Source organism: Mycobacterium paragordonae (genome assembly GCF_003614435.1).
GTDB lineage: Bacteria > Actinomycetota > Actinomycetes > Mycobacteriales > Mycobacteriaceae > Mycobacterium > Mycobacterium paragordonae.
Genome location: NZ_CP025546.1, coordinates 4,990,681 through 5,913,426, shown reverse-complemented (window position 1 = coordinate 5,913,426; position 922,746 = coordinate 4,990,681). Strand labels below are relative to the sequence as shown.

At 66.9% G+C, this 922,746-nt stretch carries 774 protein-coding genes, 5 tRNA genes, 3 rRNA genes, 12 pseudogenes and 2 riboswitches (2 of these 796 cut by a window edge); of the genes and pseudogenes, 437 read left to right on the top strand and 357 right to left on the bottom strand.

Features of this window, described 5'->3' with window-relative positions:
* The 4 genes in view from C0J29_RS26365 to C0J29_RS26350 are tightly spaced (at most 1 nt apart) and all read left to right on the top strand, a layout consistent with a single transcriptional unit that may run on beyond the window.
* Positions 1-345, top strand: the 3' portion of a protein-coding gene (locus C0J29_RS26365) for a class I adenylate-forming enzyme family protein (protein WP_120794031.1). It extends 1,059 nt beyond the left edge of the window; the window shows 345 of its 1,404 coding nt (coding positions 1,060-1,404); the start codon falls outside the window, past its left edge; its stop codon occupies positions 343-345.
* Positions 323-1,240: an acyl-CoA dehydrogenase family protein gene (locus tag C0J29_RS26360; RefSeq protein ID WP_120794030.1), complete on the top strand. Its 918-nt coding sequence runs from the start codon at positions 323-325 to the stop codon at positions 1,238-1,240. The genes C0J29_RS26365 and C0J29_RS26360 overlap by 23 nt, the downstream gene beginning before the upstream one ends.
* Positions 1,227-2,327, top strand: coding sequence for an acyl-CoA dehydrogenase family protein (locus C0J29_RS26355; protein WP_120794029.1), 1,101 nt, complete (start codon positions 1,227-1,229; stop codon positions 2,325-2,327). The genes C0J29_RS26360 and C0J29_RS26355 overlap by 14 nt, the downstream gene beginning before the upstream one ends.
* Before the next feature lies 1 nt (position 2,328).
* Positions 2,329-3,096 (top strand): enoyl-CoA hydratase/isomerase family protein, encoded by a 768-nt coding sequence (locus tag C0J29_RS26350; protein ID WP_120794028.1) that lies wholly within the window; start codon positions 2,329-2,331, stop codon positions 3,094-3,096.
* Between the two features lie 57 nt (positions 3,097-3,153).
* Here the strand turns inward: C0J29_RS26350 and mbp1 are convergent, their stop codons facing one another.
* The 3 genes from mbp1 to C0J29_RS26335 form a co-directional block, all read right to left on the bottom strand.
* Positions 3,154-3,390, bottom strand: a complete 237-nt coding sequence (gene mbp1 / locus C0J29_RS26345; protein WP_055581371.1) for a microaggregate-binding protein 1 — start codon at positions 3,388-3,390, stop codon at positions 3,154-3,156.
* Between the two features lie 181 nt (positions 3,391-3,571).
* Complete coding sequence (locus tag C0J29_RS26340) at positions 3,572-4,375, bottom strand: transglutaminase-like domain-containing protein (RefSeq protein WP_174814917.1); 804 nt, start codon at positions 4,373-4,375, stop codon at positions 3,572-3,574.
* Between the two features lie 100 nt (positions 4,376-4,475).
* The gene (locus tag C0J29_RS26335) at positions 4,476-5,360 is read right to left on the bottom strand and encodes a proline iminopeptidase-family hydrolase (RefSeq protein ID WP_120794026.1); all 885 of its coding nucleotides are present in this window, start codon (positions 5,358-5,360) and stop codon (positions 4,476-4,478) included.
* 320 nt (positions 5,361-5,680) lie between these two features.
* Here C0J29_RS26335 and C0J29_RS32985 point away from each other — a divergent pair, with 320 nt between their 5' ends.
* The 5 genes from C0J29_RS32985 (at position 5,681) to C0J29_RS26310 (ending at position 10,398) form a co-directional block, all read left to right on the top strand.
* Positions 5,681-6,073, top strand: a complete 393-nt coding sequence (locus C0J29_RS32985) for a DUF732 domain-containing protein (protein ID WP_065045274.1) — start codon at positions 5,681-5,683, stop codon at positions 6,071-6,073.
* A gap of 68 nt (positions 6,074-6,141) precedes the next feature.
* A complete protein-coding gene (locus tag C0J29_RS26325; RefSeq protein ID WP_065045273.1) occupies positions 6,142-6,378 on the top strand; it encodes a hypothetical protein in 237 nt (78 codons plus the stop codon).
* Positions 6,379-6,667: 289 nt separating this feature from the next.
* Positions 6,668-7,540: an ArgK/MeaB family GTPase gene (locus C0J29_RS26320; protein WP_120794024.1), complete on the top strand. Its 873-nt coding sequence runs from the start codon at positions 6,668-6,670 to the stop codon at positions 7,538-7,540.
* Positions 7,541-7,840: 300 nt separating this feature from the next.
* A complete protein-coding gene (locus C0J29_RS26315; RefSeq protein WP_242460677.1) occupies positions 7,841-9,094 on the top strand; it encodes an MFS transporter in 1,254 nt (417 codons plus the stop codon).
* An 89-nt stretch (positions 9,095-9,183) separates the two neighbouring features.
* A complete protein-coding gene (locus tag C0J29_RS26310) occupies positions 9,184-10,398 on the top strand; it encodes a sensor histidine kinase (protein ID WP_120794023.1) in 1,215 nt (404 codons plus the stop codon).
* Between the two features lie 21 nt (positions 10,399-10,419).
* Here the strand turns inward: C0J29_RS26310 and narL are convergent, their stop codons facing one another.
* A complete protein-coding gene (narL, locus tag C0J29_RS26305; RefSeq protein ID WP_065045270.1) occupies positions 10,420-11,073 on the bottom strand; it encodes a two-component system response regulator NarL in 654 nt (217 codons plus the stop codon).
* Positions 11,074-11,167: 94 nt separating this feature from the next.
* Between narL and C0J29_RS26300 the strand changes: the two genes are divergently transcribed.
* The gene (locus C0J29_RS26300) at positions 11,168-12,385 is read left to right on the top strand and encodes a sensor histidine kinase (RefSeq protein ID WP_065045269.1); all 1,218 of its coding nucleotides are present in this window, start codon (positions 11,168-11,170) and stop codon (positions 12,383-12,385) included.
* On the opposite strand, the gene C0J29_RS26295 is transcribed toward C0J29_RS26300, so the two are convergent.
* Entirely contained in the window at positions 12,375-14,003 is a 1,629-nt protein-coding gene (locus tag C0J29_RS26295; RefSeq protein WP_065164222.1) for an FAD-dependent oxidoreductase, read from the bottom strand. The genes C0J29_RS26300 and C0J29_RS26295 overlap by 11 nt on opposite strands.
* Before the next feature lie 14 nt (positions 14,004-14,017).
* Positions 14,018-14,683 (bottom strand): IclR family transcriptional regulator, encoded by a 666-nt coding sequence (locus C0J29_RS26290; RefSeq protein WP_065045267.1) that lies wholly within the window; start codon positions 14,681-14,683, stop codon positions 14,018-14,020.
* A 115-nt stretch (positions 14,684-14,798) separates the two neighbouring features.
* On the opposite strand from C0J29_RS26290, the gene C0J29_RS26285 reads away from it, so the two are divergent.
* Genes C0J29_RS26285 through C0J29_RS26245 form a run of 9 tightly spaced genes read left to right on the top strand, consistent with a single transcriptional unit; the run spans position 14,799 to position 24,740 of the window.
* Positions 14,799-15,662: an alpha/beta fold hydrolase gene (locus C0J29_RS26285; protein WP_120794021.1), complete on the top strand. Its 864-nt coding sequence runs from the start codon at positions 14,799-14,801 to the stop codon at positions 15,660-15,662.
* Positions 15,662-17,368: a bifunctional 3-(3-hydroxy-phenyl)propionate/3-hydroxycinnamic acid hydroxylase gene (locus C0J29_RS26280; RefSeq protein WP_120794020.1), complete on the top strand. Its 1,707-nt coding sequence runs from the start codon at positions 15,662-15,664 to the stop codon at positions 17,366-17,368. Before C0J29_RS26285 ends, C0J29_RS26280 begins: the two co-directional genes overlap by 1 nt.
* The gene (locus C0J29_RS26275; protein WP_242460552.1) at positions 17,316-18,236 is read left to right on the top strand and encodes a 3-carboxyethylcatechol 2,3-dioxygenase; all 921 of its coding nucleotides are present in this window, start codon (positions 17,316-17,318) and stop codon (positions 18,234-18,236) included. The genes C0J29_RS26280 and C0J29_RS26275 overlap by 53 nt, the downstream gene beginning before the upstream one ends.
* Positions 18,233-19,957 carry an FAD-binding protein gene (locus tag C0J29_RS26270; protein WP_120794018.1) on the top strand — a complete coding sequence of 575 codons (1,725 nt, stop codon included), beginning with the start codon at positions 18,233-18,235 and terminating at the stop codon, positions 19,955-19,957. Before C0J29_RS26275 ends, C0J29_RS26270 begins: the two co-directional genes overlap by 4 nt.
* A 2-nt stretch (positions 19,958-19,959) precedes the next feature.
* Positions 19,960-21,264 (top strand): LLM class flavin-dependent oxidoreductase, encoded by a 1,305-nt coding sequence (locus C0J29_RS26265; protein ID WP_120794017.1) that lies wholly within the window; start codon positions 19,960-19,962, stop codon positions 21,262-21,264.
* A gap of 20 nt (positions 21,265-21,284) precedes the next feature.
* A complete protein-coding gene (locus C0J29_RS26260) occupies positions 21,285-22,097 on the top strand; it encodes a coniferyl-alcohol dehydrogenase (protein ID WP_120794016.1) in 813 nt (270 codons plus the stop codon).
* Positions 22,097-23,086, top strand: a complete 990-nt coding sequence (locus C0J29_RS26255; RefSeq protein WP_120794015.1) for a cyclase family protein — start codon at positions 22,097-22,099, stop codon at positions 23,084-23,086. Before C0J29_RS26260 ends, C0J29_RS26255 begins: the two co-directional genes overlap by 1 nt.
* A complete protein-coding gene (locus C0J29_RS26250; RefSeq protein WP_120794014.1) occupies positions 23,086-23,949 on the top strand; it encodes an alpha/beta fold hydrolase in 864 nt (287 codons plus the stop codon). Before C0J29_RS26255 ends, C0J29_RS26250 begins: the two co-directional genes overlap by 1 nt.
* Positions 23,946-24,740: an SDR family oxidoreductase gene (locus C0J29_RS26245; protein ID WP_371872465.1), complete on the top strand. Its 795-nt coding sequence runs from the start codon at positions 23,946-23,948 to the stop codon at positions 24,738-24,740. The genes C0J29_RS26250 and C0J29_RS26245 overlap by 4 nt, the downstream gene beginning before the upstream one ends.
* Before the next feature lies 1 nt (position 24,741).
* On the opposite strand, the gene C0J29_RS26240 is transcribed toward C0J29_RS26245, so the two are convergent.
* Both C0J29_RS26240 and C0J29_RS26235 read right to left on the bottom strand, forming a co-directional pair.
* Entirely contained in the window at positions 24,742-26,418 is a 1,677-nt protein-coding gene (locus tag C0J29_RS26240; protein WP_120794013.1) for a multicopper oxidase family protein, read from the bottom strand.
* 133 nt (positions 26,419-26,551) lie between these two features.
* On the bottom strand, positions 26,552-27,733 hold the full coding sequence (locus C0J29_RS26235) for a serine hydrolase domain-containing protein (protein ID WP_120794012.1): 1,182 nt from the start codon (positions 27,731-27,733) through the stop codon (positions 26,552-26,554).
* Between the two features lie 144 nt (positions 27,734-27,877).
* On the opposite strand from C0J29_RS26235, the gene C0J29_RS26230 reads away from it, so the two are divergent.
* Together C0J29_RS26230 and C0J29_RS26225 are read left to right on the top strand one after the other, a co-directional pair.
* A complete protein-coding gene (locus C0J29_RS26230; RefSeq protein WP_120794979.1) occupies positions 27,878-31,189 on the top strand; it encodes a LuxR family transcriptional regulator in 3,312 nt (1,103 codons plus the stop codon).
* A gap of 167 nt (positions 31,190-31,356) precedes the next feature.
* Positions 31,357-32,232, top strand: coding sequence for a PPE family protein (locus tag C0J29_RS26225; protein WP_120794011.1), 876 nt, complete (start codon positions 31,357-31,359; stop codon positions 32,230-32,232).
* Positions 32,233-32,254: 22 nt separating this feature from the next.
* Here the strand turns inward: C0J29_RS26225 and C0J29_RS26220 are convergent, their stop codons facing one another.
* The 3 genes from C0J29_RS26220 to C0J29_RS26210 form a co-directional block, all read right to left on the bottom strand.
* Entirely contained in the window at positions 32,255-32,977 is a 723-nt protein-coding gene (locus C0J29_RS26220; RefSeq protein ID WP_120794978.1) for an SDR family NAD(P)-dependent oxidoreductase, read from the bottom strand.
* Between the two features lie 11 nt (positions 32,978-32,988).
* On the bottom strand, positions 32,989-33,759 hold the full coding sequence (locus tag C0J29_RS26215) for an SDR family oxidoreductase (RefSeq protein ID WP_120794010.1): 771 nt from the start codon (positions 33,757-33,759) through the stop codon (positions 32,989-32,991).
* A gap of 93 nt (positions 33,760-33,852) precedes the next feature.
* Entirely contained in the window at positions 33,853-36,645 is a 2,793-nt protein-coding gene (locus C0J29_RS26210) for a helix-turn-helix transcriptional regulator (protein WP_242460551.1), read from the bottom strand.
* An 85-nt stretch (positions 36,646-36,730) separates the two neighbouring features.
* Between C0J29_RS26210 and C0J29_RS26205 the strand changes: the two genes are divergently transcribed.
* From C0J29_RS26205 to C0J29_RS26145, 13 genes are all read left to right on the top strand, one after another.
* Positions 36,731-37,537: an SDR family NAD(P)-dependent oxidoreductase gene (locus C0J29_RS26205; protein ID WP_065165821.1), complete on the top strand. Its 807-nt coding sequence runs from the start codon at positions 36,731-36,733 to the stop codon at positions 37,535-37,537.
* A 209-nt stretch (positions 37,538-37,746) separates the two neighbouring features.
* Positions 37,747-38,565, top strand: coding sequence for an alpha/beta hydrolase (locus tag C0J29_RS26200; protein WP_065165839.1), 819 nt, complete (start codon positions 37,747-37,749; stop codon positions 38,563-38,565).
* A gap of 97 nt (positions 38,566-38,662) precedes the next feature.
* A complete protein-coding gene (locus C0J29_RS26195) occupies positions 38,663-39,487 on the top strand; it encodes an SDR family NAD(P)-dependent oxidoreductase (RefSeq protein WP_065165823.1) in 825 nt (274 codons plus the stop codon).
* Entirely contained in the window at positions 39,487-39,897 is a 411-nt protein-coding gene (locus C0J29_RS26190) for a DoxX family protein (RefSeq protein WP_197748228.1), read from the top strand. The genes C0J29_RS26195 and C0J29_RS26190 overlap by 1 nt, the downstream gene beginning before the upstream one ends.
* 46 nt (positions 39,898-39,943) lie before the next feature.
* A complete protein-coding gene (locus C0J29_RS26185; RefSeq protein ID WP_065165827.1) occupies positions 39,944-40,615 on the top strand; it encodes a TetR/AcrR family transcriptional regulator in 672 nt (223 codons plus the stop codon).
* Positions 40,612-40,806, top strand: coding sequence for a ferredoxin (locus tag C0J29_RS26180; protein ID WP_065045249.1), 195 nt, complete (start codon positions 40,612-40,614; stop codon positions 40,804-40,806). Before C0J29_RS26185 ends, C0J29_RS26180 begins: the two co-directional genes overlap by 4 nt.
* 27 nt (positions 40,807-40,833) lie before the next feature.
* Positions 40,834-42,066, top strand: coding sequence for a cytochrome P450 (locus C0J29_RS26175; RefSeq protein WP_065045248.1), 1,233 nt, complete (start codon positions 40,834-40,836; stop codon positions 42,064-42,066).
* Positions 42,067-42,079: 13 nt separating this feature from the next.
* A complete protein-coding gene (locus C0J29_RS26170) occupies positions 42,080-43,237 on the top strand; it encodes an amidohydrolase family protein (RefSeq protein WP_120794008.1) in 1,158 nt (385 codons plus the stop codon).
* A 71-nt stretch (positions 43,238-43,308) separates the two neighbouring features.
* Positions 43,309-44,478, top strand: coding sequence for a M24 family metallopeptidase (locus C0J29_RS26165; protein WP_120794007.1), 1,170 nt, complete (start codon positions 43,309-43,311; stop codon positions 44,476-44,478).
* Entirely contained in the window at positions 44,468-45,586 is a 1,119-nt protein-coding gene (locus tag C0J29_RS26160; RefSeq protein WP_120794006.1) for a M24 family metallopeptidase, read from the top strand. The genes C0J29_RS26165 and C0J29_RS26160 overlap by 11 nt, the downstream gene beginning before the upstream one ends.
* 3 nt (positions 45,587-45,589) lie before the next feature.
* Positions 45,590-46,555: an enoyl-CoA hydratase/isomerase family protein gene (locus C0J29_RS26155; RefSeq protein WP_120794005.1), complete on the top strand. Its 966-nt coding sequence runs from the start codon at positions 45,590-45,592 to the stop codon at positions 46,553-46,555.
* On the top strand, positions 46,555-48,933 hold the full coding sequence (locus C0J29_RS26150; RefSeq protein ID WP_120794004.1) for a CaiB/BaiF CoA-transferase family protein: 2,379 nt from the start codon (positions 46,555-46,557) through the stop codon (positions 48,931-48,933). The genes C0J29_RS26155 and C0J29_RS26150 overlap by 1 nt, the downstream gene beginning before the upstream one ends.
* Before the next feature lie 18 nt (positions 48,934-48,951).
* Positions 48,952-49,761 (top strand): SDR family NAD(P)-dependent oxidoreductase, encoded by an 810-nt coding sequence (locus C0J29_RS26145; protein WP_120794003.1) that lies wholly within the window; start codon positions 48,952-48,954, stop codon positions 49,759-49,761.
* 12 nt (positions 49,762-49,773) lie between these two features.
* Here the strand turns inward: C0J29_RS26145 and C0J29_RS26140 are convergent, their stop codons facing one another.
* From C0J29_RS26140 to C0J29_RS26125, 4 genes are all read right to left on the bottom strand, one after another.
* A complete protein-coding gene (locus C0J29_RS26140) occupies positions 49,774-50,610 on the bottom strand; it encodes an SDR family NAD(P)-dependent oxidoreductase (RefSeq protein ID WP_120794002.1) in 837 nt (278 codons plus the stop codon).
* 9 nt (positions 50,611-50,619) lie between these two features.
* Complete coding sequence (locus C0J29_RS26135; RefSeq protein ID WP_065045240.1) at positions 50,620-51,459, bottom strand: mycofactocin-coupled SDR family oxidoreductase; 840 nt, start codon at positions 51,457-51,459, stop codon at positions 50,620-50,622.
* Positions 51,460-51,489: 30 nt separating this feature from the next.
* Positions 51,490-52,692, bottom strand: coding sequence for a cytochrome P450 (locus C0J29_RS26130; RefSeq protein ID WP_065045239.1), 1,203 nt, complete (start codon positions 52,690-52,692; stop codon positions 51,490-51,492).
* Positions 52,693-52,911: 219 nt separating this feature from the next.
* Positions 52,912-53,565: a TetR/AcrR family transcriptional regulator gene (locus C0J29_RS26125; protein ID WP_120794001.1), complete on the bottom strand. Its 654-nt coding sequence runs from the start codon at positions 53,563-53,565 to the stop codon at positions 52,912-52,914.
* Between the two features lie 210 nt (positions 53,566-53,775).
* On the opposite strand from C0J29_RS26125, the gene C0J29_RS26120 reads away from it, so the two are divergent.
* Positions 53,776-54,951 (top strand): acyl-CoA dehydrogenase family protein, encoded by a 1,176-nt coding sequence (locus C0J29_RS26120; protein ID WP_120794000.1) that lies wholly within the window; start codon positions 53,776-53,778, stop codon positions 54,949-54,951.
* A gap of 110 nt (positions 54,952-55,061) precedes the next feature.
* Here C0J29_RS26120 and C0J29_RS26115 read toward each other — a convergent pair whose 3' ends face one another.
* Genes C0J29_RS26115 through C0J29_RS26085 form a run of 7 tightly spaced genes read right to left on the bottom strand, consistent with a single transcriptional unit; the run spans position 55,062 to position 60,717 of the window.
* A complete protein-coding gene (locus C0J29_RS26115; RefSeq protein WP_120793999.1) occupies positions 55,062-55,853 on the bottom strand; it encodes an acyl-CoA dehydrogenase family protein in 792 nt (263 codons plus the stop codon).
* 1 nt (position 55,854) lies between these two features.
* Entirely contained in the window at positions 55,855-56,943 is a 1,089-nt protein-coding gene (locus C0J29_RS26110; RefSeq protein ID WP_120793998.1) for an acyl-CoA dehydrogenase family protein, read from the bottom strand.
* On the bottom strand, positions 56,940-57,374 hold the full coding sequence (locus C0J29_RS26105; protein ID WP_065045234.1) for a nuclear transport factor 2 family protein: 435 nt from the start codon (positions 57,372-57,374) through the stop codon (positions 56,940-56,942). Before C0J29_RS26105 ends, C0J29_RS26110 begins: the two co-directional genes overlap by 4 nt.
* On the bottom strand, positions 57,364-58,572 hold the full coding sequence (locus C0J29_RS26100; protein ID WP_120793997.1) for a metal-dependent hydrolase family protein: 1,209 nt from the start codon (positions 58,570-58,572) through the stop codon (positions 57,364-57,366). Before C0J29_RS26100 ends, C0J29_RS26105 begins: the two co-directional genes overlap by 11 nt.
* 3 nt (positions 58,573-58,575) lie before the next feature.
* Positions 58,576-58,902 carry a hypothetical protein gene (locus C0J29_RS26095; RefSeq protein WP_065045232.1) on the bottom strand — a complete coding sequence of 109 codons (327 nt, stop codon included), beginning with the start codon at positions 58,900-58,902 and terminating at the stop codon, positions 58,576-58,578.
* Positions 58,883-60,178: an aromatic ring-hydroxylating oxygenase subunit alpha gene (locus tag C0J29_RS26090; protein ID WP_065162288.1), complete on the bottom strand. Its 1,296-nt coding sequence runs from the start codon at positions 60,176-60,178 to the stop codon at positions 58,883-58,885. The genes C0J29_RS26095 and C0J29_RS26090 overlap by 20 nt, the downstream gene beginning before the upstream one ends.
* Positions 60,179-60,180: 2 nt before the next feature.
* Complete coding sequence (locus C0J29_RS26085; RefSeq protein ID WP_120793996.1) at positions 60,181-60,717, bottom strand: carboxymuconolactone decarboxylase family protein; 537 nt, start codon at positions 60,715-60,717, stop codon at positions 60,181-60,183.
* A gap of 304 nt (positions 60,718-61,021) precedes the next feature.
* Between C0J29_RS26085 and C0J29_RS26080 the strand changes: the two genes are divergently transcribed.
* The 7 genes from C0J29_RS26080 (at position 61,022) to C0J29_RS26050 (ending at position 67,695) form a co-directional block, all read left to right on the top strand.
* Positions 61,022-62,320: an amidohydrolase family protein gene (locus C0J29_RS26080; RefSeq protein ID WP_065045229.1), complete on the top strand. Its 1,299-nt coding sequence runs from the start codon at positions 61,022-61,024 to the stop codon at positions 62,318-62,320.
* A 73-nt stretch (positions 62,321-62,393) separates the two neighbouring features.
* The gene (locus C0J29_RS26075; RefSeq protein ID WP_065162287.1) at positions 62,394-63,560 is read left to right on the top strand and encodes an acyl-CoA dehydrogenase family protein; all 1,167 of its coding nucleotides are present in this window, start codon (positions 62,394-62,396) and stop codon (positions 63,558-63,560) included.
* A gap of 200 nt (positions 63,561-63,760) precedes the next feature.
* Positions 63,761-64,912 carry a thiolase family protein gene (locus C0J29_RS26070; protein ID WP_120793995.1) on the top strand — a complete coding sequence of 384 codons (1,152 nt, stop codon included), beginning with the start codon at positions 63,761-63,763 and terminating at the stop codon, positions 64,910-64,912.
* A 96-nt stretch (positions 64,913-65,008) separates the two neighbouring features.
* Positions 65,009-65,623 carry a TetR/AcrR family transcriptional regulator gene (locus tag C0J29_RS26065; RefSeq protein ID WP_065045226.1) on the top strand — a complete coding sequence of 205 codons (615 nt, stop codon included), beginning with the start codon at positions 65,009-65,011 and terminating at the stop codon, positions 65,621-65,623.
* Positions 65,620-66,123 carry a hypothetical protein gene (locus C0J29_RS26060; RefSeq protein ID WP_065045225.1) on the top strand — a complete coding sequence of 168 codons (504 nt, stop codon included), beginning with the start codon at positions 65,620-65,622 and terminating at the stop codon, positions 66,121-66,123. The genes C0J29_RS26065 and C0J29_RS26060 overlap by 4 nt, the downstream gene beginning before the upstream one ends.
* A gap of 95 nt (positions 66,124-66,218) precedes the next feature.
* Positions 66,219-67,496 (top strand): cytochrome P450, encoded by a 1,278-nt coding sequence (locus C0J29_RS26055; protein WP_120793994.1) that lies wholly within the window; start codon positions 66,219-66,221, stop codon positions 67,494-67,496.
* Positions 67,497-67,506: 10 nt separating this feature from the next.
* Positions 67,507-67,695 (top strand): ferredoxin, encoded by a 189-nt coding sequence (locus tag C0J29_RS26050; RefSeq protein ID WP_065045223.1) that lies wholly within the window; start codon positions 67,507-67,509, stop codon positions 67,693-67,695.
* A gap of 92 nt (positions 67,696-67,787) precedes the next feature.
* Here the strand turns inward: C0J29_RS26050 and C0J29_RS26045 are convergent, their stop codons facing one another.
* From C0J29_RS26045 to C0J29_RS26030, 4 genes are all read right to left on the bottom strand, one after another.
* Positions 67,788-67,976 carry a ferredoxin gene (locus C0J29_RS26045; protein WP_055580544.1) on the bottom strand — a complete coding sequence of 63 codons (189 nt, stop codon included), beginning with the start codon at positions 67,974-67,976 and terminating at the stop codon, positions 67,788-67,790.
* Entirely contained in the window at positions 67,973-69,178 is a 1,206-nt protein-coding gene (locus C0J29_RS26040; protein ID WP_065045222.1) for a cytochrome P450, read from the bottom strand. The genes C0J29_RS26045 and C0J29_RS26040 overlap by 4 nt, the downstream gene beginning before the upstream one ends.
* A 124-nt stretch (positions 69,179-69,302) precedes the next feature.
* A complete protein-coding gene (locus tag C0J29_RS26035) occupies positions 69,303-70,202 on the bottom strand; it encodes an alpha/beta hydrolase (protein WP_120794976.1) in 900 nt (299 codons plus the stop codon).
* Positions 70,203-70,240: 38 nt separating this feature from the next.
* A complete protein-coding gene (locus tag C0J29_RS26030) occupies positions 70,241-71,896 on the bottom strand; it encodes a thiolase C-terminal domain-containing protein (RefSeq protein WP_120793993.1) in 1,656 nt (551 codons plus the stop codon).
* Positions 71,897-71,992: 96 nt separating this feature from the next.
* Between C0J29_RS26030 and C0J29_RS26025 the strand changes: the two genes are divergently transcribed.
* Positions 71,993-72,760, top strand: a complete 768-nt coding sequence (locus tag C0J29_RS26025; protein ID WP_120793992.1) for an enoyl-CoA hydratase/isomerase family protein — start codon at positions 71,993-71,995, stop codon at positions 72,758-72,760.
* Positions 72,761-72,777: 17 nt separating this feature from the next.
* Positions 72,778-74,067 (top strand): acyl-CoA dehydrogenase family protein, encoded by a 1,290-nt coding sequence (locus tag C0J29_RS26020; protein ID WP_065162280.1) that lies wholly within the window; start codon positions 72,778-72,780, stop codon positions 74,065-74,067.
* Positions 74,068-74,127: 60 nt separating this feature from the next.
* Here C0J29_RS26020 and C0J29_RS26015 read toward each other — a convergent pair whose 3' ends face one another.
* Genes C0J29_RS26015 through C0J29_RS26000 form a run of 4 tightly spaced genes read right to left on the bottom strand, consistent with a single transcriptional unit; the run spans position 74,128 to position 77,415 of the window.
* Positions 74,128-75,078, bottom strand: a complete 951-nt coding sequence (locus C0J29_RS26015; RefSeq protein WP_120793991.1) for a phosphotransferase family protein — start codon at positions 75,076-75,078, stop codon at positions 74,128-74,130.
* Positions 75,066-75,866 (bottom strand): SDR family NAD(P)-dependent oxidoreductase, encoded by an 801-nt coding sequence (locus C0J29_RS26010; protein ID WP_120793990.1) that lies wholly within the window; start codon positions 75,864-75,866, stop codon positions 75,066-75,068. The genes C0J29_RS26015 and C0J29_RS26010 overlap by 13 nt, the downstream gene beginning before the upstream one ends.
* Positions 75,848-76,144 carry a ferredoxin gene (locus C0J29_RS26005; protein ID WP_065045216.1) on the bottom strand — a complete coding sequence of 99 codons (297 nt, stop codon included), beginning with the start codon at positions 76,142-76,144 and terminating at the stop codon, positions 75,848-75,850. The genes C0J29_RS26010 and C0J29_RS26005 overlap by 19 nt, the downstream gene beginning before the upstream one ends.
* On the bottom strand, positions 76,141-77,415 hold the full coding sequence (locus C0J29_RS26000; RefSeq protein ID WP_120793989.1) for an NADH-ubiquinone oxidoreductase-F iron-sulfur binding region domain-containing protein: 1,275 nt from the start codon (positions 77,413-77,415) through the stop codon (positions 76,141-76,143). The genes C0J29_RS26005 and C0J29_RS26000 overlap by 4 nt, the downstream gene beginning before the upstream one ends.
* A 27-nt stretch (positions 77,416-77,442) precedes the next feature.
* Here C0J29_RS26000 and C0J29_RS25995 point away from each other — a divergent pair, with 27 nt between their 5' ends.
* Positions 77,443-77,916 (top strand): hypothetical protein, encoded by a 474-nt coding sequence (locus C0J29_RS25995; RefSeq protein WP_120793988.1) that lies wholly within the window; start codon positions 77,443-77,445, stop codon positions 77,914-77,916.
* Between the two features lie 5 nt (positions 77,917-77,921).
* Here the strand turns inward: C0J29_RS25995 and C0J29_RS25990 are convergent, their stop codons facing one another.
* The 8 genes from C0J29_RS25990 to C0J29_RS25955 form a co-directional block, all read right to left on the bottom strand.
* Positions 77,922-78,788: an alpha/beta fold hydrolase gene (locus C0J29_RS25990; RefSeq protein WP_065045328.1), complete on the bottom strand. Its 867-nt coding sequence runs from the start codon at positions 78,786-78,788 to the stop codon at positions 77,922-77,924.
* Between the two features lie 11 nt (positions 78,789-78,799).
* Positions 78,800-79,201 (bottom strand): Rieske (2Fe-2S) protein, encoded by a 402-nt coding sequence (locus C0J29_RS25985; protein WP_065045213.1) that lies wholly within the window; start codon positions 79,199-79,201, stop codon positions 78,800-78,802.
* Position 79,202: 1 nt separating this feature from the next.
* Positions 79,203-80,348, bottom strand: coding sequence for an amidohydrolase family protein (locus C0J29_RS25980; protein WP_065045212.1), 1,146 nt, complete (start codon positions 80,346-80,348; stop codon positions 79,203-79,205).
* 27 nt (positions 80,349-80,375) lie between these two features.
* Positions 80,376-81,473: an amidohydrolase family protein gene (locus C0J29_RS25975; RefSeq protein ID WP_120794975.1), complete on the bottom strand. Its 1,098-nt coding sequence runs from the start codon at positions 81,471-81,473 to the stop codon at positions 80,376-80,378.
* 114 nt (positions 81,474-81,587) lie between these two features.
* Positions 81,588-82,472: an NAD(P)-dependent oxidoreductase gene (locus C0J29_RS25970; RefSeq protein WP_120793987.1), complete on the bottom strand. Its 885-nt coding sequence runs from the start codon at positions 82,470-82,472 to the stop codon at positions 81,588-81,590.
* Positions 82,473-82,475: 3 nt separating this feature from the next.
* Entirely contained in the window at positions 82,476-82,856 is a 381-nt protein-coding gene (locus tag C0J29_RS25965) for a carboxymuconolactone decarboxylase family protein (RefSeq protein ID WP_065045210.1), read from the bottom strand.
* Between the two features lie 83 nt (positions 82,857-82,939).
* On the bottom strand, positions 82,940-83,332 hold the full coding sequence (locus tag C0J29_RS25960; protein WP_065045209.1) for a DUF4189 domain-containing protein: 393 nt from the start codon (positions 83,330-83,332) through the stop codon (positions 82,940-82,942).
* Between the two features lie 84 nt (positions 83,333-83,416).
* Complete coding sequence (locus tag C0J29_RS25955) at positions 83,417-84,553, bottom strand: phosphotransferase (RefSeq protein ID WP_120793986.1); 1,137 nt, start codon at positions 84,551-84,553, stop codon at positions 83,417-83,419.
* 102 nt (positions 84,554-84,655) lie between these two features.
* Between C0J29_RS25955 and C0J29_RS25950 the strand changes: the two genes are divergently transcribed.
* Complete coding sequence (locus C0J29_RS25950) at positions 84,656-85,291, top strand: nitroreductase family protein (protein ID WP_120793985.1); 636 nt, start codon at positions 84,656-84,658, stop codon at positions 85,289-85,291.
* Between the two features lie 26 nt (positions 85,292-85,317).
* Here C0J29_RS25950 and C0J29_RS25945 read toward each other — a convergent pair whose 3' ends face one another.
* Genes C0J29_RS25945 through C0J29_RS25935 form a run of 3 tightly spaced genes read right to left on the bottom strand, consistent with a single transcriptional unit; the run spans position 85,318 to position 87,895 of the window.
* Positions 85,318-86,301, bottom strand: a complete 984-nt coding sequence (locus C0J29_RS25945; RefSeq protein ID WP_120793984.1) for an NAD-dependent epimerase/dehydratase family protein — start codon at positions 86,299-86,301, stop codon at positions 85,318-85,320.
* Positions 86,298-87,398: an NAD-dependent epimerase/dehydratase family protein gene (locus C0J29_RS25940; RefSeq protein ID WP_120793983.1), complete on the bottom strand. Its 1,101-nt coding sequence runs from the start codon at positions 87,396-87,398 to the stop codon at positions 86,298-86,300. The genes C0J29_RS25945 and C0J29_RS25940 overlap by 4 nt, the downstream gene beginning before the upstream one ends.
* Positions 87,395-87,895, bottom strand: coding sequence for a nuclear transport factor 2 family protein (locus C0J29_RS25935; RefSeq protein ID WP_120793982.1), 501 nt, complete (start codon positions 87,893-87,895; stop codon positions 87,395-87,397). The genes C0J29_RS25940 and C0J29_RS25935 overlap by 4 nt, the downstream gene beginning before the upstream one ends.
* A 111-nt stretch (positions 87,896-88,006) precedes the next feature.
* On the opposite strand from C0J29_RS25935, the gene C0J29_RS25930 reads away from it, so the two are divergent.
* Complete coding sequence (locus tag C0J29_RS25930) at positions 88,007-89,005, top strand: acyl-CoA dehydrogenase family protein (protein ID WP_120793981.1); 999 nt, start codon at positions 88,007-88,009, stop codon at positions 89,003-89,005.
* Positions 88,989-90,164, top strand: a complete 1,176-nt coding sequence (locus tag C0J29_RS25925; RefSeq protein ID WP_120793980.1) for an acyl-CoA dehydrogenase family protein — start codon at positions 88,989-88,991, stop codon at positions 90,162-90,164. Before C0J29_RS25930 ends, C0J29_RS25925 begins: the two co-directional genes overlap by 17 nt.
* An 82-nt stretch (positions 90,165-90,246) precedes the next feature.
* Here C0J29_RS25925 and C0J29_RS25920 read toward each other — a convergent pair whose 3' ends face one another.
* From C0J29_RS25920 to C0J29_RS25910, 3 genes are read right to left on the bottom strand one after another with little or no spacing between them, the layout of a single operon-like run.
* Entirely contained in the window at positions 90,247-91,608 is a 1,362-nt protein-coding gene (locus tag C0J29_RS25920; protein ID WP_120794974.1) for a cytochrome P450, read from the bottom strand.
* 20 nt (positions 91,609-91,628) lie between these two features.
* Positions 91,629-91,823: a ferredoxin gene (locus tag C0J29_RS25915; RefSeq protein WP_065045201.1), complete on the bottom strand. Its 195-nt coding sequence runs from the start codon at positions 91,821-91,823 to the stop codon at positions 91,629-91,631.
* A gap of 14 nt (positions 91,824-91,837) precedes the next feature.
* The gene (locus tag C0J29_RS25910; protein ID WP_065165431.1) at positions 91,838-92,539 is read right to left on the bottom strand and encodes an SDR family NAD(P)-dependent oxidoreductase; all 702 of its coding nucleotides are present in this window, start codon (positions 92,537-92,539) and stop codon (positions 91,838-91,840) included.
* 254 nt (positions 92,540-92,793) lie between these two features.
* Here C0J29_RS25910 and C0J29_RS25905 point away from each other — a divergent pair, with 254 nt between their 5' ends.
* The 10 genes from C0J29_RS25905 (at position 92,794) to C0J29_RS25860 (ending at position 105,247) form a co-directional block, all read left to right on the top strand.
* On the top strand, positions 92,794-94,365 hold the full coding sequence (locus C0J29_RS25905; RefSeq protein WP_370530955.1) for an aldehyde dehydrogenase family protein: 1,572 nt from the start codon (positions 92,794-92,796) through the stop codon (positions 94,363-94,365).
* Positions 94,362-95,567, top strand: a complete 1,206-nt coding sequence (locus C0J29_RS25900) for a CaiB/BaiF CoA transferase family protein (RefSeq protein WP_065045198.1) — start codon at positions 94,362-94,364, stop codon at positions 95,565-95,567. Before C0J29_RS25905 ends, C0J29_RS25900 begins: the two co-directional genes overlap by 4 nt.
* 278 nt (positions 95,568-95,845) lie before the next feature.
* Entirely contained in the window at positions 95,846-96,652 is an 807-nt protein-coding gene (locus tag C0J29_RS25895; RefSeq protein WP_055580562.1) for an MlaE family ABC transporter permease, read from the top strand.
* A 43-nt stretch (positions 96,653-96,695) separates the two neighbouring features.
* The gene (locus C0J29_RS25890; RefSeq protein ID WP_065045197.1) at positions 96,696-97,541 is read left to right on the top strand and encodes an ABC transporter permease; all 846 of its coding nucleotides are present in this window, start codon (positions 96,696-96,698) and stop codon (positions 97,539-97,541) included.
* Positions 97,542-97,560: 19 nt separating this feature from the next.
* Entirely contained in the window at positions 97,561-98,820 is a 1,260-nt protein-coding gene (locus C0J29_RS25885; RefSeq protein WP_065165437.1) for an MCE family protein, read from the top strand.
* Entirely contained in the window at positions 98,817-99,848 is a 1,032-nt protein-coding gene (locus C0J29_RS25880; protein ID WP_065045195.1) for an MCE family protein, read from the top strand. The genes C0J29_RS25885 and C0J29_RS25880 overlap by 4 nt, the downstream gene beginning before the upstream one ends.
* Entirely contained in the window at positions 99,841-100,923 is a 1,083-nt protein-coding gene (locus C0J29_RS25875; protein WP_065045324.1) for an MCE family protein, read from the top strand. Before C0J29_RS25880 ends, C0J29_RS25875 begins: the two co-directional genes overlap by 8 nt.
* Positions 100,920-102,329, top strand: coding sequence for an MCE family protein (locus C0J29_RS25870; RefSeq protein WP_082994431.1), 1,410 nt, complete (start codon positions 100,920-100,922; stop codon positions 102,327-102,329). Before C0J29_RS25875 ends, C0J29_RS25870 begins: the two co-directional genes overlap by 4 nt.
* Positions 102,326-103,609 carry an MCE family protein gene (locus C0J29_RS25865; RefSeq protein WP_120793978.1) on the top strand — a complete coding sequence of 428 codons (1,284 nt, stop codon included), beginning with the start codon at positions 102,326-102,328 and terminating at the stop codon, positions 103,607-103,609. The genes C0J29_RS25870 and C0J29_RS25865 overlap by 4 nt, the downstream gene beginning before the upstream one ends.
* On the top strand, positions 103,610-105,247 hold the full coding sequence (locus C0J29_RS25860; protein ID WP_120793977.1) for an MCE family protein: 1,638 nt from the start codon (positions 103,610-103,612) through the stop codon (positions 105,245-105,247).
* A gap of 11 nt (positions 105,248-105,258) precedes the next feature.
* Here the strand turns inward: C0J29_RS25860 and C0J29_RS25855 are convergent, their stop codons facing one another.
* From C0J29_RS25855 to C0J29_RS25845, 3 genes are all read right to left on the bottom strand, one after another.
* A complete protein-coding gene (locus C0J29_RS25855) occupies positions 105,259-105,774 on the bottom strand; it encodes an Rv2253/PknI dimerization domain-containing protein (protein ID WP_120793976.1) in 516 nt (171 codons plus the stop codon).
* Positions 105,775-105,847: 73 nt separating this feature from the next.
* A complete protein-coding gene (locus C0J29_RS25850; protein WP_120793975.1) occupies positions 105,848-106,372 on the bottom strand; it encodes a twin-arginine translocation pathway signal in 525 nt (174 codons plus the stop codon).
* A complete protein-coding gene (locus C0J29_RS25845) occupies positions 106,369-107,088 on the bottom strand; it encodes a hypothetical protein (protein ID WP_120793974.1) in 720 nt (239 codons plus the stop codon). The genes C0J29_RS25850 and C0J29_RS25845 overlap by 4 nt, the downstream gene beginning before the upstream one ends.
* A 221-nt stretch (positions 107,089-107,309) precedes the next feature.
* Here C0J29_RS25845 and C0J29_RS25840 point away from each other — a divergent pair, with 221 nt between their 5' ends.
* Entirely contained in the window at positions 107,310-107,714 is a 405-nt protein-coding gene (locus C0J29_RS25840) for a hypothetical protein (RefSeq protein WP_172834848.1), read from the top strand.
* Positions 107,715-107,729: 15 nt separating this feature from the next.
* On the opposite strand, the gene C0J29_RS25835 is transcribed toward C0J29_RS25840, so the two are convergent.
* Together C0J29_RS25835 and C0J29_RS25830 are read right to left on the bottom strand one after the other, a co-directional pair.
* Complete coding sequence (locus tag C0J29_RS25835) at positions 107,730-108,047, bottom strand: Mtp family mycobacterial-type pilin (RefSeq protein ID WP_371872464.1); 318 nt, start codon at positions 108,045-108,047, stop codon at positions 107,730-107,732.
* Between the two features lie 58 nt (positions 108,048-108,105).
* Positions 108,106-108,684, bottom strand: a complete 579-nt coding sequence (locus C0J29_RS25830) for a TetR/AcrR family transcriptional regulator (protein WP_065045189.1) — start codon at positions 108,682-108,684, stop codon at positions 108,106-108,108.
* Positions 108,685-108,792: 108 nt separating this feature from the next.
* Between C0J29_RS25830 and C0J29_RS25825 the strand changes: the two genes are divergently transcribed.
* Genes C0J29_RS25825 through C0J29_RS25810 form a run of 4 tightly spaced genes read left to right on the top strand, consistent with a single transcriptional unit; the run spans position 108,793 to position 111,193 of the window.
* Complete coding sequence (locus C0J29_RS25825; protein ID WP_120794973.1) at positions 108,793-109,572, top strand: hypothetical protein; 780 nt, start codon at positions 108,793-108,795, stop codon at positions 109,570-109,572.
* The gene (locus C0J29_RS25820) at positions 109,569-110,324 is read left to right on the top strand and encodes a hypothetical protein (RefSeq protein ID WP_065045187.1); all 756 of its coding nucleotides are present in this window, start codon (positions 109,569-109,571) and stop codon (positions 110,322-110,324) included. Before C0J29_RS25825 ends, C0J29_RS25820 begins: the two co-directional genes overlap by 4 nt.
* On the top strand, positions 110,321-110,908 hold the full coding sequence (locus C0J29_RS25815; RefSeq protein ID WP_120793973.1) for a cytochrome c oxidase subunit 3: 588 nt from the start codon (positions 110,321-110,323) through the stop codon (positions 110,906-110,908). The genes C0J29_RS25820 and C0J29_RS25815 overlap by 4 nt, the downstream gene beginning before the upstream one ends.
* 3 nt (positions 110,909-110,911) lie before the next feature.
* Complete coding sequence (locus tag C0J29_RS25810) at positions 110,912-111,193, top strand: cytochrome C oxidase subunit IV family protein (protein WP_065165455.1); 282 nt, start codon at positions 110,912-110,914, stop codon at positions 111,191-111,193.
* 4 nt (positions 111,194-111,197) lie between these two features.
* On the opposite strand, the gene C0J29_RS25805 is transcribed toward C0J29_RS25810, so the two are convergent.
* Positions 111,198-112,469 (bottom strand): cytochrome P450, encoded by a 1,272-nt coding sequence (locus C0J29_RS25805; protein WP_120793972.1) that lies wholly within the window; start codon positions 112,467-112,469, stop codon positions 111,198-111,200.
* Between the two features lie 207 nt (positions 112,470-112,676).
* Between C0J29_RS25805 and C0J29_RS25800 the strand changes: the two genes are divergently transcribed.
* The gene (locus tag C0J29_RS25800) at positions 112,677-113,372 is read left to right on the top strand and encodes a TetR/AcrR family transcriptional regulator (protein WP_120793971.1); all 696 of its coding nucleotides are present in this window, start codon (positions 112,677-112,679) and stop codon (positions 113,370-113,372) included.
* Here the strand turns inward: C0J29_RS25800 and C0J29_RS25795 are convergent.
* Entirely contained in the window at positions 113,288-113,710 is a 423-nt protein-coding gene (locus C0J29_RS25795) for a hypothetical protein (protein WP_120793970.1), read from the bottom strand. The two genes, C0J29_RS25800 and C0J29_RS25795, sit on opposite strands and share 85 nt — an antisense overlap.
* On the bottom strand, positions 113,707-114,471 hold the full coding sequence (locus C0J29_RS25790) for an enoyl-CoA hydratase/isomerase family protein (RefSeq protein ID WP_120793969.1): 765 nt from the start codon (positions 114,469-114,471) through the stop codon (positions 113,707-113,709). The genes C0J29_RS25795 and C0J29_RS25790 overlap by 4 nt, the downstream gene beginning before the upstream one ends.
* Positions 114,472-114,583: 112 nt before the next feature.
* On the opposite strand from C0J29_RS25790, the gene C0J29_RS25785 reads away from it, so the two are divergent.
* The 8 genes from C0J29_RS25785 to C0J29_RS25750 all read left to right on the top strand — a co-directional run bounded on the left by C0J29_RS25785 (position 114,584) and on the right by C0J29_RS25750 (position 123,382).
* On the top strand, positions 114,584-115,012 hold the full coding sequence (locus C0J29_RS25785; RefSeq protein WP_120793968.1) for a lipoprotein LpqH: 429 nt from the start codon (positions 114,584-114,586) through the stop codon (positions 115,010-115,012).
* 204 nt (positions 115,013-115,216) lie between these two features.
* The gene (locus C0J29_RS25780) at positions 115,217-116,407 is read left to right on the top strand and encodes an amidohydrolase family protein (RefSeq protein WP_065045179.1); all 1,191 of its coding nucleotides are present in this window, start codon (positions 115,217-115,219) and stop codon (positions 116,405-116,407) included.
* Positions 116,408-116,415: 8 nt separating this feature from the next.
* Positions 116,416-117,852 (top strand): FadD3 family acyl-CoA ligase, encoded by a 1,437-nt coding sequence (locus tag C0J29_RS25775; RefSeq protein WP_120794972.1) that lies wholly within the window; start codon positions 116,416-116,418, stop codon positions 117,850-117,852.
* Between the two features lie 304 nt (positions 117,853-118,156).
* Positions 118,157-119,083 (top strand): hypothetical protein, encoded by a 927-nt coding sequence (locus C0J29_RS25770; RefSeq protein ID WP_120793967.1) that lies wholly within the window; start codon positions 118,157-118,159, stop codon positions 119,081-119,083.
* 89 nt (positions 119,084-119,172) lie between these two features.
* Entirely contained in the window at positions 119,173-119,700 is a 528-nt protein-coding gene (locus C0J29_RS25765) for a twin-arginine translocation pathway signal (RefSeq protein ID WP_231513335.1), read from the top strand.
* An 8-nt stretch (positions 119,701-119,708) separates the two neighbouring features.
* Positions 119,709-120,338, top strand: coding sequence for a fatty-acid--CoA ligase (locus C0J29_RS25760; protein WP_065045176.1), 630 nt, complete (start codon positions 119,709-119,711; stop codon positions 120,336-120,338).
* 12 nt (positions 120,339-120,350) lie between these two features.
* Positions 120,351-120,569 (top strand): (2Fe-2S)-binding protein, encoded by a 219-nt coding sequence (locus C0J29_RS25755; RefSeq protein WP_120793965.1) that lies wholly within the window; start codon positions 120,351-120,353, stop codon positions 120,567-120,569.
* A gap of 131 nt (positions 120,570-120,700) precedes the next feature.
* The gene (locus C0J29_RS25750) at positions 120,701-123,382 is read left to right on the top strand and encodes a cellulose binding domain-containing protein (RefSeq protein WP_308494757.1); all 2,682 of its coding nucleotides are present in this window, start codon (positions 120,701-120,703) and stop codon (positions 123,380-123,382) included.
* Here the strand turns inward: C0J29_RS25750 and C0J29_RS25745 are convergent.
* Positions 123,377-125,044 (bottom strand): alpha-keto acid decarboxylase family protein, encoded by a 1,668-nt coding sequence (locus C0J29_RS25745; protein ID WP_120793964.1) that lies wholly within the window; start codon positions 125,042-125,044, stop codon positions 123,377-123,379. The genes C0J29_RS25750 and C0J29_RS25745 overlap by 6 nt on opposite strands.
* Positions 125,045-125,110: 66 nt before the next feature.
* Here C0J29_RS25745 and C0J29_RS25740 point away from each other — a divergent pair, with 66 nt between their 5' ends.
* Genes C0J29_RS25740 through C0J29_RS25725 form a run of 4 tightly spaced genes read left to right on the top strand, consistent with a single transcriptional unit; the run spans position 125,111 to position 127,632 of the window.
* Positions 125,111-125,554, top strand: coding sequence for an SRPBCC family protein (locus C0J29_RS25740; RefSeq protein ID WP_055580586.1), 444 nt, complete (start codon positions 125,111-125,113; stop codon positions 125,552-125,554).
* A 6-nt stretch (positions 125,555-125,560) separates the two neighbouring features.
* On the top strand, positions 125,561-126,640 hold the full coding sequence (locus C0J29_RS25735; protein WP_065045173.1) for a CaiB/BaiF CoA transferase family protein: 1,080 nt from the start codon (positions 125,561-125,563) through the stop codon (positions 126,638-126,640).
* A 57-nt stretch (positions 126,641-126,697) separates the two neighbouring features.
* Positions 126,698-127,153, top strand: a complete 456-nt coding sequence (locus C0J29_RS25730) for an SRPBCC family protein (RefSeq protein WP_082978044.1) — start codon at positions 126,698-126,700, stop codon at positions 127,151-127,153.
* A gap of 38 nt (positions 127,154-127,191) precedes the next feature.
* Positions 127,192-127,632, top strand: a complete 441-nt coding sequence (locus tag C0J29_RS25725; protein ID WP_065045172.1) for an SRPBCC family protein — start codon at positions 127,192-127,194, stop codon at positions 127,630-127,632.
* Here C0J29_RS25725 and C0J29_RS25720 read toward each other — a convergent pair.
* Positions 127,629-128,801 (bottom strand): annotated as a pseudogene (locus C0J29_RS25720) (pyridoxal phosphate-dependent aminotransferase). The gene C0J29_RS25725 and the pseudogene C0J29_RS25720 sit on opposite strands and share 4 nt — an antisense overlap.
* 242 nt (positions 128,802-129,043) lie before the next feature.
* Here C0J29_RS25720 and C0J29_RS25715 point away from each other — a divergent pair.
* Together C0J29_RS25715 and C0J29_RS25710 are read left to right on the top strand one after the other, a co-directional pair.
* The gene (locus C0J29_RS25715) at positions 129,044-130,255 is read left to right on the top strand and encodes an acetyl-CoA C-acetyltransferase (RefSeq protein ID WP_065044309.1); all 1,212 of its coding nucleotides are present in this window, start codon (positions 129,044-129,046) and stop codon (positions 130,253-130,255) included.
* A 4-nt stretch (positions 130,256-130,259) separates the two neighbouring features.
* Entirely contained in the window at positions 130,260-132,404 is a 2,145-nt protein-coding gene (locus tag C0J29_RS25710; protein ID WP_065044310.1) for a 3-hydroxyacyl-CoA dehydrogenase NAD-binding domain-containing protein, read from the top strand.
* A gap of 31 nt (positions 132,405-132,435) precedes the next feature.
* Here C0J29_RS25710 and C0J29_RS25705 read toward each other — a convergent pair whose 3' ends face one another.
* Complete coding sequence (locus C0J29_RS25705; RefSeq protein ID WP_120793963.1) at positions 132,436-133,662, bottom strand: FAD-dependent monooxygenase; 1,227 nt, start codon at positions 133,660-133,662, stop codon at positions 132,436-132,438.
* A 76-nt stretch (positions 133,663-133,738) separates the two neighbouring features.
* Between C0J29_RS25705 and C0J29_RS25700 the strand changes: the two genes are divergently transcribed.
* A complete protein-coding gene (locus C0J29_RS25700) occupies positions 133,739-134,296 on the top strand; it encodes a TetR/AcrR family transcriptional regulator (protein WP_120793962.1) in 558 nt (185 codons plus the stop codon).
* Between the two features lie 178 nt (positions 134,297-134,474).
* Entirely contained in the window at positions 134,475-135,458 is a 984-nt protein-coding gene (locus tag C0J29_RS25695; protein WP_065044311.1) for an LLM class F420-dependent oxidoreductase, read from the top strand.
* Here the strand turns inward: C0J29_RS25695 and C0J29_RS25690 are convergent.
* Both C0J29_RS25690 and C0J29_RS34535 read right to left on the bottom strand, forming a co-directional pair.
* Entirely contained in the window at positions 135,455-137,338 is a 1,884-nt protein-coding gene (locus tag C0J29_RS25690) for a serine/threonine-protein kinase (protein WP_242460550.1), read from the bottom strand. The genes C0J29_RS25695 and C0J29_RS25690 overlap by 4 nt on opposite strands.
* A gap of 4 nt (positions 137,339-137,342) precedes the next feature.
* Positions 137,343-139,226 (bottom strand): serine/threonine-protein kinase, encoded by a 1,884-nt coding sequence (locus tag C0J29_RS34535; RefSeq protein WP_120794969.1) that lies wholly within the window; start codon positions 139,224-139,226, stop codon positions 137,343-137,345.
* 147 nt (positions 139,227-139,373) lie between these two features.
* Here C0J29_RS34535 and C0J29_RS25680 point away from each other — a divergent pair, with 147 nt between their 5' ends.
* Together C0J29_RS25680 and C0J29_RS25675 are read left to right on the top strand one after the other, a co-directional pair.
* The gene (locus C0J29_RS25680; protein ID WP_065044313.1) at positions 139,374-139,802 is read left to right on the top strand and encodes a Zn-ribbon domain-containing OB-fold protein; all 429 of its coding nucleotides are present in this window, start codon (positions 139,374-139,376) and stop codon (positions 139,800-139,802) included.
* A gap of 1 nt (position 139,803) precedes the next feature.
* The gene (locus C0J29_RS25675) at positions 139,804-140,949 is read left to right on the top strand and encodes a thiolase family protein (RefSeq protein ID WP_065044314.1); all 1,146 of its coding nucleotides are present in this window, start codon (positions 139,804-139,806) and stop codon (positions 140,947-140,949) included.
* A 14-nt stretch (positions 140,950-140,963) separates the two neighbouring features.
* Here C0J29_RS25675 and C0J29_RS25670 read toward each other — a convergent pair whose 3' ends face one another.
* Both C0J29_RS25670 and C0J29_RS25665 read right to left on the bottom strand, forming a co-directional pair.
* Positions 140,964-142,613, bottom strand: a complete 1,650-nt coding sequence (locus C0J29_RS25670) for a DNA repair helicase XPB (protein ID WP_065044316.1) — start codon at positions 142,611-142,613, stop codon at positions 140,964-140,966.
* Between the two features lie 82 nt (positions 142,614-142,695).
* Complete coding sequence (locus tag C0J29_RS25665) at positions 142,696-144,951, bottom strand: helicase-associated domain-containing protein (RefSeq protein ID WP_120793961.1); 2,256 nt, start codon at positions 144,949-144,951, stop codon at positions 142,696-142,698.
* A 72-nt stretch (positions 144,952-145,023) separates the two neighbouring features.
* Between C0J29_RS25665 and C0J29_RS25660 the strand changes: the two genes are divergently transcribed.
* The 4 genes from C0J29_RS25660 to C0J29_RS25645 are packed head-to-tail and all read left to right on the top strand — an operon-like array spanning position 145,024 to position 146,647.
* Positions 145,024-145,215 (top strand): hypothetical protein, encoded by a 192-nt coding sequence (locus C0J29_RS25660; protein WP_370530952.1) that lies wholly within the window; start codon positions 145,024-145,026, stop codon positions 145,213-145,215.
* Between the two features lie 9 nt (positions 145,216-145,224).
* The gene (gene moaC, locus C0J29_RS25655) at positions 145,225-145,737 is read left to right on the top strand and encodes a cyclic pyranopterin monophosphate synthase MoaC (protein ID WP_082977921.1); all 513 of its coding nucleotides are present in this window, start codon (positions 145,225-145,227) and stop codon (positions 145,735-145,737) included.
* Positions 145,734-146,213 (top strand): MogA/MoaB family molybdenum cofactor biosynthesis protein, encoded by a 480-nt coding sequence (locus tag C0J29_RS25650; protein WP_065044319.1) that lies wholly within the window; start codon positions 145,734-145,736, stop codon positions 146,211-146,213. The genes moaC and C0J29_RS25650 overlap by 4 nt, the downstream gene beginning before the upstream one ends.
* A complete protein-coding gene (locus C0J29_RS25645) occupies positions 146,210-146,647 on the top strand; it encodes a molybdenum cofactor biosynthesis protein MoaE (RefSeq protein WP_065044320.1) in 438 nt (145 codons plus the stop codon). The genes C0J29_RS25650 and C0J29_RS25645 overlap by 4 nt, the downstream gene beginning before the upstream one ends.
* Before the next feature lie 42 nt (positions 146,648-146,689).
* Here C0J29_RS25645 and C0J29_RS25640 read toward each other — a convergent pair whose 3' ends face one another.
* The 4 genes from C0J29_RS25640 to C0J29_RS25625 form a co-directional block, all read right to left on the bottom strand.
* Positions 146,690-147,613 (bottom strand): transglycosylase family protein, encoded by a 924-nt coding sequence (locus C0J29_RS25640; RefSeq protein WP_065044321.1) that lies wholly within the window; start codon positions 147,611-147,613, stop codon positions 146,690-146,692.
* A gap of 9 nt (positions 147,614-147,622) precedes the next feature.
* Positions 147,623-147,805, bottom strand: a riboswitch (cyclic di-AMP (ydaO/yuaA leader).
* 242 nt (positions 147,806-148,047) lie between these two features.
* A complete protein-coding gene (locus tag C0J29_RS25635; RefSeq protein ID WP_065044322.1) occupies positions 148,048-148,326 on the bottom strand; it encodes a MoaD/ThiS family protein in 279 nt (92 codons plus the stop codon).
* Positions 148,319-149,377 (bottom strand): GTP 3',8-cyclase MoaA, encoded by a 1,059-nt coding sequence (gene moaA, locus C0J29_RS25630; RefSeq protein ID WP_120793960.1) that lies wholly within the window; start codon positions 149,375-149,377, stop codon positions 148,319-148,321. Before moaA ends, C0J29_RS25635 begins: the two co-directional genes overlap by 8 nt.
* Positions 149,374-149,763, bottom strand: coding sequence for a YccF domain-containing protein (locus C0J29_RS25625; protein WP_120793959.1), 390 nt, complete (start codon positions 149,761-149,763; stop codon positions 149,374-149,376). Before C0J29_RS25625 ends, moaA begins: the two co-directional genes overlap by 4 nt.
* 163 nt (positions 149,764-149,926) lie before the next feature.
* Between C0J29_RS25625 and C0J29_RS25620 the strand changes: the two genes are divergently transcribed.
* The 3 genes from C0J29_RS25620 to C0J29_RS25610 all read left to right on the top strand — a co-directional run bounded on the left by C0J29_RS25620 (position 149,927) and on the right by C0J29_RS25610 (position 153,406).
* A complete protein-coding gene (locus C0J29_RS25620) occupies positions 149,927-150,346 on the top strand; it encodes a cold-shock protein (RefSeq protein ID WP_065044325.1) in 420 nt (139 codons plus the stop codon).
* 108 nt (positions 150,347-150,454) lie between these two features.
* Positions 150,455-152,401 carry an acyl-CoA dehydrogenase family protein gene (locus tag C0J29_RS25615; protein WP_120793958.1) on the top strand — a complete coding sequence of 649 codons (1,947 nt, stop codon included), beginning with the start codon at positions 150,455-150,457 and terminating at the stop codon, positions 152,399-152,401.
* Complete coding sequence (locus C0J29_RS25610) at positions 152,402-153,406, top strand: glutathione S-transferase family protein (RefSeq protein WP_120793957.1); 1,005 nt, start codon at positions 152,402-152,404, stop codon at positions 153,404-153,406.
* Between the two features lie 12 nt (positions 153,407-153,418).
* Here the strand turns inward: C0J29_RS25610 and C0J29_RS25605 are convergent, their stop codons facing one another.
* The gene (locus C0J29_RS25605) at positions 153,419-153,904 is read right to left on the bottom strand and encodes a DUF2771 domain-containing protein (RefSeq protein ID WP_065044328.1); all 486 of its coding nucleotides are present in this window, start codon (positions 153,902-153,904) and stop codon (positions 153,419-153,421) included.
* Positions 153,901-155,562 carry an MFS transporter gene (locus tag C0J29_RS25600; protein WP_120793956.1) on the bottom strand — a complete coding sequence of 554 codons (1,662 nt, stop codon included), beginning with the start codon at positions 155,560-155,562 and terminating at the stop codon, positions 153,901-153,903. The genes C0J29_RS25605 and C0J29_RS25600 overlap by 4 nt, the downstream gene beginning before the upstream one ends.
* Before the next feature lie 157 nt (positions 155,563-155,719).
* Here C0J29_RS25600 and C0J29_RS25595 point away from each other — a divergent pair.
* Positions 155,720-156,493 (top strand): annotated as a pseudogene (locus C0J29_RS25595) (DUF3027 domain-containing protein); the annotation flags it as partial.
* A 443-nt stretch (positions 156,494-156,936) separates the two neighbouring features.
* Here C0J29_RS25595 and C0J29_RS25590 read toward each other — a convergent pair.
* Together C0J29_RS25590 and C0J29_RS25585 are read right to left on the bottom strand one after the other, a co-directional pair.
* Positions 156,937-157,392, bottom strand: coding sequence for an SRPBCC family protein (locus C0J29_RS25590; protein ID WP_065049883.1), 456 nt, complete (start codon positions 157,390-157,392; stop codon positions 156,937-156,939).
* A 22-nt stretch (positions 157,393-157,414) separates the two neighbouring features.
* Positions 157,415-157,681 carry a DUF2530 domain-containing protein gene (locus C0J29_RS25585; RefSeq protein ID WP_065049881.1) on the bottom strand — a complete coding sequence of 89 codons (267 nt, stop codon included), beginning with the start codon at positions 157,679-157,681 and terminating at the stop codon, positions 157,415-157,417.
* 114 nt (positions 157,682-157,795) lie between these two features.
* Between C0J29_RS25585 and C0J29_RS25580 the strand changes: the two genes are divergently transcribed.
* From C0J29_RS25580 to C0J29_RS25570, 3 genes are read left to right on the top strand one after another with little or no spacing between them, the layout of a single operon-like run.
* Positions 157,796-158,227: an Rv0880 family HTH-type transcriptional regulator gene (locus tag C0J29_RS25580; RefSeq protein ID WP_065049879.1), complete on the top strand. Its 432-nt coding sequence runs from the start codon at positions 157,796-157,798 to the stop codon at positions 158,225-158,227.
* Positions 158,224-159,048, top strand: a complete 825-nt coding sequence (locus C0J29_RS25575; RefSeq protein WP_065049877.1) for a TrmH family RNA methyltransferase — start codon at positions 158,224-158,226, stop codon at positions 159,046-159,048. The genes C0J29_RS25580 and C0J29_RS25575 overlap by 4 nt, the downstream gene beginning before the upstream one ends.
* 9 nt (positions 159,049-159,057) lie before the next feature.
* Positions 159,058-159,342, top strand: coding sequence for a DUF2537 domain-containing protein (locus tag C0J29_RS25570; RefSeq protein ID WP_065049875.1), 285 nt, complete (start codon positions 159,058-159,060; stop codon positions 159,340-159,342).
* Between the two features lie 11 nt (positions 159,343-159,353).
* Here C0J29_RS25570 and sepH read toward each other — a convergent pair whose 3' ends face one another.
* Entirely contained in the window at positions 159,354-160,151 is a 798-nt protein-coding gene (gene sepH / locus C0J29_RS25565; protein ID WP_120793955.1) for a septation protein SepH, read from the bottom strand.
* A 246-nt stretch (positions 160,152-160,397) separates the two neighbouring features.
* A complete protein-coding gene (serC, locus tag C0J29_RS25560; RefSeq protein WP_120794968.1) occupies positions 160,398-161,528 on the bottom strand; it encodes a phosphoserine transaminase in 1,131 nt (376 codons plus the stop codon).
* 205 nt (positions 161,529-161,733) lie between these two features.
* Here serC and C0J29_RS25555 point away from each other — a divergent pair, with 205 nt between their 5' ends.
* Positions 161,734-162,771, top strand: a complete 1,038-nt coding sequence (locus tag C0J29_RS25555; protein ID WP_120793954.1) for an AurF N-oxygenase family protein — start codon at positions 161,734-161,736, stop codon at positions 162,769-162,771.
* 19 nt (positions 162,772-162,790) lie between these two features.
* Entirely contained in the window at positions 162,791-164,482 is a 1,692-nt protein-coding gene (locus tag C0J29_RS25550) for an FAD-dependent oxidoreductase (protein ID WP_120793953.1), read from the top strand.
* Here the strand turns inward: C0J29_RS25550 and C0J29_RS25545 are convergent.
* On the bottom strand, positions 164,479-164,937 hold the full coding sequence (locus C0J29_RS25545) for a VOC family protein (RefSeq protein WP_120793952.1): 459 nt from the start codon (positions 164,935-164,937) through the stop codon (positions 164,479-164,481). The genes C0J29_RS25550 and C0J29_RS25545 overlap by 4 nt on opposite strands.
* 238 nt (positions 164,938-165,175) lie before the next feature.
* On the opposite strand from C0J29_RS25545, the gene C0J29_RS25540 reads away from it, so the two are divergent.
* Together C0J29_RS25540 and C0J29_RS25535 are read left to right on the top strand one after the other, a co-directional pair.
* Entirely contained in the window at positions 165,176-165,781 is a 606-nt protein-coding gene (locus tag C0J29_RS25540; protein WP_162951552.1) for a TetR/AcrR family transcriptional regulator, read from the top strand.
* Between the two features lie 10 nt (positions 165,782-165,791).
* Positions 165,792-166,535 carry a sterol desaturase family protein gene (locus tag C0J29_RS25535; RefSeq protein ID WP_065163615.1) on the top strand — a complete coding sequence of 248 codons (744 nt, stop codon included), beginning with the start codon at positions 165,792-165,794 and terminating at the stop codon, positions 166,533-166,535.
* On the opposite strand, the gene C0J29_RS25530 is transcribed toward C0J29_RS25535, so the two are convergent.
* Complete coding sequence (locus C0J29_RS25530; RefSeq protein WP_120793950.1) at positions 166,522-167,643, bottom strand: citrate synthase 2; 1,122 nt, start codon at positions 167,641-167,643, stop codon at positions 166,522-166,524. The genes C0J29_RS25535 and C0J29_RS25530 overlap by 14 nt on opposite strands.
* A gap of 106 nt (positions 167,644-167,749) precedes the next feature.
* Here C0J29_RS25530 and pdxH point away from each other — a divergent pair, with 106 nt between their 5' ends.
* Together pdxH and C0J29_RS25520 are read left to right on the top strand one after the other, a co-directional pair.
* The gene (pdxH, locus tag C0J29_RS25525; RefSeq protein WP_065049860.1) at positions 167,750-168,376 is read left to right on the top strand and encodes a pyridoxamine 5'-phosphate oxidase; all 627 of its coding nucleotides are present in this window, start codon (positions 167,750-167,752) and stop codon (positions 168,374-168,376) included.
* Positions 168,377-168,491: 115 nt separating this feature from the next.
* The gene (locus tag C0J29_RS25520) at positions 168,492-169,766 is read left to right on the top strand and encodes an MFS transporter (protein ID WP_120793949.1); all 1,275 of its coding nucleotides are present in this window, start codon (positions 168,492-168,494) and stop codon (positions 169,764-169,766) included.
* Here the strand turns inward: C0J29_RS25520 and C0J29_RS25515 are convergent.
* Both C0J29_RS25515 and C0J29_RS25510 read right to left on the bottom strand, forming a co-directional pair.
* Positions 169,726-179,658: a BTAD domain-containing putative transcriptional regulator gene (locus tag C0J29_RS25515; protein ID WP_277950753.1), complete on the bottom strand. Its 9,933-nt coding sequence runs from the start codon at positions 179,656-179,658 to the stop codon at positions 169,726-169,728. The two genes, C0J29_RS25520 and C0J29_RS25515, sit on opposite strands and share 41 nt — an antisense overlap.
* Positions 179,659-179,777: 119 nt before the next feature.
* On the bottom strand, positions 179,778-181,343 hold the full coding sequence (locus C0J29_RS25510) for a PE domain-containing protein (RefSeq protein WP_242460549.1): 1,566 nt from the start codon (positions 181,341-181,343) through the stop codon (positions 179,778-179,780).
* Between the two features lie 197 nt (positions 181,344-181,540).
* Here C0J29_RS25510 and C0J29_RS25505 point away from each other — a divergent pair, with 197 nt between their 5' ends.
* Both C0J29_RS25505 and C0J29_RS25500 read left to right on the top strand, forming a co-directional pair.
* Positions 181,541-184,150, top strand: a complete 2,610-nt coding sequence (locus tag C0J29_RS25505) for a helix-turn-helix transcriptional regulator (RefSeq protein WP_120793947.1) — start codon at positions 181,541-181,543, stop codon at positions 184,148-184,150.
* A 45-nt stretch (positions 184,151-184,195) separates the two neighbouring features.
* Positions 184,196-184,948: an acyltransferase domain-containing protein gene (locus C0J29_RS25500; RefSeq protein ID WP_120793946.1), complete on the top strand. Its 753-nt coding sequence runs from the start codon at positions 184,196-184,198 to the stop codon at positions 184,946-184,948.
* Between the two features lie 12 nt (positions 184,949-184,960).
* Here C0J29_RS25500 and C0J29_RS25495 read toward each other — a convergent pair whose 3' ends face one another.
* Entirely contained in the window at positions 184,961-188,197 is a 3,237-nt protein-coding gene (locus tag C0J29_RS25495; protein WP_120793945.1) for an AAA family ATPase, read from the bottom strand.
* Between the two features lie 191 nt (positions 188,198-188,388).
* Here C0J29_RS25495 and C0J29_RS25490 point away from each other — a divergent pair, with 191 nt between their 5' ends.
* A complete protein-coding gene (locus C0J29_RS25490; protein ID WP_065049844.1) occupies positions 188,389-189,681 on the top strand; it encodes a citrate synthase in 1,293 nt (430 codons plus the stop codon).
* 27 nt (positions 189,682-189,708) lie between these two features.
* Here C0J29_RS25490 and C0J29_RS25485 read toward each other — a convergent pair whose 3' ends face one another.
* Together C0J29_RS25485 and C0J29_RS25480 are read right to left on the bottom strand one after the other, a co-directional pair.
* The gene (locus tag C0J29_RS25485; RefSeq protein WP_371872463.1) at positions 189,709-191,259 is read right to left on the bottom strand and encodes a phytoene desaturase family protein; all 1,551 of its coding nucleotides are present in this window, start codon (positions 191,257-191,259) and stop codon (positions 189,709-189,711) included.
* A 9-nt stretch (positions 191,260-191,268) separates the two neighbouring features.
* On the bottom strand, positions 191,269-191,532 hold the full coding sequence (locus C0J29_RS25480; RefSeq protein ID WP_120793943.1) for a DUF2630 family protein: 264 nt from the start codon (positions 191,530-191,532) through the stop codon (positions 191,269-191,271).
* 99 nt (positions 191,533-191,631) lie between these two features.
* Between C0J29_RS25480 and arfA the strand changes: the two genes are divergently transcribed.
* The 3 genes from arfA to arfC are packed head-to-tail and all read left to right on the top strand — an operon-like array spanning position 191,632 to position 194,838.
* Positions 191,632-192,663, top strand: a complete 1,032-nt coding sequence (gene arfA, locus C0J29_RS25475) for a channel-forming protein ArfA/OmpATb (RefSeq protein ID WP_242460548.1) — start codon at positions 191,632-191,634, stop codon at positions 192,661-192,663.
* Positions 192,664-192,676: 13 nt separating this feature from the next.
* A complete protein-coding gene (gene arfB, locus C0J29_RS33245; RefSeq protein WP_167482732.1) occupies positions 192,677-194,113 on the top strand; it encodes a channel accessory protein ArfB in 1,437 nt (478 codons plus the stop codon).
* On the top strand, positions 194,110-194,838 hold the full coding sequence (arfC, locus tag C0J29_RS32980; protein WP_162951551.1) for a channel accessory protein ArfC, sunset domain variant: 729 nt from the start codon (positions 194,110-194,112) through the stop codon (positions 194,836-194,838). The genes arfB and arfC overlap by 4 nt, the downstream gene beginning before the upstream one ends.
* A gap of 3 nt (positions 194,839-194,841) precedes the next feature.
* Here the strand turns inward: arfC and prrB are convergent, their stop codons facing one another.
* The 6 genes from prrB to C0J29_RS25430 all read right to left on the bottom strand — a co-directional run bounded on the left by prrB (position 194,842) and on the right by C0J29_RS25430 (position 201,342).
* Positions 194,842-196,182: a two-component system sensor histidine kinase PrrB gene (prrB, locus tag C0J29_RS25455; RefSeq protein ID WP_065049887.1), complete on the bottom strand. Its 1,341-nt coding sequence runs from the start codon at positions 196,180-196,182 to the stop codon at positions 194,842-194,844.
* Positions 196,183-196,207: 25 nt separating this feature from the next.
* A complete protein-coding gene (gene prrA / locus C0J29_RS25450) occupies positions 196,208-196,909 on the bottom strand; it encodes a two-component system response regulator PrrA (RefSeq protein ID WP_065049832.1) in 702 nt (233 codons plus the stop codon).
* Positions 196,910-196,961: 52 nt separating this feature from the next.
* Positions 196,962-198,632 carry an FAD-binding dehydrogenase gene (locus tag C0J29_RS25445; protein ID WP_120793939.1) on the bottom strand — a complete coding sequence of 557 codons (1,671 nt, stop codon included), beginning with the start codon at positions 198,630-198,632 and terminating at the stop codon, positions 196,962-196,964.
* A gap of 95 nt (positions 198,633-198,727) precedes the next feature.
* Positions 198,728-199,342: a TetR/AcrR family transcriptional regulator gene (locus tag C0J29_RS25440; protein WP_065049828.1), complete on the bottom strand. Its 615-nt coding sequence runs from the start codon at positions 199,340-199,342 to the stop codon at positions 198,728-198,730.
* A gap of 101 nt (positions 199,343-199,443) precedes the next feature.
* Positions 199,444-200,067 (bottom strand): TetR/AcrR family transcriptional regulator, encoded by a 624-nt coding sequence (locus C0J29_RS25435; RefSeq protein ID WP_065049826.1) that lies wholly within the window; start codon positions 200,065-200,067, stop codon positions 199,444-199,446.
* Between the two features lie 147 nt (positions 200,068-200,214).
* On the bottom strand, positions 200,215-201,342 hold the full coding sequence (locus tag C0J29_RS25430; protein ID WP_120793938.1) for an FAD-dependent oxidoreductase: 1,128 nt from the start codon (positions 201,340-201,342) through the stop codon (positions 200,215-200,217).
* 97 nt (positions 201,343-201,439) lie between these two features.
* On the opposite strand from C0J29_RS25430, the gene C0J29_RS25425 reads away from it, so the two are divergent.
* Positions 201,440-201,985 (top strand): TetR/AcrR family transcriptional regulator, encoded by a 546-nt coding sequence (locus C0J29_RS25425; protein WP_120793937.1) that lies wholly within the window; start codon positions 201,440-201,442, stop codon positions 201,983-201,985.
* Here the strand turns inward: C0J29_RS25425 and C0J29_RS25420 are convergent.
* Positions 201,970-203,469 carry a carboxyl transferase domain-containing protein gene (locus C0J29_RS25420; protein ID WP_120793936.1) on the bottom strand — a complete coding sequence of 500 codons (1,500 nt, stop codon included), beginning with the start codon at positions 203,467-203,469 and terminating at the stop codon, positions 201,970-201,972. The genes C0J29_RS25425 and C0J29_RS25420 overlap by 16 nt on opposite strands.
* Positions 203,470-203,497: 28 nt before the next feature.
* Here C0J29_RS25420 and C0J29_RS25415 point away from each other — a divergent pair, with 28 nt between their 5' ends.
* The 7 genes from C0J29_RS25415 (at position 203,498) to C0J29_RS25380 (ending at position 219,073) form a co-directional block, all read left to right on the top strand.
* Positions 203,498-204,229 (top strand): enoyl-CoA hydratase, encoded by a 732-nt coding sequence (locus C0J29_RS25415; RefSeq protein ID WP_065165561.1) that lies wholly within the window; start codon positions 203,498-203,500, stop codon positions 204,227-204,229.
* Between the two features lie 5 nt (positions 204,230-204,234).
* Entirely contained in the window at positions 204,235-205,353 is a 1,119-nt protein-coding gene (locus C0J29_RS25410; protein WP_120793935.1) for an MBL fold metallo-hydrolase, read from the top strand.
* A 59-nt stretch (positions 205,354-205,412) separates the two neighbouring features.
* Entirely contained in the window at positions 205,413-206,996 is a 1,584-nt protein-coding gene (locus C0J29_RS25405) for a serine hydrolase (RefSeq protein WP_162951550.1), read from the top strand.
* On the top strand, positions 206,993-209,365 hold the full coding sequence (locus C0J29_RS25400) for a cation-translocating P-type ATPase (protein WP_120793934.1): 2,373 nt from the start codon (positions 206,993-206,995) through the stop codon (positions 209,363-209,365). The genes C0J29_RS25405 and C0J29_RS25400 overlap by 4 nt, the downstream gene beginning before the upstream one ends.
* Before the next feature lie 263 nt (positions 209,366-209,628).
* Positions 209,629-218,337, top strand: a complete 8,709-nt coding sequence (locus C0J29_RS25390; RefSeq protein ID WP_120793932.1) for a PPE family protein — start codon at positions 209,629-209,631, stop codon at positions 218,335-218,337.
* Positions 218,338-218,415: 78 nt separating this feature from the next.
* Positions 218,416-218,595 (top strand): antitoxin, encoded by a 180-nt coding sequence (locus C0J29_RS25385; protein ID WP_055581736.1) that lies wholly within the window; start codon positions 218,416-218,418, stop codon positions 218,593-218,595.
* Between the two features lie 4 nt (positions 218,596-218,599).
* Positions 218,600-219,073, top strand: a complete 474-nt coding sequence (locus C0J29_RS25380; RefSeq protein ID WP_065049810.1) for a type II toxin-antitoxin system Rv0910 family toxin — start codon at positions 218,600-218,602, stop codon at positions 219,071-219,073.
* Positions 219,074-219,155: 82 nt separating this feature from the next.
* On the opposite strand, the gene C0J29_RS25375 is transcribed toward C0J29_RS25380, so the two are convergent.
* Complete coding sequence (locus C0J29_RS25375; protein WP_172834827.1) at positions 219,156-220,364, bottom strand: IS110 family RNA-guided transposase; 1,209 nt, start codon at positions 220,362-220,364, stop codon at positions 219,156-219,158.
* A gap of 235 nt (positions 220,365-220,599) precedes the next feature.
* Between C0J29_RS25375 and C0J29_RS25370 the strand changes: the two genes are divergently transcribed.
* From C0J29_RS25370 to C0J29_RS25360, 3 genes are read left to right on the top strand one after another with little or no spacing between them, the layout of a single operon-like run.
* Positions 220,600-221,373, top strand: a complete 774-nt coding sequence (locus C0J29_RS25370) for a VOC family protein (protein ID WP_065165638.1) — start codon at positions 220,600-220,602, stop codon at positions 221,371-221,373.
* A 28-nt stretch (positions 221,374-221,401) separates the two neighbouring features.
* Positions 221,402-221,836: a hypothetical protein gene (locus C0J29_RS25365; RefSeq protein ID WP_065049807.1), complete on the top strand. Its 435-nt coding sequence runs from the start codon at positions 221,402-221,404 to the stop codon at positions 221,834-221,836.
* 9 nt (positions 221,837-221,845) lie between these two features.
* A complete protein-coding gene (locus C0J29_RS25360) occupies positions 221,846-223,156 on the top strand; it encodes an adenylate/guanylate cyclase domain-containing protein (protein ID WP_120793931.1) in 1,311 nt (436 codons plus the stop codon).
* A 70-nt stretch (positions 223,157-223,226) separates the two neighbouring features.
* Here C0J29_RS25360 and C0J29_RS25355 read toward each other — a convergent pair whose 3' ends face one another.
* From C0J29_RS25355 to C0J29_RS25325, 7 genes are all read right to left on the bottom strand, one after another.
* Positions 223,227-223,700 (bottom strand): VOC family protein, encoded by a 474-nt coding sequence (locus tag C0J29_RS25355; RefSeq protein ID WP_065049803.1) that lies wholly within the window; start codon positions 223,698-223,700, stop codon positions 223,227-223,229.
* A gap of 10 nt (positions 223,701-223,710) precedes the next feature.
* Positions 223,711-225,237, bottom strand: a complete 1,527-nt coding sequence (locus C0J29_RS25350) for a carotenoid oxygenase family protein (RefSeq protein ID WP_065165644.1) — start codon at positions 225,235-225,237, stop codon at positions 223,711-223,713.
* Position 225,238: 1 nt separating this feature from the next.
* Positions 225,239-226,468, bottom strand: a complete 1,230-nt coding sequence (locus C0J29_RS25345) for an acetyl-CoA acetyltransferase (protein ID WP_120793930.1) — start codon at positions 226,466-226,468, stop codon at positions 225,239-225,241.
* A gap of 310 nt (positions 226,469-226,778) precedes the next feature.
* Complete coding sequence (locus C0J29_RS25340; RefSeq protein ID WP_120793929.1) at positions 226,779-228,011, bottom strand: PPE family protein; 1,233 nt, start codon at positions 228,009-228,011, stop codon at positions 226,779-226,781.
* A gap of 8 nt (positions 228,012-228,019) precedes the next feature.
* Positions 228,020-228,319, bottom strand: coding sequence for a PE family protein (locus tag C0J29_RS25335; protein WP_120793928.1), 300 nt, complete (start codon positions 228,317-228,319; stop codon positions 228,020-228,022).
* 185 nt (positions 228,320-228,504) lie between these two features.
* Complete coding sequence (locus tag C0J29_RS25330) at positions 228,505-228,735, bottom strand: hypothetical protein (protein ID WP_120793927.1); 231 nt, start codon at positions 228,733-228,735, stop codon at positions 228,505-228,507.
* Between the two features lie 102 nt (positions 228,736-228,837).
* The gene (locus C0J29_RS25325; protein ID WP_477498002.1) at positions 228,838-229,992 is read right to left on the bottom strand and encodes a PucR family transcriptional regulator; all 1,155 of its coding nucleotides are present in this window, start codon (positions 229,990-229,992) and stop codon (positions 228,838-228,840) included.
* 132 nt (positions 229,993-230,124) lie between these two features.
* Here C0J29_RS25325 and C0J29_RS25320 point away from each other — a divergent pair, with 132 nt between their 5' ends.
* From C0J29_RS25320 to C0J29_RS25310, 3 genes are all read left to right on the top strand, one after another.
* Positions 230,125-231,222, top strand: coding sequence for a ferredoxin reductase (locus tag C0J29_RS25320; RefSeq protein WP_120793926.1), 1,098 nt, complete (start codon positions 230,125-230,127; stop codon positions 231,220-231,222).
* 9 nt (positions 231,223-231,231) lie between these two features.
* Positions 231,232-232,392, top strand: coding sequence for a fatty acid desaturase family protein (locus C0J29_RS25315; protein WP_120793925.1), 1,161 nt, complete (start codon positions 231,232-231,234; stop codon positions 232,390-232,392).
* Positions 232,393-232,512: 120 nt separating this feature from the next.
* Complete coding sequence (locus C0J29_RS25310) at positions 232,513-233,271, top strand: YoaK family protein (RefSeq protein WP_162951549.1); 759 nt, start codon at positions 232,513-232,515, stop codon at positions 233,269-233,271.
* A 3-nt stretch (positions 233,272-233,274) separates the two neighbouring features.
* Here C0J29_RS25310 and C0J29_RS25305 read toward each other — a convergent pair whose 3' ends face one another.
* Entirely contained in the window at positions 233,275-234,231 is a 957-nt protein-coding gene (locus C0J29_RS25305; RefSeq protein ID WP_120793924.1) for a Rieske 2Fe-2S domain-containing protein, read from the bottom strand.
* A gap of 46 nt (positions 234,232-234,277) precedes the next feature.
* Positions 234,278-235,261, bottom strand: a complete 984-nt coding sequence (locus tag C0J29_RS25300) for an FkbM family methyltransferase (protein ID WP_120793923.1) — start codon at positions 235,259-235,261, stop codon at positions 234,278-234,280.
* Between the two features lie 185 nt (positions 235,262-235,446).
* Here C0J29_RS25300 and C0J29_RS25295 point away from each other — a divergent pair, with 185 nt between their 5' ends.
* Entirely contained in the window at positions 235,447-236,637 is a 1,191-nt protein-coding gene (locus C0J29_RS25295) for an IS481 family transposase (RefSeq protein ID WP_065049281.1), read from the top strand.
* A gap of 48 nt (positions 236,638-236,685) precedes the next feature.
* Here the strand turns inward: C0J29_RS25295 and C0J29_RS25290 are convergent.
* From C0J29_RS25290 to C0J29_RS25255, 8 genes are all read right to left on the bottom strand, one after another.
* Positions 236,686-236,758 (bottom strand) — tRNA-Arg (locus C0J29_RS25290).
* Between the two features lie 49 nt (positions 236,759-236,807).
* The gene (locus tag C0J29_RS25285; protein ID WP_120793922.1) at positions 236,808-237,632 is read right to left on the bottom strand and encodes an LLM class F420-dependent oxidoreductase; all 825 of its coding nucleotides are present in this window, start codon (positions 237,630-237,632) and stop codon (positions 236,808-236,810) included.
* A 6-nt stretch (positions 237,633-237,638) separates the two neighbouring features.
* Positions 237,639-238,709, bottom strand: coding sequence for a poly-gamma-glutamate hydrolase family protein (locus C0J29_RS25280; RefSeq protein ID WP_120793921.1), 1,071 nt, complete (start codon positions 238,707-238,709; stop codon positions 237,639-237,641).
* On the bottom strand, positions 238,710-239,951 hold the full coding sequence (locus C0J29_RS25275) for an Nramp family divalent metal transporter (RefSeq protein WP_065165664.1): 1,242 nt from the start codon (positions 239,949-239,951) through the stop codon (positions 238,710-238,712).
* A 77-nt stretch (positions 239,952-240,028) separates the two neighbouring features.
* Positions 240,029-240,736 carry a flavodoxin family protein gene (locus tag C0J29_RS25270; RefSeq protein WP_065045469.1) on the bottom strand — a complete coding sequence of 236 codons (708 nt, stop codon included), beginning with the start codon at positions 240,734-240,736 and terminating at the stop codon, positions 240,029-240,031.
* Between the two features lie 84 nt (positions 240,737-240,820).
* A complete protein-coding gene (locus tag C0J29_RS25265) occupies positions 240,821-241,900 on the bottom strand; it encodes an NAD(P)H-dependent amine dehydrogenase family protein (RefSeq protein WP_120793920.1) in 1,080 nt (359 codons plus the stop codon).
* A 10-nt stretch (positions 241,901-241,910) separates the two neighbouring features.
* The gene (locus C0J29_RS25260; protein WP_065045471.1) at positions 241,911-242,702 is read right to left on the bottom strand and encodes an SDR family oxidoreductase; all 792 of its coding nucleotides are present in this window, start codon (positions 242,700-242,702) and stop codon (positions 241,911-241,913) included.
* 107 nt (positions 242,703-242,809) lie between these two features.
* Positions 242,810-243,232, bottom strand: a complete 423-nt coding sequence (locus C0J29_RS25255; protein ID WP_065165666.1) for a PIN domain-containing protein — start codon at positions 243,230-243,232, stop codon at positions 242,810-242,812.
* Positions 243,233-244,273: 1,041 nt separating this feature from the next.
* On the opposite strand from C0J29_RS25255, the gene pstS (C0J29_RS25245) reads away from it, so the two are divergent.
* The 3 genes from pstS (C0J29_RS25245) to pstA are packed head-to-tail and all read left to right on the top strand — an operon-like array spanning position 244,274 to position 247,284.
* Complete coding sequence (pstS, locus tag C0J29_RS25245; RefSeq protein ID WP_065045474.1) at positions 244,274-245,392, top strand: phosphate ABC transporter substrate-binding protein PstS; 1,119 nt, start codon at positions 244,274-244,276, stop codon at positions 245,390-245,392.
* Between the two features lie 12 nt (positions 245,393-245,404).
* Positions 245,405-246,376 (top strand): phosphate ABC transporter permease subunit PstC, encoded by a 972-nt coding sequence (pstC, locus tag C0J29_RS25240; protein WP_065045475.1) that lies wholly within the window; start codon positions 245,405-245,407, stop codon positions 246,374-246,376.
* Between the two features lie 41 nt (positions 246,377-246,417).
* On the top strand, positions 246,418-247,284 hold the full coding sequence (gene pstA / locus C0J29_RS25235; RefSeq protein ID WP_120794964.1) for a phosphate ABC transporter permease PstA: 867 nt from the start codon (positions 246,418-246,420) through the stop codon (positions 247,282-247,284).
* Between the two features lie 47 nt (positions 247,285-247,331).
* Here the strand turns inward: pstA and C0J29_RS25230 are convergent, their stop codons facing one another.
* The 4 genes from C0J29_RS25230 to C0J29_RS25215 form a co-directional block, all read right to left on the bottom strand.
* Positions 247,332-249,455: a serine/threonine-protein kinase PknD gene (locus C0J29_RS25230; RefSeq protein WP_065045476.1), complete on the bottom strand. Its 2,124-nt coding sequence runs from the start codon at positions 249,453-249,455 to the stop codon at positions 247,332-247,334.
* Between the two features lie 259 nt (positions 249,456-249,714).
* On the bottom strand, positions 249,715-250,839 hold the full coding sequence (gene pstS, locus C0J29_RS25225; RefSeq protein WP_065045477.1) for a phosphate ABC transporter substrate-binding protein PstS: 1,125 nt from the start codon (positions 250,837-250,839) through the stop codon (positions 249,715-249,717).
* Positions 250,840-250,886: 47 nt separating this feature from the next.
* On the bottom strand, positions 250,887-251,843 hold the full coding sequence (ku, locus tag C0J29_RS25220; protein ID WP_065045478.1) for a non-homologous end joining protein Ku: 957 nt from the start codon (positions 251,841-251,843) through the stop codon (positions 250,887-250,889).
* Positions 251,844-251,871: 28 nt separating this feature from the next.
* On the bottom strand, positions 251,872-252,801 hold the full coding sequence (locus tag C0J29_RS25215) for a carbohydrate kinase family protein (RefSeq protein WP_065045479.1): 930 nt from the start codon (positions 252,799-252,801) through the stop codon (positions 251,872-251,874).
* A 24-nt stretch (positions 252,802-252,825) separates the two neighbouring features.
* Between C0J29_RS25215 and C0J29_RS25210 the strand changes: the two genes are divergently transcribed.
* Genes C0J29_RS25210 through C0J29_RS25200 form a run of 3 tightly spaced genes read left to right on the top strand, consistent with a single transcriptional unit; the run spans position 252,826 to position 258,676 of the window.
* A complete protein-coding gene (locus tag C0J29_RS25210; protein ID WP_120793919.1) occupies positions 252,826-255,126 on the top strand; it encodes an ATP-dependent DNA ligase in 2,301 nt (766 codons plus the stop codon).
* Entirely contained in the window at positions 255,123-257,060 is a 1,938-nt protein-coding gene (locus C0J29_RS25205; protein WP_120793918.1) for a fumarylacetoacetate hydrolase family protein, read from the top strand. Before C0J29_RS25210 ends, C0J29_RS25205 begins: the two co-directional genes overlap by 4 nt.
* Positions 257,057-258,676, top strand: a complete 1,620-nt coding sequence (locus tag C0J29_RS25200; RefSeq protein WP_120793917.1) for a PE family protein — start codon at positions 257,057-257,059, stop codon at positions 258,674-258,676. The genes C0J29_RS25205 and C0J29_RS25200 overlap by 4 nt, the downstream gene beginning before the upstream one ends.
* A 155-nt stretch (positions 258,677-258,831) precedes the next feature.
* Here the strand turns inward: C0J29_RS25200 and C0J29_RS34870 are convergent, their stop codons facing one another.
* The 4 genes and pseudogenes from C0J29_RS34870 to C0J29_RS25190 all read right to left on the bottom strand — a co-directional run bounded on the left by C0J29_RS34870 (position 258,832) and on the right by C0J29_RS25190 (position 262,766).
* On the bottom strand, positions 258,832-259,902 hold the full coding sequence (locus tag C0J29_RS34870) for a hypothetical protein (RefSeq protein ID WP_425272135.1): 1,071 nt from the start codon (positions 259,900-259,902) through the stop codon (positions 258,832-258,834).
* A 3-nt stretch (positions 259,903-259,905) separates the two neighbouring features.
* Positions 259,906-259,998, bottom strand: a pseudogene (locus tag C0J29_RS34865) (PE family protein); the annotation flags it as partial.
* A 1,359-nt stretch (positions 259,999-261,357) separates the two neighbouring features.
* Positions 261,358-261,576: pseudogene (locus C0J29_RS34860) on the bottom strand (PE family protein); the annotation flags it as partial.
* A gap of 272 nt (positions 261,577-261,848) precedes the next feature.
* Positions 261,849-262,766, bottom strand: coding sequence for a class I SAM-dependent methyltransferase (locus C0J29_RS25190; RefSeq protein WP_120793915.1), 918 nt, complete (start codon positions 262,764-262,766; stop codon positions 261,849-261,851).
* 56 nt (positions 262,767-262,822) lie between these two features.
* On the opposite strand from C0J29_RS25190, the gene C0J29_RS25185 reads away from it, so the two are divergent.
* Positions 262,823-263,638, top strand: coding sequence for an enoyl-CoA hydratase/isomerase family protein (locus C0J29_RS25185; RefSeq protein WP_120793914.1), 816 nt, complete (start codon positions 262,823-262,825; stop codon positions 263,636-263,638).
* Between the two features lie 3 nt (positions 263,639-263,641).
* Here the strand turns inward: C0J29_RS25185 and C0J29_RS25180 are convergent, their stop codons facing one another.
* From C0J29_RS25180 to C0J29_RS25165, 4 genes are all read right to left on the bottom strand, one after another.
* Complete coding sequence (locus tag C0J29_RS25180) at positions 263,642-264,511, bottom strand: LLM class flavin-dependent oxidoreductase (RefSeq protein WP_120793913.1); 870 nt, start codon at positions 264,509-264,511, stop codon at positions 263,642-263,644.
* Between the two features lie 53 nt (positions 264,512-264,564).
* Entirely contained in the window at positions 264,565-265,329 is a 765-nt protein-coding gene (locus tag C0J29_RS25175; RefSeq protein ID WP_120793912.1) for an STAS domain-containing protein, read from the bottom strand.
* A 332-nt stretch (positions 265,330-265,661) separates the two neighbouring features.
* The gene (locus C0J29_RS25170) at positions 265,662-266,807 is read right to left on the bottom strand and encodes a DUF4873 domain-containing protein (protein ID WP_120794963.1); all 1,146 of its coding nucleotides are present in this window, start codon (positions 266,805-266,807) and stop codon (positions 265,662-265,664) included.
* Between the two features lie 11 nt (positions 266,808-266,818).
* Complete coding sequence (locus tag C0J29_RS25165; RefSeq protein ID WP_065045487.1) at positions 266,819-267,724, bottom strand: AurF N-oxygenase family protein; 906 nt, start codon at positions 267,722-267,724, stop codon at positions 266,819-266,821.
* A gap of 126 nt (positions 267,725-267,850) precedes the next feature.
* On the opposite strand from C0J29_RS25165, the gene cobF reads away from it, so the two are divergent.
* The 8 genes and pseudogenes from cobF (at position 267,851) to C0J29_RS25130 (ending at position 276,669) form a co-directional block, all read left to right on the top strand.
* On the top strand, positions 267,851-268,594 hold the full coding sequence (cobF, locus tag C0J29_RS25160) for a precorrin-6A synthase (deacetylating) (protein ID WP_120793911.1): 744 nt from the start codon (positions 267,851-267,853) through the stop codon (positions 268,592-268,594).
* Positions 268,595-268,719: 125 nt separating this feature from the next.
* Positions 268,720-270,417: a PE family protein gene (locus C0J29_RS25155; protein WP_120794962.1), complete on the top strand. Its 1,698-nt coding sequence runs from the start codon at positions 268,720-268,722 to the stop codon at positions 270,415-270,417.
* A gap of 126 nt (positions 270,418-270,543) precedes the next feature.
* A pseudogene (locus tag C0J29_RS34855) lies at positions 270,544-270,844 on the top strand (PE family protein); the annotation flags it as partial.
* 814 nt (positions 270,845-271,658) lie between these two features.
* Positions 271,659-273,404 carry a PE family protein gene (locus tag C0J29_RS25145; protein ID WP_120793909.1) on the top strand — a complete coding sequence of 582 codons (1,746 nt, stop codon included), beginning with the start codon at positions 271,659-271,661 and terminating at the stop codon, positions 273,402-273,404.
* A gap of 120 nt (positions 273,405-273,524) precedes the next feature.
* Positions 273,525-275,015 (top strand): PE family protein, encoded by a 1,491-nt coding sequence (locus tag C0J29_RS25140; RefSeq protein ID WP_120793908.1) that lies wholly within the window; start codon positions 273,525-273,527, stop codon positions 275,013-275,015.
* 24 nt (positions 275,016-275,039) lie between these two features.
* Positions 275,040-275,282, top strand: a pseudogene (locus C0J29_RS33995) (DNA-formamidopyrimidine glycosylase family protein); the annotation flags it as partial.
* Between the two features lie 153 nt (positions 275,283-275,435).
* Positions 275,436-275,903: a zinc finger domain-containing protein gene (locus C0J29_RS33990; protein WP_231513292.1), complete on the top strand. Its 468-nt coding sequence runs from the start codon at positions 275,436-275,438 to the stop codon at positions 275,901-275,903.
* A gap of 16 nt (positions 275,904-275,919) precedes the next feature.
* On the top strand, positions 275,920-276,669 hold the full coding sequence (locus C0J29_RS25130) for an SDR family oxidoreductase (RefSeq protein ID WP_120793906.1): 750 nt from the start codon (positions 275,920-275,922) through the stop codon (positions 276,667-276,669).
* Positions 276,670-276,773: 104 nt separating this feature from the next.
* On the opposite strand, the gene pgi is transcribed toward C0J29_RS25130, so the two are convergent.
* Both pgi and C0J29_RS25120 read right to left on the bottom strand, forming a co-directional pair.
* On the bottom strand, positions 276,774-278,435 hold the full coding sequence (gene pgi, locus C0J29_RS25125; protein ID WP_120793905.1) for a glucose-6-phosphate isomerase: 1,662 nt from the start codon (positions 278,433-278,435) through the stop codon (positions 276,774-276,776).
* A gap of 132 nt (positions 278,436-278,567) precedes the next feature.
* Complete coding sequence (locus tag C0J29_RS25120) at positions 278,568-278,882, bottom strand: chorismate mutase (RefSeq protein WP_120793904.1); 315 nt, start codon at positions 278,880-278,882, stop codon at positions 278,568-278,570.
* Positions 278,883-279,225: 343 nt separating this feature from the next.
* On the opposite strand from C0J29_RS25120, the gene C0J29_RS25115 reads away from it, so the two are divergent.
* Together C0J29_RS25115 and pcrA are read left to right on the top strand one after the other, a co-directional pair.
* Positions 279,226-281,220, top strand: coding sequence for a PPE family protein (locus C0J29_RS25115; RefSeq protein ID WP_065165702.1), 1,995 nt, complete (start codon positions 279,226-279,228; stop codon positions 281,218-281,220).
* 54 nt (positions 281,221-281,274) lie between these two features.
* Positions 281,275-283,677 carry a DNA helicase PcrA gene (gene pcrA, locus C0J29_RS25110; protein WP_120793903.1) on the top strand — a complete coding sequence of 801 codons (2,403 nt, stop codon included), beginning with the start codon at positions 281,275-281,277 and terminating at the stop codon, positions 283,675-283,677.
* Between the two features lie 153 nt (positions 283,678-283,830).
* Here pcrA and C0J29_RS33985 read toward each other — a convergent pair whose 3' ends face one another.
* Both C0J29_RS33985 and C0J29_RS25100 read right to left on the bottom strand, forming a co-directional pair.
* Positions 283,831-284,412: a hypothetical protein gene (locus C0J29_RS33985; RefSeq protein ID WP_174814867.1), complete on the bottom strand. Its 582-nt coding sequence runs from the start codon at positions 284,410-284,412 to the stop codon at positions 283,831-283,833.
* A gap of 3 nt (positions 284,413-284,415) precedes the next feature.
* On the bottom strand, positions 284,416-285,489 hold the full coding sequence (locus C0J29_RS25100) for a M23 family metallopeptidase (protein WP_240744059.1): 1,074 nt from the start codon (positions 285,487-285,489) through the stop codon (positions 284,416-284,418).
* Positions 285,490-285,780: 291 nt separating this feature from the next.
* Here C0J29_RS25100 and sucC point away from each other — a divergent pair, with 291 nt between their 5' ends.
* Both sucC and sucD read left to right on the top strand, forming a co-directional pair.
* Positions 285,781-286,944 carry an ADP-forming succinate--CoA ligase subunit beta gene (gene sucC / locus C0J29_RS25095; protein WP_065042969.1) on the top strand — a complete coding sequence of 388 codons (1,164 nt, stop codon included), beginning with the start codon at positions 285,781-285,783 and terminating at the stop codon, positions 286,942-286,944.
* 14 nt (positions 286,945-286,958) lie between these two features.
* On the top strand, positions 286,959-287,861 hold the full coding sequence (gene sucD / locus C0J29_RS25090; protein WP_065042968.1) for a succinate--CoA ligase subunit alpha: 903 nt from the start codon (positions 286,959-286,961) through the stop codon (positions 287,859-287,861).
* A 66-nt stretch (positions 287,862-287,927) separates the two neighbouring features.
* Here sucD and C0J29_RS25085 read toward each other — a convergent pair whose 3' ends face one another.
* Together C0J29_RS25085 and C0J29_RS25080 are read right to left on the bottom strand one after the other, a co-directional pair.
* On the bottom strand, positions 287,928-289,253 hold the full coding sequence (locus C0J29_RS25085) for a PE family protein (protein ID WP_120793901.1): 1,326 nt from the start codon (positions 289,251-289,253) through the stop codon (positions 287,928-287,930).
* A gap of 54 nt (positions 289,254-289,307) precedes the next feature.
* A complete protein-coding gene (locus C0J29_RS25080) occupies positions 289,308-290,732 on the bottom strand; it encodes a PE family protein (protein ID WP_120793900.1) in 1,425 nt (474 codons plus the stop codon).
* A 147-nt stretch (positions 290,733-290,879) separates the two neighbouring features.
* On the opposite strand from C0J29_RS25080, the gene C0J29_RS25075 reads away from it, so the two are divergent.
* Positions 290,880-292,406 (top strand): acetyl-CoA acetyltransferase, encoded by a 1,527-nt coding sequence (locus C0J29_RS25075; protein ID WP_120793899.1) that lies wholly within the window; start codon positions 290,880-290,882, stop codon positions 292,404-292,406.
* Positions 292,407-292,517: 111 nt separating this feature from the next.
* Here C0J29_RS25075 and C0J29_RS25070 read toward each other — a convergent pair whose 3' ends face one another.
* On the bottom strand, positions 292,518-293,366 hold the full coding sequence (locus C0J29_RS25070; protein WP_065165723.1) for an LLM class F420-dependent oxidoreductase: 849 nt from the start codon (positions 293,364-293,366) through the stop codon (positions 292,518-292,520).
* A gap of 167 nt (positions 293,367-293,533) precedes the next feature.
* Here C0J29_RS25070 and C0J29_RS25065 point away from each other — a divergent pair, with 167 nt between their 5' ends.
* The 6 genes from C0J29_RS25065 (at position 293,534) to C0J29_RS25035 (ending at position 301,696) form a co-directional block, all read left to right on the top strand.
* Positions 293,534-294,439: a DUF5336 domain-containing protein gene (locus C0J29_RS25065; RefSeq protein WP_065165725.1), complete on the top strand. Its 906-nt coding sequence runs from the start codon at positions 293,534-293,536 to the stop codon at positions 294,437-294,439.
* Positions 294,440-294,543: 104 nt separating this feature from the next.
* Entirely contained in the window at positions 294,544-295,899 is a 1,356-nt protein-coding gene (locus tag C0J29_RS25060) for a cell division protein PerM (RefSeq protein ID WP_371872461.1), read from the top strand.
* A gap of 161 nt (positions 295,900-296,060) precedes the next feature.
* Positions 296,061-296,690: a phosphoribosylglycinamide formyltransferase gene (gene purN, locus C0J29_RS25050; RefSeq protein ID WP_065165729.1), complete on the top strand. Its 630-nt coding sequence runs from the start codon at positions 296,061-296,063 to the stop codon at positions 296,688-296,690.
* On the top strand, positions 296,687-298,252 hold the full coding sequence (gene purH, locus C0J29_RS25045; RefSeq protein WP_120793898.1) for a bifunctional phosphoribosylaminoimidazolecarboxamide formyltransferase/IMP cyclohydrolase: 1,566 nt from the start codon (positions 296,687-296,689) through the stop codon (positions 298,250-298,252). Before purN ends, purH begins: the two co-directional genes overlap by 4 nt.
* Before the next feature lie 44 nt (positions 298,253-298,296).
* Entirely contained in the window at positions 298,297-299,682 is a 1,386-nt protein-coding gene (locus C0J29_RS25040) for a sigma 54-interacting transcriptional regulator (RefSeq protein WP_065045421.1), read from the top strand.
* Complete coding sequence (locus C0J29_RS25035) at positions 299,675-301,696, top strand: vWA domain-containing protein (protein ID WP_120793897.1); 2,022 nt, start codon at positions 299,675-299,677, stop codon at positions 301,694-301,696. The genes C0J29_RS25040 and C0J29_RS25035 overlap by 8 nt, the downstream gene beginning before the upstream one ends.
* Here C0J29_RS25035 and C0J29_RS25030 read toward each other — a convergent pair.
* The 10 genes from C0J29_RS25030 to C0J29_RS24985 all read right to left on the bottom strand — a co-directional run bounded on the left by C0J29_RS25030 (position 301,693) and on the right by C0J29_RS24985 (position 313,470).
* Positions 301,693-302,361: an LppA family lipoprotein gene (locus tag C0J29_RS25030; protein WP_120793896.1), complete on the bottom strand. Its 669-nt coding sequence runs from the start codon at positions 302,359-302,361 to the stop codon at positions 301,693-301,695. The two genes, C0J29_RS25035 and C0J29_RS25030, sit on opposite strands and share 4 nt — an antisense overlap.
* Entirely contained in the window at positions 302,349-303,992 is a 1,644-nt protein-coding gene (locus C0J29_RS25025) for an alpha/beta hydrolase (RefSeq protein WP_120793895.1), read from the bottom strand. Before C0J29_RS25025 ends, C0J29_RS25030 begins: the two co-directional genes overlap by 13 nt.
* On the bottom strand, positions 303,989-304,279 hold the full coding sequence (locus C0J29_RS25020; protein ID WP_162951548.1) for a WXG100 family type VII secretion target: 291 nt from the start codon (positions 304,277-304,279) through the stop codon (positions 303,989-303,991). The genes C0J29_RS25025 and C0J29_RS25020 overlap by 4 nt, the downstream gene beginning before the upstream one ends.
* Positions 304,280-304,371: 92 nt before the next feature.
* Positions 304,372-304,971 carry a DUF1707 SHOCT-like domain-containing protein gene (locus tag C0J29_RS25015; protein ID WP_065045417.1) on the bottom strand — a complete coding sequence of 200 codons (600 nt, stop codon included), beginning with the start codon at positions 304,969-304,971 and terminating at the stop codon, positions 304,372-304,374.
* 84 nt (positions 304,972-305,055) lie between these two features.
* Positions 305,056-305,841, bottom strand: coding sequence for an enoyl-CoA hydratase family protein (locus tag C0J29_RS25010; protein ID WP_120793893.1), 786 nt, complete (start codon positions 305,839-305,841; stop codon positions 305,056-305,058).
* The gene (locus C0J29_RS25005) at positions 305,841-307,007 is read right to left on the bottom strand and encodes an acyl-CoA dehydrogenase family protein (RefSeq protein ID WP_065045415.1); all 1,167 of its coding nucleotides are present in this window, start codon (positions 307,005-307,007) and stop codon (positions 305,841-305,843) included. The genes C0J29_RS25010 and C0J29_RS25005 overlap by 1 nt, the downstream gene beginning before the upstream one ends.
* Positions 307,004-308,986 (bottom strand): ATP-binding protein, encoded by a 1,983-nt coding sequence (locus tag C0J29_RS25000; protein WP_120794959.1) that lies wholly within the window; start codon positions 308,984-308,986, stop codon positions 307,004-307,006. The genes C0J29_RS25005 and C0J29_RS25000 overlap by 4 nt, the downstream gene beginning before the upstream one ends.
* A 5-nt stretch (positions 308,987-308,991) precedes the next feature.
* Complete coding sequence (locus tag C0J29_RS24995) at positions 308,992-310,587, bottom strand: acyl-CoA carboxylase subunit beta (protein WP_120793892.1); 1,596 nt, start codon at positions 310,585-310,587, stop codon at positions 308,992-308,994.
* Positions 310,588-310,642: 55 nt separating this feature from the next.
* Positions 310,643-311,791 (bottom strand): acyl-CoA dehydrogenase family protein, encoded by a 1,149-nt coding sequence (locus tag C0J29_RS24990; RefSeq protein ID WP_065045413.1) that lies wholly within the window; start codon positions 311,789-311,791, stop codon positions 310,643-310,645.
* Positions 311,788-313,470 (bottom strand): acyclic terpene utilization AtuA family protein, encoded by a 1,683-nt coding sequence (locus C0J29_RS24985; RefSeq protein ID WP_120793891.1) that lies wholly within the window; start codon positions 313,468-313,470, stop codon positions 311,788-311,790. Before C0J29_RS24985 ends, C0J29_RS24990 begins: the two co-directional genes overlap by 4 nt.
* A 276-nt stretch (positions 313,471-313,746) precedes the next feature.
* Between C0J29_RS24985 and rpmF the strand changes: the two genes are divergently transcribed.
* From rpmF to C0J29_RS24960, 5 genes are all read left to right on the top strand, one after another.
* A complete protein-coding gene (rpmF, locus tag C0J29_RS24980) occupies positions 313,747-313,920 on the top strand; it encodes a 50S ribosomal protein L32 (RefSeq protein ID WP_055576903.1) in 174 nt (57 codons plus the stop codon).
* Between the two features lie 310 nt (positions 313,921-314,230).
* Positions 314,231-314,917: a two-component system response regulator MprA gene (gene mprA / locus C0J29_RS24975; protein ID WP_055576902.1), complete on the top strand. Its 687-nt coding sequence runs from the start codon at positions 314,231-314,233 to the stop codon at positions 314,915-314,917.
* Positions 314,917-316,464 carry a HAMP domain-containing sensor histidine kinase gene (locus tag C0J29_RS24970; protein WP_120793890.1) on the top strand — a complete coding sequence of 516 codons (1,548 nt, stop codon included), beginning with the start codon at positions 314,917-314,919 and terminating at the stop codon, positions 316,462-316,464. Before mprA ends, C0J29_RS24970 begins: the two co-directional genes overlap by 1 nt.
* A 114-nt stretch (positions 316,465-316,578) precedes the next feature.
* On the top strand, positions 316,579-318,045 hold the full coding sequence (locus tag C0J29_RS24965; protein ID WP_065163966.1) for a S1C family serine protease: 1,467 nt from the start codon (positions 316,579-316,581) through the stop codon (positions 318,043-318,045).
* Entirely contained in the window at positions 318,045-318,590 is a 546-nt protein-coding gene (locus tag C0J29_RS24960) for a MogA/MoaB family molybdenum cofactor biosynthesis protein (RefSeq protein ID WP_065045409.1), read from the top strand. The genes C0J29_RS24965 and C0J29_RS24960 overlap by 1 nt, the downstream gene beginning before the upstream one ends.
* A gap of 6 nt (positions 318,591-318,596) precedes the next feature.
* Here the strand turns inward: C0J29_RS24960 and mscL are convergent, their stop codons facing one another.
* The 4 genes from mscL to C0J29_RS24940 form a co-directional block, all read right to left on the bottom strand.
* Entirely contained in the window at positions 318,597-319,058 is a 462-nt protein-coding gene (mscL, locus tag C0J29_RS24955; protein ID WP_065045408.1) for a large-conductance mechanosensitive channel protein MscL, read from the bottom strand.
* A 67-nt stretch (positions 319,059-319,125) separates the two neighbouring features.
* Entirely contained in the window at positions 319,126-319,794 is a 669-nt protein-coding gene (locus tag C0J29_RS24950; protein ID WP_120793889.1) for an SAF domain-containing protein, read from the bottom strand.
* A gap of 62 nt (positions 319,795-319,856) precedes the next feature.
* Positions 319,857-320,198 (bottom strand): FmdB family zinc ribbon protein, encoded by a 342-nt coding sequence (locus tag C0J29_RS24945; protein ID WP_120793888.1) that lies wholly within the window; start codon positions 320,196-320,198, stop codon positions 319,857-319,859.
* Between the two features lie 75 nt (positions 320,199-320,273).
* On the bottom strand, positions 320,274-320,867 hold the full coding sequence (locus C0J29_RS24940) for a 5-formyltetrahydrofolate cyclo-ligase (protein ID WP_120793887.1): 594 nt from the start codon (positions 320,865-320,867) through the stop codon (positions 320,274-320,276).
* An 88-nt stretch (positions 320,868-320,955) separates the two neighbouring features.
* On the opposite strand from C0J29_RS24940, the gene C0J29_RS24935 reads away from it, so the two are divergent.
* The 6 genes from C0J29_RS24935 (at position 320,956) to C0J29_RS24910 (ending at position 326,512) form a co-directional block, all read left to right on the top strand.
* Positions 320,956-321,867, top strand: a complete 912-nt coding sequence (locus C0J29_RS24935; RefSeq protein ID WP_065045404.1) for a UTP--glucose-1-phosphate uridylyltransferase — start codon at positions 320,956-320,958, stop codon at positions 321,865-321,867.
* 43 nt (positions 321,868-321,910) lie between these two features.
* Complete coding sequence (glp, locus tag C0J29_RS24930; RefSeq protein ID WP_120793886.1) at positions 321,911-323,191, top strand: molybdotransferase-like divisome protein Glp; 1,281 nt, start codon at positions 321,911-321,913, stop codon at positions 323,189-323,191.
* Positions 323,192-323,205: 14 nt separating this feature from the next.
* Positions 323,206-323,859 carry a GNAT family N-acetyltransferase gene (locus C0J29_RS24925; RefSeq protein ID WP_082994274.1) on the top strand — a complete coding sequence of 218 codons (654 nt, stop codon included), beginning with the start codon at positions 323,206-323,208 and terminating at the stop codon, positions 323,857-323,859.
* 253 nt (positions 323,860-324,112) lie between these two features.
* Positions 324,113-325,180: a divisome protein SepX/GlpR gene (gene sepX / locus C0J29_RS24920; RefSeq protein ID WP_120793885.1), complete on the top strand. Its 1,068-nt coding sequence runs from the start codon at positions 324,113-324,115 to the stop codon at positions 325,178-325,180.
* 49 nt (positions 325,181-325,229) lie between these two features.
* A tRNA-Ala gene (locus tag C0J29_RS24915) sits at positions 325,230-325,305 on the top strand.
* Positions 325,306-325,648: 343 nt separating this feature from the next.
* The gene (locus tag C0J29_RS24910) at positions 325,649-326,512 is read left to right on the top strand and encodes a bestrophin family protein (RefSeq protein WP_120793884.1); all 864 of its coding nucleotides are present in this window, start codon (positions 325,649-325,651) and stop codon (positions 326,510-326,512) included.
* A 50-nt stretch (positions 326,513-326,562) separates the two neighbouring features.
* On the opposite strand, the gene C0J29_RS24905 is transcribed toward C0J29_RS24910, so the two are convergent.
* Together C0J29_RS24905 and C0J29_RS24900 are read right to left on the bottom strand one after the other, a co-directional pair.
* Positions 326,563-327,387: a hypothetical protein gene (locus C0J29_RS24905; protein ID WP_120793883.1), complete on the bottom strand. Its 825-nt coding sequence runs from the start codon at positions 327,385-327,387 to the stop codon at positions 326,563-326,565.
* Positions 327,384-327,962 (bottom strand): TetR/AcrR family transcriptional regulator, encoded by a 579-nt coding sequence (locus C0J29_RS24900; RefSeq protein WP_120793882.1) that lies wholly within the window; start codon positions 327,960-327,962, stop codon positions 327,384-327,386. Before C0J29_RS24900 ends, C0J29_RS24905 begins: the two co-directional genes overlap by 4 nt.
* A 174-nt stretch (positions 327,963-328,136) precedes the next feature.
* On the opposite strand from C0J29_RS24900, the gene C0J29_RS24895 reads away from it, so the two are divergent.
* Both C0J29_RS24895 and C0J29_RS24890 read left to right on the top strand, forming a co-directional pair.
* On the top strand, positions 328,137-329,093 hold the full coding sequence (locus C0J29_RS24895; protein ID WP_120793881.1) for a helix-turn-helix transcriptional regulator: 957 nt from the start codon (positions 328,137-328,139) through the stop codon (positions 329,091-329,093).
* Between the two features lie 47 nt (positions 329,094-329,140).
* A complete protein-coding gene (locus C0J29_RS24890) occupies positions 329,141-331,084 on the top strand; it encodes a SpoIIE family protein phosphatase (RefSeq protein ID WP_120793880.1) in 1,944 nt (647 codons plus the stop codon).
* Here the strand turns inward: C0J29_RS24890 and C0J29_RS24885 are convergent.
* Positions 331,076-331,618 carry a hypothetical protein gene (locus tag C0J29_RS24885; RefSeq protein WP_065045395.1) on the bottom strand — a complete coding sequence of 181 codons (543 nt, stop codon included), beginning with the start codon at positions 331,616-331,618 and terminating at the stop codon, positions 331,076-331,078. The two genes, C0J29_RS24890 and C0J29_RS24885, sit on opposite strands and share 9 nt — an antisense overlap.
* Positions 331,619-331,693: 75 nt before the next feature.
* Between C0J29_RS24885 and C0J29_RS24880 the strand changes: the two genes are divergently transcribed.
* On the top strand, positions 331,694-332,488 hold the full coding sequence (locus tag C0J29_RS24880; protein ID WP_065045394.1) for a bestrophin-like domain: 795 nt from the start codon (positions 331,694-331,696) through the stop codon (positions 332,486-332,488).
* Between the two features lie 56 nt (positions 332,489-332,544).
* Here the strand turns inward: C0J29_RS24880 and C0J29_RS24875 are convergent, their stop codons facing one another.
* A complete protein-coding gene (locus C0J29_RS24875) occupies positions 332,545-333,291 on the bottom strand; it encodes a methyltransferase domain-containing protein (protein WP_065164099.1) in 747 nt (248 codons plus the stop codon).
* Between the two features lie 145 nt (positions 333,292-333,436).
* Between C0J29_RS24875 and C0J29_RS24870 the strand changes: the two genes are divergently transcribed.
* From C0J29_RS24870 to C0J29_RS24860, 3 genes are read left to right on the top strand one after another with little or no spacing between them, the layout of a single operon-like run.
* Entirely contained in the window at positions 333,437-334,432 is a 996-nt protein-coding gene (locus C0J29_RS24870; protein WP_120793879.1) for a GNAT family N-acetyltransferase, read from the top strand.
* Between the two features lie 37 nt (positions 334,433-334,469).
* Positions 334,470-335,147, top strand: coding sequence for a DUF5642 family protein (locus C0J29_RS24865; protein ID WP_120793878.1), 678 nt, complete (start codon positions 334,470-334,472; stop codon positions 335,145-335,147).
* Between the two features lie 27 nt (positions 335,148-335,174).
* Positions 335,175-335,834, top strand: a complete 660-nt coding sequence (locus tag C0J29_RS24860; RefSeq protein WP_120793877.1) for a DUF5642 family protein — start codon at positions 335,175-335,177, stop codon at positions 335,832-335,834.
* Here C0J29_RS24860 and C0J29_RS24855 read toward each other — a convergent pair.
* Positions 335,831-336,439, bottom strand: coding sequence for an alpha-ketoglutarate-dependent dioxygenase AlkB (locus C0J29_RS24855; RefSeq protein WP_197519116.1), 609 nt, complete (start codon positions 336,437-336,439; stop codon positions 335,831-335,833). The genes C0J29_RS24860 and C0J29_RS24855 overlap by 4 nt on opposite strands.
* 81 nt (positions 336,440-336,520) lie before the next feature.
* Here C0J29_RS24855 and arcA point away from each other — a divergent pair, with 81 nt between their 5' ends.
* Both arcA and C0J29_RS24845 read left to right on the top strand, forming a co-directional pair.
* Positions 336,521-337,729, top strand: a complete 1,209-nt coding sequence (gene arcA / locus C0J29_RS24850; RefSeq protein ID WP_065161699.1) for an arginine deiminase — start codon at positions 336,521-336,523, stop codon at positions 337,727-337,729.
* A gap of 416 nt (positions 337,730-338,145) precedes the next feature.
* Complete coding sequence (locus C0J29_RS24845; RefSeq protein ID WP_308494754.1) at positions 338,146-338,793, top strand: hypothetical protein; 648 nt, start codon at positions 338,146-338,148, stop codon at positions 338,791-338,793.
* Between the two features lie 248 nt (positions 338,794-339,041).
* On the opposite strand, the gene C0J29_RS24840 is transcribed toward C0J29_RS24845, so the two are convergent.
* Positions 339,042-340,634: a dolichyl-phosphate-mannose--protein mannosyltransferase gene (locus C0J29_RS24840; protein WP_120793876.1), complete on the bottom strand. Its 1,593-nt coding sequence runs from the start codon at positions 340,632-340,634 to the stop codon at positions 339,042-339,044.
* A 24-nt stretch (positions 340,635-340,658) separates the two neighbouring features.
* On the opposite strand from C0J29_RS24840, the gene rsmI reads away from it, so the two are divergent.
* Positions 340,659-341,522 (top strand): 16S rRNA (cytidine(1402)-2'-O)-methyltransferase, encoded by an 864-nt coding sequence (gene rsmI, locus C0J29_RS24835; protein ID WP_120793875.1) that lies wholly within the window; start codon positions 340,659-340,661, stop codon positions 341,520-341,522.
* Between the two features lie 24 nt (positions 341,523-341,546).
* Here the strand turns inward: rsmI and C0J29_RS24830 are convergent, their stop codons facing one another.
* The 5 genes from C0J29_RS24830 to C0J29_RS24810 form a co-directional block, all read right to left on the bottom strand.
* The gene (locus tag C0J29_RS24830) at positions 341,547-342,920 is read right to left on the bottom strand and encodes a hypothetical protein (protein ID WP_065161696.1); all 1,374 of its coding nucleotides are present in this window, start codon (positions 342,918-342,920) and stop codon (positions 341,547-341,549) included.
* Positions 342,921-343,068: 148 nt separating this feature from the next.
* Positions 343,069-344,331 (bottom strand): aminodeoxychorismate synthase component I, encoded by a 1,263-nt coding sequence (locus tag C0J29_RS24825; protein WP_120793874.1) that lies wholly within the window; start codon positions 344,329-344,331, stop codon positions 343,069-343,071.
* Between the two features lie 44 nt (positions 344,332-344,375).
* Positions 344,376-345,281, bottom strand: coding sequence for an RNA polymerase sigma-70 factor (locus tag C0J29_RS24820; RefSeq protein WP_120793873.1), 906 nt, complete (start codon positions 345,279-345,281; stop codon positions 344,376-344,378).
* Positions 345,278-346,474 (bottom strand): NAD(P)/FAD-dependent oxidoreductase, encoded by a 1,197-nt coding sequence (locus C0J29_RS24815; RefSeq protein WP_120793872.1) that lies wholly within the window; start codon positions 346,472-346,474, stop codon positions 345,278-345,280. The genes C0J29_RS24820 and C0J29_RS24815 overlap by 4 nt, the downstream gene beginning before the upstream one ends.
* A gap of 108 nt (positions 346,475-346,582) precedes the next feature.
* The gene (locus C0J29_RS24810; protein WP_065161693.1) at positions 346,583-347,377 is read right to left on the bottom strand and encodes an FkbM family methyltransferase; all 795 of its coding nucleotides are present in this window, start codon (positions 347,375-347,377) and stop codon (positions 346,583-346,585) included.
* Between the two features lie 283 nt (positions 347,378-347,660).
* On the opposite strand from C0J29_RS24810, the gene C0J29_RS24805 reads away from it, so the two are divergent.
* The 7 genes from C0J29_RS24805 (at position 347,661) to C0J29_RS24775 (ending at position 357,776) form a co-directional block, all read left to right on the top strand.
* On the top strand, positions 347,661-349,523 hold the full coding sequence (locus C0J29_RS24805) for a putative bifunctional diguanylate cyclase/phosphodiesterase (protein ID WP_120794957.1): 1,863 nt from the start codon (positions 347,661-347,663) through the stop codon (positions 349,521-349,523).
* A gap of 138 nt (positions 349,524-349,661) precedes the next feature.
* Entirely contained in the window at positions 349,662-351,230 is a 1,569-nt protein-coding gene (locus C0J29_RS24800; protein WP_371872460.1) for a copper resistance CopC family protein, read from the top strand.
* A 166-nt stretch (positions 351,231-351,396) separates the two neighbouring features.
* Positions 351,397-352,926, top strand: a complete 1,530-nt coding sequence (locus tag C0J29_RS24795) for a tyrosine-protein kinase domain-containing protein (RefSeq protein ID WP_120793870.1) — start codon at positions 351,397-351,399, stop codon at positions 352,924-352,926.
* A 32-nt stretch (positions 352,927-352,958) separates the two neighbouring features.
* On the top strand, positions 352,959-354,404 hold the full coding sequence (locus C0J29_RS24790) for an O-antigen ligase family protein (protein WP_240743973.1): 1,446 nt from the start codon (positions 352,959-352,961) through the stop codon (positions 354,402-354,404).
* Positions 354,401-355,477: a glycosyltransferase family 4 protein gene (locus C0J29_RS24785; protein WP_242460542.1), complete on the top strand. Its 1,077-nt coding sequence runs from the start codon at positions 354,401-354,403 to the stop codon at positions 355,475-355,477. Before C0J29_RS24790 ends, C0J29_RS24785 begins: the two co-directional genes overlap by 4 nt.
* On the top strand, positions 355,474-356,337 hold the full coding sequence (locus C0J29_RS24780) for an FkbM family methyltransferase (protein WP_120793868.1): 864 nt from the start codon (positions 355,474-355,476) through the stop codon (positions 356,335-356,337). Before C0J29_RS24785 ends, C0J29_RS24780 begins: the two co-directional genes overlap by 4 nt.
* A gap of 44 nt (positions 356,338-356,381) precedes the next feature.
* Positions 356,382-357,776: an HNH endonuclease signature motif containing protein gene (locus C0J29_RS24775; RefSeq protein ID WP_120793867.1), complete on the top strand. Its 1,395-nt coding sequence runs from the start codon at positions 356,382-356,384 to the stop codon at positions 357,774-357,776.
* Here C0J29_RS24775 and C0J29_RS24770 read toward each other — a convergent pair.
* From C0J29_RS24770 to C0J29_RS24720, 11 genes are all read right to left on the bottom strand, one after another.
* The gene (locus tag C0J29_RS24770; protein ID WP_120794955.1) at positions 357,704-358,795 is read right to left on the bottom strand and encodes a glycosyltransferase family 4 protein; all 1,092 of its coding nucleotides are present in this window, start codon (positions 358,793-358,795) and stop codon (positions 357,704-357,706) included. The genes C0J29_RS24775 and C0J29_RS24770 overlap by 73 nt on opposite strands.
* A gap of 11 nt (positions 358,796-358,806) precedes the next feature.
* Entirely contained in the window at positions 358,807-359,907 is a 1,101-nt protein-coding gene (locus tag C0J29_RS24765) for a class I SAM-dependent methyltransferase (RefSeq protein WP_120793866.1), read from the bottom strand.
* Between the two features lie 11 nt (positions 359,908-359,918).
* Entirely contained in the window at positions 359,919-361,172 is a 1,254-nt protein-coding gene (locus C0J29_RS24760) for a class I SAM-dependent methyltransferase (protein WP_120793865.1), read from the bottom strand.
* Positions 361,173-361,234: 62 nt separating this feature from the next.
* On the bottom strand, positions 361,235-363,205 hold the full coding sequence (locus C0J29_RS24755; RefSeq protein ID WP_120793864.1) for a glycosyltransferase: 1,971 nt from the start codon (positions 363,203-363,205) through the stop codon (positions 361,235-361,237).
* Complete coding sequence (locus C0J29_RS24750) at positions 363,202-364,704, bottom strand: flippase (protein WP_120793863.1); 1,503 nt, start codon at positions 364,702-364,704, stop codon at positions 363,202-363,204. The genes C0J29_RS24755 and C0J29_RS24750 overlap by 4 nt, the downstream gene beginning before the upstream one ends.
* A gap of 2 nt (positions 364,705-364,706) precedes the next feature.
* The gene (locus C0J29_RS24745) at positions 364,707-366,224 is read right to left on the bottom strand and encodes a sugar transferase (RefSeq protein ID WP_371872459.1); all 1,518 of its coding nucleotides are present in this window, start codon (positions 366,222-366,224) and stop codon (positions 364,707-364,709) included.
* Positions 366,221-367,066, bottom strand: coding sequence for a WecB/TagA/CpsF family glycosyltransferase (locus C0J29_RS24740; RefSeq protein ID WP_242460538.1), 846 nt, complete (start codon positions 367,064-367,066; stop codon positions 366,221-366,223). The genes C0J29_RS24745 and C0J29_RS24740 overlap by 4 nt, the downstream gene beginning before the upstream one ends.
* A 9-nt stretch (positions 367,067-367,075) precedes the next feature.
* On the bottom strand, positions 367,076-367,732 hold the full coding sequence (locus C0J29_RS24735) for a PIG-L deacetylase family protein (protein ID WP_120793861.1): 657 nt from the start codon (positions 367,730-367,732) through the stop codon (positions 367,076-367,078).
* A complete protein-coding gene (locus C0J29_RS24730) occupies positions 367,729-368,529 on the bottom strand; it encodes a glycosyltransferase family protein (protein ID WP_065044385.1) in 801 nt (266 codons plus the stop codon). Before C0J29_RS24730 ends, C0J29_RS24735 begins: the two co-directional genes overlap by 4 nt.
* A gap of 224 nt (positions 368,530-368,753) precedes the next feature.
* Positions 368,754-369,911 (bottom strand): PPE family protein, encoded by a 1,158-nt coding sequence (locus C0J29_RS24725; protein WP_120793860.1) that lies wholly within the window; start codon positions 369,909-369,911, stop codon positions 368,754-368,756.
* A gap of 18 nt (positions 369,912-369,929) precedes the next feature.
* Positions 369,930-370,229: a PE family protein gene (locus tag C0J29_RS24720; RefSeq protein WP_065044383.1), complete on the bottom strand. Its 300-nt coding sequence runs from the start codon at positions 370,227-370,229 to the stop codon at positions 369,930-369,932.
* Positions 370,230-370,639: 410 nt separating this feature from the next.
* Here C0J29_RS24720 and C0J29_RS24715 point away from each other — a divergent pair, with 410 nt between their 5' ends.
* Positions 370,640-371,317 carry a TetR/AcrR family transcriptional regulator gene (locus C0J29_RS24715; protein ID WP_120793859.1) on the top strand — a complete coding sequence of 226 codons (678 nt, stop codon included), beginning with the start codon at positions 370,640-370,642 and terminating at the stop codon, positions 371,315-371,317.
* 140 nt (positions 371,318-371,457) lie between these two features.
* Positions 371,458-372,168 (top strand): TetR/AcrR family transcriptional regulator, encoded by a 711-nt coding sequence (locus C0J29_RS24710; protein WP_120793858.1) that lies wholly within the window; start codon positions 371,458-371,460, stop codon positions 372,166-372,168.
* Positions 372,169-372,193: 25 nt separating this feature from the next.
* On the opposite strand, the gene C0J29_RS24705 is transcribed toward C0J29_RS24710, so the two are convergent.
* The 3 genes from C0J29_RS24705 to metG all read right to left on the bottom strand — a co-directional run bounded on the left by C0J29_RS24705 (position 372,194) and on the right by metG (position 374,944).
* Complete coding sequence (locus tag C0J29_RS24705; protein ID WP_120793857.1) at positions 372,194-372,745, bottom strand: serine acetyltransferase; 552 nt, start codon at positions 372,743-372,745, stop codon at positions 372,194-372,196.
* A gap of 105 nt (positions 372,746-372,850) precedes the next feature.
* The gene (locus C0J29_RS24700) at positions 372,851-373,216 is read right to left on the bottom strand and encodes a PAS domain S-box protein (RefSeq protein ID WP_120793856.1); all 366 of its coding nucleotides are present in this window, start codon (positions 373,214-373,216) and stop codon (positions 372,851-372,853) included.
* Between the two features lie 159 nt (positions 373,217-373,375).
* Positions 373,376-374,944 carry a methionine--tRNA ligase gene (metG, locus tag C0J29_RS24695; RefSeq protein ID WP_120793855.1) on the bottom strand — a complete coding sequence of 523 codons (1,569 nt, stop codon included), beginning with the start codon at positions 374,942-374,944 and terminating at the stop codon, positions 373,376-373,378.
* Positions 374,945-374,994: 50 nt separating this feature from the next.
* On the opposite strand from metG, the gene C0J29_RS24690 reads away from it, so the two are divergent.
* The 5 genes from C0J29_RS24690 to C0J29_RS24665 all read left to right on the top strand — a co-directional run bounded on the left by C0J29_RS24690 (position 374,995) and on the right by C0J29_RS24665 (position 381,009).
* Positions 374,995-375,849, top strand: coding sequence for a TatD family hydrolase (locus tag C0J29_RS24690; protein WP_174814866.1), 855 nt, complete (start codon positions 374,995-374,997; stop codon positions 375,847-375,849).
* A 216-nt stretch (positions 375,850-376,065) separates the two neighbouring features.
* On the top strand, positions 376,066-377,193 hold the full coding sequence (locus C0J29_RS24685; protein WP_120793854.1) for a resuscitation-promoting factor: 1,128 nt from the start codon (positions 376,066-376,068) through the stop codon (positions 377,191-377,193).
* Positions 377,166-378,101: a 16S rRNA (adenine(1518)-N(6)/adenine(1519)-N(6))-dimethyltransferase RsmA gene (gene rsmA, locus C0J29_RS24680; RefSeq protein ID WP_120793853.1), complete on the top strand. Its 936-nt coding sequence runs from the start codon at positions 377,166-377,168 to the stop codon at positions 378,099-378,101. The genes C0J29_RS24685 and rsmA overlap by 28 nt, the downstream gene beginning before the upstream one ends.
* 60 nt (positions 378,102-378,161) lie before the next feature.
* Positions 378,162-379,124: a 4-(cytidine 5'-diphospho)-2-C-methyl-D-erythritol kinase gene (locus C0J29_RS24675; RefSeq protein WP_197748226.1), complete on the top strand. Its 963-nt coding sequence runs from the start codon at positions 378,162-378,164 to the stop codon at positions 379,122-379,124.
* A 250-nt stretch (positions 379,125-379,374) separates the two neighbouring features.
* Positions 379,375-381,009: a fatty acyl-AMP ligase gene (locus C0J29_RS24665; protein WP_065044374.1), complete on the top strand. Its 1,635-nt coding sequence runs from the start codon at positions 379,375-379,377 to the stop codon at positions 381,007-381,009.
* An 18-nt stretch (positions 381,010-381,027) separates the two neighbouring features.
* Here the strand turns inward: C0J29_RS24665 and C0J29_RS24660 are convergent, their stop codons facing one another.
* The 5 genes from C0J29_RS24660 to C0J29_RS24640 all read right to left on the bottom strand — a co-directional run bounded on the left by C0J29_RS24660 (position 381,028) and on the right by C0J29_RS24640 (position 385,541).
* On the bottom strand, positions 381,028-382,002 hold the full coding sequence (locus tag C0J29_RS24660; protein ID WP_162951547.1) for a hypothetical protein: 975 nt from the start codon (positions 382,000-382,002) through the stop codon (positions 381,028-381,030).
* Positions 382,003-382,036: 34 nt separating this feature from the next.
* On the bottom strand, positions 382,037-382,612 hold the full coding sequence (gene pth, locus C0J29_RS24655) for an aminoacyl-tRNA hydrolase (RefSeq protein WP_065044371.1): 576 nt from the start codon (positions 382,610-382,612) through the stop codon (positions 382,037-382,039).
* Between the two features lie 6 nt (positions 382,613-382,618).
* Positions 382,619-383,281 (bottom strand): 50S ribosomal protein L25/general stress protein Ctc, encoded by a 663-nt coding sequence (locus C0J29_RS24650; RefSeq protein WP_065163375.1) that lies wholly within the window; start codon positions 383,279-383,281, stop codon positions 382,619-382,621.
* 173 nt (positions 383,282-383,454) lie between these two features.
* Positions 383,455-384,324 carry an oxidoreductase gene (locus C0J29_RS24645; protein WP_120793851.1) on the bottom strand — a complete coding sequence of 290 codons (870 nt, stop codon included), beginning with the start codon at positions 384,322-384,324 and terminating at the stop codon, positions 383,455-383,457.
* A gap of 5 nt (positions 384,325-384,329) precedes the next feature.
* The gene (locus C0J29_RS24640) at positions 384,330-385,541 is read right to left on the bottom strand and encodes a cytochrome P450 (RefSeq protein ID WP_120794952.1); all 1,212 of its coding nucleotides are present in this window, start codon (positions 385,539-385,541) and stop codon (positions 384,330-384,332) included.
* A gap of 150 nt (positions 385,542-385,691) precedes the next feature.
* Here C0J29_RS24640 and C0J29_RS24635 point away from each other — a divergent pair, with 150 nt between their 5' ends.
* The 3 genes from C0J29_RS24635 (at position 385,692) to C0J29_RS24625 (ending at position 392,871) form a co-directional block, all read left to right on the top strand.
* On the top strand, positions 385,692-388,976 hold the full coding sequence (locus tag C0J29_RS24635; protein WP_120793850.1) for a LuxR family transcriptional regulator: 3,285 nt from the start codon (positions 385,692-385,694) through the stop codon (positions 388,974-388,976).
* Positions 388,977-389,029: 53 nt separating this feature from the next.
* Positions 389,030-389,485 (top strand): nitroreductase family deazaflavin-dependent oxidoreductase, encoded by a 456-nt coding sequence (locus C0J29_RS24630; RefSeq protein WP_120793849.1) that lies wholly within the window; start codon positions 389,030-389,032, stop codon positions 389,483-389,485.
* A 71-nt stretch (positions 389,486-389,556) separates the two neighbouring features.
* Positions 389,557-392,871, top strand: coding sequence for a LuxR family transcriptional regulator (locus tag C0J29_RS24625; protein WP_120794951.1), 3,315 nt, complete (start codon positions 389,557-389,559; stop codon positions 392,869-392,871).
* A 205-nt stretch (positions 392,872-393,076) separates the two neighbouring features.
* Here C0J29_RS24625 and C0J29_RS24620 read toward each other — a convergent pair whose 3' ends face one another.
* The 5 genes from C0J29_RS24620 to C0J29_RS24600 form a co-directional block, all read right to left on the bottom strand.
* Positions 393,077-393,739, bottom strand: a complete 663-nt coding sequence (locus tag C0J29_RS24620; protein WP_065163363.1) for an LpqN/LpqT family lipoprotein — start codon at positions 393,737-393,739, stop codon at positions 393,077-393,079.
* Positions 393,736-394,080 carry an arsenate reductase (glutaredoxin) gene (gene arsC / locus C0J29_RS24615; RefSeq protein ID WP_120793848.1) on the bottom strand — a complete coding sequence of 115 codons (345 nt, stop codon included), beginning with the start codon at positions 394,078-394,080 and terminating at the stop codon, positions 393,736-393,738. The genes C0J29_RS24620 and arsC overlap by 4 nt, the downstream gene beginning before the upstream one ends.
* Positions 394,081-395,061 carry a ribose-phosphate diphosphokinase gene (locus C0J29_RS24610; protein ID WP_055581256.1) on the bottom strand — a complete coding sequence of 327 codons (981 nt, stop codon included), beginning with the start codon at positions 395,059-395,061 and terminating at the stop codon, positions 394,081-394,083. It lies immediately after the preceding gene.
* A 73-nt stretch (positions 395,062-395,134) separates the two neighbouring features.
* A complete protein-coding gene (gene glmU, locus C0J29_RS24605; RefSeq protein ID WP_120793847.1) occupies positions 395,135-396,598 on the bottom strand; it encodes a bifunctional UDP-N-acetylglucosamine diphosphorylase/glucosamine-1-phosphate N-acetyltransferase GlmU in 1,464 nt (487 codons plus the stop codon).
* A 107-nt stretch (positions 396,599-396,705) separates the two neighbouring features.
* Positions 396,706-396,777, bottom strand: a tRNA-Gln gene (locus tag C0J29_RS24600).
* Between the two features lie 234 nt (positions 396,778-397,011).
* Here C0J29_RS24600 and C0J29_RS24595 point away from each other — a divergent pair.
* Both C0J29_RS24595 and C0J29_RS24590 read left to right on the top strand, forming a co-directional pair.
* Entirely contained in the window at positions 397,012-397,605 is a 594-nt protein-coding gene (locus C0J29_RS24595) for a TetR/AcrR family transcriptional regulator (protein WP_065044362.1), read from the top strand.
* A 128-nt stretch (positions 397,606-397,733) separates the two neighbouring features.
* On the top strand, positions 397,734-398,012 hold the full coding sequence (locus C0J29_RS24590) for a hypothetical protein (protein WP_133437711.1): 279 nt from the start codon (positions 397,734-397,736) through the stop codon (positions 398,010-398,012).
* A 14-nt stretch (positions 398,013-398,026) separates the two neighbouring features.
* On the opposite strand, the pseudogene C0J29_RS24585 reads toward C0J29_RS24590, so the two are convergent.
* Positions 398,027-398,806: pseudogene (locus C0J29_RS24585) on the bottom strand (diaminopimelate decarboxylase); the annotation flags it as partial.
* A gap of 107 nt (positions 398,807-398,913) precedes the next feature.
* On the opposite strand from C0J29_RS24585, the gene mfd reads away from it, so the two are divergent.
* From mfd to C0J29_RS24550, 7 genes are all read left to right on the top strand, one after another.
* On the top strand, positions 398,914-402,561 hold the full coding sequence (gene mfd, locus C0J29_RS24580; RefSeq protein ID WP_120794950.1) for a transcription-repair coupling factor: 3,648 nt from the start codon (positions 398,914-398,916) through the stop codon (positions 402,559-402,561).
* Positions 402,561-403,661 carry a nucleoside triphosphate pyrophosphohydrolase gene (locus tag C0J29_RS24575; protein WP_120793846.1) on the top strand — a complete coding sequence of 367 codons (1,101 nt, stop codon included), beginning with the start codon at positions 402,561-402,563 and terminating at the stop codon, positions 403,659-403,661. Before mfd ends, C0J29_RS24575 begins: the two co-directional genes overlap by 1 nt.
* 178 nt (positions 403,662-403,839) lie before the next feature.
* Positions 403,840-404,571, top strand: a complete 732-nt coding sequence (locus tag C0J29_RS24570; RefSeq protein WP_120793845.1) for a lytic transglycosylase domain-containing protein — start codon at positions 403,840-403,842, stop codon at positions 404,569-404,571.
* Positions 404,572-404,624: 53 nt separating this feature from the next.
* The gene (gene eno, locus C0J29_RS24565; protein ID WP_120793844.1) at positions 404,625-405,914 is read left to right on the top strand and encodes a phosphopyruvate hydratase; all 1,290 of its coding nucleotides are present in this window, start codon (positions 404,625-404,627) and stop codon (positions 405,912-405,914) included.
* 1 nt (position 405,915) lies between these two features.
* The gene (locus C0J29_RS24560) at positions 405,916-406,611 is read left to right on the top strand and encodes an FtsB family cell division protein (protein WP_174814864.1); all 696 of its coding nucleotides are present in this window, start codon (positions 405,916-405,918) and stop codon (positions 406,609-406,611) included.
* A complete protein-coding gene (locus tag C0J29_RS24555) occupies positions 406,604-407,095 on the top strand; it encodes a DUF501 domain-containing protein (protein ID WP_120793842.1) in 492 nt (163 codons plus the stop codon). The genes C0J29_RS24560 and C0J29_RS24555 overlap by 8 nt, the downstream gene beginning before the upstream one ends.
* Positions 407,086-408,036, top strand: a complete 951-nt coding sequence (locus C0J29_RS24550) for a Ppx/GppA phosphatase family protein (protein ID WP_120793841.1) — start codon at positions 407,086-407,088, stop codon at positions 408,034-408,036. Before C0J29_RS24555 ends, C0J29_RS24550 begins: the two co-directional genes overlap by 10 nt.
* A 320-nt stretch (positions 408,037-408,356) precedes the next feature.
* Here C0J29_RS24550 and C0J29_RS24545 read toward each other — a convergent pair whose 3' ends face one another.
* Genes C0J29_RS24545 through C0J29_RS33975 form a run of 6 tightly spaced genes read right to left on the bottom strand, consistent with a single transcriptional unit; the run spans position 408,357 to position 416,316 of the window.
* Positions 408,357-409,037, bottom strand: coding sequence for a response regulator (locus C0J29_RS24545; RefSeq protein ID WP_065043818.1), 681 nt, complete (start codon positions 409,035-409,037; stop codon positions 408,357-408,359).
* Entirely contained in the window at positions 409,034-411,583 is a 2,550-nt protein-coding gene (locus C0J29_RS24540) for a sensor histidine kinase (RefSeq protein ID WP_120793840.1), read from the bottom strand. Before C0J29_RS24540 ends, C0J29_RS24545 begins: the two co-directional genes overlap by 4 nt.
* 12 nt (positions 411,584-411,595) lie before the next feature.
* The gene (locus C0J29_RS24535; RefSeq protein ID WP_120793839.1) at positions 411,596-412,450 is read right to left on the bottom strand and encodes a potassium-transporting ATPase subunit C; all 855 of its coding nucleotides are present in this window, start codon (positions 412,448-412,450) and stop codon (positions 411,596-411,598) included.
* A gap of 1 nt (position 412,451) precedes the next feature.
* Positions 412,452-414,557: a potassium-transporting ATPase subunit KdpB gene (kdpB, locus tag C0J29_RS24530; RefSeq protein WP_120793838.1), complete on the bottom strand. Its 2,106-nt coding sequence runs from the start codon at positions 414,555-414,557 to the stop codon at positions 412,452-412,454.
* A complete protein-coding gene (gene kdpA, locus C0J29_RS24525; protein ID WP_120793837.1) occupies positions 414,557-416,227 on the bottom strand; it encodes a potassium-transporting ATPase subunit KdpA in 1,671 nt (556 codons plus the stop codon). Before kdpA ends, kdpB begins: the two co-directional genes overlap by 1 nt.
* Positions 416,227-416,316, bottom strand: coding sequence for a potassium-transporting ATPase subunit F (locus C0J29_RS33975; protein WP_120793836.1), 90 nt, complete (start codon positions 416,314-416,316; stop codon positions 416,227-416,229). The genes kdpA and C0J29_RS33975 overlap by 1 nt, the downstream gene beginning before the upstream one ends.
* A gap of 350 nt (positions 416,317-416,666) precedes the next feature.
* On the opposite strand from C0J29_RS33975, the gene C0J29_RS24510 reads away from it, so the two are divergent.
* Positions 416,667-417,299 (top strand): DUF6611 family protein, encoded by a 633-nt coding sequence (locus C0J29_RS24510; RefSeq protein ID WP_120793834.1) that lies wholly within the window; start codon positions 416,667-416,669, stop codon positions 417,297-417,299.
* A 12-nt stretch (positions 417,300-417,311) separates the two neighbouring features.
* Here the strand turns inward: C0J29_RS24510 and C0J29_RS24505 are convergent, their stop codons facing one another.
* The 6 genes from C0J29_RS24505 to C0J29_RS24480 form a co-directional block, all read right to left on the bottom strand.
* A complete protein-coding gene (locus C0J29_RS24505; protein WP_120793833.1) occupies positions 417,312-418,838 on the bottom strand; it encodes a sensor histidine kinase in 1,527 nt (508 codons plus the stop codon).
* 7 nt (positions 418,839-418,845) lie between these two features.
* Positions 418,846-419,619 (bottom strand): response regulator transcription factor, encoded by a 774-nt coding sequence (locus tag C0J29_RS24500; RefSeq protein ID WP_055581208.1) that lies wholly within the window; start codon positions 419,617-419,619, stop codon positions 418,846-418,848.
* Between the two features lie 489 nt (positions 419,620-420,108).
* Positions 420,109-420,393: a WXG100 family type VII secretion target gene (locus tag C0J29_RS24495; RefSeq protein ID WP_065049602.1), complete on the bottom strand. Its 285-nt coding sequence runs from the start codon at positions 420,391-420,393 to the stop codon at positions 420,109-420,111.
* Positions 420,394-420,422: 29 nt separating this feature from the next.
* Positions 420,423-420,719 carry a WXG100 family type VII secretion target gene (locus C0J29_RS24490; RefSeq protein ID WP_120793832.1) on the bottom strand — a complete coding sequence of 99 codons (297 nt, stop codon included), beginning with the start codon at positions 420,717-420,719 and terminating at the stop codon, positions 420,423-420,425.
* A 118-nt stretch (positions 420,720-420,837) separates the two neighbouring features.
* Positions 420,838-422,016, bottom strand: a complete 1,179-nt coding sequence (locus C0J29_RS24485; RefSeq protein WP_120793831.1) for a PPE family protein — start codon at positions 422,014-422,016, stop codon at positions 420,838-420,840.
* A gap of 52 nt (positions 422,017-422,068) precedes the next feature.
* Positions 422,069-422,947 carry a PPE family protein, SVP subgroup gene (locus tag C0J29_RS24480; protein WP_120793830.1) on the bottom strand — a complete coding sequence of 293 codons (879 nt, stop codon included), beginning with the start codon at positions 422,945-422,947 and terminating at the stop codon, positions 422,069-422,071.
* A gap of 360 nt (positions 422,948-423,307) precedes the next feature.
* Between C0J29_RS24480 and C0J29_RS24475 the strand changes: the two genes are divergently transcribed.
* Positions 423,308-423,381, top strand: a tRNA-Leu gene (locus tag C0J29_RS24475).
* A 79-nt stretch (positions 423,382-423,460) separates the two neighbouring features.
* On the opposite strand, the gene C0J29_RS24470 is transcribed toward C0J29_RS24475, so the two are convergent.
* The 3 genes from C0J29_RS24470 to C0J29_RS24460 form a co-directional block, all read right to left on the bottom strand.
* The gene (locus tag C0J29_RS24470; RefSeq protein WP_162951546.1) at positions 423,461-423,667 is read right to left on the bottom strand and encodes a hypothetical protein; all 207 of its coding nucleotides are present in this window, start codon (positions 423,665-423,667) and stop codon (positions 423,461-423,463) included.
* Between the two features lie 40 nt (positions 423,668-423,707).
* Positions 423,708-424,460: a hypothetical protein gene (locus tag C0J29_RS24465; RefSeq protein ID WP_120793828.1), complete on the bottom strand. Its 753-nt coding sequence runs from the start codon at positions 424,458-424,460 to the stop codon at positions 423,708-423,710.
* Between the two features lie 150 nt (positions 424,461-424,610).
* Entirely contained in the window at positions 424,611-425,915 is a 1,305-nt protein-coding gene (locus C0J29_RS24460; protein WP_120793827.1) for a PQQ-dependent sugar dehydrogenase, read from the bottom strand.
* A 55-nt stretch (positions 425,916-425,970) separates the two neighbouring features.
* Here C0J29_RS24460 and C0J29_RS24455 point away from each other — a divergent pair, with 55 nt between their 5' ends.
* The 21 genes from C0J29_RS24455 (at position 425,971) to C0J29_RS24355 (ending at position 444,988) form a co-directional block, all read left to right on the top strand.
* Positions 425,971-426,330, top strand: a complete 360-nt coding sequence (locus tag C0J29_RS24455; RefSeq protein WP_120793826.1) for a hypothetical protein — start codon at positions 425,971-425,973, stop codon at positions 426,328-426,330.
* A gap of 125 nt (positions 426,331-426,455) precedes the next feature.
* A complete protein-coding gene (locus C0J29_RS24450; protein WP_120793825.1) occupies positions 426,456-427,457 on the top strand; it encodes an AAA family ATPase in 1,002 nt (333 codons plus the stop codon).
* A gap of 7 nt (positions 427,458-427,464) precedes the next feature.
* Positions 427,465-428,331 (top strand): DUF58 domain-containing protein, encoded by an 867-nt coding sequence (locus tag C0J29_RS24445; RefSeq protein ID WP_120793824.1) that lies wholly within the window; start codon positions 427,465-427,467, stop codon positions 428,329-428,331.
* Complete coding sequence (locus C0J29_RS24440; RefSeq protein ID WP_120793823.1) at positions 428,321-428,794, top strand: hypothetical protein; 474 nt, start codon at positions 428,321-428,323, stop codon at positions 428,792-428,794. The genes C0J29_RS24445 and C0J29_RS24440 overlap by 11 nt, the downstream gene beginning before the upstream one ends.
* Positions 428,785-429,750 (top strand): hypothetical protein, encoded by a 966-nt coding sequence (locus C0J29_RS24435; RefSeq protein ID WP_242460537.1) that lies wholly within the window; start codon positions 428,785-428,787, stop codon positions 429,748-429,750. Before C0J29_RS24440 ends, C0J29_RS24435 begins: the two co-directional genes overlap by 10 nt.
* Entirely contained in the window at positions 429,747-430,655 is a 909-nt protein-coding gene (locus C0J29_RS24430) for a vWA domain-containing protein (protein WP_120793822.1), read from the top strand. Before C0J29_RS24435 ends, C0J29_RS24430 begins: the two co-directional genes overlap by 4 nt.
* Positions 430,652-431,386 (top strand): hypothetical protein, encoded by a 735-nt coding sequence (locus C0J29_RS24425; RefSeq protein WP_120793821.1) that lies wholly within the window; start codon positions 430,652-430,654, stop codon positions 431,384-431,386. The genes C0J29_RS24430 and C0J29_RS24425 overlap by 4 nt, the downstream gene beginning before the upstream one ends.
* Before the next feature lie 109 nt (positions 431,387-431,495).
* Positions 431,496-431,918 carry a hypothetical protein gene (locus C0J29_RS32970; RefSeq protein WP_242460536.1) on the top strand — a complete coding sequence of 141 codons (423 nt, stop codon included), beginning with the start codon at positions 431,496-431,498 and terminating at the stop codon, positions 431,916-431,918.
* A 176-nt stretch (positions 431,919-432,094) separates the two neighbouring features.
* Positions 432,095-432,412: a hypothetical protein gene (locus C0J29_RS24415; RefSeq protein WP_231513449.1), complete on the top strand. Its 318-nt coding sequence runs from the start codon at positions 432,095-432,097 to the stop codon at positions 432,410-432,412.
* A gap of 169 nt (positions 432,413-432,581) precedes the next feature.
* Positions 432,582-433,253 (top strand): TetR/AcrR family transcriptional regulator, encoded by a 672-nt coding sequence (locus C0J29_RS24410; protein ID WP_120793820.1) that lies wholly within the window; start codon positions 432,582-432,584, stop codon positions 433,251-433,253.
* 456 nt (positions 433,254-433,709) lie between these two features.
* Entirely contained in the window at positions 433,710-434,504 is a 795-nt protein-coding gene (locus C0J29_RS24405; protein WP_065045047.1) for an MlaE family ABC transporter permease, read from the top strand.
* A 1-nt stretch (position 434,505) separates the two neighbouring features.
* A complete protein-coding gene (locus C0J29_RS24400; protein ID WP_120793819.1) occupies positions 434,506-435,366 on the top strand; it encodes an MlaE family ABC transporter permease in 861 nt (286 codons plus the stop codon).
* Between the two features lie 2 nt (positions 435,367-435,368).
* A complete protein-coding gene (locus C0J29_RS24395; RefSeq protein ID WP_120793818.1) occupies positions 435,369-436,676 on the top strand; it encodes an MCE family protein in 1,308 nt (435 codons plus the stop codon).
* Complete coding sequence (locus tag C0J29_RS24390; protein WP_065045029.1) at positions 436,673-437,713, top strand: virulence factor Mce family protein; 1,041 nt, start codon at positions 436,673-436,675, stop codon at positions 437,711-437,713. Before C0J29_RS24395 ends, C0J29_RS24390 begins: the two co-directional genes overlap by 4 nt.
* Positions 437,710-439,131, top strand: a complete 1,422-nt coding sequence (locus C0J29_RS24385; RefSeq protein ID WP_120793817.1) for a virulence factor Mce family protein — start codon at positions 437,710-437,712, stop codon at positions 439,129-439,131. Before C0J29_RS24390 ends, C0J29_RS24385 begins: the two co-directional genes overlap by 4 nt.
* Before the next feature lie 23 nt (positions 439,132-439,154).
* Entirely contained in the window at positions 439,155-440,711 is a 1,557-nt protein-coding gene (locus C0J29_RS24380; RefSeq protein WP_120793816.1) for a virulence factor Mce family protein, read from the top strand.
* Positions 440,708-441,853 carry a virulence factor Mce family protein gene (locus C0J29_RS24375; RefSeq protein WP_120793815.1) on the top strand — a complete coding sequence of 382 codons (1,146 nt, stop codon included), beginning with the start codon at positions 440,708-440,710 and terminating at the stop codon, positions 441,851-441,853. The genes C0J29_RS24380 and C0J29_RS24375 overlap by 4 nt, the downstream gene beginning before the upstream one ends.
* Positions 441,847-443,397 (top strand): MCE family protein, encoded by a 1,551-nt coding sequence (locus C0J29_RS24370; RefSeq protein WP_120793814.1) that lies wholly within the window; start codon positions 441,847-441,849, stop codon positions 443,395-443,397. The genes C0J29_RS24375 and C0J29_RS24370 overlap by 7 nt, the downstream gene beginning before the upstream one ends.
* Positions 443,398-443,477: 80 nt before the next feature.
* Positions 443,478-443,948: a type II toxin-antitoxin system prevent-host-death family antitoxin gene (locus tag C0J29_RS24365; protein ID WP_162951545.1), complete on the top strand. Its 471-nt coding sequence runs from the start codon at positions 443,478-443,480 to the stop codon at positions 443,946-443,948.
* Positions 443,949-444,104: 156 nt separating this feature from the next.
* The gene (locus tag C0J29_RS24360; protein WP_065164366.1) at positions 444,105-444,443 is read left to right on the top strand and encodes an MmpS family transport accessory protein; all 339 of its coding nucleotides are present in this window, start codon (positions 444,105-444,107) and stop codon (positions 444,441-444,443) included.
* 86 nt (positions 444,444-444,529) lie between these two features.
* Positions 444,530-444,988: a MarR family winged helix-turn-helix transcriptional regulator gene (locus C0J29_RS24355; protein WP_242460535.1), complete on the top strand. Its 459-nt coding sequence runs from the start codon at positions 444,530-444,532 to the stop codon at positions 444,986-444,988.
* On the opposite strand, the gene C0J29_RS24350 is transcribed toward C0J29_RS24355, so the two are convergent.
* Positions 444,977-446,008: a TIGR03617 family F420-dependent LLM class oxidoreductase gene (locus C0J29_RS24350; RefSeq protein WP_120793811.1), complete on the bottom strand. Its 1,032-nt coding sequence runs from the start codon at positions 446,006-446,008 to the stop codon at positions 444,977-444,979. The two genes, C0J29_RS24355 and C0J29_RS24350, sit on opposite strands and share 12 nt — an antisense overlap.
* Positions 446,009-446,110: 102 nt before the next feature.
* Between C0J29_RS24350 and C0J29_RS24345 the strand changes: the two genes are divergently transcribed.
* The 9 genes from C0J29_RS24345 (at position 446,111) to C0J29_RS24305 (ending at position 454,431) form a co-directional block, all read left to right on the top strand.
* On the top strand, positions 446,111-447,271 hold the full coding sequence (locus tag C0J29_RS24345) for a sulfotransferase family protein (RefSeq protein WP_120793810.1): 1,161 nt from the start codon (positions 446,111-446,113) through the stop codon (positions 447,269-447,271).
* A complete protein-coding gene (locus C0J29_RS24340; protein ID WP_120793809.1) occupies positions 447,261-448,601 on the top strand; it encodes a hypothetical protein in 1,341 nt (446 codons plus the stop codon). Before C0J29_RS24345 ends, C0J29_RS24340 begins: the two co-directional genes overlap by 11 nt.
* 257 nt (positions 448,602-448,858) lie before the next feature.
* On the top strand, positions 448,859-449,260 hold the full coding sequence (locus tag C0J29_RS24335; protein ID WP_162951544.1) for an MmpS family transport accessory protein: 402 nt from the start codon (positions 448,859-448,861) through the stop codon (positions 449,258-449,260).
* A gap of 55 nt (positions 449,261-449,315) precedes the next feature.
* Positions 449,316-450,098: a hypothetical protein gene (locus tag C0J29_RS24330; protein WP_065161369.1), complete on the top strand. Its 783-nt coding sequence runs from the start codon at positions 449,316-449,318 to the stop codon at positions 450,096-450,098.
* Between the two features lie 54 nt (positions 450,099-450,152).
* The gene (locus C0J29_RS24325) at positions 450,153-451,763 is read left to right on the top strand and encodes an esterase-like activity of phytase family protein (RefSeq protein WP_242460534.1); all 1,611 of its coding nucleotides are present in this window, start codon (positions 450,153-450,155) and stop codon (positions 451,761-451,763) included.
* 49 nt (positions 451,764-451,812) lie between these two features.
* A complete protein-coding gene (locus tag C0J29_RS24320) occupies positions 451,813-452,568 on the top strand; it encodes a dienelactone hydrolase family protein (protein ID WP_120793806.1) in 756 nt (251 codons plus the stop codon).
* Between the two features lie 7 nt (positions 452,569-452,575).
* Complete coding sequence (locus C0J29_RS24315) at positions 452,576-452,851, top strand: DUF6295 family protein (RefSeq protein WP_120793805.1); 276 nt, start codon at positions 452,576-452,578, stop codon at positions 452,849-452,851.
* Positions 452,848-453,618 carry a DUF427 domain-containing protein gene (locus C0J29_RS24310; RefSeq protein WP_120793804.1) on the top strand — a complete coding sequence of 257 codons (771 nt, stop codon included), beginning with the start codon at positions 452,848-452,850 and terminating at the stop codon, positions 453,616-453,618. The genes C0J29_RS24315 and C0J29_RS24310 overlap by 4 nt, the downstream gene beginning before the upstream one ends.
* Before the next feature lie 21 nt (positions 453,619-453,639).
* The gene (locus tag C0J29_RS24305) at positions 453,640-454,431 is read left to right on the top strand and encodes an SHOCT domain-containing protein (protein WP_120793803.1); all 792 of its coding nucleotides are present in this window, start codon (positions 453,640-453,642) and stop codon (positions 454,429-454,431) included.
* Between the two features lie 7 nt (positions 454,432-454,438).
* Here C0J29_RS24305 and C0J29_RS24300 read toward each other — a convergent pair whose 3' ends face one another.
* On the bottom strand, positions 454,439-456,328 hold the full coding sequence (locus C0J29_RS24300) for a heavy metal translocating P-type ATPase (protein WP_277950752.1): 1,890 nt from the start codon (positions 456,326-456,328) through the stop codon (positions 454,439-454,441).
* A 123-nt stretch (positions 456,329-456,451) separates the two neighbouring features.
* On the opposite strand from C0J29_RS24300, the gene C0J29_RS24295 reads away from it, so the two are divergent.
* The 8 genes from C0J29_RS24295 to C0J29_RS24260 all read left to right on the top strand — a co-directional run bounded on the left by C0J29_RS24295 (position 456,452) and on the right by C0J29_RS24260 (position 464,103).
* Entirely contained in the window at positions 456,452-456,796 is a 345-nt protein-coding gene (locus tag C0J29_RS24295) for an ArsR/SmtB family transcription factor (protein ID WP_065047879.1), read from the top strand.
* A 410-nt stretch (positions 456,797-457,206) separates the two neighbouring features.
* Positions 457,207-458,364 carry a YncE family protein gene (locus C0J29_RS24290; RefSeq protein WP_120793801.1) on the top strand — a complete coding sequence of 386 codons (1,158 nt, stop codon included), beginning with the start codon at positions 457,207-457,209 and terminating at the stop codon, positions 458,362-458,364.
* Between the two features lie 107 nt (positions 458,365-458,471).
* A complete protein-coding gene (locus tag C0J29_RS24285; protein WP_120793800.1) occupies positions 458,472-460,103 on the top strand; it encodes a fatty acid--CoA ligase in 1,632 nt (543 codons plus the stop codon).
* A 93-nt stretch (positions 460,104-460,196) separates the two neighbouring features.
* Entirely contained in the window at positions 460,197-461,270 is a 1,074-nt protein-coding gene (locus C0J29_RS24280) for an NAD(P)H-dependent amine dehydrogenase family protein (RefSeq protein ID WP_120793799.1), read from the top strand.
* The gene (locus tag C0J29_RS24275) at positions 461,270-461,746 is read left to right on the top strand and encodes an SRPBCC family protein (protein WP_120793798.1); all 477 of its coding nucleotides are present in this window, start codon (positions 461,270-461,272) and stop codon (positions 461,744-461,746) included. Before C0J29_RS24280 ends, C0J29_RS24275 begins: the two co-directional genes overlap by 1 nt.
* A gap of 2 nt (positions 461,747-461,748) precedes the next feature.
* Positions 461,749-462,630: a class II glutamine amidotransferase gene (locus C0J29_RS24270; protein WP_120793797.1), complete on the top strand. Its 882-nt coding sequence runs from the start codon at positions 461,749-461,751 to the stop codon at positions 462,628-462,630.
* A complete protein-coding gene (locus C0J29_RS24265; protein WP_120793796.1) occupies positions 462,627-463,496 on the top strand; it encodes a patatin-like phospholipase family protein in 870 nt (289 codons plus the stop codon). Before C0J29_RS24270 ends, C0J29_RS24265 begins: the two co-directional genes overlap by 4 nt.
* A 205-nt stretch (positions 463,497-463,701) precedes the next feature.
* A complete protein-coding gene (locus C0J29_RS24260) occupies positions 463,702-464,103 on the top strand; it encodes a hypothetical protein (protein WP_120793795.1) in 402 nt (133 codons plus the stop codon).
* A 78-nt stretch (positions 464,104-464,181) separates the two neighbouring features.
* Here the strand turns inward: C0J29_RS24260 and C0J29_RS24255 are convergent, their stop codons facing one another.
* Both C0J29_RS24255 and C0J29_RS24250 read right to left on the bottom strand, forming a co-directional pair.
* Positions 464,182-465,231: a patatin family protein gene (locus C0J29_RS24255; protein ID WP_120793794.1), complete on the bottom strand. Its 1,050-nt coding sequence runs from the start codon at positions 465,229-465,231 to the stop codon at positions 464,182-464,184.
* A 92-nt stretch (positions 465,232-465,323) separates the two neighbouring features.
* Complete coding sequence (locus tag C0J29_RS24250; RefSeq protein WP_120793793.1) at positions 465,324-465,761, bottom strand: lipoprotein LpqV; 438 nt, start codon at positions 465,759-465,761, stop codon at positions 465,324-465,326.
* 115 nt (positions 465,762-465,876) lie between these two features.
* Here C0J29_RS24250 and C0J29_RS24245 point away from each other — a divergent pair, with 115 nt between their 5' ends.
* Positions 465,877-466,440: a cysteine dioxygenase gene (locus C0J29_RS24245; RefSeq protein WP_082978251.1), complete on the top strand. Its 564-nt coding sequence runs from the start codon at positions 465,877-465,879 to the stop codon at positions 466,438-466,440.
* A complete protein-coding gene (locus tag C0J29_RS24240; protein WP_120793792.1) occupies positions 466,440-466,871 on the top strand; it encodes a rhodanese-like domain-containing protein in 432 nt (143 codons plus the stop codon). The genes C0J29_RS24245 and C0J29_RS24240 overlap by 1 nt, the downstream gene beginning before the upstream one ends.
* 34 nt (positions 466,872-466,905) lie before the next feature.
* On the opposite strand, the gene C0J29_RS24235 is transcribed toward C0J29_RS24240, so the two are convergent.
* The 3 genes from C0J29_RS24235 to C0J29_RS24225 are packed head-to-tail and all read right to left on the bottom strand — an operon-like array spanning position 466,906 to position 470,489.
* Positions 466,906-468,645, bottom strand: a complete 1,740-nt coding sequence (locus C0J29_RS24235) for an alpha/beta hydrolase (protein WP_065163327.1) — start codon at positions 468,643-468,645, stop codon at positions 466,906-466,908.
* Entirely contained in the window at positions 468,642-469,415 is a 774-nt protein-coding gene (locus tag C0J29_RS24230; RefSeq protein ID WP_120793791.1) for an enoyl-CoA hydratase, read from the bottom strand. Before C0J29_RS24230 ends, C0J29_RS24235 begins: the two co-directional genes overlap by 4 nt.
* A gap of 12 nt (positions 469,416-469,427) precedes the next feature.
* Positions 469,428-470,489, bottom strand: coding sequence for an enoyl-CoA hydratase/isomerase family protein (locus C0J29_RS24225; RefSeq protein ID WP_120793790.1), 1,062 nt, complete (start codon positions 470,487-470,489; stop codon positions 469,428-469,430).
* 266 nt (positions 470,490-470,755) lie between these two features.
* Between C0J29_RS24225 and C0J29_RS24220 the strand changes: the two genes are divergently transcribed.
* Positions 470,756-471,595, top strand: a complete 840-nt coding sequence (locus C0J29_RS24220) for a Bax inhibitor-1/YccA family protein (protein ID WP_065163324.1) — start codon at positions 470,756-470,758, stop codon at positions 471,593-471,595.
* A 163-nt stretch (positions 471,596-471,758) separates the two neighbouring features.
* Here C0J29_RS24220 and C0J29_RS24215 read toward each other — a convergent pair whose 3' ends face one another.
* The 3 genes from C0J29_RS24215 to C0J29_RS24205 form a co-directional block, all read right to left on the bottom strand.
* The gene (locus C0J29_RS24215) at positions 471,759-472,613 is read right to left on the bottom strand and encodes an endonuclease domain-containing protein (protein WP_065163323.1); all 855 of its coding nucleotides are present in this window, start codon (positions 472,611-472,613) and stop codon (positions 471,759-471,761) included.
* 144 nt (positions 472,614-472,757) lie between these two features.
* A complete protein-coding gene (locus C0J29_RS24210; RefSeq protein ID WP_120793789.1) occupies positions 472,758-473,975 on the bottom strand; it encodes an acetyl-CoA C-acetyltransferase in 1,218 nt (405 codons plus the stop codon).
* A gap of 43 nt (positions 473,976-474,018) precedes the next feature.
* On the bottom strand, positions 474,019-474,951 hold the full coding sequence (locus C0J29_RS24205; protein WP_120794945.1) for an SGNH/GDSL hydrolase family protein: 933 nt from the start codon (positions 474,949-474,951) through the stop codon (positions 474,019-474,021).
* Between the two features lie 223 nt (positions 474,952-475,174).
* On the opposite strand from C0J29_RS24205, the gene C0J29_RS24200 reads away from it, so the two are divergent.
* The 4 genes from C0J29_RS24200 to C0J29_RS24185 all read left to right on the top strand — a co-directional run bounded on the left by C0J29_RS24200 (position 475,175) and on the right by C0J29_RS24185 (position 479,760).
* Positions 475,175-476,242 (top strand): alpha/beta hydrolase, encoded by a 1,068-nt coding sequence (locus C0J29_RS24200; RefSeq protein ID WP_065047824.1) that lies wholly within the window; start codon positions 475,175-475,177, stop codon positions 476,240-476,242.
* Positions 476,243-476,293: 51 nt separating this feature from the next.
* Entirely contained in the window at positions 476,294-477,688 is a 1,395-nt protein-coding gene (locus tag C0J29_RS24195; RefSeq protein ID WP_120793788.1) for a cystathionine beta-synthase, read from the top strand.
* A gap of 87 nt (positions 477,689-477,775) precedes the next feature.
* Positions 477,776-478,507 carry an RDD family protein gene (locus tag C0J29_RS24190; RefSeq protein ID WP_120793787.1) on the top strand — a complete coding sequence of 244 codons (732 nt, stop codon included), beginning with the start codon at positions 477,776-477,778 and terminating at the stop codon, positions 478,505-478,507.
* A gap of 98 nt (positions 478,508-478,605) precedes the next feature.
* Positions 478,606-479,760, top strand: a complete 1,155-nt coding sequence (locus C0J29_RS24185) for a cystathionine gamma-synthase (RefSeq protein WP_120793786.1) — start codon at positions 478,606-478,608, stop codon at positions 479,758-479,760.
* Positions 479,761-479,868: 108 nt separating this feature from the next.
* Here the strand turns inward: C0J29_RS24185 and greA are convergent, their stop codons facing one another.
* Positions 479,869-480,363 (bottom strand): transcription elongation factor GreA, encoded by a 495-nt coding sequence (greA, locus tag C0J29_RS24180; RefSeq protein ID WP_120793785.1) that lies wholly within the window; start codon positions 480,361-480,363, stop codon positions 479,869-479,871.
* Positions 480,364-480,576: 213 nt separating this feature from the next.
* The gene (locus C0J29_RS24175; protein WP_120793784.1) at positions 480,577-481,011 is read right to left on the bottom strand and encodes a DUF4307 domain-containing protein; all 435 of its coding nucleotides are present in this window, start codon (positions 481,009-481,011) and stop codon (positions 480,577-480,579) included.
* 119 nt (positions 481,012-481,130) lie between these two features.
* Between C0J29_RS24175 and mca the strand changes: the two genes are divergently transcribed.
* Genes mca through C0J29_RS24155 form a run of 4 tightly spaced genes read left to right on the top strand, consistent with a single transcriptional unit; the run spans position 481,131 to position 484,698 of the window.
* On the top strand, positions 481,131-482,012 hold the full coding sequence (gene mca / locus C0J29_RS24170) for a mycothiol conjugate amidase Mca (protein ID WP_065047814.1): 882 nt from the start codon (positions 481,131-481,133) through the stop codon (positions 482,010-482,012).
* Positions 482,009-482,293, top strand: a complete 285-nt coding sequence (locus C0J29_RS24165) for a hypothetical protein (protein WP_065047812.1) — start codon at positions 482,009-482,011, stop codon at positions 482,291-482,293. Before mca ends, C0J29_RS24165 begins: the two co-directional genes overlap by 4 nt.
* On the top strand, positions 482,280-484,301 hold the full coding sequence (locus tag C0J29_RS24160; protein WP_120793783.1) for a thioredoxin domain-containing protein: 2,022 nt from the start codon (positions 482,280-482,282) through the stop codon (positions 484,299-484,301). Before C0J29_RS24165 ends, C0J29_RS24160 begins: the two co-directional genes overlap by 14 nt.
* Before the next feature lie 13 nt (positions 484,302-484,314).
* Positions 484,315-484,698 (top strand): nuclear transport factor 2 family protein, encoded by a 384-nt coding sequence (locus C0J29_RS24155; RefSeq protein WP_065047808.1) that lies wholly within the window; start codon positions 484,315-484,317, stop codon positions 484,696-484,698.
* Positions 484,699-484,716: 18 nt separating this feature from the next.
* Here C0J29_RS24155 and trhA read toward each other — a convergent pair whose 3' ends face one another.
* A complete protein-coding gene (gene trhA / locus C0J29_RS24150; RefSeq protein WP_065047875.1) occupies positions 484,717-485,457 on the bottom strand; it encodes a PAQR family membrane homeostasis protein TrhA in 741 nt (246 codons plus the stop codon).
* Positions 485,458-485,600: 143 nt separating this feature from the next.
* On the opposite strand from trhA, the gene C0J29_RS24145 reads away from it, so the two are divergent.
* The 9 genes from C0J29_RS24145 (at position 485,601) to C0J29_RS24105 (ending at position 510,688) form a co-directional block, all read left to right on the top strand.
* The gene (locus tag C0J29_RS24145; protein WP_120793782.1) at positions 485,601-486,389 is read left to right on the top strand and encodes a (2Z,6E)-farnesyl diphosphate synthase; all 789 of its coding nucleotides are present in this window, start codon (positions 485,601-485,603) and stop codon (positions 486,387-486,389) included.
* A gap of 510 nt (positions 486,390-486,899) precedes the next feature.
* Positions 486,900-492,572 (top strand): PE family protein, encoded by a 5,673-nt coding sequence (locus C0J29_RS24140; RefSeq protein ID WP_120793781.1) that lies wholly within the window; start codon positions 486,900-486,902, stop codon positions 492,570-492,572.
* An 82-nt stretch (positions 492,573-492,654) separates the two neighbouring features.
* Complete coding sequence (locus C0J29_RS24135; protein WP_120793780.1) at positions 492,655-497,265, top strand: PPE domain-containing protein; 4,611 nt, start codon at positions 492,655-492,657, stop codon at positions 497,263-497,265.
* A gap of 93 nt (positions 497,266-497,358) precedes the next feature.
* The gene (locus C0J29_RS24130) at positions 497,359-501,003 is read left to right on the top strand and encodes a PPE family protein (RefSeq protein WP_197748225.1); all 3,645 of its coding nucleotides are present in this window, start codon (positions 497,359-497,361) and stop codon (positions 501,001-501,003) included.
* A 93-nt stretch (positions 501,004-501,096) separates the two neighbouring features.
* Positions 501,097-505,524, top strand: coding sequence for a PPE family protein (locus C0J29_RS24125; RefSeq protein WP_120793779.1), 4,428 nt, complete (start codon positions 501,097-501,099; stop codon positions 505,522-505,524).
* A 105-nt stretch (positions 505,525-505,629) separates the two neighbouring features.
* Positions 505,630-507,000, top strand: coding sequence for a hypothetical protein (locus C0J29_RS24120; RefSeq protein ID WP_065162882.1), 1,371 nt, complete (start codon positions 505,630-505,632; stop codon positions 506,998-507,000).
* A 37-nt stretch (positions 507,001-507,037) separates the two neighbouring features.
* Positions 507,038-508,132 carry a methyltransferase gene (locus C0J29_RS24115; RefSeq protein WP_065162883.1) on the top strand — a complete coding sequence of 365 codons (1,095 nt, stop codon included), beginning with the start codon at positions 507,038-507,040 and terminating at the stop codon, positions 508,130-508,132.
* A 147-nt stretch (positions 508,133-508,279) separates the two neighbouring features.
* Positions 508,280-508,693 (top strand): hypothetical protein, encoded by a 414-nt coding sequence (locus tag C0J29_RS24110; protein WP_065048863.1) that lies wholly within the window; start codon positions 508,280-508,282, stop codon positions 508,691-508,693.
* Positions 508,694-509,002: 309 nt separating this feature from the next.
* Positions 509,003-510,688: a PE family protein gene (locus tag C0J29_RS24105; protein WP_120793778.1), complete on the top strand. Its 1,686-nt coding sequence runs from the start codon at positions 509,003-509,005 to the stop codon at positions 510,686-510,688.
* Positions 510,689-510,695: 7 nt separating this feature from the next.
* On the opposite strand, the gene coaA is transcribed toward C0J29_RS24105, so the two are convergent.
* Positions 510,696-511,634: a type I pantothenate kinase gene (gene coaA / locus C0J29_RS24100; protein WP_065048859.1), complete on the bottom strand. Its 939-nt coding sequence runs from the start codon at positions 511,632-511,634 to the stop codon at positions 510,696-510,698.
* Between the two features lie 134 nt (positions 511,635-511,768).
* Here coaA and glyA point away from each other — a divergent pair, with 134 nt between their 5' ends.
* From glyA to C0J29_RS24075, 5 genes are all read left to right on the top strand, one after another.
* Positions 511,769-513,049, top strand: a complete 1,281-nt coding sequence (gene glyA / locus C0J29_RS24095; RefSeq protein ID WP_065048857.1) for a serine hydroxymethyltransferase — start codon at positions 511,769-511,771, stop codon at positions 513,047-513,049.
* Between the two features lie 132 nt (positions 513,050-513,181).
* Positions 513,182-514,009, top strand: a complete 828-nt coding sequence (locus C0J29_RS24090) for an acyl-ACP desaturase (protein WP_065048855.1) — start codon at positions 513,182-513,184, stop codon at positions 514,007-514,009.
* A 252-nt stretch (positions 514,010-514,261) separates the two neighbouring features.
* Positions 514,262-515,563 (top strand): RNA 5'-3' helicase PhoH2, encoded by a 1,302-nt coding sequence (gene phoH2 / locus C0J29_RS24085; protein WP_065048853.1) that lies wholly within the window; start codon positions 514,262-514,264, stop codon positions 515,561-515,563.
* 127 nt (positions 515,564-515,690) lie between these two features.
* Positions 515,691-516,566: a polysaccharide deacetylase family protein gene (locus C0J29_RS24080; RefSeq protein WP_065048851.1), complete on the top strand. Its 876-nt coding sequence runs from the start codon at positions 515,691-515,693 to the stop codon at positions 516,564-516,566.
* 52 nt (positions 516,567-516,618) lie between these two features.
* Positions 516,619-518,079, top strand: a complete 1,461-nt coding sequence (locus C0J29_RS24075) for an adenylate/guanylate cyclase domain-containing protein (RefSeq protein ID WP_120794943.1) — start codon at positions 516,619-516,621, stop codon at positions 518,077-518,079.
* Here C0J29_RS24075 and C0J29_RS24070 read toward each other — a convergent pair.
* The 3 genes from C0J29_RS24070 to glpX form a co-directional block, all read right to left on the bottom strand.
* Positions 518,048-519,061, bottom strand: coding sequence for a hypothetical protein (locus C0J29_RS24070; RefSeq protein WP_120793777.1), 1,014 nt, complete (start codon positions 519,059-519,061; stop codon positions 518,048-518,050). The genes C0J29_RS24075 and C0J29_RS24070 overlap by 32 nt on opposite strands.
* A 96-nt stretch (positions 519,062-519,157) precedes the next feature.
* Complete coding sequence (locus C0J29_RS24065) at positions 519,158-520,573, bottom strand: class II fumarate hydratase (protein ID WP_120793776.1); 1,416 nt, start codon at positions 520,571-520,573, stop codon at positions 519,158-519,160.
* A gap of 26 nt (positions 520,574-520,599) precedes the next feature.
* Complete coding sequence (gene glpX, locus C0J29_RS24060) at positions 520,600-521,676, bottom strand: class II fructose-bisphosphatase (protein ID WP_065048844.1); 1,077 nt, start codon at positions 521,674-521,676, stop codon at positions 520,600-520,602.
* Between the two features lie 75 nt (positions 521,677-521,751).
* On the opposite strand from glpX, the gene C0J29_RS24055 reads away from it, so the two are divergent.
* The gene (locus tag C0J29_RS24055) at positions 521,752-522,396 is read left to right on the top strand and encodes a DUF4245 domain-containing protein (protein WP_240744006.1); all 645 of its coding nucleotides are present in this window, start codon (positions 521,752-521,754) and stop codon (positions 522,394-522,396) included.
* On the opposite strand, the gene C0J29_RS24050 is transcribed toward C0J29_RS24055, so the two are convergent.
* Positions 522,382-525,273 (bottom strand): MMPL/RND family transporter, encoded by a 2,892-nt coding sequence (locus C0J29_RS24050; protein WP_242460532.1) that lies wholly within the window; start codon positions 525,271-525,273, stop codon positions 522,382-522,384. The genes C0J29_RS24055 and C0J29_RS24050 overlap by 15 nt on opposite strands.
* Before the next feature lie 7 nt (positions 525,274-525,280).
* Positions 525,281-525,379 carry a hypothetical protein gene (locus C0J29_RS34850; protein ID WP_162951543.1) on the bottom strand — a complete coding sequence of 33 codons (99 nt, stop codon included), beginning with the start codon at positions 525,377-525,379 and terminating at the stop codon, positions 525,281-525,283.
* Positions 525,380-526,003: 624 nt separating this feature from the next.
* Here C0J29_RS34850 and C0J29_RS24040 point away from each other — a divergent pair.
* The 8 genes from C0J29_RS24040 to C0J29_RS24005 are packed head-to-tail and all read left to right on the top strand — an operon-like array spanning position 526,004 to position 537,478.
* Positions 526,004-528,739: a phosphoenolpyruvate synthase gene (locus C0J29_RS24040; protein WP_120793773.1), complete on the top strand. Its 2,736-nt coding sequence runs from the start codon at positions 526,004-526,006 to the stop codon at positions 528,737-528,739.
* Positions 528,732-532,115, top strand: coding sequence for an AMP-binding protein (locus C0J29_RS24035; protein WP_120793772.1), 3,384 nt, complete (start codon positions 528,732-528,734; stop codon positions 532,113-532,115). The genes C0J29_RS24040 and C0J29_RS24035 overlap by 8 nt, the downstream gene beginning before the upstream one ends.
* The gene (locus C0J29_RS24030; RefSeq protein ID WP_065048834.1) at positions 532,112-532,354 is read left to right on the top strand and encodes an acyl carrier protein; all 243 of its coding nucleotides are present in this window, start codon (positions 532,112-532,114) and stop codon (positions 532,352-532,354) included. The genes C0J29_RS24035 and C0J29_RS24030 overlap by 4 nt, the downstream gene beginning before the upstream one ends.
* A complete protein-coding gene (locus tag C0J29_RS24025) occupies positions 532,354-533,436 on the top strand; it encodes an SDR family oxidoreductase (RefSeq protein WP_120793771.1) in 1,083 nt (360 codons plus the stop codon). The genes C0J29_RS24030 and C0J29_RS24025 overlap by 1 nt, the downstream gene beginning before the upstream one ends.
* Positions 533,433-534,293 (top strand): nucleoside-diphosphate kinase, encoded by an 861-nt coding sequence (locus C0J29_RS24020; RefSeq protein ID WP_162951542.1) that lies wholly within the window; start codon positions 533,433-533,435, stop codon positions 534,291-534,293. Before C0J29_RS24025 ends, C0J29_RS24020 begins: the two co-directional genes overlap by 4 nt.
* Positions 534,294-534,307: 14 nt before the next feature.
* Complete coding sequence (locus tag C0J29_RS24015) at positions 534,308-535,261, top strand: AfsA-related hotdog domain-containing protein (protein WP_120793769.1); 954 nt, start codon at positions 534,308-534,310, stop codon at positions 535,259-535,261.
* Positions 535,258-536,166 (top strand): UbiA family prenyltransferase, encoded by a 909-nt coding sequence (locus C0J29_RS24010; protein WP_120793768.1) that lies wholly within the window; start codon positions 535,258-535,260, stop codon positions 536,164-536,166. Before C0J29_RS24015 ends, C0J29_RS24010 begins: the two co-directional genes overlap by 4 nt.
* A 28-nt stretch (positions 536,167-536,194) precedes the next feature.
* Positions 536,195-537,478: a glycosyltransferase gene (locus tag C0J29_RS24005; protein ID WP_120793767.1), complete on the top strand. Its 1,284-nt coding sequence runs from the start codon at positions 536,195-536,197 to the stop codon at positions 537,476-537,478.
* On the opposite strand, the gene C0J29_RS24000 is transcribed toward C0J29_RS24005, so the two are convergent.
* From C0J29_RS24000 to C0J29_RS23980, 5 genes are all read right to left on the bottom strand, one after another.
* Positions 537,475-538,830 (bottom strand): cytochrome P450, encoded by a 1,356-nt coding sequence (locus C0J29_RS24000; protein ID WP_120793766.1) that lies wholly within the window; start codon positions 538,828-538,830, stop codon positions 537,475-537,477. The genes C0J29_RS24005 and C0J29_RS24000 overlap by 4 nt on opposite strands.
* A 238-nt stretch (positions 538,831-539,068) precedes the next feature.
* Complete coding sequence (locus tag C0J29_RS23995; RefSeq protein ID WP_120793765.1) at positions 539,069-540,232, bottom strand: AI-2E family transporter; 1,164 nt, start codon at positions 540,230-540,232, stop codon at positions 539,069-539,071.
* A gap of 62 nt (positions 540,233-540,294) precedes the next feature.
* Positions 540,295-540,768 (bottom strand): hypothetical protein, encoded by a 474-nt coding sequence (locus tag C0J29_RS23990; RefSeq protein ID WP_120793764.1) that lies wholly within the window; start codon positions 540,766-540,768, stop codon positions 540,295-540,297.
* Positions 540,765-541,289 (bottom strand): hypothetical protein, encoded by a 525-nt coding sequence (locus C0J29_RS23985; RefSeq protein ID WP_065048817.1) that lies wholly within the window; start codon positions 541,287-541,289, stop codon positions 540,765-540,767. The genes C0J29_RS23990 and C0J29_RS23985 overlap by 4 nt, the downstream gene beginning before the upstream one ends.
* Complete coding sequence (locus tag C0J29_RS23980) at positions 541,286-542,662, bottom strand: aromatic ring-hydroxylating oxygenase subunit alpha (protein ID WP_120794942.1); 1,377 nt, start codon at positions 542,660-542,662, stop codon at positions 541,286-541,288. The genes C0J29_RS23985 and C0J29_RS23980 overlap by 4 nt, the downstream gene beginning before the upstream one ends.
* 127 nt (positions 542,663-542,789) lie before the next feature.
* Here C0J29_RS23980 and C0J29_RS23975 point away from each other — a divergent pair, with 127 nt between their 5' ends.
* Positions 542,790-543,401, top strand: a complete 612-nt coding sequence (locus tag C0J29_RS23975; RefSeq protein ID WP_120793763.1) for a TetR/AcrR family transcriptional regulator — start codon at positions 542,790-542,792, stop codon at positions 543,399-543,401.
* 64 nt (positions 543,402-543,465) lie between these two features.
* On the top strand, positions 543,466-545,007 hold the full coding sequence (locus C0J29_RS23970; protein ID WP_120793762.1) for a carboxylesterase/lipase family protein: 1,542 nt from the start codon (positions 543,466-543,468) through the stop codon (positions 545,005-545,007).
* Between the two features lie 7 nt (positions 545,008-545,014).
* On the opposite strand, the gene C0J29_RS23965 is transcribed toward C0J29_RS23970, so the two are convergent.
* The 4 genes from C0J29_RS23965 to C0J29_RS23950 are packed head-to-tail and all read right to left on the bottom strand — an operon-like array spanning position 545,015 to position 548,253.
* The gene (locus tag C0J29_RS23965) at positions 545,015-546,109 is read right to left on the bottom strand and encodes a 3-beta-hydroxysteroid dehydrogenase (RefSeq protein ID WP_065048877.1); all 1,095 of its coding nucleotides are present in this window, start codon (positions 546,107-546,109) and stop codon (positions 545,015-545,017) included.
* A 53-nt stretch (positions 546,110-546,162) separates the two neighbouring features.
* Positions 546,163-546,408 (bottom strand): exodeoxyribonuclease VII small subunit, encoded by a 246-nt coding sequence (locus C0J29_RS23960; RefSeq protein ID WP_065048811.1) that lies wholly within the window; start codon positions 546,406-546,408, stop codon positions 546,163-546,165.
* Complete coding sequence (gene xseA, locus C0J29_RS23955; protein ID WP_120793761.1) at positions 546,398-547,639, bottom strand: exodeoxyribonuclease VII large subunit; 1,242 nt, start codon at positions 547,637-547,639, stop codon at positions 546,398-546,400. The genes C0J29_RS23960 and xseA overlap by 11 nt, the downstream gene beginning before the upstream one ends.
* Positions 547,636-548,253, bottom strand: coding sequence for a lipid droplet-associated protein (locus C0J29_RS23950; protein ID WP_065162904.1), 618 nt, complete (start codon positions 548,251-548,253; stop codon positions 547,636-547,638). The genes xseA and C0J29_RS23950 overlap by 4 nt, the downstream gene beginning before the upstream one ends.
* An 89-nt stretch (positions 548,254-548,342) precedes the next feature.
* Here C0J29_RS23950 and C0J29_RS23945 point away from each other — a divergent pair, with 89 nt between their 5' ends.
* Positions 548,343-549,356, top strand: a complete 1,014-nt coding sequence (locus tag C0J29_RS23945) for a 4-hydroxy-3-methylbut-2-enyl diphosphate reductase (protein ID WP_120794941.1) — start codon at positions 548,343-548,345, stop codon at positions 549,354-549,356.
* Between the two features lie 5 nt (positions 549,357-549,361).
* On the opposite strand, the gene C0J29_RS23940 is transcribed toward C0J29_RS23945, so the two are convergent.
* Positions 549,362-550,627 carry a DUF6542 domain-containing protein gene (locus C0J29_RS23940; protein WP_120793760.1) on the bottom strand — a complete coding sequence of 422 codons (1,266 nt, stop codon included), beginning with the start codon at positions 550,625-550,627 and terminating at the stop codon, positions 549,362-549,364.
* Positions 550,628-550,711: 84 nt separating this feature from the next.
* On the opposite strand from C0J29_RS23940, the gene ychF reads away from it, so the two are divergent.
* From ychF to C0J29_RS23925, 3 genes are all read left to right on the top strand, one after another.
* Positions 550,712-551,785 (top strand): redox-regulated ATPase YchF, encoded by a 1,074-nt coding sequence (ychF, locus tag C0J29_RS23935; RefSeq protein ID WP_065048803.1) that lies wholly within the window; start codon positions 550,712-550,714, stop codon positions 551,783-551,785.
* 171 nt (positions 551,786-551,956) lie between these two features.
* Positions 551,957-552,355, top strand: a complete 399-nt coding sequence (locus tag C0J29_RS23930) for a VOC family protein (RefSeq protein ID WP_120793759.1) — start codon at positions 551,957-551,959, stop codon at positions 552,353-552,355.
* A gap of 111 nt (positions 552,356-552,466) precedes the next feature.
* The gene (locus tag C0J29_RS23925; RefSeq protein ID WP_120793758.1) at positions 552,467-553,036 is read left to right on the top strand and encodes a hypothetical protein; all 570 of its coding nucleotides are present in this window, start codon (positions 552,467-552,469) and stop codon (positions 553,034-553,036) included.
* Between the two features lie 178 nt (positions 553,037-553,214).
* On the opposite strand, the gene C0J29_RS23920 is transcribed toward C0J29_RS23925, so the two are convergent.
* On the bottom strand, positions 553,215-553,607 hold the full coding sequence (locus C0J29_RS23920) for a DUF732 domain-containing protein (protein WP_231513629.1): 393 nt from the start codon (positions 553,605-553,607) through the stop codon (positions 553,215-553,217).
* A gap of 131 nt (positions 553,608-553,738) precedes the next feature.
* Between C0J29_RS23920 and C0J29_RS23915 the strand changes: the two genes are divergently transcribed.
* The 6 genes from C0J29_RS23915 to C0J29_RS23890 all read left to right on the top strand — a co-directional run bounded on the left by C0J29_RS23915 (position 553,739) and on the right by C0J29_RS23890 (position 558,189).
* On the top strand, positions 553,739-554,101 hold the full coding sequence (locus tag C0J29_RS23915; protein ID WP_120793757.1) for a hypothetical protein: 363 nt from the start codon (positions 553,739-553,741) through the stop codon (positions 554,099-554,101).
* Positions 554,102-554,217: 116 nt separating this feature from the next.
* Complete coding sequence (locus C0J29_RS23910; RefSeq protein ID WP_120793756.1) at positions 554,218-555,177, top strand: AraC family transcriptional regulator; 960 nt, start codon at positions 554,218-554,220, stop codon at positions 555,175-555,177.
* Positions 555,178-555,338: 161 nt separating this feature from the next.
* The gene (locus C0J29_RS23905; RefSeq protein WP_120793755.1) at positions 555,339-555,692 is read left to right on the top strand and encodes a VOC family protein; all 354 of its coding nucleotides are present in this window, start codon (positions 555,339-555,341) and stop codon (positions 555,690-555,692) included.
* Positions 555,692-556,525: an alpha/beta fold hydrolase gene (locus C0J29_RS23900; protein WP_120793754.1), complete on the top strand. Its 834-nt coding sequence runs from the start codon at positions 555,692-555,694 to the stop codon at positions 556,523-556,525. The genes C0J29_RS23905 and C0J29_RS23900 overlap by 1 nt, the downstream gene beginning before the upstream one ends.
* 333 nt (positions 556,526-556,858) lie before the next feature.
* Entirely contained in the window at positions 556,859-557,404 is a 546-nt protein-coding gene (locus tag C0J29_RS23895; RefSeq protein WP_065048790.1) for a glycoside hydrolase, read from the top strand.
* A 263-nt stretch (positions 557,405-557,667) separates the two neighbouring features.
* Positions 557,668-558,189, top strand: coding sequence for an OsmC family protein (locus tag C0J29_RS23890; RefSeq protein ID WP_162951541.1), 522 nt, complete (start codon positions 557,668-557,670; stop codon positions 558,187-558,189).
* A gap of 113 nt (positions 558,190-558,302) precedes the next feature.
* Here C0J29_RS23890 and C0J29_RS23885 read toward each other — a convergent pair whose 3' ends face one another.
* The gene (locus tag C0J29_RS23885; protein WP_065048786.1) at positions 558,303-558,995 is read right to left on the bottom strand and encodes a guanylate cyclase; all 693 of its coding nucleotides are present in this window, start codon (positions 558,993-558,995) and stop codon (positions 558,303-558,305) included.
* Positions 558,996-559,028: 33 nt separating this feature from the next.
* Between C0J29_RS23885 and C0J29_RS32965 the strand changes: the two genes are divergently transcribed.
* Entirely contained in the window at positions 559,029-559,238 is a 210-nt protein-coding gene (locus C0J29_RS32965; protein WP_162951353.1) for a hypothetical protein, read from the top strand.
* On the opposite strand, the gene C0J29_RS23880 is transcribed toward C0J29_RS32965, so the two are convergent.
* Complete coding sequence (locus C0J29_RS23880; RefSeq protein WP_120793751.1) at positions 559,187-560,023, bottom strand: adenylate/guanylate cyclase domain-containing protein; 837 nt, start codon at positions 560,021-560,023, stop codon at positions 559,187-559,189. The two genes, C0J29_RS32965 and C0J29_RS23880, sit on opposite strands and share 52 nt — an antisense overlap.
* Positions 560,024-560,127: 104 nt before the next feature.
* On the opposite strand from C0J29_RS23880, the gene gnd reads away from it, so the two are divergent.
* Entirely contained in the window at positions 560,128-561,150 is a 1,023-nt protein-coding gene (gene gnd / locus C0J29_RS23875) for a phosphogluconate dehydrogenase (NAD(+)-dependent, decarboxylating) (protein ID WP_065048782.1), read from the top strand.
* Positions 561,151-561,252: 102 nt separating this feature from the next.
* Here gnd and C0J29_RS23870 read toward each other — a convergent pair whose 3' ends face one another.
* From C0J29_RS23870 to C0J29_RS23850, 5 genes are read right to left on the bottom strand one after another with little or no spacing between them, the layout of a single operon-like run.
* On the bottom strand, positions 561,253-562,110 hold the full coding sequence (locus C0J29_RS23870; RefSeq protein ID WP_120793750.1) for an alpha/beta fold hydrolase: 858 nt from the start codon (positions 562,108-562,110) through the stop codon (positions 561,253-561,255).
* Entirely contained in the window at positions 562,107-562,727 is a 621-nt protein-coding gene (locus C0J29_RS23865) for a TetR/AcrR family transcriptional regulator (protein WP_065048778.1), read from the bottom strand. The genes C0J29_RS23870 and C0J29_RS23865 overlap by 4 nt, the downstream gene beginning before the upstream one ends.
* A complete protein-coding gene (locus C0J29_RS23860; protein WP_120794939.1) occupies positions 562,724-563,791 on the bottom strand; it encodes an NAD(P)H-dependent amine dehydrogenase family protein in 1,068 nt (355 codons plus the stop codon). Before C0J29_RS23860 ends, C0J29_RS23865 begins: the two co-directional genes overlap by 4 nt.
* Positions 563,788-564,357: a nuclear transport factor 2 family protein gene (locus C0J29_RS23855; RefSeq protein WP_120793749.1), complete on the bottom strand. Its 570-nt coding sequence runs from the start codon at positions 564,355-564,357 to the stop codon at positions 563,788-563,790. The genes C0J29_RS23860 and C0J29_RS23855 overlap by 4 nt, the downstream gene beginning before the upstream one ends.
* 9 nt (positions 564,358-564,366) lie before the next feature.
* Positions 564,367-565,230 carry an SDR family NAD(P)-dependent oxidoreductase gene (locus tag C0J29_RS23850; RefSeq protein ID WP_120794938.1) on the bottom strand — a complete coding sequence of 288 codons (864 nt, stop codon included), beginning with the start codon at positions 565,228-565,230 and terminating at the stop codon, positions 564,367-564,369.
* 110 nt (positions 565,231-565,340) lie between these two features.
* Here C0J29_RS23850 and C0J29_RS23845 point away from each other — a divergent pair, with 110 nt between their 5' ends.
* Positions 565,341-565,817, top strand: a complete 477-nt coding sequence (locus tag C0J29_RS23845) for a VOC family protein (protein ID WP_120793748.1) — start codon at positions 565,341-565,343, stop codon at positions 565,815-565,817.
* 1 nt (position 565,818) lies between these two features.
* On the opposite strand, the gene C0J29_RS23840 is transcribed toward C0J29_RS23845, so the two are convergent.
* Both C0J29_RS23840 and C0J29_RS23835 read right to left on the bottom strand, forming a co-directional pair.
* Positions 565,819-566,418, bottom strand: a complete 600-nt coding sequence (locus tag C0J29_RS23840; RefSeq protein WP_242460531.1) for a TetR/AcrR family transcriptional regulator — start codon at positions 566,416-566,418, stop codon at positions 565,819-565,821.
* Positions 566,418-566,750, bottom strand: coding sequence for a PPE family protein (locus C0J29_RS23835; protein ID WP_065048769.1), 333 nt, complete (start codon positions 566,748-566,750; stop codon positions 566,418-566,420). The genes C0J29_RS23840 and C0J29_RS23835 overlap by 1 nt, the downstream gene beginning before the upstream one ends.
* A 180-nt stretch (positions 566,751-566,930) precedes the next feature.
* Here C0J29_RS23835 and C0J29_RS23830 point away from each other — a divergent pair, with 180 nt between their 5' ends.
* The gene (locus C0J29_RS23830) at positions 566,931-567,845 is read left to right on the top strand and encodes an alpha/beta fold hydrolase (protein WP_065048767.1); all 915 of its coding nucleotides are present in this window, start codon (positions 566,931-566,933) and stop codon (positions 567,843-567,845) included.
* Between the two features lie 17 nt (positions 567,846-567,862).
* On the top strand, positions 567,863-569,086 hold the full coding sequence (locus C0J29_RS23825; RefSeq protein WP_120794936.1) for a WS/DGAT domain-containing protein: 1,224 nt from the start codon (positions 567,863-567,865) through the stop codon (positions 569,084-569,086).
* A gap of 1 nt (position 569,087) precedes the next feature.
* Here the strand turns inward: C0J29_RS23825 and C0J29_RS23820 are convergent, their stop codons facing one another.
* Positions 569,088-569,693, bottom strand: a complete 606-nt coding sequence (locus C0J29_RS23820) for a type 2 periplasmic-binding domain-containing protein (protein WP_065048765.1) — start codon at positions 569,691-569,693, stop codon at positions 569,088-569,090.
* Positions 569,690-571,312, bottom strand: coding sequence for a pyruvate, phosphate dikinase (locus tag C0J29_RS23815; protein ID WP_120793747.1), 1,623 nt, complete (start codon positions 571,310-571,312; stop codon positions 569,690-569,692). The genes C0J29_RS23820 and C0J29_RS23815 overlap by 4 nt, the downstream gene beginning before the upstream one ends.
* A gap of 124 nt (positions 571,313-571,436) precedes the next feature.
* Here C0J29_RS23815 and C0J29_RS23810 point away from each other — a divergent pair, with 124 nt between their 5' ends.
* Entirely contained in the window at positions 571,437-571,946 is a 510-nt protein-coding gene (locus C0J29_RS23810) for a DoxX family protein (RefSeq protein ID WP_065161477.1), read from the top strand.
* Positions 571,947-571,956: 10 nt separating this feature from the next.
* On the opposite strand, the gene C0J29_RS23805 is transcribed toward C0J29_RS23810, so the two are convergent.
* From C0J29_RS23805 to C0J29_RS23795, 3 genes are all read right to left on the bottom strand, one after another.
* Positions 571,957-574,713 (bottom strand): PE family protein, encoded by a 2,757-nt coding sequence (locus C0J29_RS23805; RefSeq protein ID WP_120794935.1) that lies wholly within the window; start codon positions 574,711-574,713, stop codon positions 571,957-571,959.
* Positions 574,714-574,836: 123 nt separating this feature from the next.
* Complete coding sequence (locus C0J29_RS35010; RefSeq protein WP_120793746.1) at positions 574,837-577,593, bottom strand: PE family protein; 2,757 nt, start codon at positions 577,591-577,593, stop codon at positions 574,837-574,839.
* A 107-nt stretch (positions 577,594-577,700) separates the two neighbouring features.
* Positions 577,701-580,958, bottom strand: a complete 3,258-nt coding sequence (locus C0J29_RS23795) for a LuxR family transcriptional regulator (protein ID WP_120794934.1) — start codon at positions 580,956-580,958, stop codon at positions 577,701-577,703.
* 547 nt (positions 580,959-581,505) lie between these two features.
* On the opposite strand from C0J29_RS23795, the gene C0J29_RS23790 reads away from it, so the two are divergent.
* The 3 genes from C0J29_RS23790 (at position 581,506) to C0J29_RS23780 (ending at position 585,850) form a co-directional block, all read left to right on the top strand.
* Positions 581,506-583,233 carry a PPE family protein gene (locus C0J29_RS23790; protein WP_120793745.1) on the top strand — a complete coding sequence of 576 codons (1,728 nt, stop codon included), beginning with the start codon at positions 581,506-581,508 and terminating at the stop codon, positions 583,231-583,233.
* 24 nt (positions 583,234-583,257) lie between these two features.
* Complete coding sequence (locus C0J29_RS23785; RefSeq protein ID WP_120793744.1) at positions 583,258-584,562, top strand: PE family protein; 1,305 nt, start codon at positions 583,258-583,260, stop codon at positions 584,560-584,562.
* A 100-nt stretch (positions 584,563-584,662) separates the two neighbouring features.
* Complete coding sequence (locus C0J29_RS23780; RefSeq protein ID WP_120793743.1) at positions 584,663-585,850, top strand: PPE family protein; 1,188 nt, start codon at positions 584,663-584,665, stop codon at positions 585,848-585,850.
* Here C0J29_RS23780 and C0J29_RS23775 read toward each other — a convergent pair.
* Together C0J29_RS23775 and C0J29_RS23770 are read right to left on the bottom strand one after the other, a co-directional pair.
* Positions 585,847-587,199, bottom strand: coding sequence for a flavin monoamine oxidase family protein (locus tag C0J29_RS23775; RefSeq protein WP_120793742.1), 1,353 nt, complete (start codon positions 587,197-587,199; stop codon positions 585,847-585,849). The two genes, C0J29_RS23780 and C0J29_RS23775, sit on opposite strands and share 4 nt — an antisense overlap.
* Positions 587,200-587,322: 123 nt before the next feature.
* Complete coding sequence (locus tag C0J29_RS23770; protein ID WP_120793741.1) at positions 587,323-588,762, bottom strand: short-chain fatty acyl-CoA regulator family protein; 1,440 nt, start codon at positions 588,760-588,762, stop codon at positions 587,323-587,325.
* 110 nt (positions 588,763-588,872) lie between these two features.
* Between C0J29_RS23770 and prpD the strand changes: the two genes are divergently transcribed.
* Genes prpD through C0J29_RS23740 form a run of 6 tightly spaced genes read left to right on the top strand, consistent with a single transcriptional unit; the run spans position 588,873 to position 598,227 of the window.
* Positions 588,873-590,381, top strand: a complete 1,509-nt coding sequence (gene prpD, locus C0J29_RS23765) for a 2-methylcitrate dehydratase PrpD (RefSeq protein WP_174814863.1) — start codon at positions 588,873-588,875, stop codon at positions 590,379-590,381.
* A complete protein-coding gene (gene prpB, locus C0J29_RS23760) occupies positions 590,378-591,295 on the top strand; it encodes a methylisocitrate lyase (protein WP_120793739.1) in 918 nt (305 codons plus the stop codon). The genes prpD and prpB overlap by 4 nt, the downstream gene beginning before the upstream one ends.
* Positions 591,292-592,416, top strand: a complete 1,125-nt coding sequence (locus C0J29_RS23755) for a bifunctional 2-methylcitrate synthase/citrate synthase (protein WP_120793738.1) — start codon at positions 591,292-591,294, stop codon at positions 592,414-592,416. Before prpB ends, C0J29_RS23755 begins: the two co-directional genes overlap by 4 nt.
* Positions 592,413-595,799 (top strand): pyruvate carboxylase, encoded by a 3,387-nt coding sequence (locus C0J29_RS23750; protein ID WP_120793737.1) that lies wholly within the window; start codon positions 592,413-592,415, stop codon positions 595,797-595,799. Before C0J29_RS23755 ends, C0J29_RS23750 begins: the two co-directional genes overlap by 4 nt.
* Entirely contained in the window at positions 595,796-596,710 is a 915-nt protein-coding gene (locus C0J29_RS23745) for a mycobacterial-type methylenetetrahydrofolate reductase (protein WP_120793736.1), read from the top strand. The genes C0J29_RS23750 and C0J29_RS23745 overlap by 4 nt, the downstream gene beginning before the upstream one ends.
* Positions 596,711-596,751: 41 nt before the next feature.
* Positions 596,752-598,227, top strand: coding sequence for a cobyric acid synthase (locus tag C0J29_RS23740; RefSeq protein WP_065049962.1), 1,476 nt, complete (start codon positions 596,752-596,754; stop codon positions 598,225-598,227).
* A gap of 7 nt (positions 598,228-598,234) precedes the next feature.
* Here C0J29_RS23740 and C0J29_RS32960 read toward each other — a convergent pair whose 3' ends face one another.
* Positions 598,235-598,456, bottom strand: a complete 222-nt coding sequence (locus C0J29_RS32960; RefSeq protein ID WP_133435708.1) for a hypothetical protein — start codon at positions 598,454-598,456, stop codon at positions 598,235-598,237.
* A gap of 116 nt (positions 598,457-598,572) precedes the next feature.
* Here C0J29_RS32960 and C0J29_RS23735 point away from each other — a divergent pair, with 116 nt between their 5' ends.
* Positions 598,573-600,294: a DUF3556 domain-containing protein gene (locus tag C0J29_RS23735; protein ID WP_065049964.1), complete on the top strand. Its 1,722-nt coding sequence runs from the start codon at positions 598,573-598,575 to the stop codon at positions 600,292-600,294.
* A gap of 86 nt (positions 600,295-600,380) precedes the next feature.
* Here the strand turns inward: C0J29_RS23735 and metE are convergent, their stop codons facing one another.
* The 6 genes from metE to C0J29_RS23705 form a co-directional block, all read right to left on the bottom strand.
* Positions 600,381-602,663 (bottom strand): 5-methyltetrahydropteroyltriglutamate--homocysteine S-methyltransferase, encoded by a 2,283-nt coding sequence (gene metE / locus C0J29_RS23730; RefSeq protein WP_242460530.1) that lies wholly within the window; start codon positions 602,661-602,663, stop codon positions 600,381-600,383.
* Positions 602,664-602,820: 157 nt separating this feature from the next.
* Positions 602,821-603,090: riboswitch (cobalamin riboswitch) on the bottom strand.
* A 30-nt stretch (positions 603,091-603,120) separates the two neighbouring features.
* Positions 603,121-603,768 carry an SDR family oxidoreductase gene (locus C0J29_RS23725; RefSeq protein WP_120793734.1) on the bottom strand — a complete coding sequence of 216 codons (648 nt, stop codon included), beginning with the start codon at positions 603,766-603,768 and terminating at the stop codon, positions 603,121-603,123.
* Between the two features lie 20 nt (positions 603,769-603,788).
* Entirely contained in the window at positions 603,789-605,051 is a 1,263-nt protein-coding gene (locus C0J29_RS23720; RefSeq protein ID WP_065049972.1) for a TetR/AcrR family transcriptional regulator, read from the bottom strand.
* Between the two features lie 161 nt (positions 605,052-605,212).
* Complete coding sequence (locus C0J29_RS23715; RefSeq protein WP_120793733.1) at positions 605,213-606,175, bottom strand: SDR family NAD(P)-dependent oxidoreductase; 963 nt, start codon at positions 606,173-606,175, stop codon at positions 605,213-605,215.
* Complete coding sequence (locus C0J29_RS23710) at positions 606,172-607,257, bottom strand: acyl-CoA dehydrogenase family protein (protein ID WP_120793732.1); 1,086 nt, start codon at positions 607,255-607,257, stop codon at positions 606,172-606,174. Before C0J29_RS23710 ends, C0J29_RS23715 begins: the two co-directional genes overlap by 4 nt.
* Positions 607,254-608,408, bottom strand: coding sequence for an acyl-CoA dehydrogenase family protein (locus C0J29_RS23705; RefSeq protein ID WP_120793731.1), 1,155 nt, complete (start codon positions 608,406-608,408; stop codon positions 607,254-607,256). The genes C0J29_RS23710 and C0J29_RS23705 overlap by 4 nt, the downstream gene beginning before the upstream one ends.
* 169 nt (positions 608,409-608,577) lie before the next feature.
* On the opposite strand from C0J29_RS23705, the gene C0J29_RS23700 reads away from it, so the two are divergent.
* The 7 genes from C0J29_RS23700 (at position 608,578) to C0J29_RS23670 (ending at position 617,332) form a co-directional block, all read left to right on the top strand.
* A complete protein-coding gene (locus tag C0J29_RS23700; RefSeq protein ID WP_120794933.1) occupies positions 608,578-610,275 on the top strand; it encodes a nitric oxide reductase activation protein NorD in 1,698 nt (565 codons plus the stop codon).
* A gap of 27 nt (positions 610,276-610,302) precedes the next feature.
* Positions 610,303-611,151 carry a CbbQ/NirQ/NorQ/GpvN family protein gene (locus C0J29_RS23695; RefSeq protein ID WP_242460529.1) on the top strand — a complete coding sequence of 283 codons (849 nt, stop codon included), beginning with the start codon at positions 610,303-610,305 and terminating at the stop codon, positions 611,149-611,151.
* A gap of 84 nt (positions 611,152-611,235) precedes the next feature.
* The gene (locus tag C0J29_RS23690) at positions 611,236-612,348 is read left to right on the top strand and encodes an ABC transporter substrate-binding protein (protein WP_120793730.1); all 1,113 of its coding nucleotides are present in this window, start codon (positions 611,236-611,238) and stop codon (positions 612,346-612,348) included.
* Between the two features lie 23 nt (positions 612,349-612,371).
* Positions 612,372-613,526 (top strand): spirocyclase AveC family protein, encoded by a 1,155-nt coding sequence (locus C0J29_RS23685; RefSeq protein WP_120793729.1) that lies wholly within the window; start codon positions 612,372-612,374, stop codon positions 613,524-613,526.
* A complete protein-coding gene (locus C0J29_RS23680; RefSeq protein ID WP_120793728.1) occupies positions 613,519-614,520 on the top strand; it encodes an SDR family oxidoreductase in 1,002 nt (333 codons plus the stop codon). Before C0J29_RS23685 ends, C0J29_RS23680 begins: the two co-directional genes overlap by 8 nt.
* Positions 614,520-615,737, top strand: coding sequence for a cytochrome P450 (locus C0J29_RS23675; protein WP_120793727.1), 1,218 nt, complete (start codon positions 614,520-614,522; stop codon positions 615,735-615,737). The genes C0J29_RS23680 and C0J29_RS23675 overlap by 1 nt, the downstream gene beginning before the upstream one ends.
* A 110-nt stretch (positions 615,738-615,847) precedes the next feature.
* Positions 615,848-617,332 carry an aldehyde dehydrogenase family protein gene (locus C0J29_RS23670; RefSeq protein ID WP_120793726.1) on the top strand — a complete coding sequence of 495 codons (1,485 nt, stop codon included), beginning with the start codon at positions 615,848-615,850 and terminating at the stop codon, positions 617,330-617,332.
* A 105-nt stretch (positions 617,333-617,437) separates the two neighbouring features.
* Here the strand turns inward: C0J29_RS23670 and C0J29_RS23665 are convergent, their stop codons facing one another.
* Positions 617,438-618,640, bottom strand: a complete 1,203-nt coding sequence (locus tag C0J29_RS23665; RefSeq protein WP_208659329.1) for an IS110 family RNA-guided transposase — start codon at positions 618,638-618,640, stop codon at positions 617,438-617,440.
* Positions 618,641-618,881: 241 nt separating this feature from the next.
* Here C0J29_RS23665 and C0J29_RS23660 point away from each other — a divergent pair, with 241 nt between their 5' ends.
* Both C0J29_RS23660 and C0J29_RS23655 read left to right on the top strand, forming a co-directional pair.
* Entirely contained in the window at positions 618,882-619,232 is a 351-nt protein-coding gene (locus tag C0J29_RS23660; RefSeq protein WP_055579814.1) for a YciI family protein, read from the top strand.
* A 14-nt stretch (positions 619,233-619,246) separates the two neighbouring features.
* Positions 619,247-620,464: an RNA polymerase sigma factor gene (locus C0J29_RS23655; RefSeq protein WP_120793724.1), complete on the top strand. Its 1,218-nt coding sequence runs from the start codon at positions 619,247-619,249 to the stop codon at positions 620,462-620,464.
* A 16-nt stretch (positions 620,465-620,480) separates the two neighbouring features.
* Here C0J29_RS23655 and C0J29_RS23650 read toward each other — a convergent pair whose 3' ends face one another.
* Both C0J29_RS23650 and C0J29_RS23645 read right to left on the bottom strand, forming a co-directional pair.
* On the bottom strand, positions 620,481-621,284 hold the full coding sequence (locus tag C0J29_RS23650; RefSeq protein WP_242460528.1) for an SDR family oxidoreductase: 804 nt from the start codon (positions 621,282-621,284) through the stop codon (positions 620,481-620,483).
* Positions 621,239-622,057 (bottom strand): MerR family transcriptional regulator, encoded by an 819-nt coding sequence (locus tag C0J29_RS23645; protein WP_120793723.1) that lies wholly within the window; start codon positions 622,055-622,057, stop codon positions 621,239-621,241. The genes C0J29_RS23650 and C0J29_RS23645 overlap by 46 nt, the downstream gene beginning before the upstream one ends.
* 89 nt (positions 622,058-622,146) lie before the next feature.
* Here C0J29_RS23645 and C0J29_RS23640 point away from each other — a divergent pair, with 89 nt between their 5' ends.
* The 3 genes from C0J29_RS23640 to C0J29_RS23630 all read left to right on the top strand — a co-directional run bounded on the left by C0J29_RS23640 (position 622,147) and on the right by C0J29_RS23630 (position 624,564).
* Entirely contained in the window at positions 622,147-622,497 is a 351-nt protein-coding gene (locus C0J29_RS23640) for a nuclear transport factor 2 family protein (protein ID WP_120793722.1), read from the top strand.
* 130 nt (positions 622,498-622,627) lie between these two features.
* Entirely contained in the window at positions 622,628-623,776 is a 1,149-nt protein-coding gene (locus C0J29_RS23635) for a thiolase family protein (RefSeq protein WP_065049992.1), read from the top strand.
* Positions 623,773-624,564: a crotonase/enoyl-CoA hydratase family protein gene (locus C0J29_RS23630; protein WP_120793721.1), complete on the top strand. Its 792-nt coding sequence runs from the start codon at positions 623,773-623,775 to the stop codon at positions 624,562-624,564. The genes C0J29_RS23635 and C0J29_RS23630 overlap by 4 nt, the downstream gene beginning before the upstream one ends.
* A 90-nt stretch (positions 624,565-624,654) precedes the next feature.
* Here the strand turns inward: C0J29_RS23630 and C0J29_RS23625 are convergent, their stop codons facing one another.
* Genes C0J29_RS23625 through C0J29_RS23615 form a run of 3 tightly spaced genes read right to left on the bottom strand, consistent with a single transcriptional unit; the run spans position 624,655 to position 627,313 of the window.
* Positions 624,655-625,671: an NAD(P)/FAD-dependent oxidoreductase gene (locus tag C0J29_RS23625; RefSeq protein ID WP_120793720.1), complete on the bottom strand. Its 1,017-nt coding sequence runs from the start codon at positions 625,669-625,671 to the stop codon at positions 624,655-624,657.
* Positions 625,668-626,177, bottom strand: coding sequence for an isoprenylcysteine carboxyl methyltransferase family protein (locus C0J29_RS23620; protein ID WP_120793719.1), 510 nt, complete (start codon positions 626,175-626,177; stop codon positions 625,668-625,670). Before C0J29_RS23620 ends, C0J29_RS23625 begins: the two co-directional genes overlap by 4 nt.
* Positions 626,171-627,313: a type III polyketide synthase gene (locus tag C0J29_RS23615; RefSeq protein WP_120793718.1), complete on the bottom strand. Its 1,143-nt coding sequence runs from the start codon at positions 627,311-627,313 to the stop codon at positions 626,171-626,173. The genes C0J29_RS23620 and C0J29_RS23615 overlap by 7 nt, the downstream gene beginning before the upstream one ends.
* A 157-nt stretch (positions 627,314-627,470) precedes the next feature.
* On the opposite strand from C0J29_RS23615, the gene C0J29_RS23610 reads away from it, so the two are divergent.
* A complete protein-coding gene (locus tag C0J29_RS23610; RefSeq protein ID WP_065050000.1) occupies positions 627,471-628,619 on the top strand; it encodes an NAD(P)H-binding protein in 1,149 nt (382 codons plus the stop codon).
* The gene (locus C0J29_RS23605; RefSeq protein WP_120793717.1) at positions 628,616-629,341 is read left to right on the top strand and encodes a CPBP family intramembrane glutamic endopeptidase; all 726 of its coding nucleotides are present in this window, start codon (positions 628,616-628,618) and stop codon (positions 629,339-629,341) included. The genes C0J29_RS23610 and C0J29_RS23605 overlap by 4 nt, the downstream gene beginning before the upstream one ends.
* Here C0J29_RS23605 and C0J29_RS23600 read toward each other — a convergent pair whose 3' ends face one another.
* Both C0J29_RS23600 and C0J29_RS23595 read right to left on the bottom strand, forming a co-directional pair.
* A complete protein-coding gene (locus tag C0J29_RS23600; RefSeq protein ID WP_162951634.1) occupies positions 629,342-630,697 on the bottom strand; it encodes a DUF2867 domain-containing protein in 1,356 nt (451 codons plus the stop codon). It abuts the gene before it with no gap.
* An 84-nt stretch (positions 630,698-630,781) separates the two neighbouring features.
* On the bottom strand, positions 630,782-631,594 hold the full coding sequence (locus tag C0J29_RS23595; protein WP_120793716.1) for an enoyl-CoA hydratase: 813 nt from the start codon (positions 631,592-631,594) through the stop codon (positions 630,782-630,784).
* Between the two features lie 106 nt (positions 631,595-631,700).
* On the opposite strand from C0J29_RS23595, the gene C0J29_RS23590 reads away from it, so the two are divergent.
* Both C0J29_RS23590 and C0J29_RS23585 read left to right on the top strand, forming a co-directional pair.
* Positions 631,701-632,777 (top strand): CaiB/BaiF CoA transferase family protein, encoded by a 1,077-nt coding sequence (locus C0J29_RS23590; protein WP_065050005.1) that lies wholly within the window; start codon positions 631,701-631,703, stop codon positions 632,775-632,777.
* Positions 632,778-632,821: 44 nt separating this feature from the next.
* Positions 632,822-633,574 carry a 3-hydroxyacyl-CoA dehydrogenase gene (locus tag C0J29_RS23585; protein ID WP_065050124.1) on the top strand — a complete coding sequence of 251 codons (753 nt, stop codon included), beginning with the start codon at positions 632,822-632,824 and terminating at the stop codon, positions 633,572-633,574.
* A gap of 217 nt (positions 633,575-633,791) precedes the next feature.
* On the opposite strand, the gene C0J29_RS34525 is transcribed toward C0J29_RS23585, so the two are convergent.
* Positions 633,792-633,923, bottom strand: coding sequence for a hypothetical protein (locus C0J29_RS34525; protein WP_120793715.1), 132 nt, complete (start codon positions 633,921-633,923; stop codon positions 633,792-633,794).
* Positions 633,924-634,180: 257 nt separating this feature from the next.
* On the opposite strand from C0J29_RS34525, the gene C0J29_RS23575 reads away from it, so the two are divergent.
* From C0J29_RS23575 to C0J29_RS23565, 3 genes are read left to right on the top strand one after another with little or no spacing between them, the layout of a single operon-like run.
* A complete protein-coding gene (locus tag C0J29_RS23575; RefSeq protein ID WP_120794929.1) occupies positions 634,181-636,544 on the top strand; it encodes an MMPL family transporter in 2,364 nt (787 codons plus the stop codon).
* Positions 636,545-636,551: 7 nt separating this feature from the next.
* Positions 636,552-637,244, top strand: coding sequence for a TetR/AcrR family transcriptional regulator (locus tag C0J29_RS23570; RefSeq protein WP_120794928.1), 693 nt, complete (start codon positions 636,552-636,554; stop codon positions 637,242-637,244).
* A complete protein-coding gene (locus C0J29_RS23565) occupies positions 637,241-637,870 on the top strand; it encodes a class I SAM-dependent methyltransferase (RefSeq protein ID WP_120793714.1) in 630 nt (209 codons plus the stop codon). The genes C0J29_RS23570 and C0J29_RS23565 overlap by 4 nt, the downstream gene beginning before the upstream one ends.
* Positions 637,871-637,990: 120 nt before the next feature.
* Here the strand turns inward: C0J29_RS23565 and C0J29_RS23560 are convergent, their stop codons facing one another.
* Positions 637,991-638,713: an NAD-dependent deacylase gene (locus C0J29_RS23560; protein WP_120793713.1), complete on the bottom strand. Its 723-nt coding sequence runs from the start codon at positions 638,711-638,713 to the stop codon at positions 637,991-637,993.
* Positions 638,714-638,750: 37 nt separating this feature from the next.
* Here C0J29_RS23560 and C0J29_RS23555 point away from each other — a divergent pair, with 37 nt between their 5' ends.
* Positions 638,751-639,116 carry an Rv1152 family transcriptional regulator gene (locus C0J29_RS23555; RefSeq protein WP_065050128.1) on the top strand — a complete coding sequence of 122 codons (366 nt, stop codon included), beginning with the start codon at positions 638,751-638,753 and terminating at the stop codon, positions 639,114-639,116.
* Here C0J29_RS23555 and C0J29_RS23550 read toward each other — a convergent pair.
* Both C0J29_RS23550 and C0J29_RS23545 read right to left on the bottom strand, forming a co-directional pair.
* On the bottom strand, positions 639,113-639,940 hold the full coding sequence (locus C0J29_RS23550; RefSeq protein WP_120793712.1) for a class I SAM-dependent methyltransferase: 828 nt from the start codon (positions 639,938-639,940) through the stop codon (positions 639,113-639,115). The two genes, C0J29_RS23555 and C0J29_RS23550, sit on opposite strands and share 4 nt — an antisense overlap.
* Positions 639,937-640,452, bottom strand: a complete 516-nt coding sequence (locus C0J29_RS23545; protein ID WP_065050014.1) for a DUF1697 domain-containing protein — start codon at positions 640,450-640,452, stop codon at positions 639,937-639,939. The genes C0J29_RS23550 and C0J29_RS23545 overlap by 4 nt, the downstream gene beginning before the upstream one ends.
* A gap of 55 nt (positions 640,453-640,507) precedes the next feature.
* On the opposite strand from C0J29_RS23545, the gene C0J29_RS23540 reads away from it, so the two are divergent.
* From C0J29_RS23540 to C0J29_RS23525, 4 genes are all read left to right on the top strand, one after another.
* Positions 640,508-640,951, top strand: coding sequence for a PPOX class F420-dependent oxidoreductase (locus C0J29_RS23540; protein WP_120793711.1), 444 nt, complete (start codon positions 640,508-640,510; stop codon positions 640,949-640,951).
* Positions 640,952-640,994: 43 nt separating this feature from the next.
* Positions 640,995-641,186 carry a DUF5302 domain-containing protein gene (locus tag C0J29_RS23535; RefSeq protein WP_065050018.1) on the top strand — a complete coding sequence of 64 codons (192 nt, stop codon included), beginning with the start codon at positions 640,995-640,997 and terminating at the stop codon, positions 641,184-641,186.
* Between the two features lie 89 nt (positions 641,187-641,275).
* Entirely contained in the window at positions 641,276-641,905 is a 630-nt protein-coding gene (locus tag C0J29_RS23530) for an HhH-GPD-type base excision DNA repair protein (protein WP_065050020.1), read from the top strand.
* Positions 641,902-642,048, top strand: a complete 147-nt coding sequence (locus C0J29_RS23525; RefSeq protein WP_063892814.1) for a hypothetical protein — start codon at positions 641,902-641,904, stop codon at positions 642,046-642,048. Before C0J29_RS23530 ends, C0J29_RS23525 begins: the two co-directional genes overlap by 4 nt.
* Before the next feature lie 96 nt (positions 642,049-642,144).
* On the opposite strand, the gene C0J29_RS23520 is transcribed toward C0J29_RS23525, so the two are convergent.
* Complete coding sequence (locus C0J29_RS23520; protein WP_120793710.1) at positions 642,145-643,263, bottom strand: Rv1157c family protein; 1,119 nt, start codon at positions 643,261-643,263, stop codon at positions 642,145-642,147.
* A 52-nt stretch (positions 643,264-643,315) separates the two neighbouring features.
* Entirely contained in the window at positions 643,316-644,128 is an 813-nt protein-coding gene (locus C0J29_RS23515) for a hypothetical protein (RefSeq protein WP_065050025.1), read from the bottom strand.
* A gap of 159 nt (positions 644,129-644,287) precedes the next feature.
* On the opposite strand from C0J29_RS23515, the gene C0J29_RS23510 reads away from it, so the two are divergent.
* Complete coding sequence (locus tag C0J29_RS23510; protein ID WP_120793709.1) at positions 644,288-645,583, top strand: mannosyltransferase; 1,296 nt, start codon at positions 644,288-644,290, stop codon at positions 645,581-645,583.
* Here the strand turns inward: C0J29_RS23510 and C0J29_RS23505 are convergent.
* The 3 genes from C0J29_RS23505 to C0J29_RS23495 are packed head-to-tail and all read right to left on the bottom strand — an operon-like array spanning position 645,540 to position 648,898.
* Complete coding sequence (locus tag C0J29_RS23505; protein ID WP_277950751.1) at positions 645,540-646,964, bottom strand: serine hydrolase domain-containing protein; 1,425 nt, start codon at positions 646,962-646,964, stop codon at positions 645,540-645,542. The genes C0J29_RS23510 and C0J29_RS23505 overlap by 44 nt on opposite strands.
* A 56-nt stretch (positions 646,965-647,020) precedes the next feature.
* Positions 647,021-648,559 carry an alpha/beta hydrolase gene (locus C0J29_RS23500; RefSeq protein ID WP_120793707.1) on the bottom strand — a complete coding sequence of 513 codons (1,539 nt, stop codon included), beginning with the start codon at positions 648,557-648,559 and terminating at the stop codon, positions 647,021-647,023.
* 42 nt (positions 648,560-648,601) lie between these two features.
* The gene (locus C0J29_RS23495; RefSeq protein WP_120793706.1) at positions 648,602-648,898 is read right to left on the bottom strand and encodes a 4a-hydroxytetrahydrobiopterin dehydratase; all 297 of its coding nucleotides are present in this window, start codon (positions 648,896-648,898) and stop codon (positions 648,602-648,604) included.
* A 26-nt stretch (positions 648,899-648,924) separates the two neighbouring features.
* On the opposite strand from C0J29_RS23495, the gene C0J29_RS23490 reads away from it, so the two are divergent.
* The 10 genes from C0J29_RS23490 to C0J29_RS23445 all read left to right on the top strand — a co-directional run bounded on the left by C0J29_RS23490 (position 648,925) and on the right by C0J29_RS23445 (position 664,959).
* On the top strand, positions 648,925-649,308 hold the full coding sequence (locus C0J29_RS23490; protein WP_120793705.1) for a (deoxy)nucleoside triphosphate pyrophosphohydrolase: 384 nt from the start codon (positions 648,925-648,927) through the stop codon (positions 649,306-649,308).
* A 301-nt stretch (positions 649,309-649,609) separates the two neighbouring features.
* Positions 649,610-650,392 (top strand): GGDEF domain-containing protein, encoded by a 783-nt coding sequence (locus C0J29_RS23485; RefSeq protein WP_162951539.1) that lies wholly within the window; start codon positions 649,610-649,612, stop codon positions 650,390-650,392.
* A gap of 193 nt (positions 650,393-650,585) precedes the next feature.
* Entirely contained in the window at positions 650,586-654,233 is a 3,648-nt protein-coding gene (locus tag C0J29_RS23480) for a nitrate reductase subunit alpha (protein WP_120793703.1), read from the top strand.
* Positions 654,234-655,856: a nitrate reductase subunit beta gene (gene narH / locus C0J29_RS23475; RefSeq protein WP_065050035.1), complete on the top strand. Its 1,623-nt coding sequence runs from the start codon at positions 654,234-654,236 to the stop codon at positions 655,854-655,856.
* A complete protein-coding gene (narJ, locus tag C0J29_RS23470; RefSeq protein ID WP_174814862.1) occupies positions 655,853-656,512 on the top strand; it encodes a nitrate reductase molybdenum cofactor assembly chaperone in 660 nt (219 codons plus the stop codon). The genes narH and narJ overlap by 4 nt, the downstream gene beginning before the upstream one ends.
* An 11-nt stretch (positions 656,513-656,523) precedes the next feature.
* Positions 656,524-657,255, top strand: a complete 732-nt coding sequence (narI, locus tag C0J29_RS23465; protein WP_065050039.1) for a respiratory nitrate reductase subunit gamma — start codon at positions 656,524-656,526, stop codon at positions 657,253-657,255.
* 70 nt (positions 657,256-657,325) lie between these two features.
* Positions 657,326-659,215, top strand: coding sequence for a translational GTPase TypA (typA, locus tag C0J29_RS23460; RefSeq protein ID WP_065050041.1), 1,890 nt, complete (start codon positions 657,326-657,328; stop codon positions 659,213-659,215).
* Positions 659,216-659,238: 23 nt separating this feature from the next.
* Positions 659,239-661,137, top strand: coding sequence for an ABC transporter family substrate-binding protein (locus tag C0J29_RS23455; RefSeq protein ID WP_065050136.1), 1,899 nt, complete (start codon positions 659,239-659,241; stop codon positions 661,135-661,137).
* Positions 661,138-661,363: 226 nt separating this feature from the next.
* A complete protein-coding gene (locus C0J29_RS34520) occupies positions 661,364-663,610 on the top strand; it encodes a PE family protein (RefSeq protein WP_120793700.1) in 2,247 nt (748 codons plus the stop codon).
* Between the two features lie 233 nt (positions 663,611-663,843).
* Entirely contained in the window at positions 663,844-664,959 is a 1,116-nt protein-coding gene (locus tag C0J29_RS23445) for a PE family protein (protein WP_120793699.1), read from the top strand.
* Between the two features lie 25 nt (positions 664,960-664,984).
* On the opposite strand, the gene C0J29_RS23440 is transcribed toward C0J29_RS23445, so the two are convergent.
* Complete coding sequence (locus C0J29_RS23440) at positions 664,985-665,599, bottom strand: TetR/AcrR family transcriptional regulator (RefSeq protein ID WP_065050051.1); 615 nt, start codon at positions 665,597-665,599, stop codon at positions 664,985-664,987.
* 83 nt (positions 665,600-665,682) lie between these two features.
* On the opposite strand from C0J29_RS23440, the gene mshB reads away from it, so the two are divergent.
* Together mshB and C0J29_RS23430 are read left to right on the top strand one after the other, a co-directional pair.
* Positions 665,683-666,582 (top strand): N-acetyl-1-D-myo-inositol-2-amino-2-deoxy-alpha-D-glucopyranoside deacetylase, encoded by a 900-nt coding sequence (gene mshB / locus C0J29_RS23435; RefSeq protein ID WP_065050053.1) that lies wholly within the window; start codon positions 665,683-665,685, stop codon positions 666,580-666,582.
* Positions 666,583-666,702: 120 nt separating this feature from the next.
* Positions 666,703-667,164 carry a hypothetical protein gene (locus C0J29_RS23430; protein ID WP_120793698.1) on the top strand — a complete coding sequence of 154 codons (462 nt, stop codon included), beginning with the start codon at positions 666,703-666,705 and terminating at the stop codon, positions 667,162-667,164.
* A gap of 4 nt (positions 667,165-667,168) precedes the next feature.
* Here C0J29_RS23430 and C0J29_RS34515 read toward each other — a convergent pair whose 3' ends face one another.
* Positions 667,169-668,047, bottom strand: coding sequence for a PE family protein (locus tag C0J29_RS34515; RefSeq protein WP_120793697.1), 879 nt, complete (start codon positions 668,045-668,047; stop codon positions 667,169-667,171).
* Between the two features lie 271 nt (positions 668,048-668,318).
* Here C0J29_RS34515 and C0J29_RS23420 point away from each other — a divergent pair, with 271 nt between their 5' ends.
* Both C0J29_RS23420 and C0J29_RS23415 read left to right on the top strand, forming a co-directional pair.
* Positions 668,319-670,892: a bifunctional FO biosynthesis protein CofGH gene (locus C0J29_RS23420; RefSeq protein ID WP_120794926.1), complete on the top strand. Its 2,574-nt coding sequence runs from the start codon at positions 668,319-668,321 to the stop codon at positions 670,890-670,892.
* Positions 670,893-670,944: 52 nt separating this feature from the next.
* The gene (locus C0J29_RS23415; protein WP_277950750.1) at positions 670,945-671,706 is read left to right on the top strand and encodes a maleylpyruvate isomerase N-terminal domain-containing protein; all 762 of its coding nucleotides are present in this window, start codon (positions 670,945-670,947) and stop codon (positions 671,704-671,706) included.
* 83 nt (positions 671,707-671,789) lie between these two features.
* Here the strand turns inward: C0J29_RS23415 and C0J29_RS23410 are convergent, their stop codons facing one another.
* The 3 genes from C0J29_RS23410 to C0J29_RS23400 form a co-directional block, all read right to left on the bottom strand.
* On the bottom strand, positions 671,790-672,122 hold the full coding sequence (locus C0J29_RS23410; protein ID WP_065050061.1) for a hemophore-related protein: 333 nt from the start codon (positions 672,120-672,122) through the stop codon (positions 671,790-671,792).
* Positions 672,123-672,336: 214 nt separating this feature from the next.
* Entirely contained in the window at positions 672,337-674,373 is a 2,037-nt protein-coding gene (locus C0J29_RS23405; RefSeq protein WP_120793695.1) for an NADPH-dependent 2,4-dienoyl-CoA reductase, read from the bottom strand.
* On the bottom strand, positions 674,370-674,939 hold the full coding sequence (locus C0J29_RS23400) for a PadR family transcriptional regulator (RefSeq protein WP_120793694.1): 570 nt from the start codon (positions 674,937-674,939) through the stop codon (positions 674,370-674,372). The genes C0J29_RS23405 and C0J29_RS23400 overlap by 4 nt, the downstream gene beginning before the upstream one ends.
* Before the next feature lie 191 nt (positions 674,940-675,130).
* Between C0J29_RS23400 and fdxA the strand changes: the two genes are divergently transcribed.
* From fdxA to C0J29_RS23380, 4 genes are all read left to right on the top strand, one after another.
* Positions 675,131-675,457, top strand: coding sequence for a ferredoxin (fdxA, locus tag C0J29_RS23395; protein WP_065050067.1), 327 nt, complete (start codon positions 675,131-675,133; stop codon positions 675,455-675,457).
* A gap of 20 nt (positions 675,458-675,477) precedes the next feature.
* A complete protein-coding gene (gene dapC / locus C0J29_RS23390) occupies positions 675,478-676,563 on the top strand; it encodes a succinyldiaminopimelate transaminase (RefSeq protein ID WP_120793693.1) in 1,086 nt (361 codons plus the stop codon).
* Between the two features lie 105 nt (positions 676,564-676,668).
* The gene (locus C0J29_RS23385; protein WP_242460527.1) at positions 676,669-679,047 is read left to right on the top strand and encodes an APC family permease; all 2,379 of its coding nucleotides are present in this window, start codon (positions 676,669-676,671) and stop codon (positions 679,045-679,047) included.
* Between the two features lie 80 nt (positions 679,048-679,127).
* Positions 679,128-680,393: an alpha/beta hydrolase gene (locus C0J29_RS23380; protein WP_120793691.1), complete on the top strand. Its 1,266-nt coding sequence runs from the start codon at positions 679,128-679,130 to the stop codon at positions 680,391-680,393.
* A 49-nt stretch (positions 680,394-680,442) separates the two neighbouring features.
* Here the strand turns inward: C0J29_RS23380 and C0J29_RS23375 are convergent, their stop codons facing one another.
* From C0J29_RS23375 to C0J29_RS23350, 6 genes are all read right to left on the bottom strand, one after another.
* Positions 680,443-680,733, bottom strand: a complete 291-nt coding sequence (locus C0J29_RS23375; RefSeq protein ID WP_065162820.1) for a CDGP domain-containing protein — start codon at positions 680,731-680,733, stop codon at positions 680,443-680,445.
* A gap of 71 nt (positions 680,734-680,804) precedes the next feature.
* Entirely contained in the window at positions 680,805-682,712 is a 1,908-nt protein-coding gene (cysC, locus tag C0J29_RS23370; protein ID WP_120793690.1) for an adenylyl-sulfate kinase, read from the bottom strand.
* Positions 682,712-683,629 (bottom strand): sulfate adenylyltransferase subunit CysD, encoded by a 918-nt coding sequence (gene cysD / locus C0J29_RS23365; protein ID WP_065162818.1) that lies wholly within the window; start codon positions 683,627-683,629, stop codon positions 682,712-682,714. Before cysD (C0J29_RS23365) ends, cysC (C0J29_RS23370) begins: the two co-directional genes overlap by 1 nt.
* A gap of 49 nt (positions 683,630-683,678) precedes the next feature.
* The gene (gene stf0, locus C0J29_RS23360; RefSeq protein ID WP_120794925.1) at positions 683,679-684,482 is read right to left on the bottom strand and encodes a trehalose 2-sulfotransferase; all 804 of its coding nucleotides are present in this window, start codon (positions 684,480-684,482) and stop codon (positions 683,679-683,681) included.
* Positions 684,483-684,564: 82 nt separating this feature from the next.
* On the bottom strand, positions 684,565-684,948 hold the full coding sequence (locus C0J29_RS23355) for a DUF4190 domain-containing protein (RefSeq protein ID WP_065162817.1): 384 nt from the start codon (positions 684,946-684,948) through the stop codon (positions 684,565-684,567).
* Between the two features lie 52 nt (positions 684,949-685,000).
* Positions 685,001-686,614 carry a PucR family transcriptional regulator gene (locus C0J29_RS23350; RefSeq protein ID WP_120793689.1) on the bottom strand — a complete coding sequence of 538 codons (1,614 nt, stop codon included), beginning with the start codon at positions 686,612-686,614 and terminating at the stop codon, positions 685,001-685,003.
* 82 nt (positions 686,615-686,696) lie between these two features.
* Between C0J29_RS23350 and pruA the strand changes: the two genes are divergently transcribed.
* Positions 686,697-688,328 (top strand): L-glutamate gamma-semialdehyde dehydrogenase, encoded by a 1,632-nt coding sequence (pruA, locus tag C0J29_RS23345; protein ID WP_120793688.1) that lies wholly within the window; start codon positions 686,697-686,699, stop codon positions 688,326-688,328.
* Positions 688,328-689,290: a proline dehydrogenase family protein gene (locus C0J29_RS23340; protein WP_120793687.1), complete on the top strand. Its 963-nt coding sequence runs from the start codon at positions 688,328-688,330 to the stop codon at positions 689,288-689,290. Before pruA ends, C0J29_RS23340 begins: the two co-directional genes overlap by 1 nt.
* A 94-nt stretch (positions 689,291-689,384) precedes the next feature.
* Here the strand turns inward: C0J29_RS23340 and C0J29_RS23335 are convergent, their stop codons facing one another.
* Genes C0J29_RS23335 through C0J29_RS23300 form a run of 8 tightly spaced genes read right to left on the bottom strand, consistent with a single transcriptional unit; the run spans position 689,385 to position 696,081 of the window.
* Positions 689,385-690,008, bottom strand: coding sequence for a TetR/AcrR family transcriptional regulator (locus tag C0J29_RS23335; RefSeq protein WP_065050090.1), 624 nt, complete (start codon positions 690,006-690,008; stop codon positions 689,385-689,387).
* A gap of 8 nt (positions 690,009-690,016) precedes the next feature.
* Positions 690,017-691,186 carry a lipid-transfer protein gene (locus C0J29_RS23330; RefSeq protein ID WP_120793686.1) on the bottom strand — a complete coding sequence of 390 codons (1,170 nt, stop codon included), beginning with the start codon at positions 691,184-691,186 and terminating at the stop codon, positions 690,017-690,019.
* Positions 691,186-691,638, bottom strand: a complete 453-nt coding sequence (locus C0J29_RS23325; protein WP_120793685.1) for a MaoC family dehydratase — start codon at positions 691,636-691,638, stop codon at positions 691,186-691,188. Before C0J29_RS23325 ends, C0J29_RS23330 begins: the two co-directional genes overlap by 1 nt.
* A complete protein-coding gene (locus C0J29_RS23320; protein ID WP_120793684.1) occupies positions 691,635-692,750 on the bottom strand; it encodes an acyl-CoA dehydrogenase family protein in 1,116 nt (371 codons plus the stop codon). Before C0J29_RS23320 ends, C0J29_RS23325 begins: the two co-directional genes overlap by 4 nt.
* Positions 692,751-692,752: 2 nt before the next feature.
* Positions 692,753-693,160 (bottom strand): Zn-ribbon domain-containing OB-fold protein, encoded by a 408-nt coding sequence (locus C0J29_RS23315; protein WP_120793683.1) that lies wholly within the window; start codon positions 693,158-693,160, stop codon positions 692,753-692,755.
* A complete protein-coding gene (locus C0J29_RS23310; protein WP_065050100.1) occupies positions 693,160-693,702 on the bottom strand; it encodes an FAS1-like dehydratase domain-containing protein in 543 nt (180 codons plus the stop codon). Before C0J29_RS23310 ends, C0J29_RS23315 begins: the two co-directional genes overlap by 1 nt.
* Entirely contained in the window at positions 693,699-694,901 is a 1,203-nt protein-coding gene (locus tag C0J29_RS23305; RefSeq protein ID WP_120793682.1) for an acyl-CoA dehydrogenase family protein, read from the bottom strand. Before C0J29_RS23305 ends, C0J29_RS23310 begins: the two co-directional genes overlap by 4 nt.
* Positions 694,902-694,905: 4 nt before the next feature.
* Positions 694,906-696,081, bottom strand: a complete 1,176-nt coding sequence (locus tag C0J29_RS23300) for a cytochrome P450 (protein ID WP_120793681.1) — start codon at positions 696,079-696,081, stop codon at positions 694,906-694,908.
* Positions 696,082-696,275: 194 nt separating this feature from the next.
* On the opposite strand from C0J29_RS23300, the gene C0J29_RS23295 reads away from it, so the two are divergent.
* From C0J29_RS23295 to C0J29_RS23270, 6 genes are all read left to right on the top strand, one after another.
* Positions 696,276-697,742 (top strand): aldehyde dehydrogenase family protein, encoded by a 1,467-nt coding sequence (locus tag C0J29_RS23295; RefSeq protein ID WP_120793680.1) that lies wholly within the window; start codon positions 696,276-696,278, stop codon positions 697,740-697,742.
* Complete coding sequence (locus tag C0J29_RS23290) at positions 697,739-699,988, top strand: CaiB/BaiF CoA transferase family protein (protein WP_120793679.1); 2,250 nt, start codon at positions 697,739-697,741, stop codon at positions 699,986-699,988. Before C0J29_RS23295 ends, C0J29_RS23290 begins: the two co-directional genes overlap by 4 nt.
* 105 nt (positions 699,989-700,093) lie before the next feature.
* Entirely contained in the window at positions 700,094-700,303 is a 210-nt protein-coding gene (locus tag C0J29_RS23285; protein WP_065050108.1) for a hypothetical protein, read from the top strand.
* Positions 700,304-700,417: 114 nt separating this feature from the next.
* Entirely contained in the window at positions 700,418-701,326 is a 909-nt protein-coding gene (locus C0J29_RS23280) for an alpha/beta fold hydrolase (RefSeq protein ID WP_065162826.1), read from the top strand.
* Positions 701,327-701,328: 2 nt separating this feature from the next.
* Positions 701,329-702,141 (top strand): esterase/lipase family protein, encoded by an 813-nt coding sequence (locus C0J29_RS23275; RefSeq protein WP_242460526.1) that lies wholly within the window; start codon positions 701,329-701,331, stop codon positions 702,139-702,141.
* 10 nt (positions 702,142-702,151) lie between these two features.
* Positions 702,152-703,555, top strand: a complete 1,404-nt coding sequence (locus C0J29_RS23270; protein ID WP_120793678.1) for an acyl-CoA synthetase — start codon at positions 702,152-702,154, stop codon at positions 703,553-703,555.
* Positions 703,556-703,622: 67 nt separating this feature from the next.
* Here the strand turns inward: C0J29_RS23270 and C0J29_RS23265 are convergent, their stop codons facing one another.
* A complete protein-coding gene (locus C0J29_RS23265; protein WP_065044210.1) occupies positions 703,623-703,868 on the bottom strand; it encodes a hypothetical protein in 246 nt (81 codons plus the stop codon).
* A gap of 81 nt (positions 703,869-703,949) precedes the next feature.
* On the opposite strand from C0J29_RS23265, the gene C0J29_RS23260 reads away from it, so the two are divergent.
* Complete coding sequence (locus C0J29_RS23260) at positions 703,950-704,465, top strand: MarR family winged helix-turn-helix transcriptional regulator (RefSeq protein ID WP_120794923.1); 516 nt, start codon at positions 703,950-703,952, stop codon at positions 704,463-704,465.
* Positions 704,466-704,582: 117 nt separating this feature from the next.
* Complete coding sequence (locus tag C0J29_RS23255) at positions 704,583-705,887, top strand: MFS transporter (protein ID WP_120793677.1); 1,305 nt, start codon at positions 704,583-704,585, stop codon at positions 705,885-705,887.
* Here C0J29_RS23255 and dapD read toward each other — a convergent pair.
* Complete coding sequence (gene dapD, locus C0J29_RS23250) at positions 705,848-706,801, bottom strand: 2,3,4,5-tetrahydropyridine-2,6-dicarboxylate N-succinyltransferase (RefSeq protein WP_120793676.1); 954 nt, start codon at positions 706,799-706,801, stop codon at positions 705,848-705,850. The two genes, C0J29_RS23255 and dapD, sit on opposite strands and share 40 nt — an antisense overlap.
* A gap of 115 nt (positions 706,802-706,916) precedes the next feature.
* Between dapD and dapE the strand changes: the two genes are divergently transcribed.
* Entirely contained in the window at positions 706,917-707,981 is a 1,065-nt protein-coding gene (gene dapE / locus C0J29_RS23245) for a succinyl-diaminopimelate desuccinylase (RefSeq protein WP_120793675.1), read from the top strand.
* Here the strand turns inward: dapE and C0J29_RS23240 are convergent.
* Positions 707,978-710,104 (bottom strand): GTPase domain-containing protein, encoded by a 2,127-nt coding sequence (locus tag C0J29_RS23240; protein ID WP_120794922.1) that lies wholly within the window; start codon positions 710,102-710,104, stop codon positions 707,978-707,980. The genes dapE and C0J29_RS23240 overlap by 4 nt on opposite strands.
* Positions 710,105-710,167: 63 nt before the next feature.
* Here C0J29_RS23240 and C0J29_RS23235 point away from each other — a divergent pair, with 63 nt between their 5' ends.
* The 7 genes from C0J29_RS23235 (at position 710,168) to C0J29_RS23205 (ending at position 715,887) form a co-directional block, all read left to right on the top strand.
* The gene (locus C0J29_RS23235; protein ID WP_120793674.1) at positions 710,168-710,725 is read left to right on the top strand and encodes a TIGR00730 family Rossman fold protein; all 558 of its coding nucleotides are present in this window, start codon (positions 710,168-710,170) and stop codon (positions 710,723-710,725) included.
* Between the two features lie 34 nt (positions 710,726-710,759).
* On the top strand, positions 710,760-712,532 hold the full coding sequence (gene fadD6, locus C0J29_RS23230) for a long-chain-acyl-CoA synthetase FadD6 (RefSeq protein ID WP_277950728.1): 1,773 nt from the start codon (positions 710,760-710,762) through the stop codon (positions 712,530-712,532).
* A 206-nt stretch (positions 712,533-712,738) separates the two neighbouring features.
* Entirely contained in the window at positions 712,739-713,563 is an 825-nt protein-coding gene (gene folP, locus C0J29_RS23225; protein WP_120794921.1) for a dihydropteroate synthase, read from the top strand.
* Complete coding sequence (locus tag C0J29_RS23220; RefSeq protein ID WP_065044205.1) at positions 713,560-714,516, top strand: glucosyl-3-phosphoglycerate synthase; 957 nt, start codon at positions 713,560-713,562, stop codon at positions 714,514-714,516. The genes folP and C0J29_RS23220 overlap by 4 nt, the downstream gene beginning before the upstream one ends.
* 60 nt (positions 714,517-714,576) lie before the next feature.
* A complete protein-coding gene (locus C0J29_RS23215; protein WP_120793672.1) occupies positions 714,577-714,942 on the top strand; it encodes a DivIVA domain-containing protein in 366 nt (121 codons plus the stop codon).
* A gap of 7 nt (positions 714,943-714,949) precedes the next feature.
* A complete protein-coding gene (locus C0J29_RS23210; RefSeq protein WP_065044203.1) occupies positions 714,950-715,543 on the top strand; it encodes a DNA-3-methyladenine glycosylase I in 594 nt (197 codons plus the stop codon).
* Positions 715,544-715,719: 176 nt separating this feature from the next.
* Entirely contained in the window at positions 715,720-715,887 is a 168-nt protein-coding gene (locus tag C0J29_RS23205) for a DUF3117 domain-containing protein (protein WP_003406247.1), read from the top strand.
* Positions 715,888-715,913: 26 nt separating this feature from the next.
* Here the strand turns inward: C0J29_RS23205 and glgA are convergent, their stop codons facing one another.
* The gene (gene glgA / locus C0J29_RS23200) at positions 715,914-717,077 is read right to left on the bottom strand and encodes a glycogen synthase (RefSeq protein ID WP_065164786.1); all 1,164 of its coding nucleotides are present in this window, start codon (positions 717,075-717,077) and stop codon (positions 715,914-715,916) included.
* Between the two features lie 168 nt (positions 717,078-717,245).
* On the opposite strand from glgA, the gene glgC reads away from it, so the two are divergent.
* Complete coding sequence (glgC, locus tag C0J29_RS23195) at positions 717,246-718,460, top strand: glucose-1-phosphate adenylyltransferase (protein WP_065044201.1); 1,215 nt, start codon at positions 717,246-717,248, stop codon at positions 718,458-718,460.
* Between the two features lie 40 nt (positions 718,461-718,500).
* Here the strand turns inward: glgC and C0J29_RS23190 are convergent, their stop codons facing one another.
* Genes C0J29_RS23190 through C0J29_RS23170 form a run of 5 tightly spaced genes read right to left on the bottom strand, consistent with a single transcriptional unit; the run spans position 718,501 to position 724,081 of the window.
* The gene (locus C0J29_RS23190) at positions 718,501-720,180 is read right to left on the bottom strand and encodes a CocE/NonD family hydrolase (RefSeq protein WP_120793670.1); all 1,680 of its coding nucleotides are present in this window, start codon (positions 720,178-720,180) and stop codon (positions 718,501-718,503) included.
* 44 nt (positions 720,181-720,224) lie between these two features.
* Positions 720,225-720,899, bottom strand: a complete 675-nt coding sequence (locus C0J29_RS23185; protein WP_120793669.1) for a methyltransferase family protein — start codon at positions 720,897-720,899, stop codon at positions 720,225-720,227.
* Positions 720,896-722,524 carry an ABC transporter permease gene (locus tag C0J29_RS23180; protein ID WP_120793668.1) on the bottom strand — a complete coding sequence of 543 codons (1,629 nt, stop codon included), beginning with the start codon at positions 722,522-722,524 and terminating at the stop codon, positions 720,896-720,898. The genes C0J29_RS23185 and C0J29_RS23180 overlap by 4 nt, the downstream gene beginning before the upstream one ends.
* Positions 722,521-723,450 carry an ABC transporter ATP-binding protein gene (locus C0J29_RS23175; protein WP_120793667.1) on the bottom strand — a complete coding sequence of 310 codons (930 nt, stop codon included), beginning with the start codon at positions 723,448-723,450 and terminating at the stop codon, positions 722,521-722,523. The genes C0J29_RS23180 and C0J29_RS23175 overlap by 4 nt, the downstream gene beginning before the upstream one ends.
* Entirely contained in the window at positions 723,440-724,081 is a 642-nt protein-coding gene (locus C0J29_RS23170) for a TetR/AcrR family transcriptional regulator (RefSeq protein ID WP_065164790.1), read from the bottom strand. The genes C0J29_RS23175 and C0J29_RS23170 overlap by 11 nt, the downstream gene beginning before the upstream one ends.
* Positions 724,082-724,253: 172 nt before the next feature.
* Here C0J29_RS23170 and C0J29_RS35005 point away from each other — a divergent pair.
* Positions 724,254-724,749: pseudogene (locus C0J29_RS35005) on the top strand (PPE family protein); the annotation flags it as partial.
* The gene (locus tag C0J29_RS23165; protein WP_482808822.1) at positions 724,725-726,404 is read left to right on the top strand and encodes a beta strand repeat-containing protein; all 1,680 of its coding nucleotides are present in this window, start codon (positions 724,725-724,727) and stop codon (positions 726,402-726,404) included. The pseudogene C0J29_RS35005 and the gene C0J29_RS23165, both read left to right, overlap by 25 nt.
* Positions 726,405-726,420: 16 nt before the next feature.
* Here C0J29_RS23165 and C0J29_RS23160 read toward each other — a convergent pair.
* Positions 726,421-726,594 (bottom strand): annotated as a pseudogene (locus C0J29_RS23160) (SDR family oxidoreductase); the annotation flags it as partial.
* On the opposite strand from C0J29_RS23160, the pseudogene C0J29_RS33960 reads away from it, so the two are divergent.
* Both C0J29_RS33960 and C0J29_RS23150 read left to right on the top strand, forming a co-directional pair.
* Positions 726,592-726,696: pseudogene (locus C0J29_RS33960) on the top strand (TetR/AcrR family transcriptional regulator); the annotation flags it as partial. The pseudogenes C0J29_RS23160 and C0J29_RS33960 overlap by 3 nt on opposite strands.
* A 91-nt stretch (positions 726,697-726,787) precedes the next feature.
* Positions 726,788-728,551, top strand: coding sequence for a PE domain-containing protein (locus C0J29_RS23150; protein WP_065161683.1), 1,764 nt, complete (start codon positions 726,788-726,790; stop codon positions 728,549-728,551).
* Positions 728,552-728,553: 2 nt separating this feature from the next.
* Here the strand turns inward: C0J29_RS23150 and C0J29_RS23145 are convergent, their stop codons facing one another.
* On the bottom strand, positions 728,554-729,228 hold the full coding sequence (locus C0J29_RS23145; protein WP_065044194.1) for an O-methyltransferase: 675 nt from the start codon (positions 729,226-729,228) through the stop codon (positions 728,554-728,556).
* Positions 729,229-729,431: 203 nt separating this feature from the next.
* Between C0J29_RS23145 and sigE the strand changes: the two genes are divergently transcribed.
* From sigE to tatB, 4 genes are all read left to right on the top strand, one after another.
* Positions 729,432-730,208: an RNA polymerase sigma factor SigE gene (sigE, locus tag C0J29_RS23140; protein WP_065044193.1), complete on the top strand. Its 777-nt coding sequence runs from the start codon at positions 729,432-729,434 to the stop codon at positions 730,206-730,208.
* 155 nt (positions 730,209-730,363) lie between these two features.
* Positions 730,364-730,750, top strand: a complete 387-nt coding sequence (gene rseA / locus C0J29_RS23135) for an anti-sigma E factor RseA (protein WP_065161684.1) — start codon at positions 730,364-730,366, stop codon at positions 730,748-730,750.
* A 165-nt stretch (positions 730,751-730,915) separates the two neighbouring features.
* Positions 730,916-732,424, top strand: coding sequence for a serine protease HtrA (gene htrA / locus C0J29_RS23130; protein WP_065161685.1), 1,509 nt, complete (start codon positions 730,916-730,918; stop codon positions 732,422-732,424).
* On the top strand, positions 732,425-732,817 hold the full coding sequence (tatB, locus tag C0J29_RS23125; protein WP_120793665.1) for a Sec-independent protein translocase protein TatB: 393 nt from the start codon (positions 732,425-732,427) through the stop codon (positions 732,815-732,817).
* A gap of 71 nt (positions 732,818-732,888) precedes the next feature.
* Here the strand turns inward: tatB and C0J29_RS23120 are convergent, their stop codons facing one another.
* The 5 genes from C0J29_RS23120 to C0J29_RS23100 all read right to left on the bottom strand — a co-directional run bounded on the left by C0J29_RS23120 (position 732,889) and on the right by C0J29_RS23100 (position 738,228).
* A complete protein-coding gene (locus C0J29_RS23120) occupies positions 732,889-734,040 on the bottom strand; it encodes an Mrp/NBP35 family ATP-binding protein (RefSeq protein ID WP_065044190.1) in 1,152 nt (383 codons plus the stop codon).
* 43 nt (positions 734,041-734,083) lie between these two features.
* Positions 734,084-735,517: a lytic transglycosylase domain-containing protein gene (locus tag C0J29_RS23115; protein ID WP_120793664.1), complete on the bottom strand. Its 1,434-nt coding sequence runs from the start codon at positions 735,515-735,517 to the stop codon at positions 734,084-734,086.
* A gap of 118 nt (positions 735,518-735,635) precedes the next feature.
* Positions 735,636-736,151 carry a DUF1003 domain-containing protein gene (locus C0J29_RS23110; protein ID WP_065161816.1) on the bottom strand — a complete coding sequence of 172 codons (516 nt, stop codon included), beginning with the start codon at positions 736,149-736,151 and terminating at the stop codon, positions 735,636-735,638.
* Complete coding sequence (locus tag C0J29_RS23105; RefSeq protein WP_120793663.1) at positions 736,148-737,455, bottom strand: magnesium transporter MgtE N-terminal domain-containing protein; 1,308 nt, start codon at positions 737,453-737,455, stop codon at positions 736,148-736,150. The genes C0J29_RS23110 and C0J29_RS23105 overlap by 4 nt, the downstream gene beginning before the upstream one ends.
* Before the next feature lie 62 nt (positions 737,456-737,517).
* Entirely contained in the window at positions 737,518-738,228 is a 711-nt protein-coding gene (locus C0J29_RS23100; RefSeq protein ID WP_120793662.1) for a DUF4190 domain-containing protein, read from the bottom strand.
* A 174-nt stretch (positions 738,229-738,402) separates the two neighbouring features.
* Here C0J29_RS23100 and C0J29_RS23095 point away from each other — a divergent pair, with 174 nt between their 5' ends.
* Genes C0J29_RS23095 through C0J29_RS23070 form a run of 6 tightly spaced genes read left to right on the top strand, consistent with a single transcriptional unit; the run spans position 738,403 to position 743,754 of the window.
* Positions 738,403-738,918, top strand: coding sequence for a YflT domain-containing protein (locus C0J29_RS23095; RefSeq protein ID WP_065044185.1), 516 nt, complete (start codon positions 738,403-738,405; stop codon positions 738,916-738,918).
* Between the two features lie 39 nt (positions 738,919-738,957).
* On the top strand, positions 738,958-740,325 hold the full coding sequence (locus C0J29_RS23090) for an extracellular solute-binding protein (protein ID WP_120793661.1): 1,368 nt from the start codon (positions 738,958-738,960) through the stop codon (positions 740,323-740,325).
* Entirely contained in the window at positions 740,313-741,191 is an 879-nt protein-coding gene (locus C0J29_RS23085) for a carbohydrate ABC transporter permease (protein WP_371872502.1), read from the top strand. Before C0J29_RS23090 ends, C0J29_RS23085 begins: the two co-directional genes overlap by 13 nt.
* Positions 741,181-742,014 carry a carbohydrate ABC transporter permease gene (locus tag C0J29_RS23080; RefSeq protein WP_120793660.1) on the top strand — a complete coding sequence of 278 codons (834 nt, stop codon included), beginning with the start codon at positions 741,181-741,183 and terminating at the stop codon, positions 742,012-742,014. Before C0J29_RS23085 ends, C0J29_RS23080 begins: the two co-directional genes overlap by 11 nt.
* A gap of 4 nt (positions 742,015-742,018) precedes the next feature.
* Entirely contained in the window at positions 742,019-743,191 is a 1,173-nt protein-coding gene (locus C0J29_RS23075; protein ID WP_120793659.1) for an ABC transporter ATP-binding protein, read from the top strand.
* Positions 743,188-743,754 (top strand): suppressor of fused domain protein, encoded by a 567-nt coding sequence (locus C0J29_RS23070; RefSeq protein WP_120793658.1) that lies wholly within the window; start codon positions 743,188-743,190, stop codon positions 743,752-743,754. Before C0J29_RS23075 ends, C0J29_RS23070 begins: the two co-directional genes overlap by 4 nt.
* A gap of 104 nt (positions 743,755-743,858) precedes the next feature.
* On the opposite strand, the gene corA is transcribed toward C0J29_RS23070, so the two are convergent.
* Positions 743,859-744,959 (bottom strand): magnesium/cobalt transporter CorA, encoded by a 1,101-nt coding sequence (corA, locus tag C0J29_RS23065; RefSeq protein WP_120794919.1) that lies wholly within the window; start codon positions 744,957-744,959, stop codon positions 743,859-743,861.
* A 197-nt stretch (positions 744,960-745,156) separates the two neighbouring features.
* Between corA and C0J29_RS23060 the strand changes: the two genes are divergently transcribed.
* Positions 745,157-746,146, top strand: coding sequence for a malate dehydrogenase (locus C0J29_RS23060; RefSeq protein ID WP_065044179.1), 990 nt, complete (start codon positions 745,157-745,159; stop codon positions 746,144-746,146).
* Here the strand turns inward: C0J29_RS23060 and C0J29_RS23055 are convergent.
* Entirely contained in the window at positions 746,124-749,012 is a 2,889-nt protein-coding gene (locus C0J29_RS23055; protein WP_242460524.1) for an MMPL/RND family transporter, read from the bottom strand. The two genes, C0J29_RS23060 and C0J29_RS23055, sit on opposite strands and share 23 nt — an antisense overlap.
* A 271-nt stretch (positions 749,013-749,283) precedes the next feature.
* Between C0J29_RS23055 and C0J29_RS23050 the strand changes: the two genes are divergently transcribed.
* Positions 749,284-756,933: an amino acid adenylation domain-containing protein gene (locus tag C0J29_RS23050; protein WP_120793657.1), complete on the top strand. Its 7,650-nt coding sequence runs from the start codon at positions 749,284-749,286 to the stop codon at positions 756,931-756,933.
* Between the two features lie 11 nt (positions 756,934-756,944).
* Here the strand turns inward: C0J29_RS23050 and C0J29_RS23045 are convergent, their stop codons facing one another.
* Positions 756,945-757,784, bottom strand: a complete 840-nt coding sequence (locus tag C0J29_RS23045; protein ID WP_120793656.1) for a class I SAM-dependent methyltransferase — start codon at positions 757,782-757,784, stop codon at positions 756,945-756,947.
* A complete protein-coding gene (locus C0J29_RS23040; RefSeq protein WP_120793655.1) occupies positions 757,785-768,710 on the bottom strand; it encodes a type I polyketide synthase in 10,926 nt (3,641 codons plus the stop codon).
* A gap of 473 nt (positions 768,711-769,183) precedes the next feature.
* On the opposite strand from C0J29_RS23040, the gene C0J29_RS23035 reads away from it, so the two are divergent.
* Together C0J29_RS23035 and C0J29_RS23030 are read left to right on the top strand one after the other, a co-directional pair.
* Positions 769,184-770,365, top strand: coding sequence for an NAD(P)-dependent malic enzyme (locus tag C0J29_RS23035; RefSeq protein WP_371872450.1), 1,182 nt, complete (start codon positions 769,184-769,186; stop codon positions 770,363-770,365).
* Positions 770,362-771,216, top strand: a complete 855-nt coding sequence (locus C0J29_RS23030; RefSeq protein WP_174814861.1) for a glycine betaine ABC transporter substrate-binding protein — start codon at positions 770,362-770,364, stop codon at positions 771,214-771,216. The genes C0J29_RS23035 and C0J29_RS23030 overlap by 4 nt, the downstream gene beginning before the upstream one ends.
* Here the strand turns inward: C0J29_RS23030 and C0J29_RS23025 are convergent.
* The 3 genes from C0J29_RS23025 to C0J29_RS23015 all read right to left on the bottom strand — a co-directional run bounded on the left by C0J29_RS23025 (position 771,213) and on the right by C0J29_RS23015 (position 777,223).
* Positions 771,213-772,037 carry an SDR family NAD(P)-dependent oxidoreductase gene (locus C0J29_RS23025; RefSeq protein ID WP_120793653.1) on the bottom strand — a complete coding sequence of 275 codons (825 nt, stop codon included), beginning with the start codon at positions 772,035-772,037 and terminating at the stop codon, positions 771,213-771,215. The genes C0J29_RS23030 and C0J29_RS23025 overlap by 4 nt on opposite strands.
* A gap of 439 nt (positions 772,038-772,476) precedes the next feature.
* Entirely contained in the window at positions 772,477-776,265 is a 3,789-nt protein-coding gene (locus tag C0J29_RS23020) for a multifunctional oxoglutarate decarboxylase/oxoglutarate dehydrogenase thiamine pyrophosphate-binding subunit/dihydrolipoyllysine-residue succinyltransferase subunit (protein ID WP_120793652.1), read from the bottom strand.
* A 193-nt stretch (positions 776,266-776,458) separates the two neighbouring features.
* Positions 776,459-777,223, bottom strand: a complete 765-nt coding sequence (locus tag C0J29_RS23015; protein WP_120793651.1) for a hypothetical protein — start codon at positions 777,221-777,223, stop codon at positions 776,459-776,461.
* Between the two features lie 210 nt (positions 777,224-777,433).
* Here C0J29_RS23015 and C0J29_RS23010 point away from each other — a divergent pair, with 210 nt between their 5' ends.
* A complete protein-coding gene (locus C0J29_RS23010; RefSeq protein ID WP_174814860.1) occupies positions 777,434-779,155 on the top strand; it encodes an MFS transporter in 1,722 nt (573 codons plus the stop codon).
* Positions 779,156-779,158: 3 nt separating this feature from the next.
* On the opposite strand, the gene C0J29_RS23005 is transcribed toward C0J29_RS23010, so the two are convergent.
* Positions 779,159-782,563, bottom strand: coding sequence for a TM0106 family RecB-like putative nuclease (locus tag C0J29_RS23005; RefSeq protein WP_120793650.1), 3,405 nt, complete (start codon positions 782,561-782,563; stop codon positions 779,159-779,161).
* A gap of 688 nt (positions 782,564-783,251) precedes the next feature.
* Between C0J29_RS23005 and C0J29_RS23000 the strand changes: the two genes are divergently transcribed.
* The 3 genes from C0J29_RS23000 to C0J29_RS34510 all read left to right on the top strand — a co-directional run bounded on the left by C0J29_RS23000 (position 783,252) and on the right by C0J29_RS34510 (position 789,000).
* Positions 783,252-783,860 (top strand): ParA family protein, encoded by a 609-nt coding sequence (locus C0J29_RS23000; protein WP_120794915.1) that lies wholly within the window; start codon positions 783,252-783,254, stop codon positions 783,858-783,860.
* Complete coding sequence (locus C0J29_RS22995; RefSeq protein ID WP_162951538.1) at positions 783,857-784,318, top strand: hypothetical protein; 462 nt, start codon at positions 783,857-783,859, stop codon at positions 784,316-784,318. The genes C0J29_RS23000 and C0J29_RS22995 overlap by 4 nt, the downstream gene beginning before the upstream one ends.
* A gap of 725 nt (positions 784,319-785,043) precedes the next feature.
* Positions 785,044-789,000 (top strand): PE family protein, encoded by a 3,957-nt coding sequence (locus C0J29_RS34510; protein ID WP_279637324.1) that lies wholly within the window; start codon positions 785,044-785,046, stop codon positions 788,998-789,000.
* 182 nt (positions 789,001-789,182) lie between these two features.
* Here the strand turns inward: C0J29_RS34510 and C0J29_RS22975 are convergent, their stop codons facing one another.
* Positions 789,183-789,767, bottom strand: coding sequence for an LppP/LprE family lipoprotein (locus C0J29_RS22975; protein WP_371872501.1), 585 nt, complete (start codon positions 789,765-789,767; stop codon positions 789,183-789,185).
* Positions 789,768-789,943: 176 nt separating this feature from the next.
* Here C0J29_RS22975 and C0J29_RS22965 point away from each other — a divergent pair, with 176 nt between their 5' ends.
* From C0J29_RS22965 to C0J29_RS22945, 5 genes are all read left to right on the top strand, one after another.
* Complete coding sequence (locus C0J29_RS22965) at positions 789,944-792,097, top strand: PE family protein (RefSeq protein ID WP_120793647.1); 2,154 nt, start codon at positions 789,944-789,946, stop codon at positions 792,095-792,097.
* A 63-nt stretch (positions 792,098-792,160) separates the two neighbouring features.
* A complete protein-coding gene (locus C0J29_RS22960) occupies positions 792,161-793,906 on the top strand; it encodes a DEAD/DEAH box helicase (RefSeq protein WP_120793646.1) in 1,746 nt (581 codons plus the stop codon).
* A complete protein-coding gene (locus tag C0J29_RS22955; RefSeq protein ID WP_065163550.1) occupies positions 793,903-795,039 on the top strand; it encodes an acyltransferase family protein in 1,137 nt (378 codons plus the stop codon). The genes C0J29_RS22960 and C0J29_RS22955 overlap by 4 nt, the downstream gene beginning before the upstream one ends.
* A 128-nt stretch (positions 795,040-795,167) precedes the next feature.
* Positions 795,168-801,089, top strand: a complete 5,922-nt coding sequence (locus tag C0J29_RS22950) for a PE family protein (RefSeq protein ID WP_120793645.1) — start codon at positions 795,168-795,170, stop codon at positions 801,087-801,089.
* A gap of 129 nt (positions 801,090-801,218) precedes the next feature.
* A complete protein-coding gene (locus C0J29_RS22945; RefSeq protein ID WP_120793644.1) occupies positions 801,219-801,929 on the top strand; it encodes a siderophore-interacting protein in 711 nt (236 codons plus the stop codon).
* Here C0J29_RS22945 and C0J29_RS22940 read toward each other — a convergent pair.
* The 3 genes from C0J29_RS22940 to C0J29_RS22930 form a co-directional block, all read right to left on the bottom strand.
* Positions 801,914-802,510, bottom strand: a complete 597-nt coding sequence (locus C0J29_RS22940; RefSeq protein WP_120793643.1) for a TetR/AcrR family transcriptional regulator — start codon at positions 802,508-802,510, stop codon at positions 801,914-801,916. The two genes, C0J29_RS22945 and C0J29_RS22940, sit on opposite strands and share 16 nt — an antisense overlap.
* Positions 802,510-803,751 carry a cytochrome P450 gene (locus C0J29_RS22935; RefSeq protein ID WP_162951537.1) on the bottom strand — a complete coding sequence of 414 codons (1,242 nt, stop codon included), beginning with the start codon at positions 803,749-803,751 and terminating at the stop codon, positions 802,510-802,512. Before C0J29_RS22935 ends, C0J29_RS22940 begins: the two co-directional genes overlap by 1 nt.
* 115 nt (positions 803,752-803,866) lie before the next feature.
* Positions 803,867-805,186 (bottom strand): FAD-binding oxidoreductase, encoded by a 1,320-nt coding sequence (locus tag C0J29_RS22930; protein WP_371872500.1) that lies wholly within the window; start codon positions 805,184-805,186, stop codon positions 803,867-803,869.
* 168 nt (positions 805,187-805,354) lie between these two features.
* Between C0J29_RS22930 and C0J29_RS33405 the strand changes: the two genes are divergently transcribed.
* Positions 805,355-805,945 carry an SHOCT domain-containing protein gene (locus C0J29_RS33405; RefSeq protein ID WP_197748224.1) on the top strand — a complete coding sequence of 197 codons (591 nt, stop codon included), beginning with the start codon at positions 805,355-805,357 and terminating at the stop codon, positions 805,943-805,945.
* Between the two features lie 30 nt (positions 805,946-805,975).
* Here the strand turns inward: C0J29_RS33405 and tap are convergent, their stop codons facing one another.
* Positions 805,976-807,208 (bottom strand): multidrug efflux MFS transporter Tap, encoded by a 1,233-nt coding sequence (tap, locus tag C0J29_RS22920; protein WP_120793640.1) that lies wholly within the window; start codon positions 807,206-807,208, stop codon positions 805,976-805,978.
* Positions 807,209-807,268: 60 nt separating this feature from the next.
* Here tap and C0J29_RS22915 point away from each other — a divergent pair, with 60 nt between their 5' ends.
* The 3 genes from C0J29_RS22915 to C0J29_RS22905 are packed head-to-tail and all read left to right on the top strand — an operon-like array spanning position 807,269 to position 810,298.
* Positions 807,269-808,090 carry a uracil-DNA glycosylase gene (locus C0J29_RS22915; protein WP_174814859.1) on the top strand — a complete coding sequence of 274 codons (822 nt, stop codon included), beginning with the start codon at positions 807,269-807,271 and terminating at the stop codon, positions 808,088-808,090.
* Between the two features lie 2 nt (positions 808,091-808,092).
* A complete protein-coding gene (locus C0J29_RS22910) occupies positions 808,093-809,211 on the top strand; it encodes an FAD-binding protein (protein WP_120794913.1) in 1,119 nt (372 codons plus the stop codon).
* Between the two features lie 55 nt (positions 809,212-809,266).
* Complete coding sequence (locus C0J29_RS22905) at positions 809,267-810,298, top strand: LLM class flavin-dependent oxidoreductase (protein ID WP_120794912.1); 1,032 nt, start codon at positions 809,267-809,269, stop codon at positions 810,296-810,298.
* Between the two features lie 68 nt (positions 810,299-810,366).
* Here C0J29_RS22905 and C0J29_RS22900 read toward each other — a convergent pair whose 3' ends face one another.
* Together C0J29_RS22900 and C0J29_RS22895 are read right to left on the bottom strand one after the other, a co-directional pair.
* On the bottom strand, positions 810,367-814,335 hold the full coding sequence (locus C0J29_RS22900; protein ID WP_065043289.1) for a diguanylate cyclase domain-containing protein: 3,969 nt from the start codon (positions 814,333-814,335) through the stop codon (positions 810,367-810,369).
* Between the two features lie 147 nt (positions 814,336-814,482).
* A complete protein-coding gene (locus tag C0J29_RS22895) occupies positions 814,483-814,911 on the bottom strand; it encodes an HIT family protein (protein WP_065043281.1) in 429 nt (142 codons plus the stop codon).
* 58 nt (positions 814,912-814,969) lie between these two features.
* Between C0J29_RS22895 and C0J29_RS22890 the strand changes: the two genes are divergently transcribed.
* Entirely contained in the window at positions 814,970-816,358 is a 1,389-nt protein-coding gene (locus C0J29_RS22890; RefSeq protein ID WP_120793638.1) for an amidase, read from the top strand.
* On the opposite strand, the gene C0J29_RS22885 is transcribed toward C0J29_RS22890, so the two are convergent.
* Positions 816,353-816,853, bottom strand: a complete 501-nt coding sequence (locus tag C0J29_RS22885; RefSeq protein ID WP_065043287.1) for a DNA-deoxyinosine glycosylase — start codon at positions 816,851-816,853, stop codon at positions 816,353-816,355. The two genes, C0J29_RS22890 and C0J29_RS22885, sit on opposite strands and share 6 nt — an antisense overlap.
* 33 nt (positions 816,854-816,886) lie before the next feature.
* Between C0J29_RS22885 and C0J29_RS22880 the strand changes: the two genes are divergently transcribed.
* Both C0J29_RS22880 and C0J29_RS22875 read left to right on the top strand, forming a co-directional pair.
* Positions 816,887-818,011, top strand: a complete 1,125-nt coding sequence (locus tag C0J29_RS22880; RefSeq protein WP_065043280.1) for an adenylate/guanylate cyclase domain-containing protein — start codon at positions 816,887-816,889, stop codon at positions 818,009-818,011.
* Between the two features lie 280 nt (positions 818,012-818,291).
* Positions 818,292-818,855 carry a hypothetical protein gene (locus tag C0J29_RS22875; protein ID WP_065043279.1) on the top strand — a complete coding sequence of 188 codons (564 nt, stop codon included), beginning with the start codon at positions 818,292-818,294 and terminating at the stop codon, positions 818,853-818,855.
* Positions 818,856-818,863: 8 nt separating this feature from the next.
* Here the strand turns inward: C0J29_RS22875 and C0J29_RS22870 are convergent, their stop codons facing one another.
* The 10 genes from C0J29_RS22870 to C0J29_RS22825 all read right to left on the bottom strand — a co-directional run bounded on the left by C0J29_RS22870 (position 818,864) and on the right by C0J29_RS22825 (position 834,259).
* Positions 818,864-820,792, bottom strand: a complete 1,929-nt coding sequence (locus tag C0J29_RS22870) for a serine/threonine-protein kinase PknH/PknJ (protein ID WP_065043278.1) — start codon at positions 820,790-820,792, stop codon at positions 818,864-818,866.
* A gap of 118 nt (positions 820,793-820,910) precedes the next feature.
* Positions 820,911-823,460, bottom strand: coding sequence for an FHA domain-containing protein (locus tag C0J29_RS22865; protein WP_120793637.1), 2,550 nt, complete (start codon positions 823,458-823,460; stop codon positions 820,911-820,913).
* A 65-nt stretch (positions 823,461-823,525) separates the two neighbouring features.
* The gene (locus C0J29_RS22860) at positions 823,526-823,915 is read right to left on the bottom strand and encodes a DUF4189 domain-containing protein (protein ID WP_065045460.1); all 390 of its coding nucleotides are present in this window, start codon (positions 823,913-823,915) and stop codon (positions 823,526-823,528) included.
* A gap of 56 nt (positions 823,916-823,971) precedes the next feature.
* Complete coding sequence (locus C0J29_RS22855; RefSeq protein ID WP_065045459.1) at positions 823,972-824,706, bottom strand: LppX_LprAFG lipoprotein; 735 nt, start codon at positions 824,704-824,706, stop codon at positions 823,972-823,974.
* Between the two features lie 125 nt (positions 824,707-824,831).
* Positions 824,832-827,390 (bottom strand): FHA domain-containing protein, encoded by a 2,559-nt coding sequence (locus tag C0J29_RS22850; protein WP_120793636.1) that lies wholly within the window; start codon positions 827,388-827,390, stop codon positions 824,832-824,834.
* Positions 827,391-827,437: 47 nt separating this feature from the next.
* A complete protein-coding gene (locus C0J29_RS22845; protein WP_120794911.1) occupies positions 827,438-829,234 on the bottom strand; it encodes a serine/threonine-protein kinase in 1,797 nt (598 codons plus the stop codon).
* 64 nt (positions 829,235-829,298) lie between these two features.
* The gene (locus C0J29_RS22840) at positions 829,299-831,152 is read right to left on the bottom strand and encodes a serine/threonine-protein kinase (RefSeq protein ID WP_065050147.1); all 1,854 of its coding nucleotides are present in this window, start codon (positions 831,150-831,152) and stop codon (positions 829,299-829,301) included.
* A 371-nt stretch (positions 831,153-831,523) separates the two neighbouring features.
* Positions 831,524-832,684, bottom strand: a complete 1,161-nt coding sequence (gene embR / locus C0J29_RS22835) for an ATPase/transcriptional regulator EmbR (RefSeq protein WP_065050153.1) — start codon at positions 832,682-832,684, stop codon at positions 831,524-831,526.
* 338 nt (positions 832,685-833,022) lie between these two features.
* Positions 833,023-833,745, bottom strand: a complete 723-nt coding sequence (locus C0J29_RS22830; RefSeq protein ID WP_065050149.1) for a C39 family peptidase — start codon at positions 833,743-833,745, stop codon at positions 833,023-833,025.
* A 145-nt stretch (positions 833,746-833,890) separates the two neighbouring features.
* On the bottom strand, positions 833,891-834,259 hold the full coding sequence (locus tag C0J29_RS22825) for a DUF4189 domain-containing protein (RefSeq protein WP_065050151.1): 369 nt from the start codon (positions 834,257-834,259) through the stop codon (positions 833,891-833,893).
* A 228-nt stretch (positions 834,260-834,487) separates the two neighbouring features.
* On the opposite strand from C0J29_RS22825, the gene C0J29_RS22820 reads away from it, so the two are divergent.
* The gene (locus tag C0J29_RS22820) at positions 834,488-835,708 is read left to right on the top strand and encodes an IS110 family RNA-guided transposase (RefSeq protein ID WP_120793635.1); all 1,221 of its coding nucleotides are present in this window, start codon (positions 834,488-834,490) and stop codon (positions 835,706-835,708) included.
* A gap of 35 nt (positions 835,709-835,743) precedes the next feature.
* On the opposite strand, the gene C0J29_RS22815 is transcribed toward C0J29_RS22820, so the two are convergent.
* The 3 genes from C0J29_RS22815 to C0J29_RS22805 all read right to left on the bottom strand — a co-directional run bounded on the left by C0J29_RS22815 (position 835,744) and on the right by C0J29_RS22805 (position 840,253).
* Positions 835,744-836,490 carry an LppX_LprAFG lipoprotein gene (locus C0J29_RS22815; RefSeq protein WP_065046432.1) on the bottom strand — a complete coding sequence of 249 codons (747 nt, stop codon included), beginning with the start codon at positions 836,488-836,490 and terminating at the stop codon, positions 835,744-835,746.
* 116 nt (positions 836,491-836,606) lie between these two features.
* Positions 836,607-838,508, bottom strand: a complete 1,902-nt coding sequence (locus tag C0J29_RS22810; RefSeq protein ID WP_065046269.1) for an ABC transporter ATP-binding protein — start codon at positions 838,506-838,508, stop codon at positions 836,607-836,609.
* Entirely contained in the window at positions 838,505-840,253 is a 1,749-nt protein-coding gene (locus tag C0J29_RS22805) for an ABC transporter ATP-binding protein (RefSeq protein WP_065046267.1), read from the bottom strand. The genes C0J29_RS22810 and C0J29_RS22805 overlap by 4 nt, the downstream gene beginning before the upstream one ends.
* Before the next feature lie 212 nt (positions 840,254-840,465).
* Between C0J29_RS22805 and C0J29_RS22800 the strand changes: the two genes are divergently transcribed.
* Together C0J29_RS22800 and C0J29_RS22795 are read left to right on the top strand one after the other, a co-directional pair.
* The gene (locus tag C0J29_RS22800; RefSeq protein WP_232004304.1) at positions 840,466-840,996 is read left to right on the top strand and encodes a DUF3558 domain-containing protein; all 531 of its coding nucleotides are present in this window, start codon (positions 840,466-840,468) and stop codon (positions 840,994-840,996) included.
* Positions 840,993-841,535 carry a DUF3558 domain-containing protein gene (locus C0J29_RS22795; protein ID WP_232004313.1) on the top strand — a complete coding sequence of 181 codons (543 nt, stop codon included), beginning with the start codon at positions 840,993-840,995 and terminating at the stop codon, positions 841,533-841,535. Before C0J29_RS22800 ends, C0J29_RS22795 begins: the two co-directional genes overlap by 4 nt.
* Positions 841,536-841,539: 4 nt before the next feature.
* Here C0J29_RS22795 and C0J29_RS22790 read toward each other — a convergent pair whose 3' ends face one another.
* On the bottom strand, positions 841,540-842,052 hold the full coding sequence (locus C0J29_RS22790) for a SixA phosphatase family protein (RefSeq protein ID WP_232004303.1): 513 nt from the start codon (positions 842,050-842,052) through the stop codon (positions 841,540-841,542).
* Positions 842,053-842,551: 499 nt separating this feature from the next.
* Between C0J29_RS22790 and C0J29_RS22785 the strand changes: the two genes are divergently transcribed.
* The 4 genes from C0J29_RS22785 to C0J29_RS22770 all read left to right on the top strand — a co-directional run bounded on the left by C0J29_RS22785 (position 842,552) and on the right by C0J29_RS22770 (position 849,354).
* Entirely contained in the window at positions 842,552-843,700 is a 1,149-nt protein-coding gene (locus C0J29_RS22785) for a metallophosphoesterase family protein (RefSeq protein ID WP_065046263.1), read from the top strand.
* Positions 843,697-846,327 (top strand): AAA family ATPase, encoded by a 2,631-nt coding sequence (locus C0J29_RS22780; protein ID WP_065046261.1) that lies wholly within the window; start codon positions 843,697-843,699, stop codon positions 846,325-846,327. Before C0J29_RS22785 ends, C0J29_RS22780 begins: the two co-directional genes overlap by 4 nt.
* A 135-nt stretch (positions 846,328-846,462) precedes the next feature.
* On the top strand, positions 846,463-848,043 hold the full coding sequence (locus tag C0J29_RS22775; RefSeq protein WP_065046259.1) for a GMC family oxidoreductase: 1,581 nt from the start codon (positions 846,463-846,465) through the stop codon (positions 848,041-848,043).
* Positions 848,044-848,112: 69 nt separating this feature from the next.
* Positions 848,113-849,354 carry an alpha/beta fold hydrolase gene (locus C0J29_RS22770; protein WP_065046426.1) on the top strand — a complete coding sequence of 414 codons (1,242 nt, stop codon included), beginning with the start codon at positions 848,113-848,115 and terminating at the stop codon, positions 849,352-849,354.
* Here C0J29_RS22770 and C0J29_RS22765 read toward each other — a convergent pair.
* From C0J29_RS22765 to C0J29_RS22750, 4 genes are read right to left on the bottom strand one after another with little or no spacing between them, the layout of a single operon-like run.
* Positions 849,344-851,011, bottom strand: coding sequence for an ABC transporter family substrate-binding protein (locus C0J29_RS22765; RefSeq protein WP_065046424.1), 1,668 nt, complete (start codon positions 851,009-851,011; stop codon positions 849,344-849,346). The genes C0J29_RS22770 and C0J29_RS22765 overlap by 11 nt on opposite strands.
* Positions 851,004-852,839, bottom strand: a complete 1,836-nt coding sequence (locus C0J29_RS22760; RefSeq protein WP_065046257.1) for a dipeptide ABC transporter ATP-binding protein — start codon at positions 852,837-852,839, stop codon at positions 851,004-851,006. Before C0J29_RS22760 ends, C0J29_RS22765 begins: the two co-directional genes overlap by 8 nt.
* Positions 852,836-853,726, bottom strand: a complete 891-nt coding sequence (locus tag C0J29_RS22755; RefSeq protein WP_065046255.1) for an ABC transporter permease — start codon at positions 853,724-853,726, stop codon at positions 852,836-852,838. Before C0J29_RS22755 ends, C0J29_RS22760 begins: the two co-directional genes overlap by 4 nt.
* A complete protein-coding gene (locus C0J29_RS22750; RefSeq protein ID WP_065046253.1) occupies positions 853,723-854,700 on the bottom strand; it encodes an ABC transporter permease in 978 nt (325 codons plus the stop codon). Before C0J29_RS22750 ends, C0J29_RS22755 begins: the two co-directional genes overlap by 4 nt.
* Before the next feature lie 155 nt (positions 854,701-854,855).
* Between C0J29_RS22750 and C0J29_RS22745 the strand changes: the two genes are divergently transcribed.
* A complete protein-coding gene (locus tag C0J29_RS22745; protein ID WP_065046251.1) occupies positions 854,856-855,347 on the top strand; it encodes a beta-class carbonic anhydrase in 492 nt (163 codons plus the stop codon).
* An 11-nt stretch (positions 855,348-855,358) separates the two neighbouring features.
* On the opposite strand, the gene C0J29_RS22740 is transcribed toward C0J29_RS22745, so the two are convergent.
* On the bottom strand, positions 855,359-855,748 hold the full coding sequence (locus C0J29_RS22740) for a PaaI family thioesterase (protein ID WP_120794910.1): 390 nt from the start codon (positions 855,746-855,748) through the stop codon (positions 855,359-855,361).
* A 266-nt stretch (positions 855,749-856,014) separates the two neighbouring features.
* Between C0J29_RS22740 and C0J29_RS22735 the strand changes: the two genes are divergently transcribed.
* The 4 genes and pseudogenes from C0J29_RS22735 (at position 856,015) to C0J29_RS22720 (ending at position 860,714) form a co-directional block, all read left to right on the top strand.
* Positions 856,015-857,280 (top strand): PE family protein, encoded by a 1,266-nt coding sequence (locus C0J29_RS22735; RefSeq protein ID WP_120793634.1) that lies wholly within the window; start codon positions 856,015-856,017, stop codon positions 857,278-857,280.
* A 96-nt stretch (positions 857,281-857,376) separates the two neighbouring features.
* A pseudogene (gene cysD / locus C0J29_RS22730) lies at positions 857,377-858,356 on the top strand (sulfate adenylyltransferase subunit CysD).
* Positions 858,356-860,200 carry an adenylyl-sulfate kinase gene (cysC, locus tag C0J29_RS22725; protein ID WP_065046247.1) on the top strand — a complete coding sequence of 615 codons (1,845 nt, stop codon included), beginning with the start codon at positions 858,356-858,358 and terminating at the stop codon, positions 860,198-860,200. The pseudogene cysD (C0J29_RS22730) and the gene cysC (C0J29_RS22725) overlap by 1 nt, the downstream one beginning before the upstream one ends.
* Before the next feature lie 34 nt (positions 860,201-860,234).
* The gene (locus tag C0J29_RS22720; RefSeq protein WP_065046245.1) at positions 860,235-860,714 is read left to right on the top strand and encodes an Rrf2 family transcriptional regulator; all 480 of its coding nucleotides are present in this window, start codon (positions 860,235-860,237) and stop codon (positions 860,712-860,714) included.
* Here C0J29_RS22720 and C0J29_RS22715 read toward each other — a convergent pair.
* Both C0J29_RS22715 and C0J29_RS22710 read right to left on the bottom strand, forming a co-directional pair.
* A complete protein-coding gene (locus tag C0J29_RS22715) occupies positions 860,711-861,097 on the bottom strand; it encodes a VOC family protein (protein ID WP_120793633.1) in 387 nt (128 codons plus the stop codon). The genes C0J29_RS22720 and C0J29_RS22715 overlap by 4 nt on opposite strands.
* 230 nt (positions 861,098-861,327) lie before the next feature.
* Positions 861,328-861,741 carry a VOC family protein gene (locus C0J29_RS22710; RefSeq protein ID WP_120793632.1) on the bottom strand — a complete coding sequence of 138 codons (414 nt, stop codon included), beginning with the start codon at positions 861,739-861,741 and terminating at the stop codon, positions 861,328-861,330.
* A gap of 39 nt (positions 861,742-861,780) precedes the next feature.
* On the opposite strand from C0J29_RS22710, the gene C0J29_RS22705 reads away from it, so the two are divergent.
* The gene (locus tag C0J29_RS22705) at positions 861,781-862,659 is read left to right on the top strand and encodes an LLM class flavin-dependent oxidoreductase (protein WP_065161427.1); all 879 of its coding nucleotides are present in this window, start codon (positions 861,781-861,783) and stop codon (positions 862,657-862,659) included.
* Here the strand turns inward: C0J29_RS22705 and C0J29_RS22700 are convergent, their stop codons facing one another.
* From C0J29_RS22700 to C0J29_RS22685, 4 genes are all read right to left on the bottom strand, one after another.
* Positions 862,660-864,402 carry an NAD-binding protein gene (locus C0J29_RS22700; protein ID WP_120794909.1) on the bottom strand — a complete coding sequence of 581 codons (1,743 nt, stop codon included), beginning with the start codon at positions 864,400-864,402 and terminating at the stop codon, positions 862,660-862,662.
* 143 nt (positions 864,403-864,545) lie between these two features.
* Positions 864,546-865,943 carry a DUF6777 domain-containing protein gene (locus C0J29_RS34505; protein ID WP_162951536.1) on the bottom strand — a complete coding sequence of 466 codons (1,398 nt, stop codon included), beginning with the start codon at positions 865,941-865,943 and terminating at the stop codon, positions 864,546-864,548.
* Between the two features lie 153 nt (positions 865,944-866,096).
* On the bottom strand, positions 866,097-867,554 hold the full coding sequence (locus tag C0J29_RS22690; RefSeq protein WP_120793631.1) for a glycosyltransferase family protein: 1,458 nt from the start codon (positions 867,552-867,554) through the stop codon (positions 866,097-866,099).
* Between the two features lie 13 nt (positions 867,555-867,567).
* On the bottom strand, positions 867,568-867,924 hold the full coding sequence (locus C0J29_RS22685; protein ID WP_120794908.1) for a VOC family protein: 357 nt from the start codon (positions 867,922-867,924) through the stop codon (positions 867,568-867,570).
* Positions 867,925-868,037: 113 nt separating this feature from the next.
* Between C0J29_RS22685 and C0J29_RS22680 the strand changes: the two genes are divergently transcribed.
* From C0J29_RS22680 to C0J29_RS22670, 3 genes are read left to right on the top strand one after another with little or no spacing between them, the layout of a single operon-like run.
* The gene (locus C0J29_RS22680) at positions 868,038-868,523 is read left to right on the top strand and encodes an NUDIX domain-containing protein (RefSeq protein ID WP_172834674.1); all 486 of its coding nucleotides are present in this window, start codon (positions 868,038-868,040) and stop codon (positions 868,521-868,523) included.
* Between the two features lie 30 nt (positions 868,524-868,553).
* Positions 868,554-869,084, top strand: a complete 531-nt coding sequence (locus C0J29_RS22675) for a pyridoxamine 5'-phosphate oxidase family protein (protein ID WP_120793630.1) — start codon at positions 868,554-868,556, stop codon at positions 869,082-869,084.
* A gap of 58 nt (positions 869,085-869,142) precedes the next feature.
* A complete protein-coding gene (locus C0J29_RS22670; RefSeq protein WP_370530816.1) occupies positions 869,143-869,631 on the top strand; it encodes an Rv2253 family sensor-like surface protein in 489 nt (162 codons plus the stop codon).
* 58 nt (positions 869,632-869,689) lie between these two features.
* On the opposite strand, the gene C0J29_RS22665 is transcribed toward C0J29_RS22670, so the two are convergent.
* The 6 genes from C0J29_RS22665 to C0J29_RS22640 form a co-directional block, all read right to left on the bottom strand.
* Positions 869,690-870,025: a DUF732 domain-containing protein gene (locus tag C0J29_RS22665; protein WP_120793629.1), complete on the bottom strand. Its 336-nt coding sequence runs from the start codon at positions 870,023-870,025 to the stop codon at positions 869,690-869,692.
* 105 nt (positions 870,026-870,130) lie between these two features.
* Positions 870,131-870,913: an alpha/beta hydrolase gene (locus C0J29_RS22660; RefSeq protein WP_120793628.1), complete on the bottom strand. Its 783-nt coding sequence runs from the start codon at positions 870,911-870,913 to the stop codon at positions 870,131-870,133.
* A 7-nt stretch (positions 870,914-870,920) separates the two neighbouring features.
* On the bottom strand, positions 870,921-871,451 hold the full coding sequence (locus C0J29_RS22655) for a M15 family metallopeptidase (protein ID WP_120793627.1): 531 nt from the start codon (positions 871,449-871,451) through the stop codon (positions 870,921-870,923).
* Positions 871,452-871,502: 51 nt separating this feature from the next.
* Positions 871,503-872,219, bottom strand: a complete 717-nt coding sequence (locus C0J29_RS22650) for a thioesterase II family protein (protein WP_133435818.1) — start codon at positions 872,217-872,219, stop codon at positions 871,503-871,505.
* Between the two features lie 55 nt (positions 872,220-872,274).
* Entirely contained in the window at positions 872,275-872,889 is a 615-nt protein-coding gene (locus C0J29_RS22645; protein ID WP_120793625.1) for a dihydrofolate reductase family protein, read from the bottom strand.
* A gap of 30 nt (positions 872,890-872,919) precedes the next feature.
* Positions 872,920-873,309, bottom strand: coding sequence for a VOC family protein (locus C0J29_RS22640; protein WP_371872498.1), 390 nt, complete (start codon positions 873,307-873,309; stop codon positions 872,920-872,922).
* A 77-nt stretch (positions 873,310-873,386) separates the two neighbouring features.
* Between C0J29_RS22640 and C0J29_RS22635 the strand changes: the two genes are divergently transcribed.
* Complete coding sequence (locus C0J29_RS22635) at positions 873,387-874,355, top strand: 2-hydroxyacid dehydrogenase (protein ID WP_120794905.1); 969 nt, start codon at positions 873,387-873,389, stop codon at positions 874,353-874,355.
* Here the strand turns inward: C0J29_RS22635 and C0J29_RS22630 are convergent.
* The 10 genes from C0J29_RS22630 to C0J29_RS22590 all read right to left on the bottom strand — a co-directional run bounded on the left by C0J29_RS22630 (position 874,345) and on the right by C0J29_RS22590 (position 882,918).
* Positions 874,345-874,851: a hypothetical protein gene (locus C0J29_RS22630; protein ID WP_065046219.1), complete on the bottom strand. Its 507-nt coding sequence runs from the start codon at positions 874,849-874,851 to the stop codon at positions 874,345-874,347. The genes C0J29_RS22635 and C0J29_RS22630 overlap by 11 nt on opposite strands.
* 3 nt (positions 874,852-874,854) lie before the next feature.
* Positions 874,855-876,267: a TFIIB-type zinc ribbon-containing protein gene (locus C0J29_RS22625; RefSeq protein WP_208659326.1), complete on the bottom strand. Its 1,413-nt coding sequence runs from the start codon at positions 876,265-876,267 to the stop codon at positions 874,855-874,857.
* Between the two features lie 47 nt (positions 876,268-876,314).
* Complete coding sequence (locus C0J29_RS22620; RefSeq protein ID WP_242460522.1) at positions 876,315-877,511, bottom strand: SPFH domain-containing protein; 1,197 nt, start codon at positions 877,509-877,511, stop codon at positions 876,315-876,317.
* 126 nt (positions 877,512-877,637) lie between these two features.
* Positions 877,638-878,483 carry an alpha/beta fold hydrolase gene (locus C0J29_RS32950; protein ID WP_162951535.1) on the bottom strand — a complete coding sequence of 282 codons (846 nt, stop codon included), beginning with the start codon at positions 878,481-878,483 and terminating at the stop codon, positions 877,638-877,640.
* The gene (locus C0J29_RS32945; protein WP_162951534.1) at positions 878,480-879,211 is read right to left on the bottom strand and encodes a DUF998 domain-containing protein; all 732 of its coding nucleotides are present in this window, start codon (positions 879,209-879,211) and stop codon (positions 878,480-878,482) included. The genes C0J29_RS32950 and C0J29_RS32945 overlap by 4 nt, the downstream gene beginning before the upstream one ends.
* Positions 879,212-879,275: 64 nt before the next feature.
* Complete coding sequence (locus C0J29_RS22610) at positions 879,276-880,262, bottom strand: alpha/beta fold hydrolase (RefSeq protein ID WP_065046212.1); 987 nt, start codon at positions 880,260-880,262, stop codon at positions 879,276-879,278.
* A 106-nt stretch (positions 880,263-880,368) separates the two neighbouring features.
* A complete protein-coding gene (locus tag C0J29_RS22605; protein WP_120793622.1) occupies positions 880,369-880,635 on the bottom strand; it encodes a hypothetical protein in 267 nt (88 codons plus the stop codon).
* A gap of 350 nt (positions 880,636-880,985) precedes the next feature.
* Positions 880,986-881,651, bottom strand: coding sequence for a cation diffusion facilitator family transporter (locus C0J29_RS22600; RefSeq protein ID WP_371872449.1), 666 nt, complete (start codon positions 881,649-881,651; stop codon positions 880,986-880,988).
* A 240-nt stretch (positions 881,652-881,891) separates the two neighbouring features.
* On the bottom strand, positions 881,892-882,188 hold the full coding sequence (locus C0J29_RS22595; RefSeq protein WP_232004311.1) for a DUF732 domain-containing protein: 297 nt from the start codon (positions 882,186-882,188) through the stop codon (positions 881,892-881,894).
* A gap of 205 nt (positions 882,189-882,393) precedes the next feature.
* Entirely contained in the window at positions 882,394-882,918 is a 525-nt protein-coding gene (locus C0J29_RS22590) for an Rv2253/PknI dimerization domain-containing protein (RefSeq protein ID WP_065161439.1), read from the bottom strand.
* Positions 882,919-883,013: 95 nt separating this feature from the next.
* On the opposite strand from C0J29_RS22590, the gene C0J29_RS22585 reads away from it, so the two are divergent.
* The 4 genes and pseudogenes from C0J29_RS22585 (at position 883,014) to C0J29_RS33400 (ending at position 886,235) form a co-directional block, all read left to right on the top strand.
* Positions 883,014-883,862, top strand: coding sequence for a DMT family transporter (locus C0J29_RS22585; protein ID WP_197748223.1), 849 nt, complete (start codon positions 883,014-883,016; stop codon positions 883,860-883,862).
* Between the two features lie 40 nt (positions 883,863-883,902).
* The gene (locus C0J29_RS22580; RefSeq protein ID WP_120793620.1) at positions 883,903-884,679 is read left to right on the top strand and encodes a hypothetical protein; all 777 of its coding nucleotides are present in this window, start codon (positions 883,903-883,905) and stop codon (positions 884,677-884,679) included.
* Positions 884,621-885,648: pseudogene (locus C0J29_RS22575) on the top strand (Vgb family protein). Before C0J29_RS22580 ends, C0J29_RS22575 begins: the two are co-directional and overlap by 59 nt.
* A 290-nt stretch (positions 885,649-885,938) precedes the next feature.
* Positions 885,939-886,235 carry a hypothetical protein gene (locus C0J29_RS33400; RefSeq protein ID WP_208659324.1) on the top strand — a complete coding sequence of 99 codons (297 nt, stop codon included), beginning with the start codon at positions 885,939-885,941 and terminating at the stop codon, positions 886,233-886,235.
* Positions 886,236-886,239: 4 nt separating this feature from the next.
* Here the strand turns inward: C0J29_RS33400 and rimI are convergent, their stop codons facing one another.
* The gene (gene rimI / locus C0J29_RS22565; RefSeq protein WP_120793618.1) at positions 886,240-886,731 is read right to left on the bottom strand and encodes a ribosomal protein S18-alanine N-acetyltransferase; all 492 of its coding nucleotides are present in this window, start codon (positions 886,729-886,731) and stop codon (positions 886,240-886,242) included.
* A 309-nt stretch (positions 886,732-887,040) separates the two neighbouring features.
* Between rimI and C0J29_RS22560 the strand changes: the two genes are divergently transcribed.
* Positions 887,041-887,442 (top strand): Ig-like domain-containing domain, encoded by a 402-nt coding sequence (locus C0J29_RS22560; protein WP_162951533.1) that lies wholly within the window; start codon positions 887,041-887,043, stop codon positions 887,440-887,442.
* An 85-nt stretch (positions 887,443-887,527) separates the two neighbouring features.
* Here the strand turns inward: C0J29_RS22560 and C0J29_RS22555 are convergent, their stop codons facing one another.
* The 3 genes from C0J29_RS22555 to C0J29_RS22550 all read right to left on the bottom strand — a co-directional run bounded on the left by C0J29_RS22555 (position 887,528) and on the right by C0J29_RS22550 (position 888,805).
* Positions 887,528-888,439, bottom strand: coding sequence for an alpha/beta hydrolase (locus C0J29_RS22555; RefSeq protein WP_120793616.1), 912 nt, complete (start codon positions 888,437-888,439; stop codon positions 887,528-887,530).
* Positions 888,436-888,594 (bottom strand): hypothetical protein, encoded by a 159-nt coding sequence (locus C0J29_RS32940; RefSeq protein WP_162951532.1) that lies wholly within the window; start codon positions 888,592-888,594, stop codon positions 888,436-888,438. Before C0J29_RS32940 ends, C0J29_RS22555 begins: the two co-directional genes overlap by 4 nt.
* A gap of 138 nt (positions 888,595-888,732) precedes the next feature.
* Positions 888,733-888,805, bottom strand: a tRNA-Arg gene (locus tag C0J29_RS22550).
* A 115-nt stretch (positions 888,806-888,920) separates the two neighbouring features.
* Here C0J29_RS22550 and argS point away from each other — a divergent pair.
* From argS to rho, 6 genes are all read left to right on the top strand, one after another.
* Positions 888,921-890,573 (top strand): arginine--tRNA ligase, encoded by a 1,653-nt coding sequence (argS, locus tag C0J29_RS22545; RefSeq protein ID WP_120793615.1) that lies wholly within the window; start codon positions 888,921-888,923, stop codon positions 890,571-890,573.
* Positions 890,574-890,653: 80 nt separating this feature from the next.
* Positions 890,654-891,988 (top strand): diaminopimelate decarboxylase, encoded by a 1,335-nt coding sequence (lysA, locus tag C0J29_RS22540; RefSeq protein ID WP_231513559.1) that lies wholly within the window; start codon positions 890,654-890,656, stop codon positions 891,986-891,988.
* A gap of 3 nt (positions 891,989-891,991) precedes the next feature.
* Positions 891,992-893,326, top strand: coding sequence for a homoserine dehydrogenase (locus tag C0J29_RS22535; RefSeq protein WP_065161449.1), 1,335 nt, complete (start codon positions 891,992-891,994; stop codon positions 893,324-893,326).
* On the top strand, positions 893,323-894,405 hold the full coding sequence (thrC, locus tag C0J29_RS22530) for a threonine synthase (RefSeq protein WP_120793614.1): 1,083 nt from the start codon (positions 893,323-893,325) through the stop codon (positions 894,403-894,405). The genes C0J29_RS22535 and thrC overlap by 4 nt, the downstream gene beginning before the upstream one ends.
* Positions 894,406-894,428: 23 nt before the next feature.
* Entirely contained in the window at positions 894,429-895,364 is a 936-nt protein-coding gene (thrB, locus tag C0J29_RS22525) for a homoserine kinase (RefSeq protein ID WP_120793613.1), read from the top strand.
* A gap of 258 nt (positions 895,365-895,622) precedes the next feature.
* A complete protein-coding gene (gene rho / locus C0J29_RS22515; protein WP_242460521.1) occupies positions 895,623-897,617 on the top strand; it encodes a transcription termination factor Rho in 1,995 nt (664 codons plus the stop codon).
* On the opposite strand, the gene C0J29_RS22510 is transcribed toward rho, so the two are convergent.
* A complete protein-coding gene (locus tag C0J29_RS22510) occupies positions 897,614-898,180 on the bottom strand; it encodes a diacylglycerol-binding protein (protein WP_120793612.1) in 567 nt (188 codons plus the stop codon). The genes rho and C0J29_RS22510 overlap by 4 nt on opposite strands.
* Before the next feature lie 221 nt (positions 898,181-898,401).
* Here C0J29_RS22510 and rpmE point away from each other — a divergent pair, with 221 nt between their 5' ends.
* From rpmE to C0J29_RS22435, 15 genes are all read left to right on the top strand, one after another.
* A complete protein-coding gene (gene rpmE / locus C0J29_RS22505) occupies positions 898,402-898,626 on the top strand; it encodes a 50S ribosomal protein L31 (RefSeq protein ID WP_065046402.1) in 225 nt (74 codons plus the stop codon).
* A gap of 86 nt (positions 898,627-898,712) precedes the next feature.
* Complete coding sequence (gene prfA, locus C0J29_RS22500; protein WP_065046182.1) at positions 898,713-899,789, top strand: peptide chain release factor 1; 1,077 nt, start codon at positions 898,713-898,715, stop codon at positions 899,787-899,789.
* 50 nt (positions 899,790-899,839) lie between these two features.
* A complete protein-coding gene (gene prmC / locus C0J29_RS22495; protein WP_120793611.1) occupies positions 899,840-900,685 on the top strand; it encodes a peptide chain release factor N(5)-glutamine methyltransferase in 846 nt (281 codons plus the stop codon).
* Positions 900,678-901,331 (top strand): L-threonylcarbamoyladenylate synthase, encoded by a 654-nt coding sequence (locus tag C0J29_RS22490; RefSeq protein ID WP_065046178.1) that lies wholly within the window; start codon positions 900,678-900,680, stop codon positions 901,329-901,331. The genes prmC and C0J29_RS22490 overlap by 8 nt, the downstream gene beginning before the upstream one ends.
* A gap of 101 nt (positions 901,332-901,432) precedes the next feature.
* On the top strand, positions 901,433-902,641 hold the full coding sequence (gene rfe, locus C0J29_RS22485) for a UDP-N-acetylglucosamine--decaprenyl-phosphate N-acetylglucosaminephosphotransferase (RefSeq protein WP_120793610.1): 1,209 nt from the start codon (positions 901,433-901,435) through the stop codon (positions 902,639-902,641).
* 227 nt (positions 902,642-902,868) lie between these two features.
* Positions 902,869-903,372 (top strand): ATP synthase subunit I, encoded by a 504-nt coding sequence (locus C0J29_RS22480; RefSeq protein ID WP_065046177.1) that lies wholly within the window; start codon positions 902,869-902,871, stop codon positions 903,370-903,372.
* Positions 903,365-904,117, top strand: a complete 753-nt coding sequence (gene atpB, locus C0J29_RS22475) for a F0F1 ATP synthase subunit A (protein WP_065046175.1) — start codon at positions 903,365-903,367, stop codon at positions 904,115-904,117. Before C0J29_RS22480 ends, atpB begins: the two co-directional genes overlap by 8 nt.
* Positions 904,118-904,162: 45 nt before the next feature.
* On the top strand, positions 904,163-904,408 hold the full coding sequence (locus tag C0J29_RS22470; protein WP_003406686.1) for a F0F1 ATP synthase subunit C: 246 nt from the start codon (positions 904,163-904,165) through the stop codon (positions 904,406-904,408).
* Between the two features lie 9 nt (positions 904,409-904,417).
* Positions 904,418-904,954 (top strand): F0F1 ATP synthase subunit B, encoded by a 537-nt coding sequence (locus tag C0J29_RS22465; protein WP_065046173.1) that lies wholly within the window; start codon positions 904,418-904,420, stop codon positions 904,952-904,954.
* Between the two features lie 7 nt (positions 904,955-904,961).
* Positions 904,962-906,302: a F0F1 ATP synthase subunit B/delta gene (locus C0J29_RS22460; RefSeq protein WP_065046171.1), complete on the top strand. Its 1,341-nt coding sequence runs from the start codon at positions 904,962-904,964 to the stop codon at positions 906,300-906,302.
* A gap of 60 nt (positions 906,303-906,362) precedes the next feature.
* Positions 906,363-908,036, top strand: a complete 1,674-nt coding sequence (gene atpA / locus C0J29_RS22455) for a F0F1 ATP synthase subunit alpha (protein ID WP_065046169.1) — start codon at positions 906,363-906,365, stop codon at positions 908,034-908,036.
* A 6-nt stretch (positions 908,037-908,042) separates the two neighbouring features.
* Positions 908,043-908,954 carry a F0F1 ATP synthase subunit gamma gene (locus C0J29_RS22450; RefSeq protein WP_065046167.1) on the top strand — a complete coding sequence of 304 codons (912 nt, stop codon included), beginning with the start codon at positions 908,043-908,045 and terminating at the stop codon, positions 908,952-908,954.
* Positions 908,955-908,976: 22 nt separating this feature from the next.
* Positions 908,977-910,434, top strand: a complete 1,458-nt coding sequence (gene atpD, locus C0J29_RS22445; protein WP_065046165.1) for a F0F1 ATP synthase subunit beta — start codon at positions 908,977-908,979, stop codon at positions 910,432-910,434.
* A 45-nt stretch (positions 910,435-910,479) separates the two neighbouring features.
* The gene (locus C0J29_RS22440) at positions 910,480-910,845 is read left to right on the top strand and encodes a F0F1 ATP synthase subunit epsilon (RefSeq protein ID WP_065046163.1); all 366 of its coding nucleotides are present in this window, start codon (positions 910,480-910,482) and stop codon (positions 910,843-910,845) included.
* A gap of 8 nt (positions 910,846-910,853) precedes the next feature.
* On the top strand, positions 910,854-911,297 hold the full coding sequence (locus C0J29_RS22435) for a DUF2550 domain-containing protein (RefSeq protein WP_065046161.1): 444 nt from the start codon (positions 910,854-910,856) through the stop codon (positions 911,295-911,297).
* A 29-nt stretch (positions 911,298-911,326) separates the two neighbouring features.
* On the opposite strand, the gene C0J29_RS22430 is transcribed toward C0J29_RS22435, so the two are convergent.
* Positions 911,327-911,734: a VOC family protein gene (locus C0J29_RS22430; protein WP_197748222.1), complete on the bottom strand. Its 408-nt coding sequence runs from the start codon at positions 911,732-911,734 to the stop codon at positions 911,327-911,329.
* A 23-nt stretch (positions 911,735-911,757) separates the two neighbouring features.
* Entirely contained in the window at positions 911,758-912,360 is a 603-nt protein-coding gene (locus C0J29_RS22425; RefSeq protein ID WP_120793608.1) for a cob(I)yrinic acid a,c-diamide adenosyltransferase, read from the bottom strand.
* An 83-nt stretch (positions 912,361-912,443) separates the two neighbouring features.
* On the opposite strand from C0J29_RS22425, the gene murA reads away from it, so the two are divergent.
* The 4 genes from murA to rrf all read left to right on the top strand — a co-directional run bounded on the left by murA (position 912,444) and on the right by rrf (position 919,111).
* Positions 912,444-913,697, top strand: a complete 1,254-nt coding sequence (gene murA / locus C0J29_RS22420) for a UDP-N-acetylglucosamine 1-carboxyvinyltransferase (RefSeq protein ID WP_065161458.1) — start codon at positions 912,444-912,446, stop codon at positions 913,695-913,697.
* Between the two features lie 302 nt (positions 913,698-913,999).
* Positions 914,000-915,529: ribosomal RNA gene (locus C0J29_RS22415) — 16S ribosomal RNA — on the top strand.
* Between the two features lie 273 nt (positions 915,530-915,802).
* Positions 915,803-918,911, top strand: a 23S ribosomal RNA gene (locus C0J29_RS22410).
* 86 nt (positions 918,912-918,997) lie between these two features.
* Positions 918,998-919,111: ribosomal RNA gene (gene rrf, locus C0J29_RS22405) — 5S ribosomal RNA — on the top strand.
* Together the 16S, 23S and 5S rRNA genes form the textbook arrangement of a ribosomal RNA operon.
* A gap of 130 nt (positions 919,112-919,241) precedes the next feature.
* Here rrf and C0J29_RS22400 read toward each other — a convergent pair.
* The 3 genes from C0J29_RS22400 to C0J29_RS22390 all read right to left on the bottom strand — a co-directional run.
* Positions 919,242-919,739, bottom strand: coding sequence for a methylated-DNA--[protein]-cysteine S-methyltransferase (locus C0J29_RS22400; RefSeq protein WP_120793607.1), 498 nt, complete (start codon positions 919,737-919,739; stop codon positions 919,242-919,244).
* Positions 919,736-921,220: a DNA-3-methyladenine glycosylase 2 family protein gene (locus C0J29_RS22395; RefSeq protein WP_120793606.1), complete on the bottom strand. Its 1,485-nt coding sequence runs from the start codon at positions 921,218-921,220 to the stop codon at positions 919,736-919,738. Before C0J29_RS22395 ends, C0J29_RS22400 begins: the two co-directional genes overlap by 4 nt.
* A 120-nt stretch (positions 921,221-921,340) precedes the next feature.
* Positions 921,341-922,746, bottom strand: the 3' portion of a protein-coding gene (locus C0J29_RS22390; protein WP_120793605.1) for an adenylate/guanylate cyclase domain-containing protein. It continues 232 nt past the right edge of the window; 1,406 of the gene's 1,638 nt are visible here — the last part of the coding sequence; its start codon lies off the right edge, out of view; its stop codon occupies positions 921,341-921,343.

Sequence of the window (922,746 nt, the reverse complement as noted above, 5' to 3'; positions counted from 1 at the left end):
GACGGCTGGCTGCGGATCACCGATCGCCTCAAGGAGATGATCAAGGTGCGGGGTTTCCAGGTCGCGCCCGCGGAAATCGAAACCGTGCTACACGGTCACCCGGCGGTGAAGGACTGTGCGGTCTTCGGCGTTCCGGACGGCGCGAATGGTGAGGCCATCGTCGCTGCCGTCGCGACCCACATTCCGCTCGACGCCGATGAACTCACCGCCCGGGTGGATGCGAAACTCGCGTCCTACAAGCGCCTGAGCCGGGTGGTGTTCGTAACCGAGATTCCCCGCCTGCCCTCCGGCAAGGTGCTGCGCAGAGTGCTCAAGGAGAGCTATGGATGTTCGTCTGACCGCTGAACAACAGCAATTGCGCGACGCCGCTGCCAAGATGGCCGACGACCTCGGTCCGGCCGCGGTACAGGAGCTGGCCGATCAGAACCGGATCACGCGTCTGGACAAGCAGATTGACCAGACGGGCTGGCGCTCGCTGCGCTCGGACGGGGCCTCAGGGGTTGAAGTCGCGCTGGTGGCAGAGGAATTCGGGCGCCGGCTGGTCGACGCGCCCTTTCTCGGTCCGGTCCTGGCGGACGACCTGGCCCGCCATCTCCCGGTCCGGGAGGGCGCCGATGCCGGTGCCGCGACGATCGCGGTCGACGGCCTGGCGTTCGACACCCGCGGTTATCGCCGGGCGTTGCAACTCTCGGGCTCCACGGTGCTCGTCGTCGAGTTCGAGAGTGCCGGAGCCGACGCGGACCTGACCCGCGCATGTGCGGAACTCAACGGCGCTGCAACGGAATTGGGTGAGGTGCCGGACGGCGTAGCCGATCGGTGGCTTGCCCTTGCGTTGGTCGGCACCGCCGCAGACCTGGTGGGTGCGGCGCGTGGCGCGCACGCGCTGGCCTGCGACTACGCGAAAATCCGTGAGCAGTACGGCAAATCGATCGGGTCCTACCAGGCCATCGCCCATCTGCTGGCCGAAAGCCTGGCACTGATCGAGGGCTCGGTGAGCGTGCTGCGCCATGCCGCCTGGGCGGTGGACGAACTCGAGCCCGCCGCCGCGATCCAGGCCGCGCGGGTGGCCAAGGTCTACTGTGCCCGCGCCGCCCGGACGGTGTGCGAAACGTCGATTCAGGTGCACGGCGGGATCGGCAATACCTGGGAGTGCCTGGCGCACGTGTACCTGCGCCGTGCGCTGACATCGACCGAGCTGTGGCCGGTCACCCTGAAGGAGGTCGGTCGTGGACTTTCGTGACTCGCCGCAGGAAGCCGAGTTCCGGCAGCGGCTCCGCACCTGGCTTTCGCTGCACGCCAAGGAGTTCGGCGGCTCGGGTGACGAGTACTGGGCCCGTCAGGCGGATTGGCATCGCGCCCTCTACGAAGAAGGCTTCTTCGGGCTGTCCTGGCCGAGCGACTACGGCGGCTTCGAACTGCCCCCGGTGTACGACGTCATCGTCGACGAAGAGATCGCCCGCGCGGGCGCCCCACCGCGCCCCAGCGTCGGGTACCTGGTGATGGGGATCGGCCACCATGGCAGTGACGCGCTGCGGCAGCGTTTCCTGCCCGGCATCATCAATGGCTCCGAGCGTTGGTGTCAGGGATTCAGCGAACCGGGCGCGGGATCGGACCTGGCGTCGCTGACCACCACTGCGACCCGCGACGGCGACGACTACGTCATCCACGGACACAAGATCTGGACGAGTTACTCCGACGTCGCCGACTGGTGCCTGCTGCTGGCCCGCACCGACCCCGATGCCAAGCGGCACCGCGGCCTGTCGGCCTTCGTGCTTTCGATGAAACAGCCTGGCGTGCAGCAGCGCCCGCTGCAGATGATCAACGGCGTCACCAATGAATTCGGTCAGGTGTTCTTCGACGGCGCCACCGTCCCGGCAGACCGCATGGTCGGTGCCCCCGGTGACGGGTGGGCAGTTGCCATGACGGTCGTCGGGCATGAACGGGAACCCTCCACCCTGGGTTACGCGGCCCGCTACAACAAGCTGGTCGCCGAAATGGTGGCGCGCAGCGACGGTCACGAGGACGACTCCGTGCCGGAGGAGGTGGCGTGGGCTGCGGTGCAGGCCGAGATGTTGACGCATCACGTGCGGCGCCGGTTGTCCGAGCAACTCGACGGCGTGTCCCACGGGCCCGAAGGCTCGCTGGACAAGCTGCTGATGACCTGGGTGGAACAGTCCGTCGGGCACGCCGCGCTGGCCGTCGGCGGCACCCGTGACCCGAGCCTGTTCAGCGCCTACCTGTACAGCCGTGCGCAGAGCGTGATGGGCGGCACCTCACAGATTCAGAAGAACATCATCGCCTCACGAATCCTGGGATTGGGAGTCTGACATGTACGACATGCCAAGCGAAATCGACGTCCGGGCCGAGGGGGCGTTGCGGATCATCACGCTGAACCGCCCGGACGATCTCAACGCCGTCAACGACAGTCTGCACGTCGGGCTGGCGCGGTTGTGGCAGCGGTTGACCGACGACGCGTCGGCGCGCGCCGCCGTGATCACCGGCAGCGGCAAAGCCTTCTCGGCGGGTGGGGATTTCGCGTACCTGGCCGAACTGGCCGAAGATGCCGCATTGCGCGCCAAGACGATTCGCGACGGACGCGAGATCGTACTGGGGATGGCGCGGTGCCGGATCCCGGTGATAGCGGCCGTCAACGGCCCGGCCGTCGGATTGGGCTGCAGTTTGGTGGCGCTGAGCGACATCGTCTTCATCGCCCCGGACGCCTTCCTGGCCGACCCGCACGTGCAGGTGGGGTTGGTGGCCGCCGACGGCGGACCGCTGACCTGGCCGCTGCACATCAGCTTGTTGCTGGCGAAGGAATATGCGTTGACCGGCACCAGGATTCGCGCTCAGCGGGCGGTCGAGCTCGGCCTGGCCAACCACGTGGCCGACGACCCGTTCGCCGCGGCGGTGGAGTGTGCCAAAAAGATCATGGAGCTGCCGCAGCAGGCGGTGGAGAGCACCAAACGGGTGCTCAACATCCACCTGGAACGCGCCGTGCTGGCCAGCCTCGATTACGCGTTGTCGGCCGAACATCAATCGTTCGTGACAGAGGATTTCCGGGCGATCGTCAGCAAGCTCAACGCCGGCAAGAATTGATCAACACCCAACGTGGGTACGCCTGCTCGGCAGGCGCCCCACGCTGGGTGCCGGGTCTTACTTGGAGGTCTTTGCCTTCTGGCGAGCCTCAGCAGCGCTGGCGGCTCCGCGAGCGGCCTCAGCCTGCGCTTCCTTCTTCGCGACGTTGCGCTGTGCCTCCGCCTTGTCCTGCTGGGCGCGGCCTTCGTTGCGCAGACCATCGTTGCTGATGATGATCCCGATGATTTCCTTGGCCTTGCCGATGACGTCTTCGATGACGCCCTTGATGCCTGCCACAGGTCCACTGTCGGCCATGGTGGTGCTCCTTCCGTTCGCAAACTGTCCTTTTTCCGTACCCCGCCGAACCCTCCGCGCAATCAAACTATGGCGACCGTCACTCGGTGGGCCGTAACCGCGATGGATGGCCGATCGAACCCGCGGTACCCGGCATCCAGCGCGACACGTGGCACGGACAAGTGCCCGGTTGACCCGGCTGTCAGCCCAGCGAGACCAGGTCTTCTACCGAGTCGCGGGGCAGCGGGTCGGTGGTGACCGCCGTGATCACCGATTCGGTCAATTCGATTGAGCCACCGTGGTTATCCAGGAAAGCGGTGTCGGCGGCGTCGCGTCCGGTGGCGATGCGCAGCATCGTTTGGCGCGGCGCCAGGCACGTCGCGTCCACCACCTGCCACTGGCCGTCGATCAGGGCTTCTGCCACGGCGTGAAAGTCCATCGGGTCACAGCCGGGCGCATACACCGCGACAAGCCGTGCGGGCACATTCACCGCGCGCAGCAACGCCACCACCAGATGCGCGTAATCGCGACACACACCCGCGCCGGCGAGCAGGGTGTCCGTCGCGCCGTCGATCGGATCACTCGATCCCGGAACGTATTTCAGCCTGGTTCCCACCCATGACGACACCTTCTCCAGCAGCGTCACGGAGTTGGGGTACTGGCCGAATTCGGTCGCCGCGAAGCCGAAGAACTTGTCGGCCTCGGCGTAGCGACTGGGCCGCAGATAGGTGGAGACGTCGAGGTCCCTGACTGCGATCGGATCGGCCCGCCCGACGACAGTCGCCTCGTAATTGACCCGCAGATCACCCGTCCCGACATCGGCGGTGTGGATGCGAGTCCCATGTTCGCCCGGAATCTCACGCACCGAGATCGGTTTGCCGTCCAGGTTCACCGTCAGCGACTCGTTGATCTGCAAACCGGGCAGCGACGCGACCGCGATCTGGAATTCCAGGTTCGTCGGCTCGTTGACCGTGACCCGCAGGCTGGCCCCGACCTCGCGCTTCAGCAACGCGTCCCCCCTAGGATTTCGATCGCGATGTCGATCGCGCCGCAACTTCATTGACGAAAGCCAACCACAGCCCGTCTATACCCGCATTCGCTGGCGATCAAGCCCGGTCGTGCTGTCCCAAGAAGTTCCGCATCACCGCGTCGAAGCGGCCCGGTTCCTCGATGAAGGGCAGGTGGGCGGTGTGCTCGAAGAACTCGAAACGCGAGCTCCCGATGCGCTCGTGCATTTCCCGCATGTGTTCCGGTGAGCATTCGTCGAAGCGGCCGGCGAGCAGCAGGGTGGGCAAGGTGATCTCACCGAGCCGGTCGACCACATCCCAGTCCCGGATGGTGCCGACGATGTGAAAGTCGCTGGGACCGAACATCGTTTCGAAGATTTCGGCGCCCATGTTCTGGAAGGCCAGATAGAGATCTCGGGGCCAGGGCAGCGAGCGGCAGAGATAGGTTTCGTTCCAGGTGGTGATCGCGGCCTGGTACTCCGCGGAACTGGTGGTGCCGGCGGCTTCATGGCGGTCGATCGCATCCTGGGTGGCCGCGTCCAATTCCGACTTCAGCCGGACCACGTTCTCGGCGAACACGGGGATGGACGCCGCGCTGTTGGAGATGGTGAGACTGATGGCGCCCGAGTGCACGTCGAGCACGTACTGCTGCGCCAGCATGCCGCCCCACGAGTTGCCGAAGATATGGAAAGCATTGAGCCCCAATGCCGTAACCACGGCGTCCATCTCGGCCACGGAGCGTTGCATGGTCCACAGATCGGGGTCGGACGGGTGTTCGGAATTACCGCAGCCGAGCTGATCCCAGAAGATCACTTCTCGTTCGTCGGCCAAACGTTCCAGTGAGCTGAGGTAGTAGTGCGGCAAGCCGGGGCCGCCGTGCACCACCAGGAGGGGCAGACCGTCACCGGAGCCCACCCGTTTGAACCACACGCGGCCGCCGGGAACATCGATCGTCCCCTCCCGCTGAGTCGCGCTGTCGGTCATCGCCGGTTGTGCCTCACTATCGCCTGATGGAACCCGGGGCGCCTGGTCGAACCCGGGGCGCCTGGTCGAACCCGGGGCGCCTAGCCAAGCTCGGGGCCTGTTGCGGCAGTGTAAGCGAGCGTTCGGCGCATCCCTGTCTCGCGACCCTGGCGCCCACGCGGATAGCGGCCCGATTTGACGTGATCTCGCCGCCGAAGCGTGGGCCAAAAGACCCTCGTCGGCCCGCCTGCCGAAACCTAGGCTCGATTCGGATAGCAGTCGCCAGACAGTGGCCGGGCAATGGGAGTGCAGCGTATGAGCAGCGATGTAGGCGCGGACGTATGAGGACCGGCACCAAGACGCTGTTTGCTGTATTCGTGGCATTGGCCACACTCGTCGGGTTGCCATCGTCGGTGGTGCCGTTGGCAAAAGCGGTGACCGCCTGCGAAGACGCCGGCTACGACCCCGCATTCTGCGATCAGAAATTCCTCGAGGCTCTGGACCGCTATGGGATCCCCTACTCGGACCCTGCGGCCGCGATCAGAGTCGGTCACGGCGTAGCTGACTACCTGGCGCGGCATCCGACATCGAAGGGGATCACAACCAAGGCCAACGGGCTGATCAGAGACAACGCGAGTGTGAACTTCACCGTGCAGCAGGCGGTCAACTTCATTCACATCGCGGTCCACTACTACGGACCACCTGGCTTGGAGCAGACGCTCGATTCGCTCTAGCTGCAGCGACCGTCGCCGGCCAATTCCCAAAACAGCGTATTATCCTGTCAACCTCTCAAGGAGCATCAATGATCACAAAATTACTGTTCAGCGCGGCTGTCGTGCTCGCGGCCGGTGTCGGGGCGGCGGCGCCCGCGATGGCCGACCCGTCCGCCGACCCTTCCGACGCTGTTGGTTCAATGGCCATGAACTGTGTCGATATGACTAATTGCGTGCCGGGTGGACTGGGCGTCGCACCGACGGTGAGCCTCAATGACGTTGTGGTGGCATTCAAGGGCAGTGGGTCTGGCCTGAACGGTTTCTGAGCCGCAGGCAGCAGTGTTCTGGAATTTGCTGCGGTGCCATTACGCCTAAAGCAGATTTAGCGTTGTTCCCTACTCAGGGAGAAATGCCTTACGAATCGCATAAGCCCACTTTGCGACTGATGAGGTTGGAAACAGCAACGGCACAAAATCGTTCGGGAACGCTCCGTCGCGTCCAGCGTTGCAACTCCTACTCTCTTGATGAGAGAATGATGTTCTCATCGACTTGTGCTCCGGAGGAGACCTGTGCCTGAAGCCGTGATTGCGACGGCCCTCGCGCCGTAACGCCATCATGGACGTCCCTGATCTGATCACCAAGGCGCGCAACGGTTCTCCGCGTGCTGCCGGCCGGCTGCTCAGCCTGGTGGAGGGTGAACGCCGGGACGAGGTGCTGACCGCAATCGGCCCGGCCGAACCGGTCCGCGTGATCGGCATCACCGGCCCCCCGGGCGCCGGCAAGTCGACGACGATCGGTGCCCTCGTCGGCGCCTACCGCGAACACGATCAGCGGGTCGCCGTCCTGGCCGTGGATCCGTCGTCGCCGTTCAGCGGCGGCGCGCTGCTGGGCGACCGCATCCGAATGACCGCCCACATCAACGACTCCGACGTGCTCATCCGCTCGGTGGCAAGCCGGGGCCATCTCGGCGGCCTCGCCGCCGCCGTCCCCGGCGCGATAAGGCTACTGGGGGCCATCGGTTACGACATCGTCCTGCTGGAGACCGTCGGAGTGGGCCAGTCCGAGATCGAGATCGCCGCCGTCGCCGACCCCACCGTCGTCATCCTGAATCCCGGAGCGGGTGACGCGGTGCAGGCCGCCAAGGCGGGTCTGCTGGAAGTCGCCGACATCGTGGCCGTCAACAAAGCCGACCGCGACGGCGCCGAGCAGACCGTCCGCGATCTGCGGGCCGAGACCAGCGCACCGATCGTCAGCCTGATCGCGGCCCGCGGCGACGGACTCGACGATCTGGTGGCCGCCATCGACGCCCACCACCGCTCCGACAACCGGGCCCGGCGGCTGGCTCGCGCCCGGGCGCAGATCCTTTCGCTGGCGCAGACGCTGCTGCGGACCCGGACGGATCTGGATCTGCTCGCCGAGGCGGTGGTCGACGGACGCGACGATCCCTACACGGCTGCCGAGCGACTGCTGTCGCCCCGCCCGGACTGACCAGGGACAGCCAATCCGACGATCAGAGGACGGCGCGATTCAACCCCGGCAGTGACCGCTCAGCCGACAGGCGCGTGTCCCCCGATCGGCCGACCAACGTCCGCCACCGTTGCGCCCGATCGGTGGAGTTATCCAACCGTGATCGTCCCTAACGTTCGGAGGGTGACCACAGCGGCGCCACACGCAGCCAACGTTCAGACTCTCGACGAGCCCGTCGCGTACCGCCGAGCAGTGTGTGCCACCGGCGGCCTGCCCCCAACCGGAAAGTCCCGCGCCACAAGGGCACTGCGCAGCACCCGGTTGTTGCGGCACCGGACCACGGTGGGCGGCGACGACGCGCGGGCCGGTTATCCAGCGGCCATCTGGTTGCTGCTGGGCGGCAACTTCGTGGTGCGCGGCGCGGGCTTCGCCTATCCGTTCCTGGCCTACCACGTGGCCGGGCGCCATCATGCCGCGGACGCGGTGGGCGCGGTCCTGGCCGCGTTCGGGGTGGGCTGGGCGGTCGGCCAATTGCTGTGCGGATGGCTGGCGGACCGGATCGGGGCCCGACTGACGTTGGTGTCCACCATGCTGGTGGCCACCGCGGTGCTGGTGCTGATGGCGCAGGCGTGCAGCGTGCCTGCCCTCTTCTTCGGCGCGGTCATCACCGGCATCGTGTACGACGCGCCGCGGCCGGTGCTGGGTGCCGCGATCACCGACCTGGTTCCGGACCCGGAACGCCGGGCCAGACTCGACGCCTTTCGCTTCGGCTGGGTCGTGAGCATCGGGCGGGCCATCACCGGCGGGATCGGCGGGATGCTGGTCGGCGCGGTCGGTGTGCCGGTGCTGTTCTGGATCAATGCCGCGGGCTGCCTGACGTTCGCCGTTGTCGCGGGCTGCTGCATCCCCGGACACCGGCGCCGACCGGCGGCGGCCGGACCGAAGGCCCGAAACATCAGCTACCGCAGCGCATTCGCTGACCGCCGCCTCACGCTGCTGTTCGCCTCGAGCCTGGCCACGCTGATCGCGGTCCGCGGTCTGTACGCCGCCATCCCCATGCTGATGGCCGACCGCGGACTGGGCGCCGGCCAGTTCGGCTGGGCTCAACTGGCGAACGCGCTGGCGGGGCTCGCCCTGACCCCGGTGATCACCCCGTGGGTCGGCCGGAAGGTGGCGGCCCGGTTCCACCCCCGGCTCGACATCCTGGCCTTCGCCGGCCACTGGACGACGGTGAGCATGGGATGGGCCGCGCTGGCGCACACCACCCTCGACTTCAGCCTGGCCACCGCCTTGTCGACGCCGGGCGAGGTGGCCTGGTTCGTCATCGCGGCCGGCGTCGTGCACCGCATCGCACCGGTGGCCACCGGCGGCCGCTACCACGGGATCTGGTCGATGTCGGTGGCGGTGGCCTCGGTGATCGCCCCGATCCTGGCCTCCTACAGCCTGATTCACGGTGGTCACCAACTGGTCGCGATTGTCACGGTGTCGGCCGGAGTGCTCGGCGCCGCGCTGTGCCTGCCGCTGGCCCGGACTTTGCGCAAATCGGCCCCCAGGCCCGCCCGGCACGTCGCCTAAATCGTTGAGCAGCAATTAGAATCGGAGCGCGGATATTCGGCCGGCGCGTTCGGTTTCCAGCGTGAACGCACGCTGAGTAAGGTGTTTCGGTGGCATTGGCCAGCGACGTGGAATTCGAGCGGGTGCGCAGAAATCACCAACTGCGCTCCTACCGGGTCGTCGCCGTCCTGCGGATCGGCGTGCTGGCCTTCGTGATCGGCGCCATGGTGGTGGCCGCGCCCCGGTACGAATGGGGTAGCCAGATCGCCCTGGTGAGCCTGTACGGATTTGCCACGGTGTCTGCCCTGGTGCTGGCGTTCACGCGGTTCGACCGGCTCGGTATCGCCCGGTTCGGCGTCGGTCGAATGGAACCCTTCGCATTCACAGCCATCGACGTCATCGTGTTGACGGCCCTGCAGCTGATATCCAGTGACGGGATCTACCCGCTGCTGATCATGATCCTGCTGCCGGTGCTGGTAGGTGTGGACATGTCGACCCGGCGGGCGGCGGTGATCCTGTCCTTCACCGTGGTCGGGTTCGCGCTCGCCGGGATTCAGGACCACCTGCAGAAGCGGGCCATCGGGTGGCCCGACACCGCGTTCCTTTTCGGGCTCTACGCGTTCATGTGTGTGGCCGCTTTGGTGGCGGTGCGCATCGAGGAGCGGCATGCCCGCTCGATCGCCGGCCTGAGCGCGTTGCGCGAAGAGTTGTTGGCGCAGACCATGACCGCCTCGGAAGTGCTGCAGCGCCGGATTTCGGAGTCGATCCACGACGGGCCGCTGCAGGACGTACTGGTGGCCCGTCAGGAGCTCATCGAACTGCAACTCGAGGACCCCGACGACGACCGGGTCACGCGGGCGCTGACCGGATTGCAGAGCGCGTCGGACCGCTTGCGGCAGGCCACATTCGAGCTACACCCGGCCGTCCTCGAGCAGGTGGGGCTGGGCGCGGCGGTCGAGCAACTGGCCGGGTTCACCGCCAAGCGCTCGGGTATCGAGGTGACCACCGACATCGATTACCCGATCCGCAACGCCGTCGACCCGATCGTCTTCGGGGTGGCGCGGGAATTGCTGTCGAACGTGGTGCGGCACGCCCGGGCTACCAACGCCTGGGTGACGCTCGGTATCACCGACGACATGTGCGTGTTGAACGTGGCCGACGACGGGGTGGGGGTCAACAGCGACACCATGGCGCGCCGGCTGGGCGAGGGCCACATCGGTCTGGCGTCGCACCGGGCCCGCGTCGAAGCGGCCGGCGGCGCCTTCGTCTTCCTTGAAGCGGCCAACGGCACCCGCGTGTGCGTACAGGTGCCGCTGAAGAACTGACTGCGCCGCGCGCAGCGGGGTTCAGTCGAGCAGCTTCTGGCGCATTGCCTCGGCGACCGCGGCGGCGCGGTCGCTGACGCCGAGCTTCTCGTACAGGCGCTGCACATGCGTTTTGACCGTCGAGGGCGCCACATACAGTTCGGCCGCGATGGCGGGGATGCTCTGGCCGCGTGCGATGCGAATGAGCACCTCGCGTTCGCGCGCGCTGAGCACCGGAGCACTGGGGGCGGCCCGCTGACGGATCTCGCCGGCGAGTCCGCCAACCAGCGACGGAGCCACCACATCTCGGCCCTGTGCGCAATCGAGCACGGCCTTGACGATTTCGGTGCGTGTCGAGTCCTTGAGGAGAAAACCGGCCGCGCCCTGCTGCAGGGCCTGGTAGACGATCGCCGCCTCATCGTGCGCCGAGATCAACAACACCCGGGTCGGCAAGTCGAAGCTGCGCACGGCGGCCGCCACTTGCGCGCCGTCCATCCCCGGCATGCGGTAGTCGAGCAGGGCGACATCGGGCTTGTGCGTCTTGATCAATTCCAGCGCGGAGGAGCCGTCGTCGGCCTCGCCGACCACGTTCACCGAGCCACTCAGGGAGAGCGCGCGAACCACACCCTCGCGGAATAACGGGTGATCGTCACCGACTACTACCCGGACCTTTTCAGGGGTCGCAGCGCCGACCATGGCGAAAGTGTAGCGGCTGCCCGCAAAGATCCGACTGCTTTTGCCGACCTCGCGGCGTGGCAGCTTTTCGGGTTCCGATGAGTACGGTGTTCCTGTGGCGACCAGTGACGTCGAACTGGACCGGGTGCGCAGAGTGCACCGGTTGCGCTCCTACCGGATCGCCTCCGTGCTGCGGGTCGGGGTCGTCGGGCTGATGATCGCCGCCATGCTCATCGGCACCCGGCGGTCGGAGTGGGCCCAGCAAAGCGTCTTGATTGCCCTCTACGCCGGAATCGCGCTGTGCTCACTGGTATTGGCGTTCGCGCCGTCACGCGCCTGGGTCGGCATGGGACCCCTAGTCGGGATGCGTCGACTGGAGCCCTTCGCGTTCACCGCCATTGACGTGGTGGCGTTGACGGGTTACCAGATGTTGTCCACCGACGGCATTTATCCGCTGCTGATCATGACCCTGCTGCCGGTGTTGGTGGGCCTCGATGTGTCGACCCGGCGGGCTGCGGTGGTGCTGGCCTTCACCCTGGTCGGGTTCGCGCTTGCTGTCGTCGAGGATCCGGTGATGGTCCGGGCGATCGGCTGGCCGGAGGCCGTCTTCCGGTTCGCCTTGTATGCGTTCCTGTGCGGCACCGCACTGGTCGTGGTGCGCATCGAGGAGCGCCACGCGCACTCGGTCGCCGGCCTGAGCGCGTTACGCGAGGAGTTGTTGGCGCAGACGATGACCGCCTCGGAGGAGTTGCAGCGCCGAATCTCGGAATCCATCCACGACGGCCCGTTGCAGGATGTACTGGCCGCGCGCCAGGAGCTCATCGAACTGGAACTCGACCACCCCGACGACGAGCGGGTGAGCCGCGCGCTGGCCGGCCTGCAGAGCGCGTCGGAACGGTTGCGGCAAGCCACTTTCGAGTTGCACCCGGCAGTGCTGGAAGAGGTCGGGTTGGGGGCCGCGGTCGAGCAGCTCGCAGGTTTCACGGCACGGCGCTCGGGCATCAAGGTCACCACCGACATCGACTACCCGATACGTAACGCGATCGACCCGATCGTGTTCGGTGTGGTGCGGGAACTCTTGTCCAACGTGGTGCATCACTCCCAGGCCGAAACCGCCTCGGTGATGCTCGGGATCACCGACGAGATGTGCGTGCTGACCGTCGGCGACGATGGTGTGGGGGTCAACGGCGAGACGATGGCGCGGCGGCTGGGGGAGGGCCACATCGGCCTGGCTTCGCACCGCGCCCGGGTGGACGCCGCGGGCGGCACCTTCGTCTTCCTCGAAGCGCCCACCGGGACGCACGTGTGCGTCGAGGTGCCGCTCAAGGCTTGACGGATTCCCCGGTCGCGCAGGCGTAGCCGGCCCGGTAACCGAAAACCATTGCCGGACCCAGGGTTCCACCGGCACCGCCGTAGGCCCGACCGGTCGCCCCGCCCATCGCGTTGCCGGCGGCGAACAGGCCGGGGATCGGTTGGCCGCTGACGTGCAACACCCGGCCGTCGGGATCGGTCCGGGGACCGCCCTTGGTGCCCATCGAGCCCACGGACACGGGAACCGCGTAGAAGGGTGCGGTATCGATGGGCCCCAACGTCTTTCCGGCCAGGGTGGTGGCCCGGTCGTCGCCCCAGTAGCCGTCGTACGCGCTGGAGCCGCGCCCGAAGTCCGGGTCCGCGCCCGCGGCTACGTTGCGGTTCCACTGCTCGACGGTGCGGGTCAGCCCGGCGGCGTCGATGCCGGTTTTGGCGCCCAGTTCGGTGAGATCGGCCGACTCGCAGAACCAGTCCGGCACCGGTTCTCCCGGCGCGATGCCCAGAAATCCGTAGCTGCGCAGGTGAATCGAGTCGAAAACCATCCACGCGCGATCGTTGACGTAGCCGCCCCGGGGGTCGAGGTAGTGGAAGGCGCCGGCCATCGAGTTGTACTCGCCGGCCTCGTTGACGAACCGCCGGCCGGCCCGGTTGACGATGATGCTGCGCGGGCGGGTGCGTTCCAGTCGCACACTGCGGCTGCGCTGGCTGCCCTCGATGGTGTCGCCGGGGATGCGCACGATCGGCACCCACCAGGCCTCGCCCATATTGGACAGGTCGGCGCCCATCGCCATCGCCATGCGCAACCCGTCGCCGGTGTTGTTCGGCGGTGAAACGGCACCGTGCATCGGGCCGCGCAGAAAGGCCTTGACCAGCAATGGATCCCACTCGAATCCGCCGGTGCCCAGGATCACCCCGCGGCGTGCGCGTACGTCCATACTCTGTTCGGGACCGGTGATCCGGACGCCGGTGACGGTCCCGTCGTCCACGATGAGTTCGGTGGCCCGGGAGTTGGCGCACGGCGCCACTCCGACGTCCAGCAAGCCCTTGAGCAGGCCGGCGATCAGCGCGGTGCCCGCCACACACAAGTCGCCGGAACGCGCTATGTCGGCGTGCAGCCGGGCTCTGGTCTCGGCGTCGAACCCGACGTTGGACCAGTCGGCGGGGAACGCGGTGATGCGGGTGGCCCAGTCGCCGATCCGGCTCAGGTCGAACGGCGCCGCACTCAGTGAACGGCCGCCGCCGGGTTGGCCGCCCGGAAGTTCGGGCTGGTAGTCGGGAAACCCGTCGGCGATCTCGAAGCGCAGGCCGCTGTACTTCTCGACGAAGTCGAGCATCGACGGCCCGGTCCGCACGAATGTCTCGACCAGGGTGTCGTCCATTGAGCCGAAAGACTGTGCGCGCAAGTATTGCAACGCGTCATCGACCGTCAATTCGCCTGCGGGAGAGCGGTTGTGGGCCGGGATCCAGGCGATCCCGCCGGACACCGCGGTGGTTCCGCCGATGGTTTCGGATTTCTCGAACACGCCGACCGTGGCACCCGCGATCGCGGCGGTCAGCGCGGCGGTCAGGCCGGCGCCGCCGCTGCCGAGCACGACGACATCGTATTCGTGGTCCCAGAACCGGTTTTCACCCTGCGGCATGCCTTGAAGTCCCTTCAGCTCAGCAACGCGGACAACTGCTCTGCGGCCTTGATGACCGCGTCCTTGCCGCGCATCACCACGTCTTCGCGGTGGGAGATCAGATTGATACAGGTCGGCGGTGCCGGCGCTGGGCGACGGACCGGCACCGCCAGTCCATACGTGTTGGGCTCGATCTCGCCGTGGGTGGTGACCCACCCGCGCTGGCGCGCCGCGCTGACCAGGTCCCGCTCGCCCGGGCGTGGCGGCATGTTCGCCAGCAGGGCTATCCCCGCCGCGCCACGGTCCAGCGGGTAGCGGCTGCCTTCGTGGAAGGCGAGCTGATAGGCGACCTGGGTCGGCACGATCACCGCGATAGCCACCTGCTCGTCTCCCTCGGCGATCAGCAGCGACACCGTGGTGCCCAGTTCGTCGGCCAGCGAGCGCAGTGTGGGCAGACAGAGTTGACGGACGTTGTGGTCGAACGACGCGCCGAGTGCGGCCAGGCCGGCGGCCGGCCGGAAGCGGCCGTCCTCGCCCTTGGAGACCAGCCGAAATTCCGCCAGGGTGGCCAGCAACCGGTAGGCGATGGTGCGATGCACACCGACCTGATCGGCGACCTCTTGCATGGTCAGGCCCCTCGGGGAGGACGCCACCAGTTGCAGCGCGGTGAGGCCTCTGGCCAGTGTCTGCGAACCCGTCACGGTCTTGACAGACCTTTCGGTGAGAGCGAAGCTCTATATATAACGCACATTAGTGTGCGATATTAGCACACGCAAGATGTCGAAAACGAGAACCATATTTTCTCCGGAAGGAACCGTGACCGAGTTCGAGAGCGTGTGGAGCGACCTGCAGGGTGTCCCGTTTTCGCAGGGCTATCTGTCGGCCGGTGGCGTCCGCACCCGCTACCTGCAGGCGGGCGAGCCCGGTCAGCCGGTGCTGATCCTGCTGCACGGCTCGGGCGGGCACGCCGAGGCATACGTGCGCAACCTGGCCGCGCACGCCGAGCACTTCTGGACCTGGTCGATCGACATGCTGGGGCACGGGTACACCGACAAGCCGGGTCACCCGCTGGAGATCCGCCACTATGTCGAACACCTGATGGCGGTGGTGCGCACCATCGGAGCCGACCGCATTCATCTGAGCGGCGAATCGCTGGGCGGCTGGGTGGCCGCCCGTGCCGCCATCGACCACCCAGACATCATCGACCGGTTGGTCCTCAATACCGCCGGCGGCTCGCAGGCGGACCCGGCGGTGATGAAACGAATCATCACGTTGTCCATGGCCGCCGCGGAGGATCCGACGTGGGAGACCGTGCAGGCCCGCATCAAGTGGTTGATGGCGGACAAGTCCAAGGACTACGACGACCTGGTCGCCAGCCGGCAACGCATCTACCGGCAACCGGGCTTCGTGGCGGCGATGCGCGACATCATGGCGCTGCAAGACCCCGAGATCCGGGCCCGAAACCTGCTGGGGCCAAACGAATACGGGTCCATCACCGCGCCGACGCTGGTCCTGTGGACCAGCGATGATCCCACCGCCGACGTGCCCGAGGGACGTCGCATGGCGTCGATGATCCCCGGCGCCCGGTTCGAGGTGATGCCGGGTTGTGGTCACTGGCCTCAGTACGAGGACGCCAAGACGTTCAACCGCCTGCATCTCGACTTCCTGCTGGACCGCTGATGGCCGGCGACGGACACGGGACGGACGTCGACGTACTGGTGGTCGGTGCCGGGCCGGTCGGTCTGACCTTGGCCAATATCCTTGGCCTGCAGGGTGTCCGGACCCTGGTGGCTGAGGAGCGCGCCACGCTGATCGACTATCCCCGGGGGGTGGGCCTCGACGACGAAGGTCTGCGGACCTTCCAGTCCATCGGACTGGTGGAACACGTGCTGCCGCACACCGTCCCGAATCAGATCCTGCGGTTCTACGACGCCAAGCGGCGCGTGCTCGCCGAAATGGCGCCGCCGGATTCACGATTCGGCTGGCCCAAGCGCAACGGGTTCGTGCAGCCGTTGGTGGACGCCGAATTGTTGCGCGGACTGGACCGATTCGGCCACGTCGAGGTGCGCTGGAACAGCCCGATGGTCCGATGTGCGCAGGCCGACGACGGGGTGCATGCCGAACTCGGCGGTGCGAATCCGTTGGCGGTGCGGGCACGGTACGTCGTGGGCTGCGACGGCGGACGCAGCGTCACCCGCGGCATGATGGGCGTGTCGTTCGACGGCACCACGTCACCGACCAGGTGGCTGGTGGTCGACATCGCCAACGACCCGCTGGGACACCCGAACAGTGAAGTCGGCGCCGACCCGGAACGCCCGTACGCCTCCATCTCGATCGCCCACGGAATTCGGCGGTTCGAGTTCATGATTCATGCTGAGGAGACCGACGAACAGGCCGAGGACCCGGCCTTCCTGCGGCAGATGCTGGCACGCATGGTGCCCTATCCCGATCGGGTCGAGGTCATCCGTCGCCGGGTTTACACCCACCACTCGCGGATCGCCGGCAACTTCCGCAATGGCCGGATGCTGCTCGCCGGGGACGCGGCGCACCTGATGCCGGTGTGGCAGGGGCAGGGCTACAACAGCGGCATCCGCGACGCCGCCAATCTCGGGTGGAAGCTGTCCGCGGTGATCCGGGGCAAGGCCGCTGAGGCGTTGCTGGACACCTATGACGTGGAGCGGCGCAAGCACGCGCGGGCGATGATCGACCTGTCCACCATGGTGGGCCGGGTCATCTCGCCGACCAATCGCCGGGTCGCCAGGGCACGCGACGCGGTGATCCGGTCGGCGTCAATTGTGCCGTCCCTCAAGCGGTATGTGCTGGAGATGAGGTTCAAGCCGATGCCGCGCTACGAGCAGGGGGCAGTGGCTCACCCGGCCGGTGCGGCCCCGCGGCCGGGTTCGCCGACCGGCACCCTATTCGTTCAGCCGAGGGTCGACACCCGGACTCAACGCGACGTGCTGCTCGACGATGTGCTGGGCAACTGGTTCGCCGTGCTGTGCTGGAACAACGATCCCCGGAAGATCCTCGGCGAGCGTGCGTTCGCTGACTGGAAAGCGTTGGGGGCCCGTTTCGTTGCGCTGCGACCGCTGACTCAGCTCGGGTGGACCGGACAGGATGACGCCGACGTGGTGATCGTCGGCGACCGCGGCGGGCACCTCAAAGCCTGGTTCGACCAGCATGAGGAGTCGGTGGTGTTCCTGCGGCCCGATCGGTGCATCGCCGGCGCCTGCATCGCACAGCGCTCCGCCGAGTTGAGCGCCGCCCTGATCGACGCGCTCTCGCTGACGCCGGAAGGGGGTGAATCGGACAGTGCCACTGGCTCTCTGCTGTATGTCCCACAGCCCGCTGCTGAATCTACCGGGGCCGCCGCGGGATCTGCTTGACGACGTCGGCGCCGGGATCGCGCAGGCCCGGGACTTCGTCGCCGATTTCGATCCCGAGCTGGTGGTCATCTTCTCCCCGGATCACTACAACGGGTTCTTCTACAAGGTGATGCCGTCGTTCTGTATCGGCTTGCAGGCCAATGGAGTCGGCGATTACGGCACCTATGCCGGCCGGTTGCCCGTTGCGGAGGACACCGCCGGGGATTGCGCGAAGGCCGTCCTCGGCGTCGGCGTCGACATTGCGATATCGGCGAGCATGGACGTCGATCACGGCACCGTTCAGCCGCTGGAGAAGCTGTTCGGTTGTGCCACGGCGGTTCCCGTGATTCCGATCTTCATCAACGCGGTCGCCGAACCGCTGGGTCCCCTGCACCGGTGCCGGTCCCTGGGGACCGCCGTGGGCGGTTTTCTGGCCACCCTGGATAAGCGGGTGCTGGTGCTCGGATCGGGTGGGTTGTCACACAGCCCTCCGGTGCCCACCCTGGCGACCGCCGCTGCGGCCCAGTTGGAGCGGATCGTGCACGGGCGGCCCCTGAGCACCGAGCAGCGGGAGGCCCGTCAAGCCCAGGTGATCGAGGCGGCCAGGAACTTCGCCGGCGGTGCCGGCGATCTGCAACCCCTCAACCCCGCGTGGGATCAACGATTCCTCGACATCGTCGACAGCGGTCACCTGGCCGATCTCGACCGCTGGTCGAACACCTTCGTGACACAGGAGGGCGGCAGCTCGGCGCACGAAATACGCACCTGGATAGCCGCTTTCGCGGCGCTGGCCACGGTCGGCCGCTACCGCACCGCGGTGCGCTACTACAAACAGGCCGCCGACCTGATCGCCGGATTCGCCATCCGGACGGCGGTGCCGGTCGAATGACGTCCTTTGATGACTTCGACCACGTGGTGGACGTGCTGGTCGTCGGTTCCGGCGGCGGCGGCATGACGGCCGCGCTGACCGCGGCATCCTGCGGACTGGACGCGCTGGTCATCGAGAAGTCGCCGCAGTTCGGTGGTTCCACCGCACTGTCGGGCGGCGGCATCTGGGTACCCGGTGCTCCCGCGCAGCGCCGGGCGGGCTACTCGCCGGCACCCGAGGACGTGGTCCGCTACCTGCAGCAGATCACCGAGGGTCTGGTCAGTGCGGCACGGATCCGCCAGTACGTGGACTCGGCGCCGCAGATGCTGGAGTTCCTGGAAGGGCTGAGCCCCTGGCTCGAATTCGTCTGGAAGCCCGGCTACGCCGACTACTACCCGGAGTTGGCGGGCGGTTCGGAACTCGGCAGCACCATCAACGTGCCGCCGATCGACCTGCGGGAACTCGGCGCCGACGAGACCACCCTGCTGCAGCCGCTGGCACTGGCACCCAAGGGCATCTGGCTGGGCCCCAAGGAACTGCGGTCCTTCTACCTGATTCGGCAGTCCTGGGCCGGCAAAGCCGTTCTGGTGAAATTGATCTCACGGATGGTGCGGGCGCGTGTGTTCGGCGAGCGGATTGCCGCCATCGGGCAGTCCCTGGCCGCGCGGCTGCGACTGGCGATGAAGGAGCGCGGCATCCCGCTGTGGCTGGACACTCCGTTGCACGAGCTTGTGACCGACGCGGACGGATCGGTGATCGGCGCCCTGGTGCACCGGGACGGCAGGCAACAGCGGATCGGATCGCGCCGAGGGGTCATCCTGGCCTCCGGCGGTTTCGATCACGACATGGCCTGGCGCAAGGAGTATCAACCGGTGGTGGACCAGGACTGGAGCTTCGGCAATCCGGCGGCCGTGGGTGACGGCATCCGCGCCGGGCAGCGGGTCGGCGCCGCCGCGGACCTGCTCGACGAGGCGTGGTGGTTTCCCGCCATCCAATGGCCGGACGGGCGAATGCAATTCATGCTCAACGAGCGCATGATGCCCTCGCAGTTCATCGTCAACGGGGACGGCAAGCGGTTCATCAACGAAGCGGCCCCCTACATGGACTTCGGTCACGCCATGATCGCGGGCCACAAAACCGGCGTCACGCACATCCCGTGCTGGCTGATCACCGATCATCGGTCCTTCAACCGTTACGTCGTCGGCGGGCACCTGCCGATACCGAAGGTCCCGGGCGCACCGGTGCCCACCGGACGCAAGATCCCGAAGGCGTGGCTAGAATCCGGCGTCGTCAAATCCGCATCCAGCTGGGCGGAATTGGCGGGCAAGATCGATGTTCCGGCAACGCAACTGAGGGCCACCGCTGCCCGCTTCAACGAACTGGCCCGCGCCGGACACGACGACGACTTCAACCGCGGCGACAGCGTCTACGACAACTACTATGGCGACCCCACGCTGCCCAACCCCAACCTGTATCCCCTGGGCGACCCGCCGTATTACGCGTTCCGGATCGTTCCCGGTGACCTCGGCACGTCCGGTGGCCTGCGCACCGACGAGTTCGCCCGGGTGCTACGGCCCGACGACACCGTGGTGCCGGGGCTCTACGCGGTGGGCAATACCGCGGCACCGGTCATGGGACGCAGCTATGCCGGCGCTGGGGCGACCATCGGACCGGCCATGACCTTCGGTTTCGTGGCCGCCAAACACCTTGCCACCCAGACCCTTAACGCTCATAGGAGGTAGTCATGAAAATTTCCCTGTTCTACGAGTTCGCCCTGCCCCGGCCCTGGGTCCCCGACGACGAGCGGCAGATGCTGCAGGACTGCCTCGACGAGGTCGAAGCCGCCGACAAGGCCGGCTTCTCCACCGTCTGGCTCACCGAGCACCACTTCCTCGAGGAGTACTGTCACTCCACGGCTCCGGAGATGTTCCTGGCCGCGGCCAGCCAGCGCACCAAGAACATCCGGCTGGGCTTCGGCATCATGCACCTGCCACCGGTCGTCAACCACCCCGCCCGGGTCGCCGAGCGCATCGCCACCCTGGACCTGATCTCAAACGGCCGAGTCGAATTCGGCACCGGCGAGTCCTCCTCGGTCGGTGAGCTCGGCGGCTTCAACATCGACCCCGCCGACAAGCGGGCGCAGTGGGAGGAGGCCCTCGAGGTCTCGATCCGCTGCATGGTCGAAGAGCCCTTCACCGGTTTCAAAGGCGAGCACATCGAAATGCCCGCCCGCAACGTCATACCCAAGCCGCTGCAGAAGCCGCACCCGCCGGTCTGGGTGGCCTGCACGCGGCCCGCCAGCGTGCAGATGGCGGCCCAGAAGTGCATCGGCGCACTGAGTTTCGCCTATACCGGACCGGGCCCGCTCACCGAGCGGGTGAACGGTTACTACAAAGAATTCGAAGAGAACGGAGTCCCGGTCACCCCGCAGATCAACCCGAACATCCTGGCCATCGGCGGCGACCTGTCGATGATGGTCGCTGAAACCGACGAGCTGGCGCTGCAGCGCCTCGGAAAGGGCGGCGGGTTCTTCTCGTTCGGCATCATGCACTACTACATGACCGGTGTGCACACACCCGGGCGCACCGGGGTGTGGGACCGCTATCTCGAAGAGGTCGAGAAGGACCCGACCCTGGCCTACGGTCCCGGACGCGGCGCGATCGGGTCACCGGCCACCGTGCGAGAGTTCCTGCGCGGCTACGAGGAGAGCGGCGTCGACGAGATCATCCTGCTGCTCAACCCGCGCAGTCACGAGGGCACGATGGAATCCATCGAGCTGATGGGCAAAGAGGTACTGCCCGAGTTCATCGAGCGTGACGAGAAGGCGGTGGCCGAGAAGGACGCGAGACTGGCGCCGGTGATCGAGAAGGTGGAGGCGCGACGGCCCGAGTCCACGATTCCGCCCTTCGACGAAAACTACTCGTTCGGTGGGTTGCCGACCGGGCGGGGCGGTAAGTTCACCGCCAGCGAGATCCCCGAGGCGATGGCCGAGATCAACGAAGGCCGGGTGCAGGCGGCGCAGCGGTTGAAGGAGCAACAGGCACAGTGACACCGAAGGCTGCCTGACCGGTGGCGCGAGTCGAGGAGTTGTGGCGCTACGACGGTCGCCGCGCCGTGGTGACGGGTTGCGCGTCGGGCATCGGTGCCCGGGTGGCGCAGCAACTCAACGAACTCGGCGCGCAGGTCATCGGGCTGGACCGGTCACCTGCACCGGGAGTCAGCGACTTTCACCGGATTGACCTGTCGGATCGGGCATCGATCGATCAGGCGGTCGCGTCCATCGAAGGTCCGGTGGACGCGCTGTTCAATGTCGCCGGGGTGTCCTCCGGCATCGGCGACCCGCTGCTCGTGGTCACCATCAACTTCCTGGGACTACGTCATCTCACCGAGGCACTGCTACCGCGGATGCCCGCGGGTTCGTCGATCGTGAGCGTGTCGTCGCTGGCGGCGGCCGCTTACCGGGAACATGGGCAGCAGGTCGCACCGCTGCTGCGCACCGCGACGATGCAGGAGGGGGTGCGGTGGTGTGAAAGCCACCCCGACGCCGTGGGCACCGGGTACCAAATCTCGAAGGAAGCCATCATTCTCTACACCATGCGCAGCGTCGTCGAACTCGGTAAGCGGGGCATCCGGATCAACTGCACCGGCCCCGGGGTCACCGAAACCCCGATCCTCGACCAGCTGCGCACCGCCTACGGACCGGCCTACCTCGACGACATCGCCAAGCCGCTGGGGCGGGTCAGCGACCCCGACGAACAGGCCTCGGTGCTGGTGTTCCTCAATAGTCCTGCGGCCAGCTACATTTCGGGTCAGGTTGTGTGGGTGGACGGCGGGAACACCGGCGCCGCCACTGCCGCAGCACTGCAGGAGGGACAGGCTTGATGGCTGACATGGCCGACTTCCGGCGGACCGCAAAGGATCTCAGCAACTGGGGCAGGTGGGGCTCCGACGATGAACTGGGCACCCTGAACTTCATCACCCCCGAGAAGGTGCGGCAGGCGGCCGGCCTGGTCCGGCACGGCAAGGTGTTTCCGCTCGGCGTGGACTTCGGTTCGTCCGGCCCGCAGGGTGCCTTCGGCTTCCGGCACAACCCCATTCACGTGATGACGGTGGACGGCGGTGACGCGAACTCGCTGACGCAGTACGGACCCGGGTGGGACAAGAACCCGACCGCGGCGCAACTGAGCAGCTATGTGACCGACAGCCCGTTCCGGTTCAACGACGACATGGTCATCATGCCGCTGCAGGCCGCCACCCAGTGGGATGCCCTGTCGCACGTGTACTACGAGGACCAGCTCTACAACGGCTTCCCGGCGGACTCGGTGACAAGCCTCGGCGCCTTCCACTGCGGCATCGACAAGGTCGACGTCAAGGGCATCACCTCACGCGGTGTGCTGCTGGACCTGGTGCGCCACCGCGGTGCGGAAGTGTTTCTGGAACACGGAAACCCGATCATGCCGGCGGAATTGGACGACGTGGCCCGCGCGCAGGGCGTGCGGATCGAGAGTGGCGACATCGTGCTGATCCGAACGGGTTGGTGGACACGGTTTCTGATGACCGGCGACAAGGTGGAGCCCTACTCCGGCCTGGACTGGACCTGCGCTGCGTGGCTGCACCACAACGAGGTCGCCGCGGTGGCTTCAGACAACCTGCAGGTCGAGGATCCGGTATCCGGCGTCGAGGGATTGTTCCTGCCGTTCCACCTGCTGTGCCTGCGCGATATGGGGTTGATGCTGGGCGAGTACTGGGATCTCACCGCGCTGGCCGAGGACTGCGCGGCTGACGGCGTCTACGAGTTCCAGCTCATCGCGCCGCCGCTGAGGTTCACCGGCGCGGTCGGCTCGCCGGTGAATCCGATCGCGATCAAGTGATGCAGATGCAGCGCAAAGCTGTCGAAATCGACGGACTGGCAACGAGTTACCTGGAGGCTGGCAGCGGCGAGCCGGTGGTGCTCCTGCACGGTGGTGAGTTCGGTGCCAGCGCCGAGTTGGGCTGGGAACGCAACATCGGTGCGTTGGCCGCCCACCACCGGGTGCTGGCGCCGGATCAGCTCGGCTTCGGCCAATCGGCCAAGGTCATCGACTTCGTCAACAGCCGCGCCATGCGGATCCGGCACGTGGCACGGTTCTGTGAAGTGGTGGGCGTCGAGTCGGCGCACTTCGCCGGAAACTCGATGGGCGCCATCAACTTACTCGTCGACGCCACCTCGGAGGCGCCGCTGCTGCCGGTCCGCAGCATGGCGATCATCTGCGGTGGCGGGGAGATTCAGCAGAACCACCACTTCGAAGCGCTGCAAAGCTACGACGCGACGCTGCCTGCGATGCGCAGCATCGTCGAGGCGCTGTTCTACAACGCCGCGTACCCGACTGACGAGGATTACGTCTGGCGCCGCTTCGAGTCGAGCACCGCGCCCGGCGCGTGGGAGGCGGTGGCCGCGGCGCGCTTCCGCCGGCCCAACGCACCGTCCCCCTCGGCGCCGACCAGTGCCCGGGCGTACGAGCGGATCCGGGTGCCGACGCTGGTGATCGAGGGTGGCGGCGACAAACTCCTGCCGCCCGGGTGGGCTGCGCAGATCGCCGGCCAGATCGCCGACGCCCGTTCGGTGGTCATCGACGATGCGGGGCATTGCCCGCAGATCGAGCAGGCGGCGCTGGTCAACGCGCTGTTGGTGGAATTCTTCCGCGAGGTGTCCGTCAAGGCGCCACTAGAGATCACGAACACCCAGACATCATGAGCACCAAGGAGAGCCGCCAGATGAACTCGACCCAACTAGCCGACAAGGTCGTCCTGATCAGTGGCGGCGCAAGGGGACTCGGCGCGGCATTCGGCAACTGGGTCATCGCCCGCGGCGGACGCGTGGTGCTCGCCGATGTGCTCGATGACCCCGGCAGGTCACTGGCCGACGAACTCGGTTCCGCGGCACGTTACGTCCACCTCGACGTGACCGATCCAGCGCAGTGGACACAGGCGGTGGCACACGCCACGGCCGAATTCGGCCGACTGGACGGGCTGGTCAACAACGCCGGCGTGTCGACGGGGCAGTTCATCGAGCGCGAGCCCATCGACCATTTTCGGGCGGTGCTGGAGGTCAACCTGGTGGGGGTGTTCAACGGTATCCAGGCTGTCATCCCCACGATGCGCTCCGGGGGCGGCGGATCGATCGTCAATATCTCCTCCGCCGCAGGTCTTTTCGGGCTTGCATTCACCGCGGGTTACGGTGCGTCGAAGTGGGGGGTGCGCGGTCTGACCAAGGTCGCCGCGGTCGAGCTGGCCGGTGACCGCATCCGGGTCAACTCGGTTCATCCGGGCATGACATATACGCCGATGACCGAACCGGTGGGAGTCCAGGTGGGTGAGGGCAATTACCCCAACACGCCGATGGGCCGGATCGGCGTCCCCGATGAGATCGCCGGTGCCGTCGGTTATCTGCTTTCCGATGACGCCGCGTACACCACCGGAGCGGAGATCGCGGTCGACGGCGGCTGGACGGCCGGGCCCACCATGAAATATGCGATGGGTCAGTGAGTCAGAAGACGTAATCGATGCGCGTCTGCATGCCGGCTTCCTGGTGATAGGTGTTGTGGCAGTGCATCACCCACGTTCCCGGGTTGTCGGCGACCAGGACGGCACGTAGCTTCTGATTGGGCAGCACGATGACGGTGTCCTTGCGGGCGCCGAGCGTGCCGTCCGGCTTGATGACCTGAAAAGTGTGGCCGTGCAGGTGCATCGGGTGCCACATCATGGTGGTGTTGTCGAAGTTGAGGGTGGTGTGCTGGCCCTCCCGCACCTGCAGCGGTTTCGTCCTGCTGTACGGCTCGCCGTTGATCGTCCAGTCGTATTTCGCCATCGTGCCGCCGAGCACGACGGGCAGCTCCAGGCGCGGATCGGGACGACCCAGATTGGCGGCCGTCACCGCGGTGAACATCTCGACGGTGCCCACCCGGCGGGTGAGCTCGCCGGGCCGGAACTGCGGGTCGGGCGGGCTGCCCTTGCCGGTCACAAGCAGGGCGCGGGCCACCGCGTTCTTGCCTTCGGCGGACGCGACCAATGGAAACACCCCATCGGCGGCGGTCACCACCACGTCGTAGCGCTCAGCCATGCCCACCAGCAACGCATCCACCTGTGTCGGGATGACCGGGAAGCCGTCGGTGTGGGTGACCGTCATCGAATGCCCGGCCAACGCGACGCGGAAAGCGGTGTCCGATGCGGTGTTGATGATGCGAATCCTGATCCGCTGGCGGGGCTGGGCGTTGAAGGTGGTGGCGGCCTCGGGAATCCGCCCGTTGATCAGGTAGTAGGGGTAGGCGATGTCGCCGGCGTCACCTCCGAGCAGGTCGCTCGTCCCGACCTCGCCCATGCCGGGCATCCCCGGCATGCCATTGGTCGGGCTGGGGCTGGATGGCGCAGAACTGGACGTGCTCGTCGGGGTTCTGCCGGTTGTCGAGGGTGACATCGAGGGTGACATCGAGGGTGACGTTGTGGTGGTCGTTGTGGTGCTGGGGGTGGTGCTCGGGGAGGTGGACGCGGGTGTGGTCGGCGCGGGAGTCTCCGACGAAGGCGGCTTGTTGATCAGGGCGTCGTAGAGCTGCTGCGGGGACTTACCGACGCCGTCGGTCCAATCATCAAAGACGACAATCCATTCCGTGTCGTAGCGGCCCAACTCGGTCGGGTCGTCGATGATGAACGGCAGGTACAGCCCTTTGTCGCCATCCAGCCCGGTATGCGGGTGCGCCCAGTAGGTGCCGGAGTTCGGTACCGAGAACCGATACGTGAAATCCTGTCCCGCAGGGATATTCGGGGTCGCGGGCTCGGCGCCGTCCATATCGTTGCGCAGCGCGATGCCGTGCCAGTGGACCGATGTGGGGTGGTCGAGCTTATTGGAGACCGAGACGACGACCTCGTCACCCACCGTCACTCGCAGCAGTGGTCCCGGAATGGTGTCGCCGTAGGCCAGGGTGTCGACGATCCGGCCACCGATATCGATCTTGGCCGGTTGCGGAGTCAAGCTGGCGGTGACCGTGCGGCCGCTGTGCGGGCGGGCGGCTTCGGCCGCGTTGATCGCGGCAGTCATCGGCGAACTGGCCGTCTTCGGCCGCCCGCACCCGGTGAGTACGAGTCCACCCGCGATTCCGGCAGCGAGGAAGCCCCGCCTGTTCAGCCGCGTCGTGTCAAAGGGGTTACCGCTTGTCTGCTGTGCCGGCATTGACCGCTCCTCCTTGCGTCGTGCTGATCGTCGAGAAGGCGCCTTCTACCCTGCTCAGGTCGGCGGTATTACGCAACCCGTTCGCCGGCCGATCTCCTGGAATAGTACCCTGTGGGGGTATATCCAGCTCCGCTCACCGCACCGCCTCGTAGATCAGCCGGGTGTACTTCTGGGTCCGGTCCGATCCGGCCGAGGTCACCTGCCCCATCTTGTTCATCACGTAGGAGAACGTCATCCGGCGGTCGGTGTCCATCACCACCATCGAACCACCCCAACCACCCCAATAGCAGATCCTGCCGTCCGGGATATCTGGCACCGCTTCGTATTTGGGCAGGCCGAAACCGATTCCCCAGCGTGCCGGCATGCCGAGTACCAAGTCGATGCCGTTGGCCTGTTCGGCGAAGATGAGATCGATGGTGTCCGGGTTGAGGAGCCGCACACCATCGGTCATGCCGCCCAACGAGATTGCCGACAGTGCGCGCACCAGTGAGCGGGCGTTGCCGTGGCCGTTGGCCGCGCCGATATCCGCGCGGCGCCAGGCGGTCGTCTGCGCCGTCAACGCGGCTTCCGCATTCGGCGCGAGCATCCCGAACGTCTTACGCATCGGATGATCCTCGGGCATCGCGTCCAGCGGTACGTCCAGCGGCGGCGGGGGGATCAGTTCGGCGATGCGGCTGTCGTCTTCCGCAACCGCCCCGATCTGAATGTCGGCATCCAGTGGACGTGCGATATGCTCGCGCACAAAATCTTTGAGCGGCATGCCGGTGATGCGCCGGATGATTTCGCCGATCAGATGCCCACTGTTCACCGCGTGATACCCCGAAGCGCTGCCGGGCTCCCACCACGGCGCCTGCGCCGCGAGTTGCGCGGTGGACTTGTCCCAGTCGTAGACATCGTCGATGGTGAACGGCAACTCCCAGCCCGACACCCCCGAGGTGTGGCTCAACACATGACGCACCTCGATGCCGTGTTTGCCGTTCGCGGCGAACTCGGGCCAGTACCGGGCGACGGGAGCGTAGGGGTCCAGGTCGCCGCGGTCGATGAGTACCAGTGCCGCCAGAGCGGTGACGTTCTTGGTGCTGGAAAAGACGTTGACGATGGTGTCCCGGTCCCACTGTCGGGTTTTGGCCCGGTCGGCATAACCGCCCCAGATGTCCACGACCATCTCGCCGCCGATGTCGATCGCGATCGCCGCACCGAGTTCACCGCCGGTGGTGATCTCGTCGGCGAATGCGGCTGCGAGTGCACCGAAACGTTCGTCGTAGTGCCCCGCGATGACGGCGTCGACCGCGCTGTTGCAGACCTGTCGGGTCATGTGTGCTCTCCTTGTTCGTCGGTGACTCGACTATGCGGCGGGTACCGGCACGGCAGCATTGGCCGGATCGCGTAACTTGCGCGCGGTCGCGGCGGAGCAGATTTCTACGCATATCCGCTGATGTTCGACGATGCGGCGCGTCGCATGCTGGCTAGCATGGGTGAATCTGAGGCCCGCGCGGACGCGCCGGTGAACTGGAATGAGCTGGGCGTGAGCGAACTGCCTACCGGAACGGTGACGTTGCTCTTGGCCGACGTCGAGGGTTCCACCGCCCTGTGGCAGCACCAGCCCACCGAGATGGGCGAGGCGGTGGCGCGCCTGGACGCGACGTTGTCGCGGCTCGTCGACGGCCACCACGGAGTGCGTCCCGTCGAACAGGGCGAGGGCGACAGTTTCGTCATCGCGTTCGCCCGGGCCAGCGACGCGGCCGCATGTGCGCTGGCGTTGCAGCGGGCGCCGTTGGCGCCGCTGCGGTTGCGGATCGGCCTGCACACCGGTGAGATTCAGCTCCGCGACGCGGCCAACTACATGGGGCCCACGATCAACCGGGCGGCGCGGGTACGGGATCTGGCGCACGGCGGCCAGACGGTGCTGACCGCGGCCACCGAGCAGCTGGTGGTCGACAATCTGCCGCAGGGCTCCTGGCTGACCGATCTCGGCACCCATCAACTGCGTGACATCGCTCGCGCCGAACGCATTCTGCAGCTGTGCCATCCCGATTCGCGCGTGGAATTCCCGCCACTTCGCTCCCCGAACAGTGTTGTGACCCAGACGGTTCCGGTGCCACTCACCAGCTTCGTGGGCCGCAGGTCCCAGATCGCCGAACTCAGCAGAATCCTCGGGGATCACCGCCTGGTCACCCTCACAGGCGCAGGCGGCGTCGGTAAGACCCGGCTGGCCATTCAGCTGGCCAACCACTACGGCGACGGAAACGGGGCATCGGTCTATTACGTCGATCTCGCCCCGATCGCTGACCCTGACCTGGTGGAAGTTGCCGTCGCGCAAGCACTGGGTCTGCACAGTCAATTGGGCCGCTCGATCGTCGATGCCGTCGCCGCGCGCATCGCAGACCGTGAGGTGCTGGTCGTGCTCGACAATTGCGAGCACCTCCTGGAAGCGGCCGCAGCACTTGCCGCCGCGCTGTTGCGGCGCTGTTCCGGCGTGCGACTGGTGGCGACCAGCCGCGAACCGCTGCGCACCGCCGCGGAGGTGAACTGGCAGGTGCCGTCCCTGGCCCTGGCCGACGAAGCGATCGAATTGTTCACCGATCGGGCCCGTTACGTCCGGGCGGACTTCGCCCTGGCCGACGGCAATGTCGAAGCGGTGACCGAGATCTGCCGCCGGCTCGACGGGATGCCGCTGGCCATCGAGCTGGCCGCCGCGCGGATGCGGGCCCTGTCGGCGGCCGACATCCGCGACAGCCTGCACGACCGATTTCAGTTACTCACCGGCGGTGCACATACCGCCGTCCGGCGCCAGCAGACCCTGCTCGCCTCCGTGGACTGGTCACATTCCATGCTCACCGAGACCGAAAGCGTGCTGTTCCGCCGGCTCGGAGTCTTCGCCGGAGGCTTCGACCTCGACGCCGCCGTCGCGGTGTGCGGCGGCGAGGGCGTACAGCGCTATCAGGTGCTCGACCAGTTGACTCTGCTGGTCGACAAATCGCTGGTGCAGGCCGACAACGTCGCCGAGCGGGCGCGCTACCGGATGCTGGAAACCATCCGCGCGTACGCCGGGGTGAAGCTGAGCGAATCCGGCGAGGCCGACGCCGTGCGCCGTCGCCACCGGGATCACTACACAGCGCTGGCCGCCGAGCTGGAGCGCCCGGCGCGCAACGACTTTCGGCGCAACGTCGCCCGTGTCGAGGCCGACATCGACAACATGCGCGCCGCTTTCACCTACTGCTGCGACAGCGACGACCATGCGGCGGCCTTGACCCTGGCGTCGTCGTTGCTGCCGGTCTGGCACGGCCGGGGACGGCTGCGCGAAGGCCTGGCCTGGTTCGGTTCGGTCCTGGCTGACAACGGCTTCGATCCGGATGACGTGGACCCGGCGGTCTACGCCCGGGCGGTGGCCGACAACGCGGTGCTGGACTCCTTCACCGCGGCCGTCGACAGCGGGGGCATGGTGCAGCGCGCCATCGCCACCGCGCGTGAGCTCGGCGACCCCGCGCTGCTCGCCAGAACTCTGGCCGCGGGCGGCTGCATCGCCGGCCTCGACTTCGACACGGCCGCCGGATATTTCGCCGAGGCGATCGAGTTGACGCGGCAGACGGGCGATGACTGGCGACTCAGCCAGATCCTGGGGCGCCAGGCGTATCTCGCTGCCATGGCCGGCGACCCGGTGGCCGCCGGTGCCATCGGCGGTGAGGGGGCCGACCTGGCCGACGCTCTTGACGACTGGTCGAATGCGCACACCTGCCGCTGGGCCATGGGCATGGCCCAGATGTTTCGCGCCGATCTGGACGGTGCCATCGACACCTTCCGCCAAGTCTGCACGGACTGCGAATCCGACAACGATGTCGTGGGCATGATGCTGTGTCTGGTCAGCCAGGGCTGCACCCTGGTCTATCGGGGTGATGTCGACGCGGCCAGAAGTGTTGGCAGAAAAGCGGTCACGACGGCAGCCGAGCTCGACGACATGCTGGAACGCACCGCCGAGACCGTGCTGGCCGTGGCAGCCGTGGGCGAGGGGGACGTGGCGGCGGCGCGCCGGCTCGGCGCCAAGGTGTGGGAGCTGCCCGCGGTTCAGCGGGGCACGGTGGCCGTCACCGCAGTGGCGTTGTGCGCCCATCTCGACGGCGACCTGGCCAGAGCGCAGGAACTGGCCGACGAGGCCGTGGCGACCATGGCGGGCTGGCACCGGCTGTTCGCTCTCAGCATCCGGGCGAACATTGCCGCGGACCGCGGCGACCACGAGCAGGCGCGCCGCGACGCCCGCCAGGCCCTGTCCATCGCGGCCGACAAACAGTGCCGTCTCGCGGTGCCCGCGACCTTGGAGTTGCTCGCCCGACTGGCGGTCGACGCCGGTGGCCACGTTGAGGCGGCGCGGCTCCTGGGAGCGGCGGCCGCCATGCGTGACCGCACCGGCGAGTTCCGGTTCCCGGTCTACCAGGCCGCCTATCCGACCCTGCTCACAACGTGTCGTAATGAACTGGGAGACAACAACTTCGAGGCGGCGTGGGCCGACGGTGCGGCCCTGCCGGCCGACGAGGTCATCGGCTACGTGTTGCGTGGGCGTGGTGAGCGCAAGCGGCCCGCAACCGGTTGGGCGTCATTGACTCCCACGGAACTCGACGTGGCCCGACTCGTCAGCGAGGGACTGACGAACAAGGACATCGCCGAACGACTGTTCGTCTCGCCCCGCACGGTGCAAGCGCACCTGACGCACATGTACACCAAGCTCGGGTTCACCTCACGCGTCCAGCTGGCGCAGCAGGCGGTGCGTCAAGCCTGAGATTTCACGTCGGAGTTTCGTGTGAGTTTCGTCGGCATCCGTCCGGTCGAGCTAACATTGACTTAACCTGAGGTTAACGAGAGATGAACACGAACCGCGGCTGCGGGTAACCGGCTGATCGCATGATGAGGCCTGCGGGTGCCAGTAAGCCGCTCGGAGGTGACGGAATGGATTTCGCGGAGGTCCCGCCGGAAGTCAATTCCGCGCGAATGTACGACGGTCCACGATCCCGGTCCATGCTGGAAGCGGCCGACGCCTGGGAGCGGTTGGCCGACGAGCTTTACGGCACGGTCGCCTCCTACCGCGCCACCATCGCGGCCCTGAACGCCGACGGCTGGCAGGGCTCCGCGTCCGAGGCGATGACCGCCGCCGCCGCGCCGTATCTGCGTTGGCTGAACCGGACCGCGGCTAAGGCTGACCAGATCGCCGGACAGGCCAGAGCGGCGGCGGGCGCCTTCGAAGACGCGTTCGTGGCCACCGTGCCGCCCCAGGCGATCGCGTCCAACCGCGCCCGGCTGTCCGCCCTGGCTGCCACCAACCCGACCGGTCACGACACGCCGGAGATCGCGGCGCTGGAAGCCGAGTACGGCGAGATGTGGGCGCAGGATGCGGCCGCGATGTACCGCTACGCGGCGGCCTCGTCGACCGCCACCGCCCTGCCGTCCCTGGAGCCCCCGATGCTCGGGTACAACATGCCGGCACTGATGGGGGCTGACGATGACGGCGGCGTGCCGGAGATGTTGGCCCCCGCGATGCCCGCAATACCCCAGGCGCTGCGCAGCCTGGCCCGGCCGGTGCGCTCGGCAGCGGCGAACTCGGTGATCGCACGGTTGCTGCGGCACTGCAAGTTCCCCTCGCCGGTGCGCGGATTCGCGTCGGCGATCAGCTCGCCGGCGAGCATGACCTCAACCGGGACGGCGGCCGCAGTCGCGGAGCCGTCGCGGATGAACGCGGCGATCGGCCGCGGCGTGGTGGTCGGCAGATTGGTGGTGCCGCCCAGTTGGGGCGGCGTCGCGATCGGCGCAGTGCGGGCCATCGCTTGAACCGGATCCGCCTGAGCGCCGCTCACACGGCGGCGCCACCGCCGTCCACGTGCAGTGTCGAGCCGGTGATGAAGCTGGCCCGCGGCGAGCTCAGGAACAGCACCGCCTCGGCGATCTCGGCCGCATAGGCGGTGCGGCCCAGCGGCAGCGACTTGCCCAGTTCGTCGTTCACGTCACCCCATTCGGCGGCAACGCCGGCCGTGCGGGTGGGGCCGGGTGCCACGCTGTTCACCCGCACCCCACTCGCCCCGAACTCCGCGGCCCAGGTCCGCGTCAGGGATTCCAGCGCGGCCTTCGAGGCGCTGTAACCGGACGCTCCCGGAATGCCCTTGGAGGCGGCCATGGTGGTGATGTTGACGATGCTGCCCCGGCCGCGCTGCAACATGCCCGGCACCAGGCCCGCGACCAGGAAATAGGCGCCGCGGACGTTGGTGTCGAACATCGTCTCGAAGGTGTCCGGGTCCTGATCGACCGTCAGCGCCGACGGGAAACTGGCTGCGTTGTTGACCACGATGTCGACCTCGCCGCATTGCTGTACCAGCTCACTCACCGACCCCGCGTCGGCCATGTCGACCTGGACGAACCGCGCGTTGCCGCCGATGGCCTCCACCGCCCGCTCACCCCGGGCGCGGTCGCGGCCCGAGATGACGACGGTGGCGCCTTCGCTGGCGAGCAGCCGCGCCGACTCCAGCCCGATGCCGGCGGTGCCGCCGGTGATCACCGCCCGGTGGTCGATCAGCTCCATCGGAGTGACCCTCAGCGCGCCGGGCTGGTCAGGTGAGCCGGCGCCCAATCGCTGAAGCGGGTCTCGTAGATAGTCACCTCTTCGCCCTCGACCGGAACGATGCTGCGGTCGTCAAGCTGGGCACCGAAGTACTCGGCAGACGGATCGGTGACCACCTCGCGCGAGTCGCCGTGGGCGGCCAGCGCGACCCGGGCCAGGTCGTCCATGCCGAATTTGTCCGGCCCGGCGGCATTGGTGATGCCGTTGAGCGGCTCGCCGGTCGCGGCGCGAGTAACGGCCGTGGCGACGTCCCTGGCGGCGATCGGCTGGATGGCCGCCTCGTGCGACAGCCGCACCGTGTTGCCGTCGGTCGCCGAATCGGCTATGCCCAAGGCGAATTCGAAGAACTGGGTGGCCCGCACGATCGAATACGGCGCGCCGGATTCGGTGATCAGCTTCTCCTGGGCCGCCTTGGCCCGCAGGTAACCACTTGCCGGTACCCGGTCGGTGCCGACGATCGAGAGCGCGACGTGGTGCCCGACACCGGCAGCTTTTTCCGCATCCAGCAGATTCCGGGTCGAGGTGGTGAAGAAGTTCATCACGTCGTCGTCGGCCCACGAGGGCGCGTTGGATACGTCCACCACGACGTCGACGCCGGTCATCGCGTCGGCCACGCCCTCGCCGGTCACGCTGTTGACCCCCGAGCTCGGGGAAGCCGGCACCGCTTCGTGTCCCAACTCCGTGAGGTTGGTGACCACCTGTGACCCGATCAGCCCGGTACCGCCGATAACCAAAATCTTCATTGCCCCGCCTTCCACGTCCCCGAAATTGACCCCTTCAGCATGATCCGACCAGGGGTCCGGTCGAGCCCTTGAAAGTCCGTAGTCAGTCCCCGGTCAGTCCACAGCGGTGTTGCGCAGTTGCCGGCGCGACCTGATGCCGAGCTTGGCGAACACCTTCCGTAGGTGCCATTCCACGGTGTGGGTACTGATGAACAACTGCGCGGCGATCTCGGGGTTGGTCAGGCCGTCACCGGCTAGCTTGGCGATCTGCGCCTCCTGAGCGGTCAGCTCACCGGCCGGCGCACTCGAGCGCTTGCTCACCTTCTGCCCGGTGACCAGCAGCTCGCGGCGAGCCCGCTCGGCGAAGGCCTGGGCGCCCATCCGGGTGAACATCTCATGAGCGGTGTGCAGCTGGGCGCGGGCGTCGACGCGGCGGTTGCAGCGGCGCAACCATTCGCCGTAGACGAGATGCGCACGGGCCAGCTGAACGGCGATCCGGGTGTTCTTCAGGCGCTCGATGGCGTCCCGGTAAAGAGCCTCGGCTTTCCTGTCGTCGGCCAGCAGAGCCTGCGACCGAGCCAAAACCCCTGTCGCCCAATCGGTTCCGCTGCTTCGGGCGCGTTCCTCCAACTGGCCGAGCGCGTCCCGGGCTACCCCGAGATCGCCGCTTCGTACCGCGGCTTCGATGAGTTCGATCAGGGACCAACCGAACAGGCCCAGGTCCTCGTCCTCGCACGACTGGCACGCGGCGCGCAACGCCTCCTCGTAGCGGCCCAGGCCGTTGTACAGCACGGCGAGAGAGAAGTTCGTCAGTCCCACCACCCGCCCTTCGCCGCGGGAGACGCCCTCACGACGCGCCTCCTCTATCAAGGCCAGGGCCTCCGACTCGGTGCCCCGCAGGGCCGCCAGCAATACCGAGTGGTACTTCACCGGCGCATAGCCGGTGGCGGTCGTGATGGCGTCGGCTTCTTCGATCAGCGCGGTGGCCGCCGCGAATTCGCCCGCCTGGACGTGGACACCGGCGCGGTAGACCAGGGCCAGTGGCAGGACGGCCAGCGCGCCGGCGTCGCGAGCGAGTCGCACCGCGTGGGTGGCGAGCTGATGCCAGACGTCGTCGTCCCAGAGCTCGTGAGCCGCCGACTCCTGCACGATCGGAAAGGCCTGCCAGAACCACCGCATGACGCCCTCTTCGCTGCCCTCGGCGGCGTCGCGGATCCGGGCGAGCGCGTCGCGCAGCGTGGCCAGACTCGCGGAGTGACCGTCGGTGGCCCGGATGGAGATGCCGTCCAACAGCAGGTCGACCGCCCGTACGGGATCCGGTCCCGGTGGCGCGGCGCGCGCTGCGGCCGCCGTCATCCGGATACCGCCGTGCGGGCAGAGCCGGCCGCCGAACAGGGCCGCACCCACCGCCTCCAGGTAGGTCTCCCGCGCCTGCCCGATGTCGAGACCGGCGAGTTGGCGCGCGGCTTCCAGCAGGCCGACGGCGGAATCGGACACCGTCGGGGCGTCGGCTTCGCCGCTACGGCTACGGGCGAACGCGATCTGCGCCCGCAACCGGGTCAGGCAGGCGCGTTGCAAATCGTCCAGCGATGCGCCCGACTCCGCGATGGTCAGCAGCTGGTCGGCGGCGTCGAACGCCGCAGTGTCGCGCTTGGCCTGGGCCGCGGCCAGCGCCCGGGCGGCGCGGCGACCCGGGTCGGAGGTCAGTTGGGTCGCCCGCTCCAAAAACGCCGCCGCGGCCGCGACGCCGCCTCTGGCCTGCGCGCGCTCGGCGGACCATTCCAACTCGGCGGCGACGGTCTCGTCGGGACCCGTCGCCGCGATCGCCAGGTGCCAGGCGCGACGGTCCGGATCGGCCGTACCGTCCGTGGCCTCGGCCAACGCCCGATGCGCACGCCGGCGTTCCGTCGGGTCCGCCGCACGGTACGCCGCGGAACGCACCAGGGGGTGCCGGAACCGCACCGTCGTTCCGACGTCGAGGAGCCCGGCCGCCTCGGCGCCCGCGGCCGCGTCGTCCGGCAGGCCCAGCAACTCGGCGGCCCGCATCAGCAACGCCGCGTCACCGACCGGTTCGGCCGCGGCGGTCAGCAGCAACTGCTGGGTGTCATCCGACAACCGTTCGATACGCCGCAGGAAGGTGTGCTCGATCTGTCCGGCCAGCGGTCGGGCATCCGGCGGCCCGAATCCGCCGGCCAGCTCCTCGGTGGTCAGGCCCTTGGGCAGTTCGAGCAGGGCCAGCGGATTGCCGCGGGTTTCCGCGACGACGCGATCGCGCACCTGATTGTCCAGCCGGCCCAGGACGGCCGAGTCCAGCAACGCGCGCGCGTCGCCGGGGTTGAGTCCCTGCAGCGTCAGTTCGGGCAGGCCGGTCAACTCGTCGTCGGCGAGCCCGTCGCGGATCGCGAAGACCAGACAGACCGATTCCGCGACCAGACGGCGGGCGACGAACGCCAGGGTCTGGGCCGACACCCGGTCGATCCACTGCGCGTCGTCGACCAGGAACAACAGCGGCTTGCCTCTGGTGGCGCTGCCGATCAGGTTCAGCACCGCGAGGCCGACCAGGAAGCGGTCCGGGGCGGGGCCCGCGCTGCGGCCCAGGGCGATCTCGAGCGCGTCGCGTTGCGGCGCCGGAAGCTCGTCGAGGCAGTCCAGTAGCGGCATGCAGAGCTGATGCAGCGCGGCGAAGGCCAGCTCCATCTCCGATTCCACGCCGGACACCCGGGCCGTCCGGAACCCCTGCGCGCACTCCGCAACGAAGTCGAGTAACGCCGTCTTGCCGATGCCGGCCTCGCCGCGCAGGACCAAAACTTGGCTCTCGCCCGAGCGGGCCCGGGACGTCAACCGTTCCAGGGCCGTGCATTCCGCGCGCCGCCCCCGTAAACGCAGTGCCTGAACAGTGTTGATCACTTGGAGTTTGACCTTACCGACCGCGCGCACCAATGGTTTAAATCAACTGCTTGACTTAATGAGGTGGTCCCGATTAACTCGACGGGTGGTCAACGAATTGCCGGGGCGGGTCGCGATCGTCACCGGCGCGGCCTCCGGCCTCGGTCGTGGGATAGCCCAGCGGTTCGCCGCCGAAGGGGCGCGTGTTGTCATCGCGGACGTCGATGTTGACGGCGGTGAGGCACTGGCCGCGGCCCTGGGAGATGACGCGATCTTCGTGCGTACGGACGTCTCCGATCCCGACCAGGTCGGGGCGCTGGTGGCGGCGACGGTGGCGAAGTTCGGGGGTCTGCACGTCATGGTGAACAACGCCGGCGTGTCCGGGAGGCTGCGCCGCCTGCTCGACGACGACCTGTCCGACTTCCACCGGGTGATGGGAGTCAACGTCCTCGGAGTGATGGCCGGTACCCGAGATGCCGCCCGGCACATGGCCGGCCATGGCGGCGGATCCATCGTCAACCTGACCTCGATCGGTGGCATCCAGGCCGGCGGCGGTGTGATGGTGTACCGGGCATCCAAGGCCGCGGTCATCCAATTCACCAAGTCCGCCGCAATCGAGTTGGCGCAGCACGAGATTCGTGTCAACGCGATCGCGCCGGGCAACATCCCGACGCCGATCCTGGCCTCCTCGGCCGGGGACCTCGATCCCGCGGAGCTCGAGCGGTTCGAGGCGCGGATCCGGCAGGGAATGCGTGACGACCGGCCGCTGAAACGCGAGGGCACACCCGACGATGTCGCCGAGGCGGCTCTGTATTTCGCCACCGACCGATCGCGTTACGTCACCGGCACGGTGCTTCCGGTCGATGGGGGAACCGTCGCCGGCAAGGTGAGCAGGCCACGCCGGCCGTCCTGACGTTCGCGCCGAACGTGAACTCACGGTGGCTTTTTCGCGATTTCATCGCCCTCAGTTCACGCTCGGCGGAGGGTGGGCACCCGGCCATGGCACGGTAGAGTCTGACGCCGGGGAGGAATGGATCGTTGTCGCTGCTGTCGAATCAAGTCGTCGCTGACGCGTTGGCGCGCGTGTTCGCCGCCGCCGTGCGCCCGGCTCCGAAGGCTGCCGTGCGGTTCCCGGAGATCGCCGGCCGCACTTCGCGGGTCAGCATCCCCACCCGGTACGGCGACGCGAGCGCGGACGTTTACCACCCTGCTGAGGGCACGACGCGGCCCCCGGTCTACGTCAACGTGCACGGCGGCGGATTCGTCGTCGGCCACCCCGAACAGGACGACCCGTGGTGCCGGTATCTGGCCGCCAACACCGGCGTGGTGGTGGTCAACGTCGGTTACGTCCTGGCGCCCGGTCACCGCTTTCCCGCTGCGCCGCAACAGATTTACGACGTGGTGTGCTGGGCCGCAGACCCCGCACGGGAGTGGGACGGGACCCGGTTGTGTGTGGGCGGCCAGAGCGCCGGCGGCAACCTCAGCGCAGCGGCCGCCCGGCTCGCGCTGGAGAACGACGGCCCCCGCATCGCCCTGCAGGTGCTGCACTACGCACCGCTTGACCTGGTGACACCGACCGGAGCCAAGCCCTCGACGATCGGCCGCCGGGCGATCATGAAGCCATGGATGGGCGAGGTCTTCGACACCGCCTACATACCCGATCCCGCGCGGCGGCGCGACCGCCTGGCGTCGCCGGCCTGGGACGGCAACGCCGACGGTATTGCGGGCATTGCGCCCGCCCTGGTGGTCACGGCCGAACATGACCGGCTTCGCGGCGAAGCCCGCAGGTATGCCGACAAGCTGCAGGCCGCCGGGGCGCTGGCCGAGTATTACGAGGTGCCCGGCGTCGATCACGGCTACAACATCATGAGCGGCGCGGCCGACGTCACCCGCGCCAGCTATGCCCGGATTGCCGAGCACGTCGCCCGGGCCACCACCTGATCGGTGCAGCGTATTGACTCGGTGCATCGTATTGATCGGTGCATCGTATTGATCGGTGCATCGACGTGCGGTGTACTCGATGATCGGGAGGTCTGCCATGGACGGTTTCGCGGGCAAGGTCGCAGTCGTCACGGGAGCCGGTTCGGGCATCGGCAGGGCGCTGGCGTTGGAACTGGCCCGCTCCGGAGCGCGGCTGGCGATCAGCGATCTCGACGTCGACGGCCTCGGGCAGACCGAGGAGCTCATCCGGCGGATGGGTGCCCCGGTGCGGGCGGACCGGCTCGACGTCACCGAGCGCGAGGCCTTCCTCGCCTACGCCGACACGGTCAACGCCCACTTCGGAATCGTGCATCAGATCTACAACATCGCGGGCATCGCGTTCCTCGGCGACGTCGAGGTCAGCCGGTTCAAGGACATCGAAAAGGTGATGGACGTCGACTACTGGGGCGTGGTCAACGGAACGAAAGCCTTCCTGCCGCACCTGATCGCGTCCGGCGACGGCCACGTCGTCAACATGTCCAGCATGTTCGGTCTGTTCGGCGTCCCGGGTCAGGCCGCCTACAACTCCGCCAAGTTCGCGGTGCGCGGTTTCTCCGAGGCGCTGCGCCAGGAGATGGCGATCGCCGGCCATCCGGTCGCCGTCACGGTCGTGCACCCTGGCTACGTCAAGACGGCGATCGCGGCCAACGCCGGACATGCCGAAGGCCTCGATAAGGAAACCGCCGTGCGGGTCTTCAACAAGGTCGCCATCACCAGCGCCGAAAGAGCCGCGCGGATCATTCTGCGGGCGGTCCGCAAGAAGAAGGGGCGGGTGGTGGTGGGTCCGGACGCCAAAGCCTATGACTTGCTGGTGCGTCTGGCGCCGGCGGGCTATCAGCGCATCCTGGGGCCCATGACGGCGCGCTTCCAATCCGGACGCTAGTGAGATCCATCGGCCGCCTGGTACTCGGCGGCTTCCTGATTTTTGCCGGGGTCGCCCACCTGAGTTTCGCGCGCACCTCGTTCTATGCCCAGGTGCCGCGGTGGTTGCCGCTGAGCGCCGACTTGGTCGTGATCGCTTCCGGGGTGGTGGAGATCGTTCTCGGGACGGCCCTGCTGGTGCTGACGCGGTGGCAGGTCACCGTGGGGTGGGTGGCAGCGGTGTTCTTCGTCCTGGTGTTTCCCGGCAACATCGCCCAATTCGCCTCGCACGCAAACGCGTTCGGTCTCAACTCCGATCTTGCCCGAGGCATCCGGCTGTTGTTCCAGCCGCTGCTGGTGATCTGGGCGCTCTGGTGCACGGGCGCGTGGGCCGCGTACCGGAGGCGTCAGGGGCGACGCGGAACGGTTTAAATCAATCGCTTGACTTAATAGTGTTGGGCGCGGTTGACTGGGTGGTATGACCACAGTCGGGCGGGCTGTTCGCGGCGAGCGGGCCAGCTCCACGCAAGAGGCCATCTTGGTCGCAGCCGAGCGATTGTTCGCCGAACACGGGGTGTTCGCGGTGTCCAACCGGCAGGTCAGCGAGGCCGCCGGACAGGGCAATAACGCCGCGGTCGGCTATCACTTCGGCACCAAAGCCGACCTGGTCCGGGCCATCGAGGAGAAACATCGCGGCCCCGTCGAGGAGTTGCGCGAACAGATGGTGGCCGCCCTGCCCGAGTCCGCCGGGATGCGGGACTGGGTCGCGTGCCTGGTCTGTCCGCTCACCGAGCACCTGGAGAATCTCGGCAACCCCACCTGGTATGCCCGGTTCGCCGCGCAGGCCATGACCGACCCGGCGTATCACAACATCGTGGTCAAGGACGCGCTCAGCTCGTCGTCACTGGTCCAGGTCATCGACGGCATCAACAGCTGCCTTCCGGAACTGCCGGTGGCCGTCCGATACGAGCGAAACATCATGGCGCGCAACCTGTTGATGCATACCTGCGCAGATCTGGAACGTGCTCTGGCCGAAGGCACCTCGATGCCGCGGGCGTCCTGGCGGGCCGCCGCGACCGGTCTCATCGACGCCATCGTTGGACTGTGGCTGGCGCCCGTCACCGTGGCGGATGGCGAGCCGGCTCGATGAAAGTCTCTGTTGATCAAGACGTTTGCGCATCATCGGGCAACTGTGTGATGAACGCGCCGGAAGTCTTCGACCAGCGCGATGAGGACGGCGTCGTCGTGTTACTCAACCCGAATCCACCTGCCGAGCAGGCCGAGGCCACCCGCAAAGCCGCCGCGTTCTGCCCGGCGCTGGCCATCCACATTGAGGAGTGAGTCGTGTCCGAGACCTCCCCGGCGTCCATGGCGAGTAGCACCACGGAAACGGCCGCCGACGTTCCCGAGTATCCGATGCCGCGCGCGGCCGGTTGCCCGTTCGCCCCACCACCCGGGGTGATGACACTGGCCGAAGCCAGGCCACTGTCGCGAGTGCGGATCTGGGACGGCAGCACCCCGTGGCTCATCACGGGTTACGAGCAGTGCCGCGAACTGTTTTCGGACTCGCGGGTCAGCGTCGACGACCGGCTGCCCGGCTTCCCGCACTGGAATGCCGGGATGGTGGCCACGGTGCACAAGCGCCCGCGGTCGGTGTTCACCTCCGACGGCGAGGAGCACACGCGATTTCGGCGAATGCTGTCCAAGCCCTTCACGTTTCGGCGGGTCGAGGGGCTGCGGCCGGCGATCCAGCAGATCACCGACGAGCACATCGACGCCATGCTGGCCGGACCCAAGCCGGCCGACATCGTCACCGCTCTGGCGCTCCCAGTGCCGTCGCTGGTTATCAGTGAGCTGCTCGGCGTCCCCTACGAGGACGCCGAAATGTTCCAGCACCACGCCAATGTCGGGCTGGCCCGCTATGCGACGGGCGACGACACCCTTAAAGGCGCGATGAGCCTGAACAAATACCTGGCCGATCTGGTGCAGACCAAAATGGAGACCCCGGCCGAGGATGCGGTTTCCGATCTGGCCGAGCGGGTCAAAGCCGGTGAGCTCAGCGTGAAGGAGGCAGCCCAGTTGGCGACCGGGCTGCTGATCGCCGGCCACGAGACCACTGCCAACATGCTCGGCCTCGGAGTGCTTGCGCTGCTGGAAAACCCGGATCAGTTGCCGGCCATCCGCGACGCCGACGATCCGAAGATCGTCGCCAATGCCGTCGAGGAACTGCTGCGCTACCTCAGCATCATCCAGAACGGGCAGCGCCGGGTCGCCGTCGAGGATATCGCCGTCGCCGGCGAAGTGATCCGCGCCGGCGAGGGCATCATCATCGACCTGGCCCCGGCGAACTGGGACGCCCACGCCTTCACCGAACCCGAACGCCTGTACCTGCACCGCTCCGGAGCCGACCGCAATGTGGCCTTCGGCTACGGCCGGCACCAGTGCGTCGGCCAGCAGTTGGCCCGGGCCGAAATGCAGATCGTCTTCCGCACCCTGTTCCGGCGCATCCCCACCCTGCAACTGGCGGCAACGCTGGAAGACATTCCGTTCAAACACGACCGCCTCGCCTTCGGCGTCTACGAACTACCGGTTACCTGGTAACGAAAGGTCAACGATGACAAGCACTCTGTACCCGCCAAAAGGCTTCGGCGCACCCAAGGACCGCAAGGGGCACGCGCTCGGCAGCAACGTGGGCCTGCCGGGCGGGACCGAGGTGTTCTCGGCCGACAACCACATTTCACTGGCGGCCGACATCTTCTACGAACGCTTCCCCGAAGACCTGAAGGACAAGGCGCCCCGCATCTGGTACGAGGAGGGCGCGTATCAGGTTGGCCGCAAGGGACAGTCGTTCCTGCCGGGTGACTTCAGCGCCGTCCTGATGCAGTACGACGATCTGCCCGGCGCGGCCAGCACCAACATCGAGGCCAGGATCCAGGAGCTGCGGGAAGACGGCGTCGACAAAGAACTCGCCTTCCCCAATGCGGTACTGGCGTTGTTCCACTACCCGGACAAGAAACTTCGCGAACTCACCTTCCGCATCTACAACGAGTACATCGCCGAGCTGCAGGAGCGCTCCAACGGCCACTTCTACGGCGCGGGCCTGATCAACTGGTGGGACCCCGAGGGCACCCGCAGAACGCTCGCCGAGTTGAAGTCACTGGGACTCAAGACATTCCTGATGCCGCTGAACCCCGGCAAGGACGACGACGGCAACCCCATCGACTACTCCTGCACCTCCATGAGCGCCGTCTGGGACGAGATCGAGGCCGCCGGCCTTCCGGTGACGCACCACATCGGGGAGACCCCGCCGAAGAGCCCGTGCGAGTTCAACAGCGTCGTCGTCGGAATGATGATCAACATCGACGGCTTCCGGGAAACGTTCTCCAAGTACATCTTCGGCGGCATCCTCGACCAGCACCCAGCGCTGCGGATCGGCTGGTTCGAGGGCGGGATCGCGTGGGTGCCGTGGGCCCTGCAGGACGCCGAACACCTGGTGGCGTCCTACCAGCACATGTTCAACCGACCGCTCGAACACGATGTCCGCTACTACTGGGACACCCACATGAGCGCCTCGTTCATGGTCGACCCGCTGGGCCTGGAGCTGATCGACCGGATCGGGGTCGACAAGGTGATGTGGTCGTCGGACTACCCGCACAACGAAAGCACCTACGGATACTCCGAGAAGTCGCTGGCGGCCGTCGTCGAAGCCGTCGGCCCAGACAACGCCGCCCGGATCGTCAGCGGCAACATCACCGAATTTCTGGGGCTGTGACTACTTTGGGGACTACTTTCGCGCAACAGGACAGCGGACTGGCCATACCGGAGACTCCCGATCTATCCCGGATGCGCCGCGAGACCGGGGCGCGGTTGCGTGCGGCGATGACCGAGCGGGGTGTCGACGCCCTGGTGCTGCTCGGCAACAATGCGGTGGTCTACGCCACCGGAACCAGTTGGCCGCTCGGTGACGCCGGCCTGTCCTATGTCGAGCGGCCGGTGGCGGTGGTGCTCGCCGACGACGAGTGGCCGCACTTGTTCCTGCCGTTCCGCGAGGGTGCTGCGCAGGAGTCCGAGCTGCCGGCCGACCACCTGCACCGCCCGGTCTACCTCGAATTCGACGAGGGGGTTGCCGATTTCGCGCGGGTGCTGGCCGAGCTGGTACCGGGTGGTGCCACGGTCGCGGCCGACGAACTGACCGGAGCCATGTCACGTGCCCGGAACACGTTGTTTCCCAGCGGCTTTCCCGTCGACGCGGCCGCGGTGATCAGCGCCGCCAAGGTGATCAAGACGCCGGATGAGCTGGCCTGCATCCGCACCGCCGTCCGCATCACCGACGAGGCGATGGTCGAGGTGCACAAGGCGCTGGCACCCGGAATCCGCCAGATCGATCTGTCGGCCCGATTTGTGCGCCGGGCCTTCGAGTTGGGCGCGATGACCAGCATGCTGGAACCGATCTGGCAGGTGATGCCGCACAGCAGGGCCGAGGGCGTCTGGACGACTCACGGCGACCTGGCGCTGCCGCTATTGAGCACCGAACGCGAACTTGCCAAGGGCGACGTGCTCTGGACCGACGTCAGCATCACCTACGCCGGCTACTGCTCCGATTTCGGCCGCACCTGGATCGTCGGGCAGGACCCGTCGCCGCGCCAGCAGGCGCAGTTCCACAGGTGGCGCGCGATCATGGACGCGGTACTGGGCGTGGCCCGCGCCGGCGCCACCGCCGCCGATCTGGGCCGGGCGGCGATCGCGGCCAACGATGGCACCCGACCCTGGCTGCCGCATTTCTACCTGGGCCACGGCATCGGGGTGAATGCGGCCGAAATGCCGATGATCGGAACGGATCTCGGCGAGGAGTTCGACGAGAACTTCGTGCTGCAGCCGGGCATGGTGCTGGTGCTGGAACCGGTGGTGTGGGAAGACGGAACCGGCGGCTATCGCAGTGAAGAGGTCCTGGTGATCACCGAGGAAGGCTCGATTCGATTGACCGACTACCCCTATGACCCTTATGTCGACTGAAGTCCTGCCCGACGCACGGGCGCTGCGTCTCGGCCGCCGGGAGCGCGCGCTGGCCCAGATGGCCGCCCACGATCTGGACGTGCTCGTGCTGGGCCGGCAGGCCAACGTCCGCTATGTGACTGGCGCACCGCAACTCTGGGTCGCCGGGACACGGCCGTTCGGACCCACCTGCGTGCTGGTGCGCGAGACGGGCGCCGTTCATCTGCTCAGTACCTGGGACGAGGGCATCCCCGAGGACATCCCGCGGGAGAACCTGTACGGCATCTCCTGGAATCCGGCGAACACCATCGCCGCGCTGAGCCGCATCGCCGGCGCGTCCACCGCCCGTCGAGTCGGAACCGATGCGCTGTCACCGGTTTTCGCGCAGCTGTTGCCGACCGCCTTCCCCAGCGCCGAACTGGTCGACGGTGAACTGGCCATGCGCGCGGCGCGGCGAATCAAGACAGACGAGGAGATCGTCGCCTTACGGGAATCCATCGCCGTCGCCGAATCCGGCCTGGCCGCGGCCGTCGCGGGATTGCGGCGCGGTGTACGGGAGCAGGAATTGGCCGGGGTGCTGCTGGAGGCGGTGGCCGCCGGCGGGGTGAGCACCCCGTCGAATCAAGATGTGGCCTGGGTGACGTCGCGTGAGCATCCCTGGCGGCGCGCCGCCGGCGACGGTCGGGTGCAGTCCGGCGACCTGGTGGCGCTGTCCGCCGGCGTTCTGGCCGGCGGCTACATCGGCGAGGTGGGACGCACCTGGCCGGTGGGCGATGTCACCGGCGCCGCGGAACTGTTCAGCCGTTGGGACCGGTTGTGGGACATGCTGATTGCCGTGTGCCGGCCGGGAGCGGGAGCGGATGAGCTGCTGGCCGCGTATGCCACAGCGGGGGAGCCCGCACCGCCGATGCCCGTGGCGCGGGGCCTGGGCATGGGCTTTGACCCGCCGGTCATCTCCGCACGCATGCCCCGCACCGCGGCGCAGGAGCGGCTGGAACCCGGCATAGTGCTTGCGGTCACCGGCTACGTCTGGGAGCAGGGAGTCGGCGCGGTGTTCGGGCGCGAGGCGGTGCTCATCACGGCCGACGGCCCGCAGGTGCTGACCGCCAGCCCGTTCTGGCGGGGCTAGGTCATGGCCGCTGACTCCAAGGCCAAGAAGATCATTCGCTACGACAAGGACGCCAAGACCCGCATCGCGACCATCACCTTCGACCGGCCCGAGTACCTGAACGCGCCGACGATCGCGGCGCGGCACCGCTACGCCGACCTGCTGCACCGGGCCGGCGTCGACGATGACGTCAAGGTCGTCGTGATCCGCGGCGCCGGTGACGATCTGGGATCCGGCGCGGACCTAAAAGAGTTCATGCGGGCCAAAGACTCCGACGATCCCGGACCCCTGCTGACCGAATTCCGGTTGGGCGCCGGTGACGTCACCTATCCGCCCCGCGGTTCGTTCCGGCACGGCGCCTCGGTGGGGCAGTGGTACGCCAACCCGAACTCCGGAATCCGCGGACTGCAGGACTTCAAGAAGATCTCCATTCTCGAAGTCAAGGGCTACTGCTACGGCTGGCACTTCTACCAGGCAGCCGACGCAGACCTGGTAATTGCCTCTGACGACGCACTTTTCGGGCATCCGTCGTTCCGGTACTACGGCTGGGGACCCCGGATGTGGTGGTGGGCCCAGACTATGGGCATCCGCAAATTTCAGGAGATGGTGTTCACCGGGCGGGCGTTCACCGCCGCCGAGATGTATGACTGTAACTTCCTCAACAGCGTGGTGCCACGCGCCGGGCTGGAGGCCGAGGTCGAGAAGTACGCGCTGGCCTGCGCGCGTAACCGGCCTACCGACACGGTTTTCATGCAGAAGACGTTCTTCGAGATCATGAAGCAGTTTCAGGGCGAGTACATGGGCAGTCTGCTGAGCGGCTTCTTCGAGTCCGCCGGGGGCAGCGTGCGCGCGGATGGCGACGACTTCCTCCTCGACGACGCGGTCGGCCGGGGTCTCGGTGGCGCCGTCAAGGCCAACGACGACAACTTCCCGCCGGACTGGCGGTTGAGCAAGGGGGCGCGCGGCAAGGGCCGAAAGGCCAAGCGGTAGTGACCCCGTCACCGCTGTCGGGTTACACCGTGATCGACCTGTCCTATGGGATCGCGGGCGCCTACTGCACCAAACTGCTCGCCGACGGCGGCGCCGACATCATCAAAGTCGAATCACCGGAGGGTGATTGGCTCAGATCATGGTCGGCATCGGGGTCTGACCTAACGGGTGACGGCGCGCTGTTCAGCTTCCTTGCCGGGTCCAAGCACAGTGTGGTCGCCGACCCGGACTCAGATGCCGAGTTCGTGGGGCGGCTGTTGGCCGGTGCGGACGCGGTGGTGTGGTCTGCGGGTTCTGCACTAGCCGAGTGCTTTTCGCCCGCAGCGATACGCGAGCGCCATCCGCACCTGGTCGTCGCGTCGATCACTCCGTTCGGCCTGGACGGGCCCTGGCGGGACCGCCCGGCCACCGAGTTCACACTGCAGGCCTGGTCCGGTGGGATTGTCGGACTGGGGCGCGGTGTGGCAGACCGGGCCCCGGTGTTCGTCGGCGGGCAGGTCGGCGAGTACCTCGCCGGCGCCTACGCCAGCGCGGCGATTCTGGCCGCGCTCCACGGCGGTCGCAGTCAGGGCCAACTCATCGACCTGTCAATGCTGGAGACCCAGATCCTGGGCCTGACGTACTACCCGGTGACGTATTTCGAAATGCTCGGCCGGCCGTGGCGCGATGCGCGCCGACTCACGGTCCCCGGCGTGGCCGCCGCGCAGGACGGGCTGGTGGACCTGGGCTGCGGCACCGCGCAACAGTGGTTCGACCTGTGCGCCATGGTCGGGCACCCGGAATGGATCGACGAGGATTCCCCGCTGTCGATCACCGAACTGGCCAACGTCTACGCCGACGAGATCTACGACTGGGTGCGCAATCACCCGTCCGATGAGATCCGCGAACTGGCGACCGCGTTCCGGATACCCAATGCCCCGGTGGCCAACGGCGCCAACATCGTTGGGCTGGATCACTTCGTCGATCGCGGTTCTTTTCAGCGCAATCCCCGGGATGGCTTTCAGCAGCCGGGCCACCCGTACCGGCTGCGGCCGGCGCAGTTGCGGCAACCGGGAGTGGCGCCCAGGCTTGGTGAACACACCGCGCACTACCGGGCGGCCACCCCGGTGCCGCGAGCCGTGTCGGCTGAGCCGCCAAAACGATTGCCGCTGTTCGGTCTTCGCGTGCTGGACATGACCGCGTTCTGGGCCGGGCCGTCCTGTACCCACCTGCTGGCGATGTTGGGCGCCGAGGTGATTCACATCGAATCCGCCCGCCGCCCGGACGGCACCCGGCTTATCGCCGGTATCCCGGTCACCGAGGAGCAGTGGTGGGAGAAGTCGCCGATCTTCGCGGCACTCAACACCAACAAGAAGGGCCTGACCCTGGACCTGCATCGCCCGCGGGGGCGGGAACTGCTGCTTGAGCTCATCGGCACCTGTGACGTGATCGCGGAGAACTTCACCCCCCGCGTGCTCGATCACATCGGCCTGGATTTCGCGGCCGTGCAGGCGGTCCGGCCCGACGCGATCCTGTTGCGAATGCCCGGATTCGGACTGGACGGGCCTTGGCGCGACAATCCGGCGTTCGCCTACGTCATCGAGTCGGCGTCGGGGCTGAGCTGGCTGACCGGCTATCCCGACCGCACCCCGTTCGAGCCGTACTCGGTGGGCGATCCCAACGCCGGCATCCACGCGCTCAACGCGCTGCTGCTGGCGCTGGAGCACCGCCGCCGCACCGGGCAGGGCGTCATGGTGGAGGCCGCGATGGTCGATGCGGCGCTCAACATCGCCGCCGAACAGGTCATCGAGTACTCCGCCTACGGCGCCTTGCTGGAGCGGGCCGGGAACCGGGGTCCGACGGCCGTGCCGCAGAACCTGTACCTGAGCGCCGACATCGACGAGTTCGGACGCCTCGACAGCTGGGTCGCGATCGCGGTGGCCACCGACGAGCAGTGGGCACAATTGTGCGGTGCGCTCGGATCCCCCACGTGGGCAACCGATCCGGCGCTGGCCACCGCGGCGGGCCGGCGCGCGCACCAGGATCGGATCGATGAATGGCTCGCACAATGGTGTGCGGGACGCACGCGGGACGAGATCGTGGACACCCTGTGGGATGCCGGTGTGCCCGTTGCCAAGGTCATGCAGCCGCACCGGCAGGCGGAGCTGGACCAGCTCGCCGCGCGCGGCTTCTTCGAAGTCGTCGACCATCCGGTTTGCGGCCCGGCTAGGCTCAGCAGCGTGCCCATGCGATTGTCCGGCGGCCCATGCCGATTCCACACCCAACCGGCACCGCTGCTGGGGCAACACAATCGGGAGTTGTTGGCGGAGCTGGGCCTGACCGATGCGGAGATCGCTCAGCTGGAAGCCGACGGTGTGATCGGCCAGGCCCCGGGGTGACTCTCGCGGGAGGTAGCCGTGGCTGTTGACCCGTCGAACATTCTGCTGACCGGCCGGGTCGCGGTCGTCACCGGTGGGGGAGCCGGCATCGGACGCGGCATCGCCGCGGGTTTCGCGGCCTTCGGCGCGCGCGTGGCCATCTGGGAACGCAATCCCGATACCTGTGCGCAGGCTGCGGAATCGATTGGCGCACTGGGCATCACCACTGACGTCCGGGACAGCGGCCAGGTCGACGCCGCGCTGGCCCAAACGGAGGCCGAGCTGGGGATTCCGACGATCCTGGTCAACAATGCCGGGGGTGTGTTCTCCTCGCCGCTGCTGGAGACCAGCGAGAACGGTTGGGACGCTTTGTATCGCGCCAACCTGCGGCACGTGCTGCTGTGCACCCAGCGGGTCGCCCGCCGGATGGTCGGCGACGGCCTGCCCGGCAGCGTCATCTCCGTCACCTCGATCGAAGGGGTGCGGGCCGCCCCCGGCTACGCGGCCTACGCCGCCGCCAAGGCCGGCGTCATCAACTACACCAAGACCGCCGCGCTGGAACTGGCGTCCCACGGTATCCGGGTCAACGCGATAGCACCCGACATCACCCTGACCGAGGGTCTGGCTCAGCTCGGCGGCGCGGAAGCAACGGCGGCCATGGGTGCGGTAGTGCCGTGGGGCCGGCCCGGGCACGTCGACGAAACCGCCGCTGCGGCAATCTTTCTCGCCTCGGACATGTCGACCTACATCACCGGCCAGACGTTGCACGTCGACGGCGGCACCCACGCGGCGGGCGGGTGGTACCACGACCCGCAGACCGGCGCCTACCGCCTGGGCCCGAGTTCCTAGCGCTCGCGAGGGTCAGTGGCGCCAGCCCTCGGCGGCCTGTTCGTCGAAAGTCCGGTCGATGCGGTCGAACCGGCGTCGGATCGACGCCCGGGACGCCTCGTGCGGCAACACATACAAGCGGTTGGCCAGGATCGCATCGGCGGTCAGGCGGGCGAGATCCGCGACGCCCAGCGTCTCGTCCTGCGCGGGCAGCGGTCCGAGCGAACCTGTGACGTCCGGTGTAGATGCCAGGCCGTAGTCCGCGCCCCGGATCCGTTCGGAGTTGGACAGCAGCTTGGTCTCGACGACCATCGGGCACAGCACCGAGACTCCGATGCCATTGCCCTTGACCTCTCGCGCCAGCGTTTCGGCCAGGCTCACCACGCCATACTTGGCGACCCCGTACGCCCCGAGACCGGCGTTGGGCACCAACCCGGCGAAGGAGGCGGTGAACGCGATGTGGCCGCCGGTGCCCTGCTTGAGCAGTCGCGGCAGGAACGCTTCGACGGCGTGTATCGAACCCCACAAGTCGATGTCGATGACCCAGCGCCAGTCCTCGTGCGTCATTTCGGCGATCGGGCCGGCGACCACGATGCCGGCGTTGCTGAACACGACGTCCACCTGGCCGAGCAACCGGAAGGCCTTGTCCGCGAGGCGCGCCACCTCTTCGAAATGCCGGACGTCGCACATCACGCCGTGGGCGTCAAAACCCTGGCCACGCAAATGCGCGACCGCTAGCTCCAGGCCGGGTTGGTCGACGTCAGCGAGCACCACCCGGGCCCCGCGTCCGGCCAACTCGGTGGCGGTGGCCAGGCCGATACCGCTCGCGCCGCCGGTGATGACCGCTCCGCGTCCCTCGAATCCGTCCATGGACGAACCCTATTTGAGGCAGCTCCCCGCATCTACCGGCAGGGTGACGCCGGTGATGTACCGAGACTCGTCGGAGGCGAAGAACAGCACGGCGTTGCTGACGTCCTGCGCCTCGACCCACGGGATCGGCAGCGTGTGGAACATCTGGCAGATCGGGGCCATGTCGTCCGGTCCGGGATTCTCCAGGTCCGGCCGGAACATCTTGAAGGTGCCCTCGTTATGCAGCATCGGGGTGGCGACATGCGTGGGATGCACGGAGTTGACCCGAATCATGTGCTGCCCCAGTTCAACCGCGAAGGAGCGCATGATGCCCACCACGCCGTGCTTGGCGGCCACATAGCTGCCGCAGTGCGGGTAGGCCTTGATCCCGCCGACCGAGCTGGTGAGGATGATCGAGCCACCGTTGCGGCCCGCCAGGATATGCGGCACGCCGGCTTTCACCGACTTCCAGACGCTGGACAGGTTGACGTCGATCATCTCCTGCCAGTCGTATTCGCTGGTCTTGTCCAGGGTGTCGCCACCGTTGCCGATGCCGGCGTTGGCAACGATGATGTCCAGTCGCCCCAGTTGCTCGACGCCGCTGTCCACGGCGGCCTTGAGCGCGTCGAAGTCGCGTACATCGACCTCTGCTGTGACGATCCGTCGGTTGAGGCCCTTGACGAGATCTGCGGTCTCGGCCAGATCCTCGGGTGTCGACGCCGGGATGGTGGTGTTCTTGACGATCGGCTTGCATACGTCGACGGCGATGATGTCGGCGCCTTCCTGGGCTAATCGCACCGCGTGGCTGCGCCCCTGGCCCCGCGCCGCCCCGGTGACGAAGGCGACCTTACCTTCTACACGTCCAGTCATGTTTCCCTCCTTAGTAACTCAGTAGGTAACTCAGCCGAAGACGGCCGGCATGGATTCCCAACCCCGCACGGTCGACGTCGGGGAAAGCGTGGCCTCGGCTAGGTCGACATCCCATTCGGGGAAGCGCTTCAGAATCTCTTCGAGCGCGATCCGGCCCTCCAGGCGGGCCAGCGCCGAGCCGAGACAATAGTGGGTGCCGACGCTGAACGTGAGGTGTTGACGTGGCTCGCGGCGGATGTCGAAAACGTCTCCGTCAGGCGGGAATTGACGATGGTCGCGGTTCGCCGCGCCGATCAGCATCATCATGACGCTGCCTTCGGGGACCCGTTGGCCGTAGTAGTCGACGTCGCGGGTGACGTACCGGGCGACGTGCGGCGCCGGCGGCTCGTACCGCAACAATTCTTCGACGGCCGCGGGAATCAACGCCGGATTCTCCACCAGCGCCCGACGCTGATCCGGGTGTTCCGCCAAAACCTTTCCCGCCCAACCGATCAGCCGGGTGGTGGTCTCGTTGCCGGCGCCGGAGACCACGGTGACGTAGGTGAGCAGTTCGTCGCGTCGCATGCGCCGGACCGTTCCGGTCTCGTCCTCGAACTCCGCGTTGAGCAACTCGGTCATGATGTCGTTGGACGGATGTTGCGCGCGCCAGTCGATGTACTGACCGAAAAACTCGCCGTTCAGCATGGTTTCGGCCGAGAATTCCATCGGCTTACCCGCCTCGGTGCGCATCTGCGCGTTGGCGAAATCGCGTGCGGCTTCTTGATCTTCCTCCGGGACTCCCAGCAGCATGCCGATCACCCGCATCGGCATCTGGGCGCCGAGGTCGTTGACGAAGTCGAACCTGCCGGTGTCGACCAGCGGATCCAGGCTGCGCGCGCAGAACTCCCGGATCTTGGGCTCCAGGTCGCTGATCTTGCGCGGAGTGAACATGCGCGACAACAACTTACGGTGGATGTCGTGGACCGGCGGATCCTCGAAGATGAGCACGCCCGGTGGCATGTCGATATTGGCCCGGATCAGCTCGAGGATCGCCCCGCGGGCGGAGCTGAACGTCTGGTAGTCGACGATGGCGTTGTCGACGTCGGCGAAGCGGCTGAGGGCGTAAAAGTCGTGCTGCTCGTTGTAATACAGCGGCGATTCCTCGCGCAGCCGCCGGAACATGGGGTAGGGGTCAGCGTTGAGCTCGACATCATACGGGTCGAAATAGACGTCGCTGGCTGCGCTTACTGTCACGGGTAATTGCCCTCTCGCCGGTTGCGCGCCACCCGTTTGATCAGGGCAGCGCGCTCATGCCGCCTTTAGAACTCTGTCATCACCCACCAACGAGTGTCAACGCGGAATCCATTTCGGCTATTTTGCGTTCTGATTTTCAGAGAATAGCATTCTCATATTGGCGCCGGGGTGCGATATTCGCTCGTCAGGACATTGGTGGACCGCAAAGCGGCCCGAATGCTAGCCGCCTGCGAATCCGCGTGAGCAGAAGTCCCACACCTCGTCGGCGCTGATCGGGTGCACCGTCGCGTCGTCGGAGCCGCCGCTGGACTGTGCGATGAACATCACCGTCTGCATGGTCATGGCGGCCATCCGCTTCGGGTTGACGCCGGCGCGCAGCTTGCCCGCTTCGTAGGCGGCTTCCATCAGCTCGGTGAGCAAAGCCAGCAGCGGCGCATGGGCCACCTTGACCTCAGCGGGATGCGTAACCAGCAACCGGGGCGCAAAGTCGGTGAACAACGGTCGCCGGGCCGTCGGGTCCGGGCGGGAAGCCTCGTACAGCAGTTCCACCGCCACCTTGAGCCGCTCGAGCGCGTCGGTGTGGCTTTCCGTGGCGGCCCTGATCTGATCGGCCGACCGGCTCAGCGCGTCCTCGAACAGGGCCAGCAGCAATTCGTGCTTGCCATCGAACTGCAGGTAGAAGCTGCGCAGCGACTGGCGGGACCGGTCGACGACCTCCTGCACGGTGAAGTCCGTGCTGCCCTTTTCGATGATGATGGCCTGCGCGGCATCCAGGAAGCGCTGGACGCGTTGCGCCGCACGCAGTTTCGCGGTCTTGATGGATCGCTCGACGGCCCGCTGTTTCCAAGCCGGCTCTTCGCCCGGGCTGGTCACGGGCGGCTCGGGAGATTGCCGCGAGGAGAGAACATGGTTGGACTGTACCGGAGAACGTCGGGCCATCGCTGCGCTCGACCTCCTCACGGACGATGTCTAGGAGATTGTAACTTCCTCACGACGAGAATACTATTCTCTTGCACGGGTGTTTGGGAAGCACATTCATGAGAGTGCAGACCCGGGAGCCGCGAGAGGCCGCGAGGAGATTTTGTGCAGCTGACTTTTGATGCCGATGTCGAGGCTTTCCGAGCGGAATTCGTCGCATTTCTCGACGAGCACCTGCCGGATGAGGCTGAGGGCGTGCTGCGGCCGACTTCGTGCTCCCACGTGCCGGAGTGGGCGGCTCGCTGGCAGCGGACGTTGTTCGACAACGGTTGGCTGCTGCCGGGCAATCCGCCGGAGTTCGGCGGCCGCAACGCGACCCTGTTGCAGCAGTACGTGCACGCCGACGAGATGGCGCGGCGCCGGATCTACCGCAGTTTCAATCCACAGGGCGTCGGGATCATCGCGGCGTCGCTGTTGTCATTCGGATCTCCGGAGCAGAAGCAGCGCTGGGCGGTGCCGATTCTGCGAGCCGAGATGACCGCGTCGTTGGGTATGAGCGAACCGGGCGCCGGTTCGGATCTGGCCTCCTTGAAGACGAAAGCGGTGCGTGACGGCGACGACTTCGTGGTGAACGGCCAGAAGGTGTGGACCTCGGGTGCACACGACGCCGACGTGCTGCTGACATTCGTGCGCACCAACCCCGACGTCCCAAAACACAAGGGGATCAGTGTGTTACTGATTCCGACGGACACCCCGGGGGTGGTGCGACGACCGTTCGCCTCGGTGTGCGACCACGACGACGTCGAATTCAACGAGGTGTTTTTCACCGATGCCCGGGTGCCCGCCGAGAATCTGGTCGGCGAGCTCGACGGAGGGTGGCGGGTGGCGACCGGCGCGCTCGGGCACGAGCGGGCCATGCTGTGGCTCGACTACGCCAACCTATTGGACCAGCAGACAACCGATTTCACGCCCACCGGAGCATTGGAGCGGGATCGCTACGCGACCCTGGTGATGGATGCCTGGGCGATGCGGCTGCTTGGTTCGGTGACGCTGGCCAAAGCCGCGCGCGGTGAGGAGGATGTGCCCGGGCAGTCGGTGCTGAAGCTGCTCGGCTCGGAGGCGGTCCAGCGCGCCTCCGAAGATGCCCTGAACGCCAAGGGCGGCGAGGGTCTGATTCATCCGGCGATCACCGCGCCATTCGCGCCGCTGAACCTGGACGCGCACTACGGCAGCTGGTTCGACCGCTATGCCCGCAGCTTTGCCGGCACCATCGCCGGCGGGACCTCGGAGATTCAGCGCAACATCATCGCCGAGCGGGTACTCGGCATGCCGCGCAACTAGGCTCCGCAATCCTCCTGCCCGAGTGGGAATTTCACGACGCCATGACTTGAGTCTGAGAGGCGTGTCGCGTCGGGTGATTCACGCTCGGCGCCAGAGTTGGTGAGCGGCGCCTAGAGGTGGACGAGCCGGGGCGCCGAGCCCACGGCACGAAGATGCGCTCCCGCTTCCCGGGTGAGTTCCCTCGAGCTGCCGAGCAATCCGTCGAGCACCAGTGCCCGTTTGACGTGGTGATGCAATTGATGTTCGGCGGTGAAGCCGATGCCGCCGAGCACCTGCTGGCAGTGGCGGGCGGCGGTGAGCGCGGCCTGGCCGGCCGCGGCCTTGGCCAACAGACAGGCAAGGTCGTCGGGCTGGTCGGTGGCGGCCTGCAGGGTGGCCTCGGCGCCCTCGATGGCGACCAGCGTCTCGGCCAGCCGGTGCCGCACCGCCTGGAAAGATCCGATGGGGCGGCCGAATTGGACCCGGTCCAGCGCGTGGCTGCGAGCCAGCGACAGCATGGCCCGGCTGGCGCCGACGAGCCACCAGCCCACCGCCTGCCGTCCGGCGCTGAGCGGAACAACGTCCCCGGCCGCGACACGGTGCAAGGGGAGATCCTCGTCCATCGCCGAAGCGTCAGTGTCGGTACGCTCCCAGACCACCCAGGAACCGCCGGCATACGGCAGCGGCGCCGTGCCTCCGCCGTCCCGCCCGGCGGCGCGCAACACCACGTCGTTCAAAACGGATGCATGCGCACCGGTTTCGCCGAGCAGCCGGAACACCAGAGGGATTGCGGTCGAGGGTATTTCGTCGAGCATGTCAAGCCAGCCGAGCTCAGCCAGGGCGGCGTCGAGCTTGGCGCCGGACGGCGAGGCCGTCATCGCCGTCCGCAATGATTCGGCCAACAGCGCCAGCTCGGGGTCCATGTCACTCCCTCCCGAGGTCGAGCAGCCGACGGGCGATGATGTTGCGCTGTATCTCGGCGGTGCCGCCGTAGATGGTCGCCGCGCGCGAGTAGAGGTACTCCGGACGCCAGGCTGAGTCGTCGAGTTCGAGCGTGCCGGGCAGCAGGTCGCGGACGGTGTCGTAGAGCCGTTGTTCGGCACCGGCCAGCAACACCTTGTCGATCGAGGTGTCCGGTCCGAGTCGTGCCCCGTCGGCCAGCCGGTGCTGGGTGGCACGGGACCGGCAGCGCAGCGTGTGCAGCGCCAGATAGGCTGCGCCCAAGGCGGATTCGTCCGGGTCAGGCGCCTCGGCGATCAATGCGTCGAACCTCGAGTACAGGTAGGCGATTCGCTGCCAGAAACAGGTCGACCGTTCATACGGCAACAGATCCATCGCCAGCTGCCAGCCATCCCCGGGCTTGCCGAGCATGCGGCTGGACGGGATCACCACGTCGTCGTAGTACACCTCGCAGAACTCGTCGACGCCGTGCATGGTGCGCAACGGGCGGACCGTGATACCCGGCGTGTCCAGGTCGACGAAGAACGCGGTGATGCCGTCATGACCCGGCGCGGTACGGGTGAGCAGGACGCAGCGGGTGGAGAACTGCGCAAAACTGGTCCAGACCTTCTGCCCGTTGACAATCCAGTTGTCGCCGTCCTGGACCGCCCGGGTCGTCAAGGACGCCAGATCGCTGCCGGATCCCGGTTCGGAGAAGCCCTGGCACCATTGCTCGCGGCCGCTGAGCAGCCGCGGCACCATTTCGGCCGCCAATGCGGCCGGCGCGTAATCGATCATGGTGGGCGCCAGCACCTCCAGCATCGAGTAGGGACCGGGTTCGGCCAGCCGCCGGCCCACCACCTCCTCGCCGACGATTGCGCGCAACAGGGCGGGTCCACCGAGTCCACCCACCGAGGTGGGCCACCCGTAGCGCATCCAGCCGGCGTCGTACAGCGCTTCGCTGACCCGGGCGAACTGCCGCATATGCCCCTGCAGCGAATGGTCGGGTCCCGGCGTCAGGTCATGTTCGTCGAGCCACCCGCACAACCCAGTCCGGAACTCGTCGACATTCACGGGGAGGGGCGCCCGACGGCATGCGGACGCCCGGAATCATGCACGCCGCTGCGCCGGATGAAGGTCATGGCACGGGTTTTCAGTCGCCACCCGTCGGCGGTGCGCAAATAGGTGTCGCGGTAGTAACCGATGCGCATGTCGTGCGCGGAGTGTTCGATGAAGCACAGCGGTTGGGTGCCGGTCGCCGTGTCGCCGTCGAGATTTTCCACCAGCGAGGTGCCAGTCATGAACAGGCCCTTGGGCGCGGCGGCGACCAGTTCCGGGAACCGGTCGAGTGTGTAGGTGTCGCCGAACGCGCTGTAGGTGCCGTCCGGCGTGAACACACCGACCAGTCCCTCGATGTCGCCCTGGGTGATGGTGACGGCGTACCGCGCGAGCAGTTGCTGGATCTCGACCAGGTCGTCAGTTCTGGTTGGCTGGTTAGTTGACAAAGACCTTGCCGCCTTTCATGACAAAGCTCACGTTGCGGGTAACGGTGATGTCTTCCAACGGATTTCCGGGCACCGCGATGATGTCGGCCAGCATCCCCTCGGCCAGCCGTCCCAGCTCGGTGGAGTTGATCAGGTCCGCGGCCGTCACGGTCGCCGCGCGCAACACCGCCAGCGGCGGCAACCCCCACTCCACCAGGGTGACGAGTTCATCGGCGTTGCGGCCGTGCGGTATTGCCGGCGCGTCGGTGCCGACGGCGATCTTCACTCCGGCGTGGTAGGCGGCCAGGATCGAGGTGCGCGACTTCGGAAACATCTCGGCGGCCTTGGCCTGCAGTTCGGGTGGTGCATGCGAGACGTCCATGCCCTCGGCCAACCGCCGGGTGCTCACCAGGAAGGTGTCGTTCTCGACCATCAGCGCGATGGCCTCGTCGTCGATCAGGAAGCCGTGCTCGATGCAGTCGATGCCGGCCGCCACCGCGTGCTTGACCGCGTCGGCGCCGTGCGTATGTGCTGCCACGCGCAGCCCGCGCCGGTGTGCCTCGTCGACGATGGCGCGCAGCTCGTCATCCGAATAGTGCTGGGCGCCAGGCGGTCCGGTCAGTGACATGACGCCGCCGGAGCAGCACACCTTGATCAGCTGGGCGCCGTGCTTGATCTGGTAGCGCACCGCGCGGCGGATCTCGTCGACCCCGTTGGCGATGCCCTCCTCGATCGTGAGGTCCAGTACGTGCGGGGCGAACGCCGCGAACATCGTCGGATCCAGGTGCCCACCGGTGGGCGTAATCGCATGTCCGGCAGGCACAACGCGGGGTCCGTCGATCCAGCCCGCGTCGATGGCCTTACCTAGCGCGACGTCGAGCAGGTAGCCGCCGGTTTTGACGAACAGGCCCAGGTTGCGCACCGTGGTGAACCCGGCGCGCAGGGTGCGCCGCGCATTGCCCACGGCGCGCAGCACCCGGGTCGGCGGGTCGTCCTGCACCTGGGACAGGCCCGGCTTCTCGCCGCGCCCGCCCATCAGCAGGTTGACCTCCATGTCCATCAACCCGGGCATCAGGATGTGGTTGCCCAGATCGATCAGTTCGCCCTCGGGCTCACCACCGATCCCCACGATCCGGTCGCCGTCGATCCGGATGATGCCCGGTGTGACGATCTCGCCGGCGTCGACGTCGAGTAGCCCAGCTGCCTTGAGCGTCAACACCCGTCAGATCACCGGTTCCCTGATGCACTCCACCCACGCCGCGCCGCTGTCGGGAACCCGGGGCTGCTTCCACGCCTCGATCGGAAACGACACCATCACCAGCGACTGCATCAGGTGCATGAGCGTGCGTGCGTCCTCGGGAAGATCGTCCAATGGGTACTTGTCACAGTAGGCGATGACGTCGTTCAGGTGCGGGAAGGCAACGTCGTAGAACTCTTGCATCTGACCCATCGTGGAGGCCAGGCGCTTGGCGTAACGCTCGGGCTCGGTGGCCAGGTCCCAGCCGAGATACGGTTCCAGGTCGGCGAATTCAGACGGTAACTTTGCCATTGTTCTGGCTCTCCTTCGCGAAGTCGGCTACGTAGTCGCCGGTCACCTTGTGCAGATGGCGGAGCAGGATTTCCTGGTCGCACAACGGGAAGTCGTTGACCACCTTGGTGCCGATCATGGTCTGGGTCGCCTCCAGCGTGTTGGCGTCCTGCAGCGCGTACTCCTTGAACGTCACCGCCGCCAGCTCCTGCGCCAGGCGTTCACGGGCATTTCGCGGCGGCACGAAGTACAGCGTGCACTCGAAGATGTGTTTGTCGACGGCGGTCGGCCAGTAGTGGTAGGTCAGGAACCAGCCCGGTTCCCAGATCAGCAGCATGAAGTTCGGGTAGAAGTGCCAGGAGTCGACGCCCCACTGCTTGACCTTCTTCGGGTTGACACCCGGCGGCAGTGCGTCGAGGTTCGCGATGACCTCCGGCTTGTCCCAGGGGCCGAACAGGCCGCTGCGCAGGACCTGGTCCATCGGCTTGACCATGCTCATGTCCACCGGCGGGGCCTGGCCGCCCCAGGTCGAGATCATTCCGTGCGGGCTGGCCAGCTCGTAGTGCAGCGCCTCGAAGCCGTACTTCATGATCTTGGCGGCTTCTTCTTTGGTGTACTGCCCCTGATGCAGCACCGGAGCGTGGTAGAACTCGGCGAACGCGTCGATGAACAGCTTCCAGTTGCTCCCGACTTCGGCTCGGTAGGAATAGGTTTCGGTCATCTCTTGGAAGGGATAACCCTCGATGCCCTTGCCCATCGGGCCCAGATAGTCCACCAGCGGCTGCGCGTCCTGGTCGAAGTTGATGAAGATGAAGCCTTCCCACACCTCGCAGCGCACCGGCACCAGCCCGTAGTCGCCCTTGTCGAGGTCGAAGAACTCGTCCTCCTGCTGGACGAAGGTCAGGTCACCGTCCAGGCTGTACCGCCAGGCGTGGTACTTGCAGGTGAACTGCCGGCAGGTGCCGGACGTTTCCTCGTTCGGAAAATCGTTCCACACCAGCTTGTTTCCGCGGTGCCGGCAGACGTTGTGGAACGCCTTGACGGATCCGTCCTTGGTTTTGACGACGATCACCGACATCCCTTTGCCGGCCGAGGGCAGCTCCTTGGTGAAGTAGCTGCCGGTGCGCGGCAATCTCTCGACCCGGCCGACGTTGAGCCACGTGCGCTTGAAGATCGCGTTGCGCTCGGCCTCGAAGAACGCGGGATCGATCGAATCGCTGTAATCGACTGGTGCGGTCCCCAGTTCGGGATAATTCTTCGTCCAGCTTCCGGCGGCTGGTTTGGGGAAGTGGGCCACTGTTACCTCTCCTCGTGTTCGAGCTGAACGCCAAAAGTGTTGAGCGCCATGGCCAGCATGATGTAAGAGCCGACCGTGAAGACGTAGTCCATCCGCTGCCGGTCGTCCATGTGCGTACCGAGCGCCGCCCAGGTCGCGTCGGACAATTGGGACTTCTCGTCGAGTTCGTCGACGCCGGCCACCACCGCACGCTCGAATTCGTCGAACCCGCCGTCGCCCCGGCGGACCGCGTCGATCTCGGCATCGGTCACGCCCTCTCGCTTGGCGAGATCGACATGGTGAGTCCACTCGTAGGCGCACTCACGACGTTGCGCGACCCGCAGAATGGCCAACTCGCGGATCCGCGGCGGCAGGGTGGACGAGAACAAGAGGTGCACATTGAACTTGAGGAACGCCTTGGTCAGCACCGGGTGGTTGACCAGAGTCGACAACACGTTGGAGGCATCGCGCGGATTGCGGCGTTCCGGGGGCAACATGACGGCCAGCGCGCCGTCGACAGCCTCGTCCCATTGGTCGGCGGGCAGCGGCGGTAAACGCATCGGGTGGTCCTTCTCACGTGCAATCCTCTCACTAAGAGAGAATCATATTCTCATTTCCAACCAATAGACTTGCACGAATCGGTCGGTGGGTCAATCCTGGCGCGGAGGGTGGTCGCCGAGGGCCCGTCAGCGTCGCCGCAAAAGCGCCGTCGGCTGGCCGGACGGCTATGCTGGATGTTGATTCTCGCTTCGCGAGAAGATAGTTTTCAACCTATAGAGAGCTCGGCGCAGGTGGGCTCTGCTCTGCGGCTTGAAGCCTGCTCAATACACCCGATCAGGTGGATCAGATGAGAAGGGAACACCCGTGAACAAAGAAGACATGATCCTGATCAGCGTGGACGACCACACCGTCGAGCCGCCGAACATGTTCAAGAACCACCTGCCGTCCAAGTACCTGGACGACGCGCCTCGTCTGGTGCACAACCCAGACGGCTCGGACATGTGGAAGTTCCGCGACACGGTCATTCCGAACGTGGCGCTCAACGCGGTGGCCGGCCGGCCCAAGGAGGAGTACGGGATCGAGCCCACCGGTCTGGACGAGATCCGGCCCGGCTGTTACAACGTCGACGAGCGCATCAAGGACATGAATGCCGGCGGCATCCTGGCCTCGATCTGCTTTCCTTCCTTCCCCGGTTTCGCTGGACGCCTGTTCGCCACGGACGACACGGAATTCTCGATCGCTCTGGTGCAGGCCTACAACGATTGGCACATCGAGGAGTGGTGCGGCGCCTACCCGGCGCGGTTCATCCCGATGGCGATCCCGGTGATCTGGGATGCCGAGGCATGCGCGGCCGAGGTGCGCCGGGTCGCCAAAAAGGGCGTACACGCGCTGACCTTCACCGAGAACCCGGCCGCGATGGGCTACCCGAGCTTCCACAACGAATACTGGAACCCGCTGTGGAAAGCGTTGTGCGACACCGACACCGTGATGAACGTGCACATCGGCTCCTCGGGCCGGCTGGCGATCACCGCGCCCGACGCGCCGATGGACGTGATGATCACGCTGCAGCCGATGAACATCGTGCAGGCCGCCGCCGACCTGCTGTGGTCGCGGCCCATCAAGGAGTACCCGGACCTCAAGGTCGCGCTGTCCGAGGGCGGCACCGGCTGGATTCCCTACTTCCTGGAGCGGGCCGACCGGACCTTCGAGATGCACTCGACCTGGACGCATCAGAACTTCGGCGGGAAGCTGCCGTCCGAGGTCTTCCGGGAGCACTTCCTCACCTGCTTCATCAGCGACAAGGTGGGCGTCGCGCTGCGCAATATGATCGGCATCGACAACATCTGCTGGGAGGCCGACTACCCGCACAGCGACTCGATGTGGCCGGGCGCGCCCGAAGAGTTGTGGGACGTGTTGTCGCTGAACGACGTACCCGACGACGAGATCCACAAGATCACCCACCAGAACGCGATGCGCTGGTACTCGTTCGACCCGTTCACCCACATCACGCCCGAGCAGGCCACGGTCGGCGCGCTGCGCAAGGCCGCCGAAGGGCATGACGTGTCCATCCGGGCGTCGAGCCAGCACAAGGACACCCGGGGCGGTTCGTCGTTCGCCGAGTTCGCGGCCAACGCGAAGTCGCTCAGCGGTAACACGGACTGACGTTCTACCGGCGAGCTGGGGTACCACCCGCAAGCGGGAGGTACCCCGGTCTCGCGCAAGGAAAGGTGCGGCAATGGAGTTTGAGCTCACCGAGGATCAGGAGCTGATCCGGCGGTCGGTGGCTGAGTTGGCGGCCAAGTTCGACGACCACTACTGGATGGAAAAAGACCAGGCGCACGAGTTTCCGACCGAGTTCTACCGCGCCATCGCCGACGGCGGCTGGCTCGGCATGACGATCCCGACCGAATACGGTGGCCACGGTCTGGGCATTACCGAGGCCACGATCCTGCTCGAAGAGGTCGCCAAGTCGGGCGGCGCCATGAACGCGGCGAGTTCGATCCACCTGTCGATCTTCGGCATGCAACCCGTGGTGGTGCACGGCTCCGAGGAACTCAAGGCACGCACGTTGCCGCCGGTGGCGACCGGAGAAGTGCACGTCTGTTTCGGGGTGACCGAGCCTGGCGCCGGACTCGACACTTCGCGCATCACCACGTTCGCCAAGCGCAACGGCGACCACTACGTGGTCAACGGCCGAAAAGTGTGGATTTCCAAGGCAATGGAGTCCGACAAGATCCTGTTGCTGACCCGCACCAAGGCGTACGACGAGGTCGCCAAGAAGACCGACGGCATGACGTTATTTCTCACCGACCTCGATCGCAGCCGGGTCGACATCCGGCCGATCAACAAGATGGGCCGCAACGCCGTCAGCTCCAACGAGCTGTTCATCGACAACCTCGAAGTTCCCGTCGAAGATCGAGTCGGCGAGGAGGGCAAGGGTTTTCAGTACATCCTGGACGGCTTGAACCCGGAGCGGATGCTGATCGCGGCCGAGGCACTGGGCATCGGGCGGGTGGCACTGGATAAGGCCGTGAAGTACGCGAACGAACGCGAGGTGTTCGGCCGGCCGATCGGGATGAACCAGGGCATCCAGTTCCCGCTGGCCGATTCGCTGGCTCGCCTCGACGCCGCCGAACTGATGCTGCGCAAAGCGACATGGCTGTACGACAACGGCAAACCCTGTGGGCGCGAGGCGAATACAGCGAAGTACCTGTGCGCCGACGCCGGATTCGCCGCGGCGGACCGGGCGCTGCAGACCCACGGCGGCATGGGATATGCGGAGGAGTACCACGTCACGCGCTACTTCCGTGAGGCGCGCCTGATGAAGATCGCACCGATCAGCCAGGAGATGATCCTGAACTTCCTCGGGTCGCATGCGCTGAAGCTGCCCCGAAGCTACTGAGTCGCGGGGGTGGCCACCTTCGCCGGATGCGCGACCCGAGTCACAGGAGTCACCGGCGGGGAGGATGCTTGGTGTGCCTGCCTTCGAGCGACAACGATTTGCGTCGCTACGAGGCGGGCAGCTCGAGTGCCGGCCGTCGGAGAGACTGATGTGGCAGCCGTGGCAGAGTGACCCGAAGCGTCGGAGAGGCGGAGTCAAGTATGCGCGAAACAGTCATCGTCGAGGCGGTACGTACCGCGATAGGTAAACGCAACGGCGGGCTCGCGGGCGTGCACCCTGCCGACCTCTCCGCGGTCGTCCTCAACGAACTGATGGAACGCGCCGGCGTCAGTCCGGAGCTGGTCGATGACGTGATCTGGGGTTGCGTCAGTCAGGTCGGCGATCAATCCGCCAACATCGGCCGCTACTCGGTGCTGGCGGCGGGCTGGCCGGAGACCATCCCGGGGACCACCGTCAACCGTGCCTGCGGATCCAGCCAGCAGGCCCTCGACTTCGCGGTGCAGGCGGTGATGTCGGGTCAACAGGATGTGGTGGTGGCGGGCGGCGTCGAGGTCATGAGCCGGGTGCCGCTCGGCGCGGCCCGGGCGACCGGCATGCCCTACGGGCCGAAAGTCCTTGCGCGGTATGACGATTTCTCATTCAACCAGGGCATCAGCGCGGAGCTGATCGCCAAGAAGTGGGGCCTGTCGCGCACCAGGCTTGACGAATATTCCGCGCTGTCCCACGAACGCGCCGCCGCGGCGCAAGACGGTGGCGCCTTCACCGAGCAGATCGTTCCGGTGTTCACCGACGACGATTCCGGTCTGGTCCACCAGGACGAAGGGGTACGGCGCGGCACCACCGCAGAAAAGCTCGCCGGACTGAAGCCCGCGTTCGTCGAGGACGGCGTGATCCACGCCGGCAATTCCTCGCAGATATCCGACGGCGCCGCCGCTTTGTTGGTGACGACATCAGAACTCGCATTGGAAATGGGCCTGACGCCCATCGTGCGTTACCGGGCCGGTGCGGTCACCGGTGCCGACCCGGTTCTGATGCTGACCGGCCCGATCCCGGCGACGGAAAAGGTGCTGGGGAAGTCCGGCGTCCGAGTCGACGAGGTGGGCGTGTTCGAGGTCAACGAGGCCTTCGCGCCCGTGCCGCTGGCCTGGCTGGCCGAAACCGGTGCGGACCCGGAGCGGCTCAATCCGCTGGGCGGCGCGATTGCGCTGGGGCATCCGCTGGGCGCGTCCGGGGCCGTTTTGATGACGCGCATGGTGCACCACATGCGCGCCCACGGTATCCGTTTCGGCCTGCAGACCATGTGCGAAGGCGGCGGTACGGCCAACGCCACGCTGGTCGAACTCGTCGGCTGACCGGCCCGGCGCGGAGGCTCTTGTCACGTGCCGCAAACCAACCTACTGTGTATTCACTAGGTTGGTTAGCCCCCCGACGGTTCGACGAGGAATTCGGTGTCCGACGTACGGCCCTACGAGACGCTTCTCGCCAAAGGCGAAGACCGCAAGCAGCGGATTCTTGAAGTGGCGCAGCGCTTGTTATCGCGCAACGGCTGGCGCAGCACCACCCTCGCGCAGATCGCCCGCGAGGCGGGGGTGACGCCCGCGGGTCTGCTCCACCATTTCGAGTCCAAGGAGCAGCTGCTGCACGCGGTGCTGGATGAGCGCGACCTCGACGACGACACGCACTCGGACCGCGGCGGCGATCTGCTCGGCGAGATCGCCCAGGTCGCCGACCGCTTCAACCGGCAACCCGAGTTGGTCGGCACCTTCACAGTGCTGCTGGTCGAAAACCTCGCGCCCGACGCTCCGCTGCACGACCGCCTGGTGAACCGGCAGCGCGCCGCGACCGAGATCGTCGCCGCCGGCATCCGCCGGGGCCAGGCCGCCGGCCGGTACCGCGCCGACATAGACCCCGCCGTCAAGGCAGTAGAGATTCTCGCCTTCGTCCACGGAATGGAAATGACATGGCTACTCGATCCTTCGATACCCCTGACCGAGGTGTTCAAGGAGTACGCGGAGACGCTGGCGCGAGACTTCTCGCCACCCAGTCCGACGAGCGCGACATGAGGTACCGGCTCGACGTCGTGGCGTCCAGCGTGGTCGACGTGGTGAAGTTCGCCGGCGGATGGCTTTTCGACCGTTCCATGGCGGGCTGGGATGTCACGGTGCTGCTCACCGACCACCCGGACGACCGGCCGCTGCACATCCTGGGGGCCAGAACCCTCGACCTCGAATCGGTGCTGGCGTCGCTGGGAACTCATCCGCGTCCGCAGGCCCTGGCCGCGGCCGCTGACCTGCTCGGCTCGGACCCGCGGGTGCGGACCGGAGTGCTGCAGGCCCTTGACCACGGCGTCACCGAAGTCACGCTCTGGGGTACCACCTGGCCGGCCGAACTCGACGACAGTGTGGGGCGCGTCCAGCACCGGTTGAGCATGGCCGCCCAGACCTTCAAGGCGAAGGCGCTGGCCGCCGCGGCGGTGCCGGTCGACTCGGTCGGGACCGTCGAGACGTTCCGCAGCGGACTGATGCCGTGCCGATCGGTGGCGGCGGATCTGCTGCCGGCCTGACCATGCGACGTTGCGGTCCGGCACATCGTATGGAAATGTAATACTCATATGTGAGAGGCGCATTCTCGCAAGCGGAGATTCGAACGGAGCGCGACATGGTGGATGACTTCACCGACCTGGATTTCTTCCGTGACCGCCAGCTTGTCGAGGATCCCTACCCCTACTACGAGGCGTTGCGGCAGCAGTGTCCGGTGACCCGGGAACCGCACCACGGCGTGACCATGGTGACCGGCTGGGATGAAGCCTGCGCCGTGCTCAACGACGCGCAGACCTTCTCCTCGTGCATCTCGGTGACCGGCCCGTTCCCCGGCTTTCCGGTGCCGCTGGACGGTCAGACCGATATCACCGAGCTGATCGAGCAGCACCGCGACGAGTTGCCGTTCAGCGACCAGCTGCCCACGCTGGATCCGCCCACCCACACCAATCACCGTTCCCTGCTGATGCGGCTGATCACCCCGAAGCGCCTCAAGGAGAACGAGGACGCCATGTGGGTGCTCGCCGATCAGGTGCTCGACGAGTTCCTGGCACCGGGCGGGGGCGAGTTCATCAAAGGCTTCGCCGGTCCGTTCACGCTGTTGGTCATCGCCGACCTGCTGGGCGTGCCGATGGAAGACCGCGACTCGTTCGTCAAAGGCATCCGCCAGCACTCCGGTGGCGGCATCGGCGGCACCGGCAAGGAGTCTCTGGCGCACAGCCCGCTGGAGTTTCTCTACGGGCTGTTCTCCGACTATGTCCGGGACCGCCGGCGCGAGCCCCGCGACGACGTGCTGACCGGCCTGGCCACCGCGACCTACCCGGACGGCTCGATCCCGGAGATCGAAGACGTGGCCCGCGTCGCCAGCAATGTCTTCTCGGCGGGCCAGGAGACCACCGTGCGGCTGCTGGGCGCGGCGTTGCAGATCCTGGCGGAGCGTCCTGACATCCAGCAGCAACTGCGCCGCGACCGCAGCCTGATCCCCAACTTCATCGAGGAAGCGTTGCGGGTCGAAAGCCCGGTCAAGGGCGACTTCCGGCTGAACCGGGTTCCCGTCAACGTGGGCGGTGTACACCTGCCGGCCGGCACCACCCTGATGATCCTGCAGGCGGCCGCCAACCGCGATCCGCGCCGCTTCGAGGACCCTGCGACATTCGACCCGGCGCGCAAGAACGCCCGCCAGCATCTCTCGTTCGGGCGCGGGATTCACAGCTGCCCGGGCGCTCCGCTGGCTCGGGCCGAAACCCGGGTCGCGCTCGAGCGTCTGCTGGATCGCACGTCGGACATCCGGCTCGATGAGCGGGAGCACGGGCCGGCGAATGACCGCCGCTACCAATATGTTCCGACGTACATCCTGCGCGGCCTGACGGAGCTGCACCTGGAGTTCACGCCGGCATGAAGGGTGTGGCATGAGGGTGTGGGTTGACGACGGGAGTTGCCGCGGCCACGGCATGTGTCTGACGCTGTGCCCGGAAGTCTTCAGCCTGACCGACGATGGTTACGCCGAGGCGATAACCGGTGACGTACCAGCGGAATTCGAGGCGGCCGCCCGCGAGGCCATCGAGTGTTGTCCGGAGCAGGCGATCAAGGAACGCTGAGAAGCTCGAGCGGTACCGCCGAAGGTGAACTCAGGGCGGCAATTTCGTCGTCAGGCCGCCTTGGGGTCACGCTCGGCGCGCGATCCGAAGCACTAGACGATCGAGATCGCCTGCCGCGGGCACTGCCGCACCGCTTCGCGAACCAGTTCCTCGTTCTCCGGGGTGACTTCCGGCTGCAGGACGGTCAGCATGTCGTCGTCACCGAGCAGGAACACATCGGGTGCGATGCCCATGCACACCGCATTGCTCTCGCACAGATCCCAGTCAACTTCAATTCTCATGGCAGCACCCTCACCGGTACGTTCTTCCATCCCGCGACATTCTGCATGTGTACGCGGTTGCAGTTCTCCCAGTCCACCTCGTAGCGGGGCATGAAGTCCAGTAGCTTTTCCAGTGCGATGCAGCTCTCCATGCGCGCCAGTGCCGCACCCAGGCAGCTGTGGATCCCGTAGCCGAAGCTCAAGTTGAGCGCTTCATGCCGGTCCCGGTCGATATCGAACTCGTCGGGATCGGTCCAGGCCGACGGGTCGCGGTTGGCCGCGGCGTTGATCAGGAACACCGGTTTCATCGCCGGGATCGTAACGCCGTGCAGCTCCACATCTTTCACCGAGCAGCGCACCTGATACTGGGACGGCGCCTCGTAGCGCAACAACTCCTCGACCGCCGCGGGGATCTTGCTGCGGTCGTCGAGCAGCTTCTGCCACTGCTCGGGGAACCGCGCGAACACCACCGGCGCGTTGCCCACCAGCTTGGTCACCGTCTCCGCGCCGGCGCCACCCAATAGGGTTGCGAATCCGGCAATCTCGATGTCGTCGAGCTTGGTCATCTGACCGTCTTCGCGCTCGATCTCGGCGTTGATCAGCTTGGTGAACAGGTCGTCCTGCGGTTCGGCGCGACGTTCCTGCAGCAGGCCGTAATACAGCATCCCGGTCTCGATGTTCGCCTGCATGCCGCGCTCGCCGACCTCGACCTGCCCCGGCTCGCGGTGCAGCGACTCGTCGATCAGGTGACGCACCCGCTGCGCGTGTTCTTCGGGGACCCCGAGCATCGTGGTGATCACCTCGACCGGGAACGGCCCCGAGAAGTCCTGCACCACATCGAATCGGTCCGGATCGACCAGGTTGAGATACTTGTCGATCTTCTCGCCGACCATCTCCCGCTGGGACTGAATGGCGCGCGGTGTAAAGACTTTATTGAGCAGGCTGCGCATGTGCCGGTGATCCGGTGGGTCCATGAAGATGATCGACTTCTGCTCCGGCGGCTTGCCGGTCCGCACCATCGACAGGTCGATCCCGAAGGCCGAGGAATACGTCTCGAAGTTCTTCAGGCCCGCGGCCACGTCGGCATGACGGGTCAGGGCATAGAAGTCGTACTCCTCGCTGTAATAGACCGGCGCCTCTTCCTGCATGCGCCGATACGTATCCCAGGCGCCGTTGAAGAAGTCCTCGGAGAACGGATCGAAGGTGACCTTCGACTTGGTCATGTAACGCTCCTTGCTGCTGAGCTGCGGGCTGACACCATTACAGCTGAACGCCTGACTGTAACGCTAACGGTAGCGGCTTCCGGGCGTGGCGAAAAGGAGTACAAGGTCCCGAGTTGGGCGCGCATCACCCCACCCCCGCCTCGCCGTCCTCGCCCGCCGAGTGTGAAGCCGGCTTCACGCTCGAGTCCGACCGTGAAGCTGGCTTCACGGTCGAGGCAGGCCCCGCCGCACACTCGTCGACGAACGCGAACACCCCGCGGTGGTAGTCGGCCGCGTTGAGGCCGAGGCTGAGGTTGTGGCCCGCGTCGGGATGCCGGTTGCTGGTGAAAACGGGTGCCTGGGAGAACATCTGAGCGATTTCGGCCAGATTCTCGTCGTCGCCCCGATACACCCGGTCGTGCTCGCCGATGCTGAACCGCACCGGCGCCCGCACCGCAGGTGCCAGTTCCGGGAAGTAGCGGTGCGGCCAGTTCACCGCCACGTCCCGCTCATAGGGCGGGGACGTCGCCGAGTTCGTGACGCCGCGCAGGATGTCGGGCGGATACAGCCGCATCGGCTCCCACAGCAGCTCGCGGGTGCCGGGTGGACGCTCCTTCACCGCGGCCGCTTTCATGATCTCCTTGGCGGCGTCGTGGTAGCGCCTGCCGGTCCCGCCCAGTTCCAGGCCCAGCAGTGCGGCGCCCCGGTCGTCGGCCGCCATCCGGGTCGCCAGCTCACACCCGCCGGAATGGCCCAGCACGAACAATCCCGCGCCGCGCGACCGCTCACCGAGAATGCGTTCGATGGCACCGTAGGCGAGATCGACACGCTGCTCGGGTGTCTGCACCGCCTCCGGATACGGCGCTGAACTGCCGTGGCCCGGCCGATCCAGTGCGATCACCGTGTAACCCAGCTCCGAACCCAGCCGCAGCAAAGACAATTCGGGATGGCCCGGGCAGTCGAAGTAGACGGCTGTGGTGCCGCCGCCGTGGATCGCCACGATGACGGCCTTGGGCTCGTCGGCCTCGGCGATCACCCCGGACATCGGCACGCCGTCGACGATCACGACTCTCGGGCGGGGTGTCACAACCCGCTCCGCAGCAGGATCACACCGCTGGGCGTCAGGCCGCCGCTGCTCACCACGCCCACCCGGGCGTCGGCGACCTGCCGTTCGCCGGCCTCGCCGCGCAACTGCGTGACGGCCTCGTGCAGCAGACCCATGCCATGGGTGCGGCCGTGCGAGAGCTGTCCACCGTGCGTGTTGAGCGGAATGACACCGTCGCGGGCGATGTTCTTGCCGCCGTCCAGGAACTCCCGGGCTTCGCCGATGCCGCAGAACCCGAGCGCCTCGATCCAGGACAGGCAGTTCATGGTGAACCCGTCGTAGAGCTCTGCCACGTCGACGTCGCTGGGGCGCAGCGACGTTCGGGTCCACAGGTGCGCCGCCTGGCCCAGCACCTGCGGCTCGTGGGTGAGCGTGCTCTGGTCCCAGTCGATGCGTTCGATGATCTGGGTGCCCACCGCCTCGACCAGAACGGGCGGTTTGGCCACATCGCGGGCGGCGTCGACGGCGGAGACGATGACGGCGATCGCGCCGTCGCACGGCACGTCGCAGTCGTAGAGGCCGAACGGCGTGGTGATGGGCCGCGCGTTGAGGTAGTCGTCCATGGTCATCGGGTCGCGGTAGATGGCAGTGGGATTGAGTGCGGCGTTGGCGCGCTGGTTCAGGGCGATCCAGCCCAGCGTCTCTTTGGTGGTGCCGTACCGGTGAAAGTGCCGCTGCGCGTTCATCGCCAAGGTGTGTGCTGCGGACGTGGCCCCAAATGGCATCTGCCAGCCGGCGGTGCGGCCGCCGGACGGGATGATCTTGCCCTGCTTCATCAGCTCGTTGAAGGTGGCTTCCCACAACGTCCGGAAACACAGCACATGACGCGCCAGGCCGGCGGAGACGGCGAGCATGGCGGCGATCACCGACCCGCCGGGGCCGAAGGTCTCCATGCCGCCGTTGTGCCAGGTCGGCCGAATGCCGAGGGCCGCTTCCAACGCGGTGACCCCGCCCTCGCCGAAGCCGCCGAAATTGCCGCCACCGGGATAGGTGGACAGGCCGTCGATGTCGGCGAAGGTCAGTCCGGCATCGGCGATCGCGGCCTCGCAGGCCTGAACCGTCAGTGACAGGGCGGGCACCATCTGCCGGCGACCGATCGGCGACATGCCGATCCCGGTCAGTGCGACCTTGTCCTCGAACTTCTCGGTGGTCAGCATCGGCCGGACGTACTCGCCGAAGCGTTCCGGTGCGATCTCGTCTTCTGGCAGCGGGGCGGGCTCACCGCCCGGGACGGGACGAAACAGCGGCAGCCACACGTCTTCGATGTGTTCGAACACCACCTCGACGGCCTGGCCGAGTTCCAGTTCCTCGGGATCGGAGTCGATGATGTTGGTAGTCAACCGAACTCGGGGGTCCTCGACGATGGCGACCTGGGCGATGACGTAGGGCGCCGGCATCCCCGGCACGCTGAAGCGGTGGTTCACGGTGAACCCGGCCAGCGTCGCCCTGCCGGAGACCTCACGCACGCCGATGTCGCGCCCGCGGCAGTAGCGGCACACCGGCGCAGGCGGATGGATCAACGACTGGCAGCCCTGGCACTCCTGGAACCGCAAGACGCCGTCGGCGCCTGAAGTCCAGAAGAACTCATTCTCGTCCGTGAGCTGGGGCAGCGGGCGTCCCGGTGCTGCTGACACGTCACCTCCGCACGGTAGCGCCGTTATGCGAAACCGAGAATTACGTTATCATCTGTCCGGAAGAGCCAGGACGGACACCTTTCGAGCGGATCTGATGTGAGTGTGGTTCAGCAGGCACCGAGTTCCGGTGTGGCGGTGATCCGGCTGAACCGCCCGGAGCGGTTGAACGCGATCAACCACGCGATGCTGGCGGACCTCACCAAGGCGTTTGCGGATCTCCCCGCCGACACGCGGGCGGTGGTGCTCACCGGCGAGGGCCGCGGCTTCTGCTCCGGGCTCGATGTGCGCGACTTCGGCAGCGGGATCCCGGAGGCCGACGATCCGGCCATCGACCGGCTGCGATTTCAGCAGGCGATGGCCGCGCTGCCGCAGGCGATCCGGGACCTGCCGCAGCCGGTGATCGCGGCGGTCAACGGGCCGTGCGTCGGCGCGGGGCTGGCGTTGTGCCTCGCGGCCGACATCCGGATCTGTTCGACGACAGCGAAATTCGGAAACGCGGCCATCTTGTTGGGGCTCTCGGGTGCCGAGATGGGGATGAGCTACCACCTGCCGCGCATTGTCGGCACCAGTGTCGCCGCGGACTGGATGCTCACCGGCCGGACCGTGTCCGCCGAGGAGGCCGACCGCCGTGGGTTGGTGAGCCAGCTGGTAGCGCCGGAGGAGTTGGAAGACCGCGCGCTCGAGTTGGCGGGACAAATCGCCGGTCTCACCACGCTCGGCGTCCAGCTGACAAAGCGTGCGCTGCAAGTGAATACGGATGCCCCGGGCCTGGGCCCGGCGATCGAACTGGAGAACCGCAACCAGGTGCTCAGTCATGCCACCGACGAGGCCGCCGCGCTTCGCCGCCGGTGGTCTGAGCGCTGAAACGAAAGGAGCGGGCAGTGCCGTGGGACTTTTCAACTGATCCCGAGTGGGCGGCGCAGCTCGCCTGGGTGGACGATTTCGTGCGCTCGGAGTGTGAGCCCGTCGACCTCCTTGTGAAGGAATCTCACGATCTCAACGATCCCGTGCGCCAGGCCCTGATACCGCCGCTGCAGAAGATCGTCAAGGAACGTGGCCTGTGGGCCACCCATCTCGGTTCGCATCTGGGCGGGCCGGGCTACGGGCAGCTGAAACTGGCGCTGCTCAACGAGATTCTCGGCCGCTCGGAGTGCGCGCCGATCGTATTCGGTTCCCAGGCACCGGATTCCGGCAACAGCGAGATCCTGGCCCACTACGGTACGCCGGAGCTCAAGAAGCGATACCTGGAACCGTTGCTGGACAACCGCATCGTGTCCTGCTTCTCGATGACCGAGCCGCAGGGCGGCGCCGACCCCAAGGTGTTCACCACGTCTGCCGTGCAGGACGGTGACGACTGGATCATCAACGGCGAGAAATGGTTCTCGTCTTTCGCGTCGATGGCGTCCTTCCTGATCGTCATGGCCGTCACCGACCCCGAAGCTCCGCCTTATGAACGTCATTCGATGTTCGTGGTTCCCGGCGAGACGGCAGGAATTCGCGTACTGCGCGACGTCGGACTGGGCTATCAGCCCCTCGGCGGTGGCCGCGAAGGCTACGTACGTTACGAGAACGTCCGGGTCCCCGCCGACCACATGCTCGGGCCGCGGGGCGGGGCATTCGTGGTCGCCCAGACCCGGTTGGGCGGCGGCCGTATCCATCACGCGATGCGCACCGTGGGTCTGGTGCGCCGCATCTTCGACATGCTCTGCGAGCGCGCGGTTTCCCGTCACACCCAGGGGCAAATGCTCGGCGACAAGCAGCTCGTCCAGGAGATGATCGCGGACTCGTGGATGGAGATCGAGGCGTTCCGGCTGCTGACGCTGCAGACGGCCTGGAAGATCGATCAGCACAACGACTACAAGGCCGTGCGAGCCGACATTTCGGCAGTCAAGGCGATGATGCAGAAGGTCCTGCACGACGTGTCGGCGCGGGCTTTGCAGGTGCACGGGTCGCTGGGCACCACCCACGAGATGCCTTTCGTGCAACACCTGGTGGAATCGTTTGTGCTCGGTCTGGCCGACGGGCCGACCGAAGTGCACAAGACGGTGTTGGCCCGGCTGCTGCTCAAGGAGTACAAGCCGGCACCGGACCTGTTCCCCTCCGAACACCTGCTGCGGCTGCGGGAAGCCGCCGAACAGAAGTTCGCCGCGCAACTTGCGGGGATCAGGTGACGCGACTGTGAATCTCACGACGACCGGTCGGCGCGTCGCGTCGTAGATTCCACACTGGCATCAGAGGTAGGCCTGGGCGCGGGACAGCAAGTGGGGCAGGGTCTTCGACATCGCCTCCAGCTCGGCATCGGGCCGGGGTCGCCGACGGTTGTGCTTGACGATCAGTGCCCACGTCGCCACCGATTTAAAGCAGGCCAACGCCTGGAACCAGTCGAGATCGGGGACTGAATAACCCAGTGCCGATTGGTAAACGGCCGCCAACTCGGCCGGAGTCACCCCCACGTCGCGGGTGGCGCGCCGATAGGTCTGCGGATCGCTGTTGATCAAGAACCAGCCCACATCGACACGCGGGTCGCCCACCGACCAGATCTCCCAGTCGATCACGGCGGTGATCCGGTCTCCGACGGCGAGCAGGTTGCCGAGCCGAAAGTCGCCGTGTACCAACCTGGGCCGCAGCGGTGCCGGCAGCGCGGCGCGCAACGCGTCGCGGACGTCGGGCCATCCCGGCGCCAGCGCCGGGTCGACGGTCTCCAACGTCCGGCACCAGCGGTCGATTTCGGCTTCCGGCCCGATGACCGGCTCGGCCGCCAGCCCGACTGCCGCGGGCTCCATCCGATGCAGCCGCGCCATCGTCTCGGCGGCATCGCGAAAACGATTCGCCAGCAGCGTTTCCGGCTGATCGGCGGCACCGAGATCGAACAACGGCTCCGGTGAGTCCCCGTCGACCCGCGACATCACGAACAGCGGCGGTACTTCCGGCGGATCGCCGGGGTCCTCCAGCAGCACGCGCGGTACCGGCACCGGTGTGGGGGCAAGTGCTTTGATGATGCGGCACTGGCGCAGCACATCGCGATGGCCGATCGGTTCCACTCCGGCAGGCGCCACCTTCACCACCACCTGCTCGCCCGCCAGCCGCCCGGCGTAGGTCAGGCTGGATGCGCCACCGGTCAGCGGGTGCAGGCCCTCGATGTCGAGCCGGCCACCCAATTCCGCGATGCTCAGCTCAGCCATCCGATTTCGCGCAGGAACGGCTGGGTGTGCGCGATGCGGCCGGTCAGCGTCGCCGGGTCACCGGTGCACAGTTCCAGCGCGGTCTGTGTGATCAGCTCGATGTCCTCGGTGTCGGTCTTCGCCAGATCGAGGGTGCCCGCGCCCGGTGTAGCGACCGGTTTGGACGGTGCGGCGGCGTTGACGGCGATGCCATCGTCATAAAGTTCCGCTGCAAGGCTTTTCGTCAACCGGTTCAGCGCGGCCTTGACCGTGCCGTAGACGCCGAATCCCGCGTTGCGGTCGAACTCGTCGAAGGGCGGACCACCCGGAAGATCGCCGCCCACCGACGTCACGTTCAACACCCAGCCGCGGCGGCGCTCGCGCATCGCGGGAATACTCAGCTGCGTCAGATGCAGCGGCGCCAGCACATGCATCTCCATCATGAGGCGTACCCGTCGTTCCGGGAAATCCGCGAGTGGCCGCAGGAAGGTGACCGCGGCGTTGTTGACCAGAATGTCGGGCGCGCCAATGCGATCGACGACCTCGGCGAACAGGCGCTCGCGGTCCTCGGTGTGCGACAGATCCGCCTGGACCGCGATGGCCGATCCGCCGGCCGCTTCGATCTCGGCGAGCGTCTCCCGCAGCGAGCCTTGGTATTTCGGGTCCGGATCCATGGTCCGGCCGGTCAGCGCCACCGTCGCGCCCTCAGCGGCCAACCGCTGCGCGATCGCTTTGCCCAGACCCCTGCTGCTGCCGGTGACCAGGGCGGTCCGCCCCGCGCAGCGGCTCGTCAACGGATGAATCCCCATTCCGCTTCGTTGTGCTCGGTCTTGACGTGCGAGGCGGGATCGTCCTCATCGTGCAGTGCGGGGTGCGGGATGCTCGGTTTGGGTTCGCCGATCTCGGTGATGGCGTGCACCGGGCAGTCCAGGAGCGCCCGCATCACCTTGTCGTGGTCTTCGTCCGGCACGGTGCCGTCTCCGGTCAGACACGCGTAGCCCCAGTCGTCGAGCGAGAAGTAGCCGGGGGCATGCTTGCCGCACAACCCGAAACCGTCACAAACGGTGCGGTCCAGTCGGATTTTCACGATCCCCCGATCGCCTCGTAGGGGCGTTCGGCGCGGTATGCGCCGCAGCTGCAGTCGCCGCAGGTTCCGTCGAGATGGCGTGCCACCTCGTCGGGAAACTGGTCGAGCAGGGTGGCGGCGACGTTGCAGGCGGCATCCAGGGTGCCGCAGGCGCCGCGGCCCCGGAGCACCACCGACCAGCGCCGCAGCCGGTCGAGGTCGTCAGTCGTCGCCACACCGTCGCGCAGTGCCCCGGCCGCGGCCGCCATGGCCGCGGTGCCGTTGAAGCACGAACCACATTGCCCGGCGTTCTCACGGTCGAAATACGCGGCGACCGCGGCCGCGACCGCGACCGGGCATTCGTCGGTGATCAACGAGATTGCGCCGCAACCCAGTCCGCTGCCGATGCTGCGGATCGTCTCATGATCCAGCGTGGTGTCCAGCGCCCGCCGGTTGACCAGGCCCGCGAAGTACCCTCCCATCAGGACGCCACGCAGTCTGTCCGGCGAAACGCCGTGCTTGGCAAGCAGTTCGGAGAACGGCAGGCCGTGCGGGATCTCGTAGAGGACGGCCGGGACGCCGGCGCCGGTGATGGTGGCCAGGAAAGTCCCCGGTGACTGTGCCGTGCCCTGCGAGCGAAATACCGCTGAGCCGTGGCCGTGGATGTAGGCCAGATTCGCCAGCGTCTCGACGTTGCTCACCAACGTGGGACGTCCGCCGACACCGGATTCGAAAGGGCGTGGCGGCTTGTCGGTCGGCTTGGCCGGACCGCCGTTGATGGCCTGCACGGCCGCGGTTTCCTCGCCGGCAACGTAGCCCGGCTGCACCGCGAACACCTCGATGCTGACGTCGCGCATGTCGAGTTCGCTCAGAGCCGACTCGATGCTGCGTGCCGAGTCCGGGTCAGCGACAAGGACATAGGCGAGGCTGGCGCCGACCAGTGTCGCCGCCAGTCGCAGCCCGTCCAGGATCAGGTGCGGCCGGTTGCGCAGCAGCCAGCGGTCTTTGACCGAGGCGGGTTCGCCCTCTTCGCCGTTCGCAATCACAACCGAGCCGCCGGAGTGACCATTGGCGCGTACCGCACGCAGTTTCACCGCAAGCGGAAAGGCCGCGCCGCCGCGGCCCAGCAGCCCGCTGGCGTCCACCTCGGCCAGCAACTCATCGGCGTCCGCGAGTAGCCGGTAGCCACCGCGCTCGCGGTATGCGGCCAGATCTTCGCGGTCGTCGGTGAGCAGTCGGGGTGGCGAGCCCGGCCAGACGACCGTGCTGATCGCAACGTCCGCGGTGGTCATCGGCCGGCTCCGGTTAGGCTTGGCCGCATGCGGACTGCGGTGGTACGCGTCAACGTCGACCAGTCCGGTGTGCTCACGCCGGCGCAGTTAGGTGAGGGCATGGCCGCGCTCCTCGGTCTTACTCATCAAATCGGTGCTGAGGTAGTCGAAAACGACCTCGCGAACCGCCCGCCCCACCGGCGAGAAGTCGAACTGCTGATTGCCGGCGAGGACGTCGAAGTAACTAAGGTCACGGCAAGGGATCTGTGCCGCAAGGCTTTCGGCGCCGAAGCGGTGGTCGGTGTTGTCACCTTCATCAGCCGTGGAACCGACGATGACGCCCACGGCGTGCTGACGGCGTTCGGTCTGTCCGGCGACATCGTGCGGCAACCCGGCGACGACGGCTACGACGTCGTCTACGTCACGCTGCGCGAAGCCGACCTCGATCGGGTACCGGAAAGCCGCATCCACACCGCACTCGAGGCCTCGCTCAATTGCGAGGTCCACATCCGTACCAGCTGACCGCATCAGCGATCCAGGAACTCGAGGATCGCGGGCGCGGCCTGCACCCAGGTGTCGAACATGTTGAAGTGGGTCACCCGGCCCGCCGCGCGGTCCTCCGACGCGCGTTCCCAGGCGTCCTCCGGCCACGGCGGGTCGATCAACTCGGAACCCTTGATCAGGCAGGAGACTTCCAGCGAGGTGCGCTTCGGATGGTCCATGTCGTTCTCGCCGCCGCGGATGATCAGCGTGGGAACCTGTATGCGGTCGAACATTTCGTCTTCGACGCCCGGAATGGTCTGGCCCGGTTTGGAGACGAACGCATTGAGCCAGCGCAGCATCACTTTGAGGAAGTCGCCTGAGTCGAAGTCGAGGAACCGCTGTTTGTTGGCCGGGTTCTCCTCGATGCGGTCGCGCCACTCCGAAACCTTGATGACGCCGTCCATGCCGGTGCCCCGCACGGCAAGGATGCTGGGGATGATGTAGAAGGAGCCCAGCACGAAGCTGCCGTAGATGCCGCCGACGATGTTCCACACCACGAGCTTGGTGACCATCTCCGGATACAGCATGGTGGTGAGCATGGAATCCCTTGCGCCACCGGAACCTCCGGCCAGGATGCACTGCTGGAAACCCAGGCCCGTCACCAGCTTGTGCAGGGTTTCGGCGCGCATGTGCGATTCACTCTGCCCGTAGAACTGCACGTCGGAGGAGCCGCAGTTGGGACGGTCCCACAGCAGCACCCGGTAGCCGCCGTCCACCAGCGCCTCGGCCAGCGGACGCAACCCCTCGATGTCTTTGCTGAATCGGCCACCCGGTGTCAGCGCGATGAGATCGCCTGACTCGCCCAGCATTTCGTAGATGACATTGCCGCCGTTGATCTCGAGCGACGCCACGCCTGGCCGGGTCACGCCTGCACCAGCACGTCGTTGCCGATCACCCGGACGGGGTAGGTGCGGATGCTCCACTCCGGCTTGACCGCGGTGGTGCCCGTCGCCAGCTCGAAACCCCATTGGTGCCAAGGACAGTAGATGTATTCCAGGTCGCGCACCATCACCGCATCGCCGGCGGCCGTCTCGTCGACGACGGTGCGCCCGCGCGCCCGCCCCGAGCACAGCGGACCCCCTTGATGCGGACAGTAATTCGCGATCGCATAGAAGGTGCCGTGCACGTTGTACACTCCCACCCCGTGGCGCCCGATCGGCACCAGTTTGTGCTTGCCGGGCGGAATCTCGTCCACCGTGGCGACGACGTGTTCGCGGCCCTGAGCGAGCCGGGGCGCGGGTTTTGTTGAGGTGTCGTCGGCCAACTCAGTGCACCCGGGTCTGACCCTCGAGGACGGGGACCGTCTCCGGCAGGTGGTAGGTCGCGATGCCGTTCTTGAACATCACCGCTTCGCGCGCAGCCTTCGGCAGGTGCTTGACCAGCCACCGCGGGTCATCGAAGGTCCAGTGCGGGTAATCCGAGGAGAACAGCAGGATCTTCTCGCATTCCATCCATTCCAGGGCGCGGGTCAGTTCGGTCTTGTCCTCGGGATAGTCCAGCGGCTGGGTGGTGAACTTGATGTGGTCTTTGACGTAATCCGATGGCTTGCGCTTGATCTCGACGCGCGACTTGCGTGCTTCGTAGATTGAGTCCATCCGCCACATCAGGGGCAGGATCCAGCTGAAGGCGTGCTCCACGAACACGATGCGCAGCTTCGGGAACCGGTCGAAAACCCCGTCGAAGACCAGGCTCATCACCTGGTTTGCGGCCAGGAGCGAGTAGGTCACCATGAAATCGTGGTTGTAACTGGGCAATCCCACGGGAGGAATCGGCAGCTCGTCGAAATGGCTGCGGGACAGGTGACAGCTCACGGTGATGTCGTGCTTGCTGGCGGCCGCCCAGATCGGGTCGTACTTGGGATGACCCCATGACGGTCGGGGCTCGGCCTTGATCAGGATCTGTGCCATGTAGGGATGCCCGGCCCAGCGCTCGATCTCGCGAACGGCCTCCTCCGGCTCCTCGATCGCGACGCAGATGGAACCCCGCCACCGTTCGTGCCAGTTGTTGTGGCTGTCCAGCCAGTGATTGGCCTGCCAGTCGTTGAGTGCGCAGGCCATCGCGTGCTGGGCTTCGGGCAACCTGGCGGGGTAGGCGGCAGGTTCCAGAATCGCGATGTCGGAACCCGCTTCCATGATCAGCTGCTTGAAGGCCAGATCCGGGTCGCTGCAGGCGAATTCACCGTCGGAGGGGAACGTGTCGACCCGCATGGCGTAGCTGTGCGCATAGTCGGGCGCGTCGTAGTAGATCTGTTCTCCGACGTTGCGGGTGAGGAAATAGCGGCTGCGCCAAGGCTCGGGGATGTACTGAACGAGCTCACCGCGCCGGGGCGCCGGGTGGACATCCGAGTCGACGCACCGGACCGCTATGCGCTCGGCGGCCGGCGCCCGCTCCTGGGAATGGGTCAACGACATCTCGATCTCCTTTTCCGTCCCTCGCTTCTACTGTGCGCCCGACCCGACAGCGATGTCTATGCCGTACAGATCGGCCGCGGTGCGCCAACACAACTTCTCGCGCTGTGCGTCGGAAAGCGCCGAGGGCAACTTGCCGATATCAGCACACTGCCAGTGCGGATAGCTCGAGCCGAACATCACCATGTCGTCCTTGCCGGTGAAGCTGAACCACTCTCCGGCGAAATCGGTGTCACCCGGCCCGTCCAGGGCGCCCTGGATGAAATACACGTGGCCGGGCAGATAGTCGCTCGGGATCCGGGGCGCCCACGGCGTCTGCTCGAGGTGCGGCCGCCCGAACGTGTCCATCCGCCAGATGAACGGTGTCACGAAATCCGCGGCGCCGTCGGCCCAGACGAATCGCACGCCGGGAAAGCGCTCGAACACGCCCTCGGCGATCATGTTCATCAGGTGATAGATGTAGTTCAGCGCCATGAAGCTGACGTACTGCTCGTAAGTGCGCGTGTTTCCCGACGGTGTCGGCGGGAACGCGACGCCGGAGCCGACTTCGATATGTACGGCCACCGGCAGATTCGCATCCGCCGCCGCTTCCCACAGCGGCCAGAACTGCGGCTTCCCGTAGAGCTCTCGCGACTGCAGCGGGATGCCGATCTGGACCACGCGCGGGTGTCCGCGCCATTTCTCGATTTCCCGCAGCGCACCGGCGATGTCGTCCGGGTTCACCCGGATGGTGCCGCGGAACCGTTCGCCAAGCTGCTCGTGCTCGAGCCAGCGCGACACCATCATCTCGTTGTGGGCGGCGTGCAGTGCGGTGCCCAGGTGGCGGTCCGGCATGATGCCGCGTCCCATCGGGTGCAGGATCGCGATGTCCACGCCGCGCTTTGAAAAGAGCTCGTCAGCAACGAAATCCGGATCGGAACCGGGGTAAGTGCGGCCGCGCTCGGGTCCCTCGGTATTGGGCGCGTACTCGCTGCCCGGGGCGCCGTACCAGTCCATCTCGTAGTCGGGGAAGCCGCGGCTCTTGAAGGGCTCGCGGAGGAAGCTGCGCAGGTCTTTGTTGCTGGGGAAGAAGATGTGCACGCTGGCGTCGATGAGCGGCGTGCGCGTCCCGTCCGCGTTTTCGATCACGTGAACCATCCTCCCGCCGCCGCCATATATGTGCTGGTAACGGCGCATTTGACGCTTTAATTGCGAGTATTGTTCTTAAATCCGGATAATAACATTCTCTACCTGAAATGTAACTCAGTCGGTCACCGGTCCGACGGTGACGCCGGCGGCTCGTTCGAACGGCTTGATCACGCTTGTGAAGTCGGAGTCGGGCCCCTGGGACTGCGCCGCCGCCTCCCAGAGTCGGCTCACCGTCTCGGCAAGCTCGAGTGGGACGCCGAGCGTTCGAGCCTCTTCGAGATACAGGCGCACATCTTTGACCATCAGTCCGGTGGCGAACCCGTAGTCGAAGCTGCGCGGCAGGATCGCCCGCGGGAACTTGTCGCGGCTGGCGCTGGTCGCACCAGATCCGGCGTTGAGTACTTCGATCATCACGGCGGGGTCCAGTCCGGCCTTGACCCCCATCACCACGACTTCAGCCGTGGCGATGAGCACGTTCGCGGCCAGGATGTTGTTTGCCAGCTTCATGGTCTGCGCGGAACCCGGCTTGTCGCCGACGTAGAGGGGGCGGCCCAGGACTTCCAGCACCGGACCGAGGGTGTCGAATTCGGTGCGTGGTCCGGAGACCATGAGGGCCAGGGTTCCGCGCTGCGCGCCGCCGACCCCGCCGCTGACCGGGCTGTCCAGAGCGGCGATGTCGCGTTGCGCCAGCAGGTCGTGGATCTGTGCGGCCGTGGCGCTGCCCACCGTCGACAGGTCGACGTAACGCTTGACGCGGGAGCCTTTGATCACCCCCTCGGCGCCCGTCGCCACCGCGAGTGAGACGGCCGGGGTGGGCAGGCTGGCCAACACCGTCTCGGCCCGGTCGGCGACGTCCCGAGGCGACGCCGCGGCCGGTGCCCCGAGTTGCGCGACAGCATCGCTGCGCGTGTCGAAGGCGATGACGTCGTGACCCGCCTCGACGAGGCGACGTGCCATGGGCAGGCCCATGTTGCCCAGGCCGATGAACCCGAGGGTCACGGCTTAACCCTCGTCCAGTTCGGCGAAGATCTCACCCGCGGTGCGGAAGCTGTCGACGGCGGCGGGCACCCCGGCGTAGACGGCCACCTGGAGAAAGACCTCGCGGATCTCCTCGCGCGTGACACCGTTGGTCAGCGCGGCCCTGACGTGGGTGCGCAGTTCGTGCGGCCGATTCAGCACCGACGTCATGGCCAGATTGAGCATGCTGCGCGTCTTGCGCGTCAGGCCGTCCCGTCCCCACACCGCACCCCAGCAGTACTCCGTGACCAGATCCTGCAGCGGGCCGGTGAAGTCGTCGGCGTTCGCGATCGCGTTGTCGACGTATTCCTTGCCCAGGACTTCGGAGCGGATCTGCCGCCCGCGCTGGTATGTTTCGCTGTTCAATGCCGTGCTCCTTTGCGACGAGTAGTCAGGAGTCTAAGCGGCCGACCAATTGTCCTGGAAGTAAACGGGATTGAGCAGACCGGTCAGTGGCATGCCCAGTTGACCACCCAGCCACCACCCAGATTGGCGATGGCGCGCTGCTCCGCCGCCTGCCGGGAGAGGCCCACACCGCCGTGGTAGGTGGCGCCGTCATGGGCGACCGCGCCGCATCGGGTGAAGCTGGCCACGATGGTGCAGGTGTCAATGCCGCAGCGCTGCAACGCCAGTCGCTCGGCCATCGATTTGTTCTTCTGCCGCCATGCTTTTCCCGAGGAGCCGTCGTGTCCATAGGCGATGGCGCCGTAGAACGTGTGATACGGCGGCAGATGGCCGGGGTGGGTACGGGCGTCGGCGGGATGAATCAGCGTGATCATCGCGGCGGCCGCGACCAGGCTGGCGAGCACCAGTGCGACGCGACGCCGTTGTCGTGTCGTCATTGTGTTGACCCTTTCGTTGCGCGCGGGAATGTAACATCCATGTTACCTGCGCCCGGGGCGGGGCGCCCCGTGTGCTAAAGCGAGTCAAATCGATTTCTTAAGCAAGGCAACGGTTTCCAGATCATCCAGGGCGGCGACAGCGCGCCTGAGACCCTCCAGGGCGATGTCTTCGACCTGCATTCCACCCATTCCCGCGGTGATCAGCGCTGCCACGTACGCATAGAGCGCGCCCTGCCGGTACCGCAGCCACAGTTCGTCGCCGTCCATGACGGGCCCGCCGGCGGCGGCCAGAGCGCGGCGGTACTCGCCGAGCAGGTCACGTTGAGCCGCGCGGCGGTCTTCCGGTGTCAGGCTGGTGATGAGCGTGTAGGCCAGCTCGCGGGAGGGATGTCCGCGGCGCACCGCCTGCCAATCCAGCAGGCCGGGGTTGCCGTCGCGGAAGTAGACGTTGCCCGGATGCGCGTCGCCGTGCATGACGGTGTGCGGGGGAGTGTCGATCAACGCCGCGGCGGCGCGGTAGTTGTCGGCGATGAACCGCCCCTGCTCGACCGGGATGTCGGTGCGTCCGGAGAGGCGTTTGATCGAGGTGTTCATCAGCGCGCCGGTCAGCATCGAGGTGACATCACCGGATGGCGAGTAGAGCCAGCCCAACGGTCCGTGGCCGTCCTCGGGCAGGCGGCCCCAGAAAGTGGCGTGCAACGTGGCCAGCAGTTCGACGATCAGACCGGCCTGGCCGACCGACAACGGGTGCAGCGTGTCAGGGAATTGGCAGGACGCGGCGGGCAGGTCTTCCAGGACCAGCAGGTAGCGGCCGGTCCAGGCGTCGAACGCGGCGCCGTACGCCGTCGGCACGCCGGTGAGCTGCGGGGCGAGCTGACGGTAGAACCGGACCTCGGTGTGCCCGAGCCGGCCGAGTTCGCCCATCAGGCGGGTCGCGGTGGTCTGGGCCGTCAGCTTGACGAAGACCTTCTCCGGGACGCCGCCGCCGGTCAGCGCCAGCCGCGCCCGCGACGACGTCCCCGCGTCGGCGTCGAGGACGCTCGCCGAGGCGACCTCGGCGCCCATGACATCGGACAGCACGCCAGCGCTGAGTTCACCCGCCGTGCGCGGCAGCCCGGCACGGTTTCCGACCAGCGCGTCGATGGTCACCCGGCCGACGCCGCGACCCAGATGGGCGGCCAGGCCGATGGCCGAGCGCGCTTGTGCGACTGAGCTTTTCATCACGAACCCGTCCTTGTCCGCACCTTCTCGGCGATACGGTAGACTGCGCACACTTTACACATGCAGCCAATATTGTCACGCTGTGGTGGGAGGGATGAGTTGATGGCAGGAGCCTGTGGTGACGTCTGGGAGGTGATGTCGACCGCGCGCACGATCAGGCGCTTCACCGATCAGCCGGTGGACGATGCGACCTTGACCCGCTGCCTGGACGCGGCGCGGTGGGCGCCCTCCGGGGCAAACGCTCAGGGCTGGCGTTTCATCGTGCTGCGCTCACCCGAGATGCGGGCGGTAGTGGCCAAGGCAGCGGCGCAGGCACTATCGGTGATCGAGCCGGTGTACGGCATGAGCCGCCCCGCTCCCGGCGACTGCAGCCACCAGGCTCGCAATAACCGGGCCACCTATGAATTGCACGACCGTGCAGCAGAATTCACCTCCGTCCTGTTCACGCAAATTCACTATCCGACGGCGTCCGAGCTGTTGCTGGGTGGGTCGATCTTTCCCGCCATGCAGAATTTTCTGCTGGCCGCACGGGCGCAGGGGCTTGGTGCCTGCATGACCAGTTGGGCCTCCTACGGTGGTGAGCGCCTGCTGCGGGAAGCCGTTGGCGTGCCGGATGATTGGATGCTGGCCGGCCACATCGTCGTCGGGTGGCCGCAGGGCAGGCACGGGCCGGTGCGGCGGCGCCCACTGGCGCACGCGGTGAACCTCGACCACTGGGACGAGCCCTTCCCGGTCTGAAGCGCTCGCGGGCGACTCGGCGTGCTCTAGGAGGTCGGCCGCGCGGCGAACCACCGCGCGGCCTTGGCGATGGATTCTTCGACAGGCTCTGGCTTCCAACCAAGTTCGCGCTCGGCCTTGCTGTGGTCGAGCGGCGACATCAGGTCCGCCATCCGCGCGCCGACGTACGCCATGGGCAGGTCGCGGTTCAGCAACCGCGCGGCTAGGTCGTTGACCCGGGAAGCCGCATACATGACGCTCATCGGGATCGGGATGCGCGGCGGACGCCGGCCGACGGCGCGAGCCGCGATCGCGTGCACCTCGCGGGTACTCAGACACCGGTCGGAGATGATGTAGCGCTGCCCGTCGCGTCCCTTGTCGGCCGCGAGAAGCATTGCCCGGGCGGCGTCTTCGATACCGACAACCTCGGAGGAGAATCCCATGTAGAAAGGGAACCGGCCGGCCGCCACCTGCGCGATGAGGGCGCCGTGCGGCGTCGGCGCCCAGTCGCGTGGCCCGTAGGTCGTCGAGATGCACAGCGCGACGGCCGGTAGTCCTTGCTCACGCGCGTAGCGCAGCACCAGATCCTCGGCCGCCACCCGGGATGCGATGTAGGGCCCGCCGTCGTCCCAATTGTGCGGATCCTCTTCGGTGACCGGCCGCTGGTTGCTGATCGCCAATGTGCCGGTGCTGCTGGTGAAGACGAACTTTCGCAGGTCGGCCCGGACGGCCGCGTCGAGCACATGGCGCAGACCCCCCACATTGGTGCGGAACAGCGGAGCCGGGTCGCGCAGCCACATCCGGGCGTCGACCACGCAGTAGTAGACGACGTCACAACCCGCCATGGCGTCCCGCAGGGCGGTGTCGTCGAAGACGTCGCCGTAACAACGTTCTACCGACAGGTCGTCGAATCCCTTGGTAGAGCTCGTTTTCCGTATCATGACCCGCACGTCTTCGCCCGCCTGCACGAGTTGCCGGGTGACATGCGAGCCCAGGAAGCCGCTGGCGCCGATGACCAGTTTCTTCATCATGCCTCAGAGCGGGCGAGCATGGCGGATCCGTACTTACGGCTCATGAAGGTCCACGGGTCGGCATACCGGCCACGATGTTCCAGCCGCCGCTGCACTGCGAGTGCCGCACGCATGACGGGGCGGGCCACCGGTCCGAGCGCCCGCAACAGCAGCCGCCGATGACCCATCGCCGCCCCCACCCAGGCGACGGTCTCCGGCCAATCGTGTTGCTGATAGTCAAGCAGTGCTTGGGATTCCGTGGTATCGAACCAACCGGTGAACGCCCAGCCGCGGTCATCGTCGGGATCACCGGGCAGGCCGACCGACGGGCCGAGTCGGCCGATGCCGACGGCAGTCATCACGTCGTCCTGCAGTTCACTCATCGTGGAGCGGTTGGTGTCGTTGCCGGCGATCACGAGCACTTTGCCTGCGACGGCGTTCCGGCGGTCCACCGCATTGGCGAAGGCCAGGGCCACATCGCGAGCATCCGTTGCGTGCATGCGGTTGTCGACCGGGGTGGCGCGCACCAGCACCAGGTAATCGCCGTCGAAAGTGGCGGACGCGTCCGGTGAGACGATCGCCGCCAACCGCAGCACGGCGAAAGGCAACCCGCTTTCGATGATCACCTGCTCGGCGAGAACTTTGTCTTCGCCGTAGTGATCGATCGGATTCACCGGTGTGGCGCCGGTGATCAGCTCGGGCTGGCGGTGCGGGTTGCGAGATCCGTAAACGGCTGCGCTGGAAGCGAAGACGAACAGCGGAGGGTCGCTCAAGGCCTGTGCGGCAGTCACCAGGTGCCGGGTTCCGTCGACATTGACCTTGCGTGCCAACCGGGGGTTGCGGTACGAGGGCGGCGAGACGATCGCGGCCAGGTGCACGATCGCGCCGGGCCGGTGGCGGGCCACGACGGCCTTGACGCTGTCGCCATCGGTGAGATCGATGAATTCCGGGATGAGCGCGCCCGGAGCAGCCGTGTCGGCCAGGGCGCCGGCGGCCGCCTGCGAGGTGTCGTTGTCGAGGTCCACCGCTATGACGGTGTGACCCCGGCTCAGCAGGATCTCGGTGCAGCGCTTGCCGACCTGCCCGAGGGCGCCGGTGACCAGCGTGGTGGGGCTCATTTGCCGAACCTGCGCGCCAGCGCGGCCCCGGCATCACGAAGCCGAGGCGAAACACGCACGGACAAAAGCGGATTGAAGACATCCTCCCGCAACCGGGTCAGGGTCGAGGACTTGATCAGCCAGCGTCCGTCCACCTTCTCGTAGGTTTCGTGGTAGTGCCCGCGCCCCAGCAGATTGAGCCCGGGGCCCAGTCGAACCACGTCCTCGAGTGCCCACACTCCGGTCGCGGTCGTCTCCGAGGTCAGCTCGATCTCCGGCGCGTGCACCTGATGGGCGGTGGGCTGGGAAGGCTTGCCGAGCGTGCCGCGGACGAAGGCCACGAACTCGTCGGCGCCATTGATCAACTTTCCGCCGGAGGCCGTCGTGTCGCTGACGAAGTCGTCGGTGAAGAGTCGCCGCCAGTCGTCCCATCGCTTGGTGTCCAGGTAGCGGCAGTAGCGGGCCTTGAGCTGCTTGATCGCCTCGATCTCCCAGAGCTCGGCTGCGGTGTCCGGCATTTGCGGGCCCCTTTGTAACTCGTATGTAAGTCGTAGGCAGATTTCGAGATTACTACTTCCATCAAAGAGAATGTTATTCTCGCTAGGTAATCGTGACGGGAGGCGGCCCGGATGCTGTTGGAGTTTGATGCTGATCAGCGGCTGTGGCAGGACACGGTGCGCGACGTCGTCACCAAGCAATGTCCGCCCAGCCTGGTCCGCAGCGTGGCCGAGGACGACGCCGACGTCGAACCGCTGTGGAAGCTGTATCGCCAGCTCGGCTGGACAGAACTCAACGAAACCGCCAGCGCGGTCGAATTGGCGATCGTCCTCGAAGAACTCGGCCACGCCACCGATCCCACCCCGTTTCTGTCGACCATGAGCCAGTACGCTCCGCTGGCCGGCGAGAGCTTCGACCCCAACCAGTCCGGCACCGCCGTCTACGGCGGGGTGTCCGCGCGCCGCAACGCCGGCGGCTGGGTGCTGGACGGCACCGCCCGCCATGTTCTCGATGGCGACCGGGCCGAGCGCGTCGCGGTGGTCACCGAAGCCGGAGTATTCCTCACCGACGCCGGGCAGTTGTCCGCCCGGCGCGAATCGGTGTTCGACCCGGTGCTGCACGTGGCCGATCTGTCGTTCCACGATGTCCGGGTGCCCGACAGCGACCGCGTGAACGTAGACCCGGAACGCGCGCACCACATCGCCCTGACCGGCATGGCCATCACCATGGTCGGCGCCTGCCAGCGCATCCTTGACCTGGTGCTCGAGCACGTCCGCAGCCGGCACCAATTCGGCGTCCCCATCGGCTCTTTCCAGGCCGTCCAGCACAAAGCGGCCGACATGCATGTCGCGGTGCAACGAGCCAGGGCATTGGCCTACTTCGCCGCACTGACCATCTCCGCCGACGATCCCCGTCGCCGGCTGGCCGCGGCGATGGCAAAGGCATCGGCAGGGGAGTGCCAGTCGCTGGTGTTCCGCCATGGGCTACAGCTGCACGGGGCAATGGGATTCACCTGGGAGAACGACCTGCAGTTCGCGCTCAAGCGCGCGAAGGCGGGCGAGCTGATGCTCGGGGGCGCGGCTGAGCACCGGGCGCGGATCGCCGAGGAGTACCGTGCAACTGACTTTTGACAGCGACGTCGAGGAATTCCGCGCCGAATTCGCGGCGTTCCTGGACGAAAACCTGCCTGCCGCAAGCGAAACCGTCGAGCGGCCCCGCTCGGTTTCGCATATGCCGGGCTGGGCGCGGCGCTGGCAGCGGCTGTTGTTCGACAACGGCTGGCTGCTGCCCACCCAGCCTCCCGAGTTCGGTGGGCGCAATGCGACGGTGTTGCAGCAGTACGTCTACCTCGAGGAGCTGTGCCGCCGCCGGATCTACCACAGCTTCAATCCGCAAGGCGTGAACATCGTTGCGGCATCGCTGATCTCATTCGGCAGCGAGGAGCAGAAGCATCGTTGGGCGGTGCCGATTCTGCGTGCCGAGATCACCGCGTCACTGGGGATGAGTGAACCGAGCGCCGGGTCGGACCTGGCGTCGTTGCGGACCCGGGCGGTGCGGGACGGTGATCATTTCGTCGTCAACGGACAGAAGGTGTGGACGTCCGGCGCCCATGATGCCGACGTGCTGCTGACGTTCGTGCGGACCGACCCCGACGCGCCGAAACACAAAGGCATCAGCGTGTTGCTGATCCCCACCGACACCGAAGGCGTGGCGCGCCGGCCGTTCCCGTCCATCTGCGCTGACGACGACCTGGACTTCAACGAGGTGTTCTTCACCGACGCGCGGGTGCCGGCGGAGAATCTGGTGGGCGAACTCAACCAGGGCTGGCGGGTGGCCAACGGCTCGCTCGGCCACGAGCGCACCATGATGTGGCTCGGGTTCGCCGACCGGATGGACAACATGCTCGCCGACTTCCGGCCCGCCGGTGAACTCGATCGCGATCGGTACGCGACGACCATCATGGACAAGCAGGCCCTGCGCCTGCTGGGTTCGGTGGCACTGGCCCGGGCATCCCGCGGCGAGGACGACACCTCCGCGACCTCGGTGCTGAAACTGCTTGGCTCCGAGGCGGAATTGCGGATCAGCGAATACGCGCTGGAGGCCGCCGGTGATGACGGGCTGGTGCACCCTGGGCTCACCGGGCCGTACGCGCCGATGAACCTCGACCACTATTTCGCAAGCTGGTTCGAGCGCTACGCGCGAAGCTTCTCCGGCACCATCGCCGGGGGCACGTCGGAAATCCAGCGCAACATCATCGCCCAGCGCATCCTCGGCCTGCCGCGGGCCTGAGACTCCCGGCGAGCAGACGCAAAATCGCACAAGCGCAAGTGATTCAGTGCGATTTTGTGTCTGCTCGCGGTAGGGGCGGCGGCTAGGAAATGACCGCGGAGTCCTTGCGCTCGGTGATCGGACGGGCGAGTTCCTGCTCGTCGCAGATGCGTTGCAGCTTCTCGAGAGTCTCGTCCAAACTGGCGCCGACGCGACGGCCCGGCGTGAATGTCGCCGGGAGTTTGCGCATACCCTGGATCACGCCAATCGTCTCGTAATGCACGGTCCCCGCAGGATCACAGCGGTAGTCGGGCATTCGGTCGAGCACCGCGTTCAGCATCGACTTGAACACCGTACGCGCCACATTCGACCCGATGCAGCGGTGCACACCGATACCAAAGCTGAAGTGCCGATTGCCTTTACGGTCCATCACCACCTGGTCGGGGTCATGGAACACCGCTGGGTCACGGTTGGCCATGGCCCACGAGATCCACAGCCGTTCGCCCTCCTTGAACTGGGTGCCGTCGAGTTCGGTGTCGTCGGCGAAGGTGCGGCCGTCCCCGGGCGCCGGCGTGAAGTAACGCAGGAATTCCTCGGTCGCAGGATCCAGTAGGGTGTCACGCTCGCGCAGCAGGCGTTTCCGCTGATCGGGATTGTCCGACAGCCACTCCAGCGAATGTGCCGTCAGCGCCGTGGTGGTGTCGAAGCCGCCGCCGATGATTAGACCGAGATTGCCCAGGATCTCCAGATCAGGAGCCGGCTCACCGTCGATCCGCATCTGCAGCAGCGCATTCACCAGGCCTGGCCGCGGATTCTCCCGGATCTCGATCATGTTGTTGACCATGTCCAGGCCCATCTGGCGGTGCATCTCGGTGACCCGTTCGATGTCCGGAGAGTGCTCGGGTGTGTAGACCGCGGCATGGACCGGTTCGCTGTACAGGTTCCACTTCTTCAGCGGGATGCCGAGCATCGCCAACGTCAGCACGGCCGGAACGACATTGGCCAGGTCGTCGACGAAATCGATGTTCCCGCTTTCGATCTTCTCGTCGAGGCAGGCGCGGGTCACGTCGTCGATGAACGGCTCCCAGCGCTTGACCGCCGCGGGTGAAAGGTATGGGTTGAGCACGGTGCGGTAGATGCGATGCTCGGGGTCGTCCATTTCCAGGATGCCGCCGCGCACCACGCTGACCCGGCGGGCGGTCGGGATCGAGATGCCTTTGTAGCCGCGGCGTTCGTTACGGATGTCGTGGTCGTTGGAGACCGCGGGGCAACGGGCCAACTCGAACACCTCGTGGCTGCCCGCCGCGACCCAGTGCCCGCCGTAGGTGTCGGTCCACGCCATCGGGCACTGGGCGTGCATCTCCTCGGTGATCGTCTTGAACTGCGAGCGGTACTCCGCGGAGTGGCGGTCGAAGTGGTAGGTGTGCTTCTTCCGGTCGTCGGCCACGACGTCATCGACGCTCAAAGCGTTGTCCCCCTTGGTGTTCAATCGCTGAGGATGATGGCCTGCTCGGGGCAGGATTGCGCAGCCTCGCGGACCTGATCGACCTGATCGTCCGGCACCACCTCGTTCACCGCCGACGAACTACCGTCAATATCGCTGAGCTGGAACGAGTCCGGTGCGATCATCGCGCACAAGGTATGCCCCTGGCAGCGTTCCGGATCAACCCAGACCTTCACGGCACCTCCATCGCTTAGGTGTTTCGACCGCCGTTGACACCCAATATCTGACCGGTGATGTAACTGGCTTCATCGGAAGACAGGAAGGCACATGCCGCGGCGATGTCCTCGGGCTTGCCGATGCGGCGCACCGGTGTGCGGGCGATGTTCTGTTCGACGTCGCCCAGGAATCCCTGGTTCTCGGCATTGCGCAACATCGGGGTGTCGATGAAGCCGGGGGGCACGGCGTTGACCGTGATGCCACTTGGTCCGTACTCGAGCGCCAGGGACTTGGTCAGCCCGTTGACCGCCGATTTGGCGGCGACATAGTGCGACATCAACGGGACCCCGGAGTGCGTGCTGGAGGACGAGATGTTGACGATGCGTCCCCAACCCGCCTCCAACATGTCGGGCAACACCGCCTGGATCATGTGGAACACCCCGTGCAGGTTGACGTCGATCACCCGCTGCCAATCCTCGAAAGAGATGTTGGTGAAGCGCTTGAAGCCGTCCAGGCCCGCCGCGTTGACAAGAATCGTGACCGGTCCCAGCCGCTCCCGGATCGCCGACAGCGCCGCGTCGATCTGCGAGCGGTCGGTGACATCCGCGGTGTAGCAGAGGTCGTCGTCGGATGGCTTGAGGTCTATGGTCGCGACGTTGCGGCCGTCCGCCCGCAGGCGTTGCGCCACCGCCAGACCGATGCCGGATCCGCCGCCGGTGACTACCGCAGTTCTCACGGTCGCCGACTCCGAGCGGTCAGGTCGTCAATCTCATCCACAAAGAATCTCCCTTGCAATTATGAGAATCGTACTCTCAGCCAGAAGCGGCCCGCAAGAGAGGCGGGAAACCCCCCCGGGCCTGCGCCAAGCTGTCAGAACGGGAGGTCGCTGAGCGGTCGCTCAGCCCGTGACCTGGGTAATCGGGGATAGGAACTCGCTTGTCTTCTCACATCCCGAATGTAAGATTCGCCGGAGATGAGAATGAAATTATCGTGACGGCCACCACACCAAGCGCGAGAGGGCCTATGTCAGTCCAGGACACGGCGGCGACCCAGGACGCTCAAGTGGGCGATCAACCGACCCGGGACGGCGCTGAGTCCGGCGCCGGGCCGAGCCGCAGATTGCTCATCGACGGTCGACTCGTGGCAACGCCGAAGACGTTCGCGACCGTCAATCCCGCTACCGGGGAAGTGCTCGGGTATGCGCCCGACGCGGGTGTCCAGGAGGCTCGGCAGGCCATTGCCGCGGCGCGGCGTGCCTTCGACACCACCGACTGGTCCACCGACGTCGAGTTCCGGATCCGCTGTCTCGACCAGCTGCACCAGGCGCTGCTCGACCATGCGGAGGAGTTGCGCGAGCTGACCATCGCCGAAGTCGGTGCCACCCGCGCGCTGACCCACGGAGCGCAACTCGACGAGCCGATCGGCATCGTCCGGTTCTACGCCGACCTGTTGCGCACGTACGAGTTCTCCGAAGACCTCGGTGAGAAAGAGTCGCGCGGCATGCGCCACCACCGCTGGGTGGAGAAAGAAGCCGCGGGAGTGGTCGCGGCGATCATCGCCTACAACTACCCGAACCAGCTGGCACTGGCCAAGCTGCCGCCCGCGCTCGCCGCCGGCTGCACGGTGGTGCTCAAGGGGGCGCCCGACACGCCGCTGGTCACCCTGGCCCTGGGTGAGCTGATCGCCAACCACACCGACATCCCGCCCGGTGTCGTCAACGTGCTCAGCTCGTCTGATCCGGCGGTAGGGGAAGCGTTGACCACCAGCCCCGACGTCGACGTGGTGACGTTCACCGGATCCACGGCGGTCGGGCGCAAGATCATGGCTGCGGCCAGCGACACCGTCAAACGCGTCTTCCTGGAGCTCGGTGGGAAGTCCGCGGTGATCATGCTCGACGACGCCGACTTCGCCGGCGCTGCCATGTTCGCCGCGTTCAGCATGGTCACCCACGCCGGGCAGGGCTGCGCGCTCACCTCGCGCCTGCTGGTGCCGCGGAAGCACCACGACGAGGTCGTCGAGTTGATCGCGCAGAACTTCGCCAAGGTTCGCCATGGCGACCCGGGCGATCCGAAAACCTATATGGGACCGCTGATCAACGAGCGCCAGCGGGACAAGGTCGACGGCATGGTCCAGCGGGCCGTCGCCGCGGGCGCCACGCTGGTCACCGGCGGCAAGCGGCTGGATCCCGGCTACTTTTACGCGCCGACCCTGCTCACCAACGTCGACCCGGACAGCGAGATCGCCCAGGACGAGGTGTTCGGGCCGGTGCTGGTGGTGATCCCGTTCGACGACGACGACGACGCGGTGCGCATCGCCAACAACTCGATCTACGGTTTGGCCGGCGCGGTGTTCAGTCGCGACCAGGACCGCGCCCTGTCGGTGGCGCGCCGGATTCGGGCCGGATCGTTTTCGGTCAACGGCGGCAACTATTTCGGCGCGGACAGCCCGTTCGGTGGCTTCAAACAGTCCGGTGTCGGCCGGGAGATGGGCGTGGCCGGCCTGGAAGAGTTCTTGGAGGGCAAGACGTTTGCCGTCCCTGCGGCCCGAGGAGCAAACGCGTGAAACCACTCGAGGGCATCCGTGTCCTGGAAGTCGCGATGTACGGATTCGTCCCCTCAGCGGGTGCGGTGTTGCGCGAATGGGGAGCCGATGTCATCAAGGTCGAGCACGCGGTGACCGGCGACCCGCAGCGCGGCCTCCGCCAGACCGGCATGCTGCGCGTCGAGGGCGACCCCAACCCCAACATCGAGCACGCCAACCGCGGCAAGCGCAGCATCGGCCTGGACATGTCGGTACCGGAGGGCAAGGAGGTGCTCTACGAACTCGCCCGCCGTGCCGACGTTTTCCTCACCAGCTTCCTGCCCGACCATCGGCAGAAGTTCGGTATCGACGTCGACGACATCCGGGCGGTCAATCCGAAGATCGTCTACGCTCGCGGGAGCGCGCTCGGGCCACGCGGCAATGAAGCCACCAAGGGTGGCTACGACATGACCGCCTTCTGGTGTCGAGCCGGAACCGCGGCCACCATCACCCCGATGGGCTACGAGGGCATGATCAATCCGCCCGGGCCGGCGTACGGCGACACCATCTCCGGCACCAACCTGGCCGGCGGCATCGCCGCGGCCCTGCTCAAACGTGAACGCACCGGCGAGCCGTCGGTGGTGGACGTGTCGTTGCTCGGCAGCGGGCTCTGGGCGCTGGGCCATACCGTGGCGCTGACCAGGCACCTCGGTCAGCTGATGCAGGCTCCGCCGCCGGGTATCCACGGTTCGCCGGTCAATCCCCTGGTCGGGGTGTACCCCACAGCCGACGGACGCTACATCTCTCTGGTGATGATGCAGCCCGGCAAGTTCTGGGCCGACGTGTGCCGGCACATCGACCGCCCGGAACTGATCGACGATCCCCGTTTCGCCAACGGCGAGACCATTGCCGCCAATACGGCAGATGCGGTGGAGATCTTGACCAAAGTCTTCGCAACCCGCACTCTTTCCGAGTGGAGCGAACGCTTTGCGACGCTCGCGGGACCTTGGGCGCCGGTGCAGGACACTCTGCAAGCGGCCGACGATGCGCAGATCCGGGCGAACGAATACATGGTGCGCGCAGGCGAACTCGAACTGGTCGCCAACCCGGTTCAGTTCGACGTCACCGCGCCGCAGACCGGTCCCGCGCCCGGCTTTGCCGAACAGACCGACGAGATCCTGCAGGAACTGGGCCTCGATTGGGACCGCATCATCGAACTCAAGACCGCCGGCGCGGTCACCTAGGACTTGGGGTGGCAACGATGTCCGCGCAGATAACGGTTGTGCGATTTCGGTTCCCACGGGACGCGGCATGAGTCATAATCGCCGAACGCTTCCAGGGTTGGCGCGCGGGCAGCTGACAACGTCTGGAAACGGCAGCTCACGCAACCGAATGGAGAAAGCCGGCGTGAGGTTGGTAGCGCGTGTTGAGGGCGTGGGAACGCCGCAGTCACAGCCGATGATGGCGCTCGCCGCCCGAATCCTGCTCGCGCACAACACGATCCGGAGAGGATCTCAGACTTATGGCGAGTAAGGGAGCGGAACGCTGGACTCCGGGGATCGTGCTGGGTCGTGGTTCCAAACCCATGGAAGCCGTCGGCGCGCTGTTCGCGATGTCGGCCGATGCCATCAAGTTCGCGTTCCGGCGGCCCGTTCAGTGGCGTGAGTTTCTGGAGCAGTCCTGGTTCGTTGCCCGGGTCGCGCTGGCACCAACGTTGTTGGTGGCCATCCCGTTCACCGTCCTGGTCAGCTTTACCCTCAACATCCTGCTGCGCGAACTCGGTGCTGCCGACCTCTCGGGCGCGGGTGCCGCTTTCGGTGCTGTGACGCAGGTTGGGCCTCTGGTGACGGTGTTGATCGTGGCCGGTGCCGGGGCCACGGCGATGTGCGCCGATCTGGGTTCGCGAACGATACGCGAAGAGATCGACGCGATGGAGGTGTTGGGGATCAACCCGATTCAGCGGCTGGTGACGCCCCGCATGCTGGCTTCCGGCCTGGTGGCGCTGCTGCTGAACAGCCTGGTGGTCATCATCGGAATTCTTGGCGGCTACATCTTTTCGGTGTTCGTGCAGGACGTGAACCCGGGGGCGTTCGCCGCGGGAATCACGCTGCTGACCGGGGTGCCCGAGGTGATCATTTCCTGTGTCAAGGCAGCGCTTTTCGGTCTGATCGCCGGGCTGGTGGCGTGCTACCGCGGCCTGACGATAACCGGCGGCGGCGCCAAGGCCGTAGGCAATGCCGTCAACGAGACGGTGGTGTACGCGTTCATGTCGCTGTTCGTGGTCAATGTGGTTGTCACCGCTATCGGCATCCGAATGTCGGCGAAGTAGGTACCGGGGCATGAGCATGGGAAGGGAGGTGTAAGCACTTACCGTGGCGCTGAGAGCCGTATATCCGCGTGTCACGCGGCAACTCCAGAGACCGGTCGGCAGTCTGGGCCGAATCGGCGATCACACGCTGTTTTACGGTAAGGCGCTTGCCGGTATTCCTTTCGCGGTGACCCGCTACGGACGCGAGATCATCCGCCTGATCGCTGAAATCAGCATGGGCGCGGGGACTTTGGCGATGATCGGCGGCACGCTGGTGATCGTCGGCTTCCTCACCCTGGCGGCGGGCGGCACGCTAGCGGTCCAGGGGTACAGCTCGCTGGGCAACATCGGGATCGAGGCGCTGACCGGCTTCCTGGCGGCGTTCATCAATGTCCGCATCGCGGCTCCGATCGTGGCCGGCATCGGCTTGGCGGCCACCTTCGGCGCCGGCGTGACGGCCCAACTTGGTGCCATGCGGATCAACGAAGAGATCGACGCGCTGGAATCCATGGCGATCCGGCCGGTTTCGTATCTGGTCAGTACCCGCATCGTCGCCGGGATGCTGGCCATCACCCCGCTGTACAGCATTGCCGTCAGCCTGTCGTTCCTGGCCAGTCAGTTCACCACGGTCATCCTGTTCGGGCAGTCTGGCGGGCTGTATCAGCACTACTTCACGACTTTCCTCAATCCGATCGACCTGTTGTGGTCCTTTCTGCAGGCCGTCCTGATGGCGATCACCATTTTGCTGATCCACACGTACTACGGCTTTTTCGCCTCGGGCGGCCCGGCCGGTGTCGGCGTGGCCACCGGCAACGCCGTGCGCACCTCGCTGATCGTGGTGGTCTCGGTGACCCTGCTGATCTCACTGTCCATCTACGGTTCCAACGGCAACTTCAACCTGTCGGGCTAGGGGAGGTGCGGAGAGTTCAGTGACAGCTAATGTGCCGGCGGGCCGCCACGGCCCGAGTACGAAGGGGCGGTCGCACCACTCCGGTCGGCCCAAGCCGCGCAGCTATGTGCGCCCGCTGATGGGCCTGGCCACGGTCGTCGTCATCCTGGCGATCGTCGCCGTCGCAATCGGCTTGTTCAACAGCGAATTCACCGAGAGCGTGCCGGTGACCGTGGTGTCGCCGCGGGCCGGCCTGGTGATGAACCCCGAAGCCAAAGTGAAGATGCGCGGGGTCATGGTGGGCAAGGTCGAGTCCATCGAGGAACGCCCCAACGGTCAGGCGGTTCTGCACCTGGCGATGCAGCCGTCGGCGATGCATCTCATTCCGCGCAATGTTCTCGTCGACATCGCCTCCACGACGGTGTTCGGCGCCAAGTTCATCGAGTTGATACCGCCCGACCAGCCCTCGCAGCAGAGCCTGCAACCGCATCAGGTACTCGAGGGCAAGGGTGTCACCGTTGAAGTCAACACGGTCTTCCAACAGCTCACCAACCTGTTGTCGAACATCGATCCCGCCAAACTCAACGAAACGCTGGGCGCGATCGCGGCGGCGATGAACGGCCGCGGCCACAAGATCGGGCAGGCGCTGTCGGACCTCGATGCCTTTCTGGCCAAGCAGGATCCGGCACTCCCCGCGCTGAACCATGACCTTTCGGTCCTGCCCGTCGTAAGCAACGCCTACGCCGACGCTGCGCCGGATCTGATCGGTTCGGCCGAGAACGCGATCAGGATCAGCAAGTCGATCGTCGAAGAGCAACAGAACCTGGACGCGTTCCTGATCAGCTCAATCGGTTTGGCCGACATCGGCAACGAGGTGATCGGAGGCAACCGGCAGGCGCTGACCGATGTGTTGCACCTGCTGTTGCCGACGACCAACCTCACCAACGAGTATCACCAGGCGCTGTATTGCGGTCTGGCCGGCTCATTGGTGAATCTCCACGCGCCGAACCTGCCCGAGCCGATGATCAAGGTGTTGGTCTACATCGGATTCGGCGCCGAACGCTACCGGTATCCGAGCAACCTGCCCAAGGTGGCCGCGACCGGCGGGCCCCAGTGTCAGACACTGCCCGTCGTGCCGTATGACGTCGCGCCGCCCTTCGTGGTGGCCGATGTGGGGGCCAACCCGATGGAGTATGGAAACCCGCAGTTGCTGTTGAACTCCGACGCACTCAAGCAACTGCTGTACGGGCCGATCGACGGGCCGCCACGCAACACGATGCAGTTTGGACAACCCGGATGAGCAACTCACGCGGGATGATCATCAAGTTCGGCGCCTTCGCGCTGGTCATGGTCCTGCTGACAATTTCCCTGTTTTTCATCTTCGGCCAGTACCAGACCGGTTCCACCACAGAGTATTCCGCGCTCTTCACCGACGTCTCGCGCCTCAAGGAGGGGCAGACCGTGCGGGTCGCCGGTGTTCGGGTGGGCACCGTGAACAGTGTCGAATTGCGGGCGGACAAAAAGGTTCTGGTGAAATTCGACGCCAACCGCGACGTGGTACTCACCGGCGGCACCCGCGCGGTCATTCGTTACCTGAACCTGGTCGGTGACCGTTACCTCGAATTACTGGACGGCCCGGGCAACACCAAGCCACTGGCGGGCGGTTCGGAGATACCGATCGACCGCACCGCACCGGCTCTGGACCTGGATCTGCTGTTGGGCGGGCTGAAGCCGGTGACCAAGGGCCTCAAGGCCGAAGACGTCAATGCGCTGAGCGCGTCGCTGATCGAGGTGTTCCAGGGTGAGGGCGGCACCCTGCAGTCGCTGCTGTCCAAGACGTCGTCCTTCTCGAACACGTTGGCCGACAACAGCGAAACGGTGCAGGCCCTGATCGACAACCTCAACACCGTGGTAGGCACCGTCAATGCGGAGGGCACCAAGTTCTCCGGTGCGATCGACCGACTGGAGCGCCTCATCAGCGGACTGTCCTCCGATCGCGACACCATCGGCACCGCAATCACCGCTCTGGACAACGGAACCGCCTCGATCGCGGATCTGCTGACCCGCGCCCGCCCGCCGCTGTCCGGCACCATCGATCAACTCAACCGGCTCGCTCCATTGCTGGACAAAGACAAGAACCTCATCGACATCTCGCTGAAGAAGTTGCCGAACAACTACCGCAAGCTGACCAGGTTGGGCGCATACGGCGCGTGGTTCCCGTACTACCTGTGCGGGCTTGCGCTGCGGGTCTCCGATCTGCAGTACCGAACGGTAGAGGTGGGCGTCACCCACCAGGTCACCGGAAGGTGTGCGGAACCCGATGCTTAAGTACCGCGGAGCGCGCCTCATTCGAGCCGGATTCATCGGCGTTGTGTTGATAGTGCTGGTCATTGCGGTCGGGCTGTCGCCAGACCAGTTGTTGCAGCGGGCCACTACGGTCCGCTACCAAGCGGTGTTCGCCGACGCCGGCGGCCTGGTGACCGGCAACGACGTGACGGTGTCGGGTATCAAGGTCGGCAGCGTGTCGGGAATGTCGCTGCAGAACGGCGATGTGCTGGTGACATTCACCGTCAAAGGAGCGGTTCAACTCGGATCGGCCAGCACCGCGCACATTCGTACCGGTTCGCTACTCGGCCAGCGCGTGCTGACCGTCGAGTCCACCGGCAGCGGGGACATGCGCCCGATGGCCGTCATCCCGCTCTCGCGCACCTCCTCTCCCTACTCCCTGTCCGAAGCGGTCGGGGACCTGGCCACAGACATCGCCGGGACCAACACCGACACCCTCAACCAGTCTCTGGACACGTTGTCGAACACGCTGAATCAGATTGCGCCCCAACTTGGTCCAACGTTCGACGGGGTGACCAGGCTGTCATCCACGCTGAACAACCGCAACCAGACCCTGGGTCAGTTGCTCAAGGGCGCGGCCGACGTCACGCACATCCTGTCCGAGCGCAGTAACCAGTTGAACACGCTGATTCTCAATGCCGACGATCTGCTGTCCATGCTGGTGGAGCGGCGTCAGGCGATCGTGCGACTGCTCGCCAGTACCTCTGCGGTGGCCAAACAACTCACCGGTCTGGTGCACGACAACGAGGCAAAGCTGGCGCCGACGCTGACCAAGCTGAACTCGGTGACCGCGATGCTGGAAGACAACCGCGACAACCTCGCCAAAGCGATCCCGGGACTGGCCAAATTCGAACTGACTCAGGGTGAGACGGTGTCGAGTGGCTTCTACTACAACCCGTTCATCCCGAACATCTTCACGCTGCAGTTCTTCCAGTGGTTGTTCGACTACGCCTTCGGTTTCCGTGCTTACGGCGCTCCGGGCCAACCACCGGACAACGCCGGTCCGCGGGCACTGCTGCCCTTCCCGTTCAACCAGAACCCGGGAGGGTCGCGATGATGCGGCGCACGGGTGTCAAGCTCGCACTCGCCGCCTTGCTGGCATTGCTGCTTGTGGTCGGGGCGGGAGTGGCCATCCGCAATACGTTCTTCCGGCCCACCACGATCATCGCCTACTTCCACACCGCCACCGCGATCTATCCCGGTGACGATGTGCGGGTATCGGGCCTGAAAGTCGGCACCATCGAATCGATCAAGCCGGCCGGCACCCAAGCCAAGATGGTGATGCACGTCGATCACGGCATCTCGATCCCGGCGGACGCGAAAGCCGTTATCGTCGCGCAGAATCTGGTGGCGGCGCGGTATGTCCAACTCACGCCCGCCTACCGCTCCGCCGGCGCCACGATGGCCGACGGCGCGGTGATCCCGGTCAACCGGACGGCAACGCCCGTCGAGTGGGACGAAATCAAAGACCAATTGATGCGATTGGCAACCGATTTCGGGCCCAACAGCAGGGTGTCGACACCGTCGGTGGCGCGGTTCATCGACGCTGCCGCCAATGCGCTGGGCGGCAACGGCGACAAGCTGCGCCAGACGCTGGCCCAATTGTCGGCGGTGGGACGGATTTTCGCCAACGGCAGCGGCAACCTCGTCGACATCATCAAGAACTTGCAGACTTTCGTGGGCGCGCTGCGGGACAGCAACGTCCAGCTCGTGCAATTCAACGACCGGCTGGCCACGCTGACCAGCGTGCTCGACGACAACAAGGCGAATCTGGATGCGGCGCTGACGGACCTGTCGAGTGCGGTGGGAGAGGTGCAGCGGTTCATCGCAGGCAGCCGGGACCAGACCGCCGAACAGATCACCCGACTCGCCGACCTGACGCAGATCCTGGTCGACAACAAGATGGCGCTGCAGAACGTGCTGCACGTCGCGCCGAACGCACTTGCCAACGCCTACAACGACTATGACCCCGACGTCGGCAACGTTCGAGGTGGCGTTGGTGTGCAGAACCTCAGCAATCCGACCAACGCCTTCTGTTCGCAGATCAGTGCGTTGGAGAACGTCACCTCGGTCGAGACAGGCAAGTTGTGCGGGTTGTATCTCAGCCCGGCGCTGAAGGTCTTCAACCCGCTGACCTATTTCAACTTCAACTACTTTCCCATTCCGGTGAACCCGATCCTCGCCCCGGCGTTCGACCCGAAGAACGTCGTCTACACCGAGCAACGGCTGGCGCCGGGCGGGGAGGGCCCCAAGCCGACGGCGCCCGAGTTGCCGCCCGCGGTGTCGGCCTACACGGGCTTGCCGGGCGACGTTCCGGAGGCACCGCCACCGCCGGGGCCGCCCGCACGGATACCGGGGGCCGCCATGCCAGAGCCCCCGCCGCCGAGTGTGCCGCCCGAGCCGGGGCCCGCCCCGCAGAGCGTGCCGGAACTGTTGCTGCCCGCCGAGAGGCCGCAATCATGAGGACGCGCAAGGCGATACGACGTATTCGGATGATCGTCGGCATCGGACTATGCGTGATGCTGACCTCGACCGGCTGCGCATTCAGTGGCCTGAACTCGCTGCCGCTGCCGGGTGCCGTCGGACGTGGGCCGGGATCCAGCACTTACCACGTCGAGATCGCGAATGTCGGTACCCTGGAAGCTAATTCGCCGGTGATGATCAACGACGTCATCGTCGGCAGCATCCGGAAGTTGACGGTGCGGGGTTGGCATGCCGATGTCGAGGTGTCGGTGCAGCCCAACGTGGTGATTCCGGCCAACGCAGTGGCCAGCGTGGGGCAGACCAGCTTGCTGGGATCGATGCATCTGCAACTGAATACGCCGCTGGGCCAGGCGCCGAGCGGTCGGCTGCAGCCGGGCGCCACCATCCCGCTCAACCGGTCGTCGACCTACCCGTCGACCGAGCAGACCCTGTCCTCGCTGTCGGTTGTCCTCAATGCCGGGGGGCTTGGGCAGATCGGGGACATCATCAACAACTTCAACGCGGCCCTGTCCGGTCGCGCCGGCGACGTTCGCGATCTGTTGAACCGGCTCGACCGGTTCGTAGGCACCTTCGATGCGCAGCGCGACAACATCGTCGCGTCGGTGCAGGCGCTGAACCGGCTGTCCGGCACGCTGGCGGGGCAGCGTGACGTGATCACGCAGGCGCTGAACCAGATTCCGCCGGCGCTGGACGTGCTGAACAGGGAACGGCCCCGCATCACCACCGCGCTGAACAAGCTCGGGACGTTCAGCAATACGGCGACCCGGCTGGTCAATGACGCAGGTAACGACCTGGTCAACAACTTGAAGAACTTGGAGCCGACCATCAGTGCGCTGGCGGACATAGGTCCGGATCTCGACGCGGCTCTTGCCTATGCGCCGACGTTCCCGTTCACCCAGGGCTTCATCGACCGCTACGTCCGGGGCGACTACGTCAACGGCTACTTCATCATCGACCTGACGAATTCTGGTCTGCGCAAGAGCATCCTGCGCGGTACCCACTGGGAACGCCTGGGCGCCGAAGGCACGCCGGCCGCCGGGGATCCGGAGTACCTGCAGTTCCGGTTCGGCGCGCCAGGAGCGCCCGGCTCGTACCTGCCCGGTCCGCCCCCCGCGAATGCGCCCGGACCGCCGCCGTCGGCGGCGCCCGGACAGGCACCGACGGCGCCCGGACCGGCCCCTGCGCCGGCTGCGGATCAGAGCGCGACACTGCCCAATGGGTTGCCACCCGCTGTCGCGCCGGCGGAGGGGAGTGGATAGATGCTGACCCGCTTCATCCGTATCCAGTTGGCGGTCTTCGCGATCGTGGGAATCATCGGACTGTTCGTGATGGTCATCTACTACGTGCAGGCCCCGACGCTGCTCGGGATCGGCAAGATGACGGTCACGCTGGAACTGCGTGAGACCGGAAACCTGTACCGCTTCAGCAATGTCACATATCGCGGCGTGCAGATCGGCAAGGTCACCGGTGTGGAGCTCACCGCGCGCGGAGCGAAAGCCACAATGCGGCTTGATACTTCGCCGAAGATCCCGGCGGATCTGGATGCGGAGGTGCGCAGCATCTCGGCGGTGGGCGAGCAGTATGTCGACCTGCGGCCACGAACCGACTCGCCGCCCTATCTGCACGACGGTTCGGTGATCGCCGCCAAAGACACCAAGGTTCCGCAACCGATCGGACCCGTGCTGGACCAGACCAGCGCTCTGCTCAACAGCATCCCGCAGGGCAAGCTCACCCAACTGCTCGACGAGTCGTTCAAGGCATTCAACGGCGCCAGTTACGATTTCGGCTCGCTGTTCGACTCCTCGGCGCAGATCACGGGTGATCTCAACGGCGTCTCCGACCAGGCCCGCAGACTGACCGAGGACACCGCGCCGTTGCTGGACAGTCAAGCCCAGACCGCCGGTTCGATTCGGCGGTGGGCGCACAGCCTGTCCGGGTTCACCGGCCAACTGGCCACGAATGATCCGCAGGTGCGCACGCTGCTGGAGAACGGGCCCGAAGCGCTGAACGAGGCGTCGCGCCTGCTCGACCAGATCAAGCCGACATTGCCGGTGCTGCTGGCCAATCTCACCACGATCGGTCAGATCGGCGTGACTTACCATGCGTCGCTGGAACAGGTATTGGTGATTCTGCCGCCCTTCACCGCCGCCATCCAGTCGTTCCTCGGCACCAAGAGCCCGACCGGATTGGCCACCGGCGCTTTCAATCTCATCCTCAGTGACCCGCCCGCGTGCACGGTGGGCTTCCTGCCGCCCAGTCAATGGCGTTCGCCGGCAGACACCACCACCATCGACACGCCCGACGGGTTGTACTGCAAACTGCCGCAGGATTCACCGATCGGAGTGCGCGGCGCCCGCAACTACCCGTGCATGGGACATCCCGGAAAACGCGCGCCGACCGTCGAAATCTGCGACAGCGACAAGCCATTCATGCCGCTGGCGATGAGGCAGCACGCGTTTGGCACCTACCCGTTGGACCCGAACCTGCTCGCCCAGGGCATCCCGCCCGACGACCGGGTCAACTGGAACCGGGAACGGATCTTCGGCCCGGTGGACGGAACACCGCTGCCACCCGGAGTGGTTCCCCCGCCGGCGGGAGCCCCAGTGGCCCCCGGGATCACACCGCAGGCGCCGATGGGTCAGGTCGCGTCCATCGCACCGCTCGACACGGCGGGCGCGACGCCTCCGGCACCGGCGGCAGCGGCGCCGAGCGCGGCACCGTCGGCTGCCTCGAGTGCGTTCGGCCGCAACGGATTACCCAAGGGTCCCTCAGTGGCATTCGCTCAGTACAGCCCGGAGACCGGCAGCTATATGACTCCGGACGGACAGGTGTTCCGTCAGACGGATTTGGTTGCTTCCAAAGCGCCCAAGACGTGGAAGGACATGTTCGCCACCTGAGGCCGGTCGGATCAGCCGATCCGGTCCAGCCGGAATGGCTGTTCGATGTACAGCGGGGCGTTGGTGTTACAGGCGCCGCTGGCGCCGGCGATGTGCTCTCGTCCGGCCAGAACCGCTGAGCCGAGCACGTTTTCACCGGTTTCCGGGTTGGCGGGATAGAAGTAGAAAACCTCGTGGCCGCTGAACGTGCGGCCGTCCTCGCAGGTTTCCCAGTTCGGAACGTCGCGTTTGACGTACCAGGTGAGCCCGTCGTGCATGGTCAGCGGCGCGGTCCAGCCCTGATCGCTGACCACCTGGCCGCTGCAATCCTGTGCGGTCGAACACGAAGAGCTGATAGTCCAGGTGCTCTGCACGACCGCTTCGTCGTGATAAACGGTTCTGGTCCGGGCCCAGTCGCCGATCAGCGTGGCGGTGAATCTTCCATTGACGGCCGGGTTGTAGGCCGAGGCGGTAGGAGCGGCGTGGAGCATGACCGCAACTCCGCCTACCGCCAGCGTTGCGCCCATCGCCGCTTTCACTGAACGCATCACCTGCTGCTCCTCGACGCGTCGCTTTCCGGAAACTCCAAGTCGAAAGTTCCCGGCGAAAGGCAAGCTGTGCTCACGTGCTCTCAAATTTCTCAATAAGCCATGAACTGTCGACCTTTTTCAACGTTACCCGAAGGCTGCTTGATGTCACTACTGGTTCGGGCTTTTCTTTGCTCGCCGTTTTTTGTTTTACGAATACCAGTACGACGGCCGAATTCGGATTCAGTTCGGCGACCGCGGCCTTGATCACCGTAGCTGTGGTGGTGACCTGCGCACGCTGGGTCGAAGGGCCGACGATCTGGTCGGCGAACTGCTGGTAATAACGCAGGTAATTCTCGGTGACCCTGGACTTGGCGTTGTCCATATCGCGCCCCAGCGTGGCGGGGGAGTAGGACAACAGCGCCACGGTGCCATCGCTGGCGGCCCTGATCACCTCGCGGCTGACCGCTCGGTCGGTGTCCAGGTCGGCCCGGTAGACGAAGTAGAAGTAGCCGGTGCCGAATCCGGTAGTGCCGACGACCAGAAGCGTAAGTACGATCGCCCGCCACCGTGACAGGCAACGATGCAGCCAGCGCTGCTCGGTGCGCGGATCCGTCACGGCACGAACTCGATCTTGGAGATCTTGAGCTGGCCGCCCTCTCGTTCGACGTCAACGACCAGTCGCCACGTCCGCACCTCCGGCTTTGCCTGGTCCGCCTTGGTGATCTCTGACTTTGCCGCTACCAGGACCACCGCCGAATCCTCGGTCATCGATTGCACACCGGCGGCTTGCACCGAGGCTTTGGCGATGACTTTGGATTGTTCCAGCGCCTTGACCATATCCTCGGCGCCCATCAATACCCCTGCTTTGAATTGGCCGGTGGTTTCGTCGGCGAAACGCTGCATGTCCTCTCTCGCCTTATTCGGGTCGATCGACATCATCAGCAGGACGGCCTGGCGGGCGGCGGTCGCGAATTCGGTGGAACGCTGGGTTTGCTGCACGACTTGGTGGTGGTGCCACACCAAATAGCCGCTGCCGGTCAACGCGGCACCGGACACCATCAGCGCGGCGGTGACGACAATGGCCTTTCGGCCCGGGCGATGCGGTCGGAACCGGAGGCGGCGCGCCGGCGGCGATTCCGCCTCGTCGGCCGTTTCGGCTTCGTCGGCCGTTTCCGCTTCATCGGCCGTTTCGGCTTCGTCGGCCGAGTCGGCGCCGCCCGTCCCATCGGACGAAGCCGCCTCCGCTTGCCGGCGCAGTTCGCGCGCACGGGCACGGGCGGCCTCGGCCCGGGCTTCCGCCTCGGCGAGGTGGTCCGACTCGAGATCATCCACGCCGGTCTCCGACGCGGACGCTTCAGTTGAGGTTTCGCGTGGCGGCACGAATCACCTCCTCACCCCGCGACTAAGAGAGTCACATTATCACCGACGCGCGTTGGCGCCCGTGTCGATCGGCTCGATGCCCGACTCTCAGCACCCTCTCCGAATGAGAGAATTTTCTTACCATCTGTCGCCAACATAATGAATTTTCTTTCCGACTGTGGCAAATTTAGTTGGTGCGATTCATTGTGCCAGCGATCGCCGCATTGCTCGGCTTGGGTGGGGTGGCGGCACCGCAGGCCGCTGCCGATCCGGCGACCTGCGATTACCCCGACTGCACACCCGGCATCGCCGGGCACCAGGTGCTGGGCGCGCCGTGCGACAACACCACCTATTGGGTGTTCGGCACCGCCGACTACTACGTGTCCTTCGCCACGGAGCCGGGCCGACTGATGTTCTGCGGCTCACCGAGAAGGTACGAGCCGCGGTGGTTCCGGTCGCCACCAATGGTCGGCGTCAAGATCGAAAACGCGTCTTGCGAGGAGTACCCGGAGTATTACGTCGCGCAGGCGCCGGATGGACTGTTCCTCGTCTGCAACTCACATGACGGTAAGAAGGTCTGGGAGCGCGGCGACACCTAAGTTCGCGGGCGGACGCTATGGCCGGTTGTTCGGGATCTCGGGCCAGTCCTGGAAGGGGCTGGGGCCGAAGTAATCACGGTTGTGGATCGTGCCGTCCATGTCCCGATGGTGCGCGTCGTGGCACGTGGTCGGGTCGAACTGCGGTCCCCAGGCTCCCGCGTTGAAGGGCTGACCCGGGCACCAGTGGTATCCCACCCACGGCCAGGGAACGTCGTCGTCAGCCAGGGCCGTGGCCGTGCCGGCCAGCCCGAAGCCGTTGGTGACCATGATCGCCACGGCGGCGAGGCGTCTGACGGCGAGGCGTCTGACGGCGAGGCGTCTGGCATTGTCCATATGAGAACGGTATCCGAGTGGCACGCTCGTGAAAATGGAACGGCGGGAATAAGTTCTGTCAATCTCCATCGAAGAGTCGACGGGTGATCCGCAGTAGCTGGGCGCGCAGCGCCTCGTCGTCGATGCCGGCCACCAGTGGATGCATGACCCCGACAGCGATGGCGCCGGAAAGCATCGCGGCCGAAACCCGGGCGTCCTCGGCCGTGTCATCGACGAGTACCCCGAAGAGTCGCTGAATGAAGTGCTGGAAAGGCTCGTGCTGGGCCAGCAGTCGTACGACGACCGGGTCGAATTGCAGGGTGCTTGCCGCGCCGCGCCGCTGCACGGCGACGTCGATGACCCGGCTGAGGAGAACGTCTCGGGCTTCGATCCGGTGGTCGTGTGCTTCCGCCGCCTCCAACGCTTCCTCGAGTCCGCCCAGTTCACGCTCGGTGAGCGCGATGACGATCTGCTCTTTGGTTCGAAATTGATGGTAGACAGCGGCTTTCGTCACCCCGATCGCATCGGCGATCATCTGTAGCGAGGTCCCGCCGACGCCGTGCTCACCGATCAGCTTCAGCGCGGCATCGAGGACGCGTGTCTGGGCGGCGCTGTGCGTGATGAACCGGAACTGGCTCCGGGGCGTCGCTTCGACCACACCACGCAGCGTAGCCGATCGGCTATTGACCCGGAATAGCCGATCGGCTAGCTTCGGTGTCTGGGCCGGCCTCAGTCGCACGATGATGTGCGTTGGAAGGATTCACTGATGACAGACATCAGCACGACTCAAGATTCCGGACCGCCGCGAGTTGGGTTGCGGCGTACCGATGGTGAGTTGATTCTGCTGTGGACGTTGCCCGTCACGGTGGTGATCTGGATCGCCGCCTTCTTCTTGTTCCCCGGCTTCAACCCGCCGATGTCGCCCACCATGTCGGCGGAGCAGGTTGCCGCGTTCTACCGTGATCCGGCGCACCTGCCCGAAATCCGTTACAGCATGATCATCTTCAATTGGTTCGGGGTGTGTCTGGTCCCGATCCTGACGCTGATCGTGATGCAGATCCGGCGGATGGCGCATCGCACGCCGATCTTCTCCTACGCGATGCTGGGCTGTGTGGCCGGTGCGCCGACGTTGTTTCTCGTCGCCAACGTCTGCTGGTTGCTGGCCGCTTTCCGGCCGGAGCGAAGTCCGGAACTGACGCAGTTGCTCAACGATCTCGCGTGGGTCACCTTCACCGTCCTCGTACCCTTCCTGATCGGCCAGAGCGTGATCCTTGCTCTGGCAATCTATTTCGACGATCAGCCGCGACCGATATTCGGCACCTGGGTGGCCGTCTTCAATCTGGTCGTTGCCGCAGGCCTGGTACCGGCCGCCTTCGCCGGTATCTCGTTGTCGGGCCCGCTGGCGTGGAACGGGGTGTTGTCGTTCTGGGTGAAGAACGTCGCCATCGGCGTCTGGATCGTGGTGATGGGCATCGTTCTGGCTCGGGCAGTGAACCGCGAAAGGGCTGAGACCCGCACGCGCACAGCAGAACTGGATAGCGTATGAGTGCCGTGTCCGGGCTGCGACGCAACCCGAAGGGCGAGCTGTGGCTGGCCTGGTGGACACTCGTCGTGTTCTACAACATCTTCTTCCCGGTGTTCTTCATCGTGGCGCAGGTGCAACCCCCGCCGCAGCCCACCTGGGACCTCGCGACCCAGGTCCACTGGTTCGACGAACGCCGCCTCGGGATACCGATCGGCTTCGGGATCATCTTCGTCATCGCCGGTATGACCGCGATCAACAATGCCCTGATCGCGTATTCGATGCGGCGCATGTCGGTCAGCCGAATCTTCGGATACTCGTATCTGATCATCTACTCGCTCAGTGCGATTCCCGGCCTGCTGTTGCTCTGCATCGCGCTGATCGTCGGGACACTGCGGCCTGACCGGGACCCCAGGGTGCTTGGCTGGCTCTACGACTTCGCCTTCCTCTCGTTCGACGGAACCATGGGGGTGTTCCTGATCGGCTCGCTGATCTGGATGGTCGCAATCCTCATCGACAAGAACCGGGTGTTTCCGAAGTGGTTCGGCTACCTCAACCTGTGCAATGCGCTCACCGAGGTGGTGGTAGCGCCCTGCTGGATCTTCGGACGCGGCGTGTTGGCCTGGAACGGCCAGATCGCCTGGTGGCTGGACATGGTCGTGTTCGGCGTCTACCAAGTCACGTTCATCGTCATGCTCTTTCAGCTGATCCGGCGGGAGGACTACGGCACCGGGCCACTGCCGGATCTGCCTTCGAAACGGGCGGTCACCGCATGACCGACGTCACCGAGAAGGCCGGGCGGACGCGCTTCGTACCGGGGCAGCCGGACATGTGGGCCTTCGTCCTGTTCGAAACGCTGGTCTTCACAGCCTATTTCGGGTTCTACCTCTTCTATCGCGCCCGAAGCCCCGAGCTGTTCCTACACTCTCAGGCGCACCTGGATCTGCGCATCGGTGTGCTCAACACCCTTGTCCTGCTGCTGAGTTCGTGGTCGGTGGCGCGGTGTGTTCAGTCTTCGCGGGTCGGCGCCCATCGTGCGGCGCTGCGCGATGTGGTCGTCACGGCCGCATTCGCCGGGGTCTTCCTGCTCTTCAAGGTCTTGGAATGGGCCCGCCTGGTGCGGATGGGAAACGGCTTGGACAGCAACGACTTCTTCACTTACTACTTCTTCCTCACCGGCATCCACTTCGTACACCTGTTGATCGGCTTCGTCGCCCTCGGCGTCATCGGGTACCGGCTCCGGGGTGCCAGGCGCGGCTCCGGCGAATCCCAGGTGCTCATCGAGACGTCTGCGACGTACTGGCACACCGTCGATTTCCTGTGGGTGCTTATCTTCGCGCTGCTGTACGTGGTGAGGTGAGCGGTGAAATTCAACAGCAGGCTGCTGGTTGTCTGGTTGGTGCTGGCCGCACTGACGGTGAGCTATCTGTGGATCGACCATTCGGCCGACGGATCGCTGCGATCCAACGTGGTGGTCACGTCCAGCGTTATCGTGATCGCACTCATCAAGGTGCGCATCATCTTTCGCGAGTTCATGGAGGTCAGGCAGGCACCGGCGCTGCTCTGCCGACTGACCGACGCCTGGGTGTTGCTGATCGCCGCAGGATTGTTCGGCAGCTACTTCGTCGGACTGGCCTTGCGCTGAGCGCTTATTGCGGTGTGAACGTGAGGTGCAGGTTGTTCAGTCCCCGCAGGATGTACGTCGGCTCATAGGTGTAGCGGCGGGCGTCTGCCGGGCCGTGCTCGGCCTCGTTGATCCCGATGTCGGCCATCCGGTCCAGGATGCGTTCGATGGATACCCGGCCCTCCACCCGGGCCAGCGGACCACCCGGGCAGGAGTGCACACCACGCGCGAAAGCCATGTGCTCCCTGACGTTCTTGCGGTCGAGTTGGAACTCGTGCGGATTGTCGAACCGGCGCGGGTCGCGGTTGGCCGCACCCGGTAACACCATCACCACGGTTCCGGCCGGGATGTCCACTCCGCCGACCTGGGTGGCGCGGCGGGCCAGCCGAGAGTCACTCTTGACCGGGCTCTCCATGCGCAGCGACTCTTCGATGAACCCGGGAATCAGGCTGCGGTCGTCACGTAGCTGCTGCTGGATGTCCGGCCGGTCGCCGATCACCTGTAACGCGGCACTGAGCAGCTTGGCCGTGGTCTCCTGGCCGGCAGCGAAAAGGAAGGTGGCCGAACGCACTACGTCGATGACCTCGGGCGTCGACCCGTCCGGGTACTTCGCGGTGGCCAGCGCGGTCAGCACGTCATCGCGTGGGTGCGCGCGCCGGTCCTCGATGTAGGAGGAGAATTTCTCGTCGAGGAACTCCAACGGGTTGACGCCTACCGACTCATGGTCGAGAGCTCCCACCCGGCCCGGACGGTCAGCGCCGAGGACGATCCGGAACTCCTTGTGGTCCTCCTCAGGAACACCGAGCAGGTCGGCAATCACCAACGTGGCGAACGGCTTTGAATACTCTCCGATGAACTCGCATTCGCCGTTGACCAGGAACTCGTCGAGTTGGCGGTCGGCGAGGCGCCACATGAACTCCTCGTTCTGCTTCAAGCGGCTGGGAGTCAGCAGCCGACTCAGGATCGACCGGGCGCGACTGTGGTCGGGCGGGTCCATGGTGACCATGTGCTCGTACATCGGGAAGCTCTCGCGGTGCGCGTCGATCTGGGCGTTGATGTCGTCGCCCTCGGGTGTGAACGGCAGTGGGGGGAAAGGTCCGCCCAGCGCAACGCAATTCGAGAAGGACTCGGTGTCCTTGTAGACGGCGGTGGCCTCTGCGTGGCCGGTGACGGCCACGACCCCGTGGTGGGGAAGCCGCAGCACCGGGTTGCAGCTACGCAGATAGTCGAAGTACGGGTACGGGTCGGGAACCAGTGACGGATCGGTGAAAAAGTCGATGGTGTCGTAGTCGCTCATGTCTTACGTGCCTCCTGGAGCCGGGCCTGTGTGGCGCCAATGCTGAGTTGGCGACGAGAACTGGCGCCGCCCGAATGAGATGCTCTGCTGAGCACTTGCTTAGCATGGCGGTAATGTCAGGGTCAAGGTCGCGCGGCCGGACCGGCCCGGTCCGGTGGCTACGATCGGCGTGACCGCCAGTGAGTGCGCACAGTACGGAGTAGAGCGATGACATCGGCCCGCAGGATCGGAGCGCCGGACGCGAAGAATCGCGGCCTGCTGCTCGACGCGGCCGAACAGCTGATGCTTGAAGAGGGCTACGCCGCAGTGACTTCGCGGCGGCTGGCCAGTGAGGCGGGACTGAAGCCGCAGCTGGTGCATTACTACTTCCGCACGATGGAGGAGCTGTTCCTGGCTGTTTTTCGGCGCCGGGCCGACGAGGGCCTGCAGGCGCAGAGTCGGCTGCTGCAGTCGCCGCAGCCTCTGTGGGCGCTGTGGAAGTTCGGTTCCGATCCGGGTTTCGCCCGAATCTCCATGGAATTCATGGCACTGGCGAATCACCGCAAGGAAATGCGGGCCGAAATCGCCTACTACGCCGAACGTTTCCGCGAAGAGCAAAGGACGGCCGTGGCGGCGGCGTTGCAGCGATATGCGGTCAACACCGACGACGTGCCGCCGATGGTGTGGACCGTTTTCATGACCAGCCTGTCGCGCTTCATGGTTCTCGAACAGGCGCTGGGAATGTCGGATGGCCACGCCGAAACGACGGCGTTCGTGGAGCGTCACCTGCGCCGTCTGGAAGGCGAACCGAGGACGGACATGTTCACCGGCGCGGCGGCTCACCAGGTCCGCAGCGAACAGAGCACGCCCTTGTCTCCGTCCTTAGACACGACCACATTCCCGTCGACCGACACCGTGCAGTGAAACCCGGGCGTGCCGGGTTGCCGTCCAGTGCTGACGCTGACCATCGCCCACGCGTCGGGGTTGATGAGCATCACCTGCTGGATCCATGGCCTGCCGGGGGCGATGTCGGCCTGGATGTTCGGCGTGAACGTGTATGGGTTGTGGCTGTAGTCGGAGAACTTCGTCGGGTCCTGATCCTGGTAGTAGATGTCGGCGTAGATCGGGTTCTTGGCCGAGATGGTGTAGACCACCTGGTGCATGGGCGGGTCGTCATCGGCTGTCGCCGGAGCGGGGCTCAGCAGCCCGGCAAGCAACGTCGATACGGCCAGGCCCACGAACTTCGTTGCGGTGGTTGTCATATCGCTCCTCCGGCTGCCGGGCGCGGATTGGCTGTGCGGTTCATGACCCGCTCTGCGGCTTGCCAGTGCGCGTCTGCCACCCATAGCCGTGCAAATGATGCTATCGCCTCATCAGCGGAAACTCCGCTGATTACTCGCTTTATCTCGGCGGCGGGACGGCGGGTCAACGAGGCGGCGACCGCGCGCCATCCCTTGTCGGGTGTGTCGAAGGATGCCCGCGGCAGCACCACGTCCACCAGGCCGATGCGTTCGGCTTCAGCGGCGTCGAGCGCAGTTCCGCTGCCCGCCAGCAAGAGTGCTCGACTCCTGCCGACCAACGCGGCCAGGCGCTCGGCGCCGCCCCACGCCGGCATGATCTCCAACTGCACCTGATTGAACGCGATTTTGATGTCGTCGGCGGCAACCCGGATGTCCGCGGCCACAGCGACTTCGGCACCACCGCCGAAGGCGTGACCGTTGAGCGCGGCGATCACCGGAGCCGGGAACGCCGCGATCTGATCGCACACCGCCCGCATCCGCTTCGCCATCGCCGCGGCGTCCTCTTCGGTGCGCAGCGCGCTGAGTTCCTTGAGATCGCCGCCGGATACGAACGCCCGGTCGCCGGCGCCCCTGATCACCAGAGCACGGGCGCCGGCGGCGGCATGCAGTGCCTGCTCGAGTTGCCCCATGGTTTCCAGCGCGATGGCGTTGCGCGCATGGGGCCGATCGATGGTGAGGACGGCGACCCCGGTGCCGAGCTCGTCGAACTCCAGCTCGACCATGGGTGATCACTCCTCAGGGCGCGAGAACGGCGATATTGGCATTCTCGTTCCCGGAGAATAGCATCATCAGCGCAGGTCCCGAAGTTGACGAAGTTGCCCATGGGGGTGCCAGGTGCAGAACCGAATCGCGGCGGTCGCAGCGGCGGTATTCGCGGCGGCCGCCCTCGCCGGCTGCAGCGCGCCGTCTCAGGGTCAGCTCGCCAGTACGGCGACGGTGAACATCAACGGCACCGAGGTGCGGCCCGATCTGGTCCGGTGCTATCAGCAGGAGTGGTACCGGACGATCGCGCTGGGCAACGACGAGTCGGGCGCGACGGCGATCCTGGATCAGCGCCAACATCCGGCGACCACCATCTCCGTGCGGTTTCACAATTTGGGCGGCTTCACGGGCACCACCACGGCGGCACCGGGCGGCGGCGGGGCGGCCACCACCCGTTTCGACGGCAGTAACTTCGTCATCAGCGGCACCGCGAACGGCGCCGTCACCGCGAAGCCCACCGAAGCCGCGACAGTGGATTTCAAGATCAGCGCGAAGTGCTGACGTTCCCCGCGACCTGGCGGCACGCCCCTTCGCGAGCAAACGCAAAGCCCCTGATTGCGGGGCGAAACAGGGGCTTTTGCGTACCCCCGCAAGCGGGTGGGGGTACCGCCCACTTGCCGGGGCGTGCCCCCAGCTCGGCCGCACCGTCGTTGCGCGCATCCGGCTGAGAGAATAGTATTCTCAGAAATCGCGAAGGAGGATTTCATGGGGCAGCTGTCGCATCGGGAAGACGTCCCGTTCCCGCTTTTTGACGCGGATAACCACCTGTACGAGCCGCCGGAAGCGCTGACGAAGTTTCTGCCCAAGCAGTACAAGGACTACGTCCAGTACGTGCAGATCAACGGGCGCACCAAGATCGCGCTGCGCGGCGTGATCAGCAACTACATTCCCAACCCGACGTTCGAGGTCGTCGCGCGGCCGGGTGCCTGGGAGGAGTACTTCAAGTACGGCAACCCGGACGGCAAGACCAAGCGCGAGCTGTTCGGAGAACCCATGCGCGCGATCCCGGCGTTCTTCGAGCCCGGACCGCGCTTGGAGAAGATGGACGAGCTGGGCCTGGACCGTACGCTGATGTTCCCGACGCTGGCCAGCCTGATCGAGGAGCGCCTGCGCGACGACCCGGTCGCCATCCACGTGCTGATCCATGCGCTGAATGAGTGGCTCGACGAGGTCTGGGGCTTCAACTACCAGAACCGCATCTTCACCACCCCGGTCATCACCCTGCCGATCGTGGAGAAGGCGATCGAGGAGCTGGAGTGGGTGGTCAAGCGCGGTGCCCGCTGCATCCTGATCCGGCCGGCCCCGGTCCCCGGCTTCCGCGGCCCGCGGTCGTTCGCGCTGCCCGAGTTCGACCCGTTCTGGGAGCGGGTCGTCGAGCACGACCTGCTGGTCGGCATGCACTCCAGCGACAGCGGCTACTCCCGCTACACCTCCGAGTGGGACGGCGCCGACCAGGAGATGCTGCCATTCCAGACCAATGCGATGGGCATTCTCAACGAGTGGCGGCCGATCCAGGACGCGGTGGGCTCGTGGGTGATTCACGGCGCGCTGTACCGCCATCCCAAGCTGAAGGTCGCGATCGTCGAGGCCGGGTCGAAGTGGATGACCCCACTGCTGGACGGCCTGGCCGAGGTGTTCCGGAAGGCCCCGGAAGCCTTCCCAAGCGACCCCGTCGAGACGGTCAAGAACCGGATCTACGTCAGCCCCTTCTTCGAGGAGGGCATCGACGATCTGATCAAGCTCGTCGGTGTGGACCAGGTGCTGTACGGATCGGACTGGCCGCACCCGGAGGGACTGGCAGAGCCGACCTACTACATCAACGCGCTGTCCCACCTGCCCGTTGAGTCGCAGGCGAAGATCATGGGCGGAAACCTCGGTCGGCTCGTCACGGTGTGACCAGCCACCTGACCGATCAGAGGTGGCAGACCATCCCCGAGATGGTCTTGAGCGCGGCGGACCGATTCGGCGACGCCGAAGCGGTCGTGGACGGTCCGCTGCGCTACTCCTTCGCTGAGCTGGTTGAGCGAATTCGCTGCGCCGCAGGTGCTTTCGCCGATCTCGGGGTCGACAAGGGCGACCGAGTGGCGATCTGGGCGCCCAACTCCGCGGAGTGGATCGTCGCGGCGTTCGGCTTACTCACCGCCGGCGGCGTGCTGGTGCCGGTCAACACCCGGTTCAAAGCCGATGAGGCCGGCGACATCATCATCCGCAGCGGGGCCCGGGCCGTGCTGGTTCAGCAGGGGTTCCTGGGGCAGGAATACGGCGCTCCGGCGGACATCCCCGTAATCGACCTGAAATCTGACTTCCTTTCCAGTGGTGCGCCTTTCGAGCGTTCGATCAGCGGCAGTGACATCTCGGACATCATTTTCACCTCGGGTACGACCGGCCGTCCGAAGGGCGCGATGATGAATCATCGCCAAACGCTGCGGATGTACGAAGAATGGGCAACGCTGGCGGACCTGCGTGAGGGCGACCGCTATCTGCAGATCAATCCCTACTTTCACACCTTCGGACTGAAGGCCGGACTCGTCACGTCTTTCCTGCGGGGCGCGACCATGTTGCCGGTCGCGGTGTTCGACGTCGACTCGGTGGTGGATCTCATTGAGCGCGAGCGGGTCACGATGCTGCCTGGCCCGCCGACGCTGTATCACTCGTTGCTGACGGTGGCCGACAAGACACGGCTGTCGACGTTGCGCGCAGGGGTCACCGGAGCCGCGGACATTCCCGTCGAACTGGTCCGTCGCATCCATGGTGAGCTGCCGTTCCAGACGTTGATGACCGGTTACGGGCTCACCGAGGCCGGGAACGTGACGCTGTCACGGCCTGGTGATTCCTTTGAGGCTGTGGCTACGACGGCAGGGCTGCCCTGCGCGGGCGTCGAGGTGCGGGTCGGTGCTGACGGTGAAGTGCTCGTGCGCGGTTACGGCGTCATGCAGGGCTACCTGGACGACCCCGTTGCCACCGCGGACGCGATCGATGCCGATGGCTGGCTACACACCGGAGACCTGGGGAATTTCGACGACACGGGGCGGTTGCGCATCGTCGGCCGCAAGAAGGACATGTTCATCGTCGGCGGATTCAACGCCTACCCGGCCGAGATCGAAGGGTTTCTGATCGGCCACCCTGCGGTAGCTCAGGCCGCCGTGATCGGTGTTCCCGACGAGCGGCTCGGCCAGGTCGGCAAGGCGTTCGTGGTGCGGAAAAGTCCGGTCGAGGCAACGGAACTGATCGACTGGTGCCGGGAACGCATGGCGGGATTCAAGGTGCCACGGACGGTGGAGTTCCTCGAGGCGCTACCGCTCAACGCGACCGGAAAAGTGGTCAAGGACCTGCTGCGGTAGGACGCGGAGCCAATCCGAATGCTCGCGTATGTTAAGTTTGAGAACGCTATTTCCACTGCTTGTGGGGCTTTCAGCGGCCGATATTGGTGCACAACCGGTAGCCTGTGCGGTGGAGGGTGATAATCTGCCTCTCCGCGGGCTACCGACGGAGGTGGTCGTAGGCCGCCCGATTGCTCGCCGCCTTCGCGGGTGCCGAGTAGGGTTTGGCCAACGGCGGCGCCGGTCGCGTTCCAGCGGCCACGAGCTGATTTGTCACCAAGGGGCAAGCGGTAGAGGAGTTCAGATTGAGCGACGAGCAGGTCTGGTGAAAAAGGGCGACCCACCCCCCACTGCCGCGGAGATCTTGTCACTCGCCGACGAGGCCGAGGCTGAGGCCGCCGAAGCCGAAGCTCTTGCCGCCGCCGCCCGCGCCCGCGCCCGGGCCATAAAGTTGCGTCGCGAGGCTGAACTCGCCGAGACCAAAAAGCCTGTCGAAGAAGACATCAGCGATGCCGATGACGCTCAGGATGACGAGGACGAAGACGAGTCGGCGGATTCCGTCGTCGTAGAGCAGGCTTCGGAGGCGGAGCCGGAGCCGGAGCCTACCGAATCCGCGGACGATTCAGAGGACGCCGACGATGAGTCAGAGGACGCCGACGACGAGTCGGCCGAGGACGATTCGTCGGAGACCCTGGTATCCGACAAAGCTTCCGAGTCGGCTTCCGAGTCGGCTTCTGAGTCGGGCCGACGGTGGCCCGGCCGGCCGAAACTCTCGGCGGTCGCCGCGGTGCTGGCTGTCCTCATATCGCTTGTCGCCGTGGGTGCCGCCGTGGAGATGGCCGTGCTGCACAAGCACGCGGTGCGGGAGCGTCAGCAGGCCGCGGAGTACGCAGCAGCAGCCCGGCAAGGTGTCGTGACCTTGACGTCACTGGACTTCGAGCACGCGAAAGAAGGAGTGCAGCGAATCGTCGAAGTCTCTACCGGAACGTTCAAGGACGACTTCCTGAAGATGGCCGACGATTTCACCAACGTTGTCGAGCAGTCGAAGGTGGTGTCGCAGGGCTCCGTTCAGGCCGCCGCCGTGGACCTGGATTCGATGACCGACAACTCAGCGGTGGTGCTGGTCGCCAGCACGTCGGAAGTCACCAATGCGGCTGGTGCCAAACAGGATCCACGCAAGTACCGGCTGATCGTGACAATGACCCGAGAGGGTGGACAGCTCAAGATGTCGAAAGTCGAGTTCGTCCCGTGAGCCCCAAGAAGTCGACGACGGTTGAGGCGACCGAAGAGCCCGATGTCATTGAGAAGTCCGACGAGCCGCGGGCCGGGCGATTCAGGGGCTTGACCGAACGGGTCAGGAAGCGGTCGTCTGGGAAGCGCAAGTGGTCGGGCAAGCTCGGTGCCGCCGTGTTGACCTTGGTTGTCGTGACCTCGCTTTCGGTTCTGGGCGGGCTGTACTGGTTTTCCTACCGGCCGGACCGCGCGGTGGATGCCGCGGCTGCCAAGTCGGCCATCGCCGCCGCCAGCGACGGAACGATCGCCATCCTCTCGTATTCACCAGACACTCTCGACCGCGACTTCTCCACCGCGCGCTCTCATCTCACGGGTGACTTCCTGTCGTACTACGACCAATTCACCCAGCAGATCGTCGCTCCTGCTGCCAAGCAGAAGGCGGTTAAAACGACCGCCGTGGTGTTGCGCGGCGCGCTCACGGAATTCCATCCTGACTCGGCCACCGTGCTGCTGTTCATCAATCAGAGCACGCAGAGCCGTGACCGACCGGAGCCGTCGACGACGTCGAGCAGCGTGCTGGTGACGCTGACGAAAGCCGATGGGAAGTGGCTCATTTCGCAGTTCAATCCGGCATAAGGAGTGCGATGACCGACGGCGATATTCACTCCATGGTGATCGCGTCGGACTACCGCATCCCGGATCCGACCCGGGTGTGGCCCCTGCTCGAGCGAAACAAAGCCGCCCTCGCGGACATCGGCGCACACCACGTCCTGGTCTATGTCTCGACGCACGACTACGGCCGCGTCCTGGTCATGATCGGCGTGCACAGTCGCGAACCGATCGTGGAGCTGTTGCGGTCCCGGGTGTTCTTCGACTGGTTCGACGAGGCCGGGGTGGAGGACATACCGGCGGTGTTCGCCGGCGAGATCGTCGAACGATTCATCACCACCCCGCCAGCCGCCCCTAAAGCTCCGGGCGTGGTGCTGGCCGCATTCGCATCGGTCGACGATGTGTCCACCCTGACCGCGCGGGTCGGGCATGCGATGGACCGATTCACCGCCGCCGGAGTCCGAAAGACCTGGGTGTTTCAGGCTTTTGACGACTCCCACGAAGTGTTGATCCTGCAGGAGTTTCCCGACGAGGAAAGCGCTCGGCAGTGGATCGACCACCCAGACTCCACCGCCCAATGGATGGGCGGCGGTGCGGGAGTGGGCGCCTACCCGCCGCTGTTCGTCGGTCGCTATTTCGACATGATGCGCATCGAAGCGGAGTGATCGGGTCACTCGATGTTCGTGTGCCTGTGTAACGGCATCACCAGCCAGATGGTGGCCGATGCCGTCGCGGCCGGAGCGGCGACAACGAATCAGGTCGCCGCCGCCTGCGGGGCGGGTACCGATTGCGGGCGTTGCCGGCGCACCGTCCGCGCCATCATCGCCTCGGGGAGCGCGGAACGTCCCGGCGCCGAAGGCGTAGCACCGCCCTGTCCCCGCGGGCTGGGTTCCTGATCCCCTGACCGGCGCTTACAAAAAATTTAGGAATTCTGCTTACGCCGGATAGTTGACACGCTGTGATGTGTCGGCAATTCTCCTTGTGATGTTCTCGTTATAAGCAAGTTATTGACGCGTGATCAAGGAAGATGGGCATGTCATATCTGACAACAACGCCGGACGTTCTGGCCACGGCTGCAAATTCTATTTCAGAAATCGGTTCTAATTTAAGTGCTGTGAATAATGCCGCGGCGATTCCCACGGCGAAGATACTGGCGGCCGCCGCCGACGAGGTGTCCGGGGCCATTGCGGTGCTGTTCAACTCCCACGCACATGAGTATCAGGTGCTCAGCGCCGAAGCATCGGCGTTTCAGGCGCGGGTGGTCAGGGGACTGACGGCCGCCGCCGGGGCCTATGCCGGCGCTGAGGCGAGCGGTGCGTCCCTGCTGCGGAATCTCGGTCAGCAAGCGACCGGCCTGGCGAACGCTGCCACCGGACGGGCCGGCGGCAGAGCCGCCGCGGCGGCGGCCACGCCGAGTGACGCGGCGAAAGCGCAGGTGAGCACCGCTTCTTCTCAGACTACGACCTCGGCGACGGTGACGCCCCAGTCGGGGGCGGGGTCAACGTCGGGCGCGACGGCGGCGACCGCCGGCACTGCTGGCGCGTCGGGATCGACGACTACGACGTCGGTGACGACGGCCCCGGCCGGCGCTGCGACGTCCGTGGCCGGCCCTGCGACCACCCAGGCCGGCGCTGCGACGACCGCGGCCGCAGCGACCACCGCGGCCAGTGGTGCCGGCACCGGCCTGACGGCCACTTATGCGACGTCTTCTCAGTGGAGTAACGGTTTTGTCGCCCATTACACGCTCACCAATACCGGTGCCACGCCCATGACCAACTGGCAGCTGCAATTCAGCATGCCGGGAAATGAATCCATCACTAATCTGTGGAACGGTCAGGTTGCGCAGTCGGGCACCCAGTACACGGTGACGCCCGAAAGTTATAACAGCACCATTGCGCCGGGTAGCTCGGTCACCGTCGGTTTTCAGGCGTCGCACTCCGGGGCCTACGCGGCTCCCACGAATCTTCTGGTGAACGGACATCCCGTCGGCGACACGGGCGCCGGTACCGGAACGGGGAGCACGGGAACGGGGGCCACGGGCACGGACACCACGGGTGGCACGGGCACGACCGGGGGCACGGGTACCAGCGGGGGCACGGGGACGGGCACCGGAGCAGGGACGGGGACCGGGACCGGGACCGCCGGCGGAACGGGGACGGGCACCGGGGCAGGGACGGGTACTACCGGCGGCACGGGGACGGGCACCAGCGGTGGCACGGGGACCGGGACCGGGACCGGCACCACCGGGGGGACCGGAACCGCTACCGGCACTGGCGGCCTGACCGCGACGTACACGGCGACGTCGCACTGGGACAACGGCTTCGTCGCCGACTACAAGATCACCAACACGGGCACCACACCCGTGACCAACTGGAACCTTCAATTCGATTTGCCGGCAAATGAATCCATCACCAGCGCCTGGAGCGGTCAGCTTGCCCACTCAGGTACGCACTACACCGTGACACCCGAGTCCTGGACGCAGACGATCGCTCCCGGTGACTCGGTCACCGTCGGCTTCCAGGCGACGCAAACGGGCTCCTACTCCGCGCCCACCAATCTCCTGCTCAACGGGCAGCCGGCGACCGGCGCCGGCGGCACTGCGACGGGCGGCACGTCGACCGGCGGCACAACGACCGGTGGCACCACGACGGGCGGCACCACGACGGGCGGCACCTCGACCGGCGGCACCTCGACGGGCGGTACTTCCACCGGAGGCACCGGCACGGGAACCGGGGGCACCGGCGGGACCGGGGTGTACTCGCCCTACGTCGACATCACGCTGTGGCCCGGCCCCAACGGATACGACTTCGCGACCGCTGCGCAAAACGGAGTCACCCACGCGACCCTCGCCTTCATCAACGCGGACCCCTCCGGCCACGCGGCCTGGGGCGGCTACCCGGCCTACGACGTCACGGGCGGTTCGGAGAGCGCCTTCATCAACAACCAGATCGCCAGCATGCACAACGCTGCCATCACCGGAACGATCTCGTTCGGTGGTGCATTCGGTACCGATCTGTCCGCGGTCAGCGGTCAGACTCCGGCTGCGCTGGCGCAGCAGTATGCGTCGGTGGTGAACGCCTACCACGTCTACAACCTCGACTTCGATGTCGAAGGCGCCTTGCAGGGCAACACCCAAGCCATGTCCACCCAGTCGAAGGCCATCGCCCTGCTGCAGCAGCAGATGGCGGCCAACGGCACGCCCGTGTCCGTCTCCTACACCCTTCCGGTGCTGCCGAGCGGCTTGGTCCCGGGGCAGGGCGGCGGCTTGAGCGTTCTGCAGACCGCTACGGCCAACGGCGTGAACATCTCACACGTGAACATCATGGCCATGGACTACGGCCCGGGCTTCGACCAGGCCGGAAACCCGGGCATGGGCCAGTACGCGATCGATGCCGCAACAGCCACCCACGGCCAACTGATGTCGCTGTACCCCTCGATGTCGAGCCAGCAGGCCTGGTCGATGCTCGGGGTGACGCCGCTGGTGGGAATCAACGACGACCCGCTCGAGATCTTCACGCTGGCCGACGCGCAGAAGCTGACGAACTTTGCCGTGCAGAACCACATCGGCGAACTGTCCATGTGGGAGTTGCCCCGCGACGTCTCGGGCACCCTGGGCGCTGTCGACGCCGTCGACGGCAGCGGGATCGTGCAGACACCGTTCCAGTTCTCGAAGATCTTCGAGCAGATCGAGGGCGCGCCCCGGTTATAAGCGCGGCGCCGGGTGCATGTTGCCCACGAGTTGCCCAAGCAGTGGCGGGATTTCGAGTCGCGGCAACACCACCTCGACGAAGACCATGCGGTCCTGGTTCTCGGCGGCCGCGGTGAGTGCCTCGTCGAGTTCGCCATAGGTCTGCGCCCGGAACGCGAGGTGGTTGGCCACCCCCAGCGTTGCGGGGACCTGGGTCCAGTTCCAGCCGACGATGTCGTTGTAGGGGGCGGTCTCTCCGTGGATCGCGCGTTCGACGGTGTAACCGTCGTTGTTGACCACCACGATGACGGGCGAGAGTCCTTCGCGGGAAAAGGAGCCGAGTTCCTGCACGGTCAACTGCGCCGCGCCGTCGCCGATCAGCAGCACCGTCCTGCGCTCCGGATGCGCCACCGCCGCGCCGAAGGCTGCAGGCAACGTGTAACCGATTGAGCCCCAAAGGGGTTGGCCGATGAAGGTGACGCCCTGAGGCAGCACGTGGTCGGCCATCCCGTAGAACGACGTGCCCTGATCGGCCAGCACCACGTTCCCGGGCGTCAGTGCCGCGCAGAGCCTGTCCCACAGCATTCGTTGGGTGAGCGGCTCGTCATGTGCGGGCGTGAGCGCCGGTGGCGGGTCCGCCGGTGCCGGGACGGCCGGCGACGTGATTCCGCGTTCGGTGAGGATCGCCGTCAACGCGGTGAGTGCGGCACTCATCTCCAGGGGCGCGAACACCTCGTCGGCCACGCTGCTCTGGTACTGGCCTATATCGATGGTGCGAGCCGGGTCGATCCGCTGGCTGAAGAAGCCGCTGACCATGTCGGTGAACACCACCCCCGCCGTCACCAGCACGGGCGCCTCTTCGACGGCCGTGCGGACCCGCTCGGTACTGGCCGTGCCCGCATAGATACCCATGAAGTTGGGCGAGCTTTCGTCGAGCAGGCTCTTGCCCCACATCAACGTGGCATGCGGCACAACGTCTGCGTCCAAGAGGGATTGGAGTTCGTCGACCGCTTGCAGACGGTGCACCAACAGGTCAGCGAGCACGGTCAATTGGTGGTCACCGATCAACTTGGTGGCGGCCTCGGTGAACATGGCCAAGGCGCGGGGGCTGGTACCCCCGCTGGTGCCGGGCAATGGGTTCGCGGGGGGTTCGGTGGGGAAGCGCGCCACGTCGGTGGACATCAGGATGTAGCCGGGACGCTTCTGCTCCCGGATTTCGCACAACACCCGGTCGATCTCCCGGCATGCTGTCGCCGGCATGAGATTGGTTTGAGCGCAGGTGATTTCGCGGCTTATCCGGAGGAAGTGCTCGAAGTCGCCGTCGCCGAGCGAGTGGTGTAGGGCACGGCGGGTGGCCTGCGCGTCTTTCGACGGCCCGCCGACGATGTGGACAACGGGCACGTGTTCGGCGTAACTGCCCGCGATGGCGTTGGCCAGCGATAGCTCACCGACGCCGAAAGTCGTTACCACAGCTGACAATCCGCGAAGGCGCCCGTAACCGTCGGCGGCATAGCCGGCGTTGAGTTCGTTGGCGTTGCCCACCCAGCGCAGCTTCGGGTGGGTCACGATGTGATCGAGGAACGCCAGGTTGTAGTCGCCCGGAACGCCGAAGATCTCCGAGATCCCGAGTTCGGCAAGGCGGTCGAGAAGATAATCACCGACGGTGTAAGCGGGATCAGTCACGCAGACGACGGTACGCCTGGAAAGAGCCTATTCCCGCCGGGCGCTGCCCGCGATATCGTGCGGGCCATGGCAATCAAAGAATCCCGCGAGATCGTCATCGAAGCCAGTCCCGAGGAGATCCTGGATGTCATCGCTGATTTTGAGGCGATGCCCGAGTGGTCCGAACCGCATCAGAGCGCGGAGATCCTCGAGACGGGAGCCGACGGGCGGCCCAGCAAGGTCAAGATGAAGGTCAAGGTCGCGGGGATCACGGACGAACAAGTGGTCGCCTACACGTGGAAAGACAATGAGGTGAGCTGGGAGTTGGTCAGCTCTGCCCAGCAGAAGGCGCAGGACGGGAAATACGTCCTCGTTCCCAAGGGCGACTCCACTCTGGTCAAGTTCGACCTCCTGGCGGACCCGAACGTGCCGCTCCCCGGCTTCGTCCTCAAGCGGGCCGTCAAGGGGACGATCGATTCGGCCACCAAGGATCTGCGCGAGCGCGTGCTGAAGGTGAAGAAGGGTAAGTAGCCGACAGTGGTTGGCGGGGGGCCACTGGCCGGGGTCAGGGTCATCGAACTCGGCGGCATCGGTCCGGGTCCGCACGCGGGCATGGTGTTGGCCGATCTGGGGGCGGATGTGGTGCGAGTGCGCCGGCCCGGCGGCCTGCAGATGCCCGCCGAAGACCGTGACCTGCTGCACCGCGGGAAGCGGATCGTCGACCTCGATGTCAAGACGCAGCCCGGTGCGCTGCTCGAACTGGCAGCCAAGGCCGACGTGCTGCTCGACTGCTTCCGGCCCGGCACCTGCGAGCGCCTCGGCATCGGGCCCGAGGAGTGCGCGGCCGTCAACCCCCGGCTGATCTACGCCCGCATCACCGGCTGGGGACAGGATGGGCCGCTGGCATCGACAGCGGGTCACGACATCAACTACTTGTCGCAGACCGGCGCGATGTCGGCCTTGGGTTATCGCGACCGGCCGCCGATGCCGCCGCTGAATCTGGTGGCCGATTTCGGCGGGGGCTCGATGCTGGTGCTGCTGGGCATCGTGACGGCGCTGTACGAGCGCGAGCGCTCGGGCCTCGGGCAGGTGATCGACGCCGCCATGGTCGACGGGGTCAGCGTGCTCGCCCAGATGATGTGGACGATGAAGTCGACCGGCGCGCTGCGCGACGAGCGCGAATCGTTCCTGCTCGACGGCGGCGCCCCGTTCTACCGCTGTTACGAGACCGCCGATGGCAAGTACATGGCCGTCGGCGCCATCGAGCCACAGTTCTTCGCGGCGCTGCTCGCCGGCCTGGGGCTGTCGGTGGACGAGGTGCCCGCGCAACTCGACGCCGGCGCCTTCCCGCGGATGCGTGAGTTGTTCACCGAGAAGTTCGCCGGTCGCACCCGCGATGAGTGGACCGAGGTGTTCGCCGGCACCGATGCCTGTGTGACCCCGGTGCTGACGTGGGCCGAAGCCGCCCGCGACGCTCATCTGACCGGTCGGTCGACGGTGATCACCGCCCACGGCGTCGAGCAGGCCGCGCCGGCGCCGCGGTTCTCCCGGACTCCGGCCCCGCCGGTGGGGCGGCCGCCGGCGCAGACTACGGCGCTCGCCGAAATAGGCTGGTAACAAGGTATTTGCCTGAACCGGGTCCGGGCTCGCCGTGGCGTTGCTAGCTTGAACTCGGTGGCTGTAAAAGCGTCGCGAGAATTCGTCATTGATGCGCCCCAGGAAGTGATCATGGAGGCGCTGGCAGACGTCAGCAATCTGACGTCTTGGTCATCGCTGCACAAAAGCGTTGAAGTGATCGACTATTACCCCGACGGACGGCCACACCACGTGCGGGCGACGGTCAAGATTCTGGGCCTGGTGGACAAGGAGATTCTCGAATACCACTGGGGTCCGGACTGGGTGTGCTGGGATGCCGATAAGACCTTCCAGCAACACGGTCAGCACGTCGAATACAAGCTCACCCCCGAAGGTCTCGACAAGACCCGGGTGCGGTTCGACGTCACCGTGGAACCGTCCGGCCCGATTCCCGGCTTCATCGTCCGGCGGGCGAGTGAGCAGATTCTGGATGCCGCGGCCAAGGGCTTGCAGAAACGCGTTATGGGCGACATTTCGGATCAGGACGAAAAGTGACCTTTTCGACCGGTCATCGATTGCTAGTTTGAACGACAGTGGCCATTCAAGCATCGAGTGAAGTCGTTATCGACGCACCACCGGACGTCATCATCGACGCGCTTGCCGACATGCAGGCGGTGCCGTCGTGGTCGTCGGTGCACAAGCGGGCCGAAGTCGTCGAAACCTGGCCCGATGGCCGGCCCCGCTATGTGAAGGTCGCCATCAAGGTGGTGGGCATCATCGACCGGGAGCTGCTCGAGTATCACTGGGGCCCGGACTGGGTGGTGTGGGATGCCAAGAAGACCAAACAGCAACACGGTCAGCACGGCGAGTACAACCTGAGCCGCGAGGGCGACGAGAAGACGAGGGTGCGGTTCACCATCACCGTCGAACCCTCGGCGCCGCTGCCCGAATTCCTGGTCAACCGCGCCCGCAAGAAGATCCTCGACGCGGCGACCGAGGGACTGCGACGCCGCGTGATGGGAAGCCTCGGCTAGTCCTCGCGCAGCGCTTCGAGTCTGCTGACCGCCTCGTCGAGGGTGTCCTCACGTTTGCAGAATGTGAAGCGCACCAGGTGATTCTATACATCGGCGTGCTCGGCCGCCGGATCGCAGAAGGCCGACATCGGGATGGCCGCCACGCCGACCTTCTCCGGTAGCGCCGCGCAGAAGGCCGAGCTGTCGTCGTAGCCCAGCGGACGCGGGTCGGCACACAGAAAGTAGGTGCCGAAGCTGTCGTGCACCTCGAAGCCGACCTTTCTCAGTCCCGAGGCCAGCCGGTCCCGTCGAGCCTGCAGCGAATCGCGCAGGGCCCTCACCCAGTCGTCTTCGGTGTCCAGCGCCAGCGCCACCGCAGGCTGAAACGGCGCCCCGCCGACATAGCTGAGGTACTGCTTGGCTGCGCGCACGCCGGCGATCAGGTCTGCGGGCCCACATGCCCAGCCGATCTTCCAGCCGGTGCAGTTGAACATCTTGGCCGCGCTCGAGATGGTGACGGTGCGCTCGGCCATGCCGTCGAACCCGGCGAGTGGTAGGTGGGTGAGGTCGTCATAGACCAGGTGCTCGTACACCTCGTCAGTGATCACGAGCAGGTCGGCGGCCACCGCGAGCTCGGCGATGGCCTGAAGTTCGCTGTGGCTGAGCACCGCTCCGGTGGGATTGTGCGGGGAATTGACGATCAGGGCGCGCGTTCGCGGGGTGATCGCGCGGCGCAGTGCGTCGACGTCCAGAGCGAAACCGCGGCCGTCGGCCACCAGGGGCACCGCGACCCGGTGTGCGCCGGCCATCGCCACCACGGGGGAGTAGGAGTCGTAGAAGGGCTCGATCAAGAGCACCTCCGAGCCGGGCTCCACCAGGCCCAGCACGGCGCTGGCGATGGCCTCCGTGGCGCCGACCGTGACCAGCACCTCGGTGTCGGGGTCGTAGACGACGCCGAAATGGCGGTGGCGCTGTGCGGCGATGGCCTGTCTCAGCGGTGCGATGCCCAACCCGGGCGGGTACTGGTTGACGCCCGCGGCGATGGCGTCCTGCGCGGCTTTGAGCATCTGCGGGGGCCCGTCCTCATCGGGAAAGCCCTGGCCGAGGTTCACCGCGCCGATCCGCGCGGCCAGCGCCGACATCTCGGCGAACACCGTGGTCGCGTAGGGCTGCAGCCGCGTGACCGTCATGGTGGTCGAGCTTATTGGGCTTCGCGGTGGCCGAGTGTGCGGCCAGCTTCACGCTCGACGCCGAGCGTGCGGCCAGCTTCACGCTCGCGCCGGGTGGGCCGGGTGCATCGGACCGCCCAGCGCCCTGACCTGCGAACTCCCTCCCAACCAACAGGTTGGCCGAAGCCCCTGTTAGTGTTTCTTTCCTGGACCTACTCTTTAAGACGGATCCAAACCCTCCCTTTTTGGAACAGGAAACCGACATGTCCGAAGAAGCCTTCATCTACGAGGCCATCCGCACGCCGCGCGGCAAGCAACGCAACGGCGCGCTGAACGAAGTCAAGCCACTGAACCTGGTCGTGGGCCTCATCGAGGAGCTGCGCAAGCGCAACCCTGACCTCGACGAGAACCTGATCAGCGACGTCATCCTGGGCTGCGTCTCGCCCGTGGGCGACCAGGGCGGTGACATCGCCCGCGCCGCGGTGCTGGCCTCCGGCATGCCCGTCACCTCCGGCGGCGTCCAGCTCAACCGGTTCTGCGCATCGGGCCTCGAGGCCGTCAACACCGCCGCGCAGAAGGTGCGCTCGGGCTGGGACGACATGGTGCTGGCCGGTGGTGTGGAGTCGATGAGCCGCGTGCCGATGGGATCCGACGGCGGCGCCATGGGCCTGGACCCGGCCACCAACTACGACGTCATGTTCGTCCCGCAGGGCATCGGCGCCGACCTGATCGCCACCATCGAGGGCTTCACCCGCGACGACGTGGACAACTACGCCCTGCGCAGCCAGGAGAAGGCCGCCGAGGCGTGGTCTGGCGGCTACTTCGCCAAGTCCGTCGTCCCGGTCCGCGACCAGAACGGTCTGCTGATCCTCGACCACGACGAGCACATGCGGCCCGACACCACCAAGGAAGGTCTGGGCAAACTGAAGCCGGCCTTCGAGGCCCTCGCGGCCATGGGTGGCTTCGACGACGTGGCGCTGCAGAAGTACCACTACGTCGAGAAGATCAACCACGTCCACACCGGTGGCAACAGCTCCGGCATCGTCGACGGCGCCGCGCTCGTGCTGATCGGTAGCGAGGCCGCCGGCAAGTCGCAGGGCCTGACCCCGCGTGCCCGCATCGTCGCCACCGCGACCAGCGGCGCCGACCCGGTGATCATGCTCACCGGCCCGACCCCGGCCACCCTCAAGGTGCTCGACCGCGCCGGCCTGACCGTCGACGACATCGACCTGTTCGAGCTGAACGAGGCCTTCGCCTCGGTGGTGCTGAAGTTCCAGAAGGACCTGAACATCCCGGACGAGAAGCTCAACGTCAACGGCGGTGCGATCGCCATGGGCCACCCGCTGGGTGCCACCGGCGCCATGATCATGGGCACCATGGTCGACGAGCTGGAGCGCCGCAACGCCCAGCGCGCGCTGGTGACGCTTTGTATTGGCGGCGGCATGGGTGTCGCGACGATCATCGAGAGGGTGTAAGTACATGGCCGACAACACAATTCAGTGGGACAAGGATGCCGACGGCATCGTCACGCTGACCCTGGACGACCCGTCGGGGTCGGCCAACGTGATGAACGAGGCTTACATCGAGTCGATGGGCAAGGCGGTCGATCGCCTTGTCGCGGAGAAGGATTCGATCACCGGCGTGGTGATCACCAGCGCCAAGAAGACCTTCTTCGCCGGCGGTGACGTCAAGAGCATGATCCAGATCGGTCCGGAGAACGCCGGTGAAGCATTTGATCTGGTCGAGAACGTCAAGAAGCAGTTGCGCACGCTCGAGACCCTGGGCAAGCCGGTCGTGGCGGCCCTCAACGGCGCCGCGCTCGGCGGCGGCCTAGAGATCGCGCTGGCCTGCCACCACCGGATCGCGGCCGACGTCAAGGGAGCTCAGTTCGGCTTCCCCGAGGCGACGCTGGGTCTGTTGCCGGGTGCCGGCGGTGTGACCCGCAGCGTCCGGATGTTCGGCATCCAGAATGCCTTCGTCAACATCCTGTCGCAGGGCACCCGGTTCAAGCCGGCCAAGGCCAAGGAGCTCGGTCTGATCGACGAGCTGCTGCCGACGGTCGAGGAGTTGGTGCCTGCCGCCAAGGCGTGGATCAAGGCCAACCCCGACAGCCACGAGCAGCCGTGGGACAAGAAGGGCTACAAGATGCCCGGCGGCACACCGTCGTCGCCAGGGCTGGCGTCGATCCTGCCGTCGTTCCCCGCCTTGCTGCGTAAGCAGATCAAGGGTGCGCCGATGCCGGCGCCGAAGGCGATCCTGTCGGCCGCGGTCGAGGGCGCGCAGGTGGACTTCGACACGGCCAGCCGCATCGAGAGCCGTTACTTCACCACGCTGGTCACCGGCCAGGTGTCGAAGAACATGATCCAGGCGTTCTTCTTCGACCTGCAGGCCATCAACGCCGGCAAGTCACGCCCGGACGGCATCGAGCCGGTCAAGATCAACAAGATCGGTGTGCTCGGCGCCGGCATGATGGGCGCGGGCATCGCCTACGTCTCGGCCAAAGCCGGCTACGACGTGGTCCTCAAAGATGTGAGCATCGAGGCCGCGCAGAAGGGTAAGGGTTACTCCGAGAAGCTGGAGGCCAAGGCGCTGGAGCGGGGCCGCACCACGCAGGAGAAGAGCGACGCTCTGCTGGCGCGCATCACTCCGACCGCCGACCCCGCCGACTTCAAGGGCGTCGACTTCGTGATCGAGGCCGTTTTCGAGAGCCAGGACCTCAAGCACAAGGTCTTCCAGGAGATCGAGGACATCGTCGAGCCCAACGCACTGCTCGGCTCCAACACCTCGACGCTGCCCATCACCGGTCTGGCGACTGGCGTCAAGCGGCAGGAGGACTTCATCGGGATCCACTTCTTCTCGCCGGTCGACAAGATGCCCCTGGTGGAGATCATCAAGGGCGAGAAGACTTCTGACGAGGCGCTGGCCCGGGTGTTCGACTACACGCTGGCCATCGGCAAGACCCCGATCGTGGTCAACGACAGCCGCGGTTTCTTCACCTCACGCGTGATCGGCACCTTCGTCAACGAGGCGCTGGCGATGCTGGGCGAGGGTGTCGAGCCGGCCAGCATCGAGCAGGCGGGTTCGCAGGCCGGTTACCCGGCGCCGCCGTTGCAGCTCTCCGACGAGCTCAACCTGGAGCTGATGCACAAGATCGCGGTCGCTACCCGCAAGGGTGTCGAGGACGCCGGCGGCAAGTATGAGCCGCACCCGGCAGAAGCCGTGGTGGAGAAGATGATTGAGGTCGGACGGTCGGGCCGTCTCAAGGGCGCCGGCTTCTACGAGTACCCCGACGGCAAGCGTTCCGGTTTGTGGCCGGGCCTGCGGGAGACGTTCAAGTCAGGTTCGGTTGAGCTGCCGCTGCAGGACATGATCGACCGGATGCTGTTCGCCGAGGCGCTGGAAACTCAGAAGTGCCTCGACGAGAACGTGCTGATGACCACTGCCGACGCGAACATCGGATCGATCATGGGCATCGGGTTTCCGCCGTGGACCGGTGGTAGCGCGCAGTACATCGTCGGTTACGAGGGTCCGCTCGGCCGGGGCAAGGAAGCCTTCGTGGCCCGCGCCCGCGAGCTGGCCGAGAAGTACGGCGACCGGTTCCTGCCGCCGGACTCACTCACGTAAGGTCTGACACGACACGAAATCGCCCTTTCGCCTAGCGAAATGGGCGATTTTGTGTCTGCTCGAACTGGTAAGCCGGGTACTGCATGGTGTCGTAGAGCCGCACGCCCTTGCTATTGAGCTTGGCGACGGCCCGGCTCAGCCCGGCCGGCAGGGCCGAGATCAGTTGTGCGCCAAGCGTCAGCGCCCACACGCCGGCTGCGGAACCCGGGACGATGCTCTTGGCCGCGGTGCGGGCGAAGGCACGGCTGTGGCGGACGGGGTCGGCCATCAGCCGCTGGTAGGACGCAAAGGCCCGCGGGTAGTCGCCGGCGGCTTGCGCCAGTTCGCCGGCAAGTATGTAGGCGCCGAGGACCGCGAGGCTGGTGCTGCCGCCGACGCCGGGGCCGGGACAATAACCGGCATCCCCGACCAGGGTGACCCGGCCGCGCGACCAGGTGTCCAGCTGCAACTGGGTGATCGAGTCGAAGTAGAAGGGGGCTTCGCCGCCGAGCCGGTCGAGCCAGCGATCCACCTGCGGATGCATGCCGCTGAATGCATCACGCAGTAATTCCTTCTGCCGCGTCACATCTCGATGGTGGTAGCGCAGCTCATCCTGGGTGCGAAACACGAACACTGCGCGTGCATCCTGCAGAGGTGCTGCGGTGTAGATCATCGCGATGCGTCCGGTACCCAAGTGGCCTTCTGATTCTCCCTCGCGGGCGAACGATTTGGGCACCGACAACATCGCGAGGTGCCCGCCCAGAAACCGGGTGTGTCCGGCGTCGGGTCCGAACACCAACTGACGTACGTGAGAGTGCAGACCGTCTGCGCCGACGATGACGTCGTAGTGACGGGTTCCAGCCTGATCGAAAGTCACATCGCCGTCCGGTGATATCGCGCTTATCGAGTCACCGAACAGGTACTCGACGCCGTCGCGGCCCGCGTTGTAGTAGACCTCGCTGAGATCGTCGCGCATGATCTCCACGTGCCGGTCCGACACCGCACCAAGGACTTTGGTCAGGTCTACTCCTGCCGGCGCGCGGGCGCCCTCTCGGTGCAGCGTCAATTGCGTTGTGCCGGTGGCCAGTTCCTCGATCTGTGGCAATACGCCCATTTTCTCCGAGATTTCCATCGCGGGCCGAAACAGATCGATGGCGTGGCCACCGGTCTTACGCAGCTGCGGTGCTCGTTCGACGACGGTGACGTCGAAGCCGTATTTCGTTAACCAGTAGGCCAGAACGGGGCCGGCGATGCTGGCGCCAGAGACCAGGACTCGCATCAGCTGCCTCCTTACTTAACGTTCGGTAAGCATAGCATCGTCACTTACCTATCGGTAGGTCAGCTAGGCTGTACTAGTGACCAAGCCCAGGTCAGACACCAGACAGCGCATCCAGGAAGCGGCACGTGGACTGTTCGGCCGGCAGGGCGTGCAGCGCACCAGCCTGCAGGACATCGCCGACGAGCTGGGTATCACCAAACCCGCGCTGTACTACCACTTCGCGTCTCGTGAAGACCTGGTGCGCAGCATCCTGGTGCCGCTGATCGAAGAGGGCGAGCGATTCGTCGCCGAACACGAGGGCCGCGCCGCCGTCGACGTCCGAGAGCTGGTCTATGGCTACTTCGACTTCCACTACCGGCACCGCCGAGACCTGATGCTGGTGTTGGCGGATTCGACGATGCTTGCCGAACTGGGCCTGATCGACACCGTGCTGGCGTGGCGGGAACGGCTTGGCCGGCTGGTGTTCGGTCCCGAGCCGACACTGGCGCAGGCGGCCCGCGGCGTGCTCGCGTTCGGCGGCTTGCAGGACTGTTGCATTCAGTTCGCCGAGGCGCCGCATGACGAGTTGCGGGAGTGCTCGGTGCAAGCCGCGCTCGATGCACTGGGCGTATCGGGTAGAGGCCGGAAAAGCTAGGTCTGACGGCGTTCCTCCTCCTCGGGTCGTTCCGGCCCGCATCGTCGGAGCGCTGGGTTTGATGGCGTTCCTCCTCCTCGGGTCGTTCCGGCCCGCATCGTCGGAGCGCTGGGTTTGATGGCGTTCCTCCTCCTCGGGCCGTTCCGGCCCGCATCGTCGGAGCGCTAAAGTCACGGCTATGCGCTTCGGTCTCTTCATCCCGCAAGGCTGGCGAATGGATCTCGTCGGCATCGAACCCGAACAGCACTGGGCGGTGATGCGCGATCTGGCCACCTACGCCGACGGCGGCGCCTGGGATTCGCTGTGGGTCTACGACCACTTCCACACCGTCCCGCTGCCCAGCGACCAGGCCACCCACGAGGCGTGGTCGTTGATGTCGGCCTACGCCGCGGTCACGTCCCGCATCAAGCTGGGCCAGATGTGCACCGCGATGAGCTACCGCAACCCGGTCTATCTCGCGAAGGTCGCGGCCACCGCCGACATCATCTCCGGCGGACGCGTCCAGATGGGCATCGGCGGCGGCTGGTACGAACACGAGTGGCGTGCCTACGGTTACGGATTCCCGTCAGCCGGCGTGCGATTGGGGCGACTCGACGAGGGCGTGCAGATCATGCGCGACGCCTGGCGCGACGGGAAGGTTAGCTTCGAGGGAAAGCATTATCAGGTCGACGGCGCGATCGTGGCACCGAAGCCGTTGCAATCCAACGGCATTCCGCTGTGGATCGCCGGCGGGGGTGAGAAGGTGACGTTGCGCATCGCGGCCCAGTACGCGCAGTACACCAACTTCACCCCCGAACTCGAAGCGTTCGCCCACAAGTCGCAGGTGCTGGCCGAGCACTGCGGCAGGCTGGGCACCGATTTCGATGCGATCGTGCGGTCGGCCAACTTCACTGCCGTAGTCGGCACATCGGAAGCCGACGTCAACGACCGCAAACAGCGGGTGCGTGACCGCCTGGACGGCTATGTGCCTGACGCGGTGGCGGATTCGATGGTGGGTGGCATGCCGGATTCGACGATGGGCACGACGGAGCAGGTGATCGAGCGGCTATCCAAGGTCCGCGATCTCGGCTGCGAATACGCGATCTGCTACTTCCCCGAGGCGGCATATGACCGCTCCGGTATCGAATTGTTTGAGCGCGAAGTGATCCCCGCGCTGAGTTAATCGCCGGTGCGGGTGAAGGTTTGATCGAAGGGTGTGTCGACCGTGCACGCGCGGGTCTGCGTCTGGTGCCCGTGCCCACTGAGCCGCTGAATGGGATTCTCCGTCGGCTGCGGCAGGGGAAACTCGGCGACGACATTGAAATGCAAAGTGCCCCCGGCCGGACACGGATAATCGGCGTCCGCGGTCAACGCCCAGATGCCGTGCTGGAAAACCAGGGGGTTGTCGCCCCCTTTCCCGTGGAAATAGCTCATACAGCGATCACCGGTGCGCAGGCAGGTCGTGACGACGGTGGTATCTACGGGCTCCGTCGGAATGGCTGATGAGGGGTAAGTCCGCAGCACTTGGTAGTGGCCGTACAAAGCCTCCGCCGGCGACACCACCCGCGGCGGGACGGTAGCCGGGTCAGCGACTGTGTCGACATCGAGATCGCCTGTGCGAGTAAAGGTTACCGGTCTCTTGTCCCGGCAGTTGGTGGCACTGGTCCGGGTCATCTCCCCGGTGAGGGTGCCATCGGCGCCCAGCTGCATGGAGAACGCCAGCCAGAATTCGGATTTCGTCGAAAGGCACTCATCATTGATCACCGCCACCGCCAGCCACCGGCCGTCGACTTCGTCGAACACCATCGTCTTAGCCAGATCATTTGGCCTACCCAGAGATTCGACCGTCGCCACACATGCGGCGCCTCGGCACGCCGAACGGAGCCCGTAGCTGGCGGTGGCCGGCGGCGCGCCATGGTTGTTACCGTCGAGATCGGTGGCGGCGCCGAAATCCGCTTTGTAGCGGCCATTCAATGGGCCAGGGGTCAGCGGCGCATCGGAGGTGGTGGTCGGAACGCTGACCGGCGTCGCCGATGTGGTGGTGCTGGTGGTTGTCGCGGGCGCGGCTACCGGCTTGTGCGTGAGCTTGAACCCGGCGAAGACCCCGCCACCGACTAGGAGCGCGACGCCAACCAGTGCGGCGATCAGAGCACCCGACCGCTTTCGCGGTGGCCGGGCGACGGGCGCGGTGACGAGGTGGTCCGGCGCGGTGATCGGGGCCCGGCCGTCGAGGTGCCTGCGCAGTTGAGAGGCAAACTCACTGCAGGTGGCGAACCGGTCGGAGGGTTCCTTGGCCATGGCCCGCGTGAACACCGGGTCAAGGCTCCGCAGCTCGTCATGCTGGTCTCCCACCGACGGGGGCGGAGCGTACAGATGGTGGGTGATGACGACGGCCGCGTTGTCGTCGGGATACGGCGGCGCGCCGGTCAGCAGATGAAAGGCCGTGCACGCCAACGCATATTGGTCGGCACGTCCGTCGATCGGATCACCCCGGAGTTGTTCGGGCGCGGCGTAGGCAACGGTGCCGACCGCCACGTTGGTCTCGGTCAATCCCGCGGAGTCGTCGATGCGTCGTGCGATGCCGAAGTCGGCCAGATACACGCGGCGGTCCTGACCGTCGGGATCGGCCAGCAGGATGTTGGCCGGTTTGACGTCGCGGTGCAGCAGTCCGCGGTCGTGCGCGTAATCCAGCGCGGCTGCGACCGCGGCGACGAGGGGCAGCACCTCCTCGGCGGGCATGCCCGACGGGTACTGGTCTTTGAGCAACCGGGAGGCGTCGGTCCCGGCCACGTAATCCATCGAGATCCAGAATTGGCCGTCGAATTCCCCGCGGTCCTGAACTCCGACGATGTGCGGATGGGACAAACCCGCGGCGAGTTCTGCCTCGCGGTTGAACCGCGCCCGATACTCGGCATCGTTGGTGAACTCTGCGGGCAGCACTTTGAGCGCATCCTCGCGAGGCAGACGCGGATGCGTCGCCAGATACACGGTGCCCATGCCGCCCGCACCCAGCACGCGCAGGATGGTGTATCCGGCGAATGCTTGCCCAGCATTGAGCGACACGGTGTTAATCGCCTGTCCGAGTGAAGGTGTCGTCAAGATCCACGTTGACCGAGCATGTTCCCGTTTGAGCCCAATGCCCGTGGCCGGTCAGCGATGGCAGCGGATCCGCTGTCGGTTGTGGCAGCGGGTAAGTGGCGCTGATCCGCACCGTCGTCGGGCTCCCGTCCGGACACTTGCCGCTGCTCACTTCATCCCACGTCCAGCTGCTGCCGGCGAATATCAGGGGAGCATCGCCTGAATCAAAGTGAAAGAAGCTCATGCACCGATCACCGGTACGCAAGCAATTGGTGACGCCCGGGCAATCGCCCTCCGGCTGGGTGCCTCGGCCCGCCACCGCGAGGGTCCGCGCGTAGCGGCCGTGAAACGCCTCGGCCACTGACGGCACCCGCGGCGGCAGGGTCGCCGGGTCGGGAAGGCCGGCCGGGGCATCGCCGGTGCGGGTGAAGGTCACGGTCCGCCGTTCTTCGCAATTATTGCGAGCGGTGCGCGTTTGTTCGCCGACCAGAGTTCCGTCTGGACGTGCCTCCAGGGTGAAGACCTCCCAGATCTCACTGGTCGTGTCATTACATGGTTGGGTGGACAGGGCCACCGCCACCCAGCTACTGCCCAGCTGGTCGAACACCATGCTCGTGGCGAATACTCTTTCGCCTTTGAGGCGCGAACCCGTTGCCACGCAGCCGGTGCCGCCGCACATCGAGCGCACACCGTAGGTGCCCGTGCTAGGTTGCGCATTTGGAACTTGCTTGCCGTTGATCAACGTAACCGGGCCGAAGTCGGCGCGGTAAGTGCCGGTGAATGGGCCTTGCGCGGCGGGGGGCGGCCCCGCGGTGGACGACCCGACAGGTGCGGCGGTGTGCTTGCGCGAGTGGGTGAACTTCGTGCCGACAAAGACAGCGCCGAGGATGAGCAGCGCGACGGCCACCAGGGCGCTGAACAGTACGGCGGGCCGCCGTGTCCAGCTTCGCGGGCCGGCCTGTGCGGTGGGCAGGATGATCGCGGGCTGAGTGTGCTGGGCGTGCAACCCGATTGGCGTGTCGTAGTTGTACGGCGACAGGTGCTTGCTCAGTTCCAGGGCGAAGTCGCTGCAGCTGTTGTAACGGCTCGACGGGTTCTTGGCCATGGCCGTGGCGAACACGGGATCGAGACCGGACAATTCGGGGCGACGTGCGCCGATGGACGGCGGGGGTGCACTGACGTGCTGCGTGATCACCACCGTGGGGTTGGTGTCGGCGAACGGCGGAGACCCGGTCAACAGATGAAAGGCTGTGCACGCCAATGCATATTGGTCGGCGCGTCCGTCCACCGGATCGCCCTTGAGTTGCTCAGGTGCGGCATAGGCGACAGTGCCGACCGCCACGTTGGTGGCCGTCAGGCCGGAGGCGTCATCGATGAGCCGCGCGATGCCGAAGTCGGCGAGGTAGATCCGGCGGCCCTGGACGTTGTCGGGTTCGGTGAGCAGGATGTTGGCCGGCTTGACGTCGCGGTGCAGCAGTCCGCGGTGGTGGGCGTAGTCCAGCGCGGATGCGACGTCGGAGATGATGGTGACGACTTCGTCGATCGGCAAACCGCTCTGATAGCGCTCGTAGAGCAGGTGAGAGGCGTCGGTGCCGGGGACATAATCCATCGAGATCCACAACTGGCCGTCATTCTCGCCGCGGTCGTAGATCCGGACGATGTGCGGATGCGACAGGCCCGCAGCCACGTCGGCTTCGCGAGCGAACCGCTTCCGGTATTCGGGATCGTCGGTGTACTCCGCGGGCAGGACCTTGAGCGCGTCCTCGCGCGGCAGCCGCGGATGTGTGGCCAGATACACCCTGCCCATTCCGCCGGCGCCCAGCACCCGCAGGATGGTGTATCCGGCGAATACCTGCCCAACCTCAAGAGACATGGCCAAATCGTAGTGGCTGTCAATTTCCGACGGCACCGAACGCGACGCCCGTGTTGGTTCGGGCGAGAATGCAATTTCCGCTTTTGCGGAACGCTGTTGTACCGTTCAGTGAGTCGGACTTTTCTCTTGCTTCACGGAGGACCCTCGATGCAGAAGGCGTTGGCCCCTGAAATCTCTACTTGGCCCGACGAGAACCCGCAGCTGATCGGCAGTCACTGCGGCAGTTGCGAAGCCACGACCTTCCCGGTGCAGCGGTACTGTCCGCGCTGCAGCGGCAGCGAGATGACCGAGGTGTTGCTGCCGCGCCGCGGCACGCTGTTCGCGTGGACCACCCAGGGATTTCCGCCCGGCGCCCCTTACGCCGGGCCGGCCGGAAAGGACTTCGTGCCGTTCGGGGTTGGCCTGGTCCAACTCGGTGACGTGATCCGGGTGGAAGGCCGCCTCACCGAGAACGATCCGGCCAAGCTGCAGTTCGGCCAGGAGGTCGAGCTCACCATGGTGCCGCTGAACCGGGAGGACGACGGCACCGAGATCATGACCTTCGCGTTCCAGCCGGTCGCAACAACAGGAGCATGAGATGACCAACGATGTCGCCATCATCGGTGTCGGCCTGCACCCGTTCGGAAGATTCGACAAGACCGCGATGGAGATGGGTGCCGAAGCGATCCAATCTGCCCTGGCCGATGCCGGGGTCGCGTGGAAGGACATCCAGTTCGGCTTCGGCGGCAGCCACGAGGTGTCGAATCCCGACGCGGTGACCCGGCTGGTCGGCCTGACCGGCATCACGTTCACCAATGTGTTCAACGCCTGCGCGACGGCGGCCAGCGCCATCCAGCAGACCGCTGACACTATTCGGCTGGGCAAGTACGACCTCGGGATCGCGATCGGTCTGGACAAGCACCCGCGTGGCGCGTTCACCGACGACCCGGCCAAATTGGCGCTGCCGCAGTGGTATGCGCAGAACGGGCAGTTCGTCACCACCAAGTTCTTCGGCATGAAGGCCAATAAGTATCTGCACGACCACAACATCTCTCAGGCGACACTCGCCAAGGTGGCTGCCAAGAACTTCCGCAACGGCGCGATGAACCCGAACGCGTTCCGCCGCAAGGCAATTTCGGAAGAAGAGATCCTCAACTCGGCGGTGCTCAACTACCCGCTGACGCAGTACATGTTCTGTGCACCCGACGAGGGGGCGGCGGCGGTGATCATGTGCCGGGCCGACATGGCGCACAAGTACACCGACAAGCCGGTGTATGTGCGCGCCTGCGAGATTCGCACTCGCCGCTACGGTGCCTACGAGGTGCACGCGACGTTCGCCCCGCTGGACGGCGACGCGTCGCCGACGGTGTACGCGGCCAAGGCCGCCTACGAGGCCGCGGGTATCGGGCCCGAGGACGTCGACGTGGCCCAGTTGCAGGACACCGACGCCGGCAACGAGGTGATCCACATGGCCGAGACGGGTCTGTGCGCCGACGGCGAACAGGAGAAGCTGGTGGCCGACGGTGCCACCGAGATTCACGGTTCGATTCCGGTCAACACCGACGGCGGTCTGATCGCCAACGGCGAGCCGATCGGCGCGTCCGGCTTGCGGCAGATGCACGAATTGGTGCGGCAGTTGCGCGGTGAGGCCGGCGAACGCCAGGTGCCGGGCAACCCGCGGGTGGGTCTGGCGCAGGTCTACGGCGCACCGGGCACCGCCTCGGCGACCATCCTGTCGCTCTAGCTGCTCGCGACCCTTTAAATGGCCGGGCCGAGCAGGTCGTCCGCGTCACGGATGATGTACCCGTAGCCCTGCTCGGCCAGAAAGCGCTGCCGGTGCGCGGCATATTCGGCGTCGAGGCTGTCGCGCGCCACCACCGAGTAGAAGATGGCGCCGCCTCCGTCTGCCTTGGGTCGCAGCAACCGGCCCAGGCGTTGAGCTTCCTCCTGGCGCGACCCGAAGGTGCCCGAAACCTGAACTGCGACAGAGGCTTCCGGCAGGTCAATGGAAAAGTTGGCCACCTTGGACACCACCAGGGTCGCGATCTCGCCACGCCGGAACTGGTCGAACAGGTCCTCGCGTTCCCGGGTCTTGGTCGACCCCTGGATCACCGGGGCCCCCAGCTCGGCACCCAGCTCGTCGAGTTGATCGAGGTAGGCGCCGATCACCAGGGTCTGCTCGCCGGGGTGATTCTTCAAAATCGACTTCACCACAGCGATTTTGGTGTGCACCGTCGAGCACAGCTTGTAGCGCTCCTCGGGTTCGGCCGTGGCGTAGATCATCCGTTCGTTGTCGGTCATGGTGACCCGGACTTCGACACACTCGGCCGGCGCGATCCAGCCCTGGGCCTCGATGTCCTTCCAGGGTGCGTCGTACCGCTTCGGCCCGATGAGCGAGAACACGTCACCTTCGCGGCCGTCCTCGCGGATCAGCGTGGCGGTGAGGCCCAGGCGTCGCTTGGATTGCAGGTCGGCGGTCATCCGGAACACCGGTGCCGGCAGCAGGTGCACCTCGTCGTAGATGATCAGACCCCAGTCGCGGCTGTCGAACAGCTCCAGGTGTCGGTACTCGCCCTTGGTGCGTCTCGTGATCATCTGGTAGGTCGAGATGGTGACGGGCCGAATCTCCTTGCGCTCGCCGGAGTATTCGCCGATCTCGTCCTCGGTGAGCGAAGTCCGGGCCACCAGCTCGCGCTTCCACTGCCGGGCCGCCACGATGTTGGTGACCAGAATAAGTGTCGTGGCTTGGGCTTTGGCCATCGCGGCCGCACCGACCAGCGTCTTGCCGGCGCCGCAGGGCAGCACCACCACGCCCGAGCCGCCGGCCCAGAACGAGTCGGCTGCAAGCTGTTGGTAGTCGCGCAGTTCCCACCCGTCAGGCTCGAGGCTGATCGCGTGGGCTTCGCCGTCCACGTAGCCGGCGAGATCCTCGGCCGGCCAGCCTATCTTGAGCAGCAGCTGCTTGACCCGGCCGCGCTCGCTGGGATGGACGGCGACGGTGTCGTCGTCGATTCGGGTGCCGAGCATCGGCGCAATCTTCTTGTTGCGCAGCACTTCTTCGAGAACGGCGCGATCGAAGCTCACCAGTGTCAGGCCGTGCGCGGGGTGCTTGACCAGTTGCAGGCGGCCGTAGCGGGCCATGGTGTCGACGATGTCGACCAGCAGGGGTTGCGGCACCGCGTAGCGGGAGAAGCTGACCAGCGCGTCGACCACCTGCTCGGCGTCGTGCCCGGCGGCGCGCGCGTTCCACAGGGCCAACGGCGTGATGCGGTAGGTGTGGATGTGTTCGGGCGCGCGCTCCAGCTCGGCGAACGGCGCGATGGCGGCGCGCGCCGCCCCGGCCAACTCGTGATCGACTTCGAGCAGCACGGTCTTGTCGGACTGCACGATCAACGGCCCGTCTGTCATGGGCGCTGCTCCTCTCCCCCGCAAGCGGGCGGTACTCCAATCGCTGCATCCCCGGCAAGCGGTGAGCGGGGAGCAACATCCATTATCCGTCGTCGGCCGACATCACCGACGTGATGCGGTGGATGGCGAAGTCCCGCATCCGCCCGGACCCCGAGTCGAAGGCCACCAACTGGCCGCCCCGGACGACGATCGGGGACACCACCCGCTGGGTTGCCACACCCGCGGCGTCGAGGTAACCGATCAGCACCGTGTCCTGGTCCTTGGCGGCGCGCTGCAGCAGCGACATCGACACCGCCGGATCGACGCGGATGTTGCCGAACGGGGCCGCGGTGACCTTGCGCAGCACCCCGACGACGGCGTTCAGCGTCTCATTGCTGGGACGGGGGACGGGCCGGTACGCCCGGCGTTGCGGCGGCGCAGCCACCCGGGCGCCGCGGGTACGCACGTCGACGATCGCGCCGGTGGAGTCCTCAGCGGCCGGGGCGAACCCCGCGGTCCGCAGTGCGGCGAGCACTTCGGCAATGGTCGCCGGTGACACCGCCACCGTGGGGGCCAGCGCCCGCAACTGAAGTCCTTCGGTGGCCGGTGCCGCGACCGCCTGCGCCAGCAGCGCGGGATCTTCACAGCGCACGAACGAGGAGGCCATCCCGATACGGAGCTGACCGTGCCGGCGGGCCACGTCGTCGATGAGATAGGTGAGGCCCTGCGGCACCGGAGTTTTGGAGTGGTCGGCGAAAAACGCCTGCATCCAGTCGCGGGTCTTGCCGACGTCGAGTGCGTGCCGGATCGACTGTTCGCTTACTCGGTAAACCATTGCCGCACCGGCTGATTCGACGGTGGCGACGGTGGCCAGGTCGTCGGCCAGGTCGCGCTCCAGCGGACCCGGCACCACCACCGTCAGGTCGGCTTGGACCAGGAAGTGATCGATCGGTTTGGGCAGTGCGCGGGTCATCGCGTCGACGACGACGTCTGGGCCCTCGTCATCGAGCAGGGCGCGACCCGGCGTGCTGATCGCCCCGCGTCCGATCAGCCCCAGTGCGTGGCCCTCGGCCAAGAGGTCGGCGACCGGCTCGGGCTGCAGTCGTCGGGCCCAGCGCGGGCGCCGCCAGATCAACGCCGCTGACGCCGACTTCGCGTCGGCGCCGGCGCCGGCGGGTAACCCGGCGAGCAGCGTCAGCAGCAGCCGCCGGTCCAGTGGGGCGGCAGTGGAGAACAGCGAATTCGACAGGGCGCCAAACGGTTTGCCGTCCGGGCCGCGACTGCCGATCAGGGTCGGCCGGCAGGTCAGGTCCAGCCAGGTGGTGGCCAGCAGATACCAACGGTCGGCGGCGGCCAGCGTGTTGAACCGGTCGGCCGTCGCGGTGGGCGCCCAGTAGGGTCCGTCACCGTGCGACGGTTCGGGATCAGGCATGCCGCTGGCTATCAGGCCGGCCGAGGAGGCGATCTCCAGGATCAGGCCCAGCCGGGGCTCCTCGATCCCGGTCACCTTGGCCAGCCGTTTGAGTTCCCGAATCCCCAGGCCGCCGCTGCGCAGTTCGGAAACCGGTGCGGTACTGAGGTTTTCGAGTAGCACATCGACCTGGCGCAGCAGGTCGATGACGGCGCCGGCGGCCGCGGCGTCCGCGTCGGCGGTTCTGACCGTCGACACGACCGGATCGGGTTCGGTGAGTTGCATCGGACCGGGTGACTCGCCGCGCAGCACCTGCGCGACGTGCCGGGGCAGGATCACCGTGTCGGCATCGACACGTCGCAGCAGGCCCGTTGCGAGCAGTTGCGGAACGGGCCGATCCATCGGTGCGCCGGGCACCGCGTCGCGGGTGCGTCCCATCGGGGACCCTTCGAGCAACTTCTCCAGGACGTCGCGTTGTGCCTCGTCGGCCTGGGCGATCAGCGCGGCGATCTGCTCACCGGTGTGCGTGCGGTCCTCGAGGGTGACCTGTCCGGGATGCCACGGCAGGGCGCTTCCGGCATCGGCGGCCACTCGGACCGCCGTAGCGCCCCACACCAGGGCACGGTTCTTGAGATCGTCCAGTGCGGCCGTTACGTCTGCATCCGGAGCGAGTTCGGCGATCAGAGCCGCCAACTTGGCCACCGGGACGGGTTCGGCGTCGGCCTGCAGCACCAGCAGGGCGTCCAGTACAGCCAGCCGCAGGAAGTCGAGGTCGTCGGTGGCAGCCTTGACCGACTGACGCGCCTGCGCGCGCGCGGCGAGCGCCGCGATGCTGCCGGGAGGCGGCTGGGCGAGGTCCGGCCGCAGCTCCAACAGCAGGATCAGCCGCTCGTCGGGCAGGTCGGCCAGCCAGGACCCCAGCGGGATATCCGGGGTGTGTTCGGTCATTGCTGATCAAGCCTAGGCGTGAGCTTGAACCTTCCGCCGCGGACGGTGGCCGGACCTGTCAGAATAGAGCGCGTGGCTGACTCGAAGGCGCGCAAAGAGAAGTATGTGGACCCCGGCTGGCCGACCACGGACCCGGACGACCATGCGGTGAGCGAACTCGTGACCGACCGCACGGGCGCACTCTCGCCGTTCGGCGAAGTGGCGTTTCCGGTGCCCGCCGAGGAATTGCCGTACGTCCATCCGGTGACGGTCGCCACCTGGTAGGTCGGCGGAATGTCGGGGGCTGGGGCCTTTGAAGAACGCTCTGCAACCCCCGGGTCGGCGCTGTCGCACCTGGATGAGCGCGGGGCCGCGCACATGGTCGACGTCACCGAAAAAGGGACCACGCGGCGCACCGCCGTCGCCGCCGGCGTGTTGCGCACCTCCGCGGATGTCGTGGCGCTGATTTCGGCCGGTGGCCTGCCCAAAGGCGACGCGTTGGCGACCGCGCGAGTGGCGGGCATCCTCGCCGCCAAGCGCACCAGCGACCTGATTCCGCTGTGCCATCAGCTCGCGCTCACGAAGGTCGATGTTGACTTCACCGCCGGGGAGTCAGATGTTGAGATCAGAGCGACGGTGCGCAGCACCGACCGAACGGGGGTGGAGATGGAAGCGTTGACCGCAGTCAGTGTGGCGGCCCTGACCCTTTACGACATGATCAAGGCGGTCGACCCGGCCGCCCGCATCGACGATATCCGGGTACTCAGCAAAGAAGGCGGTCGCAGCGGAAGTTGGACCCGAGCATGAGCCGTACCGCGCGCGTCATCATCGCGTCAACTCGCGCCGCCAAGGGTGTGTATGACGACGAATGCGGACCCATCATCGCCGAGTGGCTGGAACAGCGAGGGTTCCTGCCGACCCAGCCCCGCGTGGTGGCCGACGGGAACGACGTAGGCGACGCGCTGCACGACGCGCTCGAGGCCGAAGTCGACGTGATCATCACCTCCGGCGGCACCGGCATCGCGCCGACCGACACCACCCCGGAGCAGACGGTGGCGGTGCTGGACTACATGATCCCCGGGTTGGCTGACGCGATTCGCCAGTCGGGATTGCCGAAGGTGCCGACGTCGGTGCTGTCGCGCGGCGTGTGCGGGGTGGCGGGCAAGACGCTGATCGTCAACCTGCCGGGATCGCCGGGTGGGGTGCGGGACGGCCTCGGGGTGCTCGCCGATGTGCTCATTCACGCTCTCGAGCAGCTTGCCGGCGGGGATCACCAGCGATGACGGTGGTCCTGCGCGCCGCAGTGACCGACCAGCCGATCTCCCTCGCCGAGCATGAGGCACTGGTGAATCATCAGTCCGCCGGGGCGGTGGTGGGCTTCGTGGGCATGATCCGCGACCACGACGGCGGCCGCCAGGTGGTGCGGCTCGAGTACTCCGCGCACCCGTCGGCCCCGGAGGTGTTCGCCGAGGTGGTGGCCGAGGTAGCCGGTCAAGCAGCCGGTCAAGCAGGCGGGGTGCGGGCCGTGGCCGCCAGCCACCGCATCGGCGTCCTACATATCGGCGAAGCGGCTCTGGTGGCCGCGGTGGCGGCCGATCATCGGCAGTCGGCGTTCGCGACCTGCGCGCTGCTGGTGGACGCGATCAAGGAGCGACTGCCGGTGTGGAAGCACCAGTTCTTCGACGACGGGTCCGAAGAGTGGGTGGGTTCGGCCTGAACCCGGCGGGCTCAGGCCTGAACCACTACTTCAGTGCACGGGTCAGCTGACGGGACCTGCGACGAGCGCGTCGAGCGCGTCGTTGCCGGCGATGTCCTGACCGACGATCGCCTGCCACAACTGCTGGTGGTAGCCGACCTCTGCGACCTGGTGGATCTCCACGGGTGGGTTTCCGACGTCGCCGGGAGCCGGTGCCGGGACATCGGCCGGAGCCGGTGCCGGGACATCGGCGGGCGCCGGAGCCGGCTGGAAGCCGGTGTCGACCACCACGGGCGCCGGCACGTCGCCGGGAGCGGGGGGCAGGTCGGCCGGTGCGGGCGGCAGGTCCGCAGGAGCGGGCGGCAGGTCAGCCGCGGGCGCCGGCGGCAGGTCGGCCGGAGCCGGCGGCAGGTCAGCGGGGGCCGGGGGCAGCTCGGCCGGCGGAGCCGGCGGCAGGTCGGCCGGGGCGGGCGCCAGCGCGAGGTCGTTGCCGGCCATCTGCACCTCGGGTGCGGGGGCCTCGACCGGCGGCGGCGCGTCGGGGATCTGCTCACCGTTGAGGGCGGGAGCGTCCATCGGCTGGCGGTCCCAGAGGGCCGCCTCGGGAGCCGGGTTGTGCGGCGACGGGCCGGACAGGCCGGTGCCGCACACCGGCCAGGCGCCGCGGCCCTGAGAGGCCAGCACGCGCTCCGCGATCGCGATCTGCTGGTCCTTGGTGGCCAGCTGGGCCGAAGGAGCGTACTCGCCGCCTCCGTGCGAGGCCCAGGTGCCGGCCGCGAACTGCACGCCGCCGTAGAACCCGTTCCCGGTGTTGATCGCCCAGTTGCCGCCAGATTCGCAACGGGCTACCTGGTCCCATTCGGCGTCGGTGGCAGCCGCGGCCTGACCGGCCATGGCGATGCCGCCGCCACCGAGGACCGCACCGGTGAAGGCGATCTTGGCGACGCTGACGCTGGAGGTAGTGGGCTTGCGGTGACGTCCAGTCATACGCTGAGTAGTTCCTCTCGGTAACACGCCTGCGAGGTCAGCTGTCGGGTTCGGATGGGAGAGGTCACCCGGCCGCGTCGTTCACCGTTGATACGACGCCGGCTTCACCCCAAGGAGCCATGCGGCCCCGGTCCGATCTCGGCGGACCTGGTGGGTCCCCCGCCTCCATCCGCGGGTCGGAATCCCTCACCTACACGGATGGAGCTAAGCGCGCTGTAGGTGAAGGAGGGCTCATCGCTCGGGTTGGGTTTGACGAGCCTCCCGAGACGGTAGCGGTTTCTCGCGATCCCGTCACGTGTGCAATCGATCGGCGTTTTCGTCACACCGGCGCCGCAAAACGCCAGGAATCGGCCGCGTTTGCGCAGCTCATAGCACCCGACATCGGAGCGTGGCCGGGTTGTTATCGTTCCGTTACGTGAGATAACTCACAGTTTTTATCCGCCAGCGAAGGGTGGGAGTACGTCAACCGTGTCGCCGGCGGATAACGCCGAGGCCTCATCTCGCACGGCAATTCCGTCGCGCAGATAAGAACATCGGTTGAGGACCGCTGCCAGGTGAGTACCCCGATTGGCCAGCTCTTCAACCAAATCCGCGACGGTCGTACCGGTTGGCAACACCAGCGTTTCCGACTCGATACCCGCCGCAGCTTTGGCGGCGGCGAAATAGCGGACGGTCACCGCGATGCCCGAGGCCTGGTGGGAAACCTCAGCCACCGATGGCGCTCATCGGACGGTCCGGCTGTATGAACCCCGGTTCATTGATCCCGTGGCCGGCGGGCTTGGCCCACATCGCGGCCCGCCAGGCCGCCTCGATGGCATCGTCGTCGGCGCCGCCGCGAAGGAGGCCGCGAAGGTCGGTCTCCTCGCTGGAGAACAGGCAACTGCGGATCTGGCCATCGGCCGTCAGCCGGGTGCGGTCGCAGGTGGAACAGAACGCGTGCGACACCGACGCGATGATCCCGACCTTGCCGCCCGGGGTGTCCGGTCCCGAGTCGACCAGCCAGAGCTGGGCAGGCGCCGAGCCGCGCGGCGCCGGGTCGGGTTCCAGACGGAAGTGCGGACGCAGGGCCGATAGGACGTCGTCGGCACTCAACGCGGCACCGGGACGCCATTGATGCCCGGCGTCGAGCGGCATCTGCTCGATAACACGCAGCTGGTAGCCGTGCGTCAGGCAATAACGCAGCAGTTCGACGACGTCCTCGCGGCCGGTGCCGGGATCCAGGACCGCATTGACCTTGACCGGCCGCAGTCCCGCCGCCTTTGCGGCGGCCAGGCCGGCCAGCACGTCGTCAAGGCGGTCCCGGCGGGTGATCGCCGCGAAGTGGGCAGGGTCGACACTGTCCAACGACACATTGACCCGATCCAGCCCGGCCGCGGCCAGCGCGGCCGCCCGTCGTGCCAGCCCCACCCCATTGGTGGTCAGCGAGATCTCCGGGCGCGGGGTCAGGCCGGCAGCCGCGGCGATCACCTCTTCGAGATGCCGGGCCAGCAACGGTTCGCCGCCGGTGAACCGGACGCTGGTGACTCCCAGCCGGCTCACGGCGATGCGCAGCAGCCGGGCCAGCTCGTTCGGCTGCAGCAACTGGTGGCCGGGCAGCCAGTTCAGGCCCTCCTCGGGCATGCAGTAGTTGCAGCGCAGATTGCATCGGTCGGTGAGCGAGACCCGCAGATCGGTGGCAACGCGGCCGTAGCTGTCCAGCAAAGGCCCGTCCGCCGGTGCACCCTGCCGGGGCACCGTTGGTAAGCCCAGCGCGGTCAGCGTCATGCGGCCACCCGCGCGTCGACCGGGACGATCTGCTTACCGAGCGGAACCAGCGACACCGGGATCAGCTTCAGGTTTGCCAGCGCCAGGGGAAGGCCGATGATGGTGGCGGCCATGGCGATTGCGCTCGCCACGTGACCGATCGCCAGCCACAGCCCGAACAGCAGAATCCAGACGACGTTCCCGACCAGGGAGCCCGTCCCGGCGCCGGGCTTCTCGACGATGGTTCGGCCGAAGGGCCACAGCGCATATGACGCGATACGCAGCGCGGCGAAGCCGAACGGAATGGTGACGATCAGCAGGAAGCACACCAGCGCAGCCAGGAGATAGCCGAGGGCCAGCCAGAGGCCACCGAAAATCAACCAGATAACGTTCAGGATCAGGCGCATCTTTCCTCCCGCGGTAATGCCAGCCTACCGAGTCCCCGATTAACCGGGATGCTCGGCGGGCGGGCATCCGAGTAGGATCTGTGATCGTCATCGCGTCCTGCGCAGGCGGGACGCGTCTTCTATGTGGCATACCAGTGATCCATCAGACAAGCAGGTGAGAGCAGTGCCGACCGGCAAAGTGAAGTGGTACGACTCCGAGAAGGGGTTCGGCTTCCTGTCGCAAGAGGATGGCGAGGACGTCTACGTCCGCTCCTCGGCGTTGCCCGCGGGTGTCGAGGGGCTCAAAGCGGGACAGAAGGTCGAGTTCGGCATCGCCTCCGGCCGCCGCGGACCGCAGGCACTGAGCCTGAAGCTGATCGACCCGCCGCCGAGCCTGGCCCGGGCTAGTGCCCGCCCGCGTCGGGAGGCCCCGGCCGAGCACAAGCACAGTCCCGACGAGTTGCACGGCATGGTCGAAGACATGATCACCCTGCTGGAAAGCACCGTGCAGCCGGAACTTCGCAAGGGTCGCTACCCGGATCGCAAGACCGCCCGCCAGATCTCCGAGGTGGTCAAGGCCGTCGCCCGGGAGTTCGAGGCTTAACCGCCCGATACCAGCCGATACCGTCCGGTGCCGCTGGTCATCCTCGGCGTATCCGGTCGGTAAGCGGGTACTCAATCCTCGTCGTGATGCGTCGACGAGGAGGCTGCGATGGCACAGCAGGTTCAGGTAACCGAAGAGCAGGCCCGGGCCGTTGCCGAGGAATCTCGGGAAAGTGGTTGGGAGAAACCTTCTTTCGCCAAGGAGTTGTTTCTGGGGCGCTTCGGCTTGGAGCTCATTCATCCGTTCCCGCGGCCATCGGAGACCGACGAGAAGCGCACCGCGGACTTCCTGGACCGGCTGCGGGAATTCCTTGGCACCGTCGACGGCAGCGTCATCGAGCGCGAGGCGCGAATTCCCGACGAGTACATCTCCGGCCTGGCCGAATTGGGTTGCTTCGGTATGAAGATCGGGTCGGAATACGGCGGCCTGGACATGTCCCAGGTCGCTTACAACCGCGTGCTGATGCTGGTGTCGACCGTTCACCCCAGCCTCGGCGCGCTGTTGTCGGCTCACCAGTCTATCGGGGTGCCCGAACCGCTCAAGCTCGCCGGATCGGCGGAGCAGAAGCGAAAGTTCCTGCCGCGCTGCGCTGCCGGTGCGATCTCGGCATTCTTGCTGACCGAACCGGACGTCGGTTCCGACCCGGCGCGGTTGGCTTCCACCGCGACGCCGGTCGACGACGGGCAGGCCTACGAGCTGGAGGGGGTGAAGCTGTGGACGACCAACGGAGTGATCGCCGAATTATTGGTGGTCATGGCCCGAGTGCCCCGCAGTGACGGGCACCGCGGCGGCATCAGTGCCTTTGTCGTCGAGGCCGATTCGCCCGGCATCACCGTCGAGCGGCGCAACCAGTTCATGGGTCTGCGCGGTATCGAGAACGGTGTCACCAGGATGCACCGGGTTCGGGTTCCAGCCGAGAACCTGATCGGCCGTGAGGGCGACGGTCTGCGAATCGCTTTGACTACGTTGAACGTTGGCCGATTGGCGCTGCCCGCAATGGCCACCGGGTCGGCCAAGTGGTCGGTGAAGATCGCCCGGGAGTGGTCGCGCGAGCGGGTGCAGTGGGGCAAGCCGATCGGCAAGCATGAAGCGGTCGCCAACAAGATCGCGTTCATGGCGGCTACCACCTACGCACTGGACGCGGTGGTCGAGTTATCCGGTCAGATGGCCGACGAAGGCCGCAACGACATCCGGATCGAGGCGGCACTGGCCAAGCTGTGGTCCAGCGAAATGGCTTGTGTCATCGCGGATGACCTGATCCAGATCCGCGGCGGCCGGGGCTACGAGACGGCAGAATCGCTGGCCGCCCGGGGCGAGCGGGCCGCGCCGGTGGAGCAGTCCCTGCGCGACCTGCGGATCAATCGGATCTTTGAGGGCGCCAGTGAGATCATGCGGCTACTCATCGCCCGGGAGGCGGTCGACGCGCACCTCAACGCCGCGGGAGATCTGGCCAAGGCCGACGCTGACTTGCGTCAGAAGGCGGCCGCCGCTGTCGGCGCGAGTGGGTTCTACGCGAAATGGTTGCCGAAACTCGTGTTCGGCGAGGGGCAACGGCCCACGGCCTATGGGGATTTCGGCCGGTTGGCGGTGCACTTGCGGTTCGTCGAGCGCTGCAGCCGCAAGCTCGCCCGCAACACGTTCTACGGAATGGCGCGCTGGCAAGCCAAGCTGGAACAGAAGCAGGGATTCCTCGGCCGCGTCGTCGACATCGGCGCCGAGTTGTTCGCCATGGCGGCGGCCTGTGTGCGGGCCGAGGCGCAACGGGCCGCGGACCCGGTGATCGGCGAGCAGGCGTACGAGTTGGCTGAATTGTTCTGTCAGCAAGCGACTTTGCGGGTTGACGCCCTGTTCGCCGCATTGTGGACCAATACCGACAGCGGTGATGTCGCGCTGACGAACGCCGTGCTGGACGGCCGTTACGCCTGGCTGGAGGACGGCATCGTCGACCAGTCCGAAGGCACCGGACCCTGGATCGCAGATTGGGAGCCCGGTCCGTCCACCCAGACCAACCTGGCCCGGCGGTTCAGCAGCGCGTCCGTGCGGCAGGATGGATGAATGGGCTCCTACGTCGCCGGCAAGGGCGAATTCAACCGCGACACCAACTACATCACCACCCGCATCACCGCCGACGGGCGCGACGGCTATCCGGTGGAGCCGGGCCGATACCGGCTCGTGGTCGCCCGCGCGTGCCCGTGGGCCAACCGCGCCATCATCGTGCGCAGGTTGCTGGGACTGGAATCCGTTCTCTCCATTGGTTTTTGTGGACCCACCCATGACGAGCGCAGCTGGACGTTCGACCTGGATCCTGGCGGCGTGGACCCGGTGCTGAAGATACCGCGGTTACAGGACGCCTACTTCAAGCGAGACCCCGACTATCCCAAGGGCATCACCGTCCCGGCGATGGTCGACGTACCGACCGGTGCCGTGGTCACCAACGATTTCGCGCAGATCACGCTGGACTTCTCCACCGAGTGGACGGCCTACCACCGGGAGGGGGCGCCGCAGCTCTATCCCGAGGAGTTGCGGGCCGAGATCGATGAGGTGAGCAAGCGGATCTACACCGAGATCAACAACGGGGTGTACCGGTGCGGATTCGCCGGCTCGCAGGAGTCCTACGAGGCGGCCTACGACCGGTTGTTCACCGCCCTGGACTGGGTCAGTGAGCGGTTGGCGGATCAGCGATATCTGGTGGGCGACACCATCACCGAGGCCGATGTCCGGCTGTTCACCACGTTGGCCCGCTTCGACCCGGTGTATCACGGGCACTTCAAATGCAATCGGTCCAAGTTGTCAGAGCTGCCGGTGCTGTGGGCGTATGCGCGAGACCTGTTTCAGACACCGGGTTTCGGAGACACCACCGATTTCGTCCAGATCAAGCAGCACTACTACATCGTGCACGCCGACATCAACCCGACCGGAATCGTGCCCAAAGGCCCCGACCTGTCCAGCTGGCTCACGCCGCATGGCCGGGAATCGTTGGGCGGCAGGCCGTTCGGTGACGGCACTCCGCCCGGCCCGCCGGTCGAAGGGGAGCGGGTGCCGGCCGGTCACGGCGCCTGAGCCCAGCGCAGCTCAAAAGACCACGCGGACAGACCATTCCGCGTGGGGCGCCTCGCGCAGTTCACCGTCGTCAACCACCAGGGTCAACAGCTGCACCACCACCCCGGTCAGCCGCCCCCGGTGCGGGTCGACGGTGGGGATGGTGACCGCCAGGCGGCTGTCTGGCCGGAAGAAGGTGGTCGCGGTGTTGGTCGGGTCCTCATAGATCTGCAGCAGCCGCCACGGGGCGTGGCCAATGGCCTCGGGCACCGACAGCTGCACCGGAAAGCGTTCGCTCACCTGCAATTCCCCCTGCGACTGCGGCGTCTGACAGTCGTTCAGGTTGAGCACGTTGCAATACAGGTACGGGCCCACCCGCACGGTGTGGCCGCGCGAGTAGGCGCTGATCTCCGGGAAGTGCGGACCGCGGTCGCGGTTCAGCAGCCAGGCCCCGAGACCGGCTCCGGCGGCCAGCGCGACCACGACGACCGCGACCAACGCGGCCACTGTGCGTTTCACCGCGGCATCACTCCGGGCGTCGGGGCGCCGGGGCGCCGGCCCTCCTGCTCGACCATGACCGGCCGGTTTCCGCCGAGGCCGGGGATCAGCGAGTCGCCCCGGAAGCTCACGATCGTCTGCGCCAGACCAAGAATCAGCAATGCGCTGACGACGGTGAAACCCACCCACAGTTCGGTGTACACCAGGACTCCCACCGCGCCCCCCAGCACCCATGCCAACTGCAGGGAGGACTCCGAGCGCCCGAACCCCGATGCGCGCGATTCCTCGGGCAGATCGTCCTGCAGCGAGGCATCCAGCGAAGCCTTGGCGATGGCGCTCGATCCCGACGTGACCAAGGTGGCGACCGCGACCACGATCAGGTTCCCGCCGACGGCGGCAGCGATGGCGAAGGCAGTCACGGCCAGGGTGCACCGCACCACCAGAACGGCCGGCCGGCCCAGTTTCAGGCGCGCGCTGGCGAAGTTGCCGGCGAAGTTACCGATCGCGGCGGCGGCGCCGATCATGCCCAGCATGGCCAGCTGCACCCACCCGTCGGCGTCGTGCGCCTTGGCCACGAACGCCGGGTACAAGAACAGGAAGCCGACCATCACCTTGATGGTGCAGTTGCCCCACAACGAGGTGATGATGTTGCGGCCCAACGGCTGTCGCAGCTTGCCGCCGACCTTCGCGCTTTCTTCGTGCCAGCTCTGGTGCAGGTGATCGCTGTGGCGGTGGTAGCTCAAGGTGGCCGGGACTTCGCCCGCGGTGACCTCCACCCAGCTCGGGATGCGCATGGACAGCAGGGCACCGACGATCGTGATGCCAACGACGACGAAGAGGGCGCCGGGCAGTTTGAACATGTGGGTGCACGCGAACTCGACGCCCGCCGCGATGGCGCCACCGGCGATGGTCCCGCCGAGCAACCCGAACACGGTCAGGCGGGAATTGACCCGGACCAGATCGATGGTCGGCGGCATGACGCGCGGGGTCACCGCGCTGCGCAGCACGCTGAAGGACTTGGAGAAGACCATCATTGCCAGGGCGCACGGATACAGCACCCAGGGCGGGAAGCTGCCGCTGGCACCGTCGTAGTTCATGATCAGCACCAGCGCCAGCGCGGTACGCAGTGCGAATGACAGCGCCAGCGCCACGCGCCGGCCGTGCTGCAGTTTGTCCAGGGCGGGACCGATCAGCGGTGCGATGACGGCGAACGGCGCGATGGTGATCAATAGGTACAGCGCGACCTTCGATTTGCTTTCGCCGCTGGCCGCCGCGAAGAACAGGGTGTTGGCCAGGGCCACCGCCATCGCGGAGTCGACGGCGAAGTTCGCCATCACCGGCCAGGTCAGCGCGGTGAGACCGGACTTGTCGGCGCCGTCGGCGGTGGCGGCGCGCTGCACCATCCAGTACATCCGGGAACCCATCTCACGGCTGCGCATCGCCGCGGCGCGGGTGACGGTGATGCGCTCACCGGAAGGCCGCGGCGGCTCGGGCTCGCTGTTGCGCTCCGGGGGTGTCTCGTGGTCCAGCGGAGGCAGGTAACGGTTGGCGCTGGGTGGGGGCGGGGGACGGCGCGACCGGCGGTATTCGGCTTCCTGGGCAGGATGGTCCGCCGGATAGTTGGCCATGCCCGGGTGCTGATTTCCAGACGGGGTCCGGCGGCCCGGGGGTGGGGCCATCCGGCCCGCATGATCACCTCGCCGTCCGGACACCATTCAATTCTGTCCTATGCCGAGTCGCTGCGGAGTAAACCGGTGTGGCTGGGTCATCGTGTCTTCCGGCAGTATGGGGGCGCACGAAAGTACGGCATGAGCAAGGTGACATTAAGGTGACACTGTGACCGGACCCAGGGGAGAGTCCTCCGCAGCGACCGTGGCTGTATGGCCCGACGAACTCGCGGGGGTGCTCACGGGCGCGGCCGAGCAGGCCAGGGCAGCAGTTGCGGAGTTCAGCGGAGCTGACGCCGTCGGCGACTACCTGGGCGTCAGCTACGAAGACCCGAATGCCGCCACCCACCGGTTCCTGGCCCACGTGCCCGGCTATCAAGGCTGGCAGTGGGCCGTCGTCGTCGCCGGTTATCCGGGCGCCGATCACGCGACGATCAGCGAGGTGGTGCTGATCCCCGGCCCGACCGCTCTGCTCGCGCCCGACTGGGTTCCATGGGACCAGCGGGTGCGACCGGGAGACCTGGGCCCCGGGGATCTGTTGGCGCCGGTGAAGGACGATCCGCGGCTGGTCCCGGGATACAGCGCCAGTGGGGATCCCTACGTGGATGAGGTTGCCGTCGAACTCGGCTTGGGCCGTCGCTGGGTGATGAGCGCGTGGGGTCGCGCCGATGCGGCGGAGCGCTGGCATGAGGGTGACTTCGGGCCCGAATCGGCGATGTCGCGTGCGACCAAGCGGGTATGCCGCGACTGTGGTTTCTTCCTGCCGCTCGCCGGATCGCTCGGGGAGATGTTCGGGGTGTGCGGCAATGAACTGTCGGCCGACGGCCATGTCGTAGACAAGTTCTACGGATGCGGTGCGCACTCCGACACCCCGGCGCCGGCGGGTACCGGCTCGCCGATGTACGAACCGTACGACGACGGGGTGCTCGACGTGGCACAGAAGGCGCCTGTTGCGGTCGTCGAAGCTCTGGATGCTGCGGTTGCCGAACCGGCCGATGTGCCGGTCGAGGCTGCCGCCCCTGTTGAGCCTGACGCGTCTGTCGAGCCTGACGCGCCGGCCGAACCCCACACGCCTGTCGAGCCCGCCGAACCAGTCGAGTCCGAGGCGCCTGCGGCGGTCACCGAGCCCGACGCGCCGGTGGAGGCTGCCGCGCCCGCCGAGACCCACGAGCCGACGCAGCCCGCCGCCGCGGCTGAGGCAACCGGCCCCACCGAGCCCGCGGACCCTCAGGAACCTGAGAAGCCGCAGGTGCCCGACGCGCCCGGCGTGCCCGACGAGGGTTCGGAGTCCGGCTAACGCCGCCTGCTCGAGCCTTGTAATACGCTGCGGCTCAGCGGGTTTGACCGCTAAGCCCCGGTTCGATCCCAGACGCCGTGCCCGGCGCCTCAGCGACCCTCGGCGGCGGCCTTGATCCGTTCCAGCGAGGCGTTCATGCCCTCGACCAACTCCCGCTCAAAGCTGTCGGTTCCGCCGAGCAGCGCGTTGACCGTCAAGTTGGAGACGGCGCTGGTGCCGTTTTCGGCATGGCGGCTCTCCGTCACGCGGGTGCCCTCCCCGTGCGGCTCGAGCTCATAACTCCAGATGGTGCGGTTGGTGTCCACCCGGAATGCCAGCTTCTTCTCCGGAATGACCTCGACGACCGTGGACGTCGTCGGCCAGAACAGCCGGTTGCGCCGGTTGAAGTTCAGCGTGCGGGTTCCGTTGCGCAATGGTCCGAACTGCCGCATCCACCGGCACTGGGGACTCCACTGCGGCATGCGCCGAAAGTCGGAGATCAACTCCCACACTTTGGCCGGCGGCGCTTCGATATCGATTGAAGCCTGCAGCAACGGGGCGGCCATGCGTCCTCCTTGAGTTGAGTTATCAGTGATCGAGCAGGGTTTCCAGGCCGGCTTGCGCTCCGCGTGCGCCGCGGCGGGCGGCGGCAAGTTGCCACCCGAAGATGCTGGTGCCCAGCACCCCTACCCCGAGGCCGGCGACAGCCACCGGCCGCCACGTTTCGAGACCGGGTACGAGGAACGCGACGGCGACGGCCACCAGCCAACCCAGCGCACCGACCAGGATGATCGGCCATACCGCAAGCAGCGCCGGTGGCAGTGGCGGCGGTTCGGGGTCGGGCCGGTCAGTCATTTCGCGTCTCAACATACCGCCGACGATCCCGGCAGTGATCGGCGTGGTGAACAGGCGGTGTGTGGTTCGCCGTTTCTGATTCCCGTCTCTGGTGTTTGGTTGTAACCTCGCGCTGTGCCTGACAGCGATGCGCGGTTGGCCGCAGACTTGTCATTGGCAGTCATGCGGCTGGCTCGCCAACTCCGGTTCCGGAACGCTTCGTCGCCGGTATCGCTGACCCAGCTTTCGGCATTGACGACGCTGGCCAACGAGGGTGCGATGACGCCCGGCGCACTGGCGATCCGGGAGCGGGTACGGCCGCCGTCGATGACGCGGGTGATCGCGTCCCTGGCCGACGAGGGTCTGGTCGACCGTGCCCCGCATCCCGTCGACGGCCGGCAAGTGCTGGTTTCGGTCTCTGAAGCCGGTGCCGAATTGGTCAGAGCGGCGCGCCGGGCCCGACAGGAGTGGCTGGCCGACCGGCTCGCCACCTTGGACGACGCCCAACGTGACATCCTGCGCAGCGCATCCGACCTGATCTCGACCCTGGTCGACGAAAGCCCGTGACCGGACCGGACATCGATGTTCAGGACGTCACCGATCCCGACGACCCGCGCCTGGACGATTTCCGCGACCTGAACAGCGTTGACCGCCGTCCCGACCTGCCCACCGGCAAGGGTCTGGTGATCGCCGAGGGTGTGCTGGTGGTCCAGCGCATGCTGGCTTCGAGGTTCACCCCGCGCGCGCTGCTGGGTACCGACCGCAGGCTGGCCGAGCTGGGAAACGACCTGGCGAGCACCACGGCGCCGTACTACCGCACGTCTGCCGAGGTGATGGCCCAGGCGGTGGGGTTCCATCTCAATCGTGGGGTGTTGGCCAGCGCGAGCCGGGTGCCCGAGCCGAGCGTTGCCCAGGTGGTCGACGGCGCGCGCACGGTGGCGGTGCTCGAAGGCGTCAACGACCACGAGAACCTGGGCTCGATCTTTCGCAACGCGGCGGGCCTGGGGGTGGATGCGGTGGTTTTCGGCAGCGGGTGCGCCGACCCGCTTTACCGTCGCGCGGTCCGCGTCTCGATGGGACACGCGCTGCTGGTGCCGTATGCACGGGCGACCGAGTGGCCGGCCGACCTGGTGCGGCTTCGGGAGAGCGGCTTCCGGCTCTTGGCGATGACTCCGCAGGGCGACGCACGCGTTCTGCGGGAGGCGATGGCGGCGGTGCACGGCGAACGGGTCGCGGTGCTGGTCGGCGCCGAGGGGCCCGGCCTGACGACGGCTGCCTTGCGGATCAGCGACCTGCGGGTGCGGATTCCTATGTCGCGGGGCACCGACTCGCTCAATGTGGCGACGGCGGCGGCGGTGGCATTCTACGAGCGGGTCTGCTCGGGCTAGGCTCGCGACGTGAACGATGAGTCCGTGCCCTGGGCAACGGGTTTGGCGGTGGCCGGTTTCGTCGCCGCCGTCACCGGTGCCGCGATCGTGGTGCTCAGCCTCGGGCTGATCCGGGTGCATCCGCTGTTGGCCGTGGGTCTCAATCTGGTGGCGGTCGGTGGACTGGCGCCCACGGTGTGGGGCTGGCGCCGCACTCCGGTATTGCGCTGGTTCGTGCTCGGGTCAGCAATCGGGGTGGCCGGCGCGTGGGTGTCGCTGTTAGCGGTGATGTTGATGGGGGCCAGCCCCGGATAGGCGCGGTCGCCTCAGCGCTGCCCGCTCGAGCGCACTCCGAGTAGCACGTCCTCCCAGGCGGGGATGGCCGGCTTGCCGCGCCGGCTGGCGGCCGGCTGCTCGGCGGGCGTGTCCGTGGCGGTCGGTGGCGCCGGCGGTGCGGGTTGCGCAGGTTGAGCTGGTTGAGCGGGCTCGGGGGAGGCCTCGAACGCGAGACGCGCCACCGGAGCGAGCTGGCGGGGCTTGAAGTCAGGGTCGATGAGCTCGCTGGCCGGAGCGTCGATCGCGGTGACAGTGCCGCCGTGCGCTCCGGGCGTGAAACGGAAGTGAGCGACGTTGTCCGAGCGTCCGGCCTGCCAACCGAGTTGCACGGTCCAGCGGCTGTCCTCGTTGCGCCAGGCATCCCAGGTGAGCTTCTCCGGGCTGAGCCCCCGTCCCACCAGTGCCGCCGTGACGGTCTCCAGCAGGCTCAGCACCGCGGGCCCGTCGGCAAGCAGCGGATGCGCGGCCGTTGCCAGCTCGGCGGCCCGGAAGCGCTCCAGCAACACCGGGTTGGCGAACCGCTGGATCCGCGCGACGTCGGATCCGGACGCCGCGGCAACCTGCTCGACGGACGCACCAGCGCGGATTCGGGCTTGAATTTCCTTGGGGCTCAACATGTTTGTCACGACGATGTCGAGCGCGGGCTGCTCGGATGGTATCGGGTCGCCGTCGAGCACGGCTCGCAGGCGCTCGTCGGCCGGCAGCCGGAACTTCTCGGCCGAGCTGGCGCCCTCGCAGAGGACGAATTTGCCGTCGGGGTCAAGCCCAACCACTTTGAGTTCCCGCATGGCTTCTCCTCGCAGACTCCGTGCAGGTCAGCAACGGAATCGTTACGTGCGAACTCTAGTGCAGCGAACTCCGGTAACCCGGTACTGACACGCTGGACGGTTGCAGCAGGCTGAGCAGGATGGAGCAGCGCTCAAGCCGTCTGGCCCTGCTCCTCAGCGGGCCGGATCCGGCCCGCATCGTCGCCGCGCTGAAGCAGTCTTGCGCTGCTCCTCAGCGGGCCGGATCCGGCCCGCATCGTCGCCGCGCTAAAGCCGCTCGACCACCCAGTCGATGCAGTTGATCAGTGCGCTGATGTCGTCGGGGTCCACGGCCGGGAACATCGCGATCCGCAGCTGGTTGCGGCCGAGCTTGCGGTACGGCTCGGTGTCGACGATGCCGTTGGCCCGCAGCGTCTTGGCTACCGCGGCCGCGTCGACCTCGTCGACGAAGTCGATGGTGCCCACCACCTGCGAGCGCAGCGCCGGGTCGGCGACGAACGGCGTGGTGTAGGGCCGTTCTTCGGCCCACGAGTACAACCGCTGCGACGAGTCCGCGGTGCGCTTGACCGCCCAGTCCAGGCCGCCGTTGCCCAGCATCCAGTCAAGCTGCTCGGCCAGCAGCACCAGCGTGGCGATCGCGGGGGTGTTGTAGGTCTGGTTCTTGAGGCTGTTCTCGATGGCGATGGGCAGGGACAGGAAGTCCGGGACCCAGCGACCCGAGCCGGCGATGGCCTCGACGCGGGCCAGGGCGGCCGGGCTCATCACGGCGAGCCACAGACCGCCGTCACTGGCGAAGTTCTTCTGCGGTGCGAAGTAGTAGGCGTCGACGTCATTGATGTCGACGGGCAGACCGCCGGCGCCCGAGGTGGCGTCGATCAGGACGAGGGCGTCTCCGGAGTCGGCGGGGCGCCGCACCGGCACCGCGACGCCGGTCGACGTCTCGTTGTGAGCCCAGCCGATCACATCGACCGAGGGGTCGGACTGGGGTTCCGGCGCGGAACCGGCGTCGGCCTTGATGATGATCGGATCGCCGACGAACGGGTTCTTGGCGACGCAGGAAGCGAACTTCGAGCTGAACTCGCCGTAGGTCAGGTGCAACGACCGCTTGTCGATCAACCCGAAGGCAGCGGCGTCCCAGAACGCCGTGGCGCCGCCGTTGCCCAGGATGACCTCGTATCCGTCAGGCAGCGAAAACAGATCAGACAAGCCCGAGCGCACCCGTCCCACCACGTTCTTCACCGGCGCCTGGCGGTGCGAGGTGCCGAACAGCGACGCGGCGGTGGTGCTCAGCGCCTGTAGCTGTTCGGGCCGCACCTTGGACGGCCCGCAGCCGAAGCGGCCGTCGCGGGGTTTGAGGTCGGCGGGAATCTCGAGGGAAGTCGTGAGCTGGTCAGCCATGGTGAACAGGGTAGTGAGCGGCCGGCGACCGGAAACCAAGCGGTCGGGATAATGCCTGGTCGCGACCGGGTGTGTGAGCCAGGACACACTCGATGTTCGATGCGGCGTGGGCCACAGCCCGCGGAACCGCCCTGGATAATTCCCAGTACCGGCGGTACCGTGTTCTTCATTCGTCCGGATCTCAACCTCGCTGGGGAGGCTTCTGATGGTTGCTACGACTGCCAGGACGCGCATTGTTCGACGTTGGCGCCGCAACATGGAGGTGCGGGACGACGCGGAGTACGTGGAAATGCTTGCCACACTGTCCGAGGGGTCTGTGCGGCGCAATTTCAACCCGTACACCGATATCGATTGGGAGTCACCGGAATTCGCTGTCACCGACAACGATCCCCGGTGGATCCTCCCGACGACCGATCCGCTCGGCCGGCACCCGTGGTATCAGGCGCAGCCTGAAGAGAAGAAGATCAAGATCGGGATGTGGCGGCAGGCCAACGTGGCCAAGGTGGGCCTGCACTTCGAGTCCATCCTGATCCGCGGGCTGATGAACTACACCTTCTGGGTGCCCAACGGATCACCCGAATACCGCTACTGCCTGCACGAATCGGTCGAAGAGTGCAACCACACCATGATGTTCCAGGAGATGGTGAACCGGGTGGGCGCCGACGTCCCGGGGATGCCCCGACGGCTGCGCTGGATCTCACCACTGGTCCCACTGGTGGCAGGTCCGTTGCCGGTGGCGTTCTTCATCGGGGTGCTGGCCGGTGAGGAGCCGATCGACCACACCCAGAAGCAGGTGCTGCGGGAGGGCAAGGCGCTGCACCCGGTCATGGAACGGGTAATGGCCATTCACGTGGCCGAGGAAGCCCGCCATATCTCGTTCGCTCATGAGTTCCTGCGCCGCCGGCTGCCGAATCTGAACCGCCGCCAACGCTTCTGGACTTCGTTGTTCTTCCCGCTGACCATGCGGACGTTGTGCAACGCGATCCTGATCCCGCCGAAGGCCTTCTGGCAGGAGTTCGACATTCCGCGCTCAGTCAAGAAGGAACTGTTCTTCCGGTCGCCCGAATCGCGGAAGTGGTTGCGCGACATGTTCGCCGACGTCCGGATGCTGGCTTACGACACCGGGTTGATGGAAAACCGTTCGGCGCGGCTCATGTGGCGGATCTGCAGGATCAACGGCAAGCCTTCGCGCTACCGCAGTGAGCCGCAGCGCCAGCACCTGGCCACCGTGCCGGCTGCCTGATCAGTCTGCGAGTTGCCTTATGCCGCACGTTATTACTCAGTCGTGCTGCAATGACGGGTCCTGTGTCTTCGCATGCCCGGTCAATTGCATTCACCCGTCCCCGGACGAGCCAGGCTATGCGACGTCGGAGATGCTCTACATCGACCCGGTGGCGTGTGTGGACTGCGGTGCCTGCGTCAGCGCCTGCCCGGTCGGCGCCATCGTCCCGCACAGCAAGCTGGATGCGGCCCAACTGCCGTTCGTGGAGATCAACGCGTCGTTCTATCCGGACCGGCCCGCCGACGTGAAGTTGCCGCCGACATCGAAGCTGGCGCCGGTGATTCCGGCCGCACAGGTGCGCACCCGACGACGGCCACTGACGGTCGCCATCGTCGGATCGGGTCCGGCGGCGATGTACGCCGCGGACGAACTTCTCGTGCAACAGGGTGTACGGGTCAACGTCTTCGAAAAGTTGCCCACTCCTTTCGGTCTCGTGCGTGCCGGGGTGGCGCCTGATCACCAGCACACCAAGCACGTGACCCGGTTGTTCGATCGGGTGACCGAGCACCGCCGCTTCAACTTCTATCTGAACATCGAAGTCGGTCGGCACGTCAGCCACGCCGAATTGCTGGCGCACCACCATGCCGTGCTGTACGCGGTCGGCGCACCTGACGACCGTCGGCTCGACATCGAAGGAATGGGACTGCCGGGTACCGGCACCGCCACCGAGTTGGTCGCGTGGATCAACGGCCATCCCCAATATGCGACCCTGCCAATCGATCTCAGCCACGAGCGGGTGGTGGTCATCGGCAACGGCAACGTCGCGCTCGATGTGGCGCGGGTTCTCACTGCCGACCCGGACGAGTTGGCCCGCACCGACATCGCCGACCACGCCTTGAGGGCCTTCCGGAAGTCGGCTGTCCGCGAGGTGGTGGTCGCGGCCCGTCGTGGACCGGCCCACTCCGCGTTCACCCTGCCCGAACTGATCGGGCTCACCAGCGCCCGCGAGGTCGTTCTCGACCCCGAGGACCAGCGCTGGGTGCATGCGGATCTGGCCTCCGTCTCGGATCCGTTGACCAGACACAAGCTGGAAGTGCTGAGCGGATTGGGCGACGGCTCGGCACCGGCGTCGCGGCCGCGCATCCGGTTGGCCTACGGTCTGACGCCGCAACGTGTCGCCGGTGAGCGCCGGGCCGCCGGAGTCGAGTTCTCGGTCACCGCCACCGGCGCGCCCCGGCACCTCGAGGCGGGACTGGTTCTGACGTCAATCGGCTACCGCGGCAAGCTTATTCGCGACCTGCCGTTCGACGAAGCGGCGGCCGTCGTGCCCAACGACGGCGGACGGGTGGTGGACCCCGGCACGGGCCTGCCGGTCGCCGGCGCCTACGCCGCGGGCTGGATCAAGCGAGGTCCGACCGGCTTCATCGGCACCAACAAGTCCTGCTCGTTCCAGACGGTGCAGGCGCTGGTGGCCGACTTCAACGCCGGGAAACTGACCGATCCGGCGGCCGGTCCGACGGCGCTTGCCGAGCTGGTGGCCGCACGCCAGCCTGACCTCGTCGACTCCGCGGGATGGCGAGCGATCGATGCCGCCGAGGTGGCGCGCGGCACGGTCGATGGCCGCCCCCGCCGCAAGTTCACGGACGTCGCCGACATGCTCGCCGCTGCGGCCGCCGCGCCGCAGGAGCCGTCCCGGGGACGGCGCCTGCTGGCCCGGTTGCGCTCGTCTTAGCTGGTTGCCCCGGCGGACATCTGTGCCTTGATCTCCTCCACGCTGACCTCGCGAACCGGTTGGCCCAGCGACCAGTTGTGCCCGAACGGATCGGCGACGACGCCGTAGCGGTCTCCCCAGAACTGGTCTTCCAGCGGCATCACCACGGTGGCACCCGCGTCGAGCGCGCGCTGGAACTTGGCTTCGACATCGGTGACCGTGAGGTGCATGGTGACGGGCGTGCCGCCCAACGACTTCGGGGTCATCGACTGGCCGTCACACATTTCCGGGAAGTCGTCGTTGAGCATCACCGTCGAGCCGTTGATCTGGACGGCGGCGTGAATCAGCCGGCCGTCCGGGCCGGGAATGCGTGCCAGTTCCACGCCGTCGAACGCTTTGACGTAGAAGTCGATTGCGGCAGCGGCGTCGTCGACGACAAGATGCGGGATCACTGCAGGTTCGACTTTGATGGCCATGGGTCACTCCTAGGGTTGTGGGTATCGCCCGCCCGGGCTCACACGTACTGACCAACCCAGTCGGCAATTCTCATCGCGAACCGTAACCCGGGGCTCCGACAGGACGCCGGCAGCGACCGGAGGAGGCGCCGCAAGGTCATTCTTGCTCACTGATACTGCTGCTGATACAGTCGTCTCATCCCAAAGTGAGACAGCTGTAGCAGCAACTGTCTCGTCACCGCTTACAAAGGACGACCGCGTGGGCCCCACAACGTTCACGATTCACCGCACGCTGGATGCGCGTCAGCGAGACGTGCGCGAGCGTCTGCTCGTAGCTGCTCGCCAGCTGATTCGTGAGCACGGCCACGAAACCGTGGGTATGGAGCAGATCGCCAACACCGCGGGCGTTTCCAGGGCGACCACCTACCGCTACTTCGCGTCCAAGGAACATGTGGTGTGCGAGGCCGCGCTGGCCTGGGGTCACGATGTGGCGCAACGCATTCCGCAGGCGATCGCGGCGACCGCGGCGCCGGCCAACGCCATTGACGTCGCGATCGAGCAGGTGGTCCGGGAAGCGGCATCGGACCTGCCGATGGTGCGGGCCACCATGGCCTCGGTGCTGGCGCAGGGTCCGGTCGCTGACGAATTCCGTCTGGGTGTTCGGCAGATGTTTCTGGACCTGCTGGGCGGCGCCGTCGAAGACGTTCCGTCGTCGCTGTCACTCGACCCGGCGATGACCGTGCTCGGGCGGGTGTTCTTCGCCGACCTGGCGCTGCTCGGAGTCGGCGACATCACCGTCGAGCAGTGCATCACCGAACTACGACTCGCCGCCTGGCGCCTGCTGATCGACACCTCACACGAGTAGGAGCGACACCATGAATCACACCGCGCTGCAGCCTATTTGGGACTGGATGTTGCGTAACCTGGGTGTCGGATTCTTCGAATTCCCGTTGTACTTCCTGCCGGTGGTGGTCGCGGTCGTGCTGGTGACCGGGGTCGTATATTCGATCTTCGACGTCGTCGTCTATCAGCGAATCTCGGCCAAAGCGGCAACCAAGCTGGGATTGCGAATCATGTCGACCTACGTGGGTGCGGCGGTGGCGTTCTTCGTCCTACACCGCATATTCCATCCCTGGATCAACGAAGTCCCCACGGCGGCGCCAACTTTGATCGCCTTCGTCACCCAGCTCGGGTGCTTCATGGTGATCGGGGAGTTCCTCACCTATTGGTGGCACCGACTCGAGCATGGCAACCGGTTCGTATTCCAGAAGGTGCATTACTTGCACCACCGGGTGCAATCACCGCTGACCATCTGGACCAACTTCGTTGTGCACCCGGTCGAGGGCCTGATGGTGATGCTGTGCCTGTACGTTCCGCCGTTGGTGTTCGGGGCACACCCGATGATCGTGGTCGCCTACGCCGTGGCAAACACCACCGCCATGGTGATCACACACAGTGGCTACGACATGACGTTCTATCCCCGTTGGCTGCTGCCAGCAGCGTCCGGACACGAACTGCATCACTCCGAAAAGCGTCCCACCAACCTGTCGGTCGTTATGACATACGGCGACAAGCTCTTTGGTACATACAAGAGGCCGGCTGCCGTTATGCAGTCGTGAGCACCCGGTCCCAGCCCTGGACCGATTCCGGACTGCGCGGCCCAGGACCCACGTAGATCGCCGACGGGCGCACCAATTTGCCCAGCCGCTTCTGCTCGAGGATGTGGGCACACCATCCGGCGGTGCGCCCACAGGTGAACATCGCGGGCATCATGTTGGCCGGCACTTCGGCGAAGTCCAGGATGACCGCTGCCCAGAACTCGACGTTGGTCTCGATCGCGCGGTCCGGCCGGCGCTCCCGCAACTCGGCCAGCGCTGCCTGCTCGAGGGCGACCGCAACCTCGTAACGAGGGGCTTTCAGGCGTTCGGCAGTGGCGCGCAGCACCCGCGCCCGCGGGTCCTCGGCCCGATACACCCGGTGCCCGAAACCCATCAGCTTTTCGCGGCGGTCCAGGATGCCCTTGACCAGGCCACGGGCGTCATCGGTGCGCTCGACCTCTTCGATCATCGGCAACACGCGGGCCGGCGCCCCACCGTGCAGGGGGCCGCTCATCGCCCCGATCGCGCCGGACAGCGCCGCGGCCACATCCGCGCCGGTTGACGCGATCACCCGGGCCGTGAACGTCGAGGCGTTCAGGCCGTGTTCAGCGGCTGAAACCCAGTAGGCATCGATCGCCTCGACGTGCCTGGGATCCGGCTCGCCCTGCCAGCGGGTCATGAAACGTGCTGTGACAGTCGAGCATTCGTCTATCACGCTCTGCGGCACTGCCGGCTGGTAGATGCCGCGCGCCGATTGCGCGACGTAGGACAGGGCCATGACCGAGGCCCGGGCCAGCTGGTCGCGCGCGACGGATTCTTCGGTGTCCAGCAGCGGCTGGTATCCCCAGATCGGCGCCAGCATCGCGAGGCCGGCCTGCACGTCGACCCGCACGTCGCCGGTGTGGATCGGCAAGGGGAACGGCTCCGCGGGCGGCAACCCACGGCCGAACTCGCCGTCGACCAGCAGCGCCCAGACGTCGCCGAACGTGACCTGCTGGCTCACCAGATCCTGGATGTCCACGCCGCGGTAGCGCAGCGCGCCGCCGTCTTTGTCGGGTTCGGCGATTTCGGTGGTGAAGGCCACGACGCCTTCCAGGCCTGGGACAAAATCCTCCGGAACCACAGTCATGTGCCAAATTCTCGCACCTCTGTCCGCGCCGCTTACTACCGGCCGGTAACTGCCGCCGAGTAGCGTTGGGGCGGTGACCGAAACTCATGGGCAGCACCTGGCCGGGATGCGGGTGGAGTACGGGTCCGTCGAGAAGGACGGCAGTCCGGACCTCGATGCGGACTGGCTCAGCGACGGGTGGCTTGCGTTGTTCCGCAGGTGGATTGACGACGCGCAGGCCGCCGGCATCGCCGAACCGAACGCCATGGTGGTGGCGACCGTCGCTGAGGGCAGGCCCGTCAGCCGGTCGGTGCTGTGCAAGAGCGCCGATGAGGCGGGGATCACGTTCTACACCAACTACGACTCGGCCAAAGGTCTCGATCTGGCGGCGACGCCGTACGCGTCGGCGACGTTCCCCTGGTACCTGCTCGGCAGGCAGATCCACATCCGGGGCGCGGTGAGCAAGGTCGACCCGCGGGACACCGAGGAGTACTGGTCCAAGCGGCCGCGGGGTTCGCAGCTGGGGGCGTGGGCTTCACGCCAGTCGCAGCCCGTTGCGTCGCGCGCGGCACTGCTCGAGCAGCTCGCCGAGGTGACCGCCCGGTTCGCCGGCACCGAGCAGATCCCGGTGCCGCCGAACTGGGGCGGATACCTGATCGCCCCCGAAGTCGTCGAGTTCTGGCAGGGCCGGGAAAACCGGCTGCACAACCGGATTCGGGTGATCGACGGCCAGGTCGAGCGGCTGCAGCCCTAGTTCGTGCCTGGCTCGCCCAGCGTGACGTGAAGGCGACATTTCGCGACGAATCTCACCCTGGTGTCACGTTCGCCGCACGTTTATGCCTTAACGGTTGCGGCTACGCTCGGCGACGATGCCCCTCTTCGCGGACACGACGCCGCTGCGCACCGCCGACTTTCGCAGACTCTGGGCGGCCGGCATTCCTACCGTCATCGGCGCCAACCTGACAATCTTCGCAGTCCCCGTGCAGATCTATGCACTGACGCGAAACTCCGCATACGTCGGGCTGGCCGGACTGTTCGCGTTGGTGCCGCTGGTGGTGTTCGGTCTGCTCGGCGGCGCCTGGTCAGATGCCATGGATCGGCGGCTGTTGTTGATCCTCTCCTCATGCGGACTGGCGGTGGGGTCGCTGTTGTTGTGGCTGCAGGCGGCGTTGTCCCTGAACAGCGTGTGGGTGGTCCTCTGTCTGCTGGCGCTGCAGCAGGGGTTTTTCGCGATCAACTCGCCCGCCCGGTCCGCGGCGATCCCGCGGATGTTGCCGGGGGAGCAGTTGCCCGCAGCCAACGCGCTGAACATGACCGTCAGTCAGTTCGGGGCGATCGTCGGCCCGCTGTTGGCAGGGCTGCTGCTGAACTGGGTCGACCTGTCCACGCTGTACTTGATCGACGCGCTGGCCTGCACGGCGCCGATCTGGGCGACCTTTCGACTCTCGCCGATGCCGGCGCTGGAACCACCCGGGACGGCGGGTTGGGGGATCGGCGCGGTACTCGACGGTTTCCGCTACCTGGCCGGCAACACGGTGGTGCTGATGTCGTTCGTCGTCGACCTGATCGCCATGATTTTCGGGATGCCGCGCGCGCTGTTTCCGCAGATCGCTCACGAAAGCTTCGGCGGTCCGATCGAGGGCGGCTCGGCGATGGCGCTGTTGGCCGCGGCCATCTCAGCCGGGGCGGTGGCCGGGGGTGTGTTCTCCGGCTGGTTGCCCCGGATTCGGCGCCAGGGCACGACGATAGTCGCATCGATCGTCGTGTGGGGGCTGGCGATGGTCGGCTTCGGGTTGGTCTGCGGGATGGCGCACGGGCGGGCGGGCCCGATGTTGTGGGCGGCAGTGACGTTCTTGGCCGTCGGCGGTGCGGCGGACATGGTGTCGGCGGCATTCCGGCAGACGATCCTGCAGGAGGCGGCCTCCGCCGAGTTGGTGGGGCGTTTGCAGGGGGTGTTCACCGTGGTGGTGGGCGGAGGGCCGCGGCTGGCTGACACGCTGCACGGAGCCGCGGCGGCTGCGGTGGGAACGACGGCGGCCGCGGCGGGCGGCGGCGCGCTGGTGGTAGCGGGTGTGCTGATCGCGGCGCTGGTGGTTCCGGTGTTCATTCGGTACCGGGCGCCGAGTCCTTGCCTTGAACCGTGAGCTCGTCGAACCGCGCGAGCGCGGCGTCGAGGTCGGCTTCGTCGAAGATTTCGCAGCGGCTGATGTGGTCTCCGTCGACCGTGACGAGATAGGTGATCCGCCACTCGGCGTGGAAGCCTTCCGGCGAGGTGCCCTGCGCCACATAGCTGGCGACGGCTCCCAGATGCGTAAGTCGATGCACCGACTCGATCCGGATGCTGACGTCGGGCATCAGATCCCAGGTGACTTCGATGTCGCCGATCAGATTGCCGGTAGCCATCTTTAGCAGCCGCCGGTGGTCGACGGTGACGAACTCTGTTGCGGGAAGTTCATGCCGGTTGAACGCGGCGCATTCCCGGCTGATGACCGACCAGGTGTGCGCGCACGGCCCCGCCTCGCCGGCCAGGTAACGCGCGTCCAGCTCGGCGAACGCAGCGTCGATATCGTCGACGTCGAAAGAGACGACACCCGTCACCAGGTGGTCGGCGTTGACCTCCACAACGCCGATCATTTCTGCGTAAAAGGCCGCCGGCCGTTGGTCATTCGGCGCCAGACGAGATCTTGCAAGAACGAGGCGCTCACCGCGGGTCGCGAGGAAGGTCGACGTCACCTGCTTGGTGCCGACGCTTGCAGCGGCTTGCAACCCTTGAATTTCAGCAGCCCGACCGTGCCGGATCCCGGCGCCGATCACCCGTCGGCGGTCATCGGTGTAGATGTCTTCGGCCAATTCGTCGGCCAACGCGACCCAGTTGCGGGCCGCGAAATGCGCCTGCAGGCATTGCAACGCTTGGGTTGCCGCGTTCTGAAGCGGCGGCGGTTGCGACTGCAGCTCGTCGAAGCGAGCCACGGCCGCATCGGTATCGGCACCGGAGAAGACCTCGCAGCGACTGATGCGGTGACCATCGAAGGTGTAAACACCAATCTCCCGCCACTCGGCTTCCAGGCCCTCGCGTGATGTCGCGTATGCGACGTGTGTGACGACAGCTCCCGCCGCACTCAGTCGATGCACCGCCTCGACGCGGATCACGGCCTCGGGGGCCAGATCCCACGCGGCCCGAATCCACCGGCCCAGGTCACCGTCCTCGATTGCTACCAGCGGGCGATGGTCGATGTTGATCCAGTCAGGTGTTGTGGCGGGAAGTTCATGCCGATTGAGCGCGGAGTAGACGCTCATCACCACGGACCACGTCGCTGAATTTTCGACCGCTTCGCCAGCCAGGTAGCGCGCGTCGAGTTCCGCGAAGGCCGCATCGATGTCGTCAAAGTCGAAAACCACCGCGGACACGATCTGGCTGTTGGCGACCTCGACCACCTGGAGTACATCGACCCGAACTTTCTCAGGGTCGCCACCGGAGCCGAGAAACCGTGTCAGAACCAGGCTTTCACCTCGTACCGCAACTGATTCCCAGCTGACGCTCGTCAGCAATCCCAACTCAGCGGATACCCGCAAGTCTTCGATCGCCGCGGATCGACCTGGTCGTACCCCGGCGTTCACCACCCGACGGCGGTCGTCGTTGTAGTAGTCCTCGGCGAATACCTGTGCTACGGCGTCCCAGTCATGAGCGGTGAAGCTGTCCGCAAAGCGCTGCGCCACCCGGCTTGCCGCATTCTGCAGCCGCGGGGGGCGCAATTCGTCGAATCGCTTGATCGCGCAGTCGAAATCGACCTCGTCGAAGAGCTCGCAGCGATTGATCAGGCCACCTTCGACGCTGATCACGTCGATCCCGCGCCACTCTGCATCGAAGCCTTCCGTCGATGTCCCGCGAACAACACGGGTGACGACTGCTCCAAAGTCGGTCAGCCGATGCACCGCCTCGATATGCACACCAGATCGGGGCGACTGCTCCCAGGTCGCACGCAGGTATGCCGTCAGCTCACCGTTTGGCAGCGGAACCAGTCGGCGGTGGTCGATGCTGATCCAGTCGGGCGTTGTGCGCGGTAGCCTGCGCTGATTCAGTGCTCTGTATGAAGCGGCGACGACCGCCCACGCCTGCCCGTGAGGTGCGGCTTCACCGTTGAGGAAACGAGCGTCGAGTTCTTCGATGGCGGAGTCGAAGTCGTCGCAATCGAACGAGACTGCCGCGACGATCCGCTGTTTGTGGTCGATTTCGCCGACCCCGAGCACCTCAGACCGATATGTCAGATGTTCTGACTGGCGCATCTGGTAGCTGGCCCTCATCAGTGCGAGACGGTTGCCCCGGGTTGCGATGGTGGTGCACGTCAAGTCCATGTCAGAGAGTCCGGCTATTGTTCGCAGATCTGTCATCAAGGCGGGCTTGCCTTTTCGAACTCCTGCTCCGACCACTCGGCGGCGGTCATCGGTGCAGATGTCATCCGACAATATCGTTTCCATGCCGTCACAGTTGCCGTCCGCGATGTGCGCCAAGTAGCGCCGCGCCAGTTGGCTCGCCGTGTTCTCCAACTGGGGCCGGCTGAGTTGTTCGAATATCGCTAGTGCGGCGTCAAGTTCACCCTCGCCAAAGATCTCACATCGGTTTAACAACGCGCCTGCGAACGTTACGAGGGCGATCGCACGCCACTCCGCATCGAAGCCCTCGCGGGAGGTTTCGTTTGCCGCGTAGGTGACGACTGCTCCAAGCTCGTTCAGCTGATGGACAGCCTCGACATAGGTGATGATGTCCTGAGGGAAATCCCCTCCGGCGCGGAGGTATGCGATGAGATCGCTGAACCCAAAGGCTGATTGGCCTCGGTGATCGACATTGAGACAGTCCGATGTGGTCAATGGAAGCTCATGCCGATTGAGGGCGGCGTAACTGCCTGTTACGAGCGACCAGATGGCAGCATGTGGCGCACCTCCACCGTTGCGGAAACGAGCGTCGAGTACTTCAATGGCGGAGTCGAAGTCGTCGCAGTCGAACGAAATGATCGCGACGATCTGCTCGGCGGCGTTGATCTCGACGACTCCGAGCAGTTCTGTGATAAATGCCTCTGGTGTTCGCATGGGATCCGAAAAACGAGCACGCATGAGGGCAAGGTGTTCCCCGCGGGTGGCTACGACAGCGGACGTCTGGCTCGCAACCCAGAGGTCAGCGGTCGCGCGCATGGCTGCGATCTGAGCCTCTCGGCTGAGCTGAATTCCCGAGCCCACTACCTTGCGCCGGTCGTCACCACGAAAATCGTCAGCCAGCGTCTTCGCCGTACCGTCCCAGTCTCGAGCGGCGTGGCATGCCGAGAAGCGCTGCGCTACTCGACTTGCCGAGTTGCCCAGAGTCAGCGGCGGACGCTGCAGCTCGTCGAACCTCGCTAAGGCGTTGCCGAGGTCGGACTCGTCGAACAGCTCACAGCGGCTTGACATGTCGCCTTCGACGGTCACCAATTCGACGGTCCGCCATTCCGCGTCGAAACCGTCCTGTGAAGTGCCGCGCGTCACGAAGGTCAAGACGGCTCCGACGTCGCTCAGTCGATGTACCGCCTCGACGTAGACCTTGACTTCGTCCTCGAGGTCCCATGCGGCGCGGATGTAGGCGGTCATCTCGCCGGAGGCGAACGCTGCTCCTTGGCGGTGGTCCACATTCGCCCAGTTCGGGGTTGTCGGTGGAAGTTCGCGCCGGTTGATTGCGCCGAAGCCTGCTGCGATCACCGACCAGGTGCGCGCGTGCGGCGCTGCTTCGACCGCGAGATAACGCTCGTCCAATTCCTCGATGGCGCTGTGGAAGTCGTCGATGCCGAATCCGGCATGGTATGTAACACGCTCGTCGGCGTCGATTTCAATGACGCTGAGCGCCTCGCTGTAGAAGGCGTCAGGCACCCGATCGTCACCCGAGTAGCGGGCTCGACACAAAGCCAGGTGATCCCCACGGGTGGCGATGGCAGTCGAGGAAATCTGCTTTGTGCCAAGGTCTGCGGCAGTGCACACTCCTTGGATCACCGCGTCGCGACCGCTGCGGACGCCCGCATTCGCCATGCGTCGACGGTCGTCGTCGATTACGTCCTCGGACAACATTTCCGCTATCGCTGCCCAGTCGCGGACCGCGAAGCATGCGTTGACGCGGTCGAAGGCCCGGCTTGCTATGTTGTCCGGCCGCAGCACCGGTCGGCTCAGTTCATCAAGTCTGGCGAGCGCGGCGTCGAGGTCGGCCTCATCGAATACTTCGCAGCGGTCGAGCATGTCGCCATCGAAGGTGAGGAGTGCGATCCCCCGCCATTCGGCGCGAAAGCCGCCTTGGGCGGTCTCTTCAGCCGCATACGTGATGACTGCACCGAGGTCGTTAAGCCTATGGGCCGCCTCGACATAAGCCTTGATTTCTTGGAGAGAGTCGCGTCCGGAGCCGACATGAGCGATGAGGTCACTGAATCCGAACGATGACTCGCCTCTGTGATCGATGTTCAAACAGTCGGGCGAGATTGATGGCAGCTCATGCCGGTTGAGAGCAGAGTAGCTACCCGTGACCAGTGACCATGTGTTCGCGTGGGCCACCGCCTCGCCGACCACGTACCGCTCGTCGAGTTCCTCGACGGCACTGAGGAAGTCCGCGTCGTCGAAGGCAACGTGGGTCATCACCTGCCGGTCGGCATTGATCTCGACGACGCTGAGGAACTCGATGCGGAATGGTTCAGGCTGCTGGTCTTGGCCGGACAAACATGTACGGCACAGCGCGAGATGCTCCCCGCGGCTCGCGACGACGGTGGACGTCAGCTGTCCGGTGCCGGTTTCGGCGACCGCCCGGCTGTTGGTGATCTGCGCATCCCGGCCGAGTCGTATTCCGGCGTTCACGGCGTGTCGACGGTCGTCGTCGATCATGTTCGGCGCCAGAACGTTTGACAGTGCGGTCCAGTCACCCGCCGAGTAGTGCAGGTTCACCTGGTGATAGGCGTGACTCGCCGCATTCTCCAACGGCCGGGCCGGGCCGCTGAGTTGATCAAATCGCGCGAGCGCGGCGTCGAGATCTTCTTCGTCGAACACCTCAGTGCGCTTCACCAGGTCGCGGTCCAGCGTCACGAGGCTCACGCCCCGCCACTCGGCGTCGAAGCCGTCGCGGGAAACGCCCCGCGCCACATGGGTGTAGACGGCGCCGATGTCGCTGAGCCGACGCACAACCTCAACGTAGGTTCGGATGTTCTGGTCGAGGTCCCACCCGGCACGGACGTAGTCGACCACCTCACCGGGCGGGTAGGCGGCGACCCGGCGGTGGTCGATGCTCACGAAGTCCGTTGTGGTTGATGGCAGCTCGTGCCGGTTGAGCGCCGCAACTCCTTGGGTGATGACCGACCAGGTACGTGCGTGAGCGGCGCCTTCACCTGCCAGGTACCGGGCATCGAGTTCTGCCATGGCGGCGTCGAAGTCATCGAGGTCGAAAGTGGTGCGCGTGACGACCTTGCCGTCGACGTCGAGTTCGAGGATATTGAGAACGACCGAATGGAAACCGTTGGCTTTCTCGCTGGGACCCGTGGTTCGTAGCCTGCTGAGGAACAATCGCTCGCCACGGGTCGCGATGACGTCGAAGGCCAAGTCGATTCCGACGTCGGCCAACGCCAAGATTTCAGCCATCACCTCATGCGGGCCATGTCTTAGGCCGGAATTGACCACTCGGCGACGATCCTCCGTCCGGATGTTGTCGGCGAGCAATTCGGCGACTGCGCCCCAGTCGCGTGCCGCATACAACACTTTGTATCGCTCATACAGGCGACTGGCCGCGTTTTCTGGGCGCCGCGGCTGATGCTCACCCAGCCGCGTGTACAAGGTGTCCAATTCCGCGATCGCCGCCTCGATGTCTTCGACGTCGAACCAGATCTGCAGCGTGATCAGGCCTTCCTCGTTGATGACGGCAAGGTGCAGCATCTCGTCCCGCGGAGCACCTGGACTCAAGTCTGCAGTCGCGAGCTCCAATCGCGTGATAGCACAACGCTCGCCACGTACCGCCACGGGCGCGTGCCGGTAGCGCACCATTCCGGCTTGCAGGAAATGTCCCATGTCCTGCGGCCAACGGCTAGACGGCACATCGATTCTCGGGAAGCCGACGATCTTGCGCCGACTCTCGACCGAGACATGCGAGGCGAGCAAGCGCTCGACCTCGCCCCAGGCTTGTCTATTGACCGCCTCGATCAGTAAGCCGCCCGTACGCACGCACTTGTTGACCGGTGCGACAGTAGATGCCTCGGAAGTGGCTGAGGGAGAGGGCGAGATCCGCACCCCGCCAAGCTCTCGCGCGATCTGAACCAAGGCATCAGCGCCTTTGCGTTCGTACAGTGCGGCCGCTTGCCCGGCAGCCGTTCGTGCCCCCACCGCATCGCCGGAAGCGTCCAGAACCGATGCCAGAGTCAGGCACGCATCCCCATGATCGACCAACAGGTCGGTCCGTGCGGCCAGGCTGACGGCCGCCTCGGCGACTTGCCGAGCCTCCTCGTGATCGTCGCCACGCGAAAGCAGTTGCGCCCGCAGCGTGCGCCAAGCGATCGAAGGCTTGAGCGCGTGCCCGGCGAGACGTTCGCTCTCCGAGCACAACTCGTCAGCCTCGGCGTCTCGCCCCAGAGCCAGGCAGGCCCGCCCCAGCAGTGCCGCGGTCTCGGCGGTGTCGGCATCCAGGCCCATCCGGCGAAAACCGTTGTACGACAGACGAAGATGTGTCTCTGAAGCAGCGGGCTCGGCAACGATCAGCTCGACGATGCCGGCAAACTGCTCTACTTCTGATATCGCGTGGCGCAGGCCGAGTTCGGTGACCGTGCGTCGGGCAGACTCGATCATCCGCCGGGCCGCGGGCGCGCGGCCCCGGAAAGCTTCCAGGACCGCCTGACACCGCATCGACGTGGCCTCGACGGCAGGGGAGTCGGTGGTGATCCGAAGTAGCCGAACGACGTCAAGACACCGGCCGCCGGCCCGTGGAACGGGATTGGGGCCCCACAGTGCGGCGAGCGGCGCGCCGGCCAGAACCGCGTTCACGCGGCGGTGATCACGGGCGCGCCGCGCCGCCGTCAGCGCGTCATCCAGGGCGGCTTCGCAGTCGCCGATGCGCCCTAGACGGGCCAGGCAGGAGGCCCGGACGGTGTGGGCCTTGGCTTCCCCACCGGCATCGTCCAATCCGGCCAGCTTGTCAGCAGCCGCACCCAACGCGATCTCGATTTCGTCCAACCGCTCCGGATGAGTAAGCATGGCCAGCTGCCCGTCGAAGCAGGTGGCCCATGCCGCCCATCGCTCGGAATCGACTGTCGAGGAGTGTAATTGGGTTACCGTGCCCGCCGCCGACGTCACGTCGCCAGCGGCCAGTAGCGCCTCGCAGCGAGCGAGCAGCAGTTCGGCCGTCTGATCGGGACGATCCGGCAGGTCCTCGTCTATCTCCTCGAGCGCATGCAGTGCCCGGCCGTAAAGTTCGGCGGCGCCCTCGTATCCGAGGCGGGCCATCGCCTGGTCCGCGGCGCGCCGGCAGTATTCGACGGCCTTGACCGCGTTGCCTGCCCAGGCGCATTCGAAATAGTGGTAGGCCAGTTCGGCAAGCAGCTCGTCGCCCGCACCCGGCCGGCTCTCCAGCGTCGCGGCGATGTGCTGGTGCAGGCGCATGCGACGCACGGACGCCAGTTCGGCCAGCAACGACTGCCGGACGATGGCGTGGTTGAACCGGTAGTGGCCACCGGGCTCCTCGATGACGATGCCGGCCTGGGCGGCTTCTTCGAACGCGTCGACGAGGTCTTGGTCCAGTACCCGCTCGACGAGCTCCACGGCGAACCTGCTGCCCACCACGGCCGCCGCGGCGAGGGCCTTGTTCGTCTCCTCCGGCAGCCGGGATAGGCGCCGGCTCACCGCTTCGCGCACTCCTTGCGGCAACGTGTTCGCATCCCAATGGCCGCCACTTTCGTCGACGTGGCGCAGCGCCTCGATGAGGAAGAACGGATTGCCGCCGGTGACCGACGCCAGTGCGCGGGCCAGGTCCTCATCGTCGTAACCCGACTCCGCGACGTAGCAGGTGACGTCGTCCTCGTCCAGACCGCCGAGGTTGAGACGGCTGGCGGTGCCGTCCCGGTGCAGGTCCGCGAGCATCGCCGCCAGGGGATGGGAGCGGTCGAGGTCGGTGCTGCGGTAGGTGCCGATGATCTGGACGCGCGCCTGATCGCCGAAGCGCAGTAGATGCCGCATCAGCAACAGGGTGGGCTTGGCGGCCCAGTGCAGGTCGTCGAGGATCAGCACGACGGGCGCGCCGGTGGCGGCCACCCTCAACATTGCGACGACGGCGTCGAACAGCGCGTAGCGCTCGGTGTCGGGGTCGGCGCGGGGCGGTGCGGTCAGGTCCGGCAACACATCGCAAAGACCGGGCACCAGCGGCAGCAACGCTTCCACTCCGCGCAACCCGCGAAGGCCGGCGGCGCCGAGAGCCGGCACCAGCGCACGCAAAGCTTCAGCGAACGGCTGGTAGGGCGCGCCGAGGTCCTCGTCGCAGCGCCCGTAGATCACGATGGCACCGTCGTCATACGCCTGCCGGGACCACTCGCCGGCCAATCGCGTTTTACCGACGCCGGGTTCGCCGGCAATCAGGACCGCGTTGGTGCTCCCGGCGAGCGCGGTCTGCCAGGCCGTGAAAAGACGCTGGACCTCGGTGCCGCGGCCCACGAACGGTCCGGGTCCGGTGAGCATCGCGGGCATGCCCGGCCGCTGCAGGGGGGCCGCGGCGGACTCCGGGGCGGGACGCTCGTCGGCGCTGGCCAGGCGGAGCTCGAAGACATGCTCCGGGCGCGCAAGGTTGCGCAGCTGGCGCACACCCAGGTCGCTGAGCACCACATCGTCGGGCAGCGAGTCGATGACCAGTTCGGCCGTCGCGCCCGAACACAGAATCTGACCACCCGCCGCAAGCGACCGGAGCCGGGCGGCGCGATTGACGGCCCGTCCGAAGTAATCGCCGTCGCGAAGCTCGACCTCGCCGGTGTGCAATGCCACCCGGATGCGCATCGGGTCCGCTAGCGACCACGGCTCGCGCGCGATTGCATCCTGCAGTTCGAGTGCTGCCGCGGCAGCGGCCGAAGGCCGGTCGAAAACCGAGAACGTGGCATCGCCCTCACCTCGCGTCTTGATCAACCGTCCGCCGCGGGATGTGACGATCTGTTCGGCGAGCTCGTCGTGGCGTGCCAGCGCTGTCGCCATCGCGACGGCGTCTGTTTCCCAAGCGGCGGTGGATCCCTCGATATCGGTCAGCAGGAACGTCACAGCCCGCATAATCGATGAAATGCTCTGTGCGGCAGGCGCATCCAGTGCCGCATCTTGGGCGATGATCGCCGTCTCCAGCCGGCGCAGTTCGGGTCCGGGTTCCACGCCCAGTTCCTCGGCGAGCAGCGTCCGCGCGCGCCGGAAAGCGCCGATCGCTTCGCCCTGCCGACCGGCGCGGTACAGGGCGAGCATCAGTTGGCCCCATCGCCGCTCACGCAGCGGCGCATCGGCCACCGCGGTTTCGAGTTCGCCGATGATCTCCGCGGCGCGTCCGGTCGCGAGCAGAGCCTCGGCGCGGTCCTCCACCAGCGCGGCATGGCCCTCGACCCAGCGTGTTCTTTCGGCGGACCCCCGCCGGGTCTCGGGCAGTTCGGGGACTCCGCGCCAGAGAGCGAGAGCTTCGTCGAAGCGGGCCACCGCCTGGCTGATGTCGCCGGCGGCCGCGGCATCGCGTCCCCGTCGGGCCGCGGCCCGGTACAACGAGGCATCCACCTCGGTTGCGGCCAGCCGCCATCCCGCCCCCTCGGTCAGGACCAAGCCGTCGCCCAGGGTGCGGCGCAGGGTGGAGACGTGGGTTTGCAAGGCCTTGTCTGCGGTGCGCGGCGGGTCGATGCCCCAGAGCAACTCGAGCAGCGTCTCGGCCGGTACCACCGAACCGTCGTGCAGGCCCAGCATGGTGAGGAGGGCGCGTGGTTTCGCGCCCGGAATGGTGACCGGCGCACCGGCCTGCCGAACGTGAAGTGGTCCCAGAACCCCCAGTTCCACGTCTTGGAGCGTAGTCACGTCTGTCATCGTCGAACAGGTGATTCAACGCGCGGTCAAGATCGAGTAAAGGGACACCGCGTTGCGCAAGGAATCGCGTCGTTAGCCGGAATCGCGCGACTTCACAGGCGACCGAGGCCGAACAGGCCCGCGATGCCCGTGCCGAAGTTGAAAAAGCCCGAGTCGTAGCCGCTCACCCGGCCGATCGGTTGGCCCCCGATCGCCGCGGTGACGGCGGTGTTGAAGAAGCCCGACATCCGGCCGTCGATGTCTGAGCCGCCGGACGCCAAGTTGGAGACCCCCGAAATTCCGTGATTCACGATGCTGCCGCCCTTGGCGGTATTCAGCAGACCCGACATCTGTGAGCCGGTGTTGTTGAAGCCCGACACGTTGGTTCCCGTGTTGTTGAAGCCCGAGGTGGACAGGCCGGTGTTGAAAGCGGATCCGATACCGGTGTTGGCGTTACCCGAATTCCCCAGACCGGTGTTCGTGTCGCCCGAGTTCCCGTTTCCCGTGTTGTAGTCACCCGCGTTCCAGAAGCCGCTGTTGACGATGCCAGTATTGCCGAAGCCGGTGTTGTAGTTGCCGGAGTTCCCGAAGCCTGTATTGGCCAGGCCGGCGTTCCCGACGCCGGTATTCAAAGCGCCGGTGTTGCCGACGCCGAAACCACCGGCGCCGGAGTTTCCGATGCCGAAGTTGTTGTGAGGACCTGGCAGTTCTCCGAGGGTGCTGCCCGCGTTGAAAATCCCGATGTTGCCGGAGCCGGAGTTGAAAAGTCCGATGTTGTTGGTTCCGGAGTTCCCGAAGCCGATGTTGCCGCTACCTGAGTTTAGCAATCCCGCTAGGTTGATGCCCACTTGATTGTTGCCGGTGAGCCCGATCCCGATGTTGTTGTTTCCGGTGTTGCCGAATCCAGTGTTGTTGTTGCCGGTGTTGCCGGCGCCGGTGTTGAAATTGCCGGTGTTTCCGCCGCCCCTGTTCCCGTTGCCGCTGTTTCCGAGGCCGATGTTGTCGTTACCGGTGTTGCCCAGTCCCACGTTGTGAGTGCCCGGCCCGTAAAGGTTGGTTCCGACGTTTCCAAAGCCGAAATTGTCGTCTCCGATGTTTCCGGAGCCGAAGTTTCGGTTGCCGGTGTTGCCGCTGCCGATATTCGCGTTGCCGGCGTTGCCGCCGCCGAAGTTCTGGTCGCCGATATTGCCGCTGCCGAAGTTGCTGTTGCCGGTATTGCCGTTACCGACGTTGGCGGCGCCCTTGTTGCCCAGGCCCAGGTTGGCGAGCAGTTCCTGGACGCTCGCGGCGGGCCCGGGCCGCGCGGCAACGCTGGCGGGGCTGCCGATCAGTGGCCGTCCGGTCAGGGTCACGAAAGGCGCGTTGACGAGGTCTAGCAGGCTCCGGAGCGGCGCGGCGGCGGCCGCCTCAGCGCCGGCATACGACTCCGCGCCGCCTGCCAGGATGCGCACGAACTGGTCGTGGAACCGCGTCGCCTGCGCGCTGAGCGCTTGATATTGCCGGCCGTGGTTGGAGAACAGGGCAGCGAGGGCTGCCGACACCTCATCGGCTCCCGCGGCGATTACCGCCGTGGTCTGGGCCGCAACGGCTGTGTTGGCCGCGTTGAGGGCCGACTCGATAGCGGCCAAATCCGTTGCGGCCGCGGTTATCAGATCTGGTGCTGCCGTCACGTACGACATGTGATTCCTCCAACTGGTCATTTGGCGTGGCGGGCGTGCAGGGGCATTGAACCCAGCCTGACCTGACGCGGCGGCTCGGCATTGAGTAGTCGAATACTTAATCGGGGTGTGGCGCAGCACCGGAGGATGAACTCAACGAATGGGATGTTGGCCCGATTAGCCGCAGAATTTGCGGTGCTTACCCGTACGCTACGGACGTGCGCTTGTCGTGGCCGTTAGTCGGCCGCTTGGAGCAGTTGCGAACCATCAAAGCTGCTCTGGCGGCCTCGGACACCCCCGGCATAGTCGTTTGCGGTCCAGCGGGGGTCGGGAAGAGTCGGATCGCCCGTGAAGCGCTGTCTGCAGCCGTTTCCCGGGGTTGCGAGGGCCGGTGGGCCGTCGGCACCTCGGCGGCGCGGGCAATCCCGCTGGGCGCCTTCACAGAGTGGGCGCAGCCAGGGGTCACCGATGTCGTTCAGCTGCCGCGCGCCGTCATGGAGGCACTGACCGCGGCGCCGTCGGGAGTCCCGGTAGTGCTGGCCGTCGACGACGTCCAAATGCTGGATGATCTTTCTATTTTCGTTCTCCATCAGGTCGTGCAGCGGGGTACGGCGAAAGTGTTGCTCACCGTCCGCGGCGGTGACCCCATTCCACCTGCGGTGCAAGACATATGGAGGATCGGCCAATTCGAACGCATTGACCTGCAGCCCCTGGCGCTTGAGGAAACCGGCGCCCTGCTCGCGGCCACCTTGAGCGGCCCCGTGGATCCGGTTGCCGTTCAGCGGCTTTGGCGGCTCACACGGGGCAACCTGCTGTATCTGCGCAATATCGTCGAGCAGGAGGTCGCAGACCGGCGAATCGTCCGCCGCGACGGCTATTGGCGCTGGCTCGGCGATCCCGTCATGCCGCCCGGACTGGTTGAGTTGATCGAATCCCGTATCGGATCGCTACCCGCTCCGGTCAGCGATGTCGTCGACGTGGTCGCCGTCGGGGAGCCGCTCGAATTGGCGCACCTGAGGCACATTGCTGACCCGGTGGCGATCGAGGAGGCCGACACGCGTGCCCTTATCACTCTCGAGTCGTCCGACGGCGCCGTCCAGGTGCGCTTGGCGCACCCGCTTTACGGTGAGGTGCGCCGACGCCGCGCGCCGTCGACGCGCTTGCGGCGACTGCGCGGCCTCGTTGCCGCCGAACTCGCCACTTGCAGCGACGACATCCAGGTCGTGGTGCGGCGGGCCACCCTGAGTCTGGACTCCGATCTCACCCCCGACCCCAACCTTCTGGTCAACGCGGCTCACGGCGCGGTCTGGCTGGCGGATCTCCAGCTTGCAGATCGGCTCGGTGACGCCGCGGCCCGTGCCGGAGCCGGTGCTGAAGCGAGTTTCGTTCGCGCGCATGCACTTTCGTGGCTGGGTCGAGGTGCGGAAGCTGACGCCGTGCTAGCCGGTGTCGACACCAGCCCGTTGACCGATGTCGAGCGCTCCCGACTGGCCTTCCTGAGGGCCAGCAACATGCTGTGGGCGCTGGGTGACCCCGCGCGCGCGAAAGAGGTCATCGACGCTGCGCCGTTAACCGCAGCACCGCAGGCGCGCAGCTACATCGATGCGTTCCTGACGGTCTACTGGTTTGCGACCGACGAACCAGGTGCCGCGCTGCGCGCGTCGAAGAGCCTTGAGTTGAGCGAGTTACCCGCAGTCGTCGGCGCTGAGATCGCCTGGGTCCTGGCCACGATCAGCGCGGACGCGGGACGAGCCGGCGAGGCCTCGGCCCTAGCGGAGGCCGGATATGCCAGTGTCGCAAGCTCTTTCGACGCGCCACAGATGGCATTCAATATCGCGGATTCGCATGTGAGCGCGCTGCTGTTGGCGGGCCGGGTTGCGGAGGCCCTTGAGGTGGCCGAGCGGGTGAGCTGCCGGGCAGCCGACATGCCGGGGGCTGCTCAACTGCTGGGTGCCGCGATCAGGGGTCGGGCCGCACTCGGTGCCGGCAACGTGCGATCCGCGGCCCCATTGCTCGAAAGCGCCGTGGCGGGCCTGACCGCCACGCACGCGCTGGGCTGGGGATACCGCTACGACGTCTCCCGCGTCACTGCCCTGGCTGTCGGCGGATCCATCGAGCAGGCGAGCGCCGCGCTCGCCGCGCTAGACAGACAGCGTCGCCCATTCCGGTCGCTGGACTACGAGCGCGGTTTGGCGCGAGCATGGGTGGCCGCGGTCCAAGGCGCCGTCTCCGAAGCGATCTCCATCGCGCTGACGACAGCTCAAAAGGCCTCGGCCAAAGGGCAATTCGGGGCAGAAGTGCTGTGTCTGCAAACCGCCGCCCAGTTCGGTGATCAATCGGGTACACCCAGGTTGCGCGAGCTCGAAGCGGTCGTCGAGGGACCACGGGTCGGCATCGCGGCACGGTTTTCGGCCGCCCTCCACGCGGGTGACGCCAGCGGACTGGCCGCGCTGTCCGAGGAATTCGAGCAGATCGGCGACCAGATTGCCGGCGTCGACGCCGCCGCACACGCCGCCGTCGCATACCGCAACCAGGGCTTGCGGGGATCCGCCCTGGGTTGCGCGGCCCGGGCGGATGCGTTGGCCGAGCAGTGTGGCGCTGTGTCGACTCCGGCGCGTCGACGGGCGAGCGAACCGCTGCCTTTCACCGATCGCGAACGGGAGATCGTGATGCTGATCGGTGCGGGGCTGTCCAACCGCGCGGTCGCCGACCGACTGACACTCTCGGTTCGTACCGTGGAGAGCCACATCTACCGGGCGATGTCGAAAACCGGCACCACCACTCGCGAAGAACTCGCCGCGCTGGTGTCGCATCGCCAAATTGAGTAGCGGAATACTGCCTGGGCCCGACGTGGACACGGACATGCTGACTGCGTGAGCCGCCAGCCGAGGCCTGTGATTGCGGCAACTTTCGCCGCACGTACCGGCCTGCGTACCGAGATTCTGACCGCGAAAACCATCGCGACAGGCGGGACGGTGTTCGTGTTCCCGGGCCAGGTTTCGCGACCGACGGGTGGGACGGTCGCGGCGGTGGAGTCCGCGCGTCCGTTCAGGGCGCAATTACGTCTCTGCGATGACGCTTTCGCCGAATTCGTGGATTGGTCGGTGCTTGGGACGGTGCTGGGCGCCGCCGGGTGTCCCAGGCCGGACCGCCTCGATGTCGCGCCGTCCGTGATGTTTGCGGTGATGGTGTCCATTGCCGCGCAATGGCGTGCGATGGGAATCCATCCGGACGCGGTGCTGGGCCAGTCCCTAGGTGAAGTCGCGGCGGCATACGTGGCAGGCGCGCTGTCGCTGCGAGACGCTGCGCGAGTAATGACGTTGTGCGGCAACACTCGTGAGATAGCTACCGAAGTCGGCAGCGTCGATGTTGACATGCTGCGGCAGGGGCTGCGCAAGTCGCTTTCCGGGATACGACCCCGGTGCGGTGACATCCCGTTCATCTCGTCGGTCACCGGTGCGGGGCTGGACGCGTCGATCCTCGACGCCGAATATTGGTTCGCCAACTTGCGTCAAGCCTGCTTGTTCAACGAAGCCGTGCGGTGGTCATCCGAACAGGGTCACCGGACTTTCATCGAATGCAGCCCGCGTCCGGTGCTTATCGCCGGGATTCAGGAGTTCTTGTGATCTCCACTGAGGCTAGTTCAGGCCGGCGCGCCCGCTGAGTCCGGGAAGCCGCGCGGCGGCGTCGTCACCTGACTGGCGAGTACTCCGGTATTCAGAAGCAGCTCGCGCGGCCATGGTCTCGGCCCACGCGATATGCCCGTCGAATCCCAGCGTGTCCGCCATCGTGCGGTAGCGGTCCACCAGGACCCGGTAAGCGTCGTCGTCGCCGCATGTGCGGGCCATCAATGCGCGCAGCCGCAGTAGCGTGATCTCACGCATCGCCCAATTATCCTGTGCGCCAAGCTGTGTCAAGCGGTCGATCGCCGCCTGCGCTTCAGTGATGTCTTCTGCTGCGCCACGCTCCAGCAGTGTTTCCGTCAGGACACCGATGCCCAGCAGTTCGAAGAACGGCCGTCCCGCCCGGTACAACTCGTCGACCGTTCGGCGCATCACCGGGATGGACGAGTCATGATCGCCGCGGCGCGCCGCGTCCCGTGCCACCCACAACTCGGCAACCGGAACGAGGAAGGGGATGGGCTCGTGTAACCACATCGCACGGACCTGCACCATCAATTCCAGCCCACGGTCGCGGTCGGACGCGGCCTCCCGGCTCAGAAGTGCGGCGGCCCAGGCGTACCGTGCGATGCTCAGAGCGGCATTGCTCGATGCCTCGGCTTTCTGCACGGCATGCTCGATCCGGCGCAACGCGGAGTCATCCGGCCTGAAGACCCCGTAGGTGATCGGCAGGCCGTAGGTCCAGCCCGCGATCATGGCGTAGGTTGTCGGATCGCTATTCCGGGCCAATGTGTAGGCGTCGAGGAGATTGTGTCGCCAACCTCGACGGCCCACCCACCACCCGGCAACGCCCCGCCAGGCCAGGGCGGCAGCCAGGGGTGATCCGAAGCCGAATTCCGATCCCTTGGTGGGATCGCCGTCGGCGAGTTCGATGACGGTCTGCGACCATCGCAGGATCTCGCCGAAGTCGCCGGCATCGAACCAGTTGTTGAATCCGATGAATGCCAACCCGATGAGGGTGGGGTCGCCGATCGACTCCAACAACCTCATCTGCTCGGACATGATTTTCGAGCCCTCGCCCGTGCGTCCGCTGTACATGTACTCGGTGGCCAGCCCGGTCATGCCGATGGCGAGCGAAACTGAGTCCCCGGCTGCGGCACACAGTTCGCGCAGTTCTTCGAAACGGCCGCGGCTTTCCGTGATCGCTTGCCACCCGCTGGCACACAGCATCGTGCGAGGCGCGATGCGCAAGGACAGCTGATCGGTTCGGTCCGCGGGAAGGGTGTCGGCGATCTGGCATGCCCGCTCCCAACTGACCCGGGCCGCGCCGACGTCGAGGTTGGCCGAACGCGCGCCGGCCCGCATATGCCAGGCATACGCCTCGGCCAGCTCACCGGCGGCCTCCAAGTGCTCGGCGATCAGGGCTGCATTCGAGTCGGGCGAATCGCGGCTTTTTGATTCGATGGCCGCGGCCAGCCGCCGGTGCCAGTCGGCGCGGTCGGCCTTCAGTTGCGATTCGTAGGCCACCGCGCGGATCAGCGGATGGCGAAAGGCGTACTCGGCACTTGGGGTTAGCCGCACCTGATCAATCAGTTCCCCATGCAGCAATTCATCGACCTGCGGCTGGATGCCCAACGCTGCGAGTAGGTCAGCGTCGAAGCGGGCTCCGATCACCGATGCCGCGTTCAATGTCCGCCGTGCGGCTGAATCGAGTCGGTCGATGCGTGCCGCGATCGCCGCCTGCACGGTGGCCGGCACGCTCAACTCAGCGACTTCCGCCGAACAGACGTATCCGCCGCGCTCGCCGGTCAGCGTCCCGCGTTGCACCAGTTCCCGCACCATTTCCTCGGTGAAGAACGGGTTGCCCGCGGCGCGCCCGGCAATGATCGGTGCCAGCTCACCGACGGAGGGATGGGAACCGAGCAGCTCCCCCAGCAGTGCCGCGGTGTCCGAATCAGCCAGTGGCGCAAGCGCTATGGTCTGCGCACCGGTCACGCACGTCAGCGTTCCCCGGTACTCCGGGCGATAGGTGATCAGGACCACGGATGGGGTCCGTGCGATGACGGTCAGGAAGTCGGCAAGCATCGACTCGCTGACCGCGTCGATCCAGTGCGCATCCTCGATCACGAAGAGCGCCGGCTCGGTGCGCGCCAGCGACGTGCTGTTGATCAGGCTGGTCAACCGGCGCCGTCGGGCCTCGGGGTCGATCTGGGGCAGCGGCACGTCCGGGTCGGCGATGCCGAGCAGATCGTCAAGCAACAGCAGATCGTGCGGGTTGGCGTCGGGCGGCACGGTGTCCCGCACCCGCGTACGGGCGGCTGGTCCACTGAGGTCCGTAACGCCGCTTGCGACGCGCAGCAACCTGGCCACCACGCCGAAGGAAACGTCGCGGGCGTGTGACTCACAGAACGTCCAATACACCTCAACTCCGCGCGGCGCGGCCCGCGCCGCGATCTCGCGAGCCACCCGGCTCTTGCCGATGCCTGGCGGTCCCACCACCGTCACGACACCGCCACGTCCGCCGATCGCCCGTTCCACCATGGCGTCCAACGCGGCCATCTCCCAGCGCCTGCCCACCAGGTTCGCCTCGGCGCGGGCCACCACGCCGTCCGGTCGGCTGATGGCCAACAGCCGGCGCGCCGGCACCGGGTCGGCAACACCCTTGATGTGCACCAGTTCCGGCACGCCCAACACCGCGGCGTGCTCGACCAGTCGCACGGTTGACTCCGACAGCAATATCCCGCCTGGTTGCGCCGCCGATTCCATCCGCTGCGCCAGCCCGACCGTTTCACCCGTCGCGGCATACCCCAGCGTGATCTCGCCCGCGATGACCTGTCCCGAATGGAGGCCGACCCGCAGTTGCAGCGCCACGTCGTCGCGGCGCGCCACCTCGGCTGCCAGCCCGGCGGCTTCGTCCTGGATAGCGAGGGCGGCCAGACACCCGCGCAGGGCGTGATCCTCCAGTGCGACCGGGGCGCCGAACAGCGCCATCACCCCGTCACCGGTGTATTCGACCGTTCCGCCGTAGCGCTGCACTACCGCCGCCGACCGCTGCACCAGCTCGGTCATCACCTCGCGCAACCGCTCGATGTCCAGGTTGGCCGCGAGGTCCATCGAGCGCACGACGTCGGCGAACAACACGGTGACCTGCTTGTAGTTGGCCGTCTCGGCCGGGAGCAGGGTGGCAGTGCCGCACTGGTCGCAAAACCTGGCGTTCGCCCGCATGTCGTTACCGCATGACCCGCATGCAGTCATTGGCCAAATATAAGTCGTTAACCAGCGCGTTGCGGAGACTTCCGGCCTCTCCGTCAGGTGACCGACCTGCAGATCCGACCCCGAGAAGGCACGCCGTGGAGATAACGACTACCTTCACCTATACGCACCTAGTGCACAGATGTGCACCTTGGGCGGGCAGCCATATCAAGCCTGAGCGCAAAGGGGTTCTCGTGGGCGACACCGACGACACCGCAACTCTGAAGTACCCGGGGGGCGAGATCGACCTGAAGGTCGTCCATGCAACCGAAGGTGCCGACGGCATTGCGCTGGGTCCGCTGCTGTCCAAGACGGGGCACACCACCTTCGACAACGGCTTCGTCAACACGGCTTCCTGCAAGAGCGCCATCACCTACATCGACGGTGACGCCGGCATCCTGCGCTACCGCGGGTACCCGATCGACCAGCTCGCCGAGAAGTCCACCTTCATCGAGGTCTCCTACCTACTGATCTACGGCGAGCTGCCCACCACCGATCAGCTGGCCGAATTCACTCAGCGCATCCAGCTGCACACCATGCTGCACGAGGACCTCAAGCGGTTCTTCGACGGATTTCCGCGCAACGCCCACCCGATGCCGGTGCTGTCCAGCACCGTCAACGCCCTGTCGGCGTACTACCCGGATTCGTTGGACCCCACCGACAACACCCAGGTCGAGCTGTCCACCATCCGGCTGCTGGCCAAGCTGCCCACCATCGCCGCCTACGCCTACAAGAAGTCGGTCGGCCAGCCGTTCCTCTACCCGGACAACTCGCTGACGTTGGTGGAGAACTTCCTGCGGATGACCTTCGGGCTGCCCGCCGAGCCCTACCAGGCCGACCCCGAGGTGGTCCGGGCCCTGGACATGCTGCTGATCCTGCACGCCGACCACGAGCAGAACTGTTCGACCTCGACCGTGCGGCTGGTCGGGTCCTCTCAGGCCAACCTGTTCACGTCCATCTCCGGCGGGATCAACGCCCTGTGGGGTCCGCTGCACGGCGGCGCCAACCAGGCCGTGCTCGAGATGCTCGAGCAGATCCGTGAGAGCGGCGACGACGTGGGCGAGTTCGTCCGCAAGGTGAAGAACCGCGAGGCCGGCGTCAAGCTGATGGGCTTCGGTCACCGCGTCTACAAGAACTACGACCCGCGTGCCCGGATCGTCAAAGAGCAGGCCGACAAGATTCTGGCCAAGCTCGGCGGCGACCCGTTGCTGGACATCGCAAAGCAGCTGGAAGAGGCGGCGCTCACCGATGACTACTTCATCGAGCGCAAGCTCTACCCGAACGTCGACTTCTACACCGGCCTGATCTACCGGGCCCTGGGCTTCCCGGTCCGGATGTTCACCGTGCTGTTCGCCCTGGGCCGGCTGCCCGGCTGGATCGCGCACTGGCGCGAGATGCACGACGAGGGTGACAGCAAGATCGGTCGTCCGCGCCAGATCTACACCGGCTACACCGAGCGCGACTACGTCGGCATCGACGGCCGCTAGTTAGTTAGCGCTGTGTGATTCTCGCAGTTACAGCGAGGCCAGCACAGCCATGGCGGCATTGTGCCCGCCGATGCCCGAGACCGCTCCGCCACGTCGGGCGCCCGAACCACACAGCATGATCCGGTCGTGCGCGGTGGCCACGCCCCACTGCCGAGCCGGTGTGTCCAGCGGATCGTCGTCGTCTGCGAACGGCCACGAGAGCGCGCCGTGAAAGATGTTGCCCCCCGTCATGCCCAGCCGGTCCTCCAGATCCAGCGTGGTGGTGGTCTCCAGGCAGGGGCGTCCGTGCGCATCGGGCAGGAGCACATCCTGAATCGGTTCGGCCAGAACGGAATTCAACGACGCCAGCACCGCTTCGGTCAGCTGCTCGCGTAAAAGGCCCGGCTCGGGCGAACCCGACACGGGGGCCTGGAAGCCGAAGACCGTCATCGTCTGCACTCCGGGCAGCTGCGGCGAGACGATGCTCCGATCGGTCAGGGAATGGCAGTAGGCCTCGCACGGCAACGGATCCGGCAACTGACCATCCGCGGCCCGCAGGTAACCGGCGTCGAGTTGCGACCACGTCTCGTTGACGTGGAACGTGCCGCCGAAGGCCTGTTCGGGGCTCACGCCCTGATCGCGCAGGCGTGGCAGCCGGCGTAGCACCATGTTGACCTTGACCTGGGGACCCGGCGCCACCGGTGGCGCCGTTTCACCCAGCAGACCGGCCAGCACCGCGGGTCCGACGCCGGACAGCACGAAACGGCCGCGGACCCGATGCTCGTCCCCGTTGCTGCGGTAGCGCACCTCGCCACCCGGATCCAGGGCCAAAACCTCAGCGTCAGTTGTTATTTGGGCTCCATGACGGCTCGCCGCAGCGGCCAGGGCAGCGGACACCGCGCCCATGCCGCCGATCGGCACATTCCAGTCGCCGGTGCCACCGCCGAGCACGTGATACAGGAAGCAGATGTTCTGCAGCAGCGACGTGTCGTCCAGGCGGGCGAAGGTACCGACCAGCGCGTCGGTGGCGATGACGCCACGAATCAGGTCGCTCGTCACGGCGTCGGTGATGGCGTGCCCGATCGGCTCGTCGACCATGGCTCGCCATGCGGCCATGCCATCAGGATCACCATCGGCCACGACGAGCTGGCGGGCCTGCTCCCGGGTGCGCAGTGGTTCCAGCAGGGTAGGCCAGAGGCGTCCGGTGACCAGTCCGCAACGGCGGTAGAACGCGGCGAATCGGCGCTCGTCGCCCGCCGCTCCGATGGCGGCGAAACTGCCGGTCGGCCCCACCAGCAGGCCGGTGCGTCCCGACGTTCCCGGGTCCGGCGTGTACGACGAGTAGGGGCGTCCGGCCAGCTGCACTCCCGCGCCGATGTCGTCGACGATGCGTGACGGCAGCAGACTCACCAGGTACGAATAGCGCGACAGTCGGACGTCGACACCGTCGAAGAGCTGGGCAGATACGGTGGCACCGCCGATGTGCGGCAATCGTTCGAGCAGTCGCACCCGAAGGCCCGCCCGCGCCAGGTAAGCGGCCGCGACCAGGCCGTTGTGGCCGCCGCCGACGACGACTACATCGAAATCGGCGTCGGCCATCGGCACGCGCTAATTGAGGTAACCCTCGACCTCGTCGGCCGGACGCACAGCGGCTTCACGCGGGTCGCCGCCGGTTTCGCGCAGGGCCCGGCGCTGCCGCAGCAGATCCCAGCACTGATCGAGTTCGACTTCGAGCCGGCGCAACCGGTCGTGTTCCTCGTCGGTCGAGATTTCACCGTGCTGCACCTGCTCACGCAGGGCCTTCTCCTGGGCGACCAGGTCACGGATGTGTGCCAGGGCGTCGCGGTCCGTCGGGTTGTTTCCGTTGGCCATGGCATCAGTCTGCCCCACGTTCCCTCGGTATCGTATGTGGACTCGGTAGGCTCATATCGCCTGGAAGCGCGAACAACGGCGGTTGAGTGAGGAGCGATGGTGGGTCCAGAGGTGGGGGTGGACGAAGCACCCGCGCCCCCGCGTGACATCGACCAGGCTGAGCGGACCCCGAAATTCCGCCGGCAACGCCCCGGCCGACCCTGGTTGATCGGTGTCGCGGTAATCCCGCTTCTGTTGGCCATCATCGGATACGGCGCGTACGAGCGGCCCCTGGGCGTCAACGGGCCGACCGGCGATCTGCCGACACTCACGGCTGCGCCGGCCGGTTCGACCAATATCCCCAGCGGCCCGAGCCTGGCTCTGTCGCTGCTCACGATCAGCCGCAGCGGCAACAACATCACGCTGATCGGTGACTTCCCGGACGACAACGCCAAGGCGGCGCTGATGAAGTCGCTGAAAGCGCTTACGCCGCCCGGCGTCACTGTCATCGACCAGATCCATGTCGACCCGCTCGTGCACACCCTTGACTTCACCAACGCAGACCCGGTCTTCACCGCGGGCGCGGCAATCCCCGACTTCACGCTGAAAATCGAGAAAGACACCGTCACGCTGGGCGGCACCGCATCGCCGGACCAGAAGGACGCCGTCGAGCGTGCAGTGGTCGGCGCCTGGCCCGGCGTCAACGTCGCCAACACGATCGTGGCCAGGGGCCAGATCACGCCGAATGCGCCGCAGGCGGCGACCCCGGTTCCCCCTCCCGGGCCTGGGGCGTGCAAAGACCTGCAGGCGGTCCTCAACAAGATGACGGGAGGTCCACTGGCCTTCGGCGCCGACGGCGTGAGCCTCACCCCGGACGACAACCAGATCCTGATCCGGGTGGCCGATCAACTCAAGGCCTGCCCGGCCGCACGCGTCACGGTCAATGGATACACGGACAACGCCAGCGCTGAAGGCATCAACATTCCGCTGAGCGTTCAGCGGGCCACCGCCGTCGCCGAGTACCTCATTGCGAATGGAGTCGCGCGCGATCGCGTCACCGCCAAGGGTCTTGGCTCGGCGAATCCGATAGCCAGTAATGACACGGCTGAGGGTCGTGCGAAGAACCGTCGCGCCGAGCTCGTGGTCAGCTAGGAGAGAATCAGGCATGGGGTTTCTGATCCAGTGGTTGGTCTACCTGGCTGCTTTTGTGGCCGGGTCGGCCGTCGCCTACGGGATCGCCTCGTTGCTGATCAAGGCCGATAAACCGGTGCGGACTCCGAAAGAAGTTGTGCCCGAGCCTGTTTCGGGACCGGTGCCCGAGGTTGCCGACCCGCGGGCAACAGCTGAGGCCGTGGCTGACGGCGAGTTGTCGCAGCCGTCGTGGACCGGGGCCGCGGTGGCCTCGGCTGAGGCGGCTGCTGACGGTGAGGCGGCCGAGACATTCGAGCAGCTGCTGTGGCCGGAGTCGGTTCAGCCGGCGGCTGAGGTTGCTGAGGCATCGGAGTCCGAGCCCGAGTCCGAGCCGGATCCGGAGCCGGAGCCCGAGACCGAGCCGGAGCCGGAGTCCGTGGAGTCCGTGGCCGAGCCCGAGCCCGTGGAGTCCGTGGCGCCGGAGTCCGAGGTTGCCGAGGTGGCGGAGAGTGCGCCCGCCGACCCGGCGGTCGAGGAGCCGATCGCCGAAGCCGCAGAGCCAGAACTCGAAGCCGAGGAAGAGCCAGAGCCGGAACTCGAAGCCGAGGCGCCTGAATCCGACTCTGAGTCGCCGCTGCCGCCCGAACCGCAGACGGATGAGCCGGAGATAGCGGAGCCGGTCGCAGAGGTTGCCTCTGAACCGGAACCCGAACCCGAACCCGAGCTCGAGGCCGCGGTTGCCGTGGCATCGGAACCCGAGAACATCGAGGAGATTGCGGAGCCGGTCGCCGACCCAGAACCGGAGGCCGAGGCCGCCGGGGCGTCAGAAGAACCTGGGACATCGCAGCCGCAGTGGCCCGGCCCGCAGATCGTCGAGCCGGAGATCGTCGAGCCGGAGATGGTTGCCGAAGTTCCCGAACCAGAACCAGAGCCCGAACCAGAGCCCGAAGTTGCCGAGGCGTCGCAACCCGAGGTATCGCAGCCGCAGTGGCCAGGCCCGCAGATTGTCGAGCCGGAGATTGTCGAGCCGGTTGCCGAAGTCCCCGAGCCAGAACCCGGACCCGAGCCCGAGCCTGAACCCGAACCCGAACCCGAGGTTGCTGAGTCGTCCGACCCCGAGCCGGCGTTGTCGCAGCCGCAGTGGCCGGGACCCGCGTCGCAGTGGCCCGGTACGCAGACGACTGAGCGGGAGACTGTGCAGCCGGTTGCCGAAGAACCCCAGCCCGAACCGGAACCCGAGCCCGAACCGGACCCTGAGCCCGAACCGGAACCTGAGCCCGAGCCCCAGGGTGCCGAGTCGTCGGAACCAGAACCCGAGCTGTCGCAGTCACATTGGCCGGGGCCCGCCTCGCAATGGCCAGGCCCCGGCGCTGTCGAGAGAGACGAGTCCGAGGAGCCCGAGCCCGAACTGCGGCAGCCCCAATGGCCGGGTCCCCCGTCCCAATGGCCGGGAATCGGAGTCAAGCGGTGATCGCCCACGTGCACTGGTGGATGGTCGCCGTGTCGTTCGGACTGGGCATGGTGTTGACGTTCACGCTGATGGCCCGGCCCGCCCGAGCCCAGATGCCGGCCTGGGTTCTCGCTGAACCCAGACCTCTCCCTGAACCCAGACCTCCTGCTGAACCCAGACCGCGCCCCAAGCCCGAGCCGGCGATGAAAACCCCTGCGGCCGAAGCGCCAACGAAAAAACTACCGGTCGCCAAAGCCAAACCAGGGCCGGCGAAGAAGAAGGCCGTCTCCAAGGCGCCGCCGAGAAAGCGCACCTCCGGCGACGCGGTGACGGAACGAATCCCCGTTGCCAAAGACCCTGCGACGGAGCGGATTCCGGTCGCACGCAAGAGGCCGGTGAAGAAGACTGCCGCCGCCAAGAAAGCGAGGCCGAAAGGTGCCGCGCCCAGGCGCCGGCCCGTTCCGAAAGATGCTGTGACGGAGAAGATTCCAGTCGGCAGCGAGGCGGAGACCATCGTGCTGCCACTGATGCCGTACGCGCCCTACGGCCCGGGGTCCATGCGCGCCAACCTCGACGGCAGCGGACCGGAAGGTTGGACAATCAAGGGGCGCATGGATTCCCGGCTGTTCTACACGCCGGACGACGAGTGCTACGAGGACACCGAGGCCCAGGTCTGGTTCCAGGACCAGGAATTCGCCGCCCGGGCGTTCTTCACGCCGTGGCGCAACAGCGCGCTTAAAAGCTAGCTGCTAGCTCGGTCCGGGAAGACGCAGCACCAGGCGTGCCCCACCCAGCGGACTGCTTTCCAGCGACGCCGTTCCGCCGTGCAGGTGTGCCTGCTGCGCGACCAGAGCCAGCCCGAGGCCCGAGCCCGAATGCGACGCCGTCGAGCCCCGGGAGAACCGCTCGAACACCACCTGGCGCTCTTGCTCCGGCACCCCACTGCCGTCGTCATCAATGGCGATCTCGACTCCGGCCCGCGAGCTGACCGCGGACAGTTGGACATGGGTGGCGCCGCCGTGTTTGACGGCGTTGGCGATGGCGTTGTCGACGGCCAGCCGCAACCCGGCCGGCATCCCGACGATGATGCACGTCGGCGAGGGCACCAGGGAGACATCGAGATCGGGGTAGATGCGGGTGGCGTCGTGGGCGGCGCGGTCCAGCAGGTCGGTGATGTCGACCGGCACGTGATCATCCGAGGTGGACAGTTCGCCCTGTGCCAATCGCTCGAGTGCGCTCAGCGTGGCCTCGATCCGCGACTGGGTGCGGATCACGTCGCTGAGCACTTCTTTGCGTTGGTCGTCGGGCAGATCGAGGGTGGCCAGCACCTCGAGGTTGGTCCGCATCGCAGTCAGCGGGGTACGCAGTTCGTGGGAGGACACCGCCGCGAAGTCGCGAGCCGAGGCCAGCGCCTCCTGGGTCCGGTTCTGCTCGTTCCAGATGCGCTGCAGCATCCCCCGCATGGCTTCGGCGATCTCCACGGCTTCGCTCGCACCGTGCACTTCAACCCTCGGGGCCTCGTCACCCGCATCGATCGACCGAGTCTGCTCGGCGAGTTGTTTGAACGGTCGCACCGCGAAAGCGGCCAGCAGCCAAGCGAATACGGCCGCCGCACCGATGGCCAAGGTACAGATCAACAGCACCCGTCGATGCAGATTGTTGGTTTCGGCGTAGGTGGCGTCATACGTCGCGGCGACCGCGACCGAGGTCGGCTCCGGGCCCGGGATCTCGACCGTGCGCACCCGGTAGCGCACCCCGTGGATGAACGTGTCGGCGTAGTCGGCCTGCAACTTCGGCAGATTGATGTCGGAGTTCGACTTGATCACGCTGCCCCGGCGCACGGTGATCAGCGCGTCCTGGTCATTGGGGGATCGCGGTATCTCGTCCAGCCCGCGGGGCACGAACGGGATTGCGAATCCGGCCGCTTCGTCCAGGCGGCGGTCCAGCCTTTCCTTGCGGTCCTTGGTGATGCCCACCCAGACCACCGCGCCGACGATCAGCACCGGAATGGCAGCCCCGATCACCGTCGCGACCACCACCCGAGTCCGCAGCGAAGGTGTGCGGGCGAAGATTCGCGACAGGATGTTCACTGCCACCATCGGGCACCTACCGCGCTCATTGCATCCTGAGCACGAAACCGACTCCACGGACGGTGTGCAGGAGCCGGGGGCCGCCGTTGGCCTCCAGCTTGCGCCGCAGGTACCCGATGAAGACGTCGACGACGTTGGTGTCGGCGGCGAAGTCGTAGCCCCACACCAGTTCGAGCAGTTGCGCGCGGGACAACACCGCCGTCTTGTGCTCAGCGAGCACGGCGAGCAGGTCGAACTCCCGCTTGGTCAGGTCCACGTCGACGCCGTTGACACGGGCGCGCCGGCCGGGGATGTCCACTTCCAGCGGACCCACCGTGATGGTTTCCGAGGACGTCGAGGCGGTGGCGCCGCGCCGGCGCAGCAGGGCGCGCACCCGCGCCACCAGTTCGGCCAGCACGAAAGGCTTGACCAGGTAGTCGTCGGCGCCGGCTTCGAGCCCCGCAACCCGGTCGTCGACCGAGCTGCGGGCACTCAGCACACAGACCGGCACGTCGTTGTCCATGGCTCGCAGCGCCGTCACCACGCTGACACCGTCCAGCACGGGCATATTGATGTCGAGCACGATCGCGTCAGGCCGGGTCTCGGTGGCGCTGCGCAGGGCCTCGGCACCGTCGACCGCGGTGGACACCTCGAATCCGGACAGCCGCAGACCGCGTTCCAGGGAGGCGAGCACATCGGAGTCGTCATCGACCACCAAGACCCGAGGTGAGTTCACACCAGTGTCCATGCGCCTATCTTGCCTGATTGAGCGCTACGGCGGTGGGAGGCGCTCGCGAGGGTCAGAGGTCGTCCGCGGCGCCGCGGCCGGCGGCCCGACCGGAGAAGATGCAACCGCCCAGTAACGTCCCCTCCAGCGCGTTGTATCCGTGCACGCCACCGCCGCCGAATCCGGCGACCTCCCCGGCCGCGTACAGGCCCGGGATGGTTTGGCCGTCGTTGCCCATGGCGCGGGAGGACAAGTCAGTCTGTATGCCGCCCAACGTCTTTCGCGTCAGGATGTGCAGTTTGGCCGCGATCAGCGGTCCGGCTTTGGGGTCCAGAATGCGGTGCGGCGCCGCAACCCGGCCCAGTCGATCGCCCAGCGCGCGCCGGGCATTGCGGATGCCCTGCACCTGAACGTCCTTGCAGAACGGGTTGGCGACCTGCAGATCGCGGGACTCGATCTGGGCACGGATTCCGGCCGGGTCCAGCAGGGGTTCGTCGGTCAGGGCGTTCATCTTTGCGACGAGGTCTTCGAGGTTGTCCGCGATCACGAAGTCGGCGCCGCGCGCCTTGAACGCCTCGACCGGACCCGTCGCGTCTTTGTTGAAGATGCGCTGCTGCAGGACTTTCATCAGGCTCTTGCCGGTGATGTCGGGATTCTGTTCCGACCCCGACAGGGCGAACTCCTTCTTGATGATCTTTTGGGTCAGCACGTACCAGGAGTAGTCGTACTTCGCGATCTCGGGGTTGGTGCGCAGATACTTCAGCGTGCCCAGGGTGTCGTAGCCGGGCAGGAACGGCGCCGGCAGCCGGCGGCCCAGCGCGTCGAACCACATGGACGACGGGCCGGGGATGATGCGGATGGCGTGCTTGGGCCAGATCGGGTCCCAGTTCTTGACGCCCTCGGTGTAGTGCCACATGCGGTCGCGGTTGACCAGACGGACCCCGCTGTCGTGGGCGATGTCGAGCATGCGCCCGTCGACATATTCGGGGACGCCGGTGATCATGGACGACGGCGGGGTGCCCATCCGATCCGGCCAGTACCGCCGCACCATCTCGTGATTGCCGCCGATCCCGCCGGTAGTGATGATCACGGCCTGGGCCGACAACTCGAATTCGCCGACCGCGTCGCGGTTGGACGGGGCGCCCCGCACCGCATCGTCGGGCGCCAGCACCGTCCCTTTGATGCCGGTGACCGCGCCGTCGGTGAACACCAATTCATCCACGCGGTGGCGGTGGTGGAACGTCACCTGATTGTCCTGTGCGGCATCCAGGGCCGAATTCACAAAGGGCTCAACCACTCCGGTGCCCGTTCCCCACGCAACGTGGAAGCGCGGCACCGAGTTGCCGTGCCCGTCGGCACGCAGGTCACCTCGCTCGGCCCACCCCACTGTCGGCATGAACCTGATGCCGAGGTCGGTCAGGTAGGACCGCTTCTCGCCGGCGGCGAACTCCACGTAAGAACGGGCCCATTTGGCCGCCCACACGTCCTCATCGTCGAGGCGATCGAATGCCGCGCTGCCGGACCAGTCATTCCAGGCCAGCTCGAGAGAGTCTTTGATCCCCAGCACCCGCTGCTCGGGGGTATCGACCAGAAAGAGGCCGCCGAAAGACCAAAAGGCCTGCCCGCCGAGATTGGCCTCGTTCTCCTGATCGACCACCGCGACCTTCTTGCCGCGGCGGGTCAGTTCGTGGGTAGCGACCAGCCCGGCCAGACCCGCACCGACAACGATGACATCAGCGTCCATGAGACAGCCCTTCTGTGCGCCAACAGACTCACCAACACATTAGATACATGAATGTATCATATGCAAGTACGCATCGGAAGGGGCGTTACGGACGGTCAGTCGCGAGTCAGCACGACGTTCATCAGTTGAGTGAGCCAGGCGCGTGCCGCGGCCTGGTCGCTGTCGAGCAGCAGCTGGACACTGACCCCGTCGTAGGCCGCGATGATGGCGCGGGCCGTGTCGGTCACGTTGTCGATCGCCTTGTGGAAGCCGATGCCGCTGGCGATCAGTCGTTCCTCGATCACTTTGCGCAGCTGCGCTCGGTGGACTTCCCAGCGGTGGGCGAGCTCGGGGTTGCGGGCGGAATACAGCAGGAAGTCGAATTTGATCAGCAGCCAGTCGCGTTCGAGGAGCAGCGTGTCGACGATCCGCTCCACAACTCCGGGCAGGTCGACAACCGCATCGGCACCCTCCATCGCGGCGCGTACCTGCTCCGCGGTGCGGCCGGCCCACTCGTCGTACAGGAGGAAGAACAACTCTTCCAGGCTCTCGAACTGCGAATAGAACGCGCCCCGGGTGTAGCCGGCGGCTTCGCAGACGTCCTCGATGGTCACGTGGCCGTAGCCCTTTTCGGCGAACACCCGGAACGCCGCCTCCATGAGTCGGGCACGGGTTTCGGCGCGGCGCTTGGTGACGCGTGGTGGCTTCGCTGCGGTGGTTGCAGTCGGCATGTGTGCACCCCCTATTCCCTCTGTAGCCGATACATTGCCACATCGGATACGTGACGTGCCACATTGGGGGTGAATGTCGCGGACCTGAGTCTGTCGCGTGATCAGTGACCGGTTCCGTCGGGCATCAGCAACACATTGAGCAGCTGAATGAGTCGGGAGCGAGCGGCACCGTCATCGTTTTCCAGCAGCAGCTGGGTGGCCAGGCCGTCATAGAGGGCGATGATGGCTTGGGCCGTCTCACCCGCGCTGCCGATCGACTCGTGCGACCCGATGCCCCGGCCGGTGAGCAGGTCTTCAATGGTCATCCGCAGTTTTCCGCGGTGGACGGACCAGCGCTGGGCCAGCTCCGGATTGCGGGCGGCCACCGCCAACAGATCGACCTTGATCAACAGCCACTCGCGTTCAAGCAGCAGGGTCTCCGCGATGCGCGCGATGATTCCGGGCAGATCGTGGACTGGGTCGCCGGCCTCCACGGCGCTGCGCACTTGTTCTGCTATCTGGGCTGTCCACTGGTGGTAGATGACGAACAGCAGTTCTTCCAGGCTTTCGAACTGCGAGTAGAACGCCCCACGCGTATAGCCGGCGGCGGTGCACACGTCTTTGATGGTCACCTGCCCGTACCCCTTCTCGGCAAAGACGTCGATCGCGGCATCAATCAGTCGTCCGCGGGTTTCGGCGCGGCGCTTGGTTACCCGCGTCGCCTTCGCGGTGCTCACTGACGTCATCGTTCCTGCGCCTTCTACGAGATTTATCTAGGTATCGGATACACCGTAGCATAAAATATATATACGTATCGTATACATCTACGTATCACCGTTAGGCGGCGGCGGAGGTGGTCGGTGCAGCTGCGGCCGCGATCGCGGTGGTGACGGTCACCGGTTGACCAGGCCGCTCAACCGCCACGCCAGTCGCCGCCGCACCGCCGGAACGTGCGCGGCAACACGCATGGCCGAATTGCGGACCGGGCGCAGCGGACGCGGCATCGTCGACACCTTCGTGAGCCGTCCGGTCAGCTTCAGCACCTGTTGGGCCCGTCCTCGCTGGGTCGCGCTGTAGGCATCGAGCGCGGCGTCCGAAGGCTTGGTGAGCGCCTCGGCCAACGTGACGGCGTCGTTGATGCCCAGGTTCATGCCCTGGCCGCCGGCCGGGCTGTGCACGTGAGCGGCATCGCCCGCCAAGAGCAACCGACCCGCCCGGTAGGTGTCGGCGACTCGGTGCTGGATTCGGAAGCGCGACCCCCAGACCAACTCAGTGACCATCGTGCGTCCGGGACCGAAGCCGCGGCTGTCCAGCAAATTTTGTACGAACTCGATCGTCGGCACCGGGGGTGCTTGCTGTGCTGGCGCCACGATGCGATAAATGCCACCGGGCAGCGGTGCCAGGACGGTCAATCCCTCGTTGCCGTAGAACAGGATCACCTCGTCGGTGGGTGCGTCTCCGGCGCCCCGCACATCGGCCAGCGCGAACGACTCTGCGAATTCGCCGCCGGTGAAGCCGATCCCGGCTTCGTGGCGAACGGTGCTGTGCATGCCGTCGGCGCCGACGACGTAGCCCGCGCGGATGCTGTCACCGTCGTCGAAGGTCACCGAGACGCCGGTTGCGTCCTGGCTCAGGTGACGCACCGTTCGGGGCCGAATCACTTTGCCGCCCAGTTCATTCAATCGCTCCTCCAGCGCCTGCTCGGTGTCGGCCTGGGAGATCATCAAGCTGTACGGGTAGGCCGTCGGGAGATCGCTGAAGTCGACTGGGATCAGTACCCGGGAGCCCTGGCGCATGGTGAACCGCGGCGCGGCCAACCCGGCCCTGACCAGGCGCGGCGAGACGTCGAGTTCTTCCAGTAATTCCAGGCTGCGGGCATTGACCACCGCGGCGCGGGAAGTGTTGGCGCCGGACGGCAGTTTGTCGACCACCACCGCGTCGACTCCCCGGGTGATCAAGGAGGTGGCCAGCGTGAGACCGGTGGGCCCGGCGCCCACGATCAGGACATCGGTGTCGTTCATGGTGGTTCCTTTCCAGCTAAGTCAACAACTGTTGATATAGCCATCATGCGCGTGCCCTGGTCGTTATGTCAACACTTGTTGGCCTACAGTTGTTGACATGAGGCGGTCGTCTGCGGAAACCAAGGCCCTGATCCTGGCCAGGGCACGTGAGCGGTTCGGGACGGCCGGGTTTCAGGCCGCCACCATTCGGGCGATCGCCGCTGACGCCGGCGTTGATCCGGCCATGGTGATGCGGTACTTCGGCACCAAGGACCAACTGTTCGCCGCCGCAGCCGAATTCGACCTGCGGCTGCCCGAATTCACGCCGGCCGACCGGGATCGCGTCGGTCAGTTGCTGGTCGGCCACTTCCTGCGCCGTTGGGAGGGTGGCGACGACGCCCTGGTGATCTTGTTGCGCTCCAGCGCGACGAACGAGGTTGCGGCGCAACGAATGCGGGAGATTTTCGGCATCCAGTTGCAGCCGCTGGTGGCGTCGTGGGCGCCGTCCGGTCAGGCCGCGGCGCGGGCCGGTCTGATCGCCACTCAGATCCTGGGTTTGGCGTTGTGCCGCTTCGTGTTACGGCTGCCGCCGGTGGTCGACATGAGCCACGACGAGGTGGTCGGGTGGCTCGGTCCGACGATCCAGCGCTATCTGGACGACTGAGCCTCGGGTAGCCCGATGCGGCGGTAGCGCCGCAAGCGAGCGGCCAGACGCTGCGGACCGGGTATCTCGCGCAGCGCGTGGACCTCGGTGGCGATGGCCGCCGACAGCCGTCGGGCAAATTCAACCGGCTCGTCGGCGGCATCGGGATGCTCGGGAACGATAGCGTCGACGATGCCCGACGCCAGCAGATCAGCCGATCGAATGCCCTGTGCCGCAGCAAGTTCGGCTGCGTGGCCGGTGTCGCGGAAGACGATAGCACTGGCCCCTTCCGGCGGCAGGGGCGCCAACCAGCCGTGTAGGGCAGCAAGCACCCGGTCGGCGGGCACCATCGCCAGCGCCGGCCCGCCGCTGCCCTGGCCCAGCAACACCGACACCGTCGGCGTGTCCAGCGTGACGAGCTCGGCCAGGCACTGGGCGATCTGACCGGCCAGCCCACCCTGCTCGGCTTCGGCCGACAGTGCCGGACCGGCAGTGTCGATCACCAGCACCAGCGTCAGGCGAAGTTCGGCGGCCAACGCCATGCCGCGGCGGGCCTCACGCAGCGAACCAGGCCCCACGATGTTTCCCCCGCCACTTTCCATCCTGCGCTGGCCGAGGACGACGACGGGCTGTCCGCCGAAGCGGGCCAGTGCCAGCAGCGTGGTCGCCGCCTCGCCCTGGCCGGTGCCCGACAGCAGCACCCGATCGGTGGCGCCATGGCGCAGCAGGTAGCGGGCGTCGGGGCGATCGGCGCGGCGCGACGCCAACACCGAGTCCCAGGCGGGCACGTCGGGAATCGGCTCCGGACGTGCGCGGGGAGGTGGCGGTTCGGGGGTGTCCGCGATGACGGTCAGCGCCCGGTGCAGCGTCGCGCGCAGGTCGTCCAGCGCGACGACGCCGTCGATCACCCCATGGCGCTGCAGATTCTCCGCAGTTTGCACGCCCGCCGGAAATGGCTGGTCGTACAGCAATTCGTACACCCGGGGACCCAGGAATCCGATCAGGGCGCCGGGCTCGGCAACGGTGACGTGGCCCAGCGAACCCCAGGACGCAAAGACCCCTCCCGTGGTCGGATTGCGCAGGTAGACCAGGTAGGGGAGGTGGGCCTGCCGGTGCAGTTTGACAGCCGCGGCAATCTTGACCATCTGCAGGAACGCGACCGTGCCCTCTTGCATGCGGGTACCGCCGGAGCACGGCGACGCCAGCAGCGGCAGCCGTTCGGCCGTCGCGCGCTCCACCGCAGCGGTGACCCGTTCGGCCGCGGCCACGCCGATCGAGCCGGCCAGGAACGTGAAGTCGCAGACCGCCACCGCCACCCGCCGTCCGAAGACCCGGCCCTCGCCCGTCGACACCGATTCGTCGCGGCCGCTGGCGGTGCGCGCGTCGGCCAGCTCGCGCGCATAACCGCTGGACATCGGTACTGGTAGGGGGTCGACGTCCCAGCTGACGAACGAGCCTTCGTCGAGCACCGCGTCGCGCAGCTGGTCGATCGTGATCCGGCTCACAGGGACGAGGCTATATATCCTGGCCCCCATGATCGGTATCACCCAGACCGAAGCCGTCACGACCATCGAGTTACAGCGGCCCGAGCGACGCAATGCCCTGAACTCCCAGCTCGTCGAGGAGCTGCGGGAAGCTCTCCTGAAGGCCGACGGGGCAGAGACCCGGGTCGTTGTGCTGACCGGCCAGGGCACGGCGTTCTGCGCCGGCGCTGACCTGTCCGGAGACGCCTTCGCCGCCGATTACCCCGACCGCCTGGTCGAGCTGCACCGCGTGATGGACGCGGTGCCGGTCCCCGTCATCGGCGCCATCAACGGACCGGCCATCGGCGCGGGCCTGCAGCTGGCCATGCAGTGCGACCTGCGGGTCGTCGCCCCGGACGCCTTCTTTCAGTTCCCCACTTCGAAATACGGCCTGGCCCTGGACAACTGGAGCATCCGCCGGCTCTCGTCGCTGGTCGGTCACGGACGGGCCCGGGCCATGCTGCTGACCGCCGAGAAGCTGACAGCCGATGTGGCGCTGCAGACCGGCATGGCCAACCGGATCGGCACCCTGGCCGATGCGCAGGAATGGGCCGCGGAGATCTCCGGTCTGGCGCCGCTGGCTATCCAGCACGCGAAGCGGGTACTCAACGACGACGGCTCGATCGAAGAACCCATGCCCGAGCACAAAGACCTGTTCGATAAGGCCTGGGGCAGCCAAGATGTGATCGAGGCGCAGGTCGCTCGGATCGAGAAGCGGCCGCCGAACTTTCAGGGGGCGTAACCGTCATGATGCGCCGGGCGCTGCGACTGGCTGGTGGTACCGCTTCGTTGGCGGCGGGTGGCTGGCTGTTGCGGGCACTGCACGGCGCGCCGTCCGCGCTGGGCGCCGACCCGTCGGCGATCGAGGCGGTCTCCGCGGGTTCGCCGAACTACCGCGACGGTGTCTTCGTCAACCTCGACCCGTCGTCGCTGTACGTGATGAACCGCGAGGAGATGCGGCAGATCGCGTGGGAGTTGATCGGAAACCGCGGCGCCAGCCTGCCCGCGAAACCGATTCCGTTGGCCTCGCCATCCATCTACCAGGGTGAGCCGGCGGAGCTGGCGGTGAGCTGGTTCGGGCACTCGACGGCGCTGGTGGAGGTCGACGGCTATCGCGTGCTCACTGATCCGGTGTGGAGTGACCGCTGCTCGCCGTCGGACATCGTGGGCCCGCAGCGGTTGCATCCGCCGCCCGTCCTGCTGGAGGGGCTGCCGGCGGTGGACGCCGTGGTCATCAGCCACGACCACTACGACCACCTCGACATCGACACCGTGCGGGCGCTGGCCCGCACGCAACGGGCTCCGTTCTTCGTGCCACTAGGGGTGGGAGCGCACCTGCGGTCGTGGGGAATCCTCGAGCAGCGGATCGTCGAACTGGACTGGAACCAGAGCGCGCAGGTCGACGAGCTGACGATCGTTTGCATGCCGGCCCGGCACTTTTCGGGACGGTTCTTCACCCGCAACAACACGTTGTGGGCGTCGTGGGCGTTCATCGGCCCCCGCCACCGCGCCTACTTCGGCGGCGACACCGGCTACACGAAGAGCTTCGCTGAGATCGGTGCGGACCATGGGCCGTTCGACCTGACGTTGATGCCGATCGGCGCGTACAACACGGCGTGGCCCGACATCCACATGAATCCCGAGGAGGCGGTCCGCGGACACCTGGACATCACCGACTCGGGTTCGGGGTTGCTGATCCCCATCCACTGGGGCACCTTCCGCCTGGCGCCGCACCCGTGGGCGGAGCCGGTCGAGAGGGTACTCAAGGCTGCCGAGCCAGACGGTGTTCAGGTGGCGGTGCCGCTGCCCGGTCAGCGCATCGACACGATCAGCCCGTTGCGATTCAACCCGTGGTGGCGGCTCTGAGTTGATGATGCCCGGCTGGTTTCGATTGCCCGGGCCTGTCACCGGGCTAAAGTGCGGCCATGACGAAACGCGCGGCGGCAGCCGCACTATCGATGGTGCTGCTCGCCCTGACCGGTTGCGGGTCATCCCGGCCGGTCGCGGCCCCTTCCTCGTCACCTGCGCAACTCCCGCCTAACGAAGTGTCGGGAGTGCAGATTCCCGCCGGGCGCATCGACGAAGCCGTCGCCAAGGTCGACGGGCTGGTGGCCGAGCTGATGAAGAATTCCGGTATCCCGGGTATGGCCGTGGCGATCGTACACGGTGGAAAGACGTTGTACGCTAAGGGCTTCGGCGTCAAGGACGCCGGTAAGGGAGATGGCCCGGACAACAAGGTCAACGCCGACACCGTGTTTCAGCTGGCGTCGGTGTCCAAGTCGGTCGGAGCGACCGTGGTGGCACATGAGGTGACCGAAGGCGCCATCACCTGGGACACGCCGGTGGCGACGAAGCTGCCGGGCTTCACCCTCATCGATCCCTACGTCACCACGCACGTCAGCGTCGCCGACCTGTACTCGCACCGCTCGGGTCTGCCCGATCACGCCGGCGACGCGCTCGAAGACCTGGGCTACGACCGGCAGCAGGTGCTGGATCGGCTGAAGTACCTGCCGCTCGCGCCGTTTCGAATCAGCTACGCCTACACCAACTTCGGAGTGACGACAGCGGCCGAGGCGGTCGCCGCGGCAGCCGGCAAGCCCTGGGAGGACCTGTCCGACGAGGTGCTGTACCGCCCACTGGGGATGACGTCGACCAGTTCGAAATTCGCCGATTTCCTGGCCAGGCCCAACCATGCGGTCAACCACATCAAGACGGGCGACAAGTGGGAAGCGCGATTTCAGCGCGATCCCGATCCCCAGACGCCGGCCGGCGGGGTGAGTTCGTCGGTCAACGACATGGCGCGCTGGCTGACCATGGTGATGGCCAACGGCACCTATAACGGTCAGCGCATCACCTCACCGGAAGCGCTGCTCCCCGCCATCACCCCGCAGGTCATCTCGACCGCTGCCCGCAACCCGAACGCACGAGCCGGCACCTACGGCCACGGGTTCAACACCTCGGTGACCTCATCAGGCCGCACGATGTACAGCCACTCGGGTGCCTTCGGGCTGGGCGCCGCAACGAATTTCGCCGTCATGCCGTCGGAGGACATCGGCATCATCGCCCTGACCAACGCGGCGCCGTACGGGGTACCGGAGGCGATGAACGCCGAGTTCATGGATCTGGTGCAGTACGGCCAGGTGCGTGAGGACTGGGCGAATCTGTACCGGCAGCAACTTGCGCCGATGAACAACCCCGACGGCACGCTCGTCGGCAAGCAACCGCCGGTCAGCCCCGTACCGGCCCGACCGGCTAGCGACTACGCCGGCGTCTACAACAACGACTACTGGGGACCGGCCACCGTCACCGACCACGACGGCCAACTGCAGCTTTCGCTCGGCCCGAAGAACCAGACGTTCGACCTGGCGCACTGGGACGGCGACACCTTCACCTTTCCGCTAGCCACCGAAAACGCCTTGCCCGGTTCGATTTCCACGGCGGTCTTCACCGGCAATGCCCTGAAAATCGAATACTTCGATTCCAGCGGCCTGGGGACCTTCACGCGATGACGGCCCGCGGCCTGACCGATGCGGAAGTGGCGCAGCGGGTTGCCGACGGTAAGACCAACAGCGTTCCCGAGCGTGCCACCCGCAGCATCGCTCACATCGTCCGGGCCAATGTCTTCACCCGGATCAACGCGATCCTCGGCGTGCTGTTCGGCATCGTGCTACTCACCGGATCCCTGATCAACGGGCTGTTCGGCATGCTGATCGTCGCCAACAGCGTCATCGGCATGGTCCAGGAGATCCGGGCCAAGCAGACATTGGACCGGCTGGCGATCGTCGGCCAGGCAAAACCCATGGTGCGCAGGCAATCCGGTACGGTCACCCTGGCACCAGGAGAGGTGGTGCTCGACGACATCATCGAACTGGGCCCCGGCGATCAGATCGTGGTTGACGGCGAGGTCGTCGAGGAGCGCAACCTCGAGATCGACGAATCACTGCTGACGGGCGAAGCCGATCCGATCGCCAAAGATGTTGGCGACAAAGTGATGTCGGGCAGCTTCGTGGTCGCGGGCGCCGGTGCCTACCGGGCTACGAAGGTGGGCGGCGATGCCTACGCGGCCAAACTGGCCGCCGAAGCCAGCAAGTTCACCTTGGTGAAATCGGAACTGCGCAATGGTATTAACCGAATCCTGCAGTTCATCACCTACCTGCTGATCCCGGTGGGATTGCTGACCATCTACACCCAGCTGTTCACCACCAACGTGGGGTGGCGCGAGTCGGTGCTTGCCATGGTGGGTGCCCTGGTGCCGATGGTGCCCGAAGGCCTGGTGTTGATGACGTCGATCGCGTTCGCCGTCGGCGTGGTACGTCTGGGCCGGCGGCAATGCCTCGTGCAGGAACTGCCGGCCATCGAGGGATTGGCTCGGGTCGACGTGGTCTGTGCGGACAAGACGGGCACGTTGACCGAAACCGGGATGCGGGTGTCGGAAGTCCGGGAACTCGACGCCGGAGGCGAGAGCGTCGGGGAGGTGCTCGCCGCGGTCGCCGCGGCCGACGAGCGCCCGAATGCCAGCATGCTGGCCATCTCCGAGGCCTATCAGACCGCGCCCGGCTGGACCCCCACCGCGACAGCGCCTTTCAAGTCGGCGACCAAGTGGAGCGGCGTGTCGTTCGGCGAGCACGGCAACTGGGTTATCGGTGCGCCTGATGTCCTGCTCGACCCGCAGTCGGCGGCGGCCGAGCAGGCCGATCGGTTCGGCGCCCAGGGCCTGCGGGTCCTGTTGTTGGGATCCGCGGACGTCCCGGTAGACGACCCGGACGCCCCGGGAACCGTGACGCCGACGGCCCTGGTGGTGCTGGAGCAGAGGGTGCGTCCCGATGCCCGCGAGACGCTGGAATACTTTGCCGCTCAGGATGTGTCGGTGAAGGTGATCTCCGGAGACAACGCGGTCTCGGTCGGAGCGGTGGCCGACCAGCTCGGTCTGCGCAGCCACGCGATGGACGCACGCCGGCTGCCCGCCGATGAAGCGGAGCTCGCTGACGCGCTCGACTCGCACAACACATTCGGCCGGGTGCGCCCGGACCAGAAGCGCGCCATCGTCCACGCCCTGCAATCACACGGGCATACCGTGGCGATGACCGGAGACGGCGTCAACGACGTACTGGCCCTCAAAGACGCCGACATCGGCGTGGCAATGGGCGCGGGTAGTCCGGCATCCCGGGCGGTGGCACAAATCGTGTTGCTGGACAACAGGTTTGCCACACTGCCGTATGTGGTGGGCGAAGGCCGGCGAGTGATCGGCAATATCGAGCGGGTCGCCACCCTCTTCCTGACCAAGACGGTCTACTCCGCGTTGCTGGCGTTGCTGGTGGGAATGGAGTGTTTGCTCGCCAAGCCATTAGGGGCTGAGCCGTTGCTCTATCCGTTTCAGCCGATCCACGTCACCATTGCGGCTTGGTTCACGATCGGAATCCCGTCATTTATTTTGTCGTTGGCGCCCAATAACGAGCGCGCGTATCCGGGTTTTGTGCGGCGGGTGCTGACGTCCGCACTGCCCGCCGGACTGATCGTCGGCGTCGCGACGTTCGCGACCTACTTGACCGCTTATCACGGCCGCCACGCCACCTCGGTGCAGCAGGACCAGGCGTCCACCGCGGCGCTGATCACCCTGCTGGTGACCGCGGTGTGGGTGCTCGCCGTTGCGGCGCGCCCGTATGAGTGGTGGCGGTTGGCGCTGGTCGTCGCCTCCGCGTTGGCATATGTGCTGATCTTCAGCCTGCCGTGGACGCAGCAGAAGTTCTTCCTGGATCCGTCGAATCTGTGGGTGACGTCGGTCGCGCTGGCGGTCGGAGTGATGGGCGCCGCCGTAATCGAGACCATGTGGTGGGTTCGGGCGAGGATCCTCGGTGTGCGGCCTCAGGTGTGGCGCTAGCGGTCGGCCGCGGCATCGCGTCAATTAATTGGGTCGCGCGAATCATTTTGTACACGAATTTTACATTCAAGTTCGGTCTGAATTTTTATGACCACTGGTCACTCGAATTTGATAAAGTCCACCATTCCAGCCGGATCGGGCGTAAGCTGACGCGCATTCAGCCGCTCAGGACGGTCGGGCAACCGCGGTAATTGCCGCGGCGTCATTTGCGGGTGAACGGCGGGCGGTCGCGGGCTAGGCCGCCTGCCAGAGAGGCAGCGGCGATGAATTTTGCGGTGTCGCCACCAGAGATCAACTCCGCGCGCATATTTGGCGGCGCGGGGCCTGGCCCGCTGCTTGCCGCTGCGGCCGCCTGGGATGTGCTGGCCGACGAACTGGGCTCGGCGGCGACCGCGTTTTCCGCGGTGACGTCCGGGTTGGCGAACGCGTCATGGCAGGGCGCAGCCTCGGCGGCGATGGTCGACGTGGCCGGACGCTACCTGGACTGGCTCGCCGCGACGGGTGTGCTGGCGGAGCAGGCCGCCGGGCAGGCTCGCATGACCGCAACTGCGTTCGAGGCGACCCTGGCGGCGTCAGTTCACCCGGTTTCGGTGATCGCAAACCGCTCTCAAATGGTGACACTGGTGACTTCCAACCTGCTGGGGTTGAACGCCCCGGCGATTGCGGCCGTGGATGCCGAGTACGAGCAGATGTGGGCGCAAGACGTCGCGGCTATGTTCGGCTACCACGCCGAAGCCTCCGGCGTGGTGTCGGCATTGTCGCCGTTCACCGAACTACTGCGACTCCCGTCCGCGGCCGTTTCGGCTTTCGTCGTGTCCACCCAAGCCGCAATCGCTGACCCGCCGGGCCGCGTCAGCATCCTCGCTGCGGGACTGGCCAACGTGGGCGGTTCCAATGTGGGTGCCGGCAATGTCGGTGATGCGAATGTTGGTTTCGGTAATCGTGGGGTGTGGAATCTGGGGTTGGGGAGTGTGGGGAGTTTCAATCTGGGGTCGGGGAATGTGGGTGGCCATAATGTGGGGTGGTCGAATCTGGGGTCGTTGAATGTGGGGTTGGGTAATCAGGGTGACTCGAATTTCGGGTTCGGTAATAGCGGGTGGGGGAATGTGGGGTTCGGGAACTCGGGTAGCAACAATGTGGGTTTCGGGTTGACCGGTGATCATCAGGTGGGGTTCGGGGCGTGGAATTCGGGGTCGGGGAATGTGGGGTTGTTCAACTCGGGGACCGGGAATGTGGGGTTGTTCAATTCGGGGTCGGGGAACTGGGGGATCGGGAATTCCGGGGAGGGCAACGTCGGGTTGTTCAATGCGGGCCGGCTCAATACCGGGGTGTTCAACGCCGGGGTGCTTAACACCGGGGTGGGGAATCCGGGCAGTTACAACACCGGTGGGTTCAACGTGGGGGTGGGCAATACCGGGTCGTTCAATCCCGGGCAGGTCAATACCGGGGATTTCAACACTGGGGATTACAACACCGGGTGGGCCAATACCGGGGACTTCAACACCGGCGGGTTCAACCAGGGCGATCTGAACAACGGCTTCTTCTGGCGCGGAGACAACCAGGGTCAAGCCGCATTCGACCTGACCTTCACCATCCCGCGCATCGCCCTGCAGGTCGACGTCGACGTGCCGATCAATATTCCGGTGACGGGGACGCTCGGCTCCATATTGAACGGCCAGCCGATCATCACCATCCCGTCCTTCACCATTCCCACCCTCCATCTCAATGGCTCGGAACTGGGCGGGACCGTCGGTCCGATTGTGGTGGATTCGATTGTGGTGACGGGTCCGTCGTTGAACTTGGTGGTGGGTGGTCCGGGTCAATCGTTGCGGTTGAGTTTGTTGGGTCCGGCGGTGGGGCCGGTGGTGGTTCCGGTGTTGGGGTTGGTGGCGGGGCCGGGGTTGGGCAATGTCACTGGTGGGCCGTCGTCGGGGTTTTTCAATAGTGGGTCTGGGAGTGGGTCGGGGTTTGGGAATGTGGGTGGGGGTTCGGGTTGGTGGAATGTGTCGTCGGGGGTGGTGGGGTTCTCGGGTGTGGGGAATGTGGGGGCGTTGGGTTCGGGTGTGTTCAATTTGGGTGAGGGGGTCTCGGGCTGGTCGAATGCGGTGGCGGGGGTGGGTGCGGGTGTGGATCGGGTGTTCAACCTGGGGGTGGCCAATGGTGGTGGGTGGAATCTGGGGTTGGCGAATGTGGGGGATTACAACCTGGGTGGCGGGAATGTGGGTGGGCATAATCTGGGTGGCGGCAATGTGGGTGTGGGGAATGTCGGGGCCGGTAATCATGGTGACGGCAATTACGGCTGGGGCAATCTGGGTGATGTCAATGTGGGTGGCGGTAATGCGGGTGTCGGGAACCAGGGGTGGGGTAATAGCGGCAGTCTGAACATCGGGTGGGGTAATACCGGGGTGGGCAATGTCGGGTTCGGGAACTCGGGTAGCAACAATGTGGGTATCGGGTTGACCGGTGATAATCAGGTGGGGTTCGGGGCGTGGAATTCGGGGTCGGGGAATGTGGGGTTGTTCAACTCGGGGACCGGGAATGTCGGGTTCTTCAATTCCGGGACGGGGAATTACGGGATCGGGAACTCCGGGGTGGCGAACACCGGGGTGTTCAACGCCGGTGGGTTCAACACCGGGTGGGCCAATGCGGGCAGCTACAACACCGGGGGGTTCAATGCCGGTGATTTCAATTCCGGGTCGGCCAACCCCGGTGATGTCAACACTGGCAGCTTCAACACCGGGGACACCAACACCGGGTGGGCCAACACCGGCAACCTCGACACCGGGGCGTTCATCTCCGGTGATCAGAGCAACGGATTGTTGTGGCGCGGTGACCGCCAGGGCCTGATCGCGGCCGACTACACCCTGACCATCCCCGACATCCCCCTGACCCTGACCGGCGGCGGCATCCTCAACATCCCCATCACCGGCAACATCACCGGATTGGCCATCGAGTCTTTCTCGATACACGGCCAAGGCGGTTCGGCAATCCCGGTAAATCTCGGAATCAATGTCCTGGGGGCCGACACCGGTGGACTCGATATCCGCGTCGGCCTCCCCGACCCACTCGGATCGGTCACCATTCCGATACCGCCGCTGCCGTTGAATCTTCACGTCACTATCGACGACACGTTGACTTCCATCGCGCTGCCGAGAATCGCCGTCAATCCCATCGTCCTGAACAACCTGGTGGTGGGTGGTGTGGGGACGCCGTTGACGGTGAATGTGGGTGGGAGTGCGGGTCCGGTGGTGGTGCAGTTGTTGCATGTGGGTGCGGCGCCGGGGTTGGGGAATGCGACGGTGGCGCCGTCGTCGGGGTTCTTTAATTCCGGTGCGGGTGGGGTGTCGGGGTTCGGGAATATCGGGCAGGTGGTTTCCGGGTACGGCAATGTCGGGTCGATGGTCTCGGGGGTGAAGAACCTGGGTGGGTTGTTGTCGGGGGTGTCGAACCTGGGTGGGTCGTTATCGGGGGTCAGCAATACCGCGTCGGTGGGGGCGGGGCCCTCGGGTGTGCTGGGTGCGGGGTTGGCAAGTGTGGGTGTGGGCAATGTCGGGTTCGCTGATGTCGGTGGGTGGAATGTGGGTGCCGGCAATGTCGGTGACGCGAATGTTGGTTTCGGTAATCAGGGCGCGTGGAATCTGGGGTTGGGCAGTGTGGGGAGTTTCAATCTGGGGTCGGGGAATGTGGGTGGCCATAATGTGGGGTGGTCGAATCTGGGGTCGTTGAATGTGGGGTTGGGTAATCAGGGTGACTCGAATTTCGGGTTCGGTAATAGCGGGTGGGGGAATGTGGGGTTCGGGAACTCGGGTAGCAACAACGTGGGTATCGGGTTGACCGGTGATCATCAGGTGGGGTTCGGGGCGTGGAATTCGGGGTCGGGGAATGTGGGGTTGTTCAACTCGGGGACCGGGAATGTGGGGTTGTTCAATTCGGGGTCGGGGAACTGGGGGATCGGTAATTCCGGGGAGGGCAACGTCGGGTTGTTCAATGCGGGCCGGCTCAATACCGGGGTGTTCAACGCCGGGGTGCTTAACACCGGGGTGGGGAATCCGGGCAGTTACAACACCGGTGGGTTCAACGTGGGGGTGGGCAATACCGGGTCGTTCAATCCCGGGCAGGTCAATACCGGGGATTTCAACACTGGGGATTACAACACTGGGTGGGCCAATACCGGGGACTTCAACACCGGCGGGTTCAACCAGGGCGATCTGAACAACGGCTTCTTCTGGCGCGGAGACAGCCAGGGCCAGGCCGCACTGGACTACACCCTGACCATCCCGCGCATCGCCATCGGCCTGGACGTCACCATCCCCCTCAACATCCCCATCACCGGCGCCCTCGGCAACATCGTCACCGACTCATTCCAGATCCCGGCGCTGCATCTGAACGGCGACAACCTCGACGCCACCATCGGTCCGATTGTGGTGGATTCGATTGTGGTGACGGGTCCGTCGTTGAACTTGGTGGTGGGTGGTCCGGGTCAGTCGTTGCGGTTGAGTTTGTTGGGTCCGGCGGTGGGGCCGGTGGTGGTTCCGGTGTTGGGGTTGGTGGCGGGGCCGGGGTTGGGCAATGTCACTGGTGGGCCGTCGTCGGGGTTTTTCAATAGTGGGTCTGGGAGTGGGTCGGGGTTTGGGAATGTGGGTGGGGGTTCGGGTTGGTGGAATGTGTCGTCGGGGGTGGTGGGGTTCTCGGGTGTGGGGAATGTGGGGGCGTTGGGTTCGGGTGTGTTCAATTTGGGTGAGGGGGTCTCGGGCTGGTCGAATGCGGTGGCGGGGGTGGGTGCGGGTGTGGATCGGGTGTTCAACCTGGGGGTGGCCAATGGTGGTGGGTGGAATCTGGGGTTGGCGAATGTGGGGGATTACAACCTGGGTGGCGGGAATGTGGGTGGGCATAATCTGGGTGGCGGCAATGTGGGTGTGGGGAATGTCGGGGCCGGTAATCATGGTGACGGCAATTACGGGTGGGGCAATCTGGGTGATGTCAATGTGGGTGGCGGTAATGCGGGTGTCGGGAACCGGGGGTGGGGTAATAGCGGCAGTCTGAACATCGGGTGGGGTAATACCGGGGTGGGCAATGTCGGGTTCGGGAACTCGGGTAGCAACAATGTGGGTATCGGGTTGACCGGTGATAATCAGGTGGGGTTCGGGGCGTGGAATTCGGGGTCGGGGAATGTGGGGTTGTTCAACTCGGGGACCGGGAATGTCGGGTTCTTCAATTCCGGGACGGGGAATTACGGGATCGGGAACTCGGGGTCGTTCAATTCCGGGATCGGGAACTCCGGGGTGGCGAACACCGGGGTGTTCAACGCCGGTGGGTTCAACACCGGGTGGGCCAATGCGGGCAGCTACAACACCGGGGGGTTCAATGCCGGTGATTTCAATTCCGGGTCGGCCAACCCCGGTGATGTCAACACTGGCAGCTTCAACACCGGGGACACCAACACCGGGTGGGCCAACACCGGCAACCTCGACACCGGGGCGTTCATCTCCGGTGATCAGAGCAACGGATTGTTGTGGCGCGGTGACCGCCAGGGCCTGATCGCGGCCGACTACACCCTGACCATCCCCGACATCCCCCTGACCCTGACCGGCGGCGGCATCCTCAACATCCCCATCACCGGCAACATCACCGGACTCACCGTCAACCCGATCGGGATTCACGGAGTCGGTGGCGGCGGCATCCCGGTCGTTGGCCACCTAACGCTGCTCGGGCAGACCCCGAACATCAATGTCGGTATCAGCCTTCCCGATCCGGTCGGACATGTCGGCGTCGACGTCCCAGGCTTGCCGATCAGACTGGAAATCGGCGTCGCCAACAACTTCCTGCAGCCCATCACAACACCGACGATCCGGATAAACACCATCGCGTTCAACAACCTGGTGGTGGGTGGTGTGGGGACGCCGTTGACGGTGAATGTGGGTGGGAGTGCGGGTCCGGTGGTGGTGCAGTTGTTGCATGTGGGTGCGGCGCCGGGGTTGGGGAATGCGACGGTGGCGCCGTCGTCGGGGTTCTTTAATTCCGGTGCGGGTGGGGTGTCGGGGTTCGGGAATATCGGGCAGGTGGTTTCCGGGTACGGCAATGTCGGGTCGATGGTCTCGGGGGTGAAGAACCTGGGTGGGTTGTTGTCGGGGGTGTCGAACCTGGGTGGGTCGTTGTCGGGGGTCAGCAATACCGCGTCGGTGGGGGCGGGGCCCTCGGGTGTGCTGGGTGTGGGGTTGGCAAGTGTGGGTGTGGGCAATGTCGGGTTCGCTGATGTCGGTGGGTGGAATGTGGGTGCCGGCAATGTCGGTGACGCGAATGTTGGTTTCGGAAATCAGGGCGCGTGGAATCTGGGGTTGGGCAGTGTGGGGAGTTTCAATCTGGGGTCGGGGAATGTGGGTGGCCATAATGTGGGGTGGTCGAATCTGGGGTCGTTGAATGTGGGGTTGGGTAATCAGGGTGACTCGAATTTCGGGTTCGGTAATAGCGGGTGGGGGAATGTGGGGTTCGGGAACTCGGGTAGCAACAACGTGGGTATCGGGTTGACCGGTGATCATCAGGTGGGGTTCGGGGCGTGGAATTCGGGGTCGGGGAATGTGGGGTTGTTCAACTCGGGGACCGGGAATGTGGGGTTGTTCAATTCGGGGTCGGGGAACTGGGGGATCGGTAATTCCGGGGAGGGCAACGTCGGGTTGTTCAATGCGGGCCGGCTCAATACCGGGGTGTTCAACGCCGGGGTGCTTAACACCGGGGTGGGGAATCCGGGCAGTTACAACACCGGTGGGTTCAACGTGGGGGTGGGCAATACCGGGTCGTTCAATCCCGGGCAGGTCAATACCGGGGATTTCAATACCGGGGATTACAACACCGGGTGGGCCAATACCGGGGACTTCAACACCGGCGGGTTCAACCAGGGCGATCTGAACAACGGCTTCTTCTGGCGCGGAGACAACCAGGGCCAGGCCGCGCTGGACTACACCCTGACCATCCCGCGCATCGCCATCGGCCTGGACGTCACCATCCCCCTCAACATCCCCATCACCGGCGCCCTCGGCAACATCGTGATCGACCCGTTCACCATCCCGTCCCTCGACCTGGTCAATCCCAACGGCGGCGGAAACAGCATCACCGGCAGTATCGGACCACTCCGAACAGATCCGATCGTCATCCTCGGTCCGTCCCTGAGCCTGCTGGTGGGCGGCCCCGGCGAGGGGCTGCACCTGAACATTTCCGGTCCGGGCTTGGGTCCGCTGGTGGTTCCGGTGTTGGGGTTGGTGGCGGGGCCGGGGTTGGGCAATGTCACTGGTGGGCCGTCGTCGGGGTTTTTCAATAGTGGGTCTGGGAGTGGGTCGGGGTTTGGGAATGTGGGTGGGGGTTCGGGTTGGTGGAATGTGTCGTCGGGGGTGGTGGGGTTCTCGGGTGTGGGGAATGTGGGGGCGTTGGGTTCGGGTGTGTTCAATTTGGGTGAGGGGGTCTCGGGCTGGTCGAATGCGGTGGCGGGGTTGGGTGCGGGTGTGGATCGGGTGTTCAACCTGGGGGTGGCCAATGGTGGTGGGTGGAATCTGGGGTTGGCGAATGTGGGGGATTACAACCTGGGTGGCGGGAATGTGGGTGGGCATAATCTGGGTGGCGGCAATGTGGGTGTGGGGAATGTCGGGGCCGGTAATCATGGTGACGGCAATTACGGCTGGGGCAATCTGGGTGATGTCAATGTGGGTGGCGGTAATGCGGGTGTCGGGAACCGGGGGTGGGGTAATAGCGGCAGTCTGAACATCGGGTGGGGTAATACCGGGGTGGGCAATGTCGGGTTCGGGAACTCGGGTAGCAACAATGTGGGTATCGGGTTGACCGGTGATAATCAGGTGGGGTTCGGGGCGTGGAATTCGGGGTCGGGGAATGTGGGGTTGTTCAACTCGGGGACCGGGAATGTCGGGTTCTTCAATTCCGGGACGGGGAATTACGGGATCGGGAACTCGGGGTCGTTCAATTCCGGGATCGGGAACTCCGGGGTGGCGAACACCGGGGTGTTCAACGCCGGTGGGTTCAACACCGGGTGGGCCAATGCGGGCAGCTACAACACCGGGGGGTTCAATGCCGGTGATTTCAATTCCGGGTCGGCCAACCCCGGTGATGTCAACACTGGCAGCTTCAACACCGGGGACACCAACACCGGGTGGGTCAACACCGGCAACCTCGACACCGGGGCGTTCATCTCCGGTGATCAGAGCAACGGATTGTTGTGGCGCGGTGACCGCCAGGGCCTGATCGCGGCCGACTACACCCTGACCATCCCCGACATCCCCCTCACCCTGGGCGGCGGCGCCCTGATCAAGCTGCCGGTGACCGGCAACATCGCCGGGCTTACCGTCAACCCGTTCACGATTCACGGCGTCAACGGCGGCGCGATTCCGGTCAACTTCGACATCGTGGTCGACGCCAAGACCGACGGCTTCGACCTGGTGATACCGCTTCCCGACCCCTTCCCGAATATCCACGTCCCGGTCTCAGGCCTTCCCATCAGCTTGGCGATCCCGCTGCGCTCTGCGCTCGACCCAATCCAAGTGCCACAAATCCAATTCGGGGCTATCCCGCTCAACCTCACCGTTGGCAGCGATACGACACTCCTCACCATCGGTCTCACCGGGGGAAGCGGCCCGATCGCCGTACCGGTCACCTCCCTGCTCCCGATGACCGGCATCGGCAACTCGACAACCGCCCCGTCGTCGGGCTTCTTCAACTCAGGCGCCGGCGGCACATCCGGCTTCGGGAACATCGGCGACACCATCTCCGGCCTCTTCAACGTCGGCTCGCATGTCTCCGGCTTCGAGAACTACGGCGGCGAACTACTGTCCGGCCTGACCAACCTCGGCAGTGCTATGTCCGGCTTCGGCAACACCAGCAGCCTGGACATCGCGATAGCCGGCCTGATCTCCGGCGTCGGCAACATCGGCAACCGCCTGTCCGGGATCTTCCTGCAAGGCAGCGTGCCGTAGCCCGTGCGCGACAAGTAGGGTTTCCCCAGCACAGTAGGGCTCCCGGGGGAGGAGTCCGATGGGGAAGGAACAGCGAAAATGGCATTCCTGGACAAGGCCAAAGACCTGCTCGCGCAGAACGCCGACAAGGTCGAGACGGCGATCACCAAGGCCGGCGAGTTCGTCGACGACAAGACACAGGGCAAGTACTCCGACACCATCCACAAGGTGCAGGAGGAAGCCAGGAAGATCGTCGACACCGGCGGCCAGCAGAGCTGACGAAATGGCGAAACTCTCCGGATCCATCGATGTGCCGCTGCCGCCGGAACAGGCCTGGACACACGCCTCCGACCTGAACCGGTACCGGGAATGGCTGACCATCCACAAGGTCTGGCGCAGCAAGTTGCCCGACGTGCTGGAAAAGGGCACCGTCATCGAGTCCTATGTCGAAGTCAAGGGCATGCCCAACCGCATCAGGTGGACGATCGTGCGCTACAAGCCCCCGGAGGGCATGACCCTCAACGGCGACGGTGTGGGCGGGGTCAAGGTGAAACTGATGGCCAAGGTCGCTCCGAAAGAGCAGGGTTCGGTCGTCAGCTTCGACGTGCATCTCGGCGGGCCGGCGCTGTTCGGGCCGATCGGCATGGTCGTCGCCGCCGCGCTGCGCAGCGATATCCGCGACTCGCTGCAGAACTTCGTCAGGGTGTTCGCCCGCCCGGACCCGGGGACGAACGGCGACAGCGTCCTGCGTCGCTGAGACTGATCGGCGATGACTTTCCGGCGCGTGCCGAGTCGATATCGAGGTACCCACCGACCAAGGAGGAATCTCAATGAAGTTGTCAAGCCGCCGCAGTGTTAGGCGCGGTGGGTTGATAGGGCCGATGGTCGCGCAGCATGGCCCAGAGGACGTTGAGGCGTCGGCGGGCCAAGGCGAGGACGGCTTGGGTATGGGTTTTGCCTTCGGATCTTTTGCGGTCGTAGTAGTTGCGCGAGGGTGTATCGGTGCGGATGGCGATCTGGGCGGACAGATAGCAGGCGCGCAGCAGGCGACGGTCGTAGCGGCGGGGGCGTTTGCGGTTGCCGCTGATGCGCCCGGAATCGCGCGGTACTGGTGCCAGCCCGGACACGCCGGCCAGGCGGTCGACGGAGTCGAAGGCGCTCAATTCGCCTCCGGTGGCGGCGAGGAATTCGGCGCCGAGCACGACGCCGAAGCCGGGCATGCTCACGATGATCTCGGCGTGGCGGTGGCGGCGAAATCGGTCCTCGATCATCGTCTCAGTCGCGCCAATCTCGGTGTCGAGGGCCATCACCTCCTTGGCCAGCCGGGCGATCATGGTGGCGGCGAGGTTTTGACCAGGCACGATGCTGTGCTGGGCGTTGGCGGCCTCGATGGCTTTGGCTGCGACGGCAGAGGCGTTGCGCGCCTTGCGTTTAGCAAGCCAGGCCGTCAGCCGGGCAGGGCCTGCGCGGCGCAGCCCGTCGGGGGTCTGGTAGCCGGTCAGCAGGATCAGTGCGGCCTTGCTGGTGCTGTAGTCAAAGGCGCGCTCCAAAGCGGGGAAGTATTCCAGCAGCTGGGCTCGCAGCCGGTTGATCGCCCGGGTTCGATCGGCGACCAGATCGGTGCGCCGGCTGGAAAGGATGCGCAGCTCGACGGCGATGTCATCGCCGGGCCGCAGCGGCTGCAGATCACGGCGCATCCGGGCTTGGTCGGCGATGACGGCGGCGTCTTTGGCGTCGGTTTTGCCGTCGCCGCGATAGCCGGCCGAGGCGTGGTAGACGGTGCGGCCGGGAATGTAGAGCAACCGCTGCTCGGAGGCGATGAGCAAGGTAATCAGCAACGCGGCGCCGCCGGCGTTGAGGTCGATCGCCCACGTAATGTCACCGCCGTCGGCCAGCGCCGTCACGGCTCCAATCAGATCCAGCAGCGCCGTTTCGTCGTTAACGACGCGTTGCGACAGCAGCTGAATCCCTTCGACGTTTATGACCACGCAATGGTGGTCGGATTTACCGGCGTCAACACCGGCCCAGACTTGTTGTCTCACAGCCACCTCCGTGATCGTTGTCATCGCTACCAACCCAGCAGACGACCACGCCGACGTGTCCTTACACAGCGATCAAATCGCATCTCTCAATTAGCGGTCGAGTCGTTGCGGGACGACGGGCGGCCAATCCTCCTCGGCCATCAAATACAGCAACCACATGCAAGCCATACCCGACGTCCCTGGGCAATTCGAAGCCTAGAGCTAAGGGCAACGACCACCCTTCAAGAAAGGTAAGGACCTCGTGCCCATCCGTGACCACGCCCCACTCGGCGCCCCCTGCTGGATCGACCTCACCACATCCGACGTTGACCGTGCCCAAGATTTCTACGGCACCGTCTTCGGGTGGACGTTCGAATCCGCCGGACCCGACTACGGCGGCTACATCAATGCGGCCAAGGACGGCCGCGCCGTCGCCGGTCTGATGGCCAACAATCCCGAGTGGCAGGCTCCGGACAACTGGGCCACTTATTTCCACACCGCCGACATCACCGCGGCGGTCTCGGCCGTCACCGCTGCCGGCGCCTCCGGTTGCCTGCAGCCCATGGAGGTTCCCGACAAAGGCTTCATGGCGGCGGCGGCCGACCCGAGCGGCGCCGCCTTCGGCCTCTGGCAACCGCTGCAACACCGCGGCTTCGAGGTTGTAGGCGAGGCCGGCGCGCCGGTCTGGCACCAGTTGACCACGCGTGACTACCGCGCCGCCGTCGACTTCTACCGTGAGGTGTTCGGGTGGCGCACCGAGCAGGTCAGTGACACTGACGAATTCCGTTACACCACAGCATGGTTCGACGATCAGCAATTACTCGGCGTGATGGACGGAGCGGGATGCCTGCCCGAGGGCGTGCCGTCGCAGTGGAACATCTTCTTCGGCGCCGAAAATGTCGACAAGACGCTGCAGGTGATCACCGACAACGGTGGGGCGGTGCTGCGCGAGGCGGAAGACACCCCGTATGGGCGGCTGGCCGCGGCCGCCGATCCGACCGGAGTCGCCTTCAACCTGTCGTCGCTGGAGGGCTGAGCCGACCCACTCGGCTAACCTCGCAACCATGAGTCGCCGTCCGGACCCAGGCTGGTTGGTGGCGCTGTTCGCAACCGCCGTGTTGGCCAGCGCCTGGATGCCGTGGTTGGCGACGAAGGTCAACGGCGGCGGCTGGGCGAACGCCGTCGGCGGCACCCACGGCAGCCTGGAGCTGCCGCGTGGCTTCGGCGCCGGCCAGCTCATCGTGTTGCTGTCGTCGATGCTGTTGGTGGCCGGCGCGATGGTCGGTCGCCGCCTCTCGGTGCGGGCGGCTTCTATTGCCGCGCTGGTTGTTTCGCTGCTGATCGGTGCGCTCATGGTGCTGTATTACCAGCGCAACGTCAATGCGCCGGTGTCGGCCGAATACGGGTTGTATGTCGGAGCGGTCGCCGCTGGGTGCGCGGTGTTGTGTGCGCTGTGGGCGGTGGTCGGCGCTGCGTTCGGCGGCCGCCGGTCGGCTTAGACTTCCGCAATGTTCTCGGAGACGCGCTACGCGATGAACGGGGACTTGCGCGTCGCCTACCGCGCGTCCGGCGCAGGCCCGCGTGACATCGTGCTGGTGCCGAGCTGGTTCAACTGTTACGAACTGTTGCCCGAGCTGCCGGCGCTTCAGGGGTGGATCGAGGCGATGACCTCCCTGGGACGGTTGATCATGTTCGATCAGCCGGGCACCGGCGCGTCCGATTGGGCCTTCGCCGGTGCGTTGCCGACGTTGGAGCAGTGGGCCGACAGCATCACCGCGGTCCTGGACGACGTCGGGAGTCGCGAAGCGGTTCTCGTCGCACCGAACGCCGCTTTCGCGCCCGCCGTGCTGTTCGCCGCCACGTATCCGTCCCGCACCACGGCGTTGGTCGGACTCGAGGTCTATGCCGATCCGGACGCGAGCACGGTCACGCCCACGGCCTTCTTCGATGCCATGGTCGCTGCGTGGGGCACCGGGGAGTTCGAACACGTGCTCAATCCCGATATGCCGTGGAACGAGGAAATCCGGGCAACCTGGGCGCGATACGAACGCCTGACGGCGAGCCCACGGACCGTTGCCCTGATGATGCCGGTGGTGTCCGAATTGGAGATACGAGCGCTGCTCCCGGCCGTCCGCGTGCCGACGCTGGTCGTCCAGCACACGGACGGCTCATTCGTCCGACCAGCCGACGGCAAGTATGTTGCCGACCATATTCCGGGCGCGAAACACGTTGAGCTGCCAGGGCGCAACCTCTATCACAACGTCGAACCCTGGCGCGAATCATTCCAGCACGTAGCGGAGTTCCTCACCGGCCGGCAGCCCGACGTGCCCGACGACCGTATTCTCGCCACGGTGCTGTTCACCGACATCGTGGACTCGACCCGCCGGGCGGCAGAGATGGGCGATCGTGATTGGCATGCCTTGCTCGACGCCCACGACGCCGTCGTGCGATCGCAGCTCGCCCGGTTTCGGGGTCGCGAGGTGAACACTTCGGGTGACGGCTTCCTGGCCATGTTCGACGGTCCGCAGCGAGCGATCCGCTGCGCCATGGCGATTCGTGACGCGGTTCGGACGCTCGGCATCGAGGTGCGTGCGGGGTTGCACACCGGCGAATGCGAGGTCCGTGGCGATGACATCGGCGGGATCGGCGTGCACATCGGGGCGCGGGTCAGCGCTCTGGCCCGACCGAACGAGGTGCTGGTGTCCAGCACACTGCGCGACCTGGTGATCGGATCAGGACTCGGATTCGAGGACCGCGGTGCGCACACCCTCAAGGGTGTGCCTGGCGAGTGGCGTGTCCTGGCGGTCGCCTCCGCGTAAACCGTTGGGGCGTGGTCAGAATGGCGGCGGTTCGTCGGGGGTGCGTGGGGGGTTCCGGGGCGGGTTGCGTTCAGCTCGAAGGGAATTCGTGCGTTCCTGAGGCCGAACTATCGGCCGGCTCGTTGACGCCGTAGACGAACGGCGCGAACACGATCTCGCGGCCGTCGGGATCCTGATAGGTGACCGCTCCCATCGCCTCCCAGTACGGGTGCTGCTCGACGCGCGGAACAGACGCCGCTTCCAGGCGCGCGATCGCGGCATGCTGGGCTTGCCGATCCGGAAAGTACAGGCACAACTGTTCGTGTTGGTCGACGGCAACAGGCTCAACCGATTCGACGATTTCCATCGTCAGGTTCCAGCTGGGCAGGCCGAAGATCGCGCCGTTGCTGCCGTAGCTGTCGCCGAAGGTCTCGTGCAGCGGCAGCCCCACCAGCTCGCGGTAGAACCGCACCGTCTCCGCGAAGTTCGATGAGCGCCGGGCGAATCGGATCGAGCCGATCGACGCCAGCGACAGCGGCCAGTGCGTTGTGCGGTGCTTGCCCATCTGCCTCTGCCTACAGCCCCACGGCCTCTGCCGCCGTCTCGGCGCGATCCCACCGCCTCAACTCCGTACCGGGCACCCACGTCGAATGCGTACCGCTGCAAATGCGTTCCGGCAGAGCCAGTTTGCACACCGGGCCGTCGCCGACCCGGGCGGCGTCGAACACCAGGCAGTACGACGCGTCGGCGGTCATGTCGGTCGTCAGGGTGACCAGATAGCCGTCGTCTTCGGCGCCGCTGCCGCCCACCCGGGGCGCCATCGCCGTCTCGCTGCCATAGACGCCCTCGCCGAATGAGTACCGCTCCTCGCCGCCGGTGAGCAGGTCGTGTTTGACCAGTCCGTCGAACAGGAACCAGCCGGGCTTGCCGCTGGCGGCGTACACATAGCGGTAGGGCGAAGTCGCGTAGTCCGCGTTGATCATGCCGAATTCAGAGATGGAATCCGACAGTGACTCTTCCTTGACCGCACCGGTGACCAGGTTGAACCGCCAACGGTGCAACCGGGCCTGCATCCGATCCAGGGCCAGGAACCGAAACAGCTTCTCCCACTTGCCCGCCGGCCCCGCACCGCTTTGCAGTGGTTGCGGTGAGCCCTCGTAGAAGCCGTCCAGCACGATCTCGTCGCCGTCCTCGTAGGCGTTGGTGAAGTGCAGCACGAACGTCGGGTCCGCCTCGAACCAGCGGATCTCGGCGCTCGAGCCGCGGCGCGGGATCACCGCGAAGCGCGAGGGCATGTCGGGGTAGAAGCGCGGCAGGTGCACCTTGTGTTCGAGCATGTGGGGATCCCAGAACAGCGGGAAATCGTTGAGGATGGCGTAGTTTTCGGTGAACGCCATGTCGTGCGGCAGTCGCGGACCGGGTAGCGGGATGTCGACGTAGTGGGCCAGGTCGTTGTTCTCGTCGACCACGCCGTAGTGCATGTACGGGTCCTGCTTGCTGTAGTTGAAGAACAACAGCTCACCAGTTTTGTTGTCCACCTTGGGATGTGCGGATACGCCCCAGTCGACCGGAAACCCGCCGTTCCAGCTCTCCCTGCCCAGCGTGGTGCCGGAATACGGGTCCACTCGGTACAGGTCGCCGCACTGGTAGAAACTGGTCAGGGCGATTCCCCGGTGCACGATGACGTCGGTGCTGGACGCGTCTTTCATCAATTCGCGTGCGCCCCAGCCTTTGTCGCGTTTGGCGAACTGCACGGGCTCGGCCAGGCCCGGCCACAGCGGCCCGCCCGCTTCGTTTTCGGCCAGGAAGCCCTCGGTCTGCACGAAACGGTTGCGGTAGAACGCCTTTCCGTCGCGGAACCCCACCACGTGCAGCATGCCGTCGCCGTCGAACGGGTGGTAGGTCTGGAACGCCGGGTGCAACGGGTTCTCGGTGTTCCGCAGATAGATGCCGTCGAGATCCGCCGGAACCTCACCCTCCACCGCTGTCAGGTCGTCGGCGTTCCACTCCGTGGTTTGCGGGCGCCACGGGCCGGTGCGGTAGGGGTGGTCGTCATCCTCGGGCAGGGTCGACAGGTATTTGCCAATCACCTCGACATCCATGTCACATTCCTCGCGTAGTGCTGACAACGAAACTGACCGTGGTGGCGGTGCTGCCGCCGAAGTTCAACGTGCCGAAGCTCTTCGCACCTTCGACCTGGTAGTCGCCGGCAGCGCCACTGACCTGCTTGGCCGCGTCGAGCAACATGCGCACTCCCGATGCCCCCACCGGATGGCCGCCGCCGATCAGGCCGCCGCTGGGGTTGATCGGCATCCGGCCGCCGATTTCGATCTCCCCGTTCTCGATGGCCTTCCACGATTCGCCCGGCCCGGTCAGCCCGATGTGGTCGATGGCCAGGTACTCGCTGGGGGTGAAGCAGTCGTGCACCTCGAACCCGTCCACGTCGTCCAGCGTCACCTCGGCGCGCCGCAACGCGTCGAGCACCGCGGCCCGCACGTGCGGCAACACGTACGGGTCGTCAGCCGAACGATCCAGCTTTTGGCGCAACCCCAACCCGACGGTGCGATGCCCCCAGCCGTCGATGCGGCCCACCGGTCGTGCGTCGGGGTGATCCCGCAGATAGGCGTCGCTGACCAGGATCACTCCGGCGCCCCCGTCGGTCATCTGGCTGCAGTCCAACCGCCGCAGCCTGCCCTCGGTGACGGGATTGGTCTCGTCGTCATCGGTGATCGGGTCCGGAACTGTCCAGCCCCGCGTCTGCGCATTCGGGTTGCGGCGCGCGTTGGCATAGTTCACCGCGGCGATGGCCCGCAGATGAACGTCGTCGAGCCCGTAGCGGCGCCCGTACTCCTCGGCGACCTCCGCGAACATCGACGGCCACATGTATCGGGCATCGGCACCTTCGTGTCCAGTCCAGGCCGCCGCACCCAGATACTGGGCGGCGGTGTCACCGGGCACGGTCTTCTCCAACTCGAGCCCGACGACGAGCGCGCTGTCGTATGCCCCGGACCGCAGGTCGGCCATCGCCGCCAGCGCCGCCACGCTCCCCGACGCGCACGCCGCCTCGTGTCGTGACGCCGGCGTATCCCAGAGGTCGCCGCACACCGTGGCCGGCATCGCGCCCAGATGTCCTTGTGTGGCGAACATCTCACCGAAGGCGTTGCCCACGTGAACCACTCCGATGGCCGCGGCATCCACCCGGGTAGCCGCCAGTGTGCCGTCCACCACCTCGGCGGTCAGGGCGGCGAAGTCGCAACCCTCCCGGGTCAGGTTGCGAGCGAAGTCGCTCTGATAGCCACCCAGAATCCACACGCCAGCAGCGGAGCCATCCATACGCCGCACGGTACTCCCAGGTGAGACCGGGCAGCACGGCATGTCTGACGTGCCGCGGGGTGGGCCCGAAACGGCCCGAAATATAAGCGGTCCCGTCGGCTCTCGGGCTGAACCGACGGGACCTGGGTGGGCATATAGGCCGGCCGATACGCCCACCTCCGTTTTCTCATTGCCATCCTCGACGAAAGGCAAACATCTCTTCTTGACAACATCTGGCGCCGCGCGCCGGAATCGACGCGGAACTCTCGAAACGCGAAGATCTTTGGGGCGGAGCGATTGTTGACAAATTTTTTTACAGAACCGCTGTGATTTATTGCGAACGGTTGCCCGTCGGCCCCGGGCCGGTGGGCGGCTGCTGGATCACCACGACGGTGGGCTTGCGCTTGGGCTGCTCGTCGTCCTCGGTCGCGGAGTCGGCTCCGGTCGGACCCGTGCCCGTGCTGCCGCGGCCTGCCATACTCGCCAGAGCCATGCCGCCCAGCAGAGCCGCCGGCGCCGCGCTCAGGTTCGTCGGGGTGGGGCCGGCGCCGACGCTGGTGCCGGGCAGTGACTCGACGGCCAGCCGGATCTCCGGTGCCGCCACCGTCCAGCTGTGCGGGACCGTCAACGGTCCCACCAAGGCGGCCTGACCCACCCCGGCGCTTGCCGCGCCTCCCTGCGAGTTCGGCGTTGACCCCAACAAATGCGTCCAGGAGCCGCCGTCCTGATCACGTTCCTCGTCGCGATCGGGCCCGGAACTGGCGCCAGGAATGTTCCACGGCCGGGCCGAGTTCACCGACGCATTGACTGCGCCGACGCCCAAGCTGGCCGTCCCGATGGTCGCGATGTAGAGGGCCAGCACGTCCAGGTCGCCGATCGGCGTGGGGATCGCGGCCGCCGACGCCGGGATCCCGGACGAGACCGGCGAGATCAGAGCCGCCAGTCCTTGCAGCGTTTGGGCAGAGATCGACGACATCAGATCCTGGGCGGTCTGCCCGCTCACCGCCGCCGCGGCCGCGGCCGGGCCCGCCGGGTCGGCGGCCTGCGTCGGTGCGGTGAAGGGAAGCAGCGTCGACGCCGTCTCGGACGACGCCGCGTAGGCGAACATAGCGGCGGCGTCCTGAGCCCACATCTCGGCGTATTCGGCCTGCAAAGCCTCGATCGCGGGACTGTTCTGCCCCAGCAGGTTCGTCGCGGCCAGCGACATCAACTGCTCGCGATTGGCCGCGATCAACGGCGGCGGCACCGTCATCGCAAACGCGGTCTCGTAGGCCGCGGCGGCGGTGCGCGCCTGGGCCGCGGTTCGTTCGGCCCGCATTGCGGCCGCACTCAGCCAGCCCGCGTAGGGGGCGGCCGCCGCAGCCATGGACGCCGACGCCGGACCGAACCACGACTCCACCGCGAGGCCGGTGATCACCGTTCCGTACGAAACCGCCGCCGAATTGAGGACCGCGGCCAGACCGTCCCAGGCGTTGGCGGCGGCCAGCATCGAACCCGCCCCGGGACCCATGTACATCCGGGCCGAATTAATCTCCGGCGGCAACAGCCCGAAGTCGGTACCCAACCCGGTTCCTATCGAGCCGAGACCGCATTGGCGGCCTCAGTGACCGCGTAGGAGCCGGCGCTGGCTGCCAGCGTGCTGATGAACAACTCGTGGATCACCGAAGCGTGCGCGCTGATGACCTGGTATGTCTGGGCGTGCCCACTGAACCGCGCGGCGGTGAGCACTGAGACCTCGTCGCCGGCAGCCGGAATGACTTCCGTGGTGGGCGCGAAGGCGGCGTCGCTCTGAGCAACGACCGCCGACCCGATCCCGCGCAGGGTGCCGGCTGCCGACGCCAACGTCTCCGGGTGGGTGACCACAAACGACATCCGCGTCTCCTTTGACCGATGGCCGAACCGAAGCGCCTGTGCCTGAGGGGGATTGGATACCACTGTGGTGATGGCCACTTCCCGGGTCCGGCACGTGCTAGCTGCAGGTTACTGCTTTGGTGACCTAACGGTTCAAGTTTGACCGCGATGTTTTTGAAGAAATCGACTGTCGGTGCGGGGCGCGGTCAGGGGAGCGGCGGGGCCGGCGGAGCGGACAGGGCCGGGGGAGCGTCCAGGGTCGACGGCGGAGCGAGCGTCGTCAGCGGGGTGGGGGTGGTGGTGGGGGCCGACGTGGTGTCGTTCATGGAGGTCGCCTGCTGGCTTCCCGAGTCGACGCCCAGCGTGGCCGTCAGCGCTACGGCGGTCGCCGCGAAGGCGGTGTAGATGCCGACGTATTTGGTCGTGGAACTTGCCATGGCACTTCTCCTTAGTTGATTCGCAATACGAATCTCGAAAATCCGTATTACGGATCACCATAATCGCACTGGCGGGCCGGGGCAAGCCTGGGCCCGATGAGGTCAGTCGTTCGACTCGAGGCCCAGCGCGACGGTCAGTTCCAGTACGGTTCTGGGCTCGCCGAGTCGGTCGCCGAACAGCTCGCGCAGTTGACTCATCCGGTAGCGGACTGTCTGGGCGTGAATGAAGAGATCGGCTGCCACTGCGTCACGCCGGCCCTGGTGCAGCACCCAGGACCGCAAGGTTTCGGTGAGCCGGTCGGCAGTGTTGGGTGGCAGGCCGGACAGCGGCGCCAACACCCGGGCGCGCAGGTCGGCGGCCGCTTCGAGATCGGCGCCGAGCACGAGTTCGACCAGGTGGTCATCGGTGTCGACGGCGCTGGAGCCGCTCGCCTGCGACAGTTCCCGGGCGCGCAGGGCGCGATAGTAGGACGAGCGGACGTCCATCCACGGCCGGGCCGGACCCACCAACGCCTTTCTGGCGCCCAGAGCCGACAACAACTGACGCCGCGCCGTGCCGGCCATGTCCGGGACCAGAAGAACGGCAAGCGCCTCCGACGCATCCACTCCGGGTAGATCTTCGGCCAACTGCAGGGTGGATTGACCGAATTGTGCTGCCAGCCCGCGGGTTTGCGCCAACGGCACCAATACCGCGGTCAGCGTGTCGGGTGGCTGCCAGCCGGCCTGCTCGGCGGCGGCGGTCAGGGTTGCCGCGGTCTCTCCGGCCAGCAGGTCCTGGCTCAACCGGTCGAGGTAGCGCTGCCGGACCCGTCCGGTGGTGGCGAGTTCGTCGGCGTGGCCGGACACGCTGGATGCCGACAGCTCGTCGATGTAGGCGAAGACCAACTCGGCGAACCGTGCGATGGTGGACGCCGGAAGCCCGGCTGCGACGGCGGTCGCCGACAACTCCTGCCACGCGACCTGCGCGCCCACCCGGAAAGCCGCCAGCAAAGCGTCGATCGTCCGGCCCTGACGTGCCTCGCCACGCCCGAGTTCGTAGGCACCGTCGACGGCCTGCAGCAGCGACGTCCCGGCGTCGGTGCCTTCGGGCCGGGTCGCCAGCCGCAGGAAGATGCCCAGCGACGTCTGCACCGCGTTCTCGATGATCTGGCCCATCCGCCCACTGAACGCGTCGGCGTAGCTCGGTACCGCCACGGTGATCGCGGTCACTGTTCGCTCGGCCATCCCCGGAAGGATGGACTCCAGCGCCCTGACCACGGGTTCGTCCAGCTGTAGACCGCTAAGTCGAAGTGACGAATCCGCCAAATTTATCCCTTTCGAACAATTAATGCCCAGAAAACTACGCTGTCGAGTCAAGACTTTACATCCGGTGACAACGACGATGGAGTCATGACAACCTTGGCCACCCGACCCAACGTCGTCGGCGCACTGCGCGAGCGCGTGCTGAAGTTTGCCGAGCGGGTTACGACGCCGTTGGTCCCCAACGACTACCTGGACGTCATCGATCCGCTTCGATCCGGTGCCGACCTCCGCGGGCGCATCGTCGCAATTCACCCCGAGACCCGCGACGCCGCTACCGTCGTGATCCGGCCCGGGCGGGGCTGGCGCTCGCATGTGCCCGGACAGTATGTGCGCATCGGCGTGGACGTGGACGGTGTCCGTCAGTGGCGGGCCTACTCGCTGACCTCCAAGACCCAGCGGCGAGACGGTTGTATCGCGGTCACCGTGAAGGCGATTCCCGACGGCGTGGTCAGCAACCATCTGGTGCGCCGCGCCACCGTCGGGACGGTGCTTCAGCTGGATCAGGCCGCGGGTGAGTTCACCCTCGGCAATCAGGTGCCGGCGAAGATCCTGTTCCTCACGGCCGGCAGCGGCATCACCCCGGTGATGGGGATGTTGCGCAACATGGCGAGCCTCGGAGCGGCCGCGGACATCGTGGTCGTGCACTCCGCGCCCTCCGCGGACGACGTCATCTTCGGCTGGGAACTGCGCATGCTGGCCCGGGAGGGCCGAATTCGGTTGGTGGAAAGGCACACTGACACCGACGGAATGCTCGACGTGGCGCGGTTGGCTGATCTGGTCCCAGACTTCGCCGGGCGCGAAACGTGGGCATGCGGTCCGGCGGGTCTGCTCGACGCGATCGAACAGCGCTGGGACGCAGAAGGTATCACCGACCGGCTGCATATCGAACGCTTCCGCCCCGTCGTCATCACCGCCGGCGAAGGCGGCACCGTGACGTTCGCCAAGAGCGGCAGCGTCGTGGAAGCCGACGGATCCCAGACGCTGCTGGACACCGGAGAGTCCGCCGGGGTGTTGATGCCGTCGGGTTGCCGGATGGGCGTCTGCTTCGGGTGCGTGGTTCCCCTGCGTCAGGGCGCGGTGCGCGACCTGCGCAACGGCGAGGTCACCACCGCCAACCCGGGCGACAACGTACAAATCCAAACCTGTGTGTCCGCGGCCGCAGGTGCCTGCGAGCTAGACCTCTGAGGAGCTGAAATGACTGCCACCCAATCGAATCCGGCCGCCCACCTGTCCGACGAGGACATCGAGAACCTGGGCCGCGAACTCGACGTCATCCGCGAGAATGTGCTGGCCGGCCGCGGCGAGCGCGACGCCGCATACATCCGCAGCGTGATCGACGGCCAGCGTCGCCTGGAGCTGGCCAGTCGCGCGGTGCTGCTGTTCTCGCTGTTCCCGCCCGCTTGGCTGATAGGCACTGTGGGACTGTCGATCTCGAAGATCGTCGAGAACATGGAAATCGGGCACAACGTCATGCACGGGCAGTGGGACTGGATGCGCGACCCGAAGATCCACTCCACCACCTGGGAATGGGACAACGCTTCACCGTCGGAAATGTGGAAGCACTCGCACAACGAGGTCCACCACACGTACACCAATGTCCTTGGTAAGGACCATGATCTGGGTTACGGGATCATGCGGGTCGACGAGGACCAGCGCTGGAAGCCGTTTTATCTGGCGCAGCCGTTGTGGAATTTCATCAACGCCTGCCTATTCCAGTACGGAATCGCGGCATACGATCTCGAAATCGGTAAGTACCTGCAGGGCCGGAGCGACAAAGAAGAATTCCGGCGGCAGGGCAAGAAGGTACTGGCCAAGGTGCGCAGGCACGTGACGCGCGACTACGTGCTGCACCCCCTGCTGTCGGGTCCCTCGGCCGTCACTACGGTGACCGCCAACCTCACCGCAAATCTCGTCCGGAATCTGTGGACCCATTCGGTGATCATGTGTGGTCACTTCCCCGAAGGCGTACAGACCTACGAGAAGACCTCGATCGAGGGCGAAACTCGCGGTCAGTGGTACCTGCGGCAGATGCTCGGCTCCGCGAACATTTCCGGAAATGCGTTCCTGCACTTCATGACTGGCAATCTTTCTTTCCAGATCGAGCACCACTTGTACCCGGATCTGCCCAGCAACCGGTACCAGGAAATCGCACCGAAGGTGCAGGAGTTGTTCGAGCGGTACGGCTTGACATACACCACTGGCTCACTGCCCCGTCAGGTCGCCTCGGCCTGGAAGAAGGTCTTCCGGCTGTCGCTGCCCAACGACTTCGGGCGCAAAGCGTCGGGAGCCATCCAGCCCTCGGCGCTCCGCGAGGTGATCTTCGCCAGGCCGCGTCGGGAAGCGCAAGCCGCCTGACCCGGACATTCCCGCGTCGATTAATTCAGGCCAAATTCTGATATTCCGCAACGAGCCGTTTACCGAAGGTTGGTCGACCGAAAACGATTAGATACCAACCAATGTGGGTATCTTGCGGCAATGCAGTGGTGGATGCAACCTGCCCAGGAAGGCGGCCCGCTTCCGCGCTGGGTCGTCCTCGGTTACAGTGCCGTGCTCGCCCTCACGGCGGGTTTCGTGAACGCCGTCGCCATCTTGTTGCTGGCGTTTCCGGTCGCGAATGTGACCGCGGCCACGACGCAGCTGGGTATGAACACGGCGAACCCTTGGCTGTACGAAGGGCATCTGCTCGCCGCCATCATCTTCGGGTTCCTGTTGGGGGCGGCGATCGCGGGAGCGGTGCTCGCCCCGACCCGGGCGCAGGCCGGCCCGCGTCATGCCGCGTTGCTGATCTTCGAGGCGACGTTGCTCGGTCTGGCCGCCGCCGGTCTAGAGGACACTCCGGTCAGGGCGCTGCTGGACACTCTCGGTCTGGACCAACCGATCGTGCAGGCGGTCTGCGCGGCGACGGCGCTCGGCATGCAGAACGGGCTGACGTCGAGCTTCCGCGGCATGGCGGTGCGTACTACCCACTTCACCGGCACCATCACTGACCTGGGACTGATGATCGGCCGCAGTCGCGAGCACGGGCTGGAGAAGTGGAAGGCCACGGTCCTCTCCGTGACGTTCGTGCTTTTCCTGACCGGCGGGGTGATCGGGTTGCTCGTCGGTGGTCCGCTCGGCGGGTACGCGCTGCTGATTCCCGCCGTGACGTGCCTGGCGGTGGCGGCGGGTTGCCTGGTACACAGCCGTGGTCGCCGCGAATCCGAGGATGCGGCCGCGGAGTCGGTCCACGCCTGATCGCTAAAGGGCCACCGTGTCGTCGTATGAGAGCTGGGCCCAGTTCCGGAATTCCATGATCGCGGCTTCGCCCTGCGCCAGCTTCGGCCGGTCGCGGTAGATCTTGTTCTCCCAGATGGGGATGTCCTGCTCGATCTGTTTGCAGAAGTCGCGCGCGAACCCCACGCCCATCCTGGTCATTTCGCCCGTCTCGGGTTCGACGGCCACAAAGAACGTGTAACGCGCTTCGACGTATTCGCCGTCGATGGGGGTGACGGTGAGGATGGTGCACGAACGACCGAGGCCGCGATGCCGCACGACGTCGACGCCCATCCCGAACAGTTCTGAGTCCACCGCACCGGACACTGGCCCGCGCGGTGTCTCGAAGTTGACCTCGGCGATCGCGCGAAACAGGTGGCCGTCCTGTTCGACTTCGAGTGCGCCGAACGCCGAGACTCCGTGCACCGTGGCGAAATGGGCTATGTCGACGGTGTTTTCGAAGACTTCCTGCGGGTGCGAGCGGAATCGCCACCGTGCGTGGTCGGGGGCGTAGAAAGCGAAGGCGGCATCGTCGCTTTCCGGGATTTTGGGCAACTCCCACTCGGGTTCGCCGCCGCGCGAAGAGTGCCAGACGAAGATGATGCCGGCGCGTTCGGTGGTGGGCCAGCTGCGCAGTTTGGCAGTTGCGTTGGGCCGCTTGGTATACGGGATGTCGACGTTGCTCCCGGCACCGTCGAAGGACCACCCGTGGAAGGGGCATACGACGCAATCGCCGCGGACCGAGCCGCCGACGCCGATGTCTGCGCCCAGATGCGGGCAGTAGGCGTCGAGGACGTAGGCGGTGCCGGAGTCGCCCCGGTAGCAGACGAGCTGCCTGCCGAAGTACCGCAGCCCGACCACGTCGCCCTCGCCGACCTCATGGCTGTAGGCAACCTGATACCACCCTTTGGGATAGTCCGCGAAGGGAAACCGCTGCGGCATGGTGAAGCCTTCCCGGCCGGTGACTCAATTTTCTTATAATAGTAAATTAAGTCGTGGGCCGGTGCGTTCGGCGATCTTCCGCTCGCCACGCGTAGACCATGCACACTTCGCTCCGCACGTCGCCGTAGCGCTCGCGCTCACTGGCGTACCAATGCGTGGTGAACCCGTGCGCTTCGAGTATCTCGATGACCAGATCTTTGGTGGCGAAGTACTCCACCTCCGTCACCACTTGACGGACGATATCCCACTGGTTGGGTGTAATTCCTTGCAGCACCGCCACTTCGGCGCCCTCGACATCGGCCTTCAGGATGTCGATCCGATCGAGGTGGTACTCCTCGATGATCGACGACAGCGGGACCAGCGTGGCCGTCACCTTCTTGGTCCTGCCCATCCATGCGACGAACGGTCGCACAACTGCCCGGCTGAGGACGGCAGGAGCGAGTGGGATCATTCCCGCCACATCTGCCAGGAACCGATCCAATCGCTGGTGCGCAAAGTCAGCATCCTGCGTGCTCCACAAGGAGAAGTGTGGGTGGTGCTGGAAGATCACCTCTTCCTTTGTGGCGGACAAGCCGCAGTTGATCGCATGGATCTTCAACGACGCACCGGGTCGGGCGCCCATCGCGGCAGCGTAGTCGCCACGAGTGGCCGCAGCAGCGTTCGCCGCCAACACGGAGAAGGTCGTCGGAATGGGTTCGAAGGCGAAGATTTCAGCCTCACCGCGGCATCGGTGGGCGGCGAACAGCGTGAACATCCCGACGTTCGCGCCGGCGTCCACGATGACCGCGCCGGGCTGAAAATCGATGTAGTTGCCCTTCGCATACACGGAGTACTTGCCGAAGGTCTCTTCGTACAGGAAGTCGGTTTCGATCTTCTGCCATTGCCGGACGCGCAAGCCGTTGGGCAGAGTCACCGGGGTGCCACCGTTCGGATTCGTCCTGAGCAGCACCCGGGCCCGCCAACCCCCAGCCAGGATCAGCGCTCCCGCGAGACCGCCGACCAGCGCACGTCGGACCGGAACAGACTTCACCCGAGTATTGTCCACGGCGATCTCTGGTTGCGGTGCCGCCCGTGCGGTGATCGGCGGTCACACGAATTTGCAAGGTATCGCGTTTGTGCTGGTCACAGGGTGCCCCCGGCAGTGTGTGATTTCAGGACATAGTTGGCAGCTGTCTCGCGACATAGTTGACACCTCGGCAAGCCAGGAGGTCAGCCATGTCGAAGGCGCAGCTCGTGATCACCGCCGTGGTCCTGGAAGGTCGCAGCAAAAGCGATGTCGCCCGTGATTACGACGTCTCCCGGCAATGGGTGCAACAACTGTGCAAACGCTACGACACCGAAGGTGACGCCGCCTTCCTGCCCCACTCACGCCGGCCACACCACAGCCCGCACGCCGTCGCCCTCGATGTCGAGGATCGCATCGTGCGACTGCGCAAGACCCTGACCAAACGTGGCCTCGACGCCGGCGCCGACACCATCGCCTCTCACCTGGCCACCGACCCCACCATCACCAACGTGCCTGCCATCTCCACGATCTGGCGCATCCTGCAGCGCCGCGGCTTCATCACACCCCAACCCCACAAGCGCCCCCGCTCCTCCTGGAAACGCTTTGCCGCAGAACTACCCAACCAATGCTGGCAAGCTGACACCACCCACTGGCACCTCGCTCACGGCGGCGGTGCGGAAATCCTCAACATCATCGACGACCACTCCCGCCTAGACATCGCCAGCGTGGCCCGCCGCACCATCAGCGGCCCCGACGTCACCGCGACCTTCACCACCGCCTTCACCCGCTGGGGCACACCCGCCTCGGTGCTCACCGACAACGGCGCCATCTTCACCGGCGCGCCCCGCCGCGGCGGACGCACCTCCCTAGAAATCACCCTCGGCGAACTAGGCGTGCGCTACCTCAACTCCCGGCCCTACCATCCCCAGACCTGCGGCAAAGTCGAGCGCTTCCACCAAACCCAAAAGCGATGGCTCACAGCCCATCCCGCCACCACACTGGCCCAACTCCAACAACAACTCGACGAATTCACCAATTACTACAACACCGAGCGCCCCCACCGGGCGATCAACAGAACCACCCCCCAACAGGCGTTCAACGCCCGCCTCAAGGCCACACCGAGCGGCTACCTCATCCCGGCCCACTGCCGCATCCGAACCGACGTCATCGACGCCGCCGGCGTCATCACCCTGCGCCACAACAGCCGCCTACACCACATCGGCCTCGGCAAACGACGCACCGGCACCAAAGTCACCGTCCTCATCGACGACCTCGACATCCGCGTCCTGGACCGCAGCACCGGCCACCTCATCCGCAAACTCACCCTCGACCCCACCCGCGACTACCAACCACGCGGCGTGAAATGCGGAAACAGCCCAGAAAACCGGGACGAGGTGTAAACCATGTCTCGGGACACCTGTCAACGATGTCCCGAGACAGGACAAGGGTGCCCCCGGCAGGATTCGAACCTGCGACACCGGCTTTAGGAGAGCCGTGCTCTATCCCCTGAGCTACGGGGGCGACGGGCTGAGCTTACCGGGCGCACCGTCGACCGCCGACCGCTCGCCGATCAGCGCAGTTCGGCGATCACGTTGGCGAAGTTGTCGATGTGGTTGTCCTGCACGGTGAAGTGGGTGACACCGTATTTGTCCCGGTGCCCCACCAGTTTCTCGGCCATCTCGCGCGGAGAGCCGCTGAGCACCGAGTGCATGGCCAGCAACTCCTCCTCGGAGCGATCCGGCGCGTTGCGGCGGGTCAGGGCCAAGTTGGGAATGGTCTCGTCGGGACCGGGCACCGCGGTGATCACCAGGTTCAGCTCCAGCGCGCTGAACCGGTCACCCGCCGCATTGCGGACGAACTCGATGCGCTCGGCCAGGGGATCCTCGACGTCACGCACCTTGGCGCCGGTGAGCCCGATGATGTCGGCATGCCGAGCGGCGAGCGTCATCACCCGGTCACCGCTGCCGGCGATCATGATCGGGACCCGCGGGTGATTCTCGGTCAGGTATTCGGTCATGTGCTGCAGATAGTCGACCCGCGCACCGGCACTCGGATACGGCAGCTCGGCTGCTTCGAATTCCTCTCGGACATAACCGGTTCCGAGTCCCACCTCCAGGCGCCCGTCGCTCAGAATGTCCAGAGCCCCGATGTCGCGGCTCAACAGCGCCGGCTTGTAGAACGCGGCGTTGAGCACGTACATGCTCAGGTGGATCCGCTCGGTGACCATGGCGGCCGCGGTCAATGTCGGAAACGGCGCGGCCGCACCGAGATGGTCTGGCACGCACAGCACGTCGAATCCGAGATCCTCGGCCCGCTTGGCGATTTCCACCAACGCCTCCCGCGACCTGAAGTAGCGGATGCTCAAGCCGAATCGAAAATCCTTGTCCACCAACAACCTCCATCAATCCGAAGACAACTGCCAGGAACGGGCCGCCGCAGCCAACCCCTGGGCCAAACTGACCGTGACCGGTGACCAACCGTCCGCACCGGGGAGGGGGCTGCGCGGGCTCAAACCCCGGACCCGAACCGGCAGTTCCAGCTGTGTCCCCCCGCCGCGGACGCGGTTCACCGGGTTGTCCGGATGCAGGCCTCTCAGCGCCGACGGGATGGCGTCAAGATCGGTGACCACCTCATACCCCGGCAGTCGGACATGCCCGGCCACATGCGACGCAAGCGCGCGGTTGCGTCCGCCGGCCAGCAGTTGGGTGCTGCGCCCGATCCGGCCGTACCCGTGCAGTGAGACGGCGACGTCGACATGGTCGAGAAACTCCGCCAACTGGGCAGACTCGCCCGGATCGAACCGCGACGACGGCAGGTGGTGCGGGTAGCGGTCGGGGTGTCGCAGCACGTACACCGAGGCGCCCGCGTCGCGTGCGGCCCGTTCGGCGATCACGTCGGTCATCTGCTCGAGACCGCCGCCGTGGATGGCAAGAAATCCGAACCGGGACCGCAACCGGCTCAGCTCGACCATGCCCGGCTCGCTCAACAACGCTGAAAGCGACTGCGGCCCATCCCCGTTCGAAGACAGTGGCAGCGGCCACCGCGTCGGGTCCCAGCGGCGCAGAAAGTCGATCCAGCGTTGCGGCAGCCCATGATGCGTCGCGCCGTCGATGATGCGCGACAGGTAACCGGGCCGGGGAGGCCCGGGCGTCACCCGATGGTCGATGTACACCCACGCCGGCGAGAGGCCCGAGTCGGTGTGCACATCCAGTTGGTCCCGCCGGTAGCGGACCGGCACACCCTCGGCGCTGTCCAGGACGGTCAGGTCGCGATCGGAAAGCCGCCACAGCACGCCATGCACTTCGCCACCCGCGCACGGCTCGACCGTGGCCACCCCGCGCTCATTGATCAGCCAGTCGTGATCGGACAGCACCGCCCGGCGCGGGTCACCGGCATCGGGACAGCGTGCCGCCATCTGTCGCACGCACAGGTTGGATCCGTATGCGAAGTAAAGGTGCCGGCGGACCGGCATTCAGCCCGTCACCGTCAGATAGATCAGTGCCACGTTAAGCAGACTAATCATTACCGCCACCACCCAACCAACAGCCGTCGTGGCGGGATGGTTGGCATCGGCGCCCATCAGCTTCCGGTTGGCGGTGAGGCGGACCAGTGGCAGCACGGCGAACGGGATCCCGAACGACAGCACCACCTGGGACAGCACCAGGGTTCTGGTGGGGTCGACGTTCAATGCCAACAGCGCTATCGCCGGGCCCAGGGTGACGAGGCGGCGCACCACCATCGGCACCGACCAGTGCAGCAACCCCTGCATGATCATCGCGCCGGCGTAGGCGCCCACCGAGGACGACGCCAACCCCGAGGCCAGCAGCCCGATCGCGAACAGCACCGCGATGGTCGGTCCCAGGGTGTCGCGCACCGCGGCGTACGCGTCGTCGATGGATGCCACGTCACCGTGGCCGCGCATGTTGAATGCGGCGACCAGCAGCATCGCGGCATTCACTCCGCCGGCGATCACCATCGCGACCCCGACGTCCCAGCGGGTGATGCGCAGCAACCGGCGCCTGGCGGCGCCCGCCTCGGGCTGCCCGTGCCGGTCGCGGGACAGCCCGGAGTGCAGATACACCGCGTGCGGCATGACCGTGGCGCCCAGAATGGCGGCGGCCAGCAACACACTTTCGGTGCCCTGGAAGCGCGGCACCAAGCCGGACATCACCTCTCCTGCCGGGGGCGTGGCCACGAAGAAGCTGGCGGTGAACCCCAGAGCGATCACCAACAGCAGCCCGGTGATGACCGCCTCGAACAGACGCTGGCCGCGCCGGTCTTTGATCAACAGCAGCACCAGGGAGATGACTCCGGTGATCAGCCCGCCGAGCGGCAGCGGCAACCCGAACAGAATCCGCAACGCGATGGCCCCGCCGATCACCTCGGCGACATCGGTTGACATGGCGACGATCTCGGCCTGTGCCCAGTACGCCAGCCGGGCGGGACGCCCCATTCCGCGGCCGATCGCCTCCGGCAGCGAATGCCCGGTGACCAGCCCAAGCTTGGCCGACAGGTACTGAACCAGTCCGGCCATCACATTCGCGCCGACGATGACCCATAGCAGCAGATACCCGAACTTGGATCCCGAGCTGACGTTGGCCGCGACGTTGCCCGGGTCGACATAGGCGATCGCCGCGACGAAGGCAGGACCCAGCAGATACCAGCCCGCCTTGTCCGAGCCCGCCCTGTCCGTGACAGTGATGTCCTGCGCCAACTCCGCGACCTATCCCTACCGTTCGAAGTAAAAAGTTAGGTTAACCGAAACCTCGGACGTCGCGGTCGGCGCCCGCCCTAGCTGCGGTATTCCGGATTGGCGAAACTCGGGCGGCAGCCGGCGTCCCACTCGGTGCGCTGATTGCCTTCGGCCGGAATGCCGCCGCCGGCCTTCAACATGCGCGCGACGTGTATCAGGTTGTAGGTCATGAAGGTGGTGTTGCGGTTGGTGAAGTCATTCTCCGGGCCGCCCGACCCGGGGTCGAGGTAGGACGGGCCGGGGCCGGCCGGCCCGATCCAGCCCGCGTCGGCCTGCGGCGGGATGGTGTATCCCAGGTGCTGCAGGCTGTAGAGGATGTTCATCGCGCAATGCTTCACGCCGTCTTCGTTGCCGGTGATCAGACAGCCACCGACGCGTCCGTAGTAGGCGTACTGACCCCGGTCGTTGAGCAGGTGTGAGCAAGAGTAGAGACGCTCGATCACCCGCTTCATCACCGAGCTGTTGTCGCCCAGCCAGATCGGTCCGCACAGCACCAGGATGTCGGCGGCCAGCACCCGCTCGTACAGACTCGGCCATTCGTCTGTCTGCCAACCGTGTTCGGTCATGTCCGGCCACACGCCGGTGGCGATGTCGTGGTCGATGGCGCGCAGAGTGTCGACCTCGACGCCTTGCTCACCCATGATGCCGGCGCTGCGTTCGATCAGGCCGTCGGTGTGGCTCAGTTCCGGCGAACGTTTCAGGGTGGCGTTGATGAACAGGGCGCGCAGGGCGGTGTCAGAGGTCAAGGTTGCTTACCTGCCCATCCGGGTTCGTGGTGGCCTTTTCGCGGTGAGGATACCGGTGCCGGCAACCGCCACTCCGGTGGGCGATCAGTCCGCCGGCAAATACAAGCCCCGGCCCGGAATCAGTGGCAGATCCAGGGTGGTACGAATTCCGGGCGGGGCAGCCACCACCGCTGGAATCGCGTTGACCACCCGCATCGCGGTGGCGACCAGGCCAGCGTGGTTGTGGTCGCCGCGCCGGCTGCTCAGGCAGATGTCCATGGCATAGGACGGCTCGCCGGTGATCTCGACCCGATAGGAACCACCGGGCTGCGCGGGCTGTGGCCACTCGGGGCACAGATCCTCACGCAGTCGGGTGATGTGTTCGAGCACCACCGCGGGCCTGCCGTCGACCATGCCCAGCACCTCGAAGCGCAACGCGGCGGCACTGCCTTCAGGCACGTGGCCGGAGGCAATGTCAAACGCCTCCGGCGCCGGCACCCGCTCATACTTCTCGGTGACCTCATCGAGCGAAATGCCAAGGCCCGCCGCAAGTTGCCGAACCACCGAACCCCAGGCCAGGCTCAGCACCCCAGGTTGCAACAGGATCGGAGTCTCTTCGAGCGGCTTGCCGAAACCCATCACGTCGAACATGACGACAGCGCTGTCGTAGGTCGCGTAGTCGACGATCTCCATGCAGCGGACCTGCTCGACGCTCTGACAGGTACCGGCCAATGCCATGGGCAGCAAATCGTTGGCGAAGCCCGGGTCGATGCCGCCGACGAAAAGACTCGAATTGCCTTCGCGTGCAGCATCTTCGAGCGGCTTGATCAGTTCCTCCGGCAACACCTGCCATGGGTACTGCAGAAAGACCGGGCCGCTGCCCACGATGTTGACGCCGGCCGCCAGCACTCGCCGATAGTCCTCCAGCGCTTCGGGAAGGCGGTTGTCGGCCATGGCGTTGTAGACAGCGCACTGCGGTTCGGTTGCCAGAACGGCATCCAAATCCGTGGTGGCCAGGACGCCGGTGGACTCGTCCAGGCCGGCAAGTTCGGCTGCGTCCTTGCCCGCCTTCGCCTCTGAGGACACCCAAACCCCGGTGAGTTCGAATTCCGGGTTGCTGATCAGAGCTTTTAGTGAATGGACGCCGACGTTGCCGGTGCCGAGTTGGGCGACGCGTATTGCCATTAGCGGCTCCTCACAGATCCGGGACGGGGATGTCGAGGTTGGGGTAGGTAAGGCCGCCGTCGACCTCCAGCGTCTTCCCGGTCAGGAAGCCGCCGGCGGGTGAGGCCAAATAGACTGCGGCGGCGGCGATGTCGAGCGGATCGCCGAGACGGCGCAGCGGTGTCGCCTTCTCCATGGGCGCGCGCAGTTCTTCGTTGCCTGCCACCACGTCGAGCGCCGAGGTCAGGATCGACCCCGGCGCGATCGCGTTCACCCGAATACGCGGGCACAGGTCCAGCGCCGTCAGCCGGGTGTAGTGGGACAGGGCGGCCTTGGCGGTGCCGTAGGCGGCGAAGCCTCGCCCGGCCAGCCGGCCGATGGCCGACGTGATGTTGATGATGCTGCCTCCGCCGGAGTGCTCCAGCATCAAGGGCACCGCGGCGACGGTGAGGGCGTGCGCGGTGGCGACGTTGAACGTGAACGCGTCCTTGAGGTCTTTGGTCGACGTGGTCAGCAACGTATTGGGCATCGTGCCGCCGACGTTGTTGACGACGATGTCTAGTTTCCCGAACGCTTCGACGGCCGCGCCGGCCAACGTGGCGGTGTCCTCAGGATGGGCCAGGTCGGCGGCGACGACATGGGCGCGGCGCCCGGTCGCCCGGACCTGCTCGGCCACTTCGTCCAACTGGGATTGCGTCCGGGACGAAATGACGACGTCGGCACCGGCTTCGGCGAAAGCCACTGCCATGGCCGCACCCAGGCCGCGGCCTGCCCCGGTGATGACGGCTACCTTGTCGTCCAGACGGAACCTGTCGAGGATCACGAGGGCCTCGTTTCAGTAGACGGCCGAAACGGCGGCGCCGTCCCGGGAGATTTCTGTAACAGGTTCTAGTTTGTCACACCGCCCGGGAAACGTAACGCAGCAGGCCTCTAGAGAGAGCCGCGCGGCATCACCCACCGGTGTCGGAACGTCAATACGGTTGCGGCCGCCTCGAAACAGACGTCGTAGTGCACCACGACGAGTTTGTGAGCCGACGCAAGCGCGGCGGTCAGCAGATCGGCAATGTCAACCATGTGGTGCAGGCCGGTCTTCGCCAGAGCACGCTGCGCACCCAGGGCGGTGTGCCAGTGCTCGTCGTTGGTCGGCAGGTATTCCCGTGTCGCGCGGCGCTCGGCCAACCGCTCCTCGTATTCGTCATGTCCGGAAACCGCTGCAAGCGCTTCGGCGTCCAGTGACGCGGTGGTAGCGACGACCCCGGAGGCGAGCAGCGCGCGCAACCGGCGTGACACCTCCGGGTGGGACATTCTGGCGGCGGCACTGGTGTCGATCAGGTAGCGTCCTACCAGTGCCACGCTGAAGCTCCCTTCTTGCTGCGTACCACCAAATCCCCTTCGTACAAATGATTTTCGTCCAACTATCGAATAGCCACGCCGATGGCGCGGCGCTGTCGGGCGCGTGTCGGGCGTCCCAGGGCAACTCGCGGGCGAGGCTCTCGCCGGTCGTCGTTGAGCCGAACGTGTAAGCGCTCAAGCTAGTGGCGGTGCTGCGAATAGCGGCGCCTGAGAATGGCTTTGTTATTGAAACGTTATGTGACCAGCGGTCATTGTAAAGCGAATGGACACATCGGTTGAGAAAGAGTGCACTTCTTTAGGGCACGTATATGCGCGGGCGCAGAAACCGGCGCACAGGTGCTGGATAAAAGTAGGCGCCCGGGAGATCCACTCACCGGGCAACGGATCTGTCCGACTGCACGCGCATTGAAATGATCGGCCGGCTCGGGAAGGCAGACTGGGCTGAATTGATCCGCGTCGACGAATTATGCTGGCTCGCAGAGAATCTAGCCGTAGGGTGTGCGCACCCGGGCGGGTCGTTATGGCCGATCGAAGTCGCAACCGCGGCGCTGCGGCTCATCACACGCGATACCTGGATGGTATTGAATCCCCAGAAATGAATAGGGCCGAACAATTCATTATTGAGTAGCGTCGCCCCGGGTAGTCGGTGCCGTCGAATCAGGGATCTCGGTGGGCGGAAAGAATGGGGCACGCGAAGAATTGGAACGCCGCTGGGCGTTCGGGCGACGCACCGCATTCAAGCACGGCATCGCGGCCGGGTGGGTTCGTTCGCTGCACCCGGACCGGCTGCTCGGATGCGCTGAATCACGTTGGGCGACAAAGTATTTCTTCAAAAGAACCGCGCAGGGCGGGTCGCGACCGGCGATCCCGCGGGTGCGGGAGCGCCCCGGCACGGGCCGCAACGTCGCTTTCGTCGACTCTTTCACCGCACGTTACCTGTTGTTAATGTAGGGGCAAGGGAGTGAGGACAGGGTCTGGTCGGACAAGCCGTGGCGGAGGGGCGGCGGTTAGTATGTTTCATGTCTACCGATAGGAAGTGAATTGAAACTCAACCGATTTGGCGCCGCGCTTGGTGTGCTGGCCTCGGGTGCACTGGTGTTGTCAGCGTGCGGTAGTGACAACAACGCTGGTGGGGGAGGCCAGGGAACGTCGGGCGGCTCGTCGGGCAGCGTGAACTGCGGCGGCAAGAAGACGCTGAAGGCCAGCGGCTCGACCGCGCAGGCCAACGCGATGACTCGGTTCGTCAAAGCCTTCGAGTCGGCGTGCCCCGGCCAGACGTTGAACTACACCGGCAACGGTTCGGGTGCCGGGATTAGCGAATTCAACGGCAATCAAACGGATTTCGGTGGCTCTGACTCTCCGCTCGGCAAGGATGAGGCAGCGGCCGCGCAGAAGCGTTGCGGCGACGCACCGGCCTGGAACCTGCCGGTGGTCTTCGGCCCCATCGCGGTTACCTACAACATCGGCGGCGTCAGTTCGCTGAACCTCGACGGGACCACGCTGGCCAAGATCTTCAGCGGCGCCATCACCACCTGGAACGACCCGGCGATCGCGGCCATCAACTCGGGCACCAACCTGCCCGCCACGCCGATCCACGTCGTGTTCCGTAGCGACGAGTCCGGGACCACCGACAACTTCCAGCGCTACCTCGACGCCGCTTCCAACGGCGCGTGGGGCAAGGGCGCCGGCAAGGCCTTCAAGGGCGGCGTCGGCGAGGGCGCCAAGGGCAACGACGGCACCTCGGCCGCGATCAAGAACACCGAAGGATCGATCACCTACAACGAGTGGTCGTTCGCCCAGGGCCAGCACCTGAACATGGCCAAGGTCATCACCTCGGCCGGTCCAGAGCCGGTCGCCATCGGCACCGACTCGGTGGGTAAGACCATCTCCGGAGCCACAATTGCCGGTCAGGGCAATGACCTGGTCCTCGACACGCTCTCGTTCTACCGGCCTACGCAGCCCGGTTCGTACCCGATCGTGCTGGCCACCTACGAGATCGTCTGCTCGAAGTACCCGGACGCGCAGGTCGGCACGGCGGTGAAGGCGTTCCTGCAGTCGACCATCAGCGGTGGCCAGAATGGGCTGGGTGACAACGGTTACGTCCCCATCCCGGACTCGTTCAAGTCGAGGCTGTCGACCGCGGTCAACGCGATCTCCTGATCTGAGGTTCACGTGGTCAAAGCCCCGCTAGCAAAGCATGCGCTAGCGGAGGTAGACGCGCACGCGGCGAGGCGGGCGGACCGCCTGTTCCGGCTGGTCGCCGCGGCGGCGGGGAGCACCATCGTGATCGCGATCCTGCTGATCGCGGTGTTCCTGCTGATCAAGGCGATTCCGTCGCTGCAGGCGAACCAGGCCAACTTCTTCACCAGCGCGCAGTTCGACACCTCCGCCAACAAGCTGGCCTTCGGCATCCGCGATCTGTTCATGGTCACCGTGCTCAGTTCGATCACTGCCTTGGCGCTGGCGGTACCGATCGCGGTTGGTATCGCCGTGTTCATCACCCAATACGCCCCGAAGCGGCTGGCCCGGCCGTTCGGGGCGATGGTCGATCTGCTGGCCGCGGTTCCGTCCATCATCTTCGGCTTGTGGGGGATCTTCGTGCTGGCGCCGAAGCTGCTGCCGCTCGCCACGGTGCTGAACAAAAACCTGGGGTGGCTGTTTCTGTTCAAGAGCGGCAACGTCTCGCTGGCCGGCGGCGGCACGATCTTCACCGCGGGCATCGTGTTGGCGGTGATGATCCTGCCGATCGTCACTTCGGTGTCGCGGGAGGTGTTCCGCCAGACCCCGCCGATGCAGATCGAAGCCGCGCAGGCACTGGGCGCCACGAAGTGGGAAGTGATACGGATGACCGTGCTGCCGTTCGGTCGCAGCGGCGTGATCGCGGCCTCCATGCTGGGTTTGGGGCGCGCGCTGGGCGAAACCGTGGCAGTGCTGATCATCCTGCGGTCGGCCGCCAAGGCGGGGAATTGGTCGCTGTTCGACGGCGGCTACACATTCGCCTCCAAAATTGCTTCTGCCGCATCGGAATTCAGTGCGCCGCTGCCGACTGGGGCATACATTTCGGCAGGCTTCGCGTTGTTCGTGCTCACCTTCATGGTCAATGCCGCGGCACGCGCGATCGCCGGCGGAAAGGTCAACGGGTGACCCAGATCAGTGCCACCGCGCTCGAACAGCCGGTCAAGGCGATGCTGTACCGCCACCTCAGCCTGCGTCGCCGGATCACGAACAACGTCGCGACCGGCTTCTTCGTAGCGTCGTTTCTGATCGCGTTGGTGCCGTTGGTCTGGCTGCTGGCGGTGGTGATCGCGCGCGGCTGGCATGCGGTCGTGCAGATGGACTGGTGGACGCACTCGCTGCGGGGCGTGCTGCCCGAGGAGTTCACCGGCGGGGTGTACCAGGCCCTGTACGGGACTGTGGTGCAGGCCGGCGTGGCGGCGGTCATCGCGGTGCCGCTGGGGCTGATGACCGCGGTTTATCTGGTCGAATACGGGACCAGCCGGCTGGCGCGGGTGACGACGTTCATGGTGGACGTGCTGGCCGGGGTGCCGTCGATCGTGGCCGCCCTGTTCATCTTCAGCCTCTGGATCGCCACGCTCGGGTTGCAGCAGAGCGCCTTCGCGGTGTCGTTGGCGCTGGTGCTGCTGATGTTGCCGGTGGTGGTGCGCTCCACCGAGGAGATGCTGCGGCTGGTACCCGACGAGTTACGCGAAGCGAGTTATGCGCTGGGCGTTCCCAAGTGGAAGACGATCGTGCGGATCGTGGCGCCCATCGCGACGCCGGGCATCATCTCCGGGGTGTTGCTCGCGGTCGCCCGGGTGATCGGTGAGACCGCGCCGGTGCTGGTGCTGGTGGGTTACAGCCGATCGATCAACTACGACATTTTCAACGGCAACATGGCTTCGCTGCCGCTGCTGATCTACACCGAACTCACCAACCCCGAACACGCTGGATTCCTGCGCGTCTGGGGAGCGGCGCTGACCCTGATCATCATGGTCGCCGTCATCAACCTGTCGGCGGCGGGGATGCGGTTCCTGGCTACCCGGCGGCGCTGACCCGGCTCAAGAGTCGGTGACCCGGCTCACGAGCGGGACGTGCCGGGTCACGAGCCGGGCGGAAGGCGCAACACCCGGCCATTGCCGCGGTCGGCGACGTAGACGCTGCCCTTCTTGTCAACGGCCACCGACAACGGGGTGTTCAGGCCGTTGAACGGCAGTTCGACCGAGGCGGTCGCGCCGGCCGGCAACTTTGCCACCACGTTGTTGTCGTGCTCGGTGACGTAGACGTTGCCGGCCCCGTCGACGGTGATGCCCCACGGCGCGCTCATGCCGGTGAAAGGCAGCTCGGACTGGTTGCTGGTCCCGGCATCCAGCTTAAGCACCCGGTTGTTGTCGGTGTCGGTGACGTAGATGTTGCCGTCGCTGTCCACGGCCACCCCGTCGGGGTTCTTTAGGCCGTTGAACGGCAACTCGGTCTGCGTGTTGCTGCCCGCCGCCAGCTTGAGCACCCGGTTGTTGCCACGGTCGGCGACGTAGACGTTGCCCTGCGGGTCCACCGCGACACCCTCGGGGTAGTTGAGCCCGTTGAAGGGCAGCACCACCTGGTTGTTGGACCCGCCCGCCAGCGCTACCACCCGGTTGTTGAAGTCGCTGACGTAGATCTTGCCGGCGCCGTCCACGGCGATGCCCTGCGGTTCGTACAGTCCGTTGAACGGCTTGACCGTCGGCGATGTGGATCCGTCCGGCAGCGTTATCACGCGGCCGTACATGGTCTGGTTGGTGACGTATACGGTGCCGCTGGGGTCGACCGCGACCCCGCCCGGGGCGAAGCGGAAGTTCAGGCCGTTGAACGGCATCACCTGCTGTCCGGACGCGTTCTGCGTCGACGACCCGTTGCCGTCGGGCCGGGTGAGGAAGAACGCGGTGGCAGCGATCACGACCAGCAGCACGGCCGCGGCCGCCGCTCCGATGATCAGCGCCTTGCGTGACTTCTTCGGCTTCGGTGGCGGTGCCGGGGGCGTGGTCGGGTGTGGTTGGGAATGCTGTTGGTAGGGCGGGGGGCCCATGGGGACCGGTCCCGAGGGATTGGCGACGCCGGGGTGACTGGCCCACCCCGCGGCGGGAATCGGGGCGGCCTGGGTGAACTGATCGGAGGTGCTCTGCGGCCTCTCCCGCCAGCCGCCCGTGTTTGAGGGCAGTGGTTGCGCCATCGTCTCGTCGCCCGTGCGGAAGGGCGGAACCGGTGCCCGCATCGTCGCGGGGCTGCTCGGGTAGGAACCAGAACCGCCCTGGCTCGACCAACCGCCCGCACCGGGATCAACTGCAGGAAGCATCAACGTCTCGTTGTCGCCCCGGCGCAGGATGGTGGCCTCCTGGCGCTGATCAGGCGTGCTGAGCGCCTCATGCGCGGCGATGGCCAGATCGCCGGCGGTCATGTAGCGGTCATTGGGGTTCTTCGCCATGCCCTTGGCGATCACGTTGTCGAGCGCTGCGGGTACCTGGCCCGGCCGGATCACGCTCGGTCGCGGGATCGGCTCCATCAGGTGCGAAGCGATCAGGCGCTCGACGCTGTCCGCACGGTAGGGCGGTGCCCCGGTCAGACACTCGCCCAGCACGCAGGCCAGCGCGTAGATGTCGGCCCGATACGTGACTTCGTCGCCGGTGAACCGCTCGGGAGCCATGTAGTTGTAGGTCCCGACGGCCATCCCGCTCTGCGTCAGATTGGGGTCGTGCGCCGCTTTAGCAATTCCGAAATCGACCAGATAGGCGAAGTCGTTCTGGGCGATCAGGATGTTCTCCGGCTTGACGTCACGGTGGGTGATGCCGCTGGCGTGCGCGGCGTCGAGCGCCGCCGCGACCTGCCGGACGATGGCCACCGTCCGAGCCGGGCTCATCGGCCCGAACTGCGTCAACATGGACCGTAGCGACACGCCGTCGATCAGGCGCATCTCCACATAGAAGTGTCCCTCGAGTTCGCCGTAGTCATGAATCGGCACGATGTGCGGCTCGGTCAACCGGCCGGCGATGTCGGCTTCGCGCTGCATCCGGGACCGGAAAACCGGGTTGTTCGAGTACTGGGTCGAGATGAGCTTGAGTGCCACCACGCGTTGCTTGCGGGTGTCTTCAGCCTCGTAGACCTCGCCCATGCCGCCGCGTCCGATCAGACGCACAAGTAGGTAGGGCCCAAAGCGTGACCCAACCCGCGATTCCGACCCGGTGTTGGTCACCGTCGATGCTCCCTTCGCCCGACGCCACCGGCGCGGTCGCGCTGAAACTGTTGGTTAACACACGGTAAATCCTCCTAGAGGAGGCACACAACAAAATCCGGCGACTCAGCATGAATTTTGAATCACGAGTGAGTAACGGTGCGCCCTGGGACCGGCTTGTTGCCGACAGATTGTACGCGTCGAAATCCGTTGCTGGCCAATGACAGTCACGGCCCGCGGTGGAACCGTTGGTGACGCAACGTGTCCCGGCGGCCGCCGGTCACGTGATTGCGTTGACGACCGGCACCAATTTGGATTGGAACGAATTCGGCAGTGGGATGTATCCGTACTCATCCAAGCCGACCTGGCCGTCGCCAATTGTGGCTTGCATGAACGCCTTAACCGCCTGACCCGTCGGGGTGTCTGGATATTTGGAGCAGACGATCTCGTAGGTGACCAACACGATCGGGTAGGCGCCGGACTGAGTCGGCTTGTAGAAGGACGAGGTGTCGACAATCAGGTCGTTGGTATCGCTGCCGGGTTTGAAGGTGGCCCCGGCGATCGTCTTGCCCACCGTCTCGGCACTGATCGACACCGCCTGCGGGCCGGCCGAGGTGATGACCTGGGCCATGTTCAACTGGTGCCCCACCGCGAAAGACCATTCGTTGTAGGTAATTGACCCGTCGGTTCGTTTCATGGCCTGTGACGTGCCGTCGTTGCCGGCAGCGCCTTCACCGACACCCCCGTTGAACGCCTGTCCCGCGCCTTTGCCCCAGGCGCCGTTGGAGGCGGCATCGAGATAGCGCTGGAAGTTGTCGGTGGTGCCGGACTGGTCGCCGCGGAACACGACGTGGATCGGCGTGGGCGGCAGGTTGGTGCTCTGGTTCAGGGCTTTGATGGCCGGGTCGTCCCATTTGGTGATCGCGCCGTTGAAGATCTTGGCGATGGTGGGTCCGTCCAGGCTCAGCGCATTGACCCCGTTGATGTTGTAGGTCACCGCGATCGGGCCGAAGACGACGGGAATGTCCCATGCCGGCGAGCCGCACCGCTCGCGGGCCCGGTCCGGTTCGCCCTTGTCGGGATTCATCGGGGAGTCGGAGCCGGCGAAGTCTGTTTCGTTGCCGAGAAAGGCCTTCATGCCGGCGCCCGAGCCGTTGGCGGCGTAGTCCAGGGTGTGGCCTGGGCAGGCGTGAATGTAGGAGTAGACGAACTGTTCCATCGCGTTCTTCTGTGCGGTGGAGCCGCCGGCGAGGATCTTCTTCTTGCCGCCGCAGTTGACCGGGACGACGGGTGCGGCACTCGATGACGACGACGCCGATTTCCCGGAATTGCCGCCACATCCCGACAACACCAGTGCGCTGGCAACCAGCAGGCTGAGCGCGACGCGAGTTCGAGTGGACTTCACGGCAACTCCTCGAGGGGTCGGCAGCACGATGAGCCTACTCCGGACGCTCATTTGCTGGTGGCTTTGGTGCCGGCCTTCTTGGCCGCAGACTTCTTGGCCGGAGCTTTCTTGGCCGGCGTTTTCTTCGCCGCTTTGGCGGGTGCCTTCTTGGCTGGTTCCTTTTTCGCCGGTTCTTTGTCGGCCGGTTCCTTCTTGGCCGACTCCTTCGTCGCGCCCGAGCGCGCTTTCACGCTGGCCTCGAGTTTGGCGAGCAGATCGGAGACATCTTCGGTCTCGTCGAGTTCGGTCGGTTGCTCCTCGACCGTAAACGCTTCTTCGCCTTCGAGTTTGGCGTCGACCAGTTCCTGCAACTGTTCCTGGTAGGTGTCGTGGTAGCGGTCCGGGTCGAAGTCGTCGGCCATCGACTCGACCACCTGGCCCGCCATCTTCAGCTCGGCCGGTTTGATCTCCACTTCCTTGTCCAGCACCGGGAAGTCCGGGTCACGGATTTCGTCCGGCCACAACAGGGTATGAATCACCATCACGTCGCGCTTGCCGAAATCCTTGACCCGTAAGGCAGCCAGCCGGGTCTTGTTGCGCAGGGAAAAGTGCACGATCGCCATGCGATCCGTCTCGGCGAGCGTCTTGGCCAGCAGCACATACGATTTGGAGGATTTCGAATCCGGCTCCAGGAAGTAGCTGCGGTCGAACAGCATCGGGTCGACCTCGCTGGCCGGAACGAACTCCAGCACTTCGATCTCCCGGCTGCGTTCCTCGGGCAGGGTGGCGATGTCGTCGTCGGTGATGATCACGCTCTTGCCGTCGTCGGATTCGAAAGCCCGGGCGATGTGACTGTATTCGACGACCTCTCCGCACACCTCGCACACGCGTTTGTAGCGGATGCGTCCGTTGTCCTTGTCGTGCACCTGGTGGAACTTGATGTCGTGGTCCTGGGTGGCGCTGTACACCTTGACCGGCACGTTCACGAGCCCGAAAGCGATCGAGCCCTTCCAGATGGAGCGCATTTTGTCAGTATGCCCCGTGTGTATCCGGCTAACCCGGTGACACCGCCGGGCCGGACGTGCTTGCCTGCAGCGCGGCCCGGTCTGGTAGGTCGGCACCGGCGCGCGAGACCGTCAGCGCAGACGCCGTCGTCGCGACGTCGAGTGCCGACGCCAGAGTGTGCAGCCCGATCCGGCGTAGGTGGTTGCGCCGGCCGCCACCCAGCAGGTCCAGTTCCCAGAGTGTGTCGAGCAGTCCGACCATGAACGCGTCGCCGGCGCCGACGGTGTCGACGACGTCGACCGGCCTGGCGGGCACCGCCGTGTCACCGGCCGCGCAGAAGGCCGACGCTCCCTGACTGCCCTGCGTGACGGCCACGATCGCAGGTCCGCAGGCCAGCCAGCTGCGCGCCGTGTCGAGCGGCGCCCGCTCGGGCATCAGCCAGCGCAGGTCCTCGTCGCTAACCTTGACGACGTCGGCGCGGGCCACCAGCTTGTCGATGCGTTCGCGTGCCTGGTCGCGGTCGACGATCAGCGACGGGCGCACGTTGGGGTCGAAGGTGATGGTCGCCGACACCCGGTAGGCGTCCAGCAGTGCCGCGACGGCCAGGCAGCCCGGCTCGCGTACGGCGGCGATGGATCCGGTGTGCACGAACAGCGGCGGCGGGACGGGCGGGGTGCCGGAGAGTCGCCAGTCCAGGTCGAACTCGTAGGTGGCCGAGCCGTCGTCCGCCAGGGTGGCTACCGCGGTGGGGGTGTGCTCGGCATCGGTGCTGCCCGGAACCAGTTGCACGCCAGCACTTTTCAGATAGCTAGCGATCTGTCGGCCGTGGACGTCGTCGGCGATGTGGGTCAGGAAGTCGACACCTCTGCCCAGCTTCGCCAGGCCGACGGCGACGTTCAGCGGGCTGCCGCCGACATGCTCGGAGCGCCCCTCGACGATGTCGATCAGGGCTTCACCGATGACCAGCCCACGCGCCATGCTTGACACGTTACGTTGAGACGTATGGGTACGGCCGGTCCGTCGTCATCGTCGCAGCAGGTCAAGCTGACCAATGCCGACAAAGTGCTCTACCCGGCCACCGGGACCACCAAGGCCGACATCTTCGACTATTACACCGGTATCGCCGCGGTGATGCTGCCGCACATCGCCGGACGGCCCGCCACCCGCAAACGCTGGCCCAACGGTGTGGACCACGACTCGTTCTTCGAGAAGCAACTGGCTTCCTCAGCGCCGGACTGGTTGCCCCGCGCCAGCGTCAGCCACCGCTCCGGAACCACCACGTACCCGATCATCGACAGCGTGGACGGGCTGGCGTGGATTGCGCAGCAGGCGGCACTGGAAGTGCACGTGCCGCAATGGCGATTCGTCGCGGAGTGGACCCGGGCCGGGGAAAGCCTTGCGCCGGGCCCGGCGACCCGGCTGGTGTTCGACCTGGACCCGGGCGAAGGCGTGACGATGGCGCAGCTGGCCGACGTGGCGCGGGAGGTGCGGGACCTGATCGCCGACATCGGGTTGCAGACCTATCCGCTGACCAGTGGCAGTAAGGGTCTGCACCTTTACAGCCCGCTGGACGAGCCGGTGAGTAGCCGCGGCGCCAGCGTGCTGGCGAAACGCGTTGCGCAACAACTGGAAAAGACGATGCCGAAGCTGGTCACCTCGACGATGACCAAAAGCCTGCGGGCCGGCAAGGTGTTCGTGGACTGGAGCCAGAACAACGGCGCGAAAACCACGATCGCGCCGTATTCACTGCGCGGGCGCGAACATCCGACGGTCGCAGCGCCTCGTACCTGGGAGGAACTCGACGACCCCGATCTGCGCCAACTCAGCTACGACGAGGTGCTGGACCGGGTGGCCCGCGACGGTGATCTGCTGGCCGAACTCGACCGTGATGCCCCCGTGTCAGACAGGTTGAGCAAGTACCGCAGCATGCGCGACGCGTCCAAGACTCCCGAGCCGGTGCCAAGAGCGAAACCCGCTACCGGACACGACAATACGTTCGTCATCCAGGAGCACCACGCACGCCGGCTGCACTACGACTTCCGGCTGGAGCGCGACGGCGTGTTGGTGTCCTGGGCGATCCCGAAAAATCTGCCCGAGACCACGGCGGTCAACCACCTGGCCGTGCACACCGAAGACCACCCCCTGGAGTACGCCGGCTTCGAGGGCTCCATCCCCAAAGGTGAGTACGGTGCGGGCAAGGTGATCATCTGGGATGCCGGCACCTATGAGACCGAGAAGTTCCGCGACGGGCCGGAAAAGGGGCGGGAAAAAGGGGAGGTCATCGTCACCCTGCACGGCAACCGGATCTCGGGACGCTACGCGCTGATTCAGACCAACGGTGACCAATGGCTGGCGCACCGGATGAAAGACCAGAAGGTCTTCGATTTCGACGGGCTCGCGCCGATGCTCACCACCCACGGATCGGTCACCGGTCTGAAGAAGGGCCCGTGGGCGTTCGAAGGTAAGTGGGATGGTTACCGGCTGCTCGTCAATGCCGACCACGGCGACCTTGCACTGCGGTCCCGCAGTGGGCGCGACGTCACGGGCGAATTTCCGCAATTACGTTCGGTGGCGGCGGATCTCGCCGATCATCACGTGGTGCTCGACGGCGAGGTCGTGGCGCTCGACCAGCACGGTGTGCCCAGCTTCCACCAGATGCAGAACCGGGTGCGGGCCACCCGCATCGAGTTCTGGGCGTTCGACCTGTTGTACCTGGACGGCCGCTCGCTGCTGCGGGCCAAGTACTCCGATCGGCGGCGGTTGCTGGAAACCCTGGGCGAGGCAGGTGATCTCATCGTTCCCGAGCTGCTGCCCGGTGACGGTGACGAGGCACTGCAGTATTCGGCCAAGCAGGGTTGGGAGGGCGTGGTCGCCAAGAAACGGGACTCGACCTATCAGCCCGGCCGGCGCTCGGCGTCCTGGATCAAGGACAAGCACTGGAACACCCAGGAAGTCGTCATCGGCGGGTGGCGGCAGGGAGAGGGCGGCCGCGGCGGCGGTATCGGCGCGCTGGTCGTCGGCATACCCGGCCCCGACGGATTGCAGTTCGCCGGGCGGGTCGGCACCGGATTCACCGATCGCGACCTGGCGAACCTCAAGAAGACGCTGGCCCCGCTGCACACCGACGAATCGCCGTTCAGTACAAAGCTTCCCGCCCGAGACGCCCGCGGCGTTACCTTTGTGCGGCCTTCGTTGGTGGGCGAGGTGCGCTACAGCGAGTGGACTCCGGACAACCGGCTGCGTCAGCCCAGCTGGCGTGGGCTACGGCCCGACAAGAATCCGAATGAGGTGGTGCGCGAATGAAATGGGTTACCTACCGCAGTCCCGAGGGCGAACGTACCGGGGTGCTTTCCGGCGACGAGATCTTTGCCGTCGCGCCGGGAACGACGCTGCTCGAACTGATCGGTGAAGGGCCTGCCGGGCTGCGTGCGGCCGGGGAAGCGGCGTTGGCGTCGCCGGACGCGGTGGTGGCGCTCGCGGATGTCACTTTAGCCGCACCGATTCCGCGCCCGCCGTCGATCCGGGACAGCCTGTGCTTCCTCGACCACATGCGCAACTGCCAGGAAGCGACCGGCGCCGGCCGGGTGTTGGCTGACACCTGGTACCGCATCCCGGCGTTTTACTTCGCCTGTCCGGCAACGGTATTGGGACCGTATGACGAAGCGCCGTCAGCGCCCGGAAGTGCTTGGCAGGACTTCGAATTGGAGATCGCCGCGGTCATCGGCATTTCCGGTCGCGACTTGACGATCGAGCAGGCCGAGCAGGCGATCATCGGCTACATGATCTTCAACGACTGGTCGGCGCGGGATCTGCAGATGCTGGAGGGGCAGCTGCGGATCGGGCAGGCCAAGGGGAAGGACAGCGGGGTCACGCTGGGGCCTTGGCTGGTCACCCCCGATGAGTTGGAGCCCTACTTTCAGGGCGGCAAACTCGGGTTGCAGGTCCGGGCGCTGGTCAACGACAACGTGATCGGGACCGGATCGACAGGAAGCATGGACTGGAGCTTCGGCGAGGTTATCTCCTACGCCTCGCGGGGCGTGACGTTGCGGCCCGGCGATGTGATCGGCTCCGGCACGGTGCCCACCTGCACCCTCGTCGAGCACCTGACGAAGCCGGAGTCCTTCCCGGGCTGGCTGCGCGACGGCGACGTGGTGACTCTTCAGGTCGAAGGGCTGGGGGAGACCCGGCAAACCGTGCGATCGACGCCGGCGCCGGTTCCGTTGGCGCCGCGGCGCAATCCTTCTGTGGCCCCCGAGGTGCCGCGTGTCAACCCGGCGCGGGCCAAGGTGCCCTACACGCGCGGACTCCACGAGGTCGGCGACCGGGTCTGGGCATGGACGCTGCCGGATGGCGGATTCGGTTGGAGCAATGCCGGTTTGGTCACCGGTGACGGCGCATCGCTGTTGGTGGACACGTTGTTCGACTTGCCGTTGACGCGCGAGATGCTGGACGCCATGCGGCCCATCACCGATGGAGCGCCCATCACCGATGCACTGATCAGCCACTCCAACGGTGACCACACGCACGGTAATCAGTTGCTGGGGTCTGGTGTCCGGATTATCGCCGCTGCCGACACCGCCGAAGAGATCGCTCATGACACCACCGCGGACCAGCTGGTCACGATCCAGGTGGCCGACCTGGGTCCGGCGACGACGCGATTCGTGCGAGACCGGTTCGGCTACTTCGATTTCCGCGGCATCGAGATCCGCAACGCCGACGAGACGTTTGACCGCGAGCTGAGCATCGATGTAGGCGGCCGCAGGGTCGACCTGCTGAACCTGGGGCCGGCACACACCGCGGCCGACTCGGTGGTGCACGTGCCTGATGCGGGTGTGCTGTTCGGCGGCGACCTGCTGTTCATCGGTTGCACGCCGATCGTGTGGAACGGCCCGATCGCCAATTGGATTGCGGCCTGCGACACCATGATCGCTTTAGATGCGCCAACCGTGGTGCCCGGCCACGGCCCGGTCAGCGATCCGGACGGAATCCGCGCCGTCCGTGACTATTTCGTATACATCACCGAGCAGACCGACGCGCTTTATGCGAAGGGATTGTCATTCGTCGAGGCGATCGATGCCATCGACCTCGGCGAATACGCGTCCTGGCTGGACTGCGAGCGAGTGGTGGTCAACATGTACAAGCGCTACTGCGAACTGGATGCCGAAACGCCGGCGCAGGAAGTGCTGGGGTTGGTTGTGATGCAGGCCGAGTGGCTCGCGAAACGGGGCGGGTTATGACCGGCATGCTGGTGCAGCCGGAGCTGATGGCAACGGCGGCCGCCGATATCGCCGGGTTGGGCGCAACTCTGGGCAATGTCAATGCAGCGGCGGCAGAATGGATTACCGGATTATCGGCGACCGCGGCCGACGAAATATCCGAAGCGACGGCAAGGCTTTTCAACGCGTTCGGTAACGAGTATCAGGCGGTCATGCGGCAGGTGACGGTTTTCCACACCGGTTTCACGAGGGCGCTGGAGGCCGCCGCCGACATGTATCTGCAGACGGAGCTGGCCAGCGCCGCGGCAGCGGCAGCGACGCCACCGTTCACCTTTCCGGCCAACTACACCTCGGTGTATATCTCCGGCAGTGGCATTCCAGTGCCCAGCGCGCCTTACATGGCCACCGTCTTCGCCAACTTCATCCTGCCGAACTTCCCGGGCGGCAGTGTGACCAACGCTCTGGCCCTGTTCACTCCCGCGGGTCTTTATCCGCTCACCGGCACCACGGTGCTGACGCTCAACGACTCGGTGAGTCAAGGGTTGTCCGTCCTGCAGACCACGCTCCTCGGGACGGGCCTGGGGCAACATGGGCTGATCCAGCCTGGCGGACAACCCGTCGTGGTGCAGGGCATTTCGCAAGGGGCGATCATCGCGTCCCTGGAAATGCAGCAGCTGTTGACGATGCCGAGCCCGCCCACCGCATCCCAGCTCGGCTTCGTGCTACTGGGTGATCCGATGAATCCCAACGGTGGCCTGCTGGCGCGCTTCCCAGGGTTGACGTTGCCCAGCCTGGGTCAGACTTTCTATGGCGCGACACCGTCGAACACACCCTGGCCCACCCACATCTACACGCTCGAATACGACGGCATTGCCGACTGGCCCCAGTACCCGCTGAACGTGTTGGCCGACCTCAACGCCGTTGCGGGCTTTTACTACGTGCATCCCACTTATCCGGGTCTGAACCCGGCGGCGCTGCCGCCCGGGTACAACATCGTGCAGCTCCCGACATCCCCGGGATATCCGGGCAACACCGCTTACTCGATGATCACCATCCCGCACCTGCCTCTGCTGCAGCCACTGCGCGCAATGCCGTTGCTGGGCAATCCAATTGCGGACCTGATCGAACCCGACCTGCGGGTTTTGGTCAACCTCGGCTACGGCGACGTGGCGCACGGCTACTCGACCGGTCCGGCCGACATTCGCACCCCGTTCGGATTGTTCCCGTCCGTCGAGCCGCAGTCCGTGTTCTCCGCATTGAGCGCCGGAACCCAGCAGGGGATCAGCGCATTCACCGGCGACCTGCAGGCGTTGGCGACCCAACCGCTGCCGCCGCTCTCGCCGGCCGGATTCATCTCCGACGTCGGGTCACTGCTCAAGCCCTACACGGACTTCAACACCGCGTTTGCCAAGGTGCAACCGACCGTGAACATCGCCACTGGTCTGGTGGCGACCCTGCCGTCCTATGACGTCCAGCTGTTCATGGACGGGATCGCGCAGGTGACCGGCGGCCAGCCGTTGCAGGGACTGATCAACGCCATCGGCATGCCGATCGCCGCGAACGTGGGCTTGAGCGTCTTACTGACCGGTTATGAGGCCCTGATGCTCACCGGGGCCTGGTATCCGCCGTCAGGGTGACGACGCCTGCACAAATCCGATCGACCTTGCCGGCCCACTGAATCCGGCCGCCCCCAGCCCTGCGGCGGTGAACAATTCGGCAAGGTTCACCTTCCTCGGTTCCGTACGGCCCTGTCCGCGGCCGGGACCGATCGGCACCTACCGCTGAGGGCGGGCTACGGTTTCCCGTTGTTCCCGTTGTTGCCGAGCAGCAGTCCGCCGGTGCCACCGGTCCCGGCCTTGCCGTTGGCCGCAGCCTTTCCGCCGTTACCGCCGTTTCCGCCATCGCCGACCAGTACGGCGTTGCCGCCGTTTCCGCCGTTGCCGCCGGTCGTTCCGGCATCGCCGCCGGCACCGCCGTCGCCACCGCTGCCGAACACCCCGGATCCGCCGCCTGATCCGCCGGCGCCGCCGGTGCCGGCGTTATTGCCTCCGGCGCTGCCTCCGATACCGCCGGCGCCACCACTGCCGATCAGGAGACCGGCCTTACCGCCGGTACCGCCGGTCCCGCCGGTCCCGGCGTTGCCGCCGGCGCCGCCCCAGCCGCCGTTACCGCCGGCGCCACCGGAGCCGAAAAGCACGCCGCCGCCTCCGCCGGCCCCGCCGGCCCCGCCGAGGTTGTTGGAATCCCCACCGCTGCCGCCGGCACCGCCGGCCGCGCCGAACGAGAGCAAGCCGGCGTTGCCGCCGGCGCCGCCGGCGCCGCCGTTACCGGCGATGAACCCGCCGCCGGAGCCACCGGTTCCGCCGGCGCCGAACACGCCGCCATTCCCGCCGGCCCCGCCGGCACCGCCGGCCGAGCCAGCCCCTCCGGTACCGCCCGCACCGAACAGCAAGGCAGTCCCGCCGGCCCCGCCAGACCCTCCGAACCCGCCAGAACCGCCGGCCCCGCCGTCGCTGAACAGCCCGCCCGTGCCGCCGGCGCCGCCGGCGACACCGCCGCCACCGGGAGTGCCGCCGTGGCCGCCGGTTCCGGCCGCACCGAAGAACGCGCCGGCGTTGCCGCCGCGTCCGCCCACCCCGCCCTTGGTAGTGCCGAATCCGCCCGTCCCGCCGGTACCGCCGGAGCCGACGACCGGGGCGCTACCGCCGGGCCCGCCGACGCCGCCGGCACCGGCCGTCCCGATCCCACCGGCACCGCCGGTGCCGCCGCTGCCGAACAAGCTCCCGCCGGCCCCTCCTGCCCCGCCGGCGCCGCCGTTTGCCGCAGTTGCACCATGCGCGCCGTTTCCGCCGTTGCCGAACAACCAGCCGCCGTCGCCGCCGGGAGTGCCGGTCCCCGGAGTTCCGTTGGCGCCGTTACCGATCAGGGGGCGACCGGTAGCCGACTGGACTGGCTGGTTGATCAGATTGAGTACGTCCTGCTGCAGGATGTGCAGCGGGTCGGTGCTGACCGGAGCGTTGAAGCCGTCGAGTCCTAGGAGCACGCCACCGACGCCGCCGAGTCCGGCTTTGCCGGGGGTTGCGCCCGTTGCACCGCTGCCGCCGTTTCCGCCGTTGCCGATCAGTACGCCGTTGCCGCCGGCCCCGCCGTTACCGCCGGCGCCGGCCTGGCTGGCGCCGCCGTTACCGCCGTTACCCCCGTTGCCGAACACCGCGCCCTTGCCGCCGGCGCCGCCAACGCCGCCGGCGACGGTGTTACCGATGCCGCCAGACCCCCCAGCGCCCCCGGACCCGTTGAGCATGCCGGCATTGCCACCGGCGCCCCCGGTCCCGCCTTTGGTAGTGCTGAACCCGCCGGCGCCTCCGGCGCCGCCGGAACCGAACAACGCGCCGGCATTGCCGCCGGCCCCGCCGGTTCCGCCCGCGGCGGCGACGAAAGATTCCCCACCGGAGCCGCCGGCTCCACCCGCGGCTCCGAATGCGAGTGCGCCAGCGCTGCCGCCGGCCCCGCCGTCGCCGCCGGTGCCGCCCCCTCCGCCACTGCCGCCCGTACCACCGGCACCGAACTGCCCGCCGGCGCCGCCGGCCCCGCCGGCCCCGCCGGTCGCACCGGCGGCCGTGGCAGCGCTGCCGCCGGACCCGCCAGTCCCACCGTTGGCGAACAGCCCGCCGGCCCCGCCGGCCCCCCCGGCTCCGCCGGCACCAGTGAAGCCTGACCCGCCGGCTCCGCCGACTCCACCGTCGCTAAACAGTCCGCCGGCCCCTCCGGCGCCGCCGGCCCCGCCTTTGGCAGTGACTCCGCCGAATGTCAACCCGCCGGCCCCGCCGTTCCCGGCGGCGCCGAAGAGCATGCCGGCATTGCCGCCGGCTCCACCGGCGCCGCCGTTCAAGCCCGCGGCGTCGGTTGAGGAGCCGCCCGCGGCACCGGCGCCACCGGCGCCGACCAGCATGGCGTTGCCACCGGTCCCGCCCGCACCACCGGACTTACCGGCGGCCGATGTACTCCCACCGGTCCCGCCCGCTCCGCCGCTACCGAACAGTCCGCCCGCGGCGCCGGCCCCGCCTTTCCCGCCGTCGTTCGTGGTCGACGACGTTCCGGACCCGCCGGCTCCGCCGTTGCCGATCAGCCATCCGCCGGGCGTTCCGTTCTGCCCGGTCCCCGGGGCGCCGTTGGTGCCGTTGCCGATCAAGGGCCGACCCGTCTGCGCGACGAACTGGGCGTTGATCACATCGATCAGGCTCTGAAGAGGCTGCGCGGCCGCCGACTCGGCGGCTGCGTAGGACGCGGCGCCACCCGTCAGGAGGTGGACAAATTCGCTCTGGAACGCTGCGGCCTGCGCACCGGCGGACTGGTAGGCCTGTCCGTGCGCGCCGAAGAGCGCAGCGACGGCGACCGACACTTCGTCTTGTGCGGCGGCCAGTACCGAAGAAGTCTGGGCGGCGGCCACCCGGTTGGCCGCGTTCACTGCGGAACCTATCCCCGCCAAATCCGTTGCTGCTGTTCCCAATAATGCGGGCAACACGTTCACGAATGACATTCGGCACCTCCCAGCGCGACATGACCTAGGCGTCATACCGACCATTGGGGGCCCGTCCGACCTCCGGAGAAAAGTCGCCAGCATATCAGCGTAGTCCTGTCTCTGCAACTCCACTGATGGTTTGGCGAGACTTGTCAACTATTCGGGTGTGCCCGACCCGTCGGGGATTGCGTCGAGTCTGGATGTGGGTGCGGTTGTGCCCGGCCACGGAGTGGCGGTCGCGACCATTTCCTGCTCGGCCTGCGCCCTAGGCACCGGAGCCGAGTCGCCCACTATCCCGATGACGCCTGCACAAACCCGATCGACTTCGCCGGCCCACTGACTCCCGCGTCTCCCAACGGCGCCAGCCCCGCAGCGCTGAACAATTCGGTCAGGTCCGACGTGATGGTGTTCCACCGGTTCGCCCACAGGTGCGCCGCCACGTCGGTGTGCTCACCGGGGTAGGTCAGGTCCGCGATGTCGAGATCCAGGCCGAGTTCGCGCCACAGGTCGGTCATCCGCCGCGCCTGGTCCTGGTCGGCAGGAGACCGGCCGGCCACCTGGCCGTAGTCGGCGGCCAGCCTGCTGCCCGAGTCGCTGAGCGCAATGACGTTGTCCAACAACCGAATTTCGGCTTCCTGCGGTAGGAAGCCGATCAGCAACCCCTCGGCCAGCCACGCGGTCGGCTGGTCGGTGTCGAACCCGGCGGCCAACAGCGCGGCAGGCCATTCGTCGCGCAGATCGATGCCGACTGTGCGGTGGTCGACGGTGGCGTTCGCACCGAGCGCCCGCAGCGTCGACGTCTTGAACTCGATCACCTCCGGCTGGTCGATCTCGAACACCCTGCAGTGGCCCGGCCAGGGCAGCCGGTAGGGGCGGCAATCGAGTCCGGACGCCAGAATGACGAACTGCTGCACGCCCATGCTGCCGGCTTCGGCGAAGTAGTCGTCGAAGTACTTGGCGCGGGCGGCGAACGTATCGATCATCCGGGGAAAGCCCAGGTTCCCGGCGGCGTCGACATCGTCAAGCTCACCCGCCGCAAGCCGCACGAACAGGTCAAGCCCGACGGCGCGTACCAGCGGCTCGGCGAACGGATCCCACACCACCGCACCGCGACGCCTGCTGGCCGCAGCCCGCGCGGCCGCCACCATCGTCGCCGTGGCCCCCACGCTGTTGGCCAGGTCCCAGCTGTCGTCGTCGGCGCGTGCCATGGACTCACCGTAAGCCCGTTACCTGCAAGTCCGCTGAACTCGCCTACCGTTCGGGTATGGCACCCGAACCCGCAGTCACACTGGAAACCCTCGAGGACGACATCGCCTGTATCACGCTGAACCGGCCCCGGCTGTTGAACGCCATCGACGGATCGCTGATCAACGGCGTGGACGATGCCCTGAATACGTTGAGCCAAGGCGACTTTCGGGTCTCGATCCTGACCGGAGCCGGACGCGGGTTCTGCGCCGGAGCCGACCTGAGCGGCACCGGCGAAGCCTGGACCGACGTCAAACCGGCCACCCCGCCGTTCAAGGTCACCTACGACGCCCAGGTGCGACTGGCCGAACTGTTCGTCCGGATGTACGAGCTGCCCATCCCGGTGATCGCCGCGGTCAACGGCGTCGCCGTCGGAGGCGGGCTGGCGTTCGCGCTGCACGCCGACATCCGGATCGCGTCGGAGACTGCCCGGTTCGGCTCGGTGTTCATCAAGGCGGGATTCTCGTCGATGGACATGGGTACCAGCTACCTACTACCCAAGATCGTCGGCGCCGGCGTCGCGCGTGAACTGATGTTGACCGGTCGCATCATCGATGCCGAGGAGGCCTATCGCATCGGCCTGGTACACGAGGTGGTCAAGCCGGACGAGCTGATGGCCGCGGCTTTGACCAAGGCCCGTGAGATCGCCGCTAACAACGCATTCGGCGTCTGGCAGACCAAGATCGGCCTCAACGCGGCGCTGGACGCACCGAGCTTGCGGCACGCCATCGAGATCGAGAACCGCACCCAGATCCTGACCGGCTTCACCAACAATCCCACCGAGGCCGCCATGGCGCACCGCGAGAAGCGCGCCCCGAAGTGGGATTCACTGTGAGAACTAGACTTTCGACATCACTTTGTCGGCGTACTTCTCCAGGTGGCGGATCTTGACGTCCAGCGGCTCGAGGTCGGGTCCTTCGATGTAGGGCCAGCGGAAGCCCACGATGACGTCGGTGACGCCCTTGTCTTCGAGGCGCTTGATGCCGTCGACGGTGTAGGAGTCCGCGGAGATGACGTGGATCTCGAACGGACCGGTCTTGCCCTCCTCGGCGCGAAAGTGCTTGACGCGCGCGATAAGTCGGTCGAGCTCCGCCGGGTCGCTGCCACCGCCGTGCATCCAGCCATCCAGACGAGCGGCGCGGCGCAACGCCGCGTCGGCGTGTCCGCCCACCAGGATCGGGATCGGCTGCGACGGTGCCGGGCTCATCTTGGTCTTGGGGATGTCGTAGAACTCGCCGTGGAATTCGAAATACTCGCCGGTGGTCAGGCCTTGAACGATCTCGATGCATTCGTCAATTCGCTTGCCCCGCTTGGCAAAGGGCAGACCCATCAGCTCGTAGTCTTCTGGCCACGGGCTGGTGCCGACGCCCAACCCCACCCGGTTGCCGATCAGCGCGGCGAGCGAACCGGCCTGCTTGGCCGTCAGCGCCGGGTGCCGGACCGGTAGCTTGAGGACGAAGAAGTTGAACCGCAACGTCGTCGTCACCGCGCCCAAAGCCGCTGTCAGGACGAACGTTTCGATCATTTCCTTGCCGTCGAGAAACTCGCGGTTGCCGTCTGGTGTGTAGGGGTACGTCGAATCGGACTCGTAGGGGTAGGCGAGACTGTCGGCGATCGTCATGCTGTGGTAGCCGGCCGCCTCGGCCGCCTTGGCCAGCGGGATGTAGAAAGCCGGGTCGGTCATCGACTCGGCGTAGCTGAACCGCACGTCATGTCTGCTTTCGTCGAAGGGGCGATCCCCCGACAGTAGAACGTGGGTGTTTAGAGCTGGTTCTCCGGCCCGATGACCGCCCAGACGGTCTTGCCCGATGAGGTAGGAGTGCTGCCCCAGGCCCGCGACAGCGCCTCGACGATGGCCAGCCCGGAGACATCGATGCCCTTCGAGGGCGAGGACAGCCGCAACGCCGGCGCACCGCTGGCGTCGGACACGGCGATGGTCGCGGTCTGGCCTTCGCACTCGATCCGCATCACCGGGTCGCTGCCGGTGTGCTCCAGCACGTTCTCGATGAAGACGTTGACCACCACCAGCGCGACCGGGATGAGCCCGGGCTTGGACCAGGTGGTGAGCCATTCGCGGACCAGCTGGCGCGACTCGCGCAGGCTGGTCAGGTTGGCGGGCAGCTTCGCCTGCGCGTGCTTCAGTTTGCGGCGACCGAGCTTGGCGACACCCTTCATCGCCCCTTTCTCGGTCGGGTAGACGGGCATGAAGCGGGCGACCCCGCAGCGGGTGATCGCATCCCTGGCCGCGCGGTTGGAAGAAACCAGGAGGATCGGCACGTCGGGCCGGGTGTCCAACTGCCAGCGCGCGCTCACGAAGGCCGACCAGGCTGCTTCGTCGGGGACCTCGAGTGCGCTGACATCAACGACGACGGCGGCGGGCACGTCAAGAGTCGCCTTGGTGATACCGTCGCGCAGCTCGGCGGAGTTCTTGACGTCCAGCACACCTTCGGCCGTCAGCACGACCACCGAATCCTCGGTCCGCGATGCCAGAGCCAGCGAGCTGGAGGACTTGGCGACCGCGCTCATCGGGACGCCAGTCCGCTCGTGTCGTCCGGTTCCATGTCCCGCTCCTCGAACCTCTGCCCCGTCGTCAAACGCCGCCAAGAAGATCTATCTTCGGGCAAGCGCACCGTTTTGCGAAAGTGCGGCGCCGTCGGCGAAGCCCGGGGAGGGGGCCGGGCCGCCGCGATACGCCAACTTTCACCACGCCGCACATGCCGTTTCCGCCGTTCTGCCAAGTGCCGCGCGATGGACCACAAAGGGGTATTACCCACTCAGCGCGCGCGGTCAACCTGCAAATCGGCCGGATTCCAGCCTAACGGCACCCGGAGTGGGACCGGTGCGGCAATTTTCGGCCGTCAGCGGTGTCGGGCGTAGGGCGGCGCACCGACTCCGGCGACCGAATGCGTGCCCCAGGGCGTCCGCTCGACGATGCGGGCCGGCGCGCTGTGCTGTCCCACCGACAAGGTGCCGACCCGCTCGCGAGAGAGTTCCGCGGCGTCGAAGACGGTCCCCTGCCAGTGGTAATTGCCGTCGAGCGGGTCCAGGTGCCCGACCAGTCGCACGCGTACCGGATGGCGGGTGCCGCCGATCTCGAGTGTCGCCTCGCCGTCGTAGGTGTCTTCGTAGTCCGGCGCGTGGGACGAAAGGTCGAACGCCGATGCCGCCGGTGGTGGTGGAACCGGAGCGAGTTGGGAACGTTCGTTGTACACCTGCTGGCTGCTGTGGCGCACCTCGATGCGGCGACTGCCGCCGCGGTGCATCAACGCCACGCACTGCGCGATGTAGCGCGCCTGGGCTCCTTCGTCCGGGCCCGCGACGAAGAAATAGTTGGGAAACCCGCGTACGGCCACTCCGCAGAACGGCTCCATGCCGTCAGTCCAGGCCTGGCGCAGCGTCACACCACCGGCGCCGGTCAGCGGTGGGTCATCCTCGATGGTGAAGCCGGTGCCGTAGATGATGGCGTCGACGGGGTGCTCGGCGCCGTCGACGGTACGGATGCCGGTGCCGGTGATCGCCTCGATGGACGGCGCCACCTGGGGTCCGCTGCGCGTGCGGCGTAGCAACCGGCGCCTGGCGCGGGTCGGCCAGTATTCGATCTCGATGGTTACTCGCCGCGGCGCGTGCGGGAAAACGGTTACCGACCTTGCCGATTCGCGAAGCCGGTCCAGGCGGTGGCCGGCGAACGAGTCGGTTCCGACGACGGCGATGCGTTTACCGGCTGGATGGAAGTTGTCGTCCCACCGTGCTGCGTGAATCGATTCACCGCGAAAGGAATTGCGTCCGGCCAGATTTGGTATCCAAGGGACGATGGGCGCCGGCCGCGCGGCGACCACCACCCGGGCCCGGACGACGTCGTCGTCTTCGGTGTGCAGCACCCAGCTGTCGGTGTCATCGTCGAACACCGCACGATGCACGTCCTCGCGGATCTCGATGCCGGCGACTCCCGACGCGTGCAGGGCGTCCCGCACGCTGTCGGCGCATGTTCCCGCGCCGACGATCATCACCGCATGCGTCACAGAAACCTGCTGCGCTTCCAGCCCCGGCGGGCAATCCGTCCCATCAGCCCTACTTCGGTCAAAAACGCTGCCAGGGGCGCGAATCCGGCGACCTGAACCTCCCGGCGGTGCTCGCTGGTGCGAGCGGCACGGCGGGCCCGCATCGGGTCCAGCCCGGTGCGCGCATAGGGGACGGGGTTGCTGAACAGGTAGTTGAAGAAGTACCCGCCGAGGCCGTTGATGTTGGCCATGAACCAGCGGTTGAGGCGCGGCATTTCGGCCACCCGCTTGCGCGCGCCGTCTCGCGCGAACTGAATGTGGCGGGCTTCCTCGGTGACGTGAATTCGCATGAGCCGCTGGATGATCGGCTGAAGCTCCGGGTCGTCCATCATCTGGCGCTGCAGTGAGTCGAAGATCTCCTCACCGATCAGCGCGGCCACCCACAGCATCGAACCACGCTGGAACGCCAGCGGCAGCGTGTTGATGACGTAGCGGTGAAAGCGCTTCGGCTGCACCGGCTTCGCGCCGATGCGTTCGATCGCCTTGCCGAACATGACCATGTGCCGGGTTTCGTCGCCCAGCTCGGTCAGCTTGTAGTGCGTCGACCGGCTGGTCGGATCCTCGTGCAGGATGGTCCGTAGCAACGACTGGTTGAGCATGTTCTCGAACCAGATGCCGGCCGAGAGCGTGTTGACGAGCTCTTGGCGGGACAGTTCGATCTGTTGCTCGCGGGTCATTTCGTCCCACATCGGGGTGCCGTACAGCGACACCAGCCGCGGTGGCAGGAAGAACTTGTCCGGGTCCAGCGGGGCGTCCCAGTCGATGTCGACGACAGGTTCGTAGGACTTCTTGACCGAGCCCTTGAGCAGACGCTCGGAGAACTCTTCACGACTGGGCCCACCCGGGCGCACCGCAGTGGTCATCGTTGACCGTCCCTTCGATCGCGTAGCTCCAACGTTAGGCAGATCACACCGGCTAGTCAATACCCTTGGTACCGGGTACCGGCGGTCCCAGGTAGAAATCTCGCATTCTCAATTAGCTTGAGCGACATGACCCGTCACATCCACGTCATCGGCGTCGGAGCCGGCGACCCCGACTATGTGACCGTCCAGGCGATCAACGCGCTCAACGACACGCAGGTGTTCTTCGCGATGGACAAGGGCGAGGCGAAAAGCGATCTGGTGGCGTTGCGGCGCCAGATCTGCGAGCGGTTCATCCGGGATCCGGGTTACCGGTTCGTCGAACTGGAAGACCCGCAGCGCGCCGCCGGCGGCGATTACCGGCAGGCGGTCACCGACTGGCACGCGGCGCGCGCCCGGGTCTGGGCGGACGCCATCAGTGCGGAACTGCCGGCCGACGGGGTGGGCGCGTTCCTGGCCTGGGGTGACCCGTCGCTGTACGACAGCACGCTGCGCATCCTGGACGCGGTGTCCGCCGAGGTCGACTTCACCTACGACGTCATCCCCGGGATCACCGCGATACAGGCACTGACCGCCAGGCACCGCATTCCGCTCAACGACATCGGTGCGCCGGTTCTGATCACGACCGGTCGTCAATTGCGCGCCGCAGGACTGGCCGGCGCGGCCGTGGTGATGCTCGACGCCGACTGTTCGTTCCAGTCCTGTCCGCCCGACACCCGGATCTGGTGGGGCGCCTACCTCGGGACAGCCGACGAACTGCTGGTATCGGGCACCGTCGGGTCGGTGGGGGCCGAGATCGCAACGTCTCGCGCGCAGGCCCGGGCACGGCACGGCTGGATCATGGACACCTACCTGCTGTGGCCGTCCGGCTGATCGAAAAATGGTTCCTATCAGGAGTTTTGGCCTTCTAGCGCCTTATTGCACATCCGTTCGAGAGTTTGCAAACATGGGGCTCTCCGTGGCGGTTGCCTTGCCGCGACGTTCGGGAGGTGATGGTGATGTCGTGGGTTTTCGCAACTCCCGCATATGTATTGGCGGCGGCCGACGATCTGTCCGGTATCTGCGCGGCGATCAGTTCGGCGAACTCGGCGGCGGCGTTGCCGACCTCCGCGATCCTGGCCGCCGGCGCCGACGAGGTCTCGGCGGCGATAGCCACGCTGTTCGGTTCCCACGCGCAGGCCTACCAATTCGTCAGCGCCCAGGCCGCCGCGTTTCACCAGCAGTTCGTGGCGCTGATGAGCGCGGGCGCAAACCAGTACGCCGCGGCTGAGGCGCTCAACGCAGCGCCGCTGCAGGCACTCGCGGCCGCGGCCACCACCGATCCGTTCGTCGCGCTCACCGGGCGACCGTTGATCGGCAATGGCGCCGACGCGACCACCCCCGGCGGTAACGGCGGTGACGGCGGCTGGCTGTTCGGCAACGGCGGCAACGGAGCGGCCGGCGCCGCGGGCCAAAGCGGCGGCAACGGGGGATCCGCGGCCCTGTTCGGCAACGGTGGCAGCGGCGGAGCAGGCGGGGCGGGCGTGACCCCCGGCGGCTCGGGCCTGGGCGGCGGCAGCGGCGGCAACGGCGGCAACGGCGGGAACGGCGGCTGGATCTGGGGTACCGGCGGAACCGGCGCAGCGGGCGGGCTCGGCGGCAACGCCACGATCCCGTTCGGCGCACAGGCCGTGGGGCAGATCGGCGGCACCGGCGGCAACGGGGGCTTCGGTGGGCGCGGCGGGTTGCTGTTCGGCGACGGCGGAACCGGCGGCACCGGCGGCGGTGGGGGCCAGGGCACCAGCAGCATCGGCCCCAATCCGGGATTCGGCCAGGAGGGCACCGGCGGTTTCGGCGGCAACGGCGGCGATGGCGGCCAGGCCGGCTGGTTGTACGGCAACGGCGGCGCCGGCGGCAACAGCGGTGATGGTGGCGGCTACATCAACCAGGCTGCCTACGGAGGCGCCAACGGCGGGTCGTCTGGCACCGGTGGCACCGGTGGCAACGCCGGGTTCTTCGGCCACGGCGGAGCCGGTGGCCACGGTGGCACCGGCGCCAACGGCCTGTCCGGCTCCAACAGTGGCGGCGACGGAGGCGGCGGCGGCTGGGGCGGCCAGGGCGGCACCGGCGGCCTGATCTGGGGTGACGGTGGTGTCGGTGGCAACGCCGGTAGCGGTGGAAACGGGGGGAATATGGGTGACGCGTTCATCTTGAACACTTCCGGCAACGGCGGCGCCGGCGGCTGGGGCGGCGCGGGTGGCGAATCCGGGGTGTTCGGCAACGGCGGCGCGGGCGGCAACGGTGGTACCGGTGGTATCGCGGGCCATGGCAACGTGGCGCAACCGAGCCCGCACGTCGCCTACGGCTGGGCCGGCCAGGGAGGTAACGCCGGACTCGGTGCCGACGCCAAAGTGTTCGGCAACGGCGGGAACGGCGGCCAGGCCGGCAATGCCGGCGTCAGCCAGGATCCGGACAAAGGTCAGGCCGGCGGCTTGGGCGGTTTCGGAGGTAACGGCGGGCTGTTGTTCGGCAACGGTGGCAATGGCGGTGACGGCGGTCTGAACGGCGCCTTCGGCGGCGACGGCGGCGGTGGTGGCAGTGCCACTTTCATCGGTAACGGGGGCAACGGCGGCAACACGCACGGTCCCGGCGACCCCGGCCCGGCCGGTGACGGCGGGGTTCTGGGCAAGGCCGGCACCCCCGGACTGACCCTCTGACGTTGCTTCGGGGCGCATCGGCAAAAAGAACGTGCGCTCCGGGTGCCCATTCCCACGCTACGATTCGATTCCACGTGCTAAACACGTGATAAGTACTTCGCAGCACTGGTCGGGAAAGGTTGCCGAATGTCGTATGTGTTCGCCAGTCCTGAGTGGGTTGCCGCAGCGGCCTCGGATTTGGCGAGCATTGGTTCCACGATCAACGCGGCCAGCGCGGCGGCTGCGGCGCCCACATCCGCTGTCATGGCGGCTGGGGCTGACGACGTATCGGCGTTGATCGCGGCGATGTTCGGCGCGCATGCCCAGGCCTACCAACAGCTGAGCGCCCAGGCGGCGATGTTCCACGAGCAGTTCGTTCAACTCATGAGCGCCGGCGCCAATCTGTACGCAGGTGCCGAAGCGGCCAACGCGACGCCGATGCAGCAGGGCGCGGCGCCGTCCGCTGATGTGGCTGTCGCTACGGCCGCCGCCGCACAGTCGATGAACGCCGGCGCAGCCAACCGGGTCGGTGCCGCCGTGGGCGCTGCCCACGGTGCGTCGCTATTCGGCACCCGCGCTGCCACGGCTCTGGCGCCCGCCAGCGCCGCGGGCCTTTTCGGCAGCGGCGGCGGCGGCGGTGTGGGCGCATTGAGCAGTCAGGCCGCAGCCGCGCCTGTCGACGGGTCGGTGGCGGCGGCCGGTGCGGCGCAACCATTCGTCCCCGGCTTCTTCGGCGGCGCCGGTCTCGCCGCCGCGAACGGCCAGGCCGCCGCGCAGCCTGCCAAGGGCGCCAGTGAAGGGCACGCAGCCAGCCCTGCCCACGTGCCGCACGCCGAACCCAGTGGGGTAGTAGCTGAAGGCGACCGCAGCGGCTGGCTCTACGGTGACGGCGCTCCCGTCGCCGGTCACTCACTTCGCGGCGGAGACAGCTTGTTCGCCCCCGACGGGCGCGGCGTCGGACTTTTCGGTCACAGTGCAGCCGGCGGTTCCGGCGTGCTCGGCGAGCCTGGAATCGCCGCCCCGGCCTAGTCCCTTCGCTGCTGCGGCAACGAATCTGGCCCCAGACCGATTTTCTCGATAGATAACCGCGTGCGCGGTCCCTCTGGGCCTGCCCAGCCGGCGGACCGGTGGGATCCCGCTGACCCGGTTCGTATGAGGACGTTGACGTAATCGTTAAAACCCGCTCGGCGCCTGCGGTGTCGCGTTACGCTGCGCATCCGTCGGTGTTCGGTTGAATTCAATTCGGGGGAGGGTCTTGCCGCATGTCCTTTGTGTACGCGTCAACCGACTGGGTGGCTGCTGCGGCCACGGACCTGGCGAGTATCGGTTCATCGATCAACGCCGCGAGTGCAGCGGCGGCGGCTCCCACCTCGGCGGTCTTGGCGGCCGGGGCCGATGAAATTTCGGCGGCAATCGCGGCGATATTCGGCATGCATGCGCAGGGTTACCAGACGCTCAGCGCCCAGGCGGCGCAGTTCCACCAGCAGTTCGTGGAATTGATGAGTCGGGGTGCAGCCCAATACGCCGGCGCCGAGGCGGCCAACGCGTTGCAGGCGGCGTCCACCGATGTACTGGGTGCCATTAACGCGCCCACACTGGCGCTGTTCAATCGCCCACTGATAGGAAACGGCGCCGACGGCCTGACTCCCGGCGCCAACGGTCAAGACGGTGGAATCCTCTGGGGCAACGGCGGCAACGGGGCGGCAGGGGCCGCCGGTGCGTCCGGAGTCGCCGGTTCCTCCGGTGGCAACGGTGGCAACGGCGGGTCGGCGGGGTTGTTCGGCAACGGTGGCAGGGGCGGCGCCGGTGGTGCCGGTGCGCAGGGAACACCCGGTGCCGCCACCTCGACGGGCCAACCGGGCGGTTCCGGCGGTGCCGGCGGAAACGGCGGATGGCTCTACGGCAACGGTGGTGCCGGCGGTATCGGCGGCAACGGTGGCAACGGCAATCCGAACGCGGTGACTGGTGGCACCAGCGCGGGTTCGGCCGGTGCCGGCGGTAACGGCGGTGCGGCTGGACTCTTCGGCAAAGGGGGAGCCGGCGGCACCGGCGGGAATGGCGGGGACGCCACTGGCTCCGCAGACCTGAACGTCCGGCGCGATGGCGTGAGCGGTCTGCCCGGCGCCGGTGGCGACGGCGGCCGCGGGGGATGGATCGCCGGCGACGGCGGAGCCGGAGGCGACAGCGGCCGCGGTGGTTCCTTCCAAAGCGTCCCCAACACAATCGACGCGGGCGTCGACGGCGCGGCAAACACCGTGCTCGCCTTCGATGTCCATGCCGGCAACGGCGGCAACGCCGGCCTGTTCGGTCACGGCGGAGCCGGTGGGAACGGTGGCTACGGTGGCGATGGCCAAAGCGCCAACACCCCGATCACCGGCATCGGCGGCTACGGCGGTCACGGGGGGCTCGGCGGCGACGGCGGAAACGGTGGCTTTTTCTGGGGTAACGGCGGCAACGGGGGAATCGGCGGCAACGGCGGGGTCGGCGGAGCTGCCGCAGCCGTAGCCGGGAACGGAGGCGCCGGTGGCGCCGGGGGTAACGGTGGCCACTCGGGCTTGATGGGTTCCGGCGGCGCTGGCGCGCGGGGTGGCGACGGCGGGAACGCGGGTGTGGCAACCGACGCAGCCGGTCACGGCCTCACCGGAGTCGGCGGCGCCGGTGGTCTCGGCGGAGATGCCCGGTTGATCGGCTCCGGCGGGCACGGCGGCGACGCCGGCAACACCGGAACCACCGCGAGCCCTGCGCTGGTTGTCGCGATCGGCAACGGTGGCGCGGGCGGCGGTGGCGGCTTGCTGTTCGGCAACGGCGGCGGGGGCGGCAACGCCGGACTTTCGCCGTCCGGTGCACCAGTCTTCCAGCCCACCAGCGGTATCGGTGGCGATGGCGGTGACGCCGGGCTGTTCGGCGCCGGTGGTGACGGCGGGGCCGGCAGGTTCGGGCAGCCTGGTGGCAGTGGCGGCTCGGGCGGCAAGATATACGGCCAGGACGGCACACCCGGGCCCGCGTAGCAGGCTTGAACTTCATTCCGTCTCAATAGGACTCGCGCCAAACCCGCAAAATGTGATCTTGATCGCAGTAGCATTGGGGGTACCGCCCGGGGAGGCGTGGTGAGCCTAGGGGGCCGGGCAGTGTCTTTTGTGATCGCATCGCCGGAGTTTGTGAGCGCCGCCGCGTCGGATCTGGCCAGTCTCGGGTCGGCGATCAGCCAGGCCAACGTGGCGGCTGCGTTTCCCACCTCGGCAGTGGTGGCCGCGGGCGGAGACGAGGTGTCGGCCGTGATCGCCGCCCTGTTCGCCGGGCATGCCCAGGCGTATCAGGCGCTGAGCGCCCAAGCGGCGCTCTTCCACGAGCAATTCGTCGCGCTGATGAGCGGAGGCGCCGCGCAATACGCCGGCGCCGAAGCCTCGAACGCGATGCAGACCGTCGCCCAACAAGCGCTTGGCGCGATCAACGCGCCCACGCAGGCGCTGTTGAACCGTCCACTGATTGGTGACGGCGCAAACGGCGCGACAGCCGGCGCCAGCGGGCAGGACGGTGGCCTGCTCTGGGGCAACGGCGGCAACGGCGCGGCGGGAGCAGCCGGCCTGGCCGGCGGGAACGGCGGCTCGGCCGGGTTCTTCGGCAACGGCGGCGCGGGGGGAGCCGGCGGGGCGGGAGCGAACGGCGCCGCCGGGGCGGCGGGCCTGGCCGGTGGCAACGGTGGTGCCGGCGGCGCCGGCGGCTGGATCTGGGGTAACGGCGGGGCCGGCGGCATCGGCGGGGTAGGCGGCAATGCCGGAGTCATTTCCGGCGGCGCCGGCGGACCGGGAGCCAACGGCGGCGCCGGCGGCAATGGCGGGCTCGGCGGCCGCGGTGGCTTGCTGTTGGGCGATGGTGGCAGCGGCGCGGCCGGTGGCGGCGGGGGCCAGGCGACGGGCACTACGAGCCCCGCCCCGGATGCCCTGGTCGGCACCGGCGGTAGCGGCGGCCTGGGTGGCGACGGCGGTCATGCCGGTTGGCTGTCCGGCAACGGCGGCAGCGGTGGCGACAGCGGCGACGGTGGCGGGCTCGTCGGCGGCGGGCCGCAGGTGTTCAAGGGTGCCAACGGCGGCTCGGCCGGTCTCACCGCAGGTGCCGGGGGCGACGCCGGGTTGTTCGGCAGGGGTGGCGCCGGCGGCGACGGCGGCCTGGGCGGCTTCGGCGGCAGCGCCCGCTACTACGACGGCGGCGACGGCGGTGCCGGCGGCTTCGGCGGTGCGGGCGGTCGCGGCGGATTCTTCCTCGGCGACGGCGGTGCCGGCGGACACGGCGGCGACGGCGGGCGCGGGGGGAACATGGGCGTTGCCGCGTTGTCCAACGTCGCCGGTGATGGCGGTGCGGGCGGCTCCGGCGGCAACGGCGGCGCCGCGGGATTGACCGGCAACGGCGGCGCCGGTGGCAACGGCGGCTACGGCGGTCCGCCGGGCCAGGGGACAGGCCTGCCGACTCCGGTCGCCGGCGTCAACGGCAACGGGGGAACTGGCGGTAATGCCACCCTGTACGGCAACGGCGGTGACGGCGGCGACGGCCGCACTCCCGGCGCCGGTGGCACCAAAGGCCAGATCTCGGGAAGTCCCGGCACGCCGGGCGCCGCGCTGTAGCGGCACGTCCGGCAGACTGGACGGGTGCCCGAACTCCCCGAGGTCGAAGCGCTGGCCGACCACCTGCGCCGGCACGCCGTCGGCCTGACCGTCGGCCGCGTCGACGTCGCCGCACTGTCGGTGCTCAAAACCTTCGACCCGCCGATCAACGCCCTGCACGGCCAGACCGTCGTCGGCGCCGACCGGTGGGGCAAGTACCTGGGCCTGCAGGCCGGCGATTTGTGGCTGATCACCCACCTGTCCCGCGCGGGCTGGTTGCGCTGGTCGGACAAGCTGGCCGCGGCGCCGCTGCGACCCGGCAAGGGGCCGATCGCGCTGCGCGTGCATCTGGGCACACCCGGCGAAGCGCCGGGGTTCGACCTCACCGAAGCCGGCACCCAGAAGCGGCTGGCCGTCTGGCTCGTCAATGACCCGCAGCAGGTGCCGCAGATCGCCTCCCTGGGGCCCGACGCGCTGGAGCTCGGACCCGACGACCTGGCCCGGGTACTGGCCGGCAACACCGGGCGGATCAAGACCGTCATCACCGACCAGAAGGTGATCGCCGGCATCGGCAACGCTTACAGCGACGAGATTCTGCACGTCGCGCGTCTGTCGCCGTTCGCCACCGCCGCGAAACTGTCCGCGGAGCAGCTCACCACCCTGCACGACGCGATGATCTCCGTGCTCACCGACGCGGTTAGCCGATCCGTCGGCCAGGGCGCCGCCACGCTCAAAGGCGAAAAGCGCTCCGGGCTGCGGGTACACGCCCGCACCGGGTTGCCCTGCCCGGTGTGTGGGGACACCGTGCGCGAAGTGTCGTTCGCGGACAAGTCTTTTCAGTACTGCCCGACGTGTCAGACCGGCGGCAAGGTGCTGGCCGACCGGCGCTTGTCGCGGCTGCTGAAGTGATCGATATGCTGCCTGGGTGACCCGCCAGAAAATCCTCATCACCGGAGCCAGTTCCGGCCTGGGCGCCGGCATGGCCCGCGCCTTCGCCGCCCAGGGCCGTGACCTGGCGCTGTGCGCCCGCCGCACCGACCGCCTCGATGAGCTGAAAGCCGAACTCTCGCAACAATACCCGTCGATCAAGATCGCGGTGGCCCAGCTCGATGTCAACGACCACGACCAGGTGCCGAAGGTGTTCGCGGAGTTGAGCGACGAGTTGGGCGGGATCGACCGCATCATCGTCAACGCCGGCATCGGCAAGGGAGCGCGGCTGGGCTCGGGCAAGTTGTGGGCCAATAAGGCGACCCTGGAGACCAACCTGATCGCGGCGCTGGTCCAGATCGAAACCGCGCTGGAGATGTTCCACCAGCGCGGATCCGGCCACTTGGTGTTGATTTCCTCGGTACTCGGCAACAAAGGCGTTCCCGGCGTCAAGGCCGCTTATGCCGCAAGCAAAGCCGGCGTGAGTTCGCTCGGTGAATCGCTGCGCGCCGAATACACCAAAGGCCCCATCAAGGTCTCGGTGATGGAGCCGGGTTACATCGAGTCGGAGATGACAGCCAAGTCGGGCACCACAATGTTGATGGTGGACAACGAAACTGGCGTCAAGAAGCTCGTCGCCGCCATCGAGCGCGAACCGGGACGCGCCGCGGTGCCGTGGTGGCCGTGGGCGCCGCTGGTTCAGCTCATGCGCGTCCTGCCGCCGCCGCTGACCAAGCGTTTCGCCTGAGCCCGTCCGCGCGTTCGAGTGCGAACCTCACGACGCCGCCGCGGCGTGTCGCGTCGTGAAATCCACACTCGGCGAGGGGGTTTGCACGGCGCGGTGCCGTGGAGTTACTGGGCGCGGCCTCGCTCGGCGCGGTAATGGCGCACCAGCGCATCGGTGGAGCTGTCCGACTGCTCCTCCGGCGCCGCGTCACTGGTGATCACCGGCAGCAGCGCTTTGGCCTGGGTCTTGCCGAGTTCCACACCCCACTGGTCGAACGAGTCGATACCCCACACCACGCCCTCGGTGAACACCTGATGCTCGTAGAGGGCGATCAGTTGTCCCAGCACCGACGGCGTCAGCCGGGTGGCCAAAATCGAAGTGGACGGCCGGTTTCCGGGCATCACCTTGTGCGGCACCACATCTTCCGACGTGCCTTCGTCGGCGATCTCCTCGGCGGTCTTGCCGAAGGCCAGCACCTGGGTCTGGGCGAAGAAGTTGCTCATCAGCAGGTCGTGCATGCTGCCGGTGCCCTCGGCGGTCGGTAGATCGTCGAGGGGCTGGCTGAAGCCGATGAAGTCGGCCGGGATCAGTCGGGTGCCCTGATGCAGGAGCTGGTAGAACGCGTGCTGGCCGTTGGTTCCCGGTTCACCCCAATAGATTTCGCCGGTGTCGGTGGTCACCGGCGTGCCGTCGGCTCTGGTCGACTTGCCGTTGGACTCCATGGTCAGCTGCTGGAGATACGCGGCGAAGCGGGCCAGGTCGTTGGAGTACGGCAACACCGCGCGCGATTGGGCGTCGAAGAAGTTGTTGTACCACAGGCCGATAAGGCCAAGCAGCGCAGGCGCGTTCGATTCCAGCGGGGCGGTGCGGAAGTGCTCGTCGACAATGTGGAAGCCGGAGAGGAAGTCCGCGAACGCTTCCCGGCCGATGACCGCCATCACCGAGAGCCCGATCGCCGAGTCCACCGAGTAACGCCCGCCGACCCAGTCCCAGAAGCCGAACATGTTGTCGGTGTTGATCCCGAATTCGTCGACCAGTCGCTTGTTGGTGGAGACGGCGACGAAGTGCTTGGACACCGCGGAGTCACCGAGTGCGTCGGTCAGCCAGCGGCGCGCGGCGGTCGCGTTGGTCAGCGTCTCGAGCGTGGAGAACGTCTTCGACGCGACGACGAAAAGTGTTGTGGCAGGCTCTAAATCGGCCAGTGTCGCGACCAGGTCGGCCGGGTCCACATTGGAGACGAAACGCGCGGAGATGCCCGCGTCGGCGTAGTGGCGCAACGCCTGGTACACCATCACCGGGCCGAGGTCCGACCCGCCGATCCCGATGTTGACCACGGTCTTGATGCGCTCGCCGGTGGCGCCCTTCCAGTCGCCGCTGCGCAGCCGGTCGGTGAATTTGCCCATGGCGTCGAGCACCTCGTGGACGTCGCGGACGACGTCTTGTCCGTCGACTACGAGCTCGGCGTCGGGGGGGAGTCGTAGCGCGGTGTGCAGCACCGCCCGGTCTTCCGAGGTGTTGATGTGAGCGCCGGAGAACATGGCGTCACGGCGTTCTTCCAGCTTGGCGGCACGGGCCAGGTCGATCAGCAGCCGCAACGTCTCACGGGTGACGCGATGCTTGCTGTAATCGATGTAGAGGTCGCCGACGGTAAGGGTGAGCTCCCGGCCGCGTTTGGGATCGTTGGCGAAGAGCTCGCGAAGGTGGGTGGCTCCGATCTGATCGTGATGCTTGCGCAGGGCGTCCCACGCCGAAGTGCCGGTGATGTCGGGAATGGATTCGGAGGTCATATTTCGACCCTAACGCCGGGTAGCCGTGGCCGGTCGTGGTGCGAGCGCAAGGTGCCGCCTCTGAGCCGGCAGAACTGGCCGCCGCCACTCGTACTTCGGCTGCTGGTGAACCGCCTCGCGGACGGCACCTGTCTAGTGGCCGAGTCGTCCCCGGCCCAGACGCAACAGCAGCATGGCCAGATCTTTACCCTCGGGACCCAGTTCGCTGTAGCGCTCGATGACCTTCATCTCGCGGCTGTGCACCAGCCGGGTGCCGCCGGAGGCCATCCGGACTTTGCCGATCGCCTGAGACACTTCGGCGCGTCGTTTGACGGCGGCCAGGATCTCGGCGTCCAGTCGGTCGATCTCTGCGCGCAACTCGTCGATGCTGAGCTGATCGGCACCGATAGTCTCTGTGTTCATTTCTGCAATCTCCGCGTTCTCGTGAGGTGGTGGTTCTGGTCTCATCCGGTTCGGGCCTCACACAAGAGACGAGCCCCGAATCCGGAAGCGGACCACGGGGCTCTGCGAAAGCAGCTAGACCACGGGCACCGCTGGCCGGTACCCGTAAAAAAATCGGGGCTGCGTGTTGAGCACGCACCGAGTCTGCCACCAAGTGGCTGATAGGTGCAAAAATCCGCGTCACGAAGTCACCGGACAGCAACCTCCCTGAAGGCGGGCCCGGTGTCAGCCGGCCGAGCCTGCGCTGTTGTGCGGCAAGCGAACTGAATCGCCGGAAATACCGGAAGCGGCACCCGCGTGGCCGTAGGCTCTCTACTCGCCGTAGTAGGGGTCGATCGGAAGGGTTGTGATGAAGTTTCTGATGTTGCCGCCAGAGATCAACTCGCTGCTGATGTTCAGTGGTGCAGGGCCGGTTCCGATGCTCGAGGCGGCGACGGCCTGGGAGGGCCTGGCCGCAGAACTCAGCACGGCAGCATCATCGTTCGGCTCGGTGACCACGGGACTGGCCGGGCAGGCGTGGCAGGGTCCGGCGGCGGCGGCGATGACGGCCGCGGCCGCACCCTATGCGAATTGGCTCAGCGTGGCGGCGGCGCAGGCCGCCGACGCGGCCGGGCACGCCCGGACGATTGCCGGCGTGTTCGAGGCCGCGCAGTCGGCCACCATCGCGCCAATCGTTATATCCGCCAACCGTTCTCAGATCGTGCAATTGGTGCTGTCGAACCTGTTCGGCCAGAATGCCCCCGCGATCGCGGCCACTGAAGCCGTGTACGAGGAGATGTGGGCCCAGGATGTCGCGGCGATGGTGGGCTACTTCACCGGCGCGTCCGCCGTGGCCGAGGCGCTGCCGTCCTGGGACCAACTCCTGCCACGACTGTTCTCCGCCGTCAGCAACATCGGCGCCGGCAACCTGGGCCTGGGCAACATCGGCAGCGTCAACCTCGGTAGCGGCAACACCGGCAACGTCAACCTGGGCGGTGGCAACAAGGGCAACCTCAACATCGGCAGCGGCAACCTCAACGGAATCCTGAACTTCGGCGACGGCAACATCGGCAGCTTCAACCTGGGCAGCGGCAACACCGGGACCAGGAACCTCGGTGGCGGCAACCGGGGCAACGGCAACATCGGCTTCGGAAACTCGCAGGCCACCGCGGGCGGCAACATCGGAAGCGGGAACAGCGGCAGCGGCAACATCGGCAACGGCAACACCGGCAACCTCAACGTCGGCAGCGGCAATGCCGGGACCGGAAACTACGGCTTCGGCAACCGCGGCAGCGCCAACCTCGGCAACGGCAACCTCGGCAGCACCAACGTCGGCGTCGGCAACAAGGGCAGCTTCAACATCGGTTTCGGCAACCTGGGCAACAACAACCTCGGCTTCGGAAACCACGGCAACAACAATTTCGGCATCGGGCTCACCGGCGACAACCAGTTCGGCATCAACCTCAACGGGCTGAACGGCGGTGTCGGCAACCTCGGCTTGTTCAACTCGGGCAACAACAATGTCGGGTTCTTCAACTCGGGCGACGGAAACTGGGGCATCGGTAATTCCGGCAACTTCAACAGCGGGTTCGCCAATACCGGTAACACCAACACCGGCTTCTGGAATTCAGGAAACATCAACACCGGGTTCTCGAACACGACGAACACAAACGTGGGCTTCGGCAATTCGGGCAACGGCAACGTGGGTTTCTGGAACGCCGGCAGCAACAACATGGGCGTCGGCAACGGCGGCGGCCAGGCGGTGGGAGCCTTCAATTCCGGTGCCAGCGGAACCGTCGGCTTCGGCAACTCCGGTGCCAGCAGCGTGGGTTATGGCAACTCGGGGGTCGGCAATACCGGCTTCTGGAATTCCGGGAACACCAACACCGGCTTCTGGAATTCCGGAAACGTCAACACCGGCGCGGGCAACGCCGGCTTCGTCAACACCGGCTTCGGAAGTGCGATCAACACCGGGCTGTCCAGCTCAGGCTTCGGGAACACCGGCACCGGGACGTCGGGATTCAACAACCACGGCAACGGCACCTCCGGCTTCGAGAACACCGGCGACGGCAGCGAGGGCTACGGAAATATCGGCAATTTCCAGACCGGTTTCCAGAACACGAATACCCGCAACACCGGCTTCTTCAATTCCGGTAACACAAGCATCGGCATATCCAATACGGCCAACTTCTCCGTCGGCTATGCCAACGGCGGGATCACCGGCAACGTCGGCTTCATGAACACCGGCAGCGACAATTCGGGCTTCAGCCAGGCCGGGACGCTGAACTCCGGCTGGGGCAACTCGGGTAGCAAGAGCTCGGGCAGCAACCACACGGGTGTGAACCAGTCGGGATTCGAGCTGTAACTGCCGCACGGCGACCGGCCGGCTGTCAGCCGGCGGCGGTAAGTTTGGACCGACATGAGTGTGCACGTAACCCAAGCCAAGTACCCACGTCCCAGCGCGGTCGACGAACTCCTGGACGGACTCAACCCGCAACAGCGCCAGGCGGTGGTGCATGAAGGCTCGCCGCTGTTGATCGTCGCGGGCGCAGGTTCCGGTAAGACCGCGGTGCTGACGCGCCGCATCGCCTACCTGATCGCCGAACGCGGCGTCAGCGTCGGTCAGATCCTGGCCATCACCTTCACCAACAAGGCCGCCGCCGAGATGCGGGAGCGGGTGGTGAATCTCGTCGGTGACCGCGCCCGGTACATGTGGGTGTCGACCTTCCACTCGTCCTGCGTGCGGATCCTGCGCAACCAGGCATCGCTGATCGAGGGACTCAACTCCAACTTCTCCATCTACGACGCCGACGACTCGCGGCGCCTGCTGCAGATGATCGGCCGCGACATGGGTCTGGACATCAAGCGGTACTCGCCGCGACTGCTGGCCAACGCCATTTCGAATCTGAAGAACGAGCTGATCGACCCGCATCAGGCGGTGTCCAACCTCACCGACGAATCCGACGACCTGGCCCGTACCGTCGCGTCCGTCTTCGGCGAATACCAGCGCCGGCTGCGGGCGGCCAACGCGCTCGACTTCGACGACCTGATCGGCGAGACCGTGGCGGTGCTGCAGACCTTCCCGGACATCGCCCAGTACTACCGGCGGCGGTTCCGCCATGTGTTGGTCGACGAGTACCAGGACACCAACCACGCCCAGTACATGCTGGTGCGCGAGTTGGTCGGGCACGGCGGTTCAGCGAGGCTCGACGGAGTCGGGCCGGGGGCCGGCGGAGGCGAGGTGAAGCTGGGACCGCCGAATGAACCCACCGGTTCCGACGAGGTGCCGCCGGCCGAACTGTGCGTGGTCGGTGACGCCGACCAGTCCATCTACGCCTTCCGTGGCGCGACCATCCGCAACATCGAAGACTTCGAGCGCGACTACCCGAACGCCACAACGATTCTGCTGGAACAGAATTACCGCTCGACGCAGAACATCCTCTCGGCGGCCAACTCGGTGATCGCCCGCAACGCCGGGCGGCGGGAGAAGCGGCTGTGGACCGACGCCGGCGAAGGCGAACTGATCGTCGGGTACGTCGCCGACAACGAGCACGACGAGGCCAGGTTCGTGGCCGACGAGATCGACGCGCTGGCCGACCGCGGCGACATCACCTACAACGACGTCGCCGTCTTCTACCGCACCAACAACTCGTCGCGCTCGCTGGAAGAGGTCTTCATCCGCGCCGGCATCCCCTACAAAGTCGTTGGGGGAGTGCGCTTTTACGAGCGCAAGGAGATCCGCGACATCGTGGCCTACCTGCGGGTGCTGGACAACCCCGGTGACGCGGTGAGTATGCGGCGCATCCTCAACACCCCGCGTCGCGGCATCGGCGATCGCGCCGAGGCGTGTGTCGCGGTGTACGCCGAGAACACCGGCGCCAGCTTCGCCGACGCCCTGCAGGCAGCCGCCGAGGGCAAGGTGCCGATGCTCAATACCCGCGCGGAGAAGTGCATTGCCGGCTTCGTCGAACTGCTCGACGAGCTGCGGGGGCACCTCGACGATGACCTCGGCGAGCTGGTCGAGGCGGTGCTGGAGCGAACCGGATATCGCCGCGAGCTGGAATCGTCGACCGATCCGCAGGAGCTGGCCCGGCTGGACAACCTCAACGAATTGGTCAGCGTCGCACACGAATTCAGCACCGATCTGGCCAACGCGGCCGCTCTGGCCGAAGACGCGCCGGAGGACGAGGACGTCCCGGACACCGGTGTGCTGGCGGCTTTTCTGGAGCGGGTGTCGCTGGTCGCCGATTCCGACGAGATCCCGGAGCACGGCGCCGGAATGGTCACCCTGATGACCCTGCACACCGCCAAGGGGCTGGAGTTCCCGGTGGTGTTCGTGACGGGCTGGGAAGACGGCATGTTCCCGCACATGCGGGCGCTGGACGATCCGATGGAACTGTCCGAGGAACGGCGTCTGGCTTATGTCGGAATCACCCGGGCCCGGCAACGGCTGTACGTGAGCCGGGCGATCGTCCGGTCATCGTGGGGGCAGCCCATGCTGAACCCGGAATCGCGCTTCCTGCGCGAGATTCCGCAACAACTCATCGAGTGGCGTCGGGTGGCGCCCAAGCCGTCATTCAGTGCGCCGGTGAGCGGTGCCGGGCGCTTCGGTACCCCCCGGTCGGCGCCGACCCGTTCCGGGGCGGGCAAGCGGCCACTGGTGGTGCTGGAGCCCGGTGACCGGGTGACGCACGACAAGTACGGGCTGGGGCGGGTCGAGGAGGTCTCCGGCGTCGGTGAGTCGGCGATGTCGCTGATCGACTTCGGCAGCGCGGGGCGGGTCAAGCTGATGCATAACCACGCGCCGATCAGCAAGCTCTGAGCGCCTGTCGCCGAGCGTGCGCGCAGGGCGAGAAAATCGCCAAAAAGCCGCCCTCAGTTTACGTTCGGCGGGTGGCGTTAGTCGGCGCGCTGTTCGGCGGGTGGCGTTAGTCGGCGCGCGTTATTCGTCGCTGGCGGCAATGTTCGGCGCGCGCTATTCGGCCCAGCGCCTGGTGGCCGGCAGCATCGCCAGCACCACGCTCGCGACCGGCAGCAGCGGCAGCGTGTGCACGATCCACCCCACGCGCGCACCCGCGATGAACACCCCGAGGTAGGTCAGCAGCGCCACGACACCGCCGGCCACGATCAGGTAGCGCGCGAACGGGCGGCGCAACAGCAGCATGATGACGCCCGAGACCGTGGTGAGCGCGAAGACCAGCGCCAGGAATCCGACGGCGATGCAGAACAGCCGGCCGGTCTGCCACCAGCCGGCGATCAGGTCGGTGGTCACCACCGAGGTAGCCCATCCGCTGACGATGCTCACGGCACTGGCGGCTATCGCCGTGCGGGGGCTCGGCTCGTGCCGCAGCACAGCGGGCAGCGGCGGCATGCCGCCGCGCATTGAAGCGTCGAAAGGTGCTGCGCCGCGCGGGATTTGGGTGGTCGGCTGGGCGACTATCGGGGGCAGCGGACCGGTCGGCGCCCGCCGGATGATGCGGGTCCGGGACTCAGTTGGCTCGGGCGGGTTGTCGCTCGGGGGAGGGTCACTCGGGGGAGGGTCGTTCGGCCCGGTCACCGGTCAGCCGGCGTAGTTGCCGACGTACAGTCCCCGTTGCGCCAGCCAGGGCACGGGGTCGATCCGGTCGCTGCCGTTCAGCTGTACCTCGAAGTGCAGGTGCGGGCCGGTCGAGTTGCCGCGGTTGCCGATGGTGGCGATCTGGTCGCCCGCCATCACGCGCTCGCCGACGTTGACCAGGGTGGTGTTCACGTGGCCGTACAGCGTGACAGTGCCGTCAGCATGCAGCAGCTTGACCCATGCTCCGTAGCCGGCGGTGGGTCCCGCGGCGATGACGACACCGTCGGACACCGCGTAGATCGGGGTCCCGATCGCGTTGGCCAGGTCGATGCCGGCGTGCAGGACGCCCCAGCGGTAGCCGAAGTTCGAGGTGTAAATGCCCTTGGTCGGCATGACGTACAGCGGCTGCTGCAGGCGTGCCTCGCGCTGGGCGCGCTCCTGCGCGAAGGCCACGCCGCGGGCGAGTTCTTCGTTGTGCAACGCCGCATTGGCGGGCTGGGCGGCGATCACCTGCACGCCGCGCGGCGTGTTGGAGCCGGATTGCCCGGAGCCGCCGGTGAGGGTCGAGGCGTTGGCGGTCAGGACCGTCTCGATCTTGGTGTTGTTGTCGGACTGGCTGACCGCGGTGTGGGTGGCCGCGGCCGCCGCCCCGGCGGCCATCGCGCCGATCAGCAGACGTCCCTTGGCGGCGCTGGTCGGCTGCTTGCGGTGGCTGCCCCCGCGACGCGGGACCGGCGTGACGTTCGTGGTGTGTGCTGTGGTGCGCGCGTGGATCGAGTCGACGGTGACCACCCGGGGCAGCACTTCGGTGACCGGAGCGGTCAGCCACAACGGGGTCAGGTCGTCGGTGTCGTTGAGGTCATCGAGCTCAGGGGCGGTCAGCAGCTGGTCGTCCACGAAGGCGGAATCGCCGAAATCGAGGTCGTCCAGATCGGCGAGCTCTAAGTCGTCTACCTCGTCGAATCCGTCGAGCGGGATGATTTCGGTGACTTCGTTGCGGTGATGCTGCAGCCACCGGTCCCGGGGCGCGCGAGCCGCCGATGCGGCCGCGGAGCGGGTGAATAGGTGCTGGGACAACCTGAAATGTCCTCGGATCGTGACCATAACGTTATCTGGACCTTGAGAAGGTATCCGCAAAGGTAGGCGGCTGGCAACCTCAGTATCAAATCCAGCGGTTTTTGTGACTTGGGTCACGTTTCACCGACCTGATCGATACGTGACGTGTGCCACAGCGGTGGGATGCGGCGGTGGGGCCGATTTTCGGGGTGGATACAGTTCCTCCGTGCGTGTTGCCGAGTACTGGCCTAGTACCGGTAAAGCCACCCTAGTTGGCCTAGCAATCAAGCCGAGCAAAGGCAGTGACGCCCCATGGATCTGTTCGAGTACCAAGCTAAGGAATTGTTCGCCAAGCACGGCGTACCCGGCACGCAGGGCCGGGTGACCGACACCGCTGAAGGCGCGAAGGCCATCGCGGAGGAGATCGGCGCGCCGGTGATGGTCAAGGCCCAGGTCAAGACCGGCGGCCGGGGCAAGGCCGGCGGCGTGAAATACGCCGCGAACGCCGACGAAGCCTACGAGCACGCCAAGAACATTTTGGGCCTGGACATCAAGGGCCACATCGTGAAGAAGCTGCTTGTCGCCGAGGCCAGTGACATCGCCGAGGAGTACTACCTCTCGTTCCTGCTCGACCGCGCCAACCGCACGTACCTGGCGATGTGCTCGGTGGAGGGCGGCATGGAGATCGAAGAGGTCGCCGCCACCAAGCCCGACCGGCTGGCCAAGGTGCCGGTGAACGCCGTCAAGGGCGTCGACCTGGACTTCGCGCGATCCATCGCCGAACAGGGCCACCTGCCGGCCGACGTGCTCGACGCCGCCGCCGTCACGATCGAAAAGCTGTGGGGGGTGTTCGTCGGCGAGGACGCCACGCTGGTCGAAGTCAACCCGCTGGTCCGCACCCCGGACGACAAGATCCTGGCGCTGGACGGCAAGGTCACCCTGGACGCCAACGCCGACTTCCGCCAGCCCGGTCACGCCGAGTTCGAGGACCGCGCGTCGACCGACCCGCTGGAGCTCAAGGCCAAAGAACACGACCTCAACTACGTCAAGCTCAGCGGCGAGGTCGGAATTATCGGCAACGGTGCGGGCCTGGTGATGTCGACGCTGGACGTGGTCGCCTATGCCGGCGAGAAGCACGGCGGCGTGAAGCCGGCCAACTTCCTGGACATCGGTGGCGGCGCGTCGGCCGAGATCATGGCGGCCGGCCTGGACGTGATTCTGGGCGACCCGGAAGTCAAGAGCGTGTTCGTCAACGTCTTCGGCGGCATCACGTCGTGCGACGCGGTGGCGGCCGGGATCGTCAAGGCCCTGGAAATCCTGGGCGACGAGGCCAACAAGCCATTGGTGGTCCGGTTGGACGGAAACAACGTGGAGGAGGGTCGGCGCATCCTGGCCGACGCCAACCACCCGTTGGTGATCCAGGCCGAGACCATGGACGCCGGTGCAGACAAAGCCGCCGAGCTGGCGAGCGCCTGAGAGGACGACGAACAATGGCTATCTTTCTGAACTCAGCGAACAAGGTCGTCGTCCAGGGCATCACCGGCGCCGAGGCCACCAAGCACACCGCGCGCATGCTGGCGGCCGGCACCCAGATCGTCGGCGGTGTCAACGCCCGTAAGGCGGGCACCACCGTCGCGCACAAGGACGTCGACGGCAACCCGATCGAGTTGCCGGTGTTCGGCAGCGTGGTGGAGGCGATCGAGAAGACCGGCGCCGACGTGTCGATCATCTTCGTGCCGCCGGTGTTCGCCAAGGACGCGATGATCGAGGCCATCGACTCGGAGATTCCGCTGCTGGTGGTCATCACCGAGGGAATTCCGGTGCAGGACAGCGCGTATGCGTGGGCGTACAACGTCGAGAAGGGTCAGAAGACCCGCATCATCGGACCCAACTGCCCGGGCATCATCAGCCCCGGACAGTCGCTGGTCGGCATCACCCCGGCCAACATCAGCGGACCGGGGCCGGTCGGGCTGGTGTCCAAGTCCGGCACGCTGACCTACCAGATGATGTACGAGCTGCGTGATTTCGGGTTCACCACCTCGATCGGCATCGGCGGCGACCCGGTCATCGGCACCACGCACATCGACGCCATCGAGGCGTTCGAGAAGGACCCCGACACCAAGCTCATCGTGATGATCGGCGAGATTGGTGGAGACGCCGAGGAGCGCGCGGCCGACTTCATCAAGGCTAACGTGACCAAGCCGGTCGTCGGCTACGTCGCGGGATTCACTGCGCCGGAAGGCAAGACGATGGGTCACGCGGGCGCCATCGTGTCCGGCTCGTCGGGCACCGCGGCCGCCAAGAAGGAGGCGCTGGAGGCTGCCGGTGTTCAGGTCGGCAAGACGCCGTCCGAGACCGCGGCCCTGGCCCGGGAGATCCTCAAGACCCTGTAGCGCCAGCAGACGCAAACGCCCCCATTTCGCGCCGAAATGAGGGGCGTTTGCGCCTGCTCGCGCAGGTCAGGGGAGGCCCGGAGCGCCGGGCACGCCGATCAGCTGTCCGCCGTCGCCGCCCTGGCCACCGGGTCCGCTGGTGGTGCCGCCCCCGCCATTGCCGCCGTTTCCGCCGAAACCGATCAGGAGTGCGGCACGTCCGCCTTTGCCGCCGGCCCCACCGGTATTCGGGGCGGATCCTCCCGACCCGCCGGCGCCGCCGTCGCCAATCAGCAGGCCCGCGTCACCGCCCGCACCGCCGGCCGCCCCGAGTCCGCCGATCCCACCGGTGCCACCAGAACCGGTCAGCGTGCCGCCGGCTCCGCCAGCACCACCGGACCCACTAGCGGTGATGCCTAATCCGCCGCTGCCGCCAGCGCCGCCGGCGCCGTTGAGGAATCCTCCGTGACCGCCGATTCCGCCAGCGCCACCCGTGCCGGTAGCCGGAACCACCGCAGTCGCGTCCCCACCGGCACCGCCGGCTCCACCGGCTCCGAGCACGATTCCGCCTGCGCCGCCTGCGCCACCGGCGCCGGCAGTGCCGGCGTTGCCGCCCAAAGCGTTGAACGTCGTACCACCGCGCCCCCCGGCCCCGCCGGTGCCAAACAGTCCTCCTGCACCACCTGCACCGCCCGCACCACCGTCGGCGCCGAGCGTTGCGGCACCGCCTACACCACCGACGCCGCCCGTGCCGAACAGCCCTGCCGCCCCCCCGGTGCCGCCGATGCCGCCGACGCCGGACCCGCCGGTGCCGCCGGCGCCGCCGTTACCGACGAGAAGCCCGCCGGCCCCGCCGTTGCCGCCGGGGGCCCTGACGCTGTTCGCCCGGCCGGGTCCGCCGGCGCCGCCGTTGCCGAACAATCCTGCGGCGCCGCCGTTCCCGCCGCCGGGATGCGCGGTGGTGCCCGCCCCGCCGGCACCACCGTTGCCGACCAGTAGTCCGCCGGCCTGGCCGTCGGCGCCCGGCGCGCCGTTGGCGCCGTTGCCGATCAGCGGCCGTCCCAGCAACAACTGGGTCGGTGTGTTGATCACGTCGAGTATCTGCTGCTCCAAGCTCTGCAGCGGTGTGGCGGCGGCCGCCTCGGCTAGGGCGTACTGCCCTGCGCTCGCGCTCAGGAGTTGGACGAACCGACTATGGAATGCGCTCGCCTGCTCGCTCAGTGCTTGGTATCCCAGACCGTATTGCGCGAACAGAGAGGCGACGGCCGCCGAAACCTCGTCGGCGCCGGCGGCCACGAGGCCGGCGGTCTGCGGCAGGGCGGCGGAGTTGGCCCGGCTGACAACCGCGCCGATGGACTCGATATCTGACGCGGCCGCCGCGACCGTATCGGGCACCGTGGTGAGAAATGACATTTGGCCGCCTCCGTTACTTCTGTGAGCCTGTGGTTTGGCGCCTGTTTTCGTAGTTCAGTTGCGGCCGGGCAGCCCATCGGCGCCGAGGAGCAGTCCGGCCGTGCCGCCTTGTCCGGCGACACCGCCGGTGCCACCCGCGTTGCCGCCATTGCCCCCGTTGCCGATCACCTTGGCGGAGCCGCCGGTGCCTCCCGCCCCGTAGACCCCGGCGGGAGCGGCCTTCCTGCCACCGGCACCGGCGTCGCCGCCGTCGCCGGCGAGAATCCCGCCGTCACCGCCGTTGCCACCGGCTCCCCCAAAGGTGTTGCCATAACCACCGCCGCCGCCTGCTCCGCCCGAGCCGGACAAGAGGGCGCCGGCGCCGCCGTTCCCGCCCGTTCCGCCGGCGTCGCTGATGCCGCCGGCTCCACCGGCGCCGCCCATGCCAATGACGAAACCGCCGTTGCCGCCCGCGCCGCCGTTGCCGGCGCGGAGGCCGGCGCTCGCGATCGGGGTGGAGCCACCGTCGCCGCCGTGGCCACCGATGCCCAGCAGGGCGCCGCCGTTGCCGCCGTTACCGCCGGCGCCGCCGTTGCCCACGAGTCCGAAACCACCGGCCCCGCCCGCGCCCCCGAAACCGGTGAGACCGGCATTGCCGCCCGCGCCGCCGGCGCCAGCGGCTCCCACAACGACTCCACCGCTTCCGCCGGTGCCTCCGCTGCCACCCGCGCCGAACAACGTGCCACCGGCGCCGCCCGCGCCGCCGGTGCCTCCGATGCCTCCGATAGCAACTTGCCCCGTCCCGCCGGTGCCACCGGCGCCGCCGACGCCGAACAATCCGGCAGCTCCACCGGCACCACCCTGGCCGCCGGCTAAACCGCCGGCGGCGGACCCGCCGCCGACCCCGCCGGCACCGCCGGCGCCGATGATCAGCCCGCCCGCGCCGCCATTGCCGCCGTTACCGCCGTCTCCGCCATTGCCGCCAAGCCCGCCGTTGCCGAAAAGGCCGGCCGCACCGCCTTTTCCGCCATTACGGAACGTCGAGCCGCTCCCACCGGCACCACCGTTGCCCCACAACAGGCCGCCGTCCCCGCCGTCGGCGCCGCTCGCCGGTGCGGCGTTGGCCCCGTTGCCGATCAGCGGGCGGCCGAGCGCCGCCTGGAACGGCGCGTTGATCACGCCGAGAATCTGCTGCTCGACCAGCTGCAGCGGCGAAGCAGCGGCGGCCTCAGCGGCGGTGTACTGCGCCGCGCTTACGCCCATGAGCTGCACGAACTGGTTGTGAAATGCCACCGCGGCCGTGCTGAACGACTGGTAGGACTGGGCATGGGCCCCGAACAATGCGGCGATGGCCGCCGACACTTCGTCCGCGCCGGCGGCTAACACCGCCGAGGTCGGGGTCAGAGCCAGCGCGTTGGCCTGACTGATCGTCGAGCCGATATCGGCCAGATCGGCGGCGGCCGCCATGACGAAGTCAGGCACCGTGGTGACAAATGACATCTGGTCACCTCCCCGAGAAGGGGTCTGCGCCCCTGGTAGGGCGCGTGATCGGGAGGTGCCCAGCGTAGCGCGACGCCACCGCGGGCGAGCCGGTTTCGCAGGACCCGCTGACCGCATCCAGGGGCGAGTCCGGTAGATAGTAAGACTATGAATCTTGATCCGCGAACGCCAGTGATCGTGGGTGTCGGACAGGCCGCCGAGCGTATCGACGACCCCGGTTACCGGGCGATGTCACCCGTCGAGCTGGCTGCCGCCGCGGCCCAGGCCGCGCTGGACGACTGCGGCGCCACCGCGGTCGCCGCCGAAGTCGACACGATCGCAGCGCTGCGGCAGTTCGAAATCTCCGGGCCGGTGGCCAACGCGCCGCTGGGCCGCTCCAACAACTACCCGCGCTCGGTCGCCAAGCGCATCGGCGCCGAACCACGACGCGCCATCCTGGAGATCGTCGGCGGTCAGGGGCCCCAGCACCTGATCACCGAGCTGGCCGGGGAGATCGCCGCCGGGCGTTCGGAGGTCGCGCTGGTCTTCGGCTCCGACGCCACGTCCACCCTGCGGTATTTCGCGGGGCGCGACGACAAGCCGGACTTCAGCGAGACCGTCGACGGCGACCTGGAAGACCGCGGACCCGGCATCGAGAAATACATATCGCGCTACACGGTGATTCACGGGCTGGTGGATGCCCCGACGCAGTACGCCCTGATGGAGAATGCCCGGCGCGCGGCGACCGGCCTGGGACCGGCCGAATACCTGCGGCGGATGGCCGAACTCTTCGCGCCGTTCAGCAAGGTTGCGGCCGGCAACCCCTTCTCCGCGGCGCCGGTGGAGCGGACGGTCGACGAACTGGTCACGGTCACCGAGAGCAACCGGATGATCGCCGAGCCCTACCCACGGCTGCTGGTGGCCCGCGATCAGGTGAACCAGGGCGCGGCGGCGTTGCTGATGTCGGTGCGGGCCGCACGGCGACTGGGCGTGCCCGAGGACCGGTGGGTGTATCTGCGCGGCCATGCCGACCTGGAAGCACAGGCATTCATGGACCGGCCCGACCTCGGACATGCGCCGTCGGCGGTCATGGCCGCCCGCGAAGCGCTGGACGTGGCCGGCATCGGCGTCGACGATGTCTCCACCTTCGATCTGTACAGCTGCTTCCCGGTGCCGGTGTTCAACATCTGCGACGGGCTGGGCATCGCGCCCGACGATCCGCGCGGCCTGACCCTGACCGGCGGGTTGCCGTTCTTCGGCGGTGCCGGCAACAACTACTCGATGCACGGCATCGCCGAGACGATCAACCGAATGCGAGACGCCCCAGGGCAATTCGGGCTCGTCGGGGCCAACGGCGGCATTCAGAGCAAGTACTCGGTCGGGATCTACTCCACCGCGCCCGCGCAGTGGAAGGGCGACCGCAGCGCTGAATTGCAGGCACAGGTCAACAGCGGCCCCACCGTGCCGGTCACCGAAACCCCCGACGGCCCGGCCACCATCGAGACCTACACGGTGCGCCGCGACAACGGCCGTCCCACCGGCGTCATCATCGGCCGGCTCACCGCCGATGACCGCCGTTTCCTGGCCACCACCGAGGACGACGACCTGGTGTCTCTACTGGTCGACGGGGACCCGCTCGGGCAGCCGGTGCGGGTACGCCCCTTCGATTACGGCAACCGCTGCACGTTGGCCTGACCCCAAGCGGCAACATCGACACTGCAACCCCGTACACGACACGCCGGGGACCGTCGCCCAGATGTCAGTTTCGGCGCAGGGGTAAGCGCACGCGCGGCGTGCCCACCCCGCCTAAGCGAACGACGCCAGCTTGCCGGCCAGCCGCTCCACGTACGCGGCCACCTTGTCCTCGTCGCTGTCCGGCAGCCCGAACAGCACCTCGGTTACACCGAGATCTGCCCAGCGCGCCAACTTCTCACCGTCCGGCTTGAAGTCCAGCGCCACGATCTGCGGGGCACCGTCGCGGCCGGCCGCGGCCCAGGTGTCCTGCAGCAGCTTCACCGGCTCGTCGATGTCGAAGTCGCGCGGCGTGGTGATCCAGCCGTCGGCGCTGCGCGCGATCCACTTGAAGTTCTTCTCGTTGCCGGCGGCACCGACCAGGACGGGAATGTGCGGCTGCACCGGCTTGGGCCACGCCCAGCTCGGGCCGAACTTCACGAACTCGCCGTCGTACTCGGCTTCTTCCTGCGTCCACAGCGCCCGCATCGCCTCGAGGTACTCACGCAGCATGGTGCGACGACGACCGGGCGGCACGTTGTGGTCCGCCAGTTCGTCGGTGTTCCAGCCGAACCCGACGCCGAGGCTGACCCGCCCGCCGGACAGGTGGTCCAGCGTGGCGATACTTTTCGCCAGTGTGATCGGGTCGTGTTCGACCGGCAGCGCCACCGCCGTCGACAGCCGGACCCGCGAGGTCACGGCGCACGCCGCGCCCAGGCTCACCCAGGGATCCAGCGTCCGCATGTAGCGGTCGTCGGGCAGCGTCTCGTCACCGGTGGTGGGATGCGCCGCCTCGCGCTTGATCGGGATGTGAGTGTGTTCAGGCACGTAAAACGTGTGAAAACCATGTGTGTCGGCGAGTTTCGCGGCGGCCGCCGGAGAGATGCCGCGATCGCTGGTGAACAGAACGAGGCCGTAGTCCATGCCCCAATTTAGAACGTGTTCTACTTTTGGCCGCAGGCGGCCCCCTGCGGCGGCGGGCATTAGTTCTTACAGGTGCGCTAGCGTGGTTGATCGAATGCGTCGCACGCGGCACCGCGTCGCACCGCAGCAGAGGGGCCGTGACGGCACCGGAAGCAACAGGAGGACTCATGACCTACCCGCCCGGTAGTCCCGGATATCCATCCGGGCAGCAGCCGTCCGGCTCCTACGGCGCCGCCGCCCCGGCTGCGGCCCCGGCCGAGCCCGGCGAAAGCAAGCTGGGGCTTTACCTGGCGATCGCGGTAGCGGCCCTGGGTCTGCTGGCGTACTTCTTCAGCTTCGGCCCGATGTTCACCTACAGCTCCGAAATCAGCGGGTCCGGCGCCGAGGTGTCCGGTGACACCGGCTTGTCGGTTGCCGTCGCCTTGCTTGCCGCGCTGCTGGCCGGTGTCGCGCTACTGCCGAAGGCGAAGAGCTACGTGCCGATCGTCGCCGTGCTCTCGGTGCTGGGAGTGTTGCTGATCATCGCCGCGACCTTCAACAAGCCGAGTTCGTTCTCCACCGGCTGGGCGTTGTGGATCGTGCTGGTGTGCATCGTGTTCCAGGCCGTTGCCGCGGTCGGCGCGCTGCTGCTGGAGTCGGGCGTGATCACCGCGCCGACCCCGCGCCCCAAGTACGACCCGTTCGGCGGTGGCTACGGGCAGTACGGCCAGTACGGCCAGTACGGCGGCCAGCCGGGCGGGTACTACGGTCAGCCGGGTGCACAGCAGCCCGCGCAGAACCCGGGCCAGTCCGGGTATGGCTCGCAATACGGCGGCGGCTACTCGTCGAACCCCAACCCGCAGTCCGGGGGATTCGCGGCGCAGCCCACGCAGCAGGTGCCCCAGCAACAGCAGGGTCCCACCAACACCCCGCCCACCGGCTTCCCGAGCTTCAGCCCGCCGCCGCCGGTCAGTGCGGGCACCGGATCGCAGGGTGGGTCCGCGCCCGTCAATTACGGCAACGCCGCCGGTGGCGGCCAGCAGTCGAACTACGGCCAGGGCCAGCAGCAGTCGCCTGGTTCGGCGCCGGTCTAATCGCGCGCTCTCGCGCCTAGTCAGGCTCGCGCGCGAAGAGTGACCCACCAAGAGTGACCCACCAAGAGTGACCCACCAAGAGTGACCCACCAAGAGTGAAAAGGGTGTCGGCAAGAAACGGAGAAACGGGCGCTCGCCAGGCCCGCGACCTGGTCAGGGTGGCTTTCGCCCCCGCGGTAGTAGCGCTGGTCATCATTGCGGCCGTCACGCTGCTGGAGTTGTTGATCGCCAACAGCGACATGACCGGTGCCCTGGGCGCTATCGCGAGCATGTGGCTGGGCGTGCACCAGGTGCCCGTCTCCATTGGCGGTCGGGAACTGGGCGTCATGCCGCTGCTGCCGGTCCTGTTGATGGTGTGGGGCACCGCCCGCACCACGGCGCGCGCTACCTCGCCGTACTCGTCCTGGCTGGTGATCCGCTGGGTCATCGCGTCGGCGCTGGGCGGTCCACTGTTGATAGCCGCCATCGCGCTGGCCGTCATTCACGATGCATCGTCGGTGCTGACCGAGTTGCAGACGCCCAGTGCGTTGCGGGCGTTCACCAGCGTGCTGGTGGTGCATGCCATCGGGGCCGCGATCGGGGTCTCGTCACGGGCGGGACGACGCGCGCTGGCTGCTTCTCCGCTGCCCAACTGGCTGGGTGATTCACTCCGCGCCGCCTGCGCCGGAGTTCTGGCCCTGCTCGGGCTTTCCGGCGTGGTGACGGCGGGGTCGCTCGTGGTGCATTGGTCGACCATGCAAGACCTGTACGCGATCACCGACTCGATCTGGGGACAGTTCAACCTCACCGCACTGTCGGTGTTGTACGCGCCGAACGTCATCGTGGGTGCCTCGGCCGTCGCCGTCGGGTCCAGCGCCCATATCGGGTTCGCGACGTTCAGCTCGTTCACCGTGTTCGGCGGCGACGTGCCGGCGCTGCCGATCCTGGCCGCGGCGCCCACGCCGCCGCTCGGAGCGGTGTGGGTTGCGCTGCTGATCATCGGCGCGGCGTCCGGCGTGGCCGTCGGTCAGCAGTGCGCCCGGCGTGCGCTGCCGCTGATCCCCGCCGTCGCCAAGCTGCTGGTTGCGGCAGTGTTGGCGGCCGCGATGATGACGCTGCTGGGATACGGCGGAGGGGGCAAACTGGGCAACTTCGGCGACGTCGGCGTCGACCGGGGGGCCATGTTTCTCGGCGTGCTGTTCTGGTTCACCGTGGTCGGCGCCATCACCGTGGTGATGACCGGAGGTATCCGGCGGCGGCCGCGCCGGCAGCGGGTCAAACGGCCTGTTGCGCCAGAGCCTGTCGTGCAAGACGACGAGCCGTTGGTGGGGGTTTTCGACGACGCTCTGGACGACGACGCTCTGGGCGACGACGTTCTGGACGACGAAGTACGGGACGTCGACGAAGGCGTGGACGTCGAGGAAGTCGCGATGCCCGACGAGCGGGCTGCCGATCGGCCCCAGAAGCCAGACGAGGACTAGTTCCTCGCCACGCGCGCCCCGAGTTTGCGGTGAGGGTTGCGATCAGCGCGACGGAACAGCCGTGGGCGCAATTTCGATGCAAGCGACCGACTAGGCTCAACTTGTCGGCTCCTCCTCCGGCCGCTCCTCGGCCGGCATCGTCGCCCGACTAGGCTCACCGTGTGCAGGAACCGCTCCGTGTACCCCCGAGTGCACCGGCGCGGCTGGTAGTGCTGGCCTCGGGCACCGGATCGCTGCTCAACTCCCTGCTGGCCGCGGCGCAAGGCGATTATCCGGCCCGGGTCGTGGCCGTCGGCGTCGATCGTGACTGCCGGGCCACGCAGATCGCCGCCGAAGCGAATATCCCCGCTTTCGCCGTCCGTGTCGGCGAGCACCCGACCCGCGACGACTGGGACGCCGCCATCACCGAGGCCACCGCCGCCCACCAACCGGACCTGGTGGTGTCCGCCGGTTTCATGAGAATCCTTGGCCCGCAGTTTCTTTCGCGATTCAACGGCCGCATCCTGAACACCCACCCGGCGCTGCTGCCCGCCTTTCCCGGCGCACACGGCGTCCGCGACGCACTGGCCTACGGCGTGAAAGTCACCGGCTGTACGGTGCACCTGGTGGATGCCGGCGTGGACACTGGTCCGATACTGGCCCAGCAGCCCGTCGAGGTGCGTGATGGCGACAACGAAGAGACCCTGCATGAACGCATCAAGGTCGTGGAACGCCAACTCCTGGTGGATGTGGTGGCCGCGATCGCGACCCGCGGCGTGACGGTGACAGAGCGAAAGGCGACCCTGGGATGAACATCGACAAGAAGCCGATCCGTCGCGCGTTGATCAGCGTGTACGACAAGACCGGCCTGGTCGAACTCGCCCAGGGCCTCGCCGCCGCCGGCGTCGAGATCGTCTCGACCGGATCGACCGCGAAGACCATTGCCGACAAAGCGATTCCGGTCACCCGCGTCGAGGAACTCACCGGTTTCCCCGAGGTGCTCGACGGACGCGTCAAGACCCTGCACCCCAAGGTGCACGCCGGACTGCTGGCCGACCTGCGCAAGCCCGAACACCGCGCGTCGCTGGAAAAACTCGGCGTCGCGGCGTTCGAACTCGTCGTGGTCAACCTCTACCCGTTCGCCGAGACTGTCGAATCCGGTGCCAGCCCCGACGAGTGCGTCGAGCAGATCGACATCGGCGGCCCGTCGATGGTGCGCGCCGCGGCCAAGAACCATCCGAGTGTCGCCGTCGTCACCGATCCCCGCGGGTACGACGGAGTGCTGGCCGCGGTGCGGCACGGCGGATTCACCCTTGCCGAGCGGAAGAAGCTGGCCTCCTTGGCATTCCAGCACACCGCCGAATACGACATCGCCGTCGCGACCTGGATGCAGTCCACGCTCGCGCCCGAAGAACCCGCGCAGGAATTCCCGCACTTCTTTGCCAGGAACTGGCGCCGCCAGGCCACCCTGCGCTACGGCGAGAACCCGCACCAGCAGGCCGCCCTCTACCTCGACCCCGGCGCCTGGCCGGGTCTGGCGCAGGCCGAGCAGCTGCACGGAAAAGAGATGTCCTACAACAACTTCACCGATGCGGACGCGGCGTGGCGGGCAGCCTTCGACCACGAGCAGACCTGCGTGGCGATCATCAAGCACGCCAACCCGTGCGGCATCGCGATCTCGGACATCTCGGTCGCCGACGCGCACCGCAAGGCCCACGACTGTGACCCGCTCAGCGCATTCGGCGGCGTGATCGCGGCCAACACCGAAGTCAGCGTCGAGATGGCGGAGTACGTCAGCACCATCTTCACCGAGGTGATCGTGGCGCCCGCGTACGAGCCGGGCGCGATTGACGTGTTGACGCGCAAGAAGAACATCCGGGTGCTGCTGGCCTCCGAGCCACTCGGCGGCGGCCACGAGCTGCGCCCGATCAGCGGCGGACTACTGATCCAGCAGCGCGACCAACTCGACGCGCCCGGCGACGACCCGAACAACTGGACGCTGGCCACTGGCGAACCCGCCGACCCGTCCACCCTCACCGACCTGGTGTTCGCGTGGCGCGCCTGCCGCGCGGTGAAGTCCAACGCGATCGTCATCGTCGCGGGCGGCGCCACGATCGGTGTCGGCATGGGACAGGTGAACCGGGTCGACGCCGCCCGGCTGGCCGTCGAGAGAGGCGGTGACCGGGTCAACGGTGCGGTCGCCGCCTCCGATGCGTTCTTCCCGTTCCCGGACGGACTCGAGACGTTGACCGCCGCGGGCGTCAAGGCCGTCGTGCACCCGGGCGGATCGGTGCGCGACGACGAAGTCACCGCGGCCGCCGCCAAAGCCGGTGTCACGCTGTACCTCACCGGCGCCCGGCACTTCGCGCACTGACCGCTCGCCGAGTGACCCTCGTGGGCAGCGCGTAGCTTGGAGAGGTGACTTCACCGAGCAATCTGCCCCGAACCCTTGGCGAGCTGCGTGCCTCCGGTCATCGCGAGCGGGGCGTCAAGCAGGAGATCCGCGAGAATCTGCTGACCGCACTGGCGGACGGCGGCGACGACGTATGGCCCGGAATCCTCGGTTTCGACGACACCGTGATTCCGCAACTCGAACGGGCGCTGATCGCCGGCCACGACTTCGTGCTGCTGGGCGAACGCGGCCAGGGCAAGACCCGGTTGCTGCGGGCACTGACCGGTCTGCTCGACGAATGGACCCCGGTGATCGACGGATCGGAGCTCGGCGAGCACCCCTACACGCCGATCACGCCGGAGTGGATCCGCCGCGCCGCCCAGTTGCAGGACGACCTGCCGGTGGCGTGGAAGCACCGCAGCGAGCGCTACACCGAGAAGCTGGCCACCCCTGACACCAGCGTCGCCGACTTGGTCGGTGACATCGACCCGATCAAGGTCGCCGAAGGCCGCAGCCTCGGCGACCCGGAAACCATTGCCTATGGACTGATTCCACGCGCGCACCGCGGCATCGTCGCGGTCAATGAGCTTCCCGACCTGGCCGAGCGGATTCAGGTCTCGATGCTGAATGTGATGGAGGAGCGCGACATCCAGGTCCGCGGTTACACGCTGCGGCTGCCGCTGGACGTGCTGGTGGTGGCGAGCGCCAACCCGGAGGACTACACGAACCGCGGTCGCATCATCACCCCGCTCAAGGACCGGTTCGGCGCCGAGATCCGCACCCACTATCCGTTGGAGCTGGCGGCCGAAATCGGCGTCATCGCCCAGGAGGCGCACCTGAGCGCGCAAGTGCCCGACTATCTGCTGCAGGTGATCGCGCGCTTCGCCCGGTACCTGCGCGAGTCCAGTTCGGTCGACCAACGCTCCGGGGTGTCGGCACGGTTCGCGATCGCGGCGGCCGAGACGGTCGCGGCTGCGGCCCGGCACCGCGGCGCGATTCTCGGCGAGACCGACCCGGTGGCCCGGGTCGTCGACCTGGGAACGGTCATCGACGTGCTGCGCGGCAAGCTGGAATTCGAGTCCGGCGAGGAAGGCCGCGAGCAGGCCGTGCTCGAGCACCTGCTGCGCCGCGCGACCGCCGACACCGCCTCCCGGGTTCTCGGCGGCGTCGACGTCGGCACCCTGGTGTCCGCCGTCGAAAAAGGATCCGCGGTGACGACGGGTGAGCGGGTGTCCGCCAAGGACGTACTGGCCGCGGTGCCCGGGCTGCCGGTCGTGGACAAGATCGCGGCCAAACTGGGCGCCGAATCCGAAGGAGAACGGGCCGCCGCGCTGGAACTCGCGCTGGAAGCGCTGTACCTGGCGAAGCGGGTCGACAAAGTATCCGGGGAGGGGCAGACGGTCTATGGGTAGTCCTGATGGTGACGACCCGCAGCGCCCGGCTTCGCCGGGTTCGCGATCGTCACTAGGTCACTCGCAGCGCTACTCGGCGTATACCGGCGGGCCCGACCCGCTGGCCCCGCCGGTGGATCTGCGTGAGGCGCTCGAACAGATCGGGCAGGACGTCATGGCGGGCACCTCGCCGCGCCGGGCCCTGTCCGAGTTGCTGCGCCGCGGCTCCGAGAACATGCGCGGCGCCGACCGGCTGGCCGCCGAGGCCAACCGCAAACGGCGAGATCTGTTGCGCCGCAACAACTTAGACGGCACCCTGCAAGAGATCAAGAAGCTGCTGGACGAGGCGGTGCTGGCCGAACGCAAGGAACTGGCCCGGGCGCTGGACGACGACGCGCGGTTCTCCGAATTGCAGCTGGAGTCGTTGCCACCGTCCCCGGCCAAGGCGGTGCAGGAGCTGTCCGAATACCAGTGGCGCAGTCCTGAGGCCCGGCAGAAGTACGACCAGATCAAGGATCTGCTCGGCCGGGAGATGCTCGACCAGCGCTTCGCCGGGATGAAGCAGGCCCTGGAGGGCGCCACCGACGAGGACCGCCAGCGGGTCAACGAGATGCTGGACGATCTGAATGACCTGCTGGACAAGCACTCTCGCGGTGAAGACACCCAGCAGGACTTTCAGGACTTCATGAACAAGCACGGCGAGTTCTTCCCGGAGAACCCGCAGAACGTCGAGGAGCTGCTGGATTCGCTGGCTAAGCGGGCCGCGGCCGCCCAGCGGTTCCGCAACAGCCTCAGCCAGGAGCAGCGCGACGAACTGGATGCCTTGGCGCAGCAGGCCTTTGGCTCGCCATCACTGATGAACGCGCTGAACCGCCTGGACGCGCACCTGCAGGCGGCGCGGCCGGGCGAGGACTGGACGGGGGATCAGCAGTTCTCCGGCGACAATCCGCTCGGCATGGGCGAGGGCGCCCAGGCGCTGGCGGACATCGGCGAGTTGGAGCAGTTGGCCGAGCAGCTGTCGCAGGCCTATCCGGGCGCCACCATGGACGACGTCGACCTCGACGCGCTGGCCCGCCAACTCGGCGACGACGCCGCGGTGGACGCCCGAACGCTCGCCGAACTCGAACGGGCGCTGCTGAATCAGGGCTTCCTGGACCGCGGTTCCGACGGCCAGTGGCGGTTGTCGCCCAAAGCCATGCGCCGGCTCGGGGAGACGGCGTTGCGTGATGTGGCACAACAACTCTCCGGACGGCACGGCGAACGTGACCACCGGCGGGCCGGAGCTGCCGGTGAGCTGACCGGCGCCACCAGGCCCTGGCAGTTCGGTGACACCGAGCCGTGGAACATCTCCCGCACCCTCACCAATGCCGTGCTGCGGCAGTCGGGGACGCACACGCTGGACGGACCCCTGCGGATCGCCGTCGACGACGTCGAGGTCTCCGAGACCGAGATGCGCACCCAGGCCGCGGTGGCGCTGCTGGTGGACACCTCGTTCTCGATGGTGATGGAGAACCGGTGGCTGCCGATGAAACGGACGGCGCTGGCGCTCAACCACCTGGTGAGCACCCGGTTCCGGTCAGATGCGTTGCAGATCATCGCCTTTGGCCGTTACGCCCGTACCGTGACGGCCGCCGAGCTGACCGGCCTGGAGGGCGTGTATGAGCAGGGCACCAACCTGCATCACGCGCTCGCGCTGGCGGGCCGGCATCTGCGCCGGTATCCCAACGCGCAGCCCGTCGTGCTGGTGGTGACCGACGGGGAGCCCACCGCACACCTGGAGGACTACGGCGACGGCACGTCGGTATTCTTCGATTATCCGCCGAACCCGCGCACGATTTCCTTCACCGTCAAGGGTTTTGACGACATGGCCCGGCTCGGCGCGCAGATCACCATCTTCCGGCTGGGCAGTGATCCCGGCCTGGCGCGGTTCCTCGACAAGATCGCCCGCCGGGTCGGCGGGCGGGTGGTGGTGCCCGATCTCGACGGGCTGGGTGCCGCCGTGGTGGGCGACTACCTGAAGGCTCGGCGACGCTAGTTCGCGTCGGCGCTGCGGCCGCCCGGTGATCCATACAGATACGGGTAGTGCACATTCGGGTCGTTCGACGGCTGCAAATCGGGCGGTGGCGGCGCTGTCCGCCACGACGCCGGCAGATGGCAGCCGGTGTCGAAGGAGTAGTCCAGGGGGCTGCCCGCTACGCCATTGACCAATTTGATCGTCGCGCCGTCCCCGCGGCTCTGGGAGTCATTGGCCGCACCCATTGGTAGTGGCGGACTGCCCGGGGAGGAGTTGTCGGGCGTGAAGCCCGCGGTCGTGAACACCAGAGCAAGCTCGGTGACGATCTGCAGCCACTGCGCGGCCGACGGCGGCGGTTCGACAAAGAACATGTCACTGTTGACCTGACGGCCGATGTTGCGGGTGAACGGGTCTCGGCAACCGTTTCGGAGATGACCGGCCGTCATGGTCGAAAAGTGGCTCCGCGGTGAGTGTTTCGCGATGGTGGCGCGGATCGCGGCGTCGACATCACCGAGTTGCCGTTCGACGGCCTCGAGATCGGGCCGCGCGTTGACCATCACCTGTAGCCGATCCAGTTCGGAGCGGCCGGGATTCGCGTCCGGATTGATGGTGGTTCGCTTGACGCAGCCGGTCACCACCAGGGTGACAGCGAGCAGCGCCGCGGCGAACCGGGTCACGGCTCGCACGGGTCGGGATCGGGTGGCCAAGGGGTGATGAGGTCGGCAGGCAGTCCCGCCAGCACCACCGCGAGGTTGTAGGCACTCATCCGCAGGTTCCCGTTGCTTCCCATGCGGGCATACTCCGAATGTCCGTACGCCCGTTCGTGCAGTTGCCCGTCGCCGTACCCACCGCTGCCCGCGTACCCCTCATCGGTGGACAATTCCGCCATGCCGGGCACGTCCTGCGGCGGGGCGCCGAACGCGGCGAATCCCGGAAGTAATTCGGAGACAACATCATCGGCACCGATCATGTAGTAGGCGTGGCCGGGCAGGACGCCGAGCTGAGCGGCGTCGGTAAGCTCGGCGCCGGGCGAACCGTAGAGCACCACGTCGCTGACCGGGGCGCCCTGCTGCAACGCGAGGCTCGTGGTCAACGACCCGTAGGAGTGGCCGAAGGCGACGATCCCGGGGTCCGGAAGGTTGCCGGCCGACGCCAGCCCACGGTAGAAGCTGTTCAACGCCCGGGCGCCGTCGCGCGCGAGCCAGTCGTGCGCCACATCCCGCAGGCTGTCCGGCGCGTCGTAACCGAGCCAGGCGATCGAGGCCACCGCGTCGGCATTGGCGACGCCGGCGTTGCGGCGCAGCAGCCGTGCCTCGTCCCGCTGAAAGGTGGCCTGCTGCACCATGTTCGCCGTGCTGTCGCTCACCCGGGTGGTCAGGCCGCCGACGGTGACGGCGATCCGCTCCGCGTTGTCGACGTCGCCGACGGCGACGGCCGCCAGCACCTTGCCCGGCGTGGACGCGGTGTCCAGCTCTAGCAGCGTGGCGTCGGGATTGGCGGCCAGGGTGTCGCGCAGCGCGGCAAGGTCGGCCAGCTGGCCGGGGTCGGTGTGCCACCCGTACGAGTCGACCCATCCCTGCTGCAAGCGGGTGAGTTCCCGTTGCAGCACAGGCATATTGAGTTCGCTGCGGACACCGGCGGGGATGCCGTCGAGGTTGCGCAACGCACCCGGGAACCACTGTCTGACCCGGTCCTGCTGGCCCGGGGTCAACCCGTGCCACCACCGTGCGACGGCGCCGGGATCGGTGCCCGGCGGCGGCAACAGCGGCATCTGCGGCGGCTGGTGGCCGAGTTGCACGTCGAGCAGTTCATGATCGAGATCCCCGTCAGCGCTTCGGATCGCCGCGGCCAGGTCTTCGTCGGCCCGTTCGGCATCGGCCAGCAGCCGTTGCAGGCTTTCGGTCAACCGGACCGCGGCGCCGACGATGGCCTGCTGTTCTGCCGCGGAGTAGTCAGCCAGGCCCGGCGGGGGCAGTGCGGTGCCCAGGGTTTCGTCGATCTGCAGGTGGCTTTCCCGCGCACCGTCCCGCATCGCCTCCAGCCGCCGCTTGATCGCGGCGACTTCCTCAGCCGACTGTTCGGCGGCCCGTGCGACGGCAGCGCATGCGTCGGCGTGGTCGTCCAGGGTCAGCGCGGTATGTCCGGTCGCCGCGTGTGCCGCCTCGGCAGCGTCGCCGCCGAAACTCAGCAGTCGCATCAGCTCGGTGATCGCCGCCGCCGCAGTTCGGGTTCCGTGTGCGCGCCTGATCGCGGCGTCGAAGACGGTCGTGATCGCGACGGGATCCCAGCGGTCGATATCGGCCAGGGTGACCGTCATCGCAGCGAGGCGGCGTTGCCCTGCTCCATCTCGCCGAGGCCGGCGGCAGCGAACCGGATGCCGTCAGCGTGGTCATTCAGACGGGCCAGGTGACCCGCTCCGGCGGCGGCCCACCGATTCAACAACTCCGCCAACGCCGCGCCCGACGTCCCCACCCAGCCCGGCTGCGCTCCGTCGACGTCGCGGTCGCAGGCCCGCTGCACCCCGCGCAGGGTCCGGGCCTGGTTCGCCAATTCAGTGCCGACGTAGGACAGCACGTCCGGAATCGCCCGCAACTCTGATGCCACCGCAACCCGCCTTCCGCCGACGCGAACGTTCGACGAAGCGTCGCACCGGCCGGCGCAGCGGGCCACTCACCTACCGGGCCCGGTGGGGATTACTAACGGGCCTTGCGCGCCTTGCGCTTGATGCCGACGCCGCCCCACAGCGAGAATCCCTTGATCTTCACCGTGGGGGCGCCCCGGGTGCCCTCGCCGACCACCTCGTGGTCGAAGTTGCCCATCACGCCGTGGCCGTCGATCTCGACGTTGACCTCGGGCGGCAACAGGAACGTCTGAGCGCTCATGATGGAGTACGCGTGAATCTCGACCTCAGTTGAGGTGAAGTCTGCGTAGCGCAGATCGATGACGCCGCTGCCCCAGAACGTGAAGGTGGTCAGTTTCTTCGGAATGTTCCAGCGGCCGCGGCGCTCGAACCCGCTCATGATGGCCAGCAGCAGGGTCGATGGCGCCGGATTGCAGTTGCCGCCGCGCCGGGGGCTGACCGCCGTACCGGGCAGGTCGGCCCGCAGTTGGTCCAACTCCTGATAGGTGGTGGCGGCGTAGGCCTTGGTTAGCCGGTCTTCGTATTCGTTGAGCTGGAGGCGACCCTGTTCGGCCGCATAGGCCAGCAACTGCGCAATCTGGATGCGGTCGGTGTCCTCTGCGCGCGACAGTTCGTCTCGCGTGGCCTTCACATCACGCTGGGCTGGGTTGGTCATCTCACCCGCGAGCTTACGACTTTCCCGGTTTGCTGCAAAAGGTGTTGGCTGAACTGCAACCTTCACAGCGTCCGAGCAGCCGGATCAGGACGTCTGACCTGCGTCGGAGACCCAGCTCGGCGGCCGTTTCTGCAGGAACGCGAGCATGCCTTCGCGCGCCTCATCTGACACGAACAGCCGCGCCGATTCCTCGGTGAGCCGCTCGGCATTGCGATCGAAGCCGTCCAGTACGGCGGCGGTGGTGAGCGCTTTGGATGCCGCCAAACCCTGCGGCGAGCCGCGTCCGACGTCGGCCACCAGGCCGGCCACCGCGGCGTCGACGTCGTCGGCGGCCAGGGTGATCAAACCGATCTCGGCGGCTTCGCTGGCGCCGAAGGTTTCCCCGGTGAGGTAATACCGTGCGGCGGCCCGGGCCGACAGCTTCGGCAGCAGGGTCAGCGAGATGATCGCCGGCGCCACGCCGATGCGCGCTTCGGTCAGGGCAAACGTGCTGCGCGGCCCGGCCACCACCATGTCGCACGCGCCAACCAGACCGAATCCGCCGGCCCGCACATGGCCGTCGATGGCGCCGATCACCGGCCGCGGCGAGGAGACGATGGCGCGCAACAGCGCGGTCATCTCCTTGGCCCGCGCCACGGCCAGCTCGAACGGGTCGCCACCGCCGGCCTCGGACAGGTCGGCGCCTGCACAGAAGGTGCCGCCGCTGTGGCCGAGCACCACCACCCGTACCGCCGGGTCCGCCGCGGCGGCGCGCAACCCTTCATGCAGCTGGGTGACCAACGTGGTCGACAAGGCGTTGCGGTTGTGCGGCGAGTTCAGCGTGAGCCGGGCAACCACGCCCTCCCGGGCGTACTCGACGAGAGTGTCCATCAGTACGAGCGGGGCAGGCCCAGCGACGTCTGCGCGACGAAGTTGAGCACCATCTCGCGGCTGATCGGCGCGATCCGCGCCAGCCTCGACGCAGTCAGCATCGCGGCCACGCCGTACTCCTTGGTGAGCCCGTTGCCGCCCATCGACTGCACGGCCTGGTCGACGGCCCGGGTGGATGCCTCGCCGGCCGCATACTTGGCCATGTTGGCGGCCTGGGCCGCGCCGCCGTCGTCGCCGGCGTCGTAGAGCGTCGCCGCCTTCTGCATCATCAACTTGGCCAGCTCGACCTCGATGTGGCACTGCGCCAGCGGGTGCGCCAGGCCCTGGTGCGACCCGATCGGAGCCCCCCAGACGTTGCGGGTCTTGACGTAGTCGACGGCCTTGTCGAGCGCGAACCGGCCCATTCCGACGGCGCTGGCCGCACCCATGATGCGTTCGGGGTTCAGGCCCGCGAAAAGCTGTGCGATCGCGGCGTCTTCGGCTCCGACGAGCGCGTCGGAGGGCAGCCGCACGTCGTCGATGAACACCTGGAACTGGCGTTCGGGGCTGACCAACTCCATCTCGATCGGCGTGTAGGTGAAGCCGGGGGAGTCGGTGGGCACCACGAACAGCGCAGGGCGCAGCTTGCCGGTCTTCGCCTCCTCGGTGCGGCCGACCACCAGCACCGCCTGGGCCTGGTCGACGCCGGAGATGTAGACCTTCTGGCCCTTGAGAATCCAGTCGCTGCCGTCCCGGCGGGCGGTGGTGGTGATCTTGTGCGAGTTGGAACCGGCGTCGGGTTCGGTGATCGCGAACGCCATGGTGAGCGTGCCGTCGGCGATGGCGGGAACCCAGCGCTTCTTCTGCTCCTCGGTGCCGAACTTACTGATGATGGTGCCGTTGATGGCCGGCGACACCACCATGAGCAGCAGCGCGCTCCCGGCGGCCGCCATCTCCTCCATGACCAGCGCCAGCTCGTACATGCCGGCCCCGCCGCCACCGTACTCCTCGGGCAGGTTCACCCCGAGAAAGCCGAGTTTTCCTGCCTCGGACCACAATTCGGTGGTGTGCTCCTGGGCGCGGGCCTTCTTGAGGTAGTACTCGGCGCCGTAGCCGGACACCCACTCGCGCACCGCCTTGCGCAACGCCTGGCGGTCTTCGTTTTCGATGAAGCTGGAATCGGTCATGACGGATCTCCTTCTGAGTCAGGCGCTTCCACGCGTGCCAGCACAGCGCCCACCTCGACTTGCTGGCCCGTTTGCACATTGATTTCCGCGAGCACCCCGTCGTTCGGCGCGGTGATGGTGTGCTCCATCTTCATGGCTTCCAGCCAGATCAGCGGCTGGCCGGCGGTGACGGTGGCGCCGGCCTCGGCGCCGATCCGAATCACGTTGCCGGGCATCGGCGCAACCAGGGAGCCCTGTTCGACGGCCGAGCCCGGTTCGGGGAATCGGGGCACCGCCACCAGGTGCACGGGTCCGCGCGCGGAGTCGACGTAGACGTCGTCACCGAACCGAGCGACGGCGTAGCTGATGGCCACCCCGTTCTCGGCCAGTGTGACTTCCTCCGGGGACGCGGCCACCAGCTGCACCGAAGGGTCCTGCGGCAACGCCAAAGATGTTCTGGTGAAGCGGTATTCGACGTGTTGCTCGGTGTCGGTGTCGTCCCGGTAGGTCTTGACCTGATACCCAGAGGAGAGGTTGCGCCAGCCGGAGGGGAGCGAGCCCAGTGCTCCGGCGGCGGCACGGTTGTGCGCGGCGTCGGCCAGGGCGGCGGCGATCGCCGACGTCCGCACCGTTGCGGTGTCGGCCAGCGGCGCCGAGAGCTCGGCCAGGCCGTGGGTGTCGAAGAACCCGGTGTCGGTTGCCCCGTCGAGGAAAGCCGGGTGCCGAAGCACGTGCACCAGGAGCTCGCGGTTGGTGCGCAGGCCGTGCACGTGGGCGCGGGCCAGCGCGTCGGCGAGCACCAGCGCCGACTGCCTGCGGGTCGGGGCATACGAGATGACCTTGGCGAGCATCGGGTCGTAGAAGATCGACACCACCGAGCCGTCGACGATCCCGGAATCCAACCGGATTCCGGTCCGGTGCCCGAGCGTGCTGAATTCGGCACGCACCGAGGGCACGTGGATGCGGTGCACGGTGCCGGCCTGTGGCTGCCAGCCTTGGGCGGGGTCCTCGGCGTACAGTCGCGCCTCGATCGAATGCCCCTGCGCTGCCGGAGGTTCGGGGCCCAGGCGGCCACCGTCGGCGACGTCCAGTTGCAGCTCGACCAGGTCCAGGCCGGTGGTTTCCTCGGTGACCGGGTGCTCGACCTGCAGCCGGGTGTTCATCTCCAGGAAGAAGAACTCGCCGTCATCATCGGCGAGGAACTCAACGGTGCCGGCGCCGGTGTAGCCGATCGCGCCGGCGGCCAACCTGGCGGCCTCGAACAGCTTCTCGCGCATCCCCGGGGTGCGTTCGACCAACGGTGACGGCGCCTCTTCGATCACCTTCTGGTGGCGACGCTGGATGGAGCATTCGCGTTCGCCCACGGCCCACACGGTGCCGTGCGTGTCGGCCATCACCTGCACCTCGATGTGGTGCCCAGTGGGCAGATACCGCTCGCAGAACACGGTCGGGTCGCCGAATGCGGACTGCGCTTCGCGTTGTGCCGCTTGGACTTCGGCCGCCAGCGCGGACAATTCCCGCACCACCCGCATCCCACGCCCGCCGCCACCGGCGGAGGCCTTGACCAGCACCGGCAGCTGGCCCTGAGTCACGGTGTCCGGGTCGAGTTCCTCGAGCACCGGCACGCCGGCCGCCGACATCAGTTTCTTGGACTCGATCTTGGAACCCATCGCGCGTACCGAATCGACCGGGGGCCCGACCCACGTCAGTCCGGCGTCTTGCACCGCGGCCGCGAATTCGGCGTTCTCGGAGAGGAATCCGTAGCCCGGGTGTACGGCGTCGGCGCCTGCGGCGCGCGCCGCCGCGATGATGGCCTCGGCGTTGAGGTAGTCGTTGGTCTTCGGCAGCCGCACCCGGGCGTCGGCCACGGCGACGTGCGGGGAGGCCGCGTCGGGCTCCGTATAGACGGCGACGGTGCCCAGACCCAGCCGCCGGCAGGTGGCGAACACCCGCCGGGCGATTTCGCCGCGGTTGGCAACCAGTACTCTCGTGATCCCCATGAAGCTCACATCCGGAAGACGCCGAAGTTCGACGTCCCCTTGATCGGGCCATTGGCTATGGCGGACAAACACATTCCCAGCACGGTGCGGGTGTCGCGCGGGTCGATCACCCCGTCGTCATAGAGCATCCCGGACAACACCAGCGGCAGCGACTCGGCCTCGATCTGGCCTTCGACGGCGGCGCGCATCGCAGCATCAGCGGCTTCGTCGACTTCCTGCCCGCGGGCCTCGGCGGCCGCGCGGGCCACGATGGACAGCACCCCGGACAGCTGCGCCCCGCCCATGACGGCGGATTTGGCGCTGGGCCAGGCGAACAGGAACCGCGGGTCGTAGGCGCGGCCACACATGCCGTAGTGGCCCGCGCCGTACGAGGCGCCGATCAGCAGCGAGATATGCGGCACGGTCGAGTTGGACACGGCGTTGATCATCATCGAGCCGTGCTTGATCATGCCGCCTTCTTCGTAGTCTTTGCCCACCATGTAGCCGGTGGTGTTGTGCAGGAACAACAGTGGCGTGTCCGAGCGGTTGGCGAGCTGGATGAACTGGGTGGCCTTCTGCGATTCCTCGCTGAACAGCACGCCGCGGGCGTTGGCCAGGATGCCGATGAGATAGCCGTGCAGTTGCGCCCAGCCGGTCACCAGCGACGAGCCGTACAGCGGCTTGAATTCGTCGAAATCCGAACCGTCGACGATGCGGGCGATCACCTCGCGCGGGTCGAACGGGATGCGCAGATCGGCGGGCACGATGCCGATCAGTTCTTCGGTGTCGAACAGCGGCTCGGTGACCGGCCTGGGCGCCGGACCCTGCTTGACCCAGTTCAGCCGGGCCACGACGCGGCGCCCGATGCGGATCGCGTCGAGTTCGTCGTGCGCGAAGTAGTCGGCCAAACCCGATATGCGGGCATGCATTTCGGCGCCGCCCAGCGACTCGTCGTCGGACTCCTCGCCGGTGGCCATCTTCACCAGCGGGGGGCCGGCCAGGAACACCTTGGAGCGCTCCTTGATCATCACCACGTGGTCGGACATGCCGGGCACGTAGGCGCCGCCGGCGGTGGAGTTGCCGAATACCAGTGCGATGGTGGGGATTCCGGCGGCCGAGAGCCGGGTCAGGTCGCGGAACATCCGTCCGCCCGGGATGAAGATCTCCTTCTGCGTCGGGAGATCGGCGCCCCCGGACTCCACCAGAGAGATCACCGGAAGCCGGTTCTCGAAAGCGATCTGGTTGGCCCGCAGGATCTTCTTCAGCGTCCAGGGGTTGCTGGTGCCGCCTTTGACCGTGGGGTCATTGGCGACGATCATGCACTCGACGCCCTCGACGACGCCGATTCCGGTGACCGTGCTGGCGCCGACCTTGAAGGGGCTGCCCCAGGCCGCCAGTGGACTCAGTTCCAAGAACGGGGAGTCCGGGTCGACGAGCAATTCGATGCGTTCGCGCGCGGTCAGTTTGCCGCGGGCGTGGTGGCGGTCAACGTATTTCGGGCCGCCGCCTTCGACCGCGTTGGCGAACTCGGCGGCGATCTCGTCGAGCTTGGTGGTCGACGCGGCGGCCGCCTCGGTGAAGGTGGGCCCGTTCGGGTCGAGGGTGGACTTCAGAGCGCTCATGACCAGCTCCGACGAACTGGCGCGCAGCGACGAAGAAAGCGAGGAGGAGGTGTAATCATGACTGGTATCCCAGGAGCTTGGCGGCCAGCGCGGTGAGGATTTCGGTGGTGCCGCCGCCGATTCCCAGGATGCGCATGTCGCGGTACTGGCGTTCGATCTCGGATTCGGCCATATAGCCCATGCCGCCGAACAATTGGACGGCCTGGTTGGCCACCCATTCCCCGGCCTCGACGGCGGTGTTCTTGGCGAAGCAGACCTCGGTGATCAGATTGGTGTCACCTTCGAGCTGGCGCTCCACCACCCGGCGCGAGTACACCCGCGCGACGTCGATCCGCCGTGCCATCTCGGCCAGGGTGTTCTGTACCGACTGCCGTGAAATCAACGGGCGACCGAAGGTCTCGCGGTCGCGGCACCACTGTGCGGTGATGTCCAGGCAGCGCTGCGCACTCGAATACGCCTGGGCGGCAAGGGCGATGCGCTCGGACACGAATGCCTGGGCGATCTGGGCGAAGCCGGTGTTCTCCACTCCGACCAGGTTCTCTACCGGAACCCGCACGTCGGTGTAGGACAGCTCAGCGGTGTCCGAGGAACGCCAGCCCATCTTGTCCAGCTTGCGCGACACCTCGAACCCCGGTGTGCCCTTGTCCACCACGATCAGCGAAACGCCCGCTGCACCGGGGCCGCCGGTACGCACCGCGGTCACGACGAAGTCGGCGCGCACCGCGGAGGTGATGTAGGTCTTGGCGCCGTTGATCACGTAGTGGTCGCCGTCTTTCACCGCGGAGGTCCGCAGGTGCCCGACGTCGGAGCCGCCGCCGGGTTCGGTGATGGCCAGTGAGCCGATCTTCTCGCCGGCCAGCGTGGGGCGCACATAGGTGTCGATCAGCCGCTGGTCACCCGAGGCGATCATGTGCGGCACGGCGATGCCGCAGGTGAACAGCGACGCGAAAACGCCTCCGGGAGCTCCGGATTGGTGCATCTCCTCGCAGATCAGCACCGCGTCGGCACCGTCTCCGCCGCCGCCGCCAACGGACTCCGGGAAGTTCGCCCCCAGCAGGCCCGCCTCGCCGGCGCGCCGGTGCAGGTCGCGCGGCAGATCGCCGGTGCGTTCCCACTCGTCGATGTTGGGCAGCACCTCCCGTTCGGCGAACGAGCGCACCGTCTTGCGCAATTGCTCGCGCTCGGGTGTGGTCCAGATGTTCATAACAACTTCTCCGGAATGTCGATGTGACGGCTGCGCAACCATTCGCCCAGCCCCTTTGCCTGCGGATCGAAGCGGGCCTGGTAGGCCACGCCCTGGCCAAGAATGTCCTCGATCACGAAGTTCACCGCCCGAATGTTGGGTAGCAGGTGCCGGGTGACGGGCAGGTCGGCGGCTTCGGGCAGCAGCCTTTTCAGCTGTTCGACCGTCAGCGTGTGCGCGAGCCAGCGCCACTCGTCGTCGGTGCGGACCCATATCCCGACGTTGGCCGAGCCGCCTTTGTCGCCGCTGCGGGCGCCGGCGATCAGGCCGAGCGGCACCCGCCGGGTGGGTTGGGCGGCAAGCGGTTCGGGCAGTTCCGGATCGCCCGCTGCCTCCAGCGTCAAAGTCTCTGTTGCACTGGGTATCTCGACACGGGTGCCGTCGGGATGCACGGCGATGTGCGGCACCGACCCGGCATCGACGTAGCCCGGCGTGTACACGCCGTACACCTGACCATCGCCCGGCGGTGCGGTCGAGGTGAAGCCGGGATAGCTGGCCAGCGCCAATTCGACTGCGGCGCCGGAGAACTTGCGGCCCACATTGGCCGGGTCGGGGTCTCGGACCACGCAGCTCAGCAACGCACTGGCGCCTTGTTCGGTGTCGGCGTCGGGGTGGTCGGTACGGGCCAGCGTCCATTCCAGCTCGGCGGGCTTGACGGTCAGCGTGGCCTCGAGCTGGCGTCGCACCAACTCCGCCTTCGCCTCGATGTCCAACCCGGTCAAGATGAACGTCATCGCGTTGCGGAAGCCACCGATGCTGTTCAGCGACACCTTCAGCGTCGGTGGCGGAGGTTCGCCGACTGCACCGCTGATCCGCACCCGGTCTGGGCCCTCGGAGGTCAGCGCAATGCTGTCCATCCGGGCCGTCACATCCGGGTTGGCGTAGCGGGCACCGGTGATCTCGTAGAGCAACTGCGCGGTCACGGTGTCGACACTGACCAGCCCACCGGTGCCCCGATGCTTGGTGATCACCGAGGAACCGTCGTCATAGACCTCGGCTATCGGGAACCCGGGATAAGTCAGGTCCTTCACCTCGGTGAAGAACGAGAAATTACCTCCGGTGGCCTGTGTGCCGCATTCGATGACGTGGCCGGCGACGACGGCGCCTGCGAGTCGGTTGTAGTCGGTGCGGCCCCAGCCGAAGTGCGCGGCCGCCGACCCGACGATCACCGAGGCGTCGGTGACCCGGCCGGTGACCACGACGTCGGCTCCGGCGTCGAGGCAATTCGCGATGCCCCACGCGCCCAGGTAGGCGTTGGCGGTCAGCGGCGTGCCCAGCCCGAGCTCGGCCGCGCGGGGTTGCAGGTCGTCGCCTTCCACGTGGGCCACCCGCGCCGGGACGCCCAGGCGCTCGGCCAGTGCCCGCACCGCATCCGCCAGCCCGGCGGGGTTGAGGCCCCCAGCGTTGGTGACGATGCGCACGCCGCGCTCATGGGCCAGGCCCAGGCACTCTTCGAGCTGGGTGAGGAAGGTCTTCGCGTAGCCGCGTTCGGGGTTCTTCATCCGGTCGCGACCCAGGATCAGCATGGTCAATTCGGCAAGGTAGTCACCGGTTACGTAGTCGACGTCTCCGCCGGTGAGCATCTCGCGCATCGCAGACAGCCGGTCACCGTAGAAACCGGAGCAGTTCGCGATACGCACGGCGCCAGAAGGGGCCTTAGAAGACAACTCGGAAGACAACGGGCGCGTCCTCCCTCCATTGGGATGATTCGGCGGCTGCAATGAACCAACCAACCGGTAGGTTAGCGGGTGCCGGCGGTGGTGCGTCAACCGGCTCAGCGCGTGCCTGCGCAGGGGCCATTTTGGTGACCGGCCGGTCCACCCACTACCCTTATGCACAACTGTCGTCGTCCGGCCGCAAAGCCACGGAGCGCGACACGCCCGACCAGAAGCCCACACGAGGAGTTAGGCCCGACCATGGCCGTACCTAAGCGCAGAATGTCGCGCTCGAATACCCGCAGCCGGCGTTCGCAGTGGAAGGCCACCGCAACCGGGCTGGTCAACGTGAACGTCGCCGGACAGAAGCACAAGGTGCCGCGCCGCCTGCTCAAGGCCGCCCGCCTCGGTCTGGTCGACCTCGACAAGCGCTGACGTCCCGCACCGGCCGCAGTGGCCAACGGCGGCGGGGCGCTCCGGTACCGGAACCCTTGCCGGCCGGCACTCTGTCTGCCCGCCTCTCCGCGACAACTCGCTGTCGCTATGAGCCGGGTATCTGTCGCTAAGAGCCGGGCATGAGGTGTTTTGCTTCCGCCAGGGGCCAGAGTGACGCATGTGGCCTAGCCATGGGCCAGAGCGATGCCCCGCTCGCGCGCCAGAGTGACGCCCCGCCGGCGCTCCTGACAACGCCCACCCCGGCGCGCCTCTCAGGCCGCTCTCAGGCCTTCGTACGAAACTAGGGTCCGTGCGAATACTTGTCGTCGACGACGATCGTGCCGTGCGCGAGTCGCTGCGCAGGTCGCTCTCCTTCAACGGCTACTCCGTGGAGTTGGCCCATGACGGGGTTGAGGCGCTCGAACTGATCGCCAGCGACCGGCCCGATGCGGTGGTGCTGGATGTGATGATGCCGCGGCTGGACGGCCTCGAGGTGTGCCGTCAGTTGCGCAGCACCGGCGATGACCTGCCCATTCTGGTGCTGACCGCGCGCGACTCGGTCTCCGAGCGGGTTGCGGGCCTCGACGCCGGGGCCGACGACTACCTGCCCAAGCCGTTCGCCCTCGAAGAACTGCTGGCACGGATGCGGGCGCTGCTGCGCCGCACCAAGCCGGAGGACGCCGCCGAGTCGGTGGCGATGACCTTCTCGGATCTGAGCCTGGACCCCGTCACGCGCGAAGTCATCCGCGGGCAACGCCGGATCAGTCTCACCCGCACCGAGTTCGCCTTGCTGGAGATGTTGATCGCCAACCCCCGGCGGGTGTTGACCCGCAGCCGCATTCTCGAGGAAGTGTGGGGATTCGACTTCCCCACCTCGGGCAATGCGCTTGAGGTGTATGTGGGGTATCTGCGCCGCAAGACCGAGGCCGACGGCGAGCCGCGGCTGATCCACACCGTGCGCGGGGTGGGTTACGTGCTACGCGAAACGCCGCCCTGATGATCTGGTTCCGCCGCCCTCGCCGGGCCGGCCGCGCACCGCTGCGGGCGACCAGCTCGTTGTCGCTGCGATGGCGGGTGATGCTGCTGGCGATGTCCATGGTGGCGATGGTTGTGGTGCTGATGTCGCTGGCCGTTTACGCGGTGATCTCCGCCGCGCTGTACAGCGACATCGACAACCAGCTGCAGAGCCGGGCGCAGTTGCTGATCGCCAGCGGTTCGCTCGCGGCCGATCCGGGCAAGGCCATCGAGGGCACGGCTTATTCGGATGTGAACGCGATGCTGGTGAACCCGGGCAAGTCGATCTACACCGCCAACCAGCCGGGGCAGACCCTGCCGGTGGGCAGCCCGGAAAAAGCGGTCATCCGGGGTGAGCTGTTCATGTCCCGGCGCACGGCGTCCGACCAGCGGGTGCTGGCGATCCACTTGAACAACGGCAGCTCGCTGCTCATCTCCAAGAGTCTCAAACCCACCGAACACGTGATGGCCAAACTGCGTTTCGTGCTGCTGATGGTCGGCGGGGTGGGTGTCGCGATCGCCGCCGTGGCCGGGGGAATGGTGACCCGGGCAGGTCTGCGCCCGGTCGGCCGTCTCACCGAAGCGGCCGAGCGGGTTGCCCGCACCGACGACTTGCGCCCGATCCCGGTCTTCGGCAGTGACGAACTGGCCCGGCTCACCGAGGCGTTCAACCTGATGCTGCGGGCGCTGGCCGAATCCCGGGAGCGGCAGGCGCGGCTGGTCACCGACGCCGGCCACGAACTGCGCACCCCGTTGACGTCGTTGCGCACCAACGTCGAGCTGCTGATGGCCTCGATGGCGCCCGGAGCGCCCCGGTTGCCGGAGCAGGAGATGGACGACCTGCAAGCGGACGTGATCGCGCAGATCGAGGAATTGTCCACGCTGGTCGGTGATTTGGTCGATCTCACCCGCGGGGATGCCGGCCACGCCGTGCACGAGCCGGTGGACATGGCCGAGGTCATCGACCGGAGTCTGGAGCGGGTCCGTCGGCGCCGCAACGACATTCACTTCGACGTCGAGGTGGTCCCGTGGCAGGTGTACGGCGACTCCGCGGGATTGTCCCGCGCGGCGCTGAACCTGATGGACAACGCGGCCAAGTGGAGTCCGACCGGGGGGCACGTCGGTGTCACGCTGCGCCAGCTCGACCCGTCGCACGCCGAGTTGGTGGTGTCCGATCGTGGGCCAGGTATCCCGCCGCAGGAACGCCGCCTGGTGTTCGAACGCTTCTACCGCTCGACGTCGGCCCGTGCCATGCCCGGCTCGGGCCTTGGCTTGGCGATCGTCAAACAGGTCGTGCTCAACCACGGGGGGTCGTTGCGCGTGGAGGACACCGAACCGGGCGGGCAGCCTCCGGGGACGTCGATCTATGTGCTGCTACCTGGCCGTCCGATGCCGGGCGCGGAGCACCCGTCGTCCGCCGCCATCGCGGAGCGCGATCTGGGAACCGACACGCGGGGCGCCTCCGTTAGACATAGCGGTGACAGCGCAAACTCACGGGGATCCACGAATGTCATCTCAGTCGATTCTTAGTCCGCGCACGCAAGGTAGTTGGCAGTTAGGGTTGAAAATCAGCGCCGTGCAAGCAACGCACGGTCGAATCGGCTTGAAGTAAGCCCCCAGGTAGAGGAAGAACGTTTTAGCGACATGACGAATCACCCGAGGTATTCGCCACCGCCGCAGCAGCCGGGATACGGTGCCACGCAGAGTCAGCCGGTGCCGCCCGCCTATGCCCAGGGGCAGCAGAGCTACAACCAGCAGTTCGACTGGCGGTATCAACCCCAGCAGCAGTACCGCTCCTCCTACGACCCGCTCACCGGCACCGGCGCGGGCCCGATCCCCGGCAACACCGGACCCGGTCCGATTCCGGGCAACACCGGCGCGGGCCCGATCCCCGGCGGCACCGGTTCCCGGCCGATCCCCGGCGGCACCGGCGGCGGTCCGATCCCGACCGGTCCCGGGCCGATGCCCCCGATGATGCCGCCGATGTCACCCCCGCCCCGGCGGCGGCGCTCGGCCGGGTTGATCTTCGGTGCGCTGGCCATCGCCGTGGTTTCCGCCGGTATCGGTGGAGCCGCCGCGACGGTTGTCGAACTGGGTCACCAGTCCGGCACCGGCCACGGCACCACCGCGGCTTCGGGTGGAGCGCCGAGCGTCCCGGCGGCCAACATGCCGCCCGGTTCGGTGGAGCAGGTCGCGTCCAAGGTGGTGCCCAGCGTCGTCATGCTGGAAACCGATCTGGGCCGCCAGTCCGAAGAGGGCTCCGGCGTCATCCTGTCGGCTGACGGGCTGATTCTGACCAACAACCACGTCGTCGCGGCGGCCGCCAAGCCGCCGGCCGGAAGTCCTCCGCCGAAGACGACCGTGACCTTCTACGACGGCCGCACCTCGACGTTCACCGTGGTCGGGGCCGACCCGACCAGCGACATCGCCGTGGTCCGGGTGCAGGGCGCCTCCGGCCTCACCCCGATCGCCATCGGGTCCTCGGCAGGCCTGAAGGTCGGTCAGCCGGTGGTGGCCATCGGTTCCCCGCTCGGCCTGGCGGGCACCGTGACCACTGGCATCGTCAGCGCGCTCAACCGGCCCGTCTCGACCACCGGCGAATCCGGCAACCAGAACACGGTGCTGGACGCGGTCCAGACCGACGCCGCGATCAACCCCGGTAACTCCGGCGGGGCACTGGTCAACATGAACTCGCAACTCGTCGGCATCAACTCGGCGATCGCCACCCTGGGCGCCGACTCCGGGGACGCGCAGAGCGGCTCCATCGGGCTGGGCTTCGCGATCCCGGTCGACCAGGCCAAGCGCATCGCCGACGAGCTGATCAGCACCGGCAAGGCGACGCACGCCTCGCTGGGCGTGCAGGTGACCACCGACAAGGGCGTCCCCGGCGCAAAGGTGATGGAGGTCGTGGGCAACGGCGCGGCCGCCAACGCCGGCGTCCCCAAGGGCGTCGTCGTCACCAAGGTCGACGAACGTCCGATCAACAGCGCCGACGCGCTTGTCGCGGCGGTGCGTTCCAAGGCGCCCGGCGACAAGGTGGCGCTGACATACCAGGATCCTGCCGGCGGCAACCGCACGGTGCAGGTCACGCTCGGGAAGGCGGACAGTTGATGAAGGTCGAAGGCCAGTTGTCCGACCTCGGTTATACGGTGGCACCCATGGAACAGGGTGCGGAGTTGGTAGTCGGGCGGGCACTCGTCGTCGTCGTCGATGACCGGACTGCGCACGGCGACGAGGACCACAGCGGGCCGTTGGTCACCGAGTTGCTCACCGAAGCCGGGTTTGTGGTCGACGGCGTGGTGGCGGTCGAGGCTGACGAGGTCGAGATCCGAAATGCGTTGAACACCGCGGTGATCGGCGGCGTGGACCTGGTGGTGTCGGTCGGCGGCACCGGGGTGACACCGCGCGACGTCACTCCGGAAGCCACCCGCGACATCCTGGACCGGGAGATCCTCGGCATCGCCGAAGCGATCCGCGCGTCGGGTCTGTCCGCGGGCATCACCGACGCGGGTTTGTCACGCGGGCTGGCCGGGGTGTCCGGCAGCACGCTGGTGGTCAACCTGGCCGGCTCCCGCTACGCCGTGCGGGACGGGATGGCGACGCTCAACCCGCTGGCCGCGCACATCATCGGCCAGCTGTCGAGCCTGGAGATCTGAGCCGGGTCAGCTCTCGGCGCGGGGTCCGTGTTCCGGCGGTCCTGACAGCGGCACGGACGCGGGAGCGCCGCCGTGCCTGCCCGACGAGCTGCCGTTGGTCTGGGCCAGCAGGTCGCGGATCTCCTGCAGCAGGACAACCTGCGCGTCGTCGGCCTGCTCGACTTCGCCCTGCTTGCGCAGCTTGCTGTAGGGCAGCACGACCAGGAAGTACACCACCGCCGCGACCAGGATGAAGTTGATGGCGCCCGACAACACGGCGTTGAAGTCGATGTACTGGTCGCCGGTGATGTGGATCTTCAAGATGTTGATCTGCGACGTCTGGTTGACGCCGATAGAACTCACCAGCGGCTTGATGATGCTATCGGTGAAGGCCGTGACCAACGCCGTGAACGCCGTACCGATGACCACCGCGACGGATAGGTCGACGATGTTGCCCCGCGAGAGAAACTCCTTGAACCCCTTGAGCATGAGGACGTCCCTTCCTGGACTCGGACCGAGTTAGCTACCGGCCAGGAGCTCAACGGTGGGCAGGTACTCAGTGCAGGGTCAACGTCACCGTCTGGCCCAGCGCCGAGCCTGCCACCGTGTTCGCCACGCGAGCCGGCAGCGCAACCAAGACTACGCGGTCGGACTCGCTGGACCGTAGCTTCTCCTTCGCCGACACGAGCACCACCACGGCGTCGGTGGCGATCACCTTGCTGACCGCCGGGCTGGGTTGCTGGACATCGCCGGTCGGGGCAGCCAGCACGTCGACCACGTCACCGACCCGGACCAGATCGATCAGCGCGCCGTCGGCCAGGTGCAGGGGGACGATCCGCGCCCCGGGGCCGGCGGTCGACTCAGCCAGCCTGCTCCCCAGCAACCGGACGTCGGTGAGCACCTCGCCGCGACGAGTCGGACTGGCCAGTGTCGCACCGGGCAACCGGCCGGGGTCCGTCAGTGATCCATCGGGAACCGTTGTCGCCAAGCGCTTTTCAACTCGCACATCGGACTCCGTCAGCGCGGTGCCGGAACCGAGGTCGCGCGCGGCCACCACAACGTCGACGCGATCGCCCTGCGGGTTGGAGCGCAGTGCTGCGATGCCGGCCAGCACCACCAGCCCGCCCGCCGCGACGCGCCGGGCCAGCACGGTCCTGGTCCAGTCCGGACGGCAAGCTGCGGCGACACGACTGAGCAGGGTCGGATTCAGCGATGGTTCCCGCACGCCGTCACGGTAGGCGTGGGGGAGTGCCGGGCACTGCCGACGCGAACGCCGCCTGTGGATAACTAGCTGGATGCGGCCGCGGTGGACGCGGTACTGCTGCTGGCCTTCTCGCTCGAGCCCGATGACTTGCTCTCGCTGGACGTGGAACTCGAACTCGACTCGCCCGAGCCGGAATTCCCGGAACTCGATGACGAGCCGTTGCCGGAGGCCTTATCTTTCTTCCCGGCCTCACGGCTGTCGGTGCGGTAGAAGCCGCTGCCCTTGAACACGACTCCGACCGAATTGAACAACTTGCGCAGCCGGCCGGAGCACTTCTCACAGGTGGTCAGCGCGTCCTCGGTGAAGGCCTGCACCTTGTCGAAGCGGTCTCCGCATTCGGTGCACACGTAGCTGTACGTCGGCACAAAAACCTCCGGAAGATGTTAAGTCTGAATTAGCACTCTACCGTTTCAAGTGCTAGAACCGCCACGTGATGGCGATCATTCCCGGGTCGGCAGCGCAATCAGCCCGCGTCCCGGGGTGAGCGCGTGCGTCATCGGCACGTCATGCGGCTCCGACGGCAACTCGTCGACGAACTCGGTGTCGCGCACGATCGCCACCAGACGCGCCTCGGGGTTCCGGGCTGCCAGGGAGCGGTCGTAGAAGCCGCGTCCCCGGCCCAGCCGCACCCCCCGGCGGTCGACCGCCAGCGCCGGCAACAGCACCAGGCCGGCCTCGCCCAGCGCCGACTCCGGCAACCAGGGTTCCGGTGGTTCCAGCAACCCCCAGCGCGCGGCGACCAGCGCGTCCTGGCGGTATTCGCCCCATCGCAGCGGTAGCGGCGTGTCGCCGGCGCCAACGCGCGCTACCGGCAACAACACCCGGCCGGCGCGGCGCAGCAACACGTCGAGCATGGCCAAAGACCCGGGCTCCGAACCCACCGGCACGTACGCGCAGACCGTCCCGGCGTCGATTTCCACCTGTTTCAAGTGCTCGGCCAGCAGCTCCGCCTCGGCGGTGCGAACGTCGTCGGCAACGCTGCGGCGGGCCGCGACCAGGCGGTCCCGCAACGCCGACTTGCCCGCGGTTGCCATGGCTTCAACGATGGCAGACCATTCCCAGCGCGCGCCTTCTCCCCGCCAAAAGGTTTGTGTGCGGTCGATAAGGCTATGGTGAGAACCGATGTCACGCCCAGAGATCCCGATTCCGTTCACGGCGATCGTCCCCGCCGCCGGTTTGGGGACGCGCTTTCTTCCCGCGACCAAAACCGTGCCGAAGGAGTTGCTGCCCGTCGTCGACACCCCCGGTATCGAACTGGTCGCCGCCGAAGCCGCCGACGCCGGCGCCGAGCGTCTGGTGATCATCACCTCCGAGGGCAAGGACGGCGTCGTCGCGCATTTCGTCGAGGACCTGGTGCTCGAGGGAACCCTGGAGGCCCGTGGCAAGAAGGCCATGCTGGCCAAGGTCCGTCGCGCTCCGGCGCTGATCAAGGTCGAGTCCGTGGTGCAGGCCGAGCCGCTCGGGCTGGGCCACGCGATCAGCTGTGTGGAGCCCACCCTGGCGCCCGACGAGGACGCGGTCATGGTGTTGCTGCCCGACGACCTGGTGTTGCCCACCGGCGTACTGGAGACGATGGCGCAGGTCCGCGCCGAGCACGGCGGCACGGTGTTGTGCGCTATCGAGGTAACGCCCGAAGAGATCAGCGCCTACGGCGTCTTCGACGTCGAAGCGATTCCCGGCGGCGGCAACCAGGACGTACTGCGCGTCAAGGGCATGGTCGAGAAGCCCAGGTCGCAGGATGCTCCGTCGCTGTTCGCGGCCGCCGGACGCTATGTGCTGGACCGCGCGATATTCGACGCGCTGCGCCGCATCGACCGCGGCGCCGGCGGCGAAGTACAGCTGACGGACGCGATCGCCTTGCTGATATCTGAGGGGCATCCGGTCCACGTCGTCGTGCATCGCGGATCCCGACACGACTTGGGAAATCCCGGCGGCTACCTCAAGGCTGCGGTTGACTTTGCATTGGATCGTGACGACTACGGCCCGGAACTGCGGCGGTGGTTGGTGGCGCGATTGGGCCTGACCGAACAGTAACCGGCGGCTCAGTTCGCCTGGCTGGACGGCAGGAAGGCGCACTGTGCGTTCTGTGGAGGAGCAACAGGCACGGATCTCGGCGGCAGCGGTGGCCCCCAGGCCGATCAAGGTTGCGATCGCCGAAGCCCAGGGGTTGCTGTGCGCCGAAGAGGTGGTGACCGAGCGCCCGCTTCCCGGTTTCGACCAGGCCGCCATCGACGGCTACGCGGTGCGCAGCGTCGACGTATTGGGAGTCGGGGATTCCGGGCCTCTGGAAGCCGTTGGCGATGACGGCGTGGCCGAAGCCCGCGAGGTCGTCACCTTGCCGGTGATGGGGACCATCGAGGCCGGTGCACGCACCCCGAGCCGGTTGCAGCCGCGCCAGGCCGCGCGCGTGCAGACCGGGGCGCCGCTGCCGACCCTCGCCGACGCCGTGCTGCCGCTGCGCTGGACCGACGGCGGGATGAACCGGGTCCGGGTGCTGCGCGGGGCGCCGTCGGGCGCTTACGTGCGGCGCGCCGGTGACGACGTGCAGCCCGGGGACGTGGCGGTGCGCTCCGGGACGATCATCGGACCCGCCCAGGTGGGCCTGTTGGCGGCGGTCGGCCGCGAACGCGTGCTGGTGCATCCGCGCCCGCGGGTGTCGGTGATGGCGGTCGGCGGCGAACTGGTCGACATCTCCCGCAGCCCGGGCAACGGGCAGGTCTACGACGTCAACTCCTACGCCCTGGCAGCGGCGGCCCGCGATGCCGGTGCCGAGGTCAATCGCGTCGGGATCGTCAGCAACAACCCGAAAGAACTGGGCGAGATCGTCGAGGGCCAGCTGAACCGGGCCGAGGTGCTGGTGATCGCCGGCGGAGTGGGCGGCGCGGCGGCGGAGGCGGTGCGTTCGGTGCTGTCCGAACTCGGCGACATGGAGGTCGTGCGGGTGGCGATGCACCCGGGTTCGGTGCAGGGCTTCGGGCAGCTCGGCCGCGACGGGGTGCCGACGTTTCTGTTGCCGGCCAACCCGGTCAGCGCCTTGGTCGTCTTCGAGGTGATGGTGCGGCCGCTGATTCGCTTGTCCCTGGGCAAGCGGCATCCGATGCGTCGCATCGTGCAGGCCCGCACCCTGTCACCGATCACGTCGGTGAGTGGGCGCAAAGGTTTTCTGCGCGGCCAGTTGATGCGCGACCAGGAGAGCGGCGAGTACCTGGTCCAGGCGCTGGGCGGGGCGCCCGGCGCGTCGTCGCACTTGCTGGCGACGCTGGCCGAGGCGAACTGCCTGGTCGTGGTGCCCAGCGGGGCCGAGCAGATTCGTACCGGCGAAATCGTCGACGTCGCCTTTCTGGCCCAGCACGGCTGACCGCGGCTCGGCTCGTGAACCTGTTGCGATCGAATTCCCGCCATCCCGGCTGGCCGATGAGCGTCGGACCGCTGCGGGTGGCGGCCGGGGTGATCCGGTTGCGGCCGGTGCGGATGCGCGACGGCGCGCAGTGGAGCCGGATCCGGCTGGCCGACCGCGCGAGGCTGGAGCCGTGGGAGCCCAGCACCGACGGCGAATGGTCGGTGCGTCACTCGGTGGCCGCGTGGCCGGCGGTGTGCTCGGGGCTGCGTGCCGAGGCGCGCAAGGGGCGGATGCTGCCCTATGCGATCGAACTCGACGGTCAGTTCTGTGGACAGCTCACCATCGGCAATGTCACGCACGGGGCGTTGCGGTCGGCGTGGATCGGTTACTGGGTGTCCAGCGAGCACACCGGCGGCGGGGTGGCCACCGCGGCTGTGGCCCTGGGGCTCGACCACTGCTTCGGCCCGGTGATGCTGCACCGGGTGGAGGCCACCGTCCGGCCGGAGAACGCCGCCAGCCGGGCCGTGTTGGCTAAGAACGGCTTTCGCGAGGAGGGCCTGCTGCGGCGCTACCTCGAGGTCGATCGCGGGTGGCGCGACCACCTGCTGGTGGCGATCACCGTCGAAGAGGTCTACGGATCGGTGGCCTCGACGCTGGTTCGCGCGGGCCGCGCCAGCTGGGCGTAGCTCTTCCTGATTTCGGGTGCCGTCGAGATTGCCGCTACGGCTGCGATCGGAGCCGGATCGCGACCATGACGGCCATCTCGACGCCAGTAGACGTGCGCAACCGAAATAAAATTGTGGCTAGCGTGACATATGTGGCGTGTGATGCTTGAAGTAGGCAAATTACAGGTGTGTAATTGCCCTGGTCGCAGCGACCCGGCCACGCAGGCCACCGATCAGGCCTCGCGGGGATCGCAACCGAAGAGAGCAGGTCATCATGCCAAGCATCCCGCAATCGTTGTTGTGGATTTCGCTCGTGGTGCTGTGGTTGTTCGTGCTGGTGCCGATGTTGATCAGCAAGCGCGACGCCGTCCGGCGCACCAGCGACGTGGCGCTGGCGACCAGGGTGCTCAACGGCGGCGCCGGTGCCCGGCTGCTCAAGCGGACCGGTCCGGCGGCGGGCCATCGCAGTGACCCCGACTGGAAGCCGGAAGAAGACTGGGACACCGAGCCGATCGACGGCGCCTTCGCCGACGCCGACAAGGACCACGCGGCCGACGACGCCGACACCGACGAGCTGATGCGGCCGCGGTCGGTTGTCACCGCGATGGCTCGTGCTGACCAGGTCGCCGAGGCTGCCGAGCCCGACTACCTCGACGTCGACGTGATCGACGAGGACGCGCCCGCGCTACCGGTGGGTACCGGCGAGGCGCAGTCCCAGGGCCCTGCACTGCTGGCTGTCGAGCCCGAGCCCCTGGACGAGCACGACGAGCACGAGGACACGCTCGACGAGGACGATCTCGACGAGGACGAATACGAATACGTCGAGGACTCCTCAGGACTGGAGCCCGAGGAAGACGACGACGAGATGGACGACGCGCCACCGGCTTACGCGGTGGGCGTCAACCGCCGGCGCCGGTTCGAGAACAAGACCGCCGCGGCGGTCAGCGCCCGAAAGTACGCGTTCCGCAAGCGCGTGCTGGTGGCGATGGCGATCGTCCTGGTCGGCTCGGCGATCGCGGCCTTCGAGGTGACGCCGATGGCCTGGTGGCTGTGTGCCGTAGCGACCACGATCACCCTGATGTACCTGTTCTACCTGCGGCGGCAGACCAAGATCGAGGAGAGGGTGCGCCGGCGCCGGATGCAGCGGATGGCGCGCAGCCGGCTGGGCGTGGAGAACACCCAGGACCACGAATACGACCTGGTTCCCTCCCGGTTGCGGCGGCCCGGTGCGGTGGTGCTGGAGATCGATGACGAGGACCCGATCTTCGAGCACCTGGACTACGCGGTGCCGGTGCGCAACTACGGCTGGCCTCGTGACCTGCCGCGCGCGGTCGGGGCGTAGTCGCGGTTCGTTCCTTCGCGGTCGCGGCTGGTAGCCTGCTTAGCGATCAGGGGCTATGGCGCAGTTGGTAGCGCGACTCGTTCGCATCGAGTAGGTCAGGGGTTCGAATCCCCTTAGCTCCACCAGTGTGATGAGTCGCGTCATGGCCTACAGATTCCCCGGCCATCGGAGCCATCGGCCGGGGTTTTTCTGTTGGTTGCGCCAGTAGCTACCTGGGTTGGGCTGGTGGGCATCCTCGGACTTCCGCTATTCGTGCCCGCCGTTCGTTTCCGCTCCCCACTTCGCCTTCCGCAATACGTCCCGCACCGTCGACATGGAGTCTTGGTGTTGCACCAGGCATCGAAATCTGGAACTATCCGGCGGCGGTGCGGCCGGGCATGATCCGCGGTTGGATCGCGCCAAATTCGTCGTCGTGTAAGCCCTCCTGCGCCAGCTGAGCCCGTCTACCTCAACGAAGCGAAATGAGCGATGATCCAATACGATTCGCACAAATGGCTCGACCACTTTTTTGACATCCGCGGCTCGCTGGTCCGGGAGATCATCGGTCGAGTCTCCTTATGCGTCGCTTGGTCCGCAGCGGTTGTCGCCTTTCACAATTATGTCGCGCCGGTCGGCATGCCCATCCAGTTGCACACACTGATGGGCCTCGCCCTTGGTCTGCTTCTGGTTTTCCGCACCAGCTCCAGCTATGACCGTTTCTGGGAGGGGCGCAAGCTATGGGGAGGGATCGTGAATGAAACTCGGAACCTCGTCCGCAGCGCCAGCGGATACATCGCTGGGGATCCAGCCCTGGTCGCCCGACTCGCCCGCTGGACAGCCGTGTTTCCCTGGGCGGCCATGCACGTCCTGCGCGGTACCGAAGGCCTCGGGCCACAAATCAAAGAACTTCCGCCCGACGAGGCGCAGCAGGTGATCGACGCCCAGCATCCCGCTCTCGCTGTCGCCGGCAACATGTCCGGTTGCCTCCGGGAGGCGCGCGAGCGCGGCCTGATCTCTGACATCATGCTCACGTCGATGGACCAGAACATTCAGCTCCTGGTCGACTACCTCGGCGGCTGCGAACGAATTCACAAAACGCCGATGCCCTTCGCCTACGCCGTCCACTTGCGCCGGGCGCTTGTCCTCTACTGCTTCACCCTCCCCTTCGCCATGGTCGACACCTTCGGCTGGACAACGATTGTCGACGTCCTCATCATCGCTTACACATTTTTCGGCATCGAGGAAATCGGCGTCGAGATCGAAAGCCCCTTCGGCGATGACGCGAACGACCTCCCCCTCGAGGACATCTGCGAAACGATCCAGAAGAATGTCTACGCTCAGGCGGGCATTTAGCAGCTGACTCGCGGTGCTTTCCTTTCAAGCGAAGCCGGTGCGACGTGCTTTCACGGATGCGCGACCAGATACGTCTCGTTCGTCAGCCCCGCGGTCAGCTCCTCCACATCAAACGGCCGGTCCAGCCGCGCGTTCAGCGCCTTGACGTCCACCAGCAGGCTGATCTCCGCGGTCTGGCGGGCAAAGAGGCGGCCGATCCACGGATAGAGCCGCCGCATCACCGCCCGCTCACCGGCCGTGCAGCGCGACGCGCAATACCCGACATGCCCGATCTCGTCCGTGAGGATCTCGGTGTAGAGCAGTTCGATGCGCTCCGCGACCGCGGGTTCGTCGGCGAACAGCGAGGCGCCGGCGCGGCGTAACTCGTCGAACATGATGCAGCCCGCCATCTCCGCGGCTCCGACGAACATGAAGCTCAGCCGCTCGGGGATGAACACGCCCGTCTTGACGAACTGCCGCAGCACGAAGGGTGGTGGGACGACCTGGAATGTCAGATCGAAAACGTCGAGCGCGTAGGCCAGCAACCGAGTGTGGTAGTGCTCTTCCAGTTCGAGGTAGACGTTCTCCGGCGGCAGGCTTTCGTCGCTGTTGCGGCCGTAGGTTTCACCGAGTCCGACGCCGAAGCGTTCCGCCTGGTTCAGCTTGGCGGTCGCCAGCAGGAACAGCATCTTGCGATCCAGACCGGGCTCGGGCCGCCGGCGGCGCAGGTTGCGCAGGAAGGTCGCGCGATCAGCGGGGTGTGCCGACCGGACCGGGTTGGCTTCCAGCTCTTCGAAGAACTGCTCGCGTTTGGCCAGCCGCCTGTTGAGCAGGTCGGCTTCGCCGTCACGCCTGGCCAGGAAATCCCGGTACCCCTCGATGCTGGTGCGATTCATCGTGTCTCCATTCCTTTGACAACTGTTGTCACATAACGGCGTAACAACGCCGTGTCGTGCGTTCCGGTGGCAAGTAGCGCGAAAAGTCCGGTGAGGAAGAACATTCCGAGTTCAGCCGGGTCTGCGTCCGCGGGAACGTGCTGGGCTTGCTGCGCGCGGGCGATCACGCCGACCAGAAATTCCAGGACGGGGTGCGCGGCCAACTCGTCATCGGCCGGCCGTGCCGAGGCGAAGTGCAAACCGAGCATGTCCCGGAAAACAACTGTGCCCAAACGGCTTTCGGCTTCCAAGATCCGATCCACCAGCCGCGACAGCACCGTCACCAAGTCGCCGCCGGCAGTTCCGAGCTCAGCCACCATCCGGATCTCTTCGTTGCGTTCCAACTCGACAAGAACGTGTTCTTTGCTGGGGAAGTGGAAATAGAAGGTTCCCCGCACCACGCCCGCGGCGGCGGCGATGGCACTGACGTCGGCGGCGGCCAGTCCCCGACTCGAAATCTCGGCCAGGGCGGCGTCGAACAGACGGGCCCGGGTTTCGAGTCGCCGGGCCTCTCGGGTCGACGGCGGAGCGGTCACAGTAACCCCATGCCGGAACGGTACGCCTGTTCACTGACGGACGTCAATGACGACCGTCAGTGAATTCCGGCTCGCGGCAAGCCGATCTGGATTAACTCGTCGCTTGTTGGATAATGGGCCTCGTCGGTTCCATGCGATGCCGCGGTAAAGGTCTCTGAACGAAAGCCCGCGTCAATGTTCACTGTCTTGCTCGACACCACCGACCTCGGCGAGGCCGAGGAGGTTGTCAGCGCCAGCTTCGGGCGTATCCGGATGGCTGCGGGTGAGCACGGTGTACCGACCCGGAGCCGCCTGGAGCGTTCGATGGTCGGCTCGACCAGTGTGGACGTGGCGGATTTCGACTACGCGTTCAGCTACGCCATGGTTCCCCCGGAGCGGATCCTGCTTGTCCGAGTCCGTTCGGGCAGCATCGACGCGCGCGTCGAGCGCGGCGCTTTCGAAAGATTCGGAGCGGGTCGGGTGGGGGCGTTCGGCGCCATCGCGGGCGAGTCGCTGATCGGGATGTGCCGCCACGCCAGCGCTGACATCTACTCGGTGGACCGGGCTCTCCTGAGCCACGTCGCCGCGGACTCGCCGGACCCGCGGGACCAGGTGCGGCTCACCGGCTCCGTCCCGACTTCCGCGGCTGCGGGCACGCAGCTGGTCGCCGCGCTGGACCACGTTCGCGAAACGGTGGCGGCGGACCCGGAGGCCTGCCAAAATCCGCTCGTGGTGGGCACGGCGCAGCGCTACATCGCGGCAAGCATGCTGGCGACCTTCCTCAACAACGCGGTCATGGAGCCGATCGCCATGGACCGGCGCGACAGCACCCCGGTTCTGCTGCGACGTGCCATCGCATTCATCGAAGACAACGCGGACACGGACATCTCACTGGCCGACATCGCGGGCGCCGTCTACGTCACTCCACGCGCCCTGCAGTACATGTTCCGCAAGCACCGCGACTGCACGCCAATGGAATACGTCCGTCGCGTCCGCCTGCATCAGGCCCATCTCGACCTGGTCACCGGCGACCAGGCAACCGCGACGGTGGGCGGAGTCGCGCGGCGTTGGGGCTTCGGGCATCTCGGCCGCTTTGCCGTCTACTATCGGCAGCACTACGGCCAGAGTCCGCACGTCACCCTGCGCGGCTAGGCGACATCCCCGAGTTGAGAAGACAGCGCAAGGGGTACAAGTTTCCGATGAGTACCGGGAACGCAGTCGACCGCCACTGTGGCGACGACGACACGGTGCGCGCAACGTTTGACGGGCTGCCGGTGATTGCCTGCGCGCTCGCGGGACCGCAGCTGCGGCTGGTGGCCTGCAACGCGGCGCACCGCGCGTTCTACCCGAACGCGTTGCTGGGAGTGGCCGCCGACGATTTCGGACCCGAGCTGCGTGAGCAAGGCATTCTCGACATGTACGACCGCGTCTATCAGACCGGAGAACCCCTGCACGTCGCCGAGGTGCGCGTCCAGGTCGACCTGGACGGAACCGGGGTACGGGAACGATTCGTCAACATCACCGCTGTCCCGCAGCGTGATCCGCGCGGAGAGATCACCGGCGTCGTGATCGTCGGCGCCGACACCACCGAATCCGTGCAAGCCCGGTTGGCGGCAGAAGAACGGGCGCGCGATATGGCAGGCCGGTACCAGTCGGCGCGGGCCGCGGCCGGGGTCATGCAGCGTGCGCTGCTGTCGCCGAGTGTGCCGGTTTTGCCGGGCGCGGAAATCGCCGCCACCTATCTGGTGGCGACCCAGGACACCGCGGCCGGCGGTGACTGGTTCGACGCCCTCATCGACCCCGCCGGCCGATTGGTGCTGGTGGTCGGCGACGTGGTGGGGCACGGTGTGCAAGCGGCGGCGGTGATGGCGCAACTGCGTACCGCGGTAAGAATGCAATTTCACAGTGGCGCAGCCATTTTCGATGCTCTGACGGCAGTTGACCGGTTCGTCGCGGAGATCCCGGGGGCGAAATCGGCCACGGTGTGTGTCGCCCGGTTCGACACCGCGACTGGTGACTTCGAATACTGCACTGCCGGCCACCCACCGCCGCTGGTCATCATCGCCCACGGTACGACGCAGTATCTGCAGACCACCGGAGCCGGCCCGCTGGGCAGCGGCCGGGGCTTCAGCACCCGAAAAGCCACCTTGGCCGTGGGTGACCTGGTGATGCTCTACAGCGACGGAATCATCGAACGGCCCGGTCGCGAACTCGCCGCCAGCACCGCCGAAGTCGCCGAGGTGATGGCCCGGGTCTTCAGCGGGAAGACCTTCCCACTCGACCCGGCCGAGGCCCCAGTGGAAAGGGTGTGTTCGCACGCGGTGGAGCTACTGGTGCGCACCACCGGATACAGCGACGACATCACGCTGCTCGCCGCGCAGCGCCGCACTCCGCCGCCGGCATTACACATCGAGGGCCGCGCGGATGAGACCGCCGAGCGCACCGTGCGGGCGAGGTTGCGGCAGTGGCTGGCGGGGTTGGGGGCCGATGCCGGCAATACCCAGTCCCTCGTGCACGCCGTCAGCGAGCTGATCGCCAATGTGGCCGAACATGCTTACGTCTCAACATCTCTCGGCGACTTTTCGATCGACGCCGAACTCAACGACTTAGGTCGGGTACGGGTGGTGGTGGCCGACTCCGGCACCTGGAAGGCGACCGCCAGCGACGTCCACCGGGGTCGTGGGCTGTCGATCGCTCAAGCCGCGGTGCCCGACACCGTCGTCAGCCACGGCGAGGATGGCACCACCGCGACGGCCACCCAACTGCTGACGCGGCAGTCGGTCTTCACCGACCTGGCCGCACCTGCCCCGCGGGCCACCGCGCCGACGACCTTCGAAGTCGGCACCTCCGATGACGGCTACATCGTCGTCGTGGGTGATGTCGACACCCTGGCGGCCCCCGAACTGAAAGAGGTTCTGTCGCTGCGCAGTCAGGCCGGCACCAGGTCGATTCAAGTCGACCTGAGCGCGGTCACCCACCTCGGTTCGGCCGCCGTCAGTGTGCTCGCCGACGCACACGAACTCGCCGGCCGACACCAGACCGCCTGCACCCTGGTCGCGCTGCCAGGTGGTGCCGCACACCACGTCCTCAACCTGGTGGGACTGCCGGCCGCGCAAGAGCCGGCCGACTCGCAACTACTCTGATTCGAGTGAAAACAGTTCGGGCGCAATGGGTTTGGTCCGGTAGGTGCGGGTGCCCGAGGACACGGTCAGCACGATGCGCGGGGATGGGTCCTCGCTCCCCGCGGCGTTGTGAGCGGCAGCGGCGAACCGTTGTGCATGCCGGAACTCGGTGAGAAAAACCGCGCTGCCCTGGGGCGGAATCTCGTGTGGAACGTCGGCCCCGGCGACCGGCTTTTCGACGGGCACCAGCGAGGTGCCGTCGGGATCGGTGCGGATGGCCCAGCCCGCGACGTGGAATGGGGTCCGGCCCGCATTGACCACCTTGACGCCGATGATGAGCGGAACGTCCTCGAGCTGGTCCGCGACCGCGGCCAATGACTCGCGCACGTCGGAACTGGCGTCGTTGGTCACCAGCCCGTCGGGCGTCAGCCGCCCGATCACCGGCTTGAGTTTCGGACAGGGTCGCTGGTGGCGGTAGCTGGTCAGCTGCCAGCCCAGCGAGATCACCGCAAGCACGGTGGCGACCACGCCGAGAACGAACCCCGCGACGCTCACCGCTCACCCCAGAAATCGACCACGGGTAAACGCTACTGGCTAGAGTCGGTGAGTTGGGGGAAGGAGGGGTGACGAGTGAGTAGCTGGATCGTCGCCAATGTTCCATCGTGGCTCCTGCTGATACTGCTGGTCGTCGGCATCGCGGGCGGCGCGGTGCTGGTCCGCAAGCTCGTCCGCCGCAAGTTCCCGCAGCTCGCCGGTGCCGATCACAACGATGCCACCCGCTTCGCGTACGGAGTGGTCGGCTTCGTCTACGCGTTCTTCATCGGTTTCGTCGTGTCCGGCATGTGGAGTCAGATCAATACCGAGGACGGCCAGGCACGCGACGAAGGCACCGCCGGCATCCAGCTGGCCAGGGACCTCACTGCGTTCGACCAGCCCGACGCCGACCGGATCCGGCAAGCGCTGCTGGAGTACGAGCGCGCCGCGCTGGCCGAGTGGCCGCAGGCCGTCCGTGGCTACGAATACCCTCCGGCGGATAAGGCGTTGCAACGCGTCTACCAGGCGTATCAGCAGGTTCAACCGCACACCGACACCCAAAAGACCTTCCTAGCAACCTCTTACGGCACGCTGGACAAGATGAGCAAGGCGCGCACGGAGCGGGTTATGCAGGCCCAGACCAACACCGGGCCGTCGTTTGCGCTGTGGACGGTGATTCTGTTGACCAGCAGCCTGGTGCTCAGTTGCGCGATCATCTACGGCGTCGAGCATCCGCGGATCCACAGCGTGATGGTCGCGACCGTGGGTGTGCTGGTGGCTGCCAACCTCTTTCTCGTCCTCGAGCTTTCGCATCCCTTCCTGGGAGAGATGGCGACCTCGTCCGACCCGCTGCGCGACGTCATCTCGGTGTTGTCGAATCCGTCGACCTGAGCCCACGGCCGGCCGGCCGGATGTGCGGCGTTCTGCGAGGCCGCCGCATCGGAGTGCTAGGCCGGTTTGGCCGCGGTGACGAACTGCAGGGCCCGTTGCGTCTGCTGCTCGACGTCGGTCAATCCGGCCTCGGTGAACAGATCGACAAATGCGTCTTTGTCGAACATGGTGAGCCCGATCAGGCGCGCGGTGGTGTTGACGGCCAGGTTGAGGGGCGGTGGTTGGCCGGCGTAACTGGTCAGGATGGCGATCCGGCCACCCGGTCGTAGCACCCGGACCATCTCGTGCGCCACCCGGAACGGCTCGGGTATCAGGTACAGCGCCCCGAAACAGCAAACGGCGTCGAAGGTTTCGTCGCCGAACGGCAACTCGCGGGCATCACCGCGGACGTAGCAGGTCCGTGGCCCGCTGTTGTCCTGCACGGCCCGGGTCAGCATCGGCTCGGAAATGTCGAACCCCACCGCGAGGCTTCCGGTGGACAGTTGAGCGGCCAACGGGGCGGTGAAATTGCCTGGCCCGCAGGCCACATCGAGCAGCCTCGTGGCGCTGCGCAGGTGCAGGGCCGCCGCCGCGCGGCGCTCTTCGGCCTGCGTGGTGACACCGCTGGCCAGATAAAAAGACGTCGGCCGCCACAGCCCTTCGTAGACGGTGGCGACGAAGGGGCTGTTCATGGCGCGCTGAGCAAACGTCGGAACCGGAGCGGCCGTAGATTCGCCTAACACGTCGAGATAGCCGTGCCGCAGCGTGGCGGGCTTGTTCAGCAGACTGCGGGTCAGTTCAACCCGGTCCTGGTTATCGATCATTTCTGGTCCGTTTCGGGAGTCTTGCGTCTTGCCGGCGGCCTGCTGTCAGGCTAGTGCGGGCACCTTCGGGTTCCTTGCAGGGGCGGTAGCCGACGCCATAACCTGAGGCGGATCGGACCCAAAGCTGGGCCCAAAACGGGTAAGCATGGACGGGATGGCCGAATTGAGCGGCGTGGGGGCCGAAGAACTCGCGGCAATGGACATCTTCAAGGGTTGTCCGGCCGAGGATCTACTACCACTGGCGTCCTGTCTTGCCCCGCTGCAGGCGCCGGCCGGGCAGATGCTGATGCGCCAGGGGGAGCAGGCCGTCTCCTTTCTGCTGATCAACTCCGGCAGCGCCGAGGTGATGCACGTCGGCGAAGACGACACGGTGATCGTCGAACAACTGGTGCCCGGCATGATCGTCGGGGAGATCGCGCTGCTCCGCGACATCCCGCGCACCGCGACGGTCACCACACTCGAACCGCTGACCGGCTGGATCGGCGGCAAAGACGCCCTGGCTCAGATGGTGCACATCCCCGGGATCATGGACCGGCTGGTCCGCACCGTCCGTCAGCGCCTGGCCGCCTTCATCACACCCATCTCGGTGCAGATGCGCGACGGCAGCCAGTTGATGTTGCGTCCCGTGCTGCCCGGCGACAGCGAGCGCACCGTGCACGGGCACATCCACTTCTCCAGCGAGACCATCTACCGGCGCTTCATGTCCGCGCGGGTGCCCAACCTGGCGATGATGCACTACCTGGCCGAGGTCGACTACGTCGACCACTTCGTCTGGGTCATGGTCGACGGCAGCGACCCGGTGGCCGATGCCCGCTTCGTGCGCGACGAGAAGGATCCGACGGTCGCCGAGATCGCGTTCACTGTCGCCGACGCGTACCAGGGACGGGGCATCGGAACCTTCCTGATCGGCGCGCTGGCCGTGGCCGCGCGGGTGGACGGCGTTGAAAGATTCTCTGCGCGAATGCTTTCCGACAACCTGCCGATGCGCACCATCATGGACCAGCACGGTGCGGTCTGGCAGCGCGAGGACATCGGAGTCATCACCACCGTCATCGAGGTGCCGCGCCGGCTCGGTTTCGGCCGTGCCATGGAGGAACAGATCAAGCAGGTCGCCCGGCAGGTGATCGAGGTGGTGAGTTGATCAGCGCCGAGGTCGGCTCGCCGTGATATGAACGGGCATGCGGCCGTTCTGGTTTGGTCCATTCGGGCCACTGCCGCCGGTCCTGCTGCTGGCGGCCTGCGCCGCATCGCCCGCGCCCGCGCCATCGGTGACCTCGCCATCGTCGACCCCGCGCACCGCCGCCATCACCCCGGCCAATATCCGCAGGGTGGGCCGCGAGCTGCCGCCCGGGTACGAGGCCTCCAACATCGCCCGTGCCCCTTCGCCCCGCGCCATCTGGGGTCTGGGCGATCAAACGGCGGCCAACCCGCCGGAATGCGCCGCCCTGGCCGATCCCGCGGCCGGCCGTGATCAGCCCGCGCAGGGCGTCTCCGGATCGGGGCCGGGCGGAATCGTCGACGCGGTCGTCGTCGCCGCGCCGGCGACGTTGGCGCGCGAGGCGGTGGCCGCCTGCGCCCGCTGGGACCTGACCGCCGGGCGCACCGTGGTGAGCGTGGGACTCATCGACGCACCCAAGGTGGACGGCGCGCAAACCCTCGGCATGGTCGCGGATATCCGGGCGGCCGTCGAGTCGGGTAGCGAAATCGATTCACGGGCATACACATTCGTCGCCTACCTGGGTGATTACTACGCGTTCACCACGCTGACCACAGATCCCGGGTCGATCCTGCCGCCGTTGCCGCCGCAGTTCGCGGCCGACCTGTTGGTCAAAACGGTCTCGACGTTGCGCGGCTGAGCATCCGGGTTGGGTAGATTGGCCACGATGTTCAAGCTGGTGCTCGCACTCGGTTCGGTGTGCCTGCTCGTCGGCTGCTCCCCGGGTGCTGACCCCTCGCGGCCCGCCAAGGGCGACATCGCCAAGATCCTGGATCTCAAGTCGGGCTTCGGGCCGGAATTCAAGGTCACCGACATCACGCCCAGGGCGATTGACCCGCAGTTCTTCAGCTCCCGCAAGCTGCCCGACGGGCTCACCTTCGACCCGGCGAACTGCGCCAAGGCAGCGGTCGGGCCCGAAATGCCGGCGGGGGTGGAGGGCAACATGGCGGCCATCTCCGCGGAGGGCAATGGCAATCGGTTCGTGGCCATCGCCGTCGAAACCTCCAAGGCGCTGCCGCTCAACGACCCCGGCAAAGACTGCGCGAAAGTCGGGTTCTCCGGCACCCAGCTGCGCGGGGCCATCGAGGTCGTCGAGGCCCCGCAGATCGACGGCGTCCATACCCAAGCGGTGCACCGAGTGCTGCAGGCGGTGGTCGAGGGCTCGCCGCGCACCGGGGAGCTCTACAACTATTCCGCGCAGTTCGGCGACTACCAGGTGATCGTCATCGCCAACCCGCTGGTGGTTCCCGGCCAACCGGTGGCCAAGGTCGACACCCAGCGCGCCCGCGATCTGCTGGTCAAGGCGGTCAATGCGGTCAGAAGCTAGCGCACGTCTCGGGGCCGGAACTGGATGCTGACTCGCGGACCCGCCGCGCCGGTCGTCTTGGGAACCGAATGCTCCCAGGTGCGCTGGCACGATCCGCCCATCACCAGCAGATCGCCGTGCGCAAGCGGCAACCGCAACGAGGGGCCGCCGCCGCGGCGGCGCATCGCGAACGTCCGGGTGGCGCCCAGGCTGACGATCGCGACCATGGTGTCCTGCGAGCTGCTGCGGCCGATGGTGTCGCCGTGCCAGGCCACGCTGTCCGAACCGTCCCGGTAGCAGCACAGGCCGACGGTGGTAAACGGTTCACCCAGCTCACCGCCGTAGATGTCGTTGAGCCGGCGGCGCAGCCGCGCCAGCGCGGGGTGCGGCGGAGCTTCCACTGCCAGGTCGTGGAAACTCACCAGCCGGGGTACGTCGACCACGCGGTCGTACATCTGCCGGCGCTCGGCGCGCCACGGCACCGAGTGCAGCAGCGCCTCCAGCAGGTCCAAGCCGTCGACCGGGCCGTCCCGCAGCCAGTTCGCGCGGATGTCGATGAATGCGCCGTCGCCGAGTTGCCTGCGTTCGTTGTGCTCGAAGAGCGAGCCCTGAGCCGCGATCGCCACGAACCCCAGTCTATCGCACACCAGTTCGATGGTTCGGCGTGTGACGCGCCCGACACGGCCTACGCGGCTACGGTTTGAGCTGTGGGTGTGGAGCTGGGCGTCAATTCGGAGGTGGGCGCGTTGCGGGTCGCCATCCTGCACCGTCCGGGCGCCGAACTGCGCCGGCTCAACCCGAGCAATAACGACCAGCTGCTGTTCGACGGGCTGCCGTGGGTCGCGCGGGCACAGGACGAGCATGACCAGTTCGCCGATCTGCTGCGTGGCCGCGGCGTGGAAGTGCTGCTGCTGTCGCAGCTGCTGACCGAGGCGCTGCAGCACAGCGGCGCCGCCCGGATGCAGGGCGTGGCAGCGGCCGTGGATGCGCGCAGGCTGGGACCCATTCTGGCGCAACAGCTTTCGGAGTATCTGAGAGGTCTTGAGCCGGCCTTGTTGGCTGACGTGCTCACCGCCGGGATGACTTTCGAGGAGCTTCCGCCCAGCACCCGCACCGGGGTGTCGCTGGTACTGCGCATGCATCACGGCGCGGATTTCGTGATCGAGCCGCTGCCGAACCTGGTCTTCACCCGCGACTCGTCGATCTGGATCGGGCCGCGGGTGGTGATCCCGTCGTTGGCCTTGCGGGCGCGCCGGCGCGAGGCTTCGCTGACCGACATCATCTACGCCCATCACCCGCGATTCACCGGCGTGCGGCGGGCCTACGAGTCGCGCACCGCGCCGGTCGAGGGTGGGGATGTGCTGTTGCTCGCTCCGGGCGTGATCGCCGTGGGAGTAGGGGAGCGGACCACGCCCGCCGGCGCAGAAGCGTTGGCGCGCAGCCTGTTCGACGACGATCTCGCACACACCGTGCTTGCGGTGCCGATCGCCCAGAGCCGCGCGCAGATGCATCTGGACACCGTCTGCACCATGGTCGACACCGACACGGTGGTGATGTACGCCAATGTCGTGGACACCCTTTCGGCGTTCACCCTGCGGCGCACCGAGGCCGGCGTGTCGATCGACGACGCCGAACCTTTTGCCGAGGCGGCGGCCTCCGCGATCGGCATCGAGAAACTGCGCGTGATCGACACCGGCCGCGATCCCGTCGTCGCCGAACGCGAGCAGTGGGACGACGGCAACAACACCCTGGCCCTGGCGCCGGGGGTGGTTGTCGCCTATGAACGCAACGTCGCGACCAATACCCGGCTACAAGATGCCGGTATCGAGGTGCTCACCATCGCCGGCTCGGAATTGGGCACCGGCCGCGGCGGGCCACGGTGCATGTCCTGCCCTGCGGCCCGGGATCCGCTCTAGCGTTTTGCTGCTTGCAGCGTCGAGTTTGCCGTGCGGGTCGTGGGTGCGGCTCGTTGCGCAGCCCTGGTTGCAATGTGGGTGCGTTGGGCGCGTCGAGTTTGCCGTAAGGGTCGTGGGTGCGGCCGTTTCACAGCCCTGGCTGCAATGTGGGTGAGTTGTCCCCAATCGATTCCGCTCGTGGCTTGGAGCGCTCGGACCATTCACGCAGGATCGCGCACGTGGCATCGGTATTTCGGGGGAGCGAAGCGCTGACGAGTGGCGGGCTCACCCGCGGCCAATTGCGTTGGAGATACCGGAGAATCCACCCTGACATTTATCTGCCGAAAGACGCATCCAGAACGCTGCGAGACAACATCCGGGCGGCGTGGCTGTGGTCAGACTGCAAAGGCATCGTAGCCGGTCGGGCCGCCGCCGCAATGCATGGAGCACGGTGGGTTGACGACTTCGCTCCGGTCGAGCTTCTCGGCCCGTTCAACCATCCGCCGCCCGGTGTGATCGTTCGCCGGGAACGGATCCTTGCCGAGGAAGTCACAGAGCTGGCCGGCATACCCGTAACTACCCCGGCGCGAACGGCTTTCGATCTCGGCCGGCACCTGCCACGCAATATCGCCATCAGTCACCTGGACGCGCTGTCCGCCGCCACCGGGCTGGTCGAACACGACGTGCAGCCGCTGTTAGTTCGGTACCGGGGGGCCAGAGGGGCCCGGTTGTGCCGAAAAGCGTTGGGCCTGATGGACGGTGGCGCGCAGTCCCCGCGGGAAAGCTGGCTGAGGCTCTTACTCGTCGACGGTGGTCTGCCCAAGCCAATCACCCAGATTGCGGTGCGGAGTGCCACCGGCGCGTTGGCCTACCTAGATATGGGGTGGGATGAGCCGATGGTCGCGGTTGAGTACGACGGCGAGCAGCATTGCTCCGACCGGGGGCAGTACGTGAAAGACATCAGGCGATGGGAGATGGTCGAAGATCTCGGCTGGCGGATCATCAGGGTGGTCAAGGAGGACTCGCGCAGCCGGATACTGCAGCGCGTACGGGATGCACTGGCAGCCCGCGGATTTCCGGCGTGAGCTGTCGAGATTGCCGTCACGGTCGTAGTTGGCGGCTGAACCACAACCTCCACGGCAATCTCGCGGCCCAGAAGCTAGCGGCGGCCCAGAAGCTAGCGCCGGCCTAGGTGCCCGCGGATTTCCGACGTGAGGTGTCGAGATTGCCGTCACGGTCGTGGTTGGCGGCTGAACCACAACCGCCACGGCAATCTCGCGGCCAAGGAGCTAGCGCCGGCCCAGGCGCCCGCCCGGGCCGCGGCCCGAGAGGCTCACCGCCAGCTGGGCAGCCAGATCTCCATGTCCCAGGTCTGCTGCGAAATCGGCAGTCCGGTCAGCACCGGGAACAGCCAGGCGAAATTCGTCACCACCAGCGACACGTAGCAACACACGAGGATCAGCCCCAGCGTGCGCCGCTCCTTGTTCTGTCGCGGCTGATGCAGGATGTCGCCCAGGATCAGCGCGACTGCCATCACCAGGAATGGCCCCATGGTCGCGGCGTAGAAGAAGTACATCTGCCGGTCGATCTCGGCGAACCACGGCAGCCACCCCGCGCAATAGCCCACCCACACCACCGCGTAGCGCCAGTCGCGGCGCACCAACATGCGCCATGTCGTGTAGAGCAGCACCGGCACCGCCAGCCACCACAGGGCCGGGGTGCCGACCAGCATCACCGCCTTGACGCAGGACTGTGCCCCGCAGCCGGGCACGTTGTTCTGGTCGATGGCATACAGCACCGGCCGCAGCGACATCGGCCAGCTCCAGGGCTTGGATTCCCAAGGATGGTGGTTGCCCGCGGAGTTGGTCAGCGTCGCGTGGAAGTGGAACGCCTTCGCGGTGTAGTACCACAGCGAACGGATGGCGTCCGGCAGCGGCACTACGCTGTCCGGCCCGATCGTCTGTCCCACCTGATGGCGGTCGATCGCCGTCTCAGAGGCGAACCAGCCCGCATAGCTGGCCAGATACACCCCGAAAGGAATCAGCACCAACGCGTACAGCGAGGGGATCAGGTCGCGGCGCAGTGTGCCCAGCCAGGGCCGTGGCACCTGATATTGGCGCCTGGCGGCGATGTCGAAGGCCAGCGACATCACGCCGAAGAACGCGATGAAGTACAGGCCGGACCACTTCGTCCCGAAGGCCAGACCGAGCAGCACCCCGGCGCCGAAGCGCCACCAGCGCACCCCCAGCCGCGGGCCCCACACCGTCTCGGCGCAGCGCCCTTCCAGGAAGGCGGTATGCATCCGGGCGCGAACTTGGTCCCGGTCGACGATCAGCGCTTCGAAAGCCGCCACCACGAAAAAGGTGAGAAACCCGTCCAGCAGTGCGGTCCGGGCCGCGACGAAGCTGACGCCGTCGCAGATCAGCAGCACTCCGGCGATGCCGCCGACCAGACTCGACCGGCTGATGCGCCGGACGATACGGGTCACCAACACCACCAGCCCCACGCCCAGCAGCGCGCCGGTGAACCGCCATCCCAACCCGGTGTAACCGAACAGCGCCTCGCCGATCGCGATCAGCTGCTTGCCGACCGGCGGATGAACGACCAGGCCGAACCCTGGGTTGTCCTCTATCCAGTGGTTGTTGAGGGTCTGCCAGGCCTGCGGGGCATAGTGCTTCTCGTCGAAGATCGGCGTGCCGGAATCGGTCGGCGAACCCAGATTGAGGAACCGGGTCGCCGTCGCGAACACGGCGATGACAGCCGTCACGAGCCAGCCGCGCAGCCGGTCTACCGGGCCGAAATCGGCGACGGGCACCAGCGGGGCGGGGCTGACCGTGGCTGGCGGGCTGGCGCCCGCACGCCCCGAGCCGGCCTCCTCATCAAGGCCGGCCTCGCTGACGGAGGTTTGTTGGGGCGGGGCGGTCATCACGTCGATCGTAGGCTGTCCGTCATGACCACTGGGCGCCTGTTACTCGGTGCGACGCCGTTGGGGCATCCTGCGGATGCGTCGCCACGCCTCACCGAAGCCCTGGCCGAAGCCGATGTGGTGGCCGCCGAGGACACCCGCCGGGTGCGCAACCTCGCCAGGGCCCTCGACGTTACGATCGGCGGCCGGGTGCTCAGCCTGTTCGACCGCGTCGAGACCACCCGCGTCGCGACGCTGGTCGACGCGATCACTTCCGGGGCCACCGTGCTGGTGGTCAGCGATGCAGGCATGCCGATCATCAGCGACCCCGGCTACCGGCTGGTCGCGGCCTGCATCGAAGCCGGTCTGCCGGTCCAGTGCCTGCCCGGGCCGTCGGCGGTGACGACCGCGCTGGTGGTCTCCGGCCTGCCGGCCGACAAGTTCTGCTTCGAGGGTTTCGCTCCCCGCAAAGGGTCGGCGCGGCGGACCTGGCTGGCCGGCCTGGCCGACGAACGGCGCACCTGCGTGTTCTTCGAGTCCCCGCGCCGGCTGGCCGCTTGCCTGCGCGACGCGGTCGAGCAGCTCGGCGGTGCCCGTCAGGCCGCGATCTGCCGGGAACTGACCAAAGTGCACGAAGAAGTGGTGCGCGGGTCGCTGGACGAGCTGGCCACCTGGGCGGCCGACGGCGTGCTCGGCGAAGTCACCGTGGTGCTGGCGGGAGCGACGCCCCGCGCCGATCTGTCCACCCTGGTGGCGGACCTGGTCGCCGAGGTGGAGAACCTGGTCGACGGCGGCATCCGCATCAAGGATGCGTGCAGTCACGTGGCGGCCGGATACCCGGATGTGCGTTCCCGGCAGCTGTACGAGGCCGTACTCAAATCCCGGCGCGAAGCCGACGAGCCGGCCTAGAACAACGCCCGACCGCAGCGAGGCTCAGAAGCAGGGGCCGCCCGGAATCGGGCACAGCGGCGGGTGCGGGATGGCCGCCAGCGGAGGAGGCGGGGGCAGCGCGGGCAGCGGCGGAGGCGGGGGCAGCGCAGGCAGAGCCGGCAGCGCGGGCAGACCTGCAGGCAGCGCCGTGGGAATACCGGCCGCGGCGGCCATCGCCGGCAACGCGGCGAGCACCGTGGCCGGGTCAACGCCCGGCAGCGCCGGCGCGCCGCCGAGCAGTGCCGGCAGTGCCGCCGCGAGCATCGCGGGATCGACACCCGGGATACCCCCACCGGTCAGCGCGGGCAGTGCGGCGGCCAGCATCGCCGGGTCGATGCCGGGCAGTGGCGGCAGACCCGGGATTCCGGCGGCGATTGCCGGCAGCGCCGCTACCAGCGCCGCCGGGTTCACACCCGGCAGGCTCGGCAGACCCGGGATGCCGCCGGCAGCGGCCAGCGCGAGCAGGTCCGTCGGCGACACACCGGGCAGACCCGGCAGGCCGGCCGAGGCCAGCGCCATCAGGTTCGCCGGCGAGATGTCGGGCAGGCCCGGGAGGCTGATGCCGGGCAGGCCACCGGCTGCGGCCAGGCCGATCAGACCGGCCGGCGAGATGCCCGGCAGACCCGGGATGTTGAGGGCGGGCAGGCCCGGCAGGCTCAGTGCGGGCAGAGCCGCGGCCGGCAGCGCCGCGGCCGCCGAGGGCAGCAGCATCGAGCTGAGGGAGTTCAGCCCGCCCTGGGCCGCGGGCAGGATGCCCGAGGACTGTAAAGCGTTGTACGCCAACACCACATAGGTGACGGCGAGGGCGCTGGTCGACACCACGCTGGAAATGGTGTTGCCCACCCCGAGCACGCCGTTGACGACGGCTGCGGCCGCGTTCACCCCGGCGGGTACCTGCGAGAGGGCCGCCGCACCGCCGGCGTAGCCGTAAAGGTCCGGTAGGCCGGGGATGCCCATGCCGGGAACGTCACCGATGCCGGGAAGCGCCGCGGCGTTCGGGTCGAAGCCCGGCGGGAGCGCCCCGTTGGGGGGTGACGCGGGGGGCAGCGTGTTGTTCGCGGGGGGCAACAACCCCGGGTTGGCGGGCGACGGGTTGGGAGGCGTGTAGGCAGCGGGCTCGGCAGGCGGGCGCGGCGCCGCCGCGGCCGGCGGCGCCGGCTCCTGCGGCTCGAGGGCCGACGGGGCGCCCTTGGGCGCCATAGCCCCGGGCTTGCCGGTTTCCGGCATGAGGACCGAAGCCAGCTTGTCGCACTGCTGACCTGCGCTGCAGGTTCCGCCGGTGGACGTCCTGCTCTGGTTGGAGATCGTCAAGGGCGCAACCGCCAGCGCGCCACCCAATACAGCGGCAGCCGCAGCGCCAACGATGGCAACTCTCATGAGAATCCCTTTCCGACCCTGCCGAACCCCTCGCGCGTGACGCGCGAAAGACACACGTCGATGGCAGAAGCTTATGCGTACCCGGCGGCTCATGTGGCCGATCGGGAAAATTCACACCAGTCAGCTCGGCCGCCGGAAATTTGCTGAGTTAACTCACTCGACTCGCTGTCACCGACGTGGGCAGCCCGATCACCGGGGCGGCCTTGTGCAGGCATTCGGCCCATTCGGCGTCCGGGTCGGAGTCGGCCGTGATGCCGCCGCCCACCCCGAGCACGGCATTGCCGAGTGCGTCGAATTCGACGGTGCGGATCGCGACGTTGAGCTCGCATCCTGCCACTGGCGACGCCATTCCGACTGTGCCGCAATATATTCCGCGACGGTTTAATTCCCATTGCGAAATGAGTTGGCGGGCACGCAGTTTCGGTGTGCCGGTGACCGATGCCGGAGGGAACGTGGCATCGAGCAATCGCGACATCGGCAGCTCGGCCGGCACCTGTGCCGACACCGTCGACACCAGGTGCCACACCCCGGGGGCGCGCCGCACAACCAACAGTTCCGGAACTCGTACGGTACCGGTAATCGCCACTCGCCCAAGGTCGTTACGCACCAGATCGACGATCATGATGTTCTCGGCGACTTCTTTGGGCGAGGCCCGCAGTGCCGACGGCCAGGCGTCCAGCGGCAGGGTTCCCTTGATCGGGCTGGAGGTCACCGTGTCACCACGGCGGCGCAGGAAAAGTTCCGGCGACAGCGACGCCACCGCGCCCCAGTGTCCCGCGACATAGGCCGCCCGGGCCGGAGCGGTTCGGGCAACGCCCTCGATGAAGAAGTCCAGCGGGGACCCGCTGACAGTGCCGGTGAACCGGGTGCAGACGCAGGCCTGGTACACCTCCCCGGCGGCGATCGCCTCGAGACAGGCCAGCACACCCTCGCGGTGTGCTGAGCGGTCTCCGGTCTCCCATTCGATCTGGCACATTGGTGCCGTTCTGGTGGTCAGGGTCAGCGCACTGGCCAGCCAGTCCGGCAGTGGGGCGCCGGACAGGCTCTCATACCACCACTGTCCGTACCGGTCGCGCCGCAAGACGCAGTCGGTCCAGCCACCGGCGGCCTCAGGAATCCGGTGGGGCAGGCCGTCGGCTCCGGCGTCGGGGTAGGAGAGGAAGCCGATCCAGCCCCCGCCTACCGCACCCACCTCGGCGTCTGCCGGCAGGCCGGGCCCACCGCCGGCGGAGAAGACGTCGTCGACTGCGACCGGGTGCACCGGCACGCTGGGCGCGATGACGGCCAGTGCGCCGAACCACTCACCGGTCAACGCGGCCGGCGGCGGCAGGCCGAGCCGGCTGGTGGCGCGGCCGACGGCGCGCAGCACCTGCGGCGCGCCACCCAGATCGCCGAGCCGGTCGATTCGCACCGCCCTAGCTTGTCAGAACGGGGGATTCCCGCACGAGCCGAAGGTCAGCGCCGGCTGATCTGCCGGGCGTTGCCCAGCGAAACCAACTTGTCGGGATTGCGCATCGCGTAGAAGTTGGTGATCTTGTCGTCGACGATCTCGACCGTGATCACGCCCTCCATGCGCCCGGCGAGGTAGAGCACCACTGCCGGAGCGCTGTTGCAGGTCACCGTTTCGACACGCAGGTGGGCATGGGTCTTGCGCAGCAGCCCGACGATGGCCTTGGCAACCTTCTCGGCACCCACCACCGGCTTGCGGGCCGCGCTGACCTTGCCGCCGCCGTCGGCCATCCACACGGCGTCCGGGGCCAGCATTCCAACCAGGGCGTCGACATCGCCGTTGGCCGCCGTGGCCAGGAACTGTGCCGTGATCTCCGCGTTGCGCCGCGAGTCGACCGAGCCGAAGCGCTTGCGTCGCGCGTGTACGTGTTCGCGCGCCCGGTGGGCGACCTGGCGGACCGTGGCCGCTGGCTTGCCGACCGCCTCGGCGATCTCGCCGTAGTCGAACCCGAAGACCTCCCGCAGCACGAACACCGCCCGCTCGTCCGGGGTCAGCGTCTCGAGCAGGATCAGCATGGCCATCGACACCGACTCGGCCAGCACCACGTCGCTCGAGGCGTCCTGGCCCTCCAGGAGAAGCGGTTCGGGCAGCCAGGGTCCGACGTACTCCTCGCGGCGGCGCGCCTGAGCCCGCAGCGCGTTGAGTGCCTGCCGGGTGACCAGCTGGGCCAGGTAGGACTTGGTGTCGCGCACGTTCGACAGGTCGACGTCGGCCCAGCGCAGGTAGCTGTCCTGCAGCACGTCGTCGGCTTCGGTTGCGGAGCCCAGGATTTCGTAGGCGATGGTGAACAGCAGCGGCCGCAGCAGGGTGAAGCGTTCTGCGTGCCCGCCGCTGTCCGATGCGTTGCTCACCGCAGCGCGGCCTGCTCGTCGGCGGTCTGCTGCGCGGGCCGGTCGCCACCCTTGAGCCAGCGGTACCAGCCGGGCTTGGCGGCTTCCTTGCGCAGGCCCCACAGCGTGCCCTTGCAGACCAGTTCCTTGATCGACGCCGCCGTGCGGCCGCCGACGTAGAGGTTCACCGGGGTGTCGTCGCGGCGGGCCAGCTGGATGGTGCCGTAGCTGCGGCCGACGCTGATGCACTGTCCGGTGAACGCCTGGTCGAGCAGCGCCGGAGCGGTCCCGGCGATGCGGGACAACACCGTGTTGGCGGCCTGGGCGGCCAGCGGGATGGCCGCCTGGCAGCTCATCCGCAGTGGCTGGTTGGACGGCGCGGCGGCGTCGCCGGCGGCGACGATGTGCTCATCGCTGATGCTGGTCAAGGTTTCGTCGGTGAGCAGCCGGCCCAGCGCGTCGGTGCGCAGCCCGCTGCGCGCGGCCAGATCCGGGACGCCGAAGCCGGCCGTCCACACCGTCACGGCACTGGGCAGCAGGGTGCCGTCCGCGAGCACCACCGAATCCCAGCGCACCTCGGCGACGGTCGCCGATTCGAGCACGTGCACGCCGAGTTTGCGCAGCTGCTTGGCCACCGAACGCCGGCCCGGGCCGCTCAGTGACGGGCCGAGGATGCCGCCGCAGACCAGGGTCACTTCGCGGCCCTGCTCGCCGAGTTCGCCCGCGGCCTCGATGCCGGTCAAGCCGGCGCCGACGACGGTGACGGGCGCCTGTAATGGCAGATCCGCGAGTGCGTAGCGCAGCTTCTGCGCGCCTTCCAGCTCCGCCAGGATGTGCGCGTACTCGGCCGCGCCGGGCACCGCGACCGGAGCGGCGCCGGTGCTGCCGATCGCATAGATCAGGTAGTCGTAGTCCAGCGCGGCGCCCGAGGCGAGCAGCACCCGCCGCGCGGCGGCGTCGATGTGGTCGGCGGTGTCGACGACCAGCCGGACACCTTTGCCCAGCAGGGTGCCGTAGTCGGCGGTGGCGACGCCGGTGCCGGCGGCCAGCTGGTGCAGCCGGATCCGCTCGACGAACTGCGGGCGGGGGTTGACCAGGGTGATGTCGACGTCGGTACGCAGCCCCAGATGGTTCGCCGCCATCGTCCCGGCGTACCCGCCGCCGAGCACGACGACGTGCGCTTTCCGGTCGGTGGGATTCGGTCGTTCAGACATCGTTGTCTCCTTCTCGGTGTGCGGTTACACCCTTCAGACACCGTCGGCCGGCGGTCCGTGACAGAAGGAGCGTTAAGTGTGAGCTGTCTCACGTCCGGGGCCTGTGGCTCAGGCGTTCGCCGGCTCGAAGACGAAGTTGTTGACGTACACGCCGCGCGGTGCCCAGTCGTCCTCGGCGCCACCGATGTTGTCCGGATTCTGGTGGGTGGCGGCGTCGAACTCCTCGATGGGCCGGCGCTGGTCGTCGAGCCAGAAGTGGCCGCGGAAGCCGAGCCCGCTCAGCAGCGCAGTGATGTCGGCCACGGCGTTGGCGTGATGGCGTTCCTCGGCCTCCACCACGATGGTCGGCCGGTTGCGCCGCAGCGTGTTCACGGCGCCGCGCAGCACGGCCAACTCGTGGCCCTCGACGTCGATCTTGACCAGGCCGACGTTGTCGAGCCGCAGGTCGTCGAGACGCTTCACCGGGACGTCGATGGTGGCCACCGGGCCGCCGACCGCGGTGTCCAGGACGTTCTCGTGGTCGATCGTGCTGCGGCCCGGGTCGGATTCCACCACCCGCATCGCCGTCACTCCGGCCTCGTCGGAAAGGGCCACCGCCTCGATGCGCACCGGCGCCCCGACGGCGGTGAACATCAATGCCAGGTTGCGGGCCTGCGCGGGGCGGGGCTCGAACGCGATCACGGACCGCGACGAGGACAGCATCGCGATCGCGAATTCGCCGACGTCGGCCCCGATGTCCAGCGACACCCGCTCCGGGTCGCACAGCGAGGCCACCAGCGCCACATCCGGGCGGGATTCCCCGAGACGTTGCAGGATCTTGAACTTGCGCTTCCAGAACATGTGCGGCGCGACGGTCTTGGCCGCCGGCGCGAGCAACCGTTTGGCCGACCGTGCGACAGACATCTGCCTGACCCTAGCCGAAACACCGACTTCGGCTGCTAGCCCGCGGAACGACCACGCTGGTCAGCTGGTTTTCAGGCAGGGGTCCGAAGGGCTTGCATGCTAATCTCTGGTAACCAGGAATCCATCCGTGACCTGCGCCGGTCCGGGTAATCGGCCACTTCGATGCGCATCAGTGGGCATCGAGAGACGGGCAAAACGGCGGCCGCGAATACCGTCCGCCGTCCGGGCTGGTCACCCATAATTGACGCAGTCGTTGAACACGTGCACAACATCGGAGGTCTCGTTGCCGCGCAGCTTGGACCTCGTCGTCACCTCCGTGGCTACTCAGCTCATGGAGGCGACCGCGTCCACCGCGACGCAGGTGAGCGAGCGGGTGCTCGCCCAACTGGTGGAGCAATTCGATGTGGACGCGAGCTTCCTGCGGCATCACGACCACGACATCCGGGCCTCGGTCCTGGTTGCGGAATGGCCCCCGCGGGCCGACGTCCCTGATCCTGACCCGCAGGCCGTCGTGCACTTCACCAGCGCCGACCCGGTGCTGGCCCAGTGCGAGCACGGGCGCAAGCCCGTGGTGATCCGGCCCGACCAGAGCAACCGGTCGTTGCGCTGGGTGGGCGGCGCCAAACAGACGGCGTCGCCGTCCGTCGCGGCCGCACCGCTGGTGTCCGGCGAGATGACCACCGGCGTCCTGGGCTTCGTGAAGTTCGGCGCGCGCAAATGGAAACAGGAAGAGATCAACACGCTCGAGGCGGTCGCGGCGCTGTTCGCGCAGCTGCAAGCCCGGATCGCCGCTGACGAGAAGTTGCGGTACCTGGCCGAACACGACGACCTGACCGGTCTGTACAACCGCCGGGCGCTGGTCGCGCACCTGTCCGACCGGCTGGCGGCCGGCAACCCCGGGCCCGTCGCGGTGCTCTACATGGACCTCGACCGGCTCAAGTCCATCAACGACTACCTCGGTCACACCGCGGGCGACTGGTTCATCCGCGTCTTCGCCCAGCGCCTGCGGGTCTGCGCGGGCAGCCAGAGCATGATCGCGCGGCTAGGTGGTGACGAGTTCGTCGTCATCCCAGATCAGACGATGTCGAGTGCGGCGGCCGAGTCATTCGCGCGTCGCCTGGGCACGATGCTGCGGGAGCGCCTCGCCATCGGCGGCCACCAGATCACCCGCACGGTCAGCATCGGGCTGGCGGTGGGCATGCCGGGCCGGGACAACAGCACCGACCTGCTGCGCCGCGCCGACGAAGCGGTGTTGACGGCCAAGCGGGCCGGCGGAAACCAGGTGGCGCTGTCCACCGACGACATGTCGCTCAAGAGCGCGTTCCGCAATGACATCGAGCTGCACCTGCAGGGCGACATCGACAGCGAAGCGCTGCTGCTGCACTACCTGCCCGAGGTCGACCTGTGGACCGGCGCGATCGTGGCGGCCGAGGCGCTGGTGCGCTGGCGGCACCCGATCTGGGGCCTGCTGCTACCGGATTCGTTCATCGGGGTCGCCGAATCGACCAACCTCGCCGGCGAGCTCGGCCGCTGGGTGATGCGCAGCGCCTGCGCAGAGTTCAGCCGCTGGCGGTCCAACGGCGTGGGGCAGAGCGCGATCCTGCGCATCAACGTCTCGCCCGTCCAGCTGATCACCCGCGGTTTCGTCCGCAGTGTCGCCGACACCATCGAGGAGTTCGGCATTGACGGCGGCTCGGTCTGCCTCGAGATCACCGAGCGTGCGGTGGTGCACGACATCGAAGCCACCCGCAAGACGCTGTCGGAACTCAAAGAGGTCGGGGTGCAGATCGCCATCGACGACTTCGGCACCGGTTACGCGGTGCTGTCGCACCTGAAGTCACTTCCGGTCGACATGCTCAAAATCGACACCGGGTTCGTTCGCGACCTGGGCACCAACGCCGGTGACCTGGCCATCGTGCGCGCCATCATCGGTCTGGCCGAGGCATTCGGCCTGCAACTGGTGGCTGAAGGGGTGGAGACCCCGGCCGCCGCACTGACGTTGATGCAACATGGTTGTCACCGGGCGCAGGGATTCTTGTTGTCCCGCCCCGTTCCGGGCAACGCCATGGAGGCGTTGCTGGCCGCTCGCTGGATGCCGATGCCGTTCCTCGCCGACCGTGAGGCGCTGACGCTCGGCGCGATCTAGCTCACGCAGAGATTGGTTCGAACAATTAGGAAAATCACACTTGTCGCTGTCGCCTGCGTAACTGTCCTCGTCGCCGGCACGGCACTGCTGATCGGTGCCTGCAGCCGCCCGCACTCCGACCCGGGCCCGCTGGCCGCCATGGTGAGTCCGGCGATTCCGCCTGCCGCGCAGGAGATTTCCAATCCGCTGCGCGGACAGTACGAAGACCTGCTGGAGCCGCTCTTCCCGCAGGGGGAACCGGCCCAGCAGCGCTACCCGGCCTGGCCGGCGTCCTATGACGCCAGCCTGCGGGTCACCTGGCGGCAGTTGCAGCCGACCGATCCGGCGACACTTCCCCCGGACGCGCCCGATGACCGCAAGTTCGACTTCAGCGTCATCGACGACGCGCTGAACAAGCTGGCCGAGCGCCGGATGCGGCTGACGCTGCGGGTGCAGTCGTACAACTCGTGCTGCAACGCCAGCTACCCGGACAACACCAACATCGAGATCCCGGACTGGGAGCGGGCCAGGCAAGGCACCAGCACCAGCTATCCCGCTACCGGAAACGGGCCGGTGCAGGTGGTGCCCAATTTCAACGACCCCACCTATCTCGGTGACTTCGGCCAGCTGCTGGCCGCCCTGGGGCGGCGCTACGACAACGACGAGCGGCTCAGCGTCTTCGAGTTCTCCGGATACGGGGATTTCAGCGAAAACCACGTCGCGTATCTCCGTGACTCGCTGAACGCACCCGGCCCGAGTCCTGACCAGAGTGAGGCGGCGCTGGGCTATTACAGCCAGTTCCGCGACCAGAACATCACCAAGTCCTCGATCCAGCAGCTGGTCGCCGCCAATGTCAACGCCTTCCCGCATACGCAGCTGGTGGCTACCCCGAACAATCCCGAGATCATGCGCGAACTGCTGGCCGACGACGTCACCAAGAAACTCGCCGCCCCGGTCGGCATTCGGTCGGACTGTCTCGGCGTGTACGCGCCGCTGCCGGTGTGGGCCGAGTCCGGGCACTACGTCCAGACCTCCGACCCGTTGGTCGGCGCGCTGAAAGATCGCCTCGGCAAGGCGCCGGTGATCACCGAGTGGTGCCAGCTTCCCGACGGGACCACGCCGCAGGCCTACTACGACAAGGGCCTGCACGACGTGATCCGCTATCACGTCTCGATGACGTCGAGCGTCAACTTCCCCGACCAGGACGCGACGTCACCGATGGATCCCAAGCTGTACGTGCTGTGGGCGCAGGCCAACGCCATTGCCGGCTACCGCTACTCGGTGGAGGCGCGGGCCGGGTCGCAATCGCTGCAAGACCAGGTGGCGGCTATCTCGGTGACCTGGACCAACTACGGCGCCGCGGCGGCCACCGAGAAGTGGGTGGCCGGCTACCGGTTGGTCGACTTCGCCGGGCAGACGGTTCGGACGCTGCCCGCCACCGTCGACCTGAAGGGTCTGGTCCCCGATTCGTCCGGGGACCGCAGTATCGATCAACCGCCGCCGGCCTCAGCCACCGAGACCGTCCACATCGACCTCAAGGGCCTGGCGCCGGGGCACTACACGCTGCGCGCCGCGGTCGAGTGGCAGCAGCACAAGCCGAACGGCTCGCACGCGGTGAATTACCCGCCCATGCAACTGGCGCGCGACGGCCGTGACGACTCCGGCTTCTACCCGGTCGCGACCCTGGACGTGCCGCGTGACGTGCTGGCGGGCACCTCGAAGACCTGACGCCGCGCGCCGGTCATACCGGTAGACTGTTGTCAGTTTGTTTACCGTACTAAAAGTAGGTAAATTACTACCGGGGGGACAATCGTTGTCTCCGGCTATGGGTGGTGGCTGCACGGTTCCGAGGACGCCTGAGAAGGTGCCAGGAGAGGCCCCAGAGAGGCATTAGATGGATTTCCGAACGTTTGTCCGGACCCTCCTGCTGCACTGGAAGCTGTTCCTGGGCGCCGTCCTGGCTTGTCTGGCCGGCGCGGCAGCGATCACGGCGTTCCAGACCAAGAGCTACGAATCGTCGGCGACGGTACTGATCTCGTTCTCCGGTGAAACCGATTTGATGCAGGTCTACCAGGGCACTCAGGCCGCCCAGGAGCGGCTGTCGTCGTATGCCGCCATCGCGGGCGGTCATGCCGTGGCCGAGAAGGCCGTCACGCAGTTCCATCTGCCGGTCAGCGCCGACCAGCTCGCCAACCAGACCAAAGTGGCCTTCACCCCGAAGACCACGCTGTTCACCATCACGGTCACCGACACCGATCCGCAGCGCGCGGCGACCCTGGCCAAAGGGGTGGCCGACGAGTTCACCATCATGGTCGGCTCGCTGGGCAGCTCCCCGAAGGCGCCCGGCGCGCCCATCGCCACCACCACGACCACCACCACGACCACCACCGCGACGACGCCGCCGCCGCCGGCGGCTCCGGTCGCAGATGGGGACCAGCCGACCGCACAGCCGAGCGAAACACCGGTGGCGACGGCGACACCGGCGGACCCGGCGCAGACAACCGCGCCCGCCGGTACCCAGACCCCGGTGGCCAGGGCGACGGTCGTCGAACAGCCCGGCGTACCCGACAAGCCGGTCAAACCGGTGCCGGTGCGCAACATGGCGATGGGTCTGGTGGCCGGGTTGCTGCTGGGCACCGGCGTTGCGCTGACCCGCGAAGCCGCCGACCGCACGGTGCGCGACCGCGCGAAGCTGGAAACCCTCTCGGGGTTGCCCACCTTGGCCGAGCTGCCCGGGCACCGGGGCAGCGCACCACGATTCGGCACCGACATCTCATTCGACGACGCCGTGCGCGGCTTGCGTGCCCGGCTACTGCGGGCGATGGGTCCGGGAGCCAACCGGGTGCTGTTGACGGCACCGTTCGGCGGTGAAGGCACGACGACGACCGCGATCAACCTGTCCCGGGCCTTCGCCGAACTGGGCGAGGACGTGCTGCTGATCGAGGGTGACACCCGCCGTCCGGTGATCGCCGGATTGCTGAAAGTCGAATCGGGAGAGGGCCTCTCGAACGCCCTGACCAATCCGGAGATCGCCACCGAAGCCACCAAACCGACCTCGATTCCCAAGCTGTTCGTCCTGGCGGCCCGGTCGATCCGCAAGGAGACTCTGCCGACCAGCGCCTACCTGCCCGAGGTGCTGGACAGGGTATTGCGGGACGTGGCAAAGACTTTCGAGCGCACCGTCGTCGACGGGCCGCCGGTGCTGGCCAGTGCCGACTCCGGTCTGCTCGGAGGCGCGGTCGACGCCACGGTTCTGGTGCTGCGCGCCGGCCGCACCACCGAGGACGAACTCGCCGATGCGCTGACCGCGTTGCGTGCTGCCGGGGCCAACGTGGTGGGGACCGTGCTGACCGACGCCCGGATAGCCCGGCACACCAGGGCTGCCACGAAGACGTACCGCGCCAAGGTCAGTGGACCGGCGTGATTCGATACCTGCGGAGTCGCCATCGCCTGGCGATGGCCGCAGTCGTGTTGGCGGTCTTCCTGCTCGGGTGCTTCCTCTACGGTGCGCTGTCGGTCCGCAATACCACGCAGGGCATCCTGCTGATCGGTCTGACGTTCTTCCTGATCGTCTATTGGGCCAAACCCGAACTCATGATCGGGTTGGCACTGTTCTTGGGATGTGCGGCGCTGCCGCAGGGGCTGCACGTGGGCAAAGTGATTGGCCCCGTGTCGATTTACGCCTCGCACGTGGTGCTGGTGCTGGCGATCTGCTTCGTGCTGCCCGTGGTTCGGCTGCGCATGTCGGAATACCTGCTCCCGGGCATGTTCGGACTCTTTGTGATTTACTCTGCCGCGGTTGGCTTTTCGATGGGACACAGCACCGCGATCGTGGTGCGGGAGACGACGTTCCTGTTGGAGATGCTCGCCGGTTTCGTGCTGGCGCTGGTGGTGGTGTACGGCGACTACGTCATGTTGTCGATCCGCGCGATCGCGTTCACGCTCTGGTTCTCGGCCGGTATGGCCGTCCTGGGTTCGTCCGGCGGCATCCGGCTGGCCGGCCGGACCGAAAGCCTGCAGATGGATACCGGGGATGACGCGAACCGGATCATCACTTCAGCGCTGATACCGGCCATCGCCGTGCTGACCGCGTTGGTCGCCGCGCAGATCCTCGGCCGGGTCAAGCCCGCCACTTACTTGTTGCTGGGCCCGCCGGCGCTGGTGGTGGCGGTGCTGGCATTCACCCGCAACACCCTCATCTCGGTCGGGGTGGCGGCCGTCGTGGCGTTCTTCGCCAGCATGGGCTGGTCGTCGGTGCGCCGGGCAGCGAGGCTGGCGGTGACGGCGGCGGGCGTGCTGGCGGTGACGATCCCCGGTGCGCTGTTCCTGCTCGGCGACTCGTCGGCCGGGGTGTGGCTGGCCAACCAGATCACCGGGTTCAGCCACCGGGTGCTCGGCAGGTCATCCGGCGCGGCGCTCACCCAGGATCCTTCGACGCTGGCCAGATTCGAGGAAGACCGGCATCTCAACGAAGCGATCGCGCAGGCGCCGCTGTTCGGGCACGGGCTCGGTTACGCCTACCAATTGCCTTTCGGCGGTGACGATCCCACTGAATTCACCCAGTCGCTCGGCACCACCTACGCGCACAATTTCTACCTGTGGTGGCTGGCTAAGTCGGGCGCGGTCGGGATGGCCGGTTTCGCGGTGTTCGCCTTGGCGCCACTGGTGCGGGCGCTGCGCAGCGCGTCGGTGCCGGCCAAGATCAGTGCGGCGGTAAGCACCGGGCTGATGGCGATGTGCATCATCGACCCACTGCCGGAGGAACCGACCAACGCGATGACACTCGGCATCACGCTGGGCGGGGCGATGGCGTTCGCCATGCGGGAACATCGCGGCGAACTGAGCGTCGAAATCGACGAGGTTCCGGACGAGCTCGCGGTACCTGCGGAGGTGGCGCGGTGACGCGGGTATTGGTGGTGGGGCCGGCGCCTGCCCAGGCGGCCAGCCGCGGTGGTATGGCCACCGTGATCACCCTGATGGCCGCCCACCCCGAAGCCAGTGTCATCACCGTGCCCACGTATATCGAAGGGCCGCTGTGGTTTCGGCTCTGGATCGGTGGTTCGGGGATGTTGCGCGCCGCCTGGCTGGCGGCGCGCCGGCGGGTCGACGTGTTGCACGTGCACCTGGCCCACGGGGGCAGCGTGGTGCGCAAGGCGCTGCCCTTGGCGGCCGCGCGGTGGGCTGGCGTGCCGACCGTCGTGCATGCGCACAGTTACGATTTCGCGGGCTGGTTCGATGGATTGCGGCCGGCAGTGCAGCGGGTCGTTCGGCGCGTGTTGGTGGCCGATCGGTGGCTGGTGCTGGGTACCCGTCATGTCGAGGAATACGTGTCAAGGCTGCGGCTGCCCGCGGAGCGGGTGGCCGTGCTGAACAACGCGGTGCCTGTTCCGCCCGCTGCGGTTGAACACTCGAATGTTGATCGGGTGCATGCGGTTTCGCTGGGCCGACTGGGAGTGCGCAAGGGCAGCTACGATCTGATCAATGCCGTCGGGGCGCTGGACGACGACATGCGCAGCCGGCTGCGGGTGACACTGGCCGGTGACGGGGAAGTGGACGAGGTGCGTGCGGCGGTCGCCGAAGCTGCTCTGGGCGACACCATTCATGTTGCCGGCTGGCTGGATCCGGGCGCACGCGATGAATTGCTCCGAGAAGCCCAGATTTTCGTGCTGCCCAGCTACGACGAGGGCCTGCCGATGGCATTGCTGGAAGCGATGGCGTACGGCCTGGCACCGGTGACGACGTTGGTGGGCAGCATTTCTGAGGCGGTCACCGACCGGGAGACCGGGTTGGTGGTGGCGACTGGGCGTCCCGAGCAGATCGCCGACGCGCTGCACGAACTGGTCAAAGACGCTGACCTGCGGGCCCGTCTGGGCGCGGCTGCCCGTAGCCGCGCTTGCGACTTCGGGCTGGACCGCTGGTATGAGCGGTTGACGCAGGTGTGGACCGATCTCGACGGAAAGGCGGTTCGACGATGAAAGGTGCTCTGCTGCAGAGCGAAGCGGCCAACTGGGCGGCGCGGTACGTGACGGTGCGCAATGTCGGCCGGCTGCTGGGTCGCTCCGCGATGACGGCCGCGACCGAGGCGCTGTGGCGCCGACGACTGACCCAGGACCTGGCCATGACGGTGGCGGATCACTTCGCGGCGAGCGGCGCGACCGTCGTCGACGTCGGCGCAAGCTGGGGACTGTTCACCTATCACCTGGCCCGCCGCGTCGGAAAGTCCGGACAGCTGTACAGCTTTGAACCACATCCCGACAACGCGCCGATGCTGCGCAAGCTCGACCGGGCGCGACCCCACGTGCACTTCAACCAGGCCGCGGTGTCCGATGAGACCGGCACCGCCCAGTTGCTGGTGCCCGAACACCACCATCGGCAGGTGACGGCGCAGGGGAGTCTGGCGCACGGGTTCGACGGGCAGGGCGTGGACGTGCGCAAGATCGACGTGCCGCTGCTGCGACTCGACGACGTGCTCGGAGGTGTTGACATCGACTTCGTGAAGATCGACGTCGAAGGGCATGAGATGTCGGTGCTGCGTGGCGGCGCTGAGATGTTCCGGCGTTGCAGCCCTGCGATTTTGATCGAGATCGAGCAGCGCCATCTTTCGGTGCCGATCGGTGATGTGTTCGGTCAGATCGAGGGCCTGGGCTACCGCCTGTTCTATGTCACCGAGTCGGCGTTGCGGCCTATCGCCGAGTTCGACGTGCAGCGCGATCAGATGGACTTCCTGTCCGGTGCGGGCTCTGGGGAGTTTCACCCCTTCGCCATGCCGGCGGGTTACGTGCACGACTTCGTGGCTGTCCGGTCACCGGAGCTGGTGGCTAGGTTTTTGCGCTGAGTCGCCATCGGCTGGTTGTCAGTGCCCCCCAATAGAATTGGGGTATGAGTTGCAGCACGCGTGAGGACTGGGCGCAGGCGCTGGGCGCGCTTGGCGAGTCGGTGTCGCGGCTGCTGGAACTCACCGCGGACTCGTTGACCGTTCCGGAGTTGATGACGACGGTCGGGGAGTTGGAGGTGCAGTGTCGGCGCCTGCCGGTCGCCGGCCACGTGTTGATCAATCAGCTTGCCACCCAGGCCACTCCGGCCAAGCTGGGCGGCACCCTGGGTCAGGCGCTGGCCAATCGGCTGCGGATCGTCAAGGCCGACGCCGACCGCCGCATCGCCGAGGCCGCCGACCTCGGCCCGCGCCGCGCACTGACCGGCCAACCCCTGGCGCCGCTGCTGCCGGCCACCGCCGCCGCCCAGCGCCACGGGCTCGTCGGGGCCGGGCACGTGAAACTGATCCGCACATTCTTCAAGAAACTGCCCAGCACCGTCGCCGCAACCGACCGCGAGCAAGCCGAAGCTGACCTGGCCGGCAAAGCCGCCGCCGGACACCGCCCCGACGAATTAGCCGACTACGCCAAGCTGCTCGAGAACTACCTGATGCCCGACGGCGACTTCGCCGACGAACAACGCGCCCGCTCACGCGGCATTACCCTGGGCGCCCAACAGCCCGACGGGATGTCCGAAATCCGCGGCCTGATCACCCCCGAATTCCGCGCCACCCTCGAACCCGTCGTAGCCAAACTCGGCGCCCCAGGCATGTGCAACCCCGCCGACGCCGACCCCGTCACCGCTGGCCGAGCACCCGAGGACGCCGTCGACCGCGACACCCGCACCCACGCCCAACGCACCCACGACGCCATCGCCGCCGCATTCCGAAAGCTGCTGGAATCCACCACCTTAGGCCGACACCACGGGCTGCCCACCTCGATCATCGTCACCACCACCCTGGCCGAACTCGAAGCCGGCGCCGGACGCGGGCTGACGGCCGGAGGCACCCTGCTGCCCATGTCCGACGTCTTGCGCCTGGCCACCTCTGCTCATCACTATCTGGCGATCTTCGATGAGGACAAGACCCTGGCCCTCTACCACGGCAAGCGCCTGGCCACCCCCGAACAACGCCTGGCCCTGCTGGCCCGAGACGGCGGCTGCACCCGCCCCGGATGCCGCGTGCCCGGCTACTGGACGCAGGCTCACCACCTCGCAGGCTGGTTCAACACCCGCCGCACCCACATCGACGAACTCGCCCTAGCCTGCCCACCCGACAACAGACTCGTCGAACTCCACAAATACACCACCCGCCGCAACATCCACGGCGTCGCCGAATGGATACCACCAAAACACCTAGACTTCGGGCGGCCGCGGACCAACTGTCTGCATCACCGGAACAAGCATCCGGGGGAAACCGGGGATGACGACGGGGAAACCGGGGATGACGACGAAGGTGCGTAGACGCTGTCGATGACGTCCAGCATCCGGGCCGCCGCATGGTCCACGGCGAATCGCTGCGCGTAGTGCCGCGCCGCGACGGCGCCGAGGCGGGCCGCAACGGCGGCGTCAGCGAGTTCGTCGAATGTGGCTGCCAGAGCAGCGATGTCATCGACCCTGACCGGGCGGCATTCCGACGGCTGATATTCGGGCAATCCGCCGCGATCGGAGACGATGGGCATCACGCCCAACTGCATCGATAAGACCTGTACGCCGCTCTGCGAGGCGCGTCGGTAGTGCGCCACCGAGCCTTTCGCCGCGGCCAGCGTATTGAGCACGTCGGCGTAGCGGTAGCGACCCGATCGCCATTCGGTGTGGGCGGGCAATCGGGCGGGGTCGATCGACCCGTCACCGATCAGCACCAGTTTGTCGCCCCGCCAACCGTTTCCGTCGATGTGCTGCTGCCAGGCCCGCAGCACCACGTCCAGGTTCTTGTAGGGATTCAGCCGGCCGATCATTACGAAGTCTCGACGATGCTCGACAGGTTGGGGAACGGCCGTCGGGTCAAGATCGCTGGTAAGCGGCAGCACGTGCACCGAAGTGCCGGCGACATCGCGCCGCGTGGTGACCCGTGCCGCGACGTAATTGCTGTAGGTGACGGTGGCCGCCGAGCGTGCGCCCCAGCGGTCGAACACCTCGAGTTCGTAGGACGGCCGCTGTTCGGCGGCGTCGTGCGGCCGGTCGTCGTGCACCAGCTGAATTCGTGGGACCCGGCCGGCCAGGGCGATCCATCGAGGATCGCGGACCAGTTCCGTCACCACCACGTCCGGACGGTACTGGCGAATGCGGCGCCACGCCGCGAAACTGGGGCGCCACGTCGCCGCGGTGCGAAATCTCGGATCCAGCACAAGTTCGTAGTCGCGGGCGGCATCGGATTCCGGGTGTTGATCGGACGTCACCAGCAGCACATCGGCATCGTGTCGACGCAGCGCCTCCACCTGCACGCGCGCCAGCGGTCGCAGCCAGGGCGAAAGCCAAAGAATCCGAGGCGACTTCACGCCGGACCTTGCGTGACCGAAGTGCCATGGTCCACCCACCAGCGGCCGTCCAGCTGCGGGTACGTCCGCCGGACTTCGTCGTAGAGGTACGGCAACGTCAACAAGACCCGATCGGGATCGGCAGCGACGAGCTGCTCGGGGGAGATGATCTCGATGTCGGTGCCCGGGACCCGGCGCCCATGCTTGTCGGGCGAGGCGTCGGCGATGCCCCTGATCAGACGCCGGTCTATCCCGGCGACGCTGAACAATCCGGGCACCCGGGATCCGGCGCAGTAGGCATACACCGAGTGTTGTTGGGCGGCCTGCGTTTCCAGCCACTGACGCAGCTGTGCGACGTGAACGTCGACCGCCTGCTGCATCCTGCGCAGCACGTACGGCTTCGTCACACCGAAGTGCCGCTCGGCCTTCAAGATCTCGTCGGCGCGCTCATCTCGCTGAACCTGGCCATGCACCGCCGCGGCCAGATACGTCCCGCCCAGTAGATCGAACTCCCACACGGTGGCGATGCTCATCCCCACCGCCCCCAGCAGATTCGTCAGCGCGGTCAGCGAGTGGTAGCCGAAGTGACTGTGCCGCAGCAGGTTCCACTGCCCTTGGCTCACCATCGCCATCAGCGACGGGATCTGCACCAGCAGAACCCCGTCGGCGGCGGTGGTCTTCGCCCGGAGTTCGAACGCGGCACGTTGGTCGGGATCGTGCATGAGACCGAACGTGTCGAGCACCACGTCGGCGATCTCGGCCTCGCGATAACCCCGCTCGGCGAGCAACGGCAACCAGGTTCCGCCGTGCGGACTGCCGAACTCACGAACCGTGTTGCCGCGCAGCCAACCACCGTCTGCGACCCGTCGCACCGCGTCGGCGGCCTGGTCCCGCATAGCCCGCGGCTCTACACTCTGTTGCTCCTCGGCGTCGAAGGCAACGTCTCCGGCCAGTTGGGCAAGGCCGCAGCAGCCGCACAGGTCCATGGCCAGCGGGTGCATCGTCTCGGCCGGGGTGAGCGGGTCGGAGATCAGCGGAAACTGCTCGGCGGCAGGCGCGTTGCCCAGATCGAGAACCCGGGTCAGCTCGGTGTCGCCGCAGCCTCGACAGCGGCTCACCCCACTGCGGCTCACCCTACTGCTGCACTGCGCGATTTCACATTCGTCGCCAGGTGCAGGTCCGGGAGAGGGTAGACGATCTGGCCGCCCCACTCGGTGACATAGCTGAGTTGCTCGGTGAGCTCGGTTTCCAGGTTCCACGGCAGCACCAGCACGACGTCCGGACGGTCCTTGGCGATCATCGCCGGGTCGTGAATCGGAATCCGGGTGCCAGGCGTGAAGTGCCCGTGCTTGTAGGGGTTTCGGTCGACGGTGTACTCCAGCAGGTCCGTGCGGATCCCGCAGTAGTTGAGCAGGGTGTTGCCCTTGCCCGGAGCGCCGTAGCCGACGACCCGCTTACCCTCGGCGCGGCACTGCAGCAGGAACCGCAGCAGGTCGTGACGAATCTCCTCGGTGCGCTGACGCAATTGCAGGTAGCCCTCGGGGCGGTGCAGTCCCGCGTCCTCTTCGATGCGCAGGATCTTGTTGACCCGCTCGGTGGGTGGTCCGGCGACCTGGATCGGCCGGGCCCACACCCGGATCGACCCGCCGTGGGTGGGCAGCAGTTCGACGTCGACGACGGCCAGGCCGGCGCTGGCGAGCGCGTTCTGCGCCGAGAACACGGTGTAGTACTGGAAGTGCTCGTGATAGATCGTGTCGAACTGGCCGAGGCACACCAGGTTCAGCGCATGGTGCACTTCAATGCTCAGCCACCCGTCGTCGGCGAGCAGTCCGCGCAGCGACTGGGTGAAGCCACGCAGGTCGGGGATATGCGCGTAGACGTTGTTGGCCACCACCAGGTTTGCCGAACCGTGCTGGGCACGGACCCGGCGGGCCAGTGCCGGGTTGAGGAACTCGGACACGGTCGGCACGCCGCGTTTCGTGGCGGCCGCTCCGACGTTCAGCGAAGGCTCGATGCCCAGGCAGGGGATGCCCCGCGCGACCGCATGCTGCAGCAGATAGCCGTCGTTGCTGGCGACTTCGACCACGAACGAATCGGGTCCCAGCCCGAGACGCTCGGTGGCCTGATCGACGAAGGTCTCGGCGTGCTGAACCCAGCTGTCGGAATACGAGGAGTAATACGCGTATTCGGTGAAGGTTTCCTCGGGGGTGATCAGCGCGGGAATCTGCAGCAGCAGGCAGTCCTCGCACAACCGCAGGTGCAGCGGGTAGGTGGGCTCGGGCAGGTCGAGTTCCTCTGGGGAGAGGATCTTTTCGCACGGCGGCGTCGCACCCAGGTCCAGCACGCTGAGCATGCGCGGTGAGTCGCAGAGGCGGCACTTCATGTATTTCTCGATTCGTTAGGTCTGTCTTCGTTAGGTCTGTTGGACGGGTGACACGGTGCGGCTCACATCACCGCGCCGATCGCCTCGAGGTAGGCGTCGGTCATCGCCTCCACGGTGTAATGGGTTTGCAGCCGCTCGAATCCGCGCCATCCGATCTCCGGGAGGGCGTCGAGGTCGGTGAGAATTTCGGCGAGTTGGCTGCGCCACGCCGATACCGACACCGGTTCGACGACGAAGCCGGCTTTACCGAAGTCCAGCATCTCCGGCACCGCGCAGATGCCCGACGCGGCCACCGGGATCCCGCGTGTCATTGCTTCGAGAATCACCATCGGGAATGCTTCGGAACGGCTCGGCACGCAGAGCAGGTCGGCATCGGCCAGCGCCGGTCCGGGCCCGGGCGACCACCCGCGCCATTCGATGCGTCCCCGCAACGATTCCGGCGTGCGGGCTTCGAGCATCTCCCGGTCCGGGCCGTCGCCGAAAATCGAGAGCCGCCAGGGCAGGTCGGTCAGGCCGCTGAGTGCCTCGATCAACAGGTGGGGATTCTTGTGCTCGACGATGCGGGACAGCATCACCAGGTGCGGCGGTTCACCGGCGGCGCGGACCCGCTCGGTCGGCTCGCCGGAGACGGCCACGCCGTTGGGCGCCACGAAGTGCCGCCCCCCGATCTTGTGGTGCGGCGTGAGCATGTCCCAATGGCGTTGGGCGAGAACGATGAAACCGTCCGCGCGATTCATCGCAGCGGTCAACGGGCGTGAGTAGATCGGCCGGTCGGCTTCCGGCGGCACGTGCGGGGCCACCAACCAGCGACGGTCACCCGAGGCGGCCTTCCCGGCGGCCTTCCAGAGCGTCGCAAACCCGGTCTCGGTGTTGGTGTCGCCACTGATCAACACCGACGGACCGTCCGGAAGATCGACCATCGGCGCCCACCAGGGCTGACGTATCACGCGGATGCTGTGCGGGATCTCTTTGAGCAGCGGCCCGAACCGTTGCATGCAGACGACGGTGACCGGGTAGCCGCGGCGATCCAATTCCTTTACCAGCAACGCCTTCTGCCGCTCCGCGCCGCCGTACACCAGGCGGTTGGTGGTGATGACGATCGAGGGCTTATCTGTCCGGCGTGCCTCAATCGCCCGTTTGCGGGCACCCCGCTTGGACCGCTGGACCCGGTCCAACAACGAGGTGGCGGCCAGGAATACGTCCCCGTGGTGAACACTGTCCTGGCGTTCCAGCAGCAGTGCGATGTTGGAGCGCAACAAGTCCCGGTTGCGGAAGCGTTCCACAGTGGAGACCTCGGCACCGTGGGTGAAGACGGACTCACGCGCGGTGGTGCCGGCCGCCGGGTTGCCGTGCTCGGCGTTCAGCTCATCGGCCAGCAGAATGCGCCAGCCCGCGGCGGTGGCCCGCTCCTGCCAGTCGGTCTCTTCGCCGTACAGGAAGAATTCCTCGTCGAAGCCGCCGATCTCGTTCCAGGCGTCGCGGTTCATCGCCAGGCAGATGCCGGCCATGTAGCCGTCGATACTTTCCGATTCGGTGGGCTGCTCGCGATAGAGGTGAGAGAACCGCGTGCCGCGCAGCCGGTCGGAATAGCCTGCGGCCGCCACGACGGACCGGGTCAGGGTCCGGTGCTTGGTGGCGATGTCCCACAACCGCGGGCCAGGTGCACCGGGGTCTTGAATCAGCGGCGATACGGCGGCGACGCCGGGTTGGCGGAACAACTCGAGGGTCCGGGTCAGCGGGCCGGTCAGCCGCGTATCAGCGTTCAGCAGAAGGAAGTCCGTGTCCTCGGGTGTGTGTTCGGCCAGCGCGTTGAAGGCCGCCCCGAAGCCGAGATTCACCGGACCCAGCACCCAGTGCACGTCGGGATGGCGCGCGGCCAACTCTTCGCGTCCGGGGTAGTCGTCGCCACTGTTCTCGTAGACGTAGACCGGCAGTTGCGGCGCGTATTCGGCGACGCTGGCCAGGCACTGCTCCAAGAGTTCGTGGCTCTTGTAGGTCACGATCAGCACCGACAGGGGCCGTTCGGTTCTCATACGGTCACCTTCTTCTGGAAGAGCGAGGTCAGAGTGGACCAGTTGACGGGACCGGCCACGACGTTGACGGCCAGATAGGTGGCCGCCGCGGCGGCCAGCGCGAACACCACGTTCTCGCCCGAAAGCAGCAAAGCCACAACGGCGCTGGCCGAAGTCGGAATCAACAGCCGCACCAGGAAGGTCATCGGCGTGCGGTAACCGCAGTGGCTGCCCAGCCGCCAGCTGGCGAAGGTCAGCCCGATCAGTTCCGTGCACACCAGCGAGACACCGGCGCCGACCGCGCCGAATCGGCCGTCCAGCACCAGGTTCAGGACAACGTTGGCGGCCAGCGCGCCGACCGACAACCGGAAGAAGAACCGCTGTTCGTGGCAGGCGAACAGGCCCTGGCCGAGAGTCCCGGTGACGAACCGTAACGAGGCGGCGATGAGCAACAACGCCAGGGTCGGCGCCCCGCGGCTCACGAACTCCGCGTCGCCGAACAACTTGATCAGCGGACCGGCCAGCAAGGTGCCGACGACGGCAACCGGAAAGGCCAGGAAGCTCATCAATTCGACGCTGCGGCGCAGGAATGCGACGTAAGCACCGACGTCGCGCGAATACAGCCCGGTGGCCGTCGACAGAGTGGACTTTTGGAAGAAGATGGACAGCGCCTCGGTGTTGAACGCGATCGTGTATGCCAGCCCGTACACGCCGACCTCGGCATGGCTGTTGAGCAGGGACAGGATCACCCCGTCGGCGCGCCAGTACAGGATGCCGACCAGGGCGACACCCATCAGCGGCAGGCTCTCGCGCAGCAGATCGATGGACTCGCGCGTGGAGAACACCGGCCGCAGCGACACGTGCCGCGCGGCGGCCGTGCCCTGAATCGCCAACTGCACCAACGGCGGGATGAGCTGTGCGACCGCGAACCAGATGATGTTCGCCTGCGTCGCCACCAGCCAGCTGACCATCGCCAGCGTGCCGATCCGGCCCGCGACGTCGGAGACGGCGACCGCGGCGAAACGCACGGTGGACAAGAAGACGGGCTCGAATCGCGTCCGCACCGTGAGCAGCAGGAGTTGGCCGGACAAGACCACCAGCATCACCCGGACGTCGGCGTCGCGATAGACCAACCACCCGGTGACTGCCGCAGACACCGCCAGCGGGACGCAATACATCAGGGACAGGCCACTATTGACGCGAACCAGACGCTCCAGGGCGCCGCGGCCCGCGGTGACCCGGCGCACGATCACCGTGTTGATGCCGAGATCGGTTGCCGCGGTCCACATCCCGATGAACGCGACCGCCACCATCAACTGCCCGTAGCGGCCGGGCCCCAGATAGCGAGCGGTCATCGACACCGAGACCACCGAGGCCAGCATGCCCAGCACCCGGCACACGAGCTGCACCGAGAACGCGTGCGCGATCCGCGACGGCGGCACGTCGGGTGCCGCTGCCGACTCCTCTGGTGCCGCCGCCGATTCGTGCGCCGGCGGCTCGATCACGGTGTCGCCCTTCATGTCTAGTACGCTCCGTCGCTGGCCAGGACGGCCCGGAGGGTGCGGGCGATGATCACCAGGTCGCCGGCCATCGACCAGTTGTCGACGTAGGACAGATCGAGCCGGACCGAGTCCTCCCAGGACAGATCAGACCGACCGCTCACCTGCCAGAGTCCGGTGACGCCGGGCTTCACCAGCAACCGGCGCTTGACCTGGCCGTCATAGTTCTCCACTTCGCGGCGCAGCGGCGGCCGCGGGCCGACCACACTCATGTCCTGCTTGAGCACATTGATGAACTGGGGGAGTTCGTCAATACTGTAGCGGCGCAGCACCTTTCCGACGGATGTTACCCGCGGGTCCTGGTGAATCTTGAAAAGCATGCCGCCCGCGCCCTGGTTCAGCGGCATCAGTCGTTCGAGTTGCTTGTCCGCGCCGTCCACCATGGTGCGGAACTTCAGCATCGTGAAGGGTCTGCCGTCCAGGCCGATGCGTTCGGCGCGATAGAAGACGGGACCCTTGCTGGTCAACTTGATTGAGACGGCGGCCGCGACCAGCAGGGGGGCGGTCACCAGTAGTGCCGCCAGCGCGAAGCAGAAGTCGAAGGCGCGCTTCTGCAGACGCTGGGTGCCCTCGTACTGCGGCTTGTCGACATGCAAGAGGGGATATCCCGCGATGGGCCGCATGGTCAGCCGCGCTCCGGCGACATCCATCACACCGGGCGACACGACGAGGTCGACGTCCATCGTCTCCAGCCGCCACATCAGATCGCGGATGCCGTGGACTCCGAAATGCTCGGTGCGGGTCACCGCGACGGTGTCGGCGCCGCAGATGCCGATCGCGGGCACCGCGCTGGTTTCGTCACCCAGGATCGGAATGTCCCGGCCCTGCACCTTGAGTGTCTCGTCCCGCGACGGCCCGTATCCCGGGATGCACACGCCGACAACGACGTAACCCTCCTTCGGGTTGCGGATCAGTTCATGCGCGAGGTGGGTGACCCCGGATCGGTCGCCGATCGCCAGCACCATGGTCTGATACTGGCCGCGGGCCCGCATCCGCCACACGTACTTGCGCCACAGGTTGCGGCTGGCCAGCAGGCCCAGGGTGCCGAACGGGAGAGCGACCGCCAGGTACCCGCGAGCCAGATCGATCTTGGCCAGCAATGTGACCATCGCGATGATGCCGAACACCGAGAATGACGCGCTCGCCAGCCGCCGGTACTCGTCGATGCCGGCGCCGATGATGCGGGGTGAGCGGGTGTGGAACACCGAGATCGAGGTCAGCCACAGCAGCGCGAACAGGCAGGAGAACAGCGTCATCACCGGGCCCGGGTAGCCCGACATGTTCGGTGCGTCGCCGAACCTGACGAACTGCGCGAGCATGATTGCCGCACAGACGATTACCGAATCGGTGATCCGCAGCCGCGCTGAATACTGTTGCTGCCAGCGCGGAACGGTGCTGACGCTGGGCGACGGCACGGCGACCAGGCGCGACCGGCCGGACTTCGTGAGTGTGGCCGTCATACTGGCCGATCTCTCAGTCATGCGGACACCGCTTCGGTTGTGGGGCCGGTGTTTTCGACATAGTCGTGCCCGCCCACGTAGTGGACGCCGGGGTAGCAGATGAGCTGTGCGCGTGCGGCCCGCAACAACGCGATCGGACCCTGCAGTAGGTAGCGACGGGCGAGCCGGCGCGGCTCCCGGGTCAACCGGTGCAGCCATTCCAGTCCCGCGCGCTGCATCCAATGCGGGGCACGGCTGGTCATGCCGGCCAGGAAGTCGATGGCACCGCCGGAGGGCAGGAACACCCGGGCGCCGGTCGCATGCCCGTGCTCGTCGACCCACCGCTCCTGGCGCGGCTTGCCCAGGCTGACCACCAGGACGTCGGTGCGCGCCGCGCGGATAGCGGAACACAAAGCCTGCGAACGTGATTCGACATCGTCGTGGCCGGGTGCCCACATACCGGAGACCAACAGGTCCGGGTACTGCGCCCGCAGGTGCTCGGCCAGAAGTCGGTGAGTCTGCCGGCTGCCCCCGAAGAAGCCGACCCGGTGGCCGTTCGCCTCGGCCAGCGCCAGCACGGACGGCAGCAAGTCGGCCCCGGTGACGCGAGGCCACGGCCGGGCGGTCAGCAGCTTGCCCCGCCAGGCGATCGGCATGCCGTCGGCCAGCAGCAGCCATTCCACCAGCCCGTTGGGAGCGGCGCTCGCGACGCGGAAGTGGTGCAGATGGTCCAGGTTCACCGATCCCACGGCCAGACCGCGACCGGATTGCGACCGCAGCCGGGAGCCGACGATCGAGAGCACCTCGTGGATGTCGCAGCGCTCGACGATGCTGCCGCTGACGACCATGCGCACCGGCGCCTGGGGGGAAGTGTTCTTGGCCATGATCGCGAGCTATCCGGCGACCGGACTCAACACGGCCTTCTCCGCCACGAATCCCTCGGCGTAGCGGGCGCGGCTCTGCACGCCTCGTACCCGCATCAAGCCGAGGAAGGTCTCCTCATCGAACCAGTCCCGCCCAGCCTGCGACGGGTAGTGCTCGGCGAGAAGCCGGGTCTTCGCGGTGGCGACCTCAGCCGGAACCGGCACGTAGAGTACGGGATTCGGCAGATCGGACTCCCACTTGAGAATTTCGTAGCCCAGCACGAAGTGGGCCCGGAACTCGGTCGGGATCAGCTTGGCCAGCAGGCGGTGATCCTGGTGGTAGTCGTCGCGCTGGGGGCCCAGCACCAGGTCGGGCTCGCAGCTGCGACGGAACTCGGCGAGGTGCCGTTTGACCGCGCCCCAGTGCTCGGGCAAATGGCCGTCCGGTAGCTCGGCCACCGTCAAACGCACATCCGCCCGCGGAAAGAACGCCGCAAACGCGCTCTTCTCCTCGATTTCGCGCTCGGTGCCGGCGCCGGTCAGGACCAGCGCGTGGATGACCAGGCCGGGATTGCTGCGCTCGAGCTGCATCAGCGTGGCGCCGGCGCCGATGAGGATGTCGTCGCAGTGCGCACCGATCGCCGCGACCGAGCCGATGCCCGCCCCGGAGAAAGTCAGCGGGATCATGCCGATGCTTCCGCCAATGCCGCGGGCGTCTCCCAAACTGCCCACGGACGGACGCCGCGGTTGTAGTCGGCGTCGAGTTCGGCGCGCTCCTTGAACGTGTCGGCCGGCTTCCAGAAACCGTCGTGCTGGTAGCCCAGCAACCGGCCGGTACCGGCCAGCTCCATGCACGCGTCGCCGACCAGGTCGCCGTTCTCGGGAATGAGGTCGATGACGTCCTGGCGGAGCACGAAGTAGCCGCCGTTGACCCAGATGGGGAACTTGGCGATGGGGGCGATCTCCTTGATGTCCCCGTGGTTGCTGACGTCGACGCAGTGGAACGACGATTGCGGCGGTACGACGAGCATCGAGGCGGCGGCACCGGCCGTGTGGAACCGCTCGATCATGGTGTCCAGCGGCGCGTCGGTCAGGACGTCGGCGTAGTTGGCGAGGAAGTACTCGTCGTCGCCGAGGTGCTTGCGGACCCGGCGCAGCCGCTCGCCGATCGGGGATTCCAGGCCGGTGTCAACGAAGGTGATCGTCCAATTGGACATGTCGGATTCGAGGAGCTCGACTTCTCCGCCCCGCATGACGAAGTCGTTGGACTCGGTCTCCCGATAGTTGACGAAGAAGTCCTTGACCAAGGACTGGCCGTAGCCGAGGCACAGGATGAACTCGGTGTGACCGTAGTGGGCGTAATAGCGCATCACGTGCCACAGCAGTGGCCGGGGCCCGACCATCTGGAGTGGCTTCGGAATGAGATCACCGGCGGCGCTGCGCATCCGCATGCCGTAGCCGCCACAGAACAACACGACCTTCATTTCCCTGTCCCCCTCTGCAAACTGCTCACTGCTGGTCTCCTACGGCCGTTGCCGGGCTTTCATACCCAACTGCCTGGTCAATGCATTATTACATACTTTTTGAACGACTAAAAGGAATATAACAGGGATTTAGTACTTAAAGACGGAAGTTATTGGACTTGTAACCTGAGAACTGGCGCTCTTGATGGTCGGCCGTCTGGACATGGGACGACGCCGTACCGGCGTCAGATCACTCCGCCGTACCCGGCAGACGGCGGCTGTGCCATCACCGTGGGGACCAACCCGTACCGCGGCCCGGCGGCCGGGCCCGAAGCCCCTGCTGCCCTAGGCATCCCGCCCAGCAGGCTCGGGGGCACAGCGCCGACCGCACCCGGGTTGGCACCGGGCAATGCGGAGCTGACGCCGGCGAGATGAGCCGTCGGAATCACGCTGGTCCACGCCGGTGGCACCGATAGCGATCCCAGGCTGGCCGCCTGGCCCATGGCCCCCAGCGCAGCGCCCCCGGCCGCTTCCGCGCCGGCGGCGGCCGCGCCGGCAGCCGCCTCGGCAGCTTCCGCCGCCGCCTCGCCAACCTGCGTGGCGGCCGCCGTCATGCCCTGCAAGGTCTGGGCGATGCCCAACACGCTGCTGATCGCGAAAAGCGGCATTACCCCGATATTCAGCAGGTTGGCGATGTCGCCGGTGGAGGTGGTGCTGATCGGCACACCGGCCGCGGCCGTGCCCAGCGACGCCGGCACTGCCATGCCCTGCAGCGTGGACGGGACCGCGCTCACCAGCGAGGCCAGTGTCGCCTGGGTGGCCCCGGCCTCGCCGGTCGCCGCCGATACCGCGGTGGCCTGCGCCGCGGCCCCGGCCGGGTCGGTGACCTGCGGCGGCGCCTCGAACGGCGTCAGCGTCGACGCCGTCGCCGAACTGGCCGCATAGCCGTACATGGCCGCGGCGTCCTGCGCCCACATCTCGCTGTAGTGGGCCTCTGTGGCCGCGATCGCGGGTGAGTTCTGACCGAAGAAGTTGGTTGCCACCAACGCCGCGAGCAGGGTCCGGTTGGCGGCGATCACCGTGGGCGGGACCGTCATTGCATATGCGGCTTCGTAGGCGCCCACGGCGGCCCGTGCCTGGGCGGCGGCTTGCTCGGCCTGGCCGGCCGTCGCGCCCATCCAGACCGCATACGGTGTGGCCGCCGCTGCCGCGGCGATGGCCGCTGGACCGAGCCAGGGTCCGCTGGTCAGGCCCGCGATCGCCGAGGAGTAGGCGGACGCCGCCGTCGCCAGCTCGGTGGCCAGCCCGTCCCAGGCGACCGAAGCCGCCAGTAGCGGCCCCGGCCCTGCGCCGGTGTACATCCGCGCCGAGTTGACCTCCGGTGGCAGTGCCCCGAAATCCATTGTCGGTTCCCCTGCTCGTCAGCCGGCCGCTGCGGCGTTGGCCGCCTCGGTGGCGGCGTAGGAGCCGGCGCTGACCTTCATGACCTCGACGAACATCTCGTGAATAGCGGCAGCCTGTGCGCTTACCGCCTGATACAGCTGGCCGTGAGCGGCGAACTGGACCGCCGTGAGCGCGGACACCTCATCGGCGGCTGCCGGGACGATCGCGGTGGTGGGACCGGCTGCGGCGGCGCTGACCGAGTCGACGGCGCACCCGACGCCCTGCAGCGTGCTGGCCGAGGCTGCCAGTGCTTCTGGCTGCGTGGTGACGAACGACATGCGACTCTCCTAACGCGAACGGTTTGACGATGGAGTGGGTCGTGAGGACAGCAGTCTTCGCATCCGGGCCGAACTGGTGGTTCGGACCCGTTCTTCTGCCCCCCGCAGACCAACAGATCACGTAATACCCATTCTACATACTTTTTGAACCTAATGCGGGGCGCGAACCGACCTTAGGTATTGCCAGGGCCTGGATGCCGTCATGTCGGCGTGTAACGCTGCAGGTCGCCGCGAACTTGATAACCTCACATGTGGCGTCCAATGTGCCGCCTGGGACACACGCCGGTGGACGGCTCACCATCCGATGGTCTGGCCACCTGGTCGAGGAAGGCATCGCGATGGTGAAGGTGATCGCTCGGCTCAACGCTGCTGGCCGCTATTCGGCACGCCCGGAAGTGTGCCGCGGGTAGATGTCGACTGAATCGGCCGACGGACGAGCAGACAGCACCCGGCAACAGATTCTGCGGGCGGCCGCACACCAGTTCGCCCGCCGCGCGTACCACGACGTCGGGCTGGACGACATTCTCGCCGAGGCCGAACTCACCAAGGGCGCGATGTACTTCCACTTCCGCTCCAAGCACGCCCTTGCGGTCGCCATCATCGAGCAACACACCTCAGGAGGCCGGGCGGCCGTCGAGGACCTGCTGTCCCGCCAGCTTTCCGGCCTGGAAACCCTGATCGACTTCTGCTATCTGATCGCCGTGCAGGACATCTCGAAGGATGTGGCGCGGGCGGCTCTGCACCTGATCGAGTCGGTGGGGCGCACCGAGGGACTGCAGGCCGCCCTACTGGGCGGCTGGGTCGATGCCCTGGCCATCGTTGCCGAGCGCGCGATCAGCGAGGGGGACGTGGCGTCACGGTGGGAACCGCGTGACATCGGGCGGTTGATCGTGTCGATGTACCTGGGGTTGCGCCAGACCAGCGACCTGGATGACCCGCGGACTTTCCTGCTTGACCTGGAGCGGAACTGGGTTCTGATCCTTGCCGCCGTCCTGCAACCGGACCGGGCCGACTACTTCGCGCAGTTCCTCCGGCGGCGCACGGCGCTCGCGGTCAAGGCTGCTCCGGCCCAGGTGAGTGCTCCGTGATCTCGACACCGGAGACGATCTGGCACGCATGCTCGAAAACTTCGTACCTGCTGCTGTTACGCTTGTCCGGCTGACCAGCAGGAACAAGACGCCGAGGTCCGGAGCTGAACCGGATTGACATCACTGGGGAGGCATGGCCAATGGCGCGCCAGGTTCGATCCGAGGTAACCCGGCGGAAGATTCTGGACGCGGCGATCGACGTCTTCAGTGAGGTCGGGTATGCCGCGGCAGGGTGGGGCACCATCATCGAGCGCACCGGAATGACCAAGGGCGCCCTCTACCATCATTTCGATTCAAAAGAGGCTCTCGCGTCCGACATCATCGACGAGGGCGCCGAAGTTCTCATCGGGGCGTTTCGCAACGTTTGTGGGTCGGCCTCGCCCGCTCTGGAGAACATGATCCACGGCACCTTCGCGATCGCGAACGTGCTCAGTACGGACAAGACGGCGCGGGCGGCCGAGCAGCTGATCGCGGCGCTGAGCGGATTCAACGACGCCGCGGCGCGCTGCTGCGCCGGCTGGGTGGCGGAAATGGCGGCCCAGGCGCGCGAGGCCATTGACGAGGGAGATCTGCGGGAGGACGTCGACCCTCAATCGCTCGCCGAGACGATCGTCGGCGCGATGTTCGGGACCCGTTTGCTCTCCATCGCCATGGCGCGCAGCCGCCGGAGCGACGGCATGCTCGACGAACTCAACGGGCGACTGAGCCAGATCTGGATCAGCCTGCTCCCCGGCGTCGCCGCGGAGGCCTCGCTGCCGTACTTCCGGCAGTTCCTGGCCCGTGAAGCCCTGCGGCACACCCGGCCCAGTATGCCTGCGGGCGCCGTGGCCGGAGCTCCGGAAAGCACGTAGCGCTGAGCGCTGACGTCGCGGGGCGCTAGGCGCTGACGGCGCGGGCCCTGCGATCCTTGACGATGCGAGCCGGAACGCCGGCCACGTCGACGTCATCCGGCACCGGCTTGGTCACCACCGCGCCCGCGTAGATGCCGACACGGCTGCCGACATCGGCGCCGAGCACCATGGCGCCCGGGTAAATGAATACATCGTCTCCGATGGTGGGGTATTCGCCCGGCCGGCCCTCGCCGAGGGTCACTCCCTGGTGGATACGGCAGTTGACGCCGATCTTCGCCCGGTGATGCACGTGCACCCAGCCGACGTGGGCGACGGAAAGGCCAGGTCCAAACGCATTCAGCGGAATCCCGAACCCGAGTTTCTCGCCCAGGAACTTCAGCCGCAGCCGCAGGTACGCCGCGACGAGGCGGCCGATCGGCGTCCTGGCGGTGTTGGTCCAATACTCTGTCTTGCGCAGCATGCGCTGGAAGTACGGAGCCCGGTGCATGACCCGGTAGCGGTGCCGCCAGCGCTCAAGTCCTTGCGCATGCAAGTCGGCCGCGAGGTACTCCTCCAAGTCCTGGCGAGTCTCGATCACCTGAAAAACGTACCGCAAGTATCAATAAAGGCTCAATAGGAGACCGACAGTCTATGTGAATTCATATCTGCGCACGGGCCACCGGACGCCGGCATCCGGGGCGCGTCAGCGTTCTTCTTCCCACAACTGTTCGGTGAGGTCCTGGAACGCGGCCAGAGCAAATTTGTCGTCAGCGCGCATCACCGCCGACCTGCTCATCAGCGCCCGCACCACCGAGCCGTCTTTGTGCGCCAACTCGACGACCATGTTCGCCAGGGCGTGCACGAACGACAGCAGTGAGGACTCCGACTCCGGAGCCTGGTGGAAGATCTCGTGAAACCGCAGGGCCAGCACCTCTTCCGGATCGCAACCCACCATGTGGGCGAACGCGGTGTTGGTGAACAGGATGCCGCCGTCATCAGCGATGGCCAGGACGGGGACCGGGATCCGCTCGAGCACCACCAGTGCAGGCAACTGCTTCAAGGTGGTCATCGGGGATTGGCTGGGCTGCCGATTCCGTCTTCGCTCCACTTGGCGATTATGGCCTATCGCCGAATCGCGCCTCACACCGCTTGGCAGGAAAACGCGAACTCGGGTTCGTAATGTGGCCACCCGGCTTCGTTCCCGTCACTTGACGCGGGGCTGCGGCGCTCACGCCGGGTCGGGTGGCTGGTACCGCGGGAACACACCGGTCGGCACGGGCAGCGCCGTCCCGGGTGTCAACCGCGCGCCGGCCGCGACGAACGTCCGTTGCTGATCGGTTTGCCCGAGCAGGTCCAGCAACTTGTCCGCCGAACCCGGCATGACCGGACTGACCAGCAGCGCCGCGATGCGCACCACCTCGCAGGTCACATAGAGGGTGGTCCGGAACCGCTCCTGGTCTGCCGCCGCTTCGCTCTTGCGCAGCACCCAGGGCTGTTGCGCGGAGAAATACCTGTTCGCGTCGCCGAGCATCAACCAGATCGCCTCGAGCGCCAAATGCATTGCCTGCGCATCGAAATGGACGCGAATCCGATCCAGGAGCCCGTCGGCCGTGGCCAGCAACTCGGTGTCCGCGGCAATGAACTCACCCGGTTGCGGCACCGCCGCGCCCAGGTTCTTTGCCACCATGGACAGCGACCGCTGAGCCAGGTTGCCGAGCTCGTTGGCCAGGTCGGCGTTGATCCGGGTGATGATCGATTCGTCGCTGTAACTGCCGTCCTGCCCAAAAGGTATCTCGCGCAAAAGGAAATAGCGGACCTGGTCCACGCCGAAGGTGTCCACCAGGGCCACCGGATCGACGATGTTGCCCACCGACTTGCTCATCTTCTCGCCCCGGTTGTGCAGGAAGCCGTGCGCGAAAACCCTTCGCGGCAGGTCGATTCCGGCTGACATCAGAAATGCCGGCCAGTACACCGCGTGGAACCTGATGATGTCCTTGCCGATCATGTGCAGGTCCGCGGGCCAGTAGCGGCCGAACAACTCCGAGTCGGTGTCGGGAAAGCCGGCCCCGGTCAGATAGTTGGTCAGCGCGTCGACCCAGACGTACATGATGTGGTCCGGATGACCGGGAACCTGCACGCCCCAGTCGAACGAGGTGCGCGAGATCGACAGGTCGTCCAGCCCACCCGAGACGAAGCTGACGACTTCATTGCGCCGGGTTTCGGGTGCGATGAAGCCGGGGTTGTCCCGGTAGTGCGCCAGCAGCCTGTCGGCGTACGCCGACAGCCGGAAGAAGTAGGTCTGTTCCTCGGTCCATGTCACCGGGGTGCCGGTCTCGACCGCGATCCGGGTGCCGTCTTCGAGTAACTGAGTCTCGGATTCGACGAAGAACCGCTCGTCGCGCACCGAATACCAGCCGGCGTAATTGTCCAGATAGATATCGCCGGCCGCCTCCATGCGCCGCCAGATTTCCTTCGAGGACACGTGGTGGTCCGGGTCGGTGGTGCGGATAAATCGGTCGAAGGAGATGTTGAGCTTTTCCTGCATGCGCTGGAAAACGTCGGAGTTGCTGCGCGCCAGCTGCGCGGTCGGCACCCCGGCGGCCGCGGCGGCCTGGGCGACCTTGAGGCCGTGCTCGTCGGTTCCGGTCAGGAAACGTACGTCGAAGCCGTCCAGTCGCTTGAACCGGGCGATGGCGTCGGTCGCGATGTATTCATACGCGTGACCCATGTGCGGCGCCCCGTTGGGATAGGCGATCGCGGTGGTGACGTAATACGGCTGGGGCTGGTGTTGGTTCATTGCGGCTCCACCCTAATCGGGTCGCTCGCTGCTTCGCGTGTGCACATATCGTGAGCGGAGTGAGCGCCCAACGAGAAGCACCGCCGCCGCCGGAGCCGCTTTCGCCGTTGATCGACGCCCACACTCATCTCGACGCCTGCGGCGTCTCCGACGCGGCGGGAGTGCGTGCGCTCGTCGACCGCGCGGCCGCCGTCGGGGTCGCCTCGGTGGTCACCATCGCCGACGACCTCGAATCGGCGCGCTGGGTGACGCGGGCCGTCGAATGGGACCCACGGGTGTTTGGCGCGGTCGCCCTGCACCCGACGCGTACGGACGCGCTGACCGAGGACGCGCGCGCCGAGATCGAGCGACTTTCCGGCCACGCCCGGGTGGTGGCCGTCGGCGAGACAGGCATGGACATGTACTGGCCTGGCCGACTCGAGGGCTGCGCGCCGCCGGACGTGCAGCGCGAGGCCTTCGCCTGGCACATCGACCTGGCCAAGCGGACCGGAAAGCCGTTGATGATCCACAACCGTGACGCCGACCGGGAGGTGCTCGACGTGCTGCGCGCGGAGGGCGCGCCCGAGACTGTGATTTTTCACTGCTTCTCGTCCGGGAGTGAGATGGCTCGCACTTGTTCGGCGGCCGGATGGTTGCTGAGCCTGTCCGGCACGGTGAGCTTCCGTAATGCCCGCGACCTGCGTGAAGCCGTTCCGCTGATACCGCTGGACCAGATATTGGTGGAAACCGACGCGCCATTTCTCACCCCGCATCCATATCGGGGCGCAGCGAACGAATCCTACTGCCTGCCCTACACCGTGCGCGCCCTCGCTGAACTGGTGAATCGCCGGCCCGAGGAATTAGCGGAAATCACCACGAGCAACGCTCGCCGGGCATACCGCCTCGACCAGGCCCCGGTGCTCTAGCTCCTGAACCCCACAGCAATTCGCGCGCAGGAGTTGCTCTGCACTGGCCGGTTCGTTACCGTCTTGTGATCGAACGGGTGGGCCTATGGGCCCATTTGTTATTTCAGCTGAATATGGTCGGTAGCTCGTCTCGAACTTTTGCTGCGTTGTTGCTGCGTAAGGGTCGTGGTAGGTCGGAACAGACTTGGGATACGTAGAGATTGACTGGGATTGACATTGAAACTGCTTACTAAACTTCATCAAACCGAATCGCCCGCATTGCGCCTGCTGGTCGGCGCCCTGCTACTGGCACTGACATTCGCCGGCGGGTACGCCGTGTCCGCGTCGAAGACCGTCACGCTGACCATCGACGGCACCTCGATGCAGGTGCAGACCATGAGGTCGCGGGTGATCGACATCGTCCGGGAGAACGGGTTCTCCGTCGAAGAGCGCGACGATCTGTACCCGGCTGCCGACGTCTCCGTCGGCGACGCGGGCACCATCGTGTTGCGTCGCAGCCGTCCCCTGGAGATCACCCTGGACGGCCAGAACTCCCGGCAGGTGTGGACCACGGCGTCGACCGTTGATGAGGCGCTGGCGCAGTTGGCCATGACCGACACCGCGCCCGCCGCCGCGTCGCGCGCCAGCCGTGTCCCGCTCTCGGGCATGGCCCTGCCCGTCGTCAGTGCCAAGACCGTCCAGATCGACGACGGCGGAGTGGTCCGTACCGTGCACCTGCCCGCGCCGAACGTCGCCGGTCTGCTGAGCGCGGCGGGCGCGCCCCTGCAGGACAGCGACCAGGTGTACCCCGCCCCGGCGACACCGATCACGGAGGGCATGCAGATCCAGGTCACCCGTAACCGCATCGAACGGGTCACCGAGCGGATGCCGCTGCCCCCGCCGGCCCGCCGCATCGAAGACCCCGAGATGAACATGAGCCGCGAGGTGGTCGAAGATCCGGGCAGCCCCGGCACCCAGGACGTGACGTTCTCGGTGGCCGAGATCAACGGCGTCGAGAGCGGTCGCCTTCCGATCGCCAACGTGGTGGTGACCCCGGCCCGCGAAGCGGTGGTGCGGGTCGGCGCCAAACCGGGCACCGAGGTGCCCCCGGTCAGCGACGGAACCATCTGGGACTCCCTTGCCGGATGCGAAGCCGGCGGAAACTGGGCGATCAACACCGGAAACGGGTTCTTCGGCGGCGTGCAGTTCGACCAGGGCACCTGGGAGGCCAACGGCGGGCTGCGCTATGCGCCCCGCGCGGACCTCGCCACCCGCGAGGAGCAGATCGCGATCGCTGACGTGACCCGGCAGCGTCAGGGCTGGGGCGCCTGGCCGGTATGCAGTGGACGAGTGGGTGCCCGCTGACGATCCGGTTGCTCGGGCGTTCCGAGATCCGGCGGTTGGCCAAGGAGCTTGATTTCCGGCCGCGGAAATCCTTCGGGCAGAACTTCGTGCACGACGCCAATACGGTCCGCCGGATCGTCACGGCATCCGGCATCGGCAAGTCCGACGTCGTTCTGGAAGTCGGCCCGGGACTGGGTTCGCTGACGCTGGCGCTGCTGGACCGCGGTGCGACGGTGGTCGCCGTCGAGATCGATCCGGTACTGGCCGCCAGGCTGCCGCAGACGGTGGCCGAGCATTCCAACAGCGAAGCCCAGCGGCTGACCGTGATGCATCGGGACGTGCTGACGCTGCGTCGCGAGGACGTGGCCGCAGCGCCGACCGCGATGGTGGCCAACCTGCCGTACAACGTGGCCGTGCCCGCGTTGCTGCATCTGCTCGCCGAGTTTCCTTCCATCCGCACCGTGACGGTGATGGTTCAGTCCGAGGTCGCCGAGCGGCTGGCCGCCGAGCCGGGCGGCAAGGAATACGGTGTGCCGAGCGTCAAGGTGAACTTCTACGGACGGGTACGACGCTGCGGCACGGTGCCGCCGACAGTTTTCTGGCCGATTCCGCGTGTCTACTCCGGGCTGGTGCGCATCGATCGCTACGAGACATCTCCGTGGCCCACCGAGGAAGGCTTTCGCAAGCAGCTGTTCGAGCTGGTCGACACCGCGTTCGCGCAACGCCGCAAAACCTCGCGCAACGCGTTCGTCGAGTGGGCCGGATCGGGCAACGAGTCGGCCAGCCGGCTGTTGGCGGCCAGCATCGACCCCGCCCGCCGCGGCGAGACGCTGTCCATCGAGGACTTTGTGCGGCTGTTGCAGCGGTCCGGCGATTGGGACAGCGGCACCGGCGCTGCGCCGGCGCCCGCGCCGGCGTCCAACGGCTGACGCACCAGAGCCGGGGTGCCGCTGCGTGTGGTTCGCCGATGGCAGCGATAGTCTGCTGCGGTGTCCGCATCTGACGGCAACACCGCCGAGCTGTGGGTGCCCACCGGGTCGACCACCGTTCGGGTGCCGGGGAAGGTCAACCTCTACCTGGCCGTGGGCGACCGCCGCGACGACGGTTACCACGAGCTGACGACCGTGTTCCACGCCGTCTCGCTGTTCGACGAGGTGACGGTCCGCAACGCCGATGTGCTCTCCCTCGAGCACGTCGGCGAAGGCGCCGACACCCTGCCCACCGACGAACGCAACCTCGCCTGGCGGGCCGCCGAGCTGATGGCCGACCATGTGGGCCGCGCCCCCGACGTGTCGATCCTGATCGACAAATCGATTCCGTTGGCCGGTGGGATGGCGGGCGGCAGCGCCGACGCGGCCGCCGTGCTGGTGGCGATGAACGCGCTGTGGGAACTCAATCTGCCCCGTCGTGACCTGCGGAATCTGGCCGCGCAGCTGGGCAGCGACGTGCCGTTTGCGCTGCACGGAGGCACCGCGCTGGGCACCGGGCGGGGCGAGGAGCTGGCCACGGTGTTGTCGCGCAACACCTTTCACTGGGTGCTGGCCTTCGCCGACAGCGGGCTGCTGACGCCGGCCGTCTATGCGGAATTGGACCGGCTGCGTGAGGTCGGGGATCCACCGCGGCTCGACGAGCCCGGTCCGGTGCTGGCCGCCCTGGCGGCCGGTGACCCCAAGGAGCTCGCGCCGCTGCTGGGCAACGAGATGCAGGCCGCCGCGGTGAGCCTGGACCCGGCGTTGCGACGGACGCTGCGCGCGGGTGTGGAGGCGGGCGCGCTGGCCGGCATCGTGTCCGGCTCGGGCCCCACCTGCGCCTTCCTGTGTGACTCGGCGGACTCCGCCGTCGACGTCGGCGCCCAGCTGTCCGGGGCGGGTGTCTGCCGCACCGTCCGCGTGGCCGGCGGGCCGGTGCCGGGTGCCCGGGTGGTGCCGGCGCCGGCGACTCCCGGCGGCTGACGCGGGCGGGGAGTTAACGCGGCTGTGACATGGCACTCATATCGCGCTACCGTTTGGCAGTTACTTAAGAGTTGCTTAAGATAAGCCGCGGTGGCGAGTACCGGCAGCCCAATGCAGGGCCGCAGCTCTCTACCAAATCGAGACCTAAACGCTCCCCAACGTGTGCGCGCGCCTGCTTACTAGCGTGATCTGGCAAGTGCAACATGAAAGCTCGGACCTTGGGGACAGCGCTAGTACCGAGGAGGTTTGCGTGAGCAGGTTTACCGAGAAGATGTTCCGCAATGCCCGCACGGCGACGACGGGCATGGTCACCGGTGAACCCCACGAACCTGTCCGTCACACCTGGGGCGAGGTGCACGAGCGCGCCCGGTGCATCGCGGGCGGCCTGGCCGCCGCTGGCGTCGGCCTCGGCGATGCCGTCGGAGTTCTCGCCGGATTCCCGGTGGAGATCGCCCCCACCGCCCAGGGCCTGTGGATGCGCGGCGCCAGCCTGACCATGCTGCACCAGCCCACCCCGCGTACCGACCTGGCCGTCTGGGCCGAAGACACGATGACCGTCATCGGCATGATCGAAGCCAAGGCCGTCATCGTCTCGGAGCCGTTCACGGTGGCCATCCCGGTGCTGGAGGAGAAGGGCATCAAAGTCCTCACCGTCGCCGACCTGCTGGCGTCGGAGCCCACCGACCCGATCGAGGTCGGCGAGGACGACCTGGCGCTCATGCAGCTGACATCCGGGTCCACCGGGTCCCCGAAGGCGGTGCAGATCACCCACCGCAACATCTACTCCAACGCCGAGGCGATGTTCATCGGCGCCGAGTACGACGTCGACAAAGACGTCATGGTCAGCTGGCTGCCTTGCTTCCACGACATGGGCATGGTCGGCTTCCTCACCATCCCGATGTTCTTCGGCGCCGAGCTGGTCAAGGTCACGCCGATGGACTTCCTGCGCGACACGCTGCTGTGGGCCAAGCTGATCGACAAGTACAAGGGCACCATGACCGCGGCGCCCAACTTCGCCTACGCCCTGCTGGCCAAGCGGTTGCGCCGCAACGCCAAGCCGGGCGACTTCGACCTGTCGACGCTGCGCTTCGCTCTGTCCGGCGCCGAACCGGTCGAACCGGCCGACGTCGAGGACCTGCTGGACGCGGGCAAGCCGTTCGGCCTGCGATCGTCGGCCATCCTGCCGGCGTACGGCATGGCCGAGACCACGCTGGCCGTGTCGTTCTCCAAGTGCAACTCGGGTCTGGTGGTCGACGAGGTCGACGCCGACCTGATGGCCGCGCTGCGCCGGGCGGTCCCCGCGACCAAGGGCAACACTCGCCGGCTGGCCACCCTCGGTCCGCTGCTGACGGACCTCGAGGCCCGCGTGGTGGACGAGAACGGCAACGTGATGCCGGCCCGCGGCGTCGGCGTCATCGAACTGCGCGGTGAGTCGCTCACCCCGGGCTACATCACCATGGGCGGCTTCATTCCTGCGCAGGACGAGCACGGCTGGTACGACACCGGCGACCTCGGCTACCTCACCGACGAGGGCCACGTGGTGGTGTGTGGCCGCGTCAAGGACGTCATCATCATGGCCGGCCGCAATATCTACCCGACCGACATCGAGCGGGCCGCCGGTCGCGTCGAGGGCGTCCGCCCCGGCTGCGCGGTAGCCGTGCGACTGGACGCCGGGCACTCACGGGAATCGTTCGCCGTCGCCGTCGAGTCGAACGCGTTCGAGGACCCGGCCGAGGTGCGCCGCATCGAGCACCAGGTTGCGCACGAGGTCGTCAAGGAGGTCGACGTGCGGCCCCGCAACGTGGTCGTGCTGGGCCCGGGGACCATTCCGAAGACGCCGTCGGGCAAGCTGCGCCGGTCCAACTCCGTCACCCTGGTCACCTAGCCGGCGCTCAGTAACCCGTCAACGACGGTGTGACCAGCTGCGCGCCGCGGCGATGAAGCTGCTGACGAACTCCCTTTGGGCCGAATCGAATTCGCTGCTGTAGTCCATCGCGTCGTTGACCGCCCGGTGTTCGAACTGCACCGTGCAGCAGTCGGTCAGGTAGCCCTGGATGTACATGCTGGTGGCGCTCAGCGCCATCAGTGCGGTGTCGTCGCTGACGGGCGGGTCGATGAGGTTTCGCGAGCCGCTGCGCAGGATGCGGATCTGGTCATCGACGAAATGGTCGGCCTCCCTGGCGGCATCGGCTCGCAGAATGCCGGTGGGGCCCAGGTAGTTACAGTTCAGCGTGTCGTTGTTGACGGTGCCGCGTGCCATCACCACTTTTCCGCCGACGAGGTGTTCGGCGACCCGCACGCCGGTGCACTCGGGAGCGATATCCTGTTGCGGCGGAACGAAATCCGTCGGCAACTTCTTGGCGACGATCCTGGCCAGGATGACCAGTTGTTGTTGCGTGACCATCTCATTTGGCGCCCCCAGCAGTGGCGTCCAGGTGAGCACGAACTGCGTTGAGCCGTGATCCACGGCAATCGCCGACTCCGTTTCCCCGCGCACGAAGAACGCTTTGTCGGAATCGACGGTGACGTCCTGACTGTTCCGGGCGCGGCGGCCGCCGATCAGATTCGCGACTTCGGGCACCGGGCCGCCGATCGGCACGCTCAGCACCAAGCCGCCGAGGTGATCCTTCGGGCCGTAGTGGCACGAGGCCATCCCTGCCGGGTGCAGCTCCGAGGGGTCCAGCTGCTTGGTCACCAGTAGCGTGGGCGTCAGGCGGCGATAGGTGGTCTGGACATCAGCGATCGGCAGCGTCGAGCAGAGATCGGACAGGTGCGCCGGCGGTGGGCTCGGCGCCGGCTCGCAACCCGTTGTGGTCAGCAGCACGGCGGTTGCCAGCAACGGGTATGCGGTCCACAGCTTGGGTCGCATTCTCCGCATCCAGACCGACGTTACGGGACTCCGGTTGGCAGGCCTACCACGCATGCACACGGTTCTGCGCTGGCTCGAGCCCGAATTCGATGAGCAATTCTGCGGCATCGGCGGCCTGCTCGCAGATCGTCGGTACCTCGGCGCGCTCGGTGGCGTTGAAGGGCTCCAGGACGAAGGCCGCCGGGTCCTTGCGTCCGGGCGGACGGCCGATCCCGATCCGGACCCGGTGGAAGTCCTTGGTGCCCAACGCGGCTGCCACCGAACGCAACCCGTTGTGACCACCTTCGCCGCCGCCCAGCTTGAGCCGGATGCGGCCGAAGTCGAGGTCGAGTTCGTCGTGCAGCACCACGATGTCGGACGGTTGCACCGAATAGAACTTGGCCAACGGCCCCACCTGGCGCCCCGACTCGTTCATGTAGCAGCGCGGCTTGGCCAGCACCACCGAACGTCCCGCCAACCGGCCGGTGCTTATCTCGGCGCCAGAACGCTTGTGCGCCTTGAATTTCGCTCCCAGCCGGGCGGCGAGGACGTCGGCAACCATGAACCCGACATTGTGCCGGGTCCGGGCGTAGTTCTCGCCGGGATTGCCCAGGCCGACCACCAGGAGGGGTTCGGCCACCTCGTGCTACTCGGACTCGTCGGAGGCCTCGGCGGTCTCCTCGCCCTCGGTGGCCTCCGCACCTTCTTCGGCAGCCTCGCCTTCCTCGCCCGCACCCTCTTCGGCCAGGTCCTCGGCCGTCGGCGCTTGCACCACGTTCACCACGAGCAATTCCGGGTCGGAAACCAGGGTGACACCGCGGGGCAATTCGATCTGGCCGGCGGTGAACTGGGTGCCGGCTTCGGCGCCTTCGATGGACACGGTGAGCTGCTCGGGGATCGACAGCGCCTCGGCCTCGATCTCGATCGAGTTGGCGTCCTGGGTGACCAGGGTGTCCGGACCCGCGTCGCCCTCGACGACGACGTTGACCTCGACGGTCACCTTCTCGCCGCGGCGAACGACCAGCAGGTCGGCGTGCTGGATGGAGCGCTTGATCGGGTGAATCTCGATCGCCTTGGTCAGGGCGAGCTGCTCCTTGCCGGCGATGTCCAGGGTGAGCACCGCGTTGGTGCCCGAGTGCCGCAGCACGGCCGCGAAGTCGTGGCCGGGCAGCTCCAGGTGCTGGGGGTCGCTGCCGTGGCCGTAGAGGACGGCGGGGATTTTGCCTTCGCGGCGGGCCCGGCGCGATGCGCCCTTGCCGGTCTCGGTACGCACCGTGACGGCGAGTTGGTTGACTGTTGCTTTAGCCATGTGTCGCTCCTGTGTGTAAGGCACGGCCAGGGATCGCGACAGAATGCCGGTCTCCGTCGATAACGGTGCTGGTCTTCGGACCAGCCACCCTCGCCGTGACGCCGGGTCAGGTTATCGCATCCGCGGGTCAGACCGGAAATTCGCGGGCCGCCCAGTGGTCGCTCGGCAGGGAATCAGAGCGGAAAAGCGGTGCCGGTGAGCTGCTCGGACAGGTCCCACAGCGCGGCGGCGGTCTTGGTGTCACGGGCGGCCCGGCTGCGCCCGACCGGCTGGGTCCGGCCGGCATACCCGAATCGCGGGCCGATGAACGAGTTGCCGGGCACGTCCTGCGAGGCGGCGTACAGCGTTTGACGTGCACCGAAGTCGGCGTCGGTGGCCACGATACGAGTGGCCGTCGACATGATGGCATCACCGAGCTTGCGTCCCGAGGCGCCCTGCAGGTTGGTCTGGGAGTAGCCGGGGTGCGCGGCCAGCGCGCGCAGCGGCGAACCGGCCTTCTCGAGCCGGCGTTGCAGTTCGCTGGTGAACAGCAGGTTGGCCAGCTTGGACTGGCTGTAGGCGAGCCACGGCGAGTAGCGGCGGTTCTGGTAATTCAGGTCGGCCAGATCAATCCGGCCCGGCCAGTGCGCCATCGAGGACACCGTCACCACCCGGTCGCTGAGTTTGGGCAGCACCAGGTTGGTCAGCGCGAAGTGGCCGAGGTGGTTGGTGCCGATCTGGCTCTCGAAACCATCCTTGGTCAGCGAATACGGGGCGGCCATGATGCCGGCGTTGTTGATCAGGATGTCGGCGCCGTCGACGCCGTCGGCGAACTGCCGCACCGACGACAGATCCTGCAGGTCGAGCGCGCGGACCTCGACCAGGCCGCGGATATTGGCTGCCGCCTTCTCGCCCTTGGCAGTGTTGCGGACGGCCATGATGATCGTGGCGCCCCGGCCGGCCAACTCACGCGCCGTCACCTCACCGAGTCCGCTGTTGGCGCCGGTGACGATGACGGTGCGTCCGGCGAACGAGGGAAGGTCAGCCGCGGTCCAGTTGCTCATGACTCTTAGTCTGCGGGGTCGAACTCCAGGGGCACGCTGAGGGGCCCGGTGATGCCGGCCATTGCTTTCCAGTGGACGGGTCCACCCAGGCGGGGGGTGGTCATCCGCGCTGTGATCACCCGAAGCGCTTCCGTCATCTCAAGGCGCGCGAGGTGAGCACCGAGGCAGTAGTGCACACCACCGCCGAAGTTCATGATCGGCACCTGGCCTACACGGGTGATGTCCAGCCGCTCCGGTTCGTCGTAAATCTCGGGGTCGCGGTTGGCTGCGGCGATGTTCGCGAACACGATGGTGCCGGCGGGTATCGGTACGCCGGCCAGCTCGATATCCTCCGCGGCTTGCCGGATGACACCGAAAATGATTGGCCGGTAACGCATCAGCTCGTGGACGGCGTCGGGGGTGCGGTCGGGGTGAGTTGCGAGCATGGCCCACTGGTCTGGGTGTTCGGCCAGTGCTTGTACCGCCGCGGCCAGCTGGTTGCGGGTGGTATCGGTGCCGGCGCCGAGCAGGGTGCCGCACAGCATGAGCAGTTCGTCGTGGGTGAGCCGGTCACCATCGTCTTCGGCCCGGATTAGGTCGGAGATCAGATCCTCGCTCAGCGATGCGCGGCGCCGGGCGATCAGGTCCTCGAGGTAGGCGTCCAGTTCGTTCCACGCCGCGAGGATTACTGGTGCGTCCTCGGCGACGGTGGGCTCGAACAGTTTCTTGATGTCCTCGGCCCAGTCGGCGAACAGGTGCCAGTCCTCGGCGGGTGCCCCCAGCAGCGCACTGATGATGGTCGTCGGATATCCCTTGGCGATATCGGTGACGACGTCGCAGTGCCCATCGCCGGCGACGCGTCGGACGAGTTCGGTGATGACGTCAATTGCCAGGGTGCGAAGCCGTTCGGCGGCGCGCGGCGAAAACGCCTTCGACACAAGCCGGCGCAGGCGGTGATGGTCGACGCCGTCCATTCCCAGGATGTTGCTGACCGCTCGGTCCCAGAGCGGACCGGAGGTGACGCCGAATGCGCCGAGGCCCAGACCGGGGGCGGTGATGAATCGGTTGTCGCGCAGGACGGTTCGCACCAGATCGTGGGTCAGGACCTCCGGTCCGTAGGGGCCGAGGGCGATCGGTGCTTGGGCGCGGGCTTCGGCAATGATTCGGTGTGCCTCGGCTGGATCGGTCAGGTGGGAGTAAGCGATGGTGGGGCACTCGAGTGCGGTCGTGGTCGTCATGTCTTCGACTATTCGGCGGATCAAGCGTGAAACCATCCGCCGCAGCGCGTAGTTGTGACCGGCCGATAGCGCAATTCCGCGGGAGCCAGGTCGGAATCTGCGCGGTCTGGCTGATGTATTGCGTGGGTTGCGGACGCGAAGCTGGCTACTATGAGCCAACAAGCGGAGATACCATCGCTGACCTGGGGTGAGTTGGGTGTGAGCGAGTTACTGCCGACCGGGACGGTGACGTTGCTGTTGGCCGACGTCGAGGGTTCGACGCGGTTGTGGGAAACGCAGCCCGAACAAATGACGGCGGCGCTGGCGCTGTTGAACCGCACGGTCGACGACACGGTCGCCGCACACGACGGTGTCCGGCCGGTGGAACAGGGCGAGGGTGACAGTTTTGTGGCGGCATTCGCCCGTGCGTCCGATGCGGTGGCATGTGCGTTGGCGTTGCAGCGTGCGCAACTGGCGCCGATTCGGCTGCGAATCGGCCTGCACACCGGCGAGATCCAACTGCGCGATGAGGCCAACTACGCGGGGCCGACGATCAACCGGACGGCACGCCTACGCGATCTGGGACATGGCGGACAGACCGTGATGTCAGGTGTCACCGAATCATTGGTTATCGATCGGCTGCCCGAGGGGGTGTGGCTCGCCGATTTGGGTAGCTATCCGCTGCGGGGTGTGCCGCGCCCGGAGCGGGTCATGCAGTTGTGTCACCCGGACTTGCGCAACGAGTTCCCGCCGTTGCGGGTACGGAGTGTCGTTGCCGCACATAATCTTCCAGCTCAGTTGACGAGTTTCGTTGGGCGGCAGGCGCAGATGGCTGATCTACGTCAGCTCATCACCGAAAACCGGTTGGTGACACTGACGGGCGCCGGGGGCGCGGGCAAGACGAGACTTGCGGTGGAACTGGCGGGACAACTGGCCGCTGAATTCGCCGATGGTGTCTGGTACATCGACCTGGCGCCCATCGCCAATCTCGCCGCAGTGCCGGTGACCGTCGCGCGCACCTTGGGATTGCCCGATCAACCGGGCCGCTCGACAAGGGAACTGCTGCTGCAGTTCTTCGGCCCGAAGAGAGTCCTGCTGTTGCTCGATAACTGCGAGCATCTACTCGATGCGTGCGGGGAGCTCGTCGTGGAGCTATTGCCGACATGTCCGCGATTGACGATCCTGGCCACCAGTCGAGAGCAACTGGGCGTGCCCGGCGAGCTGAGCTGGCGGGTGCCGTCCTTGTCAGTGGCCGACGAGGCGGTCGATCTGTTTATTGACCGGGCCCGCCGCGTCCGGCCGGATTTCACTGTAGGCGAAGCCAATACCGCGCTCATCGCTGAGGTCTGTGAGCGCCTCGACGGCATGCCCTTGGCAATCGAGTTGGCCGCGGCGCGTATCAGGGCGCTGTCGCTGCAACAGATCTTCGACAGCCTGCACGACCGGTTCCGGTTGCTTACCGGGGGAGCGCGTACCGCGGTGCGCCGCCAGCAGACGCTGCGGGCGTCGGTGGACTGGTCGCACGCGATGCTCACCGACCCCGAGCGCATCCTCTTCCGCCGCCTCGCGGTTTTTATGGGCGGGTTCGACCTGGACGCCGCGCATGGGGTGGGGGCGGACACCGAGGCCGAACGATTCCAGCTGATCGATGTTCTCGGCCTCTTGGTCGACAAGTCGCTCGTCGTCGCTGAAGAAATCAACGGCGCCATGCGATACCGCGTATTGGAAACGGTGCGTCAGTATGGACTCGAAAAGCTTGGCGAGTCAGGCGAAGCCGGGACGGTGCGGACCCGGCACCGGGACTATTACGCTGCTGCCGCTGCTGCCCTTGCATCAGGACCGCAGGGTCCGCTGGTGCGGTGGGCCGACGTAGAGATGGACAACCTGCGAGCCGCCCATGCGTGGAGTCGCGAGACCGGGCAGACCGGGACGGCGCTTCAGCTCGCGGCGTCGCTGCAGCAGTTCTGGTTGACACGCGGGCGGTTTCGCGAAGGGCTGGCCGCATTTGACGCTGTCTTCACCGACGATCTCTACGAATCGGGCGACATCGCACCGGCCATCCTGGTCCGCGCAGTTGCCGACGCGGCGGTGCTGGCGGTCTGGGCCTCCGCCCCGGCCTGCCCGCAGCGGGCGGAGCAGGCACTGGCTGTCGCGCGCAAACTCGACGACCCGGGACTCGTGGCTCGCATCCTGATGGGCTGCGGGATGCTCAATTTCTACAGCGCCGACGCGTACTTCGACGAGGCGATCGAGCTGGCTCGCGCGTCGGGTGATCTGTTGGTGCATTGTCAACTTCGCGCGTATCAAACCTTCGCCTTCAGTGTCGCCGGCGATCCGCTCGCATCTGAGACGGCCGCCATAGAAGGGCGAGACCTCGCCGATGCGGTCGGCGACAAGTTCATGTCCCGCTACTGTCAGACGTTTCTCAGCACTGCGCTGAGTATGCAGGGCAAATTGACTGAGGCCGTCGATGTGTCACAGTCGCTGGTGGAGGACGCGCGAACGGCCGGAGATCGCGCGATGGAGACGTTCGGTCTCATCACCTTGGCGCAGGTGTTGGCGCTGAGGGGTGACGTGGCGTCAGCGCACGCCGCAGCGGCGGCCGGCCTCGAAGCCGCTGCTGCCATTGGCGGCTTCCACGAGGACACGGCCTACGCGTCCCTGGCCGGCGCCGCGCTGGCCGACGGCGACGCAGCGGCTGCGCGACGTGCCTGTGAGGCGGCGATGCGGCATACGTATCCGCTGAAGGAGTTGTTCACCAGAAGCATCCTTCCCATGACCGACGCGGCGTTGGGGTGTGGCGACCTCGCCGCAGCGCGGCGCTGGGCGGACGACACCGTCGCGGTCGCCCCGGGATGCCACCAGGTGTTCGCCCTGACGGGGCGGGCCCGGGTCGCCCTTGCGCAGGCTGAGCCGGACCAGGCCGAACGAGACGCCCATGAGGCGCTCGTCGTTGCCGTGCGGACACGAGGGTATCTATGGGTGGCCGATTCTCTCGAAATCCTTGCCGGCTTGGCGGCCGAGTGTGGCAGCTACGCCGGCGCGGCGCGGGTTCTGGGTGCCGCCCATGGCATCCGTCAGCGCGCCGAAAGACCCCGCTTACCGGTGTATCAAGCGGGTTACGACGTTACGTTCGCGAAGGTCCGGGAAGGGCTGGGACAGCACGATTTCGATGTTGCATGGGCGGAAGGCTCCGCATTGTCCGTCGAAGAAGCCATCGCCTATGCCCAGCGCGGGCGTGGTGAGCGCAAACGCCCGGCAAGCGGCTGGGGCTCGCTGACCCCGATGGAACTCGACGTGATAGGTCTGGTTGCGGAAGGGCTGGGCAACAAAGAGATTGGAGCGCGGTTGTTCATTTCGCCGCGCACAGTGCAGAGTCACCTCACCCACGTCTACGCCAAGCTCGGATTGACCTCCCGCGTCCAGCTCGTCCAGGAAAGCGGGCGACGGAGCTGACGCGATCCGGCAGGCACCTGGCGCACTCCACCTGACTCGGCCAGACTGAGGCGATGACCTCTATGGCCGAGCGGGTGATGTTCAAGTTCCTGAGTCTGCACGACAAGATCTACCAAGCGACGAATGGCCGGATCGGGCACCGGGTGCCAGGTATGCCACCCAACCTGCTACTGCACACCGTCGGCGCCAAGACGGGGAAAGAACGCACCAACACGCTGACCTACGCCAAGGATGGCGATGACTATCTGGTGGTCGCGTCCAAAGGCGGGTCGCCGAAGGCACCCGGGTGGTATCACAATGTGAAAGCCAATCCCGAGGTCGAGATCCATGTCGGTTCAAGGCGTTTCGCCGTCACCGCGCACCCGGTGCTGCCCGACAGCCTGGACTACGCGCGGCTGTGGAAGCTCGCCAACAAGAACAATGCCAACCGCTATGTCGAGTACCAGAAGAAGACGTCACGGCCGATCCCGGTGATTGTCCTGAAGCCTTCGATAGCCCCCAGGTCCTGAATCGCTCGCGCCCGGGAATTGCGCCTTTCGGCTGATGTATTGCCTGGGTCGAGGGCGCAATGCTGGATACCATGAGCCAACACGCGGAGATACCGGCGCTGACCTGGGGTGAAATGGGTGTGAGCGAGTTACTGCCGACGGGGACGGTGACGTTGCTACTCGCCGACGTCGAGGGCTCGACGGCGTTATGGGAATCGCAACCTGAACAGATGACGGCTGCGTTGGGACTGCTGAACCGTACGGTGGACGAGACCGTCGCCGCGTATGAGGGCGTGCGTCCGGTCGAGCAGGGTGAGGGTGACAGCTTCGTTGCCGCGTTCGCACGGGCGACGGATGCGGTTGCGTGTGCCTCGGCGTTGCAGCGGGCGCCGCTGGCGCCGATCCGGATTCGCATCGGGTTGCACACCGGCGAGATTCAGCTGCGTGATGAGGGCAATTACGCGGGGCCGACGATCAACCGCACGGCCCGTATCCGCGATCTGGCCCACGGGGGTCAAACGGTGATGTCCGGGGTGACCGAGTCACTGGTGATTGACCGGCTGCCGGAGGGGGCGTGGCTGACCGACCTCGGTAGTTATCCGCTGCGGGGTGTGCCGCGACCGGAGCGAGTGGCGCAACTGTGCCATGCGGACTTACGCAATGAGTTCCCGCCGCTGCGGGTTCGTACGGAGGTTGCGTCGCACAATCTTCCGGTACACCTGACCAGTTTCGTCGGGCGTCAGGCGCAAGTGTCGGAAGTGCGGCAGCTGGTCATCAGCGACAGGTTGGTGACGTTGACCGGTGCCGGCGGCGTCGGCAAGACTCGCCTGGCCGTCGAGGTCTCTTCGCAACTGAGTCCCGAATTCCCGGACGGCATTTGGTATGTGGATCTGGCGCCGATCACGAACGCCGCCGTGGCGCCGTTGACCGTCGCACGCACTCTCGGGCTACCCGATCACCCCGGGCGCTCCACGATGGAGCTGCTGGTGCGGTTCCTCGGCGAGAAATCCATGTTGCTGGTGCTGGACAACTGTGAGCATCTGCTCGATGCCTGCGGCGACATGGTGGTGGAATTACTGGGCTCCTGCCCGCATGCGACGATCCTTTCCACCAGCCGTGAGCCGCTCGGTGTCCCCGGCGAGCTCACCTGGCGCGTGCCGTCGCTATCTCTCACCGAGGAGGCGGTCGAACTGTTCGCTGACCGCGCTCGTCAAGCTCGCCCGGATTTTGTTGTCAATGAGGCGAATACGCCGCTCGTGAGGGACATCTGCGAGCGCCTCGACGGCATGCCCCTGGCGATCGAGCTTGCCGCGGCACGCATTCGGGCACTGTCGTTGCAACAGATCGGCAGCTCCCTGCACGATCGGTTCCGGTTGCTGACCGGCGGCGCACGCACGGCGGTGCGACGGCAGCAGACACTGCGGGCATCGGTCGACTGGTCGCATGCGCTGCTGACCGAGCCGGAACGGGTCTTGTTCCGACGGCTTGCGGTATTCACCGGAGGGTTCGATCTCGAGGCTGCCCAAGCGATCGGTGCCGGCAGCGAAATGGAGAGCTACCAACTTCTGGACCAGCTCAGCTTATTGGTGGACAAATCGCTGGTGGTCGCATCCGAAACAAGTACCCATGCCGGCACCGACAGCGGAATGCGTTACTCGTTGCTGGAGACAGTGCGCCAGTACGCGCAGGAAAAGCTCGGCGAGTCGGGTGAGGCCGAACAGACGCGCACTCGGCACCGTGACTATTACACCTCGACGGCAACGGAATTGGCGTCGCAGGGACTGGCCGGCGTGGAAAGGTTGCTGGCCTGGGCGCGCGCCGAAAGTGACAACCTGCGAGCGGCATTCGCATGGAGCCTGGACAGTTCCGACCGTGAATCGGCATTGCGTCTGGCGTCGGCATTGCAAGATTTCTGGCTGCGAACCGGAATTTTCCGCGAAGCGCTGGCGGCGTTCGACGCAGTCCTGACCGACCGCCGGCCCGAGGAGATTGCACCGAGTGTCTGGGTTGCCGCCATTGCCGACCAGTGCACAATCGCGGGATGGGCGGGCGCTTACGGCCACGCGGACCTGGCATACGAGGCACTCGACGTTGCCCGCGACCTCGAGGATCCGGCGCTGGTGGCCCGTGCACTCGGTGCGTGCGGCATTGTGACCTTTTACAACGCGGAGGTAGCGCAGGCCTACTTCACCGAAGCGATCGACATGGCTCGTGCCGCCGGAGACGAGTGGCGCCTCTTGCCGCTTTTCAGTTATCAGGCCACCACCGCCGTCGTCGCCGGAGAACCGAAGGCGGCAATCGCGGCAGCTGCAGCGGGACGTGATCTCGCCGACGCCTTGGGCGATGGTTTTTTCTCGCGCAATAATCGGGCCTGGCTTGGATGTGGGTTGTGGTTCCACGGAGACCTCGACGAGGCTATCGAGGTTCTTCGCTCCGTGGTCGCGGAGGCCGAAGCGGCAGCAGACCCGTCCGCCACGATCTTCGGGCAAGTCTGCCTCAGCGGAACGCTTGCGTTCAAAGGGGACGTCGCTCCGGCGCGCTCTGCCGCGCAGACCGCGTCGGCTGCGTCGGACAGTGTGGGTGGGATGACGGAAGACACGGTGAACGGAGCGATTGCGCACGCCGCCCTTGCCGGCGGTGACGCCGAGGCGGCCGTGCTGGCGTCCCGGGAAGCATTGCGGTACATCGTTCCAGACCGCGAAGCGTTCACCCGCAGTGTCGCACCGCTGGCCGAATCGCTGCTCGCGTGCGGCGATTTCGTCGCCGCACGGCAGTGGGCCGACGAGTGCGTCGCCGTGGTGCCGGGTATTTTCAGAATGACTGAGCTGACCGTGCGCGCGTACATCGCACTCGCCGAGAACGATCCCGAGCAGGCCGAACGCGACGCTCATGAAGCGCTGACGATAGCGGCTGCGACGCAGGGCTACATGAAGGTGGCCGACACCTTGGAATGCGTTGCCCGTCTTGCCGCTGACGAAAGCAACATGGCATATGCTGCGCGCTTGCTGGGCGCGGCCGACGGTATCCGGCAGCGCAAAGGGCATGCCCGCTTTCCGATGTACCAGGCCGGCCACGATGCCACCGTCGCGACTATTCGTGAGGCGTTGGGGGACAGCGCATTCGAGGATGCGTGGGCTGAGGGTGCGGCGCTGTCCATCGAAGAGGCAATAGCGTATGCGCAGCGGGGCCGTGGCGAACGGAAGCGTCCCTCAAGCGGCTGGCGTGCGCTGACTCCGATGGAGCTCGACGTGGCACGTCTGGTTGCAGAAGGCCTGGGCAACAAGGACATCGGCGCACGGCTGTTCATATCGCCGCGGACGGTGCAGAGCCATCTCAGGCACGCCTACGCCAAACTCGGCTTGTCCTCGCGAGTAGAACTCTCCCGGGAAGTGCTCCGCCGCGCCTGAGCTGCGACGGGAATTGCGCGCTCTGGCGGATGTTATGCCCGGTGCGGGCCGCGAGGCTGGCTACCATGAGCCAGCACCCGGCGATGGGCAATCATCCTTTTGCGGCGACGGAACCTGGACTGATCGGGACGTCGAAATTGCTGTGAGGGCTGCGAATCCGCGCTGATCACGACCTTGGCGGCAATCTCGCCGGCCGGCGCCGCGCCTATTTCCGGGCGACCACGAATCCCCGGATGATCGCCTCGACGTCGTTGCTCTCCGAGACGGCCTGCTCGGCCAGGCTGGTGATGATCAGTTGCACCAGGTAGCGCTGGTTGTCCGGCGCTGGGCCGGTGGGCATCACCACCCGGTTCCAACTGCGCATCCGCGCGCCCTTGAGTTCATACGTCCCCTGGACCATCGACGACGGGAAGCCGTTGTAGTCGGCGGTCGAGGCGTCGAGTTGGTGAAAGCTGTCCGGGAGATCGGTGTTCGCGTGCTTGATCGCCTCAGTGGGATTGAATTCGCCACGCAGCTTGAACACCACCAGCATCGCTGCGGGATAGCTGTCGCCCTTGGAGATCATCACCGCTTTCGGGCTGGTCTTCGAGTCGACGGCGCGCGGTTTCCAGCCGGGGGGTGTCGGGATCGAGACGACCATGTCGGTCAGGTCGCTCGGCAGCACCGGATCACCCAGGACGCCTTCGCCTTCCAGGTACTTCGACAGCGGAACCGGGGGCTCGGTGGGTTTCGGTGAGGTGCTGGTAGCCGATGACGGTGTCGTCCAGATCGACTGGTAGTCAGCGGCTTTCGGCCCACAGGCGGTGGTCAGGGTCAATGCGGCAACCCCCACCGCAGCCGCGCACGCGCGTATCACCCTGGCGGTCACAGAATCTCGCGCACCCCGTCGATCGGCCGAGCCAACCGGGTGCCTTTTGGAGTGACGACGAACGGCCGTTCGATCAAGATGGGATGAGATGCCATGGCATCCAGCAACTCGTCGTCGCTCGCGTCGGCGAGGTTGAGTTCGGTGTAGAGCGATTCGCGTTTGCGGACCGCGGCGCGGACCTCGATCCCCGCGTCGCGGATCATCCGCACCAACTCGTCCCTGGACGGCGGCGTCTTCAGGTACTGAATCACTTCCGGCTCAATGCCGTTGTCCCGCAACAGCTCCAACGTGTTGCGTGAGGTGCTGCACTTGGGGTTGTGATAGATGACCGCCTCACCCATCTAGGCGTCCCCGTCGAACAGTCCTGTGACTGAGCCGTTTTCGAAGACCGCGCGGATGGTGCTGGCCAGCAGCGGCGCGATGGACAGCACGGTGAGCTGCGGGAAGCGCTTCTCCTCGCCGATGGGCAGGGTGTTGGTCACGATCACCTCGCGGGCGCCACACGAGGCCAGTCGCTCGGCCGCCGGGTCGGAGAGTACCCCGTGGGTGGCCGCGATGATCACGTCCTTGGCGCCGTCGTTGTGCAGCAGCTTCACGGCGCCGGCGATCGTTCCACCGGTGTCGATCATGTCGTCGATCAGCACACAGGTGCGCCCGGCCACCTCGCCGACCACCCGGTTGGACACCACCTGGTTGGGCACCCGCGGGTCGCGGGTCTTGTGGATGAATGCCAGCGGCACGCCGCCCAGCGCGTCGGCCCACTTCTCGGCGATGCGCACCCGGCCGGAGTCGGGGGAGACGACGACCATGTTGCCGTCGGGGTAGTTGTCCCGGATATAGCCGGTCAACAGGTTCTGCCCGCGCATGTGGTCCACGGGTCCGTCGAAGAAGCCCTGAATCTGATCGGTGTGCAGGTCGACAGTCACGATCCGGTCGGCGCCGGCGGTCTTGAGCAGGTCGGCCACCAGGCGGGCCGAAATCGGTTCGCGGCCGCGGTGCTTCTTGTCCTGGCGGGCATACGGGTAGAACGGCATGACCGCGGTGATCCGCTTGGCGCTGCCCCGCTTGAGCGCGTCGATCATGATCAGCTGCTCCATGAGCCACTGGTTCACCGGCATCGGGCAGGACTGCAGCACGAACGCGTCGCATCCGCGCACCGACTCCTGGAAGCGCACGAAGATCTCACCGTTGGCGAAATCCCGCGCCGTCTGCGCGGTGACGTGGACGTCGAGTTCTTTGGCTACCTGCTCGGCCAGCTCCGGGTGGGCCCGGCCGCTGAAGAGCATCAGATTTTTGCGGTTATCGGTCCAGTCGTGGCTCACCGGGCTGCCCTCGCCGTGTCTAGATCGAAAGAAAAGGAACGCCCCATCGTAGCCGGGTTACCGCAAAGCGAAATCACGGTGTCTCACCGGCTGTGGAGTTGCGGGTAGCCCGATCAGCGGCTTCGGCGGCCGCCGTGCCGGGTCGCTTGCGCTGGACCCAGTTCTCGATGTTGCGCTGCGGACCGGCCGAAACCGCCAGCGCACCCGGCGGGACGTCCTCGCGCACTACGGTGCCGGCGCCGGTGTAAGCGCCGTCGCCGACGGTCACCGGGGCGACGAACATGGTGTCCGAGCCGGTGCGCACGTGTGAGCCGATCGTGGTCCGGCTCTTGGAGGTGCCGTCGTAGTTGACGAACACGCTGGATGCGCCGATGTTGCTGTGTTCGCCGATGTCGGCGTCGCCCACGTAGGTCAGGTGCGGCACCTTGGTGCCGGTGCCGATGGTGGCGTTCTTGGTCTCGACGAATGCGCCCAGCTTTCCTTCGGCACCCAGCACGGTTCCGGGCCGTAGGAAGGTGAAGGGGCCGACCGTGGCGCCGCCGCCGATGGTCGCCGACGAGCCGTGCGTGCGGCAGATGGTGGCCTTGTCGCCGACGCTGACGTCGGCGAGCGTCGTATCGGGCCCGATACTGCAGTGACCGCCGATCTGGGTGCGTCCGAGCAGCTGGGTGCCGGGGTGGATCACGGTGTCGCGGCCGATGGTCACGTCCACGTCGATCCAGGTCGTCGCCGGGTCGATGACGGTGACCCCGGCCAGTTGGTGGGCGGCGACGATCCGGCGGTTGAGCTCCGCGCCCAGTTCGGCGAGCTGAACCCGGTTGTTGACGCCCGCGACCACGGCGCTGTCGTCGATGTGCTGGGCGCTGACGGTGTGGCCGTCGCGGCGCAGGATCGCGATGACGTCGGTGAGGTAGAGCTCCTGCTGGGCGTTGTCGGAGCTCAGCCGGCTGAGCGCGGACTTCAGCGCCGCGATGTCGAAGGCGTAGACGCCGGTGTTGACCTCGCGGATCCCGCGCTGCGACGCCGTCGCGTCGGTCTGCTCGACGATCGCCATCACTTCGTTGTCCTGGGTGCGCAGGATGCGGCCGTAGCCGTGCGGATCGTCGAGCGTGGTGGTGAGCACCGTGACGGCCGCACCCGCCGAGCTGTGCGTGGCGATGAGGTCGGCCAGGGTGTCGGCGTCCAGCAACGGGGTGTCACCCGCGGCGACGACGACGATGCCGGCGTAGTCCTCGGGCAGCGCGGACAGGCCGCACAGCACTGCGTGGCCGGTTCCCTGCGGCTTGTCCTGCAGGGCGACATCGATGGTGCGGCCCAGGCTGTCGGCCAGCTCAGCGACCAGCGGCGAGATGCGCTCATGGTCGTGGCCCAGCACAACGACGAGATGCTGGGGCGCGAGCTTGGTCATCGCGTGCAGGGAGTGCGACAGCATGCTGCGCCCGCCGAGGACGTGCAGCACTTTGGGGGTGTCTGACCGCATCCGGGTGCCGGGCCCGGCCGCGAGGACCAGAACCGCGGTGTCACCACGAAAACTCATCAACTCTCCTCAAGTTTCGCCCGGCGAGCGTGCACACTTGCACGCCGACACGCCGTTAAGAGTGGCATTGAGTGCACGCTCGCGGCAAAAAGCGGCAAATTCCGAAGCTCCGTCGCCAGGACTCGAACCTGAACTATCTGAACCAAAATCAGAGGTGCTGCCGATTACACCACGACGGATCGCTCCTGAGACTTTAGTCGGCCGACGATGCCGGCCGCTTGCGGCCGGAGGCGGAGGCAGACCATCGACGTTAGTCCAGTCACCGTCTACCGCTCTGAGTGTGCGTCCACCTGAGTCTGAGGGTGGCCGGATCGCGATTTCACCGCGGTGGACGCGCGCGCAAAGCAGCCAGCGCACGCTCGACGCCCCGATACCCTGATCGCGTGGCTGAACCACGTGCACCGCGCGCCCGGATGACCGGTAGCGAGCGCCGGCGCCAACTCATCGGCATCGCCCGGTCGCTGTTCGCCGAGCGCGGCTACGAAGGCACCTCGATCGAAGAGATCGCCCAGCGCGCCAACGTGTCCAAACCGGTCGTATACGAGCATTTCGGCGGCAAGGAAGGCCTCTACGCCGTCGTGGTGGACCGGGAGATGTCCGCGCTGCTGGACGGCATCACCTCGTCGTTGACCAACAACCGGTCCCGGGTGCGCGTCGAGCGGGTCGCCCTGGCGTTGCTCACCTACGTCGAGGAACGCACCGACGGCTTCCGCATCATGCTCCGCGACTCGCCCGCCGCGATCAGCTCGGGCACCTACTCCAGCCTGCTCAACGACGCCGTCAGCCAGGTCAGCTCCATCCTCGCCGGGGACTTCGCCCGCCGCGGACTGGATCCCGACCTCGCGCCGCTGTATGCCCAGGCGCTGGTGGGGTCGGTGTCGATGACGGCCCAGTGGTGGCTGGATACACGCGAGCCGAAAAAAGAAGTTGTGGCCGCGCACCTGGTCAATTTGATGTGGAATGGCCTGACCCACCTGGAGGCCGACCCGCAACTGCGGGACGAGTAGCACTCCGCGGCAAAAGCAGGCAAGAACTTCGCAAGCGCCTGCTGTTGGGATCGGTAGCAGCCCGAGCCGTGTGCACTGGTGGCCAACGAACCCGAAGTGCATCAATGGACCCGAACGAAAGGCTCATCATGCGTTCACTGTTACCTGCGTTGTCCAACGGTCTGACCGGCCTCGCGATCACCGTCCTGGTGTCCGTGGGGTTGACCCTCTCGCCGCCCGCTCACGCCGATCAGGGCAACTGCCCGCGTCTACAGGCCTGCACCACCTGGTGCCCCGGCGACCCCAACCCGGCGGGACGGCCGGTGCCGTGGGACGGCAACGTCTGCCACGACTACTACTGGGACTCCTACGGCGTGCACGACGTGGGCACCGGAGCCTTCTACTCCTGGGCCACGATGCCCTGGTAGTCACCGGCCGGCACCTCGACGACGACGGCGGGCCGCGGGAAATGCTCGGCCGCGCAGCCATCGTCGAGCGCGTCCTCGATCGCCCCGGCCAACTGGCGGGGATCGCTCCAGCGCATCCCGCCGAGGCTGAGTTCGGTGAGGATGACGCCGTGGTGGGCGCGGACGTCGGCCATCGCGGCGATCATCCGCCGAATCGCCTCGCCGCACAGGGCCGCGTCGTCGATATGGCAGTGCAACCCGACCAGGTCGAGAGTGCGGTGCGCGAGCACCCATCGCACGGCGTCGGCGGCGTGATCGCCACCCACGGTGAACCCGAACTCCTGGTCACTGATATCGGCGCCGCGGTGCCCGTGGCTGTCGACATCCGGGATCACCTGGATGAGCACGCGTTGGTGGCGGACCAAATTGGCCAGGTAGCCGACTTCCAGCGGGTCGTCGACAACGATGCGGCCCACCCCGGTGGCTACCGCGCCGCCTAGCTCGTCAAGGGACATCGCGTTCAGGTGCACGATGACGCGGGCGGCGTCGATTCCGCCGGACAGGGCGACCGCCAGTTCACCGGACGAGCAGACGTCGACGCCGAGCCGCTCCTCACGCACCCAGCGGGCCACCGCCGTGGCCGACAGCGACCTTCCCGCGTAGACCATCTCGACCCCCCGCAACGCTTTGTGGGCGCGGCGGGCGCGGTGCCGGAAGTCAGCTTCGTCACAAACGGCGGTCGTCGGCTCGCTTGCACGGCCGAAAATCCGTGGGGCTGCCCGGCCGGCCGAGGGCAGCATGTGCAGCAGTGTCATGCCTCTAAACTGCGCCGATACCGGTCCGAATGGCCCTTTCCTTACGCATTCTTGACGCCGCCGGGCCCAAAATTGACGAACTGCCGCGCCCTAGAATGGTGCACATCATGACCGCACCGGGGACTGCAAGCCCAGATACCCCGATCGCGGGGCTCGTCGAATTGGCGCTCACTGCGCCGACATTTCAACAGCTCATCGAGCGCGCCTCCGATCGACCCGAACAATTGCCGCTGGTCGGACCGGCCAGCGCGCGCCTCTACGTGGCCGCTGCGCTGGCCCGGCAGGGGCCGCTTCTGGTGGTCACCGCCACCGGTCGCGAAGCCGACGACGTGAGCGCCGAACTGCGCGGCGTGCTCGGCGACGCGGTCGCGGTCTTCCCGTCCTGGGAAACGCTGCCGCACGAGCGGCTGTCACCCGGCATCGACACCGTCGGCACCCGGATGATGGTGCTGCGCCGGTTGGCCCATCCCGACGACGCCCGCCTGGGCCCGCCGCTGCGAGTCGTGGTGACCGCGGTCCGTTCCCTGCTGCAGCCGATGGCCCCGCAACTCGGCCGCCAGGAACCGCTGACCCTGACGGTGGGAGACGAGACGCCCTTCGAGGACGTCGTCCAACGTCTCGTCGATCTCGCCTACACCCGGGTCGACATGGTCGGCCGGCGCGGCGAGTTCGCCGTGCGCGGCGGCATCCTGGACGTCTTCGCGCCGACCGCCGAGCACCCGGTGCGGATCGAATTCTGGGGCGACGAGATCACCGAGATGCGGATGTTCTCGGTCGCCGACCAGCGCTCGATTCCCGAGATCGACGTCGACGTGCTGGTCGCGGTGGCAAGCCGCGAGCTGCTGCTCACCGAGGACGTCCGGGCCCGCGCGGCCGAGCTGGCCGGCCAGCATCCCGCATCGGAGAACACGGTCACCGGCAGCATCATCGACATGCTGGCCAAGCTGGCCGAAGGCATCCCGGTCGACGGCATGGAGGCGCTGCAGTCGGTGTTGCAGCCGGCGCAGGACGGGGCCCCTGCGTTGCTCACCGACCAGCTGGCCGAGGGAACCCCGGTGCTCATCTGCGACCCGGAGAAGGTGCGCACCCGCGCCGCCGACCTGATCAAGACCGGCCGGGAGTTCCTGGAAGCGTCGTGGTCGGTCGCGGCCCTGGGCACCGATGCGCCGGTCGATGTCGAACAACTCGGCGGGTCCGGCTTCGCCGAACTCGATGAGGCGCGGGAGGCGGCCCGCCGGGCCGGGCATCCGTGGTGGACGCTGAGCCAGCTTTCCGACGAATCGGCGGTGGAACTGGACATCCGTTCCGCGCCGTCGGCGCGGGGGCATCAGCACGACATCGAGAGCATCTTCGCCATGCTGCGGGCGCACGTGTCCACCGGCGGATACGCCGCCATGGTGGCGCCCGGCACCGGCACCGCGCACCGCATGGTCGAGCGCTTGGCTGAATCCGACATCGCGGCGGCCATGCTGGAACCGGGCCAGACGCCCAAACCCGGCGTCGTCGGCGTCGTCAAAGGCCCCTTGCACGACGGAGTCGTCATTCCGGGCGCGAACCTGGTCATCATCACCGAAGCCGACCTGACCGGCAGCCGGGCCACCGCCACCGAAGGCAAACGGCTGGCCGCAAAGCGGCGCAACACGGTCGACCCGCTGGCGCTGACCGCCGGCGATCTGGTGGTGCACGACCAGCACGGCATCGGCCGCTTCGTCGAGATGGTGGAACGCACCGTCGGTGGGGCGCGCCGGGAGTACCTGGTGCTGGAATACGCGTCGTCCAAAAGGGGTGGCGGGTCCGACAAGCTGTACGTCCCGATGGACTCGCTCGACCAGTTGTCGCGCTACGTGGGCGGGCAGGCCCCGGCGCTGAGCAAACTCGGCGGCAGCGACTGGACCAACACGAAAACCAAAGCCCGCCGCGCGGTGCGCGAGATCGCCGGTGAGCTGGTGGCGCTCTACGCGAAAAGACAGGCCAGCCCCGGACACGCGTTCGCCCAGGACACGCCGTGGCAGGCCGAGATGGAGGACGCGTTCGGCTTCACCGAAACCATGGACCAGCTCACCGCGATCACCGAGGTCAAGTCCGACATGGAGAAGCCGATCCCGATGGACCGGGTGATCTGCGGCGACGTCGGCTACGGCAAGACCGAGATCGCGGTGCGGGCGGCGTTCAAGGCGGTGCAGGACGGCAAGCAGGTCGCCGTGCTGGTGCCGACCACCCTGCTGGCCGACCAGCATCTGCAGACCTTCACCGACCGGATGGCCGGCTTCCCGGTGACGGTCAAGGGGTTGTCCAGATTCACCGACCCCGCCGAGTCCCGCAAGGTGATCGAGGGGATGGCCGACGGCTCGGTCGACATCGTGATCGGCACCCACCGCCTGCTGCAGACCGGGGTGCGCTGGAAGGACCTCGGTCTGGTGGTCGTCGACGAGGAGCAGCGCTTCGGCGTCGAGCACAAAGAGCACATCAAGGCCCTGCGCAGCCACGTCGACGTGCTGACCATGAGCGCCACCCCGATTCCGCGCACGCTCGAGATGAGCCTGGCCGGCATCCGCGAGATGTCGACGATCCTGACGCCGCCCGAAGAGCGCTACCCGGTGCTGACCTACGTCGGCCCGCACGACGACAAGCAGATCGCCGCTGCCCTGCGGCGCGAGCTGCTGCGTGACGGGCAGGCGTTCTATGTGCACAACCGGGTGAGTTCCATCGACTCCGCCGCCGCCCGGGTGCGCGGTCTGGTGCCGGAGGCGCGGGTCGTCGTCGCGCACGGGCAGATGCCCGAGGACCTGCTGGAACGCACCGTGCAGGGGTTCTGGAACCGCGAATACGACATCCTGGTGTGCACCACGATCGTGGAAACCGGCCTGGACATCTCCAATGCCAACACCCTGATCGTCGAACGGGCCGACACGTTCGGGTTGTCTCAGCTGCACCAGCTGCGCGGCCGGGTGGGCCGTAGCCGCGAGCGCGGCTACGCCTACTTCCTCTACCCGCCGAACGCGCCGCTGACCGAGACGGCCTATGACCGGTTGGCGACGATCGCGCAGAACAACGAGTTGGGCGCGGGCATGGCGGTGGCGCTCAAGGACCTCGAGATCCGGGGCGCGGGCAACGTGCTCGGCGTCGAGCAGTCCGGGCACGTCGCCGGGGTCGGGTTCGACCTCTACGTCCGGCTGGTCGGCGAGGCCGTGGAGGCCTACCGGGCGGCGGCCGACGGGCAGACGGTGACCACGCCGGAGGAGACGAAAGATGTGCGCATCGACCTCCCGGTCGATGCGCACCTACCGCCGGACTACATCTCCAGCGATCGGCTCCGGCTGGAGGGGTACCGCCGGCTGGCCTCGGCCACTTCCGACAGCGATATCGCGGCGGTCATCGAGGAGCTGATCGACCGGTATGGTCCGCTGCCCGAGCCCGCCGAACGGCTGGTCGCCGTGGCGCGGCTACGCCTGCTGTGCAAGGCCGCGGGGATCACCGAGGTCAGCGCCGTTTCGGCCACGACAGTGCGGCTGTCCCCTTTGACGTTGCCGGATTCCGCCCAGGTTCGGCTGGCCCGGATGTACCCGGGCGGTCGCTACCGTGCGACGACGTCTACGGTGCAGGTTCCCATTCCGCGTGCGGGCGGGATCGGCGCCGGACACATCCGCGACGTCGAGCTGGTGCAGATGGTTGCCGATTTGGTGACTGCGCTGGCCGGGAAACCGCAGCAAGATGTTGGTATGAGCAACACGCCGGGTAAGGAGCGACAGGCCTGATGATTGTCGTCCTGGTCGACCCCCGCCGTCCGGCGCTGGTACCGGTGGAAGCCATCGAGTTGCTCTCCGGCCCCGTGCAGTACACCGAGGAGATGCCGATCGCGGTGCCCTGGTCGCTACCGGACGCGCACCCCGCCTACACCGGTGAGGACGCGCCGGTGCTGTTGTCGTCGGATCCCAACCATCCCGCGGTCACCGCGCGGCTGGCCGCCGGTGCCCGCCTGATTGCGGCGCCGGAACGTCAGCGCGGCGAACGGCTGATCGACGCCGTCGCGATGATGGACAAATTGCGCACCGCCGGGCCGTGGGAAAGCGAACAGACTCACGACTCGCTGCGCCGATACCTGCTGGAAGAGACCTACGAGCTGCTGGACGCGGTGCACAGCGGCAACGTCGACCAACTGCGGGAGGAACTCGGTGACCTGTTGCTGCAGGTGCTGTTCCACTCCCGCATCGCCGAGGATGCGGCGTTGCTGCCCTTCACCATCGACGACGTCGCCGACACGCTGATGCGCAAACTCGGCAACCGGGTGCCGGGAGTGCTTGCGGGCGAAGAGATTTCGCTGCAGGACCAGCTGGCCAAATGGGAAGAGGCCAAGGCCGCCGAGCGGTCGCAGAAGTCGCGCAACTCGGTGCTGGACGACGTCCACACCGGTCAGCCGGCGTTGGCGCTGGCGCAGAAGGTCATTCAGCGGGTGTGCCAGGCCGGTCTGCCCGCCGAGTTCATTCCCGCCGAGCTCACCACGATCACGCTGTCGGCCGATGTCGACGCGGAAAACACCCTGCGCGCAGCCGTATTGGATTTCGTCGAATCGGTTCGCGATGTCGAGAAGTCGATCGCCGCCAGCCGCCGCGGCGACAGCATCGCCGAAGAACTCGACATGACGCCGCTGGGCTTCGTCACCGCAGAGGAGTGGCGGGCGCACTGGCCGTCCGACGAGGCGGGCCTTGTGGAGCCGGAGCCAGAACCAAAGCCGGAGCCCGACCTCGAGACCGAATTTGAGCCCGAGTTGGACTCCGGGGTCGACTCCGAGGTGACGGGTGACCTGCCCGAAGCGCCCAAAGAGTCCCGGCCCAAAAAGCGCAAGGGACGGCGCTGACCGCCAGGTTTGCGACAACTCAGAGAAGCCGCACAAACAGCCAGCTCGCGCGTCGATAGCTGATGCAAATTCTGTGTGCTGAGCGGTTCGGCGAGCCGGGCACTCCCGCGACTCATGGGACGATGATCTAGGCCGAAACGGGTGAGGGGCCCCGATAGGGAGATCGACAGGGAGAGTTGTGTCGCCGAGACGCTGGTTGCGTGCGGTCGCCGTGATAGGGGCGACCGCGATGCTGTTGGCGTCAAGTTGCACCTGGCAACTCAGCCTGTTCATCCCGGAGGGCGTGCCGCCGCCGGCGGGGGACCCGGTGCCCCCGGTGGATACCCACGCCCTCGGCCGCCCGGCTGACCAGTTGCGGGAGTGGGCCGAGGCGCGGGCTCCGGCGCTCGAGATGCCGGTGGTCGCACTGGAGGCCTACGCCTACGCGGCGCGGGTCGCCGAGGTGGAGAACCCGAAGTGCCACATCGCCTGGACCACGCTGGCCGGCATCGGACAGGTGGAGAGCCACAACGGCACTTACCGCGGCGCGACGATAGCTCCGAACGGTGACGTCAGACCGCCCATCCGGGGTGTCCTGCTCGACGGCAGCGGCGGCAACCTGCGCATCGTCGACAACGATGGTGGCCTGCTCGACGGCGATAACGGCGTGGAACGCGCGATGGGGCCGATGCAGTTCATCTCCGAGACCTGGAAGCTGTATGGGGTCGACGCCAACAACGACGGCACCGCCAGTCCGGACAACATCGATGATGCCGCGCTTTCGGCTGCGGGATATTTGTGTTGGCGCGGAAAGGATCTCGCGACACCGCGGGGCTGGATCAACGCGCTGCGGGCTTACAACAACTCGGGGGTCTACGCGCGGGCGGTGCGGGACTGGGCAACCGCCTATGCGGCGGGTCATCCGCTGTAGAAAGATGTACCGCCGGGGGCCGCAGCAGAGCCACGAGCGCAAAGGAGAACCCAGTGCCGATTATCGAGCAGGTCGGAGCCCGCGAGATCCTTGATTCCCGCGGCAACCCGACCGTCGAGGTCGAGGTCGCGCTGATCGACGGAACATTCGCCCGTGCGGCGGTGCCTTCGGGTGCATCGACCGGCGAGCACGAGGCGGTCGAATTGCGCGACGGCGGCGACCGGTATGGCGGCAAAGGCGTGAAGAAGGCCGTCCAAGCGGTGCTGGACGAGATCGGGCCGGCGGTCATCGGGCTCAACGCCGACGACCAGCGGTTGGTCGATCAGGCGCTGGTGGACCTCGACGGCACCCCCGACAAGTCCCGTCTGGGGGCCAACGCGATCCTCGGCATCTCGTTGGCGGTCGCGAAGGCGGCGGCCGACTCGGCGGCGTTGCCGCTGTTCCGGTACCTGGGCGGACCGAACGCCCACATCCTGCCGGTGCCGATGATGAACATCGTCAACGGCGGCGCGCACGCCGACACCGGCGTCGACGTTCAGGAGTTCATGGTGGCGCCCATCGGCGCGCCCAGCTTCAGCGAGTCGTTGCGCTGGGGCGCCGAGGTCTACCACGCGCTCAAGTCGGTGCTCAAGAAAGAAGGGCTCTCCACCGGGCTGGGCGACGAGGGCGGTTTCGCCCCGAACGTGGCCGGCACCACCGCGGCGCTCGATCTGATCAGCCGGGCCATCGAGTCGGCCGGCTTCAAGCTCGGTGTCGACGTCGCGCTGGCGCTCGATGTCGCCGCGACCGAGTTCTACACCGAGGGCACCGGATACAGCTTCGAAGGCTCCACCCGGACGGCCGAGGAGATGACGGAGTTCTACGCCGGGCTGCTCAACGCGTATCCGCTGGTGTCCATCGAAGACCCGCTGTCCGAGGATGACTGGGACGGCTGGACCGCTCTGACGGTCAGTATCGGTGACCGGGTGCAGATCGTCGGCGACGACCTGTTCGTCACCAACCCCGAGCGTCTCGAAGAGGGCATTGAGCGCGGCGCGGCAAATGCGTTGCTGGTCAAGGTGAATCAGATCGGGACGTTGACCGAGACGCTGGACGCGGTCGCCCTGGCGCACCACAGCGGGTACCGCACGATGATGAGCCACCGCAGCGGCGAGACGGAGGACACCACCATCGCCGATCTGGCGGTGGCGGTCGGCAGCGGACAGATCAAGACGGGTGCGCCGGCGCGCAGTGAGCGTGTCGCGAAGTACAACCAGCTGCTGCGGATCGAAGAGGCACTCGGCGATGCGGCCCGCTACGCCGGTGACCTGGCGTTCCCCCGGTACGCAGTGGACCCCAAGTAGCTTGTCTCCCAAGCCCGATCCGAAACGGCGATCCCCGGCGTCACGGCCGGGGAAGCCGGGTGATTCGGCTCGGGCTCGTCGCTCCGGCGGTGCGTCGAAGTCCTACGCCAGTCCTGTTTCGAGGCCGGTTTCGAAGCCGGCGCAGACAGCTCCCGACGAAAGCCGGTCCACCGGCTCGTTGCACGAGCATGTGGTGGATCCCATCAAGCGGTCCTTCACCGAATCCGTTGAGCAGCGGTCGGATCAGCGGCTGGGGTTCACCGCCCGGCGGGCCGCGATCCTGGCGGCGGTGGTGTGTGTGCTGACGCTGACCATCGCCGGACCGGTGCGCACCTACTTCGCTCAGCGCACCGAGATGGCGCAGCTGACGGCAACCGAGGCCGCGCTGCGTCGCCAGATCGCGGACCTGGAACAACGCAAGGGCCAGCTGGCCGACCCCGCCTACGTCGCGGCGCAGGCGCGGGAGCGCCTCGGGTTCGTCAAGCCGGGGGACATTCCGTTCCAGGTTCAGCTTCCGCCCGGCGCCGCGGCGACTCCACAGCCGGGTGCGGAGGCGGGTGGCGCGGCCAAGAACGAGCCCTGGTACACCTCGTTGTGGCACACCATCGCCGACGCGCCGCACCTGCCGCCCGCGGCCGGTCCGGCACCCGAGCAGGCGCCGCCGGTGGCGCCCAACCCGACGTCGCCCGGTGGTTGATTCGGCGGACCTGGAGGCGGTGGCGCGTCAGCTGGGTCGCGAGCCTCGCGGTGTGCTCGAAGTCGCCTATCGGTGCCTGGACGGAGAACCGGGGGTGGTGAAGACCGCGCCGAAGCTGCCCGACGGGACGCCGTTTCCGACGTTGTACTACCTGACACATCCGGTGCTGACCGCGGCGGCGAGCCGATTGGAAACGACGGGGCTCATGCGCGACATGACCGAAAGATTGGGCTTTGATACAGATTTGGCCGCCGCGTATCGGCGGGCGCACGAGTCGTATCTGGCCGAGCGGGACGCGATCGAATCGTTGGGCACCACTTTTTCCGGCGGCGGCATGCCGGACCGGGTCAAATGCCTGCACGTGCTGATCGCGCACTCGCTGGCCAAGGGGCCAGGGGTTAATCCCTTCGGTGACGAGGCGTTGGCGCTGCTGACCGCCGAGGACGGCGCTGCGGCTTCTTTGATTGGGAGGCAATGGCTTTGACGCGACTTGCCGGGATCGACTGCGGAACCAACTCGATTCGGTTACTGATCGCCGACGTCGAGGGGGAGCGGTTGCGCGATGTCCATCGGGAGATGCGCATTGTGCGGCTGGGTCAAGGTGTCGACGCAACGGGTGAGTTCGCGGCGGAGGCGATCGCCCGAACCCGAGCCGCGTTGGTTGACTATGCCGAATTGCTGCGCGTGCACGATGTTTCGCGGGTGCGGATGGTCGCGACTTCGGCGACGCGGGATGCTGCCAATCGCGATGTTTTCTTTGCGATGACTGCCGAGGTGCTGGGGGCGGTGATCCCGGGGTCGGTCGCCGAGGTTATTACGGGCGCCGAGGAGGCTGGTCTGTCATTCCGGGGTGCGGTCGGCGAGTTGGACAGTGCCGGTGCGCCTTTCGTCGTCGTGGACCTGGGTGGGGGTTCGACGGAGATCGTGGTCGGCAAGGCAGCCGGAGAGATCGCGGCGAGCTACTCGGCCGACATCGGATGTGTGCGTTTGACCGAACGGTGTCTGCACTCGGACCCACCATCTGAGGATGAAGTGGCCGCGGCCCGCGACGTGGTGCGCGAGCGGCTGGACGTCGCGTTGCGCGCGGTGCCGGTGGACGGGGCGCGGACCTGGGTCGGGCTGGCCGGGACGATGACAACGCTGTCGGCGCTGGCGCAGGGTCTGAGTCGCTATGATGCTGCGGCGATTCACCTTTCGCGGGTGCCGTTCAGTGAGCTGCTCGGGGTGTGTGAGCGGTTGATTGGGATGACCCGGGCCGAGCGGGCCGCGCTGGGGCCCATGCATGAGGGTCGGGTTGACGTGATCGGCGGCGGCGCCATCGTGGTTCAGGAGTTGGCGCGGGAATTGGGTTCGCGGGCCGGCATTTCGGAGTTGGTGGTCAGTGAGCACGACATCCTGGACGGGATCGTGCTCTCGATCGCGTAGTCACAAGCGTCGCCGTGGGGAAGTCGAGTGGATGTTTGCCCACCTCTCCGCGACAGGTGATTGGCGCGCTGCCCGTGGATGGGTGCGCATCGCCTGCTCCTCACCAGACCCTGGAAAGGCGGGCGAAGACATTACGAACTTTTCTAGGGGCCGAAGTGACCGACGTGATTGACGCTGGGGTGTCCCTGCCGCGCATGGCGATTGCGGCCCCTTGTCGCGGAAAGGCGGGCAAAGGCAATGCGAACTTTTCCAGGGGCTGAAGTGACCGATGTGACTACCATGGAAAAGCGATCAACCTGCCGGACGCAGCCACGGCGGACTCACTCCTCGAAGCGGTAACCCATACCGGACTCGGTCAGCAAGTGCCGGGGGTGCGACGGGTCATCCTCGAGCTTACGTCGCAGCTGCGCCAAATAGACACGGAGATAATGGGTTTCGGTCGCATATCCGGGCCCCCACACTTCCTTCAGCAGTTCCTCGCGGCCGACCAGCTTGCCACGATTGCGGGCCAGCACCTCCAGCATCCCCCACTCGGTCGGCGTCAGGTGCACCTCCGCACCATTCTTCACGACCTTCTTCGCCGCTAAATCGATCGTGAAAGCCGACGTCTCGATAACCGGCTGATCGATCTCGGACGCCGCCGTGTTGCGGCGCACCGCCGCGCGTAACCGGGCCAGAAACTCGTCCATACCAAAGGGTTTCGTCACATAGTCGTCGGCCCCGGCATCCAGCGCCTCCACCTTGTCCGCGGAATCGCTGCGCGCCGACAGCACGATCACCGGCGCCGAAAGCCACCCGCGCAACCCGCCCAGCACCTCGATACCCGAGATGTCCGGCAACCCCAGGTCCAGGATCACGACGTCGGGCGGGTGCTCGGCAGCGGCGCGCAACGCGCCGGCACCGGTCGAGGCGGTCGTGACCTCGTACCCGCGCACCGTCAAATTGATCTTCAGAGCCCGCAGAATGTGCGGCTCGTCGTCTATCACCAGTACCCGCGTCATGGCGCCCCCAGCTCCACCACGATGGTAAGCCCGCCACCGGGAGTGTCACCGGCCGAGATCGTTCCGCCCATCGCCTCAACGAAGCCCCGCGCCACCGACATACCCAGGCCGACACCGGTGGTGTTGTCGTGATCGCCGAGCCGCTGGAACGCCTCGAAGATCTGCTCCTCGGCGCCGTGGGGGATGCCGGGACCCTCGTCGATGACATTGATCAGCACCCGATCGCCGACCCGGCCCGCGTTCACCCGCACCACGCAGTCGGGCGCATAACGCAGGGCGTTGTCGATCAGGTTGGCCAGCACCCGTTCCAGCAGGCCGGCATCGGCCATCGCCACCGCGTCGCCGACGTCGACTTTGACGCGGTCGATCGCCGAACGGAAGAAGCCGGTAGCGCCCTGCCCGATGCTGACCAGCGCCCGCTGCACCACCTCCTCCAGATACACCCGCTGCAGATTCGGGTGGACCACACCGGCCGCCAACCGCGACGAATCGAGCAGGTTGCCCACCAGCGCGGTCAACGAATCGATGGACTCCTCGATCGTCGCCAGCAGTTCGGCGGTGTCTTCGGCGGAGAAGGCGACATCTCCTGCGCGCAGGCTGGACACCGCAACCTTGGCCGCCGCCAACGGCGTTCGCAGATCGTGGCTGACCGCCGACAACAATGAGCGACGCAGCTCGTCGGCCCGGACGATCGCCTCGGCGCGGCTGGCTTCGGCGGCGAGTTCACTTTGCTTGATCAGACCCGCCGCCTGTGTCGCCACGGCATGGAGCACGCGGCGATCCCGCGCGGAAAGCCGGCGACCCCCCAGCAGCATCCAGAACTCGTCGTCGCCAACCTCGATCGCGGTATCGGCGGAATCGACGGTGGCACAGGCATCCTTGCCCACCGACGCGACCACACGGCTTCGCGGGCGCCCGTCGACGGTGTCTTCGCGCAACATGCTCACGGCGCGCTGCGAGTACGTCTCGCGCACTCGCTCCAGCAACGTGTCCAGGTCCGCGCCGCGCAACACCGACCCGGCGAACAACGTCAGCAATTCGGCTTCCTGGGAAGCACGGCGTGCCTCGCGCGACCGTTTGGCCGCCCCATCGACCAGCACCGCGACCGCCACCGCAATCAATAGCAGCACCAGTTCGGTGACCGCACTGTTCGGCTCCGCGATCGTGAAGCTGTGACGTGGCGTGATCAAGAAGTAGTTCAACAGCAGGCCGGATAACACCGCTGAAAGCACCGCGGGCGCAACGCCTCCCAGTAGACCCACCAGCAGCACACCGACGAAGAACAGCGCGCTTTCTCCGCCGTTGTCCAGATACCGGTCCAGCCACGCCACCGTGCCAAAGCAGATCAGCGACGGGACGATCGCGGCCGCCAGCCAGGACGCGACCCGGCGCTCACGCCGCGAAATCGATGAGGTGCGAAGTCCGCGTTTGGATTCCTCGTGGGTCACCATGTGCACGTCGATCTTGCCGGAATGCTCGACGATGGCCGGGCCGATGCCCTCATCGAAGATGCGTGCCCACCGCGGCCGCCGGGAGGTGCCGACCACCAGTTGGGTCGCGTTCATCTCGCGCGCGAAATCCAGCAGCGCGCTGGGCACGTCGTCGCCGACGACGGTGTGCAGGGAGGCGTCCAGGCTGTTGGCCAGTTCCCGGATTTTGGCCATCCGGGTCTCGGACAGGCCCGCCAACCCGTCACCGCGCACCACGTGAACCACCATCAACTCGGCGGTGGACTTGGATGCGATTCGGGACGCTCTGCGCACCAATGTCTCCGACTCCGGACCACCCGTGACGGCTACGACGACGCGTTCACGGGCCTCCCACATCGCGGTGATCTTGTTCTCCGCGCGGTACTTGGCCAGCGCCGTGTCGACCTGGTCGGCCAGCCACAGCAGCGCCAATTCCCGCAGGGCAGTGAGGTTTCCGGGACGGAAATAGTTGGACAGTGCCGCGTCGATCCGTTCCGAGGTGTAGACGTTGCCATGAGAAAGTCTGCGGCGCAACGCTTCCGGGGTGATATCGATCAGCTCGACCTGCGACGCCTGCCGGACGATCGAGTCGGGGATGGTCTCCTTCTGCTCGATGCCGGTGATCTGGGCGACGACGTCGTTCAAGCTCTCCAGGTGCTGGATGTTCACCGTGGAGATCACCGTGATGCCGGCGTCGAGCAATTCTTCGACATCCTGCCAGCGCTTGGCGTTCTTGCTGCCCGGTGTGTTGGTGTGGGCAAGCTCGTCGACCAGCACCACGTGCGGATGGCGCGCCAGTACGGCTGGCACGTCGAGTTCGGGGAAACTGCCGCCCCGGTATTCGATGAGCCGCGGCGGAATGGTTTCTATGCCGGTAAGCAGCTCAGCGGTTTTCGCGCGGCCGTGGGTTTCGATGACTGCCGCGACGACGTCGGTGCCGCGCTCCAGGCGCCGATGGGCCTCGCCGAGCATCGCGTAGGTCTTGCCGACTCCTGGCGCGGCGCCGAGATAGATGCGCAGCTCACCACGCTTGGTCCGGTGCTCGCCGAGGTTGACGTCGGTCACGTCAACCATCATCCCTCCGCGACCCTAGCCGGTGACCGGGTATCGGCGGTCGAGTTGCAGGTTGAGCTGCAGGACGTTGACAGAAGGTTCCCCGATGAAGCCGAGCACGCGCCCGGTTCGGTACTGGGCCAGCACGTCCCGCACCTGCTCCGGGCTGACGTGGCGGGCTTTGGCCACCCGCGCCACCTGAAGGTTGGCGTAGGCCACCGAGATATCCGGGTCCAGTCCGCTGCCGCTGGCGCTCACCGCATCGGCGGGCACGACGGGGTCGGCGGGCGCGGCCCCGCGAATCGGCACCATCTGGCCGATCGAGTAGTCCTCGCCTTTTTTGGCGCACTCCACCCGCACACCCTCATAGCTGGTCAGGAAGGGCGCCGACGTCGTCTCGCAGGGCTCGTTGACGCTGATGACCCGGGTGGGATGGATGACGGCCCCGCGCGCATCGCGGGGGCCGATCACCGCCAGCACCGCCCCGACGCCACCACCGGTGCAGAACGGACGTGACCCGTCCACTGCTTCGAGCTTGCCAATAGCCACGCTGCGCGAGCACACCTGATTGAGCAGGCTCATGCTCTCCGGTCCGAGGTTGCTCGCTCCGGTGGACAGCGGGTCGTACCCGTTACCGGCCGCCGACGGACGGCTCTGAAAATACTGCGGCAGCGGGTTGCCGCTGGCGTCGGTGAACAGCTGGCCGATCAGCCGGCTACCCACCGGCTTGCCGCCGACGCTGACGATCGACCCTTCGGCCTTGTCGTGCAGCCCTGGGATCTGCGCCACCAACCAGATGAACAACGGGTAGATCAATCCGGTGATGACGGTCAGCACCAGCAGCGCGCGCACCGCGGCCCAGTGGACCCGAAGAAAACTGGAGAACTTCATGTCAGGACATCCCAGGGACGAATTGGACGATCAAGTCGATCAGCTTGATCCCGATGAACGGGGCGACGATCCCCCCGAGACCGTAGACATACAGGTTGCGGCTCAACAGTTTTGACGCGCTGCTAGGCTTGTAACGCACGCCCCGCAACGACAGCGGGATCAGCAGGACGATGATGATCGCGTTGAAGATCACCGCCGACAGGATCGCCGATTCCGGGCTGTGTAATCGCATCACGTTCAACAGGTCCAGGCCGGGGAACAGGGCGACGAACATCGCCGGAATGATCGCGAAATACTTGGCGATGTCGTTGGCGATCGAGAAGGTCGTCAAAGCGCCCCGGGTGATCAGCAGCTGCTTGCCGATTTCCACGATCTCGATCAGCTTGGTGGGGTCGGAGTCGAGATCCACCATGTTGCCGGCTTCTTTGGCGGCCGAGGTCCCGGTGTTCATCGCCACACCTACGTCGGCCTGGGCCAGCGCCGGCGCGTCGTTGGTGCCGTCACCGGTCATCGCGACCAGCTTGCCGCCTGCCTGCTCCCGCTTGATCAACGCGAGTTTGTCTTCGGGTGTGGCTTCGGCGAGGAAATCGTCGACCCCGGCCTCGTCGGCTATCGCTTTGGCGGTCAACGGATTGTCGCCGGTGATCATGACGGTACGAATACCCATCCGGCGCATCTCGTCGAACCGCTCGCGCATGCCCTGCTTGACGACGTCCTTGAGATGGATGACGCCAAGGACCGATGCTTCGCCGCTGCGACACTCGCCGACAACCAGTGGTGTGCCGCCGCCGGCCGAGACACCGTCGACGATCTCCCCGAGCTGCCTGGGCACCTTACCGCCCTGTGCCCGAACCCATTCCGCGACGGAGCTGGCGGCGCCCTTGCGCAACTGGTGATCGTCGACGTCAACACCGGACATCCGCGTGGCGGCCGAGAACGTCACCCACTGGGCGTGCGCGAGTTCACCCGGAGTGCGCGCACGTAATCCGAAGTGCTCCTTGGCGAAGACGACGACCGAACGGCCCTCCGGTGTTTCGTCGGCGAGGCTGGACAACTGCGCGGCGTCGGCCAACTCCTCCGGCGAGACGCCGTCGACCGGGATGAAGGCGGCGGCCTGACGGTTGCCCAGCGTGATGGTGCCGGTCTTGTCCAGCAGCAGGGTGTTCACGTCGCCCGCGGCCTCGACCGCGCGTCCGGACATCGCCAGCACATTGCGCTGCACCAGCCGATCCATGCCGGCGATGCCGATGGCCGACAGCAGCGCGCCGATGGTGGTGGGGATCAGGCACACCAGCAGCGACACCATGACGATGCCGGTGACGCCACTTCCGTTGAGCGCCTGGGTGTCTGGCACGCCGGGATTGTTCAGCTTGGAGTAGATCGCCAACGGCTGCAGCGTCGTGACGGCGAAGATGAAGATCATCGTCAATGCGGCCAGCAGAATGTTGAGTGCGATCTCGTTCGGCGTCTTCTGCCGGTTGGCGCCCTCGACGAGCGCAATCATGCGGTCGATGAAGCTCTCACCGGGCTTCTGAGTGATCTGGACGATGATCTGGTCGCTCAGCACGGTGGTGCCGCCGGTGACGGCCGAGCGGTCACCACCGGACTCCCGGATCACCGGTGCCGATTCGCCCGTGATCGCCGACTCATCCACGGAGGCAATGCCTTCCACGACGTCGCCGTCGCCCGGGATCACCTGTCCGGCTTCGACGACGACGATGTCGCCCTGTCGCAGCAGCGGGGCCGCGACTTCTTCCTCCACCAGCGGCGAGCCGGGTGTCCACCCGGTGAGGCGCCGCGCCATCGTCTGGGTCTTCGCTTTGCGCAGTGTCTCGGCCTGGGCCTTGCCGCGGCCTTCGGCAACCGCCTCGGCGAGGTTGGCGAACACGACCGTCAGCCACAGCCACACCACGATCAGCCAGGCGAACCAGGTCGGTTCGGCGATCGCCAGCGCGGTAGCCCAGACGGCACCGACCTCGACGATGAACATGACCGGGTTGCGCCACAACGTGCGCGGGTCGAGCTTGCTCAGCGCCTGGGGGGTCGATTTCCACAGCATCGCCGGATCAAGGACGCCGCCGCCGAGCCGCTTGGTGTTCGCGCTCATCAATGGATTCCTTCAGCAAGAGGGCCGAGCGCCAGCATGGGCAGGAACGTGAGCGCCACCAGAATCAAGGTGACACCGGCGACCATTCCGACGAACTGCGGCCGATGGGTGGGCAGCGTGCCCGCCGATTCCGGGGTGGTGCCCTGTTTGGCCAGCGATCCGGCCAGGGCGAGCACCACCACGATGGGCAGGAACCTGCCGAAGAGCATGGCCAGTCCCAAAGCTGTGTTGTACCAGTCGGTGTTGACGCTCAGCCCGGCGAAGGCCGACCCGTTGTTGTTGGCCGCGGAGGTGAACGCGTACAGGATCTCCGAGAGTCCGTGCGGCCCACTGTTGAGCATGCCCGCACGTTCACCCGGCAGCGCCATGGCTATCGCGGTGCCGGTCAGCACGATCAGCGGTGTCACCAGGAAATAGCTTGCGGCGAGCTTGATTTCGCGTGGATTGATCTTCTTGCCCAGGTATTCCGGGGTCCGGCCGACCATCAGCCCGGCGACGAAGACGGTGATCAACGCGAGAATCAACATGCCGTACAGGCCCGAACCGGTGCCGCCGGGGGCGACCTCGCCGAGCTGCATGTTGAACATCGTCATCATGCCGCCCAGGCTGGTGTAGGAGTCGTGGAACGAGTCGACAGCGCCGGTGGAGGTGAGCGTTGTGGCGTCGGCGAACACGGCCGAGTCCGCGACGCCGAACCGCTGCTCGACGCCCTCGGTGGCCGCGCCGAGGGCATTCGGGACGGTGCCGTGGTGCTGCAGCTGGAACCACATCATCAACGACACGCTGACGCCGGCCAGCGTCGTCATGACGGCCGCGATCGCGTAACCCTGCTTCTTGCTGCCGACCATGCGCCCGAAGGTGCGCGGCAGCGAAAAGCTGATCACCAGCAGCAGAAAGATTTCCAGCCAGTTCGTCCACGCGGTGGGATTCTCGAACGGGTGCGCGGAGTTGGCGTTGTAGAAGCCACCGCCGTTGGTGCCCAGCTCTTTGATGACTTCCTGGCTGGCCACCGGGCCGCCGGTGATCGTCTGCTGGGCGCCGCCCAGCGTGGTCACCACCTGATCGTGCAGGTGGAAGTTCTGGATCACCCCGCCCGCGACGAGCAGGATGGCGCCGACGACGGCAATGGGCAGCAGGATGCGCAAGGTGCCGCGGACCAGGTCCACCCAGAAGTTGCCCAGTTCGCCTGTGCGCGTGCGGGCGAACCCGCGCACCAGCGCAATCGCCACCGCCATGCCGACGGCCGCTGAGACGAAGTTCTGCACCGTCAGGCCAGCCATCTGAACCAGATGTCCCTGCGTCGATTCCCCGGAGTAGGCCTGCCAGTTGGTGTTGGTGACGAAGCTGACCGCGGTATTCCAGGCCAGTGCCGGCGTCATCTTCGTGGCGGGGTCGTGCAGGTGTAACGGCAATCCGCCCTGCAGCAGTTGCAAGGCGAACAAGAACAGGATGCTGATTGACGAGAACGCCAGCACGCTGCGGGTGTAGGCGCCCCACGTTTGTTCCGAGCGCGCGTCGACACCGATGAGGCGGTAGATCATTGACTCGACCCGTGAGTCGTTGTCCGAGGAGTAGACCCGGTACATGTAGTCGCCGAACGGTACGTGGACCAATGCCAGTGCCACGACGAGAGCGGCGAGGAAGATGATCCCCGCTATCGTTTGGCTCACTAGAACCTCTCCGGAAACAGCAGCGCGCCAACCATGAACAGCGCGAGAAGGATTGCCAGCACCAGGCCGACGATGTTCTGGTAACTCATAACCGCTCGACCAACTTCTGTGTCAGACCGAGCAGGGCGAACACCGCCACAGTCAGGGCGATGTATGCCAACACGCTCATGGTGCAACTCCGTTCGGCGATAGTCCGTGCAGACAAAAAGGCCTCGTCGAGTCAGCCCCTGGCGCACTACTCGGAGGCAAGGCCAGCCTGACGCTAATTGGCACATCCCAGCTAGGGCCTTTGGTTGACACTTTCCTAACGGCACCGGGGCGCGCCTTTACGGAATATTTACGGCCTCAGCGAAACGATGCGGTGTCGGTCACAGGGGGCGCAGAGCGCACAGTTGGCCCGGGGCCGAAAAAGTCTTGTAAAGGTTTGCGGTCATTACGTATGGATGCTGTTTGGGACCCGGCGCTGTTGGTCGGCCCGGTGTACACCAGTGGGATGCAGATCACGCGATACCGAGTAACCGAACCGGTTCCGCCACAATCGATTAACGAGACGCCGCCCCCATCGCCGGCCCGCGGGCACCTGCTCGACGGCAGCCGTCGGTGGGGCTCGTTCGACGCCGCGGTCGGTCAGTACGGCGTCCGTCGTTATCGCCTGACGATCTACCCACCGGGCACGGGTATCGATGATCGGTATGCAGCCTTGCTGTGGCGGAGCTGGCCGATAGGTGGCGCGGCACTGATGGTGTTGGCGGAGATGCTGCTTGGAGATGTGCTGGCATCAGCCGCCACCGTGCTGGTATTCGCCGCGGGCGTCTACTTGGCCATTGGTGCGCTGCTGTTTGTTCGGGGCGGTCCCGGCCGGGTGCCGGTCAGAAACCTGACAGTTGTCCTGATGCCCAAAAGCGCTGATGTGCAAGAGTTGTGCCGCTACACCTACTGGCGAGCCCTGGTCGACATGCTGACTGACGCCGACCGTCGGCTGGCAGCCGGTGACCTCTCTTTAGTTCAGCACGAGGCGATCTGGTGGCAGGCATACGACCGTCTGGAGGAGTGGTCACGCGTCGTGAAATAGCGGCCCACGGCGTCAGGAGTTCTTCACCCGCGGGCGGGTGATCATCGGGATCCGCACGCGAAAAACCGTTTCGCCGTTGGCGGATTCGGCGCAGACCGTCCCCCCGTGCGCCTTGACGATCGAATTCACGATCGCCAGACCCAGTCCGTGGCCCGCTCCGTTGGAGCGGGCTTTGTCGGCACGGACGAATCGCTCGAACAATCTGGGCAGGACATCGGGGTCGATGTCGGGTCCGTCGTCGGTAACGGTCAATTCGACATAGGGCGCGCTCGGGCCGTCGGGGTCGGCGGACTGATGGCAGGTGATGCCCGTGGTCACCGTAACGTCGGGAGGCGTGTGCACCCAGGCGTTGGTGAGCAGGTTGCTGACGGCCTGATGGAGCCGGGCGTGGTCTCCGGTGACCCACACCGGTTGCTCGGGCAGCTTTTTGACCCACTGGTGCGTCGGTGCCGCGACGGCCGCGTCGTTGACCGCATTCATCACCAGGTTGGTGAAGTCCAGATCTTCGGACTCCAGATCCTGCCCTTCACCGAGGCGGGAGAGCAGCAGCAGTTCGTCGACCAGTGAGGCCATTCGCCGCGCCTCGGACTCGATGCGCGCCAAGGCGTATTCGGTGGTCGGAGGCAGCGCCGAGCTGTCCTGACGGGTCAATTCGGCGTAACCCTGGATAGCCGCCAACGGCGTCCGCAGTTCGTGACTGGCGTCGGTGATGAATTGCCGCATCCGCAAGTCGGATTCGACGCGATGTGCCAGCGCGCTGTCGACGTTGTCGAGCAGTTTGTTGAGGGTGTGCCCGACGATTCCGACCTCGTTGTCGGGGTCGGTGTCTTCGCGCCGGACCCGCACGCTGATCTTGTGGTCTTCGTCGGCCAGAGGCATGGCGGCGACCTCAGCGGCCGTCGCGGCCACGCGGCTCAGCGGGCGTAGGGCGTAACCCACCACCCAGGCGGTCAGCGCGGCCGTGATCACCAACGCGGTGGCCACCAGCAGAGCGGTGGTGAGTTGCTTGCGGGCGATGATCTGGTCGGCGAGGCTCAGGGAAACCCCGACCACCAGCCGGTCGGACCCGGCGGTGCGGCTGTCGACCTGATGCGGGCCGAGGCTGCCCAGGTTCTCGACCCGGGACGGGCCGTCGGTCCACGACTGCGCTTCGATGGCCCGGACGACGTCGGGTGGCGCGGGCCGCGGTTCATCCTCGGAAAAGACCGCCGAGGCAACGACTTTGCCGTCGCGGACAACGGCGATCAGGTTTCCGGGTGTCTGCCCGGTGAACTCTAGCAGGGCCTCGGAGACGGGCGGGTTTCCTTTGTGGATCGAGGTGTGTTCGCCGTTGCGGTACCGGCCGTAAGCGTGCGTGAACGCGTGCATCGACTCGGCGACTTCGGCGTCGTTCATCGCGGTGACGTAGCCACGCAGGGTCAGCACCGAGACGACGCCGACCGCCACCAACACGAGTGTCACCACCGTCAGTACGCCCAGCAACAGCTGCCGGCGCAAAGAACGGGGGAGCCACCGCGGGATTTGGCGGTCCCCCGTCATGCCAAGCTCATTCCGGTGGTCGGAGCATGTATCCAATGCCACGGACGGTGTGGATCATCGGCTCTCTATCGGCGTCGATCTTCTTTCTCAAGTAAGAAATGTACAGGTCGACGATGCTGGTGCGGCCGGCGAAGTCGTAGTTCCACACGCGGTCCAGGATCTCGGTGCGGCTGAGCGCGCGTCGCGGATTGCGCATCAGGAACCGGAGCAATTCGAACTCGGTCGACGACAGCGACATCGGGGTGCCGCCACGGGTGACCTCCCGGCTGGCCGCGTCCAGCTTGAGGTCGCCCACCTTGAGGGACTCGTCGGCGGGCGGGGCCAGGTGGCTGGAACGCCGCAGCAGGCCGCGTAGCCGGGCCACCAGCTCCTCGAGGCTGAACGGCTTGGTCATGTAGTCGTCGGCGCCGGCGGTGAGACCGGTGACTCGGTCCATCACCGAGTCGCGCGCGGTGAGGAACAGGGTGGGCGTGTAGGACTCGGATTCCCGGACCCGCTGCAGGATCTGCAGGCCGTCCACGTCGGGCAGCATGATGTCCAGGACCAGCACGTCGGGGTTGATTCGGTCGAACTTGGCGATGGCCTCGCGCCCGTTGTGGGCGATCTCAACGTCCCAGCCCTCGTAGTGCAGCGCCATCTTGACCAGATTGGTCAGGGCCGGTTCGTCGTCGACCAGCAACACCCGGATCGGTGAACCGTCAGCCCGGTTAATCCGGGGCAACTGCCCCAGAATCGCCTGCCGTGGACGTTGGCTACGCGCGTATCCCTGCATTGCGGTCATATTGGATCATTCTTTCAACCACACATATGGTTGTCACGGTCTTCATAGAAACCTCAAATGTAATGATACCGGGCAACCGTGTCCGAGCGTCGGTCGCGGGTGGGCCGGTGACACTCGGCTACCCGTCGTCAGCTCGTATTGCGGACAGCAAAAGATCTGTGGCACAACCTGATTAGTCGTAACGGCGCACGAGGTGCAGGCTGACCGGGTATCGGGGGAGGGGGCTCAGCGAGCAAATCGCCGGCGCCGTGTGCCGACGCCTATTCCTGTGGACGACATGGTGGCAGCCGGGTCCTCAGCGCGGATGTCCGCCGACTGTTCTGCCCGTGGCCGGATGTGGTGTGCGGGCCCGCGCAACGGCGGTACCCGCTGTCCTCGACTATCGAAACAGTGCCCGCTGGCAAACGATGGGCGAGCGGGCGGGCAGCCCAGAAACGACGTGGCCGCACACCTTGACGGTGTGCGGCCACGCCGTTGATGAAAGCTGTGTCAGGCCCAGCTGGACCCGACGGCGCTGTCGGTCTGCGCCATGTTGTTGCCGGCGCTCTGGACCTTCTGGCCGTGGGCGTTGGCCTGCTCGTAGATCACCTGGAAGTTGCGGCCCAACTGGGCGATGAACTCCTGGCAAGCCACCGAACCGGCGCCGCCCCAGAAGTCACCGGCAGCCAGCACATCGCGAACGATGGACTGGTGCTCGGCCTCCAAGTTCGCGGCCTGTGCGCGGATGAGCGCACCGTGGGCGTCGACGTCGCCGAACTGGTAATTGATCGTCATTTTTCGAAGTCCTTTCCTGGGTCCCGTACTTAGCTGCCGAGGATCTGCTGGGAGGCCTGCTCTTGCTGCTCGTAGTTGTTCGCGTCGCGGATCAGTCCGTCACGAACGCCGTGCAGCATGTTGACGATGTTGCGGAAGGCCGTGTTCATCTGGCCCATGGTGTCCAGCGAGGTGGCCGAGGCCAGACCGCTCCAGCCGGCGCCGGCGATGTTCTGCGAGGACGCCCACATGCGACGGGCCTCGTCCTCGACGGTCTGAGCGTGGGTCTCGAACCGGCCCGCCATGTCGCGCATCGCGTGCGGGTCGGTCATGAAACGTGCTGCCATAGTGCGTCTCCTATCTCGTAGTTGATCGTGCTTGTGCTTGCCGTCCAGCGGTAGAGACTACGGCTCGGCGGCTGATTGCTGGCCTAAACGAGTGACTTGTCCCCCCTTTTTTCTGACGTCACACAACGACCTGCTTGGGCATGACGATCGGCTTGAAGCCGTACCGCGGCCCGGCGTAGGCGCCGGCGCCCTTGGCGGCCGCGGCCATGCCAGGCATGCCGGCCATCATTCCCGGAGCCGCGCCTTCCTCGGGGACGGTCCAGCCGCTGCCCGCCAGCGCGGTTCCGGCCGCCTGCGCCACCGGAGCAGCGCCGGCCCAGCTGGCCGGCACCGACAGGCTCCCGACGAGGGACGCCTCGCCCAGGGCGCCCGCGGCTCCCACCTCGCTGGCCAGGCCGGCGGCCGCGCCCTCGGCCGCGGCCGCCGCCGGGGCGGCCGCCTCCGCGGCTGCGGCCGCGATGTTGGCGTCGATCGTGTGACCGGCGAAGATGCCGTTCGGGATGGCGGCGAACATGAACCACGACGCCGTGACACCGACCTGCTGGATGCCGTTGAAGATCAGCGGGGTGCCAAGGAAGCCGTCCAACGCGGTGAGCGCTTCCTGCACGGGGACAGGCAAGGCATTGAACAGGCCAGTCCCGATCGAGGAGGTGCCGAGGGTCAGGTTGGACAACTCGCTCTGCAGGCCGGTGACGATGTCGCCCAAGGAGGCGGCGGGACCAACGGCCTGGGCAGCAGACACAGCGGCGGCCTGGGCGCCCGCGCCACCCGGGTTGGTGGTCTGTGTCGCCGGCACCAGTGGCTCAAGAACCGCTGCTGCTGCCGCGCCGGCCTGGTAGGTGGTCATCGCGACAACGTCCTGGACCCACATTTCCATGTACTGGGCCTCGGTCGCCATGATCGCCGGCGTGTTGATGCCCAGGAAGTTGGTGGCCACCAGCGCGGCGAGCAATGCCCGGTTGGCCGCGATCACCGGCGGCGGCACCGTCGCGGTGAACGCCGCCTCATAGGCGGCCGCCGATGCGGCGGCCTGGATGCCCGCCTGCTCGGCGGCTGTCGCCGTCGTGGTCAGCCATTCCACGTAGGGCTGGGCGGCAGCGGCCGCCGACGCCGACCCGGCACCGGTCCACTGCTCGGTGGTCAGCGAGGTGATGATCGACTCGTACTGTGCGGCTGTGGTGCTCAGCTCGGAGGCCAGGTTGTTCCAGGCTGCCGCGGCAGCCATGAACGGTCCGGCGCCCGCGCCGCTGTACATGAGCCCGGAGTTCACCTCAGGGGGGAAACCTGCGTAAGACATTTGCTATCCCGTCTCTCTTGGCTTGTTGGTGGTCGCTGGTGGATTCGGTGGCTTAGACGGCAGTCAGTTTCGGCATGACGATCGGCTTCACGCCGTAGCGCGGTGCCCCGAAGCCGGCGCTGTTGCGTGCAGCCGAGGCCAGGCCCGGAACACCGGGGTAGATGCCCCCGGCGCCGGCCGCCGGGGCGGCCGTGATGCTGGCACCGGACAGCGCGGACGGTGCCGTGCTGGACACCAGCGTGGTTCCGGCGGCCCAGCTCGGCGGGGCCGACATCGCGCCGACCAGCGTCGAGTTTCCGACGCTGGCAGCCACCGGACCCACAGCACCACCGGCGCCGGTGAGACCGCCTTCGATTGCCGCACCTTCGACCGCGGCGTCGGCCGCGATGTCTTCGGGGACACCGAAGCCCTCGGGGAACAGGCCACCGCTGGTCAGACCCAGCATGTTCGAGGAGGCCGAGGCGAAGTTACCGATCTCGTAGCTCCCGATGTTGGCCATGTTGCCCGACAAGCTGAACGGCTGCCCGCCGACGCTGGTAACGGGGCCACCGAGCAGCGTGGATATCTGGTTGACGAAGTCGTCAATCGGCGAAGAGGCGGCCGTAGCTGCCGCGGACCCCGTGCCGGAACTCAACGTTGCCGCGGCTGCGTTGGCCGCCTCGGATGACTCGTACGTGCCGCTGCTGAGGCCCAGGGTCTGCACAAACTGCTCTTGCATCGCCTGCGCTTCGGCAGCGATCTGCTGATACAGCGCGCCGTACGCGGTGAAGATGCCGGATTGGATGAGCGAGACCTGGTCGGCGGCCGCCGGCGCGATCGCGGTGGTCGGGGCCGCGGCACCGGCGTTCTGCGCCGCGAGTGCACTGCCGATCGCTCCCAACTGCGCCGCCGCGGCGGCCAATTCTGCGGGCACTGCTGTCAGGAATGACATCTATTGCTCCTTATGGTGTGAAGACATGGCGACCGTTGAATCCCCTGGTCGCCCCTGTGTGTTTGCGTACCGGCCCCTGTGCGTTGGCGTAACGCTAACTAGCCCGAGCTCCACAGTTATGGTCGAAAAGCGCAGCGTGACGGACGTTTACGGCTTCTTAACGAGGGCGCTCGCAGTTTTAACAAGCTCTTGGCGGGCGATACGGCCGCGTCATCTTGCCCATGGGGTCTGGGGCCATCTTTGGGCGCGCGGCGCGCGATCCTACATAGGAAGCGGCTGTCGCGCACGCTAGCGTTTCGGGGTATGCAGCGTCCCGGATCTAGCCTGCGCGCGCTAGATTCGCCACTGTTTATCGTGCAAGCCCCCATAGCCCAATTGGCAGAGGCAGCGGACTTAAAATCCGCCAAGTGTCGGTTCGAGTCCGACTGGGGGCACAGCGTTTTGGCTGGTGAAACCAACGTTTAGCCATGCAGGACGTGATCGGCAAGGCGAAGCACGCCTGCCCGCGTCAGGCTATGCGGGCGCGCCGCGTTCGCGTTCGCGCCGATGCTCAGTCCTCAGACGCTCCGCAAGCGCTGCTCGTTCCTCGGCGAAGCGCTTGGTTTCCTCCGCCGTGAACTCCCACCACATTTTGGTTTGCTCCGGCGTCCAGCTGTCCTCGGGAAGGTCGGCGTCGATGTTTTGGTTTTCCTCCAAGAAGGCGCGGTACAGTTCGCCCATTCTCTGGGTGTGCCGGCCCCGCAGCTGGGCCATCTCCGGACTAATCCGTGCCATAGCTCAACCCCTTATCGCTGAGCGGGAAGACCCCATACCAATTGGATCCTGCCATCAGGGTACGTCCGAGGTCGGGATCTTTGCCGCTCAGCCGAGCAAGCTCATTCGGTGTTGGCCAGTCCTGACCTGGGTCGTTTTCGTCGAGGCGATCCGCTATCCGGCTGAGTACGCGCTTGTCCTCCTCGGCGACCGTGTGATCGTCGATGAGTTCGCTGATGCGTGCCCGGATGTCGGAGAACGAGGCCCACAACTCGCGCGGATCCCAATCGAAGCCTCTCCGCGCCCAGGCATACCCGCCGTTTTGCAGCGCCGCGTGGACCTTTATCACGTCCACCTCCGACCTTCGGTAGTAAATCTCAAGTTCGTCGTACAGCGCGGTGGCGAAACCCCGCCCCTGGGCCGCAGGGCGCAGCGCCAAGTAGTCGTTGCTGACGATCAAGTAGTCGTACCCATCGCGGGCGAACGTCCGCGTGCTCTGGCCAACCACCGCAGCTGGTCCGTCGCAAACAACTCCGTCGATCGTGGCCTCCTGGTAGTAACCGGCGCTTCCGGTCCACTCCACCGCGAACGGCCCGTAGACACCCGACAAGTCGTCGGCCAGTTCGATCACCGGCGTCGTGTTGTGCGGAGGAAGGGCCAACGTGTCGACGATATGGTCGAGACGGTCGGCGTATTTCGATTCCGCCTTGCGACTCCCGCGCGGGAGCTGGCGGTACGCCTGACGGCCAGGCGGGGACATTACTGCAGCCCCGCGTTCGGTGCCTGCCCCTTGGGGTTCGGGTACATGTCGGTATCGTGCGCCCGGCCGGGGTTTATGTGAAGTCACCCCTGTTGGGAATTACCTGCTAATTTTCGGACCGCATCCGACGGAGACAAGCATGGACGGGCGCTACCGCCCCGGCGGCGCCAACCGATACACAGCGCCCGCGTCGTCGTCGGTGATGTACACCGCCCCGTCCGGCCCGACGACGGCCGCGACCGGACGGCCCCAGCGGGATCCGTCCGCGCCCTGAAAACCGCCGACCAAAGTCTGCTGATCGCCGAGACCGCCGTCGCGCCAGGCGAAGAACGACACCTCGGGTGCCTGCGGCGGCTTCCGGTTCCACGAACCGTGGATGCCGACCAGAGCGCCGTCAGCGTAGGGCTGCGGCAGCGCACCCGTGGTGAACGCCAAACCCAACGGCGCCGAGTGCGCACCCATGCTCTGCTCCACTGGCGGCAGCGTCGCGCAGTCCAGCGCAGACCCGTCCTTATTCGTGGTCATGTCGCGGATGAACGGCAAGTTCGCCGGCCCGCCGTCGGGATTGCAATAGGGCCAACCCAATTCGCGTCCGGAAGTCAGCCGGGCGAGCGACTCGGGCGGATGGTCGTTGACGTAGCCGACGTCGACCTTGCCCCCGGGGTCAGGTGTGTTGTCGCGATTGTTGACCGCGGTCCACAACGAGCCGTCCGGCGCGACGGCGAGGCCGGTTCCGTTGCGGACACCGGTCGCGAACGGCTGAGCAGGGCCGCCGCCGGGCGGGATCCGCATGATCGTCGCCCTGGGCGGCGTCGCGGTGCGGTCCTGCGGCGAGATGTTGGCCGTCGAACCGATCGAGAAGTACACCGCGCCATCGGGACCGACGGCCACGCTCTTGAGCGCATGCGCGTAAGCGCCGTGCAGATCGGCGCTGCGCGCGTCGGGCAGGCCGGCGGCGACGGTCCGACGGTTGACGGCCATTCCATTGGAGTAGTCGTAGGCGTCGATCTGATCGCTTTCGGCGACGTACAGCGTCGACCCCGCGAACGCCATGCCATGCGGTTGGTCAAGCCCGCCCAATAGCGTCGACTGTTGAGGCGCCGCAACGGATTTCGGGGTCAGCTTGACGATCTGCCCGCTGGCCGGGACCGACACCAGCAGGGCGCCATCGGGCGTCCAGGTCGCCAAGCGCGCCTTGGGGATTCGCGCCCACACCGACATCGTCCAGCCATCGGGAATCAGCGCCTGCCGCGGTTGGTCGAGCGGTGCTTTCGCCAGATCGGCGCCGACGCTGACTGGGGCGGACACCAGCTTGCCTGGCGCCGCCGCGGGCGGCGCAGACCGGGCGGGGGACGAATCATGCGACGGGCTCGAGCACGCTGCCAGCAAGAGGATGCCGACCAGGGCAGCGGCGACTACGTCACGCGGAGTTGGGATGCGCACGCGATGACGCATACCCGGCGCGGTCGCGGTCGACGCGAAGTCTTGCCCAGGGTGAGACACTCTCTAGATGGCCGACAGCGCTGCCGAGCGCGGCCGAATGGCCGAGCGGCGGGTACAGGAATTAGCGGCGCAACTCCGTCAGCTGACGAGTGAGGGGCGCTCGTCGACGGAGTCCGCCGAAGTGGCTCGCGAGCATGCCGAGGAATCGCTGCGACGTTCGGCCGAGGCCCACCGTGCGGCCGCCAGCCGGCACCAGGAAGCGGCGTTGGTGCACGAAGAAGCCGCCTCCGTTCACGAGCGGGCGGCCGCGGAAGGCATCGGCGACGTCCAAGAGCACCTCCGTTCGGCGGCTCGGCACCGCGAGGCCGCTGATGCCGACCGACGCGCGGCGCTGCAGGACAACGCTGACGCCCAGGCCGACGAGTAGCAGGCAAAGCCGCAGGTCCCGGGCGGTCTTGGCGGCCACTCCCAACCCCGGGATACGCTCCGGGGCATGCATAGCCAGCAGGGCACACGTGTGGAAACTCAGCCCCCGGGTAACCCAGCGGCGATATGACTACCGCACGGACACAACCGGATCAGCGTGAACTCGACGGAATCCGGCGGATCGTCGACTCCATTTCCGAGGCGTTCGCCGCCAAGATCGTCGGGCAACAGGAGTTGCGGGAATCGCTGCTGATCGGGCTGCTCGCCGGCGGTCACGTTCTGCTGGAAAGCGTCCCCGGCCTGGCCAAGACCACCGCCGCCAAGGTGCTCGCCGAATCGATTCACGGCCGTTTCCAACGGATCCAATGCACGCCTGACCTGCTGCCCAGCGACATCATCGGCACCCAGATATATGACTCGTCGACCAACTCGTTCGTCACTCAACTGGGTCCCGTGCACGCCAACATCGTGCTGCTCGACGAGATCAACCGATCCAGCGCCAAGACCCAGAGCGCGATGCTCGAAGCGATGGAGGAACGGCAGACCACGATCGCCGGCCAGGTGCACACGCTCGGGGACCCGTTCCTGGTCATCGCGACCCAGAACCCCGTCGACCAGGAAGGCACCTACCCGCTGTCCGAGGCGCAGACCGACCGCTTCCTGCTGAAGGAGATCGTGCGCTACCCCTCTCCCGAGGAAGAGGTGGAAGTGATGGCGCGGATCGACGCCGGCGTCTACGACACCCGACGACCCACCGCGCCCGTCGTCAGCCTCGATGACGTGCTGCGCCTGCAGGAAGTCGTACGCCACGTCTACATGGACCGGGCGCTGATGCTCTACGCCAGCCAACTGGTCGACCTGACCCGCCACCCCGGCCGGGCGCTGCCCAAGCAGGTCGCGCGCCTGGTCGAGTACGGCGCCAGCCCCCGCGCCACCATCGCCTTCTGCCGGGCGGCGCGGGCCCAGGCGGTGCTGTCCGGGCGGGCACACGTACTGCCGGAGGACATCGCCAAACTCGCGCACCGGGTGCTGCGGCACCGGCTCATCCTCGGCTTCGAAGCGGCCAGCGCCAACGTCACTCCCGAGACAGTGATCGACGCCGCCCTGCGGGCCGTCCGGGTGCCCTGAGTTCGCCTTGGGCAAGCACCTCAACCGGGCCAAAGCCCACTTCGGCACCGACACCCGCGGGCTGCTCGAAGGCGGCCGCTACGCCCTGTCGCACACGCGCAGCATGGAATTCGACGACCTGCGCCCCTATGTTCCCGGCGACGACGTCCGCGACATCGACTGGAAGGCCTCCGCGCGGTCGGGCAGCGTGCTCATCAAACGGTTCATCTCGGAGAAGCACCACAAGATCCTGCTGGTGGCCGACGCCGGTCGCAACATGTCGGCGCTGGCCCCCAGCGGGGAGTACAAGCGCGACGTGGCCGCCCACATCATGGGCGCCGTCGGGTTGATCGGCCTGCGGCGCTCCGATCAGATCGGCATGGTTTTCGGCGACAGCCGCGGCTCGGTGAACGTTCCCCAGCGCCGCGGCGAAACTCACGTCGAGGGACTGCTGCACCGCTGGTACCAGCACACCATGACCAGCCCCGGCCCCCGCGCCATCGCCGCCCAACTCGATTACGTCGCAACGCATTACCGCCACACCATGCTGATCGTCGTGGTCTCCGACGAACCCGATGTCGACGAGGAACTCAACGGAGTGCTCGCCAGGCTCAGCGGGCGCCACGACATGCTGTGGGCGATGGTGTCCGACATGCCCGCAGTTGGCCCGGACAACATCGACGGGTACGACGTCGCCACCGGCCGATTCGTCCTGAATGGAGCCGACCTGGGTCCCCGGGTCGTCGCCGCCTACCGCCGCGCCGAGCAGGCCCGCCGCGACCGCCTGGCAAAGTTCCTGACCCGTCGTGCGATTCCGCACGCGACAATCGCCGGCAGCGACGACATCCGCCGCGAACTCGTCGGCCTGACCGAGGTGGCCGGCCGTGCCGGATGACCTGCTGCACCACGTCTTCGGTCCGCAGCCCTACTCAGCGCAGTGGCTGGTGTGGGCCGTGCTCCTGATCGTTGCCGTCATCGGTTGGTACGCAGGCATTTTCGTGTGGACGCTGCCATCGCACCGGCTGCGCCGCATCCCCGTCGTGCGGCGGATACACGCCCGGGTGATCCGCGACCGCTTCGCTCGCCGCGTGCGACACCTCGCCGACGAACACCGCGCCGGCCGGATGTCGGCGCCGCAGGCCAGCGCGGCGATCGCCCGGACGGTACGCAGCTTTCTGCACCAGGCAACCGGTGCCCGGGCGCAGTACCTCCATGTCGGCGCCCTGACCGATGGGCACCTTGACGCGGCCGCGCCCCTGCTGACTCTGCTCGACGATGCGCAGTTCAACGCCGAGACGAGCGTCGACGTCGGCGACGCGAGTGCCATGGCGCAGGAGTTGATCCGCTCGTGGACCTGAAGTGGTGGCCGGTAGCGGCCGTCGGATCAGGCTGCTTCGTGGTCGCCGTCGTGCTGGCCGCGGTGCTGCCGATGACCGCCGCCCGCCGGCGGTTACGCCCGCTGGCCAACATCGCACGATTGACCCGGTTGCCCGAATACGCCCGCGTGGCCCGGCTGCGTTCACTGTCGACCATCGTGACCCTGGTGGTGCTGACGGTCATGTTCGGCGCCGCCATGTGGGCGGCGTCCCGCCCAGCGGCGGCCGGTGAAAACTTCGATGCCGCAACGCCCGAGGACATCATGCTGTGTGTCGGGCAGCCGCTGCCCGATCGCGCAACGGTGGAGATGCTGGACTACTTCGCGCAACAGGCCGGCGCGGCGCCGCAGACCCAACGCATCGGTCTCACATCGGTGAACCGCCGGCTGGTGCCACTGACGCGGGACCATCAGTACGCCGTGTCACGGTTCGGCGAGTTCGCTCGAGCGCCCAGGTTGCAGTCGGCGTTCTTCGCGCCGGCGGTGCCGTACACCGACTACGCAACGAGTGTGGAAGATGCTCTGGCGCTGTGCATTTCGGGATTCCCGCACTTCGAGCAGCGCGGGGCGCAACGCCGTTCGGTGATTTATCTGGGGCCGTCGGATCTGCGCATGGCGGGGGAGCCACGCGCCGCGCTGTTCACCGGCAGTGCGGTGCGCGATCTAGCCGAGCGTGCCGGGGTCCAGCTCAATGTGGTCGACACGGCACCGTCGCCGAAGAGCGGCTCGTTGCTCGCGCTCACCGAGCAGACCGGCGGACGGTACCTCGTGCCGGGGTCGGTGTCCGGAGCCCTTGACGACATCCGGGCGCACAACAGCCCGGGACGCCACGGCGCCGTCGCCAAAGCGGACTCCGCGGACCAACCGGTGGTGCCGCTGGCGATCGCGCTGTTCTCGGCGACCGTGCTTTCGGTGGCGCTGATGGGGTTGCGCCGGTGACGTTCCAACCCGTATTGCCCTGGCCGATTTTGGCTGTTGTCGCCGGCGCGCTGGTCCTGGCGCGCGTGGTTGCGCTGCGCCAGGTGCTGCTGTCGGCCGGAGGCAGACGTGTCCGCACGGTGCTGCGCTGGGGCGGGGTGACGCTGGCGGTGCTGCTGGTGATCGCCGCCGCCACCCGCCCCGCGCTCCAAGACGACAAGACCCGCGGCGGCACTACAGCCGCGGCCGGGGAGAACCTCAATGTCTTTCTGATCGTGGATCGATCGGTGGACTCGGACGTGATGACAGGTATGCGCGACGACATCGCGGCCTTCATCAAGCAGTACCCGGCGGCGCGCTACGCGCTCATCGACTTCGCCTCCCGGGCCACGCTGGATTGGCCACTCTCCGACGACGTCTGGAGTCTGCGGCCCACCATCGCCGCTCTGAATTCCTACCGCGGCGGTCCGAATGCGGGACTCGACGTCGACGCCGCGGCGGCGAGCAACGTGCTGCGGTATCAGCTCATTCAGGCGGCCCAGCAGTATCCGGGTACGCGAAATGTCGTGCTGTACTTCGGTTCCGGCGCGCCCGGATCGCGTGCTCCGCAGGGCGACTTCAACAGCGGGTCGGTCGACGGCGGAGCGGTGCTGGGATACGGCGGCACCGATGCGATCGACGAAGCCGAACTGCGGAAAGTGGCGGGCCAGCTCGTCGTGCCTTACCAGCACCGCGAGCCCGGTCAGCCCCTGCAGCCGGACCTGCCCGACCGCCCGAGCGCCGCCGGCGCCCGCGCTGAGGCCGGCGCCCTGTTCGAGTTGTACTGGCTGCCCGCGCTGCTCGCCGCGGTACTGCTGCTGAGCGAGATCTACCTCTCGGTTCGCGAGTTCCGGCGCAACCGTCTCACCCGGAGGGACGCGGCATGACGCTGCGACCGGCACGGCTGCGGCTGCGACGGCGGCTGCTGATCTACTCGGCTCCGCTGGTTCTCGTCGTGGTGCTGGTCGTCGCGAAACTGATATCGGTTGTGGTGGCCGGGGATTCGGCTGCGTCGGCTTTCCAGCGCGGCGACGCGGGTGCCCTCCGGGACGATGCGGGGGTGCTCGGCGTGGCCAACGTCATCGAGCCCGCCAAGGCGCCGTTCGCCGCGGGCGCCGCCGCCGTGCTTGACGGACGGCTCGACGAGGCGGAACGGGAATTCACCGCAGCGCTGGCCCGCACCGCCACCGCAGACTCCTGCCCGGTACGGGTCAACCTCGAACTGGTCCGTGAAACCCAGGGCGACCGCGCCGTGGCGGCCGGTGACCGGTCACGCGCCGACGAACGCTACGCGAGCGCGCTGACCGTCATCGGTGACTCACCGCAGGCCTGTTTCGCCGACAACAAGGACCCGGACACCGAGCGGCAGGGCATCCGTCGCGATGCGGCAAAACGGTTGACGGACAAGAGGAATGCGCTGAACGCGCCGCCGGCTGCCGCCCTGCAGCCCCCACCCCCACCTCCACCACCGGCTCCGGTGGTGCTCCCACTGCCGGTCGCCGTATCACCCGACGGGCGAGAGATCCCCCCACGCCGGCTCGACCCCACTGAGGGTGATCCGCTGGATAAGTTGCAGCAGGTGCTGCAGGACGCGGCGGGCGCGGCACCGCCGGGCTAGGGCTTCGTCTCCGCGTTGACTCTGCGCGGAGGGCGGATTCGTGCGAGTGCACACCGCCCTGGCCGCAGACTCAAAGCCATGCGCAGCGAGCGACTGCGCGGGAGCAGAAGTGGGTAATCACGATCCCAGCGCGGGCGTGCCGCGTTATGAATCCGGCGACTATCAGGAAGGGCATCGAATGGTTCATCAAGAGGGCGGCCGTTGGGATGTCGGTATCGAGAGCAACGCGGTTTACCTGGAGCGCATCTCTGAGAGCGACGATCAACTGTTCGAGGATGCGTTGGAACCTGAAGAAGCTCGTCAACTCGCCGGGTTGTTGACGAAGTACGCGGACAAGCTGGACGAGGCCAGGGAGTCCGGCGATGTCGACGAGGACAGCGAAGACGACGAAGACGACGACAAGGACGACGAAGAAGACGAAGACGATGACGACGAAGACGACGAAGACGACGACGATGACGATGACGATGACGACGATGACGACGAGGACGACGACGATGAGGACGACGAGGACGACAAAGACGACAAGTAAATCTCGTCGCACAGCGTGATCACCCTGTGCCGATGTAGCAACTAACGACCCCTTGACAGGGGCCTTAATGCCCTGGTAGCACCCGGTATTGCGAGGTAATGTCCGACGTACCGCCAGGTCGGGATTTGTAGCGTGCCCGGACCGGACGGAGATAACCTCGCTAAGGGAGCACAGAGATGTTGAACAGCGTACCGATGCACAAGAACGGGGTCTCTCAGCGGCGCACGCAGGATGCGGAGCTACTCAAGAAGTCTGGCGCGCACAAGCTCGTGGTCGCCGATCGCGACGGCAACTGCTTGGCGTTTGTACTGGCTTGGGACAGCTTCGAGTACGACCCGGAGACCGACACCTATGTGTGCGTCGCCGACAGCGACGGCCGGGAACTCATGACGATGTACACCACCGGCGAAATCAAGGCCGCCCCCGGTGCGAACATGTACGTCGTCACGGCCCCTGACGCAACCACTCGCAGTAGGCCGTTGCAGGCTTTGTAGTTCCGGAGTTCTGGCCTGGGACGCTCCGGGCAATTTTCTTCGCGGCCGGCGTGATGCACGCGCCGGCTTGCGCTTGCACCGGTTAAGAGGCGGATGTCGTTGGGGGATGTTCACGCGGCGATGGTTATGATAGACCGTTCGTACGGTTAGTCTACGCCAAAGGTGTTAAATGCCCAGATCACCTGGCAGACGTAGTGAGATCCTTGACGCGTTTGTCCGCTACGTCGCCGAACGTGGTTATGAGAGAACAAATATCGGTGATATCGCCGATGAGTTGGGCATGTCGAAGGGCACCATCGTTCACCACTTCGGCACCAAGGCTCAGATGCTGCGGGAGCTGACCGAAGCCCATCTGGCCAGTCAGCTCGATGTGTTGCGGATGGTGTGGGATCGGGTAGGGGCCCCGCACGAGCGCATCGCCGCAATCATTTTCACCTCCGCACTGCTGCAGGTGATGTCCCGCGACGCGACGGTGGCAAGCCAGCGCGAGGTGGTTCAGTTGGCGGACGATCCGGCAATGCAGCAGGTGCGCAAGTTGCGCCATCAACTGCAGGCACTCACCATCGACGAGATTCGCAGCGGAGTGGATTCCGGTGTATTCCGCAGTGTGGACGTCGATCTCGCGGCACTACAGCTGTGGGGATCGCTCGAATGGATGTGGGTGTGGTTCGACCCCAACGACTCGCGAACCCCCGAACGAGTCGGGGCCGCCTTCGTGGACGTGTTCCTCGGCGGACTCTTACTGGACCGGCTGGGTCTGAGCAAGTGGGCCAGTCCGTCATCCGACGTCGTCTCGGTGGTACGCGAGTGCCTCAACGCGGTGACCGGTAGCTCGAACTGACCGGTTGAACACCGAATCTTCCGATTTGCGTGGCGAATTGGCCGCTGGGTCGCCACGCGCTCGATATTGACTGTACGTATAGTCTTCGTCCCGCGGCGTAGCCCCCTGAAACCACACGGCGATCGCGGAATTCGACGAAATGTGCTGCTCAGCCCAGGTACGCGTGGCGAACTGGCGACCGGGATCGAGATGCCCCGATCCCGCAGCGACACCGACATTTCGCAATCTGTTGACTGCACGTACGGTCTAGTGCCATAGTTGCGCGGTGGCGCAATCGCGGGCGGCATCGATCCGACGGGTGGGGACCGGGACTGCCGGTCAGCCGAAGCACGTGGTCCACCGGCAGGACGGCGTCACGGCTCACCACCACACCGTAGTGTCCCGAAATACGATGTCCAGCAGCCGAATCGAGCGCCGAAAGGCCGTTCGGCCAACCGCCTTCGGGAGTCCATGCCGATGACCGCCTCACACACCATGGCCGGCCGGGTGGGCAACAAGATCCGGCCGGGCACCGAAGTGGCCGGCGGGTTCTTCCGAATGTGCGTGCTGACCGCCAAAGCCCTGAAACGGCCGTTCGAGTGGCGCGAGTTCATCTGGATCGGCTGGTTCCTGATGCGGGTGTCGCTGCTGCCCACCATCGCGGTATCGATCCCCGAAACCGTGCTGCTCATCTTCACCCTCAACGTCCTGCTGGCCGAGTTCGGTGCGGCCGACGTCTCCGGGGCCGGCGCGGGCATCGGCGCCGTCACCCAGTTGGGCCCGATCGTGACGGTGCTGGTCGTCGCCGGCGCCGGTGGTACTGCCATCTGCGCCGACCTCGGTGCGCGCACCATCCGCGAGGAGATCGATGCCCTCGAAGTGCTCGGCATCGACCCGATCCACCGTCTGGTGCTGCCCCGGGTCGTCGCCTCGACGATCGTCGCCGTGCTGCTCAACGGGTTGGTGATCGCCGTCGGATTGGGCGGCGGCTACCTGTTCAGCGTGTACCTGCAGAACGTCTCGAGCGGTGCATATCTCTCCACCCTGACCGCCCTCACCGGCCTGCCCGAAGTGGTGATCGCCAACATCAAGGCGGCCACCTTCGGGCTGATCGCCGGCCTCGTCGGTTGTTATCGCGGGTTGATCGTCCGCGGCGGGTCCAAAGGCCTGGGCACGGCCGTCAACGAGACGGTTGTGCTCTGTTTCATCGCCCTGTTCGCGGTCAACGCGGCCCTGACCACAATCGGCGTCAGATTCGGAACGGGGCGCTGACATGGCCACTGCCACAACGTATCTCAAACTTCCCCGAGCAAACCTCGGCCGCTACGGCGAAGCCCCGGTCAAGGTGTTGCTCGAGATCGGGCAGATGGTCTGGTTCGCGGTGACCGCGGTCGCCCAGATTCCGTTCGCCCTGCGTCGCTACCCCAAAGAGCTGATACGCATGGTCGCCCAGATGGGGATGGGTACCGGTGCTATGGCCGTGGCCGGTGGCACGGCCGCGATCGTCGGGTTCATCACCCTCTCCGCGGGCTCGTTGGTCGCCATCCAGGGCTACGCGTCGCTGGGGAACATCGGTGTCGAGGCCTTCACCGGCTTTCTGGCCGCAATGGTCAATGTCCGGTTCGTGGCGCCGGTGGCCGCCGGTCAGGCGCTGGCAGCCACGGTTGGCGCCGGCGCCACCGCCGAACTGGGCGCCATGCGCATCAGCGAAGAGATCGACGCGCTGGAAGTGATGAGTGTCAGGTCGATCGCCTTCCTGGCGTCCACCCGGGTGGTGGCGGGTCTCATCGTCATCATCCCGCTCTACGCGTTGGGCATCACCATGGCCTTCGTGTCCACGCAGGTCACCACCGTTTTCTTGTACGGGCAGTCCGCGGGCACGTATAACCACTATTTCCACACGTTCCTGCGTCTCAACGATGTGGGCTGGTCGTTCGCCGAGGTGATCCTCGTCGCGTTGGTGGTGATGACCACGCACTCCTACTACGGCTACACCGCTCACGGCGGGCCGGTCGGGGTCGGCGAGGCGGTCGGTCGGTCGATGCGGCTGTCTTTGATCACGATCGTCGTCGTGGTTGTGCTGACCGCGATGGCGGTCTACGGCAAGAACCCGAACTTCAACCTCACCGTGTAGACATGACCGCCCCAGTCAAAGAGAATCCACCGCGCATCCCGCCGTACAAGACCGCCGCGGTGGCATTCCTCGTCGTCTTCTCAGTTGTGTTGGGATTCGTGTGGTTTCAGTTCCGGGGCAAGCTGACGCCGAAGACGCCGCTGACCATGGTGGCTCCCCGGGCCGGCCTGGTGATGGACCCGGGATCGAAGGTCACCTACAACGGGGTCGAAATCGGCCGTGTCACCAACATCTCCGAGATCCAGCGCGACGGCGTGCCGGTGGCCAAGTTCTCGATGGAAGTCAATCCGGAGTACATCAGGCTGATTCCGGCCAATGTGGAGGCCAACATCAAGGCCACCACCGTCTTCGGCAACAAGTTCGTATCCCTCAACTCTCCGAAAAATCCTACGGCGCAGCGTATTTCATCGAAGCAGGAGATCGATGCGAGGTCGGTGACCACCGAGTTCAATACCCTTTTCGAGACCCTCACCGCGATAGCGGAGAAGGTTGACCCGATCAAGCTGAACTTGACGTTGTCCGCGGCCGCGCAGGCCCTGGCCGGGCTGGGCGACAAGTTCGGGCAGTCGATCGTCAACGCCAACGCCATCCTCGACGACATCAACCCCCGAATGCCGCAGGTGCGGCACGACATTCAGCAGCTCGCCGCCCTGGCCGACACCTACAACAACGCCGCGCCGGATCTCTTCAACGCCCTGGACCACGCGGTCGTGACCGCGCGCACACTGCACCGGCAGGAAGCCGAACTGGATTCCGCTCTGCTGGCCGCCGCCGGCCTGGGAGACACCGGTGCAGACATCTTCACCCGGGGTGGGCCCTACCTGCAGCGCGGCATCTCCGATCTGCTTCCGACCGCCCAGCTGTTCGACACCTACAGTCCCGAAATCTTCTGCACCATCCGGAATTACCGCGACGCCGAGCCGGCGGCATACGCGACGACGGGCGGCGGCAACGGCTACGGGCTGAAAACCATGACCGAACTGACGTCGGGGTTGGGTGGCATCCTGACGCTGCCCGGGCTGACCGGCGCGGTGCTCTCGCAGGGACTCCTGGGGGTGGCCGGGCTGGTCGGCGGTTCACCGAATCCCTATACCTATCCGGAGAATCTGCCGCGGGTGAACGCCCATGGTGGACCGGGCGGCGCGCCGGGCTGTTGGCAGCCGATCAACCATGACTTCTGGCCGGCGCCGAGCCTGGTGGTGGACACCGGCGCCAGCCTCGCACCGTACAACCACGTGGACACCGGTTCGCCATACGCACTCGAGTACGTGTGGGGCCGCCAAGTCGGGGACAACACGATCAACCCATGAAAATCACCGGCAGCGCAATCAAACTCGGCATCGTCTCGCTGGTGCTGACCCTGATCGTCGTATCGATCTTCGTGGTGTTCGCGCAGCTGCGCTTCATCAGCACCAACACCTATTCCGCGGAGTTCGCCAACGGCAGCGGCCTGAAAGACGGCCAGTTCGTGCGCGCCTCCGGAGTGGAGATCGGCAAGGTCAAATCCGTAAACCTGATCGATGGTGGCAACCGGGTGCGGGTCGACTTCGCCATCGACCGCTCGATCCAGCTGTACCAGTCGACCACCGCGCAGATCCGCTATCTCGACCTGCTCGGCAACCGCTTCGTCGAACTCAAGCGGGGGATGGGTGACGGAGCAGACCAGATATTGCCAGCGGGCGGACTGATTCCGCTGTCCCGGACGTCACCGGCCCTGGACCTCGACGCCCTGATTGGTGGATTCAAGCCGCTGTTCAAGGCCCTGGAACCGGACAAGGTCAACACCATCGCCTCGTCGATCATCACCGTGTTCCAGGGTCAGGGCGGAACCATCAACGACATCCTGGACCAGACCGCGCAGCTCACCTCGCACCTCGCCGAACGCGACGAGGCGATCGGCGAGGTGGTCAAGAATCTGAACATCGTGCTGGACACCACTGTTCGGCACCGCCAGGAGTTCGACGAGACGATCGACAACTTCGAGAGGCTGATCACCGGTCTGGAGAACCACGCCGATCCGCTGGCGGCGGGACTGGCCAACATCAGCAACGCCGCCGGCACGGTGTCGGAACTGCTGGCGGACAACCGTGCGCTGTTGCACAAGGAGATCAACTACCTGCAGGCCTTCCAGCAGCCGCTCATCGATCAACGCGAGCAGCTCAGTGACCTGATCCACAAGACCCCCACCGCGCTGAACCTGATCGGACGCAGCATCGGTCTGTACGGCGACTGGGTGAACTTTTACCTCTGCGACCTCTCCATCCGGTGGAACGGACTGCAGGGCGGCGGCCCGGTTCGCACGGTCCGGATCTGGAAGCAGTCGACGGGCAGGTGCACGGCCCAATGAGGACACTCACCGAATTCAACCGCAACCGGGTCGGTCTGATGGGCATCGCGGTACTGGTGCTCGTCGTAATCGTCGGCCAGAGCTTCACCAGCGTCCCGATGATGTTCGCGACCCCGGCCTTCTACGGGCAGTTCACCGAATCGGGTCAGTTGAACAAAAACGACAAGGTGCGCATCACCGGGGTCAATGTCGGAAAAGTGGAGGGCATCGAGGTCGAGGGCGACCACGTCCTGGTCAAATTCTCCATCGGCGGCAACAAAATCGGCACCGAAAGCCGGCTGGCGATCAAGACGGACACCATCCTGGGTAAGAAAGTACTCGAGATCGAGCCGCGGGGAACCAAGGTCCTGCGGCCCGGAGGTGTGCTGCCGCTGGGCCAAAGCACTACGCCCTATCAGCTCTACGACGCGAACTTCGACATCACCAGGGCCGCAACCGGATGGAACATCGACACCGTCAAGCAATCGCTGAATGTCCTGTCCCAGACCATCGATCAGACCTACCCGCACATCAGTGCCGCCCTCGACGGCGTGGCCAGGTTCTCCGACACTATCGGCAAACGCGATGACGAGATCAAACATCTGCTCGCGCAAGCCAATCAGGTAGCCAGCGTGCTCGGTGACCGCAGCGAACAGATCAACCGACTGCTGGTCAACGCAAAGACACTGCTGGTGGCTTTCAACGAACGCGGCCGGGCCATCGACTCTCTGCTACAGAACATTTCGGGTGTTGCGGCACAGATAAAGGGATTCATCAACGACAACCCGAACCTGAACGCGGCGCTGGAGCAGCTGCACACCCTGACCGACGTGCTGGTACAGCGCAAGGACGATCTGGCTCAAACGCTCACGTTCGTAAGCCAATTCGCCGCGGGGCTGGGCGAGTCCGTCGCGTCGGGGCCGTTCTTCAAGATCGTCCTGTCCAACCTGCTGCCGTTCTGGATGCTGCAGCCGTTCGTCGATGCCGCGTTCAAGAAGCGCGGCCTGGATCCGGAGGAATTCTGGCGCAGCGCCGGCCTTCCCGCGTTCCGCTTCCCCGATCCCAACGGCACCCGGTTCCCCAACGGCGCTCCACCTCCCGCGCCGCAGGTGCTGGAAGGCACCCCGGAGCACCCCGGGCCGGCCGTCCCACCAGGAACCGCGTGTTCGTATACCCCGGCGGCCGACGCGTTGCCACGCCCGTGGAATCCGTTGCCCTGCGCGGGCGTTGACGTGGGTCCGTTCGGCGGCAGCTTCCCGGCCCCGCTCGACGTACAGACCTCGCCGCCGAACCCGAACGGCCTACCTCCGACGCCGGGGATCCCGATCGCCGGCCGCCCCGGTGAGCCGCCGCCAGACGTCCCGGGCACACCGGTGCCGCTGCCGCCCAATGCGCCACCGGGCGCGCGCACCGAAGGAACGACGGGAGGTCAGAGTTGAGCATCAATATCGCGCACCGCAGGATGCGGACCCGCAACCTCATCGCGTCGGTGGTGGTGGTGCTGGGCCTGGTCGCCGCATTCGTCGGCTGGCAGCTTTATCAGAAGCTGAGCAACAACACCGTGGTCGCCTACCTGCCCACGGCGATCGCGCTGTACTCCGGTGACAAAGTCCAGATCATGGGCGTGCGGGTCGGTTCCATCGACTCCATCGAACCGGCCGGCGACAAGATGAAGGTGACGTTTCACTACGCCAACAAATACAAGGTGCCCGCCAACGCGTCCGCGGTGATCGTCAACCCAACTTTGGTGGCATCCCGCAGCATTCAGTTGGAGCCCCCCTATCGGGGTGGTCCGGTGATGACCGACCACGCGGTGATTCCCATCGAGCGCACCCAGGTGCCGACGGAGTGGGATGAACTGCGCGCCAGCGTCGCCAACATCATCGACAAGCTGGGTCCGACACCCGAACAGCCCAAGGGCCCGTTCGGCGACGTGATCGAGTCTTTCGCCGATGGGCTGGCCGGCAAGGGCAAGCAGTTCAACACCACGCTGGACAGCCTGTCGCGAGCGCTGACCGCCCTGAACCAGGGCCGGGGTGACTTCTTCGCGGTGGTGCGCAGTCTGGCGCGGTTCGTCAACGCGCTGCACAAGGACGACAGGCAGTTCGTCGCGCTGAACACCAACCTGGCCCAATTCACCGACAAACTGACCAGTTCCGATCGTGCGCTCGCCGATGCCCTTCAGCAGTTCGACGGGCTGCTCGCCACGCTGCGTCCCTTCCTGACCCAGAACCGTGAGGTGCTCGCCCAGGACATCGGCAACCTGTCCACCCTGACCACCACGCTGGTCCAACCCGAACCGCTGAACGGTCTGGAAACCGCCCTGCACGTGCTGCCGACTCTGGAGACCAACCTCAGCCAGATCTACCACCCGTCCCACGGCGCGGTCATGTCGATACCGGCCATCCCCAACTTCGCGAACCCAATGCAGTTCATGTGCAGCATGATTCAGGCCGGTAGCCGACTGGGCTACCAAGACTCGGCCGAGTTGTGTGCGCAATATCTGGCGCCCGTTCTCGATGCGATCAAGTTCAACTACCTGCCCTTTGGCTTGAACCTGTTCAGCACGGCCGAGACGCTCCCCAAAGAGGTCGCCTACTCCGAGCCGCGGTTGCAGCCGCCGAACGGCTACAAAGACACCACGGTGCCAGGGATCTGGGTACCCGACACCCCCTTCTCGCACCGCAACACCCAGCCCGGCTGGGTGGTCGCGCCAGGCATGCAGGGCGCCCAGGTGGGGCCGATCACGGCGGGCCTGCTGACCCCCGAATCACTGGCCGAACTGATGGGCGGCACGGACATCGCGCCACCGGAGTCGGGGCTGCAGACCCCGCCCGGCCCACCGAACGCCTACGACGAGTACCCGGTACTGCCGCCGATCGGCCTGCAGGCGCAGGTGCCCATTCCGCCGCCGCCACCCGGGCCGGGGGTGATCCCGGGCCCGCTCGCACCGGCCCCGGCGCTGCCCGGACCGCCGTTGCCCGCGGAGGCGGCCGTGGCGGCAGGAGCGGGCTCATGAAAGCCCGCATCCGCCAGGCGCTGGCCCTCGTCGTGTCCACCCTGGCACTCACCTCGTGCGCGAATTGGCGTGGCGTAGCTAATATTCCGATGCCCGGCGGTCCGGGTAGCGGGTCCGGCTCCTACACGGTCTACGTGCAGATGGCCGACACGCTCGCCCTGAACACCAACAGCCGGATCCGGGTCGCCGATGTGTTCGTCGGGACGGTGCGCGCGATCGAATTGAAGAACTGGGTAGCGACCCTGACGCTTCGCCTCGACAAGAACGTCAAACTTCCCAGGAACGCCACGGCCAAGATCGGGCAGACCAGCCTGCTGGGCTCACAACACATCGAGCTGGCCGCGCCACCCGATCCGTCTTCCGAGCGGCTGCGGCCGGGAGACACCATCCCGCTGAAGAACACGTCAACGTATCCGACGACCGAGCAGACGCTGGCGAGTCTGGCCATGATCTTGCGCGGGGGCGGCGTGCCGAATGTGGAAGTGTTGCAGAACGAGGTCTACGACATCGTGCATGGTCGGGCCAACGAGCTCAGGGCATTCCTCGGGAAGCTGGACACGTTCACCGCCCGGCTCGACGAGCAACGCTACGACATCACGCGGGCGATCGACTCCAGCAACCGGCTGCTGAGTTATGTGGGTCGTCGCGCGGATGTTCTCAACCGGGTTCTCACCGATTTCCCGCCGCTGCTCAAGCATTTCGCGGACAAGCAAAATCTGCTGATCAATGCGGTCGACTCGGTGGGGCGACTCGGCGAGGTCGCCAACCAGTACCTGTCGCCCTCGCGTGGCGACCTGCACCAGGACCTGGTGGCGCTGCAGTGTCCGTTGCGGGAGTTCGGCCGCGCCGCACCGTATCTGGTCCAGGCGCTGAAGCTGATGCTGGTCCGGCCGTTCGACGTCGACTCCGTGCCCAAGGCGTTCCGCGGCGACTACTTCAACCTGTCGCTCACGCTCGACCTCACCATGAGTGCCGTCGACAACGCTGTCCTCACCGGGACGGGCTTCTCCGGAGCGCTGCGCGCACTCGAGCAATCCTGGGGCCGTGACCCGGAGACGATGATTCCCGACGTCCGCTACACGCCGAACCCCAACGACGCCCCCGGCGGCCCGCTGGTCGAACGGGCGGACAGACAATGCTGACTCGCTTCATCTGGCGCCAGATCTTCCTGTTCACCCTGATCAGTCTGGTCACGGCAGTTGCGTTGGGCTGGTACTACTTACGGATTCCCACCGCAGCGGGCATCGGCCAGTACACGTTGCACGCCGCCCTGCCCACCTCCGGCGGTCTGTACAAGACGGCCAACGTCACCTATCGCGGAGAAACCATCGGCACGGTCACTTCCGTCGAGCCGACGGAAAACGGTGCGCTCGCGACGATGAGCATCGCGGAACGCTTCAAAATCCCAGTCGACGCGTCGGCCAACGTCCGTTCCATGTCGGCGGTCGGCGAGCAGTACCTGGACCTGGTGTCGGCGGGCAACCCGGGTAGGTACTTCTCGCCCGGACAAACCATCAACAAAGGCACCGTGCCCAGTGAGATCGGGCCGGCGCTGGACGCCGCCAACCGCGGTCTGGCCGCGCTGCCCACCGGCAAGATTCCGGCGCTGCTCGACGAAACAGCCCAAGCCGTAGGCGGATTGGGGCCGGCGCTGCAGCGGCTGGTCGATGCGACGCAGGCGATCGCCGGCGACTTCAAAGCCAACATGACCGAAATCGACGACATCATCCAGAACTCCGGGCCGATCATCGACAGCCAGGTCGAGTCCGGTGACGCGATCGGGCGCTGGTCGCACAACCTGGACACCCTCGCCGCGCAGGCCGCGGAGAACGATCCGCACGTACAGAGCATCCTGAACCAGGCGACGCCGACCACCGATCTGGTGAACGCGGTGTTCAGCGATGTGCGCGAGTCGCTGCCGCAGACACTGGCGAATCTGGAGATCGTGCTGGAAATGCTCAAGCGGTACCACAAGGGCGTCGAGCAACTGCTGGTCGCCTATCCGCAGGGTGCCTCCGAAGGCCAGACGGTGACGTCGGCGTTTCCCGGGTTCGCCTCGCTAGGCACTCACCTGACGATCAATCAGCCGCCACCATGTCTGACCGGTTTCCTCCCGGCGCCGCAGTGGCGGTCCCCGGCAGACACCAGCCTCCAGCCGATGCCGGCCGGAACGTATTGCAAGATCCCGCAGGACACTCCGTCCAACGCCGTGCGCGGAGCGCGAAACCTGCCGTGCGTCGACGTGCCCGGCAAACGTGCTGCAACGCCGCGGGAATGCCGCGACTCCAAACCCTATGAGCCAGCAGGCACCAACCCCTGGTACGGCGACCCGAATCAGATTCTGACCTGCCCGGCGGCCGCGGCCCGATGCGACCAGCCGGTCAAACCGGGACAGGTGATCCCGGCTCCGTCGATCAACAACGGCATGAACCCGGCGCCCGCCGACCGGGTGCCCGGCACGCCGCCGCCGGTCAGCGACCCGCTGTCGCGGCCGCATTCGGGCTCGGTGGTGTGCAACGGCCAGCAGCCCAATCCCTGCGTCTACACCGGGAATGAACCGCCGGTGGCCGTCTACAGCCCGCAGCGCGGTGAATTGGTCGGGCCCGACGGAGTCAGATATGCCGTCGAGAACTCGACCAGGACCGGGGACGACGGCTGGCGGGACATGCTATCGCCGCACAACTGATTGACACTGACCGCACGTACAGTCATATAATGAGCTAGTGACCCGCAGCCACGTCGGTCATGCGCGAGGATCGGAGCGAGATGCCGGAAGTGATTGGCCTGGGCCAACTCCGGAGCGACGCCTGCGCGTACCTCGAGCGGGTCGCCGCGGGCGAAACGCTCGACGTGGTCCGGCGCGGCAAGCTGGTGGCACAGATCGTGCCGGTTGGTGACTGGCGGGTGGCTCCGATTCCGGCGCGGCCGGTTGAGCCTGCGGACCCCGGTTGGATCGGACTGGATGAACTACGGACACGCGCTGGGCGGTGCTTCGATCGGGTAGCGGCCGGAGAGGCGCTTTTCGTGGTGCGCGGCGGTCGGATACTGGCGCGGATAGTGGCGGCCGGCAATTCGGCTCTTGCACCCGCAGATGTACCAGTGGACGCGGGTCGGCCCGTCGAACTCGACGAATTGCGAAACCGTGCCGGCCGCTACATCGATCGGGTGGCGGCGGGACAGACCGTCGAGGTCAGCCGGGGTGGCAAGGTCGTGGCCCGCATCGTCTCAGTGGCGTAGCGGCTTCGCACACCGGCCCGGAGCATCAGAGGTTTAATTTTGCGTCGCCTCGGGTAAGGATGAATCCATCGAAAAGGGAGACGCCAGCTTTTAACGCGCGCGGTCGGTGACATGTGGCGGATCATTACCCATGCAAATCTGAGGGGTCTGATGCAAATGAAGCGTGTCACCCGAGCCGCTTTCTCGGCACTGGCAGTCACCGCGCTCTCCGGACTGGTAGCTCCGCCGGCATTCGCCGATTCGAGCACCGTGATCTTCGAGGCGCTGGGGACGGGCACCGCCACGACGATCGACACCGATCCGGCGATCGACCGCGTCTACAACGCGCCGTTGCCGTGGAGCCGGACGATCCAGGCCGGCCCCGACGTCACCCTGTTCCAGGTGGTGGTCGTCGGGTCGGGCACCACCAGCCCCGGCTGCCGCATCACGATCGGCGGCCACGTGGTCGCCGAGCAGCCGGTCGGCGGGTCGGCGCACTGCATCTATTCGCGCTAGCGCTGCACTGGCCCGAATCTCAAAAGCCGGACGCCACATCGGCCTTCGGGGGGCTGATGCTTGACTTTGTCAAGTAAAGTGGCCGGGTGGCCACCAAACGCGACACGCTCGATTCGATCAGTGCGACGATGTCGCGGATCATGCGCTTGAGCGGTAGCCGGGCGATGTTCAAGCGCCAGGCCGCCGCGGCCGCGGTGGAGCTGTCCCAGCCGTCCTACGTCTTGCTGCGGGTGCTGGCCGACGAGGGCCCGATGCCGATGGGTCAACTGGCCCGCCTGGCGCACATGGATCTCGGCATGGCCGCCCGCCGGGTGCAGAGCCTCCTGGACGACGGGATGGTCGCCAGGAAGCCGGATCTGGCGGACGCGCGCAAGACGAGGGTGGAAGCCACCGCCAGGGGCAAGCGGGCCGCGCGCGCACTGCAGGAGGTGCGGCGTGAGCACCTACAGCGGGCGCTGGCACAGTGGCCGGCCGCCGACCTGCGCGAATTCGACCGGCTACTGGCCCGCTTCCTTACCGACACCACGGTGACGTCAATCGACTGACCGCGGACCCTGGCGCAGTTCCCGGACGCAACGGGCCAACGATTCATCGCCCTGCCCGGTAGCCGGCGGCAGCACCACGCCGTCGGCGATGTCGCCGTACCTGTCCGAAAGAAGTTGGGGGAGTTGCTCATAGCGGCCGCGAACCACCAGCTCCGCCAGGACGGTGTCGTCGAGGACGCCGGGCAACTCATCCCAGCGTTGACCGCGGGTCAGGGCGCGCAACCGATCGGGCAGTGACGTCCGACCGCGCCTCCGCAGCGCCCCGGCGTAGGCCGGCGTCGAGAGCAGGAAGGCCAGCATGCGTCGTTGCCGTTCCCACTCGCCGTCCACCTCGTCATCGGAGTGGCCGGTGGCGATGGCCGTCGACACGATGAGCAACGGCGCCTGGCTACGGCCGGTAGCGGCGGCGCCGCGTTCCAGCGCCGGCCTGACGACGTCGCGCAGGTAATCGGGATCTGAATTCGTGGAATGAGTGACGACGCCGCGGGCCGACCGGCCGGCCAGTTCGCACATGCCCGCGTTGACCGCGCCCAGCCAGATCGGCGGAGCCGGCAGGTCGCTGGGGCCCGGGTTGAAATACGGCTGCAGTCGGGTCAGCCGGTAACTCTGGCCGGTGTAATGCACCGGGCGGCCGCTGCCGAAGGCCGCGAACAACGCCTGCACCGCTTCGACATACTCGCGCATCCGCGCCTGCGGCTCCGACCACGGCATCCCGAACCGGTCTTCGATGTTCTGTTTGATCTGGCTGCCCAGGCCCAATTCGAAACGGCCGCCGGACAGGTGCGCCAGGTCCCAAGCGCTGTAGGCGGTCAGCGTCGGACTGCGCACGAACGCCAGTGTCACCGCGGTGCGGATGGTCAGCCGGGTGGTGTGCTCAGCGGCCAGCGCGGCGACCATCAGTGAGTCGTGGATCGTCTCGGCGATGTGAACGCCGTCGAAGCCCAGCTCTTCCACCCGGCGGACGTAGTCGCCGACCTGCGACAGCGGCAACTCGGGGGCCAGCGCGGCAAGCACCTGCATAGCGGCACCTTAACCCAAAAGGTATTTGACAATGTCAAATACTTGAGGTCAAATACTGAGGCATACGCTCGCGGCTAAAGGTTGTGTGGGTGAGGGAATTTCATGTGCGGGTCGCGCTTCTATTTCGACTGGTCCAACTTCGCCACCATGCTGCGGCTGCTTCGCGACGATCCCGCGACTCCCCGCAAGCGGTACCTGACGTTCATGGTCGCCCTGCCGATGATCGCGGCGCTGCACGCGCTCTGTTTCGCGCTGGACCCGGTGCTCTTTCCGTCGCTGCGGCGCGTGCAGGTTCGGGCTCCGACGTTCAGCGTCGGGCACGCCCGCAGCGGCACCACCTACCTGCACCGGTTGATGGCGGCCGACCCGCAGTTCAGCTACCCGCTGATGTACGAACTGTTCTTCCCGTCGCTGCTGCAGAAACGGTTGCTGCGCCTGATCCTGCGCATCGATGCCAGGTTCGGCAAACCACTGCGCCGCCGGCTCGACGCCGTGGAAGAGCAGATGTTCGCCGAGACCGACGACATGCACAAAACAGGTTTCTTCGTTCCCGAGGAAGACGACTTCTTCCTGACCTGGTCGCTGAACTCCGGTTTCTGGATCGTGATGTTCCCGTACATGGGCGAGCTGGATTTCTACCACGTCGATCGCTGGACGGCGCGCAAGCGCCGACGCGTCATGGCGTTCTACCGCGAATGTGTGCGTCGCCAATTGGCCTTGAACGGCGGAGGCGGCCACCTGACGCACCTGAGCAAGAACCCCACCTTCTGCGGCCGGGTGGAGGCCCTGATCGAAACCTTCCCCGACGCGAGATTCATTGTGCCGATGCGTAACCCGTACGAGACCATTCCCAGCCTGCTGAAGATGTTGCAGACCGAATGGCGCCTGCGTGGCCGCGACGAACGGCTGATCGCACAATCGCTGCGGGTTCTCGCCGACCAGTCCATCCACTCCTACACACATCCGCTGGACGTGCTGGCCGGACATCCTGAAGTGCGCTCCTGCGTGGTGGACTACCGAGAACTGGTGGCGGCGCCCACCGCCACGATGCGGCGCGTCTACGAGGAACTGGGGCTGAATCTGGGACCCGAGGCGGCCACCGAATTCGAGGCCGCCGGGCGCCGGGGCGGCCACGAGACGGCACACCGCTACAGCCTCGGCGAATTCGGCTTGGACCCGGCGGAGATCAGGACCCGGCTGGCGTCCTTCTTCGACGAATTCGGCTGGGACGCTGAGGAAAAAGGTAGATCACATGTCAACTGAGCAGACCCGGGATGCGCTGCGGGCGGCCTGGACGGAGATGATCGACGCGCTCAACCGGGCCCGCGACTACGTCGATTCGCCGGAGTTGCACGCACCGCCGCCGACCGGGCAGGGGTTGGCGGAAGGCCATCGGTACCTGCTGGGATTCCTGTTCAGTTCGATCGAACGCGCCTGCCTGGAAGACCCGGATTTCCCGTACTTCCGGCGCGCCATCCAACCGCAGGACAAGGCCACCATCGACAACGCCGATGCGTTGTACCTGTCGGCGCGCATCGACGGCGCCGGGAGTTACCGGATCACCGGCCGCGTGGCCGACCACCGGCACTGGGGTGGCGGCGCCCGCGGGAACGGCCCGGTGGCACCGCAGTACGTCGTTTTCGAGGCGCACAGCATCTACGCGGGCGACACCGGCAGCCTGATGGAACTGGCCCCCGGCGGCCGGGTGGTGACCGGACTGCTGGACAGCACCGACCTGGCCGTGGATCCGGACGGTCGGTTCGAAATCCTCTGTGCGCCAGAGCGTCCCGACGAACACACCGGCAACTTCATCGCCACGGCCAAGGACGGCAAGGACACCGCCCAGTACCTGATCGTGCGATCGCTGTTCGGTGATTGGGCCAACGAAGTATCGCCCGAATTGCGCATCGTGCCGATCGGCCGGCGCGGGCGGCACCCCTCACCCGTCGGACCCGCCGGGACGGCTGCGGCGGTCCGGCGGGTCGGCGAACTCGTCGAGCACCAGATGCGGTTCTGGAATGAGTTCTACGACATCGTGCTGGAGTCCAACGGCGACAAGAACGGTGACGGCATCACCTTCATGCCGCACAACGCGCTCAACGAACCCGCGGCGGCCAATCTCGCGTCCGGCGGCGGCCAAAGCACCAACGTCTATTCCGGGGGTGTCTTCGAACTCGACGAGGACGAGGCGCTCCTGATTGAGGTCAGCGTTGCCGTCGAGCCGGCCTATCTGGGCTTCCACCTGTCCAACGTCTGGGGCGAGTCACTGGACTACGCCAACCATGTCACCAGCCTCAACGGCTTCCAGACCGCGATCGACCCCGACGGCGTGCGGCGGTATGTGGTCGCGCACCGCGATCCGGGGGTGCCGAACTGGCTGGACACCGTGGGCCACCGCACCGGATTTCTCACCGTGCGCTGGACGTACCCGCAGCCCCCGGAGCGGATGCCGACAACGGCGGTACACAAGGTCGCGCTCGCCGGCCTGCGGGACCGGTTGCCGTCGGGCACCGCAACGGTGAGCGCCGAGGAGCGTGCGGCACAGATCGAGGTTCGGCAGGAGCACGTGGCTCGCCGGTATCGGCAGTACTGAATCTGCGAACAGCAGGTCATAAAGCGAAAAACCTGCTGTGATGAACGGATAGTTGCGCCCACGCGATTCGGGATGTGCACATGTACAACTATCAACCCCCGGGAAATCAACCCCCGGGAAATCAACCCCCGGGAAATCAACCCCCGGGAAACCAGCCCCCGGGATACCCGCTCCCGGGATACCCGCTCCCGCAAAGCCCTTACGGATACGGGCCAGCGCCGCGACGGAAACCGCTGTGGCCGTGGGTGGTCGGCGGCGTGGCCCTGCTGGTCGTGGCGATGGTCGCGATCGCGGCTGCCGTTCTGGTGAGCACTACCGGCAGGTCGGGCCGGACCGTCACGATGAGCTACGAGGTCGAGGGAACCGCTCGATCGGTGAGCATCACCTCCAGCAGGACCGACGGTGACGACGTCACCGACAACCGTGTTTCGCTGCCGTGGAGCAAGAAGGTGACCCCCAAGTCGGACGTGCTGTTCGTGCGGGTCTGGGTGATTGCCGATGCGCCCGGCGGCGCGCTGACCTGCCGGATCTTCCAGAATGGCAAGAAGGTGGCGGAGGAGACGGCCAGCGGCAGCATGGCGAGTGTGCACTGCGTGGGTGAAACCGGATACCAGCTTCAATTCCATCGGACACCATCGCCCAAACTGGGCGATCGCTGAGGAGGCGACCGCCCGCGACACGGACCGGCGCTGCACAGCCATACACTGACCCCTCGTGGGCATGCTTTTTGGCTTTGCGCCGTGGATTGTGTACTGGGTGCTGGTCGGTAACGTCCCGTTCGCCACGGCCGTATCGATCGCGCTGCTGATGGCCATCGCGGTGTTCGCCGTCGGCCGCACCACCGACAAACCCGGTCACACACTTGAAATCGGCGCTGTTGCAACGTTTGTGGTGCTGGCCGTGTTGACCTTCGCGCTGAGCGAGGACTTCATGGCGCGCTGGATTCAACCACTGAGCAACCTGGGGATTTTCCTGGTGGCGCTGGTCGGCGTGCTGATCGGCAAACCGTTCGTGCGTGAGTTCGCCGCCGCCGAGCAACCACCCGACGTCGTCAACACCGAGGTGTTCAGACGGGTGACCACGGTGCTGACCTGGGTCTGGGTCGCCGCGTTCGCCGGGATGACCATCTCGTCGGCCATCCCGGCAGTGGTGGAGGGGAACGCCACCATCCTGGACACGAAGACCCCGCTGTCGTTCGTCTGTTACTGGGTCGTCCCGTTCTCGCTGCTCGGTGCCGCAGCCCTGGCGTCGCGCTTCCTGCCCGACCGGATGCTGGCCGGCATCGAGGACGTCGCGCGGGAGACCTCCTTCGTGGCCTACGACGAGGCGACCATCGACGAGTTGTACTACCTGGCACAGGAGCACGCCAACCGGGAAGTCGGACCGGGCAAGGAGGCCTACAACGTGAAGGTCGGCGGCATGGGAGTCCCGTTGACCGGCGACGAGTCGCGGAAATCGTGGCCGTCGACCTACAAGGTGAGGGACAAGAAGCATTAACGGCGCTCGGCGGGTGTACACCGGCACGTCAACTTGGCTTGCCAAGTAATGCGCATGGCATATTCGCGGATGGACTACACGATGAGAACGGTCGCCGTGTTCGCCACGGTGCTGGTAACCGTCGCTGGCTGCGCATCCAGCGCCAAGCCGTCACTACCGGCAGCCTCGGGCAAGGCCGAGTTCAGCGCGGCGGCGGGTAAGCCGCTCAACATCACCCCGGACCGGATGCTGGCCGCCACCGGCGGTATCACTCCGGTGGCGTTCGGCAAGCCCGCGCACGGCAAGATCAGCTACGGGTCCAACGGGGCGGTGGTGTACACCCCCGACGCCGGCTTCAAGGGCAACGACGAACTGCCCGTCACGGTCAGCCGGGCCGTCAAGCTCTATTCCGAGGACCAATTACCCCTGGCCACCATGGGCGGCATCGACATCCAGGCCAGCGCGCACGGATCCGGCATCGCCCCGGTGCCCGGCAGCGGCGACGAGATCTACGGACTCACCGACCGCGGCCCCAACGTCGAAGGACGCACACCGAACGAAATCGTCTTTCCCGTCCCCGAATATCACCCGCACATCGCCAAGCTCAAGCTCGCCGACGGCGTGGCCACAGTGGAGCGGACCGTCATGCTGCAGGGGCCGGACGGTCATCCGCTGGAGGGGCTGCTCGACCCGCATGCCATTCCCGGCGAGACGATGGTCGACCTCAACGGCACGCCGCTGCCGCCCGCGGACTACGGCATCGACCCCGAGGGACTGGTCGCAACCCTGGACGGCAACTTCTGGGTGTCCGATGAATACGGCCCCTACATCATCCACTTCGACTCCAACGGCAAAGAGCTGGAACGTCTTTCGCCCTACGATGACACCCTGCCGCGGGAGCTTTCGCTGCGCGCCCCGAACCAGGGCCTGGAGGGCCTGACGATCACGCCGGACGGCAACACGCTGGTGGCCGTCATGCAGTCGGCGCTGCAGACGCCGGGCCTGCCGGGCCCGGCCAAGTCCGTCCCGATCACCCGCATCGTCACCATCAACCTGGTGAACCGCAACATCATGCACGAGTACGTCTACCCGCTGGCGAACCCACAGGAGTCGAAGGTCGGGATTTCGGAGATCACCGCGCTCAGCGCCACCACGTTCCTGGTGGACGAGCGCAACAGCAAGAACCCGCCGGACGGCAACGCGAAGATCTATGTGGCCGACATCGCCGCCGCCACCGACGTGGGGCCGAACTCGACCGTGCCCGGCGCAACCTACGACGCCGCTGCCGGGGGCCTGCTGATCAACAAGATGCCGATCGAGAACCTCGTTGGCATCAGTACCGACGCCGAAGCACTGGCCAGACTCAAGGGCGCCGGAATCACCGCCGCCACAAAGACTTTGCAGGTCGATGTCGCCGCCCTGCTGCGCACGCTGTCACCCAAGGGTGACTTCTTCGGACACGACAAGATCGAGGGTGTCGCCACCCGCGACGGTGGAAAGACCCTGCTGCTGTCCAACGACAGCGACTTCGGACTGGCCGGGCTGGCTTCGGACACTCCGCCGTTTCGGCTGAAGCCCAAGCTGCTGCCCAACGGAACCCAGGACAGCGGCGAGATCCTGGCGGTCGACACCGATCAGCTGCCCGCCAAGACCGAGAAGGTGACGGTCGCCGTCAAAGTCAGCTGAGTGCGCCGCATTCTCGCCCGGTGCAGACGGTGGGTGGCAAGCTGAAACGGTGAACGCCTACAGTCCAGACGCAATCCAGGCAGAAACGATCAGCATCACCGGCCACGGCGGTGACGAGATCGAGGCATACCGGGCGATACCACTCGCGGAAGGCGCGCGCGGTTCCGTGGTGTGGATCCATCACATGCCCGGATATGACCGTGAGACAAAGGAATTCGTGCGGCGGCTGGCGGTCGCCGGGTACCAGACGGTGGCGCCCAACCTGTACTCCCGCGAGGCGCCCGGGGCCGCACCCGACGACGCCGCAGCTGCCGCCCGGGCGGCCGGGGGAGTGCCCGATGAGCGCTTGGTGGGCGATGTCGCCGGGGCGGTCGAGCACCTGCGGTCGCTGCCCGGCGCCAACGGAAAATTCGGCGTCATCGGGCACTGCTCGGGTGGACGGCACGCGTTCCTCGCGGCCTGCTCGTTGACGTTCGACGCCGCGGTGGACTGCTACGGCGCCTTCATCGTCGAGGACGCTCCGGAAGGCATGCCCAAGACGATGCAGCCCATCCTCGGTCTGGCCGCGGGCCTGAGCTGTCCGATGCTGGGCCTGTTCGGCGCCGAGGACCGCTTCCCGTCACCCGATGGAGTGGCGACGCTGGACGCCGAGCTGACCCGGCTGGGCAAGCCGCACGAATTCCACTCGTATGCCGGTGCGGGACACAGCTTCTTCTCCGTCGACCGGCCGGCGTACCGCCCGGAAGCGGCGGTGGACGGCTGGCGCCGCATCGACGCGTTTTTCGCCACACACCTGAAAGGCTAGAGCTGTCATGTGCACTTATCTCACCGAACACGTTCAGATCGACGGCAGCGGTAAAGGCGCGACGGGATGGTTCGGGGCCAGCCGCGCAACGGTGTACGTCGATCACCCCGTGCACGCGCAGTATGGGCACACCGTCAACATCGACGTCATCAATCCGGAGTTGGGGCCGTCCGCGCGGGTGGCGCTGGAACTCACCGAGGAGAGCGCACTGGCTCTGGCCGACGCGATCCGCGCGGCCATCGCGCACGCGCCGTCGGGCCTGGCCTCCCGGGACCAGTCATGAGCACCGAACCCGATTTCCCGCAAATGGCTGCCGCGCGAGGGCGGATCGAGCCCGCCCCGCGCCGGGTGCGCGGTTACCTCGGCGCGGAACTGCTATTCGACACCACCGCGGCCCGTTACGTGTGGGAATTCCCTTATTACCCAGCGTATTACATCCCACTGGCCGACGTTCGCGGCGAATTTCTGAGCGACGAGAACCATCCGCAGCGGGTGCAACTTGGCCCGTCGCGGCTGTACTCGGTGGTGGGCGCGGGACAGAAGCACCCCTCGGCCGCGCGGGTGTTCGACGCCGACAGCGACAGCCCCGTCGCGGGTTTGGTGCGATTCGAGTGGGATCCGCTGCGCTGGTTCGAGGAGGACGAGCAGATCTACGGCCACCCCCGCAATCCGTACGCGCGGGTCGATGCGCTGCGTTCGCACCGGCATGTCCGGGTGGAGCTGGACGGCGTCCTGCTCGCCGACACCCACTCGCCGGTGCTGCTCTTCGAAACCGGCTTGCCCACCAGGTATTACATCGATCCAACCGATGTCGCGTTCGAGCACCTGGAACCCACGACGACCCAGTCGCTGTGCCCGTACAAGGGGGTGACGTCGGGTTACTGGTCGGTGCGGGTGGGCGAGACGCTGCATCCGGATCTGGCGTGGACCTACCACTACCCGCTGCCGGCGGTGGCTCCGATCGCCGGGCTGGTGGCTTTCTACAACGAGAAGCTCGACCTCAACGTCGACGGCGTCGCCCTGCCGCGGCCGCGGACGCAGTTCAGCTGACGCCCGCAGAGGAGGAGCGCGATGTTCTGGCGATATCTCAAGGCTCAGCTCTGGGTTCTGTTGTGCGGCGGGGTGGTCGGGCCGATCTTCTTGGGCGTCTACCTGTCGGTCGGCGAACCGGGCGTCCCGGCCTGGATGTGGTGGGCGGGCCTCCTGATCACGGTCGCGGGCGTGCTTCTCGCATTGGCGCTGACCGCCCGCGCCATGCGGCTGGACGCGGGACAAGAGGCGCTCGAGCGGAACGGGGTGCTGGCCCTGGCCGACATCACCGGCATCGCCGAGACCGGTGTCAGCATCGGCGACCAGCCCGTCGTCAAGGTGTCACTACACATCGCGGCGCCTGAATTCGCGGCCTTCGACTCCGAGGTCCGGGTCACCGCCAGCGTGGTGCGGTTCTCCAACATCACCTCCCGCAAGCTTGTCGTCCTGGTGGACCCGGTTACCAGAGAGCATCAAATCGACTGGGAGCGAAGCAGTCTGGTCAACGGACTGGTGCCGGCTCACTTCACGCTGCCGGGCCCCGGCCAGTCGTCGGACCGGACCTACGACCTGTCGGGACAAGCCGAGCCGCTGATGGAGATCTTCGGCATCCTGCGGTCTCACGGCATCCCGCTGAGTCAGATGGTCGACGCCCGCGCCAACCCGGCTGCGGGCCAACAGCTTCAGGCTGTAGTGCGGCGCGCCGCGACGGTGGAAGAGCCCAGGCCGTCGGTAGCCGAGAGACTTCAGGAGCTCGAAAGGCTGCGCGACGGCGGGGCAGTCACCGACGCGGAGTACACCGCCCTGCGCAGCCAGATCCTGTCGGAGCTCTAGCGCGAGCTCAAGACCGACCGCGCACCGGCCAGGCGCGATCGCGCAGCAGTCGTAGGCCGTTGAGGCCGACGAGGACCGTCGACCCTTCGTGCCCGGCCACGCCCAGAGGCAACGGAAGGTGTCCCAGCAGGTCCCAGGTGACCAGCACGACGATGAAGGTCGCGGCGATGACCAGGTTGGCGGCGACCACGCGCCGGGCCCGCCGGGCCAGCGCGACGACGGCCGGTAGCGCCGCCAGGTCGTCGCGGGTGATCACCGCGTCGGACGTTTCCAGAGCAAGGTCGGATCCGGAACGGCCCATAGCGACGGCAACGTGGGCGGCGGCCATCGCGGGCGCGTCGTTGACACCATCGCCGACGAACAGGACCCTGGCGCCGTCCGCCTCGAGGCCGCGCACGACGCCGACTTTGTCTTCGGGCAGCAGGCCGGCGCGAACATCGGTGATGCCTACGTCGGCGGCCAGCTGGGCGGCGGCCCGGGGGTTGTCCCCAGTCATCAGTAAAGGTGTTCTGCCGGTGAGGAGTTCGAGCTTCGCCACGGCCGCGCGCGCCTCGTCGCGCGGGTGATCTGTTAGCGCGAGCACGCCGGCGGGGGCGCCGTCGACAACCACGATGACCGCGGTGTATCCGGCCTGCTCGAACCGTTCGGCAACAGGGTAGGCGCGGAGCAGCGCCGGGCTGCCCACCTCGACCGTATGGTCGCCGACCTGCGCGCGGATTCCCCGTCCCGGTGCGGAGGCGAACTCCGTGGCCGGCCGTACGGCTGCGCCCGCGGCACGGGCGGCTGCGACGATGGCGCGGGCCAGCGGATGCTCGGAAGGGTTCTCCGCCGACGCGGCCAGCGACAGCAGCGCTATGTCGCTGAATCCGTTCTCCGAGTGAACTTTGGCCAGCCGCGGCGCTCCCTTGGTGAGGGTGCCGGTCTTGTCGAACGCGACGGGGCCGGCGTCGGCAAGTTTCTCCAGGACCACTGCCGACTTGACCAGGACACCATGGCGGCCGGCGTTGGCGATCGACGCCAGCAGCGGCGGCATGGTGGACAGCACCAGCGCGCAGGGTGAGGCCACGATCATGAACGTCATCGCGCGCAGCAGCGATGATCGCAGATCGCTTCCCGCCAGCAGGGGAACGAGCAACAAGGCGACGGTCGCGGCCACCATGAGCACTGAATAGCGTTGCTCGATTTTTTCGATGAACAGTTGAGTTCGCGCCTTACTCGCGCCGGCCTCGGCGACCATCGTGGCGATGCGGCTGATGACGGTGTCGGCGCTCGGGCGAACCACCCGGATCCGCAGCGTGCCGGTGCCGTTGACGGTGCCGGCGAACACCTCGTCGCCGGGCGCCTTATCGGCCGGCAGTGACTCACCGGTGATGGTGGCCTGATCGACCTCGCTGGCGCCCTCGAGCACCACGCCGTCACCGCCGATGCGCTCACCGGGGCGGATCAGCAGCACATCGTCGACCGCCAATTGCGCGGTGTCCACCTGTCGCTCGACATCGAATTCGTCGACCCGGGTAGCGGTTTCGGGGGTGAGGCCGAGCAGGCCGCGTACCGAGTCCTCGGTGCGCCGGGTTGCTACGGCCTCCAGCGCGCCGGAGGTGGCGAAGATGACGATCAGCAGTGCGCCGTCGAAGACCTGACCGATACCCGCGGCCGCGAGCGCCGCGACCACCATGAGCAGGTCCACGTCCAAGATCCGGTTCCGCAACGCTTGCAGGCCGGCCAGACCCGGTTGCCACCCGCCGGACCCGTAACAGGTCAGGTACAACCCCCAATACAGCCAGCCGGGTAAGCCGGCGAGCTGGGCGAACAGGCCCAGCGCGAAGAACCCGGTCGCGACCAGCGCCCACCGGACTTCGGAGAGCGCCGCCGGACCGGACCATGCCTGATGCGGCACGCGGGCGGTGTTGCGAAGTGCGGCTGCGGGCACGCTTCGAGTTTAGCTGCGTATATGTGAAGGTATGCAATTGCGATGACAGTTGGATGCGCAATTGCACAGGTCAAAGGTATGATCGGCAGCGTGCACACCTCGATTGCCGGCTTCTCGATGCCTTCCGAGGAGCAGGTGACCCGAGCCGCGGAAACCTTCCGCATGCTCAGTGATCCCACCCGGGTCAAGGTGCTGTGGGCGTTATTGCAGGGCGAGACTTCGGTGGCCTGTCTGGCCGAGCTGGCTCAGGTTGCGCCCACGATCGTCAGCCAGCACCTGGCGAAATTGCGACTGGCCGGCCTGGTGAAAACCCGACGCGAAGGCACCTTCGTCTATTACTCCCCGGCCGATCAGGACATTCTGCGGGTGCTCAGCCAGGCCCTGACGGGTGCCGGTGCCACCGAGATCCAAAACCAGCCCACTTCTGGCGCCTAACGCGCGGCGCAATTTGCAACGACACGCCTAGTGCGGCGGTGTGATATTCGCCTCGTTCGGTCGTTGAATATAAGAATTTCTTAATTACTGAGTGTTTCGAGGTGGCTGAAATCAGTAGCCAAGAGTTGGAAAGAGCAGCTCAGAACACCAACGCGGTTCGCCGGGCGGGCTATTTCTAATTACCGGTGTTTGGCATCCTGAGCGTATACTGAGCCATCCGTGTGATGTAGGTAACAACCGCGAAATTGAATTCTTTTTACCCGGAATTCGGCCGTTAGAATGGCCGTTATCCATGCCGAAGCAGCCCTTTCGGTGCTATGCGCTTTATCGGATGACCGGTTCGCACACAGTCGCGCGACTGCGGTCACCCGTCCGGAGAGTTCGACGAACAGAGCAAAGGCGGTGCCAGCGTGAGCTTCGAAAGCAAGGGGAGCGACCAGGAGATCCTCGAGTTCGGGGCGAGCCCGGTTGCCACCCAGATCCCGGTGCACAAGGGCCCCATCAGTGACGTCGCGGTCAGCAGCGACGGCAACCGGTTGCTCGTGACCAACTACGGCAGCGACACCGTCTCGGTGATCGACATCGGCTCCTGCCGGGTGGTGGACACGGTCGGCGGGCTCGCCGAACCGTTCGCGATCGCCGCGGGTGGCGCCGAGCGTGCCTACGTGAGCACCGTGTCCCCGGCTTACGACGCGATCCAGGTCATCGACCTGGCCACCAACACCGTCGTCGCGTCGCACCAGGTTGCGCTCAGTGTGAGCGACCTGGCCGTGAGCGCCGACGGCAAGCACGTCTACATCAGCCGCAACGGCACCCGCGGTGCCGACATCGCGGCCCTGGACACCGCCACCGGGCGGATTCAGGTCGTCGACATCGCCACGGCTGCCGGCACCGTGACCGAATCCTTGCAGGTCAGCCCCGATGGGGGCCGGTTGTACGTCGGCGTCAACGGACCCGCTGGGGGCCAGGTGGTCGTCGTCGACACCGGCCTGAACTCCGACGAGCCCGCCGGACGTGGGCGGTGGCGCCGCAAGAGCTCCAAGAGCACCAAGCCTGGCTCCAAGGCGGCGGCGCAGCCCGCGAGCCCTTCGGTGATCGCCACCATCGAGATCGGCCTGCCCGTCCGCGATGTGGCCATCAGCCCCAACGGTGCGCTGGTCTACGTCGCCAGCAGTGGTCCCGAGGCCGCCGTCATCGACATCGTCGACACACGCACCAACAAGATCACCGGGACTCGCAAGATCGCGGAGGTCACCGGCCTGATCACGCGCCTCACTCTCAGCGGTGACGGCGACCGCGCATATCTGGTGAGCGACGACAGCGTGACCATGCTGTGCACGCTCACCCAGGACGTCCTCGACACCGTCGATATGGCGAGCCAGCCGTCCTGCGTGGCCGAAAGCCCCGACGGCGGGTTCCTGTACATCGCCGACTATTCCGGTGCCGTCACCGTGGTACCGGTCGCGGTGAACGCCGCGACGCGAATCGAGCAGGCCGCGCTGGAAAGCAAGCGTTCGGTGGACCTGTTCGTGCCCGACTTGCTGCAGTACGACGCGGCGCTCGTCTGACGCGCGTCTGATCGGCCCGGCGTTCGTTATCCCGCGGCGCGGCGATAGCATTCGGCCACGGGAAACGACAGGCGGTGCTGCGCCGAGACGCGTGAGGCGGTACATCGATGTACAGCACGATGCAGGAATATCCGCTGACGATCACCGCGATCATGCGGCACGGGTGCGGTGTTCACGGTCTGCGCGAGGTCATCACCGCGACCGGTGACGGCTACCGGCGCATCACGTATCGGGAACTGGGTCAACAGGCCGCGCAACTGGCGAACGCGTTGCGCGGCCTGGGCGTATCCGGCGATCAGCGCGTCGCGACCTTCATGTGGAACAACGCCGAGCACCTGGCGACCTACCTGGCGGTTCCCTCGATGGGCGCCGTTCTGCACACCCTCAACATCCGGTTGTTTCCGCACCAAATCGCCTACGTGGCCAATGAAGCCGAGGACCAGGTGGTGCTGGTCGACATGTCGCTGGCCAAGCTGCTCGCGCCGGTGCTGCCCGAACTGGAGACCGTGCACACCGTGGTCGCGGTCGGCGACGGCGACATCGCGGCGCTGCAGGAGACCGGCAAGACGGTGGTGCGCTACCACGAGCTGATCGAAGGCGAATCGACCGAATTCGACTGGCCGACCGTCGAGGAGAATTCCGCGGCCGCCATGTGCTACACCAGCGGCACCACCGGGAATCCCAAAGGTGTTGTGTACAGCCATCGTTCGAGCTTTCTGCACTCTATGGCGGCCTGCACCGTCAACGGCATCGGGGTGGGATCCAGCGATCGGGTGTTACCGATCGTGCCGATGTTCCACGCCAACGCCTGGGGTCTGCCGTACGCGGCCCTGATGGCCGGCGCCGATCTGGTGCTGCCCGACCGTCATCTGGACGCTCGGTCGCTGATCGACATGGTGGAGACGCTGCGTCCCACCCGGGCCGGTGCGGTGCCGACCATCTGGAACGACGTCATGCACTACCTGGAAAAGGAACCGGGTCATGACATGTCGTCGCTGAAGATGGTGGCGTGTGGCGGCTCGGCGGTTCCGGAATCGCTGATGCGCACCTTCGAGGACAAGCACGGCGTTCAGATCCGGCAGCTGTGGGGGATGACGGAGACCTCGCCGCTGGCCACCATGGCCTGGCCGCCGCCGGGCACCCCGGACGACCAGCACTGGGCATTCCGGGTGACGCAAGGGCAGCCGGTGTGTGGCGTGGAGACCCGGATCGTCGACGACGACGGCAAGGTACTGCCCAACGACGGCAAGGCCGTGGGGGAGGTGGAGGTTCGGGGGCCTTGGATCACCGGGGCCTACTACAAGGGGTACGACGAGTCGAAGTTCGACTCCGGCTGGCTGCGCACCGGCGACGTGGGCCGCATCGACGAACAGGGTTTCATCACGCTGACCGACCGCGCCAAGGACGTGATCAAGTCCGGCGGAGAGTGGATCTCCTCGGTGGAGCTGGAGAACTGCCTGATCGGCCATCCCGACGTGGTCGAGGCGGCCGTCGTCGGCGTGCCCGACGAGCGCTGGGACGAACGCCCGCTGGCCGTCGTCGTCGCCCGGGAGGGCGCCGAGGTCAGTGCCGGCGAATTGCGGAAATTCCTGGGGGACAAGGTAGTTCGGTGGTGGCTGCCCGAGCGGTGGGCATTCACCGACGAGGTGCCGCGCACCAGCGTGGGGAAGTACGACAAGAAGACTATCCGGTCGCGCTACACCGACGGCGACTACGAGGTCTTGGAAGTACACGACTGAGGCGCACGACTGAGCGCGAGCAGACACAAAGCGCACCCTGCACAGGGCCGAAAGGGGTGATTTTGCGTCTGCTCGCCGGGAGAGGGGACCGCAATGAGCCTGCGGGTGGTGCAGTGGGCGACCGGATCGGTCGGAGTGGCCGCCATCAAAGGCGTGCTCGAGCATCCCGAGCTTGAACTCGCCGGCTGCTGGGTGCACTCAGCGGCCAAGAACGGCAAGGATGTCGGCGAGATCATCAGCGGCCCGGCGCTGGGTGTCATCGCGACCAACGACATCGATGACATCCTGAGACTCGATGCCGACGCGGTGATCTACGCGCCGTTGCTGCCCAGTCTCGACGAAGTGGCAGCGCTGCTGCGCTCGGGCAAGAACGTCGTCACCCCGCTCGGCTGGTTCTACCCGACCGAAAAAGAAGCCGCGCCACTGGAAGTCGCCGCCCAGGCCGGCAACAGTACGCTGCACGGTGCCGGGATCGGGCCCGGTGCCGCTACCGAACTGTTCCCGCTGCTGCTGTCGGTGATGTCCACCGGCGTGACTTTCGTTCGCGCCGAAGAGTTTTCCGACCTACGCACGTATGGCGCTCCGGACGTGCTGCGCTACGTGATGGGATTCGGCGGCACCCCGGACAGCGCGCTGACCGGGCCCATGCAGAAGTTGCTCAACGGCGGCTTCTTCCAATCGGTGCGGCTGTGCGTCGACAAACTTGGCTTCGCCGCCAACCCGGAGATCCGCCCCTCGCAGGAAGTGGCCGTCGCGACGGCGCCGATCGACTCACCGATCGGGGTGATCGAGCCCGGGCAGGTGGCGGGACGGCGCTTTCACTGGGAGGCGCTCGTCGGCGATACCCCGGTCGTCCAGATCACCGTGAACTGGTTGATGGGCGAGGAAAACCTGGACCCTGATTGGTCTTTCGGACCCGCGGGGGAGCGGTACGAGATCGAGGTGCGGGGAAACCCGGACACGTTCGTCACGATCAAGGGATGGCAGCCTGAGAGCGTGCAGGCCGGGCTCGAGAGCAACCCGGGCATCGTCGCGACCGCGGCGCACTGCGTCAACGCGGTGCCGGCGACCTGCGCCGCTCCGGCGGGTATCCAGAGCTTTTTCGATCTGCCGCTGATCACCGGCCGGGCCGCGCCCCGGCTGTCGCGCGAAAGTAGAGGGGTCTGATGGCGAAGTCGGTTGTGGTCCAGCAGTCACGCGCAATACCAATCTCGGTCGAGGACGCCTTCACCCGGACGATGCCGATATCGCTGCCGGTCATCTGTGCCCAGTGGTACGGGATCATCCCGCCCATCAAGGAGGTGCGGGACCAGGTCGGTGACTGGGACGCGGCGGGCCAAACCCGGACCATCCTGATGGTCGGGGGCGGGCGGGTGCACGAGCAACTGACCAGCGTCGACCCGCCGCGGTCGTTCGGATACACGCTTTCGGACATCCAGGGACCGCTGGCCACGCTGGTGCGCTCGGTGGACGGCGTCTGGTCGTTTGCGCCCGCCGGCACCGGTACCCGGGTGACCTGGCAGTGGACGCTGCATCCGAAGTCGTCGGCGTCGGCGCCGCTGCTGCCGGTGTTCGGGAAGATGTGGAAGGGCTACGCGCGGGTGGTGCTGGAGAAACTGTCCGCGCAACTGGTGACCGACTGACCATGTGTCGACTTTTCGGCTTGCATGCCGGCACCGAAGTCGTGACCGCGACGTTCTGGTTGCTGGAAGCACCGGACAGCCTTGCCCAACAGAGCCTGAAGAACCCCGACGGCACGGGGCTGGGAGTGTTCGACGAACACGGCCGCCCGCAGCTGTACAAAGAGCCGATAGCCGCCTGGCGGGACGCGGCTTTCGCCACCGAGGCGCATCGACTCGACGGCACCACGTTCATCGCCCACGTCCGTTATGCGACAACGGGATCGCTCGATGCGCGCAACACCCACCCCTTTCTGCAGGACGGCCGGATCTTCGCGCACAACGGGATGATCGAGGGTCTCGACGTCGTCGAGGACCGGCTTCGGGAACTCGGCACCTTTGAGCTGGTGCAGGGCCAGACCGATTCCGAGCGGGTATTCGCCCTGATCACCGCCGCCATTCGCGCCCACGACGGTGACGTCTCGGCCGGGATCGTCGATGCCGTCAGCTGGCTCGCCGCTAATGTGCCCGTCTACGCCGTCAACATCCTGCTGTGCATGGGCACTCGGATGTGGGCCCTGCGCTACCCGGATACCCATCAGCTGTTCATGCTCGACAGACGGGTGGACGGGGTACCCGATTTCGATATGAGCACCAGCCGGATTCATGCGCAGAGCGAGACGCTCACCGAGAGGTCCTCGGTGGTGTTCGCGACCGAACCGATGGACGACGACCCCCGGTGGTATCTGCTCGAGCCGGGCGAGCTGGTCTATGTCGATGCGGGGCTGAACATCAGCCGCAGTCTGGTGCTCTCCGAGCCGCCCCGGCACCTGGTGCGCCGGGATGATCTGAGTCAGCCGGTCTTTCGTGCTCAGCATGCGCTTCCCGGAACCCGGCACCGGCCATGACGTCCCGACGGGCGCTGGTTCTGGCCGGTGGTGGAGTGGCGGGAATCGCCTGGGAGACAGGCATTCTGCGCGGCATAGCCGACGAGTCGCCGTTGGCCGCCCAACGGTTGGTGGAATCCGATGTCCTGGTCGGGACGTCCGCGGGTTCGACGGTCGCGGCGCAGATCAGCAGTGGCTGTTCGCTGGACGCGCTGTTCGACCGGCAGGTCGCCGAGACTTCTGCCGAGATGAACCCCGGCGTCGACATCGATGCGATCACCGAACTGTTTCTGGACGCGCTACGCGAACCGCGGGCTCCCGGCGGGGACAGAACACGCGGGCGACTACAACGGATCGGTGCCGTGGCGCTGGGTACCGACACCGTCCCGGAATCCGTCCGGCGCGAGGTGATCGCTCAACGCCTGCCCTCGCACGAGTGGCCGGACCGTGCCGTGCGGATCGTCGCAATCGACACGGCGACAGGCGAATTGGTAGTTTTCGATCGGTCCTCGGGGGTCGCGCTGGTTGACGCGGTGGCGGCCAGTTGCGCCGTGCCCGGGGCGTGGCCGCCGGTGACGATCGCGGGCCGGCGGTACATGGACGGCGGCGTCAACAGCGCGGTGAATGTCGATGTTGCCGACGACTGTGACGTCGCCGTGGTGCTGGTGCCCGCGGGCGCCGATACGCCGTCGCCCTTCGGTCCCGGGCCCGCTGGTGAGATCGCGGCGTTCGCCGGGGAGACCTGCAGCATCTTCGCCGACGAGGAATCACTCGCGGCGTTCGGCGCGAATCCGCTGGATCCGCGCTGCCGGATCGGCTCCGCCCGGGCCGGGCGTGCGCAGGGTCGCCGGGAAGCCGGCGCCGTGGCGCGCTTCCTCGGCGTCTGATCAGGCCGCGGCGTCCAATTCCGGGGTTGCGGCGCCGGAAGTTGAAGGATTGTTGAATCGGTATGTAATCAACGCTTTTCGGGCTTTTCGTCGGTTGTTGGGCCAATCGTCTGCGTGTTATACCTAGCTGATCGCAGCGTCATAACTCCGTAGTTCCAGACCGCTGTGTAATTGCTTTCTCCACGCCCTCGGAAAGGAAACTTCGATGACTTATGGCGTAACCGCACGAAATGGTTCGGCGCAGCAGCACAATGCAGTTCCGGCAGTTCCGCTGGGGCACTACCGTGGGCGTCCCGCGCCGATTCCGCAGCAGCCGGTGCGGCCGGCCACCCCGCCGCGGGTGGGCGCGCCATCGCCGTCGGTGCGGCCGGGAGCGCCGACGGAGCTGACCAAGGTCTCGATCTACCTCGACGAAACGACCGACACTTTTCTCGAAACCATCCGTACCGCAGCACGTTTCGCCAAGCCGCGGGTGGACGCCACGCGGAGCGCCGTGGTGCGGTTGGCGCTCAACAGGCTGGCCCAGCAACTCCATCCGTCCGACCTGGTCGCCGAGTTGCAGCGCAAAGCGGCCACCCACACGGGGCCGGGACGCAAACGCGCCTAGCCGATTCATTGCGGCGTTCGACGCCATTTTGCTGACGGGAATCGAATTCGCCCGACCGGCCGGAATTTGAACGGCGTATCAACCCTCGATTGCGGGTGCCTGCGTGTCGTCGCTGTCGGCATTCTCGAAAGCATCCAAAGCGCGAGTGGCCAGCGTGCGGCCGACGGCGATCACCTCGACCGCGCGGTGGAATTCCAGACTGCGGCAGGTGGTGCGCGGCACCTCGATGAGCAGGTCCGGCGGATAGGCCGCCAGCGTGTGACGGGCCAGCGCCGACTGGGCGATGTCGATGGTCCGATTCATCACCTCGAAGCTGCCGAGCCTGGGCACTTCCGGTGTGTCGTCGTCCGGACCCTCGGACGAGTCCGACCAGTCGTCGGACTCCGGCGGCGTCGCCCCGAACCGGCTCAGGACCGCCCGCGCCGTCGGCCGATCGAGCAGCGACTTGGCGGCGTTGGTGTCGAGAAGAGCGGTGGTGCTGCGGACCATGCGGTTCAGCCATTCGGCGGTCATCCCCGGTTCGGCGTCACGGGTGGCGCCCGGTTCGCTGCCGTTGAGGCTGACCGCGATGGTCAGGTCGGCGTTGACGGCCGCGATCGGCGCCATCGGCAATGGATCGAGAATGCCTCCGTCGGCAAGCAGTCGTCCGCCCAGTTCATGCGGGGCGATCACACCGGGAATCGCGATGGAAGCGCGGATGGCCTCGTCCACGGGGCCGCGCTGGAACCACACCGACTTGCCGGTCAGCAGGTCGGTGGCCACGGCGGTGTACGGAACCGCCAGTTGTTCGATGCTGACCGGGCCCAGGATGTCGCGCACCGCATCCAGGATCTTCTCCGCCCGAAGTACTCCCGCCGCGGTGAGTGAGGGGTCCAGCAGACGCAGAATCGTGCGCTGGGTGAGCGACGTGGCCCATTCGGCAAGTTCGTTGAGGCGTCCGGCGGCCTGCACGCCGCCCACCAGTGCGCCCATCGACGATCCGGCGATGCCGACGATGTCATAGCCCCGCTCCTGCAGCACCTGGATCACGCCAATGTGGGCGTAACCGCGGGCGCCGCCGCTGCCCAGGGCCAACGCGACGCGATGTCCAGATGTCGCGTGCGGGAGAAGCGGTATCGGTCCGGACATCCCCACATTGTGCTTGGCGGGCGGTCGCCCGCCGGCACCGGCTGACAATTTCGCGCAGGCCTGATTTCAATTCGAAACGGCGCCGCGAGCGGTCAGCCGCATTCGCCCCTACCGGCCGCTTGGGCCGCCACGATCACCGCGGCCTGACGCTCGGGGCCCAGCTCCGCCCAGCGCTTGTTCCAGCTGCCCGCAACGCCCGGCGCCGACGCCTGAACCATTGCCAGATACGGCTCGATCTGCGCTTCACCGGCGCCGCCGTGGGCATCCATCCATACCTTCGCGGCATGGCAGGCCTGGAAATACTCTTCCTCGGTCGACTCCGCGGGAGCGTCCACCCGGGTAGTCACGCCGCCGGGGGAGATGCCGATGGCGGCCGGTGGCAGCGAACCGGTCATGGTCGACGATCGGGTCGACGATCGGGCCGGCGAGGACGTGTTCTTGCCGCCGTCGCCGCCGTGCGAGCAGCCGGCGAGCGCCGGTAGCCACGCCAGGGCGGCGAGCAGCACTGCCCCTCGTCGGTGTCCGCGCATGGTTCTCAATCTATGCAAGACTGTCGGCGTGATGGAACGGTTCGGATTTTGCGAGTGTTGTCGGCCCTGACGCGCCGCCGCTTGCCCAGTCCGTTTCACACTCCGGAGTTCTTCCATGACTACCGCTCTTGCTCGTCCATACCCCGGCCTCAGCAATCCCAATTCGGGGCCCACCCGGCTTCGGGTGCCCGATCTGTTGCACGCCACCGACCAGGCCGCCGATGACGTCCTCAGCGGGCGGTGCGACCACCTGCTGCCCGACGGCGGTGTGCCCGAGACCGAACGCTGGTTCACCCGCATCCACGGTGACGACGAACTCGACATCTGGCTGATCAGCTGGGTTCCTGGGCATGCCACCGAACTGCACGATCACGGCGGCTCGCTCGGGGCGTTGACCGTGCTGTCCGGCTCCCTGAACGAATACCGTTGGGACGGAAACCGATTGCGCCGGCGTCGGCTGGACGCCGGCGATCAGGCGGGCTTTCCGCTGGGTTGGGTGCACGACGTGGTGTGGGCGCCGCGGCCGGCAGCGATAACGACACCGGCGCCGGTGCAGCCGACGCTCAGCGTGCACGCCTACTCGCCGCCGCTGACCGCCATGTCCTACTACGACGTCACCGAGCGCAACACGCTGCGCCGCCAGCGCACCGAACTGACCGATCAACCCGAGGGGCCGTGATGAGCAGGATCGACCGGATACTTCAGGATGCCCGCAAGCGCTATCACCGGCTGCCTGCCGAGCAGGTGCCCGAGGCGGTGCGCCGGGGCGCGGTGCTGGTCGACATCAGGCCGGCAGCTCAGCGCGCCTGCGAAGGTGAGGTGCCCGGCGCGTTGGTGATCGAGCGCAACGTGCTGGAATGGCGCTGCGACCCGACCAGTGACGCCCGGCTGCCGCTGGCCACCGATGACGACGTCGAGTGGGTCATCCTCTGTTCGGAGGGCTACACCTCGAGCCTGGCCGCTGCGGCGCTGCTGGATCTGGGGTTGCACCGCGCGACGGACGTCGTGGGCGGCTATCACGCGCTGGTCGCCGCGGGCGTGCTGGATACAGCTCAGCCGGGGTCAAGTCAGCTGGGTTCAGGTCAGCCCCGCCAGTCCGTCCTGACCTAGCAGCCCGCCGGCGCCGCCGGGGCCGCTGTTGCCCCTAGCCGGAGGTACCTGCCGTCGAATCGGCATGCAGCAGGGGCCGTAACTTCGCCGTCTTGTCGGGTGTCCACCCTGGCGGCGACAGCACCGCGGCCCAGCCGTCGGCGCAGTTCGCGACGTAGCGGTGGCCGTGCCCGTCGGGGACATCGACGGCGACCGCCATGTCGGCCGACACCTGCAGGAACGTCACCAGCGGAAACCAGCGCATCTCGGGCACCACGTCATAGCCCCGCTTCTCGCGGAGCCAGTCCGGTTTGCTGAACAACAGATCGGGCGTCCACCAGGCGATCGGATCGGATGCGTGCTGCAGATAGACCACCCGCGGGTGATCCCAGGCCGCCTTGGGACGGTCCAGGTTCTCCGGGCGGGCAACGAATCGCACGTTGCGGCCGTCGTCGTAGATCGGCAGCCACTCCGGTGAGCCGTTGTCGCGGTTCGCGGTCAACTGGGTCCAGATGGTGTTGTTGAACGTCGGCCCGCTGAACAGGGCGCCGTCGGTACGCGCCAGCACGTTGTTGATGCTCATGAACGGCGCCTCGCCGCCGAACGAGCCCAGGCTTTCGCCGAAGACAACGAGCTTGGGCCGCTTGAACTCCGGCATCTGCCGGATTAGCTTGTCGACGGCTTCGAACAGCGCCTGTCCCGCGTGCCGGGCGTTCTCCTTGTCCACCAGGAACGACAGCCAGCTGGGCAGGAAGGAGTACTGCATGCTCACGATCGCGGTGTTGCCGTTGTACATGTACTCCAGTGCCGAGGCTTCCGCCTCGTTGATCCAGCCGGTTCCGGTGGTGGTCGCCACCGCCACAACCGCCCGCTGTAATCCCCCGGTGCGCAACAACTCCCGGGCCGCCAGGTCGGCGGTCGCGTCGATGTCGTCGGCCGATTTCAGCCCCGCATAGGCCCGGATCGGTTCAACGGCCGGGGTGCCGTTGAACGCGCTCAGCTTGCTGGCAGCAGGTCCGCCCTCGACGAAGATGCGGCCCTGATGCCCCAGCGACTCCCACGACACCAGTGACTCCGGCCCGCCCGAGCGCAGTTTGGACTTGGGTGGACTGAAGCCAGGGTCCATTTCGTTGTTGACCGCGGCGAAACTGCCGTTCATGGAACGCATTGCGAATTTGAGGACGACACCGTTGAGCAGGGTGATCGTGAGCACGATCAGCCCGATCACCACTATGGTCGCCGACACCCGGAAGGGGGCGACCCGATCTACCTGTCTCACAAGGACAATGACCAGCCGACGGATGAGCTGGCCGATTTCGACCAGCGAGAACAGCACGATCACGCCGAGCACCGCGGTAAGCGGATAGTCGTACCATTTCAGGTGCTCGACGCCCATCATGTCGCGCACGTGGTCCTGCCAGATGTGGAACCGGATGGCCATAACGACGACCCCGATGGCGCCGACCAGGATCAGGGGCGGCCAAACCCACGGCGGCGCTGGAGGACTGGTGTTCTGTGACCGCATGTAGCGGACCAGCCACACGGTGAATACGCCCAGGCCGTATCCGATGGCGCCGGAGCAGCCACTGACCACTCCCTGGAACAGCGGACCACGCGGCAGTAAGGACGGCGTGAGTGACAACCACACGAAGATCAGGCCGAACAGGGTCCCGGTGTAGGTGTAGTGACGGACCCACCAGCGGCCGCGATACCGGTGCCACCAAGGGGCCGGCGCCTCGGCTTGTTCTGACGCCGTGTCCTGCTCGGTGGTTGCGGCGGGCGGGGATTCACTCATCGGTGGGTGAAGTCGGGCGGGCGCTTTTCAATGAAGGCCGTCATGCCTTCGGACTGGTCATCGGTGGCGAAAGTCGAGTGGAAAAGCCGCCGCTCGTAGAGAAGTCCTTCAGCCAGAGTCGATTCGAAGGCCCGGTTGACGGCCTCCTTGGCCATCTGAGCGGACGGCAGCGACATCTGCGAGATTGTCGTCGCGACGGCCTTGGCTTCGGTGAGCAGGTCGTCGGCGGGCACCAGTCGCGAAACCAGGCCGCTGCGGTCGGCTTCCGCGGCGTCGATGGTGCGGCCGGTCAGGATGAGGTCCATCGCCTTGGCTTTGCCGATGGCCCGGGTCAGCCGTTGCGAGCCGCCCATGCCGGGAATGACACCGAGCTTGATCTCGGGCTGGCCGAATTTCGCTGTGTCCGCGGCGATCAGGAGGTCGCACATCATCGCCAGCTCGCACCCACCGCCGAGGGCATACCCGGCGACCGCCGCGATCGTCGGGGTCCGCACGGCGGCCAGTTTGCCCCAGGGAGCGAAGAAGTCGGCGCCGAAGGCGTCGGCGAACGTCAACCCGGCCATCTCCTTAATATCGGCCCCGGCGGCGAACGCCTTCTCAGAGCCGGTGATAATGATCGCACCGATGGCTGGGTCGCTGTCCAATTCCGTTGCTGCGCTGGTGACTTCGTGCATCACCTGGCTGTTGAGGGCGTTGAGCGCCTTCGGCCGGTTCAGTGTGATGATGCCGACCCGCTCTTCGCGCTCGACGAGGATGGTTTCGTAAGCCATAGGGTTACCTCTCTAGAACTGTAAGTCGTCGTCGACGGGCGCGAAATATGCGGCGACGTCGGCCACGGTGACCTCGGCCAGCGATGCTGGCGACCACTTCGGGTTGCGGTCCTTATCGACCAGTTGCGCGCGAATGCCTTCCACGAAGTCGTGCGAGCGAGACGACGCGGAGGACACCCGATAGTCCTGCACCAGAACATCTTCCAGTGTTTCGAGGTCAGCGGCGCGACGCGCCGCCTCGAATGTCACGGACAAGGCGATGGGGGAGCGAGTGCTGATGAGGTCGGCGGCCTCGTTGGCCGGCCCGGCGCGATGGCCTCTCAATGCGGCCACGATATCGATCACACTGTCGGCCGAATAGCACTCGTCGATCCACTCCCGTTGTGCCGCAAGCTCACTGGGTGGCGGCTCGGTTGCGTGTCGGGCGAGCGCACCTTCGACGCCGTTCGTCGCTACCGCCGTGGTGAAAGCGTCGAGTTCGGTGTGCGGCACGTAATGGTCGGCGAAACCCAGCGCGATGGCGTCAGCGCCGTTGAACGGTGCCCCGGTGAGGGCCGCATGAAGGCCCAACTTGCCTGGGGCGCGCGAGAGCAGGTACATCCCACCGACGTCGGGGATGAAGCCGATGCCCACCTCCGGCATCGCAACCTTCGAGGCGTCGGTGACCACCCTGGTGTTCGCGTGCGCGCTGACGCCGACGCCACCGCCCATCACGATGCCGTCCATCACCGCCACGTACGGTTTGGCGAAGCGGCCGATCAGACCGTTCATCAGGTACTCGTCGCGCCAGAACCGGCGTGCGTCGACCCCGTCCTTGCGCGCGCTGTGGTAGAGCGCGACCACGTCACCGCCCGCGCACAGTCCGCGCTCCCCGGCGCCGGTGAGCACCACCGCCCGCACCGCGTCGTCGCGTGCCCATCGGATCAGCACGGTGCTCAGGAGGTCGACCATCGTCTGGTTTAGCGAATTGATGGCCTTGGGCCGGTTCAGGGTGATGTAGCCGACGCCGTCGACGACGCGGGTCAGGATTTCGTCGGATTCCCCTGTTACGGCCCCCTCGTCAACCCCTGTCATGCGCTCGTCTCCCCTCCCCGCAATCCGGTCGGACCTGCTGACCTCAACTGGCCGTTCCAATGTGGCCATGAGTTTGACGTGCAATCTAGATCGTGACTCGCCCGGCATTGACCGCGGGTCTAAGGTTTAGGTTGACCCGGTCGAGCTATACGGGTCCAGGACTGACGACAAAACAGCAGCTCCGCCGGGAACTCGGGCGGACGACCACTCGTTGAGCGATTGTTCGCACGCTCGAAGCCACAGCCATTTTGAGAGAGGATCCGACGGTGCGGGAGACAAGTAACCCGGTATTTCGTTCGCTGCCGAAGCAGGCGGGCGGATACGCGCAATTCGGCCCCGGCGTGCAGCCGGGCTATCCGGCCGACCCCTACGCTCCCTACCAGCAGGGCCGTGAGGCTCGCGTCTCGCGCCCGCTAACCATCGATGACGTCGTCACCAAGACCGGCCTGACGCTGGCGATGCTGTCGACCACCGCCATCGTTTCCTACTTCCTGGTCGCGACCAACCTCAAGCTGGCGATGCCGCTGACCATGGTCGGTGCGTTCGGTGGTTTGGCGCTGGTGTTGATCGCGACGTTCGGTCGCAAGCAGGACAACCCGGCGATCGTGCTCAGCTACGCCGCGCTCGAGGGCTTGTTCCTCGGCGCCATCTCGTTCCTGCTCGCGAACTTTTCAGTGGGTTCGGCCAACGCTGGCATGCTGATCGGCGAGGCGGTACTGGGCACGCTCGGGGTGTTCTTCGGGATGCTGGTCGTCTACAAGACCGGCGCGATCCGGGTCACGCCCAAGTTCACCCGCATGCTCGTCGCGGCGATGTTCGGTGTGCTGGTGCTGATGCTCGGCAACTTCGTGCTGGCGATGTTCCACGTCGGTGGTGGCGAGGGTCTGGGTCTGCGCAGCGCCGGCCCCATCGGGATCATCTTCTCGCTGGTGTGCATCGGTATCGCGGCCTTCAGCTTCCTCATCGACTTCGACGCGGCCGACCAGATGATCCGCGCGGGCGCGCCGGAGAAGGCCGCCTGGGGCATCGCGTTGGGCCTGACCGTGACCCTGGTCTGGCTTTACCTGGAGATCCTGCGTCTGCTGAGTTATCTGCAGAACGACTAGCCCCTCGACGGGCAAAGCCGGCACACCGTTCTCGGTGTGCCGGCTTTTCCTTTGCATGGGTGTCGCGCCCGCGCGGCGCTCCTGCACTTAGAGCGCCCCACTCTGGCGTTGACTCTGCGTTGAGGGCGGGGCCTACTCGAACTTCGTCGCCCTAGGTGCAGAGTCAACCTCTTCCCAACGCCTCCCAGGCGCGCTCAACCCGGCGAATGACATCGCTGGGCCGGTGTCGGCCGACCACCCGGATGACGGTCCAGCCCATGCGGTTGAGGTACTCCTGACGGTCGACGTCAGAGGCGTACTGAGCAGGGTTGGTCCAATGCTGGTCGCCGTCGTATTCGACAGCCAACATGATGTCCTCCCAGCCCATGTCGAGGAAGTAGCGGGGAAAGCCGTCCGGGCCCAACACCGGTATCTGGGTCCCAGGCTTCGGAAAACCCGCTTTGATCAATAGCAGACGCAGCCACGTCTCCTTCGGCGACTGAGCACCCGCGTCGACCAGTTCCAGTGCGGCATCCAACTTCCGCAGACCCCGCACGTGCCGATGGTTCGCAGCCAGCTCAGTGACGTCGCGCACCTTGAAGTCTGTCGCGGCCGCGAGGGCGTCGAGATCCGCAACGGCGCGGCCAGGCGTCCCACGCCGGCCAATATCGAATGCCGTGCGCTCCGGCGTCGTCACCGAAAGGCCGTTCAGGACTTGGATTTCGCCGTGCAACAGCAGATCAGCCCGAGTGATGACGCGCTGCGGCGCCCTCGCGTTGCGCCAGATCAATTCGACCGGCGCCTGCTGATCGACCCACTTCGAGCCGTGCAATGCCGAGGCCGCGGCACCGGCAATCACCGCTTGCTGGCCCGACCATAACCACGCCGCCGTTGTCCGTTGTTGCAGCGACGGCTCAATCCGCTTGTCCAGGTAGACGTTCGGCATGATCGCGCGGTAGTAGGTGCGCAATTCGTGCCGGCTCAGGACGCCGGCTGCCAGCGCCTCGCTGCCGATGAAGGGTTGCCGCGCGCTGCTCATGCCGACATGGTGGCGGCGGGCACTGACAACGCTGTTGGTTCTGCGGTGAGGGCGACAAAGTGCGAGTGGCTGCCGCCCTGTGCGCAGAGTCAACGCCGAAGCCGACGACATGGCCGCCCTCAGCGCAGAGTCAACGCTAAACCGCTAGGAGAGCCGCTCGATCACCATCGCCATGCCCTGGCCGCCGCCGACGCACATCGTCTCCAACCCGAACGTCTTGTCGTGCGTGGTCAGGTTGTTCAGCAGCGTGGCGGTGATCCGGGCGCCGGTCATGCCGAACGGGTGACCCAGAGCGATCGCGCCGCCCGACACGTTCAGCTTGTCTTCGTCGATACCCAACTCGCGTGCCGACCCCAGCACCTGCACCGCGAAGGCCTCGTTGATCTCGAACAGGTCGATGTCGCCCACCGACATCCCGGCTCGCTGCAAAGCCTGCTTGGACGCCTCGATCGGACCCAGGCCCATGATCTCCGGCGACAGCCCGCTGACGCCGGTGGACACGATGCGCGCCAGCGGCTTCAATCCCAGCTCTTTGGCCTTGACGTCGCTGGTGATCACCACCGCCGCGGCGCCGTCGTTCAACGGGCAGGCGTTGCCTGCGGTCACCGTGCCGTTGGGGCGGAACACGGGCTTGAGCTGGCTGATCTTCTCGTACGAGGTGCCCGCCCGCGGCCCGTCATCGGTGCTGACCGTCGAACCGTCGGGAAGGGTGACCGGGGAGATCTCGCGCTCGAAGAACCCGCTGTTGATGGCTTCCTCGGCACGGTTCTGGCTGCGCACGCCCCAGTGGTCCTGGTCCTCCCGGGAAATGCCGGTCAGCAGGGCGACGTTCTCAGCGGTCTGTCCCATCGCGATATAGATGTCGGGGACGTTCCCGTCCGCGCGGGGGTCGTGCCATTCGTCGGCTCCCGCGGATGCGGCCGTGGTGCGCTCCTGAGCGGCGTCGTACAGCGAGTTCTTCGTGTCCGGCCAGCCGTCGGCGTTGCCCTTGCCGAACCGGGACACTGTCTCGACACCGGCCGAGACGAAGACGTCGCCCTCGCCCGCCTTGATCGCATGGAACGCCATCCGGGTGGTCTGCAGCGACGACGAGCAGTACCGGTTGACCGTGGTGCCGGGCAGGAAGTCGTAGCCGAGCGCCACCGCCACCACGCGCGCGATGTTGAAGCCGGACTCACCGCCGGGCTGGCCGCAGCCCATGATCAGGTCGTCGATCTGGTGCGGGTTGAGCGCGGGCACCTTGTCGAGCGCGGCGCGCACCATCTGCGCGGCCAGGTCGTCGGGCCGGATGCTGATCAGCGACCCTTTCATGGCGCGGCCGATCGGCGAGCGGGCAGTTGAAACGATGACGGCTTCCGGCATGACGGCTCCTCGATTTGGGTTGCGAAGCCGAGCCTAACGCGCCTTACCCAGAGGCAATCGCGGCGGTCGCGCGCGCCGGCGACGGGCGGGGCCACAGCCGGGACACCATGGTCCGCCGGGCCGCGACGACCGGCGTCGCGGCCGGCAGCGCCAGCGCGGGAATCCTCTCGCCCAGGGCTTCACACAGCGCCAGCAGCAACTGTTCGGCCGCTTCGGCATACCCGGCCGCCGACGGGTGGTAGCGGTCGGAGGAGAACATCAGCTCGGGCATCTCACGGAACTTCGGGGCCAGCAGATGCGCCAGCGGCACCGGCACGCCGCCGGCGGCCCGGACCGCAGCGCCCTGTGCGCGGGCGAGTTGCAGACCTCGGGTGCGCGCCAGCGAGCGCAGCGGCTGCGGGATTGCGGTGATGAGCCCGAAGTCCGGGCAGGTGCCGACCACCACGACGGCGCCCCGGTTGCGCAGCTTGCGTACCGACGTCCCCAGCCGCTGCGCCGACGGCCCGACACCGTTGAGTGCGGTGATGTCGTTGGCGCCGATGATGATCACCGCGACGTCCGGGGGCGGCCCGGCCACGAACATCGCGTCGACCTGCCCCAGAACGCCCTTCGATGTGGCGCCGACGATGGCCTTCGTGCTCAGCCTGATTCGTAGTCCGGACTGCTCGGCCAGATTCCGGGCGATGACGACGCCGGGCACCTCCTCGGCGGTGGCGCACCCGTACCCGGTCGCTGTCGAGTCGCCGAAGATCATCAGGTGCAGATCGAACGGAACACCGTGCCGCCACCGCTGCACCGGACCGCCACCGCGGGTGTAAACGCCGTCTGCGCGCGGCGGCGGTTCCCAGGACTTGGGGATCACGGTGCGCACATGCATCGCCTGACCAACCAGCAGGTTGCGTGCGCCCAGATAGGCCGAGCCTGTCGAGGCGAGCGCACCCGCTGTGGCCAAAGCGATCGTCGAACGCCGCGGCACATGCACGCCCACGCGCATCATTTTAGGACGGTTGTGCTCATTTCGGGGGTAGCTGACAAACAAACCGGTTACGGTGTGACACAGATGTGGTATCGAAACCGGTTAGTTGGAAGTTGAGTGGGTAGAGGACTGTCAAGCTAAGTTTGCGAGGTTGGCTGAACTAAGTGCTCAGCTTCTTCGTCACATGCTGTATCGGACTACAACGGCGTAGGAAGTGTTGAGCATGACCGCACCCAGTAAGGTCTCTGGCGCACCTAGAGTCGCCATTCGCCCGCGCGACGCACTGAAGGCTCGTAGACTCGAAGCACGCAGGTTCGCGATCAGCGACGGGGCTCCCGTTGAGGTTGTCGAGTCTGGGCCAAGCGTTGCTGCTCGGTTCGCTACGCTGGCGTCTCGCGTCGCGATCCGGCCGGTTTTAGCGGCTGGCAGCTACGTTCCCCACCTTCCCTGGCCGTGGGGTCTGATCGACCATGCTGCGCGCGTGCTGCTACCTGCAACAAGTACCGTCAGAGCCGAGGTGACCTTGCCGAATGCGTCGGCCCAGCTGGTTCGAGCCACGGGTGTGCTGCCGGCTGACGGGACCCGACGAGTGGTGCTGTACCTGCACGGCGGCGCATTTTTGACCTGCGGAGCAAACTCTCACGGTCGGCTGGTCGAATCACTCTCGAAGTTCGCTGACGCGCCAGTCCTCGTCGTCAACTATCGGTTGATGCCCAAGCACTCGATTGGAATGGCGCTCGACGACTGCCACGACGGATACCGCTGGCTGAGGCTGCTGGGTTACGAGCCGGACCAAATTGTGCTGGGCGGCGACTCCGCCGGCGGGTACCTCGCGCTGTCGCTCGCGCAACGCCTGCTGCGCGAAGGGGAGGAGCCCGCAGCCCTCATCGCGATCTCGCCACTGCTGCAGCTGGCAAAGGAAGCTAAGCAGTCCCATCCCAACATCAAAACGGACGCGATGTTCCCCGCGAGGGCCTTCGATGCGCTCGGCGCTTTGGTTGCTAGCTGTGCCGCGAAGAACACCGTGAACGGTCAACCGGAAGAGATCTACGAGCCGCTGGATCACATCGAACCGGGCCTGCCGCGGACCCTGATCCACGTGTCCGGTTCCGAGGTGCTGTTGCACGACGCGCAGTTGGCGGCGAGCAGGCTGGCGGCCGCCGGAGTGCCGGCGGAGGTACGCGTGTGGCCGGGACAGGTTCACGACTTCCAGGTCGCCGGGCCGCTGTTGCCCGAAGCCGTGCGCTCGCTGCGTCAGATCGGCGAGTACATCCGCGAGGCAACCGGCTGACAGCCGCTAAGCGGTTGCGCGGCGCGTGAGACCGCCTGCGACGATAGGCGCATGCGGATCGCGCAGCACCTCAGTGACCTCATCGGCGGCACGCCCCTGGTTCGGCTGAACTCCGTCGTCCCCGAGGGCGCGGGCATCGTGGCCGCGAAGGTCGAGTACCTCAACCCCGGCGGCAGTTCGAAGGACCGGATCGCCGAACGGATGATCGATGCCGCCGAGGCCAGCGGGGCGCTGCGGCCCGGCGGCACCATCGTCGAGCCCACGTCGGGCAACACCGGCGTCGGACTGGCCCTGGTTGCCCAGCGCCGCGGCTACAAGTGCGTGTTCGTCTGCCCGGACAAGGTGGGCGAGGACAAGCGAAATGTGTTGCGCGCGTATGGCGCCGAGGTCGTCGTCTGCCCGACGGCAGTGCCGCCGGAGGACCCGGACAGCTACTACAGCGTGTCCGACCGGCTGGTCCGCGAGATCGACGGCGCCTGGAAGCCGGACCAGTACTCCAACCCCGAAGGTCCGGCCAGCCACTACGCGACCACCGGCCCCGAGATCTGGGCAGACACCGACGGCAAGGTCACCCACTTCGTCGCCGGCATCGGCACCGGCGGCACGATCACCGGCGCCGGCCGCTACCTCAAGGAGGTATCCGACGGGCGGGTACGGGTGATCGGCGCCGATCCGGAGGGATCGGTGTATTCCGGTGGCACCGGTCGGCCCTACCTGGTCGAGGGGGTCGGCGAGGATTTCTGGCCGGCGGCTTACGACCCGTCGGTGCCCGACGAGATCATCGCGGTCTCGGACTCAGACTCCTTCGACATGACCAGGCGGCTGGCCCGCGAGGAAGCCATGCTGGTCGGCGGCTCGTGCGGGATGGCCGTCGTCGCCGCGCTGAAGGTGGCCGAGCAAGCCGGGCCGGACGCCCTCATCGTGGTGCTGCTGCCCGACGGCGGCCGCGGCTACATGGCGAAGATCTTCAACGATGCGTGGATGTCGTCCTACGGATTCCTGCGCAACCGGTTGGACGGCTCGGCCGCGGAGTCGACGGTCGGCGACGTGTTGCGCCGCAAGTCCGGCGCGCTGCCCGACCTGGTGCACACCCACCCCGCGGAGACCGTGCGCGACGCCATCGGCATCTTGCGGGAGTACGGGGTGTCGCAGATGCCGGTGGTGGGGGCTGAACCGCCGGTGATGGCCGGCGAGGTCGCCGGCAGCGTCTCCGAACGCGAACTGCTGTCGGCGGTTTTCGAGGGCCGGGCCAAGCTGGCGGATGCGGTCAAGCAGCACATGAGCCCGCCGTTGCGACTGATCGGGGCCGGTGAACTGGTCAGCGTCGCCGGCAAGGCGTTGCGCGATCAGGACGCCCTGATGGTCGTCGAGGAAGGCAAACCGGTCGGGGTCATCACGCGCTACGACCTGCTGGGCTTCCTGTCCGAGGGGACCCGGCGACGCTAGTGGTCTGTGACTTGGCTCTCGGCGCTGCGGTACTGTATCCGGCTTAGTTCAGCAAAGTCCGCTCCTGGAAGCTTGGAAGGTTGCCCAATGACCGATCAGCCGCCATCCGGCGGGTCCTACCCGCCACCGCCGCCTCCCGGCTCCTCCGGCGCTGCGCCCTCAGGTGGGCATCTTCCGCCGTCCGCGCCGCCCCCTCCCGGCAGCAGTGGTGACTTCTCCCAGTCCTTCGGAGGGTCGGCGCCGCCGCCGCCTCCGCCGCCGCCACCCGCGGGCGGCTACCCGCCGCCACCCCCGGCTGCCGGAGGATATGCACCGCCGCCGCCGGGACCCGCGGTCAAGGGGCTGGCGACCGATGCCTACACGCCGTGGCTGACCCGCTTCCTGGCGTTCCTCATCGACTACGCGCCCATCCTGGTCGTCCTGGGTATCGCCCAGGTGGTCGACATGCTCACCCGAGAGGAGTCGTGCGTCACCAGCGTCAACCAGTACGACGTCGCGCAGTACTGCTACTCCCAGGGATCGATGATCGGGGTGTTGGCGCAGGGCCTGGCATCGCTGCTGATCCTGGCGTACGTGGTCTGGAACTACGGCTACCGGCAGGGCACGACCGGCTCGAGCATCGGCAAGTCGATCCTGAAGTTCAAGGTGGTCAGTGAGGTCACCGGGGAGCCGCTCGGGTTCGGTATGTCGCTGGTGCGGCAGCTCGCGCACTTCGTCGACGCGATCATCTGCTACGTCGGGTTCCTCTTCCCGCTGTGGGACAGCAAGCGCCAGACTCTGGCCGACAAGATCATGACGACGGTGTGCCTGCCGATCTGATCAGACCGTGACGTTGAGTCTGCGTTGAGGGCGCAGGTCACTCGCACTTCGTCGCCCTCACCGCAGCGTCAACGGCGTGATAACTAGGCTGGCGTGCGATGAGTGAAGACCACGCATTCAACGGACTTGCCACCAAAGCCATCCACGCCGGCTACCGTCCCGATCCGGCGACCGGCGCCGTCAACGCCCCGATCTATGCCAGCAGCACCTTCGCCCAGGACGGGGTCGGCGGCCTGCGCGGCGGGTTCGAATACGCCCGCACCGGTAACCCGACCCGCGCTGCACTGGAGGCCTCACTGGCCGCGGTGGAGGACGGCGGTTACGGCCGGGCGTTCAGTTCCGGCATGGCGGCCAGCGACTGCGCGCTCCGGACCATGCTGCGCCCCGGTGACCACCTCGTCATCCCCGACGACGCCTACGGCGGCACCTTCCGGCTGATCGACAAGGTGTTCACGCAGTGGGGCGTCGCATACACCCCGGTGGCACTGTCGGATCTGGACGCGGTGCGCGCCGCCGTCACCCCGCAGACGCGGTTGATCTGGGTCGAGACGCCCACCAACCCGCTGCTGTCGATCGCCGACATCAGCGGGATCGCCCAGATAGGGGTCGACAGTTCCGCAAAAGTGTTGGTGGACAACACCTTTGCATCGCCTGCTCTGCAGCAGCCGTTGACCCTGGGTGCCGACGTGGTCCTGCACTCGACCACCAAGTACATCGGCGGGCACTCCGACGTCGTCGGCGGAGCATTGGTCACCAACGACGAAGAACTGGACCGGGCGTTCGCCTTCTTACAGAACGGGGCGGGCGCGGTGCCCGGCCCGTTCGACGCCTACCTCACCCTGCGCGGGCTGAAAACGCTGGTGCTGCGGATGCAGCGGCACAGCGAAAACGCCGCGGCCATAGCGGAATTCCTGGCGGGCCATCCCGCGGTGAGCAGCGTGCTGTATCCGGGTCTGCCCGGCCACCCCGGGCATGAGGTCGCCGCCCGGCAGATGCGCGGCTTCGGTGGCATGGTCTCGGTGCGGATGCGCGGCGGTCGCGCGGCCGCCGAGAAACTGTGCGCCCAGACCAGTGTCTTCATCCTGGCCGAGTCGCTGGGCGGGGTGGAATCGCTGATCGAACATCCCAGCGCCATGACGCACGCCTCCACCGCCGGCTCGCAACTGGAAGTGCCCGACGACCTGGTACGGCTGTCGGTGGGAATCGAAGATGTCGCAGATCTGCTGGCCGATCTGGACCAGGCGCTCGGCTGACGCTTAAGCCGACTGGGAAGCCGACTGGGAAGCCGACTGGGAATTTGGCGACGCGACGCGCCAAGAACGCGTCGCAGACTTCACACTCGGCGGTGAAGGCCAGGAGCCTCAGGAGTGGTAAGGCTCCGCGCTGACCAGCGTCACCTCGACGGTGTTGCCGTTGGGCACCTTGTAACTACGGGTCTCGCCGACCTTGGCATCGATCAGGGCACCACCCAGCGGCGAGTTCGGTGAGTAAACCTCGAGCTTGCCGTCGTTGACGCCTTCCTGACGGGTGGCGATCAAAAAGGTCTCGCTGTCGTCCTTGTCGCCGTTGTAGTAGACCTTCACCACGGAACCCGGAAGCGCGACGCCGGACTGCTTGGGCGCCTCACCGACCTTGGCATTGTTGAGCAGATCCTGCAGCTGGCGGATACGGGCCTCCTGCTGGCCCTGCTCCTCGCGGGCGGCGTGATATCCGCCGTTCTCCCGTAGGTCGCCCTCTTCGCGGCGGTCGTTGATCTCGGCGGCGATGACCGGGCGATTCGCGATCAACTGGTCGAGCTCGGCCTTGAGTCGGTCATGTGACTCCTGGGTCAACCAGGTCACCTGAGTGTCCGTCATCTCGTGGCGCTCCTTGTACTTGTTGTTCCGCGCAAGCTGTGGTCCCGATGTTGGGCGTCTGCGGATCCCACCCCGGGTGCTGCAACTCCGTTCTGCTCACGGCCTCTAATGCAGCAATACACGGTCCCAAGCAGGACCGTGCATTCACCCATGTTACCACCGCGCAAACTGTAGATGACCGACATATCCGCAGTTCGGCGTTTTGCTGCGCGCTTACTGCGACCGCAGATAGCCAGGCACGTCTGCGCCGCAGCCGTACACGTCCGCCATTGCCGGCGGCTTGCTCGATTTCAGCGTTGTGGTCACCTGCACGGTGTTCTGGTTGGCCGGGGGTACCAGCACTTCCCGGCGGCCCGTCTCGCTGCCGTCTTTGGACCTGACCCGCACTATGCAGTCCACCGGTCGCGACGGGTCGCTGCGGTACACGCTGATGGTTACCGACGCCGTCTCGTCATCAATGACCTGGTAGCCGGCCAAAGTGCCTTTGACCGGGCCGGAGCCGATCTGTCGGTAAGCGACGATCGCGATTCCGACTCCTGCCGCCAGGACCAGCGCGGTCAGGGCGATGACGATGCGGCGCCGCGATTTCCGGGACAGCCGATCGCGGCCGTAGCGTGCCTCGGGCCGGGAGAATGAATCTTCGGTCACGTGCTCGGTGATGCCCTCGGGAGTTGTGGGGTACAGGAGAACTGGAAGTATAGGGGGCACTCACAGGGTCGGTGGGCGGCCAACGCACCGACTCGGGATATACGGATACAAGGGAGCTCGTGAGCAAACTGCGACTGATGGCGGTGCACGCCCACCCCGACGATGAATCCAGCAAGGGGGCCGCGACGCTGGCGCGCTATGCCGATGAGGGCCATCGGGTCATAGTGGTGACGCTGACCGGCGGCGAACGCGGTGAGATCCTCAACCCGGCCATGGACCTGCCCGACGTGCACGGCCATATCCACGAAATCCGCCGCGACGAGATGGCCAAGGCCGCCGAAATCCTCGGCGTCGAGCACCATTGGCTGGGCTTCGTCGACTCCGGCCTGCCCAAGGGCGACCCGCCGCCGCCCCTGCCGGACGGCTGCTTCGCCCTGGTCCCGCTGGAAGAGTCCACGGAAGCGCTGGTGCGGGTGGTCAGGGAGTTCCAGCCGCACGTCATGATCACCTACGACGAGAACGGCGGCTACCCGCACCCCGACCACATCCGCTGCCACGAGGTCTCCGTCAGCGCCTACGAGGCGGCCGGCGATTACCGACGGTTTCCCGACGCCGGAGAACCCTGGTCGGTGTCCAAGCTGTATTACGTGCACGGTTTCCTGCGGGCCCGGATGCAGCTGTTGCAGGACGAATTCGCCAAGAACGGCCAGGAGGGTCCGTTCGGGAAGTGGCTCGAGCACTGGCTGCCGGAGAACGATCATTTCGAGAAGCGGGTGACCACGCGGGTCGAATGCTCGGCGTATTTCGGTCAACGCGACGATGCCCTGATCGCGCATGCCACCCAGATCGACCCGAACGCCGAGTTCTTCGCCGCACCGATCGCCTGGCAGGAGCGGCTGTGGCCGACCGAGGAGTTCGAGTTGGCGCGCTCGCGGGTGCCGGCCCGGCTGCCTGAGACCGATCTGTTCGAGGGGATCTTCGAGAGAACCGAGGCACCGTGAACCACTTTCTGCTCAGCGTGATCGCTGCCGGCCCGAAGAACAACGGACCGGATTTCGGCAAGGCCAGTCCCCTCGGGCTGGTGGTGGTCGTGTTGCTCATCGTCGCCACCGTCTTTCTGGTCCGTTCGATGAACAGGCAGCTGAAGAAGGTTCCGGAGTCCTTTGATCGCCAGCACCCGGAGCCGGACCAGGCCGCCGACGAAGGCACCGACACCGTCGAGCGCCCGGCCACCGACGCCGACAGCAACCGGCCTCCGGGCTCGGCGCATGAACCCGGCTGAGCGGGCCGGGACGAACACCCTCGGCCAGGCCACCAGCCCCTACCTGCGCCAGCACGCCGGCAACCCGGTGCACTGGCAGCAGTGGAGTCCGCAAGCACTTGCCGACGCCGCCGCGCGCGACGTGCCGGTCCTGCTGTCCATCGGCTACGCCGCCTGCCACTGGTGCCACGTGATGGCCCATGAATCTTTCGACGACGACGAGGTGGCCGCCGTCATGAACGCCGGGTTCGTCTGCATCAAGGTGGACCGAGAAGAACGCCCGGACATCGACTCGGTCTACATGAATGCCACCGTTGCGCTCACCGGGCAGGGCGGCTGGCCGATGACGTGTTTCCTCACCCCCGACGGGCGGCCGTTCTTCTGCGGCACCTACTACCCCAAAGAGGCCTTCCTGCAACTTCTTTCGGCGATCACCGAGACGTGGGCGCAACGCCGCGCCGAGGTCGAGGAGGCGTCGGACCACATCGCCGGCGAATTGCGGTCGATGGCGTCGGGCCTGCCGGGCGGTGGGCCGCAGATCGCGCCCGAACTCTGCGACGACGCGGTCGTTGCCGTCCTGCGGGATCAGGACACCGTGCACGGCGGATTCGGCACCGCGCCGAAGTTTCCGCCGTCGGCGCTGCTCGAGGGTCTGCTGCGCAACTACGAACGCACCGGTTCAGCCGAAGTCCTGCTGGCCGTGTCGCGCGCCGGCGCCGCCATGGCCCGCGGCGGCATCTACGATCAACTCGCCGGCGGCTTCGCCCGTTACAGCGTCGACAACGCCTGGGTAGTACCGCATTTCGAGAAAATGTTGTATGACAACGCGCTGCTGCTGCGCTGCTACGCGCACTGGGCCCGGCGGACCGGGGACCAGCTGGCCCGGCGGATCGCCGCTCAGACCGCACGGTTTCTGCTCGACGACCTGGCCGACGGCGACATGTTCACCTCATCGTTGGATGCCGACGCCGACGGCCGCGAGGGGTCGACGTACGTGTGGACGCCGGCGCAGCTGACCGAAGTGCTGGGGTTCGACGACGGCCGTTGGGCGGCAACGGTTTTCGGTGTGTCCAGAGTGGGCACCTTCGAGCACGGGGCATCGGTGCTGCAGCTGCCTTCCGACCCCGAAGACCCTGACGACCCGCAACGGCTGGAACGGATCCGCGCGGCGCTGCTCGACGCCCGGCTCGCCCGGGCACAGCCGGGACGCGACGACAAGGTGGTCACTTCGTGGAACGGGTTGACGATCACCGCGCTGGCGGAAGCGAGCGTGGCGCTGGATGATCCGGGGTTGGCGCACGCCGCGCAGCGTTGCGCGACCGCACTGCTGAACCTGCATGTGGTCGACGGGCGACTGCGGCGCGCCAGTCTCGGGGGGTCGGTGGGGGACAGCGCGGCCATTCTGGAGGACTACGCGATGCTGGCCACCGGACTGCTGGCGCTATACCAATTGAGTGCCGACGATGCCTGGCTGACGGCGGCGACCGGCCTGCTGGACACCGCGGTCCAGCATTTCAGCGACCCGCAGCGTCCGGGCCGCTGGTTCGATACCGCCGATGACGCCGAACAACTCGTGCTGCGCCCCGCCGACCCGCTGGACGGGGCGACGCCGTCCGGCGCCTCGTCGATCGCCGAGGCGCTGCTCACCGCGGCGCACCTGGTGGACGGCGACCGGGCCGAGCGGTATCTGCAGACCGTCGGCCAGACCCTGGACGCGCATGCGGTGCTGTTGGCGCGCGCGGCACGGTCGGCCGGGCACTGGCTGGCGGTTGCCGAGGCCGCCGTGCGAGGGCCACTGCAGATCGCGGTCGCGTGCGCCGGCGAGGTATCGCCGTTGCTCACCGATGCCCGCCGGCTCGCTCCCGGCGGGGCGATCGTCGTCGGCGGCGCAGTGAACTCGTCGCCACTGCTGGCCGGACGGGACCGGGTGGCCGGGGCCGACGCCGCATACGTGTGCCGGGGCCGGCTCTGCGACCTGCCGGTGACCAGCGCAGACCAACTCGCCGCCGCCCTGGGAATTCCCGGGTAGTAGCGTGCGTCACATGCCGAACACCGCCGACAAGACGCAAGCGATCACCGAAACGGTCAACCGCTACATCGCCACGGTGACCAGCGGCAGCGCCGAAGATCTGGCCGCTTTCTACGCCGACGACGCCACGCTCGAGGATCCCGTCGGTGGTGAGGTGCACATCGGCACCCACGCCATCCAGGGCTTCTACTCCTCGGTCACGGGCGTCGAGCGCGAGTGCGAATTGGTGACGCTGCGCGTCTCGGGCAACGAAGCGGCGTTTCACTTCCGGCTGACAATCACCGCCGGCGACCACAAGATGCGGATCGAACCGATCGAGACGATGGTGTTCGACTCCGACGGCAAGGTCAGTGCGATGAAGGCCTATTGGTCATCCGCCGACGTAACGCAACTCTGAAACGTCAGAAGACAGGCGTCAGAAGACCACGAACCACATCGCGATGTAGTGGCAGATCGCCGCGACGGCGGTGCAGGCGTGGAAGAACTCGTGATAGCCGAAGGTCGACGGCCACGGGTCGGGCCATTTCAGCGCGTAGAGAATTCCGCCGATGCTGTAGAGGGCGCCACCGACGAACAGCAGCACCATCGCCGCAACCCCGGCGTTGTGCAGGATCGAGCCGGTGTACCAGACCGCTACCCAGCCCAGCAGGATGTACAGCGGCACGCCCACCCAGCGCGGCGCGGTAGGCCACAGCATCTTGAGCGTGACTCCGGCCAGTGCACCGCCCCACACGATTGCCAGGACGACGTGCCCGTCGTGCCCGGGCAGTGCCAGTAGCGCGAACGGCGTGTAGCTGCCAGCGATGAAGACGAAGATCATCGAGTGATCCGCCCGCTTCATCCAGATGCGCGCGGTGTCCGACTTCCAGTTCACCCGGTGATAAGTGGCACTGACGGTGAACATGATGATGGTGGCGAAGGTGTACAGCATCGTCGCCAGGCCGGCCTTGGTGGAATCCAACGCCCAGGACACCGCGACCAGCGATGCGCCGGCGAAGACGGCGGCACCCGCGGAGTAGACGTGGATCCAGCCGCGGAAGCGCGGCTTCTTGAGAACCTTGGCGACGCCCTCGGCGATCTGGTGGGCGGCGTTGGCCGGCGATGGACCGTTCGGTTCCGGTTCGGTACTGGTGAGCGTGCTGGTCTGGCTGCTCATCTGTTCTTCTGCCCCGCCTTGTCGGTCGATGGTGTCCTTCATCAGGGTAACGGGATCACCTGAGAGAACCCCGTCAGACTTGGCGTGATATTGCCGGAAATGGCAGCCGGAATTTGGTGTCGGTCACAGTAGTGTGGGATTCCGTGGAGATCATCCCGCCGCGGATCAAGGAGCCGTTGTACCGGCTCTACGAACTGCGACTGCGGCAGGGTCTGGCCGCGTCGCGATCCGAGTTGCCGAGACACATCGCGGTGTTGTGCGACGGGAACCGGCGATGGGCGCGCAGCCTGGGATATGACGACGTCAGCGTCGGCTACCGGATGGGCGCGGTCAAGATCGCCGAGATGTTGCGCTGGTGCCAGGAAGCCGGCATCGAGATGACCACCGTGTACCTGCTCTCCACCGAGAATCTGCAGCGCGACCCCGAAGAACTCGCCGCGCTGATCGAGATCATCACCGACGTCGTCGAAGAAATCTGTGCACCCGCCAACCATTGGAGCGTCCGGACCGTCGGCGATCTGGAGTTGCTGGGCGAGGCGCAGGCCCGTCGGTTGCGCGATGCGGTGGACTCCACGCCGCAGAACGCGTCGTTCCACGTCAATGTCGCGGTGGGTTACGGCGGCCGGCAGGAGATCGTCGGCGCGGTGCGTGCACTGCTGGGTAAGCGACTTGCCGACGGTGCCACCGCCGAGGAACTCATCGATGCGGCGACTGTCGAAGGGATCTCCGAAAACCTCTACACCTCCGGGCAGCCCGACCCCGATCTGGTGATCCGGACATCGGGCGAGCAGCGGCTGTCCGGCTTTTTGCTGTGGCAGAGCGCCTACTCGGAAATGTGGTTCACCGAGGCGCACTGGCCGGCGTTCCGCCGCGTCGACTTCCTGCGCGCACTGCGCGACTACAGCATGCGCAACCGTCGCTACGGCAAGTAGCCGGACTCACGGAGCGGGCGAGGCCGCGGCGCTCTTCGGCGTGTCGTTCCGGCTACCTTTTGTCACACCCACTGTGTCATTTCGGCGGTACGGATGCTCCCGCCAGAGTGCTGTAGCAAACTTTGCCAGTTCGCCGCCGAGCCGAGATCGACTAAAGATCCTCATAGACAATTCCCATATTAGCCAGCCTAGAGAACATTTTGTGAGCGGGTTACTCATCAGTAGGCCGTGTCTAATAGCAAGTTAATATCCTTGTGTAACAGTCGATTTCGTCGTCAACGACGGGGCTGCCCAGACGACAAACACTGCAATGGTTGCTTACTAACATGAATTCAATAGCCGCAGATTGGACATTCTTGCTTCGGCTAACGGCGTCCAACAGTGCACCGGGTGCCGCCCTCAGAAAAATCTGAAAATACGTGTTGTCAGATCTGGTGTTTCCGTCTCGCGGACATGTACATTCCCAATCGCGCGTCGAACCATCGGCCATGAACCACAGGAGTTTCAGCGATGTCGTATTTGGTGGCTGCCCCTGACCTCTTCGCTGCTGCGGCAACGAATTTGCAGAGTCTGGGTGCGTCAATCAACGAGGCCAACGGGGTCTGGGCGAGACCTGTAGCTGCTTTGCTGCCGGCTGCCCAGGATGAGGTGTCGGCAGCCATCGCCGCGCTCTTTGGCTCCCATGCTCAGAGCTATCAAGCGCTGAGCTCTCAGGCGGAGGCCTTCCACCAACAATTTGTGCAAAGCCTTACTTCTGCAGGCAGCGCGTACTCGACCGCCGAGGCGATGAACGCATCGCCGTTGCAGGGCGTGATGGATCTGATTAACGCGCCGACCCAGGCAGCGTTGGGGCGGCCGCTGATCGGAAACGGCACCGACGGGGCTGCGGGGACCGGCGCGAACGGCGGGGCGGGCGGATTGCTGTGGGGCAACGGCGGGGCTGGTGGATCCGGAGCGGTGGGCCAGGTCGGCGGCAACGGTGGCGCCGCGGGACTATTCGGTAACGGTGGCATCGGCGGTACCGGTGGAGCCGGTGCCGGCGGCGGTAACGGTGGTGCCGGCGGCACGTTGTTCGGCAACGGCGGTATCGGCGGAACGGGCGGCGTTGGCGCCGCCGCCGGCCTGACCGGCGGTGCGGGCGGTATCGGTGGAAACGCCGGCTTCTTCGGCGCGGGTGGCGCGGGCGGCGTGGGCGGTGCCGGCGGTGCCGGCGACCCGCTATCCGGTGCCGCCGGCGGTACCGGTGGCGCCGGCGGCCTCGGTGGCAACGGCGGGATGGTGTTCAGCACCGCGGGTGCCGGTGGCGCCGGTGGCGCCGGCGGTACCGGTGGCACGGGCTTTGACGGCGTCGGTGGTGGCGCGACGGGCGGTGTCGGCGGTGCCGGCGGTAGTGGTGGTGCCGGCGGCGCTGCCGGCAGCACGGGCATGTTCGGCGCCGGCGGAGTGGGTGGTGCCGGTGGCGCCGCCGGACTCGGGGGCGCGGGCGGTGTCGGCGGCGACGGCGACATCGGAAATATTCACGGTGGTTCCGGCGGCCTGGGTGGAAACCCCGGCATCGGCGGTGTCGGCGGAGCGGGTTCGCTCGGTGCGGCGAACGGCGCCATGGGCGCGGCGGCCACCAGCGGCGGTAACGGCGGCGCCGGCGGACTTGGCCTCACCGCCGCAGGTGGGTCGAACGCGGCCGGCGGCAACGGCGGGGCCGGCGGCAATGCCGGGACGGCCGGTCACGGTGGTGCGGGTGGTGCCGGCGGAAACGGCGACGGCAGCGGAGCGGGCGGCAACGGAGGTACCGGTGGCGTCGGCCTGGTCGGCGGTACCGGGGGTGCCGGCGGTGATGGCGGCTTGACGGGCAACGGCGGTAACGGCGGCGCGGGCGGTGCCGGTGTGGTCGGTGCCGCGGGGGCTAACGGGGCGACTCCGGGTGCAGCGGGTGGCACTGGCGCGGTCGGCGGCATCGGTGGTGTCGGTGGAGTCGGTGGACATGGCGGAGCTGTGTCCGGCAACGGCGGTAACGGCGGCGCCGGTGGCGTCGGCGGTCTCGGTGGAGCCGGCGGTGCCGGAGCGACTGGGGCCGACGCAACCGTCGCCGGAGCCACCGGCGGGACCGGTGGTCTCGGCGGCAGTGGTGGTGCCGGCGGCCACGGCGGCGCCGGAGGAGCCGGGGGTGCCGCGCTGGGCAGCGGCACCGGTGGTGTGACCGGGGTCGGCGGTGCGGGCGGCCAGGGCGGTGCGGCCGGGATCGGCGGCGACGGCGGGGTCGGTGGCGCCGGTAGCTCGACCGTTCGTAATGGCGGTACCGGCGGACAGGGCGGAAATCCCGGCGTAGGCGGGGTCGGCGGGGTCGGCGGAGTGAACGGCGCCGGTACCAGCGTCGCCGCCTCGGGTGCGGCTGGTGCGGCCGCGTTGACCGGTGGCAACGGCGGAACGGGTGGCGCGGGCTGGAACGCGGTAACCCCGGGTGCCAATGGCGGTAACGGCGGGCGCGGTGGCGCAGGCGGCGTCGTCGGTAACGGCGGCGACGGCGGTGCCGGTGGTAACGGCGCCATCGGCGCCGCGGGCACCGACCCGACCCAGAGCGGGGGTGCCGGCGGGATCGGCGGCAACGGCGGTCGCGGCGGTGACGGTGGTGTGGCCGGGACGACCGCTGGCTTCGGCGGGGACGGCGGGAAGGGCGGCATCGGCGGGCAGGGCGGCACCGGTGCAACCGGCGCCAACGCGACGGACCCATCTGCGATCGGTGGCACAGGTGGGGTCGGCGGAATTGGTGGACAAGGCGGCGCCGGCGGTAATGGCGGCAACGCGCCGAACGCCCTCGGCAACGTGGGTGGCGGCGGTGACGGCGGTGCCGGCGGCGCTGCCGGTCTCGGCGGCGATGGCGGAAAGGGCGCCAACGGCACCGCCGCTCTCTTCAACGGCAGTGCAGGTGGGATCGGCGGCAACCCAGGCACCGGCGGGGCCGGTGGGCAAGGTGGCGTCGGCTCGAGCTTCGGCGGGACCGGTGCGGGCGGTGCCGCGGCCACCAGCGGTGGCAACGGTGGTGCGGGTGGCAATGGCTACACCGACCCCACCCTCAGCGGGCTTGCCGGCGGTGACGGTGGCGCCGGCGGTAAAGCTGGCGCCGTCGGTAACGGTGGTGCCGGCGGCAAAGGTGGCAACGGTGCCCAGGGCGTCACGGGTGCCGCCGAGTTCGAAACCGGTGGGACCGGCGGCGTCGGCGGTAAGGGTGGTGCCGGCGGGCAAGGTGGCTCCACATCCGGCAATGGCGGTGCCGGTGGCGCCGGCGGGATCGGCGGGATCGGCGGTACCGGCGCTGCTGGTATCGACTCGGTCGACCCGACTCTGGCAGGTGGCGCGGCCGGCCAAGGTGGTGTCGGTGGCCAGGGTGGCCAAGGCGGTAATGGCGGCGGCGTGACCCTTGGAAAGGGAACTGTTGGCGTGGGTGGCGCCGGTGGTAACGGTGGTGCCGCCGGTATCGGCGGGAACGGCGGCGACGGCGCCGCCGGCACCGCCGCCCACATCGACGGCAGTGCAGGTGGTCAGGGCGGTAACCCGGGTACCGGAGGGGTTGGCGGTAACGGCGGCTCCGGCTCTGTCGCCGGTGGCAAGGGCGGCACGGGCGCTGCGGCCACCTTCGGCGGCGACGGCGGCGACGGCGGTAAGGGCTTCGCTGCTGAAGCGGGCTCCAACGCAACCGGTGGCGTTGGTGGCACCGGTGGTGCCGGCGGTGTGCTGGGTAACGGCGGTACCGGCGGTGTTGGTGGCGCCGGCGATGGCAGCGGCGCTGGTGGCGCCGGCGGTCACGGCGGGGACAGCGGTGCGCAGGCCGGCAACGGTGGAGCCGGCGGCACCGGTGGCGCGGCCGGGTCGACTGGTATCGGTGGCACCGGTGGCACCGGTGGCCTTGGCCAATCGCCATTGGGTATCGGCGGTGCCGGTGGTCACGGCGGTGCTGGCGGTGCGACATCTGGTGACGGTGGCGCCGGTGGTACCGGCGGTATCGGCCAGGCCGGCGGCGGCGCCGGCGGCGATGGTGGCGATGCCGGGCAGAGCGGCAACGGTGGCGCAGGCGGCACCGGTGGCGTCGGTCTGCCGGGCAAGAACGGTGCGGCCGGGGTCGGCTCGGGCGGCAATGGCGGCGACGCAGTCGCCGGCGGCTTCGGTGGTCACGGTGGTAACGGCGGTGCCGGCGGCACGGTGTCCGGTAACGGCGGGGCCGGCGGTACGGGTGGCGCGGGTGCACAGGGCGGTACCGGCGGTAATGCCACCGACTCGACGAACCCGACCACGGCCGGCGGTGCGGGTGGCAAGGGTGGTGCCGGCGGCCAGGGTGGTGCCGGCGGTAACGGTGGTAAAGCCACCGCAGGCACCGTGGGTGCTGCCGGAGACGGCGGGGCCGGTGGTGCTGCGGGCCTCGGCGGCAATGGCGGCAAGGGTGCCAACGGCACGGCAGCCACCATCAACGGCAGCGATGGCGGTAAGGGCGGTGACGCAGGCCTCGTCGGGACCGGTGGCGTGGCGGGCACCGGCTCGACTGTCGGCTCCAACGGCCTTAACGGCGCCGATGCCCCCAATAGCGGCAACGGCGGTAACGGTGGCAACGGCTTCGACAACGGCGCGAACACCGCCGGTGCGGCGGGCGGCAACGGCGGCAAGGGCGGTGCCGGCGGTTCGCACGGCGACGGCGGTAACGGTGGCAGCGGTGGCAACGGCGGGACCGGCACCACCGGCGGCGCCAGCGTCGCCGGCGGCACCGGCGGCGCGGGCGGAAACGGTGGCGCCGGCGGTGCTGGCGGATCCGTCCTTGGTGACGCGGGTAACGGCGGCAACGCCGGAAACGGCGGCAAGGGCGGCCAGGGCGGTAACGGTGCGGTAGGAGCCAACTCCAGTACCGCCAACGGCACCGCCGGCACCGGCGGCAACGCTGGCGCCGGTGGTAACGGCGGAGCCGGTGGCAACGGCGGTGCCGCGGGTACGGCCACGCTGGGTAACAACGGCACGGCCGGTAACGCCGGTAACGGCGGCGACGGCGGTAATGCCGGGACGGCCGGGGCCGGTGGTACCGGAACCGGCAACCGCACCAACGGCGGTACGGGCGGCAACGGCGCCGCTGGTGGGGCCGGCGGCGGCGGTGGCAAGGGCGGTACCGGCACCGCGACTACTAACGGTGGTGCTGGTGGCACCGGTGGCCAGGGCGGCATCGGATCCACGGGTGGCACCGGTGGGGCTGCCACCGGTACGACTGGTGGCAACGGCGGCGGTGGTGGTACCGGCGGTAACGGCGGCGCCGGTGGTAACGCGGGCGCCGGTGGCGATGGCCAATCTGGTGGTGCCGCGGGTAGCGCTGGAAAGGGTGGCGCGGCCGGCGACGGCGGTGCTGGTACCACGGGCGGTAATGGCCAAGCCAGCACCACGGCCGCCAACCGCGACGCACGCAACGGTGGCGCCGGCGGCAACGCCGGTGTGGGTGGTGCCGGTGGCGCTGGCGCGTCCGGTGGCACCGCGATCGGTGGCGGCACCAACGGCGCGGCGAGCGCCGGTGCCGATGGTGGCGCTGGCGGAAAGGGCGGAGCCGGCGGTGCCGGTGGCCTTGGCGCCGCCGCGACCAGCGGTAGCAACCCCGGCGGCCTGGGCGGTAACGGTGGTGCCAGCGGTAACGGCGGTGCTGGTGGCGCCGGCGGTGCTGGTGGTAATGGCACCACCACCACCGCAGGCGCAGCCGGTGGTAATGGCGGGCAAGCCGGCGCAGGCGGCACCTCGGGTAGCGGCGGCAAAGGCGGCAATGGCTTTGGCACCAACATGGCTGGTGGTAATGGCGGCAGTGCGGGCGCGGCTGGCTCGGGCGGCATCGGCGGTGGCGGCGGCGAAGGCGGCGACGGTAACGGCGGCGGGAACGGTGGAAACGCCGGGAACTCCGGCAACGGCGGGCAGGGCGGCGCCGGCGGCGGTGGTGGCACCCCGACGGGCACCGGCATCGGTGGAGCGGCTGGCAACGGCGCGAACGGCGGCGCCGGCGGCAACCACGCCACCGGCGGTACCGGCGGAACCGGCCTGGGCGGCGGCCTGAACGGCGGCAACGGTGCGATCGGCGCCTTCGGTACGGGCGGTACCGGCGGCCTGGCGGGTACGCCGGGTACGGGCGGCGCCGCAGGTACGTCGGGCAGCAACGGTCCCAACGGCACGTAGAAACTCATCCCCGGCCTGCCAGGTACTACTCCACACACGTCGAACAGCGATCGTCTGAAATGTTAGGAAGAGGATTGAGCCGGTGAGTTTCCTGACTTTGCCACCTGAGATCAACTCGCTGAACATGCTGCTCGGCGCGGGATCGGCGCCGATGGCGTCGGTGGCGTCGGCGTGGGATGGTCTGGCGTCCGAGCTGGGTTCGGCGTCGTCGTTCTTCGAGTCGGTGACCTCGGGTCTGATTGACGGTGCCTGGCAGGGCCCGGCCGCGGGGGCGATGGCGGCTGCGGCTTCGCCGTATGCGGGGTGGCTGAGCGCTGCGGGTGCGGCGGCTGAGCAGGCTGCTGCTCAGGCCCGGGTGGTGGTGGCGGCTTTCGAGTCCGCGCGGTCGATGATCGTGCACCCGGCGCTGATTGCCGGCAATCGCAATTCGCTGGTGCGGCTTGCGATCTCAAACCTGTTCGGGCAGAACTGGCCGGCGATCGCGGCGGCGGAGGCGGCCTACGAGGAGTTCTGGGCCCAGGACATCGTGGCGATGCTGAGCTATCACGGTGGGGCGTCGGCGGCCGCGGCGGCGCTGACCCCGTTCGCCAAATTGCCGCTGGGTCAGTTGGCCGGTGCGGGGGGCTTGGTCAATGCGGTGGCGACCGAAGTTGCGGGCTTGGCCGGCACTTTCAACAAGGGCGGCGGCAGCATCAGGGCTGCTCTTGGTTCGGGCAATGTCAGGCTGGGCAGCCTGCTGGGCGGTTTCAACCTCAGCGGGGCGCTCGGTGGCCTGCAGCTCGGTACCGGAAACCTCGCCAGCCTGAGCCTGGTGACTGCTGGTCTGTCCAACTCCGGAAGCATCAGCGCCGTGCTGAGCAGCGGCAGTCTGAGCAGCTTGCTGGGCAGCAAGTCCGTGACCGGCCTGCTCAGCAGTCTGAATCTGGGCACCGCCAACCTCAGCGCTGTGCTCAACCAGCTGGGTGTCACCGGCACCACCGGGGCGACGGCGGCCGCGGGTTGGGGCCATCACTGGGGTGGCTCGTGGGGCCAAGGCTTCGGCGGCTTCGGTGGTTCGGGCCGCGGCCTGGGCTTTTTGACCGGCCTGCTGAACAACGCAGTCGTGAGCAACGCCATCAGCAGCGGCAGTGTGAGCGCGGTGTTGAGCAGCCCGGCGGTGGCGGGTCTGTTGAACAGTTCGGTGGTCAACACCGTGTTGAGCAGTACGACGGTGAGCAGCTTGTTGAGCAGCTCGACGGTGAGCAGCTTGTTGAGCAGCCCGACGGTGAGCAGCCTACTGAGCAGCAAGACCGTCAGCAGCCTGGTCGGCAGTCTGCACTTGAGCGACGGCAGCAGTTTGAGCAACCTGCTGACTCAGTTGGGCGTGGGTGCCACCGGCTCCGGTGGGGCGAGTGCGGCGGCGACGTTGTCGACTCCGTGGGGCAACTTCTCGCTGAACCAGATCACTAACTACGTCAACTCCCACGGTGGCGTGCAGAGCGTGTTGAACAACTTGTCGAGTTCGCCGGCGTTTAACGCCTGGGTGAATTCCGGTGCGTTAGCCAGCCAGCTGAATAGCCCCGCGGTGACCAATCTGTTGAGCAACCCGGCGGTCACCACTGTGTTGAGCAGCCCGGCGGTGAGCACCCTGTTGAGCAGCCCGGCGGTGAGCACCCTGTTGAGCAGCCCGACGGTGGGCAACGTGTTGCGCAGCCCGGCGCTGAGCGGGCTGTTTAGCAACTCGTCGGTGAGCAGCCTGCTCAGTGGTGTGCACCTGACCAACGGCAGCAGCCTGAGCAACCTGTTGTCCCAGTTGGGGGTGGGTGGCACCGGCGGGGCGAGTGCCGCGGCGGCGACATTGTCGACTCCGTGGGGCAACTTCTCGCTGAACCAGATCACTAACTACGTCAACTCTCACGGTGGCGTGCAGAGCGTGCTGAGCAACTTGTCGAGTTCGCCGGCGTTTAACGCTTGGGTGAATTCTGGTGCGTTAGCCAGCCAGTTGAGCAGCCCTGCGGTGACCAGTTTGTTGAGCGGTCCGGCGGTGAGCACGCTGCTGAGCAGCCCGGCGGTGAGCACCCTGTTGAGCAGCCCGTCGGTTAGCACGCTGCTCAGCAGTCCCTCGGTGAGCAGCCTGCTCAGTTCGGGGCGTCTGGGCAGCTTGTTGAGCAACCCGACCATCAGCAGCGTGCTGAGCGGGACGAATCTGTCTGCCAAGCTGAGCAGTCTGTTGAGTGTGCATTCGGTCGGCTCGGCGGAGGCCGCGGTTGCTGACGTCTTCGGTAATACCGGTACCGGCAACATCGGGTTCGGTAATACCGGGGATAACAACATCGGGTTCGGCAATACCGGTAACGGCAACATCGGTATCGGTAACTCCGGTGTCGACCTGCGCGGCATTTTGAACGCGGGTGTGGGCAACTCTGGGCTGTTCAATACGGGTAGCTATAACACCGGTATCGGTAATTCCGGTGTCGGTAACACCGGGCTGTTCAACCCGGGCAATTTCAATACCGGGATCGGTAACCGCGGCAGCTACAACACCGGAAGCTTCAATGAGGGCAGCTTCAACAGCGGTGACTTCAACAGCGGTGACACCAACACCGGTTGGTTCAATACCGGCAACCTGAACACCGGTATCGGCAACTCCGGGGACATCAACACCGGTATCGGCAACTCCGGCAACATGAACAACGGGATGTTCGTCCGGGGCGACGCCCAGGGCATGACCGGAGTTTCCTACTCGATCCACATCAACCAGATACCCGTCGACTTCGGCATGCGGTTCCCCGTGAACACGACGATTGCCGGTGGCACGTTCGACATCACCACTCAGCCGTTCAACATCGGGGCGATCGACATGAGCGCCCTCAGCAGCACGTCCGGCACCATCGGGCCCATCAGCGTTCCGACCATAACGATCAGCGGACCACGGCTGCACTTCACGCTCGGCGCGCCGGGATACACGACGTACGGCGGCATCACCGGCACCGTCGGGCCGATCGACATTCCGTTGTTCTCGATCCCGGCGGGCCCGGGTATCGGCAATACCTCGGGTGCTCCGTCGTCGGGGTTCTTCAATAGTGGTTCGGGTAGTTCCTCGGGTTTCTTCAATGTGGGTGCGGGCAGTTCGGGATGGCAGAACCTGGCGTCGAGTGCTTCGGGTGTGGGCAACGTGGGCGAGTTGGCCTCGGGCATGCGCAACCTGGGCAACAGCATGTCGGGCTGGTTCAACGCGAGCTCGCTGGACAGCGCGCAGGCGGCGGTCGTCTCGGGTTTCAGCAACGTCGGCAGCCAGGTTTCGGGGGCCTTCCACAACGCGGTGAGCGACTTCACCACCTTGAGCATCGGCCTGGGCAACCAGGGTGGGCTGAATGTGGGTGGCGGCAACATCGGCGACCTGAACTTCGGCTTGGGCAACGTGGGCGCCAACAACTTCGGCGGCGGCAACCTGGGCAACCTGAACTTCGGGTTCGGTGATCTGGGCAGCAACAACTTCGGGTTCGGCAACCTCGGTGATGGCAACATCGGCTTCGGCAACTCCGGCAGCGGCAACATCGGCTTCGGCAACACCGGGAACGGCAACGTCGGGTTCGGCAACTTCGGTGACGGCAACGTCGGCTTGGCGAACTGGGGTGACAACAACACCGGTATCGGGTTGCTCGGCAGCGGCAACGTCGGCTTCGGTGGCTTCAACGCGGGCACCGACAATGTCGGGTTGTTCAACTCCGGTCACGGTAACCGCGGGTTCTTCAACTCCGGTACCGGTAACACCGGGATCGGCAACGCCGGTGACTACAACACCGGTATCGGCAACACCAGCATCGCGAACACCGGCATCGGCAATACCGGTAGCTACAACACCGGTATCGGTAACACCGGCAGCAACAACACGGGAAGTTTCAACGTCGGTAGCTTCAACACCGGTGATGCCAACCCGGGCGATCGCAACACCGGAAGCTTCAACGGCGGCAGCATCAACACCGGCTTCGCCAACGCCGGCGACCTCAACACCGGTTCGTTCAACACCGGCAGCATGAACCTCGGCTCCTTCAACCTGGCCGACAGCCAAGTGCAAGATGGCATCACCTTCACGATCGATTTCCCGGCGATCCCGATCGACCTGGTGGCTGCTACCAATGTGGCGATCCCGATCTCCGGTCAGTTCGACCCGATCACCGTCTACCCGATCATTGTCAATGTCCCGGTCAACGTGACGGGGCTTGGTCTCGCCACCATCGCCGGAACCGTCCCGTCCGCGATAGTGGAACCCATCGTCATCAACCCGATCGTCCTGCTGGACGTCGTGTACGGGGCGGACTTCCAGTTGCCCATCCAGATGACGATCCTCGGCCGACTCAATGTCACGCTGCCGGGGCTGCTAGGTATCGGGAACTCCGTCGGGGCGTTGGCGTCCGGCTTCTTCAATGGAAATTCCGACGGTGCTTCCGGGTTCTTCAATTCCAGCGATCTGAGTTCGGGCTTCGCCAACGCCAACGGGGCGCTGACGTCGGGCTGGTACAACTCCGGTTCGTTGCTGTCGGGCTGGCAGAACCTGGGCGACGCCATCTCGGGCTTCGCCAACACCAGCACTGTCGGCGGCGCGGCGTTCATGTCCGGTGTCGGCAACATCGGCAACCAGATCTCGGGCTTCTGGAACGGGCAGATGAGTGCGCTGCAGCAGACGTGGGCGGACTGGGTGGCTAGCCGATGACGTGTTTCCCCGCCGCGGACGGCCGACCGTTGTTCTGTAGCACTTACTACTCCAAAGAAGCTTTCCTGCAATGTAAGGAAGAGGATTGAGCCGGTGAGTTTCCTGACTTTGCCACCCGAGATCAACTCGCTGAACATGCTGCTCGGCGCGGGATCGGCGCCGATGTCGTCGGTGGCGACGGCCTGGGATGGTTTGGCTGCTGAGTTGGGTTCGGCGTCGTCGTTCTTCGAGTCGGTGACCTCGGGTCTGATTGACGGTGCCTGGCAGGGCCCGGCGGCGGGGGCGATGGCGGCTGCGGCTTCGCCGTATGCGGGGTGGCTGAGCGCTGCGGGTGCGGCGGCTGAGCAGGCTGCTGCTCAGGCCCGGGTGGTGGTGGCGGCTTTCGAGTCCGCGCGGTCGATGATCGTGCACCCGGCGCTGATTGCCGGCAATCGCAATTCGCTGGTGCGGCTTGCGATCTCAAACCTGTTCGGGCAGAACTGGCCGGCGATCGCGGCGGCCGAGGCGGCCTACGAGGAGTTCTGGGCCCAGGACATCGTGGCGATGCTGAGCTATCACGGCGGGGCGTCGGCGGCCGCGGCGGCGCTGACCCCGTTCACCAAATTGCCGCTGGGTCAATTGGCCGGCGCGGGTGGTGCGATCAATGCGGCGGTCTCGCAGCTGTCCGGCTTGGCAGGCGCCGGCGGCACCAACGTCAAGGCCGTCGTCGCAACCCTGAGTTCGGGGCGTGGCCTGAAGCTGGGCAGCCTGCTGGGCGGTTTCAACCTGAACGCCGTGCTTAGCGGTTTGCACCTTGGCACGGGGAATCTCGCCAACCTGAACCTGCACAACCTGGGTCTGGGCGGTACCGGTGTCGGCGCGGCGGCCGCTGCGAGGTTGTCGACCCCGTGGGGCAACTTCTCGCTGAACCAGATCACCAATTACGTCAACTCTCACGGTGGCGTGCAGAGCGTGCTGAGCAACTTGTCGAGTTCGCCGGCGTTTAACGCCTGGGTGAATTCCGGTGCGTTAGCCAGCCAGCTGAGCAGCCCTGCGGTGACCAGTTTGTTGAGCGGTCCGGCGGTGAGCACGCTGCTCAACGGGACCTCGGTGAGCACCCTGTTGAGCAGCCCGTCGGTTAGCACGCTGCTCAGCAGTCCCTCGGTGAGCAGCCTGCTCAGCCACGGGCGTCTGGGCAGCTTGTTGAGCAACCCGACCATCAGCAGCGTGCTGAGCGGGACGAATCTGTCTGCCAAGCTGAGCAGTCTGTTGAGTGTGCATTCGGTCGGCTCGGCGGAGGCCGCGGTTGCTGACGTCTTCGGTAATACCGGGACCGGCAACATCGGGTTCGGTAATACGGGGGATAACAACATCGGGTTCGGCAATACCGGTAACGGCAATGTCGGTATCGGTAACTCCGGTGTGGACTTGCGCGGGATTTTGAACTCCGGTGTCGGTAATTCCGGGTTGTTCAACACCGGGAGCTATAACACCGGTATCGGTAATTCCGGTGTCGGTAACACCGGGCTGTTCAACCCGGGCAATTTCAATACCGGGATTGGTAACCGCGGCAGCTACAACACCGGAAGCTTCAATGAGGGCAGCTTCAACAGCGGTGACTTCAACGCCGGGGACACCAACACCGGTTGGTTCAATACCGGCAACCTGAATACCGGTATCGGCAACTCCGGGGACATCAACACCGGTATCGGCAACTCCGGCAACATGAACAACGGGATGTTCGTCCGGGGCGACGCCCAGGGCATGACCGGGTTTTCCTACTCGATCCACATCGACCAGATACCTGTGGACTTCGGCCTGCGAGTCCCGATCAACATGACGATTTCCGGGGGGACCCTCGACATCACCACTCAGCCGTACACCATCGGGACGATCAATCTCAGCTCTCTCAGCACCGTAAACGACGGCTCCACCATCGGTCCCATCAGGGTTCCGACCATAACGGTCAGCGGACCACGGCTGAACTTCTTAGTCGGCGGCCCGACTTACACGCTGTTCGGCGGCATCTCCGGCACCGTCGGGCCGATCGATATTCCGTTCTCGATTTCGGCGGGGCCGGGCTTCGGCAACACCTCGGGTGCGCCGTCGTCGGGGTTCTTCAATAGTGGTTCGGGTAGTTCCTCGGGTTTCTTCAATGTGGGTGCGGGCAGTTCGGGGTGGCAGAACCTCGCGTCGAGTGCCTCGGGTGTGGGCAACGTGGGCGAGTTGGCCTCGGGCATGCGCAACCTGGGCAACAGCATGTCGGGCTGGTTCAACGCGAGCTCGTTGGACAGCGCGCAGGCGGCGGTGGTCTCGGGTTTCAGCAACGTCGGCAGCCAGGTTTCGGGGGCCTTCCACAACGCGGTGAGCGACTTCACCACCTTGAGTATCGGTCTGGGCAACCAGGGTGGGCTGAATGTGGGTGGCGGCAACATCGGCGACCTGAACTTCGGCTTGGGCAACGTGGGCGCCAACAACTTCGGCGGCGGCAACCTGGGCAACCTGAACTTCGGGTTCGGTGATCTGGGCAGCAACAACTTCGGGTTCGGCAACCTCGGTGATGGCAACATCGGCTTCGGCAACTCCGGCAGCGGCAACATCGGCTTCGGCAACACCGGTAACGGCAACGTCGGGTTCGGCAACTTCGGTGACGGCAACGTCGGCTTGGCGAACTGGGGTGACAACAACTCCGGTATCGGGTTGCTCGGCAGCGGCAACGTCGGCTTCGGTGGCTTCAACGCGGGCACCGACAATGTCGGGTTGTTCAACTCCGGTCACGGTAACCGCGGGTTCTTCAACTCCGGTACCGGTAACACCGGGATCGGCAACGCCGGTGACTACAACACCGGTATCGGCAACACCAGCATCGCGAACACCGGCATCGGCAACACCGGCAGCTACAACACCGGTATCGGTAACACCGGCAGCAACAACACGGGAAGTTTCAACGTCGGTAGCTTCAACACCGGTGATGCCAACCCGGGCGATCGCAACACCGGAAGCTTCAACGGCGGCAGCATCAACACCGGCTTCGCCAACGCCGGCGACCTCAACACCGGTTCCTTCAACACCGGCAGCATGAACCTCGGCTCCTTCAACCTGGCCGACAGCCAAGCGCAAGGGATTACCATCCCGATCAATCTGCCGGCGATTCCGATCGACCTGGTCGCCGGTGCCAACCTGGCGATCCCGATCACCGGTCAGTTCGACCCGCTCACCGTCTACGTCCCACAGTTCGGCATTCCGGTCAACGTGTCGGTCGCGTTCCTTGTCACTATCAACTTCACCGGAACCCAACTGACCCCACCGTTACCGCCCATCGTCATCAACCCGATCGTCCTGAAGGACCTCATGGTCGGCGGGTCCGTACAGGTACCGATCGACATGACGATCCTCGGCCGACTCAACCTCACGCTGCCGGCGCAGCCCGGTATCGGGAACTCCGCGGTGTCGTCGGGCTACTTCAACGGAGGTTCCGTCGGTACTTCTGGTTTCTTCAATTCCAGCGATCTGAGTTCGGGCTTCGCCAACGCCAACGGGGCGTTGACGTCGGGCTGGTACAACTCCGGTTCGTTGCTGTCCGGCTTCCAAAACCTCGGGACCGCCATCTCCGGTATCGCGAACACCAGCACGCTGGCCGCCAACACCTCGGCCCTGATCTCCGGCGTCGGCAACATCGGCAGCCAGGTCTCCGGCTTCTGGAACGGCCAGATGAGTGCGCTGCAGCAGACGTGGGCGGACTGGGTGGCTAGCCGATGACGTGTTTCCCCGCCGCGGACGGCCGACCGTTGTTCTGTAGCACTTACTACTCCAAAGAAGCTTTCCTGCAATGTAAGGAAGAGGATTGAGCCGGTGAGTTTCCTGACTTTGCCACCCGAGATCAACTCGCTGAACATGCTGCTCGGCGCGGGATCGGCGCCGATGTCGTCGGTGGCGACGGCCTGGGATGGTTTGGCTGCTGAGTTGGGTTCGGCGTCGTCGTTCTTCGAGTCGGTGACCTCGGGTCTGATTGACGGTGCCTGGCAGGGCCCGGCGGCGGGGGCGATGGCGGCTGCGGCTTCGCCGTATGCGGGGTGGCTGAGCGCTGCGGGTGCGGCGGCTGAGCAGGCTGCTGCTCAGGCCCGGGTGGTGGTGGCGGCTTTCGAGTCCGCGCGGTCGATGATCGTGCACCCGGCGCTGATCGCCGGCAACCGCAATTCGCTGGTGCGGCTTGCGATCTCAAACCTGTTCGGGCAGAACTGGCCGGCGATCGCGGCGGCCGAGGCGGCCTACGAGGAGTTCTGGGCCCAGGACATCGTGGCGATGCTGAGCTATCACGGCGGGGCGTCGGCGGCCGCGGCGGCGCTGACCCCGTTCACCAAATTGCCGCTGGGTCAATTGGCCGGCGCGGGCGGTCTGATTAATGCGGCGGTCTCGCAGCTGTCCGGCTTGGCAGGCGCCGGCGGCACCAACGTCAAGGCCGTCGTCGCAACCCTGAGTTCGGGGGGCGGCCTGAAGCTGGGCAGCCTGCTGGGCGGTTTCAACCTCAGCGGCGTGCTCAGCAGTTTGCACCTGGGCACCGGCAACCTCAACCTGAACCTGCGCAACCTAGGTCTGGGCGGCACCGGCGCCGGCGCGGCGGCCGCGGCGCACTGGGGTCGGCACAGCTTCGGATCGTGGGGTCACTTCGGCGGCTCGAACGTGCAGTCGCTGGTGACGGGTCTGTCCACCGGTGGTCTGGGTAATGTCCTGAGCGGCGGCGTCCTCAGCAGCGTAATCAGCACCGGCAGTCTGAGCAGCCTGTTGACCAGTCCGGCGGTGAGCACCCTGTTGGGCAGCCCGGCGGTCAGTAGCTTGGTGAACGGCAAGAGCCTGAGCAGTCTGTTGAGCAGCAAGTCGGTGAGTAGCCTGCTGAGCAGCCTGCATCTGAGCGCCGGCGACGTGAGCAGTGCGCTGAACCAGTTGGGTGTGGGTACCGGTGGGCCGAGTGCGGCGGCGACGTTGTCGACTCCGTGGGGCAACTTCTCGCTGAACCAGATCACTAACTACGTCAACTCCCACGGTGGCGTGCAGAGCGTGCTGAACAACTTGTCGAGTTCGCCGGCGTTTAACGCCTGGGTGAATTCCGGTGCGTTAGCCAGCCAGCTGAATAGCCCCGCGGTGACCAATCTGTTGAGCAACCAGGCGGTCACCACCGTGTTGAACAGCCCGGCGGTGAGCACCCTGTTGAGCAGCCCGGCGGTGAGCACCCTGTTGAGCAGCCCGACGGTGGGCAACGTGTTGCGCAGCCCGGCGCTGAGCGGGCTGTTTAGCAACTCGTCGGTGAGCAGCCTGCTCAGTGGTGTGCACCTGACCAACGGCAGCAGCCTGAGCAACCTGTTGTCCCAGTTGGGGGTGGGTGGCACCGGCGGGGCGAGTGCCGCGGCGGCGACATTGTCGACCCCGTGGGGCAACTTCTCGCTGAACCAGATCACTAACTACGTCAACTCCCACGGTGGCGTGCAGAGCGTGCTGAACAACTTGTCGAGTTCGCCGGCGTTTAACGCTTGGGTGAATTCTGGTGCGTTAGCCAGCCAGTTGAGCAGCCCTGCGGTGACCAGTTTGTTGAGCGGTCCGGCGGTGAGCACGCTGCTGAACAGCCCGTCGGTTAGCACGCTGCTCAGCAGTCCCTCGGTGAGCAGCCTGCTCAGCCCCGGGCGTCTGGGCAGCTTGTTGAGCAACCCGACCATCAGCAGCGTGCTGAGCGGGACGAATCTGTCTGCCAAGCTGAGCAGTCTGTTGAGTGTGCATTCGGTCGGCTCGGCGGAGGCCGCGGTTGCTGACGTCTTCGGTAATACCGGGACCGGCAACATCGGGTTCGGTAATACCGGGGATAACAACATCGGGTTCGGCAATACCGGTAACGGCAATGTCGGTATCGGTAACTCCGGTGTCGACCTGCGCGGGATTTTGAACTCGGGTGTGGGCAACTCTGGGCTGTTCAATACGGGTAGCTATAACACCGGTGTCGGTAATTCCGGTGTCGGTAACACCGGGCTGTTCAACCCGGGCAATTTCAATACCGGGATCGGTAACCGCGGCAGCTACAACACCGGAAGCTTCAATGAGGGCAGCTTCAACAGCGGTGACTTCAACAGCGGTGACACCAACACCGGTTGGTTCAATACCGGCAACCTGAATACCGGTATCGGCAACTCCGGGGACATCAACACCGGTATCGGCAACTCCGGCAACATGAACAACGGGATGTTCGTCCGGGGCGACGCCCAGGGCATGACCGGGTTTTCCTACTCGATCCACATCGACCAGATACCCGTGGACTTCGGCATGCGAGTCCCGTTGAACCTCACGATATCCGGTGGCACTTTCGACATCACCACTGTGCCGTTCACCGTCCCCCAGCTCCCGCTCACCCTCAGCGGCTTGCAGCCCGGCGGCTACGTCGGTCCCATCAACGTTCCGACGATAACGGTCAGCGGACCACAACTGAATCTCGTAGTCGGCGGCCAGGGTTACACGCTGTTCGGCGGCATCTCCGGCACCGTCGGGCCGATCGATATTCCGTTCTCGATCCCGGCGGGCCCGGGCTTCGGCAATACCTCCGGTGCCCCGTCGTCGGGGTTCTTCAATAGTGGTTCGGGTAGTTCCTCGGGTTTCTTCAATGTGGGTGCGGGCAGTTCGGGATGGCAGAACCTGGCGTCGAGTGCTTCGGGTGTGGGCAACGTGGGCGAGTTGGCCTCGGGCATGCGCAACCTGGGCAACAGCATGTCGGGCTGGTTCAACGCGAGCTCGCTGGACAGCGCGCAGGCGGCGGTCGTCTCGGGTTTCAGCAACGTCGGCAGCCAGGTTTCCGGGGCCTTCCACAACGCGGTGAGCGACTTCACCACCTTGAGCATCGGCCTGGGCAACCAGGGTGGGCTGAATGTGGGTGGCGGCAACATCGGCGACCTGAACTTCGGCTTGGGCAACGTGGGCGCCAACAACTTCGGCGGCGGCAACCTGGGCAACCTGAACTTCGGGTTCGGTGATCTGGGCAGCAACAACTTCGGGTTCGGCAACCTCGGTGATGGCAACATCGGCTTCGGCAACTCCGGCAGCGGCAACATCGGCTTCGGCAACACCGGGAACGGCAACGTCGGGTTCGGCAACTTCGGTAACGGCAACGTCGGCTTGGCGAACTGGGGTGACAACAACTCCGGTATCGGGTTGCTCGGCAGCGGCAATGTCGGCTTCGGTGGTTTGAATGCGGGCACCGACAATGTCGGGTTGTTCAACTCCGGTCACGGTAACCGCGGGTTCTTCAACTCCGGTACCGGTAACACCGGGATCGGCAACGCCGGTGACTACAACACCGGTATCGGCAACACCAGCATCGCGAACACCGGCATCGGCAATACCGGTAGCTACAACACCGGTATCGGTAACACCGGCAGCAACAACACGGGAAGTTTCAACGTCGGTAGCTTCAACACCGGTGATGCCAACCCGGGCGATCTGAACACCGGAAGCTTCAACGGCGGCAGCATTAACACCGGCTTCGCCAACGCCGGCGACCTCAACACCGGTTCGTTCAACACCGGCAGCATGAACCTCGGCTCCTTCAACCTGGCCGACAGCCAAGGACTGGACGGTATCACCATCCCGATCGATCTCCCGGCGATCCCGATCGACCTAGTGGTCGGTGCCAACGTGGCGATCCCGGTCACCGGTCAGATCAACCCGATCACCATCCAACCGATCCCTCAATTCGGCATCCCGGTAAGGGCTCAGATCAACGTTCTCTTCACCTTCACCTTCGCGGGAACGCTCGCGTCCCCAGTGGTAGACCCCATCGTCATCAACGCGATCGTCCTGAAGGACCTCATGGTCGGGGCGAACATACAGATACCGCTCGACATGACGCTGCTCGGCCGACTCAACCTCACGGTTCCGGGGCTACTCGGTATCGGAAACTCCTCGGGGTCGGTGTCGTCGGGGTACTTCAACGGAGGTTCCGTCGGTACATCTGGTTTCTTCAACTCCGGCGATCTGAGTTCGGGCTTCGCCAACGCCAACGGGGCGTTGACGTCGGGCTGGTACAACTCCGGTTCGTTGCTGTCGGGCTGGCAGAACATCGGGACCTCCATCTCCGGTTTCGCCAACACCAGCACGCTGGCCGCGAACACCCCGGCCCTGATCTCCGGCGTCGGCAACATCGGCAGCCAGGTCTCCGGCTTCTGGAACGGTCAGATGAGTGCGTTGCAAGCGGCGCTGGCGGCCATCTCGCCGCTGCAGGCGAGCCTCGTCACCACCACCACGTAGCGGCAGTTGGCGCAGCGGATCGGCGCGCCTTGGCCAGGCGTGGCGCCGCAACGTCGAATCGCAACACGCGAGGCGCGGTCAACAGCCGCGTGACAGACTGGATTTATGGCTGCGCTGTCGGCGGTGGTGTTCACGCTGAGCGGGTGGCTGGGGCTGTATCTACTGGCCCGCGATCCGCGCAAACCGGTGCTTGTGCTCGCCGCGATCGGGCTCTGCGGCTTCGCCTTGGTGGTGGCCCTGGACGCCGTGCGGAACACCAGTGCGGCGCACGCGCACCTGCTCAGCCAGCTCGAGGTCTACCTGGTGGCCGTGCCCGGAGTGGCGTGGTTCGCGGTCCTGCTCGAATTGGCCCGTCCGGCTGACAATCCCAAGGGGCGAACCGGCGAACTGCTGCTTGTCGGCGTTGTCGCCGCGCTGGCCCTGCTGGCCGCGGCGCTGGCCGGCAACGTCGACGGTCCGCTGAGGCCCGGCCACTGGCTGATGTCCGCGGTCATCTCCGTTTCCACCCTGGGCGCGATGGCCCGCAATGTGCTGCGGCCGACCCGGCCCGCGCCGGTCACCGGCGCAGTCGTCGTCGCGACGCTGTTCTTCGCACTGGCCAACGCCATCCTGATCATCCCGCTGGGATTGGTGCCGAGCTGGATTGCCTTGGCCTCGACGGGATTCGATGTCCTGCTGCTCGGAGTGGCTGTGGCCCTCTGGGACGCCTTCGACGAAGGCCACGCATTGCGGGCCGACATGCTGCGCTCCTTCGTCGGCTGCTCTGCCGTATCGCTGCTGTTCGGCGGTCAGGCTCTGGTCGGGCTCGCGATGACCCGGACCGATCCGACCGCGCAGACCGCGATGACCGTGCTGCTGTTCACCAGCCTGGCGATCGCGATCACGGTGCAGGTGTTGGCCGACCCGCTGGCCGGCATCATGGACCGGCTGGCGTTCTCCCGGTCGCCCGAGCTCCGGGCTGACCGGGCGGCACTGCGTGGTGCCGGGGCCGCGCTGCCGTTGCGGTCGGCGGACCCCCTGGTCGACGTGGACGACGACACTTTCGTTCGGCTGACCCGTCGGGCGCTGGGTCACTACGCCGACCTGACCAAGCTGGTCGCCAGCCCGCTGACCGCGCTGCCGGTGATCGACGAGCGGCTGGCCGCCCGGGGCGCTCCGGACCACCCGGTGGAGCGTGCCAACGAACTCAAGGCGGTGCTCGCCGACGGCATCAGCCGGCTCAAGCCCCGCGACGGCGGCGACTTCGGCACGACTGAGGAATGGCGCTACTACAACTCGCTGTACTTCCCCTACGTCGTAGGCGTGCGCGCCTACGCCCAGAACGCCACCGCCGCCGGATTGGATCCGACCGCGCGACAGGCCTGGCAGTGGCTGGTCACCGAGGTGCCGCAGCGTTCATTGCACAATTGGCAGAACGCGGCGGCGCGGTTGATCGCCGCCGATCTACGCGGCCGGGTCACAGTCCCCAGCGACTGATCCCACCGCGGTCTCTCACACACACCAGCAGACGGAGATGCCTGTGCCAGACAAACTGCCGCCCGCCCGCGTCGTGCGAGCACTCGAAGTGGTCCGTGACCGCCTAGCCCGGCTGCACCAGCGGATGGTGCCGGCCCCGGCGGCGATGATGGAACTGATCCTGGACGCGTGGGTCGCCCAGGCGGTCGCCGCGGCGGCCGAACTCGGCATCGCGGATGCGCTCGCCGGCGGGCCGTTGACCGCCGATGAGATCGCCGCCGCGGTCGGTGCGGACGCCGACGCGATCAGTCGCCTGCTCCGGGCGTTGATCGGTCGCGGTGTGTTCCGGCAGCGGCGCGACGGCCGCTACGACTTGAATCCGCTGGCCGACGCGTTGCGGAGCGACGCTGAGGTCTCGCTGGCCGGGATGGCCCGCTTTGTGGGGACCCGCCAGCAGCGGGAGCACTGGAGCGAGCTGACCGACGCCATCCGCAGCGGACGTTCCGTCGTCTCCAAGCTGCGTGGCAAACCGTTCTTCGAATACCTGGCCGGCGAGCCGGAGCTTTCGCGCATCTTCAACGACGCGATGACCAGCACATCCGATCTGTCGATCGCGCCGCTGGTCGCGGCCTACGACTTCAGCGGCTACTCCACCATCGTCGACGTCGGCGGGGGGCACGGCCGACTGCTCGCTGCGATCCTTAACGCGGCGCCGCAGGCCCGCGGCATCCTGTTCGACCAGCCCCAGGTGGTCGCCGACGCCCCGGCGGAACTTCGCGAGCACCGGGTCGAAGACAGAGTGCGGATCGTCGAGGGATCCTTTTTCGAGGACGAGTTACCCGGCGGCGGCGACGCGTACGTGCTGAAAAACATCATCCACGACTGGCCGGACGACGACGCGATAAGCATTCTTGGCAGAGTGCGCAAGGCCGCGGCGCCGGGCAGCCACGTCCTGTTGTTGGAACAGGTGATTCCCGACCACAACCGCGACATCCCGGCCAAGTGGATCGATCTGGAAATGCTGGTCATGGTCGACGGCCGGGAGCGAACCGAGGCCGAGTACGGCCGGCTGTTGCAGCAGGCGGGGTTCCAGCTGACGCGAGTGGTGGAAACCGCGTCGCCCTTCGGGATCGTGGAGGCCCGGGCCGTCTGATCTTCAGGCGGTACACCAGAAGAAATCCCAGGTCATGGGGTGTGTGGCAGTGATTGGCAGTGCCATGCGTCGATCTGGCAGTGCATAACCGGCACCGTCAGGAGTGTTCGACCGAACCAACGCCCCAACGCCTGAGGAGATCCGAACATGACCGCAATTTCCGGTGTGCAGCACCGCCCGCTATCCGACTCCAACGACTCGCTGCTCCGATTTGCGATGCGAGCCGACGCCACCCTGACGGGACTGATGGGGCTGGCCGTCGCAGTGGCGGCCGACCCCGTGTCGCGGCTGACCGGTCTGACGTCCGGTCAGGAATACAGCATGGGCGCTTTCTTCGTCCTTTACGGACTGGCCGTGTTCAGCCTGGCCGCGTTGCCGAACCTGCGTCGCGCGGGCCTTGGCGTCGTCGCGGCGAATCTGGTCTACACGGTCGCTGCGATCGCCGCCGCGGAGTTGGTGCCGATGACATCGATCGGGGTGGCCGCGACCCTGGCCAGCGGCGTCTACACGCTGGCGTTCGCCGGCCTGCAGTACCTGGGAGTGCGCCGCCTGGCGGCTTGACTCCCCTTCCCGCCGAGCGGGGTTGCCACCGCCTGAGCGTTGCGGTGAGCGGCCCCGCTCGGCCTTGTCCGTCCGAATAGCCGCCGGTTTACCGGAAGCCGGTAATTCCGGCGGATCGCCGAATGCCGGCGGCGACTGTGCAAACTGCACAGGAAAGGTCACCGCGTTGTGCAGTTTGCCTGTGGCGGTCAAAAGCGTTCTACGGGTTCCCTAGTAGAACCGACTGATTCCACGACGATTGCGCCGCGAACCGTCCATACTTCGAGTGATTTTCGCGCGCTGGCTCGACGAATAGCGATAGGACAAGCGATGTCATTCTTAGTAACCGCACCGGAATTGCTGGCGCAGGCCGCGTCCGACATAGCCGGGATCGGTTCCACGCTGAGCGAGGCCGCCGCCGCCGCGGCCGCCCCGACCACGGCGGTTGCCGCTGCGGGCGCTGACGAGATATCGGCCGCGGTCGCGGCACTGTTCTCCGGGCACGCGCAGACGTATCAGGCCCTCAACGCGCAGGCAGCGGCCTTCCACCAGCAGTTCGTCCAGACGATGACGGGTACCGGAGGCGCGTACGCAGCCGCCGAGGCCTTCAACGCCGCACAGAGCCTGCCCCAGGACGTGCTCGGCGTCATCAACGCGCCCACGATGGTGCTGTTCAATCGCCCGCTGATCGGGGACGGTGCCAACGGCGGCCCCGGGATGCGCGGTGGTGACGGCGGGATTCTCTACGGCAATGGCGGCGCCGGAGGCACCGGCGGATCCAACCAGGCCGGCGGAGCAGGCGGGAACGCCGGGCTGATCGGCAATGGCGGCGCCGGCGGAGCCGGCGGGACCAACACCGTCACTGGTAACGCCCAGAACGGTGGCGCGGGCGGCAGCGGCGGTTGGTTGTACGGAAGCGGAGGGAATGGCGGCGACGCCGGACCCAGGGCAGTCTTCGGTGCCGGTGCAGGCGGTGTCGGTGGAGCCGGCGGCAACGCGGGCCTGTGGGGTAGCGGTGGCATCGGTGGGAACGGCGGCGAAGGCGGCACCGGAGCCGGTCGGCCCGGCGGAGCCGGAGGCGTCGGTGGCAACGGTGGGTACATATACGGCGACGGAGGTGCCGGCGGCACGGGAGGCCTCGGCGGGGCCGGTGCCGGCGCTGGTGGTGCCGGCGGCCACGCCTGGACGATCGGCAACGGTGGAGCCGGTGGCACCGGCGGTCCCGCCGGCATCTCGAGCGGTGGCGGCAACGGTGGGCTGGGTGGCAACGCCGGTTGGCTCTACGGTGCGGGCGGTAATGGGGGCAACGGCGCAAGCGCCCAACTCGGCGGTACTGGCGGATCGGGTGGTAACGGTGGCAATGCCGGGCTATTTGGTGATGCGGGCTCTGGCGGTTACGGCGGCAACGGTGATAACGCGGCTCCCGGTAGTGGCGGGGACGGTGGGGTCGCGATATTCGGGAACGGCGGCAGCGGCGGCGCCGGCGGAAGCATGGTAGGCGCAATCAACTCGAGCCAACCGCTGGCCGGCGGCAACGGCGGCAACGGCGGGGTCTCCAGATTGTGGGGCAACGGCGGGAGCGGCGGCAATGCCGGCGCCGGCGAGACATCCAACACCGGTGGCATCGGCGGACACGGCGGGAACGGAGCGAACGCCGGGCTGCTGTTCGGCAACGGTGGAGTCGGCGGGGCCGGTGGAACCGGTGGCGGCGCCAACTTCGGCACCGGTATCAGTGCGGGTGGCGGCGGCAACGGCGGCATCGGCGGCGTCGCCGGGCTGTTCTACGGCAATGGCGGCGCCGGTGGCGGCGGCGGAGCCGGCGGCAATTTCACCGGCGGCACGGCCGGTGACGGGGGTGACGGCGGCGCCGGCGGCAACGCCAGGTTGATCGGCAACGGTGGTGCCGGCGGGGCGGGTGGACCGACCGGGGCCTTCACCAACCCGGGTAAAGCCGGCGTCGGCGCCGGCGGCGGTCTCGCCGGCATCCTGTTCGGCCAGCCGGGCGCCCACGGCTGACCCGCGCCTACAGCTTGCGCAGCCTCAGCCGGTTGATCGCGTGATCGGCGTCTTTACGTAGCACCAGGGTGGCCCGGGGCCGCGTCGGCAGGATGTTCTCGACCAGGTTGGGCCGGTTGATGGACCGCCAGATCTCCTTCGCCGCGACGACGGCCTGCGGGTCGGACAACGCCGAGTAGTGGTGGAAGTGCGATTCCGGGTTGGCGAACGACGTGCTGCGCATCGCCAGGAAGCGCGACACGTACCACTGCTCGATGTCCTCGATCCGGGCGTCCACATACAGCGAGAAGTCGAACAGGTCCGACACCATCAGCGTCGGGCCGGTTTGCAGGACGTTGAGTCCCTCCAGAATGAGGATGTCGGGATGCCGGACCACGTGCTTGGCGCCGGGAATGATGTCGTAGCGCAGGTGTGAATACACCGGCGCGCAGGCGTAGTCGGATCCGGACTTCACCGAGGTGACGAACCGCATCAGTGCCCGTCGGTTGTAGCTCTCCGGGAAACCCTTGCGGTGCATCAGGTTTCGTCGTTCCAGCTCCGCGTTGGGGTAGAGAAAACCGTCGGTGGTCACCAGGTCCACCCGAGGATGGTGATCCCAGCGGGCCAGCAGTGCCTGCAGCACGCGCGCCGTGGTCGATTTGCCGACAGCAACGCTGCCCGCAACGCCGATGATGAACGGCACCGGGCGGTCCGGGTTTTGCTGTGGCTCGCCCAGGAACTCCGCGGTGGCGGCGAACAAGCGTTGCCGGGCGGCTACCTGAAGGTGGATGAGCCGCGCCAGCGGCAGATAGACCTCTTCGACTTCCAGCAGGTCGAGTTGTTCACCGAGGCCGCGCAGCCCGACCAGTTCCTCTTCGGTGAGAGCCAGGGGTGTAGCCATGCGGAGCGCGCGCCATTGCCGTCGGTCGAACTCGACATAGGGGCTCGGCTCGCTCGGCCGCGGCATGGTGCCAGTCTCTCAGCAACGACGGCGGCACTGACGCTGGGGCCGGTCAAAACGCGACTCAGCTGCGCAACCAGGGTCTCGATAGACTGATGCCCGTGACTGCTACTCCTGGCGCCCGCGTCGCTTCCTCCGTTATGTCCGCCCCGCTTGCCGAGGTCGACCCCGATATCGCCGAGCTGCTGGGCAAGGAGCTCGGGCGGCAACGCGACACCCTCGAGATGATCGCCTCGGAGAACTTCGTGCCGCGCTCGATCCTGCAGGCCCAGGGCAGCGTGCTGACCAACAAGTACGCCGAGGGACTGCCCGGCCGGCGGTACTACGGCGGTTGTGAGCACGTCGACGTGGTCGAGAACATCGCCCGCGACCGCGCCAAGGCGCTGTTCGGTGCCGATTTCGCCAACGTGCAGCCGCATTCGGGCGCCCAGGCCAACGCCGCGGTGCTGCACGCGCTGATGTCGCCCGGGGAGCGCCTGCTTGGTCTCGACCTGGCCAACGGCGGTCATCTGACCCACGGCATGCGGCTGAACTTCTCCGGCAAGCTCTACGAGAACGCTTTCTACGGCGTCGACCCGACCACGCATCTGGTCGATATGGACGCGGTGCGGGCGCAGGCGCTGGAATTCCGTCCGAAGGTGCTGATCGCCGGCTGGTCCGCCTATCCCCGGATCCTCGACTTCGCGGCGTTCCGCTCGATCGCTGACGAGGTGGACGCCAAGCTGTGGGTGGACATGGCGCACTTCGCGGGCCTGGTAGCCGCCGGGCTGCACCCCTCTCCGGTGCCGCACGCCGACGTGGTGTCGACCACCATTCACAAGACGCTCGGCGGCGGCCGGTCCGGCATGATCCTGGGCAAGCAGGAGTACGCCAAGTCCATCAACTCAGCGGTGTTCCCGGGTCAGCAGGGCGGACCGCTGATGCACGTCATCGCCGGCAAGGCCGTCGCGCTGAAGATCGCCGCGACACCCGAGTTCGCCGAGCGTCAGCAGCGCACCCTGTCGGGGGCGCGCATCATCGCCGATCGCCTGATGGCCGACGACGTCGCCAAGGCAGGGGTGTCCGTGGTCAGCGGCGGCACCGACGTGCACCTCGTGCTCGTCGACCTGCGCAACTCCCCGCTGGACGGCCAGGCCGCCGAGGATCTGCTGCACGAGGTGGGCATCACGGTCAACCGCAACGCGGTCCCGAATGACCCGCGTCCGCCGATGGTGACGTCGGGCCTGCGCATCGGGACACCGGCGCTGACGACCCGCGGCTTCGGGGACGCCGAATTCTCCGAGGTGGCCGACATCATCGCGACCGCGCTGGCTGCCGGGACTTCGGCGGACGTCGCTGAACTCGGCGCGCGAGTGACACGGCTGGCCAGGGAGTTCCCGCTGTACGAGGGGATCGAGGACTGGGGTCTCGTCGGGCGCTGAGTCAGGCCGAAGAGACGTAAAGTCCCCCTTTTCCACGCGGAAGAGGGGGACTTTCCGTCTGCTCGCCACAGTGAGGCGCGACACGCCTTCGGAAATTTGAAAGAACCTGTGAATGCGGGTTACAGTTACCGCATGGCACAGAAACCTGTCGCTAACGCGCTGACCCTCGAACTCGAGCCCGTGGTGGAGTCCTTGCTGGCCCATCACCTGGCCACCGAAGAGATCTGGTTCGCCCACGACTACGTCCCGTTCGACCGCGGCGAGAACTTCGCGTTCCTCGGCGGGCGCGACTGGGACCCCTCCCAGGCGACGCTGCCCCGCCCGATCACCGACGCGTGCGAGATCATGCTGCTGCTCAAGGACAACCTGGCAGCCCATCACCGCGAGTTCGTCGAGCACTTCATCCTCGAGGACTACTGGGGCCGCTGGATCGGCCGGTGGACCGCCGAAGAGCACCTGCACGCCATCGCGCTGCGGGAATACCTGGTGGTGACCCGCGAGGTCGACCCGACCGCCAACGAAAACGCCCGCGTCCAGTACGTGATGAAGGGCTACCGCACCGAGAAGTACTCGCAGATCGACACGCTGGTCTACATGACCTTCTCGGAGCGCACCTACGGCACGTTCTGCCGCAACCTCGCCGCCCAGATCGAGGAGCCGATCCTGGCCGGACTCGTCGACCGGATCGCGAGAGACGAAGCGCGACACGAGGAGTTCTTCGCCAACCTGATCACCCACCTGCTGGATTACTCCCGCGACGAGGTGATCGAGGCCATCGCCCGCCGCGCTGCCGACCTCGACGTCCCCGGCGCGGACATCGACGCCTACCAGGACAAGCTGCAGGTCGTGGCCGACGCCGGCATCTTCGACCGCGGCCAGCTGCAGCAGGTGATCTCCGAGCGCATCACGGCCTGGGGCCTGGCCGACGAGCCGGCACTGCAGCGATTCGTCACCGACTAGGACCGACTAGCACCGGCTAGCGGGCCCGAAATCTGTTGCGTTTACGTGTCTCGATAGCGTCTCGGCGCGCCTGCACTGCAGGGGTGCGGCCACGGGAGTAGCGTCGCCGGTGATGGCCAGCGACTTGCTCTGCTGCCAGGGCGGCACCTTCCGTCACTCCAACGGCAGGACCGGCCCCGGTCCTGGTGCCGCGGCCCCCGCCGACACGCTCGCGTGGGTCCGCCCGAGCGTCATTCGCTCGAGGAGCGCCCCGTGACCCAAACCCGGACGTACGTGCTCGACACCTCCGTTCTGCTGTCCGACCCGTGGGCCTGCAGCCGGTTCGCCGAGCATGAGGTGGTAGTTCCGCTGGTGGTAATCAGCGAACTCGAAGCCAAGCGCCACCACCACGAACTGGGTTGGTTTGCCCGCCAGGCGTTGCGTCTGTTCGATGATCTGCGGCTGGAACACGGCCGCCTCGACCAGCCCATTCCGGTTGGTACAGAGGGTGGTTCACTGCATGTCGAACTCAACCACACCGACCCGTCGGTGCTGCCCTCCGGCTTCCGGACCGACAGCAACGACTCCCGGATCCTGAGCTGCGCCGCCAACCTCGCCGCCGAAGGCAAGCGAGTGACGTTGGTGAGCAAGGACATTCCGCTGCGGGTCAAGGCCGCTGCGATTGGCCTGCCGGCCGACGAGTACCACGCGCAAGATGTCGTGGTGTCCGGATGGACCGGCATGCGCGAGGTCGAGACCGCCCCGGACGACATCGCCGCCCTGTTCGCCGACGGTGAGATCGACCTGGCCGAGGCCCGGGACCTGCCCTGCCACACCGGGATTCGTTTGCTGGGCGGAAGCTCGCACGCGCTGGGCCGGGTAACTCCGGCCAAACGCGTACAACTCGTCCGCGGCGACCGCGAGGTGTTCGGGCTTCGGGGCCGCTCCGCCGAGCAGCGGGTAGCGCTGGACCTGCTGCTCGACGAATCGGTGGGCATCGTGTCGCTCGGCGGCAAGGCCGGCACGGGCAAGTCCGCCCTGGCACTGTGCGCAGGACTGGAAGCCGTGCTGGAACGCCGTACCCAGCGCAAGGTCGTCGTGTTCCGCCCGCTGTACGCCGTGGGCGGCCAGGAGTTGGGGTACCTGCCCGGAAGCGAGAGCGACAAGATGGGCCCGTGGGCCCAGGCCGTCTTCGACACCCTGGAAGGCCTGGCCAGCCCGGCCGTGCTGGATGAGGTGCTGTCGCGGGGCATGCTCGAGGTCCTGCCGCTGACCCACATCCGCGGCCGGTCGCTGCACGACTCCTTCGTCATCGTCGACGAAGCCCAGTCGCTGGAACGCAACGTGTTGCTGACCGTGCTGTCCCGGCTGGGCACCGGATCCCGGGTGGTGCTGACGCACGACATCGCCCAGCGCGACAACCTGCGGGTAGGCCGGCACGACGGGGTCGCCGCGGTGATCGAGAAGCTCAAGGGCCACCCGCTGTTCGCCCACATCACGCTGCTGCGCAGCGAGCGGTCGCCGATCGCCGCGCTGGTCACCGAGATGCTCGAGGAAATCGCCGGCCCGCACTGATACCCGGCTGTTGACTCTGCGCTGAGGGCGGAAAAATCGCGCGTCTAGCACCCTCTACGCAGGATCAACGCCGTCACCGCACACTCGACGTCGGGGCTGTGCGCCAGACGTTCGGTAAACTTCCCTGGTGCCGAAACGACCCGACAATCAGGCCTGGCGCTACTGGCGCATGGTCTTCGGCGTCGTGGTCGCGGCCGGGGTGCTGGTGATCGGCGGTCTCACCGGCCACGTCACCCGCGCCGACAACCCCAGTTGCGCGGCGGTCAAGTGCGTCGCGCTGACCTTCGACGACGGCCCCAGCCCCTACACCGACCGGCTGCTGCAGATCTTGAAAGACAACGACGCCAAAGCGACGTTCTTCGAGATCGGCAACAAGGTGGCGGCCAACCCGGCCGGCGCCAAACGGGTGGTCGACGCCGGTATGGAACTCGGCAGTCACACCTGGGAACACCCCAACATGACGACGATTCCTCCCGAGGACATCGCCGCGCAGTTCTCCCGAGCCAACGACGCGATCGTCGCCGCGACGGGCCGCAAGCCCTCGCTCTACCGGCCCGCCGGCGGACTCTCCAACCCCGCCGTGAGGCAGGCGGCCGGCAACTTCGGCCTCGCCGAAATCCTCTGGGACGTCATCCCTTTCGACTGGGCCAATGACTCCAATACCGCCGCGACCCGGCAGGTGCTGATGGCACAGATCAAACCGGGCTCGGTGGTCCTGTTCCACGACACGTACTCGAGCACCGTCGATCTGGTGTATCAGTTCATCCCGGTGCTCAAAGCGAACGGCTACCGGCTGGTGACGGTCAGTGAGCTGCTGGGACCGCGGGCACCCGGGAGCAGCTACGGAAGCCGGGATAACGGCCCACCCGTCAACGAGCTGCACGACATTCCGCCCGGCGACATTCCGGCGTTGCCGAACACCCCGTCGCCGAAGCCGATGCCCAATCTTCCGATCACCGACATTCCGGGGCAGAACTCGGGCGGGCCGAACAACGGTGCTTAAGGCAGAGTCGCCGAAATCTGCTCTGCGGCTGTCAGTTCAGTACGGCACCGACCTGGCGCTCGCGTACGTCATCGCCGTGATCGACTCGGCCGCGATCCTGATCCCGATGCGAGGCCACAGCCCCGCGGTGGCCAACGCCGACTTCGCCGAGAAGAACACGGCCCTGGTGGCGGTGCTGATCGTGCTGGGAACGATCTCGGTCGCGGTGATCGGGCCCATGATCCTGGCGCCCACCCTGCGCTGGTTCACCGCCGGGAACGAGCCGACACCCGAGCAACGCGACGCGGCGATGAAACTCGCGGGCCGGCAGTCGGCCTTGCTGGCTGCGACGTGGGCCGTGTGCGGCGTGATCGTGCTCCTGCCGAACACCGACGGCGGAGCCGCGGTGATGGTGCCGATTTCGCTCGGCGTGCTGATCGGCGGCGCCGCGGCGGCCGGTACGGGTTTGCTGCTCGCCCAGCGCACCCTGCGGCCGATCATGAGCGCGGCCACCCGCGGTTGCGAGCCGCGACTGATGGTGCCGGGCGTTTTCGCGCGACTCGTGCTGCTCTGGTTTCTGTGCAGCGCGTTGCCGATCGGGGTGATCGCGGCCTTCGTGGCGATGCGGTCCACCGGTTGGCTGGTCGAGCGGAACAACTCGCTCGACGTGCCGATTCTGGTGGTGTCGTTGGCGGCCCTGCTGCTGGGCATGCCGACGATGATCCTGACGTCGCGCTCGATTTCCGATCCGGTCGCCGAGGTCGCCGACGCTATGGCCGAGGTCGAGCACGGCCACATCGACACCTACGTCGGGGTGTACGAACGGTCCCAGATCGGGCGCCTGCAAAGCGGATTCAACCGGATGGTCAGCGGGCTGGAGGAACGTGACCGGCTCCGCGACCTGTTCGGCCGCCACGTCGGCCCCGACGTCGCGCGCCGCGCCCTGCAGGAGGGCGCCACCCTCTCCGGCGATGTGGTCGACGCGGCCATCCTTTACATCGACCTGGTCGGTTCTACGAAGCTCACCGAAAGCCTTCCGCCGCAACAGGTTGCCGAGGTGCTCAACGATTTCTTCCGAATCGTCGTAGGTACGGTCGAAGAATTTCAGGGGCTCATCAACAAATTCGAGGGCGATGCCGCACTCGTCATCTTCGGCGCGCCACTGCGCACGAGTGAACCGGCCGCGGCGGCCCTGGGCACCGCGCGGGCTCTGGGCGACAAACTGCGTCTGCTCCCGATGGTGGACTTCGGCATCGGCGTCTCGGCCGGACGAGTCTTCGCCGGCAACATCGGCGCCGAAAACCGCTACGAATACACGGTGATCGGTGACGCGGTCAACGAGGCCGCGCGACTGGCCGACCTCGCCAAGACCTCCGACCGCCGAATCCTGGGGTCAGGCGCCGCGATTGACCGCGCGGAGCGGGCCGAGCGCACCCGCTGGAACGAGTGCTATTCCACGGTGCTGCGCGGCCGGTCCGAGCGGACGCACGTCTGGACGCCGGCTATTTCTTCGAAACCTTCAGCGAAGCAATGACTTTGTCGACGATGGCCGCCGAGGCCTTGTCGCCGATGGCCGTCGCGCCCAGGAAGATGGTGACCGGTTTGGTGTCGACGGCGATGATCGTCACCGTGTCACCCTTCACGCCGCGCGTGGTGTCGGCGATCGTGACGTCGGCATCCACCCGGGCGGCCTTGACCCCGTCGACCGTCATCGACGACGTCTTCTTCGGGCCCAGCGTGGGATTCGACTGGACGTAGCCGGGGCCGTTGGCGACGCAGTCCATCAGCTTCGATGCCTGCGCGGTGACGTCCATGCTGGTCACGAAGTTGGTGACGGCGACCTCAACCTGCATCATCCACTGACTGGCGTTGGGTACCTCCGCGCCCAGGCCGACCGCGTCGATCATGTTGGGGTTCTGGTCGTCCACATACGGCTGCCATCCCGGCGCCACGCTGGTGGGGAACGACAACTTGCCGGCCGAGACCGTGTCGCCGGTGGGTTTGTTGCCACCGGAGACGTTGGGAGTGCAGTCCGTCGCGGTCTGCATCGACGTGTCGGGAGCCGACGTCGCGGCGCTCGTCGTCCCCGACGGGCCCGCCGTCGGGGACTCGTTTCCATTGCCCTTCAGCGAGACCACCAGGATCACCACCAGCACGATGACGCCCAGCACCGCGATGCCGGCGACGATCAGCCACGGCAGCTTCGAATTGCCACCGGACGGCGGGGGACCGGGTGGGTAGCCTCCCTGCTGCCAGCCAGGTTGTCCGGGGGGACCGAATTGCTGAGGCGGATAACCGCCGGGGACGCCATACGGGTCGGTGCCCGGCGGGTACTGACCACCCGGTGGGGGATACGGGTAGGAGCCGGGCGGCGGGCCCTGCGGCTGTCCGGGCGGTGGGCCCTGCGGCTGTCCGGGTGGCTGGCCCTGGGGCTGGCCGCCCCAATACGGTTGCTGCCCATACGGGTTCGTGCCGTAGGGATCCTGACCGTAGGGACCGCCGGGGGGAACCGTCATTACTGAATCACCCTTACTCTCACCGGCCGCCTCTACGCTGAGATAGCCACACAACCGCGTCCACCGCAGGGTACCTGCGGGCCGCCACCATCCGAGTCAGTCGAGCGGCTCGACCTTCGCCATCGCCAGCACGTCGAGGCGGCGATCCAGCTCCTCTTCCGACAACTTGTCGCCGATCAGGCCGCGATCGATGACGGTCTGCCGGATCGTCTTGCGCTCCTTGAGCGCCTGCTTGGCCACCGCGGCCGCCTCCTCGTACCCGATGGCCGAGTTCAGCGGGGTCACGATCGACGGCGAGGACTCGGCCAGCTCGCGCAGGTGCTCGACGTTGGCGACCAGTCCGGTGATGCACCGGTCCGCGAACAGCCTCGAAACGTTGGTCAGCAGCTTGTACGACTCGAGGATGTTGCGGGCCATCATCGGGATGTAGACGTTGAGCTCGAAGGCGCCCGACAAGCCGCCGACCGCGACCGCGGCGTCATTGCCGATCACCTGCGCGGCCACCTGGGTAACCGCTTCGGGCAGAACCGGATTCACCTTGCCCGGCATGATCGAGCTGCCCGGCTGCAGGTCGGGCAGCTGGATTTCGGCCAGGCCGGTCAGCGGGCCCGAACCCATCCAGCGGATGTCGTTGGCGATCTTGGTCAGGGACACCGCGATGGTGCGCAGCGCGCCGGACGCCTCGACCAGCCCGTCGCGGGCCGCCTGCGCCTCGAAAGAGTTTGTCGCCGTGCGCAACTCGGACAGGCCCGTCGATTCGACCAGCACCGCCACCACCCGGACGCCGAATCCTTCGGGGGCGTTGAGGCCGGTGCCGACCGCGGTGCCGCCGATCGCCAGTTCACCCAGCCGGGGCAGGGTCGACCGCACCCGCTCGATGCCGGCCTCGATCTGGCGCGCGTACCCGCTGAACTCCTGGCCGAGAGTCACCGGGACGGCATCCATCAGGTGGGTGCGTCCGGACTTGACTACCGTCTGCCACTCGAGTGCCTTGGCCGACAACGCGTTCTGCAGCACTTCGAGCGCGGGAATGAGATGACGCACCGCGGCCTCGGTGGCCGCGATGTGGGTCGCGGTCGGGAACGTGTCGTTGGACGACTGCGACATGTTGACGTCGTCGTTGGGGTGCACCTTCACCCCGTTGGCCGCCGCGATCGACGCGATCACCTCGTTGGTGTTCATGTTCGAACTGGTCCCCGAGCCCGTCTGGAAGACGTCGATGGGGAACTGGTCGTCGTGCTTGCCGTCGGCGATCTCGGCGGCCGCGGCGATGATCGCCTCGGCCTTCTCCGGGTCCAGCAGCCCGAGGTCCTTGTTCACCTGCGCGCAGGCGCCTTTCAGCAGACCCAGCGCCCGGATCTGGGTGCGCTCCAGACCGCGACCCGAGATCGGGAAGTTCTCCACCGCGCGCTGGGTTTGCGCGCGCCACAACGCGTTCACCGGCACCCGGACCTCGCCCATGGTGTCGTGCTCGATGCGGTATTCGCCTTCGGGAGCGCCTGAATCGGCCATAGATAAGATCCTTGCTTTTATAGGTGTCAGGGCAGGGGATAGGCGGCGTTGCTGTCGCCGGTGAAGTCGATTGCCGAGTATTCGTTGAGCTTGGACAGCCGGTGGTAGGCCTCGATCATGCGCACGGTGCCCGACTTGGAACGCATCACGATCGACTGCGTGGTGCAGCCACCCGGGTAGTAGCGCACGCCTTTGAGCAGGTCGCCGTCGGTGACGCCGGTGGCGCAGAAGAATACGTTCTCGCCGGACACCAGGTCGGTGGTGGTCAGCACCCGCCCGACGTCGTGGCCGGCGTCGATGGCCTTCTGGCGCTCGGCGTCGTCCTTGGGTGCCAACTGTGCCTGGATGGCGCCGCCCATGCAGCGGATCGCCGCCGCGGTGATGATGCCCTCCGGGGTTCCGCCGATACCGGCCAGCATGTCGGTGCCCGAACCCGGCCGACAGGCCGAGATGGCTCCGGCGACGTCCCCGTCGGTGATGAGCCGGATCCGGGCGCCGGTGGCGCGGACGTCGGCGATCAACTGGGCGTGCCGGGGGCGGTCCAGGATGCATACGGTCATGTCCCGCACCGACAGTTCCTTGACCCGGGCGACCGCCCGGACGTTCTCGGCGATCGGGGCGGTGATGTCCAGCACGTGGGCGGCATCGGGGCCGACGGCGATCTTGTTCATGTAGAACACCGCCGAGGGGTCGAACATCGCCCCGCGGTCGGCCACTGCCAGGACCGAGATCGCGTTGGGCATGCCTTTGCTCATCAGCGTGGTGCCGTCGATGGGGTCGACGGCGAAGTCGCAGTCGGGGCCGTCGCCGTTGCCGACTTCCTCGCCGTTGTAGAGCATCGGGGCTTCGTCTTTCTCGCCTTCACCGATGACCACGACGCCGCGCATCGAGACCGAGTTGACCAGTTCTCTTATCGCGTCGACGGCCGCGCCGTCGCCACCCTCCTTGTCGCCGCGGCCCACCCAGCGACCGGCGGCCATAGCGCCGGCCTCGGTGACGCGCACCAACTCGAGAGCCAGGTTTCGGTCGGGGGCTTCGCCACGCGGTCGGGCGTGCGACGGTGTCGCAACGGTCGGCGACGAGCCTGATCCCTGTGCAGTCATGGTTGGCGCCCTTCGTTCATGGTTGCAGATTGTCCCAGAAGCGGAACGCTCGACTGGAGCTGGGATACTTGCAAAGTGACCTCGGAGCCGCAGCCTGCCCCCAAGCCGGCCAAGCCGCGGTTGCTGCAGGACGGACGCGACATGTTCTGGTCGCTGCTGCCTCTGGTGATCGGCTGCATCCTGCTGGCGGGCATGGTGGGGATGTGCTCCATCGCACCGGGTGGGACCAATCGGGGCAAGATTCCGTCGTATGACGCCGCGGCGGCCCTGCGGGCAGACGCCGCGACCCTCGGATTCCCCATCCGGTTGCCGCAACTGCCACCAGACTGGCAGGCGAATTCCGGCGGGCGTGGCGGAATCGACGCCGGACGCACGGACGCAGCCGCCGGCCAGCGTTTGCATGCGGCCACCTCGACCGTCGGGTTCATCAGCCCGACCGGGATGTACCTGAGCCTGACGCAGAGCAATGCCGACGAGGACAAACTGGTCGGCTCCATCCATTCCGGCATGTATCCGAGCGGGACGGTAGACGTCAACGGCACGAGTTGGGTGATCTACCAGGGTGCCGACCAGAACGGCGCGGTCGAGCCGGTGTGGACCACCAGGCTCGCCAGCCCGGCGGGCCCCACCCAGGTCGCCATCACCGGGGCCGGGACGCCCGATCAGTTCCGGACGCTGGCGGCCGCGACGCAGTCCGCGCAGCCGCTACCCACTCGGTAGCTGCCGAGCCAGACGGTCCTGTCCCGGCATGGGGGCCCGGCGTGAACCGGCGCCGGCCGCCCGGGTACGCACCGGGATCGGCCACCAGAACCAGCGTCCCAACAGGGCGGCGATGGACGGCATCATGAACGCGCGGACGACCAGGGTGTCGAACAGCAACCCGATTCCGATCGTGGTGCCCACCTGCCCGATCACCCGCACATCGCTGACCACCATGGTGGCCATCGTGAACGTGAACACCAGGCCCGCATTCGTCACGACTTTGCCGGTGCCACCCATCGCACGAATGATTGCGGTATTGAGGCCGGCGCCGGCGCCGATTTCTTGTTTGAACCGGGACACCAGCAGCAGGTTGTAGTCCGATCCCACGGCCAGCAGGACGATGACGGACATGGCGACTACGAGCCAATGCAGTTCGATGCCGAGCAGATGCTGCCAGACCAGGACCGAGAGTCCGAAGGAGGCGCCCAGCGAAATGCCCACCGTACCTACGATGACCGCGGCAGCCACCAGGGCGCGGGTGATGAGCAGCATGATGACGAAGATCAGACAGAGAGACGAGATGCCCGCGATGAGCAGGTCCCATCTGGCGCCGTCGGACATGTCTTTGAAGAAGGCCGCGGTGCCGGCCAGATAGATCTGGGAGTCCTCCAGCGGCGTGCCCTTGAGCGACTCCTCCGCTGCCGTTCTGATGGCATCGACACGGGCAATTCCCTCGGGCGATCCGGGATCTCCCCGGTGCAGAATAATGAACCGAACCGAATGCCCGTCGGCGGAAATGAATAGCTTCATGGCACGCTTGAAATCCGCGTTCTTGAACACCTCCGGCGGCAGATAGAACGAATCGTCATTCTTGGCAGCGTCGAATGCGTGGCCCATGGCGGTGGCATCCTCGCTCGTCTCATCCATCTGCTCGAAGATTCCGGACATGGTGCTGTGCATGCTCAGCACCATGACGCGCATGCTCTCCATCGAATCGATCATCGGCGGAAATGTCCCGACCATTTGCGGCATCAATACATCCAGCTGCCGGATGTCACCGACGAGGCGGTCCAGCTTCTCGTCGATCTGGTCGAGACCGTCCAGCGCGTCGAAAACGGATCTGGCCGACCAACAGATCGGAATGTCGAAACAGTGCTTCTCCCAATAGAAATAGCTACGAAGCGGTCGCCAGAAGTCGTCGAAGTCGGCGAGGCGGTCGCGCAACCCTTTCGTGGTCTGTTGCATTTCAACGGTGTCGCCCACCATGCGGTGGGTGGTCGCGGAGAGTTGGGTCATCAGTTGATACATCCGCCTCATCAGCGCCGCGGTCTCGGCCATCTCGTCGGCTTGTTTCAGCAGGTCGTCCATCCGCTTGCGTTGGAACGTCATGGTCTCCGCCAAACCGGCATTCTGCATGCTCAGCAAAAACGGTATCGTCGTGTGTTCCATCGTCGTTCCTGCCGGCCGGGTTATCGTCTGGACCCGGGAAATTCCCGGCACTTGAAATATGCCCTTGGCCAGTTTGTCCAGAATGAGGAAGTCGGCTGGATTGCGCACGTCGTGGTCGGTCTTGATCATTAAGACTTCCGGCTTCATTCGGGCCTGGGGAAAATGGCGGTCCGCCGCCATGAAACCCGCGTTGGCGGGAACGAAGTCAGGCAGATAATTCCGGTCGCTGTAGTTGGCCCGGTATCCGGGCAAGGTGAGCAGGCCGATCAGGGCGACGGTCAGTGTGACGGCGAGAATGGGCAGTGGCCAACGGACCACGGCGGTGCCGATGCGCCGCCAGCCGCGTACTTTGAGCAGCCGTTTCGGGTCGAAGTAGCCGAACCGGCTGGCGACCGTGAGAACCGCCGGCCCCAGCGTCAGCGCGACCAGCACCGCGACCAGCATCCCTATCGCGCAGGGCAGTCCCAGGGTCCTGAAGTAGGGCAGCCGGGCGAAGCTGAGGCAAAAGACGGCCCCGGCGATCGTCAATCCCGAGCCGAGGATGACATGAGCCGTGCCGCGGTATGCGGTGTAGAAGGCCGATTCCCGTTCTTCACCGGATTGCCGGGCCTCCTGGTAGCGGCCGATGATGAAGATGCCGTAGTCGGTGCTGGCCGCGATGGTCAGTGAAGTGAGCAGGCTGACCGCGAACGTGGAGAGCCCGAACAGGCCGTTGTGTCCCAGCAACGCGACCGCACCCCGAGCACTGAGCAATCCGAAACCGACCGTGACCAGCAGCAGAGTCACGGTGACGAGCGAACGGTAGACCAGCAGCAACATGATCACGATCACCGCGATCGAGGTGACGGTGATCCGGACCATCGAAGTGTCGCCGCTGTGCTGCAAATCCGCCGCGAGCGCCGCTATCCCGGTCACGTAGACCTTGACCCCGGGCGGCGGCGGTTGCTTGTTCACAATCGCGCGGACCGCTTCGACGGATTCGTTGGCCCGCGGGTCGCCCTGATCACCGGCGAGATTCACCTGCACGCTCACCGCTTTTCCGTCATTGCTGAGAGCCCCGGCCGCGGTGAGCGGATCCCCCCAGAAGTCCTGCACGTTCAGGACATGCGTCCGGTCGGCTCTCAGCCTGCGGATTAATTCGTCGTAGAACTTGTGGGCATCGTCGCCCAGAGGTCGGTCACCCTCCAGGACGAGCGACACGGAACTGTCGGTGGTGCCCTCGTCGAATGCCCGTGCAATCGTTTTCATAGCCACAAAGGACGGAGCATCCGCGGGGCTCAGCGACACCGCGTGCTCTTGACCCACCACTTCCAATGGCGGGACAAACACACTGAGCAGCACGGCGACTGCCACCCAGAAGAGGATGATCGGCACCGCGAGCGTGTGGATCAATCGCGCGATCACCGGCCGTTCGGTGCGGGGGTCGCGGGCGAGCGTGGTAGTCACGCGGGGTTCACCACGCGGCGGGCGCGGGCGTTGACCGCGCCTGGGCATTGACTACGTCATCCACCATGATCGAGCAACCGATGCTGTCGTTATCACCCTGTCCCACAAAGATTGCCCATGATTATGCGCCGGCCGCGCTGATGCGCAAGGACATTGGGCACTAGCTGTCGCCCGTAGTTGATTCAGGCAAAGTCCTTTCGTTGCCCGGCGGGGTACGAGCTGTGCCCGCTGACCCAGAATCCTTTGGCAGTGCAGTGAGTTGGCTTTCACCGCTGTATCCCGAAAGGCAAGGATCCACCAAGAATTCGCCAAGGATCTCGCAAGACGTGTCTGGCAGGCTACGGAACATTCCTAGTTGAGCTACAAAAGTAAGAGCGACAGAAACGCCTCGACAATGACGAAGTTCCCCGATGATGGGTACTTCTGCCCCTTTCGCAGGGTTCGGTCGAGTGGTCGAATAAGCCCCGAGAAAGGCGTGACAGGGAGGTACGCCGGTGAAGGTCGTACTCGATCCGAACGCGGGGGGAACGCCTGCCCCGATATGCAGCCGCCGCCTTCGCCGTTCGGACCTGCCCGGCATGTTGCCGAGATGCAGTACCGCACTACTCAATCCCGCTCCGCGGACGGACCAGAGACTGGAATGCAGTCGGTCATTTCTCATTCCGCAGAGGGGTCCCATGTCGTTCACGAATGCGGACAGATGAACCCGGATTCGCTACGCGGCTCGCGAATGCCGTTTCTCCGCACCGATGAAGCCCTCGGCGACGGGACCGCCGCTGCCCTGGGCGGCAAGGCCCACAACCTCCACAGACTCACCGCCGCCGGATTCCCGGTACCGCGCTGGGCGGTTCTGGGCACCGAAGCCTTCGACGCCGCCGCCGCGGCGGCCGGCGTCCGGTTGAGCGGCGGCCCGGTGTCGCTGTCGGAACGGCTGCGGGAGGCGGCGGACGCGGCGTTGTTGCTGCGGGAGTCGCCCGTCCCGGCAGCAGTTTCGGACGCGATAGGCGCAGCGCTGGACTACCTGGGCACCCCAACCGTTGCCGTGCGGTCCTCCGGTCGGGGGGAGGACGGCGCTGCCCATTCGTTCGCTGGGCTGTTCGACACCATCTTGAATGTGAGCGGGCCCGCCGCGGTCGAAGACGCGGTCCGTCAATGCTGGGCATCGGCCTTCTCGGAGCGGGCTGTGCGCTATCGCCACATGCGCGGTCTGGACCCCGCCGACTTGGACGACGTCGCACTCGCCGTCATCCTGCAGCGCCTGGTACAGCCCCGCAGCAGCGGCGTCGTGTTCACCGCCGACCCGGTGACCGGTTCACCGGACCGCATCGTCATCAACGGCGTCTGGGGCCTGGGCGAGGGTCTGGTCTCAGGCGCCGTCGACTCGGACTTCGTCGTGATCGATAAACGCACTGGCGAAACGGTCGACGAAAAGGTCGCCGCCAAGCAGGAGATGGTCGTCACCGCGCTCGACGGGGGTGTCCGAACGGTGGGTGTCACGGTCGATCGACAACGGCATCGCAGCATCGGCCCAGAGTTGCGGGCATCGCTCGTCGACCTGGCGTCCCGAGTGGAACACCACTTCGGTACCCCCCAGGACATCGAATGGGCTGCCGACGAGTCGAACACGTGGCTTCTGCAATCCCGCCCGATCACCACACCGATCGACCAAAGTACCTTGGCCGCAGAACATCTCGGTGAAGACGTGCCGCCGGGTGAGCTTCGGCTGTGGGACAACTCGAACATCATCGAGAGTTTCGCGGGTGTCACCTCGCCGCTGACCTTCACCACCGCCCGCACGCTGTACGGCGACGTCTACCGGGCCTACGCGCGAAGTCTGCGGGTGCCGCGGGCGCAGGTGGCGCAGATGGAGTCCTGGCTACCGGTCATGCTGGGCCAGTTCAACGGTCACGTGTACTACAACCTGTTGCACTGGTACCGCATGGTGGGGATCGCGCCCGGGTATCCGCTGAACCGTCGCGTGCTGGAAGTCGCCCTCGGCGTCAGCGAGCCGCTCGACCGCAAGATCGCGAAAACCCTGCGGCCCTTCGTATTTCCCAATCCGCTCGCCAAATGGTTGTCTCGAGCACGTACCACCACCACCTATGCCCGACGTCTCTGGTCGGTCGAGGCGCTGATTGCGGGATTCGACAACTCATTCGAGCGGTTCGTCGACCGTCACGGACTGACGGATGTGTCCAAGCTCGACGGTCCGCAGGCCTACCGGCTGTTCCGGCAGATTCATGACGAGGTGGCAGACATCTGGGGTCCGACAATGGTTCTCGACGCCATCCTCTTGACGCTGGTGGGTGCCTTCGCCGCCCTCATGAAAATTTTCCTGCCCAGGGCGCCGGAGTGGTTCGGCTTCGCCATCCTCAACCCCGGGACCGACTTGGTGTCCATCGAACCGGCGCGTGCACTCGCAGACATCGCCGCGTTCGCGCGCGATCACGCGGACCTGTGGCAATTCATCGAAGCCGCGGAGCCGAAGAAGGCCTACTCGTTGCTCGTCGAGCACGCCGATGATGCCGGGGACTCGCACTGGCAACAGCTGCGCAGCGAGATCGACGCGTACATCGACAGATTCGGCTACCGCTGCCTCGACGAACTCAAACTCGAGGCGCCCGACCTGCGGCAGGACCCGTCCGGCATCTTCCACATGCTGCGGATGGCTTCCAATCAGGAGACACGCGATGCCGGCGAATCCGCGCAGGCTTACCTCGACGCCCACCTGCACGGCCCGCGCCGGAAGCTCTTCGATGCGCTGCGCGCCAAGATCCAGCGAGCGGGCGTGCATCGCGAGCATCTGCGATTCTGCCGAACGCGAGGCTTCGGATTCCTGAAATCCCTTGTCGCCGTGATGGGTCGCGACCTCGAACAGCGCGGCATCGTCGTCGAGGCCGGCGACGTCTTCCTGCTTCGGCTCGACGAGTTGTTCGCGGTGTATCAGGACTCGATAGTCCCAACGGTGTTGCGGGAGAGAATCTCTCGTCGCAAAGCCCTGGCGGGGGAGTACCGCAGGTTCAAGGCGCCGGGCCGATTCACCACGAGCGGAGTCGACTTTTCCCCGGAGGCGCTGCGGATAGCCGGATGGAGCCTGTCCGACGAAGTGACTCAGGCGCCTGCCGGGACGCAGCTCAAGGGAACGCCGTCGAGTCCCGGGCTGGTGACCGGACGCGCGGTTGTCGTGGAGAAGCCGGAAGACTTCTCCGGCGGCATCCTGGTGGCCTATCGCACCGATCCGGGGTGGGTGGCGGCACTTCCCTTTGCATCCGCGCTGCTAATCGAACGCGCATCGCCACTCACCCATGTCGCGGTCATCGCCCGCGAGCTGGGAGTGCCGACCGTCGTGCAGATCGACGGTTTGACCAGCGCGATCCGCACCGGCATGACCGTCAGCGTGGACGGTGCCCGCGGTCGCATCACCCTGCTGGAAGACGAGCCGGACCAAGCGAGATCCGATGCGTGACCCGGACGAGATCGATGTCGAGTGCATCCGTGGCTGGCTGAACTCACCCAGCGAAGACACCGGTGTGTACCTGGCGTCCGACGAGGGGGATCGAGGAGGCAGCTGGGACTTCCTTCCGTATACGACGATGGCACAACACGTTCGGCGCGTGGCACATCTGCTCGTCGAGCGGGGGGTCCGCTCGGGGCACACCGTGGGCGTGCTGATGCCGACGTCTCATCTGTGCCTGGCGACGATGTTCGCGGTGCTGGCTGCGGGAGCAACGTTGACCCCCATCGCGCCACCGCTTTTCGGCAGTGACGAACAGTACCGACGGCGGCTGCGCGGAGTCCTCGAGAGCTCGCAGGCCGATGTGGTGGTCACCTCGTCGCCGTTCGTCGACACGGTGGTGCGGGCTTCCGCCGAGATGTCGCACGCACCGACCGCGCTGGTCCTCGACGAGGTGCCGGCAGCACCGGCACTGATCGAGCTGGCCCCTCCCGCGACAACCGTGCTGCTGCAGATGACTTCGGGTTCCACGCACCTGCCCCGTGGAGCGCGCATCAGCTGGCGCAACCTGACGACGAACCTGGCCGCCATCGACGCGGCATTCGAAGCGACGCCGGATCTCGCCTTCGCCTCGTGGCTGCCGGTGTATCACGACATGGGATTGATCGGGGCAATCTTTCAGGCCGTCACCCGGCAACGTGTGTTGTACCTGATGCGGCCCGACCAGTTCGTCCGGGACCCGGCTCGCTGGCTGCGGGCGGCGGCCGAAGCGCGACACACGGCCTCGCCCTCGTTCGGGCTCGCCTATGCCAGCCGTCGACTCACGCCGAAGGACATCGAGGGCATAGATCTTTCGCGGGTGCGCACGGTGGTGGTGGGCGCCGAACCGGTCAACCCGGATCACCTCAGAGCCTTCACCGAATTGACCGCCGCTCAGGGATTCTCGCCTACTGCATTCGTGCCGTCCTACGGTCTCGCCGAACACGCCTTGCTGGCTACCGCGCACCGCAGGGCCGAACCGCACCGGATGGTCCGAATCGACAAGTGCGCCCTGCGCCAGGGGCAACCGGTGCGTGTCCTGGCCAGCGCCTCCAACTGCACGGCAGCCGAATGCGGTGCCGATTGGGTGGTATCGGTCGGCGAACCGATCGCGGGCCACGACGTCCGGATCGCCGACGAGCAGGGCGGGGACGTGGCAGCGGGGGTGCTCGGGGAGATCGTGCTGTCCGGGCAGTCGGTGTTCACCGGATATCGCGGAAGTCCGGACAGCGCAACACAATGCATCGACGGTGAACTGCACACGGGCGACGCGGGGTTCGTCCTGGACGGTCGGCTGTTCGTGCTCGGCCGGATGGGAACCAGCCTGAAAGTCAACGGCCGCACCATCTTCGCCGAAGACCTCGACGTCACCGCAGCCGCCGCGTTGGGCCTGGCACCGAGCCGGCTGATTGCCGCCGCGGTCAACGAGGGCGGCCGGGCAGGGGTCGCACTGTTCGTCGAGCAGCGTCAACGTGGGCCCACGCCGGGCGAAATCGCCGTCGCCCGTACTGCCGTGCAGGCGCAGTGCGGAGAGGACCCACTGATGTGGTTCATCGGGGTTCCGCCCGGCAGCCTGTCGCGAACGTCGAGCGGCAAGCCCCGCCGGGCACACATGTGGCAGCAGTGGCGAGCGGGGAACCTCGTCGGCGCCGAACTCCTGTCCATGTCCGGTCCGGACCGTGATCCGGCCCTCCTCGAGAAGGTGCGTTCGCTATTGGAGCGGGCCCGCGACGTGGCGGTGATCCCTGACGACGCAACGGTGCATTTCGAGGGGTCGCTGGCCGAGGGCTTCGGCAACGACGGCTCCGACATCGACCTGCTCCTGTTGGTGCCCGGCGCCGGGACCGAAGCGGTCATGCCCACAGTCCTCTTCCTGGACGGACACCGGGTCGAAGTCCGCGTCCAGTCGCACGACCAGGTGCGCAAACGGCTGCAGCGGGTGCGGCGCGCTGCCGACACCGGATCGATGAGCGGGGTCACCGAGGACGTGCTCAACCGGGTCCAGCGATTTCTCCGGGGTACCGTGCTGCACGTCGGGCCGCGGTACGGAGAACTCCGAGACGTGGTGTCCTACCCGGAACTGACTGAGCTGATGGCGATCTGGTGGCGTCGCCGGGCCGGGCAGTGTCTGCGCCAGGCCGCCGCTCTCGCCCTGCTCGACCACGACGACGAGGCAGCGCACTGGGCCGCCGAAGGCTTGACGCAGGCGGTGAAGGGGTTCCTCGCCGAACGCGGCGAAACCTACGTGGAGGTCAAATGGCTTCCCCTGCAGGTGGCCCGGCTGCGCTCCTGTGGTGACCGTGACGTGGTGTCCCGGCTCGACGAGTACCTGAGCCTCGAGTACGGGCGAACCGCGGCGACTGCAGCCCGGGATTACGTCGTTCGCGCACTGGCGCTTTCGGCCGAACTGGGAGCATTCACCGCCACCCTGGATCCGGCGAAGGTGATCCTGCGGCGTGTCCCCGGGGTCACCACCTGGCCGATCAAGTCCACGACACATGTCGTCCGCGGCAAGACAGATGTGTTCGTGCTTTCCGGCGAGTGCGCCGAATCATGGCGGCAGGTGGTGTTCGGGGAGACGCTCGCCGATACCCGTGCCGCCAGAGCGCACCTCGCCTTGTTCGCCCGCTACGGGCTGATAGCACTGGGCTGGCGTGGCGCTGGGACCATCAGGCCGGTGGCCGCGATGTGCGACCCGAGCCGGCCGCTGACCCCGGCGCCCTCCACCGGTCGTCCGGTGATCACGATCAACGGCGCCACCCCCGATGGGGATATCGCTCGATCTCCGCTCAGAGCAAAGGCATTCGCGGAGTGTGCGGCCGCGTTGGTGTTGGCCAACATGGTGCTGGAGAACGCGCGGGAAGACTTCGACGGCGCGGTCAAGGACGGGCAGTGGCCCGTGGTCTCGCTGTGCGGACGCCGGATCGTCGGCATGGGCGTCCGGATGCTGGCCACCGCGTGGGGCGTCACACCGTTGCCCGGTGACCCCGTGCTCATCGAAAACCTCGACACGCTGGTGCCGGAACATCCCCGGCTGGCGGCGACGGCTCGCCGGCTCATGCGTCTGTCCGTCCACGACTGGGACGAAGCCCAGGATGCGAAGGCCGAAATCGACCGTTTCGTGTCCGAGGTTCAGTCCGCGACTGGCGGCGAGATGTTCCCGTCGTCGTTCGCCTCGCGGCAACAGTGGCAGGAGACCCTCAGGTACGGCTACCAGTGGCTGCGGATGGCCGGATACCTGGATGCCTACCTGGAACTGGACGAAGCGAGAGACCTGCTGTCCAGCGGCGGTGCTCAACCGGCGGCCAAAGCAGGGCGGCCGGCGACCGAATCGGCGGGTTCGCCATGACTGCAATCGAAGACGACGTGCTGGCCCTGGTGACCGCCCTGGCTCCTGCCCCGATAGCCGAGCCGGCTTTGAACGGCGCCTTGATGGACGATCTCGGCTACACATCGCTGCGGCTGCTCGAGCTGTGCATCGCCGTCGAACAAGCCTTCGCCCTGCCGCCGCTGGATCAGGAGACGCTGGCCGGCCTGCGCACGGTGGGCGACCTGGTCGATCTCGTTCGAAGACAACAGGATCACTGATGAACGCGCGCCGGGCATTTCTCGTCACCGGGGCCGCCGGGCACGTCGGCTCGGAAGTCGTCGCCCGGCTGGTCGAGCGAAGCCACCCCGTTGTGGCCATGGTGCACAACAAGTTCGACATCGTCGGCAACAACGGCCGTCCGGTCCGGCCCGCACAGGTGCTGCGCGGCGACGTCCGGCGGGCCGACTTCGGGCTCGACGAGACCACCCTGCGGGAACTCGCCGCGCAGGTGTCGACGATCGTGCACTGTGCCGCGGTAACGGACTTCGGCCTGCCCGAGCAGCGGTACACCGACCTGAACGTGGCGGGTACCGCGAACGCGCTCGCGCTGGCACGGCGCTGGGGCACCGAATTTCTCTACGTAGGAACCGCATACGTCTGTGGCGAGTTCAACGGAACGTTCGGCGAGGACCAACTCTACGTCGGGCAACGGTTCGGGAACGACTACGAGCGCAGCAAGCACCGGGCCGAACAGCTGGTGCGGGCATCCGGGACGCCGTGGGCGGTGGTGCGGCCCGGCATCGTCTCCGGAGACCACCGCACCGGTCACAGTCGGGAACACAAGCACATCTACCAGGTGCTCAAACTGATCGTCGAAGGCAAGCTGCGAACGCTGCCGGGAAACTATGTGGCCACCTTGGCGCTGTCGCCCGTCGGGCACGTTGCCAACACCATCGCGACCGCCGCCGAGCGGCTCCCCGACAATGCCGGACGCACCTTTCATGCGGTCGGCGCGAAATGCGTGTCGTTGTCCACGCTTTCAGACGTCCTCGCCGAGTATCCGTCATTTCAGATCGCCGACTTCGTGCCGCCGAGCACGTTCAGCGTGGACCAGCTCGACGAGATCGAGCGCGGCTACTTCGAGAAGATCGGGAGCCTGTACGCCAGCTACCTCGTGCGCCGGCTGCAGTTCGACAGCTCGAACACCCGAGACCGGCTCGGCATCATCCCACCCCCGACAGGTGCCGGCTACGTCCGCCGGATCCTCGACTCATGCTTGCGCACAGGATATCTGGGCAGACCGGGGCCATCGGTTGCCGACGTGCTGGCGGAATTACGACGAGAGAGGAGTCACGCATGATCGACGCCGAGGCTGACATGCTGACGCCGCCCCGGGCGCCCCGACGGAGTCCGAGTAGGTTCGAGTCCGACACCTATTTTCTGGAGACGCGCGACGCGCTGGAGCGCCTGTCCCTCGATCCCGATGAATTCGGCTGGCGCACAGGGCTACTGCTGCTCAAACCCGACGCGGCCGTCACCGGGGGAATGAGCCGGTCGGTGACCTGGCTGACCGAGCACGGGTATCGGATCGTCGGAGCGCACGCGGTGGTCACCACCCACCTGCATGCACGTGCCCTGTGGTACTTCGACTGGCACCGTGCGAGTCCCGAGCGGCGGCGACTGGCCGACCAGCTCGGCAGAATGTGCCCCTCGGTCGTGCTACTGGTCGGCCATCCCGACGACAACGTTGCGGTGTCGGCACGTCTGACCGGAGACAAGGGACCCGCCAACCCGACCCAACGGGTTCCCGGTCAGCTGAGGTACGCGCTGGATTCCGGAACGTACCTGCTTAACCAGGTTCATACGCCCGACGATCCGGACGGTGTCCTGCGTGAGCTCAGCATCTACTTCCCCGAACCCGAACTCAGCGCCGTCATCACCGCGTGCGCTGCCACCCCCGACGTCTCGGCCGAGGCCCTGCAACTGGCCGGCGAGATCGAATCCGGCGTTGAGCGCCGCAGTGGCGACGTGCAGGTCGCGCACGACATGGTCTGGGAGCAACTGCGCTCGAACGAGGTAGTGGCCGCGACGGAGCGGCCCAAGACCGGGCCGGAGTGGCTGGCGGCCATCGACCGGGCCGAGAGACACGACGTCCCGGTCGACCCGTGGTACCGCATCGTGCTCGAATCGGCCTACCTCCCCATGATCCGGCATTAGGGAAGAAGTGAAAAATGAACGGCGCCAATTACTCTCAGACCGTGGCCCGCGAACTGGTGCACAAATCCTCCGTGGCGGAAGTGCTTCTCACCTCGGTTGCCACGACTCCCTCGACGTGGTTGTGTCACGCGCAGCTGCCCCGCCGACACAGCTTTCACACCGACACGCTGGGCCTGCAGCGCGGCTATCACGACCCGCTACTCGTGCTCGAGGCATTCCGGCAGGCGAGCATTGCGGCGAGTCACGTCTCCTACGGCCTGCCTCTGGACGTGCGCCACACCGTGAGCTACTACGAGCTGTCTTTCCTCGATCCGGCCGCGCTGAAGTGCGGGCCGCATGTGCTGGATCTCGAGCTCGACATCACCGTGCGCAGCGAGTTCAGGCGGCGTCCCGGCCGCCCCGTGCAGGGGGTGGAAGCGATGGGGGTGGCGATTCACGAGGGAAAGAAGGTTCTCGAACTGTCGGGAGCATTCGGCTGGATGTCGAACGCCTTGTGGAAGGCCATTCGGGCCCGTGCCGGCGCGAGCTGGGACGCGGGTCCGCAGCCGTCCCCGGCCGATCCGCAGATCGTCGGGCGTACCCGTCCGGAGAACGTGGTGATCGGCGCACCGGTCCCGCTTGCCGGCGGCGCGGCGAGCGCCCCCATCGTGGTGGATGTCAGCCATCCCACGATCTTCGACCACCCCCTCGACCATCTGCCCGGCGGTTTGATCATCGAGGCGTGTCGGCAACTGTCACTGGCGCTCATGGGATCGCGCAGCGCGAATACCATGGGCCCGGCCCGGTTGCGTTGTGACTTCCAATCTTTCACCGAGTTGAACGCCCCCACCACGGTCACCGTGGCACCGGTCGCTGAGGACGCTCTGGCGTTCCGGGCCGAGGTGACCCAGTCCGGTCAGACGAGGGCTTCGGTCGAGCTGTCGTTCACCACCGGCGACGGCAATGACGGTTCGCCGCCTTCGGCATGACGGTCTTCGAGCGGACCGGCGGAATCCGGCAGTTTCTGGTCGAGCGGTACCTCCCGATCTATCCGATCTACCTGACTTTGTGGGTCGTCGCGGTCGAGAGCATGACGTCCGTGGTGACTGACTCCGCCGGCCCGTGGCGCCCGAGCTGGGACACTTTGTTGCGGGTCCTGGCGATGATCTCCGGCGGCGCCTTCCTGCGAATGGTCGACGACCAGAAGGATCTCGAGTACGACCGGGTGCACAATCCCACCCGTCCTTTGGTCCAGGGCCGGATTACCCCGGCCGAGTTGCGGGTGGCGATGGTGCTCACAGCCGCAACGGCTTTGCTTCTGGGCCTGGCGGTTTCGCTTCCGTCGGCCGGCGTGCTGGCCGTCGCACTCTGCTACGGCCTGGCGCTGTGGTGGACGGAATTGCACGTGGCGTGGGTGCGGGACAACCCGATCGTCAACCTCGCGATGGTCTGCCCGGCGCAGTTCCTGGCCACCGGGTTCGTGATGGTCGGCCAGCCCGGTGTCGGTGGCGCCTCGTGTGTCCGCCTGCTCGCCGTGCCCGCGGTGTTCACCAGCGCCTTCCTGCATCTGGAATTCGCCAGGAAGACCTCGCGGGCCGACGCGGGGGACCCGCACTCCTACTCGCAGCTGATCGGCGAGTCGGCCAGTGCGACGATCGCCTGGGCGTTGGGCATGCTCGCGGTGCTCCTGGAGTTGGCGGTCACCACGCCGTGGCGGTGGGCGGAGCACTGGTGGCCGCTGGCCTGGGCGCCGCTGGCCGCCGGCATCCTGCCCTGCGTCTCCGCATTGATCTTCTTCCGGGGCAAAGCGGATAAGCATCCCCAAAGCTGGCCAACGGTTTTCGTCGTCGTCTTCTGCCTGGCGATCGTCGGCCAAGGTCTCGTACATCACTAGGTCTCGTACACCACCAGAAAGGTGCATCGTGCATATTCTCATCCCTCTCGTCGGTAGCCGGGGCGATGTTCAGCCGGGCGTGGCGCTGGGCCTCGAGCTGGAACGACGCGGCCACACGGTCGTGGTCGGCGCACCGCCCAACTTCGTCGATTTCGTGGAGCGGGCCGGCTTGACGGCCCGCCAGTTCGGTCCTGACGTACACGCGCTCTATTCGTCGCCGCAGGGACAACGGGCGCTGGCGACCGGCAACGCTTTCAAGCTGGTGTCCATGGTGGCCAAACAGATGGCGGACTACGCCGACCGAATGGACGACGAGCTCATCGACATCTCGAGTGGTGCCGAGATGATCGTCTGCACGACGTTCAGCGAGGACCGGTCGGTGGTGCTGGCCGAAGCTCGCGACATCCCCATGGTCACGCTGCATACCTACCCGTGTCGCAAGAACAGCTTTTACGCGCCACCGGGTTCGCTGCCACATCGGTGGCCGCTGCCGGGGGCCGCCTACCGGGCCTCCTGGGCCGTGGGGGAGCGGTTGCGCACGCTGGTCTTCCGCAAGTACCTGAACGACCTGCGCGCGAAGCTGAATCTGCCGCCGTCCAAGGCGAGTACCGAATCGCATCTCGCGCAACGGAATGTCCCTGAGCTGCAGATGTACGATTCAGCGCTGGTCCCCGGACTGGCGCAGGAGTGGGGATCGGGCCGCCCGTTCGTCGGTTTCCTCTGGCTGCCGCGTTCGGTGCGCGAGGCGATCGGAGAGCTGGCCGATCAGCACACCGAGGTGCTGCGGTGGGCGGACGACGGGGTTCCACCCATCTTCTTCGGTTTCGGCAGCATGCCCATACAGGACTTTCACTCGGTGATCGGCCTCATCGAGCAGATCTGCGACCGTACCGGCCAGCGTGCGCTGATCAGCGTCGGTGGCGCCGATGTCGACAGAGACAGGCTGCGCACCGGCCCGGCCGTCAAGATCGTCGACGCCCTGGCACACGATTTGATCTTCCCGCACTGCAAGGCGGCGGTACACCACGGCGGTATCGGCACCCTGTTCGAGAGCCTCCGCGCCGACCTGCCGACCCTGGTCTGCTCCGTCTCCTTCGACCAGCCGCTCTGGGGGCATCAGGTCGAGCGGCTCGGTGTCGGCGCCCACGTGCCCTTCACGAAACTTCGTGCCGAGACGCTCAGTCGCGGGATCGATACCCTGCTGGAAACCGACACCCGTTCTCGCGCTGCGGCTCTCGGCGCTACGTTGCGCGCGACGGGTGACGGTGTGCCGCGCGTCTGTGACATAGTCGAGAAGACCGCCGCCGGCTAGGACTCCGACCCGTCGCCGGGCCGTCGAGTCGTCAGCACCACCGGCAACGAGGCGGGCGACAGCACGAAGTCCCTGCCCTGCACCTTCACTCTGAAGTTCTCGGGGAACGTCACCCGCCATCGTGAGAACAACGCCGCGGCCTGTAACGTGATCGAGAGGGACGCGAATTGTCTTCCTGGACAATGGCGTTGCCCCAAGCCGAAGGGCATCATCGCCTGACGGTCACCCCCGTCGCCCGCCCACCTGTCCGGGTCGAATGTCGAGGCGTCCGGAAAGTAGCGCTCTTGGTGGTGCACCATCAGGGCGCTGAACAGGATGTTGGTGTTGTCCGGGAAGGTCGTGTCACCGATGCGGACGGGGCCGTCGGACGTGAGCAGTGTGACCCACGGCGCCCAGAGGCGCAGCGTCTCGAGCAGAACGTTGCGCAGGTACGGCAACGAGCCCACGTGCGACGCCGTGACCGGCCCGGGCCCGATCACCGAATCCAGTTCTGCGTAGACCCGGGAAGCGATTTCGGGATTGCGTGCCGTTTCGTAGATCAACCACGAGAAGATCGACGACTGCGAGCCGATGCCGGCCGCGAGCGCCAGTAGTAGTTCATCGACGAGGTCGTTGTCGGAAAGTGTGGCCCCGGTCTCCTGGTCGACGTGGCGCAGAAGCTCCGAAAGCATGTCACCACGATCGTCGTCGCGCCGGTGCCGCTCGATCAACGAAGTCATCGCAGCCCGAACCTCGTTGGCCTGGCGAACATATCGGCGGTTGGTGAACACCCGCAGGCGGCGGATCGGCTTGGGCAGAGCGCCGCGGATGATGACCTCGCCGAGCAGCCAGGGGATCCGCTCGCGGATGAAGGTGACCTCGTCGGCTTCGGAATCGGCTTGGAACAGCGTCGCGAACATGGTGCGCATGACCAGGTCGTGCACCTGCGGCCGCAAGTCCGCAGACCGGCCGCCGGGCAGGGACATCGACCAGTCGTCGGCCAGCGTGGCGACGGTCCCCGCATACTCGGTCAGGCGGCCCTGCCGGAACACCGGCGCGATCATTCGCCGGCGCAGGTCGTGCTCGGCGCCGCTGAGCACGTTGGTCGACCCGGTAACCAGGTCGCTGATGGCTTCTCGCAATTCTTCACGGTGAAAGGCCCCGGCATGACCGAGAGCCACCTGCCGGATGAGGTCCGGAGTGGTCAGCACGTATGCGGGCCGCGGACCCAGGTAGACACGAACAATGGGACCCAACTCGGGCAGTGCCATCAGGAACTTACGCGGGTCGCCGGCAACCAGATGAGCGTGCCCTAGCAGCGGCAATCGTTTTGGCGCCGTGGGGATTTCGGACTCCGAATGCGGCACTTTCATCCGTCCTGCACCATCGCTGCCGGGTGTGCTGGTCGGATCGCCATCGCGCTCGTCTCGCCCACGAACGCCCCTGTCGACTCGGACCGGGGAAGCGCCCGTCCCGTCAGGCCGGATTGGCTCACTGGCGCATTCTAATATCGTTGTGCCCAGGATTGGCCGAAAGTGTCAAGTTCGGAGCTGCCCAAGATCGCAACGTGCTCGACGACTGCTGCGCGGCGCGCGGGTGCGGCCGAAATCCTCAGGGAGCGGCTGACTTAGCGCGCCACGACCACTTGCTGCGAACGGGCTTCTCGGTGTCTTTCTTGGTGTCTTTCTCGTTGCCTTTGTCGGGGACGGGCTTGAGCTCGACACCCTTGTAGACCGCGAGGTAGACGTCGATCGTGGTGACGATGATGATCATCAGCACCGGTCCGATAATGATGCCCCACGGGCCGAACATCGAAATTCCCGCGAACACCGACAGCAGCATCAGGGCAGAGTTGAGCCGGGCATCCCGCGGCACCAGGATGGGCCGCAGGAAGTTGTCGATGTTGGTCACCACCACCAGGTGAAACAGCACCACGAACAAGCCGCCGCCGATATTGCCGAACAGCATCATGCCGATCCCGAACGGGATGGTGATGATGCCGCCGCCCAACGGGATGATCGACAACGCGGTCAACACGATCGCAAAGATGAAGAAGCCGTGGTGAAAACCCGCGATGTAGATCGACGCCGCGCCGGCGACACCCTGGCAGAAGGCGATGACGAACTGGCCGTTGACGGTGCCGCGCACCATCGAGCCCATCTTCTGCAGGTACAGATCGGTCACCTCGTCGCCGAGCGGGTTCAGTTGCCCGATCAGCGTGCGCAATTTGTCGCGGTGCACCAGCAGCGCGATGAACACGTACAGGAAGATGATGGCCGACGTGATCATGCCGGCCAGGCTGCCCGCCGTGTTCTGCAGGACTCCCAGCAGCCAGTGTCCGACGCCCTGCGCCGCGGAGACCATCGCCTTGCGCAGCATCTCCGCGGTGACATTGATATGCACGAACGGCACCCGGGACAGGAACTCGTTGACCAGTTTCAAGGTCTTGTCGCCGAGACTGCTCAGGTCGGTGGAGCGGACCCACCCCGAAACCGAGTCGATCATGCGGGCGATCTGCACGATCGCCAGCGCGACCAGCAGCCCCACCGGCACGATCACGATGACCAGCGCTGACAACAAAGTGGCGGTGGCCGACAGACCGGTGCCCAGGCGCTTGTTGAACCAGTTGAACAGCGGGGTGAACAGGTAAGCGCCGACGGCGGCCACCACGATGAGAACGAAATAGTTGCGCAGGAAGTACGCCCCGAATGCCAGGGCGAGGAGGGTGAAAATCGCCAGAGCGCGTCTCTGGGTAAGCGTGAATTCGGTGTTCATGCCTGGACCGAGACCGCCCTCCGCATCAGTGTTGAAGACACCTTAGCGGGAGGGGAGCAAAATCAGGGCTCAACTCCCTCAAAGCTTTTCAGCAGCTCCGGGTCGGGCAACTGCATCTGCAGGTAGAGATCGATGTGGGAGATCCTGCCGGCGCCGTCGAACTCATAGACCGAGAACGAGTTGACCACGCTGGTGAAATCGCCTATCGCACTGTGCTCTTCGAGTTCCAGGAAGACCCGGTCCGGGGTTTCGGTGAGGCGCTTGAAGCAACACCGCCACGTCGACGACGACGCCCAGCCGGTCAGGAATTCCAGATACGCCGGCCAGTCCATCACTTCCTTGAACGCGCCGACCCGTTCGAATTCGTCCACCGCCACGAGCTCGGCCAGCGGGCCCCAACTCTCGACGCCGAAGCCGGGGCTCTTGGCTTCCTGCACAAGGCGGTCGACGGTCAGGCAGTATTCGAGCACCGTGCGGGCCTGGCCGGTATAGCCGTCGATGACCTCAGCGACCTGCTGTTCGGCCGGTCGGTTCACCCGGGGACCCCGGCCTTCGCCAGTCGGAGTTCCAGCAACTCGACATACTCGCTGGTGCCCTGGAACGGGCCGTGCACGCCGATGGCGATATCAAGGAATGCGTTGTATTCGTCGTTGACGTGGGTCTCCCAGCGGGTCAACTCACCCGCGTCGTTGGTTTCGATGAAACTGTAGGAGTAGAAGCCCATCTGGACGCCTTCGGTGGTGTGTCCCTCCCACCGGGTCTTCATGACCAGACCGTTGGCGGCCGGCCAGAACTTGAAGTCGCTGGGCTTCCAGTCGGGAAAGCTCAGCGAGTAGACCTTGGCCTCCAGCGTCGAGGCCCGTGCGGTGTCTTCGGGGAACTCGCTGAACCTGAACACCTGATCGCCGGTGAAATATGGCGAGACGTAGACGCCGTCGTCGGCGAAGGTCCACGCCTGCGCGAACGCTTCGCCTTCCTGCACCCCCTGACGCAGGTACGCATCGCGGTAGGCCTCGGCCATCCGGCAGTGGTGGGCGATGCGCTCCTCGAGATTCATTGTGGTGCCTCCGTTTTGCCGGCCAGGTGCCGGTCGATGACCGAGTGGTAGTGGCCGATGACGATTTCCTCGTTGACCAGGGACAGGTGCCGGAGCCGGCTGTTGCGCAGCCCAAGCTGCTGACGCGGCATCTGCTCGTAATCCTGTTGCAGCGCTTCGAAGTACTTGTAACTGCCCGGTTCGGTGATATCGGTCAGCTCGACCGAGAACGCGTCGCGGTGTTCGGGCGGCAGAAACATGTAGCTGCTGACATGCCACAGGCACCGGTTCGGGTCGCCGTCAGGGTGCGGCACGGCCATGATGACGTGGCATTCACCGGCCCGGACCGTCATGAAATAGTTCGGGAACAGCACCCAGCCCTGGTTGTCACTCATCTGATCATCGGTCAGGCCGCTGACGTCCAGACCCATGGCCGTCAACGTGTCACGGGTGGCCTGCTGCAACAACTTTCGCGCAGTCACACCGGCCGGGAAGTCAACCGATCCGTCTGCCCCGCGGTACCCGGACACGAGTTCCTGGAACCGGGGGATGACCGCCGCCGTCGACGGGAACGTCTCCGGGAGGTCCATGATGCCGTCGACCTGCTTGTCCGGACTGGCGCCGCGCACTTCGAACGGAGCCACTGCGACACAGTGGTTTTCGAAGAACCGGTAGCGCGTGGTAGCCGGGTCGATCGTCAGCACGCTCAACAGCTGTGGGTGAATGCCATTGATGTGGTAGCCCTCCTCGAAGGCGTCCATGACGACCTTCCAGTTGCAGTCCAACGGTTCCCGGACATCCATCACCGCGACCATCTCATCGAGGCGGTAGGGAGCGAGCAGCTCGATCACCTCCGGTCCCAGAAACTCGTGCAGCGGTCGCGCGTCCGGGTCGGGGTTGATGAAGACGAAACCGGCGAAGGTGTCGACCGGCACCTGCAGTAGCGAGTTCTCGTTCTTGTCGATCGGGCCGGCCAGGCTTTCACGCAGCATGCCCCGCAGTCGCCCGTCCAGGTCGTAGGACCACAGATGGTACTGACAGAGCAAGCCGCGCTTGGCATTTCCGGTTTGGCCGGTGCACAGCATGTTGCCGCGATGCCGGCAGGCGTTGACAAATCCACGCAGCTTGCCGTCCTTGCCGTGCACGATGATGAACGACTGGTCGAGGATCCGGTACTGCTTCCAGTCACCGACCTTCGGCAGCTCGTCGACCCGGCCCGCGATCTGCCAGACCCGCATCCAGATGTGCTCTCGCTCGGCCGCCGCGAATGCGGCCGAGGTGTATCGGTCGGTGGAAATCGACATGTTGAATGTGTCGCTGCCGAGATCGGACAGTCCGAGGCCAAGCCCCGATTCGGGGTCGACCCACTGTCCCGGACGAAGTGCCTGTGTCAACGCCGCACGCTCCTTCACGTCTGGTGGGGCCGGAGACCTCGGACCTAGAATACATCTGCGGATATTTTATACAAGCCTGTATATTCAAGACGTTGATGTATGCGAACGGTGTGAAAGGATTGGATTCGTGCCGCAGCGGTGGACCCGGGAGCGACGTCTGGAGCACACCCGGAACCTGTTGCTGGACGCTGCTGAGGACGTCTTCGCGCGTAAGGGCCTGCTCGGGTCGGCGTTGGATGACATTGCCGACGTCGCGGGCTACACCCGGGGAGCGATTTACTCCCACTTCGGCGCGAAGGAAGAGTTGTTCCTGGCCGTGATCGACCGCCAGCGTCAGCGGTTCCTGGACGGATTCACCGAAGTCATCGGATCTTTTCACCGCCTCAGCGACATCAACCTGGACGAGCTCGCCGATCGGTGGCGGGAGATGAGCCAGGGCACCGACCGTGCTGCGCTGGGATACGAATTCACCCTCTACCTGCTGCGCAATCCGGAGGCGCGGGAACGCCTGGCCGAGCAGCGCCGCGAGACGGTGGTATGGCTGGGTGATTTCATCAGCAAGAACGTGGTACGCCTCGGCGCGACGCTCACCATGCCTGCCGAGACGCTGGCCCGGGTGATTCTGGCGGTCAACGATGGCATCACCCTCGGCAGTCATCTCGACGGGGAAGACCTTTATCACCCGTACCTCGAGCTGGTCGTTTCCAGCATTCGCGGCGCCACCGCAGAACCCGATTAAAGTGGTTTGGATGCTTGTGCCGTGATCATCCGGGGCGGGGCACGGAAATAGGAGTTTGAACGCGATGGCGACCTTGACCGAGGCAGTCGAGACCGGATACGGCCCGGTCCAGGGCGGGGACGACGGGCGCGTCAAATTCTGGAAAGGCATCCGGTACGCGGCGCCGCCGCTGGGCGACCTGCGTTTCCGGGCGCCCGAACCGCCGCAGCGGTGGACCGAGGTCTTCGACGCCACCGAGTACGGTCCGGCCTGCCCACAGCCCGTGGTTCCCAGAATGCCGCTGGACCTGGGCGCGCCGCTCGGCGAGGACTGCCTGCGGCTGAACGTCTGGGCGCCGGCCGATGCCCATCCCGGTGGCGGAAAAGCCGTCATGGTGTGGCTGCACGGCGGCGCCTACGTGCTGGGCTCGGGAAGTCAACCGCTCTACGACGGTCGCGCGCTGGCCGGTGCGGGTGACGTCATCGTGGTGACGTTCAACTACCGGCTCGGAGCGCTGGGATTTCTGGACCTGTCGTCGTTCAGCACCGGGCAGCGCACCTTCGACTCGAACATCGGGTTGCGTGATGTGTTGGCGGCGCTGGCCTGGGTGCGCGACAACATCGCGGCTTTCGGCGGCGACCCGGCCAATGTCACCATCTTCGGCGAATCCGCCGGCGCTGGGCTGGTCATCAGTCTGCTCGCCTGCCCGGCGGCCGAGGGCCTGTTCGTCCGGGCGATCGCCCAGAGTTCGCCGGCCTCCTCGATATACGACCGGGACAGGGGTCGCCGGGTTGCCCTGACTTTGTTGGAGAAGTTGGGTATCGGCGCTTCCGAGGTGCGGACGCTGACCGAGGTGTCGAACGAGGCTCTCGTCGCAGCCACGCACGAAGTGTTCAACGAAGTGCCCGTGCGCAATCCAGGCACGCTGGCATTCGTTCCGATCGTCGACGGTGACTTGCTGCCCGACTACCCGATCAGGCTGGCGCAGGAAGGTCGGTTGTTGCCCGTCCCGTTGATCATCGGGACCAACAAGAACGAAGCGGCGCTGTTCAAGTTGATGCGCTCGCCGCTGATGCCGATCACGCCACGCGCCATCACGTCGATGTTCGACCAGATCGCTGCCGAACAGCCCGACCTGCAGTTGCCGCCCGTGGACGAGATCGGGTCGGCCTACCCCGGTCGGCACAAGTCCCGCGTGGTCAGCATGGCCACCGATATCGGATTCCGGTTGCCGACCATGTGGCTGGCCCAGGGTCACAGCTCAGTCGCGCCGGTCTACCTGTACCGGTTCGACTATGCGACGCCATTATTCAAGCTGTTGCTGGTCCGGGCCGCGCATGCCACCGAATTGCCTTACGTCTGGGGCAATCTCGGCGGACCGGCGGACGTGACGCTCAAGCTGGGCGGGGCCAAGACCGCCACTGCGGTGTCCAGGCGGATGCAGACCCGGTGGATCAAATTCGCCACCGAGGGTGAACCGACCGGCCCGGCCGGTGAACTGGCGTGGCCGCGTTACGACGAGACCGGCCGGTCGTGCCTGGTCATCGACAGTGTCGATACGGTCAGGCACGACGTCGATGCCCGCATCCGGGAAGCATGGGGCGCGCAGATAGTGAGCTTCCGCTGAGCCGCCCCTACTTCTTGGCGGCCTTCGCCTCTGTTTTCATCTTGTGGAACAGGTCGACGTAGTACGGGAGACACTCCTTGAGCGCCTGCTCGGTGGTGAACAGCGGCTCGTACCCCAGGTCGCGGCGCGCCTTCTCGATCGAGAAGTAGTTGTTGATGGCCACGCGCTCGATTGCCAGCGGCTCGAGAAGCGGTGCGGGAGCACCGAATTGGAAGTGCAGTCGTTGCCATGCCGTCATCGCCAGACGCACCGGAGGCGCGGGAATCCTTATTGTCGGCCACTTCTCGCCGCACGCCTCCACCACCGGCCGGGCGAACTCGAACATGTTGATCGGTTCGCCGTCGTTGATGAAGTACGCCTGCCCGGGCGCGCTGCCGCCCGGCACCAGGTGTTCGCCGGCCAGGATGAAGCCGTGAATCAGGTTGTGCACGTAGGAGTTATCCAGCTTCACCGACTTCGGGCCCACCAGCACCTTGGTGTGGCCCTTGATCACACTCTCGAACAGCTTGCGGAACATCGTCTGGTCGCCGGTGCCCCAGATGCCGCTGGGACGGATGGAGCAGGTGAGCATCCCGTCGACACCGTTCTGGGACAGGACGTATTGCTCAGCGGCCACCTTGGTCTCGGTGTAGAGATCGTTGAACCGCTTGGTGTAGGGCATCGTCTCGTCACCGTTGGCGATGTTCTGACCCTCCATCACCACGCTGTTGGAGGCGGTGTAGACGAACCGCTTGACGCCGGCTTTCTGGCCGGCTTCCACCAGGTTCTGGGTGCCGCCGAGGTTGACCGAGAAGCTGCGCTGCCGGTATTCCTCGGTCACCGACGCGCCGCCCATCAGGTCGATGATGGCCGCGGTGTGGATGATCGTGTCGATGCCGTCGACGGCCGCCTCGCAGACCGCCTTGTCGGTGATGTCGCCTTGTAGCACTTCCAGTTTCGGGTGCTGTGGCAGCGGCGACGGGGCGCGGTCGAAGGACCGGACCCGGTGGCCACGCTCCAGCAAGGTCTTCACCAGGTTGGCGCCGACGAAGCCGGAGCCCCCGGTGACCAGGACGCTGCCGAGTTCGGTTGTCAGTGATGGATCACCCATGCCGGAGAGAATAACTGAAACGTGTTCCAGTTCGGAACCAAGTTCGCGGATGAGTTTTGCTGCGGTCAGCTTTCCGGGGCTTCGCCGGAGGCCAGGGCTTCGGTGACGCGTTGACGGGCACCAGCTAAGTGCTCCTCGCACCGTTTGGCTAGTTGCTCGCCCCTTTCCCACAACTTCAGCGACGCGTCGAGATCGAGTCCGCCCTGCTCCAGAAGGCGCACGACTTCGATTAGCTCATCTCGGCAATTTTCATAGCCAAGCTGACTAATAGGCGTAACCGATGACGCCTCGTGTTGTTCGTCAGGAACCATCGGTCCGCCCTTCACTCGTCGCGGCGATGGCGCCGTCGGCGACCCGCACCCGCAACCTGGTGCCGGCCGGCGCGTCGTCGACGGAGCGCAGGATCTGCCCGTCATCTTCTGAGAGGACCTGGACCACGGCATAGCCGCGGGCCAGGGTGGCGGCCGGGCCCAGCGTGGACAACCGCGCGCTGAGGTGACCGACCCGCTCCGTCTCCACCGCGAGCATCCGGTTGATGTCGCGCCGCAGCGCTGCCCGGGCGCGGTGCACGTCGTCGCTGCGGCTGGTCACCATCCGCAGTGGGTCGGCCAGCACCGGACGGCTACGCAACTGGGCCAGCGAGCGCTCTTCGCGAGAAACCCAGTTCCGCAGCGCCTGAGCGTTGCGCCGGCGCAGATCGGCGATCAGGCGTTGTTCGGCCGAGGTGTCCGGAACCACCTTCTTGGCCGCGTCGGTCGGGGTGGCGGCGCGCAGGTCGGCGACCAGATCGCAGAGCGGATTGTCGGGTTCGTGGCCCACGGCGCTGATCACCGGCGTGCGGCAGGCCGAGATCGCCCGGCACAATGTCTCGTCGGAGAACGGCAGCAGGTCTTCGACGCTGCCGCCACCGCGGGCGATCACGATGACGTCGACCTCCGGGTGCCCGTCCAGCTCGCGCAGCGCCTCGACGACCTGCGCGACGGCGTTGACCCCCTGGACGGCGGCATGGCGGATCTCGAATCGCACTGCGGGCCAACGTGCTTCGGCGACGGTTGTGACATCGCGCTCGGCATGGCTGGCCCGGCTGGTGATCAAGCCGATCATGTTGGGCAGAAACGGAATTGGACGCTTCAGTCGCGGGTCGAACAATCCTTCGGCGTCCAGCAGCCGGCGCAACCGCTCGATGCGGGCCAGCAGCTCACCCACACCGACGGCACGAATTTCGCTGAGCCGCAACGAGAATGTGCCGCGGCCGGTATAGAACGACGGCTTGCCGCAGACGACCACCTGGGTGCCCTCGGTCAGACGCACCGGCGCGCTCAGCACCAGATCGCGTGAGCAGGTGACGGTGAGCGACATGTCCGCGGCCGGGTCGCGCAACACCATGAACACCGTGCCGGAGTTCGGCCGCATGTTGATCTGGGCCAGTTGACCCTCAACCCAGACGGTGCCCAGCTTGTCGATCCAGCCCGCCACCCGGATGGCGACCGCGCGAACCGGGAACGGATTCTCGGCCGAATTCGTCTGCGCGGCCGGAGTCACTTGGCGGTCGCGCGGGTGATCCTGTTGGCGAGCAGCGTCTGGAACGGGGCGCGGGCCTTGGTGGCCTGCTCGTAGGCCAGCAACGCTTCCAGCTCGGCGACATCCAGCGACTGCAGCCGGGCCCGCAACTGGGCCAGGGTGAGCTGCGGGTAGTCGAGTTCGGTGGCCACGGTGGGTGCCGGGACGTTGGCCGCGGCGGCGGACTTGGGCTTCCTGGCCGCGACCGGCTGGGTGGGCGAGTCGACGCTCTCCGCGGTGTCCGACACCGAGTACAAGGCGAACCGTCCCTCGGCGCGGCGTTCATCCAGACCGTCCACCGGGATGGTGGAGAACCCACCGGCCCCGCCGGCCCCGCCGTCCAAGACCTCCAGATCCTCGTCGAACGTCGCCCACTCGGGTTGCTCGTCCTTGGGCGGGAAGATGTTCTCCAGCGTGGTGTCACCCTTGATGACCAGCTCGGCGAGGTTTTGCTGGAAGCGCATCACCAGGTGTGCCGCCTGACTGGCCAGCGTCATCGGGTACATCAGGATGGTTCGCGGGAGCCGCATCGTCTCCTCGACGGCGACTGTCGCCGCGCCGACGATCAGCCGAACCCCGTACGGTGCAGTAGCCATGCGTCCCAGCCTGCCTCACGCGGCGGCGAACTCCAAGCTGGTCGCGACGAAATGGCGGATCCGTGTCCGTGGAACGTACCCTGAAGGACATGGCGCCGACTATTGACATGGGGATTCCCGGTGCGGTGAGCACGGTGGCCTCCGAGGGCGCGCCGGACCGCAAGCGGGTGCTGCTGGCGGAGCCGCGCGGTTACTGCGCCGGGGTGGACCGGGCCGTCGAGACGGTTGAGCGTGCGCTGGAAAAGCACGGCGCTCCTGTCTACGTGCGGCACGAGATCGTGCACAACCGGCACGTGGTGGACACGCTGGCCCGGGCGGGCGCGGTCTTCGTAGAGGAGACCGACCAGGTACCGGAGGGCGCCATCGTCGTGTTCTCCGCACACGGCGTCGCGCCGACGGTCTACGAGGCCGCTGCCGAACGCAACCTGCAGACCATCGACGCCACCTGCCCGCTGGTCACCAAGGTGCACAACGAGGCCAAGCGCTTCGCCCGCGCCGATTACGACATCCTGCTGATCGGGCACGAGGGCCACGAAGAGGTCGTCGGCACGGCCGGGGAAGCCCCCGACCACGTGCAGCTGGTCGACGGCGTCGAAGCCGTCGACCGCGTCACCATCCGTGACGAGGACAAAGTCATCTGGCTGTCCCAGACCACGCTGTCGGTGGACGAGACCATGGAGATCGTCGAGCGGCTGCGCCAGCGTTTCCCGAAGATGCAGGATCCGCCCAGCGACGACATCTGCTACGCCACCCAGAACCGCCAGGTCGCGGTCAAGGCGATGGCCCCCGAGTGTGAATTGGTGATCGTCGTGGGCTCCCGCAATTCGTCGAATTCGGTGCGGCTGGTCGAGGTGGCACTGAATGCGGGGTCGCGGGCGGCGCATCTGGTGGACTGGGCGGACGACATCGACCCGGCCTGGCTGGACGGCGTCACCACGGTCGGCGTGACGTCCGGGGCGTCGGTTCCCGAGGTGCTGGTGAGCGGTGTGCTGGAGCGGTTGGCCGAGTACGGCTACGACATGGTGCAACCGGTGACGACGGCCAACGAGACGCTGGTGTTCGCCCTGCCGCGAGAGATCCGGCCGGCCCGGTCGCGGGGCTGAGCGACCTACTCCCAGGATTCGGTCTGCGGCCTGCGCGGTGCGCGGGACCGGCTCCGCCGATCCGAACGCGGTTCGTCGCGGCGGTCATCCCTCGGTTCGCGCGGTTCGCGGGGCGCCTCACCGCGGTAACGCACCTGTGAAATCGGGTGGTGGGTCGGGTTGGCGCCGTTCGACCCGTTGGTGCGCCTGCTGCGGGGTTCGTACGGCGGCTCGTAGGGCGGGTAGGGCTCGTAGCTGCTCGGGCGCCGCTCATGGCGGCTGCGGCGTTCACTCCGCTCGGAGGGCGCGGGGCGCTCGTAGGAGTCATACGGGTTGAACCGGCTGCTGCGCGGCTCAGGGCGCTCGTAGGACCGCTCAGTGGGCCGTTCGGTTGAGCGTGGCCGCTCATATGCGCTGCGGCGTGGGTGCGGTTCGCGGCGCAGCTCCCGGGGCGGGTGGGCGCCCAGGTCCGAGTCGCCCTCCGGACGCCGGCGGCGCGGCCGCGGCGGCAGGTCGGTCCGGTCGTACTCGGGGGTGTCGGCGGACGGCGCCGTACTTCTGCGGGTGGTGCGGCGGGGACGCTCGGCGCCGGGGTCGTAGGAGTCGTCGGGGCGCGCGTGCCGCGAGCGGGACCGTTCCGTCCGCTGCGCCGTCCGGCTGGTGCTCCGGGTGGTCCGGCCGCTGCGGGCGGCCCGCCCTTTCGAATGGGCCGGGGGCGCCGCGTTGGCCGCATCCGCATCGGCGTCGTCGTAGGAGTCGCCGGCCAACAGAGAGCTCAGCTTCGCCACAAAGCCGCTGAACAGGGGCGGTCGGTCAGCCGGGGCTTCGTCGGTTGCCGTGTCCCCGTCGGCCGCGTCCGTTCGGCTGTTCTTGCCGAGGTACCACCGGATCAGGCCGATCAGCAGGATGACACCCGCGGTGCCCAGCATCAGCGGGAACCGCTCGATAAGCGGATAACCGCAGTTGATCAACAGGTCCTTGAACTTGTCGACCTTGCCGCCGTGGAACAGCCAGTAGGCGCCGGGCACGGTGCAGAACAGGATCAGCGGTGGCTGGATGACCGCGGTGAACACCGCCGCCTGCCGTACCGCCAGGACGGCTGCCACACAACCGGCGATGTACAGGCTCGCGAAGGTGTGGGTCAGCTCCTTGTGACCGGCGTCGAACGCATACCCCAGGGCCGTCGCTCCGACGGCGATGAGCACCGCCGCCCACCACGGCACACCTGGGATGGAAGGCACGATGGAGCGGTGACTGGGCTCCACCGCCGCTCTCTCCCGCTGCGCTGACACATAATGACCGTACCGGCTGTCCGGCCAAAGGCCCGTATATCGCTGGGCAGTGATCGCTGGCGTGCCCCCTAAACTTGGTTTCCCGTGAGCCTAAGCCTGGGAATCGTGGGTCTGCCCAACGTCGGCAAGTCGACCCTGTTCAATGCGCTGACCCGCAACAACGTGTTGGCGGCCAACTATCCGTTCGCGACGATCGAACCCAACGAGGGTGTCGTCTCGCTGCCGGATCCGCGCCTGGACAAGCTGGCAGAGCTGTTCGGATCAGCCCGCGTCGTGCCGGCGCCGGTGACCTTCACCGACATCGCCGGGCTGGTCAAAGGGGCTTCGGAAGGCGCCGGACTGGGCAACAAGTTCCTGGCCCACATCCGCGAATGCGACGCGATCTGTCAGGTGGTGCGGGTTTTCGCCGACGACGATGTGACGCATGTCTCCGGAAAGGTCGACCCCCGCTCCGACATCGAGATCGTGGAGACCGAGCTGATCCTCGCGGACCTGCAGACTCTGGAGCGCGCCCTGCCCAGGCTGGAGAAGGAGGCCCGCACCAACAAGGAGCGCAAGCCGGTGCACGAGGCCGCCGTGGCTGCGCAGCAGATTCTCGACAGCGGCAAGACGCTGTTTGCTGCACGGGTGGACACATCTTTGCTGCGCGAACTGAACCTGCTGACCACAAAACCGTTCCTGTACGTGTTCAACGCCGACGAGTCGGTGCTGACCGACGCCGCACGGATCGCCGAGTTACGCGAGCTTGTCGCCCCGGCCGATGCCGTGTTCCTCGATGCCGCAATCGAATCCGAGCTGATCGAGCTCGACGACGAGTCCGCGGCGGAACTCCTGGAGTCCATCGGCCAGACCGAGCGGGGCCTGGATGCGTTGGCGCGCGCAGGTTTTCACACCCTGAAGCTGCAGACCTATCTCACTGCGGGCCCGAAAGAGGCGCGGGCGTGGACGATTCACCAGGGCGACACCGCGCCCAAAGCGGCGGGTGTCATCCACACCGACTTCGAGAAGGGGTTCATCAAGGCCGAGATCGTGTCGTTCGACGATCTGGTCGCCGCCGGTTCGATGGCGGCGGCCAAGGCGGCGGGCAAGGTCCGGATGGAGGGCAAGGATTACGTGATGGCCGACGGGGACGTGGTCGAGTTCCGGTTCAACGTCTAGGGCCGGCCCATCGTCGAGATTGCTTTGAGGGCTGCGTTCCAGCGCAAACTACGACCGTGGACGCAATCTCGACAGGATCGGCGGGGACTTGTCGGGGTGCGTGCCTATCGTGAGGTTCGTCCAGCCCATCCGCCGGGCTGTCCGGCAGACACCGCGAGGAGCAGCTTCCCGATGAAATTCGTTTCGATCCGCTTCATCACTGCCGACGTGAAACAACTGGTCTGGTTCTACGAGATGGTCACGGGTGCAACCGCCAACTGGGGTAACGAACTGTTCGCGGAGATTCCCACCGCCGTCGGCACGCTCGCCATCGGAAGCGACAAAACCGTACCCCTGTTCGGGGATGGATCTGCCGAGCCGGCGGCAAACCGTTCGGCGATAATCGAATTCATCGTCGATGACGTGGACGCCGAGTGGGACCGACTGCGCGAACACATCTCCGAAGTGGTCACCGAGCCGACAACGATGCCGTGGGGAAATCGCGCGCTGTTGTTCCGGGATCCGGACGGAAACCTGGTCAACCTGTTCACTCCCGTCACGGAGGAAGCTCGGGCCAAATTCAACGTCTGACCGGTGGCAGAAGTCATGTAATCAAAGAGACGCGGTGACGATCGGCCCTAGATCCGACGCGGCAAAGGGACTATCTGTTGATGCATCACTCGTGTTAGGTGAAGAGGTCCGATGCCGGAACAAGAGTCCACCCGCGCCGAGTACATCATCGGCTCGGCAGCGGAGCGCGAAAGCATCGCGTCCGAGCGCGAAAGGATTGCCGGAGAGCGCGAAGCCATTGCAGGGGAGCGAGAACACTTGGCTCACGAACGCGAGACGCTCGCCCAGACCAGGGAGCTCTTGACCGCTCGCCGAGAGCGGCTGACCGCGGGGACTGAGCGGTATTTCGAGTTACGCGGCAGGCTCGCCGATCGGCGTGGAGTCGTCGCCGATGAGCGAGAACGGATCGCGAATCAGCGTGAAGCGCTGGCCGACGAGCGGGAGCGCATCGCCGATGAACGTGAATTGGCGGCGGACCTACGCGAGTCAGTGGAAAGCAGATTTTTAGAGGTCGGCACCAGCGGCCCGCCAAACCATGAGCTGCGCTCGGAGCAGAGCCTGGAACGCAAAGAGGCAGCTGCGCTGCGAGAGCAGGCGGAAGTCGAGCGCGAGCGGGCCGCCAGTGAGCGTGAAGCGGCGAGGTTGGCGGCCGAAGCTGACCTACGCCGGGCCGAAGGCAACCAGACGGGCAGCGGCGACTAGCTGAAAACCCGCTCAAGTTGTTTTCGATGCCTGGTTCGAATAGCTTTCGCCGCAAGGGATGTCGAGATGTTTCGAACACGTCGACGCCCGCCCATGATCACGTCAACGGTCTTGAAGAAACATTGGCCGATCCTGCGCCTACCTGAATCAGGTTCGGCAGCAACAGGATTGACGGTGCTCAGGCGCTCTGCACGGGCGACGTGGACGGCGTCGGCGGAGCCGTGCTCGGGGCGGTGGGAACCTTGCTGGGAACGCTCGGCGGCGTGAGGGAGCCGTACTGCGGGCAGTAGGCCTGGATCGCCGCGCCGGTGAAGTAGGCGGCGTTGAGTGCCGGCCAGTTCGTCGCACCGGTGACCTTGGTGGTCAGCTCGGCATTGCTGGTGCTGGGGTTGTCCTTGAGCGAGCCGCAGACAACCGTTTTCGCGATCTGGATCGCCTTGTCGGGAGCCCCGAAATTCATACCCGAGGTGTTGAGGTTCGTGATGAACGCGTCGTCTGTCGCGTCCGCATAGGCCGGCGCGGCCAACCCCACGGAAAGGACTATCAACGCGATGGTTCTCGCCACCACCATGGCGTGCCCCTCCCTCAGAAAATTTGACGCGTCCGACGGCCCGGACAGGCGCAAACAGTTACCCGGCATTTTAACGGAGGTCGGCCGCCCGGGGCCGTCTTCGGCCGTGTTCACGGGGCTACAGTTGAGCGGTGGTCGACGCGGACCGCGCCGAGGCTTCGGGCGAGCTAGGTCGGCGCGCTACTGAGGGAAATAACCGTGAGACGGCGTTCGCGCGCCGCGAGAGGGACCTGCGCAGGCGCGAGCGCGTCGCTGACGAGCGAGAACGCATAGCCGACGAACGCGACCGTATCGCCGACGAGCGCGAGCAGACCGCCGACGAGCGGGAGTCGCAGGCGGACGAACGCGAGGGCGCTACCGCGCAGCGCGAGCGGGAGCGACTGCGGCGCGTGGAGGAACGGGCGGAGCGTGACCGGGCCGCGGCGCAGCGTGAGGACGCCGAAATCAGGCGGGTGATGGGTGAGGCCACGCGGCGGGGCGAAGAAGTCCCGTAGGCAATTGCAGGCCGTGGATATTATGTTCGAATGCAACAGACCGTCGAGCGCTGGCTAACTTCGGTGCTCGGGGGGATGTCGGCTGAGATGCAACGGCGTTCGACAGGTTCTCGCAGATGAGCACCGTATTGTTCGACACCGGCGACCTCAATGAAGTCGAAGAAGCGGTAAGTGCCAGCTATTCGCATGTGAGGTTGGTCCGCCCGCCCGATGAGACCAGTATGCACGCGCGCATAGCGCGATCTCAGCTGTGTTCGACGCCGGTCGATGACGTCAGCTTCGGCTTGGACGTGACGTACCAGATGGAGCCGCTGGACACGATCCTGCTGGGACGGATTTATTCGGGGGCGATGTCTGTTGACCAACCGGGCCTCGAACCCAGGGTTTTCGGCCCGGGAGAGGTGACGGCCGCCGGTGCCATCGAGGCCTTGCCGATGTTCGGCAACGTCTCGTATTGCCACTACGTCCTGGTTTCCATCGCCAGGAGTGCGTTCGACGAGGTTGCCGCAAACCCTGCTCCCCGCGACGGCGCAGCAGTTCGACTCACCGCGAATGCCGTTGCGACTCCTGAAGGCAACCGGTTTCTCGTCCGTGCCGTCGACCATGTCTGCACTGACGTCGTGGCGAATTCGCAAGTGGCTGAGAGTATTTTGATCGTCAGTGCGGTGCGGCGGTATCTCGCGGCGTGCATGCTGGCGACCTTCCCCAATACCGCGGTGTTCGAGCCGACGATCGAAGATCGACATGACTCGACGCCGCTACTGCTCCGACGCGCGATGACGTTCATCGACGACAACGCCCACCGGGACATCTCGCTGGCCGACATCGCGCGTGCTGCCTGCATCACGCCGCGGGCCTTGCAGTACATGTTCCGCAGGCACCGCTATTGCACGCCGACGGAGTACCTGCGACAGGTCCGACTGCACCATGCACACCTCGAGCTCCTTCGGGCCAGCATTGAAACGTCCACCGTGAGCGCGATCGCGGCCCGGTGGGGATTCGCTCATCTCGGCCGTTTCGCGGCGTTCTACCGCCAGGAGTACGGCGAAAGCCCGCAAGCCACGCTTCGTCGCTGAGTCCACTCCGAGCCAAGCCCCTGGGTTCACTACAGTGGATAGCGCCAGTCTGTGGAATGATGCGCGAGTGGGTTATGACGCGATTTGCCAACTCGCACAGCGATATTGGCGCCCCGATAAGTCGCGCCAATGACCACCGTCTCGTCGGAAGGGGAGAACGCATGCGAGCGAAGCGCATCACGGCCAATCTTCGGGTGCCCGACATCGAGGCGACGAAAAGCTTCTACACCGACTATCTCGGCCTGCGCGACGAGGAGTTCAGCATGGGTTGGGTCGCCCGGTACACCGACCCAGACACCGGGGTGAATCTGCAGTTGGTGACCGGTGACGCAACGGCCGGCGAGGATTCGGTCATCTCGGTTCACACCGACGACGTCGAGGGCGCCTACGAGGAAGCCCGGCAACGGGGTTACGAGATAGTTCACCCGCTGACGACCGAACCCTGGGGGGTGCGCCGCTTCTTCGTCCGGGCACCCGACGGCAACGTCCTCAACGTCGTCTACCACCGCGACTGATGGAGCAGCTTCGACGGGGAGATCTCGTCTTCGACGTGCTTGACCGCGGTCCGGCTGACGGGCCGGTGGTTGTGCTCCTCCATGGCCACCCGCAGACGAATGCCGCGTGGGACGAGATAATTCCGCGGCTCATCGTGCGCGGTTACCGCTGCCTGGCTCCCAACCAGCGCGGCTACTCCCCGGGAGCGCGTCCGGGGCGCCGTCGGGAGTATCGGATATCCGAACTGGTCGACGATGTCGGGGCGCTCATCGATGCCAGCGGCGCTGGAAAGGTCCATGTGGTCGGCCACGACTGGGGTGCGCTGGTGGCATGGGCTGTCGCGGCGCAGCGTCCGGACCAGGTCCGGACTCTGTCAGCCTTGTCCGGCCCACACCCGACCGCGTTGCAGAGGGCGATGCTCACCGGTCGTCAGGGCCTGGCGTCCTGGTACGCCTACGCGTACTTGCTGCCGCGCCTGCCAGAGCGGTTCTATCTCGGTAAGAACGGCAAGGGTGCGAGATTGTCGCGAATGCTGCAGTCCGGTGGCCAGCGTGCCGAGCTTGCCGAGCGTGACGTCCGGGCAATGGCGGAACCCGGGGCGTACACAGCAGCCCTGAATTGGTATCGAGCCGCGCCGCTCTCGGGCCGGATCGGCCGGGTGGGAGTGCCGACGATGTTCGTGTGGAGCGATCGCGACAAGTACATCCTGGAAAGCGCCGCTCGGCGGTCAGAACGCTATGTCACCGGTCATTACCGTTTCGAGGTGCTGCGCGGAGCGTCGCACTGGATGCCGGACGAGCAGTCCGACGCGGTCGCTGAACTGCTGCTCGATTGGTTCGCCCTTCATCCGTAGCCGGGCAGTGTCGATTTGTGGTCTGGGCCACGTCTGAGACCGGAATGTAACCGGCGCGGCAGTGATTATCGGCCCTTGCTAGGTGCCTCATGTGTAATCCTGGAGTAGCTATACCAATGTGGCGGGCCGGATACCCGCACTTCATAGGCAATTTCTCGGCAGTAGCGTAATTTGCTGATGTATATCTTCATTCACACTAACCACATCTGTTTCACTTTATAGATTATTGCGTGACATAGCTGCGGTATATGCAGGTCACAGGCCTATTCGAATTCCCGTGATTAGCACCACAAATTTTGATTTCCTATGCAAATAGTCGGTAGGTTTCTGGCCATGATTGCTCTAGCAACGCTGTTGGCGCTCGTTAATCAGGTCTCCGGCACCCCGTATGTTCCGGGTGGCGATTCTCCTGCTGGGACCGACTGTTCAGGGCTCGCGTCGTGGGTCGCAAATGCGGCAGCCGATCGGCCGGTTTTCGGAAGTCGGTTCAATACCGGCAATGAAGAGTCCGCGTTGGCGGCCCGCGGCTTCCAGCACGGCACCGCCCCGAACGCGGTGGTGATCGGCTGGAACGGCGGCCACACGGCTGTGACCCTGCCGGACGGCACTCCCGTGTCCAGCGGTGAGGGTGGCGGTGTCCGTATCGGCGGCGGTGGCGCCTACCAGGCACAATTCACTCACCACATGTTCCTCCCGGTGGAAGACCTCGACCTTCCTGAGGGTCTGCCGGGTCCGGATGGGCCGGTGGAACTGGTCGACGCCGTCGCGCCCGACCCGGCTCCGGAAATGCTCCCGCCGGCCCCTGAGATGGCCCCGCCGGCACCTGACCAGGCTCCCGAACCCGGCCCGGTCGGCGACCCCGGAATGACGGATTCGTAACCCTTCCAGCCCCTTAGTGCGACTCAGATCACAATTTACTGAAGAACGCGGCCACATCCAACGCGCATTTGTGGATCAGATCACAATGCGCCACGGGTGTGGCTTGCGTCATTTAGTTCAGTAATTATCGGCAACCAATTTCGTGGTCAAAAAATACCACTTTCCGGCCGAAATTATGCGCTGCTGTTCGATTCATGGTGAGCGGGACCGTCGAACCGTGCTCCTGGGCTCGGTTAGGTTTGCAGGGACGGAAGGACTGCACTGTGACGACCTCGGTTTCCCACTTGGGCGGCATCATCTCAGCCACCGCGAGTGCGGTGAGCGCTGACCCCGCCAAGGCCCGCGCCGTATTCGAAGCTTCAGCCGCCGCGCACGATGCGGTTGCCAGCACCGTCACCCTCGGTCAGTATCACGTCCAGGTGGACGAACCGCCGCCGCTGGGCGGGGAAGGCAAGGCGCCCAACCCCGTGGAGTACTACCTCGCCTCGCTGCTGTCCTGCCAGATCGTGACGTGGCGGTTCTGGGCGGAGAAGCTGGGCATCGCGGTCGACGACATCACCGCGCACGCCGAGGGCGACCTTGACGTGCGGGGCTTCTTCGGGCTGGCGGAGAGCGACGATGGCGTTCGGGCCGGTTTCCAGGAGGTCCGGGTGGTGGTGAGGGTGAGCGGACCGGAGACGCCGGAGCGCTACCGCGAGCTGCAGGACGCGGTGGACGCGCACTGTCCGGTACTGGACCTGACGCGCAACCCCACTCCGGTGGTCACACGGGTCGAGCTCGCTTGAGTTGATCGCGGCGCGGTGCTGCGCGCGGCTGCCTCGAGATTGCCGCTAAGGTTGCGACCGCACCGAGACCCACGACCGCTACCGCAATCTCGCGGTTCACTAGCCGATCGCCACTAGCCGATCACCGCGATTTCCTTGCTCAGCTCATAGCCCGGCGCCAACGGCAGGGTGTCACCACTCCAGAACTTGCCCGGGTCGAACCAGTTGGTGTCCTTGTCGGTGAGCAGCAGCCCCATCTCCTCGTAGGTGATGGCGACCGTCTCCGCGCAGTAGGCAGTGGACAGCCCCATCTTGCGCTGTTCTGTCCTGCGCCGCTCGGTATGCTCTCGAACCTTCTTCTCTACCAACGGGATTCCGCGGAACCAGTCGTTGATGGTGGGCAGCCGGCCGCGCAGCCACCGGCCGGTCAGCTTTGCCGTCGTCGGGAACGCGGTGCCGTCCATCCGGGCGATCACTCGCAGTAGTTCGTTCTCCTGCTTGTGGTTGGCGTGCGGCGCCAACTGCCGCAGCCAGCAGCGCTGTTGGTAGCGCCCGGTCCACTGCAGGAAGACGTCGCGGGCGTCGTTGAGCTGGACCCCGCGGTGGTTGGTGCCCGTCCACATGTCGACGAGCTTGTCGCCCAACTCGGCGTGCCAGATCAGCGGCGGGAGGTCGTCGATGGCCACCGTCATGCCCACGTGGTTCACCGGCGCATTCGTCAGCGTCTGGATCGCGCGGTCGGGCCGCGAACCGCCCCGAAACAGCCACAGATCGCCGGTCCGGGTTTGGTCGAGCGCTTGATCCAAGGTGAGCGTGCTTGAGTTCACGCCAAGCACTCTAAAGGGCGATAGCCTGTGCCGATGCGCAACGTTTGGAAGTGGATCGGGCTGGCCGGAGTGGCGGGCGTCGTAGCCGGTGGTGCGCTGGTGGTGCGCGATCAACGGAAGCGCCGTGCCTACACGCCCGACGAGATCCGCGCGCGGCTACACCAGCGGTTGGCCGACTCGGACGCCGAAGGCTACCGGTCGCGCTCGGGTTCGGGCTCGGCCTCCACGGCGAACAACCGGTAGCTGCCGGAGAACCCTTTCAATTCCACCTCGCGCCCGTCGTCGAAATCGATGCCGTCGCAGTCGTGCACCGCGTCCCGGACGGGCTCACTCACCAGAATCTGTCCGCCGACGGCTTGGCCGGCGACGCGGGCGGCCATGGCGACGTTGCGGCCGAACAGGTCATCGCCGCGACGCACCGACCGGCCCATGTGAATGCCGATCCGAACGCGAATCTCCGGATGCCGCTTACGTTTTGCCTCTTTGTGTAGCGCCTGCTGCAGGTCCATGCTGCAGCGCACCGCCTGCTCGGCACGCGCGAAGGCGACCATGAATCCGTCGCCCTGGCTCTTGACGACATGGCCGGATTGGCGTTGGACGAGTTGATGCATCAGCTTGTCGTGCGAGCCGATGAGTTTGACCCAGGCGCGGTCGCCGATCTTCTCGTTGAGCGCGGTGGACTCTTCGATATCGGAGAACAAAATCACTACCCGGCCGTCCGGGGTGACCCGGGCCAGGTCCGGGCGCTCCACCTCGGCCCAGTCGGCCAGGTCTTCGATCGAGCTGCGTACCGCGGCACCGAAACCTTCCTTGCGCATCAGGTTCGCGGTATTCCACACCGTCTTGACGGCCTCACGTCCGCCGGACCACAGCCGGTTGCGGACATCGGCCCGCTGCTGCAACTCGTCGACCTCCCGACGGCTGCGTTCCAGCAGGCGCCACAGTGCGATCAGCCCCCCGGCCTCGATCACCGCGATGCCGGCCAGCACGTAGACAACCACATGCAGCGCATCACCCATGCCCACCATCCTGACAGGCCGCCTCTCGGTGTTTAGGGTTGAGTTCGGCCCTCGCGGGGAAGCACCACCTCAAGCAACCGGACCACTCGATGGACTTGAAGGAGAAGCAGCCTATGCAACTGGGCATGATCGGTCTCGGCCGGATGGGCGCGAACATCGTGCGCCGCGTTGTCACCGGTGGGCACGAATGCGTCGTCTACGACCACAGCGCGGAGGCGGTCGAGGCGATGGCGGGGGAGGACGGCATCACCGGGGTGTCCTCGCTAGCGGAGTTGCGCGACAAACTCACCGCGCCCCGGGTGGTCTGGGTGATGGTCCCCGCGGGCACCATCACGACCGGGGTGATTGACGAACTGGTCGACACGCTGGAGGCTGGCGACATCGTGATCGACGGGGGCAATTCCTATTACCGCGACGACATCAAGCACGCGAAGTCGTTGGCCAAGAACGACATTCGGCTGCTGGACTGCGGCACCAGCGGTGGCGTGTGGGGCCGGGAGCGCGGCTACTGTCTGATGATCGGCGGCGATCCGGACGCATTCGAGCACGCCGAGCCGATCTTCGCCACCGTCGCGCCCGGCGTCGACGCGGCCCCGCGGACACCCGGCCGCGACGGTGAGGTCGCCCAGTCGGAGAAGGGTTATCTGTACTGCGGCCAGGCGGGCGCGGGGCACTTCGTCAAGATGGTGCACAACGGAATCGAGTACGGGATGATGGCCTCGCTCGCCGAGGGCCTGAACATTTTGCGCAACGCCGACATCGGCACCCGCATCCAGGAGGGTGACGCCGAAACCGCTCCGCTGTCCAATCCCGAGTGCTACCAATACGATTTCGACATTCCCGACATCGCCGAGGTGTGGCGGCGCGGCAGCGTGATCGGCTCGTGGCTGCTGGATCTCACCGCGATCGCGCTGCATGATTCGGCCGACCTGTCCGAGTTCTCCGGGCGGGTTTCCGATTCGGGTGAAGGCCGCTGGACGGCCATCGCGGCGATCGACGAGGGCGTGCCGTCGCCGGTGCTGACCACCGCCCTGCAGTCCCGCTTCGCGTCCAGGGACCTCGACGACTTCGCCAACAAAGCGCTGTCGGCGATGCGTAAGCAGTTCGGCGGCCACGCGGAGAAACCCGCCAACTAGGCCCGCTCACCCGGCCGAGCGTGAAATCCCCGACGCCCCAACGGCGTGTCGCGTCGTGAGGTTCACAGTCGGCGGTGACGGGCGGCGGGGAGCGGCCCGGGCCTAGGCTCGCTCGACGAAGGCCACCACCGCGTCGCTGAAGGCATCGTTGTCGTCACCGGCCGCGGTGTGTCCCGCGTTGGAGAGTTCGACGAACTCCGCGCGCGGCACCTGGGACAGGAAATGCTCGACGCCTTCCAGGCTGACGACGTCAGACAGCTTGCCGCGGATCAACAACACCGGAATCGCCAGACGGGCGGCAGCTTCCTCGAAGCCCTCGGTGCGCAACTCCGGATCGTCGCCGGGTTTGGTCATGAACGCCGGATCCCAGTGCCAGTACCAGCGTCCGTCCCGCAGCCGCAGGTTCTTCTTGAGGCCCTCGGGGCTGCGCGGGTTGGTCCGGTGCGGCAGGTACGCGGCCACCGCCTCGGCGGCGTGCTCCAGCGAGTCGAAGCCGTCGATGTTGGTCATCATGAACTCGCGGATGCGGGCGCTGCCGTTCTTCTCGAACCGCGGCACCACGTCGACGAGCACCAGCTTGGTCACCTTCTCCGGACCGGCCCGGTCGGCGACCAAGATCCCGGTCAGCCCGCCCATGCTCGCGCCGATGATCACCACCGGGCGGCCGATCGTCTCTAGCACGTGCATGACGTCGGCGGTCAGCGTCTCCACGTCATAGTCGGCGTCCGGTGCCCGGTCGCTGTCGCCGTGTCCGCGGGTGTCCAGCGCGATGACGTGATATCCGTCGTCGGCCAGGATCTGTCCGGTGTTCTTCCAGGAGAACCGATTCTGGCCGCCGCCGTGCAGCATCAGGATGGTGGGCCGCTCGCCCGAACCGCCGCGGTTCCATTCGTCGGCGACCAGGGTGATCCCGTCTACCCCGGCGAAGTCAACCGTCTGCGGGCTGCTCGTCTCTGTCATGAATCTCCTTGGGTTGAGGCCAGGTACGCGGCGATGACTTGGGCGAGCATCTCCCTGTCCCGGGTGCTGTCCAACGGCTTGGGCCACGTCAGCTGCACGGCCACCAGCCCGCGGATGGTGGCCCAGATCAGATTGCCCAGTCGCTTGGCCTGAGCCGGCGCGATGCCGGTGCCCAGGTGCTCGCCGATCTCGGTCATCCGTGCGGTCATCGCGGCCAGGTGGGCGTTGGCTTTGGCGGTACGCGCGCTGCGGGTCGCGATCAGGATCTCCAGTGCCGCCATCGAGGTGGGGCTGGAGAAGGCGCGCCATACCGCGTCGACCACAAAGGCCGGCCGGTCGTGCGCCGGTACCTGTGCGGCCTGCGCCGGCAGGTGGTCGAGTGTCTCCAGCAGGTCGGCAAATCCCTTGTCCAGCACCGCCATCAAGATGCCGTTCAGGTCACCGAAGTGATATTGCACGACACCCCAGGTCAATCCGGCGCGTTCGGTGATCTGTCGGACGCTTGGCGGGGCGAAGCCTTCTTTGAGGATGTAACGGACGGCTTCGTCGATGACGGCCTGCCGGCTGCGCTCGGCGCGGGCCTGTCCGCCACCGGGGGGTCTGCGCGGGGCGGTCAACGCATCACGCCGCGGAGGTGATCGAGTGGCCGCAGATCGTGGGCGGCCAAAATGCCGCTCGGAGCGCGACATACGGCGTCGATCAGGTTGACGACGCGGGCCGCGGTGGCGATCACGCCGCCCTCGTTGTGGTCGATCTCGCCACCGAGGTGGGTGTTGATCTCCACACCCGGACTGCCGGTCACCACGACCCGGTGCACGCCGGCGCGGCCGTCCGGGGGATAGGCCCACTCCGGTGCGGTGTTCGGGCCGAGCCGGTTGACGTGCTCCATGGTGATCACGACCTCGCCGTCGCGCAGGCCTTCGACGCCGAACCGCACGGCGGCGACCTGTCCCGGGTCGACGTGCATCATCGTGCAGTCGATGGGTTCGGGCGTCACCCACTTCTCGCACCGCTCCCGCACCTCATCGAGTTCGACGCCCAGGTCCTGAGCGAGGCTGCGCACCTGCACACCCCACATCGATGTCAGCACACCGGGCAGGAACATCACCGGTGTGTGATCCGGGCTGGTGCCGAAACCGAAACTGACACCGGTGAATTCGGCGTCGTCGTAACTGGCGTAATCGCAGATCTCCTGCACGGTGATACTGGTCGCGCGCTCGGTCAGGCTCAACGCCGTGTAGGCCAGCGTGTCACCGGAGTAGCCCGGATCGACGCCGTTGATGTACAGCGTCGCGTCGCCGTCCGCGCAGGCCTGCCGCAACGGTTCACGCAGCCAGTCACCGGCCTGCTCGGGGGCCACCAGCCACACGAATGACGACCCGACGACATTGGTGCCGGCCCGCAGGAAGCGGCTGATCTCCTTGATGGCATCTTTGGGCCGGGTCTCGGCCTGCGAGGTGTAGACGACGCAGTCGGCGTTCAACGCCAGCAGCGCATCGACATCGTCGGTGGCCGTGACACCCGTCGGGGTTTGGAGGCCGCACAGTTCGGCGGCATCGCGCCCCACCTTGTCCGGGCTGGACGCGTGCACCCCGACGAGGTCGAACTCGGGCCGCTCGATGAGCATGCGCAGTGCGTGCCGGCCGACGTTTCCTGTCGAGTACTGGATGACGCGCGTCATGACAGCACCGGGGGCACCGGCCACAGCGGTGCGCTCATCTCAGCCCAGGAGCCGTAGTGGCCCGGCTGCCTACCGGCGCGGATCGCGTCCATCCGGGCGTCCAGTCCCGGTGAGCTTCTGCCGTCGCGCAGGATGTCGAACATGGCGGCGGTGGCCATTTGCACGTCGAAGATGTCGCGCTGCCACGACCAGCTTCGGTGGCCGCTGTACTGAAACCAGCTGCCGCCCAGGCCCTGAATCTCATACGGCTCGCCGCGGGGCGAGGTGAACGTGGACAGCTGTCGCCACAACCCGAACGCCTGCCCGGACCTGTCGTCGAAAAGCACTGTCTGGTAAGGGTATATCCACCCCTGAAAGCCGACCATCTCGGTGCCCAGCGCCAGCTCGCGAATCTCGTTGCGACCGTTGGCCATGAAATGGTCGGTGGGTGAATAGGACCATCCGTAGGTGGCGTCGGGCTCGTAGAAGTCGGCCAGCACCCCCCAGTCGCCGGAGTCCTGGGCGAGGCGGTTCCTGTCGAGCCAGTCGTCCCAGAACGCGTCGAACTCGAGCCGGTCATATGCCATGGATGTTCCTCACATCAGGTCGGTGATGGTCTTCAATCCCGCGTCGTAGAGCACCCCTGGTAACATGCCCCCGTCGATCTCGATGGTGGTGCCGTTGATGAAATCGACTGTGCCCGAGGCCAAGAAGACGACCGTTCGGCCCACTTCGGCGGGCTCGCCGCCCCGCTTCATCGGGACCTTCTGGAAATATTCGGCGCCGGTCGGATCGTCCTTGGGCAGCACGAAGGCGCGAAAGTTCTCGGTGATGGTGGGGCCGAGTGCCACGCAGTTGACCCGGACCTTGGGTCCCCATTCCTCGGCCAGTGATCGGGTCAGGTGATTGAGCCCGGACTTGGCCGCGCCGTAGGACACCAGCGTGGGGGCACCGGCCGGGTGGCCGGCGCCGCTGGAGATGTTGACGATGCACCCGGTGCCGTCCTGGGTTTTCATCTGCCGATAGACCCGAATGGCGAACCACAGCGGGCTGATCAGGTTCATCTGCACCGCGAAGGCGTGGAACAACGCGGTGCGTTCGAAGTCGTCGTCGCTGCGCGGGGTGCCCTGAAGTCGTTGCACCAGTTGGGGAATGTCTTCGGCGTGTGGGGCCGGCACGGTGCCACCGGCGTTGTTGACCAGGATGTCGATGCGGCCGAAGTCGTCTACGACCCGCTGCACGAAGGTGTCGATCGCGGTGTAATCACCTTGGTCGCAGACCATTTGGGCAGAGCGGCGGGCCCACTCCGGTTCTGCGTCCGCGCCGGGCAGCCCGTCCAGTGGAGAGCGCGAGCACCCGATGACGGTGGCACCCGCCCGCAGCAACTCGTGTGCGATACCCACGCCGACGCCGCGACTGGTCCCGGTGACGACGGCGACTTTGCCGTCCAGCAACCCCACCACCAGATAATTACATCCGTAATCTTTCGGGGCAAGTGCGATGAGTTCGGCGCGCCGCGGCGGTCTACCCGTTCAAGACCCCCACAGCCCCCGACAGCTAGGAGACAGCGATGCCATCGATCACGCCCTCACTGTGGTTCGACAACAACCTGGAGGACGCGGCCGAGTTCTACACCTCGGTGTTCCCCAATTCGAAGATCGAGCAGCTCAACCGGACCACCGAGGCGGGGCCGGGTGAGCCCGGGACGGTGCTCAGCGGCTCCTTCGTGTTGGACGGCACCCGGTTCATCGGCATCAACGGCGGTCCGGCGTTCAGCTTCAGCGAGGCGGTTTCCTTCACGGTTCACTGCAAAGACCAGGACGAGGTCGACTACTACTGGGACCGGTTGACCCGGGACGGCGGCGAGGAATCCCAATGTGGCTGGCTCAAGGACCGGTTCGGGGTGAGCTGGCAGATCGTCCCGAACCGGCTTTATGAATTGGTGGCCGATCCCGACCCGGCCCGCGCCACCGCCGCGACCAAGGCGATGCACGAGATGCGCAAAATCATCGTCTCCGACCTGGAGCGGGCCGTCGCGGGCCGGTAGCTCACCGGGTGATCTGGTCGATCCATTCGATCGTGGCGTCGATGATCGGCGGAATCTCGGCCGGATCGTCGCAGCCGATGACCATCAGCGTCGATTCGGCGACCGTCGCGATGAGAACGCGGACCATCAACTGGTTGCGGGGGGAGGTGTCCAGCTCCAGCACTTCCATCCAGTTGTGCAGGACCGCGGCCAGGCGTTTGCGGCGGGTGATCTCGAAGCCGGCAGGCGTATCGCCGGACGACAGCACCCGGGCGGCGTGACGGTTCTCCCACATCCCTGCCAGGTACGCCCGCACATGGAGCAGGAAGACGCGCCGCCGGTCGGGAGCCGAGGCGCCGAGTCCGCCCACGGCCGCCTGAATGCGTCGTTCGACGGCGTCGGCCATCTGCTCGAAGATCGCCAGAAAAAGCTCGCTCTTACCGCCGAAGTGGTGGTAGATGCTGCCGATGCTGGCTCCGGAGCTGGAGACCACTTCGGCGATCGTTGCCGCGGTGAAGCCCTTGGTGGCGAACACCTGGGTCGCCGCGTCCAGGATGCGGCGCTGGGTTGCATCAGTCTTGCCCCAGCGCCGGGCCCTTGTCGTAGAAGTCATTTCCGTCATCAACCGACCGCCTCCGGGAGGATTCGCAGGGTGGAAAGTTCGAGCCGGGATTCCGGCGCTCGGGCCTGGCCGGAGGTTTGGGCGGCCTGGCCGGCGCTGGCATTGCGCCACACCAGGTAGGGCATGGCGGCGGCGGCCATGGTCGACGCACCTGCTTTCAGCCACGGCCCGCCGATCAGGCCGGTGATCACAGCTTGAAACGAGATCGCGGTGGATTCGAGGTCAGCAGCCAGCTGCTCCCAGGCCGTCGCGGCGGCCAGCATCGACCCGGGACCCGGCCCGGTGTACATACGATCGGAGTTGATCTCCGGTGGTAAGGCGGCGAACATCATCGTTGCTGCTCCTCCCTCTGCGCCCTTGCAATAAGGCTCCCGTGGCGACGCGCTGCCGTCTGTCGGCCGAGCGGCTACACCGGGGGGGAAATTCGTGTCCCCCGATTGACGGGCTTCTTGTCCCCCTTGCGGCCGGTTACGTTGGACGGTGCGGGCTGTACAAGGCGAACAGGAGTCGAGTTGTCTGAACCACGATGGATCGACGTGAAGGGCTCAAACGGTGACCTCAAAGCCCTGACCTGGGGCCCCGCCGACGGCCCGATTGCGTTGTGCCTGCACGGTTTTCCCGATACCGCCTACGGATGGCGCAAGTTCGCGCCGCGACTGGCCGAGGCCGGCTGGCGGGTGGTGGCGCCGTTCATGCGCGGTTACGCACCGTCCTCGATCCCGGTGGACGGCAGCTACCACGTCGGCGCCCTGATGCACGACGCGCTACGGGTCCGGACGGCCGCGGGTGGTTCCGACCGGGATGTGGTGATCGGTCACGACTGGGGTGCGATCGCCGCCACCGGATTGGCCGCCATGCCGGACAGCCCGTTCGCTAGGGCGGTGATCATGTCGGTGCCGCCGTCCGGCGCGTTCCGCCCGCTGGGCCGGCTCCCCGACCGCGGCCGGCTGGCGGCCCAGCTCTCGCGTCAGCTGCTGCGCAGCTGGTACATCAGCTACTTCCAGCTGCCGTTCCTGCCGGAGAGATCCGCCTCGTGGGTGGTCCCGCTGTTGTGGCGTCGGTGGTCGCCGGGCTATCACGCCGAGGAGGACTTGCGCCACGTCGACGCCGCGATCGGGACGCCGGAAAGCTGGCGTGCGGCGCTGGGGTATTACCGCGCCACGATCCGCAATACCCGGCCGCCGGCGCAGTACGCGGAATTGCACCGGTACTGGACCGAGCCACCGAAGCTCGCGACCCTCTACCTGCACGGTCGCGACGACGGCTGCATGACATCGGCTTTCGCGCGCTGGGTGGAACCCATCCTGCCGCCCGGCAGCGAAGTGTCCATCGTCTCGCACGCCGGTCACTTCCTGCAGCTCGAGCAGCCCGACAAGGTCGCCGAGTTGGTGCTGGCTTTCATCGGCGCACCCGGCGATCCCGGTTAGTGCCGGCTGGGCAGCGGATGGCCGCCGTCGACGCGCAGTTCTACTGGATGTCGGCCAAGATCCCCAACGACGAGTTCCTGCTGTACGCGTTCGGCGGCGAACCTGCCGACCCGGACGGGGCCGTGGCGCACGTGCTGCGCCGTGCCCGCGGTTGCCCCGAGTTGCGGCTGGTCGTCCAGGACGGCAGCCGACTGAGCTATCCGCGCTGGGTGCCTGCGCCGATCGAACCGGGTCGGGCCACCCGGCACGACCTGTCCGATGACAGTTGGCCGGGCTGCCTGGACGCCGTGGTCCGGTTAGCGGACGATCAGCTGGACATTCGCGAGAAACCCTGGCAATTACACCTTTTCACGCCCGTGCAGGACATCCCGGGAGTCCGGGGCGCAGGTACCGTCGCAGTGTTGCAGGTCGCGCACGCGCTGGCCGACGGCGCTCGGGCGTCGGCCATGGCGGCGTGGCTGTTCGGCCGGGGGGAGCCCGTTCCGGCCGTGCGGCCGCGGGCGGGTTTCCTTCCGTGGCGGGGCGTGATTGCGGCGCGGGCGCACCGCAGGTTCGTCCGTGACACCGAGAACGGATTGCTGGCGCCGGGACTGGGGTCGCGGCCGTTGTTGCCCACCAATACCGAACCGGCGGGCCCGCGGGTGATGCGCACACTGGTGCGCCGCCGCGGACAACTGCGGGGCCCGACGGTCACCGTCGCGGCGCTGTCGGCGATCTCGACTGCGCTGTCGGATCTGCTCGGCCCGTCCGCGACCGCGCTGGCGGCCGAGGTACCCATGGCCAAGCCCGGTGCACCGTTGGGCTTCAACCACTTCGGGAACGTCGTGGTGGGCCTGTACCCTGAACTCGGCTACGAAGCCAGGGTGCAACGCATCGCCGCCGACCTGGCCAACGGCCGCCGCCGTTTGGAGCATCCGGCCACGCCGGCCTCCGATGCGGCCTTCGCGACGGTGCCTGCTGCGTTGTTACGTTGGGGCGTAAACCAATTCGATGCGGATGTGCGGCCGGAACAGGTATCGGGAAACACGGTGGTGTCCAGCGTGCACCGCGGGGCCGCCGATCTCAGCTTCGGCGGTGTGCCGGTGGTGCTGACGGCCGGCTATCCGGGCCTGTCGCCGGTGATGGGCCTGACGCACGGTGTGCACGGCATCGGCGACACGGTCGCGATCAGCGTGCACGCGGCGTCATCGGCGCTGCCCGACGTGGAGAATTATCTGCGACTACTGGACGCTGCCCTGTAACTCACTGCGCGTCACCGGATCTGGCCGCCTGCTCCCGGGTCAGCCCGGCGGCCAGGATCAGCTCTTCATGCAGCTCGAACCAGACGGTGTGGTAGGAGTCGATGAGTGGCCTTGTCAGCCAGGCGATCTCGCCGGCCTTCACTTTGTCCAGCGCCACGGCCAATTTCGCCGGGTAGCCGCGCAGGCGTGGCAGCTGCGCGGTGACCGCCGCGATGATCGGCGTCACCCGCCGGTGCACCTCGTCGAGGCGGGCCAGTACCGCGGCGTCGTATTCGGCGTCCCGGTGATCGTTGGGCTGGTCGTCCCGGAGTTGCCAGTCGGTGACCAGCGCCTTGAAATCGGCGTTCACTGAACGGAATTGGTGGTAAGCGGCGTCTATCGCCACGCCATCCACGCCCTGGCGCTCCGCGGTCAGCAATTCGGCGAGGCGGGCGCGCCCGTCGGGGGTGATCCGCACGGTGGCGCCCTCGATCAGCAGACCGGCGTCGACGAGGCGGCGCACCGCCGTCTCGGTCTCGGCGTCATCGGCGTCCAGAGTCCTGGCGAGGTCGGCGGGGCTCACCCGGCCTTTCAGCCGGACAGCTTGCAGCACTTGCAGATCCATCATTCGCCGGCCTGTACGCGGATGGCGTTGAGCATGGTGATCAGTGGCGTCGCCGACACCACGTCGGTGTGTCCGGCGGCCATGGCCGCCCGCAACGCCTCATCGGAAGACGTGTCCAGTCGCGGATGCTCGCCGCCGGCGTGCGCACGCAGCGGGCTCACCCGCAGCGCGATCTCGGCCAGCTCGCGCAGCTCCGGCGTGTCGTCTTCCGACCATGCAGCCAGGCTCAGAATCCCTTGGCGCACTTCGCCTTCGTAGCCGTCGACGGTGATCTGCCGGCCCGCCAGCGCGGCGGCGACACCTTGCCCGCAACCCACCACCGCGACGCGCCCGAGTTCGCGGCTGACGACGGCCGCGTGGCTGGCGGGCCCGCCGACCTCGGTGACGATGCCCTGTGCGGCCAGCATGCCCAGCACATCTTCGGGGCGGGTGTGATCACGGACCAGGATGACCGGCTCACCGCGGTCGGCGGCGTCGAGGGCCTCGTCGACGTCGGTGTAGGCGGTGCCCGTCACCACACCCGGGCAGGCGGGCAGGCCCTTGGCCAGAAGTGGTGCGCTGAAACGGGTTTCGGGTTGCAGCGACGGTTGCAGCACCGCCTCGACGTCGGCGGGGGTGACCCGGCGCAGCGTCTCGAGGTCGTCGATCAGCCCTTCGTGGCGCAGCTGCAGTGCCAGCCGCGCCGCGGCCTGCGCCGACCGTTCGGCCCCGCGGGTTTGCAGCAGCCACAGTTTGCCGTCTTCGACGGTGAACTCGATCTCCTGGACGTCGGAATTGAGCCGCTCGAGGCTGCGGGCGGCGTCCATCAGCTCGTCGAAGACGGCGGGCTGCTCGTCGCGCAGCGCGGTGATCGGTTCGACGTCGACCAGGCCGGAAACCACGTCGTCGCCCTGCCCGCCCGGCAGCCATTCGCCGAAGGGTTCGTTGGCTCCGGTGATCGGGTTGCGCGACGAGAGCACGCCGGCGCCCGACTTGGCCGCCTGGTTGCCGAACACCATTGCCTGCACCACCACCGCGGTGCCCTGCCGCTCGTCGAGGTTGTAGTGATCGCGGTAGGCCAGCGCGCGCGGGGAGTTCCAGGACGCGAACACTGCTTCGATGCCGGTCCGTAACTGCGTATACGGGTCGTCGGACGGGTCCGATTCGGCTCCTACGATGCGGCGGTACATAGAGGTGAACCGGCGGCGGGTGTCGCGGGCGAACTCGGCGGAGCCCTGCTGCGCCAGGGCCCGCTCGACGTCGTCGTTCATGCCCAGGTCCAGGATCGTGTCCATCATGCCCGGCATCGATTGCGTGGCACCCGACCGCACGCTGACCAGAAGCGGACGCGGTCCTCGTCCGAAGGTCCGCGAGGTTTGCTCTTCCAGCCAGCTCATCCGGTCGAGCACATCCGCCCAGATCGCGTCGATGGTGGACCCCGGTTCGGTCAGATACCGCAGGCCCACTTCGGTGGTGATACAGAAGGCGGGCGGTACCGGCAGATTATGTAGACGCATGGTGTCGATGCCGTGGCCCTTGTTGCCGAGGATCTGCCGCGGGTGACGCGAACGGCCGTCCAGCACCACCACCGCGTCTTTCAACGTGCCCGCGGGGGAGTGCCGGCCGGATGCGGCACCAGCCAAGATGCACCCCCTCGTCCTTGCCGTCGTCGTTGCCCTCGTCGTTGCCGGAACGCCCGCAATGGTCCCATACCGATCACCGGGCTCGGCTGCTCGCCGCTGTTGCTTACCCGTTAGTTTTGACGGTATGACTCCCTATGACGTCGCGTTGCTGATCCTGCGGCTGGTGCTGGGTCTGACCCTGGCCGCGCACGGGTTGAACAAGTTCTTCGGTGGTGGGCGGATACCGGGTACCGCGCGCTGGTTCGAGAGCATCGGGATGAAGCCGGGCAAATTCCACGCCACGGTTGCCGCCACCACCGAGACGGCGGCCGGGCTGGGGCTGGCGGCCGGGTTGCTGACGCCGATCCCCGCGGCCGGATTCGTCTCGCTGATGCTGGTTGCGGCCTGGACGGTGCATCGGGCCAACGGTTTCTTCATCGTGAAGGAGGGCTGGGAGTACAACCTGGTGCTGGCGGTCACCGCCGTGGTCATCGCAACCCTGGGCGCCGGGAAGCTCAGCCTGGATCACCTGATCTTCGGCAAGAACTGGTTCGACGGCTGGCAGGGGCTGGCTATCTCCGTGGGCCTGGGCCTGGCCGGGGCTGTCGGCCAGTTGTTGATCTTCTATCGGCCGCCGGCAAAGCAAGCCGGTTAACCGGCGTAGGTCAGGCCGACTGGATGTTGCCGTCCTGACCGAGCAGCAATCCGCCTTTGCCGCCGGTGCCGGCGCCACCCGCCGGGGTGCCGGTTCCGCCGTTGCCGCCGTTGCCGCCGTTGCCGATCAGCACGGCATTGCCGCCGTTACCGCCGCCGCCGCCCGCTCCGGACGCTGCCCCACCGGCGCCACCATCACCACCGTTGCCAGTGAGCCCAGCCTTGCCGCCGGCCCCGCCGAGGCCGCCGATGGTGTTCGGGTTCGGGCCACCCGCACCACCGGCGCCCCCGGCGCCCCCGGAGCCGTTGAGCAGACCGGCGTTGCCGCCGGCGCCCCCGGCGCCGCCATGAGAGGCGAAAAGTCCGCCGCCACCGTCGCCACCGGCCCCGCCGGAACCGAACAGCACACCACCGTTGCCGCCGGTCCCGCCGGTGCCGCCGGTGCCGTTGTTGGCGCCCCCGCCGCTGCCGCCCGCACCGCCCGACGGACCGGCGGCCAGCATTCCGGCATTGCCGCCTTGCCCACCGGTTCCGCCGATGGAAAGGCTGTATCCGCCGGCGCCGCCGGTGCCGCCGGCACCTAACAGCCCGCCACCGCCGCCGGAACCTCCCGTCCCGCCCGTGGTGGTGCCGAATCCGCCGGTCCCGCCGTCTCCGCCGCCGGAGAACAGCCCGCCGGCGCCGCCCGCCCCGCCGGCGCCCCCGAGCCCGGCGAACCCGCCGTACCCGCCGACTCCGCCGTTGGCGAACAACCCGCCGGTGCCGCCGGCGCCGCCGGCCCCACCGGTACCGGGGCCGCCGCCGGCCGCGCCGGTTCCGGCGGCGCCGAACAGGACGCCCGCATCGCCGCCGCGCCCGCCCGCGCCGCCGGTGAACGGGCCGGGTGTTCCGGCCGGGGCCACCGCCGTCCCCCCGGCACCGCCACTGCCGCCGGATCCGATCAGGAACGCCGAGCCGCCGGCGCCGCCCGCACCGCCGGTCGTGACACCGGGTCCGCCGGCGCCGCCCGACCCGCCAGAGCCGAACAGGATTCCGCCGCGGCCGCCGCTGCCGCCGGGGCTACCCGTGGCACCGGCCGCCCCGGAACCGCCGATTCCCCCGTTACCGAACAGCCAACCCCCGTCTCCGCCGGCCGCTCCGGTGCCCGCAATCCCGTTGCCGCCGTTGCCGATCAGCGGGCGTCCGGTGATGGCCTGAACGGGTGCGTTGATGCTGTTGAGGGCCTGTTGCTGCATGGCATGCGTCGGGTTGGCGGGGGCGGGGGCGTTGAAACCGTCGAGACCCAACAACTGGCCGCCGATGCCGCCGGCGCCGGCCTTGCCCGGAGTGGTGCCGGTGCCGCCGTTGCCGCCGTTGCCGCCGTCACCGATCATGCCGGTACCGGACCCGCCGCCGGCCCCACCGGTGCCACCCTTTCCGGCGGCTCCTGTGCCGCCGGCGCCGCCGCTGCCGCCGTTACCGCCGTTGCCGATCATGCCGGGCGCGCCGCCGGCACCGCCGGCCCCGCCGTTGGTGGTTCCACCCTGGCCGCCGGTGCCCCCCGCTCCGCCGGAGCCGTTGAGCATGCCGGCGTTGCCGCCGGCCCCTCCCTTGCCGCCGTTCGTCGCGCCGAACCCCCCGGCACCGCCGGCCCCGCCGTCGCCGAAGAGCATCCCCGCAGTGCCCCCGGCGCCACCCGCCCCGCCGGTTCCGCCCGGGGTGACGCCCTCTCCGCCGATACCGCCCGCGCCACCGGCGCCGAAGCCGAACATGCCCGCGTTGCCGCCGGCCCCGCCAGCGCCGCCGGCGGTCGCGCCGTGGCCGCCGGAGCCACCCGTGCCGCCGGCCCCGAACATGCCGCCGGCCCCGCCGGCGCCCCCAGCACCGCCGGCGGTACCGATGCTGGTGCCACCGGTGCCGCCAGTGCCGCCCGGCCCGAACATGCCGCCGGCGCCGCCGGCCCCTCCGGCGCCACCGTCACCGAAGCTGAAGCCGCCGACCCCGCCGGCTCCGCCGCTGGAGAACATCCCGCCGTCGCCGCCGGCGCCGCCGGTTCCGCCGAGCGCGGTCAGGCTTTGGGTGGATCCGCCGGCGCCCCCGATTCCGGCGGCTCCGAAGAGCATGCCGGCGCTACCGCCGGCCCCGCCGTTCCCGCCCGCGCCGGCGACCGAGTTTCCGCCGGCCCCGCCGGCGCCACCGGCGCCGATCATCCCGGCCGCCCCGCCGCGGCCACCTGCTCCACCGGTTCCGGTGGTGGCGGTACCGCCGGCGCCGCCCGCGCCGCCGCTACCGAGGAACCCTGCGACCCCGCCGGCTCCGCCGGCCCCGCCGTCGGTACCGGCTTTGCCCGAACCGCCGGCTCCGCCGTTGCCGATCAGCCAGCCTCCGGGCGTCCCGTTCTGCCCGGTCCCCGGCGCGCCACTGGTGCCGTTGCCGATCAGCGGGCGACCGGTCGCGGCCTGGACCTGACCGTTGATCCCGTCAAGCAGCGTCTGCAGCGGGGAGGCGTTCGCCGCCTCGGCGGCGGCATACATCGCACCGCCGGTGGTCAGCGTCTGGATGAACTGCTCATGGAACGCCGTCGCCTGAGCGCTGACGGCCTGATAGGCCTGGCCGTGTCCGGCGAACAGCGTCACCAGTGCCGCCGACACCTCGTCCTGCGCGGCTACGAGCAGGGTGGTGGTCGGAACCGCCGCCGCAGCGTTGGCCGCGCTCAGTGCCGATCCGATGCTGTCCAGGTCCGCCGCGGCCGCCGCGAGTAGTTGCGGACCCACTACCAGGTACGACATCGCCATCTCCTGTCGTCGTTGAGCACTGGAGTTGTGGAATGAGAATGCGGCGCTGTGCGTCGGAGAACTTCCGTCAGAGGACGTAGATGTCGCGCGGAGGGGGTCGTAGATCGTCCTGGCCCGCTATCCCAGGCCGTTGTTTCCGTTCTGGCCCAGCAACTGCCCGCCGGTGCCGCCGGTGCCTGGCGTGCCGGGCGGCGTGCCCGGGCCGCCGTTGCCGCCGTTGCCGCCGTCGCCGATCGACACTGCGGTGCCGCCGTTGCCGCCGGCACCGCCCTTGCCGCCGAGACTGCCCCCGCCGGCGCCGCCGGCGCCGCCGTTGCCGATCACCCCGGCGTTTCCACCGGCCCCGCCAGCGGCACCGGAGTCACCCAGCCGCCCGGCTCCGCCGCCGCCGCCCGCCCCGCCGGAGGCGATGAGCGTGCCGCCGCTGCCACCGTTACCGCCGGTCCCGGCGACGAATCCGCCGCCGCCACCGGCTCCGCCGGCCCCGCCGTCGCCGAAGAACATGCCGCCGTTGCCGCCGGCGCCGCCCGCCCCGGCGGTGCCGACGCCGTCGTTGCTCCCACCGGCGCCGCCGGTCCCGCCCACGGCGCCGACGCTCAGCATGCCGGCGTTGCCGCCACGCCCGCCGGCGCCGGCGACGCTCTGGCCGAACCCACCGGCGCCGCCGTTGCCGCCGGAGCCGAATAACCCGCCGTTGCCGCCGGTGCCGCCGGCTCCGCTGGCGCCGTTGAGGTTGCTGGCCCCGCCGGCCCCGCCGTCCCCGCCGCTGGAGAACAGGCCCCCGTTGCCCCCGTTGCCGCCGGCGCTGCTGGTCTGGCCGAACCCGCCGTCCCCGCCGATGCCGCCGCTGGCGAACAGCCCTCCGGCGCCGCCGTTGCCGCCGGCACCGCCCTTCCCGGCGCCCGAAACGCCCGGGGTGAAGGAGACAGCGCCGTCGCCGCCGCTGCCTGCCGCGCCGACGAGCATGCCGGCGTTGCCGCCCGCCCCGCCGGCTCCTCCGGTGGCGCTGCTCGGCGCTCTTCCGCCCACGCCGCCGGTTCCGCCGGAACCCAGCAGGCCGCCGTTGCCGCCCGCTCCGCCGGCACCTCCGTTGGTGGTCGTCGATGCGCCGCCCGCTCCGCCGGCGCCGCCGGTGCCGAACATTCCGCCACCGGCCCCGCCGTGGCCGCCCGCGGCGCCGGCGGCGCCGGAGCCACCGATCCCGCCGTTGCCGAACAACAGGCCGCCGTCGCCCCCGGCGGCGCCCGTTCCCGCTGCGCCATTGGCGCCGTTGCCGATCAGCGGGTGGCCGGTCGCCGCCTGAACTGGCGCGTTGACGGCATTGATCAGCTGCTGCTGCATGGTGTGCAGCGGGTTGGTGCTGGCTGGCGCATTGAAGCCGTCCAGGCCCAACAGCTGGCCGCTGATGCCGCCGGCGCCCGCCCCGCCCTTCGTCGCGCCCAAGCCGCCGTTGCCGCCGTTGCCGCCGTCGCCGATCAGCATGCCGTTGCCGCCGGCGCCGCCCGCCCCGCCGGTGCTGCCGGCGGCGGCCTGACCGGTGCCTCCGCTTCCGCCGTTGCCGCCGTTGCCGATCAGCCCGGAGCCGCCTCCGGCGCCGCCGGCGCCGCCCAGAGCGGTTCCGGCGTCACCGCCGGCGCCACCCGAGCCGCCCGAGCCGGCGATCATCCCGGCGTTGCCGCCGGCGCCGCCCTTGCCGCCGTTGGTGGGTCCGAACCCGCCGTTGCCGCCGGTCCCGCCTTCGCCGAAGAGCAGGCCGGCGTTTCCGCCGGCTCCGCCGGCCCCGCCGTTGCCTGTCGCGGGGGTGATGCTCTCGCCGCCGTTGCCTCCGGCGCCGCCGGCTCCGAGGCTGAGCATGCCGGCGTTGCCTCCGGCGCCGCCGGTCCCACCGCTGACTGAGCCGTGCCCGCCGCTGCCGCCGTGGCCGCCCGCGCCGAATGTCCCTCCGCTGCCGCCGGCCCCGCCGAGCCCGCCGGTCCCGCCGGTGCTGACTCCGCCCGCTCCGCCGGCCCCGCCCGACCCGAACGTCCCGCCCGTGCCGCCGGCCCCGCCGGCCCCGGCGGTCCCGCCGATGGCGGTTCCGCCGACTCCGCCGGCCCCGCCGTTGGAGAACAGGCCGCCGGCGCCGCCGGCGCCGCCCGTCCCGCCCGCCTGGGTGATGCTGTCAGCATGACCGCCGCCGCCGCCGGTGCCGGCCGCGCCGAACAATAGTCCGGCGTTGCCGCCCGCGCCGCCGGCTCCCGCGACCGCCTCCGAGTTCCCGCCGGCGCCACCCACGCCGCCGGAGCCGAACAGGCCGGCCGCCCCGCCGTGGCCGCCGGCGCCGCCCGGGCCGGCCAGCGAGGTTCCGCCGGCGCCGCCGGCCCCGCCGTTGCCGATCAGTCCGCCGGCCCCGCCGGCGCCGCCCGCCCCACCGGCGGTGCCGCCGTTGGTGCCGGATCCACCGGAGCCGCCGTTACCGATCAACCACCCGCCGGCGGTGCCGTTCTGCCCCGTCCCCGCGGCGCCGTTGGTGCCGTTTCCGATGAGCGGACGACCGGTGGCGGCCTGGATGGGGGCATTGATGCCGTCCAGGAGGCTCTGCAAGGGATTGAGGTTGGCCGCCTCCGCGCTGGCATACATCGCGCCGCCGGCGTTCAGCAGTTGCACGAATTGCTGGTGGAACAGCTCCGCCTCGGCGCTGAGCGTCTGGTAGACCTGCGCGTGGCCGGAAAACAAGGCTGCGATGGCCGCGGACACCTCGTCGGCCCCGGCCGCCAACACCCCGACGGTCGGGGCCGCAGCCGCCGCATGGGCGGCACTGAGCGCCGTTCCGATGCTCTGCACATCCGCGGCCGCTGCGGCCACCATCTCGGGGGCTACCGATACAAACGACATTGCTGCACTCCTGAACGTCGAGTAATGACTCGACAGTGCGGGATGGTGCGGTGCGGAACGTCGGTCAGAGGACGTAGATCGTGCGGCTGAGGGGTCGTATATCGGCCTCAGCCGTGGGAGACACCTTCATGGGCGAGTTGCACCCGGGAACTGATACCGAGCTTGGCGTACACGTGCGTGAGGTGGGTCTGCACCGTCCGGCGGGAAACGAAGAGCCGTGCGGCAATCTCGTTGTTGGCCAGGCCCTCCGCGACGAGGCGGACCACATCGCGCTCCGTGGGAGTCAGTGCCGCCCAGCCGCTGGCCGGGCGTTTGCGTTCGCCGCGCCCCCGCCGCACGTAGGCAACGGCCTCGTCGAGGGAGAGGCCTTCGCCCTCCCGCCATGCGTCGTCAAAAGCATTGTCGCCCAGTACTTCACGCAGATGCATAAGGGTGCTGTGGTGGTCGGCTTCGTAGACCTTGAACCGGACGCAACCGAGGTCGCGACGAATGTGGTTGGCCGCGGCCAAGAGTCGCGTCGCGTCCCGATGGGCCAGGCCGTCCGCGGCCAGCCGGCCCAGGCACTCGAGGATGTCCGGCACGGCCAGGTGTGCCTGGTGTTCGGCGGCGCAGGCGAGTGCTCGGTGGGCGTCGCGCTCGGCCTGATCCGGCTCATGCTTGGCGATCGCGACGCGGGCGCGCGTCGTCAATGCCCGCGCCAGATGCCAGCCCGACGACGCCGCGACTTCCTGGTCGGCCCAACGCCCCGCGGTGACCAGATCGCCGCGCGCCAAGGCCACTTCGGCCATCGGGTTGGTGTTGGCGCCGGCCAGTTCGCCCTGCACGCTGAGCAGTTCTTGGGCCGCCTCGCTGGCCGTGGCCGCGGCCGCGACGTCACCGGCGGCCACGGCCGCGGTTGCCAGGACGGCATAGCTGAAGCCCTGGTTGTGCGGCCACAGGTCCGCTGCGGCCGCCAACGACGCGTTGGCCGCGGCCTTGGCGGCTTCGGTGTCGCCGTGGAACGCGAGTGCGTTGCACAGCGCAAGCCGGCTGCCCCACCGGAACAACACGTCGTGCGCCGCATCGGCATCGGCGGTGACCGCGCGGAATTGCGTGATCGCCTCGCCCAGAACGCCTTTCATCATCTGCGCCAGACCCAGCGTCCACCGGCAGGAGCGGGCGTGAAACTGATCGCCGATGTCCTCGGCAAGGTCGCGCCCCTCCCGGGAAGCCGCATAACCGGCGATCGGGTCACCGGCATAGAACGCGCCGTAGGCCTGCCACGTCAGGATCTGCGTCAGGCGCCACCGGTCGCCGAGCTCGCGCGCGATGCCGATCGCCTCGGACAGATACGGGCGGGCCGCCTCGGCGCTGAAGGAGCTGATCGCGCCACACGAGGTGAGCGCGCGGGCCAGCAGGGCCGGGTCCTTGACCTCGCGGGCGATGGCCACCGCTTGCTGTGCCTGCTCGAGATTGTCGTGAACGCTGCGCGATGCGTCCAGGGCCGCTCTGTCGGCGAGCGCCCGCCCGCGCACCACCGGCGAGACGCCGGACAGGGCGCTGCGGTCGGTGAGCACCGCGTCGAACCACGCCAGACCTTCCTGGATGCGCCCGCGCGTCAGCCAGAGCGGCTGCAGCGCCGACGTGAGTTCCAGCGCGGGCTCGAGTTCACGGTTGTCGCGACAGCCGGCAAAAGCCGCCCGCAGATTGTCAATCTCGATCTCCACCTGTTCGATCCGGCGCTGGTGTTCCCCATCGGTCGGGTTGTCCAGCGCGGCGGCCATCCGCCCGTAGTGGTCGCGATGGCGTGCGATCAGCGCGTCGGCCTCACCGGATTCGTGCAGCCTTTCGATCGCGTAGTGCCGCACCGTTTCCAGCATCCGGAACCGAGTCCGGTCCTCGGCGTTCTCGGCCAGCACCAGTGATTTGTCCACCAACAGGGTGAGCTGATCGAAAACCTGATGCGGCGCCAGTTGACCGTCGGCGCACACGGTCCGCGCGGCTTCGTGGTCGAAGCCACCGCTGAAGACGGCCAGCCGGCGGAACAACATCCGCTCGGGTTCGGTCAGCAGGGCGTGCGACCAGTCGACCGACGCGCCCAGGGTTTGGCGTCGACGGGCCGGTCCGCCGTCGGTGAGTAGCCGAAAGCGGTTGCGCAGCCCGTCCAGGATTTCGCCGAGTGACATCACCCGCACGGCCGCCGCCGCGAGCTCTATTCCCAAGGGCAGGCCGTCGAGGCGCCCACAGATATCCTGCACCGCCGCGGCGTCGGCGGCAGTGATGCTGAAGTCGGGCCGGGCCAGCCGGGCGCGGTCGATGAACAACTCGATCGCTTCGTCGGAGAGCGACAGGGACGGCACCCGCCAGGTCAGCTCACCCGGAACTCCGATGGGTGCCCGGCTGGTGGCCAAGATGGTCAGCTGCGGGCACTCGCCCAACAGGCCGCGGACCAGTGCGGCGCACGCATCGATCAGGTGCTCGCAATTGTCCAGCACCACCAGCGCGTCCCGGTCGCCGAGGAAGCGCAACAACGTGTCGAGTGCCGAACGGCCCGGCTGGTCGGGCAATCCCAGCGCGCGCAACACGGCCACCGGCACCACCTCGGGCTGACTGACCGGCGCCAAATCCACGAACCATACGCCGTCGCCGAACTCGCTCGCCGCCTGTGCGGCGATCTGGGCCGCCAGCCGGGTCTTTCCGACGCCACCGGTACCAGCCAGGGTGACCAGCCGGTTGTCGGCGAGGAACTTGCGTACGTCGTTCATCTGCGCAGCGCGGCCGACGAATCGGGTCAACTGCGCCGGAACATTCTGTGGTGCAGCATCTTTGGCCACCTGGAGCGGCGGGAACTCGATACGCAGGTCGGGGTGGCACAACTGCGTGACCCGTTCGGGGCGAGGCAGGTCACGCAACAGATGGGTGCCGAGATCGGCAAGCCAGACGTCGTCCGGGAGGTGGTCGACAACCAGATCGTGGGTGGTGCCCGACACCACCACCTGGCCACCGTGTGCGAGATCGCGCAGCCGTGCCGCCCGGTCGACGGTGGGGCCGGTGTAGGTGCCCGACCCACCTAGTTGCACCTCGCCGGTATGCACCGCGGCTCTTAGCTGGATCGGAGCCAGCGGCGCCTGCTGCAAATCGATCGCGCAGGCGAGCGCATCGGTGGCCCGGGCGAAAACGGCCAGGAACTCGTCGGCGATGTTGCCTGCAGAGTGTGGTTTGACCGGCCCTACGCCGCCATGGGTGGCAATGATGTCTGACACGGTGTTCTGGACGAGTTCACGGTCGCCTGCCGTCGTCTCGGGCAGGTCGTCCCATGGCAGCGCCGAGCGGTCGGCTTCGGCGAGCAACAGAGTTACTGTTCTCGTCGGCAGAAATTCGCTCACGCACATGTCAAACCCGATTCAGACTGCCCTCTTGCTGTGCCTGTGACTCCCAGTGTCACGCAGGGAGGCCGGCAACGGTTCAACATGAGTAGAAAAAGTTCGCTATCCGGCCGCGGTGGGGCCTGCTGCTCCGTTGGCGCGAGCGCCCGCGTGTTGCCAGGGACACGCCGCTACGGCCGGCATTTTGTGGACGCTCGCGGTGGGGTTTCCGGCCGCGGTGGGGCCTGCCGCTCCTTTGGCGCGAGCGCCCGCGTGTTGCCGGGGACACGCCGCTACGGCCGGCATTTTGGGGTCGCTCGCGGTGGGCCTTGCTGCCGAGCGCCCGCGTGTTGCCAGGGACACGCCGCCACGGCCGGCATTTTGCGGTCGCTCGCGGGGGGGGGGGGGGCTTCCCGCCGCGGCGGTGGCGCCTCAATAGCCGCACACCCCGTACGACCCTCACCCCACGGGATGTACGACCCCCACGGCACCGGAATTACGCGCTGTAACCGACGTTCCTTCAGCCACGGCCGAGCATCGTTGACTTCCGCAAGGAGGGACGACTCGCATGAATTTCGCGGTGCTGCCGCCGGAGATCAATTCGGCGCGGATGTATCTGGGGCCAGGGCCGGGTTCGATGCTGGCGACGGCGACGGCATGGGACGCGCTGGCCGGTGAACTCGATACCGCGGCGCGTTCCTTCGCATCGTTGACCTCTGGGCTGACGGAGGCGGTGTGGCAAGGTCCGGCGGCGGCCGCGATGGCCGGCTCGGCCGCCCCTTATCTGGGGTGGCTGTCCACTGCAGCGGCCCAAGCGCAGGGCACGGCCGGTCAGGCGCGGGCCGCCGCGTCGGCGTTCGAGGCGGCGGTGGCGGCCACGGTCCACCCGGGGATGGTGGCCGCCAATCGCAATCAGATTGTCTCCCTGATCATTTCGAATCTGTTCGGCCAGAATGCACCTGCGATCGCCGCCGCTGAGGCCACCTATGAAGACATGTGGGCTCAGGATGTGGCGGCGATGCTGGGCTACCACAGCGGGGCGTCGGCGGCGGTCGCGCAGCTTGCACCACTGCAGCAGACGCTGCCGAGCCTGCCCGGGCTGGCTCAGGTACAGGCGATGCTGGGCAACATCGGTGCTCAGAACCTGGGCGGCGGCAACCACGGCACCGGCAACGTGGGCAACGGCAACTTCGGCGACGCCAACCTCGGCAGCGGCAACTCCGGAAACGGCAACGTCGGCAACGGCAACCGCGGTGATCAGAATGTGGGCAGCGGCAACTCGGGTATCGGCAACACCGGAGCCGGAAACTCGGGCCAGGGCAACATGGGTAGCGGGAACCTCGGCAAGGGCAACCTGGGAAACGGAAACCTCGGCAGCGCCAACGTCGGCAACGGCAATCGCGGCGACGCCAACATGGGCCTGGGCAACCGCGGCAGCAACAATGTCGGGTTCGCCAACACCGGCAACCACAACTTCGGCTTCGGCAATACCGGTAACAACAACATCGGGTTCGGCCTCACCGGGGACAACCAGGTGGGCATCGGTGCACTGAACTCGGGTATCGGCAACATCGGCTTCGGCAACTCGGGCACCGGCAACATCGGCTTCTTCAACTCGGGCACCGGCAACGTCGGCATCTTCAACTCCGGCAACCACAGCTTCGGCCTGGAGAACTCGGGCAGCTTCAGCACCGGCTTCAGCAACGCGGGCCAGGGAAATACCGGTGCGCTCAACGCCGGATTCAACAACTTCGGGTTCGGGAACGCCGGCGCGAACAATATGGGCTTCGGAAACGGCGGCTCGCAGAACCTGGGTTACGGAAATGCCGGATTCCAGAACACCGGAAGCATGAACGCCGGCTCACTCAACACCGGGGATTTCAATGCCGGTGATATCAACACCGGTTGGGCCAACGCCGGCCGCAGCAATACCGGAGGCTTCGACTCGGGCAACCTCAACACGGGTTTCGGCAGTGCCATCACGCCGGTCGGGGTCAAGAACTCCGGCTTCGGCACTACCGGCCTGGACTCATCGGGGTTCTCCAACTCCGGCGGCGATACATCGGGGTTCATGAACACCGGCCTGGCGTTCGAGTCCGGGTTCGGTAATTCCGGCAACGGCAACAACGTGGGCATCAACAACCACGGAAGTTTCCTGGCGGGCATCGCAAACACCGGCTTCGACAACATCGGCATCGCCAATTCGAATGTCTTCAATTCCGGTATCGGCAACTCCGGCAACGACGATTCAGGCTTCTTCAATAAGGCCGACGCGAAGTCGGGTCTCTTCAACTAAGTCAAATATCAAAGGGGGGTTCATATGTCGTTTGTCATCGCGGCGCCCGAACAACTGCAGGGCGCGGCCGAAGATCTGGCGGGCATTCGTGCCTCGCTGACCGACGCCGCCGCTGCCGTGGCCGGCCCGACCACCGGGATCGCGGCCGCCGCTCAAGACGAGATATCGACGGCGGTCGCGTCGATGTTCGGCAGCTTCGGTGCAGAGTTCCAGGCCGTCCACACCCAGGCGCAGGCGTTCGGCGAGCGTTTCGCCAGTTCACTGGGCGTCGCCGCCGGCGCCTATGCGAGCGCCGAATCAGCTGCCTCCCAAGCGCTTTTCACAAATACGGCCGCCAATCTTCAAGCGCTGCAAAGTGCCATCACCGCGAATCCGGCGCCATTGCTTCGCCAGTTCGTCAGCAACCAGACCGGCTTCGGGCAGACGATCGCCGCAGCACTCGGCACCCCGCTCAACCTCGCAATACCCGCCGACCCGGCGGCTGTGCTGCAAACCATCGTCGATCAGCAAATCGGCTACGGCCAAACGGTTTCCACCGCGCTGAACAACGCCGCCCTGGACTTCAGCGCCAACGCGAACGCCCTGCCGGCGACGGTGCAGACCGCCGCGCAGCAGCTCGCGACGGGCGATGTGACGGGAGCGGCACGCGGCGTCGCGACCGGATTCGGAAACCTGTTCCTGACCGGCCTGGTGGCCAACCAGGACATGGAGACGATGCTGATCAACATCACCCCGACGGGCACCATCGGTGACCTGTTGCCGATTCTGGCCATCCCGGGCCAGATGGCGCAGAACTTCACCGATCTGCTCCCCGCCGGCTCGGTTCCCGCGCAGATCTCACAGCACCTCACCAACATGATCACCACCCTGACCGACACCTCGCAAACCCTGGACCTGGTCACCGGCGACCTTCATGTGGGCCTGCCGTTGGTCCTGGGACTGGAAGCCATAGGTCCGGTCGTCACCACCGTCAATGCCTTCGGCACCAGCGCGAATGCCGTGCTCGGCGCGCTGCAAACCGGCAATGTCCTGGGCGCCGGCGCGGCGCTGCTCGACGCGCCCGCCACCGTTCTGGACGGATTCCTCAATGGCCAAGCGACGCTGCCGCTTTCGGTGACGTTGGGAGAACTGACCACGACGACGAACGTCCCCCTCGGGGGCATCCTGACGCCGGCTCAGACCGCGTCGCTCACACTCGAAATCTTCGGTACGTCGGGGACAATCCCGCTGTTCGGCACTGCCTTCGGCGGCATCCTTCCGGGCCTGCTGACTTTCCTGCCCGAACAGCTCGCGGAGGCAATCGGCAGCGGGCCCGGACTGCTGCCTTGAGACGGCCTGGGATGTTGCTGGCAGTCACCTGAATTCATGACCGTGCGAGGGGACAAATGGCCAAAGTAGTTGCATACCGCTGGCTGGGGTTGGGGGTGCGATGATTTTGGATTTTGCGTGGTTGCCGCCGGAGATCAACTCGCTGCGGATTTTCAGCGGCGCCGGACCGGGTCCGCTGCATGCGGCGGCGTCGGCCTGGGACGGTCTGGCGGCGGATCTGGCCGCGTCGGCGTCGTCGTTCAATGCGGTGATCACTGGACTGACCGGAGGGCAGTGGACAGGCCCGGCATCGGCGGCGATGGCCGCTGCGGCGTTGCCGTACCAGGACTGGATGACGACGGCGGCCGGCCAGGCGGACGCGGCGGCGGGTTTGGCGCGCACGGCCGCCTCGGCGTTCGAGGGGGCGTTGACGGCGACGGTGCACCCGGCGGTGGTGGACGCCAACCGGATATCGCTGATGACGTTGATCGCGACGAACTTCCTGGGGTTCAACACGCCGGCGATCGCGGCCAATGAGTTCGATTACGCGGAGATGTGGGCGCAAGATGTCGCGGCGATGGTCGGCTATCACGGTGGTGCGACGGCGGTGGCCGCGAGTCTGACCCCGTTCGCCGCTCCGCCGGTTGATCTGGCCGGCCTGGCGGCCAATCTCGGTGCGCAGTTCACCGGCCTGGCGACCATGGCGTCGGCCGCAATCAGTCCGGCTCTGCAAGGCGTCACCGGAGCGGCTCCGGGGCTGGTGGCGGGAGTGCAGTCGGCAGCTTCGGCCTTGCCGATTCAGTCGATCGCGTCGGTGGCTCAGCTGGGCGCCATGCCGGCCAGCATGATGATCGGTCCGCTCATGCAGGCGGGACAGTCGGCCACCGCCAGCACAGCTGGATTGGCCAGTGCCACAACCGGTGTGGGCGACGCGACCAAATTCGTGGGGGACACCGCTCCGGCGATGAAAGGGCTCGGCGGAGGAGCAGGCCTGGGGGCGGGCATGTCCGGCAGCCTGGGCCAGGCGCGGATGGTGGGGGCGATGTCGGTGCCGCCGACGTGGGTGGGGTCAGCGCCGAAAGGCATGGCCAGCTCGGCGATGCACGGATTGAGCGCTACGCCCACCCCTGCTTCGATGCCGGCCGGCTCGCCCACCGGTGGCGGGATGCCGATGATGCCGATGCCGATGGGCGCCGGTGCCGGCGGTGCGGGGGCCGGCATGCCTGGCGGCATGATGGGCCGCGGCGGCGCAAGTCCGCACGTGACGCAGAACCGGCCCAGCGTGATTCCGCGCACCGGGATCGGTTAAGTCTGCGCCGCAACCACTTCGGCCGCGGCGCGCTCACCGGAGCGGATAGCACCGTCGATCCAGCCGCACATGATCGCTGAACTCTCGGTGCCGGCCCAATGCACCCGGCCGCACGGTGGGCGTAGCGCGTGGCCGTATTCGGTGAGGACACCGGTCGATGTGTGGCTGATCATGCCGCCGCCGGAATAACGTTCGAGGGACCAGTTCTGCTCGTGGTATTCCATTGGTGTGCGGGCTTTTTCGCCGAACCTGTCGATGAGTTCACCGATGATGACGGATCTGCGGTCAGACTCGCTGAGGTCGGTCAGCCGGCGGGCCGCGGGTCCCTCGGTGATGGCGCACATGATCCCCGGGCGCCCGGTGTCGGTGCACGCATCGATGGTCAGGGTGGCCGGCGTTCCGGGTGCGGCCGACTGGCCGGACAATCCGTCGGCGCGCCAGAACGGTTCGTCGTAGATGACGGACGTCTTGATGACGGCGCCGCTGGGCATGCGTTGGTTGAGAAAGGCTCGGTCCGCGGGCAGTGCGGGTTCGTAAACGATCGAACTGGCGATAGCCATCGGGATCGCCACGATCGCCCGGTAGGCGCGCACCGAGAACCCGTCTGACTGGACCGTGACTCCGTCGGTGTCCTGGATGATGGTGCGTACCGGCCGCGACAAGTGCAGTGCGTCGCCCAACTCGGCCACTATCGGCCGGTAGATCGCACCCATCCCGCCGACCGGGCGGGCATCCTGGGAGCCGCCCTTACCCGAGATGACGAACGTGGGTCCGCCAGCCGACGACATCTGCAGCAGCATCCAAAGGAACGACACCTCGGACGCCGTGGAGGTGTAGGTGCCGCCCAGCACCATGTCCAGCATCTCGCGGGCCGGCCGGGAAAGTACGTTGCGCTCGAGCCAGTCACCGATGCTCATTCGGTCCCACTCGGCGGCTTCCTCGGCCTCCCAGGGGGCTTCGCGCGGGATCGTCTTGCACATCTGCTCGATGCTCATCAGGCCCATGCCCAGGTTGGCGACCGCCCACGGACTCATGGTCCACGGCAGCTTTCCGCCGTAGCGACGCTTCTTGCCGTCGACGATCATCATGGCGTCACCGTCGTTGTGCTGCTTGTATTCCGGCACGTCGAATTCCTGCATCAACGCATAGATCCGGTCCTGGCCGGGTCCGATCCACGCCCCGCCGCGGTCGACCCACACGCCGTCGTCGCGGGTCACGGTGAAGGTCCGGCCGCCGACCCGGTCGCGGGCCTCCAGCAGCGCCACCGAATGGCCGGCCTGCTTCAAGCGCAGTGCGGCCGTCAGTCCCGCGAATCCGGCTCCGACAACGCAGTAGTCGACATCCGTCATGCCCCGCTCCTCGTTGACCCCCGTGCCACCCCAGCAGCAAGCTACACCGATCTAGGCACCGTCGACATGGGTTCCGGGATATTGACGGTTATGTAAGCGGATTTGCCTGTCGCTGAATGAAACTCAGCTTTCGGCGGCATGACCGGTGGTCACGGGCGGGTACGGGAGGTCAGTGCTCAGGTGCGGGTCGACGTGCACCGGAGAGGCCAGGTAAGGGAAGGCCCGCTGCGAGCAGGCCCGCCGGTCACAGATCCGGCACCCCGCGCCGATCGGAACCGTCGCCTCGGCGTCGGCCAGATCGATTCCCACGGAGTAGACCAACTTTTCGGCGTGGGCCACATCGCAGCCGAGTCCGACGGCAAAACTCTTGTCCGGTCCCAGGTAATGACTCGGTTCGGTGGCCGTAGTGCGGGCGACCCAGAAATAGGCGCGCCCGTCCGGCATCTGAGCCACCTGCGTCAGAAACTGACCGGGCCGCGAAAACGCGTGGTGAACAACCCACAGCGGACAGTTCCCGCCTACCCGCGAGAAGTGAAAAGCTGTGGCGGACTGTCGCTTTGATATGTTGCCGGCGCTGTCGGCGCGGACGAAGATGAACGGCACACCGCGAGCGTGGGGGCGTTGCAGCGTGGAGAGCCGATGGCAGATGGTCTCGAAGCCGACCTCGAATCGCCTTGCCAGTTGGTCGATGTCGTAGCGCGCCCGTTCGGCCGCCTCGAGAAATCGCCGGTACGGCAACAACAGTGCCCCGGCGAAGTAGTTGGCCAGACCGATGCGGGCCACGCCGCGGGCGTCGTCACTGAGTTGATCGTCGGCCGCGATGATCCCGCTGATCAACGAATCCTGCGTGAGCAGCGCGATCTGGGTTGCCAGCTGGAAAGCACGCTGCCCGGGATGCAGCCAGCGCGCTACATGCACGGTCTGGGATTCGGGACGGAAAAGCCGTTTGGTGTTGGCGCTCAGCACCTCCCCGTCGTCGAGGACGACGGTCACGCCGAGTCTGTCTCTGAGCAGCGACGCGAGTTGACCGTCGAGTCCCCCTATGCGGAGTCGGTTTTCGTCGAACAACCGCTCGGCGGCCAGGTCGAGTTCGGCAATGTAGTTCTTGCGGTCGTAGAAGAAGTCCCGGACCTCTTCGAAGGGCATCGGCTGTTGCGCCGATGCCGGCAACTCGACATTGGCGCGACCATGCAAGGCCTCCAGATCGCTGGTGGCGTCATGCAGCCGCCGGTGCAGGCTGACCAGCGTCTGACCCACCGCCGGCATCCGCGCGACGAGTTCTTCGATCTGCGCGGCGGTGGCAGGTCCCTCGGCCAGCACCTCGCTCAAATCGGAGATCAGCCGCGCATCGGACTCCGGAGCGAAGTATTGGGTGGGCAGGTCGAAACGATCGGTGAGTGTCAGCAGCACCGGGACGGTGATCGGGCGCTGGTCGTTTTCCATCTGGTTGACGTAGCTGGTCGACAGCCCCAGGGCACGTGCCAGTGCCACCTGGGTCAGCCCGTGTTCTTCGCGTAACCGCCGCAGCCGCGCACCAGCGAAGGTCTTCGCCACCCTGGACACAGTACGCCGACCGCCTTTCACAACATTTGCAAAATCCGTCGCCTCAGCACACAAAATTACGCTTTTACAGCGCATTTACCCAAACTGCGCGGCTGCGTACTGTGCGAGTTATGCGTATCCACGACGTCGGGACGCGGCGCAGCGCCGACGACTTCCCCCGCCGCGAACACCTGGCCGCCAAGTTCGCCGAGGTCGCGGTCGACCCGGTGGCCGTACCGGCGGATACCGAAGCCATGATCATCAACCGCATCATCGACAACGCTGCCGTCTCGGCGGCCTCGGTGATTAGGCGGCCGGTCGCCACCGCGCGGGCACAGGCACTCGCGCATCCCGTTGCGGCCAACGGCGCCAAAGTCTTCGGCGTCGAGGGCAGGTACTCCCCGGAGTGGGCCGCCTGGGCCAACGGCGTGGCGGTGCGCGAATTGGACTTCCACGACACGTTTCTGGCCGCCGACTATTCCCATCCCGGGGACAACATTCCGCCCTTGGTAGCGGTCGCCCAGCACCTCGGCGTCGGCGGAGCCGACCTGATCCGCGGCCTGGCCACCGCCTACGAGATCCAGATCGACCTGGTCAAGGGAATCTGCTTGCACGAGCACAAGATCGACCACGTCGCGCACCTCGGCCCGTCGGTGGCCGCCGGTCTGGGGACGATGCTGCGGCTGGATCAGGAGACCATCTACCAGGCCATCGGCCAGGCGCTGCACCTGACGACGTCCACCCGGCAGTCCCGCAAGGGCCTGATCTCGAGTTGGAAGGCGTTCGCCCCCGCCTGGGCCGGCAAGGTGGCGATCGAAGCCGTCGACCGGGCCATGCGCGGCGAAGGTGCCCCGGCACCCATCTGGGAGGGTGAGGACGGGGTGATCGCCTGGCTGCTGTCGGGTCCCGAGCACACCTACCAGGTGCCGCTGCCCGAGCCCGGCGAGCCGAAGCGCGCGATCCTGGACAGCTACACCAAAGAACACTCCGCCGAGTACCAGAGCCAGGCGCTGATCGATCTGGCCCGGCGGTTGCGGGAGCGGATCGGCGACCTCGAGCAGGTGGCGACGATCGTCTTGCACACCAGCCACCACACCCACTACGTCATCGGCACCGGGGCCAACGACCCGCAGAAGATGGACCCCGACGCGTCGCGCGAAACGCTGGACCACTCGGTCATGTACATCTTCGCGGTGGCGTTGCAGGACGGCGCGTGGCACCACGAACGGTCCTACGCGCCGGAACGTGCGCACCGGCCCGACACCGTCGACCTGTGGCACAAGATCTCCACCCGCGAAGATCCCGAATGGACCCGCCGCTACCACTCGGACGATCCGGCGGAGAAGGCGTTCGGCGCCCGCGCCGAAGTCACGCTGCGCAGCGGCGAGGTGATCGTCGACGAGATCGGTGTGGCTGATGCGCACCCGTTGGGCGCCAGGCCTTTTGAGCGCAAGCAGTACGTGTCGAAGTTCACCGAACTGGCCGCCGGTGTGATCGACGACGACGAGCAGCACCGGTTCCTGTCGGTGGTCGAGGGCCTGCCCGAACTGCCGGCCGGCGGCCTCGGCGCACTGAACCCGCTCGTCAACCCGGTGGTGCTGGACAAGGCGCCGACCATCCGGCCGGGGATCTTCGGATGAGCGGGCTCATGCACAGTGCGGTGGCGGCCTCCGACAAGCGGTCACGACTGCGCACCGCGCTGGGAAGCGGCCGCCTGCAACGTCTTCCGGGTGCTTTCTCACCGCTGGTGGCGAAGCTGGTCGCCGAACTGGGGTTCGACGGAGTGTATGTATCCGGAGCCGTGCTCTCCGCGGATCTGGGCCTGCCGGACATCGGCCTGACCACGCTGACCGAGGTCAGCGCCCGCGGCGCGCAGATCGCGAACGCCACCGACCTGCCCACCCTGATCGACGCCGACACCGGCTTCGGCGAGCCGATGAGCGCCGCGCGCACCGTCGCTGTCCTCGAAGACGCGGGACTGGCCGGGTGTCATCTGGAAGACCAGGTCAACCCGAAACGCTGCGGCCACCTCGACGGCAAGGCCGTGGTGCCGGTCGGCGAGATGGTCAAACGGCTGCGGGCCGCGGTCGCGGCGCGTCGCGACCCGAATTTCATTGTCTGCGCCCGCACTGACGCCGCCGGCATCGAAGGTGTGCCCGCGGCCATCGACCGCGCCAAGGCCTACGCGGACGCCGGCGCCGACCTGATCTTCACTGAAGCACTCTCGACCACAGCCGAATTCGAGAAATTCCGCGCCGCGGTCGATACCCCGCTGCTGGCCAACATGACCGAGTTCGGGAAGTCGCAGCTGCTGACCGCGCGCCAGCTCGCCGACATCGGCTACAACGTGGTGATCTATCCGGTGACCACGCTGCGGCTGGCGATGCACGCGGTTGAGGCCGGACTCCGTGAAATCGCGGGCACCGGAACGCAATCCGGCCTGCTGGACCGGATGCAGCACCGCAGTCGCCTGTACGAGCTGCTGCGCTACGCCGACTACAACCAATTCGATTCCGACATCTATAACTTCGCCCTCGAAGGAGTCACACCATGAGCACCATCGAAGACCAGCCGCGCATCTTCAAGGGGCTGGCCGGTGTCGTAGCCGACACCACGGCTATCTCGAAAGTGGTGCCGGAGACCAACTCGCTGACCTACCGCGGCTACCCGGTCCAGGACCTCGCCGCCCGGTGCAGCTTCGAGGAGGTGGCGTATCTGTTGTGGCACGGCGAGCTGCCGAACGACGGTCAGTTGGCCCTGTTCACGCAGCGGGAACGCGCGCACCGGCGGCTCGACCGGTCCCTGCTGTCACTGATCGCCAAGCAGCCCGACACCTGCCATCCGATGGACGTAGTGCGCACGGCGATCAGCTATCTCGGCGCCGAAGACGCCCAGGAGGACGACAGCAGCGCAGAAGCGAACTACGTCAAGTCGCTGCGGATGTACGCGGTGCTGCCGACCATCGTCGCGGCCGACATGCGCCGCCGGCGCGGCCTGGAACCCATTGCCCCGCACAGCCACATGAACTACGCGCAGAACTTCCTGCACATGTGCTTCGGGGACGTGCCGGAGAAGGTGATCGTGGATGCCTTCGAGCAGTCCATGGTGCTCTACGCCGAGCACGGCTTCAACGCCTCCACCTTCGCCGCACGCGTGGTCACGTCCACCCAGTCCGACATTTACAGCGCCGTCACGGCCGCGATCGGCGCGCTCAAGGGACCGCTGCACGGTGGCGCCAATGAGGCCGTGATGCACGACATGCTCGAGATCGGTACCGCGGACAAGGCTGCAGAGTGGTTGCAGGGCAAGATTTCCCGCAAAGAGAAGATCATGGGCTTCGGCCACCGGGTGTACAAGAACGGTGACTCGCGGGTACCGACCATGAAGAAAGCTCTGGAGCGGGTCGCGGCAGTGCGCGACGGCCAGCGTTGGCTCGACATCTACAACGTCCTCGAACAGGGCGTGGCGGCCGCCAATGGCATCAAGCCGAATCTGGACTTTCCGACCGGCCCGGCGTACTACCTGATGGGATTCGACATCGGCTGCTTCACACCGATTTTCGTGATGAGCAGAATCACCGGCTGGACCGCCCACATCATGGAACAGACCGCCTCGAATGCATTGATCCGTCCGCTCAGCGAGTATGTCGGACCGCCACAACGCGCGCTGACGTGATCACCAAGGTTCTGGTCGCCAACCGGGGCGAGATCGCCATTCGGGCGTTCCGTGCGGCCTACGAGTTGGGGATCCGCACGGTCGCGGTCTATCCCGAGGAGGACCGTAACTCCGCGCACCGTGCCAAGGCCGACGAGTCCTACCAGATCGGCGTGGCGGGCCATCCCGTGCGCGCCTATCTCGACGTCGCGGAGATCGTGTCGACAGCCCAAGCCTGCGGCGCGGACGCAATCTATCCCGGATACGGATTCCTCTCGGAGAACCCGGAACTGGCGGGAGCCTGCGCAGCAGCCGGAATCACCTTCGTCGGTCCGTCTGTCCCCGTCCTCGAACTGACCGGCAACAAGGCGCGCGCGGTCGCCGCGGCACGCGAGGCAGGTCTGCCCGTCTTGGCGTCCTCAGCGCCATCATCGTCGGTCGAGGAGCTGGTCGAGGCCGCCGCGTCCATGCAGTTCCCGGTGTTCGTCAAGGCGGTCGCCGGCGGCGGTGGCCGGGGCATGCGCCGGGTGGCCGATGCCAGGGACCTGCCCGAAGCGATCGATGCCGCAGCGCGAGAGGCGGAGTCGGCGTTCGGCGACCCGACGGTGTTTCTCGAGCAGGCCGTGCTCAACCCGCGCCACATCGAGGTGCAGATTCTGGCCGACACCCAGGGCGAAGTGATCCACCTCTACGAGCGGGACTGCAGTGTGCAGCGCCGTCACCAGAAGGTCATCGAGATCGCCCCGGCGCCGAACCTGAATCCCGCCCTGCGCGAGAAGATCTGCTCGGACGCGGTGACCTTTGCCCGGCACATCGGCTACACCTGCGCCGGTACCGTCGAGTTCCTGCTCGACGAGCGTGGCAATCACGTGTTCATCGAGATGAACCCACGGATCCAGGTGGAGCACACGGTGACCGAGGAGATCACCGATGTGGACCTGGTCTCCAGCCAGCTCCGCATCGCCGCCGGCCAAAGCCTGGGTGACCTCGGGCTGGCGCAGGAGTCGATCGCGGTGCACGGCGCGGCCGTGCAGTGCCGGATCACCACCGAGGACCCCGTCAACGGTTTCCGGCCCGACACCGGACGGATCAGCGCATACCGCACCCCGGGCGGCGCGGGCATCCGGCTGGACGACGGCACCCACCTGGGCGCCGACGTGTCGCCGCACTTCGATTCCATGCTGGTCAAATTGACCTGCCGCGGCGCCGATTTCCCGGCAGCGGTGCGCCGGGCGCGCCGCGCGGTCGCCGAGTTCCGCATCCGCGGCGTCACGACGAATACGCCGTTCCTGCAGGCGGTGCTGGACGACCCGGACTTCGTCGCGGGCCGGGCAACGACGTCGTTCATCGACGAGCGGCCGCAGTTGTTGACCGGGTACACCAGCGCCGACCGCGGCACCAAGATCCTGGACTATCTGGCCGACGTCACGGTCAACCAACCGCACGGACCCCGTCCTTCGACGGTCTACCCGCACGACAAGCTGCCGGGGCTGGATCTTTCGGCGCCGCCGGCCCCGGGTTCCAAACAGCGGCTGACGGCCCTCGGTCCGGACGGGTTCGCGCAGTGGCTGCGGGAGTCGAAGGCCGTCGGCGTCACCGACACGACGTTCCGCGACGCGCATCAATCGTTGCTGGCCACCAGGATTCGCACGACGGGCTTGGTAAAGGTGGCGCCCTACATCGCCCGGCTCACCCCGCAACTGCTGTCGGTGGAGTGCTGGGGCGGCGCGACCTACGACGTGGCGCTGCGGTTTTTGAAGGAAGATCCGTGGCAGCGGTTGGCGGAGCTCCGGGAAGCGATCCCGAACATCTGCCTGCAGATGTTGCTGCGCGGGCGCAACACGGTCGGCTACACCCCCTACCCGGAGATCGTCACCGCGGCCTTCGTCGACGAAGCCACCCGCACCGGCATCGACATCTTCCGAATCTTCGACGCACTGAACAACGTGGACTCGATGCGACCGGCCATCGACGCGGTCCGGGAGACGGGCACCGCGGTTGCCGAGGTTACGATGTCGTACACCGGCGATCTGAGCGACCCGCGCGAAAACCTTTACACCCTGGACTATTACCTGAAACTCGCCGAGCAGATCGTCACCGCGGGCGCGCATGTGCTGGCGATCAAGGACATGGCGGGCCTGTTGCGCGCACCCGCCGCCACGACGTTGGTGTCGGCACTGAAGTCCCGGTTCGACCTCCCGGTGCACGTCCACACCCACGACACCCCGGGTGGACAACTGGCGACGTATCTGGCCGCCTGGCAGGCCGGGGCTGACGCCGTCGACGGAGCGGCCGCGCCGATGGCAGGCACGACCAGCCAGCCCGCCCTGTCCTCGATCGTGGCGGCCGCCGCGCACAGCCGGTACGACACCGGGTTGTCGCTGACCGCGGTGTGCGACCTCGAGCCGTATTGGGAGGCGCTGCGAAAGGTGTACGCGCCGTTCGAATCCGGGCTGCCGGCTCCGACGGGCCGGGTGTACCACCACGAGATTCCGGGTGGCCAGCTGTCGAACCTGCGTCAGCAGGCGGTGGCGCTGGGACTCGGCGACCGGTTCGAAGACATCGAAAACGCCTATGCCGGGGCGGATTCCATCCTCGGGCATCTGGTGAAGGTGACGCCGTCGAGCAAGGTGGTCGGGGACCTGGCGCTGGCTCTGGTGGGCGCCGGTGTCACCGCGCAGGAGTTCGCCGCCGACCCGGCGCGCTTCGATGTGCCTGACTCGGTGGTCGGCTTTTTGCGGGGCGAACTCGGCGACCCGCCTGGGGGTTGGCCGGAACCCCTGCGCACCAGGGCGTTACGTGGACGCGGACCCGCCAAGTCCGAGCGGTCGCTGTCCGCCGCCGACGAGAGCGTGCTACGCACACCCGGGCCTGCCCGCCGGGCCGCGCTCAATCGGCTGCTGTTCCCCGGACCCACCGGCGAACTGCAGGCGCATCGCGAGAAGTATGGCGACACATCCCGGTTGAGCGCCAACCAATTCTTCTATGGACTGCGGTACGGAGAGGAACACCGCGTCAAGCTGGAACGCGGCGTGGAGTTGCTGATCGGCCTGGAGGCCGTCTCCGAGCCGGACGAACGCGGCATGCGCACCGTGATGTGCATCATCAACGGCCAACTGCGGCCGGTGCTGGTCCGCGACCGCAGCATGGCCGCGGAGGTGCCGACCGCCGAGAAGGCCGACCGGGCTGACCCCGGTCACATCTCCGCGCCCTTCGCCGGCGTCGTCACCGTCACCGTGGCGGTCGACGACGAGGTCGAAGACGGTCAGACCATCGGCACCATCGAAGCCATGAAAATGGAGGCAGCCGTGACCGCACCGAGGGCCGGAAAAGTCACGCGCGTGGCGGTATCCGGGACGGCTCAGGTCGAAGGTGGCGATCTGCTGGTGGTGCTGGGCGCGTGACGTTACACACCATCGCGCTGGAGCTGGTGCCACCCGACGTCGACGGCGGCACGCAGCGCGCCTTCGACGACGCGCACAAGGTGCTGCGCTACTCAGCCGAATACGGTCTACGGGATCGCCTCCGGCACGTCATGATCCCCGGCCTGATCGCCGAGGACGACGACCGGCCGGTCGCCATGCGCCCGAAACTCGATGTGCTGGAATTTTTTTCGATCCTCAAGTCCCAGCTGCCGGGGATCGGGGGCCTGTGTACCCAGGTCACCTCGTTCACCGACGAGTTGGCCTTGAGTCAGCGCCTGTCCGATCTGGTCGAGGCGGGGATGGAGGGCATCGTATTCGTCGGGGTGCCCCGCACCATGACCGACGGTGCGGGCACCGGCATCGCACCGACCGACGCGCTGTCGATGTACCGGATGTTGGTGGAGAACCGGGGTGTGATCGTGATCCCGACCCGCGAGGGCGAGCAGGGCCGGCTGAACTTCAAGTGTGACCAGGGCGCCACCTACGGCATGACCCAGCTGCTGTACTCCGACGCGATCGTGCGATTTCTGACCGACTTCGCCGAGGCGACCGACCACCGGCCCGAGATCCTGCTCTCGTTCGGCTTCGTCCCGAAGATGGAAACCGGCACCGGACTTATCAATTGGCTGATCCAGGACCCCGGGAACGCGGCCGTGGCCGAAGAACAGGCATTCGTCAGGAAACTGGCAGGCAGTGAGCGCGGAGTGAAGCGCCGGATGCTGGTCGACCTGTACAAGCGCGTCATCGACGGCGTCGTCGACCTCGGTTTTTCGCTGAGCGTCCACCTGGAGGCCACCTACGGCGTGTCCGGGCCGGCGTTCGAGGCCTTCGCGGAGATGCTCGACTACTGGGCGCCCGAGCAGCCCGTCGGCGGGCCGATGAGACCATAGCGGGCGGTGAACACAACGACGATTCCCCAGAAGGTCACCCGATGCCTGGTCTGCTGATAGCGGGCACGACCAGCGACGCCGGCAAGACCACCGTCACGGCCGGGTTGTGCCGCGCGCTGGCCCGACGTGGTGTTCGGGTGGCGCCGTTCAAGGCGCAGAACATGTCCAACAACTCGATGGTGTGTGCGGGCCCGGACGGCGGGGGAGCGGAAATCGGCCGGGCGCAATGGGTGCAGGCGCTCGCTGCCGGGGCCACACCGGAGCCCGCCATGAACCCGGTCCTGCTCAAGCCATCCGGCGATCAACGCAGCCACGTGGTGCTGATGGGCAGACCGTGGGGCGAGGTCGCGTCGTCGGACTGGCTGGAGGGCCGGCGCGCCCTGGGCGAGGCGGCGCACCACGCCTTCGACGACCTCGCCACCCGGTACGACGTCATCATCGCCGAGGGTGCCGGCAGCCCGGCCGAAATCAACTTGCGCGCAGGCGATTACGTCAACATGGGTCTCGCGCGTCATGCGGATCTGCCGACCGTGGTCGTCGGTGACATAGACCGCGGCGGCGTGTTCGCGGCGTTCCTGGGCACCGTCGCGCTGTTGTCCGCCCAGGACCAGGCTTTGGTGGCGGGGTTCGTGGTGAACAAGTTCCGCGGCGATCTCGACCTGCTGACGCCGGGTCTGCGCGATCTGGAACGGGTCACCGGGCGACGGGTGTACGGCACCCTGCCGTGGCATCCCGACCTGTGGCTGGACTCCGAGGACGCGCTCGATTTGGACGGCCGACGGGCGGCCGGCACCGGGGCGCGCCGGGTGGCCGTCGTGCGGTTGCCCCGCATCAGTAATTTCACCGACGTCGACGCGCTGGGTTTGGAGCCCGATCTGGATGTGGTGTTTGTTTCCGAGCCCCGCGCTCTGAGCGACGCCGACCTGATCGTGCTGCCCGGCACCCGGGCCACGATCGCCGACCTCGCCTGGCTGCGCGCCAGGGGTCTGGATCGCGCGGTGCTCACCCACGCCGCCGCGGGAAAGCCGTTGCTCGGTATCTGCGGCGGATTTCAGATGCTGGGCCGCACGATTCGCGATCCGCACGGCGTCGAAGGGCCGGCGGCCGAGGTCGAGGGCCTGGGGTTGCTCGACGTGGAGACGGTCTTCGGCACCGACAAAGTTCTCCGACTTCCGCGGGGAGCGGGACTCGGCGTGCCGGCATCGGGATACGAGATTCATCACGGCAGGATCGCCCGCGGCCACGCGGGGCAGGAGTTCCTCGGTGGCGTCCGTGACGGGCAGGTGTTCGGCACCATGTGGCACGGCTCGCTAGAAGGCGACGCGCTGCGCCGGGCGTTCCTGCACGAGACGCTCGGCCTCACAACATCCGGCGTGAGTTTCCCGGTCGCACGCGAGCGGCGTCTGGATCTTCTCGGCGATCTGGTCGAACAGTGCCTGGACATCGACGCGTTACTCGACCTGGCCCGACGTGGGTGCCCGCCGGGCCTGCCGTTCCTGGCGCCCGGCGCGCCGTGAGGATCGCCTAGCCCGGTCCGCCGTACTGCCACACCAGGCTGTGGCTGCCCGTCATGGTCGGGTTGCACCACATCGTCTTGCCCTCGGCGTCCTGGGTGGTCGCGTGCAGCACCGTGCACGCATCACCCGGGGACGGCGCTTGCGCCTGCGCGGGACCGCTGCCCACGACGAATGCGATTGGTACGGCGGCCCCGACGACCGCTCTTTTCAGGTATCGGGCTCCACGCATGCTCCCCACTCCCTTCGACACCTCCACCTCACGTTATCGCCGGCAGCAGCGGCGGAACAAGGATTCGGTGCGGCGGGCTGGGCAGATAGCTAGAACACGTTCTAATCTGTGGAACCATGGGATTTCTCAAGCCCCAACTGCCCGAGGTCGACATCGCCGAATGGAGCAAGGGCACCCGCAGCGAGAAGATCCGACCGATGGCCCGGCACTGGGCCGAGGTGGGCTTCGGGACGCCGGTGGTCATGCACCTGTTCTACGTCGTCAAGATCCTGCTCTACGTCCTGTTTGCGTGGCTGATTGTTCTGAGCACCAAAGGTATTGACGGGTTCACCAATGTCCGGGCCTGGTACGCCGAGCCGATCGTCTTCGAGAAGGTCGTGCTGTACACGATGTTGTTCGAAGTGGTCGGGCTGGGCTGCGGCTTCGGGCCGCTGAACAACCGGTTCTTCCCGCCGATGGGCTCGATCCTGTACTGGCTGCGGTTCGGCACCATCCGGCTGCCACCCTGGCCGGATCGAGTCCCGCTTACCTTCGGCACCAAGCGCAAGCCGGTGGACGTCGCGCTCTATGCCCTGCTACTGGTGCTGCTGGTGACGGCGCTGTTCACCGATGGCACCGGGCCGATACCGGCGCTCGGCACCAAGGTCGGACTGTTGCCGATGTGGGAGATCGTGGCGATCCTGCTGGTACTCGGCGCCGCGGGACTGCGGGACAAGGTGATCTTCCTGGCCGCCCGCGGTGAGGTGTACGGCTCGCTGACCGTCACGTTCCTGTTCGGCGGAGTCGACATGATCGTCGCGGCCAAACTGGTGTTCCTGGTTATCTGGATGGGCGCAGCGACATCCAAACTGAACAAACACTTTCCGTTCGTGATCTCGACGATGATGTCCAACAATCCGCTGTTCCGGCCGCGGTTCATCAAACGGATGTTCTTCGAGAAATTCCCCGACGACCTGCGACCCGGCATCTTGTCGCGAATGTTCGCCCATGTCAGCACCTTTATCGAGATGTTCGTGCCGCTGGCGCTGTTCTTCTCCCACGGCGGCTGGCCCACCACCGTCGCCGCGATCGTCATGGTGTGCTTCCATCTGGGCATCCTGACCGCGATCCCGATGGGGGTGCCGCTGGAGTGGAACGTGTTCATGATCTTCGGCGTGTTCGCGCTATTCGTAGGGCATGCCCAGCTGGGCATCAGCGACGTCAAACACCCTGCGCCGGTAGCCATTCTGTTCACCGCGCTGGTGGGCACCGTGATCCTGGGCAACATGTTCCCGCGCAAGATCTCCTTCCTGCCCGGCATGCGCTACTACGCCGGCAACTGGGACACCACGCTGTGGTGCATCAAGCCGTCGGCGAGCGAGAAGATCGCCCGGGGCATCGTGGCGATCGCCAGCATGCCGCAGGCCCAGCTGGAGCGGTTCTACGGCAAGGACCGCGCCCAGATCCCGATGTATCTCGGATATGCGTTCCGCGCCATGAACACTCACGGCCGGGCGTTGTTCACGCTGGCGCATCGCGCCATGGCCGGGCAGAACGAGGACGAGTACGTCATCACCGACGGAGAACGCATCTGCAGCACCGCAATCGGCTGGAACTTCGGTGACGGCCACATGCACAACGAGCAACTGATCGCCGCAATGCAACGGCGCTGCCGATTCGAGCCGGGGGAGGTGCGCGTGGTGTTGCTGGATGCCCAGCCGATCCACCGGCAGACCCAGCGGTACCGGTTAGTCGATGCCGCCACAGGTGAATTCGAGCACGGCTACGTCCGGGTAGCCGACATGGTGACCCGGCAGCCCTGGGCCGACGACCTCCCCGTCGTGGTGGAGTCGAGCTAGGGCGCGAGCAGACGCAAAATCGCACATTCCGGCGCACCGGAACGCGATTTTGCGTCTGCTCGCGAGTGGGCGTGCCCCCGGAGGAGCTACGCCTCGGCGCGCACCTGCTGCGCAGCGGCCACCATGTTCCGCAGTGACGCGGTCACCTCGTCGACGTTCCGGGTCTTCAGCCCGCAGTCCGGATTCACCCAAAGCCGTTCAGCAGGAACGGCTTTCACTGCAGCCCGCAGCGACCTCGCCATCTCGTCGGTGCTCGGCACCCGCGGCGAGTGGATGTCGTAGACACCCGGGCCCACGCTGTTCGAGAAGCCGATCGCATTCAGGTCGTCGAGCACCTCCATGTGCGAGCGTGCCGCCTCGATGGACGTGACGTCGGCGTCCAGGTCGGCGATCGCGCCGATCACCTCCCCGAACTCCGAGTAGCACAGATGAGTGTGAATCTGGGTCGAGTCGTCGACACCGGAAGTGGCCAACCGGAAAGACCCGACGGCCCACGAGAGGTACTCGTCCTGGTCGGCGCGGCGCAACGGCAGCAGCTCCCGCAGCGCCGGCTCGTCGACCTGGATCACCGCGATACCCGCGGACTGCAGGTCCACTGTCTCGTCCCGGATCGCCAGCGCCACCTGGTTGGCAGTGTCGGCCAACGGCTGATCGTCGCGGACGAACGACCACGCCAGGATCGTGACCGGCCCGGTCAGCATGCCCTTGACCGGCTTGTCGGTGAGCGACTGCGCGTAGGTGATCCAGTCGACCGTCATCGGGTGGGTACGCACCACATCGCCGAACAGGATCGGCGGACGCACACAGCGGCTGCCGTAGGACTGCACCCACCCGTTGTCAGTGGCGAAGAAGCCTTCCAGCTGTTCGGCGAAGTACTGGACCATGTCGTTGCGCTCCGGCTCGCCGTGCACCAGCACGTCGATGCCGAGTTGCTCCTGCAGCGCGATGACGTCGGCAATCTCCTTCTTCATCCGCCGCTCGTACTCGGCCTGGTCGATCTCACCAGAGCGCAAGGCGGCCCGCGCGATGCGGATCGCCGAGGTCTGCGGGTAGGAACCGATCGTCGTGGTCGGCAGCACCGGCAGCTGCAACCGCGCGTCCTGGCTGGCGCGACGCTCGGCGGGGTCGCCGCGGTGGACGCCGGACGCGACGATCGACTGGATGCGGGCCCGGAGCTCGTCATTGTGCAGCCGTGCGTCTTTCCGGCGCGAGGCCACGGCCGCGTTGGAGGCCGCGATCTCGTCGGCCACCGCCTCGCGGCCGTCCCGCAGCGCCCGGGCCAGCACCACCACCTCGCGCACCTTCTCCGCCCCGAACGCCAGCCAGCTGCGCAGGTTGTCGTCCAGATCGGTCTCCGGCTCCAGCGAGTACGGCACGTGCAAAGTGGAGCACGACGTCGAAACAGCTACGGCCCCAGCGGGTCCCAGCAGGGTGGCCAGCTTGCCCAACGCCGCCTGCAGGTCGGTGCGCCAGATGTTGCGGCCGTCGACGATCCCGGCCACCAATGTCTTGCCGGCCAGTTCGGCAACGGCCGCCACCGCCGTGTCGGGGCCGTAGACCAGGTCGACGCCGATCGCTTCGACCGGGGTGCGGGCCAGCCCCGCCAATGCCGCGCCGGGGTCGCCGAAGTAGGTGGCGACGTGGATGGCGGGCCGGTTGGCCACCGCCCCCAGCGTGTTGTAGACGGCCTCGGCCAGCGCGGGCGCATCGGGGGAGATGTCGGTGACCAACGCCGGCTCGTCGAACTGCACCCACTGCGCACCGTTGTCGGCCAGCAGTGACAACAGCTCGGAATAGACCGGCATCAGCTCCTGCAGCCGCTCGATCGGTGCGCCCGCTCCGTCCACCGCCTTGCTCAGCAGCAGGAAGGTGACCGGCCCGATAATCACCGGACGCGCCGGAATGCCTTGTTCCTGAGCCTCTTTCAGCTCGAAGAGCACCTTTTCAGGGTGCAGCGAAAACTGGGTCGACGGTCCGATCTCGGGAACCAGGTAGTGGTAGTTGGTGTCGAACCACTTCGTCATCTCCAGCGGGGCGACCTCGTCGTTGCCGCGCGCGGCCGCGAAGTAGCGGTCCAGATCGTCGGAGATCCCGGCGACCCGGGCCGGCAGCGCGCCGAGCAACACCGAGGTGTCCAGCATCTGGTCGTAGTACGAGAAGGTGTTGACCGGCACCGAGTCCAGGCCGGCGGCGGCCAATGCCGACCAGGTGTCGCGGCGCAGGTTGGCGGCGACGGACTCCAGGTCGGAGCGGCTGGTTCGGCCTGCCCAGTAACCCTCGGTCGCGCGCTTGAGTTCGCGGCGCGGGCCGATCCGGGGGGAACCGGTGATGGTGGCGGTGAATTTCGGAGAACTAGCTGAAGCGGTCACGAGCGGTCCTTCATTCGACGGTATGGACACCGCCCGCGGACGCGCAGCCGACAGTCGGGGCGATGCGCATGTGCTCTCTGGAGCCCGCGTACCACCACGGCTGGCTGGCCAAACGCCCATTCCACGAGGCGATGTGCCGCCGGGCGCGGCGCGCCCGACACAACTGGCAGGTCTTCGGACTCACAGGCGCGCACCGGAAGGTGCTCCCGCCCGGTCGACGATGCGGCCCGGAAGGGGCCGCTGAAGAGCCGGGCAGGTTTCCTACTGGCCGTCGCTTCCCAGTCCGGTGCGGACCAGTGCATGTGACGGCGGTCGTTCCTGCATACCGCTGCGGGACAGTCCCGGATTCTCACCGGGTTCCCTCTCGCGAGGCTTGGAGGCCTCGCTCGATGCCGGCGCCACGAGGGCACCGGCAGACCAGTTGCGAGGACAAGGCTACTCCGCGGGCAGTAATCGGTTACGGCACGGGCGCCACTGCGTCCGCGATCGGCACATCCCCGTTGTTGAAGTCGATCGTGCGCCGGATCGTCGCGTCGTCGGCAAGAGTGGCCGCGACGACGGCCGCCACATCTTCCCGCGAGACCTCACCCTTGGCTTTGCCCACCGCGATGTGTCCGGTGCCCGGGTCGAGGGTGAGCCGACCCGGGCCCAGCACGGTCCAATCGAGTTCACTGGCGCGCAGGTGGGCGTCCGCCGCGGCCTTGGCCTCGGCGTACGGGAAAAACGAATTCTCCGGCGACACGCCGTGTCCGGGGCCCGCGCCGAAGTACGACACCATCACGAACCGCTTGACCCCGGCCTGAGCCGCGGCGTCGATCACGCGGATCGCGGCGTCCCGATCCACGGCGTACGTTCGTGCCGGGTCACCGCCGCCGGCCCCGGCGGTGAAGACGACCGCGTCGTGCCCGGCCAGCAGGTCGGCCAGGGCGTCGGTGTCGAGTTGCTCGATGTCGGCGGTGATCGGCGTGGCGCCGGTGGCCGCGACCTCATCGGCGTGGTCGGGGTTGCGGAAGACCGAGCTGACCTGGTCACCACGCCCGGTCAGGATTCTGGCCAGATACAGCGCGACCTTGCCGTGGCCGCCGATGACAATGATGTGCGCCATGAGTTCCTAGGCTACTTGCGCTACTCGACGGCGCGAACCGCCGCACCACGCAGGACGGTGTCACGAGCCAGGATGAGCGACGATCGGGTGCCCACCGCGCGCAGGATGTTCTCCGGTATCCACTGCATGCCGATGATGCTGCGGGCCAGCATGGTGATGCTGGGCGCGTCGATACGTATCTCGGAGGACCGGATGCCTTCAGAGAGGAGCGATTTCATCTGACGCAGGCGAGTGGTGTACAGCCAGCCCGGGTTGGCGGTGTTCGGGGGCGACTGACGCATCCAGGCGAGCTGAATGCGGAATTCGTCCGAGAACTGGTCCAGCGCATTGACGTTGACCCAACTCAGTGCGTCCAGCTTCTCGATCGGGGTTGCCGCACAACGCAGTACGTCCACCCAGCCGGCTTCGACCTTCTGGCCGAAGGAACGCATGATCGAAGCCAGCAGTTCGTCTTTAGACCCGATGACGCGATACACGGTGCCCGTGCCCAGGCCCGCCGCCGACGCGATATCCCTGATCGTGGTGACTTCATATCCCTTGCGGCCGAACTCCGCTCGGGCCACCGCCCGCAGATGCGCCGCCTTGTCGCTGGGATCGGCTTCGCTGTCGTCGGCCCAGGACGCAATGACATCGCCCGCCGCGGCGAACGCCTTGGACCGGTCCAGCGCTTCGTCGCTGGGCGGCTGGGATGCCAACCCCTGCAATATGATCCGGCACATCAGGGTAGCCACCTGGTCGGCGGAGGAGTTGTGCCGAATGACGTCGAGCCCGACCTGCAGCATGGTCTGGCAGATCCGGTCGGCCAGCGTGGGCAGATCGATGTCGGCCTTGATGTAGCCGCTCCACCGCGCCGCGCGCAGCGTTTGCAGCATCGCCTCCTCAATCGCGGTGGGGCGCTGCTGCGTCAGCTTCATCAGCTCCGGATCAGCGCTCGGGCCCTCGTAGAAGGACATCTGCAGGGCGGCCCGATGCCGCACCGCGCAATTGGCGATCGCCGATCCCAGTTCGATGATCTGCTCGGCAGGAGGACGCGAGTCCGGCTCGTCCAGCTTCGCCTGGGCGCTCTCCCCGATGCGGGCCAGGTCGGCCTGGTAGCGACGGATGAGTTCGACGAGGATCGCCTCTTTGGACTCGAAATGGTGGTAGAGGCTGCCCGGGAGAATGCCTGCGGCGTCGGCGATCTCCTGCAGCGACGTCCGCAGGCCCGACGAGGCGATCAGCGACGCCGCCGTCTCGAGGATTTCGGCGCGCCGCGTGCCGGCCTCGGTGGCGCTGTCGGTCATGGCCCGCTCGGGGCGGAGGACCGCGGTGCCGGCAGCGTGCGCAAGTCGTCCTCCTGCTGAACCAAATCTTTGGTAGAGGCTATCAGACCCGCGGCGCCAAACGCGCTGCTGAGGAACCCGGAAGGGGGTGTGGACCACATCCTAGAGCGCGATGTCCACGATCAGACGCCGACGTCGACGCCGCGTTGAGCACAGACGCCGAACACTTCCTCGAAGATCGAGCCGGGCACGGTGAACGGTTCGGTCGCCGACACCTCCGACAGATGCGCGGCTATGTCCTCGGCACTGGGCGCGCCAGCGCCATCGCCGTCGCCATCGCCATCTGCAAGCCAGCCCGCCCCCAGCCCGACGAACACCCGCGCGAAACGCCCCGCGCACGCGGAGAAGTTCTGATGGCTCAGCTCACAACCGCGACTGGCCAGGAAGACCACCATCGGCACCACCAACTCGGGCTTGATCAGCTCCAGGAAGCCGATCTCCTCCAAAGCTTTGGGATCTCCGACGGTTTCGGTCACCATGCGCGAAAAACCGAACGGCAGAACGGTATTGCTGAGAATTCCATGTGCGGCGCCCTCGATGGCGATGACATTCGACAACCCGACCAATCCTGCTTTGGCCGCGGCATAGTGGGCTTCCAGCGGCTGGCCGAACATGCCGCCCGAGGAGGAGACGAAGACGAACCGGCCGTATCCCTGCGTCTTCATCACCCGGTAGGCGGGTTGGCTCAGATAGAACCCGCCGTCCAGGTGCACCCCGAGCATGCTGCGCCAGTGGGCGGCGGACAATTCGTCGAACGGGATGCTGTTGAAGATTCCGGCGTTGCTCACCACCGCGTCGAGTCGGCCGAAGTTATCGACGGCCGCGGCGACGATCGCCGCACCGCCTTCCGGGGTGTCCACCGACTCGTGCGACGCCACCGCCCTGCCCCCGGCAACTTCGATTTCGGCGACGACCCGGTCAGCGACGGTGGTGTCGGCGCCTTCACCGTGCATGGTGCCACCCAGATCGTTGACGATGACGGCGGCGCCGCGCCGGGCCAAGTCCAGCGCGTAGAGCCGGCCGAGTCCACGTCCGGCGCCGGTGACGATTGCGACCTGATCGGTGAAGTCGACGGTGTCGGTCATCGCTTTCCCTTCTTGGCAAGGTGCGCACCGACTTCGGTGAGATAGCAGTCCGAGCTGCCGAGGAAGGCGCTCCAGCTCAGCAAGCGCTTGAGATAGAGGTGGGCGTCGTGCTCCCAGGTGTAGCCGATGCCGCCGAATACTTGGATCGCGGTGTCGCCGACCGTCGCCAGGCGTCCCGCGAAAGCCTTGGCGCGCAGGGCCGCAAGATGCCGTTCCTGCGGTGAGTTCTCCGCTGCCCAGAGCGCGTGGATCACCCCGCTGCGGGCCAGCTCCACCGTCTCGAACATGTCGACGCACAGATGTTGAATCGCCTGGAACGATCCGATGGGCGCTCCGAATTGGGTTCGGGTCTTGGCATATTCGATGGCCGTGTGCATGACGGCGCTGGCGGCGCCCAGCGCGTCGGCGGCCGCGGCGATCAGTAGATCGTCGGTGACAGCCTGGAGATCGTCGGCGGACAACGTGCCCAGTCGCTGCGCGCTCGCATTGTCGAGCTCGACCCGAAACTGCTTGCGGGTCGGGTCGATACCGCGCTCGGGGGTCACCGAGACGCCGGCCGCGGCGGACTCCACCGCGAAAAGCTCCGTGCCGTCCCAGACCAGCAGCACGTCGGCAGCCTCCGCATCGGGCACGGCCAGGGGTGGCGAGCAGACGCAAAAGCCCCCGTTGCGTGTCGAAACGAGGGACTTTTGGGACTGCTCGCCCAGGCCGGCGACCGCGACTTTGCTGGTGCCGTCGGCGATCCCGGCGAGAATGCCGGCCGCCGGCTGCCCGCCCACCCGGGTGAGCGCGCGGGCGCCCGCCACCGCCGTGGACAACCACGGTCCGGGATGCAGGGCGGCGCCGAGCTCCTCGGCGACGATGCCGGCCTCGACCATCGTCATGCCCGCGCCGCCGAATTCGGCCGGCACCAGCACACCGGTTGCACCCAGCTCCGCCAGGCTTCGCCACACCGCTTCGGTGGTGCCGGTCGGATCGTCGAGCATCGGACGCACGTGGCCCGAAATGGATGCCCGCTCAACAAGGAAGCGCCGCAACGTATCCCGCAGCGCGACCTGTTCGTCGTCCAGTTCGAGGTTCATTTGCGCGGCAGTCCCAGCACCCGCTGAGCGGTGATGTTCTTGGTGATCTGGGTGGTGCCGCCGGCGATGGTCAGTGACCGCGAGGTCAACCGGTAGTCGCTCCACCGGCCGTGCACACCACCGGTGCCCAGCACGTCGAACGCCAAAGCGGCAAGCTCCTGGCCGATCTCGCCCCACACCGTCTTGGCCAGGCTGGCCGACCCGAATGCGGTGATGTCCGGACCGCCGTGCAGCGTGGCGGAAATCGACCGCTGGCAGAGCACTTCGAGATACTTGATGCGGACCGCGATCTCGCCCAGACGCCGCAAGATCACCGGATCAGTAAGGGCGTCCCCGGCTTGCGCCAGGTCGGCTACCAGTTCGTCCAGTCGCAGTTCCAATTCCGCGTACAGGCGTGCCGCCCCGGCTCGTTCGTGACTCAGCGTCGTGGTGGCCACCTGCCATCCGCCATCGAGCGGGCCTAGCAGTGCGTCGGCCGGCACCCGCACGTCGTGGAAGAACACCTCGGCGAAATCGGTGTCACCGTTCAGGGTTACGAGCGGACGAGCCTCGATGCCGGGCAGCGACATGTCGACGATGAGGCAGGAGATGCCCTTGTGTTTCGGCGCGTCGGGGTCGGTGCGGACGTACAACTGACACCACTTCGCCTTGTGGCCCAGGGAAGTCCAGATCTTCTGACCGTTGACGACGAAGTCCTCGCCGTCGCGCACCGCTCTGGTGCGCAGGGCGGCCAGATCCGATCCAGCCTCGGGTTCCGACATGCCCTGGCACCAGATGTCGTCGGCGCGCATCATCCGGCGCAGCAGTGTCGTCTTCTGAGATTCGGTGCCGTACTGCATGATCGCGGGTGCGATGTTGTTCATGCCGATGACGTTGAGTGGCAACGGTGCCCGGGCCCGTGTCGTCTCCTCGGTGTAGACGAGTTGTTCGAGCACGGTTGCGCCACGGCCGCCGTATTCGACGGGCCAGGAGACCGCCGCCCAGCCGGCGTCGGCCATCGTCGCATTCCAGGCGCGCAGCTTGTCGAACGCCGCTTCGTCGCGCCCGGAGGGCCGCCGGGCGGCGATCAATTCTTCGGTCAGGTTGGCCGACAACCAGGCACGCAGCTCAGCACGGAACCGCTCGACCTCGGCCGGGTATGAGAAGTCCACGTTTGCGTTCGAACCCCGTCTGCGCGTGATTGACTTGCAGCCAAGGCGAACTCTACGTTGGAACAGATATTTGGTCAATCGGGATCACGAGGGTGGCCGGTCGTTCGGAGGTGTGTGCGTGGACGACCCTTCCCAAGACGCTCAGGCCGACATGCTGCAGGCCCTGGGCATGTTGGCGTCGGCATTGGCCGGCAAAGCCGTTGCAGTGGCCCGGTCGCAACCTGGCGAACCTGCCTGGACGGACGGCCAGACGATCCATGTCGACGGGTCCCTCGGAGCGCGCGCCCGGCTCGAGGCGGTCGCGGTGCAGGCCTCGTTGATCGCCGCCGGCAGCCTGGCGCCGAATGTGCTGAAGCCCCTGGTCCGGCATCGCGGTCTGGCCAGGCGCTATCTGGCGATCGAGGGTCACCGCGCGTTGGTCGCCAACGCCGGTCTACTCCCGCGCGTTCTGGTGGCGCTGGGTGATCGCGAGATCGCGGCCCGCAGCGACTCGCCGCTGCAGTCGCTGAGCATCGCCGAGGGGCGGGCGGCGGTAGCCGAGCCGGCGGCGGCCTTCGGCGTGATCCGCCCGTCGAGGGTGCTGGCTACCCACGCCCGGGCCGCCGCACAGACGGATACGTCGGCCCCGCAACACGTTCCGCGAAGTGAGAGCGCGCGGGAGTTGGAAGAGCTCGATGACGGCGAAACGGACGACTCCGACGACCCCGATCTGTTCAGCAGCCCGGTGGGCGGCGGTGGCTTCATCGGCAAGTTGCTGAAGAAGATGCTCTCGTCGGCACGCAAGACCGGCAGTGGTGGCGGACCCCCGGGCTCGGACAGCCCGACGCACCGAACGAACTCGGGCAAACGGGGAATCCACGCCGTGTCGTCGCTCGCCGCGACCTCGAGCGAGGAGATCGACGACCGGTCCGCGCACGGCGACGGCGTGCGCTACCCGGAATGGGACGTCACCCGCAGGCGCTACCGTCCCGCGTGGTGCACCGTACGAGAGGTCGAGCCGAAGATCAACGCGACGGCAACCCAGGCAATCCCAGAGATCGAATCTGCTATCGGAGTGCGACGTCCCTTGTCCCGGCTGGGTATGGGGCTACACCGCCGCCACCGCCAGTCTCAGGGTGACGACATCGATATCGACGCCGCCGTCGAAGCGCGCGTGGAGGCGCTGGCCGGCGCTGTGCCCGCCGAAGCGGTGTACCTCGACAGCCTGCGCCGCCGACGTGATCTGTCGGTGTTGCTGTTGCTCGATGTGTCGGGATCGGCCGCCGAGCCGGGAACAGTGGGGCGGACCGTGCACGAGCAACAGCGCGCGGCCGTCGCCAATCTCACTGTCGCGCTTCATGATCTGGGTGACCGGGTAGCTCTCTACGCATATTATTCGCAGGGTAGGGGAGCGGTGAGCATGATCCCCGTCAAGCGCTTCGACGATCACCTCGACGCCCGGGTCGTCAGGCGGCTGAACAGTCTGGAACCGGGCGCGTACTCGCGCCTCGGTGCCGCCATCCGCCACGGCTCGACGGTCCTGGAATCGCGCGGCGGTACCTCGCGGCGGCTGTTGGTGGTGCTTTCGGACGGGCTCGCCTACGACCACGGATATGAACGGCCCTACGGTGCCGCTGATGCCCGCCGGGCCCTGACCGAAGCCCGCCGCCGGGGCACCGGCTGCGTGTGCCTGACGATCGGCGCCGGAACCGATGTGCTGTCCCTGCGCCGCGTTTTCGGCACCACCGCGCACGCGATGATCGAGCGCCCGGATCAACTCGCCGGTGTGATCGGCCCGCTGTTCCGGTCCGCCCTGCGCTCAGCGGAGGTGCGCCGAAAGCCTTCTGCCGCATCGTCAGTGTTGAAAACAAACATCTGGTCCGGTTAGTCTTCGGGCAACCGCAGAAGGGAAGTCATGGCCCAGGAGTCCGCTCTCGTTCACAACGTCGACATCGGGGTCCGTCCCGATGCGGAGCGGGCGCGCCCCTACTATCAGGCGGTCGGCAACGAGGAGGTCGTCTTCAAGGCCGCCTATCGACAGAACCTGACCATCCTGCTCAAAGGGCCGACGGGTTGCGGCAAGACGCGCTTCGTCGAGGCGATGGCTCATGACCTCGGCCGGCCGCTGATCACCGTCGCGTGTCACGACGACCTCACCACCGCCGACCTGGTGGGTCGCTATCTGTTGCAGGGCGGCGAGACGGTCTGGGTGGACGGTCCGCTCACCAGAGCCGTGCGTGAGGGCGCGATCTGTTACCTGGACGAGGTGGTGGAAGCTCGCCAGGACACCACCGTGGTGCTGCATCCGCTCGCTGACCACCGGCGCCAGCTGCCCATCGAGCGCCTCGGCGTGACGCTGGACGCGGCCCCTGGATTTGGACTGGTGGTGTCCTACAATCCCGGCTACCAGAGCGTCCTCAAGGACCTGAAGGATTCGACCCGTCAGCGCATGGTTGCCCTCGAATTCGGTTTCCCCGCAGCCGATATCGAACGGGGGATCGTCGCACACGAGGCGGGGGTGGATGACGCGACGGCGGCCGAGCTGGTGCGCTTCGGTCAGGCCATCCGACGTTTGGAAACCGGAGGACTGCGTGAGGTCGCCTCGACCCGGGTGCTGATCGCCGCGGGCCGGCTCATCGCCGAGGGGCTGAGCATGTCGGAGGCGGCGCGGGCCGCGATCGCCGGGCCACTGACCGATGACGTAGCGGTGGGTAGGGCCTTGGGCGAAATGATCGAGGTCTATCTGGGTCAGGGCGCCGGATGATTGACGGTGCAAATGTCCCCGACTAGGGTGTGAACAAATATTAGGTTTTACGGCGGCGCCGTTGGATCAGCCCGGGGAGGTCACATGTCCTACGAGAGCACCGCAGAGCCGATCAAGGTCGGCTACCTGATGGACTTCAAGCTCCCGCCGGGCTTTCCGGAGGACCTTTTCGCTTCGTTCACCCAGACTTTCGACCTCATCTTCGAAGAGGCCCTCGCCCAAGGGCTGATGGACCGTCCGGTGCAGATGATCTATCGCGAAGTGGAGGGTCTGCCCAAAGGCTCGGTCAAGGCCGTGATCGACGCCTATGGAGAACTCGTCGACGAGGGCTGCCTGGTGGTCTTCGGTCCCAACATCACCGACAACTGCGTGCCCCTGCGGGAGGCGATCGAGGAGCGGTTCAAGGTTCCGGCGATCAGTGTGACGGGTACCGACGACTGGTTGGGGGAGTGGACATTTGCTTTCCCGCAGGGCTCGATGACCGATGAGCCGATCTTCCTGGCCGACCTCATCGCCAAACGAGGTCTCAGCGAAATCGGGGTGCTGGTAGAGCAGAGCCTGATCGGCGAGAGCTACCTGAAGAATCTGCGAAGTGCCTGTCGGCGCAAAGGCATTCGCATCGTGGCGGAGGTTTCGATCGCCCAGACAGCCCAGGATATCAACGCTGCGGCGCAGACTTTGTACGAGGCGAAGTCCGAGGCGATCGTGCACCTGGGATTCGGGTTCGGGATCGTGTTCATCAACCCGGCACTCGAGTCACTCGGCTGGGACCCGCCCCGTTTCACCACCACCGCCTGGCAGAACGCCTGGGTCAACCCGATCATGTGGAGCGCCTTCATGGGCTGGACCGGTGTCGACCAGTACGACGAATCAAACCGGGTCGGTCAGGACTTTCTCGACGCCTACGCGGCGAAGTACAACGGCAGCCGGCCCGAGTTCTGCGTGACCGTGGTGAATCGCGACGTAGCCGCCACCTTGGTGCGGGCCTTCACCGACGCCCATCCACTCAGCCCCCGGGGGGTCAAAGAGGCGTTGGAGCGGGTGAAGATGCTGCCCGCCGCGTCCGGCGCACCCGGTACGCGCGTGTCGTTCGGCAAGTGGACGCGCCGCGCCTGGATGGGTGCCGGGTATCTGGTCGCGCGGACGCTCGACGCTGACGGGGTCAACTCGCACTTGGTCGATCGCTTCGGAGAGTGAGTTCGGAAAGTGGGGACGTGGCGATGAGCACTGAGCAATCCATACCGGTTGCCGCCGAGCAACAATCGGCGAGCCCACGGCGGGCCACGAAGCGAGGCTGGGGCGGCTGGATCGCCGGTGCAGCGCTGGCGGCGTTCGCGTTGTTCTTCATCGCGAACTGCCGCACCGCCCTTGACCCCCGGGTGGCCAATCCCAATGTGCAGGGCCGGCCGCGTCCTGTCGAGTTCACGTTCGGCTTGGACTACATCACGTTTCTGGACAGCGCCACCGCGGTGGCCCTGGTCGTGCTGCTGATTGTCTTCATCAGGGGCTGGCGGCGGAATCCGGGCAGTCCGGCGATGCTGATGTTCCTGTGCACGACGTTGATCGTCTGGCAAGACCCGATCATGAACTGGTCACCGTTCGCGGTCTACAACCCCGATCTCATCCACTGGCCCGAGTCCTGGCCGTTGGTGTCCCTGTCGCCGACCGTGGAACCGTTCGTGGTGTTCGGCTACGTGATGTTCTATTTCGGCCCTTACTTTCCGGCGGTATGGATCCTGCGCAAACTGCAGGCCAGAGGTGGGCCAACGCATTTCGTGTCGAAGCATCCGCTGGTCAGCCTGGGCCTGATCACGTGTGTGATCGGCTTCGTCATGGACGCGTTCCTGGAGAACACGCTGATCCACTGGGGCATGTACATCTATTCGCAGGTGATCCCGTGGGGATCGGTGTTCACCGGAACCACCTTCCAGTTCCCACTCATCTGGGAGTCGTTCTCGGTGACGTTCGTGATGGTGCCTGCGGCGATCCTCTGTTATCGGGACGACACCGGCAAATCGGTGGCGGAGAAGCTGGCCGCCAAAGCGAAGGTCTTCCCGAGCCGACCGGTGCTGGGCACGTTCCTGGTGATGTTCGCCATCATCAACGTGTCGTATTTCGCCTACGGGGCCTGGTTCTGGGCCATCAAGGTGAGCCACGCGGCGACCTCGGTGGCCTGCCCGTGGCCGTTCCCCGAGGCCAAAGTTTATGATCCACAAGGGTTTTACGAGCAGGCGGGGGCGCCAGGGCCGCATTCGGTCGGCATCTGGTCGACCTGGGCGAGCGGGGAGCCCAACGGGCGCCCGCACGTCGAGCCGCCTCCGCCGGGTCAAGGTGCTTGCGCCGACAAGAATCAACAGCCGGGCAAGAATGGCTGAGCCCCGCACCGTCGTCATCACCGGTGCATCGCGCGGGCTGGGTTTCGCTTCGGCAGTGCGCCTGTACCGCGAGGGGTGGCGGGTGGTCGCGGCCATGCGCGACCCGGACCGCGCACTCCCGTTGCTACAGCAGGCAACCGGCGCGGCCCAAGACGTGGACCGGCTGGACCGGTTAGTCCCGGTGCAGCTGGACCTCACCGACCCCGCGTCGATCACGGCCGCTGCCAAGGCCATCGAAGAGACCGTCGGGACACCCTACGCATTGGTGCACAACGCCGGCATCTCGGCGGCCGGAGTGGTCGAAGAGACCGATAGGGCGTTGTGGCAGAAGATGTTCGCCACCAGCGTCCTCGGCCCCGTCCTGCTGACCCAGGCGCTGCTGCCGTCGATGCGGGCAGCCGGCGAGGGTCGCATCGTGCTGGTATCCAGCGCTGCCGGGGTTCGGGGCCAACCGGCCACCGCGCCGTACTCGGCGGCGAAGGGGGCCCTTGAGCGCTGGGGCGAGTCGATGGCATGCGAGATCGCTCCATTCGGTCTCGGTGTCACGGTGTTGGTGGCCGGCACCTACGACACGGAGATCATCACCGACGCCGGCACCACCGACAACCGCGATCTCGGCGGACCGTACGCCCGCGTGCACCAGACCATGAACACCCGAGGCCGGTTAGCGATGAAACTGGCCAGACCACCCGAACGGTTCACCGACGGGCTGCTCAAGGCGCTCGGCGACACCAGGCCGTTCCGTCGCCGCGGGGTAGGCCCGGACGCCTCAATGTTGTTGGCGCTGAACAGGGTTCTGCCCGCCGCGGGCATGCACCAGGTCTCCCGGATCGTGCTGGGCATACCGAAGCAGGGTTCGATGCGGGACGGGGCATATCCGTTGACGGCCGCGCAGCGGGCGATGGTATTCACCGCGCGCGTGGTGCCGCAGCCGGTGCTGCAGCGGGTGGCGTCGTTGGTGGCGAAGCGTAACCAGGGGAGTGAAAGGCAGTAATGGAACAACTATTCGACGATCTGGAAGATTTCGGCGCCTTCGATGACGCCATCTCCGGTGACGTGCGCGACCCGTACACCGAGTTGGCGCGGCTGCGCCGCGAGGAACCCGTGCAGCGCCTGGAAACCTCCGGGGCGCTGCCGCACGAGGAGTCGCTGCCGATGTTCATCGTGTATCGCCACGAGGACGTCCAGCAGATGTTGCGCGACAACAAGACGTTCTCCTCGGCGGCCGTCATCGCCGCATTCGGCCCGGTGCTCGGCGAAGGCGTGATGCTCGGGATGGACGAGCCGGTGCACGGCCGGCTGCGGTCACTGGTGTCAAAAGCCTTCTCGCAGAAGTCATTGGCACGGTGGCAGGACGAACTGGTGGCGCGGGTGGCGAACAGCCTGATCGACAACTTCGCGTCCAACGGCAGAGCCGACCTGGTGAAGGAGTTCACCTTCGACTACCCGAGCCAGATCATCGCCGGCCTGTTGGGCCTGCCCGAGCAGGACTACCCCCAGTTCCAGCGGTGGTCGATCTCGCTGCTGAGTTGGTTGATGAACCCGGAACGTGGGCTCGCGGCCGCAGCGGCGTTGTGCGAATACTTCGCACCCATCCTCGAAGCCCGGCGCGCCGAACCGAAAGACGATCTGATCAGCGCCCTGGCCGCGGCCGAGATCGACGGACAAAAGCTCGCGGACGAGGAGATCTTCTCGTTCCTGCGGCTGCTGCTACCCGCCGGAGTGGAGACGACCTACCGGTCGTTGGGCAACCTGCTGCTGGCACTGCTGTCGGATCCCGCACAGCTGGACGCGATCCGGGCGGACCGGTCGCTGCTGCCGCAGGCGATCGAAGAGGGTGTGCGCTGGGAGCCGCCATTGCTGACCATCACCCGGGTGGCCACCCGCGACACCGAGCTCGGCGGGGTGGCGATCCCGGCCGGCGCCACCGTGATGCCGATGCTGGGTTCGGCGAACCGGCAGGAAGATCGGTATCCGAATCCGGACACGTTCGACATCCACCGGCAGGCGCGGGCGCACCTGGGCTGGGGACACGGCGTCCACGTCTGCCTGGGCATGCATCTGGCCCGGCTGGAGATGCGGACCGCGATCAACCTGCTGCTCGACCGCCTGCCGAACCTGCGGCTGGATCCCGACGCCGACGACCCGCATATCCGCGGGCAGGTCTTTCGGTCGCCGACGTCGGTGCCGGTGCTGTTCGATCCGCAGTAAACCAACCGGGTGCTTTCCGGTAAGCCTCACCGTAGAGTTACTGTCTAGCGGGTGGCCGTTTACGTCCCGGCGCTCTCACCAGCGCCTTGTCAAAAGAGAGCTGAACAAATATGGCTGACACTGTAAAGGTCCGGTTCGAGCCGAAGATGATGATCGACGGCAAGCTCGTCGACGGCCAGGCCGGCACGTTCACCAATATCAATCCGGCCACCGAGGAGTCCCTCGGTGAAGTCGCCGACGCCTCCAAGGAAGACATGCACCGGGCCATCGACGCCGCCCGGCGCGCCTTCGACGAGACCGACTGGTCGACCAACCGCGAGTTGCGCAAGCGCTGTCTGCTGCAGCTGCACGACGCGATCGAGGAGGAGAAGGAGGAGCTGCGCGAGGAGCTCATCCTCGAGGTCGGGTCGCCGCGCGCGATCACCTTCGGCCCGCAGCTGGACGCCCCGCTCCAAGACGGGCTGAAGTACCCGGCCCGGCTCATCGACGACTACCCGTGGGAAACCGATCTCGGCGACCGGGTGATCAGCCTCACCGGCGCCAACACCTCCATCAGGCAATGGCGGGAGCCGGTGGGTGTGGTCGGCGCCATCGTCCCGTGGAACTTCCCGTTCGAGGTGACTGTCAACAAGCTCGGCCAGGCACTGGGCACCGGCAATACCGTCGTGCTCAAGCCGGCGCCCAATACCCCGTTCAACGCCACCCGGCTGGGCCGGATGATCGCCGAGAAGACCGACATTCCCGCCGGCGTGGTCAACGTCGTCACGGCGTCCGATCACTTTGTCGGAGAAGAGCTTACGCTGTCGCCCAAGGTCGACCTGATCTCATTCACCGGCTCGACGGTGGTGGGCAAACGGATCATGGAAAAAGGCGCGGCCACGATGAAGCGGCTGTTCCTCGAGCTGGGCGGCAAGTCGGCCACCATCGTTCTCGAAGACGCCGACTTCGGACTGGCCTGCGCCATCGGCATCGCCCCGTGCATGCACGCCGGTCAGGGCTGTGCCAACCCCACCCGGATGCTGCTGCCGCGGTCGCGCTACGACGAAGGTGTCGCGATCCTCAAGAGCATCTACGAGAACGTCACCTGCGGTGACCCCCAGGACCCCGGAACCCTGTGCGGCCCGGTGATTTCGGAGCGGCAACGCGACCGCGTCATGGGCTACATCCGCAAGGGCGTCGAAGAAGGCGCCACCGCGCTGGTCGGCGGGCCGGACGCGCCCACCGGCTTCGACAAGGGATTCTTCGTCCGCCCAACACTTTTCGTCGACGTCGACAACTCCATGACCATCGCGCAGGAGGAGATCTTCGGCCCGGTGCTCTCGGTCATTCCGTTCGACGACGAGGAGGACGCGATCCGCATTGCCAACGACAGCGTCTACGGCCTGGCCGGCAACGTGATGTCGGGTTCGCTGGAGCACTCGCTGGCGGTGGCGCGCCGGATCAAGGCCGGCTTCATCGGCGTCAACGGCGGTGCCCCGTACGGCGCCGACGTACCGTTCGGCGGCTACAAGCAGAGCGGCGTCGGACGGCAGAACGGCATCGCCGGGTTCGACCAGTACACCGAGATCAAGTCGGTGGGCTACCCGGTCGGATAAATTTTCGGGCCGGGTGTCCTGATCGGGCCCTGCGCAATCGTCCTCTTGGTGAGATCGGGAAAGACCCGGATCATGATCGGTACAGGAGGAATCTCAATGAAGTTGTCAAGCCGCCGCAGTGTTAGGCGCGGTGGGTTGATAGGGCCGATGGTCGCGCAGCATGGCCCAGAGGACGTTGAGGCGTCGGCGGGCCAAGGCGAGGACGGCTTGGGTATGGGTTTTGCCTTCGGATCTTTTGCGGTCGTAGTAGTTGCGCGAGGGTGTATCGGTGCGGATGGCGATCTGGGCGGACAGATAGCAGGCGCGCAGCAGGCGACGGTCGTAGCGGCGGGGGCGTTTGCGGTTGCCGCTGATGCGCCCGGAATCGCGCGGTACTGGTGCCAGCCCGGACACGCCGGCCAGGCGGTCGACGGAGTCGAAGGCGCTCAATTCGCCTCCGGTGGCGGCGAGGAATTCGGCGCCGAGCACGACGCCGAAGCCGGGCATGCTCACGATGATCTCGGCGTGGCGGTGGCGGCGAAATCGGTCCTCGATCATCGTCTCAGTCGCGCCAATCTCGGTGTCGAGGGCCATCACCTCCTTGGCCAGCCGGGCGATCATGGTGGCGGCGAGGTTTTGACCAGGCACGATGCTGTGCTGGGCGTTGGCGGCCTCGATGGCTTTGGCTGCGACGGCAGAGGCGTTGCGCGCCTTGCGTTTAGCAAGCCAGGCCGTCAGCCGGGCAGGGCCTGCGCGGCGCAGCCCGTCGGGGGTCTGGTAGCCGGTCAGCAGGATCAGTGCGGCCTTGCTGGTGCTGTAGTCAAAGGCGCGCTCCAAAACGGGGAAGTATTCCAGCAGCTGGGCTCGCAGCCGGTTGATCGCCCGGGTTCGATCGGCGACCAGATCGGTGCGCCGGCTGGAAAGGATGCGCAGCTCGACGGCGATGTCATCGCCGGGCCGCAGCGGCTGCAGATCACGGCGCATCCGGGCTTGGTCGGCGATGACGGCGGCGTCTTTGGCGTCGGTTTTGCCGTCGCCGCGATAGCCGGCCGAGGCGTGGTAGACGGTGCGGCCGGGAATGTAGAGCAACCGCTGCTCGGAGGCGATGAGCAAGGTAATCAGCAACGCGGCGCCGCCGGCGTTGAGGTCGATCGCCCACGTAATGTCACCGCCGTCGGCCAGCGCCGTCACGGCTCCAATCAGATCCAGCAGCGCCGTTTCGTCGTTAACGACGCGTTGCGACAGCAGCTGAATCCCTTCGACGTTTATGACCACGCAATGGTGGTCGGATTTACCGGCGTCAACACCGGCCCAGACTTGTTGTCTCACAGCCACCTCCGTGATCGTTGTCATCGCTACCAACCCAGCAGACGACCACGCCGACGTGTCCTTACACAGCGATCAAATCGCATCTCTCAATTAGCGGTCGAGTCGTTGCGGGACGACGGGCGGCCAATCCTCCTCGGCCATCAAATACAGCAACCACATGCAAGCCATACCCGACGTCCCTGGGCAATTCGAAGCCTAGAGCTAAGGGCAACGACCACCCTTCAAGAAAGGTAAGGACACCATGCCGCAATACGCCGCACTCACCTACACCAGGGACGTCGACTGGTCGGCCCCTGAACAAGCCGGTGACATGGCCGAATACATGAAATTCGGCCAAGATCACGGTGCCGCGATCCGCGGCGGCGCCGCGCTCTATCCCACCGGCACCGCGACCACCGTGCGGGTCAGCGGCGCCCGCGGCGGCGACGTCGTCACCAGCGACGGCCCCTACGCCGAGACCAAGGAGGCCCTGACCGGGTTCTACCTGATCGAGGCCGCCGACCTGGACGAAGCGCTGCGCATCGCGGCCGAGATCCCGGCGGCCTGGGACGGCGCCGTCGAAGTGCGTCCCGTCATCGAATTCGGCGGTTAGTCATCCGGTCGGTGATGGATACCGACGACGCACTCGCCGAAACCGTCCGGATGGAGGGCACCCGCATTCTGGCGACCCTCATCCGGACGGTCGGCTCGCTGGTCATCGCCGAAGACGCGGTGCAGGAAGCCGCGCTGCGGGCTCTGCGGGAGTGGCCCCGCACCGGGGTGCCCGACGAACCACGCGCCTGGCTCACGGTGACCGCGCGCCGGGTTGCCATCGACCTGCTGCGCCGGGAAGGCGCCCGGGCGCAGAAGGAGCGTGCCAGCGTGGAACTCGCGGTACCCGACCTGCCGCCCGAGAGCGTGGTGGCCGACGACCGGTTGCGGCTGATCTTCACCTGCTGTCATCCGGCGCTCGGCTTGGAGGCCCAGGTGACGCTGGCACTGCGCACCCTGTGCGGCCTGTCCCCGGCGCAGATCGCGGCGGTGCTGTTGACCAGCGAAGCCGCCGTAGCCAAGCGGCTGACCCGGACGCGGAAAAAGATTGCCACCGCGGCGATTCCGTACCGGGTGCCGGCCGACGAAGAATTGCCCGCCCGGCTGGCGGCGGTGTGCGCGGTGTTGCACGCGTCCTACACCATCGCGCACACCCCGGCGGGCGGTGACCGGCTGACCGACGTCGACGGCACCCGCGAGGCGCTGCGACTCTCGCGCCTGGTGCACAACCTGATGCCCGATGAACCCTCCCCGATGGCGGTGCTGGCATTGCAGTTGCTGACCGAATCCCGGCGGGCCGCGCGGGTGGACGGGGCGGGGGAGCCGATCCCGCTGTCCGAGCAGGACCGCTCGCTGTGGGACACCGATGCCATCACCGAGGCGTTCGGGCTGCTCAACGACTCGCTGCGGCGCACCGGCGCGGTCGCCGACCCCTACCAGCTGCAGGCCGCCATCGCCGCAGAGCACGCCCGGGCCGCGTCGTATCGGGCCACCGACTGGACCGAAATCGTCCGGCTTTACGACCTGCTCATGTCGGTGCGGCCGAGTGCTCCCGTGGCCCTGGCCCGAGCCGTCGCGCTCGCCGAACGAGACGGGCCCGCAGCGGGATTGCAGGCGCTGGCGCCCCTGGAACCGGACCAGCGCTGGCATGCGGTACGCGGTGAATTGCTCTCCCGGGAAGGAAGATTCGCCGAAGCGGTGGAGGCGACGCAGGCGTCGCTCACCGAGGCGGTCGCCGCGCCGGAGCGCCGGTATCGCGAGCGGCGGATCGCCGAGTGGCAGGCAAGCATCTGATCCGGGCCGATGCCGTTCACACGGTCGGGACGGTGCCGCCGTCGACCACGATGTCGGCACCCACTACCGCGGCCGCGGCATCGGAGACGAGAAAGCCGACGACCGCAGCTATTTCGTCCGGCCGGGCAGGCCGGCCCAGCGGAATGCCGCCAAGCGCGCTCATCAGTGACTGCAGGGCGGCGTCGCGGTCCCCGTTGCCCGCAGCGGCGATCCGGTCGACCAGATCCTCGGCGGCCTCGGTCTGGATGAAGCCCGGTGACACCGTGTTGACGCGAATGCCCTTAGGTGCCAGCTCGTTCGACAACCCCTTGCTGTGGGCGCGCAGGGCAGCCTTGGCTGCTGCGTACCCCAGAGTGCCGTCGAACAGGGGCATCCGGCTCTGAATGGAACCGATATGCACGACGCACCCCGAACCCGCCTCGATCATCGTCGGCAGCAGCGCACGATCCAGACGTACCGCGGCCATGAGGTTGAGGTTGAGTTCGTCGGCCCAGTCCCGGTCGTCGAGGGCGGCGAAGCCGCCCGACGGAGTCCGGGATCCACCTGCCACATGCACCAGGATGTCGAGTCCGCCGCGGTCGCGGACCGCAGCGGCCACCTGCTGCGCTCCGGCCGGCGAGGACAGGTCCGCTGCGACGAAATCTTCTGTCTCCGAGCCGCGATGGCGGGCCACGGCGATGACGCGGGCGCCCCGCGATCGCAGCCAGGCGGTTACCGGGGCGCCCGTCCCTTTCGTGGCCCCGGTGACGACCGCGCGTCGTCCTTGCAGTGCGGTCATGCGTCGGCCCGGAAGACCGGCCAGCACAGCGACGTGACCCATTGCGCGGAATCGTCGGTGTCCCAATAGAATCGGTCGTAGTACTCGCGCAGCGGGCCCTCGATGCTGATCTCGTGACGGGTCGCGTATTCGCCGAGTGCGCTGTAGTGGATGTCGACGTCGTCGTGCGGGCCTCGGTGTGAGATCACCGCCAACTCGGCCGCTGGCACGGTCATTGGCACCACCCGTCCGATTGGCCGCACCGGGCCGTCGACCGGCAGGAAAACGGTCGTCCCGCCGCGGTCGCCGGCGAAGATTTCGAAGTCGAACAATGCCCCCAGAGCGCCGGTCGGAGTGAGCACACGGTCGGCCTGCACCGTCGCCCGCAATTCGCCCACCGCACCCTGCCACCAGGTCAGCAGATCGTCGCGATCCACGGTCGCGGTGATCGCCGCGGTCTCGGTTTCAGCGACGGTGCGGTGTTCGATCCGCGACTCCGGGGCCGGGGCTTCGAGGATGGCCCGCAGAGACTTGACGGCACTGCGGGTTGCGGCGAGCTGGTTTTCCAGTCTTGCCAAGTGATCGCTGATGAGTGCGTTCCGGTCGGCCGGCGCGGAGACGAGGACGGCGCGGACGTCGGCCAACGGCATGCCGAGCTCGCGCAACCGGCGGATGACCTGAGCGGTCGGCGCCTGATCGCTGCTGTAGTACCGGTAGCCGGTGGCCGGATCGACCCGATGCGGTTCGAGCAGTCCGACGTCGTGATAGTGACGCAGGGTCTTGACCGGCAACTGCGTCATCCGGGAAAAGTCGCCGATCGATATACCAGTGGTCATTGGGTCATTGTGAAGTCTCCCGTTGCGGGAGAGTCAAGGCCGACAGCCCGCCTTGACTCTCCGGCGGTGAAGGCGGTCACGCTGGTCGCATGACTACTCAAACGCACTCCGCCGCTCAACGTTTCGTGGACGCGGTTAACGCTTTCGATGTCGATGCCGTGGTCCGAACATTCGCCCCCGACGCGCTGGTCAACGACAATCAGCGGGAGTTCGCCGATCCCGAGTCCATTCGCGACTGGGTGGCCACGGAGATCGTCGGTGACCGGGTGACCATGGAGGTGTTGGACACGGATGAAAGGTCCGGCCTGATGGTGCTCCGTACCCGGGTCGGCGGCGATTTCGACAAAACCGGCCTGCCCGAGGAACTCGTCCTCACCAATTACCTCGTGGTTCGCGACGACCTGATCGGCGGCCTGTTCATCGTCCTCAACCGCGACTGACGACGCAGTCTGCCCAATCCGCCTCGCGGGTCGCAAGCAGCGTTTCACCACGAGAAGCCACCCCGCTCCGCGCCCTCCCAACCGGATGGTTGACAATCTAAGTAATTAATTTTGTCAAAGGAGACATCTCATGGCTGAAGCAGTCATCGTCGAAGCAGTACGTTCCGCCGTCGGCAAGCGCAACGGCGGGCTGTCCGGGGTGCACCCGGCCGACCTGTCTGCGCAGGTCCTCAACGGTTTGGTCACTAAGGCCGGCGTCGACCCCGAACTCGTCGACGACGTCATCTGGGGCTGCGTCATGCAAGCCGGTGAGCAGGCTCTCGACATCGGCCGCACCGCGCTGCTGGCCGCAGGTTGGCCAGAGACCGTGCCCGGCGTGACCGTAGACCGCCAGTGTGGTTCCAGCCAGCAGTCAGTGCACTTCGCCGCCGCCGGCGTGATTGCCGGTCACTACGACGTCGTCGTCGCCGGTGGCGTGGAATCGATGTCGCGTACCCCGATGGGCGCGTCCCTGGCCAACGGCGGGCGGCCCTACCCGGAGAGCTTCCTGAACCGCTACGAAGGCAGGATCCCCAACCAGGGCATTGGCGCGGAGATGATCGCCGAGCAGTGGGGTCTGTCCCGCCTCGACCTGGACCAGTTCTCCCTCGACTCTCACGAAAAGGCTGCTGCCGCACAGGATGCCGGTGCTTTTGACGACCAGATCGTCGGTATCAAAGACGGCGACGGGAACGTGATTCTGAAGGACGAGGGCATCCGCCGCGGCACCCCGATGGAGAAGATGGCGTCGCTGAAGCCGGCGTTCAAGGAGGACGGCGTGATCCACGCGGGCAACTCCTCGCAGATCTCCGACGGTTCGGCCGCGCTGCTGTTCATGTCGGCGGAGAAGGCCAAGGAACTGGGCATGAAGCCGATCGCCAAGGTGCACACCGCGACTCTGGCCGGGGCCGACCCGGTGATCATGCTGACCGCGCCCATCCCGGCCACCCAGAAGGTGCTCAAGCGCTCCGGCCTGTCCATCGGCGACATCGGCGCCTACGAGGTCAACGAGGCGTTCGCGCCGGTTCCGCTGGCCTGGCTCAAGGACATCGGCGCCGACGAGACCAAGCTGAACCCCAACGGCGGGGCGATCGCGCTCGGTCACCCGCTCGGCGGCTCCGGTGCCCGCATCATGACCACGCTGCTGTACCACATGCGGGACAAGGGAATTCGTTACGGCCTGCAGACCATGTGCGAGGGTGGCGGCCAGGCCAACGCCACCATCCTGGAATTGCTGTGACGGACGCTCCCGGCGCTCTGGTCGAGCGCCGCGGGAACGTCATGATCATCACCATCAACCGGCCCGAAGCCCGCAACGCGGTCAACGGCGCGGTCAGCATCCGAGTCGGTAACGCGCTGGAGGAAGCCCAGCAGGATCCCGAGGTGCGGGCGGTGGTGATCACCGGCGCGGGCGACAAGTCGTTCTGCGCCGGTGCGGACCTCAAGGCGATCTCGCGGCGGGAGAACATCTACCACCCGGACCGTCCGGAGTGGGGCTTCGCCGGCTACGTGCATCACTTCGTCGACAAGCCCACCATCGCGGCGGTCAACGGGACGGCGCTGGGCGGGGGCACCGAATTGGCGCTGGCCAGTGACCTGGTGGTGGCCGACGAGCGCGCTCAGTTCGGGCTGCCCGAGGTCAAGCGCGGACTGATCGCCGCCGCCGGCGGCGTGTTCCGGATCATGGACCAGCTGCCGCACAAGGTCGCGATGGAACTGCTGTTGACCGGCGAACCGCTGACTGCGTCGGACGCCTACGAGTGGGGCCTGATCAACCAGGTGGTCAAGGAGGGTTCGGTGCTGGATGCCGCCCTGACCTTGGCCGCGCGGGTGACCGGCAATGCGCCGCTGTCGGTGCAGGCCAGTAAGCGCATCGCCTACGGCGTCGACGAGGGTGTGATCACCGCCGAGGAAGTGGGCTGGGACCGCACCATGCGCGAAATGCGTTCGCTGATCAGGTCGGAGGACGCCCGGGAAGGCCCGCTGGCGTTCGCCGAGAAGCGCGAGCCAGTCTGGAAGTCGCGCTAGCCAGACCCGCTGACGCGGGCCCTGCCGAGCAGACGTGAAATCGCACGATTTGGGATCAAATCGTGCGATTTCGCGTCTGCTCGCCGTGGGTCAGGAGGCGAGCACGTTGACGCCCCACTGGAACAAGGGCGGCAGCGCGGTGCAGGCCGGGACCAGGGCGCGGCGCACCACGCGAGGGGTGCTGGCCAGCACCAGACCCCGGGTGAGCAGCCGGTAATCGCGGGTCACCCGGTGCCATGAGCGCTCATAGGCCTGCGGGGTGTCATCGACGAGAGCACCGATCGCGACGGCGGCCTGTTTGACGGCGAGGCTGATGCCCTCACCCGTGAGCGCGTCTTCGTAGCCGGCGGCATCGCCGACCAGCAGCACCCGGCCGGCCACCCGGCGGGAGACCACCTGCCGAAGCGGGCCGCAACCGCGCGCGGCCGTACGATCAGCGCCCTCCAAATGCCTTGCCAGCCAGGGGAACCAGTCAAGTTCGGGACGCTGACGGGACAGGATCGCCACGCCCACCAGATCCGGTTCCACCGGCGTCACGTACGCCTCGCCCCACCGCGACCAGTGCACCTCGACGAACTCCGACCAGGCCGGAACCCGGTAGTGCCAGCGCAATCCGTGCCGTCGCGGGGTGCCGCGCGTCGCGGCGATTCCGACGGCGCGACGCACCGTCGAGTGCAGACCGTCGGCGCCGACCAGCCACCTGGCTCGGACGCCCGCGGCCGACACGCCGTGCGCATCCTGCTCGACGGCGCTCACCTTCGTCCGAATCCATTCGGTGTCAACCTCTTTGGCCCGCGCCTCCAGCGCCGCGTGCAGCGTGGTGCGCCGGACGCCGCGCCCCGGACCGGTCTTGAACAGCGCTTCGGCCCGTCGATGGGCACTGGCATAAGCGATTCCGCGGAACGGCATACCCGCCGGATCCACGCCGAGGCCGGTCAGTTCGGCCAGACCGCCGGGCATCAACCCTTCCCCGCACGCCTTGTCGATCGGCCCTTCCCGGGGCTCGGCCACGATCACCGAAAGCCCTTGCGCGCGAGCGTGTAACGCGGTGGCCAGGCCACCGGGTCCACCCCCGACCACCAGCAGGTCGGCGTCGAAATTTGTCATGCGTAACCCAGCACCGAGTTCTCGACCCGCAACCGGACCGTCAGCAGCGCCGCATTGGCCAGCGTGAAGATAGTCGCGGTCAGCCAGGCGGTGTGCACCATCGGCAACGCGACGCCTTCGACCACCACCGCAACATAATTCGGGTGGTGCAGGAACCGGTAGGGGCCCTTCTTCACCAGCGGTTCGTGGGGCAGCACGATCACCCGGGTGTTCCACCGCTTGCCCAGCGAGGTGATGCACCACCAGCGCAGAGCCTGGCACAACGCCAGCACCACCACCATCGACCAGCCCAGCCATGGGATGAACGGACGGTGCAGAGCCGACGGCTCGACCAGGCAACCCACCAGCAAGGCGGTGTGCAGGATGACCATGACGACGTAGTGCGACCGGCCGAACTCTTTGCCGCCCTGGGCAAATGACCATTTTGCGTTGCGCCGCGACACCACCAGCTCGGCCAGGCGTTCGACTACGACCGCGAGGATCAGAAGGTAATACGGTCCTACCATCGCAGCAGCACCAATTCCGAGCAGAAGGCCGGCCCCATTGCGATCATCAGCCCGATCGAACCGGCCGGCGGGGGATCGGCCATATTGGCGCCGAGCACATCGAGGACCGACACCGATGACAAATTGCCGTTGTCGCGCAATGACTTCCGAGTGTGATCCAGCGCATCGCCGGGCAGTCCCAACCCCTTTTCCACCGCTTCGATCACCCGCGGCCCGCCCGGGTGGCACACCCAGGTCGACACGTCCTCGGGGGTCAACCCATGGTCGGCGAGGAACGTGCGCACGTCGTCACCGAGGTATTTCTCGGCCACCGTCGCCACGTCGGCCGAAAGCACGATGCGAAATCCGTCACTGCCGATGTTCCAGCCCATCACCTCTTCGGTATCGGGGTAGATGCGGCTGCGGGTGGCCAGCACCCTCGGGCCTGCAGTGGCACCACTACTGCCGCGGCGGGCACCCGTCGCCACGACGGCGGCCGCGCCGTCACCGAAAAGGCTGGATGCCACAAGATTGGCCACGGAGTTATCTTCGCGCTGAATGGTCAGAGAACATAACTCGACCGCCAACAGCACGCCGACCTGGTCCGGAAAAGCGCGCAGATAGTCGTGCATGCGCGCCACGCCGGCCGCGCCGGCGACACAGCCCAGGCCGAACAGCGGGACACGTTTGACGTCCTGCCGCAACCCCACCCGCTTGGCCAGCCGCGCCTCCAGCGTCGGCACCGCCAGGCCGGTGACGGTCGTCGAGAAGACGATGTCGACCTCCGACGGATGCACCCCGGCCTGGTCCAGCGCCTGCAGCAGCGCCTGTTCGGCCAGCTCCAGCGCAACCCCGATGAAGGCGTCGTTGGCCTCGCTGAAACCACTCAGGTTCGCGTAGCGCGACAGCGGCAGCGCGGTGTGACGGGACTCGACGCCGCTGCTCATCGCGAAACGCCGGAATTCCGGGCCGGCGAAGTCGGTGAGTGCCGCGATGGTGTCCTCCTGGCTGTTGAGGTGCCGCGGAAACTGCACGGCAACCCCGGCCACGGACGGCGTGTTCTCGGCAACTGGTGTCCGCGCGCCGGGACGTGCCGAATCTCCCCTTGAAGTGATGTTCATGTAGCCAGTCACGGTGTCACCGCCGCGCCGGTTCATCAGGGCCTAGAAGCAGGCTCAGAAACAGGATTGACCTGCACCGATTTGCGGACGCCCTGGTTGGGGTACCTGACTGGGGACAGTTGCCTTGCAACGTGGGCCTTTTCGTCCTTCAAGGCCCTTTCAAGGCCCCGAACGCGACAGTTAGGTTGGAACAATGCGGATTCTGGTGACAGGCGCCACCGGCTATGTGGGGTCACGTCTGGTCACAGCGTTGCTGGCGGAGGACCACGAGGTGGTGGCTGCCAGCCGAAACCCGAACAGCCTCAAGCGCTTTGGGTGGTCAGATGAGGTCAAGACGGTCAGGTTGGACGCTTCGGACCCCGCGTCGGTGCAGGCGGCCTTCGAGTCAGCCGGGCAGGTTGACGTGGTGTATTACCTGGTGCACGGGATCGGTCAGGCCAACTTCCGCGAAGCCGACAACACCGCCGCCACCAACGTCGCCACCGCGGCTCGCGACGCCGGCGTGCGCCGCATCGTCTACCTGGGCGGGTTCGTGCCCGACGACGGAGCGTTGTCCGAGCACCTGACCAGCCGGGCCGAGGTCGCCGAGTCCCTGACGGTCGAGAACGGTCCGGAGTTGGTGTGGCTGGGGGCGGCGCTGATCATCGGGGCGGGGTCGACGTCATTCGAGATCCTGCGTTACGTCGGCGACCGGTTCCCAGTCATGCCGATGCCGAGCTGGATGCACAACCCCCTCGACCCGATCTCGATCCGCGATGTCCTGCACTACCTGGTGGCCGCGGCCGACCCGGACCTTGTTCCGGCCGGCGCTTATGACATCAGTGGGCCGGAGAGCACGTCCTACCGGGACCTACTCAAGAGGTACGCCCGGATTTCCGGCCGCTGGCACGCCGCATGTCGCGTGCCCGGCATCGACACCTCGATGGCCTCGCTGTTCGCCGCGATAGCGCTCCCGGTGCCCAGTGCCCTGGCAGGGGATCTGGTGGAGTCGCTGGAACATCCGATGCGCGCGTCCGGCAGCGGCTTGCAGAACAAGGTGCCGGACCCGCTGGGCGGTTTGTTGGGCATCGACGAGGCGATTTCGCTGGCGCTGAGCGGCCACACCGAGCACCCGCCCCGGCCGGTCAGCGCGCTCGCCGACCCGCACCACCTCGCCGATACCGACCCGATCTGGGCAGGCGGCGATGCCTTACGCATCCGCCGACTCGCCCGGACCATCACGCCGCCGATCGTGCGGCCCACCCTGCGACTGGTTAACATCGTCCCCGGCCCCCTTGCCGGTGCGTTGCGTACCAGCCTGGACATCCTGCTAACGCTCACCCCGAGGATCCGCACGGCATGACCCAAACCGCTACACCCAACCGCACCAGTGCCATCCAGGAGATCCGCCGCGCGATCGTCAACGTCGCGGTGCCGCATCACGAGCCGCCACGGGTCGTGTTGCGCCGTCGCATTGTCGTCGCGATCACGCTGGTGCTCGGCGCCGCCATCCTGGGCGTCTCGCTGCGGACCCGGCCCGGCGAGGCCAGCTTCTACTGGCTGACGCTGGCGTTGGCGGCGGTGTGGTTGCTCGGCGCGTTGGCGTCCGGCCCGCTGCACCTGGGCGGGATCTGCTGGCGCGGACGCAACCAGCGTCCGGTGATCACCGGCACCACGATCGGCCTCGTCCTCGGCGCCATCTTCGTGGTCGGTGGCCTGATCGTCCGGGAGATCCAGCCGATCGACGCCTGGATCACCCGCGTCCTGCAGTACGCACACCAGGGGCCGTTTCTGCTGATCGTGCTGATCACGGTGGTCAACGGGGTCACCGAAGAGGTGTTCTTCCGCGGTGCGCTCTACACCGCGCTGGGACGCCACCATCCGGTGGCGATCTCGACGGTGTTGTATGTCGCCGCGACCATGGCCAGTGGTAACCCGATGCTCGGATTCGCCGGAGTGATTCTGGGAACCGTGAACGCGCTGTCGCGCCGCGCGACCGGCGGCGTGCTCGCTCCCATGCTGACCCACTTCGTCTGGGGCCTGATCATGGTGCTGGCACTGCCACCGATGTTCGGCGTTTTATAGCTATTGGCCGGCGCCGACCTCGCGCGCCAGCTTTCGAAGTTCGGCGGCGTGCAGCGGCTTGAACAGGAACCAGTACAGCCGGCCGGGGATGCCGCGAGGGTAGAAGATCGCCCGCTGGGTGTATTTGCCCGGCGCGGTCGTCAGCTCCAGCCAGGCCTGGCCGGGCGCGCGGACTTCCGCCCGTAGTCGCAGCTTCTCGCCCGGTTCGCTCGCCGCGACGCTCCACCGGGTGGCCGAATAGCGGCGTCGCGGCGCCAGCGGAAACGAGTACCACCGGCCGCGGTTGGCGGCGTTCTCCGCTGCCTTCCACAGTTCGTCGGGCCCGGCCGAGGTCGTGGTGGTCTGCACGTCGTCGAAGATGATCTCGCCGGCCCAGTCCGGGTCGCTGGGCAACAGTTCGGCCGGCTCGGACTCCAGCGAGTCCCAGGTCGGGTCGGGCAGGCCCGCGAAGGCGCGATTGAGTGCCACCGCGACGGCGCGACGGTATCCGGTCAGCCCGCCGGGAGGTCGCTCGATGATCGAGTCGACGTCGGAGTTGTGCATCACCGCGTCGCACTCCAGCGACTCGATCAGCGGGCGCGCCAATCCGGGCGGGATCGGTGTCACGGTGCCCACCCACAGGCTCGCGATCGTCGGTGTCAGAAACGGCAGCACGATCAGGTAGCGCTTGTGCAGCCGCGCGACCTCGGCGTAGATCCGCATCATGTCGCCGTATTCCAGCACGTCGGGACCGCCGATGTCCCAGGTGCGCGAAGACGGCACCGGCGCCGTCGCCGCGGCGACGAGGTAGTACAGCACGTCGCGTACCGCGATGGGCTGAATCTTGTTGTGCACCCACTTCGGGGTGGTCATCACCGGCAGCCGGTCGGTCAGGTGCCGGATCATCTCGAACGACGCGCTGCCGGCCCCGACGACCACGCCGGCTTGCAGCACCAGCGTCTCGATGCCGGACTCGATCAGGTGATCGCCGACCGCCTTCCGCGACCGCAGGTGCGGGGAGAGCTCCTTGCCCTCGGGATGCAGGCCGCTCAGGTACACGATGCGACGCACTCCGGCCTGACGCGCGGCCGTAACGACGTTGCGTACCGCGCGTTCCTCCTCGGCTGCGAAATCCTTTGCCCCGCCGCCCATCGAGTGCACCAGGTAGTAGACGACGTCGATTCCGTCGAATGCCTCGACCAATGAATCGGCGTCGCCGAGGTCACCGCGCGCCACCTCGACGTCCGGTCGCCACGGCACCCCGTCCAGCTTGCCGGGGTTACGTGCCAGCGCGCGCACGCGATGACCCGCCTCTAGTAGGCGCGGCACCAGCCGCGCGCCGATGTAACCGGTCGCCCCGGTCACTAAGCAATGCATCGGTTCAGCCGCCACAGCACCCCGTTCGCTCACGTTCACCAATTATTCGGAGTACACGCAAGTGTGGATTGATAATCCTGCTTTTCAAGAGTCGGTGAAGTTGGGCGAGCGGCGTTCCTGGAATGCCCGGGTCCCTTCTTTGAAGTCGGGCGCCTGCAGCAGGCCGCGTTGACCTTCGAACTCCCGCTGGAGGGTGGGGTTCAGCTCGGTGAGGGTGGCCGCGTTGATCGCGGTCTTGGTCTTGGCGTACGCCACGGCCGGGCCGGTCAGCAAGCGCGTGACCACTTTGTCCACTTCGGCGTCGAAGTCGTCGGCCGGATAGACCGCGCTCACCAGACCCCACGACAGCGCCTCGGTCGCTGTGAGCCGCTCGGGCAGCAGCGCCATCCGCATGGCCCTGATCCGGCCCACCGCGGCAGCGACCAGAGCCGACGCGCCGCCGTCGGGCATCAAGCCGATCTTCGTGAAGGCGAGCATGAAAAATGCCTTCTCCGAAGCCAATACGACGTCGCAAGACAGGGCGATAGATACGCCGACGCCGGCCGCCGGTCCCTGCACGACGGCAACCACCGGGTGCGGCAACGTGGTGATCGCCCGGACCAGACGGTTGATTTCCAGGATGATCTCGTCCGGGGGAACGCCGCCGCCGCTGGACATGTCGTCGGCGCTGATGCCGGCTCCGGAACTGAAGCCGCGACCGGCGCCGCCGAGTCGCACCACCCGCACCGCGGGGTCGGTGGCGGCGGCCTCCATCGCGTCGGCCAGACCGGTGATGACCGGAATGATCAGCGAGTTGAGGCTGTCGGGTCGGTTGATCGTCAGCGACAGCACGCCGTCGGTCAGGTCGACGTCAAGGCCGGCGACGGGGGCGAGAGCGGCAATTCCGGATTTGGACATGGGATTCACAGTAAGTGACCCGGGATGCATGGTCGCCCGCGGCGGCTGCGAAGATGCAATCAACCGGTTGTTAGGGCGTCAGAGCGGACGAAAGGTCGGTGCACCCATGGCGGGACCGCTGAGTGGTTTACGTGTTGTCGAGTTGGCGGGAATCGGGCCGGGCCCGCATGCCGCCATGATCCTGGGCGACCTCGGCGCCGACGTGGTTCGGGTGGACCGCCCCGGTCCCGGCGGTCCGGTCAAGGACGCGATGAGCCGCAACCGGCGCATCGTCACCGCCGATCTCAAGTCCGCCGAGGGCCGCGACCTGGTCCTCAAGCTCGTCGCGAAGGCCGACGTGCTGATTGAGGGCTATCGCCCGGGCGTCACCGAGCGGCTCGGTCTGGGCCCCGAGGACTGCGCCAAGGTCAACGAGCGGCTGGTCTACGGACGGATGACCGGCTGGGGCCAGACCGGCCCGCGCAGCCAGCAGGCCGGTCACGACATCAACTACATCTCGCTGAACGGCATCCTGCACTCGATCGGCCGGGCCGGCGAGCGGCCGGTGCCGCCGCTGAACCTGGTCGGCGACTTCGGTGGCGGCTCGATGTTCCTGCTGCTCGGCATCCTGTCGGCGCTGTGGGAGCGGCAGACCTCGGGCAAGGGACAGGTGGTCGACGCCGCGATGGTCGACGGATCCAGCGTGCTGGTGCAGATGATGTGGCAGATGCGGTCCTCGGGTATGTGGACCGACGCGCGGGGCACCAACATGCTCGACGGCGGCGCGCCCTACTACGACACCTATGAGTGCGCAGACGGGCGCTACGTCGCCGTCGGTGCCATCGAACCGCAGTTCTATGCCGCCATGATTCAGGGCCTGGGACTGGATGCGGCCGCCCTGCCCCCGCAGAACGACGTCGCGCGCTGGCCCGAGCTGCGGGCATTGCTGGTCGAGGCGTTCGGCAGCCGCGACCGCGACCACTGGGCCAAGGTGTTTGCCGACTCGGACGCCTGTGTGACCCCGGTGCTGGCGTTCGGCGAGGCCAATTCTGAACCGCACATTGCCGAGCGCGGCACGTTGTACGAGGTCAACGGCCACCTGCAGCCGATGCCGGCCCCGCGGTTCTCCCGCACCCCGGCCGACACGCCGCACCTGGCGCAAGCGGTGGGGGACATCGAAGCGATTCTCTCGGACTGGGTATAGTCCCAACCAACCAGTAGGTTGGGACCAACGGAAGGGATATGGGCGTGGAGATCAGGGACGCCGTCGCAGTCGTCACCGGGGGAGCGTCGGGCTTGGGCCTGGCCACCACGAAACGACTGCTCGACGCCGGGGCGCAAGTAGTGGTGCTCGACCTGCGCGGTGAGGAAGCGGTGGCCGAACTGGGCGACCGCGCGCATTTCGCCCAGACCGATGTCACCGACGAGGATGGCGTCGCAAAGGCGCTGGATCTGGCCGAGTCGCTGGGCCCGGTGCGAATCAACGTCAACTGCGCCGGCATCGGCAACGCCATCAAGACGCTGTCCAAGGACGGACCCTTCCCGCTCAAGGGCTTCAAGAAGGTGGTCGAGGTCAACCTGATCGGCACGTTCAACGTGCTGCGTCTGGCCGCCGAGCGCATCGCCAAGACCGAGCCGGTCGGCGAAGAGCGGGGCGTGATCATCAATACCGCGTCGGTCGCCGCGTTCGACGGCCAGATCGGCCAGGCCGCCTACTCGGCGTCCAAGGGCGGTGTCGTGGGCATGACGCTGCCGATCGCCCGGGACCTTTCGCGCGAACTCATCCGCGTGGTGACCATCGCGCCGGGGCTGTTCAAGACCCCGCTGCTGGGCTCGTTGCCCGAGGAAGCACAGAAGTCCCTCGGCAAGCAGGTTCCGCACCCGGCACGGCTGGGCGACCCGGACGAGTACGGCGCGCTGGCGGTTCACATCATCGAAAACCCGATGCTCAACGGCGAGGTGATCCGTCTGGACGGCGCGATCCGGATGGCGCCGCGGTAGGTCTGTTCGTCGAGCCTGTGTTTCGGTAGAGGCGCACTCGCGCTCTTACTGCAGATTTACGAGGTCGGCGGGCAGGTCCGCCCCCCCAAAACCGAAGAAGCCCCCCGCAGAACGCGGGGGGCTTACATCGGAACCACTAGGTGGCTATCGACGAAACCATCGGGAGACGGTGGGTTCGGCCATCAGTAATCGTGCAATTACGCCCATGGTGTTTACCTCAGCTCGCTGTCGGCAGGGGTTGCCAGTCTTCGAACTGCTCGGAGCACTCACCCTCGACGAGCATGTCGCCGTGGTAGAGAGCTTCGAAGTCAGCCTTGATGACGTCGGCACTCGAGTCGTCGATCCACATGACATTGACTGTAAGAGCCTGCATTAAGGAATCGGTGAGTCACGATTCGGAAAATGGTGGCAATTCTTACCGGTGGGTAGGGTGCCGCCGCGACGCACCAGATTACCCATTTCCCGCACGGTTGAACCATCTCCCACCAGCGCTCGTAGTACAGCAGGGGTCTTGTTTGACACTTGTAAGTTAGCGTTGCTAAGTTAGCGCCGATAGGTGTGCGGTTGCTCGGGACGGCCCGCGCCGGCCGGCCGGAGGGACACAACATGCTGCAGGGGATCGCTCGACTGGTCATCGCGGCTCCGCGACGCATCATCGGCATCGCCTTACTGGTCTTCATCGCCGCCGCGGTCTTCGGCATCCCAGTCGCCAACAGCCTCTCCCCGGGCGGCTTCCAGGACCCCAACTCGGAGTCGGCGCGCGCCATCACGCAATTGACCGACAAGTTCGGCCAAAGCGGTCAGCAGATGCTGATTCTGGTCACCGCGCCCGGAGGAGCCAGAAGTGACCAGGCCCGCACTGCGGGCACCGACCTGGTCGAGCAGCTCAAGAAGTCGCCGCTGGTGTACAACACCACCTCTCCCTGGACCGCGCCCCCCGAAGCCGCCGCCGACCTGATCAGCAAGGACGGCAAGTCCGGATTGATCGTCGTCAACCTCAAGGGCGGCGAGAACGACGCACAGAAGAACGCCCAGACCCTGGCCGACCAGTTCGTTCACGACCACGACGGCGTCACCGTCCAAGCGGGCGGCTCGGCGATGGAATACGCGCAGATCAACAAGCAGAACCAGGCCGACCTGCTGGTCATGGAGATGATCGCCATCCCGTTCAGCTTCGTGGTGCTGGTGTGGGTGTTCGGTGGGTTGCTGACGGCGGCGCTACCGATGGCACTGGGGGCGCTGGCCGTGGTCGGGTCGATGTCGGTGCTGCGACTGGTCACCTTCACCACCGAGGTGTCGATCTTCGCACTGAACCTCAGTACCGCACTGGGCCTGGCGCTGGCCATCGACTACACCCTGCTGATCATCAGCCGCTACCGCGACGAGCTGGCCGAGGGTTGTGATCGCGAACAGGCGCTGATCCGCACCATGGCCACCTCCGGGCGCACCGTGCTGTTCTCGGCCGTCACCGTGGCTTTGTCGATGGCCGCGACGGTGGCCTTCCCGATGTACTTCCTCAAGTCGTTCGCCTACGCCGGTGTGGCGACGGTGGCATTCGTCGCGACCGCGTCCATCGTGGTCACCCCGGCTGCCATCGTGCTGATGGGTTCGCGGATCGACGCGTTCGACGTACGACGCCTGCTGCGTCGCGTCTTTCGGCGCCCCGAACCGGTGCACAAGCCGGTCGAGCAGTTGTTCTGGTACCGCTCGAGCAAGTTCGTGATGCGCTACTGGCTGCCGATCGGTTCGGCCGTCGTAGCGCTGTTGCTGCTGCTCGGGCTGCCGTTCTTCTCGGTGAAATGGGGATTCCCGGACGACCGGGTGTTACCGACCTCGGCGTCGGCGCATCAGGTCGGCAACCAGCTGCGCGACAACTTCGCGCGCGACTCGGCCACCGCCGTGCCGGTCGTCGTTCCCGACGCGCGCGGTCTGACGCCCGACGACCTCAGTCAATACGCGGCCGGACTGTCACTGGTGCCCGATGTGTCGGCGGTGTCCGCCCCGACCGGGACGTTCATCGGTGGCAAGCCGTCCGGCCCGCCGGTAGGGGCCACCGGGATGACCGACGGCAGCGCTCTGCTGACCGTGAGCAGCACCGCGCCACTGTTCTCGCAAGCCTCGGACAACCAGCTGAAGCGGTTGCATCAAGTGGCCACGCCGGGCGGGCGCAATGTGGAGATGGCCGGTGTCGCGCAGGTGAACCGGGACAGCGTCGACGCGGTGACCGACCGCCTGCCGCTGGTCCTCGGGTTGATGGCCGCCGTGACCTTCATCCTGTTGTTCCTGCTGACCGGGAGCGTGGTGCTGCCGTTGAAGGCTCTGGTGCTCAACATGCTTTCGCTGAGTGCGGCGTTCGGCGCGTTGGTGTGGATCTTCCAGGACGGCCACCTCGGCGCGTTGGGTACCACCCCGAGCGGGACGCTGGTCGCCAACATGCCGGTACTGCTGTTCTGCATCGCGTTCGGGTTATCGATGGACTACGAGGTGTTCCTGGTCTCCCGTATCCGGGAGTACTGGCTGGCATCGGGGGCGGCCCGGCCCGCCACACCGACCCCGGCGCACGCGCACGCCGCCAACGACGAAAGCGTCGCGCTGGGCGTTGCCCGCACCGGACGGGTGATCACCGCGGCCGCGCTGGTGATGTCGATGTCGTTCGCGGCGCTGATCGCCGCCCACGTGTCCTTCATGCGGATGTTCGGGCTGGGCCTGACGCTCGCGGTGATCGCCGACGCGACCTTGGTGCGAATGGTCCTGGTCCCGGCGTTCATGCACGTGATGGGCAGGTGGAACTGGTGGGCGCCCAAGCCGCTGGTGTGGCTGCATGAGCGGTTCGGCATCAGTGAGGGCGGCGACCTGGAAGCGCCCGCCGAGGTCGCCGGCCATCGCGTGCCGAGCGAGGCCGATACCGCCAAGATGCCGTCCCAGCGCAACGGGCGGGACGTCCACGCGTCGGTGACGCGCCGTGGTTGACGTATCGGTGCACGGGCTGCGGCGCCAGCGTGCCCCACGCGGGTCCGGCGACCGGCTACGTCACGAAATCCTGGATGCGGCAACCGAATTGCTGCTGGAGACCGGGCAAGTGCGGGCGGTGTCGATTCGATCGGTCGCACAACGCGTCGGTGTCACGTCGCCGTCGATCTACCTGCACTTCCAGGACAAGAATGCGTTGCTGGATGCCGTATGCGCGCGATACCTGGCCGGACTCGACGAGGCGATGGAGGGGGCGGCAGTCGGGCGCAGCGGCACCCTCGAGGTACTTCGGGCCCAGGGCATGGCCTACGTGCGATTCGCGCTGCAGACTCCGGAGCTGTACCGGCTGGCCACCATGGGCGAGTGGCGTCCCGGCAGCAATGTCGATATGGCACTGGACAGTTCGGCATTCAGGCACATCCGGGCCTCGGTTCAGTCGCTGATGGACGAGGGCGTCTACCGCACCGATGACCCGACCATGATCGCGCTGGAACTGTGGACCGCCGCGCACGGCGTGGCCGCGATTCTGATCGCCAAGCCGCATCTGCCGTTCGGTGACGTCGACGCGTTCGCCGAACGGTTTTTGGGCGCGGTACTGTGCGGTCATATGGTGGCCGGGCTCGTCGGCGCCGATGCAACGTCCCAGCGGTTGGTGGATTGGGTGCGAGAGCAGCACCCCGCACAGGAAGCACAGACATGACGCCGAGCGTCGACAATCCCTTCTTCGCCCGCGTGTGGCCCGTCTTCGCCGCCCACGAAGCCGAGTCAGTTCGTGCGCTGCGCCGGGAGAACCTGGCCGGCCTGTCGGGCCGGGTGCTCGAAATCGGTGCCGGCAGCGGGACCAACTTCGCCTACTACCCGGATGCCGTCACGCACGTGCTCGCCGTGGAGCCCGAACCGCGGCTCATGGACATCGCCAGGCAAGCGGCCGCCGAGGCGCCGATTCCGGTGGTGGTGACGCACGAAACCGCCGAGGAGATCGGCGACGTCGAACCCTTTGACGCCGTGGTCTGTTCGCTGGTGTTGTGCTCGGTGCACGACCAGGTCGGCGTGCTGCGCCGGCTGCATTCGCTGCTTCGGCCGGGCGGGGAGCTGCGGTATCTGGAGCACATCGCCAGTGCCGGCGTCCGGGGCCGATACCAGCGATTCGTCGATGCGACCTTCTGGCCCCGGGTGATGGGCAACTGCCACACGCACCGCGACACCGAGCGGGCGATCGTCGACGCCGGATTCGAGGTGCACCGGGCGCGGCGGGAGTGGACGTTACCGGCCTGGGCGCCGCTGCCGGTGTCGGAGTTGGCTCTGGGCCGGGCGCACCGCCCGTAGCGGCCCTCTGGTCAATCGCGTCAATCGCCCATCGCCGAGCGTGAATTTCCCGACGCGACACGCCGCAGTGGCGTCGTCAAATTCGCAGTCGCGGCCGCCAGGGCTGGTACGGCAAGCGGCTTAGCTGAACAGCGCCGGCAGTCGTTCCAGCAGCCCGGGCAAAGCCAGGCTGGCTGACTCGCGCACGCACAGCGTGGCGTGTTGCGACAACGGCGTGGGCTCGGGGTTGACCTCGATCACCGCGATACCGCGGGCCAGCGCCATCTCCGGTAGCCCGGCCGCCGGATAGACGATCGACGAGGTCCCGACGACCACCACCACGTCGGCGTTCTCCGTCGCATCGAGCGCGCTCTGCCACGGCCCCTGCGGCAGCGACTCCCCGAACCAGACGATGTCGGGCCGGATCAGGCCGCCGCAGCGGCACACCGGCGGCTCCACCTCGATGGCGGCTTCGGTCATCACCGGCAGTGGCTCGCTGTACGCCATTCCGCAACGCGCACAACGAAATTCGAACAAGCTGCCGTGGAGGTGGTGGACCGGTGTGCTCCCCGCGCGCTCGTGCAGATCGTCGACATTCTGGGTGACGACGGTGACGTCGGTGACGTCCGGGTGCCGCTGCCAGTCGGCGATCGCTTGGTGCCCCGCATTGGGCTGCACGTCGGCCACCAGGTAGTGGCGCCACAGATACCAGCCCCATACGCGCTCTGGATTGCGTTCCCAGCCTTCGACGCTGGACAGCTCGTACGGGTCGAAGTGTGCCCACAATCCGTTCTTGTCGTCACGGAACGTCGGGACGCCGCTCTCCGCCGAGATACCCGCGCCGCTCAGCACCGTCACTCGCATCCCACAAAGATAGCCGCGTGTGGGCAATACTGGTTATGTGGAGTTGCGCGATTTGTTGAAGGTCGACGTGAAGGCGGGCAAGCCGATATTCGACCAGCTCAGAACCGGAGTGATCGACGGGGTCCGGGCCGGTTCGTTACCGCCGGGCACCCGACTGCCGACGGTGCGCGACCTGGCCGGCCAACTGGGCGTGGCCGCCAACACCGTGGCCCGCGCGTACCGCGAGCTGGAATCCGCGGCCATCGTCGAAACACGTGGTCGCTTCGGCACTTTCATCTCCCGCTTCGATCCCACCGATGCCGCGATGGCGGCCGCGGCCAAGGAATACGTGGAAGTTGCCCGGGCGCTGGGGCTGACGAAGTCCGACGCCATGCGTTACCTGACCAACGTGCCGGACGACTAGAACTCCAGGAGCGTCAGGTTCGGGCGCAGCGGATCGAGCAGCGGAACCTGGTAGACCGCCGACAGAGCGGTGTTGAAGATCAGCCCACGCCCCTTGGGTAGCCGCACGTCGTGAACCGCGGTGATGCCCGGCACCGTTGCGGCGAGATCGGCGGCTTCGGCGGGGGTCAGGCTGAACGGCATGGCCGGCACCTTGTAGCGCAGCGAGGTGCGGATGCCGAGCCGGCTGAACATGCTGAACCAGCGCGGCGGCAGGTCGAAGAGCATCTGACCGCCCGGAAATCGCTTCGCGCACTCGGCGATCAGTTCCAGCGACTGCTCGGGTTGCAGATACATCAGCAGACCCTCGGCCGTGATGAAGACCCCGTTCGAGGGCTCGACGGAGTCCATCCAGCTGTAGTCCAGCGCCGACTGCGCGAGCACCGATATCCGCGGCGATGACGGCAGCAGCCGCTTGCGGATCTCGATGATGGGCGGCAAATCAACTGTCAGCCAACGGAATTGACTCTCGGGGAGAGCCGCTTCCAGGCGCCAAAAGCTGGTTTGCAGGCCTTCGGCCAACGCCACCACGGTGGCCGCCGGGTGGCTGCCCAGGTATGCCTTGGCGGCACCGTCGAACGCCTGCGCCCGGATCGCGATGTCCTGACGGGTCGGGCCGAACTTGGCGAAGTCGAAATCGATGGAGTCCACCAGCGCCACGGCCATCGGGTCGTCGATGAGCCGGTCGTCACCGCGGCGCGCCTCGGTGGCGCGGGCATTGAGCGTCAGCAACGCGGTTTCCGAGACACCGGTGAGAGCGACCTTGTGCGACCGCGAGCCGTTCACGCGAGCACCTTCGCAAGCGTGCGCAGGTTGCGCGACGTGGTCGAGGACTTGTAGCGCTTCTTACCCATCGTTTTGCCGATGGTGCTGTCCAGCGTGCTGCCCTTGGGCACCTGCCAGTAGATGACGCCCTCGCCACGCTGGATCTTCTCCTTCGGACCCGCCTTCAGCTGCGCCAGTTCCTCGAGTATTTCTGCGTCGCTCACAAAGGTGACGTACGACTGCTGACCGTCGGCCTCGCGCTCGAAGGGATAGGCCTCGTCGATGGCCTGCACCGTCTCCAAGTCATACGCCAGCACCCACGCGTCGTAGCCGAATCGGTCCCGCAGTGCAGCCTCGGACTTCTTGCGCACCGTCGCCTCTTTCGCCGACGATTCCAGCCGCACGTTGCCGCTGGCCAGGATGGTGCGCACGTTCTTGAAGCCGGCGTCCGTCAGGGCGTCGGCCACCTCGGCCATCTTCAGATTGACGCCCCCGACGTTGACGCCGCGCAGGAATGCCGCGTACTTGGTCATGAGTCGATTTCACCAGCCCATCGGAGAAGGCCGCAACGCGACGTAGGCTTTCGGCATGGGACGCCACGTCTTCGACGACAAGCTGTTGGCCGTGATCAGTTGCAACTCGATCGGAGTGCTGGCCACCATCAAACGCGACGGCCGGCCGCAGTTGTCGAACGTGCAGTACTACTTCGACGCCCGGGGTCTGGTGCTGCAGGTGTCGATCACCGAGCCGCGCGCCAAGACGCGCAACCTGCGCCGGGACCCCCGTGCCTCGCTGTTGGTAGATGCCGATGACGGGTGGTCGTATGCGGTCGCGGAGGGCATCGCGGAGCTGACTCCGCCGGCCATGGCGCCCGACGACGACACCGTCGAATCCCTGATTGCTTTGTACCGCAACATCGCTGGTGAACATCCGGACTGGGACGAGTACCGCGAGGCCATGGTCACCGATCGGCGTGTGTTGCTGACGATGCCGATCTCCCACGTGTACGGCATGCCGCCCGGCAGGCGGTAGTAAATACGTTTCGGCCCGCATCGTCACCAGATAGGCTGCCGGTATGGCCGACACGAAGCCCCCGGAATCGTCCGAACCGCAGGAGGACGACAACAAGCGTAAATTCCGCGAAGCCCTGGAACGCAAGCTGGCCAAGTCGTCCGGCGGGTCCGATCACAAGGACGGCGGCGGCAAGCAGTCGCGGGCGCACGGGGCCGCCGGCAACCGCCGGGAATTCCGCCGCAAGAGCGGCTAGTCGCACAAAAGGCGTTGCGGGCGAGGCGCTTTCGGTCCCGGTATGGATGCTGCCGGGGCAGGTTGATGACGTCGTTCTAGACTGACCGGGTGCCGAAACTGCAGCTCGTTCAAGATCCGGCCGCCGACGCGCTGCTGGACTCCAATCCATTCGCATTGCTGGTCGGGATGGTGCTTGATCAGCAGATCCCACTCGAGGTCGCTTTCGCCGGCCCCAAGAAGATCGTCGATCGGATGGGCGGTATCGACGCCGCCGAGATCGCCGACTACGACCCTGACAAGTTCGCCGCGCTCTGTTCGGAAACGCCTGCCATTCATCGATTTCCGGGGTCGATGGCCAAGCGCATCCAGGCGCTCGCGCAGATCATCGTCGACCGGTACGACGGGGACGCGGCCGCTTTGTGGACGGCCGGAGACCCCGACGGCCAAGAACTGCTGAAGAGGCTCAAGGCGCTGCCCGGGTTCGGCGACCAGAAGGCGCGGATCTTTCTGGCACTGCTCGGCAAGCAGTACGGCGTGACGCCGACGGGCTGGCGGGCGGCGGCGGGGGATTACGGCAAGGCTGGAACCCACATGTCGGTCGCCGATATCGTCGATGCCGAGTCGCTGGGTCAGGTGCGGTCGTATAAGAAGCAGATGAAGGCTGCTGCGTCTGGGAAAGCATCTGGCAAGGCGTCCGGGAAAGCCTCTGGGAAAGCAAAAGGAAAGGCGGCAACGTGAAGACACACATTACGTGTCCGTGCGGGGAAGCCATCGTCGGCAAGGACGAGGATGAGTTGGTCGAACTGACTCAGGCTCACCTGGCCAGCGTTCACCCCGGTCTGGACTACGACCGGGACGCGATTTTGTTCATGGCGTACTGACGCCGCGCGCCGCGAGCGTGCGCATCCGTACAGCGCCACGCCGTGGTCGATGTACATCCGCGCACGCTCGCGGGCCGGTGCGGCAGCGCAAAGCCGCTAAGGCACCACCGTCGAGCCGATGGTGGGCATGAACTGGCACTGACGATCTTTGGTGGTGACCTGCCCGAAGATCGTCGACATGATGCTGCCCGAGCCGGTGTCCACGATCGCGGTCAGCGTGGTCGGGCCTTCCCCGTTGATGTCGGTGCGCGGCTTGAGCGTGGCGCTGCCCGACTTGCCGGTGGTGAGGTTGACCCACGTGACGTTCAGGGGCAGGCGCTGGACATCGGCCGGCCCGGGCGTTCCGACCGCGGTGAACACGTAGGCGGTCTGGCCCGCCCCCGGACCCGGCGTCGGGATGGGAGCCGGTCCCGCTACCGACAGCGCTGTGGCCAGGGCGTTCGTGCCGTCACCGAGGCAGTTCGTGCCGATCGACGGGTACATGAAGTCCTGGGTGGGTGGGGCGTCAGGACCGAAAGTCGGAGTCGCGGCCGCCGGTGCCGCAGCCGGAGCGGGCGCGGGAGCAGGTGCCGGCGCGGGTGCGGCGGCGGGCGCCGGGGCAGGTGCGGGTGCCGCGGCCGGAGCCGGAGCAGGAGCCGGTAGTGCCGCTGGTGCGGCGGCCGGTGCCGGCGCGGGCAGAGCGCGCGGTGCGGGTTCCGGCCCGGGAGGCGGCGGATCGACCGGCCGGGGGTTGACCACGGAGGGGACGTCGCCCTCGGGAGCCGGGCCCGCCGCGTGATGGGGGTCGACGCCCGTCGGCAGGTGCGGAAGCGTGCCTGGCTCGACGCCGGGCGGCGGGACATGCGGCACCTGGGCGCCCTCGGGTGGAGTGCCCCCCGGCGGCACCTGGCTGCTCAAGTGCGGGGAGCCGCCGGGGTCGGCGACGAACTGATTGACCGACGAGGCGACGTTCTTGGCCTCGCTGGGCGCCGTCGGATTGTGGGTGAATGCCTGCGCCGCGGCCATCAGAAGCTGGGTCGCCTGCGCCGGATTTCCGGCTGCCTGCTGGATTATCGGACTCAACTCGGTCAACGCCGGCAGCCCCGGTAGCTGTTGAGCGGGGTTGGGCGGCGGTGTCGCCGGGTCGGCTGCCGCGCTCGGACTGATCATGAGCGCGGCAGCCGAAGTGACGACGACTGCGGCCAAACCTTTGGACAGACTCCAAGTGCTTGCCACGGTGTTTACTCCCGGTTTGTGTTGTTAGGTCAGCCGTCGGTGATTACTGGACTCAGGGCAGAGCGGCGAGCAGGGTCTGCGGACCGCTCGCTGCCGGAGCGCCCGGCGCGCCAGCGCCCGCCAGCCCCGGAATCCCTGAGGTGATAGCCGGCAGCGCGGCCTGGGCGAGTCCCGGAATCGCCGTGGCCAGACCCGGTAACGACGAGGCGGGAGTCGCGGGCACCGCGGGCGCCGCAGGAGCGGTCACGCCCGGGATGGGAGTGGTCACACCCGGGATGGGCAGCGACGCCGGCGCCGGTGCGGCCGGAGCGGCCGGGGCGGTCAGTCCGGGCAGCGGCGCGTTCACACCGGGGATTGACGGGACCGACGCCGGGGCGGGTGCTGCCGGAGCGGCGGGGGCCGCCAGGCTCGGCAGTGGCGCGTTCACTCCCGGAATCGACGGAACCGATGCCGGCGCCGTTGCTGCCGGCGCTGCCGGAGCGGCCGGCGCGGTGAGGCCGGGGAGCGGGGCGTTCACGCCGGGGATGGACGGCGTAGCCGCCGGCGCCGTCCCGGGAGCGGTGGCGGGAGCCGGAGCGGTGACACCCGGCAGCACGGACGGCAGGTTCAATCCACCCGGAGCGGCGGGCGCCGGGTCCGGCGAGCGCAGCACACCCTGTGGCGCCGGCGGGGTAGCGCCGAGGGCCGTTGCCAGGTTCTGCAGAATCTGCGGGGCGTTGGCTGCCGAGGCGATCAGCTGCTGCGGGATGTTGGTCTCCGCCGGAGCGGGCGCGGGGTCGGCGTGGGCGATGCCGCCGGTCAGTAAGGCGGCGGACGAGCCGACCAGGACGGCGGCGGCTCGGACGTAAGTCCAGATGGTTGGCATGACTCTCCCTGATAGTTCGATGACTGGTCCCAAAGCCGAAGCTAGCTTGGTACAGAAGTGACTCAAGTGACACGTGTGGCATTTATGGGATCGTTACCGATACGAGTGGCAGCGGTGACCGCCGACCTGGGAATCGTGTTCGCACCGTTATGAAAGGGCATGGACGCGCGCGGCGTGGGAGAAGTCGCCCGTCGGGTCGGCGGTAAAGTCTGTCCGGTAGACACCACTTCGGCCGCCGCGGCGGCACGCCCCACCCAGCGGCCACGAGCATTGCTGCAGACGCTGGCGCTGCCGCTGCTGATCGTCAGCATCGCGGCACGCTTCGCTTGGACCTATCTGGCGCCGCACGGCGCAAACTTCGTCGACCTGCACGTCTATGTCGGCGGGGCCGCGACCCTGGACCATCCGGGCACCCTGTACAGCTACGTCTACGCCGACCAGACGCCGGACTTCCCGCTGCCGTTCACCTACCCGCCGTTTGCTGCGGTGGTGCTCTACCCGATGCACTTTGTGCCTTTCGGGCTATTGGCGTTCCTGTGGCACGTGGCAATCGTGGCGGCCCTGTATGGCGTGGTGCGGGTCAGCCAGTGGCTGATCGGGACCGCCGCGGACCGACGGGCCGCGATGTTGTGGACCGCGGTGACCATCTGGATCGAACCGTTGCGCAGCAACTTCGACTACGGGCAGATCAACGTGTTCCTGGTGCTGGCGGTGCTGTGGGCGGCCTACACCACCAGGTGGTGGCTGTCCGGGATGCTGGTGGGGATCGCGGCCGCGGTCAAGCTGACTCCCGCGATCGCGGGCGTCTACCTGCTGGGCGCCCGCCGCTGGTCTGCGGCGTTGTTCTCGTTGGCGGTGTTTCTCTTCACCATCGGTGTGTCGCTGTTCGTGGTCGGTGATCAAGCCCGTTACTACTTCACCGACCTGCTGGGCGACGCGCACCGGGTGGGGCCCATCGCCACCTCGTTCAATCAATCCTGGCGCGGCGCGATCTCGCGCATCGTCGGCTACGACGCCGGATACGGGCCTCTCGTGCTGACCGCGCTGGTGATCACGGCCGTCATCGCCGTGCTGGCGTGGCGGGCGCTCGAAGACTCCGACGCACTGGGCAGGCTGCTGGTGGTCGAACTCTTCGGCCTGCTGCTCTCACCCATTTCCTGGACGCACCACTGGGTGTGGCTGGTCCCGTTGATGATCTGGCTGATCCACGGACCGCTGCTGGAGCGGGTGGCGGCGAAGGTCTTCGGTTGGGGCTGGTTGGTGCTTACCGTGATCGGAGTGCCGTGGCTGCTGAGCTTCGAGCAGCCGACCATCTGGGTGATCAGCCGGCCGTGGTATCTGGCCTGGGCGGGGTCGGTGTATGTGGTCGTGGCGCTGGCGACGATGGGCTGGATCGCGTTGAGCGGGCGCACTACTGGCGCCGGAAAAGCCGACCGTGACTACGGAACCAGATGATGTTGCCGACGGGGTCCCGCACGAAATTCGACCGGGTGCCAACCGGTTTGCGATCCGGGCCCAGGCCCAGGCCATAGTCGGGCCGATAAAAGACGAGGCCCATCGGGCTGGTGTCCGCGCCCGGTTCGCCGGTGCCCGCGGTGCCGTCGAGTCGACCGTCGCCGGCGACGAAGTCGATGACGGACCGCTCGAGCGTTCCCGATTCAGGGATCAGCTCGGCGACGTAGCGTCCCTGATACGGCGCGAGGTCGTCGGCCGAAAGGTGTTGGGTGTTGGCCGGCAGGTTGCTGATGCCGGCGAATCGGCGCAACGCCCAGTCGTCGCCGAACAGATCGACGGTAAGCTGTGCTCCGCCTTCGGAATTCGTCAGTAAAGTCATCGCGAAGTCGCGCTCGGGAACCATGAAAAACCCCGAACGCTGACCACTCCACGTGCCGCCGTGCTGCACGACGACTTTGTCCTCCGCCGACGGCCTCAGCATCCAGGCAACGCCCATGCCGGTAAGTTCGACCTGCAGTGTCCCGCCGGCGCCGGGATTCGAGCGCATCGCCTGCAGCGCCGGCCGGCTCAGCACTCGGGCGCCGCCCGGCCCGGTGCCGTCACCGAGGTGAAACCTTGCGTAGCGCAACTGGTCCCGCGCGCTGGACATCAGGCCCCCGGTGGGGTTGCAGCTGCGAGGAAATGCCCAAAAGTCCTTGGCGACAACAGCCCTGCCGTCGACCACATTGTGGGGTGTCGCGACCGTGAGGCCCGCCAGTTGGTCATCGAAGAAGTGCGTGTGACCCAACTGCAGGGGGTTGAGCAACAGGTTCTGCACCGCCGCCTCGTAGCTCGTCGCGGTGAGCACTTCGATGATGCGGCCGGCGACCGCCAACCCGGCGTTGTTGTAGGCGAACACGGCGCCGGGCGGGTTCAGTTGTGGCAGCCGGCCTAGCGATCCGACGTAGCGGGCCAGCGCGTCGTCGGTACTGCCGAAGTCCTGGACATCGTCACCCAGCCACCCCGACGTGTGATTGAGCAATTGACGCACCGTCACCGCGGCGCTGACCACCTCGTCGGCAACGGCGAAGTCGGGCAGATACTCCCGCACCGGTGCGTCCAGCGCCACCTTGCCCTCATCCACCAGTCGCATGATCGTCGTGCCGGTGAAAGTCTTTGTGGTGGAGCCGATCCGGAAGACGGTGTCGCCGTCCACCGGCACCGGGTGGTCGACGTCGGTGACGCCGTAACCCTTCACATATTCCTGCCCGCCAGCCCAGACCGCCACCGCGGCACCCGGTACCGCGTACGTCTTCATGCCCGCGGTGATCTTGGCATCCAGCTCGTCAAACCTGCTGGGTGCCGGAGCGGCGTCGTGCCTGGGCGAACAGGAGAGTGTCAGCGCCGCCGCCCCCGCGACGGTGCCGCTCAGCAGGCTGCGGCGGGAAATCGGCGGTGTCACGGCGGCGGTGGGTCAACCGCGAACAGTGGCGGTTGCGTGGTCCGCACGCAGCTGATGTCCGGTTGCCCGGGTGTTTCGAAGAACGACGCGATGACGGCCGCTCCGCAGCGGTCGGCGTAGATTCCGTGCGCCACGCCCGGGACGGTCACCGAAATCGCGTGCGGAAGATGTTGGGCGACGTACTGTCCCGACGCCGCGCCGGTCTGACCGTCATAGCTGCCGGACAGCGCCAGTGCCGGGAAAGTGCCCTCGCCGAGGCCGCGCACCCACTCCGACGCTTTGGGAACGTTCCAAGCCGCGCACGCCTGCCGCAGGAACGGCAGTTGCGGCGCCTGCGCGCGCACCGAATCGGGAAGCGCGGCGAAAACCTGTCTGGCGGAACGGTTTTGATCGTCTACGGAGTCGAATGGAACCCATTCACTGCACCAGATGCTGAGAGTCAGGCCCCAACCCATGATCCCGACCTTGCCGGGGTTCGCCCAGGCCATCGCCCACTGCCGGGCAATACGCTTCGGGTTGCCGTGCGCGAGTTCGTCGATGCCGGCCGGCATTTCGGCCGGAAAATGGGTTCCCATCGGAACCATCCAGTTCAGCAGGGCGCCCCCGTCGAGCACCACCTTGGTGTCACCGACACCTTCGACGTCGACCGTGGTGGTCACCGGATGCGCCTCGAGTTCGTTGACCAGCCGGACGACCGTGTCGGCGAGGTTGGGATAGCGCGCCTGACAATCCGGTTGGACGGTGCAGGCGCTCATCATGTTGTCGAACGCTTCGCGCGCGCTGCCCCACGTCCAACTCGGACTCGCCAGCGACGGCGGTGTCATCCCGTCCATCACCAGCGACCGGATGGCCGCCGGGTCAAGCCGCGAATAGAGCAGTGCCAGGTCCGTGCCGTAGGAGTGCGAGAACACATTCCACTGATTGACGTGCAACGCGGTGCGCAGATCGATCAGGTCGTAGGCACTCTCGGTGGAGTTGAAAGCCGAGAGGTCTGCGTCGCCCGCCAGTCGATCGTGACAGGTCTTGGCGGCCTGCACGTACTCATCGCCGGTGGTGGTCGCGTCGTACACCAATCCCACTCGGCGAGCGAAGAACCCGTCGATTTCCGGGCAGGCAAGCACGGGCTGCGACGAGTGGTTGCCCCGCTGGGCAAGCAGGATCAGATCCCGGTTGCGGTCCAGGCCCACGTTTTCGGCGATCGGCGGATCCATGATCGCGTCCTCGCCGGGGCCCCCGGTGATGATCAGGATCGGGTCGGCGGCCGGGGGCTGCGTCTGGGCCGGTATGACCGCGACAGCCAGACGTAGCGAACGCCCGCCCGCTTTGGTGCGATTCTCCGGGACCACCAGCGTCGCGCAGTGTGCGCGTTCCAGTCCGGGCGCCGGGTTCGGTACCGAGGGGCAGGGCCCCGGCTCGTACTGTGCGGCCGGATGAGTCGTCGTGGTCGGTGTGCCGCTCGGCGGCGCGTCAGTGTGCGAGCAGGCGGTACCAGCAACCGCAAGGATGATCGCGAGCACCAGCCGCAACGTGTTCATCGAGCGCGAGCGTAACCCGACGGCCGGCCCGCGCGGCGGCGTTTACGCCGATGAGGCCTCTCCGACGATTCCGTCGATGTCGCGCGCCATGTCGAGGTCCTTCTGCGTGATGCCGCCCTCGGAGTGTGTCACCAACACAAAAGTGACTGTCCGCCAGCGGATATCGATATCCGGATGATGGTCCTTGGCTTCCGCGTGCTCGCCCACCCGGCGCACGGCGTCGATACCGGCCAAAAATGCCGGGAATCTGACGGAGCGGCGCAACGCCCCGTCAACGCGCTCCCAGCCGTCCAGGTCGGGCAGTGCGGCGTCTATTTGCTCATCGGTGAGAACAGCCATAAGCCGACCGTATACCGTCTTTGGCCATGCCGACCCAGATCGTCGTCGCCGGTGCCGTCATCAACGGTGGCGCGGTGCTGGTGGCACAGCGCCTCCGCCCGCCGGACCTGGCCGGCCGCTGGGAGCTTCCCGGCGGCAAGGTCGCCGATGGTGAGACCGAGGCCGTTGCGCTGGCACGTGAACTGGCCGAAGAGTTGGGGATCGACGTCGCCGTCGGCGAACGCCTGGGGGGTGATGTCGCGCTGAACGAGGCGATGACCCTGCGGGCTTACCGGGTGCGCCTGGTGAGCGGCGACCCGCACCCCCGCGATCATCAGGCGCTGCGCTGGGTGACTGCCGACGAGCTCGGCGACGTCGACTGGGTGCCGGCCGATCGTGCCTGGCTCGATGCTCTGGCGGAAGCGCTATGACCAACCATCGGGCGCGATGATCCTGCGACTGCCGCTCTGGTGGCGCCGGCCTGATCATTTCGATTGGGTCACAACATTTTTGCGTCAGCGCAAGCTGATGCGATCGGCCCAGATGATCCTGGCGATCGTGTCCGCTTCGGCCGCCTGGGTGCCGCTCAGCGTCTTGGCCACCCAGCGCCGGCCGAGCGCAGTCGCCTGGATCATCAGCGCGGTGGCGGTCGTCTTCAGTATCGGGTCAACCTACTTCTGGCTCACGCACTGGCCGACTCGGCGTCAATCGCAGTTCGCCGCGGTCACGGGCATGCTGTCCGCCGGCGGCTGGAGTGTGGTTCAACCCAATCCGACCCTGGCTGCGCTGGCTTGCACGGCGCTCGCCGTCACCGGTGGTTACATCGCGCTGTTCCACAACCTGCGGCTGCTGGTGCTCAACAGTCTGGTCGCAATGGTCGCCGCCACCGACTCGATGCTGCGTCTGGCCGGCGCATCCGATTCCACCGCCGCGGTCACCGCGTTCTGGTTGATTTGTTTCCCCAACTTCTCGGTGCCGTTGATCATCTGGGGGATGTCCCAGGCGGTGGAGTCATACGTGCAACGCGCCCAGCAGGATCCGCTCACCGGCCTGTTGAACCGGAGGGCCTTCGCCGAGGCTGTCGCCGCGCGTCTCGTCAATCACCCTGCCGCTCATACTTGTCTGGCGGTCATGATGGTCGATCTCGATAACTTCAAGCAAATCAACGACACTCACGGTCATGCCGCCGGCGATCGCCTGCTGCAGGCCGTGGCCGAACTCCTGCGCGATCAGTCTCCGCCGGAGGCAATCATCTGTCGTGCCGGCGGCGAGGAGTTTCTCCTCGCGGCCACTTGCACCCCCGACGGTGTGGCAGCGCTTGCCCCGCCGCTCTGTCGTTCGATCGCCGAGCACCCGTCCGGTATCACGGCCAGCATCGGTACCGCCAGTGCCGATCTGGGGTCGCTGGGCGCCCCCGGCGGCGGTGCGTCACTCGACGAACTGATTGCTGCTGCCGACCGCGCCATGTATGCGGCCAAACGCCGGGGCGGAAATCAGGCTTGCGATTTCGGCTGACGCCGGCCGCGACGCACAGCAACCTTGATGGCTACTCACAGCCGCATTTCGGCCAACGCACAGGGTCCCGGAAGGTAGCCGACGTCAACTTGGGACTGACGGACCCTGACCTACCCCTGGTTTGGACTAGCCGGCCGTACCGGTCGGACCGCACCCGGCCGCGCGCCGCGAGTGAGTAGGAGGCCTGAAACCCTTGACTGCCACCCCACGCATCGGTGGGCACCTCGAAGAACTCCTGGAGCGCAGCGGCCGGTTCTTCACACCCGGAGAATTCTCGGCAGACCTGCGCACCGTCACTCGGCGCGGTGGCCGCGAAGGCGATGTCTTCTACCGCGATCGATGGAGCCACGACAAGGTGGTTCGGTCCACCCACGGGGTCAACTGCACCGGATCGTGTTCCTGGAAGATCTACGTCAAGGACGGCATCATCACCTGGGAGACCCAGCAGACCGACTATCCGTCCGTGGGTCCGGACCGTCCCGAATACGAACCGCGCGGGTGTCCCCGGGGCGCGTCTTTCTCCTGGTACAGCTATTCGCCGACGCGGGTGCGCTATCCCTACGCCAGGGGCGTGCTGGTGGAGATGTTCCGCGAGGCCAAGGCCCGGCTCGGTGACCCGGTACTGGCGTGGGCAGACATCCAGGCCGACGCCGAGCGGCGCCGTCGCTATCAACAAGCCAGGGGCAAGGGCGGTTTGATCCGGGTGAGCTGGGCCGAGGCGACGGAGATGATCGCCGCCGCCCACGTCCACACGATCAAGACCTACGGCCCGGACCGCGTTGCCGGTTTCACGCCGATACCGGCGATGTCGATGGTCAGCCACGCCGCCGGATCCAGGTTCGTCGAGTTGATCGGCGGCGTGATGACGTCGTTTTACGACTGGTACGCCGACCTGCCGGTGGCATCTCCGCAGGTTTTCGGCGACCAGACCGACGTGCCGGAATCCGGAGACTGGTGGGACGCTTCGTATTTGGTGATGTGGGGTTCCAACGTGCCGATCACCCGCACGCCCGACGCGCACTGGATGGCCGAGGCGCGTTACCGCGGAGCCAAGGTGGTGGTGGTCAGTCCCGACTACGCGGACAACACGAAGTTCGCGGACGAGTGGATGCGCTGCGCCGCCGGCACCGATGCGGCGCTGGCCATGGCGATGGGACATGTGATCCTCGCGGAATGCTATGTGAAACAACAGGTTCCGTTCTTCACCGACTATGTGCGGCGCTATACCGACCTGCCGTTTCTGATCAAGCTGGAACAACGCGGCGAGGCGCTCGTTCCGGGAAAGTTCCTTACTGCCGCCGACATCGGCCAGGAGGTGGAGAACTCGGCCTTCAAACCGGCGCTGCTGGACGAGGTCACCGGTCGCGTCGTGATACCGCACGGCTCACTGGGTTTCCGGTTCGGCGAGGACGGTGTCGGGAAGTGGAACCTGGACCTGGGACCGCTGGTGCCGGCGCTGAGCGTCGAAGGCCCCGATGGGGCCGCACTGGTCGAACTGCCCAGCTTCGACACCGTCGACGGCCACGGTGAGACGGTGCAGCGGGGCGTGCCGGTGCGCCGGGTGGGAACGCATCTGGTGTGCACGGTGTTCGACCTGATGCTGGCTCATTACAGCGTGTATCGCGAGGGGCTGCCCGGCGACTGGCCGACCGGCTACGACGACCCCAGCCGGCAGAACACCCCAGCGTGGCAGGAACCGATCACCGGGGTCCCGGCCGCACAGGCCATCCGCGTGGCGCGGGAATTCGCCCGCAACGCAGAGGAATCCGGTGGACGCTCGATGGTGATCATGGGCGGAGGCATCTGCCACTGGTTCCACAGCGACGTCATGTACCGCGCCGTGCTGGCACTGTTGATGCTGACCGGATCGATGGGCCGCAACGGCGGAGGGTGGGCACACTACGTCGGGCAGGAGAAGGTGCGTCCGCTGAGCGGGTGGCAGACCATGGCCAACGCCAGCGATTGGGCGCGGCCGCCGCGGCAGGTGCCCGGCGCCTCGTACTGGTACGCGCACACCGACCAGTGGCGCTACGACGACTACGGAGCCGACAAGTTGGCCAGCCCGGCCGGACGCGGACGGTTCGACGGCAAACACACGATGGGTCTGCTGACCTCCGCCGCGGCGATGGGGTGGAGCCCGTTCTACCCCCAGTTCGACCGGTCCAGCCTCGATGTCGCCGACGAGGCGCGAGCGGCCGGACGGGATATCGCCGACTACGTCGCCGAACAGCTGGGCGAGCGCAAGTTGAACCTGGCGGTGAGCGATCCGGACAACCCGGTCAACTGGCCGCGGGTGCTCACCGTGTGGCGCGCCAACCTGATCGGCTCATCAGGCAAGGGCGGTGAGTACTTCCTGCGGCATCTGCTGGGCACCGACTCGAACGTGCAGGCCGAGGCTCCTGCCGCCGGCGTGCCCGAGGGCAAGCTGGACCTGATGACGTCCATCGACTTCCGGATGACGTCGACGACACTGGTGTCCGATGTGGTGCTGCCCGCCGCGACCTGGTACGAGAAGCACGACCTGTCGAGCACGGATATGCACCCCTACGTGCATGCGTTCAGTCCGGCGATCGACCCGCCGTGGGAAACCCGTTCGGATTTCGACGCATTCGCCGCGATCGCGCGCGTGTTCAGCGCGCTGGCCAAGCAACACCTCGGCACGCGCGCCGACGTGGTGATGACCGCGTTGCAACACGACAGTCCGGACGCGATGGCGTACCCGGAAGGCACCCAGCGGGATTGGCACGAGACCGGTGAGACACCGGTGCCGGGAGCCACCATGGGCAAGCTCACTGTCGTCGAGCGCGACTACGGGGCCACCTACGACAAGTGGGTGACGCTGGGACCACTCGTCGACACCTTCGGCATCACGGTCAAGGGCAACACCGTCCATCCGGTCCGTGAGATCAGCGAGCTGGCCGCCCGGTTCGGCGTGATGAATTCCGGTGTCGCCGTGGGCCGTCCGGCGATCACCACCGCCCGGGCAATGGCGGACACCATTCTCGCCCTGTCCGGAACCTGCAATGGGCGACTCGCGGTCGAGGGGTTCCTCGAATTGGAGAAACGCACCGGGCAGCGGCTGGCGCATCTGGCCGAGGGCAGCGAGGAGAAACGCATCACCTACGCCGACACCCAGGCGCGTCCGGTGCCGGTGATCACCAGCCCGGAGTGGTCGGGCAGCGAAACCGGTGGCCGTCGGTACGCGCCGTTCACGATCAACATCGAGAATCTCAAACCCTTCCACACCCTCACCGGGCGGATGCATTTCTATCTCGCCCACGACTGGGTGGAAGAACTCGGCGAACAGCTACCCGTCTACCGGCCGCCGCTGGACATGGCGCGGCTGTTCCATCAGCCCCGGCTCGGACCGGGCGGTGACGGGATCGGGCTCACCGTGCGGTATCTCACACCGCATTCGAAGTGGTCCTTCCATTCGACCTACCAGGACAACTTGTACATGCTGTCGCTGTCCCGCGGTGGTCCGACCATGTGGATGAGTCCGGGAGATGCTGCGAAAATCCAAGTCCACGATAATGATTGGGTCGAAGCGGTCAACGCCAACGGCATCTACGTGTGCCGCGCGATCGTGTCGCACCGGATGCCCGACGGCGTGGTGTTCGTCTACCACGTGCAGGAGCGCACCGTGGACACGCCGCGGACCGAGACCAACAACAAGCGCGGCGGCAACCACAACGCGCTGACCCGGGTGCGTATCAAACCCAGCCACCTCGCCGGTGGCTACGGTCAGCACACCTTCGGGTTCAACTATCTCGGGCCGACCGGCAATCAGCGTGACGAGGTGACGGTGGTGCGCCGTCGCAGCCAGGAGGTGGCCTACTAGATGAAAGTCATGGCGCAGTTGGCGATGGTGATGAACCTCGACAAGTGCATCGGCTGCCACACCTGTTCGGTGACGTGCAAGCAGGCGTGGACCAATCGCCCGGGCACCGAGTACGTGTGGTTCAACAACGTCGAAACCCGTCCGGGAGTGGGGTATCCGCGCACTTACGAAGATCAGGACCGCTGGCGTGGGGGATGGCAGCGCGATGACAAAGGGCGGCTGAGGTTGCGCGACGGGGGCCGCTTCCAGAAGCTGCTGCGCATCTTCGCCAATCCCACCCTGCCCACCATCACCGACTACTACGAGCCCTGGACCTACGACTACGAAAACCTGACCCAGGCGCCCGCGGGCGACACCTTTCCCACCGCGGCGCCCCGCAGCCAGATCACCGGTCAGCCGATGAAGGTGTCCTGGGGTTCGAACTGGGACGACAACCTGGCCGGCTCAACGGAGATCGTGCCCGACGACCCGATCCTGAAGAAGGTCAGCCAGGACGTCAAACTCAGGCTCGAAGAAGCCTTCATGTTCTACCTGCCGCGGATCTGCGAGCACTGCCTGAACCCGTCGTGCGTGGCCTCGTGCCCGTCCGGTGCGATGTACAAGCGGACCGAGGACGGCATTGTGCTGGTCGACCAGGACCGGTGCCGGGGCTGGCGCATGTGTGTGTCCGGATGTCCTTACAAGAAGGTCTATTTCAACCACCAGACCGGTAAGGCCGAGAAGTGCACCCTGTGCTACCCGCGCGTCGAGGTCGGATTGCCGACAGTGTGCTCGGAAACGTGTGTGGGGCGGTTGCGCTACCTCGGTCTGGTGTTGTACGACGCCGACCGGGTGCTCGAGGCGGCGTCGGTGCCCAACGACACCGACCTTTACGAGGCGCAGCGACGAATTCTGCTGGACCCCAACGATCCTGAGGTCATTGCCGGCGCGCGGACGCAAGGCATCTCGCAGGAGTGGATCGATGCCGCTCAGCGCTCGCCGGTTTATGCACTGATCAACACCTACAAGGTCGCGCTGCCCCTGCATCCGGAATATCGGACGATGCCGATGGTTTGGTACATCCCGCCGTTGTCGCCGGTGGTGGACGCCGTCAGCCACGACGGCCACGACGGCGAGGATCTGGGTAACTTGTTCGGCGCCTTGGAGGCCCTGCGCATTCCGATCCAGTACCTTGCTGAACTCTTCACGGCCGGTGACACCGAGGTGGTCGCCGGCGTGCTGCGGCGGCTGGCGGCGATGCGGTCATACATGCGCGACATCAACCTGGGCAGGCCGACCCAGCCGCGCATTCCGCAGGCGGTCGGAATGACCGAGGAGCAGATCTACGAAATGTACCGCCTGCTCGCTATCGCGAAATACGAAGAGCGGTACGTCATTCCGACGGCGTACGCGGCGGATGGGCACGCTGCGGCGCCGTCCGACGAGACGGGATGTTCGTTGTCCTTCGACGGCGGACCCGGAATGTATGAGTCGGGCCCGTTCGGCGAGGGCAGCGGGAACCCGGTTCCGGTCGCTGTGGAGACTTTTCACGCGCTGCGGCAACGCCAGACCAACCTGCTGAATTGGGACGGCAGAGGCAAACCCGAGAGCTTGTTCCCCGAGTCGAAGCCGGTGCGCCGATGAAGCTGCTGTCTCGCGCGCGGGCAACCGCCGACACCATGCGGGACCGTCTGGTGTGGCAAGGGGCCTCACTGCTGCTGGCCTATCCCGATGACGGGATGTCGGAGCGGCTGGACATCGTCGACGAGCTGCTGAGCCACCTCAGCGGTACTCCCGCGGCGCTGCTGGGCCAGACGGCCGCGGCGTTGCGCTCCTGCTCGACGATGGCCGCCGCGGCGCGCTACGTCGAGACGTTCGACATGCGGCGGCGCGCCACCATGTACCTGACCTATTGGACGGCCGGGGACACCCGCAACCGGGGCCGCGAAATGCTGGCGTTTGCAACGGTATACCGGCAGGCGGGTGTCGAGCCGCCTGGTGCCGAGGCGCCGGATCACCTGCCCGTGGTACTGGAGTTCGCCGCCACCGTCGACCCCGATGCCGGGCGACGCCTGCTCAGCGAGCACCGCGTTCCTCTCGACGTGTTGCGGGGGGCGCTGGCGGAGATCGGGTCGCCCTATCAGCACGCCGTCGCGGCGGTGTGCGCGACGCTGCCCGCCACCACCGGCCAGCAGTCGCGCCGGGCGCAATGCCTTGCCGACTCCGGACCACCCACGGAATCTGTTGGACTGCAACCGTTCACGCTGACCGTGCCACCCCGGCGCGCCGAGGGAGGCTGAGCGCGGTGCATATGAAATTGCTGGAGATCTTCTGGGACGACATCCCGTACGTCGTTATTTCCATCGCGGTCGTCGGCGCCTGGTGGCGGTACCGCTACGACAAGTTCGGCTGGACCAGCCGTTCCTCGCAGCTCTACGAGTCGCGGTTGCTGTCCATCGCCAATCCGCTGTTCCACTTCGGCAGCCTCGCGGTGATCATGGGTCACGTCATGGGACTGTTCGTTCCCGAGTCCTGGACCCGAGCGGTCGGGATGAGTGATCACCTCTATCACCTGCAGGCGCTGCTACTGGGCGTCCCGGCCGGTGCCGCCACCCTGCTGGGCATCGGGCTGCTCATCTACCGGCGACGCACCCGCGCGGCGGTGTCCCTGGCCACCACCCGCAACGACAAACTGATGTATGTCGTGCTGGTGTGCGCACTGGTGGCCGGCCTGAGTTGCACGCTGATGGGACTTACCCACTTCGGCGAATTGCACGACTACCGGCAACGGGTGTCCGTCTGGTTCCGGTCGATCTGGATCCTCGACCCGCGCGGCGACCTGATGGTGCACGCTGCGGCGTACTACCAGATCCACGTGTTCATCGCGCTGCTGTTGTTCGCGCTGTGGCCGTTCACCCGGCTGATCCACGCGTTCAGCGCGCCGGTCGGCTACCTGTTCCGGCCCTACATCGTCTACCGCAGCCGCGCCACGGCGGAAAAACACCACTTGATCGGTTCGGCGCCGCGCCGACGGGGCTGGTGACCGCGCTGACCGAGCCGGGGGTGACCTGCCCGGTTCGCTATTAACGGGCCCCGCTGCCACAATCACCGACGTGCCATTCCGCAATGTCGCCATCGTCGCCCACGTCGACCACGGCAAAACAACCCTGGTCGACGCGATGCTGCGACAGTCCGGTGCGCTGACCCACCGTGGTGACGACACCCAGGAACGCATCATGGACAGCGGTGACCTGGAGAAGGAAAAAGGCATCACCATCCTGGCCAAGAACACGGCCGTGCACCGTCACAACGCGGACGGAACGCTGACAGTAATAAATGTCATCGACACTCCCGGCCACGCCGACTTCGGCGGCGAGGTCGAACGCGGCCTGTCCATGGTGGACGGGGTGTTGCTGCTGGTCGACGCGTCGGAGGGCCCGCTGCCGCAGACCCGGTTCGTGCTTCGCAAGGCGCTGCAGGCGCATCTGCCGGTGATTCTCGTCGTCAACAAGACCGACCGCCCCGATGCCCGGATCGGCGAGGTCGTCGACGCCAGCCACGATCTGCTGCTCGACGTTGCCTCCGACCTCGACCCCGAAGCGGCCGCGGCGGCCGAACACGCGCTGGGCCTGCCGACGCTGTATGCCTCGGGGCGCGCCGGCATCGCCTGCACCGAGCAACCCGCCGACGGCGAGGTTCCGGCCGGTGACAACCTCGACCCGCTCTTCGAAGTGCTGATGGAGCACATTCCGGCGCCCTCGGGTGACCCGGAGGCGCCCTTGCAGGCCCTGGTCACCAACCTGGACGCATCGGCGTTCCTGGGCCGGTTGGCACTGATCCGCATCTACAACGGCAAGCTGCGCAAAGGCCAGCAGGTGGCGTGGATGCGCGAAGTGGACGGGGTGCCCGTCATCACCAACGCCAAGATCACCGAACTGCTGGCCACCGAGGGCGTCGAGCGCAGCCCGACAGAGGAGGCGACAGCAGGAGACATTGTTGCGGTGGCAGGGCTGCCCGAGATCATGATCGGCGACACCCTTGCCGACCCCGACCATGCCCACGCCCTGCCGCGGATCCACGTCGACGAACCGGCCATCTCGGTGACCATCGGCACCAACACCTCGCCGCTGGCCGGCAAGGTGTCCGGGCACAAGCTGACGGCACGCATGGTCCGCAACCGGCTGGACACCGAGTTGATCGGCAACGTCTCGATCCGGGTCGTCGACATCGGCCGACCGGACGCATGGGAGGTGCAGGGCCGAGGCGAGCTGGCGCTGGCCGTCCTGGTGGAGACGATGCGGCGCGAGGGATTCGAGCTGACCGTCGGCAAGCCGCAGGTGGTCACCAGAACGATCGACGGCAAGCTGCACGAGCCGTTCGAAGCGATGACGATCGACTGCCCCGAGGAATTCGTAGGTGCGATCACGCAGCTGATGGCCGCCCGCAAGGGGCGCATGGAGGAGATGACCAACCACGCGGCCGGCTGGGTCCGGATGGACTTCATCGTGCCCAGCCGCGGCCTGATCGGCTTCCGCACCGACTTCCTCACTCTCACGCGCGGCACCGGCATCGCCAACGCGGTGTTCGACGGCTACCGGCCGTGGGCCGGCGAGATTCGCGCCCGCCACACCGGCTCGCTGGTGTCCGACCGCACCGGCACCATCACCCCGTTCGCGCTGATCGCGCTCGCCGACCGCGGCCAGTTCTTCGTCGAACCGGGTCAGGACACCTACGAAGGCATGGTCGTCGGGATCAACCCGCGGGCCGAGGACCTCGATATCAACGTCACCCGGGAGAAGAAGCTCACCAATATGCGGTCCTCGACCGCCGACGTCATCGAGACCCTGGCCAAGCCCCTCGAGCTCGACCTGGAGCAGGCCATGGAGTTCTGCGCCCAGGATGAATGCGTCGAGGTGACCCCGGAGATCGTCCGGGTGCGCAAGGTCGAGCTGGACGCCACCTCACGCGCCCGCAGCCGCTCGCGCGCCAAGGCACGCGGGTAGGCCGCGTGCACCTCGATACCCTGATTGGCGTGCTGCACCGAGCCCGTCACGTCCTGGTGGCGATCGGCGTGCTGGTAGCGGCCATCGGTCTGGTGTTGTCGGGGTGCACAGTGAGCCCGCCGCCGGCGCCGCAGAGCACCGACACCCCGCACAACACACCACCGCCGCCGCAGCATCCCACCCAGATCATCATGGGTATCGACTCGATCGGGGCCGGCTTCAACCCACACCTGCTCTCGGACCTGTCTCCGGTGAACGCGGCGATCAGCGCCCTGGTGCTGCCGAGCGCGTTCCGCCCGGTGCCGGACCCCAATTCGTCGACCGGCTCACGTTGGGAGATGGACCCCACGCTGCTGGTGGCAGCCGACGTGACGAGCGAGAACCCGTTCACGGTGACCTACAAAATACGGCCGGAAGCGCAGTGGACCGACAACGCGCCGATCGCCGCCGACGACTTCTGGTACCTGTGGCGGCAGATGGTGAGCCAGCCCGGCGTGGTGGATCCGGCCGGTTATGACCTCATTACCAACGTCCAGTCGCTCGAGGGGGGCAAGACGGCCGTCGTCACCTTCGCGCAGCCGTACCCGGCGTGGCGGGAGTTGTTCAACAACCTGTTGCCGGCGCACATCGTCAAGGACGTGCCGGGCGGTTTCGCATCCGGGTTGGCGCGCGCCCTGCCGGTCACCGGCGGGCAATTCCGGGTGGAGAACATCGACCCGCAGCGCGACGAGATCCTGATCGCCCGCAACGACCGCTACTGGGGGCCGCCCGCCAAACCGGCGCTCATCCAGTTCCGGCGGGCCGGCGCGCCGGCCGCCCTGGCCGATTCGGTGCGCAACGGCGACACCCAGGTGGCCCAGGTACATGGCGGGTCGGCCGCGTTCGCCCAGCTGTCGGCGATCCCCGACGTGCGGACCGCCCGGATCGTGACGCCCCGGGTGATGCAGCTGACGCTGCGGGCGAACGAGCCCAAGCTGGCCGACTCACAGGTCCGCAAGGCGATCCTGGGGTTGGTCGACGTCGACCTGCTGGCCGCGGTCGGGGCGGGCAGCGACAACACCGTCACCCTGGCCCAGGCGCAGATCCGTTCACCCAGTGACCCCGGCTATGTGCCGACCGCGCCGCCGGCCATGAGTTCGACGGCGGCGATGGGGCTCCTGGAGGCCGCCGGCTTCCAAATCGAAAGCAGCACATCGGTTTCACCGGCGCCCAGCTCGACGACCGCGCCGGTGAGCACCGGTCCGCCGGAGGTCATCCGCGGCCGAATCAGCAAGGACGGCAAGCAGTTGGCGTTGGTGATCGGGGTGGCGGTCAACGACCCGACGTCGGTCGCCGTGGCCAACACCGCCGCCGATCAGCTGCGCAACGTCGGTATCGCCGCGAGCGTGCTGGCGCTGGATCCGGTGACGCTGTATCGCGACGCGCTCGCCAACCACCAGGTGGACGCGTTGGTGGGTTGGCATCAGGCCGGCGGAAACCTGGCCACTTCCTTGGCATCTCGGTTCGGGTGCCCGGCCCTGCAGGCCACTGAGGTACCCGCCCCGAATGCTCCCCCTACTACTACATCGTCGACGTCGCCGGCTGCCACGACCCAGGCGGCACCGGACACCACCTCACCGCTGACGACGCCGAGCCGCCAGCCCGATCCGGGCGCACTGGTGAAAGCGCCGTCGAACCTCACCGGGATTTGCGACCGCAGTATCGAGTCGAACATCGAAGCCGCCCTCAATGGGTCGAAGAACATCAGTGATGTGATCACCGCGGTGGAGCCGCGGCTGTGGAACATGTCGACCGTGCTGCCCATCCTGCAGGACACCACGATTGTGGGCGCCGGCCCCAGCGTGCAGAACGTCAGCCTGACCGGCGCAGTGCCGGTCGGCATCGTTGGCGACGCCGGTCAGTGGGTCAAGACCGGGCAATAGCCCGAAATCCATGCCATACAGATCATTTGGGCGCGATCTCGAAACTGGGCGCATGGCGAGCGGCTTAGTGGGGACCGGCCAATTTGGCCTGCGACAAATTGTTACAAAAATCTACGTTTAGAAATCGCATGCTCCGGTCAACCCCCGCGATACGCTTCGGTCGGGGGTAGAGGGCACCTGATCGGGCCGGGGTAAGCCAGCAATCATTGCGGTGAGGGGTCGGTCCATGTCATATGTCTTTGTCGAGCCACAAATAATGTCGGCGTTCGGCGCAGATCTGTCCGGTATTGGGTCGGCGCTGGGCGCCGCCAATGCGGCAGCGGCTGCGTCGACTACGAGCGTGCTAGCCGCGGCCGCCGATGAAGTGTCGGTGCAGATCGCCGCGCTGTTCTCCAATAATGCGGCGGGTTATCAACAGGTCAGCGCGCAGGTCGCGGCCTCCTATGAACGGTTCGTCCAGGCCGTGACCGCCGGCGCCGGAGCTTATGCTGCGGCAGAAGCGAATACGGCGCAGGCTCTGGTCAACGGGCTGGCCGCCCCGACCGTGTCGCTCGAGGGGATCGGCCAGGCGTGGGCCGGTTTCACCTCCAACATCGTCAATGCCCAGGTGTCGTTCAACCAGTCGTTGGTGGGCACCGAGGTGGCGCTGCGGCAGGCACTATTCGGCGGCGGGAACGCAGTCTCCAATGCCGTCGACGCCGGCTTGAACGTCGCGAACTCGTTCGTCGGCGGGGGCCAGCAGGCCTTCAATGTCCTTATCGGAGCACAGGTTCCGGCCAACTTCAACACCAGCCTGGCCATCAACAGCGCACTTGACGCCAACGTGGGGCCGGGCCTGCTCTCAGGTGCCTTCAGCGGTGGGCTTTCGGGTCTCGGCGCTCAACTCAACGCTGCCCTGTCGGGCAATGTGAGTGGCGGCTTGCCGGACTTCACTGCCCTCGGTAATGCGTTCGGGGCCAACGTGAATGCGGGCCTCACGAGTCTCGCGCAGACCGGCGGGATGCTGGCGACCAGCCTCAGTTCCGGCCTGTCCGGCCTGGCCCAGACCGGTGGTTCGCTGGCAGCCAACCTCAATGCCGCGCTGTCCGGTTTGCCGGGCGGTTTCGATGTGAGCCTGCCGGCACTGACGGGCGGGTTCACCGCGAATCTGCCTGCGCTGGTTGCCAATGTGACCGGCGGGTTCCCGGGTCTGGGTGCTCAGTTGAGTGCCGCGCTGAACGGGGCGCTGTCGGGCAATTTGGCGCTGCCGAACTTCGCGTTGCCGAACTTCAACTTCGCGCTGCCGAATTTCGGGCTGCCCAACGTGAGCTTCACGTTGCCCAACAACTTCACGTTGCCGAACTTCAACTTCGCATTGCCGAACTTCGGGCTGCCCAACGTGAGCTTCACGTTGCCCAACAACTTCACGTTGCCGAACTTCAACTTCGCGATACCCAACTTCGCAGCCCTGACGCAGGCCGGCGCCACCTGGGCCGGCAACCTGAGTGCCGGACTGACCAACTTGAACCTGACGCTGCCGGCGCTCAGCGGTCAGATCAATGCGGCGCTGACCGGGGCCGTCAACGGCGACACGGCAGGGCTCAACGCGCTGGTGAACGCGGTGGCGGCCCTTCCGACAACGGGGCTGGCGGGCTTCGAGCAACTGCAGAGCGGCATGTTGAGCGGACTGGTTGCCAACGAAGTCGCGTTCAACCAGACGCTCGTCGCCAACGAGGTCGCGCTGTTGGGCGCACCGGCACTGGCTGGGCCGGTGGGCTACGCCGTCAACGCGGGGAACTTGTTGGTGGGTACCGGCGAGCAACTCGTCAACGCTCTCGTCGGCGCCCCAGCTGCCAACTTGACCGGCGACCTGATCGTCAACGGCGCGCTGGAGGCGCCCGGCTTCCCGATCGGCGGCGGCCTGACAGGTGTTGCCCATCAACTGCTTTCGCTGAACGCGGCGTTGGGCGGTGTGCCGGGCCTCGACACTTCGCTGTTGACGCAGCTGAACCTCACTCCGACCAGCTTGCAGGGGTTGGTGGACAGCCAGTTGGCGTTCAACGCCAACCTGGTGGCCAACGAGCAGTTGTTCCAGACAATGGTGTTCGGGACCGGTGGCGCCCTCAACGGCGCGGTGAACAATGCCTTCAACGGGTTGAACCTGCTGCTGGTCGGTACGCCGCAGGGGGCCATCAACGCCCTGCTGGGCGCCCCGGCCGTGGACCTGACGGGCAGCCTGCTGGTGACCGCGCCGGGCGACGTCTTCGGCGGCGTCACCGCCGGCGGCCTGCTGGGTGCGTTCGAGCAGAAGTGGTTGTTCGACGCGTCGGTGCTGAGCAGCTTGTTGTCCCCGATCCAGGTGACCCTGACCGGCGGACTGCCCAGCCTGCTCGCCAACATCAACGCCAACTTGACGGCCGCCCTCACCGGCACCGGCACAATCGGCGGCTCGGTCGGCGGCACGGTCGGCGGCAATGTCGGCGGGGGTGGCTAACCGCTGCACCTGAAGCATCCCCTGATCGGCCCGTCATCCCAGTGGTGACGGGCCGATTGGGTTCGGCCTCCTCATTCGCCCAGCGAATAAATGTCCGCGGGGCGAACAGATATGAGTTAGTCCAGTCCAGTTCATAGAAACCGCCTGAGCGGGTCCTGCGACGTCGATACCATCCTGAATAGCGACACGACAGCCGGGGAGGGCCGTCATGTCAGCGACGGGGAGGTTTTGCCATGTCCTATGTGAACGTCGTGCCGGAGTTTCTGGCATCTGCCGCAACTGATCTGGCGGGCATCGGCTCGACGATCGGGGCTGCCGGTTCGTCGGCGGCTGCCGCGACCACGGCGGTGTTGCCGGCCGGCGCCGATGAGATATCGGCGGCCGTCTCGGCGCTTTTCGGCGCGCACGGGCAGGCATTTCAGGCTCTCAATGCCCAAGCCGCGCAGTTTCACGAGCAGTTTGTGCAGATCATGCGAAGTACAGCGGCTGCCTTCGCCGGCGCGGAGGCGGCCAATGTCTCACCGCTGCAGGCGATGGCGGCGGCCGCATCGCCGATGCAACAACTGGAACAGGCGCAGATCGCCTTCGGTTCCAATGTGGTGGCTAACGAGCTCACGTTCAACAATGCGCTGCTGAGTAATGAACTGGGTTTGGAGCGAAGCTTTTTCGGCACTGACACCGCTCTCAACGGCGTGATCAACCGCGGCTTCAACGCCGGGAATCTGTTGGTGGGCACCGGTGAGCAGGCCTTCAATGGTCTTGTGGGTGTTCAAGTTCCGCCCACGTTTACTTCGACTCTCTTGACCGGTAGTGCGGCACAGGTCTTCAACAGCGGCGCCATCGGCGGTCCGCTCGGCGCATTCGATCAAAGCCTCGCGGCCGGTGCTAATTTCGCCGGCTTGTTCGTGGGCAGCGCGCCAGGCCAGGCACTGCTGAGTGCGCTTCCCGCGCCAGCGCAGTCGTTGTTGAGCTCGCCGGCCAGTTTCCTGCAGCAGATACAAACGGCGCAGGTCAACTTCAACACCAATCTGGTCAACAGCGAAATGAACTTCAACCACAGCCTGGTGGCCAACGAAGTCGCCTGGGAGCAACAGGTTTTCCACACCGACAGCGCCCTGAACGGTGCGCTGAACCGCGGGTTCAACATCGGAAACCTGTTGCTGGGCACGGGCGAGCAAGGAGTGAACCTGTTCACCGGGGCGCAGGTGCCGACGAACTTCACCGAAGGGCTGTTGTTGGGCACCGCGGCCCAGCCGTTCAACGGTGGCCAGATCGGCGGCCTGCTCGGCGCTTTCGACCAGAGCACGGAGGCGGGGCTGGATCTGGCTGGACTGATCACCGGCGCCTGACGGCGCCCGGAAGTTGCAGCGCAGCTTAATTAGTATGCGCTGCAGTGGATTTCGGCGGTATCACGGTGTCGACGATCAGGGACAGTTCGCGGCGGGTGGGCGGGGTCCCGGTGAGCATGAAGTGCTGGTTGATCAAAGCCGATCCGATGCGAGCGGTCAGCGGCGTAAGTGTCGCCGGATCAATATCACCCTCGTGCACCGCGGTCTTCAGTATCGATTCGACGATCTTCACGCGTGGCACCACCACCGCGTCGACGAAGATCGCGCGCAGTTCGGGTTCGTGAATCAGCTGACTGATGATCTCCAGGCCCGGAAAATCGGTCTTGCCGGCCAACACATCGCGGTGAGCCGTGAACACCGCCAGCAGGTTCTCCCGGGTTGACCGGCCGGCCCGCGGCTCCGGCAACGGCGGCACGTTGTGTGTCATGGCGGCCTGCACCAGGTCATGCTTGCTGGCCCAGCGCCGGTACAAAGCGGCCTTTCCGGTGTGTGCGCGCGCCGCAATGCCCTCCATGGTCAGCCCGCCATAGCCGACCGCGGCCAGCTCCGCCAAAGTAGCGGAATAGAGCGCCCGTTCGAGAACTTCGCCGCGCCGGCGGCTGCGGCTGGCGCTCGGTGTGGTGCTGGTCCCCTGCGGCATTGGTCGATAGTAGCCGTTAGCGTTCCTATCGTTCACTAAAGGCGGTTTTTCGGCTGTCTACGGGTCGGCGGTAGGGTTCGTCCATGCCTGAGACGCCGCGGCTGCTGTTCGTGCATGCACATCCCGACGACGAAAGCCTGGCCAACGGCGCCACCATCGCGCACTACACCGCACGCGGAGCGCAAGTGCATGTCGTGACCTGCACCCTGGGCGAGGAGGGTGAGGTCGTGGGTGACCGTTGGGCCCAACTCGCCGTCGACCATGCGGATCAACTCGGTGGCTACCGCATCAGCGAACTCAGCCGGGCATTGCACGCGTTGGGCGTCAACGGTCCGGTTTATCTCGGTGGCGCGGGGCGCTGGCGGGACTCCGGCATGGCCGGCACCGAACCGCGCGGCAGGCGCCGATTCGTGGACGCCGACGAACGGGAAGCCGTCGGCGCCCTCGTCGCGCTGATCCGCGACATGCGCCCGCACGTGGTGGTGACCTACGACCCCAACGGCGGCTACGGCCATCCGGACCACATCCGCACCCACACCGTCACCACCTCGGCAGTGGCTGCCGCCGGCCGCTCGGACGACTACCCGGGCGACCCGTGGTCGGTGCCCAAGTTCTACTGGACGGTCCTGGCCCGGGACGCCATGATTGCCGGCCTGCGGGCCCTGGTGCCCGAGGACCTTCGACCGGAGTGGACGCTGCCGCCGGAAGACATTCCCTTCACCTTTCTCGACGACGACATCAACGCCGTTGTCGAGGCCGGCGCGGACGCGCACGCCGCCAAGGTCGCCGCCCTCGCCGCGCACGCCACCCAACTCACCGTCGGCGCGACCGGACGCGCCTGCGCGCTCTCGAATAACCTTGCGCTGCCTATCCTCCCGCAAGAGCACTACATTCTGGTCGCCGGTGCGGCGGGGGAGCGGGACGAACGTGGCTGGGAAACGGATTTGCTTGCCGGTCTGGGCATCACTGGTCCGGGCAACTAGGCTTTGACACAGGCCGTTTCGGAAAGGAAGCCGCCTCGGAAAGGAAGAGGAAGGAATTTCCATGGACCCCGACCTGGACCCTAACTTGCAGCACTGGCAGGACCGACTCGACAGTATGCAGTGGGTCATCGGATCGATCCTCTCGCAGATCGACAGCGTCCCAACCTGACCGACATCAAGCCACGCGCCGTCTCGATCGAAGAGACCGGCGCGACGGATCCGGCTATCCGTTTTGTTGTCTTGGCGCTGCTGGCCGTCGACGGGGTGCTCTCCGCGCTGGCCGGGGCGCTGCTCCTGCCCTCCTACATCGGCTCCACTCCGTTTCCGATCAGCGCATTGATCAGTGGGCTGGTCAACGCCGCCCTGGTGTGGGCGGCAAGCCGCTGGACCACCTCGCCGCGAATGGCCGCATTGCCGTTGTGGACCTGGCTGCTCACCGTGGCGGTGGCGAGCCTGGGTGGTCCCGGGGGCGACATCATCCTCGGCGGCCAGGGCGTGATGGCGTACGCGGCCCTGGTGCTGATCGTGCTGGGCGTCGCGCCACCCGTATGGGTGCTGTGGCGACGCAGAACCCGTCCGTGAGCCGTTACGGGAAGAACGGCGGCAACGGTGGCAGCGGCGGCAAGAAACTGCGGATCCAGTACCACTCGGTGTAGAGGAACTGGTTGATCGACGCCGATGTCGCCGCCCAGAAGTTGGCCAGGCCCTGACTGAAGCTGACCGTTCCAGCCAGCCAGTCAAGGGTATTGAAAAGCCCGGCCTGAACCATGGGTTCGAACAGGTAGTAGAAGAAGTTGATCTGCGGCGCCAGGATCCCCACGTATGGCAACCAGCCCGCAGCGTAAGCGGCCAGGTTGAAGCCGTACGCCACATACGGCTCAACGAAGTTGTACAGATTCTGGATGGAAGTGGCCCACGATACGGGGATCACCGCAGCGGGCGCCGCCGCGGCGGCCAACGGTCCCGCCAATGCGCGGGTGGCGGTCAAACCGCCTAAACCGCCGGTTGGCGTCAGTCCCAGCACGCTCAGCAGGTTGCCGGCCGGCACACCCTGCAGCGCACTCTGCACCTGTGTAGCGGCCCTCGCGGCGGCACCGGCCAGACTTGGCGCCCCCGGTCCGATCAGCGGGTGTCCCAGCAGTTGCTGCGCGGGCGCGTTGACCGCATCGGCCAGGGTCCGCGCCGCGCTGCTCTCGGCGTTGGCGTAGGACGCGGCACTCGAGCCAAGGGCCTGGACGAACTTCTCGTGGAAGGCCGAGATCTGGGAGCTGAGCTGCTGATATCCCTGGGCATGCGTTGAGAACAGCGCCGCGACCTGCGCTGATACCTGATCCGCGGCGGCTGCCACCACGCCGGTGGTGGGCAGCGACGCGGCGGCATTGGCTGAACTGATCTCCGATCCGATGCCGGCGATGTTGGAGGCGGCCGCCTTCAGCGCCTCCGGATCCGCGTGCAAAAAGGACATCCCGCTCACCCCCTACTCGATATCAGGTCGGCAATGCCCGGCGATCCTCTCGCTGGGCTGACAGGCACCGATTTTATCCCGATCGTCGCCGCTAGTTCGCCAGTTGGCCAAATGGACCCCCTGGCACGGCTGCTGGTCAGTCGCGTGCCGGGCGCCGGCTGCCGCTACTGTTGCGAAGTGGGACCGGGGCTGCCCGGATTCTCACGGCCTGGATTGTTCTCACAGGGTGGGACGTGCGGATGAAATCAGAGAGCGGGGAAGTTACACCAACGTGCCAGTAACACCGGGGCCACCGGAGCCGACGGTTTTGCCCAGTCCCGTCGTGCCACCCAGAGTCAGTAGCTCGGCATTGCGCCGGGTGCTGCGCCGGGCCCGGGACGGTGTCGTCCTCAACATCGATGAAGCGGCCATCGCGTTGTCGGCGCGCGGCGACGATCTGACCGATCTGTGTGCCAGCGCGGCCCGTGTCCGGGACGCGGGCCTGGAATCGGCCGGGCGTCGCGGTGCCACCGGCCGGTTGCCGATCAGCTACTCGCGCAAGGTATTCCTCCCGGTCACTCACCTGTGCCGGGACACCTGCCACTACTGCACGTTCGTCACCGTTCCGGGCAAGCTGCGCGCCCAGGGCATGGGTATGTATATGGAGCCCGACGAGATCCTCGACGTCGCGCGCCGCGGTGCCGAGCTCGGTTGCAAGGAAGCGTTATTCACCCTCGGCGATCGGCCCGAGGACCGCTGGCCGCAAGCGCGCGAGTGGCTCGACGAACGTGGCTACGACTCGACCCTGTCCTACGTGCGGGCCATGGCGATCCGGGTGCTCGAAGAGACCGGGTTGCTGCCGCATCTGAACCCGGGTGTCATGACGTGGTCGGAGATGTCCCGGCTCAAGCCGGTGGCGCCGTCGATGGGCATGATGCTGGAGACGACGTCGCGGCGGCTGTTCGAAACCAAGGGTTTGGCGCACTACGGCAGTCCCGATAAGGACCCGGCGGTACGGCTGCGCGCGTTGACCGACGCCGGCCGGCTGTCCATTCCGTTCACCACCGGGCTGTTGGTGGGTATCGGCGAGACGCTGACGGAGCGAGCCGATACGTTGCACGCGATCCGCAAGTCGCACAAGGAGTTCGGCCATATTCAGGAAGTGATCGTGCAGAACTTCCGGGCCAAGGAGCACACGGCGATGGCGGACGTGCCGGACGCCGGCATCGAGGACTACCTGGCGACGGTGGCGGTGGCCCGGCTGGTGCTGGGGCCGGGCATGCGCATCCAGGCGCCGCCGAACCTGGTGTCCCGCGACGAATGTCTGGCACTGGTAGCGGCCGGCGTCGACGACTGGGGCGGCGTCTCGCCGCTCACGCCCGACCACGTCAACCCCGAACGGCCCTGGCCCGCACTGAATGACCTGGCTGACGTCACCGCCGAGGCCGGGTACGACCTGGTGCAACGGCTGACCGCACAGCCCAGGTACGTGCAGGCGGGCGCGGCGTGGATCGATCCGCGGGTGCGCGGACACGTTGTGGCGCTTGCAGATCCGGCAACCGGGTTGGCTCGCGATGTCAACCCGGTGGGCATGCCGTGGCAGGAGCCCGACGAGGTGGCATCTGCGGGCCGGGTGGACCTGGGCGCCGCGATCGACACCGAAGGCCGCAACACCGAGGCGCGCAGCGACCTCGACAGCGCGTTCGGGGATTGGGAATCCATCCGTTCGCGGGTCAGCGAGCTGGCCTCGCGCGCGCCGGAACGCATCGACACCGACGTTCTGGCCGCGCTTCGCTCGGCGGAACGCGACCCCGGCGGCTGCACGGACGACGAGTATCTCGCCCTGGCCACCGCTGACGGGTCCGCGCTGGAAGCCGTTGCCGCACTGGCTGATTCGTTGCGCCGCGACGTGGTCGGCGACGACGTGACCTACGTGGTGAACCGCAACATCAACTTCACCAATATCTGCTACACCGGCTGCCGGTTCTGCGCCTTCGCCCAACGCAAAGGGGATGCCGACGCGTACTCGCTGTCGGCGCAGGAGGTCGCCGACCGCGCCTGGGAGGCGCACGTGGCGGGGGCCACCGAGATCTGCATGCAGGGTGGCATCGACCCCGAGTTGCCGGTCACCGGTTATGCGGATCTGGTGCGGGCGGTCAAGGCGCGGGTGCCCTCGATGCACGTGCACGCGTTCTCCCCGATGGAGATCGCCAACGGTGTGACCAAGAGCGGGCTGAGCATCCGCGAGTGGCTGACCGGGTTGCGCGAGGCGGGATTGGACACCATCCCGGGTACCGCGGCAGAGATTCTGGACGACGAGGTGCGCTGGGTGCTCACCAAGGGCAAGTTGCCGACCTCGCTGTGGGTGGAGATCGTGACCACCGCGCACGAGGTGGGCCTGCGGTCGTCGTCGACCATGATGTACGGCCACGTCGACACCCCGAAGCACTGGGTCGGGCACCTCAACGTGCTGCGCGGCATTCAGGACCGCACCGGTGGCTTCACCGAGTTCGTGCCGCTGCCGTTCGTGCACCAGAATTCGCCGCTCTATCTGGCCGGCGCCGCGCGGCCCGGGCCGACCCACCGCGACAACCGCGCGGTGCACGCACTGGCGAGGATCATGCTGCACGGGCGCATCGCGCACATTCAGACCAGCTGGGTGAAGCTCGGCGTGGAGCGCACCCGGGTGATGCTCAACGGTGGTGCCAACGACCTGGGCGGCACGCTGATGGAGGAGACCATCTCGCGGATGGCCGGCTCGGAGCACGGCTCGGCGAAGTCGGCGGCCGAATTGGCCGCGATCGCGGAGGGAATCGGCCGCCCGGCGCGTCAGCGCACGACGACCTACGCGACGCTGGCCGCCTAGCTCGCGCATCACTGGGTATTCCCACGTCGTGCGGACAGGGAATCACCGGAAGATAGACAGCGACCGATTTCCCGAATGGCGGCCGTTCGTCGATGCTGTGCAGCGGCGCCGCCCAGACGCAGGCACCTGGTGCGAAGCCTGGACGGTGCGCGACGTCGTCGCTCATCAAGCCGGAAACGCCGAGGAACTGGCCCGCGTGCTGGGCGCCTATCTGGCAGGCGAGGCCGTTGAGACCCGCGGCTTCGAGCGTGAGGACCCACTTCGCGCGATGAACGATGCGGATTTGTGGAACGCGCTGCACGAACGGATGGCCGGCCTGAACGAGGTCGCGGAAGCCGCCGACGAGGTTCCCGCCGATGCCGACGTCGCCTGGACGGGACGCACCATGAAGGTGGCGTGGTTCGCCGAGCACATGCGCGAAGAGCTGGTGTTGCACGGCTGGGACGTGACTGGCGACGAGACGGCGGCGCAGACCCGGCTGGCCGAACCCTGGATGACGACCCACAGTGTGTTGGCGGTGGGACGTCCGCTGCTGGCCAAAGGGGCCAGGGACCTGCGGCCGGACGAGCGCATCGAGGCCAGACTGCGAGTTCAGGGCACCGACCCGGAAATGACCGATGTCGTACTCAGTGCTGATTCCGACGGAACCGCTATCGCGCTCGCGCCTCCCGAAGGAGCGGCCACCTTGGAAACGGACAGCGCCGCGCGAGTATTGCTGCTCTGGGGCCGACGCCCGAGCGACCCGTCCCGGATCTGCAGTCGCGTCGGTCCGGAAACGTTAGGCCGGGTACGACGGCTGCTGAGCGGCTACTGAGCAAGCCAAAAAAACCGCGAGCGTAACGCCGGCGCTACTCCTGGCGGAATGGCGCGGTGGCGTTACGCTCGCGGGTCTCGAACTCAGTAGTTGTTGCAGACACCTGCGACGTCATTGACGACGCCGATGTACTGCGAAGCTCCAGGCATGGCCTGCAGCTGCGCGGCCATCTGCGCCCGAGCCGGCGGCGGCGAAGCCAGGAACCGCTGCAGGTAGCTCTGCGCGATCGGCGACGAGTTGAACTGTGCCGCCGCTCCCGGGTTGGTCGCGTTCAGCGCGGCGATCACCTGCGGGTAACTGCAGGTGGTGTTGACGACTCCGTCGAACGGATCTGCCGAGGCGACACCGGCTCCCAAACCCAACGACACGGCGGCGGCGCCGGCGGCGACACCCATTCCGATAAACGACAGCCTCATATTGTGGATACCTTCCCCAACTATTGCACCGCTAGCTTCAACGGCGACGACATCTGCCCAGCGGTTGCCGTCTCCGATCAAGGCTACCAGGCCCCCTGGACTTGCTCCTACGCAAATTGTTATCGCACGGCAGTGTGCGGATGTAACTATTCCCAGGTCAGGAGCGTGTAAACCGCTGTTTCGCGATCAGCGAAATCGAGGGCCCGCCGACCAGTCACAGGCGGGACGCAAGTTCGGTGCCCTGCCGGATGGCTCGTTTGGCGTCCAATTCGGCGGCCAGCCCGGCGCCGCCGATGACGTGCGCCGCCACCCCGACGCGCCGCAGCTCCTTCTCCAGGTCGCGCACCGACTCCTGGCCGGCGCACAGCACCACGTTGTCCACCGGCAGCAGCCGGGGCCGGGCCTTGCCGATGCGGATGTGCAGGCCGTCGTCGCTGACGCGTTCGTAGCTCACCCCGGAGAGCTGGCGGACGCCCTTGGCTCGCAGCGATGCCCGGTGCACCCACCCGCTCGTCTTGCCCAGCCGCGTGCCCTGGGGACCTGCGGTGCGCTGCAACAGGTACACCTCACGAGCCGGCGGCGCCGGCAGGGCAGTGGTCAGGGACCCGCGCGTTGAATGGGCTCGGCCGGGATCGAGGCCGGGGTCGACTACGCCCCACTCTGTTCGCCAGTCTCTGACGTTCAGCGTCGGCGACTCATCGGTGACCAACAGCTCGCTGACGTCGAATCCGATGCCGCCCGCCCCGATCACCGCGACGGATTTGCCGACCGCGCTGACCCCGGTGATCGCCTCGGCATAGGTCAGCACCTTGGGGTGGTCGACACCGGGAATGCGGGGGAGGCGCGGCACGACGCCGGTCGCCAGCACGATTTCGTCGAATCTGATGACGTCCGCGGCCCCGACTCGGGTGCCCAGCCGCACGTCGACGCCGTGTTTGTCCAACATCGCCGCGAAGTACCGGATGGTTTCGCTGAATTCCTCCTTGCCGGGGATCCGACGCGCCAGGTCGAACTGGCCGCCGAGGAACTCGTTGGCGTCGAACAGTGTGACCCGGTGTCCGCGCTGCGCGGCGCCGACTGCCGCGGCCAGCCCGGCCGGACCGGCTCCCACGACGGCGACCGTACGGGCGCGCCGCGTGGGTGACAGCACCAGCTTGGTCTCGTGCCCGGCCCGCGGATTGAGCAGACACGAGACCGTCTTCTTGGCGAAGGCGTGGTCCAGGCAGGCCTGGTTGCAGGCGATGCAGGTGTTGATCTCGTTCGCCCGCCCGGACTTCGCCTTGTGCACCCAGTCCGGGTCGCTCAACAACGGCCGGGCCATCGAGATCAGCTGTACCGGGGTCTCGGCCAGGATCCGCTCGGCGGCCTGAGGCATGTTGATCCGGTTGGATGCCATGACCGGAATACTGACCTGCCCGGCCAGGGCGGCGCTGATGTCGACGAAGCCGCTGTTGGGTACCGACGTGACGATCGTCGGTATCCGCGCTTCATGCCAGCCGAACCCGGAGTTGATGATCGTGGCTCCGGCCGCCTCCACTTCCCTTGCCAGCGCGACGATTTCGTCCCAGCTTTGACCGTCCTCGACGTAATCGGCCATCGACATCCGATAGCAGATGATGACGTCGGCCCCCACCGCCGCGCGGGTGCGGCGCACGATTTCCACCGGGAACCGGCGTCGGTTGGCGGACGTGCCGCCCCACGAGTCGGTGCGTTTGTTAGTCCGTGGCGCCAGGAACTGATTGACCAGATAGCCTTCGCTGCCCATGATCTCGACGCCGTCGTAGCCGGCCTCGACGGCCAGCCGTGCACACCGGACGAAATCGGAGATGGTCGATTCGACGCCGCGCCCGCTCAGCGCTCGGGGCCGAAAGGGGTTGATGGGAGCCTTGATTGACGATGCGCTGACCGAAAGCGGATGGTACGCATAGCGTCCCGCGTGCAGGATCTGCAGCAGGATCTTGGCGCCCTCGTCGTGCACCGCCCCGGTGATGCGCCGATGGCGGCGGGCTTCGGCCGGGGAGATCAGCTGCGCGGCCATCGGCAGCAGCCATCCGGTGCGGTTGGGCGCATACCCGCCGGTGATGATCAGTCCGACGCCGCCGCGGGCGCGTTCGGCGAAGTACTCGGCGAGCCGGTCGGTGTGGCCGGCACGGTCTTCCAGGCCGGTGTGCATGGAACCCATCGTGACCCGGTTGCGCAGGGTGGTGAAGCCAAGGTTCAACGGCGACAACAGGTTCGGGTACGACGTCACGGTGTCTCCGGCAGTGCCCGGCCGACCTCGTCGAGCCAGGCGATGGCGCTTTCCTCGGCGCGGATGCCGCCGCGCAGGACGAGGTACTGATGCAGCGCGGCGTCGCGCAGCCCGGACGGGTCAGGGAAGCTGCGCCGCTGCAGTCCGCGGTAGGTGTCCAGCGACGCGGCACGTTCCGCGCGCAACGCGTCGACCTGGGCGCGCACGGCGGCGATGTCGCCGTAGGCCGCCCCTCGCAGCTTGACCGCGATGTCCCGGGTGCCGTCGTCGCTCAACGCACTGCCTCGCCCGGGCCGGGTCGGCCGCAGCGGCTCGGCGATCCAGCGCGCCAGTTCTTCGCGGCCGTTACCGGAGACGGTGTAGACCCTTTTGTCGGGCCGGCCGTGCTGGGCCACCGTGGTGGCGCGTACCCAGTCCTTGTTCTCCATCGCGCGCAGGGTCCGATAGATCTGCTGGTGGGTGGCGCCCCAGAAATAGCCGATGGAGCGATCGAAGCGGCGAGCCAATTCGTAGCCGGAACCGGCCTGTTCGCACAGCGAGACCAGGATCGCGTGAGGCAACGCCACCCGCGCACCCTAGATCCGGCAGCCGCTACTATGCAACTGAGTTCATAGCAGGGCTGACTCTCGGGCGTGCCAATTGCCGGAGTTGTATGTGCGACGTTTAGTATCAGTAACCGAACGCTCACCCTCGAAGCCCCTGGGGTGATGCGACCCGCAGCCCACCTGTACATGGAGGACACGTTGAGGAGACGTCCGTGACGTACACGATCGCCGAACCTTGCGTCGACATCAAGGACAAGGCATGCATCGAAGAGTGCCCGGTCGACTGTATTTACGAGGGTGCCCGGATGCTGTTCATCCATCCCGACGAGTGCGTCGACTGTGGCGCCTGTGAGCCGGTCTGCCCGGTCGAGGCGATCTACTACGAAGACGACGTGCCCGAGCAGTGGAGCCAATACACGCAGATCAACGCCGACTTCTTCGTCGAGTTGGGCTCGCCGGGTGGTGCGGCGAAGGTCGGCATGACCGAGAACGACCCGCAAGTGGTCAAGGACCTGCCCCCACAGGGCGAAGGCGACTGAACGCGCGACAGCAACGCCGTGTGTCGGCGACGCTGCCGGAGTTCCCGTGGGACACTCTGGCCGCGGCGAAGGCCATGGCCGCGGCCCATCCGGACGGCATCGTCGACCTGTCGGTGGGCACCCCGGTCGACCCGGTTGCGCCGCTGATCCGTGCGGCGCTGGCGGCGGCCAGCTCGGCTCCGGGTTATCCCGCGACCGCAGGCACCGCGCTGTTGCGCGAGTCTGCGGTGGCCGCACTGGCCCGCCGTTTCGGCGTCACCGATGTGCCGGAGTCCGCGGTGCTGCCCGTCATCGGCACCAAGGAACTCATCGCCTGGTTGCCGACCCTGCTGGGGCTGGGCGGCGCCGATGTGGTCGTCGTGCCGGAACTGGCCTATCCCACCTACGACGTGGGTGCCCGACTTGCCGGGACGCAGATCGTGCGGGCGGATTCGCTGACCCAACTCGGCCCGCAGTCTCCGGCGCTGATCTACCTGAATTCGCCCAGTAATCCCACCGGCCGGGTGCTGGGCCTGGACCACCTGCGCAAGGTGGTGGGGTGGGCCCGCGAGCGGGGCGTGCTGGTGGCGTCCGACGAGTGCTACCTCGGGTTGTCCTGGGACGCCGAGCCTCTCTCGGTGCTACACCCCTCCGTGTGCGACGGCGACCACACCGGACTGCTCGCGATCCACTCGCTGTCGAAGAGTTCCTCGCTGGCCGGCTACCGGGCCGGCTTCGTCGCCGGGGACGGCGACGTGGTCGCCGAACTGCTGGCGGTGCGCAAGCATGCCGGGATGATCGTGCCGACGCCGGTGCAGTCCGCCATGGTGGCCGCACTCGACGACGACGAGCACGAGAAGGTGCAGCGCGAACGGTATGCGCGGCGTCGTGCGGCGCTGCTGCCGGCGCTGCGAGACGCGGGTTTCACGGTGGACCATTCCGAGGCCGGTCTCTATTTGTGGGCCAGTCGTGGCCAGGACTGCCGGGACACCGTCACCGGGCTCGCCGAACGGGGCATCCTGGTGGCGCCCGGTGATTTCTACGGCCCCGCCGGCGCGCGGCACGTGCGCGTCGCGCTGACCGCCACCGACGAACGCATCGACGCCGCCGTAGCCCGCCTGAGCTAGCCTTTCTACCGCGAGCAGTCGCGAAATCGCACATATTTCGTGGAATTTGTGCGATTTCGCGTCTGCTCGCGGGAGTGGCGCAGCAACCGAGGCAGGGGGTGCGGTTTGGCAAGTCCGGCGGGCAAGTCGGTGAGCAGGCTGCGGATCCCGCTGACGCTCGGCGACGTCCTGAAGCGGGTGTTTCTGGGCAAGCCGCTGATCACCGAGCAACTGGCCGGTGAGCGACTGTCCAACGGAGTGGCCCTGGGTGCCCTGTCCCCGGACGCGATCTCGTCGACCGCCTACGGTCCCGAACAGATCCTGATCGAGTTGCTGCCCAACGCCGGGCTGGCGGCGTTCGCGCTATTGCTGCCCGTCACCGGCGTCATCCTGTTGATCCTCATCTTGGTCGCGGCGTCCTACCGGCAGGTGGTGATGGCCTACACCCGGGCGGGCGGCTCCTACATCGTGGCGCGCGACAACTTCGGGCCCCGCGTCGCGCAGATCGCCGCCGCGGCGCTACTCATCGACTACGTGGTGACCGTGGCGGTGCAGTCGGCGGCCGGAACGGTGGCGGTGGTATCGGCCCTCCCCGCGCTGGGGTCCTACAGTTTGGAGATCACGGTCGGCGTGGTGATCCTCATCTGCTATCTGAACCTGCGCGGAATGCGGGAAGCCGGAACACCTTTCGCGGTAGCCACTTATTTCTTCATCGTCATGGTCGCCAGCACCATCGTGGTCGGCGTGGTGCGCCACCTGTTCTGGGGATTGCCGGTCTACGACCCCGCGCAGCTACCCGGAACGGTGCCGGTGCATCAGGGCAACGGTTTGGTGATGGGCGCGACGATCCTGGTGTTGTTGCGTGCCTTCGCCAACGGCGGCTCGTCGCTGACGGGCGTGGAGGCCATCTCCAACACCGTTGATCTGTTCCAGAAGCCACAGGGCCGCAACGCGCGCCGGGTGCTGACCGCGATGGCGTGCATTCTCGGGTTCCTGTTGGCCGGCGTCGCCTACCTCGCCTACGCCACCCATGCCACGCCGTATCTGACCGAATATCCTTCGGTGCTGTCCCAGATCGGTCGCGCGGTTTTCGGCAACGGCGTCATCGGGAACGTCTTCTTCTTCCTGGTGCAGGCGTCCACCGCGGCGATTCTGTTCACCGGCGCCAACACCAGCTTCAACGGCTTTCCCGCACTGGCCAGCTTTGTGGCCGAAGATCGTTTTCTGCCAAGGCAATTGATGAAGCGCGGGCATCGTCTGGTGTTCTCCAACGGCATCATCGCGCTCACCGCGCTGTCGGTGGTGCTGCTGGTGACGACAGGCGGTTCGGTCAACGCGCTGGTGCCGTTCTACGCGATCGGCGTGTTCACCGGCTTCTCCATGGCCGGCTACGGGATGACCAAACACCACCTGACGCACCGGGAACCCGGCTGGCGACACCGGCTTGCGATCAATCTGTCGGCGGGCATCCTGTCGACGGTCGTGGTGGGCATCTTCGCGGTAGCCAAATTCACCGAAGGCGCCTGGCTGGTCGTCGTGGTCTTTCCGCTGCTGGTGTTCATGCTGATCCGGCTCAACCGCGAATATCGGGCGGAGGCAGCCATTCTCGAGATGTTCCGCACCGATCGTCCGGAAATGGTGAAGTACGCCCGCCACCGCGTGTACATCTTCGTGAACTCGGTCGACCTCGCGGTGATCGAAGGACTGAGGTACGGCAAGGGATTACGGGCCGACGAGTTGATCGCGGTGCACTTCATGGTCGACGCTGCCCACGCCGCACACCTTCGGAAGCGCTGGGATGAGTTCGGTCTCGAGACGAGGCTGCGCATCGTGGACTGCCCGGACCGGCGGATCAACCGCGCGGCTCAGCTCTTGGTCGCCAAAACGAGCAAGGAGCATCCCGACACCAACGTCACGGTGCTGCTGCCGCGCCGGACCTACGCGCCGCTGCTGGGCCGACTGCTGCACGACCGCACCGCGGACAAGATCGCCCGCGCGGTAAGCCTCATTCCCGACGCCGCGGCCACCATCGTCCCCTACGACGTCGAGTCCCGGGTCAAGGAGGCCTACCCCGACCGTTTCGAGCAGCGGCTCGCAAGACGCCTCGACAAGATCGAAGCGTGGGTGTCCCAGGGCGAGGACCGCAACGTCGAGGCCTACGAACACCCGCAGCGGCCGGAGTCGGTGATCACGGTCGCCGGACTGATACCTGGGCAACGGGCCACCGTTGAAGGCCGCGTTCGTGAGGTCGAGGACATCAACGAACGCCGGCGCACGGTGCGGCGGATCGTGCTCGGAGACGACACCGGCGATCTGACCGTCACGTTCCGTCCCGGCCACGGCGGCGCCGACATCCAGCCCGGCCAGGTGCTGCGGATCACCGGCAAGGCCCGGCAGACCGGAAACCGGCCCGTCTCGATGGTCGACCCCGACTATCAGGTGCTGCAGCAGCCGCAGGAGACTCACGACGCCGGAGGTTCCGGCGAGGCGGGGGAAACTGGTTGAGAGGGCCCCACGCCGGGCAGTTAGGTTAGTTAAGGAAGGATCCGGCCGATGGCGGCCCAGGTCGACGGGAGGGAAAGTCGATGAAGCGGATAGCGGCGATATTCGTGGCTCTAGCTGGGGTGTTGTTCGCCGTAAACGGCTACCGTCCGGTCAGCAAGCGGGGCTACCTGGCGGGACATGCATTCGGCTACGGCCTCTTCGCCAGCGAGCTTCCCGTACCTGCGCTGGCTGCGCAGTTCGCCGCGCTGGCCGCCATAACGCCCCGGGTGCCGCGTCGCACCCGCCTGGTGAGCTGGTTGTTGGCGACGCTGTCCGGATTGGGTCTGGTCGGACTGCACCGCACCGGCCGGTCGGCTGACGAGGTGCTGACCGCCGCGCTGGACGAAGGTTTTGGCCCCGACCGGCGCCACGAAGCCGGCGACCTGTGGAAGCGGCCGGCCGACGACGGCGCCACGGCCAAGAAGCCCGGTCCGGCACGCATGCTGCGCATCTGGCGCCACTACGCCCACGACGTCGACATCAGCTACGGGGACTTCGGCTCGCGCAACCATCTCGACATCTGGCGGCGGCCCGACCTCGAGCGCGGCGCGCCGGCCCCGGTGCTGTTGCAGGTGCACGGCGGTGCCTGGATGGTGGGCAACAAGCGCGGCCAGGCGCATCCGCTGATGAGCCATCTCGCTGAGCTCGGCTGGATCTGCGTGTCGGTCAACTACCGGCTGAGCCCGCGGTCGACCTGGCCCGACCAGATCGTCGACGTGAAGCGGGCCATCGCCTGGACGAAGGAGAACATCGCGGAGTACGGCGGCGATCCGGATTGGATTGCGATCACCGGCGGCTCGGCCGGGGGACATCTGTCTTCCCTCGCGGCACTGACGCCCAACGAGCCGCTGTTCCAGGTCGGCTTCGAAGAGGCGGACACCCGGGTGCAGGCGGCGATCCCGTTCTACGGGTTCTACGATTTCACCCGCGACGACGCGGTTCATCCGATGATGCCGGCCATGATGGCCAAGCGGGTATTCAAGCTGGGGCGCAAGGAGATTGCGGAGCCTTTCCGTCTCGCCTCACCGATCACTCACATCTCCGAGGATGCGCCGCCGTTCTTCGTGCTGCATGGCACGAACGATTCGCTGATCCCGGTCGAGCAGGCGCGCAGCTTCACCACGCGTCTGCGGGAGGTCAGCCGCAATCCGGTGGTGTATGCCGAGTTGCCCCGAGCGCAGCACGCTTTCGACATCTTCGGCTCGGCTCGTGCCGCGCACACCGCGGTGGCCGTCGAGCAATTCCTGGCCGAGGTCTACGCCCGCGACCGGCTGGGGGCGTCTGTCGCCGGCCGACGTGTCGGATAGCTGACGCGATCGGTCAGTCGTCTGCGATCGGTTAGTCGTCTGCGATCGGTTAGTCGTCGATGTGCATCGGCGGGTCGTTGAACGCGAAGTCGCCCGAACTCTGGCCGGGACCCATCACGTCGCAATGCTTTTCCGGCGCCAGAAACGAACTGGCGCCACTGGGAATCAGACGGGCGACCGCCACGCACCGTTGCCAGGTGCCGTCCGGCTGGACGGGCCCGTCGCACTTGCTGATGAAGCCTCCCCCGTACTGGCAGCCGGCACTGGCCGGTGGGGCCGCGGCGATCAGCCCCCCAGTCATCAGTACGACAGCCAGCCCTGCGACGATGCAGTGCCTCATGGTTTCTCCCGTCGACGGCCCGGTTGGACACCACCGACGTTACCGCTCATGCCGCGGTTTCAGGGGAATTGTCAGCTCGGCGGCCGGGGGCTGACCTCGTTGAGCAGGCTGATCACCTGGGCGGCCAGTTCGTCGATGTCGGCGTTGGTGGTGTCCAGCACGAGGTCGGGATTCTCCGGCGGCTCGTAGGGCGCGTCGACTCCGGTCAGGCCTTTGAGTTCACCGCTGCGGGCCCGCGCGTACAGCCCCTTGGGATCCCGCTTCTCGCACTCGGACAGCGACGTGGCGACGTGCACTTCCAGGAACGGCAGTTTGGCCGCTTCGCTGAGGGCGCGGGCGGTCTCGCGGTCCGACTTGAGCGGCGACACCAGCGAAGCCAGCGCCACTACGCCCGCGTCAGCCAGTAACCGCGTCAAATGTCCTACCCGCCTGATGTTCTCGGTGCGGTCGCCGGGGGAGAAGCCGAGGTCGTCGGACAGGCCGTGCCGCAGGTTGTCGCCGTCGAGCAGGTAGGCCACCCGGCCCGATTCGACGAGTGCGCGCTCGACGGCCACCGCGACGGTCGACTTGCCGGACGCGGGAAGTCCGGTGAACCAGATCGTCGCGCCCGGCTGGCCGGTGGCATTCCAGCGGTGCTTGCGATCCAGGGCAGAAGGGTGCCAACGGATGTCGGTGCGCTGGTGGGAGCCCGGCTTCACCTCCCGGGCCTCGACGATGGTGCCGGCGCCGACGGTGTCGTTGGTGGTCTCGTCGATCAGGATGAACGCGCCGCTGTCCCGGTTCTCGTCGTAAGGGTCGGCGATGACGACCGAGCTGGTGCGCAGCGTCACCGTGCCGATGTCGTTGAGCACCAACTCAACTGGACCGTCGAGCTCGTCCAGGGTCTCCGGGTCCAGCCGCGAGTGCAATTCCTGCACGGTCGCGCGCACGCTCTTGGTGGTCTGCTTGAGGGCCAGCCGGTCACCGGCCCGCAATGGCGAATCGACGAACCAGCACACGATCGCGTCCAGCTCACGGGCCAGCACCGGGGGCACCGCGTCCTCGGCACCGCTGATGAACACGTCGCCCCGGCCCACGTCGATGTCGTCGGCCAGCTCGATCGAAACTGCAAGTGGCGCAACGGCTGTCGTTCGATCCTCGTCGAGGGTGTCCAGCGCGGTCACCGTGGAGCGGGTGCCGGCGGGCAGCGAGATCACCGGATCACCGACGCTCAGTGTGCCCGCCGCGAGCCGGCCGGTGTAGCGGCGGCGCACCTCTGCCGTGGGCCGCGACACCCACTGCACGGGCAGCCGCAGCCATGACGCCTGGGCCTGCGGGGCCACCAGCTCCACGGCCTCCAGATACTCCAGCAGCGTGGGCCCGGTGTACCACGGCGTGCGATCGGAGCGGTGCACGACGTTGTCACCGAGCTTGGCGGCCAGCGGAATCACCGTCAGGTCGACCTCGCCGAGGCGCGCCGCGACATGACCCAGCTCTTCCTCGACTCTGGCGAAACCCTCCTGGTCGAAGTCGATCAGGTCGATCTTGTTGACCGTAGCCACGAAGTGCTTGATGCCCAACAGTTTTGCGATACGTGCATGTCTGCGGGTCTGGCGCAGCACCCCGGCGCGCGCGTCGACCAGCAGGATCGCCACGTGCGCGTTGGAAGCGCCGGTGAACATATTGCGGGTGTAGCGCTCGTGGCCGGGGGTGTCGGCCAGGATGTAGCTGCGGTTCTCGGTCGAGAAGAAGCGATAGGCGACGTCAATGGTGATGCCCTGCTCGCGCTCGGCCCGCAGACCGTCGGACAGTGCCGCAAGGTCGGCGATGCCCTCCTCGTCGGTGACCGCCTCCAAGTGGTCCAACGGCAGGCTGTCGGTGTCGTGCAGCAGTCTGCCGATCAACGTGCTCTTGCCGTCGTCCACCGAGCCCGCGGTGGCGATGCGCAGCAGTTGTCGCGTCTTGCCGGAGGTCGGTGCCAGCTGATCCTCGACGGTCATCAGAAGTACCCTTCTCGCTTGCGGTCTTCCATCGCGGCGGCCGACGTGCGGTCGTCGGCGCGGGTTTCGCCGCGCTCGGACACCGTCGCCGCCGAGATCTCGCTGATGACCCGGGTGATGTCGGTGGCCTCGGAGCGCACCGCCCCGGTGATGGTCAGGTCCCCGACGGTTCGGTAGCGCACCCACTCCACGGCAGCACTCTCGCCGTCGGCCGGGCTGGCGTACTCCGACACGGCCAGCAGAATGCCGTCGCGTTCGAACACCTCACGTTCGTGGGCGTAGTAAATCGACGGTATTTCAAGGTTTTCCAGCTCGATGTAGCGCCAGACGTCGATCTCGGTCCAGTTGCTCAGCGGGAAAACCCGGACCTGCTCGCCCTTCTTGATCCGGCCGTTGTACAGCGTCCACGGCTCGGGGCGTTGCGCGCGCGGATCCCACTGGCCGAACTCGTCGCGGAAACTCAGGATCCGTTCCTTGGCGCGGGCGCGTTCCTCATCGCGGCGGGCACCGCCGAAAGCCGCGTCGAAGCCGCCCTCTTCGAGCGCGTCGAGCAGCGTGCGGGTCTGGGCCCGGTTGCGCGAGGCGGTCGGCCCGGGGTCGGGCACGCGGCCCTTGTCGATGGACTCCTGCACCGACGCGACGATCAGCTTGTGTCCCTGTCCGGTCACCCGGCGGTCCCGGAATTCGAGCACCTCGGGGAAGTTGTGCCCGGTGTCCACGTGCATCACCGGGAACGGCAACGGTAGCGGGCGAAAAGCCTTCTCCGCCAGGCGAAGTAGCACGATCGAATCCTTGCCGGCGGAGAAGAGCAGCACCGGGCGCTCCAGCTCGGCGACGACTTCGCGGATGATGTGGACCGCCTCTGCTTCGAGCAGGCGGAGTTCGTCGACGTGGGTGGTGTCTATCGCTTGGGTCATCGGAGCCGCCCCTCCTCATCACTTCGTTCTGCGTCGTCGTCGGCTCGGGTCACGTTGGGAGTCCCTCTCTTTCGGCGTCCGCGCGATAGCGGTCCACCCACTCGTCGGAACGCTGATCGGCCTGGCGCTGCAGCACCGGCTCGGGGGCCAGTCGGCGGTCCAGGCCCAGCCGCTCGAGAATGTCGCCGACCACTTCAGTCAGGTTGCGCCACAACACCGGATAGGAGATCTCGATGGGTGTGACATTCTCCTCGGCGAACCAGTTCTTCCAGCCCTCCTCCTGTGCCTGCAGCATGCGCACTACGTGCGCGATAGCGCCGGCATGGTAGGTGGCACGTGCGTCGCGCACCGGGTCCGGCCTGCCGCGCCAGACCCGGGTCTGCACGGCTCGCCAGAACGACACCGCTTGGGACACGACGTCGGGACGGTGGATGTGGATGAGCAGCGGATCCTCACCGACCACGTCGCGAATACCGGCCAGCAGGCCGTCGCCCGATCGCTCCTTCAGGCCCGCCACCCGGTCCAGCAGCAGCGGCGTCTGATTCCACATCAGCTTGCCGCCCCAGACCCCGTTCGGTGTGCGACCGACGGTGCGGATGTAGTCCCGCCAGATCTCGGCCGGCGCGAGGTCGGGCTTGCCCTCGTCCAACGGGTCCAGCAACTTCAGGATCGACTCGTCCTCGACCCCGGCGAACCACTCACGGGGCTGCGGAGACTGGCTGGTGGTAGGCAGGTATTGGAAGAACTCCTGAGGCTCGCCGGCCACGCCGGTCGCACGCAGCGATTCGACCAGCAGCGTGCTGCCGCTGCGCTGGGATGCCAGCACCAGATACGACGACGGATGATCGGCCACCAACGCAGCCTAACCGCACGCAAATGCGGTGCAACACTTGCAGTTACCTTCAGCCTGATAATAACTATTGCGGGGGCGCGGGCTACGCCGGGGCGCTGACCAAGGTGCGCAGGGAACTGTAGTTGTCTTCTTCATGTTCATGCCGGTAGGTCGACCCGAAGATGAAGGCAGCGACCAGGAATGCCAGTGTCAACGCGCTGACCACGATGCCGGCGATCGCGAGGCCGCGGCCGCCTTCGCCGGTCCGTTTGATCTGACCCAGCCCGACCACGCCGAAGATCAACCCGAGAATGTTTCCGAGGCCGCAGGTGAAGAACCCCGCGATCGCGGCGACGAATGACGCGATGGCCAGCGCGTTCGTCCTGGGCGGCGCGTAGGGCGGCGGGGGATAACCGTATGCGCCGTAGCTGCCCGGCACCGGCGGAGGATATTGCGGTGGCGGATAGTTCGGCGGTTGTTCCGTCACAGGGCCTCCACACGGTTCGCGACCAGCGTGCACTGGCGCAGCGCCACAAACTCTACTCCGCGTGCCGATTTCGGAATACTGTTCCCGCCGCGGACTCGGCGGGCCGCTCGATGGCCCGCAGGCTCAGCGAAAAGACCAGTCGCACATCGGGATCGGCCAGTGAGGTGGACATCAGCCGTTCGATTCGGCGGACCCGGTAGCGGACCGTGTTGGGATGCACCTGCAGCCAGCTCGCCGCGGCGGCGATGTCGCCGAAGCAGTCCAGGTAGGCGCTCAGCGTCTCCGCCAGCATCGGATCCCGCGTCTTGAGCTCGCGTACCCGCGGGTCGACCAGCCGCTCGTCGGCCCCGATCAGGGTGACGACCTCGTCGAGCAGCACCGTGGTCCGCGCCTCGGCCAGCGACGTCACCTGGCCGAATGAGACCGGATGGCGCTCGGCGCTGTCCAGCACCCGGTCCACTTCGGCGCGGGCCGCGGCGACGGCGGCCAGGCCGTGGACCGGCGCGGCGATGGCCGCCCGCAACTCGACGTTCAACTCCGTGCGTAGCGCACCGATCGTGCCGCGCACCCAGGAGGCGACCGGCCGGGTCTTGGAGATCTGCGGAAGCAACACGTAGCTGCGTGTACCGTTCGATGCCACCTGGGCGTCGTGCCGAAAAGCGCTGGCGCTCAACGCAACAACGTCGGTTATGCGGGCCTGGCGGTCCGTGTCGCCGATGGTGTCCCAACCGATCACCGCGCCTGTTCCGTCGATCGACAAGCCGAGATCGCGCGCGCACTCGGATACGTCGCCCGGGTCGCCCTGGCCCAGTCCGAGGAGTTGCTGCACCTGCCGGACATGCGGGGACGGCCGGGCCGCCAGCCGGGCCATGATCCGGGCGGCCAGCACCGCGGCGCCGCGCAACATCTCCTCGGCATCGTCGGCCAGTGGCTGCGAACCCTGCTGTACCCAGATGGTGCCGGCGAAAGTCGGCGGGCGCGATCGATGGATGCCGATGGCCAGTCGCGGACGTAGTCCCAGCTCGGGACGCTCGTCGACGCGTATCACTTCGCCGCCGGCCCGCAATGCGTCGAAGATGCCCCATTGGCCGATCCACTGCAGGTGTTCGGGTGGCCCGGCGCGGCCCAGGATCGAGAGCCGCCGCAATTCGTCGGCCTCGTCACTGGAGGCCGAATAGGCCAGTACATGTGACTGGGCGTCTTCAATGCTGACCATCCCGTGGATGCGGTCGGCCAGGGACTGGGCCAACCCGAACAGATCGGTGCCGGAGTCCTCCTGGGAGTCGGCACGGTCCCGGTGGTGCTCCAGGACATGGTTGACCAGCTGATATACCCGCTCCCACCGAGCCTGGGGCTCCACCGCCACCACCGCCGCACCGGCCCGTGCAGCCTTGGCCACCAACGCATCGGAGGGCTGCTTGACGAAGACCGCCACCGGAACGCCGACCTGGTTGCCGATCCAGCGCACCGCGTCTTCGTCGGTCACCCCGACGAAGAAGAACACGTCGGCCGAACCGGCGGCCCGTGCCAGGCCCAGCCGCACATCATCGGAGTCGATCAACGCGGCCGAGGAGACGGGGAGATCCAGGCCGCGGGGCGCCTGCACCAGGCTGACCATCGTCGCGTCCAGCGCGAGGAGCAGCTGCCCGAGCCCAATGCCCGTCATTTGTCGGATTCTACTACCGCGCCCGATAGATGTTGTCCGATCAGCCAACCGATCGTCGACTCCGCGCGGGGATCCTGACGGAATGGACGCGATCACCCAGGTACCCCAGCCGGCCAACGAGCCGGTTCACGACTACCCGCCGAACTCGCCGGAACGCACTCGGTTGCGCGCCGCACTGACGGCCCTGGCCGACCACCCCATCGACCTGCCGCACGTGATCGCGGGGAAGCACCGGATGGGCGACGGTGAGCGGATCGAGGTGGTACAGCCGCATCGGCATGCCGCCACGTTGGGGACACTGACCAACGCCGGACACGCCGACGCGGTTGCCGCGATCGAGGCGGCCAGTGCCGCCAGGGCCGCATGGGCGGAAACGCCGTTCGACGAACGCGCCGCGGTGTTCCTGCGGGCGGCCGACCTGCTGGCCGGGCCGTGGCGGGAGAAGATCGCCGCTGCCACCATGCTGGGTCAGTCCAAGTCGGTGTATCAGGCCGAGATCGATGCGCCGTGTGAGCAGATCGACTTCTGGCGGTTCAATGTCGCGTTCGCCCGTCAGATCCTGGCTCAGCAGCCGATCAGCGGGCCGGGGGAGTGGAACCGCAGCGACTACCGTCCGCTGGACGGCTTCGTGTATGCGATCACCCCGTTCAACTTCACATCGATCGCCGCCAATCTGCCGACGGCTCCGGCGCTGATGGGCAACACCGTGGTGTGGAAGCCGTCGATCACCCAAACGCTGTCGGCCTACCTGACCCTGCAATTGCTCGAGGCGGCCGGCTTGCCGCCCGGCGTGATTAACTTGCTGACCGGGGACGGCCTGGCGGTATCGGATGTGGCGCTGCGCGATCCGCGGTTGGCCGGCATCCACTTCACCGGATCGACGGCGACGTTCCAGCACTTGTGGCAGCAGGTCGGCGCGAATATCGGCCAATACCAAAGTTATCCGCGTCTGGTGGGGGAGACGGGCGGTAAGGATTTCGTGCTCGCACACGCCTCGGCGCGGCCGGATGTGTTGACTACAGCGCTCATTCGCGGCGCGTTCGACTACCAGGGCCAGAAGTGCTCGGCGGCGTCGCGGGCGTTCATCGCCCATTCGGTCTGGCAACGAATGGGTGACGACTTTCTGGGAACGGTCGCCGGGCTCAGTTACGGCGACGTCACCGACCTGTCCAACTTCGGGGGCGCCCTGATCGACCGGCGCGCGTTCACCAAGAACGTCGACGCCATCGAGCGGGCCAAGGGCGCCGCGGGTGTCACGATCGCCGTGGGCGGCGAATATGACGACAGCGAAGGCTATTTCGTGCGACCTACCGTGCTGCTGTCCGACGACCCGAGTGACGAGGCGTTCGCCACCGAGTACTTCGGGCCGTTGCTGGCGGTGCATGTGTACCCCGACGACCAGTACGACCGGATACTCGATGTGATCGACACCGGTTCGCGCTATGCGTTGACCGGCGCGGTGATAGCCGACGACCGGCAAGCCGTGCTGACCGCACAGCGCCGGTTGCGATACGCCGCGGGCAACTTCTACGTCAACGACAAGCCGACCGGTGCCGTCGTGGGACGCCAGCCGTTCGGCGGTTCACGTGGCTCCGGCACCAACGACAAGGCGGGCTCGCCGATGAACCTGATGCGCTGGACGTCGGCGCGCACGATCAAGGAGACCTTCGTCCCGGCGACCGACCACACCTATCCGCACATGGCGGCAGGCTGATGGCCGGAGTATTCGCGCACACGCTGCGCCCGGCGATGTTGGCGGCGAGCCGGGCCGACGGGTTGCGGCGTGCCGTGGAACGCTCCGCCTTGACGCGACGGGTGGTGCGCCGGTTCGTGCCCGGGGACACGTTGGGCGGTGTACTGGAAGTGGTTGCCGCGCTGCGTGATTCCGGCCGCTTCATCAGCATTGATTGCCTGGGCGAAAACGTCGTCGACGCCGACGACGCCGCGGCCACCGTGCAGGCTTACCTCGATCTGCTCGACGCGCTGGGACGCCGCGACGACTGCGCGTTCGACGGGGTACGCCCACTGGAGGTGTCGCTCAAACTGTCGGCGCTGGGGCAGTCGCTGGACCGCGACGGCCAGAAGATCGCGCTGGACAATGCCCGCACCATCTGCGAGCGGGCCGAGGCGGTCGGCGCGTGGGTCACCGTGGACGCCGAGGATCACACCACCACCGATTCGACGCTGTCGATCTCGGGTGACCTGCGGGTCGACTTTCCCTGGCTGGGGACGGTGTTGCAGGCCTATCTACGACGCACACATGGTGACTGCGCTGAGTTGGCGTCGGTGGGAGCACGGATCCGGTTGTGCAAGGGCGCGTATGACGAACCGGCTTCGGTGGCCTATCGGGCTGCCGCCGATGTCACCGACTCCTATCTGCGATGTCTGCGGGTGCTTATGGCCGGCCGCGGGTATCCGATGGTGGCCTCACATGACCCGGCGATCATCGATGCGGTAGCCGGTTTGGCTCGCGAATCAGGCCGTGACGGCGACGATTTCGAATACCAGATGCTGTACGGGATCCGGGATGACGAACAGCGGCGGTTGGTTTCCGCCGGCAACCAGGTGCGGGTCTATGTGCCGTTCGGCACCCAGTGGTACGGCTACTTCATGCGGCGGTTGGCCGAGCGGCCGGCGAACCTGGGCTTCTTCCTACGGGCGCTGTCGGCGCGTTGAGGACGCCATTGTCGAGTGTGCGGCTACCGCACGCGCGATCTGACTCAAGTGGTCGCACTCTGAAAGCAGTGTGCGCACACTCGGCCGAGCACTTTCAGCGGGCTCGCAGCGACCCGCGCACCGGCCGGTCACCGGCGAAGCCGCGCACCGCGAACGCGCTGACGAATTCAGCGACCACGCCGGGATCGTCCATGTCACGTATCGGCGACGCGGTGCTGAACAGCGAGAACAGAATTCGCGCGAACCATTCACCGGCCGACTCGACGTCGAGATCCTTGCGCACTTCCCCGGTGAGCTTGGCGGCCGAGAAGTACGGCGCGAAGAAGTCGATGCATTCGCGCAGTAGCACGGCCGCGTCCTTGGTCAGCAGCAGGCTGATCGCGTCTTCGTCGAAGTACTCCTCGGAGGCGATGGCGCGCCGGGCCTGGGTGACGAACACCGCTGCGTTGGAGAGCTTTTCCTCCAACGATCCGCCGCGGGCCATCGCCCGCGACATCTCCCGGTAGAACTGCTCCGAGGCGTGCTCGGCGCAGGCTTCCAGGATGGCGCCCTTGTCCCGGAAATACTCGTAGATCGTGCTGCGGGAGATATTGGCCTCCCTGGCGATGTCCACGATCGTCGTCTTGAGCAACCCTTGCTTGCGGAAACAGGCGTATGCGGCGTCGAGAATGACCTCCCGGGTATCGGTCCCCGGAGCCGAAGTGCTCGCCTGGGTCATGACCGCACCTAGTCGGCGCCGGCGAGGATCAGGCCGCTGGTGGGCACCCCGGTACCTGAGGTGACGAGCACGTGTTCGACATTCTGCACCTGGTTGTAGGAGGTGCCGCGGATCTGCCGAACGCCTTCGGTGATGCCGTTCATGCCGTGGATGTACGCCTCGCCGAGCAGTCCGCCGTTGGTGTTGATCGGGAATTCCCCACCCAGTGAGAGCCTTTCGATGGTGGCGAAATCCTTGGCCTCGCCGCGGCCGCAGAAGCCGAGTTCTTCCAGTTGGGTGAACACGAACGGGGTGAAATGGTCGTAGATGAAGGCGGTTTGGATGTCGGCCGGTTTGAGACCCGAATCGCGCCATAGCCGCTCGGCGACGACGCCCATCTCGGGGAGTCCGGTGATGTCGTTCCGGTAGTAACTCGTCATCATCTCGCCGTTGGCGGCGGCGCCCTGCGCCGCAGCGGTGATGACGGCCGGTGGCTGGCGCAGGTCCTTTGCGCGTTCGGCACTGGTGATCACCATCGCGACGCCGCCGTCGCTCTCCTGGCAGCAGTCCAGCAGGCGCAGCACCGGTTCGATGATCCAGCGCGAATTCTGGTGGTCCTCAAGGGTGATCGGGCGTTCATAGAACCACGCGTCGGGGTTGCGGGCGGCGTGCGCCCGGTCGACTACAGCGATGCGGCCGAAGTCCTCGTTGGTGACCCCGTAGGTAGACATGTACCGCTGTGCGTGCATCGCCACCCACGCCGCCGGGGTGAGCAATCCGAACGGCGCGTAATGCGCCATGAACAACGGAGTCCCGAGGTCGGTGCGTCCGCTGCCGCCGAAGCGGAAACCCGAGCGCTCGTTGAAGGCACGCCAGCACACCACCACGTCGGCGACGCCGGTGGCGACGGCCATCGCGGCATGGACGACGGTGCCCGCCGCCGCGCCGCCGCCGTGGTGGACGCGGCTGAAGAAGCTGAGGTCGCCGATGCCGACGTTGCGGGCGATGTCGATCTCGTCGCTCGAGTCCATGGTGAAGGTGACCATGCCGTCGACATCGCTGGGTGCCAGCCCGGCGTCGTCGAGCGCGGCGCTGACCGCTTCGCACGCCAATTGCATTTCGCTGCGCCCGGATTCCTTGGAGAACTCGGTCTGGCCGATTCCTACGATGGCGGCCGCGCCCGGCAAAGTACTGCTCATCAGGCGGCCCCGTCGAGCAGGCTGACCACCGCGGTTCCGGAGACGTGGTTGCCCAGGCTGTTGGCGGCCTGGAACGTCACTTCGACGAAGTTCTCGCCATCCGCCCCTTCGGTTTTCCCGGTCACCGTCCCGGTGAAGCGCAGCGCGTCATCCGGAAAGCACGGCACGCCAAGGCGAATCGACAACTTCTTGACCATCGCCTCGGGTCCGGCCCAGTCGGTGAGGAACCGCACGCAGTAGCCGTTGCTGGTCAGGATGTTCATGAACAGGTTCGGCGACCCCTGCTTATTGGCGTAGTCGCGGTCGTGATGCACGGGCATGAAGTCCCGGGAGGCGATCGCGCCGGCGACGATCATCGTTGTGGTGATGGGGATTTCCATCGGGGTGACTTCGTCGCCCTCGGAAATGTCCTGCCATCTCAGAGTGCTGGTGCGGCTGTCGGTGGTGGTCATGCGGGTCCTTCCGAATACGTCGCGCCATACGTCGCGCCCAGGTGGGCAAGCTGCTGGGACGCCGGGCCGAGGGTGAGCTCGTTGTGTTTGGCCCACAGGAAATAGCGGTGCAGGGGATACGTGGTGTCGATCCCGATGCCGCCGTGCACATGCTGGGCGGTGGCGGCCACCCGGGCGCCTGCTTCGGCCGCCCAGAATTTGGCGATCCGGGCCGCACGGTCGGCCGGACGCCCGTTGGCGAGGAGCCACGCCGCATGCCAGGTGGTCCACCGGATCGCCTCGACATCGATGAAGGCGTCGGCCATCCGTTGCTGCACGGCCTGAAAACTGCCGATCGGCCGGCCGAACTGCTCACGTTCGCTGGTATAGCCGGCGGCGATGTGCAGGGCCCGGTCGACGACGCCGAGCTGAATGGCGCACAGGGCGACCAGGGCGCGGGTGTAGAGCGACCCGATGTCACCATCGAGCCGGTCCTGCCCGGAAACCGCTGCGCCGGCCAGGAATACGTCGGCGTGTGGCTCGCGGCTGGTGGTCGGCACCGGACGTATGTCGACACCGTCGGCCTCGGCCGCCAGTAGGAAGATCGCTGCCTCGCCGTCCTCTGTCGTGGCCGGAATCAGCAGGATGTCGGCCAGTTGTGCGGCGGGCACCAGTTCCTTCGCGCCGTCCAGGCGCCAATTCGTGCCATCGCGCCGCGCGGTGGTGGCGGGAGACCGCGGATCGGAGCGGCCTGGTTCGGCCAGCCCCGCGGTGAGGATAAGGTCTCCGGTCACCACGCCGGGGAGGTACCTGTGCTGCTGCTCCGGATTGCCAAGCCGCGCAATGGGATCAGCACCGAGCGCCAGGGTCGCATAGGCCGGCACCGCCGCCACGCCCCACCCGACCTCGGCCAGCAGCACCCCGAGTTCCACGAAGCCGCCGCCGTTGCCGCCCACAGATTCCGGCAGCGCGGTGCCGAGCAGGTCGACGGCGGCCAGCTCCTTCCAAAGCGCCTCGTCGTAGCGGACGCCGGTTTCCAGTTCGGCCAACCGGTCCGGGGTGGCGCGACGCTCGAACAACTCGCGGGCGAGCTTGGCGATCGTTTCCTGTTCTTCGGTGAAGGTGAAGTCCATGGCTAGCCGCTCGGCCGGAACTGGTGCAGCACCAGGTCTTCGCCCGCCGCGTCGAAACTCTGGAAGTAGACCTCGACGGGCATGCCGACGGTGACGTCGGCGGGATCGATGTCGGTCAGGTTGGACACCACCCGGATGCCCTCCTCGAGTTCCACCAGCGCGACCACGTAGGGGTACTCGAAGAACGGGAATTTGGGCTCGTGCGGCATCACATAGCTGTAGACGATGCCGCGGCCGGACGACTCGACCGCCTCCCATTCCAGCGAGCGGCAGTGCGGACACATCGGCCGCGGCGGGTGGCGCAGGGTGCCGCAGCCTTTGCAGCGCTGGATCAGCAACTTGTTGTCCCGCAACCCGTTCCAGAAGAACTCGGTGTCCGCGCTGATCGTCGGCGGCAGACGGGTGGCCATCAGTTGGCCGGCTTGAATCGGAGGACCCGGAAGCGCTGCCGTCCCAGCACTTCACCGTGCTGGTCGGTGTAGGTGGTCAGCCAGGTGAGGAAGAAGCCGGTGCCCAGCGCCGTCGTCTTCTCGTCGGAGACCGACTCGTACACCGCCGTAGAACTGATCACGTCGCCCAACCGCGGATAACGTTCGATCTCGAATTCGGAGTTGGTGGCCACCGTGCTGGTGTAACCGGCCTCGTCCAGGAAAGCCGTTGGATTGGACTTGATCTCCATCGGGGCGCCGCCACGATCCCCGATCCCCTCCAGCTTCGGGGAAGGCATGATCCAGGTCTGCAGCATGACCGGCGGCGACACGATGCCACCGAACCGCGACGTCGCCGCGAAATCCGGGTCGAGGTAGACCGGATTGAAGTCAGCGAGCGCATACGCCCAGTGCCGGATCATCGGCTGATTGACCGGATCGGGCGCCAGCTGAGGCTTACCGGTGCCGCCAGTGGGCTGGCCGACCAGGGCCCGCACCTTGGCTTGTAGCTCAGCGTCTGTCACTGAGTTCCTCCTGACTTCTCGGTTGCTCGAAGATCACGCGGGGCCCGCGGCATACCCAGGCCGGCCATGGCGATGATGTCACGCTGAATTTCATTGGCGCCGCCACCGAACGTGTTGATGACCGCCTGCCGGTACGCGGATTCCAGCGCACCCCGCAGCGGTGCCTGGGCGCCGCGACGAATGCCGTTGCCGTCCAACACTTCCAGCAGTTGCCGCGCGACCTGCTGGGTGAGCTCGGTGCCGAACACTTTGGCCGCCGATGCCTCCCCCATATTCAGCACACCCTTGGTCATGGCCGCGTTCACCCGCAGGTTGACCAGTTTGTAGGCGGCGACCTGGGCTTCGACCCGGGCCAATGCCTGTTGCACCCAGGGCTGGTCGATCACCCTGGCTCCGTCGAGTTCGGTGTCGGTGGCCCACCGCAGGGTCTTTTCGAACAGCGGCTCCAGCGCGCCGAGGTTGCCCAGCGCGGCGCGTTCGAAGTTGAGCTGGGTGGTGATCAGCTGCCACCCTTGGTTCTCTTCGCCGACGAGGGCGCTGACCGGGACCCGGACGTTGTCGTAGAACGTGTAGAAGGTGGAGATGCCGGGCATGGTGTGCAAGGGTTGCCAGGAGAATCCCGGCGACGAAGTGGGCACGATGAGGATCGAAATGCCTTTATGCTTCTTGACATTCGGGTCGGTGCGGACCGCGAGCCAGATGTAGTCGGCATAGGCGGCGCCGCTGGTGAACATCTTCTGGCCGTTGATCACGTACTCGTCACCGTCGCGGACGGCGGTGGTGCGGATCGACGCGAGATCGCTGCCGGCTCCCGGTTCGGAATAGCCGATGGCGAACTCGACGCTGCCGTCCAGGATGGCCGGCAGGAACCGTTGTTTCTGTTCCTCGGTACCTTGCTGCATCAGCGTCGGGCCCACCGTGTTGAGCGTCACCAGCGGGATCGGCGCGCCCACCCGGCGGGCCTCTTCGGAGAAGATGAATTGCTCGATCGCCGAAAAGCCGCGTCCGCCATATTCTTTGGGCCACCCGACCCCGAGCAGATCGGCCTGCGCCAGCGCGCGGACGGTGTCGCGCACCGCGGGACCGCCCTCGATGTTGTCGCCGATGGCCGCCAGGCGTTCGGGCGTCATCACCCGTTCCAGAGTGGCGCGCATCTCCGCGCGCAACTGCTCCTGTTCGGGGGTGTACTCGAGGTGCACCGGCTCAAACCCCCAGCCGAACGGGCATCCGCTTGACCCCGGGCACCATGGTGGCCTTCATCCGGTCGACGTCGCCGACCAGTTCGAGCCGGGGAAACCGGGTCAGCAACTCCTGGAAGAACACCGTCGCTTCCAGCCGCGCCAATTGCGCTCCGATGCAGGAGTGTTCGCCGCACCCGAACGCGATGTGCGGGTTGGGGTGACGCGTCACCTTGAAGTCCTCGGAGTCGGCGCCGAAGACGTCTTCGTCGCGGTTGGCCGACCCGTAGAGCATGGTGACCACCTCGCCCTCGCGGATCGCCTGGCCGCGAATCTCGGTATCGGCGGTCGCCACCCGCGACATGCTGACCACCGGGCTGGTCCAGCGCAGCATCTCCTCCACCGCGCCGGGAATCAGCGTCGGATCCTCGATCAGCAATCGGCATTGGTCGGGGTGCCCGATCAACGCGAGGGTGCCCAGGGCGATCAGGTTGCGGGTGGTTTCGTTTCCGGCGACGAGGAGCAGGAACGAGAAATTCAGCAGGTCTTCGTCGGTGAGTCGGTGTTCGTCGATCTCGGCTTCGGCCAGTACCGACAGCAGGTCATCGCGCGGTTCGACCCGGCGTACGGCGATGAGCTTCTGAAAGTATTCGAACAGCTGACCGATGGCCACGAAGGCGTCAAGTTCGATCTCGGGATCAGCCGTGCCGGTGGCGGCATCCGACCAGGCGCGGAATTGCTCCCAGTCCTCTGCCGGGGCGCCGATCAGCTCGGCGATCATCCGGGTGGGCAGCGGGGCCGCGAGCTCTTCGGCGAACTCGTGCACGGAGCCGGGTTCCACCTGATCCAGGATGCCGCGCACAATTTCGCGGATCTTCGGTTCGAGTACCGCGACGCGCCGCCGGGTGAATCCCGAGTTGATCAGCTTGCGCATCTGCCGGTGTCGCGGCGGGTCCGTGAAGATGAGGTTGCCCTCCTGCACCGGATTCGGCACGTTCGGATCCGGTATCGAGATGCCCTTGGTCGAGGTGAACAACGCCGGGTTGCTCGAGACGTAACGGATGTCCTCATACTTCAGCAGGGCCCAGAACTTGGTGACGTCGTTCCAGTGCACGGGCGAGGTCGCGCGCAGCTCCCGGTACGCCGGATAAGGGTCACCGGCATAGAAATCGGGGGAGTGCAGCGGAGCATCGGTGAGCACGGCGAGCCTCCTGCCATCCGACACATTGCTATGAAGTGTCCTGTGGATCGTGTCTACTCTGGGACGCGTACCGATGTCAACACACCGTCAACGCATTGAAATACCGCGTAATTCATCGCCCGGATGATTGACCGCGAGTCGTGGCGGGTGTACACCAGGTTGATAGATGACCGACATTTGGGGTGAGGAAGCAGATGGCCGAACTACCGCCCACCGGACTGATCGACACCTATCAGCTCTACATCGACGGCCGTTGGGTGGAACCCGAAGACGGCCGCTACGACGACATCTCGCCGTCCACGGAACAGGTCATCGCCACCGCGCCGGACGCGAGCGTCGGGCAGGTCAGTGACGCGGTCGACGCCGCGCGCCGGGCATTCGACGACGGCCCGTGGGCCACCATGAACGCGGAGCAGCGCGGGAACTGCCTCAGCCAGCTCGGCGACGCGCTGCTGAAATATGCCGACGACTTCTTCGCGCTGTCCCAGGTGGAATGGGGCTGCACCGCCAACGAACGCATGATGCAGATCGACGGTGCCGCGTTCATGTCCATGCACGCCGCCCAGCTCGCCACCCAATTGGCCGATGAGACGGTCACCGGGATCGGCGCCGGAAAGACGGTCCTGCGCCGCGTGCCACTCGGCGTCGTATCGGTCCTGACGCCATGGAACTTCCCGCACCTGCTCAACGTCATGAAGCTCAACCACGCGCTGACCGCGGGCAACACCGTCGTCCTCAAGCCGTCACCACTCACACCGCTGGCCGGCCTGGCCCTCGCGCGAATCATCGACGAACACACCGACTTTCCACCCGGAGTGATCAATGTCGTCACCCCCTCGGGAATCGAGGCGGCCCAACTTCTCACCACCGATCCGCGGATAGACATGGTCAGCTTCACCGGCAGCACCGTCGTGGGCCGCCAGGTCATGTCCGCAGCCGGGGACTCGATGAAGCGGCTGCTACTGGAACTCGGTGGCAAGTCCGCGTGCATCGTTCTCGACGACGCCGAGATCACCGACGACATGCTGCAGCAGATGCTGTTCGACTGTTGCTCAATGCATTCCGGGCAGGCCTGCATCCTGCAGAGCAGGCTGTTGGTGCCCGATTCGCTGCACGACGACGTCGTCGAACGGCTGGTCGCGTTGGCCCGGGCCGTGCAGGTCGGGGACCCCACCGACCTCGACGTGCAGATGGGCCCATTGATCAGCGACGCACAGCGGGGCCGAGTGGAGGCACACGTCGCAGCGGCCCTGCGGGATGGCGCCACGCTGGCCACCGGCGGCGGCCGGCCGGCCGGACTGGACACCGGCTTCTACTTCGAGCCGACCATCCTCACCGGCGTCCAGCCGGACTCCGTGATCGCCCAGGAAGAAGTGTTCGGCCCCGTCCTGAGCGTGCTGCGCTACCGCGACGACGACGACGCGGTCGCCATCGCCAACAACTCGAGTTACGGCCTGTCCGGGTCGGTGTGGGGTGGTGACGTGGATCGCGCGGTCGGTGTCGCCCGCCGCATCCGGACCGGGCAGGTCGCGGTCAACGGGTGCGGGCCCGGTGCCGCGCCGTTCGGCGGCTTCAAGCTCAGTGGTCTGGGCCGGGAGGGCGGCGGCCTCGGCGGGGTGTATCAGTACATGGAGCAGATGGCGATCGGGGTTCCCGCGTGAGTGGACCCCTCACGGGGCTCCACGTCGTCGAGATCGCCACCGGAATCTCCGGGCCTTACGCCGCAAAGCTTTTCGTCGACCTCGGTGCCGAGGTCATCAAAATCGAACCGCCAGAGGGTGATCCGCTGCGTCGCTGGGGACCGTTCCCGGGCGGCGCGGCGGGCGAACAAGGCGGCCTGTTCGAGTACCTCAACGCCGGCAAACGCGGCGCGACACTGGATCTGACAGCACCGGACGGACAGGAGGCCGCCCGCGAGCTGCTCGCCGGCGCGCATGTGCTGATCGAGAACCTGGCGCCCGGCATGCTGCGGGCATCCGGACTGACGGCGTCAAACCTGCTGCAGGTCAGCATTTCTCCGTTCGGGCAGACCGGGCCGTGGCGGGACCGGGCGGCCACCCCGCTGACCATGCAGGCGGTGTCCGGCTGGATCAGTGCGCGCGACCCGCAGCGCCCGCCGGTACAGGCCGGCGCCCGGATATCGGAGTACGTCGCGGGCGCCTACGCCGCGCTGGGCGCGTTGACGGCCTTACGGCTCGACGACTCGGGCCGCGTGGTCGACGTGTCCGAGTTCGAGTCGCTGTTGTCGACGCTGCCGTACCCGATGCTGATGTCCGAGCGGATGCGCAGTCTGGGGCTACCGCCGAATGTCCGGTCCGCACCGATGCTGGGCGTGGTGCGGGCTGCCGACGGGTGGGTGGGAATCAACTGCCTGACCGGGCAGCACTGGCTCGATGTGTGCGCGATGCTCGGGTTGCCCGAGTACGGCGAGCACCAGATCGCGATCATGCTCGGCGGTCCCGAACGCGCCGAGTTTTTCGCCGCGGCCGAGCCGCTGCTGGTGGAGCGCACCGTCGCCGACACCGTCGAGCTGTGTCAGGCGATGCGTATCCCGGCCGCACCGGTCAACGACGGCGCCACCGTGCTGGACTGCCCGCAGTACGCCAAGCGCGGCTTCTTCATCGAGAGTGGCGGTTTCCGGCGTCCCGGCGCGCCGTTCCGGATGTCGAAAACCCCTGCCGCACAACCACGGCCGGCGCCGCGGCCCGGAGACCGGGACCGGTGGTCCGGCCGTGCCGAATCCTGGTCACCGGCAACGGGTTCGATGCCGTTTGCCGGACTGCGGGTGCTGGATCTGAGCACCTTCTGGGCCGGCGCCTACCTGACCTGCTACCTGGGTGCCTTCGGCGCCGACATCGTCAAGGTCGAGTCGATCCAGCGCCCCGACGGGCACCGGTACTCGGGCGCCTATCCCTTCGAAGGCGAGGACTGGTACGAGCGCAGCGCCCTGTGGCAGGCGACCAACCTCAACAAGAAAGACCTCACCCTGGACCTCACCTCTGAGCGCGGACGCGACATCGCGCGCCGGTTGGCCGCGGACGCCGACGTCGTCGTGGAGAACTTCTCCCCGCGCGTGGTGGAACAGTTCGGTCTGGACTACGAGTCGCTGCTCGCGATCAAGCCGGACGTGATCGCGGTGCGGATGCCCGGCTTCGGGCTGGAAGGGCCCTGGCGCGACTACGTCGGGTGGGCGCTCAACATCGAACAGACCTCCGGGATGACCGCTGCCACGGGCTATCCCGACGGTCCGCCGTGCAACCTGCAGGGGCCGGCCGATCCCGTCGTCGGTGTGCACGCCGCGGTAGCGCTGCTGGCCGCTCTCGAGCACCGCCGGCGCACCGGCGAGGGCCAGCTGATCGAGATCGCCCAGATCGAGGTCGCCGCCTGCGTCACCGCCGAACCCGTCATCGAGTATTCGATGAACGGCATCGTCCGGCCTCGTTCGGGTAACCGGATGAGCGGCTACCTGCAGGGCGTGTACCCGACGGTCGACGAGGACGTGTGGGTCGCGCTGTCGCTGCCCGATGAGGGCACGCTCGACCACGACACGTTCGACGAGCTCGTCGCCGGCTGGACCCGCACCCAGAGCGCCACTGCCGTCGTCGAAGGGCTTCGGGTGCAAGGCATCCCGGCCGAGCAGCTGGCCACCGGCGACCGGATGTACGACTTCGCCCAACTCGACGCCCGGCGGTTCTACGAAGAGTTCACCCACCCGGTCACCGGGCCGCGGCGATATCCCGGCTGGCCGTTCCGCATCACTCCCGGCCCGGCGCGGCACCACCGCAGCGGGGCGCCGACGTTGGGCCGGCACAACGACGAGATCCTGCGCAGCCTGGGCCTGTCCGACGACGACCTGGCCGCCCTGCGGGAGCGACGGGTGATCGGCGAGCGGGTGCTCGGCGGCTGAGGTGCCTGTCGCCCAGCGTGAAGCCAGCTTCACAGTGGTCGCCGAGCGTGAAGCCAGTTTCACGGTCGGCGATCGACCGTCGCGAAGCCGATCTACCGTGACTGGGTGACGTGGAAGAGGTGCGAGGGCCGAGCCGTCGCGGACAGTGCGCTCGGCGAGGACGCGCGGGATGCCCAGCTGGAGGACTACATCCGCATGCAGAACCCGCAGCTGACGGACATCCGGCTGGCGGCGGCCACCCCGCTGGACGAGTCGGATTCCAGCCTGCAGCCACCGCGGCGGTGGTACCGCGTCATTTACCTGGCCAACGACTGACCGCCTCTGAGCTGCGCAAATTCACGATCCGATGCGGGAGTGTATCGGATATCACGTTCCGAAACGTCGCGAAAGGCGTGCATCGCGGCCCGTCCGCATGACAAGCTGCACGGCATGGTTGTCGCGATCGCCCGTCCCAAGATCGAAGGAAGCATCGCCGTCGGAGAGGACCGGCAGATCGGCTTCGCCGAATTCGGCGCGCCGCAGGGGCGCGCGGTTTTCTGGCTGCACGGCACACCCGGCGCACGCCGGCAGATCCCGACCGAGGCCCGCGTCTACGCCGACCACCACAACGTCCGTCTGATCGGCGTCGACCGGCCCGGTATCGGCTCGTCGACCCCGTATCAGTACGAGGCCGTCTCCGCCTTCGCCGATGACCTGCGCGCCATCGCCGACACCCTGGGCATCGACAAGATGGCCGTCGTCGGACTGTCCGGCGGGGGCCCGTATGCCCTCGCGTGCGCCGCCGGACTGGCTGACCGGGTGGTGGCGGCGGGTGTGCTCGGCGGTGTGGCGCCGACCCAGGGGCCCGATGCGATCAGCGGCGGCCTGATGAACCTCGGGTTGCGGGTCGCGCCGCTGCTGAAGCTGGGCGGTAATCCGCTGCGGCTCGGGGCGAGCCTGATGATCCGGGCCGCCCGCCCGATCGCGTCCCCGGCGCTCGACGTCTACGCGCTGCTCTCGCCCGAAGCTGACCGTCATCTGCTCACCCGGCCGGAATTCAAGGCGATGTTCCTCGACGACCTGCTCAACGGCAGTCGCAAGCAGCTCGCGGCGCCGTTCAACGACGTGATCGTCTTCGCCCGCGACTGGGGCTTCCGGCTCGACGAGGTGACGGTGCCGGTCCGCTGGTGGCACGGCGACCACGACCACATCATCCCGTTCTTCCACGGCGAGCATGTCGTGTCGCGGCTGCCCAACGCCGAGCTGTTTCACCTTCCCGGCGAGAGTCACCTCGCCGGCCTCGGCCGCGGCGAGGAGATCCTGGCCACCCTGATGAAGGTTTGGGACGAGGAGGCTTGATCATGCTGGCCGAACCCGCCGACCCGGGCGTGGACCGTCCCGCGTGGTCAGGTCACGCCACCGCCGTGGCTCCCGGAGTGGGACTGTGGCTCACCGACGTCCCGCGCGCCGTGATCGAGTACGGCCAGTTGGTCGCCGCCCTGCCGCTGCGGCGCAAACTACCGGCGGGCGACGGTCATCCGGTGCTGGTGTTGCCGGGTCTGCTTGCCGGCGACGGCACCACCTGGACGCTGCGCCGCCTGCTGACCCGGCTCGGGTATCAGGCGCACGGGTGGGGGCTCGGCGTGAACGTCGGGCCGACGACCAAGGTGATTGCCGGTATGTCCGCGCTGCTCGACGATCTGCACGAGCGGTATGACACTCCGGTCAGCGTGATCGGCTGGAGCCTGGGCGGCATCTTCGCGCGCCGGCTGGCCCGACGCAGTCCGTCGGCGGTACGGCAGGTGATCACGCTCGGCAGTCCGTACCGCATGCAGCACGAGGGTCAATCCCGGGCCGCGCGCCACTTCAACCTGTTCGCGCGCCTGCACGCGGAGCGGCATGAGTTGCCGCTGTCGATGGAGAACGAGCCCCTGCAGGTGCCCGCGACTTCCATCTACTCGCGCTACGACGGCATGGTCGCGTGGCAGACGTGTGTCGATGCCACCTCCGACCGTGCGGAGAACATCGAGGTGCTCAGCAGCCACATCGGGTACGGGCACCACCCGGCGACCGTCTGGGCGATCGCCGACCGGCTGGCGCAACCCGCCGGCAGTTGGGCCCCGTTCCGCCCGCCGGCGGCACTGCGTCCGTTGTTCCCCACGCCGCACGGGTAGCCTCCCAGACGTGTTGCTGAGCTCGCTGAATCCCTCGGCCGTCACCGCCACCGACATCCCCGACGCGGTCCGCATCGACGGGTTCACCTTGAGCCGCAGCGACCTGGTCGGTGCCGCGACTTCGGTGGCCGAACGGGTGGCCGGCGCCAGCAGGGTGGCGGTGCTGGCCACGCCGACCGCATCGACCGTGCTGGCGATCACCGGGTGCCTGATCGCCGGCGTGCCCGTCGTCCCGGTGCCCGCCGACGTCGGCGTGGCCGAACGCCGCCACATGCTCACCGACTCCGGAGCCCAGGCGTGGCTCGGACCCACACCCGAGGATCCAGAAGGCCTGCCGCACATTCCGGTTCGCCTGCACGCGCGATCCTGGCACCGGTACGCCGAACCGTCACCGGATTCGGTGGCGATGGTGGTGTACACGTCGGGCACCACCGGATTGCCCAAGGGCGTGATGGTCAGCCGGCGGGCCATCGCCGCAGACCTCGACGCGCTGGCCGACGCCTGGGAGTGGACGCCGGACGACGTGTTGGTGCACGGGCTGCCGCTCTATCACATCCACGGTCTGGTGCTCGGCATGCTCGGGTCGTTGCGGGTGGGAAATCGCTTCGTGCACACCGGAAAACCCACACCGGCGGGCTACGCCGGCGCGCGCGGGACGCTGTACTTCGGGGTTCCGACGGTGTGGTCGCGGGTGGTGGCCGATACCGCGGCCGCCGAAGCGCTGCGGCCTGCCCGCTTGCTGGTATCCGGCAGCGCGGCGCTGCCGGTCCCGGTCTTCGAGCGACTCGAGCAGTTGACCGGGCACCGGCCCATCGAACGGTACGGCGCCTCGGAATCGCTTATCACCCTGTCGACGCGCGCCGACGGGGAACGGCGTCCGGGCTGGGTGGGTCTGCCGCTGGCGGGAGTGCAGACCCGGCTGATCGACGATCACGGCGAGCCCGTTCCCCACGACGCGGACACCGTCGGCAAGCTGCTGGTGCGGGGACCGACGTTGTTCAACGGCTACCTGAACCGGCCCGAGGCCACCGCCGAGGCCTTCGACCCGGACGGCTGGTACCGCACCGGCGACGTCGCGGTCGTCGACGAGGGTGGCATGCACCGTATCGTCGGGCGCGAATCCGTCGACCTGATCAAGTCCGGCGGCTACCGAATCGGAGCCGGGGAAATCGAGACCGTGCTGCTCGGGCATCCCGGGGTCGACGAAGTCGCGGTGGTCGGACCGCCGGATGAGGACCTGGGACAGCGGATCGTCGCGTACGTGGTCGGCTCCGCCGCGGCTGACGAGCTGATCGACTATGTCGCACAACAGCTTTCGGTGCACAAGCGGCCACGCGAGGTGCGCTTTGTCGAGTCGTTGCCCCGTAACGCGCTGGGCAAGGTGCTCAAGAAGCAGTTGCTGGCCGAAGGCTGAGTTTCAGGGTCGACGCACGCAGCCTTGGCCAGCAGTTCGCGCGACTCAGTGACTCGCGACTCAGTGACTAGGGGACCATCGCCCAGAACGGGTGGGTGACCGACCAGACCGGGTGGGTCAGATCGTCGGTGTAGTGGTAGATCGGGTGGGTCGGCGGCGGCGTCGGGCGCATCGGTGCGACCGGTGAATGGATTGGACCCATGTTGGGCTGGCCGGGGGCGGCGGCGGCCACCGCGGGACCTGCCAGGCCGGCGGCCAAAGACAGTCCGGCGGCACACAGCACCCCGGCCGACAAGGTACGGATCTTCGACATTTCGTGCTCCCTTCTCTCTAATACTAGTCAACCATGGTTGACAATCGCCACGATAGAACCCGTTCCGGTAGCTTGTCAATGATGGTTGACGAGCAGGGGCTTCCTTCCGCGCCAAGGTCTCCGCAGACCGAACTCGGGCAGAACATGCGCATGGCCTGGTGGAGCTACGTCACCCGGCTCGACGCCGACATGCAAGCCGCGGGTTTCCCGGAACGGCGTTTCGCGATGAACTACGTGTTCGCCCTCTTCGCCCAGCCCGGACCGATGACGATCTCGGAGATGGGGCGACAATTCGACGTCTCGCGGCAGGCGGCCAGCAAGCTCGTCGGCGAACTGCGCCGCGACGGCTATGTAAAGACCGAGGTGTCGCCCACCGATCAACGCGAGAAGGTGGTGGTGCTGACGCCGAAGGCGATCGAGTACGTCACCGCGCGCCGGCGCGCGGCGGCCGAACTCGACCGCGCGATCGCCGAACGCGTCGGCGCGGACGGTCTGGCCGAGTTACAGCGGCTACTGCACGCGGTCGGTGACGTGTCGACGGCCGGGATCGACTACGACCCCACCAACGTGTACAAAGCGCCCAGACTGTGGGGGTAGCGCGCGCCGTGCCGGAAGACCCAGCATGTTCGCAGCTTTTTCACGGCGCCAGCCGGGTTTGAGGCCATACCCTCAGTCGCTGTGCGCCTCTCAGCCGTTGATCCCTGCGCGTCGCCCATGCGACGGGTGGCACTCGCCTGTCTAGTCGGCTCGGCGGTGGAGTATTACGACTTCTTCATCTACGGCACGGCCGCGGCGCTGGTGTTTCCCAGTGTCTTCTATCCGAACCTGAGTCCGGCCATGGCCACCGTCGCGTCGATGGGAACATTCGCCACGGCCTTTCTGTCCCGGCCGCTCGGCGCCGCCGTCTTCGGGCATTTCGGAGACCGATTGGGCCGCAAGAGAACTCTGGTCGCCACCCTTATGATCATGGCCCTGTCCACCGTGACGGTCGGCTTGGTGCCCGGTAGCGCGACGGTGGGGGCGGCGGCTCCGCTGATCCTGATCACCCTGCGACTGCTGCAGGGTTTCGCGGTCGGCGGGGAGTGGGCGGGATCGGCCTTGCTGAGCGCGGAGACGGCTCCCGCCGGCCAGCGCGGCCGGTACGGCATGTTCACCGTGATCGGCGGCGGCATCGCGCTGTTGCTGACCAGCCTGACCTTCCTCGGCGTGAATTTCACCATCGGCGAAGGCAGTTCGGCGTTCATGACGTGGGGATGGCGAATCCCGTTCCTGTTCAGCGGGATACTGATCGCGATCGCCCTGTACGTGCGGCTGAACATCAAGGAGACCCCGGTCTTCGCTCAGCGGGCTACCGAAACTGTCACCGCCACAACACCATTCGCGGAGGTGCTGCGCCTGCAACGGCGCGAGATCGGCCTGGCTGCCGGCTGTGTGCTGGGCTGCTTCGGCCTCGTGTATCTGGCCAGCACCTACCTCACCGCCTATGCCCATACGCATCTGGGCTATTCGCGCAACGTCATCCTGCTGATCGGTGCGCTGGGTGGCTTGACGTGCATTGCGTCCGCGATGCTCACCTCTGTCCTGTGCGACCGGTTCGGGCGGCGCCGGGTCATTCTGGTGTGCTGGTCGGTGGGCGTGCCCTGGGCGTTGCTGGTGATGCCGCTCATCGACTCGGGCAGTGTCACCATGTTCGCGGTGGCGATCGCCGGGCTGTTCGCCGTCGACGGCGCCGTGTTCGGACCCGTCACCTCGTTCGTTCCCGAGCTGTTCCCGACCCGCTACCGCTACACGGGTACCGCACTGTCGATCAACCTCGCCGGCGTCCTCGGCGGTGCGGTGCCACCGCTGATCGCCGGTCCACTGCTCTCCGATTACGGCAGCTGGGCGATCGGGCTCATGATGGCGACGCTGGCGCTGATCAGCCTGGCCTCGACCTATCTGCTGCCGGAAACCAACGGCGCGGTGCTGGCAGAGCCGGCTCAGTTGGCGTGCAGCTCCGCGTTGAGCTCGATGCCCTGACCGTCGCGGGACACCACCTCGACCGCACCGGTCAGCGAATTGCGGCGGAACAGCAGGTTGTTACCGCCGGAGAGGTCCCGCGCCTTCACTGACTCGCCGTCGGGCGTGGTGACTTTGGTGCCCGCGGTGATGTACAGGCCCGCCTCCACCACGCAGTCGTCACCGAGTGAGATGCCCAGTCCGGCGTTGGCGCCCAGTAGGCAACGTTTTCCGATCGAAATGACTTGTGCGCCACCGCCGGACAACGTGCCCATGATCGAGGCGCCACCGCCGACGTCGGAGCCGTCACCCACCACGACACCCGCCGAGATGCGGCCCTCCACCATGGACGTGCCCAGGGTTCCGGCGTTGAAGTTGACGAAGCCCTCGTGCATGACGGTGGTCCCCGGGGCCAGGTGCGCGCCGAGCCGGACGCGGTCGGCGTCGGCGATGCGCACTCCCGACGGCAATACGTAGTCGACCATCCGGGGGAACTTGTCGACGCCGTAGACCGTCACCGGCCCGAGTCGGCGCAGGCGCGCCCGTACCGCTTCGAAGCCTTCGACCGCGCAGGGCCCACGGTTGGTCCACACCACATTGGTCAATACCCCGAACAAGCCGCCGGCGTTCAGCCCGTGCGGCGCCACCAGGCGGTGCGACAACAGGTGCAAGCGCAGGTAGGCGTCGTAGGCGTCGGCGGCCGCATCGTCCAGCGAGCTGATGGCCGTGCGGATCGCGATCGTCTCGGTCTGCCGGTCGTCGTCGCGGCCGACGAGCGCGCCCAGCACGGCGGGCAGATCCGACAGCGCCAGCCGCGTCGTCGCGGTGGTCTCCGATTCGGTCAGTTCGGGTTCAGGAAACCATGCGTCGAGGACAGATCCGTCAGAAGCGAGGGTCGCCAGGCCAATACCTGCAGCTCCAGTCACGACCGACAAGGGTACTGGGAGCGGCGGACAGACGCAGAATCGCATCCGGAGGACCCCGCGGTGCTGGCTTCGCGTTCCCCCACAAGTGGGAGGTGCCCCCGGGTCGCCGGACTAGGCTGAACCCGTGCTGGATTTGCGCGGAGACCCGGTCACGCTGACCGCGGCGCTGGTCGACATCCCCAGCGAGTCGCGGGACGAGGCGCGCATTGCCGACGAGGTCGAGGCGGCCCTTCGGGCGCAGACGTCCGGGTTCGAGATCATCCGCAATGGCAACGCGGTCCTGGCGCGCACCGCCCGCGGCAAGCCTTCCCGGGTGTTGCTTGCCGGGCATCTGGACACCGTTCCGGTGGCCGACAACCTGCCCAGCCGGATCGAGAACGGCGAACTGCACGGCTGCGGTACCTCGGACATGAAGTCCGGCGACGCCGTCTTCCTCCATCTGGCCGCCACGGTCGCCGATCCGGCGCACGACCTGACCCTGGTGTTCTACGACTGTGAGGAAATCGAATCCCCGGCAAACGGTTTGGGTCGGCTGGAGCGCGAGCTGCCGGACTGGCTGACGGCCGACGTCGCGATCCTCGGCGAGCCCACCGGCGGGTTCATCGAGGCGGGTTGCCAGGGCACGTTGCGGGTGGTGGTCAGCGCCGCCGGCACCCGCGCGCATTCCGCGCGATCCTGGCTGGGGGACAACGCAATTCACAAGCTGGGCGCCGTGCTGGACCGGCTCGCCCGCTACCCGGCGCGCAGCGTCGACATCGACGGCTGCGTGTACCGCGAGGGCCTTTCGGCCGTGCGCATCGACGGGGGCGTGGCGGGCAACGTCATTCCCGACGCCGCCTCGGTGACCGTCAATTTCCGCTTCGCTCCGGACCGCTCACCCGAGGCCGCGCTAGGGCATGTCCACGAGGTGCTCGACGGGCTGGACGTGTCGATCGAACTGACCGACTCCGCGGCCGGAGCATTACCGGGTCTGTCGGCGCCGGCAGCCAAGTCTCTGGTCGAAGCGGCCGGCGGGCAGGTGCGGGCGAAGTACGGCTGGACCGACGTCTCCCGGTTCGCCGCCCGGGGCATCCCGGCGCTGAACTACGGGCCCGGCGACCCCAACCTCGCTCATAAGCGTGACGAGCGGGTGCCGGTCGCGGCGATCACCGCCGCTGCCGACATGTTGCGCGGGTACCTGAGCGGTTAACGGCTGAATTGCCGGGCTTGCGCCGCCGCGTCCGCGGCCGCTGCCCCCATGCCGATAACGGCCAGCTCCTCAGCTATCGCCGTCAATGCGCCGGCGTCGCCGGCAATCAGGGCGTCGGCGTGTCGGGCAATGAGATGACCGACATTGCAATCCAATGCAGACGCCAGGCGAGTGACGGGGTCCGCCGCTCGCCGGTCACCCAGCCGGACGGCGTCATGCCAGGCGAGCAGTGCCACCGCCGACTGTCCGGCCCGCTCGGCCGCGCGGGCCGCTTCGCGCGCCGCCGTGACCGCGCCGGTCTGGTCACGCGCCGTGGCCCGGGTCCAGGCTCGCGCCATCCCGAGTTCGGGGGCGAACAGGGCCGACTTGGTTCCGTGCCGAGATTCCGCGCGCCGCAACGCCTTTGCCGAACCCGGAATGTCGCCCTGCCGGGCGATCGCCGTCGTCAACAACATCAGCGACAACGGACCCCACGAATAGCCGGTACGTTCCAGCGCAGCCGCGGCAGGCTCCAAAACCGTTGCTGCGGCGTCGTATTCGCCCTTGGTCAACAGCACATAGGCCAGCAGCACCTCGCCGATCGCCCGGCCCGGCTGCTGCAACTCGGCGAAGTCGGTGAATTGCTGGGCCAGTGTCTGCGCCTGGTCCACCTCGCCCGCCATCAGCAGTGAGGTGACCTGGCCCAGGCCGACCGTGAACCGCAACAGTCCCGGATGCTCGGCGGCCGCAGCCTGCCCGGCCAACCGCTCGACGTCACCGAAGCGTCCCATCCGGGCCGAGGACAACGCGGCCGCGCTGGCCGCCCAGGACACCGCCATGTCGCTCGCCGCGGATCCGGACAGCACCTCGGTAGCCAAAGTCATTGCGCGCTGCAGATTTCCGGCATTCATCGCGAATGTGGCGCTCAACCCGTCCAGCACGGCGCGTGCCGCCGGGTCGGTGAGCCGGCTGCGTGTCGTCTGGAGAAACGCGGTGGCCTTCTCCGGCTCACCGAGCATGAAGAACTGGTTGGCGGCTCGCGGCACCGCCCACGCCATCAACTCCGACTCCGACAGTGCGGCCGGATCCACCGCCGCCAGCACCGCCCCTGCTTCGCGGCCGCGTCCCTGCCATCCCAGTGCCTGCCCCAGCACCAGACGGGCATCCAGTCCGCCGGACTGATCGACGGCGGCGCGCGCCAACCGTTCGGCCAGCAGCAGATCACCCAGGCGCAGCGCCTGCTGCGCGGCCTCGGTCACCTCTTCCACCGGCTGCGGCGCGTCGCAGTCCAGCGCCAGGGACGCCAACCGCAGCCGGTCGCTGAGGTGCTCGGCCGGATGCTGCGCCAGCAGCTTCACCAACTCGGTGCGCCGTCGTCGTATCCCGTCGGCGCCTAGTGCCGCCCGCGCGCGCACCGCGAACAACGGGTGCGCGGTGTAGACCACCGGGCGCTGGTCGTCGTGGTTGCGTACCCGGGTCTCCGCGGCCCCCAGCTCCTCGGCCTGACTGACTGCGCCGTCACCGGCCAGGACGTTCAGATCGTCGAGCGTCAGCGGCTCCAGGATCGACAGGAACTCGACCACTGCCCGCGCCGGTCCTGGCAACTCCGCGAGGAACTCGTCGACCTCGGCCGCCGTCGTGGCCCCGGTGGGAGGCTCCAGGTCGATGCGGTCCAGCAGACCGTCGGTCCACAACGCCGCGATCGCCGGCGGGGCCGCGTCGGCGCGGGCGGTGACGACCATCCGCGCCGCCCGGGTGAGGGCGAGCTGGTACACCAGGGTGGCCGACAGGATGTCGAGGTCGTGGGCCTCGTCGACGATGAGGAGCAGATCGCCCTGCTGCGCGGCGCGCGTCAGCGAGATGCGGGCGGCGCGCAACAATGCGGCCGGTTTGCCGATGTCGGCGATATCGATCAGATGCCCGAATGCGCCGAACGGAACGACTCGCTCGGCCGGAGTCCCGATGACCCAACGGGTGGTGGTGGCCGGGTGTTGGGCACAGAACTCCTCGGCGGCCAAGCGCGCCAAGGTCGACTTGCCGACGCCGTCGGGTCCGAGTACTACCGCGCCACCCTTGTCGGCCAACGCGGCGGTGAGCCGCTGCAGAGCGGCCGTGTGCTGGGGGACGTTCCAACGAATCGGCACCATTGCGAGTCTATGGCCCGCGTTCGGTACGCAGCGTCTGCAGGGTTGGTCTACGTTTCGGATATGTCTCCCGCAACCAGCGGCCAGTGGACGGTCGCGGTGTACTGCGCCGCTTCGCCGACGCACCCGGAGTTGCTGGATCTCGCGGCGTCACTGGGTGCGGCCATCGCCGAGCGGGGCTGGACTCTGGTGTGGGGCGGTGGCCATGTGTCCGCCATGGGAGCGGTCGCGTCGGCAGCCCGCGCCCACGGCGGGTGGACCGTCGGGGTGATCCCCACCATGCTGCTGGAACGCGAACTGGCCGATCACGATTCGGACGAGCTGATCGTCACCGACACCCTGCGTGAGCGCAAGCAAGTCATGGAGGAGCGGGCAGACGCGTTCATCGCGCTGCCGGGCGGCGTGGGCACTCTCGACGAATTGCTGAGCGCCTGGACCGAGGGGTATCTGGGCGTGCACGACAAGCCCATCGTGCTGCTGGACCCCTGGGGCCATTACGACGGTGTGCGCGCCTGGGTTTACGGACTGATCGACAGCGGCTACATCTCACAGGCCGCCGTCGACCGGCTGATCGTGGTCGATAAAGTCGGCGATGCGCTCAACGCGTGCGCGCCCGGCTGACGGGCGAAGCGGCTTTCAACGAAGCGAGGATGACGTGTCCGATCAAGGCGCACGCGCACGGGTCAAGCTCACCGATATCGCCATGCAGGTGCCCGGCCTCATCGCCGACACGCCGTCGATCGCGCGCGGGGTCGGCGGCCTGCTGGCCCGGCCCAGCTCCAAGACGTCGATCGCCTCGGTGTTCCAGGACCGGGCCGCTCGCTACGCCGACCGGATCTTCCTCCGGTTCGGCGATCAACAACTGACCTACCGCGAGGCCAACGCCACCGCGAACCGGTATGCCGCCGTGCTGGCCGCGCGCGGGGTCGGGCCGGGCGACGTCGTCGGCGTCATGCTGCGCAACTCGCCGAACGCGGTGCTGACGATGCTGGCCGTGGTCAAGTGCGGCGCGGTCGCCGGCATGCTCAACTATCACCAGCGCGGCGACGTCCTGGCGCACAGTCTGGGTCTGCTGGACGCCAAGGTGCTGATCGCCGAATCCGACTTGGTAAGTGCTGTAAGCGAATCCGGCGGCTCGGTCGGTGACGTGCTGACCGTCGAAGACCTGGCGCGCTTCGCCACCACCGCCCCGGCCACCAACCCGGCGTCATCGACCGCGGTGCGGGCCAAGGACACCGCGTTCTACATCTTCACTTCCGGCACCACGGGCTATCCGAAGGCCAGCGTCATGACGCACTACCGCTGGCTCAAGGCGCTGGGCGCCTTCGGCGGGCTCGGGCTGCGGTTGAAGAGTTCGGACACGCTGTACAGCTGCCTGCCGCTGTATCACAACAACGCACTGACGGTCGCGGTGTCGTCGGTGATCAACTCCGGCGCGACGCTGGCGCTGGGGAAGTCCTTCTCCGCGTCGCGGTTCTGGGACGAGGTGATCGAACACCGTGCCACCGCGTTCATCTACATCGGCGAGGTCTGCCGCTACCTGCTCAACCAGCCGGCCAAGCCGACCGACCGCAAACACAAGATCCGCGTCATCGCCGGCAACGGCCTGCGCCCGGATATCTGGGATGATTTCACCAAACGCTTTGGCATTTCCCGGGTTTGCGAGTTCTACGCCGCCAGCGAAGGCACCACGGCGTTCATCAACGTGTTCAATGTTCCTCGCAGCACCGGGATTTCGCCGATGCCGCTGGCTTACGTCGAGTACGACCCGGATTCCGGCGAGCCGGTGCGCGACGACAACGGACGGGTGCGTCGGGTGCCAGCCGGCGAACCCGGCCTGTTGCTGAGCCCGGTCAACCGGTTGCAGCCGTTCGACGGGTACACCGACAAGTCGGCCACCGAAAAGAAATTGGTGCGCAATGCCTTCAAAGAGGGCGACTGCTGGTTCAACACCGGCGACGTGATGAGTCCGCAGGGCCTGTTCCACGCAGCCTTCGTCGACCGGTTGGGCGACACGTTCCGCTGGAAGGGCGAGAACGTGGCCACCACCCAGGTCGAGGCCGCGGTGGCGATCGATCCCAATGTCGAAGAGTGCACCGTGTTCGGCGTCGAGGTGCCCAACACCGGCGGCCGGGCCGGCATGGCGGCGATCAAACTGCGCGAGGGTGCCGAATTCGACGGCCAGTCGTTGGCCCGCGCGGTGTACGACAAGCTGCCCGCGTATGCGCTGCCGTTGTTCGTCAGGTTGGTGGAGTCGCTCGAGCACACCACGACGTTCAAGAGCCGCAAGGTGGAGCTGCGCAAGCAGGCCTACGGTTCTGACGTCGAGGACCCGCTGTACGTCTTGGCCGGCCGCAAAGAGGGCTATGTGAAGTTCTACGACGAGTACCCCGACGAGGTCGCCGCGGGTAAGCGACCCCAGGGCTGAATCGCCTCACCGCATCGAGTGTGCGGCTGCCGTGGTGAAATCGCGGATTTCCCGCGTTGTACGGACACCCGAGGCGGCCACCGCACACTCGACGCCGTCGATCGTCATTCAGCAGGCAGTATGGAGGCGTGCGCGCAACGTCGGCGGCGTCAGCCGGCCAACACACCCTGTGCGGTCGCCCGGTCGCGGGTGATCGCGCCCTGATCATGGCGATCATCAACCGCACCCCGGACTCGTTCTACGACAAGGGTGCGACGTTCGCCGACGGCGCGGCCCGCGAGGCGGTGCACCGCGCGATCGCCGACGGCGCCGACGTCATCGACATCGGCGGCGTCAAGGCGGGCCCGGGCGAGACCGTCGACACCGACACCGAGATCGCGCGGCTGGTGCCCTTCGTGGAATGGCTGCGCGGCGCCTATCCCGACCAGCTGATCAGCGTCGACACCTGGCGTTCGCAGGTGGCCACGCTCGCCTGTCAGGCCGGCGCCGACATCATCAACGACACCTGGGGCGGCGTGGATCCGCAATTGCAGGAGGTGGCGGCCGAGTTCGACGCCGGACTGGTGTGTGCGCACACCGGGGGAGCGCTACCGCGCACCCGGCCGTTCCGGGTGAGTTACGGTACGACTACCCGCGGCGTGGTGGACGACGTGATTCGCCAGGTCACCGCCGCCGCAGAGCGGGCCGTCGCGGCCGGAGTAGCCCGCGACCGGGTACTGATCGACCCGGCCCACGATTTCGGCAAGAACACCTTCCACGGGCTGCTCCTGTTGCGACATGTGGCCGATCTTGTTATGACCGGGTGGCCGGTGCTCATGGCTTTGAGTAATAAGGACTTCGTCGGGGAGACTCTGGGCGTGGACGTGACCGAACGGCTCGAGGGGACGCTCGCAGCCACTGCGCTGGCCGCGGCCGCCGGAGCCCGCATGTTCCGCGTCCACCAGGTCGCGGAGACCAGAAGGGTGCTGGAGATGGTGGCCTCGATTCAGGGGATCCGCCCGCCCGCACGCACCGTGAGGGGACTGGGATGACGGCATCCGATCTGGTCGCGGCAGACCTCGTCGGTGACCTGGCCGACCGGAGCTGGAACCGGCCGCGCTGGACTGTCGCCGAACTCGTCGCGGCCAAGGCGGGCCGGACGATCTCGGTGGTGCTACCGGCCCTCAATGAGGAAGAGACCGTCGAATCAGTGATCGACAGCATCTCGCCGCTGGTCGACGGACTCGTCGACGAGCTGATCGTGCTGGATTCCGGATCCACCGATGACACCGAGATCCGCGCCATCGCTGCCGGCGCCCGGGTCGTCAGTCGCGAGCAGGCGGTTCCGGAGCTACCGGCCCGGCCGGGCAAGGGCGAAGCTTTGTGGCGTTCCCTGGCGGCCACCAGCGGGGACATCGTGGTGTTTATCGACTCCGACCTGATCAACCCGGACCCGATGTTCGTGCCGAACCTGGTCGGCCCGCTGCTCACCGGCGACGGCATCCACCTGGTCAAGGGCTTCTACCGGCGGCCACTCAAGGTAGGTGACGCGAGCGGCGACGCGGGCTCCACCGGTGGCGGCCGGGTCACCGAATTGGTGGCGCGGCCGCTGCTGGCGGCGCTGCGGCCCGAGTTGGGCTGGGTGTTGCAGCCGCTGGGTGGGGAATACGCGGCCAGCCGGGAACTGCTGATGTCGCTGCCGTTCGCGCCGGGCTACGGCGTGGAGATCGGCCTGCTGGTAGACACCTTCGACCGGCTGGGCCTGGACGCGATCGCCCAGGTCAACCTGGGCGTGCGGGCCCACCGCAACCGGCCGCTGGAGGAGTTGGGCGCGATGAGCCGGCAGGTGATCGCGACGTTGCTGTCGCGCTGCGGCATTCCCGACTCGGGCGTCGGATTGACCCAGTTCTTTCCCGCCGGCCCCAATTCTGAGGGCTTCACCCAGCACACGTTGCCGGTGTCGTTGGACGATCGTCCCCCGATGAGTGTGCTCAGGCCACATTGAGGCCCTGCTGATCCCTGCTGATCGGCAGCCTGTCGGTGCGGTAGGGCAAGATCGACTCTCGTGGCGTTGGTATTGCTTTACCTGGTGGTTCTGACCCTGGTCGCGGTCGTTTTGTTCGGCGTGGCAAGCCTGCTGTTCGGTCGCGGCGAACAACTGCCGCCGCTGCCGCGGTCGACGACGGCAACGGTGTTACCGGCCTACGGCGTGACGGCGGCAGACGTCGAGGCCGTCAAATTCACCCAGGTGATGCGGGGCTACAAGACCAGCGAGGTCGACTGGGTACTGGACCGGCTGGCCCGGGAGCTGGACACGCTGCGTGGTCAGGTGGCCGCACTGCAGGCATCCGGGACCGAGGCGCCACCGGCCAACGACGCGGAGGTGCCCGACGTCGACGCCGTCGCCGTAGATCGCTCCGGTCCGACATGACCCCCCGATGACAGAAGACGGCCTGGTTCGCTGCGGTTGGGCCGTCGTCCGGCCCGGACCGGATGCCGACCTCTACCGCAACTACCACGACGACGAGTGGGGTCGACCGCTCAAAGACGGCACGGCGCTGTTCGAGCGGATGAGCCTGGAGGCCTTCCAGAGCGGGCTGTCGTGGCTGATCATCCTGCGCAAGCGGGAGAACTTTCGGCGCGCGTTCCAGGGGTTCGACGTCGAGCAGGTCGCCCAGTTCACCGAGGCGGACGTGCAGCGCCTGCTGTCCGACGACGGCATCGTGCGCAACCGGGCCAAGATCGAATCGACGATCGCCAACGCCCGTGCCGTCCTCGACCTGGGGACACCGCAGGATCTGTCTGACCTGCTGTGGTCGTTCGCGCCGCCCACGCGTCCCCGATTTGCCGACTTGTCCGAAATTCCTTCCACCAGCCCGGAATCCAAGGCGATGGCCCGCGAGCTCAAGCGCCGCGGTTTCCGCTTCGTCGGACCGACTACCGCCTACGCGCTGATGCAGGCGACCGGCATGGTTGACGATCACATCAGCACTTGCTGGGTCCAGACGAGCGGTTCCGGCCGGCCTTCTTGAGCGTCAGGTTGGCTTCACAAGCGGGTCTTTGTGCACCTGGTCTCCCGGATAGGGAACAATGGAGGGGTGATTTGGCAGTTCAATGTCGGGTATGGCTGGAAATCCACTGGCGGGGCATGCTCGGCGCCGACCAGGTCCGCGGGCGCGGGCCAGCTCGAATCTGGAGGGAGCACTCGATGGCGGCGATGAAGCCCCGGACCGGTGACGGTCCACTTGAAGCAACCAAAGAGGGGCGCGGCATCGTGATGCGGGTACCACTTGAAGGTGGCGGTCGGTTGGTGGTCGAGTTGACGCCGGACGAGGCTGCCGCGCTGGGTGACGAACTGAAGGGCGTCACCAGCTAACCCGCAGACCGGTTCATCCGTCTGCCTCAGGCACACACCTTCCGGTAGATGTCCAGCGTCTGCTCGGCGATGTGTGCCCACGAGAATTCCTCGATACAGCGTTGCCGACCCGCGTGCCCGTACTGTTGCGCCTTCGCAGGGTCGGCGACCAGCGCGTTGACGGCCTCGGCCAACCGTGCCTCGAAGGCGTCCGGGTAGTCGGGGTCGTAATGCACCAATGACCCGGTGACGCCGTCGGCGACCACCTCGGGGATGCCGCCGACGTCGGAGGCGACCACCGCCGTTGCACACGCCATTGCTTCCAGGTTCACGATGCCCAACGGTTCGTATACCGAAGGGCACACGAAAACGTTTGCTGCCGTGAGTATTTCGCGCAACTTGGTCTTGTGCAGCATATCGCGGATCCAGAACACCCCGGTGCGGCTGCGCTCCAATCTGGCGACCGCTGAGCGCACCTCTTCGGCGATTTCGGGGGTGTCGGGCGCTCCGGCACACAGCACCAACTGAACGTCCGGGCTGAACTGGTGGGCGGCCGCGACCAGATGGGGCACGCCCTTCTGCCGGGTGATGCGCCCGACGAACGCGACGATGGGACGGTTCGGGTCGACGCCGTGCTCCCGCAGCACCGAGCCGGTGTGCACGGGGCCGGCCGGGTGCCAGAACTCGGTGTCGATTCCGTTGCGGATCACGTGCACCGCGTTGGGGTCCATGGTGGGGTAGACCCGCAGAATGTCGTCCCGCATGCCGGAGCTGACGGCGATAACCGCGTCGGCTGCCAGTGCCGCGGTCTGTTCGACCCAGGAGGACACCTGATACCCGCCGCCCAGTTGCTCGGCCTTCCACGGCCGCATGGGTTCCAGCGAATGCGCGGTCAGCACGTGCGGGACGCCGTAGAGCAGCTTGGCCAGATGTCCCGCCATGCCGGTGTACCAGGTGTGCGAATGCACCACGGTGGCTGCGTTGACGGAGTTGGCCATCACCAGGTCCGCCGACAGGGTGGACAGTGCCGCGTTCGCGCCGCGTAGGCGGGGGTCCGGTTGGTGGGCGACGGCGCCGGGGCGGTCGGCTCCCATGCAGTGCACGTCGACTGCGCACAGCCTGCGCAACTGCGATACCAGTTCGGTGACATGCACGCCGGCTCCGCCGTAGACCTCCGGAGGGTATTCCCGAGTCATCATCGCCACCCGCATACTCGAACGGTAGTTCGGCGACGATGCAGCCCGCAGGGCGGGCTCTGGCGAAGTGCGGCGCAATGCGCTTCAACTGCAGCAACTTCCTTAAATATTCGCTCGTCTAGCGAATGGACAATCGGGGACCTACCGGTGGCAGCGCTTCGTGGCTGCCGATAGGTTTGTGCCATGAGGGAAGCGCCGCACGTGCTCGGCATCGTGCTGGCCGGTGGTGAGGGCAAGCGGCTTTATCCCTTGACCGCCGACCGCGCCAAGCCCGCTGTTCCCTTCGGCGGGGCCTACCGGCTGATCGACTTCGTGCTATCCAACCTGGTCAATGCCCGCTACCTGCGGATATGCGTTCTCACGCAGTACAAGTCGCACTCGCTGGACCGACACATCTCCCAGAACTGGCGTCTGTCGGGCTTGGCCGGCGAGTACATCACCCCGGTCCCCGCCCAACAACGCCTGGGCCCGCGCTGGTACACCGGCTCGGCCGACGCCATCTATCAGTCACTGAACCTGATTCACGACGAAGACCCCGACTACATCGTGGTCTTCGGCGCCGACCACGTGTACCGGATGGACCCCGAGCAGATGGTGCGGTTCCACATCGACAGCGGAGCCGGTGCGACCGTCGCCGGCATCCGGGTCCCGCGGACCGAAGCGAGCGCATTCGGCTGCATCGACTCCGACGAGTCGGGCCGGATCCGCAGTTTCGTGGAAAAACCGATGGACCCGCCGGGCACTCCCGACGACCCCTCCAGCACGTACGTCTCGATGGGCAACTACATCTTCACCACGAAAGTGTTGATCGACGCGATCCGCGCGGACGCCGATGACGACCACTCCGACCACGACATGGGCGGCGACATCATTCCGCGCCTGGTGGAAGACGGATTGGCCGCCGTCTACGACTTCAGCGACAACGAGGTCCCGGGTGCCACCGACCGCGACCGGGCCTACTGGCGAGATGTGGGGACGCTGGACGCGTTTTACGACGCGCACATGGATCTGGTGTCGGTGCACCCGGTGTTCAACCTGTACAACAAGCGCTGGCCGATCCGCGGGGAGTCGGAGAACCTGGCACCGGCCAAATTCGTCAACGGCGGCTCGGCCCAGGAATCCGTGGTGGGCGCCGGCAGCATCATCTCGGCGGCGTCGGTGCGTAACTCGGTGCTGTCCTCCAATGTCGTCGTCGACGACGGCGCGATCGTGGAAGGCAGCGTCATCATGCCGGGGGCGCGTGTCGGCCGCGGTGCGGTGGTGCGCCACGCGATCCTGGACAAGAACGTGGTCGTCGGGCCCGGCGAGATGGTCGGCGTCGATCTGGAGAAGGACCGGGAGCGTTTCGCGATCAGCGCCGGCGGTGTGGTGGCGGTCGGTAAAGGCGTCTGGATCTAGCCGGCAGCCGACCCGTTGAGGCACCCGGGTGCGACCGTCCCTAGGGGATCTCGGGGATCAGCAGGTGCGCGTCATACCGCGGGCCCCAGCGCAGCGTCACCAGCCCGCGCGGCGGATCCGGGTACGCCGCCGGGAACTGGCCGGTCAGCGGGTTGCGCGGGAACAACCAGCGTCCACCGACCACGAACCGCAACTGCTCGCCCGCGCGGAACACGGTCGCCGACGGACCCAGCGCCACGTCCAACGCGATCACCTCACCCGGACGCACCGGCTGCGCTCGGTCGCAGGCCGGGACCGGCTCCCACGGCGTCGAGAGCTCGGCGTCGAGTGCGCGCAGCGACACTCGCTGCCAGCCGGTGGTGACCCGGTCGCGGCCGAATCCGTACGAACCCTCGAACCCGACATAGCGCCCGTCGCGCCACTTCTCCACGCCGACGAAGATGTTGGCGTCGTCGAAGCCGTCCAACTGCACCCAGAGCCGCGCCGCCATCGGGCCGGTCAACTCGATGTCCTCCGGTACCGTCCAGCTGAATGATGCTGCGCGAGAATGTGTTTGGAATGTTATGCTGCCCGCAGCGGTTGGCGGCTCGGGTGAAAGGGCTCCGGCGCCGGACAGATACAGCCGTCGCCAGCGGGTCCGGGCAAGCGGCCATTCCTTCTCCTCGCGCACCGCGACGACGGTGTCGCGGTCCTCGCGCACTTCCAGGCGCACGCTGCGTGACACCGGTGCGCCGTCCAGTGCGGTCCGGAAGAATCGCAGCTGCTCGCTCAGCGCGTGCTCGGAGTAGAACTCCCGCCATTTGCCGCCGCGGTGGGTGTACAGCCGCGCGAAGCTGGAACCGGCCCGGGCGAAGGCCCGGATCGAACCGCGGGTGTGCAGATTGTTGTCCGAGAAGCTGCCGCACACCAGCATGGGCGCTGTGATCGCCGGCAGATCGGGTGTCATCGCCCGCCACGCGTCATCGCGTAGCGGATGCTCTTCCTGCAGCTCCTTCAGGCTGTAGGTTTGCCGGGTCCGATTCACCATGAACGACCACAGTCTGGTGAAGCCGAACTCCCGGACGCCACCGGGAAAGGTCAGGTCGCGGTAGGGGTCGGTGAGTCCTTCCCATGGACAGATCGCCCGCAGCGCGGGCGGGTTCAGGGCCGCGGCGGCGTACTGGCTGATGGCCAGGTACGACACTCCCAGCATCACGACCCGGCCGTCGCACCAGGGCTGGCCGGCCACCCACTGCACGAGGTCGTAGGTGTCCTCGGCCTCCTGACGGGACAGCAGTTTGCCGGTGCCGTCGGAGTGCCCGCATCCGCGTGAATCGGCGTTGACCACGGTGAAGCCCTGCCCGGTCCACCATGCCGGGTCGGGGGCTTCCCATCCGGTCAGAGCTGAGAAAGTCAGCGGTCCGGGTTGGCGCAGCGCCCGGAACTGCGGTGAGAACGTCCAGCGGCTGCGCCGGCGTCGGGGCAGGTCGTCTTTACCGTAGGGGTGGATGCTCAGCAGGACGGGCCGTGGCGCTCGCTCACCTTTATGGAAGACGTTGATCCGCAACACAGTTCCGTCGCGGGTAGGTACTTCAACGTCGCGGTCGATGAGCATGTCCGACGGCGGATCGGTGACGGTGACCGGCGGCCGGGCGATACTGCGAAGCCGTTCCCGCGCATACTTCCCAGCGCCGGGACGCCGCCAGGGCCGGTCCAGGGCGGGTGCCAGGTCTCGGGCCACGCCGTTACCTTAGACGCGCCGCGCGGCCCTGCGCGAGCATACGGTTACCAGACGTGCGGGACCAGGCGGTAGCGCACCTGCCGGGTGTATTCGCGATACCCCGCCAACTCGGCATCAAGCAGCTTCTCCTCGTCCAGGATCCGCAGCACCAGTACGACGACACCCACGACGACGATCAGCAATCCCCAGTAGGAACCGAGCGCCAACGGGATGCCGAGCATCATGACCAGCGACCCGCTGTACATCGGGTGCCGGACGATTCCGTACAGGCCGTCGGAGGTCAGGGTCTGGCCCTGCTCGACGGCGATAGTCGCGGCGGCATAACTGTTTTGGACCACAACCAGCAGGGCCGAGCCCAGCCCGACGGCGATCATCACGTCACCGACCACGGACACCCAGGCCGGAACCGAGGACCATCCCATCCGGTGGTCGAACGCACTGAACGCCATCACACCCATGGACGTCAGAAACAAGACGGTGACGAGCACCTTCTGCACGGTCCGGCCCTCCGCGCGGGGGCCGGCCCGCATGCGTCGCCGCAGTGCCGCCGGGTTGGTGACGGCCAACCAGACGGTGGAGACAGTCGTCAGGCCCATCGCGATGGCGACGAACACCCACCCCTGCCAGTACTGCAATGTCCCGGCCGGCACGAACACCAGCACGCTGTACAGCACCACCCCGTACAGCAGCGACGCGACGATCTTCAGGACGGTTTTCATGACCGTAGGTCCCGGCGGCGAAAAGCCATGACGCCCAGCGCAATCAACGCAAAGTCGACGGCCAGCAACCAGAGCAGCGGCACGGCGGTGAAATCATCACCGACCCGCGGGGTGTGCGCGAACGGTTCGAGGTCGAGTAGCCACTGCGGTGATCCCGATAAGGAACCGAGCAGATACAGCGCGACGAACCCGACCAGCACACCCCACGCGACGGGTGCGAATCGTGGTGTGAGGCCGAACAATACGACGGTCACCGCCGAGAGGAGCCACACGGCGGGCAATTGCACCGCCGCCGTCCCCACGACGGAGGGCAACTTGCCCGTCACGTCACCGGCGGCCATGCCATAGGCCAGTCCGCCGGCCACCCCGGAGAGCAGGATGGCAAACGTCGACCCGCCCACGGCCATCAGCAGATGACTCGCCAGCAGCCGGGTGCGCGAAACCGAGCCGGCCAGCAGGGTTTCGGCGCGCTGACTGCTCTCCTCCTGATGCAGCCGAAGCGACAACGAGACCGCGAACGCGGCCGCGATCATGCCCAGCATGCCGAATCCGACGGTGATGAATCCCTGTTCCAAAGCACTGGTACCACCCAGTCGGGCCAGGACATCCCGGCCGGCCGCGCCGCCCAACTCGTCGCCGATGCCGTAGGTGACGCTCCCGATCAAGAGTCCGTACAACGCCAGCCCCACCGTCCAGACCACCAGTGCACCGCGGTCAAGGCGCCAGGCCAGGCCGAAAACGCCGCCGAGCGACGCTGAGGCAGTAGCGCGTCCGGTGCGCTCAGCGAACAAGCCGGCGCCGACGTCGCGTCCTGCCAACAACCGGTAGCCCACGACGGTGAGCACCACCGTCGTCGCCAGATGTAGCAGCAACACCCACCAGCGATCACCCGCGTACGGGCGGACCTGCAGGGACCATCCCAGCGGCGACAACCAAGACAGGGCACCCGATCCGGCGTCGCCGACCGCGCGCAGGGTGAACGCAATGCCGAGTACCGCGAAAGCAAAACCACGGGCGACGCGGGCACTCGGTGACAGCTGCGCGGCCACCGCCGCCACGGCGGTGAACACCAGGCCGGAACCGGCCAGCGCCGCGCAGAATGCCAGTGACCCACCCGGGGGGACGTCGGTGGTGAGCAGGCCGGCGGCACCGATCAATCCGACGGCCACGGATGCCCCGAGCGACAACAGCAGCGCGGCGGTGAGGCTGGCGTAGCGGCCGACCGCGGTCGAGTCGATCAGTTCGGCCCGCCCGGTCTCCTCGTCGGCCCGGGTGTGGCGAATGACGGTGAGAATGACCGCGACCGCAATCAGCAGGTGGAACATTCCGGCTTTCCAGATGCCGACGGCGCCGAGGCTGCTGTTGTAGATCTGGCCGTAGAGCGCCCGCTGCGCCGGACTGGCCATGATGGTGGCCGCGAATCCGGCCCGCTCGGCGTCGGTGGCATAGATCTTTTCGATACTGCCGATGTATACGCTTGCCAGCGGCACCGACAGCAGCAGCACCCACAGCGGTAAGGCGACGCGGTCGCGGCGCAGGTAGAGCCGCAGCAGCCCGAGCGTCCCGGTGAACGGCGAACTACGTTGCGGCGCAACGCTCGGCCGGTCCAGAAGCGCAGTGCTCATCGCGCCGCCACCTCTTTCGCATCCCGGGCGCCGTTGGTGCTGTAGTGACGCATGAACAGCTCCTCCAGCGAGGGCGGCTGGCTGACCAGGCTGCGCACGCCGGCATCGCCGAGTGCCCGGATCAGGTCCCCGAGGCTTTCGCTGTCGACCTGAGCGCGCACCGTGTTGCCGTCGAAGCTGACATCCGCGACACCCTTGATTTGGGTGAGATCGCCGGGATCGCGGACCAATTCGGCCTTGATCGACGTTCGGCTGAGATGGCGCATGGATTCCAGCGAGCCGCTCTCGACGGTCCTGCCCGCCTGGATGATGGTCACCCGCTTGCACAGTGCTTCCGTCTCGGCCAGGATGTGGCTGGACAGCAGCACCGTCACGCCGCGCTCGGAAGCCTCGGCGACGCATTGCTGAAACACGTTCTCCATTAACGGATCCAGCCCGCTGGTCGGCTCGTCGAGCAGCAACAGCCGGGCCCGCGACGAAAATGCCGAGATCAGGGAGACCTTCTGGCGGTTGCCCTTGGAGTAGGTGCGCACCTTCTTGGTCGGGTCGAACTCGAAGCGCTCGATGAGTTCCGCCCGCAGCCGCTGCTCGATGCCGCCCCGCATCCGGGCCAGCAGATCGATGGTTTCGCCGCCGGTCAGGGACGGCCATAGCGTGACATCGCCTGGCACATAGGCGATCTGGCGGTGCAGTTGGACGGCGTTGGTCCACGGGTCGCCGCCCAGGAGGCGCACGCTGCCGCCGTCGGCCTTGACCACGCCGAGCAGGATGCGGATTGTCGTCGACTTGCCGGCGCCGTTGGGTCCGAGGAAGCCGTGCACTTCACCCTCGTGGACAGTCAGGTCGAGGCCGTCTAGTGCCCGCACCTTGCCGAAGTTCTTGGTGAGACCGCGAACATCGATCGGCGCCTGATCATTAGTTGTCATGTGACCCTCCCTTGTTCTTCTCCGCTGCGAGAAACGCGTCGTACATGGTGCGGTCGGTCATCAGGCCCTCGGAATAGACCTCGAGGGCGGGCAACACCATGTCATTTGCGTAGTCGCGCAAGACTGCGCGTAAATCTGTTGGAGTCGGGTGCATTTGGAGATAAAGCAGGAAACCGCCGCCGCCGGTGATCCCCAGATACTTGGCCCTGGCATGCGGGTCGCGGCTCGGCTTGACGGTGCCGGCCCGCACGCCTTCCTCCAGGTACGCTTCGGTGTTGTCAATCATTCTCTGCCACAGCAAGTTTGCCAGTTCACCGCCGGACACCATGCTGCGTACCAGGTAGGCCATCAACGGTGCATAGGACTCGATCTCAGCCAGCTGGGCCAACCAGGTAGCGGGGTCGTTGGACTGAATCGTTTCGGACTTGCTGATCCGGATCTCCTCGGCGACGTAGTCGTCGCAGGCCTTGCGCAGACCGTCCTTCGAACCGAAATGGTGGATGACGAGTGCCGCGCTCACCCCGGCCGCCTCTGCGATGCTGCGCAACCCCACCCCGAACCCGTGCTCACCGAACTGCGCGATGGCCGCATCTCGAATCCGGGCCACCGCTGTCAGGTCGGCTGAACGCATGTTCAGTACACTAAACGCGCGTTCAGTCTACGTCAAGGGGGTGGACTCGTCGTGCCGGAGGTAGCTCGAAAGCGCCCGCAGCGCTCCACTTTTCGATACGGTTTCTCGCGGGCCGCCCTGGTGTCAGGGCCACCACCGCAACCGTGGCGGCCCGAGAAGCCAGGGGGGCGTAATGAATTTTTCGATCTTGCCGCCGGAGATCACTTCGACGCAGATCTTCTCCGGGGCGGGCTCCGCACCGATGTTGGCGGCGGCGACGGCCTGGGACGGGCTGGCCGCCGAGTTAGCGTCGGCAGCGGAGTCCTTCAACTCAGTGACGTCGGACTTGGTGCAGACGTCCTGGCAGGGCGCCGCCTCGACCGCGATGGCCGCCGCGGCCGCGCCCTACTCGTCATGGTTGAGCACGGCGGCGGCCCACGCCCAGTCGGCGGCAGGTCAGGCCAACGTGGTGGCTGCGGTGTTCGAGTCGGTGCGCGCGGCGACGGTGCATCCGCAGTTGGTGGCGGCCAACCGGACTCAGTTCGTTTCGTTGGTGCGGTCGAACATCTTCGGCTTCAACGCGCCGGCAATCGCGGCCGCGGAGGCGCTCTACGAACAGATGTGGGCCCAGGATGTGACCGCGATGTCGGGCTATCACGCCGGGGTGTCGGCGGCCGCCGCACAACTGGCGCCGCTTCAGCAGCTCGTGCAGGGCTTCAACTCGGGCCTCAATCAAGGCCTCAACCTGGGGATCGGCAACATCGGTGACTTCAACGTCGGCGGCGGCAACGTCGGAAGCTTCAACTTCGGCGCGGGCAACAGCGGCCCGGGCAGCGGCGGCAGCGGCAACTTCGGCCTCGGCAACTACGGCTCGTTCAACATCGGTGCCGGCAACGGGAACGCGACTCTGGGCGTACCCGGTGCGCCCTACCCCGGTGCGGCTACCTACAACATCGGCCTGGGCAACATCGGCCAGTTCAATCTCGGACTGGGCAACGTCGGCACCGGCAATCTCGGTTTCGGCAACGGGAATCTGGCCGGGGCGGTCACCGGAGCTGCCTCTGCCTTCAATGTGGGCCTGAACAATCTCGGCACCTACAACATCGGCATCGGAAACGTCGGCCTCAACAATTTCGGTCTCGGCAACGTCGGCAACAACAACATCGGTATCGGGCTCACCGGCAACAACCAGATCGGCATCGGAGGGCTCAACGCCAACAACGCCGGCTGGAATTTCGGGCTGGGCAACAACGGCAGCTTCAACTTCGGCTTCGGCAATACCGGTGACGGCAACTTCGGTTTGGCCAACACTGGGCACGGCAATTTCGGCATCGGGCTGACCGGCGACAACCAGGTCGGCTTCGGCGGCTTCAACTCCGGCAGCGGCAACACCGGCCTGTTCAACTCCGGCGTCGGCAACTCCGGGTTCTTCAACTCCGGGAGCGCCAACCTGGGCTTCGGCAATACCGGCGTCCATAACGTGGGGCTGCTCAATTCGGGTGTCAACAGTTTCGGGCTCGGAAATTCCGGTAGCACCAACACCGGGCTGTTCAACGCCGGCAGCTTCAACAGCGGCTCGTTCAACGCCGGCAGCACGAATATGGGTTTGGCCAACTCCGGCAACGGCAACCTGGGAGCGTTCAACTCCGGCGGCACTTCGCTTTTCGGTCACAATGTGGGCTTCTTCAACGCGGGTAACCACAACGTGGGTTCGTTCAACGCCGGCTTCGGCAACGTCGGTTGGTCCAACACCGGCATCGGCAATACCGGCGGCTTCAACGCCGGGGGCAGCGGCACGGATCCTGTGTTCGGTCAGGGTTTCCTGGGACTGGGCGGCAACACCGGCTTCTTCAATACGGGCTTCACCAACACCGGTCTGTTCAATTCCGGTGACACCAACACCGGTCTGTTCAACTCCGGTGATGTCAATACAGGGTTCGGCGGCACCGGGATCAACGCCGGCAACTCGGGCTTCGGCAATTCGGGCACGGGCAATTCCGGATTCTTCAACTCGGGTAACTTCAACTCGGGTCTGAACAACACGACCTCTGGTGGATACGGTTCAGGATGGGGTAATTCGGGCGGCGGCGAGGACAACGCGGGCTTCTTCAACTCGAGCGGCGCCGGCACCAACACCGGCTTCTTCAACCACGGCGCCGGTGGACTGCAAGTGGGCTTCTTCAACGCGGGCAACCACGACATCGGCTTCGCAAACGCGGGCTACTACAACACGGGCTTCCTCAATACCGGCCAGCACAGCTCGGGACTTGGCAACACCGGTCCTGGTGCGGATTCGGGCGGGTTCAACGCTGGCGTCGGACAGTCCGGATTCTTCAACCCCTGAATCGCCCGAGTGGGGCTCACACCGCCGCCCACCCCCCGTCCACGCTGAGGATGGAGCCGTGGATGTTGGCGGAGTCGTCGCCGCTTAGGAACACCACGGCGGCGGCCACCTCCTCCGGAGTGCTCATCCGGCGCGACGGGACGCGGGCCAGCATCGGCCCGACGTTGTCGGCGAATTCGAGCGCCCGCTCGCCGGAATCCAGGGCGGAGTCGGCATCATGCTGGCCACGGGCGACCTCTCGTATCCGGAGGCGGCGCTGGACGCCGGGATCGCGGCGCTGCGCGGCTCCTGAGGGCTGCAAAAACTCGTCGAATCCGCGACTTTTTCTCGGCTGAGGTGCCAAGATGTCGGTCGGGCAAAATTACGCATCGAGGAGTAGCGAAATGTCGTTTGTGGTCGCGGCACTGGACATGATCGAAACGGCGTCGGCGGATGCCGCACAGATCGGAGCGGCCGTCGGCGCCGGCAACCTGGCCGCGGCGATCCCGACGACTCAGCTGGCCGCGGCGGCCGCCGATGAGGTGTCGGTCGCGATCGCGGCACTGTTCGGCACGCACGCGACCGAGTACCGCGCGGCGGCTGTGCAGGCGGCGGTGTATCACCAGGAGTTCGTGCGCAATCTCGGCGCGGCCGCGGCGTCCTACGGCGGCGCCGAAGCAGCGGCTCTGGCGCAGCTGGAGGCCACGCTGCTCGGTGGTGGATTCGCCGCCGCGCCGCTGGAGGCCTGGAACGAATTCACCTCCGGCGCGTTCCAGGCCCTCATCTACAAACCGGTTCACGCCGCCGGGCAGGCATGGATCTTCAGCCCGCTGGGCGAGGCGATCGATCCGATCATCAACGCGCCCACGCAGGCGTTGTTCGGGCGCGACCTGATCGGGAATGGGGCGGCCGGAACCGCCGCGTCACCCAACGGCGGGGCCGGCGGCTTTCTGCTCGGCGACGGCGGGCCCGGTTATTCGCCGACCGGCGGTGTGCTGCCTCTGGCCGGTGGAATCGGCGGGAACGCCGGGTTGATCGGCACCGGTGGCATCGGCGGTACCGGCTGGGCCGGCGGTGCGGGCGGCACCGGTGGTGTCGGCGGCCTGCTGATGGGCAACGGTGGTCGGGGCGGCCTCGGCGGTGCGGCGCTGCTCATCACCGATCCCGGCGGTGCCGGCGGGGCGGGCGGCCAGGCGTTGCTGTTCGGCGACGGTGGGTACGGCGGCGCCGGCGGATCCGGTACACCCACCGGAGCTTTCGGGGCACGCGGTTACCCCGGCCTGTTCATCGGCCTGGGCGGTTCAACCGTCCCCGTCCTCAACGACCAGATGGTCACGATCGAGTTCGTCCGGCACGGCCAGACGGCGAGCAACGCGGCCGGCATCCTCGACACCGCCGTACCCGGCCCCCCGCTGGACGCGACGGGCGTTCTGCAAGCGGCCAACGTCGCCAACGTCCTCAACGGCCAGGGCATCTTCGGCGGCATCTTCGACTCGCAGATGATCAGGACGCAGGAAACGGCCGCGGCGCTGGTGGCTTTCGCGGGACAACCGGCCGCCGTCGTGCTGCCCGGACTCAACGAGATCAACGCCGGCCTGTTCGAGGACCTGCCGCAGATCCCGGCGGGACTGCTGTATCTGGGCGGCCCGCTGGTGTGGACGCTCGGGCTGCCGGCCTTCCCGATGCTGGCGCCGCTCTCGACGAACCCGACCGGGTTGAACTTCGCCGCCGGGTTCAACAACGCCGTGCAAACCATGTACAACGTCGGCGCGTCGGCTCCCAGCCACGCCGTCGTCGCCTATTCCAGTGCACTGACCATCGAGACCGGCACGATGATGATGGTCGACAATCCCAACCCGTTGTTCCTGATCACCCACTCGCTGCCGAACACCGGAGTCGTTGTGGTGAAGGGCAGTCCGGCGACCGGCTGGACGATGGTGAGCTACGACGGGGTGCCCGTCGGGCCCGCGAACCTGCCGACCCAACTGTTCGTCGACGTGCGCAACTTCGTCACGGCACCGCAGTTCGCGGGCTACGACATCGGAACTTCGCTACTGACCGGCAACCCGGCGACCATCGTCAATGCGGTTCGCGACGGGGTCCGAGAGGTGGCTACCGCCACCGTGCACTTCCCGTTCGCGATCGCCGAGACGCTGATCGGGGCGTAACCCTAGTCGCGCACAGCGGCCAGCAACCCGTCGCCCAGCGGTATCAGCGCCGGAGTCAGCCGTTCGTCCTCGGCGATCAATCGGGCCGCTTCGCGCACGGCGGCCACCTCGGCGTCGCGAGCTTCGGGATCACCGGCGCGGCCGCCCAGTGCCGCGCGATGCACGACGATGATTCCGCCGGATCGCAACAAGCGGACGCCTTCGACCACATACTCCGGTTGGTCGATCGGGTCGGCGTCGATGAACACCAGGTCGTAGGAGTCGTCGGCGAGCCGGGTGAGCACTTCCTGGGCGCGTCCGCTGATCAGTCGGGTGCGTGAGGGCCCCACCTGCGCCTCGGCGAAGGCCTGCCGGGCCAGCCGCACATATTCCGGTTCGATATCGATGGTGGTCAGGACGCCGTCGTCGCTCATGCCCGACAGCAACCACAGCCCGCTGACGCCCGCCCCGGTGCCCACCTCGGCGACGGCCTTGCCGCCGCTCAGCTTGACCAGCAGACTCAGCAGCGCTCCGACCGCCGGGGTGACCGCGCCGGCCCCGCTGTCCACGGCGCGTTCCCGGGCGCCGGCCAGGATCGCATCCTCCGATATCGACTCTTCGGCGTGCGCCACAAGCGAATCCGCCCTGCTGCGGGTCGCTTGGCCGGTCTCGTCGCTGGTGTTGGACGTGCCCTCCATGTCCGCAGAGTATGCCGAACCGGTGGTGCCGTCGCTCAGGCGCGCCCGTGGGCGCCGGTGACGACACGCCCGGGATCGGCCGGCGGAGGGAGGTCATAGCAAACTCCATAACCGCTGGAAAAGGTAGGTAACAGTATGGTTTCTCAGCTAAAGCTCAGACTGCTCATACCTCGCCCACACTCGGGTAAGCGACGGTAAGCCGTATGGAACGCGGTGCACTGTGGGGCGAGGCTGGTGGGAATACGGAATGGGAACTCCGTGTTTCGGCGAGTGGAGAATTGCCGACCCTGGATGGCAGGGGAAAACCGGAGGAATTGAAAATCACCACTTTGAGCCCGACCACCATGTCGCACCCGCAACAGGTTGCTGATGACGACTGGGTGGAACCATCTGACACGTTGCTCGGCACCGCGATTTTCGACGCGACCGGCGACAAGGCCACCATGCCGTCCTGGGATGAGCTGGTGCGTCAGCACGCCGACCGGGTGTACCGGCTGGCATACCGGCTCTCCGGCAACCAGCACGACGCCGAAGACCTGACGCAGGAGACCTTCATCAGGGTTTTCCGGTCGGTCCAGAACTACCAGCCCGGCACTTTCGAAGGCTGGCTGCACCGCATCACCACCAACCTGTTCCTCGACATGGTCCGCCGCCGGGCGCGCATCCGGATGGAGGCGCTGCCCGAGGACTACGACCGAGTGCCGGCCGACGAGCCGAACCCTGAGCAGATCTACCACGACTCGCGCCTGGGTCCGGATCTGCAGGCCGCTCTCGACTCGCTGCCGCCGGAGTTCCGTGCCGCAGTGGTCCTGTGCGATATCGAAGGTCTGTCGTACGAGGAGATCGGCGCCACCCTGGGCGTCAAGCTCGGCACCGTTCGCAGCCGGATCCACCGCGGGCGCCAGGCGCTGCGCGACTACCTGGCCGCCCATCCCGAAATCGGCCTGAACGACGACCGCTCGATGCGGACGGCCAGCTAAGCAGCCTGCTTTGGCCGAATCATCGTTTCGGCCACTGCACGGTTGCCAACTGATCCCAAAATCCGGGGTTTGAAGGTTCGATCATGGTTATCAAGCAGCACACCGCGCTACATTCGAGATACAAGTGGCTTAATAGGGCGCGGAAGGAGCTGGTGATGGCCGACCGGGGTGATGTGTTCCGGCGTGCGTTCTCGTGGCTACCCGCTCAATTCGCCTCTCAGAGCGACGCGCCGGTGGGCGCGCCGCGTCAATTCCGTTCCACGGAGCACCTCTCCATCGAGGCCATCGCCGCGTTCGTCGACGGCGAGCTGAGGATGAACGCGCACCTGCGCGCCGCCCACCACCTTTCGCTGTGCCCGCAGTGTGCCGCCGAAGTCGACGACCACAGCCGCGCACGGGCGGCGCTGCGCGACTCCCACCCGATCCGCATCCCCAGTTCGCTGCTCGGGTTGCTGTCCGAGATTCCGCACTACCCGCACAACGACGGCCTGCCGCTCCCGGACGACTTTGCCGAGCGCGACGATCAGCGGAAGCGTCGCTAGCTTGCGGTTGCGTGCCTACGCGGGCTGTCGCGCGGGTTCGTGCCGACCGGCGGGGATCCGTGGATACTAGGGTGGACATCAATATGACTTCCAGGGCCGTGCGGTCCTTTGCTGCGCAGACGGCCGGCCCGGCGCCGGGCCCCGAACGGATCTAGAAGAGGAACCGTGAGCTCCGACGAAGGCAACAACATCGGCCAGGACACCGAACGGCTGGCGCCGCGGCCCATCTACCGGCCTCCGGTAGACCCTGGATCGCGTCAGGCGTTCGGCCGCCCGGCCGGGCAGCAGGGCTCCTTCGTCGCCGACCGGGTGCGTCCGCAGAAGTACCGTGACCAGTCCGAGTTCCGGCCGCACGAAAAGCCGGCCGACCCGGTACTCGCCGAGGCTTTCAGCCGTCCGTTCGGCGACACCGAGACACTGCAGCGTCATCCGATCGATGCCGCCGCGCTCGCCAGCGAGAAGAACGGACAGCCCGACGAGCCCGAGGATCCGTGGCGCGATCCCGATGCGGCCGCGGCGCTGGGCACTCCGGCGCTGCCTCCGGTCCACACCCACGGCGAACTGCGCCACAGCGGCAAGCTCGGTGTCCGCGACGTGTTGTTCGGCGGCAAGGTGTCCTACCTGGCGCTGGCGGTGCTGCTGCTCATCGCGTTGGTGATCGGCGCGCTCGGCGGGGTGATCGGCCGCAAGACCGCTGAGGTGGTCGAGGCGTTCACCACGTCCAAGGTGACGCTGTCGACCTCGGGCAACGCCGAAGAGCCGGCCGGCCGATTCACCAAGGTCGCGGCTGCTGTCGCCGACTCCGTGGTGACCATCGAGTCCAAGAGCGACCAGGAGGGGATGCAGGGTTCCGGCGTCGTCATCGACGGCCGCGGCTACATCGTCACCAACAACCACGTGATCTCGGAAGCCGCCAACAACCCCAGCCAGTTCAAGACCACGGTCGTGTTCAACGACGGCAAGGAAGTGCCGGCCAGCCTGGTCGGCCGCGACCCGAAAACCGACCTGGCCGTCCTGAAGGTCGACAACGTCGACAACCTCTCCGTGGCACGGCTCGGCAACTCCGACAAGGTGCGGGTCGGCGACGAGGTGATCGCAGCCGGCGCGCCGCTGGGTCTGCGCAGCACCGTCACGCACGGCATCGTCAGCGCGCTGCACCGGCCGGTGCCGCTGTCGGGGGAGGGCTCCGACACCGACACCGTCCTGGACGCCATTCAGACCGACGCCTCGATCAACCACGGCAACTCCGGTGGGCCGCTGATCGACATGGACTCCCAGGTGATCGGCATCAACAGCGCGGGCAAATCGTTGTCCGACAGCGCCAGCGGGCTGGGCTTCGCCATCCCGGTCAACGAGATGAAGCTGGTCGCGGAGACGCTGATCAAGGATGGCAAGATCCTGCACCCGACGCTGGGCATCAGCACCCGGTCGGTGAGCAACGCGATCGCCTCGGGTGCGCAGGTCGCGAACGTGAAGGCCGGGGGACCCGCGCAAAAGGGCGGCATCCTGGAAAACGACGTGATCGTCAAGATCGGTGGCCGTAAGGTTGCCGACTCCGACGAAGCCGTCGTCGCCGTGCGGCAGCTGACCATCGGCCAGGACGCGCCGATCGAGGTGGTCCGCGACGGCCGGCACGTGACGCTGACGGTCAAACCAGACCCTGACACCAGCTAGATGTTTGCCAACATCGGCTGGGGGGAGATGCTCGTCCTCGTCGTGGTCGGGCTGGTGGTGCTCGGGCCAGAACGGCTGCCGGGCGCGATCCGCTGGACGGCGAGCGCCCTGCGGCAGGCCCGCGACTACCTCAGCGGCGTGTCCAACCAACTGCGCGAGGACATCGGGCCCGAATTCGACGACATCCGCGGCCAACTCAGTGAGCTGCAGAAGTTGCGGGGGATGACCCCGCGGGCGGCGCTGACCAAGCACCTGCTCGACGGTGACGACTCGATCTTCACCGGTAACTTCGACGCGCCTGCGCCGCAAGCACCGGCCGCACCCGAGACCCCGGCACCGCCGGCGCCACCGGTAGCTCCCGAGCGCACCCCGTTCGACACCGACGCCACCTGAGCCGCGGTCAGCAGACGCGAAATCGCGCTAGAGCATCTGCTCAGGTGCGATTCCGCGTCTGCTCACGCCTCCTATCGGCGGGTCGGGTCCAGGCCCAGGGACATACCCGCCAGGCCGCGCCGACGCGACGACAACCCGTCGGCGATGCGACCCAGTTCCTTGCCCACCGCGGAGTCCGGCGTGCTGAGAACCATCGGCACACCGGTATCGCCGGCAGCCACCAGTGCGGGATCGAGCGGAATCTGGCCCAGCAGCGGCACGTCCGCGCCGACCGCCCGCGACAGTCGCTCGGCGACCTGCTGGCCGCCGCCCTCGCCGAACACCTGCATCGTGGTGCCGTCCGGCAGGGTCAGGCCGGACATGTTCTCCACCACCCCAGCGACCCGCTGGCGTGTCTGTATGGCGATGCTGCCAGCCCGTTCGGCCACCTCGGCGGCGGCGAGCTGCGGCGTGGTCACCACCAGGATCTCGGCGTTGGGCAGCAACTGCGCCAGCGAGATCGCGACATCGCCGGTGCCGGGCGGCAAATCGAGCAGCAGCACGTCCAGGTCGCCCCAGTAGACGTCCGACAGGAACTGCTGCAGCGCGCGGTGCAGCATCGGCCCGCGCCAGACTACCGGGGTGTTGTCCTTGGTGAACTGGGCGATCGAGATGACCTTCACCTCATGGGCGATAGGCGGCAGGATCATCGATTCCACCTGGGTGGGCCGGTCGGTGGTGCCCATCATCCGGGGAATGGAGTGGCCGTGGATGTCGGCGTCCAGCAGGCCGACGGACAGGCCGCGCGCAGCCATCGCCGCGGCCAGGTTCACGGTGACCGTGGACTTGCCGACGCCGCCCTTGCCGGAAGCGACCGCGTAGACGCGGGTCAGTGAGCTGGGCTGGGCGAACGGGATGACGGGTTCGGCGGCGTCCCCGCGCAACTGCTTGCGCAGCTCGGTGCGCTGCTCGTCGTTCATCACGTCCAGGCTCACCCGCACCGTCCCGGTGCCCGGGACATCGGTGACCGCCTGAGTGACCCGGTCGCTGATCTCGGTCTTCTTCGGGCAGGCGGCGGTGGTCAGGTAGATCTCGACGTGCACGCTGCCGTCGGCGCCCAGGTCGATGCTCTTGACCATCCCGAGCTCGGTGATGGGGCGCCGTAGTTCGGGATCGATCACCTTGCCCAGCGCGGAGCGGATCGCGGCGGTCAGATCGGTTGCGTCATCTTGGGTTGCGGACATCACCGCCGAGTCTAGGCCGCTCGGACGCGAGCTTTTCCGACGGTCAGCTGACCGGGGCGAGCACCGGTTCGCCGGGGGCCGGCGGGACCGGCTGCGCCGGACCAGCGGGCTTGGGCGCCGGAGCGCCGTTGGTGGGGGCCCGCGTCGCCGGAGCCGCCGGAGCAGGAGCCGCTGGGGCGGGTGCCGCCGGAGCGGGCGGGGCCGGGGGTGCGGGCGGCGGGGCGAACGGGTCGGGGAACGCCAGAGCGGCCGGGGGCGCCGGGGGTGCCGCCGGAGCGATGACGATCCCGCCGTTGGGGATGGGACCCGCGCCGGGCGGCAGCGAGTCAGGCGTCTGCGAGCTGATGCAGATCAGGGTGCAGCCCGGGGTGGCCACCGGAGCCGGCTGCGGCACCTGGGCGGGCTGCATCCACGGCCACATCGGCGCCTGCGGGTTCGGGTACAGGGAGTTCGTCGGATATTGCGAGATGATCGACGGCTGCCCGAAGTCGATCAGCGGCATGTGCTGACCCATCGGGTCGCCGACGCCCAGGCCGGTGACGTTAAGGGGCAGGTTCGGCCCGAGGCCTTCCGGGTGCTCGAGGTGCGCGTCGCCGATCGGGGGCGGCGGGCCGGTGATCGGCGGCAGGTCGACCGGAACCACGCCGGTGGCGTAGGCGGCGGCCCAGCCCAGGACGTTCTGGGCGTAGGACATGGAGTTGTTGTAGCGCAGGATCGACGCCATCACCTGCTGCGGGTCGCGCAGGTTGAGCCCGCCGCTGCACAGGTACCGGGCGGCAGCCAGGGTGGCGTCGAACAGGTTCTGCGGGTCGGGTATGCCGTCACCATCACCGTCGACGGCATAGCGGGCCCAGGTGCCGGGCAGGAACTGCATCGGGCCCATGGCGCGGGCGTAGGTGACGCGGTTGCCCTGGTCGCGCTGCATGATGACCTCGTTGCCGGGCAACGTGCCATCCAGGGCGGGACCGTAGATCGGGTTGGTCGCGGTGCCGCGGGCATCGACGGCACCGCCACCGGCGTGGCCCGACTCGATGCGTCCGATGCCGGCGAGCAGGTTCCAGCTGACTCCGCAGCTCGGCTGCGCGGATGCCATTTTCTGCTCGGCATTGCGGTAGGCCGACAGGGCCATGATCGGAATCCCCAGTGCGCCAGGGGTGTTCACGACGGTCGGAGGCGGCGGCGCGGAACTGGTGGCCGCGGCGACGTGGAAGCTGGTCGGTACCCGCTGAATGGAGATGACTGTGGGCCCGGACAGGTCGACGTGCGGGGCGGGGCCGACGGCGGCTACCGGTGTGATGGCGGCGCGGTGCGGCTGGTTCTTTCCGTGCAGCGACGGCGCCGCGGCACCGACCGCGCTGGCGAAAATCAGGGGAGAGATCATGGCGACGCCGAAGACGGGGGTGCGTGTGACGCGTACTGCCGTCTGTCGCACCTTCGCGGCGGCCGGGTTGTCAGCCCAGCGTCCCCCTATGTGCACCTCGACCGTCCTCAAATTCTGTGAGCCGCCGGGAAACTGACCACTTGTTAGCTTCGTGAACTAGATCACCATACATAACTCTCGTCACGGGAGTAGCGCAATGGCACAAAGCTGATTCTCAGGTGGTTTTCTTACCACGCCGCTCGGCACGGTCCTTTGTCGACTGCAAGTCCGCCAAGAGCGTTCGCAGGCTTTCCAGTTCGTGGCGCAGGTAGTCGCGGGTCGGAACCTCGCCGATGGACAGCCGGAGCGCGGCCAGTTCGCGGGCAAGATATTCGGTGTCGGCCTTGGTTTGTGCCGCGCGGCGACGATCCTCTTCCAGCGCGACCCGGTCGCGGTTCTCCTGCCGGTTCTGGGCGAGCAGGATCAGCGGTGCGGCATAGGCGGCCTGGGTGGAGAACGCGAGGTTGAGCAGGATGAACGGGTAAGGGTCCCACTGCCAGCGGATGGCGATCATGTTGATCGCAATCCACACGATCACCACGATCGTCTGCAACAGCAGGTAGCGCCCGGTCCCGAAGAACCTTGCGATGGATTCGGTGAACTGCCCCACCGTCTCTGGGTCCAACCGCGGCGTGTACCGGCGCGAGGTGCGCGGGGTGTACAGCCGCCGCGGCGTCTGGGACGTGCTCACGAGGCATCTCCGGTCCGTGGTGGCCTACCGGCGGGATCGAGTTGCTGTACGTCCACGCGCCAGTCATGCGGCAGCAGATGATCAAGCAGGTCATCCACCGTCACCGCGCCCAGCAGGTGGTTCTGGTCGTCGACCACCGGGCCGCACACCAGGTTGTACGCAGCGAAATATCGGGTGACCGCGGCTAATTGGGTCTCCGGGGACAGCGTGAGCAGGTCGCTGTCGACGAGCCCGCCGACCAGCTCGGATGGTGGGTCGCGAAGCAGCCTTTGTAGATGCACGCAGCCCAGGTAGTGGCCGGTGGGAGTCGCGGTCGGTGGGCGCGCCACGAACACCATCGACGCCAGCGCGGGCGTCAGGTCGGGATCGCGAAGCCGGGCCAGCGCCTCGGCGACCGAGGTGTCCGGGGTGAGCACGATCGGGTCGGAGGTCATCAGGCCGCCGGCGGTATCGGGGGAGTGCGTGAGCAGTCGTCGCACCGGGTCGGAGTCGTCGGGATCCATTCGGGTGAGCAACATCTCGGCGTCCGTCGGGTTGAGCACACCCAGCACGTCGGCGGCGTCGTCGGGGTCCATCTCCTCGAGCACGTCAGCGGCGCGTTCGGTGCCCAGGTGCGTCAGGACCTCGGCCTGATCGAGTTCGGGCAGCTCCTGCAGGATGTCGGCCAGACGGTTGTCGTCGAGTGCCTTGAACACCTCGTAGCGGCGCTTGGTGGGAAGCCCGCGGATGGCGTCGGCGACGTCGACGGCCCGTCGTCCTTCGAACTGGTCGAGCAGTTGTGCCACGCCCTGGCCCGGCATGGCCAAGGCCGACGGGGTCAACCCGTGCACGTTCTGCCAGTCCACGACATGCACCGGGCCACGACGTCCCAGCCGGCGTTGCGTGCGCACCGCCACCCGGGTGACCACCCAGTCCCGGGTCCGGGTTTGCTCGATGCCCAGGTCGGTGACCACTACGTCAATGCCGGCCAGGTCGGGCAGGTCGGGGTCGTTGACCCGGACCTGGGTGTCGAGCACCTGACCCATCGCCAGCACCTCGCCGGGCCGCTGCTCGAAGTGGCGCAGCGACACGTTGCCGGTACGCAGGGTCACTGCGTCGGGCTCGATGGCGGCGACCCGCAGGATCGGGATGAAGATGCTGCGCCGGGTGGCGAGGTCGACGACGAGGCCGAGGACGCGGGGTTGTTGGCGGACGATGCTGATGCTGATCACGACGTCGCGGACGCGCCCGAACGATTCGCCGAGCGGGCCGAGCACCATCATTCGCGGCAGTCGTGCCACGTACACCCTGTTGACCGACGCCATAGGAGAGAGCGTAGGCAGGGGGTGCGGGGACGGCAGGTTGGGGCCGCAAGCTGACGGCTCGCTCAGCGCGAGCCGAGGCTGAACATCACGGCGATGAAGTAGACCAACAGCGTCGCCGCGCTGATCACGATCCCGGCCACCGCTAGGCCGAAGCCGTCCTCGCGGGTCTGCTTGATCTGGTTGATTCCCACCAAGCCGCACGCGATGCCGACGAATGAGCCGACGCAGCAGAGGATGCCGACGATTCCGGAGACCAGCGAAATGATCGCCATGGTGTTGGTGCCGGCCTGCATCGCGCCGTAGCCGCCGCCGTAGTCCGGCCCGGGGTAATAGCCGCCCGGGTACGAACCGTAGGGGCCCGGCGCGGGCGGAGGATATGACGCCGGATCGCCGAAGCCCTGGGGCGTTGCGCCGTACGGCTGGTAGCCCGGCGGTGTGTAGCCGAACGGCGGACTCGGAGGCGGGTAGCCGGCCGCCGGGTCCGGCGGTGTGTAGCCGAACGGCGGACTTGGAGGCGGGTAGTTGGGTGGCGAGTGGCCGGCTGCCGGGTGCGGTGGTGGGTAGCCGGCCCCGGGGTCCGGTGGGGGGTAGCCGGGCAGCGGGGCGGCCTGGGTCGGGTAGTCCACCGGGGGCGGATAGTCGACGACCGGGGACGCCGCCGGCGAAGCCCACGGAGCATCGGATATCGGCTGTTCAGCGGCTTGCGTCTGATCGGAATCGGGTTGCGGCGCGCTGTCGTTGGCCTCGCCGGAAGAGTCGCCGGGAGCTGTCATGGTGATGAACGTAGCGCATGGTCCCGCGCCGGGCACCGCGGTGAGTCGGGCCGTCTGCGGCCGGGCTCCGGCTAAGCCAAATGTGCGGCCTGCCGGGGTGCGGATGGTGCGTCCTGGGTGCCGAGATGGAACGATGGTCAGCGTAAAGGCGGGCAGGAGGAGAATGAGGTACCGATGACTAGCCCATTCCAACCAGGACAACCACCCGCCGGTGGGGCTGCCGGTCGACGTAATGTGCCCGCGTTGCCGACACCGCCTAAGGGCTGGCCGGTCGGCTCGTATCCCACCTACGCCGAGGCGCAGCGCGCCGTCGACTACCTGTCCGATCAGGAGTTTCCCGTCCAGCAAGTGACCATCGTCGGCGTCGACCTGATGCAGGTGGAACGCGTCACCGGCCGGCTGACCTGGGGCAAAGTGCTCGGCGGTGGCGTGCTCAGTGGAGCCTGGCTGGGTCTGTTCATCGGCCTGGTGCTCGGTTTCTTCAGCCCGAACCCATGGGGCGCGCTGATCACCGGGCTGGTCGCGGGGGTTTTCTTCGGGCTGATCACCTCGGCCGTGCCGTATGCCATGGCACGCGGCACCAGGGACTTCAGCTCGACCATGCAACTGGTCGCGGGCCGCTACGACGTGCTCTGCGACCCTCAGAATGCCGAGAAAGCGCGAGATCTGCTGGCGCGTCTGGCGATCTGACTGGTGAACCGTCGCGTGCGGCGGTGGGTGGCTGCCTTGATGGCGGCGTCGGCCACCGCGTCGGTGCTCTCGGCCTGCGGCTCCGGCGACCACGGTGTGGTGATCAGCTTCTACACGCCGGCCACCGACGGGGCGACCTTCACCGCCGTCGCCCAACGGTGCTCGGAACAGGCCGGCGGCCGGTACCGCATTGCGCACGTGAGCCTGGCCAGATCGCCCGACCAGCAACGGCTGCAGCTTTCCCGGCGGTTGACCGGGCACGACGACACCCTGGACGTGATGGCGCTCGATGTGGTGTGGACCGCCGAGTTCGCCGAAGCGGGCTGGGCGCTGCCGCTGTCGGACGATCCGTCGGGACTCACCGAGTCCGACGCGACCGGCGATACCCTGCCGGGTCCGCTGAAGACGGCGACCTGGAATGGTCGCCGATACGGCGCGCCGGTCACCACGAACACTCAATTGCTTTGGTATCGAGCAGATTTGGTGCGTCAACCGCCGCGCGACTGGGTTGCCATGGTGGCTGAGGCGGGCCGCCTGCATGCCGCGGGGGAGCCCAGCTGGATCGCCGTGCAGGCCAACGAGGCCGAGGGACTGGTGGTGTGGTTCAACACGCTGCTGGTCAGCGCAGGCGGGCAGGTGCTCTCCGAGGACGGCAAGCGCGTCACCCTGACCGACACCCCCGAACACCGCGCCGCCACGGTGGCCGCGCTGCGGATCCTGAAATCGGTGGCCACCGCGCCGGGCGCCGACCCGTCGATCACCCGCAGCGACGAAGGCGCCGCGCGGTTGGCGGTCGAACAGGGCCAGGCGGCCCTGGAGGTCAACTGGCCCTACGTGTTCGCGTCCCTGCTGGAGAACGCGGTGAAGGGTGGTGTGGCATTCCTGCCGCTGAACCGCGAGCCCGCACTGGCGGGCAGCATCAACGGGGTCGGCACGTTCAGCCCGAGCGATGAGCAATTCAACATCGCCTACGCGGCCAGCCAGAAGGTGTTCGGTTTCGCGCGCTACCCCGGGGTGGTGCCCGGGCAGTCGGCCAAGGTGACGATCGGTGGGCTGAATCTGGCGGTGGCGAGCACCACCAGGCACCGAGCCGAAGCGTTCGAAGCCGTCCGGTGCATACGCAACCTGCAGAACCAGAAGTACGTCGCGATCGAAGGCGGACTGCCCCCGGTGCGGACCTCGCTGTACTCCGACCCGCAGTTCCAGGCGAAGTACCCGATGTACGGCATCATCCGCCAGCAACTCACCGACGCCGCGGTGCGGCCCGCGACGCCGGCGTATCAGGCGGTGTCGATCCGGCTTGCCTCGGCGCTGAGCCCGATCACGGCGATCGACCCGGAACGCACGGCGGACGAACTCGTGGTGCAGGTGCAGAAGGCGATCGACGGCAAGGGATTGCTGCCGTGAATTCTGAACGGCGGTTGGCGTACCTGCTCGTCGCGCCTGCGGTGACCCTGATGCTGGCGGTGACGGCGTACCCGATCGGCTATGCGATGTGGCTGAGCCTGCAGCGCAACAACCTGGCCACCCCGCACGACACCGCGTTCATCGGGCTGGGCAACTACCAGACGATCCTCAGCGACCGTTACTGGTGGACTGCGCTGGCCGTAACGCTGGCGATCACCGTCGTCTCGGTGGCGTTCGAATTTGTACTCGGCCTGTCCCTGGCGCTGGTGATGCACCGCACGCTGATCGGCAAAGGGTTGGTGCGCACCGCAGTGCTGATCCCATACGGCATCGTCACAGTGGTCGCGTCGTACAGCTGGTACTACGCCTGGACGCCGGGCACCGGTTATCTGGCCAACCTGTTGCCCGACGGGAGTGCGCCACTGACGCAACAGATTCCGTCGCTGGGCGTGGTCGTGATCGCCGAGGTGTGGAAGACGACCCCGTTCATGGCGCTACTGCTGCTGGCCGGTTTGGCGTTGGTGCCCGAGGATCTGCTGAAGGCGGCCCAGGTCGACGGCGCGGATGCCTGGCGGCGGCTGACCCGGATCACCCTGCCGATCATCAAGCCGGCGGTGGTGGTGGCGTTGCTGTTCCGGACGCTGGACGCATTCCGGATCTTCGACAACATCTACGTGCTGACCGCTGGGGCCAACAACACCGGCTCGGTGTCAATCCTGGGCTACGACAACCTGTTCAAGGGCTTCAACATCGGCCTGGGCTCGGCGATCAGCGTGCTGATCTTCCTGTGTGTGGGCATCATCGCGCTCGTCTTCATCAAATTGTTCGGTGCGTCGGCGCCCGGGAGTGATTTCGATGCCCGGTGATTCGGTGCGGCGCGCGACGTTCTGGGTAGTGATCGACGTTCTGGTGGTGGCGTATGCGATGCTGCCGGTGCTGTGGATACTCAGCCTTTCGCTCAAGCCGACGTCAATGGTCAAGGACGGCAAGCTGATTCCGTCATCGGTGACCCTGGACAACTACCGCGGCATCTTCCGCGGTGACTTCTTCAGCTCGGCGCTGATAAATTCGATCGGGATCGGATTGACCACCACCGTGATTGCGGTGGTGCTCGGCGCGATGGCGGCCTATGCGGTTGCGCGGCTGAGTTTCCCGGGCAAGCGGGTGCTGATCGGGATGACGTTGCTGATCACCATGTTTCCCGCGATCTCTCTGGTGACACCGCTGTTCGACATCGAACGCGTCGTCGGGTTATTCGACACCTGGCCGGGCCTGATCCTGCCCTACATCACATTCGCGCTGCCGCTGGCGATCTACACGCTGTCGGCCTTTTTCCGGGAGATTCCCTGGGATCTGGAGAAGGCGGCCAAGATGGACGGTGCCACCCCCGCTCAGGCTTTCGTCAAGGTGATCGTTCCGCTGGCCGCCCCGGGTCTGGTGACAGCGGCGATCCTGGTGTTCATCTTCGCCTGGAACGACCTGCTGCTGGCGTTGTCGCTGACCGCCACCAAGGCGGCGATCACCGCTCCGGTGGCGATCGCAAACTTCACCGGCAGTTCGCAATTCGAGGAGCCGACCGGATCGATCGCCGCCGGCGCCATCGTGATCACGATTCCGATCATTGTCTTCGTTCTGATTTTCCAGCGACGCATCGTCGCCGGGTTGACCTCCGGTGCTGTGAAGGGATAGCGCGATGGCCGAGATTGTGCTGGAACACGTCAAGAAGAGCTACCCCGACGGTCATACCGCGGTACAGGACCTCAGCATCACCATCGCCGACGGCGAGTTCCTGATCCTGGTCGGGCCGTCCGGCTGCGGCAAGACCACGACGCTGAATATGATTGCCGGACTTGAGAACATCTCGTCGGGGGAGCTGCTTATCGGCGGCGAACGGGTCAACGAGAAGGCGCCCAAGGATCGCGACATCGCCATGGTGTTCCAGTCCTACGCGCTGTATCCGCACATGACGGTCCGGCAGAACATCGCGTTCCCGCTGACGCTGGCGAAGATGAAGAAGGCCGACATCGCCCAGAAGGTGGAGGAGACCGCCAGGATCCTGGACCTGACCGAACTATTGGATCGCCGACCTTCGCAGTTGTCGGGTGGTCAGCGTCAACGGGTGGCGATGGGCAGGGCAATCGTGCGCCAGCCCAAGGCTTTTCTGATGGACGAGCCGCTGTCCAACCTGGACGCCAAGCTGCGGGTGCAGATGCGCGGCGAGATCGCGCGCCTGCAGAAGAGGCTGGGTACCACCACCGTCTACGTCACCCACGACCAGACCGAGGCCATGACGCTGGGGGACCGGGTGGTGGTGATGCACGGTGGGGTCGCGCAGCAGATCGGCACGCCCACCGAGCTTTACGAGCGGCCGGCGAATCTGTTCGTGGCCGGCTTCATCGGCTCGCCGGCGATGAACTTCTTCCCGGCCACCCTGACGTCGTTCGGATTGACGCTGTCGTTCGGCGAGGTGACGGTGAAGCCGGAGGTGCAGGAGGTGATCGCCGGGCACCCCAAACCGGAGAATGTCATCGTCGGTCTGCGGCCCGAGCACATCCACGATGCCGCGCTGATCGACGGCTACCAGCGGATCGGTTCGCTGATCTTCGAGGTCACCGTCGATCTGGTCGAATCACTGGGCTCCGACAAGTATGTGTACTTCACCACCACGGGTCCGCAGGCGCACTCGGCTCGATTGGATGAGGTGGCCGCTGAATCTGATGTGCATGAAAACCGTTTCGTGGCAAGGGTTCCTGCCGAATCGAAAGCCGTGATCGGACAACCGATCGAATTGGCCTTCGACCCGGCCAAACTCGCCGTCTTCGACGCCGACTCCGGTGTGAACCTGACGGTGCCGGCAGCCCAGTGATTCTCGACAACGTCCGCGCGCATCTGCGCAGCCACTTCGGCACCGACCCCGACTCGGCGAGCGTGACATTCCTCGGTGCCGAGCCGATCGAGGTGCTGCGGTTCCGGGGGCCGGTGGTGCACTACGTGTCGCTGGGCTGCTCGCGGTATCCGATGACGGATCCGACCGAGATGGTCACCGATCATCTGCGTGGTCCGCGCGCCGAAGTGGTGCTGGCCCTGCGTGATCCGGGTCCGATCACCGGGGTGGTGCGCACCATGGCCGTACTTGCGGCCACGCCGGCGGTCGACGGTGTGGTGCTGGTGCCCGATGCGCTGATCGACCTCGGCACGCCGTTGTGGTCAGGTGCGGCTTTTACGGCGGTGTTGTTGGGCCGCAGCGACGTTCCCGATTTGCCGCTGGACCCGCCACGCGAGCCAGTGGTGTTTCTGTCCGCCACGCCCATCACCGCCAACGAGGCGGCCTGGGTGCGACTCAAGGGCGCCGCGGCCATGCGCGAGGCGTGGGTGAACGATGGAGTGGACGTGCTGGACCCGAATCGGCCGGCGGCGCAACCGAGTTAGAGGTGGCTCGGCGCCGAGTGCGAATTCGGCGACGCGACACGCCGTTGCAGCGTCGTGGAATTCACTATCGCGGGCAAGAGGGTGAGGCGGGGGGCGTGGGGCCCCTAGAGCCAGTCGCGCCGGCGGAAGCTGAAGTAGAGAGCCACACAGATCACCACCATGGCGGCGATCACCGACGGGTAGCCCCACCGTGAATCGAGTTCGGGCATGAAGTGGAAGTTCATGCCGTAGATCCCGGCCACCATCGTGGGCACGGCGACGATACCGGCCCAGGCCGAGATCTTGCGCATGTCCATGTTCTGCTGCATCCCGACCCGGGCGAGCGCGGCCTGTACCAGTGAGTTGAGCATGTCGTCGTAACTGGCGATCTGCTCGGCGGCCTGGGTCTGGTGGTCGGCGACGTCGCGCAGATAGCGGCGCACTTCCTTATTGATCAGGTCCTTGTTCTCGACCTGCATGCGCTGAAACGCCCCCGACAGCGGCGCCACACACCGGCGCAACTCCACGACTTCCCGCTTGAGCAGGTAGATCGGCTCGACGTCGATCTTCTTGCCCGGTGCGAAGGCGACCACCTCGATGGCGTCCACGTCGTCTTCCATCAGGCTGGTGACGCCGAGGTAATGGTCGACGACGTAGTCGGCGATCGCGTGCATGACCGCATACGGACCGAGACGCAGGTGTTCGGGCGCACAATCCATCCGTTTGCGGACCTCATGCAGCCCGCCGTGCTCGCCGTGGCGGACGGTGACTACGAAGTCGGCGCCGACGAAGATCATGATCTCCCCGGTTTCGACGATCTCGCGCGCCAGCACCACCGACTCGTGCGGCACGTAATTCACCGTCTTCAGCACCAGGAACAGCGAATCGTCGTAGCGCTCCAGCTTGGGGCGCTGGTGGGCGACCACGGCGTCCTCGACAGCCAACGGGTGCAGACCGTAGGCGTCGGCCACCTCCTGCATCTGCGCTTCGTCGGGCTCGTGCAGCCCGATCCACGCGAACGCCTCCTGGCCGTCCTGCTCGATGTCGCGGACCTTGGCCAGCGCTTCGGCGGGAGTGAACTTTCCGGGCAGCCGCTGGCCGTCGACGTAGACGCCACAATCGACCAACGTCTGCGTCGGCGGACTGGCAACCGGGTGCACGTGCTCCCGGCGCGTTCGAGCGACCGGCCGGAGAGCTTCAGGCAATGCGTCAAACCCCGGGAACATTTCCACCTCCGATCGCCGTGCCGCTCTGCAGGCCGGTCTGCAGGCGCTGGTCATCGTACGCGCCTGGACCGAACAAACGGTTCTTCAACAGCTGATTCCCAGCCGCGCATCAGCCGTCCCTGGACCGGCGATTTCGCAGAGGCGGCAGTGCGCTAGTTTCGACGCGAACCCGTCTTACCCGAAGGAGCAGAACCGACGTGAGCGCAAGTCCTCTCAAGGTTGCCGTCACCGGTGCCGCCGGCCAGATCGGCTACAGCCTGTTGTTCCGCCTGGCCAGCGGCTCGCTGCTCGGCCCGGACCGTCCGATCGAGCTGCGGCTGCTGGAGATCGAGCCGGCACTCAAGGCCCTCGAGGGCGTGGTGATGGAGCTGGACGACTGTGCGTTCCCGCTGCTGGCCGGTGTTGAGATCGGCGCCGACGCCAACAAGATCTTCGACGGCGTGAACCTGGCGCTGCTGGTCGGCGCCCGCCCGCGTGGCCCGGGCATGGAGCGCGGCGACCTGCTGGAGGCCAACGGCGCCATCTTCACCGCCCAGGGCAAGGCGCTGAACTCGGTGGCCGCCGACGACGTGCGCATCGGCGTGACCGGCAACCCGGCCAACACCAACGCGCTGATCGCGATGACCAACGCCCCCGACATCCCGAACGAGCGGTTCTCCGCGCTGACCCGGCTGGACCACAACCGGGCCATCTCCCAGCTGGCCCGCAAGACCGGCGCCAAGGTCACCGACATCAAAAAGATGACGATCTGGGGCAACCACTCGGCCACCCAGTACCCCGACATCTTCCACGCCGAGGTGGGCGGCAAGAACGCCGCCGAGGTGGTCAACGACCAGGACTGGATCGAGAACGACTTCATCCCGACCGTCGCCAAGCGCGGCGCGGCCATCATCGATGCCCGCGGCGCCTCCTCGGCCGCCTCGGCCGCCTCGGCCACCGTCGACGCGGCCCGCTCGTGGCTGCAGGGCACCCCGGACGGCGACTGGGTGTCGATGGCCGTGATCTCCGACGGCTCCTACGGCGTGCCGGAAGGCCTGATCTCGTCGTTCCCGGTCACCACGAAGGACGGCAACTGGTCGATCGTTCAGGGCCTCGAGATCGACGACTTCTCCCGCGCCCGGATCGACAAGTCCACCGCGGAGCTGGCCGACGAGCGCAGCGCCGTCACGGAGTTGAAGCTGATCTGAGGCTTGCCGCTGCCGCATGCGGTCCTGCCGGCCCACGCGACGGGCCGACAGGGCGCGAGCGCACCCGTATCGGCCACCAAAACCAGCGTCCCAGCAGGGCGGCGATAGCGGGCGTCATGAATGCGCGCACCACCAAGGTGTCGAACAACAGGCCCAGGCCGATCGTGGTGCCTACCTGACCGATGGTGCGCAGTTCACTGAACACCATCGAGGACATGGTGAACGCGAACACCAGGCCGGCGTTGGTCACGACCTTGCCGGTACCGCCCATCGCGCGAATGATGCCGGTGTTGATGCCGGCCGGAATCTCCTCTTTGATGCGGGACACCAGCAACAGGTTGTAATCCGAACCCACCGCCAACAGAACGATGACGGACATCGCGAGCACCGCCCAGTGGATGTGGATGCCGACGAGGTATTGCCAGACGAGAACGGACATCCCGAAAGACGCCCCGAGCGAAAAAACCACGGTGCCGACGATCACCAACGCGGCGACCAGACTTCGCGTGTTGATCAGCATGACGATGAAGATGAGACACAGTGCGGCAATGCCCGCGATCAAGAGGTCGTATATGGACCCTTCCACCACGTCCTTGATGGTTGCGGCAGCGCCGGTGACGTAGATGTCGGCGTGTTCCAGCGGCGTTCCTTTGAGCGCCTCTTCGGCCGCTGTCCTGATCGGTTCGACCCGCGCGATCCCATCGGCGGAGGCGGGATCACCGCGCTGCGTGATGAGCATGCGGGCCGCCTTGCCGTCGGGCGACAGGAACACTTTCATGATCCTTTTGAAGTCCGCATTTTCGAGAACCTCGGGCGGCAGGTAGAAAGAATCGTCGTTCTTGGCCGCGTCGAAAGCCTTACCCATAGCGGCAGCGTCGCTGCCCTGCTCGCTTATTTGATCAAACATCCCGGCCGCGGTGCTGTGCATGCTCAGCAACTGAATCCGCATGTTCTGCATTGCCGCGATCATCGGCGGGAACTGGGTGAGCAACTCCGGCATGATCGCATCGACCCGTCCGAGGTCTGCCACCAACTCGTGAAACTTGCCGCTGATTACATCAACGCCGTCGATTGAATCGTAGAGCGATCGAAGCGACCAGCACACCGGAATGTCGTAGCAGTGCTTCTCCCAATAGAAGTAGCTGCGTACCGGCCGCCAGAAGTCGTCGAAATCCGCAATCCGGTCTCGCAATTCATCGGTGAGGGCCGCCATATCCGTCGCGTCGACGATCATCCGATGATTCGTTTCGACGAACTGTTGCATCAGGCTATACATGCGCTGCATGGTGTCGATCGCTTTCGCCATCTCCTCGGCCTGACTGAGCATGTCGTCGATACGCGCGTGCTGGAATTTCACCGATTCGAGCGCAACGACACCTTGGATGCTCAGCAGGTAGGGCAGCGACGCGTGCTCGATCGGGGTTCCCTCGGGGCGAGTGACGGATTGCACCCTGGATATTCCGGGAACGGCGAGGACGGCTTTCGCGAGTCGATTAAGTATCAAGAAATCCGCCGGATTGCGTAAATCATGATCGGCCTCGACCAGCAGTACTTCCGGCATCATCACTCGCGACGCCGGGAAATGTCGCGCCACGGCCGCGTAGCCTTTGTTACCGGGCGAATTCTGAGAAATGAACTTCTGGTCGTTATAGCTGGGTTTGTATCCAAGCAGCGTCACCACCCCGATGAGCGCTACGGCTACCGTGACCAGCAGAACGGGCGCGGGCCAGCGAACGACCACCGTACCCACTCGCCGCCATCGACGAGCCGAAATCTTCCGACCGGGGTCGAACAGTCCGAAGCGGCTGCCTACAGCGATAGCGGCCGGAACCATCGTCACTGCGGTCAGGACCGCGACGAATATTCCCAGGGAACAAGGGATGCCCAGCGGCTGGAAATACGGCAGCCTGGTAAAGCTCAAACAGAAGATCGCCCCGGCGATCGTCAAACCGGAGGCGAGGACCACCTTGGCGACTCCCCGGTATGCGGTGTAATAGGCCGTTTGCCGATCTTCACCGGCCTGACGTGCCTCGTGATAACGCCCCAGGAAAAAAATTGCGTAATCGGTGCCGGCCGCAATTCCCACGGCCATCACCAGATTCACGACGAACGTCGTCAGACCGACGATCTGTTGGTCGCCGAGAAATGCGACGACTCCCCGAGCCACCTGCAACTCTATTCCGACCATGATCAGCAGCAGGATGACCGTCGTCGCCGAACGGTAGACGAGCAGCAACATCACGAAGATCACCGAGAGGCTTATCGCCGTCATGACGATGACCGACTTGTCACCGCTGTCTTGGGCATCCGCGGCGAGGGCGGCGGTGCCGGTCACGTAAACCGTGACGCCCGGCGGCGGCGTCGTCCGGGCCACGATTCGCCGGACCGCCGCAGTGGACTCGTTGCCCAACGTCTCGCCCGGGTTGCCGGCTAGGAGCAGCTGAACGTATGCGGCCTTCCCGTCGGCGCTCTGCACAGCGCCGGCCATCAGTGGGTCGGCCCAGAAATCCTGGATGTGTTGCACGTGCTCGTGGTCGTCTGCCAACCGACGGACCAGTTCGTCGTAGTACTTGTGTGCTTCCGCTCCGAGACGTTGCCGGCCTTCCAGGACGACCATCACGAAGCTGAAGGAATCGGATTCCTTGAAGTCCGCATCCATCCGCTGCAACGCCTTGAACGACGGCGCGTCCTTGGGCACCAGCGATACCGAATGCTCCTTCTCGACTAGCTCCAGCGGGGGGACGCAGACGGTCGCAATGACGCTGATTGCCATCCACGCCAAAATGATTGGCACGGCCAACCGATGAATCGTGCGGGCGACCAGAGGCGCCCCGGAGCTTTCGCCGGTCACGTGCTCGCCGCTCAAGCCTGCAGCGGAATGCACTGTCGCCGCATTTCAGTCCGGGTTCCGGCGACCGCGCAGACACGGGGTTCACCCATCGCACTCAACCTTCCGCCCTTACCGGATGGAGCAGAGTAAATCATGGGGCGGGCGCTTTCACCTGCCAATTCGGCCTATGCCGAACGCGAGCGGGGCGGTGACCTCACGTCGAATCCTGCGCCTCGCCTGTTGGCGTCCAGTACGGTTTGGACTACTCATTTCGGGTGATGGTTCGCAGCGAAGCGAGGCTAGTCGGATGGAAAGCGATGACCGGGCGTTTCCGCTGACGCCTGGGCAGCTCGACATCTGGCTGGCTCACGAAACCGGCCAGCTGAATGTGCAATGGCAGCTCGGACTCTTCGCCAGGATCGAGGGAGCGATCGACCGCGCTGCCGTCGAGCAGGCGATGCGCCGGGTGCTGCATGAGGCCGAACCGCCACGGGTCGCCATCTTCGAGGCGAACGGCCAGGTGTTGCAAAAGGCGATCGAATACCCCGATGCCGCAGTCGTGTTCCATGACCTGAGCGGTTCGCGCCACCCCGTGCAGGAGGCCCGCGCACTGGCGGCCGCGATACAAAGCACGCCGATGCCGTTGACCGGCCCACTGTTCACGTTCGCGTTGTTCCAAACGTGGGACGACGAATACTACTTATTCGCCTGCGGCCACCACATCGTGATAGACGGCACGGGTATCGCGCTGGTGTTCAATCGGTTGGCGACTGTCTACTCCGCGATCGCTTCCCAAAAGCCCATTCCCCCAGCATTTTTCGGGTCGTTGCAGGATCTGGTCCAGTGCGAGTCCGAATACCGGGCGTCCGACGACTTCCTGGATGATCGGGCTTATTGGAGCAGGAATCTGCCGTCGGAAAGCGGACCGCGATACCGGATGCCAAGGGACGCGCGGGCGGCTGATTTACCTTCTTCGTCGGTACCGGTCCGGTTGGACTCGGTCGCCCTTCGCCGCGTGCAGCAGTTGGCCCAGACGCGGACGCTGTCCCAGTCGTCGGTGATGGCCGCAGCTTGTGCGCTGCTGGTGCACGGGTGGTGCGGCGACGGCCCGGAGGTGGTGCTTGACTTCCCGGTCAGCAGGCGAGTGCGCCCGGAGTCCAAGCGGATTCCCGGGATGCTGGCCGGGGTGGTGCCACTGGTGCTGCGCGTCCTTCCGGACTCTTCGGTTGCCGATTTTTGTGCGCATGTCGACGATCGGATACGGCAAGCGTTGCGGCATCAGCGGTTTCCGGTGTACGCCCTCGAGCGGGAATCCCGTGGCGGACTGGCGCTGCCGGTCGATCGGGTCAGCGTCAACTTCGTGCCCGGCCAGACCGCGCTCGACCTTGTCGGTCTCGAGGCGTCGATACTGCATGCGAGTATCGGCCTCCCGAGCAGCTTCGGGCTGATCTTCGGTGGCGCTGGTGATCAGATTTCGTTCGGCACGGCCGGTGCCGCGCAACCATTTTCGAGCTTCGGGGTCTCCGATCTGGCAAGGCGGCTGGAGCAAGTGCTGCTGGCGATGGCCGCCGATCCGGGCGGACGGCTCTCGTCCCTGTCGTTGCTCGACAGCGGTGATGGCACCGGCCTGGACGGGTGGGGCAACCGGGCGGCGCTGACGCAGTGCTGCATGCCGGCGGTCACGATTCCCGGGTTGTTCGCCGAGCAGGTGGCCCGCAACCCGGAGGCAACGGCGGTGAGCTTCGAGGGTCTGTCGATGACCTACCGGGAACTCGACGAGGCCGCCAACCGACTGGCGGGTCTCTTGGCCGGTCGTGGTGTGCGTCCGGGCGCGGTTGTGGGACTGTTGGTTTCACGATCCGCCTCGGCCATCGTGGCGATACTGGCGGTACTCAAGACGGGCGCGGCGTATCTGCCGATCGACCCTGCACTGCCGGTCGCCCGGATCGGGTTCCTCATTGACGACGCGGAACCGGTCGCCGTGCTCACCACCGCCGGGTTACTTCACCGGCTGGACGGCCACGCGGTGCCGATCATCGATATCAGTGAGCAGGTGGACCCTGAAGCTGGCCCGCAGCCGTTGTCCGTCGGCGCTGACGGCATCGCTTACGTCATCTACACCTCGGGTACCACTGGGACGCCCAAAGGTGTTGCGATCACCCATCGCAATGTGACCCACCTGGTGCACTCGCTGCATGCGCGCCTCCCGGCGGCGGGTGTGTGGTCGCAGTGGCATTCGCTGGCGTTCGACGCCTCGGTGCAGGAGATCTTCGGCGCGCTGCTCGGCGGTGGGCAGCTGGTGGTGGTGCCCGACTCGGTGGCCGCCTCGCCGGACGAGTTTCACGCCTTGCTGGTCGCCGAACGGGTGAGCGTGTTGAGTCAAACTGCCTCCGCGGTAAGCGTTTTGCAGACTCAAGGGTTGGACTCGGTGTCCCTGCTGGTAGGAGCCGAGCCATGCCCGGCCGAACTGGTGGATCGGTGGGCGGCCGGGCGGGTGATGCTCAACGTCTATGGCCCGACCGAGACCACAGTGGACGTGGCAATCAGCGCGCCGCTGAGCCCTGGGGCAGGTGTTCCGCCCATCGGTTCGCCGGTGACCGGCGCGGCGTTCTTTGTCCTCGACGGGTGGCTACGGCCGGTGCCGTCCGGGGTGGTAGGGGAGCTCTATGTGGGTGGTGCCGCGGTGGGCGTCGGATATGTGCGCCGATCCGGGTTGACCGCGGCGCGATTCGTCGCCTGTCCCTTCGGTGGCCTGGGAGGGCGCATGTATCGCACCGGGGATCTGGTGCGGTGGCGTCCCGACGGACAGCTGGAGTATCTCGGGCGTGCGGACGAGCAGGTCAAGATTCGCGGGTATCGCATCGAACTCGGTGAGGTCGAAGCGACACTGAGGAGACATCCGCGGGTGGCTCAGGCTGCGGTGACCGCCCGCAGCGTGGCCGGCGGTGCCGCGGACGGAATCGGCGACGCGCAGCTGGTCGGCTATGTGGTGCTTGATGCGCAGGTCGACGGTCCGGGGCAGACGCCATCGGCGGTCGAGCTGCGCCAGTATGCATCCGCAATGCTGCCGCATTTCATGGTCCCGGCGACGATCATGGTGCTCGAGTCGCTGCCCCTGACGGTCAACGGCAAACTCGATCGGCGGGCTCTGCCGGCTCCGGAGTTCGTCAGCACAGTGCCGTATCGGGAGCCGCGTGAAGCATGCGAACGCGAGCTGGCCGGACTGTTCGGCGACGTTCTCGGGGTGACGACGGTCGGTATCGATGACGGGTTTTTCGACCTGGGCGGCCACTCGCTGTCGGCGATGCGGTTGGTGGCACGGACCCGGGCCGAGTTGGGTGTCGAGATCGGAATCCGGGCGTTCTTCGAGGCGCCCACGGTGGCCGGATTGGCCGAACTGGTGCGGGCGCAGTCCGGCGACCTGCCTGGGACGGCCTTGGTCGCGCAGCAGCGGCCCGCGGTGGTCCCGCTGTCGTTCGCGCAGAGTCGGTTGTGGTTCATCGACCAAATCCAGGGCCCCGCGCCGGTTTACAACATGGCGGTCGCGTTGCAGCTGCGCGGCCGGCTCGATTCCGGGGCGCTGAGTGCGGCGTTGTCCGACGTGGTGGAGCGCCACGAGAGCCTGCGCACCGTGTTCCCGGCTCCCGAGGGAATGCCTCATCAGCTGGTAATCCCCGCGGCGCAAGCAGATTTCGGCTGGCAGATCATCGACGCAGCCGGGTGGCCGGCGAGTCGACTGGATGTGGCCATCGACACCGCGGCAGCTCACCCGTTCCGGTTGTCCGAAGAAATACCCATGCGGGCAACACTTTTCCGTGTTCGCGACAACGAGCATGCCCTGGTGCTCGTGCTGCACCACATTGCCGCCGACGGCTGGTCCGTCACCCCGCTGGCGCGCGATATCGGCGTGGCGTACGTCAGTCGATGCGCCGGCCGGGCGCCGGGCTGGCCACCGCTGCCGGTGCAGTACGCCGACTACACCTTGTGGCAACGTGCACAACTGGGTGACCCCGGCGATCGGGACAGCCGCATCGCCAAGGAACTGCGGTTCTGGGAGGAGAACCTGTCCGGGCTACCGGAGCCCGTGGCGCTTCCGACCGTTCGACCCTATCCACCGGTCGCCGATTATCGCGGCGCGCAGGTCACGGTGGACTGGCCGGCGCAGCTGCAGCAACAGATTGCCCGGGTGGCCGGCGAGCACAACGCGACCAGCTTCATGGTGATGCAGGCCGCGCTGGCGGTGTTGTTGTCCGCACTGGGCGCCGAAAGCGATGTGGTGGTGGGCTTTCCGATCGCTGGGCGGCGCGATCCCGCGCTGGACGACTTGGTCGGATTCTTCGTCAACACGTTGGTGCTCCGGGTCGACCTGGCCGGGGACCCAAGCTTTGCCGAGCTGTTGGCCCAGGTGCGACGCCGCAGTCTGGAAGCCTACGAGCATCAAGATGTGCCCTTTGAGTTGTTGGTGGAGCGGCTCAACCCACCCCGCAGCCTGACCCGACACCCGTTGGTCCAGGTGGTGCTGGCATGGCAGAACGTCCCCGGCCAACAGTTCGATCCCGCCGCCGGGCTGACTCTGGGCGATCTGCACGTCACGCCGAAGTCGCTGAACACCCACAGCGCCCGCATGGACCTGACGTTCTCCCTCGGTGAGTTCTGGACCGCGGACGGTGAACCTGCCGGCATCAGAGGAGGCGTGGAATTCCGCACCGATGTATTCGACGCGGAGAGCATCGAAACACTCGTCGAGTGGTTCCAGCGGGTGGTGGCGGCGTTGACGGCCGACCCGGCCCGGCCGGTGTCGGCGGTGGATCTGCTCGACGAGGTTTCCCGTGCCCGGCTGGACGGGTGGGGCAACCGGGCGATGTTGACCGGGCCCCCCACCCCTTCGGCGTCGATCCCTGCCGTGTGGGCGGCCCAGGTTGCGCGCAGCCCGGCCGCGGTGGCGCTCACCGACGGAAGCAGGTCCTGGACCTATCAGGAGGTGGACGATGCCGCGAATCGGTTGGCGCACCTGATTTCCCGACATGGAGTCAGCGCGGGTGCGCGGGTGGCACTGCTTCTCGAGCGGTCGGCCGAAGCCGTCGTTTCCATATTGGCGGTGCTGAAGGCCGGAGCAGCCTATCTGCCGTTGGATCCCGGGTGGCCTTCGGCGCGGCTGGAGTTCATGCTCGCCGACGCCACGCCGACGGCCGTCATCACCACCGCGGGTCAGCGCGCCCGGTGCGACGGACAGCTCCTGGCGGTGATCGTCGTCGACGAGGCGAACCTCGGCCCCGACCTCGAAGCAGGCCCGAACCACGCGCCGCCACCCCCGGCCGGCGACGACATCGCCTACCTCATCTACACATCGGGTACTACCGGCATCCCCAAAGGCGTGGCGATCACCCACCGCAACGTGACCGACCAGATCATGTCCCTCGACGGGGGACTGCCCGCAGCGTCGGAACAGGTTTGGCCGCAATGCCATTCCCTGGCCTTCGACTTCTCGGTGTGGGAGATCTGCGGGGCGCTGCTGCGCGGCGGGCGACTGGTGATTGTGCCCGAGTCAATTGCCGCCTCAGCCAAAGACTTTCCCGCGCTACTGATCTCGGAGCACGTCAACGTGCTGAGTCAGACCCCCTCTGCGGTGGCGATGTTGCCCGCGGAGGGACTGGATTCCGTTGCGTTGGTGGTGGGCGGAGAGCCCTGCCCGGCCGACGTGGTGCAGCGGTGGGCGCCGGGGCGCGTAATGATAAACGCGTACGGCCCCACCGAGACAACGATCTATGCGTCGATCAGTGCGCCTTTGACGGCGGAGCAGCCGCGGGCCGGTGCGGCGCCGATCGGTTCGCCGGTGCCGCAGGCGGCGCTGTTCGTGCTCGACCGGCGGTTGCGGGCGGTACCGGTGGGTGTGGTCGGCGAGTTGTACATCGCGGGTAACGGTGTGGGGGTCGGCTATTGGTGCCGGTCGGGGTTGACCGCGGCGCGGTTCGTGGCGTGCCCGTTCGGGGGCCCGGGGCGGCGCATGTACCGTACCGGGGATCTGGTGCGGTGGCGGGCCGATGGGCAGCTGGACTATGTGGCGCGCGCCGACGAGCAGGTCAAGGTGCGTGGCTACCGGATCGAACTGGGTGAGGTGCGCGCGGCACTGGCCGAGTGCGACGGCGTGCGCCAGGCGGTGGTGATCGCCCGCGAAGACCGGCACGGCACCTCGCGTCTGGTGGGTTACGTGACCGGGTCGGCAGACCCCGTTGCGGTGCGAACCGAAGTGGCCGAACGACTTCCGGGTTATCTGGTGCCGGCCGCGGTGCTGAAGATCGACAACGTGCCGCTGACGGTCAACGGCAAGCTGGACATTCGTGCATTGCCTGCGCCGCAGTACACAGCTGCAACTCGATACCGCGCGCCCGCCACGCCGGTCGAGGAAGTCTTGGCCGGCATCTACGCCGAGGTGCTGGGACTCGAGCGGGTAGGGGTTGACGACTCGTTCTTCGACCTGGGCGGGGACTCGCTGTCGGCCATGCGGCTGGTCGCCGCGATCAACACCAGCCTGGACACCGACCTTGCGGTGCGTACAGTTTTCGAAGCGCAATCGGTGAGCGGCCTGAGTCGACAGCTGAGCCGACATGCCCGCTCGCCCAGCTTCACCGCGGTGCACGGGTCCGAAGCTGCCGTCGTGCACGCCGCCGACCTGACGCTGGACAAGTTCATCGATGCGGCGACGCTGGCGGGCGCGCCGACGTTGCCGCGCCCGAGCGCCGAGGTGCGGACGGTGCTGCTGACCGGGGCGACCGGTTTCCTCGGACGCTTTCTCGTTCTGGAATTGATGCAACGCATGAAGCCGATCGACGGCAGGCTGATCTGCCTGGTGCGGGCGAACTCCGACGAGGACGCGCGGCGCCGGCTGGACAAGACCTTCGACAGCGGCGACCCGAAACTGTTGCGGCACTTCCACGAACTGGCTGCCGATTGTCTTGAGGTCATCGCCGGTGACAAGTCCGAAGCCAATCTCGGTTTGAACCAACAGGTTTGGCAGCGGTTGGCCGACAGTGTCGATCTGATAGTCGATTCGGCGGCCCTGGTCAACGGCATCCTGCCGTACCGCGAGCTGTTCGGGCCCAACGTGGTGGGTAGCGCCGAGCTGATCCGCCTCGCGCTCACCACCAAGCTCAAAACGTACGCATACACCTCGACCGCCAACGTCGGAGACCAGATCGAGGTGTCGGCCTTCACCGAGGACGCCGACATCAGGGTCATCAGCCCCACCCGGGCCAACCATCACGGCTACACCGTTGGCTACGGCAACAGCAAGTGGGCCGGAGAGGTATTGCTGCGTGAGGCCCACGATCTGAGCGGGCTGCCGGTGGCGGTGTTCCGCTGCGGAATGATCCTGGCGGACTGCAGCTATGCAGGCCAGCTCAATGTGTCGGACACCTTCACCAGGGGCTTACTGAGCATCCTGGCCACCGGCACCGCTCCGGGCTCGTTCTACCAACTCGACGCCGACGGCAACCGGCAACGCGCACACTTCGACGGACTGCCGGTCACCTTCGTCGCCGAGGCGATCGCCACCCTGGGTCTCCGTCTGGCTGATGGATTCACGACGCTCCATGTGATGAACACCCACGATGACGGCATCGGGCTTGACGAGTACGTCGACTGGCTGATCGAGGCCGGTTACCCGATTGAGCGCATCGACGATTTCGGGGACTGGCTGCGGCGATTCGAGGCTGGCTTACGCGGCCTGCCGGATCGTCAGCGGCGGCAGTCGGTGCTGCCGGCGTTGTCGTTGTCCGGTCTTGCGGGATTCGCGCCCCCCGAGCCGAGCCGCGGGTCCCCCGCCGCGACCGAGCGGTTCCGCGCGGCAGTACGGGAATCGAAAATCGGCCCGGATAAGGACAATCCGGAGATACCGCACGTCTCGGCGTCCATCATCGTCAAGTACCTCAACGACTTGCGCCTGCTCGGGTTCCTCTAGCGAGGGTGGCGCTACTCCGCAGCCGGTCGTAGGCGAGATCGCATGATCTTGTATTCCAAGATGCCTGCCCGCAGTTGCTCGTAGACCACAGAGCCGGGCAGGGCAAGGAAATTGGCCACCCGAGGACCCGTGTCCCCGTAGATCCGATCCCAGTCACCGACGGCCTGGTTGCGTGAGGCGATGACGTTGGCGGTGATATCCCGCTCGCTTTCGATCGAGAAGTCCAGCGTCCGCAACCGCGTCCTTACCTGGTCCCACTCGTAGGAGCCCAGCAGATCGGTGTGCAGGAACCAGGCTCCGGGACGGCTGATCCGGCGCACTTCGCCGAGGAACTTCCCGAGATTGCTGTAGGAGTGCGATGACTCCACATTCATGACGACATCGCAGGACTCGTTGTCCAGCGGGAGATTCAAGGCGTCGCCCACCTCGAAGCGCAGCGAGGGATTGAGGTGTGTCGCGCGGCAGAAGGCGATCGCCTCCGAAGACCTGTCAACGCCGGTCACCTGAGCGGCGAAGTTCTCCGCGACGAGTGCGGCGGTACCGCCGCGACCGCATCCGATGTCGACGACGGCGCAGCCGTTGAGGTCCAGCGAGCCGATGAGCTCGAACACCAGGCGGACCGAGTTGGCGTTGAAGGTGCCTTCGCGGATGACGGCGGTGGAGTCATTGCGAGAATCCATCGCGGCGTATCCGTAGTTCAAGAAGTGCGAGACCTTGGCCAACCCGACGGCCGCGAACCGGCGACTGAGTTGATCGTAGAAGCTGTGCCAGCCAGCGGGCGTCGTCGACATGAGGTCATCGGCGAGATGCGCCGAAATCGGTTCGGAGACGGCTTCATCAGTGTTGTCCATCTACGTCGTCGCGATCTGCTCGGCCAGGTGCTCGGCGAAGGACGTGATGGTCGGGTAGTCGAAAACCGCGGTGGCGGTGATCGTGAATGCGCCGCCGAACTGGCCGAGCAACCGGTTGCGTAGTTCGACGGCCATCAGGGAATCCATGCCGAGTTCAAGGAATCGGCTGGATGCCGCCGGTGGCTGGGCGAGTCCGAGGAAGTGTTGCAGTTCGGACTGCAGATGCTCGGTGAGGAAGCCGGCCAGTTGCGGCCTCGGCACCTCCTGCAGTTGTCGCAGCAGTGCGCTGTCGACGGGCGTCGCCACGACGTCGCTGGGCAGGACATATTCGAGAACGGGTGGGCGGTGCGCACTCAGCAGCTTCGCGACGCGTTGCCAGTTGGCCTTCACGACGACCACCTGCGCGATTCCGTGCGCGACGATTTCACTGACCGCGTTCAGCGCCGCATCGGGCGCGAGTGGAATCAGGCCGCGTGCACCAAGATTGGCCCGTGCGGCGTCCGAACTGGCCATCCCGCCGTGCGCCCACGGGCCGAAGTTGATGCTGCTGGCCGGCAGGCCTTGCGCCTTGCGATAGGCAACGAGCCCGTCGAGCAGCGCGTTGGCGGTCGCGTAGTTGGCCTGCCCCGCCGCCCCCAGTACGCTGGCGCCCGACGAGTACATGACGAAGAAGTCGAGATCCTCGTTTTTGGTCAACCGATGTAAATGCCAGGCGCCCAATGCCTTCGGCCGCATGGTGTTTCGAAACCGCGCCAAGCTCTGTTGGGGCAGCAGTGCGTCGTCGAGCACACCCGCCAGGTGCGCCACACCGGCGAGCGGCGGCAGATCAGCCCGGATCTGTTCCAGCACCGCAGCCAACTGGTGCTCGTCGCCGACGTCGGCCGCAAAGGTGTGAATGCGGCACCGGTAGCGCTCCGTGATGGCGTCGATCTCCCGCTGAGCGTCCGCGTCGGGTGCGCGCCGGCTGGTCAAGACGATGTCACCGGCTCCGAGTTGGGCGAGGTGCGCCGCCGTGTGCATACCGAGCGCTCCGAGGCCGCCGGTGATCAGATAGCTCCGATCTCCGCGCCCATGAAGCGGTTTGGGCATCTGCAGCACAATCTTGCCGATATGTCTGGCCTGCTGCATGCGGCGAAACGCGGTCTTGGCATCGGCCAGCGGGTAGATCTCTAGAGCAGGCGGCACGAGTTCCCCGCTGGCCAGTCCGTCCGCCAGAACCGACATCAAGCCGCGGATGCGTTCCGGGTCCTGCATCATCAACAGGTCCAGCGCCACGATCTCGTAGTCGATGTCCGGGCGGGCAGCCGCCATCTGCTCATGGGTCCAGATGTCCCGTTTGGCGATCTCGACGAACCGGGCCTGCTGGGCGGTCGCCCGCAGCGTCGCTTCGATGAATCCCTCGTTGGTCAAGCTGTTGAGCACGACGTCGACCCCGGCGCCATCGGTGTCCGCGAGGATCTGATCGGCGAAATCGGTACTGCGCGAGTCGTAGATGTGCTCCACGCCGATCTTGTGTAACGTCGCCCGCTTGTACTCGCTGGCGGTCGCGAAGACGGTTGCTCCGCGTTGCCGTGCCACCTGGATCGCGGCCAGGCCGACGCCACCGCTGGCGGCGTGGATAAGCACCCGATCGCCGGGTCCCAACTTCGCCCAGTCGAACGCCAGGAACGCGGTCAACATCGCTGTCGGTGTGCTCGCCGCGGCGGTCGCGTCGATACCGTCCGGCACCCCCGCCAGGAAGCGGACGGGCACGTTTGCCCGACTGACCATCGATCCCGCCGTTGCCCCGAAAACCCGTTGTCCAACCTCGAATTCGGTAACGCCCGGACCCACCGCAGTCACGATGCCGCAGACATCGCCGCCGACCGGCCCGGCGTAACCCGGGTAGAGGCCGAGCACGTTGAGCACATCCCGGAAATTCAGACCGGCGGCCTCCACCCGGATCTGTACGTGGCCCGCAAACGGTGCCGAGACTTCCAGCTCGGCCAGGCGCAGGTTGTTGATGGCACCCCGTTCGGTGGGTTCCAAAATATAGTCAGCCGCACGGGGCACGGTCAGGTGGCCACCGCGCGCCCACGGCAGCAGCCGCGGCACCAGCAACTTCCCTTGTCGCAGCGCGACTTCGGATTCCTCGGGTTGGGTAGCCAGAAGACCGGCCAGTGCGCGCACAGCGTCGTCCGAGCCGTCGTGATCGACCAGTCGGCAACGCAGCTGCGGCTGCTCGGCGACGATGCTGCGTCCGAGCCCCCACAGCGCCGCCTGCACCGGGTCGACCGGCTCGCCGGATTCGGTCGCCACGGCCCGTTGCGTGACGATCCACAGACCCGCGGGGAGTCTCGCCGCCTCCGGTGCCAGCAGGGTGTGCACCACCCTGAGCAGCTCACCGATCTCGGTCTCGAGTCGCGCGTTGAATTCGGTGCTCGACTCTTCTGCGCCGGGACGCGCGGTGGCGCCCCAGACGATGCCGGAGACCGGCACTCCGCGGTCCTGAGCCTGCGCGAACAACTCCGCCCAGGAATCCAGATCCGTTGTGCGGCTGGATCGGAGGCAGCCGGGCAGGTCGGCCGCCAGCTTGTCGAATCCGGCGACCAGCCAGGTCAGGGCAGCCCCACCCGCACCGGCGCCTGTTGACGCCGCGACTTCGCGCCAGCCGATGCTGTACAGGTTGCGGGTGGCGTCCCCGCCGAGCCCGCGCAGCAACGCCTCGCGGGGCGCACGCTTCACCTTGAACTCACGAATTCCGCCCAGGCGGCGGCCATCTCGATCCACGAAATCGAGGTCGAAGGCCTGAGTCTCGCCATCGTGATCGCCCGGTTGCCACCTCGCGCGGCAATAGAAGCGCCTGGGCATCGGCTCGTTGAGCTCCACCCGCCCGTACTGCAGCGGCAGGAACAGAGCCGCGGCGGCCTGCCCGAGTTCAGCCGCGGCGCGCACCATCGGCGAGGCGGGGGAGGCGACGCCGGTGCACAGGTCCAGCAGCACGGGATGGACGGGCTCGCTGGCGAGTTGCTCGGCGAGTTCGGGACCGACGGCGATGTCACCCACCGATTCACCGTCGCCGACCCAGAGCGATTTCAGGGACGTCGACCAGGTGGGGCCCAACGCCAGTTCCATGTCGGCCAGGGCCTCGAACAGCTGCTGCGGGCGCGTGCGAGCCAACCGCTCGCACAAGGCGTCGATGGACTCTTCCCGTTCCGGCGCCGGCTCGGTCGTCCCCTCTTCGTCGAGGCCCGACTTCACCTTGCCATCCGCATTCAACGACCACTCGGCGTCGCGTTCGCCGTAGGGGCGGCTGTCCACCCGGAAGGCCCAACCGCCCTCGTCCACCGGATGCAGAGTCAGCTGCACCTCGCGAGTGGTCTTCTCGCCCAGAATGATCGGTTCGTAGAAGAAGACTTCGCGCACCTGCGCGGGGGCTCCGACCGCAGCCAAGGCCATCGCCGCGTACGTGGCGCCAGGGACGACGACGGTGCCGTAGATGACGTGATCCGACAGCCACGGTTGTGATTTGAGCGACACCAAGCTGGTGTAGACGACATCGCCAGAGGCGAGATCCTTTCCGCTGCCCAGAATGCCGGAACTGGCAGCGCCGTCGGCGCGGAGGCCGGACGTCTTCGGCCAGAACCGGCGGCGCTGGAATGGATAGGTGGGCAGCTCGACCCGGTTTCGTGGCCGATGATGCAGAGCGGCGAAGTCCGCACGGCATCCGGCCGCATAGGCGGCCGCCAGCGCTTCGGTGATCTGACGCCGGGCGTCGGTGCCCTTGCGCAGGGAGACGACAGCGCGCGCAGCCCCCAGGGATTCCGGCCAGATCTGCAGGGCGGCCCCAGTCAGAATCGGCTGCGGACCAAGCTCCATCACGACCGAGCAGCCCAGCTCCGCTACCGTGCGCACGCTTTCGGCGAATCGCACCGGCTGGCGCGAATGCTTACGCCAGTACTGCGCATCCAGCGGGTTGTCGGCCGTGATGACCGCACCCGTGCGATTGCAGATCAGCGGTACGGTCGGCACGCCGAAAGTCATTCGGGCCGCGTGCGTTTCGAACTCGCTCAGCGCCGGCTCCATCAGCTCGGAATGGAAAGCGTGACTGGTCTCCAGCCAGTTGCACCGGATCCCGTCATTGCCGGCGACGATCTGTTCCAGATCCTCGCCCGGACCCGACAGCACGGTGTTGGAGCCGTTGTACGCGGCCACCGACACCCGCGGGAACTTGTCGGCGATGTCCTCGATCTGCCTGGCGTCGGCGAACATCGCCACCATCCGCCCGCCGTCGGGCAGATCGCCGAACACCCGGCCCCGTTGTGCAATGAGCCGTGCCCCGTCCTCGAGGCTGAATACCCCGGCCACGCATGCCGCAGCGTACTGGCCCACACTGTGGCCGAGCACCACGTCGGGCTCGATACCCCAGGACTGCCACAGCCGTGCCAGGCCCATCTCGATGGCGAACAGCGCCGGCTGCGCAAAAGACGTGTGGCGCAGTATATTTTCGCCATCGTTTTCGGTGTTGAACACCACTTCCAGGAGCGGACGCGCCGTGATCTCCTCGACCGCCTGCGCGCACCGTTTCACGGTTTCGGCGAAAACCGGCTCACTGTCGAACAATTCGCGTGCCATCCCCGGGTACTGGCTGCCCTGCCCGGTGAAGAACCACGCCGTCTTCGGTGGATCGCCGCACTCGCCTCGCAGCGCACCCGGTCCCAGCCGGTTCTCGGCCAGTCCGCTCAACAGCTCCTGAGCCTGTTGCACCGAATTCACCACCAGCGCTGCCCGATGCTCGAAATGCGAACGGCCCACCCCCGCGGTGAAACACACGTCGGCCAGGTCGGCATCGGGATGCTCGCTCAACCACGTCGCATAGCGCTGCGCCAGCCCCGTCAACGCGGAGGCGGAACGCGCCGAAAACGCCAGCAGCTCAGCCCGTTCGTCACCGGCCGTCGGTTCCGGCGCCGCCACCTCGTCGTGAGGTGAGGCCTGCGGCGCCTCCTCGACCAGCACGTGGGCGTTGGTGCCGGAGAACCCGAAAGAACTTATCCCGGCACGGCGTGGCCGGCCATCGTGATCGGTGGAGCCCTGCCACGGCGCTGCCTTATCAAGCACCCGGACCGGCAGCGAGTTCCACGGAATGTGCGGCGACGGCGTCTTGAAGTGAAGGTTCTGCGGCAACATTTCGTGCTGCAACGCCAACACAACCTTGATCACGCCGGCGACTCCCGCCGCGGACTCCAGGTGTCCGACATTGGTCTTCACCGAACCGATCAGCAGCGGGTCGTCGGCCTCGCGGCCGGCTCCGTAGACGGCGGCCGCGGCCTGGACCTCGATCGGGTCTCCCAGCGAGGTGCCCGTGCCGTGCGCTTCCAGGTAGTCGACGTCACGGCCGGCGACACCGGCACGGGCCAGCGTGGTGGCGATAAGCCGTTGTTGCGCACCGCCATTGGGCACCGTCAGGCCGCTGGACGCGCCGTCCTGATTGACCGCGCTGCCCTGGATGACCGCGCGGATCCGGTCGCCGTCACGCTCCGCGTCGCTCAACCGCTTGAGGACCAGGACCCCGCATCCCTCACTGCGCACATAGCCGTCCGCCGCGGCGTCAAAGGTCTTGCAGCGCCCGTCGGGGGACAGCATTTTGGCGCGCGAGGTCGCGATCAGAGATGCCGGACTCAACAACACGTTCACTCCGCCGGCCAGCGCCAAGTCGCAGTCGCCGGCGTGCAATGCGTGGCAGGCCTGATGAATGGCCACCAGCGACGAGCTGCACGCGGTGTCCACCGCCATCGCCGGGCCCTCCAGGCCGAGCGCGAAGGCCACCCGGCCCGCGATCACGCTGATCGAGTTGCCGGTGCCGAACTGAGCTTCGATGCTCTCGAAAGTGCTGGCGGCCAACACATGCGAATATTCGTTGCTGCACACGCCGACGAACACGCCGCTTCGGCTGCCGCGCAACGCCGCAGGCGAATAGCCGGCGCTTTCCAGTCCTTCCCAGGCGATCTCGAGCATCAGGCGCTGCTGCGGATCGATCCAGACGGTTTCACGGGGGGAGATGCCGAAGAATTCCGGATCGAATCCGTCCACCGCGTCCAGGAATCCGCCGTAACGGGTGTAGATCTTGCCCGGTGCGTCCGGATCGGGGTCGTAGTACTCGTCGATGTCGAAGCGGTCATCCGGAATCTCCCGGATCGCGTCCACACCGTTTGACAGCACCTCCCAGAACGCGTCGGGATCGGGCGCACCCGGAAAGCGGCAGGCCAACCCTACGATCGCGATCGGCTCGTCGGTGCGCACGGTCGCTAACGCCACCGGCTCGGCCGTTGACTCGGCGGATGCCGGCGCACCGAGACCGAGGACGTCTCGAAGCAGGTACTCCGCGGCGTCGTTCAGCCTCGGATAGTCCATGGCGAGGGTGACCGGCAGCTCCCGGCCCAACCCCTGCTCGAATCTGCGGTGCAGGTTGACGGCCATCAGCGAGTCAATTCCGAGATCGAAAAACCCGACGTCATCGCGGATCTGCGTGGGGTCGATCTTCGTCACCTCGGCGACAGCGTCGCGCATGTAACCCAGGATCAGTGCCCGGCGCTGCTGCGCGGGAGCCGCCTTGAGCTGGTCGATCAACGGAGTCGTCGCGACCGAGACGCGTCCCACCGGGTTGGTGGGTACCTCGGGTGCAATGCGCTCATGGAAGTTCCGTTTGCGCAGCATCAGTTGATACGGCAGGAACCGGGGCCAATCGATTTTGGCCAGAATCCCGTACGGTGCGGGCGAGACGATCAGCTTCGCCATCCCTTCCAGGGTGGGGGCGGGATTTAGGGGTGCCACTCCGAGCGCCGCCCAAGTGTCCCGCGTCCGATGATCGGCCATACCCGCCGGCCAGAGGCCGAGAGCGACCGTGGTGCCGGGGATCCCGTGCTGACGCTGCCACCAGGCCAACCCGTCCAGGAACGCATTGGCGCAGGCGTAGTAGATCCAGCCCCTACTGGGCCAGAGCGCACTGATCGATGAGATGCTGAGAAAGAAGTCCAGCTTCATGTCGACCGCGGCTTGGCTCAAGTGCCAACTGCCCCAGACCTTTCCGGTGAAAACCTGATTCAGCATGGCGTCATCCAGGGTGTCGACCGGACCCATATTGAATTCGCCGGCCGCGTGCACGATACCCGCCATCGGTGGCAGCTCGGCACGGACCGTGGAAAGCAGGCGGGTGACGTCATCGCGATTGGCGACGTCTGCCGCCAGATCCTTTATTTGGCAACCGAACTGGTCGCGTATCGCGTCGATACGCTGCTGCGCGGCATCGCTTGGGCCCCGCCGACCGGTGAGCACCAGGTGCCCGGCGCCGCGCGCGGCAAGGTACTCGGCGATGTCGAGTCCGATCGCCCCGAGTCCCCCCGTCACGAGATACGTTGCGTCAGAGCGGAGGCCGAGGTCAACCGGCGCCAGCTCGTCGGTGCGGCGGGAAACTCGAGCCACGTATGTCGCGTTATCGCGCAGGGCGATCTGGTCTTCGGTGGCCGGACCGTGCAGGATGTGGGCGATCAAACCCGGCCACTCGTTGCCGCCACCCGCGGACAGGTCCGCGAGCCCACCCCAGATCTTCGCCATTTCGGTCGCCACGGTGCGGCCCAGACCCCAGAGACACGACTGGGTGGGCGACACGGTGTCGGATCCCGTGACATGTTGTGCGCCACGGGTAATCAGCCATATCTTCAGGTCCAGCTTGGATGCGATGGTGGTCCGGATAAACCGCTGCGTACTGCGCAGGACTCGGTGCTGCAACCGATCCAGCGACCGGGTGGACGCCGCACCGCCCGGGTCCAGGCCTGCCAGGTGCAGGATGCGCAACGTGGGCTGTTCGGCTGCGGCATCGCGTAGTTCCGCTTGCAGGTGCTCTTCGTCGGCGTCGGACTGCGGCAGACCAACGATCCGGTGCCGGTGACCGTGCGCGGTGAGCACGTCCAGTAGTGGGCCGATCGTGTCGGCATCGTCGGCAAGAAGGAGCCAGGTAACCCCGCCACCAGGGGCTCGGGTCGGGGGTGGGCCGGAAACCGCCAACTTTTCCCAACAGATCTCGTAACGTGTCTCGGCGAGCGACTGCACGTTACGTTCCCGGTTGTGTTGTGCCGCAAGTCGTTGCAGCATGCCAACCGTCTTGGTGGCGTCGTCGGCGTCATGCGGGTCGCCGACCAGCGCGGCAAGCTCCTCGAGTCGCTCCTCCTCGAGCAGCCGGACGGTTTCGGTGCGTACCGCGTCGGTCGCGCGGGCTTTGCGTGCTTCGAACCAGTACGTCTGACGTTCGAACGGGTAAGTGGGGAGGTCGACCTTGTGACCCCTGCCGTGCTGGTGTGCGACGAATTCGGGGCGATGGCCGGCGATGTACGTGTCGGCGAGTGCCTCGGTGATCTGGTTGTGGTCGTTGGCGTTTCGGCGCATCGATGCGATCGCCCGAGGTGCGTTCGCCGGGTCGGGCCACGCCCGCAGGGCTGCGGCGGAGAGCACCGGCTGGGGGCCCACCTCTAGTAATAGTCGACATCCGAGGTCGGCAAGCGTTCGCACGCTCTTGGCGAATTCGACAGGCTGCCGCGCGTGGCGGCGCCAGTACGATCCGTCCAGAGTCACGTCTCGGGCTATTGCGCCGCCGGTGCGGTTACACACCAATGTCTTTTGCGGCGAGGCGAATTCGAAGCGGCCCAGGTATTGTTCGAACTCGTCCAGTATGGGATCGAGCAAAGCGGAATGAAAGGCATGGCTGGTATCGAGCCAGTCGCACCGGACTTCCTCGTCTACCAGTCCCGCTATTGCGCGCTCCAGATCTTCTGCCGGGCCGGAAAGCACCGTGTTGGCACCATTGTAGGCTGCCACGGACAGGCGTGGGTGGTCGTCGATCAAGCTCTCAACGCGGTCCGCGGCCGCGAACACCGCGACCATTCTGCCGCCGGGTGGCAGGCTACCGAACAGTCGGCCGCGCTCGGCCATCAGCTGGGCCCCGTCCTCGAGGCTGAACGCCCCGGCAACACAGGCCGCCGTGTATTGACCCACGCTGTGGCCCACCACCACGTCGGGTTCGAGTCCCCATGACTGCCAAAGTCGCGCGAGGCCCATCTCCACCGCGAAAAGGGCCGGCTGGGCGTAGGACGTGTGTCGCAACTCATCTTCGGTGTCCGGCCCGAAAATGACGTCCAGCAGCGGCCTTTCGAGAACATCGGCAGCGGCGCCGGCGCAGCGGGTCAACGTCTCGGCGAACACCGGCTCGGCATCGAACAGGTTGCGCGCCATTCCGACGTACTGGCTGCCTTGGCCCGGGAACAACCAGGCTGTCTTCGGTGGGTCCGAGCATGCGCCGCGAACCAAGCCCGATGCCGGACGATCGTCGGCGAGCGCCTCGAGCAGCTCGGTGGCGGATGCGGTGGAGTTCAGTATCAACGCGGCACGATGGCCGAAGTGGGATCGGCCCGCACCCGCGGTCAAGCAGACGTCGGCCAGGTCGGCGTTCGGGTGCGCGGCCAACCACTCGCGATATCGGTGTGCCAGCGCCACCAAGGCGGTCGGCGTGCGTGCCGAGAGGGGCAGGATGCTCGAACGTCCTTCGTCCGGTTCCTTAAGGGGGTCGGCGTCGGCGTTGATCACTGACGGTGCTTCCGCGACGACGACGTGCGCATTGGTCCCGGTGAAACCGAACGAACTGACTCCCGCGATCCGGGCGCGGCCGTTGCGGACCCACGGGGTGGTTTCCGCCACGACCCGCACCGGAATCCGGTCCCAGGGAATATGTGGTGACGGATTCTGGAAGTTCAGGTGTTTCGGCAGTTCCTGGTGTTCCAGCGACAGGATGACCTTGATCAGACCGGCGATCCCGGCGCTGGCTTCCAGGTGGCCGATGTTCGTCTTCACCGAACCGACCAACAATGGCCGGGTGGCGTCGCGACCGGAAGCGAATGCCGCACCGGCAGCTTGTAGTTCGATCGGGTCACCCAGCGATGTCCCGGTCCCGTGCGCCTCGAGATAGTCGATATCGCGGGCTGTCACACCGGCGTTGTGCAGCGCATCGGCGATCACCCGCTGCTGGGCGATGCCGTTGGGTACCGTCAGTCCACCCGACGCGCCGTCCTGGTTGACCGCACTGCCCCGGATCACCGCCCGAATCCGATCGCCGTCGCGGATGGCGTCATCGAGCCGCTTCACCACGATGACGCCGCAGCCTTCACCCCGGACGTACCCGTCGGCGGCGGCGTCGAATGTCTTACACCGTCCGTCCGGTGCCAGCATGTGCGCCCGGGAGAAGTTGATCATCGTCGTCGGGCTCATCAGCAGGCCCACGCCGCCGGTCAGGGCCAGATCACACTCCCGCAGCCGCAACGCCTGGCACGCCTGGTGCACCGCCACCAAGGACGAACTGCACGCGGTGTCGACCGAGACCGAGGGCCCCACCAACCCCAGTCGATAGCTGATGCGCCCAGCCGCGGCGGCCGATGCATTGCCGATCGCGAGGTAGGCGTCGATGTCCTCCACGGTCATCGCGTTCGTCAGCAGCGTGAGGTAGTCGGTCGTAGAGATACCGATGAATACGCCGGTCTTGGTGCCCGCCAGCGTCGAAGGGGCGGTGTTGGAGTGCTCGACCGCTTGCCATGTTGTCTCCAGCAACAGCCGGTGCTGCGGATCCATGAACACGGCCTCGCGCGTCGACACCCCGAAGAACGGTGCGTCAAAAGATCCGACGTCCTCGATGAGCCCGGCGCGGCGAGTCACCATCTTCCCGGGGGTGTCCGGATCGGGATCATAGAAGTCGTCCATGTTCCACCGGTCGCCGGGAATTTCCGAGATGGCATCGCGCCCCTGCCGCAGTACCTCCCAGAAGCCCTCGGCATCGGCAGCACCGGGAAAGTGCGCCGCGTAGCCGATGATCGCAAACCCGGATGCCCCCTGATCTACGTCCGTTGTCACGAGGGTGTCCTCTCTGTCGAGGTCAGCGTTTCGACGTCAGCGAGGACTCGCCGGCTGGCGCGGAACAGTTGGCGCGGCGGTAGGCGCAAAAGGGCCGAGCGTTGTCGGCTTGTAGGGCAGCCGAGCGATCGGAGGGGTTCGTGCCAGCAACTGTTTGCTGTGCAACGCCGCCATCCTGACGCTCCTGCTCGGATCAACCGTCAACCCCCGGTCAACCGGTATCGAGTCCGCTGCGCGGGCTCGTCGGGGGGCGACAGCACTAGCTCGTGCTGGCAATTTACACGCGCCGGCGCCGGCGGTCATGCGATCGAAGCAAACAGAGGGCGGGTGACAGTAGTTCTTTGGTCTCCTCGCGCCGCCGACCGTCGAGCCGGCCTGGAATCACAGCTCGGCACAGCGCGCTGAAATGGGATTCCGACGTTTGCCCGGACAGCGATTCTGGATTGCTAGCCAGGCTGAGTAGTCTGATGGCCGTGTCCGAAACCCTCGAGAGCTCCCAAGTCATCATCACGGACGACGAAATCTTCGCGGCACACGAAGGCGGCAAGCTTTCGGTAGGCCTGACCTCTCCGCTCGACACCCAGCGCGCGCTGTCGATCGCCTACACCCCGGGCGTCGCGCAGGTCAGTCGGGCAATCGCCACCGACCGGACCCTGGCCGGCCGCTACACCTGGGCCAACCGGCTGGTCGCCGTCGTCAGCGACGGCACCGCGGTGCTGGGCCTCGGCGACATCGGCCCCGCCGCGTCGCTGCCGGTGATGGAAGGCAAGTGCGCGCTGTTCAAGGAATACGGCGGCCTGAACGCGATCCCGATCGTGCTGGACACCAAGGACCCCGACGAGATCGTCGAAACCCTGGTCCGGCTGCGGCCCACGTTCGGCGCCGTCAACCTCGAGGACATCTCGGCGCCGCGCTGCTTCGAGATCGAGCGGCGCGTCATCGAGGCGCTGGACTGCCCGGTGATGCACGACGACCAGCACGGCACGGCGGTGGTGTCGCTGGCTGCGATGATGGGCGCCACCAAGGTGCTGGGCCGGGACATGAGCTCGCTACGGGTGGTGGTCTCCGGCGCCGGGGCTGCCGGCGTCGCCTGTACCAATCTCCTGCTGGCAAGCGGAGTTTCAGACATCACCGTGCTGGATTCGCGCGGCATCGTGCACAGCGGGCGCGACGACATGAACAGCGTCAAGGTGGACTTGGCGAGGCGCACCAACCCGGGCTGCCGCACCGGTGGGACGGTCGAAGCGCTGGACGGCGCCGATGTCTTTCTCGGGGTGTCTGGCGGGCTGATCCCCGAGGAGCTGATCGCGACGATGGCGCCCGACAGCATCGTGTTCGCGCTGTCCAATCCGGATCCCGAGATCCATCCCGACGTCGCGGCCAAGTACGCGGCGGTCGTGGCCACCGGGCGCAGCGACTTCCCGAACCAGATCAACAACGTGCTGGCGTTTCCCGGCATCTTCCGGGGCGCCCTGGACGTCGGAGCGCGCCGGATCACCGAGAAGATGATGGTCGCCGCGGCCGAGGCGATCTACTCGGTGGCCAGCGAAGACCTCGCGGTCGACCGGATCGTGCCGAGCCCGCTGGACCGGCGCGTCGGGGAAGCCGTGGCCACCGCAGTGGCGCTGGCCGCCGAAGACTCCGACTGGGTGTGAGCATCGGCAGGCGGGCCGCGCTGCTGCTCGGCCTGGTGCTGATGGTCGTCGGATGCTCGGGCCCAGGGGGTTCGCGTCACCCGGATCTGGTGGTCGGATCCACCTCGGACATTGATTCGAAAGTGCTTGCTGCGCTGTATGTTTCGGCGCTACGGTCCTACGGTTTTCCCTCGCACGCCGAGACGGCCGCGGACCCGATGGCCAAATTGGACGCCGGGGCGTTCACCGTCGTACCCGGTTACACGGGTCGGGTGTTGCGGCAGCTGCAGCCGGGGGCCGCGGAGCTGTCCGACAAGCAGGTCTATCAGGCCATGAACGCCGCGCTGCCCGAAGGCGTGGCCGCCGGGGACTACGCCACCGCGGCCGAAGACAAGCCGACGTTGATCGTCACTCCGGCGACGTCCGCCGGCTGGGGCGGCAGTGATCTGACGCTGTTGCCCGGGCACTGCGCGGGGTTGGTGGCCGGTGTGGCGACCGGGCGTGCGGTCCCGGCGTCGGTGGGTTCGTGCCGGTTGCCCGCGCCACGCGAATTCCCGGACGACGCAACGATGTTCGCGGCCCTGCGCGCCGGTGAGCTGACCGCGGCCTGGGCCACCTCGGCCGACCCGGGCATTCCGCCCGACCTGATCGCTTTAGCCGACAGCAGCAAAGACTCGCTGATTCAGGCCGAGAACGTGGTGCCGTTGTACCGGCGCAACGCATTATCCACCCGACAGTTGTTGGCGGTCAACGAGATTGCCGGGGTGCTGGACACCGCCGCGCTGGCCGACATGCGCCGCCGCGTGGCCAGCGGGGCCGACCCGCAGGTGGTGGCCGACGGGTGGCTGGGCGAGCACCCGCTGGGGCGCTAGCTGGGGATGATCCGGCCGGTGACGAGTTCGACGATCCGCTGGTAATTCGAACCGGTCACCCGCACCATCATGTCCAGTGCGACGGCGTCCGGTCCGACCAGAACGCGAGCCTTGTTCTTGCGCACCGCGTTCAGGATGATCTTTGCCGCTTTCTTCGGGCTGGTGTTGGCCAGTCGCTTGTCGAACAGCTGGGCCAGTTCGTCGCGGTCGAGGCCTTCGGCCACGGTCGCGTTGCGAGCGATCGCGGTCTTGATGCCGCCGGGGTGCACGGTGGTGACACCGACGCGGTGGCCGCTCTGGCGCATCTCCTGGCGCAGCGCCTCGGTATAGCCGCGGACGGCGAATTTCGCTGCGTTGTAAGCGGAATAGCCGGGCACCGAGAACAGGCCGAACACGCTGGAGATGTTGATGACGTGCCCGTCGCCGGAGGCGATCAAGTGCGGCAGAAAGGCTTTCGTGCCGTTGACGACGCCCCAGAAGTCGACGTCCATCACCCGTTCGATGTCCTTGAACTGCTCGACCTCGACGTTGCCGGTGTGGCCGATGCCGGCGTTGTTGTAGATCTGGTTGACCTTGCCGAAGTGGTCTTTGACCTCGTCGGCATACAGCAGGAAGCTCTCGCGCTCGGTGACGTTCAGCCGGTCGGACTTGACCTGGACGCCGATCGCCTTGAGTTGCTCCTCGGTGTCGGCCAGACCCTCGGTGTCGATGTCGCTGATGGCCAGGCTGGCGCCCGAGCGGCCCAGCTCGATGGCTAGCGCCTGCCCGATGCCCGAACCCGCGCCCGTCACGGCGGCGACCTTTCCGGCGAATCCCTCCATGAGCACCCTCCCTTGTCTGAAGCTCAGGGTCGAGATTAGCCGGTACCGGTGGTCCGGGGTGGCGGCGGGGCGGCGACGGTGGTGATGGCGGGAAGGGCGGGACCGCGACCGGCGGCGGTGACAGGATCAGGACGCCAGGTAGCCCCGGAGGCGGCGGCACGGCCGGTGGCGGCGGCGCTGGTGGCGCGGGCGGTTCAGGGTCAACTGCTGGCGCCAGCGGCAGCAATGGGGCCACCGGCGGTCCCGGCGGCTCGGGTTACTCCCTCGGGTCTTGGGCCTGGTCGCGAGGGTTCGCGTCGCGCCGCGAGCGTCCTCAAATTGACGCGGAATGCGGCGTGTCGTTGGCAACATGCGCGCGCTCGCGTCAGAGACACTTTGTCGTCAGGCGGGACCCGATTGCCTGACTGCACCTCACGCCGCTACGCGGCGCGCATCGTCGTCACGCGAAAGCGGTGTCGATGATCTCCTGCTGCTCCACCGCATGCACCTTCGACGACCCCGACGACGGCGCCGACATGGCCCGCCGCGAGATCCGCTTGATCCCGCTGAGCCGTTCGGGCAGCACCTCCGGCAGGGTGAGCCCCAGCGAGGGCCAGGCGCCCTGGTTGGCCGGCTCCTCCTGCACCCAGAAGTACTGCTTGGCGTTCTCGTAGCGGCCCAGCGTTTCGTCGAGCCGGCGCCGCGGCAACGGTGCGAGCTGCTCGACGCGCACGATCGCCACGTCGTCGCGCTTGTCCTTGGCCTTTCGGGCGGCCAGCTCGTAGTAGAGCTTGCCGCTGGTCAGCAGGATCCTGGTGACCTTGCTCCGGTCGCCGTCGCCTTCGTCGTAGGTGGGTTCCTCGATCACCGAGCGGAACTTCATCTCGGTGAACTCCTTGATGTCGCTCACCGCGGCCTTGTTGCGCAGCATCGACTTCGGCGTGAACACGATCAGCGGCCGCTTCACACCGTCCAGGGCGTGCCGGCGCAGCAGGTGGAAGTAGTTGGCCGGGGTCGACGGCATCGCGATCGTCATCGAACCCTCCGCCCACAGCTGCAGGAAGCGCTCGATGCGACCCGACGTGTGGTCGGGCCCCTGTCCCTCGTGCCCGTGCGGCAGCAACAGCACCACCGTCGACAACTGCCCCCACTTGGCTTCACCGGAGCTGATGAACTCGTCGATGATCGACTGGGCGCCGTTGACGAAGTCGCCGAACTGCGCCTCCCACAGCACCACGGCGTCCGGGTTCCCGACGGTGTACCCGTATTCGAAGCCCACCGCGGCGTACTCCGACAATGGCGAGTCGTAGACCAGGAACTTGCCGCCGGTGGGGGCGCCGTCCTTGTTCACCGCCAGCAGCTGCAGCGGAGTGAACTCAGCGCCGGTGCTGCGGTCGATGATCACCGAGTGCCGCTGGGAGAAAGTGCCGCGGCGGGTGTCCTGCCCGGAGAACCGCACCAGCTTGCCCTCGGCCACCAGCGAACCCAGCGCGAGCAGCTCGCCGAAGGCCCAGTCGATCTTGCCCTCGTAAGCCATCTCGCGCCGCTTGTCCAGCACCGGCTGCACCCGCGCGTGCGTGGTGAATCCCTCCGGTACCGACTTGAACGCGTCACCGATGCGGGCCAGCAGCGCCTTGTCCACCGAGGTGTCCAGCCCGGCCGGGATCATCTGCAGCGACTCCACCGATTCGCTGGGCTGGGCGCCGTGTTTCTCCAGCTCCTTGACCTCGTTGAAGACCCGCTCCAACTGCCCCTGGTAGTCGCGCAGCGCGTCCTCGGCCTCTTTGAGCGAGATGTCGCCGCGGCCGATCAGGGCTTCGGTGTAGCTCTTGCGCACGCCGCGCTTGTTGTCGACGACGTCGTACATGTACGGGTTGGTCATCGACGGGTCGTCGCCCTCGTTGTGACCGCGCCGCCGGTAGCAGAGCATGTCGATGATGACGTCCTTATGGAACCGCTGCCGGAAGTCGACGGCCAGCTGTGCCACCCACACGCACGCCTCCGGGTCGTCGCCGTTGACGTGGAAGATCGGCGCGCCGATCATCTTGGCGACGTCGGTGCAGTACTCGCTGGAGCGCGAGTACTCCGGCGCCGTGGTGAAACCGATCTGGTTGTTGACGATGATGTGGATGGTGCCGCCGACCCGGTAGCCGGGCAGGTGCGCCAGGTTCAGCGTCTCGGCCACCACGCCCTGACCGGCGAACGCCGCGTCGCCGTGCAGCATCATCGGCACCACCGAGAAGGCCTTCTCGCCTTCGCTGTCGGTGTCGCCGTGGTTGAGCAGGTCCTGCTTGGCGCGCACCAGGCCTTCCAGCACCGGGTCGACGGCTTCCAGGTGCGACGGGTTGGCGGTGAGCGACACCTGAATGTCGTTGTCGCCGAACATCTGTAGGTAGACGCCGGTTGCGCCCAGGTGGTACTTCACGTCACCGGAGCCGTGCGCCTGCGACGGGTTGAGGTTGCCCTCGAACTCGCTGAAGATCTGCGAGTAGGGCTTGCCGACGATGTTGGCCAGCACGTTGAGCCGGCCGCGGTGCGGCATCCCGATGACCACCTCGTCCAGGCCGTGCTCGGCGCACTGGTCGATCGCGGCGTCCATCATCGGGATGACGCTTTCGGCGCCTTCGAGCGAGAACCGCTTCTGCCCGACGTACTTGGTCTGCAGGAACGTCTCGAACGCCTCGGCGGCGTTGAGCCGGCTCAAGATGTACTTCTGTTGCGCCACAGTCGGTTTGACGTGCTTGGTCTCGACCCGCTCTTCCAGCCATTTCTGCTGTTCGGGGTCAAGGATGTGGGTGTACTCGACGCCGATGTGGCGGCAGTACGCGTCGCGCAGCAGGCCCAGCACGTCGCGCAGCTTCTTGTACTCCGCGCCGGCGAACCCGCTGACCTTGAACACCCGGTCCAGGTCCCACAGCGTCAGCCCGTGGGTCAGCACCTCGAGGTCGGGGTGGCTGCGGAACCGGGTCTTGTCCAGCCGCAACGGGTCGGTGTCGGCCATCAGGTGGCCGCGGTTGCGGTACGCCGCGATCAGGTTCATCACGCGGGCGTTCTTGTCGACGATCGAGTCCGGGTTGTCGGTGCTCCAGCGCACCGGCAGGTACGGGATGCTCAGCTCGTGGAAGATCTCGTCCCAGAAGTCGTCCGAGAGCAGCATCTGGTGGATGGTCCGCAGGAAGTCGCCCGACTCGGCGCCCTGGATGATGCGGTGGTCATAGGTTGAGGTCAGGGTGATCAGTTTGCCGATCCCCAGTTCGGCGATGCGCTCCTCGCTGGCGCCCTGGAACTCGGCGGGGTACTCCATGGCGCCGACGCCGATGATGGCCCCCTGGCCGGACATCAGCCGCGGCACCGAGTGCACGGTGCCGATGGTGCCGGGGTTGGTCAGCGAAATCGTCACGCCGCCAAAGTCTTCGGCGGTCAGCTTGCCGTCGCGGGCCCGGCGCACGATGTCTTCGTAGGCCGAGACGAACTCCGCGAAGCGCAGTTCCTCGCAGCGCTTGATCCCGGCCACCACCAGGGCACGCTTGCCGTCCTTGCCCTGCAGGTCGATCGCCAGGCCCAGGTTGGTGTGCGCCGGGGTGACGGCGTTCGGCTTGCCGTCGACCTCGGTGTAGTGCCGGTTCATGTTCGGGAACTGCTTGACCGCCTGCACCAGCGCGTAGCCCAGCAGGTGGGTGAACGAGATCTTGCCGCCGCGGGTCCGCTTCAACTGGTTGTTGATGACGATCCGGTTGTCGATCAGCAGCTTGGCCGGAATGGCGCGCACGCTGGTCGCCGTCGGGACATCCAGCGACGCCGACATGTTCTTGACGACGGCCGCGGCCGCGCCGCGCAGCACCTGCACCTCGTCACCTTCGGCGGGCGGGGGAGGGGCGGCTTTCGGCGCCGCCGCAGCGGGCGCCGGTGCGCCGTTGCCGGCGGCGCCCGCGGCGGTGGATTTGGCCGGCTTGACGGGCTCCGGGGCGGGCTTGGGCTCGGCCGGCTTGGCTTCGGCCGGCTTGGCGTCAGCGGGCTTGGCCGCCGCGGGCCTGGTCTCCGCGGGCTTGCCTGCGACGGGCTTCGACTCGGCCGGCTTGGCCTTGGTGCCCGGGCCGTCCTGGCTCGCTTCGCCGGAGGACTCCGGGTTGTAGTCAACCAGGAACTCGTGCCAGCTCTCGTCGACCGAGGAGGGGTCGTCGCGGAACTTGCGGTACATCTCTTCGACCAGCCACTCGTTTTGCCCGAATGGAGAACTTATGTTGGCCACGGCCGCTGTTCGCCTCAATTCTTGTGTCCTGCAAGCGTTTTGGCGAACGCCTGCCACTCCTGGCGCCCCGGGTGGCGGGGCGCCTCACACCCCTCGGTGGTCGGTGAAGGGTACCGACCGTTTCTGACCCATAAAGGCTAGCGCTTTGCCCGCGATCCGCGAGCAAGACCAAGCGGTTTAGCCACCGTCCGCGTCAGCTGGCGTCCCGGACGGGCGGCAGCACGTGCAGGGTGACCGGCCAGCGTTCCGGCGCCGGGCCGAAGGCCGAGCGGGCGTTGCGGACCAGCTTCTTGCCCACCATCCGGTTGCCGATCGCGCCGATGATCGCACCGATGCCGACCGGAAGCAGCTTGCCGAACATCAGCGCCCCGCGCTTGAGGGCGAACCTCTTGACGAAGCGCTTGAGCAGGCTGTTGTTCAGCTTCGATACCGCCGGCAGCGGCAGCGACGCCATGCTCTCGGACACCCAGCCGCCGCTGGTGCGGCCGCCGCCGATCACCTGCGCCACGGCGGCCTTGCTGTTGTCACCGACCAGCACGGCCAGCACCAGGGCGCGGCGCCGTTCCCGATGGTCAAGGGGGATGCCGTAGACCGACGCCATTGCCAGCACCAGCAGCGCGGTGGCCTCCAGGAACACCGCGGTCTCACCGGCGGCCGCCGACAAGGCCGCCAGAGTGCCGATTGCGGGCAGCGTCGCGGCGGCGCCCACCGCGGCGCCGCTGGCGGTCACCGCGGACACGAAGCGTTTCTCCAGCTTGGTCGCGATCTCGGCCGGGCTGGCGCCTGGGTGCGCCCGGCGCAGGCGTGCCACATAAGCCTCTGCGGCCGGGCCCTGGATGCGCGAGCTACGTTCGATGATCTGGGCCAACGCCCTGCTGGATGCCTTCGGCCGGCCTCCGGACCCTTCGTTGCCGTTGGGCTGCTGGTCCGGTACCGACTTGTTTCGTCGAGCGCTCATAGTGCCTCTCTTCGGGACGGCGTCTCTTCAGGCTAACGCGCGTCCAGCAAGATGAGTGCCGGGCAGAAAGGCTTCACACAATCCCGCGCCCGGGTCTGTGTTCCATCCCGGGTTCCGTCCCAGCCGAAGAGCGAAGCGCGGAACGCAGCGGGAATAATGCGGGCTGGACTTCACGTGACCCGACACGGGAGCCGAAACGAGGTGCGATATATGAGCACGGCGATGAGCCGGGTGACCGGAGAGCGCCTCTCCGGAAACCCCTGGGCCGCGCTGTGGGCGATGATGCTCGGCTTCTTCATGATCATGCTCGACTCGACGATCGTCGCTGTGGCCAATCCGACGATCATGACCGCGCTGAACATCGGCTACGCCACCGTGGTGTGGGTGACCAGCGCCTACCTGCTGGGTTACGCGGTGGTGCTGCTGGTCGCCGGCCGGCTCGGCGACCGGTACGGCCCCAAGAATCTTTACGTGATCGGCCTGGTGGTCTTCACCTTCGCGTCGGTGTGGTGCGGCCTGTCCGGCAGCGCCGCGATGTTGATCGCGGCCCGGGTGGTCCAGGGCGTGGGCGCTGGACTGCTGACCCCACAGACACTGTCGATGCTCACCCGGATCTTCCCGGCCCACCATCGTGGCTCCGCGATGAGCATGTGGGGCGCCACCGCAGGCGTGGCCAGCCTGGTCGGCCCGCTGGCCGGGGGAACGCTGGTCGACGGGCTGGGCTGGCAGTGGATCTTCTTCGTCAATGTGCCGGTCGGCGTGGTCGCGCTGGCGTTGGCGATCTGGCTGGTTCCGGTCCTGCCGGTCCGCACGCAGGGATTCGACTTGATCGGCGTCGCGCTGTCCGGCGCGGGTATGTTCCTGCTGGTGTTCGGGCTGCAGGAGGGGGAAACGGCGCACTGGAAGCCGTGGATCTGGGCGGTGTTGGTCGCCGGCATCGGCTTCATGACGGCGTTCATCTACTGGCAGTCGATCAACCGGCGCGCGCCCTTGGTTCCGCTGAACATGTTCGCTGACCGGGACTTCAGCCTGTGCAACGTAGGCGTGGGCATCATCTCGTTCGCGTCCACGGCGATGATGCTGCCGCTGACCTTCTATGCCCAGTCGGTGTGCGGCTTGTCCCCGACGCGGTCGGCCCTATTGATCGCGCCGGTGGCCATCAGTAGCGGCGTGCTCGCCCCGCTCGTCGGGCTGATCATCGACAGAGTCCACCCGGTCCCGCTGCTGGGTTTCGGCTTCTCGGCGCTGGCGATCTCGATGACATGGCTGGCGATGGAACTCGAGCCCGGCACTCCGGTCTGGCGGCTGGTGCTGCCGTTCATCGGGATCGGGGTGGGGATGGCGTTCATCTGGTCGCCGCTGGCCGCGACCGCGACCCGTAACCTGCCGATCGAGCAGTCCGGGGCCGGCTCCGGCGTCTACAACGCCACCCGGCAGTTGGGCGCGGTGCTGGGCAGCGCCGGCATGGCCGCGTTCATGACGTGGCGCATCGGCGCCGAGGTGCCGGGGGGCGCAGGGGCTCCCAGCGGGGAGGACGCGGCCCTGCAGCTGCCCGCGTTCATGCGCGAACCCTTCTCGGCTGCGATGTCGCAGTCGATGCTGCTGCCGGCGTTCATTGCGCTGTTCGGGATCGTCGCTTCCCTGTTCCTGGTCGGCGCGGTGAGTTCGGCCCTGAGCCGGCGCGAAGGGGACGACCTGGCCGGCTACGCGCTGGCGGACGAACGCGACAACCCTGAGGACGACCCGGAAGACGACGATGACGGCTACGTCGAATACATCCTGCGCCGGGAACCGGACTCCGGCTACGACGTCAACACGCAACCGGTGGTCTCTCTCACCCGGCGCAACGGTGCGCCCAGGGTCGCCGTGCGCCGGCTCGCGGAGCCTGCGCGCCAGCCAGATCCCGACGACCCGGTCGCCGGCCGGCTCTGACGGTCACTGCCCCCGGGTGAGCGCCAGGAAGGCGCCCAGGTCCACCAGGCCGGCCGGGGTCGCCGGCAGGTATTGGGTCAGCGACTCCGACCGCACGATGATGGCCGCGTACTGGGCTCGGCTGACGGCGACGTTGAGCCGGTTGCGGTTGAGCAGAAACGAGATACCGCGGGGAACTTCGTCGATCGATGACGCCGTCATGGATATGAAGACGACCGGGGCCTGCCCGCCCTGGAACTTGTCGACGGTACCGACCCGGACCCCGGACAGGCGGGCCTGCGCGAGCCGCTGACGGATCAGCGTCACCTGCGCGTTGTACGGTGCGAGCACCAGCACATCCGGGGCGGCCAGCGGGCGAGTGCCGTGCTCATCGGTCCACGGCCGCCCGAGCATCCGCCCGATCTCCTCGACGATGGCAGCGGCCTCTTCGGGGCTGTCGATCGAATTGCCTTGATGGCGAACGGGAAGCACACGCACGCCCGGCTCATGACCGGCCAGCTGCCGCGCGGTGGTGCGCTCGGCGTGCGAACGCAGCCGGCCTTCATAGGACAGCGCCGAGACGGCGGCGCACACCCGCGGGTGCATGCGGTAGGACAGGTCCAGGAAGTAGCCGCGCTCGTCGGGCAGCGTCTGCTGTCCGTCGACCAGCCATTCCAGCGCGGAGATGTCGACCTGCTCCGGATGGGTGCCCTGACTGACCTGCGGCAGTTGCTGCGGATCCCCGAGCAGCAACAGATTGGTGGCCGCCGGCGCCACCGCGATGGTATTGGCCAGACAGAACTGCCCCGCCTCGTCGATCACCAACAGGTCCAGAAAGCCCGGCGGTACCCGCTGTGCGTTGGCGAAATCCCAAGCCGTACCACCGATTACACAGCCCGCGTGGTCGGCGATGAAAGCCGCATACTTGCTCGCGTCGATCTCCTGCCACCGCGCGCCGGTGGTGCCCTTCTTGGCGACGAGCGCCGGATCGAGGCCGGCGTCGATCACACAGTCCAGCACGTTCTCCACTGCGGCGTGTGATTGCGCGACCACGCCGACACGCCACGAGTGTTCGGTGACCAGCGTCTTGATCACGCGGGCGGCGGTGTGCGTCTTGCCGGTCCCCGGGGGTCCGTGGACCGCGAGGTAGGACGAATCCAGGCTCAGCGTGGCGGACGTGATGTCGGCGATGGTGTCGTCGCTGCGCGGCAACGCCGCATCCCCGTGGGTGCGCGGCGCGCGGAGCAGCAGCAGGTCGAGGAGCGCGGTGCGGGGCAGGCCCGGTAACCCGTCCGCGACGGCTTGTGCCGTCGTCGCGATGGACTCGCGCAGCGCGGTCGTCTTCACCGGCGGTCCGGGCGTGAGCGCGAACGGCAGCTGGTGAAAGGTGTTGCCGTCCTTGCCGGTTCGTTCGATGATGGTCACCTCGGCGGGCAGGCTGGGGTCGTCGACGCCGACGATCTCAGCGCGGCCCGCGCCGCGGCGGTCAGGATCGTCGGCCATGCCGGCCGGAGCCGGCGGTTCGTAGAGTGCGAACACCTCGTGGCTCAGGTCGCCGCGCGCCAGTTCGCCTTTCAGCTTCAACCTTCGCTGCGGTTTGCGGGCCCGCGGCGGGGTGTGCCAGTCGGTAACGACGGACGCGGAGTCGACGATGAAAACGTCTGTGTTGTCCGACCATTCGTCGACGGGGTAGTTCAGCCGGTCGAAGTGCGACCACCAGAACGGCTTGTCCTCGCGTTGGTGATACCCGCGCGCGGCGGCGATCAAGGCGACGGCGGTCTGTTCTGGCGTGCGTTCACCGGCAGCGGCATCGCCGGTGAACGTCGTCAATGTGACGGCCAGTGGATCGTGGTCTTTGATGCTGTCGCGTTCGGGGACCGGCTGGACACCGATCGGCGTAACCCCCGATTCCCAGGCCAGAATCAGCAACCAGTCCCGCAGCTTGCGGGTGGACAGACAGTCGTAGTGGTTGTACTCCTCGATTTCCTTGAGCACCGTCGCCGCTTCGTCAGCGCGGCCCGCGGCCAGCAGTTCGCAGTATCGCGCGTAGGAGGTGATGGAATCGGTGGCGGTGGTGACATCACCCGAGCGCAACTGGGTGCCCATGTACAGCGGCTCCAGTGCCTTAAGGCTCAAGCTTTCGGCGCCCACTCGAATGCTCTTGCGCACCAACGGATAAAGGTCGACCAGTACCCCGTTGCGCAGCAAGTCGTCGACCTCGTCCTCACCGACGCCGTAGCGCCCGGCGAGCCGGAGCAACGCCGTCTTCTCGTAGGCCGCGTAGTGGTAGATGTGCATGTTCGGGTAGCGCTTACGGCGCTTGGCCACCATGGCCAGGAACTGCTTGAGTGCAGCTCGCTCCTCGATGCGATCGTGCGCCCACAGGGGGCGGAATTTCCCCGCCGGCCCCATTTCCAGGACGCCGAACAAATACTCCAGCCCCCACTGGTTTCCGTCTGCGGTCCACAACGGGTCGCCTTCGAAGTCGAAGAACAAGTCACCCGGATTCGGTTCGGGCAACAGCGCCAGCGGCTGCGGATCGGCCACCTCGTACTGCGGGGCACCGCTATCACGTTGGCGTATCTGCAGTTTGGCCTGCGCGGTCAGCTTGCCCAGGGCTTGGGCGCCCAGACCGGGCACCGGCCGGCTGCGGGCGGCCAGCTCGCCGATAGTCGTGATGCCTGCGTCAATTAGCTTCTCGCGCTGGCTGACTCGCATGCCGGCAACCAGCAGCAGGTCGTCGAGTGCGCGCAACTGTTCGGTGCACAGCGGGCATCGGAAGCAGGCCTGCACTCCGGCGTCCTCCCAGCGCACGGCGCGGCCCGCGGCGTGGTGGTCGTCCAGCAGCGTTTGTAACTGCGCGCGCTGGGTCCGGTAGACCGGCATCAGGTCACTGAGGCGGTAGCGGACCACCGTGCCGTCACCGAGTTCCAGTTCGGCGTCCGGGGTTATGGGCACGCCCGCCGCCGTGAGTGCGTCGGCGTAAGCCGCCAGCTGCAACAGCGCGGTGACCTTCGGCGAGCGCGCCAGCTTGGTGTCAGTGACGCGGTAGCGCTCACCGTCACGGATCAAGAAGTCGGCGAAACCGACGAAGCGGCCGTCGAACATGGCTGCCTGATAGACCACCGGGGCGCGGTCGGCGATGGCGCGCCGGGTGGCGTCGGCCGCGGCCGTCAGTCCGGCGTGGGTGTAGGCGGGACGGCCGATGACGGCGATCTCGTCCCCGAACCGGGCGCGCAGCCGGTCCAGCCGGCGGCGCTCGTGGTCGTCACCGAGAGTGGCTGTGCGCGCAAGTAATTCGTCTTCGACGGACACGGCCGGGCCGCGGCCGAGCTTGGCATCGAAATCCCGCAGCAGCGCGTACTCGCATCGCGCGGCGGACGCGAGATCCGATGCGCTGTAGACGATGTTGCCGGCGGTGAGGAACACAGCTGTAACGGTAGGCGAAGGGTATGACACGGCGGCGTTGGCAGACAGCTCCGGCGGCCGGCCAGAGTCGCTGATGCGGCCCGGACGTGCGTCGTCAACCGAAACCTCCGAGCCGCAATGATTAACCACATTATTAATTCGTAAATTTAATGATTAAAAGCGAGCTGTCCGTCTGGCGAAAATTATCTCGCGCGCAAATTCCGTGTCCAGGGTGCTCGAGTTCGTTGCCACTCTGCCGCTGAGCATCGAGATGCCTTCGCTCGCAGGATAATCGGGCGACTTCGGCACCTTGCGACGCTTCAGTCCGAGCTGGTGTTCGGGCGGACCGCGCACCGTCCGAGAGTGGAAACCTGGGGTCGGTAAGCCGGTTATTTTCACTACTTTTGGAATAGTTTTCGCTTTTTTCGGGTGGACTCGGTCCGCGGTGTCAAAATTCATGCATAATTCAAATGTTCTGGCGGTACTCGGCGCCGAGGGGAGGATAATTTGGCGTGCTTCGTGATCGGAGTGCCTGATCGCTGGGACTCCGGGTGGGACCGTCCTTCGCCGTCGTGGGGTGAGCAGGAGTGGCGACGTGTGCGACCTGGCGGGGGCGACGCCGGCATTGGACGAGTTGTCGACGGTGCCTTCCGGGGGAGTTCTGTCACGCGCGAAGAGGCGCGTCTCTAGTTGGGGGGCGGGGGCGAGAATGGTGATTTGGTCACTTGTACACACCAAGGGCGGCGTAGGGAAGACGACAACAGCGCTGTTCTTGGCCGCGGCTGCAACACAGCGCGGAGTTCCGGTGCGTGTCATTGATGCCGATCCGCAGGGGTCGGCGTCGTCTTGGGCTGATCGGGCAGCACACTGGGGCACGCCGTTGCCTTTTGAAGTTAGCCCGGGTACCGCGGGGGGCGTGCGGGCGTTGACGAGTGAATCTGGCGAACTGGTTCTGGTCGACAGCCCGCCCGGAGTCGCTGCCGCTATCGACGCGGCGGTCGATGTAGCCGACCTGGTCATCATTCCGACGGGTCCTCGCGCCGCGGACATCGACCGGATGTGGCCAACCCTGGATATTACCCAGCACCGCCCCACGACGATCCTGCTGACGATGGTCGACATGCGCAAGGTTGAGGCGCTGGAGATGCCGCGTGCGCTGACGGCAGAGAACGCACCAGTCCTGCAGAGCATCGTGCGGTGCCGGACCGAGTTCGAGCGCGCCTTTGGCCGCGGTTTGCCGGCGCACTTGGGGGACTACGCAGACGTGTTCGACGCACTGACGACGGCGACCTGGATGGAGGGAGCCGCGGCAATATGACGGAAGAGCTTTCGACAGCCAGTGCGGTGCGGAATGCGGTCATCCGCCGGCCCACTGGGGCCGCGGCGAGAGTCCGGGCCGCGAGTGCGTTCCAAGGTTACGAAGATGCCGTTCGGAGCACTCCGCTACCGCCGCCGTCGCAAATGGCTTACGAGGCGATGCGCACAACGCTGCACCTGCTCCCGACGACGCGTAGTTCCCTTAAGCGGCGTGCGCTGGAATTGGACACCACCATGGGTGACCTGATTCGGGCCGCTATCAGCGCCGGGCTCCAAGACCCCGAAGCACTGGCGCGTGCGTCGATGGCGCACCGCGGCGAGAGCGGTGGTGTGCGGACCACGCTCGACTTGCCCCGGGCTGTGCACCGGACCCTCAAGCTGTTGGCGGCGGATCAGGACACGAGCTTGCAAGCGCTGATTGTGACGGCCGTCCTGCAGAACTGCCCGGACCTCGATTAGTGGTTTCAGCCGGCCCGGTTTTCGGGTCCGCGCCCAGCGGTAGCGCCTGCGCCGAAGGGCTGCACCACTGGTAGCGCTCAAGGGCCGGTCGCAGCGTCGTCGCCCAGCGTCGGGCAGCGGTTCGATCCGCTTGAACCCGTGATACGGCGGTTGAAAAGCTGAGCAACCGCCACGAAATTCAACGTCTACGTCAATAACTGCGGCATTCTGCGGCCTCCGTAAATGTCAGCAATGGAGTCGTCGCTGCTCTGGCCGGCGTCAACATCCGACTGTCCGTAAACTGCGCTGCGGACCCGTGCCGGTGGTCGCTTTCCTTCAACTCGCGACTGCAACCTTAGTGTCGACACTATCGTTGTTACGACATATCTCTATACCGGAGGCAGGGGTATTCAGCTAACTAGAAGCCATGCAATCCAAACATCTAAAACAGCGTCAGACAGCTAAATCTAGAGCTGAAGGTCTCGATAGCAGCAAATTAATGTGGCGAAGTATATTCGTTGCAGGATGCAGTTAAATAAGTCATAGTCTCCAGCGGTAAACATAGCCATATGTACATCCATATGAATACGCATATGTACTTCTATAAACGCATAGTTGTGGGTTAAGAAGTGGCAAAAAATAAATTCCTGAAAATGGCTGCAAAATGAAGCGCCGGGCGTATTGTTCCAAACGTTCGAGCGAGACCGCTCAGAGTTTGTGTCACCGCATAGCTACTGGAGTTACAGATGTCCTCTTACGTGATCGCAGCACCTGATGCCTTGGCCGCCGCGTCTTCAAATTTGAGCGGTCTCGGGTCGTCGATCCAGGCGGCCAACGCCGCAGCTGCGAGCTCGACCACGCAGCTGGCGGTCGCGGCCCAGGATGAGGTGTCAGCGGCGATTTCTGCCTTATTCGGCAATTTCGGCCAGGAGTATCAAGCACTCAGTTCTCAGATGGCGTTGTTTCATGACCAGTTCGTGCAGACCTTGAGCTCGGGTGGACTGATGTATGGGGCGGCTGATGCTGCTGCCGCTTCGCCGCTGCAGACGCTGGAGCAGGACATAATGGGTGTGATCAACGCGCCCAGCCAGCTCTTGACCGGCCGCCCTCTCATCGGTGACGGCGCCAATGGTGCCCCAGGCACTGGCCAACGGGGCGGCGACGGCGGTTGGCTGTGGGGCAACGGAGGTAATGGTGGCTCCGGCGTGGCCGGCACGGCCACTACCACCGGCGGCACCGGTGGGGCCGGTGGGTCCGCCTTCCTGTTCGGCCATGGCGGCACTGGCGGGGCCGGTGGTGTCGGATATGCCGGGGTCAACGGTTCAAACGGTGGCACGGGGGGCACCGGCGGGGCCGGTGGTGCCGGTGGCTGGCTTTGGGGTAACGGCGGGGCTGGTGGTGTAGGCGGTGCCGGTGGGATGGGCAGCATTGGCCTCACCAACAACGTCGGGGCCGTTGGTGGAAACGGCGCGACGGGCGGCCAAGGGGGGACCGGCGGCGCCGGCGGTGTCGCGCACGCGCTCTTTGGCACCGGGGGTGCGGGCGGTGTCGGCGGGGTCGGGGGTAACGGCGGCACCGGGGGCACTGGGGGCACCGGTTTGACCGGCAGTTTCACCGCTGGTTCGGGCGTTGGCGGCGACGGTGGCAACGGCGGCATCGGAGGCGCCGCGGGCAACGGAGGCAGCGGTGGCGGCGGCGGCGCCGGCGGCTTGTTCGGCGCTTCGGGTGCAAACGGTGACGGCGGTAACGGTGGTAACGGTGGTAACGCCGGGGTCGGCGGCACCGGGGGCACCGGCGCGACGGGCGACTTCAACTCAGCTCTCAGCTTGGGCACCGGTGGCCATGGCGGCAATGGTGGCAACGCCGGCACTGCTTATGCCACCGGCGGCGCCGGTGGAGCTGCCGGTACCGGCGGTGCGGTCGGCACCGGACATGCCGGCGCGGCTGGAACCGGCGGTTCCGCGACTACCTTCGGTGGTGAGGGCGGCAAGGGTGGTGTTGGCGCTACAGGCGACTTCAACTCGACTGTCAGCAAAGGTAACGGCGGCTACGGCGGCACCGGCGGCACTGGCGGGACGGGGACTGTCCACGGGGACGGCGGCGACGGCGGTATGGGCGGCGCCGGAGCGGCCATCGGCACCGGCGCAACGGCAGGTGCCGGCGGTGCTGGCGGCGTGGGCGCCGCCGGCAACGCGGCCGCGCCCGGCCTTGGTGGTGGGGGCGGTGGCGGTGGTGGCGGTGCGATCATCCAGGGCACAGCCACCGGCACTGCGTCTGGCACGGCCACGGGCGGTGTCGGCGGCGCCGGTGGTGGTGGCACCCTCACTGCAGCGGGCGGCCACGGTGGCACCGGCGGTGGTGCCGCCATCGTTGCGAACGGTGCAGGCAGCTCCGCGATTGGCACAGCAATCGGCGGCGTCGGCGGCGACGGCGGCACTGCCGGCGCTAAAGGCGGCAACGGCGGCGGTGGGTACCTGGTAGTCGACTCCGCCGGCGGCACCGTCGGTGGCGCCGCTGGAGCTGCCATTGCGAAGGGTGGCAACGGTGGAGCTGGCATTGCCGGCGGGACCGGCGGCAATGCGGGCTTTGGTGAACTCGAGGCTGACGGTGCGGGTGGCGTCTCCTACGGCAGCGCGACCGGTGGTAATGGCGGTAGGGGTACCGATGTCGGCAGCATCGGTGGTAATGGTCTGAATGGCATTATCGAGAGCGCCCGGCCAGAAGTTCCCGGGGGCGGTGGGACCGCACACGGTACCGCCACAGGCGGAAGCGGTGGTAACGCCACCTCCGGCGGAATCGGCGGCAATGGCGACCGTGGAAGTATCTTGGCCGGCGGCACTGGCGCCGAAGCTTCCGGCACAGTTACCGGCGGTGATGGCGGCAACGCGAGCGCTGCCGGCGCCAAAGGCGGCGACGGTAATAGCGCCAATTTGAGCGCGTTCAGGGGGACCGTCACCGGTGACAACGTCTTGACGGGCGGCTCTGGGGGCGATGGCAACGGTGGTGACGGCGGCAAAGGCGGTCGGGCCTGGGTACAAGCGGTTAACCCGGCAGGCTCACATATTTCCAACAGCACTGCGATCGGTGGCGACGGCGGTGACGGCGGCATCAACGGAACGAATGGCGCGAAGGGTGGTGCCGGTGGTCTCGGTGGTAATGCCAATGTCCAACTGCAATCGGCAGCTAACCCCACGACCATCACCGGCATCGGCAGTATCGGCGGTCACGGCGGCACCGGCGGCGTCGGCGGCAGTGGCGTCGGTGGCACTGGCGGTGCCGGCGGCAACGGCGCCACACCCGCCGACTTCACCGTGCAAAACGTTTCTAACAGCACCCAGGTCGGCGGCGCCGGCGGCCAGGGTGGGCACGGCGGGACCAATTTCGCAGGTGGCGCTGGTGGTGGCGGCGGCGCCGGGAGCTTCGTTACTGGCGGCGGTGGGACCATTACCGGTAGCACCGCGACCGGCGGGATCGGCGGGGTAGGCGGTGACGGCACAGCGACCGGAGCCGGCGCGGCCGGCGTCAGCGGTGGCGCCGGCACCATCGCCGCCGCGGGCGCAGGAAGCTCCGTCACAGGCAGCACCGCCACCGGTGGGAACGGCGGGGCCGGTGGCGTCGGCCACGGCGGCGCGGCCGGCGACGGCATTGCCTCCGCGGCCGGGGGCGGCGCCATCACTGACAGCCACGCCACCGGTGGCAACGGCGGCACTGGTACCAACGGTGGAGCAGGTGGCGCCGGCGGGTCGGCCGTCATCGGCTTCGATCCCAGCACGGGCGCTCTTCACGGCGGCAGTGTGATCGGGGGCACCGCCATCGGCGGGAACGGCGGATCCGGCGACGGTGCCACCGGCCTCGGCGGCTCCGGTGGCGGCGGCTACCTGGTTGTCGACGGCACCTCAGGCGCTGCCGGCGGCACCATCGGCGGTGTCGGCCACCCAGCCGTGGCCACAGGCGGCAACGGCGGAGCCGGCATCAGCGGCGGTCACGGTGGAAACGGCAGCTTCGGTGAGGTTGAGGCCGGAGCGCTGGGCACCTCGTACGGTCAGTCCACCGGTGGTGCCGGCGGTACGGGTACCGGCCTGAACAGCGTCGGCGGTAACGGCCAGAGCTCTGATATCCAGAGCGGCAAGACGACTCAGTTCTTCGATAACCCAACAGCAGGCGGCGACGGCGGGACGGCCAGCGGTACGTCGACCGGCGGCGCCGGCGGCAACGCGACCGGCGGTGGTCACGGTGGCAACGGCGGCAAGTCGTCTATCGCCGCCGGCGGGCTCAACGCTGTGGCCAGCGGCACGTCTGAAGGCGGTGCCGGTGGTGACGGGCTGAATGGTGGTACGGGCGGCGGCAGCGACGCAACGGGCAACCCTGGATCCAGCCGGATCGTCGCACTGGGCGCGAACACCTCTGCTCAAAACGGTCACGCCTTGGGTGGCCACGGCGGTACCGGTGACGGTGTGGGCAGCGTCGGCGGCAAGGGGGCCGACGCTAACATCGGGGCCGGGCTTAACTCCACTGGGACGGCTGCCGACCAACCCCATGCGGATAACGCCACCGCCAATGGCGGCAACGGCGGCTTTGGCGGTAGCAGCCACACCGGCGGCGACGGTAGCGAGGGCGACGTCTATGCCCAGAACCTGCCGCCGGGGCCGATCAGCGCGGACAACGCGGTCGCGACCGGTACGAACGGCTCGGATAACCCGTAGAACCGGCAGTGACGCCACGGCCCGGTCGCAGTGGCGGCGCGGGGCCGGGGCTTCACGGCTGGATAACCGATGCTCCGGTCGGCACCGGGACGACAGAGTGTTGAGCTCGTTGTGCGGCGCACCCACATGAGACAGGCGTCGGATACCGCAGCGGCTCGCAGCCTCCTGGACGGTCCTGACGCTCAGCGCCCCGAAGTATTACCGATGATCTCCACGCCGCTGCCGTTCCACCGGAACCTCACCGTGGCGGGCAGACCCACCCCGCTGACATACGTCAGCGCAACGGTGTCCCCGGTGCTCTGCGCCGCGTCCACCCCATTGAAGCCGTAGGTGTCTGGCACGCCCTGCGGGATGAACTTGCCCAGGTGGAACAGCACCGCGCGGGTGGTCGGGCTGTCGCCGTTGGTGTTGGCTTTGATGATCACCGCGGACAGCTGCGCGCACTCGTTGTAGTTGCCGCCCAACGGTTCTGGGTTCCAGGCTTGTTGGCTGCGCGGGTCCCGGGGCAGCTCCGAGACCACTTTGGCGATGGTGGGCGAACCGAGATTTACCGCGCACGGGTCCGGTGGCGGCTCGCTCGTGCTGGGTGGGGCCGCCGTGCCCGGCGGCGGGTTCGCCGGCCCCGCTGTCATGGCCGCCGACGTGGGCTTGGTGGCCTGCGGGGTCTTGGCGACCGTGGAGTCCCCCGACCCGCATCCGGCTAACGCCAGGATGCATGCGGCAGCCAGGGCGGCAGCACGGCAGGGCAGCGACAACACACCGGGCACGGTACCGTCAGCCCGCTTCCGGTTGTGGCAGGCATGGCCGGGCAGCTGCCAAGTTGCCGGCACTCAGCGGTCCTGGCTAGGGGATTTCATAAATGCTCGGGGATCCCTTCATCGCAACCGGATATCACTCCAGCTCGGACTATCCGAACAGGCACGTCGCAGCGAAGGGCTGGTCAATGTCGTTTTTCATCGCGGCGCCGGGGGCGCTGACATCAGCCACTCGCGACCTGAGCGGGATAGGTGACACCATCACCGCGGCCAACGCCGCCGCGGCCGGCCGCACCACCAGTGTGTTGACCGCCGCCCAGGACGAGGTCTCGACGGCCCTCGCCGCGCTGTTCGGCTCGCACGCACAGACCTATCAGGCGATCAGCACACAGGTGTCGGCCTTCCACAGTCAGCTCGTATCGCAACTGCAAGCCGGCGCCGGCGCGTACGCCACCGCCGAGGCCGTCAATGTCGCGGCGATGAAGCCCGTCCTCGACGCGATCAACGCGCCCACGATGGCGACGGTCAATCGGCCGCTGATCGGCAACGGCGCCAACGGCGCGCCGGGCTCCGGGGCCGACGGGGCACCCGGCGGGATTTTGATCGGCAACGGTGGCGCCGGAGGCTCGGGTGGCGCCAACCACCTCGCCGGCGGTCGCGGCGGGGCCGGCGGGCTATTCGGCAACGGCGGTGCGGGTGGAGCGGGCTACCTGTCCGGGGCAGGCGGCAGTGGCGGGGCGGCCGGATTGTTCGGCAACGGCGGCGCCGGCGGGACGGGCGGCTTCAACACCGCCGGCGTCGGCGGAGCCGGCGGCGACGGCGGTACCGGGGGCATCTTCGGCGTCGGGGGTCCCGGCGGGATGGGGGGCAACGGAGTCGGCTTCGGCGGTGCCGGCGGAAACGGCGGGAATGCCGGGGATTTCGGCACGGGTGGCACGGGCGGCAACGGCGGCTTCGGCAGCAACAGCGCACTCGGGGCCGGCGACGGCACTGGCGGGGCCGGCGGTGCGGGCGGCAGCGCCAGCGGCCAATTCGGCTTTGGCGGCGCCGGAGGCGTCGGCGGGGGAGGCGGGGCCACCGGAGGCACCGGCGGTGCCGGCGGCCACGCGGGCCTGCTGTACGGCGACGGAGGCACCGGCGGGGTCGGCGGCTACGGGAACTTCAACGGGGGTGCCGGCGGTCGCGGCGGCGACGCCGGCTCCGCGTTCGGCTTCGGCGGCGCGGGCGGCGAAGGCGGGTTCGCCGGGGGGTCGCCCGGATTCGGCGGTCACGGTGGCACCGGCGGGGCCGGCTCGATGATCGGCACGGCCGGCAACGGCGGCAACGGCGGCCTGGGCCTGACGGGCTCCGGCAGCGCCGGCGCGGGGGGCTTGATTCTCAACGGCTCGCTACAGCAGACGCTGGCTCCGCTCAATGCGCCCGCCGAGTTGGTGTTCGGACGTCCGTTTATCGGCAACGGCGTCAACGCCGCCCCGGGAACCGGGGCAGACGGCGCGGCCGGCGGACTCCTGATGGGCTCCGGTGGCGCGGGCGGCTCCGGTGCGATCGGGCCTCGGGGAGCAGGCCAGACCGGTGGTCACGGAGGAGCGGGTGGCTGGTTCGGTAGCGGCGGGGCCGGCGGCAGCGGCGGCTACGGCTACGCGGGTCCGGGCGGCGCCGGGGGTACCGGAGGGGCCGGGGGGCTGTTCGGTCTGGGCGGTAACGGCGGGAGCGGCGGGAATTCCAGCGGGGTGGGCACCGGGGCGGGGGTGGCCGGCGCCGGCGGCGCGGGCGGGGCCGGCGGGCTGTTGGGCGGCGGTGGTTCCGGTGGTACCGGAGGCATCGGAACCACCATCGGAGGTACCGGAGGTGCCGGCGGGGCCGGCGGGCAGTTCGCACCCGGCGGCAACGGAGGCGCCGGCGGCAGCGGGATCCAGACGGGTGGTGCGGGCGGCGCCGGCGGCGACGCCACCGGAGCACTGGGCAGTGGTGGCTCCGGCGGAAGCGGCGGATATTCGGCGCGCGGCACCGGCGGAGCGGGCGGCGCCGGAGGTGACGGCGGCTCCCAGTTCGGTTTCGGTGGCGGCGGTGGTGCCGGTGGGCCGGGCGTCAACGGCGGACACGGTGGCGCCGGTGGCAACGCCGGCCAATACGGCAACGCGGGCGACGGCGGCGCAGGTGGTCTGGCGGCTGCGAATGGAACCGGACAGGGCGGCGCCGGCGGTAAGGGCGGCGACGCCGGTCAGACCGGCAACGGCGGCAACGGCGGCAATGGCGGGTACGGGACGACCAATGGTGCCGGCGGTGCCGGCGGCGCCGCCGGGCAAGTGACCGGCAAACGCGGGCGGCACGGCCTGACGTAGCCGGGGCCGCTCCGACCCGAGGGCGCGTGTCCGGCACCGGGACTGGCTAGACTCCCATGTCAAATGGACCTCCCGGAGAATTCTCCCCCCGAAACCTTCGCCGACCTGCAGATCCACCCCGATGTGGTGCGTGCGATCGCTGCCGTCGGCTATGAATCCCCGACCGGGATTCAGGCGGCCACGATCCCGGCGCTGATGGCCGGTTCCGACGTCGTCGGCCTGGCGCAGACCGGCACCGGCAAGACGGCCGCCTTCGCGCTGCCGATCCTGTCCAAGATCGACACCACCAGCAAAGCCACCCAGGCGCTGGTGCTGGCCCCCACCCGCGAACTGGCACTGCAGGTGGCCGAGGCCTTCAGCCGCTACGGGGCACTGCGGAACCTGACCGTCCTGCCGATCTACGGCGGAGCCTCCTACGGCGTGCAACTCGCCGGTCTGCGCCGCGGCGCCCAGGTCGTCGTCGGCACCCCGGGCCGCGTCATCGACCACCTGGAGCGCGGGACGCTGGATCTGTCCCGGGTGGACTACCTGGTGCTCGACGAGGCCGACGAGATGCTCACCATGGGCTTCGCCGAAGAGGTCGACCGCATCCTGTCCGAAACGCCGGAATACAAGCAGGTGGCCCTCTTCTCGGCGACCATGCCGCCGGCCATTCGCAAGATCACCACCAAGTACCTGCACGATCCGCTGGAAGTCACGTCTAAAGCGAAAACGGCTACCGCCGAGAATATTTCGCAGCGCTATATCCAGGTGGCGGGCCCACGCAAGATGGATGCGCTGACGCGGGTGCTCGAGGTCGAGCCGTTCGAAGCGATGATCGTCTTCGTGCGCACCAAGCAGGCCACCGAAGAGGTGGCCGAAAGACTGCGCGCCCGAGGCTTTTCCGCGGCTGCCATCAACGGCGACATCCCGCAAGGGCAGCGGGAGAGAACGATCGCGGCACTCAAGGACGGAAGCATCGACATCCTGGTGGCCACCGACGTCGCCGCCCGCGGACTGGATGTGGAGCGCATCTCCCACGTGCTCAACTACGACATCCCGCATGACACCGAGTCCTATGTGCACCGCATCGGGCGCACCGGCCGCGCCGGCCGGTCCGGCAGTGCGTTGCTGTTCGTGTCGCCCCGGGAGCGCCACCTGCTCAAGGCGATCGAAAAGGCCACGCGGCAAACACTTGTCGAGGCCGAACTGCCTACCGTGGAGGATGTCAACGCCCAGCGGGTAGCCAAGTTCGCCGACTCGATCACCGACGCCCTCGGCAGCCAAGGCATCGAGCTGTTCCGCCGGCTGGTGGAGGATTACGAACGCGAACACGACGTGCCGATGGCTGACATCGCCGCAGCGCTGGCGCTGCAATCTCGCGACGGTGAAGCCTTCCTGCTCTCGCCGGATCCGCCGCCGGAGCGGCGCAAAGAGCGCAAGGAACGGGACGAAAGTCGCGAGCGCCCCGAACGGCCAAGGCAAACAAAGCCTTTCACGACCTACCGGATCGACGTGGGCAAGCGGCACCGGATCGGCCCGGGCGCGATCGTCGGCGCCATCGCGAACGAGGGAGGCTTGCACCGTAGCGATTTCGGTCATATCGCGATCGGGCCCGATTTCTCGATGGTGGAACTTCCGGCGAAGCTGCCCCGGGAAACGCTGAAAAAGCTTGAACATACCCGTATTTCGGGTGTGCTGATCAACCTGCGGCCGGACCGGGGCTCCGGCAGTGCCGGCGGCCGGAGCCATCCGGGCGGCCGGGAAAATTCCCGCGCCCCGCGAAAACCCGCCGGCAAGGGAAAGCCGAGCCGGAAGCGCGACGCATGACGGTGTCGGAAGCCGAGGACGCCCAGGGCGGCCTCGAGCAGACCGCTGGCGTCGACCGGGTCGCTTCGCTCACCGGAGTCCGGGCCGTCGCCGCGCTGCTGGTGGTGGGCACCCACGCCGCCTACACCACCGGCAAATACACCCACGGCTACTGGGGTCTGGTCGGCGCGCGCATGGAGATCGGCGTTCCGATGTTCTTCGTCCTATCCGGATACCTGCTGTTCCGCCCGTGGGTCAAATCCGCGGCCACCGGCAGTCCGTGGCCGTCGGTGCGTCGCTACGCGCGTAACCGGGTGCGGCGCATCATGCCGGCCTACGTCGTCACCGTGCTGTTCGCCTACGTGCTATATCACTACCGCGAAGCGGGACCCAACCCCGGGCACAGCTGGCTCGGTCTGACCCGAAACCTCACGCTGACACAGATTTACACCGACGGCTACCTCGGCAAGTACCTGCACCAGGGCTTGACCCAGATGTGGAGCCTGGCGGTCGAGGCCGCCTTCTACGTGACGCTGCCGCTGCTGGCCTACCTGTTGCTGGTGCTGCTCAGCCGGCGACGGTGGCAGCCCAAGCTGGTCCTGGCGGCGCTGGCGGCGTTGACACTGATCAGCCCGGGCTGGCTGGTGCTGGTGCACATAGACCGGTTCTTTCCCGACGGCGCACGGCTGTGGCTGCCCACTTACCTGGCCTGGTTCCTGGGCGGCATGATGCTGACGGTTCTGCAGCAGATGGGCGTGCGCTGCTACGCGTTCGTGGCCATCCCGCTGGCGGTGATCTGCTACTTCATCGTCTCCACTCCGATCGCGGGCGCGCCCACCACCTCGCCGGCCTCGCTGCCGGAAGCGCTGTGGAAGACCGGGTTCTACGCGGTCATCGCCACGCTGGCGGTGGCGCCGCTGGCCCTGGGAGATCAGGGCTGGTATTCGCAGGTGTTGGCCAGCCGGCCGATGGTGTGGCTCGGCGAGATCTCCTATGAGATCTTCCTGATCCACCTGATCACAATGGAATTCGCGATGGTCTACATCGTCCGGGCGCACGTGTACACGGGCCCGATGTTGAACCTGTTCATCGCCACCGTGGTGGTGACCGTCCCGCTGGCCTGGTTGCTACACCGGTTCACCCGGGTTCGATAGCTCTGCCGCAGCGAAATCTCGGCGTTTTCAAAGTCTTTCGTGTTCCGGCCAAGGCCCGTATCAGACACGCGTAGAGTTCTGCAACGATCGTGAGCTGTTTGGTGCCGTCGAATGCCAGGGGAGCCGGGATGTCCTTGTACTTGATCGCTGTACCCGAGGCCTTTGCGGCGGCGTCCGCGGACCTGGCCGGGCTCGGCGCGACGATCAGCCAGGCCAATGCGGCGGCGGCCGCCTCGACTACCGAGGTGTTGCCCGCGGCCGCCGACGAGGTGTCGGAGGCGATAGCGCGGCTGTTCGGCGGTTTCGCCCAGGACTATGCGTTGATCAGCACGCAGCTGTCGGCATTCCACAACGAGTTCGTGCAGGCCCTGACCGGTGCGGGCAATGCCTATCGGGCGGCCGAAGCGGCCAGCGTCAACCCGCTGCAGACCGTGGTCGACGACATTCTGCTGGTGATCAATGCTCCGACCAAGTTCCTGTTGAACCGACCACTGATCGGCGATGGCACGAACGGGGCACCCGGTACCGGTCAAGCCGGCGGCGCCGGCGGAATCCTGTTGGGCAACGGCGGCAACGGGGGTTCCGGCGCTCCCGGCCAGGCCGGCGGCGCCGGCGGTGCGGCGGGGATCTTCTTCGGCAACGGCGGCGCCGGGGGCGTCGGTGGTGTCGGTGCGGCGGGTGGTGACGGGGGCTCTGCCGCCTTCTTGTTCGGCACCGGCGGCACCGGCGGCGTCGGCGGTGCCGGCGCGGTAGGGGGCCGGGGCGGCGCGGGCTCGTTCATCTACGGCGCCGGCGGCACCGGAGGCGTGGGTGGCGCCGGAGCCGCCGGGGGTATCGGCGGATCCGCGGGATTCTTCGGCAACGGCGGTGCCGGTGGGGCCGGCGGAGCCGGGGCCACCGGTGTCGGTGGCGCCGGTGGTGCCGGCGGCAACAGCGGGGTGATCTACGGCAGCGGGGGAGCGGGCGGCGCGGGCGGTGCCGGCGCGGCCGGCGGCTTCGACGGTGGGTCCGGCGGCGCGGGTGGAACGGTTTCCGCTTTGATCGGCGGCTCCGCGGGTGACGGCGGAGCCGGCGGGGCAGGCGGTATTGGGGTGACCGGTCCGGGCGGTGGCAACGGAGGTCAGGGCGGGACTGGCGGAGCCGGTGGGCTCGGCGGCGCGGTTCATTCGCTGATCGGTGGCGGCGGCGGGGCCGGCGGTGCCGGCGGTCAGGGCGGCCAGGGCGGCACCGGTGGCGTCGGCGTGGGCAACGCGGGTACCGGTGGAACGGGCGGCACCGGCGGAACCGGAGGAGTAGCCGGCGCCGGCGGAGCCGGCGGGCTGCTGGGTCCCGCCGGAGCGAGCGGCGCGAGCGGCCAGGGTGGCCAGGGTGGCACCGGCGGTGCGGGCGCGCTGGGTCTGACGAGTACGACGGCGGCCGTCGATGGCGGCCTCGGCGGAAACGGTGGCTCGGGCGGCCAGGGCGGAGTCGGTGGTGCCGCCATCGCGGGTGGCGCCAGTGGCGGCGGCGGCGTCGGCGGTACCGGTGGTGCCGGCGGCCAGGGTGGTACCGGGTTCGCCGACAACGGGGTCGACGCGGCGACGGCCGGGGGTAACGGTGGCCAGGGTGGTGCCGCCGGTGCCGGCGGCAAGGCCGGCGGCGCGGCGGGTCCCGACGGCGGCTACGGTACCGGCGGCCAGGGTGGCACCGGTGGTACCGGTGGGGCCGGGCTGCAAGGACAGACAAGCACGAAGGCGGGCGTCACCGGCGGCACCGGCGGTAATGGGGCCGCGGGTGGCCAGGGTGGGGCGGGCGGTGGTTCGGGTGCCGGTGGCACGGCCGGCGCCGGCGGGGCGGGCGGTACCGGTGGTGCCGGTGGCCAGGGTGGTGCCGGGTTTGCTGACAACGGGGTGGACGCGGCGACGGCTGGTGGTGACGGTGGTCAGGGTGGTGCCGCGGGCGCCGGTGGCAAGGCCGGTACGGGTGGCGCGGCGGGTGTCGACGGCGGTTACGGGACGGGCGGCCAGGGTGGTGGCGGCGGGACCGGCGGCGCCGGGCTGCAGGGACAGACGAGCACGAAGGCGGGCGTCACCGGGGGCACCGGCGGTAATGGGGCTGCGGGTGGCCAGGGTGGTGCGGGTGGTGGTTCGGGTGCCGGTGGTACGGCCGGCGCCGGCGGGGTGGGCGGTACCGGTGGTGCGGGTGGTCAGGGTGGTGCCGGGTTTGCTGACAATGGGGTGGACGCGGCGACGGCCGGGGGTGACGGTGGTCAGGGTGGTGCCGCCGGGGCCGGCGGTAAGGCCGGTAGTGGTGGCGCGGCGGGTGTCGACGGCGCTTACGGGACGGGCGGCAAGGGTGGTGGCGGCGGGACCGGCGGCGCCGGCCTGCAGGGACAGACGAGCACGACGGCGGGCGTCACCGGCGGCACCGGCGGTACTGGTGCCGCGGGCGGCCAGGGTGGTGCGGGCGGTGGTTCGGGTGCCGGTGGCACGGCCGGCGCCGGAGGCGTGGGCGGTACCGGTGGTGCCGGTGGCCAGGGTGGCGCCGGGTTTGCTGACAACGGGGTCGATGCGGCGACGGCCGGGGGTGACGGTGGCCAGGGTGGTGCCGCGGGCGCCGGCGGTAAGGCCGGTAGTGGTGGCGCGGCGGGTGTCGACGGCGCTTACGGGACAGGCGGCAAGGGTGGTGGCGGCGGGACCGGCGGCGCCGGACTGCAGGGACAGACAAGCACGACGGCGGGCGTCACCGGCGGCACCGGCGGTAGTGGGGCCGCGGGCGGCCAGGGTGGGGCGGGCGGTGGTTCGGGTGCCGGTGGCACGGCCGGCGCCGGCGGCGTGGGCGGTACCGGTGGTGCCGGTGGCCAGGGTGGTACCGGGTTTGCTGACAACGGGGTCGACGCGGCGACCGCCGGAGGCACCGGTGGCCAGGGTGGTGCTGCCGGGGCCGGCGGCAAGGCCGGTACTGGAGGCGCGGCGGGCGTGGATGGCGCCTATGGCACCGGCGGCCAGGGTGGTGCAGGTGGTACCGGCGGCGCGGGACTGCAGGGTCAGACGAGCACCACGGTGGGCGTTAACGGCGGCACCGGCGGAAACGGCGGGGCCGGTGGTCACGGCGGTGCCGGCGGAAATTCGGGCGCCGGTGGCACCGTCGGCGCCGGAGGCGTGGGCGGCATCGGTGGTGCCGGCGGAAACGGCGGTGGCGGGTTTACCGATGGCGGGATCACCGACGCGACCGCGGGCGGTGGCGGTGGTACCGGCGGCGTGGGCGGCGTGGGCGGCGCGATGGGCACCGGCGGCACCGCGAGCTCCGCGGGTGTCGGCGGCGCTGGTGGTGCGGGTGGTCAGGGCGGAGTCGGTGGCGAAGCGGCCGTGGGTAAGGCAGGCGGCGCGGGCGGTGCCGGTGGCCAGGGCGGCGCCGGCGGTGCCGGGGCGGTCGGCGTGCTCGGAGGTTCGGCGGCCGCCGGTGGAGTCGGTGGCCAGGGCGGGTCCGGCGGTGCCGGTGGCAATGCGGCGGCCGGAGCCACGAATGGCCTGGGAGGTGCCGGCGGTGTCGGCGGTCAGGGCGGTGCCGGTGGCGCCGGGTTCGCCGATGACGGCAGCAACAATGCCGGCGCCGGCGCGACCGGCGGGACCGGTGGTGTCGGCGGCGTGGGCGGTGCGGCGGGCACCGGCGGCTCCGGGGGCAGCACCGGAGCTGCTGGGACCGGCGGCAAGGGCGGCGTCGGCGGCCTGGGCGGAGCGGTGACCACCACCGGGTACACCGCGGGTGCCGGCGGCGCCGGCGGTGCCGGCGGGCAGGGCGCCGCCGGGGTCGCGAGTACGCCCAGCGGCGTAGGGTCCGCAGGCGGTGTCGGTGGCCAGGGTGGCACCGGCGGTGCCGGCGGCGCGGCGGTGAGCGGGGCCACGAATGGCGTTGGAGGCGCCGGCGGTGCCGGTGGCGAGGGTGGTACCGGTGGCGCTGGATTCACCGATACCGGCACCGACAATGCGGGTGCCGGCGGAACCGGCGGGACCGGCGGTGTCGGCGGTGCTGCTGGTGCGGTGGGCAGCGGCGGCACGGGGGGCAGTGCGGGCGCGGCGGGCGCCGGCGGAAACGGCGGCGTTGGCGGCCTGGGTGGGGCCGCCACCCTGGCCGGGGACGTCGCCGGTGCGGGCGGGGCCGGAGGACAGGGTGGTGCCGGTGGCGTCGGTGCCGTGAGCGCGCCGAGCGCTGCGGGCTCTGCCGGTGGTGTCGGTGGGCAGGGTGGCGCCGGTGGCGCCGGTGGGAAGGCGGTCGGGTCCGCCGTCAGTGGCAACGGGGGCATCGGAGGCACCGGCGGCCAGGGCGGTACCGGCGGCGCCGGGTTCACCGACGGCGGCAGCAACAATGCGGGCTCCGGCGGAACCGGCGGGACCGGTGGCGCCGGCGGCGTGGGCGGCGCTGCGGGTAGTGGCGGTATCAGCGGCACCGCGGGCGCGGCCGGAGCCGGTGGTCTGGGTGGCAACGGCGGCGTGGGGGGCGCCACGGCCACCGCGGGTAACACCTCGGGCGCCGGCGGCAATGGAGGCCAGGGCGGTGCGGGTGGCGCCGGCGCCGCGAGCGGGCCCAACGGGACGGGATCTGTCGGTGGCGTCGGCGGGCAGGGCGGTGCCGGTGGCACCGGCGGTGGCGCGGTGACCGGCGCCGTCCGCGGCAACGGTGGCATCGGGGGCGGTGGCGGCCAAGGTGGTGCCGGCGGTGCCGGGTTCGCCGATAGCGGCAGCGACAACGCGGGCGCCGGCGGAACCGGTGGGACCGGCGGAGTCGGTGGCGCCGGCGGTGCACTGGGCAGTGGCGGGTCAGGTGGCAGTGCCGGGACGGCCGGGGCCGGCGGCAAAGGCGGCATCGGCGGCGCGGGCGGGGCCACGAATATCAACGGCCACACCGCCGGAGCCGGTGGGCAGGGCGGTGCGGGTGGCGCCGGGGCGGTGGGTGTCGCCGGCGCTCCGGGCTCGTCCGGTGGTACCGGTGGGCAGGGCGGCGCCGGCGGTTCCGGCGGAGCCGCGGTGGCCGGGGCTACCAACGGAAAGGGCGGTATTGGGGGCGTCGGCGGCCAGGGTGGCGCCGGTGGCGCCGGGACCAATGAAGGCGGCGGCAACGCTGCGGGCGCCGGTGGAACCGGCGGGGCCGGTGGTCTCGGCGGCGACGGCGGAGCGGCGGGTACCGGCGGATCCGGGGGTAGCGCCGGAGCGGCAGGAGCCGGCGGCAAGGGCGGCGCAGGCGGCCAGGGCGGGGCGACCACCACGGTCGGCAACACCGCCGGTGCCGGTGGTGCCGGTGGCGCCGGGGGTGCTGGTGGCATCGGCGCCGTGGGTGCGACCGGCGCGGCAGGGTCTGCCGGTGGCGGCGGTGGGCAAGGGGGCGCCGGCGGTGTTGGCGGTGGGGCGGTGGTCGGAGCCACCAACGGCAAGGGAGGCGCCGGCGGGATCGGCGGCCAGGGTGGTGCCGGCGGCGCCGGGTTCGCCGATGACGGCAGCAATAACGCGGGCGCCGGCGGTACCGGCGGCACCGGTGGCCTGGGTGGCGCCGGCGGCGCGGTGGGCACCGGCGGTTCGGGAGGGACCGCGGGTGTCGGTGGCGCCGGCGGCCAGGGCGGCAGCGGCGGCGTGGGTGGTGCCACTGTTACCGCCGGCCACAACGCCGGTGTCGGCGGCGCCGGAGGCCAGGGTGGCGTCGGCGGCGCCGGGGCCGCCGGTGCGGCCAGTGGCGGCGCCGCCGCGAACGCCGGTCACGGCGGCAAGGGCGGTACCGGTGGGGCGGGCGGCCTGAACGCGGCCGGCACCGGCGGGACCGGCGGCACGGGCGGCGCGGGTGGCACCGGCGGCGTCGGCGGCAACGGCACCGGCGGCGAACTGGGCGGATTCGGCGGCAACGGCGGCTCCGGAGGCACCGGCGGTGTCGGCGGAACCGGCTCCAGCGGCAAGACCGGGACCGGTGGCAGCACTGGCGCCGCGGGCAATACCGGCGACGCCCCCACCGGAGGCAGCGGCTCCACCGGAGGTGTCGGCGGGTCCGGCGGTTCCGGTGGTTCCGGCGGTGCCGGCTCGGCGTAGATAATTGCGCCGGCTTCTCCTCGGGCCTTCCGGCCTGCATCGTCGCCGTCACCCCGGGTTAAATCCGGCTGGGATGGTTACCCTAACCTAAGTTGGACGACGCGATAGCGACGAAGGGTCAGGGAACGGATGGGCGAACAGAAGGCGTCTCGAGGTTTTGCCGGGGCAGTGCTGAAACTGCTGCGAGCGGGAGATTATCGGCTCACCGTGACCGGTCGGGAGGAAGTCAGCCCGCACTACCACCGGTTGAGCTTCGAGGCGGGCGGGTTGCTCACCGCGCATGAGGTGCATCCGACGATGTGGATCCGGTTGTGGTTCGCCGACGGCGACAAGTCACACCAACGCGGCTACACGCTGGTCAACCCCAACCCCGCGGCCGACACCTTCGACATCGAGTTCGCGCTGCACGACGGCATCGCATCGAACTGGGCGCGGGCTGCCCAGCCCGGCGACACCATCGAGGCGACCGTGATGGGCAGCAAGTTCGCCATTCCCGACCCGCAGCCGGCCGGGTACATCATCGTCGGTGACTGCGCCTCACTGCCCGCGATCAATTCGCTGCTGACGGCCATCGGCGATGCTCCCGCACAAGTGTTCCTGGAGGCCGGCTGCGACGACGACCGGCATCTACCGGTAGTGCGCGACGTCGACATCACCTGGGTGGACCGCAAGGACGGGGCGCTGCTGGAAGCGGTGCGGTCGGCGGCGTGTGACGGGGGTTGCCATTTCGGCTGGGTGGCCTGCGACAGCCGAACCACCCGCTCGGTTGTCAAGGTGCTGCGGGAGGACTTCGGGATTCCGCGGAAATCCATTAAGTCGCAAGCTTATTGGGTGGCCTGACCGGCCGATACCGGCGCCAGCACCGGAAGCACGAACTCTTCGATCATCGCTCGCTCGTCCTCCTCGCCGCGGCCGGGGAACATCAGCATCGAGATGATCACCCGCACCGCCCACCGCGCTCGGCGTTCGAGGGCGGCGTCGTCGGGACCTGGCGCGGGGCCCAATGAGGCGAGGAATCCGGAGGCCAGCGCGGTGATCACCTGCGACTGTCCCGCCATCTCACCGCCGATCGGCAACCGGGTGGAGCCGAACCATGCTGCCAGTGCCGGGTTTTCGCGAACCATCCGCAAGGTCGCGGTGATCCCGGCCACCAGCCGCTCCTGTGGGTCCTCGATGCGTTCGATCCGCCCGAGGATGTCGCGTCCCAACCGATGCGTCTCGCGGTGTACGTAGGCGGTGCGCAACGATTCCCGGCTGTCGAAGTACCGGTACAGCGTCGCCCTGGAACAGCCTGCGGCCCTGGCGATTTCGTTCATGCCGACCGACGCGGGATCCTGCTCGGTGAACAGCCGCTCGGCAGCGTCGAGGATCCGGTCCGCGGCGACTTCACTGCGCCGGTCGCCCAGCCAGTCACCCGCCATCAGGCCCGCACCCGGATGGGAACCGACAGTGGGCGGCGCACGTAGCTGCCGCCGGACCACACGATGTCGTCCACGTCGACCTCGAAATCAGGGCAGCGACCGAGCAATTCGCCCAGTGCGACCCGCGACTGCATCCGCGCCGCGGCAGCCCCGAGGCAGTGGTGCGCGCCGTGGCTGAAGGTCAGAATGTTGCGCGGGCAGCGGGTGACGTCGAGTTCGCCCGCGTTTTCACCGTATTGGCGTTCGTCGCGGTTGGCCGACCCGTACACCAGCAGCACCCGGCGACCGGCCGGGATGGTGGTGTTCTCGATCGTGACGTCGCGCGTGACCGTGCGGGCCAGGTTCTGCGCCGGCGAGGTGAGCCGCAGCAGTTCGTCGACGGCGTCCGGGATCAGCCCGGGGTCATCCACCAGCAGCTGCCGCTGGTCGGGCCGCTCGTGCAGCAAAGGCATTGAGCCGCCGAGCATTCCGGTGACCGTGTCGTTGCCGCCGGTGACCATGGTGAAGGTGAATCCCAGGATGGACAGAATGCCGGAGATGTCGCCGTCCGCACCGACGCCGGCACTGACCAGGTGGGATATCGTGTCATCCTCGGGCTCGGTCCGGCGCCGCTCGATCAAGGCGGTGAAGTAGGCCATCATCGTGCCCACCGCGTCCCCGACGGTCTCCAGCGCGCCGGCGATACCGCCCTCGGCGGTGTTGGCCGCGACGATGGCCTGGGTCCAGCCGTCGAATTGCGCCCAATCCTGCTCGGGCACACCGAGATAATGCGCGACGACCATGGACGGCAGCGGCTTGAACAACTCGGTGACGATGTCACCCTCGCCGCGGGCGCGGATCTTCTCGATGCGTTCGACGACGAACTCGCGCACCTTGGGTTCGACGGCCTCGACCTGGCGCGGCGTGAAACCGCGCGAAACCAGCTTGCGGAACTGGGTGTGCACCGGCGGGTCCTGCATCACCATCGGCGGGTTATCCCGCAGCCCGATCATGTCCAGGTCGCCGTAGTTGACGGTCAGGCCCTGCGCGGAAGAGAACGTCTCGTGATCGCGGGCCGCCGCCCAGACGTCGGCGTGCCGGGACAGCACGTAGTAGTCGTGGTCGGGACGACCCGCCGGCACGACGTGATGCACCGGGTCGTGGTCCCGCAGCGCCCGGTACATCGGCCACGGGTCGGACCAGGTCTCGGCGGTAGCCAGGACGAACTTCGCCGGGGCTTCATGAGACATAACCGCAGTCATGTCTTATTGGTACGACACACTGTCCACCGTGTCAACCGTCGACAGTGAATCTGACGACGCGACACGCGGCGGATCCGTCGCAGGATTCACAGTGGGCGCACCGCGGGAAACGGCGCTAGATCCCCGATCCGGGGTTGAGGATTCCGTCCGGGTCCAGCGCCGCCTTGATGCGCCGGTTCAGGTCCATGACATCGGGGCCGAGGTAGTCGGCCAGCCACGGCCGCTTCAACCGGCCGACCCCGTGCTCGCCGGTGATGGTCCCGCCCAGGCCGACCGCCAGATCCATGATCTCGCCGTAGGCCAGCTGGGCGCGCTCGGCCATGGCCGCGTCGGCCGGGTCGAACACCAACAGTGGGTGCGTGTTGCCGTCACCGGCATGGGCGATCACCGAGATCATCAGGTCGCGCTCGTCAGCGATCCGGGCGATACCGGTCACCAGCGCCCCCAGCGCCGGCAACGGCACCCCGACGTCTTCGAGCAACAGCGATCCCTTGGCCTCCACCGCCGGGATGCAGAACCGGCGGGCGGCGACGAACGCCTCGCCCTCGTCCGGATCGTCGGTCGAAAAGACTTCTGTCGCACCGTGTTCGGCGAATACCGCGGCCATCAGCTCGGCATCCTCGGTGCCGGCTCGCCCGCGTTCGTCCGAACCGGCCACCAGCATGGCGGCCGCCGAACGGTCCAGGTCCATCCGCAAGGTGTCCTCGACGGCGTTGATCGCGACCTGGTCCATGAACTCGAGCATCGAGGGCCGAAGGCGCGCACTGACTCCCAGCACGGCGTCGACGGCCGACTCGACGGTGGCGAAGCTGGCCACCACGATGCTCGACGCGTTCTGCGCCGGCAGCAACCGCAGGGTTACCTCCGTGACGATCCCGAGCGCTCCTTCGCTGCCGACGAACAGCTTCGTAAGAGAAAGTCCCGCAACGTCTTTCAGGCGAGGCCCGCCCAGCCGGACGGCCGTGCCGTCGGCCAGCACCACCTGCATGCCCAGCACGTAGTCCGTCGTGACGCCGTACTTGACGCAGCACAGACCGCCGGCGTTGGTGGCGATATTGCCGCCGATGCTGCAGATCTCGTACGACGACGGATCCGGCGGATACCACAACCCATACGAGGCAGCGGCCTGCTTCACCTCGGCGTTGAACAGCCCGGGCTGGCACACCGCGGTGCGGGTCACCGGGTCGATGGCGATGTCGCGCATCTTCTCGGTCGAGAGCACGATGCCGTTGTCCACCGCCGTCGCGCCACCGGACAGTCCGCTGCCCGCGCCGCGGGTCACCACCGGCACCTTGTGCGCCGCAGCCCATCGCACCACGGTCTGCACCTCTTCGGTGTGCCGCGGCCGGACCACGGCCAGCGGCTTGCCCGCCGACGGGTCCAGCGCCCGGTCCTGCCGGTATCCCTCGGTGACGGCGGGATCGGTGACCACCATGCCCTCGGGCAGTTCGGCGATCAGCGCCTCCAGCAAACCGGTATTCACCGGATCGATCCTACGGCCGCCGCAACGTGCCGATTACCGCAGCCGATCGGCGTAGATTTGAGCGGTCCTTCACCTGCGCTCGGGATGCTGGAGGGACGCAACGAAGGTAGGTGCCTCGACTTGTTCGGACAGCGGAATCTCAACAAAGTCGGTGTCCGCGCGTTCGCGGACGTGCTCAATGCCGAACAGTCCATCGTCTCCGTCACCGTCGGCAACCCGAACCTGGTGAACAACACCGAAGTGCGTTGGACGTTGCGGCTGCGCGTCACACCGGAGCACGAGCCATCCTTCGAAACAAACCTCAAAACGCTGCTGCCCCAAGCGATGTGGCCGCGACCGGGCACCCGGCTGGCGGTGCTCTACGACCCGAAGGATCACAGCCGCATCCAGCTGGACCACCAGGCCCCAGCCGAGACCGTGGTCGACGCCATCACCGCCAACCGCCCGGACCTCAGCGGTGCCTCGGTGCTGGGGATGCCGATGGGCGACGTGATCCGGCAGGCCATGTCCGACCCCGGCGGCTTCCGCACCGAGATGATGCGCCGGGCCGCCGAGATGCAGGAACAGGCAATGCAGGCCATGCAGCCGCAAGCGCCGGCCGCGAGCCAAGACCCCCTCGACCGGCTGGAACGACTCGCCGCCCTCAAAGACCGCGGTGTGCTCACCGACGAGGAATTCGAGCAGCAGAAGCGCCGGATCCTCGGGACTTAGACGGTCGAGGGACTTAGACGGCCGAACGACTTAGACGGTCGAGGGCACCGCGTCCAGCTCCCGCAACGACGGCAGCCGCACACAGAACACCCCGGTCACCAGGATCGGCAGCGCCAGCGCGAGAAACGCCACGTGCAACCCGGCGGCATCGGTCAACGGGCCGGCCAGCAACAGCCCCAGCGGGCCCGCGGCGTAGGCCAGCGACGTCATCACCCCGACCGCCCGGCCCCGCAGATGTGCCGGCGCCCGGGTCTGGATCATGTACGCGTACATCGGCTGAATCGGCCCGTACACCAGGCCCACCAGGCCTACCAGCGCCAAGATCACCGGCAACGGCGGCAACAGCGCGATGACGGCCGCCGCCACACCGAGCGTGAGGACCGCGGTCAGCATGATGGTGCGCCGCGACAACCGCTTCACCAGACCGACGTAACCCAGCGCGCCGATCAGACCGCCCAGCGACAGCGCCATCAGCACCGAGCCCAGCTGACCCGGTTGGTGGCGGTCGCTGAAGTACTTGGGAAACAGCACGCTCTCCATCGGCAGATACAGCGCCGTGACGGTGAGGTCGATCAGGGCCAGCGTGCGCAGCACCCGCAGGCTCCATACGAAGCGCAGCCCCTCGGAGATCCCCGACACCAGCCCCTCGGGGCGGGCGGCGTGCACCGGCTTACCCGCTCCGTCCAGGCGCAGCAGGGCGATCGCCACGATGGACAACGCGAATGCCCCCGCGGTGATCCACATGGTGTTGACGCCGCCGACCGTGGCGATCATCAAGCCGCCGACGCCCGGTCCGACCATGAAAGCGAGGTTCTGCATGGCCTCGTACACGCTGTTCACCCGGTCCAGCGACCAGCCCGCCCGCGCGGCGGCCTCCGGCAACATCGACTGCCGGGCGGTGATTCCGGCCGGGTCGAAGGCGGCCGCACACGCACCCAGCGCCGCCAGCACCGCCACGTTGACCCCGGCCGGGCCGTACGCCCACGCGATCACCGGCACCGCGGCCACCGCGGACCCCGACAGGGCGTCGGCAACCATCGACACCCGGCGACGGCCGAAGTAGTCGACCGCGGTGCCCGCCAGCAGGGTGGAGAACAGCAGGGGCAGCGTCGTCGCCCCCGCCACGATCGACGCCTGACCCGCGCTGCCCTGGCGCTGCAGCACCAGCCACGGGAACGCGACGATCGAGATGCCATCGCCCGCACATGCCATCAAAGTGGCGAACAGGAGCAGAAATGCCGGGCCTCGGCTTTTTTCGGTCATGGGATATCGCGGCTGAATCTAACGCCAAAGCCCCGACCGAAACCACTGATTTTCGGGGCCGTGCAGGATGGTCGTGTGCTCATGCATCCCAATACCGGCCGGAGTTACACCTCGCCGGTACCGCCGGGGTCCGGGTGGCCGGGCGACCCGGCGACGCCGCGGACACCCGTGGCCGCCGACGCCGCCAACGTCGCCGCGCTGGCGAACGCGGCCGGATCGATCGCCGAACTCGACGCCGCGATCAGCGTGTGCCGGGCCTGCCCGCGGCTGGTCACCTGGCGCGAGGACGTCGCCCTGGCCAAACGGCGCGCCTTCGCAGACCAGCCGTACTGGGGACGTCCGGTGCCGGGCTGGGGGTCGGAGCGGCCGCGGCTGCTGATTGTCGGTTTGGCCCCGGCCGCGCATGGCGCCAACCGGACCGGCCGGATGTTCACCGGTGACCGTTCCGGTGACCAGCTCTACGCGGCCCTCTACCGGGCCGGAATGGTGAATCAGCCCACCAGCGTCGACGCCGCGGATGGGTTGCACACCAAGCACATTCGCATTGCGGCACCGGTTCGGTGCGCGCCGCCGGCCAATGCCCCGACGCCCGCGGAACGGGACACCTGTGCACCGTGGCTGGACGCCGAGTGGCGGCTGGTGGCCCCGTACGTCCGGGTAGTGGTGGCTCTGGGCGGGTTCGCCTGGCAGATCGCGCTACGCCTGACGGGCGGCACGCTCAAGCCGAAGTTCGGCCACGGCGCCGTCGCCGAGCTACCCTCGGGCCTGCGGCTGCTGGGCTGCTACCACCCAAGCCAGCAGAACATGTTCACAGGTAGGTTGACTCCGGCAATGCTCGACGAGGTTTTCACGGACGCGAAGAGGCTGGCAGGAATCAGGTAATGGTGGAATCGGTTCTGGTGTCTGGCGCCAGTGTGGCGGGGCTCACCGCAGCCTACTGGCTGCAGCGCAACGGCTATGCGGTCACCGTGGTGGAGCGCTATCCCGGGTTGCGGCCGGGCGGTCAGGCGATCGACGTGCGCGGCCCCGCGCTCGAGGTGCTGGACCGGATGGGCCTGCGCAACGCAGCCGAGACCTGCAAGACCGACATCCGGGGATCGTCGGTGGTGGACCGGGACGGCAATGTGCTCTCCGAGGACACCGAATCGACGCCGACGGGCGGGCCGATCAACAACTCGGACATCGAGCTGTTGCGCGACGACTTGGTCGGATTGCTTTATGACGAAACGAAATTGAAAACCGAGTTCCTGTTCGACGACACCATCGCCACCCTGGAGAATCTCGGTCCCGCGGTCAACGTCACCTTCGAGACGGCCGAGCCCCGCAGCTTCGACCTGGTGATCGGCGCCGACGGCCTGCACTCCAACGTGCGCCGGCTGGTGTTCGGCCCCGAAGAGCGATTCATCAAGCGGCTCGGCACATTTGCCGCAATTTTCACCGTGCCCAACTTCCTGGACCTGGACTACTGGCAGCAGTGGCACTACGGCGACTCCAGCATGGCCGGGATCTACAGTGCGCGCCGCAACTCCGAGGCGCGGGCCATGCTGGGATTCATGGACCCCGAATTGCGAATCGACCACCGCGACACCGAAACTCAGTTTGCCGAATTGGAAAGGCGGATGGCCGACGACGGCTGGGTCCGACCAAAGCTGCTGGAGTTGATGCGCTCGGCGCCGGACTTCTACTTCGACGAGATGTCGCAGATTGTGATGGACCACTGGTCAATTGGCCGGGTGGCTCTGGTGGGCGACGCCGCGTACTGCGCCTCTCCGCTGTCCGGCCAGGGCACCAGCCTGGCGTTGCTGGGCGCGGCGGTCCTGGCGGGCGAACTCAAACTCGCCCGTACCGATCACGGCCTCGGATTCGCCAACTACTTCAAGCGCTTTCACCCGTACACGCAGCGCACCCAGTTCCTGGCCAGCGACAGCATCCCCGGCGGCGCACCCATCTCCCAGGAGCAGTTCGACATGATCGTCAACTCGTTCACGCTGCTGAACTACTGAATGCTTAACTACTGAGCCGGGGAACATCTGCCCGCCAGGGCGCGTTGTGCCGACCGTGCATCTTTCCGTCCTCGACCTGGTCCCGGTGCGCAGCGACCAGTCCACCGGCGACGCGCTCGCGGCCACGGTGTCGCTGGCGCAGACCGCCGACCGGCTGGGCTTCACGCGCTACTGGGTCGCCGAACACCACAACATGCCCTCGGTGGGCGCCACCAGCCCACCTGTCCTGATCGCCTACCTCGCCGCGCAGACCGACCAGTTGCGCCTGGGCTCGGGCGGGGTCATGCTGCCCAACCACGCGCCGCTCGCGGTGGCCGAGCAGTTCGCCCTGCTGGAGGCGGCCGCGCCGGGCCGCATCGACCTCGGCATCGGCCGTGCCCCCGGCTCCGATCCCGTCACGTCCTACGCACTCCGCGGTGGCCGCGACGACCGCGACATCGAGAACTTCCCGGAGTACCTCGACGACGTGGTCGCGTTGATGAGCGCCCGCGGCGTGCGGGTGCCGCTGCGTTCGGGTGATTACACCCTCAAGGCGACGCCGGCGGCCGCCAGCGAACCGCGACTGTGGCTACTGGGGTCGTCGATGTACTCGGCGCGTCTGGCCGCCGCAAAGGGACTGCCCTACGTCTTCGCCCATCACTTCTCCGGGCAGGGCACCGAAGAGGCGCTGGACTACTACCGCGCCCATTTCCGGCCCAGCGATCTCACGCCCCAGCCGGTCACCTTCCTGACCGTGAACGCGTCGGTGGCCGAAACCCGGGATGAGGCAATGGAATTGATGCTGCCGAACCTGCAGATGATGGCCCGGCTGCGTACCGGGCAGCCGCTGGGGCCGGTGCAGCTCGTCGAAGAGGCCCACCAGGCCACCCTCACACCGCAGCAGCAGCACATCGTGGACAGCGGGATGGCCCGCGCCGTCGTCGGCTCGCCCGCCGAGGCGGCCGAGCAGGTGCGGGCGCTGGCCGAACGCTTCGACGTCGACGAGGTGATGGTGCACCCGGTGGCGTCCGCTCGGCGCGGCACCGATCCCAGGACGGGCCCGGCCCGGGTGGCCACGCTGGAGTTGCTCGCCAAGGAGCTGTTCTAGTCGATCGCCGCGTATTTGATGGTGGCGACCCGCAGCGCCCGGCTGCGCCGCGCTTGCGATCGCCACGTCTAGTCCGTCACGCCGGCCTCCTCAGGCGCCACATCCGGAGCGTGCTCGGCGATCCACTGCAGCAGATCGCCGGCCGGCATCGGCGGACTGTGCACGAACCCCTGGGTGATGGTGCACCCGTACTGGCGCAATGCCCGCAGCGTCACCTCGTCCTCGACACCCTCGGCGACCAGGTCCGCGCCCAGGCTTTCGGCCAGCGCCACCGTCGAACGCACGATCGCCACCGAGCGCGGGTCCTGCGCCAGCCGCGCCACGAACACCCGGTCGAGTTTCAACTCGTCGACCGAGACGTCCTGCAGCCGGGCCAGCGACGACCAGCCGGTGCCGTAGTCGTCCAGTGAGATCCGCACGCCGAGGCGCTGCAGCGCGGCGACGGTGTTGCGGGACCGCGCCGAGTCCACCAGCGTGCTCTCGGTGATCTCGATGATGAGTTCATCGGCGGGCAGCCCGTGGGTCTTCAGTTGCTGCTCGATATTGCCGACGAGGTCGAGGTCCAGCAGGTTGGTGGTCGACAGGTTGACCGCGACGGTCAGCGCCACGCCCTGGTCGCGCCAACTCCGGACCTGGTCGAGGGCGAGGTTGACGGTGCGGTTGGCCACTTTGCGCATCAGACCGGCACGCTCGGCGGCCGGCAGGAACTCCTCGGGCAGCAGCAGCCCGCGGTGGAGATGGTGCCAGCGCAACAGCGCCTCCACACTGTGCACGCTGCCGTCGCTCGCGTTGATCTTCGGCTGGTAGTGGCAGGTCAGCTGCTCGTTGCCGTCGGCCAGCGCAGCGCGCAGCTCCTCGACGAGGCTGGGGTCGTTATCGCGGTACAACTCGTACGCGGCGTCGTACACGGCGATCTTGCTCTTGGCGGATCTGGCGTGCGGAAGGGCCATCTCGGCGCGGGTGAGCAGTTCTTGCGGATGATCACAGTGGTCGGGGAACAGGGCAATGGCGATCCGGGCATCGACCTGCACGGTCATCGGATCCACCGTGAACGGTTCGTTCATCGCTTCCAGCAGCCGGCCCGCCTGCGCGCGCGCGGCGATGAGATCGGCGCCCTCGGCCAGCAGGATCGCGAACTCGTCGTCGCCCGCACGGGACAGCATGTCCTCGCGACGCACATTCTGGTTCAGGCGACCGGCGATCTGACACAGCAAATCGTCGCTGAAGCGGTGGCCGACCGTGTCGGTGATTTCGTCGAACTCGTAGAGCTGCAACAGCAGCAGTGCCCGACGGGCCGGCCCGCGAGTGTTCAGCGCGGGACCGATCGCCGGCGGGAGGGTGAGCGGTGCGGCCGTCAGCGTCGTCGCCAGCGAGCGCCGATTGGGCAGCGTGGTCAGTTGATCGGTCATGGCCTGCTTGTGACTCTCGGCCATGATGCTCACTTCGCGGAAGGTCACCGAGAACCGCGCCGCCACCGCGATCAGGCTGAGCGCAGCAAGTATCGACGCGACCCGTGACTCGTTGCTCATGGCGGTGACCGCGAGCGCGACGATGGTGCATGCCACCGGCGCCGCGTAGGACCCCAGCGAGCGTTTGGGCATCGGGGGCGTCGACGACCACGCCGTCCAACTGGCAACGGCGATCAGCAGAAACGACGCGGGCCAGAACGCGTCGAGCATGGTGCCGACCCGGTAGGACCCAGCCGAAGTCTCGAACAGGTACGCGGTGTCGGCGGCCGCGAACAGGACGAACCCGATGACCAGCAGGCCCCAGCGGAACTCGTGGCGCCAGCCGAGAATCGGCAGCATCCCGGCGGCCAGCGCCACCAACAACAGGTCGAGCCACGGATAGATCAGTCCCACCAGCACGGTCGCCGGTGCTTTCATGGCGGCCGCGTGGATGGGTCCTGCGGCCAGGGCGGCGGCCACCGAAGCCATCACCAACCCGCACACCACACAGTCCAGCCGTACCGGCAGCGGCACCCGCTTCAGGCGCGACCGCATCAGCAGCACCAAGCCGGCATAGATGAACGGGTAATAGGCGAGATATGCGGGGTCGGCGATCGACGGCGACTGGCCGTCGGGAACCCACTTGGCGTAGATGACGTCACCCAGCGCCGACACTGCCGTGCCCACTGCGATCAGTAGCCATGCCCTCCGGTCCGCCTGGACCCGGTAGGCGCGATAAGCGATCAGCGCCGCCGCACAGAAGTTCAAGAACGGGTAGAAGACGTTGGCGAAGAACGGGGAGTGGTCGGCGTGCGGGTCGGGCAGGCACGTCGACGCGAAGATAAGGACGCCGATTGCCAACGCCCCCAGACAGATTCGAACGGCCGTCGGGGGCCATCGGACACTGTGCGGTGGGTCGTGAAGCTCGTCTGACGTCGACTTCGGGGTGGCAGCAAGTGGTTTGATCGCCCGCGCCATCAAAGAAGGGCTGGCGTTGGTGGCGTTTCGATAGAGACGCGCGCCGTCGAATCCGTTCTCCAGGCTGTTTTTCAGCGCCAGCATCGACTCGTCGTTGAGCTCACGCAGCGCGTAGGGCAGCGGCAGATCCGGCACGAAACTGCGAATACAGTGTCCGCCTTCGCGTTTGGCGGCATACATAGCCAGATCCGAGTGGCGCAGCAGTTCGTCGACTGTGTGCGTGGATTCCGCCGCGGCCACCGTGAAACCGATGCTGGGCCGGACCGCCAACGGAACGCCGTCGACAACGATTGCGGCATTGAACGATTCGAGTACGCGCTCGGCTGCCGCGTGCGACTCCTCCACCGGGCCCTCGATCAGTACCGCGAATTCGTCACCACCGAGCCGCGCTACGGTGCCCTGTTCGCCCAGAGTGGTGGTGAGCCGACCGGCGACCCGAACCAGAAGTTCGTCGCCGGCCGGATGGCCGAGTGCGTCGTTGACCGACTTGAAGTTGTCGAGGTCCAGGCACATGACGGCAATCGGTGCGGAGTTCTCGCCGCGCCGCGCGACGGCCTGCTCCAGCTTGTGCAGGAAATTGGCACGATTGGCCAGGCCGGTCAGGCTGTCCCGGAAGGCTTCCTCGGCCACCTCCGTCAACAAGCCCTGGTTTTCGACCAGCACCACGAACTGCCGGGCAAGCACCGCCGCGACCAGGATTCCCAGCCCCACCACCAGCGGCCCGTGCCGCATCAAGCGCACCGCGTGCCCCAACCCGAGGGCGGCGGCCAACAACAACGGCAGGTACGGCAGCCACAGCCGGGTGTGGGAAGTGATTTCCGGACTCGTGTTCACCACGGCGGGCTCTTGGACGCTGACCAGACCCGCCAGCGCCATCAGGCCCAACCCGGCCACCCGGCTCACGTCGACCAGGTCACCGGTGTGGTAGCTGCCGATCCCGGTCTGGAACAGGACCAGCATGTCGGCGAGCATGATCGTTGCGACACCACTGGCGAACAGGTTGACGCTGCGCCGCCTGCCGGGACGATTTCTCGACAACAGCAGAATCGCGGTCGTCATCAGCACGACGTCGGAGCCGACGTGTATCAACGTGACGAGCCGAGAGCTGCTGTCGGTCCTCAGAACCTTGTCGAGAACGAAGACCCAGGAGGCCACCCACAGCGACATTGACACGATGACGCCGTCCAGCACTAGCCGCCAGAGACTATGACCACTAGGAGTTTGCGAGAGCAGCACCATTGCCGTGAACGCCCCGAGTGGGTAGAGCAGCAGCACGATCTCCGCGGCGGCCGGATGGCTGGCGTGTTCGATGTCGGGCCGCACGTCGTAGACGGACCAGATGATCTCCCCGGCAGCCCAGCCGGCCAGCGCCACAACCATTGCCGCCCAGCCGCAGCGGCGGCGTCCGACCGAGTGCCGAGCCGCCCGGCCGGCGCAGGCGGCGGCGAAGGCCAGGCAGAGCACGGTCACGGCCTGTACCGCCGGACGGGTGGCATAGGGGCCTTGCCAGCCCCACACCGATGACGCGGTGACCAGGGCAGCGGCCAGGCAATAGCCGCCGACGACGGAAGAGGTCACCCCCAGGGTCAGCCCGGTGAACGGGCATCGCATCCCCGTCCAGCGCATCATTGGTCGCTCCAGCTCGCACATGCAATCAGGCAGGCGAAGGACCTAGGAGCTTCACCGTTCTCTCAGAATAAACCGCGGCGCATGGTCGCGGCGGCACTACTGAGGGCGGGTCCAACGCCGGGGTCGCTGCTAGTTGCTCGCCTCGATGCGGGCCAGGGCCTCGCGTAGCAGGCGCGCGGTGCCCTCCCGGTCGGAATCCCGGCGCACCAGCATGCCCTTGGCGACCGAGAGCTTGTCGCCGTTGCGCCGCGGCAGTACGTGCAGGTGAACGTGGAAAACGGTCTGAAAAGCGGCGCGGCCGTCGTTGATGCCGATGTTGGTCGCATCGGCGAGTTCGGTGGCCTTGGCTGCCCGGGCGATGCGCTGGCCGATCGTGATCATTCCGGCCAGGGTCTCCGGCGGGGTGTCGTCGAGGTCGACACTGTGCTTCTTGGGGATCACCAGGGTGTGGCCGCGGGTGAAGGGGCGGATGTCGAGGATCGCCAGATAGCTGTCGTCTTCGTAGATCCGGATGGCCGGGGCTTCTCCGGCGACGATCGCACAGAATACGCAGGACATGTCGCCACGGTACTGGGCGCCAACCGGCACCGCCCGGCCCGCGAGATACGCTGCGGCAGTGGACCCCCGCGATCTCGCGTTCGCCGGCGCGGCTGAACAGGCGCGCATGCTGGCCGACGGTGACATCGACGCCCCGCTACTCCTCGAGCTCTATCTGGAACGCATCGAGCGGCTGGACAGCGAGCTGCGCGCCTATCGCGTGGTGCGCTACGACGCCGCGCGCGAGGAGGCCGAGATCGCCCAGCGACGCCTGGATGCCGGGGAGCGGCGACCGCTGCTGGGTGTGCCGATCGCGATCAAGGACGACGTCGACGTCGCCGGCGAGGTGACGACGTACGGCAGTGGCGCGCACGGGCCGGCCGTCACCGACGACGCCGAAGTCGTGCGCCGGCTGCGCGCGGCAGGCGCGGTGATCATCGGCAAGACCTCGGTGCCGGAGCTGATGATCATGCCCTTCACCGAGTCGCTGACCTTCGGCGCCACCCGCAACCCGTGGAATCCGCGTCGCACACCGGGGGGCAGCAGCGGCGGCAGCGCCGCCGCGGTCGCCGCGGGTCTGGCGCCGTTGGCCCTGGGATCCGACGGCGGCGGCTCGATCCGGATCCCGGCGACCTGGTGCGGTCTGTTCGGGCTGAAACCACAGCGCGACCGGGTCTCGCTGGAACCGCACGACGACGCCTGGCAGGGGCTGAGCGTCAATGGACCGATCGCGCGGTCGGTACTCGATGCCGCGTTGCTGCTCGACGCGACGAACACGGTGCCCGGCCCCGAAGGGGAGTTCGCCGCCGCCGCCGCCCGCGAGCCAGGTCCGTTGCGAATCGCATTGAGTACCAAGGTGCCGACGCCGATGCCCGTGCGGGTCGGCAAGGCGCAGCTGACGGCCGTGGAGCAGGCGGGTGCGTTGCTGCGCGACCTCGGCCACGAGGTGATCGAGCGGGACCCCGCATATCCGGCCTCGCTGTATGCGAACTACCTGCCCCGGTTTCTCCGGGGCATCAGCGACGACGCCGACGCGCAGGCCCACCCCGAACGGTTGGAACCGCGCACCCGCGCCATCGCCCGCCTCGGTTCCTTCTTCTCCGATCGGACGATGGCCAGGTTGCGCGCGGCCGAGACCGGTTTGGACGCCCGCATTCAGGCGATCTTCGACGACGTCGATGTCGTCATCACCCCGGGCACCTCGGCCGGTCCGTCCCGCGTCGGGGCCTACCAGCGGCGCGGCGGTGTGTCCACGCTGTTGCTGGTGGCGCAACGGGTTCCGTATCAGCAGATCTGGAATCTCACCGGGCAGCCCGCGGCGGTGGTGCCGTGGGACTTCGACGATGACGGGTTGCCGATGTCGGTGCAACTGGTCGGCCGGCCCTACGACGAGGCGACGCTGCTGTCGTTGTCCGCGCAGATCGAAGCCGCCCGGCCGTGGGCACAGCGGCGGCCGCCGGTGTCATGAACCGGCATCGGTAAGCCGGGCCCACGCGGCGAGTTTCACCGCCGGCGCAATGGCGTGAGCCGGGCTCGTCGAGGGCAGCCGTTGGCACGTCACGGTCGCCGGGCGGCGCACCATCCGCTCGAACAGCCTGGCCGCCGCCGCCCCGTTGAAGTACACCCGGGTGACCCTCGGATAGCTACCGAACAACCAGTCAAAGTCGTTGATCACCAGGGTTTTCGGGTCGATCGCGGCGTCCGCGCTCCCGGCCCGGCGGCAGCTGCGCACCACGTCCCACAGGGCCACGTTATGCGACTGCAGCGCCGCTATTCTTTCGGAATATGTTGCGGTGCAATCGAATTCGAACAGTTCAGCGACAATCGGCCAGAATGCGTTGCGCGGGTTCGCGTAGTACCGACCTTCGGCAAGCGAGCGGACGCTGGGAAACGAGCCCAGGATCAACACCCGGGCGCGGTCGTCGATCACCGGTGGGAGCCCGTCGAGCAGCGGTTCGGTCATCACGTCACATGATGGCGCGGCCCGGGCTCTAACGTGGATGACGTGGCCGAACCAGCGGACGACCGCGACATCGACGACCTGCTCAACGGACTCGAGGGCCAGGCGCGCGCCGAGCGCGCCGACCTGGTGCGCTGGCTGCTCGAACAGGGCGTCACGGCCGAGGAGATCCGAACGACCAACCCGCCCCTGTTGCTGGCCTCCCGGCACGTCATCGGCGACGACGGCACCTATGTGTCCGCGCGGGAGATCAGCGAAACCTACGGCATCGACCTGGAGCTGCTGCAACGGGTGCAACGGGCCATCGGCCTGGCCCGGGTGGACGACCCGGACGCGGTCGTCCACATGCGCGCCGACGGCGAGGCCGCCGCGTTCGCGCAGCGTTTCGTCGACCTGGGGCTCAATCCCGATCAGGTGGTGTCCGTGGTGCGCGTGCTCGCCGACGGCCTTTCCCACGCGGCCGAGGTCATGCGGTATACCGCCCTGGCAGCGATCATCAAGCCGGGTGCCACCGAAGTGCAGATCGCGCAGGGATCCAAGGCACTGATCAACCAGATCGCGCCATTGCTCGGCCCGATGATTCACCAGATGCTGTTCCTGCATCTGCGGCACATGATGGAGTCCGAAGCTGTCAACGCCGGGGAGCGGGCCGCGGGCAAGCCGCTGCCGGGAGCCCGCCCGGTCGCGGTTGCCTTCGCCGATCTGGTCGGGTTCACCAAGCTCGGTGAAGTGGTTTCGGCCGAGGAGCTGAGCCAGCTGGCCGGGCGGCTGGCGGATCTGGCCCGGGACCTGACCGCGCCGCCGGTACGGTTCATCAAGACGATCGGCGACGCGGTGATGTTCGTCTGCCCCGAGCCGGCGCCGTTGCTGGACACCGTCCTCAAGCTGGTCGACATGGTGGACAACGACAATGACTTCCCCCGGCTGCGGGCCGGTGTCGCTGCGGGCATGGCGGTGAGCCGGGCGGGGGACTGGTTCGGCAGTCCGGTCAATGCGGCAAGCCGGGTCACCGGTGTGGCGCGACCGGGCACCGTGCTGGCGACCGACGCCGTCAGTGACGCCGTCGGCGAAGACGCGGGGTTTCAATTCTCATTCGCCGGCGCCCGTCGGCTCAAAGGCATCAAGAGTGACGCGAAACTATTCCGGGTCCGCCGCGACTGAAACGCGCCTGGCTACAGGTTCCTGACACATGGGCAGGCCCGGCGTGACTCGCGGGGGCGTTGTTGACACCGACTACTGCGGGTCTTACGCGGCCGTTTTTCACCCTTCTTCCGGCGCTTGAGATTCGGTCACTTCCGGGCCTGCTTCGCTCCTAAAAATACAACTGTGCATGGCCGATGGCAACGGTTTCCGGCGGCCCGGAGCAAGTGCTCACCGGACCGCTGTTCGCCTGGGGTGAAACGCTATTTGCTTACATGTGTAACGGTGTAATCATGTAAGCATGAACATTCACCATCATGGGCGCCGACACGGGCGTCCCGGGGGCTGGCAGCAAGCCGAGCAACCCGATGCCAGCGGCGCGCCTGAGTGGTTCGCCGGCCGCCTTCCCGAAGCATGGTTCGACGGTGACCCGACGGTCATCGTCGACCGCGAAGAGATCACCGTCGTCGGCGCGCTGCCGGAAGCCGCCGACGAAAGCTCCGCCCGCGCCGAGGGACGCGTCTCGCGGTTCCGCGAAGACACCCGGGCGGAACGGATGGCCATCGCCGACGAAGCGCAGGAACGCTACGGGCGCAAGGTCTCCTGGGGCGTCGAGGTCAACGGGAACCGAATCCTGTTCACCCACATCGCCGTACCGGTCATGACGCGGCTCAAGCAACCGGAACGCCAGGTGCTCGACACCCTGGTGGACGCGGGCGTCGCGCGATCACGCGCCGACGCGCTGGCCTGGTCGGTCAAGCTGGTCGGCGAGCACACCGAGGAGTGGTTGGCCAAGCTGCGTGAAGCCATGTCGGCGGTCGACGACCTCCGCGCACAGGGCCCAGACCTGCCCGGCCAGGCCTAGCCCGAAAGCTACTTCTCCTTGTTGACCTTGGCGACGATCTTGTCGGCCGCCTGCCCACCCTGGTCGGTGATCTGGTAGCCGCAGGCGTTGACGTCGACGATCACGTTGTTGGCCGCCTCCATGGCCCGCTGGCATTCCCAGCCGTTGGCGCCTTCCTGAGCGTCCACCACCGTGATCCTCGGTGAGCTGCCCTGGACTTCGGAGAACGTCCACCGGTAGGTCTTGCCTTTGTTGGTGACGGTGACGGTCTTGCCCGCGCAACCCTTCCACTTGCTGAGTGAGGACTGCAGGAAAGACTTCGCCTTGTCGGCGGTCGGGAAGGCGATGGCCGCCTGGTTGAGCCAGTGGTCGTAGTTGTCGCCGGGCTCCGACGAGACCAGCCCACTGATGCCGGTATAGCCGCTACCGGCGTACACCGGACCCTGACTGCCGTACATCGCGCCCTGGCAGTCCGGAATCGAGAGCGTGACCGGTGAGGAGTCCACCGTCGTGATCGGTTTGCCGGGCTGCATCGTCGATGAGCCCATCACCGCGTTGACCTCGGAGGAGCTCAGCAGCATCGAGCTCAGCCGGTCCTCGGCGATGGGTTTGACCTTGGCCGCGGGCTCGGGCCGGGTCGCCTGCCAGATGATCACACCGCCGACGACGAGAACCAGCACGATGACGACGGCGGCGACGATCGGCCATGGATTGCGTTTGGCCGGGGCCGGCGGCCGGTGTCCCTGGTTCCAGGCCGACGGCATCGGGCCGGAGGACATCTGCGGGCTGGGTGGTCCGCCGCCCCACCCGCCGCTCTGGGGGTACTGCGGATTGTTCTGCGGGCCGGACGCCGGAATCGGGCCGCTGACCGGGTTCCAGGCGGGATGGCCGGGCTGATTGGGCGGACGTTGCTGTGGCGCCGGACCAGACGGTCCCTGCGGTCCGGAGCCACCGCCGTACTGCGGGCCCGAAGACCGCGGCGCGGGCGGCGGCGTGCTCGGCGGACCGGGCCGCGGTGGCGGTGTCACCGCGGGCATGGTGGGCGGCGACGACGCGGTCGGCGGCCCGGGCAGGGTCGCCTCCTGGCTGCGGCGCAGGATGTTCTCGGCGTGGTCCTGGTCCGGCGAGCTGAGTGCTTCGTGCGCGGCCAAGGCCAGGTCGCCGGCACTGGCGTAGCGGTCCTCGGGCTTCTTGGCCATGCCGCGGGCGATGACCGCGTCAAAGCTCTTGGGGATGCCGGCGCGTGCGGTGCTGACCTGCGGCACCGGGTTCATCAAGTGGGCCGTGACCAAGGAACCGGCGCTGTCGGCTCGGTAGGGCGGACCGCCGGTGAGGCATTCGTAGAGCACGCAGGCCAGCGAGTAGATGTCGGCGCGGTAGGTGACTTCCTCGTTGGAAAACCGTTCGGGGGCCATGTATTTCCAGGTGCCGACGGCGGTGCCCAGCTGGGTGAGTTTCTCGTCGGTGGTGGCGCTGGCGATGCCGAAGTCGACCAGGTAGGCGAAGTCGTCGCGGGTGACCAGGATGTTGGGAGGTTTGACGTCGCGGTGCATGACCCCGGCGGCGTGCGCGGCGTCCAGGGCCGAGGCGATCTGGGTGATGATCGCGACCGCACGCGGCGGGGTCAGCGGCCCGAAACGCTTCAGCACCGCGTCCAGGTCGATGCCCTCGATCATGCGCATCTCGAGGTACATCTGGCCGTCGATCTCGCCGTAGTCATGGATCGGCACCACGTGGGGTTCCTGCAGCCGGCCGGCGATGCGGGCCTCGCGCTTCATGCGCTCCCGGAACACCGGATCCTTGCTGAACTCCGCCGTCATGACCTTGATGGCGACCGTCCACTCCTTGACGGTGTGCTCGGCCTCGTAGACCTCGCCCATCCCGCCACGGCCCAGCAACCGCTTGAGTTCGTAGGGCCCGAACATCGTCCCCACCCGCGAGCCCTGCGTGTCGCTCATCGCTGATCCTCCCAATCAACCAACGTCGCCGACACTATCAACCACCTCCAGGTCTGGGCGCCAACCGCGATATGCGCGCTGAAGCCATCACCAGCGTATTCGCTGTGGCCCGACCGAGTTATCTCTTCGCCCTTCGTTGCGGTCCCATGCGCCTCAGCCGCAGCACGGTGAACAGCACCAGCACGGCCGCCTGCACGAGGCAGGCCGCGGCGGCGATCAACCAGCTACTGACGTCGTAATCCCACATCGGATCCTGGTCGCCGCCGGCCGTGCGCCGCAGATCGTTGAGGTCGACGGTCGAGGCGGCCATGGCGTAGGCCCAGCGGGAGGGGGAGAGCCAGGCGAGTTGTTCGAGCGGGATGCGGTCTTTTACCGGGAACATGCCGCCGCAGAGCACGAGTTGGGCCATGACGACGACGACGAGCAGGGGCATGCCGCGGTCGGCGTTGCTGATCAGTGCGGAGATGAGCAGGCCCAGGATCATCGACACCACGGTCACGGCGACGACCGCCACCGCCACTTCGATCCGCGGCCAGGGTATGACCACCGACTGATCCGGGGGTGGTAGGAAGGCGACCCCGAGCAAGCCGAGAATCAATCCTTGTAGGGCCGAGATTGCGCCCAGCACAACGAGTTTGGAGGCGAGGTAGGCGCCGCCGGACAGCCCGATGCCGTGCTCGCGGCGGTAGATGGCCTGTTCCTTGACGATCTCGCGGATCGAGGAAGCGCAGCCCATCAAGGCTCCGCCGATGATCAATAGCACCAGCAGCTGACCCGGCTGGGTCGATACCTTCTCGATGGCCTTGGTGAGTGACAAGCCGGCGTCGCCGGGGACGGCGTAGGTGAACAGGCTCAGCAGCAGGGGCAGGGCGAGGAGGAACAGGGTGTATTGGCGGTCGGCGGCGATGACGGCGAGGTAGCGGCGGGACAGGATGGCGAATTGGGCTGCGGGGCTTTGTTGGGCTTTGGGTTTGGGTTTGGTGGCCGGGGTCGGGGTCGGGGTGGGGGTGGTGGGGGGGTGTTCGGTGGGGGTGAAGGCGGCGTGCAGGGGGGAGTTGGTGTAGCGGGTGGTCCAGTCGGTGTCGGTGTCGTTTTCGAGCAGGATGAACAGGTCGGCGAAGTCGGTGCAGCCGAAGTAGGCCAGGGCTTGTTGGGGTGGGCCGAAGTAGGCCAGGCGTCCGCCGGGGGCTAGGACCAGCAGGCGGTCGCACATGTTGAGGTGGGCGATGTTGTGGGTGACCACGACCACGGAGCGTCCGTCGTCGGCCAGGGTGCGCAGGGTTTGCATGACGGATTTTTCGTAGCCGGGGTCCAGGCCGGAGGTGGGTTCGTCCAAGAACAGCAGGGAGGGTTTGGTGAGCAGTTCCAGGGCGACGCTGGTGCGTTTGCGTTGTCCGCCGGAGAGGGAGTCGATGCGTTGGTCGGCGTGGGCGGCCAGGCCGAGTTCGGTGAGGACTTCGTCGATGCGGTGTTGGCGTTCGGTGGCGGTGACGTCTTGGGGGAAGCGCAGGCGGGCGGCGTAGTTCAGGGCGCGGCGCACGGTTAGGGGGGTGTGCAGGATGTCGTCTTGGGGGACGAAGCCGATGCGGTGGCGTAGTTCGGGGTAGTTGTCGTAGAGGTCGCGGTCGTCGTAGCGCACGGTGCCGGTGGTGGCGGGGCGGAATCCGGTCAGGGCGCCCAGCAGGGTGGATTTGCCGGCGCCGGAGGGGCCCACGACGGCCAGCAGGCTGCGTTGGGGCAGGACGAAGCTGACGTCATCGAGTAGGACTGTGCCGTTAGCGGTTTCGACGTGCAGGTGGGCGGCTTCATAGGAGATGTCGCCGGTGTCGATGTATTCGACGAGGCGGTCACCGGACAGGTGCAGTAGTTGGTGGCCGATGCCGACGATGTCGTCGGGGCCGATCAGGGCGCGGGTGATGCGGGTGCCGTTGACGTAGGTGCCGTTGGCGGAGTGGTTGTCGATCAGTTCCCAGCCGGCGCTGCTGCGTCGCAGCAGGGCGTGGCGGCGTGAGACCAGCAGGTCGTGCAGGACCACGGTGTTCTCCGGGGCCCGCCCGATGCTCACCGTCGCCTGATCGATCGCGTGCACCGCGGTCGGCGTCCGCACCGACGCCGTCTGCCCGGACGTGGTCAGCTCCCCCAGCCCCAGTTCCGAGGTGAAGGTTGTCGGAAGCGGCGGGACCGAGATCTCGGTCGTCTCGGCGCCGACCTCAGGACCCGTCGGGAGCGGCGGGGCCGGGATCTCGGTGTTCCCGGCGCCGACCTCAGGACCGGTCGGCAGCGGGGCCACGGTCGTGGTCGCCTCCCCGATCGACACCGGTCCCGGCGCACCGGTAGCTCCGGGCTCGAACTCCACCACCTGTCCGGAGGTCGCCGAGCCGAACACCACCGTCACCGGCTCCTCGTCGATGGTTACCTGTTCGACCCGCGCGCCGTGCACGTACATGCCGTTGCTGCTGCGATTGGACAACACCCACCCCGACTCGGTGGGCTCCAACACCGCATGCACCCGCGAGATCCGCGGATTGTCCAACTGAATATCGGACTCACCCGAACGCCCCACCGTCCAAGCCCGCCCCGGAGCCACCTGCCAACTGCGCCCACCCCCGCGCACCTGTAACCCAACCGGGCCCGACACCCCCAGCACGTCGTCCATCCCACGGTCCATCCCACGCCTCCGCTACACCGACGACGCCGCCCCGGTGAGCGTACGGGCGGGCGGGCGCATCGACTTTAGTTGCAGAGCCAGGTGCCGATCCATCCCGCGGTGCCCAGCCGCTTCATGGCGTCCTGCTCGGCGCTGAGCAGGGTTGAGCCGTACCCGCCGGCGTGGTCTCCGGCGTTGTTCTCGGCGACCGCACCGCATTCCGAGAAGGAGACCAGAACCTTGCAGTCGGACTTGCCGCAGGCACCCATCGCGCCGCTTTCCGCGGCGGCGCGCGATGGGGCGTCTTTGGTCCGGCCGAACAGCTGCCCCGACGGCGAGTAGGCGATCGCGCCGTATTGGCCGTCGGCGTGCGCGGCGGGGGCCAGCGCGATCAGCGTCGCCGTCACCGCCGCGACGTTGGTCAGTGCGACCACCGCGCCTCTTGGAAAGCGCGCCCGAAAAGCGGTCAATCCCATGATGGTTCCTTTCGGCGACTGAAGAAGTTCGGGTTCCACGGAGCTGCTGGACCGGCCTAAACCGGCTTGGTCGCGGTGACCTGCTTGCCCCATTCCGACAAGGTCATCGACACCGTTCCGTTCTCAACCGGGGTGATCTCGATCTTGACCAGGTGGTAGGAGCCGTCCGAGGCGATCCAGACACTGGTCGGGGTGGGTGGCGCGTTCTGCGGGCTCAGGCGCGATCCGGCCAGGGTGGCGACGTCGTCGGTGGACGACGTGCCGGTGATCTTCGTGGTGGCGACGCCGTTGACCTGTTCGTTGCCGCCCACCTTGGGGTTCTGCAGATTGGCCAGCAGGTGGGCTAGACCCTTATCAGGGTCGAGCAGCGTGGAGACCTCATAGATCGATGCGCCGTTGCCGTAATCGGTGAATTTGCCGGGCTCGGCGACGTCGGAGTAGAGGTGGCCGTCGACGAAGACGAATTTCGAGTCGACGGGACTCTTGCCGACGGTCAGCGTCGCCGTCCCGTTGGCCACGGTCTGCGGAGTATTGGAGACGTCACCGTCGAGCTTGGTCACCTCGAGGTTGGGCACCGCTCCCTGCACGGTGAGGCTGACGTGCATTCCGGTGACTTTGCGCATCGCGTCCGCAGCTTGTTTGACGGTGCTCGCGGCGTCGGCGTTGGGCGCGTTGGATCCGCTGCCCGAGCTGTTGTTCTTGGGACTCCCGCAGCCGGCCAGCACGAGCGCCGTCACCATTACCGCGGCTGTGGCGCCGACGCCGGCGCGGGACCAGAGCTTCAGTTTCATAGACATCTCCTTCGTTGAGGCAACCGGTACGTTGCCACGGGGCAAACACATCTGGAGGACGCACCAAAGCCAGCGAATAGCGTAAACCTGCCGGTATTCGCTTGGCCAGACCTCTTTTTCGGCTTCTAAGCAAACGGCCTGGGTCGCTTGCGGGCCCTGCGGTGCCGATCGAGACCGTACAACCGCGCCGCCAGCAGTATCACCATCACCACTCCCAACGCCGCACACATGCCCAGCGCCGTCAGCCAGTGCGCGCGGTCATGAGTCCACATCGGGTCCGGGTCGGTGAGGCGGATGTAGTTCACCCCGAGCGAAGAGCCCGCCATGGCGTAGGCCCAGCGGGAGGGGGAGAGCCAGGCGAGTTGTTCGAGCGGGATGCGGTCGTTGACGGCGAACATGCCGCCGCAGAGCACGAGTTGGGCCATGACGACGACGACGAGCAGGGGCATGCCGCGGTCGGCGTTGCTGATCAGTGCGGAGATGAGCAGGCCCAGGATCATCGACACCACGGTCACGGCGACGACGGCCGCCGCGATCTCGGCCGAACCGACATGCCGGAGCATGTCGGTGCTGCCGGACTGCAGCAGCAGCGAGTCGTCGGGCGGCGGCAGGAAAGCGACCCCGAGGAAGCCGAGGATCAATCCTTGTAGGGCCGAGATTGCGCCCAGCACAACGAGTTTGGAGGCGAGGTAGGCGCCGCCGGACAGCCCGATGCCGTGCTCGCGGCGGTAGATGGCCTGCTCCTTGACGATCTCGCGGATGGAGCCGGCACACCCCATCAGCGCGCCGCCGATGATGAGCAGCACGAGCAACTGGGTGGGTTGCTTGGACTGCTGGGTGATCGCGTTGGCCAGGGAGAGACCGGCGTCGCCGGGGACGGCGTAGGTGAACAGGCTCAGCAGCAGGGGCAGGGCGAGGAGGAACAGGGTGTATTGGCGGTCGGCGGCGATGACGGCGAGGTAGCGGCGGGCCAGGATGGCGAATTGGGCTGCGGGGCTTTGTTGGGCTTTGGGTTTGGGTTTGTTGGCCGGGGTCGGGGTCGGGGTGGGGGTGGTGGGTGGGTGTTCGGTGGGGGTGAAGGCGGCGTGCAGGGGGGAGTTGGTGTAGCGGGTGGTCCAGTCGGTGTCGGTGTCGTTTTCGAGCAGGATGAACAGGTCGGCGAAGTCGGTGCAGCCGAAGTAGGCCAGGGCTTGTTGGGGTGGGCCGAAGTAGGCCAGGCGTCCGCCGGGGGCCAGGACCAGCAGGCGGTCGCACATGTTGAGGTGGGCGATGTTGTGGGTGACCACGACCACGGAGCGTCCGTCGTCGGCCAGGGTGCGCAGGGTTTGCATGACGGATTTTTCGTAGCCGGGGTCCAGGCCGGAGGTGGGTTCGTCCAAAAACAGCAGGGAGGGTTTGGTGAGCAGTTCCAGGGCGACGCTGGTGCGTTTGCGTTGTCCGCCGGAGAGGGAGTCGATGCGTTGGTCGGCGTGGGCGGCCAGGCCGAGTTCGGTGAGGACTTCGTCGATGCGGTGTTGGCGTTCGGTGGCGGTGACGTCTTGGGGGAAGCGCAGGCGGGCGGCGTAGTTCAGGGCGCGGCGCACGGTTAGGGGGGTGTGCAGGATGTCGTCTTGGGGGACGAAGCCGATGCGGTGGCGTAGTTCGGGGTAGTTGTCGTAGAGGTCGCGGTCGTCGTAGCGCACGGTGCCGGTGGTGGCGGGGCGGAATCCGGTCAGGGCGCCCAGCAGGGTGGATTTGCCGGCGCCGGAGGGGCCCACGACGGCCAGCAGGCTGCGTTGGGGCAGGACGAAGCTGACGTCATCGAGTAGGACTGTGCCGTTGGCGGTTTCGACGTGCAGGTGGGCGGCTTCATAGGAGATGTCGCCGGTGTCGATGTATTCGACGAGGCGGTCGCCGGACAGGTGCAGTAGTTGGTGGCCGATGCCGACGATGTCGTCGGGGCCGATCAGGGCGCGGGTGATGCGGGTGCCGTTGACGTAGGTGCCGTTGGCGGAGTGGCTGTCGATCAGTTCCCAGCCGGCGCTGCTGCGCCGCAGCAGGGCGTGGCGGCGTGAGACCAGCAGGTCGTGCAGGACCACGGTGTTCTCCGGGGCCCGCCCGATGCTCACCGTCGCCTGATCGATCGCGTGCACCGCAGTCGGCGTCCGCACCGACGCCGTCTGCCCCGACGCCGTCTGCCCCGGCGCCGTCTGCCCCGAAGTCGATTCCCACGGAGCCGTCTGCCCTGAAGCCGTCTGTCCTGACGCCGTGGACAGCGGCGGCAGCGGGATCTCGGTGGTCTTCGCCAGCGACTCGGGCGGCGACGACAACGGCAATGGCAATGGCAATGGCGGAAACTGCCCCACCATGGTCGTTGCCTCCCCGATCGAAACCGGCTGTCCCGCATCAGGAGCCAGTTCGATCTCCTGGCCCGAGGTGACCGACCCGAGAACGACCGTCACCGGCTCCTCGTCGATGAGCACCTGTTCGACCCGCGCGCCCCGCACATACATGCCGTTGCTGCTGCGATTGGACAACACCCACCCCGACTCGGTGGGCTCAAACACCGCATGCACCCGCGAGATCCGCGGATTGTCCAACTGAATATCGGACTCACCCGAACGCCCCACCGTCCACGCCCGCCCCGGAGCCACCTGCCAACTGCGCCCACCCCCGCGCACCACCAGCCCCACGATCTCGCCCATCGCCTGCCTCCGTTACTCCCGCGGACCGTGATGCTACGACGACCGGTCTACGAGTGTTTGGCCCACCATTTGTAGAGCTGGTCGAGGTTGGGTATCTGCTGTTTCCCCCCGACGAGCGCGTAGACCAGCGTCTGTTCGTTGCTCCACATCACCTGCGGGTCGTCGCTCTTGTAGATGCCGCAGGCCATCTGGCCCAGAACGGTTTTCGGGTCCTGGGTGTGCCACCAGTTGCCTGGAGACGCCTTGCCGCCGGGGCACTGCTGGATGGTGAAGGTGGTGGTGAATGCGGTGAAGGCCTTCTTCAGGGAGGCAACGTCGGGGAACAGCCCGTAGGCCGACACTTTGGGGCCGTTGGCATCGGTGTTCTGTCCGCACGACACCGAAACCAGGGCGCCCGGCATCGTTTTCGTGTCCGTCGTGCAGGCTCCGGCGGGATAGCCGGCGGGCAGCAGGCTCATCAATCGGGACTGCGCCTCCGGCGGTGCACTCGACGACGGTGTCGTCGTGGTGCGCGTGGTGGTCGACGTGGTGGGCCGCGTCGTGGTGGTCCGCTGCCGGTTGGCCTGCGGTGTGTCGTCGTCTTTGTTGAGTGCCCAGATGCCGATGCCGCTCAGCATGAGGACGAGAACGACGGCGGCGACACCCGCCACGATCGCCCACGGGTTGCGAGCGCGCGAGTGCTCGGCCGGGCTGGTGGCAGGCCATGGCCCGGTGAACGCCGGGGCTGGACCCGGTGGACCTGGTTGGCGGGGCGCGCCGGGCGAAGCGGCCGACGGATGTTGCGGCGCCGGCGGACGGGGCGGCGTCGGTGGACGTGGCGGTGCGGGCGGGCGGGCCGGCCCTGGCGGCCGGGGTGCAGCGGGCGGGCGGGGCGAAGCGGCCGGCGGTCGTGCCGGCGCGGGCGGGCCGGGATGGGAAAACCGTTGCGCCGCAGGTGGATTGCGCAGATGCTCAGGTATGGTGGACTCCTGGCTGCGCCGCACGATGTCGGTGGCGTGGTCCTGGTCGGGGTGGCTGAGCGCCTTGTGCGCGTCGCGCGCCAGATCACCGGCGCTGCCGTAGCGGTCCGCCGGTTTCTTGGCCATGCCGCGCGCGATGACGGAGTCCAGCGACCTCGGCACGTCGCGTCCCGCTGCGCTGGGGCGTGGGATGGGGTTGATCATGTGGGCGCTGATCAGTACGCCGGCGTTCTCCGACGGGTACGGCGCGCTACCGGTCAGGCACTCGAACAGGACGCAGGCCAACGCGTAGATGTCGGCCCGGTGGGTGATCTCATCGCTGGAAAACCGTTCGGGCGCCATGTATTTCCACGTGCCGACCGCGGTGCCGAGTTGGGTGATCTTCTCGTCGGTGGTGGCGCTGGCGATGCCGAAGTCCACCAGGTAAGCGAAGTCGTCGCGGGTGACCAGGATGTTGGGAGGTTTGACGTCACGGTGCATGACCCCGGCGGCGTGGGCGGCGTCGAGCGCGGAGGCGATCTGCGTGATGACGGCGACGGCGCGCGGGGCCGGCAGCGGACCGTAGCGGGTGAGCAGGCTATCGAGGTCGGTGCCCTCGATGAGGCGCATCTCGAGGTACATCTGCCCGTCGATTTCGCCGTAGTCGTGGATGGGCACGACGTGCGGTTCCTTCAATCGGCCGGCGATGCGGGCTTCCCGCTTCATCCGTTCGCGGAACACCGGGTCGCTGCTCACGGTCTCCGACATCAGCTTGACCGCGACGGTCCACCCTTTGACCGCATGTTCGGCCTCGTAGACCTCGCCCATCCCGCCACGGCCCAGCAACCGCTTGAGGTGATAGGGCCCGAACGTCGACCCGGCACGCGAGCCCGGCTCCTCGCTCATCGCGACCATCCACTGTCGTTGTGCCGCTTGAGCATTGGACTCTTACGCGCCGGCCGGCTGTCGGTCAGCCGTACTTTGCCCACCAGTTGTGCAGGTCGTCGATCGTTGCCGGATCACCGAACACGTCGCTGAGCATGAGCTTGCCCTCGTTGCTCCAGATCACGTTCGGGTGATTTTTGTAGGTTCCGCAGGCGATCATTCCGGCGGTGACCGTCGGGTCCCGGTCGTAGTGCCAGCCATCCGGCGACGGACCCTCCCCGGGGCAGTTCGCCAGCTGCACCGCGGCGATGTCGTCGTTGAACGCCTGCTTCAGCGCATCGAGGTTGGGGAACAGTCCGTAGATCGCCCGGCTCGGCCCACCCTGGTTGGTGTTCTGCCCGCAGTCGACCATCGCGATGGTGCCGGTCCACACACTGTTCGGCTTCGGTGTGGTGGGCGTGCACGTGCCGGTGGCGTAGCCGGAGGGCAGCATGGACATCAGCTTGCTCTGCGGGTCACCGCCCGGCGTGGTGGTCGCCGGTGAACTCTTGGTGGTGGTCGGCTTGCCGGAACTGGTGGTGGCCGACGTCGTCGTGTCGGCTACCGGAGTGTCGTCGCCCTTGCGCGTAGCCAGCCAGATGCCGACCCCGGCGACAATGAGCACCACCACCAGAGCGGCGGCGCCGGCCACGATCGGCCACGGACTGCGTTTTCCGCCCGAGGGCGGACCACCCTGGTTCCAGGTCGGCGGGCCACCCGGCTGCTGCGGGCCGGACGGACCGCCGCCCCAGCCGCCGCTCTGCCCGAAGTATTGCGGTGCCTGCGTGGGCTGACCCTGGGCGGGAATCGGCCCACTCGCCGGAATGGGGCCACTCGCGGGAATGGGGCCACTCGCGGGAGACCAGGACGGCGCATTCGTCGGCGACTGCCGCTGCATCGGCCCCGAACCGACCGGATCGCCGTAGGCGGGCGGTGGTGAGTACGCAGGGGGCGGCCCGGGCGGCGGCTGCTGCCCGCCGGTGGGCACCGACGGCGCCACCGCCGTGCCGGGCATCGTCGATTCCCGGCTGCGGCGCAGGATGTCCTCGGCGTGGTCCTGGTCCGGGTCGCTCAACGCGTCGTGCGCGGCCCGCGCGAAGTCTCCCGCGCTGGCGTAGCGGTCCTCGGGCTTCTTGGCCATGCCGCGCGCAATGACGGCGTCGAAACCCTTGGGGATGCCCGCCCGCGCGGCGCTGACCTGCGGCACCGGGTCCATCAGGTGCGCGGTCACCAGCGTCGTCGCGCTGTCGGCGCGGTACGGCGGGCTCCCGGTCAGGCACTCGTAGAGCACGCAGGCCAGCGCATAGATGTCGGCCCGGTAGGTGACCTCGTCGTTGGAAAACCGTTCGGGGGCCATGTATTTCCAGGTGCCGACGGCGGTGCCCAGCTGGGTGAGCTTCTCGTCGGTGGTGGCGCTGGCGATGCCGAAGTCGACCAGGTAGGCGAAGTCGTCGCGGGTGACCAGGATGTTGGGGGGTTTGACGTCGCGGTGCATGACCCCGGCGGCGTGGGCGGCGTCCAGGGCCGAGGCGATCTGGGTGATGATGGCGACCGCGCGGGGCGGGGTCAGCGGCCCGAAGCGTTTGAGGACGCTGTCGAGGTCGGTGCCCTCGATCATGCGCATTTCGAGGTACATCTGGCCGTCGATCTCGCCGTAGTCGTGGATCGGCACCACGTGGGGTTCCTGCAGGCGGCCGGCGATGCGGGCCTCGCGCTTCATGCGCTCCCGGAACACCGGGTCCTTGCTGAACTCCGCGGTCATCAGCTTGACGGCCACCGTCCATTCCTTGACGGTGTGCTCGGCCTCGTAGACCTCGCCCATCCCGCCGCGGCCCAGCAACCGCTTGAGGTGGTAGGGCCCGAACATCGAGCCCACTCGCGAGTCTGGTGCCTCGCTCATTGACGATCCTCCTCAACCAAGCCGAATCCCGCCGACACTATCAACAGCCTTCAGGTCTTGCATGGAGCGCGACCACCGGCTTCAGCAACCATGACGGTAATCGGGACGATGGGCGCTTGCCAATAAGACTGCCAACACCCCGGCCCGAAAAACCGCACCTGTTGTCGTGACAGAGACGGTACCGGTCGGGTCCGACAGGCGGGGGACCGCCGGTGGACGCGAAAAACCTTGTGGCAAACAGCCGCCCACTGCCGACGCGGTAGCTGATCCGGCCCGGACCGCCGCACGTCGGCGCGGCACCCGGACGCCGGCGGTGACTCCATCAAAACGATTGCGCGCGTGGCACATTCAGTAGACGTCGGTCAGCCGCGTCAGCCCTGGGTGTGTGCGGCGATCTGGAAGGTGAACTCGTGGTCGCAGATCCGGATGTGGTCGCCGTCGTGGATGGTGGCCGCGGTGCGGATGCGCTGGTGGCGCACATGCACACCATTGGAGGACCGCAGGTCGTTGATGATGTAGTTGGTCCCGGTGTCGACGATGACGGCATGGTGGCGGCTGACGTTCGCGCTGTCCAGCACGATGTCGTTGTCGCTGAGACGACCGATCCGGGTCGCGGCCGAGCGCAGCGGGTAGTCGCGTCCGGTGGCAACGTCACGCAGGTAGGCGGCCACTTTCTGGGTGGCGGCCATGGTGCGCTTATCCAGGATGGTGACGGTGCCCACGGCGGTCACCTTGGCGTTCTGCTTCACGTCCAGGGTCTCCTGGCGCAGGATCTTCTCGTTCAGCGCCCGCAGCGTCGGACCCGGATCGATGCCGAGGTCGTCGGCGAGGGTGGTTTTCACCCGGCGATAGGCGTTGAGGGCGTCGGATTGGCGGTCGGTGAGGTAGTACGCCGTGATCAGCTGCGCCCACAGCGGCTCCCGATAAGGGTGCTCCACGGTCAGCGCTTCGAGCTCGCCGATCACCGCCGACGCGCGCCCACAGGCGATCTCGGCCTCCGCCTTCGCCGTGTGCGCGATGATCTTGTCCTCCACCAGGGCGGTGGCGAATGAGTCGACGAACGGAAAATCGCGCAGGTCGTCGAGCACCGGTCCGCGCCACTCCTTGAGCGCCGCCGCCAAATGCCGGCTGGCCTGTTCGAAGCTGCCGGATGCCGCGGCGTGCACGCCCGCCGTTTTCTCGGCGATGAACCGGCCGAGGTCACAGGTGTTTTCGGGGATGGTGAGCCGGTATCCGGGTGGCGCCGCGGCCAGCACCAGTCGGGGGTCGGCCCCGGAGGCGCCGACCAGCTTGCGCAAATTGGACACGTAGGAGTGGATGCTGGCGCGCGCCCCGGACGGCGGCCATTCATCCCACAGGGCGGTGATCAGGGTGTCGACGCCCACGGGCCGGTTCCGGTTGATGACGAGCATCGCCAGCACGGCCCGCTGCTTGGGGGTGCCCAGGGGCACCAGGGCCTGGTCGATTTTCATCTCCAGCGGTCCGAGCACACCGAACTCGAGATGTGTGTCCATCATCGCGCTCCCAGCCATTCCGGGTCCTCCGCGGTCGCCCGTGCCCTCCGAGTAGAGAGGTGCCGGCACGGCGACCTTCCTCATTATTGTGTCTTCATCGTTGTCGATCTTGTAAACCCTGGGTGCCGTACAGCTGTCATTGTGCGGCATTAACGGGTGAAGTACGTGGATCCGGCACTCCTGACTGGTGCACGTCGCTCCCCGCTGAGCTTCCGTCAACTGACCGAAAAGCCGTTCGCGCCAAAGCGATCTTCCGGAGCGCGCAGGAATCATCCTGGGGCACTTGACGATCGGCGGACCGGCACGCCAAAGCGGGCAGCCAACCGGATCGGTCGGCTGCCCGCGGAGGCATCAGCTCACTTACGCGTCTCCTGGGTGACGCTCATGAAGTTGTGGCTGGTGGCCCAGGCCTTGACGAAGACGGCCATCGGGACCTGCTCGTCTTTGCCGTTCTTGTTGCCGCTGTCGTTGAGGTGCACGATGCCCTTGCCGGTGTCGACACCGGTCACCACCACGGCGTGGTCGGCGCGCGGCTGGCCGTCCTTGCCGGTGTTCTCGATCGGCTGGTTCCAGATCATCTCGGCGTTGAGTCCGACGATGACGGCGTGACCGCTGCCGAGGTACTGCTCAAGGGCTTCCATGCCGGTGGCGACACCGGTCTTGCCGGCCGTGTCCGCGTCGGTGTTGGTCGCGTGGATTCCGTAGTGCGCCAACAAGGTCGGCAGGTCGTCCGGGTCGGTGCCCATACCGGAGTTGGGGTCGTTCTTGTCGGCGGGCTTGACGTAGATCGAACCGGGGTGGGAGGCGCTGGGGGTGGACTGGGCGACCTTGATGATGGCCCGCTCCGAGGGCAGCTTGCCGGTGATCTGACCGACCACGTCGGCGCTGGACATGATGGCGCAGTCGTCGTAGTTCTGGTGGACCCAGTACTTGGCGACGGCGGTCGGGTCGCCGTACATGGTGCCGGTGCCGGCCTCGGCCGGGCTGGCGAGTCCGAGTGCCATGATGCCGGCCACCCCACTGGCTGCCAGGGCGAACAGGGTGGTCTTGGCGATCGAGGAGACCTTCAGGCTCTTCATGGTCGTGTCCTTTGCTCATCAATTTGGTGCTCCGCTTTCCGCGGAAGCCGTGCTGAGCAAAGATTCGGATGGTGGCCTAATTGTTATCTCTACGAATTCTTGGAGTGACCTGACCGTTCTTGGAGTGACCTGACCGCCGGACGCTTCAGTTGCAGGCCCAGGTGTCGATGTAACCGCCGGGCAGCTTGCCCAAGGCGTCTTTCATGGCCGCGCTCAGGTCGGGGCCGACGCCGCCTTGGTATTCGTGGTCCTTGGCCGCGACGGCCCCGCAGGCGGTGAAGGTGGTCAGAACTTTGCAGTCGGGGTAGGCGCAGGACTTCACCGCCGTCGCCTCGGCGGCCGCCTTGGTGGGGTAGGCATGCGATCGTCCCCACGAACCGTTGGCGGAGTATGCGATCGCGCCGTAGGAATCGGCAGCCGCGGCGGTAGGTGCCGGCGCGACTGCAAAGGCGGCGGCGGTAGCCACGCTGGCGGCGGCGACCGCTATCCGCCGTCGACGGGTGGTCGTCGTCATGGGTGAGTCCTACCTTTCGAAGCGTGGGTTTGATCGGGTCGTTCGTAGGATCGGAGAACCCCACGAACTGCGGGTATGGCTGTCATTGGGGTGCGGTGTGGACCGCTCAAAGGACTTGGCCGCCCGCAGTTTGGCAACGGCTCGACTGCTGATTGGGATACGCGATGTGATCGCTGCTGTAGGACTACGCCGGGACGTCGTTGCCAGGGACCGCAAAGAGTGACGGCTATGAGTGTGGAGGTGGCGTTGACCGAAAAGGTCTGGGCAGGAATCGATGTGGGAAAAGAACACCATCACTGCGTGGTGATCAACAGCGAAGGGCAACGGCTGCTGTCGCGGCGAGTGTTCAACAACGAGCCTGAACTGGCGAGTCTGTTCGACGAGGTGATCGAGCTGGCCGGCGGCCAAGTGTTGTGGGCGATCGACCTCAACCATGGAGCGGCGGCACTGCTGATCGGCTTGCTCGTTGCTCGCGAGCAGCCGCTGGCATATCTGACCGGGCTGGCAATTCACCGAGCGTCGGCCAGCTACCGCAGCGAGGGCAAAACCGATGCCCGGGACGCGTTCGTCATCGCTGATCAGGCCCGCCTTCGCCGGGATATCAGTTTGCTGCGGCCCGGCGATGAGATCGCCGTGGATTTGCGTATCCTGACCACCCGCCGCGTGGATGTGGTCTTTGATCGCACCCGCCAGATCAACCGCCTGCGCGCGCAACTGCTCGAGATATCCCCTGCATTGGAGCGGGCGTTGACCTTGACCAACAAAGGTCCGCTGGTGCTGTTGACCGCCTACCCAACCCCGGCGGCGATCCGCCGCGCGGGAGTTGCGCGCCTGGACGCGTGGCTGCGCAAACAGGGCGCGCGTAACGCCACCGCGCTGGCCCAGACCGCGGTGGAGGCCGCCCGCTCCCAGTCGGTGGTGTTGCCCGGAGAGCGTTTGGCAGCCCAGATGGTCGCCCGGCTGGCCAAGGGGGTGATCGCCCTCGGTGACGAAATCGCCGAACTCGACGAGCTCATCGAGGCCCGATTTCGCGACCATCGACACGCCGAAGTAATCATCAGCCTGCCCGGCATCGGACCCCGGCTGGGTGCGGAATTCCTCGCCGCCACCGGCGGAGACATGACCGCGTTCACCGGTGCTGATCAACTCGCCGGGTTCGCCGGGCTGGCACCACAACCCCGCGATTCCGGCCGCATCCATGGAAATCTGCGCCGCCCCAAGCGCTATCACCGCGGACTGCTGCGGTCGATGTACCTCTCGGCGCAAATCTCGATCACCACCAGCCCCGCCTCGCGCACCTTTTATCAGCGCAAAAGAGCCGAGGGCAAATCGCACAAGCAAGCCGTACTCGCATTGGCAAGGCGCCGTATCAACGTCCTGTGGGCCATGCTCCGCGACCACACCACCTACCACGACTTACCCCCCATCCCCATCACGACGGCGGCTTGACAACACGATTGGGAAGTCCTTTCCGAGAGCCGGCGCTAGGCGGGTTTGGTCGCGGTGACCTGCTTGCCCCAGTCGGACATGGTCAACGTCACCGAAGTGTTTGCGGTGGGCGAGATCTGAATCTGGACCAAATGAGAGGAACCGTCCGACGCGGTCCAGACGGTGGTCGGCACCGTCGAGACGTTCTCTTCGGTCACCCGGGTGCCGGCCAGCGTGGCGACATCGGTCGCCGACGAGTTGCCGGTGATCTTGGTGGTCGCGACACCGTTCACCTGTTGGCTGCCGGCCACCGCGCCGTTCTTGAGATTGGCCAGCAGGTTGGCCAGGCCCTTGTCGGGATCGAGCAGCACCGAGACGTTGTAGATCGAGGCACCGTTGCCGAAGTCGGTGTAGGTGCCAGGCTGCCCAAGATCCGAGTAGAGGTGCCCGTCGACGAAGACGAACTGGGCTTCCTCGCTCTTGCTGCCTACCAGCACCGTGGCAACGCCGGTGGCGACCGTCTGCGGCGTGTTGGAGACGTCGCCGTCGAGCTTGGTCACCCGGATGTTGGGCACTTCACCGTCGACGGCGACGGCCACATGCATCCCGGTGGTTTTGCGCATCACGTCGGCGGCCTGCTTGAGCAGGGTCGCCGCCTCGCCGCTGGTGGCATTCGCAGTGCTTCCCGGGCTTTTGGCGCCGTTGGAGGATTTGCTTCCGCAGGCACCGATGGTGAGGACGACGGCCAGTGCGACAGCGACCGCGGCGACCAGTTGCCGGTAGACACGAGGCGGAAGCTTCATCGACATCTCCTAATGTTTGGCCCGACAGCCGACCCCCGAGCTTAGTGAGGCCGCAGCGGTACCGGGCCGAACCCGCTTGTTTCGCCGATCATTTGAGGACTCTGTGAGCGGTGCGCTCAGACCCGGGTCATCTCGTAGTAGGCGCCGCGGCGGGCCAGCAGTTCGGTGTGAGCGCCTTGCTCCACGATCCGGCCCGCTTGCACGACCACGATGCGGTCGGCATCGCGGATCGTCGAAAGACGATGAGCAATAATGAAACTCGTCCGGTCGCGACGGAGTTCACGGGTGGCGCGGGCGATCAGCAGTTCGGTGCGGGTGTCGACGGAGCTGGTGGCCTCGTCCAGGATGAGCAGCTGCGGGCGGGCCAGGAAAGCCCGGGCGATGGTGATGAGTTGCTTCTCGCCGACGCTGATGTTGCCGCCGCCCCCGCTGATCGGGGTCTGATAACCCTCCGGCAGCGTGTGGACGAAACGGTCGACATAGGCCGCCCGTGCCGCCGCCACGATCTCGGCGGGGCCGGCGTCGGGACGGCCGTAGGCGATGTTCTCCTCGATCGTCCCGTCGAACAGCCAGGTGTCCTGCAACACCATCCCGATGCGGGAACGCAGCGCGTGGCGGTTCAGGGTGGCGATGTCGATGTCGTCGATCAGGATCCGGCCCGAATCGACGTCGTAGAACCGCATCAGCAGGTTCACCAACGTCGTCTTGCCGGCTCCGGTCGGCCCGACGATCGCGACGGTGCTGCCCGGCTCGGCCACCAGCGACAGGTCATGGATCACCGGAGCGCCGGGCCGGTACGCGAAACTGACGTGATCGAACTCGACCCGCCCGGGTCCCGGTGAGACCGGTGCGGATGCAGGGTCTGGCGGTTCCTCCGGCTCGTCGAGCAGGTCGAACACCCGCTCGGCGCTGGCCACCCCGGACTGCAGGGTGTTGTACATCCCGGCCACCTGGCCCACCGGGGTGTTGAACTGCCGCACGTACTGAATGAATGCCTGAATGTTGCCGAGGGTGATCTGCCCCGCGGCGATCTGCAGGCCGCCGACGACGGCGACCGCCACGTAACCGAGGTTGCCGATGAATCCCGTTGCCGGCGCGACCAATCCGGAAAAGAACTGGGCACCGAAGCTGGCCCGGTACACGTCGTCGTTGAGCTGCTCGAACTGCGCGCGCGCCGCGGTCTGGTGGCCGAACGTCTTGACCACCGTGAAGCCGCTGTAGGTCTCTTCGATGTGGGCGTTGAGGCGTCCGGTGCTGGTCCAGTGCGCCATGAACAACTGCTTGGAACGGCGGGTGATGGCGCGGGTGGCCAACAGAGACAGCGGCACGGTCAGCACGGTGATGAGCGCAAGCAGCGGCGAGATCCACACCATCATGACCAGCACTCCGAGCACCGTGAGGATCGACGTCACCAGCTGGCTGATCGTCATCGACAGGGAGGTCTGCATGTTGTCGATGTCATTGGTGACCCGGCTGAGCAGTTCGCCCCGCTGGTGCCGGTCGAAGTAGGACAACGGCAGCCGGTGCAGCTTGTCCTCCACGTCGGCGCGCAACCGGGTGATGGTCCGTTGCACGGTGATGTTGAGCAGTCGGGCCTGGCCCCAAAGCATCGCCGCGGCAATCAGATACAGCACCAGCGCCAGCGCCAGCGTGCGCGCCACCGCGCCGAAGTCCACGCCCTGGCCCGGCACCACGTTCATCCCCGACAACAGGTCGGCGAAGGCGTTGTCGCCTCGAGCCCGGGCCGCCGCCACGGCCTGGGCCTTGGTGATGCCCGCTGGTAGCCGTCGCCCTATGACGCCGTTGAACAGCAGATCGGTCGCGTGCCCGAGGATCCGGGGTACGACCACCCCGATAGCGGTGCCGACGATCCCCAGCGTGATGACGGCGGCGCTCAACCGGCGATGCGGGGTCAGTCGTCCCAGTAATCGTCGCGCCGATCCCCAGAAGTCCCGCGACCGCATGTTGGGCGGCGCCACGGCCGCGCCGCGGGGGCGGGCGCTCATCGGTGCGCTCATGACGCGCCCCCGACTGCCGCGCCCACCGATTGGGAGGCGGCGAACTCCGCATACGTGGGGCACTCGCCCAGCAACGTGTCGTGGCTGCCGGTGCCGACCACTCTGCCTTTGTCGACGACGATCACTTCGTCCGCCTGGGCGGCGGTCGAAATGCGCTGTGTGACAATGACGATCGTTGCCGGGCCGGCTTCCTCGCGCAGGGATTTGCGCACCTGCGCGTCGGTGTGGACATCGAGGGCCGAGAACGCGTCGTCGAACAGATAGATCGCCGGGCGGCGGATCACGGCCCGAGCGATCGCGAGCCGCTGGCGCTGGCCGCCGGAGAAGTTGATTCCGCCCTGGGCGACGCGCATCTGCAGCCCGTGCGGGCGCACGAAATCGGCTGCGGCAGCGATCCGTAATGCGTCCCACATCTGCTCGTCGGTGACGGTTTGTCCGGGCACCGCCCCGTAGCGCAGGTTGTCGGCGACGGTGCCGGTGAACAGGTAGCCGCGCTGCGGTACCAATCCGATCGCTGACCACAGCCGCTCGGTGTCATAGTCGCGGACGTCGATGCCGTCGATCGTCACATTGCCCGCGGTGGCGTCGTAGAGGCGGCAGATCAGCGACACCAGGGTCGACTTGCCCGACCCGGTGCTGCCGACGATCGCGGTAGTGGTGCCGGGCCGGGCTATCAACGAGATGTCTTGCAGTACTGGGTAATCCGCGCCGGGATAGGTGAATGTCAGACTGTCCAGACGCACCAGGCCGCGGATCGGCTGCGGGGGGAACCTCGGCTCTTGCGGACTGGTGATCGCGGGTTCGGTGGACAGCACTTCGGTGATGCGTTCGGCGCACACGGACGCCCGCGGCAGCACGACCAGTGTCATCGTCGCCATCAGCACCGCCATCAGGATCTGGGCGAAGTAGGCCAGGAAGGCGATCAGCGATCCCACCTGCATCTGGCCCGCGTCGATGCGCAGGCCGCCGAACCAGATCAGCGCGACGCTGGACAGGTTGATGGTCAGGGTGGTCACCGGCAGCATGAGCGCCTGCCAGTTGCCCGCCCCCAGTGCGGCATTCGACAGCGCCATGTTGGCGCCGGCGAACCGGTCGCGTTCGAAACCTTCGCGGGTGAACGCCCGGACCACCCGCACACCGGAGAGTTGGTCGCGCAACACCCGGTTGATGCCGTCGATCAGTCGTTGCATGCTGCGGAACAGCGGCAGCATGTGCGAAATGATCCAGTAATTGGCCACTGCCATCACCGGAACGCTGACCAGCAGCAGCCAGGTCAGCGCCGCCTCCTGGTGAATGGCCATGATGACGCCGCCGATACACATGATCGGCGCGGTCACCAGCACCGTGGCGCTGGTCTGCACCAAAAACACGATCTGCCGGACGTCGTTGGTGCTGCGCGTCAACAGGGTTGGCGCCCCGAAGTGCGCCGTCTCGTGTTCGGAGAAGCGCAGCACGTGGTTGAACATCGCCGCGCGCAGGTCCCGGCCGAAGCCGGTTCCGGTGCGCGAGCCGAAGTAGGTGGCTCCTACCGCACACGCCGCCTGCACCCCGGTGACCACCAGCATCACCACGCCCAGCCGCATGATCGTGGCCGTGTCGCCCTTGGAGACGCCGTCGTCGATGATCGCCGCGTTGACCGTGGGAAGGTACAACGACGCCAGGGTGCTGATGGACTGCAGCACCATCAACACCGCCACGAATGCGCGATACGGCAGGATGTACTGGCGCAGCAGTGCCAGGAGCATGGGGTAACTGTGTCACACCCGGTGGACGCCGGCTGCGCATCAAGGGACCCGGCCCGAGCCCGCGTGTCGTGCCGAAATGCCTGCTCAAGTGGCGTGTCGGTGGTTGACCCGCGGGGCTGCGGCTACAGTGCATCGTGTGGAGCGGCAGCGGCCCAAGAAATGGGTGGGTAACGGGGTAGGTCCGAGTGCGTCGTAAGTGGGCGGCGCGAGTCGTGGCTGTTGGCGCCTTCGTGGCTGTGCTCTGCGGAGCCACGGGTTGCTCCAATTCGGGTGACAACAAGCCGGGTGGACCGGTCCCGTCGAGTTCGGGAAACGCGGAGGGCAAGCATGGACCCTTCTTCCCGCAGTGCGGCGGCGTCACCGACGAAACGGTGACGCAGCTGACGAAGATCTCCGGGCTGGTCAACACCGCCAAGAATTCCGTGGGCTGCCAGTGGCTGGCCGGCGGCGGGATCTCGGGACCGCACTTCTCCTTCTCCTGGTACCGCGGCAGCCCGATCGGGCGGGAACGCAAAACCGAGGAACTATCCCGAGCCAGCGTCGAGGACATCAACATCAACGGTCATGGTGGCTTCATCGCCGTCGGCAACGAACCGAGTCTGGGCGATTCACTGTGCGAGGTCGGGATTCAGTTCTCCGACGACTTCATCGAATGGTCGGTGAGCTTCAGCCAGAAGCCCTTCCCGCCGGCCTGCGACATCGCGAAAGAGTTGGCCCGCCAATCGATAGCGAATTCGAAATGAGCCGGCGGATGCGCGCCGTGACGGTGCTGATCGCGGTACTGATGGTGCTGACCGGATGTTCCAAGTCGGTCGACGGCAAGGCGATCAAGGCCGGCGGTGGCGGCGTGCCGCGGAACGACAACTCCGAGCGGCAATATCCGAACCTGCTCAAGGAGTGCGAGGTTCTGACCACTGACATCCTGGCCAAGACCGTGGGCGCCGATCCGCTCGACATACAGAGCACGTTCGTCGGGGCCATCTGCCGCTGGCAGGCGGCGAATCCGGCCGGCCTGATCGACATCACCCGGTTCTGGTTCGAGCAGGGCAGTTTGAGCAACGAGCGCAAGGTCGCTGAGGGGCTGAAGTACCAGATCGAGACCCGCTCGATCCAGGGCATCGACTCGATCGTGATGCGGCCCAGCGATCCCAACGGCGCGTGTGGTGTGGCCAGCGATGCGGCGGGCGTGGTCGGCTGGTGGATCAATCCCCAGGCGCCCGGTATCGATGCCTGTGGCCAGGCCATCAAGCTGATGGAGCTGACGCTGGCGACCAACGCCTGACGGGTCAGCTTGGCTGGCGCGGCACGTGGAAGTCGGTGAGCGCGGCGACGCCGGGTTCGACGGCGGCCCAACGGCCGGGGATGCGTAGCACGGCGAGCGCAGACGTCGGGTATTTCTCCGAGATGCCTTCCGCCGCAGCGATGTTGCTGGTGTCGGTGTCCGCGAGGATGAGCGCCACCGAGGATGTCGTCGGCTCGTGTCCGACGATCAACAGGGTGGCGACATCGTCGTCGACCTGGTTGATCTCGTCGATGACGGTGCCCGGGGTGGCGCCGTAGAGTCGTCCCAGATAGCGGACGGGCGCGTCGATTCCGGTGCAGGCCAGGGTTTCTCGGGTGCGGGTGGCCGTCGAGCAGAGCACCGCGTCGACGGCTGGCGCGTTGGCGCGCAGCCAGTCGCCGGCCAGTCCGGCCTCCCGTTGACCGCGCGGGGCCAGGGGGCGGTCATGGTCGGGCACACCGTCGGGGTACGCCGACTTCCCGTGCCGCATCAGGATCAAGGTGCGCCGTCCGTCCACCGGAACACGGTATCGACCGCTGGGGCGCAACGGGGGCGAAGGTGCACAAAATGCCAACCTCGGCGGCGTGTCTGCGTACATCTGCGGGCGCTCGGTGGTGTGGCCGGTTGCGGTGTGTGGCGAGGGTCCGCAGATTGCCGGCTGGGGCGGCGTGTCGCTGGCAACATGCGGGCGCTCGGTGGTGCGGCGGGTTGCGGCATGTCGCGAGGGTCCCCAAATGTACGGCCGTCGCGGCGTGTCGCCGGCATGCGGGCGCTCGGTGGTGCGGCGGGTTGCGGTGTGTGGCGAGGGTCCCCAAATGTACGGCCGTCGCGGCGTGTCGCCGGCAACATGCGGGCGCTCGGCGGACCCGCCAGCGCCGAATGAGGCCAGAGTGACGCAAGAGGTCGCGCCCCCCTCCACCGCCAGACCCTCCGATCGACGTCCCAGGGCTTGTCGGCACCCCGCCATACACTCCCGGTGCAACGCCAAATCACGTATCCAGAAGGGGGTCGACGGCATGCGGTTCCTGCACACCGCTGACTGGCAACTGGGCATGACCCGGCACTTCCTTGCCGGCGACGCCCAGCCCCGTTATTCGGCGGCCCGCCGCGACGCGGTGGCCGCGCTCGGACCGCTGGCCGCGGAAGTGGGCGCCGAGTTCGTCGTCGTGTCCGGCGACGTCTTCGAACACAACCAGCTCGCGCCGCAGGTGATCGGGCAGTCCCTGGAAGCCATGCGCGCCATCGGTATCCCCGTCTACCTGTTGCCGGGCAACCACGACCCATTGGATGCGTCGTCGGTCTACACCGGCGCTCTGTTCACCTCGGAATGCCCGGACAACGTGGTCGTGCTCGACCGGGCCGGTGTCCACGAAGTACGGCCCGGCGTGCAGATCGTCGCAGCGCCGTGGCGGTCCAAGGCGCCCACCACCGATCTGGTCGCCGACGTACTGGACGGCCTGCCCGCCGACGGCAGTACCCGGGTCCTCGTCGCCCACGGTGGCGTGGACGTACTCGACCCAGACCGCGCCAAGCCCTCACTGATCCGGCTCCCCAACGTCGAGAAGGCGTTGTCGGACAGTGTGATTCACTATGTCGCGTTGGGCGACAAGCATTCCCTGACTCAGGTCGGAGACAGCGGCCGGGTGTGGTACTCCGGGTCGCCGGAGGTGACCAACTACGACGACGTCGAGGCCGACCCCGGCCATGTGCTGGTCGTCGACATCAACGAGACCGATCCACAACGCGCGGTCACCGTCGAGGCCCGCCGCATCGGCCGGTGGCGCTTCGTGACGTTGCACAACCAGGTCGACACCAGTCGGTGCATCGCCGATCTGGACCTCAATCTCGACCTGATGCCCGAAAAGGACCGCACCGTGGTGCGATTGGCGCTGACCGGGTCGCTGACGGTCACCGACCGCGCGGCGCTCGACGCCTGTCTGGACAGATACGCCCGGTTGTTCGCCTGGCTCGGACTCTGGGAGCGGCACACCGATCTGGCCGTCATCCCCGCGGACGGGGAGTTCGACGACCTCGGCATCGGCGGCTTCGCGGCCTCGGCGGTCGAGGAGCTGGTCGCGACGGCCCGCGCGGGAGCCGACGACGCCGGCGACGCCCAGGCGGCCCTGGCCCTGCTGCTGCGTCTGGCGGACCGGGGTGCGGCATGAAGCTGCACCGCCTGGTCCTGACGCACTACCGCGGTATCGCGCACCGGGAGATCGAATTCCCCGACCACGGCGTCGTGGTGGTCTACGGCGCCAACGAGATCGGCAAGTCGTCGATGATCGAGGCGCTGGACCTGCTGCTGGAATCCAAGGATCGCTCGACCAAAAAGGACGTCAAGCAGGTCAAGCCGGCCAACGCCGACGTCGGCTCGGAGATCACCGCCGAAATCAGCAGTGGCCCTTATCGTTTCGTCTACCGCAAACGGTTCCACAAGAAGTGCGAGACGGAGTTGACGGTGCTGGCGCCGCGCCGCGAACAACTCACCGGCGACGAGGCCCACGAGCGGGTTCGCGCCATGCTGGCCGAGACGGTCGACACCGAGTTGTGGCGCGCGCAGCGGGTGTTACAGGCCGCGTCGACCGTGGCGGTGGATCTGTCGGGGTGCGACGCGTTGTCGCGTGCACTCGACGTCGCGGCCTCGCAATCCGTCGGCGACGTCGCGCTGTCGGGCACGGAACCGCTGCTCATCGAGCGGATCGACGCCGAATACGCGCGCTATTTCACCGGAACCGGCCGACCAACCGGGGAGTGGTCGGCCGCGCGGTCCCGCCTGGCGGACGCCAAGGCCGCGGTTGCCGAGTGCGCCCAGGCGATGGCCGAGGTGGACGATCGGGTGCAACGGCACGCCGAGGTGACGCGCCTGTCGGCGGAGCTGGCCCGACAGTCCGAAATCATCGGGCCGCGGCTGGCCGCGGCCCGGGCCGCCGCCGACCGCGTCAAGGCGCTCACCGACGCGGTGCGCGAAGCCAAGCTGATCGCTGCCGCTGCCGCCGCAACCAGCACCGCCTCGACCACCGCGCACACCGGGCGTCTGGCCTTGATCGACGAAATCGATGCTCGCGCAGCGGCAATCGCCGCACTGGTCGCCCAAGCCGAAGACGCCGTCGGCCAACAAGCGGCGGCGACGCGGGAAGCCGCGGCCTGCGACGCCGCGGCCCACGAGGCGGCCGCGCTTCTGGGAGCCGCGCAAGAGCGCACCGAAAACGCGCGCCGCGCTCTCGACCGAATCGCGGAGCGTGAGGAAGTCGACCGGTTGACTGCCCGGCTGGCGAAGATCGACGGAATCGAACGCGATCTCGATCCGATCTGTCACGAGCTCTCCGGGATCGCGCTGACCGACGAGATGCTGCGCCGGATCGAACAGGCCGCCGCAGCCGCCGATCGCGCCGGAGACCAACTCGAAATGATCTCCGCAGTAGTGGAATTCACCGCTGCCGCCGACATCGAACTTGTCGTCGGCGACCAGCGAGTCGCACTGCAGGCCGGGCGCAGTTGGTCGATCACGGCAACCGGTCCCACCGACGTGGAAGTCGCCGGTGTGCTGACGACGCGGGTCACCCCGGGTGCCACCGCCCTCGACGTTCGAGCCAAATTTGTTGCCGTACAACAGGAACTGAGCGCCGCACTGCAGGCGGCCGGGGTCGCGGACGTGGCGACGGCGCGGTCAGTTCATGAACGGCAACGCGAGCTGCGCAGTACTCGTGACCGGCTCACCGCGACGCTGAGCGGATTGTGCGGTGAGGAGAACGCTGACCAGTTGCGGGCCAGGTTGGAGCAGCTGCAGGCCGACCAACCCGCGGAACCTGATCTGTTCGACGCCGATACCGCCAGCGCCCGCGCCGAACGCGAGGCCGCCGAGTCGGCTCGGGCGGCGGCGCAGGCCGAGTGCGAGAACCGGCGCCAACTCGCGACCGCCGCCACCCGCCGCCTGGCTGAGACCACCACGCGCGCAGCGGTGTTGGGCAACGATGCCGCTACCCAACGCGCTGAACTCGACGCGGCTGTCACCCGCCTGGCGGCGGAGCGCGCATCGTCGAGCGACGAGGCGCTGGCGGCCAGGGCCGAGGCCGAGCGTCAGGCGGCACACACCGCCGAGCTACGCGTGGCCGAACTGGAGCAAACCCTCGCCGCCGCTCAGCCGGACACGATCGCCGCCGAACTCGCCGAAGCGCAGCAGGTGGCCGAGACGCTGCGCGAGCGGCGCGATGCCGCGGACGCAACATTGAACGAGATCAGTATCGAGCTGGCGGTATTGCGCAGTGAGGGGCGGAAAGGAAGGCTCGACGCCGCCGAGACGGAACTCGAACACGCGACCAGCCAGCACACCCGGGTGGGCGACCGGGCCAGGGCCGCACAGCTGCTGCGGTCGGTGATGTGCCGTCACCGCGACGACACCCGTAAGCGGTATGTCGAGCCCTACCGCGCCGAGCTGCAACGGCTCGGCCGCCCCGTGTTCGGGCCGACGTTCGAGATCGACGTCGACAGCGACCTGCGAATCCTGAACCGCACCCTGGGTGGCGTGACAGTGCCCTACGAGTCCCTGTCGGGCGGGGCCAAGGAGCAGCTCGGCATCCTGGCGAGACTGGCGGGCGCAGCGCTGGTCGCCAAGGAGGACACCGTCCCTGTCGTCGTCGACGACGCACTGGGATTCACCGATCCGGACCGGCTGGCCAAGATGGGCGAGGTATTCGACAGCGTGGGTGCGCACGGGCAGGTGATCGTGCTGACGTGTAGTCCCACCAGATACGACGGTGTCACGGGTGCGCATCGCATCGATCTGAACGCATAGTGCTGGCGACCCGTCGGGCCTACACTCGGCGAATGTCGGTGACTCGTTCCCCGCAAGCGGGGGGACCCCCAGCGCCTAGCCAACCCAGCCAGCGCGGCTCCCACAGCTCCCGCGGCTCCAAAACAGGGATGGGCGATGGACATTCAAGCTGACTACATAGTGATCGGCACGGGCTCGGCCGGTGCTGTCGTGATCAACAGGCTCACCGCCGACCCGGGCACCGAGGTGGTGGCGCTCGAGGCCGGCCCGGGCGACACCAACAGGTTCATCGGGATCCCCGCCGCCTTCTCCAAACTCTTCCGCAGCGAGGTCGACTGGGATTACCTCACCGAACCCCAACCGGAACTCGACAACCGCCAAATCTATTGGCCCCGTGGCAAAGTCCTCGGCGGCTGTTCGTCGATGAACGCGATGATGTGGGTGCGCGGCTTCGGCGCGGACTACGACGAATGGGCCAAGCGGGCCGACGAGCAATGGTCGGGATCGGCCGCGCTGGAGTACTTCCGGCGTATCGAGGACGTCACGGCCGCCTGGCACTTCGTCAGCGGTGACGACAGCGGGGTCACCGGCCCGTTGCACATCTCCCGTCAGCGCAGTCCGAGACCGTTGACCGCCGCCTGGCTGGCCGCCACACGTGAATGCGGGTATCCGGTGGCCCGGCCGAATTCGACTGCCCCCGAAGGCTTTTGCGAAACCGTGGTCACCCAGCGCCGCGGTGCCCGGTTCAGCACGGCCGACGCCTACCTCAAGCCGGCGATGAGCCGCAAGAACCTCACCCTGCTCACCGACGCCACGGCCACCCGGATCATCTTCGAGGGCACCAGGGCGGTGGGTGTGGAATACCAACGGGCCGGCCACAGTCACGTCGTGCACGCCCGCCGCGAAGTGGTGCTCTGCGGCGGCGCCGTCAACAGCCCACAGCTGCTCATGCTCTCCGGCGTCGGCGACCGCGACCAACTGGCCGAACACGGCATCGAGACCGTGCACCACGCACCCGAAGTGGGGCAGAACCTGATCGACCACCTGGTGACGCCCGTGGGTTTCGACGTCGACGACGACAGCCTGTTCTCCGCCGAGAAGCCGAAGCAGTTGATCAACTACCTGTTGCGGCGGCGCGGCATGCTCACCTCCAACGTCGGCGAGGCGTACGGGTTCGTCCGCAGCGACCCCGACCTCGAGTTGCCCGACCTGGAACTGATCTTCGCCCCGGCGCCCTTCTACGACGAGGCGCTTCAACCCGCGGCCGGGCACGGAGTCGTCTTCGGGCCGATCCTGGTCGCTCCCGAGAGCCGCGGACAGATCACGCTGCGCTCCGCCGACCCACACGACAAACCGGTCATCGACCCGCGTTACCTCTCCGATCCACGCGATCGCGAGGCCATGATGGTGGGTCTGCGGATATGCGCGGAACTCGCCCAGGCACCCTCGCTGCGCGACGTCCTCGGCCCGGTGGTGCGGCCACGCAACTGCGCCGGACTCGAAGAAGCCACCCTCGAACAGGCCCTGAACGCGTGCTCGCACACGCTGTACCACCCGATGGGCACCTGCCGGATGGGCAGCGACGACGACAGTGTGGTGGACCCGCACCTCAAGGTGCGCGGAGTCGAGCAACTGCGGGTCGCCGACGCCTCGGTGATGCCCAGCACCATCCGCGGGCACACCCACGCGCCGTCGGTGCTGATCGGGGAAAAGGCCGCTGATCTGATCCGCAGCTAACCCACAGCCAACCGACGTGCCGGGCACCGGTGATCTGTGCACAATGGCACGCATGACGGGCTGCCTCCGATGACCATGAACGCCAGACGGCGCCGGGTGCACGACAAGCTGGCGAAGTTGCCGGGAGTGCGGCCGGTACGGCGGCCGGTGTCGCCGGGAAGCGACGACGAATTCGACCTGTTCTACGTCCGCACCGGCCACAAGTCGGCGCATCCGCTGGTGGTCATCCCGGGCGGGCCGGGAGTGGCCTCGCTGCGGCTGTATCAGGGGTTCCGGCGCCGCGCGGCAGCGGCCGGGCTCGACGTCATCATGATCGAGCACCGGGGGCTGGGCATGTCGCGCCACGACGATGCGGGCGCCGACCTGCCCCCGGAGGCGCTGACCGTCGAGCAGGTGGTCGACGACGTGGCCGCCGTGCTGGACGACGCGCACGTGGACTCGGCGGTCATCTACGGCTCCTCCTACGGCAGCTACATCGCCGCGGGCGTCGGCGTCCGCCACCCGCAACGGGTGCACGCGATGATCCTGGATTCGCCGGTGCTGTCCGCCCACGACATCGTGGCGGTGCGCGATGCGATCCGCGGCGTGCTGCTGACCGGCGACAGCCCCGACACCGAGGAGCTGGCGCCCAAGATCCGGCGCCTCGTCGACGCCGGGGTGATGACGCCGTCGGCGGGACAGGTCGCCGCGACGGTGTACGGCTACGGCGGGGCACCGATGCTCAACCACCAACTCGACCTGCTGCTCACCGGGCGCAGGATGCTGTGGCGGGCGCTGGTGCGCTTCACCACGATGGGCGTCAGCCAGAAGGTGCCGTACCGCTACGAATCCGATCTGGTGAGCCGCATCGCGTTCCGCGAACTCGACTACGCCGCCGAACCGGACGGGCTGCCACTCGACCCCGCCATGGCGGTACGCGAAACACTGGTCAAGACAGCCGATTTCGAAGCCGAACCCTATGACCTGATATCGGAGTTGCCGAAATTCACCTGGCCGACCGTGGTGATCGCCGGCGGCCGTGACCTGGTCACGCCGCTGGCGGTGGCCGAACGTGCGATGTCACTGCTGCCGAACGCCCGGCTGTTGCGGTTGCCCACCATGGCGCACAGCGCGCTGGACTTCCGCGAGCCCGCGGCGCTGGAGATCGCCCGCGCGGTGTGCCGCGGCGACTTCGACCGGCTGGCCGGGCGTGCCGAGGAACTGGACGCGCTGCCGGCGCGGCTGCCGATGCGTGTGCTGTGGAAGGCGATTGACGTCGCGGCCACCGTGGAGGCGGCCGTGCCGCCGCTGCTGCACCGCGTCAGCGCATGAATCCGATTGCGGTGTAGTCCAAGTCGGCCAACCCCCGAGCGCCGAAATTCGCCAGCTTGCTGCGCACCGCCACCGGGCCCGGAGACTGGATCAGCGGCAAACTGAAGCCTTCGGCCCAGATGAGCCGGTCGACGTCGTTGGCCAGCGCCCGGGCCTTGCCGGGGTCGAGTTCGCCCAGCGTTCGTTCGATCGCGTCGTCGATCTCCGGGCTGCCGATCTTGCCGAAGTTGCTGTCTCCGTTGGACGCGTAGATCTGGGTGAGGCCGGACAGCGGGAACGCGTCGCCCACCCAGCCGAACAACGCGATGTCGAACGCCCCGACGTTGACGTAGTCGCGGAAAAAGCCGCTGCCGGAACGCGATTGCAGATCCAGCTTCACACCGACCTCGGCGAGGCTGTGCTGGGCGATCTGGGTGACCGCTTTGGTGCTCTGCGCGTCGTAGAACAGCATCCGCACCACCAGCTGCCGGCCGTCCTTCTCACGGAAACCGCTCTCGGAGTTCAGCTTCCAGCCCAGCGCGTCGAGTTCACGTTTGGCCCGCTCCGGGTCGTACGGAATGCTGTTGTCCTGGTAGCCTTCCTGCCCGGCCACGAAGATGTGATTGTTCAGCGGGACCGGGTCGCCGGTGAGGCCGTGTAGCGCAACGTTGGCGATGGTGCGCCGGTCGATGCCTTCGCTGACCGCCAACCGCAGTGACCGGTCGGACAGGATCGACCCGTTGGCGCCGTTCATCGTGAAGTGCGTCCACACCGGTGCCGGCGCCTGCCGGATCGAGATCCCCTTGGTGCGTTCGGCGATGATGAGTTGGTCGAGCGAGGCTACGCCGGTGGCGTCGATGGTGTTGTTCTGCAGGGCCGGCAACCGGGCCGGGTCGTCAAGCACCAGGTAGGTGATGGAGTCCAGTCGCGGCTGGGTGCCCCACCATCTGGGGTTTCGGGTCAACACGATTCGCTGTTTGGCCCGATCGAGCGTGCTGACGATGAACGGTCCGGCGGACAGACCCGGAGCGTCCAGCCAACCCTTGTTGAACGCCTCCGGGGTGGCGGTCACGCTTTCGGGCAGCAGCATGCCGTTGCCGGCGAACATGCCGCGCCACTCGGCGTAGGGCTTGGCGAAGGTCATGATCGCCTGGCGGTCGTCGACGCCCCGGGTCACCGAGGCGACGCGGTCGGCGCCGTTGGTGGTGGCGATCTCGAAGGCGGTATCCGTCCCACTGGTGGCGTGGATCTGGCTGGCAATGTCGCGCCAGGTGATGGGGCTGCCGTCGGACCAGACCGCCTTCGGGTTGATGGTGTAGGTGATGACCTGCGGGTTGGTCCCGGTGAGCTCGACGCTGGTGAAGTAGTTGGTGTTGACAGTCGCCGAGCCGTCTGCGGCGATGGTGAAGGCGCTGGGCAGTGTGGATTTCAGCATTCCGGCGGTCTCCGAGGAGTTGCCGTCGATGTGCAGGATGTTGAAGTTGGGCGGGAAGTCGATCAGGGCCAGCCGCAGGTTGCCGCCCTCTTGCAGGGTCTGCGGGTTCTGTGGGTTGAGGTCGCTCGCGGTGCCGACGGCGCCGCGGCCGGTGGGTGTCAGTTGGCCGCCGGTCGAGCACCCGGACAACACCGATGCGGCGACCAGGATTGCCGCCGCGACCCGGCCCGCCCGGCTACGCATGGCCCGGCTCCGGTTGCGGCACCGCACCCAACAGCCGGCGGGTGTACTCGTGTTGCGGGTTGTTGAACACCTGCTCGCTGTCGCCCTGTTCCACCACGGCACCGCGGAACATCACCACCACCTGATGGGCCAGGTGTTTGACCACCGAAAGATCATGAGAGACAAAGAGATATGACAGGCTGAACTGATCCTGCAGGTCGAGCAGCAGGTTGATGATGCCGGCCTGGATCGAGACATCCAGGGCCGACACGGGTTCGTCGAGCGCCAGGATCTGGGGTTGCAGGGCCAACGCCCGCGCGATACCGATGCGCTGCTTCTGCCCGCCGGAGAACTCGGCGGGATAGCGGTTGGCGTCGGCGCGGCGCAGACCCACGATGTCCAGCAACTCGGCCACCCGGGCGTTGCTGTCGTTCCGGCTGAACCCGTTGGCCCGCAACGATTCAGCCAATAACTCGGAGACGGGAAGTCGCGGATCCAGCGACGCCACCGGATCCTGGAACACCGCCTGGATATTCCGGCGCAGCGATCGTCGGCTGCCCGTGCGAAGCGTGCTGACATCGGTGCCGAGCACCTCGATCGAACCCGACTGCGGTGCCGTCAGTTCCAGGATCTGGTTCAACGTGGTCGACTTGCCGGAACCGGATTCGCCGACGATGCCCACCGTGCGGCCCTGCTGCAGCTCGAAACTGACGCCGTCGACGGCCCGGACCTCACCGACGGTGCGGCGCAGCACGACGCCCTTGGTCAGGGGATAGGTCTTGACCAGATCCCGGACCCGCACGACGACGGTCGAGTCATCTGGCGCGGCGACCACCTGTTCGGTATTGACGTCGTAGATTTCGGCGGCGCTGCGTCCCGCGGCCTTCTCGGTGCGGATGCAGGCTGCCCGATGCCCGGGTCCGACTTCGATCAATTCCGGCTCCGCAGTGCGGCATTCGTCGATGGCCAGCGGGCAGCGCGGCGCGAAGGGGCAGCCCGGCTCCAGGCCTGCCAGCGACGGCGGGGCGCCGGGTATGGGCACCAGCCGGGTGCCTTGCGGGGCGTCCAGTCGCGGCACCGAGCCCAATAATCCGATGGTGTAGGGCATTTGACGGTCTCGGTACAGGTCGCTGACGCCGGCCGACTCGACCACCCGACCGGCGTACATCACCAGGGCCCGGTCGGCGAACTCGGCGACCACACCAAGGTCGTGGGTGATGATCAGCACGCCGGCGCCGGTGACGTCGCGCGCCTTCTTGAGCACCTCGAGGATCTGGGCCTGCACGGTCACGTCCAGCGCGGTGGTCGGTTCGTCGCAGATCAGCAGGTCCGGGTCATTAGCGATCGCCATTGCGATCACCACCCGTTGCCGTTCACCACCGGACAGCTCGTGCGGAAAGGCCCGGGCCCGCTGGGCAGGCTGCGTAATACCCACGAGCTCAAGCAATTCCACCGCACGCTCGCGGGCCGCCCTTTTCCCGACGTCGTGCTGATGTACCCGGACCGCCTCGGCGATCTGATCGCCGACGGTATAAACCGGGGTCAGCGCGGACATCGGGTCCTGGAACACCATGCCGATCGACTTGCCCCGAAACCGCGACATGCCGTCGTCGCCGAGACCCAGCAGTTCGGTGCCCTGCAGTCGCACCGAGCCGCTCACCGTGGCGTACTCCGGCAGCAGGCCCATCACCGCCATCGCCGCCGCGGACTTGCCCGACCCCGATTCGCCCACCATCGCGACCACTTCACCGGGGTTGACGTGGTAGCTGATGCCGCGGACCGCGGTCACCGGGATGCCGTCAGTGGGGAAGGTGACGGCCAGGTCGGCCACCTCCAGCAGGGAACTCATTCGGCCCCCCGTCGCAATGTCCTGGCGCCGGGATCCAGCGCGTCACGCAGGCCGTCTCCGGTCAGGTTGGCGCACAAGACGATCAGCACCAACACTCCGGCCGGAACCAGGAAAACCCAGGGGAAGGTGGTGGCGGCCTGGGTGCCGTCGGCGATCAGGGTGCCCAGCGACACATCAGGGGGCTGCACGCCGAAACCCAGGAAGCTCAAACCGGTTTCGGCCAGGATGGCGAACCCTACGTTCAGGGTGGCGTCGATGATCAGGATGGACGCCACGTTGGGCAGCACATGGCCGACGATGATCCGCCGGCTCGAGACGCCCATGTACCTTGCGGCCCTGATGAAGTCGTGCTCGCGCAGGCTCATCGTCAGGCCGCGCACCATGCGCGAGCTGATCATCCAGCTGAAGGCGGCCAGCAGCAGCACCAGCGACATGATGTTGGCCGAATTCCTGGTCCGCGGCGAAACGATGGCGATCAGAATGAAACTCGGCACCACCAGCATCAGGTCGACCACGAACATGAGCACCCCGTCGCGCCAGTCCTTGAAATAGCCGGCGATCGAGCCGACGGTGGCGGCGATACCGGTGGACATGATCGCGACGCAGAGGCCGATCAACATCGACTTCTGCATGCCGCGCAGCGTCTGCGCCAGCATGTCCTGACCAATTGCGTTGGTGCCTAACCAGTGCCGGGCGTTGGGTGGCTGCAGCAGCGCGTTGAAGTCGAGGTCGCGGTAGGAGAAGGGCAGCAGCGGCGGCAGTGCGTAACACCCGATGAACAACAGCACCAGCAACGCCAGGGCCACCACCGCCGAACGGTTGCGCAGGAACCGGCGCAGCACCAGCGTGCGACGTGAGGTGAATTCGACGGCTTTGACCGCGGTCATGACACACGCACCCGCGGGTCCAGCGCCGCATAGAGGATGTCGGACAACAGCCCGGCCAGCAACGTGACGGCGGCGGAGAACAGCGTGATCGCGGCAATGATGTTGGTGTCCTGGGTGGCGATGCCGCGGATCGTCCATTCGCCCATGCCGTGCCAGCCGAAGATCTTCTCGACGAACACCGCACCCCCGACGAGTCCGGCGACGCTGTAGGCGAACAGGGTCGCCATCGGGATCAGCGCGGTGCGCAGGCCGTGTTTGACCAGTGCGCGGCGGCGGGTCAGGCCCTTGGCGCGGGCGGTGCGGATGAAGTCCTGCCCGAGCACGTCGAGCATCGCGTTGCGCTGGTAGCGGCTGTAGCCGGCCGCGGCGCCCAGCGTCAGGGTGAGAGTGGGAAGTATCAAATGCTTCAACCGGTCGCCGACCGCCGCCCAACTGCCCTCGATCACACCCGGTGACGTCTCGCCGGTGTAGTCGAAGAGCTGGAAACCGAGCGCCCAGTTCGTCCGCAGCGCCCCCATGATCAGCAGGTTGGCGATGACGAACGTCGGCGTACTCAGGATGAGCAATGCCGAGATGGTGACCACGCGGTCGCTGAGCCGATACTGGCGGATCGCGCCCCACGCCCCGAGCGTCACCCCCAGCAGCGTGCCCAGCACCGATCCGATGACCAGCAGCCGCAGGGTGACCCCGATGCGGCGGCCCAACTCGACGCCGACCGGCTGCCCGGTCACCGTCTTGCCGAAATCGCCGTGCACGGCGTGCGAAACCCAGTTCACGTACCGGATCGGGATCGGCCGGTCCAGGCCGAGGTCGTGCGCCTTGGCGTCGATCACCGCTTTGGGCGGGCGCGGACTGCGCTGCATCAGACTTTCCAGCGGCGAGAACGCCACCGAGGTGAGGCAGAAGGTCAGAAATGACGCTAGTGCCAGCAGCACGAAGTACTTCGCCAGCCGGCGCAGCAGAAAACGCGTCACGCCCTACCACCCTGCCGCATTGGGACAGGGTAGCGATCCGGTGCCGAACATTCAGATCCGGCTGATTCGCACCGGTGTAATCCGGCCGACCGATTGTTAAGATCCGCGGCGACCCGCTGGCAAATAAAATTCCGCGATACCCGAGGGAGACTTGCGTGACGGTTACCGACGACTACCTAGCCAACAACGCCAACTACGCGAGCAACTTTCAGGGGCCGCTGCCGCTGCCGCCGAGCAAACACGTCGCGGTGCTGGCGTGCATGGATGCCCGCCTCGACGTCTACCGTGCGCTCGGGATCAACGAGGGGGAGTCGCACGTCATCCGCAATGCCGGCGGCGTGGCCACCGACGACGCCATCCGGTCGCTGGCGATCTCCCAGCGACTGCTGGGGACCAAGGAGATCATCCTGATCCACCACACCGACTGCGGCATGCTCACCTTCAATGACGACGAGTTCAAGCGCAGCATCCAGGAGGAGACCGGCGTCAAGCCGCCGTGGGCGGCCGAGGCGTTTCCGGACATCGCCGAGGATGTCCGCCAGTCACTGCGCCGGATCGAGAACAGTCCATTCGTCACCAAGCATGAGTCGTTGCGCGGGTTCATCTTCGACGTCGCGACCGGCAAGCTCGAAGAGGTCACCCTCTAGGCGCAAGCGCATCAGCCCACCTTGTAGACCGCCAGCGCCTTGGCGAGCAGTGCACCCTGCGGGTCCACGATCTCGGCCTCACAGTTGACCAGCGAGCGGCCCCGCCGCAGCGCGCGGCCGACTGCGATCACGTCGGTGGCGCGCGCGGGCGCGATGAAATCCAGATTCAGCGACACGGTCACTCCGCGTAACTGAGGCGGCGCCTCCCGGCCACACCACGCCGCCGCCATCACCGCCAAATCGGCGAGCGTGGCTAGGGCACCGCCATGCACGATGTCGGCCACGGTGGCGGTGGCCGGATCCCACGGCAGACGCAGTCGGACTTCGTCGTCACCCAGATGGTCGACGACAATGCCGAGCTTGGCGGCGAAAGGGGACTGCGGCAGAAACGCCGCGATCACGTCGCGGCCGTTCGCGGATTCGGTAGGGGTGCTCACCGGTCCATGCTTGCGTGCGTTCGTCCGCAGCAAAAGGGTCTGGCCTTGGGATGTCCTAATCCTGAGGCTGCTCGTCCCTCTCACCGACCATCCAGCGCGAAAGCCCTCTGAAAATGAAGTAGTCGACTACCTAATGCCGTCACGTCGTTTCCCGCCACGCTGGGCTCGATGGTAACCATGCCCGTGCGTGAATACCGAAGTCGTCAGGCCGAGCGGGAGAGTGTCAAGAGATGTCGTATCTGAATGCGGTGCCGGAGCTAATGACCACGGCCGCAACTGATTTGGGCCGCATTGCTTCGGCGCTCAACGATGCCAACGCCGCCGCGACCGCTCGAACGACGACGGTCCTGTCCGCTGGTGCCGATGAGGTGTCAGCGGCGATCGCGAGCGTGTTCAACGCTCATGCCCGGGAGTACCAGGCGCTCAGCGCGCAGGTCGCGACATTCCATGACCAGTTCGTACGGGCGCTGACCGAGGGTGCCGGTGCCTATGCCAGTGCTGAGGCCGCGGCGGCCTCCCCGTTGCAGACTGCGCTCGCCGTGATCAATGCGCCGTTCCTGACGCTGACTGGTCGACCTCTGATCGGCAACGGCGCCAACGCAGCTCCGGGCAGCGGAGCCAACGGCGGGGACGCTGGATGGTTGATCGGCAACGGCGGCAACGGGGGGTCCGCGACGGTGGGCGCTGCAACCGGCAGGCCGGGTGGCAACGGCGGTCGGGCGGGGCTCATCGGTAACGGTGGCGCCGGCGGCGCCGGTGGGCTCGCTCTGAACCTGCCCGGCGGCGCCGGAGGCGCGGGCGGGATGGGCGGGCTGCTGTTCGGTACCGGCGGTGCCGGCGGCGCGGGTGGGGGTTCTTACGGGTTCGTCACTGGCCTGCCCGGTGGCGCGGGCGGAACCGGCGGTGCCGGTGGGTTGTTCGGCGCGGGGGGTGCCGGCGGTGCGGCTGGTTCGACCAGTTCCGAGGGTGGCGTGGGCGGCACCGGCGGCGCCGGCGGGCACGGCGGACTATTCGGACCGGGTGGAGCGGGTGGCCTCGGCGGGGACAGCACCTCCAACACCAACCGGGGCAACGGTGGAGCCGGGGGCGCGGGCGGGGACGGCGGGCTTTTCGGTGATGGCGGCGCGGCGGGTACGGGCGGTACCGGCAAGTTCGGCGGACATGGCGGAACCGGGGGCACTGGCGGCATACTCGTCGGCTCCGGCGGGTCCGGGGGCACCGGCGGTATATCCAGCGGTCCGAGCGCCTCCATAGGCGGCGAGGGCGGTGCAGGCGGGAAATCCGGAGTCATCGGCAACGGCGGTAACGGCGGTGCTGGAGGCGACAACTTCTCGATTGGCAGCGGCGGCACTGGAGGCCCCGGCGGCGCCGCCTGGATTGTCGGCGATGGTGGCACCGGCGGCAATGGTGGATTCAGCGGGGCGTATGGCCTCGGTGGTCCTGGTGGCAGCCGCGGACTGCTGATCGGACTGGACGGCGCGGCGGGGCTGCGCTGACCCTTGTCGCGGCACGCCCCGCGCGCGACAACGCGTCGCGCTACCGGCGATCGGATGCATTGACACCGGCGTCAGCGGCTGGTTCTATATTCTCTAATAACCGTAAATCTGGTCAATCCAACCAACTTAACCGGGAAACGATGCTGATGACTACCGACGTCAAAGCCGGCCCCGCCGTCGGTCAGTACGAGTTGAGCCATCTGCGCTCGCTCGAAGCCGAGGCGATCCACATCATTCGGGAAGTGGCCGCCGAATTCGAGCGCCCAGTGCTGCTGTTCTCCGGCGGCAAAGACTCGATCGTCATGTTGCATTTGGCGCTCAAGGCTTTTCGGCCCGGCCGCCTACCGTTCCCGGTGATGCACGTGGACACTGGCCACAACTTCGACGAGGTCCTGCAGACCCGCGATGAGCTGGTCGCAGAAGCCGGGGTGCGCCTGGTGGTGGCCTCGGTGCAGGACGACATCGACGCCGGCCGGGTGGTCGAGACCATCCCGTCGCGCAACCCGCTGCAGACCGTGACGCTGCTGCGCGCCATCGGCGAGAACAAATTCGACGCGGCCTTCGGCGGCGCCCGGCGCGACGAGGAGAAGGCGCGGGCCAAAGAGCGGGTGTTCAGCTTCCGCGACGAGTTCGGCCAGTGGGACCCGAAGGCGCAGCGTCCCGAATTGTGGAACCTCTACAACGGGCGCCACCACAAGGGCGAGCACATCCGGGTCTTCCCGCTGTCCAACTGGACCGAGTTCGACATCTGGTCTTACATCGGCGCCGAGAAGGTGAAGTTGCCGTCGATCTACTTTGCCCACCCGCGCAAGGTTTTTCAGCGTGACGGCATGCTGCTGGCGGTGCACCGGCACCTGCAGCCGCGCGCCGACGAGAAGGTGTTCGAGACCTCGGTGCGGTTCCGCACGGTCGGCGACGTCACCTGCACCGGCTGCGTCGAATCCGAGGCGGCCACCGTGTCGGAGGTGATTGCCGAGACTGCGGTGTCACGATTGACAGAACGCGGAGCCACCAGGGCGGACGACCGGATATCGGAGGCCGGCATGGAAGACCGTAAGCGACAGGGGTACTTCTGATGGCGACACTTCTGCGCCTGGCGACCGCGGGTTCGGTCGATGACGGCAAGTCCACGCTGATCGGACGATTGCTCTACGACTCCAAAGCCGTGATGGAAGATCAGTGGGCAGCCGTCGAGAAGACCTCGAAGGACCGTGGTCACGAGTACACCGACCTCGCATTGGTCACCGACGGGCTGCGGGCCGAACGCGAGCAGGGCATCACCATCGACGTCGCCTACCGCTATTTCGCCACTCCCAAGCGGAAATTCATCATCGCCGACACTCCCGGTCACATTCAGTACACCCGCAACATGGTGACCGGCGCCTCCACCGCTCAGTTGGTGATCGTGCTCGTCGACGCGCGGCACGGCCTGCTGGAGCAGTCCCGCCGGCACGCCTTCCTCGCGTCGCTGCTGGGCATCCAGCACATCGTGCTGGCCGTCAACAAGATGGACCTGATCGGTTGGGACAAAGAACAATTCGAGGCGATCCGGGACGACTTCCACGCCTTCGCGGCGCGGCTGGATGTGCAGGACGTCGCCACCATCCCGATCTCCGCACTGCACGGCGACAACGTCGTGACCAAGTCCGAGCAGACGCCCTGGTACGAGGGGCCGGCGCTGCTGTCACACCTCGAAGAGGTGTTCATCGCCGGCGACCGCAACCTGGTCGACGTGCGGTTCCCCGTCCAGTACGTCATCCGCCCGCACACCCACGAACATCAGGACCACCGCAGTTACGCCGGCACCGTGGCCAGTGGCGTGATGCGCCCCGGTGACGAAGTCGTCGTGCTGCCGATCGGCAAGGCCACCCGGATCGCCGCGATCGAGGGCCCGAACGGCCCTGTGACAGAGGCTTTTCCGCCGATGGCGGTATCGGTGAGTCTGACCGACGACATCGACATATCCCGCGGCGACATGATCGCCCGCACCAACAACCAGCCCCGGGTCGTCCAGCAGTTCGATGCGACCGTGTGCTGGATGGCCGACGGATCGGCGCTGGAGCCGGGCCGCGACTACATCATCAAGCACACCACCCGAACCACCCGTGCGCGGATCACGGGACTCGACTACCGGCTCGACGTCAACACGCTGCACCGCGACAAGACGGCAACGGCCCTCAAGCTCAACGAACTCGGTCGCGTGTCGCTGCGTACCCAGGTGCCCCTGCTGCTCGACGAGTACTCCCGCAACGCCAGCACCGGGTCCTTCATCCTGATCGATCCGGACACCAATGGCACGGTGGCGGCGGGCATGGTGTTGCGTGATGTCGTGGCCCAGAAGGCAAGCCCGAACACCGTGCGGCACAAATCGCTCGTCACCGCCGCCGATCGCGCGATTCAGGGTAAGACGGTGTGGCTCACCGGTTTATCCGGCGCCGGCAAGTCGTCGGTGGCCATGCTCGTCGAGCAGAAGTTGCTCGAAAAGGGCATTCCCGCTTACGTTCTCGACGGCGACAACCTGCGGCACGGCCTGAACGCCGACCTGGGCTTCAGCATGGCCGACCGGGCGGAGAACCTGCGCCGGCTGGCGCATGTGGCCACGCTGCTGGCGGATTCGGGTCAGATCGTGTTGGTGCCGGCCATCAGCCCGCTGGCCGAGCACCGCGAGATGGCTCGGAAGGTCCACGCCGACGCCGGATTTGAGTTCTTCGAGGTGTTCTGCGACACCCCGCTGAAGGAGTGTGAACGGCGCGACCCCAAGGGCCTGTACGCCAAGGCGCGCGCGGGGGAGATCACCCACTTCACCGGGATCGACAGCCCGTATCAACGGCCGAAGGACCCGGATCTGCGGCTCACCGCCGACCGGAGTGTCGAAGAGCAGGCGCAGAGCGTGATCGACATGCTGGAAGTGCGCGCCTAAGAGCCCGACGCGCGAGGCTGGCACAATCCTGGTCATGCGGATGTCGGCCAAGGCGGAATACGCCGTGCGGGCGATGGTCCAGCTCGCGACGGTCCCCAGCGGCACGCTGGTCAAAACTGACGAGCTGGCCCAGGCCCAGGGCATTCCGCCGCAGTTCCTCGTCGACATCCTGACTAATCTGCGGACCGACCGACTGGTGCGCAGCCACCGGGGACGTGAGGGCGGGTACGAACTGGCGCGGCCGGGAACCGAGATCAGTATTGCCGACGTGCTGCGTTGCATCGACGGGCCGTTGGCCAGCGTTCGCGACATCGGCCTCGGCGACCTGCCTTATTCCGGGCCGACCGTCGCCCTCACCGATGTGTGGCGGGCGCTGCGGGCCAGCATGCGTTCGGTGCTCGAGGAGACGACCGTGGCCGATGTCGCCAACGGCACCCTGCCCGAGCATGTTGCGCAAATGGCCGACGACTACCGCGACCAGGAGAGTGAACGGCACGGCGCCGCGCGCGGTTAGCCCGAGCCGTAGGGCCTGGTCAGGATCTCCATCGCGTGACCGGCCGGATCCCGGAAGTACACGCCGCGGCCGCCGTCGCGGGTGTTGATCTCTCCCGAGCGTTGGGCGCGAGGATCTGCCCAGTGCGGCAAGCCGCGGGCCGTGATCTTGCCGTAGATCGCGTCGAACTCGGCTTCGGAAACCAGAAACGCATAGTGCTGCGGCCGGATCTCGTCGCCGTCGGCGGCGTCGGCGTAGTCCAGGCTCGCGCCGTGATCCAGCGCCACGACGAGGAACGGGCCGAACGGGGTGGGGCTGGGCAGGCCGAACAGTTCGGCCAGGAACTCCGCGGATTCTTGCTTGTCGCGCGACGCGACGATGGTGTGGTTGAAGCTGATACTCATAGTTCTCGCCAGTCTCCCCTGTCGGCGCCGAGCGTGCACAGATGTACAGCGACACGCCGCCGGCGCTGGCATTCTGTGCACCCGCGCGGTCAGGAGTGGCCGCCGGCGGCCTCACCTAGCCGCGGCGAGCGCCCGCGTGTTGCCGCCGACACGCCGCAACGGCCGTGCATCTGGGGCCCCTCGCGGCCAGAGGGACATGAACTAGGGGCAGCGGGCCAAGCGCCCAAGACCTACTTCGGCGCCGTCAGCTCCAAGGCGATGTTGTCCGGGTCGCGAAACTCCAGGATGTACGACGGCCCGATGTCCTTGATCGGCTCGTGGGCGATGCCGAGCTCGTCGAGATGCTCTGCCGCAGTATCCAATTCGGCTTTGCTGCCGACCCGGAACGCGATGTGGTCCAGCCCGCAGCGGTTCTCGTCGAAGCGGTCATCGGCCACCGGCCGCAATCCCAGCAAGGCGCCGCCCATGTCGTAGATCACGCCGCCGAACAGAAAGCCCAACCGCCGGCGGGTCGCTTCATCGGCATTGTCCGGCGCCTCGATCAGCACCGGCCAGTCGAACACGCTCTCGTAGAACTGCCGCGACCGCTCGATGTCGGTGACGGTGAGTCGAACATGCGCAATTGACGTGCTGGTTAATGCCATCCAACCCATGCTGCCAGAATCAATCACGTGCAGATAGGTATGACCATGCCCGTGATGGAGCCCGACCTGGACGCGGCGCTGCTGCGGCAGTGGGCGCAGGCGATCGACGAGGGCCCGTTCTCGTCGCTGTGTTGGGGCGAGCGCATCGCCTTCGACAACCCGGACAGCCTGACGCTGCTGGGTGCGATATCGGCATGGACCCAGCGGGTGCGTCTCGTGACGACGGTGATCGTTCCGCAGCTGCACGACCCGGTCATGCTCGCCAAGGGCCTGGCCACCGGCGACATGCTCAGCGGCGGCCGACTGACGGTGGGAATCGGTGTCGGCGGCCGGCACGAGGACTACAACGCGGTCGGCGCCGACCCCAAGACGCAGACAATCCGCGGCATGGCCGAACGGGTCGCGGTCATGAAGCGCGTGTGGGCGGGGGAGAAGACCACCGAGTCAGTACGGCCCGTGGGGCCCTCGCCAATCCAACCCGGTGGCCCACCGCTGCACGTCGGCACCATCGGACCCAAGACCGTGCGCAGCGCGTCGGCCTGGGCCGACGGAATGGCCGGAACCACTTTGGACCTCGACGTCGCCAAGCAGAACGAACTGTTCGATGTGGCGCGCACGGCCTGGTCCGAGGCCGGCAAGCCGGAACCCCACCTGGCGACCTCGTTCTGGTTCGCGTTCGGCGACGCCGACGACGCCCGCGGCCAGGTGCACCGACACCTGCGGCGCTACATGAACTGGATCCCGGCCGAGTACGTCGACGCCATGGCGCCGATGACCGGCTGGGCCGGCACCGAGGACGACCTGGTCGCGGTGCTCAAGAGGTTCGCGGACATCGGCACGCACGAAGTGCAGCTCATCCCCACCAGCTCGGACATCGAGCAACTGCGCCGCGCGGCCGACGTCGTCGCCGCGTTGTAGTCAGCCCGCCGCCGCCTCGTGGACGGCGGCGGACTGATCCGTCGGCAGTCCCTTGCGCAGGGTGGCCAGCAGTTCGCGGTACGGGCCGACCAGGTAGACGGTGTCGCCGCCTTCCAGGCGGGCGTCGCGGCGCGGATGCAGCTTGACTTGCCCGTCGGGTCCGGTGATCGCGATGACGCGGGTCTGCGTGGACAACTCGTGCATGGGCTTGCCGTCGAGCTCGCTGCCGGAGGCGACGCGCATGCCGCCCACCATGAATGAGCGTTGCCCGACGGAGAACGTGCCCAGCACCTGCAGTCCCATCGCGGCGCCGATGAACCAGGGCGCCGCCAGATCGACCGTCGAGCGGACGTGGTTGAACCCGAACCGCTGTGCCACCGCGGATCCCAGCGAGCGGTCGTACACCCGCAGCACCAGCGGAACGTGCTTGCGGTGCAGCTTGCGGTGGGGTCGGGCGTTCAGCATCTCCCGCAGGACGATGCCCACTTCGATGTTGACCATGTCGTCCTGGGTCAGCACGGCTACCGCGCGTGCCTTCTCGATCCCGGCGTATTCCAGCGTCTGGCGTAGTGTCGCGTCGCCGAAGATCACCGGAACATCGAGTTCGGCCGCCGAGGCCAGGTAGCGATTGTTGTCGTCGAGTTCGATCACGGCGACGTCGCATCCGGCGGTGACCAGGTCGCTGACCACGCGGCTGCCGAATGAGCCCAGCCCGACGACGATGATGTGGTTGCGCATGTGGCGCACCCGCGAGCGCCCGGCCGAGCGGACGAAACGGCGCGACAACAGCAGGTCGGCGACGAAGGCGACCAACAATGCGGTGGTGGTGACGCCGGCGAACATCAACATGATGCTGAACAGCCGCAACCAGATCGGCTGGTTCGCGAAGCTGAAGTCGCCGTAGCCGACCGTCGCAATGGTCTCGGTGGTGAAGTACAGGGCGTCGATCCAGTTCATGCCCGGCATCCGGTAGCAGAAGCGCAGCACCACCGTCGACACCACCAGCAGGGCCAGCGCCGCCCCCAACGCCCGGTAGAACATCGGGTTCACTTCGTCGCGCACCGTGCGCACCGCGTCCATGCCGCGGTGCATTCGGGGTCGCCCGGAGCGGGTGGGTACTGGGCGGGGCACCTGGAGGCCGCGAGCCGTGACCTCCTCGGCGGTGCCGATCATCACTGTCCAGTCCTTGGCGTGCACCTGCAGGTCCCGGCCCGGACATGCAACCACCTCACCGGGAGCGGGGGAGTCCTTTCCGCCGATCACCGCCACGGGCGCCAGATCGCCGTAGATGTCGCGCAGGGTCGCGTCCCGCGGTGCTTCGGACCCGGAGACCACGAAGTGGATGCCTGCGGCGTCGAACGGGTGCGCGGTGTAGGCCAGTACCGATTCGACCACCGAGGGCGCGGCTAGGTCGGCGACGTCCAGGATCGCGCCCGGACCGTTGTCGGCGGCCATCGCCTCGCGCAGCACGTCGTTGGCCAGTCGGGCGACGACCCGCACATGTGGGTTGGCTTTCCTTGCAAGCAAGGCGATTTCGAGGTTCTTCGCGTCGTCGTCGCCGACGCACACCACGGCGTCGGCGTTGGTGAGGTCGATCCCGACCAGGTTGTCACCGGTCAGCATCGCGACATTGGCGCCGACTTTGTTGAGTTCCTCGATGATCGTCGCGGCCAGCGCGTCGTCACCGCTGACGATGATGTGGCGCACCATGTTCCGCCCGCTCCGCCATGAGTCGTCCCGCATGAACACCCACTCCCGATGACATGGGCGTCGGCCGGCTTGAATTGACTATCGATCACCGCGCCGGTTGACGCCAGCATGACGCGCTTATGTGTCGATCCGGAACTTATCTTGGTCGCGGGCTAATTCCACTGCAATCGCAGCGACTAGGTCGGCCGGTTGCCGGTGGGCTGCGGTGCGGCCGTGGGTTTGGGTGCCGCGGTCGGCTGCGGTGCCGCGGTGGGTTTGGGTGCCGCGGTCGGCTGCGGTGCCGCGGTGGGTTTGGGTGCCGCGGTCGGCTGCGGTGCCGCGGTGGGTTTGGGTGCCGCGGTCGGCTGCGGTGCCGCGGTGGGTTTGGGTGCCGCGGTCGGCTGCGGTGCCGCGGTGGGCTGCGGTGCCGCGGTGGGTTTGGGTGCCGCGGTGGGCTGCGGTGCGCCGGTGGGCTTCGGCTGCACGCCCGTCGGCTGGACTCCGGTGGGTTGCACGCCCGTCGGCTGCGCGCCCGTCGGCTGGACGCCCGTGGGCTGGACGCCCGTCGGCTGGACGCCGGTCGGCTGCACGCCCGTCGGTTGCGCACCAGTGGGCCGCGGCGTTCCCGTCGGCTGCACGCCCGTGGGCTGCGCCCCCGTGGGCTGCGCCCCCGTCGGCTGGGCCCCCGTAGGTCGCGGCGTCGCCGTCGGCTGAACAGCCGTCGGCTGAACACCGGTCGGCTGCGCACCGGTCGGCTGAGCACCGGTGGGGGTCGCGCCCGTCGGCAGCTGGGCACCCGGACGCCGCGTCGCCGTCGGCAATGGTCCGAGCGGCAGCGAACCGACCGGCGGCGGCGGCGCCGTCCGCGTCGATTGCACGGGAACCGTCTGACCCACCGCGATGTCGGGCTGGAACGGGTTGGCCGCCTCTTCCCCGACCGGTGTCACGGCCAGCAGCTGCATCGACTTCGCGGGTTCCGGAGCGGGCTGCACGGCCACCACCGACGACTGCGCGAACGTCGGCCAGCCCTTCCCGCTGTAGGTGGGAGTCACGTCGCGCTCCGGCTCGGACAATGGGCTGCCGGAAGTGCCGCGCACGCGGGGAACTCCCTGCGCGTCGACCAGAACCGGAGTGCCCGCCTGCAGCACCGACTGAAAGGGCGCCGCGGCACCATTCCGATACGAGTGATCCGTCACCGCGGTGTCGTGGATCAACACCACCGGCGTCAGCGAACCGACATAGCCGTCCACGTCCTGGGCTCCCGCGGCGCTACGCCACGCGGTGGCCATCGGCGGGTTGGCATCCAGTTCCGTCACCAACTTGTCCCGGTCCAACACCGGAACGCCGGTGACGCCGCCATACAGCTCCGGTTGAGTGCCCGAGACGTCCACCGGACTGGCCGCACCCCCGGACGCCGCAATCGGACCCGGTGTCTCGCCTTCGGTGGGCAGAGCCACCGTGCTCAGGTCAGTCGTCCAGGGATACGCGCGGGACGACGCGGACTGCAGCACGACCTCGCGCTGCACCGCCGGCTTTCCCGACTTCGAGCAACTGGCCACGCCGACCAACACCGACGCGACTGCAAGGCCGATCACAAGCGCCGACGCCGTTTGCTGACGGCCGCCTGGCCGCCCCCGCAAACTGTGCTTCGGTGGTGCATACAAAGCCATGATCACAAACCCCAAGAGGAGCTTAAAGAAACGCAGCGCATTCCGCAGGGTTTGCTCACGACAGCACTGGCAAAGGTTTCAGTGGCTGGCGAAGATGCTGATCACCCGTCGGGGACCGTCGGCGAAACGGTCGACCACCCGGGCGCGCGGGAACCCGAGTTCGCGGGCCTCGGCGGCCTCGGCCTGTCCGCCGCAGGGCAACACGGCCACCCGGAAGAACAACGGGTCGCAGGTCACGACGAGGAACTCGGCAGCGGCGAACCCGGCACCGGGGCTGTGTGCACGGCGCAACGGAAACTCCAGCGCAGCCCCACTCTTGCCTACACCAGCCACCGCGACGGTGTGGCCGTCGGTGACCGCCCGGATCCGGGTCGCGGTTTCCGCGGCCCTCGGCCACCCGCCGTCCGGAGACGACAGCGGTGGCAGCGAAATCAGGGACAACGCGATGCAGGCGCCGACCAGAGCGGTAGCCACCACCTTTGTGCGCCACAGCTGCGCACCGGCAGTGCCGATGGCCGCCAACAGGATCGGCTCCAGCCACGCGTGGTACTGGTCGGTGGGCAGGCCCGCGAACGGGGTGGCGAGCGTCGGCGCCAGGACGGCCAGCGCGAGCACCGACCATCCCGTCGTCGCCGCGGCCCAACAGCCGAATTGCCTTAAGGGACCGGCTCTTTGGATCGTTATCACGAGTGCCGCCAATGTGAGCAACGCCGTCAGCCAGCCGGACCAGGGCGCCGAATCCGCGAAGCCCGATACCGGCCAGGCCAGCACCCGTCGGGAAATGACGACCAACCGGGCGGGCAGCGAAGGTCCGCCCGGATCATGCGTGGCGAGGAAGTCCACGACGGCGCGCCACTGGACCAGGCTGGGCAGGTAGCCCACCGCGACGATCCCGATCGCACCAAGCATGGGCAGCCACGGCCACTCCGATCGCGGCCGCCTGAGCAGGTCGGCGGCCATCAAGGCGGCGAACGACGGAAGCGCGACGGCGGCCAGCAGGTGTCCGCTGAGCATCAGCACCCCGCCGACGGCCGACAGCAGCCACCAGCGCGCGCGGCGCGTCCGCCACGCCTGCCAGGCCGCAGCCGATGCCAGTGCCGCCCCGGGCGCGACGATATTGGCGTTCCAGACGTACGTCGAGGCCGTGATCGCCGCCGGACTGACGGCCATCAGCAACCCGGTCAGGTGACCGGCGAGCGGACCGCCGACCGTGCGTCCGAGCCACCAGGCCGCCGCGACGCCACCGATACCGATCACGGCCAGCGTTGCGACGGCCGCCATCGGGTGAGCGTCGGTCGCGAACGCGCCCGGCGCCAGGATCCAGTAGAACCAGGCGCCGTGATGAACCGTCGGGGCCGAACTCACGGGGCCCAGCAGGGGGATACGGCCATCCCGCACCCAGCCCAGCATCGCGAGCATCTCCGTGCCCTGGTCGTCGTCCCACTCACCGCGCCGCGGCAGCGCGATCAGACGCAACCCCGCCGCCAGCGCCAGAATGGCAGCCAGCACGAGTCGGTCGCGCCCGATAGCGGTCATCGACGTCGGGGTCCTACTCCCCGTCCCGGTTCGCCGCCAGCACGCAGAACTCGTTGCCCTCCGGATCGGCCAGTACCACCCAGCTCTGCCTACCCTGACCGATGTCGACCTGGCGCGCGCCCAACTCGAGCAGGCGCCGAACTTCGGCCTCCTGATCATCGGGACGGAAGTCGAAGTGGATGCGATTCTTGACGATTCGCTCGTCAGCGACGCGAAGAAACATCCAGGACGGGCCCGCCCCATGCGGCGCGGTGAGCCGCACGTCGCCTTCCTCGTCAATCTCGTGTTGCCAGCCCAGCGCTCGCGCCCACCACTGGCCGAGGGTGGTCGGGTCAGCCGCGTCGATGCAGATCTCCTCGAACGTCAGCATCCTCCGCTCCTTTCGTGCAACGTCGCGCGAAGCCGGCAGCACCATGAGTCAATACTGGCTTGGTGCCTTTCATCGAAACCGTCGCGTCCCGTGAGGCGTATCGCAACCCCTGGATGGTCCTGCGCGAAGACGACATCCGCCGGCCGGACGGCAGCCCGGGCATTTACGCGGTCGTGGACAAGCCGACCTATGCACTCGTAATGCCGTACGACGGAGAGCGATTCCGGTTGGTGGAGCAATTCCGGTATCCGGTGGGCGCGCGCCGCTGGGAGTTCCCCCAAGGCACCGCCCCGGATTTAACCGACCTTGAGCCGGCCGCGCTCGCCGAACGGGAGTTGCGTGAGGAAACCGGGCTGCGGGCAACGTCGTTCGAGGCCCTCGGGCAGCTCGACGTCGCCCCCGGGATGAGCAGTCAGCGCGGATGGGTCTATCTGGCCACCGGAATCTCGGAGGGGGACGCTGATCGCGAACACGAGGAGCAGGACATGCGCAGCGCCTGGTTCCCGCGCGCAGATGTCGAGCAGATGATGCGCAACAGTGTGATCGCCGACGCGCAGTCGATCGCCGCCTACGCCCTGTTTCTGTTACACGGGCGATGAACTTTCGGCCCGGCCACGGTCTATCCAGCTATGACGATCACACAGCACAACCTCGACGGATACGGGACACCGCCGATCGAGTGGGACCGGGTCAGAGCGGTGCTGGACGGCCCGTTACCGCAGGCGCCGGGAACCGGTGGCCCGCAACGGCACACGACCTGGCTCACCACCACCAATCCCGACGGGAGTCCGCACGTCATGCCGGTCGGGGTGCAATCGGTGGACGGCACCTGGTATTTCACATCCGGCCCGACCACCCGCAAGTCGCGGAATCTGGCGCGGGACGCCCGATGCACCGTCAGCGTCGCCACCGAGCCCTTTGACCTCATCATCGAAGGCACCGCCGACCGGGTCACCGACAGCAGCGAATTAACCTCTGTGGCAGCGATATACGCCGCAGACGGCTGGCCGGCGGAGGTGGCCGGAGACGCGCTCACCGCGCCGTTCAGCGCGCCCTCGGCGGGACGGGCGCCGTGGCATCTCTACCGGGTGCAACCGACCGCGGTGTTCGCGCTGGGAACAGCCGAGCCGTTCGGTGCGACGAAGTTCGAATTGGGTTGAGCGGGATCGTATCCGCCTCGATACCCCGTCGCGTCATCCGACCGGCAGCATGGGCACGATGCGCCTGGGATGGATGTTCGCCATGCTCGCGGTATGCCTGGGGGCACTCGGCATGCCGGCGGCGCACGCGGCAACACCGTCGTGGAACGGCAAGTACTCGCTGGTGAGGTACGCGGTCGACAAGAAAGGCACCAGCGTGGCCGCCGGCCAAACCGAGCAGACTTTCAGCGCCGACTACGTCTTCTCGACGGTGTGTTCGGCCGCCACCTGCGTCGCCACCGCCAACAACGGCCCGAAACCCAACAACCCGACGATCTCGGTGCCTTCGCACTACACCTGGGACGGCACCCGGTGGGTTGAGCGCTTCGACTTTCAGTGGGATTGCTTTATGGGAGAGGGGGTTCCGAAAGTCTGGGCACCCGCCAAGTCGTGGGCGTTCTATGCGCCGCAGTCCGACGGGTCGCTGCGCGGCACCTGGCACACCGACATCGCCAGCGGTCCGTGTCAGGGCAGCGTCGAGATGCCGGTCGCCGCGTTCCGCGCTTAACCCCGCGCACCGAAACGCCGCCCCACAGTAGCTGTGAGGCGGCGAATCGGGTTGAGGGTCAGGTGGTGGTGACGTACTGCGGGCAGTAGGCGCTGGCGGCGTCGACGGCGAAGGTGTGGGCACCGTTGCTGCTCAGGCCGGTCCGCTGGGCCACTCCGCTGATGACCTGCTTGCTGGACTGGCCGGCGTCGAGCGCGCTGCAGACGGCGTGCGCCTCGCTGATGGCCCGCGCGTTGCTGGGCGGGGTGATGCCGTCAGCCTTGATCTGCGCGATGAAGCTGTCGTCGACCGTGCTTGCGCCAGCCGTGCCGGCCAGGCCGAGGGCGGCCAGGCCGAGCGTGGCGGCGGTGAGGGTGGTGCCGGCCAGGGAAGCGGTGAAACGACGAGTGAACATTGCTATCTCCGTGTTACTGAGGGTGGTGGACGCTGGTTTGCGTTAACCAAAGCCTCATGCGCACGGCTTGTGGAATTCTCAATAGATTCTTGATGCGCCCGTGATCTACAGTCCGTGCGCGGCGAGCCAGCTCTGCATTCGCTCGGCCACCGCCCGCCAGCCGGGTTCCAGCATGACGTCGTGGGCCAGGTCCGGAAACACCTCTACCTCAGTCCCGTAATGTGCTGCGATACTGCGGGTTTCGCGTGGCGTGACGATGGCGTCGTGCTCGGCGCCGAGCACCAGCAGGGGCACGCGACTGACTTGTTTCGGGTCGACCAGGTCGAGTGCGAGCATGTCGAGAAAGGCTCGATAGGACTCGTCCTGGAGCCGACCCTGATAAGAGATGACGTCCGCCTGCGGCATCGCCGCGGAGAAGAACAACTCCCTGGCCAGTGCGGGCGTGGTCACCAGCGGTCCCAGCCGCATCTGAGCGTTCACCTTGACGAACTGCACCGGGTGGCGGCGGGCGATGCGTCCGGTCACCCGGAGCACGCCCCGGGGCCGGATCGACGCCAGCAGGATCGCCCCGGCGGCGGTGTGCCGCGTCAGGTAGTGCTGAACCACAAAGCCGCCCATCGAATGCCCGATCACCACCGGCGGCGTCGGCAACGACTCCGCTGTCGAGGCCACATCGGCGACGTAGTCCCGGATGCGCGCCCCGCGCAGCGCACCGGGGCTTGCGCCGTGGCCGCGCAGACTCGGGGCGACGACGCGGTATCCGTGGCCCGCGAAGAAATCGAGGAAGTGCTCGTCCCAGCACCAGGCCCCGTGCCAGGCGCCGTGAACGAACAGCAGTGGTACCGGATGCTCGTCGGTGGGATCGCCCTTGTCGATGACTTCGAGCATGTGGGTGTCAGCCGGCCGCGTTTGGCCGCAACGGCGGACAGGTGCCCCCATAGTCGGACGCCAGCTCGAAGTGCCAGATCTCGTTGGCGTAGATCTGGCACAGCCCGTAGGCCGACCCGTTGCGGATGAGCCAGGTGTCGGCGGCGGTGGGGCCGACGTCAACGGCGTGGCCGATGACGTGTTTGGACGTCTCGGGGGAGGCGACGTACTCGCTGGCGATCGCCGCGCTGCCGTACCGGGCGACTGCGTCATTGAACAACTGCTGCTGGAATTCCGGCGAGCGCCACCCGGAGGTGAGGCCGAGCGTGATGCCGTCCGCCTTGGCGCCGTGCGCTGCCCGCTGGATCGCGTGCAGCAGCGCCGGGGTGAGGCGGTTGACGGCGGGGTCGGCAAGGTCGAAGGTGCTGAGTTCCTGGCCGTCGGGCACCCATCCACCGGCGGTGTCGTCATCCCCGGGCGCCGCCGCGGCCGGCGCGGCCGGAGCGACGACGGCGAGCATCAGACCCGCCGCCACCGACCAGAAACATTTCCGAATCATCGCCTAGTACCTTGGCGAGTCCGGTCACACGCGTCAAGCTGAGGCGCCCTCTCACGCGGCCAGAACCGTCGACACCAGGGGCTTCAGCGTCTCGAACAGCGGCTGGCGGTCCCGCAGGTAGAAGTGGCCGCCGCGCAGGATCTGCACCGAGAAGTCCGCGGTCGTGCGGGTACGCCATTCGCGCAGGTCGGACTCGCTGACCAGGGGGTCTTCGCTGCCGCCGAAGACGTGGATCGGGCAGGGCAGCTCCGCGCTGTTCTCCTCGCGGTCGGTCGCGCAGAGCCGCAGGTCGTGCCGGGTGGTGCTGACGGCCCGCTCGTGCAGCGTGGGCCAGCGGGTCAATCCGGTGGGCCAGCCGCCCAGATCGGAGAACAACGTGACCAGTTGCTCGTCGTCCAGGCCGTCGACCAGGTGCAGCGGCGGCGGCAGGTGCGGCGGGGCGTAAGCGGACAGGAACACCGCGCGGGGCAGCGTGGCGCCCGCCGCCGCCCGTACCGACGCCAGCCGGTAGGCGAGCAGCGCGCCGAAGCTGTGGCCGAAGAACATGTGCGGCTCGTCGAGGTAGGGGCGCAGTTGCTCGTTGACCTCGTCGACGAGATCGCGCATCGTGCTGAAGCGCTCGCGGTTGGCGATCTCGACGGGAATCACCTCGACCGCCGGCGCGAGAGCCCGCTGCCAGGCTTTGAATGTCAGGCTGCCGCCGCCGGCGTGGTGGAAACAGAACATCCGCATGATCGTCGCCTTCTTCTCGTGGCTGGTAAGGCTCACGATCACGGATGCGACTTGAAGGATCCTTGGTGGATTCTTGCCGGGTTCTTGCGGCCTATCGGATGACGCGGTACCGCAGATGCGCGACGCCCGGCGCCTCGAGTACGCGGACCAGTTCGAGCCCGGGTTCACCGGCCGGCAGGCCGTCGAAAAGACGCTCGCCCGAGCCGAGTATCACCGGATTCAGCTGGAGATCGATCTCGTCGACGAGACCGGCCCGGATCGCCTGCCGCGCGCACGAGGCTCCGCCCGCGATCGAGATGGGCCGGTCGCCGGCCGCGTCCCGGGCTCGCGCATAGGCCGATTCGATGCCGTCGGTGACGAAGTGAAACGTCGTCCCACCCCGCAGCTCAATGGGTTCGTGCGGATAGTGCGTCAGGACGAAGACGGGGCAGTGGTACGGCGGAACGTCACCCCACCAGCCGGCCCAGTCGGAGCCCGCCCACTCGCCGCGGACCGGGCCGAACATATTGCGCCCCATGATGGTTGCGCCCATGTCGTCGAGCATCTCCGACACCACCTGGCGGTTGGCGGGATGGTCTTTGGCGGGCCCGAGGTGCCAGCCGTGCAGCTGTTCGCCGCCGCGGCCCAGGGGATGCTCAGCGGATTGATCGGGGCCGGCCACGTAGCCGTCGGCGGAGATCGACATCGAGAGGTTGGTTCTGCTCACCCCGATGCAGACTGGCGCCGCCGGTGAAACTCACCGGGCCAGGGGGCTGTAGAACACCAGACCGTTGCCTTTGTTGTCGTAGACCACGGCGCGGCGCTCGTGAGCATCGTCGTAGGGGGCCCGCACGATGCCGCCGCCGCTGGCCTCGATGGCCTTGGCCGCGGCGTCGACGTCCGAGGTCTTGATGCCGACGACGACCTGTCCGGGGATGGGGTGATCCACCGCGGTCGCGAGGGCCAGCGTGATCGACCCGCCGTCCAGGGCGGCGAAGTGGTCGCCGTCGCGGAACTTCACCGCCATGCCCAGGGTCTCGGAGTAGAAGCGGATCGACTCATCGAGATCGTCCGTCGACAACACGATCATCCGTACTTCCTGCGTGCCCACTGCCACCTCCTTGGAATCACTGTGCCGGGGAATCATCGTGCCGGGAATCATTGTGCCGGGAATCGTTGTGCCGCCAAGGGTAATGCGCAGACGGCTTGGGCGAAGATGGAACGGTGACGGTGCAGAAATCGAATGAGTTGCTGGGGATCGGGCCCTTCGAGCCGACATTCAAGAGCGAACTGGCCAAGCGGTATGAATTCCGCACGCTCCCAGCCGGTCCGGCCAGGACGGAGTTTCTCACCGAACACGGCGCCGAGATCCGGGTGGTGCTGACCTCAGGCGGACCCGGCGCGGACGCCGACACCATGGCCGCGCTGCCCAACTTGCAGGCGATCGTCAACAACGGGGCCGGAGTGGACGCCATCGACCTCGACGCGGCCAAGCGTCGCGGCATCGGCGTCAGCAACACCCCCGACGTGCTGTCCGACACCGTCGCCGACACCGCGCTGGGACTGATCCTGATGACACTGCGCCGATTCGGCGCCGCCGACCGTTACGTGCGGGCCGGCCGCTGGGCGACCGACGGGCCCTTCGGCTATGCGCGCGACGTGAGCGGCCTGCAGGTCGGCATCCTGGGTCTGGGGCGCATCGGTTCGGCGATCGCAACCCGGCTGCGCGGATTCGACTGTGCCATCGCCTATCACAACCGCCACCGCGTCGACGGCTCGCCGTACCGGTATGCGGAGTCGGCTGCCGAACTCGCCGAGTCCGTCGACGTCCTGGTCGTCGCCACCACCGGCGACGGCGGAACCCATCATCTGGTCGACCGCGCCGTCCTGCAGGCACTGGGTCCGGACGGCTATCTGGTCAACATCGCCCGCGGCAGCGTCGTGGATCAGGACGCACTCGTCGAGTTGCTGCGCGGCGGCGGCCTTGGGGGAGCGGGTTTGGACGTCTTCGCCGACGAACCGCACGTGCCGGCCGAGCTGTTCACCATGGACAACGTGGTGCTCTTCCCGCACATCGGCAGCGCCACGGCCCGCACCCGAAAGGCCATGGCGCTGCTGGCGATTCGCAACCTGGACAGCTACCTGCGCAGCGGCGAGCTGGTGACTCCCGTGCTGCCGCCGGTCAGGCGGTGAGCCGTCGCTGCACTTCCCGGGTCACGTCGAGGTGTTGTTGCACGGTGGCGAGGTCAGCCTCGAGGGTGGTGGAGTCGGGCATCGTGGCGGCGGTGGCGTAGCGGGCCACGGCGGCTTCGATGGACTCGACCGTTGTCGTGATGGTGGCGAGCAACTCGTCGCGGTGATTGGGTGCGAGCTGGGCGACGGCGACGAGGTGGTCGTCGAGATCGAGCGCCGTCTGTTCCAGATCGGCGCGCAGCACCACCGTCGTCCCGGTATCGACGGCATTGACGGCGTAGAGAGCTTTCATGGCATCCCGCAGCCGGCGGTGCAGCCGGGCTTCGGGATCGTGCGACACGGCCCACGACCGGGGAGCGCGGGTGGGCCGGCCCGGGATCAGCTGATTGGCGTCGGTCAGCGCCCGTTGCTGGCGGTGATTGACGACCGCCACCACCGCCACCGCCGAACCCACCAGCAGCGCCAGAATCAGGATCACCGCTACGACGATGTCCATCGACTACCTCCTGTGAACGCGGCTGGGAGTTCGGCTCGAATGATGGCCGTGCGAATGGAAATACGCCCAGATCGCGATCACCAGGATCACGGCCAGCACCGCACACGTGATGGCGATCGCCAGCTTGACCTTGCTCCATGGCCGATCGCCGGCCACCTCGCCGGTGAGGCCGTTGATGGCGACCTGGAACGGTCGGTTGCTGTACATGACGGTCAGCAGCCAGATCGGGAGCAGGATGTGCTTGAAACCCAGGTAATTCCAATTGGTGCGCAGCTGGTGGATCCGCTGCCGGTCGCCCCCGATGTCGGATCGCACGGTCCGCTCGACGGCCTGCTCCATCTCCTGTTGCGCCTCGGGCAGTGCCTGTTCGGCGTCCTTGTCGTAGGTGCGGCAGAGGTGGCCAGCGACGAACTCCGGTGAGTAGGCCCGGGCCTGCTCGACCGGCCAGGGTTCGAGCTGTTTGATCCGTTTGCGATTGAGGTTCTCGCTGTCGTTGGCCAGCACCGGCAGGTCGGCGAAGACGTTGTTGACCTGTCCCGCAACGCGATACCACGACGTGCGGGTCTCGTAGATGGGGTCGCCGTCGCTGTCGGTGCCAACCCGGACCTGGTAGTCCTCACCGCGCTCGCCCTCGTACCAGGTATCGGTGTTGGCGTCGTACGTGAAATAGGCAGTGTAGAGACTGGAGAAGGCGCCGATCTCCCGGTACTTCTTGAAGTCGGTAGGCGCGAACCAGCGCTTGGTGACCCACTTTTCGATGAGCTGACGGGCCTGCTTCTCGTCGACCCGGAACGGCACCACACCGTCCACCGGCAACCGTGCGGGAGCGTTGTGCACGTCGTCTCGCTGGATCGGTGTCGCGCAGTAGGGACACTTGGTGGAGGTCAGGCTGCCGGCGAATTCGGTTGTGCCGCCGCAGTTCTGGCACTTGACCTCGCGCATGCCGGAAACATTCGGGCCCTCCTGGCCGCGTTGCGTCTCCCGCAGCTGTTGCATCGCACCGCGCAGTTCCCGCGAACGGACCGGAGTGTTCGGCGCGTTGACGTCGGAGTAGTTGCCGCAGCTGGGGCAGCGCATCTTCTGGCTGGCGATGTCGAAGTTGAGCTGTCCGCCACAGGAGGCGCACGGATAGGTGAGAGTGCGCTCCGTTTGGTGGAACATCGCGGGGCCCGCCGCCGGCGGCCCGGCGAACGGACGCACGGGCGGCGGAGTTGTCTGCGGCAGCGGGGCCTGACGCGGTGGCAGTGGCGGAGGGGCCTGACGCGGCGGCATCGGCGGCGGGCTGGCCTGCGGCCCGGCTTGTCTGGGTGGCAACGGCGGGGGACCCGCCGGTCGGGACGGCAACGGGGGCGGCCCCGCTTGCCGTGGCGGCAGCGGCGGCGGGCCGGCCGGGGGGCCCGCGGGTCGTGGAGGCATGGGCGGCGGTTGCGGATGCGGAGGCCGCGGGGCGCCCGGGTCGTAATTCATTGCTGCGGAAGCGGGGGCGGCGTGCCGGGCAGGGGAGGCGGTGTACTGAACAGCGACTGCAGCGCCGGCACGCTCGACGCCGGAGCCCAATTCGCCATCCCCTCGGTCCACACGACGGTGTCGCGGGTCAGCTGGCCGCCGGCGACGAACGGTCGCAGCGCGCTGACAGGGTAGGGACCGGCGGGCTGGCCACCCTGATCGAAGTGGAACAGTTGTTGGGTGGGCAGCGGCGGGGGCGCCCCCTGCATCGGCTGCTGGGTGGCCGCGAATTGTTGCGGCTGAACCTGGGGTTGTGCGGCGTTGGCCATCTGGGCGCCCAGCGCGACGCCGAGCCCGGCCTGGATCGCCGAGCCGGCCGCGCCGCCCCCTTCGTTCTGGGCGGCGGCCAGCATCGCGTCGGCCCGGCGGGCCTGCTCGAAGCGGTTGAGATCGCCGACGTTGTTCAGGAAGCCGCTTTCCTCCACACCTCGTGCAACGCCGCGGGTCATCGCCTGCTGGATCTCCTCCGGCAGCGAGATCGTCATGGTGACAGCGTCGATCCCGAGGCCGAAAGCTTGCACTCGCTGGGCCACGAATTCCCGCAGCTTGTCGGACAACTCCACCTGGCGGCCCTGCAGGTCAATCGCGCCCAGGCCGCTGCCCATGACCAGGTCGTTGAACGCCAGGGCGATGTTGCGGCGGATCAACTCGGTGATCTGGTCCATCTCCACCGCACTCTGGGTGCCGAGCACCTGGCGCAGGAAGACGGTGGGGTCGGTGACCCGCACCACCGTGGTGCCGTTGGCCCGTACCTGCACCATCTTGAAGTCCGGATCCCGCACCGTCACGGGTTGCGGTGTGCCCCAACGCAAGTCGGGATAGGGCCGGGTGTTGACGTAGTAGACCTCGGAGCGGAAGGGACTGTTGAACCCGTACTTCCAACCCTGCAGGGTGCCCAGGATCGGCATGTTCTCACTGGTCAGGGTGTAGTGGCCGGGGGTGAATTGATCGGCCAGCTGCCCGCGGTAGACGAACATCGCCCGCTGGCCCTCCCGGACGATCAGCTGGGCGCCGTTCTTGATCTCGTTGTCATACCGCGGGAACCGCCATGCCAGGGTGGTGTTCGTGTCGTCGAGCCATTCGATGATGTCGACGAACTCGCCCCGGATCATGTCGCGCATGCCCATGGTCTTGGTCCCCTCCTCGGCGTTCAATATCTCGGCGAATCTTACGCGGTGACGCGGTTGTTGAGCTGGCAGTTACGGCAAAGCCCTGCTCCGCCGAAGCGGGTTGCGGAGAAAAGATTCCAGGAGAGTTCTTGGAGAATTCTTGGAGCGCTGCTAGGCCCGGCTCGCGACGGAGCGGATGAGGTCTGCGCTGCTGTGCGGCCGTTCGATCATCACGAGGTGCCCGGCGGGGCTGATGGTGACGTGTTCGGCACCGAGGGTTTCGGCCAGCCCGATCTGCTGGGTAAGCCAGCGCCGGGTGCGCCGACCCGTATGGGCGGTGGCCACCACGCGCGGCACCGGGGGCAGCGGGTTGCCGGGCCGCAGGTGATACAACTCGGCCGCGAGCTCGTGATACCCAACATATTCGGTGAACAGCGCGCTCAGAAAAGCGGAATCGATTGCCGCGCTGTTTATTTCGTCCCGCATTTGCGCGTCGAGCCCGTCGGGGCGTCGTCGCTGCGCGAGGGCGAGGCCGGCGCGGGTCAGGGGTTCCCGGAGGTGCAGGTCGCGCAGTGCCTTAGCGGCCGCGTCGGCGACGGTGACCTTGGCGCGCAAGGGCAATCTAAGCCGTCGGTCCTCGGCGGCAACGCTGGAATCCAGCAGCACCAGGGCGCGGGTGCGTTGCGGATACAGACGCGCGAATGCCTCGGCATAGAAGCCGCCGACCGAATGCCCCACCACCACCGCCTTATCGGCACAGCGCACGGCATCGAGGACGGCCGCGATCCGGTCGGCCTCCCCCCGGACTGTGGGGCTGCGCGGGGCACCGGTCACCGGTGTGCCGGGCCGGTCGAACCGCACCACGGTGTGGTCGGCGGCCAGGTCTGCCGCCGTGTCACGCCAGTGCAGCGCCCGGCCGCCGAGGCCGCTGCACAACACCACCACGGGGCCCGTGTCGCCGTCGACGAGAATGCGCACCCGGTAACCGCCGACCTCGACATCGGCGCCCCGGCTCACGGGCCGGTGGCGCTTCGGACCCGGGCGGTGCGGACGGCGACGTAGATCAGCCAACCGGCGAACGCCACGAGCTCCGCCCGCTGCGCGACGCCCACCATGCCGATCACGTCGGTGTGGTCGATCAGGATTGCCACACCGGTCCAGATCGCGGTCCCGACCAGCGCCACCAACGTGAGCAGTCCGGCGCGCCGTATCGGCGCCGGGGCATTCTCCCGGAAATCGGCGATGGCGAACGCCAACAGCGACGCGATCGCGGCGGCCAGCGCCATCCCGCTGCTCAGCCAGTGGAGCTGGTGACTCAGCGGCACGGTCCCGGCAGCCTCGCGGGCCGCGCACGCCGCGTTCGAACTCGGCGCGCACACCAGCGTCCACACCGTGCTGTCCAATCCCGTCGCCACCGCGAAAACCCCGAGCGCACCCCAGCCGGCCTTGCTCCACCGGCTGCCCCGAACACTGATCAGCGCGGCGGCAGCCGCGACGACCAGCACGACGGCGCAGGCCCGGTCGCAGGCCCGGAACCACTCGCCGTACGGTTGGTCCGCCGCGGACAGCTCGCTGATGTACATGTCGGGGTCCGGCAGCAGCGAGCGCGTGAAGTAGTTCTCCAGAAGCCAGTTGGAATACAACACGGCGCCGGCCACGGAGCCGGCCACGGCGACCCAGCGCAGTGCGGACAGCCATTCCTGGCTGATGTCCGCCACCGGGGCGGAGCGCGGCCGCACTGCCATACGGCCATCATGCCGTGCCGGCAGGGTGCGGGCGGGTCTTCGGGCCGCGGCGTGCCGCGGAGCGTTACGCCAGGTCCGACTCGATGTCGACGGCGGGGTACTGGCGGACACCGGTCTGCAGCGCCTTGCGCATCAGCTCCGGCTGGTGCTCGTACGGCGCGGTCGAGTCGATGAAGCGCTGGACGACCTCGACGAAGCGGTCCGGGTGGTCACCGTGCGGCATGTGCCCGGACTCCTCGAAGATTTCCAGGCGCGAGCCGGGGATCTGTTCGTGGGCGACCCGGGCGTGGCTCGCCGGGATGATCAGGTCGTCCTCGCCCCAGATGATCTGCACCGGAAGGTCGTGCATCAGGTAGGTCCGGTCGAGCATGGTGACGTACTGGCCGCGGGTGTCGACGACGGCGCGCAGGGTGCGGGCGAATGCTTCGACGGCACCGGGCTTGCTCAACCCGCCGACCAGGCGCGGCAGGCTGGCGACGTCGCGAGTGAGCCGGGTGGAGCCGGCGATGTGCCCGACCGCGCGGCTGACGAGGCCCAGGGCGGGGACCGCGCCGGGCAGCCGCAGCGCCGAGAGCATCTCAGCGCCCATGGGCATCGCCGCGAAGCGTAGAGCCGCGCTCACCTCCGTGGTGACGCCGCCGGCGCTGACCAGCACCACGCGCTCGACGAATTGCGGGTACTGGTAGGCGAACTGGGCCGCGAGGCCGCCACCCAGGGAGTGCCCGACCAGGGTGACCCGGTCGATTTCCAGGGCGGTCAGCAGGTCGCGCAGGCCATTGGCGAAGGCGGCCAGCGAGTAGTCGGCGCGGGGCTTGTCCGACTCGCCGTGGCCCAGCATGTCCGGGGCGATCACGGTGAATCGTTGGGCAAGCTTGGCGTGCACCGGTTCCCACGTCGTCGAGCTGTCGCCGACGCCATGCAGCAGCACGACGACCGGGCCGGATCCGGCGATGCGGAAGGCGCGGCGGTGGCCGTGGATGGTGCGGAACTGCAGCGCCGGCGCGGTGACATCGCGCACTGGCCGTAAGTGGCGGCGTGAGCGGTTCGTCATGGTCTCGTCCCCTTCGTATGCGTCTCCACCGCCGAAGCGGGGTATTGCGGAGAAGCTTGCAGGGGAGTTCTTGGGAAATTCTTGAAGCGTTCGTGGGCGAGGGCCGCTAACCGATCTTGACCAGCGTGAAGGTGTCATGCGGGTTGGGGATTCCACAGGGTGCGGAGCTTTCCAGGAAGTCCACGCCGCCGACGAGCGTGACCGGGTCCCACCACTGCCGGACGGTGACGGGGTGCGTGCCGCTACCCCACGAGGATCCGTTGTCGCCGAGAAAATACGAGGGACATGTGACGCCTTCCGGCACGGTCCGCGTCACCAGATGGCGGCCGTTGACCAGCGGGGCGGCGAAACCGTGGCCCGGGGCGGTCGTCACGTGTGCGACGCACTGTGGGCTGCACGTCGTCCTGATGGTCCATGTTCCCGCGGTGACGGGACCTTCCATGTAGGCGTAGACGCCGTCGGTGGCGGAGACTTCGGCGCTTGCCGTCGGGGTTAGGCCGGCAAAACCGCAAGATACTAGCGCAAGTGCTGCCAGGGGCAAGGTCGGCCTCATCGCTACGCCCTTCCGCCACGGCTTTGTTGCCTATGCACAATATGGCTGAAGGATATCGGCGAACGGGCAGCTCAGAATATTTTTACAAGTGAGTTCATAGAAAACTGCTAGGTGCTGGCTTCCCAGCGGGAGTCAGCGGTTTTCGGTTCCGATCATGCTGCGCGAAACAGCTAGTCGTCGCAGCAGTCGCAATCATGTGCGGCCGCCGTGGACGTCGGCGGTGCCGCGCAGCACGTGTCGCCTCGCCAGGCGTTCATTCCCTCTTTGACGGCGATGCCGGCGATCACCAGGCCCGCGAGGGGGTCGGCCCAGGCCCACCCGAACGCGGTGTTGAGGAGCAGGCCGACAAGCAACACCGCCGAGAGATACGTGCACAGCAGCGTCTGCTTGGAATCGGCCACGGCGGACAGTGATCCGAGTTCGCGGCCGGCTCGGCGCTGCGTGTAGGAAAGCACGGGCATGACGACCAGGCTCACCGCCGCAAGGATGATGCCCGGCGTGGACGGCCGTGCTTCACTCTGGCCCAGCAATGACCGGATCGACTCGACGGTCACATAGATCGCCAACCCGAAGAAGGAAAATGCGATGAGGCGCAGCGCGATTCGTTCGCGCGCCTCGGGGTCGGGGGCGGCGAACTGCCAAGCCACCGCCGCCGCTGACGACACCTCGATCACCGAGTCGAGTCCGAACCCGATCAGAGCTGTCGAGTCGGCGACCGTTCCGGCCGCGATCGCGACGATCGCCTCTATGACGTTGTAGGTGATCGTCGTGGCTACCAGCCACCGGATCCGGCGCGCCAGCGACTGGCGGCGTTGTTCAGACAGACCCGTGGTCACTGCTCGCACCCGCAATCACACGGTTCGCAGTTACCGAGCGCGCAGACGAAGTCACGATCGACGACAAGCACAGTCCCACTGTGCCATTCGTGACCGATGCGTGGCTATGGCAAGCGTCAGCTACATTCCTGCACACGCCGGCCGTCGACAGCAGGAATCGACATTCGGACCCACCGGACCGTTTGCCGGCTCTAGCCGGAATGCGCAACCAGCGACCGGGTGTCGCCGGCCGATCCGCGTTTAGGGGCAGTAGGCGGATTCCGCTGCGCTCACGGCCGCGGTGGCGTCCTGATACGTAGCGTTGGTGAATTTCGTCTGAACCACCTTGGCCAGTTGGTCCGGGGTCTCACCCATGCTGCGGTCGGCGCAGATAGCGTGTCCCAGGGCGATCATCGTGTCCTTGTCGCCGGTGAAACCAAGCTTGCTCATCTGGGCCAGATAGGCGTCATCGTCCGCGAGGGCGATGCCGCTGCTGAGGGAAAAACCGGTGGCAACGATGGCAGGAATAACCAGCAGGCGCAGTCCGCGAAGCGACATCACGCTCGCCTCCTTCTGTGAGGGGTGTTTGCTACCAGCAAAGTATGTTCTCCGCGCGGCGGAAGCGCGAGGGGAAGAACGAAAGTGCGGCGCACCATCGGCTCGTCGGCGAGTGAGGCCCAGGGACCGCCGACCCGGTCGGTTCGCACGTGCCCGAAGGTTGGCTGGTCCACCGGTCGTCGCGAATTCTGTTGTGCAGCAGGGCTTACGCGGAATTAGGATCTGCGACCTGGACGTCGGGTGAAATGTCCCCCACTCTCGTCGCGACAAACGGGATGACTATCGGGGCGCAGGGCGCCTCCAACTGCGTACTCACTCCGACGAAGGTTCCGTCCGGTCTCACCTGAAATGAAAGCGTCTCGGTGCCTTGCTTCATGGAGTTGTTGCAGGTGAACATCTTCCATCTGGTCGCTACCCATTGGTCGCGGTTCTCGCGGAACGCGAGCGCACCCTCCTCGGGCGGCTGCAGCCACGTCGGGCCGATCGAGGTGTCCCATGCCGTCGCGACGCACCCGGCGGGCGGGCACGCGGAGCGCATCGCGATCACGGTGGAATGCGCACCGGTCGGCTTCGGTACGCCGTCGACCGTCTGCTTACTCCCGTCGAAATCGAACCGGTACATGCCGTCGGCCAAGGCCGACGCCGACGCGACCGCGGGCCGGGCCAGCGTGACTGCCTGGCTGGCAGCGACCGCGATAGCAGCCGCGAAAAGAATTCGAGAGATGGCCATGATGTCGTTCCCACTTAGCAGTGCCCGATAACTGATCGTGGGCGCTGAGGCAAATCATTGCAATAGCTGCCACCCCCTTCTCGTATCGTCGGTACGTGCTGATCGGACTGTTGTTCGCCCTGGCTTGCTCGGTGTGTTACGGAATGGCGTCCGTGTTGCAGGCGGCGGCAGCCCGGTCGGTGGAAGCGGGCAGCGGCTCGGGGGTCGACGCGGTGCTGCTGATGCGCGCCCTGCGGCAGTGGCGCTACCTCGTAGGCATCGGTCTCGACGGCCTCGGCTTTGCGTTCCAGGTCGTGGCGTTGCGATTGGTGCCGATCTACGTGGTCGCCGCCGCGTTGGCCGCCTCGATCGCGGTCACGGCGATCGTCGCCGCATGGATGTTGTCGGTGCGCCTGTCACGGGCCGAGTGGACGGCTGTGGGCGTGGTGTGTGTGGGCTTGGCGATGCTCGGCATCGCGGCCGGACCGGAAGGCGACGGTCACGGCCCCGCGGGACTGGCGTGGGCGCTGTTGGGCGTCGCCGCAGTGGTATTCATTGCCGGGGCCGCCGCCGGCCGGTTGCCCGACCGTCCGCGCGCCCTTGCCCTCGGGCTGAGTGCAGGGACCGGGTTCGGCCTCGTCGAGGTCGGCGTGAACTTGATTGACTCGCTCGATCCCACCAAAGCCGCCTTCTACGCCAACCCGGCGCTGTACGCCAGCGCCGTCGGCGGTGTGGCGGGTTTTCTGTTGCTCACCTCCGCGCTGCATCGCGGCTCGGTCACCACTGCGGTGGCCGGAATGGTGGTCGGTGAAACGGTTTTGCCGGCCATCATCGGCGTGGTCTGGCTCGGCGACCAAACCCGGGATGGTCTCGGCTGGATGGTGGCCGCGGGATTGGGGGTCGCCGTCGCGGCGACGCTGGTGTTGGCCCGGTTCGGCGAAACGCCCAGTACGGAAACGGTTTAGGCTGCCTGGACAGCTGTGGCATCGCGTCAGGGAGCACACGTTGATTGAATGCCCATTTCTTGACATTCATGAGGTAGGGGAGCAGGAGACGTTCGGCCGCCCCGGTTTGACCGATGACCTCACATTGAAACCCCAGCCCAGCGATGGAGATGTTTTCGGGCCGATCAGCGCCAAAATGCTTGTTTTCGAGGATGTTTGGATGCCGCCTCGCGACTCGTTGAGTTGGAGAGCCGTGCTGTCGCTTGACCGGACCGAAATAGCCTTTTATCTGACCGAGTCACGGCTCGCGTATATCTGCGCGAATTACGTCAAACGCCGCGTACGGGTTCGGGGCAGCACGATCGTCGGCGATGCTATCGGCGCCCGGAAGGCTTCCAAGACGGTCGAAAACACTGCCCTCGCTGGGCAATTGAGGTTTCCCTGGATCAAGCACTGGGAGTGGTTCGGCACTTCGCTGCGCATTTTCGCCGAGGAACAGGAGAACACGAATGGGCCGGAACCAGTGCGCTGGCCGTTGTCCATCACCATCGAGTTCCGCAGGCGTGAGGATGTGCTGGCCGCGAGCGACGTTCTCATGACGAGGATCTTGGCCTACCGCCTAGTCGACAGCAGCCCGAAGGACGAGTCGACCATGCATCAGTTGCGCGATTTGTTGCATGGTCGAACGGTGCTGGCACCCCGCCCTCAGAGCGTTGAGGGATTCTGTGGTCTCGAGAATTCTCGAAAATTCGGCATTCCGGGTTGCTTGCCATGGGGCCATGGTGCGGGCTATGTGCCACCCGCACCTCCGTCGCAACTGCTTGAGGTCGACAGCTGATCAATGCGCGTGGACGCAACCGGCTAAGGTACCCCCTGAGGATGACCGCAGAGGGGAAATCAGAAACCGTGACAACGAAAACGCTTGTATGAGTCGTATTCTCGATGTCCCCGTCGCGGGCGGTCCGTACGCGCTGACCTCGGGTCCCGACGGCGCGATGTGGGTGACGCTGGTGCACACCGGTGAGATCGCCCGGGTGACCGCCGACGGTGTTCTCGAGGTGTATCCCGTTGCGCCGCAGAGCAAGCCGTCGATCATCGTCTCGGGACCCGACGGCGCACTGTGGTTCACCCGCAACGGCGACGACCGGATCGGGCGGATCACCACCGACGGCGACCTCTCTGAGTTTGAATTGACCTCCGGCAGTGCACCTTTCGGTCTCACCGCGGGACCAGACGGGGCACTGTGGTTTACCACGATGACGTCGGGCGTGGTGGGCCGGATAGACCTCGACGGGGTGGTCACGGAGGTCGCGTTCCCGGGCGGGACGCCGTCGATGATCACCGCGGGACCCGACGGGGCGCTGTGGTTCACGCTGAACCAGGCCAACGCGGTCGGCCGACTCGAGCCGTCAGGTGACCTGACGATCCGGGACGTGCGGACGCCGCGCGCCGGGCCCGTCGGCATCGCCGCCACGCACGACGACGCGGTGTGGTTCACCGAGATCCTGGCCGACAAGCTCGGCCGTATCCCGGTCGACGACGCCATCCAGGAACTCGATCTGCCGGCAAACCGCATGCGGTGGTGGGCGATCCGACCGGCGGCGTGTGGGTGAGCCTGTGGGGAGCAGACCAGATCGCCCGGGTCAGCGCCGACGGCGAGGTGTCCTCGATCGACCTGCCGGCCGGCAGCGAGCCGCACGGGCTGGCCATCGGTCCGGACGGTGCGCTTTGGGTGGCGCTGGAGGCCAGTTACGTCATGAGGTTGCCGACGGTGTTAGGCGGGGGGCATTTGCCACGTGTTGAATAAGGTGAAGCCGGGTATGCCTTTTGCCATGAGAACCGGACATCATCGACTGGCGGACGGTTCGCTGCTGCGGGTCGATAGGGAACTGGGCCGCTGGGTCGGAAGTCTCTATACGCCAGACATGCACGTGAAGGCACAAGTCGTCGGAAGTGACACAGACGTTCACACGTGGGCGGACAGCGTCGAAAAGCGTTGGCGCACAGGGTCTAAGCCGAGCGCGGCAGCGTGACCGACGCATCGCGCACCGGAATTGACGAGTGTCGCGCCGAGCTTTGTTGGCTAACGTCTTAGCGGTGACTATGGCCCACGATTTTGACATCATTCCCGCTGAGGAGATCCGGCGGAATGACAACATTGAGTTCCCTGCCGACAACCCGGACGTGAGATGGAAATTTGACGAGAATCGGGCAACTAAACCCCCGTGCAACCAGCCGGGGGTGCAGTGGTACGTCGAGCAGACCGGAGAGCCCATGCTCGGCAGTCCGTTGGGTGATCTCTACACCTTCACCGTGAAGGAGGTTGGCGGGCCCGGGGCCGACGTCGAAGTGAAAATCAGGGGCCATGTGCAAGTTCGCCGGTACCGGCGATAGTGGGCTAGGTCGATTGTTGGGTGCTGGCCCGCGGCTCGCGCCGCATCGTGACCGCGTCGGCGCCGTTGTAGTACCCGGGGCGAACGCCAACCTGGTCGAATCCGAAGTCGCGGTATAGGGCGATGGCCGCTTCGTTGTCGCAGCGAACCTCGAGAAACACGGCGCCGCCCGCGGCGAACTTCAGCAGCTCGTCCAACAGTCGGCGGCCGATGCCTTGTCCCTGGTGCGCCGGGTCGACGGCGATATTGCGCACCTCGTAAAAGGACGTGCCTGAGAAGCCTGTGGCACCCAAACAAGCGATTCCCGCGTAACCGATCAGGGTGCCGTTAGTGCGCGCGCCCACGAAGTAGCTGTCTTTGCCGGCCAGCTCGCGCGCGAATACGGTGGCCGACCACGGGTCGTCACCGGCGAATACAAGGGCGTCCAACTCGGCGCATCTGCCGACGTCGGACGGCAACAGCGCATCGAAGACCACCGGCTCCTGGGGGTCGGTCATCGGGTCGCGACTGTCGGTGCGGCCGGATATCGGGAGTCGGGGAGTGGGCTCATGAACGGCTTTGGCACCGGTTCGTCAGCGCTCGTTGAGATCACCCTTTTTCTCCCTTCGGGCCAATAGTGCGCCTAAAGCTTTGGAGGACCGTGTCGGTTTCATCGGCTGACGCGTTAATGATCCGTGGAGTTTCCACAGATCGCTATCATCTTGCGGACCCGGGGCTGCGGGTTAAGCTTTCACCTGCAAATAGACAATGGAACTTAAGGCAGGGGGCGTGTGATGAGACGTACGGACGGTGCCATCCTGGCACGCTTGATCGCTGGCGTATTCATCAGCGTGGCGGCCTTGCAGCTGACCGGTTTCGGCGTGACCATCGCACCAAGGGCGGCAGCCCAGCCGGCACCGAAGGTTGTGGCCACAGAGCCGGCGGCGAACGCCACCGTGCCGGCCGGTAAAACCGCCATCAAGGTCACCTTCGACCAGAAGATGTTGGCTAATTCGTATTCGTTCGTCGTCATTCAGGGTGGTGCCTTTCCTCCTTGCCAGTCGACGCCGTCAGTTTCGGCTGACGGCATGAGCTTCTCGCTCGATTGCGAGTTGCAGCCCGGCAAGTCCTATGCGCTGGGTTTCAACGGCGGCAATTACACCGGCTTCAAGAACGAGGCGTCCGTCGCAGCGGTCCCTAGTGAATTGCACTTCTCGACTGCTTCCTGAGCCCAAAGCGAAATCAGGTGCGCCGACTCGGGGGATAGAGCCTTCGCCAGCCCTCCTAGATCGGCGGGAGAATATTCGTCGCGCCTCAAGTTGTTGGCTTAGCCAGTGCGGCCCGCAGTTCATCACATTGGCTGGCGAAGAATGTCAGCGACACCGGCGCGTTCGGCACGATCGAATCAAACGCGTGGAAGGCGCCGACCGCGATCTCGACGTGGCAGGGCGTCCCCGCCGCATTCAGGCGCCTGCCGTACTCGACGGCCTCGTCATGCAGCAAATCTAGCGAGCCGGTGCCGATCCAGGACGGTGCCAGCCCGGCGAGGTCGCTGCGCCGCGCCGGGCTCGCGACGGCTGGGTCCGCGTTCCCCAGATACCATCGCCAGGCTTGGCGGTTGTCGCCCTCCGACCAGACCAGGCGACGGCGACCTGTGGCTTGACTGCCGGTGCGGTCGTCGAGGTTCGGTTGGGACAGCAATTGAAAGGCCGGCTGGATCTCGCCGCGATCCCGGGCCAGAAACGCAAGTGCCGCGGCCAGCCCACCACCGGAGCTGAGACCGCCGATCGCGACCCTTGATGGATCAACCCAAGGCTGCTGCGCCAACCACAGCAGCGCCGCATAGCAGTCTTCCAGCGGAGCGGGATATGGATGTTCGGGCGGCAACCTGAAATCAACGGCCGCAACCGCGACGCTCGCTAAATGAGACAGCCTGCGGCAGAACCCATCTTCCTGTCGCGCGCTGCCCATCACGAACCCACCGCCGTGGATCCACAGCAGCGCAGGCGCCGGATCAACAAGGCAAGCGGGTCGATGCAGGCGAACGCTCACATCGCCATCGACGGCCACGACCGGCACGTCACGGACGGCGTTAATGCGTCCCAACAGCGTCATCGCCGCACGCGGCAGCGCCAGCCCGCGGTTGAGGCCATAGCCCCTCGGCAGCAGTCTGGCCGCGGTTCGCAAGGCGGGGTCCACATCAGGCCCCGACGTGAACGAACTCACGGCTGGCTGATCTCGTCGAGAGAAGGCGGATCGTCTTCGATGTCATTGATAATTCCCATCAAAACGAACATGCCTCCGATGATGGCAGCTGTGCGGGCGTGCCCTTGGCAGTAATCGCCAAGTGGCTCGGGCATCGCGACTCGGGACGACGGCACGGTTGTCACCTACAGCCAGGACGACGCACTCAAAGCGGCCGGAGCGAGTTTGGGTGCTGTCGTGACACCGAGGCCCTGCGGCGCGTCGCGGCGGGTCAAACCGAGCCGTTTGCGCAGGTCGGGACTATTTCTAGGAAGTGCCCCCGGCAGGATTCGAACCTGCGGCCTTCTGCTCCGGAGGCAGACGCTCTATCCCCTGAGCTACGGGGGCGCACTAGCGGAACGCTGCGCCATTGGGCCCCGCCAGAGTAGCGCATCCAGGTGAGTACCCGAGCACCGGTAATGGATTCGGGGCGCGGGCACCCCAGCCAATAGGATGGACGCTCGTGACCCCCGCCGACCTCGCTGAGCTGCTCAAAACCACCGCCACCGCGGTGCTTGCCGAGCACGACCTCGACGTGTCCGCGCTGCCCCCGACGGTCACCGTGGAGCGTCCGCGTAATCCCGATCACGGAGATTACGCTTCCAACCTGGCCCTGCAACTGGCCAAGAAGGTCGGCGCCAACCCCCGTGAGCTGGCCGGATGGCTGGCCGAAGCGCTGGCGCAGGCTGACGGCATCGCCTCCGCCGAGGTGGCCGGCCCCGGCTTCATCAACCTGCGCCTCGAGGCCTCGGCGCAGGCCAAGATCGTCACCGAGGTCATTGATGCCGGCGAAGCGTTCGGCCATTCCGAGACGCTGAAAGCCCAGAAGATCAACCTGGAATTCGTCTCGGCCAACCCCACCGGGCCGATCCACATCGGCGGCACCCGCTGGGCCGCCGTCGGCGACGCGCTGGGCCGGCTGCTCACCACCCAGGGCGCCGAGGTGGTCCGCGAGTACTACTTCAACGACCATGGCGCGCAGATCGACCGGTTCGCCAACTCCCTGGTCGCGGCGGCCAAGGGCGAGCCCGCCCCGGCGGACGGCTACGCGGGCACCTACATCAACGACATCGCCGCGCAGGTCCTGCAGAAGGCGCCCGAGGCACTGAGCCTGCCCGACGCCGAAATGCACGAGACCTTTCGCCAGATCGGCGTCGACCTGATGTTCGCCCACATCAAAGAGTCGCTGCACGAGTTCGGCACCGACTTCGACGTCTACACCCACGAAGACTCGATGCACACCAGCGGCCGGGTGGAGCAGGCGATCACGAAACTCCGCGATACCGGCAACATTTACGAGAAGGACGGCGCAACCTGGTTGCGCACCAGCGCTTTTGGTGACGATAAAGACCGCGTGGTGATCAAGAGCGACGGCATCCCCGCGTACATCGCCGGCGACCTCGCCTACTACCTGGACAAGCGGCAGCGCGGATTCGACCTGTGCATCTACATGCTCGGCGCCGACCACCACGGTTACATCGCGCGCCTGAAGGCCGCCGCCGCCGCCTTCGGTGAGGACCCGGCCACCGTCGAGGTCCTGATCGGGCAGATGGTCAACCTGGTTCGCGACGGCCAACCGGTCAAGATGAGCAAGCGGGCCGGCACCGTCATCACCCTGGACGACCTGGTCGAAGCGATCGGCGTCGACGCCGCCCGGTACAGCCTGATCCGGTCCTCGGTGGACACCCCGATCGACATCGATCTGGCGTTGTGGTCTTCGGCGTCCAACGAAAACCCGGTCTACTACGTGCAATACGCCCACGCCCGGCTCTCCGCGCTGGCGCGCAACGCTGCCGAACTCGGCCTCATCCCCGACACCTCGCATCTGGAACTGCTCAGCCACGACAAAGAGGGCACCTTGCTGCGCACCATCGGTGAGTTCCCGCGGGTTCTGAAAACCGCAGCGGCCCTGCGTGAACCGCACCGCATCTGCCGTTATCTCGAAGACCTCGCGGGCGACTACCACCGGTTCTACGACGCCTGCCGGATCCTGCCGCAGGGCGACGAAGAGCCCACCGACCTGAACACCGCCCGCCTGGCGCTGTGCCAGGCGACCCGCCAGGTCGTCGCCAACGGATTGACCATCCTCGGAGTCAGCGCCCCGGAGAGAATGTGAACGTCCATCCCGCCGGACCCCGGCACGCCGAGGAGACCCGGCCCGCCAGCAGCCCGCCGCGCCCGCAGTCGCCCGAAGAGCTGTTGCGATTGGCGCCGAACGTCTGGCCGCGCAACACCGTTCGCGACGACGACGGGATCGTCGAGATCGCCGGCGTCAAAGTGACCGATCTCGCCCAGGAGTACGGGACCCCGCTGTTCGTCATCGACGAAGCCGACTTCCGCTCCCGCTGCCACGAGACGGCCGCGGCGTTCGGCGGCGGGGCCAACGTGCACTACGCCGCAAAAGCGTTCCTGTGCACCGAAATCGCACGGTGGATCGAGCAGGAAGGCCTCTCGCTCGATGTGTGCTCGGGTGGTGAACTGGCCGTCGCGCTCAACGCGGACTTCCCGCCGCAGCGAATCACGTTGCACGGCAACAACAAATCTGTGGCCGAGCTGACCGCCGCGGTGAAAGCCGGTGTCGGACATGTCGTGCTGGACTCGATGATCGAGATCGAGCGGCTCGACGCGATCGCCGGCGAGGCCGGAATCGTTCAGGATGTGCTCGTCCGGCTCACCGTCGGAGTGGAGGCGCACACGCACGAGTTCATCTCCACCGCCCACGAAGACCAGAAGTTCGGTCTCTCGGTGGCCAGCGGCGCGGCCATGGCCGCGGTGCGCAAAGTGTTCGCCGCCGACCACCTGCGCCTGGTCGGACTGCACAGCCACATCGGCTCACAGATCTTCGATGTCGCCGGCTTCGAAATCGCCGCGCACCGGGTCATCGGGTTGCTGCGCGACATCGTCGCCGAATTCGGCGTCGACAAGACCGCGCAGGTCTCGACGGTGGATCTCGGTGGCGGCCTGGGCATCTCGTACCTGGCGCCGGATGACCCGCCGCCGATCGCCGACCTGGCGGACAAGCTGAGCGTCATCGTGAGCAACGAGTCGGCAGCCGTCGGGCTGCCCACGCCGAGGCTGGTCGTCGAACCCGGACGCGCCATCGCCGGTCCGGGCACCATCACGCTCTACGAGGTCGGCACCGTCAAAGACGTCGACGTCAGCACCACCGCCAACCGGCGCTACGTCAGCGTCGACGGCGGCATGAGCGACAACATCCGCACCGCTTTGTACGACGCCCAATACGACGTCCGCCTCGTTTCCCGGCTCAGTGACGCCCCCGCCACGCAGGCCCGGCTGGTCGGAAAGCATTGCGAGACCGGCGACATTCTGGTGCGCGACGCGTGGGTGCCCGACGACGTGGGGCCGGGTGACCTGGTCGCCGTGGCTGCGACCGGCGCCTACTGCTATTCCCTGTCGAGTCGTTACAACATGATCTGCCGTCCCGCGGTGGTCGCGGTGCGAGCGGGGGAGTCCCGCTTGATCCTGCGCCGCGAGACGGTCGACGATCTGCTGAGTCTGGAAGTGAGGTGAACCGTGCCCGATAACGACAAGGACGCAAAGGCCGTCGGCGTAGCGGTACTCGGGTTGGGCGTGGTCGGCAGCGAAGTCGTGCGCATCATCAACGAAAGCGCCGACGACCTGGCGGGCCGCATCGGCGCCCCACTGGTGTTGCGCGGCGTCGGAGTGCGCCGCCTCGGCGGCGACCGTGGAGTGCCGCTCGAACTGCTCACCGACGACATCGACGAACTCGTCTGCCGTGACGACGTCGACATCGTGGTGGAAGTGATGGGTCCGGTCGAACCGGCCCGCAAGGCGATCCTGGCCGCCCTGGCCCACGGCAAGTCGGTCGTGACGGCGAACAAGGCCCTGATGTCGATCGCCAGCGGTGAACTGTCCGCTGCCGCCGAAAGCGAAGCCGTCGACCTGTATTTCGAGGCGGCGGTCGCCGGAGCGATCCCCGTCATCCGCCCGCTGACCCAGTCGCTGGCCGGCGACACGGTCCTGCGGGTGGCCGGCATCGTCAACGGCACCACCAACTACATCCTCTCGGAGATGGGCAGCACCGGAGCCGATTACCAGCAGGCCCTGGCCGACGCGAGTGCCCTCGGATACGCCGAAGCCGACCCCACCGCCGACGTCGAGGGATACGACGCTGCGGCCAAGGCGGCCATCCTGGCGTCCATCGCCTTCCACACCCGGGTCACCGCCGACGACGTCTACCGCGAGGGCATCACCAAGATCACCCCGGACGATTTCGAGTCCGCCAAATCCCTGGGCTGCACCATCAAATTGCTCTCCATCTGCGAGCGCATCACCACTGACGAAGGGCAGCAACGGGTTTCGGCTCGGGTCTATCCCGCGCTGGTGCCCCTGTCGCATCCGCTCGCGTCCGTCAATGGCGCCTTCAACGCGGTGGTCGTCGAGGCCGAGGCGGCCGGGCGGTTGATGTTCTACGGCCAGGGCGCCGGCGGGGCGCCCACCGCATCGGCCGTCACCGGTGACCTGGTGATGGCAGCGCGTAACCGGGTGCTCGGCAGCAGGGGTCCCCGCGAGTCCCGCTACGCTCGACTTCCCGTGGCGCCCATGGGATTCATCGAGACGCGCTACTACGTCAGCATGAACGTCGCCGACAAGCCGGGCGTGTTGGCGGCCGTGGCAGCCGAATTCGGCAAGCGCGAAGTGAGCATCGCCGAGGTGCGCCAGGAAGGCGTGGCCGACGAAGGCGGTCAACGGGTGGGCGCCCGGATCGTGGTGGTCACCCACCGGGCCACCGACGCCGCGCTGTCGGAAACCGTTGACGCACTGGCCGACCTGGATGTGGTGCAGAGCGTGGCGAGCGTGCTGCGACTGGAAGGGACCGACGAATGAGCGCCCCACGAACGGCGATCCACCAACCCTGGCCGGGCTTGATCGCGGCCTACCGGGACCGGTTGCCGGTGGGCGACGACTGGACCCCGGTCACCCTGTTCGAAGGTGGCACCCCGCTCATCCCGGCGCCCCGGTTGTCCGAGAAGACCGGGTGCACAGTCCATCTCAAGGTCGAGGGCCTCAACCCCACCGGCTCCTTCAAGGACCGGGGCATGACGATGGCCGTCACCGACGCACTCGCCCGCGGCCAGAAAGCGGTGTTGTGCGCGTCAACCGGCAACACATCGGCATCGGCCGCGGCATACGCCGCACGTGCCGGAATCACCTGCGCCGTGCTGATTCCGACCGGCAAGATCGCGATGGGCAAGCTGGCACAGGCCGTCATGCACGGCGCCAAGATCATCCAGATCGACGGAAACTTCGACGACTGTCTGGAACTGGCCCGCAAGATGACCAACGACTTTCCGACGATCTCGCTGGTCAACTCGGTGAATCCGGTGCGCATCGAGGGGCAGAAAACGGCCGCGTTCGAGATCGTCGACGCCCTCGGAACGGCGCCGGACATCCACGCTCTTCCCGTGGGCAATGCGGGCAACATCACCGCGTACTGGCGCGGCTACACCGAGTACCGCCGCGACGGCGTCATCGACAAGCTGCCCCGGATGTTGGGCACCCAGGCGGCCGGCGCGGCCCCGCTGGTGCACGGCGAACCGGTAGCGAACCCGGAGACCATCGCCACCGCGATCCGCATCGGCGCTCCGGCGTCGTGGACGTCGGCCGTTGAGGCGCAGCAGGAGTCCAACGGACGCTTCCTGGCAGCCACCGACGAGGAGATCCTGGCGGCCTATCACCTGGTGGCCAGCACCGAGGGTGTCTTCGTCGAGCCGGCGTCCGCGGCCAGCATCGCCGGCCTGCTCAAGTCCGTCGAGGACGGCTGGGTGGAACGGGGCTCGACCGTGGTCTGCACCGTCACCGGCAACGGTCTGAAGGATCCCGACACCGCCCTGCGCGACATGCCGCACGTGTCTCCGTTGCCGGTTGACCCGGTCCTCGTGGTTGAGCAGCTGGGGCTGAGCTAGTGGAGTCTGGTTCGGCGGGCTCCATGCTGCCCGCGGGCCTGGTGGCCAGCGCCACGGTGTCGGCGTCCAGTGCCAACCTGGGGCCGGGTTTCGACAGCCTGGGACTGGCCCTGAGTCTGTGCGACGAGATCGTCGTCGAGACAACGGATTCCGGACTGGTGGTGACCGTCGAAGGCGAGGGCGCCGGCCAGGTACCGCTGGGGCCCGAGCACCTCGTGGTGCGGGCCATTCAGCGCGGCCTGCAGGCCGCCGGCGTCTGTGCCGGCGGGTTGGCGGTGCGCTGCCGCAACGACATCCCGCACTCCCGCGGCTTGGGATCCTCCGCGGCGGCCGTGGTGAGTGGGCTTGCCGTCGTCAATGGTCTTGTGGCGCAGACGGATTCGGCTCCGCTCAGTGAAGCGCAGCTGATTCAGCTGGCATCCGAATTCGAAGGACATCCGGACAACGCGTCGGCCGCCGTGCTGGGTGGGGCCGTGGTTTCCTGGGCCGACCACAGCACTGGCCGTCCGGACTACTCCGCGGTTCCGTTGCGCCTGCATCCCGACATCCACTTGTTCGCTGCCATTCCCGAGGAACGCTCGTCGACGGCGGAGACCCGGGTCCTGCTGCCCGCCCAGGTCAGCCACGAGGACGCGCGGTTCAACATCAGCCGCGTTGCGTTGCTGGTGGTCGCGCTGACCCAGCGGCCCGATCTGCTGATGGCCGCCACCGAAGACGTGCTCCATCAACCCCAACGTGCACCGGCGATGCCGTCCTCCGCGGAATATTTGCGGCTGCTGCGGCGTCATAGTGTTGCGGCAACGCTTTCCGGGGCTGGTCCGTCGCTGATAGCGCTGAGCACCGAGCCGGAGTTGCCTGCTGAAGCGGTGGAGTACGGAACCGCGAATGGATTCATGATCAAGAAGATGACGGTCGGCGACGGAGTTCGCTGGAAGCCCGGCGTAACCGTCCCACGTTGATCCACAGCGTGGCGGGCGGGTTTGCTTGCTTCCGGCCAGGAAGCGGGCTATCCTCGGACCCGTCCAGCAATTGCAGCATCTGCTCTGCACAAACTGCCTTGACGCTGAGACAACCACCAATTCTTCTCGTGAACTCGGTTCGCAGTTCGATCACCGTTTCAGAGTCGATTATTGGGCGCACTCAGCAATTTGCCTGATTGCTTGACCTGATGCAGGAATCCCCGTTTGACGTGATCAGCGGGGCAAGAAAGGAAATCCGTGACTGATACGGACCTCATCACGGCTGGCGAAAGCACCGATGCCGACAAGGCGTCGCACTCCGTGACCCCCGACGCTTCCGATGTCTCGGACGTCAAATCCAATGCGCCGTCCAGCTCGCTGGCCACCATGGTGCTGCCCGAGTTGCGCGCACTGGCTAATAAAGCCGGCGTCAAAGGTACGTCGGGCATGCGTAAGAGCGAACTGATCGCCGCCATCCAGCAGACCAGGGGGCAGGCAAACGGCAAATCGTCCGGTGACGCCGAGCCGCCGCAGGAATCGGCCAAAGCCGAAGCGCCGCCTCAGAACGCTGCCGCTCCGGAGGCCGCTTCGGAGGCACCCGCTGCGCAGGCGACCGCCGCTGAAGCTGACACCGCAGCGGCGCCGGACGCCGCCGAAACACCGCGCCGGGAACGCCGCAGTGCCAGCCGGCAGGCCGGATCGGCCGACGGCAATAAGGGCGACAACACCGACGAAACCGACAAAGAGCCGTCCCGCGACAAGGGCGATCGTGGCCAGGGTGACCGCGGCCAGAGCGATCGTGGCCAGGGTGACCGTGGCCAGAGCGATCGTGGCCAGGGCGAGCGTGGCCAGGGTGACCGAGGCCAGGGCGAGCGTGGCCAGGGCGAGCGTGGCCAGGGTGACCGCAGTCAGGGTGACCGTGGCCAGAAAGAATCCAGGTCCGATGACCGTTCCGCAGACTCGGGCAACGACCAGCGCGGCGGCGGCGGTGGCGCCGACGACGACGGCGATGGGCGGGGGGGCCGGCGGGGCCGGCGCTTCCGTGACCGCCGGCGGCGTGGCGAGCGCACCGGCGAGGCCGGCGAATCCGAACTGCGCGAAGACGACGTCGTACAGCCCGTAGCCGGCATCCTCGACGTCCTGGACAACTACGCCTTCGTGCGGACCTCCGGTTACCTGGCCGGTCCGCATGACGTCTACGTGTCCATGAACATGGTGCGCAAGAACGGTTTACGCCGCGGTGACGCGGTGACCGGCGCGGTGCGGGTGCCCAAAGACGGCGAACAGCCCAACCAGCGCCAGAAGTTCAACCCGCTGGTGCGCTTGGACAGCGTCAACGGTGGACCCGTCGAGGACGCCAAGAAGCGGCCCGATTTCCAGAAGCTGACGCCGCTGTACCCCAACCAGCGGCTGCGTCTGGAGACCACTCCCGACCGGTTGACCACCCGCGTCATCGACCTGATCATGCCGATCGGCAAGGGCCAGCGCGCCCTGATCGTTTCGCCGCCCAAGGCCGGTAAGACGACCATCCTGCAGGACATCGCCAACGCGATCACCCGCAACAACCCCGAATGCCACCTCATGGTCGTGCTCGTCGACGAGCGGCCTGAGGAGGTCACCGACATGACCCGCTCGGTCAAGGGAGAGGTCATCGCCTCCACCTTCGACCGGCCGCCGTCAGACCACACCTCGGTCGCGGAGCTGGCCATCGAGCGCGCCAAGCGTCTGGTGGAGCAGGGCAAGGATGTTGTGGTGCTGCTCGACTCGATCACCCGGCTGGGCCGCGCGTACAACAACGCGTCGCCCGCCTCCGGCCGGATCCTGTCCGGTGGTGTCGACTCCACCGCGCTGTACCCGCCCAAGCGGTTCCTGGGTGCGGCCCGCAACATCGAAGAAGGCGGATCGCTGACCATCATCGCTACGGCGATGGTCGAGACCGGCTCCACCGGTGACACGGTCATCTTCGAGGAGTTCAAGGGCACCGGTAACGCCGAGCTCAAGCTGGACCGCAAGATCTCGGAACGGCGGGTGTTCCCCGCGGTCGACGTCAACCCGTCGGGCACCCGCAAGGACGAGCTGCTGCTCTCCCCGGACGAGTTCGGCATCGTGCACAAGCTGCGCCGGGTGTTGTCCGGTCTGGACTCCCACCAGGCCATCGACCTGCTGATGTCGCAGTTGCGTAAGACGAAGACCAACTACGAGTTCCTGGTGCAGGTGTCCAAGACGACACCGGGCAACATGGACAGCGACTAGGGCCGTTTCGTAGCGATCTCGCCCAGCAACGCCGCCACCACACCGAAGGCGAAGTACAGCGGGACCAACCACGGCGCGACGCCGAGGAGGCCGTCGCTGCCGTCGGCATAGCGGAATACCTTGACGGCTACCAGGGCGGCTTCGACCGCAGGACCGACGATGGCGATCGCGACCGCGCACCCGACGGCGGACCGGTCACCAAGCACGGCCCAGGTGCCCGCTGCGATCGCGCTGATCAGCACCGTGCTCACGAACGCCGGCGCAGTGTGCGCCAACGCGGTGACGGCGTAGGTACCCACGACGGCAGCGACCCCGCCGAGCCCCTGGCGCGCCGTCACGGCCGAGCGTGCCGCGCCGAGGTGCAGTCGCAGCTCCGCCATCAGGACGGTGGCGGCGCCGACGAGCGCGGGAAACCAGATCGGGCTGGTCCAGACGAACGGGGACCGATGCGACGCCGGGAGATAGATCAGAGTGCCGGTGACCACATGGCCGTGATCGCCGATGAGACCGGCGACGCCCCCGACGACGAACAGCAGAGCGATGCTGGATATCCGCAGTTGCATCAGCTTTCTTACGTCACGCCCGCGGTCCTTGGCAACGGGTTGAGGCGGATCGACTGGCGTGAATACCGGAGACCGATCAGCGGGAATAGCCATCCCCACCCTGGTGTTTAGGCTGACGTGGGTTGACCTGGCATAATCGACGGTCGATCACTCGGAACCACTTCAGGTTCGCGGTCCGGGCCGACCAGGGGCCCCGAGTGGCACATGACGAAGAGGACAGCATGAGAACTGACATTCACCCCGCCTACGAGGAGACCACCGTGGTCTGCGGTTGCGGGAATTCCTTCACCACCCGCAGCACCAAGCCGGGTGGCCGCATCGTGGCCGAGGTCTGCTCGCAGTGCCACCCCTTCTACACCGGCAAGCAGAAGATCCTCGACAGCGGCGGTCGCGTGGCCCGCTTCGAGAAGCGCTACGGCAAGCGCAAGACCGGAGCCGACAAGTAGCTGCCTTTCCGACGCCCGAACTGTGCGATTAGCACAGGCCGGGCGTCGGTTCGCGTTCGGGGCAAAGCAGGCAGTAGAGAGGTGACATGACGCAGCCGGTGCAGACGATTGACGTCCTGCTCGCCGAGCACGCAGCACTCGAGCAGGCGCTGGCCGATCCCGAACTGCACAGCAAGCCCGACGAAGCACGCAAAGCCGGTCGCCGCTTCGCGCGCTTGGCGCCGATCGTCGCGACCCACCGCAAGTTGGTGTCGGCCCGCGACGATCTGGAGACCGCCCGCGAACTGGCCGTCGACGACGCGTCCTTCGCCGACGAGGTCACCGAACTGGAAGCCCGGGTCGCTGAGTTGGACACCCAGCTCACCGACATGCTGGCACCTCGCGACCCGCATGACGCGGACGACATCGTGCTCGAGGTGAAATCCGGTGAAGGCGGCGAGGAATCGGCCCTGTTCGCCGCCGACCTGGCCCGGATGTACATCCGGTACGCCGAGCGGCACGGCTGGACGGTCACGGTGCTGGGCGAAACGACCTCGGATCTGGGCGGCTACAAGGACGCGACGCTGGCCATCGCCAGCAAGGGTGACAGCGCCGACGGGGTGTGGTCGCGGATGAAGTTCGAAGGCGGCGTGCACCGCGTGCAGCGGGTTCCGGTGACGGAGTCGCAGGGCCGCGTCCACACGTCGGCCGCCGGCGTGCTGGTGTACCCGGAGCCCGAGGAAGTCGGCGAGGTGCAGATCGACGAGTCCGACCTGCGGATCGACGTGTACCGGTCCTCGGGTAAGGGTGGACAGGGTGTGAACACCACCGACTCGGCGGTGCGGATCACCCACCTGCCCACCGGAATCGTCGTCACCTGCCAGAACGAACGCTCGCAGCTACAGAACAAGACCCGTGCGTTGCAGGTACTGGCCGCGCGGCTGCAGGTGCTGGCCGAGGAGCAGGCGCTCGCCGACGCCTCGGCGGATCGTGCCAGCCAGATCCGCACGGTCGACCGCAGCGAACGCATCCGGACCTACAACTTCCCAGAGAACCGCATCACCGATCACCGGATCGGTTTCAAGTCGCACAATCTGGACCAGGTTCTCGACGGCGATCTGGACGCGCTGTTCGATGCGCTGACCGAAGCCGATAAGCAAGCCCGGCTACAACAGGCGACGTGACCCTTCCGCCAGCGACGATGCGGAGCGAAGCGATGAGGAGGAGCGGCGCAATGTCCGTGCTGCAGGCGATCGACTCCGCTGCGGCGCAACTGGCCGAAGCGGGAATCGACTCCGCGCGTTGGGATGCCGAGCAGCTGGCCGCCCATCTGGCCGGCACCGACCGCGGCCGGCTCCGATTCCTCGAAACACCGGGCGAAGACTTCTTCGGACGGTTTCACCACGCGGTCACCGCACGCGCTCAACGGGTGCCGCTGCAGCACCTCATCGGGACCGTCGGGTTCGGACCGGTGCTGCTGCACGTCGGCCCCGGAGTCTTCATCCCGCGCCCTGAGACCGAAGCCATGTTCGAATGGGCTGCCGCACAACCACTCCCGGCGCAGCCGGTGATCGTCGACGCGTGCACGGGCTCCGGCGCCCTGGCGGTCGCGCTGTCGCAGCACTGGCCGGCCGCGCGGATCATCGGCATCGACGATTCCGAGGCGGCGCTGGGCTATGCCCGTCGCAACGCCGAAGGCACCGGCGTGGAACTGGTGCACGCCGACATCGGCACCCCCGGATTGCTGCCCGAACTCGACGGCCGGGTCGATCTGGTCGTCTCCAACCCGCCGTACGTGCCCGACGGCGCCACGCTGGAACCCGAAGTGTCGCAACATGACCCGTCACATGCCGTCTTCGGCGGACCGGACGGGATGGCGGTCATACCCGCCGTCGTCGCGCGCGCCGCGAGTTGGCTGCGGCCGGGCGGTCTGTTCGCTGTCGAGCACGACGACACCACGTCGGCGTTGACCGTCGAATGCATCACCACGACAGGGCTTTTCGATGACGTTGTGGCCCGCAACGATCTGGCCGGACGGCCGAGGTTCGTGACAGCCAGGAGGGGGAGCGCCGGTGAGTGAGGTTTTCGACTGCGCCGACCCGGACCAGCGGGCACGCGGAATCACCGCAGCAGCGGGGGCGCTCAAGGCCGGCCGGCTGGTCGTCATGCCGACCGACACGGTCTACGGTCTCGCCGCCGACGCTTTCGACAGCACCGCGGTGAGCGCGCTGCTGACGGCCAAGGGCCGCGGCCGCGACATGCCGGTGGGGGTGCTGGTCGGCTCCTGGCACACCATCGAAGGCCTGGTCTACGGCATGCCGGACGGGGCACGCGACCTGATCCGGGCGTTCTGGCCGGGCGCGCTCAGCCTGGTGGTGTTGCAGGCGCCGTCGCTGCAATGGGACCTCGGCGATGCGCACGGCACCGTGATGCTGCGGATGCCCTTGCATCCGGTTGCCATCGAGTTGCTCCGCGAGGTGGGACCGATGGCGGTGTCCAGCGCCAACGTCTCCGGCCAGCCACCGGCCGTCGACGCCGCGGAGGCCCAGCGCCAACTCGGTCCGCGCGTCGACGTCTACCTCGACGGCGGGCCCGCCGCGCAGCAGGCCGCCTCGACCATCGTCGACCTGAGCGGAAACGCCCCCCGCATCCTTCGCGAGGGGCCGGTGACCACCGCGCGCGTCGCCGAGGTGCTGGGCGTGGACGCGGCCAGCCTGCTCGCCTAGCGCTTCGCTCGCCGAGCGTGAACTGACGGCCAAAATCCGGCCCGAATCTCGCCCTCAGCTCACGCTGGGCGCGAGGGTGCGAGCGCACCGGTCTCAGGTTGGTGAAGTACGGTCTCGAGGTGTCCAGCGATGTGGCCAGCCTTGCCGGCGGTTTGCTCGCTCTGTCCGACCGCAGCGCCGGAGTCCCGTTGCGCGAGCTTGCTCTGGTCGGACTGACCGCGGCCATCATCACCTACTTCGCGACCGGTCCGGTGCGCGTACTCGCCACCCGTCTGGGCGCCGTGGCCTACCCCCGGGAGCGGGACGTCCACGTGACGCCGACGCCGCGCATGGGCGGCCTGGCAATGTTCCTCGGCGTCGGCTCGGCCGTCTTCCTGGCCTCACAGCTGCCGGCGCTCACCCGCGGATTCGTCTACTCCACCGGCATGCCCGCGGTGCTGGTGGCCGGCGCGGTCATCATGGGGATCGGACTGATCGACGACCGCTGGGGCCTGGACGCGCTGACCAAGTTCGCCGGCCAGATCACCGCCGCAAGTGTGCTGGTCACCATGGGTGTCGCCTGGAGCGTCCTGTACATCCCGGTAGGTGGCGTGGGCACCATCGTGCTGGACCAGGCCTCCTCGATTCTGCTGACGCTGGCGCTGACGGTCTCGATCGTCAACGCGATGAACTTCGTCGACGGGCTCGACGGGTTGGCGGCCGGCCTGGGCCTCATCACGGCCCTGGCCATCTGCATGTTCTCGGTGGGTCTGCTGCGCGACCACGGCGGTGACGTGCTCTACTACCCGCCCGCGGTGATCTCCGTGGTCCTCGCCGGTGCCTGCCTGGGTTTTCTGCCGCACAACTTTCACCGGGCCCGCATCTTCATGGGCGACTCCGGTTCGATGCTGATCGGCCTCATGCTCGCGGCGGCCTCGACGACCGCCGCCGGCCCGATCTCGCAGAACGCCTACGGCGCCCGCGACGTGTTTGCTCTGCTGTCACCGTTCCTGCTGGTGGTCGCAGTCATGTTCGTGCCGATGCTCGACTTGCTGCTGGCGATCGTGCGGCGCACCCGGGCGGGCCGCAGCGCCTTCACCCCTGACAAGATGCACCTGCACCACCGACTGCTGCAGATCGGCCATTCCCATCGCCGGGTGGTGCTGCTCATCTACCTGTGGGTCGGCATCGTCGCCTTCGGCGCGGCGAGCACGATCTTTTTCGACCCTCGCCACACCGCCGCGGTGATGCTGGGAGCCATCGCCGTCGCGGGAGTTGCGACCGTGATTCCGCTGCTGCGTCGCCGCGACGAGTACTACGACGACCAGTAGTAGATCGGGCCTCCCTATGGTAAGGTGCTGGTAGAACCCCGAAATAAACCTCGCGGGTTGCCGGCTTCCCGGCCCGTCGGATGGGTTTCTGGTGCCGCTGGCGAAAGACCGACACAGGGAGCTACCCCTTGGGTAAATCCAGCGTGACCCTTGCGATACGCTCGGCGGGCCACGGATCAGTCGATCGCGAGGTTTTCGCCCCACCAACCTGGGATTGAGGTGCTGCAGTGACGACACCAGCGCAGGACGCGCCGTTGGTGTTTCCCGCTGTTGCGTTCCGTCCCGTTCGGCTGTTCGTCATCAGCCTGGGGGTGACGGCGGTGGCGACACTGATCGCCGGCTACGCCGGTCACCCGGTTGTCGGGGCGTTCTTCGGAATCGGGTTGCTGCTGGGTTTGCTCAACGCCCTGATGGTGCGCCGCTCGGTGGAGTCGATAACCGGGCGCGATCACCCGCTGAAGCGGTCGATGGCCATCAACTCGGCCTCTCGCGTCGCGATCATCACCATCCTCGCGTTGATCATCGCCTTCATCTTCCGGCCCGAAGGTCTGGGCGTGGTGTTCGGCCTGGCACTCTTCCAGGTGCTACTGGTGGCATCGACCGCGCTGCCGGTGTGGAAGAAGCTGCGGACCGGCGATCCGGACGCGCCGCTCGAGGGTCAACAAGATGCACAAGATGCAGTAGTGACGGGATCGGAAGGCACGGAAGGGAGGAGCGCCGGCGATGACTGAGTCGATCCTGGCCGCTCAGATCGAGGTAGGCGAGCACCACACCGCCACCTGGTTTGGTCTGACAGTCAACACCGACACCATCATGTCGACGGCGATCGCCGCGCTGATCGTGATCGGGCTGGCGTTCTACCTGAAGTCCAAGGTCACTTCTTCCGACGTGCCCGGCGGTGTGCAGCTGTTCTTCGAAGCGATCACCATCCAGATGCGCAGCCAGGTCGAGTCCGCGATCGGGATGCGGATCGCGCCGTTCGTGCTGCCGCTCGCGGTGACCATCTTCGTGTTCATCCTGATCTCCAACTGGTTGTCGGTGCTGCCGCTGCAGTACACCGACAAAGAGGGCAAGACCACCGAGCTGCTCTCGTCAGCCGCCGCCGACATCAACTACGTGCTGGCCCTGGCCCTGTTCGTGTTCGTCTGCTACCACGCGGCCGGGATCTGGCGCCGCGGCATCATCGGGCACCCGATCAAGGTCCTCAAGGGCCACGTGGCGATCCTCGCGCCGATCAACGTCGTCGAAGAACTCGCCAAGCCAATTTCGTTGTCGCTCCGACTCTTCGGCAACATTTTCGCCGGCGGCATCCTGGTCGCGCTGATCGCGCTGTTCCCGCCCTACATCCTGTGGCTGCCGAACGCGATCTGGAAGTCGTTCGACCTTTTCGTCGGCGCCATCCAGGCCTTCATCTTCGCGCTGTTGACGATCCTGTACTTCAGTCAAGCGATGGAACTAGACGAGGACCACCACTAAAAAAATCCTGGTACACCGCTACCAGAGTTATCAAGGAGGATAAAAATGGACCCCACTATCGCAGCCGGCGCCCTCATCGGCGGTGGACTGATCATGGCCGGTGGCGCCATCGGCGCCGGTATCGGTGACGGTGTCGCCGGTAACGCGCTGATCTCCGGTGTCGCCCGTCAGCCCGAGGCACAGGGACGGCTCTTCACCCCGTTCTTCATCACGGTCGGTCTGGTCGAGGCTGCCTACTTCATCAACCTGGCGTTCATGGCGCTATTCGTCTTCGCCACGCCCGTCAAGTAATTCGCTGTGATGGGTGACCCGACCTCTCTTGCTTCGGCTGTGAAGTTTGCAGCAGAGGAAGGCGGCCAAAGCAACTTCCTCATCCCGAACGGCACCTTCTTCTTCGTGCTGGCCATCTTCCTGGTGGTACTGGGAGTCATCGGCACGTTCGTCGTGCCGCCGATTCTGAGGGTGCTCAAGGAACGCGACAACATGGTCGCCAAGACCCAGGCCGACAGCAAGAAGGCGGCCGAGCAGTTCGCGGCCGCCGACGCCGACTACGAGAAGGCCTTGAAGGAAGCCCGGGTTGAAGCCGGCGCCTTCCGCGACAACGCGCGGACAGAGGGTCGCAAGGTCATCGACGACGCGCGAGCTCGCGCCGAGCAGCAGGTGGCAGAGATGTTGGCCCAGGCCAACGAGCAATTGAAGCGGGAGCGCGACGCCGTGGAACTGGATCTGCGCTCCAACGTCGGTGCCATCTCCGCGACGCTGGCCTCTCGCGTGCTCGGCGTCGAAGTCAGCCCATCAGCTGCGACCTCAGAAGCGACTTCGAAGGCGACGAGGTAGCCAACATATGTCGACATTTATCGGACAGCTGATCGGGTTCGCGGCGATCGTGCTGCTGGTCTGGCGGTATGTCGTGCCGCCGGTCCGCCGGCTGATGACCGCCCGCCAGGAGACTGTGCGCCAGCAGTTGCAGGACTCGGAAAAGGCCGCCAAGCGCCTCACCGAGTCGACCACGGCGCACAGCAGGGCCGTGGAAGCCGCGAAGGAAGAGGCCGCGCAGCTCGTCGAAGAGGCCAAGTCCGACTCCGAACGCATCGAGGAACAGATGCGGGCTCAGGCCGACAGCGAGGCGGAACGCATCAAGGCGCAGGGAGCCCGTCAGACCGAACTGCTGCGGACGCAGCTGAGCCGTCAGCTCCGGTTGGAGCTCGGTCACGAATCAGTGCGCCAGGCAAGCGATTTGGTGCGCAGTTACGTGGCAGACGCCGAGCAGCAGGCATCGACCGTCGATCGTTTCCTCGACGAACTCGAGGACATGGCGCCCGAGCCGGTCGAGGTGGAATACCCGGTCCTGGCCAAGATGCGTTCGGCGAGCCGCAGCGCGGTGGGCAACCTGGTGGACCGCTTCAACACCCTGGCCGACGACCTCGACAACAAGGGTTTGACCACCCTCTCCGAGGAGTTGGTGGCGGTGGCCAAGATGCTGGACCAGGAGATCGTGGTCACCCGGTATCTCACCGTCCCGGCCGAAGACGCGGCACCTCGGGTCAAGCTGATTGAACGGCTGCTCGAGGGCAAGGTCGGCGACCCCACTCTCGACCTGCTGCGCACCGCCGTCTCGGAGCGCTGGTCGGCGAACGCGGACCTGGTGGATGCGATCGAGCATGTCTCGCGGCAGGCGTTGCTCGCGGTCGCCGAGAAGGACGGCAGCGTCGACGAAGTCGAGGACCAGTTGTTCCGGTTCTCGCGCATTCTGGACGCCCAGCCTCGACTCGGGATCCTGCTGGGTGACCACACCACTGACGCTGAGCGGCGAGTCGGGTTGCTGCGCAAGGTACTCGAGAGTTCGGGCAGCGACGTCAACCCGGTTGCTCTCGCGCTGCTGTCCCAGACCGTCGAGTTGCTGCGGGGCATACCGGCCGAAGAGGCCGTAATGCTGCTTGCCCGGGTGGCGGTAGCCCGCCGCGGCGAGGTCGTGGCTCAGGTGAGTGCCGCGGCAGAACTCAGCGACGCCCAACGCACTCGGCTCGTTGAAGTGTTGAGCCGCATCTACGGTCACCCGGTGGCGGTCCAGCTCGAAGTCGATTCCGACCTGCTCGGCGGGCTGCAGATCTGCGTGGGTGACGAGGTGATCGACGGCTCGCTCAAGTCCCGGTTGGCCGCTGCTGAGGCCCAGTTACCCGACTAACCCCAACGCCCGACGGAAACCCGACCTAGTCAAGACAACGAAGTAGGAAGACGAAAAGCCATGGCCGAGTTGACAATCTCCGCTGATGCCATCCAGAGCGCGATCGAAGAATACGTAGAGTCCTTCACCGCTGACACCTCGCGGGAGGAAGTCGGCACCGTGGTGGATGCCGGTGACGGTATCGCGCACGTAGAGGGATTGCCGTCCGTGATGACCCAGGAGTTGCTGGAGTTCACCGGTGGAGTCCTGGGCGTCGCCCTGAACCTGGACGAGCACAGCGTCGGCGCCGTGATTCTCGGTGACTTCGAGAAGATCGAGCAGGGCCAGCAGGTCAAGCGGACTGGTGACGTGCTGTCGGTGCCCGTCGGTGACGCCTTCCTTGGTCGTGTGGTCAACCCGCTGGGACAGCCGATCGACGGCGGCGGCGACATCGAGACCGATGCCCGGCGCGCGCTGGAACTGCAGGCGCCGTCGGTGGTCGAGCGGCAGAGCGTGAAAGAGCCTCTGCAGACCGGCATCAAGGCCATCGACGCGATGACCCCGATCGGGCGTGGCCAGCGTCAGCTGATCATCGGCGACCGCAAGACCGGCAAGACCGCCGTCTGCGTCGACACGATCCTCAACCAGCGGCAGAACTGGGAGACCGGCGACGAGAAGAAGCAGGTTCGCTGCGTTTACGTCGCAATCGGGCAGAAGGGCACCACGATCGCTTCCGTGCGGCGCGCACTGGACGAGGGTGGCGCGATGGACTACACCACCATCGTCGCAGCGCCCGCTTCTGACGCGGCGGGCTTCAAATGGCTTGCGCCGTATACAGGTTCGGCCATCGCCCAGCACTGGATGTACGAGGGCAAGCACGTCCTGATCGTCTTCGACGACCTGACCAAGCAGGCCGAGGCTTATCGCGCGATCTCACTGCTGCTGCGTCGTCCGCCGGGCCGCGAGGCGTACCCGGGTGATGTGTTCTACCTGCACTCGCGGCTCCTCGAGCGTTGCGCAAAGCTGTCCGACGAACTCGGTGGCGGCTCGCTGACCGGCCTGCCGATCATCGAGACCAAGGCCAACGACATCTCGGCCTACATCCCCACCAACGTCATCTCGATCACCGATGGGCAGTGCTTCCTGGAAAGCGACCTGTTCAACCAGGGCGTCCGGCCCGCCATCAACGTCGGTGTGTCGGTGTCCCGCGTCGGTGGTGCGGCTCAGATCAAGGCGATGAAAGAGGTCGCCGGCTCACTGCGACTGGATTTGTCGCAGTACCGCGAACTGGAATCCTTCGCCGCGTTCGCCTCCGACCTCGACGAGACGTCGAAGAAGCAGCTGTCGCGCGGTGAACGTCTGGTCGAGTTGCTCAAGCAACCGCAATTCTCGCCGCTACCCGTTGAGGAGCAGGTGGTTTCGATCTTCCTGGGCACCGGCGGTCACCTCGACTCGGTGCCGGTGGAAGACGTCAAGCGGTTCGAGGCCGAGCTGCTCGACCACATGCGGGCATCCGAGGAGAAGTTCCTCGAAGGCATCCGCTCGAGTCAGAAGCTCGGTGAGGAAGAAGAGGAAAAGCTCACCGACATCATCAACAAGTTCAAGAAGGGCTTCGCCGCCAGCTCCGGTGAATCGGTGGTGCCCGACGAGCATGTCGAGGCCATGGACGAAGACGAGCTCGGCAAGGAATCGGTGAAGGTCAAGAAGGAGAAGCCCAAGAAGGAGTCGAAGGACTCCAAGAAGGACAAGAAGTAGCTAACAATGGCTGCCACACTTCGCGAACTACGCGGGCGCATCAAGTCGGCGGGGTCGATCAAAAAGATCACCAAGGCCCAGGAACTCATCGCGACATCGCGCATCGGAAAGGCGCAGGCACGACTGGAATCCGCACGGCCGTACGCCTTTCAGATCACGTCGATGCTCACCACGCTGTCCGCCGAGGCAGCGCTGGACCACCCCCTGCTCGTCGAGCGGGAGGACCCCAAGCGGGCCGGCGTCCTGGTGGTGTCGTCCGACCGTGGTTTGTGCGGCGCCTACAACTCGAGCATCTTCCGTCGCTCCGAGGAGCTCTTCTCTCTCCTGCGAGAAGAGGGCAAGGACCCGGTGCTTTACACCGTCGGGCGAAAAGCCTTGAACTACTTCTCATTCCGGAACTGGGACATCAGAGAGTCGTGGACCGGCTTCTCCGAGCAGCCCAAGGTCGAGAACGCCACCGAGATCGCCGACACCCTGGTCGACGCTTTCATGGCCGGTACCGGCGATGACGAGGACGACGAGGAACGGGGCGTCGACGAACTGCACATCGTGTTCTCCGAGTTCAAATCGATGATGTCGCAGCAGGCGGCCGCCCACCGTATTGCTCCGCTGGTGGTGGAGTACGTCGAGGAGGACACCGGTCCGCACACGCTCTACTCGTTCGAGCCGGATGCGACGACGCTGTTCGACGCGCTGCTGCCGCGGTACCTGACCACTCGCGTGTATGCGGCGCTGCTCGAATCGGCGGCATCGGAACTGGCGTCACGCCAGCGTGCAATGAAATCGGCAACCGACAATGCCGACGACCTCATCAAGGACCTGACGTTGCAAGCCAACCGTGAGCGCCAGGCCCAGATCACCCAAGAGATCAGCGAAATCGTCGGTGGCGCAAATGCGCTCGCCGACGCCTCCAAGTAGGCCCCACGAGGAAGCGAAAGATATGACTACCACTACAGACGAAAAGACGGACAAGAAGTCGGGAGGCTCCGACACCAACGGCCGCGTGGTTCGGATCACCGGCCCCGTCGTCGACGTCGAGTTTCCGCGGGGCTCCATTCCGGAACTGTTCAACGCGCTGCACGCCGAGATTCCCTTCGAGGCGCTGAAGAAGACGCTGACGCTGGAGGTGGCGCAGCACCTCGGCGACAACCTGGTGCGGACGATCTCGATGCAGCCCACCGACGGTTTGGTGCGCGGCACCGAGGTCACCGACACGGGTACTTCGATCTCGGTTCCCGTGGGCGAGAAGGTGAAAGGCCACGTCTTCAACGCGCTCGGCTACTGCCTGGACAAGCCGGGTTACGGCGAAGACTTCGACCACTGGTCGATTCACCGCAAGCCGCCGAACTTCGAGGACCTCGAGCCTCGTACCGAGATGCTGGAGACCGGCCTCAAGGTCGTCGACCTGCTGACTCCGTACGTGCGTGGCGGCAAAATCGCGCTGTTCGGCGGTGCCGGCGTGGGCAAGACCGTGTTGATTCAGGAGATGATCAACCGTATCGCCCGAAACTTCGGTGGTACCTCGGTGTTCGCCGGTGTGGGGGAGCGGACCCGTGAGGGCAACGACCTGTGGGTCGAGCTCAAGGAAGCCGACGTGCTCAAGGACACCGCGCTGGTGTTCGGCCAGATGGACGAGCCGCCCGGCACCCGTATGCGGGTGGCGCTGTCCGCGTTGACCATGGCCGAGTGGTTCCGTGACGAGGCCGGCCAGGACGTGCTGCTGTTCATCGACAACATCTTCCGGTTCACCCAGGCCGGTTCGGAGGTGTCGACGCTGCTCGGTCGTATGCCTTCGGCGGTGGGTTACCAGCCGACGCTGGCCGACGAGATGGGCGAGCTGCAGGAGCGCATCACCTCGACGCGAGGCAAGTCGATTACGTCGATGCAAGCGGTGTACGTGCCTGCCGACGACTACACCGACCCGGCGCCGGCGACCACGTTCGCGCACCTGGACGCCACCACCGAGCTCTCCCGTAACGTGTTCTCCAAGGGCATCTTCCCCGCGGTGGACCCGCTGGCATCCAGCTCGACCATCCTGGACCCCAGCGTCGTCGGCGACGAGCACTACCGAGTGGCGCAGGAAGTCATCCGAATTCTGCAGCGCTACAAGGACCTTCAGGACATCATCGCGATTCTCGGTATCGACGAGCTGTCCGAGGAGGACAAGCAGCTGGTCAACCGGGCGCGACGGATCGAACGGTTCCTCTCGCAGAACATGATGGCGGCCGAGCAGTTCACCGGCCAGCCGGGTTCGACCGTCCCGGTCAAGGAGACCATCGAGGCGTTCGACAGGTTGGCCAAGGGCGACTTCGACCACGTGCCCGAGCAGGCCTTCTTCCTCATCGGTGGACTCGACGACCTGGCCAAGAAGGCCGAGACCTTCGACGTCAAGCTATGACACGGACTCCGAGTCTGACCGCAAAAGATACGAAGGTGGTGTGGCATGTCTGAATTGAATGTTCAGATCGTGGCCGTCGACCGTGAGATCTGGTCGGGCGAGGCGACATTCCTCTTCACCCGCACCACCGCGGGGGAGATCGGCATCCTGCCGCATCACATCCCACTGGTCGCGCAATTGGTCGACGACGCCATGGTGCGGGTCGAACGGGAGGGCGAAGACGACCTGCGCATCGCGGTCGACGGCGGCTTCCTCACGGTGACCGAAGAGGGTGTCAGCGTTCTCGCGGAGTCTGCGGAGTTCGAGAAGGACATCGACGAGAGCGCTGCCAGACAGGATTCCGAATCGGACGATCCCCAAGTCGCGGCCCGGGGGCGCGCGAGGCTGCGCGCCGTCGGCGCGCTCGACTGATTCTCACGATGAGCGCGCCCATGGTCGGCATGGTCGTGCTCGTCGTCCTGCTGGGGGCGGCCGTGCTCGCCCTGAGTTTCCGGCTGTGGAAGCTGCGGCGGGGCGGAACGGCTGCCATCATGCGTGACATCCCCGCGGTGGGCGGTCACGGCTGGCGGCACGGCGTAATCCGGTACCGCGGTGGTGAAGCGGCGTTCTACCGGTTGTCGAGCCTGCGTCTGTGGCCGGATCGCCGGCTGAGCAGGCGTGGGGTGGAGGTCGTGGCCCGCCGCGCGCCACGCGGCGACGAATTCGACATCATGACCGACGAAATCGTGGTGCTGGAACTGCGTGACACCACCCAGGAGCGCCGGCTCGGATACGAAATCGCCTTGGACAGAGGGGCTTTGACCGCTTTCCAGTCGTGGCTGGAGTCTCGCCCCTCGCCGCGCGCCCGGCGTCGCAGCGTCTGAGGGCTAGTTCGCCCGCTCCCCGCATCCGGCTACCACGGCCTCACCGTCTGGCATCCGTACTCTTCGGGACCGACATCGCGCAGTGTCTGATCGAACTCCCAGCGGTGACCGGCGAGATCCTCGACCGCGCATTCCCGTTCGCCATACTCGCGATCGACGGGCGCTTCCAACACGGTCACTCCCGCCGCACGGGCACGTTCGAACTGGGCGTTCACATCCTCGACGCGGACCTTGATGACATGCGTCACGGCGCCGGCAGTGGGTGGCTGGCGCACGCCTGCACTGTCGGCGACTATCACCGCCCCGTCCGAACCGATGCTCATCTGCGCACGGTGGCCCTCGCCGATCCGGACGCGCTCGGTGAAACCGAAGACCTCGGTGAGCCACGCCACCGCGGCCCGAACGTCGGGATAGACGAGGACGGGAATCACCGTCACCGGCGGAATGGAACGATTTCTCTTCACTCGGACGCCGAGGCTTGGTCCGATGTCCCAGCGCCGCCGCCCGGTCGCCACAGCACGTCGCCGTCCGGGTTGGCCACCCGCGACAGGATGAACAGCAGGTCAGACAGCCGGTTGAGGTACTTCGCGGGCAGCACACTGACGCCGTCGGGGTACGCCTCGACGGCGGCCCATGCCGCCCGCTCGGCCCGCCGGACCACGGTGCGGGCCACGTGCAGCAGTGCCGACAGCGGCGAGCCGCCGGGCAGCACAAAGGAATTCAGCGCCGGCAGGCCTTCGTTGTAGACGTCGCACCAGCCCTCGAGCCGATCGATGTAGTGCTGACTGACTCGCAGCGGGGGATGCTCGGGGTTCTCTACCACCGGTGTCGAGAGGTCGGCGCCGGCGTCGAACAGGTCGTTCTGGATCTGCCGCAATACGTCGGCGATCTGCTCGTCCGGGCCGCCCACCGCGACCGCCACCCCGATCGCCGAGTTGGCCTCGTCGCAGTCCGCATAGGCCACCAGCCGCGGGTCGTTCTTGGCCACTCGTGAGAAATCGCTCAATCCCGTCGTGCCGTCGTCGCCCGTCCGGGTATATATGCGGGTCAGATGGACTGCCATGGGCCAAACGGTACCCGGGCCGGCCAACCCCGATGGGGGTCGGCTGACTGACAAGGCGATACCGCATCACTAGACTTGCCCGGGTGGCAGAGCGATTCGTGGTGACTGGTGGCAACCGGTTGTCAGGCGAAGTCGCCGTCGGGGGCGCCAAGAACAGCGTGTTGAAGCTGATGGCCGCAACTCTGCTGGCCGAAGGCACCAGCACCATCACGAACTGTCCGGACATTCTCGACGTACCGCTGATGGCCGAGGTGCTGCGCGGCCTGGGCGCCACCGTCGAACTCGACGGCGACGTCGCCCGCATCACCTCTCCCGACGAGCCCAAGTACGACGCCGACTTCGCGGCGGTGCGCCAGTTCCGGGCTTCGGTCTGTGTGCTCGGGCCGCTGGTGGGTCGATGCAAGAAGGCCAGAGTGGCGCTGCCCGGGGGCGATGCGATCGGATCGCGCCCCCTGGACATGCACCAAGCGGGCCTGCGGCAACTCGGCGCACAGTGCAATATCGAGCACGGTTGCGTGGTCGCCCAGGCAGAGACGTTGCGCGGGGCCGAAATTCAGCTCGAATTCCCGTCGGTGGGGGCCACCGAGAACATTTTGATGGCCGCGGTGGTCGCCGAAGGCGTCACCACGATCCACAACGCTGCGCGCGAACCCGACGTGGTCGACCTTTGCACGATGCTGAACCAGATGGGCGCGCAGGTCGAAGGCGCCGGCTCGCCGACGATGACGATCACCGGGGTGCCGCGACTGCACCCCACCGAACACCGGGTGATCGGAGATCGCATCGTGGCCGCGACCTGGGGTATCGCCGCGGCGATGACCCGCGGCGACATCACGGTGACGGGAATAGATCCCTCGCATCTGCAGTTGGTGCTGCACAAGCTTCACGACGCGGGCGCCACCGTCACCCAGACCGACGACAGCTTCCGGGTGGTGCAGTACGAGCGTCCGAAGGCGGTCAACGTCGCCACGTTGCCGTTCCCCGGATTCCCAACTGACTTGCAGCCCATGGCGATTGCGCTGGCTTCGATCGCCGACGGCACCTCGATGATCACCGAGAACGTGTTCGAAGCGCGTTTCCGGTTCGTCGAGGAGATGATCCGGCTCGGTGCGGACGCCCGGACCGACGGACACCACGCCGTGGTGCGCGGTCTGCCGCAGTTGTCGAGCGCTCCGGTGTGGTGCTCGGACATCCGGGCCGGTGCCGGCCTGGTCCTCGCGGGTCTCGTCGCAGACGGAGACACCGAGGTCCACGACGTTTTTCACATCGATCGGGGCTACCCGTTGTTCGTTGAGAACCTGGCGATTTTGGGAGCTGAGATCGAGCGGGTACAGTAGCCGAGTCACGCCCGATCGGCGCGATCACCTCCCCAAGAAGTTGATCGAAACCAGGGCTTGACTCTCCTGCCGGATCTGTATTAAGCTGGCAGGGTTGCCCCGAAACGGGCGAAAACATAGCGAGAAGTGTTGTTTGAGAACTCAATAGTGTGTTTGGTGAATTGTTTTGTTGTTGTTTTTTTGACTGCACCTAGCACTCCCCGTGTGTGGGTGTAGTCGCAATCATTGATGCCAGTTTTGGTGTCTTTTTGTTAGATCAGATTATCTCTGATAGTGAATTCACCTCGTTATCGAGGGGTTTTTGTTTGGAGAGTTTGATTCTGGCTCAGGACGAACGCTGGCGGCGTGCTTAACACATGCAAGTCGAACGGTAAGGCCCTTCGGGGTACACGAGTGGCGAACGGGTGAGTAACACGTGGGTAATCTGCCCTGCACATCGGGATAAGCCTGGGAAACTGGGTCTAATACCGAATAGGACCACAGAACACATGTCCTGTGGTGGAAAGCTTTTGCGGTGTGGGATGGGCCCGCGGCCTATCAGCTTGTTGGTGGGGTGATGGCCCACCAAGGCGACGACGGGTAGCCGGCCTGAGAGGGTGTCCGGCCACACTGGGACTGAGATACGGCCCAGACTCCTACGGGAGGCAGCAGTGGGGAATATTGCACAATGGGCGAAAGCCTGATGCAGCGACGCCGCGTGGGGGATGACGGCCTTCGGGTTGTAAACCTCTTTCACCATCGACGAAGGTTCGGGTTTTCTCGGATTGACGGTAGGTGGAGAAGAAGCACCGGCCAACTACGTGCCAGCAGCCGCGGTAATACGTAGGGTGCGAGCGTTGTCCGGAATTACTGGGCGTAAAGAGCTCGTAGGTGGTTTGTCGCGTTGTTCGTGAAATCTCACGGCTTAACTGTGAGCGTGCGGGCGATACGGGCAGACTTGAGTACTGCAGGGGAGACTGGAATTCCTGGTGTAGCGGTGGAATGCGCAGATATCAGGAGGAACACCGGTGGCGAAGGCGGGTCTCTGGGCAGTAACTGACGCTGAGGAGCGAAAGCGTGGGGAGCGAACAGGATTAGATACCCTGGTAGTCCACGCCGTAAACGGTGGGTACTAGGTGTGGGTTTCCTTCCTTGGGATCCGTGCCGTAGCTAACGCATTAAGTACCCCGCCTGGGGAGTACGGCCGCAAGGCTAAAACTCAAAGAAATTGACGGGGGCCCGCACAAGCGGCGGAGCATGTGGATTAATTCGATGCAACGCGAAGAACCTTACCTGGGTTTGACATGCACAGGACGCCGGCAGAGATGTCGGTTCCCTTGTGGCCTGTGTGCAGGTGGTGCATGGCTGTCGTCAGCTCGTGTCGTGAGATGTTGGGTTAAGTCCCGCAACGAGCGCAACCCTTGTCTCATGTTGCCAGCGGGTAATGCCGGGGACTCGTGAGAGACTGCCGGGGTCAACTCGGAGGAAGGTGGGGATGACGTCAAGTCATCATGCCCCTTATGTCCAGGGCTTCACACATGCTACAATGGCCGGTACAAAGGGCTGCGATGCCGCGAGGTTAAGCGAATCCTTTTAAAGCCGGTCTCAGTTCGGATCGGGGTCTGCAACTCGACCCCGTGAAGTCGGAGTCGCTAGTAATCGCAGATCAGCAACGCTGCGGTGAATACGTTCCCGGGCCTTGTACACACCGCCCGTCACGTCATGAAAGTCGGTAACACCCGAAGCCAGTGGCCTAACCCTTTGGGAGGGAGCTGTCGAAGGTGGGATCGGCGATTGGGACGAAGTCGTAACAAGGTAGCCGTACCGGAAGGTGCGGCTGGATCACCTCCTTTCTAAGGAGCACCACGAAGAGCACTCCAATTGGTGGGGTGCGAGCCGTGAGGGGTCATCGTCTGTAGTGGACGAAGACCGGGTGCACGACAACAAGCTAAGCCAGACACACTATTGGGTCCTGAGGCAACACCCTCGGGTGCTGTCCCCCCATCTTGGTGGTGGGGTGTGGTGTTTGAGAATTGGATAGTGGTTGCGAGCATCAAAATGTATGCGTTGTCGTTCGCGGCAACGTGTTCTTTTTGTGCAATTTTATTCTTTGGTTTTTGTAGTGTTTGTAAGTGTCTAAGGGCGCATGGTGGATGCCTTGGCATCGAGAGCCGATGAAGGACGTGGGAGGCTGCGATATGCCTCGGGGAGCTGTCAACCGAGCGTTGATCCGAGGATTTCCGAATGGGGAAACCCAGCACGAGTGATGTCGTGTTACCCGTACCTGAATATATAGGGTGCGGGAGGTAACGCGGGGAAGTGAAACATCTCAGTACCCGTAGGAAGAGAAAACAATTGTGATTCCGCTAGTAGTGGCGAGCGAACGCGGAAAAGGCTAAACCGCATGCATGCGATACCGGGTAGGGGTTGTGTGTGCGGGGTTGTGGGAATGATCTTCTCAGCTCTACCTGGCTGGGAGGCAGTAAAAAAGTGTCGTAGTTAGCGGAAGTGGCCTGGGACGGTCTGCCGCAGACGGTGAGAGCCCGGTACGCGAAAACTCGACACCTGCCTTGATCAATCTCCCGAGTAGCAGCGAGCCCGTGGAATTTGCTGTGAATCTGCCGGGACCACCCGGTAAGCCTAAATACTTCTCGATGACCGATAGCGGATTAGTACCGTGAGGGAATGGTGAAAAGTACCCCGGGAGGGGAGTGAAAGAGTACCTGAAACCGTGCGCCTACAATCCGTCAGAGCCTCCTCGTGGGGTGATGGCGTGCCTTTTGAAGAATGAGCCTGCGAGTCAGGGACATGTCGCGAGGTTAACCCGTGTGGGGTAGCCGCAGCGAAAGCGAGTCTGAATAGGGCGTATCCCCGTAAGGGGTGTAGTGGCATGTTCTGGACCCGAAGCGGAGTGATCTACCCATGGCCAGGGTGAAGCGCGGGTAAGACCGCGTGGAGGCCCGAACCCACTTAGGTTGAAGACTGAGGGGATGAGCTGTGGGTAGGGGTGAAAGGCCAATCAAACTCCGTGATAGCTGGTTCTCCCCGAAATGCATTTAGGTGCAGCGTTGCGTGGTTCACCACGGAGGTAGAGCTACTGGATGGCCGATGGGCCCTACTAGGTTACTGACGTCAGCCAAACTCCGAATGCCGTGGTGTCAAGCGTGGCAGTGAGACGGCGGGGGATAAGCTCCGTACGTCGAAAGGGAAACAGCCCAGATCGCCGGCTAAGGCCCCAAAGCGTGTGCTAAGTGGAAAAGGATGTGCAGTCGCAGAGACAACCAGGAGGTTGGCTTAGAAGCAGCCACCCTTGAAAGAGTGCGTAATAGCTCACTGGTCAAGTGATTGTGCGCCGATAATGTAGCGGGGCTCAAGCACACCGCCGAAGCCGCGGCACATCTACGTAAGTAGGTGTGGGTAGGGGAGCGTCCCTCATTCAGCGAAGCCATCTGGTAATGGATGGTGGAGGGTGGGGGAGTGAGAATGCAGGCATGAGTAGCGAATAGGCAAGTGAGAACCTTGCCCGCCGAAAGACCAAGGGTTCCTGGGCCAGGCCAGTCCGCCCAGGGTGAGTCGGGACCTAAGGCGAGGCCGACAGGCGTAGTCGATGGACAACGGGTTGATATTCCCGTACCCGTGTGTGCGCGCCCGTGATGAATCAATTGTGCTAACCACCCAAATGGTCGCTGATCAATCCCTTCGGGGTGCGACGGTGACCGGCTGCGTGGGACCCCGGTTGGTAGTAGTCAAGCGATGGGGTGACGCAGGAAGGTAGCCGTACCAGTCAGTGGTAATACTGGGGCAAGCCCGTAGGGAGAGCGATAGGCAAATCCGTCGCTCATTAATCCTGAGAGGTGACGCATAGCCGATTGAGGCGAATTCGGTGATCCTCTGCTGCCAAGAAAAGCCTCTAGCGAGTTCACACACGGCCCGTACCCCAAACCAACACAGGTGGTCAGGTAGAGAATACCAAGGCGTACGAGATAACTATGGTTAAGGAACTCGGCAAAATACCCCCGTAACTTCGGGAGAAGGGGGGCCGGCATATCGTGAACACCTTTTCGGTGGGAGCGGAAGCCGGTCGCAGAAACCAGTGAGAAGCGACTGTTTACTAAAAACACAGGTCCGTGCGAAGTCGCAAGACGATGTATACGGACTGACGCCTGCCCGGTGCTGGAAGGTTAAGAGGACCCGTTAACTCGTAAGGGTGAAGCGGAGAATTTAAGCCCCAGTAAACGGCGGTGGTAACTATAACCATCCTAAGGTAGCGAAATTCCTTGTCGGGTAAGTTCCGACCTGCACGAATGGCGTAACGACTTCTCAACTGTCTCAACCATAGACTCGGCGAAATTGCACTACGAGTAAAGATGCTCGTTACGCGCGGCAGGACGAAAAGACCCCGGGACCTTCACTATAGCTTGGTATTGGTGTTCGGTACGGTTTGTGTAGGATAGGTGGGAGACTGTGAAGCTTCGACGCTAGTTGAGGTGGAGTCGTTGTTGAAATACCACTCTGATCGTATTGGACTCCTAACGTCGAACCGTATATCCGGTTCACGGACAGTGCCTGGTGGGTAGTTTAACTGGGGCGGTTGCCTCCTAAAATGTAACGGAGGCGCCCAAAGGTTCCCTCAACCTGGACGGCAATCAGGTGTTGAGTGTAAATGCACAAGGGAGCTTGACTGCGAGACTTACAAGTCAAGCAGGGACGAAAGTCGGGATTAGTGATCCGGCACCTCTGAGTGGAAGGGGTGTCGCTCAACGGATAAAAGGTACCCCGGGGATAACAGGCTGATCTTCCCCAAGAGTCCATATCGACGGGATGGTTTGGCACCTCGATGTCGGCTCGTCGCATCCTGGGGCTGGAGCAGGTCCCAAGGGTTGGGCTGTTCGCCCATTAAAGCGGCACGCGAGCTGGGTTTAGAACGTCGTGAGACAGTTCGGTCTCTATCCGCCGCGCGCGTCAGAAACTTGAGGAAACCTGTCCCTAGTACGAGAGGACCGGGACGGACGAACCTCTAGTGCACCAGTTGTCCCACCAGGGGCACTGCTGGATAGCTACGTTCGGACAGGATAACCGCTGAAAGCATCTAAGCGGGAAACCTTCTCCAAGATCAGGTTTCTCACCCTCTAGGAGGGATAAGGCCCCCAGCAGAACACTGGATTGATAGGCCAGACCTGGAAGCCCAGTAATGGGTGCAGGGAACTGGCACTAACCGGCCGAAAACTTACCAACACAACCAATCGCAACCACTATTCGTTCCTCGACCGCAAGGTCGGGTAACACCGCACCCCGCCACCAAACACAAATTTAAATAGAGTTACGGCGGCCACAGCGACAGGGAAACGCCCGGTCCCATCCCGAACCCGGAAGCTAAGCCTGTCAGCGCCGATGATACTGCCCTCTTCGGGTGGAAAAGTAGGACACCGCCGAACATACACAAAAACACCCCCATTAATTTGGGGGTGTTTTTGCATTTCCGGGGACTCACGGTTCTCGACGAGCAGACGCAAAATCGCGCGAATTCGCGTTCGAAAGGGCGATTTTGCGTCTGCTCGCGGAACTTTAGTCGAACAAAGTCAGGTCGGCCGGCGCCCGCCGCTTCTCCAACGTGAGCAGCGTTTGTTTGCGATCGAGCCCGCCGCCATAGCCGGTCAATTTGCCGGCCGCCCCGATGACTCGATGACACGGCACGATGATGGCGATGGGATTGTGCCCGTTGGCCAGTCCGACGGCCCGCGCGGCGCCGGGAGCGCCGATCTGCCCGGCGATCTCTCCGTAGGATCGGGTCTCGCCGTAGGGAATGGTGAGCAGCGCCTTCCATACCCGCCGCTGGAATTCCGTGCCGCGCAAATCCAATTGCACGTCGAAATCGCACAGCTCGCCCGCGAAATAGCCGTCGAGTTGGCGGACCGCCTCGGGGAACCCGGCGTCGTCCGGTGTCCAGTCGGCGCGACTCGGCTCATAAGTCTGGTCGACCATCCGCAGATTGGTCAGCACCCCGTCGCGTCCGGCCAGGGTGAGCGGACCGATCGGGCTGTCGATAGTGCGGTAAGTGATCATGCGACCTCCTTGGGTGGCCATTGGTTTACCGGGTGCTCGAGGGTGGCCCAGAGATGCTGGGTGGCATAAGACCGCCAGGGGCGCCACCGGGCGCTGTGCTCCTGCAGCGGCCGCTCGTGCGTCGGCAATCCCAGTTGCTCGGCGGCGATCTTCAAACCGAGATCGGTGGCCGGAAAGGCGTCCGGATCGCCCAGCCCACGCATCGCGATCATTTCCGCGGTCCACGGACCGATTCCCGGCAATTCCAGCAGTTGTCGCCGGGCCCGCGCCCAGTCGCATCCGGCGTCCAGCGTGACACTGCCATCCGCGAGAGCCTCGATCAGCCCGCTCAACGTCCGCTGTCGCGACTTCGGCACGGCGAGATGGACCGGATCGATCTCGGCGAGCTCCTCGACGGACGGGAAGGTATGGGTCAGCGCGCCCGCACCGTCGTGCACCGGCCGCCCGTACGCCGCGACCAGCCGTCCGGCGTGGGTGCGCGCGGCCTTGGTCGAGACCTGCTGCCCGAGCACCGCACGCACCGCCAGTTCGGCTTCGTCGACCGTACGCGGAATGCGCTGGCCCGGCGCTTTGGTGACGACGGGTCCCAGTTCCGGATCTGGGCTGAGCGCCTCGACCACAGCTTCGGGATCGGCGTCGAGATCCAGCAGACGCCGGCACCGGGCGGTCGCGGTGGCGAGGTCCCGAAAGTCGTCGAGTACCAGCACGCAGCGCACGTGGTCCGGCGCCGGGGTCAGGGAGACCAGGCCGTTGCCCGAGGCCAGCCGCAGGGTGCGCCGGTAGGCGCCGTCGCGGACCTCTTCGCAACCCGGTACGGCGGTGGCGGCTAGATGTCCGAACACACCCTCGTAGGCGAACGGTGTGCGGACCGGCAACCGCAGCGACAGCACCCCCGCAGAGGGGACAGAACCGAATCGGGCGGCCGCACGCTTGCGCAACAGCGACGGGGTGCTGTCGCACACCAGCCGAACGGTGTCGTTGAACTGCCGGATGCTGGAAAACCCGGCGGCGAACGCCACGTCGCCGAACGGCAGGTCGGTGGTCTCGATCAACACCCTGGCGGCCTGCATCCGCTGCGCGCGGGCCAGCGCGAGCGGACCCGCTCCGACCTCGGCCTGCAGCAGCCTCTCCAACTGGCGGGTGGTGTAGCCGAGGTGACCGGCCAACCCGGTCACCCCTTCGCGGTCCACGGTGCCGTCGGCGATGAGGCGCATGGCCCGCGCAACGACGTCACCACGTACGTTCCACTCCGGTGAGCCAGGCGAGGCGTCAGGGCGGCATCGCTTGCAGGCCCGGAAGCCCGCACGCTGGGCGGCCGCTGCCGTCGGGAGGAATTGCACGTTGCGGGCGAACGGCGGCCGCACCGGACAACTGGGCCGACAATAGATCCGCGTGGTCAGGACCGCGATCACGAACCAGCCGTCGAACCGGGCGTCCTTGGCCTGGACCGCTCGGTAGCAGCGTTCGAAATCCTCATGCACGCTTCCACAGTTACACCCCCGCGCCGACAAGACTGGCGGAAAACCGACATCAATGTGCGGCCCCGGTCCAAGCGGCGTGCGGCCCGGGTCCAGACTGCCTGCGGCGCCGGACAACCCGGCTTACTTGCGCGAGGTGGCCGGCTCCACCGGAGACGCCAATTTCGTGCGCTGATCGTGCCCACGGAGTTTCACGCTCTTGCCCACCGTCCAGCGTGCGGCCTCGTCGTCGCCGGCCCCTTCCAGGGTCTGCTCCGTGGTCAGTAGTTTCCCCGGGCGCGACTTGGCCAGTTCGCACAGCCGGGCCGCCTCGTTGACCGGCTCGCCGATCACCGTGTATTCGAATCTCTCCTTGGCCCCCACATTCCCGGCGACGACCGTTCCGGCCGCCACCCCGATGCCGGCCTCCAGTTCGTCGATCTCGTCGGCCAGCCGGTCGGCGATGGCTCGCGCGCAGGCCAGGGCCTCGTCTTCGGGTGAGTCCAGGTGGTTGGGAGCGCCGAAGATGGCCAGCGACGCGTCGCCTTCGAATTTGTTGACCAGCCCGTGGTGACGGTCGACCTCCTCGACGACGATCGTGAAGAACTGGTTGAGCAATTCGACGACCTCCACCGGTGGACGGCTGGTCACCAGCTTCGTCGAGCCGACGATGTCGATGAAGACGACGGCGACGTGGCGTTCCTCGCCGCCGAGTTTGGGTCGCTCGCGTTCGGCCGCGAGCGCGACGTCGCGTCCGACGTGCCGGCCGAACAGGTCACGGACGCGTTCGCGCTCGCGCAGCCCGTCGACCATGGCGTTGAAACCCCGTTGCAATTCCCCGAGTTCGGTGCCGTCGAACACCACCAGGTCACCGCGGAGGTCACCTTGCTCCACGCGCTTGAGCGCGGCGCGCACCACCCGCACCGGTGTCGCCGTGAGCCAGGCGAAGATCCACAACAAGATGAAGCCGAAGATCAGCGTTGCCGCCGAGATGATCAGCACCCCCACCGCGAATTGGGTCTGCGTCAGGTTCTTCAATGTCATCTCGAAGAACGCCATCAGGCCGATCCCGACGACGGGCACTCCCGACCCGAGCATCCACACCATCATGGTCCGGCCCATGATTCCCGGTGCCAGGCGCCGCGGCGGCGGACCGGCCTCGAGTGCCTGGGCGGCCACGGGTCGCAGTGCGAACTCGGTCAGCAGGTAGCTGCCGGTAGAGACCAGCAGGCCGCAGAAGCTCACCGCGACCAGGAATCGTGGGATGAACATGGTGTTGGCCATGCCGTAGAGGATGGTCGTCAGCACGGTGCCGATCCCCCACAGGATGAGATGGCCGACGGCGACACGCCACGGCGCCATGAAGGTGTTGCGCTCGTCCCTCTCGGTCGGCGTGCGTTCCTCGATCGCCCAGCGCAGCGCTTCGACGGTGCCGCGGGTGATCGTGTAGGCCCCCACCACCAGCGCGGCAGCGATGTAGGCCGGGACCGCGATGAACGACACCCACAGCGGGGCGTCGTCGAACACGCTGGGTATCGGCACCGCGACAG

Excerpts from the sequence above, each read along its gene's own strand:
- C0J29_RS26360 (WP_120794030.1), top strand. The coding sequence starts at position 323 with ATGGATGTTCGTCTGACCGCTGAACAACAGCAATTGCGCGACGCCGCT.
- C0J29_RS26350 (WP_120794028.1), top strand. The coding sequence starts at position 2,329 with ATGTACGACATGCCAAGCGAAATCGACGTCCGGGCCGAGGGGGCGTTG.
- mbp1 (WP_055581371.1), bottom strand. The coding sequence starts at position 3,390 with ATGGCCGACAGTGGACCTGTGGCAGGCATCAAGGGCGTCATCGAAGAC.
- C0J29_RS26335 (WP_120794026.1), bottom strand. The coding sequence starts at position 5,360 with ATGACCGACAGCGCGACTCAGCGGGAGGGGACGATCGATGTTCCCGGC.
- C0J29_RS32985 (WP_065045274.1), top strand. The coding sequence starts at position 5,681 with ATGAGGACCGGCACCAAGACGCTGTTTGCTGTATTCGTGGCATTGGCC.
- C0J29_RS26325 (WP_065045273.1), top strand. The coding sequence starts at position 6,142 with ATGATCACAAAATTACTGTTCAGCGCGGCTGTCGTGCTCGCGGCCGGT.
- C0J29_RS26320 (WP_120794024.1), top strand. The coding sequence starts at position 6,668 with ATGGACGTCCCTGATCTGATCACCAAGGCGCGCAACGGTTCTCCGCGT.
- narL (WP_065045270.1), bottom strand. The coding sequence starts at position 11,073 with ATGGTCGGCGCTGCGACCCCTGAAAAGGTCCGGGTAGTAGTCGGTGAC.
- C0J29_RS26295 (WP_065164222.1), bottom strand. The coding sequence starts at position 14,003 with ATGCCGCAGGGTGAAAACCGGTTCTGGGACCACGAATACGATGTCGTC.
- C0J29_RS26280 (WP_120794020.1), top strand. The coding sequence starts at position 15,662 with ATGGCCGGCGACGGACACGGGACGGACGTCGACGTACTGGTGGTCGGT.
- C0J29_RS26275 (WP_242460552.1), top strand. The coding sequence starts at position 17,316 with ATGTCCCACAGCCCGCTGCTGAATCTACCGGGGCCGCCGCGGGATCTG.
- C0J29_RS26270 (WP_120794018.1), top strand. The coding sequence starts at position 18,233 with ATGACGTCCTTTGATGACTTCGACCACGTGGTGGACGTGCTGGTCGTC.
- C0J29_RS26265 (WP_120794017.1), top strand. The coding sequence starts at position 19,960 with ATGAAAATTTCCCTGTTCTACGAGTTCGCCCTGCCCCGGCCCTGGGTC.
- C0J29_RS26255 (WP_120794015.1), top strand. The coding sequence starts at position 22,097 with ATGGCTGACATGGCCGACTTCCGGCGGACCGCAAAGGATCTCAGCAAC.
- C0J29_RS26250 (WP_120794014.1), top strand. The coding sequence starts at position 23,086 with ATGCAGATGCAGCGCAAAGCTGTCGAAATCGACGGACTGGCAACGAGT.
- C0J29_RS26245 (WP_371872465.1), top strand. The coding sequence starts at position 23,946 with ATGAGCACCAAGGAGAGCCGCCAGATGAACTCGACCCAACTAGCCGAC.
- C0J29_RS26240 (WP_120794013.1), bottom strand. The coding sequence starts at position 26,418 with ATGCCGGCACAGCAGACAAGCGGTAACCCCTTTGACACGACGCGGCTG.
- C0J29_RS26235 (WP_120794012.1), bottom strand. The coding sequence starts at position 27,733 with ATGACCCGACAGGTCTGCAACAGCGCGGTCGACGCCGTCATCGCGGGG.
- C0J29_RS26230 (WP_120794979.1), top strand. The coding sequence starts at position 27,878 with ATGCTGGCTAGCATGGGTGAATCTGAGGCCCGCGCGGACGCGCCGGTG.
- C0J29_RS26225 (WP_120794011.1), top strand. The coding sequence starts at position 31,357 with ATGGATTTCGCGGAGGTCCCGCCGGAAGTCAATTCCGCGCGAATGTAC.
- C0J29_RS26220 (WP_120794978.1), bottom strand. The coding sequence starts at position 32,977 with ATGGAGCTGATCGACCACCGGGCGGTGATCACCGGCGGCACCGCCGGC.
- C0J29_RS26215 (WP_120794010.1), bottom strand. The coding sequence starts at position 33,759 with ATGAAGATTTTGGTTATCGGCGGTACCGGGCTGATCGGGTCACAGGTG.
- C0J29_RS26195 (WP_065165823.1), top strand. The coding sequence starts at position 38,663 with ATGGACGGTTTCGCGGGCAAGGTCGCAGTCGTCACGGGAGCCGGTTCG.
- C0J29_RS26185 (WP_065165827.1), top strand. The coding sequence starts at position 39,944 with ATGACCACAGTCGGGCGGGCTGTTCGCGGCGAGCGGGCCAGCTCCACG.
- C0J29_RS26180 (WP_065045249.1), top strand. The coding sequence starts at position 40,612 with ATGAAAGTCTCTGTTGATCAAGACGTTTGCGCATCATCGGGCAACTGT.
- C0J29_RS26175 (WP_065045248.1), top strand. The coding sequence starts at position 40,834 with ATGGCGAGTAGCACCACGGAAACGGCCGCCGACGTTCCCGAGTATCCG.
- C0J29_RS26170 (WP_120794008.1), top strand. The coding sequence starts at position 42,080 with ATGACAAGCACTCTGTACCCGCCAAAAGGCTTCGGCGCACCCAAGGAC.
- C0J29_RS26165 (WP_120794007.1), top strand. The coding sequence starts at position 43,309 with ATGCGCCGCGAGACCGGGGCGCGGTTGCGTGCGGCGATGACCGAGCGG.
- C0J29_RS26160 (WP_120794006.1), top strand. The coding sequence starts at position 44,468 with ATGTCGACTGAAGTCCTGCCCGACGCACGGGCGCTGCGTCTCGGCCGC.
- C0J29_RS26155 (WP_120794005.1), top strand. The coding sequence starts at position 45,590 with ATGGCCGCTGACTCCAAGGCCAAGAAGATCATTCGCTACGACAAGGAC.
- C0J29_RS26140 (WP_120794002.1), bottom strand. The coding sequence starts at position 50,610 with ATGGACGGATTCGAGGGACGCGGAGCGGTCATCACCGGCGGCGCGAGC.
- C0J29_RS26135 (WP_065045240.1), bottom strand. The coding sequence starts at position 51,459 with ATGACTGGACGTGTAGAAGGTAAGGTCGCCTTCGTCACCGGGGCGGCG.
- C0J29_RS26115 (WP_120793999.1), bottom strand. The coding sequence starts at position 55,853 with ATGGACCCCGAGCTGGCGCTGTTGGCCGAATCATTGCGGACGGCGATG.
- C0J29_RS26095 (WP_065045232.1), bottom strand. The coding sequence starts at position 58,902 with ATGGCAAAGTTACCGTCTGAATTCGCCGACCTGGAACCGTATCTCGGC.
- C0J29_RS26085 (WP_120793996.1), bottom strand. The coding sequence starts at position 60,717 with ATGCGTTTACCGCCGCTGCCCGCCGACCAATGGGACGAGGCTGTCGAC.
- C0J29_RS26075 (WP_065162287.1), top strand. The coding sequence starts at position 62,394 with ATGGAGTTTGAGCTCACCGAGGATCAGGAGCTGATCCGGCGGTCGGTG.
- C0J29_RS26070 (WP_120793995.1), top strand. The coding sequence starts at position 63,761 with ATGCGCGAAACAGTCATCGTCGAGGCGGTACGTACCGCGATAGGTAAA.
- C0J29_RS26060 (WP_065045225.1), top strand. The coding sequence starts at position 65,620 with ATGAGGTACCGGCTCGACGTCGTGGCGTCCAGCGTGGTCGACGTGGTG.
- C0J29_RS26055 (WP_120793994.1), top strand. The coding sequence starts at position 66,219 with ATGGTGGATGACTTCACCGACCTGGATTTCTTCCGTGACCGCCAGCTT.
- C0J29_RS26050 (WP_065045223.1), top strand. The coding sequence starts at position 67,507 with ATGAGGGTGTGGGTTGACGACGGGAGTTGCCGCGGCCACGGCATGTGT.
- C0J29_RS26045 (WP_055580544.1), bottom strand. The coding sequence starts at position 67,976 with ATGAGAATTGAAGTTGACTGGGATCTGTGCGAGAGCAATGCGGTGTGC.
- C0J29_RS26040 (WP_065045222.1), bottom strand. The coding sequence starts at position 69,178 with ATGACCAAGTCGAAGGTCACCTTCGATCCGTTCTCCGAGGACTTCTTC.
- C0J29_RS26035 (WP_120794976.1), bottom strand. The coding sequence starts at position 70,202 with ATGTCCGGGGTGATCGCCGAGGCCGACGAGCCCAAGGCCGTCATCGTG.
- C0J29_RS26015 (WP_120793991.1), bottom strand. The coding sequence starts at position 75,078 with ATGGCTGAGCTGAGCATCGCGGAATTGGGTGGCCGGCTCGACATCGAG.
- C0J29_RS26010 (WP_120793990.1), bottom strand. The coding sequence starts at position 75,866 with ATGGGGATTCATCCGTTGACGAGCCGCTGCGCGGGGCGGACCGCCCTG.
- C0J29_RS26000 (WP_120793989.1), bottom strand. The coding sequence starts at position 77,415 with ATGACCACCGCGGACGTTGCGATCAGCACGGTCGTCTGGCCGGGCTCG.
- C0J29_RS25995 (WP_120793988.1), top strand. The coding sequence starts at position 77,443 with ATGCGGACTGCGGTGGTACGCGTCAACGTCGACCAGTCCGGTGTGCTC.
- C0J29_RS25980 (WP_065045212.1), bottom strand. The coding sequence starts at position 80,348 with ATGTCGTTGACCCATTCCCAGGAGCGGGCGCCGGCCGCCGAGCGCATA.
- C0J29_RS25960 (WP_065045209.1), bottom strand. The coding sequence starts at position 83,332 with ATGACGACACGACAACGGCGTCGCGTCGCACTGGTGCTCGCCAGCCTG.
- C0J29_RS25955 (WP_120793986.1), bottom strand. The coding sequence starts at position 84,553 with ATGAAAAGCTCAGTCGCACAAGCGCGCTCGGCCATCGGCCTGGCCGCC.
- C0J29_RS25950 (WP_120793985.1), top strand. The coding sequence starts at position 84,656 with ATGGCAGGAGCCTGTGGTGACGTCTGGGAGGTGATGTCGACCGCGCGC.
- C0J29_RS25945 (WP_120793984.1), bottom strand. The coding sequence starts at position 86,301 with ATGATGAAGAAACTGGTCATCGGCGCCAGCGGCTTCCTGGGCTCGCAT.
- C0J29_RS25940 (WP_120793983.1), bottom strand. The coding sequence starts at position 87,398 with ATGAGCCCCACCACGCTGGTCACCGGCGCCCTCGGGCAGGTCGGCAAG.
- C0J29_RS25935 (WP_120793982.1), bottom strand. The coding sequence starts at position 87,895 with ATGCCGGACACCGCAGCCGAGCTCTGGGAGATCGAGGCGATCAAGCAG.
- C0J29_RS25930 (WP_120793981.1), top strand. The coding sequence starts at position 88,007 with ATGCTGTTGGAGTTTGATGCTGATCAGCGGCTGTGGCAGGACACGGTG.
- C0J29_RS25895 (WP_055580562.1), top strand. The coding sequence starts at position 95,846 with ATGGCGAGTAAGGGAGCGGAACGCTGGACTCCGGGGATCGTGCTGGGT.
- C0J29_RS25880 (WP_065045195.1), top strand. The coding sequence starts at position 98,817 with ATGAGCAACTCACGCGGGATGATCATCAAGTTCGGCGCCTTCGCGCTG.
- C0J29_RS25875 (WP_065045324.1), top strand. The coding sequence starts at position 99,841 with ATGCTTAAGTACCGCGGAGCGCGCCTCATTCGAGCCGGATTCATCGGC.
- C0J29_RS25870 (WP_082994431.1), top strand. The coding sequence starts at position 100,920 with ATGATGCGGCGCACGGGTGTCAAGCTCGCACTCGCCGCCTTGCTGGCA.
- C0J29_RS25865 (WP_120793978.1), top strand. The coding sequence starts at position 102,326 with ATGAGGACGCGCAAGGCGATACGACGTATTCGGATGATCGTCGGCATC.
- C0J29_RS25860 (WP_120793977.1), top strand. The coding sequence starts at position 103,610 with ATGCTGACCCGCTTCATCCGTATCCAGTTGGCGGTCTTCGCGATCGTG.
- C0J29_RS25855 (WP_120793976.1), bottom strand. The coding sequence starts at position 105,774 with ATGCGTTCAGTGAAAGCGGCGATGGGCGCAACGCTGGCGGTAGGCGGA.
- C0J29_RS25835 (WP_371872464.1), bottom strand. The coding sequence starts at position 108,047 with ATGGACAATGCCAGACGCCTCGCCGTCAGACGCCTCGCCGTCAGACGC.
- C0J29_RS25825 (WP_120794973.1), top strand. The coding sequence starts at position 108,793 with ATGACAGACATCAGCACGACTCAAGATTCCGGACCGCCGCGAGTTGGG.
- C0J29_RS25820 (WP_065045187.1), top strand. The coding sequence starts at position 109,569 with ATGAGTGCCGTGTCCGGGCTGCGACGCAACCCGAAGGGCGAGCTGTGG.
- C0J29_RS25815 (WP_120793973.1), top strand. The coding sequence starts at position 110,321 with ATGACCGACGTCACCGAGAAGGCCGGGCGGACGCGCTTCGTACCGGGG.
- C0J29_RS25805 (WP_120793972.1), bottom strand. The coding sequence starts at position 112,469 with ATGAGCGACTACGACACCATCGACTTTTTCACCGATCCGTCACTGGTT.
- C0J29_RS25800 (WP_120793971.1), top strand. The coding sequence starts at position 112,677 with ATGACATCGGCCCGCAGGATCGGAGCGCCGGACGCGAAGAATCGCGGC.
- C0J29_RS25795 (WP_120793970.1), bottom strand. The coding sequence starts at position 113,710 with ATGACAACCACCGCAACGAAGTTCGTGGGCCTGGCCGTATCGACGTTG.
- C0J29_RS25790 (WP_120793969.1), bottom strand. The coding sequence starts at position 114,471 with ATGGTCGAGCTGGAGTTCGACGAGCTCGGCACCGGGGTCGCCGTCCTC.
- C0J29_RS25780 (WP_065045179.1), top strand. The coding sequence starts at position 115,217 with ATGGGGCAGCTGTCGCATCGGGAAGACGTCCCGTTCCCGCTTTTTGAC.
- C0J29_RS25760 (WP_065045176.1), top strand. The coding sequence starts at position 119,709 with ATGACCGACGGCGATATTCACTCCATGGTGATCGCGTCGGACTACCGC.
- C0J29_RS25755 (WP_120793965.1), top strand. The coding sequence starts at position 120,351 with ATGTTCGTGTGCCTGTGTAACGGCATCACCAGCCAGATGGTGGCCGAT.
- C0J29_RS25750 (WP_308494757.1), top strand. The coding sequence starts at position 120,701 with ATGGGCATGTCATATCTGACAACAACGCCGGACGTTCTGGCCACGGCT.
- C0J29_RS25740 (WP_055580586.1), top strand. The coding sequence starts at position 125,111 with ATGGCAATCAAAGAATCCCGCGAGATCGTCATCGAAGCCAGTCCCGAG.
- C0J29_RS25715 (WP_065044309.1), top strand. The coding sequence starts at position 129,044 with ATGTCCGAAGAAGCCTTCATCTACGAGGCCATCCGCACGCCGCGCGGC.
- C0J29_RS25710 (WP_065044310.1), top strand. The coding sequence starts at position 130,260 with ATGGCCGACAACACAATTCAGTGGGACAAGGATGCCGACGGCATCGTC.
- C0J29_RS25705 (WP_120793963.1), bottom strand. The coding sequence starts at position 133,662 with ATGCGAGTCCTGGTCTCTGGCGCCAGCATCGCCGGCCCCGTTCTGGCC.
- C0J29_RS25695 (WP_065044311.1), top strand. The coding sequence starts at position 134,475 with ATGCGCTTCGGTCTCTTCATCCCGCAAGGCTGGCGAATGGATCTCGTC.
- C0J29_RS34535 (WP_120794969.1), bottom strand. The coding sequence starts at position 139,226 with ATGTCTCTTGAGGTTGGGCAGGTATTCGCCGGATACACCATCCTGCGG.
- C0J29_RS25680 (WP_065044313.1), top strand. The coding sequence starts at position 139,374 with ATGCAGAAGGCGTTGGCCCCTGAAATCTCTACTTGGCCCGACGAGAAC.
- C0J29_RS25675 (WP_065044314.1), top strand. The coding sequence starts at position 139,804 with ATGACCAACGATGTCGCCATCATCGGTGTCGGCCTGCACCCGTTCGGA.
- C0J29_RS25670 (WP_065044316.1), bottom strand. The coding sequence starts at position 142,613 with ATGACAGACGGGCCGTTGATCGTGCAGTCCGACAAGACCGTGCTGCTC.
- C0J29_RS25665 (WP_120793961.1), bottom strand. The coding sequence starts at position 144,951 with ATGACCGAACACACCCCGGATATCCCGCTGGGGTCCTGGCTGGCCGAC.
- moaC (WP_082977921.1), top strand. The coding sequence starts at position 145,225 with ATGTCGGGGGCTGGGGCCTTTGAAGAACGCTCTGCAACCCCCGGGTCG.
- C0J29_RS25650 (WP_065044319.1), top strand. The coding sequence starts at position 145,734 with ATGAGCCGTACCGCGCGCGTCATCATCGCGTCAACTCGCGCCGCCAAG.
- C0J29_RS25645 (WP_065044320.1), top strand. The coding sequence starts at position 146,210 with ATGACGGTGGTCCTGCGCGCCGCAGTGACCGACCAGCCGATCTCCCTC.
- C0J29_RS25640 (WP_065044321.1), bottom strand. The coding sequence starts at position 147,613 with ATGACTGGACGTCACCGCAAGCCCACTACCTCCAGCGTCAGCGTCGCC.
- moaA (WP_120793960.1), bottom strand. The coding sequence starts at position 149,377 with ATGACGCTGACCGCGCTGGGCTTACCAACGGTGCCCCGGCAGGGTGCA.
- C0J29_RS25625 (WP_120793959.1), bottom strand. The coding sequence starts at position 149,763 with ATGCGCCTGATCCTGAACGTTATCTGGTTGATTTTCGGTGGCCTCTGG.
- C0J29_RS25615 (WP_120793958.1), top strand. The coding sequence starts at position 150,455 with ATGGCACAGCAGGTTCAGGTAACCGAAGAGCAGGCCCGGGCCGTTGCC.
- C0J29_RS25610 (WP_120793957.1), top strand. The coding sequence starts at position 152,402 with ATGGGCTCCTACGTCGCCGGCAAGGGCGAATTCAACCGCGACACCAAC.
- C0J29_RS25600 (WP_120793956.1), bottom strand. The coding sequence starts at position 155,562 with ATGGCCCCACCCCCGGGCCGCCGGACCCCGTCTGGAAATCAGCACCCG.
- C0J29_RS25590 (WP_065049883.1), bottom strand. The coding sequence starts at position 157,392 with ATGGCCGCCCCGTTGCTGCAGGCTTCAATCGATATCGAAGCGCCGCCG.
- C0J29_RS25585 (WP_065049881.1), bottom strand. The coding sequence starts at position 157,681 with ATGACTGACCGGCCCGACCCCGAACCGCCGCCACTGCCACCGGCGCTG.
- sepH (WP_120793955.1), bottom strand. The coding sequence starts at position 160,151 with ATGCGGGAACTCAAAGTGGTTGGGCTTGACCCCGACGGCAAATTCGTC.
- serC (WP_120794968.1), bottom strand. The coding sequence starts at position 161,528 with ATGGCTGACCAGCTCACGACTTCCCTCGAGATTCCCGCCGACCTCAAA.
- C0J29_RS25555 (WP_120793954.1), top strand. The coding sequence starts at position 161,734 with ATGGTTGCTACGACTGCCAGGACGCGCATTGTTCGACGTTGGCGCCGC.
- C0J29_RS25550 (WP_120793953.1), top strand. The coding sequence starts at position 162,791 with ATGCCGCACGTTATTACTCAGTCGTGCTGCAATGACGGGTCCTGTGTC.
- C0J29_RS25545 (WP_120793952.1), bottom strand. The coding sequence starts at position 164,937 with ATGGCCATCAAAGTCGAACCTGCAGTGATCCCGCATCTTGTCGTCGAC.
- C0J29_RS25535 (WP_065163615.1), top strand. The coding sequence starts at position 165,792 with ATGAATCACACCGCGCTGCAGCCTATTTGGGACTGGATGTTGCGTAAC.
- C0J29_RS25530 (WP_120793950.1), bottom strand. The coding sequence starts at position 167,643 with ATGACTGTGGTTCCGGAGGATTTTGTCCCAGGCCTGGAAGGCGTCGTG.
- pdxH (WP_065049860.1), top strand. The coding sequence starts at position 167,750 with ATGCGGGTGGAGTACGGGTCCGTCGAGAAGGACGGCAGTCCGGACCTC.
- C0J29_RS25520 (WP_120793949.1), top strand. The coding sequence starts at position 168,492 with ATGCCCCTCTTCGCGGACACGACGCCGCTGCGCACCGCCGACTTTCGC.
- C0J29_RS25510 (WP_242460549.1), bottom strand. The coding sequence starts at position 181,343 with ATGTCGTACGTGACGGCAGCACCAGATCTGATAACCGCGGCCGCAACG.
- C0J29_RS25495 (WP_120793945.1), bottom strand. The coding sequence starts at position 188,197 with ATGACTGCATGCGGGTCATGCGGTAACGACATGCGGGCGAACGCCAGG.
- C0J29_RS25485 (WP_371872463.1), bottom strand. The coding sequence starts at position 191,259 with ATGGCCGACGCCGATTTCGATGTAGTCGTCGTCGGCGGCGGCCACAAC.
- C0J29_RS25480 (WP_120793943.1), bottom strand. The coding sequence starts at position 191,532 with ATGGCCAACGGAAACAACCCGACGGACCGCGACGCCCTGGCACACATC.
- arfB (WP_167482732.1), top strand. The coding sequence starts at position 192,677 with ATGGGGTTTCTGATCCAGTGGTTGGTCTACCTGGCTGCTTTTGTGGCC.
- prrA (WP_065049832.1), bottom strand. The coding sequence starts at position 196,909 with ATGGACACTGGTGTGAACTCACCTCGGGTCTTGGTGGTCGATGACGAC.
- C0J29_RS25445 (WP_120793939.1), bottom strand. The coding sequence starts at position 198,632 with ATGGACGCTGATGTCATCGTTGTCGGTGCGGGTCTGGCCGGGCTGGTC.
- C0J29_RS25440 (WP_065049828.1), bottom strand. The coding sequence starts at position 199,342 with ATGCCGACTGCAACCACCGCAGCGAAGCCACCACGCGTCACCAAGCGC.
- C0J29_RS25435 (WP_065049826.1), bottom strand. The coding sequence starts at position 200,067 with ATGACGTCAGTGAGCACCGCGAAGGCGACGCGGGTAACCAAGCGCCGC.
- C0J29_RS25430 (WP_120793938.1), bottom strand. The coding sequence starts at position 201,342 with ATGAACGACACCGATGTCCTGATCGTGGGCGCCGGGCCCACCGGTCTC.
- C0J29_RS25425 (WP_120793937.1), top strand. The coding sequence starts at position 201,440 with ATGAGGCGGTCGTCTGCGGAAACCAAGGCCCTGATCCTGGCCAGGGCA.
- C0J29_RS25415 (WP_065165561.1), top strand. The coding sequence starts at position 203,498 with ATGATCGGTATCACCCAGACCGAAGCCGTCACGACCATCGAGTTACAG.
- C0J29_RS25410 (WP_120793935.1), top strand. The coding sequence starts at position 204,235 with ATGATGCGCCGGGCGCTGCGACTGGCTGGTGGTACCGCTTCGTTGGCG.
- C0J29_RS25405 (WP_162951550.1), top strand. The coding sequence starts at position 205,413 with ATGACGAAACGCGCGGCGGCAGCCGCACTATCGATGGTGCTGCTCGCC.
- C0J29_RS25400 (WP_120793934.1), top strand. The coding sequence starts at position 206,993 with ATGACGGCCCGCGGCCTGACCGATGCGGAAGTGGCGCAGCGGGTTGCC.
- C0J29_RS25390 (WP_120793932.1), top strand. The coding sequence starts at position 209,629 with ATGAATTTTGCGGTGTCGCCACCAGAGATCAACTCCGCGCGCATATTT.
- C0J29_RS25385 (WP_055581736.1), top strand. The coding sequence starts at position 218,416 with ATGGCATTCCTGGACAAGGCCAAAGACCTGCTCGCGCAGAACGCCGAC.
- C0J29_RS25380 (WP_065049810.1), top strand. The coding sequence starts at position 218,600 with ATGGCGAAACTCTCCGGATCCATCGATGTGCCGCTGCCGCCGGAACAG.
- C0J29_RS25365 (WP_065049807.1), top strand. The coding sequence starts at position 221,402 with ATGAGTCGCCGTCCGGACCCAGGCTGGTTGGTGGCGCTGTTCGCAACC.
- C0J29_RS25360 (WP_120793931.1), top strand. The coding sequence starts at position 221,846 with ATGTTCTCGGAGACGCGCTACGCGATGAACGGGGACTTGCGCGTCGCC.
- C0J29_RS25355 (WP_065049803.1), bottom strand. The coding sequence starts at position 223,700 with ATGGGCAAGCACCGCACAACGCACTGGCCGCTGTCGCTGGCGTCGATC.
- C0J29_RS25350 (WP_065165644.1), bottom strand. The coding sequence starts at position 225,237 with ATGGATGTCGAGGTGATTGGCAAATACCTGTCGACCCTGCCCGAGGAT.
- C0J29_RS25345 (WP_120793930.1), bottom strand. The coding sequence starts at position 226,468 with ATGGATGGCTCCGCTGCTGGCGTGTGGATTCTGGGTGGCTATCAGAGC.
- C0J29_RS25335 (WP_120793928.1), bottom strand. The coding sequence starts at position 228,319 with ATGTCGTTTGTGGTCACCCACCCGGAGACGTTGGCGTCGGCAGCCGGC.
- C0J29_RS25330 (WP_120793927.1), bottom strand. The coding sequence starts at position 228,735 with ATGGCAAGTTCCACGACCAAATACGTCGGCATCTACACCGCCTTCGCG.
- C0J29_RS25320 (WP_120793926.1), top strand. The coding sequence starts at position 230,125 with ATGACAACCTTGGCCACCCGACCCAACGTCGTCGGCGCACTGCGCGAG.
- C0J29_RS25315 (WP_120793925.1), top strand. The coding sequence starts at position 231,232 with ATGACTGCCACCCAATCGAATCCGGCCGCCCACCTGTCCGACGAGGAC.
- C0J29_RS25310 (WP_162951549.1), top strand. The coding sequence starts at position 232,513 with ATGCAGTGGTGGATGCAACCTGCCCAGGAAGGCGGCCCGCTTCCGCGC.
- C0J29_RS25305 (WP_120793924.1), bottom strand. The coding sequence starts at position 234,231 with ATGCCGCAGCGGTTTCCCTTCGCGGACTATCCCAAAGGGTGGTATCAG.
- C0J29_RS25295 (WP_065049281.1), top strand. The coding sequence starts at position 235,447 with ATGTCGAAGGCGCAGCTCGTGATCACCGCCGTGGTCCTGGAAGGTCGC.
- C0J29_RS25280 (WP_120793921.1), bottom strand. The coding sequence starts at position 238,709 with ATGCCGGTCCGCCGGCACCTTTACTTCGCATACGGATCCAACCTGTGC.
- C0J29_RS25265 (WP_120793920.1), bottom strand. The coding sequence starts at position 241,900 with ATGGCAATACGCGTCGCCCAACTCGGCACCGGCAACGTCGGCGTCCAT.
- pstA (WP_120794964.1), top strand. The coding sequence starts at position 246,418 with ATGCTGTACCGCCACCTCAGCCTGCGTCGCCGGATCACGAACAACGTC.
- ku (WP_065045478.1), bottom strand. The coding sequence starts at position 251,843 with ATGCGCTCCATCTGGAAGGGCTCGATCGCTTTCGGGCTCGTGAACGTG.
- C0J29_RS25215 (WP_065045479.1), bottom strand. The coding sequence starts at position 252,801 with ATGGCGCGTGGGCTGGTCATCGGTGAAGCCCTGATCGACATCGTCGAG.
- C0J29_RS25210 (WP_120793919.1), top strand. The coding sequence starts at position 252,826 with ATGGGTACGGCCGGTCCGTCGTCATCGTCGCAGCAGGTCAAGCTGACC.
- C0J29_RS25205 (WP_120793918.1), top strand. The coding sequence starts at position 255,123 with ATGAAATGGGTTACCTACCGCAGTCCCGAGGGCGAACGTACCGGGGTG.
- C0J29_RS25200 (WP_120793917.1), top strand. The coding sequence starts at position 257,057 with ATGACCGGCATGCTGGTGCAGCCGGAGCTGATGGCAACGGCGGCCGCC.
- C0J29_RS25190 (WP_120793915.1), bottom strand. The coding sequence starts at position 262,766 with ATGGCACGCGCCGACGACGACAGCTGGGACCTGGCCAACAGCGTGGGG.
- C0J29_RS25185 (WP_120793914.1), top strand. The coding sequence starts at position 262,823 with ATGGCACCCGAACCCGCAGTCACACTGGAAACCCTCGAGGACGACATC.
- C0J29_RS25175 (WP_120793912.1), bottom strand. The coding sequence starts at position 265,329 with ATGAGCGCGGTCGCCAAGTCCTCCAGCTCGCTGGCTCTGGCATCGCGG.
- C0J29_RS25170 (WP_120794963.1), bottom strand. The coding sequence starts at position 266,807 with ATGATCGTCGGCGCGGGAACATGCGCCGACAGCGTGCGGGACGCCCTG.
- C0J29_RS25165 (WP_065045487.1), bottom strand. The coding sequence starts at position 267,724 with ATGACCACTGCGGTGCGCCCGGGTGGGCCCAGTCGTGAAGAGTTCTCC.
- cobF (WP_120793911.1), top strand. The coding sequence starts at position 267,851 with ATGACCCGTCACATCCACGTCATCGGCGTCGGAGCCGGCGACCCCGAC.
- C0J29_RS25155 (WP_120794962.1), top strand. The coding sequence starts at position 268,720 with ATGTCGTGGGTTTTCGCAACTCCCGCATATGTATTGGCGGCGGCCGAC.
- C0J29_RS25145 (WP_120793909.1), top strand. The coding sequence starts at position 271,659 with ATGTCCTTTGTGTACGCGTCAACCGACTGGGTGGCTGCTGCGGCCACG.
- pgi (WP_120793905.1), bottom strand. The coding sequence starts at position 278,435 with ATGACCTCCGAATCCATTCCCGACATCACCGGCACTTCGGCGTGGGAC.
- C0J29_RS25120 (WP_120793904.1), bottom strand. The coding sequence starts at position 278,882 with ATGAGACCAGAACCACCACCTCACGAGAACGCGGAGATTGCAGAAATG.
- C0J29_RS25115 (WP_065165702.1), top strand. The coding sequence starts at position 279,226 with ATGAAGTTTCTGATGTTGCCGCCAGAGATCAACTCGCTGCTGATGTTC.
- pcrA (WP_120793903.1), top strand. The coding sequence starts at position 281,275 with ATGAGTGTGCACGTAACCCAAGCCAAGTACCCACGTCCCAGCGCGGTC.
- sucC (WP_065042969.1), top strand. The coding sequence starts at position 285,781 with ATGGATCTGTTCGAGTACCAAGCTAAGGAATTGTTCGCCAAGCACGGC.
- sucD (WP_065042968.1), top strand. The coding sequence starts at position 286,959 with ATGGCTATCTTTCTGAACTCAGCGAACAAGGTCGTCGTCCAGGGCATC.
- C0J29_RS25085 (WP_120793901.1), bottom strand. The coding sequence starts at position 289,253 with ATGTCATTTCTCACCACGGTGCCCGATACGGTCGCGGCGGCCGCGTCA.
- C0J29_RS25080 (WP_120793900.1), bottom strand. The coding sequence starts at position 290,732 with ATGTCATTTGTCACCACGGTGCCTGACTTCGTCATGGCGGCCGCCGCC.
- C0J29_RS25075 (WP_120793899.1), top strand. The coding sequence starts at position 290,880 with ATGAATCTTGATCCGCGAACGCCAGTGATCGTGGGTGTCGGACAGGCC.
- C0J29_RS25070 (WP_065165723.1), bottom strand. The coding sequence starts at position 293,366 with ATGGACTACGGCCTCGTTCTGTTCACCAGCGATCGCGGCATCTCTCCG.
- C0J29_RS25065 (WP_065165725.1), top strand. The coding sequence starts at position 293,534 with ATGACCTACCCGCCCGGTAGTCCCGGATATCCATCCGGGCAGCAGCCG.
- purH (WP_120793898.1), top strand. The coding sequence starts at position 296,687 with ATGAACATCGACAAGAAGCCGATCCGTCGCGCGTTGATCAGCGTGTAC.
- C0J29_RS25035 (WP_120793897.1), top strand. The coding sequence starts at position 299,675 with ATGGGTAGTCCTGATGGTGACGACCCGCAGCGCCCGGCTTCGCCGGGT.
- C0J29_RS25025 (WP_120793895.1), bottom strand. The coding sequence starts at position 303,992 with ATGACGGTCACCCTGGCCGATATCGACCGCTGGGATCCCGTCGCGATC.
- C0J29_RS25015 (WP_065045417.1), bottom strand. The coding sequence starts at position 304,971 with ATGACCAACCCAGCCCAGCGTGATGTGAAGGCCACGCGAGACGAACTG.
- C0J29_RS25010 (WP_120793893.1), bottom strand. The coding sequence starts at position 305,841 with ATGGACACTCTCGTCGAGTACGCCCGGGAGGGCGTGGTTGCCCGGCTC.
- C0J29_RS25005 (WP_065045415.1), bottom strand. The coding sequence starts at position 307,007 with ATGACCGATTCCAGCTTCATCGAAAACGAAGACCGCCAGGCGTTGCGC.
- C0J29_RS25000 (WP_120794959.1), bottom strand. The coding sequence starts at position 308,986 with ATGGGGATCACGAGAGTACTGGTTGCCAACCGCGGCGAAATCGCCCGG.
- C0J29_RS24995 (WP_120793892.1), bottom strand. The coding sequence starts at position 310,587 with ATGAGCGCTCTGAAGTCCACCCTCGACCCGAACGGGCCCACCTTCACC.
- C0J29_RS24990 (WP_065045413.1), bottom strand. The coding sequence starts at position 311,791 with ATGAACATCTGGACCACACCCGAGCGCGAGCAATTGCGCAAGACGGTG.
- rpmF (WP_055576903.1), top strand. The coding sequence starts at position 313,747 with ATGGCCGTACCTAAGCGCAGAATGTCGCGCTCGAATACCCGCAGCCGG.
- C0J29_RS24970 (WP_120793890.1), top strand. The coding sequence starts at position 314,917 with ATGATCTGGTTCCGCCGCCCTCGCCGGGCCGGCCGCGCACCGCTGCGG.
- C0J29_RS24965 (WP_065163966.1), top strand. The coding sequence starts at position 316,579 with ATGACGAATCACCCGAGGTATTCGCCACCGCCGCAGCAGCCGGGATAC.
- C0J29_RS24960 (WP_065045409.1), top strand. The coding sequence starts at position 318,045 with ATGAAGGTCGAAGGCCAGTTGTCCGACCTCGGTTATACGGTGGCACCC.
- mscL (WP_065045408.1), bottom strand. The coding sequence starts at position 319,058 with ATGCTCAAGGGGTTCAAGGAGTTTCTCTCGCGGGGCAACATCGTCGAC.
- C0J29_RS24940 (WP_120793887.1), bottom strand. The coding sequence starts at position 320,867 with ATGGCAACCGCGGGCAAGTCGGCGTTGCGGGACCGCCTGGTCGCGGCC.
- C0J29_RS24935 (WP_065045404.1), top strand. The coding sequence starts at position 320,956 with ATGTCACGCCCAGAGATCCCGATTCCGTTCACGGCGATCGTCCCCGCC.
- sepX (WP_120793885.1), top strand. The coding sequence starts at position 324,113 with ATGCCAAGCATCCCGCAATCGTTGTTGTGGATTTCGCTCGTGGTGCTG.
- C0J29_RS24910 (WP_120793884.1), top strand. The coding sequence starts at position 325,649 with ATGATCCAATACGATTCGCACAAATGGCTCGACCACTTTTTTGACATC.
- C0J29_RS24905 (WP_120793883.1), bottom strand. The coding sequence starts at position 327,387 with ATGAATCGCACCAGCATCGAGGGGTACCGGGATTTCCTGGCCAGGCGT.
- C0J29_RS24895 (WP_120793881.1), top strand. The coding sequence starts at position 328,137 with ATGTTCACTGTCTTGCTCGACACCACCGACCTCGGCGAGGCCGAGGAG.
- C0J29_RS24890 (WP_120793880.1), top strand. The coding sequence starts at position 329,141 with ATGAGTACCGGGAACGCAGTCGACCGCCACTGTGGCGACGACGACACG.
- C0J29_RS24875 (WP_065164099.1), bottom strand. The coding sequence starts at position 333,291 with ATGATCGATAACCAGGACCGGGTTGAACTGACCCGCAGTCTGCTGAAC.
- C0J29_RS24870 (WP_120793879.1), top strand. The coding sequence starts at position 333,437 with ATGGACGGGATGGCCGAATTGAGCGGCGTGGGGGCCGAAGAACTCGCG.
- C0J29_RS24865 (WP_120793878.1), top strand. The coding sequence starts at position 334,470 with ATGCGGCCGTTCTGGTTTGGTCCATTCGGGCCACTGCCGCCGGTCCTG.
- C0J29_RS24860 (WP_120793877.1), top strand. The coding sequence starts at position 335,175 with ATGTTCAAGCTGGTGCTCGCACTCGGTTCGGTGTGCCTGCTCGTCGGC.
- C0J29_RS24845 (WP_308494754.1), top strand. The coding sequence starts at position 338,146 with ATGCATGGAGCACGGTGGGTTGACGACTTCGCTCCGGTCGAGCTTCTC.
- C0J29_RS24840 (WP_120793876.1), bottom strand. The coding sequence starts at position 340,634 with ATGACCGCCCCGCCCCAACAAACCTCCGTCAGCGAGGCCGGCCTTGAT.
- rsmI (WP_120793875.1), top strand. The coding sequence starts at position 340,659 with ATGACCACTGGGCGCCTGTTACTCGGTGCGACGCCGTTGGGGCATCCT.
- C0J29_RS24830 (WP_065161696.1), bottom strand. The coding sequence starts at position 342,920 with ATGAGAGTTGCCATCGTTGGCGCTGCGGCTGCCGCTGTATTGGGTGGC.
- C0J29_RS24815 (WP_120793872.1), bottom strand. The coding sequence starts at position 346,474 with ATGTCTGAACGACCGAATCCCACCGACCGGAAAGCGCACGTCGTCGTG.
- C0J29_RS24810 (WP_065161693.1), bottom strand. The coding sequence starts at position 347,377 with ATGTCTGTCGCACGGTCGGCCAAACGGTTGCTCGCGCCGGCGGCCAAG.
- C0J29_RS24800 (WP_371872460.1), top strand. The coding sequence starts at position 349,662 with ATGGTGAGTCCGGCGATTCCGCCTGCCGCGCAGGAGATTTCCAATCCG.
- C0J29_RS24795 (WP_120793870.1), top strand. The coding sequence starts at position 351,397 with ATGGATTTCCGAACGTTTGTCCGGACCCTCCTGCTGCACTGGAAGCTG.
- C0J29_RS24790 (WP_240743973.1), top strand. The coding sequence starts at position 352,959 with ATGGCCGCAGTCGTGTTGGCGGTCTTCCTGCTCGGGTGCTTCCTCTAC.
- C0J29_RS24780 (WP_120793868.1), top strand. The coding sequence starts at position 355,474 with ATGAAAGGTGCTCTGCTGCAGAGCGAAGCGGCCAACTGGGCGGCGCGG.
- C0J29_RS24775 (WP_120793867.1), top strand. The coding sequence starts at position 356,382 with ATGAGTTGCAGCACGCGTGAGGACTGGGCGCAGGCGCTGGGCGCGCTT.
- C0J29_RS24760 (WP_120793865.1), bottom strand. The coding sequence starts at position 361,172 with ATGAAGTGCCGCCTCTGCGACTCACCGCGCATGCTCAGCGTGCTGGAC.
- C0J29_RS24755 (WP_120793864.1), bottom strand. The coding sequence starts at position 363,205 with ATGAGAACCGAACGGCCCCTGTCGGTGCTGATCGTGACCTACAAGAGC.
- C0J29_RS24750 (WP_120793863.1), bottom strand. The coding sequence starts at position 364,704 with ATGAAGGGCGACACCGTGATCGAGCCGCCGGCGCACGAATCGGCGGCG.
- C0J29_RS24745 (WP_371872459.1), bottom strand. The coding sequence starts at position 366,224 with ATGACTGAGAGATCGGCCAGTATGACGGCCACACTCACGAAGTCCGGC.
- C0J29_RS24740 (WP_242460538.1), bottom strand. The coding sequence starts at position 367,066 with ATGGCCAAGAACACTTCCCCCCAGGCGCCGGTGCGCATGGTCGTCAGC.
- C0J29_RS24735 (WP_120793861.1), bottom strand. The coding sequence starts at position 367,732 with ATGATCCCGCTGACTTTCTCCGGGGCGGGCATCGGCTCGGTCGCGGCG.
- C0J29_RS24730 (WP_065044385.1), bottom strand. The coding sequence starts at position 368,529 with ATGAAGGTCGTGTTGTTCTGTGGCGGCTACGGCATGCGGATGCGCAGC.
- C0J29_RS24725 (WP_120793860.1), bottom strand. The coding sequence starts at position 369,911 with ATGGATTTCGGGGCACTGCCACCGGAGGTCAACTCGGCGCGGATGTAC.
- C0J29_RS24720 (WP_065044383.1), bottom strand. The coding sequence starts at position 370,229 with ATGTCGTTCGTCACCACGCAGCCAGAAGCACTGGCAGCCTCGGCCAGC.
- C0J29_RS24715 (WP_120793859.1), top strand. The coding sequence starts at position 370,640 with ATGTCGACTGAATCGGCCGACGGACGAGCAGACAGCACCCGGCAACAG.
- C0J29_RS24710 (WP_120793858.1), top strand. The coding sequence starts at position 371,458 with ATGGCGCGCCAGGTTCGATCCGAGGTAACCCGGCGGAAGATTCTGGAC.
- C0J29_RS24700 (WP_120793856.1), bottom strand. The coding sequence starts at position 373,216 with ATGACCACCTTGAAGCAGTTGCCTGCACTGGTGGTGCTCGAGCGGATC.
- metG (WP_120793855.1), bottom strand. The coding sequence starts at position 374,944 with ATGAACCAACACCAGCCCCAGCCGTATTACGTCACCACCGCGATCGCC.
- rsmA (WP_120793853.1), top strand. The coding sequence starts at position 377,166 with ATGCAGTGGACGAGTGGGTGCCCGCTGACGATCCGGTTGCTCGGGCGT.
- C0J29_RS24660 (WP_162951547.1), bottom strand. The coding sequence starts at position 382,002 with ATGCGGAGAATGCGACCCAAGCTGTGGACCGCATACCCGTTGCTGGCA.
- C0J29_RS24650 (WP_065163375.1), bottom strand. The coding sequence starts at position 383,281 with ATGGCTAAAGCAACAGTCAACCAACTCGCCGTCACGGTGCGTACCGAG.
- C0J29_RS24645 (WP_120793851.1), bottom strand. The coding sequence starts at position 384,324 with ATGAGCAACTGGACCGCGGCTGACCTTCCCTCGTTCGCCGGACGCACC.
- C0J29_RS24640 (WP_120794952.1), bottom strand. The coding sequence starts at position 385,541 with ATGACGACCACGACCGCACTCGAGTGCCCCACCATCGCTTACTCCCAC.
- C0J29_RS24635 (WP_120793850.1), top strand. The coding sequence starts at position 385,692 with ATGAGCCAACAAGCGGAGATACCATCGCTGACCTGGGGTGAGTTGGGT.
- C0J29_RS24630 (WP_120793849.1), top strand. The coding sequence starts at position 389,030 with ATGACCTCTATGGCCGAGCGGGTGATGTTCAAGTTCCTGAGTCTGCAC.
- C0J29_RS24625 (WP_120794951.1), top strand. The coding sequence starts at position 389,557 with ATGAGCCAACACGCGGAGATACCGGCGCTGACCTGGGGTGAAATGGGT.
- arsC (WP_120793848.1), bottom strand. The coding sequence starts at position 394,080 with ATGGGTGAGGCGGTCATCTATCACAACCCCAAGTGCAGCACCTCACGC.
- glmU (WP_120793847.1), bottom strand. The coding sequence starts at position 396,598 with ATGAGTTTTCGTGGTGACACCGCGGTTCTGGTCCTCGCGGCCGGGCCC.
- C0J29_RS24595 (WP_065044362.1), top strand. The coding sequence starts at position 397,012 with ATGACCGGTAGCGAGCGCCGGCGCCAACTCATCGGCATCGCCCGGTCG.
- C0J29_RS24590 (WP_133437711.1), top strand. The coding sequence starts at position 397,734 with ATGCGTTCACTGTTACCTGCGTTGTCCAACGGTCTGACCGGCCTCGCG.
- mfd (WP_120794950.1), top strand. The coding sequence starts at position 398,914 with ATGACCGCACCGGGGACTGCAAGCCCAGATACCCCGATCGCGGGGCTC.
- C0J29_RS24575 (WP_120793846.1), top strand. The coding sequence starts at position 402,561 with ATGATTGTCGTCCTGGTCGACCCCCGCCGTCCGGCGCTGGTACCGGTG.
- C0J29_RS24550 (WP_120793841.1), top strand. The coding sequence starts at position 407,086 with ATGGCTTTGACGCGACTTGCCGGGATCGACTGCGGAACCAACTCGATT.
- C0J29_RS24545 (WP_065043818.1), bottom strand. The coding sequence starts at position 409,037 with ATGACGCGGGTACTGGTGATAGACGACGAGCCGCACATTCTGCGGGCT.
- C0J29_RS24540 (WP_120793840.1), bottom strand. The coding sequence starts at position 411,583 with ATGATGGTTGACGTGACCGACGTCAACCTCGGCGAGCACCGGACCAAG.
- C0J29_RS24535 (WP_120793839.1), bottom strand. The coding sequence starts at position 412,450 with ATGAAGTTCTCCAGTTTTCTTCGGGTCCACTGGGCCGCGGTGCGCGCG.
- kdpB (WP_120793838.1), bottom strand. The coding sequence starts at position 414,557 with ATGAGCGCGAACACCAAGCGGCTCGGCGGCGGCGTCCTTGATCCGGCG.
- C0J29_RS33975 (WP_120793836.1), bottom strand. The coding sequence starts at position 416,316 with ATGAGTTACCAGAACATCGTCGGCCTGGTGCTGGCAATCCTTCTCGCG.
- C0J29_RS24510 (WP_120793834.1), top strand. The coding sequence starts at position 416,667 with ATGGATGCTGTTTGGGACCCGGCGCTGTTGGTCGGCCCGGTGTACACC.
- C0J29_RS24505 (WP_120793833.1), bottom strand. The coding sequence starts at position 418,838 with ATGACGGGGGACCGCCAAATCCCGCGGTGGCTCCCCCGTTCTTTGCGC.
- C0J29_RS24500 (WP_055581208.1), bottom strand. The coding sequence starts at position 419,619 with ATGACCGCAATGCAGGGATACGCGCGTAGCCAACGTCCACGGCAGGCG.
- C0J29_RS24495 (WP_065049602.1), bottom strand. The coding sequence starts at position 420,393 with ATGACGATCAATTACCAGTTCGGCGACGTCGACGCCCACGGTGCGCTC.
- C0J29_RS24490 (WP_120793832.1), bottom strand. The coding sequence starts at position 420,719 with ATGGCAGCACGTTTCATGACCGACCCGCACGCGATGCGCGACATGGCG.
- C0J29_RS24485 (WP_120793831.1), bottom strand. The coding sequence starts at position 422,016 with ATGTCTTACGCAGGTTTCCCCCCTGAGGTGAACTCCGGGCTCATGTAC.
- C0J29_RS24480 (WP_120793830.1), bottom strand. The coding sequence starts at position 422,947 with ATGTCATTCCTGACAGCAGTGCCCGCAGAATTGGCCGCCGCGGCGGCG.
- C0J29_RS24470 (WP_162951546.1), bottom strand. The coding sequence starts at position 423,667 with ATGGGCGAACTGTACCGCGCCTTCTTGGAGGAAAACCAAAACATCGAC.
- C0J29_RS24465 (WP_120793828.1), bottom strand. The coding sequence starts at position 424,460 with ATGTCCCCGCCTGGCCGTCAGGCGTACCGCCAGCTCCCGCGCGGGAGT.
- C0J29_RS24460 (WP_120793827.1), bottom strand. The coding sequence starts at position 425,915 with ATGCGTCATCGCGTGCGCATCCCAACTCCGCGTGACGTAGTCGCCGCT.
- C0J29_RS24455 (WP_120793826.1), top strand. The coding sequence starts at position 425,971 with ATGGCCGACAGCGCTGCCGAGCGCGGCCGAATGGCCGAGCGGCGGGTA.
- C0J29_RS24450 (WP_120793825.1), top strand. The coding sequence starts at position 426,456 with ATGACTACCGCACGGACACAACCGGATCAGCGTGAACTCGACGGAATC.
- C0J29_RS24425 (WP_120793821.1), top strand. The coding sequence starts at position 430,652 with ATGACGCTGCGACCGGCACGGCTGCGGCTGCGACGGCGGCTGCTGATC.
- C0J29_RS24415 (WP_231513449.1), top strand. The coding sequence starts at position 432,095 with ATGTTGAACAGCGTACCGATGCACAAGAACGGGGTCTCTCAGCGGCGC.
- C0J29_RS24410 (WP_120793820.1), top strand. The coding sequence starts at position 432,582 with ATGCCCAGATCACCTGGCAGACGTAGTGAGATCCTTGACGCGTTTGTC.
- C0J29_RS24405 (WP_065045047.1), top strand. The coding sequence starts at position 433,710 with ATGACCGCCTCACACACCATGGCCGGCCGGGTGGGCAACAAGATCCGG.
- C0J29_RS24400 (WP_120793819.1), top strand. The coding sequence starts at position 434,506 with ATGGCCACTGCCACAACGTATCTCAAACTTCCCCGAGCAAACCTCGGC.
- C0J29_RS24395 (WP_120793818.1), top strand. The coding sequence starts at position 435,369 with ATGACCGCCCCAGTCAAAGAGAATCCACCGCGCATCCCGCCGTACAAG.
- C0J29_RS24390 (WP_065045029.1), top strand. The coding sequence starts at position 436,673 with ATGAAAATCACCGGCAGCGCAATCAAACTCGGCATCGTCTCGCTGGTG.
- C0J29_RS24385 (WP_120793817.1), top strand. The coding sequence starts at position 437,710 with ATGAGGACACTCACCGAATTCAACCGCAACCGGGTCGGTCTGATGGGC.
- C0J29_RS24380 (WP_120793816.1), top strand. The coding sequence starts at position 439,155 with ATGCGGACCCGCAACCTCATCGCGTCGGTGGTGGTGGTGCTGGGCCTG.
- C0J29_RS24375 (WP_120793815.1), top strand. The coding sequence starts at position 440,708 with ATGAAAGCCCGCATCCGCCAGGCGCTGGCCCTCGTCGTGTCCACCCTG.
- C0J29_RS24370 (WP_120793814.1), top strand. The coding sequence starts at position 441,847 with ATGCTGACTCGCTTCATCTGGCGCCAGATCTTCCTGTTCACCCTGATC.
- C0J29_RS24365 (WP_162951545.1), top strand. The coding sequence starts at position 443,478 with ATGCCGGAAGTGATTGGCCTGGGCCAACTCCGGAGCGACGCCTGCGCG.
- C0J29_RS24360 (WP_065164366.1), top strand. The coding sequence starts at position 444,105 with ATGAAGCGTGTCACCCGAGCCGCTTTCTCGGCACTGGCAGTCACCGCG.
- C0J29_RS24350 (WP_120793811.1), bottom strand. The coding sequence starts at position 446,008 with ATGCAGGTGCTTGCCGCGCTGGCCCCCGAGTTGCCGCTGTCGCAGGTC.
- C0J29_RS24345 (WP_120793810.1), top strand. The coding sequence starts at position 446,111 with ATGTGCGGGTCGCGCTTCTATTTCGACTGGTCCAACTTCGCCACCATG.
- C0J29_RS24340 (WP_120793809.1), top strand. The coding sequence starts at position 447,261 with ATGTCAACTGAGCAGACCCGGGATGCGCTGCGGGCGGCCTGGACGGAG.
- C0J29_RS24325 (WP_242460534.1), top strand. The coding sequence starts at position 450,153 with ATGGCATATTCGCGGATGGACTACACGATGAGAACGGTCGCCGTGTTC.
- C0J29_RS24315 (WP_120793805.1), top strand. The coding sequence starts at position 452,576 with ATGTGCACTTATCTCACCGAACACGTTCAGATCGACGGCAGCGGTAAA.
- C0J29_RS24310 (WP_120793804.1), top strand. The coding sequence starts at position 452,848 with ATGAGCACCGAACCCGATTTCCCGCAAATGGCTGCCGCGCGAGGGCGG.
- C0J29_RS24305 (WP_120793803.1), top strand. The coding sequence starts at position 453,640 with ATGTTCTGGCGATATCTCAAGGCTCAGCTCTGGGTTCTGTTGTGCGGC.
- C0J29_RS24285 (WP_120793800.1), top strand. The coding sequence starts at position 458,472 with ATGTACAGCACGATGCAGGAATATCCGCTGACGATCACCGCGATCATG.
- C0J29_RS24280 (WP_120793799.1), top strand. The coding sequence starts at position 460,197 with ATGAGCCTGCGGGTGGTGCAGTGGGCGACCGGATCGGTCGGAGTGGCC.
- C0J29_RS24275 (WP_120793798.1), top strand. The coding sequence starts at position 461,270 with ATGGCGAAGTCGGTTGTGGTCCAGCAGTCACGCGCAATACCAATCTCG.
- C0J29_RS24270 (WP_120793797.1), top strand. The coding sequence starts at position 461,749 with ATGTGTCGACTTTTCGGCTTGCATGCCGGCACCGAAGTCGTGACCGCG.
- C0J29_RS24265 (WP_120793796.1), top strand. The coding sequence starts at position 462,627 with ATGACGTCCCGACGGGCGCTGGTTCTGGCCGGTGGTGGAGTGGCGGGA.
- C0J29_RS24260 (WP_120793795.1), top strand. The coding sequence starts at position 463,702 with ATGACTTATGGCGTAACCGCACGAAATGGTTCGGCGCAGCAGCACAAT.
- C0J29_RS24255 (WP_120793794.1), bottom strand. The coding sequence starts at position 465,231 with ATGTCCGGACCGATACCGCTTCTCCCGCACGCGACATCTGGACATCGC.
- C0J29_RS24250 (WP_120793793.1), bottom strand. The coding sequence starts at position 465,761 with ATGCGCGGACACCGACGAGGGGCAGTGCTGCTCGCCGCCCTGGCGTGG.
- C0J29_RS24245 (WP_082978251.1), top strand. The coding sequence starts at position 465,877 with ATGACTACCGCTCTTGCTCGTCCATACCCCGGCCTCAGCAATCCCAAT.
- C0J29_RS24240 (WP_120793792.1), top strand. The coding sequence starts at position 466,440 with ATGAGCAGGATCGACCGGATACTTCAGGATGCCCGCAAGCGCTATCAC.
- C0J29_RS24235 (WP_065163327.1), bottom strand. The coding sequence starts at position 468,645 with ATGAGTGAATCCCCGCCCGCCGCAACCACCGAGCAGGACACGGCGTCA.
- C0J29_RS24230 (WP_120793791.1), bottom strand. The coding sequence starts at position 469,415 with ATGGCTTACGAAACCATCCTCGTCGAGCGCGAAGAGCGGGTCGGCATC.
- C0J29_RS24225 (WP_120793790.1), bottom strand. The coding sequence starts at position 470,489 with ATGACAGGGGTTGACGAGGGGGCCGTAACAGGGGAATCCGACGAAATC.
- C0J29_RS24215 (WP_065163323.1), bottom strand. The coding sequence starts at position 472,613 with ATGAGCAGCGCGCGGCAACCCTTCATCGGCAGCGAGGCGCTGGCAGCC.
- C0J29_RS24210 (WP_120793789.1), bottom strand. The coding sequence starts at position 473,975 with ATGCCGGAAGCCGTCATCGTTTCAACTGCCCGCTCGCCGATCGGCCGC.
- C0J29_RS24200 (WP_065047824.1), top strand. The coding sequence starts at position 475,175 with ATGACCGCACCCAGTAAGGTCTCTGGCGCACCTAGAGTCGCCATTCGC.
- C0J29_RS24195 (WP_120793788.1), top strand. The coding sequence starts at position 476,294 with ATGCGGATCGCGCAGCACCTCAGTGACCTCATCGGCGGCACGCCCCTG.
- C0J29_RS24190 (WP_120793787.1), top strand. The coding sequence starts at position 477,776 with ATGACCGATCAGCCGCCATCCGGCGGGTCCTACCCGCCACCGCCGCCT.
- C0J29_RS24185 (WP_120793786.1), top strand. The coding sequence starts at position 478,606 with ATGAGTGAAGACCACGCATTCAACGGACTTGCCACCAAAGCCATCCAC.
- greA (WP_120793785.1), bottom strand. The coding sequence starts at position 480,363 with ATGACGGACACTCAGGTGACCTGGTTGACCCAGGAGTCACATGACCGA.
- C0J29_RS24160 (WP_120793783.1), top strand. The coding sequence starts at position 482,280 with ATGAACCCGGCTGAGCGGGCCGGGACGAACACCCTCGGCCAGGCCACC.
- C0J29_RS24155 (WP_065047808.1), top strand. The coding sequence starts at position 484,315 with ATGCCGAACACCGCCGACAAGACGCAAGCGATCACCGAAACGGTCAAC.
- trhA (WP_065047875.1), bottom strand. The coding sequence starts at position 485,457 with ATGAGCAGCCAGACCAGCACGCTCACCAGTACCGAACCGGAACCGAAC.
- C0J29_RS24140 (WP_120793781.1), top strand. The coding sequence starts at position 486,900 with ATGTCGTATTTGGTGGCTGCCCCTGACCTCTTCGCTGCTGCGGCAACG.
- C0J29_RS24120 (WP_065162882.1), top strand. The coding sequence starts at position 505,630 with ATGGCTGCGCTGTCGGCGGTGGTGTTCACGCTGAGCGGGTGGCTGGGG.
- C0J29_RS24115 (WP_065162883.1), top strand. The coding sequence starts at position 507,038 with ATGCCTGTGCCAGACAAACTGCCGCCCGCCCGCGTCGTGCGAGCACTC.
- C0J29_RS24110 (WP_065048863.1), top strand. The coding sequence starts at position 508,280 with ATGACCGCAATTTCCGGTGTGCAGCACCGCCCGCTATCCGACTCCAAC.
- C0J29_RS24105 (WP_120793778.1), top strand. The coding sequence starts at position 509,003 with ATGTCATTCTTAGTAACCGCACCGGAATTGCTGGCGCAGGCCGCGTCC.
- coaA (WP_065048859.1), bottom strand. The coding sequence starts at position 511,634 with ATGCCGCGGCCGAGCGAGCCGAGCCCCTATGTCGAGTTCGACCGACGG.
- glyA (WP_065048857.1), top strand. The coding sequence starts at position 511,769 with ATGTCCGCCCCGCTTGCCGAGGTCGACCCCGATATCGCCGAGCTGCTG.
- C0J29_RS24090 (WP_065048855.1), top strand. The coding sequence starts at position 513,182 with ATGGCACAGAAACCTGTCGCTAACGCGCTGACCCTCGAACTCGAGCCC.
- C0J29_RS24070 (WP_120793777.1), bottom strand. The coding sequence starts at position 519,061 with ATGACGGTTCCCCCCGGCGGTCCCTACGGTCAGGATCCCTACGGCACG.
- C0J29_RS24065 (WP_120793776.1), bottom strand. The coding sequence starts at position 520,573 with ATGGCCGATTCAGGCGCTCCCGAAGGCGAATACCGCATCGAGCACGAC.
- glpX (WP_065048844.1), bottom strand. The coding sequence starts at position 521,676 with ATGACTGCACAGGGATCAGGCTCGTCGCCGACCGTTGCGACACCGTCG.
- C0J29_RS24040 (WP_120793773.1), top strand. The coding sequence starts at position 526,004 with ATGCCGTTTCTCCGCACCGATGAAGCCCTCGGCGACGGGACCGCCGCT.
- C0J29_RS24035 (WP_120793772.1), top strand. The coding sequence starts at position 528,732 with ATGCGTGACCCGGACGAGATCGATGTCGAGTGCATCCGTGGCTGGCTG.
- C0J29_RS24030 (WP_065048834.1), top strand. The coding sequence starts at position 532,112 with ATGACTGCAATCGAAGACGACGTGCTGGCCCTGGTGACCGCCCTGGCT.
- C0J29_RS24025 (WP_120793771.1), top strand. The coding sequence starts at position 532,354 with ATGAACGCGCGCCGGGCATTTCTCGTCACCGGGGCCGCCGGGCACGTC.
- C0J29_RS24020 (WP_162951542.1), top strand. The coding sequence starts at position 533,433 with ATGATCGACGCCGAGGCTGACATGCTGACGCCGCCCCGGGCGCCCCGA.
- C0J29_RS24015 (WP_120793769.1), top strand. The coding sequence starts at position 534,308 with ATGAACGGCGCCAATTACTCTCAGACCGTGGCCCGCGAACTGGTGCAC.
- C0J29_RS24010 (WP_120793768.1), top strand. The coding sequence starts at position 535,258 with ATGACGGTCTTCGAGCGGACCGGCGGAATCCGGCAGTTTCTGGTCGAG.
- C0J29_RS24000 (WP_120793766.1), bottom strand. The coding sequence starts at position 538,830 with ATGAAAGTGCCGCATTCGGAGTCCGAAATCCCCACGGCGCCAAAACGA.
- C0J29_RS23995 (WP_120793765.1), bottom strand. The coding sequence starts at position 540,232 with ATGAACACCGAATTCACGCTTACCCAGAGACGCGCTCTGGCGATTTTC.
- C0J29_RS23985 (WP_065048817.1), bottom strand. The coding sequence starts at position 541,289 with ATGAATCTCGAGGAGCGCATCGCCCACCACTGCCGGATGGCCGAGGCC.
- C0J29_RS23970 (WP_120793762.1), top strand. The coding sequence starts at position 543,466 with ATGGCGACCTTGACCGAGGCAGTCGAGACCGGATACGGCCCGGTCCAG.
- C0J29_RS23960 (WP_065048811.1), bottom strand. The coding sequence starts at position 546,408 with ATGGTTCCTGACGAACAACACGAGGCGTCATCGGTTACGCCTATTAGT.
- C0J29_RS23950 (WP_065162904.1), bottom strand. The coding sequence starts at position 548,253 with ATGGCTACTGCACCGTACGGGGTTCGGCTGATCGTCGGCGCGGCGACA.
- C0J29_RS23945 (WP_120794941.1), top strand. The coding sequence starts at position 548,343 with ATGGCGCCGACTATTGACATGGGGATTCCCGGTGCGGTGAGCACGGTG.
- C0J29_RS23930 (WP_120793759.1), top strand. The coding sequence starts at position 551,957 with ATGAAATTCGTTTCGATCCGCTTCATCACTGCCGACGTGAAACAACTG.
- C0J29_RS23925 (WP_120793758.1), top strand. The coding sequence starts at position 552,467 with ATGCCGGAACAAGAGTCCACCCGCGCCGAGTACATCATCGGCTCGGCA.
- C0J29_RS23920 (WP_231513629.1), bottom strand. The coding sequence starts at position 553,607 with ATGGTGGTGGCGAGAACCATCGCGTTGATAGTCCTTTCCGTGGGGTTG.
- C0J29_RS23910 (WP_120793756.1), top strand. The coding sequence starts at position 554,218 with ATGAGCACCGTATTGTTCGACACCGGCGACCTCAATGAAGTCGAAGAA.
- C0J29_RS23905 (WP_120793755.1), top strand. The coding sequence starts at position 555,339 with ATGCGAGCGAAGCGCATCACGGCCAATCTTCGGGTGCCCGACATCGAG.
- C0J29_RS23900 (WP_120793754.1), top strand. The coding sequence starts at position 555,692 with ATGGAGCAGCTTCGACGGGGAGATCTCGTCTTCGACGTGCTTGACCGC.
- C0J29_RS23895 (WP_065048790.1), top strand. The coding sequence starts at position 556,859 with ATGATTGCTCTAGCAACGCTGTTGGCGCTCGTTAATCAGGTCTCCGGC.
- C0J29_RS32965 (WP_162951353.1), top strand. The coding sequence starts at position 559,029 with ATGCGCAACGTTTGGAAGTGGATCGGGCTGGCCGGAGTGGCGGGCGTC.
- C0J29_RS23880 (WP_120793751.1), bottom strand. The coding sequence starts at position 560,023 with ATGGTGGGCATGGGTGATGCGCTGCATGTGGTTGTCTACGTGCTGGCC.
- gnd (WP_065048782.1), top strand. The coding sequence starts at position 560,128 with ATGCAACTGGGCATGATCGGTCTCGGCCGGATGGGCGCGAACATCGTG.
- C0J29_RS23870 (WP_120793750.1), bottom strand. The coding sequence starts at position 562,110 with ATGACAGAGACGAGCAGCCCGCAGACGGTTGACTTCGCCGGGGTAGAC.
- C0J29_RS23860 (WP_120794939.1), bottom strand. The coding sequence starts at position 563,791 with ATGACGCGCGTCATCCAGTACTCGACAGGAAACGTCGGCCGGCACGCA.
- C0J29_RS23855 (WP_120793749.1), bottom strand. The coding sequence starts at position 564,357 with ATGGCATATGACCGGCTCGAGTTCGACGCGTTCTGGGACGACTGGCTC.
- C0J29_RS23845 (WP_120793748.1), top strand. The coding sequence starts at position 565,341 with ATGCCATCGATCACGCCCTCACTGTGGTTCGACAACAACCTGGAGGAC.
- C0J29_RS23840 (WP_242460531.1), bottom strand. The coding sequence starts at position 566,418 with ATGACGGAAATGACTTCTACGACAAGGGCCCGGCGCTGGGGCAAGACT.
- C0J29_RS23835 (WP_065048769.1), bottom strand. The coding sequence starts at position 566,750 with ATGATGTTCGCCGCCTTACCACCGGAGATCAACTCCGATCGTATGTAC.
- C0J29_RS23825 (WP_120794936.1), top strand. The coding sequence starts at position 567,863 with ATGGCCGCCGTCGACGCGCAGTTCTACTGGATGTCGGCCAAGATCCCC.
- C0J29_RS23820 (WP_065048765.1), bottom strand. The coding sequence starts at position 569,693 with ATGATGGATCTGCAAGTGCTGCAAGCTGTCCGGCTGAAAGGCCGGGTG.
- C0J29_RS23810 (WP_065161477.1), top strand. The coding sequence starts at position 571,437 with ATGACTCCCTATGACGTCGCGTTGCTGATCCTGCGGCTGGTGCTGGGT.
- C0J29_RS23805 (WP_120794935.1), bottom strand. The coding sequence starts at position 574,713 with ATGTCGTACCTGGTAGTGGGTCCGCAACTACTCGCGGCGGCCGCGGCG.
- C0J29_RS35010 (WP_120793746.1), bottom strand. The coding sequence starts at position 577,593 with ATGTCGTTTGTATCGGTAGCCCCCGAGATGGTGGCCGCAGCGGCCGCG.
- C0J29_RS23790 (WP_120793745.1), top strand. The coding sequence starts at position 581,506 with ATGAATTTCGCGGTGCTGCCGCCGGAGATCAATTCGGCGCGGATGTAT.
- C0J29_RS23785 (WP_120793744.1), top strand. The coding sequence starts at position 583,258 with ATGTCGTTTGTCATCGCGGCGCCCGAACAACTGCAGGGCGCGGCCGAA.
- C0J29_RS23780 (WP_120793743.1), top strand. The coding sequence starts at position 584,663 with ATGATTTTGGATTTTGCGTGGTTGCCGCCGGAGATCAACTCGCTGCGG.
- C0J29_RS23775 (WP_120793742.1), bottom strand. The coding sequence starts at position 587,199 with ATGACGGATGTCGACTACTGCGTTGTCGGAGCCGGATTCGCGGGACTG.
- prpD (WP_174814863.1), top strand. The coding sequence starts at position 588,873 with ATGCGTATCCACGACGTCGGGACGCGGCGCAGCGCCGACGACTTCCCC.
- prpB (WP_120793739.1), top strand. The coding sequence starts at position 590,378 with ATGAGCGGGCTCATGCACAGTGCGGTGGCGGCCTCCGACAAGCGGTCA.
- C0J29_RS23755 (WP_120793738.1), top strand. The coding sequence starts at position 591,292 with ATGAGCACCATCGAAGACCAGCCGCGCATCTTCAAGGGGCTGGCCGGT.
- C0J29_RS23740 (WP_065049962.1), top strand. The coding sequence starts at position 596,752 with ATGCCTGGTCTGCTGATAGCGGGCACGACCAGCGACGCCGGCAAGACC.
- C0J29_RS32960 (WP_133435708.1), bottom strand. The coding sequence starts at position 598,456 with ATGCGTGGAGCCCGATACCTGAAAAGAGCGGTCGTCGGGGCCGCCGTA.
- C0J29_RS23735 (WP_065049964.1), top strand. The coding sequence starts at position 598,573 with ATGGGATTTCTCAAGCCCCAACTGCCCGAGGTCGACATCGCCGAATGG.
- C0J29_RS23725 (WP_120793734.1), bottom strand. The coding sequence starts at position 603,768 with ATGGCGCACATCATTGTCATCGGCGGCCACGGCAAGGTCGCGCTGTAT.
- C0J29_RS23720 (WP_065049972.1), bottom strand. The coding sequence starts at position 605,051 with ATGACCGACAGCGCCACCGAGGCCGGCACGCGGCGCGCCGAAATCCTC.
- C0J29_RS23715 (WP_120793733.1), bottom strand. The coding sequence starts at position 606,175 with ATGACCGACACCGTCGACTTCACCGATCAGGTCGCAATCGTCACCGGC.
- C0J29_RS23710 (WP_120793732.1), bottom strand. The coding sequence starts at position 607,257 with ATGAACCTCGAACTGGACGACGAACAGGTCGCGCTGCGGGATACGTTG.
- C0J29_RS23700 (WP_120794933.1), top strand. The coding sequence starts at position 608,578 with ATGTTGGCGTCGGCATTGGCCGGCAAAGCCGTTGCAGTGGCCCGGTCG.
- C0J29_RS23695 (WP_242460529.1), top strand. The coding sequence starts at position 610,303 with ATGGCCCAGGAGTCCGCTCTCGTTCACAACGTCGACATCGGGGTCCGT.
- C0J29_RS23690 (WP_120793730.1), top strand. The coding sequence starts at position 611,236 with ATGTCCTACGAGAGCACCGCAGAGCCGATCAAGGTCGGCTACCTGATG.
- C0J29_RS23685 (WP_120793729.1), top strand. The coding sequence starts at position 612,372 with ATGAGCACTGAGCAATCCATACCGGTTGCCGCCGAGCAACAATCGGCG.
- C0J29_RS23680 (WP_120793728.1), top strand. The coding sequence starts at position 613,519 with ATGGCTGAGCCCCGCACCGTCGTCATCACCGGTGCATCGCGCGGGCTG.
- C0J29_RS23675 (WP_120793727.1), top strand. The coding sequence starts at position 614,520 with ATGGAACAACTATTCGACGATCTGGAAGATTTCGGCGCCTTCGATGAC.
- C0J29_RS23670 (WP_120793726.1), top strand. The coding sequence starts at position 615,848 with ATGGCTGACACTGTAAAGGTCCGGTTCGAGCCGAAGATGATGATCGAC.
- C0J29_RS23660 (WP_055579814.1), top strand. The coding sequence starts at position 618,882 with ATGCCGCAATACGCCGCACTCACCTACACCAGGGACGTCGACTGGTCG.
- C0J29_RS23655 (WP_120793724.1), top strand. The coding sequence starts at position 619,247 with ATGGATACCGACGACGCACTCGCCGAAACCGTCCGGATGGAGGGCACC.
- C0J29_RS23650 (WP_242460528.1), bottom strand. The coding sequence starts at position 621,284 with ATGGGTCACGTCGCTGTGCTGGCCGGTCTTCCGGGCCGACGCATGACC.
- C0J29_RS23645 (WP_120793723.1), bottom strand. The coding sequence starts at position 622,057 with ATGACCACTGGTATATCGATCGGCGACTTTTCCCGGATGACGCAGTTG.
- C0J29_RS23640 (WP_120793722.1), top strand. The coding sequence starts at position 622,147 with ATGACTACTCAAACGCACTCCGCCGCTCAACGTTTCGTGGACGCGGTT.
- C0J29_RS23635 (WP_065049992.1), top strand. The coding sequence starts at position 622,628 with ATGGCTGAAGCAGTCATCGTCGAAGCAGTACGTTCCGCCGTCGGCAAG.
- C0J29_RS23625 (WP_120793720.1), bottom strand. The coding sequence starts at position 625,671 with ATGACAAATTTCGACGCCGACCTGCTGGTGGTCGGGGGTGGACCCGGT.
- C0J29_RS23620 (WP_120793719.1), bottom strand. The coding sequence starts at position 626,177 with ATGGTAGGACCGTATTACCTTCTGATCCTCGCGGTCGTAGTCGAACGC.
- C0J29_RS23615 (WP_120793718.1), bottom strand. The coding sequence starts at position 627,313 with ATGAACCGGCGCGGCGGTGACACCGTGACTGGCTACATGAACATCACT.
- C0J29_RS23610 (WP_065050000.1), top strand. The coding sequence starts at position 627,471 with ATGCGGATTCTGGTGACAGGCGCCACCGGCTATGTGGGGTCACGTCTG.
- C0J29_RS23605 (WP_120793717.1), top strand. The coding sequence starts at position 628,616 with ATGACCCAAACCGCTACACCCAACCGCACCAGTGCCATCCAGGAGATC.
- C0J29_RS23600 (WP_162951634.1), bottom strand. The coding sequence starts at position 630,697 with ATGCATTGCTTAGTGACCGGGGCGACCGGTTACATCGGCGCGCGGCTG.
- C0J29_RS23595 (WP_120793716.1), bottom strand. The coding sequence starts at position 631,594 with ATGTCCAAATCCGGAATTGCCGCTCTCGCCCCCGTCGCCGGCCTTGAC.
- C0J29_RS23590 (WP_065050005.1), top strand. The coding sequence starts at position 631,701 with ATGGCGGGACCGCTGAGTGGTTTACGTGTTGTCGAGTTGGCGGGAATC.
- C0J29_RS34525 (WP_120793715.1), bottom strand. The coding sequence starts at position 633,923 with ATGTGGATCGACGACTCGAGTGCCGACGTCATCAAGGCTGACTTCGAA.
- C0J29_RS23575 (WP_120794929.1), top strand. The coding sequence starts at position 634,181 with ATGCTGCAGGGGATCGCTCGACTGGTCATCGCGGCTCCGCGACGCATC.
- C0J29_RS23565 (WP_120793714.1), top strand. The coding sequence starts at position 637,241 with ATGACGCCGAGCGTCGACAATCCCTTCTTCGCCCGCGTGTGGCCCGTC.
- C0J29_RS23560 (WP_120793713.1), bottom strand. The coding sequence starts at position 638,713 with ATGCGAGTGACGGTGCTGAGCGGCGCGGGTATCTCGGCGGAGAGCGGC.
- C0J29_RS23545 (WP_065050014.1), bottom strand. The coding sequence starts at position 640,452 with ATGACCAAGTACGCGGCATTCCTGCGCGGCGTCAACGTCGGGGGCGTC.
- C0J29_RS23540 (WP_120793711.1), top strand. The coding sequence starts at position 640,508 with ATGGGACGCCACGTCTTCGACGACAAGCTGTTGGCCGTGATCAGTTGC.
- C0J29_RS23535 (WP_065050018.1), top strand. The coding sequence starts at position 640,995 with ATGGCCGACACGAAGCCCCCGGAATCGTCCGAACCGCAGGAGGACGAC.
- C0J29_RS23515 (WP_065050025.1), bottom strand. The coding sequence starts at position 644,128 with ATGCCAACCATCTGGACTTACGTCCGAGCCGCCGCCGTCCTGGTCGGC.
- C0J29_RS23510 (WP_120793709.1), top strand. The coding sequence starts at position 644,288 with ATGGACGCGCGCGGCGTGGGAGAAGTCGCCCGTCGGGTCGGCGGTAAA.
- C0J29_RS23500 (WP_120793707.1), bottom strand. The coding sequence starts at position 648,559 with ATGAACACGTTGCGGCTGGTGCTCGCGATCATCCTTGCGGTTGCTGGT.
- C0J29_RS23495 (WP_120793706.1), bottom strand. The coding sequence starts at position 648,898 with ATGGCTGTTCTCACCGATGAGCAAATAGACGCCGCACTGCCCGACCTG.
- C0J29_RS23490 (WP_120793705.1), top strand. The coding sequence starts at position 648,925 with ATGCCGACCCAGATCGTCGTCGCCGGTGCCGTCATCAACGGTGGCGCG.
- C0J29_RS23485 (WP_162951539.1), top strand. The coding sequence starts at position 649,610 with ATGCTGTCCGCCGGCGGCTGGAGTGTGGTTCAACCCAATCCGACCCTG.
- narH (WP_065050035.1), top strand. The coding sequence starts at position 654,234 with ATGAAAGTCATGGCGCAGTTGGCGATGGTGATGAACCTCGACAAGTGC.
- narJ (WP_174814862.1), top strand. The coding sequence starts at position 655,853 with ATGAAGCTGCTGTCTCGCGCGCGGGCAACCGCCGACACCATGCGGGAC.
- narI (WP_065050039.1), top strand. The coding sequence starts at position 656,524 with ATGAAATTGCTGGAGATCTTCTGGGACGACATCCCGTACGTCGTTATT.
- C0J29_RS34520 (WP_120793700.1), top strand. The coding sequence starts at position 661,364 with ATGTCATATGTCTTTGTCGAGCCACAAATAATGTCGGCGTTCGGCGCA.
- C0J29_RS23445 (WP_120793699.1), top strand. The coding sequence starts at position 663,844 with ATGTCCTATGTGAACGTCGTGCCGGAGTTTCTGGCATCTGCCGCAACT.
- C0J29_RS23440 (WP_065050051.1), bottom strand. The coding sequence starts at position 665,599 with ATGCCGCAGGGGACCAGCACCACACCGAGCGCCAGCCGCAGCCGCCGG.
- mshB (WP_065050053.1), top strand. The coding sequence starts at position 665,683 with ATGCCTGAGACGCCGCGGCTGCTGTTCGTGCATGCACATCCCGACGAC.
- C0J29_RS34515 (WP_120793697.1), bottom strand. The coding sequence starts at position 668,047 with ATGTCCTTTTTGCACGCGGATCCGGAGGCGCTGAAGGCGGCCGCCTCC.
- C0J29_RS23410 (WP_065050061.1), bottom strand. The coding sequence starts at position 672,122 with ATGAGGCTGTCGTTTATCGGAATGGGTGTCGCCGCCGGCGCCGCCGCC.
- C0J29_RS23380 (WP_120793691.1), top strand. The coding sequence starts at position 679,128 with ATGAAGCGGATAGCGGCGATATTCGTGGCTCTAGCTGGGGTGTTGTTC.
- C0J29_RS23375 (WP_065162820.1), bottom strand. The coding sequence starts at position 680,733 with ATGAGGCACTGCATCGTCGCAGGGCTGGCTGTCGTACTGATGACTGGG.
- cysC (WP_120793690.1), bottom strand. The coding sequence starts at position 682,712 with ATGACCGTCGAGGATCAGCTGGCACCGACCTCCGGCAAGACGCGACAA.
- cysD (WP_065162818.1), bottom strand. The coding sequence starts at position 683,629 with ATGACCCAAGCGATAGACACCACCCACGTCGACGAACTCCGCCTGCTC.
- C0J29_RS23350 (WP_120793689.1), bottom strand. The coding sequence starts at position 686,614 with ATGACGGGCATTGGGCTCGGGCAGCTGCTCCTCGCGCTGGACGCGACG.
- pruA (WP_120793688.1), top strand. The coding sequence starts at position 686,697 with ATGGACGCGATCACCCAGGTACCCCAGCCGGCCAACGAGCCGGTTCAC.
- C0J29_RS23340 (WP_120793687.1), top strand. The coding sequence starts at position 688,328 with ATGGCCGGAGTATTCGCGCACACGCTGCGCCCGGCGATGTTGGCGGCG.
- C0J29_RS23335 (WP_065050090.1), bottom strand. The coding sequence starts at position 690,008 with ATGACCCAGGCGAGCACTTCGGCTCCGGGGACCGATACCCGGGAGGTC.
- C0J29_RS23330 (WP_120793686.1), bottom strand. The coding sequence starts at position 691,186 with ATGAGCAGTACTTTGCCGGGCGCGGCCGCCATCGTAGGAATCGGCCAG.
- C0J29_RS23325 (WP_120793685.1), bottom strand. The coding sequence starts at position 691,638 with ATGACCACCACCGACAGCCGCACCAGCACTCTGAGATGGCAGGACATT.
- C0J29_RS23320 (WP_120793684.1), bottom strand. The coding sequence starts at position 692,750 with ATGGACTTCACCTTCACCGAAGAACAGGAAACGATCGCCAAGCTCGCC.
- C0J29_RS23315 (WP_120793683.1), bottom strand. The coding sequence starts at position 693,160 with ATGGCCACCCGTCTGCCGCCGACGATCAGCGCGGACACCGAGTTCTTC.
- C0J29_RS23295 (WP_120793680.1), top strand. The coding sequence starts at position 696,276 with ATGGCCGAACTACCGCCCACCGGACTGATCGACACCTATCAGCTCTAC.
- C0J29_RS23280 (WP_065162826.1), top strand. The coding sequence starts at position 700,418 with ATGGTTGTCGCGATCGCCCGTCCCAAGATCGAAGGAAGCATCGCCGTC.
- C0J29_RS23275 (WP_242460526.1), top strand. The coding sequence starts at position 701,329 with ATGCTGGCCGAACCCGCCGACCCGGGCGTGGACCGTCCCGCGTGGTCA.
- C0J29_RS23265 (WP_065044210.1), bottom strand. The coding sequence starts at position 703,868 with ATGTCGAAGATCCGTACCTTGTCGGCCGGGGTGCTGTGTGCCGCCGGA.
- C0J29_RS23260 (WP_120794923.1), top strand. The coding sequence starts at position 703,950 with ATGGTTGACGAGCAGGGGCTTCCTTCCGCGCCAAGGTCTCCGCAGACC.
- C0J29_RS23255 (WP_120793677.1), top strand. The coding sequence starts at position 704,583 with ATGCGACGGGTGGCACTCGCCTGTCTAGTCGGCTCGGCGGTGGAGTAT.
- C0J29_RS23235 (WP_120793674.1), top strand. The coding sequence starts at position 710,168 with ATGTCTCCCGCAACCAGCGGCCAGTGGACGGTCGCGGTGTACTGCGCC.
- folP (WP_120794921.1), top strand. The coding sequence starts at position 712,739 with ATGGCGATCATCAACCGCACCCCGGACTCGTTCTACGACAAGGGTGCG.
- C0J29_RS23220 (WP_065044205.1), top strand. The coding sequence starts at position 713,560 with ATGACGGCATCCGATCTGGTCGCGGCAGACCTCGTCGGTGACCTGGCC.
- C0J29_RS23210 (WP_065044203.1), top strand. The coding sequence starts at position 714,950 with ATGACAGAAGACGGCCTGGTTCGCTGCGGTTGGGCCGTCGTCCGGCCC.
- C0J29_RS23205 (WP_003406247.1), top strand. The coding sequence starts at position 715,720 with ATGGCGGCGATGAAGCCCCGGACCGGTGACGGTCCACTTGAAGCAACC.
- glgA (WP_065164786.1), bottom strand. The coding sequence starts at position 717,077 with ATGCGGGTGGCGATGATGACTCGGGAATACCCTCCGGAGGTCTACGGC.
- glgC (WP_065044201.1), top strand. The coding sequence starts at position 717,246 with ATGAGGGAAGCGCCGCACGTGCTCGGCATCGTGCTGGCCGGTGGTGAG.
- C0J29_RS23185 (WP_120793669.1), bottom strand. The coding sequence starts at position 720,899 with ATGAAAACCGTCCTGAAGATCGTCGCGTCGCTGCTGTACGGGGTGGTG.
- C0J29_RS23180 (WP_120793668.1), bottom strand. The coding sequence starts at position 722,524 with ATGAGCACTGCGCTTCTGGACCGGCCGAGCGTTGCGCCGCAACGTAGT.
- C0J29_RS23175 (WP_120793667.1), bottom strand. The coding sequence starts at position 723,450 with ATGACAACTAATGATCAGGCGCCGATCGATGTTCGCGGTCTCACCAAG.
- C0J29_RS23170 (WP_065164790.1), bottom strand. The coding sequence starts at position 724,081 with ATGCGTTCAGCCGACCTGACAGCGGTGGCCCGGATTCGAGATGCGGCC.
- C0J29_RS23150 (WP_065161683.1), top strand. The coding sequence starts at position 726,788 with ATGTCGTTTGTGGTCGCGGCACTGGACATGATCGAAACGGCGTCGGCG.
- C0J29_RS23145 (WP_065044194.1), bottom strand. The coding sequence starts at position 729,228 with ATGGAGGGCACGTCCAACACCAGCGACGAGACCGGCCAAGCGACCCGC.
- sigE (WP_065044193.1), top strand. The coding sequence starts at position 729,432 with ATGGAACGCGGTGCACTGTGGGGCGAGGCTGGTGGGAATACGGAATGG.
- rseA (WP_065161684.1), top strand. The coding sequence starts at position 730,364 with ATGGCCGACCGGGGTGATGTGTTCCGGCGTGCGTTCTCGTGGCTACCC.
- tatB (WP_120793665.1), top strand. The coding sequence starts at position 732,425 with ATGTTTGCCAACATCGGCTGGGGGGAGATGCTCGTCCTCGTCGTGGTC.
- C0J29_RS23120 (WP_065044190.1), bottom strand. The coding sequence starts at position 734,040 with ATGTCCGCAACCCAAGATGACGCAACCGATCTGACCGCCGCGATCCGC.
- C0J29_RS23105 (WP_120793663.1), bottom strand. The coding sequence starts at position 737,455 with ATGGCGTCGGTCAACAGGGTGTACGTGGCACGACTGCCGCGAATGATG.
- C0J29_RS23100 (WP_120793662.1), bottom strand. The coding sequence starts at position 738,228 with ATGACAGCTCCCGGCGACTCTTCCGGCGAGGCCAACGACAGCGCGCCG.
- C0J29_RS23095 (WP_065044185.1), top strand. The coding sequence starts at position 738,403 with ATGACTAGCCCATTCCAACCAGGACAACCACCCGCCGGTGGGGCTGCC.
- C0J29_RS23090 (WP_120793661.1), top strand. The coding sequence starts at position 738,958 with ATGGCGGCGTCGGCCACCGCGTCGGTGCTCTCGGCCTGCGGCTCCGGC.
- C0J29_RS23080 (WP_120793660.1), top strand. The coding sequence starts at position 741,181 with ATGCCCGGTGATTCGGTGCGGCGCGCGACGTTCTGGGTAGTGATCGAC.
- C0J29_RS23075 (WP_120793659.1), top strand. The coding sequence starts at position 742,019 with ATGGCCGAGATTGTGCTGGAACACGTCAAGAAGAGCTACCCCGACGGT.
- corA (WP_120794919.1), bottom strand. The coding sequence starts at position 744,959 with ATGTTCCCGGGGTTTGACGCATTGCCTGAAGCTCTCCGGCCGGTCGCT.
- C0J29_RS23050 (WP_120793657.1), top strand. The coding sequence starts at position 749,284 with ATGGAAAGCGATGACCGGGCGTTTCCGCTGACGCCTGGGCAGCTCGAC.
- C0J29_RS23045 (WP_120793656.1), bottom strand. The coding sequence starts at position 757,784 with ATGGACAACACTGATGAAGCCGTCTCCGAACCGATTTCGGCGCATCTC.
- C0J29_RS23025 (WP_120793653.1), bottom strand. The coding sequence starts at position 772,037 with ATGGAGGGATTCGCCGGAAAGGTCGCCGCCGTGACGGGCGCGGGTTCG.
- C0J29_RS23015 (WP_120793651.1), bottom strand. The coding sequence starts at position 777,223 with ATGAGCGCTCGACGAAACAAGTCGGTACCGGACCAGCAGCCCAACGGC.
- C0J29_RS23010 (WP_174814860.1), top strand. The coding sequence starts at position 777,434 with ATGAGCACGGCGATGAGCCGGGTGACCGGAGAGCGCCTCTCCGGAAAC.
- C0J29_RS23000 (WP_120794915.1), top strand. The coding sequence starts at position 783,252 with ATGGTGATTTGGTCACTTGTACACACCAAGGGCGGCGTAGGGAAGACG.
- C0J29_RS22995 (WP_162951538.1), top strand. The coding sequence starts at position 783,857 with ATGACGGAAGAGCTTTCGACAGCCAGTGCGGTGCGGAATGCGGTCATC.
- C0J29_RS34510 (WP_279637324.1), top strand. The coding sequence starts at position 785,044 with ATGTCCTCTTACGTGATCGCAGCACCTGATGCCTTGGCCGCCGCGTCT.
- C0J29_RS22965 (WP_120793647.1), top strand. The coding sequence starts at position 789,944 with ATGTCGTTTTTCATCGCGGCGCCGGGGGCGCTGACATCAGCCACTCGC.
- C0J29_RS22960 (WP_120793646.1), top strand. The coding sequence starts at position 792,161 with ATGGACCTCCCGGAGAATTCTCCCCCCGAAACCTTCGCCGACCTGCAG.
- C0J29_RS22955 (WP_065163550.1), top strand. The coding sequence starts at position 793,903 with ATGACGGTGTCGGAAGCCGAGGACGCCCAGGGCGGCCTCGAGCAGACC.
- C0J29_RS22950 (WP_120793645.1), top strand. The coding sequence starts at position 795,168 with ATGTCCTTGTACTTGATCGCTGTACCCGAGGCCTTTGCGGCGGCGTCC.
- C0J29_RS22945 (WP_120793644.1), top strand. The coding sequence starts at position 801,219 with ATGGGCGAACAGAAGGCGTCTCGAGGTTTTGCCGGGGCAGTGCTGAAA.
- C0J29_RS22940 (WP_120793643.1), bottom strand. The coding sequence starts at position 802,510 with ATGGCGGGTGACTGGCTGGGCGACCGGCGCAGTGAAGTCGCCGCGGAC.
- C0J29_RS22935 (WP_162951537.1), bottom strand. The coding sequence starts at position 803,751 with ATGACTGCGGTTATGTCTCATGAAGCCCCGGCGAAGTTCGTCCTGGCT.
- C0J29_RS22930 (WP_371872500.1), bottom strand. The coding sequence starts at position 805,186 with ATGGTGGTCACCGATCCCGCCGTCACCGAGGGATACCGGCAGGACCGG.
- tap (WP_120793640.1), bottom strand. The coding sequence starts at position 807,208 with ATGACCGAAAAAAGCCGAGGCCCGGCATTTCTGCTCCTGTTCGCCACT.
- C0J29_RS22900 (WP_065043289.1), bottom strand. The coding sequence starts at position 814,335 with ATGCGATGCCCGTTCACCGGGCTGACCCTGGGGGTGACCTCTTCCGTC.
- C0J29_RS22895 (WP_065043281.1), bottom strand. The coding sequence starts at position 814,911 with ATGTCCTGCGTATTCTGTGCGATCGTCGCCGGAGAAGCCCCGGCCATC.
- C0J29_RS22885 (WP_065043287.1), bottom strand. The coding sequence starts at position 816,853 with ATGACCGAACCGCTGCTCGACGGGCTCCCACCGGTGATCGACGACCGC.
- C0J29_RS22875 (WP_065043279.1), top strand. The coding sequence starts at position 818,292 with ATGAACATTCACCATCATGGGCGCCGACACGGGCGTCCCGGGGGCTGG.
- C0J29_RS22870 (WP_065043278.1), bottom strand. The coding sequence starts at position 820,792 with ATGAGCGACACGCAGGGCTCGCGGGTGGGGACGATGTTCGGGCCCTAC.
- C0J29_RS22865 (WP_120793637.1), bottom strand. The coding sequence starts at position 823,460 with ATGGACCGTGGGATGGACGACGTGCTGGGGGTGTCGGGCCCGGTTGGG.
- C0J29_RS22860 (WP_065045460.1), bottom strand. The coding sequence starts at position 823,915 with ATGGGATTGACCGCTTTTCGGGCGCGCTTTCCAAGAGGCGCGGTGGTC.
- C0J29_RS22855 (WP_065045459.1), bottom strand. The coding sequence starts at position 824,706 with ATGAAACTGAAGCTCTGGTCCCGCGCCGGCGTCGGCGCCACAGCCGCG.
- C0J29_RS22850 (WP_120793636.1), bottom strand. The coding sequence starts at position 827,390 with ATGGGCGAGATCGTGGGGCTGGTGGTGCGCGGGGGTGGGCGCAGTTGG.
- C0J29_RS22845 (WP_120794911.1), bottom strand. The coding sequence starts at position 829,234 with ATGAGCGAGGAGCCGGGCTCGCGTGCCGGGTCGACGTTCGGGCCCTAT.
- C0J29_RS22840 (WP_065050147.1), bottom strand. The coding sequence starts at position 831,152 with ATGAGCGAGGCACCAGACTCGCGAGTGGGCTCGATGTTCGGGCCCTAC.
- embR (WP_065050153.1), bottom strand. The coding sequence starts at position 832,684 with ATGGCTGGGAGCGCGATGATGGACACACATCTCGAGTTCGGTGTGCTC.
- C0J29_RS22830 (WP_065050149.1), bottom strand. The coding sequence starts at position 833,745 with ATGAAGAGCCTGAAGGTCTCCTCGATCGCCAAGACCACCCTGTTCGCC.
- C0J29_RS22825 (WP_065050151.1), bottom strand. The coding sequence starts at position 834,259 with ATGACGACGACCACCCGTCGACGGCGGATAGCGGTCGCCGCCGCCAGC.
- C0J29_RS22820 (WP_120793635.1), top strand. The coding sequence starts at position 834,488 with ATGAGTGTGGAGGTGGCGTTGACCGAAAAGGTCTGGGCAGGAATCGAT.
- C0J29_RS22815 (WP_065046432.1), bottom strand. The coding sequence starts at position 836,490 with ATGAAGCTTCCGCCTCGTGTCTACCGGCAACTGGTCGCCGCGGTCGCT.
- C0J29_RS22810 (WP_065046269.1), bottom strand. The coding sequence starts at position 838,508 with ATGAGCGCACCGATGAGCGCCCGCCCCCGCGGCGCGGCCGTGGCGCCG.
- C0J29_RS22805 (WP_065046267.1), bottom strand. The coding sequence starts at position 840,253 with ATGCTCCTGGCACTGCTGCGCCAGTACATCCTGCCGTATCGCGCATTC.
- C0J29_RS22795 (WP_232004313.1), top strand. The coding sequence starts at position 840,993 with ATGAGCCGGCGGATGCGCGCCGTGACGGTGCTGATCGCGGTACTGATG.
- C0J29_RS22785 (WP_065046263.1), top strand. The coding sequence starts at position 842,552 with ATGCGGTTCCTGCACACCGCTGACTGGCAACTGGGCATGACCCGGCAC.
- C0J29_RS22780 (WP_065046261.1), top strand. The coding sequence starts at position 843,697 with ATGAAGCTGCACCGCCTGGTCCTGACGCACTACCGCGGTATCGCGCAC.
- C0J29_RS22775 (WP_065046259.1), top strand. The coding sequence starts at position 846,463 with ATGGACATTCAAGCTGACTACATAGTGATCGGCACGGGCTCGGCCGGT.
- C0J29_RS22770 (WP_065046426.1), top strand. The coding sequence starts at position 848,113 with ATGACCATGAACGCCAGACGGCGCCGGGTGCACGACAAGCTGGCGAAG.
- C0J29_RS22765 (WP_065046424.1), bottom strand. The coding sequence starts at position 851,011 with ATGCGTAGCCGGGCGGGCCGGGTCGCGGCGGCAATCCTGGTCGCCGCA.
- C0J29_RS22760 (WP_065046257.1), bottom strand. The coding sequence starts at position 852,839 with ATGAGTTCCCTGCTGGAGGTGGCCGACCTGGCCGTCACCTTCCCCACT.
- C0J29_RS22755 (WP_065046255.1), bottom strand. The coding sequence starts at position 853,726 with ATGACCGCGGTCAAAGCCGTCGAATTCACCTCACGTCGCACGCTGGTG.
- C0J29_RS22735 (WP_120793634.1), top strand. The coding sequence starts at position 856,015 with ATGTCGTATCTGAATGCGGTGCCGGAGCTAATGACCACGGCCGCAACT.
- cysC (WP_065046247.1), top strand. The coding sequence starts at position 858,356 with ATGGCGACACTTCTGCGCCTGGCGACCGCGGGTTCGGTCGATGACGGC.
- C0J29_RS22720 (WP_065046245.1), top strand. The coding sequence starts at position 860,235 with ATGCGGATGTCGGCCAAGGCGGAATACGCCGTGCGGGCGATGGTCCAG.
- C0J29_RS22715 (WP_120793633.1), bottom strand. The coding sequence starts at position 861,097 with ATGAGTATCAGCTTCAACCACACCATCGTCGCGTCGCGCGACAAGCAA.
- C0J29_RS22710 (WP_120793632.1), bottom strand. The coding sequence starts at position 861,741 with ATGGCATTAACCAGCACGTCAATTGCGCATGTTCGACTCACCGTCACC.
- C0J29_RS22705 (WP_065161427.1), top strand. The coding sequence starts at position 861,781 with ATGACCATGCCCGTGATGGAGCCCGACCTGGACGCGGCGCTGCTGCGG.
- C0J29_RS22700 (WP_120794909.1), bottom strand. The coding sequence starts at position 864,402 with ATGCGGGACGACTCATGGCGGAGCGGGCGGAACATGGTGCGCCACATC.
- C0J29_RS22690 (WP_120793631.1), bottom strand. The coding sequence starts at position 867,554 with ATGACCGCTATCGGGCGCGACCGACTCGTGCTGGCTGCCATTCTGGCG.
- C0J29_RS22685 (WP_120794908.1), bottom strand. The coding sequence starts at position 867,924 with ATGCTGACGTTCGAGGAGATCTGCATCGACGCGGCTGACCCGACCACC.
- C0J29_RS22680 (WP_172834674.1), top strand. The coding sequence starts at position 868,038 with ATGGTCCTGCGCGAAGACGACATCCGCCGGCCGGACGGCAGCCCGGGC.
- C0J29_RS22675 (WP_120793630.1), top strand. The coding sequence starts at position 868,554 with ATGACGATCACACAGCACAACCTCGACGGATACGGGACACCGCCGATC.
- C0J29_RS22670 (WP_370530816.1), top strand. The coding sequence starts at position 869,143 with ATGCGCCTGGGATGGATGTTCGCCATGCTCGCGGTATGCCTGGGGGCA.
- C0J29_RS22665 (WP_120793629.1), bottom strand. The coding sequence starts at position 870,025 with ATGTTCACTCGTCGTTTCACCGCTTCCCTGGCCGGCACCACCCTCACC.
- C0J29_RS22660 (WP_120793628.1), bottom strand. The coding sequence starts at position 870,913 with ATGCTCGAAGTCATCGACAAGGGCGATCCCACCGACGAGCATCCGGTA.
- C0J29_RS22655 (WP_120793627.1), bottom strand. The coding sequence starts at position 871,451 with ATGATTCGGAAATGTTTCTGGTCGGTGGCGGCGGGTCTGATGCTCGCC.
- C0J29_RS22640 (WP_371872498.1), bottom strand. The coding sequence starts at position 873,309 with ATGATTCCCCGGCACAGTGATTCCAAGGAGGTGGCAGTGGGCACGCAG.
- C0J29_RS22630 (WP_065046219.1), bottom strand. The coding sequence starts at position 874,851 with ATGGACATCGTCGTAGCGGTGATCCTGATTCTGGCGCTGCTGGTGGGT.
- C0J29_RS22625 (WP_208659326.1), bottom strand. The coding sequence starts at position 876,267 with ATGCCTCCACGACCCGCGGGCCCCCCGGCCGGCCCGCCGCCGCTGCCG.
- C0J29_RS32945 (WP_162951534.1), bottom strand. The coding sequence starts at position 879,211 with ATGGCAGTGCGGCCGCGCTCCGCCCCGGTGGCGGACATCAGCCAGGAA.
- C0J29_RS22610 (WP_065046212.1), bottom strand. The coding sequence starts at position 880,262 with ATGACGAACCGCTCACGCCGCCACTTACGGCCAGTGCGCGATGTCACC.
- C0J29_RS22595 (WP_232004311.1), bottom strand. The coding sequence starts at position 882,188 with ATGTCGCTTCGCGGACTGCGCCTGCTGGTTATTCCTGCCATCGTTGCC.
- C0J29_RS22590 (WP_065161439.1), bottom strand. The coding sequence starts at position 882,918 with ATGGCCATCTCTCGAATTCTTTTCGCGGCTGCTATCGCGGTCGCTGCC.
- rimI (WP_120793618.1), bottom strand. The coding sequence starts at position 886,731 with ATGACCGACCCCCAGGAGCCGGTGGTCTTCGATGCGCTGTTGCCGTCC.
- thrC (WP_120793614.1), top strand. The coding sequence starts at position 893,323 with ATGAGCGCCCCACGAACGGCGATCCACCAACCCTGGCCGGGCTTGATC.
- thrB (WP_120793613.1), top strand. The coding sequence starts at position 894,429 with ATGCTGCCCGCGGGCCTGGTGGCCAGCGCCACGGTGTCGGCGTCCAGT.
- C0J29_RS22510 (WP_120793612.1), bottom strand. The coding sequence starts at position 898,180 with ATGCAACTGCGGATATCCAGCATCGCTCTGCTGTTCGTCGTCGGGGGC.
- rpmE (WP_065046402.1), top strand. The coding sequence starts at position 898,402 with ATGAGAACTGACATTCACCCCGCCTACGAGGAGACCACCGTGGTCTGC.
- prfA (WP_065046182.1), top strand. The coding sequence starts at position 898,713 with ATGACGCAGCCGGTGCAGACGATTGACGTCCTGCTCGCCGAGCACGCA.
- prmC (WP_120793611.1), top strand. The coding sequence starts at position 899,840 with ATGTCCGTGCTGCAGGCGATCGACTCCGCTGCGGCGCAACTGGCCGAA.
- atpB (WP_065046175.1), top strand. The coding sequence starts at position 903,365 with ATGACTGAGTCGATCCTGGCCGCTCAGATCGAGGTAGGCGAGCACCAC.
- C0J29_RS22470 (WP_003406686.1), top strand. The coding sequence starts at position 904,163 with ATGGACCCCACTATCGCAGCCGGCGCCCTCATCGGCGGTGGACTGATC.
- C0J29_RS22465 (WP_065046173.1), top strand. The coding sequence starts at position 904,418 with ATGGGTGACCCGACCTCTCTTGCTTCGGCTGTGAAGTTTGCAGCAGAG.
- C0J29_RS22460 (WP_065046171.1), top strand. The coding sequence starts at position 904,962 with ATGTCGACATTTATCGGACAGCTGATCGGGTTCGCGGCGATCGTGCTG.
- atpA (WP_065046169.1), top strand. The coding sequence starts at position 906,363 with ATGGCCGAGTTGACAATCTCCGCTGATGCCATCCAGAGCGCGATCGAA.
- C0J29_RS22450 (WP_065046167.1), top strand. The coding sequence starts at position 908,043 with ATGGCTGCCACACTTCGCGAACTACGCGGGCGCATCAAGTCGGCGGGG.
- atpD (WP_065046165.1), top strand. The coding sequence starts at position 908,977 with ATGACTACCACTACAGACGAAAAGACGGACAAGAAGTCGGGAGGCTCC.
- C0J29_RS22440 (WP_065046163.1), top strand. The coding sequence starts at position 910,480 with ATGTCTGAATTGAATGTTCAGATCGTGGCCGTCGACCGTGAGATCTGG.
- C0J29_RS22435 (WP_065046161.1), top strand. The coding sequence starts at position 910,854 with ATGAGCGCGCCCATGGTCGGCATGGTCGTGCTCGTCGTCCTGCTGGGG.
- C0J29_RS22425 (WP_120793608.1), bottom strand. The coding sequence starts at position 912,360 with ATGGCAGTCCATCTGACCCGCATATATACCCGGACGGGCGACGACGGC.
- C0J29_RS22400 (WP_120793607.1), bottom strand. The coding sequence starts at position 919,739 with ATGATCACTTACCGCACTATCGACAGCCCGATCGGTCCGCTCACCCTG.